The sequence below is a fragment of the Flavivirga eckloniae genome (genome assembly GCF_002886045.1).
In the GTDB taxonomy this organism is placed as follows: domain Bacteria; phylum Bacteroidota; class Bacteroidia; order Flavobacteriales; family Flavobacteriaceae; genus Flavivirga; species Flavivirga eckloniae.
Genome location: NZ_CP025791.1, coordinates 4,758,575 through 5,665,358, shown reverse-complemented (window position 1 = coordinate 5,665,358; position 906,784 = coordinate 4,758,575). Strand labels below are relative to the sequence as shown.

At 33.5% G+C, this 906,784-nt stretch carries 743 protein-coding genes, 4 tRNA genes, 2 other RNA genes, 1 pseudogene and 3 riboswitches (1 of these 753 only partly in view); of the genes and pseudogenes, 352 read left to right on the top strand and 398 right to left on the bottom strand.

Features of this window, described 5'->3' with window-relative positions; genetic code table 11:
• Positions 1–40 precede the first annotated feature (40 nt).
• Together C1H87_RS23515 and C1H87_RS23235 are read right to left on the bottom strand one after the other, a co-directional pair.
• On the bottom strand, positions 41–217 hold the full coding sequence (locus tag C1H87_RS23515) for a hypothetical protein (RefSeq protein WP_199769320.1): 177 nt from the start codon (positions 215–217) through the stop codon (positions 41–43).
• A gap of 97 nt (positions 218–314) precedes the next feature.
• Complete coding sequence (locus tag C1H87_RS23235) at positions 315–956, bottom strand: peroxiredoxin (protein ID WP_102758117.1); 642 nt, start codon at positions 954–956, stop codon at positions 315–317.
• A 211-nt stretch (positions 957–1,167) separates the two neighbouring features.
• Here C1H87_RS23235 and fumC point away from each other — a divergent pair, with 211 nt between their 5' ends.
• On the top strand, positions 1,168–2,565 hold the full coding sequence (gene fumC / locus C1H87_RS23230; protein ID WP_102758116.1) for a class II fumarate hydratase: 1,398 nt from the start codon (positions 1,168–1,170) through the stop codon (positions 2,563–2,565).
• Between the two features lie 150 nt (positions 2,566–2,715).
• Here fumC and C1H87_RS23225 read toward each other — a convergent pair whose 3' ends face one another.
• The 3 genes from C1H87_RS23225 to C1H87_RS23215 form a co-directional block, all read right to left on the bottom strand.
• A complete protein-coding gene (locus tag C1H87_RS23225; protein WP_102758115.1) occupies positions 2,716–3,291 on the bottom strand; it encodes a Crp/Fnr family transcriptional regulator in 576 nt (191 codons plus the stop codon).
• 52 nt (positions 3,292–3,343) lie between these two features.
• On the bottom strand, positions 3,344–3,556 hold the full coding sequence (locus C1H87_RS23220; protein WP_102758114.1) for a hypothetical protein: 213 nt from the start codon (positions 3,554–3,556) through the stop codon (positions 3,344–3,346).
• Positions 3,557–3,704: 148 nt separating this feature from the next.
• Positions 3,705–4,589, bottom strand: a complete 885-nt coding sequence (locus C1H87_RS23215; RefSeq protein ID WP_102758113.1) for a chromosome partitioning protein ParA — start codon at positions 4,587–4,589, stop codon at positions 3,705–3,707.
• Between the two features lie 123 nt (positions 4,590–4,712).
• On the opposite strand from C1H87_RS23215, the gene C1H87_RS23210 reads away from it, so the two are divergent.
• The 7 genes from C1H87_RS23210 (at position 4,713) to C1H87_RS23180 (ending at position 13,963) form a co-directional block, all read left to right on the top strand.
• A complete protein-coding gene (locus tag C1H87_RS23210; protein ID WP_102758112.1) occupies positions 4,713–5,726 on the top strand; it encodes a formimidoylglutamase in 1,014 nt (337 codons plus the stop codon).
• An 88-nt stretch (positions 5,727–5,814) separates the two neighbouring features.
• The gene (locus C1H87_RS23205; RefSeq protein WP_102758111.1) at positions 5,815–6,531 is read left to right on the top strand and encodes a hypothetical protein; all 717 of its coding nucleotides are present in this window, start codon (positions 5,815–5,817) and stop codon (positions 6,529–6,531) included.
• 30 nt (positions 6,532–6,561) lie between these two features.
• Entirely contained in the window at positions 6,562–9,321 is a 2,760-nt protein-coding gene (locus tag C1H87_RS23200; protein ID WP_102758110.1) for a TonB-dependent receptor, read from the top strand.
• Between the two features lie 15 nt (positions 9,322–9,336).
• Positions 9,337–10,548, top strand: a complete 1,212-nt coding sequence (locus tag C1H87_RS23195; RefSeq protein ID WP_102758109.1) for a DUF4249 domain-containing protein — start codon at positions 9,337–9,339, stop codon at positions 10,546–10,548.
• A gap of 12 nt (positions 10,549–10,560) precedes the next feature.
• Complete coding sequence (locus C1H87_RS23190) at positions 10,561–12,321, top strand: hypothetical protein (RefSeq protein ID WP_102758108.1); 1,761 nt, start codon at positions 10,561–10,563, stop codon at positions 12,319–12,321.
• 102 nt (positions 12,322–12,423) lie between these two features.
• The gene (locus tag C1H87_RS23700) at positions 12,424–13,374 is read left to right on the top strand and encodes a bifunctional helix-turn-helix transcriptional regulator/GNAT family N-acetyltransferase (protein WP_158655344.1); all 951 of its coding nucleotides are present in this window, start codon (positions 12,424–12,426) and stop codon (positions 13,372–13,374) included.
• Positions 13,375–13,537: 163 nt separating this feature from the next.
• Positions 13,538–13,963 (top strand): lipocalin-like domain-containing protein, encoded by a 426-nt coding sequence (locus C1H87_RS23180; RefSeq protein WP_102758107.1) that lies wholly within the window; start codon positions 13,538–13,540, stop codon positions 13,961–13,963.
• Positions 13,964–14,327: 364 nt separating this feature from the next.
• Here the strand turns inward: C1H87_RS23180 and C1H87_RS23170 are convergent, their stop codons facing one another.
• The 8 genes from C1H87_RS23170 to C1H87_RS23790 form a co-directional block, all read right to left on the bottom strand.
• The gene (locus C1H87_RS23170) at positions 14,328–16,064 is read right to left on the bottom strand and encodes a hypothetical protein (RefSeq protein ID WP_102758105.1); all 1,737 of its coding nucleotides are present in this window, start codon (positions 16,062–16,064) and stop codon (positions 14,328–14,330) included.
• Between the two features lie 167 nt (positions 16,065–16,231).
• Positions 16,232–16,762 carry a hypothetical protein gene (locus tag C1H87_RS23165; protein WP_102758104.1) on the bottom strand — a complete coding sequence of 177 codons (531 nt, stop codon included), beginning with the start codon at positions 16,760–16,762 and terminating at the stop codon, positions 16,232–16,234.
• Positions 16,763–17,030: 268 nt separating this feature from the next.
• Positions 17,031–18,269, bottom strand: coding sequence for a DUF6638 family protein (locus tag C1H87_RS23160; protein ID WP_102758103.1), 1,239 nt, complete (start codon positions 18,267–18,269; stop codon positions 17,031–17,033).
• A gap of 76 nt (positions 18,270–18,345) precedes the next feature.
• Positions 18,346–18,948 carry an NUDIX domain-containing protein gene (locus C1H87_RS23155; RefSeq protein WP_102758102.1) on the bottom strand — a complete coding sequence of 201 codons (603 nt, stop codon included), beginning with the start codon at positions 18,946–18,948 and terminating at the stop codon, positions 18,346–18,348.
• Positions 18,938–20,902: an AAA family ATPase gene (locus C1H87_RS23150; protein WP_102758101.1), complete on the bottom strand. Its 1,965-nt coding sequence runs from the start codon at positions 20,900–20,902 to the stop codon at positions 18,938–18,940. Before C1H87_RS23150 ends, C1H87_RS23155 begins: the two co-directional genes overlap by 11 nt.
• Positions 20,903–21,411: 509 nt before the next feature.
• On the bottom strand, positions 21,412–22,461 hold the full coding sequence (locus tag C1H87_RS23145) for a hypothetical protein (protein WP_102758100.1): 1,050 nt from the start codon (positions 22,459–22,461) through the stop codon (positions 21,412–21,414).
• Between the two features lie 318 nt (positions 22,462–22,779).
• Positions 22,780–24,129 carry a microtubule-binding protein gene (locus C1H87_RS23140; protein WP_102758099.1) on the bottom strand — a complete coding sequence of 450 codons (1,350 nt, stop codon included), beginning with the start codon at positions 24,127–24,129 and terminating at the stop codon, positions 22,780–22,782.
• A 174-nt stretch (positions 24,130–24,303) separates the two neighbouring features.
• Positions 24,304–24,441, bottom strand: coding sequence for an AraC family transcriptional regulator (locus tag C1H87_RS23790; RefSeq protein WP_102758098.1), 138 nt, complete (start codon positions 24,439–24,441; stop codon positions 24,304–24,306).
• A 294-nt stretch (positions 24,442–24,735) separates the two neighbouring features.
• On the opposite strand from C1H87_RS23790, the gene C1H87_RS23130 reads away from it, so the two are divergent.
• The gene (locus tag C1H87_RS23130; RefSeq protein WP_233783266.1) at positions 24,736–24,930 is read left to right on the top strand and encodes a hypothetical protein; all 195 of its coding nucleotides are present in this window, start codon (positions 24,736–24,738) and stop codon (positions 24,928–24,930) included.
• Between the two features lie 64 nt (positions 24,931–24,994).
• Here C1H87_RS23130 and C1H87_RS23125 read toward each other — a convergent pair whose 3' ends face one another.
• Positions 24,995–26,212 carry a serine hydrolase domain-containing protein gene (locus tag C1H87_RS23125; RefSeq protein ID WP_199769319.1) on the bottom strand — a complete coding sequence of 406 codons (1,218 nt, stop codon included), beginning with the start codon at positions 26,210–26,212 and terminating at the stop codon, positions 24,995–24,997.
• 234 nt (positions 26,213–26,446) lie between these two features.
• On the opposite strand from C1H87_RS23125, the gene C1H87_RS23120 reads away from it, so the two are divergent.
• Both C1H87_RS23120 and C1H87_RS23115 read left to right on the top strand, forming a co-directional pair.
• The gene (locus C1H87_RS23120) at positions 26,447–27,421 is read left to right on the top strand and encodes a sensor histidine kinase (RefSeq protein WP_158655343.1); all 975 of its coding nucleotides are present in this window, start codon (positions 26,447–26,449) and stop codon (positions 27,419–27,421) included.
• Positions 27,422–27,440: 19 nt separating this feature from the next.
• Entirely contained in the window at positions 27,441–28,130 is a 690-nt protein-coding gene (locus tag C1H87_RS23115) for a LytR/AlgR family response regulator transcription factor (protein WP_102758094.1), read from the top strand.
• A gap of 152 nt (positions 28,131–28,282) precedes the next feature.
• Here C1H87_RS23115 and ettA read toward each other — a convergent pair whose 3' ends face one another.
• The 6 genes from ettA to C1H87_RS23085 form a co-directional block, all read right to left on the bottom strand.
• Positions 28,283–29,974, bottom strand: a complete 1,692-nt coding sequence (ettA, locus tag C1H87_RS23110) for an energy-dependent translational throttle protein EttA (RefSeq protein WP_102758093.1) — start codon at positions 29,972–29,974, stop codon at positions 28,283–28,285.
• Between the two features lie 72 nt (positions 29,975–30,046).
• Positions 30,047–30,229, bottom strand: a complete 183-nt coding sequence (locus C1H87_RS23105) for a CAL67264 family membrane protein (protein ID WP_102758092.1) — start codon at positions 30,227–30,229, stop codon at positions 30,047–30,049.
• 183 nt (positions 30,230–30,412) lie between these two features.
• Positions 30,413–31,132, bottom strand: coding sequence for a pirin family protein (locus C1H87_RS23100; RefSeq protein ID WP_102758091.1), 720 nt, complete (start codon positions 31,130–31,132; stop codon positions 30,413–30,415).
• Positions 31,133–31,335: 203 nt separating this feature from the next.
• Positions 31,336–32,208 (bottom strand): pirin family protein, encoded by an 873-nt coding sequence (locus C1H87_RS23095; RefSeq protein ID WP_102758090.1) that lies wholly within the window; start codon positions 32,206–32,208, stop codon positions 31,336–31,338.
• A 50-nt stretch (positions 32,209–32,258) separates the two neighbouring features.
• The gene (locus C1H87_RS23090; protein ID WP_102758089.1) at positions 32,259–32,696 is read right to left on the bottom strand and encodes a MarR family winged helix-turn-helix transcriptional regulator; all 438 of its coding nucleotides are present in this window, start codon (positions 32,694–32,696) and stop codon (positions 32,259–32,261) included.
• Positions 32,697–32,813: 117 nt separating this feature from the next.
• Positions 32,814–33,344: an NADPH-dependent FMN reductase gene (locus C1H87_RS23085; protein ID WP_102758088.1), complete on the bottom strand. Its 531-nt coding sequence runs from the start codon at positions 33,342–33,344 to the stop codon at positions 32,814–32,816.
• A 174-nt stretch (positions 33,345–33,518) separates the two neighbouring features.
• Here C1H87_RS23085 and C1H87_RS23080 point away from each other — a divergent pair, with 174 nt between their 5' ends.
• From C1H87_RS23080 to C1H87_RS23070, 3 genes are all read left to right on the top strand, one after another.
• Positions 33,519–35,147 (top strand): acyl-CoA carboxylase subunit beta, encoded by a 1,629-nt coding sequence (locus C1H87_RS23080; RefSeq protein WP_102758087.1) that lies wholly within the window; start codon positions 33,519–33,521, stop codon positions 35,145–35,147.
• Between the two features lie 44 nt (positions 35,148–35,191).
• Complete coding sequence (locus C1H87_RS23075) at positions 35,192–37,186, top strand: DUF3352 domain-containing protein (protein ID WP_102758086.1); 1,995 nt, start codon at positions 35,192–35,194, stop codon at positions 37,184–37,186.
• Between the two features lie 80 nt (positions 37,187–37,266).
• The gene (locus C1H87_RS23070) at positions 37,267–37,689 is read left to right on the top strand and encodes a DoxX family protein (protein WP_102758085.1); all 423 of its coding nucleotides are present in this window, start codon (positions 37,267–37,269) and stop codon (positions 37,687–37,689) included.
• A gap of 130 nt (positions 37,690–37,819) precedes the next feature.
• Here the strand turns inward: C1H87_RS23070 and C1H87_RS23065 are convergent, their stop codons facing one another.
• The 8 genes from C1H87_RS23065 to C1H87_RS23030 form a co-directional block, all read right to left on the bottom strand.
• On the bottom strand, positions 37,820–39,274 hold the full coding sequence (locus tag C1H87_RS23065) for a carboxypeptidase-like regulatory domain-containing protein (RefSeq protein ID WP_102758084.1): 1,455 nt from the start codon (positions 39,272–39,274) through the stop codon (positions 37,820–37,822).
• A 313-nt stretch (positions 39,275–39,587) separates the two neighbouring features.
• Positions 39,588–41,351 carry a signal peptide peptidase SppA gene (gene sppA / locus C1H87_RS23060; protein ID WP_102758083.1) on the bottom strand — a complete coding sequence of 588 codons (1,764 nt, stop codon included), beginning with the start codon at positions 41,349–41,351 and terminating at the stop codon, positions 39,588–39,590.
• Positions 41,352–41,401: 50 nt separating this feature from the next.
• Entirely contained in the window at positions 41,402–42,487 is a 1,086-nt protein-coding gene (locus C1H87_RS23055) for an AMP-binding protein (RefSeq protein WP_102758082.1), read from the bottom strand.
• Positions 42,471–43,454, bottom strand: a complete 984-nt coding sequence (locus C1H87_RS23050) for a CPBP family intramembrane glutamic endopeptidase (protein WP_102758081.1) — start codon at positions 43,452–43,454, stop codon at positions 42,471–42,473. Before C1H87_RS23050 ends, C1H87_RS23055 begins: the two co-directional genes overlap by 17 nt.
• A 3-nt stretch (positions 43,455–43,457) precedes the next feature.
• A complete protein-coding gene (locus C1H87_RS23045) occupies positions 43,458–44,495 on the bottom strand; it encodes an o-succinylbenzoate synthase (RefSeq protein WP_102758080.1) in 1,038 nt (345 codons plus the stop codon).
• On the bottom strand, positions 44,496–45,173 hold the full coding sequence (locus C1H87_RS23040) for a metal-dependent hydrolase (protein WP_102758079.1): 678 nt from the start codon (positions 45,171–45,173) through the stop codon (positions 44,496–44,498). It lies immediately after the preceding gene.
• Between the two features lie 164 nt (positions 45,174–45,337).
• Complete coding sequence (menA, locus tag C1H87_RS23035) at positions 45,338–46,240, bottom strand: 1,4-dihydroxy-2-naphthoate octaprenyltransferase (protein WP_102758078.1); 903 nt, start codon at positions 46,238–46,240, stop codon at positions 45,338–45,340.
• Entirely contained in the window at positions 46,241–47,080 is an 840-nt protein-coding gene (locus tag C1H87_RS23030; protein ID WP_102758077.1) for a 1,4-dihydroxy-2-naphthoyl-CoA synthase, read from the bottom strand.
• Between the two features lie 54 nt (positions 47,081–47,134).
• Here C1H87_RS23030 and C1H87_RS23025 point away from each other — a divergent pair, with 54 nt between their 5' ends.
• On the top strand, positions 47,135–48,247 hold the full coding sequence (locus tag C1H87_RS23025; protein ID WP_102758076.1) for a C1 family peptidase: 1,113 nt from the start codon (positions 47,135–47,137) through the stop codon (positions 48,245–48,247).
• Positions 48,248–48,550: 303 nt separating this feature from the next.
• On the opposite strand, the gene ung is transcribed toward C1H87_RS23025, so the two are convergent.
• The gene (gene ung / locus C1H87_RS23020; RefSeq protein ID WP_102758075.1) at positions 48,551–49,216 is read right to left on the bottom strand and encodes a uracil-DNA glycosylase; all 666 of its coding nucleotides are present in this window, start codon (positions 49,214–49,216) and stop codon (positions 48,551–48,553) included.
• 3 nt (positions 49,217–49,219) lie between these two features.
• Positions 49,220–50,227, bottom strand: a complete 1,008-nt coding sequence (gene holA / locus C1H87_RS23015) for a DNA polymerase III subunit delta (protein WP_102758074.1) — start codon at positions 50,225–50,227, stop codon at positions 49,220–49,222.
• Positions 50,228–50,356: 129 nt separating this feature from the next.
• Between holA and C1H87_RS23010 the strand changes: the two genes are divergently transcribed.
• The 3 genes from C1H87_RS23010 to C1H87_RS23000 all read left to right on the top strand — a co-directional run bounded on the left by C1H87_RS23010 (position 50,357) and on the right by C1H87_RS23000 (position 52,813).
• Positions 50,357–50,803, top strand: coding sequence for a type I restriction enzyme HsdR N-terminal domain-containing protein (locus C1H87_RS23010; RefSeq protein WP_102758073.1), 447 nt, complete (start codon positions 50,357–50,359; stop codon positions 50,801–50,803).
• A gap of 82 nt (positions 50,804–50,885) precedes the next feature.
• Positions 50,886–51,875: a glycosyltransferase family 2 protein gene (locus tag C1H87_RS23005; RefSeq protein ID WP_102758072.1), complete on the top strand. Its 990-nt coding sequence runs from the start codon at positions 50,886–50,888 to the stop codon at positions 51,873–51,875.
• A gap of 98 nt (positions 51,876–51,973) precedes the next feature.
• The gene (locus tag C1H87_RS23000; RefSeq protein ID WP_102758071.1) at positions 51,974–52,813 is read left to right on the top strand and encodes an OmpA/MotB family protein; all 840 of its coding nucleotides are present in this window, start codon (positions 51,974–51,976) and stop codon (positions 52,811–52,813) included.
• A gap of 75 nt (positions 52,814–52,888) precedes the next feature.
• On the opposite strand, the gene C1H87_RS22995 is transcribed toward C1H87_RS23000, so the two are convergent.
• A complete protein-coding gene (locus tag C1H87_RS22995; RefSeq protein ID WP_102758070.1) occupies positions 52,889–53,509 on the bottom strand; it encodes an L-threonylcarbamoyladenylate synthase in 621 nt (206 codons plus the stop codon).
• Between the two features lie 215 nt (positions 53,510–53,724).
• Between C1H87_RS22995 and C1H87_RS22990 the strand changes: the two genes are divergently transcribed.
• The 3 genes from C1H87_RS22990 to C1H87_RS22980 all read left to right on the top strand — a co-directional run bounded on the left by C1H87_RS22990 (position 53,725) and on the right by C1H87_RS22980 (position 56,644).
• Complete coding sequence (locus C1H87_RS22990) at positions 53,725–54,690, top strand: aspartyl protease family protein (protein WP_102758069.1); 966 nt, start codon at positions 53,725–53,727, stop codon at positions 54,688–54,690.
• A complete protein-coding gene (locus C1H87_RS22985) occupies positions 54,687–55,655 on the top strand; it encodes a glycogen-binding domain-containing protein (protein ID WP_102758068.1) in 969 nt (322 codons plus the stop codon). The genes C1H87_RS22990 and C1H87_RS22985 overlap by 4 nt, the downstream gene beginning before the upstream one ends.
• Before the next feature lie 83 nt (positions 55,656–55,738).
• Positions 55,739–56,644 carry an alpha/beta fold hydrolase gene (locus tag C1H87_RS22980; RefSeq protein WP_158655342.1) on the top strand — a complete coding sequence of 302 codons (906 nt, stop codon included), beginning with the start codon at positions 55,739–55,741 and terminating at the stop codon, positions 56,642–56,644.
• A gap of 87 nt (positions 56,645–56,731) precedes the next feature.
• Here C1H87_RS22980 and C1H87_RS22975 read toward each other — a convergent pair whose 3' ends face one another.
• Complete coding sequence (locus tag C1H87_RS22975; RefSeq protein WP_102758066.1) at positions 56,732–59,089, bottom strand: ATP-dependent helicase; 2,358 nt, start codon at positions 59,087–59,089, stop codon at positions 56,732–56,734.
• Positions 59,090–59,387: 298 nt separating this feature from the next.
• On the opposite strand from C1H87_RS22975, the gene C1H87_RS22970 reads away from it, so the two are divergent.
• The 3 genes from C1H87_RS22970 to C1H87_RS22960 are packed head-to-tail and all read left to right on the top strand — an operon-like array spanning position 59,388 to position 62,764.
• Positions 59,388–60,659, top strand: a complete 1,272-nt coding sequence (locus C1H87_RS22970; RefSeq protein WP_102758065.1) for an amidohydrolase — start codon at positions 59,388–59,390, stop codon at positions 60,657–60,659.
• Between the two features lies 1 nt (position 60,660).
• A complete protein-coding gene (locus C1H87_RS22965; protein ID WP_102758064.1) occupies positions 60,661–62,235 on the top strand; it encodes an FMN-binding glutamate synthase family protein in 1,575 nt (524 codons plus the stop codon).
• A 7-nt stretch (positions 62,236–62,242) separates the two neighbouring features.
• The gene (locus C1H87_RS22960; protein ID WP_102758063.1) at positions 62,243–62,764 is read left to right on the top strand and encodes a DUF7935 family protein; all 522 of its coding nucleotides are present in this window, start codon (positions 62,243–62,245) and stop codon (positions 62,762–62,764) included.
• 47 nt (positions 62,765–62,811) lie between these two features.
• Here C1H87_RS22960 and C1H87_RS22955 read toward each other — a convergent pair whose 3' ends face one another.
• The gene (locus C1H87_RS22955; protein WP_102758062.1) at positions 62,812–63,366 is read right to left on the bottom strand and encodes a hypothetical protein; all 555 of its coding nucleotides are present in this window, start codon (positions 63,364–63,366) and stop codon (positions 62,812–62,814) included.
• A 151-nt stretch (positions 63,367–63,517) separates the two neighbouring features.
• Between C1H87_RS22955 and C1H87_RS22950 the strand changes: the two genes are divergently transcribed.
• Both C1H87_RS22950 and C1H87_RS22945 read left to right on the top strand, forming a co-directional pair.
• Positions 63,518–63,958: a hypothetical protein gene (locus tag C1H87_RS22950; RefSeq protein ID WP_102758061.1), complete on the top strand. Its 441-nt coding sequence runs from the start codon at positions 63,518–63,520 to the stop codon at positions 63,956–63,958.
• Between the two features lies 1 nt (position 63,959).
• Complete coding sequence (locus C1H87_RS22945; RefSeq protein ID WP_102758060.1) at positions 63,960–64,676, top strand: hypothetical protein; 717 nt, start codon at positions 63,960–63,962, stop codon at positions 64,674–64,676.
• Positions 64,677–64,790: 114 nt separating this feature from the next.
• Here C1H87_RS22945 and C1H87_RS22940 read toward each other — a convergent pair whose 3' ends face one another.
• Entirely contained in the window at positions 64,791–65,702 is a 912-nt protein-coding gene (locus C1H87_RS22940; RefSeq protein WP_102758059.1) for a patatin-like phospholipase family protein, read from the bottom strand.
• Positions 65,703–65,898: 196 nt separating this feature from the next.
• Here C1H87_RS22940 and C1H87_RS23620 point away from each other — a divergent pair, with 196 nt between their 5' ends.
• Complete coding sequence (locus C1H87_RS23620) at positions 65,899–71,742, top strand: PKD domain-containing protein (protein ID WP_102758058.1); 5,844 nt, start codon at positions 65,899–65,901, stop codon at positions 71,740–71,742.
• A 1-nt stretch (position 71,743) separates the two neighbouring features.
• Positions 71,744–72,745: a PorP/SprF family type IX secretion system membrane protein gene (locus C1H87_RS22930; RefSeq protein WP_102758057.1), complete on the top strand. Its 1,002-nt coding sequence runs from the start codon at positions 71,744–71,746 to the stop codon at positions 72,743–72,745.
• A gap of 3 nt (positions 72,746–72,748) precedes the next feature.
• Here the strand turns inward: C1H87_RS22930 and C1H87_RS22925 are convergent, their stop codons facing one another.
• The gene (locus C1H87_RS22925) at positions 72,749–74,710 is read right to left on the bottom strand and encodes a M1 family metallopeptidase (protein WP_102758056.1); all 1,962 of its coding nucleotides are present in this window, start codon (positions 74,708–74,710) and stop codon (positions 72,749–72,751) included.
• Positions 74,711–75,083: 373 nt separating this feature from the next.
• On the opposite strand from C1H87_RS22925, the gene C1H87_RS22920 reads away from it, so the two are divergent.
• The 3 genes from C1H87_RS22920 (at position 75,084) to miaE (ending at position 82,361) form a co-directional block, all read left to right on the top strand.
• On the top strand, positions 75,084–79,031 hold the full coding sequence (locus C1H87_RS22920) for a T9SS type A sorting domain-containing protein (RefSeq protein WP_102758055.1): 3,948 nt from the start codon (positions 75,084–75,086) through the stop codon (positions 79,029–79,031).
• 154 nt (positions 79,032–79,185) lie between these two features.
• Positions 79,186–81,732 carry a DUF559 domain-containing protein gene (locus C1H87_RS22915; protein WP_102758054.1) on the top strand — a complete coding sequence of 849 codons (2,547 nt, stop codon included), beginning with the start codon at positions 79,186–79,188 and terminating at the stop codon, positions 81,730–81,732.
• A gap of 47 nt (positions 81,733–81,779) precedes the next feature.
• Positions 81,780–82,361, top strand: coding sequence for a tRNA-(ms[2]io[6]A)-hydroxylase (gene miaE, locus C1H87_RS22910; RefSeq protein WP_102758053.1), 582 nt, complete (start codon positions 81,780–81,782; stop codon positions 82,359–82,361).
• Positions 82,362–82,552: 191 nt separating this feature from the next.
• On the opposite strand, the gene C1H87_RS22905 is transcribed toward miaE, so the two are convergent.
• Positions 82,553–83,656 (bottom strand): DUF2911 domain-containing protein, encoded by a 1,104-nt coding sequence (locus C1H87_RS22905; protein WP_102758377.1) that lies wholly within the window; start codon positions 83,654–83,656, stop codon positions 82,553–82,555.
• Between the two features lie 203 nt (positions 83,657–83,859).
• Here C1H87_RS22905 and C1H87_RS22900 point away from each other — a divergent pair, with 203 nt between their 5' ends.
• Positions 83,860–86,028, top strand: a complete 2,169-nt coding sequence (locus C1H87_RS22900; RefSeq protein ID WP_102758052.1) for an endonuclease MutS2 — start codon at positions 83,860–83,862, stop codon at positions 86,026–86,028.
• An 82-nt stretch (positions 86,029–86,110) separates the two neighbouring features.
• On the opposite strand, the gene C1H87_RS22895 is transcribed toward C1H87_RS22900, so the two are convergent.
• Positions 86,111–87,646, bottom strand: coding sequence for a thiol-activated cytolysin family protein (locus C1H87_RS22895; protein ID WP_102758051.1), 1,536 nt, complete (start codon positions 87,644–87,646; stop codon positions 86,111–86,113).
• Positions 87,647–87,965: 319 nt separating this feature from the next.
• On the opposite strand from C1H87_RS22895, the gene C1H87_RS22890 reads away from it, so the two are divergent.
• The 3 genes from C1H87_RS22890 (at position 87,966) to C1H87_RS22880 (ending at position 92,453) form a co-directional block, all read left to right on the top strand.
• Positions 87,966–89,843, top strand: a complete 1,878-nt coding sequence (locus C1H87_RS22890) for a tetratricopeptide repeat protein (RefSeq protein WP_102758050.1) — start codon at positions 87,966–87,968, stop codon at positions 89,841–89,843.
• A gap of 17 nt (positions 89,844–89,860) precedes the next feature.
• Positions 89,861–90,280, top strand: coding sequence for a thiol-disulfide oxidoreductase DCC family protein (locus C1H87_RS22885; RefSeq protein ID WP_102758049.1), 420 nt, complete (start codon positions 89,861–89,863; stop codon positions 90,278–90,280).
• Positions 90,281–90,398: 118 nt separating this feature from the next.
• Positions 90,399–92,453 carry a DUF4139 domain-containing protein gene (locus tag C1H87_RS22880; RefSeq protein ID WP_102758376.1) on the top strand — a complete coding sequence of 685 codons (2,055 nt, stop codon included), beginning with the start codon at positions 90,399–90,401 and terminating at the stop codon, positions 92,451–92,453.
• Between the two features lie 174 nt (positions 92,454–92,627).
• Here the strand turns inward: C1H87_RS22880 and C1H87_RS22875 are convergent, their stop codons facing one another.
• The 7 genes from C1H87_RS22875 to aroC form a co-directional block, all read right to left on the bottom strand.
• Positions 92,628–93,788, bottom strand: coding sequence for a flavohemoglobin expression-modulating QEGLA motif protein (locus tag C1H87_RS22875; RefSeq protein WP_102758048.1), 1,161 nt, complete (start codon positions 93,786–93,788; stop codon positions 92,628–92,630).
• A gap of 8 nt (positions 93,789–93,796) precedes the next feature.
• Positions 93,797–94,627 carry an N-formylglutamate amidohydrolase gene (locus C1H87_RS22870; RefSeq protein ID WP_102758047.1) on the bottom strand — a complete coding sequence of 277 codons (831 nt, stop codon included), beginning with the start codon at positions 94,625–94,627 and terminating at the stop codon, positions 93,797–93,799.
• Positions 94,628–94,630: 3 nt separating this feature from the next.
• Positions 94,631–95,452, bottom strand: coding sequence for a sulfurtransferase (locus C1H87_RS22865; protein WP_102758046.1), 822 nt, complete (start codon positions 95,450–95,452; stop codon positions 94,631–94,633).
• Positions 95,453–95,682: 230 nt separating this feature from the next.
• Positions 95,683–96,720 (bottom strand): glutathione synthase, encoded by a 1,038-nt coding sequence (gene gshB, locus C1H87_RS22860; protein WP_102758045.1) that lies wholly within the window; start codon positions 96,718–96,720, stop codon positions 95,683–95,685.
• Positions 96,721–96,765: 45 nt separating this feature from the next.
• Positions 96,766–98,088, bottom strand: a complete 1,323-nt coding sequence (locus C1H87_RS22855; protein ID WP_102758044.1) for a dicarboxylate/amino acid:cation symporter — start codon at positions 98,086–98,088, stop codon at positions 96,766–96,768.
• A gap of 78 nt (positions 98,089–98,166) precedes the next feature.
• Positions 98,167–99,105, bottom strand: coding sequence for a family 43 glycosylhydrolase (locus C1H87_RS22850; RefSeq protein ID WP_102758043.1), 939 nt, complete (start codon positions 99,103–99,105; stop codon positions 98,167–98,169).
• Between the two features lie 263 nt (positions 99,106–99,368).
• Positions 99,369–100,430, bottom strand: a complete 1,062-nt coding sequence (aroC, locus tag C1H87_RS22845; protein WP_102758042.1) for a chorismate synthase — start codon at positions 100,428–100,430, stop codon at positions 99,369–99,371.
• A gap of 271 nt (positions 100,431–100,701) precedes the next feature.
• Here aroC and C1H87_RS22840 point away from each other — a divergent pair, with 271 nt between their 5' ends.
• The 7 genes from C1H87_RS22840 to C1H87_RS22810 all read left to right on the top strand — a co-directional run bounded on the left by C1H87_RS22840 (position 100,702) and on the right by C1H87_RS22810 (position 106,639).
• Positions 100,702–101,547 (top strand): UDP-2,3-diacylglucosamine diphosphatase, encoded by an 846-nt coding sequence (locus tag C1H87_RS22840; RefSeq protein ID WP_102758041.1) that lies wholly within the window; start codon positions 100,702–100,704, stop codon positions 101,545–101,547.
• Positions 101,548–101,693: 146 nt separating this feature from the next.
• A complete protein-coding gene (locus C1H87_RS22835; RefSeq protein ID WP_102758040.1) occupies positions 101,694–102,917 on the top strand; it encodes a porin family protein in 1,224 nt (407 codons plus the stop codon).
• A 204-nt stretch (positions 102,918–103,121) separates the two neighbouring features.
• The gene (locus C1H87_RS22830; RefSeq protein WP_102758039.1) at positions 103,122–103,811 is read left to right on the top strand and encodes a helix-turn-helix transcriptional regulator; all 690 of its coding nucleotides are present in this window, start codon (positions 103,122–103,124) and stop codon (positions 103,809–103,811) included.
• A 64-nt stretch (positions 103,812–103,875) separates the two neighbouring features.
• Positions 103,876–104,253, top strand: coding sequence for a nuclear transport factor 2 family protein (locus C1H87_RS22825; RefSeq protein WP_102758038.1), 378 nt, complete (start codon positions 103,876–103,878; stop codon positions 104,251–104,253).
• Complete coding sequence (locus C1H87_RS22820) at positions 104,235–105,053, top strand: antibiotic biosynthesis monooxygenase family protein (RefSeq protein WP_102758037.1); 819 nt, start codon at positions 104,235–104,237, stop codon at positions 105,051–105,053. Before C1H87_RS22825 ends, C1H87_RS22820 begins: the two co-directional genes overlap by 19 nt.
• 248 nt (positions 105,054–105,301) lie before the next feature.
• Complete coding sequence (locus tag C1H87_RS22815; protein WP_102758036.1) at positions 105,302–105,520, top strand: hypothetical protein; 219 nt, start codon at positions 105,302–105,304, stop codon at positions 105,518–105,520.
• A 6-nt stretch (positions 105,521–105,526) separates the two neighbouring features.
• A complete protein-coding gene (locus C1H87_RS22810; protein ID WP_102758035.1) occupies positions 105,527–106,639 on the top strand; it encodes a DNA alkylation repair protein in 1,113 nt (370 codons plus the stop codon).
• Between the two features lie 87 nt (positions 106,640–106,726).
• On the opposite strand, the gene C1H87_RS22805 is transcribed toward C1H87_RS22810, so the two are convergent.
• Positions 106,727–109,657, bottom strand: coding sequence for an FAD-binding and (Fe-S)-binding domain-containing protein (locus C1H87_RS22805; protein WP_102758034.1), 2,931 nt, complete (start codon positions 109,655–109,657; stop codon positions 106,727–106,729).
• 149 nt (positions 109,658–109,806) lie between these two features.
• Between C1H87_RS22805 and C1H87_RS22800 the strand changes: the two genes are divergently transcribed.
• Entirely contained in the window at positions 109,807–110,298 is a 492-nt protein-coding gene (locus tag C1H87_RS22800; RefSeq protein ID WP_102758033.1) for an outer membrane beta-barrel protein, read from the top strand.
• Between the two features lie 219 nt (positions 110,299–110,517).
• Here the strand turns inward: C1H87_RS22800 and C1H87_RS22795 are convergent, their stop codons facing one another.
• From C1H87_RS22795 to C1H87_RS22740, 12 genes are all read right to left on the bottom strand, one after another.
• A complete protein-coding gene (locus C1H87_RS22795) occupies positions 110,518–112,755 on the bottom strand; it encodes a peptidase domain-containing ABC transporter (protein WP_102758032.1) in 2,238 nt (745 codons plus the stop codon).
• A gap of 14 nt (positions 112,756–112,769) precedes the next feature.
• Entirely contained in the window at positions 112,770–115,025 is a 2,256-nt protein-coding gene (locus C1H87_RS22790) for a radical SAM/SPASM domain-containing protein (RefSeq protein WP_102758031.1), read from the bottom strand.
• A gap of 72 nt (positions 115,026–115,097) precedes the next feature.
• Positions 115,098–115,241: a hypothetical protein gene (locus C1H87_RS22785; RefSeq protein ID WP_158655341.1), complete on the bottom strand. Its 144-nt coding sequence runs from the start codon at positions 115,239–115,241 to the stop codon at positions 115,098–115,100.
• Positions 115,242–115,373: 132 nt separating this feature from the next.
• On the bottom strand, positions 115,374–117,689 hold the full coding sequence (locus C1H87_RS22780) for a TonB-dependent receptor (protein WP_158655340.1): 2,316 nt from the start codon (positions 117,687–117,689) through the stop codon (positions 115,374–115,376).
• Between the two features lie 510 nt (positions 117,690–118,199).
• On the bottom strand, positions 118,200–119,336 hold the full coding sequence (gene bshA, locus C1H87_RS22775; RefSeq protein ID WP_102758028.1) for an N-acetyl-alpha-D-glucosaminyl L-malate synthase BshA: 1,137 nt from the start codon (positions 119,334–119,336) through the stop codon (positions 118,200–118,202).
• 130 nt (positions 119,337–119,466) lie between these two features.
• A complete protein-coding gene (locus C1H87_RS22770) occupies positions 119,467–122,385 on the bottom strand; it encodes a glycoside hydrolase family 3 N-terminal domain-containing protein (protein ID WP_102758027.1) in 2,919 nt (972 codons plus the stop codon).
• Positions 122,386–122,631: 246 nt separating this feature from the next.
• Positions 122,632–123,861: a phosphoserine phosphatase SerB gene (gene serB, locus C1H87_RS22765; protein WP_102758026.1), complete on the bottom strand. Its 1,230-nt coding sequence runs from the start codon at positions 123,859–123,861 to the stop codon at positions 122,632–122,634.
• Between the two features lie 411 nt (positions 123,862–124,272).
• Complete coding sequence (locus tag C1H87_RS22760) at positions 124,273–124,758, bottom strand: ABC transporter ATPase (protein ID WP_102758375.1); 486 nt, start codon at positions 124,756–124,758, stop codon at positions 124,273–124,275.
• A gap of 413 nt (positions 124,759–125,171) precedes the next feature.
• Entirely contained in the window at positions 125,172–125,963 is a 792-nt protein-coding gene (locus C1H87_RS22755) for a (Fe-S)-binding protein (RefSeq protein WP_102758025.1), read from the bottom strand.
• A 46-nt stretch (positions 125,964–126,009) separates the two neighbouring features.
• Positions 126,010–127,326 carry a 4Fe-4S dicluster domain-containing protein gene (locus tag C1H87_RS22750; RefSeq protein WP_102758024.1) on the bottom strand — a complete coding sequence of 439 codons (1,317 nt, stop codon included), beginning with the start codon at positions 127,324–127,326 and terminating at the stop codon, positions 126,010–126,012.
• 5 nt (positions 127,327–127,331) lie between these two features.
• Complete coding sequence (locus C1H87_RS22745) at positions 127,332–128,264, bottom strand: MlaD family protein (protein ID WP_102758023.1); 933 nt, start codon at positions 128,262–128,264, stop codon at positions 127,332–127,334.
• A 49-nt stretch (positions 128,265–128,313) separates the two neighbouring features.
• Positions 128,314–129,417 (bottom strand): N-acetylmuramoyl-L-alanine amidase family protein, encoded by a 1,104-nt coding sequence (locus C1H87_RS22740; RefSeq protein WP_102758022.1) that lies wholly within the window; start codon positions 129,415–129,417, stop codon positions 128,314–128,316.
• A 165-nt stretch (positions 129,418–129,582) separates the two neighbouring features.
• On the opposite strand from C1H87_RS22740, the gene C1H87_RS22735 reads away from it, so the two are divergent.
• Positions 129,583–132,384 carry a putative LPS assembly protein LptD gene (locus tag C1H87_RS22735; RefSeq protein WP_102758021.1) on the top strand — a complete coding sequence of 934 codons (2,802 nt, stop codon included), beginning with the start codon at positions 129,583–129,585 and terminating at the stop codon, positions 132,382–132,384.
• 26 nt (positions 132,385–132,410) lie between these two features.
• Positions 132,411–132,791 carry a RidA family protein gene (locus C1H87_RS22730; RefSeq protein ID WP_102758020.1) on the top strand — a complete coding sequence of 127 codons (381 nt, stop codon included), beginning with the start codon at positions 132,411–132,413 and terminating at the stop codon, positions 132,789–132,791.
• Between the two features lie 37 nt (positions 132,792–132,828).
• Here the strand turns inward: C1H87_RS22730 and C1H87_RS22725 are convergent, their stop codons facing one another.
• The 5 genes from C1H87_RS22725 to C1H87_RS22705 all read right to left on the bottom strand — a co-directional run bounded on the left by C1H87_RS22725 (position 132,829) and on the right by C1H87_RS22705 (position 141,961).
• On the bottom strand, positions 132,829–134,205 hold the full coding sequence (locus C1H87_RS22725) for a response regulator (RefSeq protein WP_158655339.1): 1,377 nt from the start codon (positions 134,203–134,205) through the stop codon (positions 132,829–132,831).
• Positions 134,206–134,461: 256 nt separating this feature from the next.
• The gene (locus tag C1H87_RS22720; RefSeq protein ID WP_102758018.1) at positions 134,462–135,322 is read right to left on the bottom strand and encodes an N-acetylglucosamine kinase; all 861 of its coding nucleotides are present in this window, start codon (positions 135,320–135,322) and stop codon (positions 134,462–134,464) included.
• 76 nt (positions 135,323–135,398) lie between these two features.
• Positions 135,399–136,400 (bottom strand): type I glyceraldehyde-3-phosphate dehydrogenase, encoded by a 1,002-nt coding sequence (gene gap / locus C1H87_RS22715; RefSeq protein WP_102758017.1) that lies wholly within the window; start codon positions 136,398–136,400, stop codon positions 135,399–135,401.
• A 19-nt stretch (positions 136,401–136,419) separates the two neighbouring features.
• Positions 136,420–137,406, bottom strand: coding sequence for a 6-phosphofructokinase (gene pfkA, locus C1H87_RS22710; RefSeq protein ID WP_102758016.1), 987 nt, complete (start codon positions 137,404–137,406; stop codon positions 136,420–136,422).
• Between the two features lie 157 nt (positions 137,407–137,563).
• Positions 137,564–141,961, bottom strand: a complete 4,398-nt coding sequence (locus C1H87_RS22705; RefSeq protein WP_233783261.1) for a translocation/assembly module TamB domain-containing protein — start codon at positions 141,959–141,961, stop codon at positions 137,564–137,566.
• A 166-nt stretch (positions 141,962–142,127) separates the two neighbouring features.
• On the opposite strand from C1H87_RS22705, the gene tsaD reads away from it, so the two are divergent.
• The 3 genes from tsaD (at position 142,128) to C1H87_RS22690 (ending at position 144,567) form a co-directional block, all read left to right on the top strand.
• Positions 142,128–143,150: a tRNA (adenosine(37)-N6)-threonylcarbamoyltransferase complex transferase subunit TsaD gene (gene tsaD / locus C1H87_RS22700; protein ID WP_102758015.1), complete on the top strand. Its 1,023-nt coding sequence runs from the start codon at positions 142,128–142,130 to the stop codon at positions 143,148–143,150.
• Between the two features lie 224 nt (positions 143,151–143,374).
• Positions 143,375–143,839: a hypothetical protein gene (locus C1H87_RS22695; protein WP_158655338.1), complete on the top strand. Its 465-nt coding sequence runs from the start codon at positions 143,375–143,377 to the stop codon at positions 143,837–143,839.
• A 20-nt stretch (positions 143,840–143,859) separates the two neighbouring features.
• Positions 143,860–144,567 carry a 16S rRNA (uracil(1498)-N(3))-methyltransferase gene (locus C1H87_RS22690; RefSeq protein ID WP_102758013.1) on the top strand — a complete coding sequence of 236 codons (708 nt, stop codon included), beginning with the start codon at positions 143,860–143,862 and terminating at the stop codon, positions 144,565–144,567.
• On the opposite strand, the gene C1H87_RS22685 is transcribed toward C1H87_RS22690, so the two are convergent.
• Positions 144,562–145,290: a DUF1223 domain-containing protein gene (locus tag C1H87_RS22685; protein WP_158655337.1), complete on the bottom strand. Its 729-nt coding sequence runs from the start codon at positions 145,288–145,290 to the stop codon at positions 144,562–144,564. The two genes, C1H87_RS22690 and C1H87_RS22685, sit on opposite strands and share 6 nt — an antisense overlap.
• A gap of 103 nt (positions 145,291–145,393) precedes the next feature.
• Between C1H87_RS22685 and C1H87_RS22680 the strand changes: the two genes are divergently transcribed.
• The 7 genes from C1H87_RS22680 (at position 145,394) to C1H87_RS22650 (ending at position 151,026) form a co-directional block, all read left to right on the top strand.
• Complete coding sequence (locus C1H87_RS22680) at positions 145,394–145,987, top strand: DUF4159 domain-containing protein (RefSeq protein WP_233783259.1); 594 nt, start codon at positions 145,394–145,396, stop codon at positions 145,985–145,987.
• Between the two features lie 101 nt (positions 145,988–146,088).
• Positions 146,089–146,601, top strand: coding sequence for a TrmH family RNA methyltransferase (locus C1H87_RS22675; RefSeq protein ID WP_102758012.1), 513 nt, complete (start codon positions 146,089–146,091; stop codon positions 146,599–146,601).
• A 78-nt stretch (positions 146,602–146,679) separates the two neighbouring features.
• Positions 146,680–147,768 carry an AI-2E family transporter gene (locus tag C1H87_RS22670; protein WP_102758011.1) on the top strand — a complete coding sequence of 363 codons (1,089 nt, stop codon included), beginning with the start codon at positions 146,680–146,682 and terminating at the stop codon, positions 147,766–147,768.
• A 9-nt stretch (positions 147,769–147,777) separates the two neighbouring features.
• Positions 147,778–148,959 (top strand): THUMP-like domain-containing protein, encoded by a 1,182-nt coding sequence (locus C1H87_RS22665; protein WP_102758010.1) that lies wholly within the window; start codon positions 147,778–147,780, stop codon positions 148,957–148,959.
• A 194-nt stretch (positions 148,960–149,153) separates the two neighbouring features.
• The gene (locus C1H87_RS22660; protein WP_102758009.1) at positions 149,154–149,696 is read left to right on the top strand and encodes a DUF4269 domain-containing protein; all 543 of its coding nucleotides are present in this window, start codon (positions 149,154–149,156) and stop codon (positions 149,694–149,696) included.
• Complete coding sequence (locus tag C1H87_RS22655; protein WP_102758008.1) at positions 149,683–150,495, top strand: AraC family transcriptional regulator; 813 nt, start codon at positions 149,683–149,685, stop codon at positions 150,493–150,495. Before C1H87_RS22660 ends, C1H87_RS22655 begins: the two co-directional genes overlap by 14 nt.
• A 150-nt stretch (positions 150,496–150,645) precedes the next feature.
• Positions 150,646–151,026 (top strand): VOC family protein, encoded by a 381-nt coding sequence (locus C1H87_RS22650; protein WP_102758371.1) that lies wholly within the window; start codon positions 150,646–150,648, stop codon positions 151,024–151,026.
• A gap of 3 nt (positions 151,027–151,029) precedes the next feature.
• On the opposite strand, the gene C1H87_RS22645 is transcribed toward C1H87_RS22650, so the two are convergent.
• Together C1H87_RS22645 and C1H87_RS22640 are read right to left on the bottom strand one after the other, a co-directional pair.
• Complete coding sequence (locus C1H87_RS22645; RefSeq protein WP_158655336.1) at positions 151,030–153,477, bottom strand: hypothetical protein; 2,448 nt, start codon at positions 153,475–153,477, stop codon at positions 151,030–151,032.
• A gap of 249 nt (positions 153,478–153,726) precedes the next feature.
• Positions 153,727–154,938 (bottom strand): TlpA disulfide reductase family protein, encoded by a 1,212-nt coding sequence (locus tag C1H87_RS22640; RefSeq protein ID WP_102758006.1) that lies wholly within the window; start codon positions 154,936–154,938, stop codon positions 153,727–153,729.
• Positions 154,939–155,089: 151 nt separating this feature from the next.
• Between C1H87_RS22640 and pheT the strand changes: the two genes are divergently transcribed.
• Entirely contained in the window at positions 155,090–157,516 is a 2,427-nt protein-coding gene (pheT, locus tag C1H87_RS22635) for a phenylalanine--tRNA ligase subunit beta (protein WP_102758005.1), read from the top strand.
• A 41-nt stretch (positions 157,517–157,557) separates the two neighbouring features.
• Positions 157,558–158,376: a phosphatase PAP2 family protein gene (locus tag C1H87_RS22630; RefSeq protein WP_158655335.1), complete on the top strand. Its 819-nt coding sequence runs from the start codon at positions 157,558–157,560 to the stop codon at positions 158,374–158,376.
• 154 nt (positions 158,377–158,530) lie between these two features.
• Here C1H87_RS22630 and C1H87_RS22625 read toward each other — a convergent pair whose 3' ends face one another.
• Positions 158,531–159,295: a hypothetical protein gene (locus tag C1H87_RS22625; protein WP_158655334.1), complete on the bottom strand. Its 765-nt coding sequence runs from the start codon at positions 159,293–159,295 to the stop codon at positions 158,531–158,533.
• Between the two features lie 292 nt (positions 159,296–159,587).
• Between C1H87_RS22625 and C1H87_RS22620 the strand changes: the two genes are divergently transcribed.
• On the top strand, positions 159,588–159,842 hold the full coding sequence (locus C1H87_RS22620; protein WP_233783257.1) for a DUF2007 domain-containing protein: 255 nt from the start codon (positions 159,588–159,590) through the stop codon (positions 159,840–159,842).
• Between the two features lie 148 nt (positions 159,843–159,990).
• Here C1H87_RS22620 and C1H87_RS22615 read toward each other — a convergent pair whose 3' ends face one another.
• The gene (locus C1H87_RS22615; protein ID WP_102758001.1) at positions 159,991–161,616 is read right to left on the bottom strand and encodes an ABC-F family ATP-binding cassette domain-containing protein; all 1,626 of its coding nucleotides are present in this window, start codon (positions 161,614–161,616) and stop codon (positions 159,991–159,993) included.
• 289 nt (positions 161,617–161,905) lie between these two features.
• On the opposite strand from C1H87_RS22615, the gene C1H87_RS22610 reads away from it, so the two are divergent.
• Entirely contained in the window at positions 161,906–163,324 is a 1,419-nt protein-coding gene (locus C1H87_RS22610) for a TlpA family protein disulfide reductase (RefSeq protein WP_102758000.1), read from the top strand.
• A 13-nt stretch (positions 163,325–163,337) separates the two neighbouring features.
• On the opposite strand, the gene C1H87_RS22605 is transcribed toward C1H87_RS22610, so the two are convergent.
• The 3 genes from C1H87_RS22605 to ffs form a co-directional block, all read right to left on the bottom strand.
• On the bottom strand, positions 163,338–163,754 hold the full coding sequence (locus C1H87_RS22605) for a hypothetical protein (RefSeq protein ID WP_102757999.1): 417 nt from the start codon (positions 163,752–163,754) through the stop codon (positions 163,338–163,340).
• Between the two features lie 46 nt (positions 163,755–163,800).
• Positions 163,801–164,604, bottom strand: a complete 804-nt coding sequence (locus C1H87_RS22600) for an SDR family oxidoreductase (protein WP_102757998.1) — start codon at positions 164,602–164,604, stop codon at positions 163,801–163,803.
• 126 nt (positions 164,605–164,730) lie between these two features.
• Positions 164,731–164,829: signal recognition particle sRNA small type (gene ffs / locus C1H87_RS22595), an RNA gene on the bottom strand.
• A gap of 88 nt (positions 164,830–164,917) precedes the next feature.
• On the opposite strand from ffs, the gene C1H87_RS22590 reads away from it, so the two are divergent.
• Both C1H87_RS22590 and C1H87_RS22585 read left to right on the top strand, forming a co-directional pair.
• A complete protein-coding gene (locus C1H87_RS22590; RefSeq protein WP_102757997.1) occupies positions 164,918–165,952 on the top strand; it encodes a glutaminyl-peptide cyclotransferase in 1,035 nt (344 codons plus the stop codon).
• A 459-nt stretch (positions 165,953–166,411) separates the two neighbouring features.
• Positions 166,412–169,666, top strand: coding sequence for a PAS domain-containing hybrid sensor histidine kinase/response regulator (locus C1H87_RS22585; RefSeq protein WP_102757996.1), 3,255 nt, complete (start codon positions 166,412–166,414; stop codon positions 169,664–169,666).
• A 37-nt stretch (positions 169,667–169,703) separates the two neighbouring features.
• Here the strand turns inward: C1H87_RS22585 and hutI are convergent, their stop codons facing one another.
• Genes hutI through hutH form a run of 3 tightly spaced genes read right to left on the bottom strand, consistent with a single transcriptional unit; the run spans position 169,704 to position 174,443 of the window.
• Positions 169,704–170,945, bottom strand: a complete 1,242-nt coding sequence (gene hutI / locus C1H87_RS22580; protein WP_102757995.1) for an imidazolonepropionase — start codon at positions 170,943–170,945, stop codon at positions 169,704–169,706.
• Positions 170,945–172,942, bottom strand: coding sequence for a urocanate hydratase (locus C1H87_RS22575; protein WP_102757994.1), 1,998 nt, complete (start codon positions 172,940–172,942; stop codon positions 170,945–170,947). The genes hutI and C1H87_RS22575 overlap by 1 nt, the downstream gene beginning before the upstream one ends.
• 7 nt (positions 172,943–172,949) lie before the next feature.
• A complete protein-coding gene (hutH, locus tag C1H87_RS22570) occupies positions 172,950–174,443 on the bottom strand; it encodes a histidine ammonia-lyase (protein ID WP_102757993.1) in 1,494 nt (497 codons plus the stop codon).
• Between the two features lie 81 nt (positions 174,444–174,524).
• Here hutH and C1H87_RS22565 point away from each other — a divergent pair, with 81 nt between their 5' ends.
• On the top strand, positions 174,525–175,421 hold the full coding sequence (locus tag C1H87_RS22565) for a LysR family transcriptional regulator (RefSeq protein ID WP_102757992.1): 897 nt from the start codon (positions 174,525–174,527) through the stop codon (positions 175,419–175,421).
• Between the two features lie 150 nt (positions 175,422–175,571).
• Here the strand turns inward: C1H87_RS22565 and C1H87_RS22560 are convergent, their stop codons facing one another.
• The 23 genes from C1H87_RS22560 to C1H87_RS22450 form a co-directional block, all read right to left on the bottom strand.
• On the bottom strand, positions 175,572–177,083 hold the full coding sequence (locus C1H87_RS22560) for an aminotransferase class V-fold PLP-dependent enzyme (protein WP_102757991.1): 1,512 nt from the start codon (positions 177,081–177,083) through the stop codon (positions 175,572–175,574).
• A gap of 42 nt (positions 177,084–177,125) precedes the next feature.
• The gene (locus tag C1H87_RS22555; RefSeq protein WP_102757990.1) at positions 177,126–179,222 is read right to left on the bottom strand and encodes a protein-disulfide reductase DsbD family protein; all 2,097 of its coding nucleotides are present in this window, start codon (positions 179,220–179,222) and stop codon (positions 177,126–177,128) included.
• A gap of 165 nt (positions 179,223–179,387) precedes the next feature.
• Positions 179,388–182,210, bottom strand: a complete 2,823-nt coding sequence (locus tag C1H87_RS22550; protein ID WP_102758370.1) for a M16 family metallopeptidase — start codon at positions 182,208–182,210, stop codon at positions 179,388–179,390.
• Between the two features lie 432 nt (positions 182,211–182,642).
• Positions 182,643–183,644 (bottom strand): PorP/SprF family type IX secretion system membrane protein, encoded by a 1,002-nt coding sequence (locus C1H87_RS22545; RefSeq protein ID WP_102757989.1) that lies wholly within the window; start codon positions 183,642–183,644, stop codon positions 182,643–182,645.
• Between the two features lie 15 nt (positions 183,645–183,659).
• Positions 183,660–197,537: a T9SS type B sorting domain-containing protein gene (locus tag C1H87_RS22540; protein ID WP_102757988.1), complete on the bottom strand. Its 13,878-nt coding sequence runs from the start codon at positions 197,535–197,537 to the stop codon at positions 183,660–183,662.
• A gap of 83 nt (positions 197,538–197,620) precedes the next feature.
• Positions 197,621–200,620: a PorP/SprF family type IX secretion system membrane protein gene (locus tag C1H87_RS22535; protein ID WP_102757987.1), complete on the bottom strand. Its 3,000-nt coding sequence runs from the start codon at positions 200,618–200,620 to the stop codon at positions 197,621–197,623.
• 1 nt (position 200,621) lies between these two features.
• A complete protein-coding gene (locus C1H87_RS22530) occupies positions 200,622–202,091 on the bottom strand; it encodes a T9SS type B sorting domain-containing protein (protein WP_102758369.1) in 1,470 nt (489 codons plus the stop codon).
• Positions 202,092–202,244: 153 nt separating this feature from the next.
• Entirely contained in the window at positions 202,245–203,558 is a 1,314-nt protein-coding gene (locus tag C1H87_RS22525; protein WP_102757986.1) for a hypothetical protein, read from the bottom strand.
• A gap of 519 nt (positions 203,559–204,077) precedes the next feature.
• Entirely contained in the window at positions 204,078–204,524 is a 447-nt protein-coding gene (locus C1H87_RS22520; protein WP_102757985.1) for a hypothetical protein, read from the bottom strand.
• Between the two features lie 427 nt (positions 204,525–204,951).
• Positions 204,952–205,623: a hypothetical protein gene (locus C1H87_RS22515; protein ID WP_102757984.1), complete on the bottom strand. Its 672-nt coding sequence runs from the start codon at positions 205,621–205,623 to the stop codon at positions 204,952–204,954.
• A 79-nt stretch (positions 205,624–205,702) separates the two neighbouring features.
• Positions 205,703–206,146, bottom strand: a complete 444-nt coding sequence (locus C1H87_RS22510; protein ID WP_102757983.1) for a hypothetical protein — start codon at positions 206,144–206,146, stop codon at positions 205,703–205,705.
• Positions 206,147–206,212: 66 nt separating this feature from the next.
• A complete protein-coding gene (locus C1H87_RS22505; protein WP_102757982.1) occupies positions 206,213–206,659 on the bottom strand; it encodes an Hsp20/alpha crystallin family protein in 447 nt (148 codons plus the stop codon).
• Positions 206,660–206,763: 104 nt separating this feature from the next.
• A complete protein-coding gene (locus tag C1H87_RS22500; RefSeq protein ID WP_158655333.1) occupies positions 206,764–207,180 on the bottom strand; it encodes a hypothetical protein in 417 nt (138 codons plus the stop codon).
• 12 nt (positions 207,181–207,192) lie between these two features.
• Entirely contained in the window at positions 207,193–208,566 is a 1,374-nt protein-coding gene (locus C1H87_RS22495; protein WP_102757980.1) for an MBL fold metallo-hydrolase RNA specificity domain-containing protein, read from the bottom strand.
• Between the two features lie 11 nt (positions 208,567–208,577).
• Positions 208,578–209,420: an ATP cone domain-containing protein gene (locus C1H87_RS22490; RefSeq protein ID WP_102757979.1), complete on the bottom strand. Its 843-nt coding sequence runs from the start codon at positions 209,418–209,420 to the stop codon at positions 208,578–208,580.
• 26 nt (positions 209,421–209,446) lie between these two features.
• A complete protein-coding gene (locus C1H87_RS22485; protein ID WP_102757978.1) occupies positions 209,447–209,848 on the bottom strand; it encodes a hypothetical protein in 402 nt (133 codons plus the stop codon).
• Positions 209,849–209,920: 72 nt separating this feature from the next.
• On the bottom strand, positions 209,921–210,760 hold the full coding sequence (locus C1H87_RS22480) for a universal stress protein (protein ID WP_102757977.1): 840 nt from the start codon (positions 210,758–210,760) through the stop codon (positions 209,921–209,923).
• A 13-nt stretch (positions 210,761–210,773) separates the two neighbouring features.
• Entirely contained in the window at positions 210,774–211,610 is an 837-nt protein-coding gene (locus tag C1H87_RS22475) for a universal stress protein (protein WP_102757976.1), read from the bottom strand.
• A gap of 24 nt (positions 211,611–211,634) precedes the next feature.
• On the bottom strand, positions 211,635–212,486 hold the full coding sequence (locus tag C1H87_RS22470; RefSeq protein ID WP_102757975.1) for a universal stress protein: 852 nt from the start codon (positions 212,484–212,486) through the stop codon (positions 211,635–211,637).
• Positions 212,487–212,912: 426 nt separating this feature from the next.
• Entirely contained in the window at positions 212,913–213,296 is a 384-nt protein-coding gene (locus C1H87_RS22465; RefSeq protein WP_102757974.1) for a hypothetical protein, read from the bottom strand.
• 13 nt (positions 213,297–213,309) lie between these two features.
• Positions 213,310–214,152 carry a universal stress protein gene (locus C1H87_RS22460; protein WP_102757973.1) on the bottom strand — a complete coding sequence of 281 codons (843 nt, stop codon included), beginning with the start codon at positions 214,150–214,152 and terminating at the stop codon, positions 213,310–213,312.
• 80 nt (positions 214,153–214,232) lie between these two features.
• Positions 214,233–215,282: a response regulator gene (locus C1H87_RS22455; protein ID WP_102757972.1), complete on the bottom strand. Its 1,050-nt coding sequence runs from the start codon at positions 215,280–215,282 to the stop codon at positions 214,233–214,235.
• The gene (locus C1H87_RS22450) at positions 215,279–216,517 is read right to left on the bottom strand and encodes a PAS domain-containing sensor histidine kinase (protein WP_102757971.1); all 1,239 of its coding nucleotides are present in this window, start codon (positions 216,515–216,517) and stop codon (positions 215,279–215,281) included. Before C1H87_RS22450 ends, C1H87_RS22455 begins: the two co-directional genes overlap by 4 nt.
• A 126-nt stretch (positions 216,518–216,643) precedes the next feature.
• Here C1H87_RS22450 and C1H87_RS22445 point away from each other — a divergent pair, with 126 nt between their 5' ends.
• The 5 genes from C1H87_RS22445 to C1H87_RS22425 all read left to right on the top strand — a co-directional run bounded on the left by C1H87_RS22445 (position 216,644) and on the right by C1H87_RS22425 (position 220,101).
• Positions 216,644–217,069, top strand: coding sequence for a hypothetical protein (locus C1H87_RS22445; protein ID WP_102757970.1), 426 nt, complete (start codon positions 216,644–216,646; stop codon positions 217,067–217,069).
• Positions 217,053–217,352, top strand: coding sequence for a thioredoxin (gene trxA / locus C1H87_RS22440; RefSeq protein ID WP_102757969.1), 300 nt, complete (start codon positions 217,053–217,055; stop codon positions 217,350–217,352). Before C1H87_RS22445 ends, trxA begins: the two co-directional genes overlap by 17 nt.
• Positions 217,353–218,151: 799 nt before the next feature.
• A complete protein-coding gene (locus C1H87_RS22435; RefSeq protein WP_102757968.1) occupies positions 218,152–218,607 on the top strand; it encodes a pyridoxamine 5'-phosphate oxidase family protein in 456 nt (151 codons plus the stop codon).
• A 7-nt stretch (positions 218,608–218,614) separates the two neighbouring features.
• Entirely contained in the window at positions 218,615–219,373 is a 759-nt protein-coding gene (locus C1H87_RS22430) for a GNAT family N-acetyltransferase (protein WP_102757967.1), read from the top strand.
• On the top strand, positions 219,370–220,101 hold the full coding sequence (locus tag C1H87_RS22425; protein WP_102757966.1) for a DNA alkylation repair protein: 732 nt from the start codon (positions 219,370–219,372) through the stop codon (positions 220,099–220,101). Before C1H87_RS22430 ends, C1H87_RS22425 begins: the two co-directional genes overlap by 4 nt.
• 132 nt (positions 220,102–220,233) lie before the next feature.
• Here C1H87_RS22425 and C1H87_RS22420 read toward each other — a convergent pair whose 3' ends face one another.
• Positions 220,234–221,238 (bottom strand): sugar kinase, encoded by a 1,005-nt coding sequence (locus tag C1H87_RS22420; RefSeq protein WP_102757965.1) that lies wholly within the window; start codon positions 221,236–221,238, stop codon positions 220,234–220,236.
• Positions 221,239–221,999: 761 nt separating this feature from the next.
• On the opposite strand from C1H87_RS22420, the gene C1H87_RS22415 reads away from it, so the two are divergent.
• From C1H87_RS22415 to C1H87_RS22405, 3 genes are all read left to right on the top strand, one after another.
• Positions 222,000–222,509, top strand: coding sequence for a hypothetical protein (locus tag C1H87_RS22415; RefSeq protein WP_102757964.1), 510 nt, complete (start codon positions 222,000–222,002; stop codon positions 222,507–222,509).
• Positions 222,510–222,830: 321 nt separating this feature from the next.
• Positions 222,831–223,952 carry a carboxylesterase family protein gene (locus C1H87_RS22410; RefSeq protein WP_102757963.1) on the top strand — a complete coding sequence of 374 codons (1,122 nt, stop codon included), beginning with the start codon at positions 222,831–222,833 and terminating at the stop codon, positions 223,950–223,952.
• A gap of 581 nt (positions 223,953–224,533) precedes the next feature.
• Positions 224,534–225,457 (top strand): helix-turn-helix domain-containing protein, encoded by a 924-nt coding sequence (locus tag C1H87_RS22405; protein WP_102757962.1) that lies wholly within the window; start codon positions 224,534–224,536, stop codon positions 225,455–225,457.
• Between the two features lie 481 nt (positions 225,458–225,938).
• On the opposite strand, the gene cobN is transcribed toward C1H87_RS22405, so the two are convergent.
• The 20 genes from cobN to C1H87_RS22305 form a co-directional block, all read right to left on the bottom strand.
• Positions 225,939–229,685: a cobaltochelatase subunit CobN gene (gene cobN, locus C1H87_RS22400; RefSeq protein ID WP_102757961.1), complete on the bottom strand. Its 3,747-nt coding sequence runs from the start codon at positions 229,683–229,685 to the stop codon at positions 225,939–225,941.
• Positions 229,685–230,710 (bottom strand): cobalamin biosynthesis protein CobW, encoded by a 1,026-nt coding sequence (gene cobW, locus C1H87_RS22395; protein ID WP_102757960.1) that lies wholly within the window; start codon positions 230,708–230,710, stop codon positions 229,685–229,687. The genes cobN and cobW overlap by 1 nt, the downstream gene beginning before the upstream one ends.
• Before the next feature lie 11 nt (positions 230,711–230,721).
• Positions 230,722–231,309 (bottom strand): cob(I)yrinic acid a,c-diamide adenosyltransferase, encoded by a 588-nt coding sequence (locus C1H87_RS22390; protein WP_102757959.1) that lies wholly within the window; start codon positions 231,307–231,309, stop codon positions 230,722–230,724.
• Entirely contained in the window at positions 231,306–232,622 is a 1,317-nt protein-coding gene (locus C1H87_RS22385) for a cobyrinate a,c-diamide synthase (RefSeq protein ID WP_102757958.1), read from the bottom strand. Before C1H87_RS22385 ends, C1H87_RS22390 begins: the two co-directional genes overlap by 4 nt.
• A 294-nt stretch (positions 232,623–232,916) precedes the next feature.
• Entirely contained in the window at positions 232,917–234,560 is a 1,644-nt protein-coding gene (locus C1H87_RS22380; protein WP_102757957.1) for an AAA family ATPase, read from the bottom strand.
• Complete coding sequence (locus C1H87_RS22375; protein ID WP_102757956.1) at positions 234,557–235,273, bottom strand: hypothetical protein; 717 nt, start codon at positions 235,271–235,273, stop codon at positions 234,557–234,559. Before C1H87_RS22375 ends, C1H87_RS22380 begins: the two co-directional genes overlap by 4 nt.
• Complete coding sequence (cbiD, locus tag C1H87_RS22370) at positions 235,270–236,352, bottom strand: cobalt-precorrin-5B (C(1))-methyltransferase CbiD (RefSeq protein WP_102757955.1); 1,083 nt, start codon at positions 236,350–236,352, stop codon at positions 235,270–235,272. Before cbiD ends, C1H87_RS22375 begins: the two co-directional genes overlap by 4 nt.
• Positions 236,349–237,104, bottom strand: coding sequence for a precorrin-6A/cobalt-precorrin-6A reductase (locus C1H87_RS22365; protein ID WP_102757954.1), 756 nt, complete (start codon positions 237,102–237,104; stop codon positions 236,349–236,351). The genes cbiD and C1H87_RS22365 overlap by 4 nt, the downstream gene beginning before the upstream one ends.
• 18 nt (positions 237,105–237,122) lie before the next feature.
• Positions 237,123–238,964, bottom strand: coding sequence for a precorrin-4 C(11)-methyltransferase (cobM, locus tag C1H87_RS22360; protein WP_102757953.1), 1,842 nt, complete (start codon positions 238,962–238,964; stop codon positions 237,123–237,125).
• The gene (gene cbiE, locus C1H87_RS22355) at positions 238,961–240,166 is read right to left on the bottom strand and encodes a precorrin-6y C5,15-methyltransferase (decarboxylating) subunit CbiE (RefSeq protein ID WP_102757952.1); all 1,206 of its coding nucleotides are present in this window, start codon (positions 240,164–240,166) and stop codon (positions 238,961–238,963) included. Before cbiE ends, cobM begins: the two co-directional genes overlap by 4 nt.
• Positions 240,167–240,808, bottom strand: coding sequence for a 5,6-dimethylbenzimidazole synthase (gene bluB / locus C1H87_RS22350; RefSeq protein ID WP_102757951.1), 642 nt, complete (start codon positions 240,806–240,808; stop codon positions 240,167–240,169). It lies immediately after the preceding gene.
• A gap of 3 nt (positions 240,809–240,811) precedes the next feature.
• Positions 240,812–242,194: a precorrin-3B C(17)-methyltransferase gene (gene cobJ / locus C1H87_RS22345; RefSeq protein WP_102757950.1), complete on the bottom strand. Its 1,383-nt coding sequence runs from the start codon at positions 242,192–242,194 to the stop codon at positions 240,812–240,814.
• Between the two features lie 86 nt (positions 242,195–242,280).
• Positions 242,281–242,997, bottom strand: a complete 717-nt coding sequence (gene cobI, locus C1H87_RS22340; protein WP_102757949.1) for a precorrin-2 C(20)-methyltransferase — start codon at positions 242,995–242,997, stop codon at positions 242,281–242,283.
• On the bottom strand, positions 242,994–243,926 hold the full coding sequence (locus C1H87_RS22335) for a sirohydrochlorin chelatase (protein WP_102757948.1): 933 nt from the start codon (positions 243,924–243,926) through the stop codon (positions 242,994–242,996). The genes cobI and C1H87_RS22335 overlap by 4 nt, the downstream gene beginning before the upstream one ends.
• Before the next feature lie 4 nt (positions 243,927–243,930).
• On the bottom strand, positions 243,931–245,475 hold the full coding sequence (cobA, locus tag C1H87_RS23400) for a uroporphyrinogen-III C-methyltransferase (RefSeq protein ID WP_199769318.1): 1,545 nt from the start codon (positions 245,473–245,475) through the stop codon (positions 243,931–243,933).
• Positions 245,475–246,272 carry a (2Fe-2S) ferredoxin domain-containing protein gene (locus tag C1H87_RS22325; protein WP_102757947.1) on the bottom strand — a complete coding sequence of 266 codons (798 nt, stop codon included), beginning with the start codon at positions 246,270–246,272 and terminating at the stop codon, positions 245,475–245,477. The genes cobA and C1H87_RS22325 overlap by 1 nt, the downstream gene beginning before the upstream one ends.
• 87 nt (positions 246,273–246,359) lie before the next feature.
• Positions 246,360–246,555: riboswitch (cobalamin riboswitch) on the bottom strand.
• A gap of 15 nt (positions 246,556–246,570) precedes the next feature.
• Complete coding sequence (locus tag C1H87_RS22320; protein WP_102757946.1) at positions 246,571–247,098, bottom strand: AAA family ATPase; 528 nt, start codon at positions 247,096–247,098, stop codon at positions 246,571–246,573.
• Positions 247,099–248,031: an adenosylcobinamide-phosphate synthase CbiB gene (gene cbiB, locus C1H87_RS22315; RefSeq protein ID WP_102757945.1), complete on the bottom strand. Its 933-nt coding sequence runs from the start codon at positions 248,029–248,031 to the stop codon at positions 247,099–247,101.
• Positions 248,022–249,029 (bottom strand): pyridoxal phosphate-dependent aminotransferase, encoded by a 1,008-nt coding sequence (locus tag C1H87_RS22310; RefSeq protein WP_102757944.1) that lies wholly within the window; start codon positions 249,027–249,029, stop codon positions 248,022–248,024. Before C1H87_RS22310 ends, cbiB begins: the two co-directional genes overlap by 10 nt.
• Positions 249,023–250,486: a cobyric acid synthase gene (locus C1H87_RS22305; RefSeq protein WP_102757943.1), complete on the bottom strand. Its 1,464-nt coding sequence runs from the start codon at positions 250,484–250,486 to the stop codon at positions 249,023–249,025. The genes C1H87_RS22310 and C1H87_RS22305 overlap by 7 nt, the downstream gene beginning before the upstream one ends.
• Before the next feature lie 360 nt (positions 250,487–250,846).
• Here C1H87_RS22305 and C1H87_RS22300 point away from each other — a divergent pair, with 360 nt between their 5' ends.
• From C1H87_RS22300 to C1H87_RS22265, 9 genes are all read left to right on the top strand, one after another.
• Positions 250,847–251,650, top strand: coding sequence for a hypothetical protein (locus tag C1H87_RS22300; protein WP_158655331.1), 804 nt, complete (start codon positions 250,847–250,849; stop codon positions 251,648–251,650).
• Positions 251,651–251,743: 93 nt separating this feature from the next.
• Entirely contained in the window at positions 251,744–252,328 is a 585-nt protein-coding gene (locus C1H87_RS22295) for an REP-associated tyrosine transposase (protein ID WP_102757941.1), read from the top strand.
• A 115-nt stretch (positions 252,329–252,443) separates the two neighbouring features.
• On the top strand, positions 252,444–253,028 hold the full coding sequence (locus C1H87_RS22290) for a DinB family protein (RefSeq protein ID WP_102757940.1): 585 nt from the start codon (positions 252,444–252,446) through the stop codon (positions 253,026–253,028).
• Positions 253,029–253,044: 16 nt separating this feature from the next.
• Positions 253,045–253,419 carry a nuclear transport factor 2 family protein gene (locus C1H87_RS22285; RefSeq protein WP_102757939.1) on the top strand — a complete coding sequence of 125 codons (375 nt, stop codon included), beginning with the start codon at positions 253,045–253,047 and terminating at the stop codon, positions 253,417–253,419.
• A 232-nt stretch (positions 253,420–253,651) separates the two neighbouring features.
• The gene (locus C1H87_RS22280) at positions 253,652–254,833 is read left to right on the top strand and encodes an integrase core domain-containing protein (protein ID WP_102755907.1); all 1,182 of its coding nucleotides are present in this window, start codon (positions 253,652–253,654) and stop codon (positions 254,831–254,833) included.
• Positions 254,834–254,911: 78 nt separating this feature from the next.
• Complete coding sequence (locus C1H87_RS22275; protein WP_102758368.1) at positions 254,912–255,370, top strand: GNAT family N-acetyltransferase; 459 nt, start codon at positions 254,912–254,914, stop codon at positions 255,368–255,370.
• Between the two features lie 105 nt (positions 255,371–255,475).
• Complete coding sequence (locus tag C1H87_RS22270) at positions 255,476–255,760, top strand: hypothetical protein (RefSeq protein WP_102757938.1); 285 nt, start codon at positions 255,476–255,478, stop codon at positions 255,758–255,760.
• Between the two features lie 201 nt (positions 255,761–255,961).
• Positions 255,962–256,297, top strand: coding sequence for a hypothetical protein (locus C1H87_RS23395; protein ID WP_158655330.1), 336 nt, complete (start codon positions 255,962–255,964; stop codon positions 256,295–256,297).
• Between the two features lie 230 nt (positions 256,298–256,527).
• Positions 256,528–258,951 (top strand): ATP-binding response regulator, encoded by a 2,424-nt coding sequence (locus C1H87_RS22265; protein WP_102757937.1) that lies wholly within the window; start codon positions 256,528–256,530, stop codon positions 258,949–258,951.
• On the opposite strand, the gene C1H87_RS22260 is transcribed toward C1H87_RS22265, so the two are convergent.
• Positions 258,944–260,284, bottom strand: coding sequence for a sigma-54-dependent transcriptional regulator (locus tag C1H87_RS22260; protein WP_102757936.1), 1,341 nt, complete (start codon positions 260,282–260,284; stop codon positions 258,944–258,946). The two genes, C1H87_RS22265 and C1H87_RS22260, sit on opposite strands and share 8 nt — an antisense overlap.
• Positions 260,285–260,631: 347 nt before the next feature.
• Positions 260,632–260,943, bottom strand: coding sequence for a hypothetical protein (locus C1H87_RS22255; RefSeq protein WP_102757935.1), 312 nt, complete (start codon positions 260,941–260,943; stop codon positions 260,632–260,634).
• Between the two features lie 532 nt (positions 260,944–261,475).
• On the opposite strand from C1H87_RS22255, the gene C1H87_RS22250 reads away from it, so the two are divergent.
• The 6 genes from C1H87_RS22250 (at position 261,476) to C1H87_RS22225 (ending at position 267,476) form a co-directional block, all read left to right on the top strand.
• Positions 261,476–262,057 carry a hypothetical protein gene (locus C1H87_RS22250; RefSeq protein ID WP_102757934.1) on the top strand — a complete coding sequence of 194 codons (582 nt, stop codon included), beginning with the start codon at positions 261,476–261,478 and terminating at the stop codon, positions 262,055–262,057.
• Between the two features lie 163 nt (positions 262,058–262,220).
• A complete protein-coding gene (locus C1H87_RS22245) occupies positions 262,221–263,261 on the top strand; it encodes a hypothetical protein (RefSeq protein WP_158655329.1) in 1,041 nt (346 codons plus the stop codon).
• A 126-nt stretch (positions 263,262–263,387) separates the two neighbouring features.
• Positions 263,388–264,053 (top strand): leucine-rich repeat domain-containing protein, encoded by a 666-nt coding sequence (locus tag C1H87_RS22240; RefSeq protein WP_102757932.1) that lies wholly within the window; start codon positions 263,388–263,390, stop codon positions 264,051–264,053.
• 314 nt (positions 264,054–264,367) lie between these two features.
• Positions 264,368–265,567, top strand: coding sequence for a serine hydrolase domain-containing protein (locus tag C1H87_RS22235; protein WP_102757931.1), 1,200 nt, complete (start codon positions 264,368–264,370; stop codon positions 265,565–265,567).
• 154 nt (positions 265,568–265,721) lie between these two features.
• Positions 265,722–266,789, top strand: coding sequence for a T9SS type A sorting domain-containing protein (locus C1H87_RS22230; protein ID WP_102757930.1), 1,068 nt, complete (start codon positions 265,722–265,724; stop codon positions 266,787–266,789).
• 273 nt (positions 266,790–267,062) lie between these two features.
• Positions 267,063–267,476 carry a hypothetical protein gene (locus C1H87_RS22225; RefSeq protein ID WP_158655328.1) on the top strand — a complete coding sequence of 138 codons (414 nt, stop codon included), beginning with the start codon at positions 267,063–267,065 and terminating at the stop codon, positions 267,474–267,476.
• Positions 267,477–267,595: 119 nt separating this feature from the next.
• Here C1H87_RS22225 and C1H87_RS22220 read toward each other — a convergent pair whose 3' ends face one another.
• Positions 267,596–267,976, bottom strand: coding sequence for a Fur family transcriptional regulator (locus C1H87_RS22220; protein WP_102757928.1), 381 nt, complete (start codon positions 267,974–267,976; stop codon positions 267,596–267,598).
• A gap of 84 nt (positions 267,977–268,060) precedes the next feature.
• On the opposite strand from C1H87_RS22220, the gene C1H87_RS22215 reads away from it, so the two are divergent.
• The 4 genes from C1H87_RS22215 to C1H87_RS22200 are packed head-to-tail and all read left to right on the top strand — an operon-like array spanning position 268,061 to position 271,842.
• Complete coding sequence (locus C1H87_RS22215; RefSeq protein WP_102757927.1) at positions 268,061–268,762, top strand: ABC transporter ATP-binding protein; 702 nt, start codon at positions 268,061–268,063, stop codon at positions 268,760–268,762.
• Positions 268,763–268,772: 10 nt separating this feature from the next.
• A complete protein-coding gene (locus tag C1H87_RS22210) occupies positions 268,773–270,182 on the top strand; it encodes an ABC transporter permease (protein ID WP_102757926.1) in 1,410 nt (469 codons plus the stop codon).
• Positions 270,179–271,492, top strand: a complete 1,314-nt coding sequence (locus tag C1H87_RS22205; RefSeq protein ID WP_102757925.1) for a hypothetical protein — start codon at positions 270,179–270,181, stop codon at positions 271,490–271,492. The genes C1H87_RS22210 and C1H87_RS22205 overlap by 4 nt, the downstream gene beginning before the upstream one ends.
• Positions 271,489–271,842 (top strand): MerC domain-containing protein, encoded by a 354-nt coding sequence (locus tag C1H87_RS22200; protein WP_102757924.1) that lies wholly within the window; start codon positions 271,489–271,491, stop codon positions 271,840–271,842. The genes C1H87_RS22205 and C1H87_RS22200 overlap by 4 nt, the downstream gene beginning before the upstream one ends.
• A 252-nt stretch (positions 271,843–272,094) precedes the next feature.
• Here the strand turns inward: C1H87_RS22200 and C1H87_RS22195 are convergent, their stop codons facing one another.
• From C1H87_RS22195 to C1H87_RS22180, 4 genes are all read right to left on the bottom strand, one after another.
• Positions 272,095–272,724 (bottom strand): NAD(P)H-dependent oxidoreductase, encoded by a 630-nt coding sequence (locus tag C1H87_RS22195; RefSeq protein ID WP_102757923.1) that lies wholly within the window; start codon positions 272,722–272,724, stop codon positions 272,095–272,097.
• A 22-nt stretch (positions 272,725–272,746) separates the two neighbouring features.
• Positions 272,747–273,484: a GNAT family N-acetyltransferase gene (locus C1H87_RS22190; RefSeq protein WP_102757922.1), complete on the bottom strand. Its 738-nt coding sequence runs from the start codon at positions 273,482–273,484 to the stop codon at positions 272,747–272,749.
• Between the two features lie 3 nt (positions 273,485–273,487).
• The gene (locus C1H87_RS22185) at positions 273,488–273,937 is read right to left on the bottom strand and encodes a DMT family transporter (RefSeq protein ID WP_102757921.1); all 450 of its coding nucleotides are present in this window, start codon (positions 273,935–273,937) and stop codon (positions 273,488–273,490) included.
• A gap of 79 nt (positions 273,938–274,016) precedes the next feature.
• Complete coding sequence (locus tag C1H87_RS22180; protein ID WP_102757920.1) at positions 274,017–274,610, bottom strand: Crp/Fnr family transcriptional regulator; 594 nt, start codon at positions 274,608–274,610, stop codon at positions 274,017–274,019.
• A 286-nt stretch (positions 274,611–274,896) separates the two neighbouring features.
• Here C1H87_RS22180 and C1H87_RS22175 point away from each other — a divergent pair, with 286 nt between their 5' ends.
• On the top strand, positions 274,897–275,313 hold the full coding sequence (locus C1H87_RS22175) for a hypothetical protein (protein ID WP_102757919.1): 417 nt from the start codon (positions 274,897–274,899) through the stop codon (positions 275,311–275,313).
• 493 nt (positions 275,314–275,806) lie between these two features.
• On the opposite strand, the gene C1H87_RS22170 is transcribed toward C1H87_RS22175, so the two are convergent.
• From C1H87_RS22170 to C1H87_RS22135, 8 genes are all read right to left on the bottom strand, one after another.
• Entirely contained in the window at positions 275,807–276,220 is a 414-nt protein-coding gene (locus tag C1H87_RS22170; RefSeq protein WP_102757918.1) for a hypothetical protein, read from the bottom strand.
• A 4-nt stretch (positions 276,221–276,224) separates the two neighbouring features.
• Positions 276,225–277,145: a hypothetical protein gene (locus C1H87_RS22165; RefSeq protein ID WP_102757917.1), complete on the bottom strand. Its 921-nt coding sequence runs from the start codon at positions 277,143–277,145 to the stop codon at positions 276,225–276,227.
• Between the two features lie 5 nt (positions 277,146–277,150).
• Positions 277,151–285,676 carry a LamG-like jellyroll fold domain-containing protein gene (locus tag C1H87_RS22160; RefSeq protein ID WP_102757916.1) on the bottom strand — a complete coding sequence of 2,842 codons (8,526 nt, stop codon included), beginning with the start codon at positions 285,674–285,676 and terminating at the stop codon, positions 277,151–277,153.
• A gap of 11 nt (positions 285,677–285,687) precedes the next feature.
• Positions 285,688–286,602: a tail fiber protein gene (locus C1H87_RS22155; RefSeq protein WP_158655327.1), complete on the bottom strand. Its 915-nt coding sequence runs from the start codon at positions 286,600–286,602 to the stop codon at positions 285,688–285,690.
• A 157-nt stretch (positions 286,603–286,759) separates the two neighbouring features.
• The gene (locus tag C1H87_RS22150; RefSeq protein WP_102757914.1) at positions 286,760–287,398 is read right to left on the bottom strand and encodes a response regulator; all 639 of its coding nucleotides are present in this window, start codon (positions 287,396–287,398) and stop codon (positions 286,760–286,762) included.
• 2 nt (positions 287,399–287,400) lie between these two features.
• Positions 287,401–289,422: an ATP-binding protein gene (locus C1H87_RS22145; RefSeq protein ID WP_102757913.1), complete on the bottom strand. Its 2,022-nt coding sequence runs from the start codon at positions 289,420–289,422 to the stop codon at positions 287,401–287,403.
• 431 nt (positions 289,423–289,853) lie between these two features.
• The gene (locus C1H87_RS22140; protein ID WP_102757912.1) at positions 289,854–290,813 is read right to left on the bottom strand and encodes a Fic family protein; all 960 of its coding nucleotides are present in this window, start codon (positions 290,811–290,813) and stop codon (positions 289,854–289,856) included.
• A 433-nt stretch (positions 290,814–291,246) separates the two neighbouring features.
• Positions 291,247–292,563, bottom strand: a complete 1,317-nt coding sequence (locus C1H87_RS22135) for an SGNH/GDSL hydrolase family protein (RefSeq protein WP_102757911.1) — start codon at positions 292,561–292,563, stop codon at positions 291,247–291,249.
• Between the two features lie 187 nt (positions 292,564–292,750).
• Between C1H87_RS22135 and C1H87_RS22130 the strand changes: the two genes are divergently transcribed.
• Entirely contained in the window at positions 292,751–294,307 is a 1,557-nt protein-coding gene (locus C1H87_RS22130; RefSeq protein ID WP_102757910.1) for a helix-turn-helix transcriptional regulator, read from the top strand.
• 508 nt (positions 294,308–294,815) lie between these two features.
• Here C1H87_RS22130 and C1H87_RS22120 read toward each other — a convergent pair.
• From C1H87_RS22120 to C1H87_RS22065, 12 genes are all read right to left on the bottom strand, one after another.
• Entirely contained in the window at positions 294,816–295,886 is a 1,071-nt protein-coding gene (locus C1H87_RS22120) for a hypothetical protein (RefSeq protein WP_158655326.1), read from the bottom strand.
• A 312-nt stretch (positions 295,887–296,198) separates the two neighbouring features.
• Positions 296,199–299,462 (bottom strand): SusC/RagA family TonB-linked outer membrane protein, encoded by a 3,264-nt coding sequence (locus C1H87_RS22115; RefSeq protein ID WP_158655325.1) that lies wholly within the window; start codon positions 299,460–299,462, stop codon positions 296,199–296,201.
• Positions 299,463–299,746: 284 nt separating this feature from the next.
• Positions 299,747–300,934 carry a FecR family protein gene (locus tag C1H87_RS22110; RefSeq protein ID WP_102757907.1) on the bottom strand — a complete coding sequence of 396 codons (1,188 nt, stop codon included), beginning with the start codon at positions 300,932–300,934 and terminating at the stop codon, positions 299,747–299,749.
• 80 nt (positions 300,935–301,014) lie between these two features.
• On the bottom strand, positions 301,015–301,545 hold the full coding sequence (locus tag C1H87_RS22105) for an RNA polymerase sigma-70 factor (protein ID WP_102757906.1): 531 nt from the start codon (positions 301,543–301,545) through the stop codon (positions 301,015–301,017).
• A 1,070-nt stretch (positions 301,546–302,615) separates the two neighbouring features.
• Positions 302,616–304,181, bottom strand: coding sequence for an alpha-L-fucosidase (locus C1H87_RS22100; protein ID WP_102757905.1), 1,566 nt, complete (start codon positions 304,179–304,181; stop codon positions 302,616–302,618).
• A gap of 171 nt (positions 304,182–304,352) precedes the next feature.
• Positions 304,353–305,828 carry an alpha-L-fucosidase gene (locus C1H87_RS22095; RefSeq protein WP_102757904.1) on the bottom strand — a complete coding sequence of 492 codons (1,476 nt, stop codon included), beginning with the start codon at positions 305,826–305,828 and terminating at the stop codon, positions 304,353–304,355.
• 75 nt (positions 305,829–305,903) lie between these two features.
• Positions 305,904–308,474, bottom strand: coding sequence for a glycoside hydrolase family 31 protein (locus C1H87_RS22090; RefSeq protein WP_102757903.1), 2,571 nt, complete (start codon positions 308,472–308,474; stop codon positions 305,904–305,906).
• Between the two features lie 9 nt (positions 308,475–308,483).
• Positions 308,484–310,796, bottom strand: coding sequence for a glycoside hydrolase family protein (locus C1H87_RS22085; RefSeq protein ID WP_102757902.1), 2,313 nt, complete (start codon positions 310,794–310,796; stop codon positions 308,484–308,486).
• Between the two features lie 52 nt (positions 310,797–310,848).
• Entirely contained in the window at positions 310,849–314,184 is a 3,336-nt protein-coding gene (locus C1H87_RS22080) for an FG-GAP-like repeat-containing protein (RefSeq protein WP_102757901.1), read from the bottom strand.
• A gap of 214 nt (positions 314,185–314,398) precedes the next feature.
• Positions 314,399–315,898 (bottom strand): RagB/SusD family nutrient uptake outer membrane protein, encoded by a 1,500-nt coding sequence (locus C1H87_RS22075; protein WP_102757900.1) that lies wholly within the window; start codon positions 315,896–315,898, stop codon positions 314,399–314,401.
• Positions 315,899–315,906: 8 nt separating this feature from the next.
• Positions 315,907–319,191 (bottom strand): TonB-dependent receptor, encoded by a 3,285-nt coding sequence (locus C1H87_RS22070; protein WP_102757899.1) that lies wholly within the window; start codon positions 319,189–319,191, stop codon positions 315,907–315,909.
• Positions 319,192–319,368: 177 nt separating this feature from the next.
• Positions 319,369–320,529, bottom strand: coding sequence for a FecR family protein (locus C1H87_RS22065; protein ID WP_102757898.1), 1,161 nt, complete (start codon positions 320,527–320,529; stop codon positions 319,369–319,371).
• 118 nt (positions 320,530–320,647) lie between these two features.
• Here C1H87_RS22065 and C1H87_RS22060 point away from each other — a divergent pair, with 118 nt between their 5' ends.
• Positions 320,648–321,256, top strand: a complete 609-nt coding sequence (locus tag C1H87_RS22060) for an RNA polymerase sigma factor (RefSeq protein ID WP_102757897.1) — start codon at positions 320,648–320,650, stop codon at positions 321,254–321,256.
• A gap of 22 nt (positions 321,257–321,278) precedes the next feature.
• On the opposite strand, the gene C1H87_RS23390 is transcribed toward C1H87_RS22060, so the two are convergent.
• Together C1H87_RS23390 and C1H87_RS22055 are read right to left on the bottom strand one after the other, a co-directional pair.
• Complete coding sequence (locus tag C1H87_RS23390; protein ID WP_158655324.1) at positions 321,279–321,455, bottom strand: cellulase family glycosylhydrolase; 177 nt, start codon at positions 321,453–321,455, stop codon at positions 321,279–321,281.
• A 63-nt stretch (positions 321,456–321,518) separates the two neighbouring features.
• Entirely contained in the window at positions 321,519–322,103 is a 585-nt protein-coding gene (locus tag C1H87_RS22055; RefSeq protein WP_102757896.1) for an RNA polymerase sigma factor, read from the bottom strand.
• 135 nt (positions 322,104–322,238) lie between these two features.
• Here C1H87_RS22055 and C1H87_RS22050 point away from each other — a divergent pair, with 135 nt between their 5' ends.
• From C1H87_RS22050 to C1H87_RS22025, 6 genes are all read left to right on the top strand, one after another.
• Positions 322,239–323,381: a FecR family protein gene (locus C1H87_RS22050; RefSeq protein ID WP_158655323.1), complete on the top strand. Its 1,143-nt coding sequence runs from the start codon at positions 322,239–322,241 to the stop codon at positions 323,379–323,381.
• 163 nt (positions 323,382–323,544) lie between these two features.
• Positions 323,545–327,156 carry a SusC/RagA family TonB-linked outer membrane protein gene (locus tag C1H87_RS22045; protein ID WP_102757894.1) on the top strand — a complete coding sequence of 1,204 codons (3,612 nt, stop codon included), beginning with the start codon at positions 323,545–323,547 and terminating at the stop codon, positions 327,154–327,156.
• Between the two features lie 12 nt (positions 327,157–327,168).
• On the top strand, positions 327,169–328,515 hold the full coding sequence (locus C1H87_RS22040) for a RagB/SusD family nutrient uptake outer membrane protein (RefSeq protein WP_102757893.1): 1,347 nt from the start codon (positions 327,169–327,171) through the stop codon (positions 328,513–328,515).
• A 109-nt stretch (positions 328,516–328,624) separates the two neighbouring features.
• Complete coding sequence (locus C1H87_RS23610; RefSeq protein WP_233783254.1) at positions 328,625–330,154, top strand: TlpA family protein disulfide reductase; 1,530 nt, start codon at positions 328,625–328,627, stop codon at positions 330,152–330,154.
• A gap of 992 nt (positions 330,155–331,146) precedes the next feature.
• On the top strand, positions 331,147–333,705 hold the full coding sequence (locus C1H87_RS22030) for a leucine-rich repeat domain-containing protein (RefSeq protein WP_158655322.1): 2,559 nt from the start codon (positions 331,147–331,149) through the stop codon (positions 333,703–333,705).
• 352 nt (positions 333,706–334,057) lie between these two features.
• Positions 334,058–337,189 (top strand): T9SS type B sorting domain-containing protein, encoded by a 3,132-nt coding sequence (locus C1H87_RS22025; RefSeq protein ID WP_102757891.1) that lies wholly within the window; start codon positions 334,058–334,060, stop codon positions 337,187–337,189.
• Between the two features lie 242 nt (positions 337,190–337,431).
• Here the strand turns inward: C1H87_RS22025 and C1H87_RS22020 are convergent, their stop codons facing one another.
• The 9 genes from C1H87_RS22020 to C1H87_RS21980 all read right to left on the bottom strand — a co-directional run bounded on the left by C1H87_RS22020 (position 337,432) and on the right by C1H87_RS21980 (position 349,297).
• Positions 337,432–338,508 carry a hypothetical protein gene (locus tag C1H87_RS22020; protein ID WP_102757890.1) on the bottom strand — a complete coding sequence of 359 codons (1,077 nt, stop codon included), beginning with the start codon at positions 338,506–338,508 and terminating at the stop codon, positions 337,432–337,434.
• A 192-nt stretch (positions 338,509–338,700) separates the two neighbouring features.
• Positions 338,701–339,312, bottom strand: coding sequence for a ParB N-terminal domain-containing protein (locus C1H87_RS22015; RefSeq protein ID WP_102757889.1), 612 nt, complete (start codon positions 339,310–339,312; stop codon positions 338,701–338,703).
• Positions 339,312–340,487: a DUF3440 domain-containing protein gene (locus C1H87_RS22010; protein WP_102757888.1), complete on the bottom strand. Its 1,176-nt coding sequence runs from the start codon at positions 340,485–340,487 to the stop codon at positions 339,312–339,314. Before C1H87_RS22010 ends, C1H87_RS22015 begins: the two co-directional genes overlap by 1 nt.
• A 150-nt stretch (positions 340,488–340,637) precedes the next feature.
• Entirely contained in the window at positions 340,638–341,180 is a 543-nt protein-coding gene (locus C1H87_RS22005; protein ID WP_102757887.1) for a hypothetical protein, read from the bottom strand.
• Positions 341,181–341,942: 762 nt separating this feature from the next.
• Positions 341,943–342,755 carry a LytR/AlgR family response regulator transcription factor gene (locus C1H87_RS22000; RefSeq protein WP_102757886.1) on the bottom strand — a complete coding sequence of 271 codons (813 nt, stop codon included), beginning with the start codon at positions 342,753–342,755 and terminating at the stop codon, positions 341,943–341,945.
• Positions 342,756–344,496: 1,741 nt separating this feature from the next.
• Entirely contained in the window at positions 344,497–345,336 is an 840-nt protein-coding gene (locus C1H87_RS21995; RefSeq protein WP_102757885.1) for a T9SS type A sorting domain-containing protein, read from the bottom strand.
• 36 nt (positions 345,337–345,372) lie between these two features.
• Positions 345,373–346,344 carry a lipocalin family protein gene (locus C1H87_RS21990; protein ID WP_102757884.1) on the bottom strand — a complete coding sequence of 324 codons (972 nt, stop codon included), beginning with the start codon at positions 346,342–346,344 and terminating at the stop codon, positions 345,373–345,375.
• A 292-nt stretch (positions 346,345–346,636) separates the two neighbouring features.
• Entirely contained in the window at positions 346,637–347,539 is a 903-nt protein-coding gene (locus C1H87_RS21985) for a PorP/SprF family type IX secretion system membrane protein (protein WP_102757883.1), read from the bottom strand.
• A 762-nt stretch (positions 347,540–348,301) separates the two neighbouring features.
• On the bottom strand, positions 348,302–349,297 hold the full coding sequence (locus tag C1H87_RS21980) for a WD40 repeat domain-containing protein (RefSeq protein ID WP_158655321.1): 996 nt from the start codon (positions 349,295–349,297) through the stop codon (positions 348,302–348,304).
• Positions 349,298–349,717: 420 nt separating this feature from the next.
• Here C1H87_RS21980 and C1H87_RS21975 point away from each other — a divergent pair, with 420 nt between their 5' ends.
• Positions 349,718–350,437 (top strand): putative quinol monooxygenase, encoded by a 720-nt coding sequence (locus C1H87_RS21975; RefSeq protein ID WP_102757881.1) that lies wholly within the window; start codon positions 349,718–349,720, stop codon positions 350,435–350,437.
• Between the two features lie 38 nt (positions 350,438–350,475).
• On the opposite strand, the gene C1H87_RS21970 is transcribed toward C1H87_RS21975, so the two are convergent.
• The 10 genes from C1H87_RS21970 to C1H87_RS21920 all read right to left on the bottom strand — a co-directional run bounded on the left by C1H87_RS21970 (position 350,476) and on the right by C1H87_RS21920 (position 366,614).
• On the bottom strand, positions 350,476–351,369 hold the full coding sequence (locus C1H87_RS21970) for a helix-turn-helix domain-containing protein (RefSeq protein ID WP_102757880.1): 894 nt from the start codon (positions 351,367–351,369) through the stop codon (positions 350,476–350,478).
• Positions 351,370–351,378: 9 nt separating this feature from the next.
• Positions 351,379–352,956 carry an HAD-IA family hydrolase gene (locus C1H87_RS21965; protein WP_102757879.1) on the bottom strand — a complete coding sequence of 526 codons (1,578 nt, stop codon included), beginning with the start codon at positions 352,954–352,956 and terminating at the stop codon, positions 351,379–351,381.
• Between the two features lie 102 nt (positions 352,957–353,058).
• A complete protein-coding gene (locus C1H87_RS21960; RefSeq protein ID WP_102757878.1) occupies positions 353,059–353,928 on the bottom strand; it encodes a polyprenyl synthetase family protein in 870 nt (289 codons plus the stop codon).
• A 309-nt stretch (positions 353,929–354,237) separates the two neighbouring features.
• Positions 354,238–354,657, bottom strand: a complete 420-nt coding sequence (locus C1H87_RS21950; RefSeq protein WP_102757876.1) for a hypothetical protein — start codon at positions 354,655–354,657, stop codon at positions 354,238–354,240.
• Positions 354,654–354,914: a hypothetical protein gene (locus C1H87_RS21945; RefSeq protein WP_158655320.1), complete on the bottom strand. Its 261-nt coding sequence runs from the start codon at positions 354,912–354,914 to the stop codon at positions 354,654–354,656. Before C1H87_RS21945 ends, C1H87_RS21950 begins: the two co-directional genes overlap by 4 nt.
• A 1,055-nt stretch (positions 354,915–355,969) precedes the next feature.
• Positions 355,970–358,369 (bottom strand): tetratricopeptide repeat protein, encoded by a 2,400-nt coding sequence (locus C1H87_RS21940; RefSeq protein ID WP_102757874.1) that lies wholly within the window; start codon positions 358,367–358,369, stop codon positions 355,970–355,972.
• 30 nt (positions 358,370–358,399) lie between these two features.
• Positions 358,400–361,813 carry a tetratricopeptide repeat protein gene (locus C1H87_RS21935; RefSeq protein ID WP_102757873.1) on the bottom strand — a complete coding sequence of 1,138 codons (3,414 nt, stop codon included), beginning with the start codon at positions 361,811–361,813 and terminating at the stop codon, positions 358,400–358,402.
• Positions 361,814–361,815: 2 nt separating this feature from the next.
• Positions 361,816–364,305 (bottom strand): tetratricopeptide repeat protein, encoded by a 2,490-nt coding sequence (locus C1H87_RS21930; protein ID WP_102757872.1) that lies wholly within the window; start codon positions 364,303–364,305, stop codon positions 361,816–361,818.
• On the bottom strand, positions 364,302–365,105 hold the full coding sequence (locus tag C1H87_RS21925; protein WP_102757871.1) for a hypothetical protein: 804 nt from the start codon (positions 365,103–365,105) through the stop codon (positions 364,302–364,304). Before C1H87_RS21925 ends, C1H87_RS21930 begins: the two co-directional genes overlap by 4 nt.
• A gap of 54 nt (positions 365,106–365,159) precedes the next feature.
• The gene (locus C1H87_RS21920) at positions 365,160–366,614 is read right to left on the bottom strand and encodes a hypothetical protein (protein ID WP_102757870.1); all 1,455 of its coding nucleotides are present in this window, start codon (positions 366,612–366,614) and stop codon (positions 365,160–365,162) included.
• Between the two features lie 482 nt (positions 366,615–367,096).
• Between C1H87_RS21920 and C1H87_RS21915 the strand changes: the two genes are divergently transcribed.
• Entirely contained in the window at positions 367,097–367,684 is a 588-nt protein-coding gene (locus C1H87_RS21915) for a hypothetical protein (RefSeq protein WP_102757869.1), read from the top strand.
• A 49-nt stretch (positions 367,685–367,733) separates the two neighbouring features.
• On the opposite strand, the gene C1H87_RS21910 is transcribed toward C1H87_RS21915, so the two are convergent.
• The 9 genes from C1H87_RS21910 to mnmE form a co-directional block, all read right to left on the bottom strand.
• Complete coding sequence (locus tag C1H87_RS21910) at positions 367,734–367,931, bottom strand: hypothetical protein (RefSeq protein ID WP_102757868.1); 198 nt, start codon at positions 367,929–367,931, stop codon at positions 367,734–367,736.
• A complete protein-coding gene (locus C1H87_RS21905; protein WP_102757867.1) occupies positions 367,906–368,106 on the bottom strand; it encodes a hypothetical protein in 201 nt (66 codons plus the stop codon). Before C1H87_RS21905 ends, C1H87_RS21910 begins: the two co-directional genes overlap by 26 nt.
• Positions 368,107–368,117: 11 nt before the next feature.
• The gene (locus tag C1H87_RS21900; RefSeq protein WP_102757866.1) at positions 368,118–368,468 is read right to left on the bottom strand and encodes a hypothetical protein; all 351 of its coding nucleotides are present in this window, start codon (positions 368,466–368,468) and stop codon (positions 368,118–368,120) included.
• 213 nt (positions 368,469–368,681) lie between these two features.
• Positions 368,682–370,739 carry a toprim domain-containing protein gene (locus C1H87_RS21895; RefSeq protein WP_102757865.1) on the bottom strand — a complete coding sequence of 686 codons (2,058 nt, stop codon included), beginning with the start codon at positions 370,737–370,739 and terminating at the stop codon, positions 368,682–368,684.
• Positions 370,740–370,760: 21 nt separating this feature from the next.
• Positions 370,761–370,979, bottom strand: coding sequence for a hypothetical protein (locus C1H87_RS21890; protein ID WP_102757864.1), 219 nt, complete (start codon positions 370,977–370,979; stop codon positions 370,761–370,763).
• A complete protein-coding gene (locus C1H87_RS21885; RefSeq protein WP_102757863.1) occupies positions 370,976–371,317 on the bottom strand; it encodes a MerR family transcriptional regulator in 342 nt (113 codons plus the stop codon). The genes C1H87_RS21890 and C1H87_RS21885 overlap by 4 nt, the downstream gene beginning before the upstream one ends.
• Positions 371,318–371,520: 203 nt before the next feature.
• Positions 371,521–372,543: a hypothetical protein gene (locus C1H87_RS21880; RefSeq protein ID WP_102757862.1), complete on the bottom strand. Its 1,023-nt coding sequence runs from the start codon at positions 372,541–372,543 to the stop codon at positions 371,521–371,523.
• A 3-nt stretch (positions 372,544–372,546) separates the two neighbouring features.
• Positions 372,547–373,662 (bottom strand): site-specific integrase, encoded by a 1,116-nt coding sequence (locus C1H87_RS21875; RefSeq protein WP_102758366.1) that lies wholly within the window; start codon positions 373,660–373,662, stop codon positions 372,547–372,549.
• Positions 373,663–373,841: 179 nt separating this feature from the next.
• A complete protein-coding gene (mnmE, locus tag C1H87_RS21870; protein ID WP_102757861.1) occupies positions 373,842–375,239 on the bottom strand; it encodes a tRNA uridine-5-carboxymethylaminomethyl(34) synthesis GTPase MnmE in 1,398 nt (465 codons plus the stop codon).
• A 308-nt stretch (positions 375,240–375,547) separates the two neighbouring features.
• On the opposite strand from mnmE, the gene C1H87_RS21865 reads away from it, so the two are divergent.
• Positions 375,548–375,976, top strand: coding sequence for a hypothetical protein (locus C1H87_RS21865; protein WP_102757860.1), 429 nt, complete (start codon positions 375,548–375,550; stop codon positions 375,974–375,976).
• A 417-nt stretch (positions 375,977–376,393) separates the two neighbouring features.
• On the top strand, positions 376,394–376,822 hold the full coding sequence (locus tag C1H87_RS21860) for a hypothetical protein (RefSeq protein ID WP_102757859.1): 429 nt from the start codon (positions 376,394–376,396) through the stop codon (positions 376,820–376,822).
• Here C1H87_RS21860 and C1H87_RS21855 read toward each other — a convergent pair.
• From C1H87_RS21855 to menD, 3 genes are all read right to left on the bottom strand, one after another.
• Positions 376,814–377,644, bottom strand: coding sequence for a CvfB family protein (locus tag C1H87_RS21855; RefSeq protein WP_102757858.1), 831 nt, complete (start codon positions 377,642–377,644; stop codon positions 376,814–376,816). The two genes, C1H87_RS21860 and C1H87_RS21855, sit on opposite strands and share 9 nt — an antisense overlap.
• Positions 377,645–377,908: 264 nt before the next feature.
• Positions 377,909–378,247: a DUF2853 family protein gene (locus C1H87_RS21850; protein ID WP_102757857.1), complete on the bottom strand. Its 339-nt coding sequence runs from the start codon at positions 378,245–378,247 to the stop codon at positions 377,909–377,911.
• Positions 378,248–378,347: 100 nt separating this feature from the next.
• Positions 378,348–380,102, bottom strand: coding sequence for a 2-succinyl-5-enolpyruvyl-6-hydroxy-3-cyclohexene-1-carboxylate synthase (gene menD / locus C1H87_RS21845; protein ID WP_102757856.1), 1,755 nt, complete (start codon positions 380,100–380,102; stop codon positions 378,348–378,350).
• Between the two features lie 216 nt (positions 380,103–380,318).
• Between menD and C1H87_RS21840 the strand changes: the two genes are divergently transcribed.
• On the top strand, positions 380,319–380,513 hold the full coding sequence (locus C1H87_RS21840) for a hypothetical protein (RefSeq protein ID WP_158655319.1): 195 nt from the start codon (positions 380,319–380,321) through the stop codon (positions 380,511–380,513).
• Here the strand turns inward: C1H87_RS21840 and C1H87_RS21835 are convergent.
• Both C1H87_RS21835 and C1H87_RS21830 read right to left on the bottom strand, forming a co-directional pair.
• Positions 380,490–381,617 (bottom strand): chorismate-binding protein, encoded by a 1,128-nt coding sequence (locus C1H87_RS21835; protein ID WP_102757854.1) that lies wholly within the window; start codon positions 381,615–381,617, stop codon positions 380,490–380,492. The genes C1H87_RS21840 and C1H87_RS21835 overlap by 24 nt on opposite strands.
• A complete protein-coding gene (locus C1H87_RS21830; RefSeq protein WP_102757853.1) occupies positions 381,617–382,045 on the bottom strand; it encodes a PaaI family thioesterase in 429 nt (142 codons plus the stop codon). Before C1H87_RS21830 ends, C1H87_RS21835 begins: the two co-directional genes overlap by 1 nt.
• Positions 382,046–382,097: 52 nt before the next feature.
• On the opposite strand from C1H87_RS21830, the gene C1H87_RS21825 reads away from it, so the two are divergent.
• The gene (locus tag C1H87_RS21825) at positions 382,098–382,733 is read left to right on the top strand and encodes an alpha/beta hydrolase (RefSeq protein ID WP_102757852.1); all 636 of its coding nucleotides are present in this window, start codon (positions 382,098–382,100) and stop codon (positions 382,731–382,733) included.
• A gap of 89 nt (positions 382,734–382,822) precedes the next feature.
• On the opposite strand, the gene C1H87_RS21820 is transcribed toward C1H87_RS21825, so the two are convergent.
• Positions 382,823–384,583: a serine hydrolase gene (locus C1H87_RS21820; protein ID WP_102757851.1), complete on the bottom strand. Its 1,761-nt coding sequence runs from the start codon at positions 384,581–384,583 to the stop codon at positions 382,823–382,825.
• Between the two features lie 468 nt (positions 384,584–385,051).
• Between C1H87_RS21820 and C1H87_RS21815 the strand changes: the two genes are divergently transcribed.
• The 13 genes from C1H87_RS21815 to C1H87_RS21755 all read left to right on the top strand — a co-directional run bounded on the left by C1H87_RS21815 (position 385,052) and on the right by C1H87_RS21755 (position 399,526).
• The gene (locus C1H87_RS21815) at positions 385,052–385,936 is read left to right on the top strand and encodes an AraC family transcriptional regulator (RefSeq protein WP_102757850.1); all 885 of its coding nucleotides are present in this window, start codon (positions 385,052–385,054) and stop codon (positions 385,934–385,936) included.
• A gap of 273 nt (positions 385,937–386,209) precedes the next feature.
• Positions 386,210–387,448: an outer membrane beta-barrel protein gene (locus C1H87_RS21810; RefSeq protein ID WP_102757849.1), complete on the top strand. Its 1,239-nt coding sequence runs from the start codon at positions 386,210–386,212 to the stop codon at positions 387,446–387,448.
• A 113-nt stretch (positions 387,449–387,561) separates the two neighbouring features.
• Positions 387,562–387,759: riboswitch (cobalamin riboswitch) on the top strand.
• Positions 387,760–387,889: 130 nt separating this feature from the next.
• Positions 387,890–388,342 (top strand): anaerobic ribonucleoside-triphosphate reductase activating protein, encoded by a 453-nt coding sequence (gene nrdG / locus C1H87_RS21805; protein WP_102757848.1) that lies wholly within the window; start codon positions 387,890–387,892, stop codon positions 388,340–388,342.
• 3 nt (positions 388,343–388,345) lie between these two features.
• Positions 388,346–390,214 carry an anaerobic ribonucleoside-triphosphate reductase gene (gene nrdD, locus C1H87_RS21800; RefSeq protein ID WP_102757847.1) on the top strand — a complete coding sequence of 623 codons (1,869 nt, stop codon included), beginning with the start codon at positions 388,346–388,348 and terminating at the stop codon, positions 390,212–390,214.
• 115 nt (positions 390,215–390,329) lie between these two features.
• Positions 390,330–391,364 carry an RNA ligase family protein gene (locus tag C1H87_RS21795; protein WP_102757846.1) on the top strand — a complete coding sequence of 345 codons (1,035 nt, stop codon included), beginning with the start codon at positions 390,330–390,332 and terminating at the stop codon, positions 391,362–391,364.
• 129 nt (positions 391,365–391,493) lie between these two features.
• On the top strand, positions 391,494–392,084 hold the full coding sequence (locus C1H87_RS21790) for a TetR/AcrR family transcriptional regulator (protein WP_102757845.1): 591 nt from the start codon (positions 391,494–391,496) through the stop codon (positions 392,082–392,084).
• Between the two features lie 51 nt (positions 392,085–392,135).
• Positions 392,136–393,383, top strand: coding sequence for a beta-ketoacyl-ACP synthase II (gene fabF, locus C1H87_RS21785; protein WP_102757844.1), 1,248 nt, complete (start codon positions 392,136–392,138; stop codon positions 393,381–393,383).
• A 141-nt stretch (positions 393,384–393,524) separates the two neighbouring features.
• Positions 393,525–394,385, top strand: coding sequence for a DUF5694 domain-containing protein (locus tag C1H87_RS21780; RefSeq protein ID WP_102757843.1), 861 nt, complete (start codon positions 393,525–393,527; stop codon positions 394,383–394,385).
• Positions 394,386–394,519: 134 nt separating this feature from the next.
• Positions 394,520–395,077 (top strand): hypothetical protein, encoded by a 558-nt coding sequence (locus C1H87_RS21775; protein WP_102757842.1) that lies wholly within the window; start codon positions 394,520–394,522, stop codon positions 395,075–395,077.
• A gap of 145 nt (positions 395,078–395,222) precedes the next feature.
• Positions 395,223–395,660, top strand: a complete 438-nt coding sequence (locus C1H87_RS21770) for a hypothetical protein (RefSeq protein WP_102757841.1) — start codon at positions 395,223–395,225, stop codon at positions 395,658–395,660.
• A gap of 38 nt (positions 395,661–395,698) precedes the next feature.
• Complete coding sequence (locus C1H87_RS21765; protein ID WP_102757840.1) at positions 395,699–396,187, top strand: hypothetical protein; 489 nt, start codon at positions 395,699–395,701, stop codon at positions 396,185–396,187.
• A gap of 16 nt (positions 396,188–396,203) precedes the next feature.
• On the top strand, positions 396,204–396,800 hold the full coding sequence (locus tag C1H87_RS21760; RefSeq protein WP_158655318.1) for a GrpB family protein: 597 nt from the start codon (positions 396,204–396,206) through the stop codon (positions 396,798–396,800).
• A gap of 329 nt (positions 396,801–397,129) precedes the next feature.
• The gene (locus C1H87_RS21755) at positions 397,130–399,526 is read left to right on the top strand and encodes a glycoside hydrolase family 95 protein (RefSeq protein ID WP_102757838.1); all 2,397 of its coding nucleotides are present in this window, start codon (positions 397,130–397,132) and stop codon (positions 399,524–399,526) included.
• A 197-nt stretch (positions 399,527–399,723) separates the two neighbouring features.
• Here the strand turns inward: C1H87_RS21755 and C1H87_RS21750 are convergent, their stop codons facing one another.
• From C1H87_RS21750 to C1H87_RS21705, 10 genes are all read right to left on the bottom strand, one after another.
• A complete protein-coding gene (locus C1H87_RS21750; RefSeq protein ID WP_233783250.1) occupies positions 399,724–401,970 on the bottom strand; it encodes a glycoside hydrolase family 3 N-terminal domain-containing protein in 2,247 nt (748 codons plus the stop codon).
• A 41-nt stretch (positions 401,971–402,011) separates the two neighbouring features.
• Complete coding sequence (locus C1H87_RS21745) at positions 402,012–404,156, bottom strand: beta-glucosidase (protein ID WP_102757837.1); 2,145 nt, start codon at positions 404,154–404,156, stop codon at positions 402,012–402,014.
• Positions 404,157–404,902: 746 nt separating this feature from the next.
• On the bottom strand, positions 404,903–406,138 hold the full coding sequence (locus tag C1H87_RS21740) for a multiheme c-type cytochrome (protein ID WP_102757836.1): 1,236 nt from the start codon (positions 406,136–406,138) through the stop codon (positions 404,903–404,905).
• 8 nt (positions 406,139–406,146) lie between these two features.
• The gene (locus tag C1H87_RS21735; RefSeq protein WP_102757835.1) at positions 406,147–409,431 is read right to left on the bottom strand and encodes a VCBS repeat-containing protein; all 3,285 of its coding nucleotides are present in this window, start codon (positions 409,429–409,431) and stop codon (positions 406,147–406,149) included.
• 82 nt (positions 409,432–409,513) lie between these two features.
• Entirely contained in the window at positions 409,514–411,073 is a 1,560-nt protein-coding gene (locus tag C1H87_RS21730; RefSeq protein ID WP_102757834.1) for a RagB/SusD family nutrient uptake outer membrane protein, read from the bottom strand.
• A 10-nt stretch (positions 411,074–411,083) separates the two neighbouring features.
• Entirely contained in the window at positions 411,084–414,380 is a 3,297-nt protein-coding gene (locus tag C1H87_RS21725) for a SusC/RagA family TonB-linked outer membrane protein (RefSeq protein ID WP_102757833.1), read from the bottom strand.
• Positions 414,381–414,570: 190 nt separating this feature from the next.
• Entirely contained in the window at positions 414,571–414,786 is a 216-nt protein-coding gene (locus tag C1H87_RS21720) for a hypothetical protein (protein WP_102757832.1), read from the bottom strand.
• 124 nt (positions 414,787–414,910) lie between these two features.
• Positions 414,911–415,426, bottom strand: a complete 516-nt coding sequence (locus C1H87_RS21715) for a sigma-70 family RNA polymerase sigma factor (RefSeq protein ID WP_102757831.1) — start codon at positions 415,424–415,426, stop codon at positions 414,911–414,913.
• Between the two features lie 8 nt (positions 415,427–415,434).
• Complete coding sequence (locus C1H87_RS21710) at positions 415,435–416,565, bottom strand: glycoside hydrolase family 5 protein (protein WP_102757830.1); 1,131 nt, start codon at positions 416,563–416,565, stop codon at positions 415,435–415,437.
• A 780-nt stretch (positions 416,566–417,345) separates the two neighbouring features.
• Positions 417,346–421,491 carry a hybrid sensor histidine kinase/response regulator transcription factor gene (locus tag C1H87_RS21705; protein WP_102757829.1) on the bottom strand — a complete coding sequence of 1,382 codons (4,146 nt, stop codon included), beginning with the start codon at positions 421,489–421,491 and terminating at the stop codon, positions 417,346–417,348.
• A 539-nt stretch (positions 421,492–422,030) separates the two neighbouring features.
• Between C1H87_RS21705 and C1H87_RS21700 the strand changes: the two genes are divergently transcribed.
• Positions 422,031–422,894 carry a hypothetical protein gene (locus C1H87_RS21700; RefSeq protein WP_102757828.1) on the top strand — a complete coding sequence of 288 codons (864 nt, stop codon included), beginning with the start codon at positions 422,031–422,033 and terminating at the stop codon, positions 422,892–422,894.
• Between the two features lie 76 nt (positions 422,895–422,970).
• Here the strand turns inward: C1H87_RS21700 and C1H87_RS21695 are convergent, their stop codons facing one another.
• A complete protein-coding gene (locus tag C1H87_RS21695; protein ID WP_102757827.1) occupies positions 422,971–423,600 on the bottom strand; it encodes a TetR/AcrR family transcriptional regulator in 630 nt (209 codons plus the stop codon).
• 56 nt (positions 423,601–423,656) lie between these two features.
• Here C1H87_RS21695 and C1H87_RS21690 point away from each other — a divergent pair, with 56 nt between their 5' ends.
• The 3 genes from C1H87_RS21690 (at position 423,657) to C1H87_RS21680 (ending at position 425,357) form a co-directional block, all read left to right on the top strand.
• The gene (locus C1H87_RS21690) at positions 423,657–424,514 is read left to right on the top strand and encodes an alpha/beta fold hydrolase (protein ID WP_102757826.1); all 858 of its coding nucleotides are present in this window, start codon (positions 423,657–423,659) and stop codon (positions 424,512–424,514) included.
• Between the two features lie 210 nt (positions 424,515–424,724).
• The gene (locus C1H87_RS21685) at positions 424,725–425,171 is read left to right on the top strand and encodes a DUF6389 family protein (RefSeq protein WP_102757825.1); all 447 of its coding nucleotides are present in this window, start codon (positions 424,725–424,727) and stop codon (positions 425,169–425,171) included.
• Between the two features lie 3 nt (positions 425,172–425,174).
• The gene (locus tag C1H87_RS21680; RefSeq protein WP_102757824.1) at positions 425,175–425,357 is read left to right on the top strand and encodes a hypothetical protein; all 183 of its coding nucleotides are present in this window, start codon (positions 425,175–425,177) and stop codon (positions 425,355–425,357) included.
• A gap of 107 nt (positions 425,358–425,464) precedes the next feature.
• On the opposite strand, the gene C1H87_RS21675 is transcribed toward C1H87_RS21680, so the two are convergent.
• From C1H87_RS21675 to C1H87_RS21660, 3 genes are all read right to left on the bottom strand, one after another.
• A complete protein-coding gene (locus C1H87_RS21675) occupies positions 425,465–427,486 on the bottom strand; it encodes a PepSY-associated TM helix domain-containing protein (protein ID WP_102757823.1) in 2,022 nt (673 codons plus the stop codon).
• Positions 427,487–427,797: 311 nt separating this feature from the next.
• Positions 427,798–428,127, bottom strand: coding sequence for a DUF3325 family protein (locus C1H87_RS21665; RefSeq protein WP_102757821.1), 330 nt, complete (start codon positions 428,125–428,127; stop codon positions 427,798–427,800).
• 69 nt (positions 428,128–428,196) lie between these two features.
• Positions 428,197–430,620 (bottom strand): TonB-dependent receptor, encoded by a 2,424-nt coding sequence (locus C1H87_RS21660; RefSeq protein WP_102757820.1) that lies wholly within the window; start codon positions 430,618–430,620, stop codon positions 428,197–428,199.
• 683 nt (positions 430,621–431,303) lie between these two features.
• Between C1H87_RS21660 and C1H87_RS21655 the strand changes: the two genes are divergently transcribed.
• The gene (locus tag C1H87_RS21655; RefSeq protein WP_158655317.1) at positions 431,304–435,707 is read left to right on the top strand and encodes a T9SS type A sorting domain-containing protein; all 4,404 of its coding nucleotides are present in this window, start codon (positions 431,304–431,306) and stop codon (positions 435,705–435,707) included.
• A gap of 296 nt (positions 435,708–436,003) precedes the next feature.
• On the opposite strand, the gene C1H87_RS21650 is transcribed toward C1H87_RS21655, so the two are convergent.
• From C1H87_RS21650 to C1H87_RS21610, 8 genes are all read right to left on the bottom strand, one after another.
• On the bottom strand, positions 436,004–437,311 hold the full coding sequence (locus C1H87_RS21650; RefSeq protein WP_102757818.1) for a carboxypeptidase-like regulatory domain-containing protein: 1,308 nt from the start codon (positions 437,309–437,311) through the stop codon (positions 436,004–436,006).
• Entirely contained in the window at positions 437,292–437,678 is a 387-nt protein-coding gene (locus C1H87_RS21645) for a DUF1573 domain-containing protein (protein WP_102757817.1), read from the bottom strand. The genes C1H87_RS21650 and C1H87_RS21645 overlap by 20 nt, the downstream gene beginning before the upstream one ends.
• Positions 437,678–438,835 carry a hypothetical protein gene (locus C1H87_RS21640; protein WP_102757816.1) on the bottom strand — a complete coding sequence of 386 codons (1,158 nt, stop codon included), beginning with the start codon at positions 438,833–438,835 and terminating at the stop codon, positions 437,678–437,680. The genes C1H87_RS21645 and C1H87_RS21640 overlap by 1 nt, the downstream gene beginning before the upstream one ends.
• A 68-nt stretch (positions 438,836–438,903) precedes the next feature.
• Entirely contained in the window at positions 438,904–439,191 is a 288-nt protein-coding gene (locus C1H87_RS21635; protein ID WP_102757815.1) for a hypothetical protein, read from the bottom strand.
• A gap of 915 nt (positions 439,192–440,106) precedes the next feature.
• Positions 440,107–440,181: transfer RNA gene (locus tag C1H87_RS21625), tRNA-Pro, on the bottom strand.
• Positions 440,172–440,414, bottom strand: a complete 243-nt coding sequence (locus C1H87_RS21620; RefSeq protein ID WP_102757813.1) for a GIY-YIG nuclease family protein — start codon at positions 440,412–440,414, stop codon at positions 440,172–440,174. The genes C1H87_RS21625 and C1H87_RS21620 overlap by 10 nt, the downstream gene beginning before the upstream one ends.
• A gap of 150 nt (positions 440,415–440,564) precedes the next feature.
• Positions 440,565–440,648, bottom strand: a tRNA-Ser gene (locus C1H87_RS21615).
• 93 nt (positions 440,649–440,741) lie between these two features.
• Entirely contained in the window at positions 440,742–442,790 is a 2,049-nt protein-coding gene (locus tag C1H87_RS21610) for an HD family phosphohydrolase (protein WP_102757812.1), read from the bottom strand.
• Positions 442,791–442,916: 126 nt separating this feature from the next.
• Here C1H87_RS21610 and C1H87_RS21605 point away from each other — a divergent pair, with 126 nt between their 5' ends.
• Positions 442,917–444,092, top strand: coding sequence for an acetyl-CoA C-acyltransferase (locus C1H87_RS21605; protein ID WP_102757811.1), 1,176 nt, complete (start codon positions 442,917–442,919; stop codon positions 444,090–444,092).
• A 133-nt stretch (positions 444,093–444,225) separates the two neighbouring features.
• Positions 444,226–444,975 (top strand): C40 family peptidase, encoded by a 750-nt coding sequence (locus tag C1H87_RS21600; RefSeq protein WP_102757810.1) that lies wholly within the window; start codon positions 444,226–444,228, stop codon positions 444,973–444,975.
• A gap of 56 nt (positions 444,976–445,031) precedes the next feature.
• Here the strand turns inward: C1H87_RS21600 and C1H87_RS21595 are convergent, their stop codons facing one another.
• A complete protein-coding gene (locus C1H87_RS21595; protein WP_102757809.1) occupies positions 445,032–446,291 on the bottom strand; it encodes a tetratricopeptide repeat protein in 1,260 nt (419 codons plus the stop codon).
• A gap of 19 nt (positions 446,292–446,310) precedes the next feature.
• Positions 446,311–448,878 (bottom strand): DNA gyrase subunit A, encoded by a 2,568-nt coding sequence (gyrA, locus tag C1H87_RS21590; RefSeq protein ID WP_102757808.1) that lies wholly within the window; start codon positions 448,876–448,878, stop codon positions 446,311–446,313.
• 261 nt (positions 448,879–449,139) lie between these two features.
• Here gyrA and C1H87_RS21585 point away from each other — a divergent pair, with 261 nt between their 5' ends.
• The 5 genes from C1H87_RS21585 (at position 449,140) to C1H87_RS21565 (ending at position 454,986) form a co-directional block, all read left to right on the top strand.
• Complete coding sequence (locus tag C1H87_RS21585) at positions 449,140–451,689, top strand: ATP-dependent Clp protease ATP-binding subunit (RefSeq protein ID WP_102757807.1); 2,550 nt, start codon at positions 449,140–449,142, stop codon at positions 451,687–451,689.
• Positions 451,690–451,934: 245 nt separating this feature from the next.
• Positions 451,935–452,492, top strand: a complete 558-nt coding sequence (locus C1H87_RS21580) for an RNA polymerase sigma factor (RefSeq protein WP_102757806.1) — start codon at positions 451,935–451,937, stop codon at positions 452,490–452,492.
• A complete protein-coding gene (locus C1H87_RS21575; protein ID WP_102757805.1) occupies positions 452,485–453,060 on the top strand; it encodes a hypothetical protein in 576 nt (191 codons plus the stop codon). Before C1H87_RS21580 ends, C1H87_RS21575 begins: the two co-directional genes overlap by 8 nt.
• A gap of 79 nt (positions 453,061–453,139) precedes the next feature.
• Positions 453,140–454,228 (top strand): hypothetical protein, encoded by a 1,089-nt coding sequence (locus tag C1H87_RS21570; RefSeq protein ID WP_102757804.1) that lies wholly within the window; start codon positions 453,140–453,142, stop codon positions 454,226–454,228.
• A 26-nt stretch (positions 454,229–454,254) separates the two neighbouring features.
• Positions 454,255–454,986 carry a head GIN domain-containing protein gene (locus C1H87_RS21565; RefSeq protein ID WP_102757803.1) on the top strand — a complete coding sequence of 244 codons (732 nt, stop codon included), beginning with the start codon at positions 454,255–454,257 and terminating at the stop codon, positions 454,984–454,986.
• Positions 454,987–455,292: 306 nt separating this feature from the next.
• Here the strand turns inward: C1H87_RS21565 and C1H87_RS21560 are convergent, their stop codons facing one another.
• On the bottom strand, positions 455,293–456,594 hold the full coding sequence (locus C1H87_RS21560; protein ID WP_102757802.1) for an MFS transporter: 1,302 nt from the start codon (positions 456,592–456,594) through the stop codon (positions 455,293–455,295).
• Between the two features lie 377 nt (positions 456,595–456,971).
• The gene (locus tag C1H87_RS21555; protein ID WP_102757801.1) at positions 456,972–457,787 is read right to left on the bottom strand and encodes a M48 family metallopeptidase; all 816 of its coding nucleotides are present in this window, start codon (positions 457,785–457,787) and stop codon (positions 456,972–456,974) included.
• A gap of 177 nt (positions 457,788–457,964) precedes the next feature.
• Between C1H87_RS21555 and msrB the strand changes: the two genes are divergently transcribed.
• Both msrB and C1H87_RS21545 read left to right on the top strand, forming a co-directional pair.
• Positions 457,965–458,441, top strand: a complete 477-nt coding sequence (gene msrB, locus C1H87_RS21550; protein ID WP_102757800.1) for a peptide-methionine (R)-S-oxide reductase MsrB — start codon at positions 457,965–457,967, stop codon at positions 458,439–458,441.
• Positions 458,442–458,563: 122 nt separating this feature from the next.
• A complete protein-coding gene (locus tag C1H87_RS21545) occupies positions 458,564–459,127 on the top strand; it encodes a DUF1572 family protein (protein WP_102757799.1) in 564 nt (187 codons plus the stop codon).
• Between the two features lie 80 nt (positions 459,128–459,207).
• On the opposite strand, the gene C1H87_RS21540 is transcribed toward C1H87_RS21545, so the two are convergent.
• Positions 459,208–460,491, bottom strand: coding sequence for an NAD(P)/FAD-dependent oxidoreductase (locus C1H87_RS21540; protein ID WP_102757798.1), 1,284 nt, complete (start codon positions 460,489–460,491; stop codon positions 459,208–459,210).
• A 183-nt stretch (positions 460,492–460,674) separates the two neighbouring features.
• Between C1H87_RS21540 and lpdA the strand changes: the two genes are divergently transcribed.
• On the top strand, positions 460,675–462,051 hold the full coding sequence (gene lpdA / locus C1H87_RS21535; protein ID WP_102757797.1) for a dihydrolipoyl dehydrogenase: 1,377 nt from the start codon (positions 460,675–460,677) through the stop codon (positions 462,049–462,051).
• A gap of 103 nt (positions 462,052–462,154) precedes the next feature.
• On the opposite strand, the gene aroQ is transcribed toward lpdA, so the two are convergent.
• From aroQ to C1H87_RS21520, 3 genes are all read right to left on the bottom strand, one after another.
• Complete coding sequence (gene aroQ, locus C1H87_RS21530) at positions 462,155–462,574, bottom strand: type II 3-dehydroquinate dehydratase (protein WP_102757796.1); 420 nt, start codon at positions 462,572–462,574, stop codon at positions 462,155–462,157.
• A gap of 81 nt (positions 462,575–462,655) precedes the next feature.
• Positions 462,656–463,183, bottom strand: a complete 528-nt coding sequence (locus tag C1H87_RS21525; RefSeq protein ID WP_102757795.1) for a porin family protein — start codon at positions 463,181–463,183, stop codon at positions 462,656–462,658.
• 164 nt (positions 463,184–463,347) lie between these two features.
• Entirely contained in the window at positions 463,348–463,881 is a 534-nt protein-coding gene (locus C1H87_RS21520; protein WP_158655316.1) for an outer membrane beta-barrel protein, read from the bottom strand.
• Positions 463,882–464,183: 302 nt separating this feature from the next.
• Between C1H87_RS21520 and xerD the strand changes: the two genes are divergently transcribed.
• Positions 464,184–465,095 carry a site-specific tyrosine recombinase XerD gene (gene xerD, locus C1H87_RS21515; protein ID WP_102757793.1) on the top strand — a complete coding sequence of 304 codons (912 nt, stop codon included), beginning with the start codon at positions 464,184–464,186 and terminating at the stop codon, positions 465,093–465,095.
• 70 nt (positions 465,096–465,165) lie between these two features.
• On the opposite strand, the gene rny is transcribed toward xerD, so the two are convergent.
• The 4 genes from rny to C1H87_RS21495 all read right to left on the bottom strand — a co-directional run bounded on the left by rny (position 465,166) and on the right by C1H87_RS21495 (position 467,582).
• Positions 465,166–466,740 (bottom strand): ribonuclease Y, encoded by a 1,575-nt coding sequence (rny, locus tag C1H87_RS21510; RefSeq protein WP_102757792.1) that lies wholly within the window; start codon positions 466,738–466,740, stop codon positions 465,166–465,168.
• A gap of 56 nt (positions 466,741–466,796) precedes the next feature.
• A non-coding RNA gene (gene ssrS, locus C1H87_RS21505) (6S RNA) lies at positions 466,797–466,925 on the bottom strand.
• Between the two features lie 63 nt (positions 466,926–466,988).
• The gene (locus C1H87_RS21500; RefSeq protein ID WP_102757791.1) at positions 466,989–467,276 is read right to left on the bottom strand and encodes a cell division protein ZapA; all 288 of its coding nucleotides are present in this window, start codon (positions 467,274–467,276) and stop codon (positions 466,989–466,991) included.
• Positions 467,277–467,291: 15 nt separating this feature from the next.
• Positions 467,292–467,582 carry a hypothetical protein gene (locus C1H87_RS21495; protein WP_102757790.1) on the bottom strand — a complete coding sequence of 97 codons (291 nt, stop codon included), beginning with the start codon at positions 467,580–467,582 and terminating at the stop codon, positions 467,292–467,294.
• A gap of 200 nt (positions 467,583–467,782) precedes the next feature.
• Between C1H87_RS21495 and C1H87_RS21490 the strand changes: the two genes are divergently transcribed.
• From C1H87_RS21490 to C1H87_RS21480, 3 genes are all read left to right on the top strand, one after another.
• Positions 467,783–469,468 carry a M23 family metallopeptidase gene (locus C1H87_RS21490; protein ID WP_102757789.1) on the top strand — a complete coding sequence of 562 codons (1,686 nt, stop codon included), beginning with the start codon at positions 467,783–467,785 and terminating at the stop codon, positions 469,466–469,468.
• 12 nt (positions 469,469–469,480) lie between these two features.
• On the top strand, positions 469,481–471,943 hold the full coding sequence (locus C1H87_RS21485) for a TonB-dependent receptor (protein WP_233783246.1): 2,463 nt from the start codon (positions 469,481–469,483) through the stop codon (positions 471,941–471,943).
• Between the two features lie 172 nt (positions 471,944–472,115).
• Positions 472,116–472,643: a PH domain-containing protein gene (locus C1H87_RS21480; RefSeq protein WP_102757788.1), complete on the top strand. Its 528-nt coding sequence runs from the start codon at positions 472,116–472,118 to the stop codon at positions 472,641–472,643.
• Here the strand turns inward: C1H87_RS21480 and C1H87_RS21475 are convergent, their stop codons facing one another.
• On the bottom strand, positions 472,644–473,789 hold the full coding sequence (locus C1H87_RS21475; protein WP_102757787.1) for a cysteine desulfurase family protein: 1,146 nt from the start codon (positions 473,787–473,789) through the stop codon (positions 472,644–472,646).
• Positions 473,790–473,932: 143 nt separating this feature from the next.
• Here C1H87_RS21475 and C1H87_RS21470 point away from each other — a divergent pair, with 143 nt between their 5' ends.
• Entirely contained in the window at positions 473,933–474,895 is a 963-nt protein-coding gene (locus tag C1H87_RS21470; protein WP_102757786.1) for a hypothetical protein, read from the top strand.
• 12 nt (positions 474,896–474,907) lie between these two features.
• Here the strand turns inward: C1H87_RS21470 and C1H87_RS21465 are convergent, their stop codons facing one another.
• Both C1H87_RS21465 and C1H87_RS21460 read right to left on the bottom strand, forming a co-directional pair.
• Complete coding sequence (locus tag C1H87_RS21465) at positions 474,908–475,471, bottom strand: DNA mismatch repair protein MutS (RefSeq protein WP_102757785.1); 564 nt, start codon at positions 475,469–475,471, stop codon at positions 474,908–474,910.
• A 2-nt stretch (positions 475,472–475,473) separates the two neighbouring features.
• The gene (locus C1H87_RS21460; RefSeq protein ID WP_102757784.1) at positions 475,474–475,665 is read right to left on the bottom strand and encodes a hypothetical protein; all 192 of its coding nucleotides are present in this window, start codon (positions 475,663–475,665) and stop codon (positions 475,474–475,476) included.
• A 172-nt stretch (positions 475,666–475,837) separates the two neighbouring features.
• Here C1H87_RS21460 and C1H87_RS21455 point away from each other — a divergent pair, with 172 nt between their 5' ends.
• From C1H87_RS21455 to C1H87_RS21445, 3 genes are all read left to right on the top strand, one after another.
• On the top strand, positions 475,838–477,598 hold the full coding sequence (locus tag C1H87_RS21455; protein WP_102757783.1) for a T9SS type A sorting domain-containing protein: 1,761 nt from the start codon (positions 475,838–475,840) through the stop codon (positions 477,596–477,598).
• 280 nt (positions 477,599–477,878) lie between these two features.
• Positions 477,879–478,160 (top strand): DUF2752 domain-containing protein, encoded by a 282-nt coding sequence (locus tag C1H87_RS21450; RefSeq protein ID WP_233783244.1) that lies wholly within the window; start codon positions 477,879–477,881, stop codon positions 478,158–478,160.
• A gap of 13 nt (positions 478,161–478,173) precedes the next feature.
• Positions 478,174–478,506, top strand: coding sequence for a CCC motif membrane protein (locus tag C1H87_RS21445; RefSeq protein ID WP_102757782.1), 333 nt, complete (start codon positions 478,174–478,176; stop codon positions 478,504–478,506).
• A 91-nt stretch (positions 478,507–478,597) separates the two neighbouring features.
• Here C1H87_RS21445 and rocD read toward each other — a convergent pair whose 3' ends face one another.
• The 3 genes from rocD to C1H87_RS21430 all read right to left on the bottom strand — a co-directional run bounded on the left by rocD (position 478,598) and on the right by C1H87_RS21430 (position 480,914).
• Positions 478,598–479,842 carry an ornithine--oxo-acid transaminase gene (rocD, locus tag C1H87_RS21440; RefSeq protein ID WP_102757781.1) on the bottom strand — a complete coding sequence of 415 codons (1,245 nt, stop codon included), beginning with the start codon at positions 479,840–479,842 and terminating at the stop codon, positions 478,598–478,600.
• Positions 479,843–479,983: 141 nt separating this feature from the next.
• The gene (locus C1H87_RS21435; RefSeq protein WP_102757780.1) at positions 479,984–480,370 is read right to left on the bottom strand and encodes a DUF6768 family protein; all 387 of its coding nucleotides are present in this window, start codon (positions 480,368–480,370) and stop codon (positions 479,984–479,986) included.
• Positions 480,360–480,914, bottom strand: a complete 555-nt coding sequence (locus C1H87_RS21430; RefSeq protein WP_102757779.1) for an RNA polymerase sigma factor — start codon at positions 480,912–480,914, stop codon at positions 480,360–480,362. The genes C1H87_RS21435 and C1H87_RS21430 overlap by 11 nt, the downstream gene beginning before the upstream one ends.
• 190 nt (positions 480,915–481,104) lie before the next feature.
• On the opposite strand from C1H87_RS21430, the gene rlmD reads away from it, so the two are divergent.
• The 3 genes from rlmD (at position 481,105) to C1H87_RS21415 (ending at position 483,923) form a co-directional block, all read left to right on the top strand.
• A complete protein-coding gene (rlmD, locus tag C1H87_RS21425) occupies positions 481,105–482,517 on the top strand; it encodes a 23S rRNA (uracil(1939)-C(5))-methyltransferase RlmD (RefSeq protein WP_102757778.1) in 1,413 nt (470 codons plus the stop codon).
• Between the two features lie 103 nt (positions 482,518–482,620).
• Complete coding sequence (locus C1H87_RS21420; RefSeq protein ID WP_102757777.1) at positions 482,621–483,223, top strand: DUF6452 family protein; 603 nt, start codon at positions 482,621–482,623, stop codon at positions 483,221–483,223.
• A 13-nt stretch (positions 483,224–483,236) separates the two neighbouring features.
• Positions 483,237–483,923, top strand: a complete 687-nt coding sequence (locus C1H87_RS21415; protein ID WP_233783242.1) for a DUF6048 family protein — start codon at positions 483,237–483,239, stop codon at positions 483,921–483,923.
• Positions 483,924–483,952: 29 nt separating this feature from the next.
• On the opposite strand, the gene C1H87_RS21410 is transcribed toward C1H87_RS21415, so the two are convergent.
• A complete protein-coding gene (locus tag C1H87_RS21410) occupies positions 483,953–484,999 on the bottom strand; it encodes a ThuA domain-containing protein (protein ID WP_102757775.1) in 1,047 nt (348 codons plus the stop codon).
• Between the two features lie 483 nt (positions 485,000–485,482).
• On the opposite strand from C1H87_RS21410, the gene C1H87_RS21405 reads away from it, so the two are divergent.
• Positions 485,483–486,898, top strand: coding sequence for an AraC family transcriptional regulator (locus C1H87_RS21405; RefSeq protein ID WP_102757774.1), 1,416 nt, complete (start codon positions 485,483–485,485; stop codon positions 486,896–486,898).
• Between the two features lie 20 nt (positions 486,899–486,918).
• Here the strand turns inward: C1H87_RS21405 and C1H87_RS21400 are convergent, their stop codons facing one another.
• The gene (locus C1H87_RS21400; RefSeq protein WP_102757773.1) at positions 486,919–488,076 is read right to left on the bottom strand and encodes a THUMP domain-containing class I SAM-dependent RNA methyltransferase; all 1,158 of its coding nucleotides are present in this window, start codon (positions 488,074–488,076) and stop codon (positions 486,919–486,921) included.
• 247 nt (positions 488,077–488,323) lie between these two features.
• Here C1H87_RS21400 and C1H87_RS21395 point away from each other — a divergent pair, with 247 nt between their 5' ends.
• Genes C1H87_RS21395 through C1H87_RS21385 form a run of 3 tightly spaced genes read left to right on the top strand, consistent with a single transcriptional unit; the run spans position 488,324 to position 490,258 of the window.
• A complete protein-coding gene (locus C1H87_RS21395) occupies positions 488,324–489,055 on the top strand; it encodes a class I SAM-dependent methyltransferase (RefSeq protein WP_102757772.1) in 732 nt (243 codons plus the stop codon).
• 45 nt (positions 489,056–489,100) lie between these two features.
• Positions 489,101–489,775: a ZIP family metal transporter gene (locus C1H87_RS21390; RefSeq protein ID WP_102757771.1), complete on the top strand. Its 675-nt coding sequence runs from the start codon at positions 489,101–489,103 to the stop codon at positions 489,773–489,775.
• Between the two features lie 54 nt (positions 489,776–489,829).
• Complete coding sequence (locus C1H87_RS21385) at positions 489,830–490,258, top strand: DUF4268 domain-containing protein (protein ID WP_102757770.1); 429 nt, start codon at positions 489,830–489,832, stop codon at positions 490,256–490,258.
• Positions 490,259–490,526: 268 nt separating this feature from the next.
• Here the strand turns inward: C1H87_RS21385 and C1H87_RS21380 are convergent, their stop codons facing one another.
• The gene (locus tag C1H87_RS21380) at positions 490,527–491,018 is read right to left on the bottom strand and encodes a GNAT family N-acetyltransferase (protein ID WP_102757769.1); all 492 of its coding nucleotides are present in this window, start codon (positions 491,016–491,018) and stop codon (positions 490,527–490,529) included.
• A 179-nt stretch (positions 491,019–491,197) separates the two neighbouring features.
• Here C1H87_RS21380 and C1H87_RS21375 point away from each other — a divergent pair, with 179 nt between their 5' ends.
• Genes C1H87_RS21375 through C1H87_RS21365 form a run of 3 tightly spaced genes read left to right on the top strand, consistent with a single transcriptional unit; the run spans position 491,198 to position 495,176 of the window.
• Positions 491,198–493,003, top strand: coding sequence for a DUF1800 domain-containing protein (locus C1H87_RS21375; RefSeq protein ID WP_102757768.1), 1,806 nt, complete (start codon positions 491,198–491,200; stop codon positions 493,001–493,003).
• Between the two features lie 5 nt (positions 493,004–493,008).
• Positions 493,009–494,424, top strand: coding sequence for a DUF1501 domain-containing protein (locus tag C1H87_RS21370; protein ID WP_102757767.1), 1,416 nt, complete (start codon positions 493,009–493,011; stop codon positions 494,422–494,424).
• Positions 494,421–495,176, top strand: coding sequence for a T9SS type A sorting domain-containing protein (locus tag C1H87_RS21365; protein WP_158655315.1), 756 nt, complete (start codon positions 494,421–494,423; stop codon positions 495,174–495,176). The genes C1H87_RS21370 and C1H87_RS21365 overlap by 4 nt, the downstream gene beginning before the upstream one ends.
• Positions 495,177–495,191: 15 nt before the next feature.
• On the opposite strand, the gene trhA is transcribed toward C1H87_RS21365, so the two are convergent.
• A complete protein-coding gene (gene trhA / locus C1H87_RS21360) occupies positions 495,192–495,818 on the bottom strand; it encodes a PAQR family membrane homeostasis protein TrhA (protein ID WP_102757765.1) in 627 nt (208 codons plus the stop codon).
• Between the two features lie 19 nt (positions 495,819–495,837).
• The gene (locus tag C1H87_RS21355; protein WP_233783240.1) at positions 495,838–496,485 is read right to left on the bottom strand and encodes a DUF4294 domain-containing protein; all 648 of its coding nucleotides are present in this window, start codon (positions 496,483–496,485) and stop codon (positions 495,838–495,840) included.
• Between the two features lie 134 nt (positions 496,486–496,619).
• On the opposite strand from C1H87_RS21355, the gene C1H87_RS21350 reads away from it, so the two are divergent.
• The 7 genes from C1H87_RS21350 to C1H87_RS21320 all read left to right on the top strand — a co-directional run bounded on the left by C1H87_RS21350 (position 496,620) and on the right by C1H87_RS21320 (position 504,229).
• On the top strand, positions 496,620–497,708 hold the full coding sequence (locus tag C1H87_RS21350; protein WP_102757763.1) for a M42 family metallopeptidase: 1,089 nt from the start codon (positions 496,620–496,622) through the stop codon (positions 497,706–497,708).
• 223 nt (positions 497,709–497,931) lie between these two features.
• The gene (locus tag C1H87_RS21345; protein ID WP_102757762.1) at positions 497,932–499,089 is read left to right on the top strand and encodes an aminotransferase class V-fold PLP-dependent enzyme; all 1,158 of its coding nucleotides are present in this window, start codon (positions 497,932–497,934) and stop codon (positions 499,087–499,089) included.
• Between the two features lie 11 nt (positions 499,090–499,100).
• Positions 499,101–499,655, top strand: a complete 555-nt coding sequence (locus C1H87_RS21340; RefSeq protein WP_102757761.1) for an NUDIX hydrolase — start codon at positions 499,101–499,103, stop codon at positions 499,653–499,655.
• 27 nt (positions 499,656–499,682) lie between these two features.
• Entirely contained in the window at positions 499,683–500,357 is a 675-nt protein-coding gene (locus C1H87_RS21335; RefSeq protein ID WP_102757760.1) for a PrsW family intramembrane metalloprotease, read from the top strand.
• A 173-nt stretch (positions 500,358–500,530) separates the two neighbouring features.
• The gene (locus C1H87_RS21330; RefSeq protein ID WP_102757759.1) at positions 500,531–501,019 is read left to right on the top strand and encodes an acetyl-CoA carboxylase biotin carboxyl carrier protein subunit; all 489 of its coding nucleotides are present in this window, start codon (positions 500,531–500,533) and stop codon (positions 501,017–501,019) included.
• 102 nt (positions 501,020–501,121) lie between these two features.
• Entirely contained in the window at positions 501,122–502,561 is a 1,440-nt protein-coding gene (gene accC, locus C1H87_RS21325) for an acetyl-CoA carboxylase biotin carboxylase subunit (protein ID WP_102757758.1), read from the top strand.
• Between the two features lie 126 nt (positions 502,562–502,687).
• Positions 502,688–504,229: an acyl-CoA carboxylase subunit beta gene (locus C1H87_RS21320; protein WP_102757757.1), complete on the top strand. Its 1,542-nt coding sequence runs from the start codon at positions 502,688–502,690 to the stop codon at positions 504,227–504,229.
• A 386-nt stretch (positions 504,230–504,615) separates the two neighbouring features.
• On the opposite strand, the gene C1H87_RS21315 is transcribed toward C1H87_RS21320, so the two are convergent.
• The 8 genes from C1H87_RS21315 to C1H87_RS21280 form a co-directional block, all read right to left on the bottom strand.
• A complete protein-coding gene (locus C1H87_RS21315) occupies positions 504,616–506,160 on the bottom strand; it encodes a helix-turn-helix transcriptional regulator (RefSeq protein WP_102757756.1) in 1,545 nt (514 codons plus the stop codon).
• Between the two features lie 571 nt (positions 506,161–506,731).
• Positions 506,732–507,265 carry a GNAT family N-acetyltransferase gene (locus tag C1H87_RS21310; protein ID WP_233783238.1) on the bottom strand — a complete coding sequence of 178 codons (534 nt, stop codon included), beginning with the start codon at positions 507,263–507,265 and terminating at the stop codon, positions 506,732–506,734.
• Between the two features lie 141 nt (positions 507,266–507,406).
• Positions 507,407–507,985 carry a YceI family protein gene (locus C1H87_RS21305; protein WP_102757755.1) on the bottom strand — a complete coding sequence of 193 codons (579 nt, stop codon included), beginning with the start codon at positions 507,983–507,985 and terminating at the stop codon, positions 507,407–507,409.
• A gap of 116 nt (positions 507,986–508,101) precedes the next feature.
• Positions 508,102–508,692, bottom strand: a complete 591-nt coding sequence (locus tag C1H87_RS21300; protein WP_102757754.1) for a Crp/Fnr family transcriptional regulator — start codon at positions 508,690–508,692, stop codon at positions 508,102–508,104.
• Position 508,693: 1 nt separating this feature from the next.
• Complete coding sequence (locus tag C1H87_RS21295) at positions 508,694–509,140, bottom strand: DinB family protein (protein ID WP_102757753.1); 447 nt, start codon at positions 509,138–509,140, stop codon at positions 508,694–508,696.
• Positions 509,141–509,166: 26 nt separating this feature from the next.
• Entirely contained in the window at positions 509,167–509,928 is a 762-nt protein-coding gene (locus C1H87_RS21290; RefSeq protein ID WP_102757752.1) for a cyclase family protein, read from the bottom strand.
• Between the two features lie 19 nt (positions 509,929–509,947).
• A complete protein-coding gene (locus tag C1H87_RS21285) occupies positions 509,948–510,361 on the bottom strand; it encodes a hypothetical protein (protein ID WP_102757751.1) in 414 nt (137 codons plus the stop codon).
• 65 nt (positions 510,362–510,426) lie between these two features.
• On the bottom strand, positions 510,427–510,870 hold the full coding sequence (locus tag C1H87_RS21280; protein ID WP_102758361.1) for an FKBP-type peptidyl-prolyl cis-trans isomerase: 444 nt from the start codon (positions 510,868–510,870) through the stop codon (positions 510,427–510,429).
• A gap of 120 nt (positions 510,871–510,990) precedes the next feature.
• Between C1H87_RS21280 and C1H87_RS21275 the strand changes: the two genes are divergently transcribed.
• Complete coding sequence (locus C1H87_RS21275; protein ID WP_199769317.1) at positions 510,991–512,205, top strand: multidrug effflux MFS transporter; 1,215 nt, start codon at positions 510,991–510,993, stop codon at positions 512,203–512,205.
• Here C1H87_RS21275 and C1H87_RS21270 read toward each other — a convergent pair.
• Positions 512,200–512,718 (bottom strand): DinB family protein, encoded by a 519-nt coding sequence (locus C1H87_RS21270; RefSeq protein WP_102757750.1) that lies wholly within the window; start codon positions 512,716–512,718, stop codon positions 512,200–512,202. The two genes, C1H87_RS21275 and C1H87_RS21270, sit on opposite strands and share 6 nt — an antisense overlap.
• Positions 512,719–513,090: 372 nt before the next feature.
• Between C1H87_RS21270 and C1H87_RS21265 the strand changes: the two genes are divergently transcribed.
• From C1H87_RS21265 to C1H87_RS21240, 5 genes are all read left to right on the top strand, one after another.
• Entirely contained in the window at positions 513,091–513,597 is a 507-nt protein-coding gene (locus C1H87_RS21265) for a hypothetical protein (protein WP_102757749.1), read from the top strand.
• Between the two features lie 140 nt (positions 513,598–513,737).
• Positions 513,738–514,190: a tetratricopeptide repeat protein gene (locus C1H87_RS21260; protein WP_102757748.1), complete on the top strand. Its 453-nt coding sequence runs from the start codon at positions 513,738–513,740 to the stop codon at positions 514,188–514,190.
• A 461-nt stretch (positions 514,191–514,651) separates the two neighbouring features.
• Positions 514,652–515,122, top strand: coding sequence for a sporulation protein (locus tag C1H87_RS21250; RefSeq protein WP_102757746.1), 471 nt, complete (start codon positions 514,652–514,654; stop codon positions 515,120–515,122).
• Between the two features lie 10 nt (positions 515,123–515,132).
• Positions 515,133–515,987, top strand: coding sequence for an ion transporter (locus C1H87_RS21245; RefSeq protein WP_102757745.1), 855 nt, complete (start codon positions 515,133–515,135; stop codon positions 515,985–515,987).
• A gap of 262 nt (positions 515,988–516,249) precedes the next feature.
• Complete coding sequence (locus tag C1H87_RS21240; protein WP_102757744.1) at positions 516,250–516,963, top strand: immunity protein Imm33 domain-containing protein; 714 nt, start codon at positions 516,250–516,252, stop codon at positions 516,961–516,963.
• Between the two features lie 56 nt (positions 516,964–517,019).
• On the opposite strand, the gene C1H87_RS21235 is transcribed toward C1H87_RS21240, so the two are convergent.
• Complete coding sequence (locus C1H87_RS21235) at positions 517,020–518,786, bottom strand: ABC transporter ATP-binding protein (RefSeq protein ID WP_102757743.1); 1,767 nt, start codon at positions 518,784–518,786, stop codon at positions 517,020–517,022.
• A 318-nt stretch (positions 518,787–519,104) separates the two neighbouring features.
• Here C1H87_RS21235 and C1H87_RS21230 point away from each other — a divergent pair, with 318 nt between their 5' ends.
• The 6 genes from C1H87_RS21230 to C1H87_RS21205 all read left to right on the top strand — a co-directional run bounded on the left by C1H87_RS21230 (position 519,105) and on the right by C1H87_RS21205 (position 526,533).
• Positions 519,105–520,817, top strand: coding sequence for a glycoside hydrolase family 43 protein (locus C1H87_RS21230; RefSeq protein WP_158655314.1), 1,713 nt, complete (start codon positions 519,105–519,107; stop codon positions 520,815–520,817).
• A 913-nt stretch (positions 520,818–521,730) separates the two neighbouring features.
• Positions 521,731–522,363 carry a LysE family translocator gene (locus C1H87_RS21225; protein WP_102757741.1) on the top strand — a complete coding sequence of 211 codons (633 nt, stop codon included), beginning with the start codon at positions 521,731–521,733 and terminating at the stop codon, positions 522,361–522,363.
• Positions 522,364–522,412: 49 nt separating this feature from the next.
• Positions 522,413–523,183 (top strand): hypothetical protein, encoded by a 771-nt coding sequence (locus tag C1H87_RS21220; protein ID WP_102757740.1) that lies wholly within the window; start codon positions 522,413–522,415, stop codon positions 523,181–523,183.
• Between the two features lie 117 nt (positions 523,184–523,300).
• On the top strand, positions 523,301–523,915 hold the full coding sequence (locus C1H87_RS21215) for a fumarylacetoacetate hydrolase family protein (protein ID WP_102757739.1): 615 nt from the start codon (positions 523,301–523,303) through the stop codon (positions 523,913–523,915).
• Between the two features lie 32 nt (positions 523,916–523,947).
• On the top strand, positions 523,948–525,864 hold the full coding sequence (locus C1H87_RS21210; RefSeq protein ID WP_102757738.1) for a DUF294 nucleotidyltransferase-like domain-containing protein: 1,917 nt from the start codon (positions 523,948–523,950) through the stop codon (positions 525,862–525,864).
• A 3-nt stretch (positions 525,865–525,867) separates the two neighbouring features.
• The gene (locus C1H87_RS21205; RefSeq protein ID WP_102757737.1) at positions 525,868–526,533 is read left to right on the top strand and encodes a 3'-5' exonuclease; all 666 of its coding nucleotides are present in this window, start codon (positions 525,868–525,870) and stop codon (positions 526,531–526,533) included.
• Positions 526,534–526,580: 47 nt separating this feature from the next.
• On the opposite strand, the gene C1H87_RS21200 is transcribed toward C1H87_RS21205, so the two are convergent.
• Both C1H87_RS21200 and acs read right to left on the bottom strand, forming a co-directional pair.
• On the bottom strand, positions 526,581–527,753 hold the full coding sequence (locus C1H87_RS21200) for an HYR domain-containing protein (RefSeq protein ID WP_102757736.1): 1,173 nt from the start codon (positions 527,751–527,753) through the stop codon (positions 526,581–526,583).
• A 103-nt stretch (positions 527,754–527,856) separates the two neighbouring features.
• Positions 527,857–529,764, bottom strand: a complete 1,908-nt coding sequence (gene acs / locus C1H87_RS21195) for an acetate--CoA ligase (protein ID WP_102757735.1) — start codon at positions 529,762–529,764, stop codon at positions 527,857–527,859.
• A gap of 199 nt (positions 529,765–529,963) precedes the next feature.
• On the opposite strand from acs, the gene C1H87_RS21190 reads away from it, so the two are divergent.
• Together C1H87_RS21190 and C1H87_RS21185 are read left to right on the top strand one after the other, a co-directional pair.
• Positions 529,964–531,886, top strand: coding sequence for a transglutaminase-like domain-containing protein (locus tag C1H87_RS21190; RefSeq protein ID WP_102757734.1), 1,923 nt, complete (start codon positions 529,964–529,966; stop codon positions 531,884–531,886).
• 7 nt (positions 531,887–531,893) lie between these two features.
• Positions 531,894–534,089 (top strand): DUF3857 domain-containing protein, encoded by a 2,196-nt coding sequence (locus C1H87_RS21185; protein WP_102757733.1) that lies wholly within the window; start codon positions 531,894–531,896, stop codon positions 534,087–534,089.
• A gap of 50 nt (positions 534,090–534,139) precedes the next feature.
• Here the strand turns inward: C1H87_RS21185 and C1H87_RS21180 are convergent, their stop codons facing one another.
• The 3 genes from C1H87_RS21180 to C1H87_RS21170 form a co-directional block, all read right to left on the bottom strand.
• A complete protein-coding gene (locus tag C1H87_RS21180) occupies positions 534,140–535,867 on the bottom strand; it encodes a sodium:solute symporter family protein (RefSeq protein ID WP_233783235.1) in 1,728 nt (575 codons plus the stop codon).
• Positions 535,857–536,114, bottom strand: a complete 258-nt coding sequence (locus tag C1H87_RS21175) for a DUF4212 domain-containing protein (protein WP_102757732.1) — start codon at positions 536,112–536,114, stop codon at positions 535,857–535,859. Before C1H87_RS21175 ends, C1H87_RS21180 begins: the two co-directional genes overlap by 11 nt.
• 147 nt (positions 536,115–536,261) lie before the next feature.
• The gene (locus tag C1H87_RS21170) at positions 536,262–537,635 is read right to left on the bottom strand and encodes an alanine/glycine:cation symporter family protein (protein WP_102757731.1); all 1,374 of its coding nucleotides are present in this window, start codon (positions 537,633–537,635) and stop codon (positions 536,262–536,264) included.
• A 264-nt stretch (positions 537,636–537,899) separates the two neighbouring features.
• Here C1H87_RS21170 and C1H87_RS21165 point away from each other — a divergent pair, with 264 nt between their 5' ends.
• The 9 genes from C1H87_RS21165 (at position 537,900) to C1H87_RS21125 (ending at position 546,469) form a co-directional block, all read left to right on the top strand.
• Entirely contained in the window at positions 537,900–538,685 is a 786-nt protein-coding gene (locus tag C1H87_RS21165) for a carbonic anhydrase (protein ID WP_102757730.1), read from the top strand.
• A gap of 277 nt (positions 538,686–538,962) precedes the next feature.
• Entirely contained in the window at positions 538,963–539,337 is a 375-nt protein-coding gene (locus C1H87_RS21160; RefSeq protein WP_102757729.1) for a TfoX/Sxy family protein, read from the top strand.
• 72 nt (positions 539,338–539,409) lie between these two features.
• Positions 539,410–540,531: a chromate efflux transporter gene (gene chrA, locus C1H87_RS21155; protein WP_102757728.1), complete on the top strand. Its 1,122-nt coding sequence runs from the start codon at positions 539,410–539,412 to the stop codon at positions 540,529–540,531.
• 183 nt (positions 540,532–540,714) lie between these two features.
• Entirely contained in the window at positions 540,715–541,785 is a 1,071-nt protein-coding gene (locus C1H87_RS21150; protein WP_102757727.1) for a hypothetical protein, read from the top strand.
• A 268-nt stretch (positions 541,786–542,053) separates the two neighbouring features.
• Positions 542,054–542,953, top strand: coding sequence for a MerR family transcriptional regulator (locus C1H87_RS21145; protein ID WP_102757726.1), 900 nt, complete (start codon positions 542,054–542,056; stop codon positions 542,951–542,953).
• Between the two features lie 44 nt (positions 542,954–542,997).
• The gene (locus C1H87_RS21140; protein ID WP_102757725.1) at positions 542,998–544,479 is read left to right on the top strand and encodes a phytoene desaturase family protein; all 1,482 of its coding nucleotides are present in this window, start codon (positions 542,998–543,000) and stop codon (positions 544,477–544,479) included.
• The gene (locus C1H87_RS21135; RefSeq protein WP_102757724.1) at positions 544,463–545,302 is read left to right on the top strand and encodes a phytoene/squalene synthase family protein; all 840 of its coding nucleotides are present in this window, start codon (positions 544,463–544,465) and stop codon (positions 545,300–545,302) included. Before C1H87_RS21140 ends, C1H87_RS21135 begins: the two co-directional genes overlap by 17 nt.
• A gap of 9 nt (positions 545,303–545,311) precedes the next feature.
• Positions 545,312–545,761 (top strand): sterol desaturase family protein, encoded by a 450-nt coding sequence (locus C1H87_RS21130; RefSeq protein WP_102757723.1) that lies wholly within the window; start codon positions 545,312–545,314, stop codon positions 545,759–545,761.
• A 3-nt stretch (positions 545,762–545,764) separates the two neighbouring features.
• A complete protein-coding gene (locus C1H87_RS21125; RefSeq protein ID WP_102757722.1) occupies positions 545,765–546,469 on the top strand; it encodes a lycopene cyclase domain-containing protein in 705 nt (234 codons plus the stop codon).
• Here C1H87_RS21125 and C1H87_RS21120 read toward each other — a convergent pair.
• The 7 genes from C1H87_RS21120 to C1H87_RS21090 form a co-directional block, all read right to left on the bottom strand.
• A complete protein-coding gene (locus C1H87_RS21120; RefSeq protein WP_102757721.1) occupies positions 546,450–547,010 on the bottom strand; it encodes a TlpA family protein disulfide reductase in 561 nt (186 codons plus the stop codon). The two genes, C1H87_RS21125 and C1H87_RS21120, sit on opposite strands and share 20 nt — an antisense overlap.
• Before the next feature lie 81 nt (positions 547,011–547,091).
• A complete protein-coding gene (locus C1H87_RS21115; protein WP_233783233.1) occupies positions 547,092–547,985 on the bottom strand; it encodes an anti-sigma factor in 894 nt (297 codons plus the stop codon).
• A 71-nt stretch (positions 547,986–548,056) separates the two neighbouring features.
• Entirely contained in the window at positions 548,057–548,728 is a 672-nt protein-coding gene (locus C1H87_RS21110; protein ID WP_102757719.1) for a Crp/Fnr family transcriptional regulator, read from the bottom strand.
• A gap of 96 nt (positions 548,729–548,824) precedes the next feature.
• Complete coding sequence (locus C1H87_RS21105; protein WP_102757718.1) at positions 548,825–549,256, bottom strand: DUF5606 family protein; 432 nt, start codon at positions 549,254–549,256, stop codon at positions 548,825–548,827.
• A gap of 53 nt (positions 549,257–549,309) precedes the next feature.
• Positions 549,310–549,900, bottom strand: coding sequence for a peptide deformylase (gene def, locus C1H87_RS21100; RefSeq protein WP_102757717.1), 591 nt, complete (start codon positions 549,898–549,900; stop codon positions 549,310–549,312).
• Positions 549,901–549,985: 85 nt separating this feature from the next.
• Positions 549,986–550,396, bottom strand: coding sequence for a Holliday junction resolvase RuvX (gene ruvX / locus C1H87_RS21095; protein ID WP_102757716.1), 411 nt, complete (start codon positions 550,394–550,396; stop codon positions 549,986–549,988).
• Positions 550,397–550,764: 368 nt separating this feature from the next.
• Complete coding sequence (locus C1H87_RS21090; RefSeq protein ID WP_102757715.1) at positions 550,765–551,073, bottom strand: hypothetical protein; 309 nt, start codon at positions 551,071–551,073, stop codon at positions 550,765–550,767.
• Between the two features lie 332 nt (positions 551,074–551,405).
• Between C1H87_RS21090 and C1H87_RS21085 the strand changes: the two genes are divergently transcribed.
• The gene (locus tag C1H87_RS21085) at positions 551,406–552,221 is read left to right on the top strand and encodes a 2,3,4,5-tetrahydropyridine-2,6-dicarboxylate N-succinyltransferase (protein WP_102758358.1); all 816 of its coding nucleotides are present in this window, start codon (positions 551,406–551,408) and stop codon (positions 552,219–552,221) included.
• A 101-nt stretch (positions 552,222–552,322) separates the two neighbouring features.
• Entirely contained in the window at positions 552,323–553,366 is a 1,044-nt protein-coding gene (locus C1H87_RS21080) for a glycosyltransferase family 9 protein (protein ID WP_102757714.1), read from the top strand.
• Between the two features lie 13 nt (positions 553,367–553,379).
• On the opposite strand, the gene C1H87_RS21075 is transcribed toward C1H87_RS21080, so the two are convergent.
• Positions 553,380–554,426 (bottom strand): beta-1,6-galactofuranosyltransferase, encoded by a 1,047-nt coding sequence (locus C1H87_RS21075; RefSeq protein ID WP_102757713.1) that lies wholly within the window; start codon positions 554,424–554,426, stop codon positions 553,380–553,382.
• Positions 554,427–554,493: 67 nt separating this feature from the next.
• Between C1H87_RS21075 and glf the strand changes: the two genes are divergently transcribed.
• The gene (gene glf, locus C1H87_RS21070; protein WP_199769316.1) at positions 554,494–555,591 is read left to right on the top strand and encodes a UDP-galactopyranose mutase; all 1,098 of its coding nucleotides are present in this window, start codon (positions 554,494–554,496) and stop codon (positions 555,589–555,591) included.
• Between the two features lie 32 nt (positions 555,592–555,623).
• Positions 555,624–556,379: a glycosyltransferase family 2 protein gene (locus C1H87_RS21065; protein WP_102757712.1), complete on the top strand. Its 756-nt coding sequence runs from the start codon at positions 555,624–555,626 to the stop codon at positions 556,377–556,379.
• Between the two features lie 103 nt (positions 556,380–556,482).
• On the opposite strand, the gene C1H87_RS21060 is transcribed toward C1H87_RS21065, so the two are convergent.
• From C1H87_RS21060 to C1H87_RS21025, 8 genes are all read right to left on the bottom strand, one after another.
• A complete protein-coding gene (locus C1H87_RS21060; RefSeq protein ID WP_233783231.1) occupies positions 556,483–557,325 on the bottom strand; it encodes a glycosyltransferase family 2 protein in 843 nt (280 codons plus the stop codon).
• A 236-nt stretch (positions 557,326–557,561) separates the two neighbouring features.
• Positions 557,562–558,494: an FkbM family methyltransferase gene (locus C1H87_RS21055; RefSeq protein WP_102757711.1), complete on the bottom strand. Its 933-nt coding sequence runs from the start codon at positions 558,492–558,494 to the stop codon at positions 557,562–557,564.
• A gap of 44 nt (positions 558,495–558,538) precedes the next feature.
• Positions 558,539–559,951, bottom strand: coding sequence for a hypothetical protein (locus tag C1H87_RS21050; RefSeq protein ID WP_158655313.1), 1,413 nt, complete (start codon positions 559,949–559,951; stop codon positions 558,539–558,541).
• Positions 559,941–560,690, bottom strand: coding sequence for a class I SAM-dependent methyltransferase (locus C1H87_RS21045; RefSeq protein WP_102757709.1), 750 nt, complete (start codon positions 560,688–560,690; stop codon positions 559,941–559,943). The genes C1H87_RS21050 and C1H87_RS21045 overlap by 11 nt, the downstream gene beginning before the upstream one ends.
• Complete coding sequence (locus C1H87_RS21040; RefSeq protein WP_102757708.1) at positions 560,690–561,628, bottom strand: glycosyltransferase family 2 protein; 939 nt, start codon at positions 561,626–561,628, stop codon at positions 560,690–560,692. The genes C1H87_RS21045 and C1H87_RS21040 overlap by 1 nt, the downstream gene beginning before the upstream one ends.
• A complete protein-coding gene (locus C1H87_RS21035) occupies positions 561,618–562,703 on the bottom strand; it encodes a DegT/DnrJ/EryC1/StrS family aminotransferase (protein WP_102757707.1) in 1,086 nt (361 codons plus the stop codon). Before C1H87_RS21035 ends, C1H87_RS21040 begins: the two co-directional genes overlap by 11 nt.
• A gap of 1 nt (position 562,704) precedes the next feature.
• On the bottom strand, positions 562,705–563,685 hold the full coding sequence (locus tag C1H87_RS21030) for a GDP-mannose 4,6-dehydratase (protein WP_102757706.1): 981 nt from the start codon (positions 563,683–563,685) through the stop codon (positions 562,705–562,707).
• A 189-nt stretch (positions 563,686–563,874) separates the two neighbouring features.
• Positions 563,875–564,642 carry a lipopolysaccharide kinase InaA family protein gene (locus tag C1H87_RS21025; protein WP_102757705.1) on the bottom strand — a complete coding sequence of 256 codons (768 nt, stop codon included), beginning with the start codon at positions 564,640–564,642 and terminating at the stop codon, positions 563,875–563,877.
• A 356-nt stretch (positions 564,643–564,998) separates the two neighbouring features.
• Between C1H87_RS21025 and C1H87_RS21020 the strand changes: the two genes are divergently transcribed.
• Entirely contained in the window at positions 564,999–566,072 is a 1,074-nt protein-coding gene (locus tag C1H87_RS21020) for a glycosyltransferase family 4 protein (protein ID WP_102757704.1), read from the top strand.
• Here the strand turns inward: C1H87_RS21020 and C1H87_RS21015 are convergent.
• Complete coding sequence (locus tag C1H87_RS21015) at positions 566,058–566,906, bottom strand: FkbM family methyltransferase (protein WP_102757703.1); 849 nt, start codon at positions 566,904–566,906, stop codon at positions 566,058–566,060. The two genes, C1H87_RS21020 and C1H87_RS21015, sit on opposite strands and share 15 nt — an antisense overlap.
• A 120-nt stretch (positions 566,907–567,026) precedes the next feature.
• Between C1H87_RS21015 and C1H87_RS21010 the strand changes: the two genes are divergently transcribed.
• The 6 genes from C1H87_RS21010 to C1H87_RS20985 all read left to right on the top strand — a co-directional run bounded on the left by C1H87_RS21010 (position 567,027) and on the right by C1H87_RS20985 (position 571,868).
• Complete coding sequence (locus tag C1H87_RS21010; RefSeq protein WP_102757702.1) at positions 567,027–567,686, top strand: class I SAM-dependent methyltransferase; 660 nt, start codon at positions 567,027–567,029, stop codon at positions 567,684–567,686.
• 12 nt (positions 567,687–567,698) lie between these two features.
• On the top strand, positions 567,699–568,259 hold the full coding sequence (locus tag C1H87_RS21005) for an L-threonylcarbamoyladenylate synthase (protein ID WP_102757701.1): 561 nt from the start codon (positions 567,699–567,701) through the stop codon (positions 568,257–568,259).
• 130 nt (positions 568,260–568,389) lie between these two features.
• Positions 568,390–569,826 (top strand): CCA tRNA nucleotidyltransferase, encoded by a 1,437-nt coding sequence (locus C1H87_RS21000; RefSeq protein ID WP_102757700.1) that lies wholly within the window; start codon positions 568,390–568,392, stop codon positions 569,824–569,826.
• Positions 569,810–570,262, top strand: a complete 453-nt coding sequence (locus C1H87_RS20995; protein ID WP_102757699.1) for a GNAT family N-acetyltransferase — start codon at positions 569,810–569,812, stop codon at positions 570,260–570,262. Before C1H87_RS21000 ends, C1H87_RS20995 begins: the two co-directional genes overlap by 17 nt.
• A 39-nt stretch (positions 570,263–570,301) precedes the next feature.
• The gene (locus tag C1H87_RS20990) at positions 570,302–571,318 is read left to right on the top strand and encodes a COX15/CtaA family protein (protein ID WP_102757698.1); all 1,017 of its coding nucleotides are present in this window, start codon (positions 570,302–570,304) and stop codon (positions 571,316–571,318) included.
• A 37-nt stretch (positions 571,319–571,355) separates the two neighbouring features.
• A complete protein-coding gene (locus C1H87_RS20985; RefSeq protein WP_102757697.1) occupies positions 571,356–571,868 on the top strand; it encodes an IS1096 element passenger TnpR family protein in 513 nt (170 codons plus the stop codon).
• 449 nt (positions 571,869–572,317) lie between these two features.
• Here the strand turns inward: C1H87_RS20985 and C1H87_RS20980 are convergent, their stop codons facing one another.
• On the bottom strand, positions 572,318–573,394 hold the full coding sequence (locus C1H87_RS20980; protein WP_102757696.1) for a hypothetical protein: 1,077 nt from the start codon (positions 573,392–573,394) through the stop codon (positions 572,318–572,320).
• Positions 573,395–573,518: 124 nt separating this feature from the next.
• Here C1H87_RS20980 and C1H87_RS20975 point away from each other — a divergent pair, with 124 nt between their 5' ends.
• The 6 genes from C1H87_RS20975 to uvrB all read left to right on the top strand — a co-directional run bounded on the left by C1H87_RS20975 (position 573,519) and on the right by uvrB (position 590,513).
• Positions 573,519–574,415 carry an ABC transporter ATP-binding protein gene (locus tag C1H87_RS20975; protein ID WP_102757695.1) on the top strand — a complete coding sequence of 299 codons (897 nt, stop codon included), beginning with the start codon at positions 573,519–573,521 and terminating at the stop codon, positions 574,413–574,415.
• Positions 574,416–574,434: 19 nt separating this feature from the next.
• Positions 574,435–575,259, top strand: a complete 825-nt coding sequence (locus C1H87_RS20970) for an ABC transporter permease (protein ID WP_102757694.1) — start codon at positions 574,435–574,437, stop codon at positions 575,257–575,259.
• 26 nt (positions 575,260–575,285) lie between these two features.
• A complete protein-coding gene (locus C1H87_RS20965) occupies positions 575,286–578,069 on the top strand; it encodes a T9SS type B sorting domain-containing protein (protein WP_102757693.1) in 2,784 nt (927 codons plus the stop codon).
• 142 nt (positions 578,070–578,211) lie between these two features.
• Positions 578,212–583,155, top strand: coding sequence for a T9SS type B sorting domain-containing protein (locus tag C1H87_RS20960; RefSeq protein WP_102757692.1), 4,944 nt, complete (start codon positions 578,212–578,214; stop codon positions 583,153–583,155).
• Between the two features lie 260 nt (positions 583,156–583,415).
• On the top strand, positions 583,416–588,482 hold the full coding sequence (locus C1H87_RS20955) for a T9SS type B sorting domain-containing protein (RefSeq protein ID WP_158655312.1): 5,067 nt from the start codon (positions 583,416–583,418) through the stop codon (positions 588,480–588,482).
• Between the two features lie 27 nt (positions 588,483–588,509).
• A complete protein-coding gene (gene uvrB, locus C1H87_RS20950) occupies positions 588,510–590,513 on the top strand; it encodes an excinuclease ABC subunit UvrB (protein ID WP_102757690.1) in 2,004 nt (667 codons plus the stop codon).
• A gap of 81 nt (positions 590,514–590,594) precedes the next feature.
• On the opposite strand, the gene C1H87_RS20945 is transcribed toward uvrB, so the two are convergent.
• Positions 590,595–591,002: a hypothetical protein gene (locus C1H87_RS20945; RefSeq protein WP_102757689.1), complete on the bottom strand. Its 408-nt coding sequence runs from the start codon at positions 591,000–591,002 to the stop codon at positions 590,595–590,597.
• 335 nt (positions 591,003–591,337) lie between these two features.
• Here C1H87_RS20945 and C1H87_RS20940 point away from each other — a divergent pair, with 335 nt between their 5' ends.
• The gene (locus tag C1H87_RS20940; protein WP_102757688.1) at positions 591,338–591,601 is read left to right on the top strand and encodes a DUF1456 family protein; all 264 of its coding nucleotides are present in this window, start codon (positions 591,338–591,340) and stop codon (positions 591,599–591,601) included.
• A gap of 128 nt (positions 591,602–591,729) precedes the next feature.
• On the opposite strand, the gene C1H87_RS20935 is transcribed toward C1H87_RS20940, so the two are convergent.
• The 3 genes from C1H87_RS20935 to sucC all read right to left on the bottom strand — a co-directional run bounded on the left by C1H87_RS20935 (position 591,730) and on the right by sucC (position 595,848).
• On the bottom strand, positions 591,730–591,996 hold the full coding sequence (locus tag C1H87_RS20935) for a DUF6520 family protein (RefSeq protein ID WP_102757687.1): 267 nt from the start codon (positions 591,994–591,996) through the stop codon (positions 591,730–591,732).
• Between the two features lie 826 nt (positions 591,997–592,822).
• Entirely contained in the window at positions 592,823–594,391 is a 1,569-nt protein-coding gene (locus C1H87_RS20930; RefSeq protein ID WP_102757686.1) for a MauE/DoxX family redox-associated membrane protein, read from the bottom strand.
• Between the two features lie 266 nt (positions 594,392–594,657).
• Positions 594,658–595,848 carry an ADP-forming succinate--CoA ligase subunit beta gene (gene sucC / locus C1H87_RS20925; RefSeq protein WP_102757685.1) on the bottom strand — a complete coding sequence of 397 codons (1,191 nt, stop codon included), beginning with the start codon at positions 595,846–595,848 and terminating at the stop codon, positions 594,658–594,660.
• 202 nt (positions 595,849–596,050) lie between these two features.
• On the opposite strand from sucC, the gene lysA reads away from it, so the two are divergent.
• The 5 genes from lysA (at position 596,051) to C1H87_RS20900 (ending at position 604,807) form a co-directional block, all read left to right on the top strand.
• Entirely contained in the window at positions 596,051–597,286 is a 1,236-nt protein-coding gene (gene lysA, locus C1H87_RS20920) for a diaminopimelate decarboxylase (RefSeq protein WP_102757684.1), read from the top strand.
• A gap of 230 nt (positions 597,287–597,516) precedes the next feature.
• Entirely contained in the window at positions 597,517–598,701 is a 1,185-nt protein-coding gene (locus C1H87_RS20915) for a DUF1624 domain-containing protein (protein ID WP_102757683.1), read from the top strand.
• A 1-nt stretch (position 598,702) separates the two neighbouring features.
• Positions 598,703–600,004, top strand: a complete 1,302-nt coding sequence (locus tag C1H87_RS20910; protein WP_102757682.1) for an APC family permease — start codon at positions 598,703–598,705, stop codon at positions 600,002–600,004.
• Positions 600,005–600,066: 62 nt separating this feature from the next.
• Positions 600,067–601,482, top strand: a complete 1,416-nt coding sequence (locus tag C1H87_RS20905; RefSeq protein ID WP_102757681.1) for an amidohydrolase family protein — start codon at positions 600,067–600,069, stop codon at positions 601,480–601,482.
• A gap of 49 nt (positions 601,483–601,531) precedes the next feature.
• The gene (locus tag C1H87_RS20900; RefSeq protein ID WP_102757680.1) at positions 601,532–604,807 is read left to right on the top strand and encodes a S41 family peptidase; all 3,276 of its coding nucleotides are present in this window, start codon (positions 601,532–601,534) and stop codon (positions 604,805–604,807) included.
• A gap of 416 nt (positions 604,808–605,223) precedes the next feature.
• On the opposite strand, the gene C1H87_RS20895 is transcribed toward C1H87_RS20900, so the two are convergent.
• The 4 genes from C1H87_RS20895 to C1H87_RS20880 form a co-directional block, all read right to left on the bottom strand.
• The gene (locus C1H87_RS20895; RefSeq protein ID WP_199769315.1) at positions 605,224–605,781 is read right to left on the bottom strand and encodes a hypothetical protein; all 558 of its coding nucleotides are present in this window, start codon (positions 605,779–605,781) and stop codon (positions 605,224–605,226) included.
• A 5-nt stretch (positions 605,782–605,786) separates the two neighbouring features.
• The gene (locus C1H87_RS20890) at positions 605,787–606,110 is read right to left on the bottom strand and encodes a hypothetical protein (RefSeq protein ID WP_102757679.1); all 324 of its coding nucleotides are present in this window, start codon (positions 606,108–606,110) and stop codon (positions 605,787–605,789) included.
• Between the two features lie 12 nt (positions 606,111–606,122).
• A complete protein-coding gene (locus tag C1H87_RS20885) occupies positions 606,123–607,541 on the bottom strand; it encodes a M20/M25/M40 family metallo-hydrolase (protein WP_102757678.1) in 1,419 nt (472 codons plus the stop codon).
• A 246-nt stretch (positions 607,542–607,787) separates the two neighbouring features.
• Positions 607,788–608,639: a PPK2 family polyphosphate kinase gene (locus C1H87_RS20880; protein ID WP_102757677.1), complete on the bottom strand. Its 852-nt coding sequence runs from the start codon at positions 608,637–608,639 to the stop codon at positions 607,788–607,790.
• Positions 608,640–608,768: 129 nt separating this feature from the next.
• On the opposite strand from C1H87_RS20880, the gene C1H87_RS20875 reads away from it, so the two are divergent.
• Both C1H87_RS20875 and C1H87_RS20870 read left to right on the top strand, forming a co-directional pair.
• Entirely contained in the window at positions 608,769–609,284 is a 516-nt protein-coding gene (locus tag C1H87_RS20875) for a flavodoxin family protein (protein ID WP_102757676.1), read from the top strand.
• A gap of 156 nt (positions 609,285–609,440) precedes the next feature.
• A complete protein-coding gene (locus tag C1H87_RS20870) occupies positions 609,441–610,214 on the top strand; it encodes a hypothetical protein (RefSeq protein ID WP_102757675.1) in 774 nt (257 codons plus the stop codon).
• Between the two features lie 98 nt (positions 610,215–610,312).
• Here the strand turns inward: C1H87_RS20870 and C1H87_RS20865 are convergent, their stop codons facing one another.
• From C1H87_RS20865 to C1H87_RS20820, 10 genes are all read right to left on the bottom strand, one after another.
• Positions 610,313–611,476, bottom strand: a complete 1,164-nt coding sequence (locus C1H87_RS20865; protein ID WP_102757674.1) for a sigma-54-dependent transcriptional regulator — start codon at positions 611,474–611,476, stop codon at positions 610,313–610,315.
• An 80-nt stretch (positions 611,477–611,556) separates the two neighbouring features.
• The gene (locus C1H87_RS20860; RefSeq protein ID WP_102757673.1) at positions 611,557–612,468 is read right to left on the bottom strand and encodes a mechanosensitive ion channel family protein; all 912 of its coding nucleotides are present in this window, start codon (positions 612,466–612,468) and stop codon (positions 611,557–611,559) included.
• Positions 612,468–613,781, bottom strand: a complete 1,314-nt coding sequence (locus C1H87_RS20855; protein WP_102757672.1) for an ABC transporter permease — start codon at positions 613,779–613,781, stop codon at positions 612,468–612,470. The genes C1H87_RS20860 and C1H87_RS20855 overlap by 1 nt, the downstream gene beginning before the upstream one ends.
• A gap of 5 nt (positions 613,782–613,786) precedes the next feature.
• Complete coding sequence (locus C1H87_RS20850; RefSeq protein ID WP_102757671.1) at positions 613,787–614,713, bottom strand: ABC transporter ATP-binding protein; 927 nt, start codon at positions 614,711–614,713, stop codon at positions 613,787–613,789.
• 304 nt (positions 614,714–615,017) lie between these two features.
• Entirely contained in the window at positions 615,018–616,136 is a 1,119-nt protein-coding gene (gene dnaJ / locus C1H87_RS20845; protein WP_102757670.1) for a molecular chaperone DnaJ, read from the bottom strand.
• Between the two features lie 9 nt (positions 616,137–616,145).
• Entirely contained in the window at positions 616,146–616,712 is a 567-nt protein-coding gene (locus C1H87_RS20840; protein ID WP_102757669.1) for a nucleotide exchange factor GrpE, read from the bottom strand.
• 466 nt (positions 616,713–617,178) lie between these two features.
• A complete protein-coding gene (locus C1H87_RS20835; RefSeq protein ID WP_102757668.1) occupies positions 617,179–618,255 on the bottom strand; it encodes a serine hydrolase domain-containing protein in 1,077 nt (358 codons plus the stop codon).
• Positions 618,256–618,332: 77 nt separating this feature from the next.
• The gene (locus C1H87_RS20830) at positions 618,333–619,238 is read right to left on the bottom strand and encodes a TIGR01777 family oxidoreductase (RefSeq protein ID WP_102757667.1); all 906 of its coding nucleotides are present in this window, start codon (positions 619,236–619,238) and stop codon (positions 618,333–618,335) included.
• 168 nt (positions 619,239–619,406) lie between these two features.
• Positions 619,407–620,120, bottom strand: coding sequence for a tRNA (5-methylaminomethyl-2-thiouridine)(34)-methyltransferase MnmD (gene mnmD / locus C1H87_RS20825; RefSeq protein ID WP_102757666.1), 714 nt, complete (start codon positions 620,118–620,120; stop codon positions 619,407–619,409).
• A 64-nt stretch (positions 620,121–620,184) separates the two neighbouring features.
• Positions 620,185–620,688 carry a DUF4920 domain-containing protein gene (locus C1H87_RS20820; RefSeq protein WP_102757665.1) on the bottom strand — a complete coding sequence of 168 codons (504 nt, stop codon included), beginning with the start codon at positions 620,686–620,688 and terminating at the stop codon, positions 620,185–620,187.
• Positions 620,689–620,782: 94 nt separating this feature from the next.
• On the opposite strand from C1H87_RS20820, the gene C1H87_RS20815 reads away from it, so the two are divergent.
• Positions 620,783–621,850 carry a branched-chain amino acid aminotransferase gene (locus C1H87_RS20815; protein ID WP_199769314.1) on the top strand — a complete coding sequence of 356 codons (1,068 nt, stop codon included), beginning with the start codon at positions 620,783–620,785 and terminating at the stop codon, positions 621,848–621,850.
• A 225-nt stretch (positions 621,851–622,075) separates the two neighbouring features.
• Positions 622,076–623,155 (top strand): hypothetical protein, encoded by a 1,080-nt coding sequence (locus C1H87_RS20810; RefSeq protein ID WP_102757664.1) that lies wholly within the window; start codon positions 622,076–622,078, stop codon positions 623,153–623,155.
• A gap of 90 nt (positions 623,156–623,245) precedes the next feature.
• Here the strand turns inward: C1H87_RS20810 and C1H87_RS20805 are convergent, their stop codons facing one another.
• Positions 623,246–623,632, bottom strand: coding sequence for a pyrophosphohydrolase domain-containing protein (locus C1H87_RS20805; RefSeq protein ID WP_102757663.1), 387 nt, complete (start codon positions 623,630–623,632; stop codon positions 623,246–623,248).
• Positions 623,633–624,032: 400 nt separating this feature from the next.
• Between C1H87_RS20805 and C1H87_RS20795 the strand changes: the two genes are divergently transcribed.
• The 7 genes from C1H87_RS20795 to C1H87_RS20765 all read left to right on the top strand — a co-directional run bounded on the left by C1H87_RS20795 (position 624,033) and on the right by C1H87_RS20765 (position 630,954).
• The gene (locus C1H87_RS20795) at positions 624,033–625,109 is read left to right on the top strand and encodes a hypothetical protein (RefSeq protein WP_102757662.1); all 1,077 of its coding nucleotides are present in this window, start codon (positions 624,033–624,035) and stop codon (positions 625,107–625,109) included.
• 303 nt (positions 625,110–625,412) lie between these two features.
• Positions 625,413–626,771, top strand: coding sequence for a hypothetical protein (locus C1H87_RS20790; protein WP_102757661.1), 1,359 nt, complete (start codon positions 625,413–625,415; stop codon positions 626,769–626,771).
• A 10-nt stretch (positions 626,772–626,781) separates the two neighbouring features.
• Complete coding sequence (locus C1H87_RS20785) at positions 626,782–627,222, top strand: hypothetical protein (protein ID WP_102757660.1); 441 nt, start codon at positions 626,782–626,784, stop codon at positions 627,220–627,222.
• Positions 627,219–628,991, top strand: a complete 1,773-nt coding sequence (locus tag C1H87_RS20780) for a tetratricopeptide repeat-containing sensor histidine kinase (protein ID WP_158655311.1) — start codon at positions 627,219–627,221, stop codon at positions 628,989–628,991. The genes C1H87_RS20785 and C1H87_RS20780 overlap by 4 nt, the downstream gene beginning before the upstream one ends.
• The gene (locus C1H87_RS20775; protein WP_102757658.1) at positions 628,988–629,611 is read left to right on the top strand and encodes a response regulator; all 624 of its coding nucleotides are present in this window, start codon (positions 628,988–628,990) and stop codon (positions 629,609–629,611) included. Before C1H87_RS20780 ends, C1H87_RS20775 begins: the two co-directional genes overlap by 4 nt.
• 92 nt (positions 629,612–629,703) lie before the next feature.
• Positions 629,704–630,069, top strand: a complete 366-nt coding sequence (locus C1H87_RS20770; protein ID WP_102757657.1) for a hypothetical protein — start codon at positions 629,704–629,706, stop codon at positions 630,067–630,069.
• Between the two features lie 135 nt (positions 630,070–630,204).
• Entirely contained in the window at positions 630,205–630,954 is a 750-nt protein-coding gene (locus C1H87_RS20765) for a hypothetical protein (RefSeq protein ID WP_102757656.1), read from the top strand.
• Positions 630,955–631,734: 780 nt separating this feature from the next.
• Here the strand turns inward: C1H87_RS20765 and C1H87_RS20760 are convergent.
• Positions 631,735–633,774: a dipeptidyl-peptidase 3 family protein gene (locus tag C1H87_RS20760; RefSeq protein ID WP_102757655.1), complete on the bottom strand. Its 2,040-nt coding sequence runs from the start codon at positions 633,772–633,774 to the stop codon at positions 631,735–631,737.
• A gap of 186 nt (positions 633,775–633,960) precedes the next feature.
• On the opposite strand from C1H87_RS20760, the gene C1H87_RS20755 reads away from it, so the two are divergent.
• The 3 genes from C1H87_RS20755 to C1H87_RS20745 all read left to right on the top strand — a co-directional run bounded on the left by C1H87_RS20755 (position 633,961) and on the right by C1H87_RS20745 (position 636,446).
• The gene (locus C1H87_RS20755; RefSeq protein ID WP_102757654.1) at positions 633,961–634,983 is read left to right on the top strand and encodes an SRPBCC family protein; all 1,023 of its coding nucleotides are present in this window, start codon (positions 633,961–633,963) and stop codon (positions 634,981–634,983) included.
• Positions 634,984–634,987: 4 nt separating this feature from the next.
• A complete protein-coding gene (gene crcB, locus C1H87_RS20750) occupies positions 634,988–635,353 on the top strand; it encodes a fluoride efflux transporter CrcB (RefSeq protein WP_102757653.1) in 366 nt (121 codons plus the stop codon).
• Positions 635,354–635,459: 106 nt separating this feature from the next.
• The gene (locus C1H87_RS20745; protein ID WP_102757652.1) at positions 635,460–636,446 is read left to right on the top strand and encodes a hypothetical protein; all 987 of its coding nucleotides are present in this window, start codon (positions 635,460–635,462) and stop codon (positions 636,444–636,446) included.
• 147 nt (positions 636,447–636,593) lie between these two features.
• Here the strand turns inward: C1H87_RS20745 and C1H87_RS20740 are convergent, their stop codons facing one another.
• On the bottom strand, positions 636,594–637,202 hold the full coding sequence (locus C1H87_RS20740; protein WP_102757651.1) for a DUF1684 domain-containing protein: 609 nt from the start codon (positions 637,200–637,202) through the stop codon (positions 636,594–636,596).
• Positions 637,203–637,307: 105 nt separating this feature from the next.
• Positions 637,308–638,717 (bottom strand): cytochrome P450, encoded by a 1,410-nt coding sequence (locus C1H87_RS20735; protein ID WP_102757650.1) that lies wholly within the window; start codon positions 638,715–638,717, stop codon positions 637,308–637,310.
• Positions 638,718–639,115: 398 nt separating this feature from the next.
• Between C1H87_RS20735 and C1H87_RS20730 the strand changes: the two genes are divergently transcribed.
• The 3 genes from C1H87_RS20730 to C1H87_RS20720 are packed head-to-tail and all read left to right on the top strand — an operon-like array spanning position 639,116 to position 641,569.
• Entirely contained in the window at positions 639,116–640,369 is a 1,254-nt protein-coding gene (locus tag C1H87_RS20730; RefSeq protein ID WP_102757649.1) for an MFS transporter, read from the top strand.
• Complete coding sequence (locus C1H87_RS20725) at positions 640,360–640,740, top strand: VOC family protein (protein WP_102757648.1); 381 nt, start codon at positions 640,360–640,362, stop codon at positions 640,738–640,740. The genes C1H87_RS20730 and C1H87_RS20725 overlap by 10 nt, the downstream gene beginning before the upstream one ends.
• A gap of 43 nt (positions 640,741–640,783) precedes the next feature.
• Positions 640,784–641,569 (top strand): DJ-1/PfpI family protein, encoded by a 786-nt coding sequence (locus C1H87_RS20720; protein ID WP_102757647.1) that lies wholly within the window; start codon positions 640,784–640,786, stop codon positions 641,567–641,569.
• Here C1H87_RS20720 and C1H87_RS20715 read toward each other — a convergent pair.
• Positions 641,566–642,936 (bottom strand): hypothetical protein, encoded by a 1,371-nt coding sequence (locus C1H87_RS20715; protein ID WP_102757646.1) that lies wholly within the window; start codon positions 642,934–642,936, stop codon positions 641,566–641,568. The genes C1H87_RS20720 and C1H87_RS20715 overlap by 4 nt on opposite strands.
• Positions 642,937–643,022: 86 nt before the next feature.
• On the bottom strand, positions 643,023–643,466 hold the full coding sequence (locus C1H87_RS20710) for an Lrp/AsnC family transcriptional regulator (protein ID WP_102757645.1): 444 nt from the start codon (positions 643,464–643,466) through the stop codon (positions 643,023–643,025).
• Between the two features lie 122 nt (positions 643,467–643,588).
• Here C1H87_RS20710 and C1H87_RS20705 point away from each other — a divergent pair, with 122 nt between their 5' ends.
• Positions 643,589–643,984: a hypothetical protein gene (locus C1H87_RS20705; protein WP_102757644.1), complete on the top strand. Its 396-nt coding sequence runs from the start codon at positions 643,589–643,591 to the stop codon at positions 643,982–643,984.
• On the opposite strand, the gene C1H87_RS20700 is transcribed toward C1H87_RS20705, so the two are convergent.
• Complete coding sequence (locus C1H87_RS20700) at positions 643,981–644,418, bottom strand: MBL fold metallo-hydrolase (RefSeq protein WP_102757643.1); 438 nt, start codon at positions 644,416–644,418, stop codon at positions 643,981–643,983. The two genes, C1H87_RS20705 and C1H87_RS20700, sit on opposite strands and share 4 nt — an antisense overlap.
• A gap of 314 nt (positions 644,419–644,732) precedes the next feature.
• Positions 644,733–648,176: a methylmalonyl-CoA mutase family protein gene (locus C1H87_RS20695; protein ID WP_102757642.1), complete on the bottom strand. Its 3,444-nt coding sequence runs from the start codon at positions 648,174–648,176 to the stop codon at positions 644,733–644,735.
• Positions 648,177–648,322: 146 nt separating this feature from the next.
• On the opposite strand from C1H87_RS20695, the gene purU reads away from it, so the two are divergent.
• Together purU and C1H87_RS20685 are read left to right on the top strand one after the other, a co-directional pair.
• The gene (purU, locus tag C1H87_RS20690; RefSeq protein ID WP_102757641.1) at positions 648,323–649,177 is read left to right on the top strand and encodes a formyltetrahydrofolate deformylase; all 855 of its coding nucleotides are present in this window, start codon (positions 648,323–648,325) and stop codon (positions 649,175–649,177) included.
• A gap of 197 nt (positions 649,178–649,374) precedes the next feature.
• Entirely contained in the window at positions 649,375–650,472 is a 1,098-nt protein-coding gene (locus C1H87_RS20685) for an OmpA family protein (protein ID WP_102757640.1), read from the top strand.
• Between the two features lie 43 nt (positions 650,473–650,515).
• On the opposite strand, the gene C1H87_RS20680 is transcribed toward C1H87_RS20685, so the two are convergent.
• Positions 650,516–651,643 carry a TlpA family protein disulfide reductase gene (locus C1H87_RS20680; protein WP_158655310.1) on the bottom strand — a complete coding sequence of 376 codons (1,128 nt, stop codon included), beginning with the start codon at positions 651,641–651,643 and terminating at the stop codon, positions 650,516–650,518.
• A gap of 399 nt (positions 651,644–652,042) precedes the next feature.
• On the opposite strand from C1H87_RS20680, the gene C1H87_RS20675 reads away from it, so the two are divergent.
• Entirely contained in the window at positions 652,043–652,759 is a 717-nt protein-coding gene (locus tag C1H87_RS20675; protein WP_102757638.1) for a DUF4197 domain-containing protein, read from the top strand.
• A 60-nt stretch (positions 652,760–652,819) separates the two neighbouring features.
• Here C1H87_RS20675 and C1H87_RS20670 read toward each other — a convergent pair whose 3' ends face one another.
• Complete coding sequence (locus C1H87_RS20670) at positions 652,820–653,323, bottom strand: hypothetical protein (RefSeq protein ID WP_102757637.1); 504 nt, start codon at positions 653,321–653,323, stop codon at positions 652,820–652,822.
• 180 nt (positions 653,324–653,503) lie between these two features.
• On the opposite strand from C1H87_RS20670, the gene C1H87_RS20665 reads away from it, so the two are divergent.
• Complete coding sequence (locus C1H87_RS20665; RefSeq protein WP_102757636.1) at positions 653,504–653,710, top strand: Lacal_2735 family protein; 207 nt, start codon at positions 653,504–653,506, stop codon at positions 653,708–653,710.
• Between the two features lie 67 nt (positions 653,711–653,777).
• Positions 653,778–653,924: a hypothetical protein gene (locus tag C1H87_RS23385; RefSeq protein ID WP_158655309.1), complete on the top strand. Its 147-nt coding sequence runs from the start codon at positions 653,778–653,780 to the stop codon at positions 653,922–653,924.
• Here the strand turns inward: C1H87_RS23385 and C1H87_RS20660 are convergent.
• The 18 genes from C1H87_RS20660 to prfA form a co-directional block, all read right to left on the bottom strand.
• Positions 653,899–654,702 carry a helical backbone metal receptor gene (locus C1H87_RS20660; RefSeq protein WP_102757635.1) on the bottom strand — a complete coding sequence of 268 codons (804 nt, stop codon included), beginning with the start codon at positions 654,700–654,702 and terminating at the stop codon, positions 653,899–653,901. The two genes, C1H87_RS23385 and C1H87_RS20660, sit on opposite strands and share 26 nt — an antisense overlap.
• 88 nt (positions 654,703–654,790) lie before the next feature.
• Positions 654,791–655,399: an alpha-ketoglutarate-dependent dioxygenase AlkB family protein gene (locus tag C1H87_RS20655; RefSeq protein ID WP_102757634.1), complete on the bottom strand. Its 609-nt coding sequence runs from the start codon at positions 655,397–655,399 to the stop codon at positions 654,791–654,793.
• A complete protein-coding gene (locus C1H87_RS20650; RefSeq protein ID WP_102757633.1) occupies positions 655,386–655,631 on the bottom strand; it encodes an Ada metal-binding domain-containing protein in 246 nt (81 codons plus the stop codon). The genes C1H87_RS20655 and C1H87_RS20650 overlap by 14 nt, the downstream gene beginning before the upstream one ends.
• 43 nt (positions 655,632–655,674) lie before the next feature.
• Positions 655,675–656,529 (bottom strand): bifunctional helix-turn-helix domain-containing protein/methylated-DNA--[protein]-cysteine S-methyltransferase, encoded by an 855-nt coding sequence (locus C1H87_RS20645; RefSeq protein WP_102757632.1) that lies wholly within the window; start codon positions 656,527–656,529, stop codon positions 655,675–655,677.
• A 101-nt stretch (positions 656,530–656,630) separates the two neighbouring features.
• Positions 656,631–657,350 carry a GNAT family N-acetyltransferase gene (locus tag C1H87_RS20640; RefSeq protein ID WP_102757631.1) on the bottom strand — a complete coding sequence of 240 codons (720 nt, stop codon included), beginning with the start codon at positions 657,348–657,350 and terminating at the stop codon, positions 656,631–656,633.
• 320 nt (positions 657,351–657,670) lie between these two features.
• Complete coding sequence (locus C1H87_RS20635) at positions 657,671–658,171, bottom strand: YdeI/OmpD-associated family protein (protein WP_102757630.1); 501 nt, start codon at positions 658,169–658,171, stop codon at positions 657,671–657,673.
• Positions 658,172–658,505: 334 nt separating this feature from the next.
• Complete coding sequence (locus C1H87_RS20630) at positions 658,506–659,495, bottom strand: 3-oxoacyl-ACP synthase III family protein (protein ID WP_102757629.1); 990 nt, start codon at positions 659,493–659,495, stop codon at positions 658,506–658,508.
• Entirely contained in the window at positions 659,476–660,759 is a 1,284-nt protein-coding gene (locus C1H87_RS20625; RefSeq protein ID WP_102757628.1) for a F390 synthetase-related protein, read from the bottom strand. The genes C1H87_RS20630 and C1H87_RS20625 overlap by 20 nt, the downstream gene beginning before the upstream one ends.
• Entirely contained in the window at positions 660,749–661,594 is an 846-nt protein-coding gene (locus C1H87_RS20620) for an MBL fold metallo-hydrolase (RefSeq protein ID WP_102757627.1), read from the bottom strand. Before C1H87_RS20620 ends, C1H87_RS20625 begins: the two co-directional genes overlap by 11 nt.
• Entirely contained in the window at positions 661,581–662,570 is a 990-nt protein-coding gene (locus C1H87_RS20615) for an NAD-dependent epimerase/dehydratase family protein (RefSeq protein WP_102757626.1), read from the bottom strand. Before C1H87_RS20615 ends, C1H87_RS20620 begins: the two co-directional genes overlap by 14 nt.
• 8 nt (positions 662,571–662,578) lie before the next feature.
• The gene (locus C1H87_RS20610) at positions 662,579–663,559 is read right to left on the bottom strand and encodes a Rieske 2Fe-2S domain-containing protein (protein ID WP_102757625.1); all 981 of its coding nucleotides are present in this window, start codon (positions 663,557–663,559) and stop codon (positions 662,579–662,581) included.
• 20 nt (positions 663,560–663,579) lie between these two features.
• Positions 663,580–664,692 carry a hypothetical protein gene (locus C1H87_RS20605; RefSeq protein WP_102757624.1) on the bottom strand — a complete coding sequence of 371 codons (1,113 nt, stop codon included), beginning with the start codon at positions 664,690–664,692 and terminating at the stop codon, positions 663,580–663,582.
• Entirely contained in the window at positions 664,682–665,770 is a 1,089-nt protein-coding gene (locus C1H87_RS20600; RefSeq protein ID WP_102757623.1) for an ATP-grasp domain-containing protein, read from the bottom strand. Before C1H87_RS20600 ends, C1H87_RS20605 begins: the two co-directional genes overlap by 11 nt.
• 186 nt (positions 665,771–665,956) lie before the next feature.
• Complete coding sequence (locus C1H87_RS20595; RefSeq protein WP_102757622.1) at positions 665,957–666,373, bottom strand: hypothetical protein; 417 nt, start codon at positions 666,371–666,373, stop codon at positions 665,957–665,959.
• Positions 666,374–666,586: 213 nt separating this feature from the next.
• Positions 666,587–667,222 (bottom strand): LIC13197/LIC10919/LIC10469 family protein, encoded by a 636-nt coding sequence (locus C1H87_RS23480; protein WP_199769313.1) that lies wholly within the window; start codon positions 667,220–667,222, stop codon positions 666,587–666,589.
• Between the two features lie 336 nt (positions 667,223–667,558).
• Complete coding sequence (locus tag C1H87_RS20585; protein ID WP_102757621.1) at positions 667,559–667,909, bottom strand: DoxX family protein; 351 nt, start codon at positions 667,907–667,909, stop codon at positions 667,559–667,561.
• A gap of 70 nt (positions 667,910–667,979) precedes the next feature.
• A complete protein-coding gene (gene pyrF, locus C1H87_RS20580; RefSeq protein ID WP_102757620.1) occupies positions 667,980–668,804 on the bottom strand; it encodes an orotidine-5'-phosphate decarboxylase in 825 nt (274 codons plus the stop codon).
• A 122-nt stretch (positions 668,805–668,926) separates the two neighbouring features.
• A complete protein-coding gene (gene prfA / locus C1H87_RS20575) occupies positions 668,927–670,003 on the bottom strand; it encodes a peptide chain release factor 1 (RefSeq protein WP_102757619.1) in 1,077 nt (358 codons plus the stop codon).
• Positions 670,004–670,414: 411 nt separating this feature from the next.
• Here prfA and C1H87_RS20565 point away from each other — a divergent pair, with 411 nt between their 5' ends.
• Positions 670,415–671,077, top strand: coding sequence for an ATP-binding cassette domain-containing protein (locus tag C1H87_RS20565; protein ID WP_102757617.1), 663 nt, complete (start codon positions 670,415–670,417; stop codon positions 671,075–671,077).
• A 317-nt stretch (positions 671,078–671,394) separates the two neighbouring features.
• On the opposite strand, the gene C1H87_RS20560 is transcribed toward C1H87_RS20565, so the two are convergent.
• The 5 genes from C1H87_RS20560 to C1H87_RS20540 all read right to left on the bottom strand — a co-directional run bounded on the left by C1H87_RS20560 (position 671,395) and on the right by C1H87_RS20540 (position 679,277).
• Entirely contained in the window at positions 671,395–673,950 is a 2,556-nt protein-coding gene (locus C1H87_RS20560; protein WP_102757616.1) for an adenosylcobalamin-dependent ribonucleoside-diphosphate reductase, read from the bottom strand.
• A gap of 184 nt (positions 673,951–674,134) precedes the next feature.
• Positions 674,135–675,094 (bottom strand): DUF3078 domain-containing protein, encoded by a 960-nt coding sequence (locus C1H87_RS20555; RefSeq protein WP_102757615.1) that lies wholly within the window; start codon positions 675,092–675,094, stop codon positions 674,135–674,137.
• A gap of 77 nt (positions 675,095–675,171) precedes the next feature.
• Positions 675,172–676,350: an AIR synthase related protein gene (locus tag C1H87_RS20550; RefSeq protein ID WP_102757614.1), complete on the bottom strand. Its 1,179-nt coding sequence runs from the start codon at positions 676,348–676,350 to the stop codon at positions 675,172–675,174.
• 263 nt (positions 676,351–676,613) lie between these two features.
• Complete coding sequence (locus C1H87_RS20545) at positions 676,614–677,066, bottom strand: hypothetical protein (RefSeq protein WP_102757613.1); 453 nt, start codon at positions 677,064–677,066, stop codon at positions 676,614–676,616.
• Between the two features lie 24 nt (positions 677,067–677,090).
• Positions 677,091–679,277: a glutamine synthetase III family protein gene (locus C1H87_RS20540; RefSeq protein ID WP_102757612.1), complete on the bottom strand. Its 2,187-nt coding sequence runs from the start codon at positions 679,275–679,277 to the stop codon at positions 677,091–677,093.
• Between the two features lie 275 nt (positions 679,278–679,552).
• Here C1H87_RS20540 and C1H87_RS20535 point away from each other — a divergent pair, with 275 nt between their 5' ends.
• Positions 679,553–680,569 (top strand): glutamine synthetase beta-grasp domain-containing protein, encoded by a 1,017-nt coding sequence (locus tag C1H87_RS20535; RefSeq protein WP_102757611.1) that lies wholly within the window; start codon positions 679,553–679,555, stop codon positions 680,567–680,569.
• A gap of 310 nt (positions 680,570–680,879) precedes the next feature.
• On the opposite strand, the gene C1H87_RS20530 is transcribed toward C1H87_RS20535, so the two are convergent.
• Positions 680,880–681,824 (bottom strand): calcium/sodium antiporter, encoded by a 945-nt coding sequence (locus tag C1H87_RS20530; RefSeq protein ID WP_102757610.1) that lies wholly within the window; start codon positions 681,822–681,824, stop codon positions 680,880–680,882.
• Positions 681,825–682,119: 295 nt separating this feature from the next.
• Between C1H87_RS20530 and C1H87_RS20525 the strand changes: the two genes are divergently transcribed.
• The 3 genes from C1H87_RS20525 (at position 682,120) to C1H87_RS20510 (ending at position 685,642) form a co-directional block, all read left to right on the top strand.
• Positions 682,120–682,479 (top strand): BlaI/MecI/CopY family transcriptional regulator, encoded by a 360-nt coding sequence (locus C1H87_RS20525; protein WP_102757609.1) that lies wholly within the window; start codon positions 682,120–682,122, stop codon positions 682,477–682,479.
• Between the two features lie 2 nt (positions 682,480–682,481).
• Entirely contained in the window at positions 682,482–685,001 is a 2,520-nt protein-coding gene (locus tag C1H87_RS20520; RefSeq protein WP_102757608.1) for a M56 family metallopeptidase, read from the top strand.
• A gap of 488 nt (positions 685,002–685,489) precedes the next feature.
• On the top strand, positions 685,490–685,642 hold the full coding sequence (locus C1H87_RS20510) for an SsrA-binding protein (RefSeq protein WP_102757606.1): 153 nt from the start codon (positions 685,490–685,492) through the stop codon (positions 685,640–685,642).
• A 142-nt stretch (positions 685,643–685,784) separates the two neighbouring features.
• On the opposite strand, the gene C1H87_RS20505 is transcribed toward C1H87_RS20510, so the two are convergent.
• From C1H87_RS20505 to C1H87_RS20420, 17 genes are all read right to left on the bottom strand, one after another.
• Positions 685,785–685,985, bottom strand: coding sequence for a hypothetical protein (locus tag C1H87_RS20505; protein ID WP_102757605.1), 201 nt, complete (start codon positions 685,983–685,985; stop codon positions 685,785–685,787).
• A 24-nt stretch (positions 685,986–686,009) separates the two neighbouring features.
• Positions 686,010–686,873 (bottom strand): DUF4249 family protein, encoded by an 864-nt coding sequence (locus C1H87_RS20500; protein WP_102757604.1) that lies wholly within the window; start codon positions 686,871–686,873, stop codon positions 686,010–686,012.
• A 10-nt stretch (positions 686,874–686,883) separates the two neighbouring features.
• Entirely contained in the window at positions 686,884–689,622 is a 2,739-nt protein-coding gene (locus C1H87_RS20495; protein WP_102757603.1) for a TonB-dependent receptor, read from the bottom strand.
• 92 nt (positions 689,623–689,714) lie between these two features.
• A complete protein-coding gene (locus C1H87_RS20490) occupies positions 689,715–690,689 on the bottom strand; it encodes a FecR family protein (protein ID WP_102757602.1) in 975 nt (324 codons plus the stop codon).
• A gap of 197 nt (positions 690,690–690,886) precedes the next feature.
• On the bottom strand, positions 690,887–691,459 hold the full coding sequence (locus C1H87_RS20485) for a hypothetical protein (RefSeq protein WP_158655308.1): 573 nt from the start codon (positions 691,457–691,459) through the stop codon (positions 690,887–690,889).
• A 184-nt stretch (positions 691,460–691,643) separates the two neighbouring features.
• Positions 691,644–692,147 carry an RNA polymerase sigma factor gene (locus C1H87_RS20480; protein ID WP_102757600.1) on the bottom strand — a complete coding sequence of 168 codons (504 nt, stop codon included), beginning with the start codon at positions 692,145–692,147 and terminating at the stop codon, positions 691,644–691,646.
• 140 nt (positions 692,148–692,287) lie between these two features.
• Complete coding sequence (locus tag C1H87_RS20475; protein ID WP_102757599.1) at positions 692,288–693,058, bottom strand: MerR family transcriptional regulator; 771 nt, start codon at positions 693,056–693,058, stop codon at positions 692,288–692,290.
• A 672-nt stretch (positions 693,059–693,730) separates the two neighbouring features.
• Positions 693,731–697,015 carry a discoidin domain-containing protein gene (locus tag C1H87_RS20470; RefSeq protein WP_102757598.1) on the bottom strand — a complete coding sequence of 1,095 codons (3,285 nt, stop codon included), beginning with the start codon at positions 697,013–697,015 and terminating at the stop codon, positions 693,731–693,733.
• Positions 697,016–697,172: 157 nt separating this feature from the next.
• Positions 697,173–699,203 (bottom strand): M12 family metallo-peptidase, encoded by a 2,031-nt coding sequence (locus C1H87_RS20465; protein WP_158655307.1) that lies wholly within the window; start codon positions 699,201–699,203, stop codon positions 697,173–697,175.
• Between the two features lie 825 nt (positions 699,204–700,028).
• The gene (locus C1H87_RS20455) at positions 700,029–700,964 is read right to left on the bottom strand and encodes a TIGR01212 family radical SAM protein (RefSeq protein ID WP_102757595.1); all 936 of its coding nucleotides are present in this window, start codon (positions 700,962–700,964) and stop codon (positions 700,029–700,031) included.
• Positions 700,965–701,159: 195 nt separating this feature from the next.
• Positions 701,160–702,029: an apurinic/apyrimidinic endonuclease family protein gene (locus C1H87_RS20450; protein ID WP_102757594.1), complete on the bottom strand. Its 870-nt coding sequence runs from the start codon at positions 702,027–702,029 to the stop codon at positions 701,160–701,162.
• Between the two features lie 47 nt (positions 702,030–702,076).
• Positions 702,077–703,189 (bottom strand): Gfo/Idh/MocA family protein, encoded by a 1,113-nt coding sequence (locus C1H87_RS20445; protein WP_102757593.1) that lies wholly within the window; start codon positions 703,187–703,189, stop codon positions 702,077–702,079.
• Between the two features lie 18 nt (positions 703,190–703,207).
• Positions 703,208–704,029, bottom strand: a complete 822-nt coding sequence (locus C1H87_RS20440; RefSeq protein WP_102757592.1) for a sugar phosphate isomerase/epimerase family protein — start codon at positions 704,027–704,029, stop codon at positions 703,208–703,210.
• Between the two features lie 25 nt (positions 704,030–704,054).
• Positions 704,055–704,888 carry a phytanoyl-CoA dioxygenase family protein gene (locus tag C1H87_RS20435; protein WP_102758351.1) on the bottom strand — a complete coding sequence of 278 codons (834 nt, stop codon included), beginning with the start codon at positions 704,886–704,888 and terminating at the stop codon, positions 704,055–704,057.
• A 282-nt stretch (positions 704,889–705,170) separates the two neighbouring features.
• Positions 705,171–706,523, bottom strand: coding sequence for a GH1 family beta-glucosidase (locus tag C1H87_RS20430; protein ID WP_102757591.1), 1,353 nt, complete (start codon positions 706,521–706,523; stop codon positions 705,171–705,173).
• A gap of 9 nt (positions 706,524–706,532) precedes the next feature.
• Positions 706,533–707,525, bottom strand: a complete 993-nt coding sequence (locus C1H87_RS20425; protein WP_102757590.1) for a glycosyltransferase family protein — start codon at positions 707,523–707,525, stop codon at positions 706,533–706,535.
• 36 nt (positions 707,526–707,561) lie between these two features.
• Complete coding sequence (locus C1H87_RS20420) at positions 707,562–708,422, bottom strand: UDP-2,3-diacylglucosamine diphosphatase (RefSeq protein ID WP_102757589.1); 861 nt, start codon at positions 708,420–708,422, stop codon at positions 707,562–707,564.
• Between the two features lie 1,202 nt (positions 708,423–709,624).
• Here C1H87_RS20420 and C1H87_RS20410 point away from each other — a divergent pair.
• The 7 genes from C1H87_RS20410 to C1H87_RS20380 all read left to right on the top strand — a co-directional run bounded on the left by C1H87_RS20410 (position 709,625) and on the right by C1H87_RS20380 (position 720,694).
• A complete protein-coding gene (locus C1H87_RS20410) occupies positions 709,625–712,003 on the top strand; it encodes a TonB-dependent receptor (protein WP_102757587.1) in 2,379 nt (792 codons plus the stop codon).
• Positions 712,004–712,020: 17 nt separating this feature from the next.
• Complete coding sequence (locus C1H87_RS20405; protein ID WP_102757586.1) at positions 712,021–712,854, top strand: hypothetical protein; 834 nt, start codon at positions 712,021–712,023, stop codon at positions 712,852–712,854.
• A 197-nt stretch (positions 712,855–713,051) separates the two neighbouring features.
• The gene (locus C1H87_RS20400; RefSeq protein ID WP_233783228.1) at positions 713,052–713,531 is read left to right on the top strand and encodes a DUF4625 domain-containing protein; all 480 of its coding nucleotides are present in this window, start codon (positions 713,052–713,054) and stop codon (positions 713,529–713,531) included.
• Between the two features lie 532 nt (positions 713,532–714,063).
• Positions 714,064–715,317 carry a hypothetical protein gene (locus C1H87_RS20395; protein ID WP_102757584.1) on the top strand — a complete coding sequence of 418 codons (1,254 nt, stop codon included), beginning with the start codon at positions 714,064–714,066 and terminating at the stop codon, positions 715,315–715,317.
• 154 nt (positions 715,318–715,471) lie between these two features.
• Entirely contained in the window at positions 715,472–715,738 is a 267-nt protein-coding gene (locus C1H87_RS20390; protein ID WP_158655306.1) for a hypothetical protein, read from the top strand.
• Between the two features lie 62 nt (positions 715,739–715,800).
• Entirely contained in the window at positions 715,801–717,732 is a 1,932-nt protein-coding gene (locus C1H87_RS20385) for a BspA family leucine-rich repeat surface protein (RefSeq protein WP_102757582.1), read from the top strand.
• Between the two features lie 157 nt (positions 717,733–717,889).
• Positions 717,890–720,694 (top strand): BspA family leucine-rich repeat surface protein, encoded by a 2,805-nt coding sequence (locus C1H87_RS20380; protein ID WP_158655305.1) that lies wholly within the window; start codon positions 717,890–717,892, stop codon positions 720,692–720,694.
• A gap of 219 nt (positions 720,695–720,913) precedes the next feature.
• Here C1H87_RS20380 and C1H87_RS20375 read toward each other — a convergent pair whose 3' ends face one another.
• Together C1H87_RS20375 and C1H87_RS20370 are read right to left on the bottom strand one after the other, a co-directional pair.
• Positions 720,914–721,648 carry a LytR/AlgR family response regulator transcription factor gene (locus C1H87_RS20375; protein ID WP_102757580.1) on the bottom strand — a complete coding sequence of 245 codons (735 nt, stop codon included), beginning with the start codon at positions 721,646–721,648 and terminating at the stop codon, positions 720,914–720,916.
• A gap of 10 nt (positions 721,649–721,658) precedes the next feature.
• On the bottom strand, positions 721,659–722,813 hold the full coding sequence (locus tag C1H87_RS20370; protein ID WP_102757579.1) for a sensor histidine kinase: 1,155 nt from the start codon (positions 722,811–722,813) through the stop codon (positions 721,659–721,661).
• Between the two features lie 252 nt (positions 722,814–723,065).
• Here C1H87_RS20370 and C1H87_RS20365 point away from each other — a divergent pair, with 252 nt between their 5' ends.
• Positions 723,066–725,501: a TonB-dependent receptor domain-containing protein gene (locus C1H87_RS20365; protein ID WP_102757578.1), complete on the top strand. Its 2,436-nt coding sequence runs from the start codon at positions 723,066–723,068 to the stop codon at positions 725,499–725,501.
• 507 nt (positions 725,502–726,008) lie between these two features.
• On the opposite strand, the gene C1H87_RS20360 is transcribed toward C1H87_RS20365, so the two are convergent.
• Together C1H87_RS20360 and C1H87_RS20355 are read right to left on the bottom strand one after the other, a co-directional pair.
• Positions 726,009–727,046, bottom strand: coding sequence for a M56 family metallopeptidase (locus C1H87_RS20360; RefSeq protein WP_102757577.1), 1,038 nt, complete (start codon positions 727,044–727,046; stop codon positions 726,009–726,011).
• A complete protein-coding gene (locus C1H87_RS20355; RefSeq protein ID WP_102757576.1) occupies positions 727,043–727,414 on the bottom strand; it encodes a BlaI/MecI/CopY family transcriptional regulator in 372 nt (123 codons plus the stop codon). Before C1H87_RS20355 ends, C1H87_RS20360 begins: the two co-directional genes overlap by 4 nt.
• Positions 727,415–727,728: 314 nt before the next feature.
• Between C1H87_RS20355 and C1H87_RS23785 the strand changes: the two genes are divergently transcribed.
• The 29 genes and pseudogenes from C1H87_RS23785 to C1H87_RS20205 all read left to right on the top strand — a co-directional run bounded on the left by C1H87_RS23785 (position 727,729) and on the right by C1H87_RS20205 (position 749,863).
• Positions 727,729–727,872 (top strand): carboxymuconolactone decarboxylase family protein, encoded by a 144-nt coding sequence (locus C1H87_RS23785; RefSeq protein ID WP_199769378.1) that lies wholly within the window; start codon positions 727,729–727,731, stop codon positions 727,870–727,872.
• A gap of 424 nt (positions 727,873–728,296) precedes the next feature.
• Positions 728,297–728,716 (top strand): annotated as a pseudogene (locus C1H87_RS20345) (tyrosine-type recombinase/integrase); the annotation flags it as partial.
• A gap of 767 nt (positions 728,717–729,483) precedes the next feature.
• The gene (locus C1H87_RS20335) at positions 729,484–730,137 is read left to right on the top strand and encodes a hypothetical protein (RefSeq protein ID WP_102757572.1); all 654 of its coding nucleotides are present in this window, start codon (positions 729,484–729,486) and stop codon (positions 730,135–730,137) included.
• Between the two features lie 291 nt (positions 730,138–730,428).
• Positions 730,429–731,007 carry a GDP-mannose pyrophosphatase NudK gene (nudK, locus tag C1H87_RS20330; protein WP_102757571.1) on the top strand — a complete coding sequence of 193 codons (579 nt, stop codon included), beginning with the start codon at positions 730,429–730,431 and terminating at the stop codon, positions 731,005–731,007.
• The gene (locus tag C1H87_RS20325; RefSeq protein WP_102757570.1) at positions 731,007–731,387 is read left to right on the top strand and encodes a DUF4406 domain-containing protein; all 381 of its coding nucleotides are present in this window, start codon (positions 731,007–731,009) and stop codon (positions 731,385–731,387) included. Before nudK ends, C1H87_RS20325 begins: the two co-directional genes overlap by 1 nt.
• Before the next feature lie 151 nt (positions 731,388–731,538).
• Positions 731,539–732,180, top strand: coding sequence for a DinB family protein (locus C1H87_RS20320; RefSeq protein WP_102757569.1), 642 nt, complete (start codon positions 731,539–731,541; stop codon positions 732,178–732,180).
• A 193-nt stretch (positions 732,181–732,373) separates the two neighbouring features.
• Positions 732,374–732,838 (top strand): barstar family protein, encoded by a 465-nt coding sequence (locus C1H87_RS20315; RefSeq protein ID WP_102757568.1) that lies wholly within the window; start codon positions 732,374–732,376, stop codon positions 732,836–732,838.
• Positions 732,835–733,206 (top strand): hypothetical protein, encoded by a 372-nt coding sequence (locus C1H87_RS20310; RefSeq protein WP_102757567.1) that lies wholly within the window; start codon positions 732,835–732,837, stop codon positions 733,204–733,206. Before C1H87_RS20315 ends, C1H87_RS20310 begins: the two co-directional genes overlap by 4 nt.
• Positions 733,207–733,356: 150 nt before the next feature.
• Positions 733,357–733,848: a hypothetical protein gene (locus tag C1H87_RS20305; RefSeq protein WP_102757566.1), complete on the top strand. Its 492-nt coding sequence runs from the start codon at positions 733,357–733,359 to the stop codon at positions 733,846–733,848.
• On the top strand, positions 733,835–734,242 hold the full coding sequence (locus tag C1H87_RS20300) for a contact-dependent growth inhibition system immunity protein (RefSeq protein ID WP_102757565.1): 408 nt from the start codon (positions 733,835–733,837) through the stop codon (positions 734,240–734,242). Before C1H87_RS20305 ends, C1H87_RS20300 begins: the two co-directional genes overlap by 14 nt.
• A gap of 125 nt (positions 734,243–734,367) precedes the next feature.
• Positions 734,368–734,931, top strand: a complete 564-nt coding sequence (locus C1H87_RS20295; protein ID WP_102757564.1) for a Crp/Fnr family transcriptional regulator — start codon at positions 734,368–734,370, stop codon at positions 734,929–734,931.
• A gap of 59 nt (positions 734,932–734,990) precedes the next feature.
• Positions 734,991–735,569, top strand: a complete 579-nt coding sequence (locus C1H87_RS20290) for an NAD(P)H-dependent oxidoreductase (protein ID WP_102757563.1) — start codon at positions 734,991–734,993, stop codon at positions 735,567–735,569.
• Between the two features lie 293 nt (positions 735,570–735,862).
• Complete coding sequence (locus C1H87_RS20285) at positions 735,863–737,044, top strand: integrase core domain-containing protein (RefSeq protein WP_102755907.1); 1,182 nt, start codon at positions 735,863–735,865, stop codon at positions 737,042–737,044.
• 63 nt (positions 737,045–737,107) lie between these two features.
• On the top strand, positions 737,108–738,064 hold the full coding sequence (locus C1H87_RS20280; RefSeq protein ID WP_158655304.1) for an SMP-30/gluconolactonase/LRE family protein: 957 nt from the start codon (positions 737,108–737,110) through the stop codon (positions 738,062–738,064).
• Positions 738,065–738,211: 147 nt separating this feature from the next.
• Positions 738,212–738,808, top strand: a complete 597-nt coding sequence (locus C1H87_RS20275; protein WP_102757561.1) for a pentapeptide repeat-containing protein — start codon at positions 738,212–738,214, stop codon at positions 738,806–738,808.
• Positions 738,809–738,903: 95 nt separating this feature from the next.
• Entirely contained in the window at positions 738,904–739,407 is a 504-nt protein-coding gene (locus C1H87_RS20270) for a GNAT family N-acetyltransferase (RefSeq protein WP_102757560.1), read from the top strand.
• A gap of 163 nt (positions 739,408–739,570) precedes the next feature.
• Positions 739,571–739,903, top strand: coding sequence for a Crp/Fnr family transcriptional regulator (locus C1H87_RS20265; RefSeq protein ID WP_102757559.1), 333 nt, complete (start codon positions 739,571–739,573; stop codon positions 739,901–739,903).
• A 70-nt stretch (positions 739,904–739,973) separates the two neighbouring features.
• A complete protein-coding gene (locus tag C1H87_RS20260; protein ID WP_102757558.1) occupies positions 739,974–740,387 on the top strand; it encodes a DUF6463 family protein in 414 nt (137 codons plus the stop codon).
• A 138-nt stretch (positions 740,388–740,525) separates the two neighbouring features.
• Positions 740,526–740,996: a DUF3291 domain-containing protein gene (locus C1H87_RS20255; protein ID WP_102757557.1), complete on the top strand. Its 471-nt coding sequence runs from the start codon at positions 740,526–740,528 to the stop codon at positions 740,994–740,996.
• Between the two features lie 251 nt (positions 740,997–741,247).
• The gene (locus C1H87_RS20250; RefSeq protein ID WP_102757556.1) at positions 741,248–741,757 is read left to right on the top strand and encodes a hypothetical protein; all 510 of its coding nucleotides are present in this window, start codon (positions 741,248–741,250) and stop codon (positions 741,755–741,757) included.
• A gap of 175 nt (positions 741,758–741,932) precedes the next feature.
• Entirely contained in the window at positions 741,933–742,391 is a 459-nt protein-coding gene (locus tag C1H87_RS20245; RefSeq protein ID WP_233783226.1) for a hypothetical protein, read from the top strand.
• 218 nt (positions 742,392–742,609) lie between these two features.
• Entirely contained in the window at positions 742,610–743,161 is a 552-nt protein-coding gene (locus C1H87_RS20240; RefSeq protein ID WP_102757555.1) for a hypothetical protein, read from the top strand.
• A 148-nt stretch (positions 743,162–743,309) separates the two neighbouring features.
• Positions 743,310–744,521: a hypothetical protein gene (locus tag C1H87_RS20235; protein WP_158655303.1), complete on the top strand. Its 1,212-nt coding sequence runs from the start codon at positions 743,310–743,312 to the stop codon at positions 744,519–744,521.
• Positions 744,522–744,821: 300 nt separating this feature from the next.
• Complete coding sequence (locus tag C1H87_RS20230) at positions 744,822–746,003, top strand: integrase core domain-containing protein (RefSeq protein ID WP_102754320.1); 1,182 nt, start codon at positions 744,822–744,824, stop codon at positions 746,001–746,003.
• A 63-nt stretch (positions 746,004–746,066) separates the two neighbouring features.
• On the top strand, positions 746,067–747,023 hold the full coding sequence (locus C1H87_RS20225; protein WP_102757553.1) for a hypothetical protein: 957 nt from the start codon (positions 746,067–746,069) through the stop codon (positions 747,021–747,023).
• Positions 747,024–747,172: 149 nt separating this feature from the next.
• Positions 747,173–747,976, top strand: coding sequence for a phospholipase D-like domain-containing protein (locus C1H87_RS20220; RefSeq protein ID WP_102757552.1), 804 nt, complete (start codon positions 747,173–747,175; stop codon positions 747,974–747,976).
• Positions 747,973–748,404 carry a hypothetical protein gene (locus C1H87_RS20215; RefSeq protein ID WP_102757551.1) on the top strand — a complete coding sequence of 144 codons (432 nt, stop codon included), beginning with the start codon at positions 747,973–747,975 and terminating at the stop codon, positions 748,402–748,404. The genes C1H87_RS20220 and C1H87_RS20215 overlap by 4 nt, the downstream gene beginning before the upstream one ends.
• A gap of 94 nt (positions 748,405–748,498) precedes the next feature.
• Positions 748,499–749,107, top strand: a complete 609-nt coding sequence (locus C1H87_RS20210) for a hypothetical protein (RefSeq protein ID WP_102757550.1) — start codon at positions 748,499–748,501, stop codon at positions 749,105–749,107.
• A 165-nt stretch (positions 749,108–749,272) separates the two neighbouring features.
• A complete protein-coding gene (locus tag C1H87_RS20205) occupies positions 749,273–749,863 on the top strand; it encodes an outer membrane protein (RefSeq protein WP_102757549.1) in 591 nt (196 codons plus the stop codon).
• An 880-nt stretch (positions 749,864–750,743) separates the two neighbouring features.
• Here the strand turns inward: C1H87_RS20205 and C1H87_RS20200 are convergent.
• Positions 750,744–750,817, bottom strand: a tRNA-Arg gene (locus C1H87_RS20200).
• A gap of 82 nt (positions 750,818–750,899) precedes the next feature.
• On the opposite strand from C1H87_RS20200, the gene C1H87_RS20195 reads away from it, so the two are divergent.
• The 6 genes from C1H87_RS20195 to C1H87_RS20170 all read left to right on the top strand — a co-directional run bounded on the left by C1H87_RS20195 (position 750,900) and on the right by C1H87_RS20170 (position 755,228).
• Positions 750,900–751,529, top strand: a complete 630-nt coding sequence (locus tag C1H87_RS20195) for a Crp/Fnr family transcriptional regulator (protein WP_102757548.1) — start codon at positions 750,900–750,902, stop codon at positions 751,527–751,529.
• Positions 751,530–751,683: 154 nt separating this feature from the next.
• Positions 751,684–752,241: a YeeE/YedE family protein gene (locus C1H87_RS20190; RefSeq protein ID WP_102757547.1), complete on the top strand. Its 558-nt coding sequence runs from the start codon at positions 751,684–751,686 to the stop codon at positions 752,239–752,241.
• Between the two features lie 3 nt (positions 752,242–752,244).
• Positions 752,245–752,658, top strand: coding sequence for a DUF6691 family protein (locus C1H87_RS20185; protein WP_102757546.1), 414 nt, complete (start codon positions 752,245–752,247; stop codon positions 752,656–752,658).
• Positions 752,658–753,452 carry a sulfite exporter TauE/SafE family protein gene (locus C1H87_RS20180; RefSeq protein ID WP_102757545.1) on the top strand — a complete coding sequence of 265 codons (795 nt, stop codon included), beginning with the start codon at positions 752,658–752,660 and terminating at the stop codon, positions 753,450–753,452. The genes C1H87_RS20185 and C1H87_RS20180 overlap by 1 nt, the downstream gene beginning before the upstream one ends.
• Positions 753,453–753,547: 95 nt before the next feature.
• The gene (locus C1H87_RS20175) at positions 753,548–754,957 is read left to right on the top strand and encodes an MBL fold metallo-hydrolase (RefSeq protein WP_102757544.1); all 1,410 of its coding nucleotides are present in this window, start codon (positions 753,548–753,550) and stop codon (positions 754,955–754,957) included.
• A gap of 1 nt (position 754,958) precedes the next feature.
• The gene (locus tag C1H87_RS20170) at positions 754,959–755,228 is read left to right on the top strand and encodes a heavy-metal-associated domain-containing protein (protein WP_102757543.1); all 270 of its coding nucleotides are present in this window, start codon (positions 754,959–754,961) and stop codon (positions 755,226–755,228) included.
• A gap of 3 nt (positions 755,229–755,231) precedes the next feature.
• Here the strand turns inward: C1H87_RS20170 and C1H87_RS20165 are convergent, their stop codons facing one another.
• The 8 genes from C1H87_RS20165 to C1H87_RS20130 all read right to left on the bottom strand — a co-directional run bounded on the left by C1H87_RS20165 (position 755,232) and on the right by C1H87_RS20130 (position 762,043).
• Positions 755,232–755,507 carry an ATP-dependent Clp protease adaptor ClpS gene (locus tag C1H87_RS20165; RefSeq protein ID WP_102757542.1) on the bottom strand — a complete coding sequence of 92 codons (276 nt, stop codon included), beginning with the start codon at positions 755,505–755,507 and terminating at the stop codon, positions 755,232–755,234.
• A gap of 102 nt (positions 755,508–755,609) precedes the next feature.
• Positions 755,610–756,494, bottom strand: coding sequence for a M57 family metalloprotease (locus C1H87_RS20160; RefSeq protein WP_102757541.1), 885 nt, complete (start codon positions 756,492–756,494; stop codon positions 755,610–755,612).
• A 221-nt stretch (positions 756,495–756,715) separates the two neighbouring features.
• Positions 756,716–757,555 (bottom strand): 50S ribosomal protein L11 methyltransferase, encoded by an 840-nt coding sequence (gene prmA / locus C1H87_RS20155; protein WP_102757540.1) that lies wholly within the window; start codon positions 757,553–757,555, stop codon positions 756,716–756,718.
• A gap of 135 nt (positions 757,556–757,690) precedes the next feature.
• Positions 757,691–758,440 (bottom strand): triose-phosphate isomerase, encoded by a 750-nt coding sequence (tpiA, locus tag C1H87_RS20150; protein ID WP_102757539.1) that lies wholly within the window; start codon positions 758,438–758,440, stop codon positions 757,691–757,693.
• Positions 758,441–758,524: 84 nt separating this feature from the next.
• Positions 758,525–759,016 carry a TlpA family protein disulfide reductase gene (locus C1H87_RS20145; protein WP_233783224.1) on the bottom strand — a complete coding sequence of 164 codons (492 nt, stop codon included), beginning with the start codon at positions 759,014–759,016 and terminating at the stop codon, positions 758,525–758,527.
• Positions 759,017–759,026: 10 nt separating this feature from the next.
• Positions 759,027–760,103: an ABC transporter permease gene (locus C1H87_RS20140; RefSeq protein ID WP_102757537.1), complete on the bottom strand. Its 1,077-nt coding sequence runs from the start codon at positions 760,101–760,103 to the stop codon at positions 759,027–759,029.
• Between the two features lie 6 nt (positions 760,104–760,109).
• Positions 760,110–761,420, bottom strand: coding sequence for a BT_3928 family protein (locus C1H87_RS20135; protein WP_102757536.1), 1,311 nt, complete (start codon positions 761,418–761,420; stop codon positions 760,110–760,112).
• A gap of 83 nt (positions 761,421–761,503) precedes the next feature.
• Positions 761,504–762,043, bottom strand: coding sequence for a DUF1599 domain-containing protein (locus tag C1H87_RS20130; protein WP_102757535.1), 540 nt, complete (start codon positions 762,041–762,043; stop codon positions 761,504–761,506).
• A gap of 105 nt (positions 762,044–762,148) precedes the next feature.
• Here C1H87_RS20130 and folP point away from each other — a divergent pair, with 105 nt between their 5' ends.
• The 4 genes from folP to C1H87_RS20110 are packed head-to-tail and all read left to right on the top strand — an operon-like array spanning position 762,149 to position 765,256.
• Positions 762,149–762,976, top strand: a complete 828-nt coding sequence (gene folP, locus C1H87_RS20125; RefSeq protein WP_102757534.1) for a dihydropteroate synthase — start codon at positions 762,149–762,151, stop codon at positions 762,974–762,976.
• Between the two features lie 5 nt (positions 762,977–762,981).
• Complete coding sequence (locus C1H87_RS20120) at positions 762,982–763,653, top strand: hypothetical protein (RefSeq protein WP_102757533.1); 672 nt, start codon at positions 762,982–762,984, stop codon at positions 763,651–763,653.
• Positions 763,654–763,688: 35 nt separating this feature from the next.
• Entirely contained in the window at positions 763,689–764,474 is a 786-nt protein-coding gene (locus C1H87_RS20115; protein WP_102757532.1) for a diadenylate cyclase, read from the top strand.
• Complete coding sequence (locus C1H87_RS20110; protein ID WP_102757531.1) at positions 764,474–765,256, top strand: DUF3667 domain-containing protein; 783 nt, start codon at positions 764,474–764,476, stop codon at positions 765,254–765,256. Before C1H87_RS20115 ends, C1H87_RS20110 begins: the two co-directional genes overlap by 1 nt.
• Before the next feature lie 28 nt (positions 765,257–765,284).
• Here the strand turns inward: C1H87_RS20110 and C1H87_RS20105 are convergent, their stop codons facing one another.
• The 3 genes from C1H87_RS20105 to truA all read right to left on the bottom strand — a co-directional run bounded on the left by C1H87_RS20105 (position 765,285) and on the right by truA (position 769,704).
• Positions 765,285–766,922 (bottom strand): glycoside hydrolase family 43 protein, encoded by a 1,638-nt coding sequence (locus C1H87_RS20105; RefSeq protein ID WP_102757530.1) that lies wholly within the window; start codon positions 766,920–766,922, stop codon positions 765,285–765,287.
• A 270-nt stretch (positions 766,923–767,192) separates the two neighbouring features.
• A complete protein-coding gene (locus C1H87_RS20100; RefSeq protein WP_102757529.1) occupies positions 767,193–768,962 on the bottom strand; it encodes an ABC transporter ATP-binding protein in 1,770 nt (589 codons plus the stop codon).
• Positions 768,955–769,704 (bottom strand): tRNA pseudouridine(38-40) synthase TruA, encoded by a 750-nt coding sequence (gene truA / locus C1H87_RS20095; protein WP_102757528.1) that lies wholly within the window; start codon positions 769,702–769,704, stop codon positions 768,955–768,957. The genes C1H87_RS20100 and truA overlap by 8 nt, the downstream gene beginning before the upstream one ends.
• Before the next feature lie 175 nt (positions 769,705–769,879).
• Here truA and C1H87_RS20090 point away from each other — a divergent pair, with 175 nt between their 5' ends.
• Complete coding sequence (locus tag C1H87_RS20090) at positions 769,880–770,374, top strand: metallophosphoesterase family protein (RefSeq protein WP_102757527.1); 495 nt, start codon at positions 769,880–769,882, stop codon at positions 770,372–770,374.
• A gap of 180 nt (positions 770,375–770,554) precedes the next feature.
• Here C1H87_RS20090 and C1H87_RS20085 read toward each other — a convergent pair whose 3' ends face one another.
• On the bottom strand, positions 770,555–770,965 hold the full coding sequence (locus tag C1H87_RS20085) for a DUF4293 domain-containing protein (RefSeq protein WP_102757526.1): 411 nt from the start codon (positions 770,963–770,965) through the stop codon (positions 770,555–770,557).
• A gap of 195 nt (positions 770,966–771,160) precedes the next feature.
• On the opposite strand from C1H87_RS20085, the gene rho reads away from it, so the two are divergent.
• Complete coding sequence (rho, locus tag C1H87_RS20080; protein WP_102757525.1) at positions 771,161–772,840, top strand: transcription termination factor Rho; 1,680 nt, start codon at positions 771,161–771,163, stop codon at positions 772,838–772,840.
• A gap of 107 nt (positions 772,841–772,947) precedes the next feature.
• Here the strand turns inward: rho and C1H87_RS20075 are convergent, their stop codons facing one another.
• The 4 genes from C1H87_RS20075 to proS all read right to left on the bottom strand — a co-directional run bounded on the left by C1H87_RS20075 (position 772,948) and on the right by proS (position 775,603).
• Positions 772,948–773,310 carry a hypothetical protein gene (locus C1H87_RS20075; protein WP_102757524.1) on the bottom strand — a complete coding sequence of 121 codons (363 nt, stop codon included), beginning with the start codon at positions 773,308–773,310 and terminating at the stop codon, positions 772,948–772,950.
• A 304-nt stretch (positions 773,311–773,614) separates the two neighbouring features.
• A complete protein-coding gene (gene rpsT / locus C1H87_RS20070) occupies positions 773,615–773,866 on the bottom strand; it encodes a 30S ribosomal protein S20 (protein WP_102757523.1) in 252 nt (83 codons plus the stop codon).
• 26 nt (positions 773,867–773,892) lie between these two features.
• Positions 773,893–773,964 (bottom strand) — tRNA-Glu (locus C1H87_RS20065).
• 160 nt (positions 773,965–774,124) lie between these two features.
• The gene (gene proS, locus C1H87_RS20060) at positions 774,125–775,603 is read right to left on the bottom strand and encodes a proline--tRNA ligase (RefSeq protein ID WP_102757522.1); all 1,479 of its coding nucleotides are present in this window, start codon (positions 775,601–775,603) and stop codon (positions 774,125–774,127) included.
• Between the two features lie 99 nt (positions 775,604–775,702).
• Between proS and C1H87_RS20055 the strand changes: the two genes are divergently transcribed.
• The 13 genes from C1H87_RS20055 (at position 775,703) to C1H87_RS19995 (ending at position 789,692) form a co-directional block, all read left to right on the top strand.
• On the top strand, positions 775,703–776,866 hold the full coding sequence (locus tag C1H87_RS20055; RefSeq protein WP_102757521.1) for a hypothetical protein: 1,164 nt from the start codon (positions 775,703–775,705) through the stop codon (positions 776,864–776,866).
• Between the two features lie 30 nt (positions 776,867–776,896).
• Positions 776,897–778,438 carry an OmpP1/FadL family transporter gene (locus C1H87_RS20050; protein WP_102757520.1) on the top strand — a complete coding sequence of 514 codons (1,542 nt, stop codon included), beginning with the start codon at positions 776,897–776,899 and terminating at the stop codon, positions 778,436–778,438.
• A gap of 385 nt (positions 778,439–778,823) precedes the next feature.
• The gene (gene folE, locus C1H87_RS20045) at positions 778,824–779,501 is read left to right on the top strand and encodes a GTP cyclohydrolase I FolE (RefSeq protein ID WP_102757519.1); all 678 of its coding nucleotides are present in this window, start codon (positions 778,824–778,826) and stop codon (positions 779,499–779,501) included.
• 38 nt (positions 779,502–779,539) lie between these two features.
• Positions 779,540–779,902 (top strand): four helix bundle protein, encoded by a 363-nt coding sequence (locus tag C1H87_RS20040; RefSeq protein ID WP_102757518.1) that lies wholly within the window; start codon positions 779,540–779,542, stop codon positions 779,900–779,902.
• 34 nt (positions 779,903–779,936) lie between these two features.
• Positions 779,937–781,418 (top strand): cysteine--tRNA ligase, encoded by a 1,482-nt coding sequence (gene cysS / locus C1H87_RS20035; protein WP_102757517.1) that lies wholly within the window; start codon positions 779,937–779,939, stop codon positions 781,416–781,418.
• Between the two features lie 195 nt (positions 781,419–781,613).
• Entirely contained in the window at positions 781,614–781,838 is a 225-nt protein-coding gene (yidD, locus tag C1H87_RS20030) for a membrane protein insertion efficiency factor YidD (RefSeq protein ID WP_102757516.1), read from the top strand.
• Positions 781,839–781,973: 135 nt separating this feature from the next.
• Entirely contained in the window at positions 781,974–783,365 is a 1,392-nt protein-coding gene (locus C1H87_RS23470; protein ID WP_199769312.1) for an ankyrin repeat domain-containing protein, read from the top strand.
• A 555-nt stretch (positions 783,366–783,920) separates the two neighbouring features.
• Complete coding sequence (locus C1H87_RS20020; RefSeq protein ID WP_158655302.1) at positions 783,921–784,619, top strand: LytTR family DNA-binding domain-containing protein; 699 nt, start codon at positions 783,921–783,923, stop codon at positions 784,617–784,619.
• A 73-nt stretch (positions 784,620–784,692) separates the two neighbouring features.
• Positions 784,693–785,856 carry an acyltransferase family protein gene (locus C1H87_RS20015; protein ID WP_158655301.1) on the top strand — a complete coding sequence of 388 codons (1,164 nt, stop codon included), beginning with the start codon at positions 784,693–784,695 and terminating at the stop codon, positions 785,854–785,856.
• A 237-nt stretch (positions 785,857–786,093) separates the two neighbouring features.
• Complete coding sequence (locus C1H87_RS20010) at positions 786,094–786,600, top strand: hypothetical protein (protein ID WP_158655300.1); 507 nt, start codon at positions 786,094–786,096, stop codon at positions 786,598–786,600.
• Between the two features lie 96 nt (positions 786,601–786,696).
• Positions 786,697–787,656: a PD40 domain-containing protein gene (locus C1H87_RS20005; protein ID WP_158655299.1), complete on the top strand. Its 960-nt coding sequence runs from the start codon at positions 786,697–786,699 to the stop codon at positions 787,654–787,656.
• A gap of 404 nt (positions 787,657–788,060) precedes the next feature.
• Positions 788,061–788,603 (top strand): hypothetical protein, encoded by a 543-nt coding sequence (locus tag C1H87_RS20000; RefSeq protein WP_102757511.1) that lies wholly within the window; start codon positions 788,061–788,063, stop codon positions 788,601–788,603.
• A gap of 426 nt (positions 788,604–789,029) precedes the next feature.
• Positions 789,030–789,692 carry a hypothetical protein gene (locus C1H87_RS19995; protein ID WP_102757510.1) on the top strand — a complete coding sequence of 221 codons (663 nt, stop codon included), beginning with the start codon at positions 789,030–789,032 and terminating at the stop codon, positions 789,690–789,692.
• 102 nt (positions 789,693–789,794) lie between these two features.
• Here the strand turns inward: C1H87_RS19995 and C1H87_RS19990 are convergent, their stop codons facing one another.
• Entirely contained in the window at positions 789,795–791,255 is a 1,461-nt protein-coding gene (locus tag C1H87_RS19990) for an aminoacyl-histidine dipeptidase (RefSeq protein ID WP_102758348.1), read from the bottom strand.
• Positions 791,256–791,472: 217 nt separating this feature from the next.
• Here C1H87_RS19990 and C1H87_RS19985 point away from each other — a divergent pair, with 217 nt between their 5' ends.
• The gene (locus tag C1H87_RS19985) at positions 791,473–792,570 is read left to right on the top strand and encodes a DUF3810 domain-containing protein (protein WP_233783221.1); all 1,098 of its coding nucleotides are present in this window, start codon (positions 791,473–791,475) and stop codon (positions 792,568–792,570) included.
• A gap of 2 nt (positions 792,571–792,572) precedes the next feature.
• Here the strand turns inward: C1H87_RS19985 and C1H87_RS19980 are convergent, their stop codons facing one another.
• Together C1H87_RS19980 and C1H87_RS19975 are read right to left on the bottom strand one after the other, a co-directional pair.
• Positions 792,573–793,367, bottom strand: a complete 795-nt coding sequence (locus tag C1H87_RS19980; protein WP_102757509.1) for a DUF6503 family protein — start codon at positions 793,365–793,367, stop codon at positions 792,573–792,575.
• Positions 793,368–793,877: 510 nt separating this feature from the next.
• On the bottom strand, positions 793,878–795,608 hold the full coding sequence (locus C1H87_RS19975; RefSeq protein ID WP_102757508.1) for a T9SS type A sorting domain-containing protein: 1,731 nt from the start codon (positions 795,606–795,608) through the stop codon (positions 793,878–793,880).
• Positions 795,609–795,647: 39 nt separating this feature from the next.
• Between C1H87_RS19975 and C1H87_RS19970 the strand changes: the two genes are divergently transcribed.
• The 4 genes from C1H87_RS19970 to C1H87_RS19955 all read left to right on the top strand — a co-directional run bounded on the left by C1H87_RS19970 (position 795,648) and on the right by C1H87_RS19955 (position 800,826).
• Complete coding sequence (locus C1H87_RS19970) at positions 795,648–796,448, top strand: TrmH family RNA methyltransferase (RefSeq protein WP_102757507.1); 801 nt, start codon at positions 795,648–795,650, stop codon at positions 796,446–796,448.
• Between the two features lie 183 nt (positions 796,449–796,631).
• Positions 796,632–797,864, top strand: coding sequence for a M48 family metallopeptidase (locus C1H87_RS19965; RefSeq protein ID WP_102757506.1), 1,233 nt, complete (start codon positions 796,632–796,634; stop codon positions 797,862–797,864).
• Between the two features lie 318 nt (positions 797,865–798,182).
• Positions 798,183–798,698 carry a hypothetical protein gene (locus C1H87_RS19960; protein WP_102757505.1) on the top strand — a complete coding sequence of 172 codons (516 nt, stop codon included), beginning with the start codon at positions 798,183–798,185 and terminating at the stop codon, positions 798,696–798,698.
• A gap of 325 nt (positions 798,699–799,023) precedes the next feature.
• Positions 799,024–800,826: a DEAD/DEAH box helicase gene (locus C1H87_RS19955; RefSeq protein WP_102757504.1), complete on the top strand. Its 1,803-nt coding sequence runs from the start codon at positions 799,024–799,026 to the stop codon at positions 800,824–800,826.
• A 122-nt stretch (positions 800,827–800,948) separates the two neighbouring features.
• On the opposite strand, the gene C1H87_RS19950 is transcribed toward C1H87_RS19955, so the two are convergent.
• On the bottom strand, positions 800,949–801,254 hold the full coding sequence (locus tag C1H87_RS19950; protein ID WP_158655298.1) for an SRPBCC family protein: 306 nt from the start codon (positions 801,252–801,254) through the stop codon (positions 800,949–800,951).
• 288 nt (positions 801,255–801,542) lie between these two features.
• Between C1H87_RS19950 and C1H87_RS19945 the strand changes: the two genes are divergently transcribed.
• A complete protein-coding gene (locus C1H87_RS19945) occupies positions 801,543–804,137 on the top strand; it encodes a glycoside hydrolase family 31 protein (protein WP_102757502.1) in 2,595 nt (864 codons plus the stop codon).
• A gap of 104 nt (positions 804,138–804,241) precedes the next feature.
• Here the strand turns inward: C1H87_RS19945 and C1H87_RS19940 are convergent, their stop codons facing one another.
• The 4 genes from C1H87_RS19940 to C1H87_RS19925 all read right to left on the bottom strand — a co-directional run bounded on the left by C1H87_RS19940 (position 804,242) and on the right by C1H87_RS19925 (position 808,534).
• Positions 804,242–804,679 (bottom strand): Hsp20/alpha crystallin family protein, encoded by a 438-nt coding sequence (locus C1H87_RS19940; RefSeq protein WP_102757501.1) that lies wholly within the window; start codon positions 804,677–804,679, stop codon positions 804,242–804,244.
• A 324-nt stretch (positions 804,680–805,003) separates the two neighbouring features.
• On the bottom strand, positions 805,004–806,890 hold the full coding sequence (locus C1H87_RS19935; protein ID WP_102757500.1) for an alpha-L-fucosidase: 1,887 nt from the start codon (positions 806,888–806,890) through the stop codon (positions 805,004–805,006).
• A gap of 385 nt (positions 806,891–807,275) precedes the next feature.
• Positions 807,276–808,052: a DUF5995 family protein gene (locus C1H87_RS19930; RefSeq protein WP_199769311.1), complete on the bottom strand. Its 777-nt coding sequence runs from the start codon at positions 808,050–808,052 to the stop codon at positions 807,276–807,278.
• Positions 808,049–808,534 (bottom strand): hypothetical protein, encoded by a 486-nt coding sequence (locus C1H87_RS19925; protein WP_102757499.1) that lies wholly within the window; start codon positions 808,532–808,534, stop codon positions 808,049–808,051. Before C1H87_RS19925 ends, C1H87_RS19930 begins: the two co-directional genes overlap by 4 nt.
• 345 nt (positions 808,535–808,879) lie before the next feature.
• Here C1H87_RS19925 and C1H87_RS19920 point away from each other — a divergent pair, with 345 nt between their 5' ends.
• Positions 808,880–809,656, top strand: coding sequence for a carboxypeptidase-like regulatory domain-containing protein (locus C1H87_RS19920; protein ID WP_102757498.1), 777 nt, complete (start codon positions 808,880–808,882; stop codon positions 809,654–809,656).
• A 676-nt stretch (positions 809,657–810,332) separates the two neighbouring features.
• Here the strand turns inward: C1H87_RS19920 and C1H87_RS19915 are convergent.
• From C1H87_RS19915 to C1H87_RS19905, 3 genes are read right to left on the bottom strand one after another with little or no spacing between them, the layout of a single operon-like run.
• A complete protein-coding gene (locus C1H87_RS19915; protein ID WP_102757497.1) occupies positions 810,333–810,710 on the bottom strand; it encodes a VOC family protein in 378 nt (125 codons plus the stop codon).
• An 11-nt stretch (positions 810,711–810,721) separates the two neighbouring features.
• Positions 810,722–811,252: an SRPBCC family protein gene (locus tag C1H87_RS19910; RefSeq protein WP_199769310.1), complete on the bottom strand. Its 531-nt coding sequence runs from the start codon at positions 811,250–811,252 to the stop codon at positions 810,722–810,724.
• Positions 811,253–811,293: 41 nt separating this feature from the next.
• Positions 811,294–811,950 carry a TrmH family RNA methyltransferase gene (locus tag C1H87_RS19905; RefSeq protein WP_102757496.1) on the bottom strand — a complete coding sequence of 219 codons (657 nt, stop codon included), beginning with the start codon at positions 811,948–811,950 and terminating at the stop codon, positions 811,294–811,296.
• 81 nt (positions 811,951–812,031) lie between these two features.
• Here C1H87_RS19905 and C1H87_RS19900 point away from each other — a divergent pair, with 81 nt between their 5' ends.
• Both C1H87_RS19900 and C1H87_RS19895 read left to right on the top strand, forming a co-directional pair.
• Entirely contained in the window at positions 812,032–812,712 is a 681-nt protein-coding gene (locus C1H87_RS19900) for an SIR2 family NAD-dependent protein deacylase (RefSeq protein WP_102757495.1), read from the top strand.
• Between the two features lie 129 nt (positions 812,713–812,841).
• Positions 812,842–813,438, top strand: coding sequence for a hypothetical protein (locus C1H87_RS19895; RefSeq protein WP_102757494.1), 597 nt, complete (start codon positions 812,842–812,844; stop codon positions 813,436–813,438).
• A 29-nt stretch (positions 813,439–813,467) separates the two neighbouring features.
• Here the strand turns inward: C1H87_RS19895 and C1H87_RS19890 are convergent, their stop codons facing one another.
• The 3 genes from C1H87_RS19890 to C1H87_RS19880 form a co-directional block, all read right to left on the bottom strand.
• Positions 813,468–813,884, bottom strand: coding sequence for a cupin domain-containing protein (locus C1H87_RS19890; RefSeq protein WP_102757493.1), 417 nt, complete (start codon positions 813,882–813,884; stop codon positions 813,468–813,470).
• Positions 813,885–813,887: 3 nt separating this feature from the next.
• Positions 813,888–815,129: a glycosyltransferase gene (locus C1H87_RS19885; protein WP_233783219.1), complete on the bottom strand. Its 1,242-nt coding sequence runs from the start codon at positions 815,127–815,129 to the stop codon at positions 813,888–813,890.
• A 163-nt stretch (positions 815,130–815,292) separates the two neighbouring features.
• Complete coding sequence (locus C1H87_RS19880; protein WP_102757492.1) at positions 815,293–815,766, bottom strand: heme-binding domain-containing protein; 474 nt, start codon at positions 815,764–815,766, stop codon at positions 815,293–815,295.
• Between the two features lie 42 nt (positions 815,767–815,808).
• Between C1H87_RS19880 and C1H87_RS19875 the strand changes: the two genes are divergently transcribed.
• The 3 genes from C1H87_RS19875 (at position 815,809) to C1H87_RS19865 (ending at position 818,015) form a co-directional block, all read left to right on the top strand.
• Positions 815,809–816,384: an adenylosuccinate lyase gene (locus C1H87_RS19875; protein ID WP_102757491.1), complete on the top strand. Its 576-nt coding sequence runs from the start codon at positions 815,809–815,811 to the stop codon at positions 816,382–816,384.
• A 73-nt stretch (positions 816,385–816,457) separates the two neighbouring features.
• Complete coding sequence (purB, locus tag C1H87_RS19870; RefSeq protein ID WP_102757490.1) at positions 816,458–817,801, top strand: adenylosuccinate lyase; 1,344 nt, start codon at positions 816,458–816,460, stop codon at positions 817,799–817,801.
• A 4-nt stretch (positions 817,802–817,805) separates the two neighbouring features.
• Complete coding sequence (locus tag C1H87_RS19865; protein ID WP_102757489.1) at positions 817,806–818,015, top strand: hypothetical protein; 210 nt, start codon at positions 817,806–817,808, stop codon at positions 818,013–818,015.
• Between the two features lie 246 nt (positions 818,016–818,261).
• On the opposite strand, the gene C1H87_RS19860 is transcribed toward C1H87_RS19865, so the two are convergent.
• From C1H87_RS19860 to C1H87_RS19845, 4 genes are all read right to left on the bottom strand, one after another.
• A complete protein-coding gene (locus tag C1H87_RS19860) occupies positions 818,262–818,807 on the bottom strand; it encodes a DUF4252 domain-containing protein (protein ID WP_102757488.1) in 546 nt (181 codons plus the stop codon).
• Between the two features lie 242 nt (positions 818,808–819,049).
• Positions 819,050–819,643: a DUF4252 domain-containing protein gene (locus C1H87_RS19855; protein WP_233783217.1), complete on the bottom strand. Its 594-nt coding sequence runs from the start codon at positions 819,641–819,643 to the stop codon at positions 819,050–819,052.
• A 14-nt stretch (positions 819,644–819,657) separates the two neighbouring features.
• The gene (locus C1H87_RS19850) at positions 819,658–820,146 is read right to left on the bottom strand and encodes a hypothetical protein (RefSeq protein WP_102757487.1); all 489 of its coding nucleotides are present in this window, start codon (positions 820,144–820,146) and stop codon (positions 819,658–819,660) included.
• Positions 820,133–820,642 carry an RNA polymerase sigma factor gene (locus C1H87_RS19845; RefSeq protein ID WP_102757486.1) on the bottom strand — a complete coding sequence of 170 codons (510 nt, stop codon included), beginning with the start codon at positions 820,640–820,642 and terminating at the stop codon, positions 820,133–820,135. Before C1H87_RS19845 ends, C1H87_RS19850 begins: the two co-directional genes overlap by 14 nt.
• A gap of 148 nt (positions 820,643–820,790) precedes the next feature.
• Between C1H87_RS19845 and C1H87_RS19840 the strand changes: the two genes are divergently transcribed.
• The gene (locus C1H87_RS19840) at positions 820,791–822,224 is read left to right on the top strand and encodes a S41 family peptidase (RefSeq protein WP_102757485.1); all 1,434 of its coding nucleotides are present in this window, start codon (positions 820,791–820,793) and stop codon (positions 822,222–822,224) included.
• Positions 822,225–822,423: 199 nt separating this feature from the next.
• Here C1H87_RS19840 and C1H87_RS19835 read toward each other — a convergent pair whose 3' ends face one another.
• Positions 822,424–824,286 carry a TonB-dependent receptor plug domain-containing protein gene (locus tag C1H87_RS19835; protein WP_102757484.1) on the bottom strand — a complete coding sequence of 621 codons (1,863 nt, stop codon included), beginning with the start codon at positions 824,284–824,286 and terminating at the stop codon, positions 822,424–822,426.
• Positions 824,287–824,353: 67 nt separating this feature from the next.
• Positions 824,354–824,610, bottom strand: a riboswitch (cobalamin riboswitch).
• Positions 824,611–824,699: 89 nt separating this feature from the next.
• On the opposite strand from C1H87_RS19835, the gene C1H87_RS19830 reads away from it, so the two are divergent.
• The 4 genes from C1H87_RS19830 to cobC all read left to right on the top strand — a co-directional run bounded on the left by C1H87_RS19830 (position 824,700) and on the right by cobC (position 827,643).
• Complete coding sequence (locus tag C1H87_RS19830) at positions 824,700–825,203, top strand: bifunctional adenosylcobinamide kinase/adenosylcobinamide-phosphate guanylyltransferase (RefSeq protein ID WP_102757483.1); 504 nt, start codon at positions 824,700–824,702, stop codon at positions 825,201–825,203.
• 12 nt (positions 825,204–825,215) lie between these two features.
• Entirely contained in the window at positions 825,216–826,244 is a 1,029-nt protein-coding gene (gene cobT, locus C1H87_RS19825; RefSeq protein WP_102757482.1) for a nicotinate-nucleotide--dimethylbenzimidazole phosphoribosyltransferase, read from the top strand.
• 83 nt (positions 826,245–826,327) lie between these two features.
• Positions 826,328–827,089: an adenosylcobinamide-GDP ribazoletransferase gene (locus C1H87_RS19820; protein ID WP_102757481.1), complete on the top strand. Its 762-nt coding sequence runs from the start codon at positions 826,328–826,330 to the stop codon at positions 827,087–827,089.
• On the top strand, positions 827,074–827,643 hold the full coding sequence (gene cobC / locus C1H87_RS19815; protein WP_102757480.1) for an alpha-ribazole phosphatase: 570 nt from the start codon (positions 827,074–827,076) through the stop codon (positions 827,641–827,643). The genes C1H87_RS19820 and cobC overlap by 16 nt, the downstream gene beginning before the upstream one ends.
• A gap of 98 nt (positions 827,644–827,741) precedes the next feature.
• Here the strand turns inward: cobC and C1H87_RS19810 are convergent, their stop codons facing one another.
• On the bottom strand, positions 827,742–828,398 hold the full coding sequence (locus C1H87_RS19810; protein WP_102757479.1) for a Dph6-related ATP pyrophosphatase: 657 nt from the start codon (positions 828,396–828,398) through the stop codon (positions 827,742–827,744).
• Positions 828,399–828,491: 93 nt separating this feature from the next.
• Here C1H87_RS19810 and C1H87_RS19805 point away from each other — a divergent pair, with 93 nt between their 5' ends.
• From C1H87_RS19805 to C1H87_RS19775, 7 genes are all read left to right on the top strand, one after another.
• Positions 828,492–829,634, top strand: a complete 1,143-nt coding sequence (locus tag C1H87_RS19805) for an ABC transporter substrate-binding protein (protein WP_102757478.1) — start codon at positions 828,492–828,494, stop codon at positions 829,632–829,634.
• Entirely contained in the window at positions 829,635–830,666 is a 1,032-nt protein-coding gene (locus tag C1H87_RS19800) for a FecCD family ABC transporter permease (RefSeq protein WP_102757477.1), read from the top strand. It begins immediately after the preceding gene.
• A gap of 80 nt (positions 830,667–830,746) precedes the next feature.
• Complete coding sequence (locus C1H87_RS19795) at positions 830,747–831,541, top strand: ABC transporter ATP-binding protein (RefSeq protein ID WP_102757476.1); 795 nt, start codon at positions 830,747–830,749, stop codon at positions 831,539–831,541.
• A 270-nt stretch (positions 831,542–831,811) separates the two neighbouring features.
• The gene (locus tag C1H87_RS19790; RefSeq protein WP_102757475.1) at positions 831,812–833,137 is read left to right on the top strand and encodes a DNA recombination protein RmuC; all 1,326 of its coding nucleotides are present in this window, start codon (positions 831,812–831,814) and stop codon (positions 833,135–833,137) included.
• 172 nt (positions 833,138–833,309) lie between these two features.
• The gene (locus tag C1H87_RS19785) at positions 833,310–833,939 is read left to right on the top strand and encodes an HMG-box domain-containing protein (protein ID WP_233783215.1); all 630 of its coding nucleotides are present in this window, start codon (positions 833,310–833,312) and stop codon (positions 833,937–833,939) included.
• 1 nt (position 833,940) lies between these two features.
• On the top strand, positions 833,941–834,642 hold the full coding sequence (locus C1H87_RS19780; RefSeq protein ID WP_102757474.1) for a DUF3307 domain-containing protein: 702 nt from the start codon (positions 833,941–833,943) through the stop codon (positions 834,640–834,642).
• Positions 834,643–834,647: 5 nt separating this feature from the next.
• Complete coding sequence (locus C1H87_RS19775; protein ID WP_102757473.1) at positions 834,648–835,187, top strand: acyl-CoA thioesterase; 540 nt, start codon at positions 834,648–834,650, stop codon at positions 835,185–835,187.
• Here the strand turns inward: C1H87_RS19775 and C1H87_RS19770 are convergent.
• The 3 genes from C1H87_RS19770 to C1H87_RS19760 are packed head-to-tail and all read right to left on the bottom strand — an operon-like array spanning position 835,184 to position 839,149.
• Positions 835,184–837,697 carry a TonB-dependent receptor gene (locus tag C1H87_RS19770; RefSeq protein WP_102757472.1) on the bottom strand — a complete coding sequence of 838 codons (2,514 nt, stop codon included), beginning with the start codon at positions 837,695–837,697 and terminating at the stop codon, positions 835,184–835,186. The two genes, C1H87_RS19775 and C1H87_RS19770, sit on opposite strands and share 4 nt — an antisense overlap.
• Positions 837,681–838,592, bottom strand: a complete 912-nt coding sequence (locus C1H87_RS19765; RefSeq protein WP_102757471.1) for a FecR family protein — start codon at positions 838,590–838,592, stop codon at positions 837,681–837,683. Before C1H87_RS19765 ends, C1H87_RS19770 begins: the two co-directional genes overlap by 17 nt.
• Positions 838,593–838,624: 32 nt before the next feature.
• A complete protein-coding gene (locus tag C1H87_RS19760) occupies positions 838,625–839,149 on the bottom strand; it encodes an RNA polymerase sigma factor (RefSeq protein WP_102757470.1) in 525 nt (174 codons plus the stop codon).
• 108 nt (positions 839,150–839,257) lie between these two features.
• Between C1H87_RS19760 and C1H87_RS19755 the strand changes: the two genes are divergently transcribed.
• From C1H87_RS19755 to C1H87_RS19730, 6 genes are all read left to right on the top strand, one after another.
• On the top strand, positions 839,258–840,331 hold the full coding sequence (locus C1H87_RS19755; RefSeq protein ID WP_102757469.1) for a hypothetical protein: 1,074 nt from the start codon (positions 839,258–839,260) through the stop codon (positions 840,329–840,331).
• Between the two features lie 143 nt (positions 840,332–840,474).
• Complete coding sequence (locus C1H87_RS19750) at positions 840,475–840,852, top strand: OB-fold protein (RefSeq protein WP_102757468.1); 378 nt, start codon at positions 840,475–840,477, stop codon at positions 840,850–840,852.
• 20 nt (positions 840,853–840,872) lie between these two features.
• The gene (locus tag C1H87_RS19745; protein WP_102757467.1) at positions 840,873–841,625 is read left to right on the top strand and encodes a T9SS type A sorting domain-containing protein; all 753 of its coding nucleotides are present in this window, start codon (positions 840,873–840,875) and stop codon (positions 841,623–841,625) included.
• Between the two features lie 34 nt (positions 841,626–841,659).
• Positions 841,660–842,508 (top strand): DUF5777 family beta-barrel protein, encoded by an 849-nt coding sequence (locus C1H87_RS19740; RefSeq protein WP_102757466.1) that lies wholly within the window; start codon positions 841,660–841,662, stop codon positions 842,506–842,508.
• A gap of 38 nt (positions 842,509–842,546) precedes the next feature.
• Positions 842,547–842,909, top strand: a complete 363-nt coding sequence (locus tag C1H87_RS19735; RefSeq protein ID WP_102757465.1) for a hypothetical protein — start codon at positions 842,547–842,549, stop codon at positions 842,907–842,909.
• A 167-nt stretch (positions 842,910–843,076) separates the two neighbouring features.
• Positions 843,077–843,625 (top strand): YceI family protein, encoded by a 549-nt coding sequence (locus C1H87_RS19730; RefSeq protein ID WP_102758342.1) that lies wholly within the window; start codon positions 843,077–843,079, stop codon positions 843,623–843,625.
• 218 nt (positions 843,626–843,843) lie between these two features.
• Here C1H87_RS19730 and C1H87_RS19725 read toward each other — a convergent pair whose 3' ends face one another.
• From C1H87_RS19725 to rpmH, 3 genes are all read right to left on the bottom strand, one after another.
• Positions 843,844–846,036: a T9SS type A sorting domain-containing protein gene (locus C1H87_RS19725; protein WP_102757464.1), complete on the bottom strand. Its 2,193-nt coding sequence runs from the start codon at positions 846,034–846,036 to the stop codon at positions 843,844–843,846.
• Between the two features lie 198 nt (positions 846,037–846,234).
• Positions 846,235–849,090, bottom strand: a complete 2,856-nt coding sequence (gene carB / locus C1H87_RS19720; RefSeq protein ID WP_102757463.1) for a carbamoyl-phosphate synthase large subunit — start codon at positions 849,088–849,090, stop codon at positions 846,235–846,237.
• Between the two features lie 117 nt (positions 849,091–849,207).
• Positions 849,208–849,369: a 50S ribosomal protein L34 gene (gene rpmH, locus C1H87_RS19715; RefSeq protein ID WP_092133229.1), complete on the bottom strand. Its 162-nt coding sequence runs from the start codon at positions 849,367–849,369 to the stop codon at positions 849,208–849,210.
• 289 nt (positions 849,370–849,658) lie between these two features.
• Here rpmH and C1H87_RS19710 point away from each other — a divergent pair, with 289 nt between their 5' ends.
• A complete protein-coding gene (locus tag C1H87_RS19710; protein ID WP_102757462.1) occupies positions 849,659–850,234 on the top strand; it encodes a tetratricopeptide repeat protein in 576 nt (191 codons plus the stop codon).
• A gap of 15 nt (positions 850,235–850,249) precedes the next feature.
• On the opposite strand, the gene C1H87_RS19705 is transcribed toward C1H87_RS19710, so the two are convergent.
• From C1H87_RS19705 to C1H87_RS19695, 3 genes are all read right to left on the bottom strand, one after another.
• Positions 850,250–850,756, bottom strand: a complete 507-nt coding sequence (locus tag C1H87_RS19705; RefSeq protein WP_158655297.1) for a hypothetical protein — start codon at positions 850,754–850,756, stop codon at positions 850,250–850,252.
• 63 nt (positions 850,757–850,819) lie between these two features.
• A complete protein-coding gene (locus tag C1H87_RS19700; protein WP_102757460.1) occupies positions 850,820–851,746 on the bottom strand; it encodes a lytic transglycosylase domain-containing protein in 927 nt (308 codons plus the stop codon).
• Positions 851,747–851,781: 35 nt separating this feature from the next.
• The gene (locus C1H87_RS19695; RefSeq protein ID WP_102757459.1) at positions 851,782–852,447 is read right to left on the bottom strand and encodes an alpha/beta hydrolase family protein; all 666 of its coding nucleotides are present in this window, start codon (positions 852,445–852,447) and stop codon (positions 851,782–851,784) included.
• Between the two features lie 197 nt (positions 852,448–852,644).
• Here C1H87_RS19695 and C1H87_RS19690 point away from each other — a divergent pair, with 197 nt between their 5' ends.
• On the top strand, positions 852,645–852,941 hold the full coding sequence (locus C1H87_RS19690; protein ID WP_102757458.1) for an N-acetyltransferase: 297 nt from the start codon (positions 852,645–852,647) through the stop codon (positions 852,939–852,941).
• 67 nt (positions 852,942–853,008) lie between these two features.
• Here C1H87_RS19690 and C1H87_RS19685 read toward each other — a convergent pair whose 3' ends face one another.
• Together C1H87_RS19685 and mtaB are read right to left on the bottom strand one after the other, a co-directional pair.
• The gene (locus C1H87_RS19685) at positions 853,009–853,509 is read right to left on the bottom strand and encodes a hypothetical protein (RefSeq protein WP_102757457.1); all 501 of its coding nucleotides are present in this window, start codon (positions 853,507–853,509) and stop codon (positions 853,009–853,011) included.
• A gap of 110 nt (positions 853,510–853,619) precedes the next feature.
• Positions 853,620–854,960, bottom strand: coding sequence for a tRNA (N(6)-L-threonylcarbamoyladenosine(37)-C(2))-methylthiotransferase MtaB (gene mtaB / locus C1H87_RS19680; RefSeq protein ID WP_102758341.1), 1,341 nt, complete (start codon positions 854,958–854,960; stop codon positions 853,620–853,622).
• Positions 854,961–855,108: 148 nt separating this feature from the next.
• On the opposite strand from mtaB, the gene C1H87_RS19675 reads away from it, so the two are divergent.
• Genes C1H87_RS19675 through C1H87_RS19665 form a run of 3 tightly spaced genes read left to right on the top strand, consistent with a single transcriptional unit; the run spans position 855,109 to position 859,699 of the window.
• Complete coding sequence (locus tag C1H87_RS19675; protein WP_102757456.1) at positions 855,109–856,272, top strand: ATP-binding cassette domain-containing protein; 1,164 nt, start codon at positions 855,109–855,111, stop codon at positions 856,270–856,272.
• A 12-nt stretch (positions 856,273–856,284) separates the two neighbouring features.
• A complete protein-coding gene (locus tag C1H87_RS19670) occupies positions 856,285–858,048 on the top strand; it encodes a hypothetical protein (protein WP_102757455.1) in 1,764 nt (587 codons plus the stop codon).
• A gap of 49 nt (positions 858,049–858,097) precedes the next feature.
• Positions 858,098–859,699 (top strand): ABC transporter substrate-binding protein, encoded by a 1,602-nt coding sequence (locus C1H87_RS19665; RefSeq protein ID WP_102757454.1) that lies wholly within the window; start codon positions 858,098–858,100, stop codon positions 859,697–859,699.
• On the opposite strand, the gene C1H87_RS19660 is transcribed toward C1H87_RS19665, so the two are convergent.
• From C1H87_RS19660 to C1H87_RS19630, 6 genes are all read right to left on the bottom strand, one after another.
• Complete coding sequence (locus C1H87_RS19660; protein ID WP_233783213.1) at positions 859,686–860,390, bottom strand: lysoplasmalogenase family protein; 705 nt, start codon at positions 860,388–860,390, stop codon at positions 859,686–859,688. The genes C1H87_RS19665 and C1H87_RS19660 overlap by 14 nt on opposite strands.
• Positions 860,391–860,593: 203 nt before the next feature.
• Complete coding sequence (locus C1H87_RS19655; protein ID WP_102757452.1) at positions 860,594–861,301, bottom strand: lysoplasmalogenase; 708 nt, start codon at positions 861,299–861,301, stop codon at positions 860,594–860,596.
• 42 nt (positions 861,302–861,343) lie between these two features.
• On the bottom strand, positions 861,344–862,258 hold the full coding sequence (locus C1H87_RS19650; RefSeq protein WP_102757451.1) for a TolB family protein: 915 nt from the start codon (positions 862,256–862,258) through the stop codon (positions 861,344–861,346).
• A 161-nt stretch (positions 862,259–862,419) separates the two neighbouring features.
• Positions 862,420–863,091, bottom strand: a complete 672-nt coding sequence (locus C1H87_RS19645; protein ID WP_102757450.1) for a lysoplasmalogenase family protein — start codon at positions 863,089–863,091, stop codon at positions 862,420–862,422.
• Positions 863,092–863,384: 293 nt separating this feature from the next.
• On the bottom strand, positions 863,385–864,560 hold the full coding sequence (locus C1H87_RS19635) for a GlmU family protein (protein ID WP_102757448.1): 1,176 nt from the start codon (positions 864,558–864,560) through the stop codon (positions 863,385–863,387).
• Between the two features lie 139 nt (positions 864,561–864,699).
• Complete coding sequence (locus C1H87_RS19630; RefSeq protein ID WP_102757447.1) at positions 864,700–864,951, bottom strand: type B 50S ribosomal protein L31; 252 nt, start codon at positions 864,949–864,951, stop codon at positions 864,700–864,702.
• 159 nt (positions 864,952–865,110) lie between these two features.
• Here C1H87_RS19630 and C1H87_RS19625 point away from each other — a divergent pair, with 159 nt between their 5' ends.
• From C1H87_RS19625 to C1H87_RS19595, 7 genes are all read left to right on the top strand, one after another.
• Positions 865,111–865,641, top strand: coding sequence for a DUF4199 domain-containing protein (locus C1H87_RS19625; protein ID WP_102758340.1), 531 nt, complete (start codon positions 865,111–865,113; stop codon positions 865,639–865,641).
• A 36-nt stretch (positions 865,642–865,677) separates the two neighbouring features.
• Positions 865,678–866,628: a glycosyltransferase family 2 protein gene (locus C1H87_RS19620; RefSeq protein WP_102757446.1), complete on the top strand. Its 951-nt coding sequence runs from the start codon at positions 865,678–865,680 to the stop codon at positions 866,626–866,628.
• Between the two features lie 125 nt (positions 866,629–866,753).
• On the top strand, positions 866,754–868,484 hold the full coding sequence (locus C1H87_RS19615; RefSeq protein ID WP_199769309.1) for a phospho-sugar mutase: 1,731 nt from the start codon (positions 866,754–866,756) through the stop codon (positions 868,482–868,484).
• A gap of 65 nt (positions 868,485–868,549) precedes the next feature.
• Positions 868,550–870,418, top strand: a complete 1,869-nt coding sequence (locus C1H87_RS19610; protein ID WP_102757445.1) for an ABC transporter ATP-binding protein — start codon at positions 868,550–868,552, stop codon at positions 870,416–870,418.
• 291 nt (positions 870,419–870,709) lie between these two features.
• Positions 870,710–871,252 carry an RNA polymerase sigma factor gene (locus C1H87_RS19605; RefSeq protein WP_102757444.1) on the top strand — a complete coding sequence of 181 codons (543 nt, stop codon included), beginning with the start codon at positions 870,710–870,712 and terminating at the stop codon, positions 871,250–871,252.
• 36 nt (positions 871,253–871,288) lie between these two features.
• The gene (locus tag C1H87_RS19600) at positions 871,289–871,786 is read left to right on the top strand and encodes a hypothetical protein (RefSeq protein ID WP_102757443.1); all 498 of its coding nucleotides are present in this window, start codon (positions 871,289–871,291) and stop codon (positions 871,784–871,786) included.
• Between the two features lie 11 nt (positions 871,787–871,797).
• On the top strand, positions 871,798–872,244 hold the full coding sequence (locus C1H87_RS19595) for a sensor of ECF-type sigma factor (RefSeq protein ID WP_102757442.1): 447 nt from the start codon (positions 871,798–871,800) through the stop codon (positions 872,242–872,244).
• Positions 872,245–872,748: 504 nt separating this feature from the next.
• Here C1H87_RS19595 and C1H87_RS19590 read toward each other — a convergent pair.
• From C1H87_RS19590 to C1H87_RS19555, 8 genes are all read right to left on the bottom strand, one after another.
• Positions 872,749–873,819 (bottom strand): WD40/YVTN/BNR-like repeat-containing protein, encoded by a 1,071-nt coding sequence (locus C1H87_RS19590; RefSeq protein WP_102758338.1) that lies wholly within the window; start codon positions 873,817–873,819, stop codon positions 872,749–872,751.
• Between the two features lie 415 nt (positions 873,820–874,234).
• Complete coding sequence (locus C1H87_RS19585; protein WP_102757441.1) at positions 874,235–876,136, bottom strand: hypothetical protein; 1,902 nt, start codon at positions 876,134–876,136, stop codon at positions 874,235–874,237.
• Positions 876,137–876,334: 198 nt separating this feature from the next.
• Positions 876,335–876,967, bottom strand: a complete 633-nt coding sequence (locus C1H87_RS19580; protein WP_102757440.1) for an SCO family protein — start codon at positions 876,965–876,967, stop codon at positions 876,335–876,337.
• A complete protein-coding gene (locus tag C1H87_RS19575; RefSeq protein WP_233783211.1) occupies positions 876,964–877,533 on the bottom strand; it encodes a toxin-antitoxin system YwqK family antitoxin in 570 nt (189 codons plus the stop codon). Before C1H87_RS19575 ends, C1H87_RS19580 begins: the two co-directional genes overlap by 4 nt.
• Entirely contained in the window at positions 877,534–878,307 is a 774-nt protein-coding gene (locus tag C1H87_RS19570; protein ID WP_102757439.1) for a YHYH protein, read from the bottom strand. It abuts the gene before it with no gap.
• A gap of 227 nt (positions 878,308–878,534) precedes the next feature.
• On the bottom strand, positions 878,535–879,053 hold the full coding sequence (locus tag C1H87_RS19565) for a Spy/CpxP family protein refolding chaperone (protein ID WP_102757438.1): 519 nt from the start codon (positions 879,051–879,053) through the stop codon (positions 878,535–878,537).
• Positions 879,054–879,063: 10 nt separating this feature from the next.
• Positions 879,064–879,378, bottom strand: coding sequence for a hypothetical protein (locus C1H87_RS19560; RefSeq protein WP_102757437.1), 315 nt, complete (start codon positions 879,376–879,378; stop codon positions 879,064–879,066).
• A gap of 40 nt (positions 879,379–879,418) precedes the next feature.
• Positions 879,419–879,997 carry an RNA polymerase sigma factor gene (locus tag C1H87_RS19555; RefSeq protein WP_102757436.1) on the bottom strand — a complete coding sequence of 193 codons (579 nt, stop codon included), beginning with the start codon at positions 879,995–879,997 and terminating at the stop codon, positions 879,419–879,421.
• A 199-nt stretch (positions 879,998–880,196) separates the two neighbouring features.
• On the opposite strand from C1H87_RS19555, the gene C1H87_RS19550 reads away from it, so the two are divergent.
• The 8 genes from C1H87_RS19550 (at position 880,197) to C1H87_RS23780 (ending at position 891,437) form a co-directional block, all read left to right on the top strand.
• Positions 880,197–881,411 (top strand): RsmB/NOP family class I SAM-dependent RNA methyltransferase, encoded by a 1,215-nt coding sequence (locus C1H87_RS19550; protein WP_102757435.1) that lies wholly within the window; start codon positions 880,197–880,199, stop codon positions 881,409–881,411.
• A 193-nt stretch (positions 881,412–881,604) separates the two neighbouring features.
• On the top strand, positions 881,605–882,150 hold the full coding sequence (locus C1H87_RS19545; protein WP_102757434.1) for a dihydrofolate reductase family protein: 546 nt from the start codon (positions 881,605–881,607) through the stop codon (positions 882,148–882,150).
• A gap of 18 nt (positions 882,151–882,168) precedes the next feature.
• The gene (locus C1H87_RS19540) at positions 882,169–883,029 is read left to right on the top strand and encodes a fructosamine kinase family protein (protein WP_102757433.1); all 861 of its coding nucleotides are present in this window, start codon (positions 882,169–882,171) and stop codon (positions 883,027–883,029) included.
• 291 nt (positions 883,030–883,320) lie between these two features.
• The gene (locus C1H87_RS19535) at positions 883,321–883,863 is read left to right on the top strand and encodes a DUF6934 family protein (RefSeq protein WP_233783209.1); all 543 of its coding nucleotides are present in this window, start codon (positions 883,321–883,323) and stop codon (positions 883,861–883,863) included.
• A gap of 29 nt (positions 883,864–883,892) precedes the next feature.
• Entirely contained in the window at positions 883,893–884,063 is a 171-nt protein-coding gene (locus tag C1H87_RS23380; protein ID WP_158655296.1) for a hypothetical protein, read from the top strand.
• 325 nt (positions 884,064–884,388) lie between these two features.
• Positions 884,389–887,046, top strand: coding sequence for an SUMF1/EgtB/PvdO family nonheme iron enzyme (locus C1H87_RS19530; RefSeq protein ID WP_102757432.1), 2,658 nt, complete (start codon positions 884,389–884,391; stop codon positions 887,044–887,046).
• Positions 887,047–887,174: 128 nt separating this feature from the next.
• Positions 887,175–890,957, top strand: a complete 3,783-nt coding sequence (gene purL, locus C1H87_RS19525; RefSeq protein WP_102757431.1) for a phosphoribosylformylglycinamidine synthase — start codon at positions 887,175–887,177, stop codon at positions 890,955–890,957.
• A gap of 285 nt (positions 890,958–891,242) precedes the next feature.
• Positions 891,243–891,437, top strand: a complete 195-nt coding sequence (locus tag C1H87_RS23780) for a barstar family protein (RefSeq protein ID WP_199769377.1) — start codon at positions 891,243–891,245, stop codon at positions 891,435–891,437.
• Between the two features lie 138 nt (positions 891,438–891,575).
• Here the strand turns inward: C1H87_RS23780 and C1H87_RS19515 are convergent, their stop codons facing one another.
• Positions 891,576–891,770 carry a cold-shock protein gene (locus tag C1H87_RS19515; protein WP_102757430.1) on the bottom strand — a complete coding sequence of 65 codons (195 nt, stop codon included), beginning with the start codon at positions 891,768–891,770 and terminating at the stop codon, positions 891,576–891,578.
• A gap of 629 nt (positions 891,771–892,399) precedes the next feature.
• Between C1H87_RS19515 and C1H87_RS19510 the strand changes: the two genes are divergently transcribed.
• From C1H87_RS19510 to C1H87_RS19485, 6 genes are all read left to right on the top strand, one after another.
• Positions 892,400–892,915, top strand: coding sequence for a hypothetical protein (locus C1H87_RS19510; protein WP_158655295.1), 516 nt, complete (start codon positions 892,400–892,402; stop codon positions 892,913–892,915).
• Positions 892,916–893,150: 235 nt separating this feature from the next.
• Positions 893,151–893,681: a hypothetical protein gene (locus tag C1H87_RS19505; RefSeq protein ID WP_158655294.1), complete on the top strand. Its 531-nt coding sequence runs from the start codon at positions 893,151–893,153 to the stop codon at positions 893,679–893,681.
• Between the two features lie 299 nt (positions 893,682–893,980).
• Positions 893,981–894,454, top strand: coding sequence for a hypothetical protein (locus tag C1H87_RS19500; RefSeq protein ID WP_102757427.1), 474 nt, complete (start codon positions 893,981–893,983; stop codon positions 894,452–894,454).
• Positions 894,455–894,647: 193 nt separating this feature from the next.
• Positions 894,648–894,986 (top strand): YciI family protein, encoded by a 339-nt coding sequence (locus C1H87_RS19495; protein ID WP_102757426.1) that lies wholly within the window; start codon positions 894,648–894,650, stop codon positions 894,984–894,986.
• Positions 894,987–894,988: 2 nt separating this feature from the next.
• Positions 894,989–896,254, top strand: coding sequence for an RNA polymerase sigma factor (locus tag C1H87_RS19490; RefSeq protein ID WP_158655292.1), 1,266 nt, complete (start codon positions 894,989–894,991; stop codon positions 896,252–896,254).
• A gap of 172 nt (positions 896,255–896,426) precedes the next feature.
• The gene (locus C1H87_RS19485; RefSeq protein WP_102757424.1) at positions 896,427–897,080 is read left to right on the top strand and encodes a hypothetical protein; all 654 of its coding nucleotides are present in this window, start codon (positions 896,427–896,429) and stop codon (positions 897,078–897,080) included.
• Positions 897,081–897,134: 54 nt separating this feature from the next.
• Here C1H87_RS19485 and C1H87_RS19480 read toward each other — a convergent pair whose 3' ends face one another.
• Positions 897,135–899,369, bottom strand: a complete 2,235-nt coding sequence (locus C1H87_RS19480; RefSeq protein WP_102757423.1) for a CRTAC1 family protein — start codon at positions 899,367–899,369, stop codon at positions 897,135–897,137.
• A 489-nt stretch (positions 899,370–899,858) separates the two neighbouring features.
• Positions 899,859–900,239: a hypothetical protein gene (locus tag C1H87_RS19470; protein WP_102757421.1), complete on the bottom strand. Its 381-nt coding sequence runs from the start codon at positions 900,237–900,239 to the stop codon at positions 899,859–899,861.
• A gap of 107 nt (positions 900,240–900,346) precedes the next feature.
• Between C1H87_RS19470 and C1H87_RS23595 the strand changes: the two genes are divergently transcribed.
• Positions 900,347–900,856, top strand: coding sequence for a hypothetical protein (locus C1H87_RS23595; protein ID WP_102757420.1), 510 nt, complete (start codon positions 900,347–900,349; stop codon positions 900,854–900,856).
• Between the two features lie 191 nt (positions 900,857–901,047).
• Here the strand turns inward: C1H87_RS23595 and ppdK are convergent, their stop codons facing one another.
• Complete coding sequence (gene ppdK / locus C1H87_RS19460; RefSeq protein ID WP_102757419.1) at positions 901,048–903,777, bottom strand: pyruvate, phosphate dikinase; 2,730 nt, start codon at positions 903,775–903,777, stop codon at positions 901,048–901,050.
• A gap of 141 nt (positions 903,778–903,918) precedes the next feature.
• Here ppdK and C1H87_RS23370 point away from each other — a divergent pair, with 141 nt between their 5' ends.
• Entirely contained in the window at positions 903,919–904,074 is a 156-nt protein-coding gene (locus C1H87_RS23370) for a hypothetical protein (RefSeq protein ID WP_158655291.1), read from the top strand.
• Positions 904,075–904,264: 190 nt separating this feature from the next.
• Positions 904,265–906,436, top strand: coding sequence for a hypothetical protein (locus C1H87_RS19455; protein ID WP_102757418.1), 2,172 nt, complete (start codon positions 904,265–904,267; stop codon positions 906,434–906,436).
• 154 nt (positions 906,437–906,590) lie between these two features.
• Here C1H87_RS19455 and C1H87_RS19450 read toward each other — a convergent pair whose 3' ends face one another.
• On the bottom strand, positions 906,591–906,784 hold the final stretch of the coding sequence (locus C1H87_RS19450; protein ID WP_102758335.1) for an L-lactate MFS transporter. 1,063 nt of this gene lie beyond the right edge of the window; 194 of the gene's 1,257 nt are visible here — the last part of the coding sequence; its start codon lies off the right edge, out of view — the gene reads right to left on this strand; it ends in the stop codon at positions 906,591–906,593.

Genomic DNA, 906,784 nt, shown 5'->3' with positions numbered 1-906,784 from the left:
CTAATTTAGCTTCCTTTTTAAATATAATTGTCAAATAATGTTATGCATTTTGACGTTTTGCTTTTTTCTCTGCGCGAATTTCTTTAATTCTTTCAATTAAAGCGCCTCCAATCCAATAAGGAATTACGAAAGTTAATAGAAATATCATTAACCAAAATCCTATTGTTAGTATGGTTAAAAAAGCTAAAAATCCTAAATATTGATCAAAATCAAACATAATTGTAAGTGTCTTTTTTATAAAATCTTTCGCAAAGATAATGTAAAGCTATTTGTTATACAATATCAAATTAAAAATTTATAAATAAGAAACCTTCCTAATTTAAATTAGGTTGTGGCGTCATTCTTAAATAAGGCTTAACTTCTTTAAACCCTTTTGGAAAAATGCCCGGAATGTCTTCTGATGCAATAGAAGGTACAACCACACAATCGTCCCCGTTGTTCCAATTTGCCGGAGTGGCCACCTTATGATATGCTGTTAACTGTAAAGAGTCGATAACACGTAACAACTCATCAAAATTTCTGCCGGTTGATGCAGGGTACGTTATAGTTAACTTAACTTTTTTGTCGGCTCCAATAACAAAAACCGAACGTACTGTTAAATTACTATCCGCATTAGGATGAATCATATCGTATAATTCAGATACTTTTCTATCTTCGTCTGCTATGATGGGAAAATTAACCGTAGTATGCTGCGTTTCGTTAATATCCTTAACCCATCCATTGTGAGAATCAATACCATCAACACTTAATGCCACAACTTTTACGTTGCGTTTGTCAAACTCAGCTTTGTATTTTGCCACCGTTCCTAACTCGGTAGTACAAACTGGTGTATAATCTGCCGGATGCGAAAATAAAACACCCCAGCTATCCCCTAGCCAATCATGAAAATTAATAGTGCCTTCGGTTGACTGAGCTGTAAAATTGGGGGCTTCATCTCCTAATCTAATTGCTGCCATAATTACTGTTTTTTTTAGTGTTTGTTAAATTAGTTTTATAGTAAAAATATTTACTTTTTTAGCATCTTACTAAGGTACGACTTTTTACAATAGTTTTTTCAATCAAGCATATTATAGAAGTGTTAAAAAAGTCTTTAAAAAACTAACATAAATCATATAAAAAAGCATCTTAAAACAATTAACTTTGCTACTTAAATTAAACATTAAAAAGATGAGTTACAGAATAGAGAAAGATACTATGGGTGAGGTTAAAGTTCCTGCTGATAAACTTTGGGGAGCTCAAACTGAACGTTCAAGAAATAACTTTAAAATTGGGGCTCCAGCTTCTATGCCTTTAGAAATCGTTTACGGATTTGCATATTTAAAAAAGGCTGCAGCACATACCAATTGTGAACTTGGAGTTTTAGCTGCCGAAAAACGTGATTTAATTGCTAATGTTTGCGATGAAATTTTAGAAGGTAAGCACGACGATCAATTTCCTTTAGTTATATGGCAAACCGGTTCGGGAACTCAAAGTAATATGAATGTTAACGAAGTAATTGCTAACAGAGCACATCAACTAGCTGGGAAAGTAATTGGAGAAGGAGAAAAAACGATTCAGCCAAACGATGATGTTAACAAATCGCAATCTTCTAACGATACCTTCCCTACCGGCATGCACATTGCCGCGTACAAAAAAGTAGTAGAAACTACTATTCCTGGCGTAAAACAATTACGTAATACATTAAATAAGAAATCGGAAGACTTTAGAGATGTTGTAAAAATTGGACGTACACATTTAATGGATGCTACACCTCTTACCCTAGGTCAAGAACTTTCGGGTTACGTAGCTCAATTAGATCATGGTATTAAAGCCTTAGAAAACACCTTGCCACACTTAAGCGAGTTAGCACTTGGAGGTACCGCTGTTGGAACTGGATTAAACACGCCTAAAGGATACAGCAAACGTGTTGCAGAATATATAGCAGAATTTACAGAATTACCATTTGTAACTGCACCTAATAAATTTGAAGCTTTAGCAGCACATGATGCATTAGTAGAAACTCATGGTGCTTTAAAGCAATTAGCCGTTTCCTTAAATAAAATTGCTAACGATATAAGAATGATGGCTTCTGGACCACGTTCTGGTATTGGCGAAATTATTATTCCAGCCAACGAGCCAGGAAGTTCTATTATGCCCGGAAAAGTTAACCCGACACAATGTGAAGCATTAACCATGGTTTGTGCACAAGTTATAGGAAATGATGTTGCCGTTTCTGTTGGTGGTCTACAAGGACATTACGAATTAAACGTATTTAAGCCTGTTATGGCTGCTAACGTTTTACAATCTGCTCAATTAATTGGAGATGCCTGTGTAAGTTTCGATGTAAATTGTGCCGTTGGTATAGAACCTAATAAAGAAGTTATTACTAAATTATTGAATGATTCTTTAATGCTAGTAACTGCTTTAAATACAAAAATTGGCTATTATAAAGCTGCCGAAATTGCTAATACAGCACATAAAAATGGTACAACCTTAAAAGAGGAAGCTATTAATTTAGGCTATGTTACTGCCGAAGATTATGATGCTTGGGTAAAACCTGAAGATATGGTTGGAAGCTTAAAATAAATTCCAATAACATCATTGCATAAAAAAACAGGTAATACGATTACCTGTTTTTTTTTCTTGGTTGGTTAGCTATCAATCCTTTTTATTTTACAATCAAAAGGAAATCAAGCCAAATATATAATTTAACAATAAAGAAATAGTTAACATATGTTAATTGTTGTCAATTTTTTTTCTTATTCTACTCAATTGCACTGGAGTAATGCTTAAATATGATGCAATATGGTATTGTGGAATTAGGTCATCAATCCCTGGTATTTTCTTTCTCAATTTTAAATAACGTTCTGTTGCATCCATAGAAATAAACTCTAATTGCCGTTCTTCATACCTAATAAAAACTTTCTCCAACACCTTATTATACAGCCTACTAACCTGAATATCTTCATTACAAAGTTGCATAACATCCTTAAATCCTATTTCATAAACTTTACAATCTGTAAGTGCTTCGTAGGTTAATCTAGAAGACTCTTTTTTAATTAAAGCTGTAAGCGAACCAACAAAGCTAAAAGGCATAAAAAAGTTTTTATTATACTCTTTTCCTGTTTCAGAACTTAGATAGGCTCGTATAATTCCAGAAATAAGCATATATATTTTGCTGGGAACTTCACCAGACTTATCTATTTGATAGCCTTTTTCGAATTTTCTAAAAGTAGATATACTAGCAAGCTTCTCAAAAGTTTCTTCTGAGACATCTAAAAATGAATTTATAAAAATCACATTCGGATTCATGTTTATAGTTTTTTAAGCTGTTGGGCATGTTTGGGGTATAAATAGCAATCTCCTATTTAAAATTAGGAATTAATACATTCGTTTGTTGAAATAAAAATGGTATTTCGGAATATTCTAAAGTAAAACCTTCTATACAACTTTTGCTAAATTTCTCTACAATTTGCAAATAAACTTGTTTAGGTGTAGCATTTAGCTCACCTATTAATAATCTAGCATAAAATGTATGGTGACTTACATCACTTGGGGCATAATCTAAAGATTTCATTTTAGTAGGTTAAAAAATCGGAACAAAGCTAATGGTTTTAACCATATTCTCTTACAAAAAAGCAGTAATAATTTACAAAGTAATTTAAGGGCATAAAAAAAGCCTCAGGTAAAAACCTGAGGCTTAAAGTTTAAGTGTTATAAATAATTTACTTTAATGTAAACTCTGAGCTCGAAACTAAATCTCTTTCGTTAAAAACATTTACAACGTAACGTCCTTTTTCAAAATTCTTCTTTCCTTTAGATGCTACAAACTCGCAAATATTAAGGCTAGCATTCTCATAGTTAAACTTACTAATAATGCTATAACTTAATGTTTTTCCATTAAACTCAACTTGTTCATTTAAACCTAAAGTATTGTTTTTAGGATCGATTACTTGTACATATAATTCTTGATCTCCTGCTTGAACTAAACCATTTTTAGCAACTGTAAAGCATACTCTAATTTTATCTGTACGACCTGCACGCTCTGTTGGTATTAATTTCCCAGAAGTTCTTTCAATAACTCCAAATCCTTTTAATCCTACTGTATTTAAAACCGCTGCATTTTCAACAACTTCTGCTAAAGCATTGTTTTGTACCAATAAAGAATCTGTAAACATAGTACGCTCTTCTAAACGTACACGAGTACTATCTAAAGATGTTGCTAAATATGAATTCTCTACTCTTAAAGAATCGTTTTGTGCTAACAAAACGTCCATCTCTTTTTGTAAAGACTGGTATTTCTTTTTATATCTCCATAAACTTCTTACGTTAGTCTCAGAAATCTTTAATGAGTCTATTAAACCTTGAATACGTGATCTTGCGTCTAGTAAGTTCTTATTGGCAACATCATTTTCGCTAATAGCAACGTCATATTGTTTAGCCATAGCATTTAGGTCATTCATAACCAATTGCTTTTCTTCGGTTAAATCTTTTTGCACCTGGTTACTACTTTTATACAAGTTTATTGTATAAAATCCAGTAGCTAAAAATAAAACCAATGCTACTCCTAATGCTATTTTAAGCCCCATACTATTCTTGCTGTTTTCCATAATTGCTTGTTTTTATGTGTTTATTATAGTCAAATGTTGTGATAATTAATAGTCTTTGTGTTTTTAATGTTATATTTAAATAATGACGTATTTTAGTCCTATAGAAAAACTATTCGCTAAAATATGGATAAACTGGTTTTATTTAAAAATTCTTCTCGAAATAAATTATTAAACAAACGCCTTGGTGAATCCAAATTTGGTCAAGATGTTAAATTATTATCGAACATTTCCAATATATACGAACAACTTAAAAATTTGGATGTTACTTATGTAATAATTGGTCTGCCAGAAGATGCTGGAGTATTTGCAAACCATGGGAAAACAGGCGCTTCAAAGGCTTGGGAGGCCACTCTTAAAATTTTATTAAACGTTCAAAGTAACCAATATACTAAGGCCAACAGAGTTTTAATTTTAGGGCATCTTGATTTTTCGGAAGAACTTTTTGAAATTTCGGAATTAGATTCTTCAAAGAAAAAAGATGTTTTAAAAGCCAGAAAAATTGTTTCTAATATCGATGGCCACGTATCTCATATTATTAACCAAATAGTTCTTGCAGGCAAAAAACCAATCATTATTGGTGGTGGTCACAATAACGCTTATGGAAATATTAAAGGAACATCGCTAGCCTTAAACAAACCTATAAATGTTATTAATTTTGATGCCCATTCCGATTTTAGACCCGAAGAAGGGAGACATAGCGGTAATGGTTTTAGCTATGCTTACGCCGAAGGCTTTTTAAAAAACTATTTTATTTTTGGGTTACACGAAAACTATACTTCCGATAAATTATTTAAAACATTAAATAAAGTAAAATCTATTAAATACAATACATTCGAGTCTTTAGAAATTAGACAGGAGTTAGAATTTGAAGAAGAATTAAATCGTGCACTTAGCCATATTTCTAAAACACCATTTGGTATTGAAATAGATTGCGATGCTATTGAAAACATTCCGAGTAGTGCCATGACCCCCAGTGGGTTTAGTGTTAACAAAACCAGACGCTTTTTAAACTTTTTTGCCAAGCAAGAAAATGTTTGTTATTTGCATATTTGCGAAGCAGCTCCAAAGAAAAAGACAGAAGTTAATATTGGAAAGCTTATTACGTATTTAGTTACAGATTTTATAAAAGCTAACTAACCATATCAATAATTATGTTAAAGCTTCTTTTAAAAGTTGTATTATAGCTTGTAATTGTACTATATTAGCTACTCCCAATATTTTGCATGTGAAAAAACTTATTTTACTAATCATCTTTATCTGTTTTTATTCGTTCAATTTTCATTCACAAAATGAACAAAACAGTAATAATTATTACAAATGGTTCGACTCTGTTATTAATGTAAGTAACACAAGCCTACTTAACGGTATTAATTTCAAAGAAGAGTATAGAACAATAGAAGACAATAATCAATATTTTTTAACGAAACAATTTTTACCTGGAAATGTTGTTTACGATGGACAATCGTATTACGATATACCTATGAAATACGATATTCATAACAATGAACTCATCATAAGATTAACTGACGAAAAAGGCCACTACTTAGTTATTCAACTAACTAAAAAGCATATAGAGAATTTTAAAATTGATAATCATAAATTTATAAATGCAGATCAATTAAAATTAGATATACCTGTTTTTAGTCGCGAAGGCTTTTATGAAGTTTTATTTCATAATAGTAATCTATCGTTATTCAAAAAACATATAAGGGATAAACGAGAACGCTTAGGTGATAAATTTTCTTATATCGAATTTGTTTATAAAAGTAAATTCTTAATCAAGCACAATAATAAGATTTCTAATATAAGATCTAAAAAAGATTTGATCCGATTACTCCCAGAACAAAAAAAAGCAATTAATGCATTTTATGATAAGAATAGAGTTTTGAGAAAATCTAATTATGATACATTTTTGATTAATCTATTGAAACATTTGAATTAACTCATTAAAACAGTAGTACATCTAGCTCCAATGAAACATGCTCTTATCATCTTACTATGCGTTCTTAGTTTTAACTTTAATTTTTCACAAGAAGAAAATGATCAAAAAATTTCATTACAATATGAAAACGTAAAAAAAATTGATGTAATTAAGCGTATTGAAAGTTTAACTGATTATCGTTTTCTCTTTCTTGAAGAATGGATAGATGATATACCTATTTCTGTACAATATTCTAATGTTTCTATAAGATTAGTATTAGATGACATCTTCAAATTGACAGATATTAATTATTACATAAAGTCTGACAATAATATTATTTTAACAAAAAATAGTTTAATCAATAGTAAACTCCCTAAAGACTATTTCAATAATACAAAGACAAATTCCTATTCTGAAAACCATCCATCACCAATATTATATACCAACCCTACTTTATCTGAAAATGATATTGATCAAACAATAAAAATTGGAAAAGAAAATAATAGGTTAAAACAATCAACGTATGTTTTATCTGGGTATGTAAAAAACATCACAACAAATAGACCGATTGCAAATTTAGTAATCGTTACTGCAGATAAAAAGATAAACACCCAAACAGACGAAAAAGGTTATTATTCGATAGAATTACCTTATGGGGTTAATATTATTGAAACAAAAGGTTTAGGACTTTCAGATTCTAAAAAAAGAATCATAATGTACAGTAATGGTAAGTTTAATTTCAACTTAAGTGACGACATTGAACTTTTAGACGAAGTGGTTATAGAAGCAAATAAAGATAAAAACGTTAAAGAGGCTTTAACTGGCGTTTTGCAGATAAAAGCCAAAGAAATAAAGACCATTCCTCTTGTTTTAGGGGAACGTGATATATTAAAAATAGCCACGACACTTCCTGGTATAAAAACAGCGGGAGAAGGTTCTTCTGGTTATAATGTTAGAGGTGGTAAAGAAGACCAGAATCTAATACTATTAGATAATGGTGTACTTTATAATCCAACCCACTTTTTTGGGATTTTCTCTGCGTTAAACCCTTTTACATCAGGTGATGTTAATATTTACAAGGGCAATATACCAAGTGAGTTTGGTGGTAGACTATCCTCCGTTTTTGATATCAAAACTAAAAATGGTAATACGGAAAAGTTTTCGGGAGAAGCCTCTATTGGTCCTGTAACTAGTAACATTACAATAGAAACACCTGTAATTAAAAACAAATCTTCTTTGATGGTTGGTGCTAGAGGAACTTACTCTCAATGGATTTTAAGATCATTAGATGACGAATCGCTAAAAAATAGTAAAGCTTCATTTTATGATTTTGTTGGGAAATATAGACATAAAATAAATGATAAAAATTCAATAGAAGCTACTGGTTACTACAGCAAAGATGCTTTTAGTATTACATCTGATTCTTTATTTGGTTACAGTAATAGACTCATGTCTCTTAAATGGGATCATACGTTTAACGATAAGAATATAGGTAATTTTATCGTCTCCAATAGTGAATATAGATTTAATATAGAACACAATAGTAACCTCGATAAAAACTTCGATCTTGGTTATCGAGTAAACGAAACCGAATTTAAAATAAGAATGAAGTACCTTATGAACAAAAAATATAAGTTCGATTATGGTATTTCCAGTAAACTATATTCAATAAACCCCGGAAGTATAGACCCTAAAGGATCTGAATCCATTGTTCAAGCTATAGAAATTCCTAAAGAAAGAGCTTTGGAATCTGCTTTGTATCTTTCTGGTAATTTTGAATTAAGCAATAAACTTTTGCTTAATTTAGGAGTACGCTATTCTATGTATGCTGCACTTGGAGAGGCTGAACAACGCATCTATCAGGATAATTCGCCTCGAAATGTTGGTTCTTTAATAGAAACTCAAGAATTTGATAAAAATGAAATTATAAAAACCTATGGAGGTCCCGAATTTAGAATGTCTGCAAGATATTTTTTAGATCCAAGTTTATCAATAAAAGGAGGTTTCAATACAACATATCAATATATTCATAATTTAACTAATAACACTACAGTATCTCCTACAGATACCTGGAGACTATCCGATATAAACATTAAACCCCAGCAAGCCAGCCAATTCTCTTTAGGTATTTATAAAAATTTAAATGAAAACCTTTATGAACTTAGTGTAGAAGGGTATTATAAAAAGTCTAAAAACATTCTTGACTACAAGGTTGGTGCAGATTTAATATTAAATCAAACCATTGAAACAGAAGTCCTACAAGGAGAAGGTAAAGCCTATGGTATCGAATTTTTAATAAGAAAGACTAAAGGAAAGCTAAATGGTTGGTTAGGATATACCTATTCCAGATCTTTTATTAAGTTAGCAAGTGAGTTTGCTGAAGAACAAGTTAATAATGGTAATTTCTTTGCTTCAAATTTTGATAAACCTCATGATATAAGCCTTGTTGCAAACTATAAATTAACAAGACGTTTTAGCTTTTCCTCTAATTTTACTTATCAAACAGGCCGACCTGTAACATTTCCAACTGGGAGTTATATTTTAAATGGTGTTGAACGTGTTTTATATAGTGATCGTAATAAATTTAGAATTCCTGACTATTATAGATTAGATCTTGGACTAAATATTGAGGGAAATCATAAAATAAAAAAACTGGCTCATAGCTTTTGGAATATTTCTGTTTATAATGTACTGGGAAGAAATAACCCTTATTCTGTATTCTTTGTAACAGAAAATGGCAATATCCAAGCTTATCAAAGTTCCATTTTTGCTATTCCAGTACCAACAATAACCTACAACTTAAAGTTTTAGTTAGTATACAATATTATGAAAAAAACAAAACGCCATATTATTTATCTAATTCTTGTAAATGTTATATTTAACAGTTGTGTAGAACCTATTAATATCGATAACAGTAGTACATCTGAAGATGTTATAGTTATAGAAGCTATAATAACAAATGAACTTAAACGTCATGAAATAAAAATATCAAAAACGTTTGAACTAAACCAAGACGGCCCCTCTCCAGAAAGCAATGCAGAAGTTAAGATTATTGATGCTTCACAAAACGTATATAATTTCAATGAGGATACACCTGGTAAATATATTTCTACATCAGAATTTGCAGCTACGCCTAATAATACCTATCAGTTATCCATAACTACTAGCAAAGGCGATTCGTATACCTCAAACCCATTAACTTTAACAAACGAAACTCAAATAGAGGATGTGAATTATACAGCAGAGACTAATGAGAACGGAACTTTGGGAGTTAGCATATTTGTAAACAGTTTTGATCCCCTAGGAAATTCTAAATATTATCGTTACGAATATGAAGAAACATATAAGATAATAGCTCCATACTGGTCTAACCTTGATGCTATTCTTACATCTGCTACAACATTTTATACTGCCCAAAAAACTAAAGAAGAAAGAGTATGCTACAATAGTTTATCTTCTACAGGTATTATACAAACAGAAACCACCAAGCTTTCCGAAGATCGTGTAACACAAAAACTAGTTAGGTTTATACCTGCAAATGATTTTATTATTACCCACAGATACAGCATTTTGGTAAAACAATATGTTCAATCATTAGAATCGTATACTTATTTTAAGACACTTAATGAGTTATCAGGTTCCGAAAGCTTACTTTCACAAAACCAGCCTGGCTTTATTAGTAGCAACATCGTTTCAGTTAATAATCCTAACCAAAAAGTACTAGGTTTTTTTGATGTATCATCGGTTTCCAGCAAAAGAATATTTTTTAATTTTCGAGATCTTTTTCCATTTCCCGAAAAACGTCCTGCCCATATAGTACCCTGCGAACTTTTAGCTCCTCGTGTTAACGCAACAAATGGCAATTCTTTAGTTGAAATTATTCGGGAAGGAAGGCTTAAATATTACACATTGAATGGCGAACCACCTTTCGAGCCTCCACTTATTCCCGATGGAGGTCCTTATGTTATGGTCATTCCAAAATGTGGAGACTGTACAACACTTGGAAGTAATGTAGTTCCTGACTTTTGGGTAGAATAATTCATATATAAAATGCAAAAATATTTTTCAATAATAATAATCCTCTTTTTTAGCAATATCGGCTTAATTAGTGGGCAAGCTTTACTCGATAAAGACCAGGCAATTATCTATAACAAGATGCCTCAAGAACAAATATTTATACATTACAATGCATCTCTTTTATTTTCTGGAGATCATTTGTTTTATAAAATTTATAATATTAATTCTCAAACAAAAAAACTAAGTACCTTAAGCAAAATTGCCTATGTTGAATTAATTGGGGTCGATAAAAAGTTTGTTTTTAAACATAAAATTAATTTAGAATCTGGGTTAGGACAAGGTGATTTCTTTATACCATCATCTGTTCCTTCTGGTAATTATAAATTAATAGCCTATACGCAATGGATGAAAAATGTTGGAAATCATTATTTTTTCCAAGGCAATGTTAGTATTATTAATCCCTTTTTGAAAAACCAACCCCCTACTGCAGAGGCAAAAATACTTGATTCTATTTCAAACAGAATACAATACTCTAATGAAATCAAAGCAAATAAAACTAACAGATTTATTGGTTTAAATATAAATACAAAGCATTTTTCTAAAAGGGAAAAGGTTATCTTAAAAATTAGCACTTTATTAGATCAAGCTTCGTTTGGAAATTATTCTATCTCCGTAAGAAAAATAGATTCTATATTACTTCCTAAGCGACCTAGTGCTAATGCATATGAGCATGTATTTTCTAATACTAAAAAATCGAAAATACCATCAAATAAAAAATCTATTTATCTGCCAGAACTTCGAGGAGAATTAATTAGTGGTACTGTTTTAACCAAAGACACTAAAGAGCATGTGCTTTTTAAAAAAGTAAGTTTATCCATTACTGGTAAAAATCCTGTCTTTAAATTATCAACTACCAATAACTCTGGAAAGTTTTATTTTAATTTAGATACCCCTTATGAGGTATTTAACGCCAATCTACATGTTATGGATAGTGACTCAGAAAAATATAAAATTGTATTAGATCGGTATCCTTCTCCAAATTATGATAAACTCATATTTAGTGATTTTAAAATTAGTTCCGAAATGGAAAAGCTAATATTAGAGCACAGTATAAATAATCAAATTGAAAACGCCTATTACAGTGTAAAAAAACATAATGTAAAGCAGCAAGATAGCATATTGCCATTTTATAAAGGACATGAGATCATTTATAATCTGGATGACTATAAGCGATTTAAAAGTGTTGAAGAAACTATTGTCGAGATAATTAATAACGTTTGGATTGAGGAAAAAAAAGGAGTAAAACAATTTAGATTGAGAAATAAATATCATGATAGCAAGGATTTACCAATTTTAATTATTGTAGATGGACTTTTAACTCTAAATCATGATGATTTAATCAATTATGACGCAAGAAAAATTAAAAGTATCAGTATTGTTAATAAAAAGTATCAGTATGGAAGTGGTATTTTTAGAGGAATTATTTCTGTAGAAACTATAAATGCAGATTTTAAGAATACTATTTCAACTAAGTATACAAAAAGTATTAACCTAATTAAACCTTTGAATAGTAAGGATTACTTTGTTCAGAAGTATAATGATACAGAGTCATTAAAACGTATTCCAGACTATAGGAGTCAATTGTTATGGGAACCTAATTTCAATATAAATCAAAAGGAAAGTATCGTTACCTTTTATACTTCAGATTATATTGGAAACTATGAGATTAACATAGAGGGTTTTACTAAAAACGGTATTCCAGTTTCTCTAAAAGAGATTATAAACGTACGATAAAACGAATGCAACTCTCCTAACCCATTTAAAAATGCCATTTTATTTTAGAATATATAATAATTATTATACATTTGTATAAGCACTTATATAAATAACAATATTATGGATGCATTAAGAGGTTATGGAGAATTAGGACTAGGTTCGAGACTTAAAAGAGTGAGTGAATACATGATGAAAGAAACTCAAGTGGTTTACGATCATTTTAATGTAGATTTCGACCCCTATCTATTCCCTATATTTAAAATAATAGTTAATAAAAACGGGGTAACAAATTCTGAAATACAAAACGCTTTACAGTTTACACAACCTGCAATAACTCAAGCCATTAATAAACTAAACGACAAAGGTTTAATTATCTACCAATCAGATAAATTAGATAAACGAAAAAAAATTATTTCCTTATCAGAAAAGGGAAATCAGATACTATTAAAGTTAAAACCCATCTGGAAAAGTATTGATAAAGTTATTAAGGAATATACTTTAGAGAGTTCTTCTTCTTTAATAGAACATTTAAATATTTTAGAAAACAAACTTAACACTAAAAGTTTTAGTAGTACTATTATAAATAATGTAAAAATGAATACAACAAAAGCACTAGAAATTATTTCTTTTGATAAACAATATGCTAAATATTTCTATGAACTAAATGTGGAATGGTTAAAAATATTCTTTTATGTAGAGCCTTACGATGAAGAAGTTTTAAGTAAACCAGAACAATATATCATAGATAAAGGAGGCCATATCTTTTTTGCAAAACTAAATGATCAAATAGTTGGAACGGTCGCTTTAATGCCTATTGGCAATAATGGTCTTTTTGAATTAACAAAAATGGCTGTTTCCCCCAAGCATCGGGGTCATAAAATTGGGCAACAACTCATGCAGCATTGTATTGATTATGCCAAAGGAATGGGATTACCTAAACTAGTTCTCTATTCTAATACTAAGCTAGAGAATGCCATTTATATCTACAGAAAATATGGATTTATTGAAAAACCTTTGGAGATTGACACACCTTATAAACGAAGTGATATTAAAATGGAATTGGTGTTTTGAGCCTTTCTTTAATATTCAAAATTTAGCTCGAGTTGATTTTAATATTAATTTCCAAAATTAAAAACATCGATTAAGAACATAAAAATGCGATTAAACACTTTTTGATTGTTACTGTTAGAATCTTATTTCTTTTATTTGTAGAAATTTAAACCCCAAATAAAAAATGAAAACCTTAAAACTTACATTACTAACAATTATTACAGCTTGTTTAACTTTTTCATGTAATAGTGATGATGATTCGCCAGCAAAAAGCAATGCAGAATTAATCATTGGGACATGGAAATGGACTGAAGGAACTCAGGATGGTGTTGCCGAAACACTAACAGAATGCGATTTATTAGATACACTTACTTTTACTGATACACAGATATCTTACGCATCTCATGAAGAAGGAACTGCTCCATGTGCAACGGCTAATACATTTAGTGATACATACACTATTGATGGTAATATTATAACTTCTGATATAGAAATAGCTCTTACTAAGACTTATGAAATAATTACGCTTAATTCAACAACATTGGTATTAAAGTTTGAAGAAACTGAGAATAACGAGACTAACATATATACAAATACGTTTGTAAAATAATATAGTAATCCATAAATAATGAGAAAGCCGTTTAAATAAAAATTTAAACGGTTTTTTATTTTCTCTTAATAATAAATTGAATTAATTCATAAAATAATAAAATGAACTAAAGAGAATCAAAAAAAGAATGAAGAACAATAAATAATCTTTTAATCTGTCTTTTTTAAGGTTACTCCTTATGCCTGCTTTTAACCTTTCAAGTTCTGACGTTCTTAAGTTTGGAGAATTAAATTCAAGCTTTTTTCCATGTCTTTTGTTGAGTAGTTTCTTTTTATCAAACTTACTACTGGCTTTATCTTTTCGATCTCTGCGCCTATTAGCTATCTCTTTAAAAAGTTGATGTCCCGCACCTCCAAACATACCTTTAATTAATAGCTTTTAATGAATCAATTTGTTTCTGCAATCTTTCAATTTCTGCAGTATTTTTATTATCCTGAATTCTTGTACTGAGCGTAGTCGAAGTTTGTTTTAGTATCTCATCATCAGAAATTACCTTGATAGAATCTTTTACAGTTTCAACTATATCAATCTCTTTTGTCTCTTCTACAAAATAATACCCAATACCTTCACTGGCTCTCCACGCTTCATTCAACTGGTCGTAAACTGTTTTATTCCATTGGCTTGGATGTTTTACATCAATCCAAACTACATCTCTATATTCGCTATCAATCAATGCTAAATCCGGGGTAGCAGAACCATCAAATTTATCGGAACCTTCTCTTACGGCAGATATTGTGCCTAAAAAGAACATACGCTTTCTACCCGCAATATCTTTTATATACGGTCTAAACTCAACTGGTTTATTTACCGACCAGTCAAACTCCTTACGAGATTCAATCACCTTTAAAGGCATGGCAGAAACCCCTGCATACCCTTGTTTTTTAGATGCATGGTCGTAATAATAAATCTTATCGGTACCATCTGCTGGTATAAAAACGCTAAAGGTTAAACTGGTACGCTCATCCCCTACCGGCTCTAAACCAAACCAGTGGTACAACCCACTATATGCATCAGAATTCGTATCGGAAAAATCAAAGTCTGTTACAAACGGTTGCTCATTTTGATCGTCTGGCAAATCAGGTATTTTCACAGCAGTTTCCATATTCCACGGCAACGGATCGCTAAACCCACCTAAAAACTTTAATGACTCGGCTTGTAAACGCGATATACTTTCTGCCAGTGTATTTTGTCGTGTGAGATATGGATGATTCTGCATCTCTTCCGGTCTTATATAAGTGCCTTTACCTATTAAAATACGTTCAATATAATCACCAAAATCGTGTTCGCCATTATCAATAACCATCACCCCTCCAAAGGTTGGATAGGGAAACAAAAAACCTTTCCATTTAATTAAACTAACCACTTCTACCCATTGCCCTGTATCATTTTTCATATAATAGGTATCACTGGGCTCCATGGTGAATAATTGAAAGAAATTGAAACGCTGTACTACGGCGTTATAGGTGTTTCTACTAAACTTTAAAGACTCGCCTATGGAAAAGGTTACTGGAATTCTATTCTCACTGGAAAACCTTGGAAACGGCGTGGTACTGGATACCGAAAACACTTCTTCTGTATTATCTGTTATACCTTGCCACACATATTTCTCTGTGGGTTGAATAGCCATAGTCCATTTGTTCTCATCTCCTACTCTTACCAAATGCGGCAAAGAAACATCCTTAGTTTCTCCAACACTTTCGTTTGCCATAGAAAACACATTTCTTAAGGGCTGTATTCTTTCGTTTTGTGTTAAGGGCAGTTCGTTAATCTGAACCCTGTTTAGATTATTAAACACATTATAGGTTTTCATATAATCATACATCCTAAAGTGCCAACCAACAACATATAAGATTGCAAAGAAACCAATTAATAATCCTAGAATACCTATACGAGCTCCAGTGCTTGCAGATCTCCTGAATTTACGTAATCCAAAAAACAAAGCAATGGTGCTTAGTAAAATGATGAAAATGAATTTTCTAACGAATAACAATGCTGGTTGATAATCGTCTCGTAAAATGAATAATAAGATGAGTAAGATTAAACCAATAATTATTACTCTAATCTTTTGACGTTTCCCCCTGTTCCAGTAATTTTTGATCATATTTTCTTATGGTTATTACAAATTACACTTTTAGTGTGATGTGGTAATCTGTTTGTTCTTTTAGTTTCAATATAAAGATGCTTCGACAAGCTCAGCATGACATTTTAGTTCACAATCTTCATTTTATTTGCAAATAACTGAGACTAAACACTGCGACTGTCAACTGCTCACTTAAGATACCCCTTATCCTTCAAACGCTCTCTGGCACTCTTTTTTTCCTCTTCAGGTGCTTCCTTTTTTCCCTCAACATCTTCTACTTCTTCAACGTCAGCATCTTTTGTTTTTAAATCATCAATGATCTCTTTTCCCTTTTCTATTGTATCATGTACGATATCTTCTAAAGAATCACTTTTTTCTTCTATAACTTCACCCGATTTAAATACAAAGTTAGCCAAATAAGTACCAGCCAATGTACCCACAATCATGGAAGCAAATATTGAAATAGTTGCAAGATCTATGGGAATTAAAAAACGAACGATAACAATACCTATTAAAAACAGAAACCCAATAAAAATCAATCGGACTAAAAATGTTTGTTGATACACAAAACCTTTTTTATCAGTAGGTTTCATTTGTAGTTCCTTCGAATTAAAAACCTTATTAAAGAATCGATACAGACCATTACCACGAGATTCCCTCCAATATAGAAAAGCTCCGAAAAAGATTGCTGCTATGAAAATTATTAATTCTAGTCCCATGTTGTTAGAGTTTTAAGGATTGAGTTAGATGCTTGAAGCTTGAAGCTCGAAGTTAGGAGTTGGAAGCCTGAAGTTCTTACTCATATATCCATTAATTATTTTAGTCGCTCTCCTCCTTTTTAAGGAGGAGTGGCTTTTGATTCCCAAAAAATCAAAAGACGAGGTGGTTTTCCCTTCCGTCTTTAATTCTTTAAGAGAATTAAAGCCACCTTCCCTTAAAAAGGGAAGGAACTTATTAATTATTATACTTTATATAATTAGTATACAATTACCCAATATTGTTACTAATCGTTGCTATAACCCAATCTTTAAGCGAATCATCCCATGACTCAAAGCTAGTGTAAAAATCTTCTTTATCGTACCAGTACCAATATAACACATCTTTAGGTGATACGTTTACCAACAGTTTCCATATTAAATCCTGATGCTTTGCTTCTAAAGAAGAATGTGGTTTGTGTAAGGCTTCAAACAATTTTGAATCTACAATATCTGCTATTTTGTATTGATTGCTTGTTTCCAATTTTTCTAAATAACGTTCAACACTCATTACCTTTTTACGCGATTCAATATCTAATTTATTAAGATACCTCTTATATAGAATAGGATTATCTAAAATATCTTTAACAGGGTGCTCTGGTTTTTCCAGATATTGAGTTATCTCGAATTTTTTAATACGCTCGTAACGATCTGTTTTTATTGTTTCTTCCAAATCGTAATCTATAATAATATGATCGCGCAATTTAGCCATTAATTCTGGTTGATGAATATGATATATCAACACCTCATAATTCGTATCTTTAATAGCTTCTTTATGTGAGTTTTCATCCTCAAAAACCAATATTGGACTTATAAAATCACGTAATACGTATACCCCACCAAAAGCTCTGGTATAAAAAGAACTCACCGAAAAATCTATAGCTGGCATTTCTAAATCCCTTGCTCGTAAGTCTCCGTAAGTTTTAGCTGAATTCAATAATTCCAAATGAATACTTTCATTTATAAAATTATGGTCTTTTTTGAACTTATTTATGAGCTCCAGTTGTTCTTTTTGTTGATGATATAGATTATTCATCAAGTGAAAATTAATGTGTATGGTATTATATTTTAACACATCTAAAGGTTCATAAAAAGCATCAATTTTTTGATCGAAATCCAGGCAAATGGCAGAATCTCTGGTGATGTCATTAATTTTTTCTTCGTAAGTCTTAAAAACGTATTGCATCATATCCCGATCGAAGGTATGGAAAGGCACATACACCGGTTTTCCTTTTTGAAGGGGAGAAATTATAATGCCATGCGCATTGGCATCACCATTGTTTAAATAATGTGTTTCGTTTTTTTCTTCTGCAATCTCCGGACTCCACCCAATACCATCTATATGAAATGTTTCTAACTTTGTTTCTGTAAATCCAAGTTTTAGCAGACATTTGTTATAACGTTCCACCAGCTTTCCACTAACCGGAATGAGTTCGCTTCTGTATAAATTGGCTTCTTTTAATTTTTGCATTCTTATTTTAAATGAAAGGCATTAGTGAAAAGGTAAAAGCTGTGTTATTTACCTCATATCTTCTTATGCCATTTACCTAATGACTTATCTCTTCTAATTCAATCAATCTATTAATTATAGCATACTGCAACAATACAATAGTCCTAGTATCCACAATTTCTCCTTTATATAGCATATCAACCACCTCTCTAAAAGGCAGTTCCAATACTTCAATGTCTTCATGTTCGCTATCTAATCCGCCACCATTATTTACTTTCATATCATCGGTGTATTCACCAATAAAGAAATGCATCTTTTCGGTCATTACGCCAGGTGATGAATAGGCTTCGTATACTTTTTTTACTTCTTTTATTCTATACCCTACTTCTTCTTCGGTTTCTCTTATAATACAAGCTTTGGGGTTATCTTTATCAAGCATACCGGCACAAATTTCAACTAAAAACCCATCTGTATTATCATTCATATATGTAGGCATCCTAAACTGTTTTGTTAGGATAACGGTTTGTTTCTCTTTATTATAAAGCAGTATTCCAGCTCCGTCTCCTCGATCATAAACCTCTCTGGCTTGCGTAACCCAACGTCCATCTTTCATTAAATAATCGAAAGTTAACTTTTTGAGGATATAATAATTATCTGAAAGCAGCTTGCTTGCTATATTCTTTATACGATTAGTTGTCATTTTCAAAACTGCTTCTAGCTTCTCTTTCTATGTTTAATTGATTTACTCTGGCATCTACTTTTCGCTTAAAATCGGTGTCTGCTATGGTTGCTACGTTATCTAAATAACGGACCACTTCCTGACGTCTGATCTCTGAAAAATCCAATCCTTTCATATTGGCACGCATTAATTCCTGAAGCATGTTATACTTGGTATCGTAATCCTGTTTAAAATAAATATCTGGGTTTTCGAACCAGTCTTCTTCTAAATCAAAATCTGTTAATCGTAATGATACGGCACTTTGAATGTTCCTAACATCTCGTGATGAAAAGAATGGAAAAGCTTCTTGCATGTCTTTGTAAAGGTTCGCATAGAATAAGTGCTGATTGCTTTTAAATTGTTTTTCTACTTTATCATAGATGTCATGTACACGCTCTTCGGTTGGTTTTTTAATCTCATTAAGAATTTCTCCCATGTTTTTAGCCAATCCCTGATCTTGCAAATAGCTATAGTTTTCAGGTCCTTCCATGTTTACAAAATCCGGCATGGTATCATCCAATTTACGCCACCATAAATGATCCTGATCTAAAAAATCGTGTTCTGTTCTGGCTCCGTCAATCTTGAATCGTCCCTGAACACGTGAAATCACAGCTTTATCAAGCATTTCGGGTAGGTTGGTAAATAACCCTATGGAACTGTTTCCGTAGTTTACTGCATAGGCACCTTCTGTATAACGTAAAAACACGCCTATAACTTCTTTTACACCTGCCGAAACGCCTTGTGCTGTTCGCTCCTGCAGGTTGTTTTCTGCATCATCAATAGGTGCAAAAATTAATTTTGAAGGGTCTTGCAATGGTTTCATCCACTCCACCATTTTTTCTGCTGAACCACCCTGAAAAGTACTTATTAGCGTATCTGGCATGGGGTGAAATAAAAACGGAATATCTAAAGTATCGCAATGCTCCTTAAGCCGTGTTGCTATAGCTGCTATGAGCATACTCTTTCCTGTTCCCGGTATACCATAGCCCATGAAAACCGGCATAAAACCACCTAATTCCTGAAACGGGTTCTTTTTAGCCGTAAAATCGTAACTCAGCATACGTTCGGTTAAACGACGTGCAAAGTGCTTGGCATCCCGATTCCCTACAATTTGTTCAAACTTAATTTTATTGAACTCAACACTTTTGGCTGCACCTTGAAATACATTGCTCCAACCAGATACAGCAAATTCGGAGTTTTCCAGTTTATAGGTTCTATCTTCTATAGTTTCGGTGTATTCTAAAGAACTTTTTCTTTGCTGAATTTCGTCAATTAGCGATTCAAAATAAACCACCGTAAAGTTTATAACATCTTTATCGGATTTTACAATCTCCGGATGCGCTAAATACTTATCGTAATAGAACAAACTGCATGAAATTCCTTTTAATGGCGATAACAGAGATACCTCTGGGATACCTGCAAATTTCTGTTTCATCACGCTTAAATCATCAGATGCATAAGACTTTAGGTCATTTAATATTTTGTATGCCATAGCAAATAGCATAAATGCTGTGGCTGTATGCATTTTGCTCTCAAACTCCCGTTTTCCGTCGGTGTTTAAGGCTGTTTTGTTTTCGTTTAAACTCGATAAGCCCGATGCATCGTAGTAACTATCTTTAATCCAAATACCTAATGTAATACCTTCCTGAACGGCATAAAGTGTTTGATTTAAGTAAATAGGAATGGCTATAGAATCTGGTAATAGCCGCTTTTTTAATGCCAGAATAGTTTTTGATACTGAAGTGATTTCTAACGCATTACTACCATTATTTGCCCGAGATAGATACAGTAAAATAGATTCGTCCTTTGCATCTTTATCTCTGTTTTTTGCACGCTGCCCTTGTTCCCATTGTATACTTTTTAAATAGGAAGAAGCTTCATCTCGCAGCATGTCGAGTTCGGTTAGTTTTATGGGGAATGTTGAGTTGTGTTCCATTTTTGTTTTAGTAGTCAGTGTTCAGCCTCAGTTTGCAGTGCTTACTGTTGCTGTTAATGCTCTGACTTTAATTATTTTAAAATATTATATATCGTTTACTATTAGTGTTCAGTGTTCAATATGTAGTAAACAGTATTCGGTAGACAGTACTTACTCATACTTTATATGTTTTGGGTATTATACTTTTATTTACAGATAAGTATACTTAATTTACATACTAGTAAGTTTTTATGTTTTCGAATTACTTTTTTCATCCCTATAGCTGTTCACTAAAAACTAATTACTATTACTTTAAACTTTTGATTACATATTCTTTTATTTACAAATAATTATATGTTATTTACTTAATAATAAACTTGAATGTTTTTAAATTACTTATTGTTTATCTACAACTGTTCACTGTCTTCAGAATATTGAACACAGCTTACTAATTATTTTCTTCATTATAAATTTCAATCATCACCCTCTAAACACTGCAAACTGAGACTGAACACTGCTCACTAAATACGTCATTTCAATCCAGCCAATTCAATAGGTTGTTTCGCCAAATCGTTCATAATCTCAGGGGTTTTATTATGTAATAATTGGATAATTCGGTGTGGAGCAAACACATATTTTCGTTTAAATGCGTCATTCCACTTTTGCAATATCTGCTTCGAAAAAAATCCGCCTTCTTTAAATTCGCTACCAGAGGCTACTTCATCTATTTCCAGAGAAAAAGCATAAGATTCCAAGGGAATTTCTTTTTTCCCAATACCCTCTAAAATAGCATGTGTTATACTGTTTTCATCTTTTGCAAACACATTGTGTAATGGCCCTAAATCAATTCTTCTTATTAGCTTTGGAAATACTTTTGGTAATTTTCTATCTATCGCATAAGCCATGGTATCCAGATTCATCTTTCTATCGGCTGTAGATTTTAGTGCCTCATAAATCTCATCTCTATATTCACCAACTTTAGAGCCGTCGTAATTAAAGTACATAAAGCAGATAAATGGTCGGTTATGAGCTACATCAAAAAATCCCCAACTAACAAGATAATCCCCTTCAAATTCTTTGTCTGCATCAATTATTTTTCCTTGTACAAAACGATTGAAGATATACTCCTTTTTAACTGACGAATAATAAACTATGGAAGCGGCTTGAAACAGTTTACTTCTTTTTATTGGCTGTTTCTTTCGCAAAAGCGTATCTAAAAACTCCTCTTTTAAATCGTTTATCGGTGTGAGTTTACCCAAATACTCATCTCGCAACTCCAAATCGTTAAACAAATACCTAAACTCCAAATAATTGGGGAACCCTGAATAGGTTAAATCAATCTTCATATGATCTTCTTCATCGTACATATATTTTACACGCATGGCTTCAATGGTGTATAGTAACAAATCACAATATTGCTTAAATAAAAGCACCTCCTGCTTATTGCATATACCTTGTCGTTGCACTGCTACTACAAGTTCCTTAAATGCAAAATCGATCATTTTATGATAGAAGACATATTGTTCTTTGGAATCTAGAACTGCTGAATCTAAAGGTGTTACAATGTGGTTGATGGTCATTTAATAAGTGTTCAATAATCAGTGTTCTGTCTCAGTTAGCAGTATCTTCTTTGCGTCTTAGCAGCTTTGCGAGAAAAACATGAATCATAGTTTGCTATTTTGGTATTCGGTGTTCAGTACTCAGTAAACAGTATCTTGTTTGTGGCTTCACGGCTTTGTGAAATAGTTTTCGTGTTGCAGTATTCAGTGAACAGTATATATAAAGCACTAGAATCTTTGCTACTGTGTGTGATACAGACTTTTTATCAAGTAAGAATAACACCACTACGGAACTAACAATTTCTTTTCATGAGATTCCTGCCTAAGCAGGAATGACAGTTAACCCAACAAATCTTCGTCACTGGCTTCTGGTCTTGGTTTTCCTTCTGGCTCACCGCCATCATCACCTTCAGAAGCTTTATTTGGATCGACTTTATAGTAATCTTCAAAAATCTCTTTCATATCGATACCATAACGCTCTGCAAAATTCTTTTGAATATCTGTGTCTTTAGCTCGAATTTCTTGTAAAGCTTCTGCATAACTGCTATAAACACCTTGCATCACTTTTTCGTGAACTGGGATATTATCCATCATTTCCTGACGCGCTTTGGCACTTGCGGTGTGCATCGATGCTAAAGTTTCTCCAATATGCTCATCGGTTTTTACTCCTAAGTGTTCTAAAATAGCGGCAAACTCCTGATCTGTTCTGGCTTTTAAAGCTACAACATAACCATCATAATATTTTAAACGCTCTTCGGTATCACTTTTTAATTTAGCACGGTGTGTTTGTAAATTGCTACGTAACGAGGTTAATACTTTAATGGTTAAATTATGCTTATGAACAAAGCTATCCTTACTGGCTGCCAATGTAGTATATGCATTTTTTAAACCTTCCAGTTCTTCTACTTTTTGCTCAAGACTTGTTACTTTACCAACGGCTTGGGCATAATCTGCAGATTGTTTATCGGCTATATCTTCAAGCTCTTGGCGCGCTTGTTTTAGCAATGCATAACGTTCTTCCAATTTGGCTTCTACTTCTTTCTTTTTTTCTAAAGCCTTTGTATGATTTTTGGTAGCTTCTACAATAGCGTCTTGCAGCTTATCTTCTACTTCCTTAATCTCTATCTCACGATTTTTTAATCTGCTAACAGCTGCCTGCGATTTATATGATAATTCACTTAAAAGCGTTTGCACATCTGCACTTTCTATACGTTCCTGAAACATAGCTTTTGCTTTGTTATCGGCAGAAGCACGTGTTTTTTCGGCTGCTTTAAGCTCTTCTTGAGCCTTTTTTATTTTGCTCTTTCGCCCCCATAGGTTATTCCACCAGGTGTCTGGTTTTGCTTCGGCATCTTCGAGCTCAATTTTGGCTCGATCAAGAGCTTTTTGGGCATCGTCGATTACCTTTTGTTCGGTAGCGTTAAGTGATGAAAATTTTTCGAAAATAATCCCTACTTCATCTTGATAGTCCGTTAGGTCTTTAATAGCATCTAAAAGTGTCGTTCTGTCTTTTTCTGCCATATGTACCACGTCGTCTAAAGTGGCATTTAGTATACGTTGCCTTACTTCGGGATCATCTTCCTGGGACAATTTAGATTTCATAGTGTCGATGGCTTTTCCCCAATTGACATCTACTTTCTCTGTTTTTTCGTTAGAATTAGTTTCTAATAAATCAAAATCGTCTGACATAGGTTAGATTGTTTTTAAGTTATAAATGTTAAGATAAGCAATTTAGTAAAAAACCCATAGGTAAAAGTATACCGAAGGTTACTTTTTTGAGATTTTCATTAAATTATATTACTTATATCAGATTAGTAGACATAGAAACAATTATGTTACAGTTTTACCCATCCTAAAAGCATATTATGGGCTTTGTTTTGACATACATTCCGAAGGAAGTTTTCCAAACCGCTTTTTAAAAGCTTGTGCAAAGTGTGGTAAATTACTCATTCCCAATTCATGAGCAATTTCACTAATACTGGAGCGTTCGTTGTATTCTATTAAGTTCCAAAAAACTTAGTATTTACGTTCATACTCAAATCTAATACAAAAACGTTGCTAAAAGCGGAGTTTTTTTGTTTAAAACACAATGTTTTGATTAACATCCTCTATCTAAGATAGTCGGCATTACAAAAACTTATGCTTACTAAAATGAAGGTTTATTCTGTCGTTTTATCACAATTTTTTACTAAATTGTGCTATAAATAAAATATCTTATATTTGAAGAAGTATTAATCCAAGTCGCATTACAAAACCATGGTAGTTAACTACTTACATTTAATAACCAGTCTTTTTATGAACCAATCTGACATAGTTACGTTATTAATTATTGTAGTTGTAATTTTCTCAGTTTTACTAATTCTTGGTGTGAGAAAGTCTTATAAACTTAAAAAGGAAAACGAGAGGCTAAACAAAATAGACACAAAAATGCCCGATGAAGATGAACCTTATAAAGACTTTACTGAGGGGCATATGTATGATAACAAATAAAAACGCCCACTTCTCAGCAGGCGTTGTAAATGTAGCTACGCAAATTCTATTCTTCAACCCTTCCTTAATTACTACTCATAGCTGAGCTGGAGTTTAGATCAAAAGCTGGTAAAATTCGCTCCGCAATTATTTGCAAATAATTGGTATCGTTATCATGCCCCGTAAATACAACCATCAAATCCAACTCCTCGATCAAAACGATAAACTGACCATAGCCCCCTTGTGCAGATACGGCAAAATAGCTCTTATCGCCATGTTTTAAGTTAGCACTCCACCAATAATAACCATAGCCTTGTTTAGAGACATCTTTACCTCCGTAGTGTATTTCTTCATCCCCCGTATAAAGAATCCTGCTGATAGCTTTATTGATATAGGCTTCAGGGATCAACTGTTTGCCATTCCATTTACCATTGTTTCTGGCTAAGGTGCCAATTTTAATCATATCTCGTGATGTTAGCCTGGCGCGACTTCCGGCATGTGGTAGACCATTAAAAGCAGTCGGCCAAATATAATTGGTAATACCCATTTTGTCGAGTAGTTCAGTTTTAATAAAGTCTTTGGCTGATCCGGGTACCACCGCATCAATCACTTGCATGATCAATACAGGATCGCCACTATATTGAAATGTTTGGGTGGCAGAAGTAATGGGTTCGCTATGGGTAAGCCAAGCTTGTACTTCTTTTTGTCCTTTTACCAAGTCTGGGTTTTTCTTAAATGTTTCTCGTTGCTCCTTACTAAGCCGAATACCAGAGCGCATAGTAAGTGCCTTATGCAGTGTGATTTTTTCCGCACCTACAACAAATTTTGTGGGATCGAGTTCTTTTAAAAAGCTAATCAGGGGCTTGTGGAGATCATCCATTGTTAGATATCCCAACTGAATAGCGCGGCCCAATGCCAGGCCAGTATGGGCTTTAGTGGCTGAGGCCTGTGGGTGAGGCAGATTGATACGACCGCGAGAATAATAAGATTCAAAAATCAGTTTGTCTTTGTGAGCAATAAGAAAGCTATCAAACTTTCCATGTAGACTATCACCGATTTCTTGTGCCAGTTTAAGGATCATCGCTTTATCTCCCCCATCTGCACCTAGTTTCCCCACAGGAATACCATCTTTTCTAGCCTTTGGTGAGGCATCGATAAAAGCTTTTTGCAGATCAGGAACATCCCTAAACGCACCTTTGATTTGATCGACTGTAGCTTTTGGTGCGGGATCAATTTGTTGGGCAAAACCAATATTGGAGAGTAATAAAAGCGTAAAAAGTAAGAGCCCTGTGTTTTTCATCATTTTTATCATTTATAGTTTTATTTTAGTTATACTTTCATAACAGTTTTAACTAACTGCTAATTAAAAGTATAGCATAATCCTTGTCTAATACCATAAACAGGACATACTCCACAATTAAATGACAACCTTATTTCGTCATTGATATATGTCTTTTGTAAAAAATTATGGAAATTCGTATCTGTAACTATTATTTTTACACTCCTTCTAATACAAGCATTTATGTTTAAAAAGTCTTTGAAAAATACCATACTACTTAATGTTGGAGCCTTTTTATTGGTTGCTATACTTGAAGTATTAAGTATGTGGGCAGCCAAGGATAATTTTGATACGGAATATTCCTTTTACATGCATGGGCTTAAATATACCATAATCATCATGGTGATTATTTGGATCAACCATTTTGTTTTTATCCCTTTTGTTTTAGACAAGAGATACTACTTTTTATATGGCATACTGCTAATTGGGATCATTTTTATTGGTTCTTATATAAGGGGATACGTCCACGGATGGAATACCGTTTCTAAAATGTTTTTCTTTCTTATTTATACGACCGGAACCGGTATGGCTGCTTTCTTTTTAAGAAGAAGTATGATCATCCAAAAAGAAAAAAGTGAAAAAGAAAAATTACAAAAAGAGATGGAGCTTAACTATTTAAAACAGCAAGTAAATCCCCATTTTTTGTTTAACTCATTAAATAGTATTTTTTCACTCTCCAGGCAGCAATCACCAGAAACTCCCGATCTGGTGATGCAACTCTCAGAACTAATGCGATATCAATTAGAAAGTTCTAAAAAAGATACTGTTCTGTTAAAAGAAGAGCTCGAGTTTATAGAAAATTATTTATTACTTGAAGAAAAACGGCTTAGTAAACGGTGTGATATTGAGTTTTTAATTGAAGGCGATTTGTTAAACTTAAGGATTGCCCCAATGTTACTAATCCCTTTTGTTGAAAATGCAGTTAAGCATGGCGCTCAAATTACGAATGAACAGAGTAATATTGATATTACCGTCTCCATAAATAATAGCACGCTTCATTTTTGTGTAATAAACTCTAAACCTTCTATGATTTCTGAGTCTGAAAGAAAAGGTATGGGGCTTGAAAATGTAAAAAGACGTTTAAATTTATTATATCCTAATGCTCATGTATTAGAAATTGACGATACGGAAAAAACATATTGTGTAAATTTATCTATTGACTTAACCATTTAAATACTAAAAAATACAATTCATGATTAAAATTGGCATCATAGACGATGAGGTACTGGCGCGTAAAGTGTTAGAAGATTATTGTTCTAAAATTGACAATTTTGAACTAGTATTAAGTACCGGGAACCCGCTTGAATTCATCAATTTTGCTCAACAAAATGACGTTGATCTCATTTTTCTTGATATAGAAATGCCAGAGCTTAATGGCATTGAAATTTTGAGTGCTATGATAAATCCTCCTAAAGTTATATTAACTACGGCTTATTCTGAGTACGCGTTGGAAAGTTATAATTATGGTGTGTTAGATTATTTATTGAAACCCATAAAAATTGAACGTTTTTTAAAAGCAATAAACAAAGTTTCAGCTTCAAACATCATACAAACTAAAGAACATACCGGTAACGAAGAGCTTCAAATAAAACATGATGGTATGCCTGTTAATATTTCATTTAAATCCATTCTGTATATTCAGAGTTTTGGAAATTATTTAAAAATCTTTACAGATTCAAGAATGTACCTTATCTCTGAAACGCTCATTAATATGACCTCTTTGTTATCTGAAAATTTCCAACGTACACATAAATCATACATTGCCAATTTAAACAGAGTTACAAAAGCAACCAGAACACATGTATTAATTGAGGATAAAAAAGTTCCCGTAAGTGCGATGTATAAGGTTATTGTTTTTAAGAAAATGGAAGCTTTAAGGTAGTAGTTTCTGTCCTCTTTGTTCTTCAAATAATGTTGATTAAATACTTTTACTCTAAGTCTTTAGAAAAGGGAGCAAAGAATATAGAGCATAGAGTCGATGACTTCATCATGTTCTATTCTCTATATTCTTTGCTCTTTATTCTTCGTGCTAAATTACCGCACCAATTTCTTATACTTAATTCGTTTTGGCATCAAATCACCACCAAGACGTTTCTTTTTGTTTTCTTCATAATCACTAAAGCTACCTTCAAAGAAATACACCTGAGAATCACCTTCGAAAGCCAAAATATGGGTACATATTCTATCTAAAAACCATCTGTCGTGCGATATTACTACAGCACAACCCGCAAAGTTTTCCAGACCTTCTTCTAAAGCTCGTAATGTATTCACATCAAGGTCGTTTGTTGGTTCATCCAAAAGCAACACATTGCCTTCTTCCTTCAATGTCATAGCCAAGTGCAAACGGTTTCTTTCCCCACCAGAAAGTAATTTTACTTTTTTGTTTTGTTCGTTTCCTGAGAAATTAAAACGACTTAGATAGGCTCGTGAATTCACTTGCTTTCCTCCCATCATAACCAGCTCCTGCTCATCGCTGAAGTTTTGCCAAATTGTTTTTTCTGGATCTATGTTAGAATGGCTTTGATCTACATAAGCTATTTGAGCTGTTTCACCAACTTTAAACTCGCCCTTATCCGGAGTTTCTTCTCCCATTATCATTCTAAAAATAGTGGTCTTACCAGCTCCATTTGGTCCAATAACACCAACAATTCCAGCTTGTGGTAAATTGAAGTTTAAATCGTCGTATAACAATTTATCGTCGTAACCTTTACTAACACCTGTAGCTTCAATAACGTTAGTTCCTAATCGTGGACCGTTAGGAATGTATATTTCCAGTTTTTCGTCAAGTTGTTTTTGATCTTGACTCATCAACTTATCGTAGTTCTTTAAACGTGCTTTTTGCTTGGTTTGACGCCCTTTGGCGCCTTGTCTTACCCATTCTAGCTCGCGTTCTAAGGTTTTTTGACGTTTAGAAGCGGTTTTACTTTCTTGTGCTAATCGTTTTGATTTTTGATCTAACCAAGATGAGTAGTTTCCTTTCCACGGAATACCTTCTCCTCTATCTAGTTCTAAAATCCAGCCTGCTACGTTATCTAAAAAGTATCTATCGTGTGTTACTGCGATTACTGTTCCTTTATATTGTGCTAAGTGATGCTCTAACCAGTGTACCGATTCGGCATCCAAATGGTTGGTAGGCTCATCTAATAATAATACGTCTGGTTCTTGTAAAAGTAAACGACATAAGGCTACACGACGTTTTTCTCCTCCAGAAAGCACACTAATTTTCTTATCACCATCGGGAGTACGCAAGGCATCCATGGCAATTTCCAGTTTGGTATCGAGTTCCCATGCATTGGCAGCGTCGATCTGGTCTTGAAGCTCTGCCTGACGGTTCATAAGCTTCTCCATTTTGTCCGGATCGGAATACACTTCTTCCAAACCAAACATATCGTTAATCTTGTTATACTCGTCAAGAATAGCTACGGTTTCGGCTGCGCCTTCTCGTACCACTTCCATTACGGTTTTGTTATCGTCAAGTTTTGGTTCTTGCTCTAAAAAACCAACGGAATAATCTTGTAAAAAGGTTACGTCTCCTTGATAATTTTTATCTACGCCCGCTATAATTTTTAACAATGTAGATTTACCAGAACCGTTAAGACCTAAAATTCCGATTTTAGCTCCATAGAAGAAGCTTAAATAAATATTTTTTAATACTGGTGTATTTGCTCCTTGGAATGTCTTGGTTAAACCAGACATAGAGAAAATCACTTTCTTATCGTCACTCATTTATTAGTTTATTAATTTATGATCGTTATACTTTTGGTACATTAAAAACCGCTAATTAGAAATAGGAGATTATTAAACTCTTCCTTTTAAGGCATTAAACACCCATGCATTAGCAAAGAAACCAACGCCTACAGCGGCAAAGCCCCATCCTGCTACATCATCATACCTAAAGGCTCCCAGACCAATCAGTCCGAATCCTACAAAAATCATAATCCATGTCGCCCATGCTAACACTGTGTTTTTATTCATTGCCATAATCTTTTCTATTTTGGTGGTTAATCAGAACGCAAATATCGCATATTTTTTGAAATTGCCTTGTATCAAGTCGTGAATTGGCAAAATCGGGTATATATAAATATATAAAACCGCCCTAAATAAATGATAATAAATCACTTTTCAGGGCAGCTTTATTAATTTATTTTGAATTAGTTACCTGACTTAAAATGTCATTGGAACTTCAACAATAATAACCTTAGAATTTTCATTCGAAGTTATTTTGGTTGCATCTGTACCCCATACCCCTACAGCGTCTCGGTTTTCCAGTGTGTTTCCTTCTACAGCAATACTTCCTTCAACCACGAATATATAGAGTCCATTGTTTTCATTTTTAACTGTTAACGATATAGAATTACCTGCTTCTAAATCGGTTCTGTAAATATATGCTTGCTGACTTATGGGTAACGCATCTCCTTCTAACTTATCTTTTGGAGCTACTACTGTTTGTAGTTTATTCTTTTGAGCTGACGTATCGAATTTTCTTTGCTCATAATTAGGCGTCACACCCATTTCTTCTGGTATGATCCAAAGTTGCAAAAAGTTAACGTCATCAGTTTTACTATCGTTAAACTCAGAATGTGTTAAACCTGTACCAGCACTCATTACCTGTATCTCTCCTACTTCAATGGCACGTTTATTTCCCATGCTGTCTTTGTGCGATAGTGCGCCTTTTAATGGAATAGAGATAATCTCCATGTTTTTATGCGGATGTGTTCCAAAACCCATTTCTGGTTCTACAACATCGTCGTTAAGCACACGCAGTGCTCCGAAGTTCATGCGTTCTGCATCTTGATAGCCTGCAAAACTAAATGTATGATGTGATTTTAACCAACCATGATTGGCATATCCCCTGGTGTCTGATTTATGGATTATTGTTTTCATAATATATTTATCATTCCCGTGAAGACGGGAATCTTTTTAATTGAATTTATTCTTTTAATATTTAGGTTAATACTCCTTTTGTCATGTCGAAATGAGGAACGATTGAGACATCGCATAATACTAGCTTATAATAATTTGATTATGCGGTTTCTCCTATGCTTCGGCTACGCTCAGCTCAAGTAGGCCGGAATGACATTTATTACTTAATTCGCAGGAAGAAACCCCATTTTACCCATCTGGTAATCGCGCATGGCTTCCATGATTTCTGTTTGGGTGTTCATAACATAAGGACCGTAAGTTGTTACTTCTTCATTAAAAGGCTCACCAGAAAGGAATAATAGCTTGCTTGCTTTATTTCCTTTTACAGAAAAACCGTCACCATCTTGATTAAACTGAATGATTTGCTTTTCATCATCTTTTAGGTTTTCAGAATCGTTAACAACAACATCGCCGTGTAATAAATACAACATAGACTGATGTGTTTCTGGCACTTTAACAAAATGTTCGCCATCCGCTTCAACATCAATCATAAAGGCGTTTACAGGAGTTTGTGTTCTAATCCTTCCGTAATTGTTTTCTAACTCACCTGCAATAACTTGAATGTTAACCTTTCCATCCTGAGATGTGATAACATTAAAACTCTCATTTTTTTCATGCTGATAATTAGCCGGAATCATTTTCTTTTCTGCCGGTAAATTCAACCACAATTGAATCCCTTCAAGCACACCGCCTTTTTGCACAAATGCCTTTGTTGGGGCTTCGGCGTGAATAATACCTCTTCCGGCAGTTGTCCATTGCACATCACCTGATTTAACCACACTTTCGTTTCCCAAGGAATCTCTGTGTAATTGTTCGCCCTGAATTAAAAAGGTAATGGGTTCGAATCCGCGATGTGGATGTGGCCCTAAATCGAAAGGATTATTCTCTTCCGAAATCTCATAAGGTCCGTAATGGTGTAATAGTATAAAAGGGTCTACCATATCTATATTTCGACCTGGTAATGGCTGCCTCAATTGTATGGGTCCCATATTTACGAAATCGCTTCTCCCTACTAATTTTATCGTGTTTAACTTCATAACAAATTATTTTTATTTTCCATGGAAACTATTTATCCAAAAAAATACGGTTATCGCATTTTATCTAGCAAATTGCTTAATTGTTCTGCTTCCTCTTCACTTAAGTTTTTTATTAAATCTTTATTAATTGTATTTGGTATAGCCTTTAATAGCTTTTTTCCTTCGTCTGTAATTACAATTTTAACAACACGTCTGTCATGCTCAGATGGCAACCTTTCTATATAATCCTTAGCACATAATTTATCCATTAATCTGGTTGCATTAGGAGAACGCTCTAACATTCTATCCTTGATCACCTGAACTTTTAAAGGTTCTTTAGCTCCATTTAGTATTCTTAATATATTGTATTGCTGTGGAGAAATTCCATATGATTTAAAGAAATCGTTTTGATAACTATTTATCCAACTTGCTGTATAAACAATGTTCAACAAAGCCTTAATCCTATTATTTGGAAACTTTGAATTAATATCTTTAGAGAAATCTCCCATTTTTTAGTATTCGGTGATCAGTGATCAGTTTACAGTTTTCCTTTGCGTCTTCGCGTCTTCGCGAGAATCTAATTATTATTAGCAATCGATTCTCAGTGTTCAGTTTTCTGTAATTTGCTACAGTGCCTTTTGAAATGCAATCACCTTACCTTTCAATTCTGAATTTAATGCTTCATCTGCAATCTTACCTTCTACAAAATTATCACCAAATGACGGCAATGAAAACACTTCTACAATATTAGCATCATGGCGTGGGAATCTATCTTGCGATATACTCAAAACAGAAGCTCCTCCTCTACCTCCTGGTGACGTTGCCATTAGTAACATAGGCTTACCAAAAAATGTTTTTCCTTCAATTCTAGACATCCAATCAAACAGATTTTTAAATACTGCTGAATAAGCTCCATTATGCTCCGCTAAAGATAATACTATCCCGTCTGATGATTTAATCGCTTCTAAAAATTTATGTGCGTTATCTGGAATACCATGTTCTATTTCGTAATCCATACCATACAGTGGTAATTCGAAATCGTTTAAATCTAAAAAATTAACGTTTGCATTTTCTACCAAGCCTGAAGCATAGGCCGCTAATTTTACATTTATTGAATTTTTGCTATTGCTTCCTGCAAATGATATAATGTTTTTCATAAGTCTTAAAATATTTATAGTACAAATATAGAACAAAAATATTTATTTTCCTAGGAATATATTTCCATGTAATACAAATTTATGATTTTGTTAACAAATTGTAGTAAAATTAATAAAATTCCCATTTTCACAGAAATGTCAACTTTTGTACATTAGCAACAAACTAAATTATACATGGATATCAACTTCAATAAAAACGAAGATCACAATAAACTCTTACTTTCTGAATTAAACAAGCGCCTGGTTAAGGTTAGTCTGGGCGGTGGAAAAAAACGTATTGAAAAGCTTCATGCCAAGGGAAAAATGACCGCTAGAGAGCGTATTGATTTTCTTTTGGATACTAATTCTAAATCAATTGAAATTGGTGCTTTTGCAGGCGAAGATATGTATGCAGAACACGGTGGCTGTCCTTCTGGTGGTGTGGTTATAAAGATTGGCTACATTAAAGGTAAGCAATGTATAGTTGTTGCTAATGATGCTACTGTTAAAGCGGGTGCTTGGTTTCCTGTAACCGGGAAAAAGAATTTACGCGCCCAGGAAATAGCTATTGAAAATAAACTACCTATTATATATTTAGTGGATTCTGCCGGAGTGTATTTACCGCTTCAGGATGAAATTTTTCCTGATAAGGAGCACTTTGGACGTATCTTTAGAAACAATGCCGTTATGAGCAGTATGGGAATTACTCAAATTGCTGCTGTTATGGGAAGCTGTGTGGCCGGTGGTGCCTACTTACCTATTATGAGCGATGAGGCTTTAATTGTTGATAAAACCGGAAGTATATTTCTTGCCGGTAGCTATTTGGTAAAGGCAGCTATTGGCGAAACTATCGATAATGAAACTTTAGGGGGTGCTACTACGCATTGCGAAATTTCGGGTGTAACCGATTATAAAGCTAAAAATGATAAAGACGCCTTAAATACCATAAAAAATATTATTGATAAGATTGGGGATTATGATCAGGCTGGTTTCAATCGCTCAGGTTCAAAAAAGCCATTAGAAAACCCTGAGGATATTTATGGTATTTTACCAAAATCGAGAGCCGATCAATACGATATGTATGAGATTATTAAGCGGTTGGTAGATGATTCTGAATTTGACGAATATAAAGCTGGTTACGGACAAACCATTATAACTTGTTACGCCAGAATAGATGGTTGGGCCGTTGGTATTGTTGCTAATCAGCGTAAATTGGTTAAAACCAAAAAGGGTGAAATGCAGTTTGGTGGTGTTATTTATAACGATAGTGCCGACAAGGCTACACGCTTTATAGCAAATTGTAACCAGAAAAAAATTCCATTAGTGTTTTTACAAGATGTTACAGGTTTTATGGTAGGTAGTAAAAGTGAACATGGCGGTATTATTAAAGATGGGGCTAAGATGGTGAATGCCGTTAGTAATTCTGTAGTGCCTAAGTTTACTATTGTTATCGGAAATAGTTATGGTGCTGGTAATTATGCCATGTGTGGCAAGGCTTACGATCCTAGATTGATTGTAGCTTGGCCAAGTGCAGAACTTGCCGTAATGAGCGGTAATTCGGCAGCCAAAGTATTACTACAAATCGAGAAAGCTTCTTTAGAAAAATCGGGTGAAAAAATTACTCCCGAAAAAGAAGCCGAACTATACAATAAAATTAAAGACCGATACGATAATCAAGTATCTCCATACTATGCTGCTGCCCGTATCTGGACTGATGCCATCATCGATCCTTTAGATACTCGTAATTGGATTAGTATGGGAATTGAAGCTGCTAATCATGCTCCTATAGAGAAAAAGTTTAACTTAGGCGTATTACAAGTATAACCAAACATTTTCGACATCTCGCCCTCCCCAAATTATAATAGATTATGAAAAAAAAGAACATCTTAACCATTCTAGGCCTACTTCTCGTTAGTTATGCACTTTATCTAGTTTATACATTTTATATTGATACTAACGACAATATAAAATCTATTTATTTGGTTCCTAAAGACGCCGTTTACATCATAGAAACCCAAAAGCCAATTGATAATTGGAATGCCATAAGCAAAAGTGATATTTGGAAACATTTAAATACCAATGCTTATTTTAACAACCTTTCGGAAAGTCTGAATAAACTAGATACTATTTTTAAACAGGAAGAGAGTACTTTTAAACGATTTGGAGATAGGGAAATACTAATATCTTCCCACATTTACACGCCAGGGAAATATGATTTTCTTTATATAATCGACTTACAAAAAATAGCCAAACTCGATATCTTAAAAGATCATTTAAACACCATTGTTAATAGTGATTTTAAGGTAAGTAAGCGTAAATACCATGAACATCAAATAACAGAAATTGAGGATATAAAAACCCGCAAAACGCTTTACATTAGCTTTATACAAAACCAGATGATAGTGTCTTATACGCATACACTGGTTGAAGCTTCTATCGATCAATATGCAGAGCCTGTAATTGGAAGAAACCTTAATTATATAGATGTAAGCAGTGCAGTTGGGTATAACGATATGTTCCGTTTATATTTTCAATATGAATATTTAGACGATTTTATTAAAGTATTTTCAAATAACTCAGGGTCGCTTGGGAAAACTCTAAGCAGTAGTTTAGAATTTAGTGGTTTTAGTTTTGATTTGGACGATAACACCATCGTAGCAAATGGTATTACAAACTCTAAAGATGATGCAAACGCTTATTTAAAAGCACTGCAAGGTTCTGGAAAAGGTGCACGAAGCATAAGTGAAATTGCACCAAAACAAACAGCGGTTTATTTGAGTTTTTCGTTTAGCAGCTTTAACGAGTTTCATAATAATTTTGAATCTATCCAAAAAGAAAACCCAGAACAATTTAAAAGCTATCTAGACGGTATAGAAAAGGTTGAAAACTTTTTAAAAATCGATTTAAAGGAAAACTTTTTTAGTTGGATAGATGATGAAGTGGCACTACTCCAACTCCATTCTACCGTATCTCAATCTAAAAAGGATGTTGCTATAGTTTTAAAAGCTAATGACACCGAAAAGGCTAAAGAAAATTTAGACTTTATTTTGGAACAAATACGAAAACGCAGCCCTGTAAAATTTAAAGAGGTTAATTACAAAGGCTACCCTATAAATTTTATGTCTATTAAAGGTTTTTTTAAGCTACTCGTAGGTAACTTATTTAAAGAGATCGACAAACCCTACTTTACCATAATTGAGGATTATGTGGTGTTTAGCAACCATCCCAATACCTTAAAAAGTATTGTTAATAGTTATACCAACAAAGAAACCTTAGACACGTTTGAAGCTTATACCGACTTTAACGATAAGTTCAATAGCAAGTGTAGTGTTTTTGCATACATTAATGCGCCTTATTTGTATAATAGCGCATATAATTTTGTAGACGCTAGTACCAAAAAACAATTAAAAACAAATAAAGACTATTTTATTTGTTTTCCACAAATTGGGGTTCAACTAACTCCAGATGAAGGCTTTTTTGAAAGTAAAATAGTTGTCGATTATGAAGATCCTGACATTGTAAAAACCAAATACACATTTGCAGATACGAGTGCACCGACAAAAACAACTACTCTTCCGCAAATAATGGAAATCACCGAGGAAAACTTAAATAAAGAGACTGTTTTTAATATTCCTGAAATTTTCCCATCAGATTTAACAGCAAAGGAATTTGTTAAGAAATATGCTAACGGAAAAGTTAGATTTTCGGTAGAACTTAAAGATGGACTAAAGCATGGAGACTATAACGAATATTATAAGAACGGGAAACTAAAAATCTCTGGTAAATATACCAGGGATGAGCAAAATGGTGTTTGGCGTGTTTATAATTTTGAAGAAGACGTTGTATATAAAAAGCGGTTTTAACGCCATAATTGGTTTTTAGATTTTTTCATTTCTCATGAAAATTCAGTATCTTATAGATTGATAACCAATATATTTCAATCATGGGAAGAATAAAAACGCTTAACAAGTGGGCAAATGCGCACACGTATTTACCCCTTGATTTACTACGTATTGCTCTTGGTGTCTTTTTATTTATTAAGGGCATTAGTTTTATGGCAGACAGTGCCATGTTGATGGAATTATTTAAGCCAATACAGAATCTGGCCGGTGGTATGATTGTTATTCATTATGTTGCTCCTGCTCATTTTATTGGAGGGGTTTTAATTGCTTGCGGACTGCTTACCAGATGGACCATTATTGCGCAACTCCCCATTTTAATTGGTGCTATTGTTATAAACTTTGCAGGAGAAATGGATAAAAATAATTTGTTTCTAGCTGTTATGACTTTCTTTGTTTGTCTCTTTTTCTTGATTTATGGTTCTGGCAAAAATTCCCTGGACTATTATTTTAAAATGCAGAAATAAAAACGAGGTTAAACTGTTATTAAGTAATCTCATAAAACCTAATGTTATTGGAGGTATGACCATGGTAATCTTTTAAATTAAAAACTAAGATTACCACGGTCGTAACTCGGGAACGATAGTGTGCTTAAAATCAACTCACCACCCCAGAATACTTTTCTATTAACCTCACTATTAAATCATTTAGTTTTTCCACTTTATAATCATCGGTACTTGGTTTTAAATGCGGATTGCCAATCCCACTATCATCTGTAATAAACACATAAGTCCCATTTGTTGAAACACTAAAGAAACGCATTAAGAATTCAACATTTTTATTTGCTCCACTCGCTACAATCGGGATTATCTTTATGCCTTTCTCCTGTGCCAGTTTTATCTGCTCTTTAATAATTGCCACGTTCTTTTCGGTAAAGTGTGGTGGAGCATCAAGCAATAAAAACATCAATTTAGTTTTTGCATAGATATTCCAATTCTTGCTCATTGAGACTTTTAAAGCTTCTTCTACGGCTTCTTCGTAATCTCCACCACCATCTGCGCTTTGTTTAGATAGAATATCCTTTACGGCATCGATATTCGAATTAAAATCGAAATCCTTAACAACATATGCATCGCCAAAATCCCTATAAAATGTTAACGCCACACGTTTATCGTCTATGCTTTCATCTAATCTTGAAATGATATTTTTTAATTCAGATTTTAAATAATCTATTTCGTCTCCCATCGATCCGGTAGCATCGATAGTAAACATAACATCAATATCGTTTGTCTGCGATTGCTCATCTAATACAAATGCAATACGCTGATATGTGTTTGTTATTTTTTTACCTAAAACTTTGTTTTTTTGCTGAATTTGAATTGTATAAAAATCATCTTCACTTTTATAGTTTAAATCTTTAAATAATGTTACTTCTCCAGTAAAATCTGTTCTTGCGGTCATTATCAATTGGTTTGATTCATTAAACAACGACACCTTTATGTTGTTTAATGGCTTTCCCTTTTTATCGTTTACACTTACTTGTATTTTGTTTTCTAAATAGAAATTCCAGTTCTGCTGTATGGTTTTATATTCTTCTTTCTTTAGATTTTCTTTCCATTCATTCCATTTTTCCAGATCATTAATTTCTCCAGCAGTTAATAAACCAGATTGCGGTTCTTCTTTACCAACCTTAACTCCTCTAACTTTTCCTGATATTTTTGAAGCTACTGATTCAGACTTAACAGAAACAACAGAACCTGTTATACTAGCCTTTTTAGTCACTGCATACCCCGTAACAACAATTTCATCTAATGTAGAAATATCGTCTTCAAGAGTAACGGAAATTTCGCTGAGGCTTCCTACTTTTTTTTCTTGTGATCTAAAACCAACATAGCTAAAAACAAGTGTATCTGTTGGCTTTGCCTTAATTTGATAAAGTCCTTCCCAATTAGTAGAGGCTCCCTTTAAGGTACCTTTAATTATCACAGTTGCTCCGGGTAGTGGGGAATTATCACTAGCGGCTGTTACTTTTCCTGATATTAAACGTAGATCTTGAGCCTGTATTTGAACAGAAATTGCAAATAAAAAAAAGATTTTAAGTAGTGTTTTCATGATAGTCGATTTTAAAGTTTAGCATAAAACTAACTGCAAACCACTTCTTATAAAACCTACAATGAGTGAAGTATTCTTTTGGATGAGTAAAGCATAAAAAAAGGTCTAAAAAGTTCTTGGATTGTCATTTTGAGTACTTCGACTATGCTCAGCATAAACTAAAGTCGAAAAATCTCAACACTTTAATAAACAGATATTTAATTTTTATGAGATTCCCTGCCTGCCGGCAGGCAGGTTCACTACCTGCCCGTCCGGCAGGCGGGTGTTCTGAATGACACTTTTTAGACCTCTTTTTAAATATTACGCTTTTATACTATTTAATCTCCAAACTATAAGGGAACAACAATTGAACCCCTTTCTTTCTGGACATCGCTTTTATTTCTTTGAAAACTCTATAGTTTTCTTCGCCAAGTTCCTCTTTTATAAGCGCTTCTTTAGCTTCTACCAAACCTAAATCCTTAAGCATTTCGTCAAGGTTCTTTTCGTAAACAGGAAACTCTTTTATTTTGTAATTTTCAATTTCGGCTGCTTCAGAGGCTCTTTGTAACGCTAAATCCAATCCGCCTAATTCATCTACCAAACCGTTATTTAAAGCATCCACTCCCGTCCATACACGCCCTTGGGCAATCACTTTTACACTATCCTGTTCCATACTACGACCTTCTGCAACACGACTCGTAAATAATTCATAAATATCTACAATGCCTTCTTTAATAAAAGCGCGTTGCTCCTCATTTAAAGGCTCAAAAAAGCTATAAGTAACTGCATTTTTGTTCGTTACAACCTGTTCTGCATTAATCCCCATATTTTCTGCTAATTGCTCTCCATTGGGTAGCATGCCAAATACACCAATACTTCCAGTAATGGTTGTTGGTTCTGCTATAATTTTATCGGCATTACATGCGATATAATAACCACCAGAAGCCGCAACATCCCCCATTGAAACAATAACGGGTTTTACTGCTTTGGTTAATTCTATTTCCCTCCAGATTAATTCACTTGCCAAGGCACTTCCTCCTGGAGAGTTGATACGTAAAACAACGGCTTTGACTCTATCATCTTCTCTCACCTCTTTTAAAGAGGCATTCATAACAATATTTCCAACGTTCTCCTTACTACCCTCTCCATAAACTATATCACCTTCAGCATAAACAACAGCTATTTTGTTTTTACTTTTATTAGCTTTCAATTTATTAGCTACATAAATACTATAATCTGCAATGGCTATAGTTTTTAAATCTTTATTAGGCAAGACGCTAACAGCTTTCTTTATATCGCTTACATATTCGTCATGATAAGCTATTTTGTCTATTAACTGAGAGTTTTTGGCTAAATCTGCATTTCTTGCCAACAAGCTATCTGCAATTGTGTTTAATCGCTCTGGTGCAATATTCCTGCTCTTAGAAATATCCTGCTTCATTTCATGCCAAAGACCATTTAAATAAACAGAAATTTGTTCTCTGTTTTCATCACTCATTTTATTTGCTAAAAATGGTTCTGCGGCACTTTTGTACTTTCCAAATCGTACCACTTCCATCTTAAAACCAGATTTTTCTTGAAAATCCTTAAAATACAAACGCTCCGAATAGAGTCCTTTAAACTCCATCATACCAGCTGGATTTATATAAACCGTATCGGCTACGGAACTTAAATAATAATCCTTTTGTGTATAAACATCGGCGTATGCTACGATAAATTTTCCGGATTCCTTAAATTTAAGCAGAGCATTCCTTAAAGCTCTTATTTGTGAAATTCCAGCACTAATGAAGTTGTTATCTATTGAAATGCCTTTAATCTTACTATCAGTTGCAGCATAATCAATAGCATCTATAATGTTGAATAAACCATTTTTTTCGTCTTCGTTCAAAATTGGATATTTTGCAAACTCTGTTTTATCGGCATAATCCTTTATAGGAAAGTCCAATGTTAATTCTAAAACAGAATTGGTTTTTACTTGTACGGTGTCTTCTGATGATGACCCGAATAAAAGTCCAATGATTATAAAACCTAAAAAACAGATAACAAAAAATACAATAATACCTGTTACAGTAGATAAAACACGTTTAATAAAATCCATAATTTTTTTCTAATTAGTCTTGAAAAAGTTGACAAAGTTACGACTTAAGGTTATAAATCTAATAACTCCAATGTTTTTTTGCGCTGAATTTTTCCTGAATCGGTTTCTACAAACTCCTTTACCGCAAAAACACTTTTTGGTTTTTCAAGTTTGTCCAAGTCAGCAAAAATAGATTCGTTAAGCTTATTGGAATCGCCTTCCAGAACTAGAACAAGCTGTTCTCCTAAAGTTTCGTGAGGGGTTGAAGCTACAAAATACCGTTCCTTTATTTTATCTTGAAGTTTAGCTTCAATCGTTTCAGGAAACAGTTTTAGACCTCCGGAATTTATAACATTGTCGTAACGCCCTAACCATTCAAACTCTGTTTCCGAATGGCATTTAACAATATCGTTCGTTACAATCTTATCTTTTAAAAGCTCTGGGGCTTCTATTACTAAGCAATCTCTTTTATCTTGAGAAATCCTAACATTTGGCAGGGTTTGAAAATAAGAGGCTTTTGCAAGCCCTTCTTCTTTTTCACTGTTAAAATTATTTGTTTTTTTAACTGCAATATGGGTAACCGTTTCGGTCATACCGTAAGTTTCATAAACATTAGAAGGTATATCTTGAACAGCATGCCTCAATGCACTCGAAACTGGTGCTCCTCCAACAATAATTGTTTTTATTCGACTAGACTTATCTAATGAATTTTGCAGTTGTGCTGGAATCATGGCACAAAAATCATAATAGGTTTTTGTGTTAAAATCCGGTTGTAAAGTTGGTGCTACCAAATCCACTTCTAATCCAAGAATGACAGCTCTAATAAGCATCATTTTACCAGCTATAAAATTTGATGGTAAACAATGTAATGCTTTATCGCCCGGCTTTAAATTGAAAAAATTTCCTGTGGCTATGGCAGAACTTACCATAGCTTGTTTATTAATTGAAATACGTTTTGGTTTTCCTGTAGAGCCAGAGGTATTCACTTTTATAACCTCATGATGATCTAACCAATCGAGTAAAAACTCACCAATAAGTGCTTCGTATGGCATACCCTCTTTAACAAAACTATATGCCACTTCCATAAGGTCTTCATATGTATAATGAATACCATTAAGCTTAAACCTGTTATGAACTTTATTATATTCTGGTGTCACTTCCTATATCTTCTATTATTTTATAATTTTCATTTGGTGGTTCTGTAACGGTTCCGAAAAGTTTATCCTTCCAATTTGTCCATTTGTACTTTTTAGATAGAATAAAAAGCAATATAGGAAACACTACAAATACGGGAACAAATATTTCCATAACTCCCATGGTTTGCGGATCTGACATATCCTTAAAGATAGAATGTGTTTGAAAAGCTGTCCAATCTGCTGTAACCAAAAGGGCCGTAAACAAATTATTTGCAGCATGAAACCCTAAAGCCAACTCCATACCTTCATCCATAAGCGTCATTATCCCCAATACCAATCCTGTACCGATGTAATAAACCATAATAACATACCCTAATTTTTCAACCTCTGGGTTTGCAATATGTAACACGCCAAAAACCAATGAAGTAATGACTAATGGCACCCATTTGTTTTTTGCAATAATTCCAATCCCTTGCATTAAATACCCTCTAAATAAATACTCTTCAAAACTCGTTTGTAAAGGTATTAGCGCAATGGCAATAACACAAAGTATTAAAAAGGGACCCAATTTAAAATTAAATACATAGTCTTCTGGTGTAAGAACATAGTCAATTAAAACAAAACTACTTGAAACAATACCCCATAGAAAGAAAATAAACCAAAACCGTTTCCAATCTATTTTTTTTCTGGTAGTTGTTAAATGTTTTAACGATTGCTTATGTAAATATTTAACTGCTAATAGTAGAAATAACAATCCACCGGCAAAAGGTAATAATATAAAAACTAAGTTTAAGTTAGGTTCAAATAGTCCCATAACATAGCTTGTATCATTCATTTGCGATTGGTCTATATCACCTTTAAATGTACCGATTATTATGGCTACTACATGCGGTAAGGAAAAAGCAAAAACACCTAAAATGGCAATTATTACTCCTATTATATACCGCCACCAATCATGCAATCCTTTATAAGCTTGAGTTATATACATCTTTTAAATATTTATGTTCCAATTCATACTGTTATTGTATTGCAATGTACCATTTTTAACTTGTAATGGTGAATCGAAATTATTGGTAAACAATGTTCCTGTTCCCAAGCCTTGTGGCAAATTACTTTGCTTGTTATAGGTGTATTGTGCAATAGCATTTAACCCAATATTACTTTCTAAGGCGCTGGTAATCCACCATCCTATCTGTAATTGCTCTGCTATATCGATCCATTCGTCACTGCCTTTAAACCCTCCAACCAAACTTGGTTTTAAAATGATATACTGCGGATTTATCATTTGTAGTAATTCCAGCTTCTTTGTTACAGTAAAAACACCAATTAATTCTTCATCTAAGGCAATAGGCAATGGTGTGGTGTTACATAAATCTGCCATAGCTTCAATCTGACCTTGTTTTATGGGCTGTTCAATAGAATGCAAATCGAAATCGGATAATACCTTTAATTTTTCCAGGGCTTCGGTAGGCGAAAATGCACCATTAGCATCTACGCGTAGCTCAATGTCTTTGGACGTATATTCTTTTCTAATAGATTTTAGAAGATCTATTTCCGATTGAAAATCGATGGCTCCAATTTTCATTTTAATGCATGTGAAACCTGCTTTTAGCTTTTCCTTTATCTGCTGTTTCATAAAAGCCTCTGTTCCCATCCAGATTAAACCGTTTATTGGAATTGAATCTTTACTCTGTGTGAATTTTGACGGAAATAATTCAAATCTATCCTGGCTTTTTAAAGATTTCAAAGCCATTTCCAAACCAAATTGAATACTTGGGAATTCGATTAATTCGGACAGTAAATCATCTAAGCTATTATTAATGTTTTTACAAAGCCATTGTAGTTTTTCTTCGTAGTCTGGTCTGTCATCGACGGAAAGTCCTCTAAACACGCCACACTCACCTATACCCTGCTTCTCCTTTGAATTTAAAACAAGCAACCAGGTTTCTTTAGTTTTTAAAATACCTCGAGAGGTACCACTAGCTTGTTTAAAATTTAAGATGTATTTCTTATAAGATGCTGTTATCATCTATAATTCAATAAAATCACCAATTTCTAGAAGCATTAAATCCTTTTCTTTTTCGAAAAACTTTCGTTTAGCTTGCTCATGGTTAATTTCTATGTATCCAAACGTATCATAATGGCAGCCTAACACCTTATCGCAATCCACAAAATCACTGGCCAAAATAGCATCGTTAACACCCATGGTAAAGTTATCACCTAAAGGTAAAATAGCTAAATCCAACTTGGTTTGAAGCGGAATAAGTTTCATATCGTAAGTTAATGCTGTATCTCCCGCGATATAAATATTTTTGTGCTCGCTTTCAATCACAAAACCTCCTGGTTGTCCACCATAACTACCATCTGGGAAAGACGATGTATGTACAGCATATACATATTTAACCGTGCCAAAATCAAAACGCCATGTTCCTCCATGATTCATTGGATGGCTTTCTATTCCTAATTTCCCATAGTGTGTAGCGATCTCATAATTTGAAACAACCACAGCTCCGGTTCGTCTAGCAATAGCTTCAACATCTAAAATATGATCTTGATGCGCATGCGTTACCAAAATGTAGTCGGCTTTTAATTCGCTTATATCTATATGTGATGCTTTAGGATTACCAGTAATGAACGGATCTACTAGTATATCTACATTATTTACATGTATACCCAAGCTTGCGTGACCATAAAATGTAATCTTCATTTGAATATGTATTTATTTAGAAAAATACAGCTTTTACTCGAGAATTAAAAATTGCTTTTTGCTCTTTTTAGTAATAAGAAATTTTCTTTTGTAAACATTGTAATTATAGTGCAATGAATATATTATATAATGGTTATAAATTCTATTACAATTATAGTTCTATTTTACAATAAATGTCCTACTCCCATTAGAATTGCTAATAGCACTGTAGTTAAAGCTAACTTTTTTAATTCCGGATCCAATAGTTTTGGATTTTCATTTTTACTTACCTTTTTTATATGGATGAATAAAGGTATATAAGTTACAACAAAAATTAAATTATAAGGCGAGGTATAATATAAAATCCCAAACAAAGCAGACAACACAATGGCTAGCCCAATGAGTGGATAATGGTATTTTTTAGCATTTTCGTTTCCCAACTTAACTGCCAGAGTTATTTTATTCGATTTTTTATCCGATATAATATCCCGCATATTATTAAGGTTGAGTACACCGACGCTTAACAAGCCAATGGTGCAAGCTGGAAGAAATACTACGTGGTCTATAGTTTTTGCATACAAAACATAGCACCCAATAACACTTACCAATCCAAAGAAAACAAATACGAACAAATCGCCCAAGCCTCTATAACCGTAAGCATTACTCCCAACAGTATATTTTATGGCACCTACAACAGATGCAATACCTAACACAAAAAACAACAATGTAAGCAAAAAGTGTTTTACTCCAAACGCCGTAAAAATGAGTAAAAAAGCTAACCCTATAGAGATTAAGACATTTATTTTAATGGCATTAAACATCTCTTCCGGTGATATTTTTCCAGACTGAATGGCACGCTCTGGACCAATTCTGTCGTTATTATCCGTTCCTTTAATACCATCGCCATAATCGTTGGCCAAGTTGGATAATATTTGAAAACTCAAGGTAGTAAGAATAGCCAGTAAACCTATTTTCCAGTCAAAACAACCATTATATTCAGCTAAACACGATGCCAAAATGATGCCCGATATAGATAAGGGAAGCGTTCGTAAACGCATTGAGGCAATCCAGTGAGAGACTTTATTCATTTAAGGTATCCATTTTTTATCAAAATTAGGCTTACGTTTTTCAAGAAAGGCATTTCTACCCTCAACGGCTTCATCGGTCATATACGCTAATCGAGTAGCTTCTCCTGCAAATACTTGCTGACCAACCATACCATCGTCTGTTAAATTCATGGCGAATTTAAGCATTTTTATAGATGTAGGAGATTTCGCCAATATTTCTTGTGCCCACTCATAAGCAGTATCTTCTAATTCTTCATGAGGCACTACGGCATTAACCATGCCCATCTCGAAAGCTTCTTGTGCCGAATAGTTTCTGCCCAAGAAAAATATCTCACGTGCTTTTTTCTGCCCTACCATTTTTGCTAAATAAGCAGACCCATAACCACCATCGAAACTGGTAACATCGGCATCCGTTTGTTTAAAAATAGCATGTTCTTTACTTGCAAGTGTTAAATCGCAAACAACATGTAAACTATGTCCACCACCAACAGCCCAACCCGGTACAACGGCAATAACAGCCTTGGGCATAAAACGAATTAATCGTTGAACTTCTAAAATATTTAAACGATGATATCCATCTTCGCCTACATAACCTTGATGACCTCTTGCTTTTTGATCGCCTCCGCTGCAAAAAGAATATACGCCATCCTTACTCGACGGCCCTTCAGCAGATAATAATACGACACCAATATTAACATCTTCATTGGCATCATAAAAGGCATCATATAATTCGCTAGTTGTTTTCGGTCTAAACGCATTACGAACATCTGGTCTATTAAAAGCGATACGCGCAACACCATTACGTTTTTTATAAGTAATGTCTTGATATTCTTTAACAATTACCCAATCGTCTTGATTCATTTTCATTATTTTAGTCAAAAATAAATTTTATTTCATTAAATCGCTTATTTCATTATGAAAAATAAATTTTCAGCTGTCATTTTTGTGTTATTTATATTTTTTTCACATTCACAATCTTATGATTTTAAGACCATTATAGACCTAGAGGCTACAGATGTAATTAGCCAAGATAAAACAGGTACTTGTTGGAGTTTTTCTACCTCGTCTTTTCTAGAAAGTGAAATAATTCGTATTAATGGACACAAAGTCGATTTATCTGAAATGTACAACGTCCGCCACACCTATATTAACAAATCCTGGAACTATATTATGAGACAAGGAAAAGCACAATTTAGCGAGGGTGGACTTGCTCATGATGTTATTAATAGTATATCGAAACACGGATTTGTACCAAATACGACTTATACAGGCTTGTTAAACGAAAGTACCAAACACGACCATTCTAAATTAGTAGATACGTTGAAAAAAACTTTAGATAACTATATAAAGGAACCTGGAAGTTTTAATTGGAAAAAAGATGTTAATGCTATTTTAGATACTTACCTCGGTAAAAATGTTTCTAGGTTTAGTTATAATGATGTTCAACATACCCCAATATCTTTTATGCAGCAAATGGGCATTAACCCAAAAGACTATGTTACCATTACTTCGTTCGCCCATAAACCCTTTTACACAAATTTTATATTAAACATTCCTGATAATTTTTCCAATGGTCTTTTTTTCAATGTAGAACTGAATGAATTAACACGTATTGTAAATGATGCTCTCGAAAAAGGTTTCACTATTGAGTTGGACTGTGATGTTAGCGAAAAAGCATTTTCTTCCAAATATGGTTTAGCAATTATCCCAAAGGAAGACATAAAAATAGAAGATGCTTTTGTAAATGTTTCGGAAGAAAAAACAATAACCCAAGAATTAAGACAACAAGAATTTGAAAACTTTAACACCACAGACGATCATTTAATGCATATCACCGGATTATTGAAAGACCAAACTGGAAATACCTACTATAAAGTGAAGAATTCGTGGGGAAAAGACTCGGAAAGAGTGGGCAATGGCGGCTATATTTATATGAGTGAAGCTTATTTTAAATTAAAAGCAATATCAATTACGTTAAATAAACATGCACTTTCAAAAAAAATTCTTAAAAAAATAAGAAAACCTTAATTATTACAAGTAAGAATTATCATAATATTAAAAATGTAAAATATACGTAGAACTACTTATTGTACGTAGCTCTATATTTACTAATTTTGCGTTAATATTTGATTAATAATTAATTAAGTTTGTTTTTGATCGACAAAAATTGTATTTTGCCGATGTTTTAATGCCCCGAAGATATGCTATTAACAATTTCCATCTCCCTCACCGTACTCGTAACAATCAATTTGTTATTGCTAAAATTTAGCTCTAACAAAATTGAAAGAACAGTTAAGCCTAATAAAAAACCTGTGGTGCTTACGCCTCACATTACCAACGAACAGGAGCCTGAGCAGCTTGCTCCAACAGGGAGTTAGTCTTACTAAAATGTTTATTTCCAAACCAGTAGCCCCTGTTTGCACTTAAGGGTGAAGGGTGTCCGGAAGTTAATATCTTATGCTTATTAGTGTTTATCAACTTTACTTTTTGCTTGGCATAGCCACCCCATAGTAAAAACACGATATTCTCTTTGCTATCGCTTATAATTTTTATAGTAGCATCGGTAAAAGTCTCCCAACCTTGCTTTTGATGACTTCCTGCTTGATGTGCTCTAACTGTTAATGTAGCATTTAGCAATAACACCCCTTGGTCTGCCCAACGCATAAGATCGCCACTTTCTGGATACGGAATACCTAAATCTGCTTCAATTTCTTTAAAAATATTGATTAATGAAGGCGGATGAGCAATGCCATTATTTACAGAAAAGCATAAACCGTTGGCCTGTCCGTGACCATGGTAAGGGTCTTGACCAATTATAACTACTTTTACATCGTCAAAATGACAATGGTTAAAAGCATTAAAGATTTGTTTTCCTGGCGGGAAACATGTTTGAGACTTATACTCAGATCTTACAAAACGTATCAGATCCTTAAAATAAGGTTTCTCAAATTCCTTTTCTAAATAAGGTTTCCAGCTTTCGTGAATATCTACTGCCATATTTTAATTAGATAATATTCTTACCAACAATTCTTTTAATAAATCACCTTGCGGAACTGCATGAGCTCCTACACCTTTACTCTTTACATCAAATTCTCTTAATGTAGCAACCACAGCACTTACTTTACGCATTGGGTAATGTCTTGCCGCAGTAATATATTCGTTTACAAAATACGGATTCACCTTTAAGGCAGAAGCAACGTTTCGAGGCGATTTATCCTTTAATCCATGAAAATGAAGTAACTGAGAAAAGAAGTTAAACAACAAAGATACGGTTACAACCATAGGGTTATCCTTAGGATTGTCTGCAAAGTAATTAACTATTCGGTATGCTTTTATCGTATTCTTTTCTCCAATAGCTTTTCGAAGCTCAAAATTGTTATAATCCTTACTAATACCAATATTTTCTTCAATATGTTCTGGTGAAATTTGAGTTTCTTTTGGTAAAATAATTTGAAGCTTTTCCAGCTCGTTATTTATTTTACTTAAATCTGTTCCTAAAAACTCAACAAGCATCTGGGCGGCCTTGGGAGCAATTGAGTATTTTTTAGGAGCCAAAACCCGACGAATCCAATCGGCTACCTGATTTTCATAAAGCTTTTTACTTTCGTAAACTATACCTGTTTTTTTCAGGGTTTTATATAAAGCTTTACGTTTATCAATCTTTTTATACTTATAGTTAACCACTAAAACTGTGGTAGGTTGTGGATTTTCGGCATAAGCTGCCAGTTTTTCAATAGTACGCGATAAGTCTTGAGCTTCCTTAACAATAACCACCTGATGCTCTGCCATCATAGGAAAGCGCTTCGCATTACTAACAATATCATCAATTGTAATATCCCTACCATATAAAACCATCTGGTTAAAACCACGCTCCTCTTCTGCTAAAACCGAGCTTTCAATAAAATCGGAAATCTTATCTATATAATAAGGCTCCTCTCCCATAAGAAAGTAAATTGGCTTTAAATTTTTATTCTTTATATCGGTAACTAATTGTTTGACTTCGTCCAAACTCTCTTAAATTTTCAAATTACAAGCTCAAAACCCAAAGTAGGAATTATAATTTATATAGGATTTGATGCTTGAATATTGTGATTTCTGGTTTTGTAACTTAACTTTGAAAAAAATCAGTATGCATTAATGCAAGAACTTAATTTTCCAAAGTTTTCGTTTCGATTCAAAAATAACGAAAATAAAATTTCTATTTTCGATAGCATTCGTAAAAAATTTGTGATTTTACAACCCGAAGAATGGGTACGTCAGCACTGCGTTCAATATTTAATACATAACAAGGGCTATCCGAAATCTTTAATTAATGTTGAAAAAGAACTGACCGTTAACACTTTAAAAAAACGATACGATATTGTGGTTTATAATTCTAACGGCAGTATTCATTTAATTGTAGAATGTAAAGCACCCAAAATTGTTATAAATCAAGATACATTCGATCAAATAGCACGCTATAATTTAGAGCTGAATGCGACTTATTTAATGGTTACAAACGGATTAAATCATTATTATTGTCAAATGGATTTTGAAAATGAACAGTATAATTTTTTAAGGGAAATCCCTGATTTTAGTAGGTAGTTAGCAGTAGACAGTAGGCAGTGATCAGTTGGCAGTAAAAAAACAAGCAAAGAAATAAATTTTTAAAACATATTATTACAATTTGAAACTAGCAATCGTTATACTAAATTGGAACGGCAAAAAACTTTTAGAGCAGTTTTTACCATCTGTTACCGAATACTCCCAAGAAGCTTCTATTTATGTAGCAGACAATGCCTCTACCGACGATTCTGTTTCTTATGTGAAAGAACATTATCCTTCTGTAGAAATAATTCAGAACAAAGAAAATGGAGGTTATGCCAAAGGCTATAACGATGCATTAAAGCATATAGATGCAGATGCTTTTTGTTTACTTAATAGCGATATTGAAGTTACTAAAAACTGGCTGCTTCCTGTTATTGAAATCTTTGAAAAAGAAACCAATACTGCCATAATTCAACCGAAGCTATTAGATTATAAAAAGAAGGATTATTTTGAATACGCAGGTGCTGCCGGAGGTTATATAGATAAATATGGTTACCCATATTGCAGGGGACGCATTTTTAACACCATAGAAAAAGACACCCAACAATATGATGATACTGCTGAAATATTTTGGGCATCTGGAGCATGTTTTTTTATTAGAAAAGATATATTCGAACAGCTTGATGGATTGGATGAACATTTTTTCGCTCATATGGAAGAAATAGACTTGTGCTGGAGAGCTAAAAATGCTGGGTATACTGTAAAATATGTCGGTCAATCTGAAGTTTACCACGTAGGTGGTGCTACCCTCAATAATACTAACCCTAAAAAAACGTATTTAAATTTTAGAAACAGCCTGTTTACATTAACAAAAAATGCAAAGGGGTTATTGCTGCCTTTAATACTTATTAGATTGGTTTTAGATGGTATCGCTGGGCTAAAGTTTTTAGTAGAATTAAAACCAAAGCATACCATCGCAATAATTAAAGCTCACTTTGGGTTTTATAAAAGCTTTATCCGACTGTTAAAACAGAGAAAATCGACAAAGAATAAAATAAAATATTATAAGAGAACATCCATAGTGTTTGATTATTTCGTAAATAAAAAGAACATTTACAATAGTTTATGAATAGTTAGCAAAAGTTTTGTTAACATAGCTAAAATTAAGTGTTTTTTACATATTTTTGTTTAATCAATTTTAAGGAATTCTAATCCACATATCACATTATGAAAAAACTTTTATTACTTTGTTTATCTACAACGCTTCTACTAAGTTCTTGCGTTTCTAAAAAACAATTTACAGACCTTGAGGCAAAACACAAAGAAACTCAAGATTTACTTAATTCAACAACAGTAAAATTAAATTCTTGTATCGCAGACAAATCTGCGGCTACAGCTAGAGCAGAAGCTTTAGAAGAGCGAATTGAGGATTTACGTAAGAGTAATGACAACTTACAAGTTTTATCTGCTAAAGGAGCAAGTAATATTGAAAAAACTTTAGAAAGTATTAAAGAAAAAGATTTAAAGATTACTCGTTTACAAGATGCATTAACTAAAAAGGACAGTGTAACTTTAGCATTAGTTACAAGCTTTAAAAGAGAAGTTGGTATTAACGATCCAGATATCGAAGTTAATGTAGAAAAAGGAGTTGTATTTATTTCTATCGCAGATAAATTATTATTCAAAAGTGGTAGCTACAATGTAACATCAAAAGCAAAAGAAGTTCTTGCTAAAGTTGCTAAAGTAGTAAACAGCAAGCCAGATTTCGAATGTATGGTTGAAGGACACACAGATAGCGTACCTTACAAAAAAGATCCATTATTAGACAACTGGGATTTAAGTGTTAAACGTTCTACATCTATCATTAGAGTACTTCAAACTTTAGATGTTAACCCTAGTAGATTAATTGCTGCTGGTCGTAGCTCTCACGTACCGTTAGTAGATAATGACACTGCTGAGAACAGATCTAAAAACAGACGTACACGTATTGTTGTTCTTCCAAAAATCGATCAGTTCTACGACATGATTGAAAAAGAAATGAAAAATCTTGAAGCTGGTGGAAACTAATCAGTTTTAAAAACATATTAAAAAAGCTCAACTTAAAGTTGAGCTTTTTTTATGACTTTTTGTTACTTATCTTAATTAAAAAATCTCCAGACTCCCCTTCCCTTCTCTTATAACTACAGGCTCATCTTCAGACAAATCAATAACAGTAGAAGCTTCATTATCACCATAACCACCATCGATTACTAAATCGACCAAATTGTCCCATTTTTCTAAAATAAGCTCAGGATCTGTGGTGTATTCAATAACTTCATCCTCATCATAAATAGAAGTAGATATAATAGGATTTCCAAGCTGTTCCACAATTTCTAAAGCAATGCTATTATCAGGTATACGAATACCAACCGTTTTTCTTTTTTTAAACGGATTAGGTAACGATTTAGACCCTGGAAGAATAAACGTATAAGGTCCCGGAAGCGCTCGTTTTAAAATCTTAAAAACCGATGTATCTATTTGCTTTACATAGTCGCTCAAATTACTTAAATCATGGCATATAAATGAGAAATTAGACTTTTCGAGCTTTACGCCTTTAATTTTAGCAATACGCTCTAAAGCCTTAATATTAGTAATGTCGCAACCCAAACCATAAACAGTATCGGTTGGATAAATAATAACCCCGCCTCGTTTTAAAACAGTCACAACTTTTTCAATCGCTTTCGGGTTAGGGTTCTCCTCATATATTTTTAAAAAATCGGCCATAACAACTATCTTTCATTTCCGCTTACAAAGTAAATACTATTTTTTGTACAAAAATAATTTATTAAGACCACCCTTACACAAATACATTTAAAGCAGTTTATTTCTATCGCTTTCAAAAACAACTTTACTAGATAAACTTAAAGTTTTCATAAATAATTATTTATACGCCAAAACCTGTAACAATTCATACTTATTTTAGTCTTCTTAATATAAGTATGCCAAAACACTGCTGTTTTATATTATTTCTGGTTTTTAGTGTTAGTCTGTTACATGCAGATCATAGCCACACCCCGCCTATTCTTTTCCCAAAGGCAGAAATTGTAAATAATTATACGACCCGAATCCCTTTTAAATTAGTTGACCATTTAATTGTTGTAGAAGCCGAACTTTTAAATAAAAAAGGCAACTTCATTATCGATACCGGTTCTCAAACCATGATACTTAATAAACACCATTTTCCAGACTTTTACGAATATCAAAGAAAACAGAAAGCAACATCTGGTGTTTTACAATCCATTGATGATATCTATGAAAGAAAGGTTAAAGAGTTTGCTTTAAAAAGTCTAAAACTTCACGATAAGAATTCTCATGTTATTGACCTTTCTCATATCGAAAAAAGTAAAAAAATTAAACTTTTGGGCGTTATAGGCTATAATATTTTAAAAGATTACGAAGTTTTTATAGACTTATACTTAAACCAAATAACACTTACAAAAGTAGATCGCTATGGAAATAAGTTAAGTAATAATGTGTATTTGGAAAAAATTGTAGATAGCCTAAGTTTTAACCTAAAGAACCATACCATTGTAATAAATGGAACCATTAACGACCAAAAAGTTAAATTTGGTTTAGACACTGCAGCAGAATTTAACCAAATAAACAAAAAGATTAACAAAAAAGCCCTTAAGTACTTTATTCCAAAGAAACGATTATCATTATCGGGTATAAGTAACAAGAAAATAGAAGTTCTGGCAGGCAAGTTACATCGGGTTAAACTAAGCGAAACCGTATATTTTGGCCCTATGCTTACCGTTCTAACCAATCTAAATAAAATGAACGAAGCGTTTGGTACGCAGTTAGATGGTGTTTTAGGCTATGCTTTTTTTGCCCAAAAAAGAACCATTATTAATTATCAAAAAGAAAAATTATATTTCATAAATTACCCGTTAAATACACAGTGAAGCAAATAAAACAACATATAAGCTTTTTAGTTTTTACTTTTATTAGCCTTTGTTCGTTCGCACAAAACGATACGTTTAAAGGTTATAAAATAGAAGGAGACACTGTAGTATTTGCTTTCGATGTTAGAGATTATTCAAAATTTACTCAAGAGTACACTGGTCAAATACATGATTTTGAAGATTTTGACATAGAAAATGTTGTCGTATCTGGAGAATTCAATTTATGGTCCAGAGATAATTGGAAAATGAATAAGATTGATGAGTACAACTACGAACTTAGAAAAAGCTTGGACGATTTTACCGATGAATTTTCATGGGAATTCAAATTTGTTATCAATAACTCTTATTGGGCAGAACCTTCGAAAAACGACCCCAATATTTCCAAAGCAATAAAAGAAGGACGAAAACTCCGTAACGTTTATAACCTAAAAATGTATACGGCTTACCCAGAATATAATGGCAATGCTAGTTTTAAACTAAAAGGATATACAAATGCCAAAAAAGTAATTTTGGCAGGTTCTTTTAACAAATGGAACGAATCGCTTTTTAAAATGAATAAAACCCATGATGGCTGGGAATTAACATTGCAAATAAAACCTGGGGTATACGAATATCGTTTTATTGTTGATGGTCATTGGATGGAAGACCCCAACAATTCCAACAAAGTAACAAACGAGTTTGATGAATATAATTCTGTTATAGATATAAAAAAATATACCGCATTTAAACTAAAAGGGTATACAACTGCTAAAAAAGTAATTCTGGCTGGCTCCTTTAATAATTGGGACGAGCACGATTTTGTTATGCGTAAAATGGACTATGGATGGAAATACGTCGTACCTCTATCCGGCGGAAAACATCATTATAAATTTATAGTTGATGGCGTTTGGGTTGTAGATCCCAACAATAGTGTTAAGGAATACGATGGAAATGGACATGTAAACTCTGTATGTATGGTAAAATAAATGTTTCGTTATCAAAACGATACAATTTTGAAGTACTCCTGATATTTCCCAAAAATAATGTAACAAAACAAGATAATAAGAACATGAAGCAAATAATTATTTACCTAACGTGTTTAATTAACTGCAGTTTACTAAGCTCACAAATTGAACAAAACATTATTTCTGAAGATAATATAATTCATTATACAACTTATGGTAAAGGAGAACCTATATTAATTATAAATGGAGGTCCAGGGATGAATAGCGAAGGTTTCAAACATCTAGCTAAAATTATAGGTAAAACAAATAAAGCAATCATTTACGATCAAAGAGGTACAGGGCAATCTAAAATGTCTGAGATAAATACCAGTACCATTACAATGGATTTAATGGTAGAAGATATTGAGGCAATTCGAAATCATTTAAAACTGGATAAATGGATTATACTGGGGCATTCATTCGGAGGTATGCTCGGCTCGCATTACGCCTCAAAACATCCAAAAAGAATCAAAGGGCTTATTTTATCTGCTTCTGGTGGCATTGATATGGGAATTTTTTCAAGAATCAATATTGAAGCAAGACTAACAAAAACAGAAAGAGATTCCTTAAACTATTGGAACGATAAAATTTCAAACGGAAACACAACCCTACATGCAAAATTACAAAGAGGCAAGTTTTTAGCCCCTGCCTATGTATATGATAAATCTTTTACACCTATAATTTCCAAAAGATTAACACAATTGAATTCTGCCGTTAGCCAATTGGTTTTTCAAAACATGAGAGCTATTAACTTTGATTGCTCAAAAGGATTAAAAGATGTTAAGGCACCCGTTCTGATTATTCAAGGTAAAGAAGATATCGTTGATAAAATAACGGCAGAAACGTCGGCAAATGCATTTCAAAACTCAAAGTTAGTTATACTTGAAAAATGTGGGCATTATGGATGGTTGGACCAACCAAAAGCATACTTTGAAAACATTAATACATACTTAGGAAAAGTAAAAAATTAAACAACAACGTGACCAAAAGATTCCCTGTCGGCAGGCAGATTCGTTTCACTCTGAATGAAACACGAACCCATACATCATTACAAAAAATTACCCCACAACCTCTAACTTAGCAAAGCGCAGCAATAACTTTTTAACACCACCATGCTGAAAATTGATTTCAGCCTTAACATCGGCTCCAGTACCTTCAATTTTCATAACCTCTCCCGCACCAAAACGCATGTGCTTAACAATATTTCCTACCGCAAGTTTACTATCAAATAAATTCGTGTTTTCTGTAGTTTTGCTAACCGGTTTTAAGTTTTTAGGCTGTGTAACCTGAAATTTTTCAGGTGCTTTTTTAGTCGATCCTTTTTTAAGCACCACTTGTTTAGCTGGCTTAAATCTAAGTTTATCTGGAGACACCTTACTTTTTTGTTCGGTAGGAACATCCCCAAAAATATCGGCATCTAACATAGGATTAAAACGGCGTTCCTCAGGAGGTGTTAAAACCTCTAAATATTGTTCATCAATTTCTTCAATAAAACGGCTAGGATCAGAATCCACAAGCTTACCCCAACGGTATCTCGATAGCGCATATGTTAAATATGCTTGCTTTTCAGCACGAGTTAAAGCCACATAAAACAATCGGCGCTCCTCCTCTAGTTCACTGCGCGTATTCATACTCATAGCACTAGGGAATAAATCTTCTTCCAAACCAACAATATATACATATGGAAACTCGAGCCCTTTAGCTAAGTGAATAGTCATAAGCGACACCCGATCCATGTCCTCACCTTTATCGTTATCTAAATCGGTCGCCAAGGCTACATCTTCCAAAAACTCCGCTAAAGATCCTGTTGAATCGACAATCTCTTTCTGCCCTTCCACAAAATCCTTCATACCATTTAAGAGTTCTTCAATGTTTTCCATACGGGTAACACCTTCTGGAGTACCATCTTTATTAAACTCTTTTATAAGTCCGCTCGTTCTTGTAACATGCTCAGCCAATTCAAACACATCGGCGGTTTGATTTAATACCTGATAGCTTTCTATTAAGGTTACAAAATTCTGGAGTTTGGTTTTAGTCCCGGAATTAATCTTAACATCGGTTTTATCAATGTTCTTCATCACCTCAAACATGGTGCGGTTGTAACCATTAGCAGAAACAATTAATTTATCTACCGTTGTTTGGCCAATACCACGAGGCGGGAAATTAATCACACGTTTTAAAGCCTCTTCATCGGCGGGATTAATAATAAGCCTGAGGTAAGACAACACATCCTTTATCTCCTTACGCTGATAAAACGACAATCCACCATAAATTCGATACGGTATATCACGCTTACGCAACGCATCCTCAATAGAACGCGACTGCGCATTCGTTCTATATAAAATTGCAAAATCGCCATTCTTTAGCTGGTTTTGCATCTTGGTTTCAAAAATAGTACTAGCAACATAACGACCTTCGTCTGCATCAGTTAACGAACGGTTTACCTTTATTTTGCCTCCTTCATCATTAGCCGTCCAAACCACTTTGTCTAGTTTCGTTTGGTTCTTATCGATAACCGAATTTGCTGCATTAACGATATTCTTTGTAGAACGATAATTCTGCTCCAACCTGAATACCTTCACGTCATCATAATCCTTCTGGAAATTCAAAATGTTATTAATATTAGCACCACGGAAAGCATAAATACTCTGCGCATCATCTCCCACCACACATATATTTTGAAACTTATCAGACAACGCTCTTACAATCAAATATTGCGAGTGGTTGGTATCCTGATACTCATCAACTAAAATATATTTAAAACGATTTTGATACTTTGCTAAAACCTCTGGGAATCGTGTTAACAACTCGTTGGTTTTTAACAATAAGTCGTCAAAATCCATAGCACCGGCCTTAAAGCAACGATCTACATATTCTTTATAGATCTCCCCCATTCTAGGGCGTCTCGCCATAGCATCCGCTTCCTTAAGTTCAGGGTTTTGAAAATACGCCCGCACCGTAATCAAACTGTTTTTGTACGATGAAATTCTGGAACGTACCTGCTTATATTTGTAAATATCTTTATCAAGATTCATTTCCTTAATAATAGACGCAATTAATCTATCAGAATCTTGAGTATCATAAATGGTAAAATTGCTCGGGTATCCCAATTTATCTGCCTCAATCCTTAAAATTTTAGCAAACACCGAGTGAAAAGTACCCATCCATAAATTTTTGGCTTCACTAGTTCCAACAATAGAAGCAATACGCTCTTTCATTTCGCGAGCCGCTTTATTGGTAAAAGTCAGGGATAAAATATTAAACGCGTCAATGCCCTTACTCATCATATAAGCAATACGATACGTAAGCACACGTGTTTTTCCAGATCCCGCTCCCGCAATAACTATCATAGGACCATCAATTTGAATTGTGGGCTCCAATTGCGCTTCATTTAGCTGACTTAAATACTTTTCCAAACCATTAAAATTTTACGACGTGAAAATAACCATTGTTAACCTTTTAATTAAAGGGAATTATTAATAATTATAAACAATCATAACTTATATCAATTCTGATGTAAAATTACACATAAGAAAATAGAATATTTTTGTGTTAGTCGAAAAATAAAACTCAAGTGTGGCCTTAGTTACGGTTTAGTTTTATGATAAAGCATGACGAAAAAAGAACTATTTTATTTGAGTCATTTTTAGTTAGAAATGGTATAGCATCTACTTTTTGAATATCTTTAGCTTCAAATATTCAAAATTAGCATTTATGAAATACTTTTTTTTGGCATGTATTCTCTTTGTAGTTGCTAGAACTCAAGGACAAAACGATTTAGAGCAACAATTTATAGACATTGAAAGTAAGGTTATTGAATGGAGACATCATTTCCATAAAAACCCGGAACTATCAAACAGAGAGTTTAAAACTGCTGAAAAAATTGCTAAACATTTAAAATCCCTAGGTATTAAAGTTCAAACAGGAGTTGCGCATACAGGTGTTGTTGGTATTTTAAAAGGAAAAAATCCAGGAAAAGTCATTGCTTTACGTGCCGATATTGATGCGCTGCCAGTTACCGAACGAAACGACCTCCCTTTTAAATCTGAAGTAAGAACCACGTTTTTAAATACAGAAACAGGTGTGATGCATGCTTGTGGTCACGATACACATACAGCCATATTAATGGGTGTAGCAGAAATACTCGCCAAAAACAAAGAAAAAATTAACGGAACGGTAAAATTTATTTTTCAACCTGCAGAAGAAGGCCCTCCTCCGGGAGAAGAAGGCGGAGCAAAACTCATGATTAAAGAAGGCGTATTAGAAAATCCAAAGGTAGATGCCATATTCGGATTGCATATACGATCAAACTACGAAGTGGGAACCATTTACTATAAAAAAGGAGGCATTATGGCTTCCGTAGAGCGTTTTTTAATTAATGTAAAAGGCAAGCAAACTCATGGTGGAAGGCCTTGGCAAGGCGTAGACCCTATTTTAATTTCTGCCAAAATTATTGATGGCTTACAAACTATAGTGAGTAGAGAATCTAAATTAGTAGACGAAGCAGCAGTAATTACAGTAGGAAAAATTACAGCTGGCACACGTTTTAACATCATACCAGAAAGTGCAGAATTAATAGGTACCGTAAGAACTTTAGATCCCAAAATGAAAGCGCATATTGAGCGCCGCATGACAGAAATGGTAACGACGCTAGCAAAAGCTTACGGAGGCGAAGCAACTATTAGTTTTCAAAACAATACAGCTATTACCTACAATGATTTTGATCTGGTAGACAAAATGCTTCCCACTCTGCAAAAAGTTGCTGGCGTTAAAAATGTCCGGTTAAGAAAAGCAACTACAGGAGGTGAAGACTTTTCATATTTTCAAGAAGTTATCCCCGGGTTCTATTTCTTTTTAGGAGGCATGACACCTGGAAATAAAGAGGCTTTCCCACACCATACACCAGACTTTAAAATTGATGACAAAGGCATGCTCTTAGGAGTAAAAGCCCTAACCAACATAACTTTCGATTACTTAAACAACTAACATGAACAACATATTAGATTTTTTATCAAGCATCCCTTGGTGGGGCTGGATTTTAATTGGTTTAGCTCTTGTAGCCATTCGCGATATTTTCGTTCAAAAAAGTCATACCATAAGTCATAACTTCCCAATAATTGGTCACTTACGGTATTGGTTCGAAAGTATAGGCCCAGAAATGCGGCAATACTTTGTGGCCAACAACAGAGAGGAATTGCCTTTTAACCGTATTGAACGCGGTTGGATTTATGCCTCTGCAAAAAAAGAAAACAATTACGAAGGTTTTGGTACCGACAGAGATATCTACGAGCATCAGCACGTATTTATTAACAATGCCATGATGCCTTTTCAAATTGATAAAAACCATCCGAATAGTATAGACAAAACCTTTTTGCCCTGCGCTAAGGTAATAGGTGCGTTTAATAAACGTAAAAAACCATACCGTCCAGCATCGGTTATCAATGTGTCTGCTATGAGTTTTGGTTCACTTTCGGCAAAAGCAGTAGAGTCATTAAACAAAGGGGTAAAAATAGCCGAAGCCTACCATAATACAGGTGAAGGTGGTTTATCTCCCTATCACAGCAACGGTGGTGATGTGGTGTTTCATTTTGGTACGGGCTACTTTGGTGTTCGTGCTGAAGATGGTGGATTCTCTATGGAGAAAATGAAAAAGTTGGTTAAAGACAACCCTTTTATACGAGCCATTGAAGTAAAACTATCCCAAGGGGCAAAACCCGGGAAAGGTGGTGTATTACCGGGTGCAAAAATCACTAAAGAAATAGCTGCTATCCGTGGTGTAGAAGTTGGGAAGGATGTGTTATCCCCACCTAATCATAAAGCATTTTCCAATGTTCCGGAAATGGTAAATTTTATTGAAGATATTGCAGAAGCTACAGGATTACCAGTTGGTATTAAAGCAGCCATTGGAAAATTGGAGCAATGGGAAGAGCTTGCAGATATCATGCTAGAAACCGGAAAAGGTCCAGATTTTATTACTGTTGATGGCGGCGAAGGTGGTACTGGTGCTGCGCCTCCTAGTTTTGCAGATCATGTATCACTCCCCTGGGTGTACGGGTTTAGCGATTTATATAAACTATTTCAAGGAAAAGGTCTATCTGAACGTATTGTTTTTATTGGTAGCGGAAAATTAGGATTTCCTGCCAAAGCAGCTATGGCATTTGCTATGGGTATAGATTGTATAAATGTAGCACGCGAAGCCATGATGAGTATTGGTTGCATACAGGCTCAAATTTGCCATACCAACCGATGCCCAGCTGGCATTGCAACTCAAAGCAAATGGCTACAAAACGGTATCGATATAACCTTAAAATCGGAACGACTGGCACAATACTTTAAAACCTTTAAAAAAGAACTTATAGAAATTACTCATGCAGCGGGGTACGAACACCCTTGCCAATTTAAAATGGACGATGTAGAAATTAATGTCGACGATCATAATATCTCAAAAGAATTAAGCAGAACATACATGTATGAAAAAACACCTGTACCATTTATTAGCATGCAAAATTTAAAAGATTGTTTATATTTGGGCGGAGATTTTAACAAAACCCAGATCGACTAACTATATTATGGATACACAAAGAATTTTAGATTTATTTTTATTCGCCATACCATCATTAATAACAGGCGTTATTGCTTATTACTTTTTTAGAGAACATACAAAAAATGAGGACGGCAGAAGACGATTTTTGTTAAAAAAAGACCTGCAAGTTACTGCCATGCCTTTACGCCTTCAAGCCTACGAAAGAATGACTTTGTTTTTAGAACGTATTACACCTTCTAAACTACTTGTTAGAACAGCTCCAACATCGGAAGATAAAGATGACTACGAAGCCTTGTTAATACACAGTATTGAACAAGAATTCGAACACAATTTATCGCAACAAATATATATTAGCGATAAATGTTGGAACATCATTACTACAGCAAAAAACGCTACCATTCAACTTATTAGAAAAGCCAATTTGCTTGAAAAAACAGATTCTGCCAATAAATTACGAGAAGTTGTTTTAACCGAAATGATGGATCGCCGTTCCCCTAGTGATGCGGCACTTTCTTTTATTAAGGAGGAGGTTTCGGATATGTGGTAATTAATTATACTTAAATAAAAATTAGGATTTCTTAATTTTGACAACTCCTACCTAGTCAATCCCTCGTTTATAGCTGCTAATAAGCATACTAAGAACAAACCAATTAATACTGGAATATAAAGTCTTAAAATATGTTTTTTAATAAGCTCATTTTTCTTTGATCCAATCATTATATATATAACATATATTGGTGTAAATATAAACATATTGATACCACCAGATAATATGTCATACATTAAATATATATGAATTAAAAGTGCACCTATAAATAGTATAAGCAAGTTTTTGTGTTTTATAAAATTTAGTAATTCCATTCTTATATAGGGCAAATATATTAACTGAAGCAAAATCAATTCATCAACTTTTTTTTCAGGTATAATAACACCTAGGTTTTCAGCTACAACTCTTATTGGTCTATTTATACATTTTCTATAAGATTCTAATCCTTCTAAAATAAACCCCTTCCAGTTAAAAAAAATATCTGATATTGATGCTATGGAACTTACAGTAGCTAAAAGCATCACACCAAGAACAATTTTTAACCAAAATGGGTATTTCTTGAAATCGGAGATATACTCGTCAAAATCACTTTTAAAGCTCATAAAAAATTAAACCGTTTGTTTTGAATATGTTATATCGCAGCAAATGTAATAAATAAAACATATAGAAAATCTGAATAATCTTGCATTTTGTCGATTTGATTTAGCCAGTTTCTTTATTGTTTATACTTTACCGATCAATAAATTGTTTTTTATGGAATTAGGTATAATTGAAAAAATTGAAGTAGTAAATCGCCCAAATGAAAATGCTATAACTATGTTTTTTGTTAATGATGATTTAAATGAACGGAAAATTGAGCGATCAAGCATGATGTTTTCTAAAAATGATGATATCACCAAATTAGAAAACGAAATCATTAAGAAGGGAGATCATATATTCTATAAACTTATAGAAGGCGCTCGTTATAAAGTAATAACACTGAATGCACTAAAAACTCAATACAGCGAGTTCCTAGAAGTAGCAGAAAATCTAACTGGAGAAGAATCATTACAAATAAATATTGATCCAGGAACAGCAACTTCGGATCAAATTGCTGAGTATCTGATTGAACTCAAAAAATTATATATGATGATGGGAGGTTCTGGGATAGTATATAATCCAAATAACGTTAAAGTTTTAATTAATAGTTATTAATATGCTGGGAGAAAAAGAACAATCAGAATATACAGGTAAATTCGATGCATCACCTGAAAACGGAGACAAACCTAACGAATCGTCGTTTTGGATCATTTTTAATTCAGTACTTAAAAATAAAATCCCCTCTCTATTTAATGGTTTTGTGAAATTTGGTAAAAACATCTATACTGCAAATAATGATGTAATAAAAGCAGAAGCGGAAATAAAAAAGGCAGAGGCAAAGAAAAAACTTGCAGAAGCGGCTAAAATTGCTAACGAAGCTAAAGGAATCAATATAGAGAACATTATGAAGGTAAATGATAGTTTGATAGATATTCATACAAATGAAAAATTACCAGATGATATTAAAAAATTACTTACCATTGCGTCTCTTTCAAATAATCCTGCTATTTTGAATCAAGTCCAAAAACTGAAAGATATGGGGTCTGTGCTAAAAGCCGTTAATTTTGCTTCTATTAATTTGGAAATTAAAGATGATGAAGCGATTGAAGCTTACGAAAAAATGGTTGAGGCGGTGGAAAAGGATTATATTGATCAAATAAACGCTACTAAAAATTCAATCAATATTTTGATAAAAGAGCTTAAGAAGTTACCCCCAATAAAAAATGAAAAAGAAGTAAAGGAAATAAATAGTACCATTGGAGAATATAAACAACATATAAAAAAAATAGAGATTAACCTTCAAAAATTTAGAGGTAAGAATTTTAGGAGTTAATCTACTTTGTTCAGTTTGTTTTTTGTTTGAGCGCTCTATGATAGTACTCTCGGACGCTTCTATCAATGTATCTAACAATTTCCTAAAAAAAAGAATGGCTTACAAAAATCAAAACTAATCAATACGAAGCTCATTAGATCGTGCCTCCTTACATTTTTCCCTAGCATAATCATACCCTTGTTGCCACCAAGAGGTCATTAGCTTCTTATTAAAAATTAGAGAGTTTTCAATTAGCTTAGAAGGTGTGTAATATAAGTTAAGTTTTACGTCGTTATTCTTGGCTGCTAATTTTCCAATAGTTATATCGCTACGCTCCACTTGATCTAGTAAATGGCTAAACAAATTAATCATTAAGGAAAATGGATTTTTACCCAATACTTTATTGTATTCCATATTTTCAGACTCCAAAACTACGGCATCAACTTCGGTAGCGCCACGTAAAATAGCTTCCCTTATAGGAATAACACACCCTAAACCGCCATCTGCATATTCGAAACCATTTCTTTTCACTAAGGACATAAATGGAATGTAGTTGCAAGAAATCCATATCCAATCACAAAACTCATCATAACTAAATTCCTTTATAGACTTATACTCTACTCTATTTTTAGATAAATTAGATACCGTAACAACAACATCATCTTTGGTTTCCTTAATGAGATTGTATTCAACTTCTGTAAAATGCTTTTTAATATGACGTCTTAGAGCCTTGCTTTCACCAAAAGTTCGTTTCATTCTAATGAATTGCCAAAGCGTATTTATAAAATCGATAGAAACGAATTCACGCTTTCCTTTTTTACGTTGTACAAAAGGACTCACGCTAAAAATATCGTTCTGACTCACATTTGTAAAAACTTCTTTAAGCTTACTAATCTTACCTGCAGCCAGATGTGGTACTAACAAACTTCCTGTAGACGTACCCAAAAACAGATCATAATCCCTTTCTTCCTCCTGTATTAAATACTGAGCCACGCCTCCGGCGTAAGCACCTTTACTTCCTCCTCCTGAAATTACTAATGCTTTCACAGTTTCTTTTTTTATATAAATATAACTAACAATAAAACATCTAAAAAATTAAAGACATAAGATATTCTCTTACAATTTGCATTTCATACCTATAAATATGCGTTTTAAAGAAAAAACCTACACAAACCATTTTTTAATGATGCTCCATTAAAAAGAATAATTACTTTAGTATCAGCTATTAACAAAACAACATTTCATGCGTAAGATTTATTTTCTTACAACACTATTTGTGTTTACAATTAGTGTTTCAATTTTCTCCTCTAACAAATCTGAAAAAAATAAAGAACAAATAAACATTAAAACCTCTTCCCGTTATTCAAACAATACTTCAGTATCACATCCACCACCAACCGTAGATTTTAATTTCACCAATAATTTATGTTCAGGAGAAACGGTTTCCTTTACTTCTATTGTTACCGGAGATGGTGGTTTTGATTATACTTGGAATTTTGGAGACGGAGTAACCTCAACAGAACAAAATCCAAATCATCCCTTTGAAGAAACAGGCTGTGGTACTAGAGATTTTAGCGTAACACTTACCGTTACAGATGTTAATGGTTTGTCTGCATCAAATACGAAAACTGTATCCATAAAGGAAAAACCAGACATCTCATTTTTTGATATCAACCCGGGTGTTGCAGGAGCATTTAACAATTGTGGCAACACAAGTGCAAGCTCTGAGTATTTGGTTGAAGTAGGTAATAACTCTTCTTCCAATTCATGTATTGATTCTTACGATATTGATTGGGGAGATGGTAACACTCAAAACAGCGTAACATTTCCTCTTTCACATAATTATTCAGGATTTGGAACCTACCCCATGAAAGTTACTGCCAATGGTAGTAATGGTTGTACCAATGAAGTGACATATCTTGTTAAAAATGCAACAAATCCTTCTGGTGGTATATCTGGACCCGGAAATACACAAAACTTATGCGCTCCTACAGCAAGTTTACAATTCGAAATTACTAATTGGGGAACCAATACTTCAGATACGACTTACGATATTGACTTTGACGACGGAACAACTATTTCCTATACACAAGCAGACTTGGTAGCATCTTCTTTTTACAATGCTTCAGATCCATCTGCTTCATTACCATTTCCTATAACACCCCATTCTTATACAACATCAAACTGTCCAAACGAATTTACGGTTAGACTTTGGATTAGAAACGCTTGTGCACCTAATCCTAATCCAGCAACACTTCCAAATATTTTAATATTAATAAGTCCAAATGCGAGTTTTACAGCTCCAAGTTCTGAATGTCAAAATACGCCTGTTCTATTTATAAATACGACAGATCCTGGTTTTGGATTTAATTGCTCGTCTGATATGACCTTTACATGGGATTTTGGTGATGGTACTACGCCTACTGTTGTGAATAGTTATCAAAATGTGAATCATGCATTTACAAATCCTGGCACTTATACAGTAACGCTTACTGCTGATAATAATATTTGCGAAAAAACAACTTACACTCAAAACATATGTATTGAACCCCCTCTTGCTCCAACTTTCTCTACAAATACAGATAATGGTTGTAGTACACTAAACGTAAACGTTACAAATACGACTGATGAAACTGATAGTTGCTCACCACCAACATATTTATGGCAAGTTTCGTATGCCCCTAATTATTGTGGTACTGCACCGGGAGTTTGGAATTTTACAAATGGTAGCAACCAAAACTCAAAAAACCCATCTTTTAGTTTTGATACACCCGGAACATATACTCTAAATTTAACAGCATCAAATTCTTGTGGAGATTTCATTGCTTCTCAGGATATTATAGTAAAACAACCACCAACCAATATCATTAACCCTATTACAGATTCTTGCGGATCGGCATCCATAACCCCTGTAGCTACAGTTAACAGCTGCTCACCAGCGTCGGAGACACCTATCTATAGTTGGTTGTTTCCTGGTGGAACGCCAACGTCAGCAAATACTCTAAACCCTGGTACCATTACGTATAGCAGTCCCGGAACATATCAAGTTTCATTTAGCGTTGAGACTAGCTGTGGTATAACAACAGATACCGAAGATTTTACTGTAAACCCGATTCCAACGATAACAAACACCAATCTAACCCAAACCATTTGTTCTGGAACCGATACAGCAGAAGTTATCCTAACATCAGATATTACAAATACATCGTATACCTGGACGGCAACTGCTCCTGCAGGTGTTACCGGGTTTATAGCGTCTGGAAATACCAGTACAATTCCTGTACAAACCTTGTTTAATACAAATACAACATCAGAAGATGTTACATATACCATTACACCATCTGTAGGTAATTGTGACGGTACACCTGTAAATCTGGTAGTAACGGTCGATCCTGCTCCTGCATTTACCAGTCAGCCACAGTCTGAAACCATTTGTTTAAACGGTCCTGTAGCAACCTTGTCTGTAACCGTTAATGGCCCGGGAACACCGAGTTATCAATGGTACAGAAATACCGCAAACAATACAGCCACTGGAACAGCAATTCCCGGTGCAACCAACGCGACATTAACACCACCAAATAATCCTGTTGGTGTAACCTATTACTATGCTATCGTATCTTTTACATCTGGCACGGGTTGTAACGAAATAATTTCGGATACCGCCAGAATTGAAGTTGTAAATGGGATTCAAATAGATACACATCCCGTTACTTCACAAAGTATTTGTAATGGCGGGGATATTGCTACCCCATTATTAGTCACCCATTCTGGAGGTACAGGGACAATTAGCTACCAATGGTATGCTAACACAACAAACTCCAATACAGGAGGTACAATTATAACAGGAGCAACAAACGCCAACTATACGCCTCCAACTTTTACGATTACTGGAAACTACTATTATTATGTAGTTATAACGCCAAATGGTAGTGGGTGTAGTGATATAACTAGTGATGTTGCAGAGGTTATTGTTGTTAACGATCCTACAATAACAACCCAGCCTTTAGCCTCACAATCGCTTTGCCAAGGCACCACGCCACAAAACTTGGAAGTAGTTGCAACTGGTGGATTAGGAAGTTCGTACACTTACCAATGGTATAGCAACACCACAAATACCAATTCTGGTGGTACATTAATTACTGGTGCAACAAGTTCTATATTTACACCACCCACAACAGCTGTCGGTACACTTTACTATTACTGTGTCATTACACAAACAGATCCTGGTTGTCGTGTTGTAAGTAATACTGCTGAAGTAGACATAAACGCTGCTCCGGCTTTTACCTCACACCCAATTTCTGAGGCCATTTGTTCAGGAGACACCTTCAATACCTTGTCTGTAGGATATACAAACGGTGTTGGTACACCAACCTATCAATGGTATTCCAATACGATAAATAACGCGACTACCGGAATTGCCATAACTGGCGAAACCAATGCAACATATGCTCCTCCTTCAAATTCAATTGGAACAATTTACTATTATGCCGTCATTACGTTTTCATCTGGCGGTTGTACTGAAATAACCTCACAGGTTTCAGAACAAACAGTAAATCAAACACCAGAAATAAGCGCAAAAACACAAACCATTTGTAGCGGCATCACGTTCGATATAACGCCAAATACTTCTGGAGGAGATATTGTACCCGCGAACACATTATACACTTGGACGAATCCTGTAATAAGTCCTACGGGAGCTATTACTGGTGCTTCTAACGAAACCAATCCGCAAAACAACATTAGTCAAACCTTAATAAATACGACAACAAATCCTGCTACAGTAACCTATACGGTAACTCCTGTTTCTGGGACTTGTTCCGGCGCAGATTTTACCGTAACCATAACAGTTAATCCATCTATTAGTGTAGTAGACAATGTAACCAATAGCAGGTGTTATCTAGAAAATTCAGGCGCTATAGACATAACCATAAGTGGGGGCGTTCCTTTTACCGTTGGAAGTCCTTATTTAATTTCATGGACAGGTCCAAATGGATATATTAATGCTAATGAAGATATCTCCAACTTAGAACCCGGTAACTACACCCTGACTATTGGTGATGAAGGTGGTTGTCCTTTCACAAAAAACTATACAATAACAGAACCGGATGCGTTGGTTTTTAGTACGACAACTTTTAATCCTGAAACAATATCTTGTTTTGGTGCCAATGATGGTTCTATTGGTATTGATATTTCTGGAGGCACTACCCCCTATCAATACAATTGGACCAGAAACGGAACCTTTTTCTCTAACACAGAAGATATATCTAGCCTTGCTCCAGGAGATTACGAAATAACAGTTACAGATGCCAATAACTGTACACCGATCACCCAAAGTTTTCAAATTATCGAGCCTCCTCTATTAGAGGTTGGCTTAGTTAATCAAGTTGATATTATTTGCTTTGGAGAGGCGACTGGCGAAATTAATATCAATACTATAGGTGGAAGACAAATAGAAGTTTCTACAGGTGTTTTTGACTATGCGTATGCATGGACTGGACCTAATGGATACACAAGCAACCTTCAAAACCTATCAGGGTTATTTGCTGGCACGTATAACTTAACAGTTACCGATAAATCTGGTTGTACAGACACCTTAGAAGTCATTTTAAGCCAAACCGACGAAATTATTATAGATTACACCCAAACAGAAATTGAATGTTATGGAGATAACAATGCATCCATAATCATTAATACTATTTCTGGAGGAAACCCGCCATACAACATACAATGGAGTAATTTAGGTTCTGGGATGACTCAGAACAACTTATCCGCAGGCAGCTACATCATTACAATTACAGATAGCACTAATTGTGTAAAGCAGGCTACTGTTGTTATTGATGAAGCACCAATATTTACAACAAATCCCACCGTAACTCAAGTATCTTGTTTTGGTGAAAATGATGCCAACATCGTTTTAAATCTCGTAGGAGGCATAGACCCAGTTACATTAACCTGGAGCGATGATCCTTCTGCTGGCTTAGAACGTAACAACATTGGCCCAGGCTCTTATACCGTAACCATTACAGATGGTACACCATGTGTTATTACCGAAACTTTTACTATTATACAGCCTGACCCACTTGATCTTTCAGCTCAAGTTACCGACGCTCTGGATTGTGATGATGCTAATAGCGGCACCATTAATTTAATAGTTACTGGAGGTACATTGCCTTTAAGTTACTCATGGTCCAACGGAGCAACAACAGAAGATTTATCCTCAACACCTCCGGGTAATTATACGGTGGTCGTTACCGATGCCAATGATTGTGAAATTTCAAGTAGCTGGACAATTAATCGATTTGAACCGTTGACTGTTAAAGTAGATACCATTACAAATTTTAATTGTGATACACGTACTGTAAACCAAACCTTCCATGCTAAGCCTAGCGGAGGTGTACCGCCATACCAATTAAGTTGGTCTGATGGAATAATTTCCGGAACCAATAATGAATTTATGGAACCTTTAGCCAATGGCTTAGTTATTTTGGATATTGTGGACAGTTTTGGTTGTACTACCAGTTACTCCGTAAATGTAAACACTCCGGTTTTGGGTGATGCTAATTTTGAATTGAACTCAATTGGCTATTCGTCATATGGCATATATTCAAAGAAAGATCCAATCCAATTCACAAACATAGCCACTGGCGATTACGATTCCATACTTTGGGATTTTGGTGATGGTAGTTTTTCTAACGAAGTAAACCCCGTACACACATATGCTGCAGAAGGAGACTATATAATAACCCAAACCGTTACCTACCCCTTTGGTTGTGTGTATTCTCATATTATTACTTTAACTATTGAAAAAGGCTATAGTTTGATGATGCCTAATGCCTTTACTCCAAACAGTGATAACTTGAACGACAATTTTATTCCGGCACATAAGGCTCTAACAAATATGAAACTGGAAATTTACGATACCTGGGGAAGTTTGGTTTTTGTTGAATCCAGCGATAATCTTGAAGGTTGGAATGGAAATATTAATGAATCTAAAGCCGAAAACGGAAACTACTACTATAAATTTTCTGGTAAAACTTTTTATGGAGAAACCATAACGTCTCAAGGTGCCATTGTTTTAATTAGATAAAATGAAGATAAAAATCTCAACCCTCATAATAATTACTCTTTTTTGCTCAAAAGTTTATTGTCAAGACCCTATTTTTTCTCAAACCGCTTTAGTACCAGAAACGATCAATCCGGGTTTTTCGGGTTTTGAAAATTCAATATATTCTGGCGTTATGTATAGGAAACAATGGCCCTATCTGGATTTAAGAGTTGATACTTTTTACTTCTTTGTGAATAGTAAGATAGATGAAGACGCAAACCACGCTGTTGGTGGCAACATTTTGTATCAGCGTGAGAACAACACCAATTATCATTACGGACAGGCCAATCTGAATTATACATACCATATAAACATAGTAGACGATTGGTATTTTAGACCAGCAATTGAAGTGGGTTACGGTATAAAATCACTTAATTTTAATAATTTGGTGTTATCCGATCAAATAAATATAAACTCAGGAACTATAAACAATCAATCCATCGACCCGTCTGTTCCACAAGAAAACCGCAATCAAGATTTTTTTGATTTTGCAGCTGGTTTTGTAATTGACAAAAAAAATAATAAAGACGATACCGACTTTTGGATAGGAGCCGTTGTTAAACACTTAAGTAGGCCTAGTATTTCGTTTTTCGATGATAGAAATGTTCCTCTGGACATCTTTTACTCCATACACGCCAATTATAAATTTAAGTCTTCTGGTAACTACGATATGTATGCCTCCTTAAACTATATGAGACAAAGTGCATATAGCAGATTGGATATAGGTACTACGCTTAAATACGATAGATTTTTTTTAGGGGTAATGGCAGTGACTAATCCATCTAAAAATGGTATTAACAATAATTTATTAACGTCTATAAATCCACTTGTAGGCATAGAATTTGAACGCTTCCGCTTTGGATTTTCAAGAGATTTCAACACATCTAATATTGGCAGGACAGATGGTATTTACGAGATTTCTATCACGTATTTGTCACGTTGTTTAGGGTGCTACGATCCTAGTAATCCTAAAAGAAGAAAATAATATCTATTTAGCTTTTAACATATGCTTCGCAAATTTTGAAAATTGCCAGTTGTGATGCCTCGTGGCTTGTTGTAAATTTTCCTGACACGCCTCACCACAGGAACTTATCCATTTTAAATAACTAAAAGCATTCATACGAATTTCAAAACCATATTTTGGACTGGTATAATCTAAAAGTTCATTAAAAAATACGTCGTCATTTTCAGGTTCAAAATCATCAGTAATCAAAGCGAGAGTCAACCAAAGTATTCTAATGTTCTTATCGTTAAACCCTTGAATATGTCTAGTTTTTTCAAAATAAACATGTCGGTCTTCCGGAAAGCTGTTCCATAATCCGAACAACGCCGCTTCGATGGTTAAATAAGACGCATCATTTAAAAGTGTCTCGTAATTCTCTTTTAGAGCTAAAGGCACCTTAGGCAAGGTTTTGGCAATCGCCTGACGTACTTTAACGGGGTTTTTAAAATCTTCTTTTTGCAATCGATCCGGTATTTGCGAAATAACTTTTGCTTTGGCTTCATCTGAAATTCCAGAAGAAATATAGTCCTTACATTTAGATGTGAAAGCCTCACAATCTACCATTAAGTATTCTTGTATAAACACCGATTTTTTAAGACTTTCTAAAGCAGCGTCGTAATTAAAACTCTTAGTTTTTAACCAAACCTCAACAAAATCATCTAAATCTTTGCCACTCGCCTGCTCTACTTCTTTTATAAAATCGTCGGTTTCTACATTTTTAAATTTATGCTTTTTCAAATAACTCTTAACTGCTTTTTTAAAAGCCTTATCTCCTACTTGCTCACGTAACACATGCAAAGCCCAAGCTCCTTTTTTATAAAAAGTTGTACTGCTAGATTTTGGATCTAATAGCATGGTGCTTTTACCTGTTTTATCTTGATCCAATAATTCCTGAGCATATTCATAAAGTCTCCAATAATAGTATTTATCTCCAAACACCTCTCGTTCTGCCAATAACGCATAATATGTAGCAAAACCTTCCTGTAACCAATGGTGGGTTCCAGACGTTTCTGTAACCAAATCGCCAAACCACTGATGTGCTAGCTCGTGTGCATTAACATTTACATAATTCTTATCAACAAAAGCAATGGAATCGACTACGAAAGCATCAGAAAAAATGGTAGTACTTGTATTTTCCATACCAGCATATAAAAAATCCTTTACCGGCACTTGTTTATAGTTCTGCCACGGATATGGCACTCCTATCTCTTCCTCTAAAAAATCGAACATTTGTTTAGTATATCGATAAGTGGGTTCAAACTTTAAAGAATCCTCTGGGTAATAATACATCTCTATAGGAATCCCACTTTTAGAGTAATCAACATTTTTATGATACTTTCCAATAGCTAAAGCTACGAGATAACTAGACATGGGCTTTTGCATATCGTAATGCCATTTTTTATTGCCAAAAGAATCTTCAGTGGTATTTATAAGATTACCATTAGCAATAACCTCATAACCCTTTTCAAAAGTGACGCTTAAATCAAACTCAATCTTATCGTTCATGTCATCTAAGCTCGGTAACCAGTTACTCGTATACTTCCCTTGTCCCTGTGTCCAGATCTGCTTATTTCCTTCTTCATTATTCCAATCAATAAAATACATGGCCTTTTTAGGATTGGCAAAATATCCGAAACTAAGTTGGTAGTTCTTATTCTTCTTAAAATCGTGCTTTATTAATAGTTTCTTACCAGCTTGGTCATAATCAACCGCTCCGTTATAACCATCATAAACTAATTTTACATCGGTAAACCTCATCTTTATGGCATCTAAATAAATGGTATCTACCGATTCCAATATTTTTAAATCGTAAGTTACATAACCAAAAACCTTACTTTGGGTTATATCAAAATTGATATCTGCTTTAGCTTTTATAAAATCGACATTATGTGTTTGTTGCGATGCAACAATAGAGGTAATAAGTAAAAAGGCATATTTTAATTTCATATTTCTAATATAGCAAACTTTAGTCCAAAATTTAATATTCAGTTTATTTTAAAAAGGTCATATTCTACATTAACGATAAGTTCTAAATTTAAAAGACGATACATTTTGCCTGTATTTTCTTTCATTTAAACGAAAATATTAATAGCTAAAGAAAAAAACCTGTAATTTAAAGTAGGAAAAGTTGATGTTATAAATATTAAAAGAACATTTTAGTTTATAACGCTTTATTCTGCTTTTTTATATTTAAAAGATATACTTTTTACAAGAATTTCCCTTTACGATTAATAGCCAACAACCCTATTTCTTTCCAAGAAACTAACCTGACTATGTTATTGGTTTATTGCTATAAATACTAACCAATATTTAGATTATTATGAAAATCTCTCCTCTCTGTTTTTTTAGAAAAACGCTTCTTTTATTTATTATTACATGTTTTACAACACCTATTACAAATGCCGCAGACAAGTTATCTACTTTAAACACTAATAAGGTCTTTAATACGTCTAATTATACCTTAGATGCAAATACTATTGCACCGCTTAGTGTAGCTGTTAAAGATTACTGCGACGTTGGGTGCTATGGAGGTAATAATGCGCATGCTACTGCAACAGCAAAAGGCGGTTTAGCACCATATAGCTTTCTTTGGAGCAATGGAGCTACAACCCAAAAAATAGTAAACTTAACCAATGGCACATATCAAGTCATCGTTACTGACGCAAATGGTAGTACCGCAAGCTGTACAGTTACCATTGAAGCTCCTGATGAGTTAAGTTGCCAGATTAACAAAATAAACGACGTAAGCACATATGGCGCTTCAGATGGGGCTGCCGAAATAACTCCCACAGGTGGCACTAAACCCTATTATTATGCTTGGGATAATGGAGAGACTACTGCCAAAGCTATACAATTAAATGCAGGCAATCATAGTGTAACTATAACTGATAAAAACGGATGCATCACCCAATGTAATATACAAATAGAGGAACCAGATCCTGAAGTGTGTAAAAGCGCAGGAGAAGATTGTGCTATAGAGTTGTGCAAAAATGATCCGCCATCTGAAAAAGAATTATTTGCAGCCTTACTTGGTCATCCAAGTGAAGGTGGTACGTGGAGTGGTCCAGTAAATGGAATCTACACCTACACTATAGCTGCTACAAATTACTGCCCCGAAGATACGGCAACCGTAACTGTATTACAGCCTACAAAACCATATGTTGAATGCTATCAAACGGCTATATTTAATGAAGATACTTGTAAATGGGAGGTCACAGGAGAGAAACCTCAAGAACCGCAAATAGAATGCTATCAAACAGCTATATTTAATAAAGATACTTGTAAATGGGACATTACTGGCGACAAACCCGACGAGCCAACCGTAGAATGTTATCAGATAGCTACTTTCAATACAGACACATGCCAATGGGATATTACTGGAGAACAACCGGAAGAACCTACAGTGGCGTGTTACCAAACAGCTATATTTAATACAGATTCTTGTAAATGGGAAGTTACCGGTGACAAACCCAAAGAGCCAACCGTTGAGTGTTATCAGACAATTATTTTTAATACAGACACTTGTAAATGGGACGTTACCGGTGACAAGCCCAAAAAACCAACTGTAGAATGCTACCAAACAGCTACATTCAATACAAACACATGCCAATGGGATGTTATAGATGAGCAACCAGAAAAACCTATAGTGGAATGTTATCAAACAGCTACATTCAACACGAACACATGCCAATGGGACGTTACGGGAGAACAACCAGAAGAACCAACAGTGGAGTGTTACCAAACGGCTACTTTTAATACCGATACTTGCCAATGGGACATTACAGGAGATCAACCTGAAAAACCTATATTGGAGTGCTATCAAACCGCTACTTTTAATCCAAACACATGTCAATGGGATATTACGGGAGATCACCCAGAAGAGCCAACCGTGGAGTGCTATCAAGCCACTACTTTTAATACCAATACATGCCAATGGGACGTTACAGGTAATCAACCGGATGAACCAACTGTGGAGTGCTACCAAACAGCAACCTTTAACGCGAATACATGCCAGTGGGACGTTACAGGTGATCAACCGGAAGAACCTATAGTGGAGTGCTATCAAACAGCTACATTCAACACAAACACATGTCAGTGGGACGTTACTGATGAGCAGCCAGAAGAACCTACAGTAGAGTGCTACCAAACGGCTACTTTTAATACTGATACTTGCCAGTGGGACATTACAGGAGATCAACCGGAAGAACCTATAGTAGAGTGTTATCAAACGACTACGTTCAACACAGACACATGCCAGTGGGATGTTACAGGTGAGCAGCCAGAAGAACCAACGGTAGAGTGCTATCAAACTGCAACCTTCAATACAAACACATGTCAGTGGGACGTTACTGGAGAACAACCGGAAGAACCTATAGTGGAGTGTTATCAAACAGCAACCTTTAACGCGAATACATGCCAGTGGGACGTTACGGGAGATCAACCAGAGGAACCAACTGTAGAGTGCTATCAAACCGCTACCTTTAATCCGAACACATGCCAATGGGACATTACGGGAGATCACCCAGAAGAGCCAACCGTGGAGTGCTATCAAGCCACTACTTTTAATACCGATACATGCCAATGGGACGTTACAGGTGATCAACCGGATGAACCAACTGTGGAGTGCTACCAAACAGCAACCTTTAACGCGAATACATGCCAGTGGGACGTTACGGGAGATCAACCAGAGGAACCAACTGTGGAGTGCTATCAAACCGCTACTTTTAATCCAAACACTTGCCAGTGGGACATTACAGGAGATCAACCGGAAGAACCTATAGTAGAGTGTTATCAAACGACTACGTTCAACACAGACACATGCCAGTGGGACGTTACGGGAGATCAACCAGAGGAACCAACTGTGGAGTGCTATCAAACCGCTACTTTTAATCCAAACACATGTCAATGGGATATTACGGGAGATCACCCAGAAGAGCCAACCGTGGAGTGCTATCAAGCCACTACTTTTAATACCAATACATGCCAATGGGACGTTACAGGTAATCAACCGGATGAACCAACTGTGGAGTGCTACCAAACAGCAACCTTTAACGCGAATACATGCCAGTGGGACGTTACGGGAGATCAACCAGAGGAACCAACTGTGGAGTGCTATCAAACCGCTACTTTTAATCCAAACACATGTCAATGGGATATTACGGGAGACCAACCGGAAGAACCAACTGTAGAGTGTTACCAAACGGCTACATTCAACACAGATACTTGCCAGTGGGACATTACAGGAGATCAACCGGAAGAACCAACTGTAGAGTGTTACCAAACGACTACGTTCAACACAGACACATGCCAGTGGGACGTTACAGGTGAACCTCTTGAAGCTGGTGACAATGGTAATTTAACGGTATGCGAAGGAGCTATACCAACCGAAGCTGAACTATTTGCCGCTCTAATAGGAGCCGATTCTGGAGGAACGTGGTCCGGACCTGTTAACGGTGTATATACATATTCAATTACTTCAGGAAATTGTCCTGAAGATATAGCAACCGTAACTGTAACTGAAGAAAATTGTGAGCCAACTGGGTGCGAAACCGCTTTTGCCAGATATTCAGAAAACAACACTTGTTTTATAAACGATGGGTTCCAAAGATGGGGCTGGACCAACTTCCTTACCACGGCCGGTAGTTATACCATGGCATTATATTCAGGTGCGGGTCAATGTAATCTAAACAATGGAGCGCAATCCGGTAACGTAGAGATTGAATGGACAAACAACACCGTAAGTGTTACCATTGATCTGTTCTCTGGTTTTATAATGACAGAAGCTCAATTATACATTGGAGATAACGATTATCCTGTAAGGCAACAAGGGCCAAATTCGACTGAAACTGTAGCTCCAGGTTCATATCCATACAATTCTGGCACACTCAGTAATTTAACTAGCTATACATTTGAAGATGTAGATGTGAGTCAGTTTACTAATGGAATATATATCATTGTACATGCCGTTACATGTGAAACAGATGATCCGCAAATTTTTAAACAACCGAAAAAGACAACTGTAAAAGCTTATCCAACTGTTTTTAAAGACAACGTAAATCTTGATATAGAAGTTAGCAAAACAACAAAAGGTTACATAAGTATTTATGGAACTAACGGAAGGACAGTAAAAGAAGTTAATAAGTTAATTTTAAATGAAGGTTTAAACAAAGTAACAATTCCAACATCAAACCTTTCAGGATCCATGTATTTCCTTAAAGTTACCACAAGCGATGGAGATCAAATAATTAAGAAAATTATCGCCGAATAAGTAATTGAGTAAGCTTTATTAAGCGGCAGTTAGATCGCAACTAACATGAATCATGTTAGTTGCGATCTTTTTTATTAAATCTCAAAATATCTTTAAATGATTAAATTTATATTGTTGTTTTATGCTTTAATCGAAATGACTTAAATTCGCTTTTATGTCTGTAAAACTTCAAACTCCTATAGATTATTTAAAAGGCGTTGGACCTAATAGAGCCGATTTATTGCGCAAGGAGTTGGGCATTCACACTTATCAGGATTTAATTAATTTATTTCCAAACAGGTATATAGATCGTACACAGTATTATAAGATCAACCAACTGCAACGTAATAGTGCAGACGTTCAAGTTATTGGTAAAATCATTGCCTTTAAAGAAGTTGCTCAAAAGCGAGGTAAACGGTTAGTAGGAACTTTTCAAGATGATACCGGTACCATGGAATTGGTTTGGTTTCGGGGACAAAAATGGATTCGCGACAGCTTAAAACTTAATAAACCTTATGTGATTTTCGGAAAAACCAATTGGTTTAATGGCAAGTTTAGTATGCCTCATCCGGACATGGAACCGTTAGAAGACCATAAAAAGAACCTGCGATCTGCTATGCAGCCCGTATATCCTTCTACCGAAAAATTATCAAATAAAGGCATTACAAATCGTGTGATTAATAAAATCATGCAGCAGCTTTTTTTAGAAACCGGGAAAAGGTTTACCGAAACTTTACCCGAAAGCTTACTTACCGAACTTAAATTAATTCCAAAAAATGAGGCGCTTTTTAACGTTCATTTTCCAATGAGTCAGGAGTTACTTTCCAGAGCTCAATTTCGATTAAAATTCGAAGAATTATTTTATATACAATTACAACTAATTCTTAAAAATCTCATTCATAAATCCAAAATTAAGGGAGTCCCTTTTGAAAAAGTCGGTAACTATTTTAATACCTTTTTTAATGAACATTTGCCTTTCAATTTAACTAACGCACAGAAACGGGTTTTAAAAGAAATTCGTTCCGATTTGGGAAGTAATGCCCAAATGAACAGGTTATTACAGGGTGATGTTGGTTCCGGCAAGACCATAGTAGCGCTCATGTCAATGTTAATAGCACTTGACAACGGTTTTCAAGCTTGTTTAATGGCGCCTACTGAAATTTTGTCAGTTCAGCACTACAACGGATCACTTGAAATGTGTAACAAATTGAATATCAGTATTGAAATACTCACAGGTTCAACTAAAACTTCAAAAAGAAAAGATATACACGAAAATCTGGAAAATGGCGATTTACAGATCCTTATTGGCACCCATGCTCTACTTGAAGATAAAGTAAAATTCAAAAATTTAGGGCTTGCTATTATAGATGAACAACATCGATTTGGAGTGGCACAACGAAGTAAATTGTGGAAGAAGGGACCGAAGGGCCCTCCTCAGTCCTCCCATGGGGAGGATGCCAAAACGGTTATCCAGAAGTATATGACTGCTCGTCCTTCGGCATATAATTTACTAAAGGAGTTACAAGCTGAAAAGAAAAGACACAGCACTGAAGCTGAGTCCATTTTATGGGAAAGTTTAAGGAATAAAAAACTTGATTATAAATTTAGAAGGCAACACATAATTGATGAGTTTATCGTTGACTTTGTTTGTCTTGAAAAGCATTTAATCATTGAAGTAGATGGTGGATATCATAACACCATAGAACAGAAAGAAGCTGACGCTTTACGTACCGAAATATTAAATAAAATTGGTTTTAAAGTCATTCGATTCAGCAATGAACAAGTAGTCGGAGATATTGATAGCGTTATAAATGCTATAGAAAAGCTGCTAAAAAGTCTCCCCTCCGGGGAGATTAGAGGGGCTTCCATCCCTCCACACATTTTAGTAATGACAGCTACGCCAATTCCAAGAACATTGGCCATGTCTGTATATGGCGATTTAGACATTTCAATTATTGATGAATTACCACCCGGACGACAATCCATAAAAACAGTGCATCGCTATGACAAAAACCGGTTAAACGTTTTCAAATTCATTAGGGATGAGATAGCAAAAGGCAGACAAATCTATATCGTATATCCATTAATTCAGGAAAACGAAAAAATGGATTATAAGGATTTAATGGATGGTTACGAAAGTATTGCCAGGGATTTCCCTATGCCGGATTACCAAATATCCATAGTTCACGGAAAAATGAAACCTGCTGATAAAGACTACGAAATGCAACGCTTTATAAAAGGGGAAACTCAAATTATGGTTGCTACTACCGTTATTGAAGTGGGCGTAAATGTCCCTAATGCTTCGGTTATGATTATTGAAAGCGCAGAACGCTTTGGTTTATCACAATTACATCAGCTTCGTGGTCGTGTAGGTAGAGGCGCAGAACAGAGTTATTGCATCTTAATGACGGGACATAAGCTCAGTAACGATAGCAAGACACGCCTTGAAACCATGGTAAGAACCAGTGACGGTTTCGAAATTGCAGAAGTCGATTTACGCTTACGAGGCCCCGGAGATATTATGGGAACTCAGCAAAGTGGTGTTTTAAATCTTAAAATAGCTGATATTATAAAGGACAATGATGTTTTACAATTAGCCCGACATCATGCCAAAAATATCCTTAAAAATGACCCCGCATTATCTTTCGCAAACAATAAAGTTATTTTAGATACCTATAGGGCGTTGAGTAAATACAAAAATATATGGAATTACATTTCGTAATTTTACGTTAGAAATAGTATTATATATACTTTTACAAAAAAATAATTATGCTTGGCTTAAAACTAGAAACCGATCCCCGTTGGGTAAATATTGTAGAATCTGATATTGAAGAAGTTCTAACCGATCATGCCTGGTGTGAGCAAAAGGCTGCTACTAATGCCATAAGTATAATTACGTTAAATCCTGAATACACCGATTTGGTTACGGATTTACTGGTTTTGGCACAAGAAGAGCTGGAACACTTCCAAATGGTGCATGATATTATTAAAAAGCGTGGTTATAAACTAGGCAGGGAACGTAAGGACAGTTACGTTAACGAACTTTATAAGTTTATGAATAAAGGCGGAAACAAATTGCAGAGTATGGTAGACCGACTTTTGTTTTCTGCTATGATCGAAGCTAGAAGCTGTGAACGTTTTAAACTGTTATCAAAAAAAGTAGAAGATCCGGAACTTGCTAAGTTTTATCATGACTTAATGATTAGTGAAGCAGGACATTATACCACTTTTATTGGATTTGCACGTAAATACGGAAAAGGTATTGATGTAGATAAACGTTGGAAAGAACTCGTAGAGTTTGAAAGCATTGTAATAAAAAACTACGGTAAGGACAGTACCATACATGGATAAAAAGAGGATATCTAAAAAGTAGTTTATTTTGTCATTCAGAGCATCGCGAAGAATCTTATTGCTTTGCAAATCACAATATTAATATCATGAGAGATTCCCTGCCTACCGGCAGGCTAGTTCATTTCATTCTGAATAGCACTTTTCAGACATCCTCTTAAGTTGCTGTTAGTAGTTTGATTGATGATGGTTTATTAATTTATATCCTCTCCTTTTTCCAATTTATCAATATTAGCTTGTACACGACCTTTTGAGGCATCGTTAGGTGCATTGTTTAAAGCTTTTTTTAAATGGGTTAAAGCTTTCGAGTAATTCCCTAAAGCAGAATACCCACGAGCTAAACCATAATGTACGGGCCATGTGTCTTTATTCTTTTGAGCATTCATTTTAAAAATCTCCAGAGCTTTGTCTTTTTCACCTTGACCTATAAGTGTTCTTCCGTATTGATGCGTTTGAAAAATAGTAGCCATATTTAAAGCTTCATCCATAGCAGCAGAAGCTTCTTCTTTCTTGCCTAACTTTGAAAGTATTTGAGATTTAATTTGAAGGTTATTATATGTTTTTTGACTAAAAAACTGCCCGGCTATCGCGCCTTCAATCCAACCTAAAGCTTCATTTAAGTCGCCTCCGTTGTTTAATGCATAATTTGCTGCTTGTTCCCAGTTTTGACGTTGAAATCCACCCTGCCCTTTAAATTCTTCTCTAAAACTAGCCAAAACAATATTTGGTACATCTACCTCAATCTTAAAAGGTATTTGTTTCTTTTCCCACTGTAAAGCCAGTACCGCAGATGTAGCATCAACACTTATAAAACTAAACGTTAGCAACTCTGTATGCGGAATAGAGCTTGTTGCTACATCTACTCTAAGAGCATCTTGAGATGGCTCGTAAAAATAGCTTCCCCAGGCTTTATGTTCTTTAGAAAAAATTAATGTAGCGGTATCGTTCTCATTAACAATAATATGAAAACCATACTTACCAGCTTTAAGAGGCTGTCCTTCAATTTTCACGTCATCAGTAAACTTTATAATAGTATTTTCATTAGCACCGGCACGCCAAGGCGATTCTTTGGCCGTTCCAAACCCTAGGTTATTCATACCGTAAGGCACGAGTTTTCCCCATACTTCCCTGTCGTTTACACTAGGTCTGGAATATTTAACATAAATCTTTGTAATACCAACTTGTTGCGACACGCTGGCCATTTGGCTTCCTCTTGGAGCATCTAATTGAGCAAATGTGTGAGAACTTACAACAAGTAATAAGCTCACAAATAATGTGGTAAGGTAGTTAGTTTTCATTCTTAGTTTTATTTTTTTGATTGTGTTTTTCAAGTTATATACAAATCTCATCCACAGGTGTTAGCATTTTGTTAAAGAATAGTAAGTAACTGTTAATTAACACTTTTTAAGATTTTTAAACCTATTATTTTACTCTTTCAAAAATAACCTCTTTATCAAATAGAATTTTTAACTTTGTCGCCTTATCCCCGATGAAGAAACGCATGATACACATTCACGATAAAACATTAAAAGACCTAGAGTTTCTAACTGTTCTTCAACAGGTAAGTGAACATTGTGTAACACCTTTGGGAACCGAAAGGGCATTACAGATATCTCCCTACAAAACAAAGGAGGAACTGCTCGAAGCTTTACAATTAACTAACGAGTACTTGTCTTCTTTTTATAACGATAACCGTATTCCAAATCATGGTTTCGATACTATTTCAAAAGAAATTAAGCTATTAGGTATTGAAAATACTTATTTGGAAGTACATGCTTTAAAAAAGATCGTTTCAATGTCGCTAACTGTTAATGATATTGTTACTTTTTTAAAAAAGTTTGAAGAGTATTATCCAGGGCTCAACGCACACGCATCGCATATTGAAGTCACCAAGGTAATTATTGAAAAAGTAGACGCCATAGTTGATCGTTTTGGAGATATAAAAGACAATGCTTCTACGCTTCTTTTTGAATTACGCCAATCGATTAATAAAATAAAGGGTAAAATTAATGCTAGTTTTTCATCAGCATTAAACACCTACCACAACCTTGAATATTTAGATGATATTCGCGAATCTGTAGTAGACAACAAACGCGTACTTGCTGTAAAAGCCATGTATCGTCGTAAAGTAAAAGGGGCTATTATGGGAGGCAGCAGAACAGGCAGTATTGTTTATATAGAACCGGAAACGACTTTACAACATTCGAGAGAGCTTAATAATCTAGAATATGAAGAGCAGGAAGAGGTTATTCGTATTCTAAAGGATCTTACCAATTTTATACGTCCGTTTTTACCATTATTAGAAGACTATCAAGCATTCTTGATCAATATCGATGTTATTTCAGCTAAAGCCAAGTATGCAAGATCTATGAATGCCATTCTTCCGGAAATTTCGGAAGACAAAAGCATGTTTTTAAGGGATGCTTATCACCCATTATTATATTTAAACAATTTAGAAACTAAAGAAACTACATTTCCGCAGACCATAAAGCTGAAACAAGACAGTAGAATTATAGTCATTTCTGGTCCTAACGCTGGCGGTAAGAGTATTACTCTAAAAACAGTGGGTTTACTACAAGTTATGTTACAAAGTGGTATGTTAATACCTGTTCATGAACGCAGTAAGGCTTGTTTATTCGATCGGATTTTGAGTGATATTGGCGACAATCAGTCTATTGAGAATCATTTAAGCACCTATAGTTATCGCCTAAAGCAAATGAATTATTTTTTAAAGAAGTGTAATAAGAATACCCTCTTTTTAATTGATGAATTTGGAACTGGTAGTGATCCTGAACTTGGAGGAGCTTTAGCCGAAACATTTCTGGAAGAGTTTTATCACAGAGAAGCTTTTGGGATTATTACGACGCATTATTCAAATTTAAAAATCCTAGCGAATGAGCTGCCACATATGCTCAATGCTAATATGCTATTTGATGAACGCACCCTATTACCTCTTTTTAAACTGGTTATAGGCCAAGCCGGAAGTTCGTTTACTTTCGAGGTAGCGCAGAAAAATGGTATTCCTTATAGTTTAATCAATCGTGCAAAAAAGAAGATTGAACGTAGCAAGGTACGCTTTGATGCTACTATAGCCAAGCTTCAAAAAGAGCGTTCTCGTTTAGAAAAAACCGGACAGTCGTTAAAACTAAACGAAAAGAAAAAAATAGAGGAAGCTGATAAGCTTGAAGAAATTAATGCCAAAATCCAGAAGAAACTAGAAAACTATCAAGAGCTCTATGATAGTAACCAACGCTTAATTTACCTTGGGCAAAAGGTAAACGACATCGCCGAGAAGTATTTTGAAAACAAACAAAAACGCGATTTGATGTCGGAGCTATTTAAAATGGTACAAATAGAAAATTCCAAGCGCAAAAAGGTAACTGCTAAACAGAAAAAAGCCATAAAAGAAAAAGAAGAGCAAGTAAAAAAGGAGGCTGAAAAGGTAGTAACCGTTATTCGCAAAAAGAAAAAAGAAGCCAAGAAAATAGCTAGTGAAGCGCCACCTAAACCAAAACCTACTTTAAAAATAGGCGATCGTGTACGTATGGAAGATGGTCGGGCTATAGGTAGCATTGATAAGATTGAAAAAAACAAGGCTGTTGTAAACTACGGTATATTTACTACTAATGTTAGTTTAGATCAATTAGAGCTCGTTGAAGCAAAAAAATAACAGCCAGCACCAAGTTGTTGAATCTACAACTTTAAGTGCCGGCTGCATCAAATTACTGAATGATACCTTTTATATTACTATTTTACTTTTTCCTTACAGAAAGTTCAGTACAAACCCCTAAAACTCTTTTAGAGCAATATGCTTCATAATACTTATCGCTACTAATGTAATTTAAAGAAAATTCCCCAAGTGATTTCCAAACGATATCCCAAACCTGAAATTGAACTTTTACACCATGTGCTCCAGAAGGAGGTTTTATACCTTCACTAGGATCATTTTTCTTCACTTTTTTCCAATTTGTGTAAGCTAAACTCTGACTCCCTTTTTTCTTATAAGAAAATCGGAACCTAACATCCTGAAGGATATTATTATCTAAGTAAGCATTTTTATGTTGATACTCTTTTGTAGAACAATCTACAATTTGATAATCTGTTGTGTACCCCATTTTGGCAAATGTATTATCCTTTAAATATCGTACCGTATATGCAATAGGCACTCCAGGATTATTTCTACTATAAACAGCATTTTCTCCGGTAATGATACTATTTAATGCCCCTGGTCCTTCGGCAGTAACAGCTTCAGAAGCTACTTCGGCATTCCCACCAATAGTCACTACCGTAATATTAGATTGTTTTAAAACGGCATCATATTCACTATTTACCGTTCCTGTTCCATTAACACCTCCAGCATATTCTAACACAGCATCTAAATCTATAGATGTATTTGTATTAGTAGTTTCCAGCCTAAACATAATTATTCTACCGTATGACACAGAATGTATATAAGCTGGTGGTGTATCAGACCCTATAGCCTTATCAATGTTTTCTAGAGTCTCATCATGCGCAAAAACACTTGCTGGCTTAGATGGTGTATCCATAGTAACCGTATAAAAAACTTGTTTATATACCATAGCAGCTACACGTTTGGTCGTAGTAGATTCATATTCTAGTTGAGACGCAACAGATCCCGTAGCCCATTCTAAGTTAAGCCCCACATCTAGACTTAGTTGTTTTGAAGAATAAGAGGTCGTTGCTTGATAAGAAGAATTGGAAGCATTAACATAACCTTCCTGATATGCATTTGCATTCCACCATTCTAACGCTCCGTCAATACTTGATTGTACATTGGAATTTGAAGGGTTGTCAATTACAATATTTCCAGATTCCCCAATTCCGGGAAGATCTAATCGTAACGTCATAGGGGCTCTTCCTAAAGTTAAAGGGTCTGGCATTCCATCAAGCATACCTTGATTTCCTATTACCAAGGCTCCGGGCCAAATAACGCCATTAGTAGGTCTTAAAATAGCAACATCATCAAAGTTAGATTTTAAATCATACTTTTTAGTATTACATGTTTGGTAATACCCCAAGTTTGGTGATGTAGATGTATTTTTGTCGTATGTTTTGGTACGTTGCGTAGACGCTCCTCCAGTATCATTTACATTTAATAATGAATTAGCGTCGTAACTTAAGTTTGAAATCAAATCTGATATTTCTGTTGCTTCCGGGTTTACTATTGGTCCGGGTTCAATGTCTTCTTTATTACATCCATAGAATGATAACAAAGTTGTTAGTAGTGTTAAACAAATTACCTGTTTAGATTTTAATAGTGTTTTCATTAGTTTGCGATTTTTGTGATTCAACAATTCAAAACTAGATACAGAAGTCACTCAAAACTAATTTTGCACATGGACAAAGTATGGACAGTCTTAAATAAATATTCTTTTTTGTCTCTGGACATCTCATCTACAGGAAGATATTCACTTAAACACAAACAACTGATTGTCAATTATTTAAATCATTTAAACAAAATATTTAAAAACTAAAAAACATGGACTAAGGATAGACAAGAGTTATTTTACCTATTGACAATCAACACTTTTCAAATGATATATTACCTATATTCGTAAAAGTTAAAAACCAAAATCACTAACCCTCATGAGATTTTTACTTTATACTTTTTTAATTGCATTTAGCCTGTCAAACACGCTTTCGGCACAAGATCAAAAATATACAGATAGCCTTAAAAATGCATTTAATAAACAACCAGATCCTATTGAAAAAATTAAAACTGCCCAAAAACTTTTTCATGCATTTAAGCACAAAAACAAAGAAGAAGCATTTAAATATGTAAACCTAGGGTTAGAGCTATCTAAAAAAAACAACGACAAAATAGGAGAAGGATTAAGTTATTTAAGCTTAGCCTATCATTATAGGTTTTTACCAAATATTGACTCTTCACGATTTTACTTTAAAAAATCTATTCCCACCTTAAAAAATAACAAAAAGAAACAGTGGATGGCATTAAATGAATATGCCATATTCGAAACTTTACAAGGCGATTTTGATACTGCTTTAAAACTAGCAGATGAAGGCTTAAAAGTAGCAATTGAATTAAAACACGGTTCACATATGGTAGATAACATTCAAAGAAAATCTACCATATATATGGATAACGGTAATTTTAAATTGGCCATGGAAGAAGCCATAAAAGCCTTTAAAGTTTTAGACACAATTGTTCCAGAAAACAGAACAGGAAAAGCAATAGCTCTGGGGGACATTGGAAGAATTGAAATGTTAAGAGGGAATTATGAAAAGGCTATAGAACCTTTAAAAGAATCATTAGAGATTTTTAAAGAATTAAAAAGAGAGGTTTGGGTTGCCACTATGTATATGGAAGTTGGTAATGTATATTGGTATTTAGAAGATTATGATGAAGCACTAAATAACTACAAAGAAAGTTTAGCTATAGGAGAAGCAATGAAGCGCGATGATTACATAGCTACAAACCTAGCTAATATGGCAGATATTTATTCAAGGAAAGGAGACCATATGAAAGCTTTGGAACTATTGGAAAAAGCCCAATCAATAACAGAGAAAGTTGGCTCTATTAATAATCTCATAATAAATTATAACCAAATAGGTGATATTGCTTATAGAATAAACGACTATAAAAGGGCTATAACAAATTACACTAAAGCATTGAAACTATCAGACTCCATAAAAGCTTTAGATGTAATGAGAGACAGCTACTCCGGACGATCAAAAGCTTACGAAAAAGCAGGAAACTATATAAATGCATTACAAGATCAAAGAGAGTATCAAATAGTACACGATAGTATTTTCAACAATATAACTGCGAAACAAATTGAAGAATTAAAAACAAAATATGAAACCGAAAAAAAGGAAGCAGAAATAGCAATGCAAGAGCAAGAGATAAAAACATTAAGTCAGGAAGTGAAAATTAGTAATTTGCGGAAAAGTCTTTATGCTGGAGGTATGATCTCTTTCATTATTATTTGCGGACTCCTATTTTTTAGTTTTAAAGAGCGTATTAAAAAGAATCGTCTGGAACGTGAAAAACAAGAAGAAATATATAGGCAAGAAATTGAGTTTAAGAAAAAAGAATTAGCTTCTCAAACACTTCATTTAGTTCAAAAAAGTACATTTATACAAGAGCTTAAAGAGAATCTTGAAAAAATTAAAAAATCTCCCGAACTATTTAAAGTCGAATTTAGAAGACTCGTTATGCTTCTAAAAAAAGAAAGTGCGGAGGACAAAGACTGGGAAGTGTTTAAAAGCTACTTCTCTGAAGTACATAACAACTTTGACATCAAGCTAAAAAACATTTTTGCAGATATTAGCGAAAAAGAAATGCGATTAGCTTCTTTTTTAAGAATGAACCTGTCTACCAAAGAAATAGCCTCTATGCTAAATGTATTACCAGACAGTATCTTAAAATCTAAATACCGATTAAAAAAGAAATTGAATTTGGATAAGGAAACCGACTTGAACCAATTCTTGAATAGTTTGTAAAGTGGTATCTTTGTACCATGTCTTTTACGATACCAAAACATAAAAAGCTTATCCTATTCGATGGTGTTTGCAACCTGTGTAACAGCAGCGTGCAATACGTCATTAAACATGACAAAAAAGACATTTTTATGTTTGCTGCTTTGCAGAACGATATTGGTCAAGAGTTAATTAAGCGCTTTAATATTGATACTGAAAAAACAGATTCTATATTATTGTACACGCCAGACAACAGTATCGTTTCAAAGTCCACCGCAGCTTTAAAAGTTGCGCAACATCTTGGATTCCCACAAAGTTTAATGTCTGTATTCTTCATTATTCCACCATTTATTCGAAATTGGGTTTACGATTACATTGCTAAAAACCGTTATAAATGGTATGGTAAAAAGGACGCTTGTATGATTCCTACTCCCGAATTAAAGCGTAAGTTTCTGGATTAAATTTTTTTATCTAAACCAGATAACACTTTCACTTCAAAAAACACCTCTCTCACTCATTCTTAGTTTCAAAATAGACATGGTATTGGTAGTTTTATTACAAACTAAAACATATCATACCATGAAACATCTATTATATTTCCTTTTCCTAACAACTACGATTGCGTTTTCTAACAATGAAAAACCAACATCTACATCTATAAACGAAGTTACTGTTTATGTAAATGGTGCTCAGATTATTAGAACAGCAAAGATTAATTTACCAGTAGGCACAACGTCATTTAAGTTTGATAAGCTTTCTCCTAATATTCAAGAAAGCAGTATTCAAATTTCCGGATTAAAATCTGCCTCTATTTTGTCTATTAACTATGGTATCAATTACTTATCAAAACAAAAAAAGTCGGAAACTATTGAAAATCTGCAAAATCGGGTTATTGAACTTGAAGACAGTATTCAAGCTGAAGATGATATAATTTCCGGCTACGAGGAAGAGCTTAAAATCATTAATGACAACAGGCATATTGGTAACGATAATGTGGCTGTAACATTAGAAAAACTGCAACAGTTTGCGAGTTATTACCGAAAGCGTATTACAGAAATAAAAAACCTGATTCATATATCCCAAAAAAAGAAACGGAAGATTAGCGAGCAAATTTCTGAAATACAGAAACAGTTAACCGAATTTAATGTTGTTGATAAAGTTCAAACCGGAGAAATTACCGTAAAACTTAATACGAGCATAGCAAGTCAGCTAAATTTAATTATAAAATACAATGTTGATAACGCTGGGTGGTTTCCTGTGTATGATATAAAAGCAGAACGAATTAACAAACCTTTACTGCTTGCTTACAAAGCTCATGTATACCAAAGTACTGGAAGTAATTGGGATCATGTAAAGCTCACTTTATCTACCAGCGATCCAAATACTAATAACGAAAAACCCAATATTAAACCTAAGTATTTAAACTTTATAAATAGACTTAGCAATTATAAAAGTAGTAACGCCACCAAAAACTACAACTATAAATACAACCCTTTTGTACAAACTATAAGTGGTATTGTAACAGATGAGACAGGCACACCAATACCAGGTGTAAATGTTATTATAAAAGGAACATCAAATGGCGTTGCTACAGATTTTGATGGTCAATATTCCATTAAAGCTGATGGTGGTAAAGCTCTTGATTTCTCTTATATTGGTTATAAAACGGAAACGTTCCCCATCCACTCCAGTATTATGAATATTAGTTTAGATCCTGATATGCAAGCTTTAAATGAAGTTGTGGTTGTTGGGTATGCCAAAAAAGAACGACACGTTACTGGTGCGGCATCTAGTATTAAAATAAGAGGGAAATCTAGTGTTTCAGATCGTTCGAACCCTTTAATTATTATAGATGGGGTTCCTAGTTCTGAAAGTGACCTATCTCAAATAGATCCAAGTTTAATTGCATCAAAAGAAATTTTAAAAGATGCAAATGCGACAGAAATATATGGGTCTAGAGCACGTAATGGAGTTATTTTAATCACTACAAAAGCTCAAACTTCTAACGGCAATATTATTGAAGAAGGCATTACAAACAGAAGGTTTGAGATTAAAAAACCATATACTATTCCTTCAGACGGCGACCTTACTGTTATCGAGATTGACGCATATAAAATACCAGCAACGTTTTCACACTTTGCAGCTCCTGTTGTTAATGAAAATGTTTTTTTAACTGCAAAAATGGGAGATTGGGAACAGTATAATTTACTTCCGGGTGAAGCGAATATTTATTTTGAAGGAAGTTATTCGGGTAAGACAAATATTAACCCACAGGCGACTACAGATAGTCTTACCGTTTCGTTAGGAGTAGATCCCAATATTGTTATAAAACGCAATGCAATTAACAACTTTAAGAAAACTAATTTTACTGGAAGTAATAAAGTTGTAAACAAAAACTATGAAATTGAATTAAAAAACAATAAGCAATCTACTATAAATTTAACTTTAATAGACAGAATTCCTGTAAGCCAAAACAAAGCGATTAAAGTGGATGATATCGATTATGGCATAGCAGAATTCGATTCGAAAAAAGGGCTTTTGGAATGGAAAGTAAACCTAAAACCTAATCAATCGAATAAGTTTAATTTTTCATATACCTTAAAATATCCAAAGTATAAACGGGTTAATTTATAATATAAACACTATGAATTTATTGACTATTATAATTTCGAGTGGATTCCTGCCTGACTGAAACTAGTTCAGCACATGCCGCAGGAATAACAAAAATTGCAATAATGAAACTTATAAATAGCTTAAAAGTCTCAGGTTTTATATCTAACGGTTAAACTGAATATAAAATCTGGGGCTTTATTTTAAACTCCTTAAAATAAAATCCACTTTTTTATTGGTATTTTTATTTTCAGCAAAGGCATCTGTAATATGTTTAGCAGAGACCGCCAAACCTTTTTTAATAAGAGATTCAATTTCATTGGCGTATTCCAGCGTTACTTTACCCGTTAGCAACACACTTAAATCCTTGCCCTCTTGATAGTAATCATAAATCTTTTTAAGTCCTGTTAAGTACAGATAGTCTTTGGTAAAACCACCACCTCTATGCGCTCGTAGTGTTAAATAAAAAGCTTCTTCCCTATCTAAATCGTATTGATTATGTAGTAACCTAAACGTTTTAGAAAACGAATAGCCTTTCGCTAAACTATCTACAGCAATAACCCGATACGCCAATTCTTTTAGGCGTTTAATCGTTAAATTATTACTCATATATTCGGAGAAAACAGCTAATCCTTCCTGTGTTTCCTCATTATTTGGGAATCCATGAGAAAATATTTTTAAAGGATGCATAAGTCCGTTCATGGTAGTAACCATATGTACACCAATTTCATGGTTGGTAAGTACTGCTATTTCGTTATCTGAATAAGTATGATTACTATTTAAAACAAGTGTTTTAATGTTATTTAATACCATGGCTATCGCCGAAATTTTATCGGATTGCTCTATGGTATAGGTGAAATCATATTGCTTTGAAAAGTCTTTAAAAAAGACTTCGGCTTGTTTGGCGCTATACTTTGGTTTGAAAATGAGATCGTCTTTAGCTTCATCTTCAAAATGTAAAATAAACTTGGCGTTTTCTACATCTTTTTCTGTTGGTGTTCCGAAACAACGTAAGCTATTATAATAAAACTTTTTCCCATCCCCTATGGTTTCTATACATTGAATAAGTCCAGAATACTCATAAACAATGTCTTCATAAAGATTTTTAATTTCTACATCCTTAATGAGCTCCAAAGGCTGTGCAAACAATGCCCTGTGCAGTTTAAACTTATCGAAATTAATGGTAGGGTAATTAAAAACGGGGTCTGTTAAATATTTAGATGAAAAAAATCTTGCTTTCTCTTCTTCTATATTAACAGGATTAACATAACTAAGCAACTCAATTTGCTTAACTAAAGAATCTATAGTTTCATCAATCTGTATAAGTGCTTGGTTAGCCACCTTTTTATCAATCTTCATATTGCTTTCTAACTTTTAAACTTACTATACACGCTTAAAGCATGTTCTGGTATTCTCGTTATGAGCTCCTTTTCTACTGTTTTAACAACCTCGGGGTATATAACTCCCTCAAGTTCACCGCAGTATATTTTGGCTATTTCTGTTGCCAAAACTAAGGTATTTTTAAAGTTTTTAGTAATATATTTTAAGAAATACCCATTCCCTTGAAAGGTATCGTTAATTTTTGAAGTGGATTTTATATCATTTGGTAAAACCATTTCAGACAAGCTTAGCCTCCATTCTTCAATAACCGCTCCAAAACGATCGCTATCTACATTACTTGTTCCTAAATTCCAGGTAGGCACTTCCCTATTCCAGCGTTTCCAATTGTAACTATGCATATCGTAAACAGTACAAAAACCAAACATCTTTTCTAATTTAGAAACCAATGTATGCACTACTTTGTAAAAATTAGTATGTTTTCTTAAGCTTTTGTCTTTCGTACATTGGGTAAGAGGCTCTTCCCATAATTGTTTTCCCCAAGCTGTTTCAAAAATGGCTTCTTCTGGTGGTCTATTTAAATCGTATTCAAATCTGGAATCGCAACCCGAAATAACAATGGGGTGCGATTTAATCATATTCTTAGTTTCCGGATCTTCTTCATACCAACGCTCATAAGCCGAATGTGTGCAGTTTTTCCAAAGTTCTTTCCTAAATTGGTGCCCGTCGTGAATAGCTGCACAAGCATAGGGTTGATATGAATCAATTTTTATGGTAAAAGAATAGTCTGAGGATACTGCCTCAAAAATCTCTTCGTTGCAAATTTTACTAATAATATCTTTTAGCGCAAGCTTTTCCATAGTTTACTCATTAACCAAACTACCCCATTCGGTCCATGAACCATCATAAACCGATATGTTTTTATAACCAGAAATAGTAGCACCTAAAGCTAATACACATGCCGTTATACCCGAACCACACGTAAAAATAATAGGTGCTTCTTTATTTGCTTTTTCTTTAAGAGCCTTCTCTATACTTTCTTTAGGTTTTAATAAACCATTGTTTAACAGATCTGTATATGGTAAGTTTACAGAATTGGGAATGTTCCCCATTCGTAATCCTTCTCTGGGTTCTGGCTCTAAACTATTAAATCTGCCTGCCGATCTGGCATCAATAATATGATGTGTTCTATTTTCAGACGCATGTTTCATATCATCGAAAAAGGACATGTACTCAGGTTTATGATTGGCTTCAAAATTACCCGGTACTCCATCATATAATTTCATAGGTTCTGTTTGGTAATCCGCTTTTTTCCAAGCCGGAAAACCACCACTTAAAACTGCTACATTATCGTAACCAAAGGCTTTAAATAACCACCACACGCGTGCGCTAGAATAAATTCCTTTGTCATCATAAACCACAATAGCACTGTTTTTATTTATTCCTAAAGCCCTGGCTGCTTTTTGAAAATGCTCCGATTCTGGGAATGTACTTGGAAATGGTGCATCAACAACGCTAAATTCCTTTTTAATGTCAAAAAATCGAGACTTAGGTATTTGATGTAACGATGTATCAAAGGTTTTGTTAATAGTACCATCTAATACAATAAGGTTGTCGACTTCTAAATTATTGTGAAGCCATTCTACAGAAACTATAGGTTTATTTAAGGGTATTTCTATATTCATTTGAAGCTGTTTTATTATTGCTAAGACGCTAAGTCGCAAAGAAAAATCTCCTGTACTTATAACTGTTTACTGAGACTGAACACTGCGCACTGAAAACTAAGTATCCTGATCGTTCTTGTTCTTCTCGCTAAGGCACTAAGCCGCAAATAAAAACCTGTCTACTGATTACTGTTTACTAAACACTGTCTACTGAGACTGAACACTGCGCACTGATTACCGTTCACTAAAAACTAAGCATCCTGAACAGTCTTTCTAAGTCTAGTTCGTCTATCGAAGGCCTGGAGTTTATCCAAAACTTTCATTTCTAAAAAGTCGATAACCTTTTCCTCTATTTTAGTTTTAAGCTTGTAAACCTTGTTAATATAGGTAATACCTCCTGGAGACATCACATTAACTTCTATTAACTTACCTCCAATAACATCTATCCCCACAAAGTAAAGTCCGTCATTTACCAATTTTGGACCTATTTGCTTACATAAGGCTTTTTCTGCTTTTGTTAAACTGTGTTTTTGCACGCTACCTCCTGCTGAGACATTAGAGCGGTGATCGTCTGTACCCGGAACACGTTTCATAGCACCAACCGGTTCGCCATTTAAAATTAAAATACGCACGTCTCCTTCATCTGCCCCCTCAATATAATCCTGAAGAATCACATAGTTTGATGTTCCGTTGCTATTATTGATATAAAAATCCAATAATGAATTGATACTACTCATCGCCGATTTTTCAATTAAAATAACTCCAGACCCTCCAAAACCATTCAAAGGTTTAAGAATCATTTTATCGGCTGTGGATTCTTTTATTTGACGTATTAAATATTTTTTGCTTTTTGATACATGGGTAGCCGGAATAATATTGCTATGAGCATCTCCAAAGGCTGCTGTATAGAGTTTATTATTGGCTTCACGCATACCTTCCAGGGAATTCATAATAAAAACATCGTCTTTAACCGAATCTAAAAAGTTAAGCATAATAGGATCTAAAGGTGGGTTTGCTCTAAAAAATATTACATCAAACCCCGCTAACGGAAGCATTTCCTCTCTTAATTCTGCCTTGTTATAAAACGATTTTGAGGAACTAGGTGTTTTTTCCATTCTACCTACCACCATACAAGACGCACTTGTTACACTATTTCTAATGGTTAAATTAGCTGGTGAACATATGGCCACACCATGTTTTCTTTTAACGCATTCTTTAATTAAAGTAAGGGATGTATCGGTTTCGGGATTAATCTCTTCCCAAGGATACATTATAAAACACACATTCATAGTCACTTTTTTAAAATAATTGCTACTTGTTTAAAGTTAAAAATATTATTTTACTTTTTCATAATTATCATCCCATTCTTTAGGTTTTGGATCATGTAGTTTACCTAAAGATTTGGCCACCATCATGGATACCGTAGCATCACCCGTTACATTTACAACAGTTCTGCACATATCTAAAGGCCTATCCACAGCAAAAATAAGTGCTAATCCAATCGGTAATAATTCTGCTGGAAAACCTATAGATTCCAGTACAATTACCAACATAACCATACCAGCACTTGGTACGGCTGCACTGCCTATTGAAGCTAATAATGCGGTAGCTATAATGGTTAATTGATTCATAAATGTTAAACCATCCGGCCAAATAACCTGCATGATAAATACGGCTGCAATGCCTTGATATAAACTGGTTCCGTCCATATTAACAGTGGCTCCAACCGGTAATACAAATCCGGATACTTCTTTATCTACCCCCAAGTGCTCTTCTACACGTTCCATTGTAACGGGTAAGGTAGCCGCACTACTACTGGTTGAAAAGGCTAAGAGTTGCGCCGGACTTATTTGTTTTAAAAACCATAATGGCGATTTCTTGGTATACACACTTACTAAAATGAGATAAAAACCAATCATTAAGATTAAGCCGCCTACAACACAAAGTGCATAGTTTAATAGTTTTAGGAGTATTTCGGTATCATCAAAAGCAATAATGACATTAGCCATTAAAGCAAATACGGCATATGGTGCAAAAAGCATAATTAAGTCTACCATTTTCATGACGACCTCGTTTAACGAATCGAAAAACTTTACTAATGGTCTTGCCTTTTCTTCGGAAATTAACAATAGACAAATACCAACAAATAACGCAAAGAAGATAACCTGAAGCATTTTAGCTTCTCCTAATGCTTTAAATATGTTACTTGGAAAAATATCAACAAGGGGCTGCAAAGGACCTGATTCTTTATGCTGTGATGCTTTTGCCAGTTTATCGGAAACGCCTTCAGCACTTGCATATTTTGTTTTAATTTTTTCAATGGTCGCCTCTGGCATGCCTTCTCCCGGCTTTACCATATTTACAATACTTAATCCAATGATTATAGCGACTAAAGTGGTCGATATATAAATACTTATAGTACGCAGCCCCATGGCTTTAATCTTGGATATATTTTTTAAATCTGAAATTCCTTTTATTAGGGATGCTAGAATTAATGGTACTGCAATTAGTTTAAGCAGGTTTATAAAAATGGTTCCAAAAGGCGAAATCCAATCACTAACAAAGTTTTTTCCTCCTACAGAATTCATAATGAAACCAAAAATGATTCCGAGAATCATTCCTATAATAATCTTCCAGTGCAGTGCTAGTTTTTTCATATAATAATATTTCTGTCTAACTAATTGTAAAATTTTAAAGCAATATAAGTATTTTTAGTGTGTTTGTTAATGCTATTGTTATTTTGTAGTTACTACTTTTTGTATAGTGCCATCTTCATTATAATACAACTTATCAAAACAAATAGATCTGCGAAACGGATGTGGGCTACCTTTATGCCCCCAACCAAACTTTGGTTCTACCTCAGGATGGTTATTAAAATACAAATCGGAATTATGGTAAAACATATACCACTCCCCTTTGTATTCTACAATAGAATGGTGATTAGTTCCGCTATTCATTTTCTCCAAAATAACGCCTTTATATTCAAAGGGACCTAGCGGATTATCGCTGGTACAATACTTAATTTCTCCACTAGTTCCAACATACGACAGATAATAAACGCCTTTATGCTTATGCATCCAAATGGCTTCAAAAAAGTTATCTGTACCTTCCAACAGGTGTACTTTGCCATCGTAAGATGTCATATCTTTATTAAGCTTTATGGCATTAACCACTAATTGTCCCATATAAAGATATGCCTGCCCGTCGTCGTCGATAAATACAGCCGGGTCGATAAAGTCGCGGTTACAAACCACACCTTCCGTATTAATGTCTATTAAAGGTTTGTTTAATGGGTCTTTAAACTGTCCATAAGGTGTATCGCTCACTGCTACGCCTATTTTGCTTTGTTCTACGGGATAGTAGAAATAATATTTGTCATTACTTTTAATACAATCTGGTGCCCAGGCTTTTGATGATGCCCAAGTAATATCGTTTAAAGAAAATGCAACGCCATGATCTGTCCAGTTTTGCATATCTGTAGTAGAAAATACGTGCCAATCCTTCATACTAAAATTGGTAGCATCGTCTTCGTCGTGAGATGGATATACATACAATGTGTCGTTAAAAACTCTGGCAGATGGATCTGCTGTGTACATATGTGTAATGAAAGGATTTTGGGCTGAACATAGGATTTGGCTCAACAAAAAGGTAGTAATTAGTAGGTACCTATTCATGTTTTTTTGGTTAAATTGACGAACATGTATTCACCCTGCTAATTTATACAATAATTTAGACCATACTGCTCTATTAACATAGATAACCTAAATAAAATCTTATAAAATTGCTTTAATCGATTATAAAATATTTTAACCTAGATTGAAACACCATTACGAGGTAATTTTATTTATCTCAACGATTTTTCCAAGGGGGTTCTGCCTTTACTCCGACTAGACATCATTATAAACTATTGGAATGACAAGAAAGTAGAAAACAACTCCTAACGATACATTTTATTAATCAAGTAAAAATCTGCTAAAACCAATGCTGCCATAGCTTCTACAATAGGTACTGCTCTTGGAACAACACAAGGATCGTGTCTTCCCTTACCTTGCATTTCTACGGTATTACCTTCTTTATCTATCGTTTCGTATTTCTGAATAAGAGTTGCTACAGGTTTAAAAGCCACATTAAAATAGATATCCATACCGTTACTAATACCACCTTGAATACCTCCGGAAAAGTTAGTTTTTGTACTACCATCGTTATTAAACGAATCATTATGGTCGCTTCCATACATAGTACTACCTTCAAAACCGCTACCGTATTCAAATCCTTTTACAGCATTAATAGAAAGCATGGCTTTTCCTAATTCGGCATGTAATTTATCGAATACTGGTTCTCCTAAACCTACCGGAACATTTTTAATAACGCAACTTACAATACCTCCAACGGTATCTCCTTTACTACGAACTCCTTTTATGTAAGCCTCCATATCATCTGCCATAGCTTGATCTGGGCATCTTACAATATTCGACTCAATTTTTGTTAAATCTAATTCGGTATAAGGCTTATCAAGCGTCATGGTACCAACACCAGAAACATAAGCTGTAATTTCAATATCCTTTAGTATTTGTTTGGCTATAGCTCCTGCAACTACTCGGCATGATGTTTCTCTTGCAGAACTTCGTCCACCACCACGGTAGTCTCTAATACCATATTTTTTATCGTACACATAATCGGCATGACTTGGTCTGTAACTATCTTTTATGTGTGTGTAATCGTGAGATTTTTGATTGGTATTCTCTATAACAAAACCAATCGGTGTTCCTGTTGTTTTACCTTCAAAAATACCAGAATGAAATTTAACGGTATCTGGTTCCTTTCGTTGTGTTACTATGGCCGATTGACCGGGTTTTCTTCTATCTAACTCATTTTGAATTGCCTCGAGATCTAACTCTATTCCTGGTGGACAACCGTCAATTACGCCTCCTAAAGCAGGGCCGTGAGATTCTCCATAAGTTGTTAAATTAAATAGTTTTCCAAAGGAATTACCCGCCATAAATAAATTTTTGCTGCTAAAATAAAGCTTTTTTCCAAATCATATACTTCAAATATCGGCTTATCATTGTATTTCATGTATTTATATATTATGTGTAAATTAATTAGATAAAAAGTGCTAATTAATTGCGAAAATCAAATAAAAAGCCTCCATATTTTATTATCATAACAATTGTTTAACGTAATACTCATATTTAAATAATTATAAGATAATATTTACATAATATAAAATCCTGTAATTTGTAAAAATAACCACCTTAATATCCTAGTTCTTGAAAATTAAACGTAAAATAGAAATTGCTGTCATCTCCGATGTTCATTTAGGCACCTACGGTTGTCATGCGAAACATCTACTTACCTATTTAAATAGTATAGAGCCCAAAAAACTAATCTTAAATGGCGATATTATTGATATATGGCAATTTAGCAAACGTTACTTTCCTAAATCACATTTAAAAGTTATTAAGAAGATCATGGATATGGCTTCAGAAGGCGTTGAGGTGTATTACATTACTGGAAACCATGACGAAATGTTACGCAAATTTAGCAATACTACTATTGGTAACATTTCTATCGTTGATAAACTTGTTCTGGAATTAAACGGAAAAAGAGCCTGGTTCTTTCATGGGGATGTATTTGACGTTTCTATACAAAATGCAAAATGGTTGGCTAAACTAGGGGGTTATGGTTACAATCTACTTACTCTTCTTAACCGTTTGGTTAATTGGTATTTGGAAAAACGCGGGAAGGAACGTTACTCCTTATCTAAAAAAGTAAAAAATGGTGTTAAAGGCGCCATTAAGTATGTTAATGATTATGAAAAAGTTATTTCCGACCTAGCCATCGAAAATGGTTATGACTACGTAATCTGCGGACATATTCACCAACCAAAAATGGAGTATAGAGAAAATAAATACGGTAAGACCATGTATTTAAACTCTGGTGACTGGGTAGAAAATTTCACAGCACTTGAGCATCAATTTAACCGTTGGAAAATATACAATTACAACAAAGATAAATTTGCTCCTTTTTATATCGATGAAGACATAGAAAACATGGAAATAAAAGACCTAATAGCAGCCATTACCATTGTTGAGCAGCGTGGCAAAAAAACCTAAACAACTCAATATCAGCATTATCATTATTTCTGTTTATTTTTTCCTCATTTTAGTCAAGTAAAATCTTCATTCATTGTAGCTGTTTGCATATATTTGACATACAACTAATTGAATTAGACAACCCCAATCCTACACTAAAAGATACAATGAAAAAACAACAACTACTTATCCTGTTTATTACATTTCTTAGCTTTAATATCTACTCACAAATCACCTTCGAGAAAGGCTATTTTGTTAATAATGATGGTCAAAAAACAGAATGCTTAATTAAAAACATCGGGGCAAGAACCAATCCAACATCATTAGATTATAAATTAACCAATGAAGGAGAGGAAAAAATGCTGACCATAAAATCTGTTAAAGAATTTGGTATTTATGATGAAGTAAAATACATTAGGTTTGAAGGTGAAATAGACCGATCAAGCAATATTATTAATAGCCTAACCCCTACTAAAGAACCCAAGTTTAAAAAAGAAATCCTTTTTTTAAAAGTTTTAATTGAAAGTAAAGCTAGTCTATACTCCTACGAAGAGCCAAATTTGTTAAGGTTTTTTTATAAAAATGAAAATTCAAAAATTGGTCAGTTAGTTTTTAAAAGGTATACACCAGAAAACGATGTCATTCAAAAGAATGAAAGGTACAAGCAACAACTGCTAAACGATTTGAAATGTGAAAACATTACAATGAATCAAATTAAAAATTTAGAGTACAAAAAAAATAGCCTGACCTCTTTATTTAGAAAGTATAATGACTGTAATAATTCGGAAAACATAACCTTTAAGAAAAAACAAAAAAGGGATATATTTAATTTAACTCTAAGACCAGGCTTAAAAAGTTCTTCTTTAAAAATAGAGAATAGTAATTATTCTGCAAGAAGTTCAAGAAATGCTGACTTTGATAACAAATTAGGTTTTAGATTTGGGATGGAAGCCGAACTTATAATGCCTTATCATAGAAACAAATGGTCATTCATTATAGAACCAACGTATCAATATTACAAATCTGAAAAAGAATTCTCTGATAGAAGTGTTACTAAGATAGCTGTTGACTATAAATCAATTGAACTTCCTATTGGGATTAGACATTATTTGTTTTTAAACAACAACTCTAAACTATTTGTTAATGGCTTGGTCGTTTTTGATTTTAGTAGTAGTTCCAACATCGTTTTTGATTTAGATGGTGCAGTAACTTCCGAAGGCTTAGAATTAAAATCAAGTCCCAACGTGGCTTTTGGTGTAGGTTACAAACACAATGATAAATACGGCTTAGAATTAAGATATAATATAAAAAGAAATGTTTTAAATGAATATGCAGCTTGGATTTCTAATTATAGCGCATTGTCCTTAATATTTGGATACACATTATTTTAAACCATTCAAATTCCTTTTTTATTACAACAAAATTCTGCTAGATTTGTATGAGTGTAGTTTATCTGACTGTCTATACTAAAAAAACATATTAGCATATTTAAGGGAAAAATTAATGGTATTATAGAACATTAGTTATTGCCAGTTAGGGCAAATTACCTTAATAAAGAAGTTGATACAGGATAAATAGAATATAACCTTAGTGCAATGAACAGACTTACTAGAATATCATCCATTCTAATTCAACTGCAATCTAAAAAAGTAGTAACAGCCAAAGAGATAGCCAATAGATTTGAAATTAGTCTAAGAACCGTATATAGAGACATTAAAACGCTTCAAGAAGCAGGTGTTCCCATTGGTTCGGAAAATGGTACTGGATATTTTATTGTTGATGGCTATTCATTACCTCCTATAATGATTACCGAAGAAGAAGCTAACGCTTTAATTGTATCGGAAAAACTAATCTCCAATCAGGGAGACACTTCGCTTATAAAAGACTTTAATTCGGTTCTCATAAAAATCAAGTCGGTTTTAAGGAGTTTTGAAAAAGAAAATATAGCCAAACTAGAAAATCGAATCGTACCTCCATATAAAGAAGAAACATTTGAAAGTAATTGGTTATCGACCATTCAAAAAGCCATTACCAACACTAATGTTCTGGAAATCGCCTATCATTCAATCTATAAAAATGAACAAACACTAAGAGAAGTTGAGCCTTTAGGTGTTTATTATACCGATAAAGCTTGGGTAATGATAGCTTTTTGTAGATTAAGAAAGGAAATAAGAGAATTTAGATTAGATAGGATTTTAAAAATAAAACTCACTCTACAAAGCTTTGATTATCAAGAAGATTTTACACTTTCAAAATATTTTAGCCAATTAACAGAACCTTGTTGACATAAGGCTGTCACCCACCCATTCTATTTTTGTTCCATTAATTAATAACTATAAAAATTAAAATATGGAACAAAATGAAATAATTGAAACTTCAAAAAACTATCCTCTGGCTTTTAAAAGCATGGATGTTAGTCTAATTGATGTTTTTTTTGCTAAAAACGCAACAAAAACTGGATTTATGTATAATTACGAATCCGGTAGTTGGATGGATATTTCTACCGTAGAAATTACAGAAATTAAAAATTGGGTTACAGATTACAATAAATCTGATATCATGCCCGACTCTGAAGCAAAAGTTGAAATTCTTGATCAACAAGATAGAATAGCCGTTGTAAAAGTTGAAATGGACTGGGCTCCAAATAGAAAAGGGTGCGACTACCTATTTCTTGTTAAGGAAGATACCTGGCTTATCGATAAAATTTTATGGCAAAGTATTTTGTAAACCTTTCATACGCTACGAGCCAAAACAATCTTAAAAAGCATATTAAAAACATGAGGCAATTATTAATCCTTACATGCTTAATCGTATTTAACTGTAACAATCAGAAAAAAGAAACCATGCAAAAGGATATAAAGAAAAAAGAAGCAACGACAGAACAATCATCTAAAGAAAAAATCGGGACTATAGTACTTGTAACTGCAAAAAACAAGCCCGAATACACCAGAGAAAAAGTTCTGGAACTTTCTAGAGCTATCGATCCCATAGTTGATGAATTTGATGGGTATTTAGGGCGCAAAATGGCTTATTCTTATGATGAGCCCGATTTTTTAACAGAACTGGTTTATTATACCGATGTTAATTCTTTTGAAGAAGCGGCAGATATAGAAATGAAAAGCGAAACCTGCCTTACGTTTTTTAATACGATGATACCAGACCCAAAAACCAATATAATACTCGTTACAACCCCTTTAATAATAACAGATTCCAAACCAGGTAACGTGGAAACCGTTGAACTGGTTCTATTTAAAACGAAACCAGAATTCGATAAAGAAACCGTTGTTAACGCTGCAAAAAGCATGAATGCCATATTGGAAAATTACGAAGGATATATTTCCAGAAAACTTTCGAGAACCGATGACGGTCAGTGGATGGATGTTGTTTACTGGACAGATCTGGAAAGCGCCAAAAAAGCATCTAAACATATTATGGAAAACAACTTAGGACAAATATACTTTGGTATGATAGACGAAAGCACAATGAAATTCTATCATTTAGACGTAGTTATAGATACCGAACGATAATGAATTTTACAGTTGTTTAAAAACATTATGAGTCGAAGTGGTTCATTTTTCGTATAACTTTACGACTTTACCAATGAAATAATAAATTCTTTAACTCTTTGTTCTCCAGACCTGTCAGGTTTTAAAACCTGACAGGTCTCAGCCAGTAAATATTTCAAATTAAACTGATTTCCTCAGTCGTTTGTCTTCTATTCTACTCAGATCTAAACACCTTAAAACAACCATCAATCAAAAAAATCAATACATAAATGAATATTTTAATATTTAAAACAAATATCAATACTCAAAAAAAACTAGCAACTGTGGAAAAATCCTTTATCAAAATTCCGGGAATAAACCGTTGGACGGTCGATATGGAAGATATAGATAAAGTTTTAAGAATAGAGGCTCACAGTGAAGTTATAGAGGCGAATATTATAGATTTGTTACAGGAGATTAATGTTTACTGCCAAAATTTAAAAAAATAACATAGCATGCCAGAATTATTAAAAAACTTATATAATACTGAATTCTTTAATCGCTTAACAACCTCGGTTCAAGAGATTGTTCCAGATTTCAACAAGACATCTTTTTTAAAGAATATATACGATTCCGAATGGGAAAACAGGGAATTAAAACAGCGTATGAGGCACATAACTCTTGTATTTAAAGATCATTTATCGGATGATTTTAGCTTGAATGTCGAAATTATTCTAAAACTTATTCCTGCATTAGAAAAAAATGGTTTTAAAGCAGAAAGCCATTTGGGATTCATATTTTTTCCAGATTTTATCGAAATCTATGGTTTAGAGCATTACCAAACATCTATAAAAGCATTCGAAATTATTACACAATTTGTAAGCTGCGAGTTTGCCGTTAGACCTTTTATTATTAAGTATCCGGATGACATGTTAAAGCAAATGGTACTTTGGTCCAACCACAAGAAAAGGTCTGTTAGACGGCTAGCAACGGAAGGCTGTAGACCAAGACTCCCATGGGCTATGGGGATTCCTTCTTTAAAGCAAAACCCTGCTCCTATTATTCCTATTCTTGAAACATTGAAAAACGATCCGTCGGAGTATGTAAGAAGAAGTGTGGCTAATAATTTAAACGACATTTCTAAAGACCATCCTAACACAGTTATTAGCCTTGTTAAAAAATGGCAAGGAAAAAGTAAAGAAACCGATTGGGTCATTAAACATGCCAGTAGAACCCTTTTAAAACAAGGTAACCCAGAAATTATGCCTTTATTTGGTTTTGGGTCGATTGATAAAATAAAGGTGACCGATTTTAAAATACTCACCCCAAAAGTTAAAATTGGAACATTTTTAGAGTTCTCGTTAAACCTTGTAAATACAAGCAGTAAACCTTCTAAAATTCGATTAGAATATGGGCTATACTATAAAAAAGCAAATGGCACGCTATCTAGAAAAGTGTTTTCAATAGGTGAAAAAAATTATCCCAAAAATTCCACCACAAATATTGTTAGAAAACAACCTTTTAAGATAATTACAACCCGTAAATTCTATTTAGGTGAGCATAAACTTTCCATTATTGTAAACGGAATAGAGCTAGAAGATGTATTGGACTTTGAACTGGTTAAATGAGGGAGACTTTCTTTGTTAATCTCCAGACCTGTTAGGTTTTAAAACCTGACAGGTCTTGTAACCGAATATATTTCAACTTTATTAAAACTAGTCCCTATCAATCAACGCCTCCCTTAAAATCGTAATAGGGTGCTTTGCGTCTCGTTGTGTGCCATCTTTTATTTGATGGCGGCAACTGGTACCATTTGCAGAAACAATCACATCATGTGATGCTTTTCTAACGGCAGGAAATAAAGTTTGCTCACCTACTTGCATACTAACCTCGTAATGTTCTTTTTCGTAACCAAAGCTTCCTGCCATACCACAACAACCACTCGGTATAATAGTTACCTTATAATTCTTTGGTAGGTTTAAAACGGCAAAACTCGATAATTGATTGGCCATTGCTTTTTGATGGCAGTGTCCGTGAAACTTAATAGTCTTTTCTTCAAGTGTAAATTGCTCAGGCGTTATATGTCCTAATGCTATTTCTTGCTGAATAAATTCTTCAATTAAAAACGTGGATTTAGCAATGCTTTCTGCAGCAACTTTATCATCGGCTAATTTTAAATATTCATCCTTAAAAGTTAAAATAGCAGAAGGTTCAATACCCAGTAAAGGCTTATCTTCTGTAACCTTGTCTTTAAAAACCTGAATGTTTTTATTGGCTAAATCCTTAGCTTGTTTTAACAAACCTTTCGATATAAAGGCGCGGCCAGATTCTACATTATCAATCACCTCTACAGAGTAATTTAACTTATTTAAAAGTTCTAAGGCATCTATACCTATTTGAGCATCCAAATGATTGGTAAATTCGTCATTAAACAAATACACTTTCTTAATGTAATTACCGCTACGCCTTTTTATTTGGAACATGTTATAATAGGCATTTACACTACGTTTAGATAGTAACGGTAACGTTCTTTCTTTAGCAATACCAAAAGACCGTTTCAAAATAGAGGCTGTTATATTATTAGAAAACATAAAATTAGTAAGACCTGGCAGCTTACTTCCTAAGCTATTCAACTTATTATTATAAGCAAATAGTTTTGTGCGCAAAGATACTCCATTTGCTTTTTGGTATTGGTATTGAAACTCTGCCTTTAAAGCTGCCACATTTACACTACTGGGACATTCACTAGCACAGGCTTTACAGCTTAAGCATAGATCGAAAACTGTTTTTAACTCCTCATGATCAAATCGATTTGCTTTATCCGAATTCGTTAAAAACTCGCGTAATGCGTTAGCTCTAGCTCGGGTAGTATCTTTTTCATTTCTGGTAGCTCGATAACTTGGACACATAGTCCCTCCAAATTCGGGAAGTTTTCTGCAATCTCCAGAACCATTACACTTTTCTGCTTCGCGCAGTATACCTAAGGATTTTGAAAAATCCATTAGTGTTTCTATTTCTGGTTCTTCTCTATTAGCAACATAGCGCAGCGATTCGTCCATAGGAAACGCATTAACAATCTTGCCCGGATTAAAAATAACATCAGGATCGAACGTCTGTTTGATTTGGGTTAGTATCTTGTAATTCTCTTCTCCAATCATCATGGTAATGAACTCAGAACGCACAATACCATCACCATGTTCACCACTCATAGAACCGTTGTACTGCTTCACTAAAAAAGCAACATCTGTTGTTATTTTTCTAAACAACGCGACATCTGTTTGCGTTTTCAAATCTAAAATAGGTCGTAAATGAATTTCACCTGCTCCAGCATGCGCATAGTATATGGCATCTTGATTGTAACCTGCCATGAGTTTTGCAAAATCTGTGATAAAATTGGATAAATCTGGTAAGGCTACTGCGGTATCTTCAATACAGGCAACTCCTTTTTTATCTCCGATGATATTTCCCAAAAGCCCCAAGCCAGCACTTCGTAAATTATTTGCTTTTTGAATGTCCTCACCCTCTAGCACCGGAAACGCATAGCTTAAACCTGTTGCTTTTATTTCTTCCAGTAACGCTTTAACTAAAAGATCGACATCGTTTTTATTGTCTGCTCTAACCTCACACATTAAAATAGCCTTAGGGTCGCCTTCAATAAAACGCCTATTTTCTTGTTGCGTTTTGTTATGCTTTGTACAATCTAAAATGGTTTTATCCATCATCTCACAGGTGTACAGATTATGCTTCATAACTGGCTCTACAGCTTTTAAGCAATGTTCTATCGTTTCAAAGTGTACCGCTACCATAGCTCCTACTGGTGGTGGTAACTTGTCTAATTTTAAAGTAATTTGCGTAGTAAAAGCCAGTGTTCCTTCGCTTCCAGCTAGAAGCTTACACATATTAAATTGTTCTGAGGAATCTGTAAATACATCAGATTTTATCAATTCATCTATAGCATACCCCGTATTTCTACGGTGAATCTCTGGTTTTGGAAAGGTCTGCTCAATTCTTTTTTGAACAGCTTCTGAAGCAAGCTCCTTATGTATTATTTGGTAAATGTGTCCTTCTAATGTATTTTCTTTTGTTTTATTAATAAACTCATTCGAAGTTATTTCACCAAAAATAGCATCGCTCCCATCGCTTAAAACGGTATGCAATTCCATTACTTTATCCCTAGTTACACCATATTGTATCGAGGTGGTTCCAGATGAGTTATTTCCAACCATGCCCCCTATCATGCATCTATTCGATGTAGATGTATTGGGACCAAAAAACAAACCGTAAGGTTTTAAATAGTTATTTAATGCATCTCTTACAACACCTGGCTGTACGGTAACGGTTTGTTCTTTTTCGTTTAATTCTAAAATCTTTGTAAAATATTTAGACACATCTACCACAATACCTTTTCCGACACATTGTCCTGCTAGCGACGTTCCGGCCGTTCTAGGAATTAAGGAGGTTTTGTGCGTTTTAGCAAAAGCTATTAATTGTTTTATGTCTTCTTTATTTTTAGGGTATGCCACTGCTAATGGCAATATTCTATACACAGAAGCATCTGTTGCATACACCGATTTTATTAAATCGTCGTAGTATAGCTCTCCAGAGAGTTTATCTTTTAAAACGTGTAGATGTGGAGTTAACCCCATAGTTTATAAATATGTTTAAAAATCTAAAAAAGAGGTTAAATATAAATACAATTTTGTCGTTATGTTTGCTAAAGCATTCTAAATGTTAACAGAATAATCTTTTTTTTGAATAACATCGTATATTTCATTAATCAAACAAACTTACACTTATGAAGAAATTATTTTTATTATCAGTCGCCATTTTAGGGTTCGCTTTTACATCAAACGCTCAAAGTATTTCAGAAAACGCAATTGGACTGCGATTGGGCGATAGCGATGGTTTTGGTGCTGAAGTATCTTATCAACGAGCTATAGGTGACATCAATAGATTGGAATTCGATTTGGGCTGGAGAGATGGATCTAATTTTAGCGGTTTTAAATTAGCTGGATTGTATCAATGGGTCTTTCCTTTAGATGGTTCTTTTCATTGGTATGTTGGTGCCGGTGGTGGTATAGGATCTTTTAAGAATGATCTTCCTAACGGTAGAACAGCAACAGATACCTTCTTTTTTGCCGCTGGAGATATAGGTATTGAATATAATTTTGAAATCCCATTATTAATATCTTTAGATTTTAGACCAGAAATTGGTTTTGGAGATGATGTTTACGACAACGATGATCTGGATTTTGATATAGCTCTTAGTGTTCGTTACCAGTTCTAAGTTAAAAACACACAACATATATGAAAAAGGCGCCCACTTGGACTTTGTTCTGTGATTGGCGCTTTTTTTGTGAAATTAATTTTAAAGGTTAAAATCCTGCAATTTTATTGCAGCTACTTCAGTTTCCATAACTATTTTAGCCACGAATACACAAATAATTGATTATTGTTTCCAAGCTTTATGGAGCATTTCTATGTTGTTTAATAAAGAGACTAGTGACTATGCTCCTAACTCTAACTGATTTTTAACCAAATTGAAATATTCTGCTTTATTTTTAATAAGCAATTGATGATTTCCCTGCTCTACTATTTGTCCATTTTTTAGAACAATGATTTGATCGGCATTTTTTACGGTACTCAACCTATGAGCGATTATTAATACTGTCTTTCCTTTAAAAAACCCTTGAAGATTGTCGTGAATAATTTTTTCATTTTCTGCATCTAATGCACTTGTTGCTTCATCAAAGAAAATGTATTGTGGATTTTTGTAAACCGCTCGAGCAATTAAAATACGTTGTTTCTGTCCACCAGAAATACCACTTCCAGCTGCGCCAATTTTTGTTTTTAATCTAAGTGGTAATGACAATATAAATTCTTCAATGTTTGCAACTTTTAAGGCCTGATGTAATTTAGCATAATTAATCTCGATATCGCTAGTAGCAATGTTTCTTTCAATAGTATCAGAAAAAATATAACCGTCTTGCATTACAACACCACAACTTTCGCGAATGCTTCTGGGAGATAAATTTAGGATATCATCATAATTATAATTAATGCTACCACTTGTAGGATCATAAAAACGCAACAATAATTTCATTAAAGTTGTTTTTCCACTTCCACTAGCTCCTACAATTGCCGTGATTTTTCCTTGGGGTATAAACAAATCAATGTCCTTTAATACAAACGGCGACTTAGGCCCTTCGTATTGAAAATTTAATTGCTGTAATTTAATCCCTTTTTCTATACCGTTTTGTTTTAACGAATCCTCAGAAATATCGATTTGCTTTAACTCTAACCCCTCTCCGAATTCATCTAGAGTACCTGTCTCTTCCTCTGCTAAGTTTTGTACTTCACTTAAACGTTCTAAACTAAGCCTTGCGTCTTGTAATGATCTGAAGAAATTAACTAATTGATTCACTGGCGAATTCATTTGACCAATGATATATGAGATACTTAATAACATCCCTAATGTCATACTGCCTTGTACAACGTAGTTTGCAGCCAGAAAGGTTACTAAAATGTTTTTTAATTGGTTTACAAACTCAAAACCAGACAATTGAACCTGATTTACCTTTAAAATCCGAATATTTAAAGTGAATAGTTTTTTCTGAATATTTTCCCATTCATTCCTTTTAAAATCTTCAAAATTATTGAGCTTCATTTCAATAACGCCATTAAGCATTTCATATATGGATTCCTGGTTATCGCTTCGCTGTTGAAAACGGTAATAATCTAAAATTTTACGTTTTTTTAGCCAATAGAACGACCATAAAATAGCAACAAGGGTTAATGTGAGATATACCAATAGTATTTTATAATCGTAGTATAATAAAACGCCAAAAAAGACTGAGAAAGTTACTATGGAGAAGAACGTTGTTAAACTCTGGGATGTTAAGAATTCCTCTATTCTATCGTTATCTTGAATGCGTTGATTAAAATCTCCCATTGTTTTTGTATCGAAAAACTTAATTGGAAGGCGTAACATTTTCTTTAAAAAGTTTGATATAATATCTATACTTAAATGTGTGCCAACATAGAGCATCAGCCAATTTCTAAAAATCTCAATGGTTATTGAGCCTAGGAAAACGCCAAGTTGTGCTAATAAAATCAAGAAAATGATATTAATATTTTTGGCGTTAACACCATCGTCTATAAGCGCTTGTGTTAAAAATGGAAATACTAAAGCCAATCCACTTCCCACTAGTAGAAGCATAAACAAAATCCCTAATTTCTTTTTATAAGGTACCAGATAATTAAAGAGGTATTTTACTGATAATTTTTCACTTTTTGGAGGTTCTGTCTCCAGAAACCTTTCTGTTGGATTTAAAAATAAAACAATGCCATTATCGCCTTGTGAGATCCAATTATTTTTAAATTGTTCCTCATTAAGTTTAACCATACCATGTGCAGGATCTGCAACATGGAATATTCTTTTTTTTGAAAAAAGCTTTGTGCTTATTTTGTGTAAAACAACAAAATGATTTTGATTCCAATGTAGAATACAAGGGAAAGTATTTATATTTTCTATAAGTTTTTCTACCGTTATTTTGGCAGAGAATGTTTCAAAGCCAATTTCTTTCCCAGCTTCACTTATACCTAACAAGGAAACTCCCTCTCTAGAGATAAAAGAATACTCTCTTAAATACTGTAGAGGGAATTTTTTCTTATAATAACTTGCTACCATACTTAAACAAGCTGGCCCGCAATCCATTTGATCTTGTTGGGGTGAAAATTTCATAGGCGTGCTTTAAATTAGGTGGCATGAACTCTCATGAATTCTCTTTTATTGTCCTGATGACCATTAATACCTAATGTAACAAAAAGACTGTAGAATAAAGACTTCATGAAAAATGAGTATTCCGAGTTTAAGGATACATCAATTAAACTATCCAATTCTTCTCGCACTTTATTAATATCTGGATTTTCAAATAATTGCGCTTTTATCTTAACAAAAATCAATAAAGGAAGTAGGTTTTCGTCTAAACTTTCAATATCAGGACATGCTATTAAACCTTTAAATGCCGTTTGAAACAATTCCCGCTCTTTTTCTCCATTATTACTTAAATTGGTAATAACGCTTAGGGTTTCAGAGAATATCTGGTATATCATGTTAATCATCTCTGGGCTATTTTCAATTTTATATGAATCGTACCAATACCCTACTTCGTAAGTTACCTTATTTCCTAAAATTAAATGATTTAGTATATCATTGTTTAACAAACAAGCTTCCTTGAATTTTTCTTGTTTAAAATAAATTCTAATAATGTTATGTATTTGTTGCACTTTGTGTCCGTACAAAAAAGGATATTTTTCTAAAAAGAAATCATCATTTAATATAGAGCCATTGGTTAAATACAATGCTTGTTCGTAATCTTCAATTTTGTAATAATAATATGCTTTTAGGGGTAAGGACGACATATCTATAACTTTTACTTCGTTGTCATTTAACTTCGAAGCCGCTAATTTTTTCTCTATGTCTGCATGCTTATCTTGATAGGTTGATAATTGCATTTTTCTAAGAGAAGTAATCAAATTAACATATATATCATTTATTTCATTAACGATCGCGAAGTTTTCGGTACTTACTTCTTCACTAAAGAATTGTTTAAAAGTTTCCTGATATATTTGGGGTTCATTAACCTTAAAGGCATTGAAATTTATACTTAATAATTTATTGATAGTAACATCATAATGTTCTGAAGGCATTGAATCAACTAATCTGCTACTGAACTTCTCTTTAATGATATTAAGCTTATGATCCTCATTAAATCCATAAATACAATAGTCTTCATTTTCGTTTTCGATTCTGTGTTGCGAACACCCGCCGTTACATATTGGTAAAATTTTACACTCTAAACATGGTTTGTTTTTAAATCTTGTATCATATACTCTTTTTTGGAATTTTTCATTCCATTCTATTATTCCTGTATCTTGTAACACACCTTCTCTCGATTTTGTTTCGAAATCTCTTGCTGTGCATTTAAAAACATCCCCATTGTAATTAATTGTTGCATGGTTTAACTTATCTGCATAACAAGACGATGTTATTGAAGCATTTCTTTCTCCAATGTAAGCACACCTTAGGTTATTTCTTCTAAATTCTTCTACAATACCAGAAATATCTGCTGTTAAATCTTTTTCTTCCTGCCAAACTTCATGAAAAGAAAATATTAAGTATTTTTTATCTTTTGGAGAAATATCTTTAAAATCACCTATTACTTTTAACAGATCGGAAATAGTCTCGTCCGACACATTAATTCTTGTAATTACTTTTAATTTATTTTGTAAACACAATTTTATATTTGCAATAATTTCGTCGTAAGATCCTCTTTGCTTGGAAACAAATCGCACCTGATTATGACGTTCTCTATGTCCATCTAAAGTAATTTGAAAGTTTTCAACGCCATACTTTTTACACTTTTCAATAACATCTTGATTTATCAATAACCCATTAGAAGTAAACCCTGATCTAAAATTAATATTATTGGCCAACATTTTAGGGTATACCTCTTTAAGTATAGGTAATACTGTTTTTTCGAAATATAATAGTGGTTCACCTCCAAACCATTCTAATGTAAAATTTTTAAGTTTCCCCTTTTTTCCCTCTAACACATTGTCTACAAACTTCACTACTTTTTCTAAAGTAGCACTATTCATTTTTGAATCCTTGATATGAGTTTCATAGCAATACCAACACTTAAAATTACAATTCATGGTTGGATTAATGATTAGCTCGTAAGTAGCATCATTATAATCTGTTTTGTCACTAATTCCTTTAATGACCTCTAATTCATTAATGTTTTCATTAATAACAAACCCTTTATCAATTAAAATATCATATAAATCTAAATGAACATTTTTTAATTCATCAATTAGATTCTCGTTAATACTAGCTTCAAATAACTCATGAAGTATGGGTTCCAAAACAATAAAATTATCTGATATGGAATTATAACCTATAATTTTATCCGCTTTAGGATAAAATACATTATATCGACTGGCTTTCATAGTAAATGGTTCTTATTCGTATTATAAAAAATACAATTAGAGGTTTGTAATAAACCTCTAATTGCAAAGGACTTATTTAATTTTAGGCTCACAAGTACCATTACTACAGCTACACTGAGATGAGTTACATCCGCAACCATCATGTTCAATCATAGCATTTAGTACTTTGATACCACCTTTCAACTTTCCTAAGTCAGTTTCCGTCAATGATTCCATTTTAGAAACCAAATTGTTGAAATTTGAACTTTTTTTCATAATACAAAAAATTAAAAAATTAATAATCGAGTCATTGTTTTGGGAGGATAACTCCTCTTCACTCCACGCTTGCAAGCAATATTTTAATTCTATTTAGTCTACTCTATTTTTTTCTTCGTCATTTCCAAAATCCTTGGACTTAACGTTTACTTTTTTATTTCCGAAACTATATCTTAATGAAAGTACAAAGTGCCGATTGTCGTAGTAATCATTATACACCTGTCTAATGTTTTTTGTATAAACTATGATATCTCTGTTACTGGTTTTAAGAATATCATAAGCATTAATATTACATTGTAGTTTTTCGCCTAAAAAGGAAAAATTAATTCCGAAATCGAGGCTTTTGGCTTCCCTTTTTTCAAAGAAAACTTTGTTTGGGGCACTGTACCAAAAACTTAAATCGAACTTTAAATTGTTCCAGAGTGAAAAGGTGTTATTGGTAGAAAAATAAACCCCAGTTCCATTATTTACATTAACAATGTTTCTATATAGTGGTCTTACTTTTACATCTGTATGAAAAACGGATGTTTGAAAATGACTATCCCACCATTTTATTTTTCTGTAGTCGTATGAAACCTGAGCTCTGTATGTATCACTTTTATAATAGTTATCTCGAGTATATATTTGATTAATATCTCCTTCGTTAAGTAGTGTAATCTGTCCGGAACCTTGATCTGTAGTTGAAAATGAAGATGATACCGTTAAGTTTTTATTAATGGTATACCGTAAATTAAAATTATCTGTAATAGCTGGTAACAGGAACGGATTGCCCTCTGAGTACGAATTTGGATTTCTAAACCATTTAAATGGGTTTAGCTCCCAATACTTAGGCCTGTTAAGCCTTTTGTTATAGCTAAAATTTAAACTTCTGTTTTCTTTTATATTATATTGAATAAAGGCTGTTGGGAACAACTTTAAATAAGAGTTTCTATTTACCGTTTCATTCGTTATAAGTTCTCCCCTAGTTTCAGTGTTTTCAAGCCTGGCACCTAATTTTGCTTGCCACTTTTCATTAATTTTTTTATAAAAATCGATATAGACACCTTGAATATCTTCTTCAAAATTGAATACATTACTATTCTCTGTATCTAATATGTTTTCTCCATTTTCTATATTGAAAAGCTTGGTATCGCTTGTTATATTTGTAAAGGATATTCTTGAACCTAAGCTTATGTTTACAAATTTGGTTGGATACTCAAAATCTATTTTAAAGCTGTAATTTTCTATATCTTGTTTTCCATAGTTTAAAGCTTCAAAATTGTTAATTAGTTCATCACTTCCATTAACCTGATTTGTGAAAAAATAACGTTCTCTATCTTTATTGAAATCAAAATAATCTACGTCAATAGAGAATTGTCTTCCTAACGTATCTAATTTTTGTATTAAGTGTAAATTATAAGATGCTATTTTGCTTTTTTGGTCTGAGTTTGCGCGTGTAATAAAGCGCTCCCGAATGGTGTTATTATTAGTAATATTTAATATTTCATTATCTCTGCTATTCTGGGGAATTGTATAGTGTTGAGCAATAATTCCTATAGACGTTTTACTTGAAAAATCATAATCTAAAGAGAATCTACTTGATAAAAAGTCTGTCTCATTTTTAAATTTTCTTCTGCTTTTGTTTTCAAAATCTTCATAGTAAATATCCGAAGTGCTTTCTACAGCGCTATTCCCCTTATTTAAACCTACATTGGCATATAATTGAAGCTTGTTTTTCTTCAAAGAAAAGGTGTTTCCTAAGTATAATGTAGGGTAGCTTTTTTGCGTGTAAGCTGTAAAAATGTTATTCTTCCATGAATTGCTTTTGTTTTTCTTGTATACAATATTGATGAAACCCGAATTGCCTTCTGCTTGATATTTAGCTGGAGGCGATGTAATCACCTCGATACTTGCAATATCTCCGGCAGGAATGCTTCTTAAATAATTTACTAAATCTTCTCTGGTTAGCTCTAAAAATTTACCATCTATTAAAACCCTAACCTGGTCTCTGCCAATTATTGAAATACCATTTTCTAAAACCCTAACGCCTGGAGTAACTTTAAGAGCATTTAGTATATCACCATTATTAGATGAGGAATTCTCCACATTAAATACTAATCTATCAATCTTTCTTTCAAATAGCCTTTTTTTAGCGACTACTTCTACTTCATCTAATTCATTCTTGCTCTCTATAAGCGTTATAGTTTCTAAGTTTTTATTAGTGTTTACAGAAATGTTTTTTATCCAATCTTCGTAACCTATAAAACTAATAACCAACTTATAATTCCCCTGTTTAACCGATAAAACAAAGCCTCCTGTAGCATCTGTAACACTACCTGCTATAATTTTACCATCAGGACTAGTTAATACTACATTTGCAAATTCAATAGCTGCATTAGAAGAATTTTTTACAACCCCAACTATCTTCATTTGAGCATATGATGAATAAGAAATAAATAGAAAAAAAAGAGTCGGTTTTAACAGGCTCATTAAAAATTAAGTTAGAGTTGTTCAATAAAACTATCACCTTTAACTATACTTTTTACTACACATAAGTGTAGTATTTTCTTAACGTTTTCTTATAAAATGTTAAAAAACAGCATTTTACACCCTAATATTAGTTTTATACTGAAGACCTATTAACCTACTATATGCCGTACCTAACGATATAGAAAGGCTTAGATTTACTCCTAAAACAAATACTGTGGGGCTTAATTTTTATGGAAAGATTCTGCTTAAGGACAGAAAACCTGATACAATATTTATAAGTCTTGTTAAATGAATCTAGAAAGTAAAATATGGGTAGCGATTAACATGAGTTCGATGTAAAATGTACTTGTTTTAAATCGAACCCACATTAATTATGCATTATCCCTTTTCTAAAGAGGGCTATTCTGGAAATATTAAAATTTATAAGAAAAGAGATTAAACAGAATACCTTTATAACACCAGGCACTTAGCCAAAGTATCTTCATAAATAGTTTCATACTGCGGTACTATAGCATGCAAATCGAACTTTAATGATTCTTTTCTGGCGTTGTCCTTAAATGTCTGTAAACGTTTTTTATCGCTTAAAATATGAAGTGCATTTTTGGTCATATCCTTCACATCACCAACATTGCTCAAAAATCCGGATATGCCGTGCGCATTTACTTCAGGAATACCTCCAGTATTGCTTGATATAACCGGTACACCAAACGACATAGCTTCCAGAGCAGCTAATCCGAAACTTTCTGTTTTAGAAGGTAGTAAAAACAAATCGCTAAAGCACAATATTTTATCTATCTCGTTACTTTTTCCGAAGAAAATAACTTTATCGAGAATGCCCAATTCCTGGCAGCGGTATTCTAACCTTTCACGTTCTGGACCTTCTCCTACCAGCATAAGTTTAGCTGGCATTTCTTTTTGAATATTATTAAATACATCTATAACATCCTGTGCACGCTTTACCGGACGTAAATTACTAATATGGGTAACGATTCTTTCGCTGTCATTGGCCATCATTTCACGCTGACAATCTGTGAAGTCATGATTGTATTTATCCAGATCGATAAAGTTTGGCACTACATGAATATCATTTTTAATATCGAACAATCTTAACGTATCGTCTTTTAGACTTTGCGATACCGCTGTTACTGCGTCAGATTTATTAATACTAAATGTTACTGCCGGTTTATAAAATGGATGACTTCCTACAAGGGTTATATCTGTACCGTGTAACGTTGTAACTATGGGGACATAAATACCTTCTTCCTGTAACATTTTCTTTGCCATATAAGCGGCATAAGCATGTGGAATAGCGTAATGCACATGTAGAATATCTATTTTGTGGAGCTTTACCATATCTACCAATTTACTAGATAAAGCCAGCTCGTATGGCTGATAGTGAAACAATGGATACTCTGGAACATTTACTTCATGATAGTGTACATTGTTACTTAACAACTCCAATCGCACGGGTTGATTATAGGTAATAAAATGGACTTCATGTCCGCGTTTAGAGAGTTCTAAACCAAGTTCTGTGGCTACAACACCACTACCTCCAAATGTTGGATAACAAACAATTCCTATTTTCATTAAAATTTTATTTTTTTATTCCATAAGTCATACTATATACCCACTTACCAGATAGGCTATTGAAGTGAAAATGGAAATCTAATTTTTATTAATCTTATAGTATACCAGCTAGGCTTAGATATCTTCTGGTTTACTCAATTATAGCTTCGTAAATTAAGCGCTGTATTTCGGTTCTAATATTCTCCCTTAACAACAGGTTTTTCCCTGCTTTTGGGTAGGTTCTATTAGCTAAAAACACATAAACTATTTCTTCTTCAGGGTCTGCCCAGGCATAGGTTCCCGTAAAACCTGAATGACCAAAGCTTGTCATAGATAAACAACCACAAGTAGGTCCTTCATCTCCCAATTGAGGCTTATCGAAGCCAACACCTCTTCTATTACCCCTCTTACAATAATAACAGGTATTAAACTTATCGATAGTTTCTGGTTTTAAATAGCGTTTACCTCCATAATATCCTTTTTGCAAATACATTTGCAAAATTTTCGCTACGTCGTTGGCATTACTAAAAACACCTGCATGTCCACCAACTCCATTCTGCATGGCTGCTCCCATATCATGTACATAACCATGTATTTTTTGATGTCTATAATAATCATCAACCTCTGTAGGAACTATTTTTTTATTGCTTACAGTATAATAAGGATTATACAACGTATTATTAGCGCCTAACGATTGATAAAAATGATCTTGCACCAATTCGTCAAGCGTTTTGTCGTAATGGCTTTCAATAAATTTCTTCAAAATATAATAAGGAAAGTCACTATACCTATATCTTAATCTATCCAACAGTTCAGATTCCTTAATAATACTGTTTATAGAGTCCTTATAATCAGATCGTAAAAACAAATTTTTGGTGACTTCTATATTATACTTTTTAGTTCGTTTTCCTCTATAATATTTTTTACTTGGCCGTTTTGTAACAGAATCTAAAGTATGGTAATAAAACGGTTCCCAAGGTCTTAATCTGGCATAATGAGACAGCATACTTTTTATAGTGATGTCTTCTTTATTAGAGTCTTTATATTCGGGCAATAGCTTTGAAAGTTTGGTGTTTAATGATACGATACCTTTTTCTTCCAGCTCCATAAGTAATGGCAGGGTTGCCAATATTTTTGTTAACGAGGCAACATCGTAAATATCATCGAATTTCACTTCATTCTTTCCTTGGTAGGTGTGTTTTCCGAAGTTTTTATTGTAAACAATATGACCTTTTCTTGCTACTAACAATTGAATTCCTGGCGTCATTTTTCCTTTTACTGCTACTCGTGCTACTGAATCTATTTTTTTAAGTCTTTCGGAACTCATCCCAACACGTTCTGGAAGTGCATATCCCAATCTTTTAATGTCATTGATATTGAAACCATCGCCCTCTTTAAAAAACGTCCCAACCGATACTGGCAAATGGCCTTTGGCAGGAATGGCACCAAAAATAAGTTGTGCCGATTTTTGCTGTGCAATATCACTGTTCTGATAGCTAACTACGATACTTTCTATGTTTTCAATACTCTTTATATCTGAAAGTGTATAAGGCTTTACAAAAACATCTAAAATAACATGATGCGACCGGGCAATTTTTTGTAACCAAGCTAGCTCTTTTTTTGTGAATTTATACTTTTCCCAGGGGCTACCATTCGAGCGGTGCAACCCTATTACTATTGTATTATATACTTGAAGCCTTTTAGATAAATCATCTAAATCTTTACCTTCAATACGATGTACTTTTGCATATTTTCTTAATTCATTAAAAAACGTAGACCCCATATCGTCACCCATTTTTACATAAGCAATGGTTTTAGTTTCTAATTGTTTTAATGGCAAAAGATTGTCTTGGTTTTTTACAACGGTAATCGCATTTTCCATGAGTTCTTCATACAAAACATCGTCTTCAAGCCGGTTTAAATCCTTTTCTAAATTATACAACCCAATAGGTTCGTAATTGTTTAATCCAACCTTGTACTTAGCTTGTAATATTTTTTTAACCGAATGTTCTAATCGAAACTCAGTAATCTCGCCTTTATTATAGGCTTCAATAATTTTGGAAACACCTATGCTTACATTTTCCGACATTAACATAACATCATTCCCTGCTTTAAAAGCAGCCAAGTCAATATCTCCTGTTTCGCTAAAATTTGCAGCACCTTTCATAGTAAGAGCATCTGTAAATATTAACCCTTCAAAACCTAATGATTTTTTTAAAATATTGGTTACTATGTTTTTAGACAATGACGACGGATAGCCCTCACGGGACTCTAAGCTTGGTACATTTAAATGCGCTACCATAACACTGGATAAGCCTTCATTTATAAGTTTTTTATAAGGATATAATTCTATAGAATCGATACGCTTTTCATTAAAACTTATGGTTGGTAATGTTTTATGTGAATCTTGATCGGTATCTCCATGACCTGGAAAATGCTTGGCATTGGCCAAAACACCAGCGTCCTGCATTCCTCTCATAAATGCGAGTGCTTTTTCGGTTACATTATCTCTATCCTCTCCAAATGATCGATTACCAATTATAGGGTTATTGGGATTGGTATTAATATCTACCACTGGGGCAAAATTAAAATGTACGCCCAAACGCTTACAATGCTCCCCTATTTTTCGACCTGTTTGTTCAACGAGATCGTTATCTCTTATAGCTCCCAGTGTCATATTCCATGGAAAGGCATAAGTATCATCTAAGCGCATACTCAGTCCCCATTCGGCATCCATTCCTATTAATAAAGGTATTTTAGATAAGGACTGTAATTCGTTGTTTAATTTTGCTTGTTTAACCGGATCTCCATTTGAATATATAATACCTCCAATATGATAATCTTTAATTAACTTAACTGTTTTACCAGTTGCAGCCGCATCTTGATTAGACATAACTTGCACCATGTACAACTGCCCCACTTTTTCGGCTAAAGTCATTGATGCATAAGTACTATCCACCCACTTCTTTTGCGCACTCGCATCATGTGTTATTAGTGGATTTCCGGCAATTTGACCAAATATTGAAAGATTTGTAAAGAAAGATATTACGATAAAATGTATACGGCTCATAAAAAAGATTAATTAAAAGCATTAGCAGTAATTACTTATACACTAATAATGATGCCAAATTAATACTTTTAAAGAGAAGATAAAAAGACTTTAGCAAGGATTTATAAAGAAATGACAAACTACCCTTGTGAAAAACGATAACCTTCATTTTTACAAGTAAAATGCATCTATAATTTCTTAAAATGATGCGATGTTATTAACTATACGCTTAAAGTATATTCTGTTTTAAAAACCAGTCTTTTTCAACTATTCCAGCAAGTCTATATGTCTGTCATGGTATCCCAATAAATACAATACACCATCTAAACCAATACTTGATATAGAGTTTTGTGCATTATCTTTTACTGTCGGTTTTGCATGAAAAGCAATTCCCAATCCAGCTAAATTTAGCATAGGTAAGTCGTTTGCGCCATCACCAACTGCTATTGTTTGACTAATGTCTATTCCTTCGTTTTTCGCTATTTCCTTAAGGTACTCCGCTTTTTTCTCGCCATCGACTATATCTCCAACATAGCCCCCTGTTAAAACACCATCTTTAATTTCTAATTGATTGGCATACACATAATCCATACCCAACTCTTCTTTTAAATAGTGACCGAAGTATGTAAATCCTCCTGATAAAATGGCTGTTTTAAATCCGTATTTTTTTAGGGTATCTATAAGTCTTTTTGCGCCTTTGGTAATTGGCAAGTTTACAGCGACTTCTTGAAGCACTTCTTCGCTTAAGCCTTTTAAAAGATTCATGCGCCTTTTAAAACTTTCCTTAAAGTCGATCTCTCCTTGCATTGCCGATTCTGTAATGGCTCTTACTTCTTCACCAACACCTGCTAATTCAGCTAATTCGTCAATAACTTCGGTTTGTATTAGTGTAGAGTCCATATCGAAACAAACCAAGCGTCTGTTTCTTCTGTAAATGTTATCTTCTTGAAAAGCTATATCTACATCCAATTCACTCGAAATCTGCATGAATTTTTCTGTAAACTCTGCTTTGTTTTCTATTTTTCCTCTTATAGATAGCTGGATACAGGCTCTTGGGTATTCTTCTTCTTTTACAAGAGATAAACGCCCCGTGAGTCTTTTTATAGAATCTATATTTAAATTCTTTTCTGAAATTATTTTGGTAACCTCAGATATTTGCTCGGCTGCAAGCTTTTCTCCCAAAATGGTTACAATATATCTGTCTTTACCTTGTAGTGTTACCCAATTTTCATAATGCTCGTGAGTAATTGGCGTAAACTTGGCTTGGATACCCAACTCGTAAGCCTTAAAAAGTAAATCTTTTAATACGGCTGCTGATTTTTTTCCGGATTGAATTTTAAACAATATACCCAACGACAATGTATCGTGAATGTTTGCTTGTCCAATATCCAATACTTTAGCGCCATATTCTGCTAAAACGCTTGTTAATCCAGATGTTAATCCAGGTCTATCTTGTCCCGAAATATTTAATAAGACAATATCGTTATCGTCAGCCATAATTCTATTTTTTACTCTTTATAAGCGTAAAAATCATTATTCTATTTGATATATAAAAGTTTTTAGGAGTTTAATAACTTGCTATTTATAATTATTTAATTATCGTTATTATTATGGGCGGATTGGTAAAAAAATCTAAATAGAATGTGCCACTAATGCACGAATATTTATGTACTAAAAGAGACTTAAAACAAATATGAGCGAGTTCGTAGCGAAAAAGAACATGAACATAATTGGGAACCTAAATGGATTAGCCACTAATTCACGAATGTTTATGTGTAAAAAGAGACTTTAAAGAGAATTATTAGTGAATTCGTGGCAAAAAAGAACACGAGCATAGTAGATTACCACCAGCACACAAATAATGCTTTAGCAAAGTATTGTTATTATATAGAATGTCTATTGCGCGGACTATTTAACAAACCTGTTATGCCAGCTTTCGCTAGCTGGGACTTCCCAGTTTTCCTTAAATTCTGCAATATTGGTTACCAAGTTATTGAATACAATGGTGTTTTTTGAAATGGCTTTATCTTTCGCCATCTTTTTAAAGTCTACAAGAGGCTTGTATGCTATGAATTCGCCTTGTTTATAGGATACGTTCATTTTGTCCAATAAATCAACGTTATAATCTTTTTCCAATTGTTGAATAAAACTTACCGAGGCATCGATCGAACAGCCAGAAGCCATATTCAAGTTTTGATTTAAAGCTATAACTATAAACCGCTTATATTTAACTAAATGCCCTGCTTGTAAATCGCTTCCATGAGCAGTCCAACTATCAATAAATGTATCTAGTTTTGATTGAATTTCTTCTATCTCTTGTTCTGTAAAAGAGCGGTTGGCTTGATATATCCAAACTCGCGATTCTTCTGGTAATATATTGAAGTCTACTAACATTTTAATAAATTGAATAAAAGTGGATTCCTGTATTTGCAGGAATAAAAAACTATAACCCCAGTTCTTTAGTATTAGTTTCGCAATATTCTTATTGACAACATTCCATTTACTAACACTATTTACATAGGTTATTTTGATGGTACAAAAATACGGATTTACATCCAATTTTTATGTTGAGATTCCACCTTATATAATAAGTAATCAACAATGTCTTTTTCTCCCCGAATGCATACTTTCTGTTTTTTAAACCCAGTTTTAAAATAATAAACCGAATTACAAAAAACGCTATCTAAACAACAATAAGTATGGTGGCAATTTTATCGAATTATGAACCTTGAATACCTTCCTAGAATGGAATTTATAAACGTATCATATAAAAATAAGACCTCTCTTAAAGGCTAAAGATTTTTTTGCTACAAATCCTGAGCATTAGCTATTAATTCGGCAATATCCATAACGGCTACATCGCCTTCTTTTTCTTTAGCTTTTACGCCATCGGTCATCATGGTATTACAAAACGGACAACCTGCAGCAATAATTTCCGGTTTAACATCTAAGGCTTGTTCTGTACGTTCTACATTAACATCTTTATCGCCCTTTTCTGGTTCTTTAAACATTTGCGCCCCTCCTGCTCCACAGCATAGTCCATTGCGTTTGCAGTTTTTCATCTCGACCAACTCGGCTTCCAACTTCTGAATTAAATCTCTGGGAGCTTCATAAACATTGTTTGCTCGTCCTAAATAGCATGGGTCGTGAAACGTAATACGTTTTCCTTTAAATTGTCCACCTTCTATAGTTAAGCGACCTTCATCCAACAATGTTTTTAAAAACTGTGTATGGTGCATCACCTCGTAAGTACCACCCAATTCCGGATATTCATTCTTTATGGTATTAAAACAATGTGGGCAAGCAGTTACTATCTTTTTAACCTCGTAAGCATTTAATACTTCTATATTAGTTACCGCCTGCATTTGAAATAAAAATTCATTTCCTGATCGTTTTGCAGGGTCACCAGTACAACTTTCTTCAGTTCCCAATACTGCGAATTCTACATTGGCTTTATTTAATAGCTTAACAAAAGCTTTTGTTATTTTTTTTGCTCTATCATCAAAACTACCGGCACAACCAACCCAAAATAATACTTCCGGTTGCTTACCTTGAGCCATAAATTCTGCCATAGTTGGCACTTTTAGCGATTCGCTCATGCTTTATTTTGATTTTTTATATTTATAAACTATTTATAGGGTAAAACTATTCGTCTTTCCAGTTTAATCTATCCATTTGATTATATGGCCATGGAGCTCCATTGTTTTCGATATTCGTCATCATGTTATTTAATTCTACTGGAGCTGCAGACTGTTCCATAACTAAATAACGACGCATGTCTAAAATGATTGAAAGGGGATCTATACTTACTGGACAGGCTTCTGTACATGCGTTACACGACGTACATGCCCAAAGTTCCTCTTTTGTAATATAATCATCTAACAGTTGTTTACCGTCTTCTTTAAACGCTCCCTTATTAGCATCTATATTTTTTCCAACTTCCTCTAAACGATCACGAGTATCCATCATGATTTTACGAGGTGATAATTTTTTACCGGTTTGATTGGCCGGACATTCGCTAGTACAACGCCCACACTCCGTACAGGTATATGCGTTTAATAATTGAAGCCAGTTTAAATCCTGTACATCGCTTGCTCCAAATTTAGCAGGCATCTCCTCGCCTTCAGTACCAGTGTCTTCTGCCGGTGCTGCAAATGGATCAACGTTAGGATCCATCATCATTTTAACTTCGTTTGTTACAGCTTCTAAATTATCTAACTGTCCTTTAGGCTTTACCTTTCCGTAATACGTATTCGGAAATGCCAATAGTATATGTAAATGCTTAGAATAATAGAGGTAATTTAGGAATATTAATATACCAACAATGTGTACCCACCATGCGCCTCGTTCTATGATATGTAACGTGCCTTCAGATAGTCCGCTAAACCATGTCGCTATAACTTGACTAATCACATTACCAGAGTTCATGGCTTGAAAATGAACATCTGTAGCATTCATAATTAAAAACAGAGTCATTAAAACCATTTCGAAATACAAAATGTAATTCGCATCGTTCTTGGGCCAGCTGGTCATTTCAGATTTCCAAAAACGTTTCATTTTTATAATGTTACGTCTTATCCAAAACAGAATAACCGATACAAAAACCAAAACAGCTAATATTTCAAAAGCACCAATTAAAATGCCATACAAACTCCCTATTGAAGCGAATATACGGTGCGTTCCCAATAAACCATCTATAATGATTTCTAAAACCTCTATGTTAATAATGATAAAACCAATATATACAATAGCATGTAACACACCAGCAACAGGACGGCGCACCATTTTGCTTTGCCCTAAGGCAATCATCGCCATGTTTTTCCAACGCTGTGATTTATTATCACTTACGTCGACATTGCGACCCAACTTAATATTTCGGGCAAGTTTTTTTACATTTTTTACAAAAAAACCAATACCGGCTATTAATATTACAGCAAAAAGAACATTAGGTATATATTGCATAAGGTTTATTTAGTTTCCTCTTCTTTATATGGAATTTCCTTTTTCGATAAAATTCTAAAGTAACGCTTTGGGTGCAATTTTATATCTTTTAATAAGGCTTCCATCTCTCTTGTGGCGCCTTCCAGATTATTATATAAAGTATCGTCTTTAAGAAGTTTTCCTATAGAGCCATCTCCTTTTTTAACATCTGCTAATACACTATTTAAATCATTAAGTGTTTTGTTTAACTTTTCTACAGTTGTACCAACATTAGCATTTTTTAACTGGGTAGTTATTGCTGCTAAATCATCGGCTGCCACATTAAACTTCTCGAAAATACCTTCTATATTCTTATCGTTTTTAGTAAGTACACTATTTACTCTGTCTGAAGTTGCTTTAAAGGATCTTAAAGTTTGGTTCAACTCTTTAATAGTATTTTTTAGTCCTGCCTCTGTTTTATCTGTAACGAATGTATTTAAGTTTGTAAACAGCGTGTCTGTTGCTCTTAGTGTAGAGTTTAATTCGTTGCTAATTCCCGAAAAGTTTTTTGAAAGCGAGGATACCAACCCTACTTCTACTTCCGATTTTAAAACGTCTCCCGGCTTTGCTATTTCACCATCTTCTGCCAATCTAATAGCTAGGGCATTCCCTCCCATTAAACTGGTTTCATACAATCTTACAACGCTGTTTTTTGAAAACGTAAGTTCTTCGTTTACAAAAAATGCTACTTTGGTTTTTCCTGTTTTAAAATCGTAAGTGATCTCTTGAACTTTCCCTACGGGGTTACCTTTAACGGTTACTACTGATGATTGAGTTAGGGCGTTATAATCAAACTCGGTATAATAAACATTAGTAGATTCGAACAGATTCTGACCTTTTAAATAATTGAATCCAAAAATAAAAAGGATGACTCCTAATATTACTAATATGCCTGTTTTAACTTCTTTTGATATTTTCAAACTAAAATGTTTTAGAAAACAAATTTAAAATAAATTTAAAAGAAACCGTTTAATTCGCAGTTGTTTTTAAAGCATCAATCAATGCTATCTTTTTTCCGTCTTTAAAAGCCACAACAAAACTCGAGGTATAGCCCTTTTCCCTAACTTCCTTTTCCAACGTTTTAGTTTCTTCGTAACTTCCAACGTTTCCATAAAAATATTTGTACAAATTATTCTCTTTTAAACGAGATATATTTTGTAATCCGTTAAAGTTGTAGGGTTCTGTTTCAAGTTCTTTCGAGCTGGCGGCTATTTGAAGTTTAAAAATAATCTGTTCTGTATTTGGCTCTAGAGGTTTTGGAACATCATCATTTGTAGCCGAAAAATCATTTACGTTTTTATCTAAACTCTTTTTATACTCTAAAATAGCATTAACTATAGATCTGGATATTTGTTGTTGCCCATTTTTCGAGTTTAAATAAGCGCCTTCTTTTTTATATGATAAAAACCCTGTTTCGACCAAAACACTCGGCATTACGGTTTGGTGTAAAACAATAAACCCAGCTTGCTTAACCCCTCTGTTTTTACGTTTTAATGAGTTTGTAAACTTATTTTGTATTAAACTCGCCAACATGATACTTTGGTCTAAATACTCCTCTTGACTTAACAAGATACTCATAACCGATTCTGGCGAATTAGGATCGAAACCGGCATAGTTTTTCTCGTAATCACTTTCAAGAAAGATTACTGAGTTTTCCTTTTTTGCTACTTCGAAATTTGTTTCGTTTCGGTGTGTTCCCAATACAAATGTTTCTGTTCCATGAGCTTGCGAATGATGGGAATTACAATGTACCGATACAAATAAATCGGCATTTGCCTTATTGGCTATTTGTCCCCTAACAAACAGGTCTACAAACACATCCTTTTTTCGTGTATAAACAACCTTTATATCGGGATTCTTTTCTAATTGCTTACCTACTTCTAAAACTATTTTTAGAGCGATATCCTTTTCTTTGTAACCATTACCCAGATTACCCGGATCGTGTCCGCCATGCCCTGCATCTAATACAACAACAAATTTATCTGTTCTTAACCCTTCATCTTTTTTTATAAATGAAGAAAGTGTTAATACTATTATAAAGGATACGAAAAGTGATACTCTATGCGTTTTCATGTGGTAAATAAATTAATTTTTAATCGAAATACTTCTCTTCTGGTATATTTATTGCTAGTACCTAAAGATGTTTTATTAAGAATTTTATCGACTAAAAAACCCGGTTAATTTTAATTTTAAATTTTTGATTAATATTAAATCAATCACAGAAAAATATATGTAATTTTGGCATTTCAAAAACCGAGCCATACTTTTACAAAAATACATTTAAAAGCGTTGCATACAAACAACTTTAAAATACTTTTTGCATTAAGTTTTACAGTGTTTATTAACACGTTAAGCTTTGCTCAAGATATCCCCAAAAAAGGCAAAACCATTAACAGAAGCGTTAATGACACAGTGGTTACCACTGTAGTAGACAGCCTCCCTATTCCAGAGATAAATGAAAAAACCCAAGATTCTACGTTAACAGATTCTGTTCCTCCCAAAAAAGAACTTTTAGAACATATTGTTACGTATCATGCAGAAGATTACACAAAATTCAATCAGAAAAAACAAAAGCTATACTTATATAATCAAGCTAAAATAGATTACGGGGATATGAATATTACCGCTGGTAGTATTACTATTGATTATACAAAAAATACGGTTTACGCGAAAGGTATAACAGACTCTATTGAAGGGTATACTCAAAAACCCGTTTTTAAGCAAGGTACTAATGTGGTAGAGCCAGATTCGATTATTTTTAATACCGAAACAAAAAAAGCACTTATTTTTAACTCAAAAACAGAACAAGGCGAAGGTACTGTAGTTGCGCAAATCACTAAAAAAGAAAATGATTCTGTTTACTTTTTAAAGAATGCTAAATATACTACTGCCGAAAACCTTGATGATCCTGAGTATTATATTAAACTAAGAAAAGCAAAAATTGTTCCTGGCAAAAAAATAGTTACTGGTCTGGCAAATTTGTTTATATACGATGTACCTACGCCTATTGGGGTACCCTTTGCTTTTTTTCCGCAAAGTGACAAGCAAACTTCCGGGCTAATCATACCTTCTTTTGGTGAACAAAACGACCGTGGGTTCTTTTTACAAAATGGAGGGTACTATTTTGCTATTAGTGACTATATTGATTTAGCCGCCATCGGTGATTATTATACCAATGGTAGTTATGGTGTACGTTTGGAGAGTACCTACTCCAGACGTTATAAATTTAGAGGAAATTTTGGTTTTAGGTACGAAAATATTATTAACAGCGAACGTGGTTTTCCAGATTACTCCAGAAGAACCATATATAACTTACGCTGGTCTCATAGCCAAGACGCAAAGGCAAATCCAAATTCGCGTTTTTCTGCTTCCGTTAACTTAGGGAGTAGTAATTACTATCAAAGTTCGGTTAATCAAGTTAATTCGGGTGCTTTTTTAAATAATACCTTGTCCTCGTCTATATCATATTCAAAAACGTTTCAAGGAGAGCCTCAAGTAAACTTTAGCCTTACAGGAACCCATTCGCAAAATACCAGAACAGAAACTATAAGTATGACGCTTCCTACACTTCAAGCGAGTGTTGGTAGAATCTTTCCATTTGCTCCTAAAACGGGTTCTAAAAAAGGAATTATTCAAAACATAAACTTCCAGTATAATGTAAGAGGTGAAAATAAATACATAACTACAGACTCTCTTTTCTTTAAAAAAGAAATGTTTGAAGAGGGAAAAACAGGTTTTAACCATGGTATACCATTGAGTACAAACTTTAAGCTTTTTAAGCATTTTAGTCTCAGTGCTTCTACAAGCTATAAGGAAGTGTGGACATTAAAAACCATTAGAAAGTCTTACGATGTTAAAAATCGTACTGTATCCACAAGAACCGTTAATGGGTTCGATTCTTATAGAACTTATAATTTTGGCACAAACCTCGGTACTACGGTTTATGGTATGTTTAATTTTGAAAAAGAAGGCAAAGACGTCAAAATAAAAGCCATAAGGCATGTTATGAGACCTTCTATAAGCTACAACATAAATCCTGCATTCGATGATTATTATACAACTGCTGAAACTGTGAATGCGGATGGTTTAACACAAGCAGAAGTGGATGAAATTGTGGGTAATGCTCGTTTAAGTGATATAGAATATACACGTTTTGCAGAGGTTCCTATTGGAGGTCCTCCAAATAAAAACTTTTCAAGCTCTATGGGGATTAGTTTATCCAATAATTTTGAAGCAAAAGTACGTGATAAAGACAGTACTGCTACAGAGCCAAAGAAAGTTATTTTATTGAACAATTTGAATTTTCAAACGGCATACAACTTTGCTGGCGATTCGTTACAATGGAGCCCTGTTAGGATATCTGGAGGCACACAGCTATTCGATAATAAAATGAGCATTAATTTTGGTGCAACCTTAGATCCTTATGCATTAGACAACAACAATGTTAAAGTGAAAGAATTTAATATTAGCAACGGAGGTAGTCTTTTTAGATTAACAAGTGCTAACATAAATGCTAGTTGGTCCTTATCTAGTAAAGGCAGGAAAGAAAAGGATAAAAACATTGACGAAAATGTGCGTAGTGGTGGGCGTGCAGATGATTTATTTGGTGTTTCCCAAGATTTTGCCAATCAGCAAATTAATGGTAATGAAAATAAAGATAAAGACAAGGATGAAGAATCAAGTGAATTTTACAATTATAAAATACCTTGGAATTTACGCTTGGCTTATGCCGTAAACTATTCTAATAAGAGGCGGGAGAACGAAATTTCGTCACATTCTCTTATGTTCTCTGGAGATATTGAACTATCGCCTAAATGGTCTATAGGAGCCTCTTCTGGTTTCGACATAAAAAATGCCGGTTTTACATATACCCAATTACGTTTTGAACGTGACTTATTAAGCTGGCGTATGAATTTTAGTTGGATCCCTTTTAGTGAAAGAACGTCCTGGAATTTCTTTATTGGTATTAGATCGAGTATCTTAAAAGATTTAAAATACGAAAAACGAAGACAACCAGATATTAACCTACGTTCGAGGTAGTACGAAGCAATCAATCAAAATATACAATGAAAAAAATAATTACAACCTCTAACGCTCCTGCTCCAATCGGCCCTTACAATCAAGCCGTATTAAGCGGAAACACCTTATACACTTCTGGTCAAATAGCTTTTAACCCAGAAACTGGGGATCTTGTTTTAGATGATATAAAAACAGAAACCGCACAGGTTATGCAAAACCTTAAAGCGGTTTTAGAAGCTGCAGAAATGACCTTCGAACAGGTTATAAAAACATCTATTTTTATTAGCAACATGGATGATTTTGCTCAAATAAACGAAGTTTACGGCAGCTATTTTAACGACGACACAGCCCCAGCCAGAGAAACGGTACAAGTTGCCAGACTACCTAAGGATGTTAATGTTGAAATTAGTATGATAGCTATTAAGTAATCATACTTTTTGTATTATTATATTAGCCGAATCAGGCTTATACGGAAGATGTGCCCTTCTTGGAGTATTTAATCAATAACTCTTTTAGTCTTTCTGTTTCTATGGGTTTGGCTAAAAACTCGTCAATTCCAGCTTTTTTGGCGTTCGCAATATCTTCATCGAAAGCACTCGCAGAAACGGCTATTATTGGCGTATTATTATTAGCATACTTATCGGTTTCCTGAATGGCCTTGGTAGCCATATAACCATCCATATCGGGCATATAAATATCCATAAATACCATATCGAAATCCAAAATTTTGTATAATTCTACGGCTTCGATACCATTCTTAACAAAAGTACAATCGGCTCCCTGACGTTCAAGTAAAAACTTAATAACCTTTTGGTTCATCCTATTATCCTCGGCTACCAAAACACTAAACTTATCCAGAAGTATCGGCTTTGGTTCTCTTTCTTCGGCTTTAATGTTTAATGTCTTTTTAAGCTGTAAGCTAAAATAGAATGTTGATCCTTCGTTTTCTTTACTTTCTAACTTTAACTCACCTCCCATTAGTTTTACGAGTTGGTATGAAACGGAAAGCCCTATGCCCCCGCCCCTATAATCTCTCATAATGAATGAACTATATGCGCTTGAAGCATTATCGAAAACCCGTCTAACTTGCTCTTGTCGCATACCAATTCCAGTATCCTTGATGTAAAACGTGACTATTTGATCCTCGTCTATACCAACAGTTTGATCTACTATAATGGATATTTTTCCAGAGTTTGTAAACTTTATGGCATTATTAATTAAGTTTATTAATACTTGCTGAATCCTGGCCGAATCGCCTAAAACAGAAAACTTATCTTTTCCTTCGTTTAAGAACTTAAAATCGAAATCTAAACCTTTTTCCCAAGCTTGGTATTCAAAAACCTTAAAAAGGTGCGACAAATCGGATTTTAAATCCATGGCCAGTAAATTTAAATTAAGGCTACCTGTCTCTACATCGGCATTGTCGGTAACCATATTTACCAATTGTAAAAGGTGTTTTGAAGAATACTCGGCAATTTCTACCTGAGCCTTTTGGTCATTGTCTAGTGTTGTCTGTTTTAGCATTTTAAGCATCCCTAAAACGGTGCTAAGCGGTGTACGCACCTCGTAGCTCATATTGGCTAAATAAATCGATTTATGTTCTACTATTTTATTTGATTCTTCTAGACTTTCTTTTAGCTCATTTATGCGCACGTTTAAGTTTGCTTGTTTGGTGTCGTTTTTTAATTGATTTTTAAAAAAATACTGTAATACAAAAACTTGTATAGTGGCCAGAATAAATAAAAACAAGGCTATAATTTCCAGCTTTATTTTCTTTTCAAGAAAGAAGTAACTCCCCAATAGAATTGTTCCAATGGAAATAAAAATAAAGATGGATAACATCCTTCTTTTTTTTATAGGTTTAGTTAGCTGAGAGAAAAAACGCATTTATTTATATCTTTTAACAAACTTATTTAAAATTTTACAATTCCTTTATTTTTATTTTCCTAAATCCAAAGTAATGCTTCATACCTATAGATTAATTACGGTATTTTAAAGTTTTTAGACTATATGGTATATATAAAAACAAAACCTTTGAGGCTAATAGCCTCAAAGGTTTTGTTTAAGTTATTTTTAACTTGTCTTTTTGGGTAACTTCCTATAAGTTTTTAGTATGGTAAGATACGAGGCCTTCAATAGGTCGTCTTTCAAAATTACCAACTTTAAAGCCCATTTCTTCTGCTACCTCTTTTATTTCATCTTGCGAGAAGTATGCAATAGAGCCTGCAAAGTGTACCGGAGCTGTTTTTAACTCTTCTTTATATTGCATGATCATATTGGTTGCGAATAATCGAATCCCCTTCTTTATAAGATTTATCGTGTATTCTGAATCTTTATGCAAAAACATAAACTCTGCAAAATTCGCTAAGTAGGCATTGGGGTTAGGTTGTTTATATAGATTATACTTTATGTAATCGGATTCCATGTTAAACTTACTTCCAAATGCTATTTTAACATCTTCTGGCATATGGTTATAATAATAGTCTCTTATTAACTGACGCCCGTAGTAATTACCAGAGGCATCATCCATAATGGAATACCCTAAAGAAACGACACGTTGCTCTACTTCTTTACCGTTATAATAACTGCAATTAGATCCAGTTCCTAAAATACATACAACTGCTGCTTCATCATCACTATTAATTGTAGAATAAACCGCAGCCATAGTATCTTCATTTACTTCTACTTCTGCATTAACAAAGAAGTTTTCTAAAACGCCTTTTAAAAGCGCAACAGGTTTTTCTGTACCACAACCTGCGCCATAAAAGAAAATGTGGGTTACTTTTTTCTTGTGTTCCTTTAATAAACTATTAGCTTTAATTATTTTTTTAATCTTCTTTTCTGGTAAGATAGCCGGGTTAAGACCTTTGGTACGTATCTTTTCCAGTAATTGATTTCCGTTATTATCTACAGCAATCCAATCTGATTTTGTAGAACCACTATCAACAATTAAAATCATAAGTTTTTAAATAAAAAAAGTCCACAGAATTACTTCTTTTTATTAAAAAAGTAACTCTGCGGACTAAGTTAATAATTTATATAGAACCGATATGCTGAGCTAAGTCAACTAATTTAGTTGAATAACCAAACTCATTATCATACCAAGAAACCAATTTAATAAAGTTATCGTTTAATGCCATACTTGCATTTGCATCGAAAACACTAGTTCTAGGTTCAGATACAAAATCTTGAGATACAACACCTTCTTCAGTATATCCAAAGATACCTTTTAATTCGTTTTCTGAAGCATCTTTTAAAGCAGCTTTTACTTCATCGAAAGATGCGTTTTTCTCTAAACGACATGTTAAGTCTACTACAGATACATCAACAGTAGGAACTCTAAAAGCCATACCAGTTAATTTACCGTTTAATTCTGGAATTACTTTTCCTACTGCTTTTGCAGCTCCTGTAGATGCTGGTACAATATTGTTTAAAGATGCTCTTCCTAATCTGTAATCTTTTCTAGAAGGACCGTCTACTGTAAACTGAGTTGCAGTAGCCGCGTGAACTGTAGTCATTAAACCTTCTGCGATTCCAAATTTATCGTTAATTACTTTAGCTAAAGGTGCTAAACAGTTCGTTGTACAAGATGCGTTAGATACAATAGTATCTTCTGCAGTAATCTCTTTGTGATTAACTCCCATTACAAACATTGGTGCATCTGCAGATGGTGCAGAAATAGCAACTTTCTTAGCTCCAGCAGTAATGTGTTTTTGAGCACCTTCTAAATTAGTAAAGATACCTGTACAATCTAAAACAACATCTGCTCCTACAGCATCCCATTTTAAATCTTCTGGGTTACGCTCTGCAGTAATTCTTATTTCTTTACCGTTAACTACTAAGTTCCCGTTTTTTGTTTCAATAGTTCCGTCAAACTGTCCGTGAACAGAGTCATATTTTAATAAATATGCTAAATGATCTACATCCAATAAATCGTTTATTCCTACTACTTCAATCTCTGGTCTAGAAGCTGCTACTCTAAAAGCAATTCTTCCTATTCTTCCAAATCCGTTGATTCCTAATTTTAATTTTGACATAATCTTATTTATAAATGTGTTAAGTGCTCATTATATCTGAAACACGCAATAATTCTAAGTTAATTTTTGATTTTCCTTTTATGGCTTTATCTAATGGTGTTAACTCCATTTTATTGTTTAGTAAGCCTACCATATAATTGGTTTCTCCTTCTAATAAAGATTCTACGGCTTTTACTCCCATTCTACTAGCTAAAACACGATCGAAACACGATGGTGCTCCACCACGTTGCATATGACCTAAAACTGATACTCGAACATCGTAACCTTCCAAGTTCTCATCTACATAATCTTTTAATTCGAATATGTTCTTTCCTATTTTATCGCCTTCAGCTACTACTACGATACTCGAACTTTTACCAGAATTCCTACTTCTATTTAACGACTCCACCAATCGGTCTAGTCCTAAATCTTCTTCTGGGATTAAAATCTCTTCTGCTCCACCAGCTATACCAACGTTTAAAGCTATATGACCAACATCTCGTCCCATCACTTCAATAAAGAATAATCTGTTATGGGAACTCGCGGTATCACGAATTTTATCTATAGCATCAACTACGGTGTTTAAGGCTGTATCGAAGCCCAGGGTATGTGAAGTTCCGTAAATATCATTATCAATAGTACCAGGTATTCCCATTACTGGAAAATTGAATTCCTGATTAAAAATAAGCGCACCAGTAAAAGAACCATCACCTCCAATAACTACCAATGCTTCAATATTAGCATCAATAACTTGCTGAAAAGCTTTTTTCCTGCCTTCAACAGTTCTAAACTCCTTAGATCGAGCAGATTTTAATATGGTACCTCCCTTATTTATAATCCCTCTTACGCTTCGTGCATCCATAGGTTTAAAATCACCTTCTATCAAACCTTGATAGCCTTGGTGAACACCTATGCATTCTATTTCATGATAAGCACAAGTTCTAACTACCGAACGAATAGCAGCATTCATTCCTGGGGAGTCTCCTCCAGAAGTTAAAACGGCTAGTTTTTTTATTGCTTTTGGCATCAATCTTTATAATTTACAGGTAAAATTAATAAACAAAAAGCACATATCTATAGGCATTTAGGTTATTTTGATTATAGTTGTCAAACTATAACGTTTTAGTTAATAAATATTTTTTTATTATTGAAAAAACAGCTATAATTTAGGTGGAAAATGGCTGTTATTTTTGTGTTGAGGGCTTCACTGTAATAAAATCTGGCAGCGAACTATTGTCTTGTTTTTCAGTTTTTTCCAATGGATTTTTTTCTTCTTTTTTAGATTTTTTAAAGAAGTTTCTAAGCAGTTCTTTAAAGGTATCAAAATCGACACTATACGAAAGTCCGATACCTTGAGTATACCCTATTGCTTCACCAAAATTTCTGATGCTATTTTCCCTATTAAACACTTTTGCAGTTAAGGTTCCATCTTCGTTTAACAAGAAATCGATTTCTACATCTCCGGCAATTACAGTTTCGGTAGCACCAGCACCTCCTACGGGCACCCCTACTTTACCATTTATAAGTACACGATCGCTAATTTGTGTTTGTATGGTAGCTACTACCCTATCGTCGGTTTGATAATCTGGTCGGTTTTGACCGGCTTCATAGTTTACTCCAAAATTAAGTTTACTGTCACCATTGGTAAAAATACCGCTTATTATACCATTAAGTCGCTCTGCTATTGTTCCAGAGAAGTTTAATTCGTTTAATCCTCTAGAGAATGATCCTGTGGATATTAAATATAAGGCTTGGTTCTGCCTGTCGTCTGCAGATTCTAATCGATATTGCAACTCCGACTTTATAGTAGAATTTACATTAGGAAACTCAAAACTAAAGTCGGGATCGGGTTGTTCCAGGTCTCCTTTTAAGCTAATGTTTAGCTCAACGGGAATACTTCTGTTTATAGGATTATCCAATAATGGTGATGGGTTTGCCTGTGTTTTGTAAATGGCAAGCATATCTATTTTTGCTTTTAGCGGGTCTCCTTCCCACGCAATAGTACCACCGGGTTGTACTATAAATTCTTTTTGAATTAAACCACCGTAAGCAAAGTTGTAAACACCTTCGAATACCGAGAAATCCCCCCACATATTAAACTTTCCATTGGTATTGATTTCGACCAATAAGCCACCTCGTCCACTTCCTTTTAATGAGTGACCTGTATTCTTGTCTATAATAATCTCGACCTCTGCATCTTCAGTAAGGTCTAAATCGAAATCCAGTTCTAAACCTTCAATTTCATTAAAAACAACCTCCTCTCCTTTTCTTCTGGCTTCTTTTTCGTCTTTTGTTATAAAATGAATAAAGGTATTATCTCCAAAAGATTCTGCATCGTTGAGCGGTATTTTAAATACGGTGCCACGTTCGGTTTCTCCTATAACATTAATAACCAATTGTTCTGTTGGGCCATTAATACTTGCCTCACCTCCTATAAAGCCAGTACCGTAGTATAAAACATCTTCGGCTTCTTTAGTGTCAAGAACCAATAAACGAGGGGTTTTTACATCTAAACCTAAATGCCATTTAGATAGATTAACATGGCTCAACGATCCGTTAAGTAGTCCTCTAGAGTTATACTTTGTATCTGTTAAACGTACATTATTAAATACAAAACTTTGATTTTTCAGGGTTACCGAGGCGTCTTCATTAAAGTCGTAATCTACATTTAAATATGGTATACCAAAACCGGAACGTCTTAATGTTAAATCGCCATTTATACTGGGTTTATTGACGTTCCCCATAACTTTAGCTTTACCATATACCAGCCCTCTAATATTACTTAACACACCATCTAACAATGGGTTTAAGGGGTGTAAATTGAATTCGTTAAATGTTAAATCGACATCTATCGTAGAGCTATATCTGCCAACATTAATATTTCCTTCGGCACTAAAAGAATTAGATTTATCATTCTTAATTTTTGCGTCTACTACATAGTTTGTGAGGTTTTTGTTCCCGGTAATGTTTACGTCAAAATCTCCCAAAGGAAACTTATTAACTTTAAAATCGTTTATAATTACCGTAGAATTGGGTAAATAGCTTCCTTTTTGCTGTAATACATCTAGTTTACCATTTACATTTCCATCTAACGACAAACTATCTATATCGGGCGTTATTTTGGCTAAATCTACATTTTTGAAGTTTAATTTTAAATCCTTTTCTGTAGAATCCCTTATAAAACCGGAGAGTCTAATTTCTTCATCTTTATGATTGATTTTTAACCTATTGATATCAAAACTCTCAAGATCCTTAGTAAAGGAAATTTTATTAAATCGATCCTTGTTTTCATTGATAAACCATTTATTGTTTTTAACGGTGATATCAGATTTTTTGAAACCGATAACCGATCTGTTTTCTTCATCTATGGTATGATAAAAACTTAAGTTATAGCTATCGCCATTACGTTTGCCTCCCTTAAACTCAGACCGCATAAACAGCGTATCGTTTACTGTTACGTTAATTAAATTGAACTTGGAAACATTGTAATATTTCGTATTTAAACTATCTACTTCTACATAAGTATTAAATAGTGGGTTACTATTGTCTACTTGTACTTCAATTTTATTGGCGAAGTTATCTAGAAGCCTAATTTTTGGCGATTTAAATGTGAGCTTAAAATTTCTTTCGTCACTTTCTACCCGACCTCGTATAAACGTATTTTTACCTAGTTCTATTTCTGGGTAAACAACTTCTATAATCTTATTATATATCTTAAAATTAAAATCTATACTCTGATTGGTCGCCACCTCATGCGGCTTATAATTGGTGTAAATATGCCCTAACGAGTTTTCGAATAACTTTCTTAAATCCTTAAATACAAAGCGTCCTTTTAGATCGCCCTCAATTATATCTGGAGAATTAAATTCAATAAATCGGGTCCCCCCTTCAAATCGAGACGATATGTCGAACCTATTAAAGTAATAATTATCATTTTGATTTTTATACGAAGTATTCCTAAAAGCAATTCTACCGTAAGCATCATCATAATTGCTAGCATTCATATTCATTTTTACTCTACTTCGAAAAATGGAAAGGCTATCTTTTTTTACAAAATTGAGTGTCTTTAAATTGGCATAATCGACATTTGCTTCGAAATCGTACTTCTTAACGGTTTCGGAAAAATCTACAAGCCCGGCAAAACTCATTCTTAAGTTTTTGTCACTTACAAGAAGGTTTCCGTCAAAAATTTTGTTTCTAACATTTCCTGCAACCTTTACTCCTTTGTAGTTGTAGTTGTTATATTCCAGCGCAAAAACATCTCCTTTTACTTGTGTATTAATGTTTTCTTCCATAAAACCTGTACCATTCACATCAAAATCCAAAGATGCATTTCCTACGGCAGGATCATTCAAGAATGTACCAAAGTCAAATTGTTCGAAAATAACATTTCCCTTGTAAGAAGCGTTATCGATATCATTAATCTTCGATATTTCTAAATTAGAATCAACAAAGCCCAACTCCGTTACTATTTCGAGGTCTGCAATAACTTTTGAAGATGTTATTTGTGAATTTCCAACTAGAATAAACATACCCAATCGGTCGAACGACGTTGGAATAGATGTTCCCAGAACATTTGGCAACAACGATTTTAAATCTCTATAGGTTGATGATAGGTTTCGAAAATACCCATCCATGAGAAAGCTATCCTTATCCTTACTAAATAAATTTTTAAAATTGATATCGCCATTAACTCTAGTATTTCGACTAGTATTTAATTTTAGATTTTTTGCTGTTAAATCATTTAAATTACCTGTGAACTCAACATTAAAATTCGCAAATTGATTTGCTCCAAACTCATCATAAAACATGTTAAGCTCATCTAGCTGTACACTAGAATCTCTAAAGCGCGCTGTAACCGCAACTTTATCTGTAAAATATTGCAGATCTTTTCTTTCGTAATCAAATCTTAAATCGCCTTTTAAAGTAGATTTTGGCGTTTTTATTTCCAAGTTTGCAAACCTCATATTTGTTAAGGTATACACGAAATCGGTCATCAAATTTTTAAGAACCAGCCCTCTATCATCCCTAAGGTTTAGAGTATTAATTCTGGCACTTACATCACTTCCTTTAATTAGAAAATTAGTGGCATTAATATTCAGGTTGTTAAAGTTAAGCACCCGTGCCGTTTCTTTATTTTCATCGTACAGCTTAAAAACACTGTTATAAACAGACACATCGCTTGAAGACAGTAAAAAACTTCCGTCGCCCTTCTTTGGGTTATCTCCCTCTAACTTAGCTACAAAAATATCCAGATTGGTATCCTTTGTCCCTTTGTATGTTTTAATATTGAAAACTAAATCCATAATATCTATATCGCCAAATTCCAATTTACCTTCGGCTAAGTTTTTAAAGCTTAGTATAGACGTATTTAATTCTACAATACTTATAAGCGTATCTTTTTTATAATCTTCAATATAAATGTTTTTTAGCTCAACATCGCCATTAAACTGTAAACCAACCTTATCGATATTTATATTTGTACCAAAATCGTCATTAATTTTTTTGGTAGCATAATTACCTAAACTGGTTTGAATTGCGGGAATAGAAAGTATAAGCACCAAAATGATGAAAAGCAGCAAAATAATACCTGCTATTTTTGATACTATTTTAAAAAACTTTTTGATGCCCTTTTTAAATTATAATTTGATTTAAGAATACCCTACTTTTGTACTTACGAATAGAAGCTATATGTTAGATTTCTATTCTGCTTTCAAAATTAACAATTATTATGCCTAATATTTACTAATGTCTTCACAAAATATTTACATTCTGGGAATTGAGTCATCATGTGATGATACTGCAGCATCTGTAATACACAACGGCAAAATGCTAAGTAATGTTATTGCTAGTCAAAAAATACACGAAGAATATGGTGGTGTGGTACCTGAATTGGCATCTAGAGCACACCAGCAAAATATTGTTCCTGTTGTACATCAAGCACTTAAAAAAGCCGGAGTTACCAAAGATCAATTACATGCTATTGCGTTTACACGAGGCCCTGGTTTAATGGGGTCTTTATTGGTTGGTACATCGTTTGCCAAATCTTTAGCTTATGGGTTAAATATTCCCTTAATTGATGTTAACCATATGCAAGCGCATATTTTGGCACATTTTATTGACGAAGAAGGTTTTAACAAACCATCGTTTCCGTTTTTGGCAATGACCATTTCTGGCGGACATACGCAAATTGTTGAAGTTAAAAATTATTTCGACATGACGGTTATTGGTGAAACCATCGATGATGCTGTTGGAGAAGCTTATGACAAAAGTGGAAAGATACTTGGCTTAGGCTATCCTGCCGGACCAGAAATAGATAAACGCGCTCAAAAAGGAAATCCTAAAGCATTTACTTTTACCAAACCCAAGGTAGATGGCTTAAACTTTAGTTTTTCTGGCTTAAAAACAGCCATTCTTTATTTTGTGCAACGCGAAGTAAAAGCGAATCCTGATTTTATTAAGGAAAACCTTAACGATATTTGCGCCTCTATACAGTATACTATTATTGGTATTCTAGTTGATAAATTAAAACGAGCTTCTAAACAAACAGGCATTAAACAAATTGCTATTGGCGGAGGCGTTTCTGCTAATTCCGGAATACGTCAGGCACTAAAGGATGGTGAACAAAAATTTGGTTGGACAACCTATGTTCCTAAATTTGAATTTACTACAGATAATGCAGCTATGATAGCTATTGTTGGTTACTTAAAATATTTAGAAGGAGATTTTGCCGAACAAAATGTCTCGGCTTCTGCTAGGCTTAAGATTTAGTGTTCAGTATTCAGTGGCAGTTTGCAGTTTTTCTTTGCGGCTTTGTGGCTTTGCGAGATTTTTTTAGTTGGCAGTCGCAGTATTCAGTGTTCAGTGGCAGTTTGGAGTGCTCCTTTGCGTCTTTGCGGCTTTGCGAGAATGTTAACGTGTTTTTAGTTGCAGTGTTCAGTTGCAGTCATTAATGTCCATATTCGAAAATTATGATTCGTTATAATATTTTAAAAATGATGCTAACTAAAATTCACACCTATTTTTGGATAGCTGCTGCAATCATTTATATTTCTGGTTTCATATATTATGGAACAGAGAGTGTTATTGATATTAACATACATGACACATACTACGTTATGAGTTGTTTTAATTTAATGACGTTACTTACCTTAACACTCATTTTTATAGGTTTTGGATATTGGATCTTTTTTAAATTCACTATTCAATTATATAAGTTGTTAATATTTATCCATATTCTTATAAGTATTGGGAGCATTCTCTCATTTATTCTAGTTCAAATATATTTTGATAACATAAACCCTAATCCAAATTTTCCATTGTTTAATGATTCTTCCAATGGCAGCATAGCGCTTCTAACTATTGTACTTCTCTTCTTAGTGGGACAATTAATATTCATTATTAATTTAATTATTTCACTTATACGAAAATCTATTAATCAAATAAATCGTAAATCATAAATCATTTTTATCTTCGCCTCATGCAATTGTTTTACAATCCAGATATAGCAGAAAGTACCGCACAGTTTTCATTCCCTAAAGAAGAGAGCAAGCATATTGTAAAAGTCTTGAGAAAGCAGGTTGGAGACAAATTACATCTTACAAATGGCAAAGGTTGGCTGTTTACGGCAGAAATTACCATACCTAATATCAATAAGTGTATGGCTACTATTGTTTCTAAATCACTTCAACCAAAAAAGGATTACCATTTACATTTGGCAGTAGCTCCAACAAAAATGAACGACCGTTATGAGTGGTTTTTAGAAAAAGCTACCGAAATTGGTATTGATAGCATCACCCCTATTATTTGCGACCGTAGTGAACGTAAAGTCGTAAAGCCTGAACGTTTCGAGCGGATTCTACAATCGGCTATGAAACAATCCTTAAATTGTTATTTGCCAAAATTGAATGATGCAATTCCATTTAAAGATTTTATAAAGCAGGATTTTAATGGTGATTTGTTTATTGCGCACTGTGAAGAAACCGACAAGAAGTCTTTAAAACAGCTACTTAACCCCAAACAAGGCATTACTATTTTAATTGGTCCTGAAGGGGATTTTTCTGTTAAAGAAATAGAACAAGCACTTCAAAAAAACTTCTCACCTGTAACTTTAGGGGAAACCCGATTACGTACAGAAACAGCGGCTATAGTAGCTTGTCATTCGGTGGCTTTTATTAACCAGTTATAATCTTAATTGGCTACCTCCTGTTATATCTAAATTTTCAGTTTGTATTAATGCAACAATTGATAAATCATCACTTTGTGTGACTATATCTGGAATAATAATACTTGCTTCTCCATTTACAGAATCTAAATTTAGAGATACTTCGTTAACAACTATATTTGCATTTTTAAGTACCCTGTTTCTGTTTTCACCGCGTTTAATTGAAGTGATTCGTTCATTAATTACTAAAACTATTCGCAATGCTTTTTTACTAACAGTACCCTCTATTTTATAATCTAAAGAAATAGTATTATTATCTTTTTTAAGATTACTAAGTACCACTGTATTTGTGGATGTTTTTTTTAAATAGTCATTAAGTTTTGTATTCATAATACCTCTATTAGAGCCAACAAAATGTTCCTTTCCATTTACAACAACCTGTGGTGTATAAATAGAACTGCTATTAAACTTATGTCCATATTTACGTTGTTTATCGCTAAACATTTTTTTACTAAAAGGATCCTTCCAGCCGATATAATTCCAATAATCCACATGATAGGATAAAGCAACAACCTCACTATCTGAATATTTAGTTTTGACTTCATTTAGCAAATCATCTGCCGGTGGACAACTAGAACACCCTTGAGAAGTAAATAATTCTAAAACAACAAGAGGTTTAAATGTTTCCTTTTTTTCTGGTTGAAATAAAAATGATGATATAATTATAGTTAAAAGTATCTTTTGCATAGCAATTCTTTTTATTTTTGGAACTATGATACTTAGTTGTGTAAAAATCAAAAATCTTACAAAAACAATCGTCATTGGTATCTCATTAATGACAGGTAACTGCATGGCTCAAGATTTGGCCATTTTAAAATACAAAGGTGGAGGTGATTGGTACGGCAATCCAACGGCAGTTCCAAACCTGATTGCTTTTTGTAATCAAAATATACATACCAAAATAAGCTCTAAACCAGAAACGGTAGAAGTTGGTAGCCCCGATATATTTCAATTTCCGTTTTTACACATGACGGGACACGGTAATGTGTTTTTTAGCGAGGCAGATGCCGAAAACCTTAGAAACTATCTAATATCCGGTGGTTTTTTACACATAGACGACAACTACGGTATGCAACCTTATATTACCGAAGAACTTAAAAAAGTATTCCCAGATAAAGATTTGGTTGAACTTTCTACAAGTCATAAAATATTCAACGATCCATACAAATTTTCGAATGGTCTGCCTAAAATTCATGAACACGATGGCAAACGACCTCAGGCTTTTGGTATTTTCCAGGAAGAACGATTGGTATTGTTGTTTACCTACGAAAGTGATTTAGGTGATGGTTGGGAGGATGCCGAGGTACATAACGATCCTATAGATGTTAGAACCAAGGCACTTAAAATGGGAGCTAATATTGTTAAGTATGCTTTTGAAAATTGAGTTGTTTTTTTTGATAAGACACCTAAACTGTATACCGCCACTGAACACTGAATACTGCCACTGAGTACTGAACACCGAACACCGAACACCGAACACAAAAAATGCAACTAACCCATTACAACACAAACTTCACGAAACGCAGTTTCCCTATTACTTTGGTTTGTGATCATGTTACGAATGCACCCAATATTGGCAGTCTGTTTAGAATTTCTGATGCGTTTGGTATTGAAAAGCTGATGCTTTGTGGCGATCATATTCCGCTTGGTAGAAAAATGACAAAGACCTCGCGAGCTACCGAAAAGGTGGTTGATTTTGAAATTCATGAATCGGCTATAGAAGTTGTTAAGAACTTGAAAAATAGTGGTCATCAAATCATTTCTTTAGAAATAACAGATAAGAGTGAACCTGTTCATGATTTTAAGTTTTCGGTAGAAAAACCTATAGTTTTGGTTATCGGTGACGAAAATTTCGGGGTTTCAGAATCTATTCTAAGTTGTTCCGATGCCGTTATTCACATTGACATGTTTGGCCAGAATAGTAGTATGAATGTGGTTCAAGCAACCAATATTGTACTTTATGAAATCACAAAGCAGCTTTGCATTAACCTCTCCTAAAAATGGCATTTTAGCTCAAAAGAATTGTTATACATCTCCCCTTTTTACATTGATAAATAAATAATTTATATTTACTAAATGAATTCTAATACAATCTCAAATGGTATTTTAAAGGCCATAGCAATTATTCTTGGTATTGCTCTATTACTATACTTTTTATATCAAATACAATCGGTAATAGGTTATATTGCCATTGCTGCGGTTATTTCGTTAATAGGCAGACCCGTTGTGTTTTTTTTAGAACACCGTTTAAAATTTAAAAATACGTTTGCGGTTGTTGCCACCATGGTTATTCTTTTAGGATTGTTTATTGGTCTGGTAAGCTCTTTTATTCCACTTCTTATAAAACAAGGTCAAAACTTATCGTTATTAAATATTGATGAATTACAAGGTAACATTCAAAATTTATATGCAGAAATTATTAATTATTTCGATTTGCATCATATAGATATAGAACAGTCATTTAAAGAATCACGATTGTTATCTAAAATAGATTACTCGTTAATTCCTAACTTTTTAAACTCGGTAGTTAGTGGATTAGGAAGCTTTAGTATCGGTCTGTTTTCGGTGCTATTCATTTCTTTTTTCTTTTTAAAAGACAGTCGGTTGTTCGAAAACGGAATCTTAACATTTATACCAGATAACAAAGAATCACGTTGGAAAAATTCATCAGAGAAAATTAAGGATTTACTCTCCAGGTATTTTGTGGGGCTTATTTTTCAAATACTTATCATATTTATTATTTACACCATAGGTTTACTAATTATTGGCGTAGAAAATGCTATCGTTATAGCCTTTTTATGTGCCCTACTAAATCTTATCCCTTATGTTGGGCCGTTAGTTGGTGCGCTTTTAATGATCACATTAACAATGACCAGCAACCTCGGTGAAAGTTTTAGCGACGTTATCTTACCAAAAACATTCTGGGTATTTATTGTGTTTATTGTTGGTCAGTTGGTTGACAATTTCGGAAGTCAGCCAATTATATTTTCGAAAAGTGTAAAGTCGCATCCTTTAGAAATCTTTTTAGTCATTCTAATCACTGGTATTTTATTTGGTGTTATCGGTTTAATAATTGCTGTTCCTGCCTACACAGCCATAAAAGTGATTTTAAAAGAGTTTTTATCTGAAAACAAGATTGTAAAAAAGCTTACGAAAAACCTATAATCGTTCGGTTTGAATCCTTCTATTTTAAATACTGAAATTCAAGAATTTATAGATAGTCATTTAAATTCCGATATTTCATCATTACTACTAAAAGGCATATCGTTTCCAAATGTTGAAGCCAAGGCTATTATAGAGCAAATTGAGGCTAAAAGACGCTGTGAAAAGAAACTCCCCACATGGTTTCAGTGTAACAACATATATTATCCGAATAAGCTAAACATAGAGCAAACTTCTTCAGAAACCACAGCTCATTATAAAACCAGCTTAATTAACGGTAATTCTATAATAGATTTAACAGGCGGTTTTGGAATTGATTGTTATTATTTTTCAAAGATATTTAAAACGGTAACGCATTGCGAAATCAATGAAAGCTTGTCGAGTATTGTAAACCACAATTACAAACAGCTTGAAGTTGATAATGTAACTACTAAAAACGTTGACGGCTTAGACCATATAAAAACCTCTAAAAAACACTTTGACTGGATTTATATCGATCCTTCCAGAAGGGACGATAGTAAGGGAAAGGTCTTCTTTTTAAACGATTGTCTACCTAACGTTCCAAAACATATTGATTTGCTATTCAATCATTCTAAAAACATTATGATTAAAACGTCGCCTCTACTCGATTTATCGGTTGGCATTAGCGAGTTAAAACATGTAAAGACTATTCATATCGTTGCTGTAAACAATGACGTAAAAGAATTGCTTTGGATTTTAGAAAGTGAGTTTGAAGGCGATATCAATATTGAAACCGTGAATATTAAAAAAGCGGCTAAAGCGTCTTTTAATTTTACAATAGAAGAAGAAAAAGCATCAGAATCGAAATACCACAAACCACTTACCTATTTGTACGAACCAAACAGTACTATTTTAAAAGCTGGAGCATTCCATACTATAAGTAATCGGTTAAACGTTTATAAACTTCATAAACATTCACATTTATATACTAGCGATTCGCTTATTGATTTTCCTGGTAGATCTTTTAAGGTTGATAGCATTGTACCATATAACAAAAAGGCATTAAAAAAAATAGGTGTCTCCAAAGCAAATATTACAACCCGTAATTTCCCTGAAACGGTTCAACAAATTCGGAAAAAATTCAAAATTAAAGAAGGAGGTGATGTGTTCTTATTTTTTACTACCGATATATGTGATGATAAAGTCGTACTAATTGCCACTAAACTCCATTAAAATTAATAAGAACTTTACAGGAAAGCCAACTCACTCACTATCTAAGAAACATATCATGATAGTGTTTAAAAATTGATACTAAGCCTTTCAAACAAGCTTCTTTTAAAATTTATGTATGTTGTTTATGTATATTTGATATGTTTAATAAAAATTAAATCTTCCAGATATAGAAACATAATAACCAACAACTGTTAATGATAACAGATTTTACAAATATCGAATATTTAAAGTCGGGTAATGAACGTCAAAAAAAAGCTTATCAAGAACTTAAAAAGTTAAAGATTTTTGAAAAGCTAAAAACATACGATCCGATTTTAACCGGAACGATTCCGATTGAAATTGACTTACCAGAAAGTGATTTGGATATTATTTGTGAATGTAAAGATCATCTGGAATTCTCGAAACATCTAACCGAATTGTTTGCTAATAAAAAAGATTTTAAACTTAAATCGAATTGTTATTACAACATGGAATCGACAATAGCCAAATTTAAATCTAGGGATTTTAAAATTGAAATTTTCGGACAAAATGTCCCTACCAGAAAGCAGCATGCATATCGGCATATGCTTATTGAGTACGACATATTGAATCAAAAAGGAAGCCACTTTAAAACCAATATAAAAAAACTTAAATCTGAGGGACTTAACACGGAAGCTGCATTCGCAAAATTATTGAGTATTAGTGGCAATCCTTACGAAGCATTATTAAACATTAAAATAACAGGTGAAAGCATTTGAATCGATAAAAGAGTTTTACAAACCCATTCAACCTACGGTAAAGACAGAACATAAAGGAATCGTATATCAAGAAATTCATCCTGAAAAAAACCTCGAAAATTTTGTTTACTGTTTCTGGCAATTAAAAACACGGTCAATTTTAGATACTCCTTTTGTTTACCAAGTGGTTTCAGATGGATGTATTGACATTTTTTTTGACAAAAATCTTCCTTCTGAAAATTTCGTGATGGGATTTTGCAGAAAATATACAGAGTTTTCTATTGGTAAAACATTCAATTATATCGGAATTCGATTTCTGCCTTCTGCATTTCCGCTTTTATTTGGTGTTAATGCTAAAGACTTAAGCAATAAATCCCAAGAGCTAAAACTGGTTTTACCTGAGTTTGCCAGCTGGATAAATACAAGTATCAACACAAAACAGTCATTCGAAAAAATTATAGATCTTTTAAATTCTAAATTGTTCGAAAAAATTAAAAATCGAACATTCGATTTTGATGCTCGCTTCTTTAAAGCTCTAAATCTGATTCTTAAAAAAAAGGGCGTATTAGAAACCGAAAGTGATCTAACAACTGGGTTAAGTCCAAGACAACTTCGTAGAATATTTAATTTTTATATAGGTACAACACCTAAAGCATTCAGTAAAGTCATCCGTTTTCAGCACATACTAAATGCTAAACCTTCCAGCCAAAGCCTTAAAGAAAATAAACTATTCTACGATGCTGGCTTTTACGACCAAGCACATTTCATTAAAGATTTTAAAAACTTTTATGGTGTAACACCAACCATAGCCTTTCAATAGATTTTGTCCGATTTTTACAATCCACACGTAACCAATCGCTCTAAATTTGTGTAAATAAAACACTTAGACATGCGAAAAACAATAATTATGGCTTTTTTGGTTATTACTAACATCTCCAATAGTCAGGAACATCAGCAAAACATTAAATCTATGAAACTCAACGCAGGAATCATTACAGACAAATTAGCAGAAACCAAAGCATTTTACACTCAATATTTAAACTTTGGAGTAACTTTTGAAAACGAGTTTTACCTTTTAATGCATACCCCAAATAAATCTGCAGAAATCAGTTTTTTACAACCAAATCACCCCAGTCAAAAGCCTGTTTTTCAATCGCCTTTTATGGGCAAGGGCGTATATTTAACCATAGAAGTAAAAAACGTAGACGACGTTTACAACCAATTAAAAAGCAAAGGTATTGCCATAGAAATAGAGCTTCGTGATGAACCCTGGGGAGACAGGCACTTTGCAATTGTAGATCCTAACGGAATTGGTATCGATATTGTTACATATACTGCCCCAGAAGAATAGTAACTATTCAATACATTTCAGCTTATCAATAAAAAACTCTTTATAATCTATATCCGTAATATTAAGAGTTCCCTCGGTCCCCTTTAATAGTATCGACTTAATTGGGGACTTTTTTAAATGTAAGATATGAGATTTAGTAAGGTTTCCCTTAAACAAGAACTTTCCACATTCCATGTTCCAAGTATGATAAAACGTAATGGTTTTATTATTTTCAAGCGTTACTCTTACAGACGATCGATTACGGGTAAAATAACTAACGCATCCCAAATCTACTGGAGAGTTTATAAATATACTTGCCTGTTGTCCATACTTATAGAGTTCCACTTCTAAATTATCACTTATTGAATAAGGATCCGTTCGTATATGCTGTTTTTTATAAAACTCATCATACATATTTATAGTATAATGGCATGTATTTCGAAATTTATCTCTTTTTAAACTGGTATTTTCGTTTACTTCTGTAGTTACCGATTCTTGCTGAACTTTTGGAACCTCCTTGGCTTTAATGATAGAATCCTTAATTCTTAATTGTTCTTTTAACACAGCTTCTCGCTTTCTTGCTTGCTCCAATAATTGCTGTTGATGTTGAGAATCCTGAACACGTTGCTTTTCTTTTAATTCCGCTTCCCGCTTTCTGGCTTCTTCCAATAACTTTTGCTGGTGTTCGGCTGCTTCTTTGGCTTTAAGGATTGAATCCTGAACCCTTAACCGTTCCATTAACTCTGCTTCTCGTTTTCTAGCTTGTACTAATAACTCTTGCTTCCGTCTGGCTTCTTCCTTTGCTTTAGTAATCGAATCTTGAATACGTTGCTTTTCCTTTAGTTCTGCTGCGCGCTTAGCCTGTTCCAACAACTCCTGCTTGCGTTCGGCTTCCTCTTTGGCTTTAACTATAGAATCCTGTATGCGTTGTTTTTCTTTTAACTCAGCAGCTTCTCGTCTAGCTTTTTCTAATAATTCCTGTTGGCGCTTAGCAATAGCTTCTGCTTTAACTATCGAATCCCGGATACGCTGCTTTTCCTTTAGTTCTGCTGCTCGCTTAGCCTGTTCTAATAACTCCTGCTTGCGTTTGGCTTCCTCTTTGGCTTTGACAATAGAATCCTGTATACGCTGTTTTTCTTTTAATTCAGCAGCTTCTCGTCTAGCCTTTTCCAATAGTTCCTGTTGCTGCTTAGCGATAGCTTCTGCTTTAACTATCGAATCCCGAATACGCTGTTTTTCTTTTAATTCGGCAGCTTCTCGTCTAGCCTTTTCCAATAGTTCCTGTTGCTGCTTAGCGATAGCTTCTGCTTTAACTATCGAATCCCGGATACGTTGCTTTTCCTTTAGTTCTGCTGCTCGCTTAGCCTGTTCCAACAACTCTCGTTGGCGTTTGGCTTCCTCTTTGGCTTTGACAATAGAATCCTGTATACGCTGTTTTTCTTTTAATTCAGCAGCTTCTCGTCTAGCCTTTTCCAATAATTCTTGTTGGCGCTTAGCAATAACCTCTGCTTTAACTATCGAATCCCGAATACGTTGTTTTTCTTTTAATTCAGCAGCTTCTCGTCTGGCCTTTTCCAATAATTCTTGTTGGCGCTTAGCGATAGCTTCTGCTTTAACTATCGAATCCCGGATACGCTGCTTTTCCTTTAGTTCTGCCGATCGCTTAGCCTGTTCTAACAATTCCTGCTTACGCTTGGCTTCTTCTCTTACTTTGGCAATCGAATCCTGTATACGCTGTTTTTCTTTTAATTCGGCAGCTTCTCGTCTAGCCTTTTCAAGCAGCTCTTGTTGGCGCTTGGCTATGGCTTTTGCTTTTGCTACCGAATCCCGAATACGCTGCTTTTCCTTTAGTTCTGCTGCTCGCTTAGCCTGTTCTAATAACTCCTGCTTGCGTTTGGCTTCTTCTCTTACTTTAGCAATCGAATCTTGTACGCGCTGTTTTTCTTTTAATTCTGCTTCTCGTCTTGCTTTTTCCAACAGCTCTTGTCGGCGCTTAGCTGCTTCCTTAACTTTAAGTATCGAATCTTGAATACGCTGCTTTTCCTTTAACTCGGCTTCCCGCTTTCTAGTTTCTTTAGCTTTAACAATAGAGTCTTGTTTTCTTTTTTCGTCTTCTTTCTTCTTAATTATAGCGGCTATCTTGTTCTTTCTATTTTCTTCTTCCTTAATCGCTTCTTCAAATTCCTTTTTTTCATTAGCGTAATACAAATCCATCATGTCTTCATTAACTTCTAAAAAATCGGAATTCACAAAACCAACCCATTCCTTGTACACAATTTTATAGATATCCTTGCCTAAATAAGCTGTAACTGTACATGATTCATTCTCTTTAAATTCGGCTAAAGGTTGCGACGTATCAAATGGTTTTTTATACATACTGCCGTCCTCATAAAAAGTAGTGGGTATAGCTACTTCTTGAGAAAAAACACTATGAGTTACCATAATGCAAATAACCAGAGAGAAAAGTTTCATATGGATTAATTAAAGAAGGTGTAAATATAATATATTAAACCAATAACAAAGCAATGTAAATTAAATCGAAAAAAAGATAATGCGCTCTAAGTGAATAGACTATTTACGTGCTTCAAAAATAGCACCACAAATTCAAAAAAAGCTCAATATTTATAGATACAATAGCAACATTTAGTTTTTTGCTTACGACCTTGTAAACAAAAAAACTTTAGGAGTAATACTTTTTAAAATGGAGGGGATAATTGAAAATTACTCTGCTAATAACTCATTAACAAAACTTGAAAACTCTGTTTTAAAAGCAACATATTTTTCACCAGTAGCAGGACCATTAAAACCTGTATGAATTTTTCTTACCTCACCCGTTTTATCAATAAATATAGTTGTTGGATACGACAGTACATGATTAAGCATAGGCAACTTTTCTTGAGCTTTTACCTTACTTGAAGAGCCGTACTGTGCTAACAAAACGGGGTATGTTATCCCGGTTTTATCTTTTAAACGTTTAATATTATTAAAAGCTGCTTCCTCGGTTTTTACATACTCAAAAGCCAAAGCTATTATTTCTATATCCTTATCCGGATTGTTTTTATAAAACTCGGAATAAAACTTACTCTCATCTAAACAATTAGGACACCAGGTTCCCATAATTTGTACTAAAACGACTTTATCTTTAAAGCGCTCATCGTTTAAAGAAACCATAGTTCCGGTTTCGTCGGGGAATGAAAACGCTACTTTATCGTAGCCTTCTTTTAAAAAGGTAAGGGTATTAGCATCAGGTAACTCATAAGTTTCATTACGTTTGGCCGTAAATGGCTCCTTAAAATGGTTTCCAGAATAAAACGTACCAACCATAGTACTATCGGTTACTGTAGCTGTGAATAAAAATGCATGAGCACCATCAAACGTTGATAGTTTAAGTTGATTACCATCTAAAACACCTTCCAAATAACGATAATCCCCTGTGGTTGTTCTAAAGGTTCCGGTAACGATATGCCCCTTCTGACTAAAAATTCCTTTAGCAATGTATCTATCCTCTTCAACTTTCGGACTAAAAACTGCCTCCCAATTTCCTGAAATTTCGTTTGTAGGTTTTTCCGAAGTATCGAATCGAACCGTATTCTTTTCAGCAGAAAAAGCCATGATTCTATTTAACCCAGCTTTCACAAAACTTCCTGTAAGAGCACCATCTTCAATTTTAGCAACTAAATAACCTTCAAAAACAGGCATTTTAATATATACCGAATCATTTTTATAAGTAACATCCTCAACTTCAATAATCTCTTCGGCATTTAGAATGTTTAATTTATTTTCAGAAATTACTTCGAAATTAAACGGTAAATTTTCAGTTTCATTTACTTTTAATAAAGCACGATACGTCCCCGTTTGTAATGTGTTTGTTTTTGCTTCTTGCTTGCAAGCCAAAACGAAAAGAGCTAAAAAGACTATGGTAATGTATCTCATAAAATCTATTTGAATGGTATTATTCGAAATAACGACACAATACTAACAAATAAAAAATAATATTTACTTCATTAATACCACAAATTAAAAGCAATGTTTGAATGCTAGCTTCAATATTTTATCTTTGCACTCTTAAAATAGCAAATGTTTTATGAAAATTTCTTACAATTGGTTAAAACAGTTTTTAAAAACTGAATGGACTCCAGAACAAACTAGTGAATTACTTACAGATCTAGGTCTTGAAATTGAAGGTGTAGAAAACTACCAATCTGTTAAAGGTGGCTTGGAAGGTGTCGTTGTTGGAAAGGTTTTAACTTGTGTTAAACACCCTAATGCCGATAAACTAAAATTAACCACTGTAGATGTAGGAGGTGAATCTCCTTTACAAATTGTTTGTGGTGCACCCAATGTAGGTGTTGGACAAAAAGTTCCTGTTGCCACTATTGGAACAACGCTTTATACGCCAGAAGGAGAATCCTGGACCATAAAAAAAGGAAAAATACGTGGTGAAGAAAGTCATGGAATGATTTGCGCCGAAGATGAATTAGGCTTAGGAAAATCCCATGATGGCATTATGGTTTTAGATGCCAATGTAAAAGTAGGAACACTTGCTGCAGATATTTTTGATATAGAAAACGATCAGGTTTTCGAAATTGGGCTTACACCTAATAGAGCAGATGCCATGAGCCATTTAGGAACGGCTCGCGACCTTAAAGCTGGTTTAATTCAGAAGGATCTTAATTTGGAACTTATCACGCCATCGGTTAGTGCCTTTCGTGTAGATAACCGTACCCTGAAAATTGATATCAATGTAGAAAATAAAGATTTAGCTCCTCGGTATTGTGGTGTGACTATATCTGGCATAAAGGTTAAAGAATCGCCTGCCTGGTTACAGCACCGTTTAAAAGCCATTGGATTAAGTCCTATAAACAATATTGTAGATGCAACAAATTATGTGTTGCACGATTTAGGGCAACCTTTGCATGCGTTTGATGCTGTAAAGATTTCTGGCAATAAGGTAAAAGTAAAAACCTTACCTACCGGAACAAAATTTACTACTTTAGATGGTGTAGAGCGTGAGTTGCACAAAGATGACCTTATGATTTGTGATGCCGAAAAACCCATGTGTATTGCCGGAGTTTTTGGTGGTATTGATTCTGGGGTTACAGAAGCTACTACGAGTATCTTTTTAGAGAGTGCCTATTTTAACCCTGTTAGTATTCGTAAATCTGCGAAAAGACACGGACTAAATACTGATGCTTCTTTTAGATTTGAGCGAGGTATCGACCCTAATATTACGGAGTATGCATTAAAACGTGCTGCTTTATTGATTCAGGAAATTGCTGGTGGAGAAATTACTAGCGATTTAATCGACCTTTATCCTAATAAGATTAAAGATTTTGAGGTACGCTTAAGCTTTGAGAATGCTAAAAAGCTAATCGGTGAAGAAATTCCTAAAGAGATTATAAAACGCATTCTAGCCTCTTTAGACATTAAAGTAAATAACGTTACCGAAACGGGCTTAGGTTTAACCGTTCCGGCTTATAGAAATGATGTACAACGCGAAGCAGATATTATTGAGGAGATACTGCGTGTGTACGGATACAATAACATTAAAACCACTAAAAAACTAAACGCGTCTATTTCGGGTACATCAAAATTCGAAGATTATAAAATACAGAATATTGTAGGCAATCAATTAGTCTCACAAGGGTTTTACGAAACACTTTCTAATTCGCTAACAACTCCTAATTATACCGCTTTAAGCGAACAACTAAAGGAAGAACACAATATTACCATTCTTAATTCTTTAAGTAATGATTTATCGGTTTTAAGACAATCGTTATTGTTTTCCGGATTGGAAGCCATTTCGTTTAACATTAATAGAAAACGTGGCGATTTAAAGCTCTTTGAATTTGGTAAAACTTATCATGGTTTCGGAGATAAAAAAGAAGAGTTTAAGCACTTATCGCTTTTTGTAACAGGAAACGATACGGCAGAGAGTTGGCATAGCCCAAGTAAAAAAGGCGATTTCTTTCTTATAAAAGGCTATATTATTACTGTATTAGAGCGTTTGGGGATTTCGAGATTTAATGAAACCCCAGTTAAAAACGACTTTTTTAGTGAAGGTCTAGAATTTAGTTTGGGTAAAACCAAATTGGTTGACTTTGGATTAATAAAAAAGCAAATATTAAAACATTTCGATATTTCACAGGATGTACTATTTGCAAATTTTAATTGGGATGCCATTCTAGATTTAGTTAAGCATAATACTATTAAGTTTAATTCTATTCCTAAATACCCGGAAGTACGTCGTGATTTTGCTTTGTTATTGGATGATAAGGTTACGTTTGAATCTATATACAAAATCGCGAAACAAAGCGAGAAGAAGTTGCTAAAACATGTCAATCTATTTGATGTGTATCAAGGTAAAAACTTGCCAAAAGGTAAAAAGAGTTATGCCGTTAGTTTTACATTGCAAGACGAAAACAAAACGCTTAACGATAAGCAGATTGATAAAATAATGAGCAAGCTACAAGCTAACTTTGAAAAACAACTTGGGGCGGAGCTGAGATAAATATGATGTTGCGAACAAGGATCACTCTAACAATTATTCTCTTGGTTTCTTTTAAATTGAGTGCCCAGGAGATAGCCTTAGAAAAGAAAAAGAAGGACACCACATCGATTGGTCGATTAGCTGTATATGATGCCAAACAAGCTTTTTTGGGAGTTACACATGCTTTTAGCAGACCATTCCATTGGAAAAAGAAAGACTTTGCGACTTTGGGTGCTATTACCTTGGGATCACTTGCGCTTTCTACCATTGATGATGAAGGCAGTGCTTTCTTTGTTCGTCAGGAACCAGACGTACCAAACCTATTTCAAGAAGTAGGTACTCGGTTTGGTAGTCCACAGGTCTATTTTATTGCAAACGCTGGACTTTACGGCTTTGGGTTATTCACTAAAAATGAGAAAATTAGGAAAACAAGTGTTTTAATAATTTCATCGTCATTTACCGCTGGACTCATACAAAGTTTGAGTAAAACGGCTTTTGGTAGAGCTCGACCAGGGAACATCTATAAAAGCACCGAATTCAGATTTTGGTCGAATGAACCAGAATTCCATTCATTTCCATCAGGACATACTGTTCTATCAGTTACCATGAGTCATGCTATAGCAAAACAGTTTAACAATACGTGGTCTAAAGTTGGTATTTATACCCTAGGTTCCATTGCTCCTATCTCAAGATTATTTTCTGGAGCTCATTGGCTTACAGATGTTGCTTTAGGAGCCGTTTTAAGCATTGTTGTTGTAGATTCTGTAGATAAGTTTCTCTTTAGTACCAAAGCTTATGATTACCAGGTAAAGGAAAAGAACCGCATTTCTTGGAAACTTCATTTTTCTGGGAATAAAATTGGCGTTATAGGCACATTTTAACTATTCTAATTGCTGCTATTACATCAAAACAAACTCTTTGGTTGTGTACTATAAAAAAGAGCTTGCCAAATACTTTATACATCATGTTTAAAGTTTATTTGAACAAGCTCAACCTTAAAAGCAATCTATGTATTTACAAATGGTTTCCTTTATTTTATAAAAAGGAAATTATTAGTTTATTTGAAGCAGCATTCCTTCTTTCGTCATTAGTCATACCTGAACTTCCGGCCCATCCTGTAGTTCTATGACCAAGCTTAATAGCATTGGTAGATCCTAAAAAGCTAGCCACATAAACTTTTACTTTTATCGTATAAGTCCCAGGTGGTAACGCAATCGTATGAGAAAATGTAGAATTATTCATCAAAAGACGAAAACTATTACCTCCAGGACTGTGAATCATAGGTAAATAATTAGATGAATCTGGATCATTAACTCCGTTAATATCAAGTATAGTAAACATTTGAGCAAACCCATCGCTAGTACTAGAATTATTCTGACCGACAAACAAAGTCCAGTCCATCCTCACGGTTTCTTCCTCTAAAATTGTGAATGTTCTTGTTAGGTCTGGAACATCAACCCAAGAAGTCGATTCATTAAGAGTTAAAGCACTATCAGAAACAATTACAGAGGGTATGGTCGTATTATCTACTTCATTTAAGCACTCCCAGTTTGGAACACCAGGAGACCCTATATTCACAGAAGTACATTTATTAGTAGTATCGTAAACCATTAGTCCAGTTGCTGGATTAATAATATTGTTCTTTTGAACATTGGTCATACGAGGAGGTAACAGCCCTTTATCAGAACTATCAACATCTAATATGGCAGAGTTATTAGGTGTTACGGTTCCAATTCCAACTTGGGCATAAGTCATAGAAATTAAACAAATCAATAAGTAAGTTAAGGTAATTTTTTTCATTTTTTATAATAATTAGGGGTATAAGTATGAACAATTATACATAAAAAAGAAACAAATCACAACTAACTGATTACAAATACGTTGAAGTGTTGCCATTCGTCTAAGGCTAGTTGTATTACAACTTATTAAAGAAAATAAACATACAAATAAAAAGAATGCATTTACACAACAAACATGTAAACACCTATAAGTCAACAAATAAACCGTGAGATGTTATTTGTTATTTGTTTTTTGTACTATTGAAAATTTAACATGATTAACCAACGGTTTCTATTAAATTTTGTACCTTTAAGTGATACAGTACACTATGGAAGATTCTAATTATATAAAAATATTTACCGGAGATTTTATAATCGTTCAACGCATTATTGATGAGCTGAAAGCTATTAATATTCATGCCATTGTTAAAGATACTACCGAGTCTGCTCGTTTGGCTGGTTTTGGTGGTGGTATTTTACCCGGCTTTCAGGAAGTTTTCGTAAATAAAGATGAACTAGATCAAGCCGTTCTTGTTGTACAAAGCATAACTTCTCAACTAGATACATAGAAACAAAAAAGGTATTCTAACCTTTCCTATTAAAATACCGATAATGTTTAATAAGTAAGAACAAAGACAACCAGCATTTATTCATAATTTGCTGGTTAAAACTCTAAACTCTCAGAATAAATGATAAAGTTTTGTACGCTGTTAACCTTTAAACCGCTACAGTGTACATTTTATTACGAAGTTCTTTAATTTTAGAATCTTGCATGTACTCATCAAACGTAGTGTATCTATCAATAATACCGTTTGGTGTTAACTCTACAACTCTATTTGCTACAGTTTGCGCGAATTCATGATCGTGCGTGGTAAACAAAATAGTGCCTTTAAAGTTTTTTAATGAATTATTAAAGGCCGTGATACTCTCTAAGTCCAAATGGTTTGTAGGCTCATCTAATTGAAGTACATTAGCTCTGGTCATCATCATTCTAGATAACATGCAACGTACTTTCTCTCCCCCAGATAGTACAGACGATTTCTTAAAAGCTTCTTCCCCACTAAAAATCATTTTACCTAAGAAACCACGAATATTAACTTCTTCTCTTTCTTCTTCAGTTTTTGCCCATTGGCGCAACCAATCAATTAAGTTTAAATCGTTGTTAAAAAACTCGCTATTATCCAGTGGTAAATAAGACTGCGTTGTTGTTACGCCCCAAGCAAATTTACCTGTATCTGCCTTTACTTTGTCGTTTAATATTTGATAAAATGCTGTTGTAGCTCTAGAGTCTCTAGAAAAAACCACAACCTTGTCGCCTTTAGCCAGATTTAAATCTATATCTTTAAATAAGGTCTCACCTTCGGCAGATGCTGCCAAACCTTCAATATTAAGAATTTGGTCTCCTGCTTCTCTATCGCGTTCAAAAATAATGGCCGGATATCTACGAGAAGTAGGTCTTATATCGTCAATATTAAGCTTATCTATCATCTTTTTTCTACTGGTAGCCTGCTTACTTTTAGCAACATTGGCAGAAAAACGTCTGATAAACTCCTCCAACTCCTTTTTCTTTTCTTCTGCCTTCTTATTTTGCTGTGCACGTTGACGAGCAGCTAATTGAGAGGATTCATACCAAAAGGTATAGTTTCCTGAATAATGGTTAATTTTTCCAAAATCAATATCAGAAATATGCGTACATACGGCATCTAAAAAGTGACGGTCGTGCGATACTACTATAACGCAATTATCGTAATTAGCTAAGAAATTTTCAAGCCAAGAAATAGTTTCATAATCCAAATCGTTTGTTGGCTCATCCATAATTAAAACATCTGGATTACCAAACAGTGCTTGTGCCAATAGTACACGTACCTTTTGTTTTCCATCCATATCTCCCATTAAGGTATAATGAAATTCTTCCTTAATACCTAAATTAGACAACAAAGCCGCGGCATCACTATCAGCATTCCATCCGTTCATTTCTTCAAACTGTACCTGAAGCTCTCCTATTTTCTCTGCATTTTCATCTGAATAATCTGCATATAATGCATCCATTTCAGATTTAATCTTAAATAATGGTTTGTTACCCATTAAAACCGTTTCTAAAACAGTGTGCTCATCATATAGGTTATGATTTTGCTCTAAAACCGACATACGCTTTCCAGACTCTAAAGAAACATGACCAGATGTGGCTTCTTGCTTACCCGAAAGGATCCTTAAAAATGTTGACTTTCCAGAACCATTGGCTCCAATAATTCCGTAGCAATTACCATTGTTAAAGGTCGTGTTTACTTCGTCAAAAAGAATGCGTTTCCCGAATTGAACTGAAAGGTTTGATACTGATAACATAAGGGTTATTTTATTATTTATTCAGATATAGTTACTCTTATAACTACAGATTTTCATTAATATAAACTAATAAGGTATGCTTTAACACACACCTTAATTATAAGTTTTTGCAAAAGTAGAGAATTCTAATGGTACAATGAAACTTAGATACGCTCTTTTTTATGCAAAAGATTTTCCTACGCCCAGTTACATCAATATTTAACAACGCATTAACAGCTCTTTATAAATACAACCTATATTTTTGTATAGTAATATATATTAATTGTTTTAATATGATTAGGGGGATTTTATGAAATTATATTTTTCAATATTATTAGCTCTACTAACACTTTTAAATTGTAAAGAACATAAAAGTGATAAGGAGACTAATTATGCATATTTTGGTGGGGAAATTATTAACCCTACAGCCAATTATGTGGTGTTATTTAAATCTGAAACAACTATTGATACTATAATACTAGACGGTAGAAATAGATTTTTGTATAAGGTTAACGATTTAGAAACTGGGTTATACTCATTTAGGCATGGCAATGAATATCAAATGATATTGTTAGAACCTCAGGATAGTATTCTTTTTAGGTTAAACACTTTGGACTTTGATGAGTCGCTTGTTTTTACTGGTAAAGGCGCTAAAAAAAATAATTATTTAATAAATGAGTATTTAGAAAACGAGCTTGAAGAAAAATATATTTTTAAGCTTTGCCAATTAACACCCACCATTTACCAAAACCGTATAGATTCCATAAAAGCCATAAAGATTAAAAAGTTTGATGCTTTTAAAAACAAATACAACCCTTCTCCGCTATTTAAAAAAATTGCGCAAACCAATATAGACTATGGTTATTATTCTAGTAAAGAAGTGTATCCGTTTGTGCATTATGGTAAGAATAAAAAAGCGATTTTAAAATCGCTTCCAGAGGACTTTTACGATTATAGAAAAAACATAAGTTATAATGATAATCTAACCAGCAGTTACTATAAGTACAATACGTTTTTAAAATATAGCCTTAGTAATATGTCTTTAACACGACATACTATAAATTGCGGCGAATCGCATTTTAACCGATATTCCTTATGTTATAATTTAGATAGATTAAAACTTATAGATAGTGTTATTACAAACACTTCTATTAAAGACGATCTGCTTTATGGGTTTGCCATAAATTTTATATCGAACAATAAAAAAGTAGAGAACAATAAAGCTATTTTAAAATCTTTTTTAAGCAAAAGCAAAAATGAAAAAGACAAAGAACTGTTAACAAGTTTTGTTAACGCTTTGTATAACTTAAAAAATGGCTCTACTATACCTAACGTTGAGCTTATAAATTATAATAGTGAAGCATCTGATATGAATTCGATTATAAAAGCTCCTACTGTAATTTGTTTTTGGTCTCATACGTTTTATAAACACTTTAAAAAATGCCATAACGAGATTAAAAAGCTAAAAAGAAAATTCCCCGAAGTTACTTTTGTTGTTATCAACATTGATGATTACGGCGTAGAAAAATCTAAAAAGTCGTTAAAAGTGAACCGCTTTGCTTTTGATAATGAATACATGTTTAAAAACCCTGAGGAAGCTAACAAAACTCTAGCTATTCACCCAATAACAAAAGCTATAATAGTAGACAAAAACAAGAAAATAGCTCATAACAATGCGAACATTTTTTCTGTAAAATTCGAGAAACAACTTTTAGAATTACTAAACTAAGTCAATTCCTTTTTTAATCGATATATAGTGTATACGTTCTAGAGGTTTCGTCTGTACATAATGGTCCATTAACTCTATCATCTTCATATGGATCATAATGAGGTACAACCTCTAAGAAAACCCTAATGGCAAATCGTCCAGATTCTTTTGGAACACCTTTAAAAAGAACCTCCCTATGCCTGTTGTAGAAAACTTCTATCCCTTCTGGTAATCTTCCAGAAACGTCAAAATAGTAATCGTAAGCATTATCGTTTACTTCATTCTTTATTTCTGCCGAAATAAAGTCTGAATAATATTCATCTACAAGTCCAACACTTAAGTCTTTGTCATGCAGTTCTGGTCTTACGTTAACAATACAATCTAAAACGTCGTCACAACCACTAAGAGAGAAAAAGGAAACTAAGAGAATAATAAGTATGTATCGTTTCATTTTTTTTATTTTGAAACAATAATATCAAAGAACATGCCGAAAAGTTTTAAAGCTTATAATGGTTCATTAAAAGTTTTTCATAAACCTTGTCTGGTAAAATTCGTTTTAAAACTATAGAAAACTTTTGCATGAACTCCCCTACTTTATAATGCACTTTGGGGTTATTGGTATTAATAATTTTATACACAGCCTGTGCCATTATATTTGGATTACTTCCATTGTCTACATGTTCATCCATTAAACTCAAAGTATTACCATAAGATTTTTTATAAGGAGAATCTTCAAGAAGTGGCGCGTGATAACGTCCTGCAGCAATATTGGTTGCAAAATCACCAGGTGCCACATTAGTCATGTTAATATTAAACCCTTTAAGTTCCATTCTAAAAGCTTCTGTTAACAGCTCCAAAGCACCTTTGCTTGCACTATAAATACCACGATATGGCAAGCCCATATAGCCTGCAATAGAGGTTATGTTTATAATTAATCCCGATTGCTGTTTGCGCATTTGAGGCAAAACCGCTTTAATAACATTAATAGGTCCAAAAAAATTGGTGTCAAAATTATTCTTGATTTCTTCCTCTGGTATTTCCTCTATAGGTCCGGTAATACCAGCACCTGCATTATTTATAACAACATCCAGTTTATCTTCTTTTTCTATAATGGTGTTAACTGTATTAACTATCGTATTGTTATCCTTAACATCTAATGCCAAAATAGGAAACCTGCTATCTTTATATTTGTCTGGGTTTCTACTGGTTCCGTAAACTGTAAAATTTTTTTCGATTAAGAATTCTCCAATAGATTTTCCGATTCCTGAGGAACCGCCTGTAATTAAAACGACTTTAGACATATTTTTAAAATAATTGAGAGGCTAAAAATACAATTATAATTAAAAGATTCCCATCTTGAAGGGAATACATTAAACTAAAAAATCTTGATTAGCATAAGCGTTCAAGATTTAAATTTATTGCATAAAAAAAGGCAAGCTACCTACATCACACCGCTACGACCATATACCTTTGCTTCGTTCCCGACCTGGAGGATTCTACAGGAGCTGGTTGTGTAGGACTTGCCGGGTGCAAAGATACAATCTTTTAAAAGTTTCGCAATGATTTTTTAAACTGATTTTAAATAAATATCTTGCTTCAAATTAAAAATTAGCAATGAAAACATTCAAACACTTATTAATCATATTTTTAGCTGGATTAATTATTTCTTGTGGACCTGGTAACGGAAAGAAAAAAAGTGGATTTTCTATTATAACTAATGCAAATAAAGGAGATATTTCTAGCGATAAAGTATTATCAATCTCCCTAAAAAACAAACGCAATCATGTTATTGATTCTGTTTCTTATACTTTAGATGGTAAAAAGATTAGTGACAATTTTCAATTAAATAATTCTAAATTAGGTAAACAAACCATAGAAGCTACCGTATATTTTAACAGCGAAAAAGAAACGGTTACTACAGCCATTACTATATTGAATAATGAGCCTCCAAAAGTGTATAGCTATAAGGTTATAAATGAATATCCGCACGACATAACATCGTACACCCAAGGGATTGAGTTTTTTAATGATACGCTTTATGAAAGTACTGGGCAGTATAAAGAATCCAAGCTTAGAAAAATTGATTACAGAACAGGTAACATCATTAAAAACATTAATCTGTCTGATGAATATTTTGGTGAAGGACTTACCATCTTAAACGATAAAATATTTCAGTTGACATGGCGAGAGGATACTGGTTTTGTTTATGATGTGAATTCGTTTGATAAAATAAGCAGTTTTAAATACGGAAACAGTAAAGAAGGCTGGGGTTTATGTAATAACGAAAGCACTATTTATAAGAGCGATGGTACCGAAAAAATATGGCTTTTAAACCCAGAAACTTTAGCTGAAGAATCATTTATTCAAGTGTTTACCAATAAAGGAAAGATTATTGGTATAAATGAAATGGAATGGATAGACGGTAAAATTTATGCCAATCGCTATCAAAAAGATGGTGTTGCCATTATTAATCCTAAAAATGGTGCTGTTACTGGTGTTATCAATTTTTCTCCGCTTAAAAAGCTAGTAAAGCAACATGAAAAATTAGATGTGCTCAATGGTATCGCTTATAACACTAAAACCAATACTATTTTTGTAACTGGTAAGCATTGGGATAAGTTATTTGAGATTGAAGTTGTTGAGAAGTAGACTTCATTACAATTAACATGAATTAAAACAGATAGCAACATATATATTACTTCTAAACAGTATTTTGTCATGTTGACAGAGCATGAGATTACTTAATTACTCTTTTACTTAAAAAAATCCAATTGTTTAAAAATAAGAAAAATCTTATTTTTTTTGAATACTACAGCTACAAAATAAAAACTATTACTTATATTTATACTTTAACGTTTCTTGGTTGATTAGTTTAAAAACTTATACATAAAATGTATTAGCAATACTCATTATTATGTAATCTAAAGATCCAAGCGAGTATATATGTTCTATTATATTAGATAGAAAAGTAAACTTAAAACTCTCTCCATTTTAACTACATATAAGCACTAAGCATAAAATGGGATTAAACATCTCAAAATAAAGTTAAGTCCAAATCTAAAATGTAGTAAACTACTTTTTAAAGCTAATAACTTTAATTCATAAAAAATGAAAAGACTTTTTGTGTATTGTAGCTCTAATTTTGAGGATCTGCTACAATTGTTACAAGAATTTAATAGTGTAACCTATTGTTATTTCAGTGAAATAGAATTATTAAAAACAGCAATCAAGCAAAAAAAACCTGATGCTTTGTTATTAAAAGGGGTCGAGTTTAGTGATGCAATCTTAAATTGTATTTTCACTAATAAGGCAAATCATCAAATACCAATTATTATTTCTGGAAAGTTCAATATACCAAAAACACCAACTTTGCAAGTTTATAGTCTACCAGACAAGTTTAATAAAACAGAGCTTCTTAAATTGTTTACAAAACTAAATTTGGTTAATAAAAATTTGGTTTTGTTTCAAAGCATTTTAGAAAAATTAGATCATAAGGAGCAATACATAGGCAATACTGAAGCTTTACAGTTTATTTACAAAAACAAGATTCCTATTAGAAATAATAATGGAGAGATCGTTATGCAAATGGAGGTAGTAGAGCATACTAAAAATGAAATTAAAAGAGATACGTTGGAAGAAAGCTTACATTTTTTTAATCTTCTAATGGATAACATACCTGATGCCATTTATTTTAAAGATAGAGCTTCAAAATTTATAAAAGTCAATCATGTTCAGGCTGTTGCTTTAGGCGTTGATACCACAGAACAAGCAGTTGGGAAATGCGATGCAGATTTCTTTGGTTTAAATCAATGTAAAGAAGCTTTCAATGACGAACAAGCACTTATGGATAGTGGTATTCCATTAATAAATAAGCTAGAGGTTATTGATACATCCAAAGGTAAAAAATATGTAAAGGCAACGAAAGTTCCTTTAATGGATACCAATGGAAATTGTATAGGTTTATTTGGTATCTCAAGAGATATCACAAAAGAATATAATGAAGTAGAAGAATTGCGTAAAGAAAAAGGGTTTTTAGATCTGTTAATGAACAATATGCCCAGTCGCATTTACTTTAAAGATAAAAATTCTCGATTTATTAGATCTAATATGGCACTAGCTAAATTATTTGGTCTTTGTTCACCTGAAGAAATGTATGGAAAAACCGATTTCGATTTTTTTGGACCTGTTCATGCTAAAGAAGCTTTTGAAGATGAGCAAAATATTATAAGAGAAGGAACTCCTATTTTAAACAAGCTAGAGAGTTTTTTTAAACATGGTCAACGGTTTTGGGAAATGACAACTAAAATCCCCTTTTTTAATAATCAAAATGAGGTCATGGGGATAGTTGGTATTACAAATGATTTCACAGAACAGAAAAAATTAGGAGAAAAACTTGAAAAGGAACAGGAACTTTTACAGGTGCTTATGGATAATGTTCCTGACCTTATCTATTTTAAAGACGCAGATTTAAAATATATCCGTGTAAATAAAGCTTTTTCAAAATTCTTTAAAGTAGGTATGGACGAAGTAATAGGAATGACCGATTCTGACCTTCTTGACAAAGTAACTGCAAAAGAAATTCAAGAAGAGGATCTAGAAATTGTTGTAAATGGCTCAGAAATAATAAACAAGGTAGAAAAACTTAAATTTCAAAATAAGAAAACTATCTGGTTCTCATCGACCAAAGTTCCAATAAAATTCGATAACTCCCAAGCTACAGGACTAGTTGGAATTTCGAGAGACGTAACGCTACAGGAACAAACCAAACAACGTCTTTTAGAAGCCAAAAAGAAAGCAGAAGCGGCTAACAAAGCTAAAAGTTTGTTTCTTGCCAACATGTCTCATGAAATTAGAACACCCATGAATGGTATAATTGGTATGGCCGATATACTGGGTAAATCGAAACTCAAACCGATTCAAGCGGAATACCTCGATATCATCATGAAATCGGGACAAACCTTGCTAGCACTTATTAATGACATTTTAGATTTCTCAAAAATAGAAACAGGTAAAATGGAGCTAGAAATCATCCCTGTTAATATTAGAAACGTTATAGAGGAAGTTGCAGATATTCACGTAGTTCATGCCACAGAAAAATCAATTGACCTATTAGCATATGTAGATCCTAAAACACCTAAACTAGTTGGAGGAGATTACATCCGTTTAAAACAAATTATTACCAACCTTGTGAATAATGCCATAAAATTTACCTCGAAAGGCGAAGTGGTTATTCATGTTGATTATATTGGAAAAAACAAGGGGAAACATGAAATTCAATTCAAAATTAAAGATTCCGGTATAGGTGTAACAAAAAAAGATCAAACAAAAATATTTAAATCGTTTTCCCAAGTAGATCCTTCAACAACCAGAAAATATGGTGGCACAGGTCTTGGGTTGGCTATTTCACAGTTATTGGTTACACAAATGGGAGGTGAATTGAGTCTTGAAAGTTCCATCAAAGAAGGCTCAACATTCTTTTTTACAGCTAAGTTTCATGTTTCAAAAGCTACTAAAAAGAATAATATGTTTTTAGGAAAGGAACAACTTCGTAAAAAGCATATTGTTATTGTAGATGATAATGAAACCAATAGATTAATATTTAGAAACTATCTTGAAACCTGGCAAGTTAAAGTCTCTGAATTTAGCAGTAGCCATGAGGCACTTTCTTTTTTAAAAAAGCAATCCTTTGTAGCTAGTAACCCAATAGATCTGGTTTTACTTGATTATCAAATGCCTTACATGAATGGAAAAGAACTGGCAAAACGAATTAAATCAGATAAACGAACTAGTAATTTAAAATTGATCTTATTATCCTCAATAACCGACGCTATATCATTAAAGGAAATGAAAAAGATTGGTTTTGAAACCGGACTGAACAAACCCATAAAAATGAATCAACTGTTGAATGTTCTTCTAAAAGTTTTGGGCATGCAACAAAAACAAAAAAAAATTGAAACTCCCGAAGATGAAAACCATCTTGAAATGTATAAAAACAAGCGGTTTCTTATTGTGGAAGACAACTTAATAAACATTAAAGTAGCTCAAATCGTTCTTAGCAAATTATCATCACACGTTGAAGTGGCAAAAAACGGTCTGGAAGCCGTTAATTTATTTAAAAAAAATAAATTCGATGTCATATTAATGGATATCAGGATGCCAGTAATGGATGGTATAGAAGCAACTATAAAAATAAGAGCATCGGAAAAAAGGGCAAATATAGAAGATCCTGTTAGGATTATTGCTCTAACAGCCAATACTTTTCAGGAGGATATTGAACAATGTATGGATAACGGAATGGATGCCTTTCTTGAAAAACCATTTATACGAAAGGACTTAACTAATATTTTGCAACGCTTGTTGTAAATCAAAAAAAAATAGTATTAATCAGCTGAACCCTATTTTAAACAAAAAATTCTTTACCTTTTAAATACACTTTATCAATCTGATTCATTCCAAACGAATAAGGAATAAACCCGAAAGAGTTGATTGGTTTGGTAAGTATTAAATTAGCCTGTTTCCCTTTGGTTATTGAGCCTACTTTATCTTCTAACCCCATGGCGTAAGCACCATTTAAAGTTGCTGCGTTAATCGCTTCTTCTGGAGCCATCTTCATTTTTATACAGGCAGTAGACACCACAAAATTCATATTACCCGATGGTGTAGACCCCGGGTTATAATCTGTCGCTAATGCTAATGGTAATCCAGCATCTATCATCTTACGAGCTGGTGTATACGGAATACTTAAAAAATAAGAACAGCTCGGTAGCGCTACAGGCATCGTTTGTGTTCCTTTTAAGGCTTCAATATCTTCGTCTCTCATGGCTTCTAAATGATCTACAGACAACGCGTTATACTTTACGCCTGATTGTACACCTCCAATTGCCGTAAATTGATTAACATGAATTTTTGGTATCAGTCCATACGTTTTACCTGCTTCTAGAATTAATTCTGTGTCGGCAACAGAAAAGTAACCTGTCTCGCAAAATATATCGATGTATTCTGCTAAGTTTTCTTTAGTTATCTTAGGAAGTGCCTCATCTATCAGTAATTTCAAATAAGCTTCTTTATTGCCTTTGTATTCTACAGGGACGGCATGTGCTCCTAAAAAAGTAGCTTTAACAGCAACAGGATAGTTTTCTTTTAAACGTTTAATAACCCGTAACATTTTTAATTCCGCATCTACCGTTAAACCATATCCGGATTTAATCTCTACAGCTCCTGTTCCCAATTGAATAACGTCTTCTAAACGGTCTTTACTTTGTTGATAGAGTTCTTCTTCCGATGTTTCTTGTAATGTTTTAGCCGAATTTAAAATACCACCACCATTGGCAGCTATTTCTTCATAAGACAATCCTTTTATTCGGCCTACAAATTCCCCTTCGCGATTACCTGCATAAACAATGTGTGTATGGGAATCGCACCATGATGGTAAAATCATCCTTCCGGTAGCGTCTACAACCTCAGAGAAATTGGAATCGGGACAAGTATCCATGGTTCCAAAATCAGAAATCAATCCATTCTCAACAATTAAAAAAGCATTTTTTATGGTTGGTAATTCGCTCATAGCTTTTCCAGAAACAAATGAGATGGGTTCTGTACGTACTTGTATGAGTTCTTTTATGTTTTTAAATAAGGTAGCCATTAAAACAGATTGTTAAGAAGGTTATCGTCTACTAAATTTGGAAGTGTTACTTTTAAATTAGGTGTTCTTTCCATCTCACGCTTTATGGCAAAGATAGCTTCATTATTTCTTGCCCAGCTTCTACGGGCAATACCGTTGTTTACATCGTAGAATAGCATACTTTTTAAACGGGTTTCGGCTTCTTTGGTTCCATCTAGCAACATCCCAAAACCGCCATTCATCACTTCGCCCCAACCTACGCCACCGCCATTATGAATTGATACCCATGTAGCACCTCTAAAACTATCGCCAATAACATTATGAATTGCCATGTCTGCCGTAAATTTGCTGCCATCGTAAATATTGGATGTTTCCCTAAAAGGCGAATCTGTTCCACTTACATCGTGGTGATCCCTTCCTAAAACTACAGGACCAATTTTACCCGCAGCTATAGCATTATTAAATGCTTCTGCAATTTTAGAGCGTCCTTCGGCATCGGCATACAAGATACGAGCTTGTGAGCCTACAACCATTTTATTTTTCTTGGCATTTTTAATCCAGGTGATATTGTCCTGCATTTGCAACCGAATTTCTTTGGGTGCGCTTTCCATGATGTCTTGTAAAACAGAAGCTGCTATAGCATCAGTTTCATCTAAATCCTCTGGATTTCCAGAAGTACATACCCAACGGAAAGGTCCAAAACCATAGTCAAAACACATAGGCCCTAAGATATCCTGTACATAGGATGGATATTTAAAATCTATACCATTTTCTGCCATTACATCTGCTCCCGCTCTAGATGATTCTAATAAAAAGGCATTACCATAATCGAAAAAATAGGTCCCTTTTATAACATGGTTATTTATTGCCGCTGCATGTCTGCATAACGACGTTTGTACTTTCTCTTTAAATACTTCTGGTTCTTCACGAATGAGTCGGTTAGATTCTTCGTATGATACATCAACCGGATAATAACCACCTGTCCAAGGGATATGCAACGATGTTTGATCTGAACCTACATGAATAAAAATATGCTCTTTATCAAATCGCTCCCATACATCAACCACATTTCCTATAAATGCTATAGAAACTACTTCCTTACTGGCTTGGGCTTGCTTAACTCTAAGGATTAAGTCCGCCATATTATCAACCAGAACATCTACCCAACCTTGTTCATAGCGCTTTGTTGCTGCCTTAGGGTTCACTTCTGCGCAAATGGTAATACAACCTGCTATATTTCCTGCTTTGGGTTGTGCCCCACTCATCCCTCCTAGTCCGGCAGTCAAAAATATCTTTCCTTTAGGTGACTCGTCTTTTGGTAAAATTTTACGAAAAGCATTCATAACAGTAATCGTGGTGCCGTGAACAATTCCTTGTGGTCCTATATACATAAAAGAACCTGCCGTCATTTGTCCATATTGTGTAACGCCCAGAGCATTAAACTTTTCCCAATCATCCGGTTGCGAATAATTGGGTATCATCATACCATTAGTTACTATCACTCTTGGAGCATTTTTCGAAGAAGGGAATAATCCCATAGGGTGCCCCGAATATATGTGTAATGTTTGTTCGTCTGTCATGGTCGCCAGATATTGCATGACCAAAAGGTACTGCGCCCAGTTTTGAAACACAGCGCCATTGCCCCCGTAGGTTATTAATTCCTCTGGGTGTTGCGCCACCGACGGATCCAGATTATTTTGAATCATGAGCATAATGGCTGCAGCTTGCAACGATTTAGCTGGGTATTCGGAAATTGATCTTGCATGCATTTTATAGTCCGGCTTGAATCTATACATATAAATTCGCCCGTATTCTTTTAACTCCTCTGCAAATTCAATAGCCAATGCTTCATGCCACGCTTTAGGGAAATAACGCAATGCATTTCTAATAGCTAATTGTTTTTCTTCAATGGTTAAAATGTCCTTTCGCTTAGGTGCCCTATTCGCACCAGTCGGGTAATTTCTTTTAACTGGTAAAACTTTAGGGATGCCTTGTAATATAGTATCTTGAAACGTCATTGTTATTTTACCTTAAAATAAATATTTGATTTTTAACTAATAGAATCATGGCATCTATATCGTCTTTTAATAGTCTATCCTCCTCTAATTTAGCTACTTTTTCTCTAATAATTTTGAAGTTTTCTTCTATAATATCAGAGAATGTATTTGGTCTCCTAAACTCTAAAGCCTGAGCAGCATACATAAGTTCAATGGCTAATATCTTATCGATATTTCCTAATATCTGATTGAACTTACGCCCGGAAATACTTCCCATAGACACATGATCTTCTTGCCCTAAGGATGTTGGAATACTATCTGCAGACGGCGGAAAGCATAATGACTTATTTTCTGTAACTAAGGCTGCGGTTGTATACTGCGGAATCATGAAGCCAGAATTTAATCCACCTCCAGTGGTTAATAGTCGTGGTAATCCGAATTTGCCTTCTAATAAAAGGTAACAACGTCTATCTGAAATATTACCTAATTCTGAAGCGGCTATAGATGCATAATCCAGCGCCATGGCTAAAGGTTGTCCATGAAAGTTCCCGCCCGAAATAGCTTCTGTTTCACTTAATACAATCGGATTATCTGTAACGGCATTCATTTCTATTTCTGCCAATTCGTTTAAATGGTAATAAGCATTTCTGGATGCTCCATGTACCTGTGGAATACAACGCATTGAATATGGGTCTTGAACACGTTTACAATCTTCATGAGAGGTTACGTTCTGTGACCTGTAGAGTAGCATAAACATTCTTTCTGCAACTTCAATACAGCCCTTAAATGGTCGTATTTTATGTAATTCATCTCTAAAAGGTGCAGAACTACCCTGATAGCCCTCTATACTCATAGCTCCGGCAACATCGGCCAAATCTAGTAAGTATTTCATTTTATCTAAGCCCACTATAGTATGGGCTAAAATAAATTGTGTTCCATTAATTAATCCCAGACCTTCTTTAGCTTGTAGTACCAAAGGTTTTAATTTATGGGCCTTTAATCCGATTTTTGCCGATTCAATTTTATTATCGGTCCAAAACTCTCCTTCTCCTATTAATGGTAAGAATAAATGCGATAACGGCGCTAAGTCTCCCGAAGCACCTACCGAACCTTGTTCTGGTACCACTGGTATTAAATCGTTATTAATGAAATATATAATTCGTTCTATTAATTCTAATCGAACTCCAGAAAACCCTTGACATAAGGCATGTACTTTACAAATCATCATGATTTTAGACAGTTCTTTGTCTATGGGATTTCCAACTCCTACTGCATGGGTAATCAACAGGTTTTCCTGTAGCTTATTAGTTTCCTCCTTTGTGATCTGAACGTCACACAAGGGACCAAACCCTGTATTAATTCCATAAACCGCTTTTTGTCCAGCAGCCATGGTTTCTACCTTCTTTCTACATGCAATTACTTTTTGTTTTGCCTCATCTGTAATAACTGCTTTTATTTCGCCTTTCGAAATAGCCAATACCTTAGTAACTGTTAAGTTATCAATACCGTACTTAAATGTCATTATTATAAAAATTAGGTGAATAGCAAAGTTATTTTTAATTTTGATAACCAACAATATCATTTATATCACTGAATAATAACCATGAGTTATCAAATAGAATTTAGACATATTAAATATTTTTTGGCAGTTGCCGAAGATTTACACTTTAGAAAAGCTGCTGAACGGTTGTATATTTCTCAGCCCGGATTAAGCAGACAGATTAAACAAATGGAAGATGATCTAGGGGTTTCTTTGTTTGAAAGACATAATAGGAAAGTTATATTAACTAAGGCTGGTGAGTATTTAAAAACAGAGTTATCTCTAAACGTAAAACGTTTAGAGCATACGTTTTATCATGCTAAACTATTGAATGATGGGAAAAAGGGTGATTTAAAATTTGGCTATGTTGGGTCTGCCATGCAAGAAATAATTCCAAGTTTACTGGTCGCGTTTAAAAAAGAGCATCCCGATGTTATTTTTAATTTAAAGGAAATGGATAATCATAAGCAAATTGAAGGGTTACTTTCTTACGATTTAGATTTAGGTTTTGTGCGTTTAGATAGAGTGCCAAAAGAGTTGGAGATAAAACCTATTTTAAAAGAACATTTTTGTTTGGTTTTACCTCATGATCACAAATTAAATAAAGAAAACTTTAAAGGCTTGTATCAATTAAGGGAAGAGCCTTTTATTTTATTCGATCCTAAGTATAGTGCGACTTATTTTGAGAAAGTCATGCAGATTTTTGATGATAGCGGCTTCCCCCCTATAGTATCTCACAATACGATTCATGCTAGCTCTATTTATAAGCTTGTGGAAAGCAATTTTGGGGTTTCTATCGTTCCTAAGTCTTTAATTGATAGGAACAACAAACAGATAAAGTTTATTGAGTTAACTAAAATAAAGCAGAAAACGACACTTTCGATGGTTTGGAATAGGCATAATAGGAATCCTATATTGCATAGTGTTTTTGATTTTATCTTGAAACCGGCAGGCAAGTAAATCTGATGAAGTGAATTAAATTCGCTTGGATATATAGATATACACGAATTACACTAATTTACACGAAATTATCATTCCTGCAACCTGTGCTGAACTTCTTGAACTAAATTCAGGATAAATGTTTCAGTAAAGGTCGCAGGAATTATAAACTTATAGTTTAAACCACTCTTGCGTTATTTCTTTTTCAACATTGTGATTTCCTTTATGGATAAACTCATTTTTTACAGCGTTGTATTCGTAATCTTTTGCCCAAGTTTCACAATTCTCGGCCACTTCTTTTATAGCATCACAGATAAAATGAATATCGTCATTTGTCATAGTTGGATGAATGGACATTCTTATCCAACCCGGACGCTCAATTAAACAACCTTCTAATATTTTTTGTTCGATTGATTTTGAGGTTGGTTTATCAACATTTAACAAATAGTGACCATAAGTTCCAGCACAGGAACAACCGCCCCTGGTTTGCACCCCAAAACGATCATTTAATAGCTTTACAACTAAATTATAGTGTACATCTTCAATATAAAAAGAAAATACGCCTAATCGATCTGTATGCTCCGGTGCCAATATGGTTAAATTCTTTATGTTTTTTAGCTTTTTAAAAACTATAGCGTTTAATTCATGCTCTCTATCCAGAATATTTTTCACACCCATTTTTTCTTTAAGCTGAATGGATAGCGCAATTTTTATAGCTTGTAAAAATCCTGGTGTTCCACCGTCTTCTCTGGTTTCAATATCATCAATATAATCATGATCGCCCCATGGATTGGTATACGATACGGTACCTCCTCCGGGATTATCTGGAACCAGGTTTTTATACAGTTTTTTATTAAAGATTAATACTCCTGAAGATCCTGGACCTCCCAAAAACTTGTGAGGAGAAAATGTAATGGCATCTAAGTAAGATTCTTTATCTTCCGGATGCATATTTATATCAATGTAAGGAGCAGAACATGCAAAATCCACAAAACATAAGCCGTTATTCTGGTGCATGATCTTAGCAACCTCATGATAGTTAGTTCTGATCCCAGTTACATTAGAACACCCCGTTATGGCTGCTATTTTTATAGGACAGCTTTTATATGTTTCCAAAAGTTTTTTCAAATTCTCTACACAAGGTAGCCCTTCTTTATTTGAAGGAATCACTTCAACCTTAGCTATGGTTTCTAACCATGAGGTCTGATTGGAATGATGCTCCATATGGGATACAAAAATGATTGGTCTTAAATCCTCAGGAACCTGTGTATGGTCTTTTAGGTTTTCATTTAATTTTAAGCCTAAAATACGCTGAAACTTATTAATGGCTCCAGTCATACCAGTTCCTACGGTTATAAGCACATCTTCGCTTGATGCATTTACATGCTTTTTAATAATGTTTCTGGCATCATGATAAGCCAAAGTCATCGCAGAGCCTGTTATGGATGTTTCGGTATGTGTATTTGCCACAAAAGGCCCTATCTCATTAAGTAACTTCTCTTCTATCGGTCTGTACAACCTTCCGCTTGCAGTCCAATCGGCATATATAATTTTCTTTGTGCCATAAGGCGATTCAAAGGATTCGTCTATACCAACTATGTTTTCCCTATAGGGTTCAAAGTAATCTTCAAGATGTGATTTTTTGGCAGTTGGGGCTAGTATATTTCTTAATGTCTTAATCATAATTGTGCTTTATATTATCCTATTCATTAATAGAATTAACCTCTATTTAAACTTAGAAACACCTGTTTTTAGCCATGTAAAATACTCTTCAACATCTGGTGTATAAGCAACAGGATCGATTAAATTAGTTTCATTATGATCCATAAGTACATAAAACGGCTGGGAATTTGTTTTGTATTTTATGGTCTGTAATTCGCTCCATTTTTGCCCTATGTACTTTAACTTCTTTCCTGGTCGTAGTTTTGAATCTACAACTTCGTTTGCTTCTAGTCTACGTTTATCATCTACATATAATGAAATAAGAACAACATCTTTTTTAAGAATGTCTAACACCTTAGGTTTTACCCAAACGTTTTGTTCCATTTTTCTACAATTAACACAGGCATGCCCAGTAAAATCGATCATGACAGGTTTACCAACCTTTTTTGCGTATGCTAACCCTTTATCGTAGTCGTTAAAAGCCAAAATATTATGTGGTGGCATTAAATGGGCGCCTTCGGGTATATCTGTATGATTTTCTGCTGAAGCAGATCCTGATCCTGTTTTAGCAAAACCAACTCCATATGGTGATTCACTGTAGTGTTGTGGTGGTGGGAATGCACTAATTAAATTTAGCGGTGCTCCCCAAAGCCCTGGAATCATGTAAATAGTAAATGATAACACTAATAAGCCAAGACTTAATCGACCTACTGAAATATGGGTAATTGGCGAATCGTGTGGCAATTGTATTTTTCCAAAAAGGTAAAATGCTAATGCTCCAAATATAGCTATCCATATGGCTAAAAATACTTCACGCTCTAACCAATGTAATTGCAATACTAGATCGGCATTCGACAAAAATTTAAATGCTAAGGCTAACTCTAAAAAACCTAATACTACTTTTACTGTATTTAACCATCCTCCAGATTTTGGTAATGAATTTAACCATCCTGGAAATGCAGCAAATAATGCGAAAGGTAATGCTATAGCTAATGAGAATCCTAACATCCCGATTATAGGTCCAACCTGACTACCGCCTGTAGCTGCTTCTACAAGTAATGTTCCAACTATAGGTCCTGTACAGGAAAAAGAAACAATAGCTAAAGCTAGAGCCATAAAGAAAATACCTATTAATCCTCCTCGGTCTGCTTGTCTATCTACTTTATTTGCCCAAGAGTTAGGCAACATAATTTCGAAAGCACCTAAAAATGATGCTGCAAATATTAATAGCAACAAGAAGAAAGCTATGTTAAACCAAACGTTGGTTGATAATGCATTGAGAGCATCTGCTCCAAAAACCAGACTAACCAAGCTTCCTAGTAATACATAAATAACTATAATTGAAATACCATAAATAATCGCATTTCTAATACCTGAAGCTTTAGTTTTACTTTGCTTGGTAAAGAAACTCACCGTCATTGGAATCATCGGAAACACACATGGCGTTAATAGTGCTGCGAATCCGGATAAAAAGGCAATAAAAAAGATACCCCAAAGCCCTTTTTTAGGCTTGGACTTTGAAGAAGAATCGGCAGAACTTACAGTAACTTTAGAAGCGTCCTTAGTGTTATCTGAAGCTTCAACAACCGAAGCATCTTCAGCTTTATTTTTATGGTCTTGTTTGTCTGCGGGTGATTCATCTGAACTCTGTGCAACAACAGGAGATTCTTTTACTTTTTCGTTATTTTTAGTATCTGATGTATTTGAGGCGGATACTGGTAAATTAAATACCAAATCAACTTCCTTTGGAGGTAAGCATTTGGTATCGTCGCAAACCATAAACTCAACAGTTCCGTTAACCAATTTTTTATCTCCTAAAACCTCTATAGTTTGCTCAAATACAGCGCTTTTTTCGAAAAACTTAATTTTCATCTCAAAAACAGGATCATCAACGATATGGCCTTCCTCTTCTGACGTGTTTCCTATTATTTTAAAAGCTCCTTTTTCATCGTTATAAGTAAACGTAGTAGGAACAGGGCCGCCTTCTGGTACTTCTTGCGAGTATAGATGCCAACCGGCTTCTATACTAGCCTTCGAAACTAATTTATATTCGGTATTAGATATCTTCTCAACCGAGGTTGTCCACTTAACTGGCTCAAAAATTTGAGAATTCCCTATGGCTAAAGAACATAACGCTAATAGAAGAATAAGTTTTTTCATAATATTTTATGTATTTTAAAAAGGGCTATTTTTTAAAAAAATAACCCTTTGTTATCTTTCTTTATTATGCTAGACTAACTCGTGTGTCAACACTAAAACAAAAGTATTAAGAAAGATACTGTACTCAATAGTTTTTATATTTTATTTAATAGAACAACGCTACTCTTATGCTTTAGGTTTGAATACTATTTCGTAAGATTGAGCGTCCTTTAAAAGGGCTTTAGCAAAGCTTTGAATATCTTTTGTCGTAATATTATTAATGATGTCCTCAAAATTCTTTGGATCGTTCATATTATAATCTTCGCGATAAAAACGTGTTAGCAGACGCATCTCATAACTATTATAGTCTTTTTGCTGCTTTCTCTCCTTTAAATAATTTGTTAAGGTTTTATCTAAATCTACTTGATTGATATTCCCTTCGGCTATTTTGTTTATTTCGTTATGTACAATAGATACTAGCGTTTCTACTTTATCTGGGTTACAGTCAAAACTTACTGCTATTGAAGCTTTTTGTGATGGTCTTTTAGATAAACTAGCACTGGCACTGGCCCCATAAGTTCCACCCTCTTCTTCTCTTAAGGTTTCAGTGTATCTTAAATCTAAGATATCTCCTAATATACTAGCTACAAAGGCATTTTTTAAACTATACTTATAATCGTTCTTATATTGAATTCTTACCGAACTTTTAGGATCTTCCATTTTAAGGAAAATATCTTTATCTATTTTTCCGCTAAGCCAAGGTGTAGAATTATCTTTCCAGTTTTCTTTGTCTTTATTGGTAGGTATACTAGCTATGTATTTTTCCAATAAAGGTTTTAAAGCGTCTTTTTTAATGTCTCCTACAATAAAAAATTCGAAGTCGGCAGCATTACCAAATCTATCGTTATAAATAGTCTTTATTTTATCAAAAGAAATATCCTTTATAAAATCGTCATTGAATATGCGGTGCTTCGGGTGGTTAGTCCCATACAACGTCACCGTCATGCTATCATTCATTTTCTCATTAATATTTTCACTTCTTCTTATTTTATAATCTTCTACATTTTGCATGAGAACGTTAAATCCGTCTATATCAAATCGAGGCTTTACAAAACGAAGGTACACCATCTGCAACATGGTTTCTGTATCTTTGGTTACAGACGACCCGGTGATGCTTTCTGATAAATCTGAAAGGTCAATGTCGGTATTTGCCGTTTTACCTGCCAATACTTTTGGGAGATCGGTAGAAGAATAATCGCCTAATCCCGAATTTTGTATTGTATAACCTAATAAATCCGCCGAAGGCAAATCGGTATCGTTTAACAACGAAGTCCCTCCATAACTGCTAGCTAGTAACTCTACCTCGTTTGCATTTTTATTAGCATATTTATAGTGTACGTTTATACCATTGCTTAATGTAAAGGTTGTTGACTCTAATACTTCATTTGCTTTTTCTGAAATAATAGCTCCGTCTTTGATTGTTATTCCAGAGATTAATGTTTTACCCCCGAACTCATCCGTATAAGCTTCAATAGAAGCGTCATTTTCTACAGCATTAATAATATTCAGCGCATCTTCTTTAGTAAGGTTATTGTTCCCGTTTACTCCTGTAACAATTAACGCTCTGTTTTTGTCTGTATATAACTTTTTAAGAGCCGTATGAATTTCTTCTGGTTTTAATGCATCGAAAATTGCTTTTACAATTTCATATTCCTTTTCAATATCTGTAATGGCAACATTGTCTAAATAGTCATTCTTCATTGATTGAGCTAATTGACTATGAGACATATCATCTTTTTTGCTAATTTGGGTTTCGTAATAGCTTGTAAAATCTATAATAGTCCTGTCTATCTCTGCTTTAGTAAAACCGAATTTTACTGCCCTGTTTAATTCTGTTAAAACAGATTTAAATGCATCATGTTGTTTGTTTGCTTTTGGATAAATCTCAATGTTAAATGCTTTTGTTGTTCTGGAATGATCTGAATAGCCTATACGTGCTGCCAAAAATGGAGCTTCTGGTTTTTTAGAAACTTCGTTAATCCTTGCCGACAACATACCGGTTATCATACTGTTTAACAACGAGGTTTTTAGGTGACCAACTGTTTCTTCTTTTAAAGGTTTTGGGTGCCTTATTGCTAAACTTATATTTGATGTAGCCACTTCTTCATCCATAGCTATGGAATATAGCATCGCATCGTTTTCTGGAATATCAACAACAAAACGCTTTTTAGGACTCTTTACTGCTGGTATTTTTGAGAATAAAGCTTTAATCTTTTCTTCTACTTGATCTACATCTATATCTCCAATAATGGCTATGGCCTGTAAATCGGTTCTATACCAATCGTGATAAAAATCGCGCAGAGCCTTGTACTCAAAATTCTCAACGATATCCATTAATCCAATTGGCATACGTTTAGCATATTTAGAGTCGTTAAACATAGCTCCTATATTCTTCTGGAAAATTCGCATACCTCCACTTTGTCTGGTACGCCATTCTTCTTTTATAACGCCCCTTTCAGCATCAATTTCTTCGTCGGTAAGCAACAGATAGTTAGACCAATCGTTAAGTACTAACAAGCCCGTATCTATAAGCTCTGGTGTTGTTGGAATGTTATTTATATTATATACTGTTTCATCGAAAGAGGTATAGGCGTTAATATCTTTTCCAAAAATCAACCCGTGTTTTTGCATCGTGTTAAGGATGCCCTTTCCTTCGAAGTTTTTGGTACCGTTAAATGCCATATGCTCTAAAAAATGAGCTAAGCCCTGCTGATTGTCATTTTCTAAAACAGAACCTACATTTTGTATAATATAGTAACTGGCTACATTTTTAGTAACATCGGTACTTTTTAAATAATAGGTTAAACCATTGGGAAGCACTCCTTTTTTAACACTTTGATCAATAGGTAACAAAGCGTCTAGATTTGTACTTTGCGCATACGAATAAGCGGTTACACTTATTGCTAAAAGTGAAAATGCAATTGCTTTAACTTGTTGTTTAATATTCATTGGTTTCTTTTTAATTAGTATGCTGTTATGACGCATATCTTTCCATTCTCCCTTATTAATAAAATGTTAAAATTATTTTTCCCTTAATTAAGTGTTATACCGATGGGTTTTAGAAAACTATACTTAATACAAACCTGATATGAATATGGGTGGCATTTTTAATGATTATTTATGTCGCCTTGCACCCATACAAAATATATTGTTGAAAATATAAAAAGATAAGAAGACTTACAGGACATTCTAAAGGTTTTTAAGGTCTTTTGAATAAAATGAAATATAATTCTTGAAGAATCTTAAAAACGCTCTTAAATGTGAAGAAATAGCTCTTTATAAAGAAAAGGGACTATCTGAAAAGTAATTTCTTTTTCAGATAGTCCCTGTTATGTTTTATAAAATGTAATTAAATTTTCTAAGGACAGGATTAATATATAATTAATGAACAGGACTTTGTGTACATGGACAATTACTAATACCACGTAAAAAGTCTAATCCTATAGTAACCATATGTGTTCCTGAATTAAAAGGAGAAAATGAATTCGTAGTTATTTGATAAGAGTAACCCATATAGAAAATGGACTTTTTGAAACCTACCATGGGACCAATATTTAAAGGCTTTAAAAATTGATCATTTAGGAAACGGTACGATATTCCAGCCCAATAATAATCTTCTCTTCTATTAAACTTTCTAAATTTAAAATTTATATCGGTACTTGATCTATTATCATTAGAAAACAATTGATAATAAACAGAGGGCTCGAATTCTAATCCACTCTTTTTAGGACCTCTAAATGTATATCCTGAGTATATTTGAAAGTTTAAAAGTAAATCCGGCTCTAGGGTTCTAATAACTTCATCTATATCTTTAGGCAAAACATTACTTGCATTAATACTAAAATAAAAACCTCTAAGTCTGTACAATAAACCTATATCAAAGTTATTATTAATGGTAGCCCTATCATCAGTAATATCTGAGCCAATATACACACCTGTATTTTGCTCAAAGCGTTGAAATTCTTCAACATCGATTCTAAAACTGTTTATATTATACGAAATACCAAACGATAAATACATTTTGGCATAATAATCTAAGATGAGATGATGAGCAAAGGAAAATTTGGCACCAGCCTGTCTGGTGAAGCCATTCCTATCATTATATAAAGACACGCCTATTCCAGAACGATCCGCTATTCTAAAATCGGAATAGAAAGATTGATTTCTTGGAGCGTCCTTAATACCTACCCATTGAGATAATCCATTGGCTCTAACTTTTAAATTATCTCCAATACCGGCGTAAGTAGGAGAAACAACAAAATTATTCTCTGCCAAATATTGTGTGTATATAGGTACGTGTAACTCTTGGCTATAGCTATTAGCTATAACCAAGAAACACATATATATAAATAGACTTTTCTTTTTAATTCCCTTTATAATCATAATCTCATATTTTCATTATCTATACAGTGTGAAATGATTAACAAATTCACGATCATCTTTTGGATCATTCAGTTTTAAAACATACCAATAATCACCTGTTGGAAGCTCTGAACCATTATATTTACCATCCCATTTATCTCCTACACCTAAGGTTGCTACTACACGACCATATCTATCAAAAACATCTACAGTAAGTTCTTTATACTGATCTGTACATCCTGGTCCCCATTCATCCATATCTCCATCACCGTTAGGAGTAAAGTAGTTAGATATACATACATCAATATATTCGAAATATCTCGTAGCTGTAGCCACACAACCATTTCTATCTGTAACGGTTACGGTATAATCTCCAGAAGCATAAATAATAAATCTGTCTGTGCTTCCATAAGGTTCATCGTTAAGTGTGAATTCATACGGTTCTAATCCTCCTGTAGCAACTGCTACAATCTCGTTTAGTTCTCCATCTTCTAAAGTAAGTGTTAATGGATCGATTTGAGTAATATCGAAAGTCTCCGAAACTTGCTCACAACCATTCGTATGTCTAGCATTCACAACATAATCTATACCAGCTGGCACATCTACAAACACATTACTTGCTTGATATGTTGCACCGCCATCTATAGAGTAATCTACATCTGTAGCGTTTGTTATACTTTCATCTATGGTTACTGTTACCGTATTGGTAGACAAGTTACCTGTACAACCATACTCTACAGACACCTCTGGGCTTATTGTAACCGATTCTGGTAAAGTAATAACCCATCTCGTCGGACAATCTACTGCATCTCGAACATAAACAGTATGCTCTCCTCCTGCTAACCCAGTGAAATCAAATTGCGTTTGGGCTGCTGTACCTGTTATATAAGGTCCATCTTGATCATCAATAGATACACTATATGGTAAAACACCACCAGTTATTTCAACACTAAATTCACCGTTCATATCTCCCGAACAAAGTTCTGGCATCTTTGAACCAGGAACCTCTGTTAAAAATACTGGAACTGGAGCTTCGATGATAATATCTTCAATAAACTCCGTACAACCTTGCGCATCATTCACAACAGCGCTATATGTTCCTGGTGGCAGATTCTCAAATGTAGATGTATCAAAAAATTGATCTAATCTATATGAAGTACCACCTCCATAAATCGCATACGTATACGGTGCCGTTCCTCCATTCGCAATTAACTCTAAGGTACCATCACCACTACCAGGACAAGTTACTGGAGTTGTTGCATAATCTGCTACAAATGGTGTTGCTGGTTGCGTAATCGTCACATATTCTGAATGACCAACGCAATCACCACTATCTATTCTTACTCTGTAAGTTCCTGCAACAAGACCATTGAAAACACCCGTGTTATTTTGGTTTAGAGGTGCTATGTTATTTCCTGATCCATCTTGTAGGGTGAAAATATAGTTACCTAAACCACCTTGGGCTGTTGCTATTATAGAACCTGTATCATCTCCATGACAACTAATAGTTGGATCATCAGAATCTAAATCAATAGTTAAAGGTATTAATGGTTCAACGTTTACTTCATTAGAAACATTCGAAATACAACCATTAGCATCCATCACATAATAAGCATGTGCTCCTGCAGTTACAGGGAATGTTACTGATCCTGCAAATGAGCCTAACGTTGTTACAAAATTAGGCGTATCGCTATAACTATATGGTGCTGTTCCTCCTGTAGCGCTTAATGTTAATGTAGCACTTGAAGTACAAGTTTCTCCAGAAGCCAATGCTAAAATTGGTTCTATTTCCGAAGGCTCGTTTATAATTATATTAGTTGAAGTACCACTACAATTAAATCCATCGGTTACAGTAACCGTATAAGTACCCGCTCCTAAATCGGTAAACACAGGGGACGCTTGAGGTCCTGATGACGACACTATAGGTGCAATCATGTTAAGCGTATATAAATAATTACTTCCTTGTCCGCCTACCGCACTTGCAGTTATTGAAGCTGTATTATCATTAAAACAAGTTAATAAAGTCGTACTCGGTGTTGCTGTAACAACAACTGGATCTGGAATTCTTAATTGTACAATAACGAAATCCTCACAACCTCTACTATCTCTTACGGTAACTGTATAATCACCTTGAGCTAATCCTGTAAAATCGGACACACTGCTAAATGCTGAAACTATACCTGATCCTGCTTCCTCTAATTGGAATTCATATGGTCCAGGCCATCCACCTACTGCTGTGGCAGAAATAGTTCCGTCATTATTACCAGCTACACAAGTAATTTCCGTATGGGTTTCTTGGATAGCTAAAGCTGCTGTTGGAGCAGTAATTGTAAAGTTTCTAACTACTGTACAGAACGGCGAATTTGTTAAATTGGCTGTTATAGTATATGTTCCCGCACCAAAATTTGACAATGTAACTGGTCCTGCATTAGGTACTGAACCTGAAGTAACAGGAGCTCCTAAAGCATCAACGATGCTGTAATTGAACGGTCCAGATTCATCAGTTGGTAATGGCGACCTATCTATCAAGGTCACATTAACACTTCCATCTGTTCCTGATAAACATGTTACGTCAACAACAGAATCTATAGTAAGATCGAAAGTATTCGGATCTGTCACATAATGTGTTGTTTGAAGACTACAACCTGTATCTAAATTTGTTGCTGTTACGTAGTAGTTTCCTATTGGTAACCCTAAGAATACTCCAGTAGTATTAGTTTGACTGTATACACCTCCTATTGTGGCTCCTACAACATCTTCTACAGTATATTCTAAATTAGCTGGTACACCTCCACTACTTGTTACCGATACGGTAATATCCTCATCGTTAGTACAAGTCATTGGGTTATCTATAGTAATATCTACAGTGTCTATATTTATGAATGGTAAAATAGTTTCTGTTGTTGTACCAACACAACCATTATTATCATAAACATTTATTGTATAGGTACCTCCTAACAAGTCAGACTCTACAAATACATTGTTTGTACCTGACTGCATGGTTATACCTCCTCTTATAAATTCGTAAGTTGTATATGTACCAGAACCTCCTACTGCGCTATCTACAGTAATAGAAGCAAAGTTCGGTGTGTTTACACCAGCATTACAATTATATTGTACTGCTGATACAGTTGGTACTACAATATTTGGTTCACCTACTGTTTCTAATCTATCGGCGAAACATCCTCTACCAGAGGTTACACGTACAGTATAAGTTCCTGTTGCTAACCCTGGGAAAATATTTGAGTTTTGAGGCGCAACTACAATAGGCGCTGTTATCTCGTAGGTATAAACCGGATTGTCATTACTTACCGGTAAGTTTACAGTAATTACGCCATCACTACCGCCATTACAAGTTACATTGGTAGGAGTGGTTGTAAATGTTACTGGTGTTGCTGCCGACAATGTTACTGAAGCTGTATTTGTACACGTCGTAACGATATCGGTTATAGTAACGGTATAAGTTCCTGCTGGTACACCGGAAATTACATTAGTTGCTATACTTACTGATCCTGGCATCGGACTTATACTATATGTATAATTACCCGCTCCTGAACCACCTATTGGTGTTACTGTAATTTCTCCATCATCATTAGTACAGCTAGGTAATGCCGTTATAGCAGGCGTTAAATCTAAAGGTTCGTAAACCGTCACCGGAGTGCTTGTTGCTGTACAACCATTCGCATCCCTTACAGTTACTGTATATGTTCCTGCTGCGGATACTGTAAATGTTCCACCTGCCTGGAAACTAATACCATCAATAGAATATTCTAATGGTAATACACCTGAACTACCTGTTATTGCAAAAGTAAATGAATCTGATCCAACACATGTTGCCATGGCTGGTGCTGTTACTGTTGGTAACGGATCGTTTATTATAGTAACAGTTTCGAATACTGGGGTTTGCGTACAGTTATTAGCATCTAAAACATATACATCCCAACTTAAATCTGCTCCTAAGTTTGTATCGACTGTTATAACATTATTTGGTCCATATGCTGCTGGTCCCGGAGCTGCTGCTCCTGATACAACTGCTGCATAAGTATAAGGTCCAGTTCCACCCGTTGTCGTAACCGTTATCTGTGAGTTAAAATTAGTACAGAATACATTGGTTGCTGTAGCTGTGAACGATAAAGGGTTTGCTGGTTCTCTTACTGGTACCATAAATGAATCTATACACCCTGTATCTTCATCTGTAACATTTAAAGTATAATTTCCTGCTGTTAAACCAGGGAACGTTACTGTTGTTACTGATTGACCAACTACTGCCGGTGCTCCATTAAACACATAGGTATAATTTCCTGAGAAACCTCCAATTGTAAATGTTACAGCTCCATCTGAACCTCCATTACAGCTAACATCATTATCTGCAGCTCCTGTAACGGTAATATTTGTTACCGGATTTGCGGTAAACGATTCTGTATAATAACACCCATTGGCATCTCTTACTTCAAATACATAAGGGATGTTTGGTGACAATCCTGGAAATAGATTTGAGTTTTGATATGCAGTTGTTGAAGGTGATGTCATTCTATATTCTAAGACACCTACACCTCCTGTAGCTGTTAAGGTCACATCGCTTGTTGACACTAAACAAGTTACTGGTGTTGCGTTAAAATCTAAATCTGTTGGTGGATCTAGTGCCGTTATAACTACTGAACCTGAAACAGTACACCCTTGGGCATCCATTACCGTATAATTAACGGTTTGATTTACTCCAGTATCATTTACGCTTAACGTATTTGTTGCACTAAATGCAGATCCGTTAAAACTAAACTGGTATGGAGCAGTTCCTGTTCCTGGAGTGGCCGTTACTGTTACTAGAGCCGGTTGGTATGCATTTGAAGGGCTACAAGTTAACGGTGGTGCTACTGCAGACGTTGCTGCTAAAACTAATGGCTCAGATAGTGTAACTGTACCATTATCTTCACAGCCTTTACTATCTCTTACTACATATGGGTATACAATGTTTGCACTTAACCCTGTGTATAATACTTGCGTAGTAAACGGACTTCCGTTAAAACTATAGGTATAAGTTCCCGTACCACTCGTAGCACTTATTTGTACCGATCCGTTCGTTCCTCCATTACAAGTAGGATCGATTGGTGTTACGCTAGCTATTGGGTTCGTTATTAAGTTAACAGTCGCACTTGTGTTTACTGGACATCCTTGTGAATCCGTTATTCTAAAATCATATGTTCCTGCGGTTGCAGCTGTATATGTGAATGTAGCTCCTACTGGCGCCGGTAACACCGGATTATAAGTAACTCCTGCATCTGTTGAGACCAAATAAGTTGTATATATACCGGTTCCTCCAGATATAGTCACATCAATATCAGCTTCTACTGGTAAAGAACACGTTAACTCTTTGGATACATTTGCATTGGCCAACAATTGCGGCTCTACTACGTATGGTATTGAAGCCTCACAGCCATTAACATCTCTTATAGTTAATGTATATGTTCCCGGAGCATTAATTACAAAAGTATCGCTCGCTTGGAAACCACTACCAGTACTATAAGACAATGGTCCTGCTGCGGTTCCAGTTCCTTCTACTAAGGTAATATTAAAAGGAGTACCATCATAACATTGCTGAGCAACTGGGTTAATTGTTGGAGATGTTTGATGCGTCACATTAACAGTAATCATATCAGGACAACCATTTGCATCTCTAACATAGATATCCCAAACTAAATCTGCTCCCGAATTTGTATCAACCGTTATAACATTACTAGGGCCATAAGCCGCTAAAGCTGGAGCTCCTGCACCATTTATAACTGCCGCATAAGTATAAGGTCCCGTACCTCCTCTTGTTGTAAGAGTTATTTGCGCACCTGCATTACAGTTTGAAGGCACTTGGCTCGAAACTGCTGTGGCAACCGGTTGTGCCGGTTGAGTAATTTCAAAGGTATGTGTCGCAGCACAAAGTGTTCCTGTTGCTTCTCTAGCTTCTAAAACATAATTACCTGGTGGCAAAGCAGAAATGGTATGTGATACCGGTCCTCCTGCTGGTCCAACCAACGTTCCGTTTACAGGAGTTGGTAACGGTAATAACGTTAGTGCATTTAATAATTGATAATCAATATTTGTAACTGTTCCATCATAACTTTCAACAGTAAACGCAAATGTTCCATCATCAGCTCCATTACAAGTTACATTGGTTGTTGCTGTACCCGATATAGCTATAGTAGATGGTGGTGGTGGTGTTGTTCTTTCTAAAACAAAAATACAATTATTAGCATCTCTTACTTGTAAAAAGTACGTTACATTATGTAATAAACCTGTAAAAGTGAAATTAGCCGGTCCAACTACTTCAGGCTGCCCTACAATCGAATAATTATAAGGTGCTGTTCCCCCTACTGTATTAACCTGAATATCTACTCCAGTAGCACAGTTATTTGAATCTACAGCGGTAGTAAAATTCAAATCGGGTGTTGTATTAATTCTTATAGGACCACTGTTGAATTCACAACCTCTGGCATCTACAACTCTAACATAATAATCTCCAAAGTTTAAGCCTCCAAAAGTATGTGTTGGTGTTATAGGGGCAGAACCTTCTGTATGTGTTGCAATTTGTGTAAATGTATTGTCGAATAAGGTATAAGTATAATTCGCAGTACCTCCTGAATTTACAAAAACTTCAATCCTTCCTAGCGTTGGTACATTACCTGCACATGTTAATCCAAATTCCTGAATATCAACATCAATTATTGGCGGGTCAATCAATGTTACAGGTCCTGTTGTAGTACATTCTAATCTATCTCTTACTACATAATTATAAGTACCTGCACCTAAACCTCCAAATACATTGTTAGATACAAAAGTAGCACCTCCATCTATACTATAAGTGAAAGGAGGTACACCTGCTGTGGCTGTTAAAGTAATAGAACCATCTGTTGAACCATTACATGTAGGGTCAACTTGAGCATCTGTAGCGGCCACTGGAACAATAGCATCAACAGTGATTTCATTGGTTATAACCGTACAAGTACCACTAGTTATGTTTGTATCTGTTATTCTAAACTCATATGTTCCTGCTGCATTAGCTGTATAAGTAAATGACGCGCCTACTGGTGCCGGTAATACCGGTACGTAAGCAGCTCCGTTTATAGAAACTTCATATGCTGTATAATTTGCATTACCTCCAGATATAGCCACATTAATAGTAGCATCTGGTGACGCCGTACAATCTAAACCTTTTGTTAAAGTAGCATTTGCTTGTAATTGAGGATCAACAACATATGGTGTTGTGACCTCACAACCATTACCGTCTCTTATTGTTAAGGTATACGTTCCTGGTGTTGCAATTGTAAAATTCGGACTTGCCTGGAATCCACTACCAATACTATATGATGGTAAACCAACTGACACTGTTCCTGATAAACTAATATTAATAGGACTTCCTGTAAAACACTGCTGTGCTACCGGGTTTATTGTTGGTAATGGGTCGTTAGTAACTGTAACAGTCCTGAATACCGGAGTGGCCGTACAACCATTGGCATCTAACACATAGACATCCCAATTTAAGTCAGTTCCTCCATTAGTATCAACTGTTATAACGTTATTTGGTCCATACGCTGCTGGTACCGGAGCTGCTGCTCCAGATACAACTACCGCATAGGTATAAGGTCCGGTTCCACCTGATGCGGTAACCGTTATTTGCGAGTTAAAATTAGTACAGAATACATTTGTTCCTATTGCTGTAAACGATAACGGATTAGCTGGTTCTCCAACTGGCACCATAAATGAATCCGTACATCCCGTATCTTCATCTGTAACATCTAAAGTATAATTTCCTGCTGTTAAACCAGGGAACGTTACTGTTGCTGCAGATTGACCTACTACAGCCGGCGCTCCATTAAGTACATAGGTATAATTTCCTGAGAAACCTCCAATTGTAAATGTTACGGCTCCGTCTGATCCTCCATTACAGCTAACATTGCTATCTAAAGTTCCTGTTACTGCGATATTGATTACCGGGTCTATGGTAAGTGATTCGGAATAATAACACCCATTGGCATCTCTTACTTGAAATATATACGTGGTGCTTGGCGCCAATCCTGTAAATACATTTGAACCTTGATATGGTGTAGCAGCTGGCGATACTATTCTATATTCTAAAGCACCTGCACCCCCTGTTGCTGTTAAGGTTACATCACTTGTTAACGCTAAACAGGTTACTGGTGTGGCAACAAAGCTTAAATCTGTTGGCGGGTCTAGTGCCGTTACGACTACTGAACCTGAAACAGTACACCCTTGGGCATCCATTACTGTGTAATTAATCGTTTGATCTACTCCTGTATCATTTACGCTTAACGTATTTGTTGCACTAAATGCAGATCCGTTAAAACTGAATTGGTACGGGGCTGTTCCCGTTCCTGCTGTAGCAGTTACGGTTACTGTAGCCGGTTGATTCGTATTTGAAGGGCTACAACTTAACGGTGGGGCTACTGCTGCTGTTGCTGCTAAGACCGATGGTTCGTTTAAAGTTGCTGTACCACTAAAAATACATTGATTGGCATCTCTTACTTCGTAGTTATATGTTCCTGCAGCTAAGCCTGAATATAATACTTGTGTTGTAAAAGGACTTCCATTAAAACTATATGTATAAGAACCTGCACCGCCAGAGGCTGTTATTTGCACAGATCCATTTGATAATCCATTACAAGTTGGATCAACTTCTGTTACAGAAGCTGTTGGGTTTGATATGGCATTAATCGTAATAACATTAGATTCTGCCGTACATCCTAACGCATCGGTAACTCTAAATCTGAAATCTCCAGAATTCGCTGTTAAAGATACGAATGGTAGTACACCATATGTAATTGGTGTATACGCTCCCGAGTTAAAGGATCTCTCTAAAGTATAAGGTGGTGTTCCTCCACTAATGTTACCAGTTATTGCGGCATCTGGTGTAGCCGAACAATCCAGACCTTTTGTTAGTGCTGTACTTATTGTTAATTGTGGAGCTATGGTTTGCGTTAGTGCTGCAGGAATAGTACATCCGTTAGCATCTCTTACCATAACATTATAGCTGCCTGGAGTTAAATTGGTAAATGTATTATTAGCTCCAAACGGACCACTATTTAAACTATATTCATAAGGTGCTAGTCCTCCTGATGCTGTTACAACAATAGTTGATGCATTTGTAGTATCGTAACATAAATCTGATGTTGCATCTATTGTAGCTGTTGGATTTGTTGGGGCAGCTATATTTAATGTTGTACTTGAGTCTGCCGTACAATTATTAGAGTCTGTTACTCTTATAATATAATCTCCTGGAGAAACATTATTTAAAACGCCACTGGCAGGGAAGTTAAAAACAAGATTTAATGTAGCCGCATCTAATAATTCATACGAATATGCAGGTGTACCACCATTAGCTGTGGCTGTTACGGTAGATCCAACAAGACATGTTACCGGTGTTGCAGAAGCATTAACTCCTAATAATGCCGGTGCATTTATATCTTGTGAAAATGTGTCCATACAGATTGGTGGGGTACTATCATAACGTACCAAGACATCATAAGTACCAGCCGTTAAACCTGTAATTGTATGAGGTGATGTTAATTGGGTATTCCAAGTTGTTCCATTATCTGTAGAATATTCGAATCCGATTGCTGGATCGAAATTTTGTGCTGCAATAGTAATGGTTCCGTCGCTTGCTCCCAAACAAGTAACATCTGTAGCATTTGTTATTTGAGATGTAAATGCATTATTAGAATCTATTACAAAAGGAAAGTTTACTTCTGTAATACAACTTACTGGCATTTGAAACACTCTAATATCATCTATAGCAACATCGTTTCCATTGGTTTCCTGTATATTAGACCTTACTATAAACCTTAAGGTTGTATTGGCACCCGGATCTAAAGTTATTGGAGTTTTTGGGTAATTTTCCCATACTCCAGACTTTGGTATTCTTCCTGTACTAAATGAGGATATTTCCGTACCGGTTCCATCTATCAGTGCCACAGTTAAATCTGGGTCGGCTATACCAGAACCTGGACCAACTATATTAATGGCAAAAAATTCTACATTAATAGGCTGATTTGGAATAATATCACTTATAGTTTTTTCATATAAAATTGCAGATGTGGGTATTTGGTCTCCGATATTAACCGCCAAATATCTTCCATTCGGAGTTGGTGGTGTTGTAGGAGGTGTATGATCTACCGGATTAATCCACGTACCAAAAGGATGTAATATACTGGAAGTTACAGAATAATCACCATCGTTAATAGATGGACTACCCTTACATTGTGTTGCCGCTACTTGTCGTTCAAAGCAATAAAATGTCGTGTTAATTCCTGGAGATGTCGTGTCCGCTCCATAACCAAAATCCTCATTTAATAAATTACTAAAAGAAGGCACTGTCAATAAGTTATATTGCACAGTAATATTGTGAGGCCCATTAGGTACATTTAAAAATACTCGAGGGTCTGTTGTATTCGGGTTTGGAACACCATCCAATAAATAGGTGTACTGGTATGTTGGCCCTCCCGTATTGTTAACGACCACTGTACTTGTTGCGGTTCCATCACAATTATAATCAGGGTTACTAACCGTTATTGTTGGAGGTACTGGTTCTGGATCTAAAATAATTTCCGGCATGGCATAAATACAACCGCTAGCATCTCTAATATATAAGGTATAAGTTCCCGGCATTACATAAGCCTCGTTTGTACCCACCCAAGTTGCCTGATTATCAAAACTATACTCGTAAGGAGGTGTTCCTCCTTGAGGATTCGTAATACGTAATCTTCCTTCTCCAGAAGGACCACAACCTGCTAATTCCGATACACCACTTGACGCGGTTAAAGCCTCGTTTGGCGCATCTATTGTAATATCTTGAGCTGTGCTTAAACAATCAACTCCACCTAATGAATATCTAATCATAGCCTGATACGTTCCACCGCTAAGGTTAGAAAATGTTGGATTAGATACAAAAGTGGCTCCATTATCTATACTATATGCTATGGTATACCCATTAGCATTAGTTACATTAAATACTATTTGTCCGTTATCACTGTAACATAAAATATCTGTTTCAGTAACGGTATAAACAGGAGGGGCTATTGGATCTACTGTTATTGATGTTGTTGTAGAACAGTTATTGTTGTCTACCACAGTAATATTATATACGCCTCCCGGATCTAATACTTCTACTCTTGGATCGAGTTGAAAATTAGGATCACCATTAATATAATAGAAATAAGGAGTTGTACCACCTTGGGCAGATATAGTAATCTCACCACTTCCACAAGTTAAAGGCCTTGTTATTGCAACAGTAGCCTCCAACAAGTCTGGCTCAACAATATCGATACTTCCTGTATAGGCACAACCATCGTCTGTAGATACATTTATGGTATATGTTCCTGCATTTAAGTTAGAAAACGTATAATCTCCAGCAGCTATAGGGCCTACACTATTTATTATGGTTCCACTACTATTGGAAATTGAATAGTAATATTGTGGACGAACATCGTTAGCTGCTACTAAAACGCTTCCTTGTCCGCCATGACATAATGGCTGGGTAATAGCTGTAGTAACAGTAAAGTTTCTTTCTCTTATTTGAATATTTGGTACTGTAAAAATACAAGGGTTAGGCGTTACACCAATTTGTCTAATATAAACGGTGTATACACCTGGTGTATTAATAGCAAAAACATTACTAGGTTGGTAAGTTGCATTATCTAAACTATACTCGTAACCACTAGGCACATCCCCTATAACAATTTCGCCTGGGGTTGTACAAATAATGTCACTATGTGTTTCTGTTGGTAACAATTCATTCTCGTAAACATTGAAATAGAATAGATTACGACAACCACCAGTATAATTTAATATAAGCCTGTATTGTCCTGGAGAATCTACCAAATAGTCGGGACCCGTTCCTACTTGACCCCAGTTACAAACAGGATCTTCGTTAGGGCAATTAATATTGGTAACCGCTGTACAACTGGATTCATCTAATCGGTACCAGATTATGGAATCGGCATCGGTAATATTTGTATCGATAAACGTTGTATCGCTAGCACCACACATAAATATGTTGGGCATTAGTGTTCCGCCATTAGGACATTGAACTACTTGATCTGCAAATGGAATTACTGGGTTAGTAACACCAGCTCCAAAGGTTATCACGTTAAATACCTGATCGATAGATTGACATGGCGCTGTAGCTGTGTTATGTACATAATAAGTTCCCGGAGCTGTGGCTGGATACGTTTGTTGATTCCAAATAACTGGTCCTGTTGGACTAGTTCGCCACTCATAACTATCATAATCGTCACCTGCTACTAAATCGATACTACTACCACAGAGTATTACGTCTTCTTCGAACGTACAACTAATGTCTGCTAAGAAATTAGTGGCTCCTGGCGTTAATAAACAGGCTGTATTAGTGCTAAAACTTGGATCGTCTGATATAACGAACAATGGGTTCATTGTTCCTCTATATGTTGAAAATGCTTGGTTGCTTACAATATTATCACATGCATTATTTAATAAACTACATTCTCTTACTACAGTAACTCTAAATCGAATTTCCAATACCGGATCATTCTCTTCAATCACGGAATCGTCCACTCTAAAAACAATCTCCCTTGTTGCCGGAGTATAGCTTTGTACTGTAACTCCCGGAGGCAATAAGCCCATATCTGCAGGATAATCGAATACAATATTCCTAGGAAGTACATCTCTAATAGTTAAGTCTGTAGCATCGTCATTCCCTGAATTATGAAAACCTATAACATAATTTAGTTCTTCTCCAAGACCAACTAATTGTCCTCCAATATCATTACCTGATGGATCTTCAACTGTTTTAGTAAGTATTATATTTGGTGCTATTATATCAACAGAAAAAGCGAAAAAATACGGAAAATAAGTATCCTGATCTGTTTCTAAACGAACTACAGCACTTGTGTCATCATTATCAATAACATCATTATTGGCATTTAACACATCTATAATACCTGTATCGAACCCTAGAGTATTGGCACTACTGGGCTGTCTGGGAAATGTACTACTTACCGTACTATTAAAAAAGTTATTACGACCTCGAGAGGCATCAAATAATCTATTCCCATTAATCCTTAAACGGTCCCGAGTAAGCGTTCTATCCCCTTCTAAAGCAGCAAAAGCAAATTTTGCTCTAACCGGAGCAGGGGCTGGAACTGTTCTAAATCCTGAAATGGGAACATCTAGTGTACTATTATTAACTGCACTCATGGCGCTAAAACCATCAAAACTGGTGATAGACTTACCTGTTAACGATGGGTCTTCGTAAACTATATATAAAGACCATCCAGCCGAATGACCTGTACGATTACCAAAAAGCCTTGATCTTCCTTGAGCGGAAGATACATTGGCTACTGTATATGTACCTATATTACTCGGCAATGCTCTTACTATATTAGTTACATCTGCATAACAAGCATAAGGAAAACTCCTACCACCATCTACCGACGATCCGCCTGCTTCGAAAATAATATCGTCTGCAATAATATCATGATACACACCATTGGGTCCACTCATTCTTACGTTCGAAATAGACTCTGTACCTGGGTTAACAGCACTCCAATAAAGCCCGGCATATACAATTTGATAACAGTTTGCAGGACTATTAATTTGTAAATTTGCACTGGAAGAACTAAACGTTGATCCATCCGAATCGATGTCAATATACCTCATATCGACATTATCGTTAGACTCAGTGACATCATTGAAATCGTTATTGCTAGGCCCCAAAATGTTATTCCCTATCAAAATCATGTCTCCTTTTATATCTCTATCGAATCTAGGAGATTTCGTGGCACTTGAAAAGGGCACGTAATTTTGGGCAAATAACTGCATGCTGAACAGGATCAGCAATACAATAAGTTCGGTTTTAAAAATAGTAGGTTTTTTCATAATAGTTTATATTTGATGCTCCTTCATCTTCACGGGCATAATCAGATAAAGCATAGCTAGGGTGTTAGTTTTGTTACATATTTTTAATTTTCTATCTTAACCATAGACATTTTTCCATTATACGGTTTATTTCCTTTAGCTTCTAAAGCTCTTCTAGCTTGTTCTACACTACTAAACTTCTCATAATAAATAAAGTATTTACTAGTACTTTCATCGTAGAAGAAGTTAACATTCGACTGTCCGGCAGCTACCGTTTTCTCTACAAATTCATTTCTCTTATCAACATTGCTGTGTACGGCTATTACTAAATAATAACCACTTTCTGTATTCTTAATATCCTTCACAATTTGTATGTTGCTACTCTGTTCTTCTCCAAAATCAAAATCTTCTTCTTTAAGTGGCACGCTACTTACAGGAGTTGTTTCCTTAATTCTGTTTAATGCAGCCATATCTTTAGAATATCTAGCATCGGCATTGTCGTAAGCTGCACGTTTAATTCTTCGTTTTCTCTCTATTTCTGTAGCTATCTTAATTTTTTCCAATGACGCCATTAAATCTTTTCTAGATTTTAAAGCATTTAATTGCTCCGTTTTTAATCTTTCAATTGTTTTCAATTTAATTGGATCAATCGAATTGTTATATTGTTTTTCTAATGCTGCAATTTTTTCATCTCGTGTTTTAATTACACCATCAAGTTCAGATTTTAAGGATTCTAAAGCAGCATTTTCTGCACTTATACTCTTAAATGGTCTTGGTGCCTTAAAAATTCCTTTTTCACCTAAATCATTTTCTTCTTTTAAATCCTTAAGGTCTTTGTCTCTGCTTGCTACTGTTTCAGTTAATCTTGTTAATAAATCATTCATTGATTTGGTAACGTCGTCAACTGGTGTTACAACTTGTGCTTCTGCAGCAGCTTTAGCTCTTGCCTCTTCTTCTGCTTTAGCTTTAGCGGCAGCTTCTGCAGCGGCTTTGGCTCTTGCCTCTTCTTCTGCCTTGGCTTTAGCGGCAGCTTCTGCAGCGGCTTTGGCTCTTGCTTCTTCTTCTGCCTTGGCTTTAGCGGCAGCGGCAGCTTCTGCAGCGGCCTTGGCTCTTGCCTCTTCTTCTGCTTTAGCTTTAGCGGCAGCTTCTGCAGCGGCCTTGGCTCTTGCTTCTTCTTCTGCTTTGGCTTTAGCGGCAGCTTCTGCAGCGGCCTTGGCTCTTGCCTCTTCTTCTGCTTTAGCTTTAGCGGCAGCTTCTGCAGCAGCTTTGGCTCTTGCTTCTTCTTCTGCCTTGGCTTTAGCGGCGGCGGCAGCTTCTGCAGCGGCTTTGGCTCTTGCCTCTTCTTCTGCCTTGGCTTTAGCGGCAGCTTCTGCAGCAGCTTTGGCTCTTGCTTCTTCTTCTGCTTTGGCTTTAGCGGCAGCTTCTGCAGCAGCTTTGGCTCTTGCCTCTTCTTCTGCCTTGGCTTTAGCGGCGGCGGCTTCTGCAGCGGCTTTGGCTCTTGCCTCTTCTTCCGCTTTAGCTTTAGCGGCAGCTTCTGCAGCGGCCTTAGCTCTGGCATCTTCTTCTGCTTTAGCTTTAGCGGCAGCTTCTGCAGCGGCCTTAGCTCTGGCATCTTCTTCTGCTTTGGCTTTAGCGGCAGCTTTGGCTCTTGCTTCTTCTTCTGCCTTGGCTTTAGCGGCGGCGGCTTCTGCAGCGGCTTTGGCTCTTGCCTCTTCTTCCGCTTTAGCTTTAGCGGCAGCTTCTGCAGCGGCCTTAGCTCTTGCTTCTTCTTCCGCTTTAGTTTTAGCGGCAGCTTCTTCAGCGGCCTTAGCTCTGGCATCTTCTTCTGCTTTGGCTTTGGCGGCAGCTTCTGCAGCAGCCTTTGCTCTTGCTTCTTCTTCTGCCTTGGCTTTGGCGGCAGCTTCTGCAGCAGCCTTAGCTCTTGCTTCTTCTTCTGCCTTGGCTTTGGCAGCAGCTTCTTGGGCTCTTACCCTTTCCTCTGCTCTTCTTATTCTTTCTGCAGCGGCTTTTGCTTTTGCTTCTTTAGCAGCTTTAGCCCTTGCTTCAGCTTCTGCTTTTACTTGAGCAGGTGTTTTTCTTACTACAGGTTTATTAGAAACTGGTGTTTTTCGCCTAGTCGTAGGCCTTCTTTTTGTTCGTTTCTCTGGCATGATCAATGAGGTTTCTTCATCGTCACCACTATACCTGTATCTATATCTATTTTTAAATTTATAAGCTAAAGTAATATCATGGGAGTTACCAAAATCTGATAAATTTCCCATGGCCTTTTCATAATTGTACTCTATAGAAAATTGAGAACTTATATTTAAACCAACACCCCCAGATATTCCATATAAAGTATTATAGCCTAATTGCGCCCAAATACCTTTAGGAACAGTTAGCATGGCTATTCCAGAAATAACGGTTTTTTCTTTTTTAAATTCCGATCTAATTAATCCTGTAAATTTACTTTCATCAAAAAAATCGCGACTGTTTACATATCCAGTATACATGGCATGTGCTTGAATACCTTGCTCTGGGTTTTCCTGAACCAGTTCAGATCCGTTTATATTATATAGAAAAACATTATTAAGAGATATTCCAAAATCTACAAAACCAGTTCCGTAATTTATTCCCGGGTTTATCGTTACTAAAGAATTTGAAGGTATGTTATCTAATGTACTCTCCTGAGTATTAGTAACTACTTTACCTTCATTTAAACCACTTCTATAGAATCCCACGTTGGCTCCAAAAGTTAAATTGCTATATCTGTCTAAAACAACGTTATAGGCAAAATTTAAAATACCACCAAAGGTGGTTAATACGCCATAATTTTGTTGAAATACTCCAACTCCAACTCCAATATTTTCCCTAAATCGTCCGGAATACCCAAATAGTAATGTTTGCGGCGCATCATCAAACTGCGCCCATTGTCTTTTGTTATTAATGCTAATATATTTGTTCTGTTCTCTTACAAAACTAAAGGTTGGGTTTATGGCATATCTATTAAACTTTAAAGAATTTCTAACAGGTAGCACAAACGAAACAACCCCGCCTTCTTCTTGAGCGTGGAATATTTGCGTAAAACAAAAAAATAAAACTATATGTAGCAGATATTTCCTCATGTTATTTTACCACTGTTATTGAACCTTTACGTGTTTTATTGTCTTCTGTTATTATTATATAATAGTAAACTGGGTTTACTGCTTTAAAACTTAGATCGTCCTGCGGCCAATTATTCTGATAATCCTTGGTTTGCAAGACAATTTCTCCTTGTGAGCTTACTAAAATAACCTCTGTATTTGTACCACTTACATAGGTTTTTGGTATCACCCATGTATCGTTTGTTCCATCTCCATTCGGACTTATAAGGTTTGGTATTTTTTCTACATTAGGGAAAGTTTCTGTAACCTCAAAGAGAAATTCTTTGGAAGATTCGCATCCTACGGTTTGAGAAACTACAGCTTTATAACTTCCTATTTCTGTTATATCGAAACTAGAACCATTGGCTCCTGTAATTAGGTTGCCATTTAAATACCATTCGTATGTTGGACTGGAAGCGGTATCTGTAATATTTACCTCTAAGGCACCACTTGCGGGTATAAGATTAACTGCTGGGGAGACTTCTACATCGATACTACTCGTAAACAGATTGGCATCCAGGTCGATAGAAGCACTTGTTGAACAACCATTTAAAGTAATGTTTACAGAATACTTGCCTGATTGATCGGTTACGTATGTCTGCTCTGTTGCTCCTGATATTTCAACGCCATCTATATACCATTGGTAGGTATTGGCTGAAACCGTGGTAAGTGTTGTAGATCCTAAACTAGCGCAATACGGATTACCTAAACTAGATGTTATGCTACTTGAACCTACAGATACTGCTTCTGTAATGGTTACCCTATTTGAATCTGAAGTTATAACTCCCAAACTACAGGACCCATAATTTGTCTCTACAAAATAGGTTCCTGGTGTGGTTACTTCCAAACTTGGAGCTGTTGCAATAAAGTCCTTTGTATCTGGACCCGTTTCTTTATACCAATTAAATGTAAGCGAAGAGAATTGTAAAGGGGAATTGTTCCCAGGTTCACCTGGATTATCTATTGTTAATAAATAACTTCCACCTGCGCAAAAGACACCTGTTGGTTGTGATTTATTTATAGTAAAAGTCTCATTATGAATCTTATAATAAGCAGGAAACGCATCAGATGGCGAGCTAGTCGCATCTGGTCCAATGCTTCTAACTCTAATTTTATATCCCTCGCCCGATACCGTTATTGGCATAGCCACACTGACTTTACCTGGCGATGCTGTGATAGCGCCCACTGCAGAAGTATGAAGAATCTCAGGACTTGAAAAATCTCCTGTATTATCAGAAAGTTCCAACACAAATTGAGTAGAAGCTGTTAATTCTGCTTGTGTAAAATGAAATATTACTTCATATGAATTAAAAGCATCACTGGCGCAGGCTTTTTCCCATCTTGAAAAACCTTCACCCAACAATGGATGTTGTATGACCATTTGCCCACATAGTTTTCCTGTAACTAACAGGAAAACAACAACTATATAAGTAGTAATAGTAAAATTCCGCATACGATTATTATTCTTTTTAGTTAAAAAAACTTTTAAAAACAATTACCGCTCTAACTATAACATCATTAGAATTCAAAATCACTTTATAATAATTGTTGGTTGGTTTGATAATTAAAAAGGATTGACTTTGACTTTGTGATTTTTCTAAGCTTTTTAATTTTTACTGTTAGCTGCTATTATTTTATTGATACGCAATCTAAAGTCTGGGTTTTTCGGATTATTTAAATCGATAAATGTTTCCGAGTTTTGACTTTTTGCATATACATTAAAAAAGGACCTGTTACCATACCAGTTTTCTAAATCCTCATTGTTAGAGTTGTTTTCTTTAAATATATTTCCTTTACAGTTATTGAAATACATATCAACGAATTTAATTTTCTCCAAATTCTCTTGATTAATCGTTATTCTGTGATCTAGTATAACTGCAGGGTTAAATCCGGAAATAACACTTTTGTTCATATCTAAAGATGCGTGTTCTCCTACGAAAACTGCTTCTTTAATTAAGCCCATCTTGATATGTTCGCTTAAATCATTACTACTATTTAATAATGTTAAGTTTTTTGCTAGTAAGGATGTACCTTTTTTAGTAAAATCTACTTGTTCTTTCTTCTCGTAAGATACTACTTGCAAACATCTTGCTCCGTTACTACTTGACACATATGGTGTTCTAATAGCTAATGAGTTATTTAATGTAGCCTGTGTTCCTAAGTTAAAGTTAAAATCGTTTTTACTTGATCTGTATGAAACAGCCTTCAATAAATTAACTTCACCTCCCATAACTTTAAAGGAGTCTCCTGCACAATAGCTTATCATAATATTTTCCAATACTGTTTTGTTTCCTACTCCAGCTAACAACAAACCATTAAATCCATCTCCACCACCTCTTCTCATTTTCTTTCCTGCATACTCTATTCTTACATACTTTAACACACCAGAATTACCATTAGGGTTATCTCCACCATAATTTGTATATCTATAAGAGGATTGTTCTAAGTTTGGATATTGAGAGGCTACAGATCCATTCCCGAATTTATTTGTTGGAGCGTCTCCTAATATAATTAGTCCACCCCAATCACCGGCTTTTTTAACACTTCTGTTAGAAGTAAATATAATAGGGTCTGTTTCTAATCCTTCTGCAATTAGAGTTGCACCTTTACTTATAGTTAAAGATCCTTTAGATTCAAAATCACCAATGATTACTGTTCCTGGCTCGATGGTTAAAGTCACACTATCTGTAACAAAAACATTACCTAATAATAGGTAAGTATCTCTCTTGTTAAGTCTCATATCTTCAGTAATGGTACCTGTAAGTATTTCGTTAGGTTCTCCATAATCAGCGACTTTCGGTCTGAAGTCTGTCCAATTATCTAACCAATTTTCTGTACCAATTATTCCCTTCTCTTGCTGCGCTGATGCACTCCCGATCAGGAAAAGTGACATCAAAATTATGTAAGTAATTTTTTTCATAACAATATATATTAACACTTGTTTAGTTCAATGCTCAAATCTACAATTAATATCTACAAAAAGCGAATAAATTCGATGAAATGCATTATTTTGAAATAATTACTTACAAATTTGTTCGACGTACTACACGTTTTTGTAATTAAAATTTTGGATAACTAAAATTATAATAAAAACGACTCAGATTTTAAGAGATAAAATCTTGAAATTCTGAAAAAATAAAATCTTGGAAAAATGTAAGCTTCAAAACGCTTAATGTTTACTTATAATTAAATATTATAAACAGGAAATTTGTAATATGTGGCCTTAAAAATACAATTACAAGAACAATGTCCTTGAAAAAAATTTTTAAGACCTTAATCTTAATAAAATAAAAGTATTGAAAATGAGAGAACTAGTTAATACTACATATATATATTCTACTAATATATATAGTAATCTAATCTATAATAAATGTATAAACTTCAGTAATATGATATGAGATAGTTGTTTGTTTGGCCCCTAAAAATATCAATATTTTAATTAGCGAAACTCACTATACTCGTGTAATGCTTTCATTGTATCTTCATAAAATATAATGGCTGCTACTAAATTACTCTTATCTGAGTATGGTAACATGGTCCTTTGGAAATTAAGGGTTGTTTCCAGAAAAGCATCCGAAGCTTCAAACTCGTCATCTAAGGTTTCTCTATTATCTTTTGTATTAGGAATCCCTAAAGTAGACATGGTTACTCCTGGCTTGGTAGCAAACGCAATGTATGGTAAAGTTTTAACAAGAAGTTTGATTCGCTCGATATAAAGTTCTAACAATTGACCTTTTTGCATACGATCTAACTCTTCTTTATCATGGTATTTTTTAATACCTACTTTTTCACTGATGATACTTTTTGGTACATCTTTTTTCTGAGCAAAAGTTGCTCCTGTTATTAAAAACAAACTAAGACTTAAAAAAATAATTTTCATTTTCATATTACAAATTTTCTTGATTATGAATGACAAAACTATACAATTTATCTTAAAAAACAACATTTTGACCGATTTTTTTGCATTTTATCCTATATTTTATAAAAAAGTATAGTTTTGAGTGAGTTACAGTTTCCTATAATCTGATAAAATGAAAATTATTACTTACAGATATATTTGTAACTTTTCTTATTAATAAAAATGCTATTATATATATAGGTATAATAAATAGGATTAATGACGGTTCTTTTAGATTTGTACTTATTGGACAATTTACAAATATATATTTAAAATTGCCGTTATGATTTCAATAAATTAAGGTAATATTTATATGTAGTTTTTAAGCTACGACCTCCACACCCCATACTTCTACTGATTACTAGATCATTACCTTGTCTGTATAATAAATACAGTTTATCATTTTAGGCATAAATTAATTGATAGCTTCCTTATGTAACTCTTCCTCTTTTATAGTTTTTGGGGACATAAGTTGTTGCTCTTCTAAAACAACAACTACTAATCGAACGTAATCGTTTACTGTTTCTGAAATAGATTGCGGGTCTGTAATGTTTATGTATCCTTTCCAGATTAATTCTCTGTCTTTTGTTGGACATAAGCAATATAATGATGTTTCTGTATGATAAACCGTATATTCTTCATAATAATCCGGATTATAATATATGTCTTGATATTTTAGATAGTCTTCTTTAAACCTTAGATGTGTTTTATCGTAACTATCGTAATCATCTTTGTATACGATTTTATCTTCTACTCCTATTACCTTAGTAAATAATACAGCGTCGAAATTATTAGCAATTAAAATGTTTTCTATACGTTTTATATCTTCTTCTGTTTTTTCATCTATAGTGAAATCTGGTTCGAAAACATCTAAACTCATTGCGGCCTCTATACCTCTTGTCTGGTAGGCTTCTTTTAATTGCTTTTCAAATTGATGCCTTGCTTCTACATTTGGTGTCATGCCAACAATTAAAACTTTACTGGATTTGAAAGTATCTATATCTGGATTTTTCCAGTACTCTATAAGTTCTATTGAAGAACATCCTATTATTACTAAAAATAAAAACAACGCCGTTAATGGTTTCATAGGTTTATGGCTTAAATTATTGACTATTGATTATTGACTATTGATTATTGACTATTGATTATTGATTATTGATTATTGATTATTGAAGTAATCGCTTTTGTTTTTCATTCTTCATGATACGTTCTATAGTTTCAAATAAATACTTCTTTAAATCCTTATAATCTTTAAAATATTTATTCATTTCTATTATAAGGACTCTGTGTTTGTTTTTATATGCTTCTTCTTCTTTTAATTGATCTATACCATCTACCAATATTAAAAGTTCATTTTCGTGAGTTTTCACTGTTTCGATTAGTACCTTATTTTTCTTTTTTAAAGTGCTTAATATTTTTATTAATTTTTTGCTGTTTGCAAAATGTGGCGATTCTATTAATTGAAGGGTATACGATTTTATGAGATTCTCGAAAAACTGTTGCTCGTCCTTTATAAAACGTAATTCCGATAACCACCTGCGCGATGCTTCATGCATGACATCTGCATTAAGCCACTCTACGTATTTAATTACTTTTGGTTTTGCTTTCATTGCGATTAAGTTTTAACTCATCGTAAGAGCAGAAAAAACTTTAAAGTTTTTTTCTGCTCTTTAGGTTTAAGCAATTTCAATTATTTTTTTTGGTAATTGTTTTGCTTCTTCGTTTTTCAACAATTTCAATGTTAGAATACCATTTTCGTAAATGGCTCTTACTTCTTCGTTTTGATTTACTGAGATTGGTAATTTTAAAGATCTTTTAAATGAATTGTAACTAAACTCTTTACGAGTATAACCTTCATCCTTCTCTTCTTCTTCCTTTCTTTTTTCTCCACATACATGTAACATGTCGTCTTCGATTGTAACCTCAAAGTCCGTTTTGTTAAATCCGGGAGCAGCAAATTCAATTTCGAAGCTATTATCGTCCTCCTTCACATTCATCGCTGGCATTAGACTATCTTCTCCAAAGAAATCATCGTTAAAAAAATCATCATGGCCTAAAAAATTTTTTAGACCATTATTCCAAGGGAATAATCTGTTCCGATTGTTAAATCTAATAAGTGTCATGGATCTAATATTTAAAAGTTAAACTTGTATAGTCTCTAACTTAATGATATGAAACATTTTACCAAATGATATCCATCAGTTTGACAAAGATTTTTTGTGCTTAATTATCTTATTACAACTCTTTTAATATAGTCGTACAGTTGTATTTTGAATTTGTTTGTTTCTTCTAAAAAAACGGTAACGTCGTATTCTTTTTTCGAGTGTATTTCAATAAAAACATGATCGAAATTTATATCGTCGCTTTCAAGATATATTTCAATGTGGCTCTCATGGGATATTAAGCTATCTAAAATCTTATTGCTTTCGTTGGTAATATTTCCTATTTCTTCTTTATATAATAGCAGCGTTTCGAATAAGTCATTGATTTCTGGGTTAAATATATTAGCCTCTAACAAACTGCTTAAAAAGGCAAACTCTTGTTGTAAAAAGTTTATGCGTTTTTTCCATTTCTTAGTATCGTTAAGTAATTCTTCTGCATTCATATCCCGATAAAAACTTCTGAATTCGGTTGTAGTATTCATAATTCTTTTTATTTATATAATTAGTGTTTCAGTGTCATGTAATTTAGGGCTGCTTACCTGCCAACCGTATGTATCTTTAATTTTAATGCTTAAACTTTTTAAGGCTGATGATTCGCCGTGGATTAGAAATACGCTTTCTGGAATATTCTTTACACCCGACAACCAATTTATAAGGCCTGGTTGATCTGCATGTGCCGACAAGCTTTCTATATTTTTTATATTGGCTTTAACGGGATAGTATTTTCCGAAAAATTTAATATCCTTTGCGCCATCCAATAATTGACGTCCTCTTGTTCCTTCTGCTTGATAGCCTACTAATAAAACCGTTGTGGTTTCTTCGTCTATAAGTTGCTGTAAATATGTTAATACACGTCCTCCCGTAACCATACCACTGCCTGCTATAATTATTTTAGATCTTGCATCGTCAATAGTTTCCCAGGTTTCTTTATAGGATTGAATAATATTTACATGATTGCACATCGCATTGTAATCGGAAACAGATAGCTTGTGCCATTTGGGAAATCGTTTAAAAACCTCTAATACATTATTTCCCATTGGGCTATCTACAAAAACAGGGATATTGGGTATTTTGTTCTTTTTGTAGAGTTTCCAAAGTATATACATAAGTGTTTGCAAGCGTTCTACTGCAAAACTTGGTATAATTAAGTTTCCGTTTTTGTTAATGGTATCCTTTATTAATACTGAAAGCAATGCTTCTAGATTCTCATCTGGGTGGTGCTTATCGCCATAGGTGCTTTCCAGAAATAAATAATCGACCCATTTTGGTTTCTTAGGATCGTCTAACAACGCATCGTTACTCCTGCCTATATCACCGGAAAACACAAAACGTTTTCCGTTTATATCAAGCTCAATAAAGGTCGCTCCTATAATATGACCATTATATTGAAAACGATAGGATATTTGCCCGGAAAAGGTTCTCCATCTATCGAGAATTTCTACCCGAAACCGTGTTATCGTTTTTTCAACATCTTTAATGGTATAAAATGGCAATGCAGGATCGTGTTTGGTGTATTGCTCCTCATTTGCTTTTTTTGCTTCTTCTTCATGGATTTTTGCACTGTCCTTAAGTATAATCTCAGCAATAGCCAGCGTAGGTGCTGTACCTATTATCTCGCCTCGAAAACCTTGTTTTACTAGCCTTGGCAAATAGCCAACATGATCTAAATGACCGTGGGTTAGTAATACGATGTCAATGTCTTTAACATTCACCGGGAGTTTATCCCAGTTAAGCTTGCGCAATTCTTTAAGACCTTGAAACATACCACAATCTATAAGTATGTTTTTCCCAAAGGCTTCAATAAGAAATTTCGAACCGGTTACTGTACCAGCTGCGCCCATAAAATGAACTTTAGCACAATGGACCATGTTATTGTTTTTTAATGTTTACAAAGGTGTTTTATTTCGTTAAGTATTTTTTCCTTTCTGGTATTGGAAATGCCTAGATGGTCTAGATAAAAAACGTCTCCAATTAACTCGCGACAGAGCACTATATCCCTGCTTAATAAAAATTGTTTTTCTCTATTGGTAAGTAGCGTAGATACGGTTATTGGGTACAGCCCTAACCTATCTATTCTTTCTTTTAAACTGTTTCCTTTCGGATAATCCCAACTTAACAAGTATAGTCCAATACAATTGCCATACGCCAAAGCGTCTTTAGTAAATCTTGTGTTGGTTACAACCCAACATGATGATAATGTGGTTTCTTTTTTGGTGCTGGAATGCCAATTCGCTTTTACATCGTTATAACGCGAACCAATGTACAAGGGTACCTTTACGTTGCAGTTTAGCCCTTGCTCTCCATGAAACTTACATTCTATTATATGGGTTTTGTTATTCTTGGTGGCTATAACGTCTATTTCGTGGTTTACGCATTTGCCCTGCAAGGTTTTATCTATTTGAATTTCGTAGCCTGAGTATTTTAAAACAGCTCCAATAAAACGTTCGAACGGAAAACCCGTAGGCCCTAATTCGTATATCGCTTTTTTAAGTTTATATCTTGAAGCAAAATAACTCTTCTTTTTTTTAAGTAAGGCAAAAGCCCGGTTATATATTTCTTTGGTTGAAATGCCTGAGTATAATTCGCTTATTACAGTATCGATTATTTGTTGAACAACGGTATCTTCTGCCCCTGTATTCGTTAAAGAATTACGAAGTTTTTCTAATGAGAATTTTACTTTTTCTCCTGATGATTTAATGATATCGATACTGTTTTTTTGCATGCTATCAATAAAACCGGTTTTTAGTGTTATTTAAAAAAATCTCTTACCAATGCTTTTACTTGATTATCCGTCATACTATCTGCTCGCTCTACTTCTATCACCTTCTTGTCTATACCTGTATAATTTAGCTGTAGTTCTTTTTTAAATTTCTGAAACGTTTCTGCAGGTCCAAAAATGGCTATTTTTCCAGATTCCTTTATATGGGGTATAATGTTTTTAAAGTAAGTTCTTAGCTGAAACTTTTCCCGCTCCATATACTTACTATCGTGTACAACATCCTGAGGCCCGCCTTTAAATCTAGTACCTGAGCCTCCTGTAACATGATGGGTATCCACATCAGATTTTATAGTAACAAACGTCTCTTCTTCACCATTAATAGTAACGATATGTGCTTTTTCTTTATCTAACCAAACTCCGGATTTTTTCATTTATTAGGTGTTTTTAAAAATTACTACTAAAGTTAATTTTTACGCTTTCGAAATCATATGATAAAAGTCATTTTAATCTGGAATTACCAAAAAAGGTACTTTAGGACTAAAGCCTATTGTTTTAATAACTGGTTCGTTAACGATACTTTCTATAAAACTGTGCTTGTAATTAACCATAGCAAGAACATCTATTTTTAGTTCTTCTATAAAATCATTGATTTCTACTGCCTTTTTTGAGTAATCTGGCATCCAATGAAAACTATGTTCAAAATCTTCCAAATAGCTCTGCAAGGACGAAATGTTATACTCCTGTACTTCATTTAATTTAGTTTCTGCATTAATGTGCACGATACGAATCTCAGAATTATAGAGCGCCGCCAGATCTTTTAACGGTTGTAATTCAACTTGGCCATAAAATCGGTTAAAATCGGTTGGAAAAGCAATCTGTTCTGGTTTAACAAAATCGTAATCTTCTGGAATTATTAAAACGGGGCATTTCCTCATTTTTTTTATAATTCTCACGGTATTACTACCAAAGAAAACCTCTTTAGCTCCTGTTGCCCCTTTGGTTCCCATAACAACTAGATCTATAGCATACTTCTCTACTGCTTTTTGTATGCCCGTTTTTAAATCTTCCAGACTTAGTATGGTTTCAAACTCATGGTTGGCGTTGGCATTGGCATTTTCTGCTAAATTCTTTAATTCCAACAGTTCTTTTATAGCGTTATCCTTCATGACCTTCACAATTTTATTGGACATATCGGACATTGCTGATACTTTTAAATGTGCAGAATTTAAAATGTAAAATGTACAAGGCTCGTTTGCATAAAGTTTTAATGCGTAAACAATTGCACTCCATGAATTATCTGAAAAATCGGTGGGCAATAAAATATTCATATTTTTTGTTTCCATTGCTTTTTGTTGTTTAAGAAGGAATCACTAAAAATGGAATCTTTAAATGAAATCCTATATGATTAATTAATTTTTTAAAGAATAAATTTTCGAAAAAGGAGTGCTTATTATTAATCATAATGAGCATGTTAACTTTATTTTTCGTTTGAAACTTATTAATTGCATCTTCTACATTTTGATTGCTAACATCGTGAAAGAGACTTGTTGTTTCATTTAGCTCATGTTCTATAAGCTGCTTATTCTTTTCTTGTGTTTCAGATAAATCGTAACCGTACGATACGTGTAACACATTAATTCTAGATGTATGTTTTTTAGCAATTTCGAGAGGTAATCCCAAATGTTTGTTTTCGAACGCAACTTCGTAATCTGTTGGAAATAATACTTCGTGTGGTTTTTCGTAACTAAAATGATCTGGAATTGCCAAAACCGGACATTTCACCTGGTTTAATACATGTACCGTATTGGAACCAAAGAGTACTTCTACAGCCCCTGTAGCTCCTTTTGTTCCCATAACAATAAGGTCTATTGATTTTTCCTTAACCTGTTCTTTTATTTCTGGTATTAACGAGTTGAATTTAGATAGGCACTCAAAGCTATGGTTGGGATTATTAAACGTCTTCTTAATTTTCTCATAAAAAGCTTCCAGTTCTCGTTTTGAAACTTTCTTAATAGAATCTGCTAAACCAAACTGGGACGGATTCACTAAAACATATTCTACATGGTAAACAACAGGTGTGTACGTATTAAGCATATAAAACGTACAGGTGTCGTTTTTAAACAATTCCAAAGCGTACTTAATCGCATTCCAGGAATTATCTGAAAAATCTGTGGGTAATAATATCCTTTTCATAATTATAAGTTTAAAATTGTTTTACTAAGTGTCTCTCTTTATATTCTGTAATGCCAGAAATGGAATATTAATATTCAACCCTATTTTATCGAATCTGGATTGAAATAGTATATTTTCCAGATGGGAATGTCTCGTATTAACCATAACCAGCATGTCTATAGCTTTTTCGTTTATATATGCGTTAATGGTTCTTGTTATTTGTTTCTTTTTTACGGTATAAAAGTTGACGTTATTTTTACGAAGCGATTCTGCTACAAAAGCTTTGTTATCTTCTTGTCTTAATGATAACCCATCATTTATTGAAACGTAAAGCATGTCTATTTTAGCCCTAAAAGGAAATAGCATTTCGCATAATAACTTAAGCTCTCTTCTCTTAAACGGAATTAAATAGTTTGTTGGAAATAGCACATGCTTAGGTTGGGTATATTTATAGCCTTCTGGAATAGCCAAAACGGGACATGCTACGTATTTTAATACTTGCAACGTATGGCTTCCAAAGCTTAGTTTCCTATCGTTGGTCTTGCCACGTGTACCCATAACTATAATGTCTATATTTTCTTCGTCTACGATCTTATCGGCTTCGTCTACCAAAACATTATTTGAAGCGATAATACGATAGCTAAATCTGGGGTTAGGACACCTTTCCTTAACGTCTTTTAAGGTAGTTTCTAATTCTTTTTGAGATTGATCGCCAACAATCTTGGTCGTTTCACTTAATGCTTCTCTAGTCAATAAAGCTTCGTCTGTATAAATATCGTCTTGAAACGCATGCATGAAATAAAAGATACACACCTCATACTTAAAAAGTTCTAAAGCATAATTAATAGCATTTGTAGCATTAGCCGAAAAATCTGTTGGAATCAATATTTTTCTCATAACTCTATTATTTATAACGAACCTCTTAAAAATAACACCCCTACAAAAAAGATACAATGATATTAATCAGATAAGCTTATTGTATTGTTGGAAAAAATTTGAGAAAATGAAAATGGTCTGGAAAATCGACCTTCCTTGCAGAAGCAGGGAGCAGAAACTCCCTGCTTCACAAAAAAGTTTAGTGTTATTATTTAGTTGATTTTTAAAACCTTTTACTGCTAAAGAACAATTAAAAGTATATTCTTGAACAATAACACTAATCCCTTTGATTGTCTATATTACTGCGTTTATATAGACCAAATCTTAAATATCTATTATGAACTTTATATCATGAGGCAAATGTAATGCGCAAGCCCATACTTAAATATGACTTTTATCACATTCTTAAAAAACATGGTATTTAAAATGTATTCTTTTGATGGTTTACTATGGTAAAATATTGTAGCCCATACTAAGTAAATAAATGCCTGCAAAAAACAAAAGCATATAAATAAGTTGTACCAGTTTAATATTAATAAAGGCTAACCACATTACCGTTTTTTTAGGATACACAAACAACAACAATCCTTCTAATAACGACAACCAACCTATTAGGGTTATAATAAGTTTATAGTTAGGTTCCCAAATGTTATGAAACAAAATATTTAACAGCCCTACAATAATGGCTACAAAGGCTGTAATTATTAAAAATTTCTCATCTTTTAAATCGTTAAATATTTGTTTTATCCGCTTAGGATTAAAGCTTAATATGAGAAAAAAAATGATGAGATACCAACCCCAAAATTTTGCTAAAAAAAGTGAACTGTCCATAATATATTTATATTTATTCGTGAAGTACTAAAAAAGGTATGTCTGTATGATAACTTATTTTTTCTACTCTGGTATGAAACAATATTTGCTGAAAATAGTTTAGGTTTTTTGCCACCATGACAATCATGTTTATATCCCTGCTTTCTACGAAACACTGTATGGCATCTTCTACTTTCTTATTGTTTAAAAAATGAAAACTGTGTGAATAATCATTAAAAAAATCTTCTATAATCCCTTTGTATTCCTGCTGATCGTCATTTAAGTCATCACCATTTCTGTTTATATGCACGATACGTAAAAAAGCCCCAGTTTCTTCAACAATTTCCGAAATGGGTTGCAGCGTATTTATGTTGTACGATAGCGAAAAATCTGTTGGGAAAGCCACTTCTTTAATTGCAGCATACAACGTGTTTTCGGGTACCACTAATGTAGTGCATGGTACCTTTTTAATAACATCACCCGTATTACTCCCTACAATGTATTCCTTTAAACCTGATGCGCCTTTGGTACCCATTACGATCATATCGATTTTTTTATTTTCGATATGCTTTCGTATAGAATCTATAAAAAAATTGTAATCTGTTAGTGTATAAAACCTATGATTTTTACGAGGGCTAAATTGTTTTGCTATCTGCTTTAACAATTGCCTTAATTGTTTTTTTGCCGGTTTTAAATAATGAGTATCTGTAAGCTCTGGAGTTAACCCATAGGGCATCTCCCCGGTTTCTAAATTATTTGATCTGGTAACATGTAATAAATAAAAATCGCAGGTGGTGTTTTCAAAAAAATTAAGGGCATACCTTATCGCATTCCATGAATTCTCCGAAAAGTCTGTTGGTAATAGTATATTTTTCATTGAGACCTCCCTTTTAAAATATAAACAAAACTAAAGGGAAGCTTTATCTTATGAAATGATATTCATCAGGATATCAGGTATTAAAACACCTGTTGTAGCTTTTCTAAATCTAGTATTTTAATATGTCTGCCTTCAATATCGATCAAACCCTGCTTTTTAAAATTTGTCATGGTTCTAATTAATGTCTCCGTAGCAATGCCCGCAACACTTGCCAAATCACTTCGGGAAATTTTTATAGGATCTTCTGGCTTTCTGTTCATTTTTTTTGCAAACTCAACCAATGTTTTTGCGGTTTTTTTGTTCACAGAACTGTAAGCCATTTGTAGTAATTGATTTTTTACTCCAGCTAAATTATCGGTAAGTAACTGTATGAGTGCTATCGCAACCTCATGATTGTGATCTAGTAAATCCCTGAATTCGCTCTTCGATATTGCTGCCAACTGTGAATCTTTAATAGCTTTTGCCGTTTCCCGGTAAGGTATATTTTGAGCAAACGAGGTATACCCAAACAAATCATCTTCTTTATACAAAGCTGTTGTAAGTTCTTTACCTTGCTCATTTAATTTATAGGTTTTTATGAGCCCCTTTGTTATAAGGTAAATAAAATTGGAGTGATCACCTTCATTGTAAACAATATCTTCGCTATTGTAGTTGTACTGTTTTCCGTTATCGTCAAAAAAATTCTTTAGGTCGTTAAGTGTTTTAATTTGGTTTTCTTCAGTCGTTTGGAGAACTGGTTTATCTCTCCAATCCTTTAAGATTGAAGCTTTAGCCAAACGGCTTTCTATAGTACATATAAGATCTTCTTCACTAAAAGGTTTTGTAATATAATCGTCTGCCCCCATATTCATACCTTTTCTTATATCTGTATGTTCTGCTTTTGCAGACAAAAAGATAAACGGAATGTACTTTGTTTTCTCATTTTCAGACAGTATTTCGAACACACGATAACCATCCATTTCCGGCATCATAATATCGCAAACAATAACATCTGGTATATCGTTAACAGCTAAATCTACCCCTACTTCTCCATTTGGCGCCGTAATAACCTCGTAGTTGGAAAGCTCTAATAACTCCAGGGTATTTTCCTTTAAAACAGTATCATCTTCTATTAACAATACTTTTTTCATAGTTCTAAACGGTTGGGTAGTTTTACATAAAATGTTGTTCCTACATTTTCTTTACTTTTAAAAGAAATAGAGCCTCCTAAATTTTCCAGATGCTGCTTTACAATATTTAATCCGATACCAGTACCTTGTGTTAACAGCACATTCTCTGCCCTAAAATAACGGTTAAAAATATTTTTTTGGTCTGCTTCCGGAATACCAATTCCGTTGTCCTTTATTTTAAATGTCGTTACCTTATCGTCCTGTTTTATATCCATATCGATTATAGCATTTTCCGAAGAGTACTTTATGGCATTATACACTAAATTCGATAAGATCAATTCTACGATTTTTTCATCCTGAACCAACGAAAAATCATCAATGTTTTCTGGGTAGTTAATCGTTTGCCCATCCTTTAACAGCATATTGGCATAGTAAACTACCTCATTTACCACCTTGCTTATTTTAAACGTTCTGGGGCTGTATTTTACCCTGCCTTTCTCTAACCGCTCAATAGATAAAAAATCATTTAAGATATTATTGAGATAATGCACCTTATCGCCAATAATTTTAATATGCTTATCTCTTTTTTCCTGTTCTTCGGAAAGCCTATACTTGCTCAACAGCATGGTAGAGGTTAATATACCACTTAATGGCGTTTTAAATTCGTGCGACACTAACGACAAGAATTTTGTTTTCAACTCATTAAGTTCGCGTTCTTTTTTAAGAGCAATCTTGGCATCTTTCTCGGCTTGAATCCGTTTTTTATTCTCGTTATCAAGCTCAATATTCACAGTTTTAAGTTCTGCTACCACCGTTTTTAATTCCTTTGTTCGGGTTTCTACCTTCTTCTCTAGCGCAGCGTTTAAACTTTGTATTTTTTTTTCGTATTGCTTGCGAATAGAAATATCGGTAACTAAAGCTAATATATAAGCCTTGTCGTATACCTCGAACGTGTTTAACCCAATTTCAACAGGAAATACTTCTTTGTTCTTTTTTACGGCGTATAAATCCCTTCCTTTACCCATTTCGCGGGTATCTCGCTTCGTAATAAACTTTTGGGTTTGTTCCTTATGGTATGCGTGGTATTCCTTAGGAATAATAATGCTTAGCGGTTTATTTATAATCTCATCTGCCTCATAACCAAACATTTTTTTTGCCGCAGCATTTGAGGCCACAATTTTTTGATCTTCATCAACCACAATCACGCCTTCAATGATAGCTTCAAATAACAAATTAAAAACATCATGCTGAAACATAGCGACAGATTAAATTGTAAGGTATTATTTCAAATTTACGAAAAATGAATTTGGATTTATACTGATTTATATCATTAATAAATAACTATTAAGTCCTTAGCTTTGCTTATCTATTGTGCTCTTAATATGAATGCCGATAACTCCATAGCAATGCTTTTTTACCAAAACCTTGGCAAACTGTTTTATGCTGTTGCTTTTGCAGATAAAAATATTGAAGCTGCAGAATTTGATGCTTTAAAAGAGAACGTCCATCATGTACATGCTATTTTAAGCTTAAAACACCGTGTTCCAAAAGCAGATGCAGAACATTATATCGCTTCAACCTTTAACACCATGGAGAATGAAAACCGCACTGTTGAAAGTTGTTATAATGATTTTATGGCTTTTAAAAGAACCAATGAACCTCTATTCTCCAAATCGCTTAAAATAGCTATATTGAAAACTGCTGGGTTAATCGCTTCTGCGTTTTCCGGCAAAAATAAATCTGAATTGATTATGTTAGCTAAACTAGATATTGAGTTTAAAAAAGACACTAATGAAAAGCAGTTTTAATACCATTATAAATTCGAACACCATTGTTTTAGTAGATTTTTATGCAGATTGGTGTGGACCATGTAAAATGCTCGCTCCTATACTAAAACAAGTAAAAGAAGAACTGGGCGATGCGGTAAAAATCGTAAAAATTGATGTTGATAAAAATCAACCGTTAGCCGCAAAATATCAGGTATGTGGTGTGCCAACCATGATACTCTTTAAAGATAACAAACAGGTATGGCGACAATCTGGTGTACCGAATAAAGGTGATATTATAAACATAATAAAACAGCATTTTTAATGCCTTTAATATTATAAGGTATTTATTGATCTTCGCAACTTTTCAAAATAGAATTTCACTAATAAATAATCCCTCCTTTATTATAGTTGCGGCGTACCCACAACTATGGCAGCATGTTAAATAATAATTTTACAAAGATGGGCACTAATCTTACGAATTATCACAAATGGTCCTAAATACAAATTGTTTACAAATAAGTAACATATGTTTATTTATACGTAAACAACTCTCGAAGCAAGCGTACGAGGCATTCAATTGAAAATATTCTTTATAAATTCAGAAGCAAGCTTCGAGGTATTAGACCTAAGATCCCGCCAGATACTGAAACAAGTTCAGCATAGGAAGCGGGATTAGTTCTGCTTACTATTTTGAATGCTTTGCTTCGCAACTTTTCAAAATAGAGTTTCACTAATAAATTAAAGCGCAGAAATATAAAAGAATTAAATCGGGTCTGGATTGTAAAAACAGACTGAAAGTCTGATTTGTGATTATGAATGGTAGAGAAAGCTATCTATTATGATGGAGGTTTTATTCGTGTAAATCTATATAATTCATGGCTTGATTAAAAAGATGTGGGCGCAGGATTATACAAATGGGGGATGGTAAAAATATAAGCTAGAAAAAACAGAAACTGATTGATATCATTGATTTAACAACTTTAATGGCATAATTTGGTCTGACTTTCAGAAACTATATCTATGGCATTAAAACGTAAAATTGCTGTTTATATCTTAATTGTAATCGATCAAGTTATCGAACAGTTCTCTCATTCATTACATATTCTAAACCCAATATAACGATGATAAAACGATTGGAAAAATACGAATGCAGAGCTTTATTAAGTCATAACTACATAGGGTACTTATCATACATTTTTAACAACAGACCCTATACAATCCCAATTACTTATTATTACGATAAAATTAGGGATTACATTATAGGGTATTCTGGAAACGGGCAGAAAATAAAGGCTATGCGCAACAACAATTCGGTATCCTTACAAGTAGCAGAAATAAACTCTGTAAACCATTGGAAATCTGTTTTAGTTCATGGCATTTATAGAGAGTTTCAAGGCAATGCTGCTCAAATAAATCTTCACAGATTTTCTGAAGGGGTAAAAGAAATTGTTAAAAACATAGAAAACAAAAACCTTCATTATATAAGCGAGTTTTCCAGCAAGATATACAAGGAAGGGCTCCCTATTGTGTTTCAAATAGAAATTGAAGATTTAACAGGAAAAGAAAGAAATTTTTAGCAAAAAAATGAATACAAAAATCACCAATGTTACACCAGATAATGTTCTTAATGAAACACTCTTCTGCATTAAAGACATTAAAAAACCAGAATTCAAAGCCAAGCAAAAATGGTTTGAAAAACGATATGAAGAAGGATTGCAACTAAAAATCCTGAAAGACGAAACCGATAAAATGCTTGGGTATATAGAATACATTCCTGCTGTTGATGCCTGGCGGCCTGTTAATGCGCCTACTTTTATGTTTATCCACTGCATGTATATTTACTCCAAAAAAGATAGAAACCTCGGGCTAGGATCCAAGCTAATAAACGAGGCAGAAAAAGATGCCAAAGAAAAAAATATGGATGGCTTGTGCGTCATGACGAGTAAAGGTTCGTGGATGGCCGATAAACGCATTTTTAAACGACTTGATTTTGATGAAGTTGATAAACGCGGACGCTTCGAATTGTGTTCGAAAACATGGAACCCAGAAGCAGCACCCCCTAAACTATTCGATTGGACTGCCCAACAAAAAAAGTATAAAGGTTGGCACTTATTATATGCCGATCAATGTCCCTGGCATGAAAAATCTGTTGAGGCAATGCTAAACACAGCTATGGATTTTGAAATCGATCTTAATATAACCAAAATAGAAACTGCGCAAGAAGCCCAGCAAGCACCTTCTGGTTTTGGAGTCTTTAGTTTATTGCACGATGGCGAACTACTGGAAGATCACTATTTAAGTGCTACACGTTTTAGAAATATTTTAAAAGCACAAATATCATGATAAAATCTAAAGTAAATGAAATCAGGACATTTTATGAATCCAATTCCGACCCCGAAATCATTAAAAAGTATTCAAGATACTTCAAAGCGGGTTATGATGGTTATGGCATAGATAAAAATGTAGCTGAAAACCAGATTGAAAATTGGATTGAGGAATGGAAAGATGAAATGTCTATTGACAGTTATCTTGCATTAGGTGATGAACTGATTAAAAATGGAAGATTCGATGAAAAACAACTTGCAATTATGTTCTTAAAGACAAAAAGAAAGGATTTTTCAAAAGATACATTTAATCGAATTGGAAAATGGTTTGATTATGGAATAAATAATTGGGCAACTACCGATGTACTTTGTTGGTTTATTTTGTCAAGCTTACTACATGATAAAATTATAAGCTTTCATGATTTGAAATCATGGAACGATTTTGAATCTGAGTGGCAACGTAGAGCTGTTCCTGTAGCTTTATTCGAATTGAACAAAATTACAAAGGATTTAAAACCAGATGATGCCATTGAAGTCATTGAACCGCTTATGCTTGATGATTCTGAATATGTTCAAAAAGGAATTGGTACATTATTGCGCGAATTATGGAAGACGCATCCCGATCGAATTGAAGCGTTTCTTATAACTTGGAAAGACCAATGTGGTAGATTAATTATCCAATACTCAACTGAGAAAATGGATAAGGAATATCGAAAAAAATTCAGAAAAACCAAACCAAAGACTTAGATGGTATAATTATGATCTAATAAATAAAAAAGCAAGCTATTTTCTAATAGGCTATTTCCTGACACTTAGAATAGTTATCAATTTCTTTGTGCGTTTTTAGCATATAGAAGTATTTTCTTTTTTACAGAAAAATTACCTATTCAATCTCCCAGAGGTATTCCCTTCTAAAATAGCTGTTACCTCATCAACAGTAGCTAAATTAACATCACCTTCGTAAGTATGTTTTAAAGCACATGCGGCACTGGCAAACTCCATCGCTTTACAATCATCAAAACGTTGTAAGCCATAAATTAGTCCGGCTGCAAACGCATCACCTGTACCAATACGATCTACAATATGCGTGATATCTAAATCTTCGGTTTCTTTAAACTCCTCTCCGTTCCACATTCTGGCTCTTATTTTATGCCATGACGAGTTCAAGGAGGTTCTTATTTTATCAAAAACCTTTTCTATAGATGGAAAAGCTTTCATTAATTCTTTTGAAGCGGTAATAAAATCATCATTGGAATACGAATAATCAGTACCCAGTACTTCATTAATTTCATTAATACCTCCAATAAAAACTGTTGAAAGATGTAATAGCTCTATTAAAGCCTCTTTAGGATCCTTACCATATTTCCAAAGCCCTCGTCTGTAAGTTGGATCTGCCGAAACTGTCATTCCTTGTTGTCTGGCAAGCGTTAAACCTTCTTTTAAAATATCGAAAGCCCCCTGCGATATGGCGGGTGTAATACCCGTCCAGTGTAACCAATTACCATCTACCAACGCCTTGTCCCAATTAACCATAACTGGTTTAATTTCTGAAAATGACGAATGCGACCTGTTATAAGAAATGGTACTAGGACGCATTACTGCACCAACCTCTAAAAAATAAACGCCCAATGGACGTTTAGAGCGTACAATGGAAGAGGTGTCTACTCCAAACTTACTAATATAGGAAATAGCAGCTTCTCCAATAAAATCATCAGAAACTGCACTTATATGCTTAACCTTGCCTCCAAAATTTGCAATGGAAATACCAACGTTAAGTTCGGTACCTCCAAAAAAGAATTCTACAACATTAGACTGAATAAATTTTTTATTTCCCCAAGGTGAAATTCGCATTAAAACCTCTCCGAAAGTAATGACTTGTCCCATTATAATCCTATTTTTTCTGCAAGATACTAAGGACTGTGATAAAACCATCATAAAAACCAAAAAATTGGTTAACCAATTTATTAATTATATTACAGATGCACATAATTCATTGATTATCATTATTTAAAAAGCCACGCATTTTAAATAATGTTGACAGAAGTAGAAAGTAATATATCTTTCATTCATCATATTTCTAAATCCTTATCTAACAGATGCATAAAAAGCTTAAAATAACGTGAGTCGACTTAACAAGTTGTTGATTTCAATTAGCTACGTTGAAAACACCCCTAAAGTCCCCTCATGGGCAATGTCATTTAGTTAAGAGTTTTTAAGTTCTCAATGTCAGGTTGAGCGCAGTCGAAACCTCTTTATTTATTGATGCTAAAAAGTTCTCGACTGCGCTCGAACAGACATAAATTTCCTTAACTAAATGACATTGCCCTCAAGGGGACAATTTTACCAAGTGAGATTCCTCCCTCGAGGGAGAATTAAGGAGGGTTTTTTAAACACAAAACACCCTATAAGTTTAACAATCAACATTTTAAAATGAAGTTAAATAATTTAAGTCAAACCGAACTCGTCAAAATAGTAATTAATCGACGAATATTATTCTTAATAAAAAAATAAATTCGCATTATTATCAACACTTGGAGAGATGTCTCTAAAGAATCATGAAAAAACTTATAATACTAGTCCTTTTTGTACTTTTAGAAATTAGTTGTTACTCGTTTTAAAGTTTTGTGTTAAACTTTAATCTAAAAATGAAGAATATATTAGCTTATCATGTAACGGTTTTATCGAATATAGGACTTAACTTTCCTAAGTTCTGCCCTGTTTGTGGTAAAAAAAACAATCAATTTGATGTATTTACTATTGTTAAGTCGCGTGGTTCTTCAGAGTTTGAAGGAAAAACAATAATTACTCAAATACTGGAAGATTCTCTTGTTGGTGTTGTCGTTCCAGTTTGCAGCAATACGTGTAAAGAGAAACAGGAAAATCAAATGAATTATAGAAATATAATATATTGGGGCTCTGGCATTGTAGGTATTATAACCACCGTAACTTTAGATCAATTACTGGATCTTAATCTCAATAAGTTATCATTTATATGTATTTGTTCTCTTTTTATCTTACCTATTGTAGTGTACGAAGTCGTTATGTCTCATGCCTACTTAGAAGTTTATGACAAAGGTCTAAATATTGAATTTAGCTTTAAAAACAAAACTTACGCAAAAGAATTCGCTAAACTTAATAATACTTCGGTTACATAATTTTAAAAAATAGTATACCTATTTTGCTTGTTGAACATTGAAAGATCCAGACATTCAATTACTTAATCATACATTTTTTTGAATTCCACTTATCATCTTTTAATCTTCTTACAATAAGTGATTGGGAATGCAACTTATTTAGTTTTTCTTTAAATAGTGCTAGCAAATTCAAATTTGTTCCATAAAACAACTCATACCCTAGAAAGTTGTAAACCATAAATTCTTTCAAAATAGTAAGTTTTCGACGAATAAGTTCAATTTTTTAAAAATATCTTAGACTCAAAATTTATATAAAAACTTAACCATTTTAAAACAAATGTTATGACTAAAATTTTAAAAAGACGCATATTGAATATTCTAACGCTCTTAATATGTATCGGTTCTTTTTCACAAGCCCCTTATGGTAAAGCTGGTATGCAAACAGAGGTTCGGTTAGACACAGCTACAGACTACCCTCCCCATGGTTTTTATGAATACTTACCTCAAGACTTCAACCCTTTATCTAATAAAAAATACCCTGTTATGTTCTTTTTTCCAGGATTAGGAGAAAAGGGAAACGGAACGACAGATTTAAAAAAAATGCTCGATACCGGTGTTCCCAAAATAATCAATAATGGAAAACACTTTCCTTGTATTGTAATTTCACCGCAGGATAAATGGGGCTATCCCTCATTTATAAGAATGTATAACTATGTTGTACAAAAATACCCTATCGATTTGGATAGGGTTTATTTAACAGGTTTAAGTGCCGGAGGCGGGGTTACTTGGAAGGCTGCTGAAGCCCATACGGATAAAATTGCTGCAATACTTCCTATATGCGGTGCAAATATTATTGGGAATCCTTCAGATCACCTACAAAACATGCCTATTTGGGCTCATCATAACTTTAAGGATACAAAGGTACATCCAAGGTCGACCATTACTAATGTAAACCATATTGCCAATAACAATAAAAATGTTATGGAAGTATACCCTTATGGCCCTAATAAAACTGTTGCTAATACAAATTTTACTATGCAATATAATACGATTACGCAGGAATGGTCTGCTGGAAGCGGAATCAACTCTCCCGACCATAAAATGAGCTTTACGCTTTACAAATACGGGGATCATAATGCCTGGGATAAAACATATAGCAATCAAAACGTATGGGATTGGCTTTTTGCCCAAACAAAAAGACCAGACACTTCAAGTACATCTGATTTTAAACATGAAAAGTATACCAAATTTACACCTTTAATTAAAACGTCTTCAGAGGATGTAAATATAACAGCCAATAGAGATATTGATCAAGTTGTTATATACGATTTGTATGGTAATGAAATTTTAAAACAAAAAAATAGCATCATACATAAAAGCAGTATCCCTTTAAAAAAACCTTTAGTTTTTAAGGTAAAATCTTCAACTGGTGAATATGCTTATTTAAAACTAGTTATTAAATAATTCTGTATAAGAGTAAGTAACCAATTCCTTTCACAAGTTGACATATTTGTCTATAAAGCTCCTGTATACTAATTTTCAGGAGCTTTTATTATTTCTGCATAAAATGTACTTTTTAAAAATATGAAAAAATTAGGGGTCTTTATGTAGACAGAATCTTTTTGAAAAGCAATTATAGCTAAATCAATATAAAATAGCATGAATCTTTTGATTAAAAAACCGAATTTCTTCGTTAAAAATACTCGACGTAGCTAGGCTATGCCTGTGTTTTTTTCCTTGAACTTCAATTTTTTATCTCTAAATATTTTATGCCATTTTATATCAACTTAGCTATATCGTTTGAACAATTCTTAATCTAAAATAAGTCTCCTGTTTAAATAAAGGCAAGACATTTGTTTATCAGGCTATTATTAAATTATTTTAACAATTTACGCAGCCTTTACACTATTTTTAGTCTAATTGATGTAAACCTATAATAAAATGAAAACACGATAATCTAACTAACGTAGTCTAAATACGAATTTAGAATATTTAAACTTATGTATTAAGGCTTGACATAAATCTCTAACACCTCAAAATCAAACATGTCCTCTTTTTACAAAAACAACTTTTACGAGCATTTTTCTCGAAAAAATTATAATTCTCTACCAGACTTTCGAACCGACAAAAACTACCTAGTAAGGTATAATACAAAATTTGATTATAGCAAATCCTCTAAAAAAAGTTTAGCCATACTCTATCTAAACAGCGGTTTTGGGGATCTGGTTATCAATGGCGTAAAAAGAAAAATAAATAACGAAAAGTTCATCTTATCTAACCCGAGTGATGGTTACATAGAATATTTTGACAATAAAAATAACAAAAGTATTGATGTCATGGCCTTTGTAATATCGCATGATTTACAAAACGAATTTACTTTTTATGCCTCTGCTAAAAATGCAAATTCACTACTTGATAATCCATTTGGGAAATCTAATGATGGCTCTCTTTTGGTAGAAGGCATATTTAACACACATCACTACAAATCTGGTAAGTTGATACAATCTATATTTAAAACATCAAACTCTAGTGATTTTCAAACTATGTGTCCTAATGAAATTTCAATGCAAGTTATGCAATCAATATATCTGGATCAAGTAGATTGGTATAACGCTGCTATTAAAATCCCAAAACAGAAAATTTCGACCAAGGTTGAAACATTAAAAAGAATATTGACAGCTTATGAATACATTCATGATAACATTAATAAAAAAATTGAAATAGAAGAGCTTTCAAAAATCTCATCACTATCTGGTTATCATTTATTTAACGCTTTTAAAGCGATATATGGCGTGACACCTCATCAATATATCAATAATCAAAAAATGTCTAAGGCTAGTACCTATATTTTAGAGGGAAAACATAGTTTAACAGAAATAGCCATTTTACTTGGTTTCAACGATTTAACAGTTTTTGGTAAAATTTTTAAAAAAACGTATGGATACTCCCCATCGAGACTTTATAAGTAATTAGTGTAGTATGAAAAAGTATTACAATTAAAATTCAAAGAGGGGTCATAATAAAGTTATCGCCAGAAATTTAACCTAATCCATTCTTAAAACTCATTTTTATATGATACCTCTTAAAAAAGAGGCCGCCTTAAAAATGAGTACTAACCTTATTAAGTCTTTTCAATCTAAGAAGTAATTCTCTAGATAAACTCTAATTTGTAATCATTTTTAAAACGGCCCCAATCAAACCTTTTGAAAAAGATACTAATCTAACAAAACAAAAATGTACCTTACATTATTAAATTTCTTGTACCTTTTTCGATATTATGATAAAAATTATAAGTTGATTACTTATAACTCAAAAACATTGAACCAAAAATATGATATAAAAACTATAATGATTCGTCTTTAAATTACTATTTAAGAATGGTCTTTGAAAAATCTCAAATGAGTAATTATTCGAATTCCTTTTATAAATTTTACCGCTTTAATTTTGTTTTTATTCTATTATAGCCTCAGATTTTTTATAGATGCCTTTTAATTCTGCTACGGTTTCTTCTGAAGGTGCTTTCCACATACCTCTTTGAATCGCTTCCAGCATACGTTCAGACATATCCTTTAACGCCCAAGGGTTATGTGCTTCTATAAAGGCTTTATTTTCATCATCAAACAAGTACTTTTCGGTAATTTGCTCGTACATAAAATCATCAATTAAATTAGTAGTAGCATCATAAGCAAATAAATAGTCCATAGTCGCCGCCATTTCAAAAGCTCCTTTATAACCATGCTCTCGCATCCCTTGCATCCATTTCGGGTTGACGACTCTAGAACGAAACACTTTTAACAATTCTTCTTTTAATGATTTTACTTTAGGATTATCTGGTCGTGAATGGTCTCCAAAATACATGTCTGGTTGCGTGCCTTTTATTTTATTTACCGCAACTGCCATACCTCCTTGAAATTGGTAATAATCATCAGAATCTAAAATATCGTGTTCTCTATTGTCTTGATTTTGCATGACGACTTCAATGGAAGACAAACGTTTTTCAAAAGTTTCATGAGCAGATTTACCACTATTATTTTTTCCGTAATACGCATAACCACTCCAATTAATGTATGCTTGCGCTAAATCGTCAGATGTTGTCCAATTCTTTTCATCAATTAAACCTTGTAAGCCAGCGCCATAAGCTCCTGGTTTCGATCCAAATACACGATACAGGGCGCGTTCATTAGCTTGATTTTCATCTAAGCCTTTTGTAAGCCATTGTTCTTTTTCTTCTAATACACGCTTTTTTATAGGATTCTGCTCATCGGTTTCGTCAAGTTCTGCAACTTTTTCGATAGCGGTATTAAATAGTGAAATTAAATCAGGAAAAGCATCTCTAAAAAAACCAGAAATACGAAGCATAACATCTACTCTAGGTCTTTTAAGTTTTAAGGTTGAAATAATTTCAAAATCTTTAACCCGTCTATTGCTTCCTTGCCAAATGGGTTTTACCCCAATTAAAGCCAAGGCTTGGGCTATGTCGTCACCACTGGTACGCATTGTAGAGGTCCCCCAAACGGACAAACCAATAGACGTTGGGTATTCCCCATTTTCTTGCAAATAACGATCTATAATGTTCTGGGCACTTTTTTCACCCAATTGATACGCTGTTTCGGAAGGTACCGTGCGAACATCTACCGAATAAAAATTTCTTCCAGTTGGTAAAATATCTAATCGTCCTCGTGTAGGCGCGCCAGAACCACCGGCAGGGATGTATTGGCCGTTTAATCCATGAATTAAATGCGTTAATTCATGTCGTGTTTTGTTTAAAACAGGAATGGTATGTTGCTGTATGTATAGCAGTAATTGTTGGGTGTGTTTCCCTATGTTTTTTGATACTTCTCCTTTTAATAATTGTTGAATAAGTCCCTTAGATTTATTTTCTAAAAGTTCAACAGCTTGTCCAAACGTTCTGCATTCAATACCTAAGATTTCTTTATTAAATCCATCTGAATAACTAACATGTAACGGATCAAAATCAAGCTGAAAATCTTCTGCTAAACATTGTGTGATCCCTTTTAAATCATTTTGAGGTAAGCGGTGTAAAGCCACTATTAAATCGATCAATTTTTCATTTTCGGGAAGACAACCCAAAATATGTAACCCCCCTCGTATTTGCGCTTCTTTTAATTCACACAAATAACCATCAATCACTTCTAAGAGCGCATCAATATCTTTTCCATCTTGATTTAAATCGGTTTTAAGATGGGTTTCATTTACCAAGTTTTCAATTTTGGTTTTAATCAATGTTGCTCTTTTCTTATCGACTAAAGCAGATTCGTAAAACTCATCTATTAAAAGTTCTAACTTCAATAAATCACCATAGTTTTCAGCCCTTGTCATTGGGGGAATTAAATGATCGAGTATAATGGCCTGATTTCTTCTTTTGGCTTGTGTTCCTTCCCCAGGATCATTAATAATAAAAGGATAAAAATGTGGGATGGCTCCTAAAATTGCTGAAGGAAAACAGGTTTCTTTACTTAGTGCGACACTTTTTCCTGGGAGCCATTCTAAGTTTCCATGTTTACCAATATGTACCAAAGCATCTGCTTTAAAGTCATGTTGTAACCAAATGTAGTATGCTAAATAAGCAGGTGGTGGTGGTAAATCTGGTGAATGATAACTGGCTTGTAAATCCAAATTATAGCCTCTACTCGGTTGAATACTTACCAATACGTTTTCAGAAATAAACCCAGGAATTAAAAAATAACCTTTTTTATAATTGGGCGATTTGTTTGGAGCGCCCCATTGTGTTTCTATTTTAGCACGAAGTGTGTCAGAAAGTTGGTTGTAGTAACGATAAAAAATAGTTTCATCCAACTTAATGGCATGGCGTTCATTTAATGAATTTATCGTTTCTAAACTGTTCGTAACAGAGTTGGTTAACTTATCTATTAACTCATTTGTAGTTTTGGGATAATCTGAAGCTAGGGTGTAATTTTCATCTGCTAATTCCTTTAAAATTTGCAAAGTACTTTGAGGTGTGTCTAGCCCTACCCCATTTGCTAACCGACTATTTTTATTCGGATAGTTAGGCAATACTAAGGCGATTTTTTTATTAGCATTTTCTTTTTGCTGTAAATGGATCCACCTTTTTGCCATTTGGGCCACAAACAAACAGCCTTCTGTATGCGGTACATAAGAAACAACTTCTGAATCTGTTATAGTATCCTTTTCTATAGACTCTTTAAAAGAGATCACTTTTGAAATAATTTTACCATCAACCTCTGGTAAAGCAATATTCATAGCAATATCTGTGGGAGGCAAACCAAAATCACCATCCAGCCAACTTTCATGGTTGCAACTCCCCATTATCGCCTGAATAACGGGGACATTAAATACTTCAAACAGGCTTTGTGCGGTATCATGAAAACCTTGAACGCTAAACCCCGTAGTATTAATAATAATTTGGGGCTTTTCGATTTGATAGCCTTTTAACAAATCGAAAATTTGTTGCTGTATATCTTTTTCGCGATAGCCCGATGCCATTAGCACCGCTGATGACATACCTTCTTCTTCCAAGGCATTAATAATAGCATGAACAGGATCTAAATTATTAGATAAATAATAACTCCTATAACTAAAAATAATGGCTTGTGCTTTCTTTTCAATTCGTGTTGTTGTATTCCAAATACCTGTGTTGGGATGGTATAAAAATAAATCTGGAATTGTAGTAATCTTTGAAGGGCTTAAATTAAAATCACCGATTCTATTTATTAATAATTGTAATGCTGACTGACAGTTTTTAACGCCTCCAGATTGTACGTACTTCCATATAGTATCTACTTCTTTTAGCGACATAGTAGACGCACTCATTAACTCTAAATCTGGTTTATTATCTCCAGGTAAGAATATAAGTTGAATATTATTTGTTTCGCAACATTCCGTTATGGCTTCGCAGAGGTAATTATAATATGCTTTTCCTCCTAAAAGTTTAAGTATGACAATCTTCGCAGAAGAAATGACTTCATCCACATAAGTATCTATAGTCAGCTCTTGCTTAAAATAGGAAAGATTGGCAAAACGAAAAGAAGGGAGACCATCAACAGCATGATACAGTGATTTATAGGCATTGTTCATCATAAATAAATCGGAATCTGCTGAAGACAAAAAAATAATGTCTCCAGGAGATTGATCGATGTAAAAAACACCTTCATCATTGGGATTCCATCCACCTGGTATTGTAGAAATTAAATGCACTAAATTGAATTTTCTGCTTTTAATTCCTCGATCCCTTTACCAATAACAACCAGTTTTGTTTTACGGGTTTCATTTTCTTCCCATGGTCTTTCAAAATAATAATCGAAACGAGACCCTACGCCTTGTAAAACCATACGCATGGGTTTGTTTGGGATGTTAACAAATCCTTTTATGCGATAAATTTCATGGTTTTGTACCAAGCCTTTTAAATCTTCGACTAAAGCCTTAATATCTTCTGTTTCTGGATATTCTAGTAATGCATTTTGAATATCATCATTGTGATGGTGGTGATGTCCGTGTTTATGATGTTCTTCATGAATGGAATGACGGTTGTCTACATCATTTTCTGCTGAAGCTTCCACGCCCAACAATAAGGCATTGTCTAACTCGCCGTTTACAACAGGAATAATTTTAGTATTGGGTCTTGCTTTACTGGTTATAATCTGATTGATTTCTTCAAATTTCTCATCATCAACTAAATCTCTTTTGCTTACTAAAACCAAATCGGCACAGGTTAATTGATCTAAAAACAGTTCTTCTATTGGGGTTTCATGGTCTAACGAATCATCTGCTAAACGTTGTGCTTGCACACGCTCTCTATCACAAATTTCTCCAGTAGCGATGCCCACAGCATCTACAACTGTAATAACAGAATCTATAGTAATATGAGGTTTTAAATCGGGCCAGTTTACTGCTTTTACCAATGGTTTAGGCATTGACAAGCCTGATGTTTCTATTACAATATGATCTATTTGATCTTTACGCTCCAACAACTGCAACATAGAAGGTAAAAACTCTTCTTGTACGGTACAGCAAATACAACCGTTTGGTAATTGGATTAGGTCACAGTCATCATCCTCACATCCTGTAGACCCTATCAATTGACCATCTACATCTACTTCTCCAAATTCATTCACCAAAACGGCGATACGCTTGCCATTGGCATTTTTTAACATATTGTGAACCAAGGTCGTTTTTCCGACGCCTAAAAAACCTGTAACTATGGTAATTGGTATTTTATTCATTGTAATCGTTTTTATGAGTTTGTTTTTTTCTTTCTTTTATATAAAAATAAATTCCACTTTTCTTCGGCAACACCGTGTTTATTCATTTCTGCCCTAGCCATTGTAAAAAACAAATCTGAGAGCCTATTTATATAACTAGAAATGTAATCGTGAACACATTCTGGATCTTCTTGCATTAAAGTAACCAACTGCCTTTCTCCCCTTCTTATTTGCGTTCTGCAAACATGGCAAAGTGCAGATATTTCGTTTCCTCCTGGCAATAAAAAATAGTCTGAAGGCGAACTAATGCTATCCTCTAATTCGTCTAACCAATTTTCACAAAATTCAGCACCGTCTTCTGGTTTCGGATTTGGGTTTTCTTTCTTAGAATCTGATGGACGTGCCAAGTGTGACATCATGTTCATCATATCTTTTTGGATACGATGTAAATTGGCTTGCCATTCATGATCGTTTCCTAATTTGCTTCTTAGCAATCCTATGGTAGAATTAACTTCATCAAGTGTTCCTATACATTCAATTCGTGCGGAGTTTTTAAATTCTCTTTTGCCTCCAAAAACACCTGTTGTTCCTTTATCTCCTTTGCGGGTATAAATTTTCATAAGTTGTGGTTTATTTCGTTTATTAATTGTGAAAGTCGTTCTGTAGTGCCCAAATAATGATGTACGTAAGACCCCATTACATGTTGTTTTTTATAAATTTTCGTGGTTGTTTTACCGCCTCTAGCATTCATGATGTTTGACTCCATACTGGTTTCGTTATCGTTTATTATACTTGAATAATGAAACTCATGTCCTTTAAAAGAATGATTGTTTATTTCAGACGTACGATATCCTAAATGCAGTTTTGGATTGGCAATGGTAGATTCAAAATTGAAATAGTCCACCATGTTATAGGTTTCATTATTTTCGGATAGAATCGATTTCCCCAAATACATCATCCCGCCACATTCTGCATATATTTTACCATTATTTTGAGCATATTTTTTAATTGCCAAAAGCATCTCTTTATTGCTAGACAATTCTTTTAAATAAAGTTCTGGATAACCTCCTGGGAAATAAATAAAATCGCTATCGGGAATGTCTTTATCATGTATCGGACTAAAAAACTGGACATCGCCTAATTGCTCCATAGCGACAATGTTTTGAGGATAGATAAAATTAAAAGCTTCATCTTTAGCCACTGCAAATTTGATTTTACTTTTTGACTTCGTTTCTTTTGTTGAATCTGATATGGGTTCTATGTCTTTTGAAGCTTCTAAAATGGCTTCCCAGTTTACTGTTTCTTCTAGTTTATTTGCAATTTGGTCAATTACGATATCAAACTTTTTAATGTCTTTTATATTTAATCCTAAATGCCTTGAAGGTATAACAATGTCTTTTATGTTCTGAAGATACCCAAACGACTTGACACCAATATCCTCACAGGCTTCTTTTAAAAAAGTATAATGATTTGCAGACCCTACACGATTAAAAATAACGCCCATGATGTTAAGGTCTTTATCAAAGTTCACAAAACCTTGAATAAGCGGTGCAACTGAGTAAGCAACTGCTTTTGCATCAACGACCAATAACACAGGTGTGCGGAGTTTTTTTGCTAATTCTGCTGTACTCCCCTTATCTTTTTTTGCGCCATCAAACAAGCCCATGACGCCTTCTATACAATTCACTTGTGCGTTTCTACCATAAACATGTAAACTTGTATTGATGTCTTCTTGGGTCATCATATACAAATCGAGATTTACACCCGTTTTGTCACAAGCCAATTGGTGAAACTTAGGGTCTATATAATCGGGGCCAACTTTAAAAGGTTGGGGTGTTATGTTTTTTTGCTTAAACAAGCGCAGTAACCCTAAAGTGATCGTGGTTTTCCCAGCATTACTATTTGGTGCCGATATGATGAATTGTTTTGTCATTTTTTTAATAGGTTGGAATTTCTGAAACCATAAAATTTACTTTAGTTGTTGTTTAAGTAATGAAACTATGTCATTCCGAACGCTACGGAGAGTAAAATATATTTTACTTGAACGTATATAGCGTAGCTATCGAAGAGGAATCTCATAATCTCATCTTTATGAGATGTCTCGTCGCTCATGCTTCGCTCCCTGCCTGCCGGCAGGCAGGTGTCGACATGACAAAACACTATTCTCATATTAAAATTTATATTGAACTTATGTTTATAGCAAGTCAACAAATTATTCTGTTTCATTTTATAAGTCATTCCCTGTAATTAAAACTTCGTACTCTGCATTAATTCGTTTGGCAAGCTCTTGAGCAACCCCTGTTTTTACGATGCCTTTTTCTGCATCAACAATTTGAGTTTTATGTATGCCTTTGCAATACGTTCGAAAAGCGAGTGTTACATCTTCCAAGTGGCTATCTTCATTTAATTTTCCATCTGTAATAACATGAAGAACATGCTGATGTTCCATATCCGAGCACAACCCTTTTATTTGCTTAAAACCAGCAATTAAATTGGTCTTTCCTCCTGTTTTTATTTCTGCTAATGTTGCTTCAACAGTACTTAAAACAGTGCTGTTTCTTAAAATAATTTGAGCGTCTCCATTAAATAAGGAAACCATAGAAAATTGAGTACTTTGTGTTTTTGTTTGCTCTGTTATTTTATTTACAGCCCCTTTGGCGTAAGCTATAATTTGGTTTTTAAGCATAGACCCGCTAGAGTCTATTAAAAAAATATGATGCTGTTTTAAAACAGTGCTTTTACGTTTGGTTTTTAGCTCAAATTTATCGGTTGCTAAATATTGGCTTACTGTTTTTTTTGTGTCTAATGCTGTAAAATTACCATCTACACTTTGCGTTGAATACGTGCCATTTTGAATGGTATTGACATGTATTTCCTTTGGCTTCTGAAATTTATTTTCAGGTATTAAAATAGTGGCTTTTTCTTCTCTTGAAGTATTTGTATCCGAGTCTGATTCTTGAGGCTGGTCGTTTTGCTCTTGTGGTCGATTTTGTTGATCTGGTGTATTCAAACTTCTGTGATTTAGCACAAAATCTGCAATGCTGTCAACTTCCTTTGTGGTAACTTCTGCTATGTTTTTATAAGAAGCATAGGCTCTCGCCGTTTTTATCAATAAAATATCGGCTCGTAAACCTTCTACTTGATGCTGAATGGCTAATTCGCTACAGTATTCAATAACACCATCCGCTATTTTTATAGATAACAACTTGCTTTTAGCGGTTTTAATTTGTGTGGCTATACTTTCGTCTTTGCTTTTATAATTGACTATAAATTGTGAAGGATCATCATCAAAAGCCAACCGTTGTTTCATGATTTTTTGACGTATTTTAACATCTTTGGGAGTTGTAATAGTGACACTTAATCCAAAACGATCTTTTAGTTGTGGTCTTAAACTTCCCTCTTCGGGGTTCATAGACCCCACTAAACAAAACTGACTTTTAAAATAACGTGATATGCCCTCTCTTTCTAAATAATAATTACCAGAAGCGGTAGCATCCAACAAAATATCGGTAAGGTAATCTTGCAACAGATTCACTTCGTCTACATACAAAACACCTTGATGTGCTTGTGCCATTAACCCTAAGTTGACCACTTCTTTTTTAGCATTAATCAATTGTTCCAAATCAATGCTTCCAACAAGTCGATCTTCAGAGACACCAATAGGTAAATTAACAAAAGGGTATGCTGTTTCGTCTCCCATTAAATTTGTTAAGGATCTAATCAAAGTGGTTTTTCCTGTGCCTTTATCTCCAATGGCTAATACCCCGCCAATTGACGGGTCGACCAAATTTAAAATAAGCGCTAGCTTAAAATGGTCTTGCCCTACAATGGCAGAAAAAGGGAACTTTATTTGGTTTTTATCTTGTTTCATAATCCCGAAAAACTATTATATATCCAAAAAATTCCTATAAGAATGGATCCAAGCCCCGCAAGACCGTTCATCCATTTAAAAATTGATAAATTCCGTTCTAAAAACCGACTCATTACTGCTATTAAAACATAACTATAAACGCCCATTGCTATAATAATCCCCAAAGATTCTATAGCTAATACCAATAGGGCTTCGTTTATTGTATTGGTGCTTAATATTAGAGCAGACGTTAATGCGCCACCTGTCCCTGCCAAACCATGCATCATTCCAATCCAAAACGATTTATTCATTGGGTTTACTGCTATTTCTTCTCCTTTGGTTCCGTGAAGATGTATGGGGTTAGAGATGTCATGCTCGTGTGGTTCAATTTTTTTATGATCTTGTACCATCTCATTAATGGCATAATTTCTCTTAATTGCCGTAACCCCTAACCAAATCATAATAGGACCAACAGCAATTTCTGCCCAAAAAGAAATATCCTCAATAATCAAACTAGCCATACTTCTAAAAAATAGTGCTACACCTCCAAAAAGTAACAATGTCACCGAATGTCCGAATGCCCATTGAGAAGCTTTAAAAACGGTTTTAATGTTGACCCTTTTTTTATTGATGGCATTTTCTGTTGCCAATACAGAAACTGCCGTGACGTGATCGGGTTCAAAAGAATGTAAAATACCCGCCATTAGGGGCCTAATTAAAGAAGTTATTGTCATTTTTTATATTTTATAAGTGTTCCGTCTTTATGAATAAGGTAAATTTCTAATGCTACCTGTTTAATTTTTACTTGAGTATGTTGGTAGCAATGTTTTAATAATAGCTGGAAAAAAGGGGCCTTTTGCTCAAAATCAAACAACTCAATTAATCGTCCAGCCATATTTAAGGCTCTAATTTTTTCAGTTTCCTTAAATCCAATTTCTTCGGCTAACCGAACTACAAAATCTTTATTCCAGCTAGAAACGCAACTATGCGTATCGGTAACGCCTCCCGCTAGTTTTACTGCTTTCCCCAACATAATACCAATGCTTACTTTTTTTATAGGTGACTTGTTGATTTTTGTTAGGGTTTCTCCAATCCAATTACCATAATGGATAAATGCATGTTCTGGCAGATGGCTAAACTTTGTACGCAAATATTTTTCGCTTCTTGCTCCAGAATTAATAACCAATTCGTCAATTTTATTGGCAACGGCAACGTCTATGCCTTGCTCTATACTGGCAATATAAGATGAGGATGAGTATGGTTTTACAATGCCACTTGTTCCTAAAATAGAAATGCCATTCATGATACCTACACGCTCATTGAGTGTACGCTTTGCTATTTTTTTTCCATCTGTAACAAAAACGGTTATCGATACGCCACATTCTAAATCGTAATCGTGCAATAGTTTTTGAGTGGCACTACGCATCATTTTTCTTGGAACGGGATTTATGGCCGGTTCTCCAATAGCAAGTTCCAAACCTTTAAGCGTCAACGTTCCAACACCTTCGCCTGCAAAAAACTGAATATCTTTTTGTTGTGTTAATGTTACAATACAACCTATTTCTGCACCATTAGTTACATCGGGGTCGTCCCCTGCATCTTTAATTACCGAACATTTCGCAGTATCTTCTGTGAACTCACAAGTGTGTATTGGCAACTCAACTACTTTATCAATTGGCAGGTGTACCTTTACTTTTAAAGTCGCTTTTTGATGAATAATAGCCATTAACCCTGCTTTTGCTGTTGCTGTAGCACAGGTTCCTGTTGTAAACCCTTCTCTTAACGGTCCTTTTGGAATTTTCCTTAAACTCATAGCAGACTCTTTTTAGAAATGACTGATTCCAATGCATTAACATCATAAACCATCTTAAAATAGCTTGGTATTTTGGGTTGATTAATGATGATGATCTGTGTATTTGTTTTTAAGGTCGCTTCGATTTTTGTAGATAGAAAACCACTGTTTCCGGTCTCTTTTGTTAGTACAACATCTATTTTACACGTTTTAAGTAAAGCGATTTCTTCTTCTAAATTTGCAGAGGGCAAGCCTAGAATTAATTGTTCTTCAGGAAAATTACTTTCTTGAGCAATAGCAATGGATTCTGGTCTATTAAGGATTCTAAAATAGCTTGTATTATTTCGCCACCAAGGTTTTAATCTTTTGATGGATTGCACACCTGTTAAGGCCAACAGGGTTTGATTGCTCTTTAGTAATTTTAAAGCATCATCATATGTATTTACATAAGAAACTAATGGATGGTTTATTTTAGAAAGCAATTGCCGTCCAAACCGTATAACAGGAATCTGTAATTTTTCGGCAACCTTTGCAATGGTTTGATGGAGTATTTCTGCAAAGGGATGCGATGCATTGATAATAATCTCTATACGCTTTTCTATAAGATAAGCTTCTAATTGTTTTTCATTTAACGCACCATATCGATAACTAGCAATCTCTGTTTCTTCAAAAGCAATGTTCGTTTTGGTAGAATACACAAAAGGCATAGCGCTTCCTTGTAACACCTTTGCTACCTTTTTTCCTTCTGTTGTTCCGCCAAATACTAGTATCATTTTTACTTTAAAATGGTATTACTCTGTTATTACAAATTTCTTGTTGGTTCTAAAAATATGTTTCCATTCGGGGCTGTATAATTGTGATCTGTTTTTACGTGCTCCAATAGCATGTCCTACCACAATTAATACGGTTCTTGTTTTTTTACTGTCTTTTACAATTTGTGCCAGATTTTCTAATTTTCCTTCAAAAATTTCTTCATCTTTCCAAGTAATCCGATACATAACTGCCACAGGCGTTTCCGGATCAAAATGCTCCAATAGTTGCGCTTGTACTTTAGTTGCTATGCCTACGCTTAAAAAAATACACATGGTCGCATTGGTAGCGGCAAAGGCGGCAATACTTTCTTTTGGAGGCATGGGCGTTTTACCTTCTCCTCTAGTTAAAACAATAGATTGCACGACTTCTGGAATAGTAAATTCTGATTTCAAAACAGCGGCCGCCGCACTAAATGAAGAAATACCGGGTACGATAAAATAATCCATTTCCAATTCGTCAAAAATGGTCATTTGTTCTTGAATAGCGCCATACAAAGACGGGTCGCCACATTGTAAACGCACAATGGCATTCCCTTTTTTATAATGTTCTTGCATTAAAGCGACTTGCTCTTCGAGTGTCATCGTTGCCGAGTTACGAACTACAGCTCCAGCTTTACACCAATCGGTCATTTCTTCTGGGATTAAACTACCTGCATACAACACGCAGTCGGCTTGCTCCAAATAGTATTTCCCTTTTACGGTGATGAGTTCTTCGTCACCAGGCCCTGCTCCAATAATGGCGATGGATGTTTTACGTTCTGCATTGGTATTTAAAGCAACAGAAAAGGTGAATTTTTCATTATTCTCTAAATGTATTTTTTGCTTTTCGACCAATACGTTTTTATTTCCAGAAAGTAGTATGGCACAAGATTCTGACACGCCATCTACACCTATTTTAGATTGTACCACAGCACTTGGGTTAGGCACTGAAATAGTGTTTATTTTTTCTGAAGTAAATGTGCGAAATGGCATCTTGTTTTTTGCACTAAAATCTAAGTAAGCTTGTTGCTCTGCCTTAATATCAATTGAACCGAAATTTTTAATGGCAGAAAACCTTAAACCTCTTGTTTTTAGTTCTAATTCTAAGGTTTCTTGAAAAAGAATAGGGTCTAGTTTTTTGGAACATCCAGATCCAACCGAAAGTACTTTTGGAATAAAAAACAAGCTTGGAATTGTGGCATCGTAAATCTTGTAACTTACTGTAATGAATAATTCAAATTGAGAAAAATCAATAGCGCTTTCATCATAAAAAACAGTCACAAAACCTGGAACCGTTTTTTCCAAATGTTCTGTGCCTTTGTCTTTAATATCTAAGAGCAAGGCAGTTGGTTTATTGTTTACAAACAATGCCATGATGGTGTTCATGGATACGGAGTTTTCTATTTGCCAATCAAATTGATTTCCAATGGTATCTAAAGCCCAAATTTCCTGAACATCGCTTGAGGTCGATATAATAGCCTTTCCGCCTAAAATGGTGGCTATTTTTAAACAAAAATCATTGGCACCTCCTTTATGACCGCTTAGTACCGATTGTACATTTAAGCCAAGATCATCAAAAGAAATTACAGCAGGATCGGTGTTTTTATCTTTAAGGTGTGGTGCAATTAAACGCACACAAATACCTAAAGCGGTTACAAAACAAATACCGTCTAACTTCGAAAAATTTTCGGATAGATAGTCTGAAATAGATGTGATGGTCGATACATGATCGTTGTTTGACTGCAAGGTGGTAATAACCAATGATTTTGGAAATTCTTTCTGAATAACGAGTGCTTTTTCTACCCCTTTTTCAGTAACTGCTATAATGGCTATTTTTTTCATTTACTTCTTTTTTCTGCTGTGTGAATGCTAATTTTATTATGGGCGTTTACTTGAATAACAGTTGTGCTAATCGTATAATTTAATTTTGTAAACTCTTCTACAAATGTGTTGGTACTGCTTTCTTTTACGGCATTGGTAACGCAACGAGCAGATGGGTTTAACTGGTGGACTGTATGAATTAATTCTTTTAGTCTGCCTCCATGTCCGCCAATAAAAACGGCATCTGGAGTTGGGTAATCTTTTAAATTTAGATTGAAAAAATCGTCGATAACAATCTCAATCCCCGGCGTAGAAAAACGTTCTGTGTTTTGTTGAATTATGGTTTCGCATGCTGTTCGTTTTTCGAAAGCAATAATTTTGACATGCGGAAAATGTTGTTTGGCTTCAATAGCTACAGATCCTGTACAAGATCCCACATCCCAAAACACCCCTTTATTTTGTAGTTGCAAAGCACTAACGGTGCTTAATCTAATGGGCATTTTGGTAATCATATTTGCCCGATTAGGTAATGGTACAAAAGCATGGTCTGGAATACCAAATGGTTTGTCTTTTGGCGTTATTTGGTTTAATAAAACACAGTTTAGGCGATCGTGCTCTTTTTTGGTACAGGCTAATAGATCGAGTTTTTCTATGTGTTCATTATTTCCGTCCAAAGCTTCGCCAATCGTTATTGAATAATTATCAAAACCATATTGCAACATGCGTTTGGCTATTGTTGCTGGTGTTTTTTTCGCATCTGTTAACACGCCTATTAACTCATTTCTATTAATTAATGCGCTATCTAAAGCCGACCAATCTCTACCATGCACTGATACTGTTTTTAATGCATTGTAGTTGGTTTTTGTTTTATGACACAGTAATTGAATGCTATTGAAATAGGGACATGCTTTTAGTTTTGCATGCGGTAATAAACGCTGTAAGGTATTCCCAAAACCATAGAAGAAAGGATCACCAGAGACGAATATTACTATGGGTAAATGAATTGTTTTATATTTTTGAATGAGGGCTTCCATCTTCCCAGAGATTTCTATCCAAGAATGGTTTGCAGGCAAAAACGGTTTCACTAATTCGTAATGACGTTTTCCTCCTGAAAAAACAGTGGATTGTTGGATTAATGCTAAAATAGCATCATCCCATTTTGGAACAGCATGATTGCCAATTCCAACCAGATAAAAATCGATATGTGCTTTAGATGCATTCATTTATTGATACGATTCTTTTATAACTACATCATTAATATGCTTGCGCTTTTCCCATTGTAACTGCTCTAGCTCTGGGTTTTCATAAAATTTATCGACATGTCCTAAACATAAATAGCCTATTAGTTGCCTATCTTCTGGTGCATTTAAAATGCTTTTAATTTTTTGAGCGTTTAAAATACTTACCCAACCCAATCCTATATTTAAAGCGCGTGCCATGAGCCACATATTTTGAATGGCACAGACTACCGAATATTCGCCTGCTTCTTTCATTGAGGTTTGTCCTAAAACAGGATGTTTACTTGGTTTGTAAAAAACAGCGATATTGAGTGCCGATTCTATAATACCTTCTAATTTTAACTGTGTATATGCATCTGCTTTTTTTTCTTCAAAAAGCTGTTTGCCTTTTTCGTTCTCTTCAAAAAAACTATCCTTTATTTTATTTCTGATTTTTAAGTCTTTAATAATCACAAATTCCCAAGGTTGAGAAAAACCAACTGAAGGGGCATTAACGCCTGCAAATAAGATTTTATCTAAATCTTTTTGGGTTACTGGTTTATCAATAAAACGATTCCCTCTCACATCTCTTCGAGCCAATATTATTTGCTCAAGTGTTTCAATATTTTCAGAAGTGAATTTGTTCATTTTTTAAGATTTAAAATAATTTGAAGCTTCTTCTAAAGTAAATGCGGCATTGGTAATCGCCGCGGCAACATTGCTACCACCTCTGTTTCCTTCTATAAGTGCCCAATGGGTGTTTTTGGTTTGAGACAATTGTTCTTTGGCTTCTAAAACGTTAACAAATCCAACCGGTACCCCAATAATACCTGCTGGTTTAAACCTGTTATTTTCTCTTAGCTGTTCAATAATTTCAAACAATGCCGTCGGGGCGTTTCCAACAACATAAAGCGCATTCGGGTATTGCTCAATGGCTTTTCTAATACCGGCTTGCGATCGGGTTATGTTTTCTGTTTTTGCTAATAACTGAGCATCTTCATCGTTTAACAAACAATGTACTTTGGTGTTGTATTTTTTTATGAATGCTTTTGTTATCCCTGCTTTCACCATGGTAACATCTGTTACTATTTCTCCACCATTTTTAAGATGGTTGTGCCAGTTTTCGATAGCATTTGGTGTTGCGGCATAATGATTAAAATCTTCTAAAATTCCTGTGGTATGAATGATTCTGGTAATGGCCCATTTATCGGCAACAGAAAAGGAAAGGTCTTTAATATGTTCTGTAACAATCCTAAAGCTTTCTTGTTGGATTTCTTTACCTGTGTGTGGTTTTCTGTTAAGATAGCCTCTTGGGGTAACTAAATAATTTTTAAACTGATAGGTCTGGGAATTACCTATCATCACTAAACAAAACATATCGACATCGTCTGGATTCAATGCTCCCAAGGTTGTGATTTTAATGTCTTCTTCTGGGCGTGTTACATGCCTAACAATGGCCACTGGTGTAGAAGACGCACGTTCTTCCAAAAATATTTTTTGTAAGCGTCCTAATTGCCAATGTCTTTTTTTACTTTTTGGATTGTATAAACTAGTCACAAAATCGCCCATGGCCGCCGCTCTAATTCTTTTTTCAATCATGTTCCAGGGCGTCATTAAATCGGATAAAGAAATACAGCAAAAATCGTGACCCAACGGAGCGCCCAATTTACTTCCTGCTGCTAAAAATGCCGAAACACCTGGTAGCGTTTCTAATTCAAGATCGTCTAACTCATCGCCTCCTTTAGAAACCATTTCGTAAACAATGCTTGCCATGGCATAAATACTGGCATCTCCAGAACCTATTACCACGACATTCTTACCTGTTTTTGCTTTTTTAATGGCGACTTCGGCACGGCCTTCTTCTTGTCCTAACGGCATCGAAATTAATTCTGCATCCGTCTTTAAATACGGTTTTGCAAACTGAAAATAATAATCGTAACCAATAACCACTTCTGCTTGTTGTAATGCACTTTGCACAACAGGCAATATGTAAGCATTATCTCCTGGACCTAAGCCCGTAACGGTAATTTTCATGTGTCTCTAATTATTTTTTTTTTATTGGTTACATGTAGCTTCCTTATAATGATTTCTTTGGGTATCGAAATTTCGTTATGGAAGTTTCATTTAATAATAGATTTATTTTTTATGATAATAAGAGAAAAATAAGGCGTCTCCCTTTGTTTAATAGTGTCCCAATGGTTTGTAACAAACTGCTCTTGTGTTCCTAAACGTTCTGCGTAGGTTATCTGATGCTTGTCTTCGTTTGTTGCAGATTCGATAATATCCATAACAGATTTTATTTTCATCAAAACAACCGTATCAAAATGATTAATGGCTTCTTGCAATTCTTCTTTGCTCTGCATACGGGGAATAACAACTACTTTTTCGTTTTGCAAGCATAAAGGCATGGCACTCTCTGCAGCCAAATGCAAATACGACGTAATGCCCGGAATTAAATTAATAGTTAATTGGTGGACTTTAATTTTTTCTAATAGATAGGAAAATGAACTGTAGGTACTAATATCGCCTTCGCTAACAATAGCGATAGATAAGCCTTTGTTATAATCTGCTAAAATTTGTTGAAATGTGGTTTCATAAATGGTTTTAGCTTGTTCTCTTTCCAAGTCCATTTTTAAATAAAACCCTTCTAGTTTTTCCAGATCTAATTCATAATGGTTTAGAATAGCGCGAGAATAACTAGCTTTTCTATCATTTTTAAATAAGGATCCGGGGTAATATATTTTATCTACTTTATGCAGGGTTTTTAATCCTTTTAAAGTGATGAGATCAGGGTCGCCCGGACCTAATGACACGCCATATATTTTGCCTTTTGTCATATGCCTAATCCTTTTTTTATTTTTGAGAGGACACTGTTTTTTTGTCCAACTTTTTCATCTTCTTCAAACAACACCCCTTTTACATTTAAGTGGTGCCCTATTTGTTCTTTACCTTGTTCGGATTCTACCCCAACAATTTGCTTACGGTATTTACATAATTGGCAATTCATATTTGCGGTACCGTTAATGGTTTCATCCAAACGTTCGTCAAAAGCTTTTAGAATGAGTTCATCGACTCCAAAAGCTTTTGTGTAAATATATTGGAGCGGTGAGCTTTCATTAAAATCACGTACTTGTTTATAGATGCGTTCTAAAAGAATGCCTGTAAAAAAGAAAAAAGGAATCGCTATGGTGCGTTTAAATGCCATTTTACTTGTTAGCTCTAGTCCTTGAGTAACATTGGGGTAAGCTGTACCACTGTATGAAACCGTTGTAAAACCAAAGCCCATGCCTTCGCCCAACATGCAAGCCAGTTTATGTACATCTGAATTGGCATCAGGATCGGTTGTACCTCTCCCAACGACCATTAAACAGACCTCTCTTCTATCGATAGGTTCGTGTTTTTCTTCTTCTTCTAATATTCTTTTTTGGGCCAATTCCAATAAAAAGGAGTTGACACCAAGATGCTTCCCCATTTTAATGGTTAAATCGTCATAATATCCCTGTATGGTATTCATTTCATATGGAATATCATTTTTGGCATGAGATCCTGCAAAAAGAATGATGGGCAAAGCGTAAATCTCACGAATGCCTTTTTGGTACATCCGTTCTATGGATGCTTCGTAAACGGGGTGATTAAATTCTAAAAACCCATAATCTACTTCGTAGTCTGAGTAACGTGCTTGCAGAATGCCTACCAATTCTTTAAACGCTGCGGTTCCTGTTTTGGTTCTACTACCGTGTCCGCAAAGTAAAATTCCTTTTTTCATTGTTTTAATTAATTGGTTTTACGCCTATTAAAAACACTACTGGCATTTGTAATTCTTGCTTTTTTATAGCGTCTTCAATGCTTCCCAAGGTTGATGAAAGTAACACCTCGTTATCTCTTGAAACATTAGAAATTGCATTTACCGGAATATTGGGGTTTTTGCATACTTCCATTAGTTTAGGAACAATTTTATCCAAGCTTTTTAAGCCCATATAAAGCGCTAATGTGTTACCGGCATTTAACATTTCGGCAATGCCGTTTAATTGTGCCGTAGAATAATCGGCCGTATGCGCCGTACAAATTAAAATGGCATTGGATTGTCCTCTTTCTGTAATGGGAATATTAACGGTATTGGCTGCTGCTAATGCTGCTGAAATTCCCGGAATTACCGTAAAAGGTAGTTTGTGCTGTTTTAAATAACGAACTTCTTCGGCCGCCCTGCCATAAATATAAGGGTCGCCAGATTTTAATCGAACAACGCTTTTGCCTTGCAGACAATGCTTCTTCATTAACGTATTGATGTTGTTCTGCCTCTTTTCTTGACTTTCTGCATCGCCAAATTTCTTGCCTACATAAATCTTTTCTGCTTGGGTGTTGATCTCTAAAATTTCATCTGAAACTAAATTATCGTGCAGTATTACTTCTGCATTTTGGAGTGCATGAAACGCTTTTAGGGTCAATAAATTTTTATTGCCCGGCCCCGCTCCTGCAATCGTTATTTCTGGTAATTTACTTTTTGAAAAAATCCACTCGGGGTTAGAATATTCATACTTAAAATGAAGTGCTTTTTTTGATTTTGTATTATCAATTAGTTTATAGCTTTCATGTTCTGTGTCTTCAAAAACAGGTGCTGGTAGCTCCAGTTTTAAAGCGGCTTTTTCGTAAAATGCTTTCCGCTTAGGATGCTCGTCGGCACAACCATTGATAATGTCTCCAAAATAATGTTGGTCTATAATGGACTCGATCAACCCAATCGCATCTTTTTGATGAATTAGATTCACAGGAATATTTGGATTTTTTAGATGTTTTTTGTTTGCTAAAAACCGTCCTGGATGACGTTGAGGGCCTATCAATCCTGCTAAACGCAAAATGGTTAAGTTACTCCCAAAGTGCTCTCGTAATAATTGCTCTGCTTTTAATACGCCTATACCTGAAGCTTTTTCTGGTTGACAGCATTCTGTTTCATCTGTTAAACGATTTGTGTTTTGATATACAGACGTGGAACTAACAAAAATGACTTTTACATGTTTGGGCGTGCGTTGAATAATTTGTTCGATTTGAAGCGGATAAATGGTTTCTATATTTTCAATTCGCTTTGGAGGAAAATTAATGATTATGGTAGATGCTTCATATATAAAGGCATCCCAATCGCCAATAATGGTATCTGATGCAACATGTATTCTTGTTGCGGAAAACGTATATTTTGCAAAGGTTTTTAGTTTGTCTAATCCTGATACAGAACCACTGATTGCATGTCCTTTTTTTTGTAGCTCTAAAGCAAGCGGTAAACCTAACCACCCTAATCCTAGTATAGAAATTTGTTCTTTCATCACACGATTGGGCTTGTGTTTAGTAACTGAATTTTTGTACAATAATTCCAAACACTGCTTTCATTAGAATTGATGGAAATTTTCCCTAAAGTTTGTCCAAATTTATTCTTGAAACGTATCCCTGTTTGTTGGGTTTCTTTTTGATAAAAATATTCTGTAACAGAAATTTTTGATTGCTGTAATTCTTTATTTTCTTTTGGAACTGCGGCTATAGTTAATGGGATGCTGTCTGTTTTAGTTATCAACTCAAGTATGTGCTCTTTTGAGTAGTCTACAGCGCATATTTCTTTAAACGGAATTGGGTTTTGATTCGGGATATGAAGTGTTATGCCTTGTGGGTTTTCGAGCAGGTATAAGAATAGTGGGTATAGGTATTGGTCTGAGCTAAACCCTTTTGTCATGTAGCATTCACCTAATTCTTTATCATCTTTTAATTCAAAAGGTTTTGGTTTTATTGGGGCTCTTTCATTATTTGAAGCTTGCTTTTCCCAACCATTTTGATACAATAATTCGGTTTCAATGGGGCATTCATTATTTATATGTCCTTTTACAATATGATTTATTTTTTCTGGAGTCAGTTCTTTATACCAAAATTCTCCAGGATGCACTATACATGTGGGAGCGTCTTCACACCTTCCATTACATCTGGTTTTAATGGTATGTGTGTTGTTCCAAAGCTCATTGTTACGTAAATAAGCTCTTGCTGTTCTTACAACTTCTTCACTTCCTGCTTTTTTACAAGAACCTCCATCGCAAAAGAAAAAGGTATGTGTCGTATTGGCTATATTTTTCCCCATCTTACTTTTTATAAAGAAATAAAAATGAAGAGTAAGGAGCCCAGAAATGGGCTATCGAACACTTTAACTTTTATTCCCGAAAGTTTAAATTATGTTGTGCATTAGGCAGGTCTTCTGACTTACTCTACTTTTAACGTCTTCCCATTCTTTAGAACAGTGACTTCATGTTAAAAGCTTTTTTAGAGCTTACAGCTGCGGGAACAGTTTTGGATTTACACCAAATTCCCTTTTAATTCTATATTTTTAATAAAAAATATAAGAAACCAAAAGCGCTACGAATGTATCATTTTTTTTTGAACTAAAGGATTAAATTCAAAATGAATTCTACTCTTTTTAAAGGAGATGTTTTTGAGAGCATAATAATATCAAACCCTCTTTTTTTATAATATTCTAAAAGGGCTTTTTCTAACTTGAGGCAATAATCAAACTCTTGCAATCTCTGTCCGTCTTTACAATAAATCTCAAACCAAGTTGGTGCAAAAAACACTTTTTTATGATAGACTTCATGATAAGGACATGTTTTTAAATAGTTTGGAATTTCCTTTTCTGCAACGGTTAAGTAGGCTTCCAAATCTAGTAAAGAACGATCACAAACAAGTGCTTTATTATTTGACAACTCTTCGTTTGTTATTTTATAAACAAGATTGGTAAATCGATTGATATCTAGCCAAGGCATCCCATGTCTCCCATGTTTTTGTTCGTCAATAATTACTTTTCTAGACACTTCGTCCATGCAAGGTACACTGTCCTTTAAGAGATTTATCAAAGTCGTTTTTCCAGTACCTGGGGCTCCAGTAATAATGTATTTTTTTTGAAGGTTATCCATTTAAAGCACAAGAAAAACAACAATAATTAATATACAAAACAAAGTACTTACTGCGTAGTTAATTTGACTAACGGTTTTAATTTCTTCGTGTTTAATTTCACGATTGTTGCTTCCTATAAATGGTTTGTCAACCAATTTCCCATGATAATAATTGGGGCCTCCAAATTGACAATTTAAAACATAGGCCAATGCTGCTTCTGGGTAGCCTGCATTTGGGCTACTGTGTTTTTTCCCTTCTTTTAAAATAAAGTGAATGCCTCCTAATTTAAACCGAACAATTACTATTAAAAAGGCAGTAATTCTGGCTGGAAGGTAATTAACAACATCGTCTAGTTTTGCGGCAAATCTTCCGAACAGGATATAACGATCATTTTTGTATCCGATCATAGAATCTAATGTGTTGATCATTTTATAAGCCATTACACCCGGTATTCCAAATATTGCAAAATAAAACAGTGGTGCAATGACGCCATCACTTAAATTTTCTGACATCGTTTCAAAAGTGGCTATCCTTATTTGTTGTTCGTTTAAGTTGTTAGTTTCTCGTCCAACAATCCAAGATAAACGTTTGCGTCCAGCATCTAAACCTTCATCTTTTAGTGTTTTAAAAACAGCCTTTCCTTCTTGTATTAATGTTTTGTTTGCCAAGCAATAAAATAACATGACTATTGAAAATAAGATACTAAGGATAGTAAAACCTTTTGAGTTTAGCCATTGTATCATTAACAACGGCATTACAAAAGCGGCGCTTATTAATACAATAGATAAAAACATGCCTTTTAGTAATTTGCCCCTGCCCTTATTACCTATTTTTTCACCAAAAGCAATTGCTTTTCCGTAGAAAACAATGAGATGTGGCATCCATTTAGGGTCACCAAAAAGCAGATCTAAGCAAAAGGCAACAATTAATATGTAAATAGTATTTAAAGCCATTCCTTTAAGGCTTGAACAAGTTTAATATTAGCTTCTTTACTTTGTGTAGAGACCCGAATATACTCGCCTTTTAATCGAGAAAAATTGGTAGCATCTCTAATTAGTATTTGGTGTGTTTTTATCAGGAACTCCTTTAATTCCTTGGCTGATTTATTTTGCAATTGAACTAAAAAATAGGGTGTATTGCTTTCACAAACGTTTAATCCTTCTAATTGTGAGAGTTGTTTTTTAAAAACGGTAGCTTCGGTTAGTAATTCTGAAGCATTAAACTGAAGTGTTTTATAATTGTTAAAAATAAATTCACCTGCTTTTATAGCCAATGAATTCACGCTCCAAGGCATTTTTAAACTTAAAAGTTTCACGATGTTTGAAGCACTTGAAACGATATAGCCTAAACGCAACCCAGGAATTGTAAATGTTTTGGTTAAAGAGCGTACCACAATTACATTACTGTAATTCTCTGTGAGCGGCATGATAGAATCAATACTATTTGTAAACTCGATATACGCTTCATCAATAACAAATGTCGTATTTGGCTTTTCCTTAAATAAAAACTCCAATTCTTTTTTTGAAAAAACAGTTCCGTCGGGGTTATTAGGATTGCAAATAAACACGAGGTCAGTGTCTGTGTTTCCTAAATCTGTTCGTGAAATTAACTCGTAATTGAGTTTAAAAATTTTACATGCATCTTCATATTCTGAAAAAGTAGGAGACACAATAGCCGCTTTCTTATTAGAAAATAATTGAGCTATTAGGTAAAAGGCTTCGGTCGCTCCATTGGTAAATAAAAATTGATCGGAGTTTAGCTGAAACGTTTTTGCTGCCAAATCATTAAGCTCATTAGCAACTGGAGAAGGATAATTTTGAATGTGATGGATATTACTTAAAATGGCTTCTGTTAATCCTGAAGGACATCCTTTATAATACACATTAGAACTAAAGTTGTGTTTTATTTCCCCTTCTACCAAATGAAGGTCGTCACCGTGTCCGTTTAACATTTTTCTATGCTATTTTTTAAGATGGTTGCCATGTCTAAATTTTCATCAATCCAATGTGCCAATTTATCAAATTGTTCCGCTTTAAATGATTTGTAGTTTCTAGCTTTGGCATCAGGATATTTTACTTGAAGTAATTCTGTAACGACTTCTTGATTATCAAAAATTCCGTGAAGATAGGTACCCCAACTTTTATTTCCGTCAAAATAGCCTTCTTCTTTACCATTTACATCGTTTAAATGTTTGTTTTTTGGAACATTTGTTTCTCCCATGTGAATTTCATAACCTTCGCAAGTCTCCTTTAAATCTTTAAATTTAAACTGACGTTGTACGGTTTCTTTTGTTTTTGAAAGTGTTGTTTCTATATCAAAAATATTCAGGCCTTTTTCTAAAGTAGTATTGCTTTCAACAGAAAAAGGATCGGCAATTGATTTTCCTAGCATTTGATAGCCTCCGCAAATTCCAATAATAGGAATGTGTTTGTATTGTTCCTTAATTATTGTTGCCAATCCATCGGACTTTAAGGCTATTAAATCTTCAATCGTATTTTTTGTACCCGGTAGAATAATGATGTCTGCTTTTTTTAATTCTTCTGAATCTCTCGTAAAATAAAGATTGATTAAAGGTTCTTGTTCTAAGGATTGAAAATCGGTGTAGTTAGACATATAATGAAGTTTTACTACAGCAATATTTAATTTATTCTCTCTGGAAGTTACCGCTCTTGAGCCAAGCGCAACTGAATCTTCTTCTTCTATAATAATATCTTTAGCGTAAGGCATAATGCCTAAAATCGGCAAACCTGTAATGTCTTCTAATTTTTTTTTGCCTTCTATAAATAGTGTAGGATCCCCTCTAAATTTATTAATAATGATCCCTTTTACCAGTTTTCGTTCCCAATCTTCAAGCAACTCAATCGTACCATATACACTGCCAAACACACCGCCTTTATCAATATCTGCGACCAAATAAACGCAAGCATTTGCTGCTGCTGCCATTCGCATGTTTACTATATCTCTATGTTTTAGGTTGAGTTCGCTAATACTCCCCGCGCCTTCCATTACAACGGGATTGTACTTTGTTGCCAATTGATGAAACGCCTTTTTAGCTTCTTCGAAAAGATGCTTTTTGTCCTCTCCCAAAAAGTACTCTTGTGCCGTTTGGTTGCCTATAGGTTTACCATGTAATACAACTTGTGATTTGTTTACTGATGAAGGTTTTAATAATATAGGGTTCATCTCTACCGTTGGAGGAATTTCACACGCTTCTGCTTGTACTGCTTGCGCTCTTCCTATTTCAAGATTGTCTGGTGTCGAAAAACTATTTAAAGACATATTTTGCGCCTTAAAAGGGGCAGGTTGATATCCTTTCTGTTTAAGCCATCTACAAATCCCTGTTGTTATCCAACTTTTACCAACATCTGAACCAGTTCCAACTAGCATTATAGGGTGTAGATTCTGCATTTTAATTTTAATGTTTTGCTGACAAAAATATTGAATTAGATATGACTTTGTAGGGGATTTGTAATAAAAAGTTTAGGATGTGGTTTGTGGTTTTTAGGTGTTGGTGTTTGGTTGAGGGTTGTGTAATGGGGTGTTATTAGCTATTGGAGTGTTGACTATATTGTGATATGATGAGGGTATTAAATTTGTGATTGATTTTGTTTTAATATTGTTTAAAATATTTGTAGTATTTTTACTACTCGAATGTTTGTTTTTTATGTAATTATAAAACATAATCAGTATTGAAAATGAAAGTTTTATATGGATATTTTTGGGATTATAGTGACCTCAAGCCCATAACTGAAACTATAGATATATCTAATGAAAAAACGAATGGATAATTGGACAATACTATTTCTTGTACTAATCCTAATGGGCTCTATAGGAGGTGTTTTATTTTCTATAAAACAATTATATAATGCACAAGACAATAAGAATGAAATAATCGAAAATTTAAAGGTGCAAATTTCAGAATTAAAAAATGCTAATGATACGCTTAGTTTAAAATTAGAAAGCCGAGACAAAAAACTTTCAGAACAAAACAAAAAAATTGAGGATTTAAACAATAGGATTTATGAAAAATCTGATTTCATTCAAAATACTCTTTTTGGAAAAGGATTTTGTTATTTGGATATAGTTTCCGAAATTATATCTGATGTTTCAAAGAATGATGCAATTGTGCATTTTAGAATCAATAATGAGTTTAATTTCCCTTTGTATAATGTAAGTGTTGAAATTTTCGATTTCGACAAACTTGAGAGTAAAGTTAAATCTATTAATAGAGTAAAATCAATACAAACAACGGATTATGACGAATCTCGAATATTTTCAAAAATCTACCCAGAAATTAATCCATCATTCTCAGTAACCTTAGCCGGTTTTCAAATTGATTACCTCAATATAAATCGTTATTATATAAAAATCACTCATAGAAACGGTACTTACTGGCAAAGGGTGTTATTTCATTTAGAAAATAAAAGAATTTATACACTATATGATGTCATTGAAACTAAAACAAGTAAAACAGTTAAATCAGATTATCAAGTGCCTAAGGGTAAAGAAAAAATTCTTAAAGATAGTTTGAATGAAATTAGTACTAACGACATAAAAATGACTCAATGGTAAAAAATAACGTTGCACAACCGTCCCGCTCCACAAAGTCTCCCGACTTAGCGGAACATTAATCAACCAAGAGCATAAAATTTAAAAGAAGGTTACATTATACGAGATCAAGAAAAAATACATTTTATTACTGCAACAGTAGTAGATTGGATAGATGCCTTTACACGAAAGTCTTATAAAGATCTTGTTATTGATTGTTTAGCCTTCTGCATAAAAAATAAAGGCATGCTTTTGTATGGTTATGTTATTATGAGCAATCATATACATCTAATCATTCAATCTAAAGATGGTAAACTATCAGATTTAATAAGAGATTTTAAAAAATTCACGGCTAAGAGCATCTTAGACAAGATCGAAAACGAACCCGAAAGTAGAAGAGAATGGATGCTAGAAAGATTTAAAAAAGCCACAGAAACGCATAATAGAAATACCAACTATCAATTTTGGCAATATGGAAATCATGCAGAAGAAATATATTCACACAAATTTATGTGGTCTAAATTAGACTATATCCATTTAAATCCAGTGCGTGCAGGAATTGTAGAAAAAGCATCTTATTACAGGTATTCTAGCGCGAGTAATTATGTGAATAACGAAGGTTTAATTGAAGTTGATGCTGTAGATAATCCAGTAATAGATGTTTTAAAAAAGTCTTCAATCACAAAATATAATCAGTATTGAAAATGAAAACTTTATGTGAATATTTTTGGAATTATAATAGCCTCAAAGTCGGGAGACTTTGCGGAGCGAGGAGAGTCCCTAGATATTTTAAGAATATAAAAGATATATATAACATATGTTATATATATCCTATATTTGGGTGTATAAAGAACATATGTTCTTTATACTATTGTTAGGTGCAAGCAAAACAGACAAATCGAAAAGAATGATGACTACAAATCAAATATTAATAAAAGAGTTCCAGTTCATTAATAACTGGACACAAGGTTTGGTAGAAACCTTAAATGAAAACCAATGGAATGAAACTCTTCCTGAAATCCGTACAAACATTAGTTGGATTATAGGTCATATAGTTCATAATAACTACTGGCATTCAATAGGCTGGGTAAAGCCTGCTTCGAATAAATTCTTAAACGATTTTGATATTGACTATTTGGATAAATTTTTCAAAAAAGATTCAAACCCACTTTTATATATAGAAGAACGTCCATCAAAAAAAGAGATCTTGACCTTAATGAACCTTTTAAAAGAAGAAACTATAAAAAATATCAAAGAGTTAAGCCCTGAAGAATTGGAACAGAAAACATTATCACCAAGTCCAGTGGCAAAAACCAAATATGAATCGCTTAGTTTTGCTATTAAACATCAAATGTGGCATAATGGTCAAATTGCTATGATTAAAAGAATACTAAAGAATTAAATCGAGAATAATAGCGATGAAGAACTTAACTGAAAAGAAAGTATTTGAATTTTTTGAAACATTTGGAACTGATAAAGATTGGAAATCTTTATTGGCAGATGACATCAATTTTACTAGTCCAATGGATGAAGTAGATGATAAAGATAAGTTTATTGAATTAGATACTCAATTTAGACAATTGGTAAAGAAAGCTTCGGTCAAATGGATTATTACGAATGATGAGCAGGCTTCGGCATTAGTAAATTATGATATGGCATTGCCAACAGGAGATAGCTTAAATATCACATTTTCAGAAATAATAAATTTAGATAACCAGAAAATAAAATCAATTGAAGTATTTTTTGATACAGCCAAATTTTATGAATTTTTGTCGAAAATGGAAACAAAATAAAGCCAGCACCTAACAATGACTATAAGTAATTGCTTGTTCTCGTCTACTTTGGAAATTCTGCGGGAATTTCCAACTTGGTGTGTGCTTGCAAAGTTAAGTGCTAACCTACGCAACTACTCATAGTCCAACCGTTAGCGGCAAGCAGGTATGGTAAAGGCACATAGTTTACAGAGTTAAAGGGACATAGTTTACACTTTTTTAGGTTGTAATTTGAGATAAAAATCAAATTATCATGCCTTGGAAAGCAACTACAACTATGGAACAAAAAATTGAATTTATCTGTGAATGGAGAACTGGGAAATATACCATCACAGAATTATGCAAAAACTTTGAAATCTCAAGACCAACAGCCTACAAGCTGATTTCCAGATTCGAAAATCAAGGTTATGACGGTCTAAAAGAGCAGTCAAGAGCACCCAGGGAACATCCTAACGCTACGGGTGAGAATATTGTTAAAGCTATTATTAAATTAAAGGCTAAATATCCACGTTGGGGAGCTAAAAAAATCAGAATACTTTTGTTTAACGATTTCAATAAAGAAATAGTTCCTTCTGTGGTTACTGTCCACAACATACTCAAGAAAAATGGTCTGGTCTGTCCTCAAAAACGAATGAGAAGGGTCAAACCTGTGTTCCCTATTTTCGACCCCAAATCATGTAATGAAGTATGGAGTGCAGATTATAAAGGAAAGTTTTTAATGGGCAATAAGATCTATTGTCACCCGCTAACCATTGCAGATTCCAAAAGTCGTTTTTTGTTTACGGCTAAAGGGCATTATAAGGAAAACTTAAAGTCTGCTAAAACTGAGTTTACAAAGGTCTTTAGAAAGTATGGTATGCCTAAACAAATCCATACAGATAACGGTAGCCCCTTTGGTTCTGTAAGAGCCATCCAACGCTATACCCAACTCTCTTATTGGTTTATTGAACTTGGGATTACCCCTGTGTTTTCTGACCCTGCCCACCCTGAGCAAAACGGAAGGCACGAACGCATGCACCGTGACTTAAAGGCGGCATGTGCCAGACCTTCTGCTTATGATCTAAAAGCCCAACAACGCAGATTAAACCATTTTGTAAAGGAATATAATCACATAAGACCCCATGAGGCTTTAGGCATGAAAACACCCGCTTCTGTCCATAATTTTGAGACCAGACCTTTTCCCGAAAAAACACCTCTCTTTGATTATGATTTAGACCATAAAGTTCTTAAAGTAACTCAAAACGGAGCTATCAGATGGAGGTCCTATTATTGGGTATATTTAACAAGTGCTCTAAAAGGTAAATATGTAGGAATCCAAAATCTTGGTAACGGTATTTGGAAAGTGTTTTACAGAAACGTATTTTTAGGTTTCTTTAATGAAAATGAATTAAGAAATAAAAAAACTAACATAAGGTTAGAAACTAATTTAGTGTAAAGTCTAATCTTTAACTTGTGTAAACCATGTCTCTTAACGAACAGCAGGAAAGAAAAAATCAAAAATAGGAAAGGCAAAATGCAGTTATCAATTACAGAAGAGAATCCCACAACTAAAGATACTTTAATGCTAATGGAGGAACTCTCAGAAATTTTAAAATCGATTACAGGAGATAGTGGAAAATCTTCTTTTAGTATCGATGACTTAAATAATTGCAATTCGTTTTTCTTAATTGCAAGAAATAAATACAATAATCCTGTAGGATGTGGTTCAATTCGACAAATCGATAATAAAGTGGGTGAAATAAAAAGAATGTATTCAAAATTACCTGGAGTTGGTAAACAAATCTTGACTGAATTAGAAATAAGAGCAATCAAATTAGGTTATGAATTTCTAATTCTAGAAACCAGAAAAGTAAATAAGAGAGCTGTTGATTTTTATTTAAAAAATAGATATAAAGTAATTCCGAATTATGGGAAATATATTGGAAATAATGAAGCAATTTGCTTTCAAAAAATATTGAAAAAGGAAAATTAATTAAAGCCAGCCGCTAACAAAGCATATGACGGTCATGCCCAGCAAAACTGGTCACTCCCGCTCCGCAAAGTCCCTCGACTTAGTATAATTTAAAGTGAAAATAATATGACAATTATTGATTTTTTAATAGGAATGACATTAATGAACGCTATGCTTCACTTAGCTCTTGGTTTTTGGAAAGGACGAATGCTAACTTCCTTTGGTTATGGTAATACTCAAAACATTGCTTACGGAATTTTGAATATTGCAATTTCATTGGGATTGTTCATCTACAAATATGGAATAAACGAGATTCTTAACAATGGAATTTTTGGAGGTGCATTAACAGTATTTCTTATTTTCTTGATTTTTGGAAAATTTCTTTACAGGGTATTTAACAAAAAAGAATAATAAATAACGAAATGCCAATAAAATGTATAAAACATAGCTAATAAGTGCTAAAATGAAAAGATTGTGTGTATTTGAGATGACCGCCAAATTTTTAAATTTGGCTTTAAAATAAAAAAAACAAACATAAGGTTAGAAACTAATTTAGTTAAAGTCTAATCTTTAACTTGTGCAAAACATGTCCCTTAACGAACATTACCTAAAATGAGATTATTTATCAATACCATAGTTATATTATTAATCACTTTTAGCCATGCTCAATCATCTACGGATTTCGATAGATTATTAAATATTTTTGATTCAAAGGGCCATGAAATTCCTGTTGATTTATCAAAAAAATATTTTGATTTTACTCTAAATAATAGACAAGGTAAAATCTATGCTGATAGGATAATATGCAAAACAAATAATTATATTCTATTATCTACTAAAATAGAATGTATAGCTGGTGGTAATTGTATGTATTCTGACCTTACCCCGCTCTGCAAAGTCTCCCGACTTAGCGGAACACTAATCAACCCTGATAGCGCAGATTTTTAATACCTGATTCTTTACCTCAAGTATAGCCCATTATACAAAGCTATCATCTCACTACAAAAGCTTTCTTTTATTTTCTTACGGGCACGGAAAACATTTCCACGCTAGCGGGCCATACCGTATAAAACAAAAAACACTTTTAATAATACCATTAACAGTGTTTTTAAAGCAACAAAACTACAAACAAAACCGTTTTTAAATAGATCTAAATTTTAAGACTACTGCCCCACTTTATGAAATACTCATACAAAAACAGAATTACTTTTAAAGTTTTAATAGGCTATAGTATCCTTGGTATTTTAGCCACAATTTCTGGGTTTTTAGTACTTTCTGAAATCAAAACGTTCACTAAAAAACAAGATATTTCAGACCGAAATAAAATTATTAAAACGGGTAGTTTAATAGCGGATATTTATAAAAATGAAAATTTAGCAAGGGCTGCATTACAACTCAATTCTAGCACAAAATTCAATGAATATCTTGATGAAAATGAAAACTTGTTATTAAAAATAGATTCGCTAAACCTTATGGTTTATGATACCGCACAGGAATTTATTTTAGACAGTATTAAATTAATTATCGATAAAAAACTAAATAACATTACCGACTTAAAGAATTTAAAACACAATGATAATTCAGAAGAATCAATCAATACTGCAATCAATAAATTAAGTTCCATCGATTCACTTTTAGGAAAAGTTACCTTAGGTGATCTTGTTAAAAACCCCAATGCTTTAGATAATAAAACGCGTAGACAATTTGAAGAATATGTTAGAATACTAAACAAGTATAACCCTCAAGATGCCATTAATAATATTGAGCAAAAACAAATAGATTCTTTATTATCTATTTCCAAAAATATGCTAAAAGATGCTCAAATGGAGTTCAACAACCAACGTATATCTCTCCAAAAAAAAGAACGCGAACTCATAGAAAATGACTTAACTATTTCGAGAAAGCTACAAGAGCTTTTAAGTAATTTAGAAAAGGGCGTTATTCTTTACGCCAGCAATATGAATAAGCAACGAGAAAAGACGCTAAACCATAGTAAAAATATTATTTTATTTGCGGCAGGAATCAGTTTTATTATCATTATTCTTTTTTCAGTTATTATTTTAAATGATTTTTGGAAAGCGCAACGATACCGAAAAAAACTAGAGCAAGCTAATGAAATTACATCGGCGCTTTTAAAAAGTAGAGAACAGTTAATTTCTATGGTAAGCCATGATTTAAGAACACCATTGAGTACTATTACGGGCTTTAGTGAATTACTCCAAAAATCTACTCTTAACATAAAAAACAATAATTACATAGACCATATTAAAAGTGCCTCAAACTATATGTGGAAATTGGTAGATGACCTTCTGGAGTTTTCTAAACTTGAAAATGGCAATATATCTATGGAATCGGTTCCTTTCAACTTAGAAAAACTTTTAGGTGAAATTGTCCAAAATGCCAAAAACATTGTTCAAGATAAACCAATAAATTTTGTTGTTAAACATGATAAGGCTATCAATAAACCTATTATTAGTGATCCGTTTCGAATGAAACAAATTCTATATAATTTAGTTATAAATGCCTATAAATTTACTAACAAGGGGACTATTACAATTGAAAGCTCTTTAAAGCAATATACAGACACAAATATGTTAGAAATTTCTGTTAATGATACCGGTATTGGTATTAGCAAAGATCAAAAAGAAAATATTTTTAAAGCGTTTACTCAAGCCGAGAGTAACGAAGAAAACAAGCAAAAAGGATTTGGATTAGGATTGACTATTTCAAAAAAGCTAGCCGAATTATTAGGCGGTAAATTAACTTTAGAAAGCGAAGTAAATAAAGGAAGTACTTTCACTTTAAAAATACCAATAACGCTTTTAAATAAGCCACTTAACGAACCTATAGAAGCTAAAAATGAATCGATTTTTAATTTAAAGGCTATCATTGTTGAAGATGATGCTTCTATACAACAACTTTTAAAAAATCTTTTAAAACAGTATGATATTGAAACTTATGTTTTTAATAATGCCCAAACCGCTCTTAAAACAATTCATGATATAGATTACGATTTTGTTTTAACTGATATTCAGCTTCCAAAAATGAATGGCCTACATTTTATGGAAACACTAAAAAATCACAAATCATATAATAAGCAGCCTATTATTGCCATGACTGGGCGCGCAAACATATCTAGAGAAGATTATATGGATAGTGGCTTTTCAGAAGTATTAATAAAACCATTCAATTCTAAAAAAATTCAAAATGTTTTACAGGAATTTTTTAGTAATAAACCATTGTTAGCAAATGGCAATACTTTAACTAATGAAAACACAAAAAAAGAAGGGTTTAATATGGTGTCTATAAGATCTTTTTTAAACTATGATGCTACGGCTATAAAAAATACAATGCATACTTTTTTAGAGGATACCAAAATGAATTATTTACAATTAAAAGAAGCAAAAAAAAATAACGATACTAGTTTATTTAATAGCATTAGTCATAAAATGATTAGTATGTTTAAACTATTAGAAGTTAAGGAGATTATCCCTTTTCTAGAAGTATTTGAAACTACAGAAGAAATTGATAATCAATCTTTTATTGATTTTGAAAAAGGTCTCAACAATTTTATTTCTTCGTTGGAAACGTATCTTAATTAAGTTTGTATTCCTTCATTTTGTTATATAGTGTTTTTCTTGTGATGTTTAACAACTTTGCTGCTTGGGTTTTGTTATTATCAACTTCTTTTAAAGCATTTATAATAAGCTCTTTTTCATTTTCTTTAGTTGAAAATTTATTTAGCGAAACCTTATTGTCATTAGTTTGTGTTAATTCGGTAGGTAAAACATTTACATTAATAATTTCTGATTGAGTTAATAAAGTAGCTCTTTTAATAACGTTAGATAATTCCCTTAAATTACCAGGCCATTGATAATTCTGAAAAATGGTTAACACTTCTTTTGAAAACCCCAAAATTGATTTATTAAGCTGCTTATTAGCCTTATCTAAAAAGAAATCGGCATAAAGAATTAAATCGTCATGTCTATCTTTTAAATTGGGGACTTTTATAGAAAATTCATTTAAACGATGGTATAAGTCTTCTCGAAAATCACCTTTTTCTACCGCACGAATTAAATCGTCATTGGTAGCTGTAATCAAACGAATATCAACGTTAATTTCGTCGCTACTTCCAACAGGTTTCACTTTTCTTTCTTGTAAAGCTCGTAATAATTGAACTTGATTTTCATAAGTTAAATTGCCTACTTCATCTAAAAAAAGGGTCCCACCGTTAGCCGATTCAAAATGTCCTATCCTATCATTTTCAGCACCTGTAAAAGCCCCTTTTTTATGTCCAAAAAACTCACTGGATGCTATTTCCTTTGGTATGGCACCGCAATCTACAGCAATAAAAGGCTTATCTCTACGTAAACTTTCTAAGTGAATGGCTTTAGCAACCACCTCTTTTCCTGTTCCACTTTCTCCATTTATAAGGACTGACATATTGGTTGGTGCTACCAAATCAATATATTCGTTTAACATTCTTGAGGCGGTGCTTATACCTTTAACAATGTCTAAAGTCGATTTGCCTGCTTCTTTTTTATTTTCTTCTTGAGGAATTAATGAACTGGTGGCTTTTTCTTCTAAAGCATTACCGATAACTTCTAAAACTTCATCTGGATTAAAGGGTTTAGAAATATAATCAAAAGCACCTTGTTTCATAGCTTGCACAGCCGTAGAGACTTCTGCGTAACCAGTCATTAAAACCACAGGAATTGGGTTTTTACTATGTTTTATTTGTTTTAGTAAGGAAATTCCATCGCCATCAGGAAGACGTAAATCAGTAAAAAGTAAATCGTAGTTTTCTTTTTTTAACTGAATAGTGGCTTTCTGAATATTATAACAAACATCAACTGCATATTGATGCCGTTTAAGGAACTGCTTAAGCATTTCCGAAAACGCTACATCATCTTCAACTAATAGGATATATTTCATAAAATCTTCTCGTACTGATAATAATATTAATTAACGTGAATCTTGCCTAAGAGTTCGGAAGTCACTTCGAGTAAAATTCTGAAAGAATTTAGCACTTCGACTACGCTCAACAGAACTATCGAGAAGCTTTTTTCAGTCAAAAATTTACTTGTTTTCGATACGATCCCGAAGAAAATCGGGATCACTCAAACTGACATAAATTTTCTTATCCAAGATTCACGCTAATTAAGATAAACTGATTCTTATATTTATAGAAACGCAAAAAAGGACGTTTTAATTTAAAACGTCCTTTTTTATTTAGCAAAATTTAGGTTGAAGATTTTTTACTCCCCTTAGTCACTCAATTTTTACGATTTAATACTATCTTTTTCCAACCAATTCCCATCTTTATCTATGTAGAAGGTACTTTCGCTCTTATCGATAGTAAGCAAAAGTTTATATTGCTCACTACTATTTACATAAGCTTTACTAATAGTCGCTTTTGCAAAATCTTTCTTAACAGCTTTTGTAACAGCTTCTGGTAATTTGTCTAAAGAAATTTCTTTAAACGCCTCATTCTTTGCAATAGTAATTACTGCATTAGGCTCTATGTTGTTACACAATGCAAAAGTTGACATTCCACAAGTTAAAATTGCTACGGATAAAATTAATTTTTTCATGATTTGAGATTTTTAATATTATTAATTATTTTACGATTAAGTATACAGAAACAAATATGCCATAAATGATTACCCAATCAACTAAACAAACCAAAACACTCACTATCAATACATTAAAAAACAAGTGCTTTTATTTACTAAAACATGTTTTGTGTAAAATGTGTGTAATTAGGTATTGAGTTGAGTAAAATTTGCTCAATCCCAGTATGTACAATTAAAGAAGGTTTATTGGAATTGCTTCTTGATTCTTTTCTAAAGAAAATATACGATATTAATTAATACCGTATAAAACAAAAAACACTGTTAGTCATACAATTAGCAGTGTTTTAATATTTTACATTACCAGATTAGTCGGAGATACCAACAACAACATGTATTGCCAATTGCCTGGTTATCGCCTTCTCGGAAATTCCTTCGGAATTTCCTCTGGTTCGTTTTCTTTTGCTAACTTAGTTCTTGTCAACGCAACTAAACATACACGAACCCACGTTGGCAGTCATTAGAAAACGAACATATTTAACCTACTAAAAAAATGGGACTCAAACTTCAAGGAATAATCATAAATGAAAATTTTGAAACTAAACAAAATGAATTATTCGAGTTACTGGGAATAGAGACTTTCAAACTAATAAATAAAAGTACTTTGAATGATTATTGGAATGGTTTTCAATCTAAAGGAAAGATAGTTTTTTCATTTTTTAAAAACGCAACAATCATAAGGTGCGATAGCCATTTTATTTCAAGTGACCCCATTAAATCAAAGCTATCTAAGAATCATGAAATTATGACATTCTACCAATTCGATACTATAAATGCAATGTCATTTGATTTCTTCAGGAATAGTAAACCAATCAGAAGACTTTATACTGATCACGCTTCAAAATATTTCAAATTCGAAGAGGGGCAAGTATTACCAGAAGAAAATAATCCGAAAAGTGTTGATGATTCATTTTACAACTTAACAATTCATTTCTTGACAAAGCGAATTGACAGTAAATTTGTTCATGATCCTTCGAATTCTTTTGAATATGAAATAAAATATACTTACCCTGGTTTTATTGAAAAACTAATGGGTAAAACCAAATATCATAACTACTGGAAAAGAACTTTTTAAAAGAAAAACTAATGCCAGCAACATGTATAAGTAATAACGGTTTAAGTGACAAAACAAAAGTATAAGCATAAAACAAATTCAGTACAAAACCGAAAGGTTTGTGAGTAGAAATCTGCTACTACTTATACACAAACACGTGCTTAATTACAATAGAATACTGAAAATGAGAAAGATTATAATATTCGCAGCATTGATTTTTTTGTTCTCATGCAATATGAAGAACGATTACTTGATAAATGAAAAAAGAGCAGGATTAATTAAAATTGGAGATCATGAATTGTCTGTTGACAAGAAACTAAGCGGATTAGAGATTAAATCATATAAAAGTGGATTTTTACCTGATTTCATTAAGTTTAAAACAGTTTCTAAAAATGGTAAAGAATTAATGCACCTTAAATTTCAAGGAGGCGAGCTTGATGGAATTAAAGTTTATGATGATAAGTATGTTATTCCCAAGCAAGGAGTTAGAGTTGGAAATACAGCACAACAGGTGATTGATAAAGGAATACGGTTTACTCTAATTCATTTCGGTGATAGAGAAGGTTTAAGATGTGAATTGGCAGAAACAAAACTGATTTCTGGTAATATACAAAGCTTAAATAATCTTCAGATGTTCTTTGATAAAAAAGTATATCAAAATGGAACCATGCGTAATATTGGTGCAAATGCGACTTTGCAATCTATTTTAATAGGAGATAACTTTGACATTAGAGTTGATACTTTAACAGATACTGAAAAGAAAAAAATAAGAAATCAGCAACACGGAAAATTGATTGAAGGGAAATATATTAATAAGTACTATGGAATAAAAATGGATGTTCCATCTGGCTGGACTTATAATGAAAACTTCGGGAAAATTGAAGATTTTATCAATCTATGTTATTTGAAAAATGAGAAAACTACTTCAATTATTTCGTTATACCTTCAAGAAAATACAAATGCCAGGGATGGAAAACAGTATTTGGGTAGGTTTGGTCTTTTGAGTAAGATTGAGCAGATTAATGACTTTCAAAATGGTAAGCTTTATAGAAAGTTAGTAATTTCAAAAAACGACATCGAACATGAAGTGTTCTACTCAATTAAAATAAATAGAAATAGCATACTTATAAAAAGTAAATGGATAAGCCGTACCGACTTAAAAGAAATAGAAGATGTAATTCTAACATTGAGAGGTATAAAAGCTCATAACACTTTGTATAAGTAATTGCAAGAGATATGGTAAATATCAAGGTTAGTGGTTCACTCAAACTATGTACCGTTTTGACAAGGAAGTGCCACGTAATCTTTCACTACTCACACAATTTACCGTTAGAAACAAAAAAATAGATATATGCATACCTCTATTAAAGAAGCTCTCAAAGAAAAAGAAAATGTATTCGAACTAGACCTAAATAATCAAAACATCGAAATACTGGATGAGGATATAGGCGAACTTACAAACCTAACGACTCTGCATTTAGACTATAATAATCTGGCTTTCTTACCTGATTCAATGAGACAGCTAACTAACTTAAAAGTTTTGAATTTAAATAATAACAGGATTACTTTTCTTCCAGATTGGATTGGTGATTTAAATCAAATAGAATATTTAAATCTATCTGAGAATACAATTACAGGCTTTCCAAATTCATTTAAGCAACTTATTAAATTAAAACAGCTTGCAATGGGAAATACATTGCTAACTTCATTACCTGATTTTATTTGTGATTTTTCTGAGTTAAATTTTATCTCTTTAAGGAATAATAAAATAAATTCTCTACCAAAAGATTTTGGCAGGCTTGTTAATCTTGAAGAACTTGACTTAGTAAATAATTCTATTTTAGAATTACCTGAGTCCATAGGAAATCTAAATCAGCTTACAAGTCTATATTTAACAAATAATAGTTTAAAAAAATTACCTGATTCATTTAAGAATTTAACAGAGTTGAAGTTTTTACATATTCCTGAAAATTTGGAAGAACAAGCGAAAAATATTCTTCCAAATTGTGATATTTAATACAGCGTGTAATCTGAGATGTTTATGCAAAAGGCAAAACAAAACTATTTACAACAAAAAATAAACGCCATTAAAACGAGCGTTTATTTAAATCGTTGTGTGTCATTCCCCATATAAAGAAACTCTATTAATTTCTTGAGCTAATGTCAACAAAAAAGAATGAAAATTGAGCGTATTTTTGCAGAAATTGACCAAATACTAAATAACTGATTTTCAACATAATAAATTGACGTTAATAAGAATTTTAAATGGACTGAAAAAACAGAATGTAACATCTTCTGAAATTTATAATCTTTAGTTTAAATAGTTAGTATATGAAATATTTATTGAAACTTATATTTTTATATCTGGGATTAAATCTATCGGCTCAAACAGTTAGCATAAATGTTGACACATTAAAAAACAAAATATCAGAATTAGCGATACTAGAAATAGAGAGTTCCAAAGCGCCATCATTACAAATAGCAGTAAGTTTAAAAGATAGCTTAATATTGAATGAGGGGTATGGATTAGCTGATATTGAGAATAACGTCCCTGCAACAATACATACTAAATATAGAACAGCATCAGTCTCAAAATTATGGACGGCTTCTGTAGCTATGGTATTGGTAGACAAAGGTGCCTTGAATCTTGATTTGCCAATTCAGGAGTATTGCCCTAATTTTCCAAAAAAACCTTTTGATATTACAACCAGACAATTACTTACCCATACAAGTGGCATTCGTTCTTATATGGATCTAGAGGAAGAGTTAAAAGATGCGAAAACTGCTGATGATAGTTTAAAAATAAGAAATAGATATAATAAAGAATTATTAGGTGAATTTACTAGGTATACCGAAATAGGAAAAGTTCTTGACAATTTCAAGAATGACTCACTTATTTTCAAACCAGGGACGAATTGGCACTATTCTTCACAAGGTTATCGTGTGCTAGCTTGTGTACTTGAAGGAGCATCGGGTTTAACCTATCAACAACTTACGAAACAGTATATTTTTGAACCAACTTCCATGAATAGTACCTTTGAAGATGATTCATGGGAAATTATTCCGCATCGAGCCTCAGGTTATCGTATACAAAGGAACAAACCCATCCGTAGAGCAGACATGCGTGATGTAAGTGAAAATTTGCCTGCTGGAGGACATTTGACTACGGCTTCAGATTTGATCCTGTTTGCAAATGCCTTCTTAAATCAACATTTTTTTTCATCCGAAACAATTCAGTTAATGTCTTCTACCTATTTAAAAGGTGACGAGAACAGCAATGAAAAAATACCTGAATGGCGCTTTGCTATACCCAATAAAGAAAGCTATGGTTATGGAGTGATGATATTTCCTTCAGAAGACACAAAAAGGTTCGGACATACTGGTAGGCAAGCAGGAGGTTCTGCTATTTTGGTTTTAATACCCGAAAAACAACTATCAATTGCCATCTTAACCAATGTAAAAGGATGGAATGGTTATATGAGTTTTACAAAAAAAATTGAAGAGATTATAGCTAAAATGCTAACCCAATAAAACGAACACACAACAATGTACAAGCGGCATTAAGACGACCGCTTAGACTAAACGCTGTAAAACATATCAGTAAGAGAACTTATTTAAACAAAATACATACCATTAATATTCACTATATTTAGTAAACCAATTTGGAAAACCAATTAAACAGGCTATGAGAATATTTATATTATCTTTTTTATTCTTTGTATCTCTGTATAGCTTTGGCCAAGTTGAGTTAAATGCTGATGGACCTGGAAATACTTATTCTTTAATTACGTCTATATTGGCTCCAGGTTTCAACCCGATAGAAACCCCAGATTGTAGTCATACTTCATTCGGAGAACATATAGATGAAATATTTGATAGTACATTAAATACTCATGTTTTTCGTTTTCATATTCATACAACTGATGATAATGACCGATGTATTAATTTTGATAGGCAACGTAACGAAATAAAAACTTATGATAAATCGGCGGATAACTTACTAGGTATAGAAAATGAAACTATAATTTATAAATGGAAATTTAAACTTGAAAATGGATTTCAATCATCACCTAATTTTACTCATCTTCATCAATTAAAATCTGTTGGAGGATCATTAGCAAGTATGCCAATGTATACGTTAACAACTAGAAAAGGAAATCCAGACCGTCTTGAATTACGTTATGCAGAAACAGACACTCAAATTACATTAACTCAAACCGATTTAGCTCCTTTTGTTGGCACCTGGCTAGAAGTAACAGAAACTATTAAGTATGGCACGTCTGGGAATTATAATATCGAGATAAAAAAAGTAGAAGACAATACCACTCTTCTGGCCTACACTAACAATAATATTATTAACTGGAGGTCAGGTGCAGATTTTGTCAGACCAAAATGGGGAATTTATAGAAGTTTATTAAATGACCAAGACCTTAGAGATGAAATAGTATCTTTTGCCAATTTTAGTATTGAAGAAGTTAATATTCTATCAATAAATGATAATAGCCTGAATAGCGACATTTTGATAATTTATCCAAATCCCGCAAAAAATATAATATATTTAAATAATATCCCTCCAAATACAACTTCGCTACAAGTATTTACTTTAGACAGTAGAAAAATAATAGATAAAACAATAGGCAATAATTTAGAAGAGAAACTTGATATTTCATCATTATCGAATGGAACTTACATTCTAAATCTTCTCGGAAAACAAATCAATCTTTCAAAATTAATTATTATTTCTAATAAGTAGAAAACGTCATAGAGCAAAGAACTGAAATTTATCATTGAGAGCAGACACAAATATCAGGAGGAAGCTGTCGAAGTAGCCAAACAGCTTCTAAAAGAAAAACACTCTGAGTAATGAGTATAATATTTACACTACAGATCTTCCTCTCCTTAAGGTTTCAACAACTCTCCTCATAGTATAAACAACATGCTGCATATCTTTTCTATCAAAAGAATTATCGATAACTTAAGGAAATAAAAATAACTAAAGCCAACAATGCACAAAAAAAATAACAAAATGAGATTTATACTTTCGATATTCTTCCTTTTTGGAACTCTAAGTTATTCCTATTCACAGGGATTATTTTTTAACAACATAGATGAATCACAGTGGGTGTTGGCTGACTTTGATAGTTTAAAAACTTTCGAACAAAAAGGAATAGGGTTATATAAACTAAGAATTGAAAAAGCCTCTATTAAAAGCCCAGTTTTTATTTGGACCTTTAATGAGAAAATTCAAATAAAATATTATGATCCTACGACCAAGAGCGAGACTCTTATAAATCAATTCAAATATGAGGTGATTGAAGAAAAGATCAAGAAATTAAGGATATACTTAGACAGTTCCGAAAATCACTATTTCGACTATGACGTGGGTATAATCTCTACAGGAAGTTATGTTGGACTCTATAAAAGGAAAAAGAAAAAATAACGGCTACCAACAATGCTATAGTTCATTACCAGAGAGCCTATCTAACAATCGGAAAATTCTCCGAATTCCCCCAGATCCCAAAGCAACAAAGCCATACACAAATACATTGTAACCAATACTCACACGCAACAAACTTCACATTGTCCTATTAAGAGAATATCTGTAGAATCTACTTTATGATTTTTTATAGAAGGAATTTTAATTTCAAAAGGCAAACACTCAACTTTATCGCATGTTGTACATTGAAAATGTGGATGCATATCCGAATGATAGCTAGCAGAACATCCCTCACTTTTAGCATACCATTTTAAACCATCTTTTCCGTTAAAAGAATGAATAGTACCATCTTGTTCAAGTCTATCTAAAATACGATACACCGTAGTTTTATTCATCTTATCTTTTACAAGTTCTATTAGATGTACTACCGATTTAGCTTCGTTCTTTTCTTCAAAAATTTGGAGCACTGTAGCTACAGCTTTTGTTTTTCTGATAATTCCCATAATCACAAAATTAATGCAACATTGTTGCAATTACAAAATTATTTTCTACTTTTGCAACTCAATTGCATTAACAAAAATAGTCTCATGATACAATTACGAAACGTTAGCAAATCATTTAAAGGTAATCTTGCCATTCAAAACTTAAATTTAGAAGTTCAGAAAGGAGAAATTTTAGGGCTTTTGGGTGCTAATGGTGCAGGAAAATCTACCACTATAAATATGTTATTAGGTTTTCTTAACCCAGACTCAGGAGAGGTACATATTAATGATATAGACACTAACCATAATTCACAAGAGACTAGAAAACTCATTGGTTATATTCCTGAAAATGTTAATCTATATCCATATTTATCAGGTTTAGAAAATTTAGATTATTTCTGCAAGTTAGCAGGATTAAAATATTCTAAAAGTGAACTAGAAAACTACCTAACAATTTGCGGATTGGAAAATAAAGTACACGTAAAAAAAGTGAGTGGTTATTCTAAAGGAATGCGACAGAAAGTAGGCATCGCTATTGCCTATGCAAAAAAAGCAAAAGTCTATTTATTAGATGAGCCTGCCAGTGGTTTAGACCCTTTGGCCAGTAATGAACTTTCTGTTCTTTTAAAAAAATTAGCTTCTGAAGGCGCTACTATTTTGATGGCTTCCCACGATATTTTTCGCGTCCGCGAGGTTTGTAATCGTATCGGTATTTTAAAAAATGGAATTTTAGTAAAAGAATTGTATAGCAAAGATGTAAGTGCTAATGAGCTAGAAACATTATATCTGCAATTTATGCAAAACTAAAACGAATATTATGTTGCAAATCATCAAAAACGAATGGCGGTTTTTAATCCGTAGTCGTATATTTTTAGGCATAAGCATTGCTTTTATTTCAATCTTATTACTCTCTGTTTTTTTAGGAAATTATCAAACACGAAAGCAAGAGCAAACACACCAAAGTGCTAAAGACCATGTACGGCAACAATGGGTAAGCATTGACGAAATGAACCCTCATAGTGCTGCACATTATGGAACGTATGTATTTAAACCTGCTAACTTATTAAATAGTCTCGATGAAGGTGTTAATAGCATTACAGGAAATGTGCTTCGAGTAGAAGGACACGTTCAGAATGAAATAATGCATTCCGAAGCATCTCAAATGCAAGCTATTTCTAGATTTGGAAAACTAAAGCCCTCACTTTTATTACAATATATTGTTCCATTATTATTGATTTTTTTAGCATTTAACTCTGTTAGTAACGAAAAACAAAGTGGAAGACTCAAATTACTCATATTACAAGGCGCAAAACCATTACAAATTATTTTGTCTAAAACATTATCTGTCTGGCTTTATGGTATGATCCTACTAACCTTTGTACTTTCGGTCTATAGTATTTTGAATTTTCAAAGTTTAACTCTAGAAATTTTAACCAGAACAGGATTGTTCTTTTTGTCCTATACCTTATACTACTTTATTATTAGCGCAATTACGGTTTACTTTTCCGCACGTTGGCTAAATGCGACACTTGCGTTGACATCAATGTTAGGCATTTGGATAATTTGGACGATATTTTTACCGAATATTTTAATGAGTTCTGCCGAAAAATGGTATCCTCTTCCTAGTCGAAATCAATTTCAATCAGCTATGAAAGAAGACCGCGCAAAAGGACTTGACGGACACAACCCTAGAGATAAACGCGCCATAGCACTTAAAGAGAAAGTTTTAAAAGAATATGGTGTGGATAGCTTGTCTCAATTACCTATAAATTTTGACGGTATGCGAATGCAAGCCGATGAAGAATATGGAAATAGCGTTTGGGATAAACATTTTGGTAATAATCGTAAAATACTTCGCAAACAAAAACAAAGCTTTCAATTTGCCGGTATTGTTAACCCTTTTATTTCCTTACAAAATTCAAGTATGGGTTTTATGGCCAGTGATAATTTACATCATCAGGAATTTTTGTTACAAGTGGAAAACTACAGAAGGTTTTTTATTAAAACGCTAAACGACAAACAAACTTTTGGTGGTTCTAAAACAGGTAATTGGGGATGGAAAGAAGATAATGCATTTTTTAAATCTGTTCCAGATTTTGATTATAAACCAACTCGAATTTCTGAAATCTTTTCAAATTATTTGTTGGATTTAGCTTTGCTTATTGTTTGGTCAATTATTGTTACTGTTGGCATCTATTTCGGAACTAAAAAAATACAAATCGTATGAGAAGTTTATCCATATTTCTTTATGAGTGGAAACATTTTGTTAGCAGTCCTTTTAAAATTATAGCGCTACTACTCTTTTTAATAGCCAGCATTTATGGTTTGCATAATGGTGCAGATTTGTATATGCAACAAAGCAATGAGATTGAAAGACTCAATCAAAAAGCAAAAGAAGAAAAAGAAACCATACTATCTTATTTCAACAAAAACGAAAAAGGGCCTGAAAACAGGCCTTGGGTAGATGTTACAACACCTTTCTGGTCTATTTGGTATACACCTACTTATTATTTCAAAAAACCTTCGCCAACGATCGTTTACAATATAGGTCAGACTGAACAATATGGTTTTTATAAAAAAATTGGTTTGTATTCAAGCCCATATGATGCAGATATGGCAAAGGAAATCGCTAACCCAGAACGCATACAGTCTGGCACTTTAGATTTTTCATTTGTTGTGCTATTTCTTATGCCTCTATTACTTTTAGTATTACTTTATAATATAAAAACTTCAGAAGCAGAGCAAGGCTTTTTACCACTCATTTTTGTACAAACGGGTTCAAAAAATTGGTGGATACTATCAAGAACTTTATTTTACACGATACTACTTTTATTTTCATTGCTTGGATTAATGTTTTATGGTGCTACGCTTACCAAGGTTTTTGAGGCAGATAATACCTTTTGGATTATTTTTTTATATCTAACCATATATCTTGTGTTTTGGGTAGTTCTTTACTTTTTAATTCTGAAATATGGAAAAAACATCATTTCGAACACCTTACAAATGATAGGTATTTGGTTGCTTTTTGCTTTTATCATTCCTGCCGTCGTACACCAATGGATAAGTATTGAAAAACCAACTAATTTAATGATTGACCTAATCGATATCAAAAGAGATAAGACAGATGAAATCTACGAGCAGTCAAACACCGATACCGACAATCAAATTTTTAATTTATATCCAAGTTTAAAGCAAACTAAAACTGCACAAGATACAATAGCCATAAAGGAGGCAAGAAATGATTCAAGGATAGCATTAATTAATGTCGCTATGAAAATTGCAATTTCAAAGCTAGAAGAAGATAATAGAACTAAAAATGAACTTATTTCAAAAACCTATTGGTTCAACCCTTTAACTTACTTTCAAAATAAACTAAATCATTCATCAAAAACTCATTATGACGATTACCAAACTTATAGAAACGATATTCAAAATTCGGTTGATAAACGCATTGAAATAATGATTTTGGATATTTGGGATAATGTTAAAGTGGACAAAACAAAATATTTAGAATACAATAAAATACTTAACAAATGACACAAACAAAAAAGATATATTGGGCAGATAAATTAGGAGCATTTAATGCTTTACTGTGCATAGTTCATTGCCTTGCAGCGCCAACATTGCTTGCGTTGGGCATTGGTTTTTTAAGTAATCCAATAATTGCTTTCTTGTTTATCTTAGTAACTTTTATTTCTATTTATAAAGCTACTAGTGGAAAATTTATTAAAGGAATTAGTATTTTTTTATGGGTTGCTTTTATTGGTTTTGTAATATCAATTTCGCTAGAAGGACGTGCTGAAATTTTTGAATATGGGACGTTTCTATTTTCTTCGTCAATTATTCTTGGACATTTTTATAATATACGTAATTGTTTAAAATCTTAAAGAATAATTGTTTTGTTTTACAAATAACAAACAATATTTTGAATTGAATGATATTACATAAAAAGTACTGGTTACAAAAAAATGTATAATCAATACTTCAAGAAATACGGGATAATTTTTTTAAACTATTTGCTAAAACAGAAATTAACTGTGCTGTTTCTAACAGTTCACCCAAGAATACTATAAAAATGTTGCTTACGTATAGAACAAATAAATCAAACCTCTCTTCTACTATTAATCTACTGATGAAGATTAAATTTCTTCAAACAAACGCTCAAAAGGTTTTCTAACTTTAGGCCTGAACTGTGTTTCATCATCACCTGACCTATAACCAACTGTCGCTAATACAGATGCGCTTAAGCCTTTTTCTTCAAGTCCCAAAATTTGATTATATTTTTCAGGCTCAAAACCTTCCATAGGACAAGCATCAATCTTTAATTCTGCACTTGCCATCAATAAATTTGACAACGCTAAATATGTTTGCCTTTTTGCCCAAGATTCCCATTCACTGTCTGTTTGCCGAGATAAGCTATTCTTCATAAAATCACCATAACCTTTTAAAGTCGAGACAGGAATATTTTGTGTTTCTGCAGCTAACTGGATGTATTCATCAATATGCTCATCCCCTCTTTCGTTATAATGACAAAAAACAAACAATTGGGACGCATCTGTAATTTGAGATTGATCCCATGACGCTGCTTTTAATTTTTTTCGAAGCTTTTTATCTTCAATGATTAAAACCTTGTACAATTGTAACCCATAGGAAGAAACCGAAAGTTGAACAGCTTCTTTCAAGTACTCCAGCTTTTTAAGTGGAATCTTTTTTGTTGAGTCAAACTTTTTTGTAGCATAGCGCCATTTTAAATTTTCTATTAAATTCATAATTTTAAGTATTGGTTATTGTTTAAATGTGTTCTTTCAACACGTAATTCATCATTTTAAATTGTTCTTTAAAGCCTAGTTTTATATATAATGCCTTAGCCATATCAGAAGCTTGAATAGTAACATATTCAAATCTCATTTTCGAAGTCCAATCAAGTGCATACTGCATTATTTTAAGAGCATACCCTTTCCTTCTCATTTCTGGAATTACTCCCATAGAATGAATCCCAAGAATTGTATTGTCTCTATAATATAAAACACATGTTCCAACAGGTTCGTGGTTATCTGTTACAATGAAGTAGTCTATAAATTGACTACTCTTGAATATTACATCGCCATTAATTTTATAGCCAAAGGCTTTTTCAAATAAAACTTCCCATTCTTTAGCCTTTAAAATACTATTTACCTTTTCAAAATTTAAATTAACTGTTTCTCGATATTCTGGGTCAACTTTAAGACTCATTCCTGTTTGTTCTAATACTTTAACAAAACCCGAATTATTAAAAATCTCTTTATCAAAATCTTTATATATATTCCAAAATGGAACCGTTAATTTATTATTAAGCCTTTTGATTTTGTTTTTTGCTTCTTCAATACTATGCTTATCTGGAGCTTCATGAAACCACAATCTATTTGGCCAATTAGAATGCTCAATAAAACCATAATCAAATGTTTTTTCTGAACTATGAAAATTAGACTTTGTATTAGCTAACTTCCATAATGAAGTTAGGTTGTTGATATTAGCTTCTATTAAGTTCATTCTTTATTTGTTTTTGATTAAAAATATCCCCAAAATCATTGCAATCACTCCAATCAATCTCTTATAACTTAATGGAAATACTTTAAGGCCGAACCAACCAAAATGGTCTGCAATTAATGAGAAAACTATCTGTCCAATTAATCCAATTGAAATCATAGTTGAAATCCCCAGTTTAGGTATTGTATAATAGTACAAGCTAATACCAATAAAACTAAATACAGCTCCTGAAAAGTACAAATATGTAGGTATGCTTTTTAACTGAACTAAAGATGGAGTTTGCTTCATACTACCAATAACAGTAACCAAAGCAATCAAAGCACTAAAAATATAAGCTATTAGTGAAGCCTGTATTGGACTTTTTAATAAAGTACTTAATTGTGTATTGAAACCACCATGAATAGAAAGAAAAACACCTCCAATAAATGCTAAAAAAATTGTATAATACTGACTCATGAGTCCTAAGTGATTTATTATTTAAAACAAAATTAGGTCAGCAAAAACTTTTAAACATTTACATATGTCGATGGAAATTTTATAGATCTCTTCTTATTCTACTTAGTTGCGTAGGGGTTATCCCTAGATAAGAAGCAATCTGCCATTGTGGAACTCTGTCTGGGAGGTCAGGGTATTCATCTAAAAAAGTAAAATAGCGTTCTTTAGCATCTTGAGCAGCAAACGAGATTTGTCTTTTTTCATTTTCAACAATCCAATTCTGCTCAATGTGTTTAATATAATAACTCTTTAGGTCTTCGTTTTTGAATATTACTTCTTTGTATTTATGGTAATCCATTTCTATAATTTTACCAGCTTCTATACACTCAACTCCAAAATGTGACGGTAAAGATTTTAACATTGATACAGTAGAACCAGCATAAAAACCTTTTAAAAAGAAGTTCTTCACGTATACATTGGCTTTATCATCCATCCATTGAGAAATTAATATCCCTTCGCAAACAAATAAAATATTACGAGCAACTTGCCCTTTAAAAACAAGTGTTTCGCCCTTGTCCACATCTCGTATCTTCATTAAAGAAAGTAATTGTTCTAAAGATTCTTGAGAAACAGGGCTAAACGAATTTATATAATCGCTATATAATTCAATATACTTTTCTTCTATATAATTCATTTTTCAAATGTTTATTAAAACCCAAATTCAATGGTCTAATTTATATTTAAACAATCATACTATTTCTAATAGTATAAATAAATGTATTAAAACTGTCATTAATCGATGATTGGTATATAGTTTTTATAGCCTATAATACTGGTTATGACCACAATAACCAACATGTAAGATTATACATCAACAAATATTTAATATTAGGTAAACTTTAGATCAAATTAACACATATTTTTAAGATTCAATTAATAATTAACTAATTGCCAATCTTGGTAAAATTAAATTTTTTGTTATGTTAAAAAACAAACACTGTTTTTCTTTTTTAATGCTTTTACTTGTCTTTTCTGTAAATGCACAAATAGATGGAGATCCAGATATTGGAGACTTATCGGCTCCTAGTATATTTTATGATAAGTTTGAAGCTCCTTTACATGAAAATACCTGGAAAGTAGAACATAGAATATGGGGTCAGCCAACATATAACGGTAATTTGTACTTACACGGAGGCGTCATACAAGAAAATTGCTATACCGAAAATGGAAATGCAGTTATGAGATCTTTAGAAGATTACTATAATGGTCCTTTAACAAGTTTTAATGGAGAACATAATACTCGTATGGGAGCAGCTATGCTTACAGATAGAAGATTTGCTTCTGGCCGTTTTGAAACCAAAATGAAAATAATACATTTAAAAAGACAGAATATATAATTATCCCTTAAAATATTTAGTAAATTATAAGTAAAAAGGCCCCAAATAACTTAAAAAGCCTTAACCTTTAAATAAAAGGTTAAGGCTTTTTTGTTTCTAATATTTTAGAGTAATAATCTGTTTGAAACTATTAACAACTATTTTGATTTACAGTTATTGGAAATAAAACAACTAGCTATTTCCCGATACATAAAGTAACTAAACAATATTCACAAGACCTAGTCTATTTCCGGTACGAATTTGATACATTGAACATCAAAATAAATCAAAATGTTTCATAATAATAATTGATTCAAAACGAATAGTTCAATTACTATTAGCGCCACAATGTTTATTGTTAAAACATTACAAACAAACACTTCTTATATTTACTAAACACAAAACAGTCTTGAATATGGTCGTAATATTCACCATTAAATAAATGAAGCTTAATATCAAAAAAACTTGGGTTTCATTTATTAAAAGCATAGTATGAATCACTTCTAATTATCAATTAATTAACTAGTTCAAACTCCCCTTGTTCTATATAGTTTACTTCATTAGAAGTACCTGTTGAGGATAATTCTGCTACATTTCTTCCATAAACCAACACAATAGGGTTTCTTTTTGTTCCTGCTTCTGAAAATGACATGCTATACAATGCACCATTAATGGTATATTCTATTTTAGAGACTTTTGTTGTTCCACTACTATTTTTAGTTGTTGTTATTTGAATAGCATAGGCCTCATCTGGTGTAATACAATCATTTGCTGTAATACCAGTACCGTCTTCATGAACAAATTCAATAGACACGGGATCAAAACTTTCTACAGTGGCTGGTGGTGGTACCGGATCATCATCATTTTTTGAGCATCCTAAAACAAAACATAGGATTATTATGGTTATGTAATAATATTTTGTTCGCATTACTTTATTCTTTTAAATTAATACTTATCTGTTTTTCAAATCCATTAACTTGAATGGTATAATCTCCTGCACCTAAACTGGTAAAAATAACTTCGCCGTTATTTAAGGTTTGAGCAGCTTGTACCACCTGATTTTTAAGTAATACCACTTCGCTACCATTTTCGGAAGACAATACCTTAATAGCACCCCCACTATAACACACGGCATCTTTTTTATAAAAGGTTAAATTCCCTATTACGGCATTATAACTTACGGTTATTTCCCATTCGTTGCGTGTAGATTCATCTTCTGAAAGCACTTCAACTATGACAGAATTGGTAAAATCTAATACGTTGCTATCTGAGATTAATTTTTGACTTTCACTAAACAGTTGCGCACCTGTGCTTAATTCAAAAATGGAAGTTAAGGCTGATACGTTTATACCATTATCTACATAAAGTGTCATGGCATTATCTTGTATGTTCCTATTACTAATAGTGACATCTTTAAAATTAAAACTAATGAGTTCTGCTTTATCATTTAAAGCGGGGCTCGCAAAACTAAAGGCTTGTGCTAAATCGCCATAAAGAGCATTAATTTCAAAATTTACTGTTTTAACTATATCCACAACATTATCGTTGGTGGAGTCGTAAACTTTAAAATTCAACGCTTCTCCATTGGTGTTTGAAAACACATTAAAGTAAGCATAATAGCGATCTTTACCTGATACATAAATTAAGTTAGTAACACCTCTGCATTCACCACCTACAAATGCCGCCACTTTATCATTAGTACTGGTTAATGTTGCTCCATCTACATTTAAAAAGGCCACAAATGACATGGTATATTCAAAATCATTTTCGTTTACAGACCATGTTGGCTCTTGACCATAAACGGTTATTCCTATAAAAAAGAATACTATTATGTTTGTTATTATACGTTTCATAGCTTCTAGTTTTTAATGATTCTATAGGTTGTATTTACATTGTTGAGATTCACTTTTAAAAAGTATACGCCGTTACTAATTCTTGGAGTCAGCTTAATTGTATTTAGCCCTTTTTTTGTTTTGTGTGTTTCTGAATGAACAAGTTGTCCTACCACATTGAATAGTTTGAGCTCCATATTACTTACTTCGTTAGAATTAAGCTGTAACATCAATTCATTTTTAAACGGGTTTGGATACATTTTAAGACTTTCTAAAATATCAGATTCCAACACTACTGGGTCTGCCACCGTACCTAACACTACATTACTTTTAAAGGTTACTGTTTTTTGTGTTGGTCTTTGAATATTACCGTTACCTATGTGAAAGGTTAACGATTTTGGTTGTTCACCATATATGGTAATAAAACTTAGTGCTCTATCGCTTACTATTTGGTTAGTTGCCTCACCTTTTAGCACACCATCTTCATCATAAATAAAGAGTTCATGATATCCCTCAGGCAGTAAAACCACAGCGTTCATATTCTCTGAATATTTTGCAAATTCTGGTTCAGTACGTTTGTGCACAAATGCCGTGTTAGTATTTTTTGAAATCTTCGTGCTTGAAGATTTTCCAAAAATATTAGCATACTTAAAGGTTTGATCTTTACTAGATTTCACCATATATCCCTTACCAGTTTCCAGATAGCTTAAAGTTCCACTCCATCCGTTTAAGGGGTCGTAAATGGCAAATAGGTTTTGTGATTTTATAATGTCGCCATCTGTGGCATCAAAAGTGGATAAGGCTTCGTTTACTGATACGTTCTTACTTAAAGGATAGGGTAGCCAGTTCCAATTTTGTTGTATAGGGAAACTCCAACTACCGATATCCACTTGACCTCCTTTAACTCTTAATTGCTGGCCATGAGCAAACTTCATTTTGTACATAAAGTTGTTTGATAATCCCGAGTTCGCACTAATAGCTCCACTCCATGAACTATTTGCCGCATTGTTTACATCCTTAAAATAGGTTTCTAACTGAGTTGGTGAATGGCTCAACATACGGTCTGAAGTTTCTAAGTTCATACCTGATGTTAAGGCATTTAAATCTGAGAAATTCGCATCATTAACATTAAACGACACCCAGGTCCAGCCTTGATTTAAATTTATTTCCTGTTCAACAGTGCTCGTGTTTTCAAAAAGCGATGGACTACTTAGTGTGCCTAGCACATTATTTTCTGTAAAGGTTACTGATGCATTAGCATCAATAGTTGCCTGAACAATCTGCCCCATTGAGGCATCCCAAATACTAAAATTAATTGGGTCTCCAGATACCGCATTGCTATAAACCGTTAGGAATACAAAATATTCCTGATACGACTCATCATAAACCACATTCGCAACACCTCTAAGCTCTCCATTAGAAAACGCAGCCACTTTATCGTATAAATCATCTGAGAATACACCATCGACGCTAATACGTCCTACAATATTCATACTAAAATCAAAGTCATTAGGGTTTATCGCCCAGTCTGGCTCTTCTGCTAATACTCTAACTTCTAATTGTAGTTTTTCATCTAAACCAAAATCGGTTTGCAAATACAGATTTTCCAGATACTCTCCAGCAGAGAGGCCTTCATCAATAGTGGCAGTAATGACTACCTTACTATCTGGAGCTAAACTTCCTGATGTACTGCTTAAAGACAACCAATTAGGAACTCCTGCAATATTATAAGGCTGTACTAAACCACCTTTATTGATAATAGTAATTTCAAACGAAGGTGATTCATTTCCTGTTTTAACAATATCAACCACATTATTAAAGCCATCAACAAACCAGCTCATTTCATTTTTCTGAACAAACGCGGTCCAGGTAATTGGTGATTGTTGTTGGTTATTTGATGCGTCAAACATTCTGTGTACAGTAATATCAAGAATTTGACCTTCCAGTGCTGCCCAGTCGGAAATAGCAGGCTCAATAATCATATCATCTTCGTTAATGACATGATTCACCTGGAATTTGATAAGCTTACGCTCTGGTTTAATGGCTGGTACATCATCTGAATAATTCACAGCTCCTGCACTTAATACGGCATTTGTTGGTATGACACTTTGATTGCTAAAGGCATGATAATATCGTGGCCCATTAGCTGTTGCAGGATCAGGTGCATTCATACGAGCGTATAATAATAGTCCAATGCTTTCCACATCCATTTCGTTAAAACGGTCTCTAGATATTTGGTCTACATTACGCAAGGTATTCCATAACCTAAACTCATCAATTTTACCAGTAAATGCCCTGTCTACAGTTTCATTACCTCCTTGGTCTTTAAACCCTCTAGCTCCTAACCAGGCTTGGTTTCCTGAAAAACCTCCTATATCTGTAATAGGATTAGATGATACTTGTTGTGCATCTACATAGGTTCTTAAAGAGCCATTTCTGTTGAATAATAAGGTTATATGATGCCAATTATTATCGGCCACACTTGCTGCTGTTAACACATAGCTATTACCTTCACTTGCAAAAGATAAGGCTCCAGTACTATTCATATTTATAGCCCATTTGTTCGATAGTCCAACAGATTGTATTGGATCTTCTCCATTTCCACGTCCGTTAGAGAATATGGTGGCTTCTTGGGCCGTTCCTGTTTTTATCCAGAAGGATATCGTGGCATCCATCTCATTGGTTAATTGTACAAAACCAACATTATCTAACTCCTGATACTGTCCATTGGCGAACTCATAAGAGGTACCTTTGGGTTTAATGTCCCAATCTGCTGTAACTGCTGCATGTTTAAATCGTGCTAAATCATTTGCAATAGTCCCACGTCCTTCATTCATGGGCCAATAGCCAACTAAATTTGCTTCGTTTCCTAATAACTTCGTATAGATATTAGCATAGGCTTTACTTAAACTTAGGGATTTAGTCCATAGTCGTAAACTATGCATATTCCCTATAAATGTGTTGCCTCCAATAACTAATGGATTATTATTAGTAAATTGTGTGTTTGCAGTCCCTGTACTACCGCCAATATCTCTATCGTCTTCATAAATACTAAGGCTTCCTGAAGCATTGTCGTGTGTAATGGTATAATGGTGAAACAAGCCATCTGTTGCTATAGTACCATTGGCTATTATATCTCCAAGAGACACATACATATCTCCGTTTTCTAAACGAATGTTTAATCCGTTTTGCTGATTGATAATAGCAGCTGTTGATGCAATTGTGGCATTGTTCATCCAAAATTCTACTGACAGGTCTCCTGATACTAATCTCGGACTTTCTATTGTTGCCGTGTTATTAGCACCTTCAAAACGTAAGGACACACTATTATCTATTGGCAATTGATTGGTTTCTCCTTTTATCTCAATGGTACTCAAGGCACTGTTATAAAAGATGTTTTCATTAAAACTCACACGCAAATCTTCTCCCGGACCCAATATGCCGTCGGTTGGCAATGGGGTTCCAAACTGCTGTGGTGATTTTAAGTCTACACTACCTGAAATAACTTCTGAAATAAACTCTGTACCATTGGTACATGTGCTTCGCGCTCTTATTTCGTAATTACCATCTTGCAGTCCCGATTCTACAATATCGAAAGCGTAAACAACTTCTGCGTCTGTTATTGAAGAAGCCAAAGTGGCACCTGCTGGTATGGTTCCGTTATAAAACGTTTGCAATCGTGTCCAATTTGGAGCTGTTGCTAAACGGTATTCTAAATCTATCTTTTCAAAATTATCAAAGGCTTGATTGTATTCTGATAAGTTAATCGTTAGCGGACTTGTTGAACTGCTAGTATTATACACCCAATTATCTAATGGTGCTTTAACGGCTACTCGAGAACAGGATGGTACAAAATGCGCAGAAATCAATACATCATCAAAAACATTCACTGGATCGCATTGCGATTGTAAAATAACGCGAATATCTTCGTAATCATTAACATCGGATACTGATTTCCCTAATGTTAACGTATATTCAACCGTTTGACCATATGGCACAAAAACTACAGTTCCATTCTGGCTTACATTTATTAGTGCATTGTTAGGATTGGTGGTATTATCTACAATAAGTTCAAAATAATTAAAGCTAGCGGCATCGCTTGTAGCATCTGCATTATTTGAGAGTAGTAATTTAAATTCTGCGTTGTTACTTTCCGGGATATTAAAAATTTCAGCAACCTCAACAAGAATTTTAGGGTCTTCTGCCCTTTCTGTTGCGTTACTTAATGTTTCTCTATCTCCCTGAGCCAACTCTATAACTGGGTTGTTAGGGTTATAAGTTGCATGGTTATAATAATGTGATAATTCAGCACCTTCATAAGGACAAGATGTTCTACCTCCTACAGTTGTAAATATAGGACCGCTACCATCAAACAAATTGATAATATCTACACTTAATACATTAGCTGGGTCATTATCCTTAAGCGTGTAGTTAATAGTAGTGGTCTTTGTATCTTCTTCTGTTAAGGACGCACTAAATGCCTGACTTGCAAATCCTGTTGTTGTAGATTCTATTCCCAATTTATTGACACTAAAGCCTAACTGTAATTGTAAACTTTCTTCTATGTTAATATCAAACTCTAAAGTTGATGTATTAACAACGACAGATTCTATGCTTCTGGACACTTCACCAACACCGGAATCGAACGTGATATTATCCTGCGATTTTGATGAGATTAAAGCTTTTTGTGAATCCGCTAGTTTTAATTTCTCTTGCAATAAGCTTTCATAAGGCCCACCTACTTGTGCATTATTTATTTCGTCCTGGAGGTCTCCAGTATATGCATTAATAGCATTTAGAGCCGTTAATCCAATAAAAGTAGGATCATTTAGCGCTGTATATTTACTACGTTCATTATTTAATATGATTCTGCGCCATAAATCAATTTGATTTTCATACCAAGATTGAGGTTTTGCATTTTCAACCGTACCTCCTGTTGATAAAGTTTCTACAATAGCTTCGTATTCCGGAATTAAATCGGTAATAATGAATTTTTGAGAATACACAAAGAAGGTATTTGTTGGCTTTTCTCCAAGATAAAAGGCTTTTTGTTTATTTAAATACACTTTATCACCATTGCCATTGGTTAATTCAAAATTATCACCAGGATCACCTACCTGATCTAAAGTTGCTTGAAAATCATCAAAACTACCTTTAGAATAATTTTTAGAATTTCCTATATATAAATCACCTTCAGCTCCTACAAATTCCGGGTCATCACTGGTTGATATGGTTTGATTGAATGTATAGGTTTTGGTAATACTATTGCCATCTTTAGAAGAGGCTTCTACTGAAATATTTCCTGTTAAACTATTGGTAACTTCGGTATTTACAATAAGTCCCGCTCCCGGAGGCCCTGCAACAATGGATACATCACCTCCCAACATTAATTTCACACTTTGAGAAATGCCTCCTCCACTTGAAAAACTATTGTCTGTGGTAAAACTAATACTTTCTCCAGCTTCTATAGATGCGAAACTATTTGACCCTGGCGGATCTCTTAAAATAATATCTGGAATCTCTGGTGCTTCTGAAAGGATGGATTGTGTTCCATCTCTCGCTCCTCCTAAAATGATCCCTTCGCTAATATAATTTTCGGCATCGTAAGGTATCCCCTCTATAACATATTGAATGTTAATATTACGTGTAAAAGGTGTATTGGTATTAGGAACACCTCCAATAAATGAGTACTTGGTAATACTATTGTCATTAGGGTCGGTCTCTGTAAGCTCTGATTCCGGTATCGCCAAATTGTTAGTTATACTGAGTTGACCATCTACTATGGGTACAATATCTTCAATAATATCATTAAGATTATCTTTATTTTCATAACGTTCAAACGTACTTAAAACAATTTCATAATTTGAAAACTGTTTATAAATGAGCACATCATCTCCTGATCCGTTTGGATGTTTAAATCCTGTAGTGCTTATGGTTTGGTCAACACCATTCACATCTTTTAAAACAAGTTCACTTTCTGAGGTTTGGTCTGTAACTCGTAACACTGGTGTTGATCTGTAAATAAAACTTTTCTCAAAATGATACGGTACACCTTCAAGAATTTCATCATCGGGATATTTAAATTCGGGAGTTAATAATGGAGGTATACTTGCAAAATTAACAGTCTCCTTAGTCCCTGCTGCTATTATGCTTGTACCAATAGTGGCATTAGAAATTTGTAAACCACTACCACCAACAATTTCATAGTTAAGTGGCATTACCTGAATACGGTATTCTCCTGATTCTTCATTGGTTTGAAACTCAAACTTTGTAACATCCGATACACTTCCTGGTAATTCCAAAGTTATAGTAGCTGTTCCAATATTGTTTTTAGAACTTACCCTTAAAGTTGTATCTCCACCTGGAGCCAAATAAGGCACCTCAAACAATCCGTTTTCTCCAAACCCTATAGGTTTTTGAGCTTCTACAGAGCCACCAACCACGCGACCTACAGCGATTACACGTGTTTCATCAATAAACACCACTTGTTCCTGGGCATCTTCAAAGAACTCTTGGAAGGTGCCAGTTTCTGCCGGAAACCTACCTTCATAAGTAAATTCATGTCCGGTTTTAGCAACACGAATAAAGTGATTACCGATAGGCACACTAATATCAAAATTACCTTCGCTATCCGATTCTATAGGGACGTTATTTTCATCTAAAACAATGTTGCCATCTATATAAATGTTGGCTCCTGCTACCGGAATACGCGCATATAAATCCAAGCGATCATCATCTTTTTCATTATTTCCAGTAGTCCCTAAATCGTTTAACCAATACTCGCCTTTGTTATAAAAAGCTCCATTTATTTCGTATTGATTGTAATTCTCATCAATAATAGCTGCACCTCCAGCTATGGTATTACCGTTACCTATATTTTGTTCTGCTTCTGCAACTGATGGGAATACACCTCTGGTATCATATAATATTTTGCCTTTAAAAATAAAGGATGAGGTATCTGTAAAATCTATTTTATTGACCACTTCGGAGCCTTCACCTAAAAACACCAATTGCTGATTAGGCTCAAATTTATGTTGTCCAAAACTAGGTGTAATTTTAAATGATTCGCCTGTTCCTGTATAAGGAATCGCATTGATTTCATAATTACCGTTAACATCGGTAACTCCCAAAATACCTAATTGGCTGGACGATGGAATATTGCCTGCGCCAGACACAAAAGAGATATCGTTACTTATACCCTGGATGTTTAAACTACCGTGATTTTTGTTATAATTGAATCCGTTTCGTGAGGCATCATAAGCATAGCCTCCTGTATTCTCGTTAGCACTTAAATAGGCCACCAAATCCGGGTCGTTTCCACTGATGTATCGCTTATAATCGGTACGAATATCTGAAGCGGCTTCTATACTCTTCCAAACACGTATTTCATCAATTAACGCCGTTTTTCCTCCTCCTATAAATACATTTTCCCAAATACCGCTTCCTACATTAAACATTGTTGTTACTGTTAGAACCGTTATTTCTAAATACGGCGAGGTATCTTCATCATCTACTTCAGCTCTGGCAGCATGTGCTGCATCCCTATAAGCCGCAGTCATAGGGCGCCCATTTATAAACAATAAAGGCTCTTTATTATCTTCTAACTGGGCAGTAATATGTACAAAATTGCTGTTAAAATCTGATACTGGTATCATGATATCATTCCCTCGAGCATCTATATCTCCAGATGGGTAAACGTTTTGAATGATATAAAGGTTACCTCCAATACTAACTTCTAAAGTTTTAGAGGTTTCTTTTAAATTAACGGTAACATCAATATTATTTCCGTTTTTCTCGTTGAGTCTAAACAATCTTATAGCATTTCCACTATCATCTACATAAGGCACATCGGGTCGCACCCATGCTTGTAAAGTTGTAGTCTTATCTATAGGCTTATTTAAGTTAGCTATACTTAGTTGGTTAGATTCTGGTACAATTAAACCACTGCCATAACTTACAACGCTCCCATCAGACTCTGCTGTAATAGTTACATTTTGCACCGGGTTGCCGCCTTTATAACTTACATTTCCTGTTACTATGGCTGTTGGGTTTCTAAACCCTACACCTGTGATGAAGTTAGTATATAATTCTTCGGTTTGGCTTACACCTTTTGCCAATACTTTATATTCATACAGTACACCACCATCCACATATTTATCTTCGTATTGGGTTTCGTTAGGTGATACGCTGCCTACAAACTGAAATTGTGAGCTACTCCCTAGTTCTCTACGTGATATTTCTATGGTTGTAATTAAATTGAAGTTATTTCTTAGCTCCCATTGCAGCAGTACTTTATCGCCGAAATAACCTTTAGATACATCAAAAGATTCCTCTGCAAATGTTCCAAAAATGTATAATATGTCCCATGGAAAACGGGCATCGGTGTTATTGGCAACATTGCTGGTTCCTAAATAAGGTACACCAACTTGAATGGTATAACCATTGTTTTGTACGGCCTGCGATGTGGTAACCATTTTGGCACCATCATCTTGTTGCGCCCAGAGTCCTGTAACCAGTAGCCCTAAACACAGAGTTAGTATTTTTTTTCTCATCACCCTATAGTTTATAGTTTAATGATGTAGTTAACACCGTAACTTACAGGACGTGTTTCACCTAGTGTACCTGTAGCCCCGGTTAGTCCTGTGATTTGATGAGAATGAATGCCAGCTGCTAGGGCACCATCATTAACTGTTCCTGTTCCAGCAGCAGATTGGTTTTGAAAAGCATTTGTGGCTCCAGAACTACCCCCATTTCTAGGTTCAAAGAAACGAAAAGGTTGTCTTAAATCATGTGTATGCTGCCCCGCATTGGCCGCTTCTAAGCTTCCCGCTGTATGATCATGAGATTGAAAGCCATCCTTTTGTTTAACTCCTAAAGCGATGCCAGCATAATTGGTACCTTCATAAGCTTGAGAACCGGCACCTCGCAAATACATGGCCTGTAAATTTGGGGCAATGTTACTGCCCAACAAGTCAATAAGTTTTTGTGAGCCATTGATTCCTACTAAAGACCTCCCATCGCATAACACCCAACCTGTTGGAGCTGTTGTTCCTACAAAAGGCATAATAGCCCCAGTTGGCACCCCGTTATTGGCGGCTATAGCATAAGGCACGTGTTTTAACTTTTCTTCTGAAATGACCTGTTGCCCTTCACTTATTTTTAAATACACCTGTTGGTTTGCAAATATGGGATTATTAGTTGCCGCTGGACTTATAATATGTGAAAACACGCCAAAGGCATCTGTCGTCAAATTAACAGTTTCTGGATTACCAATAACTACTTTAGTATTACCGTTATTGGCATCTAAATAATACAACTCAAACGTTAAAGAAATAGTAGCATTTGTTTTAGCTGTATTATTGCCATCTCTTGCTATACCTTGTACAGCTATATCTGCTATTTCTGCAGAGGTTTGTGCATAATTAAAAGTTGCTGTAAAAAGCATTAATAGCGTTAAAAGTGTAAATTTTGTTTTCATGGTTATTATTGTTAATTCGTTATACTCTTTTTTGAGGAAAGGATATACATCCAATGCTAGTGCAAGGTATAACTAGGGGTATTCTATAACAATACGTATCACTTGCAAATACTACGTAACCCTACGTAGCGTTTGACATGAAAATTGCTTACCGAATTTATATGGAAAGTATAAGCTCTTTATGTTCCTGAGCCCAAGAACTAAGGGCATCCATTTCGTTTGAAAGGTCTAATTTACGAATGATATTGGAGCGGTGCTTTTCTACAGTCCTACTGGATATGCTTAATAACTCTCCAATTTCTTTAGAAGATTTCCCCTGTGCCACCAATCGGACAATAGTACGTTCTGATGGGCTTAAAAATTTAATTTTTTCAATTTCTGGTGAAATCTGATTCTCAAGTATTTTATTGAATTCTGAGCTAAAGTATGTGCCTCCTTTAAAAACTTCCTGAATGCATTTATGGAGTTCGATTGATGGTTCATCTTTTAAAATGTACCCTTGGATATTAAGTTTTTGCGCTTTTGAAATAAAGCCTTTTTGTTTATGTGATGTCAGGATGATAAATTTTGTTGTTTGTTGCTTATCCAAACATTTTTGAATAACTTCAAAACCTGATAACAAAGGCATTTCTATATCCAAAATGGCAATATCTGGTTGTAATGAAATAATGTCATCTAAAGCTTTTGCACCATTTTCTACTGAAGAAATGATATTATAATTAAACGATTTAAGTTCATCTACTAAACCTCTGAGTAACATCGGGTGGTCATCGGCGACTAAAACAGAAATTTCCATAATTATACTATTGGTATTTGAGCTAGAACCTGCGTTCCTTTTTCTTTTTTACTTTTTATTGACAGGGTGCCTTTTAACATACGTATGCGTTCTGCTATAGTTTTTAAACCTAGACTATGTTGCTTTACAGACGCCACATTATCAAAACCAACTCCGTTGTCTTTTATTAAAACTTCTACAGTATTATTATGTTTTATAATGTTTACGGTTAGTGTTTTAGCCTTAGCATGTTTTAAAGCATTTGTTACCGTTTCTTGAATAAATCTATACAAATTAAGTGTTTCTGTTTCATTAAACTCGTTATCAATATCATCAATCTCTACAGAAAAAAACATATCGGTTTCTTCATCTAAATCATTTAATAATTGTTGAATACTTTCTGTTAAACCTAATTGCTTTAATGCAGCTGGAAATAACCCTCTCGATATACTTCTTACCTCCTCTAAAGCATTATTTGTCATGGTAGATAATTCTTCTTGCTTCAAATTCTGAGCCTTCTTTTTAATTAATGTCAATTGCTGCCCAACACTATCATGTAAATCTTTAGATACCCTAGTTCGTTCTTCTTCTTGTGCAGTTAAAAGGTCTTGAGAAAATTGTTCTTGCAATTGTTCGCGTTTTCTTGCTGCATTTCTAGATCGCCATAACAAGACAATGCCAAATACTGCTAAAAGTCCTAAACCTCCAAATAATAGCCATTGATTTTTTACTTTATTCTTTTCATCTAATAAGGCAATATCACTTTCTTGAGCTTTTATTTTTAAATCACGCTTTTCAGTTTCATACAACGTTTGATAATAAGTTAATGACTTTACATTTTGAACTTTAGATATGGAGTCTTTTATTTTATAGTAATTAATTAAGTGTTTTTCTGAGTTTCTATTATCATTAGTCTTTTTGTAAATATCAGACAAAAACTTTTCAGCATTCATTATTTCTACATACCCTTTGTGCACCCTTTTTAATGCTAAATGCTGTTTTCCATAATCAATAGCTTCTTTAAACTGATTTTTCCCTAAAGCCATTTGTTTTAGAACTTCGATATACATCTCTTTTTGAATACCTTCGGAGTATGTATCTGGATCACTCTTAATTTTATCGAAATATTGTTCTGCTTTTTCTATACTATCATTTTCTGCCAAAGCTATCGTTAAATCACACAAAAAGAAAGGTTCGTAAAAACGTCTGAATTCAGAATTATTATGCCTTAGTGCTAATCGTAAGTTTGATATACGTTTTTTTTGATCGTCAATTAATCTATAATCTGCCGCTGCGTTATAATAAAGTAATGATACTGCAGTTTCTTGTTTAAACGTATTCGATAAAGCTATGGCTTCATTACGCTCTTTTTCTGCTTCTTTATAAAATGCATTTTGACTGTATAAAATTGAAATGTCATTTTTAGCATTTATTAAGTTTAATGTATCCTTCTCTATAGCAAAAATTCTAATAGCTTCCTGAATGTGTTTTGAGGCATCAACTGCTTCTCCCATTTCCATTAAAACACCTCCAGTTTTTAAAGCTATAGTCCCCAATAACGACTGATTACTTGCTTTCAATGCGCAATCTTTAGCTAGATCATAATATTTAAAAGCCATATCAAAATCAACCTGACCAGCATATGAATCTGCGCCATAGAGATAAAACCTTCCTTTAATAGCATTAGATGTTACCGCTTCTATAGTACTCAAAAAATCTTTAAATATTCGCAACCCTTCTTCAGAATCTCCCATTATATTACTATGGTAATGAATAAGTTTACTTGTATTTGTTATTGCAATGTTTAGGGAATCTAACTTTAAAGCATATGTAATGGTTTTTCTTGCTATAGAATCATATTTAAGCGCTTCATCAAATTCTACTAAAGTGGTTAAACTATCCAACCATTTAAGATGTTCAGCGTTTACAGATTGTTTAATTTTTAGTTCTAATTCAGTAATATTCTTTTCAAAATCATTTCTTTGAGCATTTATAGATAATCCTAAAAAAAGAATAATTAGAAAAAAAGATTGTTTTATAATCATATATAGTTTTTATGATTTGAATTTTAGATACAAAATATACAAAAATAGCAGAAACTAAACCGTAAGCAAGTTACATCGACTAAAGGTCTAAAAAATTGTTTAGTTATATTGGAGTTTTAATATATTTTCATCTTATAGAAATTAAATCCACAGTAAAGAAAACAAATCTCATCTTTAATACACTCTCGGATACTCACTAGCATACAGAAACACGCAGCTACATTTACAAAATAAAGACACCGCTCCACAAAGTCTCATCACTTAGCGGAACATTAATAAACAAAGCGTATAAAATTTGAAAGAGGATTACAAAATATAATCAGTATTAAAAATGAAAACTTTATGTGAATATTTTTGGAATTATAGTGACCTCAAAGTCGGGGACTTTGCAGAGCGGGAATAACATTCCCTAGCAATGACCTTATACTTCCTTAAAATTTAAATTGATATTTAGTTAATCTTTTATCTCCGGTTTTAGACAACGTTTGTTGTTCTACAGCCCATTTTAAATCCCTGCTTGCAGTAGCTTGGCTTATATCTTTAAAGTTTTGCAAATAGTCCTTGCGGCTAAATTGATTTTCTTTAATGATATCTTTATATAGTTCAATCCTATCTTGTGTTGTAAGCGTTCTATTCTGCATTTTCAATAGGTTTTCTAAGGCTTGAAGTATAATATTTAACATAAACTCAATAAATGGCGTAGAATGCCCCGATTTATCAGACATACTCAATACCTTATAATATTCCTCCTGATTTTCTTTAATAAGACTTTCTACTGGTAGAAATTCAAATACTGGATATTGTTGCATTAAAATTAGAGTTTGCCATAATCTACCCATACGACCATTACCATCTAAAAAGGGGTGTATAAATTCAAACTCATAATGAAATACACAACTTTTGATAAGCAAAACATCGTTATCTGTTTTAAGATAGTTAAACAAATCATTCATGAGACCTTTAACCATATCTCCACTTGGGGCAAGATGTTCTACTTTTGAGCCTTTAACAATACCAACATTTATAGTTCGTAGCTTTCCTGCACCATCAATCAAGCCATTCATTAAAATTTTGTGAGCTTTTTCTAAATCTTTTAATTTATTTGGATTAAACGTTCGTAACTGCTCATACACTTTTATAGCGTTTTGAACCTCTAAAATATCTTTTTGTGGTGCAATTACTCGCTTATTTTCTAAAAGTGCCGTAATCTGTTCTTTTGTTAGCGTATTACCCTCTATCTCTAAAGAGGATTGTATGGTTTTAATACGGTTCTTTTTTCGTAATTCGGTCGGTGGTTTGTATAAATGAGTTGCACTAATTTCACCGAGTCGTTCTGAAATGGCTACAACTAATTTTAAAGTGTTATCGGTAATCTGATAAGGTGGCTTCATTTATAATAGTATCATTTGATAGTATCACAAAGATAGAAGAATATTATTTAATTTTTAGGGAAGCCCATATGATAAATAAAATAATTACACAATTCACCTCCTCCCGAAAAACTAGACTTTTTAATCTAAATAATAAAACTTTCTACCCTCTAGAACGAATTTCACCGCTCCGCAAAGTCTCATGACTTAGCGGAACATTAATAAACAAAGCGTATAAAATTTGAAAGAAGATTACAAAATATAATCAGTATTAAAAATGAAAACTTTATGTGAATATTTTTGGAATTATAGTGACCTCAAAGTCGGGAGACTTTGCGAAGCGGGAGAAAGAGGCGTTTTATTAAAAATAACAAACAAATATAACCCTCCGAATCCCGATCTCATCGGGATCCACCTCCCTTTTTAAAAGTTGAATTCTTAAGCAAGATTCACGTTAATTAGGTAAATCAAAAATGATAAATTGTCCACAATAAAAAGATGTATCTTCAGGTAAATTGGTCACTTTCAATGTAGTTGTATGTGAGCCTTGAGAAGTTTCAGGAGCGTAAAAAAATTGCGCAAACTTTATAGTTCCCTCTCCATCATTCAGTGTTATTTTTTTTGGAGTACTTCCATCTGTGCTTATTTCCACTTCCATTCCAGTATTTAATGGTATGGTAGTAAAGCCTATTAAAACTCCTTCCCAATTTATTGTTAGTGTTTCCCCTACTTTATCTGTTTTTAAAGCACCTCTTAGCATACCATTAGTTCTGTCTCGATCACTTCTGTAAATAGCATCTGTATTAATGTTAACGGTACTCCAATTAGTATTAGTAGTAGCATTAGTAATTGGAATTAAAGATGCGTTTTGAAAATGATTGATTTTAACTGGGGTAGGCATAGCATGAGTTAAAGGCTTATCGTTATTTTCCATAGCTATAAATGACTTAATCACTGTGTTAGCATAAAGCTCATAACCATCTTTTTTAGGATGAACTCCATCTTTGGAAAAATATAGTTTGCCACTTTCAGGAGCAGGAGCTTTAAAAGTTAGTTTATCTTCTTTAAGTAATTTAACAACCTCTACTCCAAAGTCTATAGATGGAATTCCATATTTATTAGCAACCTCTTCCATGACCTTGCCAATCCAATATTGCTTCCCATTTTGTAAATCATTTAACATCCATTCTCCAATCGTGTATACAAAACAAATATCTGTTTCAGGGTTTTTAGCTCTGATTTCTCTAACTAGACCTTCTATTGACCTGGAAATATCAGCAACACCACCGTTAACTCTAAATTCAACGAAGACTAAATCTGGATTATAATCTAAAAGATCAACTTCTGCTCTACTAGCAGCAAAATCTACACCTGTTCCCGAAATAGCGGCTTCAACTTCAGTTAATGTGGCTGTTGGATATTGTTCTTTAATCCAGTTAAAAGTTAAAGGTCTCCATCCATTTTGATTGGTAATACTTCCTCCTAAATAAGCAACGGTAACATCCTTACCTGTTTTTACTTTAGAAAAAAAGTTAGGGAGACCGTTACGTTCTCTAAATTCTTCAGGAATTTCAGGATTTAGATTAAAAATTCTATTTGCTCTATCATCAGTACCTGTAGTTTCTTCTTCTTCCTCTTCTTCTGCAATAGGATTGCTTTTTATAGATTCGGGTTCTTTAGTATCAGAACAGTTAACTAAAAAAGGTAAAGAAATCATTACGAGTAATAAAAAAAAATAGTTTTTAATATTGGTTTTTATATTATGTTTCATAATTATCAAATTAATAAATCATATAATTGATTGTAAATTTGAGAAAATACAATAATGGATTCTAATTTTAAATATTAGTATTAACTAAGCAGTTTAATTTTTTTAATGTTATCATATAATGTTTTTTTACAAAAAATATTATATATTGTTGATTTACAATTAATTATATAATTTTAAATATTGCACAGTGAATATTAAATATAAGCATATTGAAATTTTGATATTATTCTTTTTATTTTTTAATTCTTTCCAATATTCAATTATAGGGCAACAAAAAATAGTAGCAAAAGATGTTATTAATAATTCCCATAAAGATTTAAAAGAAGAATTTCATTCTAAAATTTTAGATGTAAAACGCTATATGGGATTAGGTCAATATCAAAAGGCCTATGATTTGATTAAAAATATTAATCCTAAAATAAAACAACAAGAATTTATAAGTTATAGAGTAGAATTATTGTATCAGCAATTGGGTTTGTATTTAATTTTTGAGCAAATAGAAAAAGCAAACGCAGTTTTTTATTCGAATTATGAATCTATTGCTAAAGATATTAATGAGCATCAAGATAAAATTCAACTTAACAATAAATTAAACTCTATGCATAGTTGGTTAGAGTCCAGAGGGAATAATAACTTAATTAAAGCTGAAGAAATTTTAATAAAGAGCATTAATTATATAAAGCAAAACGGTCTTGAAAACAGTTTAAGCTTTTTATATACCCAGTTAGGACTTGCAGATTGCTATATATTAATGTATAAGTTTGAACAAGCAAAATCTATTCTGTTAGATATAAAAGGTAAAATTACAGACCCCAAAGATCATATTAATTGTTTACTAAACAGAAGTCTTGGAAATTTCTTTTTTAAAACTAAAAACTATGAAAATGCCATTCTATATTATGAAAAAAGTTTGCAACAAATCAATTCGCAAAAAATACATATAGATATTAAAGTAGAACTTTTAGAAAATTTAGCAGAATTGTACCATAAAAGAGATATGCTTAAAAAAGCGTATAGTTATCTTTTAGAATCAAAATCTATGAATGATAGCTTATTTGGAAGTAGAAGTATGCAGAATAAAGTATTATTTGAAATAAGAGATAAAAATGCAAAACAAATAGCAGAACAAAAGCTTATAATTCTTAAAAGTAAAAAAGATGTTTGGTTTTTAAAATCTGTGATGTACATAAGTAGCTTGGTTCTTTTAATTATTGGGATATTAATTTACTTTTTTAGGAAAATTAAAAAGCAAAAAATAGAGAAAGAGTTTATAGAAGATGAAAAAAGAGCTGAGCATATAAGGCAAAAAAAAGAATTAGAATTAAAAAACAAGGAATTACTTTCGTCTGCTCTTCAACTAATGGAAAAAGAAAACTTACAGGAAGATATTAAAGAGCAACTCAATAAAATTGAATTTAAAGAAGCCAATACACCTATAATTAGAAAAATCATTAGATCTTTAAAAATAGATAGATCTAAAAAGTGGGAAGAGTTTGATATGCATTTTACTGCCTTAAATCATAGCTTTTTTAAAATCTTAAAAGATGAGTTTCCATTATTAACAAAAACAGATTTAAAAATATGTGCCTTTGTTAAGTTAGGTTTTTCAAGTAAAGATATGTCTCAAATCATGGGAATAGGGGTAGAAGGAATAAATACTAGTAGAAGTAGAATTCGAAAGAAGATGAACCTTAAACGAGCAGTTGTCTTAGTAGATTTCCTTCAAAAAATTAAAGAACATTAAGTTGGTATAGAACTATTTAGAATTTACAGAGCATTTATAATTCACATGGATTTGATTCTATTCGAATTACATATATTCCATTTTATTACTCAGGCTTTGTATTAATTAACTCGATTTAAAAGCAGTCTAATTTTAACGATAAATACACTAAAAATGTTACTTGTCACCTTGAGCATTATCGAAATATAAAATGTATTTTATATTGAAGATACCTAGCGAAGCTTAACGAAAGCTCATTAAAACCTATAATTTTAAATAGGTTTCGACTTTAGCCTGTCTTGAGCGGAGTCGAAAGGCTCAACCCGACACTTAAATTAAATCACTGGAATTCAGCATAACAGTGTTATGGTTACGTCGAACTCAGGTTAAATTATAAAGATTTAAACATTATATCTGAAGTAGATAAAAAAATATTCGGTTTTCTTAAAGAAAATGATGAACTGAAATAAAAACGAATTAAAATTATAAAAAAATGCTTTAATTTTTTCTTCAGTAAATAATTAGAGACTCACCTCTTGACCGTATAAAGATTAAGATCTAAATCATAAAATTGCTCTTTAGAATTTAGAATATAAATGTTCGATTTTTTTCTGTTTTCGTTTATCTTTTCAACAGGAATCTCTGGGATAATATGCTCTGGATAATTTTTGTCTAACAACAATTCTGATGAAGCATAATATAAGGCGTAGAATACATTTTCTGATGAAGGTTCAATTCTCCATTCCATTGTTGTTAAATCCATTACGCCATAGCCTTTTTCTGTAACCAAAATTGCATAACCAATGGTTTTGGGTAATATGGTCATGCTATATGGATGTTTAAATTTTTCGGTGGATTCTTTTTGATTTACAGATCTAAAAACATAGCCTAAACTATTATTCTCTATTTCAATCAAAAACCATAAATCCTCTGGGGTAGCGAAAGTATATTTGTAAATAGGACGTTTGCGCATATTCTCAAATCCTTCAATTACATTTCCGTCTTGATTTATAATTGAATAAGTGGTTGTATAATTTTCATGCTTGTTCACTACAGCATAGTACTTTTCATTAAATTTGATGGCATATCTATCAATTCGAGCTTTATTATTGTTAAAGTCATAGTATTTACTATTATAAGAAATGATAGCTCCTTTTTCATTAACTTCAAAACCAGAAATGTCATTATTAATCATTTCTCTATTGTTTCCTGCTTCTTTAAAAGACTCATTATGTACTTGCTCCGAGATGCCATAATCTCCTTCTGAAACATAATAAACATCATAGTTCTTTTTTGAGCCATGTAAAATGGTATAACAACCATCTTCATTGCCTTTTGTTTCAAAAGCGTGATCTGCAACAAGTCTTGGATTAAAAAAAATAGGCTTCTTAAAAATGGGCTCTGTAATTTTTTTTCTTGATTCTTTATGTAGAAACCCCCATTTTTTATCTTTTTCTAAATAATAAGGTACAAGATTTTTAGATTTATAAGGTTTTATTTTGCTCAGCAGTTGTGCTTCTAGTTTTTCTTTACAACCAAGCTTTTGCGAGAATACATTTAAAGGAAAAATAATAATTAGAGCTAATAATATTTTGTACATCTTATTAAGAATTGGGGTTATTTTCGCTTTTATTATCATATTTAAAAAGAATCAAATAATTGGATACTTTTTTAAGATGATATTTTTTTTTGACTCAAAAATATAATTATTTCTCTGACCTAAAGAAGATATGTTCGTTTTTTCGATAAAAAAACAAAATGCAATTAATTGTATTCCAATGATATCAAATAAAATTACTGTCTGTTTACGAAAGTAATATATCTTATTTTATAGAGGATAACAATACAAAAGGCACAAATATGAGACAAAATAATTAAACACAATAATTTCATAAACATCTTATTTTTTATGTTAAAAATCTAGCTCCAATCCCAGTGTTAAATATCGCAATATAGGAAGCGTCATGGTACTGGATTGTTCCGGATCTGCTTTTAAGGATTTGGTAATTGTTAAAAGATTGTGTGCTTGTAGATAGATACTGGCATCTAAACTAGAAAAAGGCTGTTTAGGAATGGTATAACTTAATGAGACATTTCTTAATCGAACAAAGAATGTATCTGTATACTGCGCATTACTATTTCGATAATTGAAAGAAGCTGTGATCGCTTCTATTCCTTCAGCACCTTGACCTAAAGTATAACGTTGTATCGGAGCCTGATCTCCATTTTCTTGCCAACGATTCAGTATAGACGTATGCTGATTAGAAAAATCACCAGGGTGTCTAAAATTGTAAAAAACATTGGTTTCTCTTTGTTTCTTAAACTGGAGAAAAATCTCTAGGTTCAACGCCTTGTAATTAAAAACATTATTAAAACCTCCATGAAATTTTGGAGCCATATCCTCAATCCATTGACGATCTTGAGATGCAGCACTTCGATCTATAACCCCATCTTCATTATAATCTTCAAATTGATATACACCTGTTTCGGGGTTAACACCTGTTACATGGTATAGCTTTTCAATATTTAATGGCCATCCTACCACATATTGATTTGCAAAAGTAGAATCTTCCAAAGCGTCAAATTTCACCAGCTTATTCTTAGGTATTGAAATATTAAAAAACGTGGTCCATTTAAAATTGGGGGTTATAACATTTGCAGAACGAAAATCTATTTCAAAGCCTGTATTCTTTACTGTAGCATCAAAGTTAGCCTTCAAAGAATTAAAACCTGTTGTTTGAGGTAAAGGAATTCCCTGCAAATGGTTGGAAGAACGATTACTATACCATGCCGCCGTAAATAATATATGATCATCTAGAAAGCCCAATTCTAGACCAACTTCAAACTTTTTGGTTTCTTCCCATCCTAAATCTGGGTTGTACAACTTGTCCGGTAATAGTGTCGCCCCAATATAGTTTGCATTATAAAAAGTCCTATAGGTATTGTAAAAGGCATAATCCTTAATATTATCACTACCTGTTATTCCATAACTGGTGCGTAGTTTTCCATAACTTAAAATCCGGTGATTCCTTAAAAAGACTTCTTCTGAAAAGACCCAGGCCGCTCCAACTGCTCCAAAATTACCGAATTGTTTCGCCGGTCCAAATCTACTGGAACCATCTCGACGCCCTACAAGGTTCATAGTATATTTTCCTGCCCAATTAAAATTTAGTCTCCCAAATACAGAATGATAATTATACTTGGTTTTATTATTAAAGCCATCTGTGATTCTATCGGCTGCAAAAACATTCAGGATTTGACTGTTGTTCTGGAATCCTTCTGCAGATATGAAAACACGGTTTGTTAGACTTTGCTGAAATGTGGTTCCAAAAAGGGCAATGAAATTTGCCTTACCCAAATCCTTTTTCCACTTAATTTGTGGCTCCACATTCCAGAATTGGCGTGAAGCATTATTTGTAACAATAGACGACCCAGTAGTACTTGTTAATCCAAAAGCCGGATTAAACCTTGTATGTAGAGATACCTTATACTCCTCCTTGTGGTAGTCTGTATAACCCAAATTGGTTCTAAATTCTAAATCCGGGATAGGGCGATAAGAAATTACCAGATTTAATAAAAGACTTCTATTCTTTGTCCGATATTCCCCTTCTAACATTCCAAAAGGATTACCCACCAAAGTTGGAGTCCATCCTTCCCAATTCAAAACACCTTTATCGTTATAGGGTTCTGGAGCATTTGGTGCCAGATTATTAGCTTCTTTCGTAAGATCAGCAAGCGGAAGGCGATTGTCGTCAAAAATATAGTTTGTTAAAACATCTACCTGAAAACGTCCATTTGACGACTGATGATTAAGATTACTCTGCATAGATGCCTTTAAGTATTTCGAGTTTCCTGGAAATACGGTGGTCTCATTTTGATAGCTTCCACTAAATAAAAATTGCGTTTGTTTAGTGCCTCCGGAAAAAGATATGTACCCCATATTACGGTTTGCTGTACCTCCAATAAGTACTTTTTGCCAATCTGTGTAGCGATTTTGATCCCACTCAAATAAGTCCGGCATAATATCTTGTATGAAATGAGGTGCCGTCTCAAGTGCAAAGCCATCATTTGTAAGAGCTTCTGATCGCATTTCCAAATACTGCTGTGTATTTAATAAATCTATATAGCGTGACACGTTCGCTAACCCGGTTGTAATCTTTACTTTAGTCCGGGTTTTCCCTGCTTTTCCTCTTTTAGTTGTGATAAGTACCACACCGTTGGCTCCCCGGGAACCATAAAATGCTGTGGCTTCGGCACCCTTAAGTACTTCGACACTTTCTATATCCATAGGGTTAATCAAACCCAATGGGCTTTCTTTCTGTAAAATTGCATTTACTACAGAAAGTGATAACGATTCGGAACTGTACTGTATATCATTTATAATAAACAACGGCTCTGAAGTGGAATTTATAAAGTTTTTACCACGTATAGCTACGTCAAAACCACCTCCAGGTAACCCGGTTTTTTGAGTAATATTGACTCCGGAAAAGTAGCCAGTTATTGCCGCTAACAGATTATTAACCGGCTGCCTTCCAATAGTTTTGGCATCTATCTTATAAACACTCCCCGGTTTTTTTCGATGAGATCTTTTGTTATTGCGCTTCGTGATTTTCACAACATCCAGTTCTTTAATATCTTCTTTAAGAGCTACATTAACACTATTTCGACCTCTAATGGTAACCTCCTTTGTTTTATATCCCATTAATGAAAACACTAAAACAGGCTTCGAATGTGTAACCATGATTGAATACGATCCGTTCAAACCGGTAACGGCTTCTTCTTTGGTCGACCCCTTTATAAAAATATTGACACCTTGTATCACCTGGCCTGACCGATCTTTTACAACACCAAAAATTATTCTTTCCTCTGGTTTATTTTTAATCGCTTTCTTCCTAATTAAAATACGTTTTTTCTTCTCCTTTACTCTATAACTAAAACCTTCTGAAGGAATACTTTTCTTCAATAGATGTTCGAAATGAATAGTTCCTTTTTTGAGTATTACTTTAGGGCAATCGTCAAACCAACTTTCACTATAAAAAGATAAATAACCTGTTTGGTTTTTAATAATACCGAATACCTGACTTACAGTCACTTCCAAGGTTGAATCTATTTTAACCTCGGTATTTTGAGAGTATGTATGCCCCGGTATAAAAATGAACAAAGCGATACAAAACAATAGTTTTAATGTGCGTATAATATATTTTGAGAGAGTTTTCGTTAGATAAAATATTAGTTAATGTAATTTCTGTAGTTTAATTACTACCGTAGTTAAATTTTTAACTAAGTAATAAATACTAAAAGAAAGAGTGCAGCATCTTACTATTTTGGGTATCAACTACGTTCCACTTTCTATACTTTAATTTGGTAAGGGTTATTTATTTATTAGTTTACCATTGGTTAATCTTTATAGGCTATTAACTCATTCATTAAAACAGTGTTTTAGGTTTTTTACCCGATTATCTATCTAATAATTAGCATTTTATTTTTTATATAATAGCTATTAATGTCATTTGTGTATTTAATGACAGACAAAACGTCTTCTATTGAATTGCTTTTGTTGAACGATCCCGTATACGTTTTAACTTCTACATCTTTGTTTTCAAATATCACTTCCATGTCGTACCAACGAGAAAGGATTTTCATGATATCCTTTAAGGTTTTGTTTTGGAAACTAAACTCTCCTTCTTTCCATGAAATTTCATTATGCATATTATCGACTGTTTCTATATTAATGTCATTATTTTTAGTATTTAGATTTAGTTGCTGAGCTGGCTCAAGAACTTGTTCCTTATCCTGACTTTTAATAACCACTTTACCTTCAATTAAGGTGGTATAAATGTTTGTTTCTTCTTTGTAGGCTCTGATGTTAAACTCAGTTCCTAAAACCTCGATTTCCTGAAATTGGTTAGACACATTAAACTTAGTACCATGATGTAATGTACTCGAGGACACATCAAAATAGGCTTCACCGTAAAGAAGTTCAACCCGCCTAGTTTCAAAATCATTAAACATGATCGGATATCTAAGCTGGGATTCCGAATTTAGCCAAACTTTAGTGCCATCTGATAATATTATTCGAAATTGCCCTCCTCTAGGAACTGTTAGCATATTATAGGCAATTCCCTTTGCTTCTGTTTCTATTTTGTTTACCTGCTCTCTAGATACGTATATTAGTTCTTCACCATTGCTGGTCATGGTATTTGATTGGTAAGGCTGGTCTTTTTCTAATTGCACTTCAGAACCGTTTGCCAATGTTAAAACTGCTTTGTCCGTACCTGCCTTTATTGTTTTCTCAGCTGCAATTACCGTATCAATCCACAATTCGTAATCTTTATTTAAAAGAAAAGTAATACCAAGTAGAATGACCAAAGATGCTGCAACCGCACTGTACCAAAACGTTCTTCGTTTGATTGCTCTTTGCTTGTTATGATTAATTATTATGGCATCCCAGGCTTCTTGCGTATTTAATTTATTTTTAAATTGTAATCGTTCCTCTCTTTTATTTTTATTAATAACATTAAATATTATACGTTTTTTATCTTCTTTAGTGAGTGTATCAAATTCTTCTAAATCGATGGGGAGGGCACCCTTTAATAGTGAAGCAGCGATCTTCTTAGAAAGTGATTTAATTTTATCTAAATTGTCCATGATTCTAAAGAATTAATAATAGATGTATATAATAATAGCGTAAAGAAAAAGAAAGGGAGTGGTAAGAAATTAAAAAAGTTTTATTTAATTATTAAGCAACTTAAAATTTTTCGAAGTTTCTCATAAGCCTTTTTCTTGTGGTCCTTGACCGTGTTAATGGATATATTCATTTCTTCTGCTATTTCATGGTTTTTATAATTTTCAATGCTTAATTTTATAACCTCTGCGCATTTATCAGGTAGAGATTCGATCGCTCTTTCAACAACCTCTGATGTTTCAAGAGTAATAATTTCTGATATAAGGTAATTTTCCTTTTGTAAAACTTCTAAATCTTCCGAAGAATAGGTTTTAACATCTTTAGCATATTTACTCCGCTTAAAATCCAAACATTTATTCTTTACTGCTGTATAAAAATATCCTTCGATATTGTCTTTATTTTTAAGAGGCACCCTCTTCTCTAATACTTTCGTAAAGACATCCTGAACAATGTCTTTAGAAAGGTCTAAATCATTAATAAAACCATACGCTAAAAGACATAATTTTTTATATTCACTATTAAAAATCTTTTCTAACTCTTTTAATGTTAACTTGTGTGCTTTATTTTGATTCATATATTCGCTAAAAAAAGTTCTAAAGGGAAACTTCCATTTTAAGTGATAACAGTCATAGTCACCATATTTTTTTGGGTATTAAAATATATTCTCAGGAAACTCGATAATATAATTATCTGTTCTTCCTGAATTACAAAGAACTTTTTAAAACCAACTATTTTCTTAGCAAATCCATAGGCATATACTACGACTTCAGTTTATGTCAAGCCTTTCAACTTTGTTCAAGATAAACTGAAGCTAAAGTACCTGGTAGGGTTTAGCTGGCTTCATACCCAATAAATTTGAGCACATGTTTTAACCTTTCGGATCAAAACACGAAATTCTGTAATGTTGTCCTTCTTAAAAGACAAGACTTTAAAGTTATCAACCAGAGTTAGAGTGTATTGATAACATTATTTTTAAACCATATACAACCGTAAACAATTTTGTACAGTCATATATAACTATAACGTGAAGGAATAAAAGGGAGTGGTAAAAAAATAAAAAGTTTTTGTTTAATTTTTAATTAACCTGAATCTTTTCGTAGTCTTTAATAAGTAGTTTTTTTAATATAGACTTAAATCTTTCTTTACTTTTCTTGCAAGACAATATTCTCCAGTCGTATTGAACAAAAAAGAATCTATTAGGACTCGATTTTCATCATTACTCCATGGGTAAAATGTTTTCCCGGTTTTAAAACGATGGACGAGTTTAAATTTAACGTATTCGACGTAACCATAATATTATCATACTGAATGTCAGCGATTTAACTTAAGTGTCGGGTTGAGCGCAGTCGAAACCTATTTAAAATTATAGGTTTTAATGACCTTTCGACTGCGCTCAAGGTGACAAGTAACATTTTTAGTGTATTTATCGTTAAAATTAGACTGCTTTTAAATCGAACTCAGGTTAAATTTATTAACTAACCGATTTCCTTTCTCTTATGGAAAAACAATTTGTGTCATCCATTTTGGAAATTCATTAATTACTATCATCCAAACTATTGATAATTCTAAAAGACAGAAATAAATTTATAAAATTCGAGTCTCTTATTCTGTGGGAAATAATAAAATGTAATAAGATTAATAAGCCTATTTAAATTCTAACTTAAAAACAGTAGCTAACTCATTCATGTCCGAGCTCTCGGGGGTAGTAATTGTAATCGTTTCATCATGTCTTGACCATTTTAACTGTGTATTACTACCAAGAACGGAAATATTTTTAACTGATGCCTCCTTATTTGAATCGAAGACATGTTTTATCTGTATATCAGAATTAGCTTTAGGTAGTCCCAAGGCATAGATGTAAATAGTATTACCATCTTTAGAGGTAGTAAAACGAAAATCATTTTCATTATACTTTGTTGTTGCCGATTGTCCGCCAAAATGTCCTTCCTCAAAATTGGCAATCCCATAGCCATATATTGAATGTACACGTGTTTTATAAACGGCTTCTTCATGTAGGTCAATCCATTCTCCAATGGTCTTAAGAATGTCACGTTGTTCCTTATTAATGACTCCAGTTGCCGTTGGTGAAACATTTAACAAGACAATCCCTTTTTTACTCCATACATCAATCATGTTCCTAATAATCAAAGAAGGCTCTTTATATACTTGATCCTTTGTGTAACACCACGAACCATCGCTAATGGTAATATCCGTCATCCAGTAGTCTTCAGATATTTCAGTTTTGCCTCCTTGTTCCATATCCAACAAACTCACACTTTCTGGTAAATCCTTTTGTTTATGAATTGCCAGAGGTTCTTGATTTCTATTGGTAGCTGTATTAAAATGATGAGCAACCATTTGTTGCTTGTAATTTTCTGGTATTATATCTAACCATGAATCAAACCAAATAATATCAGGAGCATAGCCATCAACCACCTCTTTGATTTGGTCGAGCCAATATTGATTGAATTCTTCGGCTTCAAGGTTTCCATACAACTTCCTCAACTTCGGATCGGTGGTAGAAGTAATATAGTCTGGATGATAAGGGTAATGACTATTTTTACTAATATTTGGTCCTTTTCCCAGCCAATTGGTTGAATCTTTAGCATACCTTTGCCCCACTCTCGCGTGGTGAAATGTGGCAATAGTTTTCATATTCTTTTTACCGAGCGCTTTAAATAATTCTCCTGTAATATCTCTCTTTGGCCCCATCTCTTTTACATTCCATGGGTTAACCTTACTACCCCACATGGCAAAACCATCATGATGCTGTGCAACAGGGCCAGCAAACTTGGCTCCAGCATCGTCAAATAGAGTTGCCCATTCATTTGCATCAAACTCTTCTGCCTTGAACATGGGAATAAAGTCGTGATAATTAAATTCCTTAACAGAACCGTATGTTTTTTCATGATGGGGATAAACTTCCCAACCCCATTCATTTCCCCTATTAGGAAAATACATCCATCTTGGATACCATTCGCCATCAAATGCAGGTACGCTATAAACTCCCCAATGAAAATATATTCCGAGTTTGGAATCTTTAAACCACTCTGGTTCTCTTTCTATTTTTGAAAGCGATTCCCAATTTTCTTCAAATTTCAAAAGTGTAGTCTCTTCTTTTGATTCCAGTTCATCATTTTTGGATACGTTCTTACAGCCCATTAAAACGGCTATTATCCCTAACACTAAAGCTATTCTATTTATTTTCATCTTTTTTATTCATTTATGAAAGCAATCAACTTACATCTATTACCGGTACGCATGTTTCTATTTTTGCTAATCTCCGTTCTAATGAATCTTGAACTTTTTAGCTGTCTTTTTTGCTTTTCGATGTTCCAAACAAATCAACACCCTCATGCCATCAATGAAAGCCTGACATTCTTAATCCTTTACATTGGATAGTTTAAAAGTCCATGCATACTCGCATGGTACTTCTGAAGGGTTCAAAGCTGGTACCTCTATGACTACATTTTCACCTTGTTGCTTCCACTTTAGCGTTTTATAGGTACCAAGCATTTCTACAGTAGAACCAGTTCCTAATTTTACTCCTTTTATAATAAGTTGATTTTTAGGATATACTGGGCAAATACCATAAAGTGTATTTCCTTTTTTAGTAAAAAAGATTTCTTTGGCAGCAAACCCTTTATCTGGAGAAACTGTGAGTTTCATTATATCGTACGTGACGTTATACTCTCCTCTTTCAGCATCTTGAACTTTTCCTTTGCTCCATTGACATGTTTTCTGCCAAAGTTTGGTTCCATAAATAGCCTCTCCATTTACTTCTAACCAATCCCCCATCTCAAGCAGACGTTCTTGCATTATTACAGGAATCCTTCCATCTGCAGTTGGGCCTATATCCAAAAGAAAATTACCTCCTCGGCTTACAATATCAACAAGCATATATAACAATTCCTGTGTGGAATTATAATCTTCAAAGTTTTCAGTTCTGCTGTATCCAAATGAATACGCCATACCACGATTTTCTTCCCATGGTACATCAGCGTTAGGCATGCCAGAACCGTACTCGGTTGTATAGTATCCACCATGATGGTGCCGTGTTCCAATACCCCAGCGATCGTTAATCACCACATCTTCCTTGCTAGCTGATTCATTATAAAGCCATGACAACAACTCCCTTGATTTCCATGTGGTGTGTGGATGCTCCCACTCTCCGTCTGAAAAGATTAAAGATGGTTTATATTTTTCTACTACATCCTTAAACTGTGGAAACATATGCTTTTCCACAAACAAATCAACATCCGATGTGTAGAGTGGGTTAAACCACTCGTACAGGGAGTAATAAATGCCCATTTTTAAATCGGTTTTCCTTACCGATTCTGTCAACTCTCCTAACAGGTCTCTTCCAGGCCCAGAATTCGTCGAACTCCATGGCCGCCCCCACGATTTATCGGACTCTGCACTTGGCCATAAGGTATACCCATCATGATGCTTGGATGTGAGTACGACATATTTTGCGCCAGATTTTTTAAAAATGTCCGCCCACTGATCAGGATCATACATTTCAGCAGTAAACATAGGTACAAAGTCAGGGTAAGTAAAATTTTCTCCGTATATACGATTATGAAACTCTTTTGTCAACATATGTCCCTCTTTATCTCTTTCTGGACTAACCAAACTCATCCAGTACCATTCTGAATAGGCACCAACTTTGGAAAATGCAGGGACAGAATACGGTCCCCAATGGATGAAGATCCCAAACTTAGCATTAGTATACCAAGAAGGCACTGGACGACTATCTAATGATTCCCAATTGGGTTCATATCTGGTTTGAGAGAAACATTCACCAGATATTAGTATGATGACAATTGTCGAAAAAAGAATTTTATATTTTTTCATTAACCATAGATATTAGAGTTTGATTCAATAGCTATTATTCAACTAATTATGAATTTGTGATAAGACATTGGTTTATCATAATGCCTTACTTATATCTTCTCCATTGAATGTTACCGGTATTTGAGTGTCTGTACCCACTACAGAAATTGTAAACATCATTGGATTGTTATTAAAACCAACGAACCCGTCTTTACCCTGAGCTAATGTTAAAACTTTTCCCGATTCGGAATAAGATATATTAATCTCAGAATACGTGCCTTTCTCATAATCATAAGACCCGTTATCGTCTAAATACAAGGTATAACTTGCATCTACTCCAGGATAGATTTTTAAAGTAATCGGTTTATCCGTTTCTTGGGTCGCATACTGGACTTTAGGGCCTATTGGCAAAATAGTACCTTCTTTTATATAGACCGGAACACTGTTTAATGGAGCATTCGCTACAATTGTTTTTCCTCCACTAATTTTTTCATTTGTCTCAAAGTGATACCAATTTCCTTTTGGTAAATAAACATCTCTCTCCCTTGCTTTATACTTTGTAACGGGGCAAACCATCATGCTCTCTCCTAAAAAGAATTGATCTTTTATCTTCCAGGTATTTTCATCATCAGGATATGTATACACCAATGGGCTCATTAAAAGATTTCCTTTCTGGGTGACTTTCCATGCTTCCGAATAAATGTAAGGTAAAAACTGATATCGCATATCAATATATTTCCGGGCAGTATCTTCAAATTCCTGACCATATCGCCAAATTTCAGTTTCCGAAACATAGCCATGAATCCTGAAGATTGGATTAAAAGTACCAAACTGAAACCAACGCGTAAGCAGCTCTATAAATTCTTGATTGGTGTACTGATCCTTGTATATAGGGTTTAAGGACTGTGCATCCCTAAAAAAGCCACCAATATCTGTTGTCCAATAAGGAACACCTGCCATCATAAAATTTAGACCTGCTGGTATTTGCTCTGCAAATTGCTCCCATGTTGCAGCTACATCACCAGACCAAGAGGCTGCACCATATCTTTGTTGGCCAGCGTAAGCCGAACGCGTAAGGTTAAAGACCCTTTCATTAGGATATTCGTTTCGTCTGCCTTCATACATTGTTTTAGTTACCATGAGCGAATAAGGGTTTGTTACTTCCCCAAATTTGCCGACTGCCGTTTGATAGTCATCTTTAGGTTTTGCCTCTGGTTCTGTCCCATCTAACCATATGGATTGAACACCAATATGAAACATGGAGTCACTCAGCATTCTATAGTATCTTTCTTGTACATTCTTATCATATATATCAATAAATGACGTATTCCCCATAATTGATTTTTCTAGATTATATTTATTCAATAATGGCTGGTTTTTCACTTCTGGCCATACGGAAACCATTAAATTAAGGTTGAGGGCATCCAGTTCTTCAATCATCTTTTTCGGATTCGGATATTTTTGTCTGTCCCATTCCGGTCCTTTGGCACCCTCTGGCCAATAAAACCAATCTTGTACAATATTATCAATCGGAATGTTTCTTTTTCTGTACTCCCTAGCATTTGTTAAAAGTTCTTCCTGGTTATGGTATCTTTCTCGACATTGCCAAAAACCAAAAGCTGATTTTGGAAACATAGGGGCTTTTCCTGTCAAATTGCTGTATTGAGATAAAATATCAGTGGGGTTTTCAGCGTGGATGAAGTAGTAATCAATAGCATTTCCATATCGGCTACTGAATACTGTTTTATTGAAATCGGGTTCATTGTATAGTATTTTGCCTGGTACTTCCGATCCTATGTTATGAAATACAACTTCGTACTTTTTCCCTGCTTTGAGGTTCATTTTTCCCGAAAAGGTTGAGGGCATCCAAACGGTAGAATACTGAACTACGGTATCAGAATCAATGGTCATGAGAACCCTCTCTCCACGCCTATTTGCATTATCAGGCCATTCACTATCTATTATAAATGAATATTCGCCCGTTTTTTCTGGAGTGAATGTCGTTTTACTTACATTGTTGTCTTCATCTGCTGTTTCCACAAAGGAAATTTCGTTCTTTGGATAGTTAAAATCTGTGACACTGTAATTATGCCAGTATATACCATATTTCTTTGTCGAGACCAAAAAGGGAATCGCAATTTCTTGATTATACTGCATTAACCTTACTGGCTCATTTTTCCAGTTCATTATGCCATTCTGGTATTGCCCTAGTCCGTATAAACCTTCATTTCTTGCATGAAAAGCTTGTGAAACAGTATGCGTTCCAACGCCCTCCTTATTAATATAGGTTTCTTCAGGTTTTTCATGTAATAACGATTCTCCGTCACTTGATTGGTAGCTAATCACCCCATCTATGTTTATGGTCGCCTCTACTTTTGAGGTTTTAATTGTAATTCGGTCTTTCTGTTCAGATACTTTCCAACTAACAGATTGCGGTTCTAAAATGGTGACATAATCGGGCAAGTCGCTGCTTTTTGAATTGCTCCCATATTTCCTTATATGTAAAATATTATCGTTTATCACGGTAATTTCAGTAGAAATACTATCTCCCAGAATTACGACAGAATGATCTGTTTTTTCGTAACTTATATCGGAACCATTGCATGCAAAAAAGATTTGACTGAGCGCAATCGCAATGGCATAGTTGAATAATTTATAAATTTTCATGAATGTCTATTATTTTATTTTTAGGGTAACTACTTTTTCTTCGTTGGCGGACAATTGAATTTTCTTAAATTCAGCATAATTGTTCCACCCCATCGGTTTGTCCTTGGCAGAATCAATAAACACAGTACAGACTGTATCATACTCGGTAGGGTTTTTAATCCTTATGGTAATAGTTTCTTTGGTGCTGGTATTTTCAATACTTGCATTAAGGTGATCAAAAATGGCTAATGTGTTATTTTCTACATCAAAATAAATGCTAGGAACTTGAGTTACAGTTTGCATAATAGCAACTTCTACCCATGGCGATGAGTCATAGAAATTTCCGCCTACATTTTGTTCTCCTTCCCAGTTACTTATATTCACACGTTCGCAAACATAGCCGTGTAACATATTGGGCGCCAAAGGCCTATCAGTAGTCGAAACATATTGCAAGGCATTATGAGCAATATCCTTTAACAAGTCAATATACAGAGGATTGTTAGTTGCTCTATACAGTTTTAATAAACTATCGCCTGAATAATTACAAATAGCCGGAGCACCATGTCTATTTTGAATATTTGCCCAAACCGATCCTGTGGCTTTTGCGTCAATTTTACCAAGCACACTTTGTTCTGGGAATTCAAAATCATACGAGGTTACCCAAGTAGCAAAGTAAGCTGTTGCTTCTTCGGCCATCTTAAGGTATTTTTCTTTGCCAGTTATATCGTATAAAGCCATATAGCCCTCCAAAATAGCAAAGGCTGATTCTGAATCAGGACACTGAAGCGCTTCTCCTGGACCAGCCGTTGTGTACCCTTTCTGCAAATCGCGACGGTAATAGAAATCGCCAGCAGCTTCGGCAATTTCTAGATATTTATTCTCCCCAAAATATTCGCAAGCCAAAGCAAGCGCTCCGATAGCGGAAGCACCTGATGTGGAACCATAAACAACAAGTTCTCCTGTGTTTGGGTCGAAAAATTGACCAAACTGATTGTACTTCAACCATAAGTTCGAAAGGCCATCAGCCAATTTCCTAGCCTTAGACTCAAACTTTTCAACCATAGATCCATATTCTTTTGATTCTTTTAAAATCATTAAACTTTGAAGTAAAAAGTAAAGGGCATCACCATTTTTCCTAGCCATTCCAAGCAAAGGCTTTTTTGAAGGATTACGAAAATCATCGCTATAAACTATGTCATCTTTAAACATACCATACATAAGACCCGATTCACCTTGCATATTATTTAGGATGGTTTCGATATTTTGTACCGATCGTTTTTTACTCAGTTCGTTACCAGCAGTAAGTAGGGGTTGCTCTTCAATCATACCCCCTATCCAACCTAACTGAACACCACCATAAAACTTATCTCGCTCCTTTAAACCTGACTGCCTGTAGATTTTCATAGACTCATCCCAACGATTTGTGTCATGAAGCGTTTCTTGAATTTCAAAACTCTTACCAAATGGAATACTATGCACAAACTCATTAGGCTCTGTAAATGACTTTCTGAGCGGAAAGAAATGTGTAAGCAGGTCTATTGGATTCTGAGAAGGAAAATCGAACATTCGAAAATTTATGGAAAAGAAATCTGTTTTTTCTTTACTATAAACATCTGGCTTGTTCGTGGAATAAAATAGAAACGAAGCTCGTTTCCTGTCCTCACTTTCTTTAACAACAATATCAAAATTCTTGGTCGGTTTTATAAGTAACAAAAAACTTCTTTGTAATTCTGGACTAAAAAAGGCTATGGCTGGTATGCTAGCGTCATTTAATTTGATGCTTAACTTAGAAGTACCTTCCTCTAGGTTTAAATAAGGTATATGATCGGGAATAATAGGATCGATATCATGATATTTATCGGCCTCATCCACTATAACTCCAGGCCAAGACATGTTAATCGTTTTAAATCGATTACCATTGTAAACAGATGCTGGAACCAGAACATAATTATCTTTAGACCAGTTTTCAAAATTGAACTCAACACCCATTATTGCTTTCTGGTTCTCTTTAGAGGGATGGATAATCACCTCAACATCTGTAGCATTTTTGTGTCCTTCAACTTTTTCATATTTCACCGTATAGTTCCATTTCTCACCATCCAAAACCACCTCATTTTCACCTTGATCAATAGTAAATCGTTCGCTATACTGAAGCGTACTATCTTTACTTACAAACGCCTGTAATGTTCCATTAACAGAAGAAAGTGATTGTATTTCACTTTTTTCTTGAGCGGTTAAGATTGAAGAATAAGAAAAAAGCACTGCCATTAAAAGCATACTTATAGATCTTAATAACCTTAAGGGGTTGAAAACATATTGGTTATATTCTTTTATTATAATCATTTTTTTAAGCTATCTTTTTTATATTCACAATTACTAAGGTTGCAACAAATTGTTAATTATTTGCAGCAATTAGCTTGATGAAATCATTGTTTACAGCTACAATTAAGCCTCTTTGGCCATTGTCTATACTTCCTAATCTGATTGTTTTAATTTTCTTTACATCTCCTGGTATACTGAGTCCTGAAACATAATTTTTTATTGGAACAAAATTTTCTGTGCCATTTCCTTTCAAGAAAAGTCCATATCCAGCATCATTTCGCGGAGTTTCCACTTCTGAATTGTAGAGATTGCCGCCAATAACTATATCGTTAAAACCGTCATCATCAAAATCTTCATAAACAATACCGAAAACAGCTGAAACTTGAGCCTCTTTTGGTAGCTTTATCAGCTCAAACCCATTATTATTATTATTATTAATCAATATAGAGTTGGAAAAAGTCATAGCTTCCAAATGTGTCGCTTTACCCAACAACTCAGGGTCATAAACATCAACCAAAGTGGCCATTCCGAATGAGTTATAATTTTTAAACTTCTTTTTAAGAGCTGGAATTTGTTGCGATGAACATTCTTTTCCTCTTAGAGGATATAATTTATCATCTTCGTAATAGCTCAATACAATGTCTGAAGATCCGTTTGAATCAAAATCACCGGCATATAAATTAAAAGGTGCTTTTGGTGTGGCAGTGTATTTATAATTTTCTCCCAAATTTCCTAATAGATAATCCATCGTACCATCCATATTAACATCTGCCTCGGTTATACTAAACCACCATCCATTACTCTTGCTTAGTGTAGGATCCTGAGGTACTTTTTTGAGTTTCCCACCATCGTTCTCAAAGATTGTAATTGGCATCCATTCTCCAACCAAGATCAAGTCCTGTGCTCCATCTCCATTATAGTCTGACCAAATGGCATCGGTAACCATTCCCGGAAACGTTAAATCTTCTGTATGGCTTAAAGTCACATCTTTAAATTGTCCGTTTACATTCTCTAGTAAATAACTTCGTCCAGTTTTAGGATATTGACCTGGCAACAACCTGCCTCCTACAAATAAATCCAGATCACCATCTTCATCAAAATCATTTGCTTTTACGACTCCTCCGCTTGTATGCATGACAGGTAAAGAAGTGTTTGACTTAGTAAAATATCCTTTCCCATCATTCAAGTAAAGCCTGTCTTGGTAATATGAATCTCCAGCAGTTTTTTCATTTCCACCGCTCACTACGTACAAATCTAAATCACCATCCCCATCAGAATCGAAAAAAATGGCGTCCAAATCTTCCTGTGATCGATCTGCACTAATGGCTTTCTGAATGGTTTTTTTGAAAGTTGCATCTGAATTTTGAAAATACACAGCGCCTTCAAAATTCTTAGCACCTCCAATAAAAAAGTCGTCAAAACCATCGCCGTTAATATCTCCTACAGTCAAAGCAGGACCAAATGTTGACATCTTATGTGGAAGAAGTACTTCTCGTTTAAAATCATCGTATCCGTTTTCCATGTGCTCATGGCGAAGACCTGAAGCCTTGGCAACGTCTTTGAAAATTTTGGGTCTGTTTTTCTCGTCATTACCAGATGGTTTTACAGCATTTTTGTAGTCTATAACTACTTGTTGATTCCTTTCTACATTTACCAGTTTACTCTCTTTCCCATCTGTCCAAACGACCTTAATTAATTCAATTTTTTTGCTTTCTCCGATTCCGAAATGCAGTATAAAGTCAACACTAGATTGATATCCCCGACTAACTTGCTGCTCTAGGTATTGCTTACCTTCATCGGTTTGTATCATAACTTTCGCGCCTATTCCATTAACGTTCAAATGGTCACCTTGAAGCTTTATTTTTAAGAAACCATTTTCATTAATCTCTGTGGCTCTATTTCTATATACATGAACAATATCATCCACGTTGTTTATAATCAAATCCATATCTCCATCATTATCCAAATCTGCATAGGCAGATCCATTTGAAAATGAAGGTACATTAACCCCCCAATGGTCATTCTTTTTTTCAAAGGTCAATCCATTAATGTTTTTATACACTTGATTAACAGGTTTTTCTGGTGGTATGTTGTTCAATATTTCTGCTACAGTACTTTTAATATCAGGAACCGCTTTTACCTTTTCCTCATTAAGTCGTTTAGTCCTGTAGTTCTCATAATCTTTATTATTGGTATTCTTTCGAATGCCATTGGTAACGAACAAATCTTTATACCCATCGTTGTCTAAGTCTGTGAACAAAGGTGACCAGCTCCAGTCTGTACTTGCTAGGCCTGCCAATGGCGCTATATCAGAAAAAGTACGATCTCCATTATTTAATTGCAACGTATTTCGCATGTATTGGTAGTGACCACCTACCTCAACTAAGATGTTAAAGGCTCTTGGATTCATGGAAGTCATATTGGTTTTTCGACCAAAATTGGTTGATGACTTCATATCTACTACAAATAGGTCTTGCCAACCATCATTGTTAATATCGGCTACATCCACACCCATTGAAGAATAGGAAATATGATTTAATGCTTCCAAAGCATTCTCCTTAAAGACATCTTTCCCAGAATTATCATATAGATAATCTCTACCCAAAAAATCATTGCATACATAAACATCTGGATAACCATCATTGTACAAATCGCTCACTCCCACTCCAAGGCCAGCTCCAAGTGAAGATTGATGAATACCTAAGGATTTACTGATATCTATAAAATGTCCATTTTGATTTTCATAGAATTTATCACCAGCATCCTTATTATACTCATAATCAGACAATCGCTTAGAAAGCTTCTTAATAGGATCGATAGCATGGTTCAATGAATACATGTCCAGATCACCATCTAAATCATAATCAAAAAAAGTGGCATGAATGGAGTTGCTACTATCGTCAAGTCCGTATTTTCTGCCTTGTTCGGTAAAGGTCATATCTCCATTATTGACAAATAAAAGATTAGTCCTAAGATTTGGATGCATGCGACCAGAACGGCAGATATAAAGATCTAAAAGTTGGTCTTGGTTAATGTCCACCATGGTGACTCCTGTTTTCCAACCAGAAATAGTATCTAAACCTGAGCCTTTTGTAATGTCCTGAAATTTGAAATTTCCTTTGTTAAGAAAGAGTTTACCTGTTTTTTGATTGGCACTGAGGTAAATATCAACCAATCCGTCGTTATTAATATCACCTATCGATACGCCTCCTCCATTATAGAAATTGGTGTAAGTGAGTACATTATTGTCAAGACCAAATCCCTCTTTTATGTTGTTTGAAAAAACAAGCCCTGTTTCCTCACTGGGTACCAATTCTAATAGGGTGATATCCTTTTTTTTTGTAGTCTCACAGGCTGTTAATACAACTAAAACAAGTGAGAAAGCATATAATCCAAAACCTTTATTCATATTTTATCACACTTAATACATTTCAAGTAATTACCTGGTACATTATCTATTTCATTGTTTATTTCATACAGTAGATTGAGGTGGTAGAATTTTCCTAATACAAATCAAAATTTGTGTCTTGTTTTAATAAAGCCAACGTACGAGGTTAAATAAAGCAACTTGTAGAAACTACAAGTTACTTTATTGAACTAACCAACTCGAAAATTAAACTAAACTAATTACCATATCCAGGGTTCTGATCCAAATTAGGGTTAAGTGATACTTGCACTGTTGGAATTGGAAATATCCATTGATAGTCTTCCGATACAGTTGATTTCCCTGTCCATGTACCACTCAAGAATGTTCCGAATCGTATCTGATCGGTTCTCCTGATATCACTCCACTGTATCTCCCGTGCCCGTTCATCCAAAATATCATCCAATGTTACGGTAGCCAATGTAGACGTATTTCTTTTTGTTCTAAGATCATTGACAATATCTAAAGCTGTATCACCACTTGATCCTCCCCGTAAAATAGCTTCTGCTTTCATCAGTAAAACGTCTCCAAACCGTAGATAAATATAATTGGATGGACTATCTGGTGTATGTACCATTAAATTGTATCCTTCATTGGGATCGGCACCACTCAATTGTGATTCCTTTACGTAATTTACACCTTCAAGTTCTTCTCCATTTTTTCTGTACTGCTGTCCTACCAGAAATCCCTGAGGGATAAGTACATCATTATCGCTTGGGTCAAAGTCAGCCGCATCAAATGTATATCCAGTTGTACCAGGGCCTTTTCCCAACCTATCATCACCTGGTTCATATAGATCGTACAATTCAGCTGTAACGGAAAAACCATTCCAACCTCCCTGTGCACCGTGTAAATAAGGGAACCAAAAAGACATCCCAACATTGGTGGAAACGAATATATTTTCATTACCGCCACCTCTCCAATTCACATAATAATCATCATCCAATGTGTAACCTGCTGCAATGATGTTGTCCGCACTTGTGATCACCTCGTTCATATCGGCAGCAGAAAAATTATAACTCCCCGGAGCATCGGCTTCATAAACTGCTTTGTTTAGAAATAACCTTGCCTTTAAGGCATAAGCAGCTTCTTTAGTAGCTGTTGCGTGGTTTGATGGTCCAACACTTGGTAGATCTGCAATAGCATCATCCAGATCTTCGATTATCATATTAAGCGCCTCTTTTCTTTGAAAAATTTCAGGATTAACTGTAGCAGGATCATCAACCTGTCTAACAGGTACAAGTCCAAACAAATCAATTAATTGCCACATAGCATACGCTCTAATAAATTTGGCCTCAGCAGTTTGTAAAGGAGTTCCGCCTAAGGAAATCACTTCTGAAGCCCTAAAACTCATACGGTTCAGTTCTTGCCATGCTTTATTTATCTGTGAATTCGTAGGATTCCATGTATGCCCATGAAGTGCTCTCCAGATACCACCATCTGCCCAATCGCCAGTAGTTCTTGTTGGTGAGATCATAAGGTCTGATACGACTACCTCTAATGAATGGGCTCCATTCTGTGCTCCATTGTAATTTCCTTCCATATTCGAATATATTGTACTCAATAATTCGGCTGGATCCACTGCCACCTCTTCATCTGGTATAATCGAATCTACATTTTCAACTTCAAGATTCGTACAGGCTACAAAAAGGATTACTAATACCAATCCTAAAAATGGTTTTTTTAATATATTTTTCATCTTTTTTTTTAAAAATTTGCGTTTACACCTAAAAGAAAAGTTCTGGCTCTTGGATAAGATGAGTTATCTATTCCAAAAGAAGGAACTCCGTTAATAGCCCTATCTGTATTCACCTCTGGATCTTGTCCACTATAATCTGTAATAGTAAATAGATTTTGACCTGTAAGAGAGAATCTTAGAGATGATAAAAGTGAATTCTCACCTGTGTTTACTCTATAGCCAAGAGAGAAGTTCTGTAGTCTCACATAATCTCCTTTTTCCAAATACCTAGTAGATACGGCAACTGGATTATCAACTGATTCACCACTGGCCGCTACGTCACGAGTAATATTTCTTCCTTGACTAAGGTTTGGGATACTAAAGAAAGAATTCGCACTACTATTATAAATAGAATGTCCAAATTGTCCACTAAAAAATATATTTAAATCGAAATTTTTATATCTAAATGTATTTGTTAAACCAACTATAGTAGTTGGTAAGGCTGAATCTCCAGTAAATGCTTCTTCACCATATTCTGCGATACCATTACTATCAAATCCCAAAAATTCTTGCATATAAAAAGAGTTGAGCGGGTAGCCAGATTGGATTCTTTGTACAAATGTATCTGACAGTCCAGGTCCTCCACTAGTATTTCCGGTATTTATAAATCCGAAAGCAAAGTCTTTTAGTGTATTGTCATTAAAAGTTGCGTTTGCAGCAATGGTCCAATCAAAATTTGAATTTTGAACCACATCTGTTTCCAATTCCACTTCAAATCCCTTGTTTATTACCTTAGCATCAAGGTTTTGCCATACAAATTCTTGTGGTGCAGGTTCAGCGGCCCCCAATCGTAAAAGCAGATCAGTTGTTGACTTGTAATAATAATTAATAGATCCTCTCAGCCTGTTTTTCATGAACCCAAAATCCAATCCAATATTGAATTGGTCTGTTTCTTCCCATTTCAGTTGGTTGTTTTCAAATGCTACCGTCTGAAGATCACCTGGTACTACCGTGCCGTTAGGTGTATCAAAACGCGGATTTCCGAATCTCTGCCTTCTTGTGAACAAATCATGAGGTATTTCCTGATTTCCTGTGATACCCCAACCTGTCCTTAAACTTAAATCTGAAAAACCAGCTGGCATAAAAGATTCTTTAAAAATCTTCCATTTGAAAGCAACCGACGGAAAAATACCATAAACATTATCTTCTCCAAACTTTGTGGAGCCGTCTACCCTTACTGTACCAGTTAGCAAGTATTTATCATTAAAATTTAAATTAAACCTACTGAAGTACGATTGCAGTTCATCAATAGTTCTAAAGGAGTCATTAGCAGCTGATAAGCTTGCAGATGTAATATTATTTAACATAATATCCAAATCCGCTGTCCTAAAATCCTGTGCTCTCAAGGAATGACCTTCTCGTTCAAATTTTTGGTATGAATATCCGATCTGGGCACTAAGGTTAATGTTCTTAGTTAATTCCTTTTCAATATTAAAATAGTTCTCCCAAAGCGTGTTTTTTGCCTGAATATTAGATATAATGGCACTTCCATTTTGATCATTTGAAACAAAAAATTCATTTGAAGTAGCATTTTTTCTAGTCGAAAACGATCTATCTAGCCCATAAATTGTTTTAAATGACAACCAATCGGTAATCTTTATATCGACACTAATATTACCAATATACTTTAGAGTGTTTGAAAAATCTCTAGTTAACTCCAGAAAAGCAACTGGGCTGACATCAAAAGGGTTAGTAGATTGGAAAGTACTGCCGTCTGGATTACGAAGTGGCCATGTTGGATTAGCTACTATCGCAGCACTCATTGGATCTCCATGATCATTGTCAATATTAGACACCGCCATTTGCGTTGAAACTTTAACACGTCCATCCAAAATACTTTGAGATCCGTTAAATCTACCTGTAAGCCTTTTAAGCCCACTTTGTTTAATAATACCTTCTTGATCAGAATAGCTTAAGGAAAATCTATGATTTCCAGACTCAGTTCCTCCTCCATAAGAAAATTGATGTGTTTGTGTAATGGCAGTCCTAAGTACTTCGTCCTGCCAATCTGTATTACCACCAAAATTAAGATCTGCTGTTCCTCCTATTTGAGTATATAAATCCGTAAATTCTTGAGCATTGAGCACATCATATTTTTCGGTTATATTACTTATACCTATCGAATATGAATAATCGAGAGTTGCTTTTCCTGATCCTTTTTTTGTAGTAATGATCACTACACCATTAGACCCTCTAGAACCATATATTGCTGTTGCAGAAGCATCTTTTAATATATCAATACTACTAATATCATTCGGATTCAAAAAATTAAGAGGGTTTCTTGCCGCTCTCGATCCACCTCCAGTACCGCCATCTGTCCCTTCTGGGTTTATATTGTCACCAGAAAGAGGTACTCCATCTACCACGAACAAAGGGTTATTTCCACTTCTAATAGAGCCTGCACCACGTATTCGAATACTTATACCAGCGCCTGGTTCTCCGCTACTACTTGTAATTTGCACACCAGCAACCCTACCTTGTATAAGCTGTTCGGGAGAGGCTACGATACCAGGGTTAAAATCTTTTTCTTTTAATGAAGAAACGGCTCCTGTTAAGTCACCTTTTTTCTGAGTACCATACCCAACTACCACAACTTCATCTAGAAGGGCAGCATCCTCTTGTAATGTTACAGCTATAGTTGTTTGTCCGTTTAAAGCAATTTCTTTTGTTAGAAACCCTATATAAGAAACAACTAGAATAGCATCTTTATCACTCACAGTAATAGAAAACTTGCCATCAAAATCAGATTGGGTGCCATTTGACGTGCCTTTTTCAATAATATTGGCTCCGGGCGACGGATCACCATTTGGGTTAGTAACGATTCCTTTTATTTCTTGCTGAAAATCTTCCGTTTCGTCATCAGGCTTCATTTTTTTAGTAGAGTCGTCAACCTCATTTTTGAAGAGTAAAATTTTACGATCATCAATCTCATAAGATGTATTTACATCAAAAAAAAGTTGATTTAATATCTCGTGTACTCTAACTTTTTTAACGCGAATAGACACTACCCGGTTCAAATCAACCACTTTCGTATTGAAAAAGAATTTAAACTCGGTATTTGTTTCAATCTCATCTATTATCTCAGCAATGGTGACATTATTCATATCTAATGAAACCTTCTTTTTTTGTCCATAGGTATTATTGGCCTGTAGTACAAAAACTGAGCTAAATAATAATAAAATCGATAATTTCATTTTTAGGTCCAACTTAGGAATCCAAGATAAAATCATCCCGGATTTCGGTATTTTTTTCATATTTTTGAATGTTTAACAGTGATTACTTAATTTTCTGGTGACCACTTGACTTAATCGGGAAAAGCTCCAACTTTTTCCGATTTTTTGTTTCATATAGATGTTAATCAAGTGATAGTTACTTTTTTAGTAGTGTTAACTTATTTACATAGGCTGTTTTTGTTTTTAGTTAGTATTCAGTTAGTTTATTATAATTTTATTATCAAATACTTGGTACTGTATATCATGTATTCTTTTAAAATATTCGAACACCTGTACTATATTCTCTTTGTCCACTTCTATAGTTGCATTAAAAGTTTCACCTAAAAGTTTTTCGTTATTATTAATGATGATCACGTTATACTTTCTTTCCAGTCTTTTGATAATAATATCAAACGGCGCATTTCTAAATACCAAATTACCATTTAACCAAGACGTATAAATAGCCGTATTAACCTTTTTGGTGAAAATAGTTTTATCCGTTTTATTGAACGACCCCTTGAAACCAGGTTTAAGAATTACTTTTTTTTCGTCATTCGTACCTGCTCCGTATTCAAGATTTACAGATCCATTGGTCAGTACTACATCTGTATAACCATCTTCGGTGTAATTGGAAAGATTAAATTTTGTACCCAGTACTTGAATACTGAGTTCTTCGGCTTCAACCTTAAAAGGGTGTTGTTTATCATGAGCTACATCAAAAAAAGCTTCGCCCTCCAAAAAAACAAGCCTTTCCTCTCCTTTAATAAATTTTACTGGGTATTTAAGCTTACTACCTGAATTAAGATGCACCAAAGTTCCATCAGACAAAACAAGGTTGTACCTCTTCCCATAAGGAATATTAAGCGTGTTATAAACGATTTTTTCGATACCGTTTTCATCATAATTATATAACAATTTATCTCCTTTTTGAATACCAACAACTTGTCCGTTAGATTTTAGGATCTTGCCATCATTCTCTTTAGAAATCACTATAATTTCTCCACTCTCAGACTCAAGTGTAATACTTTTCTCTTTTACAATAATGGGTTGATCACCAGAAGAAATGAACTGTACGTTAGTTAAAAAATAACCTGTACTGATAAGTAATATTGCTATCGCGGCATATTTAAGTACCGTTCTAAATCTTTTTCTAAGAACAAAGGTCTTATCCATTCTTATTTCTCTTTGCAATCGTTTTTTGATCTTGTCTTGATTTGGATTATTCATATATACTACTGCATAATGTATTTTAACAAATTCTTTGAACATTTGTTCATTTAATGGGGCTTCTATCCAATTCTGAAGTAAATCCAATTCATTTGCATTAGCAGAATTGGTAAGGTATTTTATTATAATATTTTGAATAGTTTTTTTACTCATTTCGATTCGATGTTCTATAAGTAATACAACTCAAATTATCTATACCCTAACTTTTTAATTGTTTTTTTTATATATTCGCAAACATAAAGGCTAAAAATTACTGATATCATAAGTTTATATGCATTCAAAAGAAAACGCGAAATTAATTGATAGATTAAAAAAAGGCGAGGAAAACGCCTACATGCTTTTATTTGACAAATATCACAAAAGATTATATGCTTATTCAATGACACTGATCGATGATCATGCATCTGCCCAAGATATTGTCCAAAATGTATATTTGAAAACATGGCGTTCGCGTAAAAATCTTGATAACAAACTTTCCATAAAAAGTTTTTTATTCAAGTCCGTTTATAATGAGTTTTTAAATACTTATAAAAAAGATAGAGCCATAATGCTCTTACAAATGAAATATTATGATTCTTTGGACGAGATCGTGGAAAATACGAGTCATCAATCTATAGAAAAAATGGTTGAACTTATAACCAAAGAAATAGAAAAATTACCTCCAAAATGTAAACAGGTATTCAAACTAAGCAAAAAGGAAGGCCTTACTAATGTAGAAATATCTGAATTTTTGAATGTTTCCATAAAAACAGTGGAAGCTCAAATAACAAAAGCTTTTTCTGTACTTAGGGAAAAATTAAGCGATAAATACGATAACATTCTCTACATGTTTATGGTTTTTGAGCATCGTAATTTTTTAAATACTCCGAGCATTAAATAGTTCTATAAGATTCTCTTAAGCACTAACTAACATGATTTATGCGATCTGCTGTATTTGTGCCATTATGATCTAAAGATCCCCATTCACCCATAATTACAGGCTTATTATTTATTATAAATTTATTATAAATTTGATCGAATGTATCATCCATTTGAGCTTTATCTTCTGGTGTTCCCCAAGTTGTATCTGTTCCACTCAAAGAAAATTCAAAAAAATTAATTATTCTAAAAAGTTGCAACTTGTCTTTTACAAGTTTAATAGATTATTTTTTAGGTTTTGAAATGTTGTTTAAACTTCTAATAAAAAATAAAAACATATTATCATTCTCAAACCCTTTACGGATTTTTTTAAAAGCAATGGTCATTTGAGTTTCGACGGTTTTTCTAGATATCCCCAATTTTATTGCAACATCTTTGTATTCCAACCCATTAAATTTATTGAGTTTTAGTATTTCTTTACAACCACGAGGTAGAGATTCAATTATATCTTTCAGCTTATTTAAACGTTTCTCTAGTAATTCACTATCCTCAACAATAGAATCGCGTAATGCTATTTCACGCAAATCATCAAAAAAAGAATTCCTACTTTTCATCTTTCTACAATGGTCTATATATGTATTATAGGCAACCGAATACAAATAACTCTTGGGAGATCTATTAATATTAAGTTTATGGCGTTTGGTCCAAATAATGATAAATGTTTGTTGAATAATATCTTCAGACAATTCCCTATCACTAGAAAATGTTGTTATGTAAGCAACTAAAGCATTATAATACTTTTCAAACAACACACTAAATGCTTGTTTGTCATTGTTTTGAATAGATTCAATTAATAGTAAATCGTCCATTACGCTTATTGAGAGTAGTAGCAAATGTAGAAATAACTTAATAAACAAAAAAAATTATATAAAAAACCAAATTCTTTTAGGGATTTTTTATTAATGTCTCGTCACTTACATATAAAACCCAAAATAAAAAGAAAGTTGAAACATTTAATTTATAAATTTTTATCCAATACAATAACTCATGTAGAGTTAGAAGAACTTCGTAAATGGCTGAAAAACAAAGATAACAAGAAAACTTTTAATGCACATGTAAGGGACCTCTACGCAATAAATATGCTTTATAATAATGCTATAGATGTTGACAAGGCCCTAAAGAATGTGTTAATGAATATTAGTAAGCCTACTAAAGTAACTCCTCTATACAAAAGAAGCATCTTTAAATACGCAGCCGCCATTTTAATATTTGTTTCTGCTGGCTATTTCTTTTTAATTAAAGACAATCCACTAATTAAAGGGCCTACGATTGTAAATAATAATATTGAAATTGGAACAGACAAGGCAATACTTACCTTAGATGATGGTTCTATGGTAGCTTTAGAAAAAGGGAAAACCTATGTCGCTGATAATATAATTAGTAACGGAGAAGAAATCACCTATAATTCTACAACAACATCAAAACCAGAAGTAGCATATAACTATTTGACTGTACCTAGAGGTGGTCAATACCATATTAAATTATCTGATGGAACAGCAGTCTGGCTAAATTCTGAATCTAAATTAAAATACCCCGTAACTTTTAATGAAGGTAAAACCAGACAAGTAGAGTTAGTTTATGGAGAAGCCTATTTTGATGTCTCAGCAAGCACAAATCATAAAGGTTCTAAATTTAAAGTACAAACAGGAATTCAGGAAGTAGAAGTTTTAGGTACAGAATTTAATATTAAAGCTTATAATGATGAAGATGCTATTTATACAACCTTAGTAGAGGGAAAAGTGTCCGTCAAAAATACCTTTAACGTCAATGTGTTAAATCCAAATCAACAATCGATAATTAACATTGGTACAGGTTTAGTACAAATAAATGACATTGAAGTTAAGACTGTTATCGGCTGGGTACAAGGTCAATTTGTTTTTAAAAGAAAGTCTTTAAAAGATATTATGAAAATACTCTCTAGATGGTATGATGTGGATGTGGTATTTACAAATAAAGAGCTAGAAAACGTAATATTTACCGGCACATTATACAAAAAACAGAATATAGAAGAAATTTTACTTTTAATTAAGAACACTAATTTTATAAATACCTATAGAATAAATAATAAAACCATCGTATTAAACTAATAAAACAATTATGATATAAAAAATTTTACTGTTCCTTTAAATTTAAAATAGGTGCAGTATATAAAAAAGGAGGAAAGTAGTATAGACCTTGGACAGTACAAACTACATCCCCCTTCATATGATTAATCAATTAAATATTTAACTAATTAACACATGTAAATTTATGGAAATTAAATTAACCAATGTTCTTTTCTTCTCATTAACCACTGGGATTAGAAAAAAATTACTAATTATCATTATGAGAACCTTTATATTCTTGTTCTGTGCAACAGTCTTTGGCTTTTCTCCTAATAATGTTCTATCACAGAACGCAAAGATTAAAATTGATGCGGATAAAACGCTAAGTGTTGATGAGGTTTTTACCCTTATTACAGATCAAACTGACTATGCCTTTATTTATCAGGCAGATTTATTTAAAGACTCCCCAAAAATAGTTTTAAAAAAAGGTGTTATAAAAGCCAATGAATTGCTGAAACAAAGTCTTTCTAGCGGACGTTTTGATTTTAGCTTCACAAATGCAAATACTATTGTAATTAAAAAAACACCAATAACTTTACAACAGATTACAGTTTCTGGGAAAGTGATAAATGAAAACGGAGCGCCTCTTGCGGGGATAGGCGTTGTTGTTGTAGTTATCGATCCTAACAATCGTAATTCAGACTATTTAATCCGAGGCACCAGTACAGACTTTGATGGGGGGTTTAAAATTATTGCAGAGAGTGGTAATAATTTAGTCGTTTCAGGTATTGGTTATGAAACATATGAAGAAAAAGTCGTTTCAAATAAAACAACATACAATATAACTTTAATAGAAAAAGCAAATGAATTAGATGAAGTCGTTATAGTGCATGATGGGTTTCAGTCAAAATCAATTGAAAAAACTACAGGAGCATATAATCATATAAAAACTAAAGAGATTGAAAGACAAATAGGTTCTAGTTTAACTGATGCTTTAGAAGGATTAACTGCGGGACTAACAATTAACACTTTTGGTAATGGCCTTGAAGGTGATAATAATATTCCTAGATTTTTTGTTAGAGGCGTTGGTACCTTTGGTAATACACAGCCCCTTATTGTTTTAGACGGTTTCCCTATAGATGCAGAGAGGTTAGAATTAATTAGCAACCAAGATATAGAAAGCGTAACCTTATTAAAGGACGCTGCTGCCGCTTCTATTTGGGGAGCTGGTGGAGCAAATGGGGTTTTAGTTATAACGAGTAAAAAAGGAAAAAAAGGTAAAACTTCATTTTCCTTAAGAAATACGATCACCGTACAACAAAGACCAGACTTATCTTATTTAAACTTGGTAAGTTCTCAAGATGCAATTAACATAGAAAGAGACATTTTCAATCGAGATCCTGGTGGGTTACCAGTAAGATCGGATTTTGAAAATAATAATACTCCTTACTCTCCAGTTTATGACGCTTTATTTTCTTTTAATGAGGGTACTATTAACCAAACTCAATTAGATAGTAGATTGGCAGATTTAGCTTCTTATAACAATAGTAAGGAGATAGAAAATTCATTTTTAAATGCTCCTATTACCAATATTACTAATTTTAGTTTTAGTGGAGCTACCGATAAATTAAATTATTATGGGGCGTTTAACCATATCAAAGAAGAAATTGCTTTTGTTGGAGATAAGAACAAAACAATAAATATTAATTTAAAAACGGATTATCAAGTTAATGATAAAACGAACATAAAAATAGCAACCAATTATGTTATAGGTAAGTATAAAGAGTCTGCAGTACCTGAATTGCGTGGGCGTTTCAGGATTGTCCCTCAAGTTTTTAATATTTTGCCTTATCAAAGATTACGAGATGAAAATGGAAATCCTTTAGCAATAAGCGGTAATTATCCTAATTCGACAATTGATAAAATTATTGGTCTAGGAGGAAAGGATCTTACTTATAGACCCCTTGATGATTTAAATGATTACGATTTTAAGAATAAAGAAAATACAACCAGAATAAATGCAACTATAAGAAGGGATATCTTTAATGGATTGTCTGCTGAATTATCATATTTATATCAAAAAACTAACAACCTAGAGGAAAGATTATTTACAGATCGTTCTTATTTTACGAGAAATTTTCTGGTAGAAACTGCAGCTGTAGAAACCGACATTACTACAGGAGAAATACTTGATTATACACAAGCACTGCCAGATGGTAGTATTAAAAGAAATGTTGATAATCAATCTACAACAAATTCGTTCAGAGCCCAACTTAATTTCAACAAGTCGTTTACAAATGGTAAGCATAAAGTAGACGCAATATTAGGAACGGAGAGAAGAAAAATGGAACGTCAAAGAAATACATATAGCTTATTTGGGTTTAATGAAGGAAATTTATCTTCTATTCCTGCAGATCTAACTATAGTTCAAAATCCTAATGTCTTTTTAAATATATCTCCTAATTTAAATCAATACAATTCTGCTTTTAAACAAGATGAAAGATTATCCTCTTATTATTTTAATGGGAGTTATTTATTTAATAGCAAATACGGCTTTACCGCATCGGGAAGAATAGATCGCTCTAGTCAATTTTCATTATCAAAACAGTTTTTAGGATCAGCAGGGTTAAAATGGAATATTGATAGAGAGGCTTTTTTTAATGTAAAATGGATAAATAATTTAGACATAAGAGGTACATGGGGAATATTAGGTAATGCCCCTCTAATTGGAGAGAGTACTCTTGTTAATACAGGTCGTACAGGAAATCATTTTTTAACAAATGATGTGTTTATCTCTATTACTAATCCAGCAAATAAAAAATTAACTTTTGAAGTAACAGAAACAAAGAACTTAGGTCTTGATTTTGTTGTTTTTAATAATAGAATTAGTGGAAGCATAGATTATTATAACAAAGTATCCTCTGATATTATATCTACAAACATTACAGATCCAACATCCGGTTTTTTTAATGTTTCCGAAAACATAGCAGATATTACTAATAAAGGTTTAGAACTTAGGCTAAATACTGTTAACGTAAAATTGAAAGACTTTAAATGGAGTACAGACATTAATTTATCTTATAATAAAAATGATGTAGATCATTCTAATGTAAATGTTAATAATGTTTTTGGAAACAATGCAGTTAATCTGGAAGGGTACCCTGCTTATAGTATTTTTGGATTCCGTTTTGCCGGTCTAAACGATGCGGGCTTAGCTCAAGCTTTTCGCACTAACGAAAACGGAGAACAAGTAACTACCACTAATAGAGGAGATTTAGTATTCGAAGATTTAGAGCATGTTGGTACTGCCATACCAAAAACAACTATTGGGTTTGGGAACAATATTACTTACAAAGGGTTTGATCTTTACTTTAGATTTATTTACAATGGAGGACATATACTAAAACTTGAAGAAGTGGGCGGTTTTAATCTTAATAGCACTGGAGAATTATCAAATACCTTTAATAATAGTGAACTTAATTATTGGCAAAACCCTGGTGACGAAGAAAATACTAGTGTCCCAGCTTTAGGAACTGATATTTTTAATTATACTCTTAGAAGCAGAGCTTCAGATTTAGGCTTTGCTCCTGCAGATTACCTAAAACTAAGACAAGTTATTCTTAGCTATACTTTAGACAAAAAATGGTTGCAAAAAACACCAATTTCAAGCGTAAAATTACATTTTCAAGCAAGAAATTTATGGTACTGGGCAAAAAACAACCATAATATAGACCCTGAAGCTTATCTACCTCAAACTGGACAAAGAACACTTCCTGTAGAGCCTAGTTACAGCTTCGGAGCAACTATCAATTTTTAATTTATAATAATCATGAAAAAAATAAAAATATTTTCTTTAATTAGTATAATCGCTATATTTTTAGGCGGTTGTGAGCCTGAAAGTGAATTTCTAGAAGCAGACAATTTAGGTGTCATAAATTTTGGTAAAGTTTCAGATTACAATTTGTTATTTGAGAATAACAATATTCTAGGTGACATTAGAAATACTGACCCAACTGGGTATATGGCAGATAATCTTAAATTATCTCCATTTGAAGCTAGTCAACTTTCAGGAACTTCTCTAGCAATGTACAAATGGGATGAAAATCTTTATGAAATACAAGAGTCACCACACGCATGGACTCAGCATTATAAAGCAATATTTACATACAACGCTATTTTAAATGAAATAGATGATGCCGTAGATGCTAATGTGCTTTCTAATATTGAATTAATCAAAAAGTACAAGGCAGAAGCTCTTTTAGGCAGAGCCTTTGAACACCTTTGGCTCGTAAATTTATATGCGCAACCTTATAGCAGTGATAATTTATCCACTCCTGGAATTCCGTATATGTACACAGCAGATGTTTCTGCGCCAACACCTTCAAGAGAAACATTAGTAGAAACCTATAAAAAAATAGAAACAGATCTACTAAATGCTTTAGAAAATTTGCCGGAAACAAATGATGCGCGTAGAGGAAGTAAACTAGCTGCATATGGAGTGCTAACCAGAATGTATTTATATATGCAAAATTATGATAAAGTAATTGAGTATGCTCAACAGGTATTAGATATTAAAAGTGATGTTAATGACTATACTTTATTTCCAGCGCTAGATGCTTTCGGAAAACACACAAATCCAGACAATCTTTATGTTCGTTATATAAATGAAAATCCTCAGTATTTTTTCAAAAATCCAACAGAAGATTTAGCTGCCTTGTACTCAGCATTAGATGCAAGAGCTCTAGGGTTATACTATTTTAATTTAGGATCTTTAGTATTTTGGCTCGATTTTTTTCAAATAAACTCTGGTGTTACCTTACCAGAAATAATTTTGTGTAAAGCAGAAGCCCATGCTAGAAAAGGGGAACTCAGTCAGGCACTGGAAGCACTTAACAACTTAGAAAGAAAACGTATTATCGGCTTTACAGATTTAAATTCAAATAATCAAGAAGAAGTTTTAACATGGGTTTTAAACGAACGTAGAAGAGAAACAGCCAATAATGGGTTACGCTTTGCCGATATGCGACGATTACAATTAGAAGGGCGTATTGGTACTATAACACATACAGTAGATGAGGAAACTATATCTTTAGAAGAAGGTAGCAATAAGTATACCCTACAAATTCCTCAAATAGTTCTAGATAAAAATCCTGAAATGGAGCCAAACCCTAGATAAATAAAAATGCTAAATAAGGTGATTTAAAAAATGAATAAACCTAAACAAAAACAAAGAGAGAAAAATAAAACATTATTAAAGACAATATAAATTTAATTAAGTAAAAAAAATGAAGAGAATAAAAAAAATATTTTTAATATTAATCACTGGTGTTATGTTCACATCGTGTCAAGGTCAAGATAACACTATAAAGTTTTCTGGAACTATTAATAATACTGCTAATAAAAAAGTTGAATTTGGCAAAGTTGGTAGTATAAAGGAAATAGAACTAGATGATCAAGGCCGTTTCACCTTTGAAGATGGAACTCTAGAAAAAGGATATTATAAGTTAAGTGGAGAGATACCCATCTTTTTATATTTAGCGCCAGGTTTTGACTTAAAAATGATCCAAAATGGTAGAGATGTTACTTTTGAAGGGAAGGGTGCTGCAGAAAATAACTTTTTAAGAGCGTTATATATACGAAGAAGTCACTATATACAACTCTCTACTACATTCCTTGAGAAAGTAAATCTTGATCTGACTGATTTTAAGACGTTTGTTAACGAATATGTCAGTTGGGTTAACACAGAATTAAGTACTCAGGATTTTAATGCAGAATTTATAAAAACAGAAAAAGCTAAAGCTAATTTGTTAGCTAAGAATTCAATGCTTCATTACTCTTATATGCATGGTACTTTTATGGGGGTTGATAGTCCTTTAAAACAATACCTAAATTCTGTAGATCCAAAAGATGAAAACTCACCTGAGGTGATAAGAATCTCTGATAGTATACAAAAAGAAATGGATAAAATGAAACTTTCTGAGGAGGAGAGTACGGAAATGTCTAATAACGCGCTAGAAAGTTTTACTTTTAATAATCAACGTATGTTTGAATCTTTCTCACTGGGATATGCTGATCTTATGGATTTTAAAATCCAAGCAGCTGCTCTTCTAAAATTTTCGAAATATTATTATGCCTTAGATGTAGAAAAGCAAAATGACTTTTTAAACCTAATCCCGTTAGAAGAGTTTAAACGCAATGTTATTATAGATACGATTTCAAACACGGTAATCAAAGAAGCATTATTGTGGAGGTTCACAGCACAACTCATTAAATCAGCGCCCACTAAAGCGAAAGATCATTATGATATTTTTATTAAGAATAATACAAATCCTTTGTATTCAGAAAAAATAGAAAAGATCTATACAGCGGCAACTAAGCTTGATAAAGGAAAACTTTCTCCAAAATTTGTTAATTATGAAAATGCGGCTGGAGGTACTACAAGTTTAGATGATTTAAGCGGATCGTATGTGTATATCGATGTTTGGGCAACATGGTGTGGTCCTTGTAAAAAAGAAATTCCATCTTTAAAAGTTCTTGAAAAAGAATACCATGGTAAAAACATAAAGTTTGTTAGTCTTTCGGTAGATACTGAGAAAGCACACGATGCTTGGAAAAAAATGGTTAAAGATATGGAGTTGTCAGGTATTCAATTAATAGCAGATAAGGCTTTTAAATCTGATTTTGTAAGTGCTTATTTAATTAATTCTATTCCTAGGTTTTTATTAATAGACCCAGAAGGGAATATTGTAGATGAAAACGCTCCAAGACCTTCAAGTGAGGACATTAGACCTTTGTTTGATAAGTTGTTACAATAGTAATAGCCATATAAAAGGGAAGTCTAATCACTTCCCTTTTATCTTTTCCAACTTTTAACTAATCCTCTTTTCTAACATTTTATTATTACTTTCTTGATTAGTATGCATTTAGACATGTGATTCAAGAGATATAAACTCTCTAAATTCTTTGGGTTAATAGAAAATTAATTGCTCTAAAAATTGGCTAATTGACTTTGACAAGTTTGACAGACTATTTTGTAGGTTTTAATTTAGCTTATAGACTTCTAAATTAGATTATCATTCTCAAAGCTCTTACGTATTTTTTAAAAGCAACATTCATTGCGTCATTATCTTCTTCAATTCTATTACTTAAAGTACGTTTCCATATATCATCCAAAAGTAAATACTCTTTTAGACCAAACTAGTTAATTAAAAATAAAATATTTATTTCCGATACATAAAGTAACTCATTATAGCTTATAATACTTTCAATATTCAGTGTACAAATCTGATACAATTAGAATCCCAAATAATTAAACAAGAACAAAATATTAAATTAACAATAACAAACAAGCTACAATTTAAATTTAATAAGTATTTATAAAAACATCTCCAGGGTTTTTCAATACCTTGGTCCGTGCATTACAGGCATCCATGGTATCGGGTTTTGTCCCACAAAAAAACGACGGGAATCGTCATTTCAAATCTCCGCCATTGCTATTGATTTAACTCAAAAATCACTTTACTATTATAAAGCCAATGGTCAATCTGGCTCCACGCCATCACTTCATTGCGTATACTTTTTGTTGGAAACAAAGGTGGGGTTTTAGTACAGGATCGACCTATAGAAAGTGCCCATATCGGTCAATACCAGAACGAACTAACCATCTAAAGGGGTTTCCGGATTTCTATTGTCCCAAAAACACTGTGTTATGTCCCATTTTAAAAAGAGTTCAGCACTAATTATTGGATATTTTTTCTATTTGGTAATTCTTTGCCATCAATATTCAAAAGTTAAAAAAGACAACAAAATGAAAAAACAATTACAATTAAAATGGAGCTTTGCCATTCTTTTTATAGTGTTGACGGCGACCACTTACGGTCAAAACAACATAGGAGATACCTTTACCGTTGATGATCTCCGATATAAAATCACATCGTTGAGCCCTAATACAGTAAAGGTTATGGGTTATGATGGTACTCCACCAGCAGTATTAATTATCCCCTCGCAGGTCAATGGCTATACGGTAACCAGTATTGGGGTTAATGCTTTTAAAAAAGAAGCAGCAGACACTACTGGCAAGTTGGAGACAATAACCATACCACCTAGTGTAACTAGTATTGAAAGTTCTGCTTTTGCCCATAACAAATTAACTAGTATTAAGATACCGAACGTGACCAGCATTGGGAATCATGCTTTTATAGGTAACCAATTGACCAGTGTTACTCTTTCCGAAGGTATGGTAACTATCAGTGATTCTGCTTTTAAGCAGAATCAATTGACCAGTATTGAGATACCGAACAGTATGCAAACTATCGGAAATAGTGCTTTTGGCGTCAACAAATTGACTAGTGTAACCATCCCAGAAAATGTAAAGAAGATTGAAGACTGGGCTTTTGCAAATAACCCCTATGGTTCTGATTGGGTTACTACACATCCAAGTGCAAGAGATAAGTTGGGGCTTGTAACAGTGTTTATAGAGGCTGCCAATCTGCCGACTACGCCGCCGCAGACTATGTCTCCGCCTAAGGTAAAAAGCGATATATTTACAACAACACTTGGTCAATATGTGGATAGTTTAAGACAACCACTACCACCTGTGCCCCGCCATGGTATAATAGATTTGATAGTGCCCGAAGGGAAAGCGTTTGCTTATAGAAGTTGGTATCGCGGGAACTTTTTTAAAACCATTAGAGAAGCGGTCTTTACCAATGGTGGTTTCAAATACGAAATAACAAAAATAAACCCCAATGGTGTTGGAGAGGTTAAGATAATAGATTATTCGGCTACAGCTACTGATGTGACTATCCCTGCAACGGTCAGTAATCGTGCATCATATGAATATGATGCTAATAGTACAATATATAGTAATGGTACAACAGAATATGAATATAAGGTTACCAGCATCGGTCCGGGGACTTTTAGTGGTAAAGACTTATCTAGTGTTGACATACCCGAGGGTGTAACCAGTATTGGGGAAAGAGCCTTTTCCGACAACGATTTGTCCATTGTTCACATACCGAAAAATGTGAAAACCATAGGGAAGGAAGCTTTTCAGAATAACACAAACCTTGCCATAGTGGTGGTAGAGCGTAGCGGCGATCCCCCTTTTATTGAAGATGGAGATAGAGACCCTTTCAAAAATAAAAACCGCGGTGCCATCAATTTAATAGTGCCCAAAGGTACCGTAGCTACTTATACGGCTACGGGGTCAGGGTGGAAGGACTTTAACAGCACCAGAGAAACTAGGGAAAAGGGAGAGACCATTGACGATATTAATGAAGACTTCGATTACGAAGTCACATCGTTAAACCCCTATGAAGTTAGTATATCTAAGTATGAAGGGACAGCTACCGACCTAGGACGCCTTCCAGATACCAAACAGGTAGACGGTGTAATTCACTATAAGGTAACTGCTATTGGGGAAAATGTATTCATAAAACCAGAAGCAAGAGACCCTAACGTTGTTGTTAACAGATTAACGAACGTTGTTATACCAGAGGGTGTAACAAGTATTGGAGCCCAAGCTTTTATGTTTAACGATTTAACCGAGATTACCATACCAAACAGTGTAACAAGTATTGGAAGCGCTGCTTTTCAGGGCAACCAATTGGAGAGTGTTATGATATCAAATAGTCTTATAACAGAACATATAGGGGCAAATATTTTTAGCGAGAACAACTTTACACAAGTTACCATTTCAGAAGAAATGACAATTATTACAAATGGAATGTTTAGGGAGAACCACCTATTGACCAGTGTTGTGATACCGGATAAGGTGACCATTATCGGAAACGGTGCTTTTGCCCAGAACCTAGCATTGGAGGAAGTCACCATATCAAAAGAAATAAAAAGTATTGGGGCATGGGCTTTTTCGGATACCCCTCTTAAAACAGTGGAGATAAAGGCAGAGTCCCCCCCAGTTATTAGAGATATGGGATTTCCACTTTTACCTTCTGATTTTGATATTTACGGAACAGTCTTTACAGGAAGACCTAATAGTGGTTTTGCAGACCGTCGTGGTGAAATAGATTTGATAGTACCCGAAAGTGCCGAACAAGATTATAGAGATGATGATTTCTGGAGTGGGTTTAAAAGTATCAATGGTGATGTGACAATGTCTTTAAATAATACAAATGAGCTCAGGGATTTTACAGTCTATCCCAATCCGGCGCAAGATAAGATCCACATCCGGTTAAGCGAAGGGCAAGCGTTACAGCAAGTAAACATATACAACATGCTAGGTGCCCATTTGTATACAACACACACATCACCATTAGATGTAAGCCATTTATCCGGCGGGATGTATATACTGGAAGTAACCACCAAAACAGGTGCTAAAGCAGTTAAAAGAATTAGCATAAAATAACGTGAATATTGTTTAAAAGTTCAAGATGCACTTCGAGCTTGTGGACAAAAATTTTATCAAGCGGATTAAATGACGTCATAGGGTGTCATTCTGAGGGAGGTACGACCGTAAAAATCTGTTTAATTTTAGTTCAATTTAAGAGATTCTCACGTCGCTCTAAGGAGCTCCTCAGAATGACGTCAATGGTAGTGAAATTCTGGAAGAATTTTGTATCGAGAAGCTTTATCAGTCGAAAATTTACTTGCCTGCCGGCAGACAGGCAAGTAAATTTTCTTATCCAAGATTCACCTTAAAATAAACTTAAACAGGACGATAATTATAAAATTATAAACCTAAAAACCCAATAACTAACATGAAAACCCAAATACTATTACAATTAAAGCGATGTGCCATCCTCTTGGGCTTCATAAGCTTAAGCAACTATGGCCAGGTACAAATAGGACAAACTATCATAGGAGAATCTAATCATCTTGGCCTGGGAGAGACCACAAGTTTGTCAGCAGATGGGAATACCATGGCCATAGGGTGCTGGAGTACAAATCCTCCTTTTAATAAGGGTTCTGTACGTGTTTATGGAAAAAATGCGACCGGGCAATGGATACAAATAGGCGATATAATAGCACCGGAAACGAATGTTAGAGTTTTTAAGAGTGAACAATTCGGAAGGAGCATAAGTTTGTCGAATGAAGGTGACGTTCTGGCTATAGGAGCCAGAGGTAACGATGGAGCAGGTACAGATGCAGGCCATGTACGTATATTTAAAAAAACAGATGCCCCATCGGGTGGTTTCAAGTGGGAGCAAATAGGCAATGATATTGATGGTACGCAAGCAGGGAGCCAATCGGGATTTGATGTGAGTCTCTCCGGAGATGGTAATGTCGTGGCCATAGGAGCCCCGTTTTTTGACGTTAACGGCCATCCTGATGCTGGCCAGGTACGGGTGTATAGAAGAGAAACCAATGATAATTGGGTACAAATAGGCAGCGATATTGAAGGGCGGTCAGAAGGCGAACGGTTGGGGGTAAGTGTGAGCATATCCGATGACGGTAACACCCTGGCCATGGTAGCGCTTCATCTTGGACCACCATATACTGTCGAGAATAGGGTAAGATGGGATTCTAAGGGTTTAATAACAAGAGTATATAAAAATGATAACGGCACTTGGGTTCAGGCAAGTGATTTTACAGGTGATCAAGGAACGGTTACCCGTGATGATAGAGGGGGCTATGTACGGCTAACAAGAGACGGGAATACCCTGGCTATAACTTCAGTTGCAGATCAATCTGTACGTGTGTATAAAAGAAGTGCCAATAATAATGATAACTGGATCCTGAAAGGCAATGAACTAAGAGGGGCTTTTGGATATGGCATAGCATTATCTGATGATGCGAATACTTTAGTTGTAGGGACGCCCCATATCGGGTTTAATAATTTATTAAGTGTGGGCAGAGTAAGTATTTATAAATATAGTTCCCATAATACCTGGCAGTTAGTAACTGATTTTGATGGTGAACATAAAGGGCATCAGTTGGGCAGCAGTAACAGTCTTAGTTTGTCTGCAGACGGGTCGGTCGTGGCTATGGGCGCTTCTGACTATGGTTTTAATACTACTACTGGGCGCAATCTGTTAATTGGTCGGGCACGTATGTACAATATAGGCGAAATAGGTGTTTCCATACAAGGCGCACCGGCAGCAATAAATACTACAGACCCTTTTGAAGTGATCTTTACTTTCGATAGAAGCGTTACCGATTTTAACCAAGAGGATATTGCTGTTACCAATGCCACAGTCGGTAATTTTACGGCCGTCAACGCATCCACATATACAGTTGCCGTTACACCTATATCCATATGTGGCGACGATGACGATATTACCATTAATATACCTGTAAGTTCAGCATTCGATATAAATTCCAACATCCCCAATTTAGCAGCGCGGGAGGTCGTTGTAAACACCGGGGTTGTAGCGGCCGCCAAGGACATTACCGTAGAGCTGGCTCCCAATGGCCTGGCGACCATCTCACCAGAGGATCTGGACGACGGTTCCGGCCATAACTGCGACCATGGAGCTGCGGTCACACTAAGCTTGGACAGAGATACTTTTACCTGTAGCGATGTAGGAGCTCCGGTAACCGTAACCCTTGCTGCTACCTCTGGCAATCAAACGGATATCTCGACCGCCGTGGTGACTGTGGAAAACAATACCAATAGCCTTGTGGCCGCTGCCAAAGATATTACCGTTCGGTTGAACGCCGATGGAAAGGCTTCCGTCAGCCCCGGGGAAATAGACAATGGTTCCGGGAGTGGTTGTAACAACACCAACCCCATTTCATTAAGTCTGGACAAGAATGTTTTTACCTGTGACGACTTGGGTATGGCGACCGTTGTACTTACAGCCAAACAGGGTAGTGAAACTGCCACGGTGACCGCCACAGTGACCGTGGAAGCTCCTTTGGACAATTTGGTGGCCATTGCAAAAGATATAACCGTGCAATTGGATACCAATGGGCAGGCGACCATTTCTCCAGAGGATGCGGACAACGGTTCCAATTATGGCTGTGGCAAAATCCCTGAATTGAGCTTAGACAAGAGTACTTTTACCTGTGATGATGTGGGTGCCCCGGTACCGGTGACCCTTACAGCTGTACAGGGCAACAATTCGGATACGGCGACCGCTGTGGTAACCGTGGAAGAGGATTTAGACAACCTTACGGCCATTGCCAGAGACATCACCGTGCAATTGGATACCAATGGGCAGGCGACCATCTCGCCGGAGGATGTGGACAACGGTTCCAATTATGGCTGTAACAATGTCCCGAACCTAAGTTTGGATAGGGATACTTTTACCTGTGACGATTTGGGAATCCCGATAACAGTGACCCTTACCGCTATACAGGGCAACAATTCGGATACGGCGACCGCTGTGGTAACCGTGGAAGAGGATTTAGACAACCTTACGGCCATTGCCAGAGACATCACCGTGCAATTGGATACCAATGGGCAGGCGACTATCTCGCCGGAGGATGTGGACAACGGTTCCAATTATGGCTGTAACAATGTCCCGAACCTAAGTTTGGATAGGGATACTTTTACCTGTGACGATTTGGGAATCCCGGTAACAGTGACCCTTACCGCTGAACAAGGCATCAATACAGCCACGGAAACGGCTTTGGTGACCGTGGAAACTACCAACAATTGTGAGCCCCAACCTCTTGTGAATTTCAATAGAGGGGTTTCCCCAAACGGCGATGGCATTGCCGATACCCTGGTGATCGAAGGCCTGGAAAAGTATAGAAACAATGTGGTGAAAATATATAACCTAAACCAGCGGTTGCTGTTCAGCGCCCATTATGCCGGCCCCGGCGATGCCTGGGACGGCACCCATAAAGGCGGACGGGTGCCTGTTGGCTCCTATGTATGTGTTATAGATTACAACGAATCAGGGTTGGGCCACGAAACAAAAATGATATATATCAATTACTGATGAGCTTTCCTCCGGGAATCAAAGGGCATATAAAAGCAGAATAACCTTTGGATTTATATGCCCCAATGTTTTGATAGCACAAATTAAAAATAGGTTTAGAACAAATAATCAAACCCCTTATACAATGAGTTGAGTGGTTCAAATAGAAATAAATGAAAAAGCACAAATTATATTTTTTTATAGCAAAATCGGTATGAGTTAATGAATGCAAAAACATTAGCTTGATGCAAAATAAACCTACTCTAACTAGTTTTTCCAGCTACTTTATTTTGTTGGGTGCGAACGTAAGCGTAGTTGGCCAAGTACTTATTAAAAACATACATTATTAATATTAAAAATAACGCACTTATAAAAAAGAGTGGCATCTGGACTATTTTTTTAGAAAAAAAATCATTTTTCAATATTCCTCTTTCAGGAAATTCTGAAATTATATTAATAGTACTTTTTGTTTTTGCTTTCTCTATGTTTAGTTTTACTTCCTCTTCTTTTAATTTTTTTATCTGATTAAAAAGTTCTATTTCTGATATTCGCTCGATTTTGTTATCTGTTAAATTAATATTAGTTGTTCCTACCGGTTGTTGCGCTTCTAAACGTCTTATCTCTTTATAAAACGATTGTAATTTATTGATTTCCCTTTGCTGCTTCTTTATCATGGAGTCTATGACCATGATATTATCTTCATTAACTTTTTTCTGAAGTTTGAAGTATTCATTGTTCTCTATAGATGTAACTATTCCTTTTTGGCATTGTTTAGCCGTTTCGGGTACTGTAGCTTCTATTTGGACTTGGTGAAATTCTGCATTTACATCATTAAACTCCTGCAAGTAGTCTTGATAATCTACATTCTTTAATGTTACAGTATCCAGGTTTTTAATAAATTCGCCAAATTGTTTTAGTTTTTGTATTTCATCTGAAACTCCTGTTATTTCTATATTTTTTATACTTTTTGCTATTAACTGGGATATATGTAATACTTCAGATAACTCCTTGGTTTCTTGATTTTTTGCCAACTGATTATAAAAATCAATATTACTATATAGTTGTCGCGCACTCTTAAAATTAGGCTGAATAACCATAACGGATTTATAGAGTGGTGATGCTATATAATCTATATACCCTCCAACCCCAACACCCAAAAAAGTCGCTAAACTAAACTTTAAAAAATGACCTTTAAAGAACAACAAAGTAACTATGAAAAGATGAAATATCGTTTTTAAAATAAAAGCGATCCGATTAAAAAAAGTATTTATCGCATTGCCAATAAGTTTAAATAGCTGTCCTAAATCTATTTCTTCTGATGTGTTTTCTTTTGTATTCATACTATTTGGTAAAGGAACTCATTTAGACTTTTTCAATTTGCTAAAAAATTGCTGTTTTTAACTCTATTTTTGTCTTTTTTTCCTTCCGTAGCTCTGCTATGCAACTCAAAAAAGCCTTCAATACAGTTAAAAACTTCTAATTTTCGCTTAAATCCAAAAAGTCTAAACGAGTTCAAGTTATAAGATGGCAATTCAATGCCATGATTGAGAATAATCGTTGTCTTTAAATAATTCGCCAAGACCTTTGAATTGCTTAAGTCTTAGTACCTCGTCTGCATCCATTCCCAATGCTTCCATAATTTTTTTTGACGACCACCCATTGGCTGATAATGTTTTTACTACCTCGCTTATTTCTGCTATTTGATGCTTTCCCCTAGCCCTATTGTGCCGTATACTAGCCACTATTTGTTCTGTTTTGGGAAGATCTAATATTACTACTGGTACTTTATGGTTTAATCTACGCTGCAATACTTTACTTTTTTTAATGAGACTCCAACGGTGGTAGCCATCAATTAACATATAGTGCTGTTGTTCTTTAACTGATACTATTAAGGGTAAAGTGATACCATGATCTAGCATAGAACGAAGTAACAAACGCTTTTCTGGCATGGCTATTTTATTAGGATTATAGGTATTTGGCATAATGGTATTTATGGGTACCCACAATACTTGCGAAACAGGTTCTACATATTGATTACAGACGTCTAAGACCTTCTTTATTAATTCCGTTTTATTTTCTTCTGGGATATCTTGACTTTCCTTTAGAATAGTTATGATCTCTTGTTCGATATTCTTCTTGATCATTAGGCTATCTTTTTATCATACAGAGTTTTATATGTATTTTTAGTTTGGGTAAAACCTAAACTTCTACACCACCAATCGTTTTTAATGATACATTTACATATTCTTCTCCAAGACGGTAATTTTCCTGAGTTTTCTAATTTTAAGTTGCCCTGATCTGGTATAAGCTCTAAAGAAAATCCATTATTCTCCCACCACCTTAGAAAGATTTTGATTTTACCTGTATAATGATTTCTAGTGATTTCTGGCATGGATTCTAGTAAAATATAAGCGTACTTTTTCCATGTCAGGCCTTCGGGAAGTAGTACTTTAACTCTTCCAAGAACAGCTGTTTTACTATAATACGCACCAAAATTAACGCCATGAACACGTCTTACCACCTTACACCAGGTTTCTGGCTCGATTTGGTGATAATAGGCTAAACTTTGACGCTGATCATCTCCGTAGGGTTGGCAAATGCGCATTTTATGAATGGAGATTCCGCATAAATAAAAATAGTCATAGAGTTTATTATACTTTATTTTTTCCTTGCCTACATACCGCCAGATATCCTCGGTTCGCCAATCGTAAATAGGATATGAAAATATGAGGTTTTCTGACGCTTTACTCATCCAGTTTCTACTACGCCAACCGTTGGAGGTTACCGAAAAAAATCTGTTTAAGCTTTCGTCTGACCGAATTCCCAATAAGCATGTGGATAATTCGTCGTTTGAAAACCAATTGCCCCATTGGTATACAAAATCTTCGAATTCCATTCCATATTTAAAAAAGGGATAATGCTCAGGATTTGATATTACCTGAGGATGTTGTGGCATAGGACGAATCCATGCTTCAGATTGTTCTGGATCCCAACAGCGCCAATGTGGTTGAAAAACACTCACCGAATTTCTGAGGTTTAAAGGTAAACAAACCCAATGTAAGTTAATTTCTTCTGAATTTACTGCTACATCTTCAATATGCTTAATGGTGATATTATATTGCCCTTCCAAATCAACAAATAAGACATCAAGCGGTAAGCGGTTTTCAGATTTGGCTATTTCTAAGGCTAAATGTAGCATAACAGTACTGTCTTTACCTCCACTAAATGCTACATATACCTTTGGAAAGGTGTTAAATATATCTTGCATACGCTTTTTAGCTGCGATATAGACGTTTTCGTCTCGATAGTTTTTGGGCATTATTATATAATATTATTGCATGTTGTTTACGAGCCCATTTCGACTTTTCGATAGGAACTATAATGCTTTCTTACGAAGGGCCTAGTAGTGCCTTATGATTAGTCTTTTCTATTAAAAGGGTTCATACTTTTTATTTATTTTATTCTATACTTACCATGATATAGATACCACTATGGCCCCATTTTCTTGTAAAAGTGGGTTGTTAGTAAGCCATCCCTTTTTATAACCACTAGCATCTCCATAAAACTGGTCTTTTTGGTCTTCTCTGTAATCTGTCCATAATCTGATTCCTATATGGAATTTAGTTTTGGCATAAAATTTTGATAGTCTTATATCACCTCCTACAACGCCACCAACCATAGGAAAGGGGTTTGTTTCTCTCCAAATTATTCCTAAACGGAACCCGCTATAGTATCTAATTTCATTGTTATTAAACAGATTGAAGTTAATACCTAGTGTACCAATAAGGTCTGTATATGCCACCTCAAAACCGTTGTAAGTTGAAGCTCCTACTGAAGCATAGCCCCAATGCATGATTTTTTGAATTTCTCCACCAATTTGAAAACCACTATCGGTAATGGTTGGATCTATAAACAGGCTTACTTGTGTGTAATCTTCACTTATAAATTGTGCATTGGCTATTGCACTTTTTACTAACAACACACCTACTATTACTTTTTTAAAACGCTTCATTTACTTCTTTTACTTCAGTGTTTTTTTAGTAGTTTAACATGATGATTAAGCATAGCAATATCCCTATTGCGCATAGAATTATTCCTCTTATAACATAATTCACATTTTTTTTACTTTTCATATTTTATTTCTGTGATATTATTAACTATTTTTTCTTCTTTATGTTTGGCTCTATCACACCACAGTAAAACATTAACATTAATACAAGACCTACTACTATTTCCATTATTTTCATCTGTTCAAATTTTTATAACCATCTGATTATATATTAATTATAAAATTGAGAATGTATATAATCGCTACGCTCTCACATTAAACCTGCCGGTAGGCAGGAATTTTAAACATTACCTTTTGTGAAAAAATGTCTAAAATTTATTAATGTTCGCTTGATAGCCATTTTATACTTGATTTGAATACTTATGAATGCACTATTAATGAGATTATTAATAACACTGTACACATGAACAGTATGACTAGTAAGGCGCACAAAGCATATAATTTTTCTTCCTGGTATTTTCCCATTACAACATTTCTATGGTTTTATGATGTTGTCCTCCTTACCTTTATACTTCTTTCGCTAAACATAGTGCTACTAGGATAAGGATAAAGATGACTATTACTATTATAATTTTAACTGCTTTCATTTTATTAGGTTCATTCTTCTGTTATTTTTTTCTTATCTAGTTAGGGGTTAAAAACCCTGTAAATTCATTCTATCAATGATGAGATTCCCTGACTGCCGTCAGGCAGACTCTTCGTGCCTTATTTTGAATGACAAGAAGGATTCTCTTTTAAATAATTCCAATGAATAGAGCTTTTTAGGTTAAACAGCGGAATGGCTTCTAAAATGTCCTGTTTGTATTTATTTGCTATTACCGGATGAAACTTGCTTAAGCCCTCTATGTGTATCTTATTCCCTACCACTTTATAAATCTTATCTACATTTATGATTACCGATCTATTTACCCTTAAAAAATTATTTGGTAAAATTTCTTGTATTGACTGTAGTGTTTCTCTTATTAAGTGTTTACCACTACTTAAATAAATGGTTATATAATTGCGGTCGCTCTCCAGACATAACACTTCTTCTAAATAAAATTTGATGAGTGAATAGCCTTCCTTTAAAAAAAAAGCATCTTTACTTTTCCTTCTTACTTCATTTTTTTTTAATGTGTCTATTCCCGACATCTTATCAGGTGAATTCGTTAGAATACAATTATTACTATTACTTTCAATGAGCTTATCAAAATCTACAAATGGGCGAAAAAACATTCTATATAAATCGACTTCTATTTTGCCTTTTTGGGTCTCTATTTTTTGTGATATATTACTATAAAATGTAATCTTATATTTATATTGATGAAACAAATGATAACATACCATGTCGCCTCTAAACATGTCAAAAAAGTAATAATCAATTAGTATAAAATCGTATTCTTTATTCTGTTCTGATAGCCACAAATCTTCCCAGGAAAAAAAAACTTCACGTCTGCGTACTCCACTATTTCTTAAATCTCCTAATAGAGATAAACAGTCTGACTTTTTTTGGGTTAATATTGCTACTCTATCTTTCATTAAACTTTTTTAATACTTAATTCATAGCCTATTTTATAAATACTTTCCAGCCTCATTTTATAAATACTTTCCAGCCTCATTTTATATACTATTTGAAACAAAAAGACGTGCCACTAGTTAGGGTTATTTGAAGTAGTTAACTAACCCCCTACCCAACTCCCCTTATAAACACAACACGCCTTTTCAAGTAATTTTTTATTAATTAATTTATTTACAAATCTATTTTCATTGGCTATTCTGAAACATAGATAATTTTCTATTTACCATGGATAATTTGCTCTGTAACTGTTTAATGTTGTTTATTAATAATTAGATCTGTATATAATTGTATTTAGATGCGTATTTCTCATATAAAATAACTTGGTAACATGTTCTTTTTTAGTGAACTCATTAATTTCAAACACGATATGCTATAACTTTAAAGCGAAGATTCATTCTATTTGGCTAGTCTTATAAAAAATGTGCCAAACTATGTTAAAATGGGGACTAAGAAATGGTTTTATGGGACTCGTAAAACTATTTTTTGAATGGTTTTAATGTGTTTTGAGATGGTTTATTGTTAGCTGTTCATTTTCTTTAAAACGAACTAAACCTGTTTGATATATTAAAATATTCTTTTCAATATTTTTTTGCATTGCCCCAAAAAGAAACAAACCTGCCTACCAGCAGTTAGGAAACTCTAGCCTTAAATCTTTGGCAGTCAATAACGTTTTTAATGTCTAAAAGAAAAAAACTCACTGCGTTCAAACAGTTTTTCTTTTGTACGACACTTTCAAACTATTGACACTCTCCTGCCAGATGCTAGGGTATTCGGCTAGCGTTCCTATTTTAAATAACTTAATGTCAGTTCGATTTATTAATAATTGATAATCAAAATTTTAACACAAAATCCTCTCATTCCGAACGCTATCGAAAACAAAATATATTTTGTTTGAAGATATAAGCGAAGCTTACGACAAGGAATCAAATCATAATGTGATGTCTCGTCACTCATGCTTCGCTCCCTGTCTGCCGACAGCTACGGTGTACCCACAAATATGGCTGCTTAAATAATAATTCTAAAAAGATAGACACTAATTTCACGAATTATCACAAATGGTTCTAAATATAAATTATTTACAAATAAGTAATTCAAGTTTACTTATTAATAAATTAAAGTGCAGAAATATGATAGAATTAAATTGGGTTTGGATTGTAAAAACAGACTGAAAGTCTGATTAGTGATTATGAATAGTATAGAGAGCTATCCATCATATTGAGGTTTTATTCGTATAAATCTGTGTAATTCGTGGCTTGATTAAAAAGATGTGGGTACACCGTAGCTGTTGGCAGGCAGATGTCGACATGACAAGTAGCTGTATTTTAGACAATTAATTCAGACTTTCTGGATGTAATTCACTCACGTTAACTTAGAAAGTTGGCTTAAAGGAGATTTAGTTATATAAAGTAAATCGATTATATGAGTTGTGACCAAAGCATTGGCAAATTTTTAAAAATAATGAATAAAAAAATATTTAGAGTTTATTAATGCTTCGTGTTTTCATATTCAACAAAAAAGAAAACCCCGTTTTTATTCCTTATCGGTCATTTTCGGGGTTTGTGTTTTTTTAATTTACAAAGAATTACTAGTATTTACAAGGCTTTAAAGGTTTTCTGAATGCACCTTGATAGATATAAACTGTTGACAGGTACAGTTGTAAGTCATCAATACTGGTATAAAAATGTGTAATCAATTATTTTATTATAATTTAACTATTTTGACAGTTTGATTAATTTCAGTATTTGTAACTTTCAAGTAATAAACACCACTGTTATAATTATCTAAACTTATAATTTCTTCATCATTTGTGGATATTTGAGAAATTAATAACTGCCCATTAAGATCAAATAATTCTATTTGTTTTTTTACAGTATTATTAAACAACAACTTAACATTGTCAGCTGTGGGATTAGGATACACGTTGCTCACCAACTCTGCTACTCTAACCTCTTCTGCACTTAAAGTGTTTGCTGCAGGTGTTAATATAATATTACCAAAGTCGGTACATTGTGTTCCTTGAAAAGTAGTCGTTCTTATAGTAAAACTTTCAATGCCAATATTGTTCTGGGCAAAAGTAGTAGAACCTGGAATAGAACCTGCTGCTCCTACCGAAGGAATAGTAGTAGAAACCATCGTCTCACCTAAATTATTAGAGAAACTAAAACTAGTTGATAAACCGCAAAACTTTTCAAAACTAATATTAGATAAATTAAAAGAACATGGTTGGCCATCTTTGGTCAATATTACTGTCCAAATCTCTGGTTGTATCGACCCACTACCAGATCCTACTTGTGCGAAAAACAATGGTTTTCCTGAAGTAGTATTTTCACCAGAAACATCCCCCCATAAATCAGCATCTGCAAAGTTGTGGGTTGCTGTTAATTGATAGCTAACACCTTGGTTTAAAACGGTCTGACTTACACTCGTTCCATTGATACTTGTATTGCTTGAAAAATCAAAAGTGATTTGGTTTTGACCAAAAGAGAGCGCTGTAAATAAAGTAAGGGCTGTTAAACATAAATTTTGTAATTTTTTTTTCATAAGATTAAGTTATTTAAGGTTAAATTATTCGGGGTTTTATAGCTTTTTGTAAACAAATTCTCTGACTTGTTCATTAACACTACTATCTGTAAATGTGTATATAAGCTTAATGGTCTTGTTATCTTGCAATAATAATTTTATTCCGGAGATGTTTTTAAGTACTATGGTTTTTTCGTCTTTTACTATATATTCCAAGGTGCTCGTTTTGATAAATTGACATGTTGCACTGGTATCAAAAACAACCATATCATTTCCTTTGGTAACTGCAGCCTTAATACTTTCTGGTAAAGGATAACTTACGCTTACATTATAGTTTAGCAAATCTCTACGATTGAAGGTTTTCTTATGCTGAATAAATTCAAAAACACTCTGAGATTTAAATTCCATTGTGTTTTTTTGAAGACAATCTTGATCAGAGTCGATTTTCCACTTTCCTAATATGTTTTTAATTACTTCTGTTCCATCAAAAGTGTTGGCTTCTTCATTACCATTATCGTTATCTGTTTCCAGGTCGTCTGTTTCTTCTTCCGGATTTTCCTCTAATTCCGTATTGTCACTTCTAATAAAAATATCTATTTGATCTTGTTCCTCATTACCATTGGTGATTTTGGAGGTAATTTGTAAGGTATCATCAATCAACTTGATTTCAGAATCAAAATTAAAAAAAGTAACACTATTTAAACCAATAACCGTATAGGTTCCAGATTGTGTACTTGTTTTAGAACAAAGGTTTGTAGAACTACTTCCTGGTTTTAAAAAAGTTAATTTATAAGTACCATCTTGATTAAAAGTTGCTATTGATTTTTTTAAGCATTCAAATTCAGATGGTGAAACACTTTTATTGTCAATAGTGCTGCTTACCAATTTCCAATTTCCAACTAATTTTTCTTTAGTGGCTATTATTTCTTCACTGTCTTCCGGATTAGCATCATCATCAGAATTACACGAGAAAAGTGCCAGAGCAAAAAGCACAAATAATAATGGTTTACAAGTTTTAATACGTATCATTTTTTTATTAATTTATATATATGTATTGGGCTTATTTTTTATTGTACTGCTATTTGGGTGGTATATAGGTTGCTCACTATAATAGGGTCTCTCTAAACCTAATATGAAGATGCGTCTTGCCTAACTTAACCTCTCAATATAAGCAAGCACTTATGGAGCAACCTATAATACTCTCATTTTACCACCCAGGGGTTATACGATTTACCGCTTAGAATTTCGCATATAATTGAATTGTTATGCTTATACATACATATATATATAACTTATAAGTTAATGTATGCTTACCTCTATCTTATCTTTGTGTTTGTTTTCCTGAGATTAGTATTGGAAACTTTAATATGAATTCGTGATTTCCTCTTCTATAATTACTTATTGCGGTTATAGAGCTGTCATAGGCATAGCCTATCTCAATTCTATTTGTCATTTTAAAGAATACCAGGGAGCTAATAGATTCTTTTAACCTGTAGCTCAGACCAAATTCTACCCTGTTGTACAGGTCGAAGGTTCCGCTTATATCCATTGAGAAAGGCACTTCGCTAATTACCCGTGTTAAAAAAGAGGGCGTAAAGGTCACATCCCCGTTCAAAAGAAAATGATATCCCGCTCCCATAAAAAATTGCATTTTATCTGTAGCTTGTGTTACAATGCCCGATTCCTTTTCGTATCTCCTTGTTTTTAGAAGCGCTGGTACGGATATATTTATAAAATAGTTTTCTCCCTTTAAATAGGCACCTATTCCAATATTTGGATTGAACACACTTACATTTTCTGAAAAAAGCGGATCGTTATCAAGTCCAATATCTGCCAAGTCTATGTTAACGGCAGCCCCACCTGCCTTAAAGCCCAGAAATAGGTCCAATTTTTCTTTTAACTGTAGTCTATAAGATAAATCAACAAAAACATCGGTTTCCTTGAGTACGAACACCCTACTGTTGATAACTGAAAGGCCCAACCCCACCTTGTCGTTCATTGGGCTACTCAATGAAAAACTCCAGGTTTTGGGTGCGTCATCTAAACCCGTCCATTGTGATCTATAGTTTGAGGTGAATTCCATATTTTCACCAGTACCTGCATAGGCCGGGTTAATGATGTTCATATTATAATTGTATAGTGTAAATGTTACATCTTGCTGTGCATAGGACTGGATGCACCATATCGAGATTGCTATAAAAAAATATAACCTGTTCTTTTTCATCTAGTTGTTTTTAATTTAAACCGCTCTCAACTCATTGAATAGAGCGTTTGATTGTTTGTTTTCAAAATTATTTTTATCCGGGTGTTCAGAACATGGATAATTCGCTATTAAACATGGACATATTGGAGAATTTCTTTGCTTCGACTCCGCTCAGCAACCAATGCTCAAAGACCACATGGAAATATCCATTCGATTACAGAAGCAGAGAAATCAATAAGTACTCATTGCCAACAATATGAAAAGGAGAACTAGTCTCTATTTTAATTGAACATAGCTACTCTTACAAATGTTATCAACCCGAACAGAATGGTGCTTATCTGTACAAATACCACCACATATAATAGGTGTAATACTTTTATCTTTATTGGTTTTTGTGACGTTTTGAACAGCGCCATTGTTGTGTATTTTTTTTTCATACGCTTAAATCTTTAGAATTATTTTAATTTATGTTAATTATAAAATTGAGAATCCCGATAATCATTGGGGCTAGCGCTACGCTTTTACATTAAACCTGTCTGTCAACAGGAATTTTAAACACTATTTTGCTAGAAAAACATCTAAAATTATAATGTTCGTTTCATGCTTTATGTATTGGTTTTATTCATTATTGCACCACTATTTGGGTGGTATATAGGCTGCTCACAAGGGGTCCCAACTAACTCTATTATGATCTTACTAAAAACCTACTTTTATAGTAAGCAAGACTTATGGAGCAACCTAAATACTCTCCATTACCACCCAGTGTATAAAATTAAATTGGTGTTATATATCTGTGTTTATCTGTTTCCATATATTTGAACTGTTATATTTATACACACGTACATAGTTTATAATTGGTGTATGCTTGCCTCTATCCTTATCGTAAGCTCCCAGGAGTGTGATTGTATCCTTACCCAAGCTTATATTATTAAAGCCTAATACGTCATAGCCCGTTGTTTTACCGTCTATATCTGTACCTTTTTGAACCCAAGCCCCTCCTTTGGTTTGATACATGCGGACGTACGCATGTCTTTTTCCTTTTTTATTATCCTTATATGCTGCTGTAGCCACAGTAGCACCATTACTGGACAAACTGATATTCCATCCTAAAAAATTATCTTTTGGTTCACCTGTAATATCGTTTCCTATTTGCTCCCAGTTTCCTGATATGTTTTTATACACACTTACATAGCCTGTTAGCACGCCTCCTTGATGCGCTCCTACTGCCAGAATACTTCCATTATTAGATAAACTTACGCTTGTCCCGAAATAATCTTTTGCTGCTTTACCGTTTATATCTGCTCCTACCTGAGTCCATACTCCTGAATTATTTTTATAGACACGTACATGCCCTGAATTTTCACCATTACCGTTGTTAAGAACTGCACCTATAGCTACTATAGCTCCATCGCCAGATAAACTCACACTATAGCCTGACCAATCTCCTTCTGCCTCTCCATCGATATCTCCTCCTATTTGTTTCCAAACTCCTGAATTATTTTTATAGACACGTACATGCCCTGAGTTTGTACCGTTACGCCCATGGTTATGCTTAGCGCCTATAGCCACCGTAGTGCCATCTTTAGACAGACTTACGCTATAGCCTGAGTAATCTCCTACTGCCTCTCCTTTGATATCATGCCCTACTTGACTCCAAACTCCTGATTTGCTTTTATATATGCGTACGCGCCCCGATTTTGTATTGTTATTAGTGGCTTCATGGATTCCTATAGCCATGATATTTCCATTGCCTGACAAGCTCACGCTATAATTAGGCATATTAGCGACAGTTTTGTTAGTGTTTACAGTTATTTGAGCCTGAGCATAACAGGCAAAACTTAGTACCAAAAAGAGGTTTGCTCGTATGTTTTGTAATCGTATCAATTCTATCTTTATCTTAATTTTAAAGCGAAGATTCATCCTATTTAATTTTTCTGATAAAAAAAGTGCTAAAACATATCAAAACAGGGACTAAAAAGAAGTTTTATGGGATTTCACAAAACTGTTTTTGAATAGTTTTTATGTGTTTTAAGATAGTTTACTGCTAGTATCCATTTTCTTTAATGAGATTGTTGCGTCGCTGCATAGTGTTTATACTTGTTTTATTTATAAAAAATTGTCCATGTATAAGTTATAGATATCCATTCCTTACTTCTTCCTTTTACAACAAATTTGCACTGTAACAAAACATTAAAAAACATGAAAACAAGACCTCCTTTTAAACTGGTAATCTTAGTATTGCTTCTAGGGTTTTCAATTCAATTATTTTCTAAAACCAAAAACAGTATTATTATGACACACACACAAAATGAAACCATTGGACTATTAGTAACCATGAAAGCCAAAGCAGGTAAAGCCAAAGCTGTTAAAGATTTTCTACTTAGTGGATTACCGCTAGTACTTCAAGAACCTGAAACGGTATCCTGGTTTGCTTTTCAGATAGATGAAAACACTTTTGGAATATATGACACCTTTGAAATAGAAGCTGGTAGACAAGCTCATTTAAAAGGTGAGGTTGCTAAAGCTTTATTAGCTAATGCTGATAGTCTACTTGAAAGCTTTGATGTAAACGTTGGCATTAAACCCGTTAATGTGATTGCCAGTAACCATAAGCCTGGTGTACAAAATAAAGGTTTATTGGTTATTATGAACGCTAAAGCAGGAAACTCTGAAGCCGTAGAACATTTTCTAAAGGCATGGCAACAACTGATAGACGATGAGCCTAAAACATTATCATGGTATGCTTTTAAATTAGATGATACAACATACGCTATATTTGACACTTTTGCCGAAGATTCTGATAGGGATGCACATTTAAAGGGTAAAGTAGCAGCTGCCCTTATGGAAAACGCTCCTGTTATTCTGAAAGATTTTGAAGCTACGGCTATTCAAAAGATAGATATTCTGGCTTCTAAATAATTATAGCAACATTGAAAAAGAAAACGGAAAGGAGCGTCTTAATCGATGCTCCTTTTTTTAAGATCCACTTGTAGTTTTTCTAGTTTGGCAAAGCCTACCGTTTTTCTATAAGTATCGGGCGATACCCCAACTTTCTTTTTAAAGAATCGGCTAAAATAAAATTCATCATCATAGCCCAATGCTGCAGCTATCTGTTTTACTGGTTTAGACGTTAAATAAAGTTCTCTTTTTGCCTCTATAATAATTCTACTGGTTATTAAAGATGTTAGTGTTTGGTTTAAATATTTTTTTACTATGCCTGCCAGGGTTTTAGAACTTACACATAGTATATCTGCATATTCTTGCGGTGCATGTAGCTTAGTGTAATTCCCCTCAATAGCATCTACAAGGTTTTGCAAAACTTCTGATTGTCTATCGGTAAATTTTAACACAGTATCTTCATCAAATTTCTTTTTCTGTCTCACAGATTCAATTAGAAATACTTTTAAAAAAGCAACCAGCACTTCATGTTGTGCTATAGAATCTCTATCCATTTCTCTAGAAATTTGATCTATGAGGTTAGAGAATAATTTTTCTTCAAATAGCTTAAAAAAAGGTAAGCCATGAAAATTGCCAAAAAGCACACCTTCTGTTTCTATTTCATTTTGATGTCTATAGGTACAGAAAAAATCGGGATGAAAATTTAATAAAAATCCCGAACATGCTTCATCAGAGCTAATCATAAATGGTTGATATGGTGATAAGCAAATCATATGATTTGCTTTGAGCTTATATTCTGAAAAATCGACTTTTAAATTAAAATTAGCACCATGTAATAGAATGATAGAATAATAATTTTTACGCTGTAAATGATCAAATTGATTTAAGTTATTGAATTGTTCCAACCTAAATGCCAATTCATCGTTTTGCTTATTGATAATGATTTGTGCCATACTCTTATTTTAATTACGTTTACTCATTAAGTTTATTGCTTCTAAAGCAAATGCTGTGCTAAGTTCCCTACTTCCGAAATATGTGTTAGACCTTGGTGCTATAAAAAGCCCGTACATAGGCCAACCGCCATCTTCCAATTGATCATCCAATAATTTTAAAAAGTCGGTCCTATTAACAATTCCTAACTTTTTTAACGCTATAACTCTTAAAGCGCGTTCTAATGGAAATGACGAACAATTGATGCGCAATACTAGCATTTCTATAAGTGGTTTATGAAATTTCTGAAACGCATTAGGGAAATCGACCACTAGCCTGGACAGGAAAAACAAAAACACATCTGGTGCAGGATAATATCGTGTACCTTTGAGGTATTTTTGAGTAGTTAAAAAGTCGTATACGAAAATCTCTGTTTCTTTTAGTGCTTCTCGCTCTCCATATCCAATTTGATGCATTAAGTACAATACATTTATGGCTACAATGGCATCTATTCTAGGTCTGTTATCATCAAAATATACCTGAATGATACCATCTTCATTTCTGTTACCTATCATTTGTTCCACTACAGGAGCTACCTCTTCCCTAGTGAGCTTGTTATTATTTAATAGAAATGATAATACCATTGATGTGGTATCCAAATCGTCAGGGAAATTTTCTGGTCTGGCTTCATTTTTATAAAAACACCAACGTAGTTTATTTTTCCCATCATGATTAAGAATCTCATAGGACATGGATTCTATAATATCATTGGGAAGCGACGAATAGGAATGTAAAATGACTGCGGTTGAAAATATTTCTTTGGAAAAATCTTCACTCCCCATTAACTCTACCCCATTACCCACAAAACTTTTGCAGAAAGGAAAATTATGTAATCGACCATTTAAATAGGCTTCCCCTAATGCCTTCTTTTTGATTACATGATGGTTTATATCTGGAAGGCTTCTATTGTTTTCTTTTTCAATACGCGTATATGTAATGTTATCTTTTACATACTTTACAGTACTTATTCCAAAGCTTGCCGCCTGCTGTAGGTTTTCGGATTTGTCGTCTATAAGAACCGCCGTTTTTGGGTTTATGGAGGCACTTGAAATTATGTATTGAAAAATAGTTTCTTGTGGCTTTCTAAGTTGTAACAAAGCGGATACGTATAAACCATCAAAGCACTTCCAATAATCAAAGTTTGTATATAAATAAGAGAACGATTCCCGGTCTACATTTGAAAGACAATATATTTTTTTATTTCTTTTATGCAAGGTTTTAAGTACCTCCAACATGGGCTCGTTAACTTTTAAGCTGGCCACACTTAACTCTAGCAATTCTTTTAACTTACTATAAGGTGTTTGTAATTCGCAACTTAACATTGTAAGTGCCGATTCTCTATTAATTAAACCTTTTTCTAAATCTTGCCAAATTGAGTGGTTTAACATCTTCCTAACATCGTCTATTCCTTTTGTTTCTGATGTAAAGTGAATGGAGTCCCAATTTAAGAGGACATCGCCTAAATCGAAAATAATAGTGTCATAGTCATCTAAAGTGTTTAATAATTCAGTAAAACGAATTGCTACTTCCGGGGTTGATAGCTCTTTCATAGTGTTTGGGTTTTAATTAATGACATATATAATAGGAAACTCATCATAGTTCTTCTTTTCTTAAAAACAAAAAGTTAAGATGGGGTTATTTTTAGGATGGTATTATCTTTTCCTTTGAACGGTGAATTTTGCAAGTTCTAATAAAACAGCTACATTTTCTTTTTCAAATTTATCTAAACAAGACATGGCTTTTTCAGATAATTTATCAGCTTCTATTTGAGCATTTTCAACGGAACCAAAAAGCGAAGGATATGTTAGCTTGTTTTTATCTGCCTGCTTTCCTGCTGATTTTCCTAATGCTTGAGCTGTTTCAGTTTTACTTAAAATGTCATCTTTTGCTTGAAATGCCAGTCCTAAGTAATACCCGTATTCTAATAATTTACTTGTTTGCTGTTCTGACAATTTGCTAGAAATACATCCTCCTAAAATTGCCATTTGAATGAGTGCACTTGTTTTTCCTGAGTGTATAAACTGTAAATGCTGTAGCAACAACATGTCTTCTTCCCAGGATTCAGCATTTAAATCGGCACATTGGCCTTTATGTAGTTGATTGTTTAGCTTTCGAAAAAGTTCGATGTTTTCGCAATATTTATGAAATGGATACAATCCTTCTTCAAAGAGCCTTGAGGCGGCAAGGATTGCTGTATTAACATCATATTTTATATGGCATGTTGGTGCGTTTCTTCTAATATCATCATCATCCTGGATATCATCTATAATTAGGGTATATGTATGTATAAATTCTACTGCTTTTGCAAATTCCAACGCCTGGTCTTGATTCCCATTAAATCCCTCTGCAATTGTTAAAACAATGGCTGGTCTTATTCTTTTTCCGCCATCTCCCAAATTTAGCATATAGTACATGGCTTCATTTGTAGATTCTAGTATGTTATTGTCAGAAAATTTTATGTTTTTAAAAGTTGTATCTATTTTTGATTTAGTTCTTTCTAGGGCAGCTTTTAGTTTTTCCATTTTCAGTTAAGTAAGTTTTTTAAATATTTTGGGCATACAGCATTAAGAGCATGTTTACTTAACGTTATATTGTAAGGTGAAATTTTAATAATTGTGTTAAATTGTTTATAAGAAAAATTATTTCCAATGTATATGCTAATACATGGATAATTTTTCAAAGTAACTGTTTTGGGTTTTAATTTAGGAAGTAATCGAAAGTGATAATAATTAGTATCTTTTGTTTTACCCTTTAACAACAATTTCAGGAATTATATTAATCAATTCTTAGAATGATACTTTTTAATAATTAAGTGTTGTAGGGTTTTAAAATTACACAATTTGCAAGACCGTATCTTTTCCTCCTTTTTTGAATAGATAGCTATATTCAATCTTCATTTGAAAGACTAATAAGATTAAATAAACTTCAAGTTCTTTTTCTTCATCACTAATTTTTGTAGATAATAAAATCTTCGTGATTTTTTCAGAAAATTTCGATGCTTCTTTTTTGATATCTGCCATCATAAAATCTTCTCTATTAAGTAGCTCTAAATTAAAAGCTAGCCTGTAAGCATTGTACAAATTATTAACCGAGAGCTTATTTAAAATCAATTTTTCTATCTCTGCACATTCTTTTTTATTTTTAAGCTGTAGTTTCTCTACAATAGTATCCTTATTTATGCCTTGATATCTTAATCGCAAATAACTTAATTCTTTATCATTAAATAGTCTTACTGTATGAGCTTGTTTCATTTTAAAGTAATTTTTAATTGTTTTAGTGAAAGCCTTATTGCATTATCAAAATCAAATAAAACATCTTTAGACAGTTTATATCTAGCAGGCGGTTTGTATTTAAAATCATTAACTATTTTAGATGCATAATCTAACGCTATTTCTTTTATAGCTGGATTGATATAATCTCGCTCTTCTAAAATTCCAAGCTCAAATGCTTTTTGAATTATAACGAACCAATCTTCAGTTTTAAATTTCTTTTTTAATGTTCTTTTCATGTACTCCAAATTTTTTATTTTCATTTCGAGAAAATCTGATATAAATTTGTTATCGCAATTAAGAACAAATAATCTCAAAAAATACTTTTCTCTATTTGATAGTTTGATACTACTATCCTCTTTTATTAATTCAATTCTACTACACTCCATTTTTTTATTTTTTTACTATGAACTTATTATTCCTTATTTCCTAAGTGCCACTATGCGACTCAGAAAAAGACTTCAGCATTACTAAAAACTTCTAATTTGTACTTAAACCCAAAAACTTTAAATGAGTTCAATACTAAATTTGTGTGAAATCAATATCTAACAGTTTCTCAATCGTAATTTCTTCTTATCAAAAACTTGTTCTAATTCGTTATTTCAGTAGATGGATTGGCTAGCTTACTTATTCAAAAAAAAATTCTTACTATAAATTATCCTAAAAAAAGTGTTGAAACCACTTTAAAGTGGGACGAATAAGGCATTAAATGTGATCGTGAATAACTAACAAAACATTCTAAATTTAATTAAAATGTTACTTTATAGTTAAAAAGAAGTCAATTGAGAATCTGGATTTCAGAGACTCTTTTAGAGCCTAAAAAACCTGGAGAAATTAAGATAGTGATCTATAACTAAATTCTTCATTTAGAAATATTGCGGTTCTACATTTAATATGTAATTTAATATAGTTTGTGTTAATTATGAATACAGTTACTTCCCGATACAGAAAGTAAGTTTACTTAATTTTATGACTTTATTGATTAAAAAGCACAAATACGATACAAATTTCAAATATTATTTAGAATATTAACATGTTCTATTTGTCAATATTTAGTAGTTAAAGTTCATTGCCTTATACATTTCTAAATTGTTTGGTTTAATACTAATAAATGTCATTTTTTCTTAATTTTCGAATTAAAAACAAGAGGAAAGAACCATTAACTTTAGGGCTTCTACGAGTTATTTATATTCCTCCTGACACATCTCATTATCAATCTATTAGCACATATTCTCACTTGGTTGGACTCTACCTAGAATAGTTACACAAACTAAGGACAAACCCCATAAGTGTTTCATTTATCATTATTTTTTAATGACAACAGCAAATTTTTAAATTTTGGGTCATCTCTGAGATTATCTATACTGTCATCCGTTTCAAACCAATTGATATCTGTAAATCCAAATTCAATTGCTTTTTCTAGATTTTCAAAGGCCTTTTCAGGTTCATTCTTTAAAGCATGATACATTCCCCAATTTCGATAGACTCTCCCGTTATTCGGATTTAATTTTTGAAATTCGGAAAATGAAGTAAATGCCTCTTCGAATTGATAGTTTTTGACAAAAGCTGTTCCAAGATTGTTGTAAATTATTAACTGATTACCAAAGACATGAATTATCTCTTGATATGCTTTAATTGCTTGATTATAATTCTTTGTAATATATTGATTTAATCCTCTCTCATTTAACTTATTGAAATAGAGTTCAGATTCTCTCTTAAAATTTTTTGTATAATTGACTGAATCATTACTCTTGTGAAAATTGATATTTTCTTTATATCTTAATGTAGCACTATTAAATTCATTCTTTTTTACGTAGATTTCAATTAACGTTCTTCTTGCTAAAACTTGCATAAATGAATTTGACTTAGCTAAATTTTCAACTGCTTTTTTGGCATAATTTAGATGTAAACTATCAAATTCATTTAATTTCAGCATTATAGTAAAATAGTGTTTTCCCCAAAATGCAAAATCTTCATTTGAGAATACCTTTCTCTTTAATTCAGTAGAAGAATTAAAACATTCTCTCGCCCTGTTGGCTTTTTTTAAAAATATATTCAGCATTCCTTCATTTTTGTACCAATCCGCTCTTTCTAAATTAGACATACCGCTGAAATTAATTCTAGAATAATAATCCAATGATTTTTTGGCATACTCAATTAATCTAGTTGAGTCATTGCAATATTTAGATATCGGTGGGTAACAATCTTGAGCCAGAAAACGATACCTATTAGACATGTATTTGTAGCCCTTATTTTTTAAACTGAATGACAAACCCTTTCTTGAAATGAAATTAACCACTTGCGAAGTATTTTCATCTCTTTTGTTTGGCTCTAATTCCCATGCGACAGAATTAAGAAATATGAGGTTTTCTAGTCTTTCTTTTGATCTTACTTGTTTATTAGAATTAAATAAATTGTCAAACTTCATTAAATATGTTTTTATGGTTTTATCATCCTTATATAAGCTTGTTGTTAAAATAGAAATCCTCCATTTATAAGTTTTTAATAAATATGAAGCATTTAATTTAGGATAATTTGACAATGTATTTTCACATTGATCCAAAACTCTTAATATTTCATTTGTTTCTTCGACAGTACTCCAAAATCCTTTGGGATTAAGCAACGTAATGTAGGCAAATCGCATGTTAATGAAATTTTTCACTTGACTGACATCTGATTGGGTTAGCTTTAAGTAAATGTTAAATGCTTCCTTGCAAAAACCTATACCTTTCTTTTTTAGGTTATCAAAATAGTCACTTGAACCTCCTGTCAAAAAAGAAAACTCAAGAATATATGTCAATTCATCAATTGCTATCTTAACAAATTTTGATATGGCATCCACAATTTTTATTTCGGATATATTATACTTCTTATAAGCTAAAACGATCTCTTCATAACACCGTAAGGCATCTTTATAGTCATAAATACTTGTAGAAGCTCTAGCTCGTGTTTCAAGTTCTTGAATTGCTGAATTAAAAAGCGTCATGCTTTTATCAATATCACTCAATGCATCCTTAATATTTAATGCTTCTCTTGCTTCTACTATTGATTTTCCTTTATTCAACAACTCAATATATCTCAAAATCCGCTTAGGTGCACTATCTTTATTAATCGAAGCGATACGTATCGCTTCTTTATAAATAGTGATTGAGTCTGCTTTTCCCTGCAGACTTGCTAATTGCGAGGTTAATCTATTAATCTTCTCATAGTCTTTTTGTTTACTTCTTTCTAGCTTAAGAAATTCCTTTTCTTTTTGTGCCAAAGCCAAATCTGCTGATGTCTTTATTATTCTGTAATATTTCTGAGCCACCAAATCACGCTGCCCTTTCGGGGCAATGATAATTTTTAATTCATTCTCTACCGTAGACTCAATTGGGATTTCAACATGTTCAAGTTCTCTTTCATTAACCAATTCCCAAATTTTCCCAAATTTATCTATGGCAAAATTGTTAACTTTTAAACCGATTTTTGGATACACGGTTTCACCGCTAACTTTTGAGTTAAATTCAAGTGTAAATGAACCATCAGCTTTTGAATAGTCGCCGTTTGAATTTTCCTCAGTAACAAAAATACCTTCAACAGCAGTCCAACCACTATTTTGCTGAAAGACCTTTCCTTTTAATTGAGTTTGTGCTCTGAGGTTAAGACAAAATAGGATAAATATGTTAAGAATAAGAATATTAAATCGTCTCATTTAATATCAATTTTGTAATCAAATAGTCGATCATCTCTTTTCAAGAATTTCTCTCACTTTAGCAAAATCTTGATGTGCTAAGCCTTCATTTTCCAATGCCATGATATCGTCCAAAAAAACTTCCCTAAAATTTGTATTATCGTAAGGTTGGTCTTTATATTTTAAATATATATTTTTTGCTTGCTGAAATTTATCTTGAAAGACATAAGAAAGTGCAAGGTTAGTATAAACCCATTCTTCAGACGGTTCTTTTTCAAGAACATATTTTGCACACCGCTCACTGAACACAAAATCTTTCGCAAAAAGAGCATACCAAGAAAGATTAGCCCTGAAATGTAAAGAGTATACTTGAACTCCTTCGTTGTTAGGGTACTGCAAACCAAATTGATCCAATTTTGCTAGAAAAATTTTGAGTTCTTGATAGAGACCGATTTTATCTTTATCCAAATCTATCTTTTGCATAAGCTCGCTTGCTTCTAAATCAATAAAGTGGCCAGAATAAAACTCCTCACAACCCTTAAATAATACCAGCAATTCCTTTTTCTGGTTATCAAAATTAATTTTTGTGTTTTTCTGACTTAATGTAAATTGAATTCTTTCAAACCCTTTTTTAGCATCTTGTAAACTAAGTTCTTCTTTTAGATTTCTTAGTATGTCAATCCTAGTCAAGTATATCAGATTCTTCAAAAACAGGGATGACTCTTCCGTTGTAAGGCTATGCTGTTTTATTTTACTTTCAAATTTCAAAAATGTTTCAAGTAGATTCTTCTTGGCCAACTCAAACTTTTCCAAACGGATATAGGATTTTCCAACTTCTGTATTAATCTTAGCTCTATACAAATTTGCTTGTGAAAAATGGTCAAAAATAGGATTATAAAACAATTTTTGTGCTTCAGAAAACTCCAACAATGCATTATCATTCTTTTTGCTCTTGTAATATAACAGGCCAAGAGCGAAACGAGATTTAGCTAAATCATATTCATTTATATCATTTTCTTTAGCTAACTCCTCTCGTATATTTTTGGAAAGTATCAAATTACTTTTGGCTCTTACATAATCTCCAGTCTCAACATATACATTGCCTAAGTTGTTCAAAGAGGTGGCTAAATCTTTCTTAAAAAGAGCAATATCATTTTTAAAAACTAGTTTTTTTCTTATTTGGCAAGCTTGTAAGTAATGATCAATTGATTTGTCATACTTTTCTAATTCATCATAAACCTTTCCCAGATTATGATTAATCGATCCCATTTCAAAATCTATACCTTTCATATTTTGGCTCAAAACAACAGCTTCCAACAGTAACTCTTTGGCCTTAATTCTTTTGCCATTGTTCATTAGTGAGATAGAAAGATTATTTAGAGATCCAAGAATATCTATACCAAATCTTGAAAGATTTTCTTTTGCTAGCTCCCGACTAATTTTAAGCATAATTTGATTGTTATCTTCCGCTAATTCATGCTTCTTTTGGCAATCTAAAGAAATACCCAGATTTGTCCGGAGTAAAAGGGATAAGGGAGCTGAATATTTGAAATCACTATCTCTTTTGTGAAGTAATTGCATAGCCTCCAATAAAACCTTTTCCGCATTAGAGCATTGATGGTTTGAGTTATAAACTAAAGCAAGATCATTAATTGTAGATAGCAACATCTCTTGATTGCTATTTGTTGTACTAATGTCAAACTCTTTTAACAAACCAATTGATTCTTTGTAAGCGTCTATTGATTTTGAATAAGACTGCTCCAAACAATATAGTCTTCCTAAATTGCTATAAGAAAAAGCAATATTGTGTTTGTATTGAAGTTCTGATGGATATCTTAAAACTAACTCTTTATTAAGGTTTATAGAAATTTCAATATAGTTTTTTGCTTCTGAGACCCTGTTTAAATTCAGAAGGACAGAAACAAAGTTATTAAGAGCTATTGAGTAAGAAAACACAAAACTAAATGGCTCTTCAAGATTGAGTTCTTCATAAATGTCTTTTGCTTGTCCAAAATGTTTTAGAGCACTATTGAGATCATTAGAATCTTTAAATAAATTCCCTAGATTAGTATTTAAATCTGCAAAACTTTGTTTTAGTTTTCTTGAATCTTTTTTATCTCTCAACAATTTTAATATAGAAAGTGCTTTTCTCAAGTATTCAATAGTTTTGGTATCATTAAAAATATTTTGATTAATTACTGCTAAATTATTATATATTGATACAAGACGATTGGGGTCTTTATGATAATTTTCATCTTTAAAGTTTAAGTAAATATTTAATGCCTTTTCATAATATAATTCAGCTTCTTTAAATTGTTTGAGTTCAAGATTAAGGTTTCCTAAATTGGTCAAATTATCAAAAACGGGTAATTGAGATTTAGTTAGTTTGTGATTAATACGAAACTCATTAATTTTTAGAGATTCATCTAACGAAGTCTTTGAATTATCGTAATCATAAATATTCATATAAGCGACTCCCAAAACATTTAATAACTGACTCTTTTTTGGATTATTTTTATCATACCTAATATCATTTAAAATTAGTAGTGCTTTTTTTCCATACTGAATCACTTTCGAATATTGACCAATTTGTAGGTGCATGTCACATATATAGTAATACAAATCAAGAATTAAGTTCTGGTCTTTATTGTATTCTGTATATTGTAAAATTATCTCGTCATATATTTTTACTGCTTCTTGGAATCTAAAATCTAACTCTTTTTGTTCCGCAATCTTCCTCAATTCATCTATACTAGTTTCAAATCCTTGCCCATGTAGTCTAGCTTCTTTCTTCGCTTTTTCTTCATCTAAAATCTTTATCGCTTGCTCAATCTGCATCCCCATACCTAGAGCTTCTAAATAATCCTTTACCCGTTTCTCAGCACTGTCTAGATTTGTTCTTGCATAATCTAGGGCTTTACTATATAATCGTATTGAATCATTTAATTTCTTATATCGCTCTATTTGTCGATTTAAATCAATTATTACTTGATGATCAGAACTCAAGCGAACTTGTAACGTTTTAAGGCTATCATTCAACATTATGAACTTTTTGTCCCTAAAATTCTTCATAGGTTTATAATAATTAATAGCGGCCTCATGTATTCCTCCTTTAGGACATACAATTATTTTTAAAGAACCTCTTTTAGGATCTTTAGGTATAATAACCGATGATAACTCATTAACATTGACCAACTCCCAAACTTTTCCATTTTTATCTTTGGCAAAATTATCTCCGTTTAAACCAATTTTTGGATATACAATTTCCCCGAGCTTTTTTGAGTTGAATTCAAGCGAAAATGAACCATCTCTTTTAGAATAATCACCATTGGAATTTTCCTCAGTAACGAAAATACCTTCAATTGGAGTCCATCCACTACTTTGTTGAAAAACCCTACCTTCAATTTTAGATTGGGAAAAACCAAAAGGTGATACTATTAGGATTACAAAAATTAATTGCCTCATAATCAATCATTTAATAGTTTTACTATTTTTTTAAAATCTGGATGGGTAATTCCTGCTTTTTGAAGGGTGGTAATATCTTCTAAAAAGGTTTTAGAATAATTTGCTTTCCTATAGGGTTTATCTTTTAATCTTAAATAAATTTCTCTACCCGATTCATATTTATCCTGTAGTATTAAAGATAAAGCCAAATTCGTATTAATCCATTTTTGTGAAGGATCCATATTTAAACCTTCTTTTGCGCTATTTTCAGATAATTTGAAATCTTTAGTCAAAAGCGCATACCAAGATAAATTTCCATAGTTAGCACTTAGACTTTTCCTGGCATATATATGCTCAGGGTATTTTTTTAAAAATCCTTTAAGTTTTGCTATCACTTTTTGAAGCTGATGAACAATCGATTCATTCGAACGTTCTGTATCTAATTTTTTTTCCAGGTTTTGGATTTCTTTCGCAAGGTTTTTGTAAACAATTGTAGACACATCTAAATTAACAATATATTTTTCGTATGCAATGGCACTTTTCATAAACCCCTTTATATCAGCGTTATTAGGATTATATAATTCAAAATCTTTTTTTGCACTTGTTAACAGTTTAAGTATCTTTTTTTTATGGGTTTCAAAATTTTCTTCAGTCATGCTAGCTTCATAAACTGGGGGTAGTGATAATTTTGTTTCGATCATTTCTATTATATAAGCCTCAGGTTTTGTCGCACCAACTTTATCAATTATCGTTAATGACTTAATATAAGTTTCTTCGGCCTTTTTATAGTCTTTTGTAACATAGTATAAAGACCCTAGTTTATTCAATATTGCAATCACATCTAAACCAAACTTTCCTTCCACATTTGTGCCAAAGGCTTGGTGTATTTTTAATGCATCAAGAAACGCTTTTTCGGCTTTTGCATATTCTTGTTGTTCTCTAAACACAGTTCCTAAGTTTGCAAGGGTGGAAGCATACTCTGAACCATATTTCTTGAGGTTTTTAGAGAAGTATTCATAATAAATTTTTAAAGTTTTTAGAAATACAAACTCAGCTTGCTTGTATTTTTTTAGATAAATAGAACTCATTCCTAAATTATTAAGGAGTTTTACAAGGGTTTCATTAAATTCTAATGAAGTTTTGTTCGGATATTCCTTTTGATCCTCAATAGCCTCCAGCAAAATAGATTCCGATTTTTGAAATTCGCCAAGGCCTTGATATAATCCCCCCAAATTGATTTTAATAGCAAGAATATCTATAATATAAGCTTGATTACCCGCTTTGATAAATTGATCATAAATTTTATAAGCCTTAAGTAAAAAGGGCTCAGCTTCTTCATATCTACCCCACTTGATATATAAAGCGCCTAAGTTGGATAAATTATTAGCTAGAAATGGGTTAAACTTAAATGTATTCTTCTTCGCATAATTTTCATGAATTTCCAAAGAGCCTAATAGCTTTTTTTCTGCTTTTTTGTATTGATTCAAACTTTGAAATATATTTCCTTGAATGTTTAATGCTCGTCCTAAAATCGGATGTTCAGAAACATTATTCTCATACATAATACTTATAGCTTCTTCAAAATATCCTAGGGCTTTTTTATCCATGCCTACTTCCTTACATAAAAGCCCTACCTCTGTCAGGTTTTCTGCTATGTCAAATATATTTCTTCGATTTGTTTTTAGAACATGAGTTATCCTGTCATAGAGAGAGATGGCTTTATCAAACCTAAACCCTAAAGTAGCTATTCTAGCAGCTCTTCTAATTTCGTTTACACTCGCCCTTTCCAATTCGCCACCTCTTAATGCTTCTTTTTCCGCTTTTTCCGGATTTAACTCTTTTCGTGCTTCCTCTATTTTTACTCCTTGATCTAATAGCTTCTTGTAACGTTTTACGCGTTCTGAGGCTCCATCCAAATTTATACTGGCCAATTCAACAGCTTCTTTATATAATCTTAAAGAATCGCATAAGCCTTTGTAAACTTCTAACTGTTTGTCTTTTTGAATTACCAATGAATCTCGTTCTCCTAATGTATTTCTAATTTCTATTAGCTCTCCCTCCAGTTTAGCTAATTTAGTATCGGAACTGGTCTTTATTATTTTATAATATTTTTGAGCGGCCAAATCACGTTGACCTTTCGGAGCAAGAATTAGCTTTAGAAGGTTTTTTTCATCCGATTTTTCAGGTATAATTACATATTCAATTTCTTTATCATTAATTAACTCCCATTCTTTACCATATTTATCCTGAACTATATTGGCATTTTGATTACCAATTTTAGGGAAAACAGCCTGACCCTTTGTCTTATTATTGAATTTTAAAGAGAATGAACCATCTGCTTTGGAAAAGTCTCCATTCGAATCTACTTCATTTACCCATATGCCTTCAATTGGAGTCCAACTACTGCTTTGTTGGTAAACTTTACCATCGAGCTTTGATTGGGCATCAACTTTTCCCCTTATCGTTAAGAATATCACCAAAAAAATGAGAATATTAGGTGCTAATGTTTTCATTTATTCATTTTTAAAAGGTTATAGGCTTTTTTAACCCTTTCAGTATCTTCAGTATTAATATTTTCTAACTCCAAAAGTTTTAGGTACTTCTCTAAATCTTGAATTATGTTTTTTCTTAAAAGCTCTTTGTTTTCTATAGACAAGAAACGATTCTCTGTTAGATTAATCCTCTTTAGAGAGTCAAGAACCAATAGATACTTTTTTATACATTCTTTTGAAGAGTCTTTATTAATATTTGTAAGTTCTTCAGCTTGATCGTAAACCCGAAGTGAGTCATTCTGGAGTTTAAGATTAGAAATTTGTAATTCTAATTCAGAAACACTATCATAAACTCTTGAATTTTGGGAACTAAGTTCTTTTAACTCTCTTTTTAAAAGAACCATTCTTTTATCAAAATGGTTTTTAATGATTTGATAGTATTCATTAATTACTTTCTCTCGTTGTCCTTTTGGTACTAAAACTATTATCAAATCGGTTTTACACTTATCTTGCTGGCAGATTAGTATACTAGTCAATTCTTTTTCATTTACAACTTCATATTCTTTTCCATTTTTATCTAAAATAGATTCGCCATTACCCACCGAAATCCTTATTATTTCACCTGGTTGTTTATCCTTAAAGTATAAAGCAAAACTTCCGTCTTTTTTAGAATAGTCACCATTTGAATCTGTAGCGGCTATAAAAACACCTTCAATCGGTCTCCAATTACTGCTCAACAAATATACTTTTCCAGTTACCTTCGTTTGCGAATGTAAATTGTTAATAACAATTAGGATTAGTACTACGATTATTTTTTTCATTTCGCTTGATTTTCAAAAGTGGTTGAACACAATTAATAGTTTAGAATGTATACATCAGTCTTTAGCAATATTTATTGGAATTGGTTTTACATTCCCAGGGTGTATTGTCCAATTTGATATTGTACTATCATTTAGGACGACTTGTATATTATATTTTTCCCTCCTAAATTCAATAGGAACTTTTATTTTAAAAAGACCATTAGAATCAACAATTGTATCTATCCCTTCATCAACTAATTTAATTTGGGCGTACCTTATGGGCTCATGCCCTACATGCTTAAACACCCTTCCTGAGATTGTCGAAAGTTTTTCATTAGGTTCAATTTGAAGAGACAAACTACCACTGTTTAGCATCAAAGAGTCTTGGCTTAATTTCCAATAATCGTCTATCAATTCAACCCTTATCTTTCTATCTTTGTACTTGTAATCAATTTTTGGAAAAGTGGCTTCATTTTCAATTATATCTCTAGGATTTTTTTGATTTAGGTAGAATACAATTTTTGGTTTATCACCATAACTAAGCGGTGGATATTCATTATGCACCTTAATCTTTTTATTGGGCTCTAGGGTTATGTTGGTAGTAAAAGGTAGTGTTATAATGTAGTAAATCAAACCAAAAACAATTACAACGAAAGCGATCACAGTACTAAAAATATAAACCTTTTTTTTCTCAAAATAGTTACCTTGAAGTTCTTGTAGAATTTGTTCAAAGGCATTTTTTAAGTACTCTAAGTCGTTAGCTATCGTTATATATTGTTCTCTAATTGTATCCATAAAATAATCGAGTCTAGAAGAATTAAATTTATGGCGTACCTCCTGTACTGTCAAAACATTAAAACCAGAAGTTTTATTAATATTGGAATTTTCTAGTTCATCGAGTATTTTATCTAGTTTATTGTTTATGGTTTGTTTTACTTCTTGCTCATAGTCTATTAGTGCTTTTCTGTTTTCTTCTTTTTTAAGTAGTTCACCAAAGCACAATTTCAGCATCTTTGGGAATCTTTCCTTGAAAAATGCCCCATAAGGATTATTAGTTTTTACATCATGTAAACCACCAACATCAATATTTAAACATTCAAAAAACTCTTTTGCTCCATTTATATTTTCTACTTTAATATGAAGTGCTTGCGCTTGTTGCGAAAAAACCGCCCCATTAACTTGTCTAATAAGTGATTTATTTATTTTTTTTAGCCTATCTGTTCGATAATCCGTTTTACTTAATTTATTATTCTCAATATAAAGCATCTCTATGATTTTGATACTCCATTCAATAGATTTAATAATCAGTTTTTGTAAATCATGATTAAACTCTGAAGGGTGAATATCAGTAAGTAACCCTTTTATTTTCTGATAATCAGCCTTCTTAATATAGTCCGTAGTAAGGCTGTTAGAGACTTCTCTAATAATACCTGAAATAAAACTTTCTGGTAAAAAACCGGAAGCATAGGCTATTCCAGCCGATATGGTTAAACCTGCTATATCTTTAAGAGCCTTTTGGGGATTGGTCATTTAAATCAAATAAATTATAGTACAAATTTGGTTTCTTGGTTCCGATAAATTTTTTATTCGACCAATTCGTCATTTTAAAAATAATGAAAATACGTACAAAAACAATATTTTTTATATTAAAACATATAAAATCCATATTAGTACAATATTTTGTAATTCTGATTTCATATGCCGCTTAATGGAATTCCTAGAAGGAAAATTTCTATATTTACACCATAATCAAAACATATATTTATTTAGAAAAACATTTTAAAAAGACATAAAAAATAAGCGTTAGCTATTATTCTTGGTTCTGAAATCTGACAATTTCCTTTATACCACAAGATTAATAAGTTGAACGCTCACGTTATGGCGTGGGTGTACTGTACTTATCTTGGTATTTGGTTTTGTCAGAACCTCAGAACGGATAATGTTACAAACCCACGCTTCTTTATTTTACTAATCTTCATTTTGGGTTTGGATGATATTAAATATCATTTAGCATGAAAAATAAATTTTTCAAAACAACAATTTTCTTAGCAATATGTTTAATTGTTTTTAGTTGCTCATCAAATTCTGATGGTTGTGAGCCTATTACCTGTTTAAACGGGGGAATATTTACAAATTGTGAATGTGATTGTCCTGAAGGTTACACAGGGGCAGATTGTTCGGAACAAGTTACACCAACAAGTGTAACAATTACTAAAGCCATTGTGAAAATATTTCCTAATACTGATGATGGTAGTAACTGGGACTTAGCTATACCAAATGCAGAAAGCATATTACCAGATATGTATATAACTTTTGAAAATGCCGTTTCAACCAATCTTTATACAAGTGATATATTTTATGAAGATGCTTTTTCAAATGGTTCTACGCTATTTGAATTTGTACCAAATTTGGTATTAACCAATTTTAGTTTACATTATTTTGTGTCCATTTGGGATTATGATTCTGTAGATGAAGATGATTTTATGACAACCTATAAGTTTGAAGCCTATTTAGATGATAATGGTTTCCCAGATAACATAACTGTAGTTAGTCAAGAACACAACATATTAGTGGATTTAGAATTAACCTATGAGTGGTGATTTACATTAATGAGGCTAAACTACTATTAAAAATAGTGGTTTAGCTTAACTAATTTCCTCTACAAGCCTCTCTAAAATTCTTGCAAGCTCTTATAGTGCCTGCTGAAGCATTTAAAAAATATTTTGACAAATAGATAGTGCTGTATGCTGCTATAACAATTAGTGAAGTCTTTACAACTGGTGTTTTTAAAAAATCACTTCCATAGTCAATTAAAAAAAGTTTATTTGCTTCTTTTTTCTTTTTCATAAGAATATATTTTGAAAACAATAAATAGAACGGTCATAACCCCTACACCAATAATTGCTTTATTCATATTGCGATGATTACTCTTTAAGGCCTGATAATTGTTCTCTAACAATGTAAACTCCTTAGGTATATTTCTGGCAACCTCTAATTGATAACAATCAATAATTCCTTCCATGATAAATCTGGTTACAGTTTTATTATTCTAAAAGTTTTATCTCCTTCTAACATATACCCATAATCATATATACAAATCCAATTATCATTTTCACGCTTAATTGTGTGTGTACTACAGCCGAAATGAAAGCCAGTCCCTAATAAATAATCATAGCTTTTAATTGCTTCAGGTTTCCCTTCTAATATTGATATTAAAATTGACCTATTCTTATCCAATATCCGATTGATAATTGCTATTGATTTTCTCTTTTCCAAAGCCTTCAAATTGTTATACTTAATTTGATTTTTACGATTAGCAAATACTTGATTATTTCTTTGTTTATAAAAAGTTTCTCCTGTCAACGGGTCTTTAGCTGTCTCCATAACCTATGCGTTTTAATCAAAAATAGTAACCAATACGCTTAAAAACAACAGATTGATATTAGCTTAACTCAAGTTAACTTTCCTTAGTTTAAATTAAAATATTCACTATTTAAATTAATTTGTTTTGTATCTATAATAACATAAATAATATTGGAAGATAGAAAAGGCTATTATATGCCAGTTCCACCTTCCATTGTTAATTACATTTAATAATTATGATTTAATATCATAGACTACTTCTCTCCCCTGTTTCTTTTTAATTAAATAATATGGAATATTTTCTCTATTTTCAAATTCTACATTGTCATCTATTATTTTATTTAATCTCTCTCTTATTATTTTGCTACTGCATTCAAACTCTTTTGATAAAAGTTCTATCAAATCTTTACCATTAACAGGAAATTCAATGTTATCGTTTATAAACTTAATTAATTCAGCAGGTTCAGCTTTAAGAAGCCTAGATTCTTTAACCTTATCTACCATATTTGCATCAGCTAAAACTAGCCCTTTTTCTTCCTCAGAATAAATAAGGTGAATGGGGTCATATCGTTTTGTACTTCGTTTTTTCAGAAATTTAAGGGCAATAATATCTGATGGCTTATTTCCTTTACCCATCTCAAAACCAATCTGAATTGCTGTACTTGACTTATTAAACAACTCCGTTCCTAAATGACCTCTGGCTTTATCTGCACTTCCTGGGTTTTCATGAATCAAGCAAATAAATGTAACATCGTATTGGTTGATGAATATATTCATAAGGTCAATCAATTCCATACTATTGTCAGAACGATTAAAATCTTTAATACAATCTGTAACTACATCTAATACAATAACAGTATGCCCTGTATATTTTAACCGAACCAACTCTAAATATTCTCTGAGTGCTTCAAATCTCTGTGCTCTACTTATTTCTAATAAGGATATATAATCAAAATTTCTGGGTGTTTCTTCTTTAGAAAACCCTGCTTTATTTAAAATTTGTTGTAATGCATAAGGGTATTGCTCTGTGAGGTTTCTTTCGGTATCAACATAACAAACTGTCAAGTTTTTATTTAAACCTGCTGTAAACTGTAATAAGCGCCTTTTACAATCCTCTTTTTTTATTAATGAACTACAGATAGTTTCTGCCAACCTACTCTTATGGACACCTGCCTTCCCCTGAATAATATTTATTGTGTTTGGAAATATAATTTCTTTTCCTAGCTGAAATAAAATAGGTTTGGATTGAATAATCTTTTTAGACTTTATTTTGGAAAGCTCTTTTTGAGTCTCAAGTATTTTTGAAAGATGCTTACCGTTATTTATAAGCTTATTCTCTTCATAATTTTCTATAATTATTTCATCATATGCCAATTTAAACCCAAACTTGAAAAAATCAGAAATATCTTTACCTCCTTCTTCTTTTAGTTTTTCAGGAAGTACCATTCTCTTTAACCCAAATTTATCGCATATTTTTTTCGATTGAGTTATCCCTGTACTATCAATATCATACAAAACTATAACCTCTTCAAAATTTGATTTTAATTTATTTATTAGCTCTTCCGAAGGCATAGCTGTTTCGCTATTTAAACTTACCGCATATTCGCCATTTACGTGAAGTGATATAACATCTTTTTCTCCCCCTGTAATAAATATTCTTTCTCCTTTTTTAGGCAACTGCTCAAACCCAAAAACATAATTGTTAGGTTTATACCCTAGCCATAAAAACTTGTATTTACTTGAAAACGGTCGATAAATTTTATAGCAAGAAAAATTAATTCTATAAGCGAATATAGGGTCAAGTTCTGTAGATTTAATGATTTGTTTTTTTTCAATTCGGCTATACTCCTTTATTGGTAGAACATTAAAAAAAGTAAGAGCTTCAAGGTAAATGCCATATTCAGACCAATAATCTAAGTTTTTTCTATCCCAATCATAAGACTGGATTTCAAAAGATGGTTTTTCCTTTCCTATTTGAAGACCTAATGCAAAATCATTGTTAATGATTACCAAAGCTTCTTTAAAGCTACATTTTTTTAATTTCATAACAAGGTCAAACACATCTCCACTATCTCCAGTAGCAAAATCTTTATATTTCCATATTCCCAATGGGTCATCATAAATATTAAATGATGGCGTTTTCTGCTTTTTTTCAAGCAAAGGGTTTGATATATGGTTTCCTTTTTTTAGATCTCCATTTGTGTAAGGTTTTAAATAATAATTCATTAATTCGTAAGTCCCTCCTACTACTTTCGATAATATATTTTCTTTAGTTAATTTATTTTTAAACATAATTTTTATTTTTAAATACAATTATTGATTGATTTTTTGTTGCTCAATTACTTGAAGTACTTCGCTCTTTTTATAGAATTTTTTATTACCAAATAGATATGGCGTAAATCGAAGTTTTCCTTGTTTTTGCCACTTCCAAAGACTTACATGAGAAATTGGTGGGCTAAATAGTTTTCCGATTTCTTTTATGCTTAGATACTCTGCTTCAGGATTAATTAGCCCTTCTTTCAAATACTTCATCTTTTAGATTTTAAATATTTGTCCGTTTCTTCATCAATAAGGCTAGGTTTGCCATTACTAATCCAATCAATAATAGCTTGTCTGGAAAAGGTTAAAGGTTTTCTTCTGGATAGTACAGGAATTTCAAATCGGCAAACTTTTGAGTATAATGTTGCCTTTTTATAACCTGTTAAATCAGCAGCTTCATCAATAAATATGATGTCGCTTTTGTTTTCTTCTTTGCTATTAGTTTGCTGATTATTTAACAGTTTACCAACTTCTTCTGCAAAAGTTCTTTTGTTTAATTCGATATACTCTCCTATGGTTAGTGAGTATAGGGGTTTTAATGATTTGCTCATTTCTTAATTTTTTAAATTATTAATGAGCATTGCGCAATGCTTTATTTGAAATTTCTTAGTACAAAACAACCAAGTATTGCAAAGTCAATCAAAAATGATTTGCAGAGTGTAGGGTAAGTTTTTATTACTTACTGTAAAAAGTTAATTGGAATAAGGCTTTATAAGAATTATAAACTTGATAATTAAATTGCAGAGTGCAGAGTCTAAAGTTTTGAAAGTATAGATTCGAGGAGTATTTTTCTATCTAATTTGCCATCAGATGCATTTCTAAGTTGGTCTCTTTCAAAATCCTTAATTTCCGTATCAGGAAGCCCATATCCATCAACAAAACAATTAATTGCGACCATCCATTTATTATTTTTTAAATCATATATTTTATCCGATTCAATTAAATAAAACACGAGCCAACTAAGTTCTTTTTTTGTTCCTATCCAAATTATTCTATTTTTTTCAGTGATTTTTTGATTACAAAATATAGATATGAATATTTCTAAACTTGTCTTTTTTGAAATAAATTTTTCGTTTTTAAGTGCTGACAAAGCTTCTCTGAATATTTCTCTATTACCTGATTTCCTATAATAATTCAGATTGTATTTGCTCTTTTGTAATAAAAATGAATGAATTTCACCTTTCATTTTTGGTTTACTTTTATTACTTCGGAGCTTTTTATTCTTTGTTTTTTCTTCACTCCATTCATTAACTGTCTCTATTATCTTATTTTCAAAAATTAACCCTAAGTATTGCCTACAGCTTAATTTTAAAAAATCAACGATTTGCTGCATGTTATCATTAAAAGTGTATTTTAAATGGAAATTCAAAAAATCGCTAATTGCAATAATTTTATCATTATACTGCCTAAGCTTTAAAGCAAACCAAAAATCAAAATTTTCATTATGTAGGTCAATAACTATGCTTTCTGAATACTCAAAACATGAACCTTTTGTTGCTATAAAATAATCTATTCTATATAACTCTTTAAGACTTTCACAAGCCTTTCTATACATATCTGCATTTCTTTTATAATAGTCTCTAAACTTTTCATCTCCAAGTTGATATTCTTTAAAACTAAATGAAGGTGTACCTTTAGTTGTAATTATATGTTGAACTTTGTTAATAATGTTTTTGGCTAAAACAGTATTTCCATTCTCACCATATAAGAATAGTTCTCGTTCGTAATACCATATGTCAGCAATATCAATATCGTAATAACTATAATTCACTTCCATAAGTTAAACGTTAATATCAGGTATAACATTAGCAGCGTCTACCTTCTTCTGATTGATAATTTTTGCGTAAATCTGTGTAGTTTTTAATTCCTTATGTCCTAGCAACTTTGATACTGTGTAAATATCCGTTCCAAGTGTAAGCTGTAAAGTGGCATAAGTATGACGAGCACAATGAAAAGTAATCGTTTTACTAATACCTGCTTTCATTACCCATTGCTGAAGTTTTAAATTATGCCATGCGCTATATTTAAGCCCTTTAAACACTCTCTCGTCATTATTGCCTTCTTCACCTAAAATGCTACGTGCTTGTTCAGAAATTGGGTGTGTTTGATAACTCTTCGTTTTCTTTTGCTTAAAACGTATATAAAAGCCTTGCTCATCAGAATATTGAACTTCTTTCCAAGTTAATTTGTTGATGTCTGACCAACGTAACCCAGTAAGAGCACTAAATAGAAAAGCTTGTTTGAGTATAGGTATTTCGCACTCAACTTTAGTGACTGTCTTAAGTTCTTCCAAAGTAAGAAACTCTCTTTCTGTTTCCCCTTGCTTAAACCCTTGAACATCTATAGCAGGATTATAACTAATTATTTTATCTTTTACAGCTTGTTTTAAACACGCCCTAACCTTATTGAAGTATGAATAGCACGAGTTTTGAGATAAAGATTTATTGCTTTTTGTTCTTGCTGCATTCTTTAAATAATCTTTGAACTCCTCTAACCATTTAGAATCTATTTCTCTAAATAACACATTATTTCCTTTGTATTTTATTAGATGTTTTAATACACTATCCCAGCTTCCATAATTTCCAGAACTATTATATCTTTTATCTGTTTGTTCGGAAAAATAGGTTATAAAGTTTTCTGTCAAACCATCTTTAATCAAATGAGAAAAACCATGTTTGTCATGTTGAAGTTCTAATAACCTCTTTGACCTTATACTTTCTGCTAAGAGCATAGTTTTTTTATTATGATCTCTTTCCTTTGACGATTTCGGAGTAGAATAAACACTAAGCTTTAAAGCTTCTTTTTTACGTTTTTGAGCAGCTTCGGGAAAATAATAATCAAGAAATAAACCTTCTTTACCGTTTTTCAACTTCCTCTTTCTAACTGATACATTCATTCTTTTGTTTTTTGTGCCGTTTTGTGCCTTTTGATTAAATTCGGCACAAAAACGATACAATAATAAACAAAAAAGAACAAAACGGCACAAAAAATAATGAAATAATATTTTAAAACAAAACCACAAACAACTAATAATCAAACATATTACATGTAATACCTTGATATATCTTAATAGAATTACTTCCCGATACAAAAATTAGCAAAAATATTACCAAGTAAATCATCATTAGTAATCTCACCGGTTATCTCACCAAAATGATATAAGGCCTGACGAATATCGATGGCCAGAAGGTCTCCCGACAATCCAGTTTCTAATCCATGCTGAACTTTTTGAATTTCTTCAAAGGCTTTTAGTAGAGCATCATAATGTCTGGAATTGGTTACGATGGTTTCATCATTACGTAAAGCTCCCGTATTAACGAAGTTAGAAAGCGTGATTTTTAAATCCTCAATACCTTTTCGGTTTTTTGCAGAAATGAGTTTAATATCAGAAACCTTATCGGTAAGTTCTTCTAGTCCTGTATTAGAAATCGCATCTACTTTATTGGCTATAACCACTAGTGGTTTTTGAGGGTATTTATTTTTAATCTTTTCGATTTCTGTAGTAATGGCATCGATGGTTGACTTCTGTGAAAAAATAGCTTCAGCATCAAACAAGTATACAACAACCTGAGCCTGTGCAATCTTTTCAAAGGTTTTTTTAATACCAATATTTTCAACCACATCTTTGGTTTCTCTTATACCTGCCGTATCTATAAACCTAAACCCTATACCGCCAATATTGATTTCATCTTCAATAGCATCTCTGGTAGTTCCGGCTATATCACTCACTATAGCACGCTCTTCATTTAGTAAGGCATTAAGCAATGTAGATTTTCCAACATTAGGCTCCCCTACTATAGCTACAGGAATACCATTTTTAATAACGTTACCAACGGCAAACGAATCTATTAAACGTTTTAAAACAAACGTAATACGTTCTATTAAATCTTTAAACTGGGTTCTATCTGCAAACTCAACATCCTCTTCTGCAAAATCAAGTTCCAATTCTATTAAAGATGCAAAGTTTAAAAGTTCTTCGCGAAGCTTGGCAATTTCGGACGAAAAACCACCACGCATTTGTTGCATGGCTATTTGGTGTGATGCTTCATTATCACTGGATATTAAATCTGCAACGGCCTCTGCCTGGCTTAAATCCAATTTTCCATTTATAAAAGCCCGTAAGGTGAACTCCCCTGCTGTGGCCATTCTACACCCTTGGCGTAAAAACAATTGAATGATTTCCTGCTGAATATAGTTAGATCCATGACAAGAAATCTCAACTACATCTTCCCCAGTATACGAGTTTGGGTTTTTAAAAACCGATACCAATACTTCATCTATAGTTTTATTACCATCTACAATATGTCCCAAATGAATGGTATGAGTAGCCTGTTTGCTAAGCTGCTTACCCGAAACCGATTTAAATCGATTTTCTGCAAAATTTATAGCATCTTTTCCAGATAAACGTATAACAGCAATTGCTCCAGCACCTGCTGGTGTTGCTAAAGCTACAATGGTATCTTGATTAATCATTTGGCAAAAATACTAAATTTGGGGCGCTGGCACATATAGGTTAGACCACAAAAAACAACTATTAAAAAATAGCAATATTTAAAAGCATAAACATTTGTTAACATTTAACATAAAAACTTAACAATAATATAACCTTAATTAAAAAACATAGAATTATTCGTAAAAAATAAAACTGAAAGCTGTTTAGTCTTGAATTTATAATACAATCGTGTTATATTAGTATTCTGTTTTTTTGTTAAAAACAGAATATAGATTAACGGAAATTATAACTTCCTGCCTCTCAACTCTAACCAAAGAAGTTAATAATTATGAAAATTGCTGAATCTGATTTTTCAAATCATATTGTAAAATCTGTACAAAAAAAACTAGGAAACGTATTCTTTTTTAAGCACATAGCGGTTATAGAATTTAACGAAGGTGTGCACATAGATATAAATAATTCCTCCGAATTTTTCGACGAACTCATAAATTATTTTGGTAACTCCAGACCTTTTGGAGTCATAGCCAATAGAATAAACTCTTACTCTATAAATTTAATGGACGCAAAGTTATTCAAACAGAAAATTAGAAGTTTATGTTACTATGCCGTTGTGGCTTATAATAACGCAGGCAAAATGAATGCAGAAATAGAAGATAGCTTTTGCCATGCCGATAAAATCAGTTATGATTGTATTCATGAGGCTATGACTAAAGTTTACAGTAAAGTAAAAAATGACATATTGCTTTCGCTGCACTAAAAAAATGCGCTTTCTCAATTTTCGAATTAAAGTGATGTTAAGATCTTAACGAATCTTATAAAAACAATTGAACAATTGTTCTTACTAAACAAAAAAAGCCTTTCTTCGAGACGTTTAGTATTCCTACCTACAATTTTATAGCCATAACCCTATAAATTATCTTCAAAATTTCACACAATTATTTAAACCTTCGACAACAAGACTAATAAGCTTATAGAATATTAATAGACTTTTAAGCTAAAAAATGAATTTTAGATAATAATACAATACCTATATAAATATATTATGTAAGCATCGTAAATTTGCAGGCTCAAAAATTTTAAAGCAAACAGAGGTTTATTTATTAATAATCAAACCATTACATTTTAAACGAAGTCTATAATAAATTAAAAGTAGCATCTAATTAAGTATTAAGGTATGAAAATAATTGAGTCCGAAATTTCAAACCATGTTCTAAAAACCATAAAAAAAGAATTAGGAACTATCTTTTTTTTCAACCACGTAGCTGTTGTTGAGTTTAATGAAGGCGTACATGTAGACATTAACAATTCTATCGATTTTTTTGACGAGTTCAAATCATATTTTGGAGAATCAAGACCATTTGGAATCATTGCTAATAGAATACATTCCTACTCTGTAAAACTTATAGATGTAGACCTGTTTAGAAAACAAGCAAACAATTTATGCGCTTATGGTGTCGTGGGTCACAATGCTGCCAGTAAAATGAATGCAAGGATTGAAAACAATTTCTGTGCCGACGATAACATTGAATACGACTCTTTATATGAAGCTATTAATGCTGTTTACTACAAAGTAAAAAAAAGGCTGGTAACGACATTAAACTAAATAAATCCCATCTGGTTTTATTTCGATTTGACGCTCTTTATATAAGGTTCCGACTGCTTTTTTGAAGTTCTTTTTACTCATTTGAAGTGTCTCTTTTATAACTTCGGGACTCGATTTATCGGTTAAGTTTATATACCCGCTATTATCCTCAAGTTCTTGCATAATACGTTTGGCATTAGGCTCAATATTTCTATAACCTATTTTTCCCAAGGAAATATCTAACTTATTTCCCGGACGGATTTTCTTAACAATACCTTTTAGCTTATCGCCAACGCTAAGATCTGAAAATATCGCATTTTTATAAATAAGTCCAGAGTGGGTTTTGTTTACAATAACATTCATACCAATATCTGAAGGATGCGATACAATTAAATCGACTTCATCGAATTCCTTTACGGTTAACTCTTTGTTGTCTAAAAATCTATTCGTCTTGCTTGAAGCCACTAACCTGTCGGTTCTTTCATCTAAATAACAATACACCAAATACCAACCTCCCGGTTTCATTTTAAAGGCTTGCTCTTTAAACGGACAAAATAACTCCTTTACTAGTCCCCAATCTAAAAAAGCACCATAATCGGTTATCTGATTGCAACGTAACAATGCAAAATCATTACGCATAATATAAGGCATATCTGTTGTAGCAACAGGACGTTCCTCATTATCTAAATACACAAAAACCTCTAACTTGTCCCAAATTTTAAAAGCCTCTGGCACATACCTGTTTGGCAACAACACTTCGTTATCTTCATCATCAATTAAATATACGCCGTGGTCTGTTTCTCTAAGTATTTCTAGTGTATTTATCTGTCCTAAATGTATCATGCCGCAAAGGTAACAATATTAGACCGAGTATTTTGTTTGGAATTACATGATTTTTACATGAAATAAAGACCATAAAAAGAGACTGTCTGAAAAGCCATTGTGTTTTACTTTATCAGGTTGAGCTTGTTGAAACCGATATTGATTATCAGTGAGTTAAAAACATTTCAACAAGCTCAATATGACATTAAACATACTTTTCAGACAGCCTTTAAAAAAGCGTTACAACAATTGAAACGCTTATTATTTTATATTAAAGAATCTATACTAGTAAGCCGATTCTTTTTTGAAATGTTTCGTTAATAAATAATATACAACAACTCGATACTTATTACGATTAGATTGACCGTACTTATCCATGACTTCAATAATGCCTTTATCTAAATCGGCACTATCTTCCAGACCAAGCTTTTTAATTAAAAAATTGTTTTTAACGGTTGCCAGTTCAGATTCGTCCGAACCAGAAACTGTTGAAGAATCTGCATTGTAAATAGATGGACCACAACCAATAGCAACTTTGGTTAATAAATCCATATCTGCATCGACTCCAAACTTGTCTTTTAAATCTGCAGCATACTTTTCAATAAGCTCGTCTCTTTTATTCATAATAACTATTTAATGTGTTTGTAAAATATTTCGTCTTAATCTCTATTTCTAAATATAACTATTTTTTAGATATCTAAAATGAGAGAACGTTACAGGTTATTTACCTTAAAAACCTGAAATAGTTTAAAAGTATTTCATCGTTAAGGTTTTTAGGCGTGAAAATTTCTAACAACTTAGGCTGATTATCCTCTGAATAAAATGTACCCAACGCCGATTGTAATGTGATTTCATCTGAAACCGATTCGTATTTAAACCCATACATTTTACATAAATGCTCTGCCGTTAAATGATGGTTTGTTTCAAAATAAGTATCGAAATTTTCAGTGTTTTTATGTCCAGGAAGAATTCTAAAAATGCCTCCACCCTCATTATTTATAATAATTATCCTAAAGTTATTAGGTATATGGTTATTCCATAAGGCATTGCTATCGTACAGAAAACTTAAGTCGCCAGATATTAGCGTGGTTTGCTCAGCTCTTGCTACTGCACCCCCAATAGCTGTTGATGTGCATCCATCGATACCACTGGTACCACGATTGCAAAACACTTCCAACGTTTTATTTAAATTGAATAATTGTGCATAGCGTACCGTAGAACTATTTCCTAAGTGTAAAATAGTATCGTTAGGTATCGAACTTAATACAGCATCAAAAACTTTTAAATCGCTAAAGTCTATACTCTTTAGGTAATCGTCATGCTTTTTAAGCCTCGATTGTTTTACATGAGCCCAATAGGCATTATAGTCGCTCTCAATCCGTTTTGTTTTTGGTAAAAATTCAGAAAAGAAATAATTAGGTGTCGTTTCTATAAAACAATTTAAACTGAAAAACGTATCGTTTGCTTTCTTTAAATCAACATGCCAATGCTGTTTTGGTTTGTGAGTCCTTAAAAATGCTTTTATCTTTTTCGATACAACCAAACCTCCAAATGTTAGTAAAATATCTGGTTGAAGCATTTCAAAATCTTCATGCTTTAAAGGTGCAATTATTTTATCTATACTCGGGAAAAATGCATCATGGTGTAAATTCGATGTGGTTTCTGTAAACACAACAACACTGTTATCGGTCGCTAAAACATCTAACCAACGTTTCTCTATTTGATTGGGTTGATTAACACCAACAATAACCATCTTTTTTGAAGCCGTATTCCAATCTTTAACACAAGCATTTAAAATAGAATCATCAATTTGTAACGGCTTATCTTCCGCAGCGATAAAAACCGGTGCTACAGATAATTCATTTACCATGTCGTATAAAGGCTCATCGAACGGCAGATTAATATGTACAGGGCCTTTTTTAAGGATCGCTGTATTTATAGCCTTATTTATAGTTTCCTCATTATATTCCTGAACCGTTTTTTTTAACCCAAGTAATGTTTCAGCCTTATTTTCCAAACTTTTAAAAATAGGAAGCTCCTCTTCTATACCATTTTCAATATCCCTTAAGTCAAGTTTTAAATTGGCTGAATATAAAATATGGCTTTCGAATACATTTTTCTGATTAATGGTTTGTCCGTCGCCAACACCAATTAAATGTTTTGGTCTATCTGCCGATAATACGATTAAAGGAATATCACTATAAAACGCTTCGGCTACAGCCGGATAATAATTTAACAAGGCACTACCCGAAGTACAAACAACTGCGGTAGGTTCTTGCAACTGTTGTGCTATTCCTAAAGCAAAAAAAGCTGCGCAACGCTCGTCTACAATACTATAACACTTAAAATAATCGTCGTTAGAAAAACCTATAGTTAATGGAGCATTTCTGCTGCCTGGAGAAATAATAATATGTTTAACACCTTTAGCTTTACATAGTTGTATAGCTGTTTGCGCCATTGGGATTTTTGGATAAATCATGTAGTAGTAATCTAGGCGCTAAAATAATAAATAGGTAGAAATACTTAACTACAAAACGCTTTTAATTACACCTATAGCTACTTATGTAGGAATCTACAATACGCTTTTAATACACATCAAAACATATTCAGCAAGATTGGAAAAGACAATGGTTTATAGAGTGGATACATTTGTGGTATCAATACATAAAAAATGCCCTCAAAACAGACCAATAAGATGATGAACACAATATTAAAAACAGAATACGATAAAAATTTAAGCTACAAAAAAAGGAGGTATACAGGTATGCAAAACATGTATCGGTTTAAGCCGCATTATATTCCGGGATGGATTTCTTTAATTCAGGTATGGTTTCAGCTTTATTTTCCAGATTTTTGGAAAGCACTATTACAAAACATTTTTAATTACTAAAGATTTAGATACGGTTTCCTGCCATTCTTTTTCAGGAACAGAATGTTTCGTCACCCCACCCCCTACATAAATAATCGCTTCTGTATTTTGCAATTGCATGCACCTTAAATTCACATACAAACGTGTACTTTTCCTCTTAATGGTATAAGCTCTATTTTCAATATTGCGTTTTGCAGATCTTGATTGTAATTGGGTTTCCATATTAAGCTCTCCCAAAAAGCCCGTATAAAATGCTCTGTTATAATGTTCATTTTCCAAAATAAACTGTTTGGCTTCCAATTTTGGCAAACCGCATACTGCTGGTGTTGGATGAAGTACAGAAATAACTTCTTTTAAACTCGATTCGGGCTTTAACTGTGCTGTAATCATTGTTCTTAAATGCAGTAAGTTTCCGGCTTTTACGGTTTCTACGTCAGAAATTTTAAAACGTTCAACCGTAGGTTTTAAGTTGTCTACTATAAAATCGGTAACAAACTGTTGCTCTTCCTTTTCTTTGTCCTGCCAAACCACATTCAACGTCCCATTATAATCTTGTGTACCAGCTAGCGCCATAATTGAAAACCGATGGCCTTCAATTTTAATTAACGTCTCTGGCGTAGCACCTAACCACAGCCCTACTTTAGGATGATACCAACAGTATACAAACGCAGATTTGTAAGTACTTAAAAGCCTTTTAAAAATGGATATCGGGTTGGATTCTGAAACAGTTACAGTTTCTTGCCTAGACAGTACAACTTTTTTAAATTGATTGTTAGAAATAGCTTCAACACCTTTTTTAACCAATTCAATATGTTGTTGTTTCTCTTTTAAATCTTCGGTTGTAACTTCTTCCTTTTTATTTGTAGATTCCGTAGCATTTTTAAAATCAACAGAATCTATATGTAAGCTTTTAGAAGTATCTAAAGGGATTAAAACTGTTTTTTCGGCATCATCAAAAGGAGAAAACACAAAACCTTTCTCGGTAAAATCGCTTGCATAATGTAAATCGCTTGTTTGTTGTAATAAGGCATTTATCCGATCCTCTTTCGGTTTTCTATAAGCAACAAAGGGTAATTTATTGATGTATTGTGTTTCAATACGACTTAAAAAAGATTCCAACGTCATTAACTATTTCTTTTTGGTAAAGCAATAGTAGATAATTTACAAATTGAAATTAAATTATCGGCATCATCTGTAACCCGAATATCTATTAATTGCGTTGTTCTGCCCTTATGTAAAAAAGAGGCTTTAGCATAAACAAAACCTTCTTTTACACTTTTTAAATGATTCGCCGTAATTTCTATACCACGAACAAAGAATTTTTCGGTATCAATAAAAATATGTGTTGCAAAACTCCCCACGCTTTCTGCTAAAGCAGCGGTAGCACCGCCATGTAGCACACCATCAGGTTGATGCACTCTTGGGGTAACAGGCATTCTAGCTATTAAAAAGTTATCCCCAAAATCTATTACTTCAATATTCAAGGTCTCCATTAAAGTATTTTTACAAGCTGCATTTGCTTGTGCCAAAACTTCTTCCTTAGATAATTGCATAGAATAATTTATTTTTAATGTTTGAAACAAAAGTACAAAACCCGTTTAACAAATGAATTCTACCGAAAAAGAAATATCGTATCAAACCACAAATACCTATTCTACTTTAAATACGCTTACTAGTAAGACCAAACATGTTTGGCTGGTTTGCCATGGTATGGGCTATTTAAGCCGTTACTTTTTAAAATACTTCAAACAGCTCAATGAAGAAGAAAACTATATTATAGCACCACAGGCCAGCAGTAAATATTATTTGAAATCAAATTTTAAGCATATTGGTGCCAACTGGTTAACAAGAGAAAACACCGTGGCTGAAACCGAAAACATCATGAACTATCTGGATGCCGTTTTAGAAACAGAAAACATCCCTGAGAGTAAAAAGTTAATTGTTTTAGGATACTCTCAAGGTGTTAGTATAGCGGCACGTTATGTAGCAAAAAGAAAATTACAATGCAGTCAATTAATATTGCATTCTGGTAGGATTCCTAAAGAATTAGCTGCAGAGGATTTAAAATTTTTAAACGCCAAAGTATCTCTTATTTATGGAAAAGATGATGCCTGGTTAAATGAAGAACGTATGATTATGGAAACTGAAAGAGCCGTTGAATTATTTGGACATAATGTAAACATTGTACCTTTTGAAGGAGTTCATGAAGTTAATGTGGGGCTTATAAATGGTTTGGTATAAGCTTTCAATCCTGCGACTGTAGCTCTCCCTAAAAAAATAAAACACATTTCAAAAACAATGCTATGCTTATTCATTTTTCAACAAAACTATTATTCCATACGTTTACCAGTAATTTCTCGACCACCTTGTAATAAAGTGACGCTACCTACTTTGCCAGCATCATTTTTATTAAACGTTAATTGTGCCGCAACGACCTTATAATAAAACACATTTTCAGATTTAGGAAAAACATCAAATGCGAGTTGTCCTGTGGCCTGCGCTTTTAATTGATTACCTTCTCTTGTAACAGTAAGAATAAAATTAGGCATGAGCTCATACTTACCTAAGTAAGTTTCTAAAATGTCTTCTGATACAATTATTTCTTTCTCATATTCTGAAACATCAGCACCTAACTTCTTTAAATTATCTATGGCACTTTGGTTATTAGAATTTAACTCAACAGATCTCTTATAATTGGCTATGGCCAGATCATTCTTTCCTAGTTTCATTAAAGCTTCGGCATAACTATCATAAACATTTGATGATTTAGGAAAGGCCTCTATATTTAATTTAAATACTTTTGCGGCTTCTTCTACTTTATCAGAACCCATGAGTTGGTAACCAATACCATTCATTTCCCTTTCACTTAAATTGTAGGTTTCTGAATCTTTAATGGTTTTATAATGTGTAATCCCTGCATCAATCCCTTTGTCTTGAATAACATTTAATACGGCATTAGCAACCGATTTTTTAGGGAGATCGTACGCTTTACCATACATAATTCCACGAATAGCTCGTGTTATTTGGTTAAGCGGTGCTCCTCCTGTATTATTTAAAAGCACCACCAAGGATTTATCTGAAGTTGCTCTGGAGATATTAGTATTAAATCCGTTAATACCACCACCGTGACCAATGGTGTAAATACTATCGGTAGATTTCCCAATAGGGCTTTTACCAACACCCCAGCCATAAGCATAATGACTGTTACCAAAAGCAGGGATATGAGGCTTAAAATAAAGATCCATAAATTTTTGAGAAAGTAGCTTATTGGTATATAAAGCTTGATCCCATAAATATAGATCTTCTACGGTTGAATACAAGGAGCCTGCTGCATAAGGGATAGACATATCTAAGTAGTTTGAATTTATATAGCCATTCCCTTTTTTTTGATAACCTGTGGCTCGGTTCTTTAAAATAACACCATGATGATCATAACCCGTATCGTTCATGTTAAGAGGCGCAAAAATATGATCATGAAGTGCTTCTTCATAGGTCTTCCCAGACAATTTTTCAACAAGAACACCTAGAAGAAAATACCCTGAATTACTATAATTAAATCTTTCGCCTGGTGTAAACTCTAATATTTTATCCGAAAACTTTTTTACAAACTCATCTGGTGTGTACGGGTTGCGGCTTTCATCCTGAAAAAACCTTGGAAATGATGTGTAATTTGGTATTCCTGATGTGTGCGTTAGTAAATGATGTGTTGTTATTTTATCCCCTGTGGCTTTAGGATAATCTGGAAGGTATTGTGTAATTGGTGCTTGCAAATCTAATTTACCTTCGGCTGCTAATTGTAAAATCAACATGGCCGTAAATTGTTTAGTAATAGAACCTAAACGATGCTTGGTATTGGGCTGGTTAGGAATGTCCCACTCCATATTTGCCATTCCAAAACCTTTTTTATAAATAACTTTACCTTGATCTGATACCAAAACAGACCCATTGAATTTACCATATTCCACATAAGTATTTATAAGTTTATCTATTTGCTCTACTTTGGTTTGAGCAAAACTCATATGGCACACTAATACGATAGCAACTATTAAAAGACCTTTTCTAGATAAAAAATAATTTGAAATTGATTTCATAAACCTGAATTTTGATTGATTTGTTTAAGCATTACATATTTTAAAGTACGATGACCAATGGTGTTATAATAACTATTAAAAGTTTTAGGTGTTTCATATTCCAATAAATGATTTGTTCGATACATCTTAATATAAAAGCACTTTACATAAACAAACATAGAATTTCCTTTACTCTAGTAATAATGAAATGATAAACTTTTACAAACTTTTCACATAATTTACATATTCAAAAAGCTTAAGTTTCCATGCATGTATTAAGAAATTATAAGATTTAAACTTTCAATTGATCTGTTTAAATAGTAAACATTTTATAATATGACAACCAATGCCCCTAATAAGTTACATAATAAATGATTAATTTTTATTTTTCATGATCATGAAATAAAAACAATTCAGCAAGTTTGGAAAAGTCTATATCTTAATTAGTGAATACATTTGTCATACTATTATTTAACTCATACGACAAGAATGAAGCTCGAGCAAAACAACAAAGCGTTTTACAATCAAAAGCTAAATATCATTGTAGAATACATACACAATCATTTAGATAGTAAGATAGATATTAAAACGCTGGCCGAGATCTCACATTTTTCGCCGTTTCATTTTCATCGTATTAGTAGAGCGTTATTAGGAGAACCCATTGGAGCATATATTTCCAGAACACGTGTAGAAACTGCTGCAAAAATGATTCGATATACCTCTTTAGATATTGAAAGCATTGCTTATAGTGTTGGCTTTGAAACACCTTCATCCTTATCTAAAAAATTTAAAAATTATTTTGGTGTAACTCCCACTGCGTATCGCAAAAACAAATCATTCACAATTAAAAAAAAGACGATTATGGGAACAACATCCAATACAGAAAACAACAAAATTTTAAACATTAAAAAACCAAAAATCCTGGACATAGAAGATAAAAAATGTATCTATGTGCGTATGCAGGGCCCTTATAAAACATTAGACTATCCTGGGGCATGGAAAAAACTTTGGGGCGTGGTAAAAGAACAAAAACTATTTACAGCAGGCATAGAGCATTTAGGATTGCCATATGATGACCCAAAAGTAACCGATGACGATAAGATCAGGTACGACTCGTGTTTAGTAATACATAAAGACGCCAAAGCTGTAGACGACATTGGTGTTAAAACACTTAAAGGTGGTAAATTTGCCGTGTTTTTATACCAAGGAAGCTATGATTTCTTTGCCGACGTATATAACTATATTTTTAACGAATGGCTTCTAAATAATGAATATGAATTGCGCGATGAAACTGTTAGAGAAAAATACATTAGCAATCCGGAACGTGTAGAACCTCACAAGCTTAAAACAGAATTTTATATTCCAATAAAATAGATTTTTAGAAGACTTTCTTCATATTTCAAAATTAAAAGGTGTGTTATAGCTTTAACCACCTTTTAGCTAATAAATAATTTCATACTAATCGAATAATGCTATTTCGTGTTTCAATTACCATTATTAATAAAACCTCTATTAAGCAATGTATTGTTTTTTTATTAAAAACACTTTCAAAATTGTAAGTTTTTAAAATTAAATTTCCTTTAAAAAGACTACATTTGGTTCTTAAAATATTAAACGCCTACTCTCAAACCCTAAATCAATTATTCGATGTTATTATCAATAAAAGATCACTTATTATTACTTTTCGTTACAATTTTAGGCCTTAATTGTTATTCTCAAATTTCTTTTGAAAAAGGATATTACATAGACAATTCCGGACAAAAAGTTGAATGTCTAATCAAAAACATAGACTGGAAAAACAATCCGAAAGATTTCGAATACAAGCTATCGGAAACTAGTGATATAAAAAACACCAATATTAGCTACGTTCGGGAATTTGGAATTTATAATGACTCAAAATACATAAGAGAGCAAGTAAAAATAGATCGATCTAGAGAAAGTATTGATAATTTAAGTCGTAGTAGTGAACCCATATTTAGTGAAGAAAAACTCTTTTTAAAAGTATTGGTTGAGGGTAAAGCCAATTTATACCTATATGTAGATGAAAATTTAAGACGATATTTCTACAATAAAGAAGACTCTAATATTGAGCCATTAATTTATAAAAGGTACAACACTTTAGACTATTACTACATAAAGGAAAATGTCCAATTTAAACAACAATTATGGAATGATTTAAAGTGTTCTATAATTGAAATGAAACGAGTTGAAAACTTAAAGTATAAAAAGAACAGTTTAATATCTTTTTTTACCGATTACAATAGATGTAATAATTCAGACTTTACAAATTATAATGAAAATAAAAAAAGAGATTTATTCAATCTATCTATTAGACCTCGCTTGAACAACGCTTCTTTAAAAATAGAGAATACCAGATCAAACTTTACAGATACCGATTTAGGAAGTAAATTAAACTTCGGCTTTGGTATTGAAGCAGAATACATATTACCCTTTAATAAAAATAAATGGTCCATTTCAATCGAACCAACTTATCAAAGTTTTAAATCTGAAAAAACAACTAATGCAAATAACATATCTGGAGGGAGTTTAACAACAAAAGTCGCTTATAGTTCTATTGAAATCCCCTTGAGTTTAAGGCACTATTTTTTCCTTAATGATGATTCTAAGATTTTCGCAAATGTTTCCTATGTATTCGATGCAAACCTAAACTCATCAGTTGAATTTATAAACACCAATAATATTGTTTTTAGTACTCTAGATATTCAAACTCGAACTAATTTGGCCTTTGGAGTAGGTTATAAAATCTATGATACATACAGTTTAGAAGTGAGGTATCAAACGCGCAGAGAACTTTTAGGAGAATATGTTTTTTGGAATTCAAACTATCAAACATTATCAATCATTTTTGGTTATTCAATATTCTAAAAACCCAACGTACATTACTGGTAAACAACAGTTAAAATAGGTAGCTACATAACCTGTTCATAAGTTGTTTAATAACTAAAAAAGTAAACTCTAAATACAGAAAAAAGCCTTTTTATCTTTGAATAGAATTTGGTTCTAATACAATTTTCTATTGTTAGGATTAAAATGGGAATCAGGTGAAAAACCTGAACTGTTCCCGCAGCTGTAAACTCTATAAATGGTTCTACATTCTTAGTCACTGTTCTCCAACCGAACGGGAAGACGTAACAACCAGAGTAAGTCAGAAGACCTGCCATATTCAATATAAGTCACGCTTTCGGGAAAAAAGCGAATGGCACGGTGTATTCCTTTATCGAATAAACGTACCTTTTTTTATGACAAGTTAGTAATGTTCAAGTAATACAATTCTATGTATTGCAAATGGATATAATTTGGTAAAAACTGTATTACTCTAATTTAGAAATAGTATTTCAGGAAGTTCCAGGAGAAGTGAGCATTTGCTTTACTATCTCTGGTTGTGGTATACGCTGTAAAGGCTGCCACTCCCCTAACCTTTGGAAAAAAGGTAGCGGTCAATTACTATCTAAAAGTTTCTTTAAAACCATCTTAGACAAATATAAAGGCATGGCGAGTTGTGTCCTGTTTATGGGAGGAGAATGGCACAAAGAAGACCTAATTAGTTATTTAAAATGTGCTCAAAAAAACGGATACAAAACCTGTCTCTATTCTGGAGAAACCAAACTAGATGAAAGCATCTTATCTCAACTTACTTGGGTAAAAACAGGACCATGGATAGAGCTACTTGGAGGCTTGGATAGCCCAAAAACCAATCAAAAATTCATTGAAGTAAAAACCAACAACACATTAAATCATTTATTCTTAAAAAACTATTAAGCCATGATTAGATTAACAAGCGAACAGATTTCTAAAAAAATTAGCTTTATTGAAAATTACATTTCTGCAAGTAATGCAGCAGACGGATCTAAAATGGACGCAAATGCCAATGTATCCAACAAAAATATTGCTACCATGGAAGCCGAATTGAACAAGGATATTAATGTTCAAGTAAACAGACAACTGGTAAAAAACAAAATAGAAAATCTTTTTGGTAAAGATCTGGCCAATGAATATATCAGGCAAATAGAAGAGCATGAAATATATGTGCATGACGAAACCTCTTTAAAACCTTATTGCACCTCTATTAGTATGTATCCTTTTTTATTCGATGGATTAACCAAACTTGGCGGAGAAAGCAAGGCGCCACAACATCTGGAAAGTTACTGTGGCGAATTTGTTAATCTTGTTTTTGCTGTTAGTTCGCAGTTTGCGGGTGCTCTGGCCACTGTTGAGTTTTTATTGTATTTCGACTATTTCGCCAGAATTGATTTTGGAGATGATTATTTAAATACCAATACAAAAACAGTGGAAAACCACCTTCAACATGCCGTTTATGCCATTAATCAACCAGCAGCTGCTCGTGGGTATCAATCTGTTTTTTGGAATATTTCCCTGTACGATGAACAATATTTCAATAGTATGTTTGGCGATTTTGTATTTCCAGATATGACCAAGCCGCAATGGGAAAGCTTAAAGAACCTACAGCAGTTTTTTATGAAATGGTTTAACAAAGAAAGAGAAAAAGCAGTACTCACATTTCCTGTAGTTACAGCAGCTATGTTGGTAAAAGAAGGCAAACCCGTTGATACAGCATTTGCAGATATGTGCGCCACAGAATTAAGTGAAGGAAATTCTTTTTTTATTTATCAATCGGAAAGTGCCGATAGCTTAGCATCATGCTGTAGACTAAGAAACGAAATTAGCGATAATACATTTAGCTATTCGCTTGGTGCAGGAGGTGTATCTACAGGTTCTATAAATGTGATCACCTTAAACATGAATCGCCTAGTCCAAAAACAACTTGACTTAAAAACCGAAATACAAAAAATCCAGAAATACCAGGTGGCCTATCGTAAACTAATCGAAGAATATAAAGAAGCTGGTATGCTACCAGTTTATGATGCCGGATTTATTTCGTTAGACAAACAATTTTTAACCATAGGCATTAACGGTATGGTTGAAGCTGCCGAAAGTCAGGGCATTAAACCAGAAAACAGTGCCGTTTACAAAGCATTTGTAAGCAGGCATTTAAAAATAATTTATGATACCAATAAAGAGGCAAAAAAAGAATATGGTTATATGTTTAACACCGAGTTTGTACCTGCTGAAAATTTAGGTGTTAAAAATGCAAAATGGGATAAGGAAGATGGTCTGTTCGTACCAAGAGATTGTTATAATTCTTATTTCTATGCTGTTGAAGATGATTCTGTTAATCCATTAGACAAAATAATGCTTCATGGCAACGAGATGATACAATATTTAGATGGAGGTTCTGCCCTTCATTTAAATCTTGAAGAAGCACCAAATAAAGAAGGCTTTTTAAAATTAATTCATGCCACAGCACAAACCGGATGCAACTATTTCTGTTTTAATATTAAAATAACCATTTGTAACGAATGTGCCAACATAGATAAAAGAACACTACAAAAATGCAGTAAATGCGATTCTAAAAATGTGGATTATGGCACAAGAGTAATTGGGTATTTAAAACGCGTTTCAAATTTTAGCTCTGCACGCCAAAAGGAACATGATTTACGTTTTTATCAATATGATGGCTCCAAAGTTTTAAAAGATCATTTGCAAAACAAGCACACAGAGCAATTAAACAAGTATAAAAAGAATCGACAAGAGGAAGGGATTATAAGCTAATAGCTTTAATTATATATAAAATCCTTCGTAGACATAGGGTTTTGTATATATTTGAAGATATAAGAGAAATAGACGCAATTGATTATATAACTTAGTTAGCAGTAATTGAAATACTATGAGTGAATTTTCAGGTTATGAAAAAATGCCAAGCAGTTTAAAAAAGCTTGGGTTAAGTGAAAATGATTTCTCCAAAATGGAGAAGTTAAAATGGGTTGTGACTGAAAAAGTTCATGGTGCAAACTTTAGTTTTGTATATGAAAATCGAACATTGAAATTTGCTAAACGGAAGGAATATTTATCGTGGAACGATGATTTTTTCGGTTTCCAGCTCGTTGTAAGGGAAATTGAAGGTAATATAATACGTTTGTTTGAAGACTTAAGTTCAAACAATGCCGGAGATAAATATATTGTATATGGGGAATTGTTTGGTGGCGAATATCCGCATGAAGATGTTCAGGCTGATAATAATGTAAATGCTATACAAACTGGAGTTTATTATTCCCCATCTATTAAGTTTTGTGCTTTTGATATTGCAGTCGAAAAAGATAATTCAAAATATTATTTGGACTATGAGACCGCAATTTCCTATTTCGAAAAACACAATCTGTTCCATGCAAAACCATTACTCATAGGTAAGTTTAGAGATGCCATGAACTTTAACACTCGAATAAATTCCACAATCCCTAAACAATTAGGTATTCGTGAATTACAGGATAATTTAATTGAAGGGGTAGTAGTTAAACCATTTAACCAACAACTAAATGATCGCTCTATTTCTTCCCGACCAATTGTTAAATTGAAGAACAGAGAATTTGACGAGGAAAATAAATTCCATCAAGCTGAAAAATGGTCGTATATACCAAATGTCTCATCAAAAACCGAAGATCTAGCGTTCATACTTGATGAATTAAGAAACTACATAACCGTTAATAGATTAGAGAGCGCTATCTCTAAAGTTGGAGCTTTAGACATTGATAATCAGCAAAGACTAAAGGACATTGTAACAGAATGCGTGCAGGACATATTAATAGATTTTAATGAAAACAATGATAATCTTTTGAAAGAACTGTCTTTTGAAGATAATGATTGGATTATTGAACGTGTTAGCTCAGAAGTAAGGGAATTAATAAATACTGCTAACAATGTATAAGCGGCATTAAAACGACCGCTTATACTTGACCGTTAGCCAAAGTATAAAAAACAACCCAAAAAATTAACTAAAAAAATCAAACAGGAATAAAATTTTGCATACTTATATACCGTAGAGTATATTTGTAATATGATACGTTCGGAGAAAACAAGGCAATTAATAATTGAAAAGACAGCTTCCATATTCAACAAAAAAGGATATACCGGAACTTACTTGTCGGATTTGACCAATGCCACAGGTTTGACAAAGGGCAGTATATATGGCAATTTTAAGGATAAAAATGAGGTTGCTGTTGAGGCATTCAAATACAATTATAAGTTTCAATCAGAGCAAATACTCCAAAAAATCAATCAACAAAATAATACAATCGATAAATTATCGGTTTTCCTAAATCATTACAGAACTGCATTTAGACCCATTTTTAATAATGGTGGTTGTGCCATTCTCAATACAGCAGTAGATGCAGACGATGGCAACGATTTACTAAAGGAAGAAGTCATTAAAACCATTCATAATTGGCATCAAAGAATTGTTACCATTTTGAAAGAAGGAATAAAACAAAATGAACTGAAAGACATTGATGTCGAAACCTTTTCTTATCGAATGATAGCATTGGTTGAGGGTAGTATTATGTTGGCAAAAACCCTAGACAAATCTGAAATTTTATTGAACAATATAGATTTTTTAGAAGCTGAAATTAATCAAATAAAAAAGAGATAAAAAAAATTTAACAAATCATATACCTTACGGTATATATAATAATTTCACAAAATGAAACGAGTAGTAATAACAGGTTTGGGAGCTATTACCCCAATAGGAAAAAATACAAAAGAGTACTGGAGCAATCTTTTGAACGGAGTATCTGGAGCAAATAAAATAACACGCTTTGATGCTTCTAAATTTAAAACCCAATTTGCTTGCGAAATAAAGGATTATGACCCTTTGGACTATTTTGACCGAAAGGAATCAAGAAAGCTAGACCGATTTAGTCAGTACGGTTTAATTTCAACAGAAGAAGCTATTAATGATGCCGAACTTGATTTTTCAAAATTAGATGCAAATAGAATTGGGGTTATATTTTCAAGCGGTATTGGTGGTTTTGAAACTTTTGAAAAGGAAGTTATCGACTTTACAAAGAATAGTTTTCAACCTCGATTTAATCCTTTTTTTATTCCAAAGATAATTTCCAATGGTCTGTCTGGGCAAATTTCAATAAACTACGGACTTCGTGGTGTAAATTATTGTCCTGTTACGGCTTGTGCTTCTTCAACCCAAAGTCTTATACAAGCATTCAACTATATACGTTTGAACAAAGCAGATATCATTATAACAGGCGGTTCAGAAGCACCTATAACAGAATCGTCTATTGGAGGTTTTAACGCTATGAAGGCTATGTCGACAAACAATGAAAACTATAGTTCAGCTTCGAGACCTTTTGACAAAAATAGAGATGGTTTTGTGGTGGGTGAAGGAGCTGGAACTTTGATTTTGGAAAGTTTGGACTCTGCAATGAAAAGAGGTGCAAAAATTTATGCCGAAGTTATTGGTGGTGGGGAAAGTTCTGATGCTTATCACATAACAGGAACACATCCTGAAGGACTTGGTGCTTATTTGGCAATGGAAATCGGAATAAGGGAAGCAAATGTTTTACCAGAAAAAATTGACTATATCAATGCTCACGCTACATCAACCGGATTAGGAGATTTATCGGAAATAAAGGCGATTGAAAAACTCTTCAAGTCAAATCTTGATAAGATACAAGTCAGCGCATCAAAGTCAATGACAGGACATTTATTGGGTGGAACTGGGGCTATTGAAGCCATTTCAACTTCTCTATCGGTAAGCACAAACTTGATTCCACCAACAATAAACACTACCCAAGTTGATAAGGACATACCAAAAGAGCTGAATTTATCACTAAATGAAAAGACTTCAAAGAACATCAATTACGCTTTGAGCAATAGCTTTGGATTTGGAGGACATTGTGCCGCATTGATTTTAAAAAAATACGTTGGCTAACATTGTATATAAGCCATAGCGGAGTTTGTGCCTCGTCTATGGCTTTTTCGTATATTTAAGGGCAGTGCTAAAACGAAAAGTTAATACATTAAATCCGCTACGTCTCATATACGAGACCGCTAGCCATAATTAAAAAACCGAATGACAAATATTAAACTGATTTCACTTTTAATACTGAGTATTCTAATAAGTTGTAAAGAAGAATCTACAAACAAAAATCAAAGCGTAGATAATCATAAGAAAGAAGTACTTCTTGTTGGTACTTTTCATTATAACAATCCAGGTGCCGATGTTGCAAAAACAAAATCCTTCGATATTTTGAATGAAAAATCTCAACTTGAATTAGAACAGATTTCTTCGGAAATAAAAAATTACAATCCTACTAAAATATTTGTCGAATGGCCATATAATGAACAAAAAGAACTGGATTCCTTATATCAACTGTATAAAGAAGATAAATACTTTAATGACAGTCTTTCCGATTTTTATTTAAAAAACGAAATCTTTCAATTGGCATTTCGAATTGCAAAAAAGAACAATCAGGATAAAATTTATGCCATAGATTACCTTGAAACTGAATTCCCTTATCAAAAGGTTATGAATGACATAGAATCAAGTAATCAAATGGAACTCAAGGAAAAAATCCAAAAAATTATTGCCGACCATACAATAGAATTTGACAATATGATTGACTCTGATGTATCACTAAAAGAACTCACTTTTGCAGAAAATACAAAAGAATTCAGATTTAAGTCAAATAACCTTCATAATAATTTATTACCCATTGCAGGAGAAGTTGAGGATTTTAATGGTGCCTATTTGACCTCAGAATGGTATAAAAGAAATATATACATGTGGTCATTGATTCAAAAGTACACTTCTGATTCTGACGAAAGAATAATGATTTTAGCGGGTTCAAGTCATATAGCTATGATAGAGTTATTTATTAAGGAAAATAAAGATTGGAAAACTATTGAGTTGAAAGATGTTGTTGTAAAATAACTGTGGTTATAAATAATCGCCTGTTTTCGACTACTCTTGAAAATACTCGTAGATTTTCAGTTTGGTGCATACTTGCAAAACCAAGTGTTACCCCATGCAATTACTCATAGCCGAAACCGTTAACTAACATAAGAATGAAAGGACGCAAAAGAATTGAAAGTATAAATTCATTACAGATAGACTTAAGTGCTGTAATTGATCCTAAACTTGGACTCGGAGGCTTTAACTTTACTCAAAAAATTTCGGATTTCGAAATCGATTGGACTAACTCTTTTTTTGAGAAAGCCGAAAGCTGTTTAAACTATGAAATTGACAAAAAGTATTTTTTCTTAAATATCTCAACAACGAATAGGGAAGTTGAACTTAATATTGATTTATTTACTGGTAAAATTAGTTCTATGATTTGTAAAAAAGGCTATTCAGGGACTTTAGAAAACGGTATCGGTATTGGCTCTAATATTTCAAAAGCATTTGAAATTGACAAAAGTTTAGGATTTAATATGGACACAGATTGGATAAACAGAACTCCCTTTGACGGGTTGATAATCTATGTTCCTAAGAATCTTCAGATGCAATGTTTTAACAGTGCTTCTAAAGGAGAATCTCTACCAGACTTTAAAATTGAAACAATAGAATTGTTGGATATGGAATTTGCGGAAAAAATGTATGAAGACGAACTTTTCTTTGAATAAAAACAAAATATAAAACAGACGGATACCCAAACGGCTCGGTAGGAGATATTGAGAAGTTTATAAACTAGTCATAACACAATATCTTGTGAAAATTGTTAATTTTAGCTAAACCAAAGTTAGTTGCTCGTTTTTTAACGGATTCAGAATGAAAAAGAAAATAACTATTAAAACTATAAAGTATTTTTTGTGCTATGTCGCACTAATTACTTTTAACCATAGTATTTCCCAAAAAAGGTCGGACGACTTTATTATTTCATATCCTGTAGTCAAATCGGCTAAAGATCTTGATAACTTAACCCAAGGTGATACAATTATAGTTGAAGGCAAATTTAAACACTTCAGACCTTGGTTTGCTGGGAAAGGTGGTGGAACTCAATTTTTTAATTTCGAAATAAGACTCAATAATAAGGGGGAACTTCCGTTATATGCAACTTCCGCCTCGGATAAAAAATTTTTAAACGAAAAGGTAAGAGTTGTGGGAATATATGAATGTGAGGGAATGCAAAAATCTAAGGATCCCAATATTCAAGATATACGTGTTAGGAGAATACAAAAAATATTATCCATAAAGAAATTGAGATAAAACTCTTTCTAATAATTTGTAGCATATTAAGAAAATTTATGAGTAAAATTTTGACATCACCAATTTTAATCATCTTTTCATTTCTTACTTGGGGACATTTAGCTGAATTAAAAACTCTGAATGAAACTGAATATGAAAAAAACCTAAATACCGCATCTGAATTATACTTAAAGAAAAAGAAAATCCCCGAAGCTATTTTAATAAAATTAATTCCTGATAATTATACTGAATTCGGAATATATTATGGAACAACTGGACCTGACCATAAACTAGCAGAAACAGATTTTTTCTATGACACCACTCGACTGATTTTTGAAAAAGTGACTTCTGAAAAAAATAATGATTTCTACTTACCGAGTTTAAAGCTCATAAGTTTCGCCGACGGAGAATTTGCAGAGGAATTTATCGAATATTTGGAATTGATAATAGAAATGGATAAAGAGAAATTTTGTAAATCAATAAAAGGAAAAGATTATACAAATAGTAATCCGATTAAATATTATTTAGAATTAAACAATTGTGAATAAAAAACGTGCTACAACAATGAAGAAAACCTTAAATGATTTGACCAAAGATGACTGGAATACACTTTTTCCGATTGAATTGGTTGACCATAATCCAGAGTGGAAAAACATTTACGAAAACGAAAAAGAACGAATAATTGATAAAGTAGGAAGCGAGACCATTTTACGTATAGAACACTTTGGTAGTTCATCAATTCCTAGCATTAAATCAAAACCATATATCGATTTGATGATTGAAATTCCGAAACAAATGTTATTTAACGAGAACCTTATCGTAAAATTTACCGAATTGGGTTACTCACATTTTGTAGTTCCTACAAGAGAAAATATTGAAGCATACTCATCTTTCGGAAAAGGATATAATGTTGATGGAACAAAAGAACAGATTTTTCATATTCATATGTGTCCTAAAAATAACGTAATGTGGAAACAAATTGACTTTAGAGACTTCTTGAATTCTAACCTCGAAAAAGCAAAACAATACGAAAATCTAAAAATAGAATTAGCCACTAAATTTAAAAATGACAGAGGTTCTTATGTTCTTGGAAAGACCGATTTTGTGAATGAAACTTTAGACATAATCAGCAGAAAATCCAGTACACAAGACGATGTATAATACATAGCTAATAAGTGTAAAACCAAACTCTTTGTTATAGTTTAACGTGAGTTCGACGTAATCATAATATTATTATACTGAATGTCAGTGATTTAATTTAAGTGTCGGGTTGAGCCTTTCGACTCCGCTCAAGACAGGCTAAAGTCGAAACCTATTTAAAATTATAGGTTTTAATGTGACCTTTCGACTTTAGTTTATGCTGAGCATAGCCGAAGTACTCAAGGTGACAAGTAACATTTTTAGTGTATTTATCGTTAAAATTAGATTGCTTTTAAATCGAACTCACGTTAGTTTACAAAGTCCACCAAATTTTTAAAATAGAAAAAATAATGAAAAAACTAATTCGATTTGTTCTTATATTATTTGTATTAAAACTATTTTCTTGTGACAATCTTTCAAAAATTGAAAAGGAATTAAACCCATCTACAATGCTTTGGTACGATAAACCTGCAGGTAGTTGGACCGAAGCTATGCCAATCGGAAATGGACGTTTGGGCGCTATGGTCTACGGTGGAACAGTAAATGAAACCATTCAATTTAACGAAGAAACATTATGGACTGGACAACCACACGATTATGCAAATAAAGAGGCATATAAAGTATTAGACGAGTTGCGTCAACTACTTTCAGAAGGTAAGCAAAAACAAGCTCATAAATTGGGAAATGAACGCTTCATGTCACAACCTTTTGGTCAGTTTAGTTATCAACCTTTTGGAAATATTTTATTAAATTTTCCAAAGCATGAAAAAGCAATTAATTTTAAGCGAATACTGAATTTAGAAAACGCTATCACCACAGTTAGCTATGAAATTGATAACATCAAATTTAAACGTGAAGCTTTAGTTTCTAAACCAAATCAGGCAATTTTGATTCGTATTGAAGCATCAAAAAAGGGTAAACTAAATTTTACAATCGGTTTAAATTCCCCACACTCTAAATACGATGTAATAGTAAATGGGAACGAAATTATTTTAAAGGGTAAAGCTAATAATTATCCTAGAGCGTTAGATGTAATTAAAGCACCTTACCCCGAAAGCAAAATCACTTTTGAAGCCCGTTTAAAAATAGTAAATGACGGGGGTAAATTAGTAATCGAAAATGATACTATAAAGGTAGTCAATGCTAACACAGCAACTATACAACTTGTCGCTGCAACAAGTTTTGTCAATTTCAAAGATATTAGTGGTAATCCGGCCCAACTATGTGAAAATTACCTCAAAGGTTTAAACGGTAAATCATATAAAGAATTAAAAAACAATCATATAAAAGACTTCCAAAAGCTCTTTAATCGTGTAGAACTGGAATTAGGAACTTCAGAGATTTCAAACCGTCCTACGAACGAACGACTAATTTCTTTTGAACAAGATGAAGACCCTAGTTTAGTTTCTCTTTTGTTTCAATATGGAAGATACTTGTTGATTTCTTCGTCAAGAGCAGGCACGCAACCAGCCAATTTGCAAGGCATTTGGAATGACCAACTTAATCCGTCTTGGGATAGCAAATACACCCTAAATATTAATGCTGAAATGAATTACTGGCTAGCTGAAATTACGAATCTGTCAGAATTAACAAGTCCAATGATTCAAATGGTGGAAGACTTAGCGGTGAGCGGACAAAATGTAGCAAAAGAACACTATAACCTTGATGGTTGGGTAGCTCATCATAACACCGATTTGTGGAGAGGTGCTGCTCCTATTAATAATTCGAATCATGGTATTTGGGTTACTGGAGGTGCATGGTTATGCAAACATTTGTGGTGGCATTATCAATTTACCAATAACAAGGAATACTTAAAAAACAAAGCTTATCCAATATTAAAAGAAGCCTCAAGATTTTTTGTTGGATATTTAACACCCGATCCCAACAATCCAAAATGGTTAATTAGCGGTCCAAGTAACAGTCCCGAAAATGGAGGTCTGGTGATGGGGCCAACCATGGACCATCAGATTATAAGAAACCTTTTCAGTAATACCATTGAGGCTGCAGAAATACTTGGGGTTGATGCAGAATTTGTCGAAATGATTAAAGAAAAACGAGCTAAAATTGCCCCCAACTTAATTGGTCAACATGGTCAATTGCAAGAGTGGTTAGTTGATAAAGATAATCCGAATAACGAGCACCGTCATGTTTCGCATTTATGGGGGCTGCATCCAGGAAATGAAATTCATCCTTTAACAACTCCAAATTTAGCAGAGGCATGTAAAATAACACTTAAACATCGTGGCGATGGTGGAACCGGATGGTCTCGAGCATGGAAAATTAATTTTTGGGCAAGACTTTTAGATGGGGATCATTCATTTTTAATACTTAAAAATCTAATGGTTCCAGCCATAACTCAAAATCCAGATGGTAAAAAAATAGAAGGGGGAGGTCTATACGTGAATTTATTTGATGCACATCCACCCTTTCAAATAGATGGAAATTTTGGAGCCACTTCTGGTATTACCGAAATGCTATTACAATCGCATTTACGTGATGAAAAAGGCGACTATTTTCAAGATATTCTTCCTGCGCTTCCTTCAACGCTCTCCTCTGGAAAAATTTCAGGAATAAAAGGTAGAGGCGCTTTTGAGCTTTCAATCGAATGGAAAAATGGGGAATTGGTAACAGTGGAAGTTAAATCTATCGAAGGAAATAACTTAAATTTGAGATACGGAAAAAAAATGATTTCACGAGAAACAACAAAAGGAGAAATATTATCATTCGTTTCTTCGGATTTTAAATAAATAGTTTTTTGAAAGAAACGCAACAAAACAATAAATATTAGGTTATTTGAAGAATAGTGCTGAATTTAAATATGAGCCGATTTAGCTATTTATAACGGTTTGAAGGCAGATATTTCGAAATGCCAAATGTCCCATATTCAAACCTTTGTATAGAATAGCATTTGGAGTACCCTGCAAACATAAAAATTTATATCACCCTAATATTCTTTAAGATAGAAAGCACCTTTTAAACCAGAGGTGGCCTGGGCCCCCACCCATAAATTAAAATCACCTTCTTCAACAGTATGCATTATTTTATGATTCGAAAAACCTAACGCCCCTGTCGATAATTTAAATACCACCTCTTTTGTTTCTCCTTTATTTAAACTGATGTGCTGAAACCCTTTTAACTCTCTAACTGGTCGGGTTATACTACCAACTACATCCTGTACATAAAACTGTACGACTTCTTTACCGGGTCTTTCCCCGACATTTGTAATAGAAACTTTTACTTGTAAGGTTTCGTTAAAACCAATGGTGTCTTTTGATATTTCTAAATCGGTATATTTAAACGCTGTATACCCTAAACCAAAACCAAACGGAAAATGTGGTGTATACCCCACATCTAAATAGTGGGAATCATTACCTAAGGAACTTTGCCAAGCACCTACAGGAATATCATACATAGCAACATAATCTTTTTTATTAGCAGGTCTGCCCGTATTTTTATGGTTATAAAAATAAGGTAACTGTCCGGCAGTTTTCGGCCAGGATACTGGTAATCTGCCTTCTGGTTCCCTTAATCCAAAAAGAATCTCCTGCAATGCCACACCGCCCATAGTACCGGGATGCCAAGCCATTAAAACGGCATCTACATCATCAATAATGTTTGTAATGGTAATGGGACGCCCAGCCATAATAACTAAAACTATAGGTTTTCCTGTTTCACTCAATGCTTTTATCAAGTCTTCTTGTACCCCAGGCAGATCTATATTTGCCCTACTATGTGCCTCTCCAGACAGAATAGCCTCCTCGCCCGCTACAAACACGATCACATCAGAATTCTTTACTGCATTAACAGCACTTTTAAACTGTGCTTTCGATCGGTCTCTACTATGCGTTAATGCTTTTATATGAGTAAAGTTTACGTTAGCAGTTTCAAATGCTTTTAAAGGCGTTATAGTGTGTGCCTTTTCACCATCGAATGTCCAAGTTCCCATTTGATCTAACGGGGCATTGGCCAAAGGACCTATTAAAGCTACTTTTGTTTGGCTCGACATAGGCAATACCTGCTCATTTTTTAGCAGTACCGAGCTTTTAATCGCAGCTTCCTTGGCTTCTTCCAAATGTGCTTTTGCATAAAAAGCTGCCTCATTATTTTTATCCCTATAAGGGGTATTAAACAACCCTAATCTATATTTTATTCTTAAAATATTCTTTACAAATACATTGAGCTGCCCTTCTGTAACCTTGCCTTGTTCAATCAGCTTTTTTAGATGAAGCTCATAAGCGTTACTGGTCATTTCCATATCCATGCCTGCCTTGGCTGCCAGTTCCGCAGCATGTTTTTCATCTCTTGCATAGCCATGAGCAATCATTTCTACAACAGAGTCCCAGTCGCTTACTACAAACCCGTCAAACTTTAACTCATCTCTTAAAACTTGTTTTAATAAAAATTCATTTCCGGTTGCCGGAATACCATTTATTTCATTAAAAGATGTCATTACAGTTGCCGCTCCAGCGTTTAAAGCAGATTGAAAGGGAGGTAAATACACATTGCGTAACAATGCTTCGGGGATTACTGTGGTATTATAGTCTCTACCTCCCATAGCTGCACCATAACCTATATAATGCTTAGCACATGCGGCTATGCTTGTTGGATTATTTAAGGAATCTCCTTGAAAACCCTCAACATAAGCTTTTCCTAATACAGATGCTAAATATGGATCTTCTCCGGGAGATTCTGCTATTCTTCCCCAACGGCTATCTCTAGCAATATCTAACATGGGTGCGAAGGTCCAACGAATTCCAACAGAACTGGCTTCTATAGCTGCAACCCTGGATGACGATTTTGCTATTTCCGTATCCCATGAAGCTGCCAAGCCTATAGGAATGGGAAATATGGTTTTAAACCCATGAACAACATCCCTTCCAAAAATTAAAGGGATTTTATTAGGACTTTCCTCTACTGCTATTTTTTGAAGCTCGTCTACAAACTCAACCTTCATAACATTTAGCAATGCTCCCACTTTACCTTGTCTTACATCTTCCTTTAATTCTTCCGACAAAGTTTTAGCTCTACTCGACGTTCCTCTTAAATTGGTTTGCCCTATTTTATCATCTATAGACATCGTTGCCAATACACTGTCTATAAACTTTTCTTCACCGTTGTTTTTAACGGTTGTGGTTTTATTTTGAGAGCAACTCATTAAAACGAGTGCTATAATTGCTAAATACTGTTTCATTAAAAAGGCATTAATTTTTAAGATTTTGAAAGGCTGCTATTTTATTTGATTTCAAATTTTATCTTCTCTGTTACGTTATTGGATGCATTACCGATGTAAGCTATATAACTTCCTTTCTCTAAGTTCCAGTCTGAAATGCTCTCGTCATAAAAAGCCAAATCATTTACATTAATTGTTATTTCTACAGATTTAGTTTCTCCCTTTTCAACAATCACTTTTTTAAATCCTTTTAATTCTTTGACGGCTCTTTTTACTTTCGATTTAGGCTTTCCTATATAAACTTGAACGACTTCTGCTCCATCCAAACCTCCTGTGTTCAATACCTCACCAGAAACAATAATGTTTTCGTCCTTTGTATATGTTTTTTGTTTCAATTTGAAGTTTTTAAGTTCGAATGAGGTATAAGACAGTCCTTCGCCAAAAGCAAATAACGGTTTGATTTTTTTAGTATCGTGCCAACGGTATCCTACTAAAATATCTTCCTTATAGTATTGATTAATACTGTCTCCGGGATACGACAATTCACCAAAATAATGTGCGGCATTATCTTTTAGTTTTACTGGAAATGAAAAAGGTAATTTTCCAGATGGGTTTACATCACCACTAATAACATCTGCCAGAGCATTTCCTGCTATACTACCAAGGTACCAACCTTGTATAAGTCCATTAATTTTTCCTAACCAAGGCATTTCTACAGCATTACCAGTTAACAATATCACGCCTGTATTTTTATTAAGAGCTATAATATCGTCTAGTAATTCGTCTTGCCCAAAGGGTAGTTTGAATTGTTTTCTGTCGTCACCTTCGCAATCCTGATGATGGCTTTTATTCAATCCTCCAAAAAACAATACGACATCTGCTTTTTTAGCTAATTTAAGGGCTTCAACTTTAAGAGAATCGGCATTATAAGGCGATGGTAGTACTTCATCGTAAGCCGATGGTCCTGAGGCAAACCCCATAGTGTGTAAAATCTTAGCATTTTTATATCGTTTTTTTAAGCCTTCTAATGGCGATATTTCAAATTGCGGTTTCAATTCAGAAGAACCGCCACCTAATGTCATTGAACGTGTTGCATTTTCTCCAATTACAGCTATAGTTAATTCTTTTTTATCTTTTATGGGAAAGAAACTTTCTTTGTTTTTTAATAGCACAATCCCTTCTGTTGCAACTTTACGTGCTACATCATGGTGCTCTACATTATTCATTTTTCCCCAAGGCCGGTTTAGGTTCATGTTAGTTCTATGCATCAATCTAAGAATGCGTCTAACCTTATCATCAACAACGGCTTCATCAATCTCTCCCTTTTTTATTGATTCTAAAAACGGCAATGCGAGGTAATAACGATCGTAATGATTAAGTGCCGTTGTTCCTAATCCATCTGTTCCTGTTCCCATTTCCATATCCAAACCGAACATGGCAGACTCATAGGTGTTATGTGTAGCTCCCCAATCGCTTATTACAACCCCATCAAAATCCCAATCTGTTTTTAAAATTTTGTTAAGCAGTAATTCATTATGGCTACAATATTGCCCTCTAAATTTGTTATAGGATCCCATTATAGCCCAAACACCGCCTTCTATAACCGATGCTTTAAAAGCTGGTAAATAAATCTCATAAAGTGCTCTATCGCTTACCTCAACATTAATATGATCTCTCCATAACTCTTGGTTGTTAACGGCAAAATGTTTCACACAGGCTGCCACGCCATTTTCCTGAACGCCTTTTATATAGGGCACCACCAACTTAGAGGCTAAATATGGATCTTCTCCCATATATTCGAAGTTTCTTCCGTTTAATGGCGTTCTGTAAATATTAACGCCTGGCCCTAATAACACGTCCTTTTTTCTATAGCGTGCTTCTTCTCCAACACTAACGCCATAGGCTTTGGATAGGGCCGGATTGAATGTAGAAGCCAAACAGGTTAGAGCCGGAAAGGCCGTTATGGAATCATTTCCCCACTCTGCATAATCCCAGCTATCCCATTTTAATTCTGCACGTACACCATGGGGACCATCAGACATCCATATTTCGGGAATTCCAAGACGCGGAACTCCGGGTGTGCTAAATTTGGATTGTGCATGACACATCGCTACTTTTTCCTCCAGGGTTAATAAAGTGAGTATACTATCTATCTTTTTTTCCATTATTTGTGTTTTTTGTGCATCAACCGAATAACTCATTAACATTATAAAGACAAACAAAAACGTTTTTTTACAAACTTGCTTCGTTGTATTTTTTATTGGAATGAAACTTATTCTTAAAGTTTTTCTTTGAACATAAGAATTCTGGTGATTTGTGAGGACAAACAAAATAAATGGCTTAAACAATTTTAACATCTTTTATTATTTCTAATACCTATTAGGCTTTAATATTTAATTGGGGCAAACGTTAATACACCCTAAATCAACGTGAATCTTGGATAAGAAAATTTATGTCAGTTTGAGTGATCCCGGTTTTCTCCGAGATCACTCAAAGTGACATCTTGAACGCTTAAATAAGATTCTCATTAAATTAATACTATATCAACGTAAATTCCGAAATCTTCTCTACGAAAACTCGTTTAATACTAAGACCCAATGGAAAGAAAAACGGGTAGCGTTAAAGCGACAAATAGTAGTAAAAAAATATGTGGCAGCTATTCGAATAGCTGCCAAAACAAACATCTAAATTTAAAAGTAGTTTTAAATCACTATAAATCTTAATGTTACCTAAAGCAATAGTAAATTACTAAAGATATTATTTTATTGATGACTCTTAGTAAATGATCCTTGAGGCAAGCGCACGAGGCATACAATTGAAAATATTCTTTTTAAATTCCGATATTAGACCTAAGACCCCGCCAGATACTGAAACAAGTTCAGCACAGGAAGCGGGATTAGTTCTACTTATTTTTTGAATGCTTTGCTTCGCAACTTTTCAAAATAGAGTTTCACTAATAAATTCCGATAAAATGGGTACGTACTGGTACAGGATTTAATGTATCTGCAGAGGTTTCTATTTTCATTGTTTTTGAAAGTACTATAGGCATATGGCACTGAATACAATTATTATTAGAAGCTTCTTTACTTGCTTCTGATGCTGTACAAACACCATGAAACCCATCACCCTTACCGTGGCAGCTTTGGCATTTTTTGTTGAATGACACACGGTTGCCTCTTTGGTTTTCATGTGGGTTATGGCATGTGGTACAATTCATAGCATCACTTTTCTTAAAACATTTACTAGCAGAAAGTAATCCGTATTGATTTCCATGAACATCTAATTCTTCCAAATCTTTCTCTGTATAATCTGGAGTGGAAAATTTATTTAAAGTATCTCCTGTTACAAAAATGAAAGGATCCTTACTCCTTCGCATTCTTAATCCAGAATGGCATAAAGCACAGGCATCTAAATTTTGTTGTCTAGTTAAGTCACTATGTTTTACCACGTGCATGGCAACAGTATCTAATGGGTTTTCTCTATGAAAATTTACATGGTCTAGTGCCGGGCCATGACAACGTTCGCAATCTATACCGTAAACTATTTGAGATTTTCTGTAACTGTTACGTTTATTAAACTGTTTTGTGCTTTTAGCATAGGTCATATGACATTCTAAGCATCTTTCAAAAATAGGTCTATCGGAAGCTAGCCGATCAGACGGATATCCCGGACTATTAACCCAACTATCATTGGATGTAAAATATGTAACTTGTAATTGGTACAGGGAGCTATCTTTCCATTTTAAATAAGATTGTCCTTTAGTTCCGGAACCAATGGTAATATCGAAACGCGAGCTACTAATACGTTGATTATCGGATTTTAAAAAAGCCTCTTGATACAACAAACCGTTTCTATTTTCCATCTTAAATTCTATGGAATCATTTAAACTAAAACTGTTTTTGGGAGGTGTAAAACTTCCCTTTACTGTTTTTAAATTTGCTTTGGCTGTTGATTTGTAATGTGCGGTTTCAATATGCGTGTTATATATTTCTAAATGGCATTCTACACAGGTTGCAGACCCAGCAAAACCCTTTCCGTTATTGTGTACAGCTATAGGCTCAACAGGAACATAGGTACTAAATAGGGAAAAATCGGATGCGTTTTTGTACACTAAAAAACATAAAACAAGTAAAACTATAATAAGACCGAAATATTTTCGGATTTTAAAATTTGGGGATCGTTTTTTCATATAACATCTTAGTTTATCATAATAAATTGTGGGTAATCGTTGTTCTTAACAGCTATAATGTATTTATCGCCATTAACTCGTAATGTGGCTAAGTCCTTTACATCACCCCTTATTGATAAACCGCATGTTATACTAGGAACAGGAAAGAAATTCCCTTTGCCATCGCCTTTTAAATAGGTGCCTATACTAGAATCGTTTCTTGGAGTTTCTATTTCTGATGCATATAAGTTTCCGGCAATTAAAATATCCTTAAACCCGTCGTTGTCAATATCGTCTGAGATTATTTTATTTACCGATGAGAGTTGGGCTTCGTTAGGAAGTTGCATTAGCTTAAACTTACCTCCACCTAAATTCTCTATATAACTACTGGCAAACGTTTGTGCTTTATAATGAATTTCTGCGTTTTCCAATTCTTCTTTTCCGTATACCTCAGCGACTTCTGCTACTGCAAACTCATTATACTGCTCAAACTTTTTACTTAGTGATGGCATTTGTTGTGATGAGCACGACTTACCTCGCACAGGAAACAGCTTACCAAAATTATAATAACTTAAAACAATATCCTTTCTGTTATTACCGTCAAAATCGTCAGCATATACTTCAAAAGGCTCTTCTGCTGTTGCGTTATACTTATAGTTAAGTCCCAGATTACCTAATACATAATCCATATCGCCATCATTATCAAAATCATCTTGGGTAATGCTGAACCACCAACCGTTCGTATTATCCAAACCTGTACTTTTTGTAACATTTTTAAACGTATCTCCTGTATTGCTGTAAAACAAAACGGGTGTCCACTCGCCTACTATAATTAAATCCAGTGTTCCATTTGCATCAAAATCTGTCCAAATAGCATCGGTTACCATTCCCAATGTGTTAAAATCGGGTGCCAACTGCGCAGTTACATCTTTAAAAACACCATTATCGTTATTTAAAATATAGCTTTTCGTAGGCCATGGGTATTGACCAACAACCAATCGGCCTCCAATAAATAAATCTAAATCCCCATCTCCGTCGTAATCTCCAGCTTTTACTCTAGAGCCGCTAGTCTCCATTATTGGCAGACTCGTTTCTCCTTTAGTAAATTTCCCTTTGCCATTATTTAAATACAAACGGTCTTGAAAGTGCGATACCTCATCGCTTTTTTCATTACCTCCGCTTACTACGTATAAATCTTGATCACCATCGGCATCAGCATCGAAAAACAGAGCCCCCATATCTTCTCTTTCTTTATCGACCTCCCATATTTGTTGGTTTGTCCTAACAAACGTTCCTTTTGCATTTTGTATAAAGAGAGCTCCAGGTTGTTTTGATGCACCTCCTATATAAAAATCGTCTAAGCCATCCCCATTTACATCTGCAACTGTTATACCAGATCCTAGCATAGATGTTTTGTGAGGAAGAAGTGGTTCGGAAAAATAATCGTCATACACATTCTCTGTATGCTTAAAGTCTACTTTAAGCGAGTCTAAAACGGCTGTTTTAAAAACGGGATCATGTATTAAACCTGACTTGGTCGGTTTAACTGCTGTGGTAAAGTCTACTACTAGGTTTTGGTTTGCTGTTACATCTTTTATTTCTGAAACTGTGCCATTTGTCCACACTACACGTACTTTAGAAATGTTTTGTGCCTTCCCTATGCCAAAATGCAATTGTGGACTTACCGACGATTGAAAACCTCTGGATAGCGTTAACTCATTAAACTGATTCAATGAATCGGAAGAAATGTAAACCTTAGCCCCTAAACCATTTTTATTGGTTTTTGGGCCTTTTAGAGTGACTTGTAAATAGTTATTGTTATCTAGGTTATTGTTTTTGTAAACTGATGCTTTTTGGTCTATGTTGTTTATAACAAAATCCAAATCGCCATCATTATCCAAATCGGCATAAACGGCACCGTTAGAAAAGGTTTTTTCTTCCCAACCCCATTCGGACACCATATTTTTAAATGTATAGTCTTTAGTATTTTTATAAACATAGTTTGATACTTTCTCTGATGGAATTTTTTTTATTTCTTCTGCCGATAGTTTTACACCTCCAAAATGATTTCTGGATTTTAACTTATTAAAGTAATCTCTATTATTTATATCTCTTCTTGTACCATTAGATACGGTTACATCTTTCCAACCATCATTATCCAGATCTGCAAAAAGGATTGACCAACTCCAGTCGGTTGTAGCTATACCAGCCAATCTGGATACTTCACTAAAAACGGGACTGCCTGTGTCATCATTTCCTCTGTTAAGCTGAAGACAATTTTGCATATACTGGTAGTTTAAACCTGCGTTTATCATTTTAGTAAATCCTATTGGATTCATGCTTGCCATATTGGCTTTAGATCTTCTGTTGTCTTCGGGGGTCATATCCACTTGGGCTATGTCCATAAGGTTATCGTTGTTATAATCGGCAACATCTGCCCCCATACCATATTGCGCGGTATGGTTAAGCGATTTCCCTGCTATTTCCGTAAACGTGCTATTCTTATTGTTGATGTACAGATAATCTGCAGAATCAAAATCGTTGGAAACATAAATATCTTTCCATCCATCATTATTAAAATCGGCAATTGTAGCACTTAAAGACAAACCAAAATTTAAGATGCCGGCTTCAACGGTAACATCTGTAAAGGAACCATCGCCATTGTTTCGATATAAAATATCAGATTCTTCTATTTTAGGATGATTTGCTTTGTGCTTATAAAGCTCTACAGGACTTTTAAAAGGTGTTGGCGGGTAGTTTGCCAGATATAAATCTAGATCGCCATCATTATCGTAATCAAAAAATGTACTTTGTGTGGTATGTCCATTATTGTTAATACCATAGGCTTCAGATTTTTCTGTGAATGTAGTATCGCCATTATTTACATACAGGAGATTATTTCTGTTCGTTCCTTTTCCCGAAACGCTTACATAAATATCTAAATAACCATCATTATTTATATCTACCATAGTGGTTCCGGTTACCCATCTATCATCGCCAGCTACTTTTGCTGTATTGGTAATATTTTCAAACTTAAAATTGCCTTTGTTTAAATAAAGTACATTGGGTTTCATGTTGGCTGTAAAAAACAAATCTACAAGACCATCGTTATTGATGTCTCCCGCAGATACGCCACCTCCCATATACATGTAAGGGTAATTAAAATAATTTAAACTATCGGTTTCTACAATATCGTTTGAAAATGTAATACCGGTTTCACTTGATGGTAGAAGCCTAAACTGCTTGTTTGCTTGTTGTTCTTCACAAGCCATTAATAAGAGTAATAAAACAAGACCGATATAACTAATTTTCATCTCTTAAATTTAGGGAAAAGGCTTTGAATTATAATAATTCAAAGCCTAAAATTAAAATCATTATTAAACCACTTTCAAATAATTAATATCCGTCGTTTTGCTCCAAATTAGGGTTAATACTTAAATCTGCATTAGATATTGGTACTAACTCATGACCTGTCGGAATAGTAACGCCATATGTATCTTGCATATATTTAGTGGCCTCACCCGATCTTCTAATTACAGGCCATAAAGAAAACTCACCGCCTAACTCATGTCTATATTCTTGTAATATATTATCCATGGATACTACTTTGGCAGGTGCTGCTCCGCCCCATGCACGATTTCTTACTCTATCGAAAGCGGCCTGTGCTTTTGCAGTTTGTCCAGCTTTTAATGCTGATTCTGCCAAACTTAACAACACTTCTCCATAACGAATCCAAATGTGGCCTTGTGGTCCAAAAAGTACCGATCTACCCCATCCGTTAATGTTATGGTCTCTCCAGGATTTTACACCCCAATATCCGGTTCTTCCCACTGGGTCACCTCCTGTCCAAGGTTCAGCAACTGTTCCGCATGTATTAATGCTTATGCCATCATACATACTAATGTTAATATCCGGATCTGGATGTTCCTCTCCAGGACCAATAACCGTAGCTTGTCTTCTTAAATCTCCCGCCTCAAAAGAGTCGTATAACTCTTTCGTTGGAATTCCGGCAAAACCTCCACCACCAGTAATATCGGTAGGCATTGCAAATAATTGTAATATATTCACTTCATCATTTCTACTCCAAGCTAAATCACCATTGGCTGCCCATTGTAACTCAAAAAGAGATTCTACTCCATTCCTATTATCTACATCGTGAATATCAAGATAGTTAGGTTCCAATGATGTAACACCTCCGGTTTCTATTGCTTCAAAGGCTGCAACTGCCTCATCGTATTGTCCTAACCACATATGTGCATTTCCTAATACAGCGTATGCTGTTCCTTTTGTAACACGACCTTTATCAACATCATGAGACCATGGTAACCTGTTAACAGCATCAGTCATATCTGTTACTATTTGTTGGTATACGGTACTTTCCGGATCTTTCCCTTTAAATGGATCATCACCTTGAGAAAGCATTAAAGGCACGTCTCCATAAGTCGCTGCTAAATATTGATACGCAATAGCTCTAAGCACTAAAACTTCCCCTATCAATCGATCGCCTAATTCAGCCGAAACACTTCCAGCATCAATGGCAGGTTGTAAGTTCTCAAGGGCATTGTTGGCTCTTCCAATGGCTCTGTAATTATTTGGCCATATTTTTACCGGAACATCTGAATCCGGATCAAGATCAAAATCAAAATAATCAGATTGATCTCTCGGTGTATTATCCTGCCAATCCAACGAAATATTATTGGCCATTCTAAAAATACCTTTTACATTATATTCGTTTGGTAAACCTGGATCTCCCTGTGAATCGTTTTGAAATCCATCATAAACACCTGTTACGGCTGCCAAAGCTGTTTCATCTGCCCCAAAAACCACGGTTTCTGTTAAATCTTTTGTATTCGTGTCTTGTAAAAAGCTATCTGAGCATCCATATATTAGTGCTATTAAAAAGATACCAAAAACACCAAATCCAAATAGCTTAATATTTTTAATTTTTAAATTCATAACAATCTATTTAAAATTTTAAATTAAATCCTAACGTAAATGAACTTGAGAGTGGGTATGCGCCTGCATCAATACCCCTTGTTGTTACGTTGCTGTTTCCGTTTATGTCTGAGTTTTGACCAATTTCAGGATCGGATCCTGAATAATCTGTAATTGTAAATACATTTTGAATACTCGTATATATTCTAAAAGAATTTAATCCTAATTTCTCTATAATTTTTGAAGGCAATCTGTATCCAATATTTAAGTTTCGTAATCTTAAATAGGAACCATCTTCAACAAAATAACTAGAAGCTCTATTATTCTGTACATTACTATCATCTATTAAAGCTCTGGCATACACATTTGTTGAACCTTCTCCATTCCATCTATTATTAAAATATTCTGTACCTACATTAGAAAAAGATTCTTTGTTACCATAACCTGAAGCACTTTCTAATTCTCGTCTTACTAGGTTAAATATTTCACTTCCATAAGAACCATAAAAATTCAAACCTAAGTCGAAGTTTTTATATGAGAAATTCAAGTTTAAGCTTCCGTAGAAATCCGGTATCGGGCTTCCAATTGTCGTTCTATCTTCTCCTGTAATTTCACCATCTCCATTTAAATCTGCAAATCTACGATCGCCAGGAGATGTTTCATCTGCCTGAAAATTCCCATCGGGAGCAGTACTGTTAAGCGCATCTATTTCGGCTTGATTTTGGAAAATTCCGTCGGCAACAAAACCATAGAAAGCCCCTGCTTCACCTCCTAATTTCGATCTTGTTATATCATACCAGAAACCTTGTTCAAAAAAGGTATCCAGAAATGTGTTACTAAATGTAACTTCGTTAGAAGGTGTATCAAGTTCGGTAATTTCATTATTTATAGTAGTAATATTGGCATTGATGTCGAACGTAAAGTCTCCATCAATTTTTTTGTATCCTACCAACAGTTCAAATCCTTTATTTTCAATAGTTCCACCATTTACAGGTACTATTGGAAAGCCAGATTGCGCTGGACTACTAATAAATAATAAAAAGTCTTTGGACGTTCTGTTAAAATAATCGGCTGTAAAATAGAGTTTCCCGCCAAAAAGCTCACCTTCTAAACCAATATTGGTTTGTTGCTGTGCTTCCCATTTTAAACCTGGATTTGAAGCTCCAACTGGTGCCAAACCTAGAGAACCATTTCCTCCAAAACTATAACTGGAATCGTTTAATGGGGTTCCATTATTAAATGTAGTACCAAAACGGAAAGGTTGTATACCATTAAAGTTACCGGTTTCTCCCCAACTTGCTCTAAATTTTAACACGTTAAAAGCACTGTCTTCCATAAATGCTTCTTCATCTATGTTCCAACCTAATGCAAACGAAGGGAATACACCCCATAAATTATCTGCTCCAAAGGTGTCTCCTACACCATCTCTTCTTATAGTTCCTGTAACATAGTATTTACTGTCAAAACTATAATTTAGTCTTGCAAAAGTACTTGCTAATGTTTGTCTGGAAGAATTACCTGCTGCACTTTGAATAGCTTCGGCCTGCGCTATATCTCGAATTCTATTATCTAAGAAACCACGACCTACCACTTGGCTAAATTTATTAAATGTTCTCTGTACAGAAATACCACCTAACACATCTACGGTATGTTTTTCAGCAAACGTCTTGTTATATTGTAAAATGTATTCTGCTAACCACTGGTTGGATGTACTTTGCGTATATGTATAGGTAGCATCTTCCCTTAAATCTATATTACCGTTACTTCTATAATATTTAGGATTGAAGCCCCATCCTGCAAAATTATCAACTCTTGCTCCTACATTTAATTTTGTACTAAGCCCTCCATATATATCCCATTCTGCACCAATATTTGTTAATATCGTGTTGGTTACATTATCTTGATCATTTTCTAAAGCTCTCGCTACCCAGTTTCTTCCATCACGAAAAGCTTCTCCTACCACATCTGGAAATGCACCAAAATTGCCTTCTGCATCTACTGGGAGATTTGTTGGATTTGTTCCGCCTCTAAGATTTGCTTCTCCCGCTGGTGCTAAATGTGGAACTGTAGTATATAGATTTAATAACGATCCACGCCCAGTTCCTAATGGTTGAAAGTTTTGAGATGATACATATTTAGTATTCGTTTTTAATCTTAATTTTTCTGTAATATCAAAAGAAGCATTTAAAGCTAAATCATAACGTTTGTATTCTGAACCAATAAGTGTTCCTTCCTGATCAAAAATACCTGCTGTAAAAGCTACTCGAGACTTTTCTCCTCCTCCTGTTACGGTTAAAGTCGTACTTTTTGATAAAGCTTGACTAAAAACTTCATCTTGCCAGTCAATATTTCTAAGACTCGATGCATTACTCCATCCTGCATATGGTACAGCTGTACCTGAAACATCAACATTACTGCTACCACTAAGTTCTAAAGCCAAACCTGCGAATTGGTTAACGTCCAATACATCAACTTTTTTCGGTTGGGTGTTGAATCCTATAAAAGAATTTAACTCAACAGATATACGACCTCTGGTTCCTTGCTTTGTTTGGATTATTACAACCCCATTACTTGCACGTACTCCATATAACGCTGTAGCCGAAGCATCTTTTAGAACCGATATTGATTCGATAGTATTCGGGTTTATGAAATTAATGTTGTTTGTTGGAAAACCATCAACAACATAAAGAGGTGTCGTGCTTCCAAAAGAACCCACACCACGAATATTAACTGTAACCGACGCACCGGGTGCTCCGGAGTTTGCAGTAACCTGAACACCACTGGTCTTACCTTGCAACGCCTGATCGACTGTTGTTGCGGGAAATGTATTAAGTTCCTCTGTTCCTATTACAGATATTGCTCCTGTTAAATCCTTTTTACTGGTTGTACCATAGGCAACAACAACAATCTCATTTAAAGATTGTGTGTCTTCAACAAGGATAATGTTTACTGTAGATTGTCCGTTAATTGGCACTTCTTGGGTAATATAACCTATATAGCTTACAACCAATATATCATTATCTGATACATTAGATATATTATAATTACCATCAAAATTGGTTTGTGAGCCATTATTTGTTCCTTTAACCACAACATTCGCTCCTGGTAAAGGAATACCTTCCTCATCTTTTATAGTTCCTGAAACCGATCTCTGGGTATAGATATCCTCAACCGTATTGTGTTCTAATACAAAAATCGTATGGGTAGCATACGTCGGAATCTGAATTAAAAAAAATGAAACTATAGACAAAAGTAAAGTGACCTTCATTTTTAAGTTTATTTTAAGTGAATTGAGCCTTATAAGCCCAAAACTTTTATTGTTTTTCATATCTTTGAAATGTTATTAATAATTAGCTAATCCTTTAGTTGATTATTTTACGTATCGAGAAGTATTGCTGTACTTCTCGATTTTTTGTTTAGTTAGTTTTGTGTAGTTCTTATTTCATTTAGTCATATTTAGAAGTTTTAATTATTTAGTTTGTATTTAGTAGTTTTAGTTTTTGATATGTTATGTTATCTTACTCTAGTTCTTTCTTTACATGCTTCCATGCTAATTGAGTATTTATATTATAAGTTATTTTAGAAAAATCTATTCCCTTGCGCTTTAAAACTTCAAGACGGTAAAAAAGCAATTCATTTGTATAGGACGCTTCTTTCCAGTTTTTAAAATGCACCTTTTCTTTTGCGGTTAAACTAGTTTCTAGTTTTCCAACTATTAGTTTTGCTATGTCCATTACACGACGCTATAAAAGCTATTTATAATTATGACCCGAAAAAACTAAAAATGGGTAGCGCCTAAATGTAAAAACTAATAATACACATCTTAAAAGGTGCACATTAAACGACTCTGCTAACTAACTAAATATAGGCACTTTGCAATGTAAAACGTAATATTTTAAACGATTTCTTTAAATGGAACTTCACTGTATTTATTGATATTCCCAATACATCTGCTGCGCTCTTATATTTAGCACCTTCTAATACGCATAATTCAAAAACCCGCTTACTTTGTGTAGGTAAAACGTTTAGTGCATTTTCTATTTTTGTTCTGTTTTCTATATCAATTAAAAACTCTTCATGAGAAGGTGATAAAGCAGCTAAACTATAATCTTTAATCCGTTCTGTTTTTTTTGTTCGTTGTATCCGCTTTAAACAGGTATTTCGAACTGCCATACTAATATAATTTTTGAGATCTAAAATTCTGGTAGCTTTTTTTCTTTTTAAAATTTTCACAAAAACATCCTGAACCATATCCTCTGCTTCAGACATATCTTCCATATAGCTATAAGAAAGCAAGCACCATTCTTTATAATGCTTTAGAAACATTGTCTCTATTTGAGGGTTTAGACCGGCTTCTATAATATTATTCAACATACTTCTCTTTATTTACTGCTCAAAACAATTGATATAAGTTCTTTATTTTCTGTGCCATCCATATGAGTCAATCCAAAATTGTCGCTTTTATAATTCCAATTGGCATAGCCTATACCTGTTTCGTTAAAAAGCTCAATCATATCTTGATACCAGATAAGCCCTATTTCTTCTGGTGCGTTAGAAATAATTCCAAATTCACCGCAGTATAATTGTAATCCTAAATCTTTAGCTTTTTTAATAGGTTTTTGCCACATATCAAACAGCACCTCTTTATTAAACTCCTTATCTACCCATTTTTCGACCTCTGCATTTGCTTTAATAGCTTCTGGAAGTGATTCAAATTCTTGTCTGGTTAAAATTTTACCGGGGTAATGTACTGGGCCTTTATAATCTTTTAAATAGGTCCATCTTGCTGCATAATGACTTAAAAGAAAAGGCTCGTAAAAGTGAAAGCTTAAAAGGATGTTTTTATCATTCTCTGGTACTCGTAATGCGTCAAAGGTATCTACGGCTTGCCATCTGTTCGAACCTATTACTATGGTGCGTTCTTTTTCCAATTCGCGAATAACAGAAACGGCTTTGTTTAATAAATTATTCCAAGATTCATGATTGTCTGCAACGGCCTCATTCATTAACTCGTAAGCAACTAAACTATTTGGGAATTTTTTTAGCGATTTTGATAGGTCTTTCCACAAATCGAAAAACTTATCTTGTTCTGCAGGGTCTGTCCACAAAGGTTTTTCTTTTGCATTAAAATGATGTGATCTTAAAATATGCATGTCGACAATTACTCTAAGATTGTTTTCGGCACACCAATTAATGCAGCTTTCCATAAGTTGAAAGGCATCTTCATGACGGTTTCCATTTTCATCCCACATTTGTTCTTCGTCTATGGGTAATCTAATATGATCGAACCCCATACTGGCAACTTTTTCAACATCTGCTTTAGTGAAGAATTGCTCTCTTTCTATACCTCTTCTATCGCTTTGCGACAACCAATGGGCAATGTTAGTTCCTCTTTTAACTTTAAATTTTTCGAGTGCTACCTCTTTTTTAGAGCATCCTAAAAAAACACTTAATATGATAAGTAATCCTAATATAACGTTTTTAACAAATGCTATTTTTACTCTTAATTGCATGATTTAAGATTCTTATTTTTTTAAAATCAAATATTCGAAAACATCATTACCAACAAAAACATTAAAAACCCAATTAACAGGATTTCAAATATTAACCTTTTGTTTATTTTTTTCCGACTCATATATTATATGTAACTCTCAAACTTAACATTTCATTAAGAGTCTATTTGTCACATAAAATTCAGAATATGAAAGAATTGTAGCATCTGGGTTAAATTATATGCGTTTGCAACAAATGTTTCATGTCGTGCAACATTTGTGGCTTAACATTAACTGTTTTAAGGATGACAAGTAAGTTTATAAATGGAAATATCTATTAACTGTAGATTTTTATGAACTCAAAAATTCGTAGCATTGTAGTTAAGATCGTAAACTACTATTAACGTATTCTTGCTTAAGAATTCAAGGTGTTCCTCCCTTTTAAAAAGGGAGATGGATCCCGATGAGATCGGGATTCGGAGGGTTATATTTGTTTGTTATTTTTAATAAAACGCCTCTTTCTTCCTATTTTTATCAAAATCGAAATTCATTTCTCGGCTTTAATTTAAAGAGGAGAGCACTGTGACTGTAAAAAAATAGTTCTGAAACATGTCTGGGACACACACCGACATAAATTCTCTTATTCAAGATTCACGTACTATTAATGCTTTAGACTATACGTATTACTAATACTTTAACGCTTTTAATAATTGAAGTGAAATCAACTTCAACTTTTTGATGTGGCTAGGTTAATGTGCATTAAACTGTATTGATACAAATCTGGAAATATACTGGAGGGTATTACTTTATTTCGGTTGGTAACACCCCAAAATGAGCCTTAAAACATTTAGAAAAGTATGAAGGCGACGTAAAGCCAACACTATAACATGCCTCACTAATATTCGAGCTGCCTTTTTCAATGGTTTGCTTTGCCCGCTCTAGCCTTATTCTTCTTATAAACTCATTAATGGTTTGCCCGGTTAGTGCCTTAACTTTTCTGTAAAGCTGACTTCTACTCAAGTTTAAATGGGTTGCTAATTCTTCTACACTTAAATTTGAATTACTAATATTGTCATTAATATAGCTTAGTAGTTTTTGTATAAATTCTTTATCGATCGAACTCGTATTGTTATTCTCTTCCGAACCACTTATAGCACTAAAGTATTTGTCGAAAATTAATTGTCGGCTTTTTATTAATTGCGAAATACGAAGCTTTAAAAGTTTAAGATCGAATGGTTTTACCATGTAGGCGTCTGCACCGTTTTCTAATCCTTCAATCCTATTTTCGATAGTTGATTTTGCTGTAAGCATTAATAAAGGAATGTGACTGGTTGACGCATCTGTTTTTATAATTTTGCAAAATTCGAAACCACTCATTTCTGGCATAATAACATCTGTAACAATAACGTCTGGAAATGATTCCCGAGCCATTTTTATTCCTGATTTACCATTACTAGCCAATAAAACTTTATATTGATCGCTTAACTCGTACTTTAAATAGTCCCTTAATTCTACGTTGTCTTCAACAATGAGTATGGTTTCTGTTTTTTGAACCTGAACATTACTATTAGGTTTCTCAGTGATATCTAGCGTAGGAACGCTTAAAAAGTCTTCTTTTTTCTGGTGCAATGCCTTACTGTTTAAAACAATTTCATTTTCAGTAAAATGTGTATTACCAGCTGGAAATAATATTTTAAAGGTTGTGCCTTCGCCTATTTTACTTTTAACATCAATAATACCTTTATGTAGTTTTACAAAATTTTGAACCACCTCTAGCCCTATCCCTGTGCCTCCAAAATAAGTTTTGTTTAAACCTTCAACTTGATAAAAACGTTCGAATATTTTTGATACTTGATCTTCTTCTAATCCTGGTCCTGTATCTGAAATTATTATTTCCACCACTTTTATAGGTTTTTCCTCGTCTATTAATGGTAATATGTACAACTGGTCTGTCGATAAAAGTTCTATTGTTATTGAACCGCCATCTGGAGTTACTTTAATAGCGTTCGACAATAAATTGAATATGATTTTTTCGAGCATTTTCGTGTCTGCCCAAACTGTTATATCGGGCATATCTGCATCTACACTTAACAAAATACTCTTTTTAAAAGCTTCTTCTTGAAAATACCCGGCTATGTTTTCTGAAAACTGTATGAGGTTGATTTTTTCTGCTCTAACATTCATTTTTCTCAGTTCCAGCTTTCTTAAATCCATAAGTTCATTAATGAGTCTGTAGAGTCTATCTGTATTCTTATAAATTATGGCATGTTTATTATTAACCTCTTGTGGTAAATTAAGAGTTGTATTGTTAAGTATATCCTTAAGCGGATTAAGAATCAATGTTAATGGGGTTCTAAACTCATGCGAGATATTAGTGAAAAATTGGATTTTTTTCTTGTTTAACTCATCATTTTGAACCTGTTGTAAGCGTTCGTTTCTTATTTGCTGCTTTTCCTTTATCCTGCTTTGTGTTAACTTGTTTAATAGATAAACACCATAAAGGAATACTAGTAAATATGAAAAGATTGCCCAATTTGTTCGCCACCATGGAGGCAGCACGGTAATCTTTAATTCTAATGGGTTTACATTCCATACCCCATCGTTGTTAGCTGCTTTTAGCTTAAAAGTATAATCGCCTGCATCTAAATTGGTATAGGTCGCACTTCTTTTTTGACCAACATAATTCCAGGTTGTTTCGTAACCTTCTAAATAATAGGCATAATTGTTTTTTTCTGGTCTGGTATAATTAATTCCCGAATACTCAATGGTAAACACAGATTGTTTATGTGTTAAACTAATGCTATCGGTTTCTGAAATAACCTTATCGAGTGGAGACTCTTCAACTTTTGGAATAACTTTTTCATTGAATAATTTAAAGTCTGTAAGGTGCAACAATGGTGGGCTATTATTGATTTTTATTTCCTTCGGATTAAAATAATCTACTCCTTTAACGTTTCCAAAATATAGTTGCCCGTCGTCTCCTTTTAATACTGCTCCGAAATTAAAATCGTTAGATAATAAACCATCGTTAATCGTATAGTTGGTCGTACTAAAATTTTTTAGATCAATTTTAGCAAGTCCAGTATTCCCACTTACCCATAAATTGCTATCACCCTCTTCTATAATTGCTGAAATATTTTCTACGTTAAAACCTGTGTCTTTATTAAACCAAGTATATTCGTCTTTTGTTTTATCATATTTGCAAAGCCCAGTTCCACGTGTACCAATCCATATATGGCCTTTAGAATCCTCATAAATTGCAAGGATATGATTTGCATCTGAAGAATTCTTATAGGCCTCAGTCATTTTATTACCTAAAAAAATAATACTAAGCGATTCTTTTAATCGCGCTACTTTAAACAAGCCGTTTGTAGTTCCTATCCAAATAATATCTTCCGAATCAACCAAAACCTTTCTAACATCTATGGTAGAAAGTCCGCTACTAACAAAAGCATCTGAATCGTGTTTTTTAAAAGTCTTGGTTTTCGGGTTATAGGAATGAAGCCCTTGCGAAAATGTGCCAATCCAAATTGTTCCTTTGGAGTCTTCGGACAAACTAACAATGGTATTCGCTTTTAATGCTCCAGAAGTGTTTTCTACATTATAGTTAACGAACTTTTTTTCGTTTTTATTAAGAATAAAAATACCACTATCCCAACTACCAACCCAAATATTGCCTTTAGAATCTACTAGTAATGTTTTAATATAATCTGTTGTTAAACCGGAATAAATTGATTTTTCCTGACTATTGATATGTGAAATTTTGCCCGTTTTTTTATTATAAATATCAATGCCCCCACCATCTGTAGCTATCCATATATTTTTAAATTCATCTTCTACCATACCCAAAACCGACCCTATTCTTAACGAATTATCGTTAGTAGGTAAGCTTTTAATGTCTGAAAATTTATCGTAGAGCTTATCGCTAACGGCCACACCACTATTAAAATACCCCATCCAAATCCGTTTATTGCTATCTTCAAATAATGACCAGATGGAATTATGAAGAATACTATTTTCTTCGGTTTTACTTAAAACATAGTTTTTAATAACTTCTCCATCTGCTTTTATATGAAAAAGTCCATCGTTTTCTGTACCGACTATAAAAGTTTTATTTGCCAATTCTACTATAGTCATTATTTTTTTAGTAGAAAATTTAAATGTATCAACTGCTATAACATTATTATTAGCATCATCGCTTAAAGTACATTTAAAAAGCCCTTTATCTTTTGTACCTACCCACAGGTTGTTATTAGAATCTATTAGCTGTGTTTCTATATGGGTATTAATAGATTTTTTATCGTTTAAAAATAACCTGGTTTGTATAAGTTTGTTGTTAACGAAATCAATTTCTTTGAGTCCGAAATTAGTCCCTACAAAAGTTTTGCCTTGTTTAGAGTGTTGTATATTATTTATATATATCTGTAGCCTATTTTCGAATGTTGAGCTTAAAACTCTTTCAATATTAAATGTCTCCAGATCCAGTTTATACAACCCTTGACCGTGTGTTCCGATTAATAAGTTATTTAGGCTATCTTCTTCTAAAGATAAAATGAAAGCATTATTAAGCGGCATATCATCTACAGTGATTCTTTTAAATTGATCCAACTCCCTGTTGTAAAGATTTAAGCCATTTTCTGTGCCAATCCAAAGCCTATTTTTACTGTCTAGATACGTACATTCTATTCTACTACTACTTAATGATGTTGTATCTCGTAGCCCATATTTATAAACTGTATAATTTATACCATCAAACTTGTACAAACCGGTTCCTGTAGTTCCTATCCATATAAAACCGTAATGATCTTGAATAATATTTGAAACCCCGGTTTTGGGAATACCATCTTTTATATTAACAAAACGAAACTCTTGATTAGGTTCTTGGGACCAAATGAATAATGGACTTAGTAATACATAGTAGATAACAAAGTAAATTATATTTTTCATGTAGAAATCACTTTTACGGCCAGGCTAAATTTACAATTTTTAGATTTTATAACTTTGCTTGTTTTAACTACTTCTCTTTAGAATATAAAATTCTATCTTCTACCAGTTGCTAACCATCGCGTTTTAACCAAAAAAATATGGTATTCTATGATAACAAAATTGACAAATAGTTCAAAATACTCAAAATAGAACATTTTATACTTATTAAAAGAATATTATATCACCTTCTCTCTTTTCTTTATAAAGTAATTTAGCAATGAAAAATAAGAACTATGTAAAACATCGTCCAAATGCTCTTCTTTATTAATATATAATTTAATCCTACTTATTGTGAATACAAAACATTTATACAAATTTGCAAGTGTTAGCCTACTTTTCCTTTTGTTAACTTTAAAAGTAGGCGCACAAACCGAAATATATACCTAAGTTGCAGTAAATAATTTTAAGTTAATACGAAATCCCTTAGGTTTGTAGTTAATACTATAATAGATATATAGTTAATATTAACTATATATCTATGTTGGCACCAATTAGAGAAAATGAGTTACGATTTAAATTTTTATAAAAAAACAACTAGTTCAGTTTCAAAGTCTGATATTGAAAAATACTTGACTAATTTGCCAAATGTGACTAAAGAAAACGAGACACAATGGTTTTATCAAAATGAAGATACTGGAGCGTATTGCTCCTTCGAATATTACGAATCAGATGAGGAAGATGAAGAAGAAAACTTCAATGGTTTTGAAGATACTAACTTCACTTTCAATATCAATTTTATAAGACCTCAGTTCTTTGGAAAGGAGTGTTTTCCCTTAGTAGACAATTTAATAAGAGATTTGGACTTACACATTTTAAATCCTCAGGGAGATCCTGAACCAAAAAAATATGAAAATGGGATACTCGAAAAAGAATGGGGAGAATCCAATTTAAATTTTGCTAAGTCAAATTTTAAGGAATGGGAGCTTAGTTATCTTGAACTTAATAAATCAAATTATTCTTGGGCATTTAGCAAGAACAGAAAATCGTTACAAAACGCACTAGGCGATAATTATTTTGTCCCTGGTATTTTTTACATCAAAAAGAAGAATACCAATGTCGTCAATACATTAGCTGTTTGGCCAGAACACATCCCATATATTTTACCAGAAGTGGACTATGTTCTTGTTCAGAAAAAGATAAAGAAATTATTCAGGACTAAGAAGGAAGACGGACTGATAAAATATTCAGAATTAGTTTCTAAATTAGGTAGTTTTTTTGTTGACGAAAAGGACTATAAAATAATTCATCCTGAAAACGCTAATAAGATTTCGAAGCTGTTTAATGAGTTACCCTTAATTGGAGGTTTTGAAGATTTTGGAGAAGGAATTACAGTTGATAAATTCGTTAATACAAAAAGTAAATAAAAGGTGCTAACAATGTATAACAAATCATAGCCGCCTATCGGCAGGCTACGCTTGTTATACTAGACGTTACCACCAATTACACAAAACAATCAGGAATAAGTTTTTTATATTCAATTTTACCCAAATTTGTTAGGTAAGGATAAATCATAAACAATAAGTTATTAGATTGTAGTTCTATATAATTTTGATTAATCTCTTTTTGATATAAATGAGAATTGTATATCCAAGTATTACTGAAACCTATCATTCTTTCAATCAAAAATTGACTCTCATTAATAAATTCAAAACTTTGCAGATATTGCTTTTCTATTAAAGTGCTAAACAAAAATTGATACCCTTTAAATCGGTTTTCATAAATCTTTTCGAAATGAAGTTTTATTTTATTATTTAATTGGAGTAAATTATATAAATCTGTCCAAAAAAATTGATACTCAACCATTTTTTGCATACTCAATTTAATATCTTCTTTAACAGTTTTAAAAGTAATCTCTCTTTCATCCAATTGTTTGACTCGAGAATCAAACTCTGAAACCATTTCAAAATATAAAGCCTCTAAAATATCTTCTCTTCTTTTAAAATGATAATTCAAATTCCCTGAACTTATTCTTAATTCTTGTGCAATCATCCTAATAGTTACATTGCTAAATCCCTGTTTATTAAATAACTTTCTGGAAACTGATAAGATATTTGTTCTTCTATTTTTCATTAGTAAACTTGTCCTAATATTGATTTTTTAGTAAATTTGTCCTAAAAGTAACTAAAATGGATTCATTATATAAATCGGAGCAAGGAAAAAATGAAATTTTAAATCTTTATGATTTGAAATTAAAAGAATTGAATATCGAATATCAATACAAAATTGCTGATACCACATACGGAAAAACAAACATTATCATTAGTGGAGGTTCTAAAAACCCTCCAATTATTATTGTTCACGGGTCTAATGGTTGTGCACCAATTGCTCTTGAAACATATCCTAATTTGTATAAGAATTTTAGAGTTTATGCTATTGATGTTTTAGCGCAACCAAATAAAAGTGCTGAAACTAGATTGAATATGAAAGATGATTCATATGGAAGATGGATAAATGAAATAATTAACTCTCTAAAAATTGAAAATGTTATTATGGCTGGTTTTTCATTTGGCGGATTAGTCATATTAAAAACTCTTGAATATAATGAAAGTAAAATCAAAGAAGTTTATTTGTCTGCACCTGCTTACATTGTTAATGGAAATCCACTAAAAGCTTTATTCAAAATATTTATTCCAATGAAAAGGTTTATGAAAACAAAGAAAATCAAATATGTTGAAAAATTTTTATCCCAAGTTTTCACCGAACGTGACGAATTTGCAATCAAATATTTATCAAAAGTATTCTTACATTTTAATATGGATTTTACACCTGTGCCAATAATAAAAAAAGTAAAAGCCAATTCAATAAAAACGCCAATAACTTTAATTGGAGCAAAAAATGATATAATGTTCCCCGGAGTAAAAATGATTAAAAGAGCTTCTCAAATATTTCCTTCATTAAAAACTCATATACTGCTTCAAAACTCAAAACACGTGCAGTCTAAGAAAGATAATCTTGTAATTGAAAATATAATACTTAATAAATAACGTGCTACAACAATAAAAAACATAGGGCGTTTGTTCTTAATCGAAAGGTCTGTGTCTATTAACAAAGTCCACTAAATATAAAATTTGGCGTTTATAGTAGAAAAGATAAAAGCAAAATATTTATATTTAGCTAAGTAATAAACCGAAACGAAAGTTCTTATTAACTATCCTACGTTTCTTACACTAGTAGTTATGTGCAATTAAACCAACATGGAAGAAAACAAATACAAAATAGAATTAAGAAAGGTATTAGATGAAAATTCATCAAGTGCAATAAAAAATCTAAATGCAACATTACAATCTTTGCCTGAGAAGACTAAAAGCGTTGAACTAATGATTTTTCCTAATCAAGATGGTGAAGGCACTTTTGGAGTTCGAGTATCTCTATCTGGTCCTGATTTATATGTTTTGAATAAAGCAATTGAGGGTTCTGCTGATCTAATTAATATAATTCATACTCCAGAGGGTTTAAAACCCGCTGTACCGCTTATGAATCCCTTTGACTCAAGCTTTGAAGTGAATGATGTATTATCTGATGTGGTTGGGGATTGGTTAAAATTTATTTGGAGTCAGGTGGACAACAATAGTATTAATTTACCAGTTACAATTATAGCCGATGAAGACTATGGTATGACTTTACCGATTGAACTGAATTAGAATATGAAACTTGATTACCATATAATTAAAACCTTCTTAAATGGATTTCAAGATAGCGAAAAGCCGACCTTGAACACTTTAGAAGTCTTTACAACTCTTAATTATAATCATAATGATAAGTCAAATTTCAATTTGGTTTGGCATTATTTAAAATTGATGGGAGGCATAAATAAGAATACCTTATAGTACTCTTGAGCATTTTTAACCCCTAAAAAAGCCCCTATTTTGGATATCAAAAAGGAGCTTTACAAACTAACTCAAATTTAAAAATTGTTTTTTTAACAAAAACAAAATCATTCCGGTTCCTTAATCCATTTGTTAATGCTTAGGATTAAAAATGTATTTGCTACTACCATCATAGCCAGAATAAGTAATTCTGAAATGTTGGAAATCTCATAGAGTAAAGATGCTATAAAATGATACACATTAAAGAGGCCTGCTAACAACGCCCAGATAAAAGCGGTCCATTTGAATCCGTTTTTCGATAGTTCTAACGTCAATAAGCAAAATAGTAACGCCAATCCTTCAAGGATGATACGCCAGATATGATGATTTAAGGGAACAATACCATCCGAGCCTTCTATCATAACACTTTCATTATAGTAAACACCAAAAAGTCCATAGATGTGATGCACAATGTAACCGACTGCCAAAAACAGCCATAAAATTGAAATTTTTGTTCTCATAAATTTTAAGTTTCTATTCGTTGTTAAATTGTTTTTTCGATATTCTTTTATTGCCTCTTCTTTTAGTATATCGTGTTGCGTTTTAGGAATTGGACGTTTTAATTTTTTAAGGATAAATACAGAGACCAATCCTATAACTATCCAAAACAAATCAATACTCAAAATGGCATATTGTTCATCTTTATACATTTTCCAAAACCAGTTTTTTGAAGATATTCCATTAGCTATTGGAATTAAAAATGCAAAAATGCCACCCAATACAAGGCTGTATTTATTGATTTTGTAATTATCCCTCATAAACCTAAAAACAACAGAAAGTAATAACCAACCTAAAAAGAAAATACTATATAAAATGGTTTGTCTGGCGGAATCTAAACTTCTGGGAATCAATTTGGCAATAATAAAGGTAAATGCCGTTATCGGGTACATGCTTAGGCATATGGCAAGATAGATATGACCTACTTTCCGGTTATAGAGTTTTTGTGATGCCGGAACGCTTTTCTTATTTCTAGCCTCCAGCCAAATTAATACGCCCGAAATGATTACAAAACAGGTGATAAATGCTAAAACAAGATAAATAAACTTTAAAGGCAGTCCCCCATAATCACCAAAATGCAAACGCCTTATAGTAAGTTCTACATCTTCCAGATAATCATTTTTATAGGGATCTTTCTCTTCTATTAATTTTTGAGATAACACATCATAAACTAACCTACCATTACCCAAGAATTTTTTCTGGGTATCCAATACCCCATCCACTTGAAACTTCATATTGGTAGCCCCATAGTTTCTTATGTAGACTTGGGTAGGCATAAAAGTTTCCCATTTCGCAAGGGTTTTATCCATAAAAGGATTGATACTAGGAATGTTATCAGCTTCAGACCCGATTATGTATGTTTTGGTCATAGGACGTAATTCCTCAGATAGCTGCTTTGTATTGTTGTTATATAGGTAATTGGCAGGTAGTAATACCAACGCGGACAGGCACAGAAAGCAACCTGTAACTGCAAATACAAACTGAAAGGGAAGCCCTATAATTCCCAATGCTGTATGCGCATCTGTCCAAACCGTCTTTAATTTTTCTTTTGGACGGAAAACATAAAAATTACTAATTATCTTTTTCCAATGAACTATAACACCGGTTACTATGGCAAAAAGAAAAAACAGAGCTACAAAACCCGCTAAGTAGATTCCAAATTTGGGAATCTGACTAAAAAAATGTAATCGATACAGCAATTCTCCTAAACTGTAGAAGGCATAGTATTCGGAATATTTATATGTATTAGCATTGATATTAAAGTAATAATTCTTGCCGGGTTGGTTTACGATGGTAGTATCTTGTGATTTACTTAAAAGCACATAGATTTCTTGTTTAGCATCTGGCAATATCATTCGTATATCCCTTCCATATAAATGATATCCCTCTTCCTTAATTGAGGAAATTAATCTATCATAATCGATATCCGATGAATTTTCAGTTCTTATCAAATCTCCTTTTTCCCAAGCTGTAATCTCATCTTTTATCAATGCAAAAGCGCCTGCAAAGAAAATGATGTAAAGCGCAACACTTATAACGATACCACTTACCGTATGTGTATGGAAGAAAACATTGTAATTCCTTTTGCTCATCGTAAAGTAGGTATAGGATGATGTATGTTACCATAGTAGACGACAAGACTCAAAAGAAAAATAATCGCCATATAAATAAACATGACCTTCCATCCATTTTTTGATAAAAAAGGGAGCAACATGAAAACACACCAAATTATAAAAATGCCATAGGCTGAGGTTATAAGAACATTTTTATGTCCAGGAAGCCAAAGCGCAAGTGCCATATGAAAAAGGGCGGCAATTATATACCCTCCCAGTATACCAGATAAGAGCTTCGCAAAACGATGCCAGCCAGAATGCGTTAAATATTTTTGGTTTGCAGGCATGATCTATAGGGTTAATTCTAGAAGTAATAAACAGGTAAAAACTAAAAACATCCCTTTGTAACCAATCCATTCTAAGGGGCTTAGCAGAACGACCAAACTAGCAATTACCATTAGTAATATGAGCCCAAAAAACATCCCTGTGCCAAAACCTTCTAAAATTCCGAGAAGAACAAAACCACTGATTAGAACCACAGTTCCTACGATTTTGATAACAGTATTATTAGTCTTGGTTACCTTCTGTAAAAACCGAGGTACTTCCAGCCTATTTCTTTTTGATGCAAGTGAGAGCAAAAAGAAACCTAAACAGAAAAGTGCTATTGTTATTGTGAGCATAATATGATGTTTTCAAACAACAGCCTTGGTAAATAAATATTCCAAGGCCATTGTATTATTTGAGGCAAATTAAAATCTATAGGTAAAATTGGCATAAAGCGCTCTTGGAGTCTGCGGAGTAATGGTTGACCAACCCTTGTAATATTCTTTATTAAAGGCATTGTTCAATTTCAGGGAAATTCGATATTTATTAACTTGGTAGAAAATAGATGCATTTGCCACTGTGTAGCTTGGAAGAATAAATTCCCCTGTAGACGCGTAGTTTATAGCAAAGCGTTCACTGGCTCCATTAAAACCAAGACCGAAACCAAAACCATCTAGTTTTCCTTGTTGAAATTCGTAATTTGCCCAAAAGTTATATAGTGTTTCGGGACCAGCTTCTAACGGTCTTCTGTTCAAAATCTCAGTATTATCAGATTTTGTAGTTTCACTATCATTATTGCTATAGCCTGCCTTAATGTTCAATCCTTTAATTGGGTTGGCGTTCACTTCAATCTCTAAACCACTACTTTCTACCTCACCTCCTTGAATTTTATTAAATGGTGAAGTGGGGTCTGTAATAACGCGGTCTTTAACTTTAATATCATAATAACTTATAGTCGCATTGAGACGGTTACTAAACAAATTGGTTTTGATACCAAACTCCAATTGATTGGCTTGTTCGGGATCAAAGGTTTTTAAGGTTTGTGGACTACTATTAGGGTCTCCAACCAATACAGGAGCGACATTTGTAAACCCATTTTGGTAATTGGCAAAAACTGATAATTTTTCTCTTATAGGTTGGTATAAAACTCCAAATTTGGGAGAAAAGGTTGTCTGATCATAATCATCTTCTGGGTTTGCCAAATCTCCTTCATTGTCAAATATATCCAATCGTATTCCTGCCATTACTGAAAGTGAAGATGATATATTAAGCACATCAGAAATATAGGCACTATAGGTATGGTTTTTAGACTTTATATTGGCAACTGCTTGAGATTCCAATATAGCATCTACCCCTGCTGTTGATAGTGGATACGCATCCGTTTCTACATCTGGCGTAAAAGGGTTGTCTCCACTACTCCCACCTTCGGGTGTTATGTTTCCATAGAAGACAAAATCACTATCATTGCTCGTCAATGTTGAATTGAAATAGTCTACTCCTATAACGACCCTATTGCGTAATGTTCCAAATTTAAAATCACCTATAAAGTTCTGCTGAATGTCTGTAGTTTGTGTATTAGAATTCTGTTTGCTAATGAAACGGGAAAAAGTATCGTTGCCCAAAACTCCAAAATCAAACAAATAAGAGTAATATCCTTTTGTAGATGTAGAACTTTTTGACAGTATTGTTTGTGATTGCCAAGTATCAGAAAGCTTATAATCCATTTCTATACGATAATTTTGGGTGGGGTTTTCCAATGTTAGTTCATTGCTAGTAAAAGATAACTTATTGTTATAGTTCAATGCGTCCAAATTGGCAGATTGGGTAGGTGCACTTCTATTTAAAAACAAAAACATTGGATTGGTTTGTTCTGCTTGCGAAATTTCGCCGTAAAAAGAGAATGATAACTTATTGTTTACACGATAAGAAAGCGATGGTGCAACAAAAAAGGATTTTCTAAAACCAGCATCTTGAAAACTCTGCTCTGTAGCATAGGAAGTATTCAATCTAAAATAAATATTATTATCCTTATCCAAGGATGTATTAAAATCTCCACTTAATTGATTAAAGCCATAAGTTCCAGAAGTAAAAGACAATTCACCTCCCGAACCAATATATGGCTTTTTTGTAACGACATTTATAAGACCTCCATAAGAGGTAACTGCACTACCGAATAGTGTAGCTGAAGGCCCTTTTATGACTTCAATACGCTCAATATTGGCAGCGTTAATAGTTCCGTTGGTCAGACCTGGAATACCATTTACTAATTGAGGCTGTACAGAAAAGCCTCGTAAGGAATAATACCCAGCTCCATCTCCTCCCCGTCCTGTAGATGTCCATAGTTTCTCAACCCCTACGGCATTTTTAAGTGCATCTTCAAAATTCGTTACTACTTGCGATTCTAATAAATTAGAAGTAATAGTACTGTAGACTTGTGTATTTTCTAAATCTTTAAGCGGCAATTTTGAGACGTAAGCCGTTTTCTTTCTTGAAAACTTGTTTCTGCGTTCTCCCTCTACTACAACCGCTCTTAAAATTTCGTTCCCTTCATATAAAATAATAGGCATTACCTCTTTAGCCTCTCCATTGGCAATACTAAAAGAAATTTCTTTGGTTTTAAAACCTATATATGAAACCATAAGTTCATAGTCTCCATTAGAAATATTTGAAATCTCAAAGGTTCCATTTTCATCAGTTTGTGTGCCTTGGGTCGTGTTTTTAATTAAAATATTAACTCCCATTAAAGGAGTCTGAGAGTTATCGCTAATTGTCCCTTTTATTTTTCCTGTTTGAGCAAAAGAACAAGTAATGGATAATAAAATTAAGGTTAAAGTAAATTGGGTTTTCATTTATTTTTATTTAGACTTAGTATAAATAACAATTTGGAAGCAAATGTATATTTCATAATTCATTTAGCAAAACTTATTTAGAATTATTTTAAATAGTGATTTTTAATGTACTGAATTACAGAAGGAAATGCACTTGTTTTTTAGCTTAAGCTATTTGGTATTTCTTTATTTAAAACGTTCAAGCAAGTTTTCTATGTCCCCGCCTATTTAGGTTTCAACGACTCCTGCATAGATTTGTATTATTGATAGCTGGTATATTCTAAAAGCTTGGGTACAGTTTCTATAGGATTTCTATAATGCCCCTTATTATTAAAAACTAGCTAAAACAATTTGTTCATTGTATATGCTTTCTTCTGGAACTCGGGTAAGTGTGATAAAATACACACCAAGATAATAAGCAATCAAACGATCTGAAAATATCATTATATAAAGATTCATATTCTTCAAGAAATATTTAACAGCGCTCTTCTAAGTAGCTTCTTTTAATAATTTCAAGTGTCAATAAGTAGAACTTAAATTATTCCGTTTAACAAGTAGTATTAGTAAAATATCACACATGTTTTATTACATGCTAAAATTTCCTACAATTTAATTATAAAATGTCTTTTTATCCGATTTATTTGCATTTCATCTATTTTTGTATATATTTACATACGAAAATAGTAAGTAAAAACAACATATTCATGAAAACAATTAGACAAAAATTAAGTAAACCATTAATTATAATTCTGCTTTTTTTAGGAATGCAGTATAGTATACAAGCACAAATTACAGTTAGTGGTTCTGCATCGGAAACCTCTATTACTTCTAATACAGCAAGCACCGTAGCCCCTAGTTTAACGGTTTCGGCTTCTGAAAATATAACAGACTTTACAGTCTCTATTATTGATTCATATTCCACTAATGATCAACTAAGCTATACTGGTAGTTTACCATCTGGAATTACGGTAACACCGTGGAACGCAACAACTAGATCTATTGTTTTTAACGGAACAACAACTCCTGCAGAATGGCAAACATTCTTAAGAACTGTAACTATCACAACCGGTGATGTTTGTTCTCCAGAAACGCGTCAAATATCTTTTGCGGCTGGAGAGACCTACTACAATCCTTTAAATGGACATTTTTATAGGTTGACAGACACACAATCTAGTTGGACAAATTCACAGAACACGGCCTCTAGTACATCCTATTATGGTAGAGAAGGTTACCTGGTAACTTTAACCAGTGAAGCTGAAAATACATTTGTTTCTAGATTGGTTGGTCAAAATTCATGGATGGGTGCCTCTGATGATTTTACACAAATAAATAATGCTCTTGGAAATACAGTTTACGCAAATCAAAGTGCCGCAGAAGGAAATTTCTATTGGGTAACGGGGCCAGAAAAAGGCACACAACTAACAACAGGAAATGGTAATGGAACTGGAGTACCTGGGGTTTATCAAAATTGGAGAAATAATGAGCCAAATAACTCAGGTATTGAACATTTTGGACATGTTTATACTGGGTCGGGTGATTGGAATGATTTTGCCGATACACAAAGCATATTTGGTATTATAGAATTTGGAAGTATGCCTAATGATGTTACTGTTTCGGCCCCTCAATTTTCCAAAAATATAACGATACAAGCTGCTCCCAGTGGTTCCATTTCTGGTGGAGGCGTCACCGTCTGCACAGGTACCAATAGTACAAACTTAACCTTAACTGGCTTAACAGGGACTGTGGTTCGTTGGGAAAGTTCTATAGATAACTTTATTACTACAGGAACTCCTATTGCAAATACAACGACAAGTTTAAATGTTACAAATATTACTGAAACCACTTATTACCGCGCAGTTGTTAACTCTACTGCCCCTTCTGTATGTAATAGTCTGGTGACCTCCAGTACGCCAATTTTTATAAGTGAGCTCAATCCAGGTAATGTTCTTGCACAAAACACTACAATTTGCGCTGGGGCAGATGTGGAGTTATACGTGACCGGACAAGATGGAACCGTTCAAAAATGGCAACGGTCTACAGACAATACCAATTGGACAGATATCGCTAATACAACTACAACTTTAACCGAAACGATTGCCAGTGCAGGTACTGTTTATTATAGAGTTGTTCTTGAGATTTTAAGTTGTGGCACTTCTCAGGCATCAGCTTCTAAAGAAATTACCATAGTGAACGGTACATCACCCGTGGGTGGGCAGGTTAGTTCTGCTACACATGCATCCGCCACCAATAGTGGTACCTTAACCTTAACAGGTCAAACCGGTACAGTAGTGAAATGGCAACAATCAACAGATGATGGTATTATCTGGTCTGATATTTCAAATACAGCAACTACATATAACTATACCAACATCGCTACCGAAACCTTATTTAGGGCGCAATTGACCAATGGAAGTTGTGGAACTACATTTAGTGATGAAGGTACGGTAACACTTTCCTCTTTTACAGTAAGCACAACCGCTTTAACCATAGCTGAGAATGCCGGTACAGATACCTTCACGGTAGTTCTTGGAGGTGAACCTGCAAGTAATGTCGTATTAGACATCAGCAGCAGCGATACAGACGAGGCTACAGTATCATTAGCACAATTAACCTTTACGAATGCTGATTGGGACGCACCACAAACTGTAACTGTTACAGGAGTTAATGACGTCGTTACAACTAATGATGTTGCTACGATTACCATTGCCGTAAACGATGCTTCTAGTAATGATGCCTTTGACTCTTTAGCAGATAAAACCATCGCAGTAACACTTACTAATGATGATGCTGAATTCACTATCACCGACATCGTTAATACAACAGTAGCCGAGAACGCGGCTTATACTAGCGTCTCTCCAGCCATAACAGGAGATACCCCCTTTGGAGCTTTAACTTATACCTTAGGAGGAACAGATGCTGGTGATTTTACGATTGATTCGGGCACAGGAGTTGTAAGTATGATTGCTCGTGATTTTGAGAATCCTGTAGATGATAACACAGATAATGTGTATGTACTAACAATTACAGCAACTGATACAAATGGTAATTCAGACACAGAAGATTGGACTGTAGAAGTTACCGATGTTGTTGAAGCGGCCTCTTTTACTATTGATGCCATTGCCAATACGACCGTAGCTGAAAATGCAGCTTACACCAGTGTAACGCCTAATATTACGGGAACACCTATTGGAACTGTGTCTTACGCGTTAAGCGGAACGGATGCTGGTGATTTTACCATTGATTCGGGTACGGGTGTCGTAAGTATGATCGCTCAGAACTTTGAAAATCCTGCAGATGACAATACAAATAATGTTTATGAACTAATTATTACGGTAACGGATAGTGATGGTAATGCTGATTCTGAAGACTGGACGGTAGAAGTTACCGATGTTGTTGAAGTGGCTTCTTTTACTATTGATGCCATTGCCAATACAACCGTAGCTGAAAATGCAGCTTACACAAGTGTAACCCCTAATATTACGGGAACGCCTATAGGAACTGTGTCTTACGCTTTAAGTGGAACGGATGCTGGGGATTTTACGATTGATTCGGGTACGGGTGTCGTGAGCATGGTTGCTCAGAACTTTGAAAATCCTGCAGATGACAATACCAATAATGTTTACGAACTAATCATCACCGTAACCGATAGTGATGGTAATGCTGATTCGGAAGACTGGACGGTAGAAGTTACCGATGTTGTTGAAGCGGCTTCTTTTACTATTGATGCCATTGCCAATACAACCGTAGCTGAAAATGCAGCTTACACAAGTGTAACCCCTAATATTACGGGAACACCTATAGGAACGGTATCTTACGCTTTAAGTGGAACGGATGCTGGGGATTTTACGATTGATTCGGGTACAGGTGTCGTGAGCATGGTCGCTCAGAACTTTGAAAACCCTGCCGATGACAATACAAATAATGTTTACGAACTAATCATCACGGTAACCGATAGTGATGGTAATTCCGATTCTGAAGATTGGACGGTTGAAGTTACCGATGTTGTTGAAGCGGCTTCTTTTACTATTGATGCCATTGCCAATACGACCGTAGCTGAAAATGCAGCTTACACCAGTGTAACGCCTAATATTACGGGAACGCCTATAGGAACTGTGTCTTACGCTTTAAGCGGAACAGATGCCGGGGATTTTACCATTGATTCGGGTACAGGTGTCGTGAGTATGGTCGCTCAAAACTTTGAAAACCCTGCCGATGACAATACCAATAATGTTTACGAACTAATCATCACGGTAACGGATAGTGATGGTAATGCTGATTCTGAAGACTGGACGGTTGAAGTTACCGATGTTGTTGAAGTGGCTTCTTTTACTATTGATGCCATTGCCAATACAACCGTAGCTGAAAATGCAGCTTACACAAGTGTAACCCCTAATATTACGGGAACGCCTATAGGAACTGTGTCTTACGCTTTAAGTGGAACGGATGCTGGGGATTTTACGATTGATTCGGGTACGGGTGTCGTGAGCATGGTTGCTCAGAACTTTGAAAATCCTGCAGATGACAATACCAATAATGTTTACGAACTAATCATCACTATAACCGATAGTGATGGTAATGCTGATTCTGAAGATTGGACAGTAGAAGTTACTGATGATAATGGCGCTGAAGTATTAGCTCAAATTGGCTTAGAGGGAGATAATCCAGATAGTATCAATGCCATAGTAACAGTGTCAGAATTAAATACTATCACAGGATTAACAGACGCTGTACCAGCAAACGAAACAGCGTATCAGGATTATATAGATGCTAATCCTGATAGTTTTTCTTCACCAGCAATATTATCTGAAGTTCAAGCCATGGTAGACGCTGTTAATACTTTATTAGGAAATGAAGATTTTGATAGCTTCTCTTTTAATATGTATCCAAATCCAGCTAGTTCAATGGTCAATTTGACATTTAACAAAGGGGAAAACGGCTTTACTGATATTGAAATTTATAATACTATAGGTCAATCTGTTTTTATCGCAAGAAGAGAAATTAAAAACAATAAAATATCATTGGATATATCGTCACTACCTAGTGGAACCTACTTCTTAAATATTAAAAATCAAGAGCGGTTAACTTCTAAAAAACTAGTCATAAATTAACCTTACATTATTTTAAATGAATTTTAAGAGGCTACTTTTACAGGTAGCCTCTTTTTAATTCTATAATTAGTTTGATATTATACACCCCGTTCCCCCGCTCCGCAAAGTCTCCCGACTTAGCGGGTTAATTGAAGTCGAAATTGTAGATAATCTTGTAATAGATGTTTTAAAGAAGTCATCAATTACAAAATATAATCAGTATTGAAAATGAACGTTTTTTATGAATATTGTTGGAGTTATAATGACCTCAAAGTCGTTAGACTTTGTGGAGCAGGTTAATGATACTAGAAAGAAACTCATCTATTTAAGTTAAACTTATTCTCAACTTGTTTTATTTTTTTTAAAAATTGATTTTTATAACTTGAACTGTTATTTGAAGGGTAAAACCATTTACCTGAGTTATTCATGTATTGAATTTCTAAAGTTGTTTTTGGTGCTAAATCTCTGTTTATAATATCTATTTTTGAATCATTTTCAATCCTTAATCTTTGCCATTCATTTGGAGAATAAAAGATGTATGGGTTTCTAGAGATTGCATTAGCTCCCCAATATTCATCTGGCGTCATTTTAAACTCGTTAAACTTTTGAGAAATGATTTTTGTAGTATTGACATGGTAAGTTTTTTCAAAATTATAAGAAGATGTCATATTTGATAAAAATACTTTATCATTAAAATAGTGTAATGAAATCGATACGTTAGTTTTTATATATTTACCAAAGGGATTGGTTGGAAAATCAGTGGTATCATAATTAATTTTAAGAATTTTTAAATCCATTGCAAAACAATCTATATAACCATTATATTTTTCTCCTTTAAAACTCAGCCTATATACTTTTTGATGGTTTTTGTAGTAAATAGAATCTAGTCCAAAATCATATTTTTTCCATTTTTTTGATAAAACACCATATTTAATAAGTCTTAAATATTGGTTTAAATTAGCTGAACCGTTTAACCAATAATCATATTCTAAGTTATATTTTTTCTTAGCCCCTTCTTTCCAAAGAGAATCAATATTTGCTAGTTTAGTGTTTTTATAAAAAAATTTATATCTTGATAAATATGATGCGTTATGTAAATTTCCCATATTTATAGCATAACCTAAACTCTGTGCAAAAAGTACATATTTACCATTATATTTTATCTTCTCTTTATAGTAAGCTTTGGATATATAATTATAGTTTGGAAGGCTATTAGTAAAACTTTCATACATTTTTTTGAAAAAATATTTTGGGGATATTTCATCATCTAAATTTTTATTTCCAACTATTATCTCATCGAGCATTATAGTATCTTCCTCCAAATATATAATGAGATTTGGTAAGTTTAAGAAGCTATGGATATTAATCTTTTTTTCTTTATACCCAAGAAATGAAAAACTTAATACGTCTTCTGGTGCAGCTCTTAAACTTAGGTTAAAAAAACCATTTTTATCAGTTGTAGTTCCTATCCCTTTATTGCTACATATAATTGTAGCCCCTTCTAAGGGAGTTTGGCCTTGGTCAAGTATTCTTCCTCTAAGGGTATAATCAACATTTTGAGCCTGTAGCGAATATATTAAAACAGTAAATAATATATAAACGAGACTACTCTTTTTTAATAACATTTCCAAAAATTAAGAATCTATAAAATTGTTGTTCCGTATTTGAATCTATTATCGCATAAACTTTTGATTCACCGATTTTACCAGTTGTATCAAACTTCATAATTAATTTAGCCTCTTCATTAGGAGCTAGCTTATTTTTATTAAGCTTTGCTTCGGTACATATACAAGATGTACTTGACATATTTAATGCTATGTCCTTTTTCGAAACATTTTTTAGAATAAAAGTCTTTGATATTAAAGTGTCTTGTTTTACGTTACCAAAATTATACTTTCTATTTTTAATTTCTAGCTCTATTAAATCTATATTATCTTTTGTTTGACCCCATATTAATACGGGTAGTAAACATAAAAAAAGTATTATTTTCATTAATTATTTATTTTAAACTTAAACAAGATAAACTCTTCTTTTAAATCATCTGGAGGTAATTGAGCATAGTAATACGGTTCTATATATCCTATTACTTTAAAACCTTTTGGTACATCAACATCTCCTATTAGTGTATTGTCTTTATAAATTTGCAATCCGTCCATTTGAGATGGTTTGTCTTTTTGATATCCTCTAAATAATATTCCTGTTTCTGATATTTGTTCTAAATATTTGTAATAACCATATTTTGGCCTATCGGTTTTATAAACACCTACATAATTTTCTGTAGTTGTTACCTCAGGATATCTAGCACTAATATTTCCACCTTTATTACCAAACTTAGAAGTAATAAAATAGTCTTTCTTTATATTATAAATCAAGCTATCCGCCTCAAAACTAATAATTAATTTACCTTTGAATTCTGTAAATAGGACATTACTAAATTGAGGTATATATTCATAATTTTCATATACTGGAGAATAATTACCAATTATATCTACTATTTTGTTTTCCTTTAAATCCAACACAGCTATACTTTTCGTTTGGTCATAAAATGTTCTTGAAGTGTAGGCGTTAATCTTTGGGTGACTTGTAGTTATTGAAAGCAACAATGTCTCTGAATTTAAAAAGCTAAGATTTAACCCAGGATAATTAACTTCATATATACCAAGATAATGAGGTTTTGGGTTATTAACTAACTCTTTAATATTTGTGTTCTCTGTACTAAAATTAAGTCTTGATGAATTTATCTTTTTCCAGGTTTTATTGTTTATAATATAATAATCATAAGAACTACCTATGATAAAAATTTCATCCTCATGCACAGCGTAATCTACCCATTTTTTTGATGGAATTTCATTAGGTCCGTTTCCCCTACCTAAAACCTTGTTTTCAAAATTGTAATTTGTGTTGTAAATGTAAAAAAAACCATAAAAAAAATCTCCCCAAATTAATTTATCTTCCAGGCAGGACCATCTTCCTACCAAAGAAGTTTTACTTGCATCTATAGAAATGGTATCAAGGGATATGCTATTAAACAATATATTGGTATTTCCTGTATATAGAGCATCCCGGTAAGAATTACCATTTTCCTTAATACATGAAAATAGTAAAAAAGGAATTATTACATGAATGATTTTATATAGCTTTAGCTTCATGATTTTTCCTGTTTTTTTATAAAAAGTATAGAACTACAAGTCATTTATGTAGTTCTATACCGTATTAATTATGATGGACAATTAGGACTATGGTCACCACAAACTCCTTGACCACTTGTAAACTCTGCGCACTTTTTCCTAAAGGAAATGTAGTTACCGCCATAACAAATACCATCATTATGACATCTACATTTTAAAGGATCCGTATCAGGCCAATAAGGGCTTTCTGCATTGGCAACATTGATTAATGATAAATTAGTTAAATCTAAATCCTGGTTGTTTGTTATATTATTGCTATTAGCAAATAATACTATAGCAAATACCGCTATCCCTAGTATTGAAATTACTTTTTTCATGATTAATTCAGTTTTTAGTTATTTATATAGGCTAAAACCTTTTTCAATTATTATTTTGTAAAGTCTTAAGAGGCATACTACTTTTGGAACATGATGATTGCTTAAAACGTTAAGCAATTATAAGCGTAATAAAACTGTAAAAAGACAGTATAACATTAAACGCTTCCTCTGGGGGGTTGAATTTAAAATCTATATCATAGGTTATTTACAGTTACAGATTTGTTATAATTTCATACATATAATTTCAAAAAACACTCAAGAGATTTTGTTGAAATTACTACAAAACTAATAGGTCAAATGGACAAATTCTGTCCATTTGACCTATTTAACAAAAAAATACAATTGTTATACAATTAAAAATTATCTTATAAAAACCCTAAATATCAGATAATTGAAATTAACACCTACAGAGGTTTTACTCAAATGAAAAGCCACTACCATGTAAGAACTCTATGTATAAATGATTAGCACAAATCCAATGGAAAAGTGAGAGGATAATATGTTATGAGGCGTGACATATTCTTATTTAGTTTTCAATTAAATATGCTCGTTTTTTAGAATTGTACTTCTTGTAATTTAACATGGAAATAAGACCATTAAAACTAAGGTTTCATTGTATAAATAATAAACATTTTACTCCGCTTAAAAATGGGATTTGGATGAGGAAGGAAGGTAAAAAAGTAATAATACCTAACTGCGCAAGCTATTTAAACAAACATATAAAATTAAATCAAAAAGTATTAAGCATAAAAAACCATATGTTTTTGCAATCCCGGATGCTTAAACAAAACATTACAAGTTATGATGTACCTTTTTTTATCAAATCATTTCAAATTAAATGATTGCCTTAAAACGACAAAAACTTGATAGTCATACGATTATCAAGTTTTTGTTACTATTTGATTTGTTAAAAAGTCGGGGTGGCAGGATTCGAACCTGCGACCTCCGCGTCCCAAACGCGGCGCGATAACCGGGCTACGCTACACCCCGAATTGGTTATCTTCTAAAAACCGTTTAGCTCCTCTCTTCTTAATCTTCTTCTCTAGCTTCAATGCTTCTGATCGATCGGCTACTTCTAAATATTTTATCAGTTGCCATGGCGATCCTCCCTTTGTTGATGGAACTAAACCATTATTATGTTTTACTAATCTTTTTTTGATATCACTAGTTTGACCTATATAATATCTTGAACGTTTTTGACTATATAATATATAAACTACCATAAGTCATAGTTTTGGGTGGTCACGCCTGTAGCGTGACGACCTCCGCGTCCCAAACGCGGCGCGATAATAACTCCTTCGGCGTCATCTTTGACCGGTCATAGACCTGCCACGCCTTAGCGTGGTACACCCCGAAGGTTATCAAAAAAAAAGCGGAGAGACCGGGATTCGAACCCGGGCAACACTTACGCGTTGACAGATTAGCAATCTGCTCCATTACCACTCTGGCACCTCTCCAATATTATTATGAACCTTGCAATAAAATTGCGGTTGCAAATGTACTAGATACTTAGATATAACACAACTATTTTTGTCCCTTTTTTATAATTTTTATTCCGGGTATTCAATACGTAAATGATAAATGTTTGCAAGCTTGTGTTTTAACACCTTTTTTATCGATTCAATTTCCTTAAATGTAATGTCCGCATTTAGAAATTGTTCATCCTTTATTTGCTTATTTATGATATTCTCAACAAATGCATCAATCTTTGTAGATGTTGGTTCCTTTAGACTTTTCGACGCAGCTTCAATACTATCACACATCATTAAAATAGCCGTTTCCTTACTAAATGGTTTTGGCCCCGGATAACTAAAATCTAGCTTATCAACATCATCGTATTCCTTCTTTTCCTGCATATAAAAATAATACACAACACTAGAGCCGTGGTGAGTACGTATAAAATCGATAACTCTATCCGGTAAATTATTCTTTTTGGCTATCTCTATACCGTTTATAACATGATCTGTAATGATTCGTGCGCTTTCCTTAGGTGACAATTCATCGTGTGGATTAATCCCTGTTGATTGGTTTTCGGTGAAAAAAGTTGGATTCCTCATTTTACCAATATCATGATACAAAGCTCCTACCCTTACCAGCATAGCGTTAGCTCCTATTTCATTTGCAGAAGCTTCAGCTAGGTTGGCTACATTTAAAGAATGATGAAAGGTTCCTGGTGCCTTATCGGACAGCTCTTTTAATAATTTCGAATTAGTATCGGAAAGTTCCAAAAGCGATACATCAGAAACCAAACCAAAAATCTTTTCATATATGTATATTAAAGGCTGTACAAAAAGCGTCGCAAGTCCACTCAAGATAAACCAAATAAATATTTCCCATTTTATTGTTTTCACACTACCTTCATGAATAACCACAAATGCAAAATAGGCAATAATATAAATGAGTGTTATTTGCCCTACCGATATAAATAAATTAGCTCTTTTGTATAATTCTGAAACAGTCAATATAGTTACAATTCCTGCTATAATTTGAAGAAACATGTATTCGTAACTATTGGGTACAATAAACCCAATTAACAATACAGTAAGGACGTGCGAAAATAAGCCCAGTCTGGCATCAAAAAAGGCCTTGAGTACTAAGGGCAAAATACAAATGGGGACAATATAAATATACTTGGCATCATAATTTACAACAAAGGTTGTTATAAATATCATTAAAGAAACATTGAAGAAAATAAATGTAACCTTAGTATTATTTTCAAATACTTCAATTCTATACTTTCTTAAAAACAAAAGTAGCATTAATAACGCTAAGGCTACTAACAATGTATAAGCGAACAATACCCAGATATAATTGGATTTACTCCAAACCTGCGATTCGTATTCCGACTGTAACGACTTTAATATTTGGTATTTATCGCCTTCTACAACTTCTCCCTTAGAAATTATCAAGGTTTCCTTTGCAACACTTCCTCTGGTGTAAGCTATTTTTCCTATTTCTTCTTGTAGTGCCTTATCTGTAAACGATTTATCGAAAACCAGATTAGGCTCTACTAAATCGAAAAACAAGGAGGTAAAAACTGTTTTATACTGAATCACACCTTGTTTATTCAAAGCATTATCAATAACTTTCGATACTCCATCCTGCTTAATTAAATGAGAAAAGAAACCATCCTGTTTTTTAACCCTTCCGTCAAGCACAACTATAGCCCTATCTTCGGGAAAATTATAATCCTCACTTAAAACCCCAAATAGATACAATTCGTCAACGATTTTTTCGCCGATCTTGTATAACTTTTTAGACACCGACCTAGGAATAGAATCTGAAAATGTATTTTTAAAGTGATTACTATATGAAGATTTTATTTTAGCTTCGATGGTATTGTCTAAATTAAAATACAATACCGAGTTGTTAACTAGCACTTCTTTTTCAGACTCAATCTCGCCATCTGTTTTTTTTATGGCAAAATCGAAAGGTGCATATAAATTTTCTGATTGCCAGGGTTTTCCATTTTCAAAATTGTACTTGAATTTTCCACTTTTAGGAAACAAATACACAATAAAAAAAGTGGTCGATATAAATAATAACCCTTTATAAATTAAAGAATGATTTTTATATAGTTTATTTATAAAATCTTTCATCTAAAAACTTAATGGTCTCAAATGTAATAAAATTATAAGCTACCACCATTTTTATAATAAATGAATCATATACATTTCTACTAAAAAATCGTTATTTTCGCAAGAACAAATTAAACCATAAAATTAATGAATAAAGAAGTAGTTATTGTATCGGCTGCAAGAACTCCAATTGGGAGTTTTTTAGGTGCTCTATCCACTATTACCGCCCCCAAACTTGGATCTATTGCTATAAAAGGAGCCTTAGACAAAATAAATTTAAAACCAGAATTAGTTGAGGAAGTATTAATGGGTAACGTAGTGCAGGCTGGTACGGGTCAAGCTCCGGCTAGGCAAGCTGCTATTTATGCAGGAATACCTAATACGGTACCATGTACCACTGTAAATAAAGTATGCGCCTCTGGAATGAAAGCGGTGATGCAAGCTACTCAAACCATCGCACTTGGAGATGCAGATATTGTAGTGGCCGGAGGTATGGAAAATATGAGCCTAATCCCTCATTATTTACATGCCAGATCTAGCACTAAATTTGGACCAGCCACATTAATTGATGGCATGCAAAAAGATGGTCTGGTAGATGCTTACGATCAAAATGCCATGGGTGTTTGTGCAGATGCTTGTGCTACAGAATATAAATTTTCAAGAGAAGATCAAGATGCTTTTGCTGTACAATCCTATGAGCGCTCTGCCGCTGCTTGGAATGCCGGTAAATTTAATAATGAAGTCGTTCCTGTTGAAGTACCACAACGTCGCGGAGAACCTATTGTAGTAAGTAAAGACGAAGAATTTACTAATGTTAAGATGGAAAAAATTCCGCAATTACGTCCCGCATTCTCAAAAGATGGTACTGTAACAGCTGCCAATGCTTCAACAATAAATGATGGCGCAGGCGCTATGGTTTTAATGAGCAAAGAAAAAGCTAACGAACTTGGCTTGACTCCCTTGGCAACTATAAAAAGTTACGCAGACGCTGCTCACGAACCTGAGTGGTTTACAACAGCTCCTGCAAAGGCACTTCCTAAAGCTTTAAGTAAAGCTGGCATAGAAATATCGGATGTAGATTATTTCGAATTTAACGAAGCTTTCTCGGTTGTTGGTCTTGCGAATATGAAAATTCTCGGATTAAATGACAGCAACGTAAATGTAAATGGTGGCGCAGTATCATTAGGACACCCTCTTGGTTGTTCTGGTGTTAGAATTATGATTACTTTGCTAAATGTTTTAGAACAAAATGATGCTAAAATTGGAGCAGCAGCCATTTGTAATGGAGGTGGTGGTGCTTCTGCAGTTATTATAGAACGTTAGTAATATTAAATTACTTTTATTGTTATTATTTATTATGAAAAAACTTTTTAAAATTTTTATTCGGCAATCAGAGGTTTATCTCCAATATAATTGCACAAATAATTAATAGTAATAGTTAATAGATAATAACTTTATGCAGTACGGAATTTGTAATTTAAGTATTGTTCCTCTTAGAGGTGAACCAGCAGATACCAGCGAGCTTGTTTCACAAATCATATATGGTGAAATTTTTAAAGTCTTAGAACAACGCAAAAACTGGAGTAAAGTGCGTTTAGCATTTGATTCTTATGAGGGTTGGATAGACAATAAACAATATCTCGAAATTGCAGAAGATGCTTATAAAACCTTAAATAAGGAAACACCAAAACTTTCGGAAGATTTAGTTGAATTTATTGAAGACAAAAACAATCAATTACACCCTATTCTATTAGGATCGTCCTTAAACGGACTTTCAAATTTAAATCATAAACACGAAGGTAACTTTATTGAAGGAAAAAAGCCTAAAAGCAACATCATACAAACCGCTTTTTTATATTTAAACACGCCATATTTATGGGGAGGAAAAACACCCTTTGGGATCGATTGCTCCGGGTTTACCCAGATGGTTTATAAATTAAACGGATACAAATTATTACGTGATGCCTCCCTACAGGCAACCCAGGGAGAAGCTTTAAGTTTTATAGAAGAAAGTGAGCCTGGTGACCTAGCCTTTTTCGATAACAACGAAGGTATTATAACTCATGTAGGTATTATAATGAAAGACAACTATATAATACATGCCCATGGTAAGGTTAGAATAGACCGATTAGACCACTCTGGTATATATAATGTAGACAAACGAACACATACACACAAACTACGCGTTATTAAAAAAGTAGTTTAATAAAAAAGGAGCAAATTAAAATTTGCTCCTTTTTTAAAATGTATATTTTTTTAGATTTAGTTAACGCCTTCACTTTCTAAAGCTTCAACTTTCTCTTTCATACTTTTAAACTTATCAGTTTCTCCAAGAATACTGTAAATATTCATTAACGTTTTTGCTGCGCTAATACTCTTATCATTAATTTCAAGTGCCTTTGTTAGGTAAGGAACAGCTTCTTTATAAATTCCTTGACGCTCTGCTCTTAATACATCATAGCGCTTATTGTCTGCTCTAGATGTCCCTAAGCCATTCATCTCTTCAATGATAGATTGCTCTCTGTTTAAAATCAAAGCTGCTAAGTTTATGTAAGCATTTATGTATTTTGGATCTAATTTTACCGCTTTTTCATAATACGCTTTTGCTTCTTCTGGTTGATTGGATTCTGAAGCTATCACCCCTAAATTGTATTGTAATTCAGGATTATCAGGATCCATTTGCGTGGCTTTTTCCAATAATTTCTTAAACTCATCAGTGTTGCCCATTTTGTAATGAACATTGGCTTCAGATAAAATTAGATTAACGTCATTAGGACTCTCTGCTCTTGCTTCTTTCATTGCAGCAATTGCCTTTTCGTCATCACCTCTGTTAACATAAATAAGCGCAACGTTTTTTACAATTTCTGGTTTCTTAGATTCAGACACACGCTCTGTTGGGTTATTGTGCGTTTTAGCTTTAACAGAAATATCACGTAAACTTTTACTATTAAACACTTCTTCTTTTTGTGTTTTAATATCCGTAGCAACATACTGAGTAGTAATACCTGTATACCCTAACTTTTTAAGCTCCTCATAAAGCCCTAAAGCTCTATCGTACTCTTGAACATTAACCGCAGTTGCTGCTGCATAATAAAGAAATACGGTATCCGTTTCCGTAACTCGATACGATTTTTCGAAAAATACTGATGCCTTTGAGTAATCCTTACCCTCATAAGCCGTATTTCCTTTCTTCAATAAGCCATTTGCCATATCCTGCTTTAACAGATTAACTTCTGCAGAATATCCAATTTCAACTTTGTTTAAGCTCTCTAAAGCAGCATCCGAATCGGCTATAGGCACTTCTCCTTTTCCGTATAACGCTTTAGCAATTAAGTAATAATACTTTGATTTAGCCTTAGCGTCCATAGCATCCATAAGTGCTTCCGCTTGTTTTAATGCCGATTTAGCCTCAGCATATTTTTCGCCTCTTATAGCTTTATCGGCCGTTTTCAATTCCTTCTTTTGCGCAAATGTCAAAGTACTTATTGAAAAGGTTAAAGCTATTAATAACTGTGTTCTCATTTTATGAATTTATTATTTATTAATTTTCTGTGTTATCATTATCACCTTCAGTATTATCAAGAGTTGTGCCACCCTCAACATTTTCATTGGTATCGTTAACAGTTTCAACATCTTCAACGTCATCTTCTTCATGCATCACCTTTGCTACAGCTGCAATAGAATCTTTTCCTTTTAAATTGATTAACTTAACCCCTTGGGTAGCTCTACCCATAACTCTTAGGTTCTCAACAGCTAAACGTATAGCGATACCAGATTTATTAATAATCATTAAATCATCATTATCTGTTACACTTTTAATAGCTACCAGGTTTCCTGTTTTTTCTGTAATGGAAATGGTTTTAACCCCTTTTCCTCCTCTATTTGTAATTCTATATACTGGTTCTCCGTCTTCTGGATCGTCAATGTAAGTTCGCTTACCATAACCATTTTCAGAAACCACAAGTACAGACTCTTCTTTTGGATTTTCTATAGTTACCATGCCGATAACTTCATCTTTATCGTGAGCCAATCTTATACCTCTAACTCCAGAGGCACCACGACCCATTGGTCTTGTTTTGGCTTCTTCAAAACGAATAGCTTTTCCAGATTTTAATGCTAACATAACCTGACTAGTACCAGTAGTTAATTTAGCTTCTAAAAGTACATCGTCTTCTTTAATAGTAATAGCATTAATACCATTGGTTCTTGGTCTTGAATACTGTTCTAAAGATGTTTTCTTAACTTGACCGTTTTTAGTTGCCATTATGACATAATGACTATTAATATAGTCTTCATCCTTTAAGTCTTGAGTACAAATGAAGGCCATTACCTTATCATCTTGCTCAATATTTATCAAGTTTTGAATAGCTCTTCCTTTGGATGTTTTACTACCTTCTGGGATTTCATAAACACGCATCCAGAAACATTTTCCTTTTTGAGTGAAGAACAACATGTATTGATGGTTCGTACCTACAAATAAGTGTTCTAAGAAATCCTCATTTCGGGTCGTTGATGCTTTTTGACCAACCCCGCCTCTATTTTGTGTTTTATATTCTGTTAGCGATGTACGTTTAATATAACCTGCATGCGAAATGGTAATAACCACTTTCTCATCTGGAATCATATCTTCAATACTTAAATCACCTCCAGCATACTCGATGGTAGAACGACGCTCATCACCGTACTTTTCCCTAACAACTTCCAGTTCTTCCTTAATAATATCCATTCTGCGCTCTTTTTTAGCCAAGATATCCTTAAGGTCTTCGATTGTTTTCATTATTTCTTCGTACTCCGAACGTAATTTGTCTTGTTCCAGTCCTGTTAATTGGCGTAAACGCATTTCAACTATAGCCTTGGCCTGAATCTCGGAAAGCTCGAAACGTTTTATTAAGTTCTCTCTGGCTTCATCGGCATTGGAAGACCCTCTAATTATAGAGATAACTTCATCAATATTATCTGAAGCAATAATTAAACCTTCTAAAATATGAGCACGCTCTTCTGCTTTTCGTAACTCGTATGTTGTTCTTCTTACAACAACCTCATGCCTGTGCTCTACAAAATAGTGGATGAGATCTTTTAGGTTTAACAATTGCGGACGTCCATTAACCAACGCAATGTTATTCACACTAAATGAGGACTGTAAAGCAGTATACTTAAACAGTTTGTTTAATACAATATTCGGAATTGCATCACGCTTTAAAACGTATACTATACGCATACCATTTCTATCAGATTCATCACGAATCGTCGCAATACCTTCTAACTTTTTGTCGTTTACTAAATCGGCAGTCTTTTTAATCATGTCTGCCTTATTGACTTGGTAAGGGATCTCATCAACTATAATACACTCACGCCCATTTACTTCCTCAATATTTGCTTTAGCACGCATAACGATGCGTCCACGACCTGTATGAAAAGCCTCTTTTACACCATCATACCCATAAATGGTTCCCCCTGTTGGAAAATCAGGAGCTTTAATAAGTGTAATTAGCTCATCTATTTCTATATCGTTATTATCTATATAAGCAATGGTACCATTAACGACTTCGGTTAAATTGTGCGGTGGCATATTGGTTGCCATACCTACAGCAATACCAGAAGCACCATTAACTAATAAACCTGGAATACGTGTTGGCAACACAGTTGGCTCCTGTAACGTATCATCAAAGTTTAATTTATGATCTACTGTTTCTTTTTCAATATCTGCCAACATATCCTCAGATATTTTGCGCATACGTGCTTCTGTATAACGCATGGCCGCCGGACTATCGCCATCTATAGAACCAAAGTTACCTTGACCATCAACGAGCATATAACGTAAACTCCATTCTTGAGCCATACGCACCATAGCATCGTAAACAGACGTATCACCATGTGGATGGTACTTACCTAAAACTTCTCCAACTATTCTTGCGGACTTTTTATGTGCAGAATTTGCTCTAACTCCTAGTTCATGCATACCATATAGTACACGTCTGTGAACTGGTTTTAAACCATCTCTTACATCTGGCAAAGCACGTGACACAATGACCGACATTGAATAATCAATGTAAGCCGATTTCATCTCATCCTCAATATTAATAGGGATCAATTTTTCTCCTTCTGTCATAAATAATTTAATTAAGTTTTATATGTGTATTTCACAACATGCTAATATAAGTATTTCAATAGTCATGACAGGTGTTTCTATACTTTTTTTCATGTTTTTTATTAACAATTGTATATGCTTTTTTAGTTAATAAGTATCACTTAAAAAATTTTGATTTTATAAACTTTTTTTCGTCAATTAGCAGCTTAACAGATCATTTAAGGTATAGTTTTTGCCTTTAGTTAAATGTTTTAGTATTTTTAATGCAGAAAGGACACGATTATGGATGATAATTTTTCCCCCAGAGTAAAAGATGTAATTGCATATAGCAAAGAAGAAGCATTGCGTTTAGGTCATGATTTTATTGGCACTGAACACTTAATGCTTGGGCTTCTGCGAGATGGTAGCGGTAAAGCAATTAATATATTAAACGCCTTAGATATTGATTTAAATCATTTAAGGCGCAAAGTTGAAATATTAAGTCCTGCTAACCCTAACATAGCTGTAACTTCCAATCAAAAAAAGAACTTACACCTTACCAGGCAGGCAGAACGCGCTTTAAAAACCACATTTTTAGAAGCTAAGCTTTTTCAAAGTACTTCTATTAATACAGCGCATTTATTGCTCTGTATTTTAAGAAATGAAAACGACCCTACCACCAAGCTTTTAAATAAACTAAAGGTTGATTACGATAACGTTAAAGAACAATTTAAACTTATGATAACAAACGACAATAATTATATAGAACCAAAGTCCGAATCTTTTCAAGATGACGATATGAATCCAGAGGACGATGCTTCAAAAGACAATATTTTTAATGCACCAACCGGAAAAACGAACAAAAAATCCAAAACACCTGTTTTAGATAATTTTGGACGCGATTTAACAGCCCTGGCAGAAGAAGGTAAACTTGATCCTGTTGTTGGTCGTGAAAAGGAAATACAGCGTGTTTCCCAAATTTTAAGTAGACGTAAAAAGAACAACCCGCTTTTAATTGGTGAACCTGGTGTTGGTAAATCTGCCATTGCTGAAGGTTTAGCACTAAGAATTGTAAAGCGAAAAGTATCACGTATATTGTTTAATAAACGAGTTGTAACTTTAGATTTGGCCAGCTTAGTAGCAGGAACAAAATATAGAGGTCAATTTGAAGAGCGTATGAAAGCCGTAATGAACGAGCTTGAGAAGAACGACGATGTTATCCTTTTTATTGACGAGATACACACCATAGTTGGCGCCGGTGGAGCTACGGGAAGTTTAGATGCTTCCAATATGTTTAAACCTGCCCTAGCCCGTGGTGAAATTCAATGTATTGGTGCCACAACTTTAGATGAGTACAGACAATATATTGAAAAAGACGGTGCTTTAGAGCGTCGTTTCCAAAAAGTCATTGTAGAACCAACTTCTGTTGAAGAAACTATAGAAATACTTAATAATATAAAAGGAAAGTACGAAGAACATCACAATGTTGATTATACACCTGAAGCTATTGAAGCTTGTGTTAAATTAACTAATAGGTATATGACCGAGCGCTTTTTACCAGACAAAGCTATTGATGCTTTAGACGAAGCAGGCTCTCGTGTACATATCACTAATATTGATGTTCCTCAACAAATTCTGGAACTCGAAAAACAGCTAGAAGACATTAAAGAGTCTAAAAATGCTGTAGTCAGAAAGCAAAAGTATGAAGAGGCTGCCAAGCTTAGGGATGATGAAAAACGCATAGAAAAAGAATTGGTTATCGCCCAAGAAAAGTGGGAAGAAGACACCAAACAGCATAGAGAAACGGTTAGCGAAGACAATGTTGCCGATGTGGTTTCTATGATGACAGGAGTTCCGGTAAACAGAATTGCTCAAACAGAAATTAATAAACTTGCCGAGTTGCCAAACCTAATAAGAGGAAAAGTAATAGGACAAGACGAGGCTGTTGCCAAAGTCGTAAAAGCCATTCAGCGTAACCGTGCCGGACTTAAAGATCCAAACAAACCCATTGGTTCATTTATCTTTTTAGGGCAAACAGGTGTTGGTAAAACGCAATTAGCAAAAGTATTATCAAGAGAATTATTTGATAGTGAAGACTCGCTTGTTAGAATTGACATGAGTGAGTATATGGAAAAATTTGCTATTTCCAGATTAATTGGGGCGCCTCCAGGATATGTTGGTTACGAAGAAGGTGGACAATTAACCGAAAAAGTAAGGCGCAAACCTTATGCTGTTATATTGTTAGATGAGATTGAAAAAGCACATCCAGATGTCTTTAACATGTTACTTCAAGTACTTGATGATGGATATTTAACAGATAGTTTAGGAAGAAAAATAGACTTTAGAAATACGATTATTATCATGACGTCTAATATTGGTGCTAGAAAACTTAAAGATTTCGGTACCGGTATAGGTTTTGGAACGGCATCGCAAAAAGCTCAGGAAGATGCTAATGCAAGAAGTGTTATTGAAAACGCATTGAAAAAATCGTTTGCTCCAGAATTTTTAAATAGAATTGATGATGTTGTAGTATTTAATCCGTTAGAGAAAGAAGACATCAATAAAATTATTGATATTGAATTAGAAAAACTTTTAGCAAGAATTAAAGGTTTAGGCTATATCTTAAAACTTAGTAAAAGCGCCAAAGACTATATTGCCGAAAAAGGTTTCGACAAACAATATGGCGCAAGACCTTTAAAACGAGCTATTCAAAAGTATATTGAGGACGCTTTGGCAGAAGAGATTATTACATCTCATGTACAAGAAGGCGACAAAATAAGTATCGATTTAGACAAGAAGTCTAAAGAATTAAAAATCACGATCGAAAAAGCTGAAAAGCCTACGGAATCGTAAAAAATAAAAACTAGAGCTTGGCCAGAAACAAAAACAGCCTTGGAAAACCTGATAAAAGCAGCGTTTAACCTGAGGAAACAAGTAACAGAAGCAGCTCCGGCTTATTAAAATTCACCTATGAATTATTAAAAAACGGTACTTTAATCATATTAAAATCCTATATTCTACGAGAGTATAGGATTTTTTTTTGCAAATACTGTAACAAAATATAACGATGCATATCTATACTATAACAATTTGTTTTTTTGACGCCAACTAAATTAAATATCGAACAGCTTGTTGAGCTTTGTAAATCTGGAAACCAATCTGCACAATTGGAAATATATAACAGATATTATAAAGCCATGTACAACGCTTCTTTTAGAATAGTAAAAGACAGCTTTGAAGCAGAAGATATCATGCAAGATTCATTTTTAATGGCTTTTACAAAACTAAATGGCCTTAAAGAATCGAAAATATTTGGAGCGTGGCTAAAACGAATCGTTATAAATAATAGTATTTATCATTATAAAAAGAAGAATAAAAAGAATGAAGTTCCTATAGATGATATACTATACAAAATAGAAGACAGCAACGGTATTGATAGCAACGGTGAATTTGAAAACATAAAGGTGAAGCAAATTCTAAACACCATGAAATTGTTGAAAGATAATTACAGAATAGCATTAACCTTGAACCTTATAGAAGGTTACGATTATGAAGAAATAAGTGATATTTTAAATATTTCCAACGCCAATTGCAGAACAACAATTTCCAGAGCTAAGGAAAGTTTAAGAACTAAATTACAAGCGGTTTATGAATAATGACAATGACAACATAGAGCAACTGTTTAAAAAACATGAAAACGATTTTGATATTGAAAACCCAGGATTAAATCATACAGAACGTTTTTTAAACAAATTAAACAAACAAAGCGAGCTGCAACTAGTTAAAGTTGATAAACAAAGGCGTCGTTTATGGAAACCTTTAATTGGTGTAGCCGCTTCTGTAATACTAATAATAACATTGTTTATTGGTTCTCAACAAGATTCTGGTTACAGAGAACTAGCCAGTGTATCTCCTAAAATGGCAGAAACAGAAGATTTCTTTACGCTAACCATCACTGAAGAGTTAAGCAAAATTGAAAATGAAAAAGCGCCTGAAGTTCAAAAACTAATTAAAGATACCATGGTTCATATGAGGACTTTAGAAGAAAATTACAATTCTTTGAAAAAAGATTTAACCGAAAGCGGAGATGATAGCCGGGTTATTTACGCCATGATTTCCAACTTTCAAAATAGAATAGATTTATTGCAAAGCACTTTAACGCAAATAGAAAACATTAAACAACTAAATGATTTACCAAATAAGATATCTAATACAACTATTTAACATTATAAAACGATAAGTCTCTCCCGTACTAGGTACTGCCAAAGTACGACCCTTTTAGAAATAATTAAAAATCAATCTCATGAAACGAACATTACAATTTAAAATATTAATTCTATTCCTAACCATACCTCTTTTTGCCACTGCAACAGAAACAAACCCTAAAGGCAAGTACACAAAAAAGAAAGTAATTAATAAGGAATTCTCTGTTTCTGCAAAAGCTACACTTAACGTAGATAATAGCTACGGAAACATCGATATTGTTACCTGGGACGAAAACAGAATGGTTTTTGAAATAACCATTACAACTACAGGTAATGACGAAGAAAAAGTTAAGCAAAAACTAGATGACATAACAATTAAGTTTGACGCATCTACAGATTATGTTTCTGCAAAAACACAATTCGAAGACAGTAGAAACAGCTCTTGGTGGAACTGGAAAAAAAACGATAGAGTCAGCAGGAAAATCAACTACATTGTTAAAATCCCCGTTACCAGTGCTATCGATTTAAGTAATGACTATGGAAGCATTAATGTGGACAAACTAAAGGGACACGCTAAAATAAATTGTGATTATGGTAAAATTACTACTAAAGAGTTAATGGGCGATAACAATATTATAAATTTCGATTATACAAAAAACTGTTATTTTGATTATATAAAAAGCGGAAAAATAAACGCCGATTATAGTGGTTTCACAGTTTCAAAAACGAACAACCTAAATATTAATGCCGACTACTCAAACTCTAAAGTAGAAATAGCCGAAGATGTTAATTATAATTGCGATTACGGTAGTATGAAAATTGAAAAAGCCAATAATATTACTGGAAATGGCGACTACTTAACAACTATTATAGGAGACGTTTATAAAAACGTATCTCTTAGAGCAGATTACGGTTCTATAAAAATAAATCGATTAACCGAAAATGCCGGAAATGTTAACATTAAATCTGATTATGTAGGCATAAAAATAGGTTACGTACCAGCATATAATTTCAATTTTAATATCGATCTACAATATGGTTCACTTAAAGAGGAAGGGCTGGAATTCACAAAAAAAATCATAAAATCTATAGACAAGATTTTTATAGGTCACCATGGTAGTAAAGACTCCGGAAATACTATCAACATAGAATCCGAATACGGCAGTGTGTCACTTTATAAAAACTAAATTCATCAATAATAAATAGTAATCATATGAAAACATCAATCAAAAAACAAACAGTCTTAATTATAGCTTCCCTACTCTTAGCCTCTACATCGTATGCCCAATGGGGGAAGGTAAAAGGAAACGGTAATATGAAAACCATAACCCGAACAACCTCGGAATATGATGGCGTAAAATGTTCTGGCTTCATGGATTTTATTTTAGTAAAAGGCACAGAAGGAAACATTAAAATTGAAGGGGAAGAAAACTTATTAGAGCATATCATTACAGAGGTTAAAGACAATAAACTGATTATAAAAAAAAGAAAAGGAGCTAATATTAGTCCTAGTAAATTTAAAACCATAAAAATCACGATTCCATTCGAGGATATTAGCACAGTCTCCCTTGCTGGTTCAGGCGATTTATGGAATGAAGATATAATAACTGCAACCAACCTTGATATTGCTTTAGCTGGCTCTGGCGATGTGGTTCTCAATATAAAAGCATCCTCAACAAAAGCAGCTATAGCAGGCTCAGGAGATGTTACACTAAAAGGAGACACCAATAATTTAGAAGCCAAAGTGGCTGGGTCGGGTGATTTTCATGGCTTTGGCTTACAGACAAACAACACAGATGTTTCTGTTGCTGGATCTGGAGACGCTAAAGTTTTTACCAATAAGAACTTAAAAGCTAGAGTTGCAGGATCGGGAGATATCACTTATAAAGGAGACCCTATAGTTGATGCCAGAGTTTCTGGTTCTGGAGATATTTCTTCTAATTAACGTGAGTTCGACGTAACCATAATATTATTATACTGAATGCCAGTGATTTAATTTAAGTGTCGGGTTGAGCGCAGTCGAAACCTATTTAAAATTATAGGTTTTAATGACCTTTCGACTGCGCTCAAGGTGACAAGTAACATTTTTAGTGTATTTATCGTTAAAATTAAACTGCTTTTAAACTCAAGTTAATTAAAAATAAATTCATCAATCAATACAATCATCAATCAAAATAAGAGGCTGAATTCTAAGTTAAAATCCAAAGAATTCAGCCTCTTTAATTTATACGTAATTTGATGAATAATTAAATTATTTGTTTTCAGACAGCTTGGGAACTCTAAATAACAAAACTATTCCTGCTAAAAAGAATACAAATAAAAACAAAATGGCATTTCTCATACTTCCTGTAAATTGATCTATGGTTGCAAAAATCCCCATACCAATTACAATTCCTATTTTTTCGGCCACATCATAAAAGCTAAAAAAGGACGTAGTATCTTCTGTTTCCGGTAAAAATTTAGAATAGGTTGATCGCGCCAAAGATTGTATTCCCCCCATAACCAAACCAACAACAGAGGCTGCTATGTAAAACTGAAAAGGTGTTTCCATAAAAAAGGCATAAAAACATAATCCCATCCAGATAAAATTAATACCAATTAACGTTTTAATATTTCCATATTTAGATGATGCTCTCGAGGTTAATACAGCTCCTACTACAGCGACCAATTGAATGACTAAAATACTAACGATTAAACCTGTGGTCTTGTTATCGTCGCCTCCCCATGCAATTTCTTCTTCACCAAAATAAACAGCTACCAACATTATAGTTTGCACCGCCATACTAAAAACAAAAAAGGCATATAAATAACGTTTTAACCTTAAATCTTGTTTTAACTGTTTCCATACCTGTCTCAATTCTTTCAAACCATTAAAAACAACGGCTCTGGTTACTTTTTGGCCAGAAGAGGTTCCTTTAGGCAAATAATAAAATGAATATTGACTAAACAAAATCCACCAAAGGCCAACAGTTAAGAAAGAGTATCTCATCATTAGCATTTTGTCTGCTCCATTATCTTGACTCATTACCATTGCCAAATTAACAATTAATAAAATGACGCTTCCAATGTAGCCTAATGAAAACCCTTTAGCACTTATTCTATCCTGCTGTTCCGGAAACGCTATATCTGGTAAATATGAATTATAAAAAACCAAACTTCCCCAATAGCCTATTAATCCCATAAAGTAGAATAATAAACTTAAGTGAATCTGGTCTAAATTAAACCAATACAGTCCTATACATCCAAAACCACCGATATAACAGAAAAACTTTAAAAAACTCTTTTTATTTCCAACATAATCGGCAATTCCAGATAATATTGGAGACAAAAAAGCGACTACTAAAAAGGTGAAGGCGGTAACAAAAGTGATTAATGCGGTACTCTTAAATTCAAACCCAAAGGCTGAAACTGTTTTTATTTCAGAAAGAAATAATGCTGAGTAAAATATAGGGAATATCGAAGAGGCTATTGTTAATGTATAAACCGAATTTGCCCAATCGTAAAAAGCCCAAGCGTTTAGAAGTTTTTTACTCCCTTTTTTAAGTTGTTCCATATAAATATTTAACCATTAAATCGTGAGATCCCAATCTCTATTGGGATTTAAAACGAGGCTACCTGAAAAATTCTCGAATTGTCGTTCAGAGCGTCCAGTACTGAGCGTAATCGAAGCAAGCGAAAAATCTAAAAACACTAACAAACAAGTGCTAACCTTAAAGATATTCCCTGTCTTTCTCTACTTGCCCATCCGACAGACAAGTGTTCTAAATGACACTTTTCAAACAGTCTTATTTTAAATAAAAAAGCTGCCCTATTATGAGCAGCTCACTAAAGTAGTTAAATATTTTTATTTCTATGTTAAGAAATCTGTAATAACAAATAGTAAATAATCAATTGAAATGATTACTAACTCATTACAAATCGAAATTATTATTATTTAAATTTGGTAACTCCAAACTTTTTAGCTTCTGCCTTGGCTTCTGGAGCTAACCTTTTAAGATTCGCAATACGAGAATCATTAGAAGGGTGCGTGCTTAAAATTTCTGGTGGTGCTTTTCCGCCACTGTTAGCCTTCATACGCTTCCACAATTCCGAAGCTTCATCTGGATTGTAACCAGCAATAGCCATTAAATATACACCTATCACATCTGCTTCGGTTTCATGGCTCCTACTAAAAGGTAGCATGACTCCTACTTGTGTTCCAACACCATAATATTGATTAAATGCATTTCTGGATTTTTCATCTTTAATAGCAATATTTCCAGCAACAGCCAGACCTTGTTGTAAATAAGCAGCACTCATGCGCTGTTGCCCATGATTTGCCAATGCGTGTGCTACCTCATGTCCCATAATAGCCGCTACTCCCGTTTCTCCTTTTGCAATGGGTAAAATACCTGTGTAAAAAACGATTTTACCTCCCGGCATACACCAGGCATTTACCGTTTTATCATCAACCAGATTATACTCCCATTTATAGTCAGTTAAATACCCCTGATTGCCATTAGAATTTAACCAACGTTCTGCAGCAACAGCAATACGCTGCCCTACTCTTTTTATCATTTCAGCATCTTTAGTGCCTTTAATCACTTTATTCTCCGTTAAAAACTGATCATATTGAGCAAAAGCTGTTGGAAACAATTGAGAATTTGGCACCAGAGCTAAGGTATTTTTTCCTGTAAATGGATTGGTAGCACATGATAGTACAAACATGACTATACCGACTATTAAAAGCAATTTTTTAAATTTCATTATATAAGGGATTTACAATATTCTATAAAAGTACAAAATTTGTGTTGTAATAATTTAGACACTATATTTTTTTATTGGTCACAAAATTAGAATTAAAAAATTTTAAATCAATTATGTCATGTATTCTTAATAGATACGACATAATAAGAAACAAGTTTAAATAAGAACTCCAATAACATGAAAAAACTAGTTTTATTATGCTTAACTATAGCACTATTTAGTTGCAACAACAATAATGCCCAAAAAGCTGAACAGAAAGTTTATAAAGTTTCTAAAACTGAAGCCGAATGGAAAGCGCAGCTATCTAAAAAAGCATATTATGTTTTAAGGGAAGCCGGAACCGAACGCCCGTTTTCTAGCCCTCTAAATAAAAATTACAAAGAAGGCACTTATGTATGCGCCGGATGCGATACACCTTTATTTAAAAGCGAACATAAATTCGATTCCGGTTCAGGTTGGCCTAGTTTCGACAGAGAAATTAAAGACAACGTAGCCTATGGTTCCGATAATAAATTAGGATATTCAAGAGATGAAGAACATTGTGCTACTTGTGGTGGACATCTTGGACATGTTTTTAACGACGGTCCTAGGGAAACAACAGGAAAACGTCATTGTATTAACGGAGTAGCCTTAAAGTTTATTCCTAAAAAATAATTTCAAAATCTAAAAAGTAAATTCCAAATTCCTAAGCTCCATATTCAAAAGTTGTGATTGTAGAATTCCTAATCGTGAGCTTGGAATTTGGTATTTATGATTCAGCATTTTATTTTTGAGGAATGAAAACATCTTACCTACCGAGTATTATTAAACAGTTTGAATATTATAAAAGTTTAGGCGATAAAACTTTTGAAACACTTAACTTAGAAGAACTCCAAAAAGAATTCGAAGAAGATTCTAATTCTATTTCCATTATTACTAAACATATTGTCGGCAATATGCTAAGCAGGTGGACTAATTTCTTAACTGAAGATGGTGAGAAAGAATCACGTCATCGCGATTTGGAATTTCAAGATACATATGCTTCCAAAGATGACCTTGTTAATGATTGGAACAAAGGTTGGAATTGTTTATTCGAGGCTATTACCCCCCTAACAGAAACCGATTTAGAACGTATTATTTACATTAGAAATCAAGGACATACAGTTACCGAAGCCATTAACAGACAACTAGCACATTACTCCTATCACATCGGACAAATTGTTTTTCTTGGAAAATTAGTAAAAGGTAAAAACTGGCAATCGCTATCAATTCCAAAAGGCAACTCTTCTAAGTATAATGCCGAAAAATTCAGCAAAGAAAAAGGCAGACGACACTTTACAGATGATTTATGGGTTTTCTAAATTCCAATAAAACCAGATCACTATAACACCTATTTAGTTGCAAAAACAGCTTTGCGGCTTTTGCGTCTCAAACAATAAAACTAGATATTACTTTTCTTTTTGAAAGGCCTAATAATTAAACGAGCTTCCCGGTCGAATCTCACATAATTATATACCCAATTTATAAAAACAACCATCCTATTTCTAAAGCCTATTAGAAAAAACAGGTGAACAAACATCCAAACGTACCAGGCAAAAACGCCTTGAAATTTGTACCGTTTTAAATCGACTACCGCTTTATTTCTTCCTATGGTTGCCATAGCACCTTTATCCTTATAACGGAAAGGTTTCATGGGGTGTTCTTCAATTAATTTTAAAATATTATCGCCTAATTGATCACCTTGTTGAATGGCTGGTTGTGCCATCATAGGCAACCCTTTAGGGTATTCATCGCTTACCATACATGCCACATCTCCTATTGCAAAAATATGCTTAAACCCTTTTACCTGACTAAACTCATTTACCAAAAGCCTTTGGCCTCTTGTTACAAATTCTTCGCCATCAAGTCCCTTTACAACAGCTCCCTTTACTCCGGCTGCCCAAATTAAAGTAGCCGTTTCAAAAGTTAAATCGGTGTTGGTTGTTACGGTTTTTCCGTCGTAATTAGTTACCCTAACATTCTTCCAAACATGCACACCTAATCGTTCCAAAAAGTCTTCTGCCTTTTCCGATGCTTTAGCACTCATCCCCTTTAAAATGCAATCCCCAGATTGTATCACATGTATTTGAGCCATGCGCGTATCCAAATCCGGATAATCTTTTGGTAAAATCCCCTTTTTAATTTCCGCCAAAGCACCAGCCAACTCTACCCCTGTTGGTCCTCCTCCAACAATCACAAAATTCATGAGCGCATTACGTTCGTTTAAATCCGAAGTCAACAAAGCATCCTCAAAATTCTCCAGTATCAAACTTCTTAAATTAAGAGACTGCGGTATGGTTTTCATGGCCATACTATATTTTTCTATATCGCTGTTCCCAAAATAATTGGTTGTAGAACCCGAAGCCACTACCAAATAATCGAATTTAAGCTTACCTATATTAGTAACCACTTTGTTTTTTTCGGTATCGATTTCCTCAACATTTGCTAACCTAAAATGGAAATTAGGAAAGTCTTTCAATATCTTTCTAATAGGATAAGCAATAGAATCTGGCTCTAGTCCACCCGTTGACACTTGATATAATAATGGTTGAAATGTATGGTAGTTATTCTTATCTAATAAAACAACTTGAAGATCTTGTTTAGATAACTTTTTTGCTAAAGCAACCCCCGCAAAACCTCCACCTATAATAACAATTCTAGGAAAACTTGTTCTTGATATGTTCATTAACAGTTTCTTATTTTTTTAATAGATTTTATGTGATTCGCATAAAATTTACAGACTATTGTTGTACTTATTTCATATACAAATACCTGCGGTGCAAAGGTAGCATTAAAGATATAAATTTAAAGCCTTCTAAATTCTTTATTCAAATTCGATTTCGTAAATTCGTACCCTAAAATTTAACACATGAGTAAATACGATATTATTGTCCTTGGAAGTGGTCCTGGTGGTTATGTTGCCGCTATTAGAGCATCACAATTAGGTTTTAAAACTGCTATTATTGAAAAAGAGAACCTTGGCGGTATATGTTTAAACTGGGGTTGTATCCCAACTAAAGCATTATTAAAATCTGCCCAGGTATTTGAATATCTTAAACATGCAGAAGATTACGGGTTATCGGTTAAAGATTTCGATAAAGATTTTGATGCTGTAGTAAAACGTAGCCGTGGTGTTGCTGAAGGCATGAGTAAAGGCATTCAGTTTTTAATGAAGAAAAACAAAATTGACGTTATTGATGGTTTTGGAAAACTTAAACCTGGTAAAAAGGTGGATGTTGATGGAACTGAATATAGTGCAGACAATATAATTATTGCAACAGGAGCTCGATCTCGAGAACTACCAAGTTTACCGCAAGACGGGAAAAAGGTTATTGGGTATAGAGAAGCTATGGTTTTACCAAAACAGCCTAAGAAAATGATTGTTGTTGGTTCTGGTGCTATAGGTGTTGAGTTTGCCTATTTTTATAACTCAATGGGAACCGAAGTAACTATTGTTGAATACTTACCTAATATTGTTCCTGTAGAAGATGAAGAGGTTTCTAAACAATTAGCACGTTCTTTTAAGAAAAGCGGTATGAATATTATGACTTCTGCCGAAGTGACCTCTGTGGACACTTCTGGAAAAGGCGTAAAAGCAACTGTAAAAACAAAAAAGGGAGAAGAAGTTCTTGAAGCAGATATTATTTTATCTGCCGTTGGTATAAAAACTAATATTGAGAATATAGGTTTAGAAGATGTTGGTATTGTTGTAGATAGAGACAAGATTATTGTTAACGATTTTTACCAAACCAATATTCCGGGTTATTATGCTATTGGTGATGTTACTCCTGGACAAGCGTTAGCCCATGTTGCTTCTGCAGAAGGTATACTATGTGTGGAAAAATTAGCAGGTATGCATGTTGAGGCTTTAGATTATGGAAACATTCCTGGCTGTACATACTGTTCGCCAGAAGTAGCCAGTGTAGGTTTAACCGAAAAACAAGCTAAAGAAAAAGGCTTAGATATTAAAGTTGGTAAATTCCCGTTCTCTGTTTCTGGAAAAGCTAAAGCTGCTGGAACACCTGATGGTTTTGTAAAAGTAATTTTTGATGCTAAATATGGTGAATGGTTAGGCTGCCACATGATTGGTGCTGGTGTTACCGATATGATTGCCGAAGCTGTTTTAGGTAGAAAACTAGAAACTACCGGACATGAGGTATTAAAAGCTGTGCACCCACACCCAACAATGAGTGAGGCTGTAATGGAAGCTGTAGCAGATGCTTATGATGAAGTGATACACTTATAGTCTTTTGATAAAACATAATAGAATATAGAGCATAGACTCTAGACTAAAAAAGTTCCGAGAAATCGGAACTTTTATATTTATACTATATAATATATTCTAGACTCTAATCTAAAAAACTCTTTATCGCCAAATCATAACTCTTCAAACCAAACCCCAGAATAACTCCAGCAGCATTAGGAGAAATATAAGATTGATGACGAAATTCTTCTCTACCAAACGTATTTGAAATATGCACCTCTATTACAGGTGTTTCTATGGCTTTAACAGCATCTCCAATACCCACAGAAGTATGTGTATAAGCAGCTGCATTTAAAATAATACCATCGTAGCTAAAACCTACTTCATGCATTTTATCAATAAGCTCACCTTCAATATTAGATTGAAAATAATCAATCTCTACATTAGTATGTTTTTGCTTTAACGCTTCAAAAAACTCAGTAAACGTCAAGCTTCCATAAATAGTAGGTTCTCTTTTTCCCAATAAATTCAAATTAGGACCATTAATAATTATTAATTTTTTCATGGGATAAAAGTATTAAAAAATTGAGCATAAAAAAAGGAGCTTGCAACAAGCTCCTTACTTTTTCACTATATACTGTAGTGTTTAAATTTTATATGCCAGACCAATAAAAAACCCTTTGAGTTTTCTTGTTAACCCGCTGGATGTATTTTCAAGTAAGTTAGCTAAACCAAAATTATACCTGGCTTCAACAATTAACCCTTTTATATACCTATTAATAACTATATTATAAGCAGCACCTATTTCTATTCCATAATTAACAGACTCAAACCCTTCATCAACATCTAGTAAGTAACCTACACTAGGCCCTGCAAGAATACTAAGCTCTTCAGATGGTTTATATTTTGCCATAATAGGTATGCTTACTTGATTTAACCCTTCAACTGCGATATATAGAACTTCAGGTTGAAAACCAAAATCGTCAGAAATTCCAATATCTGCAAACCCACCTATATAAAACCCTGTTTCAGAATTTGTTATACTGTACGATTGATTTTTAATTTTTAATGTGGCAAAAGCTGCACCCGCTTTACCGCCATATCCCAATTCTTGAGCATTCATAGTCGATAATCCAAATACCGCAATAGCTGTATATAATAATATTCTTTTCATAGTAGATTTAAAGTTTATAATAAACACAAGTGTATTAAAGTAAAGCAATATAAAAAGTAGAAACTTTTAAATATTGTATCATTTCTAATTTTTTATACATCCTTATTAACACCAAAAAAGGAAAACAATTGCCTCCCATAATAAATTTATAAATGTAGTTGTATCTAAAATCTATATCCCACGCCTGTAAAAAAACCACTAATTTTAGATGAATTAATGCCTGGCACATTATCAGATAAATTGGCTAAACCTATGTTATATCTGGCTTCTACAAAGAAATTATAGGTTATATTAAAAGCTGCACCAGCTTCTATACCATAATTAAAAGACTTCGTTCCCTCACCTGCATCAAGCAAAATACCCAGAGCTGGCCCGGCTAGTACAGCAAACTTCTCAGAAACTGCAAATTTACCCATAAGCGGGATATGAATTTCATCAAAATCAAGACCTGTATTGCCACCGGTTGAAACAGATACATAAAGCACTTCTGGTTGAAAAGATAATGCATCAGAAAGTCCAATGTTTGCAAAACCACCTATGTAGAATCCTGTTCCCGTAAAACTAACATCAAATAGTGGTCTTTTAACTTTAGATGAAGCAAAGTCCGCACCCGCTTTAACACCAAAATTAACCTCTTGAGCATTAGCACTTGAAAGGACAAATACTGCAATAGTAGCACATAGTAGTAATTTTTTCAAAATAGATTTGTTTTTAATTTTTGATTGTAACAAATAAAACCTAATTTTTTTAAGATCAAAAAAGAATCAAACAAAACATCGTTTTTAAACGAACAAAAACGCACTTTGTCGATGTTTTAAGTTGAGGAATGAGGAAGAAATATCCATTTATAGTCAGAAAATTATTCTTAAAATCTAATTATCAATATTTTAACACAAAAACATACTGATTATCAAACCACTAAGAAATCAAAAAATATTGAATGCCATCATTTACCTTTTAGCTGTAAAAAATCCAAAGATTTGCGCTATTTTTACATAACATGAAATGGCAAAACGCACTTAAAGATTATCAACTATACTTAAAGATAGAGCGCGGCTTGTCTGAAAACTCTATTGAAAATTATTCCCGCGATGTTAAAAAGCTAATGGTTTACTTGGAGAGCCATAATATTGATGAAGCTCCAACTACAATTACTACAGAAATAATTCAAGGGTTTATATATAGTATTTCTAAAAGTGTAAATGCCCGTTCTCAATCGCGCATTATTTCTGGATTACGCAGTTTTTTTAGCTACTTGGTATTTGAAGATTATATGACCTCTAACCCTTTAGAGCTTATTGAATCTCCAAAAATTGGTAGAAAACTACCCGATACCTTAAGTGAAAACGAAATTAACGACATTATAAATGCTATCGACTTAAGTAAGCCAGAAGGAGAACGTAATCGAGCGATTCTTGAAACACTCTACGGGTGTGGGTTACGGGTTAGCGAGCTCATTAATTTAAAAATATCAGATTTATTTTTTAACGAGGGTTTTATTAGGGTAACGGGTAAAGGAGATAAGCAACGCTTTGTTCCAATTATAGATGTTACCCAAAAGTATATCAATATTTATAGAAATGAAATCCGTAATCATTTAAATATTCAGGCTGGCTTTGAAGACACACTCTTTTTAAACCGAAGAGGCAAACAACTTACCAGAGCCATGATTTTTACTATTATAAAGCAATTGGCTGAAAAAATCGGACTTAAAAAGAACATCTCCCCGCATACGTTTAGACATTCGTTTGCCACGCATTTGTTGGAGAATAAAGCAGATCTTAGGTCTATACAGTTAATGCTTGGTCATGAAAGTATAACTACTACCGAAATTTATGTGCACTTGGACAAAAGCCATTTAACCAATGTAGTTGAAGAGTTTCACCCTAGAAGACAATCGCTAAAAAAATAAAAAGTTTAGATATTAGTAAAAATAAAAAAATCCAGCGAAAGCTGGATTTTTTTACTTGTATATAATATATCTATTTAGCGATATTAACCGCTCTGGTTTCTCTAATTACAGTAACTTTAACCTGACCTGGATAAGTCATATCTGTTTGTACCTTTTGAGAAATGCTGAACGACAGATCTGCTGCTTTTTGATCATCTACCTTTTCACTTTCAACAATAACCCTTAGTTCTCTACCTGCTTGAATCGCATAGGCTTTCTTAACACCTGTAAATCCAAAAGCAATATCCTCTAAATCCTTTAAACGTTGTATATAACTGTCTAAAACTTGGCGACGTGCTCCTGGTCGTGCTCCCGAAATGGCATCACAAACCTGTATAATTGGTGCTAATAACGATTTCATTTCTATTTCATCGTGATGCGCTCCTATAGCATTACATACATCTCTCTTTTCTCCATATTTTTCAGCCCACTGCATCCCCAATATAGCGTGAGGTGTTTCCATATCTGCTTCTGCATCCGGCACCTTACCAATATCATGCAATAAACCAGCACGTTTTGCCAGTTTTGGGTTAAGACCTAATTCCGCAGCCATAACACCACAAAGCTTAGCTACTTCACGTGAGTGTTGTAATAGGTTTTGTCCGTAAGAAGAACGATACTTCATACGCCCTACCATCTTAATAAGCTCCGGGTTTAAATTATGTATTCCAAGATCGATTACTGTACGTTTTCCAACTTCAATAATCTCTTGCTCAATTTGTTTCTTGGTTTTCTTTACAATCTCTTCAATACGCGCTGGGTGAATTCTACCGTCGGTTACCAATTTATGCAATGATAAACGAGCAATTTCCCTTCTTACAGAATCAAAACAAGATAGTATAATAGCTTCTGGTGTATCGTCTACAATAATTTCAACTCCAGTAGCCGCTTCGATAGCTCGAATGTTTCTACCTTCTCTACCAATAATACGTCCTTTTACATCGTCCGATTCTATATTAAATACAGACACACAGTTATCCACAGCTTCTTCTGTGCCGATACGCTGTATCGTATTAATAATAACCTTTTTGGCTTCTTGTTCTGCGGTTAACTTGGCTTCTTCCAACGAGCTTTGAATATAAGCCATTGCATCATTTTTAGCTTCTCCTTTTAAAGATTCTACTAATTGTTCTTTGGCTTCTTCTGCAGAAAGACTGGAAATAACCTCTAATTGTTGTACCTGATTTTTATGAAGTTTATCGATCTCCTCTTGTCTCTTATCCAGTACATCGAGTCTATGATCATAGTCCTTAATCTTACCCTCTAAACTATCGTTAAGTTTTTTGTTCTTAGAAAGTTCGTTAGAGATTTGCGATTCTTTATCACGGGTACGTTTTTCGGCTTCTGCCATTTTCTTATCTCTCGATAAGATTACTTTTTCATGCTCAGATTTAAGCTCTATAAATTTTTCCTTAGCTTGAAGAATTTTATCTTTTTTTAGCCTTTCCCCCTCACTTTTAGCTTCTTTTAGTATTAAATTGGCATTTTTTTTCGCTTCTTTTATAAGTTTAGAAGCATTATTCTTTTCAATCCGCTTTGTTATAATAAAACCTATAATGAGTCCTAAAACAACCCCACCTACAGCATATATAATTGAGTTATCCATCGTTTTTAGTTAGTTAGTATATATAAAAAAGCCTACACCGGTATAAAGTTTTGTATAAACTCCTTAAAAACAAGTTTAGGGTTAACAAGCTGATCAAGGGTCTACCCAAGTACCGAAATAAATTCAGTACTAGTAGCATGCTTTTACAACTTAAACTCACCCTTTTTAAAGAATTAACGTTGAGTTTATCAAAAAAAATAACCAATGCAGGCAGTAACTTTTTAGTTTATTTTAAAGAACTTAAGAGATTAAACATAAGAACGTAACAAATCATTAAGCGCATTTAACTTCTCTTCCACATGTTCATTAACATTCTCTTTATTAATAGATTTCTGTTCTTCTTGAGAGGCAAACTGCAGGGCACACATGGCCAATACATCTTGTTTATCCCGAACAGAATAACTTTGCTCAAACTGTTTTATCATAATTTCAATGTTCTTAGCTGCTCTACGCAATCCTTCTTCTTGATTTGCTTCAATTGTTAAAGGATATACCCTGTTAGCTATAGATAGCTTTATTTTAAGCTTTTCAGACATTCAATTTATGTTACATTAATCGGATAGTTGTGCAATACAATGATCAATTTCTCTAATTAACGCGTTTATTTTAAGCTTAGTTTCTCTTTTATTATCGTCACCACCAAGTATCGTATTTGCAACTTTTAGAGCTTCATATTTTTCTTCCCAATTTGCCACAAGCAATTTTTGGTTTTGAATTTCTTTTTTTGAAACCTCTAATTCTTCGTTTAATTTGGAATTAGCAAGTTTTAAAAGCTCTAATTTGTGTAATACCTTACTAATTTTGTTTTCTAAAGAATCTACAATATCTTCAATATTACCCATTTACAAATTTGAATACTTATAACACAAAGTTAAGATACCTGTGTATAAATTACAATTGTTTTCCAATAAAATTTCAAAATCTATCAATATCTCTCATAATCAGACTAATATACAACTTTTGGTTCGATTATTGCTTTATCTAATTGTTTTATTCTTTGCATATCCATTACAAATTAATATTTTAGCCATTATACTTTTCTATGCGATTAACACTATTCTTTTTTTATATTTTTTCATTCTTTTTAAGTGCTCAAAATAATTATCCACAAGATTATTTTAGGAGTCCGTTAGAAGTTCCGTTAATATTATCGGGTACATTTGCCGAATTACGTTCAAACCACTTTCACTCTGGTTTGGATATAAAAACACAGCAACGCACCGGTTTAAAAGTTGTAGCTTCTGCTAACGGGTTCGTGAGTCGAATAAAAGTATCGCACTATGGCTATGGAAAAGCGTTATACATAACACATCCTAACGGATACACTACTGTTTATGCGCATTTACAAAAATTTGGACCAGATATTGAAGAATATATTAAAAAACATCAATACGAAAAGGAATCGTTTCAAATTGAACTGTTTCCTAGTGCCGAGCTTTTACCCGTTACAAAAGGCTGTATTGTAGGTTATAGTGGAAATACAGGAGGTTCTGGCGGTCCTCATTTACATTACGAAATTAGAGATAAAGAAGAACGCCCAATTAACCCTATGCTTTTTGGTATTGATATTAAGGATTCAACACTTCCAATAATAAAATCAATTTATGCGTACCCTTTAGATGAAAATTCATTTATAAGCAAAGCCAACACAAAACAGAAACTGCAATTAATTCCTCTTAAAAACGGCGATTATACCATTAAGAATATTGAAGCATACGGAAACATTGGGTTTGGTATTGAAACGATAGACAGACAGGATTTCTCAGCAAATTCCAATGGTGTTTATAACATTCAGACTTTTTTAAATGGCAGACAAAACTTCGAAATTGATTTTAGACGGTTTTCATTTAACGAAACAAAACACATCAACCAACTTATTGATTACGAACATTACACTACAAAAAAGAAACGTATTCAAAAATTATTCAAAAAAAACTCACCACTAAGTCTATATAAATCTGTAGTAAACAACGGCTATGTGTCTATGCAGGATAGCACTTATTCTGTTTATAAAATTAGAGTTACCGATTTTAAAAAAAATGAATCTTGGGTAACCATACATATAAAAGGTACTAAAGACTGTATTACCGAACCTGAAAAAAAGCAAACGACACCTTATTATATTAAAACGGATGAAGCGACCAATTTAGAAGAAGGAAATATTTCTGTTGAGTTTTTAAAAAATACATTTTATGATGACTTCTATATTGATTTTGAAGTAAAAAATGATACCCTTACGTTGCATGAAAATGTTATGCCCGCTAAGAAAAAATTCAATATTACATTCGACGTAAGTGCTTATAATGAAGAGGATAAAAGCAAGTTATATATTGCTCGTTTAATAGGTTCGCAAAAAAAGCCTGCACATATATCGACTAAAAGGAAAGGAAATCTGTTAACAGCCAGAACGAGAACCTTAGGGACTTTTGCCTTAGCAACAGATACTATTAACCCAACCATTACACCCATTAATTTTAAAGATGGGCAGTGGTTAAGCAAATACCGCTATTTAAAAGTTAAAATTGAAGATGAGCATTCGGGTATTTCCAAATATAGAGCCTCTGTAAACGGTAAATGGATCTTAATGGAGTACGATTATAAAAAAAATATGCTTACTCATGATTTTAATGACGGTATTATTACCGACACAAAAAATAATTTAAAGGTGATCATTACCGATAATGTAGGAAATAATTCTACTTTTGAAGCGTTATTTTACCGAAAATAAATTCAGACTCTTTTGAAAGCAAAAATACAACTATCTTTTTTTTTATTTCTCTTCATAATAACCGTTAGTTATTCGCAAACAGCAACCATTAAAGGAGTTATACTAAACGAAAATAATCGCCCTATTGAAAAGGTAAGCATTAAAACCGGAACCAATGGAACCGTAACAAACTCAAACGGTTTTTTTCTGTTAAAAATTAAGGCGAATGAAGATGTTACTGTAGAGTTTACACATCTCTCACATAAAAAAGTGGTTAGTACTTTTAATTTAAAGAATGGTGAAGAGTACGAATTCAATCCGGTAATGAGTACCTCTATTGAACAAATTGCAACCGTTGTGGTAACCAACAACAGACGCAAAGAAGTAGAGGGTGTTGTTACTTTAAAACCAGAAACCATTAGAAAAATACCCGGCGCCAATGCTGGGGTAGAAAATTTACTACTAACACTTCCTGGGGTAAGTAATAATAACGAATTGAGTACCCAATACTCGGTGCGAGGTGGTAATTACGATGAAAACCTGGTGTATGTTAACGATATAGAAGTATATCGTCCGTTTTTAATACGATCTGGACAACAGGAAGGTTTAAGCTTTGTAAACACAGATTTAGTGCAAAACGTCGATTTTTCGGCAGGTGGGTTTCAAGCCAAATACGGAGATAAACTATCTTCTGTACTAGACATTACATATAAGATACCTTATCAATTTGAAGTCAATGCCGATTTAAGTTTACTAGGTGGAAGTCTTTCGGTTGAAACGGTAAGTAAGGATTCGAGGTTTACCGGAATTGCCGGAATTCGTTATCGCGATAATAGTTTATTGGTAGATGCAAAAGAAACCGAAACCAATTTTACTCCAACTTTTGCAGACGCCCAAGCCTATTTTACTTATAAGGTTTCAAACAAGTTTCATTTAAGCTTTTTGGGAAATGCTTCATTGAATAAATATAATTACGAGCCACAAACCAGACAAACTAATTTTGGAACATTAAGTGAGCCAATAGCATTGCTGGTCTTTTATCAAGGGCAAGAAAAAGACCGCTACCAAACTTATTTTGGAGCTTTTAAAGGAACGTACTTCGCAAACGACGATTTAACACTTAAACTTATAGCATCTACATACCATACCACCGAAGAAGAATATTTCGATATTCTAGCACAATACAGATTGGGAGAAGTTAATACAGACCTAGGTAGCGGAAATTTGGGTAATGTTGAATTTAGTCAAGATATTGGTAGCCAGCTTAACCATGGACGTAACGATTTAGATGCCCTAATAACTAACATAGAGCATAAAGGTGATGTTAATATAGATGATAACAGAATTGAATGGTCTGTAAAATACACAAACGAAGATATACGCGATCGTTTAGTTGAATGGGAAGTTATCGATTCTTCTGGATTCTCTATTAGACCTCCTAGATCAATACCCGTAAACGAACAGCCATATGTACCATACAGTGGTCCTATTGAAGCATTTCAAAATGTAAGAACAAGAAATAATACGCAAATAAATAGACTGCAAGCCTATCTGCAATGGAGCAAACGCGCTACCATAGGCACAAGCGAAGTTTGGTATAATGCTGGAGTAAGAGCCCATAACTGGAGTGTTGAAGGCGATGGAATTACTTCATCTAATCAAACCGTATTCAGTCCTAGAGCACAATTTGCAATTAAACCAGATTGGGAAAAAGATATGCTTTTCAGGGTTGCTACCGGACTTTACTATCAACCTCCATTTTACAGAGAGCTTAGAGATGCTAGTGGTACAGTGCAACCTAAAGTAAAAGCACAGCAATCATTTCACTTAGTTTTGGGTAACGACTACAGTTTTAAAATGTGGGATCGCCCCTTTAAACTAACTACCGAAGCTTATTACAAAAATTTAACCGATGTAAATCCATATACTTTAGAAAACGTACGTATTCGATATAGGGCTAGTAATAATGCCAAAGCTTTTGCTTATGGATTAGACATGAGACTAAATGGCGAGTTTGTTCCCGGCACCGAATCGTGGTTTAGCTTTGGATATTTAAAAACTGAAGAAAATATAGATAACAGAGGCTATATAGCAAGACCAACAGATCAACGCTTAAAATTTGCTGCACTATTTCAAGATTATGTACCAAGTATGCCCAATATGAAAATGTACTTAAACTTGGTTTATAATACGGGCTTGCCCGGAGGTTCTCCAAGTTATGCAGACCCTTACCAATACCAAAACAGACTACCTGATTACAAACGTGCCGATTTGGGCTTACAACTTGTACTTGTTGATGCTAAAAAACAATTTAAAAGCGGTTGGAAAAAGCCGTTTAAAGAATTATCTTTAGGAGTAGAGATTTTCAATATTTTCGATGTTCAAAACTCTATTACTAACACGTGGGTAAGAGATGCATTTAGCAAACAGCAATATGCGATTCCTAATTACTTAACACCAAGGGTGTTTAATGTAAGAACGACCATGAAATTTTAATATTCAAATTTTAAAATGCTTAAAACCATTATAAATATATGCTTACTCACTAGCTGTATTAATTTGGTTTATACGCAACTTGCTTTATTTAAAATCGGAAAAACATCAGCTAAAAATTATTATAAAAGTTTAGCTCAAGCATTAATAACCACTCATTTTAAAATAATTTGATATGATGCAAACAGATATTATAAGAAAAGCAGAATTCAATCCAAATATTAAAACCTACATCTTTTTGGTAACTGCTTTCGTTCTACTCATTTCATTTATAGGCATTCCAATACTATTCTTTTGGTTCTTGGGATTTGGGCAATACTTCAGCAAACGTTATTATAAGACTATAGAATGCAAGCTTACCCACAGACATTTAGAATTTAAAAAAGGGGTTATGTTTAAAGTTGAAAAAACCATTCCATTAGAAAACATACAAGACCTTACTTTTATAGACAATCCGCTATTAAGAGTTTTAGATTTAAGAGTATTAAAAATTGAAACAGCAGGACAGAGCAACCCTAGAGGTAGTGATTTAAAGCTTATTGGTATTAAGGATTCTGTCGAGTTTAAAAAACACGTACTTAATCAAAGAGAAGTCATTCGATCTGGTTCAAAAGAAAATGAACAGAATATATCCTCCAACGAAAAAACCAATATGCTTTTGGAAGAAATAAGAGATCTTCTAAACGATATAAAGAATAAGTGATTAGTCTGTTATAAAATCCTTTAAAACATTAACTACATAATCCACGTCTTCCTTTGTATTATATATACTAAACGAAAAGCGAATAGAAGGTTTCTGTAAATCGGTATCGCTTAAAATTTCGGTTAAAACATGCGAATTTTGAGAACTCCCACTTTGGCAAGCACTTCCTTTAGAACATGCTATTCCCTTTAAATCTAGTTGAAACAATAACATGGCAGCCTTTTTGGGAGGAATAGGCAAACAAACATTAATCAGTGTATAAGTACTATTATCTAAATTGCCAGAATTACCATTAAAAGTAGCTTTAGGTATTTCTTTTACGATCTTATCGATAAAATATTGTTTTATCTCCTTAATGTAACTGGCTTCCTCTTTTAAGTTATCATAAGCCATTTTTAATGCTTCCTCTATACCTGTAATATTATGTACACTTTCGGTTCCTGCCCTAAGCCCTCGCTCCTGCTCGCCTCCAAAAATTAAAGGTTGCAAACCAGAATTTTTCCGAATAAAAGCAAATCCCACACCTTTAGGTCCATGAAACTTATGAGCACTTGCTGCCAAGAAATCAACTTCTATATCTTGTAAATCCATATCGTAATGCCCTATAGATTGTACGGCGTCACTATGAAACAGAGCATTATTAGCCTTACATAAACCAGAAACCCGATGCATGTCCAAAACATTACCTATCTCATTATTTATATGCATTAAGCTTACTAAAATTTTACCTTTAGTTTGCAATAAAGATTCTAAATGAGAATAATCTATATCACCATTAGCTGTAAGGTTAATATAACTAACCAATATGCCATATTCTTTCTTAAGTTGCTCAATGGTATGCAAAACAGCATGATGCTCAATTTTAGAAGTAATGATGTGCACCACTCCTAAATCCCTAACAACACTTCTTAATACTAAATTATCGGCTTCGGTTCCCCCAGATGTAAATACAATTTCTCCGGCAGATACATTTAAATACTTTGCAATAGTCTTCCTTGATTGTTCTATCAATGACTTTGCCCCCCTCCCAAAACTGTGCGACGATGAAGCGTTTCCATAATTGTGCCTCATAACTTCTGTAATAGAAACTATGACCTCGTCTCGTATTCGGGTTGTTGCAGCATTATCAAAATACACAGGCTTCATAAAAAGAGATTTTTATCAATTCAGTACAAAAGTTAGAGAAACAAAAACTTTTAGGGGGCAAAAATACTTGAAATAAAATTATTAGCAATAAGCTACGTTATAAATAACAATTACTTTATTTTTGTCTCAAAAACCCAATGTCAATGCGTAAATTATTTTTAGTTCTATTAACCTTAAGTCTGTTAAATATATACTCTTGCGATGACGGTGATGTAATTACTGTAACGTTAGAATTTGGTGAAACCTTCCAAGCTTGTCAAGGCACAAAAGGTGTTGTGTTTTATAAAACTAAAAGTGATCCGTCTGAATCTTTATCCCTGTTTGTTTCGGGTTTAAATCTTGATGACATCTTTGTGCTGGATGAAACTACTCAAAAATATGAAAAAACGGTTGTATTAAGTTCATCCAACCCTTCTAACTATAGAACATATAGCAATGATAAATTGCCGACAAGTGGCTTATTTTGTAGCGACGTTCCCTCTTCTGAAGTAAAAATAACTAATAATACAACAAGTGAAGATGGAACTGCTTTTATAGAAACTGTTTTAACAGAAGATGACGAAGATGGTATCCCTGCAAATTTAGAGGATTTAAATAAAGATGGTAATCTTGAAAACGATGATACAGATAAAGATGGCATACCCAATTACCTTGATGCTGATGATGATGGTGATAACGTTTTAACCAAAGATGAAAACCCCGATTTAGATGGAGATGGAAATATAACAGATGCTCAAGATACTGATGGTGATAAGATTCCTGATTATTTAGATTTTGATGATGATGGAGATGGTGTTGACACTCGAAATGAAGAAACCGAGACCCAGAACCAAGACCCAACAGACGATAATCCCAATAATAATACAAATGAAGATGGCAGCCCGCTCTATGATTATTTAAACCCAGCTGTAGCTAATAACGTACCACCTGAAGAAAAATATAGAACTCACACTATTTTTATAACAAAAACAGTAACAATTAAATTTACCAATTTTGATTTAGATCAAGTTTCTTTTGATGAATTTGATTTTGGAATATTGACCGGTAATTCTAAATTGCAAAGTTCAAGAGAAGGGGAAACTATTTTTAAGCCATACGACGACTAAAAGAACCTGTTCTTAATTAGGCACTATATTCTGGTAAATATAAACTTCGGTAGCTCCTAAACCATACTTTTGGTAATTAGCGTCGTAAAACTTTATATTGTTGTAGCGCCCAAACAAATATTCCAATTCTACTTTTAAAATACCTTCTCCAACACCATGAATGAATACAATTTTTGGAATACGTTTGGCAATGGCAAAGTCTAATTGACGCTTAGCAGTATCCAATTGCAAAGTCAAAATATCGTATTTAGACATTCCCTTTGAAGACTTAACCAACTTGTTAATATGCAAATCAATCTCCATGGTTGGTTCATACCTATCCTTAGGTTTCTTTTTGATTTGTGTTCGTTTGGAAGGCTGTTCTTTCTCAAAAACAACATCATTAATTGTTTTTTTAGAGAATACTGCTTGGGAAAAACTTTTACCGGTATTGTTAGCAACCAGCTCATCACTTTTAAAGTCCAATAAAAACCCATCTTCTGTTTCTATAGAAATAACATCCCCAGAAATTTGTTTTATAACACCAGACAAGTCGTCATCGATAACCATAACAAAATCTCCTAGTTTTAAAGACATAACTAATCGTTTTCAAAATTATCAACATCTTCACTTTCTTGCCTACTAGGAACACTTCTGGATACTCTATATACACCCAGCATTAGTATAATAATTCCACCTATTAAAATATATTCATTTTGCTCGGTTTCAGCTTTAGCATAAATGGCAACAACTGCCCCAATTATAATTAATATGTAATTCAAATACTTCATTACTAATAATGTCTTCTTTTAGGTGTGCAAATTACGTTAAAAATTAGATTTTTCAGTAGTGATTTTGCTAGTGTTTTTTCGCTTAAAGGCGCATTATACCGATAAAAAAATTGTTTTTGTGAAAAATTATATATATTTGTTATCCCTTTATTTACTATAACCTATATGAGCTATGTTTAACAAATATGCCTTTTTATTGCTTTTAATCGGCAATTTAGCCTTCTCACAATTATCAGTTAGGAATGATGCTTACGTTTTTATTAATGATGAAATCGTTTTTGTTGAAGACGACATTAACTTAAATGAAGCCAATAGTAGTATGTACTTGCGTAACGAAGCCCAAGTAATACAAGGTACAGGCGTTACCGGAAACTCTGGAGTAGGCTCACTTAGTGTTTATCAAGAAGGAAATGTTGATGAATATGAATATAATTATTGGTGCTCGCCAGTGGGTACTACTACCAATAATTCTGTAAACAATCCATTTGGAATTACACTCCTAAATGATGTTACTGGCCTTATAACATCTACCCCTGCCGGTACTGCACAAGATCCTAATCATAATGGATCGTCAAGCCCATTAAATATTGAGCCACGTTGGATATACAAAACAATTGCTTCTGATAGTTATTATGATTGGGTACAGGTATTGACAGCAAGTACAATAAATCCAGGTGAAGGTTTTACCATGAAAGGTACTGCAGGATCTGGTGATGCACAACAATACGATTTTAAAGGTAAACCTAATAATGGCACCATGTCGGTTGCTGTTGAAACCGGTAAAGAAAGCTTGGTTGGCAATCCATATCCTTCTGCTTTAGACGCTTTTGCTTACATTCATGACCTTGAAAATAGAACTGTAATTGATGGTACTTTACGATTTTGGGAGCAAAACCCTGCAATAAACTCACATCTCTTAAAGGCCTATGATGGTGGATATGCTTCTTATACCATTGATCCTACGGGTACCATAGAAACTCCTGTAGCTGCTGTATATAATACCTATAATGGTGATGGCTCTATTAATACTGGCAATACCGGAACAGGCAGCAAAATCCCAACACAATACATACCAATAGGACAAGGTTTTATGGTTGTAGGAAGTGCCAATGGCGTAGTAAAAGCAAAAAACAGTCATAGAGTATATATAACAGAAGCGCATGCCGATAGTCGATTCTTTAAAAGTTCGAATACAAAAAAGAAAACCTCTAAAGCTGCTAATAGTTTTGTTCAGGTACCGAATGACGCTAAACGATTTAGGTTAAATGTTGATTTTAATGATACATATACCAGACAATTGGTCGAAACATTTCATAATTCGGCTACAGATGGTTTTGATTACGGTTTGGAATGCAAAATGTTTATACAAGACATTTTACATTCGGATGCATATTGGCTGATTGATGAAAAACCATACGTAGCAGAAGCATTGCCTTTCGATGTTGCTTTAAGTATTCCTTTGTCTATTAAAGTAACCACAGAGTCTCAAATTAAAATTAGAATTGCAGATGTGCAAAATTTTGACAACAGTCAACCCATTTATGTACACGACACAGAAAACAACACTTATACCGATTTAAGAACCCAAGATTTTAATGTTACTATTGAAGCTAATAACTATCCGGATAGGTTTAAAATTGTATTTAAAGAAGAGACTTTAAACACTACCGAAATTAATTTGGATGATTTAACCATATTCCATAATAATAGTATTTCTGAGCTTAAAGTATTAAACCCAAATGCTGTAAACATAGAAACATTAAGTTTATTTGATGTTACTGGTAAAGAAGTAAAAAAGGAAAGTATAAACAACTCTAAAAAAGCTTATACTTACTCGACAAAACAACTTCGTAACGGTGTATATATTGCGAAAGTAATTTTAAGCAACAATCAAGTTTTAAACAAAAAAATCATCATTGAGAATAAAAAGTAAGGTTCCATTTCACCTTTACTTACCTAGATGACTTTAGTAGATTATTTATAACTAATATTATGAAAATAAACTACTAAGACTAACGGTTCATTTAGTTCTAGCCATTATTCGTTATTTGCCATTCTGTTATATGATAACTGTACTAAATGTTTTAGAAAAATCTTTTGCATTCTACCAAAACAACTTACATCATATTAGTTATTGTTATTTTATTTTAGGTGCTTAGAAACAAAAACTTATATCCTTTTACTATTTTAGCACCATAATATTTTATCACCTCATGCAAGCTTTAAACGATTACATGCTACCATGTTTAAACAAAAAACTTTTTGGAATAGAGTGCATGGGTTGTGGTTTTCAAAGATCTATCGCCTTAATATTTAAAGGACAATTTGCAGACGCCTTTTATATGTATCCAGCCGTTTATACGCTTTTACTACTTTTTATTTTTATAGTTATAAATATGTTTAAAAACTATAAACATGCTTACAAAATAATTGTTATTTTGGCTATAATTAATACAATTATCATTATTACAAATTTTATATTAAAAACCTTCTAATTACAAACAAACGATGGAACAACAAAAATTACCAAATTCAACACTAATTTTAGTTTTCGGAATCCTATCTATAGTAACTTGTTGTTGCTATGGTATTGTTGGTTTAATCCTAGGAGTTGTTGCTTTAGTTCTAGCAAAAAAGGCCACTCAATTATATGCCGAAAACCCTGAAGATTACACTGGATTTCAAAACGTTAAAACAGGTAAAGTACTTGCTATAATTGGTATTGTTTTAAGTCTCCTTTATGCTATTTTTGTTATTTGGCTATTCGCTACATTTGGCTGGGAAGCCATGCAAGATCAAGAATTAATGCAGGAAAGAATGAGAGAAATGTTCGATCAATAACAAATAATATCTTAAAAAATCATACAAAAGAGGCTGTTTGAAATATACAAAATTCAAACAGCCTCTTTAAGTTTTTACGCTTTGCTAAAAATTATTCCTCGAACGCCTTCAGCGTTTTTATAATAATACTAACACAATCCAATAATTGTGCTTCATTCATTATTAACGGAGGCGCAAAACGTATAATATTTCCATGCGTAGGTTTTGCAAGCAACCCATTATCTCTTAAAGCCAAACAAATATTCCAGGCAGTATCGCTATCTTCGTCATCATTAATAAGAATAGCATTTAGCAATCCTTTTCCTCTAACAAGTTTAGCGATGTTACTGGTTTCGATATATTTGTTTAATTCGCTTCTAAATATAGCTCCAAGTTTCTCTGCATTTTCAGCTAGTCTTTCATCTCTAATTACCTCTAGAGCAGCTATAGCTACAGCAGCAGCTACGGGGTTTCCTCCAAACGTACTTCCATGACTACCTGGCTTAATAACATTCATAATGGCATCATTAGCTAAAACAGCCGATACCGGATAAACACCACCACTTATCGCTTTACCCAGAATTAAAATATCTGGTGTAACATTTTCATAATTAACAGCTAATAGTTTCCCTGTTCTGGCAATGCCTGTCTGTACTTCATCTGCAATAAACAAAACATTATATTGCTCACAAAGTGCTTTGGCCTTGGTCAGATAACCTTCGCTAGGCACATAAACCCCAGCCTCTCCTTGTATAGGTTCTACTAAAAACCCTCCAATATTAGGGTTGTTTTGTAAAACAGATTCTAATGCTTCAAGATTATCGTATTCAATTTTAATGAATCCATTCGTATATGGTCCAAAATTTTCACGCGCAACCGGATCATTCGAAAATGAAATAATTGTTGTGGTACGCCCATGAAAATTATTCTCGCATACAATAATCTCAGCTTTGTTTTCATCAATGCCCTTTACCTCGTATGCCCACCTTCTACATAGCTTTACTGCCGTTTCTACAGCCTCAGCGCCTGTATTCATTGGCAGCAACTTGTCAAATCCAAAAAACTCGCAGGCAAATTTCTCGTACTTGCCAAGCATATCATTATAAAAAGCCCTTGAGGTTAGCGTTAATGTTTGGGCTTGTTGCACCATAGCATTAACAATTTTTGGGTGACAATGCCCTTGATTAACGGCAGAATATGCAGAAAGAAAATCGTAGTATTGTTTTCCGTCTACATCCCATACATAAACACCTTCTCCCCTGCTTAATACAACAGGTAATGGATGGTAGTTATGTGCACCGTACTTGTTTTCTAAATCAATTAATTGATGTGATGTTTGTTGTTCTAAAATTGCCATTTTAAAAAAAGTTTAAATATGAAAAATATGCAATTCCTACTGTACCTTTATCCTTTCGAAACAACGAAAATTCAGCGTGGGAGAGAAATCATCCCCGAATAAGGCTGTAAAGTTAACAAATATCGGCTGTATTCTAAAACCTTATTCAGACATTTTACCAGAAAGCGAAGACACCTGTAACTCCAAACGCTTTACCTCTCTAATTATAGCATTTTTGTCCATTTGCATCCAGGCAAAAAGCTTTAGCATGCTTATTGCCATTAAAAATATTACGCTTCCAAATCCCCATTTAAGCATTTCATTAGTATTATCGGTGCTAAAAAACTGAACAATACAATACCAAAATAGAAAAAAGAATATAATGGTTACTATATTGATTAAATACATAATCCATTTGTTTTTCCCTTGAAATAGTCCAACTACCATTTGAAATAAATTCTGCTCATTTAATTTATCATAAAACTTAGCTTCCTCTTCAGTTAAAGTTTCTTTAATCAACTTATCTATGTCTTCCATATTAGTCTTCATAATTTCTATATTTTAATGTTTCTTTTAATTTTTCCCTTGCATGAAACAACCTCGATTTTGCTGTTCCTACAGATATGTTTAAAATAGCGCTTATCTCTTTTAACGAATAATCCTCAACATAAAACAACTTAATAACAGCTTGCTGATTATCGGGTAGTTTCTTTACCGTGTGCAAAAGCTTTCGTTTTAATGACTCATTATCATCGTCCTGCACATCTAAAATATCCTGTTCATATTTATAACTCTCTAGCTCGCTTAGTTTTCTGTTTTTAGCCTTAATTAAATCTATAGATTTTGTGTATACAATGCGCATTCCCCAACTCCCAAAACTTTCGGGGTTATTTAAATTACATATTTTGTCCATAATAATGTTCCAACTATCCTGAGCAATATCTTTAGCAGCATCAGCATCCTTTAAAATATAAAAAGCCTTTTCACAGAATAATTTATGCCATCGCTTTACCAAAACCACCATAGCGCTTTTGTTACCAGATTGATACTCTAAAACAAGTTGCTTGTCTATTTTTCGTTGTTCACTATTCATTCCTATCGATCAACTTACACTATAGAGACTCTAAAAATTAAAAAAGGTTCATTTTTTTACACTTGCAGATCATGATTTGTTTTGAGTAAAACCAAAGCAAGCTTAAGCCCAAAAAAGCCTTTATAAAAATCTTCTTAAAGTTAATGGAAATAAAACCTTTTATATTTGTCGCTATTATTATTTTTGCAGCATGTCTAGAAGAAAAGCAAAGAAACAAGTTTTTGAGCAAATTGAAGTTATTGATGCCGGGGCTAAAGGAAAAACCATAGCCAAAGCACCAGACGGTAAAGTGGTTTTTTTATCGAATGCAGTACCTGGCGATATTATTGATATACAAACCTTTAAAAAACGTAAAGCCTATTACGAAGGAAAGGCCATAACGTTTCATAAATTATCCGATAAAAGAGTACAACCTGAGTGTGAGCATTTTGGAACTTGTGGTGGTTGCAAATGGCAAAATATGGCTTACGAGCATCAATTGTTTTACAAACAAAATGAAGTTACCAATAATTTAACCCGCATAGGACACATTGAACTTCCGGAAATAACACCTATTCTAGGATCCTCAAACCAATATTTCTATAGAAATAAAATGGAATTTTCTTTTAGCGATAGCCGTTGGTTAACCATAGAAGAAGTACAATCTGATGAGGATTTAGGCGATAGAAATGCGCTCGGATTTCATATTCCGGGTATGTGGGATAAAATTCTTGATCTTAAAAAGTGTCATTTACAAGCAGACCCTTCAAACGCTATTAGAAATGCCGTTAAGCAGTTTGCTATTGATAATGAACTGGAGTTTTTTAACACCCGTAATCAAACAGGATTATTAAGAACCATGATGATTCGTACATCCAGTACTGGCGATATTATGGTGTTGGTCCAGTTCTTTAAAGACGATAAAGCAAAACGCGAATTGTTATTAGACTATATCGCCGACACATTTCCACAAATAACGTCGTTACAATATGTTATTAACGGAAAAGCTAACGATACCATTTACGATCAGGACGTTATTTGCTACAAAGGTGAAGATCATATTTTTGAAGAAATGGAAGGCTTGAAGTTTAAGATTAATGCCAAATCATTTTATCAAACCAATTCGGAACAAGCTTACGAATTATACAAAATAACTAGGAACTTTGCAGGATTAACAGGTAATGAACTTGTTTATGATTTGTATACAGGAACAGGAACCATAGCCCAATTTGTTGCCAAAAAGGCGAGCAAAGTTATTGGTGTAGAATCTGTTCCAGATGCTATTACAGCAGCAAAAGAGAATGCACAATTAAATAATATAAATAACGTTGAGTTTTATGTTGGTGACATGAAACAAGTTTTTAATGATGTATTTTTAGCCACACATGGTCAACCAGATGTTATTATAACCGATCCGCCACGAGATGGTATGCATAAAGACGTTGTACAGCAAATATTGAATATAGCACCTAAAAAAGTAGTTTATGTAAGTTGTAACAGTGCCACACAGGCCAGAGATTTGTCACTAATGGATGTTGCATATAAAGTAACGAAAACACAAGCAGTAGATATGTTTCCGCAAACATTTCATGTTGAAAATGTGGTACTACTTGAAAAGCGATAAAGTATGTATATTAGCTTAAAAAAATTGAAAAACAACAACTATTAAGTTTCTTAAGGAACTCTAAACTCAATTGATAAATTAATTCTATATACAAAAAAGATTAATGAGAAAAAGAAACCTAAGCCTATTACTAATCGCCTTGTTAACGATAGGGTATTTTAGTTGCGAACGCGACGATATTTGTCCCGGAAGCACACCTACCACCCCAAGAATAATTATAAAATTTCTTGATGCAAATGATGAAGAAAGCACTAAAATTGTCTCTAATTTGGTTGTTATTGGGGTAGATGAATCGTTTAATTTACCTAACCCTATCAATGTTGGTAATGAGCATATTCTTCCCGAATATAATCTTCCGGTGAATGTCGACAACCCAACAAGAATAGATAGTGTTTTTCTGCCGTTAAGAACAGATTTAGACAAAACACAATATATCCTTATATCTCAAGCTGGAATAAACGATAACGGTACAGCAGAGGATGCATCAGACGACTATATTTCTGGGAACTACGATACCATTACCTTAGACTATAGTCGAGAAGAGGTATTTGTATCAAGAGCTTGTGGTTATAAAACTATTTTTAAAAATGTAATACTCAGCTTAGAAGATAGCGATCCAGACATGTGGATACAATCCAGAAAGACCTTAACCGATAACCAATCTGTAGAAGATGAAACAGCATCACACTTTGCATTGTCTCATTAGAGGACTTATATGCATGCTCCTTTTGAGCATATCTGCAAACGCTCAAAACGACAGCATTATTAGTACGCCTAAAGACTCCGTGAAAGTTAAATTAAAATACGGACTTCGTGTAGGTGGCGATATTAGTAAACTTGTTAGATCTTTTGCAGAGAAAGACGAATATACCGGGTTTGAGATTTCTGCCGATTATAGGATAAAAAAACGTTTATATATAGCTGGTGAAATTGGTACTGAAGAAAAAAATACCGTTAATGAGGTTTTAGATATTACAACTAAAGGATCTTATCTTAAGGCTGGTATTGACTATAACCTATACCAAAACTGGTTGGATATGGATAACATGATTTATTCTGGTTTCCGAATAGGCGCAAGTACATTTAGTCACGATCTAAATAGTTTCAACGTTTATAGTACCAATCAATATTGGGTCACTCAATTTTCGTCTAATGAAAAACAGGAATTTAAAGACCTAACAGCGTTTTGGGTAGAGTTTATTTTAGGTATAAAAGCAGAATTATTAAACAATTTATACCTGGGCTTGAATGTACAGCTTAAAATGATAGCTAGCGAAACCGTACCCGATAATTTTGGAAACGTTTATATACCAGGATTTAATAAGACTTTTGATAGCAATGGTGTAGGTGTAGGATATAGCTATACGTTATCGTACCGTATTCCACTTTATAAAAAAGACAAGTAACTATATTTTACTGCACATACACGTAAAGGCTATTTTTTAAATTTTCTGGAGCTCAAGGTTTCTGAAGTTGGAAAATCTTCCGGAATACTCTGGGTAACCTTACCTGTTGCTGCCCATTCTGCACCACGTTGAAGTGTTGTTATAAAACCTACACATTCCATGGAATAATCCATATGACCCAAAGCCGAATGGAATACACGCCCTTTGCCATACTCAACAGCCATTAATAATGGTTCATGCCTGCCACTACGGCCTTCGTTCTTGTTTTCCTTTGTAGCATCAGCTTCAACTCCCGAAAACGCTGTGGCCAATATGGTCATGTTTTTAGCAGGCCCCCTCATGCGCTCGTATAATTCATCTTTGGTATGCATCCAAGTATCAGGCAGTCCCTTCATAATAGGATGTTCTGGAGCACGGGTTTTTAACTGAAACTCATGCTGCGGACCATGACTTGCACAAGGACCATCGGAAGTATCATGTTTTAATTCATCTTTTATATCATAATACACATAAGGGCCGCTATGGGTACCTCTACCTCCCCACCCTCCTAGAGCAATAATTTTATTGAATTCTTCCCAATCGCCCCAAGGATTATTTGCCGCATGTACAAGAACAAATCCACCACCATTCATCATATAGTCCTCAAAATTCTTCTTAGTAATCTCATTCCAGTTTGCCGTTTTCCATCCAAAATTTGAAATAACAACATCATAAGCCTTAAAGTCTGGGCTAAAATTAGGATCATGCTTAGGTTCTTCAACCAGTGTTCTTTCCCCTTGCTCATCTATGGGATACATGCCTAACAAATCATTAATATCGTCTACACCTTCCATCTTATTATAATGTGGTCCAATCCACATGTAATCTGTGCGTTCAACATCCACTTCAAACAACCCGGTTTCTTCCAAGTAGTTTTTCATCATAATGGTTGTTTTTGGCCATACACCATGGTTGTTTTGTCCGTCGATAATTAATGCTTTTAATTTTGCTTTTGGTGGCGCTTCGCAAGCCTGTAATGTTGCAAGTAACATGAAAAATAAAGCGCAAAGCATGAAAGGTTTTTGAATTCTGGGCATGAGATAATGAATTAAATAAAAATTTTACTAAATATACAACACTTATGCATTTCAATTAGAACTCATCTTGACTTTTTGTTTTTAACCGAAAATGAGATGAAATTTGACCAGATAAGGCACTTTTTGAAAGCTATAGCAGGGTTACAGATAAAAAAAGTAACGCAATATGGATAAATTTCAGTCATTTTTTAGGAAATAGAAAAAGTCAAGATGAGTTCTTAGCATTACAATCAACAAGACCACAAAAAACTTCTTTTTGTTATAAAATTCACAAATAATAAAGTAAATGATCCTCGGGGCAAGCGCAAGAGGTATTATACATAAGATCCCGCTGGATACCGAAACGAGTTCAGCACAAAAAGCGGGATTAGTTCTACTTACTATTTTAAATGCTTTGCTTCGCAAATTTTCAAAATAGAGTTTCACTAATAAAAAACATGATTCAGTTTTGCTATATTCGTTGTATAGATTAACAGATTGAAGATGAACAATGACACAAACAAAACATATATAAATAGAACTAATATTGTTATTGACTACATTGAAAAGAACTTAGACAAAGAATTATCGCTCGATCTGCTATCTCAAAAAGCAAACTACTCGCCTTTTCACTTTCATAGACTTTTCAAATTAATAACCCGAGAAACCATTAACATCTATATTAATAGAAAAAGGGTTGAAAAAATTGCTTCAATTTTATTGGTAGGCACTCAGGAACCTATTAATCAGCTTGCATATAGATATGGCTTTAGCAGTGGCAGCTCTTTTACAAGAGCCTTTAAAAACTTTTATGGAGTAAGCCCTTCAAAATTTACTTCTAAAGATGTAATTCGCAAGATTGGTAAATCCAAAACAACTATTGAAAAATATATTTGCCAAATAGACAATAGTTTAAACTGGATTAAAATGAATGGACACATAGAAATAAAAGAACTTGCTGGCATGCGCCTTATAGGCATGACCCATATAGGTGAATTTAACAAAGTTGCCGACACTTTTAAAAAGCTAATGACTTGGATGGAATCTAAAGACCTTCTTAATACGCCCAACTTAAAAGCCGTTACGCTATATCACGATAATCCAAAAGTTACAGAAGATTCCAAAGTAAGATTAAGCACTTGTTTCACCATTCCCAATGGCGTTAAAGCCGAAGGTGCATTAAAACTAGTTAACATTCAAAAAGGTTATTATGCTGTAGGCCATTTTGAAATAACTACGGATGATTTTTCAAAAGCCTGGAATGGTATGCTTACTTGGGTTTTGGAAAACGAATATGAATTTGAAGACGGTCATTATTTTGAACTATATCATAATGATTCTAAAACACATCCAGAACATAAATTTATTGTAGATATATATATTCCCATAAAAAAACCTCGTTTAGAACATAATCGAACCATAAAAAAAGAGCAACAGCTCGCAAATGATGATTTAACACATTACAGAAAACAAATTAAGCAAGGAGATATACAGAAAGATTATAAAACGTTGTTAACCTATATAAAAAAACTAAGAACTTATTTTATAAAAACGTACCCTTTTGACTATAAAGCTGGGCAGATTTATCAAGGAAGCATGGATTATTCATACTTTACTTTTACGCCTGTTTCGCTGACAAACATGAAGTTAAAAATCGTTATCATTTTTAACCACACAAAAATGCAATTTGAAATATGCCTGGCTGGACGAAATAGACAAATTCAAAAAGAATATTGGAATATATTTAAAGATAGTGACTGGAATAAATACCACATCCCAGATAACTTGAAAGGACACTCCATTGTAGACCATATAATCATGGAAAACCTCAACTTCAATAATTTCAATGCACTATGCCAACAGATTGAAGCCGAAACTATGGTATTTATAAAGGATATTGTGAATGTACTTGAGGCTTAATTCAAAACCATACCAAGTAATTACTTCATATACTTCCCTTTCTTACTCCCCTCATACATTACATATTTAACCAAACGCGATTCCAGTTTAGCGTTAAATAATTGAATTTTACGAGAAGGACGTAAGCCCACGTGTTTTAGTGCATCAAGGTTAGAGGTAATAAACCATGCGTCTGTTCCTGGGTAATTTTGTTTTAAGGTATCCCCAATATTTTTATAGAATTGCTCCATATCAATATCCAAACGTTCACCATAAGGTGGATTAAATACCATATGTAACTTCTCCTCACCTGCTTTTTGGGTTTTAAAGAAATCTTCATGTTTAACCTCGATAAAATCGTCTAATTGCGCATTCTTTACATTATCTCTGGTTTTAGCAACCGCACTTGGAGCCTTATCGTACCCGATTATTTTATGATGAAAGTCTCGAGCCTTTTTAAGTAAGGATTCTTCTATTTTTTCAAATAGATCAACATCCCAATCCTGCCAGCGTTCAAAAGCAAACTCTTTACGCATTAAATTAGGTGGAATATTACAAGCTATCATAGCTGCTTCAATGAGCATCGTACCACTTCCGCACATAGGGTCCATAAAGTCGGTTTCACCATCCCAACCCGAAAGCATAATCAATCCAGCGGCCAATACTTCATTAATTGGTGCAATATTGGTTGCCGTTTTATAACCACGCTTATGCAAAGAATCTCCCGAAGAATCTAACGATATGGTACATTGGCGTCTATCTACATGCACATTGATTTTTAAATCAGGAAACTTTAAATCTACATTAGGCCGTTGTCCGGTAGTATCACGAAACTTATCTACTATAGCATCTTTTGTTTTTTGTGCTATGTATAAAGAGTGCGAAAACAAGTCGGAATGAATGGTAGCATCTACAGCTAAAGTACCAGTAGGCTTTAAATATTGATCCCACTGCATGGCATAAATCTTATTATATAGGTCTTTTTCGCTATTAACAGTAAATGTGTGGATGGGTTTTAAAATTTTAATAGCGGTACGTAACCCTAAATTGGCTTTGTACATAAACCCCTTATCTCCCGAAAAACTAACGTTTCGAACTCCTTTTTTTACATCTTGAGCCCCTAATTGTGTAAGTTCGTTTGCTAATAATTCTTCAAAACCAAACAAAGTTTTGGCTACCATTTTGAAATTTTCTTCCATTTTTTCCTACTACTTACTAATTACACTTTATTAGCTTGCAAAAATAGCGTAATTTTGTGTTAAATTAATGTTAATATGAATCAGGTTTGGGGCACAGTTAAAAGCTGTTTGAAAAGTTATATTAATTCACTTTTTAAACACTTTAACTTAATATTTATATTCTAAATTTTCCATTATAAATGCTAAATACGAATAAACATGTGCCTTCGTGTTGTTTAACTACACAACAAAACCGCCATTAAAAAATATGATAACAGATACAACAAATTGGTTTACATCTTGGTTCGACACGCCTTTCTACCATATCTTATATAAGGATAGAGACGATACCGAAGCACATGAGTTTATGGATACCCTCACCAATTATTTAAACATACCAGAACAAGGTACTATTTTAGATTTAGCCTGCGGTAAAGGTAGACATGCCGTTTATTTAAACACTTTGGGATACCATGTAACCGGTGTAGATTTAAGTGAAAACAGTATTAAGCACGCTAAACAATTTGAAAACGATACTTTGCATTTCGAAGTTCATGATATGTGCAAACCTTACAAAAAACAATTTGATGCCGTTTTTAATTTATTTACCAGTTTTGGATATTTTGATAAAGACGAAGATAATCTTAATACCATAAAAGCTATAAAAGCAAACCTTAACGAATATGGCTTCGGCGTCATTGATTTTATGAATAGCGAATATGTAATCGATAATTTAGTACCAGAAGAGCTCAAAACGGTAGACGGTATCGATTTTAATCTGAAACGCTATTTACAAGACGGTTATATTATAAAAGATATTTCATTTTATGTAAACGGTAAGCATTATAATTTCTTAGAACGCGTTAAAGCATTTACACTCAAAGATTTTAAAAGGTTATTTGAAAAAGCTAACGTACATTTGCTGGATGTTTTTGGTGATTATAAATTGCGTAAGTTTAATGCGAAAACATCAGAACGCTTAGTAATGATTTTTAAATAGCCTATCAATTAGTATTAAAACACTTTTGAAGCGTATTACATGTACATGAATAACTATCTTTTACCCTTTTATGCTGTTATTTTAGGTGTGCTTATAGCAAGCATTACCAAAACAAAAAAAACCTGGAATACCAAACTCCTTCTTTCTTTTAGTGGGGCATTTTTATTGGCTTTAACGCTGTTCGAATTATTACCTGAAGTCTATGAGCATTTAGACGCCAAACTTACCGGACTATATATTATGTGCGGTATTGTGCTGCAAATTGTTTTAGAACTATTCTCTAAAGGTGCCGAACATGGTCATGTACATGTTCACAAGAACAGTACAACTTTCCCGTGGTTATTATTTATAAGCTTATGTATTCATAGTTTTTTAGAAGGCTTTTCCATTCACGAACATAACGATATGGTTTATGGCGTGCTAATACACAAAATTCCCATAGCAACAATAATTAGTATGTTTCTATTTCAATCTAATTACAAAAAGATTGAGATCGCTATATTTCTAATTATTTTTGCTTGTATGACACCTTTAGGAACTCTCATTTCGCTTACTTCCGAAATGGCTGCCAGCTATATACATATTATTAATGCTATTGTAATAGGCATATTTTTTCACATTTCAACAACGATCCTATTTGAAAGTGGTGACGGACATAAATTCAATCTATCCAAATTTATTGCCATCATTCTCGGGATTGGTATCGCATATTTAATTTAAACCTACAAGATGTTGAACCTGGAATTCAAAACTTTAAACTTTTAACCACACACCTTGTTTAGCAAAGAAGAATCACGACAATTACGACAAGAGTTTTGGACAAGTTTTGGAAAATCATTTCCGCGGAAATGGATTTTATACAATACCAAACTAAAAGGCTTTAGCTTTAAGTTTCATTTTGACAACAAAAAAGCTTTGGTGGCTTTAGACCTTGAAGACGACCTTGAAAGTCGAATTAAATATTGGGAAAAACTTCTAGCCTTAAAATCGATTCTTTTAGACGACTTTTTACCAGAAGCTATTTTTGACGAAGAGTACTTTTTAGAGAATAAAAAAGAAGTGTCTAGAATTTATGTGCCTTTAGAACAAAAAGTATCCATTCACAATAAAAACTCATGGCGTGATGTCATGGGATTTTTCAACAAAAATATGAGTCTATTTGAAGCTTTTTTTGAAGAATACAAAGAGGTGATAGAAGGATAACAAAACCTAAATTTAGCCTGATGGTATGTTGATAAACAAAGGTTGTTTAATTATTTGTAAACACAGTTTACAAAAATAGGCTAAAACTTAAAATCTATCTGGATTTAAGTCAGGCAGAAAGTCTGATTCCTGATTATGACTAGTGATAGTGAAACCCTTTGTATATTCTTGAAATACTATTTGTGTAATTCACGGTTTGATTTTCTTTTAGAACTCAAATAGATTAAGTCTTTATACAACGTTAATGGCAAGTCGATAGAAACCATTATTAAACCGTTTTCACCATTTGATAATCGTCCATAACAAACCCATTACCAATATCTGTAACCAAAGGCCCTACATTAACAAAGCCCAGTTTTTCGTAAGCTTTAATCGAGCCCGTATTATTTATGTTTACCGTTAGTCTAATACTTTTCAATTGGTAACTCTTCGCTTTTTCAACAATAAACGCCATAGCCGCTTTGCCTATCTTCTTCCCCCTATAATTGCTTAAAACATAAATCTTGCTTAAAAATAAGGCGTTCACTTCCTTTTTTATAGAAAGATAACCAACAAATTCATCCTCGTAAATAATCAAAAAATAGCCCTGTCCGTTTACAACCTGTTCCTCTATTGCTGTTGCAGATTGATACTTATCAAGCATATAATCTATCTGTGGTTTTCCTACTATAGGGATATAATGTTCCCTCCAAATAATATCAGCCAATTTTTCAATTTGTAAGTAAAGTTCCCTTGTATTGGCAACAATGATTTTTGTCATAAAACCTAAAATTAGTAGCCCAAAATTAAACGATAAAAGGGGAATTAGCCGTATATCAACAAATTTAAAAAATACCGTTCATCGAAAAATACAGCTTTTCATCTATATATTTATCTATATTTGAAATCCAATCTTCAATAACTCTCGTAACTAAACAATATAAAAGCCAAAAATCTCATATGAAAAAACACTTACTTTTCATTTTTCTATGTTTACCAATTTACTTTTTCTCCCAAGCATATTCAGACTATTTGGGTGCGGGACATAGCAATGGTATTACCGTTACTTCCAGTAGCGAACAGAACCGTACAGATTGGAGAGAAACAGCCAGTGCACAAAACACAGTAAATGGTCATGGTTTAGATGCCAGATTATTTGAAACATCGCGTTTCTTGGCACAAGCAACCTTTGGAACCGATTTAAATTACATTAAACAAGTTGCAGAAAGACCATTTGAAGACTGGATCGATGATCAATTTGAAATCGCTTCTCCTTCAATGAGACAACTTACCGAAGATATTTTTAACCAAGCGCTCCTTATTTTTGTTGCAAATGGTGGAAACCAAGATAAATATAACGGCCCTGATTGGCCGCATTTTCAATATGCCTGGTGGCAATCCAATATTGGTAACGACGATTTGTTAAGACAAAGAATAGCCTTAGCTTTAAGTGAGATATTTGTAATCTCTTGGGATTCAAACCTTGATAGTTACGGGCTAGGTTTAGGCGATTACTACGATGTATTAAAAGATAATGCCTTTGGTAGTTTTAGAAATTTGTTACGAACAATAGCCTTACACCCTATGATGGGTGGTTACTTGAGTCATTACAACAACCCGAAAAGCGATCTAGAAAATAACATTCATCCAGACGAGAATTTTGCAAGAGAAATTCTGCAATTATTCACCATTGGTTTATACGAACTTAACCCAGATGGTAGTTACGAGTTAGATATAAATGGTGACAGAATTCCAACCTACGATAATGCCGATATAAAAGAATTCGCAAAAATATTTACAGGACTTGGTCCTGCTGATATTGAACCCAATCCCAATGATGTTGTTGCAGAATTTGGAGCAGGTATACACTATGCCAGAAAGGATTTACCCATGAAAATGTATGATGAATGGCATGAACCTGGTGAAAAAAGACTTTTAAATGGCAAAATCGTTCCCAATGGACAAACCGGTATGCAAGATATTGAAGATGCTATAGACAACTTATTCAATCATAAAAATACGGGGCCATTTATTGCTTTGCGGTTAATTCAGCAACTAGTAAAATCCAATCCTTCGCCCGAATACATATCCAGAATTACTAACGTTTTTAATAATACTAATGGGGTTCGTGGCGATATGAAAGCTGTTATAAAAGCCATACTTCTAGACGATGAAGCCAGAAGCTGTAGTTGGGCCGAAAATCCTACCAGCGGTAAATTAATAGAGCCCATGATTAGGTATTTTAATGCCACCAGACAACTGGATGTAGACAATAAAAATGGTGTAAACTGGAATATCGGCTCCCGCTTTTATAAAGATACCGGTCAAGCTCCCCTAGGTTCTCCTAGTGTGTTCAACTTCTTTTTACCAGACTATGTACCAAATTCAGAATTTGCAGATGCCAATTTAAAAGGACCAGAATTCCAAATCCATACATCCGCTACATGTTTGGCCTATTTAAATCGAGTAATTTATTGGACAAACAACCACTACTCTACTATGTTAGACACCAGGGATTTAGATCTTGAAGACACCCCATTAAATTTCGATAAACTAAAGTATTATGCCAAGGATGGTGAAGTACTCGTTAATATGTTAGATAAATTATTTACCCGTGGGCAACTTTCAGATGAAACAAAACGTGCCATCGTTACAGCCCTTGAGCCTATAAAAGGAAAAAGTGAGAAGGTAGACTTCATGCTAAACCGAGTAAGAATGGCACTTTACCTAATATTAGCAAGTCCAGATTACGTGATACTAAAATAACACCAATGACAAAGCATAAAAATAATATATCCAGACGAAAATTTTTAGAGCAATCATGTGCTACACTTGGTTACACAACTGTATTTTCATCATTAATAAACTTAAAAGCCATGGCTGCCACAGCTATGAACAGCTCACCTATTGTTGCAAACGGTGATTACAAGGCATTAGTTTGTTTAATGTTGGGAGGTGGTAACGATTCCTTTAACATGCTTATTCCAAGAGGAAATAATGAGTATGCTGAATACGCTACTACAAGATCGAATCTGGCTATTCCACAAAATCAAATATTACCTATTAATCCAAATACATCAGATGGTAGAACGTTTGGTCTGCACCCATCTATGCCAGATATGCAGCAACTATTCGAAAGCAATGATTTGGCATTTCTTGCAAATGTAGGTACACTTATAGAACCTTCAACAAAAAGCGAGATAAAGGATAAAGTAGTAAAAACACCTTTAGGTCTGTTTTCGCATTCAGATCAAACACAACAGTGGCATACAGGAAGGCCACATGAGAGAACCAATATAGGATGGGGAGGTAGAATGGCAGATTTAATTCAGTCCATGAATTCCAACCAAGACCTCTCTATGAATGTCTCGCTAAGAGGTAGTAACACATTCCAGCGAGGCAATCAAATAATCCCTTACGCTATTAAAAACAATGGTAGCATTGGACTTAATGGTTACGGCGGAGATGGGCTCCTTAGCCAGCTTAGAACAACGGCCTTAAATTCAATTTTAGAACGGGATTATCAGGATATATTTAAAAACACATATAAAAACACGATAAAAGTCTCCAACGATTCCGGCATACAGTTTCAAGAAGCTGTAGACGGTGTTCCAGAATTTAGCACCATCATGCCAGAAGAAAACAATTTAGCAGAACAATTGCGAATGGTTGCTAAAACCATTGCTAGTAGGGATGCTTTAGGCTTTACCAGACAAACCTTTTATGTTCAAATTGGTGGTTGGGACCATCATGACGAACTACTCATAAACCAAACAAATAAATTAGCAGAAGTAAATGCTGCCTTAAAATATTTTAATGGTGTTATGAATGAATTAAACACCAATGATTGTGTAACACTATTTAGTATATCAGATTTTGGAAGAACACTTTCATCTAATGGAAACGGTACCGATCATGCTTGGGGAGGTAATGCCTTTATGATGGGTGGCGCAGTTCGAGGTAAAGAAATATATGGCGACTACCCGGTTTTAGCATTAGGTAGCGATCTTGATTTAAGAAATAGAGGGGTTTTGATACCAACCACTGCAGCAGATCTTTATATGGCAGAGTTAGCCTTATGGTTTGGTGTTCCAGCATCGGAACTTACAACCATTCTTCCAAACTTATCAAATTTTTACGATACCAATTCCGGTACAGCTCCAATCGGTTTTATGAACATGTTATGATGAAAAAACACTACATATACATACTATTTATCTTAATATTTATTACACAAACAGTAAATGCGCAATGCTATCCAGATAGACATAGCACAACCTGGTTCGATAGTTGGGTATCTTGCGATATGTCGCAAAACCCTAACCCAACCTATGGTGTAACCCATTGGATCATGTACGATCTGGGATACGAATACGAATTAAAAGAATCTAAATTCTGGAATATAAACGAGCCTAAAAACCTTAATTATGGTATAAACAACTATAATTTAGATTATTCGTTAGATGGGGTTACATGGACTAATTTAGGAGCTTTTACTATGGAACAGGGCTCTGGTTTATCAACCTATGAAGGTGTTGATGGTCCCGACTTTGATGAGACCAAAGCACGATACGTACTTATTACACCTACCTCAAACTTTGGAGGTAATTGTTACGGTATGAGCGAAATGAAAATTAACATTACAGACCCTTTCGATCTTGTTCGCGAAGAAGATGGCTTTAACGCTATGGTTTACCCTAACCCTTTTAGAAAAGATATTAATCTTAGAATTGTATCGCTTTATGAGAATGCACCTGTAAACTATACGCTTTATGATGTATTGGGAAGACCTATAGTATCTAATAGCGTTGCTTTTGTTCAAGATACAGAGATTTATGAACTGCCTGTAAACGGTAATGCACTTTCATCTGGAATTTATATTTTAAATGTTGAACAAAACGGTAAAAAGCGTTCAATTAAAATTATTAAACAAAATTAATTTTTAAGCTTTTAGCTAAATCACATAAAAGAAGATCATAAAAAAGTGAAAAATGGCGCCTGCTAAAACAAATAGGTGCCAAATAACATGATTAAATGGTATCTTTTCAATAGCATAGAAAACAATACCGAGCGTATACGATAGTCCGCCTCCAAATAAAAGTAAAATACCATTGCTGCCAATATTAGCAGATAAATTTGTAAAATCGAATACAATAAGCCATCCCATTACCAGATAAAGGATTGTAGAAAACACCTCAAAACGTCCTGTAAAAAACAGTTTTAAAACAACTCCAAAGGCTGCAATTCCCCAAACAACCCAAAAAAGCGTCCATCCTAAACTCGCTTCAAGCGCAATTAATAAAACCGGTGTATACGTACCTGCTATAAGCAAGTATATACTAATATGGTCTGCAATTCTAAAATAATGTTTTTGCCTCTCTCCTTTTACGGCATGATATAGTGTAGACGCTGTAAACAATTCGATTATAGAAATACCATAAATAATAACACTAAACAGACTCCAGTCCGTTTTTTTATTATCGAAAACAATAAGAAGTATTAAAGCAGAAATACCTAATAAAGCCCCTAAGGCATGTGTGGTAGCATTTAGTTTTTCTTCAAAAGGAGTTTGGATACGCATTTATTAATACGCATTTAGTTTATGGGCTTTTTGTACCTAACCATTTATTAGTTAAATCAAAAAAGTCAAAATCGACAGCAGATTCTTGACGCTCTAAACGACCACTTTGAAAGCTGCGCAATAGAATATCTTCAATTAAATAATCCTCTTCAACATTTACCGGATCGAACGTTCGTTTTAATGAGATATCGAACATACTCGCTGTGGTATTATACCAAAACGCACGCCAACCGCTTCGCAATTCCTTTACCAGATCAAATGCCGTAGTACCAGTTTGTCTATGAATTAATTTAATTAGTATTTGCCCCTCGGTACGGGTAAGCTTTTTTAACTCATCGGAAAACTCACCTTCTATGTATTTTTGAATGTGCTTAGTATAACGCTTTTTTTCGCGAGTTCTTTTAAGTGTAACCAAATGTCTATTCATAGAATCCAATCGCTCAGCAGCCATTTTAGCATAAGGATATACCTTTAATGTCTTCCTTCTAAGAACAATATATCTAATACGTTCTTTTTTATTTCCAAATCTAAGTTTATGTAATAGTTTAACCTCTCTTAAATCGATAGATGTTCTTGGAACAGAATCACCTTTAATAATGAGGTATTTGATTGACGTTGAATCCTGTTCAGTATCATTCTCCTGTGCAAACAGCAAAACAGGAAACATTAAGAATATATATTTTAAACAGTTCATCAATAAAAAATACTGGAGCTTTAATATTCCAAATTTACTAATTTACACAATCTAAAACATTTTTTTTCTATTTATATTACTATTTTAGTGCAAAATTTTTCAAAATAATGACAAAAAACAGCATTCTGAACGAAAAGTCTATCGACTTTTTGGAAAAATATTTAAATAATGCCGCCCCTACAGGTTACGAATGGACAGGACAAAAACTGTGGATGGACTATTTAAAACCATATGTAGATGAGTTTATAACCGATACATATGGTACTGCAGTTGGGGTAATAAATCCCAAAGCAAAATATAAAGTTGTTATTGAAGGACATGCCGACGAAATTTCATGGTATGTAAATTATATTTCAGACAATGGACTAATTTATGTAATTAGAAATGGAGGTAGCGATCATCAAATTGCTCCTAGTAAGATCGTTAACGTTCATACAAAAAAAGGGATCGTAAAAGGTGTTTTTGGCTGGCCAGCTATTCACACCCGTAACAGAGCCAAAGAAGAAGCTCCAAAACCAGATAATATTTTTATAGATGTTGGAGCGAAGGATAAAGAAGAAGTTGAAAAAATGGGAGTTCACGTAGGATGTGTTATTACCTACCCCGATGAGTTCCATGTTTTGAATAAAGATAAATTTGTTTGTCGTGCCTTAGATAATCGCATGGGCGGTTTTATGATAGCTGAAGTCGCACGTTTATTAAAAGAAAACAAAAAAGAACTTCCTTTCGGGCTTTATATCACCAACGCGGTTCAGGAAGAAATTGGTTTACGTGGCGCAGAAATGATTACGCATACTATTAAACCAAATGTAGCGATAGTTACCGATGTAACTCACGATACTACAACGCCTATGATAGAAAAGAAAAAGGAAGGTCATCTGGAAATAGGAAAAGGACCTGTAGTAGCTTATGCCCCTGCAGTACAACAAAAATTACGCGACCTAATTACAGATACTGCTGAAGACAAAAAGATTCCTTTTCAACGTTCTGCATTATCTAGAGCAACAGGAACAGACACAGACGCTTTTGCTTACAGTAATGGTGGTGTAGCTTCTGCTTTAATTTCTTTGCCGCTTCGTTATATGCATACCACCGTAGAAATGGTGCATAGAGACGATGTAGAAAATGTAATTAAGTTAATTTATGAAACACTACTTAATATAAAAGATGGCGAAACATTTAGTTATTTCGATTAAACGTCGACTATCTTGATAAATACACTTAAGTTATCCTTTTTGGATAACTTTTTTGTTTTAAGACAGTTTGTAATCTTACTACGAACAAAATTCATTATACTTAATTTTTCAAACGCTACTTTCTTTTACTGGATAAGTAAATATTTTCTTTAAATGATTACTTCTTTCTCCCCTTGTTTCAATAAACTTTAGTAGTTTTAACTATTGAATAATTAAGCACTCTATGCCTTTACAAAATCAGAAACATTTATTTGATCTTCCTGAGGAAATCACCTATTTAAATACAGCAAGCCAATCACCTTCTTTCAAATCTATTTATCAAGCTGGTTTAGAAGGTTTAAAACAAAAAAGTCTTCCTCATACCATTAAAGTTTCAGACTATTTTGAACCCGTTACCGAGCTTAAAAAACTATTCGCTCAACTAGTCGAAGTGGAAGATTATAATCGTATCGCTACTATTCCTTCTGCTTCTTATGGCATAGCTACAGTTGCCAATAATATTAAACTACAACCAGGAGATGAAATTTTGGTTATAGACGAACAATTTCCAAGCAATGTATATTCATGGCAAAAATTAGCAGAAAAATATAATGCCACGTTAAAAACGGTAGGCACTCCAAAATCAAAGACCAATAGAACCAAACTATGGAATGAAGCCATTTTAAATGCTATAAATAGTAAAACTGCTGTAGTAGCAATGGGTAACATACACTGGTCAAACGGAAGCTTATTTGATTTAAAACCTATTAGAGAAAAAACCAAATTACAAAATGCGCTTTTAATTATAGATGGCTCTCAATCTGTTGGCGCATTGCCCTTTTCTGTTAAAGAGCTTCAACCCGATGCGCTTATTTGTGCTGGTTACAAATGGCTTTTCGGACCTTATGGTTGTGGTTATGCCTATTACGGAGCATATTTTGATAACGGCTCCCCTATAGAGGAAAGTTGGATGAATAGGTTGCATAGCGAAAATTTAGCAGGTGCAACGAATTATGAATCTCAATATAAACCTTTAGCGAATAGATATTCAGTAGGAGAACATGGAAATTTCATTTATGTGAAGATGCAAATTGCAGCTCTAAAACAAGTTTTAGAATGGACTCCAAAAGCCATACAAAACTATTGTAAATCGATTACCTTTGAAGCTGTTGAAAAGTTAGAAAAACTAGGATGTTATATTGAAGACCCAAACCATAGAACACATCATTTATTCGGAATTGAATTACCAAACAAAGTAGACATTCAAGCATTACAAAAGGATTTATCGAGCAAAAACATTTATATTTCATTTAGAGGAAATTTTATTAGAATTTCTTGCCACTTATTCAATACATCTCAGGATTTTGAACCGCTTATTGCATGTCTGTCTAAACACTTATAAACCATTTAAAAATGGATGAATACATAGATATCGTAACAAAAGAAGGAAAGCCCACTGGTAAATCCGAATTAAAATCTATTATCCACCAAAAAGGCTATTACCATAATACAGCACATATTTGGTTGTATACCAAAAATGGTGAAATCCTACTATCACAACGCTCCGCTAAAAAAGCAATTTGCCCTTTAATGTGGGACGTCTCGGTTGCAGGTCATGTCGATGCAGGAGAAACCATTAAACAAGCTGCTATAAGAGAAACCAAAGAAGAAATCGGACTATCGATTTCTGAAAACGATCTAAAAAATATAGGCGTTTTTGAATGTTTTCAAACCTACAGCAATGGCATTATAGATAACGAATTTCACAACACCTTTCTTTGCGAGTTAAAAGTACCCATATCTCAACTAACACCTCAGGAAGAGGAAGTTGAAACGCTTAAACTCGTTTCTTTTGCAAGTTTTAAAGACCTCATTAACACTATTGAAAATAACGGCAACCACTTTGTACCTTCCAATAAATCGTATTACGAATTCGTTTTGCAAAACATTATAAAAACTGTGAATTAACCCTAATTATAAATATTACTTTTACCAATGAACCTACTTCTTCTTGCCATTGCCCCGGTATGCATTATTATTGTATTTATCTATTTTAAAGACAAATACGAAAAAGAACCAAAACGCTTACTTTTTTTCAATTTCCTCTTAGGTGCTATAGTAAGTATCGTTATTACGACCATTTTATATTATGTGTTAGACATTGTATTACCGCTTCCCGATCATACAAGCGTTTTTCAACAATTTATTAAAGCCTTTTTTGTTGTGGCCCTAACCGAAGAATTTAGTAAATATATTATTGTTCGCTACTATGCCCAAAGGCATAAGGAATTCGATGAGCCGTTGGATGGTATCGTTTATGCCGTAATGGTATCTATGGGATTTGCCGCCACAGAAAACGTTTTTTATGTGCTGGAAGGCGGATACGAAACCGCTTTAATAAGAGCGTTTACAGCTGTTCCCGCCCATGCTACATTCGGAATCTTAATGGGTTTCTATATGGGTAAAGCAAAATTTTCCAAAAACAAAGTACTTTTAAATCTTGTTGGTTTGCTATCTGCTACCCTACTTCATGGTGCTTACGATTTTTTCCTGTTTATAGATTTTATACCAGGCATATGGATGGGTGCATTTGTATCACTCTTTATCGGCATTTTTCTTTCATTAAAAGCTATAAAAAGCCATCAAAAAAACTCCAATTTCAATGTTTGATAAGTTATTCTAAAATATGATTTATCTCATGATTTAGGTTGTCCTTTTTTGATATTTTTAACTTACTCTATTCCAGAACTTAGCTTAATAAAGCATAACTTTGGTGTGTATAAGAAAACTTGGTCTATAAAAATTCATGTCATATATTTACTACTAATTAATTCAAGACACTAATGAGTAAAACTTTCAAAGCCACCGTAAATAATACTTTTGATTTTGAAATAAAAAATGGTGATATTTCAAATCTAGACACGTTACAAATTTCAGGATCGAAATTTCATGTTCTTGAGCAAAACAAATCATACGAAGCTGAAATTACAAAAGCAGATTTCAACAAAAAATCGTATGAGGTAAAAATTAACAACAACTCCTATAATATTAATATCGCAAACGATTTAGATCTATTAATAAAAGAAATGGGGTTTGCCATTGGCTCGATAAAACATGTTGATTCTGTTAAAGCTCCTATGCCCGGATTAATTTTAGAAATTAATGTGGAAGCGAATCAGGAAGTAAAGGAAGATACGCCTCTTTTAATTCTTGAAGCCATGAAAATGGAAAACATCATTACCTCTCCCAGAGATGGCGTAATCAAATCTATTTCTGTAAATAATGGAGATGCGGTTGAGAAGAACCAACTGCTAATTGAATTCGACGCTTAAAGCGCCCCTACTTTCTTATATGTTTTCAAAATTTGAAAAACATATATTTTAAACAAACATTACATTAAACACATGTGTATTCATGGTATATTATAATTTATTATGAAAAAAATACTAGTAGCTAATAGAGGCGAAATAGCCATAAGAGTTATGAAAACTGCCCAGAAAATGGGTATTAATACGGTTGCTGTATATTCTACCGCCGATAGAAATGCGCCGCATGTTAAATTTGCAGACGAAGCTGTTTGCATTGGCGAACCACCATCTAATCAATCTTACCTTAAAGGCGACAAAATTATCGAAGTTGCCAAACAACTTAACGTAGATGGTATACATCCGGGATATGGATTTTTAAGTGAAAATGCAAGTTTTGCTGAATTATGTGAACAAAACGACATCATTTTTATTGGCCCACGATCTAAAGCCATTAAAATTATGGGAAGTAAATTGGCTGCAAAAGAAGCCGTAAAGCAATATGACATTCCTATGGTTCCTGGTATTGACGAAGCCATTACAGATGTTGACAAAGCTAAGGATATTGCTAAAAAAATCGGATTCCCAATACTCATCAAAGCATCTGCAGGTGGTGGCGGAAAAGGTATGCGAATTGTAGAAAAAGAAAGTGATTTGGAATCTCAAATGAACCGCGCCATTAGCGAAGCTACTTCCGCTTTTGGAGACGGTTCTGTATTTATCGAAAAGTATGTCACTTCTCCGCGTCATATCGAAATTCAGGTTATGGCCGATAGTCATGGTAATATTTTACACTTCTTTGAACGTGAGTGCAGCATTCAGCGGCGTCACCAAAAAGTAGTTGAAGAAGCACCTTCGTCAGTTTTAACTCCAGAATTAAGAGAAAAAATGGGCGATGCTGCTATTAAAGTCGCCAAATCCTGTGATTATTTAGGAGCGGGAACTGTTGAGTTTTTACTAGACGCAGATCATAACTTCTATTTTCTGGAAATGAATACCAGATTACAAGTGGAACACCCTGTGTCTGAATTAATTTCTGGTGTCGATTTAGTTGAACTCCAAATTCTTATAGCACGTGGCGAAGCTCTTTCCCTAAAACAAGAAGACTTAAAAATAAATGGACATGCGCTGGAATTACGGGTTTATGCCGAAGATCCTTTGAATGACTTTTTACCAAGTGTAGGACACTTAGATACTTATAAGCTTCCCACTGGTGAAGGGATTCGTGTAGACAATGGTTTTGAAGAAGATATGGATATTCCTATTTTTTACGACCCTATGCTTTCTAAACTCATCACTTATGGTAAAACAAGAGATGAAGCCATCCAACTTATGATAAAAGCCATAGACAATTACCATGTAGAAGGTGTTCAAACTACCCTTCCTTTTGGAAAATTTGTTTGCGAGCATGAAGCTTTCCGTTCTGGAAATTTTGACACGCATTTTGTTAAAAATTTCTATTCGCCAGAAGCCTTAAAGGAACAAACAGAAAAAGAAGCTAGAATTGCTGCCTTTCTTGCAGTAAAACAATATATAGAAGACCAAAAATTATTAAGAGTACCTAATTAACTATCGTTCCGTAGTTCCATACCAAAGCTTCTTTAACAGTGTCTTAATAAGTAGAGGTATATACGGAATCTATTTAACAACAAACAATTACGCACATTGGTGTAGAATAACAAAGCTCACTAAATTATGGATTCAAAAATAAAAAAACTAAACGAACGTGTAGCCTTAGCCCATTTAGGTGGTGGCCAAAAACGTATCGACAAACAACACGAAAAAAAGAAACTCACAGCAAGAGAACGTGTTAATTACCTAATGGACGAAGGTTCTTTTGAAGAGATCGGGGTTTTAGTAACTCACAGAACCACCGATTTTGGTATGGAAAATGAAATTTATTTTGGAGATGGTGTTATTACTGGTTACGGTACTGTAAATGGTAGATTGGTTTATGTTTATGCTCAGGATTTTACGGTTTTTGGAGGGGCTTTATCTGAAACGCATGCCGAAAAAATATGTAAGATCATGGATTTGGCTGTTAAAGTTGGTGCGCCAATAATTGGTCTAAACGATTCTGGAGGTGCTCGTATACAAGAAGGTGTTAAGTCGCTTGGTGGCTATGCAGATATATTTTACAGAAATGTGCAAAGCTCTGGTGTGATTCCACAAATTTCTGCTATTATGGGTCCTTGCGCCGGTGGAGCCGTGTACTCCCCTGCCATGACCGATTTCACCTTAATGGTAGAGAACACAAGCTATATGTTTGTAACCGGGCCTAACGTTGTTAAAACGGTGACCAATCAAGAGGTAACCAGCGAAGAATTGGGAGGTGCTTATACCCATGCCTCAAAATCTGGTGTAGCTCATAAAACATCCATAAACGATATTCAGTGTTTAGAAGATATTAAAACACTATTGAGCTATTTACCACAAAACAATACGGAAACACCTAAGACATTGGACTTTGAATTACAAGATGAAGTAAGGGATGTTTTATCTGATATTGTACCAGAAAACCCTAACAAACCTTATGATATGCACGAGGTGATTGAAGGTATTATTGATGAAGATTCTTTTTATGAAATTCATAAGGATTATGCTGAAAATATTATTGTTGGTTTTGCCAGACTTGGTGGTCGAAGCATTGGTATTATAGCAAATCAACCTATGTTTTTAGCTGGTGTGCTTGGTGTTAAAAGTTCGAAAAAGGCAGCTCGTTTCACACGATTCTGCGATTGTTTTAATATTCCGCTGTTAGTGTTAGTTGACGTTCCTGGCTTTTTACCTGGAACCGATCAAGAATGGAATGGTATTATTGTTCATGGTGCCAAATTACTATATGCCTTAAGCGAGGCTACTGTACCTCGGGTAACGGTTATTACCAGAAAAGCCTATGGCGGTGCTTACGACGTCATGAATTCCAAACATATTGGAGCCGATTTAAATTACGCTTGGCCAGGAGCAGAAATTGCTGTTATGGGTGCCAAAGGTGCTAGTGAAATTATTTTTAGAAGGGAAATTGCTGCTGCAGATAACCCTGCCGAAAAATTAGCAGAAAAAGAAGCCGAGTATGCAGATAAATTTGCCAACCCTTATAGAGCTGCAAGACGTGGTTTTATTGATGAAGTTATTTTACCAAAAAATACAAGGAGAAAACTAATTAAAGCATTTTCTATGCTAGAGGATAAACATGTAGATACTCCTAAAAGAAAACATGGAAACATTCCTTTATAAACAATCAATAACATTCATAAATAAAAAAGGAGCCAGAAGGCTCCTTTTTCTTACTATCCAACCAAATAAACTTTAAAGAATATATCTATAACAGACATAAACTAATTTAGACTAGTTTATCTGAAATTAATCCCACAACGTTTTGCTTTTATTTCTAAAATATAACTTAGTGTTTTTAATTGTAAACTATAATTTTAGCCAACCTAATAAAAGCAAATCTTTAAGTAGGTTTAAGTTAGGCGGATTAACATTGATTAATAGCGTTACAAATATTAAAAACTAGAATAAAAACAAAGAATAAACCACTACTCATTTATTACGCATTGCCCAAAAAGAGTTGTTTATCGGGTTTCTTGAACTTTTTAAAATCAGAAAGATGCTCAAAATCAAGACAATACAGTTTCTGAGCCTTTAAAGGTTTCTTTAAGGTAATCAAGCAATGTCATTTTTCCTCTACAGAAATCAAGCTTTTTAGTAATACGGTAACGCTTGCTTTCAATAGCTCTTATCGAAGTATTTAAGAAAACCGCTATTTCTTTATTTTTAAAACCGACATATAGATAATAGCAAATAATAATTTCGGAATTACTCAACTGCGGATGCATTTCATTTATTTTCTGAAAAAAGTTAACATTAAGATCATTAACCAGTTCTAAATGATTTTCACTTTTATCGATAATTGTAGACGAATTAAGGTGTAAGTTTTTATATAATTCTTTAATCTTTATGCGTTGTGTAGAGACCTCGCCTATTGTTGATATTAATTTTATTTCTTTCTTTAAGCTACGTATATAATCTTCCAATCCTTGAACTTTTACTGCTAATTTCTCATTATTAGATTTTAGATACGACAAATTGCTTGATTGGTCATCTAAACTTGCCACTTTAAGCTTTTGTTTTCTATAAAAACTGGCATATAAAAAGCTTATTAGAGTAAAGCCTAAAAGCAACACAATAACCAATACACCATTAAAGAACTTTTCGTTATCTAAGGCTTCTAATTTGGTTTCTGTTTTTATCAGGTCTTCATTTGCTTCAAAGCTGGCAGTCATAATGCTTTTATACATCTTGTTTTCAAAAAGCCTTAACGAATCTTTATAAGCCTTGATGGCTTTTTCATTACCAGAAAACTCATGGGACTCAATAGATAGTTTTAAGAAATCTTTCTCAACATCATCTGCCATAAACTTTCTATACTTAGACAATTTAGACAGATAATAAAACGTAGAATCCATTTGTTTGTTCTCAAAATGAGCTTCTGCAAAACACATATGTATTGTAGCTTCAAAAGAGTTATAATTATATGAATTATTTGTAGGGTTATCTTTTAAAGCCCTAAACACGCTAAAGTATCTATAAGTAGAATCTAAATTTTTTAATTCCAGATAGTTATGACATAACATATGCGTTGCAAACATATAATAATAAACATCATCGTCCTTAACGCTTTTATATGCGTCTAACTTATCTAGTATTAAGGCATTACATATTTCATATTCTCCATCAAGGTGTTTAGCATAAGCATAGGTGATATCTACTTCTAAATCACCATGCTTATAACCAGATAACTTATAATAATCTCTTGCATCTTCCAAATGTTTGTAAGCCTTCGGGTCTTTATCATTGATATAATAAAAACAAGAAAACAGTTCTATACTAGCTTCTCCCGCTACTTCATAATTCCCTTCCTCTAAAGCATACTTTAATGCTAAAGAACAGGCTTGGTGAGACTTAACAAAATCGTCCTTCTCGTCATAGATTAACGATTTTATAATATAATAATCGGCAATATTACCTGTAAGGTAGTCGGCTACAGGTTTGGGAATAGAATCTAAAAAAGTTATAGTCTTCTCTACATCATAATCAATATATACTTCGGCAGAGTCAACAAACCGCTCGTAGCCCTCAAAATCTTGGGCATAGCATAGCATTCTAGAAAATAATAGAATTGCACAAACACAAAGCATTTTGCGCTGAAAACGAAATCTGCACTTTATCAAAATTTAATCAATAATTAATCCCTATAGTTGTAAAAATATGTAATTATTTTTTACGACGAATGGAATCTTATTGTTTTTTCAACTCTTGGAAAGAAAGTTCTTTAACATACATTTTTTTGTAATAATTTTAATTTAAAAATGTGCAGTTTATCTATGTTTTAAAACTATAACTAGTTATGTTTCAGCATATATTTATAGTAAGGAACATGAAAATTATTACTTTTAGTACTAAAAAAAGTTGAAAATTCTGTAGGTTTCTAACTACCTTTTAGAAATTAAAAAAGAGGTCTCCAGTAACTGGAGGCACCTCTTAATTTTTAAATATCTATATTTTAGATAAACAATCAAAGAATTTTCTAAAAATTCCTAAACTATCTTTTCTAAACGGCTAAAGTAGTCGGGTAAAATTATATAATAAGGATTAAAATTTACCTCTAAGGGATTTTTTTATACCATTTAAGTTAAGAAACTGTGAATAAATCTTGATTTGGCATGAGGTTAGCTAAAAAATACGTCCGTAATAATCTAAGTCAACAAGCTCTCCTTTAGTTGTTTTATAATCCCTTTTAATAGTCCCTTCTAATGTAAAACCATTTTTCTTGGCTACAGCTATGCTTCCAATATTCCTGCTATTAGATCGGCATAATAGCTTCTTAAAATGGTAGGTTTCAGAAAGATATTCAATAACCAATCCTAAAGCCTTAGAAATTACCCCTTGTCCTTCGTACTTAGCATCAATAAAATAGCCTATTTCTGCTTTTGGGATATTCCAATCGATATTTTTAATATCAATCAATCCAATAAAGGCATCTGTTTGTAAATCTCTAATTATAAATGGAAAATAACTTTTATCTTTTTCCTTCTGCTTTATTTCGTGGCAATAAGTTATGGTATCATGAAGTGTTCTGGTTTTAGATACCGTTCCTGCAAAAAAATCTTCTAACCGCTTTCTATTCGTATCAATTAGATTGAAAAACTTTTCACTCTCGTTGATCTCTAAAGGAGCTATTTTAAAATTTGCGAATGTAATAGTCATTAGTCCAAAATTATAAAAACAATCAGAGCGTAACGAAGAATCTTTTAATTTATTTATTAGATTCTTCGTTACGCTCTGACTGGCAGTTTTTAAACTGCTTCTTTATTATTAACCAATTTTATAATAAAAAATTCTTTTTGATTAAAACTCTAAATCTGATACTAAATCAAATTCATCATAAATAGCTTTATCCTTTAAGTTTTCAAAAAAGCTAGTCGAACCGTACTTAACACCATATTTTGTTCTATCAATTTTTAAAGACGCTGTTGCTTTATTTCCGTAAACAGAGATTGTAAATTGAACAGCATTTGTTTTACCTTTTATAGTTAAATCACCAGTAACGGCATAAGCATTTTTACCAGAAGCTTTAACTTCAGTAAATACTAATTTTGCAGTAGGGTACTTAGAGGTACCAAAAAAATCATCAGATTTTAAATGCCCATCTAATTTTCCTTTATACTCGCCTTGTAAATCTGTGGTGTTTATAGTAGTCATATCTATAACAAACTCCCCACCAGTTAATTTATCTGCTTCAAAATTTAAAAAACCAGATTGTATTGAAATGGTTCCTTCATGAGATCCAGTTACTTTATAACCTTTCCAAACCACTTTACTTTTATCTGTTTTTATCTCTTTTTTATCACCTTCTATAGCTGTAAACGACAATGTAACAAATGCTACAATTACCAATGCTGCTAAATTTTTAATTGTGTTTTTCATGTTGCTGTTTTTATATGGTTTCCATGTTTAATTAATACATTACAAATGTCTGAAAGATTATTGTTCTTGAAAATAATATAGATTATAAAATAATGTTAAACTAGATTAACATTTTATTATTTCAAAGCAAGTTCCTTCTTTATCTTGCTTAAAAACTCTTTGGTAATTCCTAAATAAGAAGCAACCATATATTGGGGAATTCGCTGTTCTATTTTAGGGTATTGATTTCTAAAATAAATATACCTCTCTTTAGCAGAAAGACTAAAACGTCTAACGATACGCTTTTGTGAAGCAACTAACGCTCTTTGAATGATTTGTCTAAAAAACCGTTCTAATTTTGGAATAGCCGCATATAAATCTTCAATAATATCGTAAGAAAACAAAATGAGCTCGGTGTTTTCCAAGCACTGCACATTATAATCGGCTGGAGTTTGTGTTATAAAACTTCCCATATCTGAGGTCCACCAATCTTCAATAGAAAACATTACGATATGCTCCTGTCCGTCAGAATCCATATAAAATGTTTTGGTACAACCAGATAATACAAAACATTCATATTTGCATACATCGCCCTGTTGCACAATAAACTGTCCCTTTAAGTACTTCCTGTAAGTGACTTTAGATAAAAGGATGTCCTTTTCTGCTTCGGTTAAAGAAACATATTTATTAATATAGTCTAATAGTACTTGCCCTTTTTCCTTAATCATGTTATGAAGCTATTAAGCGTCTGTGGTAATTTATTTGACCTAAGTGATAAGACAGGTGTGTCGTTAAATGAACCAGAAAATATTCCGTGGTCATTGGCGCTTTAAAAACATCTATAGGATATCGCTTTTCTAAATCTTCTGCCGATAAGTTCCCTAAAACGCTTTCAACCATTTGAATAGTATCATCGATTTGCTGCAATAGTTCTGTTCGTAATACATTTTTAAGCGAAAACTCCTGTTCTCTCTGCCTAACATATCCTGTGGTGCCAAGCGTAGCACCAATAAAATGATTAAGATTCCCTACAATATGCAAGCAAAGATTACCAGCAGTATTGGAGATTTCCTCACTAAGAAGCCATAAATCTTCTTCGTTTTTATAAGACGTTATTTCAATCTTAAGCTTATTGAGATCCCGGTTAAAGATTTTAATCAAGGTTTTGGTAAGCATACTTTTATTTTAATTAATGTTTTAATCTAGTCTAATAATGCAACAACCCTTGCTGGTGCTGCAGAAGCTCCTACAATTTTTAAGGGAAATACTGCTACTTTAAATCCTGTATAAGGTAACGCATCTAAGTTTACCAATTGTTCCATGTGCCAATATTCTTTACGTTGTCCTACCAAATGTGCTTCCCAGAACAGTTCGGAGTTAGAGGTTTCTTTTGCTTTTTTTATAAGATAAGGCAAGGGCAAATCCCAACCCCAGGCATCAATCCCCATAACTTTAATCCCTTTGTTAATAAGCCATTCTGTTGCTTCGGCACTCATGCCTGTACCAACCTCATGAAAATTTTTAGAACCATTAAATTTATCTCTACCGGTTTTTATTAATACGATCATTCCTTCTTTAATGGTTAAATCGTTTTTCTCTAAAAAGGTTTCAATATCTTTTACAGTAATGGCATCAAAATCGGCTTTATGCGCCATGTCTATAACAACACCTTCGGCATAACATAAATCTAAAGGAATTTCATCAATGGTTTTAGACCGTTCGCCATTACAAGTGGGTGAATAATGCCAAGGCGCATCGATATGTGTTGTTGAATGTACCCCCATTTTTTGAATGGTATCGTCTGCCCAACCCGTAAACCCTTTAGGGAATAGTTTTAGCGGTAATCCGAGGAAACGTAATAGCAATTTAGCCTTTTTGTGAGGCTTATGCTTAATTTTTACTTTCATAAACCAAGGATCATTCTTGTTATATTGTATGGGTTTCGATAGGTCTACAACTTTCACTTATAATATAGTTTAGAAGTTAATCAAATGGTAACAGGGTTGGTTCTAAAAAGCTGGATTTTGCTGTTTTAGAATTAAATATCTCAATATCGTAATGGCTAGCTAATAACGCTTTAAAGTTGGTCTTTAATCTTGGATTTTCTAAAATAAAATCCTGAAAGGTTTTAGAATCGGATTTTAACCAAAAATGATACACAGCTTTAATAGCTGCAACTGTAACTGTTTCATTGTATTTATCTATAGCACCTAACGATGTAACAAAACCTTTTAGCTCATGCGTTATTTGCTTTATAGCCAAATCTAAGCCGTCATTATTTATATAAATCCAAGCCAGGCGCAAGTGTGCATCATGACTAAATAGTTTCGGATCTAATATGGCCTTTTTAAATTGATCTGTAAATTCGACATCACTTAAACTATAATGATCTTGCATAAAATAAAAGAGTTAATAAAGAGGCCGCTTTTCCATAAAAAAAGCACCTTCTTAATATTTTCTCTCTAATTTACAGAAATAAGATTGATATCAAAAACCAGAACAGCATAAGGAGGAATAGTACCAACAGACTCATTACGATATGCCAAATGGGATGGTATTAATAGCTTACCTCTACCCCCTTCTTTAAAATAAGCAATACCTTCTCTCCAACCTGGAATTACATTAACCAAATCTGTTTTATAAGAATCACTTTCGTCAAAAACAGTTCCATCGGTTAAATAACCTTTATAAGCAACGGTAACATTAGATGCCGCATTAGGCTGCGTTCCTGTTCCTGCTTCTTCGATTACATAATATAAACCGGTAGAGCTTTTCTTTGCATTCAAGTTATTTTTTGCAATATATTCTGTGATTTCCTGATCATTTAAAGTGACATAATCTTTTTCATCATCACTACTACAAGAAACAAAAAGAGATAGTACTAAAGCAAACGTAATATATTTCATGTTTTTTTTTATGTAAATATAAAAAACACTTCGACTTTTCAAATCATAAAAAAGATAAATTATAATTTTTGTAACATTTAAATTAAGTCTTAACAACTATATATATCCTACTTTTGCAACATGCAAAACCCAAATAATAAATTTCGACTAGAATTTGTCGCATTAATGGCTTCTTTAATGTCTATTGTTGCCCTATCAATAGACGCCCTATTGCCTGCTCTTCCAAAAATTGGAGAGGTTATAGGTACAGTTAATTTAAACGATAACCAATTGCTAATTACCATGATTTTTTTGGGGCTAGGAGTTGGTCAGCTTATTTTTGGTCCCTTGTCCGATAGTTTTGGTAGAAAACCAATCGTATATATAGGGTTTGTAGTATTTATAATAGCCAGTATTATTTGTGTAACGACCAAAAGTTTTGAAATGATGATAATAGGCCGAGTGCTTCAAGGCATAGGACTATCCTCTCCAAGAACGTTAAGTATTGCTATTGTAAGAGATTCGTATAGCGGCGATTATATGGCTAAAATATTATCTATAGTAGTTATGGTTTTTATTTTAGTTCCGGTAATCGCTCCATCATTAGGTCAGTTTTTGCTTAATTTTTATAATTGGGAATCTATTTTTTATGTGAATTTAATATACGGTCTTTTAATCGTACTCTGGTTTTGGAAACGACAACCGGAAACGTTACCAAAAGAGAAACGTATAAAATTTACCTCGCACTTATTTATAGACGGTGCCAAGGAATTTATTAAATATAATGATGCCGTTGCCTTTACACTTATTTCTGGATTTGTAAACGGGTCGTTTATGGTGTACTTAAGTACCTCGCAGCAAATTTTTCAGGAGCAATACGATCTGGCAGACATGTTCCCCTATATTTTTGCAAGTTTGGCGATATCTATAGGGTTGGCAACTTATTTAAACAGTGTCTTTGTTGTAAAATATGGTATGTGGCGTATTGCATACTTGGCTACTATAGCTTATGCTGTAATATCTGTTTCGTATATTGTTTTATTTTGGTCGGGAGAAAATCCAAGTATCACTATCCTTTTAACATTCTTCGGTTTACAGTTTTTTGCTGTAGGCTTTATTTTTGGAAATTTAAGAGCATTAGCCATGCAGCCCTTAGGGCACATTGCAGGTATTGGAGCTGCTATTAATGGCTGTGTTTCTACCGTTATGGCTGTTCCTATAGCCAACTATATAGGTAGTTTTGTTAGCGATTCTGTACTGCCCGTGTTTATTGGTTTTTCATTTTTTGGTATCCTGTCACTTTTAACATTTATGCTCTTAAAAAGAAAAAAGAAGTTAACCACGGCTAAACTATAGGTAACGCTCTTTTATAACATTAATGTGCCAAATAGAATGCCCTAAAATAGTAAAAGCCGCTGCCCTTGCAGACATATTTAACCCACTGGCGTTACCAATAAATTTTAAATCGGTATCATTTAGGCTCTTAAGCAATACCATAAAACTTTGACGAACAGCTTTAAACTCTTCTACGAGCAACTCCAAGCTTTTGTTATTAGCCTGAGAAGGTTCTATGTAATCGTCTTGCTCAAATCCGGAAATCGCTGTTTTGTCATGTCTTGCAAAACGAAAACAACGATTTTGAAAAATTCGCTCGGTATCAATTAGATGTTGAAACACTTCTTTAATACTCCATTTCCCTGCTGCATAGCTGTAGTTTAGTTTATCGGACGGAATGGATTCAAAAAATTGTAAAACCATATCCAGATCCCTTTTAAAACCATCAATTAATGTAACTTCTTTAGGAACCAAACTAATGTACCTACCATAATAGTCGTGGTATTCTGTTGTTTTTAAGTCTGATGTTTTCATTTTTTTTGTTAGTTCTTCTCGTTAGTATTAAACGATCTGTCTCCTTAAACAATCAATCCTATGCCTCGTATTCTGGCTAGTTTTGAAATAGTTTGTATGCATTATGTTAGTTTGCTAAACTAAGTTATTCTTTATTACAATTTGTATCAATAGCGTCTGATTTTGAAAAAAAAACAAATGGTCGTACATAAATAAAAGATATTATTATATTTGTATGCACATATAAACATATGTGTTGTGTTATTAAAAACCATACTAAGAACTCATACTGCTAAAGTATACAGCAATCGTGAGCCATAGTTACAGCACCCAAATGTAAATACCATTTAATAACAACAACGAAATTATTAAAAAAGGACTTAATCTAAAAAAATGAAAAAACTAATTTTCTGTTTCTCATTAGTCTTACTGTTTTTATCATGCGGAAAATCCAACAAGCAAACTGATAATACATCTATAGCAGAGGCCAACTTGTCCAGTTTCGACGAAAGTAAAGCATACCCCTTCATGAAACTAAAAGGAATTTACGGTCAAGATTGGCAAGGCGAAGAAAAAGGAAACCCTAAAATTGATGGCAAGACAACTACAATTACAGGAGACGTTTTCTCTAGTGGAAAAATGTCTAAGTACGTTAACAACGAAATTCAATTAACAGGTGCCAGGCTTGAGTTTAGAGGTAAGGACAGTGGATTTACCGATCCTGACTTTGGCTGCGATCTGGAATGTTTATTCCCTGCAACGGTTGCCGAAGAAGTTCTTGCTTTAAAAAAAGGAACTCAAGTGACTATAAAAGGAACTATTGAAAAGCAGGAAATACACATAGAACCTAACTTTAAGTACACTACTCTCATTTTAAAAGACTGTAAACTAACAAAATAACATCTTATTATTTTAGTCTCTCTCACTAACTAGCTATTATATACCTAAAAAAACAGCAGCAACAATCGTAAACATTTTGGTCATTTTGTATGCTGACAACAATTTTTAAATATACCAACCAATATTAAAAACTTTAAAACATGGGACTATTTGATTCCTTATTTGGAAAAAAGAAAATGACATTAGAGCAAGCTAATGAAAAAAACCAAAAGCATATCTCTGAAAACCCTAAGCCTAAAGACGATGAAGATTCACTTTTAAGACAAGCTTCCAGTGCTCTAACCAGTGGAAAGTTTAACGATTCTATCGAGCTATATAAAAAGCTTGCCGTTAGTTACCCAGAAAAGAAAGGACTGTATTTAAGCCAAATAGGCGTAGCCTATTACTTTTTAAAGGATTATGTTAAAGCTATTGGTTTTTACTCTGAAGCAAAAGATAATGGTGCAGACTCCCGTATGATGGACGACAATATATGGGAAGCTTGTGAAGCCATTTATAATAGCAACAACGATAAAGCTGCTATAGAAAAGTATCTTGAGTATTACCCTAACGGCAGTTATGTTAAAAAGGCAAAAAAGATACTGTTTAAATAATTACAACACTATAACAAACACAATAACACTCTTTATCTAAATACATTAACTAACCCAAATTTGAAACTAAAGACAAAATGACCTACGCCATTATTGGATTTATTGTGACTGGATTTATAATATTTCTTTTAAGAAATATTATAACAAAACCCACTCTAGGAAACTCCTTCATTTCAGCAATTACTAAAAGTGTTGAAAACATTCGAAAACTAAATTTTTATAAACCATTTGAAAACGAGGTTAAAAATGAAACCCACGAAACCTTTTACTACTTAACAAGTTTTTCTGGGTCTTCATTACAACTAAACATGGTTATATCGCATAAAAAGAGTAAAAAGACAAAAAACAAATCGATCGAATTAGTTCTATAACACCACTAACTCAGGTCCAATAAAAGACATATAAACCGGGGCACAAATAACAATCAACTTAAAATATTAATCAACAAATAAATTAGAATTATGGGAATTTTACAAACTATTAAAAACAAATTAGGAATTGGTGGAGTAAAAGTTAAACTACAAGTTCCAGGTCAACTTTCAAAAGGCGACAATTCGGTAGACGGTACAGTTACTTTAACTACTAAAAGTGAACAAGAAGTTATTAACATAACGGTAAAACTTATTGAAGAGTTTACTACGGGAAGGGGCGAAAACAAAACCACAAAAGAACTTGATTTAGGAGAAGTTACGATACCTGCGAATTTTACAATTAAGCCAGGCGAAACTAAAGATATTCAATTTAGCTTACCTTATCAACTGGCTAATTCTACAGCCGACGACCTAAAAGAAAAAGGTGGTGCATTAGGTGCTGTTGGTAGCTTATCTAAGTTTGCCAACAATGAAAAGTCTGAATACTTTATTGATGCTGAAGCAGATGTAAAAAGTGCTGTAATAGATCCTTCAGACAAAAAAGAAGTAAGGTTGGTTTAAAACAAAAGACATGGTTGAATTTTGTAAAAAAATAGCGGTATCCAAATGGTTTGGAAATTTTGTTACCGTAGCTATTTTAATTGCCGGTATACTGGTAGGAATGGCTACCTATCCAGATTTTTCCGAGAAACATGCCTCCACTCTAGAACTTTTAAACAAAATTGTTCTTTACATTTTTATTGCAGAGATTATTGTAAAAATGATTGCAGAAGGTAATAAACCGTGGTTATACTTTACAGATGCTTGGAATATTTTTGATTTTGTTATCGTTGCAGCAGCATTTTTACCTTTTGCAGGTAGTTCGGTAGCTGTATTACGACTACTCCGTTTGCTAAGGGTTTTAAAATTAATAAAAGCCCTGCCAAAATTGCAAATGCTAGTTGGTGCACTGTTAAAAAGTATTCCATCATTAGGTTATGTTTCCATTTTACTCTTATTGCTCTTTTACATTTATGCAGTAGCAGGGGTATTCTTTTTTGGAGCTAACGACCCTATACATTTTGAAAACTTACAAATGTCTATGCTATCCCTTTTTAGGGTAGTAACTCTAGAGGATTGGACAGATGTGATGTACATTAATATGTATGGTTGTGAAAACTATGGATACGATGGTAATGAAGCTTTATGTACAAACTCTACCGCTAACCCAATGGGTAGTGCTGTGTTTTTTGTAACATTTGTGTTAATAGGCACTATGATCATGCTTAATCTGTTTATTGGTGTTATCATGACCGGTATGGATGAAGCCAAAGCAGATGCACAAAAAGAAGATATGGACACCTCAGAAGAGGGTTCTAAAAAGGATTTAGCCCTTTTAGAACAAAAACTTAACGAAGTTCAAGAACTGTTTCAAAAAATTAAATAATACTTAAAGATTATCTAAAAAATCATTGCATTTGGTTTTATTAGGTTGAGCACTTTAACTGCGCTAAGCATAAAACGGAGTTGAAGGGCTCAATCTATTTTTCAGTTGGCAACCATTAAAACCAATTATAAACTAAATTAACATGACTCATGCTTTTAGTTTATAGCATATAGTCGCTCTGCTAAAGAATCAAAGCCTATTGAAGCTACCAGAAGTGCTAAGATTACGATAACCTCTATAAATAAAATATAATTTAAGACTTATGGCTTTTAATCTATTTTCAAAAAAACAAGAAAAAGGAAAAGTCTTTACAACCAAAAAATGTAAAGAATTTAATCATCCGGAAATTCAATTTACAATAAGCGATAAAAGCATCCCAGATGTTGATATCGATTTTTTTATTTCTACGTTAGAAATACAAGTAAGTAACGGTGTAAAATACAATAATGGTGAAAGTATACAAATAGGAAGTGTTGTTCTTGAATTTAAAGAAACAGGTAACGTTCTTGAACTAATAGAACCTGATTTTAAATCATTTCCTATAGAATACGTTAATACATTAGATTTCACACTTTTAAATATGCGATTACAAAAAGATATTGTAGAAAGCATAGATCCTCCTGCAGACTTACTTTTTCCTTCAATCATGCAATCTATAGTAGTATGCGAAAACTATAAAACCATTCCTAATGTCTTAATGATTAGATATGAACCTGAAAATAGGAGTTCTGGATGGTGGTTTTTTGACTATGACGATAAAGCGAGCTGGAATGACCCTGATAATTTTGCACCTATATCAATTTATGAGTTTGCCCTGCATAGACCAGATTTATTTAAATTTTTAGCATTCCCAGAGGATTTTCAGGTGTTGTATTTTTCTGGAAAAAACATAAGTATCCTAAACGACGAGGAAGTTGTAGATATTAAAGAAAATTCTTTTTTGAGCGCATTAAACGAATCGCTTGATAACAAATAATAAGTTATAAAAATGACGCACAAAACTTAAACTTTTCATACCCATATTATTCCTTTTTAAATCTTAGCTTGATACGTATATAAATCATAATACCTACCATTTAAAGCAATCAGCTCATCGTGTGTCCCTCGTTCTACAATACGTCCCGCTTCAATAACCAAAATTTGGTCTGCTTTTCTAATAGTACTTAATCGGTGTGCAATAACAATGGTGGTTCTATCTTTAATTAACTCAGTTAAACTTTTTTGTATTAAAGCTTCACTCTCGGTATCTAAACTTGAGGTAGCTTCATCTAAAATAATAATTTTCGGATCTGCTAAAATAGCTCTAGCAATGGCTAATCGTTGTCGCTGACCTCCAGACAGCTTCACCCCTCTTTCTCCAATTAAAGTATTTAAACCATCTTCAAAACGATCTGTAAACTCATTTACATAAGCCGCTTTAACAGCATTTTGCAATTCGCCTTCTGTGGCATCAGGTCTAGGAAACATAATATTCTCCTTAATAGTTCCTTCAAACAAAAACTCATCTTGCAATACTACTCCCAAATATTGACGGTAAGTATTTAATTTCACTTTCGATAAATCTTGATTGTCAATAGTTACCTTACCCGATTTCGGACTTAAAAATGTAGCAGACAACCCAGCTATAGTAGACTTACCCGACCCGGAACTACCTACTAAAGCCGTGGTAGAACCAGCTGGTGCTCTAAAATTAATATCGTATAATACCTCTTTGCCTTCTTCATAAGCAAACGACACATTATCAAAAACGATCTCGCCTTCTATACGTTCCAGTTGTACGGTTCTATTTTCGTTATCCTCTTCAGCAGTCATATTCATGAGCTCTTCCGTTCTATCTAAACCAGCTAAAGCTTCAGTTAACTGGCTTCCAATATTGCTCATTTGTATTATTGGCGCAATCATAAACCCTAAAATGAGTGTGAAGAATAAAAATTCTCCCGTAGTCATTTCACTTTGTATCATATAATAACCACCAATTGCCATGATACCCGTAGTTGCTACACCTATTAAGAAAGTAGAAGAACTCGTCATTAAGGCTGTAGCCGTTAAACTCTTTTTTACATTTTGAAACAGTCTTTCAATACCTTTTTCAAAAATTTTGTTTTCCTGTTCTTCGGCATTAAAAGCTTTAATAACACGAACCCCTGCTAACGTTTCGGTTAAACGTCCTTTAACCTCCTCATTAATCTTACCTCGTTTTCTAAAAACCGGACGAATATATTTAAAAGCCCTAAGTGCTACATAACCGAATATAGAAAGTGGTACAAACACAAATAGTGTCATCCATGGGTTTAGTTTTATTAAAATAATTAACGATATAATAGCCGTAAAAGTTCCACCAACCAGTTGCACCAACCCAGTACCTATAAGGTTTCTAACCCCTTCTACATCGCTCATAATACGCGATACCAAAGCACCAGACTTGGTATTGTCGAAAAAACTAATAGGTAACGAAAGTACTTTTTTCTGTACCTGCGCCCGTAGTTCACTAATTAAGTATTGCGCCTGTACACTCAATATACGTGTGAGTAAAAACGATGTAACCGATTGTAAAAAAATAGCACCTAAAACGATGGCTATTAAGTTGTATAGCATGTCCATATCCTTACTAGGCACTACCTCGTCTAGCAATACTTTACTCTGCCAGGGCAAAATTAAACCTGCCAAACTTTTAATTATTATTAAAATTAAACCAATAAAAACCAAATTACGGCGTGGCCATATAATGGTTTTAAAGGCTTGTGTTATGGTAACTTTACTTTTTGTTTTCGTTTTAGGAGTGGCTTTAAGGTGTTGCATCAAAATAATTTTAGTCTATTAAGATTGTCTGCTAAATTAACTAATCTTTATTACGATTCATATTAATGCTACTCAAACCTAAATTTCGAGAGCAAAAAGCCATCTTATCACTTCTTTTGTAAACAATTCACCTGCTCCCCTGCTCCATTTTCTTTATTTGGGTACTAATATTTTGAATAACCTTATGGGGGATTGCTCTAAATAAGTGATAATATTACCAGTGAGACGAACAGCTTTATTTAGTTTAAAACTTCTTAAAACAAACTGCTACCAATGACATATAATCGATTATTAAAGCCCCAGTTTATTGTATTAATAATGATCCTCTTATTTGTATCTGCCTGTAAAAAAGCGACAAAAGCAGAACATACAGAAACCTCGTATTCAACATACAAAAACCCAATAATCACTGCAGATTTTTCCGATCCTGATGTTATAAGAGTTGGTAAAGATTATTATATGACTGCTTCTAGTTTCAATATGGTCCCGGGGTTACCAATCCTGCATTCTAAAGATTTGGTGAATTGGAAATTAATTGGCCATGGTATTCAGCAAATACCAGATGCTTTTTTTAGCTATAAAAATAGAAGTCAAGATCAATTAGACTATAATGTGCCACGGCTTGGTAAAGGAGTATTTGCGCCTTCTATTCGTTATCACGATGGTTATTTCTGGATTTTTTGGGGCGACCCAGATGCAGGGATTTATCAAATAAAAACAAAAAATCCTGCTGGAAAATGGAGCAAACCTGTTTTAGTTAAAAGAGTTTCCGGCTGGATAGATCCTTCTCCTATTTGGGATGAAAACACAGGCAAAGCCTATCTTGCGCATGCACATGCGGCATCTCGCAGTGGTATTAATGGGCGCATAGATGTATGGGAAATGAATTGGGAAGGTACGGGTCTTATTGGGGATCCGGTTACAGTATTCGATGCTAAAGATTCTGAAAAGTTTCCTGCAGATAAATACCATAGTGTTATTGAGGGTACTAAATTCATAAAACGGGGCGAGTGGTTTTATATTTTGTGTCCTGCGGGTGGCGTGGAATTTGGTTGGCAAACCGCTTTGCGTTCAAAAACCCCTAAAGGACCATATGAAATACGTACCATATGCGAAACTGGAGATACGGGAATAAATGGTCCCCATCAAGGAGGTTTAGTAAAATCCCATACTGGAGAATGGTGGTTTATTCATTTTCAGTCTGTTGGTACTTTAGGGCGTATTGTTAGATTAGAACCTGCGCATTGGACAGAAAACGATTGGCCTGTAATAGGTGTCGATAAAAATAATAATGGTATCGGAACTCCTGTAAAAACCTATCAAAACCCACTTCCTGTTGTGCCATATAAATTACAAACCTCTGATGATTTTAACGGCGAAACACTTGGTCTACAATGGCAATGGCTTGCAAACCCAAAAGAGCATTGGTATAGCATAAAAAATGGAAAGCTAACTTTACCTGCTCTTTTTACTAATGATAAGAGCTTAGAACACATCCCACATGTATTAACCCAAATGTTTCCTGCCTTTAGTTTTTCTGCAACAGTAAAAATGAAAACCTCGGATTATGATGGAATACGAGCTGGGTTAGCGGCATTAGGCAGAAAATCTTTTGACATTGGCGTAGAAAAAAAACAAGATACAACAAAAGTATCGGTACGCTTTGGAACCCGAACTTTGAGCTCTGAAATGACTACTGGTACAGAGTTCTGGTTACGATTAAACACTAATGGAGAACTTCCTACACCATTAAAATATAGAACCAGACCTACAAAAGAGGAAATGGAGATTCTAAAAAAGACACTTCAAGATTACGAATTATTAGATGTAGATCATTATGCTAATGGTATAATTCTTGGACAGTTCTCGTTTAGCACCAATGGAAAGGATTTCACAAAGCTAGGCCCTGAATTTGAAGTGCGCTCTGGTGCTTGGATTGGAGCTCGGATAGGCTTATACTGTCTACAAAAAGATATAAGTAACGCTCCGGGGCTAACAAAATTTGATCAAATTAAGTTTGATATTAAGTAGTTTTAAAGCTTTAATAATATCACCCATAGGTTTGAATGAAATGAATCTACATGTCTACAGCTACGGTGTACCCACAAATATGGCTGCATATTAAATAACGTGAATCTTGCTTAAGAATTCAAGATGTTCCTCCCTTTTAAAAAGGGAGGTGGATCCCGATGTAATCGGGATTCGGAGGGTTATATTTGTTTGTTATTTTTAATAAAACGCCTCTTTCTTCCTATTTTTATCAAAATCGAAATTCATTTCTCGGCTTTAATTTAAAGAGGAGAGCACTGTGACAATAAAAAAATAATTCTGAAACAAGTCTGGGACACACAACGACATAAATTCTCTTATCCAAGATTACGTTAAATAATAATTTTACAAAAATAGACACTAATTTCACGAATTATCACAAATGGTTCTAAATATAAATTATTTACAAATAAGTAATTCGAGTTTACTTATTAATAAATTAGAGTACAAAAATATAATATAATTAAATCGGGTCTGGATAGTAAAAACAGACTGAAAGTCTGATTCGTGATTATGAATAGTATAGAGAGCTATACATCATATTGAGGTTTTATTCGTATAAATCTGTGTCATTCGTGGCTTGATTAAAAAGATGTGGGTACACCGTAAATGCCTACAGATAGGGAAGCTCTCATAAACCAAATGCTTATTTATCAGGTTTATGAGGTTTTCGATTTTTTTGATGCTATTAAGCGTAGTCGAAGTGATCAAAATAAAAGTATTTGAGACTTTTTATGCCTCTCTGTATAATATACATCTATAACTATTTTTTATAGTATTTCGATATTTTCATGTATAGAAATAGCTATATTTAACCTTAATTACGATAGTAAGTAAGCCTGTTATAATGAGATTATTAATATGGCCAAGATTTATAAACCCAAAATAAATACTTATGATCCCTTTAAATGAATTATTCCTATTTGCTTTAGCCGCATTTATAATGGTACTCTCTCCTGGTCCAAATATGATTTATCTAATTTCCAGGTCCTTATCCCAAGGAAAGAAAGCTGGAATCATATCACTGTTTGGTGTTATGTGTGGTTTTTTATTCCATATTCTTATGGTTTCCTTCGGCTTAACTGCCATATTTTTTGCTGTACCCTATGCATTTATAGTCGTTAAATTTCTTGGCGTGGGTTACTTATTATATTTGGCTTACAATACGGTAAAATCAAATAATAAAATTTTCGATGCCGATCAAAACCTAAAATCAAGTAAACCGCTTAAACTTTTCAACATAGGGCTTCTTACCAATGTTCTAAATCCAAAAATGGCGATTTTTTACCTGTCATTTTTTCCACAATTTATAAAACCTGAATACGGTTCAGTTTTCGGTCAAAGTTTACAACTTGGAATCGTTCAAATAATAATAAGCTTTATTATTAATTTTTTAATTGTACTATCTGCTTCGAAAATGGCTAGCTGGTTCTCTAAAAAGCCTATTTGGTTAAGGATACAGAAATGGTTTATGGCTTCTGTATTAACTGGATTGGCTGTAAAAATGGCTTTTGCAAAGGCAAAATAAATCGTGTTGAGTAATAACTTTGTTTAATAAAACTTTATAAAAAGAAATAATGGGACGCATACATTTATTTGAATTTGAAGACCAAAAATGGTTTCCTAAGTTTATAAGAAATTACGGTACCGATTTTTTACAATTCCTGTCTAACAAGACTAAAATGTACAAAGCTATTATTCCAATTATCAAAAAAGGACTTGAAAAAAGTAAAACAAATCAGATAATTGATCTTGGTTCTGGTGGCGGTGGTGGATTAATTTGGTTAAACTCAGAATTAAAAAAAGATGTTCCCAATCTGGAAATAACGCTTACCGATTTTTATCCAAATATTCCAGCATTTCAATTCACAAAAAAACTAGCCACTAATTTTAAGTATGTAGAAGCACCTGTTGATGCCAGAGATATTCCTGTAGAGTTAAAAGGATTGAGAACACTATTTTTGTCACTGCACCATTTTAAACCAAAAGATGCCAGACAGATTTTGCAAAACGCTATGAATTCCAACAATTCAATTGCAGTTATTGAAGCACAGGAAAGAAGTGTTCCCAGTCTTTTAGCGATGTGCTTTTCACCTTTAAGTGTGCTTTTAACAACACCTTTTATCAGACCTTTTAAAATAGGCCGAATTATTTTCACCTATTTAATCCCAATCGTTCCTCTCTTTGTTTTGTGGGATGGGGTTGTTTCATCACTCAGAACATACTCCGTAAAAGAAATGAATGAACTTGTTGAAAGTTTAAATGGTACAGAACGTTATGATTGGGAAATTAACAAAGTAAAATCTGGTCCAGCAGTGATACTTTACTTATTAGGAACAAAGAAATAACCCTAGCAGTAAAAGATATAAGCTCTCTCTTTTTTAAACAATAATATAACCGAATAATTAAGCCTAATTTATTACTTTTATTGCCTTTAATAAACCCTAAAAACAATAGCAAAAAGGATGAAAATTATAGGCATAGGCAAAAACTACGTAAGTGATAAATCTGAAATTGAAGGCATTAAAAATGGTTCTCAATTAATTTTTACAAAACCGGAAAGCTCTTTAGTAACAGATAATAAAGATGTGGTATTCCCATCGATTACAAACGAATTAGTTTATGAGGTTGAGTTAGTTGTAAAAATTGGAAAAACTGGTAAAAATATTTCTATTGCAGATGCACCTTCGTATATCTCAGAAATTGCCGTAGGAATAGACTATACTGCCAAAGATGTACTTACTGCGAGTAGAGCCGGTAAAGGACCATGGGCATTGGCTAAAGGTTTTGATGGTGCATCACCGATTTCAAACTTCAAACCTATTTCCAACTTTCCGGAGCTTAATAACATTAATTTTGATTTAGTGATTAATGGTGAGCAAAAACAAGTTGGCAATACCGATTTTATGATTTATAATTTTAGTGAGATTATTAGCTTCGTTTCTAGCTTCATGACTTTAGTTCCTGGAGATTTAATCTTTACAGGAACCCCAGCTGTAGGTGCTGGTCAAACTTTTAAAGGCGATCATTTACAAGCATCTATTGAAAGTGAGTTATTGCTAGACTTTAAAATGATTTAACAAAAATACGATCTCAATAACAAGGTTATTTTATGAAGAACTCTATTGCAGAACGTGTTAGTGATTTTTTAAAGGACTATCCCCCTTTTAATAAGCTTACCAATAAAACCTTGTTGAAAATTGCCATAGAAGTCACCATAACTTATTTAGAAAAGGGCGATACCATATTTAAGAAAGACGATGTGTGCCACGACAGTTTTTATGTTGTACGAGATGGTGCTATAAACCTGTATTACAGTAACGAGGACGTTAAGGAAATTACGAATATACATGATACAGGCGATCTATTTGGATTGCGCCCACTTATTAATAAAGAACCTTACAAACTTACGGCTACTGCCAACGAAGAGTCTATCGTGTATGGCATACCTATTGAGGTTTTTCAATCCTTAACAGATAAGAACAATAAGGTTCAGAAATATTTAATAACAGCATTTGCATCCAATGCTTTCGATCCTTATACCGAGGAAGAAGCCGGTAAAATTTTTGTCGATTATTTACCAAGTACCTCTCAGGACATAGTAAATTTTCAAACAGCTAATTATACCAAATCGCCCATTACCTGTACAACAACGTCCACCTTACAAGCAGCTGCTAAAAAAATGAGCGACCATAAAATTGGTTGTATCGTGGTGGTTGATAATGAAAAAAAGCCCGTAGGTATTATTACCAATAGTGATATTAAGAATAAAATAGCTACGGGGTTGTTCCCTATTGAAACTCCTGTAACCAATATTATGAGTTCGCCCGTAATGACAGGTAAAAAAGGTTTGACAATAGCGCATGGCCAATTACAAATGATCAAGCATAGTATTGGGCATTTGTGTATTACTAAAGATGGTACGGTTAACTCCAAACTTGTTGGTGTTTTAACGCATCACGATGTTTTGGTTAATTTAGGTAACAACCCTACAGTAATACTTAAGGAGATAAAGCGAACCAAACGAACCAAAAAACTACGTGAAGCAAGGTTAAAAGGCAATACCTTATTAAGAAGTTATCTTGAGCAAAACATACCTATTTCGCATATAATAAATGTAATTTCCGAAATTAACGATGCAGTTACTATTAGAGCGATAGAATTGGCTCTTAAAAAAATGCCTACAGCGCCGCCAGTAGCTTTTTCCTGGTTAGCATTGGGCAGTCAAGGGCGTAACGAGCAATTGCTTTTTACCGATCAGGATAATGCTTTGGTATTTGAAGATGTTCCAGAAAATAAGTATGAAGAAACACAAACTTATTTTTTAGAGCTTGCCAAACTCGTTACCGCCTCTTTAAATAAAATTGGATTTGAATATTGCGAGGCCGATATGATGGCGAGCAATCCAGAGTGGTGCAAGTCCTTAACAGAATGGAAAAATCAATTTAAGAGTTGGATATTAAAACCCGATGAAAAGGCCGTTTTATTGTCTTCTATATTTTTTGATTATAACCGTGTTTATGGAAACAAAGAACTGGTAGACGACCTTACAGATACTATTTATACTACTTTAGCAGAAACGGATATTTTTTATAAATTTTTAGCTCGCGATGCTACTAAAAGCCCTTCACCACTTGGTTTCTTTAAACAATTTCTGGTAGAGAAAAATGGTGAACAAAAGGAACTCTTTAATATTAAAAACAGGGCTTTAATGCCACTTATTGATGCTGCTAGAGTACTCATTTTAAGCAAACAGATAAGAGGGGTTAATAATACGTCTGAGCGTTTTGAAAAGTTAGCCGAACTAGAGCCTAATAACAAAGAGTTACACGAATCATGCTCTTATGCCTTTAAAGCGTTATCCAAGTTTAAAACCAAGCAAGGATTGTTGCGTAATAATTCCGGTAAGTTTATCGATTTGGAAACATTAACCAAAGAAGAAAAACTAAAACTAAGACGCTGCTTTAAACCTATTCAAGAAATTCAAGACATTTTGAAAATCAGATTTGATTTAAAAAACTTTATCTAAAACATGATTTTTAATTGGTTTCGTAAAAACAAAAAAGAGTATCCCGATTTTTGGATCGACTACCTCGATAGTTTTAAAGCTCCAAAAAAAGATAAAGTTGATACAACACGCTTTGTTGCTTTCGATACCGAAACGACTGGTTTTGATAAAAAAAATGACAGAATCCTATCCATAGGCGCCGTTAGTTTTGTTGGTAAATCCATTCAAGTTAAAGAAAGCCTGGAACTTTATTTAGAGCAAGAGGTTTTTAACCCGGAATCGGTTAAAATTCACGGAATAATGAAAAAAGGTTCTTTAGAAAAAGTAACCGAACTCGAAGCTATTAAACTCTTTTTAGCCTACATAAAAGACGCTGTTTTAATAGCGCACCATGCCTATTTTGATAAAACCATGGTAAATGAGATGCTACTAAGACATGGGCTTGGTAAACTAAAAAATGAATTTGTAGACACCGGTTATTTATTCAATAAATCTAAACATATTATTTATCGTGAGAGCTTAAAAGAGCATTATACCTTAGATGATCTGTGTAAAGAACTTAACGTTCCGAAAGTAGATAGACATACAGCCAATGGAGATGCTTTAATAACCGCCATTATATTTCTAAAAATTTTGTCTCGATTAGATAAACGAAAAAGCTTAGAATGGGATTATTTATTGAAAGCTTGATAGAAGCTTTCTGTATTAACCTCCATTCTATAAAACTTTTACCAATGCTATTTTAACTCCCAAGTCCTTACCCAATCGTAAGAGGTCGTTCTTTCTTCCTCAGTTCCTGTCATACCTCCATCGGCAGGCACAGGGTTCCAGTCATAAGTTTCAACAACCATTCTTAAATACATTGGTAAATCAAAATTAGCTTTAGGCGTAACTGTGTATACCTTCTTTCCATCCAGATAAAACTCTACTTCAGTGGCACTTTTCCACCAGGCAGCATAAACATGATAACCAGCCCATGCCTTTTCTCCTATTTCAGCATTACCACCAGCAGAACCTGTTGGTGTAGAAGCACAATCTGCTTGCCTACTGTGCGTGTTAGAGTGTATGGTTTCATCAAATTGCTGCGCCCAACCGGCAGTTGTTGTAATTTGTCCAACACATTCCTGAATATCCAATTCAGTTACTCTTCTGTCGCAGCCAGTTCCATCTCCCCTATGGTTAATTAACCAAAAAGTAGAAGACATAAACGTTTTATTGGCCTTCATTCTACATTCAAAATAATAACCAACTTGCGCAGCTTCCTTAGAGCCAATATACGAGCCGGCATGCGTAAATGTATTACCATTTACCACTTCTGGTGTATCCAATTTATATGCTGTTAGCTTAAGATTACCTCCAGTTTCTGTTACTGTGTTTTCCTTAAATATTCCAGGAGCTCTACCTATCCATCTTCTAGGGTCTGTATTTAGCCATTTGCTTTCATCAAAACTATCATCATCAAACTCATCTGATAAGTTTTCAACTTTATGCCATGTTTTGCCCGAAGGTTTTGGGTCAGTTCCAATAAAGTAAGGGGCATCTAACGAAGGTGTACTCCTTGTAACCGTAACAACAAAGCTACAGGATGCTGTATTACCAGCTGCATCTTTTACTTGAAATGTATTCGTAGTAGTACCAACAGGGAATATCTCGCCAGATGCCAAACCTTCTGTTTGTGTGGTTACAGCGCCTGGGAGGTTATCAGAGCCAACAGGTTCATTATATGTTACCTCCGTACCATTTGATACAGCATCAACAGTTATATTAACATCCGAAACACAAGCTATTGTTGGATCTATACTATCTTTCGTTTCAATATCACCATCATCACTACCACAACTGGTTATAAGTGCAGTAATTGATATAAACAAAAAGAATATTGAATTGATTAAAGGGGACTTTTTAAACATGTTGCTTTTTTTTCAAAACTATAAAACATAAGCCTCAAAATGAGCACCATATGTTTTGTAATAAGCAACTAATGTTTATTTTTTTATTTCATAAAAGTCCCAATTATAGTACGTTATCCATAATATCCTGAACCACTTCTGGGTTTAAAAGTGTACTGGTATCGCCTAAATTAGAGGTATCTCCTTGAGCAATTTTTCTTAAAATACGTCTCATAATTTTACCGGAACGCGTTTTTGGTAAACCTTGAGTAAACTGAATCTTGTCTAGCTTAGCAATAGGTCCAATGTGTTCGGTAATAATTTGATTTATCTCGTTACGTAAATTAGCATGATCCCTCGTTTCTCCAACATCCTTTAAAATAACATAACCATATAATGCATTCCCTTTTACATCATGTGGAAAACCAACAATAGCAGATTCTGCAACTGCCGGATGCTCGTTAATCGCATCTTCAATAGGCGCCGTTCCTAGGTTATGACCAGATACAATAATAACATCGTCAACTCGTCCGGTAATTCTATAATATCCTACTTCATCTCGTAGCGCACCATCTCCGGTAAAATACATATTCTCGTAAGCCGAGAAATAAGTGTCTTTATAACGTTGATGATTTCCCCAAATAGTACGAGCCATACTTGGCCATGGAAACTTTACGCATAAACGCCCATCTACTTGATTGCCCTTTAATTCTTTTCCATTTTCATCCATTAAGGCTGGTTGAATTCCTATAAACGGCAATGTGGCATAAGTTGGTTTTGTTGGTGTTACAAATGGAATAGGCGTAATCATAACACCTCCCGTTTCGGTTTGCCACCAAGTATCAACTATAGGGCTTTTCTTTTTACCTACATTGTCGTTGTACCAGTGCCATGCTTCCTCATTTATCGGCTCTCCTACAGATCCTAAAACTTTAAGTGTTGACAAATCGTATTTCTCAACTAGTTCCAAACCTTGCTTGGCTAACGCACGAATTGCTGTTGGTGCAGTATAAAACTGGTTTACTTTATGCTTTTCTACAATCTCCCAAAAACGTCCAAAATCAGGATAACTTGGCACCCCTTCGAACATCACGGTAGTAGCTCCATTTGCTAACGGACCATAAACGATATAACTATGCCCGGTAATCCATCCAATATCTGCAGTACACCAGTACACATCGTTTTCTTTATACTGAAATGCATTTTTAAATGTATAAGCCGTATAAACCATATATCCCGCTGTGGTATGCACCATACCCTTTGGCTGCCCTGTAGAGCCTGATGTATACAATATAAATAATGGGTCTTCCGCATCCATAAGCTCTGCCTCACAATCTGATGATGCATGATCTAAAAGTGGTTGCAACCATTTATCACGGCCAGATTTCATGTTAATATCCGAATTAATGCGCTTGGCTACTAAAACGGTCTCTACACAAGTGCAATCATTTAAGGCCTCATCTACAATTCCCTTTAAATCGATTGTCTTGGCGCCTCTATAAGATCCGTCACTGGTAATAACCATTTTACAATCGCTATCATTTATTCTGGTTGATAAAGCTGTTGAAGAAAAACCAGCAAACACCACCGAATGTATAGCGCCTATTCTGGCGCAAGCCAAAACAGAAATAGCCAATTCTGGAATCATGGGCAAATAAATACAAACCCGATCTCCTTTTTTAATGCCCTGCTCCTTTAACACATTGGCAAATTGATTAACGCGTTCGTATAATTGCTTATAAGTAATATGTTCTGCTGCTTCCTTAGGATCGTTAGGCTCAAATAAAATAGCCGTTTTATCCCCTCGGGTTGCTAAATGTCTATCAATACAGTTTTCAGTAATATTAAGCTGCGCACCTTCAAACCATTTTACTTCTGGCTTAGTGAAATCCCAACTTAAAACATTATCCCATTTACGTTGCCACATAAAATGCTCCTCAGCTACTTCTTCCCAAAAATTCTCTGGCTCTCTTACAGATTTTCTGTAAACTTGGTAATACTCTTCTAAATGTTTAATGTGATAATTGCTCATATTTACTGTTAACTGCTATGTAAAAAATTAATTAGGATGCCTAAAATAATAAATTTAATATTCAATCGAACTATTTTTTTAACCCGATAAAACCTTTTAACTATTACAACTTATTTTCTTGAAGAAAAATTCGATTAAAACTGAATGATTTCCTTACGTTAAATTGAAATCATATCTTAGCATTTTCTATTATATTGCTATGTTAAAAAACATCTATTGCCTCATTTTAATCACTGCTTTTTTTAACAATGTTTTTGCCCAAAAAAATGTTGATCCCACTCCAGAAGACAAGACGTTAGCCAAATCGTTAAAAGAAAAGTATCCAGACGATACCGTTGTCTTACAAGAAAGCACAGATTACGTTACCTTTAATTTTAATAAAAAAACAGGAAACGTTAATGTAAAACAGGAATCAACAGAATCTTTAATAAGTATCGATTCCAGATCAGATATTCAAAAATATATCTTTTATGATGGTGAATCCAGTATAAACAAATTTCAAATTAAATACAAAAATAACAAAAGCGCCTATTTCAGCATTAAGGATGAAGCTTACACCAGTAACGATTTGTTTCATAACGATACCAGGGTAAAATATGCAAATATTAGTTTTCCTTTATTAGGTTATAGATACAATACACATATTTCAAAAAAATACCATGATATTAAGTATTTTACTAAACTTCTCTTTAATGATGATTATCCTACTTTAAAAAAGGTTATAAAAATTGAAATTCCTAATTGGTTAAATCTGGAATTAAAAGAAATCAATTTTGAAGAACTCTCCATAAAAAAGCATATAACCAATAACCCAAAAAGTGATTCCAAAACGTACACCTTTACTTTAGAAAACATCCCTGCAGTTTATAAAGAAGCCAGTGCGCCTGGACCTAGTTATATATATCCTCATATTTTAATTCTAGCTAAATCCTATACATTAAACAATGAAACCAAAAATATATTTAATTCTACCCAAGATTTATATAATTGGTACAAATCACTTGTTAATGATCTAACAAACGACAACACCCCCATAAAAGATAAAGTAGCATCGCTTACAACACATGCTAAAAGTGATGAAGAAAAAATCAAGAACATATACTATTGGGTACAAGATAACATTCGTTACATCGCTTTCGAAGATGGTATAGCTGGTTTTAAACCCGATGAAGCAGCCAATGTCTACAACAAAAGATACGGCGACTGTAAAGGCATGGCAAACCTTACAAAACAAATGCTACTAGAAGCCGGTTTCGATGCTCGATTAACCTGGATCGGTACTAAAAGAATTGCTTATGATTATTCTACACCAAACCTTTCTGTAGATAATCATATGATTTGCTCCTTACTAAAAAATGGTAAAACTATTTTTTTAGATGCCACCGAAAAGTTTAATTCATTTGGAGAATATGCGCATAGAATTCAAGGCAAACAGGCTCTTATTGAAAATGGAGATGAATACTTGTTGGAAACTGTACCCGAAATAACTTCAAATTTTAATAAAGAGGTATTTAATTATAATCTGAAATTAAATGGCGATATCCTTGAAGGTACTGCTTCAAAAGAATTTAATGGTGAAAGCAGAGCTAGCTTGCTATATCATTTTGACACTTTAAAAAATGACAAAAAAGAGGCTTTCCTTGGGTATTATTTAAACAATGGAGATACTAATATAACAGTATCGAATATTGAGACAACAGATTTATTAAACAGGGAAATAAGCCTTAAAATGACCTACGATATAAGCATAAAAAATGCCGTATCATCATTCGACAATGATGTTTATGTAGATATAGATTTTGATAAGGAATTGGAAGGGCTTTTATTAGAAAAAAGAAACACAGATTTTACATTTAGCTTCAAACGGTTTTTGGAAACAACCACAACTTTAACAATACCCTCCGGTTATACAATTACACATATACCAGAAAACATAAGCATAGATAGTAAAAATTATAGTATGCGTGTAAACTTTACCAAAAACAACAATGCTATTATTTACAAAAAGGTATTTATAATGAAAAACGCAAAAATTGAAGTTTCAGATTTTAGCGAATGGAATCATTTTATTACTAAACTTAAAAACATCTACAACGAACAAATTGTATTAACCCAACAATAAACCAAACATGAAAATAAGAATTCTACTCACCTTATTACTTACTTATACCTTATCCAGTATTGGGCAAACAAAAAAAGATTTAGAAGTTAAAAGCTTTTTTTGGGGAGAAAACGACACCCATAAAAACGCCACCGAAATACCAGATAAATGGAAAAGCGAATCGGCAGTTATTCTTTATAAAAACCAAAATTATGATTTCCATAAGTTTGCTAAAAATGTTACATATACAACGTCTTTAAGAAAGCGTATAAAATTGCTAGATAAGTCTGCTGTAAAAGAGTTTTCTGAGTTTTCTTTTTCAGACCTGGTTAAACCGCCTACTAAAGTTATGATCTTTCCTGTTCCTGTTGCTTTTAATCTTAAGAAAAGAAAAGACAAATTTGTTGGAATAAAAGTCATTAAACCTAACGGTGAAGAAATAGAAGTAGATGTTGAAAAAGAATCTGTACAAGAAGATGGAAAAACAAAAATTGCAATTTCAAACTTAGAAGTTGGAGATATTATAGATTATTATATTTACAAGGAAGATCCTTTTAAATCCACCTATGCTTTTGGTTTCGATCCTGTTGAAACTACTTTAGCCGAAGACTATCCTATTGTAGATTTTAAGCTCTTTTTTGAAACTGAAAACGATTTCTTTATAAACTTTAATTCCTACAACGGAGCTCCAGAATTAAAAAATATCCCAACGGGAAAGAAAAATTTTAGACGGTATAGTTTGGAATCTTCTAACATTGATAAGTTTATGTCGAACAGATGGTTTTATCCATTAGTAGACCTACCATCTTATAAATTTCAGGTGTATTTTGCCCGATCAGGAAAATTCGAAAACAGAGCTCTTGCTTTCCTGCCCGAAAAAGAGAATATTATTAAAAAGAATGTTACAAAAGAAGAGGTTTTAGAATTATACGATAAACGTTTTAGGCCAGATGGTGATAACGGAGATCTTAAAGGTTTCTTAAAAGATAAGACCTTTAAAAATGATAGTGAAAAAGTAACGGCCGTCTTCTATTATATGCGTCACATTTATCTCACTCGGTATATTGAGGCCTATACTATAAAGGAAGCGGGGATATTGTATTATCCATTTGGATATTACGGTAATCATGCTAAGATTATAAAGGATCAAAAACGATTCATCCAATTTTTTACCGAGTTTTTAAAACAAGAAAAAATAGGTTTTGAAATTGTAGTTGCAAAAAAACGATATGATGGTAGTATTGATGATTTGTTGATAGAAAAAAACGTAAACGTACTTTTAAAAGTGAAAACCCAAACACCTGTCTATGTTGAATATTTTGGGCTACATACTTGTGTAAATGAATTTTCCCCATTGATTGAAAACACCGATGTTTACTTGTTAACCAAATCAAAAAATAAGATAGATGGTATTAAAAAAGGCAAATTATCTGTGAGTACACCATCTCTAAATGAAAGCAAAAGAAATACAACACTAACAATAAACGATGATTTTTCAAGTATCAATATTAGCCTTGTAAATAGTTTTAAAGGACACCAAAAAAAAGATGAACAGTATAATAAATTACTTTTTACCGATTATGTAAATGAAGATTATGAAAAGTATGAAACCCAACCGTTCATTGAACTTGTTAAACGAAAAAAAGACAAAGCAAAGTATAAGAAGGAAATAGATGCACTCATTATAAAACTAAAAGACAAACAGAAGGAACGGTTAAAGAAAAGTATTGAATCTGAATTTAAAGTTGAAGGTATTGAGGACTATTCTTTTGAAATTAATGAAACAGGTCGCTTTAGTTTTGATTCTTACTTTACTTATTCTGAATCTTTTAAAGTTAAAAATGCATTCATTAAAAAAGCTGGGCCAAATTACATTGTTGAAATAGGAAAATTAATAACAGCCCAAATCGATTTAACCGAAAAAGAACGCGCACGTAAAGAAAACGTACATATGAATTACCCAAGAAGTTACAATAATAAAATAGTTTTTAATATTCCCGAAAACTATACTGTAAGTGGTTTAGATAAACTTAAAAAATCGGTTGACAATATAACAGGGGCTTTTATTAGTGATGCAAAAATAGAAGGAAATACACTTATTGTAACTACTACCAAACAATATAAAAACAATTATGAGCCTAATTCCAATTGGCCTTTAATGGTTGATTTTCTTGATGCTGCCAATCAGTTTACCAACGAAAAAATATTATTAAAAAAGAAATAATAATGACAATGAGGTCTGAAAAATGATATTTTTCAGACCTCATTTTATCATCAATGCGTAGCTCCTCCTGCCCCACTAGGAATTCTAATATTTTCTACAATATCCTGCACGTCTTTTGGAGGCTCTGGAGTTAATTTCATAATAACTATAGATACTACAAAGTTTAAAATCATAGCAATAGTACCAAATCCTTCTGGAGAAATACCAAACCACCATTCGCTTTTATCTGGTAGTGTTTCATCTAACCAACCGAGTTTATATTTAATCATATACAGCAACATGGCAGTGATTCCAACCACCATACCGGCTATGGCACCTTCCTTGTTCATCCGTTTATAAAAGATCCCCAAAATAATTGCTGGAAAAAAAGATGCTGCTGCCAACCCAAAGGCTAAAGCCACAACCGCTGCTACAAACCCTGGCGGATTAATTCCAAAATAGCCTGCAATACAAACTGCTCCAACAGCAGACAAACGAGCCGCTACCAACTCTCCTTTTTCCGATATTGAAGGTTTTAAAATCTTTTTGATTAAATCGTGAGAAACCGATGCAGAGATAACCAATAACAAGCCTGCTGCTGTAGACAAAGCTGCTGCCAAGCCACCCGCAGCCACCAAAGCAACAACCCAATTGGGCAAATTGGCTATTTCCGGATTTGCCAATACCATAATATCCCTATCAACTACCAGCTCATTTTTAGAGGTATCGGCTACATATTGAATTATACCATCGTTATTCTTATCGGTAAAGGTTATCAATTCTGTAGTTTCCCATTTTTTAAACCATTCCGGAACCGAAGCATAAGGTTTATTCGATACGGTTTCAATCATATTCGTTCTGGCAAAAACTGCTACCGCTGGTGCGGTTGTATATAACACAACAATTAACAACAAAGCAATTCCAGCAGATTTCCGGGCATCTTTAACACGTTTCACTGTGAAAAAACGAACAATAACATGAGGTAAACCTGCGGTACCCACCATTAATGCCAATGTAATAGCAAAGACATCAATTAACGATTTAGAACCTTCTGTATATTCGGCAAAACCGAGTTCTGTACTTAAACCATCTAATTTATCCAGTAAATAAGTTCCAGAACCATCTGCTAATTGATCACCAAACCCCAATTGCGGGATTGGGTTTCCCGTCATTTGAATTGAAATAAAAATAGCGGGCACCATAAAAGCAAAAATAAGTATGCAATATTGTGCCACCTGTGTATAGGTTATCCCTTTCATACCACCTAAAACGGCATAAAATAATACGATTAACATGCCAATAATAACCCCTGTATTAATATCGACCTCTAAAAAACGAGAGAACACAATACCTACACCCCGCATTTGTCCGGCCACATAAGTAAAGGACACTAGTAAAGCACAAAACACAGCCACTAACCGTGCTGTTTTTGAATAATAACGATCTCCAATAAAATCGGGCACAGTAAACTTTCCGAACTTTCTTAAATATGGTGCTAACAATAATGCTAAAAGTACATAACCTCCTGTCCAACCCATTAAATAAACCGCACCATCATAACCCGCAAAAGATATAATACCGGCCATAGATATAAAGGACGCAGCACTCATCCAATCGGCAGCAGTAGCCATACCATTGGCTAAAGGTGAAACGCCCCCTCCGGCTACATAAAACTCTTTAGTAGAACTTGCTCTGGACCAAATAGCAATACCTATATATACTGCAAATGTAACTCCTACTAAAATATAAGTCCAATTCTGGACTCCTAACGATTCAACTAACATGATACTATTCGTCATAACCATACTTTTTATCAAGTTTATTCATAAGACGAACATATACAAATATGAGTATGACAAATACATACATTGAACCTTGTTGGGCAAACCAAAAACCTAATTTAAAACCACCTACTTTTATATCGTTAAGAGCATCCTTAAATATAATTCCTGCACCATAGGACACTAAAAACCATATAATTAAAAGTATGGACAGATACCTTATATTCTCTTTCCAATATGCCTTTGATTTGTTTTGATCTGCCATAGTTTAAATGTTGTTTTTTTATTAAGTATTATTAATTTTTAAAAGCGAAAATTAAAGAATTCCAATCAATGAAATCGGTACAAATGGTTTAAAAACAAGGGTGATATGTGATAATTGAACCTTATCGATATCATCTTTTAATAAAAGTTAATCTTCTTTAATTCGAGCTAAATAGGGTTTAATTTCTTTAATAACTTTTGGTGCCAAAATGAGCGTGGCTACCATAGTTGGAATTGCCATAAGCGCAAAAGTCCCGTCAATTAAATTAAGCATAACACTAAAAGGGGTTGTAGCTGCCAATATAATACTTACAATATAAATGTAATTATAGTAGTGTTTCTTCTCTGCTCCAACTATAAACGACATGCATTTTGTACCATAGTATGCATACGAAAATAACGAGGATACACTAAATATTAAAACACAAAGCATTAGTAAATATTTACCATACTCGGGCATAACATGCGAAAAGGCAGAAGCTGTTAAACTCACGCCATTATCTGAAGTTGTTTCCCATACACCTGTTACTAAAATAGCTAAAGCTGTAAGCGTACAAACTACCAAAGTATCTATTGCAGGCCCTAACATGGCTACTAAACCTTCGCGTACAGGTTCGTCTGTTTTTGCGGCACCGTGTGCCATAGGCGCTGTACCAATACCTGCTTCATTTGAAAATGCACCTCGACGGATTCCCAACAAAATAAGTCCTCCTAACACACCTCCCAAAAAAGGACTTTCCTTAAAGTTATTGGCAGAAAAAGCATCTGTAAAAATCATTAGAAAATATTTGGGTACCACATCGTAATTAGCTATTAGAATAAATAAAACCAATACAAAATATAACAGCACCATAGAAGGTACCATCTTAGAAGCTGCATTACTAATACGCTTTAATCCACCAAGAATAATAACTGAGGTTAAAGCTACCAAAACAAAAGCGATTACTAAATTAGACTTTAAGCCTACTTCAACACCATTCGGAATTAATACAATATCGTTTATTGCCTGTGTTAATTGATTCACGTTAACAACTGGTAAAGCACCAACCATTCCAAAAAGACTGAACATAACAGCCAAGGGTTTCCAATGTTTTCCCAAACCTTCTATAATAAAATACATAGGACCTCCTTGTAACTCACCACTGCTATCTTTTCCGCGATACATAATGGCTAGCGTGGATGTAAAAAACTTGGTAGACATCCCTACAATAGCACTAACCCACATCCAAAACATAGCGCCTGGACCGCCAACAGAAATGGCTACCGCCACACCTGCTATATTTCCCATACCTATTGTTGAAGAAAGCGCTGTTGTTAAAGCTTTAAAGTGACTAATCTGTCCCGGATCATTAGGATCGTCGTACTTGCCCCGCAATACTCCAATCGCATGACCAATAAGCCTAAATGGTAAAAACCTCGACAAAACCAAAAGGTATAAACCGCCCCCTATTAGCAATATAACCAAGGGCAAACCCCATACAAAATTTGAAAAGGCATTTACAATATATTCTAACTGGTTCATATAGGTTGGTTTGTTCAATTCATAAATGTAAATAAATTTACTCCAAGTTCAATTTATGAAATCATATTTAAAACCTAATGGAATGGCTTACAAAAAATATTTAATAGATAGGGAGAGATGTGAGTTTTAAATTCTTCTTCTAGTTCCGAAAACGAAATAGTTAATAACTTTCAAAATATAATTTCCAAAAGCTGACAAAAGTAAGGTTTTAGAAAAGCCTCCATATTTAGATTTGTATTATATAATTGATCAAATACCTATATCATGCACGCGAAAATCACTTTACTTTTAAGTATAGTATTAATAGCTACCCTTTCTTGCACAGATTCACAAAAGAACATACACGAAAAACATCAAGACCACAAACTTCATTGGAGTTATTCCGGAGAAACATCACCAGAGCACTGGATAGAAATTGAAAAAAACTCAGATTGCGGAGGTAAACGTCAATCACCAATCAATATTATTCATAAAAATGCAATAGCTGTAAAAATTCAGGAAGATTTAAAAATACAATACACACCAACCACGCTTATAAGCAAAGTTGAAAATAATGGCCATTCTATACAGTTTGATTTTGAAGCTGGCGATTCCATTACTTATAAGGACGAAACATACTATTTAAAGCAAATACATTTTCATGAACCATCCGAACACAAAATAAACGGGGTGATCTACCCTATTGAAATGCATTTGGTACATGTAAATAAAGCTGGAAAAATAACTGTTTTAGGGATTTTGGGTGAAGAAGGCGAAGAAAGTCAATTATTTGAATTTCTTGAAAGCTTTTTACCTATTGAGGAAGGTGCCGAAAAAGACATTCATCAAAAAATTGATTTATCTAGTTTAGTCTTAGAAGATAAACACTATTACTCTTATGGTGGTTCACTAACCACACCGCCTTGTACCGAAAATGTGAATTGGATAGTATTTAAAGAGCCTATCGTTTTATCGGTTCAAGAAGTATTGAAACTTAAAAACAACATGCCTATTAACAATTATCGTAATGAACAACCTTTAAATGATAGGGCTGTAACTTATCATTTTTAAAATATAATGAGACTTTCTGAAATTGCCGAATTGAGTGTTCCCCAATTAGTTTAAGCTTAACACTCCCCTGCCAGTGGACGGGCAGGTTGTCAATGTACTCTACACAAACATTGTCTCTCTATTTCAGATAGTCTCTCTTTTTTATGTAGTCGACAAAAGCTATCCAACAAAGAATTTATCTAAATTAATTGATAGATAATTCTTTGTTAGTTACATTTATAAAAGCATTAAATTTACTCCAAGTTCAATACAACGATGTAATTTTAAATGAATTCCTATGGCTTACGATGAATATTTAGCAGATAGAATACGACAACAACTTAAAGAAAAACGAACAGCTTTTACAGAACTTAAAATGATGGGCGGTTTATGCTTTAAAGTTGATAACAAAATGCTTTGCGGTATCCATTTGGACAAAAAATATGGTGATAATTTATTAATGGCGCGTATTGGGGAAGCTGTATATGAAGCTGAACTCGATAAACCGGAATGTTTACCTATGGACTTTACCGGCAGACCTATGAAAGGCTATATTTTTGTAACTCCCGACGGGTTTGATACTGATGATGATTTATCATATTGGCTGGATTTATGTATTGCTTTTAATCCGTTAGCTAAGGCTAGTAAACCGAAAAAAAAGAAAGCAAAATAGTTTTATTACTCATGTGTTCCTCAAAACTCTTACTACAAGTGAGTTTTTGCAATACCACAAACCTCGTTTAACATGTCTCAAAAAACAAAACTGATAGAAATCGCCAAACTATTCTTAAAGTTAGGTACCATAGCTTTTGGTGGGCCTGCATCCCACATTGCCATGATGGAAGATGAAGTTGTTAAGAAAAGACAATGGATGAGCCAAGAACACTTTCTCGATCTAGTTGGTGCTACAAACCTGATTCCGGGGCCTAATTCTACTGAAATGACCATGCATTGCGGTCATGAACGTGCAGGTTGGAAAGGCTTATTCGTAGCTGGTATTTGCTTTATTTTTCCAGCTGTTGTTATTACTTCTGTATTTGCTTACCTATATCAGGAATATGGTCAACTACCCAATGTAGAACCTTTTATTTATGGCATTAAACCAGCGGTAATAGCCATTATTTTAATGGCAGCTTATCGTTTAGCAAAAAAGGCAATTAAAAATGTAGAGCTTGCTATTTTAGGCATTATAACCATAACAGCTTGTTTACTCGGAATTAATGAAATAGCGGCGCTTTTTGGTTGTGGTTTATTGGGTTTAATCATCTATTTTATAAAAAAAGGACGTACCAATTTAAATAGTTTTATACCGCTTTTAATGTTTCAGACTATCGATCCGATAAAAATCGGTACACTAAAAATATTTCTTACTTTTTTAAAGGTAGGTGCCATTCTGTATGGTAGTGGTTATGTTTTATTTGCTTTTCTCGATACCGAACTGGTTGCAAATGGTTGGCTAACCAGACAAGCTTTAATTGATGCTGTAGCGATCGGACAGGTTACCCCTGGTCCTGTTTTATCTACAGCAACATTTATCGGTTGGCAAATGAACGGCCTTTGGGGAGCCATTGCTGCTACAGCAGGTATTTTTCTTCCTTCGTTTCTTTTTGTTCTAATTCTAAACCCTTTGATTCCTAAAATGCGGCAATCAAAAATCATCAGAGCATTTTTAGACGCTGTAAACGTTGCTGCCGTGGCATTAATACTTGCTGTTTGTATCGAAATGATAAAAGATTCGGTAACCGATTGGCGGACTATTTTAATTGCCGTAATGAGTTTAACTACAGTTTTTGTATTTAAAAAATTAAATAGTGCCTTTATTGTTTTGGGTGGGGCGTTAATTGGTTATTTATTAGCCCTAATTTAGGTTAAGAAACAACAAAAGTAATTTATTTCATCTTGAAGAATAACTAAAAACACGACAATAAAAACTAAGGTTTATCCTTACTATTTGCAAGGATAAACCTTAGCAAAATCTTAGATTCTTTCATTAATTTTACTCAAACAATTCACAACTGCTCTTTAGCAAAGTAATCTTAATAAGTTCATTATGAAAAAAAAAGAAATCTTCTCCGTTGTAATTATTATTCTTCTAATCAATAATTTATTTTCTCAAAATCAAAACTATTTTCCACTTCCAACTGAAGTTGACACAGATGTAAAAATTGAAGGCGGAAATATAAAGCTTAGAAGACCTATTACCCCACACCCATTTTATGGAACAATCGATTATAGGCATGGAATACATTTTTATGGGGATAACAATCAATTAACCGGTAGTATATCTTATCTTGAAGGTCCATCAATATTAAGGTTTGACAAAGCTTTACGTATAAGAGCAGGTTCTAGTGATGGAATATTTTTACAAAATAATAGCAATACATATATTGGGTTTAATGAATATGGTAATAGAGGTAATGAAATGTTAAATGTGAATGGAGGCATTTATGCATCCAGAGGAGACCTAACTCTAAGTTATGAAATACCTGGTGGTTTTATTGATAATAATGAGCTATATGAACAAAAAATCAAGTTTGTTAATTCAGCAAAAACAACAGTTGCTCAAATAGGTTATCAACGTAGTGCCAATAATTTTAACGAATCTCTATTTTTAGGATTTAATCCAAGTATCGGACAGGGAATAGTAATAAAAAAAGAAGGAAATTTGCATATAGGTTTTGATCAAAATAATTTTACAGCAGGTAATTTTATGCTTAATGTTAATGGTTCTTCTTATGTAAAAGACAACATAGCAATTGGGACAACCGACACTAAAGGCTATGCACTAGCCGTTGCAGGCAAAGCTATAGCTGAAGAAGTCAAAGTTGCTTTAGAAGGCAACTGGCCAGATTACGTATTTCAAGATGATTATAATTTAACACCCATAAGTGAAGTAGCAAACTACATTCGAAAAAATGGACACCTTAAAAACATACCATCTAAGGATGATGTTATTAAGAATGAAGGAATTAATTTGGGTGAAATAAATGTTAAACTTTTAGAAAAAATTGAAGAGTTAACTTTATACACGATAAATCAGGAAGAACAATTAAAATTACAACAACATCAAATTGATCAATTAAAAAAACTGGTAAATGATTTATTAAAAAAGGATAATTAATTTAAATCTATATAATCATAAATCTTTTTATAATATAGCTAACACAAAAGTGTTACGCAAAGACATAATTATACTCTTGAATAACTTGCTACACCTGCTGGTTATGTATTAACCTTTATATAAACTATTTACAAAAAACACCTTCATATAACATTAAACCTCTTTAGAATTTTCTAAAAACGTTCCTTTCAAATTTAGAAGAGTTTTACGCTTTTTTGCTTTTTGTCGATTATTTTGTTTATTTTTGTTTAACTAAATACAAATATTGATGAACAATATTCATGTTAACTTTAGCATAAAAGATTTAGAAAACCTAACTGGGATTAAAGCCCATACTATACGTATTTGGGAAAAACGTTATGATTTATTACGTCCAAACAGAACGGACACAAATATTAGAAATTACAGTTTAGCAAGTTTTCAAAAGCTTCTCAATATCTCGTATTTAAATAATAATGGGATAAAAATCTCTAAAATCGCTAGCCTTAAAGAAGAAGAAATTCCTATTAAGGTTAGAGAAATTGCATCTAGAGCAAAAATTGAAGACCATGCTATCAATGCCTTTAAAATGGCAATGATAAATTTCGATCAGAGATTATTTTATAGTACCTATAATAATTTACTCGAAACACAATCATTTAGTGATATTTTCTATACCGTATTTTTACCATTGCTAAACGAAATAGGCCTATTATGGCAAACAAATACCATTACTCCAGCACATGAGCATTTTTTATCTATTCATATAAAGCAAAAAATACTTTTAAACATTGAAAGACTCCAAATCTTGGAGCCTAAGCCAGATTCCAAAACCTATGTCTTGTTTTTACCCGACAACGAAATTCATGATATCGGTCTGTTGTTTATTAACTATCAACTAAGAAGTAAAGGGTATCATACTATCTTCCTTGGAGAAAGTGTGCCTATGGAAAGTCTTACTAGTTTGTTAGACTTCTTTGATGACATTACTTTTGTATCCTTTTTCACTGTTAGCCCTCCTGAAAAGGAAATTCCATATTATATTAATAGCTTCAATAAGTTATTATTAAACAAAAAAAACACCAACCTGTTGTTGTTAGGAAAAAAGCTGGTTGACTTAAATATTAAAAACCTTCCTGAAAGAGTTCATATTTTTAATTCTATCGAAAATTTAGTTAAAGATTTATAAAAAGTTTTATTTTGTTTAACTTTTTTGTATTTTAGTTAAACATTATGAATTTATCTATAAATATAATTGGTTCTGGGTTCTCATCTTTGGCGGCTTCGTGCTATTTAGCCAAAGCTGGATACCAGGTAACTGTTTTTGAGAAAAACAGTACCATAGGAGGTAGAGCAAGGCAATTAAAAAAAGAAGGTTTTACCTTCGACATTGGCCCCACATGGTACTGGATGCCAGATGTTTTTGAGCGTTTTTTTGCTGACTTTAATAAAACACCTCAAGATTATTACTCATTAGAAAAATTAAATCCGGCTTACAGCGTCTATTATGGGAAAAATGATTTTTTAACCATAGAAGATAGTCTGGAACGCATCGCTAAAGTTTTTGAAAAGGAAGAACCTGGAAGTTCTAAAAAACTTTTTAAGTTTATTGATCAGGCAAAAAGCAATTACGATATAGCCATAAAAGACTTAGTTTATAACCCAGGTGTATCGCCTTTTGAACTGGTAAGCATAAAAACTTTAAAAAGACTAAACCAATTTTTTAGTAATATAAGAAGAGAGGTTAGAAAGGAATTCAAGAGTGAAAAGCTCATCCAAATTCTGGAGTTTCCTGTTTTGTTTTTAGGAGCCAAACCAAGCGACACCCCTTCCTTTTATAGTTTTATGAATTATGCCGATTTTGGTTTAGGCACATTTCATCCAAAAAAAGGCATGTACCAAGTCATTTTGGCTATGGAAGAATTAGCAAAGGAATTAGGCGTTATCATTAAGACAGATGCACCCATAGAAAAAATTGTGGTTAAAAATGGTGAATGCAAAGAAATTGTGTCTAATGGCGAAACGTACGCCTCTAACATTGTTTTAAGTGGTGCCGACTACCACCATACCGAAACACTTTTAGAAGAATCGTACAGACAATATTCTGAGAGCTATTGGGACAAAAAAACTTTTGCACCTTCCTCGCTCCTATTTTATGTTGGTTTTAACAAAAAACTAAAACAAGTTAATCATCACACGTTGTTTTTCGACGTAAACTTTTATACGCATGCCAAAGCTATATACGATACCCCGGAATGGCCTGAGAATCCCTTGTTCTATGCTAGTTTTCCTAGTAAAACAGATGCAAGCTCAGCTCCAGAAGGAAAAGAAGCTGGGATATTTTTAATTCCATTAGCTCCAGGGTTAAACGATACACCAGAATTAAGAGAAACGTATTTCGATAAAATTATACATCGTTTTGAAAACTTAACATCGCAAAACGTAAAAGATCATATTATCTTTAAAGAAAGCTTTTGTGTTAACGACTTTATTAATGATTACAATTCGTATAAAGGAAACGCATACGGAATGGCAAACACATTAATGCAAACTGCTTTTTTAAGACCTAAACTAAAAAGCAAAAAAGTAAAAAACTTATTTTTTACCGGACAATTAACAGTACCTGGTCCGGGAGTTCCTCCATCTTTAATATCAGGAAAACTAGTAGCGGATTTAATAACTAAACACCATCCAAATCATGAAGTCATTATTTGATACTGTCTCTTACGATTGTAGTAAACTTGTTACCAAATCTTATAGCACCTCTTTTTCGCTAGCAACAAAAATGCTTTCTAAATCCATCAGAAAGGATATTTACAATATTTACGGATTTGTACGCTTTGCTGATGAAATTGTTGATTCTTTTCATGATTACAATAAAGAACACCTCTTCAATAAATTTTCTAATGATTTAGAACTGGCATTAGTTGATAAAATTAGTTTAAACCCCATATTAAACTCATTTCAACATACATTCCATAGCTATGGTTTACATAAAAACCACGTAGATGCTTTTATGAAAAGTATGCGTTTAGATCTTCATAAAACGAAATACCTAACCCAAGAAGAGTATAAAGAATACATTTATGGTTCTGCAGATGTAGTGGGGCTTATGTGTTTAAAGGTTTTTGTAAAAGGAGACGACGCTAAATACGAAGCACTAAAAGATACCGCCATGTCGCTAGGTTCTGCATTTCAAAAGGTAAATTTTCTAAGGGACCTAAAAGCAGATTTCGATGATTTAAATAGAACCTATTTCCCTAAAGTTGATTTAAAGAATTTAAACGAAGCTTCTAAACAAAGTATTATAGACGAGATTGAGGCCGATTTTGAAAAAGGTTTAAGCGGTATAAAAAAACTACCTATCGAAGCCAAATTTGGTGTTTTTATTGCCTACAGATATTATCGCCAGTTACTAAAAAAGCTAAAAAAGACACCTGCGCTTAAAATAAAGAACACGCGGATTAGAGTTTCCAATCCTAAAAAAATTGAGTTGTTAATGCGCAGTTATGTAAAATATCAATTAAATTTAATGTAAATTTAAGCTATGCATACTGTATTCTGGATATTGATTTTTTTAGGAACATTCTGCTTTATGGAATTTATGGCCTGGTTTACACATAAATATATAATGCATGGTTTTTTATGGTCTTTACACAAAGATCATCACAAAAAAGACCATGAGAGCTGGTTCGAACGAAACGATGCTTTCTTTATTTTTTATGCCATTGTTAGCATTGGTTTTTTCTTGCTTTGGAAATACACCAGTTTTTGGGCTGGCTTACCTATTGGCTTAGGCATATTTGCCTATGGAGCATCCTATTTTATGGTACATGATATTTTTATACACCAACGTTTTAAATTATTTAGAAACGCTAATAATTGGTATGCTAAAGGCGTAAGACGCGCGCACAAAATGCACCATAAACACTTAGGAAAAAAAGATGGTGAGTGTTTTGGTATGCTGGTTGTCCCCTTTAAATACTTTAAAAAGTAACTGATGGATTATTTATATCTGTTGCTAAATTTAGGATCTTTATCTATTCCCTTTTTATTTAGTTTTCACCCTAAACTAAACTTTTACAAACGCTGGAAACCTTTATTTATAAGTATATTTATAAGTATGCTCCTTTTTATTCCCTGGGACATTATTTTCACCATAAATGGTATTTGGGGATTTAACGAAGATTATTTTCTAGGTGTTAAACTATTTTCTTTACCTATTGAAGAGTGGCTGTTTTTTATATGTATTCCCTATGCTTGCACATTTACACATTATGCCTTATTGTATTACTTCCCTAATATGAAGTTATCGCAAGGAGTTACCAAAACCGTGAGCTATTTACTTATAATGCTATTAGTCATACTGTCAATTTATAATAGTACCAAGTGGTATACTTTTATAAATTTTATGCTGGCAGCTATGTTAATTATCAAAGTAATAAAAAAGAACAGCGCTTTATTAAGTAATTACTATCTAACATTTTTAGTTATGCTGATCCCTTTTTTTATAGTAAATGGTATTTTAACCGGTAGTTTTATTACAGAAGAGGTTGTTTGGTATAATAATTCTGAGAATTTGAATATCAGACTTTTTACAATTCCGATTGAAGATACGATCTACGCCTTTACGCTAATTCTTTTAAATTTATTTATTATGAAGCTGTTAGAATCTAAAAAAAGTGCTACAACAAGTCGTCGATAGTTTTTCTAACAGTATCACTATTCCAGTTTGCCGCACCAGTTTTATCAATTATGATATTACCTTGTTTATCTATTAAAAAGGTTCTGGGAATACTAGTTACATCGAAAGATTTTGGATATTTGGTTAAAGGATTATATACTTTAAACGTGTACGCTTTTTTATTTAAAAACTGATCGATTACCTCAAAATTCTCATTAGACACAAAAACAAATGCAACTTTATCTTTATAATCATCATACAACGATTGCATACTTGGCATTTCTGCTATACATGGCGGACACCAGGTTGCCCAAAAATTTACCAAAACAACTTTCCCTCTAGTATCATTAAAATTAAAAGCAGTCCCTTTTGCATCTTCAAGTTTCCAATTATAATTTTCCAGTTTTAACTGTTTTGTTTCGTTAACCACAGATGGACTAAAAAGCGCCAATCCCTTATGTAAAAATATTTGTATAGGCTGTCGCGTTTGCGGAATAATTAAAAGTGCAACAACAACTAAAAAAATAATATTCTTTAAACTAATTTTTTTTCTTCTAGACATGAGCATAAAATAATTTAAGGCATAGTTTCTAAGTCGAAACGATGCCTTAAATCTAATTAAAATCAAAATATTTTATACGCTTTATCGTGTAACTTTCCCAGATAAAGCTACTACTGGTCCAGTCCCCATAGATATAACTGTATGATCTGCTGCATTAGCTGGTACAACATGAGCTAAGGGCTTTAGTGTAAATGGAGCTGGGTTATCGTCTGGACTTGGTTCTATAGAAATAACTATAGTTGCTCCTTTTAAGTCTGTAGGGAATGTTACTCCATTAGGCGCATTCTCTAGAAAATCTTCTCCTGGAAAAAATCCATCTGCTCCATTTGGTGTTGGTAAAGCAACACTTCCACTAAAAGGTGCCGCATCATCAGTTGCTGCTACTTTAGTAAACGTACCTGTACTTATTGGTGTACCGTTAATTACTGCCCATCCTTCATACTTCCACCCTTCTTCTAATGTAGGTAAATCTAGTCCTGCAACTGGAGGTGGTGCATTTGTGTTATCTAAAAACCAAACACCGCTAGATTCATTTGTATCATCATTATCTGTAGGAGTCGCTAAAATATACTTACCTGTAGCGTTACTAAAATCGCCCACAATGCCTGTATTTACATTTGCTGTACTTCCAGAAAAACCTCCTGCTAATAATTTTGTTTTTGCCGGTGTCGCGGCTTCAACTCCAGTTTCTCCTGCTGGTTCAATCGATAGTACAAAATCTGTTGCATTAGCTAATTGAGTAGCATCTACTGTAAAAGATTGTGGGAAAGTAACCGATGTAAACGTTCCTGTAGAGATGGGTGCTCCGTTTACAATTATCCAACCTTCATAAACATAACCGTTTCCTAAGGCTTCTAAACCATCCAACTCTAAAGTTAAATTAGCTGTTGTTGGTGTGTTATCGTCGTCATTACTGCAGGAAGTAGCTAAAAATCCCATTGCTAATACTGCTATAAACATTTTTTTAATCATCATATTTTTTTTAAGTATTTTTTATACTTCAAAAATATGATGCTCAACTTTTATAAAATGTTAGCTATCTAACATTAAGCAGTTTTTTTATGAATTCTTATTTCTTTTCTGGAAAATTGAATTACTTTTTCCTCCTTTAATTCATTTAAAAGTATGTTTAAAGTCGGTCTGGAAGTGCCTATTAAAGAGGCTATATCTTTTTGTGTATAGGGGTGATGGATTACCTTGTCGCCGGTTTTTTCACAATCGTACCCGTAGTCTGAACATAACTCATCCAAAAATTCAACAAGACGCGTTTTGGTATCTTTAAATAAAAGTAACTGTAATCGCCTTTCGAGTTTTTTTAACTTAAAACCGATTAGCTTGTATATTTTAAAACTAAAGGTTTGATTATTTCGCATTAAATCATGCATCGTGTCTACGCCTATCGGACAAATGCTTGTAGCATTGTCAATCGATTGGGCAAATTCTTCTCGCTTAGATTCTCCTAGAATAGCTGTTTCTCCGAATAACTCGCCACGTGTTAAAATAGCTTTAACAACCTCGTCTCCTTCTTCACTGTAATAACCAATTTTTACCTTCCCTTTTTCTATAAGGTATACTTTATTGGCAGAGTCTTCCTCAAAATATATGTAGTCTTTCTTTTTGTAGGCATCGAAATCGTGATTCGCTTTATAAGCTTTAAACTTATGGGGACATAGCACCTTGAAAAGATTAACATCATCAAAAAACCAAATGGATTTCATTAGTAGTCTTTTTATTGTTTAACATACAGTCGGAAAGCTCTAAAAAAACTTACAATAAAGCACAAAAAAAACCTCCAAGCTTGGAGGTTTTAATTTTTATTCTTCTTCATCTGACGATGTATCGTTTTCTTCTTTTGATTCTAAAAAATTCAACATATCGTTTTGTTGTAATAAATTATACCATTGTATAACTTTTTTAATGTCGCTTGCATATACCCTATCTTCATCATAATCTGGCAACACATCAAAGAAATATTCTTCTAATTTATCTTTACTGTCTTTAGGCTTTACAGAAGATGGCTCACCATTTTCTTTTTTCTTGATGTTTTCTAAAACCTGTTTAAGTGGCACTTCTTCTGTTAACGTATAAATTGCTATTTCACTTAAAACACTAACGTTATTTTGCACACTTACAGATATACGTTTGTTATCTATTAACGATTCGGCAACAAAACCACCTCGTGTTTGTGTTATTAATTTATATAAACCTGGTTTTCCTCCTATTGATAGTACTTTATCTAAACTCATAATTATGCTTTGAAAGGGACAAATATCAAATGTTTATTAATGGCTTGCAAATATTATCGCTTCTTTTTTTGATCTGGAAAACGCATTCTGTAATCAACCTTAATCTTACCTTTAGATATATTGGTTAGTCTTCCTTTTATTAAACGCTTTTTTAAACTAGATAGTTTATCTGTAAACAAAACACCTTCAATATGATCGTATTCATGTTGGATAACTCTAGCAATCAATCCATCAAAAGTTTCTGTATACGGTTTAAAATTTTCATCTACATACTCAATCGTCACTTTGGGTTGTCTAAAAACATCTTCTCTTACATCTGGAATACTTAAACACCCTTCGTTAAATGCCCACTCATCACCTTCTTCCTTTGTTATTTTAGCATTAATAAAAACACGCCTAAAATCTTTTAATTCGTTTTGCTCTTCTGCTGTTAAATCTTCATCTTCTGCAAAAGGCTTGGTATCAACCAAAAATAGTCTTATTGGTAACCCTATTTGTGGTGCTGCCAACCCAACTCCATAGGCATTATACATGGTTTCAAACATATTTTCCAAAAGTGTATCTAGATTAGGATAATCTTTTGTTATATCGGTTCCTTTCTTTTTAAGAACTGGGTCGCCAAAGGCTACTATTGGTAAAATCATTACTCGTTTTGTATTTTTATAGTTGCAAAAATACTATAATTTATTAGTAGTATTTGCATCAAATATATTCTTAATGACGTTCTGTTTATTTAGAATATAAATAACTTTGTAAAATAAGCGTGGCACTTATCTCGTCTACAAGTGCTTTATTTTTTCGCTGATTCTTTTTTAATCCACTATCAATCATAGTTTGAAAAGCCATTTTAGAAGTAAATCGTTCGTCTATTCTTTTTATTGGAATATTAGGAAATTCCTTTTTTAAACGCTCTATAAATGGGAGGATATATGTTTCACTTTCCGAAGCCGTGTTATCCATTTGTTTTGGTTCTCCAACCAAAAACAGTTCAACCTGCTCTTTAGCAGTGTAGTTCTTTAAAAACTTTAAAAGCTCTGGTGTATTAACGGTAGTAAGCCCAGAGGCTATAATTTGTAGCTCGTCTGTTACTGCTATACCTGTTCTTTTTGTACCAAAATCTATTGCTAAAATGCGAGCCATATATCTATTTTGTGCAAAAATAGTTTATTAATCCCAGTATCTGAGTTTACTGTAATAAATTAAGTGGGGTTTTGAAAAAGTATTAAAAGCTAAAAGCTGTCTCATCGAGATTAGAGACAAAAATTTTATCAAGCGGAAATAATGACGTCATGTCTAAAGGAGCTAAGTCTAGAGGTTTTAAGAAGGTCTCGACTGCGCTCGACCGGACATAGGTTAATTGCTTGCATAAAAGAAATTTACAAATGACGTCAACGGTAGTATTTAGTTTGCAATAAATACAAATAAAAAAAGACCGCCTTTTCAGACAGTCCTCTTTCGCTACTTTAACCTTTAACTTTTAACTTTTGTGATAAAATTTAAAACCCTTATTAAGCTTTAACCGCTTTATTTATTTTTGGAAATAACAATTTAATATTTTGAACGTTTCTTACATGATTTAAATATTGTCTAATATCACTAGTACGTGCAATAGACTCTTTTAATTCATCTTCATCAATCAATAATGCTTTATTTTCAGTTTTAACTGGGTTATAATCAGTTACAATGGTAACGTTATCATTTACATTAGTTACCACAACTTTATTAGCTCCATTCTCTTCAATTTCAGTTCTGCCTTGTGCATCACCATAAGAAAAAGACAGTAATAAAATTAGTAATATGTAAAAATTTGTTTTCATCGTTTCTCATTGTTTGATGTTCCAAATATATATCCAGAAGAAGCCTCATACACAATAAATTAGTTATAAGTAAATGAATTTTCGATTAGTAGTGGAGCTACAAATTTTTATCGACGAACAGATAAAATGGGGACTAAATAAGACGAAATACACATGAAATGCATTTCATCGATTTATTGTTTTATTTTAAAGGAAAAATAAGCGACTTTATTATCAAATTTATGGCTAATCGATGAAAAAAATTAGAGTTCTTAAATAATTTATATAATAGCTTTATTCATTCTATTTTTTAAATGATACCTATTATATTTGCTCAAAAATTATATATTAAAATGTTAGAACTACAACAAATCATTGAGAGTGCCTGGGATAACAGAGAGCTTTTAAAGGAAGAGTCAACAACTTCTGCTATAAGAAAGGTTATAGACTTATTAGATAAAGGAGAATTGAGAGTTGCTGAGCCTACTGCAGATGGTTGGCAGGTTAACGAATGGGTTAAGAAAGGCGTTGTGTTATATTTCCCAATTCAGAAAATGGAAACCATTGAAGCTGGTCCTTTAGAGTTTCATGATAAAATTCCATTAAAAAGCGGCTATGCAGAAAAAGGCATCCGTGTGGTACCTCATGCTGTTGCTAGACATGGTGCTTATATTTCAAGTGGTACTATTTTAATGCCTAGTTATGTAAACATTGGTGCTTATGTAGACGAAGGAACTATGGTTGACACCTGGGCTACTGTTGGTAGTTGTGCACAAATTGGTAAAGGCGTTCACTTATCTGGTGGTGTTGGTATTGGTGGTGTTTTAGAACCTTTACAAGCGGCTCCGGTAATTATAGAGGATAATGCCTTTATTGGATCGAGATGTATCGTTGTTGAAGGGGTACGTGTTGAAAAAGAAGCTGTTTTAGGCGCTGGTGTTGTTTTAACTATGAGTACTAAGATTATTGATGTTACAGGCGATGAACCTGTTGAATACAAAGGAAGAGTACCTGCACGTTCTGTAGTAATACCTGGTAGTTATGCCAAAGAATTCCCTTCTGGAACCTATAATGTACCTTGTGCTTTAATTATTGGTAAACGTAAAGAGAGTACTAATAAAAAAACATCGCTTAATGATGCTTTAAGAGAGCATAATGTAGCGGTTTAAGTTAGTTTGCAGTATACAGTTCACAGTATTCAGTGTTCAGTGGCAGTAAGCAGTGCTTATTTTATTTGCAAAAAATATATGAAAAACGGGAGTTGTAAATTTTGAAAATCTTAATCATACAACAAAAAATGATTGGCGATGTGCTTACAAGCAGTATTCTGTTTGAAGCACTTCGCTTAAAATACCCAAAAGCACAATTAGACTATTTAGTTAATGATCATACGGTTGCGGTTATAGAAAATAACCCTAATATCGATAACCTCATCTTATTTACTAAAGAAGTCGAACAAAGTAAAGCCAAACTTTTTAAGTTCGCTAAATCGATAGGACATGAAAAGTATGATATAGTTGTTGATGTTTATTCAAAAATATCCAGTAATTTAATCAGTATTTTTTCAGGTGCAAAAACCAAAATTTCGTACCATAAATCTTATTCTACGCTTTTTTATCACCATAATATAAAAAGAGAAAAGAGCAACAGCGGTAAATCGGGATTAGCCATTGTTAACAGAATGCAACTGCTAGCTCCTTTAGGTATTGAACCAAAATTTATAAAGCCTAAAATTTATTTAACCGAAAAGGAAATTACTAATAGTAAACGCTTTTTGGAGGATCATAAGATCGATTTCAATAAGCCGTTATATATGATTAGTGTATTAGGAAGCGGTGTAAAGAAGACCTATCCTTTTAACTATATGGCTAAAGTTATTGATACTTTAGTTGAAGAAACCTCCGGACAAATATTATTTAACTACATCCCTAAACAGGAAGCAGAAGCCAAATCGATACTTGATTTATGTAAACAGGAAACCCAACAACATGTTTTCTTTAATGTATTTGGTAAAAGCTTAAGGGAGTTTTTGGCTCTTACACATCATTGTGATGCTGTAATTGGCAATGAGGGTGGCGCTATTAATATGGCTAAAGCTTTAGGTGTTAAAACCTTTGCTATTTTTTCACCGTGGATAGATAAAGCCACTTGGAGCCTTTTTGAAAACGACGATAATGTTGGTGTCCATTTAAAGGATTTTAAACCCGAACTGTATACCAAACCCGAAAAAGCCTTCAAAAATGAAGCGCTTTCGTTATACGAAAAATTCGAACCACAGCTTTTTGAAGATACACTAAAGAACTTCTTGAAATAATCATTGCTTAGAGTTACTGATTATTAAGTTCTTCCAATGCCTTTGTAACGGCGGCTTCAACAAACTTTCCATTCATTACTTTTTCCTGAACGGCTTGCACATTGCTTTTCATTAATTTATAATCTTCTTCAGATAAGTTTTCTAAAATAGCATTTAAATCTTTTAGGTTCGCAACACCTATTCCTAAATTATTCTCTACAATAAAGGATGCTATAGCGGCTTTATCCCAAACTATTACCGGAAGTCCACATAAAAGGTATAAAGATGTTTTATGAGGGTTATTATATTTTAAATATTCTCCCAAATCGCCACTACAAGACTCAGTGGAGATACCATCCCACACCAATCCAAAATCGGCTTCAATTTTATAGGCTATCTGATCCGACGGAAATGCGCCTTGGTAATGAATAATCGACTCATCTTCGTTTACTTTTCGTTTACTGGCGTCAAAACCAATGCCGTATAACTTTAAATTGTATTTGCTATGATCCAGTATATCAAAATCGAAGATATATGCATTTTTGCCATCACCAAAGCCTCCTGCATAGGCTATATTATAAACATCACTCTGATTAACGTCTTTATTTTGAAGTGGTCTTTCTTCAGAGACATAATCGAAAATCCCTAAAACTACTATAGGTATGGTTGTTCCTTGCTCTAAGAACCATGCTTTCATCGATTCATTATGAACTATAATAACATCAGAACATACGATTTTTGATAATTCTTTTTCGATATCCTTTACCCTACCTTTTAAAACCCTAACATCATGAACAATAGTAATGATCTTGCAACGTTTTAACTTGGCAAAAAACAATATATACTTTCTAAACTTGTTATTGGGATATTGGGTACATAAAACAGATTTAAAAGGCAACCTTAGTAAAGCCATGGTTATACCAAAAAAGTTTTTGATGGTACCTACTGCCGAACTTGGTATGGACGATTGCTTAAACCCTAGATTTTTAAACCCCAATTTACGCAACGTAAATTCACAATCTGTTTTTGCCTTTCCTGCTGCGTTAAATAACGATTTATAGTTTCTGGAAATGTAATACATTGTCTTGAAAAGTTTTTTTGTCGGTAATTTATATCCTAGTTTTGCTAAAAATTATAAAAGTATACAAATGTATGATTATTTAATTGTTGGTGCTGGGTTATTTGGATGTGTTTTTGCTCATGAAGCAACAAAAAAAGGAAAAAAATGTTTGGTTATAGACAAAAGAGATCATGTAGGCGGAAATGTATATTGCGAAAATGTAGACGGTATTAATGTACATAAATATGGGGCTCATATTTTTCATACTAACGATAAGTATATTTGGGACTATGTAAATCAATTTGCAGAGTTTAATAATTATGTAAACTCACCGGTTTCTATATCTAAAGGAAAGTTATATAACCTGCCTTTTAATATGAATACGTTTTACCAGTTGTGGGGCACCAAAACACCCGAAGAGGCCAAAACAATTATAGAAGGCCAGATTAAAGAACATGGTCGTAAAAATCCTGAAAATTTAGAAGAACAAGCACTATCCTTAATAGGAAAAGATGTTTACGAAACACTTATAAAAGAGTATACCGAAAAACAATGGGGCAAAAAAGCTACCGAGCTTCCTGCTTTTATAATTAAGCGATTGCCCGTTCGTTATACCTTCAATAATAATTATTTTAATGATGCCTATCAGGGCATTCCTAAAGGCGGTTACAACAAAATAATCGACGGTTTATTGGAAGGTATAGACGTTAAAACCAATGTTGATTTTTTTGAAGAAAAAGAAACATACACTACGTTAGCTAAAAAGATCGTGTATACAGGAAAAATAGATGAGTTCTATAACTATGAGTATGGTAACTTGGAATATCGTTCATTACGCTTTGAAAACTCAAGACTTGATACTGATAATTTTCAGGGTAATGCCGTTGTAAACTATAATGATGCCGACGTGCCTTATACACGAATAATTGAGCATAAACATTTCGAGTTTGGTAAACAAGAGCATACTGTGATTACTAAAGAGTACTCGGAACAATGGACTCCAGAGAAGGAAGCCTATTACCCGATTAACAACGATGAGAATCAAAAAAAATATCAGGCATACAAAACACTGGCTTCAAAAGAATCTAACATTATATTTGGTGGTAGACTTGCCGAATACAAATATTACGACATGCACCAAATAATAGCTTCTGCCCTACAGAAAGTCAAAAAAGAACTTAATTAACCTATTTTTACAACTACTTATAGTATATCAAAATGATAAAAGTTTCCGGAGTAATAATTACTTATAATGAAGAAGAACATTTAGAAAAGTGTTTAAAATCGTTAGTTGATGTTGTTGACGAAATTGTTGTTGTAGATTCTTTTTCTACAGACAGAACTCTTGAAATATGCGAAGCATTTAATGTAGTATTAATCCAAAATAAGTTTGAGGGTTATATTGAACAAAAAAACTATGCCCTCTCTCGTGCCAAATACGATTATATTTTATCGCTCGATGGTGATGAAGCTCTGTCTGATACACTTAAAGAATCCATTTTAAAAGCAAAAGAGAATTGGGAATTTGATGGGTATTATTGCAACCGATTAAATAATTATTGCGGACAATGGATAAAGCATTCCGATTGGTATCCGGATAAAAAACTACGGCTTTTTAAAAAAGGTAATGGTGAATGGAAAGGTATAAACCCTCATGATAGGTATACACTAAAAAAAGGCTTAAAAGCAGGAAAACTTAAAGGTGATTTACTGCATTGGATTTACAGAGATTACGATGAACACAATATCAAGGTTCAGAACTTTTCAAGTATTGCAGCCCAAGCGTATTTCGATTTAGGGAAAAAATCTTCGCTTTGGAAAATTATTTTTAACCCGTCTTGGGCATTTTTTAAAGCCTATTTTTTAAGACGTGGCTTTTTGGATGGCTTAAATGGTTTTATTATTTGTGTACAAACCTTTAATGTTACTTTTTTAAAGTACATCAAGCTTTATAGGCTTCATAAAAACAAGTGATTTCTTTAATGCTAATGTTACCGATTTAAAACCTGACAGGTCTGGTCTGGCTAACTAAACTATATAATAGTTACTTCTCCTTTTGAGTTTCACATTATTTTACTTATGAAACTGCTGCCTCTTTTTTTACGGGATTTACGTTTATATACTTATCTATACCATTTTCACACCAGGTTAACTTATTTTTTAGTGCGTTTTCCTGTATATTGTGATTAAGGTCTAGTTTTTCTTTAGAGCTTTCTTTATGCCAAATATGATAAATAATTGCTTTGTATTTTAATCGTTTCCCCAATATGCCTTTGTTTATCATTCTTATTATAAATTCGGAGTCTTCCCTGCCCCATCCTGTCATATCTTCGTTGTAACCATTAACATTTAAAAAATCTGTTTTCCAATACGACAGATTACACCCTCTTAGCTTTCCAGATAGCTTATTGTTCTTTTTATAAAGCATCTCTCCTAATAAGGGTAAATGTATATTTCTATTACGCTTCTTTACCCCTTTAGCCAAGTAAGGAAACTTTATGGTCTTATTCTTAAAAAACTCATTTAAATACGGCTCTTGAATATTTACTCTGGATCCAAATAAGTAAATGCCGCTTTCAACTGAATTTAAATGATCTCTAACAAAGCTTTTGTGTATGATACAATCGCCATCTAACTGAATGATATAATCTGCATCTGTTTTGGAAATGGCCAAATTTAATATAGCCGATCTCCTAAACCCCTCATCTTTATGCCATACATGTGTTATTGGAACTGGAAAATTATATTGAAACCTTTCAATTAGTTTCTTAGTCTCGTCTGTAGACCCATCGTCTGCAATCATAACTTCTGTTGGAAGTACTATTTGCTTTTCTACACTTTTTAAAACCAACTCTAAAGCCTCTGGCCAATTGTAGGTTGTTATAATTAAGGCAGATTTAATCTTATTTTTCAATTTCATTGTTTAAATAAATAGGCTATTTAACTAGAACAGTTAATCTGAAAAATACCCTACAAAATTTTTAAGTTTTTTTGAATTGAAAATGTTAAAGTGTTTTGCCGTTAACACCAATGAAAAGTAGTTATTGAAGGAATCGGTTAATTGCCCTTTCGAAAGAATGCAATGTGTTATTTTAACAAATACTCTATCAAAAAATAAGAGTTGTTATAGAGGAAAAGGAAAAACTCCCAATTCCGTTAACCTTCAAAAATATGGTAACCGCTTAGGCTAAGTTTTTCCTGTGGAATTAAGAATACATTATCAATGGTTGTACATACAGTTAAAGATTCTATACGCTCCCATTTAGTCCCTTTTTGCTTATAAATATTATAGTTTTCTGGAATAAGCGGGAAGAACTGTTCATCCAATTTAACCCCTCGTGCCTCATAATAAGGCTTATTAACTTCCATGAGTATAGTTGGACGGTGCTTGTTTATAACCTCTTGTCCACCATCCAAACAAAAGTCTTCGTGCCCTTCAATATCCATCTTTATCATATCTATGCTTTTGTTCTCGCTAAAATCTTTATGCCAGATATCGTCTAATCTTTCAAGTTTAATCGGTGACACTTTAAAGCCTTCATCCATAGCCTCACTTGTACGTATGGCTGCATTTCCAGTATTAGCCCCATGTTTAAAGTCCTCCCTTAAAGTTATCTCGGTTGTATCTGATTTATTTGATAATCCAAAAGGGTTTGCTTTACATACTTTGCTTAAGTTATTTATCTCCAGGTTTTTGACTAACCTTAAGTAGTTACCCTCAAATGGTTCAAAAGCAATAACATGTCCTGTAGCTTTTTTATTCCTAATAAGATGACTCATTGAAACGGAATAAAAACCAATATTGGCTCCTATATCCAAAAAACACTTATTGGGGTTAAACAAAGAATGAATTACGGTAATTAATTCGGGATCGTATTTACCAGTGTAAAAAGACACTCTTTCGGTTCTTGTACTTAGGTCTACCAATATTTTGGTATTGTCTTTCATTTTGGCCGTAACTATCGGCTCTGCACCTAACGCCAATGCCATTCTGTTAAAATGTTTGTATAACTGATTAAGTTTTTGGTGGTAAGCCAGTTTTCTTGTAATACTGGATAAAACATTCAAACATCTGTTGGTAAGCTTCATAATTTTTTAGTCAATTAAATTGAGAGATAACATGGTAAATACGGTTAGTTTTTTTCTAAAAGAAAAATTGTTTTACTATTTGATCCGTCCATAACTTTAAACTCATTTATTTTTGAATAGGCATTAAAGAGTTCTGGTTTAAAGAATTTTGGCTCGATTAAAATACAGCCTCCTTTAGAAATTTCGCTCGCAATGGTATTCAATGTTAACGATACAGGGTATTTATAACCTAAAACAGCATAACTTGGCGAATTATATTTGCACAAAAAATAATAGGCTGGCGATATACCGTGTAAATAAACATCCTTACTAATCACGTTAGATTTAAGAACTGGTATATTAACCAATTGTTCATGATGGTGTTCCCTTTTTTCTACAAACTTGTTTTTATATTTAAGCGAAGCTCCAACTAAAAATACAAGACATAAAGGAACTAGTATCATAGACTTCTTCTCTAAAATATTCCTGCCAAACGAAAGCATAGCAAGGATTACATAAGGTATTATGAGTTGAAAATAATGCGAATAATATGCAAAGTAAAGCGTGCAAAACGCACCAATTACTAGCAATAGAGAAAAACCATTAATTTGTGATGTGATCTTATTCTTTTTACTAAAGATAAAAAATAGAAGCAACGCAAAAAATGGAAAGTCTATAGTAAATTGCCCCACTTTTTTAAAAACTCCAGCCGTGGTATACGCTACCCATGTAATAACCTCATCCCCTTTTAAGGCATCTATACCAAACAGTCTGGCTAAAAAATTAACGACAGCAATATTTTCATATGTATAAAAATAACCTATTGCTAATAATATAGGCACCAAAAAACCAAAGCCCAAATAACTGGTTTTAATAAAAAACCGTTTGGTATTATTGGCTTCTTTATAGATCCAAAACACGACGGCCGGAAATATAAAAAGCCCATATTGTTTCGAGTAAAAGGCTAAAAAAATTAATACACCTACCAAAAACAAGCTGCTGCTTTTAAGTTTCCATGTTAACAATATCCAAATAGCGGTTAATTGAAACAACAAAACATAAGGTTCCAATAATATATGAAACCCTTCAAAAACAAAATTTGCTGCAATTAATAAGGTGGTAAAAAAAAGACACATTTTTTTGCTACTGCTGTAATGCTTTAATATTTGATAAAAGAGCACACCAATTAAAGGAAATACAGCAAAGTAATACGTAAACATAAATACCAACCCAATACCATCGCTAAAATAAAATGGTACAGAAAGCATATACATTACCAAAGGTGAATAACTGCAATTAAGTTCTTTAAAAAATGACAATCCATTTGCCAGATCGTAAGCTATTTTTAAATAATATCCAGAATCGTTAGAAACCGAAGGAAATGCATAAATAATAAACAAATAGCTTCCTGTTAAGGCTATAAAAAGGAACAGCAAACCATAATAGATCATTTTATTGTTAAACAAATTAAACATCATCGCTCATTTTTTTTGCAACAATAAACAATGAACTTCCCAGGGGCAGGCTTCCTATTTTCGAAATGTATTTATTTTCAAGTGCGCCAAGAAAAGTAAAAAAGCCGTTAATTGGTTTTGCAATCATATTTAAATCAGATTGTGTCGTTTTTGGCTTAACGATTTTCCTTTTCAGTTTTAAAGCCAAAATAACGAAATAGAGCAATGGTATTCTGTAAGTAGATTTTAATATCTTAAAGTTTAACTGCTTTAATGTTTTATTTGTAGGTTTCCTTGTAAATCTTTTTTTTGTCTGAACACAGATATCATGTTCTCGTTTTAAGTGGTTAAATGCTGGTAGGTTTAAAATTAAAATGCCATTGTCTTTTAATCCATTATACATACGCTTCAGAATAATTTTTTCATCTATTATCGATTCATGATACAATACATCTAAGGAAATAATAACATCGTAACTATTTTCTTTAAACTCCCAAGTATTAATATCGCCTTGATAAATATTTTTTAAACCTCTTTCTTTTGAAAAACTAACGGCTTCTGTAGAAAAATCTAAACCCGATACGTCTCCAAACGGTTGCAAAACCTCTATCATTCTTCCGGTTCCACAACCGGCATCGAAAATTTTTAAATCTCCTTTTGGAAAACTTTTAAGAATAAACTGCTTAACAATGTTATGTAAAATTTTGTACCACCAAAACTCATTTTCCTGTTGATACATTTTATAGTATTCCTGGTTTTCCATTATTGCTTGGTGTATATTTTTCTTATTGAATATTGCGGCTTTTTATTTTGAGACATAAACATTCTCCCCAAATACTCCCCTACCATCCCTAAGGCCATTAATTGGATTCCGGAAAAAATGGATACCAAAACAATTAAAGCCGTATAACCAACAGGTAAATCTGGGTTATATAATTTTTCGATGATGGCAAACAGACCATACCCGAAACCAAATAAGGAAAAAACAAAACCGATTACCATTGAAACCCGAAGTGGTAAAATGGAAAAATTAGTAAACATATTCATCCAAAGCGCCACTAACTTTTTAAGTGTATAATTTGAAGGGCCATTGGTTCTTTTATCATGCTTTACCTTAAGTTTCCCAATGTTATTGGTTGTTCTTAAAATTAACCCATCTATATACGGAAATGGTAAATTGTATTTAATGATTTCTTCTACCAAAAACTTATTCATAACCTTAAAACTAGATAGGTAAAGGTCTTTAGGTTTCTTAAGTAGGATTGTTGCCATTTTATCGTTGAATCTGCTACCTAAGTTTCTAAAAAATGAATGTTCTTTTTTATCATAATAACTATAAACAACATCGTTCTGGGTTATTATGGCATGCTCTATAAGTTTAATGACCTCGCTTACCGGATTTTGAAAATCGTCATCCATAATTACGACATAATTTCCTGTAATATGGTTTAACCCCGCCATAACAGCATTGTGCTCTCCTACATTTTTTGAGAGGCTCAAGAATTTAACAACGTCTGTATGTTTTTGATAAACAGAAACACAAACAGCCTCTGAATTATCTTTAGAACAATCATTCACCAACACAATTTCTAATCTGTAGGACGGGGATAATTTAGCTATAAGATGTGCTACTAAATTTGTGATAGACTTTTCTCCGTTGTAAACAGGTATTACAATAGATACTGCTTCTTTATGACTCATAATTATTTATTACGGTAACAATTTTTTGAAGGTCTTTTTCTGATAATTCGGGATATATAGGTAAGCTTAAAATATGACCTGTAAAACCCTCCGATTCTTTTAACATTTCATCTTTTTGATATAAAAAAGCGTTTTGCTTATGTATAGGAATTGGGTAATGTATTAATGCAGACACACCATTGTCTTTTAAATATTCTAAGAAGTGAACTCTATTTTCTACTTTAATTACGAATAGATGGTAAACAGATTTGCCGTACTTGTTTTCTCTTATAAACTCAACGCGTTTAAGATGTGATTTATAATAGAAAGCGATTTGTTCTCGCTTTTTGTTCCAATGATCTAAAAAAGGAAGCTTTGCTCTTAAAATAGCAGCTTGTAGTTCATCTAATCGACTGTTTATACCATTAAAATCGTGATGATACCGTTCTGTTTGCCCATAGTTTCTTAGCGCGAGTAACTTATTATAAATCGCTTCGCTATTAGTTGTTATAGCACCTCCATCGCCATATGCTCCCAAATTTTTTGTTGGGTAAAAGGAAAAAGTACCGCAGTCGCCTATGGTGCCACACTTTTTATTTTTATATGTAGCTCCTGTTGCCTGAGCACAATCTTCTATAACGTACAAATTATGCTGCCTTGCGATTTTTAAAATCTGATCCATATCGCAACTCTGTCCGTATAGATGTACCGGAACCATAGCCTTGGTATTCTCATTGATCTTTGAAGCTATTTTTGTAAAATCAATAAGGCCATCTTCCTTAAAAACATCCACAACTACAGGTTTTGCACCAGCTTGTACAATACCAGTAATTGTTGGAAATGCCGTAACATTAGTGGTTATTACTTCATCGCCCTGCCCTATATCGTTTGCCATTAAAGCCAAGGTTATCGCTTCGGTACCCGAAGCTACTCCTATACAGTATTTAGCATTAAGATATTGTGCAAATTCATTCTCGAATGCCTCAACCTCCTTGCCTAAAACATACCAACCACTGTCCATTACTCGGGCTATGGCATTATCTATATTAGGCTTAAGGTCTATGTAGTGGGATTTAAAATTATTGAAGGGAATCATATTAAATATAATCAGCCATGTTTTGTTTATAATAAGCTAAAGTTTCTCGAATGCCTTCTCTAAAAGACGTTTTGGGGTACCATCCTAAATCTTGACTAATCTTATCGAAATTGGCATAAAAATCACCTATATCAATGCTTTTCCTGTCTTCTGGAAATGGTATCATTTCATAAGTCCCCTTTCTATTTTCCTCAATGAGTATAGAAGCTGTTTCCTTAAGGTTTATAGGATTGGAATCTCCCAGGTTGTATATATGACCATTGGTTTTTTCTGAAAGTGCGCATAAAATAAAAGCATCTACAACATCGTCTACATAATTGTAATCCCTAACCTGTAATCCATCTCCAAAAATTAAAAAGGGCTTGTCTTCTATAACATTTCTAATCCAGATGCCTAAAAAGGTTTGCCGGGCATCTTTTATTCTTAACCGAGGGCCATACGTGTTGGTTAATCGTAAAACACTAGTCTTAATACCATAAACATTATTATAAAGTAAATGATAGTTTTCGCCAGACATTTTATTTATCCCGTTTACATCAACAGGGATTATGGGGTGGTTTTCATCTACAGGTAAATACTGGGGTTTACCGTATAACTGGCGTGTGCTTGCAAAAACAATCTTAATATCCGGATTATGCGCTCTGCAAGCTTCTAGAATTGACAATTGGGCTTTGGCATTTATTTCTAAATCCTGAAATGGATTTGTCATTGAATCCATATGGCTAGTCTGTCCTGCCAGATTGAACAAAAAATCCTGATTCTTAATTAAATATTTTATGGAGAACTTATCTCTAACATCAGAAAAATTGATTTTAATTTTGTCTTTTACAGTTTCTACATTTTGTAAAACGCCGCCATATTCGGGAATTAAACTATCAAGAACTGTAACATTGGCTCCTAATTCTACCAATTTTATGGCCAAATTAGAACCAATAAATCCTAATCCCCCGGTGATTAAGACATTCTTATTTTTTAATTTCATTCATTAAAACAGATAACCGTTAAGTAATAGAACAGTTATCGTAGAAAATACCCTCAAAAGTTTTTGAGTTTTTTTTGATTAATTTGAATGTTGCGTAAAAAGTTACTGTGAATCAAAAAATTAAAGGTTATAATTTTTTATTATTCAGAAGAAAAAAAGTAACTAAATATAGGGATGTTACTTTTAAGGCTAACCCTTTTTCCAAAACTTTAGTTTCTTTTTAAGGCGTCTTTTGCGGTGGTATCTATATTGAAATTCTTCAGTAAGATTCCACATTAAATTAAATATAGCATCATAATTTTCCCCAGAACATTTAGCATATTCATCACTCATAACTTCTACCATTGATTTATGAATGGTTAATTTGGAAAAATTCTTAACTCTGGTTTCAAAATCTAAATTTTTAAACTCCATTCGGTTCAAATCCACTAAGTAGAAACTATATCCCGTATCCGTTTTTTTTATCAAAGTGTTCCCTGGAGAATGGTCTAAAAAATGAATGCCCTTTTCGTGCAAATCAAAAGTGAATCGCGTAAAAGCCCTAAGTACATTATCGTAATCCGGATAATTAAAATCTGTTGTTAATTCCCTATAAGTTAAATCGCAATCTAATTGCTCACTTATGTAATAACTTTTTTTGAATAAAAAAGGCGTTTTGTATTCGTAATATGCAATAGGCTCTGGTGTACCAACATTTAAAGCCTTAAGCTTATTGGCATATTCGTAAGAGCGTTGCGCCTTACTCTTTCTAAAAAACTTATAAGCGATTTGGTTTACAATATTGGGAATTCTAAAAGACTTAACATTGAATACCTTATCCCCTGTTTTAAATAATTTTAATGAGTTTCTATCCTGATTGCCGAAATCCTCACCTTTAGTCTCAAAATTTGTAATAATATCATCTAAAAAAAGAGACGATTCTTTAAAACTATCATGTATTCTTTTAGTAACCTTCATTCAAAATATAGTTGTGGTGCAAAAGTAATGTTTATCCTTGTTGAAATTTTAAAATTAAAACAAAAAGACAAAAAAATCATGTAGCTTACCTATCAACATAACTCAGAAAAGAGACCATACCTCTTAATATACATAGCAGAAACAAACAAAGCAAAATACTCGTAAAAATCAAGAACATACCATATAACGAATATCGAAAAAGTATATCATTCTAAATGATAAATAATCCTTTTGAATTAATTACATTTACATCCCTCATAATCGTCATTTAAAAAGTAATAAAACAGGCTTAATTGTAAAAAACTAGCCTAGAAATTTCGCATGAATTATCTGCCTATCTGTCAAATTAACCAACTATGCAGAATATTTTTTTAGAATCCCATAACATTAAAAACCAGCACTTTGGTTTTGGTCAATTCAATTACCATTTAATAAAAGGGCTTTATAACGCTAATGTAACAGATTTTAAAATGACGCTTCATGCAAAAAACACACAACCCTTAAAATCTGAATACGGCTCCTATTTTAACTATAAAAAGTATTATTCTTTTAGAAGAAATGCGCCCTTTCTAATTAGAAAAAAATACGATTTATGGCATTGCCTTAATCAAAATATCAAGATAGAACCGTACCACGATATCCCATATCTTTTAACGGTACATGATGTTAATTTTGTTGAAGAAGTATCCAGCGATATGTCTCACAAACATAATGTTCGCTTTCAGGAAAAATTAGATAGAAGTCATGCCATTACCTATATATCGAATTACGCAAAAGCATCCACGCACGAACACTTTAATATTCCGGATGTTCCCGAATACGTTATTCATAACGGTAACCCCATTCTAGATATTGAAATCCCACAGAATTACAAACCCGAACAACTCACTACTGCGCCATTTTTATTCAGTATCGGGGAATTTTCCGAACGTAAAAACTTCCATGCTTTGGTAAAAATGTTGGAGTTTTTGCCCGAATACCATCTTATTCTTTCTGGTAAAAATAATACCGACTATGCTAACGGTACATTACAAAAAACAATAGCTCAATTAGGACTGCAAGACCGCGTATTAATTACGGGTAAGATTTCGGAATTAGACAAACAGTATTATCTACAAAACTGCGAAGCTTTTGTTTTCCCTTCTTTAAGAGAAGGCTTTGGTATTCCACCAATCGAAGCCATGCGCTTTGGAAAACCTGTATTTTTATCCAATAACACCTCGCTTCCCGAAATTGGCGGTGAGCATGCTTTTTACTGGGATAATTACGATCCGGATTATATGGCCAAAGTAATGCAAGACGGATTAAATACCTTTAATAACAATAAAGACACCTTATCGCAAAACTATATTAACCACGCCAAAAGTTTTAACTGGGACAACGCCGCAGAAAAATACATTAAGGCTTATAGAGATTTACTTGGTAAATAATATATTATCAGATTTTCCAGCTGCTTTTAAAGCGTTTACGTAAGACAAAAACTCCTCCTTATCATTGCTAATATCAAAAGTTTTAGAAGTATCATTCATAAACTTAGCCGTATTATAATGTGGTATTATTAAGCTAAAAAAGTCTTCGTTATTGGTTTTCGATACATTTTCCAAGTGATGAGGCACATATTCAATATATAAAAACTTGCTTGCTTTTAACGTATTGGTCATCCCCTGTAAAGCATAGTATTCAGCACCTTCAATATCCATAATAATCCCCTGAGCTTCATCTAAATTATTAGCCTTGGCATGCGCATCAATAGCCACCATATCTACCTCAATAGTATCCGGGTTATCGTATTTATACATGTACTTGTCAATCTTGGGCTTTATTTTACTACCTCCAGAGTTAATAGTACTGGTATAAAACTTTACTTTTTTAGAGGCATCTCCAGCCGCATTATTAAATAAAGAAACATTACTAATTCTATTAATCAATAAATTGGTTTCTAAAAAGTAAAACGTTCTGGGGTTGGCTTCGTAGCCTACAATCTTATTGCAATATTTAGAAAGCGGTATAAGTAAGGTTCCCCAATGCACACCAACAATATAAATAGTATCTGTAGGTTTTATAAACCCCTTAATAGTATTTACCTCTGCCATATCATACTCGCCCTTATTACCTAGCTTTTTACCTACCATGAGGTCATTTATAGGCGCAGCAATATGACCATTTTTAGTTTCGTATATAACGCCAATGGCATATTTTCCCAGAATTTTATTCCTTAATGAAGATTTTAACTTTAAAAACGAATACTTTAATTTTTTACTCATCTATATAATTGAAATAATTCTGGTAAAAATATAAAAATGAACTTTATTAAATACATTATAAAGCATTTAAAAAGTAAATCCTAAATTTGCGCCCTAACCTATTTTAAAATATAGTTACAAATGATATTTAAAATATTACTAATCGTACTGCTTTTAGCTGTTGCCGCACCTTTTTTAATAAAATTTATAAAGCACAAATCCCTATACCCATTCATGCCTTTTAAATATAATTTTAAAAGAAGAAGAGTAACATTTGCCAAAACGTTAAAACTACTTGACGAAAGAAAAGCCAAAATGATTATTGAAACAGGTACTTCCAGGCTAGGTTTGCAAAACACCAAGGGAGATGGAGCAGCAACCATAGTCTTTGGTAAATGGGCGCAGCAAAACAATGCTAAAATGCACTCCGTTGATATTAGCGAAGACTCTGTAAATGGGGCTCAAAACGAAGTTAACATTCAAGGGTTAAACGACACAGTAACTGTACACTTAAATGATTCTTTAGAATTTCTTAGAACGTTTGAAGAACCTGTAGATTTCTTATACTTAGATAGCTACGATTATTCTAAAACAGATACAGAAATTCAGGTAAAAAGCCAAGAACATCACTTAAAAGAATTTCAACTTATAGAAAACAAATTACACGATAATTCTATTGTACTCATAGACGATTGTGGATTACCGGGAGGCGGAAAAGGAAAAACAGTTGTAGAATACATGCAAAAAAAGGACTGGAAAGTTTTAATTGATGCATACCAAATTCTACTTGTTAAAAATTAAGCATCCCTCTATATGCAAACTGAAATAAACAACGCGCTAAACGTGCTTAAAAACGGTGGACTCATACTCTACCCTACAGATACGGTTTGGGGTATTGGTTGCGATGCAACAAACGAAGTTGCTGTTAAAAAAATTTACGAACTAAAACAACGGGAAGATAGTAAGGCCTTGATATGCCTGGTTGCAGATGATAGAATGCTAAAAAAGTATGTAAAAAGCATTCCAAATGCGGCTTTAAATATTATCGATATTTCTGAAAAGCCAACAACCATTATTTACGACGAAGCACAAAATTTAGCACCCAACTTAATTGCTGATGATGGTACCATAGCCATTAGAATTCCAGATGACGATTTTTGCTATCAACTCGCTAGAAAACTTAATACAGCCATAGTTTCTACATCGGCGAATATAAGTGGATTTCCAACTCCGAAATCATTTAAAGAAATATCCCAAGAGGTTATAAAAGGTGTAGACTATGTTGTAAATTTGCATCGCGAAAAAATCTGTGATAAACCGTCATCAATTATTAAATTGAGCAACAGTGGTATCGTAAAGGTTATAAGAGCATAAAACTCAAATTTCAAATACAAAATTCCAATCGAAAATAATTCATCACTTGGAACTTTGAACTTTGAACTTTGAACTTTGAACTTTGAACTTTGAACTTTGAACTTTGAACTTTGAACTTTGAACTTAATTGATGAATTACAAAAAGGCATTACAACATAATATATTCAAAATCATATCGCTATCTGCTAAACAACTAAACGTAGAGAGTTATGTTATTGGTGGATTTGTACGCGATTTTATATTAAAGCGCGGCGATGCAAAAGATATTGATGTAGTTGCCGTAGGCAGTGGTATTAAACTAGCCAAACAAGTTGCCAAAAACCTTCCAAATAATCCAAAGGTTCAGGTTTTTAAAACCTATGGTACTGCCATGCTTCGATACAACGATATTGAAATCGAGTTTGTGGGAGCGCGTAAGGAATCTTATAATGAAGACAGTAGAAATCCGAAAGTAGAAAATGGTACTTTAGAGGATGATCAAAACCGTCGTGATTTTACTATAAATGCATTAGCCTTAAATTTAAGTGAAGAGCATTTTGGCGATTTGCTCGATCCTTTTAATGGTATCGGAGATTTAGAAAAGCAAATCATTCGCACGCCATTAAACCCAGATATAACATACAGTGACGATCCATTACGAATGATGCGTGCCATACGTTTTGCTACACAATTAGATTTTACCATAGAAAGCGAATCACTAAATGCTATTACAAAAAATAGCCATCGCATTAAGATTATTACCAAAGAGCGCATAGTAACAGAATTAAATAAGATTCTTGAAAGTAAAAAGCCTTCTATCGGATTCCTGTTACTGGAAAAAACAGGACTATTAAAAGATATCATGCCAGAGCTTATGGCTTTAAAAGGCATTGATGAAATTGAAGGTCAACGTCATAAAGACAATTTTTATCACACTTTGGAGGTTGTAGATAATATTGCAGAAAACACAGACAATCTTTGGTTACGATGGGCGGCCTTGTTACACGATATTGGAAAAGCACCAACAAAAAAGTTTAGTAAAAAAGTAGGTTGGACATTCCATGGTCATGAATTTGAAGGTTCCAAAATGGTATATCGTCTATTTAAAAGACTAAAAATGCCACTTAATGACAAAATGAAATTTGTACAGAAAATGGTGTTTATGAGTTCACGCCCTATAGTTTTGGCTCAAGATATCGTAACAGATTCTGCCGTACGTCGTTTGGTTTTTGATGCCGGGGATTACGTAGAAGATTTAATGACGCTTTGCGAAGCAGATATAACCACCAAAAACCCGAAACGATTCGCTAAATATCATAACAACTTTAAAATTGTTAGAGAAAAAATCGTTGAAGTTGAAGAACGAGACCATGTTAGAAACTTTCAACCTCCTATTACCGGAGAAGAAATTATGGTAGTTTTCAACTTAAAACCATCACGCGAAATCGGTTTAATAAAAGATACAATAAAAGAGGCCATATTAGAAGGAGACATTCCGAACGAATATGATGCTGCCTATAAATTAATGCTAAAAGAAGGCAAACGCTTAGGGCTAAAAGCAATACATAAAAATGATGAAACTCGTTAGGACAGATTCTAATAATAACGACTTTATCCATCTGGTAAATTTGTTAAACGACTATTTAAAAATAGTCGATGGAGACGATCATGATTTTTACCATCAATACAACAATATAGATGTATTAAAACATATAGTAGTTGCTTATATAGATAATAAACCTGTAGGGTGCGGTGCTTTTAAGAAGTTTACTGAAAAGGAAACAGAAGTTAAACGCATGTTCACACTTCCAGAAACCAGAGGAAAAGGCGTAGCTACTAAGATTTTGAAAGAACTGGAAAATTGGTCTAGAGAGCTAAACTTTGAAGCATGTATACTAGAAACCGGAAAGCGACAAGTAGAGGCTGTTCAATTTTATAAAAAAAACGATTATACAGTTATACCAAATTACGGACAGTATAAGGATGTAACCAATAGTATTTGCTTTAAAAAAGTTATAAAATAATTGATGATTAAATAGAGCCTCAACCTAATAAAACATAAGATGAATACAAACGATAAAAAGGTTATATATTGGCTGCTTACAGGATGTCTGCTTATTTTTATCATGGTAGTTGTTGGTGGTATAACAAGACTCACACATTCCGGATTATCCATTTCCAACTATAAACTTATTTCTGGCACCATTCCGCCAATGAATGATGTTGAATGGGAAAAAGCCTTTGATCTATACAAGCAATATCCCGAATATCAAAAACTAAACAACCAGTTTACACTTCAAGATTTTAAAGACATATACTTTTGGGAATGGCTACATCGTGTTATCGGTCGATTTATAGGGCTCGTATTCCTTATTCCCTTTTTATACTTTGTAATAACCAAAAAGCTATCGAAAGCCACAGTAAAAAAAGCTGTCGTTTTACTAGCTCTTGGAGCATTTCAAGGCTTTTTAGGATGGTATATGGTTAAAAGTGGTTTGGTAGATCGCCCAGATGTTAGCCACTATAGGTTGGCTGCACATTTAACAACCGCTTTTATAACCTTTGCTTATACCTTCTGGGTTGCTCTGGATTTAATGTTTCCACATAAAAAGGAAGTACATATTGCTTTTAGAAATCTCATACGGTTTACCCTTGCTATAGTATTACTACAAATTATCTATGGGGCGTTTGTTGCCGGACTCGATGCCGGTTTTATACATAACCATTGGCCCATGATGAGTGAAGGGAAATTTATGCACCAAACCGTTTACATAGAGCAAACACCATTGTACAAAAACTTTATCGAAGGAAAAAGCGGCGTACAATTTGTTCACAGGATTTTGGCATATGTAGTAGTGATCTTGATTCTATTAATTTGGAAAAAGTCAAAAAAACTAAACCTAACCATGTATCAGTCAAAAGGAATAAACATAGTATTAATCGTATTGGCCGTTCAGATTTTATTAGGCATATTTACCATATTGTTACAAGTACCCGTTTGGTTAGGTGTAGCACATCAAGTAGGCGCATTTTTCCTATTAAGTGCCATGACTTTTTTAATGCACCGTTTTTCCAAATAATCCAAAAAAGCATACCTTTGCAGTAAATAATTTCATCATGATTTATAGATTTAGAGTTATTTTAGATAACGATACCGAAGATGATATTTTTCGCGATTTAGAAATTCGCGAATCAGACTCTCTTGAAGATTTGCATAATATCATTACACAATCTTTTGGGTTTGATGGTACAGAAATGGCATCTTTTTATTTAAGTGACGATGCATGGAATCAAGGTGAAGAAATTTCGTTGTTCGATTTAAGCGAAGACAACTCTGCCCGCTTAATGAATGAGACCGAGATTAGCAGTGTGGTACATGAAGCACAAACAAAGCTAATTTACATTTACGACTTTTTAAGCATGTGGACATTCTATGTGGAATTGGCTGAAATTGTAGAAGAAGCCGAAGGTACCGACTACCCAAATTTAATGTTTGTTCAAGGTCAAGTACCAGACGAAGCTCCAGATAAACTATTTGAAGTGGATATGACTAAAAGTTCTATCGAATTTGACGACGGCATTGATGTTGATGATTACAACAATTTAGATTTTGATGAAAACTGGAATTAAGTAAAAAGAGACACTAGTTTTCACAAATTCTTCAAAACACCAATTATTTACAAATAAGCAAACACAGTTTACTAATTTAACGAATCTTGGATAAGAGAATTTATGTCGTTGTGTGTCCCAGACTTGTTTCAGAACTATCTTTTTACTGTCACAGTGCTCTCCTCTTTAAATTAAAGCCGAGAAATGAATTTCGATTTTGATAAAAATTGGAAGAAAGAGGAGTTTTATTAAAAATAACAAACAAATGTAACCCTCCGAATCCCGATCTCATCGGGGTCCACTTCCCTTTTTAAAAGGGAGGAACACCTTGAATTCTTAAGCAAGATTCACGTTAATTTATAAACACTCATCTAAAGATATAATAAACTTAAATCTATCCAAATGTAATTCGTGATAACGATTTTTGCAGAAAGTTAGCCTCGTTATTAACACGTTATTCGTGTATTAAATCAGTCATCATCATACGACCTTAAATTCTCTAATTTTACATTCTGATAATTACGCGTTATAAACTCTAAAGAATACTTAAGTATTTCCCCCATATTTTTACTGCGCTTAAAATTCACATCGTGCGTATAATTAAAGATTGTGGTCTTTAACTGCGTTATATTTTCCTCGCTGGAAATAACATCGTTCTCCATACAATCTAACAACTTGTCTATCCTTTCAGAAAAACTCTTTAGACGTTTAACCAAAATAGACCGCTCCTCGGTTTTGTATTGATCGATAGATAGCTTCTGTATGTTGTTAGAAACCAATTCCACCATTTTAAAGTTTTCCTTAAAAAACTGAGGTCTGTAAATATTAAACTTCCCTTCATAGCACTGCTGATCGAAATCGATAGCCCGTATCTTATACACCACGTGGTCGAAATCGTGAGTAGGTACAATAACATAATTATACGATCGCATATCACCCAAAAGCCTGATCATACAACGCTCATTAAACTTTACAAACTCCTTTGCAATTTGCGCCTTTTCAGATCTAGTACAATTCGGCAACATGTTTTTTATAAACTCATCGCCAGGAATCCCCGATATGTGCTCTTCAATAAGTGTATTTTTATAAACTAAAAAGTTAAGGTTATACGGAGATAACATATGCTCCAGTTCCAAACCATAAATACGAGACGCATCGGTAGTTTTTACATAAAAATAAGTAAAGTTGTCGTTTAAAATATTTCTAATCTTTACCCTAAAAGGTTTAGAATTTCCAAAAGTACAGAAATCAATAGCATCAACATTTAAAAAAGGAAGCACATCCTCGTTACCATCAGAATGTAAAATCGTGTACACTTTTTTTAACGACGAATCAATTTCTTCCCTTTCAAACTCATTATAATAAACCCGTATCCACAATGTATCATTATCATCCCTATCATAAACCACAACCGATCCCTGAAAACGTAATAAGTCATCATAAAAAATAGGGATTTTTGTATTCCTGTCATACTTCGCTAAATACTCATGTAATTTAGGGGTTACGGGATACGATGGTTTTCTCTTGGATATCTTTAAATCTTGCATAATTCAATAATTATTCAAATTTAAAACTTTTATTTAACACAACTGTAACAAAACAAACAGACTGTCGTCGTACTTTAATAAATAACCAGTGCTATTTTTCTATATGGCATAAAAAAGTAAAAACTTGGAATCTATACTAACAATAAACAACCTCACTAAAAAATTCGGGTATTTAACAGCAGTTAAAGATTTATCATTTACCATAAACAAAGGCAATGTCTATGGTATTTTAGGTCCAAACGGAAGCGGAAAATCCACAACATTAGGTATCGTTTTAAATGTTGTAAACAAAACACAAGGTGATTTTCACTGGTTTGATGGAAACATATCAACCCACAATGCCCTTAAAAAAGTTGGCGCCATTATTGAGCGACCAAACTTTTATCCGTACATGACAGCCGCCCAAAACCTGAAATTGGTTTGTAAAATTAAAGGTGTAGATTATAACAAGATTGACGAAAAACTAGAAATCGTTGGGCTTTTAGATCGTAAAAACAGTAAGTTTAGAACCTATTCGTTGGGAATGAAGCAACGTTTGGCCATAGCATCTGCCCTTTTAAATGATCCTGAAATTCTCATTCTGGACGAACCCACCAACGGCTTAGACCCACAAGGCATACACCAAATTAGAGAAATTATAAAACAAATAGCAGCCAAAGGAACAACCATTCTTTTAGCATCACATTTATTGGACGAAGTTGAAAAAGTATGCTCTCATGTCGTTGTACTTCGTAAAGGTGTTAAGCTATACTCTGGTCGTGTAGACGAAATGATTTCCAGTCATGGATTCTTCGAATTAAAAGCCACCAAGCATAAAGAATTAATAAACTTACTGGAAAATAATACAGCATTTAAAAATATTAAAGTTGAAGACGATTTAATAACCGCTTTTTTAAACGAACCGATGAAATCTGAAGACTTTAACAAATACCTATTCGAAAACGATATTATTCTCACACATCTGGTACAACGTAAAGAAAGCTTAGAAGAACAATTTTTACAATTAACAGACAAGAACTAAATCAACCAAAATACATCTCATGTTACGACTTTTAAATTTAGAATTGCAAAAATTATTCCTTAACAGAACGAGTATAATACTCATATTTGTTTCGTTTATTTTACCATTTTTCGTTATTCTGTTATCATCATTAAAAATTAATGTATTTGGTTTTTTCACTTTAGAACTGGGTGAATTAGGTATTTTTAATTTTCCGATAATCTGGCATTTAACCACTTTTTTCGCCTCTCAATTTAAGTTCTTTTTTGCCATCGTAGTAGTAAGTATGATCGGTAACGAATACAGCAACAAAACCATAAAACAAAACCTTATAGACGGATTGAGCAAGAAAGAATTCATTCTTTCAAAGTTTTATACCATAATATTCTTTTCTTTGGTTTCAACCGTACTTATAAGCTTAATATCCCTTTGCATTGGTCTTTATTACTCAAGCTATACCGAAGCTTCGATTATTTTTAGGGAAACCGAATTCCTATTGGCCTATTTTATAAAACTCATTGGCTTTTTTAGTTTGTGTTTGTTCTTCGGTATGCTCATAAAGCGTTCGGCATTTGCCTTGGCATTCCTATTTATTCTTTACATATTAGAATGGATTATTTTTGGACTAATGGCTTGGAAACTGGATACCGACATGGCAGAAAGAATACAAAACTTCTTTCCCTTAAAATCCATGTACAAACTTATAGATCAACCTTTTCAGAGAATTGCCATGACAAAATTCCCAGATAAAGCCAACCTAGCTTACGATTATGGCGCTCATTGGTACGAGTTTGCTATTGTTATAGGTTGGACTGCTCTATTTATCTTTTTATCGTATAGATTATTAAAAAAGCGGGATTTATAATATATTTGGGAGTATAGCTTCCAAATATGAAAAAAACCACTCTTTTAATACTAAGCTTAATTATTAGCTGCAATGCTTTTTGTCAAAAGGAAGCTTCAAATTGGTACTTTGGAGAAAATGCAGGGATTCGCTTTAATGTAGATGGCTCTATTTCTGAATTAACAGATGGCAGATTGAACACCTTGGAAGGTTGTACAACCATTTCTGATGCCAATGGTAATTTACTGTTTTATACAGATGGTATCACGGTTTGGGACAAATCGCACACCCCAATGTCTAATGCCAATCAAGCAATAGGCAATGGTTTATTTGGTAATCCCTCAAGCACACAATCTGCTATAGTAATACCCAAACCAAAAGATCCTAACATCTATTATATCTTTACAGTAGATACATTCTTTGGTGACAATATCGATAATGGTTTTAACTACTCTATAGTAGACATGACTTTAAACGGAGGATTTGGAGATGTAACATCAAAAAACATCAACTTACTTGCTAAAAGTTCAGAAAAAATAAGTGCAGTTGTAAAAGATTGCAAAACACAATCGCTCTGGGTTATTACCTTAGCCCCGCCAACTGGTCTACTTACAGACCCCATTGTCTACAACACCTTTTATGCTTACGAGATAACAGAAAATGGAATAAACACAACACCCTATGTCTCTCCGTTTAATGGGCTTGACGTAACAGATGCCAGAGGCTATTTAAAGCTTTCGCCAGATGGTACAAAACTGGTCTGTGCTAATAGTGTCTCAGGTCTGTTTCTTTACGATTTTGATGTAACCACAGGGATGGTTAGCAATCAAAATGAAATTACCATTAATTTTTCACCAGTTAATAGGCCACAATCGCCCTATGGGGTTGAATTCTCTCAAAACGGTCAAATCTTATATGTTTCTGCCTTTTTTAATCCCGATCAAGAACAATTCAATAACCCCGACGTACAATACAGTTCCCTACTACAATACGATTTAACCGCTACAGATATAAGTGGCAGTGAAGTTGTTTTAGACGAGAGACAAATGTTTAGAGGAGGTTTGCAATTAGGGCTCGACGGAAGGATTTATCGGGCTATGAGTGTAACTTACAATATTGGCTCCCCTTATTTATCTGTAATAAACGATCCTAATAATCTGGGACCTTCCTGTAATTATGAACATAACGCAATACGTCTCAGCAGGAATTCCAACCAAGGACTACCGCCGTTTATATCCTCCTTTTTTGCCGAAAAAATAGATATTATAGGCAATAACGCAACATCTACAAGGTTACAATTATGCGAAGGGGATAATTATAGGTTAAAAGCCGACAATATTCCCGGAGCCATTTATTCATGGTCTTATAACGATATTCCGTTATCTGATTCTAATTATTATTTAGATATTCCAACATCAGATGGCCATACCTCTGGATTATATAGGGTTTTTGTCGATTTAAATACAGGAGATTGTAGCGAAACGCTCGAAGGTATTGCCACAGTTACATTTAACCCAAATCCTATAGCCCATGATGCAGAAATTATACAATGCGACGAAGATGGTATAATTGGAGGAAAAACAAGATTTGACTTAACCCAAGCTAATGACGACCTAACAGGTGGCAATCCAGATTTAGCTACCAGATTTTTCAGCGATAATGGTAGAAATGCAAAAATTGCAAATAGCGATAATTATGAATATGATGCCGATAATCCAGGTCCGATATATGTAGAAGTTTACAATACCAATTCAAACTGCTATAACATTTCCACATTAACCTTAAATTTAAGTACGGTAAGCATCCCGCCCTTCATCCATAATATTTGCGACGAATTAGGATCTGAAGATGGTATAAATACGTTCAATTTAAACGACATAACCGCCAATATTCAAACCACGAATAACTTTACCCATCCAATAACCTATTACGAAACCCGAAGCGACGCCCTTTTAGAAAAAAACAGTTTAAACACACCCTATAAAAATGAAAACAATGCCTACGATCATACCATTTATGCTCGGGCAGAAAACAATAATGCCTGTTTTAGTATCATTGAAGTCGTACTAAAGATTAATAAATTACCAAATCTAGATACCGACGATTTAACTTATTATTATTGCCTAAACAAGTACCCTAAAACAATTTCAATTAATGCTGGCATTCCTAATGGCTTAGAAGGCGATTATACCTACGTTTGGTCTACGGGAGAAAGCTCGTATAACATCCCAATAAACGAAGCAGGCAGCTATCATGTAACCATTACCAATACAAACGGGTTTGGCTGTTCTAAAGAAAGAACGATTATTGTTGAACCTTCCAATGTGGCTACGTTTAACCCAAACAAACCTTTTGAGGTACGTGATGCCTCCCAAAATAATACCATTACCGTTTTTGTTTCTGGAGAAGGTACTTACCAATACCGATTATTGAATGAAAACAATATAGTATACGTGCCATATCAAGACAGCAACGTATTCGAAAATATAGCCCCGGGTATTTATACCGTTACCGTTAAAGACGTTAAAAACAACTGTGGTATTACACCTCCAAAAAAAGTATCGGTTATTGGCTTTCCAAAATTCTTTACCCCAAATAATGACGGTAAGCATGATACATGGCAAATATATGGGGTTTCCAACATGTTTCAGCCAAACACCAAAATCCATATTTTTAACAGATATGGTAGACTAATAAAACAAATAAACCCTATTGGTGAAGGCTGGGATGGTACAGTTAACGGGAATAGACTTCCTGTAGACGATTATTGGTTTTCCGTTCAACTAGAAGATGGTAGAGTTTTTAAGAATCATTTTACTCTGAAATATTAAAAAAACACCTTAAAACTAATTAAAATGCATTTCATTGTTTTTTTTTGTGTTTCACTTAAAAAACATCTACTTTCCGCCCGTAATCCGCCCCGATTTACATAAATATTTTGCCTAGTAAAATCAAAAAAAAAGCCTACAAGCTATGAGGTTTATTTGCTATGTCTTGTTTATACTGGTTTGCGGTAACAATTTTATGTTTTCGCAGAAAATATCTGTGGATTCCAGTGTCAATCTACAACAACTTATAGAAGACAATCTCGTAGATGGCTGTGTAAATATTTCCAATATAACATCATCGGTTAATGGTAACTCCCATGGGTTAACGAGTTATGGCTATTTTGAACGTGCAGGCTCAAATTTCCCTTTCCAGAATGGTATTATGCTTTCAACCGGTAGTGCGGCATCAGGTGGAAATGGGACTATTACCCCACCTCTTAGCGAAACTTCAACAACCTGGGGAACAGACCCAGACATAGAAACCGCTTTAGGTATTACCAATACGCTTAACGCTACCTCTATCGAATTCGATATTGTATCCATATCAAATCAATTTCAGTTTAACTATTTGTTTGCTTCAGAAGATTACGATGGTATAAACCCATGCTTAATTTCCGATGGATTCGTTTTTTTAATTAGAGAAGCCTCCAGTACAGGACCTTATCAAAATATTGCCTTAGTTCCAGGTACTTCAGACCCTGTTAACACAAATAATATCCGCCCTAACCTATTACCGGCATGTGGTCCTCAAAACGAACAATACTTTGACGGTTACAATTTAGGCGATACAAACTATCTGGGGCGTACCAACGTATTAACAGCCTCTACAACAATTACCCCAAATATTCAATATCACATTAAAATTATTATTGCCGATCAAAATGACGGTACTTTAGACTCCGCAGTATTTATAGAAGGAGACAGTTTCAAAATTTTAGATCTGGGAGAAGATATCGAAACTTGTGCCAGCGCAACCCTTTTAGATGCAGATATAAATAACCCGTTAGCCTCTTACGCCTGGTATAGGAATAATATTTTAATAGGTGGAGCTACGAATCCAACATATAATGCCATACAAAATGGCACCTATAAAGTAGAAGTAAGTGTATCTATAAATGGTTCTATTTGTGTTGAAGAAGATGAAATAAGCGTAACACTTAATACAGAAGAGCCCATTACTCCAATTGCCGACTATGAATTGTGTGATGACATATCTGGAGATGAAAGTGAATTATTCGATCTTACGACCAGAGATGCAGACCTCGATATAAACGTTCCCTTTTCAAATTATACCCATTCCTATCACTATTCTGAAGCAGATGCTAGAGCAGATATATCTGAAATTACTACGCCCATTCTTAATACTTCCAACCCACAGGAAATTTTTGTGAGAATAGAAGATACAGATACGAACTGTTTTGCCTATACTTCCTTTAATTTAGTGGTAAACCCTATTCCAAATATAGTTACACCACAGCCATTGCAGGTTTGCGACAGTGATGATGTACCCAATGGTTTCACCATTATAGACCTAACTGAAAAGGATGATGAAATAACCAATGGTTCAAGCGATTTAATAGTATCCTATCATACCAGTCCAGCAGATGCTGCTAATGGTAATAACCCAATAGCATCACCATACCTTAATAGCGTTACACCTACATACGATGTTTATGTTCGTGTAATAAACGTGTTAACAGGCTGTGTTAATGCTTCGGAAGTGTTAACAGTTAATTTAGATATTAGTCCAGATGTAAAAAGAGACGCTCAATATTTAGATGCTTGCGATAGCGACATGAACGGAACCGCTGATTTCGATTTAACCGAAGTTCTTGGTGATGTCATAGGAACAGTTACCAATGTTACCACAACGTTTCACGAAAGTAGCGATGATGCCGAAAACGGTGCAAATCCTATCCCAAATCCTACAAACTACCAAAACTTAAACTTAGAAGAGCGGACTATTTATATAAGAGTAGAAGACAACACAACAGGCTGTGCCACTATTGTAGAATTAAACCTTCACAACAATTTACTTTTAACAGGTACAGACTTGGGCGATTTTGCACAATGCGATAATAATGAAGATAGCACCGATTCGTTTGAATTCAATCTAACCACTTTAGAAGGCAAAATAATTAATGATTTACCGTTTCCCCTAAACATTACATTTTTTGAAACAGAAGAAGAAAGAGATAAAGTTAACGGCACTCCAATATCAGGATCTACATTTAATGCCGAAAGCCCTAAGGTAATATATGTAAAACTAGAAAACCCTCTTACTGGCTGTACTGCTGTAGATGATATTACATTACTGGTTAACCCGATTATCTATTTCCCAAATCAAAGTGTTCCTTATTGCGATACTGACGATGACGGTACCATGAGTGTAGAACTTGCTACACTTAGTGATCTGGTAACCAGTAGTAACCCTAACTTTACAGCTAGTTATTTTCCAACCCAAGCCGACGCAGATAACAGAACAAATGAGCTTCCGGATTTTCATGACATAACAAACGAAGATATTATTTTTGCGCGTATCGATCATAACATAACATCATGTTACACTGTAAATGAATTTAAAATAATAATTAATACGGCACCTCCTGCTACAACACCATCACCAGAAATGATTTGCGATACCAGCGATGGCAATCCAGATGGTTTTTCCGTAGTAAACCTAAGAAACAAAATATCGGAAATAGTCGCAGACGAAACCCTTGTAAATGTTAACTTCTTTACGTCCCGTGCAGATGCCGAAGGTGGCGATGTTAGCAACGCTATCCCTAACAACCAACTCGATGCATATAATGCGAACACTCAAACTATTTATGTACGAATAGAAAATAAGGTGACTACCACTGGTTGTTTTAATATCGTTGAACTGGAAATTATAGTAAATACCGAACCCAGCATACCAACAATCGATCCCTTTATAGTGTGCCAAACAGGTAGCAATACAGCCAATTTTATACTGGAAGAAAAGGATCGTGAAATTTTAGATGGACAAACCAATAAAATCGTTTACTATTTTAGTGATGAAATGGATGCCTTAAATGGTATTATTGCCAACCAGATTCCTAAAGATCTGGACTATCCGGTATCTGGAGAGGAAACTATTTATGTAAGAGTTGAAAATATTGACGATCCCAATTGTTATGCAACAGATTCGTTTTTATTAAAAATATCGGCAGATCCCGTATATAACCTCCCCGATCCTATTTTTATTTGTGATGACGCTAGTAACGACGAAATTGAAATTTTTGATTTAACTGAAAAAATCACAGAAATTGAAGGTCCTTCCCCGCCTGAAGCTTTAATTATTACATTCCATAGAACAGAAGAAGATGCTGAAGATGGCATAAACGCTGTACCAACAAGCTATACCAACACAGACAAGCAAGAAACCCTGCATGTTCGTATTGAAAGTGTAGCAACCTCCTGTTATATCGTTGAAAAACTAATTATAGGTGTATTAACCCCTCCAAATATAGGGAACGCCATGTCTATAACCGAGTGTGATGAAAATAACGATTCAAACGTAACATATACCCTAAATAATATTAATTCTGAGATTTTTGAAATTTATGATCGTATAAAGATCAATCTTGAAACCCATTATTTTGAAGATTTTAATGATATTGATCCGGATGCACCGTTAGATAACTCGAAAGGCATACCAGACGGCACTGATTATACTACAAGTTTCGCTTCAAATGAAAATACTAAAACCATTTACATTAAAGTAACCAATACAGATACACAATGCTATAGTGTTATTCCTCTGGATTTACATATAAACAGACCACCGCCAATTAATAATCTTGGCACAGTTCCTACTTGTGATAATGATACCAATACTTACGATTTATCGCAAATTGACAATATACTAGTAAACGATACCAGTAACGTAACTATTACTTATCATAATTCACAGCTAGACATAGACAATAATGTACCGCCACTCGGAAATATCTATAATTACACATCAAGCAATCATACTATTTTTGTTAAAGTAGCCGATAATACTACTGGTTGTGCCATAATAACGTCGTTCGTTCTGCAAATTAATCCAAACCCAATTGCGAATACTACACCCAGTTTAGTTGCCTGCGATGATAAATCCAATGATGGTTTCCATCAATTTGATTTACCAACATTAACTGCCAGTAATATTTTAGGCACTCAAAACCCATCAGATTTTACCATTTCGTATTATAACGATCCCGATAATGCCGAAACAGGAACCAATGCTATAGATAACTTTACCTACCCGGCTTCACATGGTGAAACCATTTATGCCCGTATAGAAAACAATAATACTGGTTGCCACGCTGTCACACAATTCACAATACGTATAAACCCAATACCAGAAATCCCTATTGGAGATATCGTTCCATTGTGTACAGACAATTTACCTTTGGTGATTAGTGCAGAAACAGGAAATCCCGATGATACCTATTTATGGTCTACAGGTGCAACAACATCTGAAATATTATTAGAAAATGCTAGCGATGTAGGGAACTATTGGGTTACGGTTACCAGAGCATATACCATCTCTGGAGACTGCCCGAATACCCACAATTTTTCTGTTATAGAATCGGAATCGGCTACTATAGAATTTACATCATCTATTGATTTTAGAGACCCTAACAGTATTACGGTCGAAATTGACCTAAGCAGAATTGGGGATTATGTATTTGTCCTAGATGATGGCGAAGCACAAACATCCAATGTTTTTGAAAATGTATCATACGGCATGCATACCGTTACCGTAAGAGACTTAAACGGTTGTATGGATGTTTCCAAAAACGTTATGGTTTTCGATGTGCCTAAATTTTTCACACCAAACAACGATACCATACACGATACCTGGCATATTGTTGGTGTCGAACTACTACCCGGTACCATGGTACATATTTACAATAGGCATGGTAAACTTCTTAAAACATTACCACACACATCAATGGGCTGGGATGGCACATATAACGGAGAAAATATGCCAACAGATGATTATTGGTTTACTGCCGACGTCATTCAAGAAGGAAATACTTTTAATCTAAAAGGGCATTTTACATTAAAACGATAATTTCATAAAAATTAAGTAAGTATCCGTCTAAAGTAGGATTACTTACTCAACCTCTGTATGAAACTATAGCCTATTTTGTTCATTTTATCTAAAAAACTAAACCTTCTTAGATTAAAGAGGTCTAAATGAGTTAAAATAATATATTTTAGTAATCATCTCATATTTAAACTATTAACAATTACCCTATGCATTCTTATGTTTTTTACAAAAAAGTATTGTTAATACTCTTCATTACCATCACGACACAAAATTATGCTCAATTGAGCAAAGTACACTATATACCACCATTAACCAGTGCAGAATTCGGGAACGCAAATCCAGAAGTTCAATATATCTATTTATCTACCCCTAATACTACAGATATACCTTTCACTATAAAGCCTGTAGGGCAACCCCCGTCCAATTATATAACCGGTATTGTTTCTAATACGAACCCGCAACGTATCTTTTTAGACTCAGGAAATGGGCAACTATTTATCCCCTCATCGCAAACGAGTACCGTTGTAAACAATAGAGGCTATATTATTGAAGCCGAAAGTACTATTTATGTATCTGTAAGAATGAATGCTGGTGGAGGTGCGCAAGCAGGAGCTTTAGTAAGTAAAGGGCTTTCTGCTCTTGGAACCACTTTTAGAGTCGGTAGTTACACCAATGAAAACCCTCAGGATAATTACTTGAACTTTGTTTCTGTTATGGCTACCGAAGATAATACACAAGTCACTTTTAGTAACCTGCCTGCAGGCATCATTATAAAAAACTACTCAGGAACAACACCAATAAATACCACTTTAAACAAAGGAGAAAGCTATACTGTAGCAACAAATAGTAGCAGTTCTGTGATTAATCGCGACGGATTAATAGGCTGTTTAGTAAATTCCGATAAACCTATTGTAGTTAACTGCGGGTCTGCCAACGGAAGTTTCCATAACGGTGGATCGCGAGATTATGGCTTAGACCAAATAGTAGGCCTGGACAAAGTAGGTACCGAATATATTTTTGTAAAAGGAGATGGCGATAATAATTGGGAGAATATTTTAATTGTAGCCCATACAGATAACACCACGATAAGTATAAATGGCAACGCACCCATAGCGACAATAAATGCAGGCGATTATTATTTAATAGAAGGAAATAATTACACCAATGGCAATATGTATGTAGAAACCTCCTTACCCGTCTTTGCCTATCAAGGTGTAGGAGCTACCAGTAGCGAAGCCAATCAAGGCATGTTTTTTGTTCCTCCGCTAAGCTGCGAAGCACGAGGTAATTTAGACAACATAGCCAACATTGAAGACATTGGAAATACCACGTACGTAGGAGGTATAACTATTGTCACAAAACTCGGAGCTACCGTAACCATTAACAATACACCCATAACCAATTTCTCTACAATTGGCCCCAACCCGGTTAGCGGTAAAACAGATTATATAACCTATAAAGTTACTGGTCTTTCGGGAAATATATCTGTAGAAAGTAGCGACGAACTCTACTGTGCCTATTTCAATTTTAATGGCGCAGCCACATCGGGAAGTTTCTATTCCGGATTTCCATCTGCACCAGAAATTAATTTTAACGCACAATTTGCCACATTAGGAAATTGCATACCAAATATTACATTAGAAGCTGCCAACACTCAAAACTTCGATAGTTTCGAATGGTGGTTTGACGATGGAACAGGATTTGTAAACCTGTCTGTAACCACACCTACTTTAACACCAACCGTACCAGGAAAATACAAACTAATAGGTGTTATTACTTGTACTTTAGAAAGATTAGAATCTGCAGAAGTACCAGTAAGCATCTGTCCAGATGATATAGACAATGATGGTATAATTGACAATATTGATATTGATAACGACAACGACGGAATACTTAATTGTACAGAATCAAGAGGTCATGTTACAGTAAATATCGCTAATACAAATCAACCCCAACTTATTTTTTCAGATAACACGGTTAATACATCAATAGTTTCATCCTCATTCAATCAAAATAATAGTTCAGGTAATATAACTAATACAGTAGCAGGCACAAATGCCGGCAATCTCACAAGTATTGTTCAACCTGCTGCAGATGCAGAAAGTACATTTTCATTGGCTTTTACAGAATCGGTAAATGTGAAATTCATGGAAGATACAGCTATTACTCATATACAAACCAACGGCGAATACTTTATCGCAAAAATTTCTCCCGTTAATAAAAACATTACCCTAATTGATCCCAATAATCGCTTGCTGGTTGATTCTAACTTTGATGGTATTTTTGAAACCGGTGTCACCCAAATTTCAGGATCAGAAATTCACTTTAAAATTAATCCTTCTCCATTTGGAAATACACCATATCAATTTTTCGCCAATCAAGTAGACGGTTTTTCCTTTATTCACAAACTAAAAAACACAACCACAGCTTCTACTTTTAATAATGGCATCATATCCCTTACTTGTTATAAAAAAGACACCGATCTGGACGGTGTTAAAGATGAACTGGATTTAGACAGTGATAATGACGGTCTTCCGGATATTGTTGAAAATAGTGGTAGTTTAGTAACCTTATCAAACATTGATATTGATACAAATGGATTAGACGACATTTTTAATATCAACACATTACCTTTAGATACTGATAATGATGGTGTTTTCGATTTTTATGATTTAGATAGTGATAATGATGGTATTTATGATTTAATAGAATCCGGACAATTAGGCACATTGTCTGATACAAATTTAGATGGTATTGAAGATGGTCCTAATTACGGTACAAATGGTTGGGCAGATGCAGCTGAAACCGCTCCAGACAGTAATCTAATTGGTTATACGCCTAATGATTTAGATAATGACTCCATATTGACATATCGCGATTTAGATAGTGATGGAGATACCTGCAGTGATGTTATAGAAGCAGGCTTTTCTGATGCCAATGGAGATAATTTGTTAGGAAATAATCTTGTTACAACTAATGCTGTCGGGCTAGTTACAAATGCTACTGATGGCTATACCATTCCGATTAGCAACTATTTAAATTTTGCCCCCATATCTGTTACAACACAACCTGTAGACACAACGGTTTGCGAAGCTTCAAATACAACAATATCCATAACCATATCAAGTATTGATACCATTCAATGGGAAGTGAGTACCGACGGCGTTACCTGGAACACCATTACAGATAATGCTTTATATAGCGGTTCTCAAACCAATAATTTAAACATAACATCCACACCACTTTCTTTAAACACTTACAGATATCGGGCATTCTTAAATAGAGCTGGTAATAGCTGTGGTTTATATTCTAACGACATCGAATTAACCGTTAACCCATTACCCATCGTAAACTCTCCTGTAACACTAATACAATGTGATGATAACGATCCTACAACACTCGGTTATAGTCCTTTTAATCTAACAGAAGCTAATAATGAGATTTCTTCGAATGCGGCTAATGAAACATTTACCTATTTTTTAACACAGGCAGCAGCAATTTTAGGAGATACCACCAGCCCTGACTACATTAGTGATCCAACAACATTTATTAATAGATTTGTGAGTTCAGATACCATTTGGGCTCGTGTAGAATCATCTTTTGGATGCGCACAAATTTCAGAAATTCAACTAAATGTATCAACTACAGTAATTCCATCTACGTTTTTAGTTACATTCAATCAATGTGATGATTTTCTGGATATAAATGGTCTCGATAATGCAAATAATGATAATAGAGATGGCATTGCAACATTCGATTTTAGTAATATAACATTTGCTGTTCCATCTGGTCAAAACCCTTTACCTCCAAAGTATTATAGAAATGAAGCCGATGCATTAGCAGAAATTAATGAAATTACAAATATTTCAAATTACAGAAATATAGGATATCCGGGATCTCAGTTTATATATGTGAGAATTGATAGCGATATAGCTAACGATTGTTTAGCCTTAGGTGCCCACATCCTGTTAAATGTTGAAGCTTTACCTGTAGCTAACACATTAGCGCCTTTTATTGAATGTGATAATGATACCGACTCGAGTAACGGATTTCTTTTTAATACGGCTAATTTAGAAGCAGATGTTTTAAACGGCCAAAGCCCAACCGATGTTTCTGTATCTTACTTTGATGCCTTAGGAAATCAATTAACAGATTATAATAGCACTCCAATTTCAAGTCCATTTCCAAACACATTCCTATCAAGTTCTCAAACCATTACAGTTCGAGTTACTAATAACAATACTTCGGCTCCTGATGGGCCATGCTATGATGAAACAACCATAGAGTTTAAAATAGATGAACAACCAATCGCAAACCCAATACCGCCACTAACAGTATGCGATGGCGATGCGGGCGATATTGACGATGATGGCACATATCCATTCATCACAACAACATTTAGCAGTACGATTCTGGGAACTCAATCGGGCATGGAAATTTATTTCGATTACATTGACGAAAACGGAAACTTGGTTACAAACAGTACATCGTTACCAAACCCATTAATTTCAGAAAGTCAGACCATAACAGTAGAGGTGGTAAACCCTGCCAATACATCTTGTACAGCAACTACAAATATTGAACTCATAGTAAACCCTTTACCAGAATTCACCATTGCTCCAGAAGAAATAGTATGTACTTCCGATCCAAACTTTACTGTAATTTTAGATCCTATTGAAGCATATATTACAGAAACATTTACCTATGAGTGGGTGTATCAAGACGGTACAATACTTTCTAACGACCCCACCTTGACGACTTCCAATCCGGGTATTTACTCGGTTACCTTAACTAAAACAGATGGTACCGGCTGTTCCAGAACGTTGCATGTTGATGTTAAAGCTTCAGAAAAAGCAACCATAACCCAAGACGATGTCACTATTGCAGACCTATCTGATAACAATACGATTACTATAGATACAACAAACCTTGGCCTAGGTAATTACGAATACGCTTTAAGAGAAGAAGGTTCATCTTTTATAGTATATCAAGATGATCCTGTTTTCAATAATGTAAAACCAGGGTTTTATACCATTTATGTAAACGACGCCATTTGTGGGTTTGCTACACTACCAATTTCTGTTATAGGACATGCTAAATATTTCACACCTAACGGAGATAGCATTAATGATTACTGGAAAATTAAAGGTCTCAATAACTCATTTCAACCCAACAGCGTTATTATAATTTACGATAGATATGGCAAGCTATTAAAGCAACTTACTGTTCAATCTGATGGATGGGACGGAACTTTTAACGGCCAACCATTACCTACAGATGATTATTGGTTTAAAGTTTTCCTACAAGATGGCAGACAATTTTCAGGACATTTTACATTAAAGCGATAGCATCGTTATTTTGCTTAATTTTGTAAAATGCAGTTTAAAATTGAATCCGAATTTAGTCCTACAGGAGACCAGCCACAAGCCATAAAGCAACTAGTAGAAGGTGTTGACTCTAACGAAAAATACCAAACATTACTTGGTGTAACAGGTTCTGGTAAAACCTTTACAGTAGCCAATGTTATTCAAGAAGTACAACGTCCAACACTCGTTTTGGCACATAACAAAACATTGGCAGCTCAGTTATACTCCGAGTTTAAGCAGTTTTTCCCAAACAATGCTGTGGAGTATTTCGTGTCTTATTACGATTACTACCAACCAGAAGCCTACATTCCAGTTTCTGGCGTATACATAGAAAAAGATCTCTCTATTAATGATGAAATTGAAAAAATGCGTTTAAGCGCCACGTCTTCCTTACTTTCCGGTCGTCGTGATGTTTTGGTAATCGCATCGGTTTCATGCATTTATGGTATAGGAAACCCTATTGAATTTCAAAAGAATGTGGTTTCGATAAAGCGGGATCAAGTGATTTCAAGGACCAAACTATTGCATCAATTAGTACAAAGCTTGTACTCTAGAACGGAGGACGAGTTTAAACATGGAAACTTTAGAATAAAAGGTGATACAGTAGATATTTTTCCAAGTTATGCAGATGATGCCTTTAGAATCCATTTTTTTGGAGATGAAATTGAGGATATAGAATCTTTTAACGTCCAGACCAATGAGGTCATCGAGAAATACGATCAACTTAATATCTATCCAGCAAACATGTTTGTTACCTCACCAGACGTTCTACAAAATGCTATTAAGAGTATTCAGGACGACTTAGTCAAGCAACATGATTACTTTAAAGAAATAGGCAAACATTTAGAAGCAAAACGTCTTAAAGAACGTACGGAATTCGATTTAGAGATGATTCGGGAATTGGGGTATTGCTCTGGTATAGAAAACTATTCGCGTTATCTGGATGGCAGACAGCCCGGCACCCGTCCATTCTGTTTATTGGATTACTTCCCAGATGATTATTTAATGGTAGTAGACGAAAGTCATGTTACCATCTCCCAAGTACATGCTATGTATGGCGGTGATAGAAGCAGAAAGGAAAATCTGGTTGAATATGGTTTTAGACTTCCTGCTGCTATGGATAACCGTCCATTAAAATTTGAAGAATTTGAAGCCATTCAAAATCAGGTAATCTATGTAAGTGCCACACCTGCCGATTATGAACTTCAAAAAACAGACGGCGTTTATATCGAACAGGTCATACGTCCAACAGGATTATTAGATCCTATTATAGAAATACGACCTAGCTTAAATCAAATTGATGATTTAATAGAAGAAATACAGTTAAGAATTGAAAAAGACGAACGTACATTGGTTACCACGCTCACAAAGCGTATGGCTGAAGAGCTGACTAAATATTTAGACCGAATACAGGTACGTTGCCGTTATATCCATAGCGATGTAGATACCTTGGAACGTGTTGAAATTATGCAGGATTTACGAAAAGGCTTGTTTGATGTTTTAGTGGGTGTGAATCTTTTAAGAGAAGGGTTGGATTTACCGGAAGTATCCCTGGTGGCCATTTTAGATGCCGATAAAGAAGGCTTCTTGCGTTCTACACGTTCACTCACACAAACTGTAGGTAGAGCAGCAAGAAATTTAAATGGTAAGGCCATTATGTATGCAGACAAAGTTACCAATAGTATGCAAAAAACTATTGATGAAACAAATTACAGACGTGAAAAACAAATTGCATATAACACCAAAAATAATGTAACGCCAAAAGCGCTTAATAAAAGTTTAGATAATGCTTTATCTAAAAACTCGGTAAGCACATACAGTTATGAACTGGAAGCTTTAAAAGCGGCAGAACCAGAAAGTGAGTATTTAACAAAACCAGAATTAGAAAAGAAAATTCGGGAAAAGCGCAAATTAATGGAAGAAGCTGCTAAAGCTTTAGACTTTATTGTGGCAGCAAAACTTCGTGACGAAATTAAAAGCTACCAAGGTAAATTAGAAAAGCTAAAAGTTTAAACTTTTAGCTTTCCCACAACCACTTATAAAGAGGTTGCAAATAAAAAACACATTTTAATAAAAAACTTAGCAGATTATTTATTAATTATACTGTGTTTTAAAGATATCAATCAACACATCTGGTGGTACTATTTTATTTGGAAAACTTTCCATTAAATATAGTACTTTAGTAATGGACTCATGGCTTAGTCCCATACGTAAACCGAAATTATATAACTTTATAGCACCTGATGGTTTATTATCACTTTCCTGATCTATATTCATTAATAAGACCAATCTATGAAACTGTACAATACGCTCGCTATGCGATTTTAAATGCGTATAAGTAACAGGATGCTCTATTAAATAGTCAAAATCTTCTCGCGCTATATCAAGTTGCTTGGCAACGCCTAATAAAAAATTATACTCAATACTTTTTATCTCTTTATCATACTTTGCGAATGCTATCATTTCAGACAAAAGACTTAATTTTTCTACTCTATTAACCATGTCTTCGGGATTAATTAATTATAGTATAAAGGTAAGCACAACAGTCATTTAATAATCGAGCATATAATGTCACTTATCGAAAAACAGAGGGTATTTGGTCGTAACTTTTATTTATTTCATCAATAGGGGCCATTTATTCGTCTAATAAAATTGCATTTCATCATTTTAGCATTTCAAGTTTTATTTAAAAAACACAACGTAAAACACTGTTTTACAGATTATTACAACAAAACAATAAAGAATCAGTAAAAACCGATATTTAAAGTATCTTTGCAAAAGCCTAAAAACGCTAGAAAGCCACATACCTCCTAACTAATTGAAACATTTTATGTAATATGACAAACAATGATATTCTAAAAAAATTACGTGTTGCTTTAAAACTTCGTGATGATGATATTGTAAAAATTTTGAGTCTGGTAGACTTCAGAATATCCAAAAGTGAACTGGGAGCATTTTTTAGAAGAGAAGACCATCCTAAATATATGGAATGTGGGGATCAAATTTTACGCAATTTTTTAAATGGACTTGTAATTCACTTACGAGGGCCTATGCCTAAAAAAGGAGAAAAAAAGGAAACCCCAAAAAAACATAACAATTAGATTCAAATCCAACTATTTGAGAACTTTTAGTTCTTTGCAGACTATTTGTATTTAAAAATGGATAATAAGACATATAACAAAAAAGGCACCCAAAAAGGGTGCCTCTCCTTAAACAAACTTAAAAATTACTACTTTGTTCTATACAATAGAACGGTGCAGTTACTATCTGCGTAAAAATTCATAGAACCATTTGGGGAAATAGCACTACAAATCTCCTCTCCTTCCAGTTGACAATCTGGCGCATAAGGAATTTTATAACAGGTACCTTCCACATGTAACCATGATACTGGTTCTTGATCCATGCTTTTTTCAGCAGGACTAAAAGCAAACGACACTGTGATCGCTAAAATTAAAACCAAAACTGGTAATGTGGTTTTTAAAAAATTTGATTTCATAACATAAGTATTTAAAATTAATGACCTACTCTTTTACAGGTTTTCAGTCTTATCCCTGACTATAGTACGGTTTACTGGTGCACCAGTATTTTGTATTTTTAGATTTTGGTTAAGTCTTGGGTTTGGGTGTTATAGTAATTAATAAAATAATGCGTTTAAGATTTAGGTTAGCGTCCAATATATTATACCTGAATAAGAGACAGCAAAAACAAAAAAATGTTTTATACTGGTCTTAAATTCATTGAAAACTGACAGGGCATTAATTACAGTTTGAGAATCTATTTTTATGTACATACATATGAACATAATAAATAATAGTTGTTTACTATCGATACAAAGATGTGCCATAAAAATTATCTTAAATGGATAAATAATTACATCAAAAGGATTTAATAAATTCCGTAAGAAATAACATCAACATAAGTTAATATCGTAAGAATCAATTTTATGAAACATTAATTATCAAGCATTTAAAATTTAACAAACATCAAGTTCGACCTATTAAAAACTGATAATCAAGGTCTGTATGTTTGAATAAAGGAATTGGGTTTACCAAACTTTTCCATAAATAGAAAATTTATGTATTCACGACAAGCTCCTTAAAACTTATAGTACACAATGCTCTATATTTGATATAAAGTGTAATGAATAAACAAAAACCTTCTCATGAGATTCCTCCCCTTTAGGCTAAACAGAAACCACCTTGTCATTCAGAGGCCTGCCTGCCGGCAGGCAGGTACGACCGAAGAATCTAAATAATATAAAATTAAAAGATGTCCTAAGGTAAGAGTCTATAAACTATTATTAGTGAATTTGTGGCCTATTATTACTTTGCTTCCAAATGTTCTTGTTCGGAGCTTTGAGTCGCAGTAGTATCTGGAGTAATATATTTAAAACGATCCCCTAATTGATAAACAACAATATGATTACCTATTAACCCAAAAAACTTATCATTAAGTACTCTAATGGCTTTTAACTTCTTTCCCTCGATATCATCAACATAAAAACTAAATTGATAACTGTTTTTTTCCATATCATAAACATCAATAACAGAAGATTTTTTCCATACTACTTCAGACTCTTTACTTCCCAATCGTTCAGAATTAATAAAAAGGTACTTTCCGAAAGTAGTACTTAACTTGTTAACGCTAACAGCCGGTGCCGACAACTTTTGCTGATTTTTGGACGCAATGGTTCCAACTTCAATCTGCGCTTGGCTAATCGTGTCTATGGTCTTTCCGAGCAACTCCAGCTGCAAACTGTCGTTAGCAACAATATATTGATTACGGTATCGATAAGTATAAATCAATTGCTCTTGCTGTTTATTATATTGCAACATACCATCAACATCAAAAACACCATCAACCTGTTTTTTCAAAAGGTTATGAGACAGGGTCATTTTAGACGAATCTGAAAGCTTTATAGTACCCAAAGCAAACTCGTTCGTTTTACTGCTTATGGATCGTATAGCTAAAGTTACCGAATCTATCGGTTCAGCATTAGTAAAATAAAGGGGCTCTTCCATTACGGCATGTGCTTTCCAATCCTTAGTATTTCCTCTAAGCACATAAGGAATGGTTCCATCCATTAAAAAGAAATAAGGCGGTATTACCCGTACCTGTGGCGAACGCATAGGTAAGCTATCCTTATCCATTTTTAAATGAAGGTCCTGTACATTTTGAAGTGTAGTGTCCAAAACCTTAAGATATAATGGTGATCTTGGATATCCTAAATAGATCTGTCCGTCTGCAGCTCCAGCAAAATAATGACCGTTATACTCCAAATCCAACTCGTGTATTTTCTTAGGAGGATAATAAAGAAAACCCCGTTTAAAACTCGTATCCCGCTCTAGTTCTGTTTTTGTAAAAACGAACAAGAGTATTATAAAACCAGCACTACTTATAGTATATATTAAGAGTGACCTATAAAGTTTCTTTTTGGTATGCTTAGGTGTATTTATCCTTTTCTTCTGGTCGTATAGTATAATGATTCCAATAAAGGCCAAAATAACAAAAACGGCATTAAAGATTAAATGCTCTGTCCAGCCAAGTTTTTCAATTACACCACCACAAGAGCATGGTATATCATCGCTAAAATTTAAAATAACAGCAATATAGGTGGTAAACATAACCATAAGACAAAAGGATGCATACATCCCTAATAATCTAAATCGTGGAATAATAAGTAATAAAGCAATTAGGATTTCCAAAAATGGTATGCCCCAGGCAACAACGTCAGTAAAAAGCGTTAACATATGGGATTGCCCTATCTGGATTTTAAATTCATCAAAAACCAATAGTTTACTCGTTGCCGCATAGACAAACAAGAAGACATACAGATAACAAATAACCTCTAATAAAACACCTTTACGTTTATTATAAATCTTTGTAGCCATATAATCTATTGTTCATTAACTTGATACAAAGATGTATGATTAAAATTATCTATAATGGAAATGAATTTGCCTCAGAGGGATTTTTGTTAAACTAAAACATGTTAAACTCTGATAATAAGATATTTAATATTCAAACAAAATAGTTCCTTAAAAAAGCTCTTTGACGAACAACTAAAATGAAACCTTATAAAACAAAAAATCTCCAAGAGCAAAACTCTTGGAGATTTAAATTTATCTTGTAAAACCTGTTACTGTTATAAAAGGTACTAAGCTAAAACTTGCTGTACTTTATCCGCAGCTTCCTGGAACTCGGTAGCACTCAAAACATCTAAACCAGAATTATCAATTAAATCCTTAGCGATGTCTGCATTGGTTCCTTGTAAACGTACAATAATAGGTACATTTATAGTTCCCATATTTTTATAGGCATCAATAACACCTTGTGCTACACGGTCGCAACGTACTATACCTCCAAATATGTTTATTAAAATGGCTTTCACTGCAGGATCTTTTAATATAATCTTAAAAGCAGCTTCTACTCTAGCAGCATCAGCAGTACCACCAACATCTAAGAAGTTAGCTGGCTCTCCTCCTGCTTGTTTTATTAAATCCATAGTAGCCATAGCCAATCCAGCTCCATTTACCATACATCCAACATTACCATCTAAGTCTACATAATTTAAACCAAGTTCTCCGGCTTCAACTTCAATAGCACTTTCTTCACGAACATCACGTAAATCGATATAGTTCTTGTGTCTGTAAAGTGCATTATCATCTATCGTTACTTTGGCATCAACAGCCATGATCTTATTATCACTAGTCTTTAAAACTGGATTGATCTCAAATAAAGAAGAATCAGATTCTACATAAGCCTTATATAGTGCCGAAACAAATTTTGTCATCTCTTTAAATGCCAATCCCGATAATCCAAGATTAAACGCTACGCGTCTGGCTTGAAATGGTAATAAACCTACAGCAGGATCAATCTCTTCCGTAAATATTAAATGTGGTGTTTCTTCTGCCACAGTTTCTATATCCATACCACCTTCGGTAGAATACATAATCATATTACGTCCAGTTCCTCTATTTAATAATACAGACATGTAAAACTCATCCGTTTCACTTTCGCCAGGATAATAAACATCCTCGGCAACTAAAACCTGATGTACGCGTTTACCAGCAGCAGATGTTTGAGGTGTAACCAAATCCATTCCAATAATTTGTCCTGCAATTTCTTCAACCTCTTGCAAGTTTTTTGCCAGCTTTACACCACCGCCTTTACCACGCCCTCCGGCATGAACTTGTGCCTTAATAACGTGCCAACTTGTTCCGGTTTCGCTTGTTAATTGTTTAGCAGCTGCTACTGCTTCATTAGCATTTTGAGCTACTATACCTCGTTGTATGCGTACCCCAAAACTACTTAATATTTCTTTGCCTTGATATTCGTGTAAGTTCATAATTCGCTTTATCGTTTAAGAAAAGCAAAAGTAAATAATAGCAATTACTTACGCTAATATTTAATTATGAAAACTTTTTCACATTACATTACAACAAAATTAAAAGTTAAATAATTAACAATTTGTTTAATTTGTACAATTTTTTAATTATTTCTTATTTTATTTATGCGAATAAAATATCTTTGAAAAAAATTATAGAATTATGTTAGAAAATCAATTGCTTAAAATAGCACAAGATTTCGGGAGCCCCCTTTATGTATACGATGCAGAGAAAATTGAAAGTCAGTACAAAAGACTTACGAATGCTTTTAAAAATGTTAAAAAGCTTAAAATTAACTATGCGGTTAAGGCACTATCGAACATATCTATATTAAAGTTTTTAAATACATTAGGATCTGGGATAGATACCGTATCTATACAAGAAGTGCAACTCGGTTTAGCTGCTGGTTTTTTACCAGAGCAAATTATTTTCACACCTAATGGCGTAGCTTTAGAAGAGATTGAGGAAGCAGCTAAACTAGGCGTTAAAATTAATATTGATAACCTTTCAATATTAGAGCAGTTTGGAACAAAACATCCAAAAACACCGGTATGCATCCGTATTAATCCGCATGTAATGGCTGGTGGTAACAGCAATATTTCGGTTGGACACATCGATTCTAAATTTGGAATTTCAATCCATCAAATACCACATATATTACGTATTGTAGAAAATACTAAAATGACTATCAACGGTATTCACATGCATACAGGTAGTGATATTTTAGATATTGAGGTGTTTCTATATGCTAGTGAAATACTGTTTGAAACCGCAAAACAATTCAAGAATTTAGATTTTATTGATTTCGGTTCTGGATTCAAAGTACCTTACAAACAAGGTGATATTGAAACTAATATTGAAGAATTTGGTAAAAAGCTTACGGCTAGATTTAATGAATTCTGCAAAAACTACGGTAAAGATTTAACCCTGGCTTTCGAACCTGGTAAGTTTTTAGTGAGCGAATCGGGATACTTTTTAGCTAAAGTAAATGCAGTAAAGCAAACAACATCAACAGTTTTTGCTCAGGTAGATTCTGGTTTTAATCACCTTGTCAGACCGATGTTTTATGGGTCTCACCACGATATTGTAAATATATCTAACCCTAAAGGACGTGAACGTTTTTACACTGTTGTAGGGTATATTTGCGAAACAGACACCTTTGGAAACAACAGACGTATTAATGAAATTAATGACGGCGATATATTGTGCTTTAAAAATGCGGGAGCTTATTGCTTCTCCATGGCAAGTAACTATAATTCAAGGTATAGACCGGCTGAGGTGTTATGGTACAAGAAAAAAGCCCATTTAATTAGAAAAAGGGAAACCTTTGATGACATTATTAAAAACCAGGTTGAAGTAGATTTTGCTGACAAAAAGGAAACTGCCTTAGCAAAATAAATACTACATAAAATTAATTTTAAGAAAAAGCAGAAGCGACTTCTCTAGACCTATCAGGTTTTTAAAACCTGACAGGTCTTATCTTAATAAAAGAAATAAGCATTATACATTAAAAATAGTGTTAAAATAGCCAGCATTTTTGTTGGCTATTTTTTTATGTAATAAATTTACTAGCATGACATGCTTTAATTTCCCCTACTTTAACAGCATTTAATCCTAAAATGTAAAGATTGACTCAGGTAAAATCAACTCGAATTGAATCCATAGATATCTTAAGAGGTCTCGTTATGGTGATTATGGCGTTAGATCATGTTAGAGATTACTTCCATTATGGGGCTTTTTTTAGTGATCCTACAAATCTGGAAACAACAACACCTTTCTTATTCTTTACACGTTTTATAACACATTATTGCGCTCCAGTTTTTATTTTTTTAGCAGGCACTTCTGCATTTTTATATGGAAGTAAAAAAACAAAACATCAACTCTTCAAATTTCTAATTACCAGAGGTTTTTGGCTCATTTTTCTGGCATTTGTAGTTAACAATTTTGTTTGGAAGTTTGATATTACTTATAGTGTTATTATCCTGCAAGTTATTTGGGCCATTGGTTTGTGTATGATACTGCTATCATTTATCATCTTTTTCCCCATAAGAATACTATTAGTAATTGGGTTCATACTGGTTGCTGGTCATAACATGCTGGATGGCATTGTGATGCAGGGTACAAGCTTTAAATCTATTGTTTGGTATATATTGCATCAATCCCAATTTTTTATTCCAATAGGGGATAAAATGTATGCGTTTGCCTATCCTATTATTCCTTGGTTCGGGTTAATAACATTGGGGTACTGCCTGGGTACACTTTTTAAAAACGGATTCGATATTACCATTAGAAAAAAATGGCTCCTACGCTTGGGATTAGCGTCTACAGCACTATTCTTTATCATTAGAGGCATCAATGTATACGGTGATTTGGTTCCATGGAGCGTACAAAATACAACAACAAAAACAATACTATCATTTTTTAGTGTTACTAAATATCCTCCATCATTAGCCTACCTGTTAATAACCATAGGGCCTTCGTTATTATTCCTATATGGAATCGAAAAAATTAAAAATAAAATAACCGATTTCTTTTTAATTTTCGGACGAGTTCCACTGTTTTACTACTTCCTGCATATTATTGTTATTCATGCATCGGCTATTATTGGAATTTTAATTTTTGGAGGTAATTGGAAACATATGATTCTTGATACAGATGTTTTTATGAATGCAAAACTTATTAATTACGGCTATTCTTTATTTATAGTTTATCTCGTATGGGTTGGTGTTATGGCACTACTCTACTACCCTTGTAAAAAATACATGGTGTACAAAGCTAACAATAAAGACAAATGGTGGTTAAGCTACTTATAGTATGAATAAAAAAGATGAAGGTTTAAAAAGAAGTGTTGGTGTTTTAGGTTTATCCGCCAATATTGTGAACATAATTATAGGTGCAGGTATTTTTGCCTTGCCTGCTGTTATAGCCTCTAAAATGGGAGCTTCCAGTATTTTGGCTTATGTTTTTTGTGGTATTTTAATAGCTCTGGTTATGCTGTGCTTTGCCGAAGCAGGCAGTAAAGTAACAAATACCGGAGGACCTTACACCTATATCAAAACCGCCTTTGGTAATTATGCCGGTTTTGTAGGTGGCATTTTTGCTATAAGCGGTACGTTGTTTGCAGATGCAGCCGTATCAAATGCATTAGTAAACATTTTAGCATCGGCTTATCCTTTCTTTGAAAATGAATGGGTGCGATTATCTTTTCTGTTCATCATCTTCTTCGGTTTGGCCTTCATTAATATTATTGGATTAAAACAAGGGATAGGCTTAGTAAAATTTAATACCCTTGCTAAACTAATCCCTTTACTCGTGCTTATAATTGTTGGGTGGCAAGGTGTATCGTTTAGCAATCTACATATCGATTCCATGCCAAGTATAAAAAAACTGGGAGAAACCTCGTTAATTCTGTTTTTTGCCTTTCAAGGAGCAGAAACCGGACTTGTTGTTGGTGGCGAAGTTATAAACCCAAGACGCACCGTACCTAGAGCTATTTTTATTAGTATTCTAATCGTGGTGTGCGTTTATGTTTTAATTCAAACCGTATCTCAAGGAATTTTAGGTAGCGAGTTACCTAACTTTAAAGCTGCACCACTAGCCGAAGCTGCAAAAGCTGCTTTTGGTCCTGTTGGGTATACCTTGTTATTTTTTGGAGCTGTAGTTTCTATGTTCGGTTTTTTAAGCGGTGCTATACTTAATAATCCAAGAGTCGTGTATGCGCTATCTAGAGATAGGGTTATTCCATTAAAAGCCTTATCCAAAATTCATAAATCTTTTAAAACGCCGCATATAGCTATTATCGTTTATGCTATCATTGGTTTTATTCTCTCTGCAACAAGTAGTTTTGAAAAATTGGCCATCATTGCCAGTAGTGCTATGCTAATTATTTATTTAGGTGTAGCCTTATCTGTTATGAAATTGCGTAAATCGCAAAAACCCAAAGAAGGCGAATTTAAAATTCCGGGCGGCCCTATAGTTCCTATACTTTCAATTATAATTATTTTATACTTTCTATCTAATTTATCTATTACAGAAATCGTTGTGACGGGGTCTTTTATAGTAGTTTTGACTATTATTTATAGTATATTTAGAAGACTAAATAAGGACCTTAAATAGGTTTTTATACTAAATTAACTTAAATATTAAATTAATTTCAACACTAGACCAACTCAAATATTATGAAATCAATATTTTTAACATTATTATTACTGATTACCTTTCAGATCAGTGCACAAAATTTCACGTCTCAAGTCAAAAATTTCATCGTTGTAGACACAAATATCGTTGCTATTACTAATGTAAAAATAATTGATGGTACAGGAAACAGTATAAAAAATGATCAGACTATTATCATTGAAAATAATAAAATAAAAAGTATCGGAGATACTAAGAAAATAAAAGTACCGTCGAATGCTGTAACCATTGATGGTTCCGGAAAAACAGTTATTCCAGGTCTGGTCATGTTACACGAACATCTATTTTATACTAAATTCTTTGAAAACTGGTTTAGCGTGGGGCAAATGACGTTTACTTTCCCAAGACTTTATTTAGCCGGTGGTGTTACTACCATGCGTACAGCAGGGAGCATTCAACCTCAGGCCGATTTAAATGTAAAAAGATGGATTCTGGAAGGCAAAATGACTGGTCCAAAAATGGACGTAACAAGTCCTTTTATAGAAAGAGAAGGGCCTCCAATTGCCGAATTGGGTTTTATTAAAAGCTCTAAGGAAGTATCAGAAATTGTAAACTTTTGGGCAGATAGAGGTATAACATCATTTAAACTATACAATAACATTACTAAAGAAGACATGAAGGTTTGTATAGAAGAAGCTCATAAACGCGGACTAAAAGTAACAGGGCATTTGTGTTCTGTAACATACGAGGAAGCTTCAAACTTAGGCATAGATAACTTAGAGCATGGTTTTATGACTGCTTCAGATTTTGATGAAAACAAAGAATCTGACATATGCGACCCTTTCCAATCCAGAGAGTCTTTAACAAACGAGCCTGTGGATAGTCCTAAAATAAACGCTCTTATAGATTTATTAATTAAAAACGGTACAACCATAACAACAACTCCAAATGTTTTTGAACCATGGACAGACCGCGAATTAATCCCTGGAGGTGGCGAAGATGCTGTAGCACCTCAAGTTCTTAAAGATGTTAAGGGGATTTATGACAGATCGATTAATAGAGATTCATTGCATTTACACAGGTTTAACAAAAACCTAATTTGGTTAAAACGTTTTTACGAAAAGGGCGGTAAACTTGTTGCGGGAACAGATCCTACAGGTGCCGGACGAACAGTTGCAGGTTATGCAAACCAACGTACTATTGAAATTTTAGTTGAAGGAGGTTTTTCTATCACAGAGGCCATAAAAATCTGTACCCTTAATGGTGCAAAATTTCTTGAACAAGAGGATAGTATAGGTACTGTTGAAGCTGGTAAAATTGCAGATCTTATTCTAATAAATGCAGATTTAGAATCTGATATAAAAAATATTAGACATATGGAAACGGTCTTTAAAGATGGGGTTGGTTTCGATTCCAAAAAACTATTCGAATCAGTAAAAGGTAAAGTAGGTTTATATTAATATCCTAATAAAATATTTATTAATACAATTATTAAAACACTCAAACACAATGAAATCATCAATCAAAATCTCATCAATTCTACACCTAATATTATGCATAACCTTGTTTTCACCCATAAGTGGTTATGCTCAAGGCACCCGTTTATTATCTCAACCGGCTATAAGTGATACACACATTGCTTTTATTTATGCCGAAGATTTATGGGTAGCCAATAAAGATGGTTCAAACCCTAAACGACTTACTATTGATGAAGGTATTGAATCTACCCCTATATTTTCACCAGACGGTACTAAAATCGCATTTAATGCTCAGTATGATGGTAATACCGATGTTTTCATCGTACCCGTTTCCGGAGGAATTCCCAAACGACTTACATGGCATCCTTATGTTGACTTGGTTCGTGATTTCTCTGCCGATGGTTCCAAAGTATTATTTGCATCGCAACGACATAGTCATACCAACAGACACTTTAAGCTTTTTAACATATCTACTAATGGTGGTGCTGTAACGCAATTAGAAATTCCTAATGGATTTTGGGCTACATATTCCGATAACGAAAACCATATAGCCTATACCCCGCTTTACGACGCTTTTAACCAATGGAAACACTACCGTGGTGGAATGATTTCCCGCATATGGGTTTATGACACTAAATCTCATAAAGTAGACGAAATTTCTAAACCAACTGGAGGTTGTAATGATTCTAAACCACAATGGTCTGGAGATCATGTGTATTTTAGAAGTGATAGAGATGGCGAGTTTAATCTGTATAGTTATAATGTAAATACAAAATCAATCACGCAATTAACCCAATTTAAGGATTTCCCTGTTAATAATTTATCTGCCAGTAAAAATGATGTCATATTTGAACAAGCAGGTTACTTACATGCTTATAATATAGCATCTGGGCAAGTAACTAAACTCACTGTTAATATTTCTACCGATTTATTAGAATTAAGACCACGCTACGTATCTGGGAATTATTACATAAGAAGTGGTTCTATTTCACCATCCGGTGTGCGTGTTGTTTCAGATTTTAGAGGTGATATCATTACCATTCCAGCAAAAAAAGGCGACCCAAGAAATATTACCAACACACCGGGCGTACATGAAAAATTCCCGGCATGGTCTCCAAATGGAAAACATATCGCTTATTTTTCAGATGCTTCTGGCGAGTATGCGTTACATATTCAAAATGTTACCGACGGAAATACGAAAAAAATAGCACTAACAGGTCATGGCTTTTATGCTTTTATGCATTGGTCGCCAGACAACAATAAAATAGCGTTTGTCGATAATTCCAGAACCTTGTATATGCTTGATGTCGCCTCTGGTAGTATTAATAAAATTGCTACGGATGCCTTATACACGCCTGGAGTTTTTAGAGAACTTTTTGGTGACTGGTCTGCAGATTCCAATTGGATAGCTTACACCACGATTACAGAAACCAATTTTGAGCAAGTACACTTATATTCACTTCCAGAAAATAAGTCCTACACGCTTTCTGATGGTTTATCGAATGTAACTAACCCTGTTTTTGATCCTAGCGGAAAATATCTTTATATGATTGCTTCTACTGATGCTGGTCCTGTGGTGAACTGGTTCGATCAATCTAATCAAGACATGGAATTAAGCAATTCTATTTATTTGGTAACCCTTCAAAAAGAAACATTATCTCCTTTTGCTAAGGAAAATGATGTTGAAGAAATCAAAGAAGATACATCTGAAGACGATAAGGAGAAAGAAAAGGAGAAGGACAAAGGGAAAAAGAAAGATAAAAAAGAAAAGAAAGCACCTCTTAAAATCGACTGGGACGGTATTCAAAATAGAATTGTAGATCTTCCTATTTCCTCTGGTATTTATCGAGATTTAGGTATTGCAAAAGAAGGACAGTTATTCTACTTATCAAGAACACCAAATGCCAATAAGACAACCTTGCATAAATACGATTTAAAAGAAAGAGAAGACAAAAATATCATGCCAGCAGATTATTATGAAATCGCTGCCAAAGGAGACAAAATGTTGTATGTTGTTAATGGTAAATCAGGAATAACCGATACTGGTAAAAAACCTAAAGATGGATTAATCAACATCTCTAACGTACAAGTAAAGATCGATCCTGTTGCAGAATGGAAAAATATCTTTAATGAAGCCTGGAGAGTTAATCGCGATTATTTCTACGATCCGGGAATGCACGGTGTAGATTGGAATGCCATGAAAACTAAATATGAAGTTTTTTTACCTCATGTTGCATGTAGAAGCGATTTATATAGAATGATGGGCTGGATGTTTAGCGAATTAGCTGTCGGTCATCATCGTTTTCAAGGTAGAGGGGATCGCTTAAATAATCCAAAAAGGATTAATGGTGGTTTGTTAGGTGCCGATTACGAAACAAGCAACAACCGTTATCGTATTAAAAAAATATATGGTGGTTTAAATTGGAATCCAAACATGCGCTCACCGTTAACAGAGCCTGGAGTTAATGTAAATGTTGGTGATTATATTATCGAGGTGAATGGTAAAAATGTAAGCGCTGAGGATAATTTTTATAGCTTTTTTGAAAATACAGCTGGTAAAATTACCACACTTAAAGTGAGTTCAAATGCCAACGGTTCAAATGCCCGTACTGTAAAAGTAACTCCTGTAAGGGATGAACGCTCTTTAAGAAACAGAGAGTGGATTGAAACTAATATTAAAAAAGTAGACAAAGCGACTAACGGACAAGTAGCCTATGTTTATGTACCTAATACTGCTAGTGCTGGACATGAATACTTTAAACGTTATTTCTTCCCGCAGGCCAATAAAAAAGCGATTATTGTAGACGAACGTTACAATGGTGGCGGACAGTTGGCTGATTATTACATAGACATGTTGAAAAAACCTGAGCAAGCTTATTGGGCTTTCCGATATGGTAAAGATTTAAAATCGCCAAGCGCATCTATACAAGGGCCTAAAGTGATGATAACCGATGAAACTGCTGGTTCTGGCGGTGACTACCTGCCATGGATGTTTAGAAAATTTAAACTAGGAACCATTGTTGGTAAGCGTACTTGGGGTGGTTTAGTAGGTGTGTTAGGCTATCCAGAATTTATTGATGGTGGTAGTGTAACCGCACCTAATGTAGCCTTTTATACAAAGGATGGTTTTAGGGTTGAAAATGAAGGTGTAGCGCCAGACATTGAAATTGAACAATGGCCAGAACAAGTTATTAGCGGTAAAGATCCGCAACTGGAGAAAGCCATAGAAATTGCCTTAAAAGAGCTAAAGGCAAATCCTCCTAAAACGATGGATCGCCCAGCTTACCCAGTAAAAACTAAGAATTAATTGAACGAAAAGGTCTGAAAAGCTATAAATGTACTGTCATTGCGAAGGAGGCACGACTGCGGCAATCTGTTTATTGTAAACCAAAAACTTAAATAGAAGTAATGGATAAACAGATTCTCACGTCGCACTTTGGTGCTCCTCTGAATGACAAAAGTTAGCCTTTCAGACCTTTTTTATATTTTAAAGGTGAGTTCGACGTAACCATAATATTATTTTACTGAATGCCAGTGATTTAATTTAAGTGTCGGGTTGAGCCTTTCGACTCCGCTCAAGACAGGCTAAAGTCGAAACCTATTTAAAATTATAGGTTTTAATGACCTTTCGACTGCGCTCAAGGTGACAAGTAACATTTTTAGTGTATTTATCGTTAAAATTAGACTGCTTTTAAATCGAACTCACGTTATTTTACAAATAAATTACTCCCTTAACTTCCCTGTAAAAACACTTACCTTGGAATTAAAAGGGTTTCCTGAAGCACGACGCAGCATAACAACTTGACCACAATGCCATAAAGCATCTGCTATTGGGCCGTTAATAATATTCCAAAACGGGAATCTGTCATTATCAAACTGAGACACATCATCCATTATTCTTAAAATATCAGACACCTTTTTTAAATTTAATAACGTCTGTTTTCTTTTCTCTTTAAAAGAACGCTTTGTTTCAGCTTCCTTCTTCCCCTCTTTCGATACCGAATTAAGAATGAAATTCGAAAGCCCTAAAATATGATCTATGGTTTCTTCACTAGTACGCCCGGTTTCACTAGGTTTATAAGCAAGATCTTCGCTGCGTAACCCTTCCGTGGCCCAATAATAACGGAACCCTAAGCCATCTATCATCCTGGCAGCTACTGTTCCGGCAGTATAGCTTTCTGGAGAATCTGGTATCTCATAATATTGCAATGTACCTTCCTTAGGTTGCGCCATTGCAAAAGTTGATAATAATAGTGTAAAAATTAAAGTAAACTTATTCATTCTATTTATTTTGGTTCTAGTGACATTACATAATCGTAACTTTCATTTAGATAACGAGCTACATCATCCAAATCTTCAAGCATGTGCTCTGGGATTAATACATAACCTTTCATTACTGCACCGTAAGATTTGTATATAGACGAATTAAATTCCTGTATATACTTTTCTTGTACTTCTTTCGAAAACCGAATGCCTATTTCGCAATCTTTATTAAAAAGAGAAAACATATGGCCATTAGCAGAAGTATAAGGCATTGTTTTCCCCTTTCGTTCAAACCTAGGACATTTATCAATAAGTTGGTCGTAAATCTTTAGTTTTTCGTCCCACATATGCTGAGTAATTTATTCCTTTATTTTATTTTCACTTGCGATAGGATTAACACCATATTTATCAAACAGGTAAACTAACGCCGTCATCGTAGCAGCTCCTAGTTCCAGTTCGCGCTTGTTAACCGCATCAAATGTATCGTTGCTAGCATGATGATGATCGAAATAACGTTGCGAATCTGGTCTTAATCCGGCCAATACATTAGTTTTAGTTTTTAAAGGACCAACATCTGCACCGCTCCCTCCTTTTTCAAAATAATGAATTAAATAGGGTTTAAAAAGTGGTTTCCAACTTAACACCTGATCAAAACTGGCATCATTACAATCAAAAGAAAATCCACGAGGTGTAAAACCGCCTGCATCGCTTTCTAAAGCAAACACATGATTTTCCCCTTTCTGTTTTGCCTCTTCTGCATATTTTCTTCCGCCTCGCAATCCATTCTCTTCATTCATAAATAGCACAACTCTAATACTTCTTTTTGGTTTTATTCCACATTCCTTTAGCAATCGTAATACATCCATAGATTGTACAACACCTGCCCCATCATCATGAGAGCCATCACCTAAATCCCAGGAATCTAAATGACCGCCAACTATCATATATTCATCCGGGAACTCACTTCCTGTTATTTGACCAATGACATTATAAGACAAAACATCCTTTAATTGCTTACAGTTTTGCTTAAAATAAAATTTTATTGATTTATCCAGCTTTAACATGGTGCTTAACAAATCGGCATCATTCGTACTAATAGCTGCAGATGGTATGCGTTTAGAAACCGGCATATCGCCATAAGTCATGCTTCCTGTATGTGGAAAATCATCTAATCTCAAATTCATAGACCTCACTATAACACCTAGAGCACCATACTTAGCAGCTTCAACAGCGCCTTTATAACGCTGATTAACACACCCTCCATAAGCTTCAAAAGTATTAATTAAATCAGGTTGCATTGGTCTGTTATAGAATACTATTTTGCCTTCTATATTTTCTTTTCCAAGTGTTTTTAACTCTTCAAAATTTTGAACTTCTACCACATGTGCCTTTAAACCAAGTGCGGGAGTAGCTACCGAGCCTCCCAATGCACAAATGTTGACTGCTGTAGTACTTGTTTTTCCTTTTTTAGACTCAATGAATGCATATTCTTTAAAACCACGCACCCATTTTGGAACCATAACCGGCTGTAACCAAACTTTATCTAATCCTAACTTATCCAATTCTTCTTTTGTATAAGCGACCGCCTTTTCGGCATTTAAAGATCCTGACAAACGCCCTCCTATTTGATTCGATAAATAATTAAGCCATTCGTAACTCTTTCCGTTAGTTAAAGATTGTTTATAAATTTCTTTAAGGACCTTTTCGTCTGTTTGGGAACTAACATTAAAAAACAGTAAAAGTGCTAAGGCAAGAATTATGGGTTTTAAAATTCTCATAGGTTAATTTTTTAAAGCTAAAGATAGTATTTCTGCTAAACTAAAAGTTTTGCAGATATATAAAATTACGTTAAATGTTTAGTGGCTTAGGTTTAACCATATGGTACTGCTTCAGAAGCGAAAAGTATAATTAGTATATCATTATTATTAAAGAGATCCAATTTGAAAGATTCTCACGTCGTGCTATCGCCCTCCTCAGAATGACAAACTCTTTTTAATGTTCGATTCCTCACTTAGCAAGATTACCTACTCATTATTAAGCTCCTTAATATACTGCTCCAGATTAGCTTTTACATCGTCATCCAATTCTGGTTCTTGTATATCGGTATATTCCTTAAGCGTATCGTATATTGTTTTTGCCACTATATAACGTGCTGTTGGCTTATCGTCTGCCGGAATAATATACCATGGTGCATGCGATTTAGAAGTTCTGTTTATGGCGTCTTCGTAACATTCTTGATACTTATCCCACAGCTTGCGTTCTTTTAAGTCGCCAGGAGAAAACTTCCAGTTTTTTTCTTCTTTTTCTAAACGACGCAACAATCTATTTTTCTGTTCTTCTTTGGAAAGGTTTAAGAAAAATTTAAAAACAATGGTACCATTTTCGGCAATATGCTTCTCAAAATTATTGATCTGCTCAAAACGCTTATCCCAAAATGCAGGGTTAACATCTTCAACAGTATTTACTGTTGGAATATTTTCTCCTAAAATATAACCGGGGTGTACTCTGGTTACCAGTACATTTTCATAATGTGTTCTGTTAAAAACACCAAATTTTCCCCGAGCTGGAAGTGCAATATAATGTCTCCATAAATAATCATGTTTTAACTCCAATTCCGTTGGTACTTTAAAACTATGTACCTCTACCCCTCTGGCATTGAAATCTTTAAAAACTTCCCGAATTAAACTATCTTTTCCAGAAGTATCCATACCCTGTAAACAAACCAAAACAGCATATTTACCATGTGCATAAAGTGTGTCCTGTAATTTTCCTAGCTTTTTCCTTATCGCTTTAAGTTCTTTTTCGGCATCTTCTATTACAACCTTAGTTTCAGAATCTTTTAGTGTTATGCTTGTGGTTACCTTGTAATTGTCCATTCGTAAAGTTTTATTTGGATTAAATATATAAAAATGCCATCGATTATATAAAATTAACCATTAATTGTTTCTATTGAGATTTATCAAATAACCCCTCTTTATGTTGTTACTTTAATTTTATTTTTAATTATGGAAAGAAGTGTAATAATTCAAGGAAGCTCAAGGAGCCAAGGTGACACCAATAAAATAGTAAACTACTTAGCCACAAAAACCAATAGCGACGTTATTGATTTATATACCAAAAATATTGGTCATTACGATTATGATTATAAAAATGAAGGTGATGACTTTTTAGGCTTAATAACTCATATTATAGAAAATTATGACACCATAATTTTTGCTACTCCGGTTTATTGGTATAGTATGAGTGGTATTTTAAAAGTATTTTTCGATAGAATTTCAGATTTAATACGAATACACAAAACTACAGGTAGAAAACTACGTGGTAAGAAGATGGCCATGATAAGTTGCAGCAATCATGACGATTTAAAAAATGGCTTTTCTATGCCATTTAAAGCATCTGCAAATTACTTAGGGATGCACTACCTTGGGGATATTCATACTTATGTTGAAAGTAATACCGTAAACCGTGAAGTAAAAATCAGAATTGATGATTTTGTGAAAACTTTAAATCAGTATAAGTAATTATATATTTTTATTTTGAAATATTAATCCTACAAACAATATCGACGAACGGTAATTCGTCATATAAAATGCATATTATTTCGACGAAATACATGGTCTTTTGTAATCTTTTTAATAAATTGCCGTCCCTAATTATGTTATAAAACCAAATTTATCATGAAAAAATATTGCTTTATATTATTTTTAATCGCGTCGTTTGCCGTAAATGGACAAGGAGATTGTGATTATGCCAATTCCTACCTTGTGAGTGCTTACTCACATGTTAAAGACTCCTACGATTCTAATAATATAAATCACCTACAATATTATGCTAACAGGTCTTTAGAGTCTTTTAAAAACGCAAAAAAGGAATTTACAGATTGTAATTGTAAGGAAGCATTAGATCTTACAGATAAATGCATCGACCTATTATCAAAAGTTGACGATGCTGATACTTACGAAAAAGGTCGTTTTTACGTAAAACGTGCCAGAGACTATAGTAAAAATAGTGTTATAGAAATTGACAAGTGCTCTGCTGCTACACCTGTTAAAGAAGATAGTGCAGACCTAGCCGTGGCTCAAGGTGGAGGCGGAGACGATGACCTTACAGATTTACAAAACGAACAGCTAAAATTAAAACAGCAGCAGGAAGCTCTTAAACTTAAAGAGCAGCAAATTAAAATGAAGTTAGCTGAACAGAAACAAAAAGAAATATTAATTAAAAAGAAAAAATTAATCCTTTCTTACGAAAGTGCTATAACTGCAAATATTAACACTTACAACGAAACGTTAAACATTTGTGGATGCATTAACTATAAGCCTTTTAGAGACAGTAAATCACTGGAAGACATGACGGAAAAAAGTATTGAAGATGTAAAATCACATTACTTAACCCGTATTAAAACTATGGCGTCTGAGTATGCAGCGTTAATAAATGGTTGCCAAGAATAGATTTAAAAGACAAAAGCCTAACATAAAAAACGAGGTTGACTAAAAATAGTCAACCTCGTTTTATTTAAAAGTATATCTAATGTTAGATTTGCCTCTATTTACTTAGAAGCAAACAACTTAACATCTTCCTCGCTCACTTCGTTACCGCCCAGAATAATTAAGCGTTCTACAACATTACGTAACTCTCTAATATTTCCCGTCCAATCGTAATCTTGAAGTAATTTAATCGCTTCATCTGAAAACGATTTTTTTGCAGTTCCTTGTTCGCTCGCAATCTTATCTGTAAAATGATTTACCAATAAAGGAATGTCATCACGTCTGTCGTTTAAAGCCGGTACCTTAATTAATATAACCGCTAATCTGTGATATAAATCTTCACGGAATCTTCCTTCTGCAATTTCCTTTTTTAAATCTTTATTTGTAGCCGCTACTACACGAACATCTACTTTAATGTCTTTGTCACTACCTACACGTTGAATACGGCTTTCTTGTAAAGCTCTAAGCACTTTGGCCTGGGCAGGCAAACTCATATCTCCTATCTCATCTAAAAAAATGGTGCCTTTATTAGCCGCTTCAAATTTACCAGCTCTGTCTTTAACCGCACTTGTAAAAGCCCCTTTAACATGGCCAAACAATTCACTTTCAATAAGCTCACTAGGTATTGCAGCACAGTTAACCTCAATCATGGGACCTTTGGACCTTTCACTTTTTTGATGTAACCAGTGCGCCACCAATTCCTTTCCTGTACCGTTTGGTCCCGTAATAAGCACACGAGCATCTGTTAGAGCTACCTTTTCAATAATATCCTTTATATGGGAAATAGCGTCGCTTTCTCCAACCATCTCAAAATTCTTGCTTACTTTCTTTTTAAGCAATTTATTTTCAACAACCAGTTCCTTTTTATCTAAAGCATTGCGAACTGTATTTAAAAGTCTATTTAAATCTGGTGGTTTCGAAATATAATCGAAAGCTCCTAAACGCATAGTATTTACAGCCGTATCCAAATCACCATGACCAGAAATCATGACTATTGGTATTTCTGGTTTTATCTTTTTCATTGCTTCTAAAACTTCAACACCGTCCATTTTCGGCATTTTAATATCGCAAAGCACTAAATCGTAATCTTCATCTTTAATTTTATCAATCCCTACTAAACCATCATCTGCTTCTTCTACTTCATAGGTATCATTTTCTTCTGAAAGAATTTTAACTAGCACCCTTCTAATTGCTGCTTCGTCTTCTATTACTAATATTTTCGGCATTTTATTTTAGATTAATGAATACGGATAATAACATATAAACATCTGTATTCAAATTATAATTTTAAATGTTTTTCTTTTCTCTATAGTTCTTTATCCTGGGAAATAATATGCATATCTCTTTGAGGGAATGGAATGCTTATATTATGCTCTCTAAATATTTTATCTATAGCAAATCTTAAATCGCTTTTGGGCATTAGGGCTTGAAAACTATCATTAATAGTAACAATCAGTTTAAAATTGAGGGAACTATCTGCAAAATCTGTAAAAACAACCAAAGGTTCCGGGTATTTTAAAACATCTTTATTCTCTGAAGCTACTTGTAACAATAGGTTTCTTACAAGTTCAACATCACTACCATAAGCAACACCTACCTCTACACTTTCTCTGGTTTTAGTACCATTTTGCGTCCAGTTATATAAACTATTAGTTAGGTATAAGTGATTAGGGATTACCAATACTTTATTGTCGATAGTTACCGCTCGTGTTGTACGCAGTTTAATTTCTTCCACCCGACCAACTTTTCCTTCTAACTCAATGATATCACCAACATGAACGGATTGATCTATCAAAATAAAAATACCAGAAATAATATCTTGAAATAAGGTCTGTAATGCAAGACCAACACCAATTAATAAACCTGCAGAAGCAGCCAAAATGGCATTTATATTAATACCAGCCGTACTAAAAGCTATTAATAATACAATGAGATAGATAAACCAGCGTGAAAACGAAAAAACCGTATTAAACTTGGCTTTATCTTCTGTTGGTAATTTACGTGTTATTAATCGTTTAGCGAAAGAAAGAATAACATTGGTTAATATATAAACAACAGTAACAGCAAGTAAAAAACCTACCGTTATTTTAATAGTCCCGGCTTCGTTTTCGATAAGCTCAATTCCGATAAAATCAACAAAGTTTTCCCAAATAGTACTTTCGGTTATAGTCTCTTTTACTGTTTTTGCCTCTTCTTCTATTTCTAAATTTTGAATCATTAATACTTAATCCATTTAATTAATTCCTTGTAACTTGGTTTTTTCCCGTACATTAAAATACCGACGCGATAAATTTTTGCAGCAAACCAAACTGTAAACATAAATGTACCGATTAATATCAATAATGATACCAATTGTTGCCACAACGGTACACCAAAAGGTATTCGCATTAACATCACTACCGGTGATGTTAATGGTATAAACGAAAACACGGTTGATACGGTTCCGTGAGGGTCTTCAATTACTGTAAAAATACCAATATAAACTGCTAAAATTAAAGGCATCATTATCGGAAACAAAAATTGTTGGGTATCTGTTTCGTTATCTACTGCTGCTCCTATTGCCGCATATAGCGAACTGTACAATAAATAACCACTAATAAAGAATAGTATAAATGCAAAAAGAAGATTCATTAATGGTAAATTTTGTAAAGCTGCTTTAAAAGATTCAAAATAAAAACCGAAATCTGAACCACCTGAAGCCATTTGCATCAATTCTTGTTGCGGCGGTGTTGTATCAAATAATTCAATACCCAATACTAGAGAAACAACCGTCATTAAAAACCCTCCAAAAATCATCCAAATAATAAACTGCGTTACGCCTGCTAAAGAGGTTCCAATAATTTTGCCTAACATTAATTGTACGGGCTTTACCGACGAAATAATAACCTCGATAATCCTGCTTGTTTTTTCCTCAATAACGCTACGCATAATCATATTACCGTAAATGATTATGAACATAAACAACAGGTATCCCATAGCAATACCAAAACCGAGTTTTACAAAACTATCTAGTTTTGATGTTTTTTCACCCTCAAAACTTTCCTGGGCTATATCTATTTTTATTCTGGAAGCATTAATTAAATCGACATCTATACCCTGTTGTTCTAATTTAAGGTTTGTAAATGTCTTCTCTAATTTTCCTTCTAAACTGGAAATTAGTGTTAGTGACGGTGATTCTTCCGAATAGAATTTTATATGATCGGATACCGCTTCTATAGAATCCAACTTACTAATATGTAACAAACCATAAGAAGCTGATTCATTTGAGAATATTTTAGCTTCTTCTAAAGACATACCTTCCAGAATATTGTAAGTTGTATTGTCTGAGTTTTTAAAAACTTCATGTACCAATCCTGATTCATCTAAAACAGAAATAGTACGTACTTTATTATTATTTAGTTGTGATAAATAAGCCACCACAGCTACAAGCACTATCATGATAATAGGGCTTAAAATAGTCATGATTATAAACGATTTATTTTTAACCTTGGTTAAATATTCACGTTTTATTATGAGAGGTAAATGGTTCATGAAAATTAATTATTCTTTACTGTTTGAATAAAAATATCGTTTACACTAGGGATTAACTCAACAAAATGGGATACTTCTCCTCTTGAGGTTAAATAATTTAATAAATCGTTAGATGTTTCCGTATTAGAAAGCTTTATGTTTAATTTTAGTTCGTCTTCTAAAGTTTTAAAATTTGCTGACGACACCTCAAATTTATTTGCCAATTCCTGCTCTAAGCTTTCTTTGTTATTAGCTCGAATGCCAACTTCGAACGTATTTATTTTATACTGCCGTTTTACGTCAATTAGCTTACCATCCAGAATTTTATTCGATTTATGTATTAGTGCTATATCATCGCAAAGCTCCTCAACAGATTCCATTCTGTGCGTAGAAAAAATAACTGTAGCTCCTTCTTCTCGTAGACGTAAAATTTCATCTTTAATTAAATTGGCATTTATGGGATCGAACCCCGAGAATGGTTCGTCAAAAATTAAAAGTTTGGGCTTGTGCAGCACGGTAACCACAAACTGGATTTTTTGGGCCATTCCTTTGGATAACTCTTGAATTTTCTTGTTCCACCAGTCTCCTATCTCTAAACGCTCAAACCAATATTTTAAACGTTTTTTAGCTTCAGCCTTACTTAGACCTTTTAATTGAGCTAAGTATAACGCCTGTTCGCCTACTTTCATAGATTTGTATAGCCCGCGTTCTTCTGGCAAATAACCAATATCTTTTATATGATCGGCTTTAAGTAATTCTCCATCCAAATGTACCTTACCTTGATCTGGCATAGTTATTTGATTAATAACTCTTATGAGTGTTGTTTTACCGGCACCGTTAGGTCCCAACAAACCAAATATACTACCTTTAGGAACTGTAATTGACACATTATTAAGTGCTTTAAAGTTTCCAAAGTTTTTAGAAACTTCATTAACTTCCAGTAAGTTGATCATTACTTATTTTTAAATTTACTTGTTATCTGTAAATATATTAAATGTTATATAACATCATAGGATAATCCGGTAAAAGGCTCTAAATAATTAAGGGTGTATTTTTTTATAAAAACAAAACCCACCCTTAATAAATTAAGGATGGGAAAAAAATTGCTATGAAAAAGAAAAATTACCACTAATATTAATTAGTGATGATTCAAATATAGTTATTTTTTACATATTATTAACAAAACAGTAGGAGAACTTCATTTTTAACAAATAATTTCACCTTTAAACTTGCTCGCTATTATTGGTATTTTTGTTCTTAAGAGAACATGTCTTTTACCTTCTCAAAGAATGATTTATCTGAACTTTCCGGCTTAGGCATGAAATGTTCATCGTCTCTCATCGATTCAAAAAATTCCCTTTGTTGTTTATTTAAAGTTTTTGGTGTCCAAACATTTACATGTACCAACAAATCCCCTTTACCATAACCATTTATGCTAGGGATTCCTTTTCCGCGTAATCGCAAAATTTTACCAGATTGTACGCCAGCTTCAACTTTTATACGCACTTTACCGTTTACTGTTTCAATTTCTTTTGAGGTTCCTAAAACAGCGTCTGGATAACTTACATATAAATCGTAATGTAAATTATCGCCTTCACGTTGTAATTTGTCATGTACTTCCTCTTCAATAACAACAATAAGGTCTCCAGAAATTCCGTTACCCGGAGCTTCATTACCCTTACCGGACACCTTTAATTGCATACCATCTACAACACCTGCAGGTATTTTAATAGCAACTGTTTCTTCTCCAATTTTTAATCCTTGAGAATCTGCGTCACTTGGTTTTTTATCTATAATTTGTCCTGCACCGCCACACACGTTACATGGTGCAGATGTTTGCATTCTTCCTAAAATAGTGTTGGTTATTCGCGTTACTTGTCCACTACCATTACATGTTGAACATGTTTTATAGGTTGTTCCTGGGGCTTGAATTTTACGCTTAACTTTTACTTTTTTCTCTACTCCATTGGCTATTTCTTCTAAAGTAAGCTTTACTCGAATACGAAGATTACTTCCTTTTACACGACGTTGGCCTCCGCCACCTCCAAAACCGGAGAAACCGCCACCAAAGCCGCCGCCAAAAATATCTCCAAACTGACTAAAAATATCGTCCATATTCATGCCACCGCCGCCGAAGCCGCCACCTCCATTTTCAAAGGCTTGGTGACCAAACTGATCGTAACGCGCCTTTTTATCGGCATCACTCAATACCTCATAAGCCTCGGCTGCTTCTTTAAATTTGGCTTCAGCACTTTTATCATCTGGATTTTTATCAGGATGGTATTCAATTGCCTTTTTACGATAAGCCTTTTTTATTTCTGATGCAGTCGCTCCTTTGCTAACTCCTAATACTTCGTAATAATCTCTTTTAGCCATGTTTTTATTTTATTGACCTATAACAACTTTTGGAAAACGAATTACTTTCTCGCCAAGTTTGTAACCTTTTTCTATAATATCGATAATTTTTCCTTTTAAATCATCGCTAGGTGCCGGTATTTGTGTAACGGCCTCATGATCGTCTGCATTAAAAGCCTCTCCTTTTTCAACTTTGATAGCTGTTAATCCTTTTTGCTCTAATGTTTTTACCAATTTTTGATAAATTAGTAAAACACCTTTACGTAGCTCTTCTGCTTCTTTATCTTCTTCAATATGGGTTAATGCACGCTCAAAATCATCCAAAACCGGCAATAATGTTTTCATAACATCCTCACTGGCAGTAGAAAATAACTCTATACGTTCCTTAGCAGTACGTCGTTTATAATTTTCAAACTCGGCAAATAAACGTAAAAACTTGTCTTTTTCCTGCTTTAATTCAGCTTCAAGTTTTTCTTCAACAGACTGCTCTTCTGCCTCCTGTTCTTCTGCTACTTGCTCTTCAACTTCAACGGTTTCATTTTGTACACCGTCTATTTGATCGTTTTCTATATCTTTAGTTTTTTCTTTCTTACTCATTGCCACATTTAAATTTTACAAATACAAAAATTAGTTGGCAAAAGTACTGCCAATATTATAAAAATGTCATAATGTCATTAAATAATTTTAATTTTTTTTGAACTGCCGGTAGTAAAGAAGGTTTCTTCGAAAATTCTAATCTTAAAGCAACTGTTAAATCATTAAAGCAAACGTTACACTCTATTATTTAACATAAAAATTCCAACACTAAAAAACAGATATTTAGTTTAAACATTACCATGCTTCACCTCCAAACAGCACTTCACAACCAAACTACACACTTTCAACCCCTTATAAAGAAAATCGTTTATATAAATGTGTTTTTGAATTATTTGTCACTATACTTAGGCGTATTAATGCTATTAATAAAAAATGGTAGTTTTTTATTTTTGTAATGTATTAAACACTAGTAATTCTTATAAAGTAAGACACCAATGATACTATTTGGAGTTATTGTATTATTGATTTAAAAATCGATAGCAGGTAATAAATACTTTTCTAGCATATCATAATAATCCGATTCATTATTATAATTAGCTGCTGTAATTACAACTATCATATTCAAATCAGGGTATATAGCTACTGTTTGCCCTCCGTGACCTAGAGCTACATAATAATTTATTTGCTTGCTATTTACAGTTATTGGTGGCTCCAAATACCACATATACCCATAATCTACAAAGTCAAATAATTTACCATATGAAGTTAAACTCTCTTCAATCCAAGCTTCAGAAATAACCTGTTTACCTTTCCAATTTCCCCTATTTAAATATAATAAACCAAACCTAGCCATGTCTCTTGGGGTCATATCTGCCCCCATTCCCATAGCAGGTTTTCCTTTAGGGCTTTTTTCCCATTTAAAGCTTTTTATCCCAATAGGATCAAACAAAAACTTTGATGCAAAATCTTCAACCGAATAACCTGTACTATTTTGCAAAACAGGCTCTAATAATTGCGTACTTCCTGTGCAATAAGCATTAACCTTATCTGGTTCATGAATCATCTTTACATCAAGCATATAATTTATATAATCATCAGAACGTAAGAAGGCATCAAAATCTCCTGATGTATTATTATTAAAATCATCACAATCCAAACCGTGACGCATGGTTAACAAATCTTTAATTCTAATTTTTTTCTTTATACTATCCCATTTGTCTTCATAAACCGATCCTTTATAGAACTCTGATACGGAAGCAGATGTGCTTTTTATATAGTTCTTGTCAATAGCAATCCCAACTAATGCAGAAGTAATACTTTTAGTTACAGATGCTACATCATGTCTTTTGTCTTTATGATAACCATGATAATATTCTTCAAAAACTATTTTTTCATCTTTAACAATCAAAAAGCTATGTATGTCTTTATACTTGTTACCATTTATTTGTTCTTTCAATAAATTAATTTTATCTAAGCTAATTTTTACATTTTCAACATGATCGGTCTCCCAATCATTTTCAATTTTTACAGGAATGCTATATTTTTCTTGAGAGTTACAAGAAATTATTAAAAGGCAAAATAACCCACCGTAGATAAACTTCATATATATTATTATTTAGAAAACAACAAATAAGTCTAAATTAAGATTGTTTTGTTACAGCCTATTTTAAAAAAAAGCAGCTATTGTAAAATATTTAATAAAGCAGGCTTTAAATGATGATATTTAAAAATAAAACCTTTGTTTTCTATTCTTTTGGAACTGACGCGTTGGCTTTCAAACAATAATATATGCATCTCACCTAATACCAGCTTTAAAAAGAACTTAGGAATATTTGGTAAAAACAATGGTTTGCGCATCACACTAGCTATAGTTTTTGTTAGCTCCTTATTTGTGACTGGATTCGGAGCGACGCCATTGTAAATACCCGTTAAATTATTTTCCAAAACATATAAAAACAGGTTTGCCAAATCCTGAACATGTATCCAGGACTGCCATTGTTTTCCACTACCAAAAGCAGCGCCCAAACCTAGCTTAATAGGTCTAACCATTTCTTGCAACGCTCCACCATTCTCCGCTAAAACCAGCCCTATTCTTATTTTTGAAACCTGAATACCTAATTGAGTAAATGCGTTTACTTCTTGCTCCCAAACCTGCACCACTTCACTTAAAAAAGAGTCGCTAAAATCTTTAGAATCTTCTTCATAATAATTGGTTAAGGAATTTGAATAGACCCCGATAGCACTTGCCGAAATCACCTGTTTTATAGTATGGGTTTCACCTTTTAAGGCGTTAATAAGCAATCGGGTAGTTGCTTTTCTACTAGATAAAATATCCTTTTTATAAGATGGTGTCCAGCGCTTAGAAACTGTAGCCCCAGCCAGATGTATAATAGCATCTATATTTTTAAAACAATCCGTATCGATATCCTGAGTTTTAGGGTTCCAATAAAACCCTCGATAATTTTCGGTTTGGGATATTTTAGAGTTACTCGTAGTTAGGTAGTTAACAGCAATTCCTCTCTCATGGCAAACTTTTACGATCTCCTGTCCTATTAAGCCTGTCGCACCTGTTATTAAAACTCGCATTTTCTTTTTTTATAAAGTTACAAAAAGACCTACCCGTTTACTAACCATTTATATTAGGTTTAACAGTATCTAAATATTAAAAATTCAATGCTTTGGGGTTTCTGGCAATAAATCTATTGAATATCACACTTCCTTACAGGCGCGTAACATTTGGAAAATTCCTAATGCTTAGACCTTTTTAACAGCTCTAAGCATTTCACGCTTGCCGGGAGGTCCTGGTAAACGTTCGACCTTAAAACCAACCGATTCCATAGCACGACGCACACTTCCTTTTGCTGAATAGGTTACTAAAAGACCTCCAATTTTTAATGCTTTGTACATTTTTAAAAATATAGATTCCGTCCATAATTCGGGCTGTACTCTAGCTCCAAAAGCATCGAAGTATACAATATGGTACATATCTGTTTCCTTAATTTCAGAAAAGAACCGATTTTGCTTCTCTAATGAAAAGTTTTTAGCAATAGCATACTTTTCATTCCAGGAAACTTCGTGTAATTGTTTAAAATAAACCTCTTTTTCTCTGGCTTGTAATTCTGCTGGATAATTTAATTGGTTAATTTCATCCATTAAAACAGGATACCCTTCTACTCCAAAATAATCAATAGCAATATTTAATTTTTCTGCTTCTAATAACGTAATAAAGGCATTTAAACCTGTTCCAAATCCAATTTCTAGAACAGCTATCGTTTTGTGTGATCCAGAAACGTACTTCGACTCTGCTCCGTGCAAGAGTTCAGGATTACAGAAGTGATGCAAACCATGTTTAATAAACACATGATAAGCCTCTTGTATAGCTCCATGCTTGGAGTGATACTGCTCATTCCAATCTGGTAAATGAATGGTCGAGGAACCATCGGCCGTGATAACAACTTCTCTTTTCATGCGGGCACTTTATTCGTGTTTTTTAGACACATGTAACATCCATAATAAGTGTATTTAAAACACATTATTGTTTTAATAAAACACCATCAGCTTCAAAAGAAAATGTTCGTTTGGGCTCTGTAATAGTTGCTATGTCTTCTTCCGATTTTCCGGCATCTGCTGCGTAATGCTTTAACTCATCAATAGGCACTTCTTTTACATAGGCTCTTCCATTAACAATAACTTCTTTTCCCGCTATGTCTTTAGGCACAAAAAAACCGTAGTCCTTAAACTTTACCATAACTTCGTTGCCATCTTCCAAACTTAATCGCATCCAACATCCTTTTGTTTGGCAAACACTATTAACTTTGGCTAACATTTTAGAATTAATAGAGTCTCCAACACTCATTGTTTTATAATGAGCAGCCATTGAAGTCGCAGCTATAGCATCGTCTGCAATAATGGCTTTTCCAAAAGACGCATACTTTACTTCTTCTGTTTCAGGCATATCCTTGGAGGGTTCTTCATTTTTATTCTTGCAAGAATTTAACAGTATCACACAGATAATTGCTAAGATAATCGACTTCATTTTGTAAATATTTTAATTATAACTGATTTATATAAATATACCGTTTTTTTAAAAACGTTTTTACTTAAATTTGTATTATAAAATAACTAGAGGTATGAACACTATAATCAATAACATTGAGATTATAAAAGCCAAAACTACTAAAATTAACGATGTAGATTTTGACAATTTAAAATTTGGTCATGTATTTTCAGACCACATGCTGGAATGTAAATTTAAAGATGGTAAATGGGAAACTCCTAAGGTTGTTCCTTATCAAGCGCTTAGCTTAGATCCATCTGCCAAGATTTTTCATTACGGCCAATCTGTCTTTGAAGGTATGAAAGCTTACAAAGATGAGAACGAAAATGTCTGGTTATTTCGTCCTTTAGATAATTTTAAACGTTTAAATATTTCATCAAAGCGTTTAGCCATTCCGGAATTACCAGAAAACTATTTTATGGATGGTCTTAAAACCTTATTACAGGTTGACAATGAATGGATTCCTCAAAAAGGCGGAAGCTCATTATACATAAGACCTTTTGTATTTGCTTCTGGAAATGGTTTCCACGCATCGCCAGCCGATGAATATACCTTTATTATAGCTACGGCACCTTCTGGAGCTTATTTTTCCGGAAAAGTAAAGGTTTTAATTGAAGAAAAATATTCCCGTTCTGCAAACGGAGGTGTTGGTTATGCTAAAGCTGGAGGAAATTACGCCGGTCAGTTTTACCCAACACAATTAGCTATAGATAAAGGATACCAACAAGTTATCTGGACAGATGATAATACCCACGAGTATATCGAAGAGGCAGGTGCTATGAATATTTTTGTTCGTATAAACGATACACTTGTTACAGGGCCAACCAGCGATAGAATTCTAGATGGTATTACCCGTAAAAGTATTATTGAGTTAGCTGAAGCCGAAGGTATTCCTGTAGAAGTTAGAAAACTAACAGTACATGAAGTAGTTTCTGCTGCTAAAGATGGTTCATTAAAAGAAATGTTTGGTGCGGGTACCGCTGCCGTTATTTCGCCAATTGCCGGTTTTGGGTATAAGGGAACTGATTATGATTTACCGGAATTAGAAAACACATATGCAAGTTCATTAAAGAAACGCATTACAGATATACAAACCAATAAGGCAGAAGACCCTTTTGGTTGGAGATATAAAGTTGAATAGACTAGATATCAATCACTATAAAAAAGAGAAGCCATGCTTCTCTTTTTTTATTTATTATTTTACCTGATTTTCACATAAAAAAGTACTTCATCTAGCTTTTTAAAGGTCATAATTCAATTATTTGACTTTTTTTATGTAATCCGCTTATTATGTTTGGACATTTAAACATTTATTTCTAGTTATGCATATTCTAAATCTATTATTAATCTATTTACAATCTATCTTATGAAAATTTTTAAAACATTATTTGTATTAACTGTATTTTCGATTTTAGCATATTCATGCTCGTCGGATGATGATAACAATGGCGGGAGCGAACAATTAGCAAATGAACAAAATCAATTGGAAGAGATTCCTGTACCGCTTGACAATTTAAATTCTGACATTTCTATTGAAGGTGCAGCAAAAAAATCAGGAACTCCAGGGCAACCTAATAGTACTATGAATCTTGAAATAGATTCTAATAAAGCGGAGGCATTTCAAAGTACTGGTTTTAACTTAAAATTCTCTTCAACAGAAACAAATATTGCTGGTGCATACTTAGTATTTAAAGATACCGATAATAATAATGCTTCTGGTTATTTTGATATCCCTGTTTCCAGTTTTAACACAGGCAAATCTGATGACACTAAAACAGAGAAGTCTTTAAAAAAGAATCTTTTCTCTAAAAATAGCACCGCTCTCGTTGATGGCGAATATGAAATTGATGTAGATTTTGGAAGTGCTTTCCCTCCTGGTAAATTTTGTGCAGACTTATGCATCTATGATGCCCAAGAAAACATTAGCCAAATTGTTACTGTTTGTATAGAAGTAGAAGCATGGGGTGGTAATGCATCTATTGTAGGGGAATGGATGGAAGAAGTTATTATCGAGAAAAGAACGATATCTTGTGATAATAATGAATCCATTCAAGTTAATTATGACAAGCAGATTATTGATGAAGAAACCATTATAGTTTTTGAAAGTAATGGCGATTTTTATGCGACTTACAAAGATGAATATCAATCATTGGATTACTTAAAATCAAAAGAAAGCTGTGCTGCTGTTTATGAAGATGAAATTGAGAAAGCGGATGAAAAAGCAACAGGAAAATGGGCTTATAACGAAACCAATAAAACTTTAACAATAGTACAGTTTAAATTTGAAGACTTCATCACACCAGAAGAAAGCGAGAATTTCCCTAATGGAGATCTAGCATTTGATTCTGATAACGTTAAAGTAGAAATTACTAATGGAAAACTAGTACTTACAGAAACCTACGATGGTGGCAGTGAGTTCGATGTTGTTACTTACGTAAGAAGATAGCTTTTATAAGCTGTAATAAGTTGTTGTTTTACTTCAATTTATTTTTACAGCATGTAAATAAAAAAAAGAGAAGCTTGGCTTCTCTTTTTTTTATTTATCAAGTATAGATTCAATATTAGGTTTAAAATAATTAGGCCCTTTAAGTACCTTACCATCTTCTCGGTAAATGGGTTGTCCATCTTCACCCAATTTGCTCATGTTACTGCGTTGTATTTCATCAAATACCTCTTCAATTTTATATTGCATGCCGTGTTCTATAATAGTGCCACATAAAATGTAAAGCATGTCTCCAAGAGCATCTGCTACTTCAACTAAATCGTTATTATTTGCAGCATCAAGATATTCCTCGTTCTCTTCACGCATTAACTTATAACGCAACATGTTCTTTGCCAATCCTAAATCTGCCTTGGGAGTTTCCCTATGCCCTATTTTAAAAGCTGTATGAAACGCTTTTACTGCCTCTATTTTGTTTTTCATAAATGAAATATTTTTTCATTTCCTTGAACAAGGAAATCTTTAGTGTTTTCTTAAATTTGCATAAAAATAACTATATGTTTAGTAAAGGTCAAATCATTTTCGGGGTTTTATTTTTTATCGTCTTCGCTATTATAATAGGTTTTACCTACAGAAAAGATTTAAAACTACATAAACGCTTTTACTCAGGTAGCATATGGATATTATTAGCATTTATATCCTTCATTTTGTTCATTGTAGCTATAAAGTTTTTATTCAAATAAACACTTTATCGGTGTTTATAGCTTTTTGTCGATTATTTTGTTTTTTTTTGCGTAATCTATTTCAGATACTTTGTAAAACCAAACTAAAGTTATAGATATGCAAAACTTAAATTATTACTAATCAATTTTTTAAAAACTTTATGAGAACTTTAAAATCTTTATTTACTTTATTCGTTTTTTCAATATTAGTGTACTCCTGTTCGTCGGATGACAATAATGGCGGAGGTGAATTAGCTAATCAGCAAAACCAACTGGAAGATGTTCCTGTACCATTGTCAAATTTAAACTCTGATATTTCTATTGAAGGAGCTACAAAAAATCAAGGAACCCCTCCAGCACCTAATAGTACAATAAATCTTGAATTAAGTTCAGATCAAGCCGAGGCATATCAAAATGCTGGTTTCAATGTAAGATTCTCTACAACAGAAACAAACATTGCTGGTGCTTATTTATTATTTAAAGATTCAGATGACAATACAGCTTCTGAATATTTCGATATTCCGGTATCCAGTTTCGAAACTGGTAAATCTAATAATACTAAAAATACTCCTTCTTCAAAAGGAAGTTCTTTGTTTAAGAGCAACAGCCTTGTAGATGGTGAGTATGAAATTGATGTAGACTTTGGAAGCGATTTCCCTCCAGGAAAATTTTGTGGAGACTTATGTATTTATGATTCAGAGAACAACATTAGTCAAATTGTTACCATTTGTGTAGAAGTTGAAGCATGGGGTGGTAATGCAGATATTATTGGTGAGTGGATTTTAGAAAGCTCAACCGAGGATGATGACAAATACACCGTTGATTGTAATAATGATCAATCTATCGAAGCTGATTATTATAAAGTCATTAAAGAAGATCTTGCACTTAGTATTAGCAGTAATGGCGATTTTTCTGTAACTGAAAACACAGAAGAAAAAGTCTTAGATATTGAAGCTTCAAAAGTAGATTGTAGTGCTGTTTACTCAGACGAAATCGAAAAAGATGAAAGTAAAGAAACTGGTAAATGGGCATATAATGAAACCGATAAAACGTTAACATTGGTTTCGTTTAAATATGAAGATTTTATTAATTCTGAATATAACGAGGAATATCCTAACGGAGACTTAATACTAGAATCTGGTAAAGTACAAATCGTAGATGGAAAATTAGTGGTTACTGATACTTACACAGAAAATGGTACAACTTACACAGATACTTATACATTTGTAAGAAAGTAAACTTACCTTAAGTAATAGGTTACATTTAACTTATTACTAGCATATTATAAAAAAAAGAGAAGCAATTGCTTCTCTTTTTTTATTTCTGTATATCGTGCTTATAAAAAACTGGCTCTAACTACTTATGTATGATTTCTTTATAAGAAGAACCGATTCTGAATTTACAACATAATAATACGAAATTTCTTTAAACTAAAATATTTTGATATCTTAACTAACTGATATACCCAAGATTGGGTATTTTTTTGTATGAAATCTCGTTACACCTTTGCAGTATTAATTAATCAACTAATCAAAACTCTCATGGAAAAATTATCCTCTCCTACTACGCCCTCTCCTTTGGCAAAAGGAACATCTAAGTTTAAAAACATGAAATATATGAGTCAAAAGGAAGCTAATGAAGTATTAGAGTTTTATGAAAATAGGCTAATGTCAATAGACGATGTCACCTATGCTGCTGTTGTAGAAAATACTGTTAAGACCAGTTCTGGGGAAGAAAATTTTGGTTACAAGCTAGAAATAGGAACTAGCTCTAAGGAAATAGTCATAATAGATTCAAGTATAAAACCTTTTAACGCATATATAGGAAATTGGGGGGAAAATAAAATACCAGAATACCTTCCGGTGCCATCAGAATACAGACAATACCTTAATTACTCATATAAAATTAAAAGCAAAAAAAATTCTAATTATAATTTAAAAATAAAAAACAATAGATTTAGTTCTCAAGTTTATGTAAAAAAGATAGAATTTCGTGACTATGAATACAAAAAACAATCAAATTTAAATAACCGAGTAAATGATCCTTTGTTACATACTACGAATGGCACAAATGAAAGTGATATAAATACAGATAAAAAGTGGATTGATTACGCCTTAGGAGGCCAACCAATTAAAACAGAAAGTGGTAATCCTGGAACATTAGGCGGTGTTTTTCAGTTATTAGAATTCCCAAATAAACTCTTTGGGATTTCTAACTGGCATGTTATTGCAGGCAAAACAGCTCTTCTAGGTCAAGATACATATTCGTACGGTGATAATGTGGTAAGAGGTGAACTATTCTGGCACAATATGGATATTGAAAGAGAAGTAGGTTTTATCTCTTTTAATAATGAAACTGTAAAAGAGTATCGGCTTAAATATGGAGAAAACAATCTAATGTGGACTGTTGAAGCCCCAAAAATTGGAATGCCTGTATTTCAAAATGGCTACGGTCGAGGTAAAAATAAAAGTGTTGAAAATGAAGGCAAAATAATCTCAATAAATGCTACAATAAAAAATAGGGATCCTTTATTTCCTAATAAAATTAAAATATTTAGACATCAACTTCTCATCGAAAGAATTCACAATGGAGGAGATTCTGGCGCTCTGGTTTTCAAAAAAAAGAATGATGATATGCCACCAGTTGCTATTGGGTTACTTTTTGCGGAGGAGGCTCAATGGATAGCAGTTGATCCTGATTCTCAATCCACAACTCGATGTTTTTCAGTTGCAAACAATTTATCTCGAATCTTTAATTATTCTTTTCCTCTAAAGCAAGAAGTATATAAGCGAACTGAGACAGGTCCTACTTTTAATGGCGATATACATACTAGCTTAATCGATAGGTTCACACTATCAGAAAACTTAAACTTAGATTTTATCAATAACCATAATCAATAAAACAAAAAGCATGAATAATTTAAATTTACAAACTAGATCTTGGAGAGTTGAAGACCAAAATAGACATCTACTATTTAATGACGACGAAATTAATCTTTACTCCAATTTAACTTGGGACGCAAATGACAATGTAACCAAAATAGATTTTGACCTTCAAAATATAGGAGCAAACGAATACAAAATATGTAAAGTCATGGAATGTAAAGTAGACAATGCTGAATTTGGAGACTATATAGCCATACACCTTTCCAAAAAAGGAGGTCTAACAAATGGCCAATCAAACCCTTTTCTTGCTAGTAATTCGGATTTTGGGCATCTAAACCTTTCAAAAAATAAATTTGCCACTCTACTTTTTATAGTGAACCAAGAAAGCTGTGGCAATTCTTACTCCTGTGAGCTTAGAAGTCTAACACCAGAATCCAAAGACGGCGCAATAATCGTAAGTATTTGATTAACAAAGAACAACATATAAAATCTTTGATTTTACCAGTAATATTTTTCATTACTGGTTTTTGCGTTTCTCAAAATATTGATTTTAATAATATAGATCGATACCTTAATAATGCAGAACTAGATTCTGCAGAAATTGAACTCAAAAAAATCAAACCTCTAGAAAAAACAGTATTTGAAAAAGGTTTATACACCTATTACAATGGAATTTATTTGAAACGAAAAGATCAACATCATCTATCTTATAAAGAGCTATTAAAATCAATTACTTTTTTTGAACAAATAGATAGCCTAAAGTTTGTCGCAGATACTAACTACGAAATTTACGATTTATTGACGCATCAAAGTAATCTTGATATAGATTCACACCCCTATTTAGATGAATACTTTAATTATGCTAAGTCCACTAAAGAGCCATTAAGAATGGCACGGGCATATTCTAAAATTGCTGGAATTCATTCTAATAAAAATGATTTTAAAAACACCTTTCTTTATTATCGTAGAACCATTGATGAACTAAATAAAATAAAAGACACATTAAGAGTTGCCTTAATTGAAATGAACATTGGTACATCTTATTATTCAATAAAAAAAGATTCAGATTCTGCCTTATTATTTTATAAAAAATCAATGAAGGTTTTTCAAAAACTAAATTTAGATCAGTTTATATCTATAAACTATAATAATCAGGCTAAGGCATACGAATTGGCAGAAAATCATGAAAAAGCTATCGAACTTTACAAGAAAACCAGCAATTACGATCTGAACGATTTCGACTTAAAAACCAGAGCAATATATTACAATAACCAACTTAACGCATATAAAGAAATTGATGACTTCAAAAACGCGTTTTTATCTGCTGAAAGATTATTAGCTATTAACGATTCTATAAACGACACCAGACAAAACATTGAAATATCAAAAATCAAAGAACAGTACGACAATGAAAAGCTCCGTGCAGATAACCTGGAAATAGAATCTAAACGAAAACAAAATCGAAATTTATTAATTGGATCTTTGGCTTTTATACTTTTTGGAGGTATAACAGTATTCTTGCTATACAAAAACACACGAAAAAAACAAAAACTAGCCGAGCAAGAAAAAGCATTAGAAACTCAAAAACTTGCAACTGTTTTAAAAGAACAGGAACTTATGAGCATTGATGCTATGATCGAGGGGCAAGAAAAAGAACGTCAACGCATTGCAAACGACCTACACGATGATTTGGGCGGACTTATGGCTACTGTGAAGCTTCATTTTGATGCTCTCAAAGACAAGCAAACCCCTGAGTTATACGATAAAACCACCAACCTATTGGACGAAGCTTATCTAAAAATACGTTCTATAGCTCATGCTAAAAATTCTGGCATGATTGCCAAACAAGGTTTGTTAAAAGCCATTAAAAATATGGCAGATAAAATTTCTGTTTCCAACAAAATCTCTATCAATGTTTTAGATCACGGATTAGAAGACCGGCTAGAAAATAGTTTAGAGCTTACTATTTTCAGAATCATCCAAGAATTGATCGCTAATATTATTAAACATGCAGAGGCAACCGAGGCTATGATCCATTTAACCAACCATAAAGACACTTTAAATATCATGGTAGAAGACAATGGTAAAGGTCTTAATACCAATCAAATAACAACCAGAAATAAAGGTATGGGAATTAGTAGTATAGATAAACGTGTTGAACATTTAGAAGGCACCATGACTATAGAGTCTGAACTAGATAAGGGCACTACCATAATAATAGATATTCCAATATGATACGACTAGCTATAGCTGAAGATCATCAATCGTTAATTGATGGCGTACGGTTACTTCTGGAGTACGAAGAGAACATTTCTATTGTAGGTACTGCAAACAACGGCGAAGAGCTATTAGCTCTGGTTCGTTTAAAGCGCCCCGGTATTGTTGTTACAGATATTAGAATGCCAAAAATGGACGGTATTACGGCAACCAAATACATTAAAAAAGAATTCCCCGAAATAAAAGTATTGGCTTTTACCATGTTTGATCAGGTAGACGCCATCGAACAAATGATCGCTGCCGGTGCTTCAGGGTATATCTTAAAAAACTCATCCCTAAAAGAGGTTCATGAAGCCATTATTAAAGTACACCAAGGAGAAACTTACTTTGATGGCAATATCAATATCAACGCCTTAACTTCGAAAGCTTCATCGAAAAACAAAGGTGTATTGACTAAGCGTCAAATAGAAATCTTAGAGCTCATAGGGCAAGGCAAAACATCTCGCGAAATTGCTGAATTGCTTTTTATAGGAGTTCATACCGTAGATACCCATCGAAAAAACATGGTTCGTATTCTTGGTCTAAAAGGCAAGGGTGAATTACTACGCTATGCCATAGAAAAAAAGTATAAATTTTAGTTATATCTCTAAAAAATACCCCCAATCGGGTATTTCCTTACGCCCTTTTGTAATCTACTTTTGAATAATATCAATTTAAATTCAAAAAAAGTATGATACAGAAAAACATAGAAGTAAAAAGTTTTGCTGATTTTAGAAAAAAGGTAGCAAGCTCAGAAACGATAAAAAGGGAATTTACAAAAGATCCTATTAAGTTCATGAACGAGGTATCGGATAAATCGCCAATGGAAGATAAATTTGTCTTTCTAAAAATCGTTTACATTGTTGGCGCAGCATTACTATTATGTATTATAGTAAGTACGGTTATTTCAATATGGTCACCCATTATTGAATATACAAACCTGGAGGGCAAAATTATTCGAGAGAAAAGAGAAATCGATTCCTTTTTTATCATGATAGCCTCCGCATCTATAGGTGCTTTAGCTGGTCTTTTGGTTCCTACTCCAAACAACAAATAACCCAATCATCTAAAAGATCTTAAGGGTATTTGCATAACAAAAAAGGAAATCTAGTTATATTTTAAAATTTAACTACCAATAAAGCTTATTTAAAGAATTACAACACAAACTAAAAACTATTAAAACTTATTAATTATGAAAAAAATAACCGTAGTGTTCTTTACCTTATTACTTACTTCTACTGCATTAAGCCAACAAAAAGTATTTAAAAAGTATAATCCGAATGAAACCCAAAAAACAGTCAAAACAGACTCTGTACCTACCCCATTAGGCCCCTTGTCTGTTAACAATACCTCTAAAGCTTTAACTCAACTAGAGCAAGATGAAAAGGAATTTGGCTCACTTAGTGAAAATATTTCGTTCGGTTTAAGCTTAGGCTTTAACAACGCATTAGAAAATTTAAAGGTAGCCCAAATATCACCAATAGATAACACACTATTAATATCTAACGCCCAAAAAACAAGCTTTGTTTTATCCACAGCCGTCTCTGTACCAATATCCTATAACAAAAGAAGAGCATACAGAATTACCGATAAAGATGGCGCTGAAATAGGACAAGTTCACAGAATATCTGAATGGAGTATTATAGGTGTTGTAAATCTGGTAACATTAAAAGGTGCAGAGTCGGGAGACGTTTTTAACCAAAAAATAAGCGGTGGTCTTGGTATTTCGTATAGTTTCAGCAGAGATTTTTCATTAGGGCTTAGCTATGAATTAATTTCATATAGAAAACCAAAAGACTTCTTATTAAATCTTGAAGGTCAAGAAATTCAAGTTAATGGAGAAACTGTAAATGCCATTGAAATATCCGATAACAATTATTACTACGATAGATATGCTGGCACTTTGGCATTTAAAATTATATATAAACTAACCAAAACCTAAGACATACTTGGCTAACTATAACTAACATAGATAATACAAAAATTCCCTTTATCGGGAATTTTTTAGTTACAGTAAATACGCCTACGCACTCCAATGCATAGCTAAAACTAAGTGTAATTATAAGACAGAAAACCAAATATCAAAACATTATTTAGTTAGCGTCAGTTTGGCATATTAAACCTGATAATCAGATATTTGTATATTTGAATAAAGGGATTCTGTCATCCCGAACGCTACGGAGAGTAAAATACATTTTACTCGAACGTATATAGCGAAGCTATCGAGGAAGAATCTCATCATTATGAGATATCTCGAAAATTTATCCTGAGCTCAGTCGAAGGGCTCATACTTCGCTCCCTGCCTACCGGCAGGCAGGTGTTGACATCACAAAACATTGTTTACCTGTTTTTTTAATATATTAAACTAATGTGAACAAAAAATATTAAAATTCCTACTTTAACTGTAAGTTTTAAACTGTTTTTAGATGATTTATATGGTTTTAACCACCCAATAATGTATTTTAAGTGTAATTATAGTAGCTCCATGGTAGGAAAAATAATAACTCACTTGTTATATAAATAGTTGCAAGATTTTTACGCAACCTTTTTAAAACTTTTGCATCTAATGTTTAACAAACAAACTCAAAAAATGAAAATTTTAATTATAATTAGCATCCTTATTGTTGTTAATTTGATTCTTTTGACTTTTAGTGTAAATAAAAGAACAGACCCTTAATTAAGGGTCTGTTCTTTTATTTTATGTTTTTGAAAGAATAAAAACCTAGTTTACCTCGGGCAAATAATTATAGTTTTTACTATAATCTAACATTTGACTGGCAAAGGATTCTGGTTGTGTCACTTTTACCCCTATTATTTCACCTGTTTCATTCTTATCTGCTACTAATACAGGATTTACAAAACCATTGTATGGTGCCGATGAAAACTGCTTATTACGCTCTAAAACCTCTTCATGTATGGCTTTATCTACTTTAACACCATAACCTTCAACTAAAGCTTCCACGGCTGCAAAATCACCTTCAGATTTTATACGTTGCGTTTCTCTCAATAACTGCCCGAAAAGATCATGCAACTTTTCATAATCGTTAATATTGAAATACGTTTTGCCATCACGCTTAACTTTTTCAATGACATTATCTTTCTTACCCTTTTCAAATACCCAAGCACTTACCCATTGTCTGTTTCTCATATGGGCTTCCTCAACATCATCGCCTAAGTTTAATCGGATTAATTGCGTCATAAGACCATTTCTAATGTAACCATCGTAAGCTGTTTTACCAACAAGCTTCCAATCATCAACCAGACCAAGTTCCTGCAATTTGGCATTATACAAATAATACAACCCAACTAAATCCGCTCTACCCTCTTCTAAAGTTGATGCATAATTTTTTAGTGTTTCTTTCGTAACCCCTACGCCTGGGTTTAATTGCCCAGAGGCATGACCTATTACCTCATGTAAAGCTGTGTGTAACTTATCGGCTAATTGTCCGTATGTCTCTTCTAACCTTAGCTCTTCTTCATCATGCACAAATTCCTTTAAGCGACTTTTGCCACCAGCATTACTATAAGCATGTATAATGTTTCCTAAAGAAACAGATTTACTTCCCACATCTTTTCTTATCCAGCTCGAATTAGGTAAATTCACACCTATTGGTGTACTTGGAGAGGCATCGCCCGCTTCACCTGCTACTGTAACAACTTTATAACTAACCCCAACAACATTATCCTTTTTATGTGCATCCATTAACGGCGAGTTATCTTCAAACCACTGGGCGTTATCCGACAATACCTTCATTTTTTGAGACATATCAAAATCATTTATTTGAATAATTGACTCATAAGAACCTCTGTAGCCCAACGGATCGTTATATACTTCAATAAAACTATTTATATAATCAATATTGCCTTTAGTAGCAGAAGTCCAGGCAACATTGTAATCATCCCATATCTGTAAATCACCCGTTTTATAATACTCAATTAATAAACCTAAAGCATCACCCTGAGCTTTATTTTCTGCTACACCTTGAGCCAATTCTAACCATTTAACAATTTCGTCGATGGCCGTACCATATAAACCACCAGATTTATAAACACGCTCTTTTAATTCTCCATTCTCTTTTACTAACTGAGAGTTTAAACCTAATGATAATGGCTTTTCCGGATTCGGAGACTTTTTTGCAGCATAAAAACGCTGTACATCACTATTAGTAACATTTGGGCCATAAAAATTAACCGCAGAAAGTCCTACGTTGTCCACTCCTTTTGCCTGATTTACTTTTTTTGCATCGGCATCATTAAAAATAACGTCAAAAGCTTCACCTTCTAAAGTGGTATTGGTATCTGCTAATAATTGCTTTAAGTAATCTGAGGAAAACTCAGGTTTTAATTTATCATTCGAGTAATGATGGTGAATCCCATTACTAAACCAAACCCGCTTTAAATAAACTTCAAAATTAGTCCAGTCCTCAGAAGTTTTATCTCCACTATAGTTCGAATACACATTTTCAAGCGCCTTTCTTATTTTAAGATTATGCCTATAATTTTGATCCCACATAATATCTCTTCCAGCCAAACCAGCTTGAGATAGGTAATACACTAGTGTTTGTTCTTTAAGTGTTAAATTTTCCCATCCAGGAATTTGATAACGAAGAATTTGAATATCTGCAAACTGCTCTACTTTATAATCAAAAGTAGTACTTTCTTCTACCACCTCTTCTTTTTTGGTGTCTTTAGATTTATCATTACCACATGATAAACATAACGTGGCAATTAATACCAAATTTAATATTGATTTTAGTTTCATTTTATTAAAAAAATTTTAATTATTATGCAAAAAACTGATTGTTAAACGCTTATAAATTATTGATTAATTTAAAAATCAATAATTTAATTAAGAAAAATTCATTTTCGATGTAACAAATATAATAATTTATTAAACGAGGTTTAAAAATGATTATATTTGGTTTAAATAATTCCACAAAAAACCAAAATGAAAGCTATCAAATACATTTTATTCTTATTACTTATAGCAATTATAGGAACCGCTATTTATATTGCTGTACAACCTAATTCATTTGAAGTTAGTAGAACTAGAACGATAAAAGCACCATCTGCTGTTATATACGATAATGTTATTGATTTTAAAAACTGGGAAGCCTGGTCGTCTTGGGTCGAAGCAGATCCAGATATGCTAATTACAATTCCCGAACAAACCAAAGGTGTTGGTGGTTCGTACTCCTGGCAAGATAAACACGGTATTGGTACGATGAAAACCTTAAAAGTGGCTCCTAATGCGTCTATTGAACAAATCATGCAATTTGAAAATTTTCCTTCTTCGGACGTAAATTGGAAGTTTACTCCAAACGACGATGGCTCAACAGATGTTACCTGGACTATTTCTGGAAAAGATCTGCCTTTCGATTTTAAAGCTTTTGCAACTTTTACCGGAGGTATGGAAAAACAAATAGGACCTCATTACGAACGCAGCTTAGAAAAATTAGATAGTATTGTTTCTGCTAGCATGAAAGTATACAGTATAAAAATTGATGATAGTATAGCGGATCACAGTGGTGGCTATTATTTATACAACACGGCTTCTTGTAAAATAACAGAATTAAAAGCTAAAATGACCGAAATGCTCCCTAAAGTGGGTAACTATGCAATGGCTAACAATATTACTATGGCAGGAGCTCCTTTTACATATTATCACAAATGGGATGAAAAAAACAATGCTGTTATGTTCTCGTCTTGTGTACCTACTACAACTAAGGTGATAAGTACCGATAGTGAGATTTTAACTGGTCAAATAAAACCTTTTAAAGCAGTTAAAACAACACTTAATGGCAATTACGATAATTTAAAAGAAGCCTGGGAATCTGCTATGAAATATATACCAGAAAATGGTTTTGAATTTACAGCCGATGGTCCTATGTTAGAAACGTATTTAACAGACCCTATGAGCACACCCAATCCAGCCGACTGGGTTACGGAAATATATATTGCTGTAAAGTAAATTAATGAAGAATCTTTTACTCGTTTTTTTAGGTGGTGGCTTTGGTAGTGTACTGCGTTATATTATTGGTAAATATTTAAATAGTGCAGATACAAGCTTTCCCTACGGTACCTTTACGGCTAATATTTTAGGAAGTTTACTTATTGGTATCATATTAGGTTTAGCAGCAAAAAATGATTCGCTTTCACAGAACCAAACCTTATTATTAGCTACTGGATTTTGTGGTGGCTTTACCACCTTTTCAACCTTTGCATATGAAAACCATATGTTTTTAAAATCGGGGGACTTTACAAGTTTTGCCATTTACACTATAGCCAGTTTTGTTATTGGGTTTTTGGCTGTATTTTTTGGGATGTTTTTGGTGAGGTGAAAACTTGAATTTGTAAAAATTTTCTTCTAGTTTTGTTTTGCTTTAGATTTAAAACATTAAAATGATTTTATATCAGGTCGTTAGCAGTAATTACTAGAGCTATAATATGAAATACTTTACTCATCCAAAGGGTATTTTCGAAATTAGAATTCCATTAGATTGGTATTATAAAAATGAAGTAGCTGGATATGAAAACAAATCACCTTTTAGTTTTGAATTATTTGAAAACACTCAAGGCTGTTTCCAATTGAGTTGTTATCATAAGAACGAAAATAAGTTAAACTCGAATTTACCTAAAGGTCAATATAACCAAGACAAATTAAAATTTATTCAATCTGAACTTCCAGATTCAGAATTTAAAATGATATTATGGGCTACAGTAGTTGAAGATTATTTCTTTATGGCCAAATATATATGTCAACCAACAAAGAAAAATTTAAAAGTAATAAATAAGCAAATTGAAAAAGTTGAAAAATGTCTTTCTACTTTAATGTGCTTAAGTGAAGATAGAAGAGATTTTGTTATTAGTTGTGATAGATTCGAAAAATTTAACGCCTCTTTAGCAGCATCATTCGACTTGAAAAATAAAGCATTAGGTAATCGCTCTTTTATAGAACTGATCATAATAAACGCAAACCAAATTGATGCATATTTAAGATTATGTATTGCATTAAAATTTCAAATCATAGAAAAATCAAGCCTATTTAAATTGGAATATTTACTTCAAAGCGAAAATGATAGGCCAATAATGGAGAAGAAAATATATGACAAAGCCAAGTTAATGGATATTCTCTCTGACGAACAACATGATAAATTATATACACTTTACGGCTTAAGAAACAAAGTTGTGCATCGCTATATTATTACAGATATAAAAACAAGGGAGTTGATGGACATTGGATATCAATATGAAGTGCTTTGTGAAGAAATAAGATTAGTTTTAGCCAATATTGAAACTGAACAGTTTGAAAAGAAATTAGGCTATCATGGTTTAAAAGATCCGCACAGAGATAGAGACCAAGATCATGTAAATGAACTCTATTCAATGGTTAATGCTAAACATTTTTATGAAGAATTCTATCGAGAAATTTAAAAAACTACTGTTAATAATTGCTTGGTCTTTGTGTACTCGGAAAATCCTACGGGTTTTCTTCTGGTTCGGTTTCTTTTTACCAATTTAGTCCTAGCCAACGCAACTAACCATACACGAACACATTAAACTAACATAGATTTAATTTGGTCAATGCTCCCCAAAAACCTTAACCCCTGCCTCTATTCTAATCTTTAAATAATTCTTTCTAGGCACCAAAGGGCAGGAATACTTATCATTATAAGCACAATAAGGGTTATAGGCTGTATTAAAATCAATTACCATACTATCACCTTTCGGAATTCTGGCATCAATATAACGTCCACCACCATAACTTTCAAGACCGTTGGTTTCATCTAAAAAAGGGAGAAACAAATAATCTTCAAACCCCTCTTTTTTAATAAGCCCTTGATTCTGATAGATATTTAATTTAAAAGCCTCTCCTTTTAAATTAAAAGCCAGTTCTCCATATTTCACATAAACAGGCAATCTATCTGTGGTTGTTTTCATTTTAAAAGGCGTCTCATTTGGTGTCCTTTTAAATTGCGCTTTTACAACATATGCAGAATCGAACTTAAAGAAATCTAATCCTTCAAAATGTTTTCTATCCTTATCTTTTAAAGGCGATGTCGTTACATCTTTATATTCTGCATTTATCTTTTTTTGAAATTCCGTTTCACCTAAAAGGGGTCTTTTATCTTGTGCACAACTAAAAATAGTTGTCAATAACAGCACCGCTAAAACGTATTTATTTTTCATGGTTATAACTTGTAGGTTTTTTTATAATATAAGAAGCTGAAACAAGTTCAGCATGACAAGCCAAAATTACTTCATTAATCAATAACTACTACTATTAATTTTTATTTAATCTACTACAGGTGTAAAGGTCACTTTCAAATTTCCCGGATACATGGTAAACTCAAATTTTTCCCTAACATCTTCTGGAGCTACCTCTAATTCAAAATTAAAATGCTTACACAAGGTTGAAATTAAAACAACCATTTCTGTTTTTGCTAAATGCATCCCAGGGCAGTATCTTGCCCCTCCTCCAAAAGCTCTCATAACATTGGGCGCATGATTTTCATGCATCGGACACCCTCCAGACAACCACCTTTCGGGAACAAAATCATCTGGACTGGAAAAATAATCGTCTTGCGTTTGTGCTACCTTATTCTGCAAAATAATACTAGTGCCTTTAGGTATAACAACATGCTCCACAATAATATCGTCATTAGATTCCAAATACAATTGAGGGGTTGTCGGTTTTAAACGCATAGTTTCCTGAGCTACTGCATTTGCGTATTTTAAATCCTCAACGTTTTCATAATTATTTGGCGCATCCTCAGTATAAACACGCTTAGCCTCTTCTCGCACTTTTTCTACGGTTTCGGGATGCTGTGCCAAATAAAACATAGCCCAGGACAATGAGTTCGATGTCGTGTCCTCTCCTGCCAATAACATGGTAAACACATTTCCATAAATCTCTTTATCTGTAAAATTTACATCGCCATTTTCTACCAATAATGCCTCTAAAAAGTTTGAAGGGTGTTCTTTTAATTTCGGATTTTCTGCTATACGCTTTTTAGCACCATCAATAAACTCGTAAATTACTTTTTCAATAGCTTTTAAAGAATCATCCAGTGTTTTATCCTTTTTCCTTTTAAAATAGCGCCATATAGGAATTGGTGCTGTAACACGAGTATTAATCATAGGAAAAATAACTTCCAAATGTTTTTGAAAACTATCTGCTCTGTTATTTATAGTATCCAATTTATGTCCAAAAGCTATTTCCGTAGTAATATCGATAGTAAATGCCATAAACTCTTTTTGTACATCTACTATAGTTTTTTGTTGCGAATAGTTTTTAAACTTTTCAAGAATTCTGTTTGTTTTATCTAGAATTATAGGATAATATGCCTTAACGTTCTTTACACTCAATGCTTCTGCTATGGGCTTTCTATGGCGTTTCCACGTATCACCTTCTGCATTAAAAACCCCATCGACCCCCATTTCTTTTAAAATCTCGTCGATCTTCGAAAAACGTTTAAACCCTTCCGGTCTTAATCTCAACATTTTATTGTTGATATCTGGGTTTGCAGACACCACAAATTCCTTCCCAACAAAATGTATTTTAAACAGATCGCCACACTCTTCAACCCAACGTTCTAAAACTTGATGTTTGTTATACGTATTAAACTGAGGCAAGTGCCCTAATAAAAATGCCCCCTTTGGTGATTTTAACTCACGGACTTCAACTAACTGATTATCAGTCATAAATTTTATATTTTTTAAATCTATAAGGCTTTTGACTCACTTGATTTTTTAAAATTGAAAAAAAAAAAATCTTATTTCAAAAATACAACTTAAGAATATTTTATATAGCTTTGATGATTCAAAATAAATAAAATGCGCTGCATCGTCACAATTTATAGAAAGCAATGGACCTCTTTAAAGAGAAAGGGTTGGGCTTATCATATATTGTGGTGATATAAATATAAAATATTACAATATAAAAAAGTCCGACTTCACAGTCGGACTTTTTATTTTTAGTAAAACTTGAAATTTAATTGTTGCACGGCAAATAAATTTAATAGTTGAGCTAACCCTGACGGAGGTCAGAATTTAATAAACAAAACTATATGTAGAAACACAAACCTGAACAATTAGAACTAATGAAAACTTTATTCAACAATTACGTAAACACTTTTAAAGGCTTATCAACAGAAGTATGGTGGCTCTCTTTAATTACACTTATTAATAGAGCAGGTACCATGGTCATTCCATTTTTATCGTTATACCTGACCAAGAGCCTTAACTTTACTCCCAGCGATGTCGGATGGATAATGAGTGCTTTCGGTTTGGGTTCGGTTGTTGGTTCATGGTTAGGCGGTAAATTAACCGATAAGATTGGCTTTTACAAAGTCATGGTATTTAGCTTACTTGCAACAGGAGGCCTATTTATAGTCTTGCAATTCCTAAACACATTCATATTGTTCTGCCTTGGTATCTTTTTAGTTATGCTTGTTGCAGATATGTTTCGTCCAGCTATATTTGTAGCTTTAAGCGCTTATAGCAAACCTGAAAACAAAATACGATCTGTTACGTTAATCCGTCTGGCTATAAACCTTGGTTTTTCTGCTGGTCCGGCTATTGGGGGTATTATTATTACCTCGCTTAGCTATGGCGGTTTATTTTGGGTAGATGGTATTACCTGTATACTAGCAACTTTAGTTTTAGTAAATGTTTTAAACCCTAAAAAGGTAAAAACTTTGGACGATGTAAAAACAGAAAACCCAAAATCGGTATACGGAGATAAAGCATTTTTAATATTTTTTATGGCTATGGTACTTTTTGGAGTTGTCTTTTTACAATACTTTTCAACGATGCCATTATACTATAAAGATGCACATTTTTTAAGTGAATTTGAGATTGGTTTACTATTAGGACTCAATGGGTTCCTCATTTTCGTATTTGAAATGCCTTTAATAAAATGGCTAGAAAATACCAGATTTACTAAAACCGGATTAATGCTTTTTGGAGCCATTTTAACCGGGCTAAGTTTCGTTATACTAAACTTTACAAATTGGGCTGGTGTTTTGGTAATTGGAATGCTGTTAATGTCATTTGGAGAAATGATTGCTTTTCCTTTCTCGAACGCATTTGCCTTAGACAGAGCTAAAAAAGGAAATCAAGGCGAATACATGGCTTTATACAGTATTTCGTTTTCCATAGCACATATTTTTGGGCACAACACAGGGTTACAGTTAATAGATAAAGTAGGTTTTGATAATACCTGGTATATTATTACATTACTAGCTGCACTTTGTGTATTCTTATTATTTTTATTAAGCCAATATTTGAATGCCCTAAAACGACGAAAAGAAAAAATTAAAAACGAAGAAGAAAAAGAAATTTTATGGATTTAAACCAAATTACCATTCCTTCATTGGATGTAGAAAAAGCAACAGAATTCTATAAAACCTTGGGATTGCATCTTATTGTAGATGCAGCCCCAAGGTATGTACGATTTGAATGCCCAGATGGCAATAGTACCTTTTCAATTCATAAAGTAGATGCTATGCCTCAAGGTAACGGCATTACTATTTATTTTGAAGATGACAACCTTGATGATTTAGTTACCAACCTTCAAAAAAAAGGAATACGTTTTACCCAATTGCCAGAAGACCAAACATATTTATGGCGTGAAGCACGCTTACAGGATTTGGACGGAAATAATATTATTTTATTTCATGCTGGAGAAAACAGAAAGAACCCACCATGGCGTGTAAATTCATAACGCCATGGAAATAACTCAAATTGAAAAATAACAAAGCCAATACATGAAATATATATTTTATACGCTCTATATACTTGTTTTTATAAGTTGTAACTCTTCAAGTAAAAAGAAAGAAGAAACTACTAGTAACGAACTACCAAAACATGCTTCGACTTCGCTCCGCACAAATGCTGATTATAAGAAGTCATTTCCTAAACTTGAACCCAATAGATATAATGTTGCGTTCTTAATCATGGATGGCACTTACAATACAGAATTAACGGCGCCTTTTGATATTTTTCAGCACACTATTTTTAGAGATAGCATAAAAGCCATGAATGTGTTTACTGTTGCGAATACAGATAATGCTATTACAACCTTTGAAGGTATGCGGATTCTTCCAGATTTTAATTATTTAAAAGATGCGCTCCCAAAAATTGATATTCTTGTGGTACCAAGTGCGGAACATCATTTAGATTCTGATTTGGAAGATACAGCTATGATTAATTTCGTAAAACAGGTAGACCAAGACGCTCAGTTTGTTACATCACATTGCGATGGTGCTTTTGTTCTGGCTAAAGCAGGACTGCTTAATAATGCCATTTCCACTACATTTCCAGGGGATATTGATAAAATGAAAACCATGTTTCCTAAACTGGATATTAGAGAAGAAGTGTTGTTTGTTCACGACGGCAAATATATAACCTCGGCAGGTGGCGCCAAAAGCTTTGAAGCAGCTTTATATTTATGTGAGTTTCTTTATGGTAAAGAAATTGCCCAATCTTTAGCAGGAGGCTTGGTTATTGACTGGAATTTAAACAAAGTACCCCATATTGTTGTACCCCATTAAATTCTGTCCAGTAATTTTTTAAAAGCTTCTTTTTCTATGTATTTTGACAATTCCGGTGATTTTAATACATAGCCTTTATTATTAAACCCATTATCAATGGCCTTTTTTAAATTAACGATTACCTTTTCCTCATTATCTAACAAAGCATAATCTAAAGCCAATCTCAAAAAAACATAGGGTTTGTCTGGATATAGAACAGTGTTTAGCTTATGGCAATACAAAGCTTTTTTAATATTATTTTTCCGTAATTCTTTCTGACCAGTTTCGTAGGCTAAGGCAAATATAGAATAGTTAATGCGCTCACCCATTTTTTTTAAATCATCGTCTTCATTTAAAAGATATTTATCTCTAAAATTACTAAACTCTTTTTCCCACCATTTGTAGTTGTTCTTATTATTTTCAAACTCAAATTTAAATTTACTTCTAAAAGCTTTAGTAATCTTAAGTTCCAGGTTTTTAATAGTTTCTCGCTTTTTAGCATCTATTCTATATTTCTTACTTTTTTTTAAAGCCTTTATTTTTAAAATTAAACTGTCCAATTTAAAATACCTTGAATAATTTCTAACTATTCTTTCATATTCCCATACTGCATGTTCAATTTTATTGTTCTTTTCTAATAATTCGGCAGAAGTATAATTACTATCAAAACTTTCCTTAATAAAAGATTCATCTGCAGATTTAATCCCTTTTTTATACGCTTGAAGCTCTAACCAATCAAAAGCCTTTAGAATTTGATTAGAAGGAGGCCAACTATGGTTTCCGTTGTAAATAAAAAGTTCATTATCAATGTTAAACTTAGAGTACCACTCTTTTACAGTAAACATTTCCTTGTAATTCATATCTTCATCGCCAACCAGCCCTACATACGAAAAAGTCTCTATACCTGGCATACGCATTCTGTTAGATGGAAATCCAGCTCCACAACCAATTATACCTTGAATTTGCTTTGTAAGAACAGCTACCGATGTGGCTAATCTGGAGCCACCTGAAAAACCTGCGGTGTATATTCGGTCTCGGTTAATATTAAAAATAGCAAATACCGTTTCGAACAAATTATTAATTCTTTTATAATTATCTTTAAAAGGTCCATTTCTACAATTATTGGAACAAATTAATATGTAATTATGCTTTTCTGCCGCTTCAATAAAGGGCTGAATTCCTATCTTTCCTCTTGCTACAGGATCAAAAATAAAAACAATTGCAGACGGTTCTTGTTTATTAAAGTTGGCAGGAAGATATAAGGCAAAAGTCTCTTCTGTATTTTTAACCGTTATTGAGTCAACAACTTTTTCGGTTTCAAAATCATTATTTTGACCAATTACATAGCCAAAACTGGAGATGAAAATAAGAACAAAAAACCTACTCATAAAGTTTTACTTTATTCTAAAATAAAAAAACTGGGGATACAGACTACATCATCCTATACTTTTAACATTAATTTTTTATATTAATTTTAATCCCGTTTTACTACAGATCCATTTTTTACAACCTGAGATAGAACTATTTGTGTTTTACTCTCGCCATAAACTATAAGCTCATCAATAAACGATTCCAAGTGTTTTTGATTTCTAAGAACCACTTCCATAACAATATTTTCATTACCGGTAATACGGTAACAGTTTACAACTTCATCGTAAGTTTTCACCTTATCTAAAAACGGTTTTAACTTCCCCATAAAAGCGCGTAGCGTAATTATAGCTTTAAGTTGATAACCTACTTCAAATGGAGAGATTATGGCTTTATAACCTTCTATAACACCTAAGTCTTCCATCTTTTTTATACGTTCAGAAACAGCTGGAGAACTAACACCAACACGTCTCCCAATTTCGGCATTAGAGAGTCGCGCATTTTCTTGTAAACATCTTAAAATCTTCCAATTAAGACCATCAATATCCATTTAACGAAATTTAACTATAAAAAATTAAAATTTAAAGCAAATATACGATTTTACTTTAAAATCTAAAGTTGTATATAATTTCTTGTCATTAATTTTGATAAAAATGCTAAGAAAAAAGAAATATGTCTACGAATATCCCATTAAACCTATCGGAATTACCGATATATAAAAAAGCTGTTGAGATTATCAGGCTTTCTCAAAGCATTTCTACATACCTTAATCACGATCTATCTGTTTTAAAAAGTGATGGTACTGAAGATACTAATATCTATTTTTCGGGTGATATTGTACAACAATCCGTATCATTAGCTCCGGAAATTTTAAATGCAGAATTAGAGCGTGGGTCTGAAAAGAAATATAAACATATTGCTTCACTTAAACGTCTAACGAATTTGCTTTATAAGAATTCATATCGGTTAGAACGTTCAAACAGTAATGGCAAAGACTTTTTGCCTATTTTACGAAGTGAATTAAAAAAGTTTAAAAAATTGCAACGCTCGTGGATGCTAACCCTTTAATCGGTTAACTTCTTAAATTTTTGTCCGCAGGGTTCAATGCAGAAATACCAAAGTATTAAATTTCCATCTTCTAACTTAAAGAGGATTTTTGTTTCTGCTTCACTGTTACTAGATAAACAGCCTTTAAACACAATTTCTCCGTCCCTAAATTCATTTCCTATAACCTCAGAATAAGTACCAGAACTTGAGATTCCAACATCTGAGCTCATATAACACAATATTCCATTTACCGTTACCGTACCATCATTAAAAAACTCAATAACCCTATCGCTAGTTACTGGTGTAAACGTACCACTTCCATCCCCTGGATCTAACAACTCTTCTATCAATTTCCATTTACCTAATAACTTTGAGTTTTCTTCTTTTGGCTTCCCATCGTCAGATGAGCAACCTATTGACAATATTAGAAGAAAAAGTACTAGTACATTTCTCATTTCATAGATTTTAAGAATATATCCTTTAGATGCTAAATACCAAAAAAAGTTGCGTTGCTACTCGCCTTATTTTAAAAGATATAGGGAATGATATAATCGAAACCAATTTGAAGATGTCTAAAAAGTAAAAAAGTGGTGTCTAATTTATAGATTCTATTAATGAGATCCCTCGACTTCGGGATAAGCGATTCACTCACTTTTTGCTAAGGCTAAAAGTGGTGGTTAACTTTTAGATTTTGTTAATTAGATCCTTCGGCTTCGCTCAGGATAAGCGATTCACACACTTTTTGCTAAGGCAAAAAGTGGTTCTCTGCTTACATATTTCGGCGATACTGACCGCCTACTTCAAATAACGCATTTGTTATTTCTCCTAAAGAACATACTTTACATACTTCCATTAAAACCTCAAAAATATTCTCGTTGTGAACCGCTTTAGTTTGCAGTTCTTTCAATAAAGCTGTTGTGTCATTTGCCTTATGAAGATTTTCTAAGATTTTTATTTGAAATTGTTTCTCCTCTTCGGTAGCTCGAATAACCTCCTTTGGTAGTACCGTCGGTGACCCTTTAGAACTCAAAAAGGTATTTACTCCCACTATTGGAAAATCACCGTTGTGTTTTAAGGTTTCATAGTACAAACTTTCTTCTTGGATTTTACTACGTTGGTACATCGTTTCCATTGCTCCAAGAACACCGCCACGCTCTGTAATTCTATCGAATTCCAGTAACACAGCTTCTTCTACCAAATCGGTAAGCTCTTCAATAATAAACGACCCTTGAATAGGATTTTCATTCTTCGCTAATCCTAATTCTTTATTTATTATAAGCTGAATAGCCATGGCTCTACGCACCGACTCTTCTGTTGGTGTTGTAATAGCTTCGTCATAAGCATTAGTATGCAATGAGTTACAATTATCATAAATAGCATATAATGCTTGTAGTGTGGTACGAATGTCGTTAAAGTCTATTTCCTGAGCATGCAAACTACGCCCGGAAGTCTGAATATGATATTTAAGCATTTGCGCTCTGGCATTTGCTCCATATTTGTGTTTCATGGCCTTAGCCCAAATTTTTCGGGCTACACGACCTATCACTGCATATTCCGGATCGATGCCATTAGAGAAAAAGAACGATAAGTTTGGTCCGAACTTATTAATATCCATCCCCCTACTTAAATAATACTCTACATAAGTAAACCCATTGGAAAGTGTTAAGGCCAACTGTGTAATGGGGTTAGCTCCTGCTTCTGCAATATGGTACCCAGAAATAGACACGGAATAAAAATTACGAACATTATTTTCAATAAAATATTCCTGAACGTCGCCCATTAACCTCAAAGCAAATTCGGTAGAGAAAATACAAGTGTTTTGAGCCTGATCTTCCTTTAAAATATCTGCTTGCACTGTACCTCTAACCTGAGCAATCGTTTTTGTTTTAATATCGTTATAAACGTCTAATGGTAAAACCCGATCTCCAGTAACACCAAGCAACATAAGCCCTAAGCCATTATTACCCTCTGGTAATTCCCCATTATATTTTGGACGTTCCTTTCCTTTGTAAATTTTAGCAATCTTGGCTTCAACTTCTTTTTCTAATCCTTTTTCTTTAATATAAAGTTCGCACTGCTGGTCTATAGCTGCATTCATAAAAAAGCCTAACAACATAGGTGCCGGACCATTAATTGTCATACTCACAGAAGTCAATACATCTGCTAAATTAAACCCAGAATAAAGCTTTTTAGCATCGTCTAAACAACACACCGAAACACCCGCATTACCTATTTTTCCGTAAATATCTGGTCGAGGGTCCGGATCGTTACCATAAAGCGTCACACTATCGAAAGCAGTTGATAAACGTTTTGCCGGTAACCCCATACTCACATAATGAAAACGACGGTTAGTTCGTTCTGGACCGCCTTCTCCTGCAAACATTCGTGCAGGATCTTCTCCTGTCCTTTTAAATGGATATAAACCGGAAGCATAAGGAAATTCCCCTGGAACATTTTCCTGTAAACACCAACGTAAAATATCGCCCCATGCCTGATATTTAGGCAATGCTACTTTCGGAATTTGAGTATGCGATAAGGATTCTGTATGTGTTTTAATATTAATTTCCTTATCTCGAACCTTAAATGAATATATTGGATTTTTGTATTTATCTACTTTTTCGTCCCAACCTACAATAACTTCCCAATTATATGGATCTAAATCTAGTTTTACTCTATCAAACTCTTTCAATAATAGCTCTAAAAAGTTTTTGTCATTGTCGTTCTGGGCAAAGCGAAGAACCTCTTCTTGATCTAAACCAGATTTTTTAATTAAAGACCTTTCAGTCGAAGTGCCTGAAGTGACATTCGCAACCGAACAAATCGTTTTATATATACCATAAAGTTTCTGAGCCACTTCAACTTGAGTGTTAGCCTTTTGATCGTAAGCTCGATTTGTTTCAGCTATTTCAGAAAGGTAACGGGTTCTTGCTGGCGGAATTACAAAAATCTTTTCGCTCATAGCGCCCGAAATCGTAAATGTAGATTTTAAATCTGCATCAGCCTTTTCAACCAACAAATCTATTACCGCTTTATAAAGCGTATTCATTCCCGGGTCGTTAAATTGAGACGCTATCGTTCCGAAAACCGGTAACTCTTCTTGCGGTACTTCCCAAAGATTGTTATTACGCATGTACTGTTTTTTAACATCGCGTAAAGCATCTAAAGCGCCGCGTTTATCAAACTTATTAATAGCGACCAAGTCTGCAAAATCAAGCATATCGATTTTTTCCAACTGCGTGGCGGCTCCAAACTCTGGCGTCATAACATATAACGATACATCGGAATGCTCTATAATTTCCGTATCAGACTGCCCGATACCAGAGGTTTCCAAAATTATTAAATCGTATTCAGCTGCTTTTAAAACTTCAACCGCTTCGTTTACATATTTAGAGAGCGCCAAGTTAGATTGACGTGTTGCTAAACTACGCATATATACTCGAGGAGAGTTAATAGCATTCATACGAATTCTATCGCCTAATAACGCCCCGCCTGTTTTTCGTTTTGAAGGATCTACCGAGATAATTCCAACTGTTTTCTCTGGAAAATCGCTTAAAAACCGTCTTACCAATTCGTCAACCAAACTGGACTTTCCAGCACCTCCTGTACCCGTAATTCCTAAAACTGGTGCTTTAGATGTTTTATTTTTTTCATGTATTTTATTTAAAACATCTTTAGCTACTTCCGGAAAATTTTCTGCTGAAGAAATGATACGAGCAATTGATTTTGGTTGCTTTTTTGTTAAACTGTCGGCTTCTCCATTTAAAGCATCTCCTATGGCAAAATCCGACTGCTCTACCAAATCATTAATCATGCCTTGTAGCCCCATTTCGCGACCATCGTCGGGAGAATAAATACGAGTAATGCCATGATCCATCAAATCTTTAATCTCTGAGGGCAGGATAACGCCACCACCGCCACCAAAAATCTTGATATGACCAGCTCCTTTTTCTTTTAATAAATCGTACATATACTTGAAATACTCATTATGTCCGCCCTGGTAAGAGGTTAAACAAATGGCATTTACATCTTCCTGAATTGCAGTATTTACAACTTCTTCTACACTTCTATCATGTCCCAAATGAATCACTTCAACTCCTGTAGCCTGTATGATTCGGCGCATAATGTTTATAGAGGCATCATGACCATCAAATAATGATGCTGCTGTTACTATTCGAACTTTATGCTTTGGCTTATATGCTTCTTGTTGTTTCATTCGTAAAGAATCTTAATTTTAGGTGCTGCAATTTACGAAATATTCAAAAAAATAAACCATTTACACAATATTATCTAAAATAATAATCACTATTACCTCTTGTTTATTTTTTACACTAATTTTGAGACCAATTGATTTCTACATACATGAATAAAATTACCCTTTTAATCCATTGTAAAGACCGCCCCAATATCATTGCTTCGGTAACAAATTTTATTGCTAAAGAAGGTGGCAACATTGTTTATATAGATCAACATGTAGATAGAGAGCAAGATATCTTTTTTATGCGCTTAGAGAGTGAATTCACAGCACAATCTTTTTCAACAGACGCTTTTAAAGAATCTTTTAAAAACAATTTGGTTAATGGGTTTGATATGAAATGGCGCATTTATTCTTCTGAAGTTAAACCAAAAATGGCTTTGTTTATTTCTAAGTACGATCACTGTTTATATGATTTATTAGGCCGCTATAATTCTGGCGAACTTAATTTGGAAATTCCTTTTATTGTTAGTAATCATTTGGACTTAAAACCTATTGCAGATAATTTTAAAATTCCATTTCATCATATTCCTGTTACTAAGGATACCAAAGCTGAAGCTGAAGACAAGCAATTGAAACTATTGGAAGAACACCATATAGATTTTATTGTGTTAGCCAGATACATGCAAATAGTTTCGGAAAAACTCATTACAAAATACCCGAACAAAATAATAAACATCCACCATTCCTTTCTTCCAGCATTTGTTGGTGCTAAACCTTATCATTCTGCATATAAACGAGGGGTAAAAATTATTGGAGCAACGAGTCACTACGTTACCGAAGAATTGGATGCCGGACCAATAATTGAACAGGATGTCGCTCATGTATCCCATACCCATTCCATTAAGGATCTAATTGCCAAAGGTCGTGATTTAGAAAAAATTGTTTTGGCAAATGCCGTGAAACTACATGCCGACAGAAAAGTAATGGTATACAATAATAAGACTGTTATTTTTTCTTAAGCGTTTTTTAAATTCTACAGGAACCCCGAAGGACTTTTTGTATTTACACAAAGCTTTAAAATCATAGTGTTTTAGAGGGTTTTCATATATTTCATTATCTAAAACAAGCTTGTTTTCTTAAAGCGAAATGTGACGCTTGATTTTTTCTTGTGTCAAAATTCCGTGAGAGATATTACTCACTAACTTAATTTAATCCTATGAAAACAAATTTATTTTTATCATTATTTCTTTTATTAAGCTTAGGCTTTTCTCAAGCCCAAAATTTACCAGAAAATCCAGAACCTGGTAAATGTTACGTTAAGTGTATCACTAAAGATGAATTCAAAGACATTGAAGAAACTATAGAAGTTTATCCCTCCTACACTAAGCTTGAAATTGTACCCGCAACTTATAAAACTGTAGAAGAACGTGTTTTAGTAAAAGAAGCTACTAAAAAATTCGTTTATGTTCCTGCTACTTACGAAACTGTAGAAGTTTCTTATGTAAAAAAAGAAGGTAGAACTGATTTAAAAGTTATACCAGCTTCTTTTGGGTCAGACTCTCGAACATTCGAAATATACCCTAAAACCTCAGGTTGGGAGTACAAAGAAACAGCTTGCAACTCTCCAAGTAAAGATGATTGTGTTGTAGCTTGTTTTGTTGAATATCCTGCACGGTTTAAAGATGTAGGCTTTACCACATTGGCGAACGACGCTTCTACTAACAATATACCTATTTCTGAGGTAAATACCGTCTACAAAAAACGTGTTATAAAAACACCAGCCAGAATGAATGAAATTGATATTCCTGCTGAATACGCTACAATTAAAAGACAAGTTGTGGCAACTCCTGCTACAACAAGAAGTGTAACTGTGGCTGCCAGAAACAAAACAGTAACTAAAACTGTTTTAGCTAAAAAGGGAGGCATTACGACTTGGGAAGAAGTAGATTGCGGACTATTGGATGCTAATGTATTACCTATTTTTTACGAATTAGCCAGTGCACGTATTACTCCTGCTTCTAAAAGGGTTATAGATGAAACGTTATTGCCTTTACTTAAAAACAAACCTGTAAGCATAGAGCTTATGTCTCATACAGACTCTAGAGGTAATGACGATTATAACATGTCTTTATCTCAACAACGTGCAAATTCAGTTGTTAACTATTTAGTATCTAAAGGTATTTCCAGAAGCAGATTATCTGCCAAAGGATATGGAGAAACAAGATTAGTAAATCGCTGTTCTAATGGTGTAGATTGTGCTGAGTCTGAACACAAAAAGAATAGAAGAACAGAATTTAGAGTTTTGAGCAATTAAACTTGGGGGACGAATACTTTGCTTGAAAATTGAAAGCTCCTTTTTAAGGAGCTTTTTTTGTTATTACATATTGTGTATAATCGGTAATTTTCTTTTCTATTTTAATACCATAATTATCATTCATATTAGCTACCATTAAATCAAAATATTTATAGTGTATTTGCCAATCGTGTAATTTACTATCATCTACATAATCCTCTAACAGTACTGGAGTTTCTAATAGGTTTGACAATTGGTATTTTACCCGACTAAGAGACACATTGTCTGCTTGTATATCTGCCTCTCCTATTAAAAAATGCGGACTATCATTACCCCATTCTATTTGCCTAGTGTCCCAAAAAGTTGGTTTTACAATATTAAAAACCAATACTTCTCCTTTATCCTTTACAAGTTGCTTATTAATTGATAAAGCTTTCATAATCGTTTCCGTTTGGTTAAAAAACGCATTTGAGTCCAACTTAAACTGCATTTGGTAGGATTCATTTAAATCTTCAGAAAGATTAATTTGCTTTTTATAAACATGCAATGTATATGCTAAAATATCTTTTAAGTTTCCTTTTAATTCTAAAACTCCATTAAGCTTCTTTATTTGTAATGAATTGAAATTTAGATCTTCTTTTAGTCTAAAAAACTCAAAGTCTTTGTTAAGTACAAAAGCTTCTTTTGATGTTTCTTCTTTATATATACTTGTTTGAAACATCTCATTAACAGCAATTCGTTTGCTGTTTCTTTTTAAATACCTTTTAATATGGTACTGCTTAAATTCGGCAGGATGACCTTCCCACAACTTGGTTCCCTCGGCATTGTACAAAACACCATATGGCAAGCTCAAAACCTTATGTTTTCTATAGGTTTCTCCTTTAAAATCTATGGCAATTGCTAATCCTGTTTTATGTTTCCTTATAAATTGCTTAACTGCTTCTGGATTTTCCTTGGTTAGCGATATAATATAAAAGTTATTAGGATTTTGTTTTTGAAGAGTTTCTAGATATTTAGATGCATGAATACACGGCCCACACCATGTAGCCCAAAAATCAATAAAATAAAGTGCATTGTTATCTGTTTCTGAAAGTTTTGATGTTTGAATAAATTCTGAAACTTTAATTTGTCCAAAAATTACTAAAGAACTAAAAAAAACAAATAAAAATATAAGTAGCTTTCTTAATTTCATTTTTAGAATCATCTCGTGCTATGCATTCTTGTTACACAAAAATAATATTTTAACAGCATTATAGTTTCATATTAAAATTGAAAAAAATTATAATAAATTGTTATAAACTATGCCGTTAAGCTACATAAAATAACGGAATTAAATACCCTCTAAAGATTTTTTTAATTAAGTTGTGACTTTTATTTTTTCTCTGTGTCTAATAAATAAGGTTTAAGAGAAGATTCTATCACGTTTAGCATTTTAAGGATATATCGTGTGGGATATTTGGTTTGCACAATAAGACACCTTTCTTTAGGTGTCTTATTTTTTTAATAACCACATTATAACATGCTTAAATGAATTCTTTTCTATTAAACATCTAAAAACATATATTTGTTAAATATATAAATCCCGAAAAATATGATTCGCAAATTTTTAGTATTCGCCTTAGTATATAATCTTACTGCATGTGCAGAACTACAACAAGTTGTTAATCAGCTACCTCAAGATGGCGGCAGTATTATTGGTAATACAGAAATTGCTTCTGGACTAAGACAGGCTTTAGATTTTGGTATTAATAAACAGGTAACTAAGCTAACTCAAACCGATGGCTTTTTTAAAAATGAATTGGTTAAAATAGTATTGCCACAGGAATTACAAAAGGTTGATAAAACACTTCGAGATATTGGCTTAAGCAAGTTAGCAGACGAAGGATTAAAAGTGCTTAACAGAGCGGCAGAAGACGCTGTTAAAGAGGCTACTCCTATTTTTGTAGATGCTGTTAAAGGCATTACGTTTGCAGATGCTAAAAATATTTTATTAGGTAAAAATGATGCTGCAACCAGATATTTAAGTGCTAAAACACGAACTGCCTTGTATAGTAAATTTAACCCTGTTATAAAAAACTCGTTTAGTAAAGTTGGTGCCGATCAAATATGGGCTAATTTAATAACCAAATACAACAACATTCCTTTTACAAATAATGTGAATCCGGACTTAACAGACTACGTTACTGGAGAGGCTTTAGATGGCGTATTCACTATGATAGCTGCTGAAGAAACCGAAATACGAACTAAATTATCTTCTAGAACAACAGATTTATTGAAAAAGGTGTTTGCTTTACAAGACAAATATTAACGATTGGCGATTTTTGAGTTTAGAACTCGAAACCGAGAACTTTGAATTTAAACTTTAAAACTACTCCTTCTTATACAATCCATCAAAAGCGACTGTAATATCTTTGTCATCTGTAATGGTTTCCCAGTATTGGCGTACTGTGCCATCATCATTCAGTGTCCAGGTAACACGATGATAAAAGGGCTTACCTTCTTTATTATTGGCAACGTCGGTTAATAAAATCATTTGGTTTCTAACCCGATTCCCTTTTAGGTGTAAATTCCCTCCTTGGTTATCAATCCAAATTTGCTCCCATTGCTTAGTATCATAGTTATAAAAATTATTACTTGTGCCAGTAAGGTTGCCTTTCTCACTAGTCCAATTTTCTCTTAAAATACAATTATCCTGAATTTTATCAATAACATTTTTTCCTACTACTTTTCCATCAGTATTGTAAACCGTCCAAGTACCTATCCAAAAGTCAAATTCGTTATGCTTTTCCTTACAACATTTACAATTAGTTTCTTGAGCATAATTTGTAAGCGAAAACAACAAGATGAATAAAGTGTTTAAAAAGAACTTCATTTTTAACATTTTTGGTTAATTTTTAAAGCTATGGTTTTTTTAGTTACCAACAATGATAAATTAACATTTGTTCACATGAATTCATAAATAGATGCATTTCAACCAAATAGTTCGTGGTTTTCTTTTAATTTTTGAATAAAAAGTGTATATTTAAATACTTGCTATTTCGGGGGGGATACCATGAATAAATTAGACAACATAGAAACTCATAAAAAAAGACTTTGTAAACGTTACAAAGAACTCATCGAGCAAGCTTATAACTTTCGACAAACAGATTCTGCCTTAAGTGACATTTCTGAATATCGAGCGATTAAACTTCTTGACAAGCTAAATAGGCTCAAATATTTAGCCAGGGAAAACTCGCATGTTCACCTAAATAAAATTTAGTAATTCCTTAACTTTCTTATTACATCCAAAATACAGAAATCCTCGTACTTTATAATAAAAACAAGTCATGAGTACACATTTTTGTAGAGTTGGTAAAATAAAACCAAATTTAAATAAGCTAATTAGCTTGAAAGAATTAGAAACTAAGATCGCAAACTTTGTAGAAGATACTACTAAAGTTGATTATTCTAAAGACTTAGGCGCAAGTTTTTAAAGTATTTAAACGCTTTAATTAACCTAGAGCCATACCAGGAAAACATCTCACCATCTGCTAATAAAATAGTGGCGTTGGGATAAAACTCCTGAATGTCTTTTATATGCTTTTCTTTAAACGGGTAAGGCTCGCTAGATAAAAGCACTGTATCCACATCTTCATTTACAGTAGATTTACCAAGTTCTACTACAGGATAGCGACTCTCATTTTTAAATGTATTTTCAAACTTATTAAGTTCTAGCAAATAATTAATAAAAGTATTGTTTGCGGCTGCCATCCACGGATCCTTCCATATAAAGTAAACCGTTTTTAATACGGGTTTATTTTTAATAAATGTTTTGAAATCTTTTAATTCTCTTTGAATACTGTTGACAATAATCAGCGCTTCTTTCGCTTTATTAAATATATCGCCGTACTGGGAAATTAATTCCAAACTATCGTTAATTGTAAAAATATCTGAAACATGCACATTACAAATAGACTCACAAGACTCAACAATTGCTTTGGTGTTTTCTTCTTTATTGCAAAGAATAATATCAGGCTGTAATGCTTTTATTTTATCTAAATGAATTTGTTTTGTCCCACCAATAACAGCTACATCTTTTCTAATATGATGCGGATGCACACAAAACTTGGTTACCCCAACAAGAAAATCCTCCAAACCTAAATCGCACAACAATTCTGTTTGACTTGGCACTAGTGAAATAATACGTTGTGGGGTTTCTTTTAAATGTATGATTCGATCTAGTTGATCTTTTATAGTTCTAATAGATTTCATTCTATGTACATCGGTGGTTTGGTATCAATACTAAAATGGAATTTTGTTTTTTTCAATCCGCAAGATACCATATTAATTGGCAGCGTACTTACTCAACCATAGTCCTAAATGTAAGATTTACTCGTGGTGCCGTAATACGTTTTGTTGGAGGAAGCCTATGCAACCAGTGCGTTTGCGTAATATCTTTCATAACCAAAAGGCTTCCGTGTTTTAAAACCAGTTCAACTTTCTCATTAGTTTGTTTATGCTTAAACGAAAACTTTCTTTCTGCTCCAAAACTCAACGACCCTATGGCGCCATCTTTTTTTAAATCGGTTTCACCATCACTATGCCAAGCCATTCCTTCTTCTCCACTGTGATAAAGATTGAGCAAGCAGGAATTAAATGTCTCCCCCGTTTCCTTTTCTATTATAGCTTTTAACTCCAACAATGCTGCTGTCCAATTTAAAGCATGTTTTGTCGTGTTCGAGTACGTGTATTCATAAGGTTTATCGCCATACCAAGCTACTTTTCTTTTGGTTATAATTTTTTTTCCAAAAATAATGGCTTCATCATTTCGCCACGCAATCGTATTGAGCAGGGTATTGAAATAATGATCTGCTTCTTCCATTGAAAAAATTTTGCCATAATAGTTTACCTCCCCGTCTTTGGGTAGCCAATTTCTAGTTTTATCCACCAATTCATCAAACAATTCCATGTTTCCAATTTTTATATTGCAATCGCATACAATGTCCACAAGGACGATAGCCATGTTTTACAGCTTCTTTTTCCGAGCTAAAGAAAACACGATTCTCGGTTTTCATTCTTTTTCCTGATGAACAGGACAGGGTTCCGTAAATTTTTAAATTGCGATTCCCACCAAGCTGAATTTTACGACGTTTAATTCTACGTCTTAAATCTATATCTGAGATATCGTTATGTCGTACCATATTCTCGCAACTCAAAGCATCAAAATATACATAAATAAGCAGCTTATTCTATTTTAACGCTATCTATTTTTGCACCTTCCCAACCAATAATAGCTGTTTTTCTTGTTTCTCCCCACATATACCCGCCTATACCTCCTGTAGATTGAATAACACGGTGGCACGGAATAAGAAATGCTACAGGATTGTTCCCTATGGCTGTACCTACAGCTCTGGAAGCATTTTTATTTCCTATTTGTTCTGCAATACCACCATAAGTCGTGAGGCCTCCCATTGGAATTTTTAGCAATGTTTCCCATACTTTTAATTGAAAACTTGTGCCTTTTAAGTGCAATTTGATTTCTGCTAATTTACTCCAATCATTTTGAAAAATAAACAATGCATGCTGTTGCATCAAATCCAGTTTTTGTTGAAATGTTGCATTCGGAAATTTTGTTTTCAAGTCGCTCAATGCACTAGCTTCTTCTGCAATAAAAGCCATATGACAAATTCCTTTTTGAGTGCTAGCTACCATTAAACTCCCAAAAGGGCTCTCTGCAAAACTGTAATTTATAAAAAGATTTTTACCGCCGTTTTTATATTCGGCTGGTGTCATGCCTTCCACATTAATAAAAAGATCATGTAGTCTACCTGTTCCAGACAATCCTGTTTCAATTGCAGCATCAAATAAAGTGGCTTGTTGTTCTTTTAAAAGCTTTTTGGCATACTCCAAACTAATATACTGCAAAAACTTCTTGGGAGTAGTTCCTGCCCATTCATTAAATAAACGTTGAAAATGAAAAGAACTCAAATGTACCTTAGAGGCTACCTCATCAAGATTGGGTTGTTCCTTAAAGTTATTCCTTATATAGGCTATGGCTTCTGCAATACGGTCGTAATTCAATTTTTGTTGTTCGTTCATCATGTCTGAATTATATATTACAAATATCGAAACTATACCGTTGCCTTAAAACCCGAAACTTGCTAGATGTATTTATTGATAACAGAAAAGAAAAAGCACTTCTATATCGAGTACGATTTTAATGTCCCTTCAACTTTAAACCCTAGTTTGGAGTAAACCCGATGTCCCAATTCCGAAGCTCCCAGTACCGCCTGTTTACTTGAGTTTTCGTAAGCTTCAAACAGCAATTTACCTGTCATAACTTTCCCTAAACCATACCCTCTATATTCGGGAAGAGTCCCTATCATATGCAAACCAGAAATTCCGTTTCTATCTAATAACAGCATCCCGCTACTCGCATAAGTTTCTTTGTACTTCCCTATATATATTTTTAACTTGGGATTGTTTATTAAAGAGGCTATAGTTTCAGGACGGACTTCGTAACTAAAAGCCACCGAAGCTATTTTTGCAAATATTGCTGCTGCTTTTTCTGTATCAACCCTATCAATAGAAGTAAAACTATTTGCGGATTTTGTTTGTTCAGATAAGTTTGCATACATGCTCAAAATTGTAGATTTCATTTTAAATCCATGCTTTACAAGCTGCGATTCAGCCACCTCATCTTCATTCAGAAAAACTGAATCAGGAATTTCTCCAAATTCCATTTTTTGATACAAATCCCCGTAATCTATTTGTAATTCGTTTAGTCTAAAAACTTTAGTAGGCCAGGAATTGTTAGCCGACATAACATAGCTACACCCTTTCGAGGTCTTTAAGGATTGATTACTTGCACCTATAAGCTCGTATAATTCAAACATATTATTGGCTATTTCCTCTTTCATATGGGTTTATTTATTAATTCCAAAACGTTCTTCTTGATTTTCATGATACAAAAGTCAAAGCTTTTTAAAACAAATTTCTTAATCTAGATTAAGAAATTATTTTCTGGACAATTTGTTTCTGATTTTACTTAAATGTCCAAGAGTAATATTGAGGTAAGAGACCATCATATACTATGGTACACGAGGCTCTATACGTCCATACTTATTCTTGAATTACAGGTAATGTTCTTATGCCGGTTTGTTTATTTGATAATCTCTATAGTTCGCTTTATATCTGCTATAAGGTTTTGCATTTTCGTTAAGACATGAATTAGTCCTTACTATTCTCTATCTTCCTTATCATGAAATTTTAATTTCCTCTCCAGTCTATTCATCATTTTTAAAATTCTGTTCGCTTTGGTTTCATCTGTTTTAGCCCCATAAATCCAATCTAAATATGCTTTTTGCTCGCCTTCTGTAAAATTCAGGAACGTCTCATGTGTCTTTTTAGGTTCGTTTGCAAAACAGTCTAAAATTTCTTGCGGAATTTCAAGTAGCGAATCATCAGAATAAAGAATGACATTGACATAATCGCCATGGTTCTTTTTAATCTTTTTTCGAATTTCAGCTTTAACAGGTAAAAACAATTTGCCATTACCCATGGGCATTAATTTATATTGCTTCAATTCAAAGTCATCAATAAAACCTTTTACTTTTACCCAACCAAATGGGTTATTTTTATTTTGAAGTACTTCTGGTATCGCCGCGTAAGTCCAACCACCCTTTCCAGGGAATTTTTGCAGCAAATACTCTGAGTTTACCAAAGGCGTTTCTTTACTCATTCTTTATCTATTTTCTAATGTATTCGAAAATTAAAATTAGTAAAAAAGTAGTTATCTAATAGCCTATAAAAAGTATAAAGTAGGTTATTACAAACAATGTGCTTCCCTTTTTAAAATAATTAATTGCTAGAAGAAGTTAATGACCTTCGGAGCAAGCGCACGAGGCATTCAATTGAAAATATTATTTATAAATTCTGAAGCTAGCTTCGAGGTATTAAACCTAAGATCCCACTGGATACTGAAACGAGTTCAGCACAAGAAGCGGGATTAGTTCTACTTACTATTTTGAATGCTTTGCTTCGCAACTTTTTAAAATAGAGTTTCACTAATAAAACTAATATTGAAACAATAATGCTCCTATTGAAAAGCCTGCCGACGTACCTATAAGCAAACAGGTTTGTCCTCTTTTCAATTTTTTCTTGGTGATAGCATCGTGCAAGGTTAATGGAATTGATGCTGCAATACAGTTACCATTCTCAGCTAAAGTATCTATAACTTGGGATTCATTAAAAGCATACATATTTTTAAAAATCTCAAGCCCTGTTGATGAGGCTTGATGCGGTATAATTAAGTCTATATCTTCAATTTTAATTGGGAGGTCTTTAAAAAAATCTTTTACAAAAACCGGAATTTTTTTCTTTGCCAAGCGCAATAGCTTTTTTCCCTGCATTTTAAAAAAACGTCCTTTAGGATTAATAGTATCATCATTAAAATAATCAACAGCTCCTCCACCTTCAATTATGGCATGATACACCCCTTCTGTATATGTTTTCTGTTGACTTTTAACCACCACTGACTCTCCAGAAGGGTCGTGAGTTATTATAGCTGCAGCTGCACCATCACCAAACAACGTAGCTGTTTCCCAATTTGATGGGTCTAACCCTCTTGATGCGACTTCGGAAGACACAAGCAGTATGCATTTATAGTTTTCCCCATCTAACATACTCGCTGCCATTTCCAAACCGGTTACAAAACTTAAACAAGTACTATCGACATCAATAGCCGGAAAATCGAACGAAGCTCCTTTTAATTCATGCTTGATGATGCTCGCTTGATTGGGTAAAGGATAATCATATGAACTACCAGCAAAAATAAGCATATCAATAGCTTCCAAGGTCAAACCTGTATTTTGCAAAGCCTGTTCGGCTGCTCTGGCCCCCATAAAGCCATTAGTTTCATGCGTTACATGATGCCTGTTTTTTACTCCAGAATATTTCTCACTCCAGCCCAGTGGAATACCATGCATTTTTTCGATAGCTTCAGAGGATTTTGCTTCTGGCAAATAAATTCCTGTTCCTTCTATTTTAATTGATTTTCCAATCATTCCGTATTCTTCTTAATTTATTCCCTTTGACATGATTCCTTACAAGGGACTTCTTTATTATAATATCTTTTACTCCTAAGGTCTCTAAATAATCTTTCAGAGCTTTAGCCGCCAATTCATATACATTAGTATTACTTACATATAATTCCAATGTATTTTCATTCTTTTGTACCAGCGTATAATCATTAATTGACGGATCGGCCAATATAATTGCTCGCCTTAAAAAATCGGGATATACTTTTATGTCCTTTCCTTTTAGGGATGTAAACCTAAGCACATCATCCGACCTGCCTTCAATCTTCTCTATGGCTGTAAAATGACTTCCACATGCACAGTTCGTTTTTTCATGAATAATATCGTTTAACTCGTATCTTACTATAGGCTGTGTTGTTCTTAATAAATCTGTGATAATGGGATGAAAACGTGTTTTCTCCTTATCGAGATATTTTTTCTCAATGATTAAAAAATCGTCATTAAAATGTAATGTTCCGTGTCCGCAAGTCGTTGCCAACATCCCTTCTGTACATTGGTATACTTGATGAATGGTTTGCTTAAAAACTTGTTCCAGAAAAGTGGCATCTTCATGATACAGCACTTCTGCCACCGAAATTATTTTGGTCGGTTTTATTAATAGCTCTCCTGTTTCTACACAAGCAGCCAATTCCAATAAAACGCTAGGTTGGGCTACTAAAATTGTAGGCTGCAACTTGTTTAGTTTAGGGATATAGGTCTTAATACTTTCAAGAATATCGAAAAACTCAAATTTTAGGGATTTTGATGTTACAGAATCATAAAGATTACTATTCGCTCTTAAAAAGAAAGCGACACTACGTTTTTTTAAGGAAAAGCCAATAACACGATCTAATACACAAGCTACCCATTTTGCCCTTTCTGCCTCTGTTGCTAAAAACACACCCCTATTGCCACTTGTTCCTGTTGATAAGCCTACGGTTACACCATCTATTAAAGGTGAAAAATCTCGCGACTCTTCTGCTTTAACAGCTACTTTAAAAGCCTGCTCGAGTGATACTCCCTTAGTATTGATTTTATCGAAGTTTGCCATAAAAATGGCTTTATTAATTATCGGATACTTTTCTAAAGACATATGCTCTTTTGCTTTCTCCCAATAATAAGGCGACTTTAATAAGGTTTTATTTAATTTTTTCCACCGCTTATCCTGTAGCCGATTTAGCTTGTTTTTATAGCGCCTCTTGTTTATACGAAGTGACAATAGATTGAACAGTATTTGAATTTTAAAGTACATCCAAGTCTATTTTTTTATGCACCAAAGCGTCTGTAGTTTCAGAGCAATGAGTCGGCACAATAATGGTTTCGGGGTTTTCCTTGTGATATGCTCTTAAGCGTGTCAGGCTATTTTTAAAGTCTTTCCATGAATGGAAAAATATACGAACTATAGGATGTGGCAGTGTTCCTTTTTTATAGGTTTCTTTTAACCAACAAGCATCGGCTACCAAAAAATAAGTTTGTTTTTTTGTTGAAATCAGTAACCCCATTTGGCCTGCTGCATGACCGGGCAAAGGAACAGCTATTATATGGCCATCTCCAAATAAATCGTAAACCTCGCCCAATGCAGATATGTTTCTTTTCACACTAGTTTCAATCACCGAGATTCTTTCCATGTAATTCTCGGGAAGTAGTTCTTTTAGTATGCCTTTGGTAAAGCCCAAAGCTTTTGGAATGCTGTTTAATTGTTTTAACGCGTCCTTTGAAGCGTGAAGTGTGGCATTCGGAAAGTCCCGCAACCCTGCAATATGATCGGCATGAAAGTGCGAAATAAAAATATGCTTGATCGCTTCGGGCTGGATGCCATGAGCAATTAATTGTGCTTTCACCTCACTTTCTGGAGTTATGGTCACCTTCGTGATTTTTGCATATATTTTATTGGGAAAAGATGACGTTGCTTTATAAAACCGCTTGGTATACCCGGTATCGAAAAGCATTAAGCCTTGGGTTGGATGTTCGATTAACCCCCAAAGTGCTTTAAATTCGATAAGCTGTTTCCTCCCTCCTCGAATGGCTTCGTTTTCTTTTGCCAAACAATGTCCGGCATAACCTAAATAGAGTTTACTGCTTTCCATTTGATCGATACCAATTTACAAATTCGTTTATAGCCTCTTGCGTTGTCACTTTAGGATTATAACCCAATAATTGTTTTGCCTTAGAAATGTCCATAGTAAGCGATTTTGCCAATGTGCCAACGCCATACTTTGTTAAAGGCGGTTCTTTCTTATTAGTTAGACTAGCCTTTAATTCGAGCAATGTTGCTATGGTTTTAACCAGTTTATATGGGAGTTTTTTTTCTGGAGCCTTTTTGCCTAATTGGGTTAAAACATTTGTAATGGCATCCCATAGGACAACTGGTTCGTCATTTGTTATATTATAGGTTTCATTAAGGGCTTTATCTTTTGCCACTAGGGCTAACAGTATGGCGTTTGCTACATTTTCTACCGAGGTGAGATCGGCAATATTCTTTCCGTTTCCAATAATTTTTAAACGCCCTTCATCAAACGCCCGGATTAATCGAGGCATTATAACCGTATCTCCACGACCTATAATAGCTCTGGGTCTTAGTATAACATGTGTTAATCCAGAGTTAGCCAAAACTATTTCTGCCTTTCTTTTTGTTTCGGCATATGCATTAATTAGTGTTTTTGGCAATGTATCATCTTCTTTTACATTGAACTTATCCTTAAATTCAAAATAAATACTGGGGGTAGAAATGAACACAAAATTTTTAATCTTGTTTTCTTGGGCTACTTTTATTAGGTTTTGTTGGGTCTGTATATTGGCTTTTTCAAACCACTCCCTTTTACCCCAAGGTGAGGACAATGCTGCTGCATGTATAATATAATCTACGTCTTTTACTAGTTCTTTTACAAAGGATATATTCTCTAAATCTCCTAAAATATAGGTTACTTTTTCGTGCTTTACTTGGTGTGTGTTCTTTAGAGTTCTACCGGTTGCAACTATTGTACTTATACGCGGATCGTCTGCGAGAACTTCTAATGTTCGCCATCCTAAAAACCCTGTTGCTCCTGTAAGTAGTACTTTCATTTGTTTAATTATAAGTAAAGTTCGATATCTTTCTCTGTTACATTAAATGCTTCTCCGTTTAACATTCTGTCTATATACCGTCGCATGATATCCAAATATGTACTTTGAAGCGGGTCGAGTTCTACTTGTTTTTTGTTAGCGCTTAAAAGCTCTACAGCTTTTTTATCTTGTTGCAAAGCCATATAAAAAAATGGAGTCAACATGCCTATTTTTAACCAAGATGGCACCCATCTATTATTAGCGGTAATTTGCGAGAAAAAGTAATTCTCTCCTGGTTTAGTTGGTACTATTATAAATCGATTTGTCATTTCTAATCCTTTTTTGGAATAAAACTCCAAATCGATAATATTTCCTTTGGATAAAATACCGTAACTATGCGTTATAAACCTACCGAAAACCGATCCTATTATACCAGATTGGTGTGACTCTTCGGTATATTTTACTTGTACACCATTTTTAATTGCTCTTATTTCTGCAATGGTTTTATTTACTTTGGTAGACTTTCTAATAAGGCCATCGTGTAAAAAGGATGTGTGCATTGGATCTAAAAAATTCTCTAAAATATCGGCTGTATCTCCTTTAATGGTTGTTCGATACGAATAAATTTTACGATCGGGCAATGGTTTTGCTGCAAGCTGAAAAGGTGTACCGGGTTTAAGACATACCCATAACAATCCATTATGTTCATGCGAGCTATAAGTGGTAAGTACAGCACATTTTCCTTTATAGTGTGATTTTAATCCGGGGATTTCTGTAGTAAACCCTTTGTCATCAAAACGCCAACCGTGATATTTACAGCGTAATTCATTGTTAATTACTTTTCCGGCAGATAAGGGATAATTTCTATGCGGGCAGCTATCTTTTTGTACAACCCAGCCCGATTTCCCCTTATACACCACAATTGGACACCCCTGCAAAATCAACCTTTGAGGTGATTTTTTTAATTTACCGATAAGTGAGATCGGGTACCAATTATTCTGATTATCCATGTGTGCTTTACTAATGAGAGTTAGAGTTTGTATTTCTTAATAATAGGTACACCTATTTTATTGGATAAAACTTTTAGGGCTTGCCAACGCAGGCGTCTTTTACGTGGTAAGTGTTTCAAATATAATAAAGAATATTCAATAGATGGCTGCCCGCCACGCATACGCTTAAATCCTGATGCTCCAGAACTTAAATTAAGCAACAGTCCTGTTTCGAATTTTTCAAGAATTGCTAATTGTGCAGCATGAATGTAAAGTCCATCTTTTTGAGGCATATCGGTATCGTACCCAACTAATGGAGACGTTATGGTATTTTCTATGGTAAACACGCCCGAAAAGGCTTTTAAACTATCGTGTTCATCTATATAACCTTGAAATTTCACCAACTCTTTTTCGTGACATTCTTGAATATATTTAAGTGTAAACTGGGGATTGAATTTTGAATATTTTACCAAATATAGTTTTCGATACAATTCCAATGCCTGCGGAAGGTATTCTTTCATTTTATCATGGTCTATCAATCGAAGTCCTGATTTCCTAATTAATCTATTGTCGTGCTTGTTGTTACGATGTTTTAACCAGGCTTCTTTTGAAAGATCGAATATATACACCTGTCTACTTCCAATAGCATCATAGCTACTTGCTTTTAACACATCAATTAGTTTGCTGTGTTGGTATATATTGAGTGACCTGAAAATAATGGCATGTTCTGGATATTCCGATACTATAAATGCAGTAATCGCTTCAATTTCCCTTCCGTCCCATTCTGGAAACGGATTGGTTGAAAGCAAAAAATTATTAACATGAATGTTTTTATTGAGCGCTCCTTTTCTAAGCCATTTTGCTATAACATTTAACAGAATTAGCAATAGTTTTTTTACTATTCTGTTTTTTATTTTCCACTTTATTTCATCCTTGGAATAATTGGCATAAGCTGTGTACGGAGAACAAACAAACGAATTATCCCATTCTTCATCATTAATCGTTACCGGGAAAAATAAGTTGTCATTTACCCGCAAAACTCGATATGTCGTTTTTACATTTTCTATTAACAGCTCCGAATCGCTTTGAAACATCTTGCTGAAATCTCTAACCTTTTCGGTTAGCTCTTCTTGTTTAGCCCATCTAACTTTCATCTCCGTTCCATTCAATATCATAGGTTGTAGCTTGTAACCAGCTTACTCCTTTCGATAGTTTAATATATGCTATTTCGATTAAACTCAGCCACTGTAGCATGGCTGGAAGCGGATCGTAAAAACGAAATACGGCATCTTTGGCTTGCCTCACTTCTTTTTTTAAAAGTTTAAAAGGGTGTCCTAATAGCATAAGAGTTAAAAGCATATGGTTTCGTTTATCTAAACGAGGTTGTAGTCCGTTTTCCAAAAAACATGCCGCTAATTGATTATCTAACAAATGAGCTCCACTGATACCGCGAGGATTACATTCTATAAACCACGCCCCAACTTTGTCTATTATAACGTCAAAGCTTAATTGCCCGGTGTAATTTAAATGCTCTCCCAATTTTTGAACTTGTGCTTCTACTGTTTTGTTTTCAATGCATTTAAAAAATATTCCAGCACCTTTACCTGCCCTATAAATTGGTTCGTAACAAACTATACCTCTTATTTGTCCTTTATCCCAAATAGAATACACACAAACTTCCTTTCCATGTATCTTTTTTTGTGCAATCCATTTTTTTGGATCGGTAAGCCTATCTTTAGTAATTAAAACGCCATTAAAAATGTTCCCGGCAAATCTTGAATACTTTTGCTTGAACACATAATGATTGCTATCGTCCCAATCCTTGAATTTGTCTGCCGATATTGTTTTTGGTACAGATAGCAAATCTTTAAAAGCTTCTGTAAAAGTTTCTTTATTATGTAAAAGATTTAAACTTTGGATATCATCTGTCCAAACCTTACAAGCTAGTTTATGTTTGTATTTAGCTATATAAAAAGCTTCTTCACAACAAGGAATAAGATCGGTAATGTTATGTTCTGAAATTAATCGAGCAATAGCATCAATATACGCTTGTGTGTTAAATCGAGCTGAAGGCAATCGTTTATATTTTGCTATCGCATTTGTCCATCGTCCTATGGGCAAAACCAAAGAATCTGCTAAAATTACCCGAATACCATGTTTTTTGAAACTTCGGGCAAGTACAAGGGTCATTGGAGCTCGGGCACCTAATATAAGTATGCTTTTGTTTTTCAAATAAATTATCGTTTACAGACCTACTATTAGGTCAGGACATTCAAAGTAATATAGTGCAAAAATGCCTATTATATCCTGTGTCATTCTTATATTTTAAACTTATAAAAATTCAACGCCTTTTCAAAACGGAGAACAACTTTCGAGAAGTTATTGAATTGCCCTGATTTTATGCATTACGACAAGTGATTATTTCTCTCGAAGTAAAACTATTGAATTCTTGATATTGAATTCGGTGGGTCTGGAATTTAAACCAAAATTAGATGCAAATTTCATGGTATCGTCAGACATAAATTCTGCAATGCAAAGCATTTTATTTTCCTTAACAGGCTCATTTGTAGAGATAATTAAGTCTAGTTGAATTGGTTTTGTGTTTGGGATGACTTTGTATTTTAATTCAGCTTTTTTCTCTTTATAAACAAAATCTTTTCCTCCAAGAACTTCTCCTCCTATTCTTAATATGGCGTAACCTTCATGGTCAAAAGTGATGTATGCTACTTCCCCCCTGTCTTCTCCTTTCCATGTTCCTATAAAGGGTGCTTCACTTTTTGTGGTTACAAATGATAATGAAGATAAAGCTAGTAATAAAATAATAAAATGTCTCATGATGTTAATGTTTAAACGCTTTTAGTTAATTGTCTTTTTAAGTTAGCAAGTCAATTATCCCCACATAATTAACATATGTTAATTCATATACGCAAACTTCTTTAAAACAGATTTTATTGACTAAAAGTGACATCAAACTCATCACCTCCATCGTGTTCCGACTGCATCAATTCTACTTCTTCTTTTTTAGATAGGTTTTTAAAAGAATCTATACTAGTTTATCAACATAATAGCGACAGACCATCTTTCATGTCTAGTCATAGTAACCCAAAACGGTCCTCTACTTTTTAATTTTACTACGACACTACTTTCTCTTAACTGTTCGCAAGCTTCGTAACCAACTTTATAGTTCCAAATTTGAAAATAATCGGTTATAACGCTTTCGACATCTCCTAGCAAGTCTCCAAACCATTCTTCTTGTTCAAAAACAGGGCTAATCTTTTCAACCATGGCATTAATAGCATAATTAACAGGTATTTCTGCAAAATACTCATCGATTAAATCTCCATGTTCTAGATCTAACTCAATGCCTGGCAACTCTTTTGGACCAAGATCGGTTTTGGATAACTTTCCTTTAGTTTTACAACCATCTAACCCATAAGCCAGGGCACCTCCAATTTCACTACCTCCGTAATACCATTGAAAATCGAGAGCCTTTATTTCTTCGTTTTCCACACAATACTCCAATGCTTTTTTAATTGCATCTTGATATTCTTTTTTAATATCTTTTCTTGGTAAATCATCAAGTATTTGATCTACTTTTTTTAATAATGAATCAATCTTTTTTTCCTTTAACCAATCTCTAATGCCTTCTTCCCTTTTTATTAATCTCTTTATAAACTTGTCCATATTGTTTTCATAAAATTAAAGTCAAAAATAGGCCTAAAGCATTAACTACAATACCCCATTTTCAGTGAAAATTGTTTATTGAAGTATTGCGATTTTGAGTCATTTATGATATTTATTGATACACAACCACGTGTTTGTACCCAAGGGTTTCCTAAAAGAAGACAAGTAAAGTAATACGGCGTATTTCTGGCACAATTAGTTGTGTATGCAAACTGGTAATTAAATCACAAAAAAGCTACTATTTATGTGCAAATTTGAAATTTAGAAATCACCCTGTTACAACGAAGATTTAAAGAGGTTTAAACTATGGTAATGAGCTCAGTTATTCGAAATAGTTTAGCGAACCGCAAACATGGTATATCTCGAAATTATTAACAAAGCCATTAATACAACTAAAAGAAGTGAAATAAAAATACTGTCTTTATGTGCTATATGAGCAATTAATGCGGTAATTAAAAATAAACCGATACCGGCATAGCCCCATTCTTTTACATTATTAGGAACAGAAGGTACCAGTATAACAAAAATTGCCACCAACTTTAAAACAGCAAGTTCGATTCTGAAAAAATCGGGAAATCCTAATGCCCGAACTCCTTCGATAGTACTTTTACTAAAAAAGTATGTGTACGAACTTAGTGCTAAAAAGCAAGAAATTAATACGGTTGAAATCCAATAAATTATATGCATATTATAAAGACATTTTTACTACATGTTTCTTTTTTTAAGCAATACTAAAACATGCATAGAAAAAAGAAAACTAAACCAATAGACTATGCAACTCTACTTCCATTTCCTGTTGAAGCTCTTTTGCTTTCGCAGCGGCTGCTTGAGCAAAGTCATCTTCTTTTGATGCGTAAATAATACCACGGGAAGAGTTAATAAGTAAACCTACTTGGTTGTTCATACCATATTTACAAACATCTTGTAAATTGCCTCCTTGTGCGCCAACACCTGGAACTAATAAAAAGCTGTCAGGAATAATTTGTCTAATGTCTGCTAAAAATTCAGCTTTGGTAGCACCAACAACATACATTAAGTTCTCTGAATGCTCCCAGGTTTTAGAAGTTTCCAAAACTTGTTTGTACACTTCTTTACCATCAACTGTTTTTGTTTGAAAATCAAACGCCCCCTTATTGGAGGTTAATGCCAAGAGTATAGTATGTTTATTTTTGAACGCTAAAAAAGGTTCTACGGAATCCTTACCCATGTAAGGCGCTACGGTAACAGAATCGAAAGCTAAATCTTCAAAAAAGGCTTTGGCATACATCGTACTTGTATTACCGATATCACCTCGTTTTGCATCAGCAATAGTGAAAATATCCGGATGGTTTTCATTTAAATAATTGATGGTTTTCTCCAGAGCTTTCCAACCTTTTAAACCATAGGCTTCATAAAATGCTGTATTTGGTTTATAAGCCACACATAAATGATGTGTAGCATCTATAATTGCTTTATTGAAAGCAAAAATCGGGTCTTCTTCTTCTAAAAGATGTTGCGGTATTTTATTTAAATCAACATCTAATCCTATGCATAAAAAGGATTTCTTTTTTTTGATTTGCTGAACGAGTTGGTTTGTAGTCATGCCTCCTTAATCCTCCAAAGGAGGAAACTGTTGTGTATTACTGTTATATCTTTATTGTTCTAATGTAAAACTCTTGCTTTCAGCAGAGTGTCTTTCCCTTTGGGAAAGAGTCAGAAAGGGCTTTATATCACATCATCACTAGCCTTTAACTTCTCGGTATTTTCGGCTAACATTAATTCGTCTATTATCTTTTGAATATCCCCATTTACAATATTACTTAAATCGTAAAGTGTTAAGCCTATTCTATGATCGGTTACACGCCCTTGTGGATAGTTATAGGTCCTAATTTTTGCACTTCTATCTCCCGACGATACCATACTACCACGTTTTGCAGCATCTTCTTCCTGCTTTTTTGCTAGTTCTAGATCGTATAAACGGGAACGTAATACCTTAAAGGCTTTCTCTTTATTTTTATGCTGCGATTTCTGGTCTTGACATTGTGCCACCAAGCCGGTTGGAATGTGTGTTAAACGCACTGCCGAATAAGTGGTATTTACAGATTGCCCTCCTGGTCCTGACGAACAGAAAAAATCTATTCTTACATCTTTTGGGTCTATCTCTACATCAAACTCTTCTGCTTCTGGAAATACCATAACGGTAGCTGCACTGGTATGTACACGTCCTTGAGTTTCGGTTTGTGGCACACGCTGTACACGGTGTACACCTGCTTCAAATTTTAAGGTGCCATAAACATCTTCACCGCTAACTTCAAACTGAATTTCTTTAAAACCGCCATTGGTTCCTTCACTAAAATCTACGGTATCTACACGCCAACCTCTGCTTTCGCAGTACTTCGTGTACATTCTAAATAAATCTCCTGCAAAAATACTCGCCTCATCACCACCAGTTCCTGCACGTAGCTCTACTACAGCATTTTTAGCATCTTCTGGATCTTTTGGTATAAGTAGTACTCTTATTTCTTCTTCTAATTTAGGAATTCCTTCTTTAGATTCTTCATACTGCATTTTAGCCATTTCAACCATTTCGGCATCACTACCGTCTGCAATAATAGATTCGGCTTCTTTTAAATTATCTGTAAGTTCTATATACGAGTCTCGCTTATCCATAAGAATTCGCAAGTCCTTATATTCTCTATTAAGCTCTACATAACGCTTTTGATCTGAAATAATATCGGGTTGAATAATTAAATCGCTAACCTCGTCAAAACGCTGTTTTACTATTTGTAATTTCTCTAACATCTACCTTTTTAATTGGGAATCAAAAATACGATAATTTATGAATTTTCGGCAGGAATATATTTATCTATTAGTCATTAGGTTAGAATAATATTCAACTTTCAGCGTTTCTAATCATATATTCATGAATCAATTGTTTTCCATATTCGTTTTTTACAGACCTTTTGTTTTTTGGTCTTTTGGTTTTAATATTGTTTTTTCATTTTTAAAATACAATATCATTCCTATTCTTATCGCTAAACTTTTTTTAGTTGTTTTTATATGGACGTGGTTCTTTATGGATGTAGCTAATTCCAAGCAAAAATTAATATTTCATAAAAACCTGGGAATCTCCTCTTTTAAATTATTTGCATTATCGTTTATTATTGATTTATTTTTAAGCATTCCGTTTCTATTAATTCTTAAGGAATTTATATGATTCTGGAAATTGATAATATTGAACTTTATTTCGACAACAAAACCATTTTAAATGGGGTTTACCTAAAAGCTGAAACAGGAAAGATTACTGGTATTTTGGGAAGCAATGGCTGCGGAAAAAGCTGCTTACTAAATATTGCTTTTGGTAATTTAAGCGCTAAATATAAATTGATACGAATTAATAGCACCCCCATTTTAAAGCCTCTATATAAAACCAAATTGGCTAGCTATTTGCCTCAACACCACTTTATTCCGAACAGGATGAAAATCAAGACTGCTTTTAATCTTTTCGGGGTAGATTGGGATATGTTTATTAAAAAGTTTGAAACTTTTGCCCTTTACAAAAACTTTTATTTCAACAGGCTATCTGGTGGAGAACGTAGAATTATAGAAATCTACTTAATTCTAAAATGCCAAAGGGGCATCGTATTTTTAGATGAACCTTTTTCCCATGTCGCTCCTTTATATATTGAAAAAATAAAAGCTCTTATCGAGGAAGAAAAACAGAAAAAAGCCATCATCATTACAGATCATATGTACGAGCATATTATCTCGTCTTCGGACTCTATTTATCTTCTAAAAAATGGTTGCACAAAACTAATTGACAACTTAACAGATCTTGAAGATTACAAATACTTAAGTATGGGTACTTTAGGTTAATTAACGAATTCGACGTAACTGCAACATTATCACATTGAATATCAGAAATTTAATTCAGGTATCAAGAACACAGCCGTAACCTATTTAAATTTATAGATTTTAATGACCTTTCGACTTTAGTTTATGCTGAGCATAGCCGAAGTACTCAAGGCAACAAGTAACATTTTTTAGTGTATTTATCGTTAAAATTAGACTGTTTTTAAATCGAATTCGTTAATTATTGAATTAAAATGTCACATCGAGTGCAGTCGAGATGTCTTATTTAAAAAGTTCCCGATTACACTCGATGCGATAATTTTAGTTACGTATTTTTAATATTAACCACATTTCGAAGACCCGCAATCCTTACAAGTCAAGCAGCCTTCTTGGTATATTAATTTATCCGATTTACAGGAATCGCAGGTTTGCCCTTTAGCTTGAGTGCCATCTGCCACGTAACGCTTTAAGGCACGCCCCACACCGTTTTTCCACGTGTTAATCGATTCGCTATCTAACTGTAAACTATTAATTAAATCTACAATATTATCGATAGGCATACCGTGTCTTAGTGTACTGGAAATAAGTTTGGCATAGTTCCAATATTCAGGATTAAACTTATGAGAAAGTCCTTCTATAGTCGTTTTATAGCCTCTTTTATTTTCATACTGAAAATCGTAACGAGACGCTCCTTTATCTGTTCTACTTTTAATTATCAATCCGCTATTTACCCAACGAGGAATTAAAATACCGTCTTCATCATCTGTTAAACCTGTAAAAATCTCATAAGGCTTATCGTCTATAATACCAATAAAGGCAATCCATTTTTCTTTATTATTCTGAAAACGCACTACATCTGCTTGTAATACTTGCGGACGTTTTACCGGGAACGAGGTTAACGAGTCTTTACATTTTTCCTCTTTTTTATCGTCGTTGGAAATCAATACACCAGAACGGGAACCATCTCTATAAACCGTAACACCTTTACATCCTGCTTCCCAAGCTTTTAAGTATAAGTCTCCAACTAAATCTTCAGAAACGTCGTTAGGTAAATTAATCGTTACGCTTATGGAGTGATCTACCCACTTCTGAATAGCACCCTGCATGCTCACTTTGCTTAACCAATCTACATCATTCGAAGTTGCTTTATAATATGGTGATTGTTTTACCAAATCGTCTAGCTCTTCCTGTGAGAAATTTTTAGAACTATCTATACCATTTACTTCCATCCATTGTTTAAATCTGTGATGGAAAACTACGTATTCTTCCCATGAATCACCAACTTCATCAACAAAATCCACACGCACATCTTTATCATTAGGATTTACTTTTCTTCTACGCTTATAAACAGGTAAAAACACTGGTTCGATCCCAGATGTAGTTTGGGTCATTAAACTTGTTGTACCCGTTGGGGCTATAGTAAGCAAAGCGATGTTTCGTCTACCGTATTCCAACATTTCATAGTACAATTTGCTATCTGCTTCTTTTAAACGCTGTATAAACGGGTTGTTCTTTTCAAGCTCAGCATCAAAAATAGCAAAAGGCCCGCGTTCTTTTGCCAAATGCACAGACGCTCTATATGTTTCAATTGCAATGGTTTTATGTACTTCCAACGAAAAAGCATTCCCTTCTTCACTACCATACTGGATACCTAATGCAGCCAACATATCACCTTCTGCTGTAATTCCAATACCAGTCCTACGTCCTTCTTCTGCTTTTCGCTTTATGTTAATCCATAAAGTGCGTTCTGTAGCTTTAACTTCATCTATCTCAGGGTCTTCATCAATCTTCTGTAAAATAACATCTATTTTTTCCAGCTCTAAATCAATAATATCGTCCATGATACGTTGCGCCGCTACAATATGCTTTTTAAACAACGGGAAGTTGAACGAAGCTTCTTTAGTAAATGGCTTATCTACATAAGAAAATAAATTAATTGCCAACAATCTACAAGAATCGTAAGGACATAACGGAATCTCCCCGCATGGGTTTGTCGAAACTGTTTTATATCCTAAATCGGCATAACAATCTGGAACAGATTCATTTATAATGGTATCCCAAAACAAGATTCCGGGTTCTGCCGATTTCCAGGCATTATGTACAATTTTTTTCCATAAATCGTTAGCCTTTACTGTTTTCGATACTTTAGGGTTATCACTAAATATTGGATATTTCTGGGTATAATCTGTATCTCCTTTAACCGCTCGCATAAAATCATCGTCAATTCTAACCGATACATTAGCCCCGGTAACTTTACCCTGCTCTAATTTAGCATCGATAAAGTCTTCTGAGTCCGGATGGTTAATCGATACCGATAACATTAACGCACCGCGCCTACCATCTTGTGCGACTTCTCTGGTTGAGTTTGAGTAACGCTCCATAAAAGGAACAATACCCGTAGAGGTTAACGCTGAATTTTTAACCATGGAACCTTTTGGGCGAATATGTGACAAATCATGACCAACACCTCCCCTACGTTTCATGAGCTGTACTTGCTCTTGATCGATTTTCATGATGCCTCCGTAAGAATCTGAATTCCCGTCATTACCTATTACAAAACAGTTGGAAAGCGACGCTATTTGAAACGGATTTCCTATTCCTGCCATTGGGCTTCCTTGAGGAACGATATATTTAAAATCCTTAATTAAATTAAAAATATCGTCTGCCGATAACGGATTCGCATACTTTTTCTCTACTCTTGCCAGCTCGTTAGCAATTCGTAGATGCATGTCGTTGGGGGTTAATTCATAAATATTTCCTTGAGAGTCTTTTAGCGCATATTTATTGAGCCATACGCGAGCTGCTAAATCGTCATTTTTAAAATACTTTAATGTTGCATTAAAGGCTTGGTCTTGGGTGTAAGTTTTTGGTGAAGCTTTTGTCACATTGTGATTCATTAGTAAGTTGCGGTTTTGGATTATTAATTAGCTGTAAATATAGCTAAAAATGAGCAACCAAAAACATGACAAAAATCATAAAGTTCACAACTAAAAACAGTTAAATATCTGATTTTTAATTATTTATAATTTTATTAACAATAAAAAGTTAACAAATTTTTCAAGGATGAACGGTGCAGGTATTTTAAAAATCTACAGCAAATCCAACCCCAAAAATCTGCTTCCATTGCACCTTAGCCCCGGCTTCTTCAAGCTCTCCTTCGACCTCTGTTGGTCTGGTTGTTTTTACATCGTCGTCGTACTTTAAGTGAGATCCTAAAGTTGCACTTATAAAATTATTTACTTTGAAGTTAAAATCGATTTGCCAATCTAAGTCCACATTGCCAAAATTATTTACATAATCTGTATATAAACTTACTTTGTGTTTCATATTAACATTACTAGCTACTTCCATTTCGTAACTATTGGTCATTAGAATCCCGACCTCTTTTCTTACTCTTTCACCTGGCTCAATAATATTGCCGTCTACATCTAATACAGCTGGAGCAACCCCAAAAGAACCAGCATTAGCCAAGTCTTCGTCCAAAACAAAAGTCGCTTTTAAAGTTAGTGGCGAAAAATAAAACGACAATTCTTCAATGTCTTTCCCATATTCCATTCCTCCACCAAAGAACAAATAACCTGGTGCTAATAACCTAGAAATTGGCACTTCTTTATCTGGGTATTTATAACCGTTGGTAAGCTGTGTTCTAAAATTAAGCTTGGCAGAATAAAACCAGTTGGACGACTCATCAGGCTTATATCCTATATCTGAGTTGATTTCGAACAAATCATCGGTTTTTCTTAATTCTCTGGATTCTTGCTTATTTATCCCATAACGTACCGACACTCCATTTCTCCAAGAAAAATATTTATCTCTATAATTCGCAGAAGATGTAAACCCTAAAAGCCCCGATATAGAATTACTACCCCCAGAATTCCAGTTGGTGAATGAAACTTGACTTAAATCTACTTTAGCTTTATTTTTTTGAACCCATTCCGGTCCTATTCTTTTCTCAACTTTTTTTTTGAAAAAAAGCGAATCTGGTTGTGCGGTAATAAGTTGAAAACAAAAACATAGAAAGATGACTAGAACTCTTTTCATGGTGCTTAATTACAGTTAATTATACAAACAAAATTCCTTTATCAACAATCGTTCCATTTTTTTTGTAAAGATAGAATTTAGTAACTAAACTCCCCAAACTCAGATTTTATTGTAAGTTTTTTTGTTTTTGAAGGTTCTACCCTACCTATAATTTTAGCATTAACATTAAAAGATTTAGAAATGGCTATAATGTTTTCGGCAACTTCCGGACTTACATACAGTTCCATTCTGTGACCGCAATTAAACACCTGATACATTTCTTTCCAATCTGTTTTGGATTGCTCTTGAATAAGTTTAAACAATGGCGGAATTGGAAACATATTATCTTTTACGATATGAAACTCATCTACAAAATGTAAAATTTTGGTCTGAGCTCCTCCGCTACAGTGAACCATACCATGAATATCTTCGCTACTAAATTCTGATAATATTTTTTTAATAATCGGCGCATAAGTTCTTGTTGGAGATAACACCAATTTACCTGCATCTATAGGAGATTCTTTAACATCATCTGTCAATTTAACGCCTCCTGAATACACTAATTCTTCTGGTACCGATGCATCAAAACTTTCTGGATATTTTTCTGCCAGATATTTACTAAAAACATCGTGTCGAGCTGATGTTAAACCATTACTTCCCATACCGCCGTTATACGACTTTTCGTAAGTTGCTTGTCCAAAAGACTCTAAGCCAACTATAACATCTCCAGCTTTTATATTCGCATTGTCTATAACATCCTCTCGCTTCATTCTTGCCGTTACCGTAGAATCTACAATAATCGTTCTTACTAAATCTCCAACATCTGCAGTTTCACCTCCCGTTGAATGAATGGTTACCCCAAACGATTTTAAATCTTCGAGTAATTCTTCCGTACCATTAATGATTGCAGAAAGTACTTCGCCCGGAATTAAATTTTTATTTCTACCAATGGTTGAAGACAACATAATATTATCGGTTGCACCAACACATAATAAATCATCAATGTTCATTATTAAAGCATCTTGGGCAATACCTTTCCAAACCGAAAGATCTCCGGTTTCTTTCCAATACATATAAGCTAAAGATGATTTTGTTCCAGCTCCATCTGCATGCATAATCAAACAATAATCATTATCGTTTGTTAAATAATCTGGTACTATTTTACAAAATGCTTTTGGAAATAATCCTTTATCTATATTCTTTATAGCGTTGTGTACATCCTCCTTTGACGCGGAAACCCCGCGTTGTGCGTAGCGTTTAGAAACTTCTTGACCCATAATATTTTATTGTGGTGCAAAGTAAAGGAATATTTTAAAATTAATCACATTTAATATCTGTATGAGATGTGTTTCTTTTTAATTCCATGCTGAAAACTTGTTAAGATAAAAATCTCTTATTTTATATCCCTTTTTTTAACTGAAATGAGTTCTGAGCGGAACAGGATGAACATATTATGGATTTTACTAAAGAAGCGGCATAGAATAGCAAATCTTTAATGACATTATACACTATAAGCTACAGATGATGTTTTTAACCTTTTTCAGGTATCATATTCTCCATTCCAAGGTTCTCCAAATGCAATTGTGGAGCTTGGTTGCAATTCAATCATCTCACATTTTTCATTAGGTATCAGTCCAAATTCAATTCCGTCAATAATTGATTTAAAAGGCTTTACTTTAATATCCTTAAATTGAAGTCTACCAAGATCAACCAATAATTCATTTAATAATTTACTCGTTTTCCCTATCGATATTTCACTCGTTTTCCCTGCCAGTTTATGCTTTGTCTCAAGGTGATTTCCGTTTTTATCAAAAAGATAAACTAAAGCATATTCAAATCTATTATTTTCCCAATCTGCGCCAGGAACCCCATTAGAAAACACAAAAGTTTCGTAACCAAAAAATAGATTTCCATTTTCCGTTTCTCCTAAATAATGCGTGTGATAGTCTTCTTCTCTCATTATAGGAATTAGTTCAGGATGCCAATTATTCATTTGTAAAACTTTAATTGTTTGTAGTTATCGTGTAAATAATAATTCTCGATATTTTGTTAACGGCCAAATTTCATCATCTACCAACAATTCCAATTTATCACAATGGTAACGAATATCATCAAATATAGGTTTTACATTATTGCAATAGGCATTTGCTTTCTTTTCTATATCGTCAAGAGCATTCGCTTTTTTGCGTTCATTTATCATTTTTATAACATTCACATTAATACCCTCAATATGTCCAGAAATTTCTTCAATTAAATTGATTTGTTCTTTTGAAACGGAACTAAACTTTTTATCAAATATTTCTTTTAGACCTTTTACATTTTCAATTAAAATATTTTGATACTTCACTGCCGTTGGCACAATATGATTACGAGCAATATCTCCTAAAACGCGACTTTCAATTTGAATATGCATAATATAAGCTTCTACCTCGATCTCGTAACGTGCTTCGGTCTCAATCCTGCTCATTACTTCCATTTCTTCAAATAATGCAATAGTTTCTTTCGATACTTTTGCTTTTAAAGCCTCTGGTGTAGCCTTATTATTGCTTAAACCTCTTTTCTTTGCTTCTTCTTCCCATTCTTTTCCATACCCATTGCCTTCAAATAAAATATGTTTGGTAGATTTAATATACTCTCTTAGTACATTGAATATGGCTTCATCTTTCTTTAAATCTTTCTTATCGATTAACTTATCAACTTCAACTTTAAAATCTTTTAACTGCTTGGCTACTATCGTATTTAAAATAGTCATAGGGTTTCCACAATTTGCTGTGGAACCTACTGCCCTAAACTCAAATTTATTACCTGTGAATGCAAAAGGCGATGTTCTGTTTCTATCGGTATTATCCAATAAAACATCTGGTATTTTACCAACTACATTTAGCTTAAGTTCTGTTTTTTCCTGTGGGGACAACTTCCCTTTGGTAACCCCTTCCAACTCTTCTAAAACTTTAGTTAACTGCTCTCCTATAAATACAGACATTATGGCCGGTGGTGCCTCATTAGCCCCCAATCGATGATCGTTACTGGCAGAAGCCACCGTAGCTCTTAATAAGGCTTCGTTTTTATGAACTGCTTTAATGGTATTTATAAAAAATGTTAAGAATTGCAGGTTGCTCATAGGTGTTTTTCCGGGACTCAACAGATTGACGCCTGTATCTGTAGATAGAGACCAGTTATTGTGTTTACCGGAACCATTAATACCTTTAAATGGTTTTTCGTGAAATAATACTTTAAAATTATGACGTGATGCCACACGCCCCATAATATCCATTAAAAGCGAGTTATGATCTACAGCTAGATTCGCTTCTTCGTAAATTGGAGCAAGCTCAAACTGGTTAGGTGCTACTTCGTTATGTCTGGTTTTTACAGGAATCCCTAAAAGCATACATTCTTTTTCTAATTCTCGCATAAAGTTAAGCGCCCTGTTAGGAATGGATCCAAAGTAATGATCGTCCAACTGTTGTCCTTTTGCCGGAGAATGCCCTAACAGCGTTCTTCCGGTTAAGGATATATCCGGACGACTGGCCGCCAACATTTTATCTACCAAAAAGTATTCTTGTTCCCAACCTAATGAGGATGATACCTTCTTTACATTTTTATCAAAATATTTGCAAATGGCCGTAGCGGCATCATCTACGGCGTGCAATGCCCTTAACAAAGGGGTTTTATAATCCAATGCTTCACCTGTGTATGCCACGAAAATGGTTGGAATACACAAGGTCGTACCATATATAAAAGCCGGCGATGTAGGATCCCAGGCTGTATATCCTCTTGCTTCAAAAGTATTTCTAATGCCTCCACTAGGAAAACTGGATGCATCTGGTTCTTGTTGTACTAACTGACCTCCTCCAAATTTTTCAATCCCAATACCATCACCGATAGTTTCGAAAAAGGCATCATGCTTTTCTGCCGTAGCTCCAGTTAATGGCTGAAACCAGTGTGTATAATGCGTTACTCCTTTAGATAGTGCCCAATCTTTCATAGAGGATGCTACTTGATCTGCTATACTTCTATCGATTTTCTTTCCGTATTGTATTGCATTTGTAACCCCCTTAAAAGCATCCTTTGTTAAATACTGGCGCATGGTATTCTCATTAAATACATGTCTACCAAACAGTTCTGACCTACGCTCCTTTTCTTCTACGGTAACTGCTTTGTAATTAAGGGACTCTTTTATGGCATGAAATCTTAATGTTGACATTTTCAGATAATTAATTAAGGTTCGTAATATTTATACTTAAATACAAAAATAAGTAGCTGTAGCAATAAAAACATGAAAACATGAAAATTTATTGTTAACATTTTTTCAATTTTTATATAAAAAAATATTCTTTTTCTAAAATAAACCTTGAAATTATGGGGTATGAATAAAAATAACTATTGCTTTTATTAAAATACCCCCTATAAATTTAAAGTATTTGTATAATAATTTATATTTGTGGTTATTATTAAAATTTCATTCATAAAATATTCATTATGGCAAAAATTAAATTAGAGTACCTTTGGTTAGATGGTTACAAGCCAACTCAAAATTTGAGAAGTAAAACAAAGGTAGAAGAGCATGAGAACTTTAAAGGAACATTAGAAGAATTAGGTAACTGGTCTTTTGACGGTTCATCTACACAACAAGCAGAAGGAGGATCTTCAGACTGTTTACTAAAACCTGTTGCAATTTACCCAGACCCTGCTCGTATTAATGGATATTTAGTAATGACGGAAGTTTTAAATGCTGATGGAACTCCGCACGAATCTAATGCAAGAGCGACTATTGATGATAATGATAATGATTTCTGGTTTGGATTTGAGCAAGAATATTTTATCATGGATACGCATACGCAATTACCTTTAGGATTCCCAATTGGAGGATATCCTGGACCTCAAGGTATGTACTACTGCTCTGTTGGTGGAAAAAACACTCACGGTAGAGATTTCGTAGAAGAGCATGCGAATTTATGTATTGATGCTGGTTTAAACTTCGAAGGTATTAACCAAGAGGTTGCTAGTGGTCAGTGGGAATTCCAATTGTTTGCTAAGGGTGCTAAAAAAGCCGGTGATGAAATTTGGGTTGCTAGATATTTACTAGATAGATTAACTGAAAAATACGGATACTACATTGAGTACCACCCAAAACCTGTAAAAGGAGACTGGAATGGTTCTGGTATGCACGCAAACTTCTCTAACACGACTTTAAGAACTTGTGGTTCTCAAGAAGTTTACGAGAAAATATGTGAAGCGTTTAGACCTGTTACTAAAGAGCATATTGAAGTTTACGGTGAGTTTAACGACCAACGTTTAACTGGTTTACACGAAACTGCTTCTATTAACGATTTCTCTTATGGAATCTCTGATAGAGGGGCATCAATCCGTATTCCTATTATTACTGTAGAAAAAGGATGGAAAGGATGGTTAGAAGACAGAAGACCTGCTTCAAACGGAGATCCTTACAAAATTGCTGGTAGAATTGTTACAACAGTTAAATCTGCCAACATATAACAATATTTATTTTGTTCATAATAAAAGGGGCTTACAATTAAATTGTAAGCCCTTTTTATGTTTTTAGAAATAGGTTTAACCTATCACTCATATTCTTTCTAACTGTTTTTAAACTCACGTTAATAAATACTATAAAATCAAGGATACAAATTTTTCAAATTATCCCAACTACAAATTATTTACAATAAAGTAAATATGGTTTAACAAATGATAAATATGGTCTGTGCAGTTGTGATGAAGTAAATCTGTCCAGATGTAAGGACTTAACCTCACAACTTTAAACTTTAAACTTTAAACCTTGAACTTTGAACTAACCTCTAGTAAATATTAAAAACATAAAAATACCGTAAGCAAAAACCAAGAAAAAACCTTTTGCCCTACTTATTTGCAACTTCTTTGGTAAGAATATTATTGGTACTAAAACAAAACTAAAACCTAGCATCCAAAAAATATCATTAGACAGTATTTGAGGTTCTGTAACCGGAATGGGTTTTATTATAGAGGTTAACCCCAATACAGATGCTATATTAAAAATGTTGGAGCCTATTAAATTCCCTAAAGAAATAGCTTTTTCCTGTTTTGCTGCTGCAATAACCGATGCTGCTAATTCTGGAACACTTGTCCCGATAGCAATTAACGACAGCCCTATTACAGCTTCGCTAACGCCTACCGAACGTGCAATTTCTTTCGAGCCTTCTACCAGCCATTCACTTCCAAAATATAAAGCTAATGCTCCAATAGCCAGCCAAAGTATTATTTTAAAATTTGAGACTACAGCCAAAGCGTCGTCTACCTCTTCTATTTTTGTATCCTTCTTTCCTTTTTTAATTAAAGCATATAAAAAAACACTAAGGGCTATAAATAAAATACCGCCTTCCAGTGCTGAAAGTACATTATCGTTTTTAAGAAAATAATATAACACGATAGAAAAGATCATCATAACCGGCCAATTAAGCTTATAAAATGATTTGTCTACCGAAATGGTTCCTACCATGGCTGTAACCCCCAATACCAAACCGATATTGGCGATATTAGACCCCACTACATTATTAATTGCTATAGCCGGCGATCCCGATAATGCTGCTTGCAGACTTACCAAAAGTTCTGGAGCAGAGGTTGCAAAAGAAACCACCGTCATACCAATCACCATTTTGGATATACTGAATTTAAAAGATAATGCTACAGATGAGCGCACAAGAAACTCACCTCCTATTACCAATAACGTAAAACCAAGGATTACCCAAAGTATACTCATAGAAATATTTTTTGCGAATATATTACAAAGTTAGAAGTTAGAAGCTCGAAGACCCAAGTTTATTCATTCCCCTCTTATCAAACTCCTATTTTAACACCATCCGGTTCATAAAACAAGAACCAGATTTTTATTTTCCGACACAAAAAAACTATAAATATCGTTAAATAACTATTAAAATAGTTTTGTAACTATAAAAATAGTTATATATTTGTTCTCGTATTGAAAGCTAAACTTAAAAAGTAACGCTGTAATAAATTAAAATCCTTCTTTTGGGGAAATGAAAAAATATTAATCAATGGAAAAACTAACAAACAAAGAAGAGGAAATCATGCACATTCTATGGAAGCTAGAAAAAGCTTTTGTTAAAGATGTGCTTGCAGAAATAAAAAACGATAAACCGCACTATAATACGTTGTCTACTATAATAAGAAATCTGGAAGAAAAAGGTTATGTAGCATATAACGCCTATGGTAAAACCCACCAATACTACCCTATTGTTAGCAAAGAGGATTACAGGAAAAAGTTTATGAATTTGGCCATAAATAATTATTTCAACAACTCTTATAAAAATATGGTGTCGTTTTTTGCTAAGGAAGAAAAGATTAGTATTGAAGAACTCAAAGAAATCATCGAATTAATCGAAAAAAATAAATAGTTATGGAATACTTATTAAAAGTCAGTGCCGTAATCACTATTTTTTATATTATTTATAAAGTTTTTTTACAACGCGATACCTTTTTTGAATCTAATAGAGGGTTTCTCTTATTAGGTTTATTAGTTTCATTTTCCGTTCCATTTTTAATAATACCAATTTATACCGAATACACGCCTGTTTCTGCCCCTATTTCGATTACAAGTTATGATAATAGCTTAGATAGTATGGTTGTTGAGAGCAAAGCCATAGCAGAACCATTTAATATTTTAGACTATCTCCCATTGGTCTATGTTATAGGTGTTATATTCTTTTTTATACGTTTTGCGATACAACTTATCTCACTATCAAAATTGATTTTTAAAAATAAAAGTGAAAGACAAAGTCGTTTAAAGTTTATAAAAACGAGCAGTACAATTTCTCCATTTTCATTTTTTAACTGGGTCGTTTATAATCCAGATCAATTTAACGACACAGAACTGAATCAAATCATTACGCACGAAAAAGTACACGCACAGCAATACCATTCTATCGATATTTTGCTAGCACAAATCTCTTGCATAATACTTTGGTTCAACCCCTTTATTTGGCTCTATAACAAAAGCATAAAACAAAATCTGGAATTTATAGCAGACCATATCACGCAATGTAAACTTAGTTGTAAAAAAAGCTATCAAACTACATTATTAAAAACCAGTATGCCATCTCATCAAATGGCTTTAAGCAATAATTTTTATAATTCATTAATCAAAAAACGAATCATTATGTTACACAAATCAAAATCGAAAAAAATTAATTTAATCAAGTATGCCTTTGTAATTCCTTTGCTTACGATATTTTTAATGAGTTTTAATACTAGTGAAGTTTATGTTGAAAACCCGAATTTGACCTCAGACACTAACACATCATTAGCACAAGGGGTTACGAGCAAAAATGATATTGAACGGTTTTTTATACACAATAATTTTACAGATGATAAGTTAGAAGCTTTTAAAACAGAGCTGAAAAGTAAAGGTTTCGATTTTAGCTTTAAAGAATTATCGCGAGATCACGGTAATATAATCACTTCCATATTTTTAAAAGTTAGTAAGCATGGTGTTCATGGTGAATATAGGGTATCTAGCCATAATCCCTTAGAAACTGTAGTTATTGAGTATCATAAAACCGAAAAAAAGTTTATTATTAATACATTAAACTTTATTGAAGCTCAAAAAAGAAATTCAAACAACCGGGATTTAATAGAAATTATAATTGATAACAATACAACTATTTCTGAACTGGTGAATAAAAAAAAGCTTCTAAAAGAAAAGCATGGTATTATTTTTAATTTTAAAGTATCGGAGGAAAAATCTGCACAAAACAATGATATACCTATATTTTCCTATCAAATAGGTAAAAAAGGAGCTATGCATGGTCTAGAAACGACTCCTGATAATTCTTTAGCCATTCAGTACGACCCAAAAACCAATTCCATATTCCGTCATGGGATTAATAAAAATGGTGATCCTACATATGGTAACGTTCTCTATCTTGATAAACAAATGATTCATTTGATTACTCGAGATTACAATGCCAAAAGCTTAAAAAACATTTCAGAAAGATTAAAAGAAAAAGATATTACGGCTACGTTTACTAATGTAAAACGCAATGACAAAGGTGATATTATTTCTGTTCAAATTGATGCTAAATCAAAATACGGCCATGTTGAATACAATCCAGATTCCGGTAAACCAATAACCCCAATAGCAGTTTCATACTTCGGTAAAGGAAAAGGTCTTAAAATTGGCCCTGCACCACTTTCTAAAGATTTTAATAGAAAACTTTCAAAAGCATCATCAAAAAAGAATAAGATCGTTCTTTCATCTAATGACACATTTATAGCCAATAGTAAACCAGGATCTGGTATCATAGACGAATTAATAAAGACATTTAAAGGTAAAGCGATATATATTCTAGATGGAAATGAAATTACCGAAAAAGAATTAAGATCAATAGATGAGAATGCAATAAATAGCATTAACCTTTTAAAAGATAAGTCTGCAACAAAAAAATATGGTGATAAAGGTAAAAATGGCGTAATAGAAATTACTACCAAAAAACAAAAAAACAAAAAAATTATATTTAGTGGAATAAGCAACAACGCTCATCCTCTTTATATTATAGATGGAAAAGAGATTAAAAAAGAGGAGGTTGAAGACATTATAGATCATGATGATATTGAAACCATAAGGGTCATAAAAAATAAATCTGATATTAAAAAATACGGCGATAAAGGCAAAAATGGTGTCGTAGAAATTACTACTAAGAAAGAAAAAAACAAAAAAATTATATTTAGTGAGATAAATGGCAACGCTCATCCTCTTTATATTTTAGATGGAAAAGAGGTTAAAAAAGAAGACTTAGAAAATACTATAGATCACGATGATATTGAAGCCATAAAGATCATAAAAAATAAATCTGATCTTAAAAAATACGGTGATAAAGGCAAAAACGGAGTTGTAGAAATTACTACCAAGAAAGAATAAACCAGCTATAAAAAACCAAACTATTTTAAGGCACTCTGTACAGAGTGCCTTTTTTATGTTTTATTATTTGAGAAAGACAAAACAGTAAAAAAACACCTTTTTTAAAACAAATCTTGCCTTGTCAATTAAAAATTGGCTCAAAACAGCCCTACATTTATTATAAATTACAACAAAAAACCTTATTTTATATTACAAAACAAAACTTCATTGAAGAAGGTCACATTAATTCAGTAAGCGTTTTCATTTTTTTACTTACAAATCCATATTCAATTTCATTGATTTTAGTCAAAATGTTTGGTGAACATATTGGTAAATATATATCTTCAAAAAACATTGATATAAATAACTTATTTGTTAACCTTAAAACCTTAAAATCATGATCACTCTTGCCAAACTAATAATCGAAGCAATACTAATTATTGTCTCCATTATTTAAATTTCACAAAAAGTAAAACTTAGTCTAGAATAAGTTTTACTATTTTTATAAAATGCAAAAGCAAGTATTTAAATTTTTAGCGAAGGTTAATAAAATGATTTTACCCAGTTATTCTAAACGACGATTAGATCTAGCCAAAGCAAATAAACTTCAAATGGCTATTATTGGTTGGAGGTGGTTTGTTACTAAAAACGCCTTAGATTAATTTAAAACCGGTCTATTTTACGGTAAGCTTGTTTTAAATAGGTAAAAATATTTTATACTCAACATTGTTCAACAAATACCTGCTCCAATTCATGAAACAGGTATCATGGTTGTTAATCTCCAAAAAACTGATAAAACTGACTCTATTCCCTGATATTTTCATTTGTTAATCTTAGATTCTCTCTAAGACTAATTACTGGAATCCATTGGAAATTTACTGGATACCATTCATCATCATTAGAACCAGAAGAATTAGTAACTTCTTTTCTAATAAAAACCATATTATTTTTAGAAAACACACGCTTTGTTCCTGGCTTTTTTCCTTTGTTGTTTAAGTTATTCATAATTTCTATATTTTAATTTGGGGACTAATAAGTTTTTACAAATTTGGTTGTATTCTGAACTCCAAAAAAACCAAGTGCTCTGGTATTGGTAGTCATGTTCATAATATTCCCAATCAGGTTTGGTGGCGGCGGTAAAAACAAAAGACCTATATCATTTGTTCCTTCTTCTACTCCAATCCCTATTTGAGCTTCATATTGGTCTAATTGATTGAGGTAATACTGGTAGGTATTAAAATTGAGATTTGAAATACTAACATGTACATCTAAATTTCGTGGGGTACCATAAAGATGATAGCTATCATCAAAAGTAGCTTTGTCACTTCCATTAAAAAGCACATCATTGGTAAGCCCAAGAGTTTTTGAGAATTTTTCTGGGTCTGGATCTTGATGATCAATAACCTTTAAACTTATTAAATAAAAATTAGCATCATCAACAGGATCTGCAAAAGTTACTCTATTATAATCATATGTTAGCTCAACATCGCTAATAATTATTTTTTCTTTTAGAACTTCTTCATCAGATTTAAAAAAAGTGCCATCAGCTAATTGTATTTCTATCCAATATGTGTTTCCTACTATAGAAGTTATCATTTCAGAACTTTTGTATATTCCTTCTGCACTATTAAAAGAGCTAGTAACCAACTCTCTATCCCCAGATACATTTTTTGTGTATAATGAAATTTGAGCATTATTTATTGGGTCATTACCTAGATTATTAACCGGAACGGTTCGCTGTATTTTAATGGTAACATACTCTTTTTCATCGGTAATGGCTCCAGAGATAAATACTTGAGGTTCAAAATTAATATCATTTGGAATTTCGGTTGTACAACTAGCTAACATTAAAGACACTAATATGTATATTGATATTTGATTTATTGGTTTCATTTCTTGATGTTTAAAATTTAAAGTTATAGGTTACAAAAGGCACTGGAGCTGCAAATACCGAGAATTCAAACGTTTGTAAACGATAGTTCCTTATTTCGTAATCATTTGTAAATGAAGCATGTTGAGAAAAGACGTTTTTACGACCATATACATTGTAAACCCCAAAGCTCCAACTACTTTGCCATTTAGTATCTGGATTACCTTTTGGTTTATATGTAAAAGAAATATCCATTCTGTGCGTATCCCGAACTCGAAAAGCATTCCTATCTGAATAGGTTAAATAAGGCTCATCATCAAGATTCAACCTTCCAGTAACTACTGTTATGGGTCTACCTGTTTGATAGGTAAAAAACGTACCTAAATCCCATTTTTTCCCAAGTTTATACTTCGCAGTAAAATTGAGCAAATGCGGCCTGTCGTGGTTAGATGGATAATACCTTCCATTATTTATATTTTCTGTATTAAACTCACTAATTGTTCTTCGTTTAGTCACAGAATAGGTATAATTTAAATTACCTGTTAGCTTACCTCGGTTTTTATAAAAACCAAATTCCAAACCATAAGCATAACCTTTTGCAGGGAGTAATTGCGTTTCTATATTTTTATTTAAAAATAAATCGGCTCCATTTTTATATTCCACAAAGTTTTTAAACGTTTTATAATACGCTTCTATAGACATATTATACCTTTTGTTAGGCGTATCATAATTATAGCCACCGGATATCTGATTTACTTCTAACGGTTTTATATAAGTTCCTGATGGTTTCCATATATCAAAAGGCAAGACTGCAGCTGTGTTAGATATAAGGTGGATATATTGGAAGTTCCTATTGTATCCTATTTTAAATGATTTTCGATTATTTAAATTATACTTCAACGAAAAACGAGGCTCAAAACCGGAATAACTTTTAATAATGTCTCCTCCTTTATATTCCTTTGTATCTTCAATAGTATCGACAGCTAATGGGAAATCCGGGTTATAAAATGCAACTTCATTCGGTCCCATATTTCCAAACCAAGAATAACGCAAACCTAAATTAAATGACCATTTAGTCCAGTTTTTTTCTATCTCATAATAAGGTGCAATTTCCAAACCTCTTTCCGGATTAAAACCTGCTGGATTAAAACCTTCTTCTACGCTGGATAATTCTGCTGGATTAAATTTGTAAAATGTACTATTAATACCAAACCTCATTTTCGTGTTTGGATTAGTATAAAAAGTAAAATCTGGTTTTAAAATCCAATTTTCTACTCCCGAACTCCATTTAAAAGATCGAGGTGTCTTAACTTCAACAATACCATCACTATTCTTAGTAATTAAACCATACGTATAGCTACTATATATAGCAGATAGATTCATGAATAATTTACTTGAGAAAAGATGATTCCAGCGTATGGTTGCAGTAGTGTTTTTCCATCTAAAATCTGTAGTTGACTTTGGTTCCTGAGAGTTTCCTGTAAAATCAACTTCATCAATCTTCATAACATCTGCTCCAAAATATCCAGAAATGTATAACTTATTGTTCGTATTAATATTCCAAGATACTTTAGTGTTTAAATCATAAAAAAATGCTTTTGATCCTTTAAAACCATCTCCTAAAAGAGGAAAAAACAAATCGAAATATGATCTACGCCCAGACACCAAAAAATTCAATTTTTCATCTACTAACGGTCCTTCCACTGTTAACCTTGAAAACAAAGTCCCCAACCCACCTTCTCCTTTAAATTCTTTAGTATTACCTTCTTTTAATCGAATATCCATTACCGAAGACCCTCGACCTCCATATCTCGCAGGAATGCTTCCTTTATAAAGTGTCATATCTTTAATACCATCGGCGTTTACAACCGAAAAGAGTCCCCACATATGGGATGATATATATAATGGAGCTTCGTCAAGCAAAACAAGATTTTGGTCAATATTTCCTCCCCTTACATTAAAGCCAGCTGTCCCCTCTCCTACCGAAGATACTCCTGACAGTGTTAAAACGGCCCTGTTTATATCCGGTTCTCCGAAAAAAGCGGGTAATTGTTTAATGCCCTCTACCTTTAAATTGCTTACTCCAGACAGCACATTATGTACCTGGCTTTTACTTTTATTATCTGACGTTACAACCACTTCATCCAACTCATTGGATGCAGGTTGGAGCTCGAAAATCCGTTTTAAATTACCATTCAATTCAATAACTTCTTCTATGGAGGTATAACCTAAATAGGAAACCTGTATGGTATAATCACCCTGTGGTAAGGTTAAGGAGTAAAACCCATATTCGTTGGTGGTAGCACCTATATTATTTCCTTTTATAATAATATTTGCACCAAGCAAAGTTTCTCCTGTAGCAGCATCCTTTACGGTGCCACTTATGGTATGGTTTTCTTTTTTACTTTTTTTACTTGTAAGAATTACGAGTTCATCTTTAAGCTTATAGACTATTTGTGTTTTACGTAACAACAAATCGATAGTAGAAGTAATATCTTTTTCCAGAACATCTATGCTAAACTTTTGTAGTACATCAATATCATCATTATTAAATACAAAACTATAATTGGTTTGCGATTCTATATCATTAAGGATAGATTGTAAAGAAACATGGTTTCGTTTTAGGGTGATTTTATTTTGGGAAAAGCTATTTAGGGCTATAAGTTGTAAACAGCATACCAAATATATAGTACATGTTAATTTCATTAAAAAAATACTTCGTTTTGAAATGCGCTCCATTTTTAATGAAACAGCAAGTTGTTTTATTTTCATAAATTTGAATATTGTTAATTAATACTAATCTTAGGCGATTGGTTTCTATTGACATGTTTAGATGGGAAAGCGGCAATTTTCCCATCTTTTTTTTATTTTATTATCCACTCATTTGTTTGTTTGTTTAGGTTGTAATTAAAGTTTTTTGAGGTTTTTAAAATTTCCAAAATATCTTCTATTGGCATTGATTTTTTAAATATTGCTGTAAACTTCGATGCTTCAATTTTTTTATTTTTAAATACCAGTTTTACATTTAATTGGTTACTCAACTCGTTTGCGATGTCTTTAAACGACATATTATTAAACCGCATCTTACCTGTTCTCCAGGCTAAAACATTTTGCTTGTTTTTTATGACGGATTTTATAGGTTTTCCATTTGCTTTAACAATTTTAATATGATCATTGGGGAGCATGATTATGCGGTCTTTAAAGTAATCTTTAGAAGTTACTTCTACTTTTCCAGTTAACAATGTGGTTTCCATATAGCTGTTTTTTGGATAAGCTTTAACATTAAAACTGGTTCCTAAAGCTCTCACAATAACATGGTCTGGTGTTTCAACTGTAAAGGGACGCGTTTTGTCTTTTGCTACCTCAAAAAAGGCTTCCCCGTCTAATTGAATTGTTCTGGGTGATTCTTTTTCATAAGAAATTTTGCTCGCTGCATTTAACCAAACTACCGAACCATCAGCCAACGTTATTTGCTTTTCTTCTCCGTAGGTAGTTGCTACAGTAACCATATTAGTGGTTAAACTTTGATAAACGATTCCCCCTATAGCTACAAAAAGTACGATTACAGAAGCATATTTTAAATACCTCCTTATACCAACATGCTTTTTATCCTTCGATTCTACAGAGGCGAAAAATTCAGTTTTGGCTGCCTCAACATCAACCATAGTATCGTATGGACTTTCTGCTGTAATTTCATAAAGCTTAACTATTGAATTATATAAGTCTTCATCAAAATCTGTTGAATGTTTCCAGTCTTCTATTTTTAATCTTGTAGCCTCGTCTGCGCTTTTGGAGACATAAGCCCAAATATCTTCTTCCTTTATTATACTATCTTTCATAATCGGGTAGTTTACTATAGGACGTTTACCAGGTAGTTGTACCCTATTTTTATTTTAAAACCTTATGAAAGAGGAAAATTTAAGCACAAAAAAAAGACCTTTACTTATATTTTAAGTAAAGGCCTTTAAAGAAATAATAGGCTATTAATCTGAACTTGTTAACTCAAACTCTAAAAACTTAATCTAGTTCAAATCTATCATCCATTAGTTACTGTTACATTGCAATCTTCTGTGCAATAAACATCTGTTAAACTACACGAGTCTTTTATTGTAAAGTATATTTCTTTTAAGGTATTCTTGTCAATGTCTTTTATTGTTTTTTCTAAATCTATTATTAAAATATCAAGCTCTTTTTCTTTTAAATCATTGCAATTTTCAGCTATTGCGTGAACATATAAATATGCTTGACTTGGGTGAGACTCCATAATAGCTCCATCCCAAATAATCTCATATTTTACATTACAGTTTTTTGGTCTATAAATCTCAATGGTAAGTATATTGTTTACTCGTTTAACTTTATGAATTTCTGTTTTAACCTGACAGAAATCTGCTTGACCTCTTTTATCATTTGCCTCAATAAACTTCTCATTATCAGCATATAATGTGTAAATGTTTTCGGTTATCTTGTAAATACCCTTAACCCCCATTTTTCCTTGTGGATCATCTTCCTCTTTATCACAACTAATTAAGGAAGCAAAGAAGGTTAGGGTAAATACAAATAAAGTAATCATGGAGATTTTAGTCAAATAGTGGTCATTTTTAATTTTCATATGGTATTCTTTTTTTAATTTTTAGCTAATACGTAGTTTTTGTTATAAACGCTACATTAAAATCTAAGTTTTAGTATTTTTCGAAATGATTTAAGAAGACGTTTACTTAATTACGTTAAACCTACAGTGCTTAACTACTCCTTTATTAATATTTGTATATAGAACATTTTTAAGCAATTATACCCTACAAATAATCTTGAAGTTGTTTTCTAAAAGCCTGCAACGCTTTTGATATATGAGACTCTACAGTTTTTACAGATATGTTTTTTAAAGAAGCAATTTCTTGATAAGTGAGTCCTTTAAACCGGGATAGTTTAAAAATTTCTGAAGTTTTTGGTTGCAAGGACGCGTAGATAGTATCTATCGTTTTTTGTAGTTCCCATTTATCATCAATATCTGTAATAAACTCCGTGTTTAGTTTATACAAATTAATGTGTTTTTCTTTGGTTTGGCTTTTTCTGTAATTATCTATAATTTTATTTTTCAAGACCTTAATAAGGTATGATTCTATAGAGCGTTTATCATTACTGATGCTTTCAATATGCTCCCAAAGTTTAATAAATGTTTCCTGTACAAGTTCTTCCGCAACATCCTTTTGCCCAACTACTTTAAAGGAATAGTTAAAAAGTCTTTTGTAGTGCCTGTCAAATAGTACTGAAAATATTTTCTTTTTTTCCCCTTTTGACATTATTTGTTTGTGAAAGAGTTCATTTTTTACAGATTTTACAACTGGTAAATGTAAAAAATATTGTCTCTTTAAAGGTTAAACAAACTCTAAACCACAATAAAAATATTACAACTATTTTAATCTTTCCGTTTAATATATCACTAAACCAACTGTGTATCTGCAAAATACGTCATTGCTTTTAAAAGAAATTTTGCGAATTCGGGTTGTGGTTTTTCATCCATCATAGTAAATCGTTCATCTTTTTCATAAAGTACGCCTAGCCCTTTATATGCATTTGCTTGGGATGTAGATGAACCTTCTGTACCCCAAAATTTTCTAGTAAACGAGTAATGTCTTGCTATTTCCAATTGAACAGTTTCACTTTCTGGTTGGTTTTTAGAAAGATTAAATAAGTTTTTAAAAACCTGCTTATAATCTTCCTTTAATTGTTCAAACTGTTCTTTTGACAGTTTTTTCAAGTACGTTTCACTTATTTCTATAGTATCTTTACCAAACTTATCTATTGCTTCATTACGCATTTTCTTTGCTTCGTTCTTTGAAAAACCTTGGTACAATTCGTTATCTGTAATCATTTTTTTCTTTTTTAAATTTAACATCGTTTTCTCGATAGTATCCAACATAGTAGTAATTCTCTTTTGCTTAACCAGTAGGGATTTTTTGTGACTATCGAGTGCCTCGATTAAGTCAAAATCAGGATCGCTAAAAACATCAACGATATACTTTAGGGAAAAGTCAAGCTCCTTGTAAAAAAGAATCTGTTGTAGTTTTAGCAATTCATATTCTCCGTACAATCTGTACTTGGCCTCGGTACGGATCGCTGGTTTTAGCAGACCTATTTTATCGTAGTAATGCAATGTGCGTATACTCACTCCTGCTAACTTCGATAATTCCTTTACTGAATACTTTTTCATTTAATAAATAATTAAATATGCCACAAAGAAAAGCTATAACGTAAGGTAAGAGTCAAGCCTTTTTTTAATTATTTTTTTAAAATAACGTGAGTCGATTTAACTTCATTGTAAAGTACTGATTGTTAAACTTATAAAATATTTTGTATTTAAACACCCCTTCCTTAATCCTCCCTAGAGGGTAATGTCATTTAGTTAAGAGTTTTTAAGTTCTCAATGTCAGGTTGGGCCTTTCGTCTACGCTCAAGACAGGCTAAAGTCGAAACCTCTTTATTCATTGATGCTAAAAAGTTCTCGACTGCGCTCGAACAGACATAAATTTCCTTAACTAAACGTCATTGCCCTTGAGGGGACTTTAGGGATGTTTTTTATGCAACTAACTGAAAATCAAAAACTAAAAAATCACGTTAAAATAATTACTTAATGTGAATTTATTGTGATAAAAAACAAAAACCCGATTAACCTATATTGGGTTAATCGGGTTTTTTAGCTGCTTTTAACTACAAAAAATTCAAGACTACCTTAATGAAATTTAAGTTCTTCCCAAAACCATCTAGAATCGGTTTTTCATTAAGGTATATATCTTGAATATATTATGGGCTGAACGCTTGCTTGTTCTTATGCAATGCCCTACATTCAAACAATTTTGCAAACCCTCAACCCTTTTACTTTTATTTATTTTTTATACACTTTTATTGTTTTTGTTTTTCCTTCTTCTTCAAAAGAAAGCATATAGAATCCACTAGATAAATTACCAGTGCTTATAGTAAGTATGTTATTACTTTTTGTAGAAGTTTTTATCTTTTCTACTTTACCATCTATTCCAATCAATCTTACCGAACGGATAGCTTTTTTAGAAGTAACTCCTGCAATGTTTATTTCGTTGGTAAACGGAACAGGAAAGACTCTCATACCACTAAAATCATTTAGATCTACCTCTGGGGTTATTTCTTCAATGGCAGCAGGTTCTTCTAGCGATGGCGCATTTTCTTCCGGAATGTATCGTACTACTAATTCTGCTACAGAAGCCCATTTTTTCCCGTCTACTTCAGACAAGGCACGGAATTTAACATAGCGACAACGGAATTTATCAAACTCAACAGTTTGTTTAAGGGTTGATTTTTGGAATGTTCCTGCCGATAATTGCTTCCAGTTATTACCATCCCATCCCATAAACTCATAATCTTTTATCATACCTGTTGTGCCTTCCTGTCTTCCTGTATATGAAAACCCTACTAGGTCCTTCATCTTACCAAAATCTATATTGATATAGTGGGGATGACTCGGGCTACCATCATACCATTGTGTATGCCAATAGGTATTTAAATCGCCGTCCGCTGCGTTTTCTTTGCCTTGTTTTTCATTTTTCAATTCTTCACTATTTGTTCGGTATACCTTACATCCTATACAATCTTCGGAAACATCTGGAGGCGTAACAATATCTCCTATTTTTACTTCTACGATATTGGAAAAATCTGAATATTCTGAATCATCATATGCTCTCACACGGTATGAATGGGTTCCGTTTGCCAGGTTTTCATCTGTGTAAGTAGTCTCAGAATCCACATAACCAATACGCTCGTATGCACCTCCAGAACTTCTTTGAATAGCAAATCCTTTTTCATTATCAGAATTGTCTTTCCAGGTAAGTGTTACATTTTTACCATCTACTGTTGCTACTAAATCACTCGGTGGTGTAATTGTAGTACCCGTACCATCTTCTTCATATAAATCAGATTCCCAAATACCTCTACCGTAAGTGGCTACACGTAACTTTCTAGTAGCATAATGAATTTCAAGATCGGTAGTTTGTACTCCTGGAAGGTTCTTAGAAAAAGATACCCATTTATCTAGATTGTTATTGGTATAATATACCCCAGATTGCATCCCCAGGTATAATCCGTTAGCCTCGGTATCATCATAAACTAAACATTGCGCCGATATATTAGGTAATTCGCCTCTTATGTTCGTCCATGTATTACCCGCATTGGTAGATTCGTATACTCTCGAACCTGAAGTTGCAATAGCTACACGTTCTGGATCATTAGGGTCTACGGTAATAAAATTAACACGTCCTCTAAAATTGCTAACTTCTGTCCACTGTGGACTATCAGCCTGACCATTTTTAGTACGCCATACACGATCATCTTCAGCTATATAGATATAATTGTTATTTGAAGCAGCTACTGCCATTTCATCTAATCTACCTCCAACATTAATTCTGGAAGTAATATTACTCCAACTACTTCCTCCATTTCTGCTACGATATAGGTTACTATACCCTACATAGATCGTTCTATTATTAACTGGGTCTCCCATAAAAGGAGTTACCCATTCTCCACTAAAGTTACCTGGCTTGTTAATACTACCTATACTATTTCCGCCATCGTTGCTTTTGTAAAGTTTTCCGTTTTGTGTTGTGCCATAAACCACATTTTTGTTTTTATGATCTATAAAACACTCCATACCATCGGCACCCAACCATTCTTTAAACTGACGACTTGTACCATTCATAATGTTGGTACCATTATCTTGTGCGCCTCCTACAATCATATTAGCATCTGTGGCTGCACCTCCTATACGATAGTACTGTCTTACCGCCAGACCATTTTGAGTAAGGTCGGTAACATTGTTCCCTCTGTTAGTACTTCTAAAAATACCGCCATCAGATCCTACATAAATGCTTCCGTTAATGTACTGTAACACTTCTATATCTGCATGAACATAAGAACGATCGTTAGGGGTGTTCCATCCTGCCAATGTGGTAAAGCTTACACCGCCATCTAAGGAACGGGAATAATTCATACCTCCTACATGCACTTCATCAGCATTGGTATCTGATACTGCAATAGCCATATCTCTAGAGGCTTGAGTAAAATATACCTCGTTAGTAGATACAGTACTATAGTCCGCTCTTACAGTAAAGCTTTGCCCTCCGTTGAGCGAGCGGTACAAATAACCAAAACTACTCTCGTATTTTTGCACCAGATAAACGGCATCTGGATTTGCTGGTGTAACAGCCATTTTCATACGTTCGGTTCTAGCTATACCTCTAGTAATTCTATTAAAAGAACTACCTCCGTTGGTTGAACGGTAAAAACTATCACCACAAGCATAAACTGTATTTGTACTACCAGGCTTAAATGCTACATCTTCTGCTCCATCATTTAATACTCGACTAAAACTACCACCTCCGTTTTGGGATCTGTAAAGCGCTCTTGTGGTTCCTACAAATATCGTTTCACTGTTAGGGCTTATTAAAATGCTTCTTGGCGTACCATTAACACTGCGTATTACAGACCAGGAATCACCACCATTTGTCGATTTCATAATTTGACCTGCCGAATTCCCTAAGAATACTGTATTTGTGTTATTAGGGTCTATAGCAATAGCCCAAATAGACATATTAGTCATAGAATCTCCTAAAGGTTGCCAGTTTTTACCAGCATCGGTTGATTTCCAAATACCACCACCTGGCGATCCTGCATATATTATATCCTGTTGAGTAGGCTCTACGGCAATGGATACAATTCTTCCCAAACCAGGATTCCAGCTTCTGGTACGTGTCCAACTAAATGGTCCCAGTTCTTTCCAGCCACTACTGCTTTTTTCAATATTTTTTGCTGTAGGACTCGAATTGGCTTTATTTAACTTTTTAAAGCTTTCACATTCTTTTACTACCTGAGCATCGCTTATTACACGCCCTTTTACATCGGCATTTCGCTTTGCCCAATATAGGTTACGCCTGTAGAGTTTATAGCCGCTTCCTTTACCTTTTTCTCTGTTTTTGTAGTACCTATTTCCTTGGCGTTCAATTTTTTTTACTTTAACGTTCTCTTCTTGCATGAGTTCGTAAAGCTCTTGACCGTGTGATTGGTAATAACAAACACTTACCAATAGTACGGTTATTAAAGTTAACCTTGTTTTCTTTGCAAGGTTTAATTTTAGGTTAATCATCATTTATCTCTTTAAATTGGTTATAGTTAAGTAAACTTCTGTGATGGTTTATTTTCACGAAAGCTATATAAAAGAGGCTGAATTAGTTATGGTTGGTGTTAGGGCAATTCAACCTCTGTTTATATTTCATAAAATAACAGGGTTATTCTACGAAAACTACTTACTCGATTATTATCTTTTTAACCATTGGTTCATTACTACCTTTTATTTTTATGAAGTAAATTCCAGAAGATAATTTACCAACATTAATAGATTGTTTAATACTGCCTCCTTTTTCTGATGCTCCTTTAACTTCTACAGACTGAAGTGTTCTTCCTTTAACATCTTTTAATAAGATTGCAGATGGTTCACCTGTTAAATTATATGCTTCTATGTACAACACATCTTTTGCTGGTATAGGATATGCTCGGAAATTAGAAACTTCTTCAACATTTTCGCCTGGTAATAATGCCAGTGACGAACTTGTACAAGTAGCTAATTTTTTCCAGTCTCCGTTTACTCGTTCAAAAAGGCTTCCTTTGTATATTACTATGTCACCAGTATCGTAAGAAACATTATTCACCCATGCATCATATCCGTCACAAGGGTTGTTACTGGTTGTACCACAATCACCAAGGTTAATCCAATCACTATTATCGGAGTTTCTTTGGAATAAGCGTCCGTTGTAGATTACCTTGTCTCCTGCCGAATAACTTGTGTTTTCTCTCCATGGATCTACTCCTGCACAAATGTCTGTAGAATCACCATCTTTACAAGCACCCAAGTCGTTCCAATCGGTATTATTGGTATTTCTTTCAAATAAACGTCCTCTGTACACTACTTTGTCCCCTGCCGAATAACTTGCATTTTCGTTCCATGGGTCTACATCTGCACAACTTACTTCATCTCCGCCGCCGTTGCCGCCACCGCTACAAGTACCAACACAACTAGCTCGGTTAATGTTATTCCTTATTAAACTAGCAGGCTGAGAGCCAAATCCTTTGTTTAAGTTCGTTCCTGCACTTGTTAAGTGACAGTAACTCATAATTGTACCTCCACCAGACGGTATACTAGGGCGTCTACACCCTCCTTCTGTGGAATAGCAGCCATCTATAGCTGTATTGTTTCCGTTCCATGAACATGAATGTGTATGTGGTGAGCCAAAGTTATGTCCCAACTCATGTGCAATAGTTGAAATGTTCCAAGAATATCTAGGGACATTCTGATAGCTACGGTGTATTCCTGATAAACCATACTTATGAGAACTACAAAGCGCATCTACCCAAGCAACTCCACCCGAATAGTTATAGGTTACGAAATGCCCAAGATCGCCATTAAAACCATTACGGTTTCTATAAGCACGGTAACTATCCAGATTATTAAATGGAGTTGTTGATGTCCAGGTTCTTATGCCAGAAAGCTTTATTTTCATACCATCATTGGCATACAAAATGGCAACTTGATTAAACATAGCTTCTACAAAATTTGAAGCTGCTTGCGCGCCACCTTTATCTCTTACAACATCGTTGGCAACATCAAAAAAGATCTCCGGGCATTTTTGTTTATTAGCACTCGGTTCTCCTTTTGATGTTTTTTGGGTTGGTCTATCTATATAATTTGCGTCTGTTGTTTTACAAACAAATTCATTAAGATGGCTTATATCGTCATCTCTATAAAGAATGTGCTTGCTACTATTATCCAGTTTTCCGAGAACTAAATTGCTATCATCTCCTTCTACACATATAAGTCCTGATACTTCATTATTAACAAAACTTATCGCTGCTATTGAGTTTGGTTGTCCTTTAATAATTCCACGGTAATGAGCCATCTTCTTCTTTGAAGAAATAGATTTTCCCGAAGGCATCTCTAAAGCCTCGAAATCATCTGAAACGACATCAACTTTTACTAATTCCAGTTGTAAGGGTGCTTTTTTTCCTGGAATTAGAAAAGACATCGCTTCTGGTGTTGAAGACGAAGACTTGGTTAGCGACTTCATTGAAGGTGCGTCTAATGATAATATGGTGTAGTCGTTTAATTCTTCTGGAATAACGACATCCGATTTGCCTGTTACGGCTTTTAAAAGGTTTACTTTTTTAAATACTTTTCCGGTAGATTTGGCTTGTGCTACCTGTTGTTTTGGTTTATAATTTTGTGCATTCACACAAAACATTGCCGCCATAAAAATGACGCAACATATAAAAACTCGTTTCATATTAATATATTTTAGGGTATTTCAGGTCAGCTAACCTCTTAATTCACTGCTATTTAAATGGCACACGCTAAAGACAAGACTATGTTATACTATTACATAGCTTAAATAGATTGTTTAAATACAAGTAAAACAGCAAATAATTAAGAAACTAGCTAATTATGAATCATAGTTTTGGGATTTTTCATTAGCTTAAAATGTATGCAACTTCTTGAAAAGCTTATAAAAACTGTTAGTTGTTTATAGAATTTACAAACTGGTCAGATATGCCATATTATTTTAACTGATAATGACTTTTGATGTAATGTTACTTATAGAAATAATTTTTAGTTATTAATTCTGGTGCTAAATAAATCGTAAATAGTACTGCCGGCTAGCACACAGATAAATGTGCGCATATTTAAAATTCCGTACTATAAACAAAATAAACCAGGGGGGATTTATTTTCCTCTTTTATATTAATATTTGGTTGGTAATAGAGGTTTTTATTTCCATTTGTTTTAAAGAAAGGGGTCCTTCTCTTAGTAAAGATAAAAATGCTATTAAAAAATTCTTCATGATAGTGGGGGTTAAAAATTATGGGGTAAAAGTAATGATAACAAAAAAAGTATAGAAGTGCTTATTTTGTGTTTTCGATGAACAACATGCTAATGTGATTTTTTTGTTGCGGGAAACCAGTAAAAGTTAATTTTTTATGGATTTATTAAATACAATTTTAATTTTTGCTTCATTTTTTATCGCTTATCCACATCCTTTAAAGCATTATAAACACTCAACTTATCACCACTTATTAAACTGAAAAACAACAAAATAAAAACACTTTATGTATTAATACAGACAATACTTTCCTTGCCAAAGGTTCTTTTCTTTTAAACTTTTGTCAATTTTAGCCACTATTTCAAAATTTTTAAGCCCTCCCCATTTTGGAGCTATTAGTAAGTCTGCTGGCGATTCGCTTATAAAGCGCTCAATAATAATATCTGATCGTAATAATGACAGAAACTCACCTATGATATCTACATAATCCTCTACATTAAATAAATTAAAAAGTTCTGGATAGTTTTTATATTGAAAAGCCATCATGGTATGTTTAACTATTTGTAAATGGTGGAGCTTTAATGAATTTATTGGGAGTTTTGATAGTGTTTTTGCATGGTTTAATATATTCTCTTTCGATTCTCCCGGTAAACCAATAATTAAATGCCCTCCTAGATGCAAGCCTTTATTTTTGGCAATGTTGTATGCATTCTGGGTGTCTTCGAATGTATGGCAACGGTTTACTACTTCTAATGTGCTATTTAATGTACTTTCTATTCCAAACTCTAGTGATATGAAATAGCTTTTGCATAATTCAGACAGAAAATCAATTAACTGGGTACTTATACAATCTGGTCGGGTACCTATTACCAGCCCCAATACTTTGGGATGGCTTAATGCTTCTAAATACAACTTTTTAAGCGATTCAATATCTGAGTAGGTATTGGTATACGCTTGAAAATACGCCAGGTATTTTTGGTTTTTTCGTTTTCTGGAAAAAAAGGCAGTCCCTTCATTTAACTGTTCGGTAATACTCTTTTTAGGTTTGCAATAGTCTGGGTTAAAAGAGTTGTTATTGCAATAGGTACACCCACCTGTTCCCTTACTACCATCTCTATTGGGGCATGTAAAGCCAATATCGATGGATATTTTTTGTACTGGTTCTACAAAATGTGATTTTAAAAAAGAGCCAAAATCATTATACTGCTTACTTCCATTAAACTTCATGCAACAAATCAGAATTAAGTATTAATTTGATTTTGCAAAAATACCTTAGACAATAAGCAGATTATATGATTTTTGTAAGGTAATATTAATTAACGTAAATCTTGTTTAATCCATGTATAGTTCTTAAAGAACTAATGATAGCCCATTTCGAATATTAATAATGTGATCGTATTTTCCTTGTCAAAAATTTATCTACTAAAACTGCATGGAATAGGCACGTTCCCAACATTGTTGTATTATTTCTTTATAAAGTAAGGCTTGTTGCCATCTATCTCCTTCTTCTCTATAGCTTCCGTTCGATTCAAACATGCGGGCATAAAAAATTTCTGACTGAAGTAATTCAACAGCAAAACAGATATAGTCTCCGGGAACAGCAGTTTTTAAAAACCCCTGAAAAGATTGAGTCCACATGTCCTTAAAATGGTCTACAAAACTTTCATTATCATTAGGATTCACAGAGACCTGGATACTGCCTGGATTTCCAATTCGGCCATGAAGAAACCGTACGCGTTCTAAAACTGGTGCAATAAATTCGAGCTTATTTTCAAAACCACCGTATACCATTTCTTGACCGGTATACCAATGAGAAAAATCACCATTAAATCGTATTTCAGGAAATCGTTTAACCATCTCCACCGTTCTATACATATCTTGAGTAACTGTGGCTCGGTGGGTTTCAATGTAAATGGGGAAATCGAACTTTTGAGCGCTTTTTAAAATATATGCTACCAAAATATCGATTTGGCTATCCGACTCCATTCCCCAACCCAGATGTATGGTTGCACAATTATACCCCATATCTTTCCAATACGGCAACAATTCATCTAAATCACCTACCTCGTTTACTCGGGCATGTGCTGTTAATTCTAGCCCCAGTTCCTTACAAAGTCCTGGATTTCCATCTTGAACCCCCTTAAAACCGGCATCGAATATGGCTTCGTGCTTTTTACGATCGTCCCCTTTAGGCCCAGCTGAAAAACCAGGTAGTCCGTCACAATTACCGTAATTAATATCTATTCGTAATGATGGCTCGTTTGCCGAACCATCGTTTGTGTTTTTTATCATTTTTTCAATCGTTGCACAAGTTCCTACTTACTTATTTAAATGTTAGTCTATGCCATGGTAACTTCACCAGGAATCATTATTTTATTCTCGTCTGCGCTTTTTAATGCCGCAAAGCACAATTCCAGGCTCTTAAGATTATTTTCCGCACTATGTGAAGGTTCTCTATCTTCTTCGATAGCACAGAGTAATTCTGCCATAGTACCTTGGAACCCATTTTCAAACCAACATCCTTCTAACGGAATTTTTACGTGGCCTTCCTCTGTAAACAATTCCATTACAGGTTGATCGTTTAGACCAGGACCTCTACTTCTTAGCGTTCCTTTTGTCCCTACAATTACGGTAACATCCTCTTCTCCCAAAGTAGTATGCGCATTAAACGCCATTCGTACTTGTGACTCTCCATAGTTTATAATACTTGAAGCAAGTGCCGGGGGTTGGTATTTTTGTTCTTTATAACGTACAGCAGAGGCGTAAACACTATCTGCCTTTTCTCCTCCCATAAAGGCATTTGCAATATCGAACCAATGAATGGCAAAATCGAAAAGTACCATATGGTGAATGTTTTCAAAAGACGGATTTCCTTGTATCCAAGTCTGATCCCATTGTAGTGAAAAATCTATCGAAATTGGTCTACCGATAATTCCCGAGCGTATCGCATTTAACATATAACCGAAATGAGGCGCCCATCTTCCGTTTTGATTAACCGCCAATTTCACGCCATTTTCCTTTGCTATTTTGACCAGCTCCTTACCCACTTGTAGATCTAAAACGAAAGGTTTTTGACTAAGTACATGCTTTTTGCTCCTTAATGCTTCCTTTATTATAGGCACTCTATCTTCGGGGTGTGGTGTAATATCTACTACTTCTATTTCTTTTCGCTCCAGAATCTTTTTGTAGTCATCATATATTTCTGCCTCAGGGTAAAATTCATCTCTTCTTGCCTTGGCCTTAGAAAGTGTTATATCGGCTATAGCTACTACATCAAAACCAAGGATACGATAATTTTTTAAATGATATTCACTGATTCCTCCACAGCCTATAATGCCTATTTTGGGATGGTATGTTTTAGGCTTTCGAGGTAAATAGTCAACTTTTGGGGCATTGATTTCTTTACTCGCTTTTTCGGCGCTTAAACCATAGCCTTCATTTTCATTACTCATGTATATCCTGTTTAATTTTTAACTTCTTAAACCTACTAGTTGCATTAGTTTATTCGTTGCGTCATAAGCCTCTTCTACCCATTCTACTATTTTTGAAGGATCGGGAGAATATTCCAGTTCTAAGGAAATAGAACCATCGAAGTCCAGCTCCTTTATAGCTTGTAGGTACGGTGCAAATTTCACTACGCCTCGACCTGGAGGAAGGTCGCCGTGAATCATACCATTACAATCACTAATATGTACATGAGTAGCTTTACCTTTTAAAAGTGCTAGTTCTGAAGGGCTTGAATCGGCAAGTACCAAATGACTTATATCTATATTGGCCTTAACATTTGGAAGCCCACAGTCGTCAATAAATTGCGCCATTTTTGGTACAGTATTCAGCAAACTCAATCTAAAGGGTTCTAATTCGAGTGCTATTTCAATACCAAATTCATTCGCATATGCTCCAATGTCCTTTACATGCTCTACAGCCCATGCCCATTGTTGTTCTGGAGGGATTACTTCCTTTTGCCATACATATTCACCTAAAACGAGCAATACATTTTTGGCATTGAATTTTTTGGCAAGATCTACAGTTTTTTTAATTCTTTCTACATGAAAATGGCGAACGGGGTCATTAAAATCGACTATTCCCAGTGCAACTACTACTACCGAAGTAATAGGCAGTCCATGTTTACTACAGGTATCGATAATGAGGTTAGTTTCTTGATCGTCAATGGTCATTGGCTCAGGAAAGATATCGACGGTGTCAAAACCGATTCTTGCGATATGTTCTAATCCTGTTTTTGTATCCATGCCGGCTTGACCGAAAGCACTATTAATAATTCCTAGTTTCATACATTAAGTTTTAATTGATTCTTTTTTAAACACCAGACTCAAGACTTGTAGCACTTTTATCGTCTGAACGAAGGTCTGAAAAATCGACCTTCTGGTTATCGTTATTACCGATATCTACCTTTAATATCATTTCATCATTTACTTTATTTAACTTGACATAAGAGGGATGATGCGATTCTTTGTACGGATTGTTACTTGCCTTGTTATAACAGCATATCATGGACCATCTGGAGTTTTCAGATTTGTTTTGATCTGAAGCATGTAGGAGGTTTGAATGAAAGAACAATGCGTCTCCGGGTTCCATCTCGCAGTAAACTTTTTCTCTAACTTTAAGTACCTCGTTAACCCTTTCCATGTCTGCTCCTGCCTGATCGCCACTCAACACATGGTTTACACGTCCCATTTTATGAGAACCACGTATTACCTGAAGACAACCATTTTCTTTCGTTGCTTTATCTACGGCAATCATAACGCTACAGAGATCGGGGAAAAGAAGCCCATTTTGGTACCAATAACCATAATCTTGATGCCATGCCCAGGCCCCACCAACCTTTGCATCCTTCAAAACCATTTTTGAGTGGTAATGGTATACTTCACCTTCCAAAAACTCCTCGACCTTATTCACGAGTTTATTACATCTCGCAAACATTCCATAAATACTATCGCCAGGGTGATTCCATAATGATAAACGCACAGCATTTCCCTTACCATCGTCCATTGTAGATGACGCTTTGTCCAGTTGATTATCATTGTGCGCTTTGTTGCTTAGTCTTTGAATTTCTTCTTTTGAGAAAAAATTTCGTATCACTACAAACCCATGTTCGTCGAAATATTCTTTTTCTTTACTAATAACCTTCATATTGTAGAAATGATTAAAATTTAAGAATATCATTGATATATTGATATTCTTCTGTGTTCCAAATTTAGAATTTACGAAACGGAAACACTTCTTCTAATCTGCTTATTAGTGGTTACAAATTGTTCAAATAAAGGAAATTCTTAATGTAAGAAAGGTCACCTAGGCTTTATGTTTACTTATAAGGCTAGTTTTGGAAGTTATTCTGAGTTTTACAAAACGTTTAACAGGTATTTGGAATTCGGAGCATACTTTAATAAAATAAAAGACTAGAAGAAACACTTTTTAAGTATTTCCCAAAAATTCTTTAAACCACTTACCTGAATACTTAACAATACGTTCCTGTGTTGTAAAATCGGTATATACTAAGCCAAATCTTGGGCGATAGCCTTCTGCCCACTCAAAATTATCTGTAAATGTCCAAATAAAATAACCGCCAACATTATAGCCATCCTCTTTGGCTTTATGTACCTGTTTAATATACGATTGTAAATATTGCAGCCTTTCCAAATCGTTAACTTTTCCGTCCATTACCAAATCGGTAAAGGCTGCTCCATTTTCTGTAATAAGAATCTTTTTAACACCTTCGTACTTACTAAATTGTGCAATCATATTATAAATACTTGGTGGATAAACCTCCCAATCCATAAGTGTATTTTTAACGTCACGCTGAGACGCTTTTACAATTTTAGCTTGTATATATGGTACAAAATAACTGTGTTTTACAACCTCTCGGGTATAATTCTGTACGCCGATAAAATCAAAATCGAAAATAGCTTTTGTTTCATCTCCGGGTTTCTGATAGTTCTCTAAACGTTTAAGTACAGGAACAGCATCTACAGGATACCCTAGGCCCAATGCAGGCTCAATAAAAAGGCGGTTGAGTAGTGCGTCTGCCTTTTTTGCTGCTTCTATATCTTTAGGCGTGTTTTTATATGGTGTAATTTGCGAACAAGAAAACGTAGTACCAATGGAAGCATTAGGTACTATATTTCGTAATACTCTCCCGCCTACTGCCTGACATAATACGGCATGATGCACCGCTGGTAAAAAGTTTTTTAACCCCGTACTGCCTGGGGCATGTACGCCTAGAAAGTAGCCAGCTCCTGTAAATACCATAGGCTCATTTAATACCATCCAGTGCTTAACCCGATCTCCGAATTCCTTAGCGCAAACAGTTGCGTATTCTTCAAACCAATTAATAATATCCCTGTTAACCCATCCTCCTTTTTGTTGTAAAGCCAGAGGTAAATCCCAATGATACAATGTTACCCATGGCGTAACACCACATTCTAAACAAAAATCTATAACCCGATTGTAAAATGCGATACCTTCCCGACTTACTGTACCACATCCGTTAGGTAGTATTCTAGACCATGCCAATGAAAGCCTAAAATGCTTTATATTCATAGTCTTCATGAGTAAGATGTCGGTTTCGAAATTATTGTAAAAATCGCAGGTCTTTTGAGCGTGTTGGCCTTGAAAAACAGTGCCTTTTTTGGTCGTGAATTCATCCCATATTGAAGGGCCTTTATCATGAACATTATATGCGCCTTCTATTTGATAGGCAGCTGTGGAAACACCCCACACGAAATCATTTTCAAAATCCTGGGAGTTTAAATTAAAATCTTTATTCATTCTTACATTCTAAACAAGAGATTCTTCAATCAATTGATCAATTATACGTTCTGTTATATCTGGATAATCCACTTCAACAAAGTCATCGGTTTCAATCCAATTCATTAATTTTTCGAAATGCTTTTTTTTAAGCGATTTTATAATCGGAACACCCAATTCCTTTAGAGAAGCTGCATTACATTGTTGCTCGTATTGCCCTTTCATAGGAATAGCCATAAGTTTCTTTTTCATGTAAAGTACTTCTGCTGGTGTTTCAAAACCTGCTCCGCAAAGCACCCCTTTACTATTTGCCATACTTTGCACAAAGGCTTCATTGGTTATAGGTTGTATTTTTATGTTTTTATCTACAATCACTTTTTTATTGTGTTTAGAAAAAATATCCCATTTAACGTTTTTAGCCATAGAAAGCATTTTTAATATTTTATCATCGCTATAAGATGGTAAATACACTGTATAGTGGTCTAATTTTTTGCATGATGCATTTCTAATATCCTGCCTTATAACCGGTGTGAAAATATTATCCTGATAAGCTTTAAAATGAAATCCATATTGCCTGGTGGTTGGGGCATAACTTTTAAGAATAAACTTCCCTAAAGGATCTTGCTTTTTTGGCTTTGGAGCATTTGGGGATAATACCGCAGCCTGATGGCTTAAACTCACACAGGGTTTGTTTTTAAGTTTGCACGCCCAAGCCGAAACAGGCTCAAAATCATTAATTATAACATCATACTTTTCAATGGGAAGGCTACTTATTTCCTTTTGAAGGCGTCTTGTATTGGCCTTTACGTAGGTTCTCCACATATCAACCCCACCTTTTTTACCAAAAATAAAACTAAGCCCTTTAAACTGATAGCTTATGGGGTAAGGGATATCAACATCGGCTTGTGTACCACTTAATAGAATATCTATTTCTATATTCTTTTTTTGAAGTATCGGAATAATATCCCTAGCTCTACTTAAGTGGCCGTTGCCTGTACCTTGAATGGCGTAAAGTACTTTCATTTTTGAGGTCTTATTAATTTGACTTGAAACAGGTTTTTATTTTTTAATCGATTGAAATTCCTTGATTAAATTCTGAAAAAGCTCCTTATTTTCCAGGACTTGCGATTCCTCCTCTTCCTGCTCTGCATCTTTTTTAGATTCTTTTTGAATGGTTTCATCGGCTTCGTAACTATAAAGACGCCATGTTTTATCGTTATATTCTAGGGCTGTTAAGTTTTCAATCCAATCTCCCGAGTTTAAATACATAACCGAACCATGGGAATTTTCGATAGTTCTTATTTCTGGTTGGTGTATATGACCGCAGATTACATAGTCGTAATTATTTTCTATAGCAATATCGGCAGCCGTTTGCTCAAAATTATTAATAAACTTTACGGCAGATTTTACACTATTTTTAATTTTTTTAGACATGGATATGGGGCCTTTTCCCATTTTTAATGCAAAGAAATTTATGGCACTGTTTAATAGTATTAAAGAGTCGTAACCCACAGCGCCCAACTTAGCAATCCATTTGGAGTGCTGCATGGTTACGTCAAATACGTCTCCGTGAAATATCCAGGCTTTTTTACCATCAATATCCAACATGACTTTATTAACTATACTAAAGGCACTCAATTCGAAGCCAACAAATTTCCTAAGCATTTCATCATGATTTCCTGTAACGTAGTACACTTCTACGCCTTTGGAAATCCAGGTCATAAATTGCTTAACCACTTTCATATGGGATTTTGGCCAATAGCGCTTGCTAAATTGCCAGATATCTATAATATCGCCATTTAATATAACCGTATTAGGATTGATCGACTTTAGATATTTTAATAACTCTTTTGCTCGACATCCGTAGGTTCCCAAATGAATATCGGAAAGTACCACGACATCAATAGGTCTTTTTTTCATATGTATGTGACGCTATTTTTATTTTTAAACGTTTTAAATTTGAGGGAGGCGTAGTTACTGCTAAAGCGAATAATTAAAAAATTTACTATCGAGGCAGATAGATAAATCAATGCTATTTTCATATATCAAAATTGATAATGCAAATATTACAAATGCAAAAACGTTTTGGTGTAATGGCAGTTTTAAACTTAGATTAAATGATTGTTAACGGGTGACATTATGTTCGATTAGAAACTGTATTTTAGAGAAATTTAGGTTCGGAAGAAAAAATTGCTAGTAATATCTTAACAAACACATCTATATAGATTTATAGTAAGTGATACTAATTAATTTAAATTATTTAACTTCATTTTAAAGTACTAATTGTTAAACTTATAAAGTGTTTTGTATTTAAACACACCCTCCTTGATCCTCCTTCGAGGGCAATGTCATTTAGTTAATAAACTACAAATCAATACATTAAAGAAAAAGAGGTTATTTTTACTAATTTTTTTTGCCCCTATTTCACTTAAGTTATTTTTTCGTCTCATCCATTAATGCAAATAAGTTGCAATAAATTTAATGCGATTTAGTTGCGTTAATAAGTTTTTTTATAACTTTGCAAAAAATAAATGGTATTCTAGATTTATTAAGTCAAGCCATAAAACTACTAGAATAATAAATATATTTAGTGAAGAACAGTCATCTTAAAAATAGCCTTGCTTATTTCTTCCTTGTCTTTTTTATATCATTAAAAATGGCAGGGTTGCATGGGCTTTCCCATTCAGATGACAAAGAGCACGCAGACCCCTGTGTTATCTGCGACCATATTATAACAAATAATTTAATTCCCACAATTACATCAGACTCACCATATACTCCAATTGAGAGCGTAGAGCTTGTAGTAAGCAGGGACTTAATTACATCTTACTCTTTTCTTGGAGAAACTATTCTTTCAAAAGCCCAGCTATTTTCCAGACCTCCTCCTTCTTTAATATAAGTCCTCCTATACATTTTATATCCTTTATATAAGATTTTTCACTTAAGAATTGGTGTTTTTAATAACACCTAACGCTTATTTAATTGTCTTGAATTTAGTCAGACTTAATCTTTAGGCTAAATGCTACAATACAATTTGCGATGCTCTTTTTATAAATGTATGGGGTTTACTATAGTTCCATTTTTCTGGAACGCATATTCAATTTAAACAGTAATTACAAACGATGGTATACAAAATACTGGGTATCTGGCTATATTTTAGCCTTTGCTCAATAGCCCATGCTCAAGATTCCTTTAAAATAAAAGGGATCGTGATAAATGCCAATAGCTTAAAACCAATTGAAGGTGCCAACATCGTTGGCGAAAATCTAAATACTATTTCTAATGCTAATGGAGAATTTCATGTTGAAAATCTTTCCAAAGGTGCTTATACCCTTAAAGTTACTCATTTAGGCTATATCCCTGAAATGTTTACCATTCAAGCAGATTCAAAAAAAACAGAGGTTATAATAGCTATGAAAATAGCTGCCACGATTCTTAAAGAGGTAGAAATTCGCGGTAAAACAAAAAAAAGAGAAATAAGCGAGCTTCCAACGGTTTCGTATACCATCTCTGAAGAATTCTTGAAGAAAAACAGGGAAAACAGCTTGATGCAAACCTTAGAAAAAGTTCCAGGGGTAAGTACTATAAATATTGGTTCTGGGCAATCTAAACCTGTTATAAGAGGACTGGGATTTAATAGGGTCGTTGTGGTTCAGAACGGTATCAAACATGAAGCACAACAATGGGGTAACGACCATGGGTTGGAGATTGATCAATATGGTATAGAAAATATCCAGGTTATAAAAGGTCCGGCATCCTTACTTTACGGTTCTGATGCCATTGCTGGTGTTGTGGACATACAACCATCTAAAGTTCCTCTTCAAAATTCTTTTACCGGTGAAGTAAATCTTTTGGGAGAAAGCAACAACAATTTATTAGGGGTATCCTCGGGCATTCAAGCAAGAACAGAAAAGTGGTTTTACCGCAGTCGATTAACATTTCGGGATTATGGAGATTACAAGGTACCTGCAGATAAAATACGATATGAAAATTACATTTTTAAATTGCATGATAACAACTTAAGGAATACAGCGGGAAGGGAAGTAAACGGAAGTATTGGAATAGGATATATTTCAGAAAATGTAAAGTCGGAAACTACATTTAGTAATGTTTTTGCAAAGAACGGTTTTTTTGCAAATGCTCATGGATTGGAGGTTAGAACCTCAAGTATAGACTATGATGGTTCTAACAGAGATATTGATCTCCCATATCATAAAGTCAATCATTTAAAAATAACCAATAATACGTCCATAGCAGGTAATAAACATACGTTTCATTTTGATTTAGGATACCAAAATAATCATAGAGAGGAACATTCTGAACCAGTACCGCATGGTTATATGCCAAAACCATCTGACACTAAGGAACGTGAATTTAATAAAAACACTTATGCGCTTAATTCCAGGGGTGTTTTTAAATCGAACCATAAACAAAAAATTGTGGCAGGTTTAAATCTGGAACTACAAGAGAATACCATAGATGGATGGGGGTTTTTAATTCCAGAATATAATCGACTAACCATTGGTTTATTTGCATATGACCACTTTGAAATTCGTCCCGATTTACACATGCAAGCGGGATTACGCTACGACCACGGATTCATAGAAACCAAATCTTATTATGATTGGTACACATCTCCTATAAAAAACAATGATGGTACAACATCTTATATAAACCAACAAAGGGCACAAAATAAAAACCTAGACTTTGGAAATGTAAGCGCTTCCTTAGGGCTAAGTCATGTAAGACAAAATACAACCTATAAAATAAACGTTGGGAAAAGCTTCAGGATGCCTTTGGCTAATGAGCTCACCTCCGATGGAGTCAATTATCATATGTATCGTTTCGAAAAAGGGAATCTTGATTTAGATGCAGAGGAATCCTATCAATTAGATATCGAAATAAACCATACAGCCAAAAAGTTTAATGTATCGATAAGCCCCTTTGTCAATTTTTTTGAGAACTATATCTATTTGAACCCAACCCCAAATTACCATGAAACTTTACAGATTTATGAGTATACGCAAAGCAAGGTTTTTAGATTTGGTGGAGAAATTACAGTCAGCACAAAACTGTTTGAAAACCTAAAGCTAGATGTTTTGGGCGAGTATGTATATTCAAAACAAACAAATGGTCCTAAAAAAGGGTTTACGCTCCCCTTTTCACCTCCCTTAACGGCACTTTTTTCGGCTAATTACCAATTTAAAAATCTACTCTTTTTAAAAAAACCTCAATTAATAGCAGATTATAGATTGATAGCTTCCCAAAATCAAATTGTGCCTCCAGAAGAAATAACCAAAGGCGCTCAAGTCCTAAATATGTCCCTGCTAACAGAAATGGCCATTTTTAAAAGCAACCCACCTATTGAATTGCGTTTGAAACTCAACAATGTATTCAATTCCAAATACTTTAACCATACTAGTTTCTATAGACTGATAGATGTACCGGAAGCTGGTAGAAACATATCCTTATCATTAACAATACCATTTAATAAATCTTAATAATTAATACAAACATTATGAAATCAATTTTAAAATTTTCAGCAATTATTACTTTTCTAATCATCTCTTTAAGCTCATGTAGTAGCGATGACGACAATCTCAATTTGGAAGGCGATATTAACCCCGAAAGGTTTGAAAACATGGAAATAGGAAGTTCCAGTTTTCAAGTGCCTCAATTTAGCCCAGACCTGCATGTAGACTTTGACTATACCGGAAAAACCAAGGTTAAAAAAATATATTTTGATATCAATCCAATAAATGCAAGCGAGCCAAATGCTGGAGAAATGGAATGGAACGTGTCTAAACACTTGGTTCCAGAAAAGTATTACAAAGACCAATTGAATCCAAATATACATTATCATATGGCTTTCGATCCTGCAAACGAAAACAAGGATTTTATAAACAAAATACGTCCTGCTGAAGGCACTTATAACCTAAAAATAACTGTTATAGAAGAAGACAACTCTGAAAGCTTAATAACAAAGGAATTTGAAGTAGTTAAAAAGTTCTTAGAGATTGAAATTGGTCATGATTACCATACCGATTTTGGAAGTGATAAACTGCACACCGATTTTATGTATGATGCAGGAAACAATACGGTTAGCGAAGTAAAGTATGTGCTATGGTTTAAAGAATGGAGAGATGGGGAAAACAAACCTATTGGTAAATGGGACAGTGTGGAAACCATAGTTCCAAACAGTCTTTATCAAAATCAAAAAAAACCAGAAGTTCATTATGACCTACCAATAAACCCAGACTACCCTAAAGGAACATACTGGTTAAATATTTATGTTAAGGAATCTGGAGAAGATGAAGCAGTAAAACTATCTGTACCATTCGATATTGAGTAGCGAAATACTAATAAAATAAATCATAATGGCATCTAGAAAGTGTCATTCAAAGCACTGTCAAAAAATCTCAATGTTATGTTAAACAAATGTTTGATTTTAAAGAGATTCCCTGCCTGCCGGCAGGCAGATTCACTACCTGCCCGTCCGGCAGGCGGGTGTTGTGAATGATACTTTCTAGACCTTTAAACTTTAAAAAAATGAAACTAAAAACAACATATTATCTGCTTCTACTTGTAATGCTTCCAACCGTATCTTGCTCAAGCGGTGACAGTATTGATAAAGACGAACAAAAACCAACCATAACAATTAACTATGCAGAAGGGTTTCCTCAAGCCTGTGCAGAACTAACAAAAGGGCAAACCTATATTTTTCGTGCAAAAGTAGCAGATAATAAAGCCCTCGCATCTTATAGCCTAGATATTCACAATAATTTTGACCATCATACTCATGACGACCAAGGTATAGATTGCAATTTAGAGTCTACAAAACAAGCCATTAACCCTTTAATTTTTATGGAAAATTTTTCTATAGAAAATAACCCAACTTCATACGAAATCAAAATAACTTTGGCTATCCCCGACGATGTAGACCCTGGAGATTATCATTGTCAATACTCGGTAACAGATCAGACAGGTTGGCATTCAAGAACATCTGTGGATATAAAAATTGTGGAATAAATAAAACGAGATAACACGATTTTTTAATCTTTTAAAAGGTAAATCTTTTGCTAGCTTATGAATAGTTTATAAAAAAAAGGTTCAAGAAATTGAAACTTTTTTTTTAATATCTATGCCACCACCCAGTGATGGCTCAAACGTTGCTATAAATAATTTTAATCTGTAGTTCTTTCAGAAAGCAAAGAAGTAACTTCCGCTCTAGTTGGTCTTTACAAATCCTGTACAGCCAGCTTAGCATTACAAATGCTATATAAATATTGGTCACGCGTTTTCGTTTCTCTCAAACACGTTTTCTCTCATTTTTACCCCCCACTTGCTTCTACTTGTCAAAAACTTTTTTTTTGGTGTTAAAGTCTAAAAAACACGTTTTTTGACAAACAACATTAAGCCCCCTCATTCTTTCTTTGTAAAAAAAATATGATACCCAAACTAAAAAGTGCAGTTGCTTTTTCTAATACACTGCTATTAATAAAATATAGAATCATAAACAGGGTAAGTAACCTATCATAAAACAATAATAAAGTTATAAGACATGAAACAAAAAACAATAATTTTTATTAGCCTATTTATTACAAATATGGTTTTATCTCAAAATATAGAGAAAGGGACTTATTATAGAACGAATAAATCTAGTACAGCAGAAGTTGTTTTTAACGACTCAAGAATTTTAAAAATGAAATTTTATGAATCTGGAGGAAAAATAAACGAAAGAGAGTTGAAAGCTGTGGCTGGAACTAAAAACATGTATATATATTCTGGAGATTCTTTTTATTATTTTGTAATAAAAAAGGACAATTATTTAGAACGGTTTTCATTTTCAGGAATTCCTATGCGAGGTAATTGTTCGCCTGCCAATGCTTATGAAATCCTATCAAAAGATCAAAGTTTAATAGCTAGTAAAGCATCAGAAGCAAAAACTAAGGATACTGCATTAGAGAAAAAAAGAGAAGATATATTTTTCTATAATTTAATTACCGAAAACAATCATACGCCTTCAACTATAAATTTTAAGTTTAATCAAAAATACAAGATTAGAAAATATAACACCGGGAATCACGGTAATAGCATAACTGCTGGTGCGAATTTTTTAGGAGGCTCAAAAAAATCTATCGGAATTTTGTCAAAAAGCCCAGATAATAAAACGATTGTTATTAAAGGAGCGCCCGTTAACGAATTAGGATTTGAGGAGGTAAAAAACGGTAATGAAATGACAATGGTAAGAAGTTATGTAGACCCCAATGTTTATGTCGCAGATTTTAATAATTCTCCTATTAGTTATTTTGTTTTAAACGAAGAAGGTAATCACTTTTGGTATTATCCTAACAGTAATAGTGCTGAATATTGGATTTTTGGTGATAAGAAAATATCTAATGATGAATCGGTTGCTTTTTACGATTTTATTGCAGACGATTTCCATCCAAAGCTTCAAAAGAAGATAGATTTGTACGAACAGGCAATGATTAGTAAATCAAAAATTCCTGAAGCTGGAATGAATGATGCCGCTCTTAAAAACCAAGCACTACAAACATTACAAAAAACAGCTAAGCTTAAAAAGTGGAATGAAAAAATTACTGATGTCGTAATAACGTCGTATACATGGACAATAAATAGATCCCTTGTTGGTGTTATTACCGGAAGAACTATAGAAGTTGCTGCAGTTGCAAAGTGGCCTGACGGGAGTTGCACATTTCAATTATTTAATCTTAAACAAGGATATGATGGTTCTAATTATACAAGTTTCTCAGAATATTTTGCGAAATCCCAATTCGATATAGATTGTCCATAAATATTTTCCCTAATCTCTCCTCCAAAGTAATTAGCAAATACTATCTATTTTTTAGATGGTTTCTTTTATAAAAAAACACGCAAGAAAATAGTGTATTAAACAAACAGCAATAAAAATCATTATAACCCCACTAATCTTAAAAAAAATGAAAAAAATGACACAAAAATTATGCGTGCTATGTTTTACACTTATAGCAAGTTGCTATACCCTAAGCGCACAATTTATTACTACTTGGAAAACAACAACAGCTAACGAGAGAATTACCATACCTACAGCTCCAGATGAAACATATAATTATACCATAAACTGGGGGATGGTCATACCTCCACCAACCAAAAAGGTAATGCCAAGCATAGTTATGCTAAAGCGGGGACATATACAGTATCTATTACAGGTGATTTCCCTAGAATTTATTTTTTAAATAGTCGTGACAATCTAAAAATACAAAGTATAGAACAATGGGGAAACCAAATATGGGCCTCTATGAGAGAGGCTTTTTCTCAATGTTCTAATTTAAAAGGACATGCGACAGACACCCCAAATTTATCTAAGGTGACTAATATGGAGGGTATGTTCCGCAATGCTGAAAATTTTAATCAAGATCTTGGTGCTTGGAACGTGTCTAATGTGACTAATATGAGTTACATGTTTGATGGTGCTAGTAGTTTTAATCAAGATCTTAGTGCTTGGGATGTCTCAAAGGTGACTGATATGTCTTGGATGTTTAGTCGTGCTAAAAGTTTTAATCAACCTCTAAATTGGGAGGAAAAGGTAGCTAAGGTGACTAATATGAGTTACATGTTTTCTCAAGCTACAAATTTTGATCAAAATATTAGTGCTTGGAATGTTTCTAAAGTAACTGATATGACACTTATGTTTGCTGATGCTGAAAGTTTTAATCAAGATATTAGTACTTGGAACGTGTCTAACGTGACTTTTATGGGAGGGATGTTTAGTCGTGCTACAAGTTTTAATCAAAATATTAGCGCTTGGAACGTTTCTAACGTAACTAATACTGATGGTATGTTTCTTGAAGCTACAAGTTTTAATCAAGATATTAGTACTTGGAACGTGTCTAATGTAATTTCTATGCAAAGTATGTTTCTTCGTGCTGAAAGTTTTAATCAAGATATTAGTGCTTGGAACGTATCTAACGTTATTTATATGGATTTTATCTTTCAGGGTGTTACACTTTCTACAAAGAACTATGATGCTTTACTAAAAGAATGGAGCTCACTTGCATTACAAAACGGCGTAAAATTTCATGGAGGTAACAGCTCCTTTTGTAAGGCAAGTGATGACAGAGCAAAAATTATAGCAGATTTTAATTGGACAATTATAGATAATGGCGAAAATTGTCATCTTAACGACGATTTTAATAGCGCTATTCTTGTTGATGAATTTCCATATACAAACACTCAAAATGCTCAATTTGCTACTGGTGACTTTTTAGCATGCGGCAACTCTCCTAATCTGTTAACTGATGGTTTATGGTATGCTTTTAAAGGTACAAATAGCGATATAAAGGTAACCGTTAGCGCTAATTGGGCAATGCAAACTGGCATTTATACACTAGATGCCAATAATAAGTTACAGTGCGAAACCACTATGGATAATAAAACAAATCCTAAAGCTATTTTAAACATTGCCCAATCTGATCCTAACAAAACCTATTACTTAAATATTGGTAATGATAGTCATAGTTCTGTACCTGATGTTTTTAATGTGTTGATAGAATCTAAAGATCACCCCTTTAATGATGATTTTAATACTGCTATACTTGTCGATGATTTTCCATATACAAACGCTCAAAATGCTCAATTTGCTACTGGTGACTTTTTTGCATGTGGCGATTCTCCTAACCTATTAACTGATGGCTTATGGTATGCTTTTAAAGGTACAAGTAATAACATAAAAGTAACCGTTAGCGCTAATTGGGCAATGCAAGCAGGCATTTTTACACTAGATGCTAATAATGAGTTACAGTGTGAAACTACTATGGATAATAAAACAAACCCTAAAGCTATTTTAAACATTGCCCAATCTGATCCTAATAAAACCTATTACTTAAACATTGGTAATGACAGTCACAGTTCCGTACCCGATGTTTTTAATGTGCTTATAGAATCTAGTATAGGGCCTGGTATAGGGCCTAGTATACAATCTAGAAATCTTTTTAGTTCCCCTAATATTAACAGCAATGAAATATCTGTTTACCCCAACCCTACTAATAACAAACTTTTTGTGACTTCTAAACAACCCATAGACCATATAACTATTTACTCTATTCATGGAGCTTTAATTGGTGAGGTTAATAACGATGTTATAGATGTGTCGTTGCTTGCTAATGGAATGTATTTATTAAAAATAAAGACGAATACGGGTACCACTACAAAACGGTTTATTAAGAAATAATAAATTGTTTTGGTCTGATACTCCAGACCTTTTTATTTTTAAAAGAACACTCTAAATAGTATCTAAATAAACATTCGGTTACACTTGTTAACCGAGTGTTTATTTGATATTGAGAAACCGGAATAAAAATCATATAACCCCATTAATCTTAAAAAAAATGAAAAAAATAACACAAAAATTATGCATGCTATGTTTTACACTTATAGCAAGTTGCTATACCCTAAACGCACAATTTATTACTACCTGGAAAACAACAACAGCTAACGAAAGTATTGACATATATGCACATAAAAGCGAAATATACAATTATAGCGTAGACTGGGGCGATGGCAATACCACAAATAACCATACAAGTAGTACCACACATAGTTATGCTTTACCAGGTATATATACGGTATCTATTACTGGCGATTTTCCCAGAATTAATTTTAGTAATAAACTCCAATTACAAAGCGTAGAGCAATGGGGCGATCAAATATGGACAACTATGGAGTTTTCCTTTTTTGGATGTAAAAATTTAAAAGTAAATGCCACGGATAATCCAAATCTATCTAAAGTAACTAATATGAGCCACATGTTTAGTAAGGCTTCAAGTTTTAATCAAGATATTAGTGATTGGGATGTCTCAAACGTGACCAATATGGATTTAATGTTTTTTCAAGCTACAAGTTTTAATCAAAATATTGGTGAGTGGAACGTTTCTAACGTAACTGATATGCGTAGCATGTTTGTTAACGCTACAAGTTTTAATCAAGATATTAGTGCTTGGAACGTGTCTAAAGTAACTAATATGAAAAGCATGTTTGGTGGCGCTGCAAGTTTTAATCAAAATATCAGTGATTGGGATGTGTCTAACGTGACTGATATGGATAGCATGTTTTATGGCGCTACAAGTTTTGATCAAGATATTAGTGGTTGGAACGTGTCTAAAGTAACTGATATGAAAGCCATGTTTTATGGTGCTACAAGTTTTGATCAAAATCTTAGTAATTGGAATGTATCTAAGGTTACAACTATGAGTTACATGTTTTATGATAATACACTTTCTACAAAAAACTATGATGCTTTACTGCAAGGATGGAGCAAGCTTACGTTACAAAACGGCATAAAATTTCATGGAGGCAACAGCTCATTTTGTAGTGCAAGGGATGCTAGAGCAAAAATTATAAAAGATTTTGGTTGGATTATTACAGACAGTGGTGAAGATTGTTCTCAAGTACCATTTATTACTACATGGAAAACCACAAGTGCTAACGAAAGTATTACCATACCTACAGCTCTAGGTGAAACATATAATTATACCGTAAACTGGGGGGATGGTGAAACCACCACAAACCATAAAGGTAATACCACACATAGTTATACTACAGCGGGAACGTATACGGTATCTATTACTGGTGATTTTCCCAGGATTTATTTTAATAATACAGGCGATAGACTAAAAATACAAAGTATAGAACAGTGGGGTAACCAAATATGGACTTCTATGCATAGTGCTTTTTACGGATGTAACAATTTAAAAGGACATGCGATAGACACTCCAAACCTATCTAGGGTGAATAATATGGGAAATATGTTCCGTAATGCTACAAGTTTTAATCAAGATATTAGTGATTGGGATGTGTCTAACGTGACTAATATGAGTAGCTTGTTTAAAAACGCTACAAATTTTAATCAAGATATTAATAGTTGGAATGTGTCTAATGTGACTAGTATGAATAGTATGTTCAATGAAGCTAGTTCCTTTAATCAGCCTATAGGCAGTTGGGATACCTCTAAGGTTACTAGTATGAGCTATATGTTTTATTATAACACTGTTTTTAATCAAGATATTAGTGATTGGGATGTGTCTAACGTGACTAATATGTCTAATATATTTGATAGAGCTTCTAGTTTTAATCAACCCATAGGTAATTGGAATGTCTCTAATGTGACTAATATGGAAGGTGTGTTCCGGTATGCTACAAATTTTAGTCAAGATATTAGTAGTTGGAATGTGTCTAAAACCACTAATATGATAAATTTATTTGCTGGAGCTCTTTACTTTAATCACCCCATAAGCGAATGGAATGTATCTAAGGTTACTACTATGGATGGCATGTTTTATACTGCTAAAAGTTTTAATCAAGATATTAGTAGTTGGGATGTGTCTAATGTAACAGATATGGCAGAAATGTTCTCTGGAGCTCTAGCCTTTGATCACCCCATAAGCAAATGGAATGTATCTAAGGTTACAAATATGAGTTACATGTTTTATGGTGCTAGAAGTTTTAATCAAGATATTAGTGCTTGGAATGTGTCTAACGTGACTAATATGTCTAATATATTTGATAGAGCTTCTAGTTTTAATCACCCCATAGGTAATTGGAATGTCTCTAAGGTGACTAATATGTCTTGGATGTTTAGTGGTGCTACAAGTTTTAATCAAAATATCAGTGCTTGGAACGTGTCTAACGTGACTGATATGGATTCTATCTTTCAGGGTGCTACACTTTCTACAAAGAACTATGATGCTTTACTAAAAGGATGGAGCTCACTTGCATTACAAAACGGCGTAAAATTTCATGGAGGTAACAGCTCCTTTTGTAAGGCAAGTGATGACAGAGCAAAAATTATAGCAGATTTTAATTGGACAATTATAGATAATGGCGAAAATTGTCGTCTTAACGCCAGTTTTAACAGAGCTAATCATGTAGATGATAAAAAATCTAGCAATCTTTTAAGCATCCAAGGTATTAATAGCAATGAAATATCTGTTTACCCCAATCCTACTACTAGTAACAAACTTTTTGTGACTTCTAAACAACCCATAGACCATATAACTATTTACTCTATTCATGGAGCTTTAATTGGTGAGGTTAATAACGATGTTATAGATGTGTCGTTGCTTGCTAATGGAATGTATTTATTAAAAATAAAGACGAATACGGGTACCACTACAAAACGGTTTATTAAGAAATAATAAATTGTTTTGGTCTGATACTCCAGACCTTTTTATTTTTAAAAGAACACTCTAAATAGTATTTAAATAAACATTCGGTTACACTTGTTAACCGAGTGTTTATTTGATATAGATTGCCACAACTATTTTCCAAATCTCTCCTCTAAAGTAATTAACAAGTACTATCTGTACTTTTAGATACTTTATTAATTTCTAAAACAAGCTTTGGAAAATCCAAAGTTACTTTTTCCAAAGCTTGTTTTTTAAGACTTTATCCATGACTGCGTTTTTGTAATTGCGACTTAACGGAATCTGAACGTCGCCCATACCAATTTTCCCATTGTTGATGGTATCTATCTTTGTAACCGAAACGAGAAACGATTTATGTACTTTAAGAAAAAGGTGATTATCTAATCTTTTTTCCACACTTTTTAGGGGCATAAGTGTTAAGTGTTTTTTACCATCCGTCGTATGAAACGTTACATAGTTCTGCATTGACTCTATAAAAAGGATATTTTCTAGTTCTATCTTTTTATAGACATTATCACACTTGATAAAAATATGTTCTTTAGTATCATTAAGCAAAGTCGAATCTTCTTGTGTTTTTTGGTTTCTTAGCAGATACTGCTCTTTTACTTTATTTACAGCTTTAAAAAAACGGTTGAATGTAACGGGTTTCAATAAATAGTCTAGTACATCCAGTTCAAAACCTTCTAAAGCATAGTTTGGGAAAGCGGTGGTGAGAATGACCATAGGCATATTGGTAGATGATTTTAGAAATTCTATTCCGTTCATCCGCGGCATTTGAATATCTAAAAAAAGTAAATCTACTTCTTGTTCTTCTTGAATTTTTGAAAGTTCTAAAGGATTATTAACCGACCCGACTAATTCCAAAAAACCTACTTCTCGTACATAGTTTGCAATGCATTCTCGTGCTAAAGGTTCATCATCTATCGTTACACATTTTAATACCATATGTTTATTTTCAAGATTGTAAGGATATTATAGGTTTTTCTATAGCTTCTGGTATAAGTTTATCAATAGGGTACCGAAGTTTCAGTAGTACACTGTAAGCCATATCTGTTTTCTCTATTTTTAACTCATATTGATTCGGATAAACCAAGTCCAATCGTCGTTTTACATTTTTTAAACCAATTCCACTATTTTCTATTATGTCATTAGATTTCGGATAATTTATGGATGGAATACTATTGACTACTTCAAAAGCAATCTCTGTTTCGGAAAAACTCAAATTGATTTTTAACCAATTTTCTTGTTCCTTTTCTTGAGAAACATGCTTAAAAGCATTTTCTACAAAAGGCATTAAAATAAAAGGAGCGATGGATTTATTCGAATATCCAGTGATATCTATTTCTATATGTACCTTCACGGTATCTTCCAAACGCAATTTTCCTAGCTCGATAAAATTCCGAAGGTAATCTAGCTCCCGCTCTACCGGTATTTTGGGTTCGTTACATTCATACAATTGATAGCGCATCAAATCCGAAAACTTGGCAAGCGATTCAGAGGCCATATCTGGATTCTTATGAATCAATACAAAAATAGAATTAATGGTATTGAATAAAAAATGTGGATTAAATTGTGATTTCAAGAACTTCAACTCGGTTTCCAATTTTTCTTTTTCCAAAATTTGCTGCTGTTTTTGTGAAGCTACCCAATTTTTGGTCAGTTTTATGCTCATTCCCAAAGTTGTACTTGCCATGCAAGATGGTAAAGCATTATACTTGAAAATAGCAAAAGGTGTTGGCGACGAAATATAGAATAGTTCATATACATTGGCATTCACTACTGATGCTGCAACAAAATAATTAAATGTTATTAATGTTGCCATTAATAAAATTGTACAAAGGCTGAAAAGAAAGAAAATAAAATATTTTCTTTTCTGAAGAAATTTTGGAATTAGAACGTACAAACAGAAATATACGCCCAAAGCTTGATACGTAACATATCCTAAAAATTTTACGATTCCGTGAGGTTCTGTAATCGATTGGAATACTTCCGTTATACTCCCCGAGAACAATGTCCACCATGCAAAATGATACCCTGCCCAAAAAAGGATATGATGTATTTTATAGCGTTCTAAAAAGGTTAAAACGGGCAAAAGTGTGTTTGCGGACATGATTTCTAAAGAAATTTAACGGCATAGAATAAGTATAACAAGATAAGATGGATATCTTTCTTTTCCAAATGCTCCTTTTGATAACTTGACATTGAGTAGGTTTTAATTGACCAAATACATTTTTGACCAATATTTATTAAAATCTATGCGAAAATTCCATATTTCTTCGTGTAGTAAAGAAAAATGCCCCCTTAGTCATTCACTTTTTCATTACTGTTTTTATTGGTGGTACTTGTGCCGAAATTCGTAGCAATGAAATTATATGTCCTTTTTCTTGTATGTTGTGTAGGATGCATACAAACGCTTATTGGCCAAGTATCAGGCTTGGTAATTGATACTGATGGCAATCCCGTTCCTTATGCCAACGCGATGCTTTATAGTGTTCCAGATTCCACTCTGCAAACTGGAAGTATATCTAATGAAGCAGGTGTTTTTGAAATCGATTATTCTAAAGCAGGCACATACATACTCCGTATCGACCTACTATCTTTTAAAACTTGGGATTCTGAACCTTTTTCGATAACCACAACGGATCTGCAAAAACATTTCCCCTCAATTACATTAACAGAGGAGGTAACTAGCTTGCAAGGGGTTGAAATCATAGCCAAACGTAAACTAATACAGCGTACTCAGGAAGGCAGTGTTATCAATGTGCAAGAGAGTATTTTAACAAAGGGAAGCACTGTTTTGCAATTGTTGGAGCGTTCTCCTGGAGTAATTTTGGATCAACGCAATAATAGTTTTTCAATGAATGGAAAAAGCGGAACCCTAATTATGATAAATGGGAAGGTACAACGAATTCCAACTGCAGACTTAATCGCTATTCTTAATGGGATGAGTGCTGATAATATTAAAAAAATAGAATTGCTAACCAATCCCTCCGCTAGATACGATGTAGATGGGAATGCGGGAATCATCAATATAGTAACGACCAAAAATGAGAGTTTGGGTATCCGGGGTTCTATTAATTTAAGTGCTGGCTTTGGAGAAGGGCCTAAACAGACCACTGGGTTCTCTTTAAACTATGGAAGCGCACGTTCCAACTTATTTAGCTCTTATACGTTCTCTTATGATGACACTTATAGCGGATTCAGAGGAATGGGTACTACAGAGATACCTTCCTTAGGAGGAAATACAACCATTGATTTTACAAGTAGGACACAACATATAAATAGAAACCATAACATCAATCTAGGTTATGACTATAAACTTTCGGACGCATCCTTATTTGGAGCAAGTTTATTGTACAATAACTCTAAACCGATGGTACATACTCAAAACAGGGGGTTATATGACTTTACAAACACTCCCTTTTTGGAAGCTCAAATTAGATTGAATGGTGATGGAAACCTGAAAAATATGAATGCCTCCACTTATTTTGAAAAGAAAAACGAACAAAATGAATTGAGTGTAACTGTAGATTATATCAATTACAATAATCAGACACCAAATCGCGTAAGCAGTTCCTATTTCGATGAAAGTGGAAATGCTTTTCAGCCAGATAACGAAATCTACAATAGGGGAAACCGTGGATTTAATGAAACCGATATCAATCTAGGTGTTCTCAAATTAGATTATCGGTATAAAGTGAATGAAACCCTATCGATAGAAGCTGGAATGAAAGGATCACTATCCAAAACTATCAATAATGCCCGTATCGAAATTCTTCAAGGCGAAGAATTTGTGTCCGATAATCGCTTTATAAGTGCAATTGAGAATCAAGAAAAAATAGGCGCTGTTTATTCTCTAGCCGATTATAAATTTAATAAAAAGTTAAAAGGACAATTAGGTTTCCGATATGAATATTGGGATCAAGCATTTGACGATGCCAGTTTGAACCGTAGCTTTGGGAAACTTTTCCCCTCACTGTTCATTACCCATTCTTTTTCTGATGTTACAGCACTAAACTTTGCTTATAACAAACGTATAACACGACCTAATTACTCCGATTTAGCATCGTTTCTAATTTATAACAGTCCCACTTCCGTATTCAGCGGAAACCCACAATTACTTCCAGCATTAAGCGATAATATCAGCATTAGCTACAGCAATAAATCATTCAGCATTTCTTTACTAGCTTCTAATGAGAAAAACCCCATTGCCCGTTTTCAGGTTACTCGAAATTCACAAAGTAACGTTGCCGTAATAGCACCTGTAAATTTAGAGTATCAGCGCAATATAGATATTCAGGCCAATATCCCCATTCGCTTTACTCATTGGTGGAGTATGAACTTTAACGGGACTTTTGGGGTTCGAGAGTTCAAATTATTGCATACTGATGAAAAAATTACCCATGACTATTTTCACTACAATTTCAATGGAAGTCAGACCATAAAATTGCCGGAGAATTTCTCTTTAGAATTGTCGGGTTGGTATACCTCCCGCCACTTTAACGGAAGTACTAAAGCAAATGGTTTTGGTGTATTAAATATGGGGATCAAAAAAGAGTTTAAAAATAGAAGTAGTTTGCAATTTTCTATAACCGACATTTTTGAGACTTTTGATATCCACTCTACCGTAGGTTCGCTTACTAGAGAAGCATTTGGAGACAAATTTAAGGTAAAATATAGTCCCGAATCTGGATTTTCTAGTATTTTCCGAATTAGTTATTCCTATCCTTTTGGTAATACTAAAGTGAAAAAAGTCAGCACCAGAACGGGAGCAGATGTCGAGAAATCAAGAATGTAGATATGATAAATACTAAAATTTTAGTGATCTTATTTAATTTTCGATAACTTATCAGATTGTCATATTTATTGCTTTTGAAAATATGGTGATTCTAGAACCCTATTTTATGATGATAGCTATTACCATTTTTGGTATGAGTAAGTATCGATAGTATAAAAAAATTAAGCCCATCTTAAAAGGATAAAAAAAGTCGAACGAACATAAAAAAAAACTTAACTCCTTTATTTTAAAGGCTGTTAAGGTTTTTCATTTATTCTATAAACCTAGTTTCATCAATCTCTAATATTGTATTATCTTCTTGATAATTCCTTGCACTTGAATATTTCCAAGTGAGTACTCAAAAAAACGGAATACCCACAAGAAAAATTAGCTATTAAAATAGTGCAATAGAATTTTAGCCTTTGAGTATTTGCATAAAGGTTACTTGTTACTATTTAAAAATTTAATGATATGGTTTTCTTTGACACTAAAGTGCCTTAGAATATTTGAGAATTACCTATATAGGGCTTATTCTATAGGTGCTATAAAAGGTGGTAATTGATATACAGACCTTTTTTGATCATTGTTCATTCGGTTATAGATATCTAGCAATTTGTCATATTCTTCTTTGCCTGATATTCCTTTAATAACACCGTCTTTTAAATCGTCTTCATTTATTCTGCCAGTTTGCAATATTTCTTCCATAGCTGCAGTATAACGCCAATAATGTAGCATTTCTTTACCACTTACTCCTCCATTATCACTACAAGACCAGAAGGCAAGCAGAAATAAAGGTATTACTAATAATTGTTTAAAGCGTTGATTTTTACTCTTTTGTTTTTTCATCATAAATAATCGTTTTTTTGTTAATGTAAAATTGAAACCGCTTGTTACTCTAATAGGCCTATCCATTTGTAAATAGCGAAGTAATATATTTTGATACTCTTCTGTATCTTCTTTTTGTGTGATAACATTTCTATCAGCTAAAAATTCATGATTTAGCTGCATTGCAGTTTTGTATGATTTTAATAATGGATTAATCCAAAAGATGGTTTTGAGGAGCTCAACAAAAAAAATATCAATAGTATGACGTTGATTTACATGCGCCAATTCGTGATTTATTAATTCTGGTTCCAGACTAGTGTATTCACTTTTATTTATATAAATGTAATTTAGGAATGTATATGGGCTTATTGGTTCATTTGTAAATACCAATTTTGCACGACCTAATGATTTAACTTCATGTCTTTTAACTTTTCTGGATAGCTTATAAATATCAATCATAAATCGGACTAACAGAGAGAAAGTGATTAGTACGTATGTACTTACAATAATCAGTTCCCATCTAATTAAATTATGATTTAAATTTTGCTGAGTTTTAACTAATACCGTTTGAATTTGTTCAGCACCTCCAATTGAAATCAATGGAAATACTAATGATACAAACAAACCACCTAATAGATAGAATCGGTTGAACGTGTGAATTTTTTCCTTTTCAAGAATAAATTTATAAAAGCAGTAAAAAATACAAACTGCAAGACTAAATCGTAGAATATAAAGTATCATTTTTCAAGATTATCTATTTTTTCATCTATTATATTTCTTAATTCGGTTAATTCTTCTTTGGTAAGTTTCATATTGTTTGCAAAGAAAGAAGCGAACCTACTAGATGAACCCTGAAAAAAGGTTCCTATCATATTTTTTAGATTGAATGAGGAATATTCAGTTTTATTAATGAGTCCATAGTACTGACGAGAATTCCCGTGTATTCTATATGAAATCACTCCTTTATTTATTAAGCGTTTTAAAAGCGTAGAAACAGTCGTTGAAGCTGGTTTCGGCTCTGGATAAGCGTTTAATAAATCCTTCATATAAGCATCTCCCAAACGCCAAATTATATTGATTAACTCTTCTTCTTTGCGTGATAATTTCATTTAAACTCTATTTTTGTAGATTCATATCTACAAATGTAGACAATAAATTTTATTATGCAAATAAAAATTACTTATTTGAAGATATGTGATTTTCCAGTTTCTTTTTAGAATACATCAGATACATAACTATTGACATGAATACCAATAAGATTCCTATTATTAAAAACTGGCTGTGTCGAAACGAATTACAGTTTTCAGATTCACACCATAGGTACTTGGTATATATGTAAAAACTCAAATGCCTATCCCTACTGATACAAGTAAGATTAAATCAGGTTATACTGTATTAAGGTACCGTTTCAGAAGAATTAAAAATACTTATCAGTCTTATTTCGAGTCAAGCTAATGGCTGTCATTATTACCAAGCACATATGGCAAACCTTTCTAGGATTTATAAAGCCTCCAAGGAGAAGATTGAATCTGTTTTGGGAGTTTCAAACATCTCCTTTATTTTCTGAAGCAGAAAGGGCTGCATTGAATGTGGCTTATAAGGGTGCCTTAATACCAAATATAACAGTTGAAGAAGATTTTGATGAATTAAAAAAACATTTTAACGAAAGTGAAATAGTAGAAATTGTTGCATCACTCGCCCTCTTTGGCTATTTAAATCGCTGAAATGATACCATGGCAACAGACCTTGAAGATTATCCTAAAGAAGTTGCTCAAGAATTAATTGGCTCTAAAGGTTGGGTGCCAAGAAAGCATGGTTGAAAATTGTTAACCCCCTTTGAAGTACTACAAAACCTATAAATAAATAAAAAAGCTTCACTATTTCTAGTGAAGCTTTTTGTGACCCCAAGAGGCAAAAGTTCAAACTTTATTGAAGATATTAAACTAATTTTGAAATCTGACTAATTCATTTATTTCTTGAGCGTATAGGAAAAATTACTTAATCTAAAGCTTACGAATATCGACAGCAAAAGAATGCTCATTAGAGTTAAGAATGCTAAAGGTAACAAGGACAGGTACACATTACTTTCCGAATCTGTATTAAAAGACCTTAGAACATACTATAAACAATATAGACCTAAAGCGTATCTATTTGAAGGACAATTCAAAGAACAATACAGTGCTAATAGTGTAGGTAAAATAGTTTCAAATGCGGCTATCAAAGCTGGCATAAAAGTTCGTGTATCATCCCATATGTTGAGACATAGTTTTGCAACTCATTTACTGGAATCAGGAATAAATATTAGGTACATTCAACTGTTGCTAGGTCATAATTCTACAAAAACAACAGAAATTTATACTCATGTGGCAAAAAACAGTTTTGATTTTATCAAAAACCCTTTAGACTTGTAAGTATTATTGTATATTTGAGTATATATGTATATTAAAAATAAACACACTAGTGTGTTTATTCAATTGTTGTATGCCATTTGCCCCGTCCTGAATAACGACTACATAATTTAATACCTCATTCTTCTCATTTCAGAAAAAAATTAATAGAAAAATTTCAATTGAATTCATTATTCACGTTTTACAGAACACGTGGTTTCGTATTTTTTAGTGAAAGGCTATAATTTCAGCCAATTCATACTATGTTATCAAACATTTTTTTCTAGTATAACTTAAATTAGCCCTTGCTGAATGGTATACTTTACCAATCCCACCATGTTTTTCGTTCCAATTTTATGCATTAGATTTTTACGATGCGTTTGGGCAGTATTTAATGATATTAAAGGGTTCTAAATGAAATTCCTCAATATGACATAGTTTAGTATCTAAATATTAGCCCGGAAACTGTTAGTAGAATTAGAAAAAAGCTTAATTCTCTTTCTTGACCTACATCAATGATTTTTTGGTATGCAAGTACGACATTTGCATAAAAATAGTATATCAGTTAAATATATTGATGAAACTCCGGAATCAGGAATGGATTTTCACTTAAATTTTCATCAAAAAGGACAAGTCGTAATGTTGAACTTACTTAAGTATGAGTCTAAAGCTGACTATTCTAATTTGGGAATTTTAATTAGAACATAAAAAATGAAAGCAAAGAACCAATATGGTAATCTGCCAGATTGGGAATGATTTCAACTTTTAACTATATCTATCAATAAAATATTATGAGAAAGAAAATAATTTTATGCGTAATTGCGATTTCATTTATTGATATTGCATTGGCTCAAGAATCAAATCCAAAGGCAAATAATCAATTTAGAATTGGTTTACAATTCGGAATAGGGTTAGGTTTTGATAATATTGATTTATTCATTGACGAAGACAATAAATCGTCATCAATTAGTGCTGGCGGAGGATTAAAGGTTGGATTCACTACAAGATATATCTTTAATAAAAAATATGAAATAGGTTCTAGTTTCATATTTAATTCTAGCACACTAAGACCAGAGCTTTCAAATGTATCTACATCTTTTAATAGAATTTCTATTCAACCTACATTCAAGTATTTAATAGGGCTTAACCCATCAAAGGACCAAACTTTAAACATTGGTATAGGTTATGGTTTTTATACAGGTGGAAAATTGAAAATTGATGCCGGTGATTTGGGGCTTGACGGAACATTAAAATACGATGGAACTTCGGGAGTTGTGCTCTTAACAGAATATGAATTTATAGGTGTAAAAAAGTTTGGCGCTCTTATTGGTATAAAGTACTATAGCTCAAAATATGATAATAAACAGCCTATAGGTGACTCTATTTTTGATAAATTAAACGGAGACGGTATCGATTTATACTTTGGGTTTACCTATACATTGTAAAATTTCAAAAGCAGAAAACCCGCTCCGCAAAGTCTCCCGACTTAGCGGAGAAATTTGCGATAAGCTATTTTATCGGATTAGCAGGTAAAAACAAATATGATAACCCTGATTTGGAAAAAGCATTAATAGACTTTCCTAATTCTTCAAGAATTCATTGGGTAAAACTCAACTGCGCAAAAATTGAAGGGAAAGTACATTGCAAACAATACGAATAAATCAAATTTCAAGAGAATAATAGTTGACAGAAATAAGATATCTAATTAATTCAAAGTATTAAAACAAACCTCATAAATGATAGACAAAATTAAGATTACAAATACAGAAATTTTATCTAACAATTGGTACACTTTAAGGAAAATAACTTACCAATATTTGAAAAAAGATGGTTCAATTCAATCACAGAGTAGAGAAGCTTATGACAGAGGAAACGGAGCAACAATACTACTTTACAATACAGAATCTAAAACAGTAATACTTACAAGACAATTTCGGCTTCCGACTTATGTAAATGGAAACGAAAGTGGAATGCTAATTGAGTCTTGTGCAGGACTTTTAGACAAAAAAAATGCGGAAGATTGTATTAAAAGAGAAACAGAAGAAGAAACTGGTTATAAAATTAAAGACGTTCAGAAAATTTTTGAGGCATATATGTCACCTGGTTCTGTAACCGAAATAGTATATTTTTTCATTGCTGAATATTCAAAAGAAATGAAAGTATCGGATGGTGGTGGTCTCGAAAAAGAAGAAGAAAATATTGAAGTTTTAGAGCTTTCAATTGATAAAGCAATGTCAATGATAGAATCCGGAGAAATAAAAGATGGAAAAACAATAATTTTACTTCAACATATTAAACTTAAAAAAATTCTTTAATGAAAAATAATAAATCACTCTTAATACTTGTTGCTGGACCTTATAGATCTGGAACAAATGATGACCCTGAATTAATTGAGAGAAATGTACAAGCAATGAGCAATATGGCTTTGGAATTATACAAAATGGGACATATGCCAGTTTTAGGAGAATGGTTTGCTTTGCCAATGATAGAAATCGCTGGTTCAAAGAAAATAGGAGATGAAATATTTAATGAAATTTTCCATCCAATTGCTGTTAAACTAATCAGCCATTGTGATGCAGTTTTGAGAATTGGAGGAGCTTCAACAGGTGCGGACGAAATGATAAACGTTGGAAAGAAAAAGAACAAAATAATTTTCTTGGACAAATCAGAAATACCAAAAATTGAGAAACAATAACTGCCACCAACAATATATAAAAAACATAGGGCATTTGTGCTAAGCCGAAAAGCCTGTGAATCATAATAAAGTCCGCTAAATATAAAATTTGGCGTTTATAATAGAAAAGATAAAAGCAAAATATTTATATTTAGCTAAGTAATAAATCGAAATGAAAGTGCTTATCACCTACCCTACATTTCTTATACGAGACGTTGCCATTCATTGTGACCAAACCAACGTAAATAATAAATTGAATCAAATAAAAAACATAAAATATCTATTAATTCTGACTTCGGTAATGCTTTTGTCCTCATTTACACAGCCGATTGTTGCACAAGAAAATGACTTCATCAAAGAATATTTGGAACGATTAGAAAAATCGAAAGAATATTTAATTCTTGTAGCGAAAACAATGCCAGAAGATAAGTATGAATTTAAAGCAACGCCTGAATCAATGAGTTTTGCGGAAAATTTAATGCATATTGGTTGGGCAATGGATTGGCACAGTCAATCATTAATGGGCGGACGTGAAGCGAGAGATTGGAATACCGACACGGAGCTCAAAGTTGACAACAAATCGAAAAAAGAAATGATTGCTAAAATCAATGAGACTTTTGACAAAACAATAGAGTTCATCGGAAATTTTGACCCAAATAGACTTAAAGAAAGATTGGACTATTTTGGAGCGGACAGAACAAAAAGACAGATTTTGTTGTTGCTTACCGACCACATAACTCACCACAGAGGACAAATGCTTGTTTATTTGCGACTGAATGGACTAAAACCACCAAGATATGTTTTGTATCAATAAATCAATATTCGAAATGAATTAATGGCTGAAAAAAACAACGAAATGGCAACAATGTATAACCGCAATTACGGCGGATTCGACTACGTCCGAATCCACTCGGAATTGCTAAGGTCTGTATCAAACCGAAAATAATGGCTAATTTAACCCGTAACTGACGGTTATACGAGACCGTTGTAAGTAATTTAAACAAACTGTGATAATACGAAAGGAAATAAAGGATGATAATGAACTCTATTTATATTTCAATGGGAAATTGATTTATAAAAGATGGTTGAATCTTGGCTATTCCAAAGTATTTGACAAATTCGCTTATGGAAAAGATACTTTTATCAGCATAACTGAGGACGAAAATGGAAAAGTTATGCGTCAAAGAAAAATATTTATAAACGGAGAGTTTTGTGATTCTAAACAAGATTTTTGGAATAAATATGTCGCGGAAATCGATTATGAATCGGGAAAACATTTCGGAAAGAATCTTGACGCTTTTAATGATGCAATAACAGCTGAAGGACCAGGTTTTCCAGGAGATTGCGTTATAGAAATAATCGGAACTGAAAAACTAGTAAAAATATTCGGTAAAGATGATTTTGATTTTATTATTGATTTATTGAGAAAAGCTGAATTTGTTGATTTGATAGTGGAAAAATTAGAGGTATGAAATACAAAAATATTCCTTCAGCGATTCACAATTTTGGACATAGTTTTTTAAGCTATGAAAATTATGTTGATTCTGATTTCGTAATTGATGAATTGAATAAAATAAATGGAAAGAATCATGACATAAAAATTGATTGGAAAACTAAAGAGTTCCAACCAAAGACAATGATTTCTGACCGAATTACTAAATCAATTGGCTATTGGCATAATAACATAAATGAGCATTTCAAATCACAAAACGTGGAATTTGACTCTCTAAAATCATTTGAACTAATTTGGGAAAATGGAAAAAGACCAAAAGTTATTGCGACAGACGATAGAGGAAAATTTTACGAAAAGGAAATAACAAATACACTACAAACTGAGTAAAAAACTACTTACAATAACATGTATAATTCATTGCTGCTGAATTTCCTCTCGGAAATTCAATCTTATTAATTACCTTTAGGTCTAGCGGAAAAATACTTACGTCTTTTCCCGCAACAAACCATACACGAACACGTTGTGCACAAGCTAAAAATGAGCTACTCAAGAGAACAAATAGAAGAAAAAATTAGACTTACAATTGACGAATTGTATGAAAAGGATTCTGAAATTATTTTCGAAACTTACAATTTACACGAAAGGTCTATTACTCACAGATTTGCTCTGTATTTAGAAAAGCATTTTGCAAACCAAGATTACGTTGTAGATGTTGAATATAACAGAATGCTAAATAATTATGGAGAAGACATAATCGGCAATGAAATTGGAAAAAGACTGGATTTTGAGAAATATGGAAAAAAAGCTAGTGCAGTATATCCTGATGTAATAGTTCATAAAAGAAATACAACAGACAATCTGTTAGAAATAGAAATGAAGATGCAGTGGAAAAACTCAAAAAAGGAATTTGACTTAATAAAAATCAACGAATACATAAGTCAACTTGACTACCAATTTGGAGTTTATTTAGAACTAGCAGAAAATAGAAACGAATGTCAAGTAAATTTTGGGCCATTTGAAATCAATTGAACAATTAGAAAACGATTATTGGAATGAACCTTCCGAGTTTCCGACAAGTTTAGTCGAAAAATGCCATCGTTATCGGAAAATAAATATTGGAGAATTGACCAACGAACAATTAAGACTTTTGATTTCTCAACATATCGGAACTAAACACATAATTGGAATTGCACTCGAGAAACTCGAACGGAATATATTGACTGAAGGCGACTTTTACGAAGGCGATTTACTTGTAGCGATTTCGGGTTTACCGACTGAATTTTGGAATAAAAAAGAAACTGAATTTCAGACATTTAAAAACTTGGTGGAACGGAATTCTGAACTAATAAAAACTGAACTCGGAGAAAAGAAATTTGACCGAATAAATGAAAAAATAAAAGCCAGTGCACAACAATGGCTATAAGTAATTGCTTGTTCTGGCATACTTCTGAAAATCCTCACGGATTTTCAGTTTGGTGTGTACTTGCAAAGTTAACCGCTAAACCACGCAACTACTCATAGCCGAGACCGTTGGCAGTAATTAAAAAAATGAGAGACTATTTAAAAGCATTTAATATATTAACTGATGAAGAAATTGATACATTTGAGAAAAAAGTAGTTCTTAAAAAAATAAATAAAGGTGATTTTTTTATCAAAGAAGGTCAAGTATCTAAGGAAGTTGGTTTTGTGATTTCTGGATTATTTAGGTCATTTTATCATTCATCATCATCGGAAGAAGTAACGTACTGCTTTATTTTTTCTAATTCTTTCGTTAGTGCCTATTCTTCTTTTTTATCACAAGAAAAAACTGCTGAAAACATCCAAGCTTTGACTAATATTGAGCTATTAACCATCTCAAAAGATGAGATTCTGAAATTAGAAAAATCAAGTGCTAATTGGTTAAGGCTTTTTAAGTTTATCGCTGAACAAGAATATATCAAAATGGAAAAAAGAATTTTTTTGTTACAAAGAGAAACCGCTGAACAACGTTATCGCGATTTATTGAATAACCAACCAAAACTTTTACAGCTAATCCCTCTTAACTTCCTTTCTTCGTATTTAGGTATTACCCAAAGACACTTGAGCCGAATAAGAAAGTTGATTTCGAATTAGACATATGTCCTTTTATAAAAATTTGATTGTTTAGTTCTTTGTGACAAACATAGAACAAAATGAAAAATGTATTAATAGTAAACGGACATCCTGATAAAGAAAGTTTTAATTATGCTTTATCTGATACTTATAAGAAAGGAGCAAATAAGACCAATGTAATATTAACTCAAATTAATATTTCAGAATTAGATTTTAATCCTAATCTAAGATTTGGATATAGAAAAAGAACCGAATTAGAACCTGATTTAATTGATGCAATAGAAAAAATAAAAAAGGCTGACCATATTGTATGGTTTTTTCCGATGTGGTGGTATGGATATCCAGCATTGATGAAAGGTTTTATTGATAGAGTGTTTCTTCCTGGAATAACATTTCAACCTATTCCTAGAAAAGCAATACCTGAAAAACTCTTAAAAGGAAAAACAGCAAGAATAATTATAACCGCTGATACACCTAAGTGGTATGATTACTTATTTATGAAAAGCCCAACTATCAATCAGTTCAAAAAAGGGACATTAGAGTTTTGCGGAATTAGACCTGTTAAAGTTACATACATCTCACCTATTAAGGACTCAACTATTGAGTTTAGAAAAAATTGGATAAAAAAAATAGCATTACTGGGTGAAAATCTAAAATAACTACTGACAACAAGGTATAAAGAACATAGGGCAGTTTAGGCTTACCCAAAGGCCTGTACTCTTTTATAAAGTCACCAAATATAAAATTTGGCATTTTAAACAAAAAAGATAAAAGCAAAATATTATATTTGGCTTAGTACCAACCCGAAACGTATCGCTTATCAACTGCCCTACGTTTCTTATACTGAACGTTAGCCATTATTTAGGTATGGTAAAGGCACATAGTTTACAAAGTTAAAGGGACATAGTTTACACTTTTTTAGGTTGTAATTTGAGATAAAAATCAAATTATCATGCCTTGGAAAGCAACTACAACTATGGAACAAAAAATTGAATTTATCTGTGAATGGAGAACTGGGAAATATACCATCACAGAATTATGCAAAAACTTTGAAATCTCAAGACCAACAGCCTACAAGCTGATTTCCAGATTCGAAAATCAAGGTTATGACGGTCTAAAAGAGCAGTCAAGAGCACCCAGGGAACATCCTAACGCTACGGGTGAGAATATTGTTAAAGCTATTATTAAATTAAAGGCTAAATATCCACGTTGGGGAGCTAAAAAAATCAGAATACTTTTGTTTAACGATTTCAATAAAGAAATAGTTCCTTCTGTGGTTACTGTCCACAACATACTCAAGAAAAATGGTCTGGTCTGTCCTCAAAAACGAATGAGAAGGGTCAAACCTGTGTTCCCTATTTTCGACCCCAAATCATGTAATGAAGTATGGAGTGCAGATTATAAAGGAAAGTTTTTAATGGGCAATAAGATCTATTGTCACCCGCTAACCATTGCAGATTCCAAAAGTCGTTTTTTGTTTACGGCTAAAGGGCATTATAAGGAAAACTTAAAGTCTGCTAAAACTGAGTTTACAAAGGTCTTTAGAAAGTATGGTATGCCTAAACAAATCCATACAGATAACGGTAGCCCCTTTGGTTCTGTAAGAGCCATCCAACGCTATACCCAACTCTCTTATTGGTTTATTGAACTTGGGATTACCCCTGTGTTTTCTGACCCTGCCCACCCTGAGCAAAACGGAAGGCACGAACGCATGCACCGTGACTTAAAGGCGGCATGTGCCAGACCTTCTGCTTATGATCTAAAAGCCCAACAACGCAGATTAAACCATTTTGTAAAGGAATATAATCACATAAGACCCCATGAGGCTTTAGGCATGAAAACACCCGCTTCTGTCCATAATTTTGAGACCAGACCTTTTCCCGAAAAAACACCTCTCTTTGATTATGATTTAGACCATAAAGTTCTTAAAGTAACTCAAAACGGAGCTATCAGATGGAGGTCCTATTATTGGGTATATTTAACAAGTGCTCTAAAAGGTAAATATGTAGGAATCCAAAATCTTGGTAACGGTATTTGGAAAGTGTTTTACAGAAACGTATTTTTAGGTTTCTTTAATGAAAATGAATTAAGAAATAAAAAAACTAACATAAGGTTAGAAACTAATTTAGTGTAAAGTCTAATCTTTAACTTGTGTAAACCATGTCTCTTAACGAACATTAACATACATATTTCTAAAATGAAAAAAATCCTAAATACTAAGTCAATTTTTATATCCTTGACTTTATTGGGACTCATTTCTTGTATAAGTGAAAAATTGGAATTGACTAAACTGAATTTTGAAAAAGATTTAATACCAGAAGGTATCGCCATCGACGGCAATTCAAAAAAAATGTATCTAAACAGTCTAAAAAGCAATAAAATTGTAAGCAGTTCGCTCGACGGTAATAATCATAAAACTTTTCTAGAGACTAACAAATATAACTATTTAGCTGGTTTTGGAATGACAATAAAAGGAGACACTTTATATGCTCTTGGCAATAGTCTTACAGCAGATAAAAATGAATCAATACTTTTACTTCTGCAGCTTTCCTCAGGGAGTCTTATCGACTCCTACTCAATTGAGGACTCGAGTTTTCACTATTTAAATGATTTAGCCGTTAGTTCAAATAATGAAATTTTCATAACCGATTCAGAAAGCAATAAAATCTATAAAATTCAAAGGCCAAGTAAAACCATGGAAGTCTATTTGGATTCTGAAAAGATTCCCAACTCAAACGGAATTACTATCTCCAATAATGATGAATATTTGTATTTAGCATCAGGCAACGGAATTTGTGTTGTCAACAGAAAATCGAAAAAAATAATAAATGAACCCAAAGAAAATTATTCAGGTATAGATGGTTTAAAATTTTACAAAAATAATCTATATGGAATCGTGAATGGCTGGAGAGATAAATCAAAAAATGGATTGTTTAGATTTGACCTTAACAAAGCTCGAACCGAAATTCTGAGAAGTGAAAAAATTGTTGAGTTCACGAATAGTTTTAAAACTCCAACCACTTTTGACATCTTCGACGGAAACATTTACTTCGTAATTAACACCCAAATGGGTAATTTTGATGGGAACACAAATAAGATTCTGGACTTAAAAAAGTTGGAATCTTATAAAATGATGAAAATCAAGGCGGAATAAAACAATGGCTAACAACGCCTATAATTCATTGTGGCGGAATTTTTATCCGAAAATCCCTATCTTTCAACCAACGCTTAGTTCTCCCGGAATGGTCCTTGCGGACAATTCCACAACGATACCATAGCCTAACTGTTAGCGAATATTCAAATGGAACAAGACATTCTGACATACAGCAAGCTTCAAGAAAAATTAGATCTAAATGAAGATCTACAAAGATCGGATTTTGATAAAATAATTTCAATGTTAACAATTGAAAAAGATGACACTTGGATTTACAATGGTGAAATTTATTCTGAAGAAGTCGAGCTCAAGAATTTGAAATTTAGAAATTTAAAATTGAATTTTCTGAACCTTTCTGGGTTTGATTTTAGTGGATCTGAATTTCAAAATGTTGAATTTAGTGATTGTATACTTGTTAGATCTATATTTGACAAAGTGAAAATGGTAGATTGCAAATTCGAGCGATGTAATTTTACCTTTACATATTTGACCAATTCCAATTTTGTTAACACTTTGTTCAAGAATTTAGATTGTTATTGCAGTTATTTTAAATGGTTAGATCTAAAAAATTGTGAATGGCACTATTTGAATTTTCGTTCTCATATGCTAGGTAATACTGATTTTTCAGATTGCTCTTGGAGAGATGTTAGATTTTTAGGTAATGGAGAATTCACAGGTTTAACTTTTCCTAAAGGTTATGAAAATTCGGATGACCATGAAAGTGATTTTGTATATAAAAAATGAATAACATTCGCTAACAAAAGCTAAAAAATCATAGCTTCCCAAAAGGGAAAGCAACGCTTTTTAGCCGACACGTTGGCAAACATTTGAGAAAAACGATGATTGAGGTTAAAAAAGCTGATAATTCGACCGAATTTAAAATCATAGAAAAATTGGCGATTGAAATTTTACACGAAGTTTATGACCCAATAATTCCATCTGAACATACAGATTATTTCTTAACAGAATTTCAATCCGAAAGTGCAATCGGAAAGCAAATTAAGAATGAAGATTTCAGCTATTTTCTCTTAAATTTTGATACAAAAAATGTTGGATATTTAGGAATTCAAAAACTGAATAAAATATTGATTTTGAGCAAACTCTATATTTTGGAATCATTTCGTGGACTGAAAATCGGAAAGACAGCGTTGGAATATGTTAACGGATTTGCAACGGATAACGGAATTGAGAAAATTGAACTAATTGTAAACCAACAAAATCAGAATACAATTGACATTTATATAAAAAACGGATTTAAAATAGTGGAATCGATTATAAACTCATTCCCGAATGGACATTCTGTTGAGGATTATAAAATGGAAAAAATATTGATTTCGAAATAAAAACGATTTGCCAACACCGTGTATAATTAATTGTTGGGTTCTCGCCTACTCGGAAAATCCTACGGATTTCCCTCTGGTTCGTTTTCTTTTATTAATTTAGACCTAGCCAACACAACTAACCATACACGAACACGTTGTATGTCATTGAAAAAAGAATCACGAATTGAATGAAATAATTGATAAAATAGCTTTTAATTATAGTAACCTTGAAAAAGAAACAATTTCAAGTTGGGAAACTAACAGTAAAATAATTGAATACAAAAAAGGTGAACAGATTGTAAAAGAAGAGCAACAAAGACATAAATTATTTTATGTAATAAAAGGGTCTTTAAAAGCGTATTACATCAATGATGACAAGAAAATTATAGATTGGTTTGCTTTTAAAAATGAATTTATCACTTCAAGTACTAGCTTTCTAACAGACGAGCCAAGTCTTCATTATATTGAAACTATGGAAGATTGCGTTATTCTTGTAACCGAAAAGAATAAAGAATAAAGAATAATTTGATGTAGGTCAAAAATAATTTATTTGAAAACAATTAATTTTGTATCAAATAAAGAAAAAGATGAACATAACTAACGGAAAAATATTGTTATATACAGGAATTGTTCATTTTTTATTAGGCATTTCCCCATTTGCATTTGGCAAACAGTTTCTAGAATTTGCAAATAAACTATTTTTCAAAATTAGTGAAGGACTTTTTGAATTCCCTTTACTAAATGGGCAAATGAATTATGAAAATTTTGCCGCATTTTGGTTTGTTTATTTTGGACTATTATTAATCCCAATTGGTTTTTTAATTGACTACATTGAAAAAACTACTCAAAATATATCAAGTAAATTTATTTGGTCATATTTAATTGTGGTCTTGATTGGAGTATATATGATACCATTTTCTGGAATGACATTTATTATGTTACCTCACGCAATTTATATGACAATTCAAAAACGAACACACAACAATGTATATGAAAAATAGGCAAAATAGTAATAAAAACAGGGCTTCTGGCTCGTGCTAAAGTTCTTTTTTAATCCAAAGTGGTGCTTCGAAATCACCTACTTTTCATATACTAAACGTTAGCAAATATTAAATTCACAATAGTCTATACAAAGAATAATGAAAAATAAACATCTTGCTCAATATAATATCATCAGATTAAAAGACGAATTAGACTCTCCAATTATAAAAGAATTTAAAGATTTTCTTGCGCCAGTTAACTTATTAGCTGAAGAAAGTGATGGATTTATTTGGAGACTTAAAGATGAAAGTGGTACAAGTGCAACAGATTTAGAGACACCTTATGAAGATAAATTGATTTTTGTGAATATGTCTGTTTGGAAAAATTATGAATCCTTAAGTGAATATACTTATAAAACTGTTCATAGTTATTTTCTTAAAAGCAGAAAAAAATGGTCAAATGAAATAGAAGGACATAAAGCGGTAATGTGGTATATAAATAAAGATCATATTCCAACTATATTTGAGGCCAAAGAAAAGTTGGATTTACTTAATAAAAATGGATCAAGTCCAATCGCTTTCAATATGTCAGAAATATATGATGAATTTGGTGAGCGATATAAAAAATAACATTTGCTAACAATGCCTATAATTAATGCGGTCTTAGGTACGAGCCGAAATGTTAGCTGATTTGCATTGTCGCAAAAGCTTTTTTCTTATTTTTAAACTTAAACTAAAAAACGCTAAAAGCTTTTACTTGCGCTAGGCTTGAAATTCTCTGAATTTCCTCGCCGCACTAATCATAGCCGGAACGTAGTAACCAATTTGAAAATCGGAACGATTTTTGAAGATAATTCTTCATATAATATAAACTTAATAAAATGAAGAAAACATTACTACTAATTACATTTTTATCCGCAATTTTAAACGGATTTTCTCAAGTTAAAGATAGCAAGTGTTTGATTTTGCGTGAAGGAACATTCTCTTATGGGAAAAAAGGAAGCATGATTGTCATTAATGGTAATACTCTAACTGAATATAAAGGAAATTATATTATAAAAAAGAATCTAGTTTGGGTAAATGAGTGTGAATATAATACTATTGTAACAAAAATTATACGTCCGAAACGTAACAAAAGAAAAGTAAATGGATATCATAGAGGAACAATTATCTGGGATAGAGCAAGAAATGCCGGTTATGATTATATTCCAAAACCAAAAAAAATGGGATATCAGAAGCACACAAATAATTATAGAAATATTGAAAGTGTTGGAGATGTTTTGAATGTTAAAATTAACGACGTATTAGAAAATAAAATATTTTACACCGCATCAAGAAATGGTAAGAGTTGGAAAGGAAAAATGATAAAGAAAAAGGAAAGAAAAAAATGAATAAAACTGGTTACAACAACGTATAAAATTAATTGCTATTTCTAGCTTACTTACGAAAATCCTCGCGGATTTTCAATTCAGTTTGTATTTGCTAAATTCATTGCTAAACCACGCAACTAATCTTATACAAAACCGTTATGCGTCATATAAGAAAACCGAACTAAAATTAAATTGAATGGGAATCTTTGATAAATTATTTGGAGGTCAAAAAGAAAAATCATCAGACTCTTCTTCTAATCAAAAACTTCGAATGGAATATAATATTATGAAAAATATCTCATTGGAAAAGTGTCAGAAATATGAAAACACTAACCTATACGAAGTAGTTGAAAACGGAATTTATAAAGACTTGACGGATGAAGATGACGCAAAATATAGAATGACTATTTCTTACGAATTAGAATCTGATGAGAACAATAATCAATATCCCTTAGAAGATGTTTTGGATAAATACTATTTGCACGTTTCTGACTTTTTAGAATCGGAAAATAATAGTGAATCTAATGAATTCAAACTTGAATTAGGTGGAGATTTAGATGATATAAAAAAGTCTAAAGAAATAATTGGAAAAAGGATTTTTAATCGTGACTTTTTAGACGAAGGTCAAGTTAGAGTTAAATTAATGGTTGAATAAAAAACGAACGCACAACACGGTGTATAAAACATAGCTAATAAGTGCTAAATCGAAAGGTCTGTGCTTATTTACAAAGACCGCCAAATTTTTAAATTTGGCTTTTAAAAAGAGAAAAGTTAAAAACAAAATATAAAAATTCGGCTCTGTGTTAACCCTAAAAGGTAGTGTCTTTTTACACGCTACGTTCCATACACAAGTCCGTTGTGCGTAAGTTGAGAATGGCGAAATCTGAAACAAAATTATTAATCGGAATTGGAATTCTGATTTTATTAATTGATATTTTCCTAATGAAATATTGGGTTAGTACAATTAAACCTGACCCATTTATGTCAATCGGACTGAAATCCTACAGACCTCGTATAATCGGGTTAAACGTTCTGATTGGAATTATTGTTTTCTTTTTCAAAAAAAGGCTTTCGATTTTATTCTTTGTAAACTCAATAGTTTGCTATTGGATTTTTTCATTTTTCTGGAATAACTGGATGGAAAATCATCCTTACTCACAGACGAACTATCATTTTAAAATTGAGAACAGAAATTTGAGATTAGATATTTCCGAAAATCCAAATACTTATGGAATTTATGAATTAAACCCAAATCCAACTGATTCTCTGAAAATAATAGAAATGGGTATGAATGAAAAAAAGGGAGATAGTATTTTATTAATCGGCTGGGAAAACGGAGAAACTTATGAAATGTTCTTTTACAATAACAAACTTATCGGATTTCCAGAAAACCCTAATGAAATTGAATTAAATAAAGTGGAATAAAAACCTATGCACAACAAAGTGTAAAATAATTGCTTGGTTCTTGCCTATTCGGAAAATCCGCAGGATTTTCCCCTGGTTTGTTCTATTTTTGTAAAGTTAGTTACTTAATCACGCAACTATCTTTACACAAACCGTTACCTGTAAGCGAATGAAGAAACTTTACATAATCATAATTCCGCTTTTATTGTTGTTTCAGACTATGTTTTCTCAAACGAAAGAAATAAAAGGAGACACCACATATTGGTATAAAAGAAATATTGAATTTCAAAAAACTTTGGACTTAAAAGATTTTGAAAAATCAGAAGGCGAATTCAATTTTAGATTTTGGAATCACGGACAAGTAATTGAAATTTCAAAAGACAGCTCTAAAATAAATGGTTCAATTGTCAATTATATTTATCATACTAAAAAGGCTAATAGAAGTCAAGCCGAAACCTTAACAAATAAAATACTTTTATCATCAAAACAATCAGAAGACATCTATAATATTGTCCAAAACTCTAAAATTTTAGAATTACCATCAGATAAGGATATCGAAAACTGGAATCAAGGAATGGACGGAATAACTTATATCATAGAACATTCCGATAAGAAAAACTACTGGCTAAAAAACTATTGGACACCATCTACACAAGACTCAATTCCAGAAGCAATAATTGTTTTAGATTTAGTTAAAAAGCTATCTGACACATTAAAACTACGAGAGGTTTATACTTCTTTTAAAAATACATTACCTAAGAAAGGTTGTTACAATTCTGGAGGAATGGTAAATATGTGTTATGTGTCAAATTCTTTGGAATTAGGCTATAGTGGAGCTACAAAATTACCTTTAGGATTTTACTCGTCTTATTCTGCAACTTATATTGGAAAAACAAAAATAAACGGAAGTACTTCTTTACAGTATAACTTTGACAATGATGGATTTCATCATCTGAATTTACAAATAGCCAAATGGAATATATTTCACAAAAATTCAAATTTTTCAGATTTTATAGCATATTATTATCAGAATAGAATTCTTAATATTAATGACACAAAAAATAAATTTGAAAATCATCAAATCAAATACGGTTTAAATCTCAAAAAAAACTTAGGTATAGGAATTGGATTAGACTATTTAAGCAGAAATTATGATAAATTTGGAAGTCATTTTTACGCTTCTAAATGGTTTTCAAAAACTAATATAAGTACGACTGTTTCGGCTTCAATATTTGACACTCGAATTAATTACAAAGCCGAAATTTTCAAATCAATTAATTTTAATAATCGATTTCCTGTGAATAGAATTTCTTTCGGAATAGCATATGAGGATTTTATGAGATATAAAGATTTGTACTTTAGTTTTCGAGTACTACTCTAAAAAAAGCCAGCAGGTAACAATGTATATAAAAAATAGAGCAAAAAGTACTAAAACAAAGGCTTGTTGTGCTTATTTGCAAAGTCCGCCATATTTTTAATTTGTATTTTAGAAAAAATAAAAATAAAATGAAAAATATGGCTAAGTGTAAAACCGAAAGTAAACACCTTATCAACTGCCCTACTTTTCATACACTAAACGTTAGCCATTATTTAGGTATGGTAAAGGCACATAGTTTACAAAGTTAAAGGGACATAGTTTACACTTTTTTAGGTTGTAATTTGAGATAAAAATCAAATTATCATGCCTTGGAAAGCAACTACAACTATGGAACAAAAAATTGAATTTATCTGTGAATGGAGAACTGGGAAATATACCATCACAGAATTATGCAAAAACTTTGGAATCTCAAGACCAACAGCCTACAAGCTGATTTCCAGATTCGAAAATCAAGGTTATGACGGTCTAAAAGAGCAGTCAAGAGCACCCAGAGAACATCCTAACGCTACGGGTGAGAATATTGTTAAAGCTATTATTAAATTAAAGGCTAAATATCCACGTTGGGGAGCTAAAAAAATCAGAATACTTTTGTTTAACGATTTCAATAAAGAAATAGTTCCTTCTGTGGTTACTGTCCACAACATACTCAAGAAAAATGGTCTGGTCTGTCCTCAAAAACGAATGAGAAGGGTCAAACCTGTGTTCCCTATTTTCGACCCCAAATCATGTAATGAAGTATGGAGTGCAGATTATAAAGGAAAGTTTTTAATGGGCAATAAGATCTATTGTCACCCGCTAACCATTGCAGATTCCAAAAGTCGTTTTTTGTTTACGGCTAAAGGGCATTATAAGGAAAACTTAAAGTCTGCTAAAACTGAGTTTACAAAGGTCTTTAGAAAGTATGGTATGCCTAAACAAATCCATACAGATAACGGTAGCCCCTTTGGTTCTGTAAGAGCCATCCAACGCTATACCCAACTCTCTTATTGGTTTATTGAACTTGGGATTACCCCTGTGTTTTCTGACCCTGCCCACCCTGAGCAAAACGGAAGGCACGAACGCATGCACCGTGACTTAAAGGCGGCATGTGCCAGACCTTCTGCTTATGATCTAAAAGCCCAACAACGCAGATTAAACCATTTTGTAAAGGAATATAATCACATAAGACCCCATGAGGCTTTAGGCATGAAAACACCCGCTTCTGTCCATAATTTTGAGACCAGACCTTTTCCCGAAAAAACACCTCTCTTTGATTATGATTTAGACCATAAAGTTCTTAAAGTAACTCAAAACGGAGCTATCAGATGGAGGTCCTATTATTGGGTATATTTAACAAGTGCTCTAAAAGGTAAATATGTAGGAATCCAAAATCTTGGTAACGGTATTTGGAAAGTGTTTTACAGAAACGTATTTTTAGGTTTCTTTAATGAAAATGAATTAAGAAATAAAAAAACTAACATAAGGTTAGAAACTAATTTAGTGTAAAGTCTAATCTTTAACTTGTGTAAACCATGTCTCTTAACGAACATTTACATACATATTTCTAAAATGAAAAAAATCCTAAATACTAAGTCAATTTTTATATCCTTGACTTTATTGGGACTCATTTCTTGTATAAGTGAAAAATTGGAATTGACTAAACTGAATTTTGAAAAAGATTTAATACCAGAAGGTATCGCCATCGACGGCAATTCAAAAAAAATATATCTAAACAGTCTAAAAAGCAATAAAATTGTAAGCAGTTCGCTCGACGGTAATAATCATAAAACTTTTCTAGAGACTAACAAATATAACTATTTAGCTGGTTTTGGAATGACAATAAAAGGAGACACTTTATATGCTCTTGGCAATAGTCTTACAGCAGATAAAAATGAATCAATACTTTTACTTCTGCAGCTTTCCTCAGGGAGTCTTATCGACTCCTACTCAATTGAGGACTCGAGTTTTCACTATTTAAATGATTTAGCCGTTAGTTTAAATAATGAAATTTTCATAACCGATTCAGAAAGCAATAAAATCTATAAAATTCAAAGGCCAAGTAAAACCATGGAAGTCTATTTGGATTCTGAAAAGATTCCCAACTCAAACGGAATTACTATCTCCAATAATGATGAATATTTGTATTTAGCATCAGGCAACGGAATTTGTGTTGTCAACAGAAAATCGAAAAAAATAATAAATGAACCTAAAGAAAATTATTCAGGTATAGATGGTTTAAAATTTTACAAAAATAATCTATATGGAATCGTGAATGGCTGGAGAGATAAATCAAAAAATGGATTGTTTAGATTTGACCTTAACAAAGCTCGAACCGAAATTCTGAGAAGTGAAAAAATTGTTGAGTTCACGAATAGTTTTAAAACTCCAACCACTTTTGACATCTTCGACGGAAACATTTACTTCGTAATTAACACCCAAATGGGCAATTTTGATGGGAACACAAATAAGATTCTGGACTTAAAAAAGTTGGAATCTTATAAAATGATGAAAATCAAGGCGGAATAAAACAATGGCTAACAACGCCTATAATTCATTGTGGCGGAATTTTTATCCGAAAATCCCTATCTTTCAACCAACGCATGGTTCTCCCGGAATGGTCCTAGCGGACAATTCCACAACGACACCATAGCCCAACCGTTACCCACAATTAAAAAATGAAACTAGCAGACCTGACAATTGAAAGTATCAAAGAGTTTATCTCTGGAGATAATGGATTAACGCCAAGTCTTAGCGGTCCAAATATTTTGAAACTTTTCAATCAAGTAGGCTTTAAAGATGTCTACAAGTATCAGGATGGTGGAATGCCTAAATCGTTAAGCAGAAATGCTTACGTTTTAGAAAAGCTATATGAAATAAATGGAACGAAAGAAATGATCAGGTTAATAGAAATAGTTTTTGACCCTAGATATTTTGCGAAGGACAATTCTAAAGACATTAGTACTGCAGTTGAAAAAATTAATCCACTAATCATTCAAGACGGATATCGATTAGAGGAATTGGATGGAAAGTTCAAAATCATTGGAGCTGACCTTCCAGAAGAAATAGAAGTAGAAATACATTTTGAAGAAATACAAGCACAAATAATTGAGCAAATTAGAAACGCTAAGTTTTCTATCTGGGTAGCTGTTGCGTGGTTTACAGATAAGATTTTGGCAAAGGAGCTTTACTTGAAACAAAAGGAAGGGTTAAACGTCCGAATTGTCGTCTTAGACGATGATATTAATAAGAAATATGGCTTCAATTATGAAAAACATTTTGATGCCAAACGAGTACCTAAAAAAGGGATTTATGAAAATATAATGCATCATAAATTTTGCGTAATTGATCTAAAAACAGTGATTCACGGATCATATAATTGGACAAACAAGGCAAGATGGAATAAGGAGACCATCTCAATTGACCAAAGTCGAGAGTTAGCAGACAAATTTGTTTCAGAATTTATTAAGTTAACAAAATGAGAACCAAGAAGGCAAAAAAATATGATCAGCAAATTGACCGAGAAATTGAAAAATCAGTAGCTAATTTTACGGAACACCTAATGTCAAACTCTAAATGGGTTCGCCTGATTGACAAATTTGTAGAGGAATCAAGTGAAGTTCAAAAAATCGAATTCAAAAAAGTTCAGAATGAGCAAATTGGAGAGATTTATTTAGAAGAAGATACTACGTACGGGTTTGATTATTGGCAAAATGGATTTGAGGGACATAATTCTCTTGGAGGTTGGTTAACTTTTAAAGAAATTGAGTATCTGATTTTCCCAAAAGTGATTAAGACTGAACCTTTAAAGAGTCAAAGCTTGGTAAAGATTAAAGAATTAATAGAAAGTGTAGGTAAATTTGCTCTTGACATTAACGAAGAAAGAATAAAATTAATTTGTTATCGATAATAAAAAAGTGGGTAACAATGTATAACAAATCATAGCCACCTATCGGCAGGCTACGATTGTTATACGAAACGTTGTAAGTAATACCGAAAAACCAATGAGAGAAACTTTTTTACTGATTTTATTCCTTTCTATTTTGTCGTGTAAATCAGATAATAAAGAAAATTCTTTAACGGAAACCAAAGACAGAATTGGAATAAAGAAATTCCAAATTATGGATGAAAATATCAAGGACAGTATAGTCGAATATATTAAAATTGATGGAAAAGAATACACTAATCAAATTTGGATAGTAGACAAGAATAATGATACGGTTGGAGGAAATTATTACGAAACCTATATTATGGATACAACAAAACTAGGAGAAGTAACTAAATTACAATTTACTTTAACCAAACCTACAATAAAATGGGAATCTGATATGTTTGTTGTACTTCCTTTAGAAGAGGATAAATTGGCAAAAGATTTTTCTAATCTATCTGAAATAAAACTTGATACGTTTCATAGCCTTAAAAATGACGGAATATCTAATGACAAATTATTGGATTTAGGTTTACCTTTAAATCACATTGCAGAATTTGGAATTGAATATTCTACATCTGGGAAAAAGAGAATTCGGGGTTTAATTGTTGAAAGAGGTAAATTAAATGGAAAAGGTTATGAGAGAAGATTATTTTTTGACAAATCTGTTTATGTTAAAGAATGAAAACATAAAGTACTACTTACAACATTGTATAAAAATAATGCTTAAGTTTAATCCTAAATCATAACGTTAGTGCGTATTTGGTCACTCTGATTTTCCTGCGGAAAATCCTCGGACACAAAACCGCACTATTCTTATACGTAACCGTTGTAGGTAATTTAAAGAACTATGAAACAAAAATTAGTATTGACATTTTTATTGGTTTTTTCAATAAAATCATTTTCACAAGATTCAAAATTTAGTGTTGTGGCTAATTATCCGATTGCAATAGGCGACAATTTTTTAGGACAGAATTACAATGGATTAGTTGACCTTGGAGCCAAATATATATTTTCGGAAAATGAAATAGTGAATATAGGAGCTTCTATAAACTTTGGTTTTTTTCAAAATTCAAAATCTGGCGCTACCGACTTAAATCAACTTTTTGACGTAAAAATTTTCCCGATACAACCTCGAATCTTTGCTGAACTCAATATTCCGAATTTAGAAAAATTTCACCCTCAAATTGGATTAGGATATTCAATAGTAATCTTTAATGCAAATTGGGCGGAAAATAGAAATGCAGATTTGCCTGCTGACATTGACGATAATGAGAATGGTTTTAATATTAATATTGGACTATCCTATGATTTGACTAACAAATTATTCCTGCAAGCACAATATGACTTTATAAAAATTGGAGTTGAGGATGGAGTTCCCGACACAAGTTACAATACGAATATTAATATTTTGAAATTTGGAATTGGATTGAAAATATAAAAAACCACCTACAACAATGTATAAAAATAATTGTGGTATAGTGCTTAATCAAAGGGCGTTAACTGATTTTCCTGCGGAAAACCCTCGCACGCAAACCCGCAACTATTCTTATACGTAACCGTTGTATGCATGTCATGGAAGGTTTGGAATGGATACAAAAACGAAGATTTTCCGGAAAAATATTGCCATAAAACCGGAAAAGAATCCAAGGGAAAGACTTCCATGAAAAATCCAATTTTAGAATAATCAAAATAATGAAAAAATTATATTAAAAAAATTTTAATACTCACGAAGCTATAGGGTATATACAACAATAGCCAGTCGATTGCCAAAGGAAAAAGTGATTTTATTTAAAGGGAGTGACTTTAGTTTTTTAACTTTTGAATCCGATTTTTTGAAAATTTCAAATCATCGACGAGCCACCAAGTTACCTCTGAAGTAATCTTTAGTATTATATAGTGTAACTTATATATCCATATAGCTTTTATCTATTTCCTACTATGCTATATGATTGCTTTAATTCAATTTTCTTGACTTAATTAAATTAAAATCATCATTGTCTTAGAAGATTATTCTATTTTTTCCTTCTAAATTAGGTATAAACCTCCACTCCCTCTCTTGATATGTTACTATTTCAGCTCCTTTATACTTTGTTTTCCAGTATTTAAAAAATTGCAGGGCAGGAACTATTATACTTTCAATTCGCTATCTATTGGTCTCAAAACTTCCTACGTTTATTTGACGATTAAAATCAAAGTTCTCCTTACTAGGGCTAAAAAGATTATCCTCAGAAAATCTCTTAAACTCATCAAATTATGGACTAAACATTAGTTTAAAAAAAACAAAACCCTATCATTCAATCAGATAGGGTTTTTTCTTGTGACCTCGACAGGATTCAAACCTGTAACCTCTTGAGCCGTAATCAAGTGCGCTATTCAGTTGCGCCACGAGGCCTTTTTTGTGGGTGCAAATATAGTATTTTTATTAAAACATCACCAAATTTTTATTCCAAATTTGTAATTCATTATTTTTGACTATGGAAAAGGAGTTACTATATCAAAAGTTCGGACATATTTTCGATGATGCCTTAATAAATGAAATCGAAAAAGTTGGTTCTATAAAAACATTTTCGAAAGATGATATTATTATAGATATCAACCAACCACTACAATATATACCTCTTTTATTGAGTGGGAACATAAAAATACTTCGAGAAGATAATGAAGGTAACGAATTACTTATCTATTTCTTAGAAGCTGGAGAAACCTGTACCATGTCGCTTACCTGTTGTATGGGTACTTTTAAAAGTAAAATTAGAGCTGTAGCTGAAAAAGATTCCAGCCTTATTATGGTACCTGTTCAAAAAATGCAAAAATGGTTTCATAATAATGAAAGTTGGCGCAATTTTATATTGGAAAGCTATCAAACACGGTTTGATGAAATGTTGGAAGCCATAGATAATCTTGCTTTCATGAAAATGGATGAACGCCTCTACAAATATTTAATTAATAAGGTTAAACTTCACACGTCTAATACCATTATTGTAAAGCATCAAGATATTGCTGAAGATTTACATACCTCGCGTGTTGTTATTTCTCGACTTTTAAAGCAATTTGAAAACGAAAAGAAAATAAAACTCAGCAGAAATAAGATTGAAGTTTTATAATATAAAATCAATTATTATCGGCTTGCCTTAGTTAGCAGGTTTTGGATATTAATAATCTCACCAAACTCAAAATATCATTAACACATTACTTACGTAACATTTATTACATAATAACCTTACCCTTAATCTTACATTTGCAATTAATAAAACAAGTATGGAATACATTTTAAACCCCTGGCCGTGGTATATTACTGGACCACTCATTGCCTTAGTTATGGCATTACTACTCTATTTTGGTAAAACATTTGGTATGTCTTCTAATTTAAGGACTATGTGCTCCATTATGGGAGCAGGAAAAGCTGCCACTTTTTTTAACTTTAATTGGAAAGAACAAAAATGGAACCTAATGGTTGTTCTAGGCGCCATAATTGGTGGTTTTATAGCAACAGAATATTTATCAAACGATAGTGCAACTGATTTAAATCCAACAACCATTGTAGAACTTCAAAATATGGGGTTTGAAGATTCAGGCACTACGCTAGTCCCTAATGAAATGTATAGTATAGAAGCTTTAACCTCTACAAAAGGGTTACTTCTTTTAATTTTAGGAGGTTTACTAGTTGGCTTTGGTACACGTTATGCTGGTGGTTGCACATCCGGACATGCTATAACAGGGCTTAGTAGTTTGCAAAAGCCATCCTTAATTGCTGTTATTGGCTTTTTTATTGGCGGACTAATTATGACTAATTTTATTTTACCTCTAATTTTTTAAGATATGAAATATTTAAAATTTTTATTAGTAGGGATTTTCTTTGGCATTGTTCTGGTAAAATCTGAAGCCGTTTCGTGGTACAGAATATATGAGATGTTTCGTTTTCAATCGTTTCATATGTATGGCATTATAGGAACAGCCATCGCTACTGGAGTCTTATTTCTTCAAATTTCAAAAAAAGGTATTATAAAAAGTATTAAAGGCGCCGATATTTTTGTTCCTAAAAAAGAAAAAGGAATTACAAGATACATTATTGGAGGTACTATTTTTGGGCTGGGCTGGGCGCTTATTGGTGCTTGTCCTGGACCTATGTACATATTACTAGGTACTGGTGTATATAGTATGATTATAGTTATTGTAGCGGCCCTTTTAGGTACATTTATTTACGGTGTTTTAAAAGATAAACTTCCTCATTAATGGATACCACATTACTCTTAGGATATATTGGCGCATTAATTGTCGGGCTCGTTTTAGGTCTAATTGGCGGCGGTGGCTCTATACTCACTGTGCCTTTATTAGTATATCTTCTGGGTTATAATCCCGTTGTTGCAACGGCATACTCGCTTTTTGTAGTAGGCACGTCCTCTATGGTAGGCACGTATCAAAAACATAAAAAAGGATTAGTAGATTTTAAAACAGGGTTGGCATTTTCGTTCCCATCATTTATTGCTGTTTATTTATCCAGACGCTATCTAGTACCAGGCATTCCTGATACCCTTTTTAGTTTTGGTGAATATACGCTTACCAAAGAAATGGGGATTATGATATTTTTTGCCATAATTATGGTACTCGCCTCCTTTTCCATGATAAAAAAGGAAAAAAAGAACGGTACAACATTACCTTCTCAACCATATTATAAAACATTTATTCAAGGTTTAATTATTGGAACAGTAACCGGTATTATTGGTGCTGGCGGCGGATTTTTATATGTGCCCGCGCTGGTAGTTTGGGCAAATATTCCAATGAAAAAAGCCGTAGGAACTTCATTAATTATTGTAACCATTAATTCTCTAATTGGCTTTATTGGAGATGTTCAAACATTAGAAATTGAATGGCCATTTCTCCTTTTCTTTACACTTATTTCCATAATAGGAATTATTATAGGTGTATTTCTATCAAAATTTATAAGTGGAAAGAAACTTAAAAAAAGCTTTGGCATTTTTGTTTTAATAATGGCTGTTTATATTATTTATAAAGAAAGTGCTATGTGACTTTAGTCACAAAACGAATCGTTTAGGTTTCGTAATTTTGGAATGTCTTAATTTAAAAGAGATTCTGTCTAATTAGAAATACAAAAAATAGATTGATGAAAATAGAACAAATTTATACAGGGTGCTTAGCTCAAGGAGCTTATTATATTGAATCTAATGGAGAAGTAGCCATTATTGATCCTTTACGTGAAACGCAACAATATGTTGATAAGGCCGAGAAAGAAAATGCCAAAATCAAGTATATTTTTGAAACCCATTTTCATGCCGATTTTGTTTCTGGTCATGTTGATTTAGCTAAAAAAACAGGAGCAACTATTGTTTTTGGTCCTGGAGCAGAAACCGCTTACGACGCCCATATAGCAACAGATAATGAAACCTTTAAAATAGGAAATATTACCATTAAAGTATTACACACACCAGGACATACTTTGGAATCATCTACATTTCTTTTAATTGACGAAAACGGAAACAATCATGCCATTTTTAGTGGAGACACTTTGTTTTTAGGAGATGTAGGACGCCCGGATTTGGCAATTAAATCCGATTTAACGAAAGAAGATTTGGCTGGTATGTTATATGATTCTTTACGAAACAAAATTATGCCATTAGCCGATAATATTATTGTATATCCAGCACATGGTGCGGGCTCTGCTTGTGGTAAAAATTTAAGCAAAGAAACGGTTGGTCTTTTGGGAGATCAGAAAAAAACAAATTATGCTTTAAGAGCAGATATGACCAAAGAAGAGTTTATAGAAGACGTTTTAGATGGTATTCCACCTCCGCCTCAATATTTTGCAAAAAATGCCATGATGAACAAATCTGGCTATGATAATTTTGAAGCGGTTCTACAAAAAGGCGATACCGAATTAACACCTGAAGACTTTGAAGCGATTGCAAACCAAGAGGATGCTTTGGTACTAGATGTTAGAAACGAAAAGGAATTTGTAAAAGAACATATTCCGAACTCTGTTTTTATTGGAATTAATGGTGGATTTGCGCCGTGGGTAGGTGCTTTAATTACTGATTTAAAACAACCTATTCTATTAATAACACCAGAAGGAAAAGAAAAAGAAACTGTTACCAGATTATCTCGTGTTGGCTACGATAATACTCTTGGCTATTTAAAAGGAGGTATTCAAGCATGGAAAGATGCCGGTAAGGATATTGAAACCATAGAATCTATTTCAGTAGATGAGTTTAGTAACCGCTTTAAAAGTGGCGATATAACCACCCTTGACGTTAGAAAAGACGGTGAATATAAATCAGAGCACTTGGAAGGCGATTCTGTGCAGCATTTTGCCTTAGATTATATTAATGACAACATGAATGCTATAGATAAAACCAAAACGTATCATCTGCATTGTGCTGGCGGATATCGTTCAGTTATCGCAGCATCTATTTTAAAAGCAAGAGGGTTTGATGTTATAGATATTGCCGGAGGCTTTGCAGCTATTAAAAAAACAGATTTACCAACAACTGCGTTTGTTTGTCCATCAACGTTATAAAATGAAAACAACTTTAGAAATACAAAACCTTAAATGTGGTGGCTGTGCCAATACAATTATCAGTAAATTATCGGAACTAGAAAACATAAGTGATGTCTCAATTAGCAATGAAGACCATACCGTTTCTTTTTCTTATGAAAACGACAACGTGTTTACTGAGGCTAAACAATTATTGCATAAAATTGGTTACCCGACTGTTGGAGAAAAAAATGCATTAACAACAAAAGCAAAATCTTTTGTTAGTTGCGCAATCGGTAGAATGAATGGTTAATGCTTAAACGATTTCGGCGCTTAACCCTGCATCAAGAAGCATAGAACAGCGAGGTTTTAAATCTTCGTAAGGTCCTGTTTTAACAGTACACTTTCCTTTGTAATGAACTATTAACGAGCATTGTTCTGCCTGCTCTGAAGTATGTTCACAAGCATAAATAAGTGTTTCTATAACATGATCGAACGTATTAACATCGTCATTAAATAGTACTATTTCACGTTGAGTGACTATTTCTTCCTCAAGTAATAATTCTTCTGATGCTTTTTCTTTAGTGCTCATTTTTTAATTTTTAACTAAAATAATTTATTTTTTTAAAACAAAAACAAAAGGACACCAAAAAAGGTGTCCTTTTTAAATATAAAGCTATTTTTATCGAGAATACTAGTACATATACTGTAGTCCAATAATGTCATCGGCATCAAATTCTCCATCTACAGAAGAATTGAAACAAGCCAACATAATTGAATTCGGATTATAACCTGCTGATGTTCCAGGAATTGCATTTGCGCCTACTCCAGCCAGTCCTTCATTTATATTTTGGCCACAACTTTGTCTTGTTTGCCAATCTGTATGTCTAAACCCAACCGAATGTCCTATTTCATGCGTAATTACATGTTCTATAACATCAACATTAAAACTGTTTAAACCGAATATTTGAACAAACTTATAGGGGTTTCCACTAGCAGATGGAAAACCGGCAGATCCTCCAGAGCCAAATTGAAATGGGTTATTGTAAACAACCATGTCCTTAGGTCCGTAGTTTGTACCAAAAGTTAACGTAAAAGAAATTGAAACGCCACTTAATGAGTTATAATTATTTACAGCCATCTGTAATGCATTTTGTTCTTTTGGACTCAAGCCATATCCGCCACCACCGGTGAAACCAATGATGCTTATATTTTTCCCTTGAGACACCAAATTATTGGTATGGTAGTTACGTTCTGTTTCACTACTACCTTTACTTCGTACTCTATTAAAATCTAACTGCATAATTTGTTCCTCCGTAAACATAAGATCTTCTTCTACCTGAATCATAGGTGTGGTTGTACCATCTGGTAATAAAAAATCGACAACCTTTACACCGTCTGTATTCAGATAAAAATCAGATAGTTTTTGTAACATCTCATCTGTTACTTTTAATTTATCTGTGGTAGCTTCTTCTTCTATTTGAGAATTATTATCGGTAGTGACATCCTCTTTTTGACATGATTGAAATAAAAAAGGGGACAATAAAATAGCGACTAAAAATATTTTAAATTTTTCCATGATTTTTAAGTTTTTAATTAATAAATAAAAGCTTCCGGAAACTGGTGCATAAGTTTTTCAGTCTCAGCATTCGATAAGGGTACTGAAAAAAATGTGCTTTAAAATAAATTTATTTCTATATAAATATAATCATTTAAAACAGAATAATTATGTGGTTTCCCCGCATAATAACAGGTTATTACTATGAAAATCAATGTTTTACTAAAAACACTTCAAAAAAACTATTCTTTTTTAAACTCTAAAGCTACCCAATTATTTCGCTCTAATTGAGATTGAAGTTCAAGATTGTTTGTATTGCATATTTTTTTTATAACAGGAATATCGTCGTTATAAAAACCGCTTAAAAACAAAGTCCCTTTTTTGTTTAAACAAGATGCGTAAGTCTCCATATCTTGTATTAAAATATTTCGGTTAATATTGGCAATAATTATATCGTATGTTTTGTTTTTTAAAACCGAAGCATCGCCTTCTATAACCGTTATGTGTTTACAATTATTACGATTTACGTTCTCTATACTGTTTAAATAACACCAGTTGTCATAATCTACGGCATCAATAGATCTTGCCCCTTTCATCTCTGTTAAAATAGCTAGCACTCCTGTACCACAGCCCATATCTAAAACAGATTTATCTGTAAAATCGTTGTTTAGTATGTGTTGAATCATCATATGCGTAGTTTCATGATGTCCGGTACCAAAGCTCATTTTTGGTTCGATAATAATATCGAACTTTGTATTAGGTTGTTCATGAAATGGTGCACGAACCGTACATATATTATCAACTACGATAGGATTAAAATTCTTTTCCCATTCCTGGTTCCAATTGGTCTGTTCGATCTCGCTAAAAGTAAAATTGATTTCAAATTCTTCTGAATCTAAAATTTGAATATCATCCAGTATTGTTGGGTTCCAATCTTCTTTTTGAATGTATGCAGTTACACCTTCCTGAGTTTCTACAAAACTCTCAAACCCCGAATATCCCAGTTCTGCAACGAGTATTTCTACTCCAGGTTCAATGGGATTTACTTTAAACTCGTAACCTAAATAAATAATGTTTGCCATAGTCGACTTTTTCGACTGCAAAGATAGAAGTAAATACCAAAACTTGTTCTTTTACACAAAAAAGTAAGGGTATTCCATGATCAATTAAAAATCACGGAATACCCTTACTAAAAAATGTATCTATTAAAAGGCTGTTTAAAAAGCGTTTACAATAGCAAAAAAGTCGTCTGCATTAAGCGAAGCTCCTCCTATTAAACCGCCATCTACGTCTGGTTTAGAGAAAATCTCTTGTGCATTGCCTGGCTTAACACTTCCTCCATAAAGTATAGAAACAGCGTCAGCTACTTCACTACCATATTTATCTGTTAACGTTTTTCTTATAAATGCATGCATATCTTGTGCTTGCTCAGGACTAGCTGTTTCTCCTGTACCAATTGCCCAAACTGGCTCGTAAGCCAATACAATATTTTTAAAAGCTGAAGCTTTTAAGTGAAATAAAGCATTTTTTATCTGACCTTCTACTATAACTTCTTGGTTGCCCGATTTTCTATCTTCTAACACCTCTCCAAAACAAAAAATAACGCGTAAGTTATTTGCTAGAACAGCATCTACTTTTTTAGCTAACATCTCGTCTGTTTCGTTAAAATATTCACGACGTTCGCTATGTCCTAAAATTACCGTTTCTACACCTACACTCTTAAGCATACTTGCGCTAATCTCACCTGTGTAAGCTCCATTTTCTGCAAAGTGTACGTTTTGCGCTATCACTTCAATACCTTCTCCTTTTAACGCTTCAGAAGCTTGGTACAAATTAGTAAATGTTGGTGCAACCATAACCTCGGCATTCGATGTTTTAGTTTTACCCTTTAACGCTTCAATTAATGATCCTGTTTGCGATAAATCATTATTCATCTTCCAGTTTCCTGCTACAATATTTTTTCTCATAAGCTTAGTTTAAATTTTCCTTTACAGGAGAAAAACGTAAATTAAATTTTGTTCAATATTTTGAAAATTACGCCGCTAAAATACTTAATTTTTAATAGCTTCTATAAGATTTTCGTCATCAGATTCAATAACATCAAATACAACGATTTCGCTGGCTTTATTTATGACCATATATCTGGGAATCCAACTAATATCTACAAAATCTGCAAAAGGACAATCCTCTCCATTTTGCATATAATAATGATCGCCTGCAACATCATACTTTTCAATCCCTTTCTTCCAAGATGCTTCCCCTCTATCCATTGATAAAAACACATACGACACGTCTTTATATTCCGTTTGTAATGCTTTTAACTTAGGCATTCCTTCAATACAATCTTTACACCAGGATGCCCATATATCAATAACTATGGTTTTTCCTTTATGCTTTTCTAAAATACTTTGAAAAGTTACTTCATTGCCTTGCAATGATATAAAGGTGTCGTTCAATGCTTCGGTTGAAAATTGTACAGGATCATTACTATTACAGCTAAAAAAGCCGATCAATAATAGTACTAAGAGGTAATTCGTCTTCATTATAAATGCGTTATTGCAGCTTCACTTTTGGATCTAACCATACATAAATTAAGTCTACCAAAATATTTATGATTATAAAAAGCAGGGCTATAATTAGTACCGATCCCATAATTACAGGCAGATCTAATGTGTTTAGTGCGTTTACAATTTCTTTTCCCAAACCATTCCAGCCAAAAATATACTCTACAAAAACAGCTCCTGCCAACATAGATGCAAACCAACCAGATATTGCTGTAACTACAGGGTTTAATGCATTCTTAACAGCATGCTTTCTTATAATTTGAAATTCACTTAGTCCCTTAGCACGGGCGGTGCGAATATAATCCTGATTAAACACTTCTAACAAGGAATTCCGCATAAGCTGAATAACTACTGCTAATGGACGAATACCCAGTACTGTAGCTGGCAGTATTAAGTTTTTCCATTTTATGTGCATAGCTTCCCCAAAATCGTCCAATTCGTATAAACTGCCTGTCATTTCTAAATTTGTGTACTCATGCAGTATATACCCAAAAAACCAGGCAAATAAAATGGCACTAAAAAATGAGGGGATGCTCATACCTAAAGTACTGAATATCTGAATGAATTTATCTAACCATCGATCTTTAAAAAGTGCAGAAACTATTCCCAATAAAACACCTAAAATCATGGCTATTATAATGGCTGTTACTGCTAATACAAAGGTGTTTGGTAACGTTTCCCCCAACACCTCACTTACTTTTTTACCTTGTTTTGTAAATGATTCCCGCAAATATGGAAACTTTAAAACCACTGTTGTGTTTCCTATAGAAAACAGTCTTGTGGCTTGATACTTTCCTTTGCTCAGAAAGGTATAATCGTCTTGATTTTTTGAATGAAATGAAATGGGCAACAAATCGTTTAAATAATACAAATACTGAGTACTTACAGGTTTATCGAAACCATATTTTTGTTTTACAATTGCCAATTGTTCACTGTCTTCATTCTGTCCCAACATCATTTGCGCCGGGTCACCGGGAAGAACATTAAATAAAAAGAAAATAACAGTCACCACTCCAAATAATGTGAGTAAGGCGTATGAGGTTTTATTTAGTAAGTAGCTTATCAAATATGTTTATTCTACTTTTAGTTTAACGTCGATAATACTGGTATAAAGAATACTGTCTCTGGCATATAGTTCGCTCAACCGTAAAGAATCCTTCACCACATTGACACTTTCTATGTTTTCTTCATTCAAAGCATCAACATCATCTTCAGTGGCAGCTTGATCGTTTATAAAATAGGCCACAGTTTCTTCTTCAACTTCTGGCTCTGGCCTTCTTTCTACCTTTGGCAACTCTAATTTGTGAATATCGTTCCAATGTACTTTCTGTTTTACGGTACCGTTATCCAGTTCTAAAACTCCCGGATTGGAACGTACAACCGTTTTAAGGGCTTTTTCATCACACAGATAAAACTCAAAATCAATATTGTAAGCTTCTTTTATACGTTGCTTGGCTTCCTCGCCAGAAGCAGTTAAACCAATTAACCTATAGCCTTGCTTAATAGCATCGTCTTGTAAAGCTTTTAATTTTAAAGCACCTCCTCTTTCAATTTTTTCCAAACTATAAGATACAATTACAATAAGGTTTTCTTCTGCTAAAAAGTGTTGTGTTAAATCTTCTTCGGCGCTTTCTATTGAAAAGTCATAGATTGGAGGTTGATAACCTTCTTTAATCACTTTAGTCTCCACACTTACAAAATCACCTTCTACAGTTGGGTATGAGCCATTTGTAGTAATTATTTTCTCTTCGCCACCAATATTAAACTTCCATGCGTAATCTATAATTGGTTTTGCGGCATCTTCTGGAATGCTCATGTTTTCCTGAATGTTTGCTCCAATTTTATAGCCTCTAAAATCTTTAACCGGTAAATGCTCCAACACGTGATAACCCAACCAAAGACTAAATATAAAGCCTAATAAAGCAATAACTGTTGTGACCAACTTATTAAATATTGGTTTTATATGCTTTATTCCAAAAAATAGAATCAGTATAAAGAATAACAAAATCAGATCCTTATAAAAACTTTCCCAGGGGGTTAGTTTTAAAGCATCTCCAAAACAACCACAGTCTTTTACTTTTTCAAAATAAGCCGAATAAAATGTTAAAAATGTAAAAAACACGATCATTAACAGCAAACTCCAAATGGTAAACTTAGGCTTATAGCCTATAAGCAAAAACACACCTAAAACAACTTCAAAAACAACGACTAAAACCGAAATCATTAATGCATACGGCTCTAAAAAAGTGATATTTAAAACATCGGCGCTAAAATACTCTTGTAATTTATACGAAAACCCTAAAGGGTCGTTAAGTTTTATTAATCCAGATATGATAAATAAAACACCAACGAATACTCTTGATATGCTAACAAAAATTTTCATAATTTTCTTTTAATTCCTGCGCAGGCAGAAATACACATATAAGTTTTAATTAATAAGATTCCTGCCTGCGCAGGAATTAAAAGTTATTGTTCATTTAAATGAATTAACGCAAAAATGGCATAATTAATCATATCCTGATAATTAGCATCTATACCTTCACTCACCAATGTTTTGCCTGCATTATCTTCAATTTGCTTTACTCGTAATAGTTTTTGCAAAATCAAATCGGTTAAACTACTTACTCGCATATCACGCCATGCCTCACCATAATCATGGTTTTTATCCTGCATAAGCTTCTTGGTCGTGTCTACTTGTTTTTCATATAATTCGGTAGCAGCTTCTGTAGTTAAATCCGGCTGCTCCACAACCCCTTTTTCCAACTGAATCAAAGCCATGATGCAGTAGTTTATAATACCTATAAATTCACTTACTTCGCCTTCGTCTACCTTTCTAACATCATTTTCCTGAAGTCCTCTAATACGCTGTGCTTTAATAAAAATCTGGTCGGTTAGTGAGGGTAAACGCAATATGCGCCAAGCACTTCCATAATCCGACATTTTTTTAATAAATAAACTTTTACACGTATCGATTACCGCGTCATATTGTTTTGAAGTATCTTGCATGAATTAAAATGTATTTTGCGTAAATTTCGCATAAAAAAGTTTAACCGTCAAAGTTTCAGGTTTAAAGTTTTAAAGTTAGTATAAACACCATAGAAAAAGGTATAAATGACAATTAATTGTAAAGGAAAACTTATCGATTTAACATCACCCAAAGTAATGGGAATCCTTAACATAACACCAGATTCTTTTTATGATGGTGGACAACACAAAAGCAACCTTGATATTTTAAAGCATGTGGAATTAATGCTCCAAGAGGGCGCTACTTTTATTGATGTTGGTGCTTACAGCTCGCGCCCTAATGCCGATCATGTAAGCGAGACCGATGAGCTAAAAAGAATCTTACCTATTGTTGATTTAATTTTAAAAGAATTTCCGGACACTTTACTTTCTATCGATACGTTTAGAAGTCATGTTGCCAAGCAATGCATTGATGCTGGTGCGACCTTAATTAACGATATTTCGGCGGGAAAATTAGACCATAATATGCTTCAAACTATTGCAGACTTGCGGGTGCCTTATATTATGATGCACATGAAAGGAACACCGCAAACCATGCAGCAACAAACCGATTACGACGATATGCTTAAAGAAATACTCTATTACTTTTCTGAACGTATTGCTGCTGCAAGGCAATTGGGTATTGTTGATGTTATTGTTGACCCGGGATTCGGTTTTGCCAAAACCTTGGAACAGAATTATGAATTGCTAAATAAACTTGAACACTTTAAAATGATAGAAAAACCTGTATTAGTTGGCATTTCCAGAAAATCCATGATTTATAAAGCACTGGAAACTTCTGCTAAAGCATCTCTTAATGGCACAAGTGTTTTAAACACTGTAGCGCTGCAGAAGAACGCTTCTATTTTAAGGGTTCATGATGTAAAAGAGGCTATGGAATGTATTAAACTGGTTGAATCTGTAGTTAGAAGTTAGAAGTTATGAAACATATTATTTTCTTGTTTATTATTAGTTTGTTTTTTTCCTGTGGAAAAGAAAAAGTGGTGCAGCTTCCTGAAATAAGTCATTCTGAAATAACCGAAATAAATGATGTATCTGCTGCCTATTTGTTCTATGATGAAACGCAAAAAAATAGTGTGGAACTAAACAGAAAAAACCTAATTAGCACAACAAACTGGTTAGTTAATGTTGACAAGCGTTTGACTCTTGAACAGGCTATTCCGCATATAAAATATCTTCAGGACAAAAAACGGAATTCAAGTCATAAAAATAAAAATGCTAAAAATTACTTCACCTGTAACGATGTTAGTAGAAAGAATTTAGGATTTATTGAATTTACAGATGTTGTATACCATGATAGCGATAGTGCTAGCATTGATGAAAGTAATGAAGCCAACATTGTTAATTTGGTCGTTTTTGATATAGATGATATAAGTGTTATTACTATTGATGATGGCGTATTTAATACCGATAAATCTTCTTTATTAAACACTATCAAAGATTCATTGGTTTCAAAATCAAAAGATTATGAAATATTTCTAGCACTTGAAAAGGATTTAACTTTTCAAGATTATATTTCAATTAAATCTATTTTATCTGAAATAAAAAGTAAGCATATTAAAATATCAAATCACGAAGGTATTTCTTATTAATCATATTTTCTTAATTTTACCAAAACCCATATCACTTGGAAATATTTAAAGATCTTTTAAAATTTACTGTAGTTGATGTTATAGATGTCATCTTGGTGGCACTCCTACTCTACTATGTTTACAAACTTGTAAAGGGTACGGTAGCCATCAATATATTTCTTGGAATTATCATTATATACTTGGTTTGGAGGTTAACCGACTTCTTAAACATGGAACTTCTTACCGGGATTTTTGGTGGTTTTATGAAGGTTGGGATTATCGCTTTGATTGTTGTATTCCAGCCAGAAATTCGTAAGTTTTTATTAATGGTAGGCTCGACCAACTTTAGTAGGCGACGTAAGTTTATAAAGCAGCTTAAATTTTTAAAAACTGAAACAACCGATGAAACCGATATCAATGCCATCGTTTCGGCTTGTCACAAAATGTCTATGTCTAAAACCGGTGCCTTAATCGTTTTTGAACGTAATAATAGTCTGGATTTTTTATCCTCGTCGGGAGATGAAATGAATATCAAGGTAACCCAACCCATAATTGAAAGTATTTTTTTTAAAAATAGCCCGTTACACGATGGTGCGATTATAGTTAGCAATAACATTGTAAAAGCAACGCGTGTTATTTTACCTGTAAATAACGAAAAAACTATTCCGCAGCGTTTTGGGCTTCGTCATAGAGCTGCTATTGGAGTTACCGAAAAAACAGATGCACTAGCTCTTGTTGTAAGTGAAGAAACTGGGCATATTTCCTATTTTAAAGATGGAGAGTTTGTTGTTTTTAAAGATACAAACCAACTTAATTCCTTGATTAAAGAAGATTTATCGTAATGCTTTGTAAGAACTGCAATAACGATTTACCTGTTGACATTAATTTTTGTGGAGCTTGTGGAGCCAGAGTAATAAAGAACAGGCTTACTTTAAAAAATCTGCTCAAGCATTTTGCCAAAACATATTTTGACTACGACAACAGGTTTTTGCAAACGTTTATAAAGCTTTTTACAGAACCAGAAACCGTTATAGAAAGCTATATTGGTGGTACTCGAAAAAAGTATGTTAATGTTATTAACTATTTTGCCATTGCGCTTACACTATCTGGTTTTCAAATGTTTGTTTTGAATAAGTTTTTTCCTGAATTATTGGATATGGGTTTTCTTGTTCGTGAAGGTGCTGAAGAATTTCAAAAAAAGAATATGAGTTTTACTCAGGAATACCAATCGATCTTATATATGCTTATAGTTCCAGGTTATGCCCTGATTTCAAAAATTATTTTTTTCAATTATAAGAAATACAATTACACCGAGCATTTGGTAACAAACATGTATTTGTCCGCTCACATTTCAATGGTAAGCTCTATACTAATTATAACTGCTGCTTTTTTTGGAATTAATTTTGGTGTAATGGGACTTGCATTTATAGGGATACAAATTTTATACTATGCTTATGGTTTTAAGCGCCTCTTCAAATTAAGTTTTAAAAGTATTGTACTAAAAACCATTTTATTTTTATTAATTCTTGTTGTTTTATTTTTAATATTTAGTGTTTTAGCTGGTATTGTAATGTACCTTAATGGTACTTTAGATGCCATTAATGCCGCTCATAAAGCGGCGTAATGTGTCATAATTATTATTTAATGTAACGTCAATTAATTTCCTTCATAGAAAACCAATCAAAGTTTGAGGTTCGTTTACTTTCTTCACCAGAAGAAGTCGCATACACCCCAATATAAACCCCGTTAAATCGTTGTGCAATTTCATCGGAAAGTATGGCATAATCTTGAATGTCTCCAATTTGTTTTAAATCAGATAAAGAAGTTCCATAACTAAATTGTGCCTTTACACCTTCTACTTTTACATGAAATATTACGGAATCACCTTTGTAAGGAACCCTTGCCATTTCTTTTGGGGTAATATCTCCTACATTATCTTTTTGATAGACTTTTATTAAAACCAGCTGATCCTTTTGTTTTAACAATTGAAAACTATTTCCGTTTCGACGATAAATAGCCAATCCTGCACTTTCGTTAGCTTTTTTAGTCTTAAAATGAACTTTAGTAGCAGCCTCATAATTATGGTACAACGTTCGTCTACCTATAAATGAAGGATTTTTTAGTTCTTCTAAAGTTTGAGGTCGTAGTTTTAAACCTAGATATCCTTTTTTAATGGTGTACCAATTTGTTTTGGGAGTTCTTAAAAAATTCCAGTCGAGTGGTAATTCTTCATTATTAAAATCTTCTTGTGTTGGTTTTTTAGCTACAGGAGTCCATGGCAAATCCGGACGCTTTTGTTCAAATTGCAACAAGCCTTTACCTGGATTAAAAATTGGTGTTATCCCCGATTCTTGTTCGGTCATTTTAACCTTTGCCAAAAACGTTTCACGAGCCAATGTTATATATCCATCTACTTTTCGTTTGGCTAGCATAACGCTCCACCAATCTCCATTTTGGGTTTGTACCAAATCGGCATGACCTGTTTGTCCTATAGCATATGTATCGCTCAAATGGCGGTGTGTCATAACAGGATTAGCATGATTAGGAATATAAGGACCCCAAAGATTTTTACTATTAAAAACGGTTACCGAGTGGTATTCTCCAGTCCCACCTTCTCCAATTAATAACAAGTATTCACCATTAATTTTAAATAAATGTGGTCCTTCCGCCCAACGCGCATTGGAAGCGTGCCCAAAAGTAAGCTGCTTTTTCTCCCCTATAAGTTCACCCTTATCCGGGTTAATCTCCTGCATCCAAATACCATTCTTTCCTGGCCAATCTCCACTGGTTCCGTCAATCACACCTGCTCCGGTGTAATAGCATCTACCGTCATCATCCCAAAAAAGAGAAGGATCAATTCCGGGAGCATCTTTAATCCATATCGGGTCAGACCATGATTCGGCAGGATGTTCGGCTGTAATAATAAAATTCCCCTTACCTCCTACCATGGTACAGATAATGTAAAACTTTCCTTCACGATAGCGAATGGTTGGTGCAAAAATTCCATTAGAATTTCTTAAACCATCTTTATAATCTATTTGAGTTGGTCGAGATAAACCATGTCCAATAAGTTTCCAATTAACCAAATCTTTACTTTCATGAATCGGCAATCCGGGAAACCATTCGAAGCTGGAATTAACCATGTAATAGGTATCACCTACACGACATATAGAGGGGTCTGGGTAAAAACCGGATAAAATAGGATTCTTAAAATTATCGGGTGCATTTTGTCCGTAAATAGAAAAACTAATAACAAATGCCAGGAGTAACTTAATTGTTCTTAAATACATGATATAATTTGGTCTTTAAAAATTTTTAGTGATGCCTTACTACAAAATAAGCACAATAGAGCTAATTAAACACACTGCTTGCGGTATTTTTTTCTATAATCAATAGGTTTTTATCACCATTTAGTCTGAAAAAAGTTTTAGAGAAATATGACAGGTTCTCAAAATCACATTGATAGTCGATTGTGTAAGCTTCAAAGCATATAATGTGCTAAAAATGTATTATGTATTTTTATTAATACTGGACTGGTAATTATCACTAATTAAGCTAAACTATATAACTTCTTCCTCCTGTAAAAATTGAACTTCATACAAGTTTTTATAATACCCGTTTTCTTTTTTAAGTAACTCTTTATGTGTTCCTTGTTCTACAATATTACCAGCATCCATGACAATAATTTTATCGGCCTTTTTAACGGTTGCCAATCGGTGAGCAATAACTATTGATGTTCTACCTTTAGTTATTTTATCTGTAGCATTTTGAATGAGTTGTTCTGAATATGAATCGACAGAGGATGTGGCTTCATCTAAAACCAATATACTTGGATTGGTTACATAGGCTCTTAAAAATGATATAAGCTGGCGCTGACCTGAGGATAACATGACTCCTCTTTCTTTTACATTGTAATGATAACCATTTGGCAAGCTCATTATAAAGTCGTGAATACCAATTTCTTTTGCTGCCTGGTGTACTTGAGCTTCGGTAATCTCTGGATGGTTTAAGGTTATATTGTTTAAAATAGTGTCTGCAAATAAAAACACATCTTGTAATACTACTGCTATTTGGGTACGCAGAGATGCCAAGGTTACTTCCCTAATATCGATGTCGTCTACACAAATAACACCATCCTTGATTTCATAAAAACGATTTAATAAGTTAATGATAGTCGATTTTCCGGCTCCTGTTGCTCCAACAATAGCCACGGTTTCCCCTGCATTGACATCAAAAGAAACTCCTTTTAATACTTCTTCATCTTCTACGTAGCTAAAAAATACATTATCGAATTTTAAATGGCCTTTAAAATGCTCTGCAACATGAGTTCCCGTATCGTCAATTTGTGAAGTTGTATCAATAACTTTAAATACTCTATTAGCAGCCACCATTCCCATTTGTAGTGTATTAAACTTATCTGCTATTTGACGCAATGGTCTAAACAACATAGGAACGTACATAATGAATGCTACTAAAACTCCTTCTGTAACCTTACCCTCCAGCACTACATTTAATCCACCATACCAAGCAACCAAACCTATGGTTACCGACGATGATAAATCTGCCAATGGAAAGAAAATGGAGTTATACCAAACGGTTTTAAGCCAGCCTTTTTTATGTCTAGCATTAATTTTTTTGAAGTTCTCATATTCTACAGTTTCTCGGGTAAATAATTGTAGAATCTTCATACCGGTTAATCGTTCTTGTACAAAGGAATTCAAATTGGAAACCTCGGTTCTAACTTCTTCAAAAGCCTTTTTCATATACTTTTGAAAAACACGGGTTGCGTATAACAGAACAGGCAACATAATAAATACGATTAAGCTTAATCTCCAATTGGTATACACCATAACTCCAAAAACTACAGCCATGGTTAATAAATCCCTAAAGATCATGAATAAACCCTGCCCGAAAATATCGGCGATACGCTCCATATCCGTTACAGCTCTTGTAATGAGCACGCCTACAGAAGAGTTATCGTAATATTTCATTTTAAAACGCAGTAAGTGATCGAACAACTTTATACGTACATCTACTACCAAAGTTTGCCCCAACCATGCAGCGTAATAAATAAATGCTAGCTGAAATATGGTTTGCAAAATTAAAATTGCAAACATGATCGTAATGTAAAAGAGAAACTCTTTTGGGTTATCTCCCGCAATACTATCATCTATTGCCAGTCGCGTTACATGAGGTGTTGCCGCACTAAAAACTGCCAATAAAATTACCAAAAGCACCAACACCGAAAAAACAAATTTATAGGGTTTTATATATTGAAAAAGGCGCTTAAATAAGGCAATATCAAATATTTTATCTTGTTTTTTACTCATGTATTTTTATATCGTTAGGATATTCTACTTGTTTTAAATATAATCCATGTGCAGGCACCGAAAATCCAGCTTCACTCCTATTTTTAGACTTTATTATAGTGTGCAAATCTTCTACATCTATTTTACCTAAGCCTATATTAATCATAGTACCTACAATTGCACGAACCATATTACGTAAAAACCGATCTGCTTTTATGACAAAATGAAGCTCATTATTTTCAAGTGTCCATACAGCCTTCATTATATCACAATAATACGTTTTTACATCGGTATTACTTTTTGAAAAGCATTGAAAATCTTTATACTTCAATAGAATTTCTGAAGCCTCATTCATCTTGTCAACATCCAAATTTTGCTTCACAAAAAAAGTATTGTTAAACGAAAACACATCTTTTTTTAACGCTATTCTATATAAATAAGTCCTGCTTATGGCATCGAATCTGGCATGGGCTTCGTCCTTTACTTTAAAAATATCGCGAATAGCAATATCTTTTGGTAGAAAAGAATTCAATTTAAAAACCAAATCCGTTTCATTAAAAGCAACTTGGGTATTAAAATGGGCAAACATTTGAGAAGCATGAACACCTGTATCTGTACGCCCTGCTCCCATAATAGCAATCGCATCTTTTAAAAGCATAGACAGTGCTTTTTCTATAACTTCTTGTACCGATATATCTTTTGGCTGGTTTTGCCATCCATGATACGCGCCACCGTTATAGGAAAGTTCTATAAAATACCTCAATCTGATTTAATACTTTTGTTATATGAATACCATACATTATTTAAATCAACAGTTATAAAAACGCTGTTTTCTTATATTAATTTTACACAACATATGGTATGCAAAGATAGATAGTTTTGTTATTCCTGCGAATACACGAATCTTAATTATATATTAAAAGATTTTTAAACCAATTATGATTAAAATATTATTACTCTCTGATACACATAGTTACATAGACAACGACATTTTAAAATATGTTAAACAAGTAGATGAAGTTTGGCATGCAGGCGATATTGGCGACTTAATGGTAACTGATGCCATAAAAAGGTTAAAACCCTTACGTGCTGTTTATGGAAATATCGATGACAGTAAAGCAAGAGCGGAATTCCCGGAAAATAATCGGTTTATGTGCGAAGACGTTGATGTTTGGATAACACACATTGGTGGATACCCTAATGCTTACAATATGAGAGTTCGTGACGAAATACGACAAAATCCACCCAAACTTTTTATTTGTGGGCATTCGCATATATTAAAAGTAATGGCAGATAAAAAACTGGGGGTATTGCACATGAATCCTGGAGCTGTTGGTAAACACGGTTTCCATAAAATACGTACCATGCTTCGTTTTACTATAGATGGTAGTAAGATTGACAATTTAGAGGTTATTGAATTTAATAAACGTTAAGCCCTTCCTAAATCCTTCCCAAAGGGAAGGACTACCCCACTGCTTCGATATATCATGTTTCACTTATATTTTATAGGGTTGAATGTTTCCCTCCTTTGTAGGGATTAGGGGAGGCTTATAAAAAAACCCAAAGCTTTCACTTTGGGTTTTTAACGCACTAATACTACTAAGATGTTAGGTTTATCGCAATCGATCTACAGATTTTACAAGATCTTCATCCTTTTTGATGGCTTTATTGGCTAATGCCAAAAACACGATAGAAACAATAGGAAGAAACATCCCAATACCTTTCTCAGAAACCGCCGTTTCTCCAGATAAATTTAGAGATAGATATACAAAAAATCCTAGTAAAATAAAGTTTAATATGATGTTAAGTCGTCCCAATACAAACTGAGACTTCCTGTTTTTGTACATAAAAATAGCTATTATCGATAATATTGCTGAACCTAAGAACAATCCTAAGTATAGCATATTATCTTTAGCAAATACACTAACACCTTCATTTGTTTTCCATAAATGAAAAACAAAAACCAATCCAGCAGAGGCTCCTGCTGCCATTAATAGATATATTGTTTGAATACGTTGTAGCATATCATTTTATAAACTTGAAAGCAAAAATAACAGTTTCTTTTAAAAAAATACCTCTAAAAATTAAAATAAAGTTGTATAATTGCACTAATAATTCTCAACGACCGCTATTACAAGTCGTTAATTCTTCAGAAATAAGAGATCGTTTTTCAGAATTACTCAAAATTTGTATTATACATATATTCAATTAAACAATAAATGTTTGAAATTTCGCAATTAAAAGAAAAGAAGCTCTCTGACTTACAAGAGATCGCCAAAAAATTGAACGTTCCCAAATACCGTTCATTAAAAAAATTAGATTTAGTTTATCAGATACTAGATCAACAAGCTGCCGATCCAAAGGCAGTAAAAGCTGCTGTTTCGCCCACCGAAGAAACTACGGAAAAGAAAACAGAAAATAAACCAGCGAGAAAACCAAGACAGCGTGTTCAAAAACCTACTAAAAACACGCCAGCAAAAAACACACCTAAACAGAACGAAGCAAAAGCTTCGACAGAACAAAAAGCTGAAATCCCGGAAAAGGCTAATACTCCTAAACCTGATACTCCTACTAAACAAAATAAGGAAGAGCAAAAACAGGACAATAACCAGAAACAGGATAATAACCAAAAACCAAAAAACCAAAACGATAACCAGCAAAAATCTCATCAAAGACGAGATAATCAACAAAAAAACCAACATCGTAACCAAAACCAAAAAAATGGTAATGTTGAGACTGGAAACAAAGATGGAAGAAACCGTTACAGAGAACCTGATTTCGAATTTGATGCCATTATAGAAAGTGAAGGCGTTTTAGATATCATGCAAGATGGTTATGGTTTTTTACGTTCTTCTGATTATAACTATCTGTCATCACCAGATGATATTTATGTTTCTCAATCACAAATTAGATTGTTTGGTTTAAAAACAGGAGATACCGTTCTTGGTCATGTAAGACCTCCTAAAGAAGGTGAAAAATATTTTCCATTAATTAAAGTCAGTAAAATTAATGGACAAAATCCTAATGTGGTTAGAGACAGAGTCTCTTTTGAACATTTAACACCATTGTTTCCGCAACAGAAATTTGACATTGCCGAAAAGCAAAGCACAATTTCTACCAGAATAATGGATTTGTTCTCTCCTATAGGAAAAGGGCAACGTGGTATGATCGTATCGCAGCCAAAAACAGGAAAAACCATGTTATTAAAGGATGTTGCAAATGCTATTGCAGCAAACCATCCTGAAGTATATCAAATGATTTTACTAATTGATGAGCGTCCTGAGGAGGTAACAGATATGCAGCGTAATGTACGTGGTGAAGTTATTGCCTCTACCTTCGATAAAGAAGCTCATGAGCATGTAAAAATCGCGAACATCGTGTTAGAAAAAGCTAAGAGATTAGTTGAATGTGGTCATGATGTCGTTATTCTTTTAGATTCTATTACACGTTTAGCAAGAGCTTACAATACAGTTCAACCAGCATCGGGTAAAATACTAAGTGGTGGTGTAGATGCTAATGCGCTACACAAACCAAAACGATTCTTTGGTGCTGCGAGAAATATCGAAAATGGAGGATCTTTAACTATTATTGCTACGGCATTAACAGAAACTGGTTCTAAAATGGACGAAGTGATCTTCGAAGAATTTAAAGGAACTGGTAATATGGAGTTACAATTAGATAGAAAAATATCTAACCGTAGAATTTTCCCTGCTATCGATCTTACATCATCCAGTACACGTCGTGATGATATTTTATTGGATGAAAATACCATTCAACGTATGTGGGTAATGCGTAAGTACCTTGCAGATATGAACCCAGTTGAAGCTATGGAATTTATTAACGAGCGTTTTAAACAAACAAGAAATAACGAAGAGTTTTTAATCTCTATGAATGGCTAGCATTCATACTTAACTAAACTAGACTTAAACTTAAAAAAAAGCCTTAACAGAAATATGTTAAGGCTTTTTTGATATCGTTTCTCGAAAACTATCTTCTTATTTCTATATTAATACGTCATTAAAAGGTTTCTATATTCTTTTAAGTCCGATATGTTTATTTTGTTATTCAAGTTTTTCATAAGAGATAGTAAATACTTAAGACTATCTACAGGAGAGTCTTCTTCTCTTTCTTCAATAAGCTCCTCTTCGCCTGTAGGCTCATCGTCCAAAATAGGAATCATGAATGAATTGTACTTTTCTATATGCTCGTAAGTAAACCTAAGAACCTTTACGACTAATGGTATTTGCTCCTCTAAAGCATACGTTCTTAATTCTTTAATATCGTCGATTAAAGTATCCGTATTGATACCTGTTTCGTCAAGATTATCTAGAATTTTATCGATTAATTTAATTGCTTTTTTATTTTCCAAAGGATTTGATTTTTGACTTGTTAGATTTGCAAATTTATATTTTTACAAATCAAATACTAATACTTTTGCAAGATTTTGTGTAATTATACCAATCAGTTTTGAACATTTTCTTTTACAAGAAAAAAACAATATGAAAAACCACAAAATGATCCCTCATTTTTATGATGTTTTCAAGAAATTCAGTTTATATCTAACTCTATAAAACTCTAAATTATTTAAAGCAATTACAACTTAAAAAAGTTGTACCATAAAAAAAGCCTCTCATTTCTGAGAAGCTTTTAAATATTTTAAACTTTAATTTTAATTAAAGTGCAGCAACATGTTTAGCTAAACCAGATTTAAGGTTTGCAGCTTTGTTAGCGTGAATAACATTTTTCTTAGCTAGTTTATCTAACATAGATACTACTGAAGGAAATAAAGTCTCAGCTTCTTTCTTGTCAGTTAACTCACGTAACTTTTTAATAGCGTTACGAGTCGTTTTGTGCTGGTACTTATTTAATAAACGCTTAGATTCGTTACTTCTAATTCTTTTTAACGCTGACTTATGATTTGCCATTTGTTCTTTTTATTATTAAAATATTGTAGCCCGTAGGGGAATCGAACCCCTCTTACCAGGATGAAAACCTGGCGTCCTAGCCGATAGACGAACGGGCCATTTGTTTTTTGAGAGCGCAAATATAAACATTATATTTAAACTTGCAACACTTTTAAAAATTCTTTCAAATAACCTGCAATGTTCCCATTGCGGATGCAAAAATACAACTATTTTTAAATGTCACAATAGCTAAACAATTTTTTTTGAAAAAAATTTCAATTAATATGCTTTTGCAAATAACACCCTACCCTTAGAAGGTTTTCCAGAGTACACACATACCCCTTCTACTTCATTCATATCTAAAGGAATACAACGAATGGTAGCTTTTGTTAGTTCTTTTATTTTTTCTTCAGTCTCATTTGTTCCATCCCAATGCGCAGAAATAAATCCTGTTTTTGTTTCTAAAACATCCTTAAATTCATCGAAAGTATCTACTTCAGTAATATGTAAATTTCTAAAATCTAAAGCTTTTTTAAATAATGTTTCTTGAATTTCTTTTAATAAACCTTCAATGGTGTCTGTTAAATCATTTAGATTAACCGTTTGCTTAGTCAAGGTATCTCTACGAGCTATCTCTGCAGTACCATTCTCCAAATCCTTAGGTCCGATAGCTATACGTAATGGTACACCTTGTAATTCATGCTGTGCAAATTTAGCCCCCGGTCTGTGGGTTGTCCTATTATCAAATTTTACCGATATATTTTTCCCTCTTAAATCGCTTGAAATACTATTAGCAACTTCTGTAATTGCATTTAAATCTTCTTCACTCTTATATATTGGCACTATAACAACTTGATTTGGTGCTAAGTTTGGAGGTAAAACCAATCCGTTATCATCACTGTGGGTCATAATTAAAGCCCCCATTAAACGTGTAGAAACACCCCAGGATGTAGCCCAAACATAATCTTGCTTGCCTTCTTTATTAGCATATTTAACATCGAAAGCTTTTGCAAAGTTCTGACCAAGAAAATGAGATGTTCCTGCCTGCAATGCTTTTCCATCCTGCATTAAAGCTTCAATACAGTAAGTTTCCTCTGCCCCGGCAAAACGCTCACTCTCTGTTTTTACACCTTGTATTACAGGTATAGCCATAAAGTTTTCAACAAACGTTGCATAAACATTGTTCATCAGCTTAGCTTCTGTTAAAGCCTCTTCCTTCGTTTCGTGTGCCGTATGGCCTTCTTGCCATAAAAACTCTGCTGTACGTAAAAATAAACGTGTTCGCATTTCCCAACGTACCACATTGGCCCATTGGTTTATTAAAAGAGGTAAATCCCTATACGATTGAATCCATCCTCTATATGTATTCCATATGATAGCTTCACTTGTAGGTCGAACTATTAATTCTTCTTCTAGTTTTGCTTCAGGATCAACTCGTAATTTTCCTTTCTTATCCGGATCGTTCTGTAATCTATAATGGGTTACAATTGCACACTCTTTAGCAAATCCTTCTGCATTTTTTTCTTCTGCTTCAAATAAACTTTTAGGTACAAATAATGGAAAATAAGCGTTCTGGTGCCCTGTTTCCTTAAACATCCTGTCTAACTCTGCCTGCATTTTTTCCCAAATAGCATAACCATAGGGTTTTATCACCATGCAACCTCTAACTGCCGAGTTCTCAGCAAGATCTGCTTTTACAACTAATTCGTTATACCATTTCGAATAATCTTCCGCTCTACTAGTAAGTTTTTTACTCATATCATTTTTTTGGCACAAATATTGTGACTTTGTTAAATAAAAAAATAGTTCAACAAAACTAACTATTTTTGTTATGTTCAACAATAAAATTCTAGAGATATGCAATATATAAACTACTTAAAAGGGAAAGTATCATTTGTTGCCATTTTAGGTTTGCTATTTGGTTTAGCCTCTTGTGGCTCTTACCAATACGTAGGTGCAGATGATGACGGTATTTATGGCAGTACAAAGAGACAAGTAGGTGTTGAAACCGCTCCGCCTCAAAGTCAAACGGTTGTTGAAGTTCCAAACAATTCTAATAGTAAATTCTATCAAAATCACTTTAAAAATAAGTCTTTAGAAGCCGAAAATCTTTTTTCTGATGATGCTATTTTTACCGATATAGATTCATACGAAGGAAATAATTATGTTGAAAATGACACCATACCCAACAATTACCAAGGCCATGCCGGTTGGGGACAGGATAGCAATACAGTTACCATAAACTATGTAGACAACGGTTGGAACAATTGGGGATGGAATAATGGCTGGAATGTAGGATTTGGCTGGGGATGGAACAACTGGGGATGGAACAACAGATGGAACAACTGGGGCTTTTACGATCCTTTCTGGTGCCCTCCTTTTTATGGTGGTGGATTTTATAACAATTGGGGGTATCCTTATTACAATACAGGCTATCGATATGGTAATCGCTACTATGCCAATAACAGATATAGCAGAAGAGGTTTTTCATATAATACCGGTAGAAGGGGTAGTTATTATGCATCTAATAGAACAACAAGAGGTATAAGTAGAAATAACTTAAGTACATCCAGACGTAGTACTGCTACACGTAATTCAGGTAGAGGTACTGCTACTTCAAGATATAACACTGCAAGAAGAAGCAGTACGGGCGCATCAGCCAGAGTTAACAATTCCAGAAATTATAGCTCCAGAAATTACAATTCTAGCGAAACCCGCAGATATCCAACTACACAAAGAAGAACAGTAACTTCCAGAACACCTTCAGCTAATTCTGTTAGAAGGTCATCTACTCCAACTGCAAGACGAAGTTCGAGTACTGTTTACAGACAACAACCTTCAAGTACAAACAGAAGTTCTAGTAGCAATACTTACAGAAGATCATCTTCTTCGTCTAGAAGCTCAGGTTATACACCAAGCAGAAGCTCTAGATCGAGTTCTGCATCTAGATCATCCGGTGGCAGAAGCTATAGTGGAAGTAGCAGAAGCTCTCGTTCATCAAGTGGAGGAAGACGTCGTTAAAATTATAAAAGAAAAAAAATACTAGTCTATATGAAAAAGTTACATTTACTGTTCATAGGTGTGCTATCTATGTCTACAATTTATGCTCAAGATATTACAGATGCCTTAAGATTCTCCCAGGATAATATACAGGGAACAGCTCGTTTTAGGGCATTAAGCGGAGCTTTTGGAGCACTGGGTGGAGATTTGAGCGGATTAAGTTTAAATCCTGCTGGCTCTGCTGTTTTTAGCAGAAGTCATGCCTCTTTCACTTTATCGAATTCAGAATCTAATAGCGATACGCAATACTATAATGGGTTAAATAGCACCAACGATTCTAATTTCAATATAGACCAAGGTGGGTTTGCTTTTGTATTTGCCAGCAATACCAATTCTCCATGGAGAAAGTTTTCAATTGGTATTTCTTACGAAAAAACCAGCGACCATGACATAAATTGGATAGCCAGAGGCACAAACACAGATAATGACCCTAATTTTAACAATTCGATAGCTAGTTACTTTTACGATCATGCAAATGGTAAACGATTAGATCAAATATCTGCTTTACCAGAAGAGTCTCTAAGTGATGCTTATCAAGACATAGGTTTTTTTAACGGTTTTTCCCATCAACAAGCATTTTTAGGTTATGAGTCATTCATTCTTGAACCAGAAAACGATGATAATGCAAATACAGTATACACTTCTAATATAAGCCCTGGAAATTTTGATCATGATTATACCTATGCTTCAACAGGATATAATGGTAAAATCACATTTAATTTAGCAACCCAATATAAAGACAATTTATATTTAGGAGTAAACTTAAATTCTCATTTTATCAACTACGAACGCTCTACTTTGCTATTTGAAGATAATAACAACGCAGGATCTATTGTCAACAGCGTGGAATTTAGAAATAATTTATCTACTACCGGTAATGGGTTTTCTTTCCAATTAGGAGGCATTTTAAAACTAACTAGTGCAGTTAGACTTGGACTTACATACAACTCCCCTATCTGGTACACTATTGAAGAAGAAACCACACAATTCCTAGCTACTGTAAGAGACGAGGGAGGATCTAATGAAGTACAGGTTATCAATCCAGACGTTGTAAATGTTCTTCCGCAATACAAACTACAAACCCCGGCTAAAATCACAGGAAGTTTTGCTTATGTTTTTGGAAAGCGTGGTCTTATTAGTTTCGATTATTCTCGTAAAGATTACAGCAAAACAAAGTTTAGACCTACAACAGACACCTATTTTGCCGAACAGAATAACATTATAAGCAATAGACTAACAGATGCTGCTACTTATAGAATTGGTGGTGAATATAAACATGAACAATTTAGTTTTAGAGGCGGATACCGTCTTGAAGAAAGCCCGTATAAAGATGGCTTTACTATTGGCGATTTAAATGGCTACTCTTTTGGAGTTGGTTATAACTTTGGAAATACCAAATTGGATATTACATACGATCATTCAGAAAGGTCGTTTAGAAATGAACTATACCGTTTAGAATTTGATAATGCTCCTGAAGCCAGTATAGACAATTCAAACTCAAATATAACTTTGTCCTTAAGCTTTAATATTTAGAATCACATATAGCTCAAGAAATTTCGTAAAGAGGTTGTCTCAAAAGTAAGTTCAACGTCATATCGAGTTTGTCGAAATATTTTTAAATTACCAGATAATCAATATCGGTTTCGACAAATTCCATCTGACAATATTGAATTACAATAACTTTTAAGACAACCTTTTTTTTTGATTTTTAATGTAATTAATTGCCCAAAACAAAGACCAACTATTTGATTTTTTGCTGAAAACTCCTCATGTTTAGGTAAAAATTGAACATAAAACTTAAAGGCAACCTTGATTTATATTATCATAGAATTCCCAATAATTAATTGTTTGTTAAGACAAAACATAACAAAAGTGTTTTACTTATCTTTGCAGATCAAAAACATCACTTTTTAGCTAAATGAAAATTGAAAATAACATCGAACAATTCGATTCTTTAGGAGATGACCATATAGGAACTTCTTCAAATACACCATTACGAAATGATGCCTTTAAACTTTCTAACGAAGAAAAAATAGACATTATTAAGGATGATGTGCGTCATATTATGGAAACGTTAGGTCTTGACTTAACCGATGATAGTTTGAATGGTACACCAAACCGTGTTGCCAAAATGTTTGTTAATGAAATTTTTGGTGGACTGGATCCGAAAAGAAAACCAAGCGCTTCCACATTTGAAAATAAATATAAGTATGGTGAAATGCTTGTTGAGAAAAACATTACTGTTTATTCAACCTGTGAGCACCATTTATTGCCTATAGTTGGAAAAGCGCATATCGCCTATATCTCTAACGGAACTGTTGTCGGGCTATCTAAAATGAATCGTATAGTCGATTATTTTGCTAAACGTCCGCAAGTTCAAGAACGATTAACCATACAAGTAGTAAAAGAACTTCAGGAGGTTTTAGGAACTCAAGATGTTGCTTGTGTGGTAGATGCAAAACATTTGTGTGTTAATTCCAGAGGCATAAGAGATATTGAAAGTAGTACGGTAACTTCAGAATTTGGGGGTAAATTTAAAGAAGAAGCAACTCGTAGAGAATTTTTAGACTATATAAAATTAGATACAAAATTCTAGTTCTTTGCTTGTTGTTAAACTGCCAATTAACCCTATTCATGCATATTTACTCATTTGAAAAACTAGAAGTTTGGAAAGAGGCCATTCAGCTAGCTGTTAACACTTATAAAATAACAGATTTATACCCAAATGAAGAAAAATTTGGATTAGTCTCCCAAATGAGAAGAAGCTCTGTTTCGGTTTCCTCAAATATTGCTGAGGGAACGGTGAGGCTTGCAAATAAAAATAAGGCACACTTCATGACAATAGCATATAGTTCTACCTTAGAACTATTAAATCAATCAATAATTTCAAAAGAATTTAATTTTATTTCTGAAGAAAGCTATAAAAATATTAGATTAGAGGTGGAATCAATAACCAATAAGATTAATGCTCTAAAAAATCATTTTTTGAAAGCTTAACGCCAAGCAACTTAACAAAATACAATATTAGCTTATGCACCTTTTTCAGCATCAACAAATTAAAATATACAATTCACTTACTGGAGAAAAAGAAACATTCAAACCAATTAACGAAGGTTATGTAGGTATGTATGTGTGTGGTCCAACCGTTTACAGTAATGTACACTTAGGTAACGTAAGAACTTTTATGTCTTTCGATATGATATTTAGATATCTAAAACATTTAGGTTATAAAGTACGCTACGTTAGAAATATTACAGACGCTGGTCATTTAGAAAATGATGCCGATGCCGGTGAAGATAAAATCACTAAAAAAGCGCGTTTAGAGCAAATTGAACCTATGGAAGTTGTGCAGCGCTATACCGTTGATTTTCACAACATTCTAAATACCTTCAATTTTTTACCGCCTAGTATAGAGCCTACAGCCACAGGTCATATTATAGAGCAAATCGAGCTTATAAAAAGTATTATTGATAATGGTTTCGCTTACGAAGTAAATGGTTCTGTTTACTTTGATGTGCATAAATTCAATGAAACAAACGACTACGGAAAATTAAGCAAGCGTAAACTTGACGATTTAATTCATAATACCCGAGAGCTAGACGGACAAAGCGATAAAAAGAATCCTCAGGATTTTGCACTTTGGAAAAAAGCTGAACCACAACATATTATGCGTTGGCCATCTCCCTGGAGCGATGGTTTCCCGGGTTGGCACTTAGAGTGTACAGCTATGAGTACTAAGTACTTAGGCGAACAATTTGATATTCACGGTGGCGGTATGGATTTAAAATTCCCGCACCACGAATGTGAAATTGCTCAAAATGAAGCTGCTAAAGGAAAATCGCCTGTAAACTATTGGATGCATGCCAATATGTTAGAGCTTAACGGACAGCGTATGTCTAAAACAACTGGAAACACAGTGAATCCAGACGAATTATTATCTGGGAATAATAAATTCTTTAGTAAAGCTTACGGCCCTAGTGTGATTAGGTTTTTTAATGCACAATCGTCTTATCGAAGTGTTTTAGATTTAACTGATGATGGTTTATTAGCTAGCGAAAAAGGCTTTTACAGATTAATGGATGCTGTTAATTTGTTAGATGGCTTAAAAGCTTCTGAAACGTCTACAATAGATGTAAACACCTGGAAACAGAAGTGCTATGATGCTATGAATGATGATTTTAATTCACCTATTTTAATTTCGCATTTATTTGAAGCTTCTAAATACATCAATCAAATTAAGGAAGGCTCAGAAACATTGTCTGCCGAAGATTTAAATCTTTTTAAGACTACCATCAATATTTTTGTTTTTGATGTATTAGGTCTTGAAAATGCTTCTAAAAGTGATTCAGGAACGGATAAACTATCCGGAGCCGTTGATATATTAATTAAACTAAGACAAGAAGCCAGAGCGAATAAAGACTTTGCTTTATCTGATAAAATCCGAGACGAATTAGCCGAAGTTGGTATTCAGCTTAAGGATGGTAAAGATGGTACTACGTTTTCGGTTAATTAAAAGTTCCTGCGACATGTGCTGAACTTGTTTCAGTAAGGCAGGAATCTCATTGTTTGAAGTTCGATTAAAAAAGATTACTCAAAGTCTATATTAAACTTGGTAAAAGAAATATCGAAGTTTGATTGATGAAAGGAATCGAAGTGATACATTGGAACTATAATTAATAAGATTCCCTCCTTCGAGGGAATAAGAATAATGCTAAAAAAACTACTAACAGCACCGTTTTTGTTTTTGATAAAAGTATATCAAATACTTATATCACCATTAACGCCTGCAACCTGTAGATATCAACCAACATGCTCCCACTATTCTAAAGAAGCTTTACAAAGACACGGTTTATTTAAAGGTGGCTGGTTAGCTATAAAACGTATTTTTAGTTGCCATCCCTGGGGAGGTTCAGGACATGACCCCGTGCCTTAAGTATTATTTTATCTTGTTGATTTTGTAAAAGATTTCACCTAACTTCGTTTAACAATCTATAAAGTTCGCTTGTGCTGAAATCGTTTCAGCATTAAAACGGTATTTTATCTTTACATTATCAGCAATTAAAGCAAAATGAAAAAAACATTATTTATTCTCGTTTTTTCCTTGACCGGTCTAAGTGTATCTGCACAAAACATACATAGAACAGTTTGCCAAGGTAATTTGGTGAGATTGGATAGTATGTTAATAAATAACGCAATAGATGTAAAGGATAATCGCGGTAGGTCTTTATTACATTGGGCCGTTGCCTGTAAGCAAAAAGAAGTCTTTGATTTCCTGGTTCAAAAAGAAATAAACATCAATGGGGAAGATTTCCAGAAAAAAATCCCAATGCATATCGCAGTTCATTTTGGTAACGAAGAATATTTTGACTTGTTACTTGAATTACAACCCAATAATGACTGGATAGACAAATACGGAGGGTCGCTTATGGAAAAGGCAGTGACAAGGAAAGACAGTACATTTATTAAAAAATTAGTTAGTAGTGGTATTGATATCAATTGCACAAATGAAAGGGGAAGTACAGCCTTGGAAATTTCACAAAGATTGAATGCAAAAGAAATCTCTAAGTTTTTACTTTTATTGGGAGCAGATCAGAATAAGGTTCGCTCTATTGAAATGAAAGGAAAATATATGGGGCAACCCGATCCTGGGTTAACACCAAAACTATTCGCACCGAACTTTATTTCTACCGAAGAACAGGAATTTGGTTCATATTTTAATTCAAATGGCACAGAATTTTATTTTGGTGTGGATACGGACGGGAAAAGTGAAATCCGATATTCAAAACTTATAGGAGATAAATGGTCTAAGCCAAAAACAATACTCTCTCATGATCGCTATGGTTTCAATGACCCATTTTTATCTAACGATGAAAACAGATTATACTTCATCTCGAAAAGAGCCTTGGATGGTTTGGGAGAACCTAAAGATGTTGACATTTGGTATGTCCAAAAGGATAAGAACGGATGGTCTGAACCCATTAATACTGGGACAAATATTAACACGAATGGAGATGAATATTATATTTCGTTTACACATGATGGAACCATGTATTTTTCATCAGATGGGCATGCTACTGAAAAAGGTAAAGAAACCAACCACGATATCTACTACTCAAAATTTATTGATGGTGAATTTCAAAAGCCTGTGGCTCTTGACAATTCAATAAATACAGAAGCTTATGAAGCGGATGTTTTTATATCTCCAGATGAATCTTATATCATTTTTTGTTCTACAAGAGAAGATGATAGTTATGGACGTGGAGATTTATACATAAGTTTTAAGGACTCGAATGGTTCATGGACAAAAGCAGTCAATATGGGGAAGGAAATAAATACACAATATTATGAATATTGTCCTGTTGTGACTAAAGATGGAAAATATTTGTTTTATACAAGGAATCAGGATATTTATTGGGTGAGTACAGAAATAATTAATGAAATAAAAGAAAGAAACAGATAACTGCGCACATAATTAACAGTGGTTTAAATCATAGAGAAAAAGCATAAATATAAACCAAAGGTCAGTGCAAAACCAAAAGGTTTTTGAGCAAAACACTGCTTCTACTCATACACGATACCGTTAAACGAAACATTCCGTTTCAACCAATTTTACTTAACAGGAATCTCCAATACAAACTTCCAATATTTTTGAGTATATACATATGTTTTATACTCACCCTAAGGTTCTTGATATAATCCTGTATTCTAAATATAATTCTCCTACTTGATTTTATAAAAGATTTCACCTAACTTCGTTCAACAGTTGATAAAGCCCGCTTGTGCTGGACTCGTTTCAGTATTGAAACGGAACTTTATCTTTGCATTGTCTTTAATGCCTAAAAAAACGAGTTACACTTCAAATTTGAAAAATAAAATCACACATTTTCTATTACAACCTTATCCTTTTTATTATAAAGGAAAAAGCCTTAAGATAATAGTTGCTCTGTTTTTTTTTATGACTTTCTTTTTCAATTTTGCATTTAAGCCTTTCAATGTTGAATATTCAGAACATAAAATGAATTATTTCTGGATATCAATAATTCATGCATTAACTCCTCCCATTGTTATTTATAGTATAGCATTCATTTTAGGAAAATTAAAAAAAGAAGACAATTGGAATATTTTAAAAGAAATACTTTTTATTTTCTTTATTTTCTTTATTATAGGTTTAGTTCAATTTTTGATTAGAGATATTATTTACGACAACCTTAATAATTGGTCTTGGCAATATTTGTTTGAAGAAATAACAAATACATTTTTAGTGGGCACATTATTTGTTGTTATTCTAATTCCTATAAATTTTAATTTATTAAATAGTAAACATATCAATAATGCAACGATATTAAATAACTTTATTAATGAGAAAATAACTTTAGTTAAACTAAAAACAGATATTGTAAACATAGAAGGTTTTGAATTTGATATTAATCAATTTATATATGCTAAATCAGAAGGTAATTACATAGAAATATATTTTGATAAAGAAAAACCAAAGAAAAAACTAATAAGAACTACATTAAAAAGTTTAGATGCTCTTTTAAAAACATATCCAAACATTATTAAAACCCATCGTTCTTATTTAATTAATTGTAATTACGTAAATAAAATCAATGGAAACGCACAAGGTTACCAACTTCAAATTAATGAATCTGTTGTGCCCGTTTCAAGAAATATGATTAAGATTTTTAACAAGACAATGAAAAATATTTCATAGTCTTGTTTATAGTCACAAAACCTTGTCTTTCATCACAAAAAACAAATTATGTATTGTTGTAAATCTATTTTTGTTGAAAAAACAAGAAATGAAAACAGCACGATATTATTACATTGATTTTTTAAGAGTTATAGCCATTATAATGATGTTTATTTATCACGTTTTTATGGTTTTTGTGGCTGAATGGGGTTGGCATATCAAAAATAAAGAAACAAGTAATGTGCTTTTAGAAATTAACTATTGGATGGCATCTTTTAGAATGCCTTTGCTATTCTTTGTTTCGGGATACATCTCTTATATTCTTATGCTACGATTAAATTGGAAAGCATTCACTATTCAACGATTTATACGTTTAATAATCCCTACAATTATTTGGACTTTTATCCTTGTAGCTCCCCAAATATATTTTGAACGAAAATTAGAAGGGATTGACCAAAGCTACTTTGAATTTTATCAATCTTTTTTAGAGTTTAAATGGTGGCCAAATGGAAATTTTCACTGGTTACATTTATGGTTTATCCCCTATTTATTTTGTTATAATATCCTATCAATTCCATTATTCTTATTATTAAAGAAAAACAATCGAATAACTAAAGCTTTAAGTTCTTTTTTCAAAGAACCCGTTTCCATATTTGTGTTCATTTTAATAGCAATTCTTCCTTGCACATTTCTATCTTTTTATTATAAAACTACATATGATTTAATAAATGATTGGGGAAGGCATTCATTTTTTATATTTTTCATTATTGCAGGATTACTACTTTTTAGATTTCAACAAATAATGACAATTATTGAAACAAAAAGACATTTATTCTTAAGTTTTGCTTTTTTGTCAATCTTAATAATTAATATCTTAAGATGGAATAGTTGGGAACCATTTGACGTTTGGGATAACTGGATTGAAAAACCCCAAACCTATCTTTTTATTGGTATTATAAATTTTAATTCTTGGATGTGGGTATTCACCTTTTTAGGTTATGGTAAAAAATATTTAAATAAAAGTAGTAAACTCTTAAATTATATGAATACTGCTGTGTACCCCTTTTATATTTTACATCAAACAGTAATTGTAATTGTAGGTTTTTATGTAGTAAGAACTAAAGACAATATTTCTTTAAAGCTTTTGTTTTTATTAATTATATGTTTCGCCATTACTTTTCTCGTTTATCATTTATTTATTCGTCCAAATAATACAATAAGGTTTCTTTTTGGAATGAAGAGAAAAAATATAAAATAGGCCTTAGAAAAGTACTAAAAGACATGTTTATATGGTTTATGCTCACCCGAAGGTTCTTGGTATAATCCTGTATTCTAAATATAATTCCCCTACTTGATTTTGCAAAAAATTTCGCCTACCTTCGTTTAACAACCGATAAAGCTCACTTGTGCTGAACTCGTTTCAGTATTGAAACGGAACTTTATCTTTGCATTCTCAGCAATTGAACATGATGTCAAAGTGAATAAATAATCGATTATGAAAGTGAAAATAATTTTATACATTTTGTTGAGTCAAACAATTATGGCCTATAGCCAAAGTAGCAGTTGCAATTCGGATGCTCATAAAGTGGTCTATCCATTCTTGGGGGAATGGGAGGAATACACCATTAAAGATAGTGTTGAAGTTTATATTGGACGGCTCATAACTAAGCTTGATATCGAAGGATGTGTACTTACACAAACTTTTGTGATGTCAGACACAACATTTTCTTATCGGTCTCATGGATATGTTAATCCTGCCTCCAATATTTGGGAAGAAACATATGTATTTAATTCAGGCGGATATTCTAAATATTTATGGATAGCTGAAGGAAAATCGCTTTACACTCTTAGAATTGGGGGGTCTCGTAAAACTGATTATCTTCAACGATTAAAGTACATTGATATAAAAAAAGATGAATATACAGTTGTACAACAGGAATCGTACAATGGAGGGATTTCTTGGAAATCCAAAGATTCGACAAAAATTAAAAGAATAGAATAATGAAAACTGCTGAGAACAATGTTCACTTGTGCTGAACTCGTTTCTGTATTGAAACGGAACTTTATCTTTTGCATTAGGTGTAACCGAAAATCACCTATGAAGAGCATAAAAATCGTAATTGCATTATCCCTTTTAATGTCAATTTCAAGTTGTAAAAACCAAATAGAAGATGAAGTGAATGGCATATATATGGATATGAAGCCTACAAAAACTCCAATTCTATTGTCCCCTGAGCTTATTTCTAGCTCCCTTGATGAATACAATGGAACATTTTCACCTGACGGGAAAGAATTTTTCTTTACAACTAATACTCCCGAGAAAGGAATTATATGTCATACAAAGCTGGATGATAATGGTAAATGGACAAAAGCTAGAATAACAAAATTTTCAGGGGAATTTTCAGAATACGACCCTTTGTTTTCTCCAAAAGGAGACAAATTATATTTCACCTCGGAACGCCCTTTAAATAAAACAGACTCATCGGGAAAAACCAATATTTGGTATGTTGAGAAACAAAACTCTACTTGGAGCGAGCCAAAATATCTTGATTTAGGAATGCAAGGTGCATATTACAGCTCAATAACAAAAAAAGGAGATATTTACTTTAACATTTGGGACACAGGTGATATGTATAGAGCCGTTAACACCGAGGGCAACTATAAAGCGGAAAAACTTTCGAATACATTAAACAGTAAAAATGGAGAGGGAGATCCTTTTGTTTCACCTAAGGAGGATTATATTATATTCCGAGGTTATAACAATAGTCTTGGACAGGGAGATTTGTACATAAGTTATAAAATTGGAGAAGATTGGACAAAACCTGAGAATTTAGGCGAACCTATAAATTCAGAAGCTCACGAAATGTGCCCATATGTGACTTTAGACGGGAAGTTTTTTATTTTTTCTAGTAACCGTATTAACAGTGAATATCCATCTCAAGCAAACGAGAACTTAGAGAAAATTAGAAAAAAGCATCAAACTTCAGACAACGGTGAATTAAACATTTATTACATTTCCGCAGATTTTATCGATGAGAAAAGAAAGAAATATGAATAAGGCTGCACCTAAAATTGTGTATAAGTAACAGCGGTTTAGGTTATAAAACGAAAGTATAAATATAAACCAAAGGTCAGTGCAAAACCGAAAGGTTTTTGAGTAGAACACCGCTACTCATACACGATACCGTTAAATGAAACATTCCGTTTCAACCAATTTTACTTAAAAGAAATCTCCTTCAAAATCTCCTATACAAGCTTCCAATATTCTTGAGCGTATTCATACGATTTATGCTCACCCGAAAGTTATTGGTATAATCTGTATTCTAAATATAATTCTCCTACTTAGTTTTGTGAAAAATTTCGTCTACCTTCGTTTAACAACTCATAAAGCTCACTTGTGCTGAACTCGTTTCAGTATTGAAAAGGAACTTTATCTTTGCATTACCCAACATTTGAAAAAAATTGAACGTTAGAACAAAATACATACTTCTGATTTTAGGAATTTCAGCATTTGGATTGTCTATTTATAACAAGTACAATGCTTATAATGAGACAAGCTTTAATCCTGGCGAATTGGAATACGCTAAAGTATTTTTTGGAATTGGAATTTTATGCGTTGGACTATACTATTTCAATAAAAATTGGCGGAATTTAATGACCAAAATAATGATTGGAGCATTTGGAATTTGTTTAGTTCTAAATCTATACTTAATTGCTCAAATCTACGAAAGTGAACAAATCCAAAACCGACTTTCTGAATATCACGAATTGGATTGCGAAAAAATAACAAACCGATTTAAAGCTGATTTAAAAAATAAGGAGATTAAGTATTTTTCTGGTGGACTTGTTGGTTCAGGAAATTTATCGAAAAATGTTAAGAAATACGGAATAGAAAACTTCGAACTTGGTTGTCAGGTTTATGACAATCTAGAATGCTATAATAATCTTGTAAGAAATTATCTGAAAGACGAAAAGAATATTAATATTAACGAACTGTATGAATAATAAAAAAAACGTTGGGTAACACCGTATACAATTTATTGTTAGTCTAGATTACTTACAAAAGAAAATACTTACAGGTTTTCTATTCGGTTTGTATTTCTAAATTAGGTGCTTAAACACGCAACTAATCTTATACAAACACGTTAAACGAAACATTCCGTTTCAACTAATTTTACTTAACAGGAACCTCCTTCAAAAATCGCCAATACAAACTTCCAATATTTTTGAGTATATTCATATGGTTTATGCTCACTCGAAAGTTCTGGGTATAATCCTGTATTCTAAATATAATTCTCCTATTTGATTTTGTAAAAAATTTCGTATATATTAGTTTAACAAAAGATAAAGTTCATTGAAACGGAACCTTATCTTTGCATTGCCAGTAATTTAAACGACAAAAATTATAACACAATTAAAGCAATAAATAACATGAAAAAGAATCAATTTATTTTTACAGCTTTTTATCAGGGTAAAGACTTTGAAGGAGAACGTGAAGGTAACTGTGCTTCAATTGCCATTATTAAAGCAGCAATGTACACTTATGGTGAAGAAGCTATTAGTTATACCTCTAATGACGGTATTTATGAAGTAACCTTAAAAAATAGCGCCCAAATTTCGTTCACTAATAATGAACTGGCACTTGTAAAAAAAGATGCGAGTTTTATTCTTGGAGACTATGAAGAAGATGGTGCTTCAATAGAACTTTATAATAAGTATAGAGAGTTTGCACATATATGTTATGCTTCAATGTGTAAAATGATTGCGAAAGAAGGAGATTATAATTCTAGATTAGGAAGAACGATTTATCCAGAAGATTTTGAACTAGCTTTGGAGACCCTAAACGATGGCACCCATACACCTAGTGTCTATGAACTTTTAGGGTTAGAAAATCATGTTACACCTTCTTTTGGCGGGAAATTCAGAAAAAGAGCTAAAGAAGATATTGGTATGATTCTTTGGACTAAAAGCCATGCTATGTTTGCAGCAAAAGGATATTTAGATTTATATGGAAATAAAATAAAAGTAAGAGGAAGGCTTATGAGAGCAATTCCATATAAATTCCTTTTAGGAGGTTTTAAATTGAAAGTATAAATATAAACCAAAGGTCAGTGCAAAACCGAAAGGTTTTTGAGTAGAACACCGCTACTACTCATACACGAGACCGTTAAACAAAATATTCCGTTTCAACCAACCTTATTTAACAGGAATCTCCTTCAATATCTCCAATACAAATTTCCAATATTTTTGAGCTGATGAAATTTGAGCGCGCTCGTCTGGTGAGTGTGCTCCTTTAATATTAGGACCAAAACTTATCATATCCATTTCTGGATAATTAGTGCCAAGAATACCACATTCCAAACCAGCATGACAAGCCGCCACATGAGGTTTTTCGCCATTTAAATCTTCGTAAAGTTTTGTCATCACCTTTAAAATGGCCGAGTCCATATTTGGTGTCCATCCCGGGTAATCTCCCGAAAGTTCCACTTCACAACCCGTTAACTCGAAAGTAGCTCGAAGTGTATTCGCTAAGTCCATTTTAGAACTCTCTACCGACGAACGTGTTAAACACATTATTTTAATAGCACCGTCTTTTATTATAACACGTGCTATATTATTGGAGGTTTCCACCAAATCTGGAATATCCGCACTCATACGATACACACCATTAATTGCTGCATATATTGCTCTTGTCACCCCTTCTTGCACACCCAGGTCCATAATAAGCTTTGGTGTATCTACTTTAGAAATACTAATTTCTAAATCTGGCTCCATGGTTTTAAGTTCCTTTTTAATGGTGTTGGAAACCAGAGCCATTTCTAATAAAAAAGCATCTTCATGTACAGCATCAATAGCAACAACGGTCTTACTTTCCCTTGGAATCGCATTACGTAAACCACCACCGTTTATTTCAGAGATTCTTAGTCCGTAGTTTTCAAAACCATCAAACAGCACACGGTTCATTATTTTATTGGCATTGCCTAAACCTTCGTGAATTTGCATTCCCGAATGTCCACCCTGTAAACCTTTAACTTCAATACTATACCCAATTTTAAATTCTGGAGTTTCTTCTTCGTTGTAACTTCTAGTTGCTGTAATGTCCACACCACCGGCACAGCCTACACCTATTTCATCGTCTTCTTCGGTATCTAAATTTAAAAGAATACCTCCTGTGAGCAAACCACCTTTTAAGCCCATAGCTCCAGTCATCCCAGTTTCTTCATCAATAGTAAATAAAGCTTCAATAGCTGGGTGCTCAATATCAGTACTTTCCAATATAGCCATAATAGTAGCAACACCTAAGCCATTATCTGCTCCAAGGGTTGTACCTTTTGCACGTACCCAATCACCATCTATAAACATATCGATGCCTTGAGTATCGAAATCGAACTCGGTATCGCTGTTTTTCTGGTGCACCATATCTAAATGCGACTGCATAACTACGGTCGTTCTATTTTCCATACCCGGTGTTGCTGGCTTCTTTATAATAACATTTCCAACTTCATCCTCAATGGTTTCCAGACCCAGATTTTTACCAAATTCTTTCATGAATGCGATAATACGGGCCTCTTTTTTAGAACCGCGAGGTATAACATTAATATCTGCAAATTTATTCCAAAGTTGTTGGGGTTGAAGTTGTCTTATCTCTGTACTCATAGTATTATTTATAAAGTTGTGCAAAGGTAGCAAAATTGCTCTGACATTGGCAGCTACTCCTGATTGAAACGGCATCCTTTTTAAAATAAAAGCAAAACCGTTAGTATTTTTTTAGCAGATTGCCACATCTTGCCCTAAAGTTGCTTTGGTAGTTATAGATATTTTAAAAAGATATAGTGTAAAGCAGGAACAGACCTTTATAAAAAAACAACTACCAATGGGTACTAATTTTTACTATTTTTGGTATATGTTGAAAAAGAAAAAGACCTTACTGGCGTTATCGCTAATTCCACAATATTTATTGATTACATGGCTATCTTACTACCCTGAGTTCACAGAACGTTTTTACAGCAATGGAATGTATCCTTTTATTTCGAAAATGTTTAGATATATGCTGGGTTGGATGCCTTTTTCGTTTGGCGATTTAATCTATACGCTTTCTGCTATTTATATTATTCGATGGTTTTATAAAAATAGAAAAAGACTAAGAAAGGACACCAAACAATGGTTTATTGATGTGCTGTCTGCTATCGCAGTAATGTACTTTGCTTTTCATTTGTTTTGGGGTTTTAATTACTACCGTCTGCCATTACATAAAAGTTTGGGTATTGCGAATGATTATACTACAGAACAATTGGTTGCTGTTACTGAAAAGTTACTTGAAAAATCGAATGCACTTCATTTAAAAATTACTAAAAATGATACGATTAAAGCTGATTTACCTTTTAGAAAAAGTGAAGTACTAAGTATGGCTCCTGCGGGTTATGAAAATTTAAAACAGATTTTTCCGCATTTGGAATACAACCCGAAGAGCATAAAAAAATCCTTATACAGTTATCCCTTGACTTATATGGGTTTTAGTGGTTATTTAAATCCGTTTACCAACGAAGCTCAGGTTGACGGATTAATTCCTATTTATAAGTTTCCAACCACAGCATCTCATGAAATAGCGCACCAATTGGGCTATGCTGCCGAAAATGAAGCTAACTTTATTGGATGCATGGCTGCTATAAATCATGATGATATCTATTTTAGATATACAGGGTATACTTTTGGGCTGCGTTTTTGCTTAAATGAAATCTTTAGACGAGATCCATGTTTATACGAAGACATGGTAGTAGATGTTAACAAGGGTATTTTGAAAAACTACGTAGAGGTTCGTAAGTTTTGGGAAGCTCATGAAAACCCCGCCGAGCCTTTATTTAAATTGTTTTATAGTAACTTTTTAAAAGCCAACAATCAAAATAAAGGCTTGGAGAGTTATAGCTATGTCGTAGCTTTATTGGTTAATTATTTTGAAACCAAAAGCTTATAAGGTTACTCTATAAGCGTTGCATTTTCTGGAACTTTAAAAAGATCGTCGCTTGGTTTTTCGGTTGAAAGCTTAATGTTTGTAAACTTTACGCCCTCGTCGTGAGGTGTAGTTGGCAAGTTGTTTTCGTATTTATACCAAGTTAACGTTTCCGGTAATAACAGCCCCTCAACAGTTTGCCAATTACTATACTTTATAAATTTAAATGTTTTACTCTTTTCTTTTGAAAAGAATGTAACGGTATAACTCAACCAGGTCATTTTATAAGTTTCGGGATCGTAGTACAACACATATTCATCGTCTGGAGACTCCCCTACACCACTTTCATACGCAATTTTAATACCTGGGTATGTTTTACCTTCAAACTCTAATGGCTTGGCTTCGTTATAAATAATCCCATCATCTGCCAAAATAAAAGGCATCGCATAAAAGTAGAACATTAAATTATAGTAAAACCTGGCATTATAACCTTTATAAGTTGTAGTGTCTTTAGAATGTAACCAAACATCTTTTCCGTTAAAACCAAGAGTGTGCTTTGGCATTTCAATAAGGGATCTTCTATCCTTTAAGTCGGTTGTGGTAATTTCGTCTCCACTCGATTTAGGCATTGTAAACACCAGAGATTGCATCTTATTCCACGCATCTATACCGCCATGGGCATTAAATACTTTTGATATATTTTCCGGATAAACACTAGTTGTTACATCTAATTGTTCTTCGGAATAGTTAACGGTTTCCTTAGTATTCTTTTTACAGGAAACTAACAAAACTAAGCTTGCTACTAGAAATAAATTTTTCATTTTATATTATTTTGAATTAAGTCGGGCGCGAAGATAGTACATTACAATAAAAGAAGGTCTTATTTTTATGTGTCATTCAGAAGCCCTGCCTGCTGCAGCTACGGTGTACCCACATCTTTTTAATCAAGCCACGAATGACACAAATTTACACGAATAAAACCTCAATATGATGGATGGATCTCCATACTATTCATAATCACGAATCAGACTTTCAGTCTGTTTAACAAATCCAAACCCGATTTAATTCTATTGTATTTCTGTATATTTATTTACAAATAAGCAAACTCTAATTACTTATTTGTAAACAATCTATATTTAGAACCATTTGTGATAATTCGTGAAATTAGTGTCTATCTGTGTAAAACTATTATTTAATATGCAGCCATATTTGTGAATACTCCGTAGCCGCCGCAGGCAGGTTCTAGTTTATCTTGGAACGTAGCCGAAAGGCTCAGCATAAGCCACTCTGAATGAAAATAGCCCAGTTTTTAAGGGTGTTTTTATGTTTACCTATTTTATAACTAATTTTTGGGTAACTTCATTTTTCCCATCACCAATCTTTAAAAAATACATACCACTTTCTAAAGAAGCAACATTTATGTGTATGGCATTATTTTGTAAAGTATCGTTGGTGTTTAATATCAGCTTTCCTTGAATGTTGTAAACATTTACATGTACTTCATTAGTAGCAATTTTATTAAACTTTAGTTCAACCATTTCTGTTGCAGGATTAGGTGAGATTGAAAAATCAGCCTTATTAAACCTTTTACTGCTAAGAGTTGTAGTAAACTCTGTGTTGAATGTATTGGTTACAACAGCTGGATTAAAATCAAAGTAAATTTCTGCTGTATTTGGAATAATATCACCAATACTGTAGCCTGCCAAAGGTTTTATTTTGTAATATACGTAACCATGACTATTGGGCTCGTCCATATCTTCACTTGGCAAATGAATATTATCAAATTTCCAGTTTAGTTGATTATCTGTTCTTGTAAAAACATGATAATGGCTTGCGGTTAGCATTTGAATGGTAGACTTATCTAATTTAGCATTTAATATATTATTAATAGATACATTTATAGCATCTGCAGTTCCAACATTTTGAAATCTGACCCTATAATACAAATAATCATCATTACTAAAATCACTGTAAAGAATATCTGGACCATGAGACTCTGTAATATCGTTTGGATCGTATGAACCTACTACTGTTTGAGTCGATCTAGAATAATTGTTATTCAAATTATAGTCTGTTCCTAAATATACAGCCTCGCTAACCAAAACTGTTCCTAATGGTACAGAGATTGGTGTTTTTATATTTATAGAGACATACGTGGAGTTATTGGGGCTTAAATTATCTATATCCAGAAAAAAACCATTAGAAATATTAGTTATAGTTTTTCCTGCCCCTACTTCTGTAACACTTATTAATTCTAAAAAAGAGTCATAGTTAAATTGAATTCTACCCGATATGCTGGAATCGTCTCTTAGATTATTTACATACAAGCGATATTCATTTATAAATCCAGGTCTTGGTGGTAATAAAGGCAATAAAAAGACTTCCAAATCCTGACAAATACCTTGAACTTTCAAATCTAACTCAACAATACTATAGCAAGTTTCATCAAACCTATTTAAAACTCTAACATAAACCTTTTGAGGGTTAGTACTATTATTATAAGAAGTTACATTAGTAATCCTATTAACTTCATTTTCGGCATCAACTAATGTTTCGTAATAATTTAAATTATAAATACCTGAATCAAGTCCTGCTAAAATCTCTTCTCTGCTTTTTGATAGATTAAAAGTATTAAAACCATTACCATTATCGTCACATAAAATCAATGTGTTTTTCAAGTTTGGTGAAGGAATTTGTGAAGCATGAATAAACTCACCTCCTTCAAGGTAAACATAAGCACCTGGGTTTATAGCATATGTTCTGAAATAAATTTTTTGTGGATTAGATATATTCACATAATTTGAAGGATCAGCTATCGGGTTAACGCCATTATTTCTATCTTCTTCTGTTAGATAAAAAGTTAAAGGATTATAATTAGAAGCCTCTTCTCCAGAGACATTAAATGGAAATAAAAAATGACTCGCTAAATCAAATACTTCGACACCATCACCTTCCGGATCACATTTATAATAATCAAGAATGCCCGGTGGCGGCCCTTGAATCTGAGAGTAAACAGAAAAAGATGAAAAAATGAAAAGAAAGAATAGTAATCGTTGTACCATTTTTATAGTAAATTTGTCTAAACAAAATTAGCTAAATAATTGTCCACAACATTAATAACCAGTACGCAAAATCCTTTTATTCGACAACTCGCACAATTAAAAGACAAATCACGCGAGCGTAAAAAAAGCGACACATTTTTAATTGAAGGAAAACGTGAAATCTCATTAGCCTTAAAAGGCGAATATGAATTAGAAACGCTTTTAATATATCCCGAATTATTTTCTTTGAAACAACTAAACGACTTAACGAATAAACGCATTAACGTTATTGAAATTTCCAAAGAGGTATACCAAAAATTAGCTTATCGTGATACTACTGAAGGTGTTCTGGCTGTAGCCAAAAGTAAAAACCATAGCATCTCCAATTTAAAATTTAATACTGAAACCCCTTTAGTTTTAGTTGCTGAGGCACCCGAAAAACCTGGAAATATCGGTGCTATTTTAAGAACTGCCGATGCGGCTCATGTGGATGCTGTTATAATCGCTAATCCAAAAACGGATTTATACAACCCCAATATTATAAGGTCTAGTGTAGGTTGTCTGTTTACAAATCAAATTACTACAGGCACGACTTCTGATATTATTGCCTTTTTAAAAGAAAAAAACATTAATATTTACTGCGCCGCCTTACAAGCGTCTGTTAATTACCATACCCAAGACTTTACAAAATCTGCTGCTATTGTTGTTGGCACAGAAGCTACCGGATTGAGTCATGACTGGCTCAAAAACTCAACACAAAACATTATTATTCCCATGCAAGGTGAAATAGACTCCATGAACGTGTCTGTTGCAGCAGGAATCCTTATTTTTGAAGCCAAAAGACAACGAAATTTTCTTTGAAAATTTTGCAATAATCAAAATACAAATAACAAAATCCAATTGAGTAATTTTGGGGTTTTGAAATTTAAATAATAATGTCATCAAGAATGTAAAGCAATAGCGCGTAGTAATTTGTAAAATTGAAGTTACAATAAACAGATTCTCACGTCGCTTTGCTCCTCAGAATGACAGCAAAAATATAATATGACATCAACAACATTATTCTACATCATCATTGCCATATTGATTATCAACTTTATAATCGATAAAATTTTGGACGCTTTAAATGCAAAACACTTTAAAGATAAACTTCCTGAAGATTTACAAGATGTGTATGATGAAACCGAATATGAAAAATCACAGAATTACAAAGCAACAAATTATAAATTTGGTATTGTAACGTCTGTATTTTCTATGCTTTTAACTTTAGGATTTTTACTTTTTGATGGGTTTGAATTTGTAGATAATATTGCCAGAAGCTACAGCGACAATGCCATTATTATTGCGCTTATTTTCTTCGGAATTATAATGATCGGCAGTGATGTTGTTTCTATTCCTTTTTCCTATTACAGTACTTTTGTTATTGAAGAAAAATTCGGATTTAATAAAACGACCCGTAAAACATTCATACTCGACAAAATAAAGGGCTGGCTCATGATGGCTATTGTTGGTGGTGGTATTTTAGCGCTTATTATTTGGTTTTATCAGGTTACAGGAACGCATTTTTGGCTATACGCCTGGGGACTTGTTGCCTTATTTACTTTGTTTATGAATATGTTTTACTCTAAACTTATTGTACCGCTATTCAATAAACAAACACCTTTAGAAGCTGGTAGTTTACGAGACAAAATATCTGAATACGCACAAACAGTTGGTTTTAAACTAGACAAAATTTTTGTAATCGATGGCTCAAAACGCAGTACAAAAGCCAATGCTTATTTTTCCGGGTTTGGTAGCGAAAAGCGTGTAACATTATACGATACTTTAATTAATGACCTAGACGATGAAGAAATTGTTGCTGTACTGGCGCACGAAGTAGGCCATTATAAAAAGAAACATATTATTTTCAATTTGTTTGCTTCAATTTTATTAACCGGTTTAACACTTTTTATCTTATCGCTTTTTATATCCAATCCTTTATTATCAAATGCTTTGGGGGTTGAGATCCCTAGTTTCCATATTGGGCTAATTGCCTTTGGTTTGCTGTACTCCCCTATTTCTGAAATTACAGGTTTAATCATGAACGTATTTTCCAGAAAGTTTGAATATCAGGCAGACGACTATGCTAAAAATACCTACAAAGGTGAACCTTTAATTACATCGCTTAAAAAATTATCTAAAAACAGTTTGAGTAATTTAACACCGCATCCCGCTTATGTTTTTATGCACTATTCGCACCCTACGTTGTTGGAGCGAATTAAAAATTTAAGAGCCTAAACAAGCTCCCCTTTAAAAGCAACGATTTACAATAAATGATCCTCGGGGCAAGCGCACAAGGCATTCAATTGAAAATATTATTTATAAATTCCGAAGCTAGCTTCGATATCTTAGGCCTAAGATCCCGCCAGATACTGAAACAAGTTCAGCACAGGAAGCGGGATTAGTTCTACTTGCTATTTTGAATGCTTTGCTTGGCAACTTTTCAAAATAGAGTTTCACTAATAAAAATTCAAAAAAAATATTTTTTTGCCCAAAATGGGTAACATTCTCATGACCTTATTGATATAAGCGTGTAAATCATTAATTAATCCAGTCATGAGAACACAAATTAAACAAACTTTAATAGTATTATCGGTAATCCTTTTTGCTAATTGCTCCAAAAACGATGATGCTCCAATAGATCCAGGCATAACATTATTCGAAACCACAGACACATGGAATTGCGATTTGTCTGAAACCTGCGAAGATATTTATCAATTCGAATTTAAAGAAGGGAGCAGAATATCTATAAGTGTTGAAAATATTACGGGTAAATCTGTTGTTTCATTAGATCTGTCTGCCGATTTTGGTGAGTTTGGTGGTCCAAACTTACTCACTCAAGGTAAACTTACTTATTACGGGTGTACCACCCAAAATGAAAACGTATCTATTGCTAACATTAATATTTCTGAAACCGGTATTTACAATCTTGCTGTTGCCAGAGATTGGGGTTTAAGTGCTGGTTTTGATGGCGACTATAAATTAACGATTATATCAGACACGTCTTTCACCAAAGGTGAAACACCAACAAATGATACAGAAGCTACAAACTATGAAAGAGAATGTATTTAGTTTTTAATTCTTCTGATGAAAATCCCGAATCTTCGGGATTTTTTTATGTCGGTTACTCAGTCACTCTATTCTACTCGGAGCAATTTAATACTCTAAAATGATCGTTAAGAACTGTCCACAGGGTAATAATACCGTTTAATAGTACAGCACACCTTCAATTTAAAAGATTCCCTCCTTAGAGGGAATGACAAGTCAAATAAAATTGTATCTTTGCCGCTTTATATTCCTCAGGGAGAGGATGTGTTGCTAGAAGTTTTAGGTTTAAGTATGTCGATTCGCTTCTTTATGTAACACTACATAACATAATCGCATACATTTTACAAGAATGAGCACATTCCAAGATTTAGGTCTTAATGACGACCTATTACAAGCTATTACGGACTTAGGTTTCGTAAAACCCAGTGAAGTACAAGACAAAGCTATTCCAATTTTATTAAATTCAGAAGGCGATTTAGTAGCCTTAGCGCAAACCGGAACCGGTAAAACGGCAGCTTTCGGTTTCCCTATGCTACAAAAAATTGATATCAATAGCCAAACAACCCAAGGTTTAATTTTATCGCCTACTCGCGAGCTTTGCTTGCAAATAGCCAACGAAATGAGCCAATATGGCAAGTACTGTAAAGGTCTTAACGTCGTAGCCATTTATGGCGGATCCAGCATTACAGATCAAGCCAGATCTGTTAAAAGAGGAGCACAAATTATTGTAGCCACGCCTGGTCGTATGAAAGATATGATTAGCAGACGTATGGTTGATATTTCTAAAATTCAATATGCTGTTTTAGATGAAGCCGACGAAATGCTAAACATGGGCTTTAAAGAAGATATAACAGATATACTTTCGCATACACCAGAAGATAAAAGTACGTGGTTGTTTTCTGCAACCATGCCAAGAGAAGTTGCGGCTATTGCCAAAAACTTTATGCACAACCCACAGGAAATAACTGTTGGAAACAAAAACGAAAGTACTACAAATGTATCCCACGAATACTTTTTAGTAAATGCCAGAGATCGTTACCAGGCTTTAAAACGCTTGTCTGATGCCAATCCGGATATTTTCTCGGTAGTCTTTTGCAGGACCAAACGCGATACTCAAAAAGTAGCCGAACAACTTATTGAAGATGGATATAGTGCTGGTGCCTTACATGGTGATTTAAGTCAGAATCAACGTGATTTGGTCATGAAATCGTTTAGAAACAAACAAATACAAATGTTAGTAGCTACCGATGTTGCTGCACGTGGTATTGATGTTGATGATATAACTCACGTAATAAACTACCAATTACCAGACGAAATCGAAACTTACACACACCGTTCGGGACGTACGGGGCGTGCTGGAAAAACAGGGGTTTCTATGGTGATTGTTTCTAAAAGCGAAGTACGTAAAATAAAAAGTATTGAGCGTATTATTAAACGTAAGTTCGAGAAAAAAGATATTCCGGACGGATCGGAAATTTGTCAGGTACAATTAATGTCGCTTGCCAATAAAATACATAATACAGAGATCAATCATGAAATTGATAGACATTTATCAAGCATCAACGAATTGTTTGAGGATACCGATAAAGATGAATTGATCAAGAAGTTTTTCTCTGTTGAATTTACGCGTTTCTACAATTATTATCAAAAATCCAGAAACTTAAATGTTTCTGAAAGCTCTAGCGATAGTAAGGATAGCGGACGTGATTTTGGTGGTAAATCTACACGTTACTTTATAAATGTTGGTGGCAAAGATGGTTATGATTGGATGAAACTAAAAGACTTCCTAAAAGAACAGTTGCAACTTGGTAGAGACGACGTTTTTAAAGTTGAAGTAAAAGATAGTTTCTCTTTCTTTAATACCGAAAATGAATTAAAAGATAAAGTACTGGAATTCTTTACCGACTTTAAACATAATGGACGTTTTGTTAACGTTGAAGTTTCTGAAAATCGAGGAGGAGGCAGAAGGCGTAACGACAGAAACCGAGGCAGTAAAAGACGTGATGACAGAAAAGGAGGCGGAAAACGTGATGGAAGAAGATCTGATTCTGGAAATAGAGGTGACAGACGTCGTTCCGACAGCTCTTCGAAACCAAGACGTTCAGACTCTGGCAATTCTAATTCATTTAGCCCTAGACGTTCTAGACGTTAGTAGTAATGCTACAGCATATACATTTTATGTTTAAAATGTATATGCTGCAATGCTAAAACAACAGAAAGATAGCTTTAATAGGATTTATACTTCTTCTTAATGATAGCTTGTTCTGTATTTTTTTATCCGGTTTCCATATAATGCTTGTAAGAGATTAATGCCGTTCTTGCTTGAGATCTCATTTCACCCTTCATGATCCAGGTTAAAAAACGTGGTTTTAGTCTGTATTCTGTAATTTGGTAAATTGTTGTTTTGCCTTGGGCATTAACTTTTACTCCAAATGTATTGTTCATCTTTTTTAAAGGAAAATCTTCCCAATCGTAAACATCATAGATATAATATTCACCATCTTTAATATTAATAATTTTCTCTTTTACCAAGACCTTTCTTTTTCCATCTACTAAATGACATATTCTGTCACTGCCCAATGTTGCTTCGTTTTGAGAACCATTTATGGCTTATCATTTCAAATATAAATATAAGAAGCTATTCTTAGCGTATAAATAATATCTTCTTTGCAATATAATTCTGCTGTCAACTCTATTAATTATTCTCATTCGACCCCAAGTAAACTTTTATCCCTATTGGTTTTACAATTTTGCACTAAACAGAACTGTTCGCCTAATTTTGATTTAATTATAGCACCATTTAGAACAATTTAAGGAGGCATAATACCAATTAAGGTGTTAATATTACTCACAAAAACTATTCTAAATATGAAAAAAAGAGTTTCATTAAAAAATAATTCAATTATAAAAAGAATACATATTCTAATACTCGTCCTGTTTTTTTGTCAACTCGGGGCAGCTCAAAAAAAAGCAACTAACGAAATTGTATTAAACAGAAATGGCATTTTTTATAACATTGAAGTTATTAATGATGAGCTTATTCATGTTGTAAAAAGTAAACACAAAGATTACAAACCATTATTAGATAATCTCTCGATTATCAAGAATGCCGAGAACATCCAATTCGATGTAAGCGAAGACAATGGTACTACCATCGTTAAAACCAAAAAAGTTGTTTTATATATAGACAAATCGGGAGTAATTCGATTTGTTGATACTAACGGTAAAGCCTTGCTATCTGAACTAAAAGGAGGGCATAAATTAACAGAAGCCCCTTCATCAAATGCTATTTATCAGGGGTTCTCTTCTGGAGATGAGGCTTTTTACGGATTAGGTCAGTTTCAAAGTGGGATATTAAATTGGAAAAATACTCCAATTCAACTACGACAATACAATCAAGAGATAGCCATTCCTTTTCTAGTATCAACAAATCACTACGGTATTTTATGGAACAATAACAGTATTACAGACTTTAATCATCCCGAGCAGGAAATATCATTTTCTAAAACTATAGATGAAGAAAACAACATTCGTGAAGCTGAGTTTACAGCAAATACAACAGGGGAATATGCTTTCTATGTAGAAAGCCCAAACCCTGAAAAAAACCGTAGAGATGGTCCTGTTTTATTAACTATAAACGACAAACCTATTATTAATTATACTACCATTTGGGTTCCAGATTGCCATGTAGGGAAAATCAATTTGGAAAAAGGAAAAACCTATAAGGTGGTCTTACAAAATTCTAATTCACAAACAAAAGGACGATTATTTGTTAACGGGCCAGACTTTAACAAAACGACTTTTGCAAGTAAAAAAGGAAAAGCTATTGATTACTATTTTGTATATGGAGAAACCCCTACAGATATTCTCGATGGTTACAGAGAGTTAACAGGAAAAGCACCAATGTTTCCAAAATGGGCTTTTGGTTTTTGGCAATGTCGCGAAAGATATCACAATCAAGAGGAATTGCTTGAAAACGCAAGAGAGTATCGTAAGAGAAATATTCCGTTAGACAATATTGTACAGGATTGGCACTATTGGCGAGAAGGCACCAAAGGACCATCATGGAATCCTGAAACCTACCCAAACCCTAAAGCCATGTGTGATGAGCTTGAAAGTTTAAACTTAAATTTAATGGTATCTGTATGGCCAGAAGCCAAAGACAAAGAACTACTTACCAGATATGGTTTAGAAGAACATAAACTCGTTCATAAACGAAGCACACGCGACATATATTATCTCGATTTTTACAATCCAAAAGTAGCAGAGGGCTTTGCTAACGTGCTAAGAGACTCCATGTACAATATAGGCGTTGACGCTATTTGGCTAGACGGTACAGAACCCCAAGATCCTCCGCATGATTGGACACAAACTCATGCTGGAAGCTGGGATGAAGTAACCAATTCATACTCGTTAGTGGTAAATAAAGCCGCATATGAAGGAAAAATGAAACACTTTCCCAATCAAAGAGTATTCAACTTAACACGTTCTGCCTTTACGGGTCAGCAACGATACAGCGCTGCGTCATGGTCTGGAGATGTAGCTGCTACATGGGAGCAATTTGCAGAACAAATACCTGCTGGTCTTAATTTTTGTATGGCGGGGATCCCGTATTGGACAACAGATATAGGTGGTTTTTTCCGAGATGGCAAGTCCTTAAATGGAAGCACTTTTAAAGACCAATATAAAAGTGAGGAATATAAAGAACTATTAACCCGATGGTTTCAGTATGGCACGTTTTGTCCTTTATTCCGTATTCATGGTTATGTATCAGACACCGAGATATGGCGCTATGGCAAAGCATTTGAAACAACTGCAAGGGATTTTATAAACCTTAGATATCAACTTATGCCCTATATTTATTCCACCGCCTGGAACGTTACAAAAAACAATGGTTCTATGATGACGCCCTTGGCTTATTCATTCCCAAATGATAAAAATGCATGGGATATTGGTAATCAATTTTTATTTGGTGATAATATCATGGTTTGCCCTGTTACCGAATACAAAGCTAGAAACAGAACAGTTTATTTACCAGAAGGAACATGGTTTGATTTCTGGACAAATAAAGTTATTTCCGGAGGAAAGGAAATCAGTGCTGATGCACCATTAAATAAGCTTCCATTATATGTAAAAGCAGGTACCATTTTGCCTTTAGGCCCTAAGGTTCAATATTCGACCCAGAAGCTTGACAAGCCTATTGAAATCGTGATATATGAAGGTGCTAATGCAGAATTCGTATTATATCAAGACGATAACCTTTCTAATGACTATCTTAAAGGAGCGTATGCTGAATTTATTTTCTCATACAATGACAACACTTCAAAATTAACAATAAGAAAAAAAGAAGGCAACTACATTGACCTAAAGAAAACACCGCAAAGCTTTATCGTAAAAAAGGCAGGAGAATCGAAAGGACAAAAAGTAACCTTTAAAGGTAAAACCAAAGTTGTAAAATTATAAAGTAGGGTATAATAATTAAGACTTTGATATATAAAGCAAGAGTTAGCTAACGATTAAAAACCATTAGCTAACTCTTTATTAAACATCTATCTAAATTATTTGTACTATTTAATCTCTATTAACTTTACTGGTTTAGGTTTTGCTTCTTCTTTTTTAGGAATACTAACAGATAAGATACCATTCTCATACTTAGCCGAGATTTTTTCATCATCAACTAACTCTGGTAGCGTAAATGAACGCTTGAACGACTGATAACTAAACTCCTGTCTAGAAACACGCTCGTTATCTTTAGGAGTATTCGTTGTTTTCTTCTCAGAAGAAATGGTTAGCAAATCATTGTTAACTTCAATATTGAAATCCGATTTTTCGAATCCAGGAGCAGCCACTTCAACAAAAAATGAATCTACATCTTCTTTAATGTTTACCGATGGTAGTGTTGTATTTGTATTAGAAAAATTGCTTCTGTTAAAGCTGTCAAAATCAGAATTAAACAATCTGTCCAACAAGCCCGGAAATTGGTTTTGATATCTTACAAGTGTCATATTTTTAATATTTAAATTAATTTTTATTTACACTAATTCAATAAGCAAAACAAATACCAATACAAAAAACAAGACATTATGTCACCTAAACCATGTTTAACAGTGACATTTTATCATGTTTTATTATTATTACCGCCAATTAAAAGGGTAATACCTGTTTTTAATACTCAAATACATCCATAAAGAATAGAAAGGTATAATAGTTAGGCTTGGCAGATTGAGCTTAACAAACAAAACCGATAACAATTATAAATTATTATCGGTTTCGATAAGCTTAAAATATGCTTTGAATATGCTTTTTTAAAGACTTTATTTGGTTTACATTTAATCTAGCGGAGCCAGCTCCAATTGCCAAAAAGCCTGAATTCCAGGGAAGTCATTTAAATCTTCTAATCTTAACTCCACCTTTTGAATACCAGTTTTACTAAAATTAATCACGCCATAATCTTTCAAAAAACCTTCTCCATAATTTTGACTTGGTATGGTGCTAAATTTCAAAGTATCTTCACCGTTATCTAAAACCATACGAGCTGCCCTAAAGCGTGTAGCCAATTCTCCTCTAACAATATATTTACCAGGTACTTTTACATTTACTAGCCAAAAAGCCTTATCCCGTGCGTTATCCCATTTATATAAGCGGTTACGCTCATAACTTCCATCTTTTTTCTTGTTACCTTTTCGAACTATAATTCGCCCCGTAGTTGTAGCATTATTAGCGTTTAAGTGTAAAACTTCAAGCTTAGAAAAAGGCTCGGCCTCTAAATCAAAACCTTCAAGTTTTAATACATAAGCATGTTTAAACGGCATATCTTTCTCTTTAATAGAAGAAAATGGGTTTATAGTTAAATCTTCTCCATCTACTGTATAATCAACATTTCCATGTCCTAAAAGCGTAACCTTTGATTTCTCAGAATGTTTTTTAACCTGAATTTTATCAAAAGTAAAACCTTCACCTGGCCAATTTAAACAGATAGCGTATAAATTCCCATCCTTTTGTGTAAAGTGAACATTCATTTTACTTTTCTGCCTAGCTGTTGCATGAAACATATAGTAGCCATATCTACCAAACAAATCAGGTCCTTCCCCGCGTACTCTCCATGGCCTAGTTCCATATATAGCTTCTCCATTAACTTTTAACCAGTCTCCTATTTCATAGAGCATTTCCTTTTGACCTCCAGGAATAGAACCATCTGCAGCTGGACATATATTCAATAACAAAACACCATTTTTACTAACAACTGTAATGAGCTCATGTAACACAGAACGGGCTGAACGGATATGAATGCCATCACGCCATGACCAAATATGCCCTCCTGTTGATTGATCGGTTTGCCATAAATAAGGGGTTAAATCTCTAGCGCTTCCTCCTTCGTAGTCTAATACACCTACACCATCTGGAAGTTGGTCTAATTTTCGAGTAATGATTAATTCCTTATCCCACTCTTTTTCTTTTGAATAATAATAGGAAGCAAATTTTCGACGATATTCTAAGGGTACAACTCTCAATCCCCAATCAAACCATATTTGGTCTGGCTTGTATTTATCTATCACTTCCTCCAATTTTGCTAACCAACGATCATAGCCTTCTTCTTCATTCTCAAACTTGCCATATAAATCTCCGTATTCGGGGTTAGCTGTATGAGTCCCTTCTACGGTTGCATAATAACTTTCTAAATTGAACCCGTGGTGAAAAGAAGTAATCACCTTCATACCTTCCTTTCGAATAGCTTTTGTTAGTTCTCCCACAACATCTCGTTTGGGCCCCATATCTTTGGCATTCCAACGGTTAACTTTACTGTCCCACATTGAAAAACCATCATGATGTTCGGCAACCGGCCCCGCAAATTTTGCGCCTGCTCGCTTATATAACTTAGCCCATTCTTTTGCATTAAAGTTTTCTAACTTAAACATGGGAATAAAATCATGATAACCAAATTCTGATAATTTTCCGTATTTTTCTTCATGATATTTCTGAACCTTGTGTCCTTTTGTATACATATATCTTGGATACCATTCACTCTCGTATGCCGGAACACAATACACACCTAAATGTGCATAAATACCAAACTTAGCATCGCGAAACCAATCAGGAATTTTATGTTGAGTTAACTCGTCCCAATCTTTACCGTATGGGTCATTCTTTTTTTGAGAATTTCCATTAAAAATTAAAAGCAAAAAAATAGCTGTAATAAATAGTCTTCTAAACTTCATGTAAAATGTTTATTTTATTAACCTTTGGCATTTGAACTTAAATCCAAATAATACTATTATTAATAGTTTTTATTGATTTTTAAAATCATCACCAATCAAAGTATAAATATGCAATAAACTCAATAAAATAAAGGGTGTAAAAGAAGTCACAAAAGTGTATATACTGATCAAATTGTATATACCCTCAAAATTCTGAATAATAATTATGATTTATCATTGCAAGCTAACTTCACAACATGACGTTTCTTGCAAGCAAAACTGTGCCTAGTAGATTTATACTTTGCCATTAACTATGTTATACTTTGTGTCTGGAATTGAATTCCTCCTTTAGTTTCTCCGTAAGCTTATGACGACCGAAGATAGAGATCGTATATAAACTGCTTTGTTAAAGATTATCTAATTTATCTTCAACCAGCTTTTCCAATGCTCTGGTTTTGTCTGAAGGCTTACCTCGTTCACCTATTCTTATAATGATAAATAACAGCTTTACTAAAATACCGGGATATATTATTTTTTCAGATAGTTTTGATACTTCATTGTCCTTTAGCTCAATCAGCTTCTCCTTTTCCACTTCTTTACTCTTAACCAATTCGTTTGCGAATTCCCAAGCTTTGTTCCTTGCGAATTTCATACTAAAATCTATTAAAAAGTCATCTACTCTTTTTGAGAACTTTAAGATTTTAAGTAAAGTAGGCCAGATTTCTGCTAAATCTTTTTGAACCTCGTCTACCAATGTAGCCAACAATTCATTTATCCTATTAAAATCCGGTTCAAGGGATGCTATAGTTTTATCGTCTGTTACTTGAGAAGCTGCTATACCTAAGTCTAAATTTATATGGGCATTCATTCCCAATAATAAATGCTGCAACACGATTAACATACTATTTGTTGAAGATTTAAAGGCTATTTCCCATGACTTGGTTATCTCTTTTTCTACTTTATAGTTTGAATAGGCATCTAAATATCTGTTGGCAAAAATAACATCCAATTGTTCCATTCTTTTATCATCATCAAAATAACCTTTACCAAGCTTTTCTTTTATATTTATGGTTACGTTTTGGTATAAGGCTGCGAAATACCCAAAAGTGCTTTCTTCACTTATGGACTGTTGGATTATTTGTTCTAGGTTTTCTATAACTTCGTCTATGGTTGTTGCTGTCATTGGTTTTGGGGTTTCTTTTTTTTAGGCTTTCTTTTTTTAACTAACCATGACCAATGAAGAATTCGATTTTCACCTACACTAAGGATAGACAAGACCACGAAAGCAAGCAATAAATAACCAGCAATTCTCATGTTATTTAAATTATGCGGTTCTATTGTTTTTAGAACGTTAAAAAGCGGACTTTTTTCTCCTTTGTAAAATACTAAAGGATTTTCTTCAACATAAATTCTAATTTCTTCATGAAGAGCACTATGAATTTTCATTGATTCTAAAAATGACATTACCATCGCAAAATGTAATCCGGTGTAGAAAAGAAGAATTAAAAGTCTAGCACTTTTTTCTATCCTTTGAGCAGTTCCCAAATACCCAATTATTCCAATGATAACAGTAAATAGAATTGTTAAATAGGTCAATTCTTCAATCCCTTCTTGTTTATGGTAAGAGATTAGAGTTTCAATTGATATTTGTGAAATTGATTCCATACATTCATTGATGTATTGCAAAGATGTATATAGATACAATATGATAATTTTCATCAATTCAAATATAAATAAAATTCTTACACCGTAAGATTACTACTATTGAAATAGAAACGCCGATAACAATATACACTAGATTCCTATCTGTTTTTTTGAAGAATTAACTAATACAATACTAAAATCAATAAAGCTTAAGCTTTTATTACATTTTCATTCCTAATAATAAATCCTAAGAATTTACATTTGTTTTAAACTTTTTTGTTAATTTTTAGTCAAATTGCGACTAAACTGTAGCTTTTGCGATTTTGTTTAGTATTTTAGCTATTGAATTAATGACGATATATACAGATGAAAAATTACCTACTTTTTATTACTTTTATTTTGACTTCCGCTATTTGCATGAGCCAAGAAGCCAATAAAGTTATAGGTGTGGTCATTAATTCATCCAATGATATGCCTTTGGAAAACGTTAATATCGTTAACCTTAATAAGGTCATCGGTACTACAACAAACAAAAAAGGGGAATTTGAAATCTCTGCTAAGACAAACGATACTCTGCATTTTTCCTATTTGGGTTTTAAGTCCATAAAAGTTAGGGTTACCAACGACTGGTTAAAATTTGGAAGCTCTAAGATTGAATTAACCGAATTAGCCTTAGCCCTGGAAGAAGTGGTTGTAAACCAATTAAAACTTACGGGATATTTAGAAGTAGATATAGCACAACTACCTGCTCCAAATAATAATTACCGTTACAGTATTTCCGGATTACCTAGCACAGGATACGAAGCTGGATCTAAAGGAGCTATAACCAAGGTATTGGGTTCTATTTTTAATCCTGCCGACTTTTTACATCGTATGTTTGGTAAAAAACCAAACGAACTACGAAAGTTAAAAAAGATGAAAGAGGACGACGAAATTAGAAATCTATTGGCTTCACGGTTCGACAGGGAAATGCTAACCGTTTTATTACAGGTTGATCGTGTTGATTTAGATGAAATTGTAAGCCAATGTAATTACTCCAAAGGGTTTATACAAACTGCTAACGATCTACAGATTCTCGATGCTATTAGCGAATGCTACGAGGAATACAAATTACTAAGCCGAGGTAGAAGTAAACGAATTTAAGCTTAGGTGTCATTCAGAGCAAAGCGAAGAATCTCACCACCCCCCCCAACTCGAGCGAGAAAAACACCATTCAAAGCGACTTATACCTAGCCACGAATACACAAATAAAACGTCTTAAGATTATTTGCTGTTATTCTCTGTATGAGTACAAATTAAACTTTCAACATATCAAAGCTCTCCATAGAATCACAAACAAAGTTTACTAATACATAAAACATGTTTTACAAATAAATAAACATAGTTTAACGTGAGTTCGACGTAACCATAATATTATTATACTGAATGCCAGTGATTTAATTCAAGTGTCGGGTTGAGCCTTTCAACTCCGCTCAAGACAGGCTAAAGTCGAAACCTATTTAAAATTATAGGTTTTAATGACCTTTCGACTTTAGTTTATGCTGAGCATAGCCGAAGTACTCAAAGTGACAAGTAACATTTTTAGTGTATTTATCGTTAAAATTAGACTGCTTTTAAATCGAACTCACGTTAGTTTACAAAGATTAAGATTCGTTTGAATTAAGATAGACTAAAAGCCTGATTTGTATTTATGTGCAATAAAAATTCGATAGAAATATGTTAAGAGATTCCCTGCCAGCAGGCTGGTTCGTTTGCTTCGGCTTTAGTTTATTAAGCGAAGTCGAAAGGCTCAGCTCAAGTCGCTCTGAATGACAAATTTTTATGATCTGGAATGCAATGCTATTCTATTACCTTCACTATCAACAAAAACCCCCATATAGCCGACCTCTGGTGAAATCTGCGTTTTAGCCTGTACCACTTTCCCTCCGGCATCTTCTACGTTATTTAATTCGCTTTCAATATCTTCAGAATTAAAATATATCAATACGCCTTTTGTATCACTAGGCTCGTAAGCCTTGTTTAAAATTAGAGACCCCATAGCCCCCGGTTTATCTTCAGCAAAAGGAAACCATGCCATTAAAGTGCCTCCAAAATCCTGTACTTGTACTTCTATTTTAAATACTGTATTGTAAAATGCTGCGGCTCTATCCATATTCGTTACAGGAATTTCGAACCAGCCTACCATGTTATTTTTCATAAATCTATAAATTAATGTTCCAATATCTTTTTTAAACTGGCCAACCCTTCCTCAAAATCCTTTCCAACATGCTTATCTACATCATAAAGCATCATAAAAATATTGACCGGTACTTTATTAACTCCAGAGAACCCCCAAGTCACTTTTGTAGCGTTTACACCTACATCCTCAACTTTTATAACTGCATCCGATTCTGATTTCCACGGTTTAAAAAACCGTAATCTGGATTCTACGCACTCATTCTCAACAATATTGGTAATTTCCTGTTCGCCCAAACCTACATCTTTATTGCCATCCCATTTAGTTATAAATCCAACTTCACCATCTGTACCAATAAATTCCTGCTTCATATCTGGGTCTTTCTTTTTCCATGGAGACCATTCATCCTGATTCTTTATATGCTTTAAGTATTGAAACACTTTGGGAAGTGATTTGTTAATGACTATGCTTCTATTTACTTGATACTTTTTAGGTGCGATAAGCGCCAAAAGAATAAATATTGCAACAATAGCAATAATTACATAAAGAATTATATATATCATTATTAGTTGGTTTGTTAGTTATTAATCTAAAATTACAAAAATTATTTTTTACTATAAAAGCGCTCAACAATCTCATCGTAACTTTTTATTGTTTTTTTAACCCAGTCCAAACGCTTTTCTAACATCTCATTTTCCGTTAGTTTCCAATCGATATTAGTTTGTCTTAATTTGGTAGTAACATGCTGTAAAATAATTGCTGCAGATACCGATATGTTTAAACTTTCTGTAAATCCAACCATGGGTATTTTTAAATAACAATCGGCAGCATCTAATACCTCTTGAGAGAGCCCTTCGGTTTCTCTTCCGAAGAAGAAGCATGATTTTTTAGTAATATCAAAGTCATGTAATTCACAATCATCTACATGAGGCGTAGTGGCTACTATTTGATATCCTTTTTGCTTTAAACCTGTAATACAATCCTTTACCGTATGGTATCGATTTAGATCCACCCATTTTTGAGCGCCCATAGCTATTTCCCTATCAATACGTTTGGAATTGCGTTCTTCTACAATATTAACTTCTTGTATGCCAAACACATCACAACTGCGTATTACAGCGCTTGTGTTGTGTAATTGATACACATCTTCTGTGGCTACAGTATAATATTTAGTACGTTGGGACAAAACAGCATCAAAACGTGCTTGTCTATTTTCCGTTAGATAAGTTTCTAAATATTCTAAAAGTTTTATGTCTATCATGTTTTGGTAAAATATCGAATTTAAGAAAAAACTGTGGATTCCTGTCTTCACAGAAATGCAAATAATGACTATTTTTATAAAATGAAAAAACACATTGTTGTACTTACGGGAGCTGGTATGAGTGCCGAGAGCGGTATTAAAACCTTTAGAGATGCAGATGGTTTATGGGAAGGTCATGATGTTATGGAAGTGGCTACTCCCGAAGGTTTTAGGGCAAATCCGGAATTGGTATTGGATTTTTATAATCAACGACGCAGACAACTTTTTGAAGTGGCCCCCAATGCTGCTCATTATGATTTAGCTAAGCTTGAAAACAATTTTAAAGTGACCATCGTTACGCAAAATGTAGATGATCTGCACGAACGTGCCGGAAGCAGCAACGTGGTGCATTTACATGGTGAATTGTTAAAAGTAAGAAGCACTGTTGATGAAAGCGACATTCAAGACTGGAAAACCGATTTGGTTTTAGGCGATACATGCAAAAAAGGACACCAATTACGCCCACATATTGTTTGGTTTGGTGAAGATGTACCTATGATTGAAAAAGCGATTTCTATTTGCGAAACTGCCGATATTTTACTCATTATCGGCACGTCTATGCAGGTATATCCTGCTGCCGGTTTAATGCACTATGTACCCCAAAATACACCCTCTTATTTTATCGATCCGAAACCCGCTATAAATAGCAAAGACAACTTAACCGTTATTGCCGAAACTGCTACATCTGGAGTTTTTAAAGTCTCAAATATTTTACTTAAATAACACATTTACAATACCATACAATTTTTTAAACTTTAGTATTTGAAAATATTTTACTACATTTGAATCATATTATTCCTTCATTTGAAGGTTAATTGTTTTGCCCCACTCTAACAGTAAATCTTTTTTGCTATGAAAATATTATACTGTTTAGCACTTGTGCTTTTGCCTACGATCTCCTTTTCTCAGGTGGGTATTAATACAACAAATCCATTAGATACATTACATGTAAATGGAACGGTTAGGATAGTTGATACGAATTCTTCTACCTCTACCAAATTAATGGGAGCGGATGCTAATGGAACTATAAACGAAGTTATCGTTGGTACGAACCTCGGGTTAACAGCAGGTACACTTAACGCTTATGGATCTGCAACTTACGGCATTATTTCATTAGCCGTTACCGATGGACCAGTTAATGAAGAATTTAACGACTATGATCTAGGAGTTAGTGGAGTAAATCAAGATAAGACCGTATTTAGGTTAACCGGAAGAACCAATAGCTATCGGTTTACAGGTATAGCAGGTGGTACAGACGGAAGACATATAGTACTACTTAACATTCCTTCTGTAAACTTTAGATTAGAAAATGAACATACATCTTCACTTGCCCAAAATAGAATTATAACATTAAGTGGTGGTTTCGAAGCTACTTCAGGTCAAGGATCGGCAGAACTGGTTTACGATGGTACGCTACAACGATGGTTTTTAATAAATCTTAGAAATTAACCAAACTATACTGGTTTTGCTTATCACTACTAGTCTTTTTCAACAACAGTAATGGGCAAATCTTCAGTTCCTGAATAAAACACCACTATAACTGCCGGTTTATTGGTTTTATTAATGCCGTAATGTATTTTATTTACAAGTTCTACAATAACATCGCCTTCTTTAAGCTCTAAAATGTTATCATCTATATCAACAACTGTTAATTCTCCTTTTAATAAAATACCCGAATTAATAACTGGGTGGTAATGCTTATGCAATTTCGTTTTTGGCGGAATCGTTATTTTTAAAACCGTAATTTTTGGGTTCCCCGTTGGATAATTAGGTAATGTATCGCCATTCCAGCTTTTAGTGGTTTCTGCTAACTTTTCTACTTGTATCTCTGTTATTTTTCCAGTTTTACAAGATAAGACCATTATAAAACTTAAAAAAACGATTATTTTATTCATATGCTAATCAATTGCTTTATTCTTTTCTTCAATCCACTTGCTCATAAACTTAGTGCTTTGCATACTGTGATATTGCAACATTTGCCCTGTAAAATTATTGAACCTGTTATTATGAAGTGCTTCCATGGCTTCTTCTATACGATGCTGTAGTGCTTCCTGAAAAGCCTTTTTATTAAAACGTTTCTTTATAATTTGAAATCCGTTTTGTTGCTTTTCCCTCCAAAGGTGATCATTTACGTATAACTCAACCGCCTTATTAGCAAAATGCTTCGGCTCGTCTTCTATAAATCCGTTTGCCTTTAAATTACCATACATGCCTTCCGCTCCCATACTAGTCGTTATACTTGGCGTACCGTTAAGCATGGCATCTACCAACTTCCCTTTTAAACCAGCTCCAAACCTTATAGGCGCTAAACACACCTTGGCTTGTTGCATAACTTCGTTTACATCTTCTGTAAATCCTTTTATTAAAAAACCTTCTTTTTTATTGTGCAACTGATTTACTTTTTGAGAAGCATAAGCACCATAAATATGTAATTCCGCTTTAGGCAATTGCTTTTTTATTAATGGCCAAATGGTTTCTTTTAAATACAATACCGCATTATAATTGGGTGCATGTAAAAAATTACCAATGGTTATAAAATGTTGCCGGGTTTCAAAGCTTGGAAATTTTTCAATTGTTTCTTCTAAAACGCCATCTAACATAAAAGGTAAATAGTGCAATAAACTTTCGTCTACCCCAAAGTCATTTTTAAGAATATCCATTTCGGCTTCAGAAATCATCAAACTTAAATCACTTCTATAAATACTTGCTATTTCCCGTTTTGCAGTATCGTTGAACAAATAAGATCTGTCAAACGCTTTTTTATCTTTAAAGGCTTGCTGTCTACCTTTTCTCAAACAGTGCAAATCTTCAGTATCAATAACCCTTAAGGCATTCGGACATTGTTCTGCAACCCGCCAACCAAATTGTTCTTCCATCATAAAACGGTCAAATAAGACTATATCGGGTTTCAACTCCTTAATAAAAGTATCGAAACTGGAATTATTTAATTCAATTGAAATTTGACCAATTCCTATAGTGCTTAAATCAAAAGCATTATCGCTTTTAGCACAGGGACTGGCAAATGTTATTTGGTAGTTTTGAGCTTGAAAGAACACTATCAGCTGCATCATTCTGCTTCCTGCCGCAGAACTTTTAGGCTCTGGCCATACAAAACCAATTATTAAAAGTTTTCTTGACACTAATTCACAACTGTTTTTTTGTTAAAAATCTACAATATCATAATTCATTTAAAAAACTTCACACCAACAACCCCATACTAATCACGACAAACTAACCACTGAACACTGTCAACCATCAACTATCAACCATCAACCATCAACCATCAACCATCAACCATCAAAACTACTCCGGCTTAGGCTCTAAACTATACTTGAAACGCACCTGTTTAGCCCAATCGGTTACAGCATTTATTTGTTCATCTGTAAGTTTGGCTTCGGTATGTGTCCAGGTATACGAATTAAGCGGCATACTTTTTTCTTCAACCATTTCTATAAGTTCTTCAAATTTATGGTCTTTTCGCTTTACAGAATTCCCTTCCCAGTTAGATACGTTAAAATGCTTTTTTCCATGTTTTATATGGTCTGCCAGCCAATAATTAACTGGTGTAATAGCATTATACCAAGGGTACCTCGTAACATCACTATGGCAATCGAAACAGCTTTCTTTCAAAATAATTTTAACGTCCTCGGACGGATTCGTTTCATTAAGAAAACCCTCTATTGACGCTATGTTGCCTGCATTTTTATCAGGACCGAAAAATTGAGCAACAACAAATACGATCAATAACAACAAGAATATCTTTTTTATTGTTTTCATTATGGGTATTTTTAGGTTTCTAAAAATAGATAAAATTATCTTATGACTTTAGAAGAATTCCACAAAGAATTAAGCTACTTAAATGCCTCCCGAGAAAACCGAATGAAATACGCCAATATGGTTTTAAACGATATGAGCTTATTTCCAAAACTTATAGATATTCTTTTTATGGTAGACGATAAAGTATCTTGTCGTGCGGCATGGGTTTTCGAATTTGTTTGTGCTAATTATATTTATGCCGTTGTTCCTTATCTTGAAATTTTCACAAAAAACATTAAAAATGTTCATTTCGATTCGGCAGTACGCCCTATATCCAAAGTCTGTGAATTTATTACCAAAGCATACTATTCCAAAACCCCAAATACGATAAAACAAACCTTAAATCCAGAGCATAGAGAACGTATTATCGAAGCTTGTTTCGATTGGATGATTAGCGACCAAAAAGTTGCTCCCAAAGTTTATGCCATGGAATCTTTATTTCTTTACGGAACCGATTATGATTGGATTCACACAGAATTAGCGCAGATTTTAGATCGCGATTTCCCAATGCAAAGTGCCGGTTTTAAAGTGCGGGCAAAACGCACATTGTCAAAAATTAAGAAATGTAAAACTTCTTAAAAAATCGCAAACCAAATACTTAAAACGTAAATCAAAAACGTATCTTTGCAACTTCTTAAAAAAACACACAACAATGTCATTATCACCATTAAATGCCATCTCTCCTATTGATGGACGCTATAGAAGTAAAGTTAACGAATTAGCCCCTTATTTTTCTGAAGAAGCACTTATAAAATATCGTGTTTTAGTAGAAATTGAATACTTTATTGCGCTTTGCGAAATTCCATTGCCCCAGCTTAAAGATATTGATACTGCTATTTTTGATGATTTAAGAAACATCTACAAAGATTTCTCTGAAGCGGACGCTTTAGCTATTAAGAAAATAGAAAGTGTTACCAACCACGATGTTAAGGCGGTTGAATATTTTATAAAAGAAAAATTTGATGCTTTAAACTTGTCGCAATACAAAGAGTTTATCCACTTCGGATTAACTTCTCAAGATATTAACAATACAGCTATTCCTTTAAGTATTAAGGAAGCTACAAACGATGTTTATATTCCTGAATATTTAAATGTTTTAAACAAGTTAAAAACATTAACCAAAGATTGGGCTGCTATTTCCATGCTTGCCAGAACGCACGGTCAACCGGCTTCTCCTACACGCTTAGGTAAAGAAATTCAAGTTTTTGTAACACGTTTGGAAGAACAGTTCAATTTATTAAACGATATACCTAGCGCTGCTAAATTTGGTGGTGCTACTGGTAATTTTAATGCACATCATGTGGCTTATCCAAACATAGACTGGAAAGCATTTGGTTCTAAATTTGTACAGGAAAAACTAGGGTTACACCATTCATTTCCAACAACTCAAATAGAACATTACGACCACATGGCTGCCTTATTCGATACGTTAAAGCGCATCAACACGATTATAATTGATTTGGACAGAGACGTTTGGACTTACGTTTCCATGGATTATTTTAAACAAAAAATTAAAGCTGGCGAAGTTGGTAGTTCTGCCATGCCACATAAAGTGAATCCTATCGATTTTGAAAATAGTGAAGGTAATTTAGGTATTGCGAATGCTATTTTCGAACACTTATCTGCAAAACTTCCTGTGTCCAGATTACAGCGCGATTTAACCGATAGTACTGTTTTACGTAATGTAGGCGTGCCTTTCGGCCATACCCTTATTGGTTTTAAATCTACTTTAAAAGGTCTGGATAAATTACTTCTAAACGAATCTAAATTTGCAGAAGATTTAGAAAATAACTGGGCAGTTGTTGCAGAAGCCATTCAAACTATTCTTCGTCGTGAAGCATATCCTAACCCATATGAAGCTTTAAAAGGTTTAACCAGAACTAACGCTACTATAAATCAAGACTCTATTTCAAATTTTATTGACACTTTAGATGTATCGGATACAATAAAAGAAGAATTAAAACGTATTACTCCTAGCAATTATACAGGAATTTGAAAATATGTTAAACGATAAACAGTCTTTATTACTTTGTGGTCTTATGGCTGGCGGTGTATTTGCTGCCGGTATTTTAGATATCTTAAAGAATTTTATTGTTTTAACAATTCTCACACTTATATTTTCTGCTATTGTTGCAAACCTACTTTATGTAAACCTAAACCCGAAGGAAAAGACAGAAAAAGATATAGAAAACCAAAATGATTTAACATAAAAAGAGGCTGTTTGAAAATTCAAATTTAGTGTCATTGCGAAGGAGGTACGACTGTGGCAATCTATCACCTAAGTAAGAGATTCTTCGCTACGCTCTGAATGACAATTTTCAAACAGCCTCTTTAGTTTCCTACATTTGTAGTAGGGATGAAAATCTTTAAAAGAACAAAGTACTTAAAAGTATTTGTGTGTTATACACTGTGTTTTAACAACCTTATTCCTTTTTTTATATTAACATTACTATAAATTATTTAAAGAAATTCATAATATCTTGTACTTGACTTTCGTCTACATTGGCACCTTGTAATGCCGTAAATAGTGTCGCCATTTTATCTGGGCTCATATCATCCCCCAAAACACGAACGATACCGAAACCTAATTCTTTAGCACTTCCAAAAACAACGACTTCGTCGGCTTCATCATCTGTACCTATATACTTAACAATAATTTTTCTTCCTTTATCGCTAAATTCCATAAGATCGGTGTACTTGCTATCATTTAAAATAGTTTTAACCGTAGCTAATTCTTCTTTATATATTATGTCTGTATCTGTTTCGGATGTTTTATAGGCTAAAAAGTTTAGTCGTTTTACCGAATTATAGGCATCGTTTTGCTCTTCCGTAAAATTAGATTTGTCCAGCTTTATCATAGATATAGGTATATCCTGCGATATAAAATTACTTGACTCCTGATTATCTACAAAATAACGCTGCAAGCTTGCACTATCTCCACAACTCACTAAAATGGTGGTAATAAATAAAAGGCAAAGCACACTTTGGATTGTTCGTTTCATTTGATTTTTTGATTTGTTCGTTTTTTGATGTAAGACCTGTCCGTTAGGGCAAGTGTAATTAATATAAGGCTGTGTAAAAATGAAATAAACCTGCCTGTTTAATACAGGCAGGGAATCATCTTTTGATTTATGTATTAGATTCTTCGCTTGCTTCGACTACGCTCAGCACAGGTTGCTCTGAATGACAAAATACATTAATTTTCACACAGCCTCATATTTGTTTCTTGATTGATGATTATCTTTTACTTCTTTTTTTCTAAATGCTTTCCTCCTGGAATATTCATTTTATCGGTAAGCTTAGAAATTTCATTTAAATCTATATCACCTGTTAGTGATACCACTACTGTTTCTATTTTTCTATTCTCACCATTAATATCAATACCTTGTCCTTTCATGGCTTTATCGATACCATTTACAAAGATTAAAAGTTCTTTTACATGATCTGCATCTTTACCTTCTTTTACATAAAACTTCACTTCGGTACCATCATCTTTTACTTCCATTAATTCTTCTAGAGAACTAGAGCGTGATTTCACCCATTTCTGAATATCTAACGATATTTCTTTTTTATCTGTTACTATAGTTTTAAAGCTGGTAATACTTTTTACCATATCCATAAACGCTCTTGCTTCTGGGTCGCTCGTATCAATGCCAGCTTTAGCAATCATTTGAAACATTTTAGGTTTAATAGACACATAAGTAACATCTGAGTTATCGTTATATTTATCAAAAATATTTTGTGCTATTCCTGTTAATGGTACTAACATTAGTGCCAGAATAAATACAATTACTTTCTTATTCATCTTTCCTTTATTAAAATTTATTATTGTTTTCATTTTCTTATTTTTTTTTAATTCTTAAAAATTATACTTGTTGTGTTTTCGATTTCATTAAGGTAACCTATTGTAGAAGTTCCTGCATCCATTTCATCAAGGTAGCTAATAGCCTGTGTACCTTTGTTAAAATGACTTGAAATCATGGCCAACGATTTTGATACTTCGTTAAACGCTTCTTCGGGTTCACAAAATGTTCCCATTACATCTTCTTGACACGTGTCAATAGGACCAGTTTGATTTAAATAAAACCCTAACATAAGAACAGCTACCGCAGCAACAGAAACCCATTTGTAATTAAATTTACGTCTAGTTTTTAATGGTATGTCTTTAGTAAATTGTTCTTGTTGGTTTACCAAAAAATATGCAAACATGGGTTTATACATTTCTAAATGTGGCGCTACAGTCTCTTGTGAAAAATAGTGTTTTAACTGCTGCTCTTCCTTTAGTGTTGTTTCACCGTTCTCATACTTTTCCAGTAAGTCTTCTATATTATTTAATACCATAATTATGTGTATTAGTTAATTTTTCTCTTATTGTTTTTCTTGCTCTCGATAAGTTTACACGGACTGCCGTATTATTCATATCCAGCATTTTTGCAATCTCATCATAATCGTATTCTTCTATATCTCGTAGTTGAATAATCATGCGTTGTTGTTCGGGCAGTTCTTCTATAATTTTCGAAACCCAATCTACGCTATCATTTAATTCAACCTGTTTTTGCAACGATGTATTACCATCTTCATAATTACTATGCACAATTTTTAAATTCTGTGCTTGTTTCGATTTTAACTTATCAAAACAAAAATTCTTGGTCATTGTCATAGAAAAAGCCTCCACATTTTTATACTCCTGCATCTTCTTTTTATTGTTCCACAACTTTAACAAAACCTCCTGTGTTGCATCCTCAGCTTCCTCTGTAGATACAAGTAATCGCTTTGCTAAACGAAAAACTTTATCTTTAAAAGGCATTACAATATTTAAAAACTCTACTTGAGTCATTATTGGTTTAGTTTAGTTAAAAACAGCTTATTACTGCTATTTGATATTACGACGAACCACTTCCAGATTTGTTACAATATTTTTTTTATTATACAATAATGTAAGTAAATTTAGGGTTTTAAAGACTAAACGCTTATAAAAAACAGCTATGAAAAATTTAAAAGCCCTAACCCTATTACTCATACTAACTCTTTTAATAACGGGTTGTTATGATGATGGTGACGATATCACTACGGTTACGACGAGCGAAATAAACGATTTTGTTTGGAAAGGAATGAATGCTCTTTACCTCTATAAGCAAAATGTACCTAATCTTGCTAATAATAGGTTTTCATCTGATGAAGATTACACCAATTACCTAGAGGATTTTACCAAACCTCAAGACTTATTTGAAAGTTTAATATATGAAAGAAAAACAGTAGACAGGTTTAGCTGGATCGTTGATGATTATTTTGAATTAGAACGTCAATTCCAAGGCATCACAGGTACTAACGGTATGGAGTTCGGTTTTTTTGCGACACCAAACAGTAGTACAGAAGGGTTTTGTGCTATTCGTCTGGTTTTACCCAATAGCCCTGCCGATAATAATAACCTAAAACGTGGTGACATTTTTTATGGTATTGACGGTAACAGACTTACCAATGATAATATAAACGCTTTGCTAAATCAAGAAACGTATACTATAAATCTAGGGTTTTATAATGACAAAGGCACACCTGAAACTACCGACGATTCTATAGATCCGCTTAACAAAGATATTACCCTTACTAAAGTTCAATACACCGAAAACCCTATTCATAAAACAGATGTAATAACTGTAGGCGGCGAAAAAGTTGGCTATTTAATGTACAATGGCTTTACTTCTGGTTCTGAAAATGCATTGAATACTGTTTTTGCCGATTTTAAATCCAATAATATACAACACCTAATTGTAGATTTAAGATATAATCCGGGTGGTTCTGTTAGCACAGAAACTTATTTAGCTAGTATGATTACGGGGCAATTTACCGGAGAAGTTTTTCAAAAACTTGTTTATAATGAAGATTTACAGGCAGAAAACAATACCTATAAATTCACTAATAAAATAGATGAAGGTTCAGCCATTAACAGTTTAGGTCTTACAAAATTATATATACTTACTACTGGTAGATCTGCTTCGGCCAGCGAAGGACTGATAAACGGTTTAAATCCATATATCGATGTTATACAGTTAGGAACGAATACTACCGGGAAAACCCAAGCATCTATAACCATTTATGATTCCCCAAACTTCGGAAAAAAAGGCGCAAACCCAGGACATACCTATGCTATGCAGCCTCTAGTTGCTAACGGTGTTAATAAAGATGATGTAACTGTACCATCTTCTGGTATAACTCCTAAAATAGAACTAGAAGAAAGCCCCTTAAATTATGGTATTTTAGGCAACATCGACGAACCTTTATTAGCAGCAGCTTTAGCAGATATTGAAGGTTCTACTGTTAAAATAGCAAACATAAAGGCTAAATCTGGCTTATCTTTTAAGTTATTAAAAGACAGTAACGACCTTAATCCTTTTGAAGGGGGCATGCGCATTAACCAATAAAATAATAAATCTAGTCAATTAAAATTTTACCAGAATTGGTTCTGTATATTCTTGTAATAAAATATTTAATACGATAACAATAAACGCTCTCAAAATATACAGAGAGCGTTTTTTAATTACTATCATTGTTTACTTATAAATAATGCCACCGTTTTAGTGGCATTTAAATAAAGTGTTTAAGTTACAGGTATTAACCTTTCTATAAGGTTAACTGAAAGCCTATTCTAACATTTCTTCCTTTAGTTACATAGCCTGGAACGTCTTGATAATCTTCATTCAAAACGTTGTCGATACCTCCAAAGAATTTTATTTTGTCTTTTAAAGCCTTATGGCTTAAGTATAGATTAACTAAACTAAAACTTTCCAAAGGAGGCACAAAACTGTTTTCAAATCTATCATGCACGTACTGGTACGACAAAGAAGCAAACGTCGTTTTGCAAAGATTGTAACCTATCTGTAAATTTCCTTTATGTTTAGGTATTCTACGAGCTAAACTTTCTTTATACTCTGTAAATGCATAGTTAGCCGAAATAGATAGTTTCTCTAATGGCGTGGCATTAACTTCAACCTCTACACCTCTAGCATTCAATTTATCGGTTGCATTTACATATCCGCCATCAATCCATAATACCGTGTTTTTTTCTTCCCTATTAAAGAAAAGCCCAGTAATTCTAAAATCGTTGTTCAATTTAAACTCTACTCCAGTTTCAATAGTTCTATTTTCTTCTGGTTCTAAATCTGGGTTTGGACCAAAAGAACCAAACAATTGAGATAAAGAAGGTGTGATAAATGATGTACTATAAGATCCAAAAACTTTTGTATAACCCTCGTCATTTGATTTTATGGTGAACGATGGGTTTAAATTATATGTAAAATGGGAACCATATTCGCTGTGATTATTTAACCTTCCACCAGCGTTAACATTTAATCCAAAATCTGATACAAAAACAAAATTTAAATAAGGGTCAATATTTGTAAATGATTCTTCTTCAACAAAATCAGCTTTACTATCTATAACATTTAGTCCAACAATGGTATAAAACATTTTATCAAACACATACTTATTATAGGCATCTATAACATAGTTTTTTGATTTGAATATTGACGGAAAAGCAGAAATAAATTCCCTATCATATTCACTAAAAGCCGCATTTAAATTAACACTACCATTTCTATACTTATACTTTGAAGACAATCCAGCTCTAAATTGCTTGTTTTTGAATTCATCATCAGTATCTACTAAATTAAAATCCGCATCAAATCCATCAAAACCAGATTTTAAATCTGAAAAATTCCCATAAACATTTAAAGATAACGCTTTGTTAAACCTATAGCCCAAGTTAACATCAACCCCATACTTTGAATATGCATCTTTTTCATTAGTATCACTAATTGCAGCAGAAAGCCCATCGGTATATTGATTGCTAAACGCTGCTCGGTAAGTAAACTTATTTAGAGTACCATTAAAAGCAACACTATTATTAAAATCTGCAATGTCATAATTTTGATCCGACTCAGACTGATTCGTTCCTAAACTTGAAGCAACAACAGCACTTATCTTTTTAGTTCCAGCTTTTTTAGTTGTTATATTAATAACCGCCGATGCAGCTCCACTACCATATAAAGTACTGGCCGCCCCTTTAATTATTTCGATAGATTCAATTTGACTTAAATTTAAAAGCCTAAAATCATAAGCCCCGCTAAGCTGCGACGGATCACTTACTTGTACACCATCAATTAAAACTAAAACCTGACGGTTACGTCCACCACGAATATAAACGTCTAAATTTTGTCCGGCGTTACTCCTACTCCCGTTAATTTCAATACCCGATTTCGTGTTGATTAATTCCGAAACCGTTCTTCCTTGGTTTCTTTCAATTTCTTGCTTAGAAATCTTAATAACTGTTTTTCCTGAATTTTCACGTTTCAATTTAAATCTTGAATCTGTGATTACAACTTCATCAAGTTGTTCTAAATTAGTTGAATCCTGCTCCTGTTGAGCAAAACCAATTAAAGATACACCAAAACACAGTGCCCCAAAAACATTTAATTTTTTGTTCATTACAATGAATAATTAATCGAGAGATCGCATGTATATCATACGCAAACTTTTGTCCCGAAAGTTTAACTTATTTGTTTTGAAAATGGCAGGTCTCCTGACTTGTTTTACGTTATTTTACCTTCCCAGCAAAAAGCCAGTGGTTTTGAAGTTAATAACATCCTCTATCGAGGTACCGAAACAGGTTCGGTTTAAACTTACAGTTGCGGGAACAGTTCAAGAATGAAGAAAATGATTTTAGATATTTAAAATCATAAATCTTTTCACTTGATTCCCTTTTAATCCGTTCAATTAAAATTGAATAGAACCAAAATTCGCTGCAAATATACTAATCCATTTTAGATTTAAAAGTACTCTTGTACTTTATTCATTTAAATATGTAATCTTTGCAAAACCATTAAAATAATTTTCTTCTTATGATTCTTTATATAACAGGAGGCGAACGTTCAGGAAAAAGTAGCTACGCACAAAACTTAGCATTATCGCTTTCAAATTCACCTAAGTATATAGCAACATCTCGTATTTGGGGAGACGACCATAAAAAACGAATTGAGAGACATATTGCAGATAGAGACGAAAGATGGACATCTGTTGAAGAAGAAAAAGCAATTTCTAAAGTAATAAACACAAAAGAGGTCGTTGTTATAGATTGTGTGACTTTATGGCTCACAAATTTTTATATGGACACAAAAAATAATGTTGAAGAAAGCTTAGAATTAGCAAAAGCCGAATTTAATAAATTGCTAGGTTTGGATGCTACCATTATTATTATTTCCAACGAAATAGGTATGGGCGTACATGCCCAGACCGAAATAGGCAGAAAATTCACAGAACTTCAGGGTTGGATGAATCAACACATTGCCAAAAATGCAGATAAAGCGACTTTTATGGTATCTGGAATACCCGTAAAACTAAAATAAAAAACCTACTATATGAATCCTGAATTAGAAACAAAACTTCAGCATAAAATAGATACAAAAACAAAGCCCATTGGCGCTTTAGGTGAACTAGAACGTATCGCTTTTCAAATTGGCTGTATTCAACAAACCGAAAGTCCGAAAATAGAAAAACCGTCGGTTGTGGTATTTGCAGGCGACCATGGCATTGCAACCAAAGGTGAAGTAAACCCTTTTCCACAAGAAGTAACCGCTCAAATGGTTTATAACTTTGTTAATGGAGGCGCAGCAATAAATGTTTTTAGCAATACCAACAACCTAAACTTAAAAATAGTTGATGCCGGAGTAAACCATAAATTTCCCGAAGAGCTCGATATTATTAATGCCAAAATTGACTTTGGTACAAAAAACTATCAAGAAGAACCGGCTATGACGTTAGCCCAATGCGAAAGAGCTTTTAAAGAAGGTGGAGCCATCATATCTCAACTTAAAAATGAAGGCACGAATACTGTTGGTTTTGGAGAAATGGGAATCAGCAATACCTCGTCGGCAGCTTTGCTTATGGCATATTTTACAAAAACACCAATAGCCGAATGTGTAGGTTCTGGCACAGGGCTAGACGGTGAAGGTATTAGTAAGAAACAGGATATATTAACCGAAGTTTTTCAAAAATACGATCCGCAAAATGCTCTGGAAGCTCTGTCAGTTTTTGGTGGTTTCGAAATAGCTATGATCTGTGGTGCTATTTTAAAAGCGGCAGAATTAAAAATGATCATCATTATAGACGGCTTTATTGTAACCGCTGCCTTATTAGCGGCACAGGCCATAAATAAAACAGTTTTAGATTATTGCATATTCGCTCATAATTCGAACGAAAAAGGACATTCAAAAATGTTGGCCTTTTTAAAAGCAAAACCTCTGCTGTCTTTAGGACTGCGATTAGGCGAAGGTACTGGTGCCGCATTAGCCATACCATTAGTGCAGGCTTCAGTAGATTTTTTAAACAACATGGCAAGTTTCGATACTGCTGGCGTAAGTGAAGAAACTAAAGAAAGTTTAGTTTAACGAATTGATGGTCTGCTAAGCAAAACAATTAACCACAAAACTAAATTCGTGAAATTAGCGCCAAAAGTTTTTAAAACCAACAGATGAAAAAAGAACTCCATATTTTCTTAACAGCCATCATGTTTTTCACAAGAATACCCTGTCCTAAATGGGTAGACCATAGTCCAGAATATCTTTCAAAAAGTGCAAAATACTTTTCGTTAGTCGGTATTATTGTTGGTAGTATAGGTGCTCTGGTTTTTTATGGTGTTTCTTTCTTGTTTTCCACCGAAATAGCACTCTTGCTAAGTATGGTTGCCACAATATATGTTACGGGAGCATTTCATGAAGATGGTTTCGCAGATGTTTGCGATGGATTAGGCGGCGGATGGACTAAAGAAAAAATCCTTCTCATTATGAAGGATTCCCGCTTGGGCACCTATGGTGCTGCGGGGTTAGTTTTAATTCTTGCTATCAAATTTTCGGCATTAAGAGAAGTGTCTCCACATGTTATTCCTATTACAATTATTGCCGGGCATAGTTTGAGCAGATTTATTGCTACCACATTAATTTATTCACATCCTTATGTTAGGGATACTGAGGATAGCAAAGCTAAACCAGCCGCCAAAAACATTACTGTAACCATGCTTTTTATTAGCGGTATTTTTGGAATATCACCATTGTTCTTTTTTAATAAGCCCCTAATTTTTATTGCTGTAATTCCATGCTATATGGCAAAAATGTATCTAGGCGCAAAATTTAAGAAATGGTTGGGAGGACAAACTGGTGACTGCGCCGGAGCCGTTCAGCAATTATGCGAAGTTGTATTTTATTTAAGTATTATCGCATTATGGAAGTATATCTAATAAGACATACAACACCTGACATAAAAAAAGGAATATGTTACGGTCAATCCGATTTAAACTTAGCAGACACTTTCTCTAAAGAGTTTAAAGCAATAGAAGAACAAATTCCTAACAATAAAAGTTACAGCATAAAAAGTAGTCCATTAAAACGGTGTGCTTTACTGGCCGAACACCTGGGAAATCCTGTTCTTTTTGACGATCGCTTAAAAGAGTTCGATTTTGGAAACTGGGAAATGAAATCTTGGGACAATATCCCAAAAGATGAATTAAATCTATGGATGAAAGATTTCGTCAACTTTAAAGTTCCAAATGGAGAATCTTATACCGATTTAGCTTCCAGAGTACTAAATTTCTTTGAAGACATCATAAATTCAAATAGCGAACAAGATCTTATAATCGTTACACACGCGGGACCAATGAGAGCTTTTCTGGCATCCATTTTAAATATACCGTTAGAAAAATCGTTTGATATTAAAATTCAATATGGAGATGTTTTTCATCTTAAAAAAGATGGGAATTCTTGGAAGCTTCTTTCTGAAATAGCGTTAGAGTAAATTCTATTTAAGCAAATAGTAAATTTTGTCATTCCTGCGGCATGTGCTGAACTAGTTTCAGTAAGGCAGGAATGACAAAAGCAAACCTTTAAATATAATTAGTCATCTACAAGCCCTAATTCAGCAAAATTGTAATTACTAGACACCGATTTTTTAATCACTTCTACATGAATTCTATTTTTAAAAAAAGGCGCATTAACAACCAAAGTGTGGTATTCGCCGTTTTCTCCACAGGCATCAACTCCCATAGATTCAAAAGTTTCAATAATGGATGCATCAATTGTTCTTCCTAAAAACTCTGCCCCTAAGTCCTGATTACAAGACACAATAATAGCTTCTAAACCAGTATCAATCATATCCAAAACCAATTGCTTTCTATCTCCTTGCCACAAAGGCAAAACGGCTTTCAGATTTGCAGATTTAGACACTTTTTCTTCCCAAGCCCTGTGAGATTCAATGTCTATATCTCCAAAAACGGCATGAGATAGCTCATAGCTTTCAACTAAAAGATTTAAGTTCTTGATATAGTTTTCTTCGTAATCTTTCCAGGTGCTACTAAAAAAATGAATTGGCAAGCTTAAAGCATTAGCCTGTGCTTCCAAAATAGGTTTTGTAATGCCATGAGAACGCGATCGGTCTCCAAACTCGTTCATAACATTCAATAAAACCGTAGGTTTGTACCCTAACTGTAAGGCTTTATAAAAAGCAAAACAACTATCTTTTCCTCCACTCCAGGAACACAAAAAATGCTTCATAATTTATTTTAAAGCATCAAAAATAGGTTTAATTGCCTTAAACCTATAGTTTTTCAAAAAAAAATAATGACCTTTGACCCTTAATTATTTTTCATGCGCTTTTTAACTTTTTTAATAATATGCTCCACACTTCTTTCATCCTGTAAAGAAGAAAAAAAGGAAGCAACAATTTCTATAAACAAACCCGAAGCGATTAAAGAAACCATAAGCTACGCAAAAGGTTTTTCTATAAGTAACCATAAAGGGTATAAAAAATTAGTAGTTAATTCCGCGTGGCCTAATAGCAATAAAACCTTCACCTATTTACTGGTAAACAAAGGTGAAAAACGACCAGAACATGATGCCAATGCCAAAATAATAGAAATCCCTATTAAAACACTTGTTGCCGTTTCTACAACCAATATTCCCACTTTAGAATATTTGGGAGTAGATAATAGTTTAATTGGTTTTCCTAACACAAAATACATTTGTGCTGAAAAAACAAGGGCTCGGGTAGACAACGGAGATATTAAAGAATTGGGTAACGATTTAGAGCTCAACATCGAACTACTATTAGAGTTAAAACCAGATTTAGTACTTGGTTTTTCGGTTAATGGTATAAATAAAAAGTTAGATCAAATAGAAAAATTAGGTATTCCTGTTGCTCTTGATGGTGCCTGGACAGAGCAACACCCTTTAGGGAGAGCCGAATGGATAAAATTTATAGCTGCCTTTTATAATAAAGAAGAAAAAGCAGATTCGATTTTTAAAGCTATAGAAACCAACTATCTAAAAGCAAAGGAAGTTGCAAAAACTACAGCCAAAAAGCCCATAGTAATGTCTGGTTCTTCTTTTAAGGATGTATGGAATGTTCCTGGAGGTAAAAGTTTTATTGCAAAATATTTCGAAGATGCCAATGCCGATTATCTTTGGAAGGATAACAACAACAACGGAAGTTTACAATTAAACTTCGAAAATGTATTGGAAAAAGCCCAAAACGCAGAATTTTGGGTAGGCTCGGGAAATTTTGACTCTAAGAAAGAAATGCTAAACGAGCATAAAGGTTATGCGTTTTTTAATGCCTATAAAAATAACCATGTGTATACCTATACAAAAAGAAAAGGTGCAAAAGGTGGTTTATTGTATTATGAATTAGGTACTTTACGACCTGATTTAATTTTAAAAGATCTTATAAAAATTGTACACCCCGAATTACTAAATGACTATGAAACCTTCTTTTTTAAACGTTTAGAATAGTTGCCACACACCAAAACATACAAACTACCTTATATAGCATTAACCTTAGTGCTGTTTCTATGCTTTTTTGCTAATATTAGCCTAGGTTCCGTATCTATTCCTTTTCAAGATATTTTTAATGGTTTAATAGGAAGTTCAACCGCCAATGAATCCTGGCAGCATATTATCCACGAGTACAGGTTGCCAAAAGCTTTTACTGCCATAATCGTTGGTTCTGGTTTGGGAGTCTCTGGTTTACTCATGCAAACCTTATTTAGAAATCCGTTGGCAGGCCCTTTTGTTTTAGGAATTACTTCCGGATCCAGCTTAGGCGTTGCTTTAGTTATTATGGGTGCTTCTTTTTTTGGTGGAGCGTTTGCTGGAATACTTGTTTCTAAATGGAGTATAGTAATTGCAGCCAGCTTAGGTAGTTTTACTGTGCTTCTATTCGTGCTAGTAATATCTAACAAGGTAAGAGACACCATGGCCATATTAATTATAGGCTTAATGTTTGGTAGTATTACTACCGCAACCGTTAGTGTGCTTTCCTATTTTAGTTCTGCGGAAGAACTACAACAGTACATATTTTGGGGGTTTGGTAGTATAGGAAACCTGACATGGGACGAATTATTCGTTTTCTTTATCATTTATTCAATAGGTATACTAATGAGTTTAACCTCTATAAAAGCTTTAAACACATTGTTGTTGGGTGAAAATTATGCAAAAAGCTTAGGCTTGAACATAAAAACAAGTCGTTTATTAATAATTATTGCTACCAGTCTATTGGCAGGAACTATTACTGCGTTTGCTGGCCCTATTGTATTTATCGGTTTAGCAATCCCACATATGACGCGACAAATTTTTAATACATCTAATCATAAAGTATTATTGCCCGCAGTATTTTTGTTTGGCGCCATAGTTATGCTTATTTGCGATAGTATTGCGCAGTTACCATCAAGCGACCTTACTTTGCCTATAAATGCCATAACATCGTTAATTGGTGCACCAGTTATTATTTGGTTATTAGTTAGAAAACGAAAAATGATATTTTAAAGTGACCAAAAGATGGCAAACATTAAACAAAAAAAGCATACTGTAACTAGTTGTAATTTGAAGTTTTCTTTTTAGAATTTATGAGCGAAAACAAATCACATACCATTTTAAAAACCAATGATTTATCTATTGGCTATACGACCAAAAAAGAAAAAAAGGTTATAGCCTCTAACATAAATATTGAATTACATAAAGGTGAACTTGTTGGGCTTATAGGCGCTAATGGTATTGGTAAATCCACCTTACTAAGAACACTTACTAATGTTCAGCATAAATTGGGAGGAAGTGTTACTATTAATAACATCCCTTTAGAAAACTATTCGAATATTAACTTGGCCAAAGCATTAAGTTTGGTGCTTACAGAATCTTTGGGATCAAAAAATCTGACTGTGTTCGAACTGGTAGCTTTGGGACGTCAGCCCTATACGAATTGGGTCGGGAATTTAACTGTCGAGGATTTTAAGATTATAAACCAATGTTTGCATCAAACAAACATCGATGATTTAAAACATAAAAAATGCTATGAGCTAAGCGATGGTCAGTTGCAAAAATCCATGATAACCCGTGCATTAGCTCAAGATACCGATTTAATTATTCTAGATGAACCCACCACCCATCTGGATATGTATCACAAAGCCTATATTTTAAAACTGCTTCAAAAACTGGCTAAAGAAACAAACAAAACGATCTTGTTTTCTTCTCACGAAATAGACTTAGCCATTCAATTATGTGATACTTTAATTGTTATGACCAAAGATTCGGTTATTACAGATCAACCTTCTAAACTCATAGAAAAAGGCACTTTTAACGATTTATTTCCCAAAGACTTAATTGTTTTTGATGATAAAACCGGTAGTTTCCGAGTGAAGAAATAGAGCTTCAAAAACAAGTTGTAAATTCCAAAATCTTTAGGCTTCCATTCGTTGTCTTCCATTCAAAAAAATTATCTTTGGTTATATTTTTAAGCGTTTGTCATTTCCACAGAGCGAAGCATAAGCGACGAGAAATTTCTGAAAGATGAGATTCCATGTCTGCCGACAAGCAGACTCCTTATACTTCGTTCGGAATGATAAAGTCTTTTTCCAAAACATGTAACTATTTAATTTACATTACAAATAAATTCAAACTCAGGTTATTTTAAATATATGAACGACAATCTCATTCTTATAATTTCCATACTCATTTCTGCTGCCATAGGCGGTTATTTAGGCATTTTGTTTACTAAACTTAAAGGTAAAAGTGAAAAAAGCACGCTGGAAGAACGCCAAAACCAAATGAGCGCAACTATTGATGAGTTAAAGCAAAACCTATCTAAAATTGAAAATGAGCGTGAAGAAATAAGACGAGAGAAAGAGTTCTTGAATTCTGAATTAACCAGAAAAAATACTGAATACGAAAACCTTCAGCAATTAAACTTAAAGCGAGATAAAGAGCTGGAAGAGCGTCAAGAACAGTTGCGCAAGGATTTCGAGTTATTGGCCACTAAAATATTAGATGAAAAGTCTGAAAAATTCACACTTCAGAATAAAGAAAACATTAAAAACATTTTAAATCCGTTACAAGAAAAAATACAGGGTTTTGAGAAAAAAGTAGAAGCATCACAAAAAGAAAGCATTAGTATGCATTCTGCTTTAAAAGAACAATTATTGGGCTTAAAGGACTTAAACCAGCAAATGACCAAGGAAGCGACCAACCTAACCAGAGCTTTAAAAGGCGACAGTAAAATGCAAGGAAATTGGGGCGAATTGGTTTTAGAACGCGTTCTTGAAAAATCTGGATTAGAAAAAGACCGAGAATATTTTGTGCAACAAAGTTTCACCTTAGAAGATGGTTCCAGAGTATTGCCAGATGTTGTGTTGCATCTTCCTGATAACAAAAAAATGGTTATCGATTCTAAAGTATCATTAACAGATTATGAACGTTTGGTTAATGCCGAAGAAGAAGATAGACTACCCTTTTTAAAAGCACATGTTAATTCCATTAAAAAACATGTCGACCAACTTTCAGAAAAAAACTATCAGGACCTTTACGATATAGAATCGCCGGATTTTGTACTCATGTTTATTCCTATAGAACCTGCTTTTGCTATTGTTGTAAACGAAGACAGTGCCATATACAATAAAGCTTTCGAAAAAAATATTGTTATTGTAACACCTTCTACGTTACTGGCCACACTTCGTACGGTCGATACCATGTGGAATAATGAAAAACAACAACGTAATGCTATAGAAATAGCCAGACAAGCAGGTGCGTTATACGATAAGTTTGAAGGTTTAGTAAAAGATTTAACCGGGGTCGGCAAAAAAATTGATGCTGCAAAAAGTGACTATTCGGCTGCCATGAACAAGCTTGTAGACGGTAAAGGCAACTTGGTTACCAGTGTAGAAAAACTTAAAAAAATGGGTGCTAAAGCTAAAAAAGCTTTACCTGAAGCTATTATTAAGCGTGCTGAAGAAGATAGTAACAATTAACGATATTTTTTTATCACGCAAAAGCGTGATATATTGAAATATCATGTTTTTATGCGATATTTATATTTATCACACAATTATGTGATATGTTAAATTATCACGTTTTTATGCGATATTTTTGTTTATCACGTAAAAACGTGATATATTTGCTTATCACTTAAAAACGTGATATATGATACCGAATATAATTACAAGCGTCATAACGGGCGATATCATTAAGTCTAGAACTCAGGTAAGCCCAGAAACATGGATAAATGTATTAAAGGAAGCCTTGTCCTTTTTAAGCACAGATAAGGCCTATTGGGAAATTTATCGTGGCGATAGCTTTCAAATAGAAATTAAAGATATTAGTTCCTGCTTTATAGCTGCACTATATATAAAAGCCTGTATAAAATCCATTCATGGTTTAGATGTTCGCTTAGCTATTGGCGTTGGGAATAAAACTTACGAAGGAGAGCAAGTAACAGAATCTAACGGAGAAGCCTTTATATTCTCTGGAGAAACCCTAGAAACTCTTAAAAAGGAAAAACAAAACCTACGTATTAAAACAAATCATTCTGATATAGATCATGAGCTTAATTTATATTTTAAGCTAGCATTAATAGCTATGGATAATTGGACTATTAATTCTGCTGAAATAGTTAAACTAAGTATTGAAAACCCCGATGCGCTACAAAGTGAATTAGGTAAACTTACAGGTATTAATCAAAATGCCGTGAGTACCAGACAAAAACGTGCACACTTAGACGAAGTCATGGAGTTGGATCTTATGTACAGAAAAAAAATAAACACCTTAACTTAACATGATACTACTTAAACTTTTATTGGCCCACTTAATTGGTGATTTTTTTCTACAACCCCAAAAATGGGTTGAAGAAAAAGAAGAAAAAAAATTAAAATCACCAAAACTATATTTGCATGTACTCATCCATGCTATACTATTAATAATCTTATTATGGGATGTATCATTATGGCCATATATATTAACCATAAGTGTTTCGCATCTTATAATTGATGGTTTTAAACTTATTCTACAAAATAAAAAAACAAAACGGTTATTGTTTTTTATAGATCAGCTGCTTCATATTTTAGTTATCATTGGCTGCTATTTTTTATATTCAGAAAACACACTTCAGTTAGGAACTCTTGTAACCGAAGACAATCTATTGTTGCTAACCTGTTTAGCATTTTTAACAATTCCGGTCTCTATAATTATGAAAACCATTTTTTTAAAGTGGAATATTTTAGAACTTACTAAAAATAACGAGTCGCTTAAGGATGCAGGTAAAATTATTGGTATTTTAGAACGTATTTTAGTGTTTATATTTATAATGGCAGACCACTGGGAAGCAGTCGGTTTTTTAATTACTGCCAAGTCGGTTTTTAGATTTGGAGACTTAAAAGAATCGAAATCCAGACAACTTACAGAATACATTTTAATAGGCACTTTAATTAGTTTTGGAATAGCAATAATCACAGGTATTACATATACTGCACTAAGTTAAAGCACATGTTTAAAAGGATAGAAGAATCTCAAATTACCATTTCGGAGTTAATGTTACCATCTCATTCAAATTTTAGCGGTAAAATTCATGGTGGTTACATTTTAAACTTAATGGATCAAATTGCGTTTGCCTGCGCTTCAAAACATTCCAGAAATTATTGTGTTACCGCATCTGTAAACAAAGTAGATTTTTTAAATCCTATCGATGTAGGTGAATTGGTAACACTAAAAGCATCCGTTAATTATACGGGTAAAACCTCTATGGTTATTGGTGTTCGTGTTGAAGCAGAAAACATTCAAACAGGCAACGTAAAACACTGCAACTCTTCTTATTTTACAATGGTTGCCAAAGATGAAAACGGGAAAAATGCACCCGTTCCAGGTATTATTTTAGATTCCGAACGAAGCATTCGTCGTTTTTCAAGAAGTATCGCCAGACAAGAGCAAGCAAAAAAGAGAACGAATAGTTTTAAAGCTTCAGAATTTAAAATGGATGCTTATATAGAAAATCTCCTAAAAAGCCACAATGCAAAAGTGGCGCTTTAAAAATAAGCTCTAAAAACAGCATTAGGTGTAAAACCTAAAGATTTTTGAACGGTCTCCATGATGGATTCGTCTTTTACACGATAAAAATTATTTATCTCATTTTCCTTATTTAAAATATTCCAAACCGAGATTCCTAAATTAGCTCTAGTCTTACGTCCTAGTTTAAAGTTATAAACCGCAGAAGCATCCAAACGCAAATAATCATTTAAATTTGAAGCATTAGTATCTTCATAATTGATCTTTCCATCAATAATTTCATTACCAAAAACAGGATGTGTTGTAGGCTTGCCAGAATGCCAATTTAAACCGCCAGAAAGTTGCAAATTATTTAATGCATAGGTTACTCCCATGGTTGCCGTATGTGAGATATTATAGTTACTAGGAAAATAATCTGCTTCCAAATCCTTAAAGCGATAACGATTATTCATATACGAATAGCTCAACCAGGCATTGAATTTTTTAATGTGCTTTCTAAATAGAATATCCAAACCAGTAACATCGTAGCTCCCCTTTTCCTTATCAAACTCATATTGATTTTGAAACCCTTGGCTCTGAGTAGTAATACCATTTACAATTTTATAAAACCCATCAATACCAATTAACCAATCATTATGGTTAAAATTTAACCCCATAGAGATTTGTTTACTTGTAATAACAGGAATGTCCTTATCGTTCGATAACTGCCACCTGCGTTTTTCAATTCCTAAGAAATCACTTTGAAAATTAATAACCTGGGAAGTGTTTTGATGTTTAAACTCTCCCAAAATCTCTAGTGTAAAATGGTTAAAAAACCGATGATTAAAACTTAATCGGGGCTCCCAAATAGATTTACCAAACTTTCCAATGTAATTATATCTTAAACCAAGATTTAAATTGGTTTGATTATTTAAGGTTTTATAGCCCAATTGAGAAAATACACCATGGGTTCTTACTACTTCTGAAACTAAAAATCTATACAACGGATTATCAACATCGTCCAAATTGGTTACTTCTGTTTCAACAAAATGATAACCATTTAATAACTGTAACCTGTCATTCAACTTATAACTTACCTTTAGTTTTGTACTGGTTTCCGATACGATATTCTCTTGCAAAAACCGTTGCGAATCTAGTATGTTAACATTTATGGCTTTAAGTTTATAATCGGTTTCATAAATTTCAAGATCTGTTTTAAATCGATCATTCCATACCCTTTTATAGTGTATTGCACCGGCTATACTATTTTGACTTAGTTTACTATCACGGGATTCTTCTTGTTGATTAACGACAGCATTTTCATTAAACAGGAGTTGATTATGAACATTGATAAAATTTACCCGCACCTCATCTTTATCACTAATATTATAAATCCATCTTAGTGACGTATCGTAAAAATCAAAAGTCTTATCAGCATTGGTAATGGTTGTTGTATTAGATGCCACTTCTGTATTTTGTGAAATTCTGTCGAAAAAAGCTGTGTATGTTGGTGTTTCAACAAAATCGCTAATCGACTTTCTTGCTGCTATTTGTATAGAAGACGATGCACTAATGGGAATATCTGCAAACCCATTAACATCCGTTAAATTTGCTCCAATGGAGCCTTTAAACACCTGGTTCACTTCAGGTTCTGTTTGCATGGCAATAGTCCCGGAAACACCATCGGTATAACTAACATCACTTCCGTTTTTTCTTAAAGAAACTGTTTGGGTAATATGCGGGTTATACATGGAAATTAGACCGAAAAAATGTCCAGACTGATACATTTTTATACCATCCCAAAGCATCAAATTTTGATCGTGCGTTCCTCCTCTTATATTAATATTCGAAACCGTTTCGTTTACACTTTGAATTCCAGGAAATGCTTGAACCGATTGTAGAACATCATTATCTATTAAACCTGGTAGAATCTTTAAATTGGAAAAATCTATCTGAAAGGATCCGTTATCTATTTTATTAATACCACTGGCTATATAATTAGATATAATAACCTGGGATAGCGGTTTAAAATCTGGTTGTAAATACACATCTATGCACCCTGTAGCTCCAAATTGATTATACGGCTTGCTAACAGTTTTGTATCCTAAAAAACGTATTGTAACTAAATCTGCCTCGTCTTTAATCTTTATTTGAAAAAAACCATTTTCATTGCTTGTTGTAAAACTGTTTGGTGTCTGTACCGTAGCGAAAGGCAGGGTCTGCAAATTGTCCTTACCTTTAAGATAACCGCATAGTACACGTTCTGTATTAGGTTTTACAAGAATAAAGTTATCGCCCATTAAAGTGAATGATAAGCCTGTATTGTTTTCGAGATACGATACAATGCCCTGCAACGACAGCTTTTTATTTGGTGGTTTTAAAGAAATGCCCTTAATAACATCCTCGGCATAATTAAATTGAATGTTATAAGCTTCCTGAATATTCGTAATTATTTGAGACAGGGTTTGTGAACCAGTATCCTGTGTGTGGATACTATGTGTGATAAAAAATAAGAGGCTAAAAAAAACAGCTATTTTTTTAATTCTCTTTCCCATGAATTATTACCAAATTAGAAGCTTGTAACTCAAAAGTCATCCCCATGGGCTGTGTAATGGAAATTAGCGCATCCTCCAGCTTATTATGCGCAAATCCGCCTGTGAATAAACGATTAGCATCTATACCCTTATGGGAAATTTTCACATTATATTGTCTTTCCATTTCTGCTAAAACTTCTTTAAACGGAATAGCTTCAAAGTGACTTATGTTACGTGTCCATTTTGGAGCCAATGCTCCTGTTCTACCTTCAGAGAACTTTCCGTCTATAACCTGAAAAATATCTCCGGCATGTAATTGCCTTGTAATGGTATCTGAGGTTACTTTAACAATACCCTCAAAACACTTAACCTCAAAATAATGCGCACGTTGTTTAACATTAAATTGCGTACCGACCACTGTTACCGTACCGCTCTCTGTTTTAACATCGAAAATCTTTCCTTTTGCTACTTTAAAAAATGCTTCGCCTTCAAGTTCAACCTCGCGTTTTTCATCCCAATCTTTAGCATTAAACACAACCTTGGTTAATGCGTTTAATTCTACTTTCGATTGGTCTGGAAGCTCAATCGTAGTTTTTTCGCTCGCCAAAGTTTCAACTTGTGTAAGGCTGTTGAAAAAAAATGCAAAATAGATGCCTAAACCTATAACAAAAACACTGGCTATCTTTAGCAAAGGGTTTAACCAATATAGTTTTTTAACAGGCGTTTTTGTAGCATTATAATGTTGTTTAAATGTCTCAAAATCATTTACCACAGAAGCATGAGACGCCTTAAAATGTTGTGCAGCATCAATTATATACTGATTAAATTGGGCATCATCCAACTTACTGAATGCCTCTTTTTCGGCATCAGTTAAATCTCCTCTTAACCATTTTTCTATTAAATAATCTTTATCCATTATATATATAACAACTTCACTGGTATTTCTCCTTATTTTATTTTAAATCCTTGCAATTCTTTTTTTAAAATATTGAAAGCACTATAAATTCTATACTCAACAACTTTTTGCGTTACACCTAGCATTTCGGCGATTTCGCTATGCTTCTTCCCTTCTGTTTTATTTAACAAAAAAGCGACGCGTTGTTCTTCATTTAAACTGGTTAACACCTGATTATAACGTTCTAAAAACTGTTCTTTTTCTAAAATAAATTCGGGCGTTTCGTATGTATAATGCTTAGGCTGTGTTTGTTGATGTTTTAAAACTACTTTTTGGTGTTTAATATCGTTTAACATCATATTATTGGCCACAGTGTATAAAAAAGATTTTGCTTTATTAAATGTTATCTTTTTACAATTATTCCATAATTTAACAAAAGCGTCTTGAACTTTGTCGTTCGGATTTAATTGTTCTCCGTACCTATAATACAAATAACTATGTAAATCTTTTGAATATGTATTATAAATACGTTCAAAAATTGCTTCTTCGCAAATCGAATGGTTAAGGTCTTTTTTCAAAATATTTTTTTGAGCCTCTAAAGGTATATAAAAAAATAATTTAAAAAGTTTCGGGAGTTTTTAAACTTAAGTTGTTATAGTAGTAATCAAAGACAAGTAAAAGAATTGATGAGCAAAATATTTAAGATCCTTTTCATTTTCCCAATAGCTGTAACCATGCTATTGATTTCGTGTAGAACGGAAGAAACAGAATTAATAGAAGCACCCGAAGATGAAATTTTGGTTGCAAACTCAAAAATTGCAAACCTGATGTTAAAAACATCTAGCAACGACGGTTCTTTTGATAATATTATAGATAAATCCAACTGTTTTAATATTAATTTTCCGCTTGCCGTTACTGCAAACAATCAACAAATCAATGTAAGTTCTAAAAGTGATTATAAAATTATTGAATACATTTTTGATGAAGACGACGACGACACAGATGCCCTAGATATTACGTTCCCTATAAAAATAAGTCTTAAAGACCACTCTGTTGTTACCGTAAATAATTATACCGAATTATCGAGCTATTCAAACAATTGTAATGGCGAAAACGAACAGGATGACGATATAGAATGTCTGGATTTTAAATACCCTATAACAGCATCTATTTTTAATACCAATAATGAACTCATTGACGTAAAGACCTTAAATTCCGATAGCAGCTTATACGAACTCGTAGATAACTTAAATGTAAGTGATTTTGTAACCATTAATTTCCCAATTACAGTTACGCTTCTTGATGGCACTGAATTAAACGTCAATAATTTAACAGAATTAGAAACTATTATTGAGAGATATAACAATGACTGTGACGAGGATGACGACTACGATTATAATGATGATGACTGTGATGATTGCGACCGCGAACAACTAACTGATGTGCTAACAAATTGTGCCGATTGGACGGTTGATAAGCTTGAACGCGACAATAACGACCTTGATAACATATACGACGGTTATACATTTAATTTCTTTACAGATGGCACTTTATCTGTGTACTGGCCTAGCAGAACCGTTTATGGTACCTGGGTAGCTAATGGTACAGGAAATAATATTACGGTTACCATAAATGTTCCCGATCTTCCATATTGTAATAACGATTGGATATTACATGAAATATCGAAATACACAGAAACCAAAGTTGATTTAAGAGTTGGTGGTATCGACAGATTACGGTACGACAACGGTTGCAATTAAATAATATAAATACTAAGAAAAGCTAGTAGAAATACTTCTATGAAAAAGAAAGGTTTCACATACAATTGTAGTTTTTTAAACTCTTTTGACTACTAGTCAAACTGCTTCAACCTTAGTGTTGAAGCAGTATTTAAACTGATAATATGAAAAAGTGGATAACTTTAATAATACTCATTGCTTTTGGCATTATTACTTACCAATATATATACCAAGACCATAGAGACATAGAAACCGAAAAACCTGATTTTGTAGTTACGGCTCATGCTATTGGTGAAGAATTTGCAAACGCATCGTTAGAATCGGAAAAAAAATATCTCAATAAAACGATAATCATCTCTGGGGTTATTTCTGAAGTGAATCAAAATAGCTTGACTTTGAACGACCTTGTTTTTTGTCAATTTAATAATGCTATAGATCGATCTTTAAAAATTACGTCAAAAATAGAAATCAAAGGACGTGTAATTGGCTACGACGACTTGTTAGAACAAATCAAATTAGACCAATGTGTAATAATTAAATAAATAATAATTAAAAAACTATTATGAAAAAAACCTTTACTTTTAAAACCCTTCTAATATTAGGTATTCTCTTTTGTTTACCATCGTTGACAAATGCTCAAATACGATTTGTTAGCATAGATCCTACAACCGACACAGTAACGATTAAAAACTTTGGAGCTAGTACGGTAGATATTTCCGATTACAAACTTTGCATTTTTCCTGCTTATCCCAAACTAAACACTTTAACAGTTAATAGCGGATCGCTAAATTTAGCAGCCAATGCAGAAGTTACTGTTGTTAGTTCTGCAAATCTTGTAGATGCCGGAGGAGAAATAGGTTTATATATTGATACATTCAGTTTTTCTGAACCAGCCAACATCCGGGATTATGTGCAATGGATAAGTTCAGGAGGAACCAGAGAGGTTGTTGCTGTTGGAGCTGGTATTTGGACTACAGGAACAACAATACCAAATACAACGTCTCCCCCATATCAATATAACGGAAACGGAACATCTGAAAATGGAGCCTCCTTTTGGGGAACTACATTAAGTGTTAACGACTTAACGGCAAACAATTTTTCAATGTCTCCAAATCCAGCATCGTCTTTTATCTCTTTAAAATTTCCTCAAGTTATTGATAGCGGATCGCTAGATATATATAATGTTTTGGGCGAACATATTTTTAACGAGAAGCTTTCTCTCAACAGTTCTTTAAAAATTGATGTTTCCAACTTTAATCAGGGTCTGTATTTTGTAAAAATAAATAATCAAACAAAACGCTTTATCAAACTTTAAAAAGAAAAATTACCCTGACACTTAAAATATAATCATGAAAAATATATTATTAACCTTTTTTTGCCTCCCCTTTCTTATGTTTTCCCAGGAGGACTTATTAAATGAAATAGACACTGGTGAAACTGGATCTCAACAGGCTACGGCTGCTTTTAAAGGCTTAAAAATCGTGAATTTTGAGTCTACTAAACTGGTTGCTGAAAAAGAGTTAACATTAGTAGTCTCACACCGCTTTGGCAGCTTAAAAGATGGTATTGATACCTTTTTTGGACTAGATGAAGCGGTTACACGGTTAAACTTTGTATATGGCATTTCTGATGCTATAAATATTGGGGTTTCCAGAAGTTCTTTTTTAAAAATTTATGAAGCCTCTTTAAAATACAGGCTACTTAGTCAAGAAGAAAATGGATTTCCATTTACCGTTGTAGGATTTAATAGTATTTTGGTTAACACTGCTCTTGATAAAGAAGATTTACCTCTGCTTGAATTTGTAGATCGATTGGGATATACTGCTCAATTATTAATATCCAGAAAAATTAACACCAATTTTTCGGTTGAATTAGCCCCAACCTTTTTTCATGACAATTATGTTTCGGTAAACGAGCAGGACAATAGTCAATTTGCATTAGGTTTTGGAGGGCGCTATAAACTTGGTAAACGATGGTCTGTAAATGCCGATTACGGATGGCACTTAAATAGAGCTGACAATTCACCATTTAAAAACCCGTTATCAATAGGCATTGATGTAGAAACAGGAGGCCATGTATTTCAAATGCATTTCTCCAATGCTCAAGCTATGAACGCCAATGGTTTTTTAAGCCAAGCAGGTGGCGATTGGGGCGATGGAGATATCTTTTTTGGGTTTAATCTAAGTAGGAGATTTTAATACAAATAATAAAAAACAATAAATAAAAATAAGAAGCTATGTATTTAAAAAGAATCATTTACACCTTAACATTTTCATTATTACTATTTAGTTGTTCAAGTAATAATAATGATGCACTGAATCCTGACCCGGATCCAGATCCGGATCCAAATACTAAAATTACCTATGAAGGAAATGTAAAAAACATTATAAATAGTAATTGTGTACAATGTCATGCCAGCACACCTGTGAACGGAGCGCCTTTTTCTTTAACAACCTTTACAGAAGTTAAGAATAGAGTTGATGGTATACTAAGCAGAATTAATAATGCATCTAGCCCTATGCCTCCTTCTGGGCTAATGCCGTCGAATAACAGAACCCTTATTCAACAATGGAAAGATGATGGGCTTTTAGAGAATTAATTTTTTATGATTTAAAAAAGAAATTATGTCATTCTGAACGCTTTCGAAAACAAAATAGATCAAACTAAGACCTGCCAGGTTTTAAAAACCTGACAGGTCTGAAGAAGTTTATGTTACTTAATTTTTTACATCAAAATGACATTAAAACAATAACAACCCATATTATAATGAAAAACTTAATTTATTTTTTCGTATTTATAAGTTTAAATTGCTTTGCTCAGGGTAAATTTTTAACAAAAACAGGAACAGTAGGTTTCGAAGCTTCTGTACCGTCTTTTGAAGAAGTAAAAGCTTCAAACAATACAGTAACTGCAATTGTGAATTCTGAAAATGGAGAATTTGCAGCGTTAGTATTAGTTAAAGGTTTTCGATTTAAAAATGCACTTATGGAAGAGCATTTTAACGAAAATTATGCAGAATCTGATACTTACCCTAAAATAACCTTTAAAGGCAACATTGCTAATTTTTCTTTGAACGAATTATCGGAAACACCTAAAACATTTAAAGTTAGTGGCTCATTAACGTTTCATGGAAAAACAAATGCATTGGAAAACATTCCTTTAAAAGTTTCTAAAAACAATGAAGGAGATATTATCATGTCTGGAATGTTTACTACAAAACCAGCGGACTATGATATTAAAATCCCAAAAATTGTAAAGAATAAAATTGCTGAAACTGTGGATGCTACGTTTAGTTTTAAATTGAAAAAGAAATAAAAAAAAGAAGTCTAAAAAGTGTTAATTGTGAAAGGCGTGTTCACTTGAGTGTGGCTGAAGACAAACAACTATAGAAATTTGGTTTACTTTGGGGTAAATTTAAACTGATTCTATAGAGAGATATTCATCTCTTGCTTCGGTTCCGCTCAGAACAGGTCGTTCTTAATAAGAACACTTTTTAGACTTCCTTTTTATAAAAGTTGAAACTACTTAAGCTTTTACTCTTTTATAAATTTACCGGTGAACTCTCTTCCTGTAATCGTCTTTATTTTAAGAAAATAAAAACCGTTTGAAAGGTTTAAAACTTCAATACCTTTTTGAGTCACTTTTGAATTAGACATGACTTTCTTACCACTAATATCGTAAACCTGATATCCTTTTATTTCATCAACATTATCTAAAGAAATATTTAAATAATCCTGTACAGGATTAGGAGCAATTCTAAGTCTAGAATCCGATTTAGTAAAATCGTTTGTACTTAAAACATCATCCATTACATAAATACCATAATCATCGGCACGTTGTCCTCTACCATTTCCACACAAAATGGGTGATTTATCATATTCTGAAACCACACGCATTCTTAATATGGTATTACGAACGGCAGTAGCTGGTGGAACAACGCTTACTAATGCTTGTCCTTTAGAGCTCTCAGCAATATCGTCCGCCAAAACTCTTTCATTAACACCATTTGTATTAGATGTATCGAAACTTCCGCTATTATCCCAATCAATCCAAGCTTCTAAAAATTGTCTTCCTCCTGGTCTAGCTCTATAATCAATCTTCAAATCATAAGACTTATTTGCTTCAAGCTTTGTGCCCTTAGAACAAACAAAGTCATGTAATGCGTTATTAGGAATAAAAGTAGATGTTCTGTTTTTCAACGTATTAAAAGAAATACGCGTAACTCCATTTCTAAAATTATTACCATTATTAGTACTGGAAATAACACATGTTCCCATACCTGTAACGGTATTGGGGCTCACAATTACATAATCTGTTTTGGTTGCTCTTGTTGTTCCATGGGTATTAGTTACAGAAAGTGTTACATCATATACCCCTGGATTATTAAAAGTAATTGACGGATTTTGGTCTGTAGACGTATATGGCGTATCAGTACCATTATCAAAAGTCCAAAGAAATGTTATATCATCATATTTTTCATTTGTATAAGAATTTGGTGTACCTGTAGAAGTTTCTGTAAATGTTAGTGCACTTCCAATACATACAGCAGTAGTTTCAGCAGTAAAATCAACTGTTGCTATTTCTGGAGGAGTCAATGCCTCGCTAGTAAGGAAAGAAGCTCTATCGTTATTTAACGCCGCTAAAGCTACTTGTCTTTGCCCGCCGGTAAACTCGGAAGCACATCCTGTATAGTCCATATAATTATGCATATGGTCTTGATGCGTTCCAGAATTTCTTCTAAACCCTGTATCTGGATTTATTATTTGATTAAACGAAAGATCGCAATCATTGGCATCAGTATTGCCACAATCCCGATAAATAGATGGTCTTATAGATGATGTTCTAATATGTTTTGGAGTATCTATAATATTATCATCTCCACAGGTTCCGGTATCAGGGTCGTCGTTATCAAAAGTATGAGGTAAATTAAATGCATGCCCCATCTCATGAGCCCAAATATAAGATGCATCATTTAAGTAAGTACAAATTAGAACAACTGTACCATCATAAAGTCTTCCATGAGCTGCAGAATAATTAGCATAACCCGCGGTAAAAGACTCGCCCGATGAGCAATTTTTGTTATCAATTTTATTAATTAGCCAAACATTATAATACTTTCTAGTATTCCAAATACTATATTCTTTAAGAGAATTTACCTCACCTCCTGGTAAATAATTAGCTATACCACCAGTTTCTCTTCTGTTAACACCATTGCTTACATAGGCTGGTACACCACTCATATCTACCCGATCAATGCCATTAGTAACATTTCCGTTTTCATCTTGTACGGCTAATGCAAATTCAATCTTCATATCTACACCTTCCCCAAATCCAATAGTCCCAGCGACCTTTCTCCAATAATTGTTTAAGTTTTTTATACCTCTTCTTACATCTTCATCCGAAATATTGGTTCCTGTACCTACCGCTTCTCCTACATGCATAATATGAACTACTACTGGTATTTGTACAACACCATTAACGGATGTTTTTTGTTGGCCATAAGTCTTTCTTAAAGATTTAAATGTTTGTACATGTTTAGCTTTATAGTTAATATCATCTTTCATTCTTTCCTTATGAAAGAAATCTGTTCCACAAAAATCGGGTGGTGTTGAATTACTTTTTTCTCCAGAATTTTTAGACCAACTTATAGGTTCTGTGGTTTGTCCGCTAGCGTTATTAAAATGAAAAAGAATAAAAACTACTAATAAGTAATGGTAGATTTTCATAGGTTAGAGGCTTTTTAGTACAATACGAATATACAATAGTTTTTTGTAGTTGATAATTGACATATATCAATAAAAATACAAAAAAGTGCTCTATCTATATATAGAAGTATTACAATACCAGAGCCTTAAAAAACATTTAATATGAATACCTTCCCATGAAAAGCATAAAAAATGCCGCTTAAAGCGGCATTTTTTTTATTATTTACTTAAATACATTTTTCGTCTTGAATACAGATCGTAAAACGCATCGTCCTTTAAACTATCTATAAATAAGATACTTTCACCAGTACTCTTCATTTCCGGTCCTAATCGCTTATCTACATTTGGAAACTTATTAAAAGAGAATACGGGTTGTTTAATGGCATAACCTTCTAACTGAGGGTTAAACTTAAAATCTGTTACTTTTTTCTCTCCTAACATCACTTTTGTAGCGTAGTTTACATAAGGTTCCTTATATGCTTTAGCTATAAAAGGTACGGTTCTGGAAGCTCTTGGATTTGCTTCAATGATATACACGATATCATCCTTAATCGCAAACTGAATATTAATCAACCCTACTGTATTTAATGCTCTCGCAATAGTATGCGTATGATCTATAATTTGCTGCATTACTAAATCCCCTAAATTAAATGCGGGTAGAGTGGCATTAGAGTCTCCTGAGTGTACTCCACATGGCTCTATGTGCTCCATGATTCCAATGATGTAAACATTCCCATCAGCATCACAAATGGCATCTGCCTCTGCTTCAATAGCACCATCTAGATAATGATCTAATAACAGTTTGTTATTTGGAATTTTTCTCAGTAAATCAACAACATGCTCAACTAATTCTTCTTTATTGATAACAATTTTCATCCCCTGCCCTCCTAAAACATAGCTAGGTCTTACTAAAATTGGGAAATCTAATTGCTCAGCTAATTCTAAAGCTTCATCAGCGTTTTCTGCAACTCCAAAGTCTGGATAAGGAATATTGTTGTCTTTTAATAAGCTAGAAAAGCTTCCTCTATCTTCTGCTAAGTCTAAAGATTCAAAACTAGTTCCAATAATTTTAATTCCGTATTTGGTTAACTTTTCTGCTAATTTTAATGCGGTTTGCCCTCCTAATTGAACAATAACTCCTTCTGGTTTTTCATGACGAATAATGTCATAAATATGTTCCCAGAAAACAGGTTCAAAATATAGCTTATCGGCAGTATCGAAGTCTGTAGAAACCGTTTCCGGGTTACAGTTAATCATAATCGTTTCATAACCACATTCTGCGGCAGCTAAAACACCATGAACACAACAGTAATCAAACTCAATACCTTGCCCTATTCTATTAGGTCCAGAACCCAGTACAACAATTTTCTTTTTATCGCTTACAACACTTTCGTTATGTGTGTACACTTCACCCGAAGGCGTCTCCACCACATTTTCGAATGTTGAATAGTAATATGGTGTTTTCGCAGTAAACTCGGCAGCACAAGTATCTACCAACTTAAATACACGCTGAATATTGAATTCATCTCTCTTATTGTATACTTGACTTTCCAAGCATCCTAACATATGAGCTATCTGGCGGTCTCCATATCCTTTTTGCTTCGCTTCTAATAATAAATCTTTATCAAGCGTATCAATAGTATATGTAGATATTTCTTTTTCTAATTGGAATAATTCCTCGTACTGCTTTAAGTACCACATGTCAATTTTTGTGATATCGTAAATCTGACTTAAAGGAATTCCCATGGCAATCGCATCATAAATCACAAAAACACGATCCCAAGAAGCATTGGTAAGTTTATCAATAATCTGGCTGTAATCTTTATAACCTTTTCCGTCTGCTCCTAATCCGTTTCTTTTAATCTCTAAAGATTGTGTGGCCTTATGTAAAGCTTCCTGAAAAGAACGTCCGATTCCCATCACTTCCCCAACAGCCTTCATTTGTAAACCTAAAGTTCTATCCGATCCTTCAAATTTATCAAAGTTCCAACGTGGTATTTTTACAATAACGTAATCTAACGTTGGTTCGAATAACGCTGAAGTCGATTTGGTTATCTGATTATCTAATTCATCTAAAGTATAACCAATAGCTAGTTTTGTTGCTATTTTAGCAATAGGATAACCTGTTGCTTTACTTGCTAATGCCGAAGAACGTGATACCCTTGGGTTTATTTCTATGGCAATGATATCTTCTTTTTCGTCTGGACTTACAGCAAACTGTACATTACATCCCCCTTCAAAATCGCCAATACTGCGCATCATCTTGATGGCCATATCTCGCATTTTCTGATAGGTCTTGTCACTTAAAGTCATTGCTGGTGCAACCGTAATGGAATCTCCTGTGTGAATTCCCATTGGGTCCATATTCTCGATAGAACATATAATTACAACATTATCGTTTCTATCGCGAAGTAATTCCAATTCATATTCCTTCCAGCCCATCATGGCTTTATCGATCATAACCTCATGAATAGGAGAGATTTCTAATCCGCGACGTAGTAATTTATCAAAGTCTTCTTCTTCATGAACAATTGCAGCACCTGCGCCACCGAGAGTAAATGAAGAACGAATACATAATGGAAAACCAAATTCTTGCGCAATTTCCTTTCCTTTTAAGAAAGATGTCGCCGTAGCTTGAGGTGCCATACCAACACCTATCTTCCCCATTAATTCTCTAAATTGTTCTCTATCTTCTGTTATATTAATAGCATTAATGTCTACTCCTATTAATTCAACTCCAAAATCTTTCCAAATACCTTTTTCGTCTGCCTCAATACATAAATTTAAAGCAGTTTGCCCACCCATAGTAGGCAATACAGCATCAATTTGTGGATGCTCTTTTAAAATTTTAATAATGGATTTTGTATTAAGAGGTAACAAATAAACATGATCCGCCATAGATGGGTCTGTCATGATAGTTGCTGGATTAGAATTGATAAGAATCGTTTCAATTCCGTCCTCTCTAAGTGACCTCAAAGATTGAGAACCTGAATAATCAAATTCGCAGGCTTGTCCAATAACGATAGGACCTGAGCCAATAATTAATATCGATTTTAGGTTTGAATTTTTTGGCATTTTTTACTGGTTATTAATGTCTAAATTTTATGTGCTTGCAAAAATAGTCTTCAATTAGATATAAAAAAAGGCGTTACGCTTAAGTAACACCTTTAAAATATCAACAATTGTTAATCATTATTTCTTATGTCTTGTTTCAGATGACACAGATATCTTTTTTCTTCCTTTAGCTCTTCTACGAGCTAATACCTTTCTACCGTTAGCAGAAGCCATTCTTTCTCTGAAACCGTGCTTGTTTCTTCTCTTTCTTTTAGAAGGCTGAAATGTTCTTTTACTCATTATCTTGTGTCTTTAAATCTGAATTGTATTTTTAATCGTTTGGACCTTCTCCAAAACCGAGGGCAAATATACAAAGCCTTTATTACTTTGCAAACCATTTTTGAAAAAAAAATTCTTAATTGTATTTTTAATTAGACAATTATCGTAAACCTCTATTTATTCGGGACATCCCTATACTTTTTTGTTAAATGCGCATGGGTTACTTTTAATAAAAATTTAGTTTCTTTGCAGTCTAAAAACAACTCAGGCTTTATTATTTAACGCCTATTCACATTACAAATTTATTAAAATGTACAATAAAATTATAAAACTAATTATAGCTGCTGGTATTATTGCCTATGCTGTATATCAATTTATAGAAGGATATATTGGCAATGGTATTATGTTTATACTGCTATCGTTAATTTTTGTTTTCCTTTATTTTAAAAACGAATTTATACTATTAGCTTTTTTAAGATTACGTAAACAAGATTTTGATGGGGCTAAAAAATGGCTTAACAAAATTAAAAATCCAGAATCTGCTCTGGTAAAAAAGCAGCAGGGTTATTATAACTACTTACATGGTATTATGGTATCTCAAAGTAATATGAACGACGCTGAAAAATACTTTAAAAAGGCTATTTCTTTGGGGTTATCGATGAATCATGATTTGGCCATGGCTAAATTAAATCTGGCTGGTATTGCTTTTTCTAAACGCAGAAAGCAGGAAGCTCAGAAATTATTAACCGAAGCTCAAAAGCTTGATAAGCAAGGTATGCTTACAGATCAAATAAAAATGATGAAACAAAATATGAAACGCTCACAAATGCCTAATCAGCACTACGGCAGTGGCGGTTCGATAAGAGCACAAAAAAGGAGAGGTTAAACCTCTCCTTTTTTATTACTGCATATTATTGTTAGCTTTGATTACTTTTTCTGTTCTGTTTAATTTCGGGTGCTTATCAATAAACTTCACTAAAACCGTATCTTTAATATTAACCTTATCAAAATCTTCTATTTTCATATGAAATGTAGATTTATATTTCATACCATTATGGTAAAATATAGACTCTAACCAACGAGTAGATTTTGAGCCATATTCTTTTTTTTGCACAATTCCTTTTGCAAAAATGCCATTTTTATCAATATCATTCTGATTACGTACCATATTATGATAAAACAGTAGAATTATCATTATTATAAAAAGAAATGCAGTAGTGTAGGTTATTCTTTTGCTTCTAGGAAAATACTCTTTTAAAACACCATAACAAGATACGGCAATCCCTAAATGACACAAAACTAATAAAACAAAGAATTGCATAGAATACAATTCTTTATACCAATACAGATACAAAGTTAGCTCTAATCCAATTAGGATAATCCCAAAAATTATAAGTGTGTTTCTCAATTAATTTATGGAGACTTTGCAAATTACATTCAACTCTTAACGTAAAGAGTATACAATATAATTTTACTGTACATCATAATACCCCTTTTTAGGAATATCAATTTTATATAGTTTTTTCGATTTATTATTTAAATGCGATTCGCGTAACCAAGGATTATGAAGTTTTAATATCTTGTAATTAATACCATGCTCCTGTGCAAATTGTGAAAAATCGGTTACTGGTGTATCTACATCAACTTTATAAGTTGGAATGTTGTTATATAAATCTTTTTCTCTAAAATTGAAACCATACTTACCAGGGTTCGATAAAATTTCTTTTAGTGCTACAATTCTAAAAATATAACGTCCAGTTTCTTCAATAAGTAACAAATCGTAATAATCACTTACATTTTGTTCTTTAAGCTTTCTGGAAATACCTGCAACTCCAGCATTGTAAGCCGCTGCAGCTAAAGTCCATGACCCTAGTTTCTCTTTAGAGCGTAATAAATATTTACAAGCTACTTCGGTGGCTTTTTCTAAATGATAACGCTCGTCTACATTGTCATTTATTTCCAAGCCATTTTCTCTACCAGTAGTTTTCATAATTTGCCAAACACCTCTGGCTCCTGCCGGAGATACAGCATTTGTTAAACCACTTTCTATTACTGCTAAATATTTAAAATCATCTGGAATACCGTGCTTTTTTAAAATAGGTTCTATTATTGGAAAATACTTTTTTGCACGTTTAAACATTAACAATCCATTAGATTGCCAATAGGTGTTAACCAATAATTCCCTGTCCATTCGCTCTAAAATATCAGGATTTTTAAGCGGCATAGGTTCACCGGAAAAACTTAAATCGTCCGGAACCTGTAATGCATAAACATTATAGTCGTTAATTAATTTTTTTTCAAAATTTTCATCTGTAGGGGCGTCTTGGAGCGCATAAATAAATAGAGCCGACAAACTTAATAATCCCACAAACGCTAATAGTTTCTGTACTGTCTTCATGTTTAATAAGTTTTGCTTAAAGGTAAAATTTTTATTTAATTTTCTAAAATTATACGTGGTAAATTCTCATTAAACCACTTATACTTATTAATTATCATAATGTGAGTACCATTTTTTATGGTAATACAATTTGTTATATTTTTTATAGGAAACACTAGATCTTTATCGCCATGAATATGTACAACACCCGGTAAGATGTCGTTTTGATTCCAGCATACTATTTGCTTAATGGCCCAGCTTAAATAACGACTATCGTTAACAGATAGATATTTTTTATATAAATCCAATCGTTTTTTCACACTACCTCCCAAAGCATATTTTGCAAGTAATTCAATATTCCCAGCTAATTGCGTTGGCACAAATGCATAAGCTTTGGTTTTTTTCGCCAAAATCATATGTGTGGGCAACTCGTGCATCGATTTAACACTGGATATTATAATGAGCTTTTTAACCTGTATATGTTTACTCATTTCTTGAACCAAAACCCCACCAAACGACACGCCTATTAGCACAACATTATCATGTTTTATGTTATTAACCATACGCAATGCATAATCGCTAAGAGATTCATCTTCTAAAGGTAACATCCACTCTAACCAATGTATTTCAAATTGGTTTTTAGGTAACTCTATATATTCAAAAATTGTAGGGTTTGCTGCCATTCCAGGCATTAAATAAACATGTATCGTTGCTTCGTTCATTTAATCTGTAGATGAAATTTGATAAATTAATTGCTCTAAAATTAAAAATAACTTATTCTAATGGTTTATTCCATAAGGCATTAACCTAGCTTTAAATTTAGAATGACAATTTTTTTTTGTACTTTTGCAAAACAAAGTTATATAAATAGTGCTCACTATTTAAGATTATTCCTTAGAAATAAAAAACAAAAATTACCATGGTTGAAGCTGCAGAACTAATTGATAACGATTTTTTACGTCAATTTGAAATAAAAATTGATGATCATCTAGCTAAAATTGAATACTCCTTACAAGAAAGGAAAATCTTTTTAACAAAACTCGTTATTCCAGAAGGTATTAAAGACCAAGACTTTAGCAAAGAGTTTTTAGTAGCTGTTTTCGAACAAATTGAAGAACGTAATTTAAGTGTTGTACCAACAAGCCCTGAAATTGCAAAATTTGTGAGAAGTAATAGAAAATACAAGCGTATGCTTCCTGTTGGTGTAAGAATTTAATTTTCGAAAAACTTATGATAAAATAATCCGGAGTTATATCGCTTCGGATTTTTTGTTTTATAATTATTTATTGTTTAGTGTAAACCATAGTTAAATCCTTAGTGGCTATAACTTCTGTAAAAGTTTCATTATATATTTTAATAGCTTCCTTTTTTACACGAAACAATTCTTTATCCCCCACAGTAAACTCAACATCATTAAAAACAACCTTATCGGTAGCTTGGGAATACGTTGTTGCAAAACCAATGACACCTTGCTCATCACATGTTACCATATAAGTATACTCATCTGTAGTGCCATCTAACAAAGCAATATCAATTTCTGGATTATAGGTTTCACTTGAAGATATTACACCATTAGTTTCAAAAATTAGAGTTTCATTGTTTTCGCATACAACTTCATCTAAAATGTTGGTACTAACAGTACCATCTTTATTAATATCGAAACCATCTGTAATATTCCATGCTGTTAACTTCCATGTACCAACTACGGACACATCATTGTCCTCTTTAGAACAACTTGCAAACAATAACGGTATAAAGCATAAAATGAAAAGTAATCTATTCATATTCGGGGCATGACTAACCGTCTCAAAAATATGGTAGGACACTTTATTAGCACAAAAAATAAGTTAAAGTGAGTAAAACTTGGGGTAATATGCAAGATATTTACTGTTCTCTAGTTTGAAAGTACGTCAGCAAACTCAAATCTTACCAGACCGTCTTCGTCTATTTTTGTAAGTTCAACATTATGCAAGGTATTAACCAACTCAGGATTCCATGGGGTTTTTACCTTAACATAATTTTCGGTAAATCCATGTATATAGCCTTCCTTGTTTTCACTTTCAAATAAAACAGTTCGCGTACTCCCTATTTGACTTTCGTAAAAAGCCCGGCGCTTTTTAACAGACAGGCCTCTTAACATTTTGCTACGCTTACTCCTTACGTTATTAGGTACTACCCCGTTCATATCTGCCGCCTCGGTATTATCACGCTCTGAATAGGTGAACACATGTAAATACGAAATATCTAATTCATTCAAGAAGTTATACGTTTCCAGAAACTGCTCATCGGTTTCGCCAGGAAATCCAACAATAACATCCACCCCAATACAAGCATGGGGCATGACTTCTTTTATTTTCGAAACACGATCTACATACAACTCACGCATGTAGCGACGCTTCATATTTTTAAGGATTTCATTACTCCCAGATTGCAATGGTATATGAAAATGAGGAACAAAAGCCCTTGACCTCGACACTAAATCGATCGTTTCATTTTTTAAAAGATTCGGCTCTATAGACGAAATTCTTAAACGTTCAATACCTTCAACCTTATCCAGTTCGGTTACCAGATCTAAAAAGGTATGTTCATGCTTTTTATTACCAAATTCACCTTTGCCGTAGTCACCAATATTAACACCAGTAAGAACAATTTCCTTTATGTTTTGTTTAGAAATTTCTTTGGCATTTTTTAAAACGTTTTCCATGGTATCACTTCTCGAAATACCACGGGCTAAAGGTATGGTACAATAGGTGCACTTGTAATCGCACCCATCCTGAACTTTTAAAAACGCCCGGGTTCTATCTCCTATAGAATAGCTCCCCACATAAAAATCGGCTTCCTCAATCTCGCACGAGTGCACCTCTCCTGTTTCACGACTACGCTCAGGATTATTAAGTAAATCATTAATAAAAGCTGTAATATTAAATTTTTCGGTAGCTCCTAAAACCAAATCTACACCATTAACATCTGCCAGTTCATGAGGTTTTAGTTGCGCATAACACCCTACTGCAGCTACAAAGGCATCGGCATTAGCCTTTTGAGCCTGTTTTACAATGGTTTTAAAGCGCTTGTCTGCATTATCGGTTACCGAACAGGTATTTATTACATAAATATCTGCTTTCTCTGAAAAGTCTACACGATCAAAGCCTTCTTCTTTAAAACTTCTGGCAATGGTTGATGTTTCCGAAAAATTCAGTTTACAACCTAACGTATAAAATGCGACTTTTTTATTCATTTCTTTATCCTTCATTTCCTTTGCTAGAGAAATGTATTTATATTTACTTGTTTTCTAACTTAAAAGCCTGCAAATTTACGTAATTGCTATAAGTAATACAATCTAAGTACGAAGACTTGAACTAAAAGTTAATAATCTACTACACCAAATGACAAAAGCCCAAGCCCGAATTAAAGAAGTCTTTTCTTTTTTTGAAAACAAAGACATCTACCTGGGGTATCGAAAACTTATGGATTGTGCCATCGATACTCAAAACCTAGACATTTACAATGAGGTAATATCACTCACCGATTGGAAAGAAACATATCCTGAAAAAGAGGATGAATTAATAGAAAAAAGTCTTCAAATTCTAGACAAAATCTCAAAAATTCCAATTGAAGAATATAATACCCAAACACCTGTTGTTTCAGGTACTAACCTCGTTAAAAGTTATGGACATGATCGTTTTACATTAGGGCCAATTTCTATTAATATACATAAAGGTGATGTTTATGGGCTTGTAGGCGAGAATGGAAATGGAAAAACAACGTTGCTTAGGGTTTTAGCAAAAGAACTTAAATACAATAAAGGGTCTTTAGATTTTAATTTTGACAAGATATATCATAGTGACTACGATTTACGATCAAATCTAGTTTATATTCCGCAACGCACCCAAAAATGGTATGGTAGCCTAAAGGACAATTTAAAATTTGTTTTATCGAATTACGGTATAAGTCCTCAAGAAAATGAAACCAGGGTTTTAATGATGATTGCTCGTTTTGGTCTGTGGAATTACAAACACTTAAAATGGAACGAGCTATCTTCTGGATATAAAATGCGCTTCGAATTGGCTCGAACTTTATTAAGACAACCCGAATTACTATTATTGGACGAACCGTTAGCCAACTTAGATGTATTGGCGCAACAGGTTATTTTAGAGGATTTAAAATCTATCTGCAACTCCATAAACAACCCTATAGCTTTAATATTAAGTTCTCAACAACTATATGAAGTCGAAAAAGTATCCGATAAAGTAATATACCTTAAAAACGGAGCTTACAAAGAGAATGAGAGCGAAGACAACGATACGATAACAGATGTCAAAAATTATTTAATTGTAGAAATTGATTGCAAATGCGAAAGAGATAAACTTAAACAAATCTTTACCGATTTACATCTTGAAAAACTAATTTTTAATGGTGGTATTTATGTTGCTTATTTCCCCATTAATACAACTTTCCCGTTGGTTCTTGAAACTTTAGGAAAGCACAAAATAGATGTTACCTATACACGTAACATAACAAAATCTACAAGACGTTTCTTTGTTTCCTAAAGCCCACAATCGATGAAAAATTTTATACATAAAACCAATCAATATTTACTTGAAAACCATCCCACAGTTTGGAATACAAAATTAGTTTGGGTTTTATCCGCTTCACTAATTCTACATATATTGTTCTTTATTTTTGGATTCTTAGCTATTACGAATCCTGAAATTTTACAAGAATATGGTGCTAAATCTATCTTTTTCGAAAATGGTACCATTTTTATAAGTATTATTTTATCTATTCTAATACTAGTTGTATGGCTTATTTTTCTATTTAAGAATAATGCCTTCAAAAATTTCTATCCAACATCTAAAACAAAATTGTTTAAACAATTTTTAATTTATTTAATTATAACTTTCTTTTCCACTACATTTTATATTTCATATAATTTTGGAATCAAAACTTATATCGCAACCAAATATGATGATGAGCGAGTAAAAAAAGAAATTGCAATCACCAATGCTGCTGCCCTATTTTTTTCAGAAACCATTGCTGATTATACAATAGATAAACGTAGACATCCGCATCCATTCAACACTTTATATTGTGAGACGCTTCAAGACACGCATGTTGATGACAGCTTATTTTTAAGTTTCTTAGATTTTAAATATCGATTTTATATACTAAAAACAAAGAAAGGCACATTAGATCAAGGGTACAACGATTCAATATATAAAGGGTTTGTATATCACAAAACAAAAGATTCTGTTAGAACCTACTTTTATAAAGATACCCTTTTTGATGTCTCAAGTTTGGTTAAAACATCCAGTCCAAGCTATTTTAATTATTCAAAAATATTCTATCAATATGAAGATGATGAATTGGGATATGAAAACGTTCAATATAATTATACCGATATTGATTATTATGAATACGATAATTATAATTATCAACGAAATTTTAATGATAATCGGGAATCATGGAACAAACAAGGTTACGATCTTTTAAAACGAAATAACCCTGATGAGATTAAGCAAATACTAACCGATTTTTTAATGATTAGTAATGCCTATGAAATTAAACACAATCTAACTGCCAATGCATGGTTTGAAATGATTTATCATCCAAATGATCATTTCGAATTAAAACACTTAATTAGAATTGAGCCCAAAGAAACACTACAATTTGCATCTTCCGAACCAAAAACAGCTATTGAAGCGTTTTACAAAAATCATATTACAGATTATTATTTAGACCATGATGCGCTTCATTATGTTTTTGATAACATTATAGATATCAAAGCAAGTAATCCGCTTATAGAAAGCATACATTTTTTTATATGGTTTTCGTTCTTTTTCTCCGTATTGATCTTTATATTTAGAATTACTGGATTAAAAGCGCTACTATTCACCATTATTAGTAGTGGTATACTAACAGTTTTTGTAGCCTTATTAACTGTTTTCTTCTCATACACAACCGGATTCAACGATAATAGTCCCGGATATTTTGCAGCGTATTTAACTTTAATACTAAGTACCATTATTTTATCTATTCCTATATTCTTTATAAAAAAATTTAAAAAACTTGTTGTGGCAATCTGTCTAAACATCTCCTTAGCTGGGTTTATACTTTATGTTTTTCTAATAATTGCAACCATTTCCTTGCATCAATCAGATGCATGTATTTGGCGCTATACCTCTATCCCTTATAAAAAAGAATGTTTTAATTTATTGGAAAGTTTAGGTATAAATTGGAGTTATGTATTATTTATTATGAATTTATTCTTTATCTATTTTTATTCTGGTGTAATAAAAAACTGGAAAGCTTTACCTGAAGGATAAATAATAATTTTTAAATTATCGGCTTTTAAATGAAACTATTAAAACTAATATGAAATATCTATCGCCGTATGTATTATTGCTAGGCTTTTTATTGTTAAACTCTTGCTTTAATAATACCTTATCTAGTAAAGATCATTTAGTTTTTAGGTACAACGAACATGCAAACATCAATACTTTAGATCCCGCCTTTTCCAGAACATTACAAGACACATGGGTTTGTAACCAACTGTTTAATGGTTTGGTGCAATTGGATGAAGATTTAAATATTTTACCAAGTATTGCTAAAAGTTGGGTTATTTCTGAAGACGGGCTTACCTACTCTTTTTCGCTACGTGATGATGTTTATTTCCATAAACATGAACTATTTGGAAAAGATTCTACCAGAATCGTAGTTGCCAATGATTTTAAATATAGTTTCAACCGATTAAGGGATGAAAAAATAGCGGCTCCGGGAAACTGGGTTTTAAAAAAGGTAGATGATTTTGAAGCGATAAACGACACACTCTTCAAAATAAAATTAAAACAGCCATTTCCTGCATTTATAGGGTTGCTATCCATGAAATACTGCTCGGTTATTCCTAAGGAAATAGCAGAACATTATGGTAGCGATTTCAGGTCTCATCCAATTGGTACTGGTCCGTTTAAGTTTAAACGTTGGGAAGAAAACATTAAACTTGTTTTTAGAAAAAACCATAGTTATTTTGAAAAAGACAGTACCGGTGCACCTTTACCTTATTTAGAAGCTGTATCTATTACCTTTTTACCAGATAAGCAAAGTGAATTTTTACAGTTTGCTCAAGGAAATACAGACTTCTTAAATAGCTTGGATGCATCTTATAAAGACGAGCTTTTAACGGCAGACGGCCGACTTCGTAATACATATAAGGAAACCGTAAATATGATTCAGGGGCCTTATCTAAACTCAGAGTACTTAGGTTTTTATTTAGATTCTAAAACACCCGAAATACAGTCCGAACTTATTAGAAAAGCTATAAATTATGGTTTCGACAGAAAAAAAATGATGGTTTATTTGCGCAACGACATTGGTAATCCTGCAAACGGTGGGTTTATTCCAATAGGTCTTGCCGGACATAATAAATCTATTGGTTTTTCATATCAACCAGAAAAGGCAAAACAATTGGTAGAACAATTCAAAAAAGAAAGCGGTATAAAAAACCCAGAAATTACATTAACTACCACCAGTAACTATTTAAGTTTTTGCGAATTTATTCAGCGAGAGCTCGAAAAAACCGGACTAATAATTAATGTAGACGTTATGCCGGAAGCTACATTAAGAACTGCCCGATCTAACGGAAAAGTAGATATGTTTAGAAGTTCCTGGATTGCAGATTATTTAGATGCCGAAAATTATTTATCTATTTTTTACAGTAAAAATTTCGCACCTAACGGCTCAAATTACTTTCACTTTAAAAATGCACAGTTTGATAGTTTGTACGACAAAGCTTTTACCGTTACCAATATTGAGGAAAGAAAACATTTATACACTACCATGGACTCTATAGCCATGCAAAATGCCATCATGGTACCTTTGTATTACGACGAAGTTGTACGCTTTACAAGAAAAAATATTTCTGGACTTGGAATAAACCCTATTAACTTATTAGATTTAAGACGGGTTAAAAAGAAATAAAATCGTCCTTCTTTTTAAATTCTTCTTTTACAATTCCAAAAAATATAAGGTAAACGGAAATACCATAAAGTAGCATAATTAAAATATCCTGCATTGGCAAGTCCATTTTAAACGTTTTAATTGCCATCATACCTTCGGAAAATTTATAAAAAATAATACCTATAAAAACAGATACATAACTAAACTTATCTACAACCTCCCTTCTTAAATAGGCAAATTGTATAAGTACCAACGATATAAAGAAGCTAATTAGAGCCGGCACAAAGAAATTCCCCAAACTATTAAAAAGCAAGCTTATTATAAAAACGGTATAGGCAAATAGTATTATAGAAAAAGGAATTAGCCTAACAACACTAAAATCTGACACATGGGATAGTCGTAAACTTAAAAAGACCTTAGCTATAGCGAAGAGCACTAAGCTAATGCTTAAAAACATAATATTAGTATGGTTTATAATAAATATGTCTCCTAATAAAAAACAACACAACGCCAGATACACCCATAGTTTTTTTCTTTTACGTTTTTCCTTATTATTATAATAGTAATACAAAAACAAAAGAATCACCAAAGGTGGTTTAGAAACATATCGGTAGGGAAAAGGATCGAGATTTAGTTTAACTAAAATATCTATAGTTAAAATAATAAAAAAAAGAACACTTACTTTCCTCTCATTTCTTAAAATATCTAACACAATTTTTCTTTTAAGGGCTATTTTTTTTCAATTCACATACTTACAGAATGATAAATCTTACGTAAAATAAGAAAAAAATTACATTTCAATTGATTAAAAAACGATTAAAGGCTATAAAGCAGGGTCGAATTATTAAAAAACATAAAAATACTGGGTCGTTATTTTTCATAAAGTAATTGCAAATATATTCACAAAAAAGGTATTCATCTACTGGAATACATCCTTTTTCCAAAATTAGTTTCTTTAACAAGACCTACAACGATAAAATATTGAGAAATCCCATAAAACAACATGGTTGTAACTAAACTATAAGCTATATCTTGATCATAAAAAGCTTCCAGCCCTGTAATGCTATCTGATAAAGCAGAAAACACAATACCTATTAAAACGCAACTATAACTCAACGGATTAACTTCATTTTTTCTTAAATAAGCAAATATAATAGTTGTAATTGCTACGAAAAAGTATAGCAAAATGATAAAAAAGTAATCATCTAAATTTTTATGGATTAAAACAAAGACCCAAACCATGTACAAAAAAAAGGGCGCTAAAAAAGGGAACAATTTAGATATGCTAAAATCTCTTTTATTGGAAAAACGAAAAATATAAAATGTTTTGCCTATTATATATGAAAAAAGACTAAAAATAAAGTAAGGTTCTTGAGTATACTTGATAATAAAGATATCACCTATCCAAAAAAACAATAAAGCACAAATAGTAAAAATCCTTTTTTGTTTAATATGTTCCTTATTATTAATTAAGTAATATATCAACAACAAAACAATAACAGAACTTTTAGAAATAAGCCTGTAGGCTAGTATTTCTGAATTTAGTTTTATTAAAATATCTGTAATTAGTGCTAAAAAAAAGAGCGTCGAAAACAAATAAATGTTTCTAAAAAAATCCCGCATGGTGTTAGAGTTGAGAGAATCAAAACACCGAATATAGTATTTTTAATCCATAGTAAAAAAATAGATATCGTCGTCCCCTTTGCCTTTCGGTCGTTTTGAAGAAAAATAACCTGACTTGTTTTCCGCATCAATAATTAAACAGAAATCGTCTTTATTGCTATTAATGGGCTTAGCTAATTTTTGAGCTTTTTCGAAAGCTCCATTACTGTTTAGTACACTTTTATAAATATCAAAACCACCAAACCCGCCGGCCCTGTTTGATGCAAAATATAAAGTATTATCAGCACTTATATAAGGAAACATCTCTCGACTATAAGAATTAACTTTACTTCCTAAATTTTTGGGCTTACTAAACGTATTATTACCCAAAATAGCCACCTTAAAAATATCCGATCCACCTCGCGTAGTTTCTTTTCCGCCTCTTTCATTAGCTGTAAAATAAAGCGTTTTACCATCATTACTAATTGCTGGATGTGCATAAGAATATTTAGGTTTACAAAATGGCAGTACTTTAAAATTAGTCCACCCCACGCCTTCCTTATACTCTCCCACTTTAATATGAAAGTTTTCCATATTAAAATCGCCTTTAGGGCTATTTTTATAAGTATATCTTGTCGTTACGTACAACTGTTTACCATCTAAAGACATGGTCGCACTAGTTACATATGGTATATCCTGTTTAGAATCTATCTGTATCTTACTTATGTTTTTAATAGCGCCATCGTTAGATAAATTCCCTTGAAAAACAGCCACTATAGGATTTCCTTGAAATCGCTTTAGTCGTCCTTTTTTATCCAGTAAATAAGTAGTGAAAATAACTTTTTGGTCAGCTACACGCATGAGTCCAAAATGCGGATACTCATTATTAATACCTAAATTAGTAACTGTATATTTTTCTGTTTGGGAAAAGCTAAGCAAACTCAATAAAGAAAAGCAAATACAGATAAACCCCTTCATACCTTAGTTTTATATTTGAAATAAAGTTACTAAAAAGTTTTATTCCTTTCTATATTTCTTAGTTTCATCAAATACTTCTCGAAAACAGCTAGATTTTGATTTTGCTCTGCAAGTCCTTACTACACTTAGCAATAACAATATAAATCACCTTAATCGTTTCTTTAACTAGAACCTAATTTCCTCCTTAACAAAAACCCGGGATAAAATTTCTTTTTTTCAAATGAAAAATTAGTTTCTTTAACTATGCCAAGTATAATAAAATACTGAGACAAGCCATAAAATAACATGATAGTAATTGAATGGTAAGCAAAATTACTATCGTAAAAAAGCCTCAATGCCGTAATATTATCTGATAAAATAGAAAAAATAATACCAATTAAAACCCACTTATAGCTGATTAAACTAACTTCACCTTTTCGTAAATAAGCAAATGCTATAGTAGTCATTGCAGCAAACAAATACAGTAAAATAAGAAAAAAGTAGCTGTCTAAATTTTTATATATTAAAATTAAAAAGCCGGCCAAGTATATAAAGCAAAAAGCTAAAAAAGGAAATAGCTTAAGTAAACTAAAATCTCTTTTATTAGAAAAACGAAAAGCATAAAACACTTTTCCAAAAATGAAACAAAGCGTACCTATAACAAAACACGCTGCTTGAGTGTGTATAATTAAAAAGACATCACCTACTAAAAAAAACAACAAAGCACAAACTGTAAAAATTCGCTTTATCTTAAACTGCTCTTTATTATTAACCAGATAATATCCCAATAGCAGAATAGTAACTAAACTCTTAGATATAAACCTAAAAGCTAGCATATCTGGATTTAGTTTCATTAAAATATCTGTGAATAATACTAAGAAAAAAAGGGTCGAGAATAAATAAATGTTTTTAAATAAAGTCACCGTTAAATAGGTATAGGTTAGAGAGATTTAAAAATCGTCTGATTTGGTTTTTTATTTAACTAAATAAATATCATCAACTCCTTACCTCATTGGAGTTTTGATAAAAATATCCAGTCTTGTCCTTTCTATCAATAATCAGACCAACATTGTCTTGTGAAACACTTATTTGTTTTAATAATTTTTCAGCTTTTCTAAAGTACTGCCTGTACCCTATTATTAAAAAGTTACTCTCTTCTATACTTCTTAGTTTCTTCAAACACATGCTCGAAAATAGCTTGATCTTGTTCTGTAAATTTTTCATTACGTCTGGCCATAACAACATCGGCTACCTCAAATGCTTTTTTAGTTAAATAAGTTGTAAAACCACTATTTCCTCCCCAACTAAAACTTGGTATAAAATTTCTTGGAAATCCGCTGCCAAAAATATTGGCACTTACCCCTACAACTGTTCCCGTATTAAACATAGTATTAATGCCACATTTACTGTGATCTCCCATCATTAAACCACAAAATTGTAATCCGGTTTTTGCAAAACCTTCGGTTTCATAGTCCCACAAACGTACCTGAGCATAATTGTTTTTTAAATTAGAAGTGTTGGAATCGGCACCCAAATTACACCATTCGCCTAAAACAGAATTACCTAAATAACCGTCGTGGCCTTTATTAGAATTAGCGAATATAACAGAGTTTGTAATTTCGCCACCAGCCTTACTAGCAGGACCAATAGTGGTTGGACCATAAATCTTGGCAGCCATTTTAACAACAGCATTATCACACAAAGCAAAAGGGCCACGTATCATAGCACCTTCCATTATCTCAGTATTCTTTCCAATATAAATAGGGCCTTTACTAGCATTAAGTGTTACAAATTCCAGTTTAGCCCCTTCCTCTACAAAAATGTTTTCTGGAGCTATAATGTTGTTACTCGAAGGTATGGATTGCGATGTTCTATCTTTTGTAATTAAATTAAAATCCTCCTGAATAGCTTCACCGTTTTTAGAAAATATGTCCCAGGTATTTTGAACCTTTATAATATTGTCGTTAAACTCAAATATTTCAAAACGATCAAAGTCGATATCATCCTGCGTTTCCTTGGCAAAAAATGCAATAACATCCTCGTTTTTAAAAATCGCCTGATTTTCTTTCAATCCTTTTACCATTTCAACCAATTCCATATTTGGTAGATACGATGCATTAATCATCACATTTTCTTCCATCTCTACCATGGGGTATTTATCAGACAGATAATCTTCTGTTACAGTAGTAGTGGTCGATTTTAAAAAGGTTTCCCACTTGTCGCGAATGGTTAAAATTCCTATTCTAATATCGGCTACTGGTCTGGTGAATGTAAATGGTAACAAATTGTTACGGGAAGATCCATCAAAAAGAATATAATTCATAAAAATTAACGTTATCGGTTAGCAGCTATACTATAGGTTTTTACAATCTTATTTTACAAATCCAAAAGTAACTTAATTAGGTAAAATAAAAAAGCCTTTCGGTTTACGAAAGGCTTAATATTAATATATAACGGTTAAATTATTTCTTAAATTTAGCGTATTTAGTTTTGAACTTATCAATACGACCAGCCGTATCTACTAACTTAGATTTACCAGTATAATAAGGATGTGATGTTCTTGATATCTCCATTTTAACAAGTGGATACTCAACACCATCAACCTCAATAGTTTCATTAGTATCTGCAGTAGACTTAGTTAAAAACACATCGTCGTTAGACATATCTTTAAATGCTACTAATCTATAATTTTCTGGATGTATACCTTTTCTCATCGCTAAATGCTTTTTATTCTTTACAATTTTGGAGCTGCAAATTTAAGTATTTTTTATAAATGCGCAATACTTTTTATTATTTTTTATTTCAACCTCTAATGTAACATTTTATTATTTTTGAACACTAACAGAGCAACTAAATTAATCAAACATAATATTATGGAAAAATCTTTAAAGTCTATTGCTTCAAATTACGGACTATATCTAGGCGCTTTACTAGCCCTTTTAACTGTTATTGCCTATGCTGTAAGTCTGGATTTGCTAACAAATATGTGGTATGGGATTTTTATTTTAATAGCTATAATAGTCTTCGGAATTATTTCGGTTGCTAAAGTAAAACAGTCCCAAAACGGGTATGCATCGTTTAAAGAAGCTTTTACTTCATACTTCTTTACAGTTTTAATAGGCTTAGTAATAAGCACTTTTGTTTCTTATCTATTATTCAATTTTATTGATACAGAAGCTGCTGAAGTATTGAAACAAAAAACAATTGAAAAAACGGTTCAAATGCTTGAGGGTTTTAATACACCTAGCGACGCTATTGCCAAGTCTGTTGAACAAATTGAATCTCAAAATCAATATTCATTAGGAAACATTGCTAAGGGCTTAGCTGGATATTTAGTACTTTTTAGTATCATAGGGTTAATAGTTGCAGCTGCAATGAAAAAAAGTAATCCAGACACAGAATAAATTCATTATTTTTGAATATAATTTGAACATATTTAAATGAATATATCTGTAGTAATACCACTACTAAACGAACAAGAATCTTTAACAGAATTACATGATTGGATTGCAAAAGTTATGCAATCCAATCATTTTTCGTATGAAATTGTTTTTATTGACGATGGCAGTACTGACGGTTCTTGGAAAACCATTTCTCAATTAGCCTCACAAAACGAACATGTAAAAGGGATTCGTTTTTTTAGAAACTTTGGGAAATCGCAAGCGCTTCATGCGGGTTTCGAAAAAGCAAAAGGTGATGTAGTTATTACTATGGATGCAGACTTACAAGATAACCCAGACGAAATTCCAGAGCTTTACAACATGATTATAAATGATCGTTTCGATTTGGTTTCCGGATGGAAAAAGAAACGTTACGATTCGATTATTGCCAAAAACTTACCATCAAAACTATTCAACTGGGCTGCCAGAAAAACATCGGGCGTAAAACTACACGATTTTAATTGTGGGCTTAAAGCATACCGATTAGAAGTTGTTAAAAATATTGATGTAAATGGTGAAATGCACCGCTACATTCCAGTACTGTCTAAAAATGCCGGATTTGTAAAAATCGGTGAAAAGGTTGTACAACATCAAGCCAGAAAATATGGTGAGACTAAATTCGGAATGAATCGTTTTATTAATGGTTTTTTAGATTTAATTACCATTTGGTTCTTGTCTAGGTTTGGTAAACGCCCTATGCATTTGTTTGGAGCCCTAGGATTTATAATGTTTACCATCGGATTAGGGTTTTCGTTCTATTTGGGTATAGATAAATTGTTTTTAAACCCAGCAGGTAGGCTAATCACACAACGTCCTCAATTTTACATTGCACTTTCTACTATGATTATTGGTACTCAATTTTTCGTTGCCGGATTTTTGGGTGAAATTATTTTACGTACCAAACAAGGCAAAAAACGCTATGCCGTTAAAAATGAGCTTAATTTCGATTAGAACAATTACTTTTCCTCTAACAGTATAAGTTCTAAATCGATTGCGTTATTAAATATAAGTTCCTTAGAAAAAAAGAAATAGATTATCTGACTAATTGATTATTTTTGCATTTATTTAATTGAGATATGATTTATATAGAACCAAAGATTTTAGATAGAATAAATACGTGGTTAACACCAACTTTTGATGAAGAAACGCAAACTTTTATTAAAGATAGTATTGCCAACAATCCAAAAGACATTCAAGAAAGTTTTTATAAAGACTTAGAGTTCGGTACCGGTGGTATGCGAGGAGTTATGGGTGTTGGTACTAACCGCATAAATAAATATACACTTGGGAAAAGTACCCAGGGCTTAAGCGATTATTTACACCAATCGTTTCCAAATGAAAACATTAAAGTAGCAATCGCATACGATTGCAGACACAATAGTAAAACGTTAGCCAAAGTTGTAGCAGACGTATTTTCGGCAAATAATATAGAAGTTTATTTATTTGAAGATTTGCGCGCAACACCAGAGCTGTCGTTTGCCGTTAAACATTTAAACTGTCACTGTGGTATTGTTTTAACCGCATCGCACAACCCTCCAGAGTATAATGGATACAAAGTGTACTGGCAAGACGGAGGTCAATTAGTACCACCACACGACGATGCTTTAATTCAAGTTATAAATAATCTGGATTATGCTAATATAAAATTTGAAGCCAACGATAATCTTATAAACTATATAGGTAAAGATATTGATGATGTGTTTATTGATGCATCTGTAAAAAACGGTAGTGTTGGCGCTTCGCAAGAAGCAAAAGACGATTTAACAATTGTATTTACATCATTGCACGGTACATCTATAACAGCCGTTCCTGAAACTTTAAAACGTGCCGGATATAAAAATGTACATATCGTAAAAGAACAGGAAGTGCCAGATGGTGGTTTTCCAACGGTAGCATCACCAAATCCAGAAGAACCAGCCGCATTAAAAATGGCATTGGAGTTAGCCGATAAAGTAAACGCCGATATTGTTATTGGTACCGATCCCGATTGTGATAGATTAGGTGTAGCTGTACGTAATTCTGAAAATAAGTTGCAATTACTTAACGGAAATCAAACCATGGTGATGATGACCGATTTCCTATTAAAGCAATGGAAAGCAGAAGGGAAAATAAAAGGAAAAGAATTTATTGCATCGACCATAGTGTCTACTCCAATGTTAAACAAACTTGCCGAAGCTTATAGCGTAGACAGCAAAATTGTTTTAACTGGATTTAAATGGATCGCTAAATTGATAAAAGATTTTTCTGAGCTAGATTTTATTGGTGGTGGCGAAGAAAGTTTCGGATTCATGGTTGGTGATTTTGTTCGCGACAAAGATGCCGTTACCTCAACGCTTTTAGCATGCGAAATAGCAGCACAATGTAAAGCCATTGGCAGCTCTTTTTACAGCGAACTCATAAAATTATATGTAGACCATGGTTTCTATAAAGAGCGTTTAGTTTCTTTAACCAAGAAAGGTATTGAAGGCGCAGAAGAAATTAAACAAATGATGGTTGACGCCCGCGAAAATCCATTAACCGTAGTTAACGGATCGAAAGTAGTAAAGGTTGATGATTATCAATTATCTATTACTAAAAATATGGTTTCTGGAGAAGAAAGCCCTATTGACATTCCAAAATCGAACGTTTTAATTTATACCACAGAAGACGGTAGCCAAATAGCATTACGTCCTAGTGGTACTGAACCAAAAATAAAGTTCTACGTGAGTGTAAATGATACTCTGGAATCTGTTGATACCTTTAAAGATGCTGAAGCCAAAATAGAATCTAAAATAGATGCTATTTTAAAAGATATGAAGCTTAATTAATGAAGTACTTCATATTTTCAGTTCATTCTGGAAAAGCCTCAAAAAATAACTAACATCATCACTAGATGAATCATTTTGTAAATATTTTACGGTATGCAAAACCGTATAAAAAATTTGCCGTTGGGCATATAATCTGCAACATTTTTTTCGCTTTATTTGGCACTCTCTCATTCGTTGCTTTAAAGCCCATGTTAGATGTTATTTTTAAAAAAGATAAGGTCGATCCATGTAATGAAGAATCTGCTACTTTATTTGTAGAACCGGTAAAGCCAGTATTTTCCAGTATTGCGGAAATTGGAGAGTATGCTAAAAACGTTTTAGCATATTATATGCATCAATTTACTGGAGGAGATGATTCAAAAGCTTTAATTTTTGTTGTTGGGCTAATCATCGTAGTTTTTTTACTGAAAAATATTTCTGGTTACTTTGCAAACTATTTTTTAGTATTCTTACGTAATGGCGTTATTAGAGATCTTAGAAATAATGTTTACAGAAAAACTGTAGATTTACCGCTTTCTTATTTTTCAGAAAAAAGAAAAGGAGATATTTTGGCTAGAGTAACTAGCGATGTTCTGGATTTACAGTATTCATTCCTTTCGGTGTTGGAACTCTTAGTTAGAGAACCTCTAACCATTATTTTCACCATAGGGGTAATGCTTTATATAAGTCCGCAGCTTACCATATTCGTATTTATTTTTATTCCAATTATGGGATTCATTATTTCCAAAATTGGAAAAAGCTTAAAACGAAAGTCAGATCGCGTACAAAAAGAACAAGGCACCTTTCTTTCTACATTAGAAGAAACATTAACAGGTTTGCGTATTATAAAAGGGTTTAATGCCGAAGAGAAATTCAACGATAAATTTCAAGAATCAACATCACGTTTTTATCATTTTTCAAATAAGCTATTAAACCGTCAAAATCTGGCATCTCCAACTAGTGAGTTTTTAGGGATATGCATAATAGCTGTTATTTTATGGTATGGAGGAAACCTGGTACTAAGCGGAGGAGCCTCATCCAATTTAGATAGTAGTATGTTTCTCGTATATATGGGATTATCCTATAATGTGCTAACACCCGCAAAAGCCATTTCAAAAGGGCTATATAACATTAAAAAAGGTGGAGCAGCAGCAGAGAGAATACAAGAAATTATAGATACTGAAAACCCTCTAAAGGATAGAGATAATGCTATTGATAAAAAAGGATTTGATACAGACATCGTATTTGATAACATTTCGTTTAAATACGACGAAGATTATGTGTTAAAAGATTTTTCATTAACCATTCCTAAAGGAAAAACAGTAGCATTGGTAGGCCAATCCGGTAGTGGAAAATCGACTATTGCAAATTTAGTTACCCGTTTTTACGATGTAAATAAAGGTAAAGTTTTAATTGATGGTTTAGATATTCGCGATTTAACCACAGCTTCCTTACGTGCTCAATTAGGTATAGTAACGCAAGACGCTATTCTTTTTAACGACAGTATAAAGAATAATTTAAAATTGGGTAATGAAGAAGCCACAGACGAACAAATTATTGATGCGCTAAAAGTTGCTAATGCCTGGGAATTTGTTAAAAGTTTACCAGAAGGTATCAATACCAATATTGGCGATTCCGGAAATAAGCTTTCTGGTGGTCAAAAACAACGTTTAAGCATTGCTCGTGCTGTTCTTAAAAGTCCACCAATTATGGTTTTAGACGAAGCCACCTCTGCCCTAGATACAGAAAGTGAACGCTTGGTACAGGAAGCTCTGGAAAACATGATGAAAAATAGAACGTCTATCGTTATAGCGCATAGACTATCTACCATTCAAAATGCAGACGAGATTGTTGTTCTTAATAAAGGAGAAATAGTAGAACAAGGCAAACATAAAGAGCTAATTAGCAAGAAAGGCGTTTACTACAAGTTAGTAGAGATGCAAAGTTTCGGGTAATTACTTAACGCTTAAAAAGTAAAAAAGGATAGAGGTTTAAATTTCTATCCTTTTTTGTTCATTGATAGACTTGGGGACGACTAACAACATAAAGTAGGTTTTCTGATACAAACATAATATAAAAAACCAATTCAACCAAGAAAAAATGTATTTAATCGTTGTTTTAATACACTTAATCGATTAAAAATATTGTAAGAAATTGATTATCAATCAATTAATACATTTTTAAAATTTTAAGAATAGATTTTAAACTTTATGTATCTTTATTAGTCTAAGGACTAAACCATTTTTGTGACAGACGAAACGCAACTATTAGAACAATTAAGGTCAGACAATCAAAAAGATAAGGCTTTTAGAGTACTCATTACACTTTATAAAGAGCGTTTGTATTGGCATATTCGTAATATTGTAAAATCACATGACGATGCCGACGATGTACTCCAAAACACGTTTATTAAAGTTTACAAGAACATTCATAATTTTAAAGGAGACAGTAAATTGTTTTCATGGTTGTACAGAATTGCTACCAACGAATCCATTACATTAATTAATAAAAATGCCAAACGGTTACAAATTACAAGCGAAGAAGTTCAGCAATTGGCCATAAACAATTTAAAATCCGATGTTTATTTTGAAGGTGATACAATTCAATTAAAATTACAAAAAGCTATTGCTACTTTACCAGAAAAACAGCAACTTGTTTTTAATATGAAATATTTTGAAGACATAAAGTATAAAGATATGGCAGATATTCTTGAAACCAGCGAAGGTGCTTTAAAAGCATCATACCATATAGCCGTTAAAAAAATAGAAGCGTATTTAACTAAAGATTAAACCTTTATTAAAACCACAAGTCTTATTAATAAGATAATGAAACAGAAGAAATTACATAACATTAAAGAAACCGGATTTAAAGTCCCGGATGATTATTTTAGCGGTTTGGAGGATGCCATTTTAAGTGATATAAAACTTAAAGAGGTATCTGATGATTCCGGTTTTAAAACACCCGAAGGTTATTTTGATGCTTTAGAAGACACTATTGCAAACAAGGTTTCAGACAAGGCACCTACAAAAGTAATTCCTTTATATAGAAAAAGAACCATCATATATCTATCCGGTATAGCAGCAGCTGTATTACTTTTGTTTAATCTTTCAATTTTTGAAAACAAACCAACTTTTGATTCTTTAGATGTAGAAACAGTTGAAAACTATATTATGAATGAAAATATTGGTTCTTATGAAATTGCCGTATTACTCTCTGAAGATGACCTTTTAGAAGAACATTTTATAGAGTATAACGTTGAAGAAGAAACCGTAGAAACCTACATATTAGATAACCTCGACATAGAAGATATCATCATCGAATAAAACACAAGCCCATGAAAAAGATTGCACTATATATATTATTATTTTTATTATCATTTAATGTTTTTGCGCAGCATAATAGAGAACGCTTAAAAGCGCTTAAAGTGTCCTTTATTACAGAGAAACTAGATTTAACCGAAAAAGAAGCTCAAAAATTTTGGCCGGTTTATAATGACTATGAAAAAGTTACATCAAAAATAAGGCATCAGGATATTAGAAATATTCGTCGGGAAATTAGAAGTAGTATTGCTACACTAACTGACAAAAGAGCCAAAGAGTTAATTACCGAGTTAAATGAGGCTGAAAGTATATTGCATAAACAACGTATGGAGTTATCTGCTAAACTATTGGAAATCATTCCGCCAAAAAAGATCATTTTATTAAAAATAGCCGAAGACGATTTTAAAAGAAAAATGCTAGAACGCTTTAGAGGAGGCAAAGGTCATAAAAGAAAAAATTAGCACTTAAAAGATATTCGGCAGTTATACTGACACGAATTATACTAATTTTCACGAATTATGCTATCTATTGGCTATTTACAAATAAATAAACACTGTTTAACGATTAGTAAATATTATCTACAAAGACATGCTTAGCATTCAATTTTTTTTGGATTTATGATAACGTGAACTCGATTTAAAAGCAGTCTAATTTTAACGATAAATACACTAAAAATGTTACTTGTCACCTTGAGCGCAGTCGAAAGGTCATTAAAACCTATAATTTTAAATAGGTTTCGACTTTAGCCTGTCTTGAGCGGAGTCGAAAGGCTCAACCCGACACTTAAATTAAATCACTGGCATTCAGTATAATAATATTATGGTTACGTCGAACTACGTTATAATAGACTAAAAGTCTGATTCATAGAATTATGTTTAGTATATAATAAACCTATCGTATTGAGATGCTATGGGTGTAAATCCGTGTAATTAGTGTCTTTAAAAATACCCACAAACATCATATTTCTATTCCCGAAAAGTTAACTTAGCCACCCTTCCTGCTCCAGCAGCAAAAGCAACCGAATCATTTAAAAACCGAATGGTGTAAAACCCTTCATCGCTTAAATGCTTCCAGGAATTCCCAGAATCATTACTATAATCAATACCTTTAAACCCTATGGCAACTAGCTCCTTCCCGCCTCTATTTGGTATATATTGCACACAACTTCTATAACCGGGGTTTTCGTTTTTTGCCACTACTTTCCATGTTTTACCACCATCTGTAGTTTTTATTTTATTAGCCGTATTACCATCTGGTTTTGTATAATCACCCCCAATGGCAAAACCATTAAGCTCGTCGTAAAAATCGATAGAATACATTCCAGTTGTTTCCAAACCTTGTACTATGGGTGTTTTATAAACTTTCCATGTTTTTCCTTTGTCTGGCGAATATAAAACCCTACTCGACTTACCTCCTGTAGCAACCCAAGTATGATCACCCACAATCGCAATATTCGTATCGCTCGCTGCAAAAGCGGCCTCTCCTTTTTTAGCTTTTGGCAACTCATCACAAGATAATTTAGTCCAGGTTTTGCCTCCATCCCGAGTAATTATAATACTCATACAATCATCCGTAGGATCGCCAATAGCAATTCCTTCATCCTCATTCCAAAAATCCATAGCATCGTAAAAAACCTTAGGATGGGTTTCTTTATACACTAAAGAATCTTTTCCCATATCTAACTTAAACAATAAAGCAGGCGACCCTATACTTAACCCATACCCATGCTTACGGTTTCCGGCTAAAGCTCTAAAATTAGGCGTAATCGAATCGCTTTTAACCTTAACAGGGTACGTTACATTGTTTTCAGGATATTCACTTTCATTTATTAATCCAGTTCCCATATTTCCTTTAGAATCTAAAAAAACAAAAAAGTTAGTACCTTCTATAATTTCTAAAGCTCTTACATTTAATAGCGAGTCTTTAATAATTGTTTTGATTTCAACATTATTAATATTTCGAGATTCAAATAAACGACTTTCTTTAAACCCAAAAAGAACAATTACTACTATTAATAATACAAATGCTTTTTTCATAAAACCTAAATTTTCATAAAAATATAAAAGCTTCATGACGTACCATGAAGCTTTTCTATAAATATAGTACAACTAATGATTAGAAACTATTTTGTATACTTAGTAATTGCAAAATATGCTATCTAAATATTACTATAAATTATTAATTAACGTGAATCTTGCTTAAGAATTCAAGGTGTTCCTCCCTTTTAAAAAGGGGGGTGGATCCCGATGAGATCGGGATTCGGAGGGTTATATTTGTTTGCTATTTTTAATAAAACTCCTCTTTCTTTCTATTTTTATCAAAATCGAAATTCATTCTCTTCTTTAATTTAAAGAGGAGAGCACTGTGACAGTAAAAAAATAGTTCTGAAACATGTCTGGGACACACCGACATAAATTCTCTTATTCAAGATTCACGTTAATTAGATAGTATTTAATAAATAGGTATAGGATATAAAAGAGATTGAAATACAAATCTAGTATCAAACTTTATTAATGTCTCATTTCCAGAACCAGCTTCCCACTCAAAAGTGATCCGTTCATGATTTGTATCTTGATGTTTTACAACTTCAATGAGATTCTTATTAGCATCATAAATATATTCATTATAAATCGGTCCGCTCATTTTAGTTTTTATTAATAACCCATCATTGTTATAAGTATAATTAATAGTACCAAATTGTTCTTGAAACGTTGGATTATCTCCTTCATCTTGATACATATCTACTTTTGATATACGATCATTTTCATAACTATATACATATTTCTGATGTGAATAATTATTGTTTGCTAGTTTTAAAGTTTTAGTAAAGTTAATTACTTTTTCTTTTTCGTATTTAATATCTAAACCTTCTAAAAGTGTTTCTTTAGATTTCTTTTTAAACCCTAGCCATTGCCCATTATCATTGTATATCATTTCCATTGTATAATCATGCGCTCCTAAAGTGTTTTCAAACCCTTCTTCTTTTATAATTTTCCCTTGTTTTATGTAACGATATTTTACTGGCTGTAAACCTTTATCTTTTTTAGGTCCAAAATCATAATAACTCATATAAACAATTCTAGACACATCATTATCATATTCAAACTTTACATCTTTAGAACCTTTAGCAAAGTTTTTAGATAGATATGTTTGGTTTAAAACAGCTGTTAAAATACCACTCTTTGTATAATCATAATGCTTTCTTCTTGAATAGGCGTTGCGATCTCTCTTTTCATAAAAATAAACACCTTTTAACCTGTATTTTTGGTTTGATACAAGGAAATCGGTAGCATATGATTTTTTGTTAGGGTCGGTAGTCTCTAATTTTTCAATAACTAGTGCCCCTTTTTTACGTAACTCATCTTGTTCAATACCTGCTTTTTGAGTATATAATAATTTTTCAATTACAGGTTTCCATACAAATTGCCCTTTAGCTTTCTTGGCTTTATCAAAATACAAGCTAGCCTTATCAAAATCTTGTAGCCAAACATTAGCCATAACTAAATTAAGATAAAGTGCACCAACATTTTTCGTTGAGATTCGTGCTTTTTTGTTATTGGGATCATATTGCTTCACGGCATCCTCCCAAATTAATACAGACTTTTTTAATAAATCTTTAGCAGATTGAGGAGTTCCATCAGCACTTATTTGAACTACAGCTTGATTATAATTTGATGCAGCTTCATCAATTTTAGCGTAATCAAACTTTTTAGATTTAATACTCCAAATCGGGTAGTGCTCCTTTTTTAAACTATATCCGTGCTTTGTATTTAAATACATACTAATAAAGCTTAAAAATTGCTTTTTAACAGCCTCATTAAGAAGATTTAATTCCTTCTTCTTTGCTAGATTCAGCGCTTTTTTTGCCTCATCTTCTGTATTATAACTCTGCTTTGATCTGTTTTGTATGGTAAGTTCATCAATATTTTTCAATTCATCTAGATAATATGTACTGCCATCTCTAGAATCATATATGTAAGTTGAAGCTTGTAATATTCCTTCTATGATATAAACATAAGTTTGGGTAGCACTTGCTCCTAAACCTCCCGTTTTATTAGTTGTAACATAAGACTTACTTTCAAAACCAGATATGTCTATATGAACTGTAAAATCAGGGTCTACTAATTTTTTTTCAAACCCATCTATACTAATTTTCGACTCAGGGTTAAATACTCCAGAAAAGTCTATTGCGGATTGATTTTTGAATGCTAGTTTATAAGACTTTATGTCTTTCTCTAATGGATGTGTAGGTAATTGAGTATAAGCAATTTCTATTTTGTTACTCTTAGTGTTTTGAGCTGTTATCGAAATAAAGCATATGAAAAACACAAAAAATAGTATATTAATTTTCATAGTGTTAGAGTTATTTGGGTCTTTTTTTAAATAAAATTCCGATAAATATATGGATTTTTTATAAACTCCTATTTTAAAGACATTTAAGAGTACGAAATTCGCCTAGAATTAAACTTTTAATCATTTATTTTATACAACTACCCTTAAAACTCTTATTTTAAAATTTCTAAATATTTTTGGTTTTAAATATAATAATTGTTAAAAAATTTCCTTTTTTAAAATCTCAATATGTCGTTTTAAACGGTTTACGTCAATTTCTAAAGTACCATTGTAAACACCTCGTATATAACCGCGCTTATCTACTAAAACAAAATTCTCGGTATGAATAAAATCACTTTCATCTTGTGTTTTCACAAAATCCTCATCGGCAAAATAACCAGACCTGGCAATATGATAAAGCGCATCTTTGTCGCCCGTTACCAAATGCCATTTTGTACCATTAACATGATTTTTGTCGGCATAGTTCCTTAAAACAGGAATCGAATCTTTCCAGGGCATCACCGTATGCGATAGTAACATAATATCCTCATCGTTTATGTACATTTTCTGAAGGTCTCCCATATTTTTAGTCAGTTTTGGACAAATACCCGGACAACTGGTAAAAAAGAAATCGGCAATATAAATCTTGTCTTTATAGGTATTATTGGTAACTGTTTCCCCTTTTTGATTGGTAAACGAAAACTCCGGAATCTTATGTATGGCCTTGCCCCATTCTGGAGTGAAATCGCTACTATTAAAATAAGGTAATTGCGATATGACCTCATTATCTGCTTGCTTATTTTTACAAGCTATTATAATAAAAGCTAATACTATTAAAATGGCGTTTTTCATTTTATTTCGTCGCTGTTAGTTGTAACTGTATAACACTTTTTTAAACCAATTAAACCAAACCGTTCGCCATTAACGACCTCATAATTTGCTTTAATCGTACCATCTGCTTTCCAAAGACGTTGACGCCCAACCTCCTTGCCATTTACATAATTAAAAGACTTAAACAGTCGCCTGGTTTTATACCATTCTTTAACTATACCATGATAATAGCCCTTTTCATTAAAATGATATTCAAATTTAAGAATGGTATTATTCCACCAAGCTTTATGAACCCCAGATTTAAGTCCTTTTGTATAATAACGTTCTATTGATTTTGAACCATTTTCAAACCAATGTTTTTCGTAACCTTCTTTTTTACCATCTACATATTCAATATCAGATTTTAAATTTCTGCCAACATAATAGGTTTGCACATTCCCTGTAAATGGTAAACCTTTATATAGCAAAATACCATTATTAAGTTTTAAATTAGAGTTGGATGCCTCAATAATTATCTTCGATTTTATACTACTACAAGCAAACAACATGCAACTAAAAATGATAATATATTTTATATTACCTATCATTTAATTCGTAATATTTCCAGGTGTACCATAATAGCCATTACCATTAATATATGGGTCTTGGCTTGTTATATGATAATGATAAATACCTTCAGGAAAATCTGCTGTTGCCGTTGTATGTCCATGATAAGCATCCAAATCGTTATTTGTTATTATTTCTCCATTTTCAACAGGACCATAAACTGGAAACCCGTCAGACAATAGTCCTAAAAAGGCGTCCTCACCAAATTGTTGTGTTAAATAAGTGGGTTCTATATGGTAGTGATATTGCCCTGTTCGTTGTGGATGCCCTAACCATTGATCGAATGAATCAATTTCATTCGTTAACGGCTGGTCGGGACCTGCATATTGATTATAAAATACTACGCCATTTCTAGAAATGCCAATAGCTCCTAAACCTGTTGCTTGCTTATTGGACGCCTCGGCTGGGTTTAGCGAAATTGTAAATACTATGTTTTGCTCAGCAATCGTATTTGGATTTATATTCCAATTAGAATTTGTTCCGTTGTAAGCTTCATACAATGGGTTGTTTGTTGGCCAATAGGGACTGGTGTGATTTGGTAAATTTTGTGTTGTAAAAGTAACCGTGTTTCCATTTATAGCATAAGACAATCCTGTACCTTCAAATTTTGAAAGAATAGAGGTTATATCATAATTTGTATCAGCAGGAGCCTCTTCATCTTCTACCATTGTTACAGAATCGTCCCCGTTGGAACATGCTATAAAAATAATAGCGATCAATAATGGGATAAATAATAGGTTTTTTGAATGTTTCATAAATTAACTTTTTTAATAAGATATATAAATAACCAAAAGGTTTAATACCAATAAAGAAATTACTAAAAACGAAATACTAACTACTAAGGCGGCTCTTCTAATTTTCATTGATTTATTTAAGATTTACTCTTTTAGATGCAGTTCTTTTTAAAATCTTGTGCAGGAAGTTTATTTTTTTCAAAAAAAAAAGACTTTCAGTATCTGAAAGCCTTATAAATTATTTAAAATCAATGCCTGGGAGGCAGATGTGGTGGAGGCCCATGTTCGCCTTCTCTATTTCTTAAATGTGGTTTAATATTTTTACGCCCTTGTTTATGAAGTGCATCTTTAATAATCTTTTTAAATTTTTCTTTTTGCTCATCATTACACAATTCCTGTATACTTCTAAAATGATAAAAAGTTTCTATATCTCTTTCCTTTACGCTTTCGCCTATTAAAGTCGTAATAGAATCTATGTCGCTTTCATTAAACGAAACACTCGAAACTTCATTAAACAAAGCGTCTTTTAATTGCTTAATATCATCACCAATACGTCTCATTTGATGGTGATGCCCTCTACTATGCTCTTCAAACTGTAGCATTTGCTCATCATTAAAGTTTAATTCTTTAACAATAAAACCAGCAGGTCCTTTGGGTCTGTTTCTGTTTTCTGTTTCATCAGATTTTCCTAAATAATTAAATAGGAAGAAACCGTTAACCAGTATTAAAAACACTAATAATACATATAAAAGTAAATTCTTTTTCATAGTGCTTTATTTAATCAAATAATGATATTTCCTCCGAATCGGAAGACAATCCAAACACTTCTGCAAATTCACTAATATCACTCTCGTATTTATTAGAATTTAACTGTGTAAATGCTAATGCATTTAAAACGATAACACAAACCAAAGTTACCAATTGTAATTTTGGAGAAAACCAAGACCAAATTAATGACTCTTCCTCTTTCTCAACAAACAACCTTTGCATGGTTTTATCCTTAAAAAAAGGAGATACTTTCACAGCTCCAATGGCATCCATGGCCTCCAAAGTATCCTCTATTTTATGCTTTATGTTTTTATTTGTTTCCATTTTATATATTGTTAGATGCAAAAACTTTTAAAAACTTGCGTTAGTTTGCATTTTTATAAAAATTCTCTAATAATCCTTGTAAGTTTTTCTTCGCTCTAAACATTAAAGATTCTACCGAAGACACACTTTTTTTAATAATTTCTCCTATTTCTTTATTACTCATACCGTCTATCTTACTAAGCGTAAACACGGTTCTTTGCTCTTCAGACAATTGGTTTATAGCTAAAAATAACGTTTCGCTTTTTTCTTTGTTTTCCATAATAATTCCGGGATGGTTCATTTCTGTAAAATATTTGCTTTTATCTAAAGGAATTTCGTTACCCATTATAGACTGTAAAAAAGCAAAGCGCTTTTTAGCACTCTTCTTTCTTATAAATTCTAAACACTTATTTGTTGCTATGCGATAAATCCAAGTAGACAGTTTGGAATTTCCCTTAAATTTATAAATCGAATTAAATACCTCAACAAAAACTTCCTGAGCGATATCCTCTGCATCCTCTTTGTTCGGCACAAACGATATACAAGTAGCAAATACCTTATCCTGAAAATCATCAAGCAACTTACCATACGCATTAGCGTTATGGTTTCTCAGTCCATTAATAAATTCGTTTTCAGTCAAAAAACCCCAGTATTAAACTTGTACAACGTTCCAAAAGTTTTCCAAATTTATATAAAACAGAGAAACTCCGCCAATTAACTTATCAACCGTTAAACAAATACACATTTAAAACGTAACTTTGCAGCCTTATAAATCTAAATTGGTTCAGTTTTGGGTTAGCTACAATGCTCACAAAACACTGAACGCCAAGAATTAAAAAATGCGATTACATAGAAATCTTTGCTTTGCTGTTATAGACGGGCTTACCCTAATTTTTAATGAAGGTAATTATGCCGACAAAGTGATTCAACAATTACTAAAACGAGATAAACGCTGGGGTGCTAGAGATAGGGCTTTTGTTGCCGAAACAACTTACGATATTGTACGTTGGAAACGTTTGTATGCAGAAATTGCCGAAGTAAAACAACCTTTTGATAGGGATAACCTATGGCGCATGTTTGCCGTTTGGGCAACATTAAAAGGTATAAAGTTACCCGATTGGAAATATTTTGAAAACACGCCTTCCCGTAAAATAAAAGGACGTTTTGATGAGCTTTCAAAAATTAGAAAATTTAGAGAATCCATTCCCGATTGGATAGATAATGTAGGTTTAGAAGAATTAGGTGAGGCGAAATGGACTAAAGAAATAGCCATGCAGAACGAACAAGCAGAGGTTATTTTAAGAACCAATACGCTTAAAACCACTAAAGAAAAATTGCAAAACATCTTGCATGAACAAGGTATCGAAACCGAATTCATTAAAGGTTATAATGCTGCACTTAAGCTAACCGAACGTGCCAACGTATTTGTTACCGATGCTTTTAAAAATGGCCTTTTTGAAGTTCAGGATGCCTCATCGCAGCTCGTAGCAGATTTTCTAGATGTAAAACCTGGAATGAAAGTAATCGATACTTGTGCGGGTGCTGGCGGTAAAACGTTACATATAGCTTCTTTGATGGAAAATAAAGGTCAGATCGTGGCCATGGATATTTACGAAAGTAAACTCAAAAAATTAAAGGTTAGGGCTAGACGTAATGGTGTACACAACGTCGATTTAAAAGTAATCGACTCTACAAAACCCATAAAAAAACTGCACAATAAAGCAGACCGCGTTTTAATTGATGCGCCTTGTTCCGGCTTGGGCGTTTTACGTAGAAACCCAGATGCCAAATGGAAGTTAGAACCTGAGTTTTTAGATCGTATTAGAGTAACGCAACAAGAAGTATTACAACAATATTCCAAAATGGTGAAACCTGAGGGCAAACTGGTTTACGCTACCTGCTCTGTGTTACCATCAGAAAATCAAAATCAAGTAGAAGCTTTTTTAAAATCTGAAGCTGGAGTAAACTTTTCATTAGTAAAAGATAAAAAGGTATTAGCACATACCTCAGGATTCGATGGCTTCTATATGGCTCTTTTAGAAAGAAAAAGCTAATTACTTTTTAAGCGTCATCCTTAATTTATTTCAGAATCGCATAATTTCATGTTAACCGAAATTATGACTTAGATTCATTAAAGCCTTTCTTTAGGAAAGAAAAGGTTAATAACTTTTATATTTATAATACCATCACCATTACAGAATCTTCTATTTTTATATTCCTGTTTTTTAATTAAAATTAATACTGAATATGGCATATAAAAACATTGTCTTTCTTGGTAAAAGTATTGACAATTACATCGCTGGAAAAAACGGCGAATTGGATTGGTTGGACATGATCCCCAATCCGGAACAAAATGGTATGGGCTATTACGAATTAATGGATGAAATCGATGCTATTGTAATGGGAAAAACAACGTTTGAATCTGTTATTAGCTTTGATATTGATTGGCCCTATAAAAAACATGTATTTGTTTTAAGCTACACGTTAAAAGATATCCCCGAAAACCTCAAAGACAAAGTAACACTATTAAGTGGTACAGAAACTGATGTTCTGGATGCCATCCACAAAAAAGGCTTTAACAACCTGTACATTGATGGTGGCAAAACCGTACAAAACTTTTTAAAGCAGGATTTAATTGATGAACTGAGATTAACAACAATCCCAATCATATTAGGAGATGGAGTTCCTTTGTTTGATGTCCTTCCAAAATCAATGGTATTCAATCATGTTAAAACCGAAGTGTTTTTAAACCAGATTGTTCAAAGTCATTATCAACGAAAAAATAAAGTATAAGTCTTTACATTTTGAATAATGCACAATGATTTAAAATCACATTTATCAAACATTATTAAAGAATCAATTACAAAGGTTTCTGTCATTCATGGTGGCGATATCTCAGAAGCCTTTAAAATTGAAACTCCTGACAATTGTTATTTTTTAAAGCTTAATAAAGCATTAAACGCTTTAAAAATGTTTCAAGCAGAAACTTACGGGTTGCAGTTAATTGGAAAAACCAATACCATAAAAACACCAGAAGTTTTAGCCTGTGATTCCTTTCAAAACTCGGCTTTTCTACTCATGGAATTCATTGAAAGCAAAGCAGCTTCAACAGAAGATTTAGAAAATTTAGGAAAACAACTCGCTCATTTACACCATTGCACTTCTACGTACTTTGGTTTAGATCAAAACAATTTTATTGGTAGTTTACCCCAAAGCAACAAAACAAATATATCTTGGGTAAAGTTTTACACTACAGAACGTTTACTGGTACAACTAGAATTAGCCAAACAAAAAGGGTTACTTTCAAATAATGAATTCCCAACCGCACAAAAAATAGAAGAAGCCTTAGAACCTCTATTCGCAGATGTAAAACCAGCCTTGTTACATGGCGATTTATGGAGTGGTAATTATCTTATTTCAAGCGACGGGACGCCTTATCTCATAGACCCTGCTGTTTATTACGGACACAACGAAGTCGATATTGCCATGACTAAACTATTTGGAGGTTTTGGCAATTCATTTTACGATGCTTATCATGCTAATCTAAAAAAAGACGAGCATACTTCCTATAGAATAGACATTTATCAATTGTATTATCTTTTGGTGCACTTAAACCTATTTGGCAGCTCCTACTATGGTTCTGTGGTTTCTATTCTAAAAAAGTACTTTTAAAATTCTGTTATTTCCGCAACCTGTGCTGAATTTGTTTCAGTAAGGCAAACATTAATTTAAACAATAAAACTATTAGTCATTATGAAAGAGGAACGAATGTGACAACCTGTTAAATAAAACCATATTTATTTTGTATAATTCAACAGATTCCCTCGTCACGCTTTAGGCGCTCCTCAGAATGACAATTCAATTTACAAGATTCCTACCAAAGTTTATCTTGAGTGTAGACGAAAGGCAGGAATGGCAATACGTAAAAAAAGTATTACCTTTGAATATTAAAGCCTCCAAATATTGAACAATATACCTGCTTATAAAACAGAACTCCTAGATTCTAAAACGAGAAAAATTCAGTACTTATTTGAAAGTAAAGGGCACAAATCGATAATTAAAGCCATCGAATATACTCCCGTTTCTAAAAAAAATGGTAAAGTAGTCTATAATTTAGGCTTTGGAGACTACGATGAGGACAATGGCAATATTTTTGATTATTCAAATAGTAATAATGGCGATATGAGAAAAGTGTTTAGCACTGTTCTAAATACAATTCCCAGATTCTTTAAAGAAAACAAAGATGCCGCTATTTGGGTACAAGGTAGCGATAGTAAAGACGATTTTAAAAAACTTTGTGAAACTAATTGTAAAAAGAACTGCAATGACGTCTGTAAAAATTTTAACAGAAGAATTAAAACCTACAGATACTATTTAGACAGAAATTTAGTTAAATTAAGTAAAGAGTATACATTTTTTGGATTAACTAGCGAAAACACAAGTTCTTTAACAGAATACGCCCCTGAAAATGAATATATTGGCATTTTGGTTTTTAAGAAAAAATAAGCTAAATTTGTATAACGAGTTAATAAATTATGGAACGACAAAAACCTATATTAAAAGCATCAAAAGTGCTCTCTATGTCTAAAACGACAAAAGAGAGGATAAGTAGTATTGCCAAAGATATTAAAGGAAAAGAATTGTTCCCCGAAAAGATAGAATTAGCAAAAAAGACATTAAGTCAAATTAAATCACTTCCTATTTAAAAATAGTTGCTCATAATACGTAATACTTCCTTACGTTGCAACAACATCATTTTTGCAAAAGTTAAATAAAAACACCTAATAAGGCTATATACGTTAAGTTTTTAAGGGTTATAACTAGTAATCTAAACAATGACATATCATCTTAACTTTTCTTGAAAAGCATATAATTCAAATATGTTATGAATTAAAACCATCCATTTTAATTCAAAAAATACACATTCTTTTTTTAAAAAATTGTACTAAATTTAACGCAACCAAATGTGTATTTTTATATCTACTAATACAGTATCACTTTAGCAAGTAAACTCTAACTACAAACCCTAAAATGAAAAACAACCTACTTATAACCATTACTTTTTTATTTGGAATATTAACAGTTAAAGCAACAGATGTTAAATTAATAATCCCGAAAAATCAAGAAACCCATATACCTTATGACCAATTTAGGCTAGAATGGAGTACCTTGGATAATACTAACGGAGCAATTACTTACGATTTATATTTAGGAACCACGCCTACTCCAGTTCTATATAAAAGCGATTTAGACCCATCAATTAATGGTCCTATAAATGACCATGTATTTATTGCAGAAAGTGTTGTTAATATTAACGGGCAACCCCATCCCACAGCTATTCTTTTTGCTAATACAGCATTAATTAAAAACACAACATATTATTGGAAAATAATTGCCAAAAACGAACATGGTGATTTTTTTCCCAGTCAAACTTTTTCATTTACCACTATAAGAGAAAACACTTTACCAACTGTCCCTACCTTATTATCACCTGTCAATGGGGCTCAAGATTTAATAACTAAGCCAACAATTTCGTGGTCAGAAAGTATAGATGCAGATGGCGATGATGTATCTTATGCTATTAGCCTAAAAGAAGGAAATGGTAATTTTAAACCTATTACAATAGTTACTGATACATCATATACTTTTTCAATGCCATTAAATGATGATGCCACATATTATTGGAAAATATATGCCATAGATGGGTATACAGGAGAAAGGGTTAGCTCCAATACAGCTTCGTTTAGAATAGAAAATTACCAAAACGATACTCCAGAATTAGGTAATCTGTTAACTCCTGCTAACGGAATTAAGAATCTAGGATTCAAAATTGATTTTAAATGGAATGCAGCTATAGATAAAGATAACGATGCCGTTACCTATGATGTATATGCAGATACCAACAACAATCCACAAACGCTTATCGCATCCAATATTTCTAATACAAATGTTACACATATCTTTAATAATTACGGGGCAATTTATTGGAAAGTAGTTGCTAAAGACAGTTATGGCAATACGGACACTTCTGCTATTTACCAATTCTCTTGTTGGGAAAACGCTCCTAATATTTCTATTGACATGATTGAAGTAGAATCGGGTAGTTTCATGATGGGGCAATCTGATCACACTCAAATAGCTTTAGGTCAAAATATTGATGGATCTATTCTTTATAGTGATGTTACTGATGAAAACCCTGCTCACTTAATTTCGCTTCGAGACTATCAAATTAGCAAATACGAGATTACTAATACGCAATACGTCAGTTTTTTAAATTCGATAATAGATGATGTAGTTGTTGAATTTTCAGAAAATAATACCCACCGTAGACTTAGTTTTAAATATAAGCGAGCATCGCTTAAAGGAATACCACTTTGTCAGGTATTCGATCAGACTAGGGATTTGAACGAGAGAAAAAACATCCCATACGAACCCAATTTCGATGCCCCAATCATTTGGAACGGAACGTCTTTTGAACTTGATCCAAATTATGCCAATCATCCAGTACGCTGGATGTACTATACAGGAGTAAAGTATTTTGCTGAATGGGGTGGCAATTATCGTTTACCATCAGAAGCTGAATGGGAATTTGCTGCTTTAGGTGGCAACCATAGCAATGGTTATACTTATAGCGGAAGCAATAATTTAGACGATGTAGCTGTAAGAGGAGCTATTTCTACAGCACCTGTTGGCTCGCTTTCTGCTAATGAACTTGAAATCTATGATATGTCGGGCAATGTTGCAGAAATATGTGAAGATATATACAATGTGAATTACTACAAAAATAGTCCCAGCAATAATCCAATCTGTACTATCCCAAGTTATTTTGGGCGTGTTACGCGCGGTGAATATTATAAACTTGTATACGAAGCTCATTTTAGAATAAAAAAGAGATTCCGATTGGCATACGAACAATACATGGAAACTTCGGGTATTCGTCTAGCGAAGTCGAAAGATTATAAGGTAAGTGGTCGTGTATTAGACAGTCACGGAGATCCACTGGCTGGAGTTATCATTTCAGGATTACCAACTCAAGTAATTACAAATGCCAATGGAGAATACAATACAACCATAACTGGTGGCTGGTCTGGTAACATTACTGCTTATAAAATGGGTTACACTAGTACTAATCAAGCTATTAATTTGGTAAACCTATACGAAAATTCAGAAAATAACGATATTACTTTAGCCTTAAAACCAACGGAATATAACCTAAGTATCTATGTCACAGATGGCATCAAAGCATTGAGTAATTCAACAGTTACCATTGAGGGCATAGACTATATTACAGATGCCAACGGCAAGATCAATATTAATAATATCTCCACTGGACATTATAATTACACAGCTTCAACACAAGGCTTTGAAGGTGCTTCGGGAACTATTGTCGTAAACAACAATGATGTTTCTAAAACCATTACGTTGTTTAAAACTACTTTAGGCATAGATATAGTAGATTCCGATGCATCCGATGGAGTTAAAATATATCCAAATCCATTCAATAAAGCACTCTATGTTGAATATAATGGTACAGCTACCGTATCTGTTTATAATGTACTAGGCAAGTTGATCAAAACAGAAAAAATAGTACATAAATTAAATTTAACTATAAATCAAAAAGGAATGTTTTATTTGATAATTAGAGATAAGGACAATCGAGTAATTACTAAAAAGGCTATTTCAAAATAAAATAAGGTAATTTCCTATGTTTAAAACCTCGTGAATAACTCTCGTTTTCCCTTTCACATTTTTACAAGAAATTCAACTAAAAAGAAGTAAATTTGCACTTTCTTTAAATACACACAAATCAAGACATAATGATTCATTTCTTTGGAAACGTAACCGGTAAAGTATTTGCCGTTCAAACAACAAAAGAATTATCAACCGAAACCACTTCAAAATTAGTGTGGTTATTTGGCAACCAGCCAAAAATAGAACAAGCATCTCTTGATGCTTTTTTTGTTGGTCCGCGAGCCGCTATGATAACACCATGGAGTACAAATGCTGTAGAAATCACTCAAAATATGGGAATTTCCAACATCATTAGAATCGAGGAATTTGAAACAGTTACAGAAGATTTTAAAGATTATGATCCTATGATTTCGGAGAAATTTAATGGATTAGATCAAAATGCTTTCACCATAGATATTCAACCGGAACCAATTCTTGATATTGAAGATATTGCTGCTTACAACAAACAGGAAGGGTTATCTCTAAGTGATGAAGAAGTGGCATATTTAGAAGACGTTTCAAAAAAAATTGGACGTCCTCTTACAGACTCTGAGGTATTTGGTTTCTCTCAAGTAAATTCAGAACACTGTCGCCATAAAATTTTCAATGGAACTTTTATAATTGATGGTGAGGAAAAGTCAACATCACTTTTCAAGTTAATTAAAGAAACATCAAAACAACATCCAAACGATATAGTTTCTGCCTACAAAGACAATGTCGCTTTTATAAAAGGACCAAAAGTAGAACAATTCGCACCTAAACGTGCCGATGTTCCAGATTATTATACTACCGAAGATTTCGATTCTGTGATTTCGCTTAAAGCGGAAACTCATAACTTCCCTACCACAGTAGAGCCTTTCAATGGTGCTGCTACGGGTTCTGGAGGTGAGATTCGTGATAGATTAGCTGGTGGAAAAGGATCTATTCCTTTAGCGGGAACTGCGGTTTATATGACCTCGTATTCGCGGTTAGAAGAAAACAGACCATGGGAAAAAGCTGTTGAAGAACGCGATTGGTTATACCAAACGCCTATGGATATTTTAATAAAAGCTTCTAACGGAGCATCTGATTTTGGAAACAAATTTGGACAACCACTTATTTGTGGTTCCGTTTTAACCTTTGAGCATGATGAATCTAATGATTTGGCTTCGGCTACGCTCAGCCAACATGATTCTGAAAATACGGACACTGAGCGTAATCGAAGTGACCAAGATAATACCCCTAGAAAACTCGGTTTCGACAAAGTAATCATGCAAGCTGGGGGTATCGGGTATGGAAAAACAGAACAAGCTTTAAAAGACACACCTAAAACTGGTGATAAAATAGTTATTCTTGGTGGTGAAAACTACCGAATTGGTATGGGTGGTGCTGCTGTTTCCAGTGCCGATACTGGTGAATTTGCTTCGGGTATCGAATTAAATGCTGTACAACGTTCTAATCCAGAAATGCAAAAGCGAGCAGCCAATGCCGTTCGTGGTATGGTGGAAAGTGAAGAAAACTTTATTGTTTCCATTCACGATCATGGTGCCGGTGGTCATTTAAATTGCCTATCTGAACTTGTTGAGGATACTGGAGGTAAAATAGATTTGGATGCCTTACCTGTTGGAGACCCTACCCTTTCGGATAAAGAAATTATTGGTAACGAATCTCAGGAACGTATGGGATTAGTTATTGGAGAACAACATATAGAAACGCTTCATAAAATTGCAGATAGAGAACGTTCTCCAATGTATACCGTTGGTGATGTAACTGGTGATGATAGATTTACATTTCAATCTAAAACCAAAGGCAACAAGCCTATGGATTTAGCCATGGAAGATATGTTTGGAAGTTCTCCAAAAACAATCATGACTGATAAAACTGTTAACAGAAAATACAGTGATGTAAGTTATAATTCCGATAATTTTTATGAGTATTTAGATCAGGTTTTACAATTAGAGGCTGTTGCCTGTAAAGACTGGTTAACAAATAAAGTAGACCGTTGTGTTGGTGGAAAAGTTGCCAAGCAACAATGTGCAGGACCATTGCAGTTGCCTTTAAACAATGTTGGTGTCATGGCTTTAGATTATAAAGGAAAAGAAGGTATTGCAACATCTATTGGGCACTCCCCTGTTTCTGGCTTAATTAATCCGGTTGCAGGAAGTAGAAATTCCATTACCGAATCCTTAACCAATATTATTTGGGCGCCTTTAAAAGACGGATTACAATCCGTTTCATTATCAGCTAACTGGATGTGGCCATGTAAAAATGAAGGTGAAGATGCTCGTTTATATGAAGCAGTACAAGCCATTTCAGAATTTGCTATCGATTTGGGTATCAATGTGCCAACAGGAAAAGATTCTTTATCGATGAAACAAAAATACCCTAATGAAGATGTTATTTCTCCGGGTACTGTTATTATTTCTGCAGCCGCAAATTGTAACGATATCTCTAAAATCGTAGAGCCTGTTTTCAATAAAAATGGTGGAGACATTTACTATATTAACTTATCACAAGACAATTTTAAATTAGGAGGAAGTTCGTTTGCTCAAATTGTAAATAAAATTGGTAATGAAACCCCTAACGTAAAAGATGCCGGATATGTTAAAAATGTATTCAATACCATTCAAGATTTAATTAGAGACGAGAAAATCGTTGCGGGACATGATGTGGCTTCTGGTGGATTGATTACGACGCTTTTAGAGTTATGTTTTGCTGATGTAAATCTTGGTGCCGAATTAGATCTTTCTAGTTTAAACGAAAAGGATTCATTCAAAATATTATTTGCTGAAAATTCGGGTATAGTCATTCAGGCTAAAGACAATTCAATCGAATCTGTTTTAAACGCCGCCAATATTGAATTCCATAACATCGGAAAAGTTACAGAAAGTGATACTTTAAGTGTTATTAACGGTGCAGATGTATTCACAATGACCGTTTCAAGATTAAGAGACGTTTGGTATAAAACCTCTTTCTTACTAGATCAAAAGCAAACCGCTAATAATTTAGCTGAAGATAGATATAACAACTACAAAAATCAGCCTTTACAATACACGTTTCCTAAGCACTTTACAGGAAAGTTGGCTGATATGTCAGATCGAACGCAGTCGAGACCTATTGACACTTCGCTTGCGGAAACAAAACGTCCAAAAGCAGCCATCCTTCGTGAAAAAGGTAGTAACTCAGAACGTGAAATGGCAAATGCCATGTACTTAGCAGGGTTTGATGTAAAAGATGTACATATGACCGATTTAATCTCTGGTCGTGAAACCTTAGAAGACATTCAGTTTTTAGGTGCAGTTGGAGGTTTTAGTAACTCCGATGTATTAGGATCTGCAAAAGGTTGGGCTGGTGCTATTAAATATAACGAAAAGGCAAACAAAGCCATTCAAAATTTCTTCGATAGAGACGATACATTAACCGTTGGTATTTGTAATGGATGTCAATTATTCATGGAACTTGAGGAAATAAACCCCGATCATGAAATCCATGGTAAAATGCTCCATAACGATTCGCACAAACACGAGAGTTCTTTTACCTCTGTAAAAATTCAAGAAAATAATTCTGTGATGCTTTCTACTCTTGCAGGTAGTACACTAGGTGTCTGGATTTCTCATGGTGAAGGTAAATTTGATCTCCCCTATACAGAAGATCAATACCATATCGTTGCGAAATATGGTTATGCTGAATATCCGCATAATCCAAATGGTTCTAAATTCAATACAGCCATGATGTGCGATAAAACAGGTCGTCATTTAGTAACCATGCCACATATCGAACGTTCTACGTTCCAATGGAACTGGGCAAATTATCCAGATGGACGTAAAGATGAAGTATCGCCTTGGTTAGAAGCTTTCGTAAATGCGCGACTTTGGATTGAAAATAAATAGTTTTACTTCAAAAACATTTCATAATTGGGGCTGAATTTTAAGTTAAAAAACAACTAATTCAGTCCCTTTTTTATATTTATAATCTACTCCTTAAATAATTTTAAGCTTATTAAAAATACTTTAAATTTGTAGGTAAACGTATAATGGGTATATATTTAGCGGTACGCATACACAATTGTTGTGCTTAATTAATCAGAATGCGAATAATCGAGATAAACGGAAATAAATTTTCAAATATGAAAGGTTTTTATCGAGAAATAGAATCGAAAATGACTTTAGTTAGAACTGAATTGGAAAATTGGACGAAATCTTGATGCATTTAATGATATTCTTTACGGAGGATTCGGAGTTCACGATGTTGATGAAAAATATATTTTAAAATGGCATCAAAGTGAAAAAAGTAAATCTGAACTTAAATATTTCGACACAATAATTGAAATAATTAAAGAACACGAAAGTATAGAATTACAATTGACCTAAATGAAGAAAAATTAATTCGAATTTATCAATCTGATTTATTAAAAAATGATTTTAAATCATAAAAAAAGACCGTTATAAAAAACGGTCTTTAATATTTATATAACGTATCTCTTTATATGACACACATTATTTAGGTGCTTAATGTATAACCCTAACGTTAATAGCATTTAATCCTTTTTTTCCTTGTTCAGTATCATACTGTACTTTGTCATCTTCTCTAATATCATCTGTTAAACCAGAATTATGTACGAAAATATCTTCTCCTGTTTCTGATGATTTAATAAATCCGAATCCTTTTGAATTGTTGAAAAATTTTACTGTGCCTTCTTGCATCTTTACTTAATTTTAAATTAATAATTATTTTTTCACAATAAAAAATATCCTAATTAAGAAAAGCATACTAAAAATAATAATGAAATTGTAAAAACAATCTATTAACTTAAAACACTATTGAAAAAGTAATTGTAAAAATAAAATTGGAAAGAAGAGTAAAACTCTTAAAAACTAATTGTACTATATACTACCTTAAAACTCTATAGGTATTTTTTATTGTGGTGCGAACATACGACATTTATCTAGTGCCACCTAATAATTTGATATAAAAGTTATTATATATCAATCAATTGGACTAATCAGATTCCTGAATATTCAACGATAGAATTTCAGAAAAATTAAAGACTAACGAAAGGATAGCCAGTAGGTAACACCATATAAAATTAATTGCTAACCCTATCCTATTTACGAGAATTCTCGCAGATTTTCTATTCAGTTTTTGTTTGCTAAATTAAGTGCTTAAACAACGTAACTAAGCTTATACAAGTTCGTTAGCAACAAAGGTCATCATCAAAATTTAGTACAATACCAGTAACAAAAGTTTAAGGCTTTCGTCTTATTATAAATTACATTCGTTAAATACAATAAAACCTATGAGAATAAAATCAATAATGAATAATCGAATTCTTATGACTATAGGAGCATTTATTTTAACCTCTGTATTTATTCTTTGGGAATACCTTAATGGTGGAGTGGTTACTCATCATCTGCTTGCAAGAGAAGATTTAACAGGCATTTCCAACTGGTGGGGATTATTAACTATTCCTCTATTATCCTGGTTAATTACATCTTTAATATACAGACGTCGAGATAAAAAAATAAAGTCGAAATCAAATATAGAAGATTCTGAAATCAAAATTCTAAAAGGTTTTTTATCAGCTTTAGTATTTGGAATTATAGCATCATTACTATGGGAATTTAATCTTGAGAATATCCTGCAATATTTTATTCTTTTACCTATTATTATTTCTTTTTTTAAACCTGTCCATTTACCAGAATACTTATTAGGATTTGTAATCGGTATGTTATTTACATTTGGAGGCATACTGCCAATTATAATCGGAACAGTATTATTGGTTTTATCCTTTTTGGTAAATAAACTAATACGAACTCTGAAAAATTTATTTATCTCGAAAGCTGATTGAATGAAATATAGATAAAAGACTGGAGAGGTAAATAAAAATCCCCCCTGTTACTAACAAGGCAACTACCCTTATACACAAACGTTGTGTGACATTAAACAGAACGAAAAAATCCAATGGAAGATACCTAGAAGACCTAAGATAAGACATAGAAGAATCAACCGGAAATGTATACGAGTCTATTTTGGAACAATATAGTGATACAATTAAATTAGAATTAAGAGATTCTACGCAAAAAATGTTCTTACAAGTAGAATATGGAATTCAATTTCCTGAAAAATTAATTCGTTATAATTTTTATTGTGCGGACAAAAAAATATTCACGCGGCTGGAAGCAGATGCAGATCCAATGGTTGGAACTTTTGAATGGGCCAGTAATCCGAAAAACACATTCGAATTAAGCACAAAACAAATCGAATATTTACAAATAGCAGATAGAATTAGATCAATAGGGAATGATCGTGATGCCAGACAAAGTATCATTATTACTTCCACTTTCATCAAATTAAACCAATCAAATCACATGAATTCGCGTTCTCTAGATCATAAGGATAGTTATGTCTTACGAGATTTGTATATCATCATACCCCTAAAGGAGCGCAATAAAAAGGAGGATCCCAAAGTTGTAGGGAGCAATTATATAGGGGATATGGAAATTATTTTAAATGATCGCTCCGCTGAATCTCAAAGAACTACCGGAGATAAAATCAGAATTGCAATAGAAAATGAAATCATAAAATATAAACAAGATCTCGATAACAAAAAATAAACGTTATCTTAAATAAATAGCAATATAAAATTGTAACATCATATTGATAAAGTATGTCTAATTAAAACAACAAGAAAATTATGCTCAAAAACGCACTTTATCTATTTCTATTTACGACTTCAATAGCTTATAGTTAAACCACCAATTATTAGGCTAATTTTCTAATCAGTATAGATGAAAAAATAAAGACATGGTAATCGGAATATAATATCCCTTCAATCGCTATAGGAATTATCGAAAACGGAATCATTATACTAACAAAAGATAAAAAACATTAAGGATTTTTAAAATTGAAAATAATGAAAGACAAAATACAGAATCTGAGGAATAAAGTGTCGAAATATTTTGAGAACTTCGATGAACTTAATAATAGAAGAACTAAGTGGAATACGGAAACGAAAGAATTTATTCATTCCAAGTTAACCGAAATAAATGATTGTTTTCCCAAATTAGTATGGTTTGTTGGTAAAAATGAACACATTAAGAATTTGGAATCTGTTTATTGGGAAATGGGAAATGAAATGGCAGGATTTGCAATTAAAAACAAGTTTATTATCAGGAAACCTGGCTATTTAAATTACGCACAATTAGCTAACGGAAAGATTATAGTGATGATTGCTTATCCTACAATTGAAGAAAATATTAGAAATGAAATAGAACCTAAAATTATTGGGGATTATTTGCCTGATGAAATAAATGAAAAATTAATTATTAAACATGCTGAGGCCTTTATTGATGAGATAAATGATTGGACAATGAACCTAGACAAATAACTATTGTCAACATTTTGTATAAGTAATAGTAGGTGAAAGTGTTAAATTTTAAGGTTTATAGACTAATTAAATTCAGACAGATTTAATCGGACAAATAATCGAATAAAAAACGTTGACAATATTTAAACTGTCCCCTAAAAAAAAGGTGAGTTGTCTATACTATGAATTCAATAATTAATTAAAAATTTAGATAATGAAAAAATTTATGATTTTTATTAAAGATGATATGCAAAATGTTATCAACAAAACACCAGAGCAACAACAAGAATCTCTCAAAGAGTATATGGCTTGGATTGAGGATTATGCTAAAACAGGAAATTATATTGGGTCTGATCCTATTGAACCTAACGGAAAGTATATTACTACCCATGGCATCAAATCAGACGGTCCATTTATAGAATCTAAAGAAGCAATAAGCGGTTATGTTCTTATTCAAGCTAAAACGATAGAAGATGCTGTTAGTTTTGGAGGGAAATGCCCTGTCATTAAATCTGGAGGAGCAATTGAGGTTCGTCCGATAATGGGGATGTAATCTTGAATACATCTTCTCAAATACAAAATGAAGTTAATCAACTTTACAGAAACCATTTTGGAAAGTTGGTTGCTTCATTAACTTACCTTTTTAATTTGTCGAATCTTCAGGTTTCAGAAGATATTGTACAAGATACATTTATTGCAGCCCTTGAAAATTGGACTAAAAATGGCATTCCTAAAGAACCTGTAAATTGGCTATACAAGGTTTGTAAAAACAAAGCCCTAAATGTCATCAAATCAAAAAGATTCACACATCTCTCCCCTTTAACAGATGTGTCTTTATTTGAATCTAAAAACATGGACATTGGTTATAAGATGGATAAGTATTTTCAATACGAACAGCCTGAAGATATGCAATTACAGCTATTGTTTTCCATATGTCATCCCAAAATTCCACAAACCTCGCAAATCATTTTGGCTCTAAAAACTATTTGTGGTTTTAGTAGAAGTGAAATTGCAAAAGGATTGGGAATGAATGAAGAATCGGTCAAAAAAAATCTGTACAGAACAAAGAAAAAAATTGCTGATGAAAAATTGGTTTTTAAAATTCCTTATTCAACAAAATCAATAGAAAAAATTCATACTGTAGAATTCATTCTCTATTTAATGTTCAATGAAGGTTATAAAGCTTCTGCAGGAAATTCAATCGTAAAATATGAATTCTGTTTAGAGGCAATGAAACTTACAAAATCATTGCTTAAAGAAATTGATTTAAAACTAGATACAACTAAAGCACTATTTGCACTTATGCTTTTTAATGCTTCACGTATTGAGGAGCGAAACCGATTGAAGAACGAATTAAATAATTTGGAAACCCAAAACAGAAATAATTGGGATAAAGAGTTAATTCATTTAGGAATAGAATATTTAAATAACTCTAAACCTAGAAAAAATTTAACCTCAAGATTTCATCTTGAAGCCAGTATTGCATCAATACACTGCAAATCCAAATCTTTTAATGAAACCAATTGGTTAGGTATTTTAAGATTTTACGACAGCCTAGTACAAATCAATCCTTCTGCCTACACTCATCTGAACAGATGCATCGCAATGTTTTATGCTCATAGAGCAGAACAAGCATTAAAGGAAATTGAAAGGTTAAATCTTAATAAAGAATTAAATTCTTATTATCTATTTAACTGCACAATGGGGAAAATTTATAAATCAATAGAAAAGTACGAAATTGCGGCATCTTTTTATAAAAAAGCGCTAAATCAAACAAAGAATAACTTAGAAAGAGCATATATTCGAAAACAGATGAACTAAAACGTGTTACAACAGAGTATCCTATGAAAAGTACTAGCCTACTTATGAAAATCTTCGCAGATTTTTCTCTGGTTCATTCTATTTTTACTAAGTTAGTTCCCTAATCACATAACCACCCTTGCAACAACCGTTATGCCTAATTTTGATCTAACTAACAACAAAATTTTACCCCATGAAAACTAGATACGCTATAATACTTTTAGGAATTTTAGTCTCAATCGCTTCTTGCAAACAAAAAACCGACCCAAATAAACAAATTGACGAAGGACATGTTAAGAACGATGTTTATTCAAGTAAAGAAATAGGATGGACTATTACCATTCCTGATAATTGGAAAGTCATAACTAAAGAGCAAAACGAAACATTTCAAAAAAAGGGTCTAGATGCTATGGAGGATATGTTAGACGAAGAAGTGGATGCTTCTGAGGTAAGAAATTTAATTGGCTTTCAAAAAGACCAATTCAATATATTTCAATCAACTTCAGAACCTTTCGAAGTTGAATATGAAGGTGAATGGGAAGAAACCAATGCGGCATTAAAAGAACTGATTTATTACACATACATGGATCAAAACATTAAAGTTGATTCCACTGCGACAAAAATTGTAAAAGTTAATGGGCTTGATTTTCGCTCTTATGAATTCAAAATATATGGTCCTAATGGTGATGTTATTTTAAACCAAATCATGTACAGCCGATTAATAAACGGCTTTGACTTTGGTGTGAATATCAATTATAATAACGAATCGTATAAAAAAGAAATGCTTGATGCTTGGCTGAATTCCAAATTTAAAAAGCAAAAGCTTAAAGGTAAAAAGGCAAACTAAACCTTGAGTCAGAATAATAGTTAAGTGTAGGACATATTACTATTCAAATTCATTTTATAAATCTATAGCATATAGATCAATTTCTTCTACCTGTGGATGACCCTCTATTATTTTATAAAATGTATTCGGTTTTATTTCCTTAAATACTTGTCGTGTTCCACTTCCAGCCCAAATAACTTCTAACTGAACAATTTCAGAAGCCTTTCCTAAACCAATTTCCGCCCTTAAAGTTGAGCTTCCAAAACTCCCTCCAGAGCCTATAGTGTGGTAAATAGTACGCTCCTTCCCTTCCTCTATAGTGGTTACTATCAATTTACTACCAATAGCTGCACGATTAGCTTTAGTTCCTTCCAAAATAATAGTTACCCAGTTATTTTCGTTTTGATAAGGATTCTTATACAGCGAATTAAAAAAATTATCGCCTTCAAAGGCGCCTCCCAAAACAACATAAATGTCCTGGTCACCATCGTTATCAATATCGGAAAACGATACAGCATGCCCTTTTTGAATATGTCCGAACCCTCCAGATGTAGTAACATCCTGAAAGTTTTTCCCAAGTGCATTACGAAACACCCTATTAGGAATAATAGATTCAAAACTCACTTCGCCAGTACTAAGGTATATATCCAAGTAACCATCGTTATCCAAATCGCCATAATTAGCTCCCATGGCATATCCAATCCTATCCAATCCAACCTCTTTTGACACATCATGAAAAACGCCATCCCTATTTTCGTAAAGCCGCATGGTTTCTGCCTGATGGGGTTCGCCTAAATATTCACCAACAATATCTGATGTTATCGATCCATAACTACCTCCTCGCTTATAGCCAGCCACAAAAATATCCATCCAACCATCATTATTATAGTCAAAAGCCCAGGTAGGAAAACTGGAGATTTTTTCTCCCAAACCAAGACTATCTCCTGCATTCTTAAAACTAATTTCTCCTTTTTCATCTGTACCCTTGTTCATAAATAACAGATTTTTACTGGTACGCTTAAAATTGGACACGTATATATCCGTCCAACCATCGTTATTAAAATCGGCAGCCGTAACACCTTTTACATAATAAGGGTTTTGGGCATCGCTTACAGTAAGCCCAGCACTTAGAGCCTTATTAGAAAAAGTACCATCGGTATTATTAATATACAATTCACAAGGATGTACATAATTATCTTCAGATTCGTTTCCTATAAATAAATCTACCCACCCATCATTGTTAAAATCTGCCCAAGTCGCTGTCTGCGTAGGATAAAATGAAAGCAAGCCAGTTTCTATAGAGACATCTGTAAAGGTGTTATCTCCATTATTTCTCAGTAAAGAATTCGGATGTTTCCCTAAAGCCGGCATCCAGGCGCCTCTAAGAACAAATACATCCAAATAACCATCATTGTTATAATCTGCCTGTACCATATTCAATCCACCTTTAGATTCCAGTAACCCTGCCGTTTCGGTTTTTTCTGTAAAGCTACCATCACCATTGTTTATAAAATACCTCAAATGTTGTGTAGGAAGCCAACTGGAAACCAATACATCCAATAGATTGTCGTTGTTAAAATCATCTATTATACTACCACCAGACAACTCATTGACATTCAAACCCAATTTCGGCGCTACATCCTTGAATTTTTTTAATGGATATTCCGATTGAAAAGCACTATCTGGGATGGCCCATTCTTCCGGAACACCTTCCGGATATTCGCCAAGAGTCATATATGCAATATTCAATAACCACCGACTATTATAATCATGCGAATTGCTCTTCAAAAAATGCTCATAGAGCTTTATAGCCTTACTTGAGCCTTCCCGTGCATGATGATAACCGGCTGGGCTTATAGGAACTATGCAGGAAGCAGAAACAGCATGATGATGCAAGCAATTTTCCTGTTCACCCAATCGTAAATAAGAAATAGCTAGCAAAGGACCTATTTTTCTTTCTTCATAAGGTTCCAGATTATAATTTATAACCCCTTTCATTTTTCTTTGCCACATAGGTTCTAATATTTCAATCGCTTCTTTCGTCTTCCCTTCATACAAAAGAGATTCTGCCTTATTTATATTATAACTATCCTTTTTATTGGCTGGAGCTATGGCACAAATACTATCAAAGTATGCTGTTTTTGTAGAAGCTGCATAAATATTTTCCGGAACAAAAAATTGTTCTTTGGCTGCCTTGTTAAGCAACTCTGGCATGGTAGGTTCTTTTTTATTGCAAGCTGTGATTACAAAGAAAAAAATTAAAAATTTTGATGAATGTTTTAACGTATTTAAAACCTTTTTATGATTCATGCCTTAGTGTTCTTTGGAGCTAATTTTTTCTAACTTTAAAGATATGAAAATCAATACAGAGAATAAAGTGTAGCAATTCTATAAATTCCCTAGTCTTTGTTTATAACTAAAAAGCCCTAAATACTTATGAACCCTCCGAATCCCGATTCTCGGGATCCACCTCCCTTTATAAAGGGAGGAGCAAGTTTGGTTTGTGTTTTAACTATCTTAACATATTTCTTTCCTTTAACCTATTTGTTTAACTATAACTTCTCTCCTCTTAAAACTAAGAGGAGAATGAATTCCGATTTTAATAAAAATCGGGAGAAAGAGGAGTTTTGTTTTAGAACCCTCCGAATCCCAATTACATCGAGCCCCACCTGTCTTTTTAAAGGAGGAGCAAGTTCGGTTTTATTTCTAACAACCGTTCAATATATTGTTTCTCTTTACCTCCATGGGTTAAATAGTACCGCTCTCCTCTTAAACCTAAGAGGAGAATGAATTTCGGTTTTAGTAAAAACCGGAAGAAAGAGGAGTTTTTATTTTTAACTTTCTTAATTTTCTGTAACCCTCCGATCCCGATGTTATCGGGACCACCTCCCTTTTTAAAGGGAAGAGCAAGTTTGGTTTTATTTCTAACAATCTTTCAATATGCTGCTTCCCTTTAACCCTATCGTTTAAATAGTACCACTCTCCTCTTAAACCTAAGAGGAGAATGAATTCCGATTTTAATAAAAATCGGGAGAAAGAGGTGTTTTTATTTTTAACTTTCTTAATTTTCTGTAACCCTCCGATCCCGATGTTATCGGGACCACCTCCCTTTTTAAAAGGGAGGAGCAAGTTTAATTTATAGCTATAACAATAATTTAAAAACCCCTTTCCTTTAGCCACATTTTAATTACCCCTACTTAACTAATTGAAAATAGCAGTTCACTCATTCTGTGTTTCAAAATCTAATCTGAACTTATAGTTTTGAGTAATCCTTTAAAATTTTAATCATGAAATTAGCCTCATTGTTATTCGCCTCAATTATTATAATAACTTCTTGTAACTCCTGTAAACAAGACAAATCCATTGAATTTAATGACATTACATTTGAATTACCTATGTCGGAAGATGAAGCCATAAATAAGTTTAACTTAAACAAAGAAACAACCAGAAATGGTGATGTAGACAACAGAAATGTATTAGGACATATAAATACAAATGATAGTATTGTCGGCATTACATTCTATGAAAAACAAGATTCGTATAACAAACTAAAAGATTCGCATGCGGCATATTATTGTAGTTTAAAAAAATTATATAACGCTACTTTCGAACCGATTAAGTTCTCGTTTTTCACATCTCTTACAGGTAAGTATTATGTAATGGAACTTGACAACAATGGAATAATTGTTCTTGGAGATGTTATATACAACAGATCTAGCAACAACTATGTTACCGTTAGCTTTTTTAAAGGTGTTTCTGCTGACGAAATAACGGATTATTTACAAAATATATACTAAGAATCTGCTCATAACCCCAAAGTAAATACTAACAAAGAGGCCGCTTGAAAAGTCATCATATTTTTTGAAAAACCTCAACATACTAATACTATGGTATGTTTAATTTTTAAAAGATTCCTGCTAAGCAGGTTCACTTCGTTCTCAATGACACTTTTCAGACAGCCCCTTCAACTCAAATAAAAAAATAAATATTACGACGTTGCTTTTATAACGGCCTGAGCAGACACCACTCTAGCAATAGGCACTCTATAAGGTGAGCAACTAACATAATCCATACCTGTACGGTAACAGAATTCTACCGAACTTGGTTCACCACCATGTTCTCCGCAAATACCAACTTTTAAATTGGGTTTGACATCACGGCCTTTTTCCGTTCCCATTTTTACTAATTGACCAACGCCTTCCTGATCTAAGACTTCAAAAGGATCTACTTTCAATATGCCTTTTTCTATATAAATGGGCAAGAATTTACTAGAATCATCACGAGAATATCCAAAAGTCATTTGCGTTAAATCATTGGTTCCAAAAGAGAAGAAATCTGCACGTGCAGCAATAAGTTCGGCCATTAGGGCTGCTCTTGGTATTTCAATCATGGTTCCAACTAAATATTCAACCGTATCATTCCGTTCCTCAAAAATAGTATCTGCAGTACTTCTAATAATATTTTCCTGCATTTCAAACTCTTTAACGGTTCCTATTAACGGTACCATAATTTCTGGTTTACAAATAATACCACGTTCTTTTAAATTAAGAGCCGCTTCAATAATAGCACGTGTTTGCATTTCTGTTATTTCAGGATATGTATTCCCTAATCTACAGCCTCTATGGCCCAGCATTGGGTTAAATTCCTCCAGTTCGGATACCTTATTTTTTACAGCTTGTAATGTAATGTGCATATCTTCTGCCAACTCTTTTTGCGTTGCCAATTGATGTGGCACAAATTCATGTAATGGCGGATCAAGTAAACGAATGGTAACAGACAAACCTTCCATAGCTTCAAAAATACCCTCAAAATCAGAGCGTTGCATTGGAAGCAATTCTTCCAGAGCCTGTTTTCTCTCTTTAACGGTATCTGCCAAAATCATTTCCCGCATGGCTTTAATCCTGTCAACTTCAAAGAACATATGCTCTGTTCTTGTTAAACCAATACCTTGAGCTCCAAAATTACGTGCAATACGAGCATCTTTAGGGTTATCGGCATTAGTCCTTACCTTCATAGTAGCATATTTGTTAGAAAGCTCCATAACTTCCGCAAATTCACCATTTAATTCTGGTTCTGCTGTAGCTACCTTACCTTCTATAATATTACCCGTTGAACCATTTAAAGAAATCCAATCCCCTTCATGATACTCATGGCCATCAACGATAAGCGTTCTTTTCTTATAATTAATTTTTAATGCGCCTGCGCCCGAAACACAACATTTACCCATACCACGAGCCACCACAGCCGCATGCGACGTCATACCTCCGCGAGCTGTTAAAATACCCTTGGCAATGTTCATCCCCTCTAAATCTTCCGGAGATGTTTCAATACGAACTAAAATACTGCTCTTATACTTACTGGCCTCATCGGCAAAGAATACAATCTTACCTGTAGCTGCTCCTGGCGATGCCGGTAATCCTTGAGCTATAACATTAGCTCGTTTAAGTGCTGAAGCATCGAAAACCGGATGTAAAAGCTCATCTAATTTGTTTGGCTCGATGAGTAATAGTGCTTCCTTTTCATCAATCATACCTTCTTTAACTAAGTCCATAGCTATTTTCACCATGGCAGCACCAGTACGTTTACCATTTCTGGTTTGTAAAATCCAAAGCTTACCATCTTGAATAGTAAACTCCATATCCTGCATATCTCTATAATGTTTTTCTAATATGTCCTGATACGTATTTAATTCATCAAAAATAACTGGCATTAATTCTTCTAACGACGGATAGTTTTCTGCTCTATCTTCTTCCTCTATTCTTGCCAATTCAGCCCACCTCTTGGAACCTAATTTGGTAATCTGTTGAGGCGTTCTTACCCCAGCCACAACATCTTCTCCTTGTGCATTAATTAAATACTCACCATTAAACACATTTTCCCCTGTACCAGCATCTCTCGTAAAACAGACCCCAGTACCAGAATTACTTCCCATGTTTCCATAAACCATGGCCTGAACGTTTACGGCTGTTCCCCAATCTGCCGGATAACCATTCATGTTTCTGTAGTAAACAGCTCTGTCTCCATTCCAACTATTAAAAACAGCTATAATGGCTCCCCAAAGTTGCTCCCAAGGATCTGTTGGAAAAATATGTCCTGTTCGTTTTTTTATGGCATTTTTAAAGTCGTAAACAAGATCCTTTAAGTCTTGAATTGTAAATTCTGTATCTAACTTGATTCCTCTTTTTTCCTTAAGGTGCTCCATGATTTCCTCAAAGGGATCAATATCTTCTTTTGATGCAGGTTTCATTCCTAAAACAACACCGCCATACATTTGAATAAAACGCCTATAAGAATCCCAGGCAAACGTCTCGTTATTGGTTTTTTCTGCTAGCCCGACTACGACCTCATCATTCATCCCCAGGTTTAAAACCGTATCCATCATTCCCGGCATAGAAACTCTAGCTCCAGAACGTACAGATACCAGTAGCGGATTTTCCTTATCTCCAAAAGAAGTTCCCATTTGAGATTCAATATTTGCAATTGATTCCTCAACCTCAGATTTAATCATTTCTATCACCTCATCTTTACCCAGCAAATTGTACTCTGTACAAACTTCTGTAGTAATTGTAAACCCAGGCGGAACTGGAATGCCTATTGAACTCATCTCTGCCAAATTCGCACCTTTACCACCCAATAGATTCCTCATCTTACTATTTCCATCTGCCTTTTTGTCCCCAAATTTATAAACCCGAGTTTTCACATTTTCAAGTATTTCCATAATATTAATTTTAAATTCTATTTTATAAAAAAGTACCCTTAAAAATAGGATGTATAAAGATGGTTTTCAATGACATAAATCATATAATATTTGGTATAAATTGGGTTATTATATAGTAAAGTGCATGCCCTATTTAAACTTGTGAATAACCTAATCTCTAACCCAAATAAAACTCCTTTAAATCAAGGTAGTAGACTAAAAAAAGAAGACTTTAATTCTATGTTGGTGAAAATAAAAAATGGCACTTGGGATGTTGGTAAAACTAAAACCAATAAAAATGCCTTAACAGGCTTATAAACTATAACCCAAACAAAATTTAACATTCGGTTTTTCCACATAAATCCTGCCTTATAATTGGACATCCCATTAAATTTACCGAACTTCATTAGTTTGACCTTATATTTGTATAAGCCTGAACTCGTAAATAACCTCATAGTATATTGCTGTTATTAAAAAAACCTAAATCTTAAAATAAACCTTAAAACTCTTGAAGACCTCAACCTCAAAAAACAATGAGGGTTCTAACTCTCATAGTTCGACACCTTTTTTCAATAAAGGACATTTTTTTTCTCAGAATCAAAATACGAAAACACCATTTTTTGCGCCTTCATCTAAGTCTGCTGAAGATATAGCAGACGAACATGGTACATCCGCTTCTTCAGAGCCATTGGATTATATTGAAAGTGGCTTTGATTTGACCAGACATAAGATGGAAACTCTAAAAAGAGAAGACATCATAAAAAGTTCATTGAAAACAAAGTCTGGTAGACTTTTGCGAGTTAGTTACGATGAAGAAACTTACAACAGAATGAAAAAAGATTTGGAGGAAGGGTTAGCTATTTATTATGAAGCATGGAGAATAGGGGATCAACTACCCAAAAGCTTTTTCTCGGAGCCACAAAAAGTTCATATAGAATATATAAATATCCCTTTAGAAGAAGAGCAAACAGCATCAAATTCAAGCGTTAATTACAAATTAACGTTTTACCCAGACAGTAGTATTTCGATTGACCTTGTTCAATCTCCCTATACTATGGAAAGTACAACACTGGACAAAAAAAGTAAGCGACGGGCCAAACATTTTAAGCGATTAGGAAGCTGGGAAGCATTTGGATTAGATCGAATTGAGCCTCTCTCCCCTTTGGAATATACTTTTCCTAATCAAAACCCCGACGAATACTTTAAGCAACATCCGGAGATAGAGTTGTTGTTATATAGTAAACTTAGAGAACTCTGGAAAGCAAACAAAAAAAGCACTGAAGACAGCAGCCATACATTTTTTATAGCTGCAAAAGAAAGCCCTAACCGAAAAGCTATTTTCGAAATGACCGTAAACCTAAGAGAAACAGGGCGTCATCGAGAAATAGACAGCACGGTGGAATATGCCATGGAAGATTTAACTAGAGAGGATTCTATTAACGACCCTATAGCTGGTTTTGATAAAGAAGAATTCTTGGAAACACACACTGAAAAAGAAATTAAGGATTTACAGCAAAATGACCATCCTAAAATTTCTGGAAGAAAATTAGGTAAGATTACAGGGATCGATTTAATTCCTGAAGCAGAAAAAGCCTTGGTACGACATACCATCATGAAATATTACAGGAGTTTTAATATTACGGCTACAGACCCTGAAACCATGAAAAAGGTAGAAAAAAACATGGACAATGCCGAGGTTGATGTTATCATTCCTATTCCCGATACTAAAACAGATGTTTACTATACGCTAAGATTCCGAACTTTTAGCCCCCAAAAAGGAGCTGAAGAAACCAATGTGGAAGTTGTTAGAATTGGTAAACCTGGCAAAGACTTTTTTGATCCTAATCTACCGGACATCCGTCGTGCCCCAGAATTCCCTAGAACTAAAGATATTAATGCCCTTAAAACCTGGATTGGAAAACGATATACTGAAGATGCTTTTCAGATAGATACGGAAATTGAAAATTTTGATGAGTTGGTTACTCAACTAAACGCTCAACTTCAAAATAATGTAACCGATCCAGAATGGTTTAAAAAGGCTTATGGCTTGAATATTATCAACGATTCTGATACTGCCCGCAAACTGCTTAAAAAGCTATTAAAGGACACTTTAAAAGGAATAGACGAAAAAGAAAAGGAAAAACACCTTGGTGGAACAAAACCTTTTACGCCCGGTGAGCTTATACTACTTGAACTTTCTCTTGAAACGATAAATACGGATTTTCTTAAAAAGATTCGATCTACCTCTTTAATTAGACAAGAAGTCGTATTTTCTGAGAATAAGGAATGGGGAGGTCTGGCTCATTCTCATCCTCAGAAAGCTATTCGCATGGCAGATGAATCATTCGAAAAAAGTGATTCTATTTTTTATGGAAGTAATCAGGGTGTACATAATTCCTTAGTTAAGCCATTAGTTCATGAGTTTGGACATGTAGTTGCCTATTCAAATGAACTTAAATGGCAAAAGGCTTTTGATAAATATGCAGAGAAACACAAACTAAAACCTATTACAGATTATGCTAATTGGGGAGACCATAAGAAAGAATTCAGATCCGAACTTTATGCAGAATCCCATACACTCTTCCTACTCGATCCGGAATGGCTCCTTAAAAACCATCCTAAAGTATTCTTTTGGTTTGACGAGCTTAACAAAAATGGGGAACCTCCAAAAATAGAATGAAATAACGGCCTATAAATAGTTAGCCATTTTTAAATGGACGCTTATAAATACAGGACAATTTAAAAGTTATTTCACACTAAAAACCCCGGAATAATAAATTACACCAGGGTTTTTTGACTTCAAAAAAAAATTATAAAAATGAAAGTTTACACTTTCAGGCAAACTCTAAACTTTTGTCTATTTTTTTATAGGCTTTTACTACAGACCGCTTCATTAACAGCGATATGATAAGCGCTATAACAAATAGCCCTGCAAACACTTCTAAAGTGTTATCTAACGATCCTGTTGCATTTTTAACAACATCGTAAATTGTTGGTCCTACGACTCCTGCTAATCCCCATGCTGCCA

Excerpts from the sequence above, each read along its gene's own strand:
- C1H87_RS23515 (WP_199769320.1), bottom strand. The coding sequence starts at position 217 with ATGTTTGATTTTGATCAATATTTAGGATTTTTAGCTTTTTTAACCATA.
- C1H87_RS23235 (WP_102758117.1), bottom strand. The coding sequence starts at position 956 with ATGGCAGCAATTAGATTAGGAGATGAAGCCCCCAATTTTACAGCTCAG.
- fumC (WP_102758116.1), top strand. The coding sequence starts at position 1,168 with ATGAGTTACAGAATAGAGAAAGATACTATGGGTGAGGTTAAAGTTCCT.
- C1H87_RS23225 (WP_102758115.1), bottom strand. The coding sequence starts at position 3,291 with ATGAATCCGAATGTGATTTTTATAAATTCATTTTTAGATGTCTCAGAA.
- C1H87_RS23220 (WP_102758114.1), bottom strand. The coding sequence starts at position 3,556 with ATGAAATCTTTAGATTATGCCCCAAGTGATGTAAGTCACCATACATTT.
- C1H87_RS23215 (WP_102758113.1), bottom strand. The coding sequence starts at position 4,589 with ATGGAAAACAGCAAGAATAGTATGGGGCTTAAAATAGCATTAGGAGTA.
- C1H87_RS23210 (WP_102758112.1), top strand. The coding sequence starts at position 4,713 with ATGGATAAACTGGTTTTATTTAAAAATTCTTCTCGAAATAAATTATTA.
- C1H87_RS23200 (WP_102758110.1), top strand. The coding sequence starts at position 6,562 with ATGAAACATGCTCTTATCATCTTACTATGCGTTCTTAGTTTTAACTTT.
- C1H87_RS23195 (WP_102758109.1), top strand. The coding sequence starts at position 9,337 with ATGAAAAAAACAAAACGCCATATTATTTATCTAATTCTTGTAAATGTT.
- C1H87_RS23190 (WP_102758108.1), top strand. The coding sequence starts at position 10,561 with ATGCAAAAATATTTTTCAATAATAATAATCCTCTTTTTTAGCAATATC.
- C1H87_RS23700 (WP_158655344.1), top strand. The coding sequence starts at position 12,424 with ATGGATGCATTAAGAGGTTATGGAGAATTAGGACTAGGTTCGAGACTT.
- C1H87_RS23180 (WP_102758107.1), top strand. The coding sequence starts at position 13,538 with ATGAAAACCTTAAAACTTACATTACTAACAATTATTACAGCTTGTTTA.
- C1H87_RS23170 (WP_102758105.1), bottom strand. The coding sequence starts at position 16,064 with ATGATCAAAAATTACTGGAACAGGGGGAAACGTCAAAAGATTAGAGTA.
- C1H87_RS23165 (WP_102758104.1), bottom strand. The coding sequence starts at position 16,762 with ATGGGACTAGAATTAATAATTTTCATAGCAGCAATCTTTTTCGGAGCT.
- C1H87_RS23160 (WP_102758103.1), bottom strand. The coding sequence starts at position 18,269 with ATGCAAAAATTAAAAGAAGCCAATTTATACAGAAGCGAACTCATTCCG.
- C1H87_RS23155 (WP_102758102.1), bottom strand. The coding sequence starts at position 18,948 with ATGACAACTAATCGTATAAAGAATATAGCAAGCAAGCTGCTTTCAGAT.
- C1H87_RS23150 (WP_102758101.1), bottom strand. The coding sequence starts at position 20,902 with ATGGAACACAACTCAACATTCCCCATAAAACTAACCGAACTCGACATG.
- C1H87_RS23145 (WP_102758100.1), bottom strand. The coding sequence starts at position 22,461 with ATGACCATCAACCACATTGTAACACCTTTAGATTCAGCAGTTCTAGAT.
- C1H87_RS23140 (WP_102758099.1), bottom strand. The coding sequence starts at position 24,129 with ATGTCAGACGATTTTGATTTATTAGAAACTAATTCTAACGAAAAAACA.
- C1H87_RS23130 (WP_233783266.1), top strand. The coding sequence starts at position 24,736 with ATGAACCAATCTGACATAGTTACGTTATTAATTATTGTAGTTGTAATT.
- C1H87_RS23125 (WP_199769319.1), bottom strand. The coding sequence starts at position 26,212 with ATGATGAAAAACACAGGGCTCTTACTTTTTACGCTTTTATTACTCTCC.
- C1H87_RS23115 (WP_102758094.1), top strand. The coding sequence starts at position 27,441 with ATGATTAAAATTGGCATCATAGACGATGAGGTACTGGCGCGTAAAGTG.
- ettA (WP_102758093.1), bottom strand. The coding sequence starts at position 29,974 with ATGAGTGACGATAAGAAAGTGATTTTCTCTATGTCTGGTTTAACCAAG.
- C1H87_RS23105 (WP_102758092.1), bottom strand. The coding sequence starts at position 30,229 with ATGGCAATGAATAAAAACACAGTGTTAGCATGGGCGACATGGATTATG.
- C1H87_RS23100 (WP_102758091.1), bottom strand. The coding sequence starts at position 31,132 with ATGAAAACAATAATCCATAAATCAGACACCAGGGGATATGCCAATCAT.
- C1H87_RS23095 (WP_102758090.1), bottom strand. The coding sequence starts at position 32,208 with ATGAAGTTAAACACGATAAAATTAGTAGGGAGAAGCGATTTCGTAAAT.
- C1H87_RS23090 (WP_102758089.1), bottom strand. The coding sequence starts at position 32,696 with ATGGGAGATTTCTCTAAAGATATTAATTCAAAGTTTCCAAATAATAGG.
- C1H87_RS23085 (WP_102758088.1), bottom strand. The coding sequence starts at position 33,344 with ATGAAAAACATTATATCATTTGCAGGAAGCAATAGCAAAAATTCAATA.
- C1H87_RS23080 (WP_102758087.1), top strand. The coding sequence starts at position 33,519 with ATGGATATCAACTTCAATAAAAACGAAGATCACAATAAACTCTTACTT.
- C1H87_RS23075 (WP_102758086.1), top strand. The coding sequence starts at position 35,192 with ATGAAAAAAAAGAACATCTTAACCATTCTAGGCCTACTTCTCGTTAGT.
- C1H87_RS23070 (WP_102758085.1), top strand. The coding sequence starts at position 37,267 with ATGGGAAGAATAAAAACGCTTAACAAGTGGGCAAATGCGCACACGTAT.
- C1H87_RS23065 (WP_102758084.1), bottom strand. The coding sequence starts at position 39,274 with ATGAAAACACTACTTAAAATCTTTTTTTTATTTGCAATTTCTGTTCAA.
- sppA (WP_102758083.1), bottom strand. The coding sequence starts at position 41,351 with ATGGATTTTATTAAACGTGTTTTATCTACTGTAACAGGTATTATTGTA.
- C1H87_RS23050 (WP_102758081.1), bottom strand. The coding sequence starts at position 43,454 with ATGTATATAACTCAAGCTTATAAAGGATTGCATGATTGGTGGCGGTAT.
- C1H87_RS23045 (WP_102758080.1), bottom strand. The coding sequence starts at position 44,495 with ATGATAACAGCATCTTATAAGAAATACATCTTAAATTTTAAACAAGCT.
- C1H87_RS23040 (WP_102758079.1), bottom strand. The coding sequence starts at position 45,173 with ATGAAGATTACATTTTATGGTCACGCAAGCTTGGGTATACATGTAAAT.
- menA (WP_102758078.1), bottom strand. The coding sequence starts at position 46,240 with ATGAATAAAGTCTCTCACTGGATTGCCTCAATGCGTTTACGAACGCTT.
- C1H87_RS23030 (WP_102758077.1), bottom strand. The coding sequence starts at position 47,080 with ATGAATCAAGACGATTGGGTAATTGTTAAAGAATATCAAGACATTACT.
- C1H87_RS23025 (WP_102758076.1), top strand. The coding sequence starts at position 47,135 with ATGAAAAATAAATTTTCAGCTGTCATTTTTGTGTTATTTATATTTTTT.
- ung (WP_102758075.1), bottom strand. The coding sequence starts at position 49,216 with ATGGCAGTAGATATTCACGAAAGCTGGAAACCTTATTTAGAAAAGGAA.
- C1H87_RS23010 (WP_102758073.1), top strand. The coding sequence starts at position 50,357 with ATGCAAGAACTTAATTTTCCAAAGTTTTCGTTTCGATTCAAAAATAAC.
- C1H87_RS23000 (WP_102758071.1), top strand. The coding sequence starts at position 51,974 with ATGAAAAAACTTTTATTACTTTGTTTATCTACAACGCTTCTACTAAGT.
- C1H87_RS22995 (WP_102758070.1), bottom strand. The coding sequence starts at position 53,509 with ATGGCCGATTTTTTAAAAATATATGAGGAGAACCCTAACCCGAAAGCG.
- C1H87_RS22990 (WP_102758069.1), top strand. The coding sequence starts at position 53,725 with ATGCCAAAACACTGCTGTTTTATATTATTTCTGGTTTTTAGTGTTAGT.
- C1H87_RS22980 (WP_158655342.1), top strand. The coding sequence starts at position 55,739 with ATGAAGCAAATAATTATTTACCTAACGTGTTTAATTAACTGCAGTTTA.
- C1H87_RS22970 (WP_102758065.1), top strand. The coding sequence starts at position 59,388 with ATGAAATACTTTTTTTTGGCATGTATTCTCTTTGTAGTTGCTAGAACT.
- C1H87_RS22965 (WP_102758064.1), top strand. The coding sequence starts at position 60,661 with ATGAACAACATATTAGATTTTTTATCAAGCATCCCTTGGTGGGGCTGG.
- C1H87_RS22960 (WP_102758063.1), top strand. The coding sequence starts at position 62,243 with ATGGATACACAAAGAATTTTAGATTTATTTTTATTCGCCATACCATCA.
- C1H87_RS22955 (WP_102758062.1), bottom strand. The coding sequence starts at position 63,366 with ATGAGCTTTAAAAGTGATTTTGACGAGTATATCTCCGATTTCAAGAAA.
- C1H87_RS22950 (WP_102758061.1), top strand. The coding sequence starts at position 63,518 with ATGGAATTAGGTATAATTGAAAAAATTGAAGTAGTAAATCGCCCAAAT.
- C1H87_RS22945 (WP_102758060.1), top strand. The coding sequence starts at position 63,960 with ATGCTGGGAGAAAAAGAACAATCAGAATATACAGGTAAATTCGATGCA.
- C1H87_RS23620 (WP_102758058.1), top strand. The coding sequence starts at position 65,899 with ATGCGTAAGATTTATTTTCTTACAACACTATTTGTGTTTACAATTAGT.
- C1H87_RS22930 (WP_102758057.1), top strand. The coding sequence starts at position 71,744 with ATGAAGATAAAAATCTCAACCCTCATAATAATTACTCTTTTTTGCTCA.
- C1H87_RS22925 (WP_102758056.1), bottom strand. The coding sequence starts at position 74,710 with ATGAAATTAAAATATGCCTTTTTACTTATTACCTCTATTGTTGCATCG.
- C1H87_RS22920 (WP_102758055.1), top strand. The coding sequence starts at position 75,084 with ATGAAAATCTCTCCTCTCTGTTTTTTTAGAAAAACGCTTCTTTTATTT.
- C1H87_RS22915 (WP_102758054.1), top strand. The coding sequence starts at position 79,186 with ATGTCTGTAAAACTTCAAACTCCTATAGATTATTTAAAAGGCGTTGGA.
- miaE (WP_102758053.1), top strand. The coding sequence starts at position 81,780 with ATGCTTGGCTTAAAACTAGAAACCGATCCCCGTTGGGTAAATATTGTA.
- C1H87_RS22905 (WP_102758377.1), bottom strand. The coding sequence starts at position 83,656 with ATGAAAACTAACTACCTTACCACATTATTTGTGAGCTTATTACTTGTT.
- C1H87_RS22900 (WP_102758052.1), top strand. The coding sequence starts at position 83,860 with ATGATACACATTCACGATAAAACATTAAAAGACCTAGAGTTTCTAACT.
- C1H87_RS22895 (WP_102758051.1), bottom strand. The coding sequence starts at position 87,646 with ATGAAAACACTATTAAAATCTAAACAGGTAATTTGTTTAACACTACTA.
- C1H87_RS22890 (WP_102758050.1), top strand. The coding sequence starts at position 87,966 with ATGAGATTTTTACTTTATACTTTTTTAATTGCATTTAGCCTGTCAAAC.
- C1H87_RS22885 (WP_102758049.1), top strand. The coding sequence starts at position 89,861 with ATGTCTTTTACGATACCAAAACATAAAAAGCTTATCCTATTCGATGGT.
- C1H87_RS22880 (WP_102758376.1), top strand. The coding sequence starts at position 90,399 with ATGAAACATCTATTATATTTCCTTTTCCTAACAACTACGATTGCGTTT.
- C1H87_RS22875 (WP_102758048.1), bottom strand. The coding sequence starts at position 93,788 with ATGAAGATTGATAAAAAGGTGGCTAACCAAGCACTTATACAGATTGAT.
- C1H87_RS22870 (WP_102758047.1), bottom strand. The coding sequence starts at position 94,627 with ATGGAAAAGCTTGCGCTAAAAGATATTATTAGTAAAATTTGCAACGAA.
- C1H87_RS22865 (WP_102758046.1), bottom strand. The coding sequence starts at position 95,452 with ATGAATATAGAAATACCCTTAAATAAACCTATAGTTTCTGTAGAATGG.
- gshB (WP_102758045.1), bottom strand. The coding sequence starts at position 96,720 with ATGAATGTGTGTTTTATAATGTATCCTTGGGAAGAGATTAATCCCGAA.
- C1H87_RS22855 (WP_102758044.1), bottom strand. The coding sequence starts at position 98,088 with ATGAAAAAACTAGCACTGCACTGGAAGATTATTATAGGAATGATTCTC.
- C1H87_RS22850 (WP_102758043.1), bottom strand. The coding sequence starts at position 99,105 with ATGAATAGGTACCTACTAATTACTACCTTTTTGTTGAGCCAAATCCTA.
- aroC (WP_102758042.1), bottom strand. The coding sequence starts at position 100,430 with ATGGCGGGTAATTCCTTTGGAAAACTATTTAATTTAACAACTTATGGA.
- C1H87_RS22835 (WP_102758040.1), top strand. The coding sequence starts at position 101,694 with ATGAAAAAACAACAACTACTTATCCTGTTTATTACATTTCTTAGCTTT.
- C1H87_RS22830 (WP_102758039.1), top strand. The coding sequence starts at position 103,122 with ATGAACAGACTTACTAGAATATCATCCATTCTAATTCAACTGCAATCT.
- C1H87_RS22825 (WP_102758038.1), top strand. The coding sequence starts at position 103,876 with ATGGAACAAAATGAAATAATTGAAACTTCAAAAAACTATCCTCTGGCT.
- C1H87_RS22820 (WP_102758037.1), top strand. The coding sequence starts at position 104,235 with ATGGCAAAGTATTTTGTAAACCTTTCATACGCTACGAGCCAAAACAAT.
- C1H87_RS22815 (WP_102758036.1), top strand. The coding sequence starts at position 105,302 with ATGAATATTTTAATATTTAAAACAAATATCAATACTCAAAAAAAACTA.
- C1H87_RS22810 (WP_102758035.1), top strand. The coding sequence starts at position 105,527 with ATGCCAGAATTATTAAAAAACTTATATAATACTGAATTCTTTAATCGC.
- C1H87_RS22805 (WP_102758034.1), bottom strand. The coding sequence starts at position 109,657 with ATGGGGTTAACTCCACATCTACACGTTTTAAAAGATAAACTCTCTGGA.
- C1H87_RS22800 (WP_102758033.1), top strand. The coding sequence starts at position 109,807 with ATGAAGAAATTATTTTTATTATCAGTCGCCATTTTAGGGTTCGCTTTT.
- C1H87_RS22795 (WP_102758032.1), bottom strand. The coding sequence starts at position 112,755 with ATGAAATTTTCACCCCAACAAGATCAAATGGATTGCGGGCCAGCTTGT.
- C1H87_RS22790 (WP_102758031.1), bottom strand. The coding sequence starts at position 115,025 with ATGAAAGCCAGTCGATATAATGTATTTTATCCTAAAGCGGATAAAATT.
- C1H87_RS22785 (WP_158655341.1), bottom strand. The coding sequence starts at position 115,241 with ATGGAATCATTGACGGAAACTGACTTAGGAAAGTTGAAAGGTGGTATC.
- C1H87_RS22780 (WP_158655340.1), bottom strand. The coding sequence starts at position 117,689 with ATGAAGATAGTTGGGGTTGTAAAAAATTCTTCTAATGCAGCTATTGAA.
- bshA (WP_102758028.1), bottom strand. The coding sequence starts at position 119,336 with ATGAAAATAGGAATTGTTTGTTATCCAACATTTGGAGGTAGTGGTGTT.
- C1H87_RS22770 (WP_102758027.1), bottom strand. The coding sequence starts at position 122,385 with ATGAGCCGTATACATTTTATCGTAATATCTTTCTTTACAAATCTTTCA.
- serB (WP_102758026.1), bottom strand. The coding sequence starts at position 123,861 with ATGGCTGACGATAACGATATTGTCTTATTAAATATTTCGGGACAAGAT.
- C1H87_RS22760 (WP_102758375.1), bottom strand. The coding sequence starts at position 124,758 with ATGTTAGTAGACTTCAATATATTACCAGAAGAATCGCGAGTTTGGATA.
- C1H87_RS22755 (WP_102758025.1), bottom strand. The coding sequence starts at position 125,963 with ATGAGCGAATCGCTAAAAGTGCCAACTATGGCAGAATTTATGGCTCAA.
- C1H87_RS22750 (WP_102758024.1), bottom strand. The coding sequence starts at position 127,326 with ATGCAATATATACCTAATGTTCTTTTTGCTGTAATATTAATAGCCGGT.
- C1H87_RS22740 (WP_102758022.1), bottom strand. The coding sequence starts at position 129,417 with ATGAAAACGCATAGAGTATCACTTTTCGTATCCTTTATAATAGTATTA.
- C1H87_RS22730 (WP_102758020.1), top strand. The coding sequence starts at position 132,411 with ATGAAAAAAATAATTACAACCTCTAACGCTCCTGCTCCAATCGGCCCT.
- C1H87_RS22725 (WP_158655339.1), bottom strand. The coding sequence starts at position 134,205 with ATGTTATCCATCTTTATTTTTATTTCCATTGGAACAATTCTATTGGGG.
- C1H87_RS22720 (WP_102758018.1), bottom strand. The coding sequence starts at position 135,322 with ATGATTTTAATTGTTGATAGTGGTTCTACAAAATCAGATTGGATTGCT.
- gap (WP_102758017.1), bottom strand. The coding sequence starts at position 136,400 with ATGTCAAAATTAAAATTAGGAATCAACGGATTTGGAAGAATAGGAAGA.
- pfkA (WP_102758016.1), bottom strand. The coding sequence starts at position 137,406 with ATGCCAAAAGCAATAAAAAAACTAGCCGTTTTAACTTCTGGAGGAGAC.
- tsaD (WP_102758015.1), top strand. The coding sequence starts at position 142,128 with ATGTCTTCACAAAATATTTACATTCTGGGAATTGAGTCATCATGTGAT.
- C1H87_RS22695 (WP_158655338.1), top strand. The coding sequence starts at position 143,375 with ATGATGCTAACTAAAATTCACACCTATTTTTGGATAGCTGCTGCAATC.
- C1H87_RS22690 (WP_102758013.1), top strand. The coding sequence starts at position 143,860 with ATGCAATTGTTTTACAATCCAGATATAGCAGAAAGTACCGCACAGTTT.
- C1H87_RS22685 (WP_158655337.1), bottom strand. The coding sequence starts at position 145,290 with ATGCAAAAGATACTTTTAACTATAATTATATCATCATTTTTATTTCAA.
- C1H87_RS22680 (WP_233783259.1), top strand. The coding sequence starts at position 145,394 with ATGGCTCAAGATTTGGCCATTTTAAAATACAAAGGTGGAGGTGATTGG.
- C1H87_RS22675 (WP_102758012.1), top strand. The coding sequence starts at position 146,089 with ATGCAACTAACCCATTACAACACAAACTTCACGAAACGCAGTTTCCCT.
- C1H87_RS22670 (WP_102758011.1), top strand. The coding sequence starts at position 146,680 with ATGAATTCTAATACAATCTCAAATGGTATTTTAAAGGCCATAGCAATT.
- C1H87_RS22660 (WP_102758009.1), top strand. The coding sequence starts at position 149,154 with ATGATAACAGATTTTACAAATATCGAATATTTAAAGTCGGGTAATGAA.
- C1H87_RS22650 (WP_102758371.1), top strand. The coding sequence starts at position 150,646 with ATGAAACTCAACGCAGGAATCATTACAGACAAATTAGCAGAAACCAAA.
- C1H87_RS22645 (WP_158655336.1), bottom strand. The coding sequence starts at position 153,477 with ATGAAACTTTTCTCTCTGGTTATTTGCATTATGGTAACTCATAGTGTT.
- C1H87_RS22640 (WP_102758006.1), bottom strand. The coding sequence starts at position 154,938 with ATGAGATACATTACCATAGTCTTTTTAGCTCTTTTCGTTTTGGCTTGC.
- pheT (WP_102758005.1), top strand. The coding sequence starts at position 155,090 with ATGAAAATTTCTTACAATTGGTTAAAACAGTTTTTAAAAACTGAATGG.
- C1H87_RS22625 (WP_158655334.1), bottom strand. The coding sequence starts at position 159,295 with ATGAAAAAAATTACCTTAACTTACTTATTGATTTGTTTAATTTCTATG.
- C1H87_RS22615 (WP_102758001.1), bottom strand. The coding sequence starts at position 161,616 with ATGTTATCAGTATCAAACCTTTCAGTTCAATTCGGGAAACGCATTCTT.
- C1H87_RS22610 (WP_102758000.1), top strand. The coding sequence starts at position 161,906 with ATGAAATTATATTTTTCAATATTATTAGCTCTACTAACACTTTTAAAT.
- C1H87_RS22605 (WP_102757999.1), bottom strand. The coding sequence starts at position 163,754 with ATGAAACGATACATACTTATTATTCTCTTAGTTTCCTTTTTCTCTCTT.
- C1H87_RS22600 (WP_102757998.1), bottom strand. The coding sequence starts at position 164,604 with ATGTCTAAAGTCGTTTTAATTACAGGCGGTTCCTCAGGAATCGGAAAA.
- C1H87_RS22590 (WP_102757997.1), top strand. The coding sequence starts at position 164,918 with ATGAAAACATTCAAACACTTATTAATCATATTTTTAGCTGGATTAATT.
- C1H87_RS22585 (WP_102757996.1), top strand. The coding sequence starts at position 166,412 with ATGAAAAGACTTTTTGTGTATTGTAGCTCTAATTTTGAGGATCTGCTA.
- hutI (WP_102757995.1), bottom strand. The coding sequence starts at position 170,945 with ATGGCTACCTTATTTAAAAACATAAAAGAACTCATACAAGTACGTACA.
- C1H87_RS22575 (WP_102757994.1), bottom strand. The coding sequence starts at position 172,942 with ATGACGTTTCAAGATACTATATTACAAGGCATCCCTAAAGTTTTACCA.
- hutH (WP_102757993.1), bottom strand. The coding sequence starts at position 174,443 with ATGACATTTAAGTACGGTATTGATAACTTAACAGTTACTAAGGTATTG.
- C1H87_RS22565 (WP_102757992.1), top strand. The coding sequence starts at position 174,525 with ATGAGTTATCAAATAGAATTTAGACATATTAAATATTTTTTGGCAGTT.
- C1H87_RS22560 (WP_102757991.1), bottom strand. The coding sequence starts at position 177,083 with ATGATTAAGACATTAAGAAATATACTAGCCCCAACTGCCAAAAAATCA.
- C1H87_RS22555 (WP_102757990.1), bottom strand. The coding sequence starts at position 179,222 with ATGAAAAAACTTATTCTTCTATTAGCGTTATGTTCTTTAGCCATAGGG.
- C1H87_RS22550 (WP_102758370.1), bottom strand. The coding sequence starts at position 182,210 with ATGAATATTAAACAACAAGTTAAAGCAATTGCATTTTCACTTTTAGCA.
- C1H87_RS22545 (WP_102757989.1), bottom strand. The coding sequence starts at position 183,644 with ATGATTATAAAGGGAATTAAAAAGAAAAGTCTATTTATATATATGTGT.
- C1H87_RS22540 (WP_102757988.1), bottom strand. The coding sequence starts at position 197,537 with ATGAAAAAACCTACTATTTTTAAAACCGAACTTATTGTATTGCTGATC.
- C1H87_RS22535 (WP_102757987.1), bottom strand. The coding sequence starts at position 200,620 with ATGAGGAAATATCTGCTACATATAGTTTTATTTTTTTGTTTTACGCAA.
- C1H87_RS22530 (WP_102758369.1), bottom strand. The coding sequence starts at position 202,091 with ATGCGGAATTTTACTATTACTACTTATATAGTTGTTGTTTTCCTGTTA.
- C1H87_RS22525 (WP_102757986.1), bottom strand. The coding sequence starts at position 203,558 with ATGAAAAAAATTACTTACATAATTTTGATGTCACTTTTCCTGATCGGG.
- C1H87_RS22520 (WP_102757985.1), bottom strand. The coding sequence starts at position 204,524 with ATGAAAATGAAAATTATTTTTTTAAGTCTTAGTTTGTTTTTAATAACA.
- C1H87_RS22515 (WP_102757984.1), bottom strand. The coding sequence starts at position 205,623 with ATGAAACCATTAACGGCGTTGTTTTTATTTTTAGTAATAATAGGATGT.
- C1H87_RS22510 (WP_102757983.1), bottom strand. The coding sequence starts at position 206,146 with ATGAAAGCAAAACCAAAAGTAATTAAATACGTAGAGTGGCTTAATGCA.
- C1H87_RS22505 (WP_102757982.1), bottom strand. The coding sequence starts at position 206,659 with ATGACACTTATTAGATTTAACAATCGGAACAGATTATTCCCTTGGAAT.
- C1H87_RS22500 (WP_158655333.1), bottom strand. The coding sequence starts at position 207,180 with ATGAATACTACAACCGAATTCAGAAGTTTTTATCGGGATATGAATGCA.
- C1H87_RS22495 (WP_102757980.1), bottom strand. The coding sequence starts at position 208,566 with ATGGTCCATTGTGCTAAAGTTCATTTTATGGGCGCAGCTGGTACAGTA.
- C1H87_RS22490 (WP_102757979.1), bottom strand. The coding sequence starts at position 209,420 with ATGCAAAAAAACAGTATCGATATCATTAAATCATCAGGAGAAAAAGTA.
- C1H87_RS22485 (WP_102757978.1), bottom strand. The coding sequence starts at position 209,848 with ATGAAAAAATCCGGAGTTTGGTTAGATAAAGAAAAAGCACATATCGTT.
- C1H87_RS22480 (WP_102757977.1), bottom strand. The coding sequence starts at position 210,760 with ATGGAAACAAAAAATATGAATATTTTATTGCCCACCGATTTTTCAGAT.
- C1H87_RS22475 (WP_102757976.1), bottom strand. The coding sequence starts at position 211,610 with ATGAAAAGGATATTATTACCCACAGATTTTTCAGATAATTCCTGGAAT.
- C1H87_RS22470 (WP_102757975.1), bottom strand. The coding sequence starts at position 212,486 with ATGAGAAAAATATTGATTCCAACAGATTTTTCGGCTAATGCTACAAAT.
- C1H87_RS22465 (WP_102757974.1), bottom strand. The coding sequence starts at position 213,296 with ATGGACAGTTCACTTTTTTTAGCAAAATTTTGGGGTTGGTATCTCATC.
- C1H87_RS22460 (WP_102757973.1), bottom strand. The coding sequence starts at position 214,152 with ATGAAAAATATACTATTACCAACAGACTTTTCGGAGAATTCATGGAAT.
- C1H87_RS22455 (WP_102757972.1), bottom strand. The coding sequence starts at position 215,282 with ATGAAAAAAGTATTGTTAATAGAAGATGATACTGTTTTAAAGGAAAAT.
- C1H87_RS22450 (WP_102757971.1), bottom strand. The coding sequence starts at position 216,517 with ATGTTTCAGCATGATGTTTTTAATTTGTTATTTGAAGCTATCATTGAA.
- C1H87_RS22445 (WP_102757970.1), top strand. The coding sequence starts at position 216,644 with ATGAATGCCGATAACTCCATAGCAATGCTTTTTTACCAAAACCTTGGC.
- trxA (WP_102757969.1), top strand. The coding sequence starts at position 217,053 with ATGAAAAGCAGTTTTAATACCATTATAAATTCGAACACCATTGTTTTA.
- C1H87_RS22435 (WP_102757968.1), top strand. The coding sequence starts at position 218,152 with ATGATAAAACGATTGGAAAAATACGAATGCAGAGCTTTATTAAGTCAT.
- C1H87_RS22430 (WP_102757967.1), top strand. The coding sequence starts at position 218,615 with ATGAATACAAAAATCACCAATGTTACACCAGATAATGTTCTTAATGAA.
- C1H87_RS22425 (WP_102757966.1), top strand. The coding sequence starts at position 219,370 with ATGATAAAATCTAAAGTAAATGAAATCAGGACATTTTATGAATCCAAT.
- C1H87_RS22420 (WP_102757965.1), bottom strand. The coding sequence starts at position 221,238 with ATGGGACAAGTCATTACTTTCGGAGAGGTTTTAATGCGAATTTCACCT.
- C1H87_RS22415 (WP_102757964.1), top strand. The coding sequence starts at position 222,000 with ATGAAGAATATATTAGCTTATCATGTAACGGTTTTATCGAATATAGGA.
- C1H87_RS22410 (WP_102757963.1), top strand. The coding sequence starts at position 222,831 with ATGACTAAAATTTTAAAAAGACGCATATTGAATATTCTAACGCTCTTA.
- C1H87_RS22405 (WP_102757962.1), top strand. The coding sequence starts at position 224,534 with ATGTCCTCTTTTTACAAAAACAACTTTTACGAGCATTTTTCTCGAAAA.
- cobW (WP_102757960.1), bottom strand. The coding sequence starts at position 230,710 with ATGAATAAAATACCAATTACCATAGTTACAGGTTTTTTAGGCGTCGGA.
- C1H87_RS22390 (WP_102757959.1), bottom strand. The coding sequence starts at position 231,309 with ATGAAAATTTATACCCGCAAAGGAGATAAAGGAACAACAGGTGTTTTT.
- C1H87_RS22385 (WP_102757958.1), bottom strand. The coding sequence starts at position 232,622 with ATGACAAAACAATTCATCATATCGGCACCAAATAGTAATGCTGGGAAA.
- C1H87_RS22380 (WP_102757957.1), bottom strand. The coding sequence starts at position 234,560 with ATGAAACAAGATAAAAACCAAATAAAGTTCCCTTTTTCTGCCATTGTA.
- C1H87_RS22375 (WP_102757956.1), bottom strand. The coding sequence starts at position 235,273 with ATGACAATAACTTCTTTAATTAGGCCCCTAATGGCGGGTATTTTACAT.
- cbiD (WP_102757955.1), bottom strand. The coding sequence starts at position 236,352 with ATGAGTTTAAGGAAAATTCCAAAAGGACCGTTAAGAGAAGGGTTTACA.
- C1H87_RS22365 (WP_102757954.1), bottom strand. The coding sequence starts at position 237,104 with ATGATACTAGTATTTGGCGGAACAACAGAAGGAAAAAAGGTAGCAAAG.
- cobM (WP_102757953.1), bottom strand. The coding sequence starts at position 238,964 with ATGAAAAAAATAGCCATTATAGCAGTTACTGAAAAAGGGGTAGAAAAA.
- cbiE (WP_102757952.1), bottom strand. The coding sequence starts at position 240,166 with ATGAATGCATCTAAAGCACATATCGATTTTTATCTGGTTGGAATTGGC.
- bluB (WP_102757951.1), bottom strand. The coding sequence starts at position 240,808 with ATGAACAAATTCACTTCTGAAAATATTGAAACACTTGAGCAAATAATA.
- cobJ (WP_102757950.1), bottom strand. The coding sequence starts at position 242,194 with ATGAAAATTACCGTTACGGGCTTAGGTCCAGGAGATAATGCTTACATA.
- cobI (WP_102757949.1), bottom strand. The coding sequence starts at position 242,997 with ATGACAAAAGGCAAAATATATGGCGTGTCATTAGGTCCGGGCGACCCT.
- C1H87_RS22335 (WP_102757948.1), bottom strand. The coding sequence starts at position 243,926 with ATGAAAAAAGGAATTTTACTTTGCGGACACGGTAGTAGAACCAAAACA.
- cobA (WP_199769318.1), bottom strand. The coding sequence starts at position 245,475 with ATGAAAGAACAAATTTCTATACTAGGATTAGGGTGGTTAGGTTTACCG.
- C1H87_RS22325 (WP_102757947.1), bottom strand. The coding sequence starts at position 246,272 with ATGGGGAAAAATATAGCCAATACGACACATACCTTTTTCTTTTGCGAT.
- C1H87_RS22320 (WP_102757946.1), bottom strand. The coding sequence starts at position 247,098 with ATGGATAACCTTCAAAAAAAATACATTATTACTGGAGCCCCAGGTACT.
- cbiB (WP_102757945.1), bottom strand. The coding sequence starts at position 248,031 with ATGGCTTTAAATACTATTTACATATTAATTGTTGCCTTTTGCTTAGAT.
- C1H87_RS22310 (WP_102757944.1), bottom strand. The coding sequence starts at position 249,029 with ATGTTAAACGGACACGGTGACGACCTTCATTTGGTAGAAGGGGAAATA.
- C1H87_RS22305 (WP_102757943.1), bottom strand. The coding sequence starts at position 250,486 with ATGCAGAATCTACACCCTATAATGCTAGTTGGAACTGGTTCAGATGTT.
- C1H87_RS22300 (WP_158655331.1), top strand. The coding sequence starts at position 250,847 with ATGAAAAAACGAATGGATAATTGGACAATACTATTTCTTGTACTAATC.
- C1H87_RS22290 (WP_102757940.1), top strand. The coding sequence starts at position 252,444 with ATGTTATATATATCCTATATTTGGGTGTATAAAGAACATATGTTCTTT.
- C1H87_RS22285 (WP_102757939.1), top strand. The coding sequence starts at position 253,045 with ATGAAGAACTTAACTGAAAAGAAAGTATTTGAATTTTTTGAAACATTT.
- C1H87_RS22280 (WP_102755907.1), top strand. The coding sequence starts at position 253,652 with ATGCCTTGGAAAGCAACTACAACTATGGAACAAAAAATTGAATTTATC.
- C1H87_RS22275 (WP_102758368.1), top strand. The coding sequence starts at position 254,912 with ATGCAGTTATCAATTACAGAAGAGAATCCCACAACTAAAGATACTTTA.
- C1H87_RS22270 (WP_102757938.1), top strand. The coding sequence starts at position 255,476 with ATGACAATTATTGATTTTTTAATAGGAATGACATTAATGAACGCTATG.
- C1H87_RS23395 (WP_158655330.1), top strand. The coding sequence starts at position 255,962 with ATGAGATTATTTATCAATACCATAGTTATATTATTAATCACTTTTAGC.
- C1H87_RS22265 (WP_102757937.1), top strand. The coding sequence starts at position 256,528 with ATGAAATACTCATACAAAAACAGAATTACTTTTAAAGTTTTAATAGGC.
- C1H87_RS22260 (WP_102757936.1), bottom strand. The coding sequence starts at position 260,284 with ATGAAATATATCCTATTAGTTGAAGATGATGTAGCGTTTTCGGAAATG.
- C1H87_RS22255 (WP_102757935.1), bottom strand. The coding sequence starts at position 260,943 with ATGAAAAAATTAATTTTATCCGTAGCAATTTTAACTTGTGGAATGTCA.
- C1H87_RS22250 (WP_102757934.1), top strand. The coding sequence starts at position 261,476 with ATGGGACTCAAACTTCAAGGAATAATCATAAATGAAAATTTTGAAACT.
- C1H87_RS22245 (WP_158655329.1), top strand. The coding sequence starts at position 262,221 with ATGAGAAAGATTATAATATTCGCAGCATTGATTTTTTTGTTCTCATGC.
- C1H87_RS22240 (WP_102757932.1), top strand. The coding sequence starts at position 263,388 with ATGCATACCTCTATTAAAGAAGCTCTCAAAGAAAAAGAAAATGTATTC.
- C1H87_RS22235 (WP_102757931.1), top strand. The coding sequence starts at position 264,368 with ATGAAATATTTATTGAAACTTATATTTTTATATCTGGGATTAAATCTA.
- C1H87_RS22230 (WP_102757930.1), top strand. The coding sequence starts at position 265,722 with ATGAGAATATTTATATTATCTTTTTTATTCTTTGTATCTCTGTATAGC.
- C1H87_RS22225 (WP_158655328.1), top strand. The coding sequence starts at position 267,063 with ATGAGATTTATACTTTCGATATTCTTCCTTTTTGGAACTCTAAGTTAT.
- C1H87_RS22220 (WP_102757928.1), bottom strand. The coding sequence starts at position 267,976 with ATGGGAATTATCAGAAAAACAAAAGCTGTAGCTACAGTGCTCCAAATT.
- C1H87_RS22215 (WP_102757927.1), top strand. The coding sequence starts at position 268,061 with ATGATACAATTACGAAACGTTAGCAAATCATTTAAAGGTAATCTTGCC.
- C1H87_RS22210 (WP_102757926.1), top strand. The coding sequence starts at position 268,773 with ATGTTGCAAATCATCAAAAACGAATGGCGGTTTTTAATCCGTAGTCGT.
- C1H87_RS22205 (WP_102757925.1), top strand. The coding sequence starts at position 270,179 with ATGAGAAGTTTATCCATATTTCTTTATGAGTGGAAACATTTTGTTAGC.
- C1H87_RS22200 (WP_102757924.1), top strand. The coding sequence starts at position 271,489 with ATGACACAAACAAAAAAGATATATTGGGCAGATAAATTAGGAGCATTT.
- C1H87_RS22195 (WP_102757923.1), bottom strand. The coding sequence starts at position 272,724 with ATGAATTTAATAGAAAATTTAAAATGGCGCTATGCTACAAAAAAGTTT.
- C1H87_RS22190 (WP_102757922.1), bottom strand. The coding sequence starts at position 273,484 with ATGAACTTAATAGAAGCTAATATCAACAACCTAACTTCATTATGGAAG.
- C1H87_RS22185 (WP_102757921.1), bottom strand. The coding sequence starts at position 273,937 with ATGAGTCAGTATTATACAATTTTTTTAGCATTTATTGGAGGTGTTTTT.
- C1H87_RS22180 (WP_102757920.1), bottom strand. The coding sequence starts at position 274,610 with ATGAATTATATAGAAGAAAAGTATATTGAATTATATAGCGATTATATA.
- C1H87_RS22175 (WP_102757919.1), top strand. The coding sequence starts at position 274,897 with ATGTTAAAAAACAAACACTGTTTTTCTTTTTTAATGCTTTTACTTGTC.
- C1H87_RS22170 (WP_102757918.1), bottom strand. The coding sequence starts at position 276,220 with ATGCGAACAAAATATTATTACATAACCATAATAATCCTATGTTTTGTT.
- C1H87_RS22165 (WP_102757917.1), bottom strand. The coding sequence starts at position 277,145 with ATGAAACGTATAATAACAAACATAATAGTATTCTTTTTTATAGGAATA.
- C1H87_RS22160 (WP_102757916.1), bottom strand. The coding sequence starts at position 285,676 with ATGAGAAAAAAAATACTAACTCTGTGTTTAGGGCTACTGGTTACAGGA.
- C1H87_RS22155 (WP_158655327.1), bottom strand. The coding sequence starts at position 286,602 with ATGAAAACAAAATTTACACTTTTAACGCTATTAATGCTTTTTACAGCA.
- C1H87_RS22150 (WP_102757914.1), bottom strand. The coding sequence starts at position 287,398 with ATGGAAATTTCTGTTTTAGTCGCCGATGACCACCCGATGTTACTCAGA.
- C1H87_RS22145 (WP_102757913.1), bottom strand. The coding sequence starts at position 289,422 with ATGATTATAAAACAATCTTTTTTTCTAATTATTCTTTTTTTAGGATTA.
- C1H87_RS22140 (WP_102757912.1), bottom strand. The coding sequence starts at position 290,813 with ATGAAGCCACCTTATCAGATTACCGATAACACTTTAAAATTAGTTGTA.
- C1H87_RS22135 (WP_102757911.1), bottom strand. The coding sequence starts at position 292,563 with ATGAAACATAATATAAAAACCAATATTAAAAACTATTTTTTTTTATTA.
- C1H87_RS22120 (WP_158655326.1), bottom strand. The coding sequence starts at position 295,886 with ATGTACAAAATATTATTAGCTCTAATTATTATTTTTCCTTTAAATGTA.
- C1H87_RS22110 (WP_102757907.1), bottom strand. The coding sequence starts at position 300,934 with ATGGACAATTTAGATAAAATTAAATCACTTTCTAAGAAGATCGCTGCT.
- C1H87_RS22105 (WP_102757906.1), bottom strand. The coding sequence starts at position 301,545 with ATGAATCAAAATAAAGCACACAAGTTAACATTAAAAGAGTTAGAAAAG.
- C1H87_RS22100 (WP_102757905.1), bottom strand. The coding sequence starts at position 304,181 with ATGAAAATAAATAGAATAGCTTTAGTGTTAGGGATAATAGCCGTTTTA.
- C1H87_RS22095 (WP_102757904.1), bottom strand. The coding sequence starts at position 305,828 with ATGAAAAAATATAAAATTCTTTTTTCGACAATTGTCATCATACTAATA.
- C1H87_RS22090 (WP_102757903.1), bottom strand. The coding sequence starts at position 308,474 with ATGAAAATTTATAAATTATTCAACTATGCCATTGCGATTGCGCTCAGT.
- C1H87_RS22085 (WP_102757902.1), bottom strand. The coding sequence starts at position 310,796 with ATGATTATAATAAAAGAATATAACCAATATGTTTTCAACCCCTTAAGG.
- C1H87_RS22080 (WP_102757901.1), bottom strand. The coding sequence starts at position 314,184 with ATGAATAAAGGTTTTGGATTATATGCTTTCTCACTTGTTTTAGTTGTA.
- C1H87_RS22075 (WP_102757900.1), bottom strand. The coding sequence starts at position 315,898 with ATGAAAAATATATTAAAAAAACCATTTTTAGGATTGGTATTAGTAATC.
- C1H87_RS22070 (WP_102757899.1), bottom strand. The coding sequence starts at position 319,191 with ATGAAAAAAATACCGAAATCCGGGATGATTTTATCTTGGATTCCTAAG.
- C1H87_RS22065 (WP_102757898.1), bottom strand. The coding sequence starts at position 320,529 with ATGAGTAAAAAAACTATTCAAAATATTATAATAAAATACCTTACCAAT.
- C1H87_RS22060 (WP_102757897.1), top strand. The coding sequence starts at position 320,648 with ATGCATTCAAAAGAAAACGCGAAATTAATTGATAGATTAAAAAAAGGC.
- C1H87_RS22055 (WP_102757896.1), bottom strand. The coding sequence starts at position 322,103 with ATGGACGATTTACTATTAATTGAATCTATTCAAAACAATGACAAACAA.
- C1H87_RS22045 (WP_102757894.1), top strand. The coding sequence starts at position 323,545 with ATGGAAATTAAATTAACCAATGTTCTTTTCTTCTCATTAACCACTGGG.
- C1H87_RS22040 (WP_102757893.1), top strand. The coding sequence starts at position 327,169 with ATGAAAAAAATAAAAATATTTTCTTTAATTAGTATAATCGCTATATTT.
- C1H87_RS23610 (WP_233783254.1), top strand. The coding sequence starts at position 328,625 with ATGAAGAGAATAAAAAAAATATTTTTAATATTAATCACTGGTGTTATG.
- C1H87_RS22030 (WP_158655322.1), top strand. The coding sequence starts at position 331,147 with ATGAAAAAACAATTACAATTAAAATGGAGCTTTGCCATTCTTTTTATA.
- C1H87_RS22025 (WP_102757891.1), top strand. The coding sequence starts at position 334,058 with ATGAAAACCCAAATACTATTACAATTAAAGCGATGTGCCATCCTCTTG.
- C1H87_RS22020 (WP_102757890.1), bottom strand. The coding sequence starts at position 338,508 with ATGAATACAAAAGAAAACACATCAGAAGAAATAGATTTAGGACAGCTA.
- C1H87_RS22015 (WP_102757889.1), bottom strand. The coding sequence starts at position 339,312 with ATGATCAAGAAGAATATCGAACAAGAGATCATAACTATTCTAAAGGAA.
- C1H87_RS22010 (WP_102757888.1), bottom strand. The coding sequence starts at position 340,487 with ATGCCCAAAAACTATCGAGACGAAAACGTCTATATCGCAGCTAAAAAG.
- C1H87_RS22005 (WP_102757887.1), bottom strand. The coding sequence starts at position 341,180 with ATGAAGCGTTTTAAAAAAGTAATAGTAGGTGTGTTGTTAGTAAAAAGT.
- C1H87_RS22000 (WP_102757886.1), bottom strand. The coding sequence starts at position 342,755 with ATGAAAGATAGAGTAGCAATATTAACCCAAAAAAAGTCAGACTGTTTA.
- C1H87_RS21995 (WP_102757885.1), bottom strand. The coding sequence starts at position 345,336 with ATGAAAAAAAAATTACAAAATTTATGTTTAACAGCCCTTACTTTATTT.
- C1H87_RS21990 (WP_102757884.1), bottom strand. The coding sequence starts at position 346,344 with ATGATACGTATTAAAACTTGTAAACCATTATTATTTGTGCTTTTTGCT.
- C1H87_RS21985 (WP_102757883.1), bottom strand. The coding sequence starts at position 347,539 with ATGAAAAAGAACAGGTTATATTTTTTTATAGCAATCTCGATATGGTGC.
- C1H87_RS21980 (WP_158655321.1), bottom strand. The coding sequence starts at position 349,297 with ATGCCTAATTATAGCGTGAGCTTGTCAGGCAATGGAAATATCATGGCT.
- C1H87_RS21975 (WP_102757881.1), top strand. The coding sequence starts at position 349,718 with ATGAAAACAAGACCTCCTTTTAAACTGGTAATCTTAGTATTGCTTCTA.
- C1H87_RS21970 (WP_102757880.1), bottom strand. The coding sequence starts at position 351,369 with ATGGCACAAATCATTATCAATAAGCAAAACGATGAATTGGCATTTAGG.
- C1H87_RS21965 (WP_102757879.1), bottom strand. The coding sequence starts at position 352,956 with ATGAAAGAGCTATCAACCCCGGAAGTAGCAATTCGTTTTACTGAATTA.
- C1H87_RS21960 (WP_102757878.1), bottom strand. The coding sequence starts at position 353,928 with ATGGAAAAACTAAAAGCTGCCCTAGAAAGAACTAAATCAAAAATAGAT.
- C1H87_RS21950 (WP_102757876.1), bottom strand. The coding sequence starts at position 354,657 with ATGAAACAAGCTCATACAGTAAGACTATTTAATGATAAAGAATTAAGT.
- C1H87_RS21945 (WP_158655320.1), bottom strand. The coding sequence starts at position 354,914 with ATGAAAAGAACATTAAAAAAGAAATTTAAAACTGAAGATTGGTTCGTT.
- C1H87_RS21940 (WP_102757874.1), bottom strand. The coding sequence starts at position 358,369 with ATGAGACGATTTAATATTCTTATTCTTAACATATTTATCCTATTTTGT.
- C1H87_RS21935 (WP_102757873.1), bottom strand. The coding sequence starts at position 361,813 with ATGAGGCAATTAATTTTTGTAATCCTAATAGTATCACCTTTTGGTTTT.
- C1H87_RS21930 (WP_102757872.1), bottom strand. The coding sequence starts at position 364,305 with ATGAAAACATTAGCACCTAATATTCTCATTTTTTTGGTGATATTCTTA.
- C1H87_RS21925 (WP_102757871.1), bottom strand. The coding sequence starts at position 365,105 with ATGAAAAAAATAATCGTAGTACTAATCCTAATTGTTATTAACAATTTA.
- C1H87_RS21920 (WP_102757870.1), bottom strand. The coding sequence starts at position 366,614 with ATGACCAATCCCCAAAAGGCTCTTAAAGATATAGCAGGTTTAACCATA.
- C1H87_RS21915 (WP_102757869.1), top strand. The coding sequence starts at position 367,097 with ATGAAAAATAAATTTTTCAAAACAACAATTTTCTTAGCAATATGTTTA.
- C1H87_RS21910 (WP_102757868.1), bottom strand. The coding sequence starts at position 367,931 with ATGAAAAAGAAAAAAGAAGCAAATAAACTTTTTTTAATTGACTATGGA.
- C1H87_RS21905 (WP_102757867.1), bottom strand. The coding sequence starts at position 368,106 with ATGGAAGGAATTATTGATTGTTATCAATTAGAGGTTGCCAGAAATATA.
- C1H87_RS21900 (WP_102757866.1), bottom strand. The coding sequence starts at position 368,468 with ATGGAGACAGCTAAAGACCCGTTGACAGGAGAAACTTTTTATAAACAA.
- C1H87_RS21895 (WP_102757865.1), bottom strand. The coding sequence starts at position 370,739 with ATGTTTAAAAATAAATTAACTAAAGAAAATATATTATCGAAAGTAGTA.
- C1H87_RS21890 (WP_102757864.1), bottom strand. The coding sequence starts at position 370,979 with ATGAAGTATTTGAAAGAAGGGCTAATTAATCCTGAAGCAGAGTATCTA.
- C1H87_RS21885 (WP_102757863.1), bottom strand. The coding sequence starts at position 371,317 with ATGAGCAAATCATTAAAACCCCTATACTCACTAACCATAGGAGAGTAT.
- C1H87_RS21880 (WP_102757862.1), bottom strand. The coding sequence starts at position 372,543 with ATGGAAGTGAATTATAGTTATTACGATATTGATATTGCTGACATATGG.
- C1H87_RS21875 (WP_102758366.1), bottom strand. The coding sequence starts at position 373,662 with ATGAATGTATCAGTTAGAAAGAGGAAGTTGAAAAACGGTAAAGAAGGT.
- mnmE (WP_102757861.1), bottom strand. The coding sequence starts at position 375,239 with ATGATTAATCAAGATACCATTGTAGCTTTAGCAACACCAGCAGGTGCT.
- C1H87_RS21865 (WP_102757860.1), top strand. The coding sequence starts at position 375,548 with ATGAAAATTGCTGAATCTGATTTTTCAAATCATATTGTAAAATCTGTA.
- C1H87_RS21860 (WP_102757859.1), top strand. The coding sequence starts at position 376,394 with ATGAAAATAATTGAGTCCGAAATTTCAAACCATGTTCTAAAAACCATA.
- C1H87_RS21855 (WP_102757858.1), bottom strand. The coding sequence starts at position 377,644 with ATGATACATTTAGGACAGATAAATACACTAGAAATACTTAGAGAAACA.
- C1H87_RS21850 (WP_102757857.1), bottom strand. The coding sequence starts at position 378,247 with ATGAATAAAAGAGACGAGCTTATTGAAAAGTATGCTGCAGATTTAAAA.
- menD (WP_102757856.1), bottom strand. The coding sequence starts at position 380,102 with ATGATTTATCCAAAAATCCCAATGGCGCAAACAGCTATACAACTATGT.
- C1H87_RS21840 (WP_158655319.1), top strand. The coding sequence starts at position 380,319 with ATGATGAACACAATATTAAAAACAGAATACGATAAAAATTTAAGCTAC.
- C1H87_RS21835 (WP_102757854.1), bottom strand. The coding sequence starts at position 381,617 with ATGACGTTGGAATCTTTTTTAAGTCGTATTGAAACACAATACATCAAT.
- C1H87_RS21830 (WP_102757853.1), bottom strand. The coding sequence starts at position 382,045 with ATGCAATTATCTAAGGAAGAAGTTTTGGCACAAGCAAATGCAGCTTGT.
- C1H87_RS21825 (WP_102757852.1), top strand. The coding sequence starts at position 382,098 with ATGAATTCTACCGAAAAAGAAATATCGTATCAAACCACAAATACCTAT.
- C1H87_RS21820 (WP_102757851.1), bottom strand. The coding sequence starts at position 384,583 with ATGAAATCAATTTCAAATTATTTTTTATCTAGAAAAGGTCTTTTAATA.
- C1H87_RS21815 (WP_102757850.1), top strand. The coding sequence starts at position 385,052 with ATGAAGCTCGAGCAAAACAACAAAGCGTTTTACAATCAAAAGCTAAAT.
- C1H87_RS21810 (WP_102757849.1), top strand. The coding sequence starts at position 386,210 with ATGTTATTATCAATAAAAGATCACTTATTATTACTTTTCGTTACAATT.
- nrdD (WP_102757847.1), top strand. The coding sequence starts at position 388,346 with ATGATTAGATTAACAAGCGAACAGATTTCTAAAAAAATTAGCTTTATT.
- C1H87_RS21795 (WP_102757846.1), top strand. The coding sequence starts at position 390,330 with ATGAGTGAATTTTCAGGTTATGAAAAAATGCCAAGCAGTTTAAAAAAG.
- C1H87_RS21790 (WP_102757845.1), top strand. The coding sequence starts at position 391,494 with ATGATACGTTCGGAGAAAACAAGGCAATTAATAATTGAAAAGACAGCT.
- fabF (WP_102757844.1), top strand. The coding sequence starts at position 392,136 with ATGAAACGAGTAGTAATAACAGGTTTGGGAGCTATTACCCCAATAGGA.
- C1H87_RS21780 (WP_102757843.1), top strand. The coding sequence starts at position 393,525 with ATGACAAATATTAAACTGATTTCACTTTTAATACTGAGTATTCTAATA.
- C1H87_RS21775 (WP_102757842.1), top strand. The coding sequence starts at position 394,520 with ATGAAAGGACGCAAAAGAATTGAAAGTATAAATTCATTACAGATAGAC.
- C1H87_RS21770 (WP_102757841.1), top strand. The coding sequence starts at position 395,223 with ATGAAAAAGAAAATAACTATTAAAACTATAAAGTATTTTTTGTGCTAT.
- C1H87_RS21765 (WP_102757840.1), top strand. The coding sequence starts at position 395,699 with ATGAGTAAAATTTTGACATCACCAATTTTAATCATCTTTTCATTTCTT.
- C1H87_RS21760 (WP_158655318.1), top strand. The coding sequence starts at position 396,204 with ATGAAGAAAACCTTAAATGATTTGACCAAAGATGACTGGAATACACTT.
- C1H87_RS21755 (WP_102757838.1), top strand. The coding sequence starts at position 397,130 with ATGAAAAAACTAATTCGATTTGTTCTTATATTATTTGTATTAAAACTA.
- C1H87_RS21750 (WP_233783250.1), bottom strand. The coding sequence starts at position 401,970 with ATGAAACAGTATTTAGCAATTATAGCACTCGTTTTAATGAGTTGCTCT.
- C1H87_RS21745 (WP_102757837.1), bottom strand. The coding sequence starts at position 404,156 with ATGTTAATGAGTTATTCGGTTGATGCACAAAAAACACAAATAATGGAA.
- C1H87_RS21740 (WP_102757836.1), bottom strand. The coding sequence starts at position 406,138 with ATGAAAAAACGATCCCCAAATTTTAAAATCCGAAAATATTTCGGTCTT.
- C1H87_RS21735 (WP_102757835.1), bottom strand. The coding sequence starts at position 409,431 with ATGAAAATTAGTTATATCGGTCTTGTTTTATTACTCTTATTAATGGCT.
- C1H87_RS21730 (WP_102757834.1), bottom strand. The coding sequence starts at position 411,073 with ATGAATTTAAAAATTAAAAATATTAAGCTATTTGGATTTGGTGTTTTT.
- C1H87_RS21725 (WP_102757833.1), bottom strand. The coding sequence starts at position 414,380 with ATGAAAAACAATAAAAGTTTTGGGCTTATAAGGCTCAATTCACTTAAA.
- C1H87_RS21720 (WP_102757832.1), bottom strand. The coding sequence starts at position 414,786 with ATGGACATAGCAAAACTAATAGTTGGAAAACTAGAAACTAGTTTAACC.
- C1H87_RS21715 (WP_102757831.1), bottom strand. The coding sequence starts at position 415,426 with ATGTTGAATAATATTATAGAAGCCGGTCTAAACCCTCAAATAGAGACA.
- C1H87_RS21710 (WP_102757830.1), bottom strand. The coding sequence starts at position 416,565 with ATGCAATTAAGAGTAAAAATAGCATTTGTTAAAAACGTTATATTAGGA.
- C1H87_RS21705 (WP_102757829.1), bottom strand. The coding sequence starts at position 421,491 with ATGAAAAATATAATTTACTTTGTTATCTACTATGTATTACTAAGTCCA.
- C1H87_RS21700 (WP_102757828.1), top strand. The coding sequence starts at position 422,031 with ATGAGTTACGATTTAAATTTTTATAAAAAAACAACTAGTTCAGTTTCA.
- C1H87_RS21695 (WP_102757827.1), bottom strand. The coding sequence starts at position 423,600 with ATGAAAAATAGAAGAACAAATATCTTATCAGTTTCCAGAAAGTTATTT.
- C1H87_RS21690 (WP_102757826.1), top strand. The coding sequence starts at position 423,657 with ATGGATTCATTATATAAATCGGAGCAAGGAAAAAATGAAATTTTAAAT.
- C1H87_RS21685 (WP_102757825.1), top strand. The coding sequence starts at position 424,725 with ATGGAAGAAAACAAATACAAAATAGAATTAAGAAAGGTATTAGATGAA.
- C1H87_RS21680 (WP_102757824.1), top strand. The coding sequence starts at position 425,175 with ATGAAACTTGATTACCATATAATTAAAACCTTCTTAAATGGATTTCAA.
- C1H87_RS21675 (WP_102757823.1), bottom strand. The coding sequence starts at position 427,486 with ATGAGCAAAAGGAATTACAATGTTTTCTTCCATACACATACGGTAAGT.
- C1H87_RS21665 (WP_102757821.1), bottom strand. The coding sequence starts at position 428,127 with ATGCTCACAATAACAATAGCACTTTTCTGTTTAGGTTTCTTTTTGCTC.
- C1H87_RS21660 (WP_102757820.1), bottom strand. The coding sequence starts at position 430,620 with ATGAAAACCCAATTTACTTTAACCTTAATTTTATTATCCATTACTTGT.
- C1H87_RS21655 (WP_158655317.1), top strand. The coding sequence starts at position 431,304 with ATGAAAACAATTAGACAAAAATTAAGTAAACCATTAATTATAATTCTG.
- C1H87_RS21650 (WP_102757818.1), bottom strand. The coding sequence starts at position 437,311 with ATGTTATTAAAAAAGAGTAGTCTCGTTTATATATTATTTACTGTTTTA.
- C1H87_RS21645 (WP_102757817.1), bottom strand. The coding sequence starts at position 437,678 with ATGAAAATAATACTTTTTTTATGTTTACTACCCGTATTAATATGGGGT.
- C1H87_RS21640 (WP_102757816.1), bottom strand. The coding sequence starts at position 438,835 with ATGAAGCTAAAGCTATATAAAATCATTCATGTAATAATTCCTTTTTTA.
- C1H87_RS21635 (WP_102757815.1), bottom strand. The coding sequence starts at position 439,191 with ATGAAAAAAGTAATTTCAATACTAGGGATAGCGGTATTTGCTATAGTA.
- C1H87_RS21620 (WP_102757813.1), bottom strand. The coding sequence starts at position 440,414 with ATGGTAGTTTATATATTATATAGTCAAAAACGTTCAAGATATTATATA.
- C1H87_RS21610 (WP_102757812.1), bottom strand. The coding sequence starts at position 442,790 with ATGAAAGATTTTATAAATAAACTATATAAAAATCATTCTTTAATTTAT.
- C1H87_RS21605 (WP_102757811.1), top strand. The coding sequence starts at position 442,917 with ATGAATAAAGAAGTAGTTATTGTATCGGCTGCAAGAACTCCAATTGGG.
- C1H87_RS21600 (WP_102757810.1), top strand. The coding sequence starts at position 444,226 with ATGCAGTACGGAATTTGTAATTTAAGTATTGTTCCTCTTAGAGGTGAA.
- C1H87_RS21595 (WP_102757809.1), bottom strand. The coding sequence starts at position 446,291 with ATGAGAACACAGTTATTAATAGCTTTAACCTTTTCAATAAGTACTTTG.
- gyrA (WP_102757808.1), bottom strand. The coding sequence starts at position 448,878 with ATGACAGAAGGAGAAAAATTGATCCCTATTAATATTGAGGATGAGATG.
- C1H87_RS21585 (WP_102757807.1), top strand. The coding sequence starts at position 449,140 with ATGGATGATAATTTTTCCCCCAGAGTAAAAGATGTAATTGCATATAGC.
- C1H87_RS21575 (WP_102757805.1), top strand. The coding sequence starts at position 452,485 with ATGAATAATGACAATGACAACATAGAGCAACTGTTTAAAAAACATGAA.
- C1H87_RS21570 (WP_102757804.1), top strand. The coding sequence starts at position 453,140 with ATGAAACGAACATTACAATTTAAAATATTAATTCTATTCCTAACCATA.
- C1H87_RS21565 (WP_102757803.1), top strand. The coding sequence starts at position 454,255 with ATGAAAACATCAATCAAAAAACAAACAGTCTTAATTATAGCTTCCCTA.
- C1H87_RS21560 (WP_102757802.1), bottom strand. The coding sequence starts at position 456,594 with ATGGAACAACTTAAAAAAGGGAGTAAAAAACTTCTAAACGCTTGGGCT.
- C1H87_RS21555 (WP_102757801.1), bottom strand. The coding sequence starts at position 457,787 with ATGAAATTTAAAAAATTGCTTTTAATAGTCGGTATAGTCATGTTTGTA.
- msrB (WP_102757800.1), top strand. The coding sequence starts at position 457,965 with ATGAAAAAACTAGTTTTATTATGCTTAACTATAGCACTATTTAGTTGC.
- C1H87_RS21545 (WP_102757799.1), top strand. The coding sequence starts at position 458,564 with ATGAAAACATCTTACCTACCGAGTATTATTAAACAGTTTGAATATTAT.
- C1H87_RS21540 (WP_102757798.1), bottom strand. The coding sequence starts at position 460,491 with ATGAACATATCAAGAACAAGTTTTCCTAGAATTGTTATTATAGGTGGA.
- lpdA (WP_102757797.1), top strand. The coding sequence starts at position 460,675 with ATGAGTAAATACGATATTATTGTCCTTGGAAGTGGTCCTGGTGGTTAT.
- aroQ (WP_102757796.1), bottom strand. The coding sequence starts at position 462,574 with ATGAAAAAATTAATAATTATTAATGGTCCTAATTTGAATTTATTGGGA.
- C1H87_RS21525 (WP_102757795.1), bottom strand. The coding sequence starts at position 463,183 with ATGAAAAGAATATTATTATATACAGCTATTGCGGTATTTGGATTATCG.
- xerD (WP_102757793.1), top strand. The coding sequence starts at position 464,184 with ATGAAATGGCAAAACGCACTTAAAGATTATCAACTATACTTAAAGATA.
- rny (WP_102757792.1), bottom strand. The coding sequence starts at position 466,740 with ATGGATAACTCAATTATATATGCTGTAGGTGGGGTTGTTTTAGGACTC.
- C1H87_RS21500 (WP_102757791.1), bottom strand. The coding sequence starts at position 467,276 with ATGTCTGAAAAGCTTAAAATAAAGCTATCTATAGCTAACAGGGTATAT.
- C1H87_RS21495 (WP_102757790.1), bottom strand. The coding sequence starts at position 467,582 with ATGGGTAATATTGAAGATATTGTAGATTCTTTAGAAAACAAAATTAGT.
- C1H87_RS21490 (WP_102757789.1), top strand. The coding sequence starts at position 467,783 with ATGCGATTAACACTATTCTTTTTTTATATTTTTTCATTCTTTTTAAGT.
- C1H87_RS21480 (WP_102757788.1), top strand. The coding sequence starts at position 472,116 with ATGATGCAAACAGATATTATAAGAAAAGCAGAATTCAATCCAAATATT.
- C1H87_RS21475 (WP_102757787.1), bottom strand. The coding sequence starts at position 473,789 with ATGAAGCCTGTGTATTTTGATAATGCTGCAACAACCCGAATACGAGAC.
- C1H87_RS21470 (WP_102757786.1), top strand. The coding sequence starts at position 473,933 with ATGCGTAAATTATTTTTAGTTCTATTAACCTTAAGTCTGTTAAATATA.
- C1H87_RS21465 (WP_102757785.1), bottom strand. The coding sequence starts at position 475,471 with ATGTCTTTAAAACTAGGAGATTTTGTTATGGTTATCGATGACGACTTG.
- C1H87_RS21460 (WP_102757784.1), bottom strand. The coding sequence starts at position 475,665 with ATGAAGTATTTGAATTACATATTAATTATAATTGGGGCAGTTGTTGCC.
- C1H87_RS21455 (WP_102757783.1), top strand. The coding sequence starts at position 475,838 with ATGTTTAACAAATATGCCTTTTTATTGCTTTTAATCGGCAATTTAGCC.
- C1H87_RS21450 (WP_233783244.1), top strand. The coding sequence starts at position 477,879 with ATGCAAGCTTTAAACGATTACATGCTACCATGTTTAAACAAAAAACTT.
- C1H87_RS21445 (WP_102757782.1), top strand. The coding sequence starts at position 478,174 with ATGGAACAACAAAAATTACCAAATTCAACACTAATTTTAGTTTTCGGA.
- rocD (WP_102757781.1), bottom strand. The coding sequence starts at position 479,842 with ATGGCAATTTTAGAACAACAAACATCACATCAATTAATTGATTTAGAA.
- C1H87_RS21435 (WP_102757780.1), bottom strand. The coding sequence starts at position 480,370 with ATGAAGACTAATATGGAAGACATAGATAAGTTGATTAAAGAAACTTTA.
- C1H87_RS21430 (WP_102757779.1), bottom strand. The coding sequence starts at position 480,914 with ATGAATAGTGAACAACGAAAAATAGACAAGCAACTTGTTTTAGAGTAT.
- rlmD (WP_102757778.1), top strand. The coding sequence starts at position 481,105 with ATGTCTAGAAGAAAAGCAAAGAAACAAGTTTTTGAGCAAATTGAAGTT.
- C1H87_RS21420 (WP_102757777.1), top strand. The coding sequence starts at position 482,621 with ATGAGAAAAAGAAACCTAAGCCTATTACTAATCGCCTTGTTAACGATA.
- C1H87_RS21415 (WP_233783242.1), top strand. The coding sequence starts at position 483,237 with ATGCTCCTTTTGAGCATATCTGCAAACGCTCAAAACGACAGCATTATT.
- C1H87_RS21410 (WP_102757775.1), bottom strand. The coding sequence starts at position 484,999 with ATGCCCAGAATTCAAAAACCTTTCATGCTTTGCGCTTTATTTTTCATG.
- C1H87_RS21405 (WP_102757774.1), top strand. The coding sequence starts at position 485,483 with ATGAACAATGACACAAACAAAACATATATAAATAGAACTAATATTGTT.
- C1H87_RS21400 (WP_102757773.1), bottom strand. The coding sequence starts at position 488,076 with ATGGAAGAAAATTTCAAAATGGTAGCCAAAACTTTGTTTGGTTTTGAA.
- C1H87_RS21395 (WP_102757772.1), top strand. The coding sequence starts at position 488,324 with ATGATAACAGATACAACAAATTGGTTTACATCTTGGTTCGACACGCCT.
- C1H87_RS21390 (WP_102757771.1), top strand. The coding sequence starts at position 489,101 with ATGAATAACTATCTTTTACCCTTTTATGCTGTTATTTTAGGTGTGCTT.
- C1H87_RS21380 (WP_102757769.1), bottom strand. The coding sequence starts at position 491,018 with ATGACAAAAATCATTGTTGCCAATACAAGGGAACTTTACTTACAAATT.
- C1H87_RS21375 (WP_102757768.1), top strand. The coding sequence starts at position 491,198 with ATGAAAAAACACTTACTTTTCATTTTTCTATGTTTACCAATTTACTTT.
- C1H87_RS21370 (WP_102757767.1), top strand. The coding sequence starts at position 493,009 with ATGACAAAGCATAAAAATAATATATCCAGACGAAAATTTTTAGAGCAA.
- C1H87_RS21365 (WP_158655315.1), top strand. The coding sequence starts at position 494,421 with ATGATGAAAAAACACTACATATACATACTATTTATCTTAATATTTATT.
- trhA (WP_102757765.1), bottom strand. The coding sequence starts at position 495,818 with ATGCGTATCCAAACTCCTTTTGAAGAAAAACTAAATGCTACCACACAT.
- C1H87_RS21355 (WP_233783240.1), bottom strand. The coding sequence starts at position 496,485 with ATGTTTCCTGTTTTGCTGTTTGCACAGGAGAATGATACTGAACAGGAT.
- C1H87_RS21350 (WP_102757763.1), top strand. The coding sequence starts at position 496,620 with ATGACAAAAAACAGCATTCTGAACGAAAAGTCTATCGACTTTTTGGAA.
- C1H87_RS21345 (WP_102757762.1), top strand. The coding sequence starts at position 497,932 with ATGCCTTTACAAAATCAGAAACATTTATTTGATCTTCCTGAGGAAATC.
- C1H87_RS21340 (WP_102757761.1), top strand. The coding sequence starts at position 499,101 with ATGGATGAATACATAGATATCGTAACAAAAGAAGGAAAGCCCACTGGT.
- C1H87_RS21335 (WP_102757760.1), top strand. The coding sequence starts at position 499,683 with ATGAACCTACTTCTTCTTGCCATTGCCCCGGTATGCATTATTATTGTA.
- C1H87_RS21330 (WP_102757759.1), top strand. The coding sequence starts at position 500,531 with ATGAGTAAAACTTTCAAAGCCACCGTAAATAATACTTTTGATTTTGAA.
- accC (WP_102757758.1), top strand. The coding sequence starts at position 501,122 with ATGAAAAAAATACTAGTAGCTAATAGAGGCGAAATAGCCATAAGAGTT.
- C1H87_RS21320 (WP_102757757.1), top strand. The coding sequence starts at position 502,688 with ATGGATTCAAAAATAAAAAAACTAAACGAACGTGTAGCCTTAGCCCAT.
- C1H87_RS21315 (WP_102757756.1), bottom strand. The coding sequence starts at position 506,160 with ATGCTATGCTATGCCCAAGATTTTGAGGGCTACGAGCGGTTTGTTGAC.
- C1H87_RS21310 (WP_233783238.1), bottom strand. The coding sequence starts at position 507,265 with ATGACTATTACATTCGCAAATTTTAAAATAGCTCCTTTAGAGATCAAC.
- C1H87_RS21305 (WP_102757755.1), bottom strand. The coding sequence starts at position 507,985 with ATGAAAAACACAATTAAAAATTTAGCAGCATTGGTAATTGTAGCATTT.
- C1H87_RS21300 (WP_102757754.1), bottom strand. The coding sequence starts at position 508,692 with ATGATTAAGGAAAAAGGGCAAGTACTATTAGACTATATTAATAAATAT.
- C1H87_RS21295 (WP_102757753.1), bottom strand. The coding sequence starts at position 509,140 with ATGCTTACCAAAACCTTGATTAAAATCTTTAACCGGGATCTCAATAAG.
- C1H87_RS21285 (WP_102757751.1), bottom strand. The coding sequence starts at position 510,361 with ATGCAAGATCATTATAGTTTAAGTGATGTCGAATTTACAGATCAATTT.
- C1H87_RS21280 (WP_102758361.1), bottom strand. The coding sequence starts at position 510,870 with ATGAAATATATTACGTTTGCTTTAGTACTATCTCTTTTTGTTTCTTGT.
- C1H87_RS21275 (WP_199769317.1), top strand. The coding sequence starts at position 510,991 with ATGCAAAACCCAAATAATAAATTTCGACTAGAATTTGTCGCATTAATG.
- C1H87_RS21270 (WP_102757750.1), bottom strand. The coding sequence starts at position 512,718 with ATGAAAACATCAGACTTAAAAACAACAGAATACCACGACTATTATGGT.
- C1H87_RS21265 (WP_102757749.1), top strand. The coding sequence starts at position 513,091 with ATGAAAAAACTAATTTTCTGTTTCTCATTAGTCTTACTGTTTTTATCA.
- C1H87_RS21260 (WP_102757748.1), top strand. The coding sequence starts at position 513,738 with ATGGGACTATTTGATTCCTTATTTGGAAAAAAGAAAATGACATTAGAG.
- C1H87_RS21250 (WP_102757746.1), top strand. The coding sequence starts at position 514,652 with ATGGGAATTTTACAAACTATTAAAAACAAATTAGGAATTGGTGGAGTA.
- C1H87_RS21245 (WP_102757745.1), top strand. The coding sequence starts at position 515,133 with ATGGTTGAATTTTGTAAAAAAATAGCGGTATCCAAATGGTTTGGAAAT.
- C1H87_RS21240 (WP_102757744.1), top strand. The coding sequence starts at position 516,250 with ATGGCTTTTAATCTATTTTCAAAAAAACAAGAAAAAGGAAAAGTCTTT.
- C1H87_RS21235 (WP_102757743.1), bottom strand. The coding sequence starts at position 518,786 with ATGCAACACCTTAAAGCCACTCCTAAAACGAAAACAAAAAGTAAAGTT.
- C1H87_RS21230 (WP_158655314.1), top strand. The coding sequence starts at position 519,105 with ATGATCCTCTTATTTGTATCTGCCTGTAAAAAAGCGACAAAAGCAGAA.
- C1H87_RS21225 (WP_102757741.1), top strand. The coding sequence starts at position 521,731 with ATGATCCCTTTAAATGAATTATTCCTATTTGCTTTAGCCGCATTTATA.
- C1H87_RS21220 (WP_102757740.1), top strand. The coding sequence starts at position 522,413 with ATGGGACGCATACATTTATTTGAATTTGAAGACCAAAAATGGTTTCCT.
- C1H87_RS21215 (WP_102757739.1), top strand. The coding sequence starts at position 523,301 with ATGAAAATTATAGGCATAGGCAAAAACTACGTAAGTGATAAATCTGAA.
- C1H87_RS21210 (WP_102757738.1), top strand. The coding sequence starts at position 523,948 with ATGAAGAACTCTATTGCAGAACGTGTTAGTGATTTTTTAAAGGACTAT.
- C1H87_RS21205 (WP_102757737.1), top strand. The coding sequence starts at position 525,868 with ATGATTTTTAATTGGTTTCGTAAAAACAAAAAAGAGTATCCCGATTTT.
- C1H87_RS21200 (WP_102757736.1), bottom strand. The coding sequence starts at position 527,753 with ATGTTTAAAAAGTCCCCTTTAATCAATTCAATATTCTTTTTGTTTATA.
- acs (WP_102757735.1), bottom strand. The coding sequence starts at position 529,764 with ATGAGCAATTATCACATTAAACATTTAGAAGAGTATTACCAAGTTTAC.
- C1H87_RS21190 (WP_102757734.1), top strand. The coding sequence starts at position 529,964 with ATGTTAAAAAACATCTATTGCCTCATTTTAATCACTGCTTTTTTTAAC.
- C1H87_RS21185 (WP_102757733.1), top strand. The coding sequence starts at position 531,894 with ATGAAAATAAGAATTCTACTCACCTTATTACTTACTTATACCTTATCC.
- C1H87_RS21180 (WP_233783235.1), bottom strand. The coding sequence starts at position 535,867 with ATGACGAATAGTATCATGTTAGTTGAATCGTTAGGAGTCCAGAATTGG.
- C1H87_RS21175 (WP_102757732.1), bottom strand. The coding sequence starts at position 536,114 with ATGGCAGATCAAAACAAATCAAAGGCATATTGGAAAGAGAATATAAGG.
- C1H87_RS21170 (WP_102757731.1), bottom strand. The coding sequence starts at position 537,635 with ATGAACCAGTTAGAATATATTGTAAATGCCTTTTCAAATTTTGTATGG.
- C1H87_RS21165 (WP_102757730.1), top strand. The coding sequence starts at position 537,900 with ATGCACGCGAAAATCACTTTACTTTTAAGTATAGTATTAATAGCTACC.
- C1H87_RS21160 (WP_102757729.1), top strand. The coding sequence starts at position 538,963 with ATGGCTTACGATGAATATTTAGCAGATAGAATACGACAACAACTTAAA.
- chrA (WP_102757728.1), top strand. The coding sequence starts at position 539,410 with ATGTCTCAAAAAACAAAACTGATAGAAATCGCCAAACTATTCTTAAAG.
- C1H87_RS21150 (WP_102757727.1), top strand. The coding sequence starts at position 540,715 with ATGAAAAAAAAAGAAATCTTCTCCGTTGTAATTATTATTCTTCTAATC.
- C1H87_RS21145 (WP_102757726.1), top strand. The coding sequence starts at position 542,054 with ATGAACAATATTCATGTTAACTTTAGCATAAAAGATTTAGAAAACCTA.
- C1H87_RS21140 (WP_102757725.1), top strand. The coding sequence starts at position 542,998 with ATGAATTTATCTATAAATATAATTGGTTCTGGGTTCTCATCTTTGGCG.
- C1H87_RS21135 (WP_102757724.1), top strand. The coding sequence starts at position 544,463 with ATGAAGTCATTATTTGATACTGTCTCTTACGATTGTAGTAAACTTGTT.
- C1H87_RS21130 (WP_102757723.1), top strand. The coding sequence starts at position 545,312 with ATGCATACTGTATTCTGGATATTGATTTTTTTAGGAACATTCTGCTTT.
- C1H87_RS21125 (WP_102757722.1), top strand. The coding sequence starts at position 545,765 with ATGGATTATTTATATCTGTTGCTAAATTTAGGATCTTTATCTATTCCC.
- C1H87_RS21120 (WP_102757721.1), bottom strand. The coding sequence starts at position 547,010 with ATGTCTAGAAGAAAAAAAATTAGTTTAAAGAATATTATTTTTTTAGTT.
- C1H87_RS21115 (WP_233783233.1), bottom strand. The coding sequence starts at position 547,985 with ATGATGATTAAAAAAATGTTTATAGCAGTATTAGCAATGGGATTTTTA.
- C1H87_RS21110 (WP_102757719.1), bottom strand. The coding sequence starts at position 548,728 with ATGAAATCCATTTGGTTTTTTGATGATGTTAATCTTTTCAAGGTGCTA.
- C1H87_RS21105 (WP_102757718.1), bottom strand. The coding sequence starts at position 549,256 with ATGAGTTTAGATAAAGTACTATCAATAGGAGGAAAACCAGGTTTATAT.
- def (WP_102757717.1), bottom strand. The coding sequence starts at position 549,900 with ATGATTTTACCAATAGTAGCCTTTGGCGACCCAGTTCTTAAAAAGAAA.
- ruvX (WP_102757716.1), bottom strand. The coding sequence starts at position 550,396 with ATGGCTCGCATTTTAGCAATAGATTTTGGTACAAAAAGAACAGGTATA.
- C1H87_RS21090 (WP_102757715.1), bottom strand. The coding sequence starts at position 551,073 with ATGAAAACAAATTTTTACATATTACTAATTTTATTACTGTCTTTTTCT.
- C1H87_RS21085 (WP_102758358.1), top strand. The coding sequence starts at position 551,406 with ATGTTAGAACTACAACAAATCATTGAGAGTGCCTGGGATAACAGAGAG.
- C1H87_RS21075 (WP_102757713.1), bottom strand. The coding sequence starts at position 554,426 with ATGTATTACATTTCCAGAAACTATAAATCGTTATTTAACGCAGCAGGA.
- glf (WP_199769316.1), top strand. The coding sequence starts at position 554,494 with ATGTATGATTATTTAATTGTTGGTGCTGGGTTATTTGGATGTGTTTTT.
- C1H87_RS21065 (WP_102757712.1), top strand. The coding sequence starts at position 555,624 with ATGATAAAAGTTTCCGGAGTAATAATTACTTATAATGAAGAAGAACAT.
- C1H87_RS21060 (WP_233783231.1), bottom strand. The coding sequence starts at position 557,325 with ATGAAATTGAAAAATAAGATTAAATCTGCCTTAATTATAACAACCTAC.
- C1H87_RS21055 (WP_102757711.1), bottom strand. The coding sequence starts at position 558,494 with ATGAAGCTTACCAACAGATGTTTGAATGTTTTATCCAGTATTACAAGA.
- C1H87_RS21050 (WP_158655313.1), bottom strand. The coding sequence starts at position 559,951 with ATGATGTTTAATTTGTTTAACAATAAAATGATCTATTATGGTTTGCTG.
- C1H87_RS21045 (WP_102757709.1), bottom strand. The coding sequence starts at position 560,690 with ATGGAAAACCAGGAATACTATAAAATGTATCAACAGGAAAATGAGTTT.
- C1H87_RS21040 (WP_102757708.1), bottom strand. The coding sequence starts at position 561,628 with ATGAGTCATAAAGAAGCAGTATCTATTGTAATACCTGTTTACAACGGA.
- C1H87_RS21035 (WP_102757707.1), bottom strand. The coding sequence starts at position 562,703 with ATGATTCCCTTCAATAATTTTAAATCCCACTACATAGACCTTAAGCCT.
- C1H87_RS21030 (WP_102757706.1), bottom strand. The coding sequence starts at position 563,685 with ATGAAATTAAAAAATAAGAATGTCTTAATCACCGGGGGATTAGGATTT.
- C1H87_RS21025 (WP_102757705.1), bottom strand. The coding sequence starts at position 564,642 with ATGAAGGTTACTAAAAGAATACATGATAGTTTTAAAGAATCGTCTCTT.
- C1H87_RS21020 (WP_102757704.1), top strand. The coding sequence starts at position 564,999 with ATGCAGAATATTTTTTTAGAATCCCATAACATTAAAAACCAGCACTTT.
- C1H87_RS21015 (WP_102757703.1), bottom strand. The coding sequence starts at position 566,906 with ATGAGTAAAAAATTAAAGTATTCGTTTTTAAAGTTAAAATCTTCATTA.
- C1H87_RS21010 (WP_102757702.1), top strand. The coding sequence starts at position 567,027 with ATGATATTTAAAATATTACTAATCGTACTGCTTTTAGCTGTTGCCGCA.
- C1H87_RS21005 (WP_102757701.1), top strand. The coding sequence starts at position 567,699 with ATGCAAACTGAAATAAACAACGCGCTAAACGTGCTTAAAAACGGTGGA.
- C1H87_RS21000 (WP_102757700.1), top strand. The coding sequence starts at position 568,390 with ATGAATTACAAAAAGGCATTACAACATAATATATTCAAAATCATATCG.
- C1H87_RS20995 (WP_102757699.1), top strand. The coding sequence starts at position 569,810 with ATGATGAAACTCGTTAGGACAGATTCTAATAATAACGACTTTATCCAT.
- C1H87_RS20990 (WP_102757698.1), top strand. The coding sequence starts at position 570,302 with ATGAATACAAACGATAAAAAGGTTATATATTGGCTGCTTACAGGATGT.
- C1H87_RS20985 (WP_102757697.1), top strand. The coding sequence starts at position 571,356 with ATGATTTATAGATTTAGAGTTATTTTAGATAACGATACCGAAGATGAT.
- C1H87_RS20980 (WP_102757696.1), bottom strand. The coding sequence starts at position 573,394 with ATGCAAGATTTAAAGATATCCAAGAGAAAACCATCGTATCCCGTAACC.
- C1H87_RS20970 (WP_102757694.1), top strand. The coding sequence starts at position 574,435 with ATGTTACGACTTTTAAATTTAGAATTGCAAAAATTATTCCTTAACAGA.
- C1H87_RS20965 (WP_102757693.1), top strand. The coding sequence starts at position 575,286 with ATGAAAAAAACCACTCTTTTAATACTAAGCTTAATTATTAGCTGCAAT.
- C1H87_RS20960 (WP_102757692.1), top strand. The coding sequence starts at position 578,212 with ATGAGGTTTATTTGCTATGTCTTGTTTATACTGGTTTGCGGTAACAAT.
- uvrB (WP_102757690.1), top strand. The coding sequence starts at position 588,510 with ATGCAGTTTAAAATTGAATCCGAATTTAGTCCTACAGGAGACCAGCCA.
- C1H87_RS20945 (WP_102757689.1), bottom strand. The coding sequence starts at position 591,002 with ATGGTTAATAGAGTAGAAAAATTAAGTCTTTTGTCTGAAATGATAGCA.
- C1H87_RS20940 (WP_102757688.1), top strand. The coding sequence starts at position 591,338 with ATGACAAACAATGATATTCTAAAAAAATTACGTGTTGCTTTAAAACTT.
- C1H87_RS20935 (WP_102757687.1), bottom strand. The coding sequence starts at position 591,996 with ATGAAATCAAATTTTTTAAAAACCACATTACCAGTTTTGGTTTTAATT.
- C1H87_RS20930 (WP_102757686.1), bottom strand. The coding sequence starts at position 594,391 with ATGGCTACAAAGATTTATAATAAACGTAAAGGTGTTTTATTAGAGGTT.
- sucC (WP_102757685.1), bottom strand. The coding sequence starts at position 595,848 with ATGAACTTACACGAATATCAAGGCAAAGAAATATTAAGTAGTTTTGGG.
- lysA (WP_102757684.1), top strand. The coding sequence starts at position 596,051 with ATGTTAGAAAATCAATTGCTTAAAATAGCACAAGATTTCGGGAGCCCC.
- C1H87_RS20910 (WP_102757682.1), top strand. The coding sequence starts at position 598,703 with ATGAATAAAAAAGATGAAGGTTTAAAAAGAAGTGTTGGTGTTTTAGGT.
- C1H87_RS20905 (WP_102757681.1), top strand. The coding sequence starts at position 600,067 with ATGAAATCAATATTTTTAACATTATTATTACTGATTACCTTTCAGATC.
- C1H87_RS20900 (WP_102757680.1), top strand. The coding sequence starts at position 601,532 with ATGAAATCATCAATCAAAATCTCATCAATTCTACACCTAATATTATGC.
- C1H87_RS20895 (WP_199769315.1), bottom strand. The coding sequence starts at position 605,781 with ATGAATAAGTTTACTTTAATTTTTACACTATTATTATCAACTTTTGCA.
- C1H87_RS20890 (WP_102757679.1), bottom strand. The coding sequence starts at position 606,110 with ATGTGGGACGAAAAACTAAAGATTTACGACCAACTTATTGATAAATGT.
- C1H87_RS20885 (WP_102757678.1), bottom strand. The coding sequence starts at position 607,541 with ATGAGAATTTTAAAACCCATAATTCTTGCCTTAGCACTTTTACTGTTT.
- C1H87_RS20880 (WP_102757677.1), bottom strand. The coding sequence starts at position 608,639 with ATGGACAATTACAAGGTAACCACAAGCATAACACTAAAAGATTCTGAA.
- C1H87_RS20875 (WP_102757676.1), top strand. The coding sequence starts at position 608,769 with ATGGAAAGAAGTGTAATAATTCAAGGAAGCTCAAGGAGCCAAGGTGAC.
- C1H87_RS20870 (WP_102757675.1), top strand. The coding sequence starts at position 609,441 with ATGAAAAAATATTGCTTTATATTATTTTTAATCGCGTCGTTTGCCGTA.
- C1H87_RS20865 (WP_102757674.1), bottom strand. The coding sequence starts at position 611,476 with ATGCCGAAAATATTAGTAATAGAAGACGAAGCAGCAATTAGAAGGGTG.
- C1H87_RS20860 (WP_102757673.1), bottom strand. The coding sequence starts at position 612,468 with ATGATTCAAAATTTAGAAATAGAAGAAGAGGCAAAAACAGTAAAAGAG.
- C1H87_RS20855 (WP_102757672.1), bottom strand. The coding sequence starts at position 613,781 with ATGAACCATTTACCTCTCATAATAAAACGTGAATATTTAACCAAGGTT.
- C1H87_RS20850 (WP_102757671.1), bottom strand. The coding sequence starts at position 614,713 with ATGATCAACTTACTGGAAGTTAATGAAGTTTCTAAAAACTTTGGAAAC.
- dnaJ (WP_102757670.1), bottom strand. The coding sequence starts at position 616,136 with ATGGCTAAAAGAGATTATTACGAAGTATTAGGAGTTAGCAAAGGAGCG.
- C1H87_RS20840 (WP_102757669.1), bottom strand. The coding sequence starts at position 616,712 with ATGAGTAAGAAAGAAAAAACTAAAGATATAGAAAACGATCAAATAGAC.
- C1H87_RS20835 (WP_102757668.1), bottom strand. The coding sequence starts at position 618,255 with ATGAAGTTTATCTACGGTGGGTTATTTTGCCTTTTAATAATTTCTTGT.
- C1H87_RS20830 (WP_102757667.1), bottom strand. The coding sequence starts at position 619,238 with ATGCGAGTTTTAATAACAGGTGCGACAGGCTTAATAGGACAGGAGATC.
- mnmD (WP_102757666.1), bottom strand. The coding sequence starts at position 620,120 with ATGAAAAGAGAAGTTGTTATCACGGCCGATGGTTCCTCGACCATTCAT.
- C1H87_RS20820 (WP_102757665.1), bottom strand. The coding sequence starts at position 620,688 with ATGAAGTCGATTATCTTAGCAATTATCTGTGTGATACTGTTAAATTCT.
- C1H87_RS20815 (WP_199769314.1), top strand. The coding sequence starts at position 620,783 with ATGAACACTATAATCAATAACATTGAGATTATAAAAGCCAAAACTACT.
- C1H87_RS20810 (WP_102757664.1), top strand. The coding sequence starts at position 622,076 with ATGAAAATTTTTAAAACATTATTTGTATTAACTGTATTTTCGATTTTA.
- C1H87_RS20805 (WP_102757663.1), bottom strand. The coding sequence starts at position 623,632 with ATGAAAAACAAAATAGAGGCAGTAAAAGCGTTTCATACAGCTTTTAAA.
- C1H87_RS20795 (WP_102757662.1), top strand. The coding sequence starts at position 624,033 with ATGAGAACTTTAAAATCTTTATTTACTTTATTCGTTTTTTCAATATTA.
- C1H87_RS20790 (WP_102757661.1), top strand. The coding sequence starts at position 625,413 with ATGGAAAAATTATCCTCTCCTACTACGCCCTCTCCTTTGGCAAAAGGA.
- C1H87_RS20785 (WP_102757660.1), top strand. The coding sequence starts at position 626,782 with ATGAATAATTTAAATTTACAAACTAGATCTTGGAGAGTTGAAGACCAA.
- C1H87_RS20775 (WP_102757658.1), top strand. The coding sequence starts at position 628,988 with ATGATACGACTAGCTATAGCTGAAGATCATCAATCGTTAATTGATGGC.
- C1H87_RS20770 (WP_102757657.1), top strand. The coding sequence starts at position 629,704 with ATGATACAGAAAAACATAGAAGTAAAAAGTTTTGCTGATTTTAGAAAA.
- C1H87_RS20765 (WP_102757656.1), top strand. The coding sequence starts at position 630,205 with ATGAAAAAAATAACCGTAGTGTTCTTTACCTTATTACTTACTTCTACT.
- C1H87_RS20760 (WP_102757655.1), bottom strand. The coding sequence starts at position 633,774 with ATGAAACTAAAATCAATATTAAATTTGGTATTAATTGCCACGTTATGT.
- C1H87_RS20755 (WP_102757654.1), top strand. The coding sequence starts at position 633,961 with ATGAAAGCTATCAAATACATTTTATTCTTATTACTTATAGCAATTATA.
- crcB (WP_102757653.1), top strand. The coding sequence starts at position 634,988 with ATGAAGAATCTTTTACTCGTTTTTTTAGGTGGTGGCTTTGGTAGTGTA.
- C1H87_RS20745 (WP_102757652.1), top strand. The coding sequence starts at position 635,460 with ATGAAATACTTTACTCATCCAAAGGGTATTTTCGAAATTAGAATTCCA.
- C1H87_RS20740 (WP_102757651.1), bottom strand. The coding sequence starts at position 637,202 with ATGAAAAATAAATACGTTTTAGCGGTGCTGTTATTGACAACTATTTTT.
- C1H87_RS20735 (WP_102757650.1), bottom strand. The coding sequence starts at position 638,717 with ATGACTGATAATCAGTTAGTTGAAGTCCGTGAGTTAAAATCACCAAAG.
- C1H87_RS20730 (WP_102757649.1), top strand. The coding sequence starts at position 639,116 with ATGAAAACTTTATTCAACAATTACGTAAACACTTTTAAAGGCTTATCA.
- C1H87_RS20725 (WP_102757648.1), top strand. The coding sequence starts at position 640,360 with ATGGATTTAAACCAAATTACCATTCCTTCATTGGATGTAGAAAAAGCA.
- C1H87_RS20720 (WP_102757647.1), top strand. The coding sequence starts at position 640,784 with ATGAAATATATATTTTATACGCTCTATATACTTGTTTTTATAAGTTGT.
- C1H87_RS20715 (WP_102757646.1), bottom strand. The coding sequence starts at position 642,936 with ATGAGTAGGTTTTTTGTTCTTATTTTCATCTCCAGTTTTGGCTATGTA.
- C1H87_RS20710 (WP_102757645.1), bottom strand. The coding sequence starts at position 643,466 with ATGGATATTGATGGTCTTAATTGGAAGATTTTAAGATGTTTACAAGAA.
- C1H87_RS20705 (WP_102757644.1), top strand. The coding sequence starts at position 643,589 with ATGTCTACGAATATCCCATTAAACCTATCGGAATTACCGATATATAAA.
- C1H87_RS20700 (WP_102757643.1), bottom strand. The coding sequence starts at position 644,418 with ATGAGAAATGTACTAGTACTTTTTCTTCTAATATTGTCAATAGGTTGC.
- C1H87_RS20695 (WP_102757642.1), bottom strand. The coding sequence starts at position 648,176 with ATGAAACAACAAGAAGCATATAAGCCAAAGCATAAAGTTCGAATAGTA.
- purU (WP_102757641.1), top strand. The coding sequence starts at position 648,323 with ATGAATAAAATTACCCTTTTAATCCATTGTAAAGACCGCCCCAATATC.
- C1H87_RS20685 (WP_102757640.1), top strand. The coding sequence starts at position 649,375 with ATGAAAACAAATTTATTTTTATCATTATTTCTTTTATTAAGCTTAGGC.
- C1H87_RS20680 (WP_158655310.1), bottom strand. The coding sequence starts at position 651,643 with ATGAAATTAAGAAAGCTACTTATATTTTTATTTGTTTTTTTTAGTTCT.
- C1H87_RS20675 (WP_102757638.1), top strand. The coding sequence starts at position 652,043 with ATGATTCGCAAATTTTTAGTATTCGCCTTAGTATATAATCTTACTGCA.
- C1H87_RS20670 (WP_102757637.1), bottom strand. The coding sequence starts at position 653,323 with ATGAAGTTCTTTTTAAACACTTTATTCATCTTGTTGTTTTCGCTTACA.
- C1H87_RS20665 (WP_102757636.1), top strand. The coding sequence starts at position 653,504 with ATGAATAAATTAGACAACATAGAAACTCATAAAAAAAGACTTTGTAAA.
- C1H87_RS23385 (WP_158655309.1), top strand. The coding sequence starts at position 653,778 with ATGAGTACACATTTTTGTAGAGTTGGTAAAATAAAACCAAATTTAAAT.
- C1H87_RS20660 (WP_102757635.1), bottom strand. The coding sequence starts at position 654,702 with ATGAAATCTATTAGAACTATAAAAGATCAACTAGATCGAATCATACAT.
- C1H87_RS20655 (WP_102757634.1), bottom strand. The coding sequence starts at position 655,399 with ATGGAATTGTTTGATGAATTGGTGGATAAAACTAGAAATTGGCTACCC.
- C1H87_RS20650 (WP_102757633.1), bottom strand. The coding sequence starts at position 655,631 with ATGGTACGACATAACGATATCTCAGATATAGATTTAAGACGTAGAATT.
- C1H87_RS20645 (WP_102757632.1), bottom strand. The coding sequence starts at position 656,529 with ATGAACGAACAACAAAAATTGAATTACGACCGTATTGCAGAAGCCATA.
- C1H87_RS20640 (WP_102757631.1), bottom strand. The coding sequence starts at position 657,350 with ATGAAAGAGGAAATAGCCAATAATATGTTTGAATTATACGAGCTTATA.
- C1H87_RS20635 (WP_102757630.1), bottom strand. The coding sequence starts at position 658,171 with ATGAGTAAAGAAACGCCTTTGGTAAACTCAGAGTATTTGCTGCAAAAA.
- C1H87_RS20630 (WP_102757629.1), bottom strand. The coding sequence starts at position 659,495 with ATGATTGGAAAATCAATTAAAATAGAAGGAACAGGAATTTATTTGCCA.
- C1H87_RS20625 (WP_102757628.1), bottom strand. The coding sequence starts at position 660,759 with ATGTACTTTAAAATTCAAATACTGTTCAATCTATTGTCACTTCGTATA.
- C1H87_RS20620 (WP_102757627.1), bottom strand. The coding sequence starts at position 661,594 with ATGGAAAGCAGTAAACTCTATTTAGGTTATGCCGGACATTGTTTGGCA.
- C1H87_RS20615 (WP_102757626.1), bottom strand. The coding sequence starts at position 662,570 with ATGAAAGTACTACTTACAGGAGCAACAGGGTTTTTAGGATGGCGAACA.
- C1H87_RS20610 (WP_102757625.1), bottom strand. The coding sequence starts at position 663,559 with ATGGATAATCAGAATAATTGGTACCCGATCTCACTTATCGGTAAATTA.
- C1H87_RS20605 (WP_102757624.1), bottom strand. The coding sequence starts at position 664,692 with ATGAAAGTTAGATGGGCTAAACAAGAAGAGCTAACCGAAAAGGTTAGA.
- C1H87_RS20595 (WP_102757622.1), bottom strand. The coding sequence starts at position 666,373 with ATGAGACATTTTATTATTTTATTACTAGCTTTATCTTCATTATCATTT.
- C1H87_RS23480 (WP_199769313.1), bottom strand. The coding sequence starts at position 667,222 with ATGGACAAGTTTATAAAGAGATTAATAAAAAGGGAAGAAGGCATTAGA.
- C1H87_RS20585 (WP_102757621.1), bottom strand. The coding sequence starts at position 667,909 with ATGCATATAATTTATTGGATTTCAACCGTATTAATTTCTTGCTTTTTA.
- pyrF (WP_102757620.1), bottom strand. The coding sequence starts at position 668,804 with ATGACTACAAACCAACTCGTTCAGCAAATCAAAAAAAAGAAATCCTTT.
- prfA (WP_102757619.1), bottom strand. The coding sequence starts at position 670,003 with ATGTTAGAGAAATTACAAATAGTAAAACAGCGTTTTGACGAGGTTAGC.
- C1H87_RS20565 (WP_102757617.1), top strand. The coding sequence starts at position 670,415 with ATGATTCTGGAAATTGATAATATTGAACTTTATTTCGACAACAAAACC.
- C1H87_RS20560 (WP_102757616.1), bottom strand. The coding sequence starts at position 673,950 with ATGAATCACAATGTGACAAAAGCTTCACCAAAAACTTACACCCAAGAC.
- C1H87_RS20555 (WP_102757615.1), bottom strand. The coding sequence starts at position 675,094 with ATGAAAAGAGTTCTAGTCATCTTTCTATGTTTTTGTTTTCAACTTATT.
- C1H87_RS20550 (WP_102757614.1), bottom strand. The coding sequence starts at position 676,350 with ATGGGTCAAGAAGTTTCTAAACGCTACGCACAACGCGGGGTTTCCGCG.
- C1H87_RS20545 (WP_102757613.1), bottom strand. The coding sequence starts at position 677,066 with ATGAATAATTGGCATCCTGAACTAATTCCTATAATGAGAGAAGAAGAC.
- C1H87_RS20540 (WP_102757612.1), bottom strand. The coding sequence starts at position 679,277 with ATGTCAACATTAAGATTTCATGCCATAAAAGAGTCCCTTAATTACAAA.
- C1H87_RS20535 (WP_102757611.1), top strand. The coding sequence starts at position 679,553 with ATGGCAAAAATTAAATTAGAGTACCTTTGGTTAGATGGTTACAAGCCA.
- C1H87_RS20530 (WP_102757610.1), bottom strand. The coding sequence starts at position 681,824 with ATGAGTATACTTTGGGTAATCCTTGGTTTTACGTTATTGGTAATAGGA.
- C1H87_RS20525 (WP_102757609.1), top strand. The coding sequence starts at position 682,120 with ATGGAAAAACTAACAAACAAAGAAGAGGAAATCATGCACATTCTATGG.
- C1H87_RS20520 (WP_102757608.1), top strand. The coding sequence starts at position 682,482 with ATGGAATACTTATTAAAAGTCAGTGCCGTAATCACTATTTTTTATATT.
- C1H87_RS20510 (WP_102757606.1), top strand. The coding sequence starts at position 685,490 with ATGCAAAAGCAAGTATTTAAATTTTTAGCGAAGGTTAATAAAATGATT.
- C1H87_RS20505 (WP_102757605.1), bottom strand. The coding sequence starts at position 685,985 with ATGAATAACTTAAACAACAAAGGAAAAAAGCCAGGAACAAAGCGTGTG.
- C1H87_RS20500 (WP_102757604.1), bottom strand. The coding sequence starts at position 686,873 with ATGAAACCAATAAATCAAATATCAATATACATATTAGTGTCTTTAATG.
- C1H87_RS20495 (WP_102757603.1), bottom strand. The coding sequence starts at position 689,622 with ATGAAAATAAAACAACTTGCTGTTTCATTAAAAATGGAGCGCATTTCA.
- C1H87_RS20490 (WP_102757602.1), bottom strand. The coding sequence starts at position 690,689 with ATGAAAGATAGTATAATAAAGGAAGAAGATATTTGGGCTTATGTCTCC.
- C1H87_RS20485 (WP_158655308.1), bottom strand. The coding sequence starts at position 691,459 with ATGAAAATTAAAAATGACCACTATTTGACTAAAATCTCCATGATTACT.
- C1H87_RS20480 (WP_102757600.1), bottom strand. The coding sequence starts at position 692,147 with ATGTCAAAAGGGGAAAAAAAGAAAATATTTTCAGTACTATTTGACAGG.
- C1H87_RS20475 (WP_102757599.1), bottom strand. The coding sequence starts at position 693,058 with ATGAAAAAGTATTCAGTAAAGGAATTATCGAAGTTAGCAGGAGTGAGT.
- C1H87_RS20470 (WP_102757598.1), bottom strand. The coding sequence starts at position 697,015 with ATGATGATTAACCTAAAATTAAACCTTGCAAAGAAAACAAGGTTAACT.
- C1H87_RS20465 (WP_158655307.1), bottom strand. The coding sequence starts at position 699,203 with ATGAAACGAGTTTTTATATGTTGCGTCATTTTTATGGCGGCAATGTTT.
- C1H87_RS20455 (WP_102757595.1), bottom strand. The coding sequence starts at position 700,964 with ATGAAGTTTAATGGAAGTAAGCAGTATAATGATTTTGGCTCTTTTTTA.
- C1H87_RS20450 (WP_102757594.1), bottom strand. The coding sequence starts at position 702,029 with ATGATAAAAAACACAAACGATGGTTCGGCAAACGAGCCATCATTACGA.
- C1H87_RS20445 (WP_102757593.1), bottom strand. The coding sequence starts at position 703,189 with ATGAGTAATGAAAATGAAGGCTATGGTTTAAGCGCCGAAAAAGCGAGT.
- C1H87_RS20440 (WP_102757592.1), bottom strand. The coding sequence starts at position 704,029 with ATGAAACTAGGAATTATTAATAGTGCTTTCGGTCAAGCCGGCATGGAT.
- C1H87_RS20435 (WP_102758351.1), bottom strand. The coding sequence starts at position 704,888 with ATGAAGGTTATTAGTAAAGAAAAAGAATATTTCGACGAACATGGGTTT.
- C1H87_RS20430 (WP_102757591.1), bottom strand. The coding sequence starts at position 706,523 with ATGAATAAAGATTTTAATTTAAACTCCCAGGATTTTGAAAATGATTTC.
- C1H87_RS20425 (WP_102757590.1), bottom strand. The coding sequence starts at position 707,525 with ATGAAAGTACTTTACGCCATTCAAGGTACAGGCAACGGCCACTTAAGT.
- C1H87_RS20420 (WP_102757589.1), bottom strand. The coding sequence starts at position 708,422 with ATGAAAAAAAGACCTATTGATGTCGTGGTACTTTCCGATATTCATTTG.
- C1H87_RS20410 (WP_102757587.1), top strand. The coding sequence starts at position 709,625 with ATGGTATACAAAATACTGGGTATCTGGCTATATTTTAGCCTTTGCTCA.
- C1H87_RS20405 (WP_102757586.1), top strand. The coding sequence starts at position 712,021 with ATGAAATCAATTTTAAAATTTTCAGCAATTATTACTTTTCTAATCATC.
- C1H87_RS20400 (WP_233783228.1), top strand. The coding sequence starts at position 713,052 with ATGAAACTAAAAACAACATATTATCTGCTTCTACTTGTAATGCTTCCA.
- C1H87_RS20395 (WP_102757584.1), top strand. The coding sequence starts at position 714,064 with ATGAAACAAAAAACAATAATTTTTATTAGCCTATTTATTACAAATATG.
- C1H87_RS20390 (WP_158655306.1), top strand. The coding sequence starts at position 715,472 with ATGACACAAAAATTATGCGTGCTATGTTTTACACTTATAGCAAGTTGC.
- C1H87_RS20385 (WP_102757582.1), top strand. The coding sequence starts at position 715,801 with ATGAGAGAGGCTTTTTCTCAATGTTCTAATTTAAAAGGACATGCGACA.
- C1H87_RS20380 (WP_158655305.1), top strand. The coding sequence starts at position 717,890 with ATGAAAAAAATAACACAAAAATTATGCATGCTATGTTTTACACTTATA.
- C1H87_RS20375 (WP_102757580.1), bottom strand. The coding sequence starts at position 721,648 with ATGGTATTAAAATGTGTAACGATAGATGATGAACCTTTAGCACGAGAA.
- C1H87_RS20370 (WP_102757579.1), bottom strand. The coding sequence starts at position 722,813 with ATGTCCGCAAACACACTTTTGCCCGTTTTAACCTTTTTAGAACGCTAT.
- C1H87_RS20365 (WP_102757578.1), top strand. The coding sequence starts at position 723,066 with ATGAAATTATATGTCCTTTTTCTTGTATGTTGTGTAGGATGCATACAA.
- C1H87_RS20360 (WP_102757577.1), bottom strand. The coding sequence starts at position 727,046 with ATGATACTTTATATTCTACGATTTAGTCTTGCAGTTTGTATTTTTTAC.
- C1H87_RS20355 (WP_102757576.1), bottom strand. The coding sequence starts at position 727,414 with ATGAAATTATCACGCAAAGAAGAAGAGTTAATCAATATAATTTGGCGT.
- C1H87_RS20335 (WP_102757572.1), top strand. The coding sequence starts at position 729,484 with ATGAGAAAGAAAATAATTTTATGCGTAATTGCGATTTCATTTATTGAT.
- nudK (WP_102757571.1), top strand. The coding sequence starts at position 730,429 with ATGATAGACAAAATTAAGATTACAAATACAGAAATTTTATCTAACAAT.
- C1H87_RS20325 (WP_102757570.1), top strand. The coding sequence starts at position 731,007 with ATGAAAAATAATAAATCACTCTTAATACTTGTTGCTGGACCTTATAGA.
- C1H87_RS20320 (WP_102757569.1), top strand. The coding sequence starts at position 731,539 with ATGAAAGTGCTTATCACCTACCCTACATTTCTTATACGAGACGTTGCC.
- C1H87_RS20310 (WP_102757567.1), top strand. The coding sequence starts at position 732,835 with ATGAAATACAAAAATATTCCTTCAGCGATTCACAATTTTGGACATAGT.
- C1H87_RS20305 (WP_102757566.1), top strand. The coding sequence starts at position 733,357 with ATGAGCTACTCAAGAGAACAAATAGAAGAAAAAATTAGACTTACAATT.
- C1H87_RS20295 (WP_102757564.1), top strand. The coding sequence starts at position 734,368 with ATGAGAGACTATTTAAAAGCATTTAATATATTAACTGATGAAGAAATT.
- C1H87_RS20290 (WP_102757563.1), top strand. The coding sequence starts at position 734,991 with ATGAAAAATGTATTAATAGTAAACGGACATCCTGATAAAGAAAGTTTT.
- C1H87_RS20285 (WP_102755907.1), top strand. The coding sequence starts at position 735,863 with ATGCCTTGGAAAGCAACTACAACTATGGAACAAAAAATTGAATTTATC.
- C1H87_RS20280 (WP_158655304.1), top strand. The coding sequence starts at position 737,108 with ATGAAAAAAATCCTAAATACTAAGTCAATTTTTATATCCTTGACTTTA.
- C1H87_RS20275 (WP_102757561.1), top strand. The coding sequence starts at position 738,212 with ATGGAACAAGACATTCTGACATACAGCAAGCTTCAAGAAAAATTAGAT.
- C1H87_RS20270 (WP_102757560.1), top strand. The coding sequence starts at position 738,904 with ATGATTGAGGTTAAAAAAGCTGATAATTCGACCGAATTTAAAATCATA.
- C1H87_RS20260 (WP_102757558.1), top strand. The coding sequence starts at position 739,974 with ATGAACATAACTAACGGAAAAATATTGTTATATACAGGAATTGTTCAT.
- C1H87_RS20255 (WP_102757557.1), top strand. The coding sequence starts at position 740,526 with ATGAAAAATAAACATCTTGCTCAATATAATATCATCAGATTAAAAGAC.
- C1H87_RS20250 (WP_102757556.1), top strand. The coding sequence starts at position 741,248 with ATGAAGAAAACATTACTACTAATTACATTTTTATCCGCAATTTTAAAC.
- C1H87_RS20245 (WP_233783226.1), top strand. The coding sequence starts at position 741,933 with ATGGGAATCTTTGATAAATTATTTGGAGGTCAAAAAGAAAAATCATCA.
- C1H87_RS20240 (WP_102757555.1), top strand. The coding sequence starts at position 742,610 with ATGGCGAAATCTGAAACAAAATTATTAATCGGAATTGGAATTCTGATT.
- C1H87_RS20235 (WP_158655303.1), top strand. The coding sequence starts at position 743,310 with ATGAAGAAACTTTACATAATCATAATTCCGCTTTTATTGTTGTTTCAG.
- C1H87_RS20230 (WP_102754320.1), top strand. The coding sequence starts at position 744,822 with ATGCCTTGGAAAGCAACTACAACTATGGAACAAAAAATTGAATTTATC.
- C1H87_RS20225 (WP_102757553.1), top strand. The coding sequence starts at position 746,067 with ATGAAAAAAATCCTAAATACTAAGTCAATTTTTATATCCTTGACTTTA.
- C1H87_RS20220 (WP_102757552.1), top strand. The coding sequence starts at position 747,173 with ATGAAACTAGCAGACCTGACAATTGAAAGTATCAAAGAGTTTATCTCT.
- C1H87_RS20215 (WP_102757551.1), top strand. The coding sequence starts at position 747,973 with ATGAGAACCAAGAAGGCAAAAAAATATGATCAGCAAATTGACCGAGAA.
- C1H87_RS20210 (WP_102757550.1), top strand. The coding sequence starts at position 748,499 with ATGAGAGAAACTTTTTTACTGATTTTATTCCTTTCTATTTTGTCGTGT.
- C1H87_RS20205 (WP_102757549.1), top strand. The coding sequence starts at position 749,273 with ATGAAACAAAAATTAGTATTGACATTTTTATTGGTTTTTTCAATAAAA.
- C1H87_RS20195 (WP_102757548.1), top strand. The coding sequence starts at position 750,900 with ATGGAAAAGGAGTTACTATATCAAAAGTTCGGACATATTTTCGATGAT.
- C1H87_RS20190 (WP_102757547.1), top strand. The coding sequence starts at position 751,684 with ATGGAATACATTTTAAACCCCTGGCCGTGGTATATTACTGGACCACTC.
- C1H87_RS20185 (WP_102757546.1), top strand. The coding sequence starts at position 752,245 with ATGAAATATTTAAAATTTTTATTAGTAGGGATTTTCTTTGGCATTGTT.
- C1H87_RS20180 (WP_102757545.1), top strand. The coding sequence starts at position 752,658 with ATGGATACCACATTACTCTTAGGATATATTGGCGCATTAATTGTCGGG.
- C1H87_RS20175 (WP_102757544.1), top strand. The coding sequence starts at position 753,548 with ATGAAAATAGAACAAATTTATACAGGGTGCTTAGCTCAAGGAGCTTAT.
- C1H87_RS20170 (WP_102757543.1), top strand. The coding sequence starts at position 754,959 with ATGAAAACAACTTTAGAAATACAAAACCTTAAATGTGGTGGCTGTGCC.
- C1H87_RS20165 (WP_102757542.1), bottom strand. The coding sequence starts at position 755,507 with ATGAGCACTAAAGAAAAAGCATCAGAAGAATTATTACTTGAGGAAGAA.
- C1H87_RS20160 (WP_102757541.1), bottom strand. The coding sequence starts at position 756,494 with ATGGAAAAATTTAAAATATTTTTAGTCGCTATTTTATTGTCCCCTTTT.
- prmA (WP_102757540.1), bottom strand. The coding sequence starts at position 757,555 with ATGGCAAACATTATTTATTTAGGTTACGAGTTTAAAGTAAATCCCATT.
- tpiA (WP_102757539.1), bottom strand. The coding sequence starts at position 758,440 with ATGAGAAAAAATATTGTAGCAGGAAACTGGAAGATGAATAATGATTTA.
- C1H87_RS20145 (WP_233783224.1), bottom strand. The coding sequence starts at position 759,016 with ATGAAGACGAATTACCTCTTAGTACTATTATTGATCGGCTTTTTTAGC.
- C1H87_RS20135 (WP_102757536.1), bottom strand. The coding sequence starts at position 761,420 with ATGAAAATTTTTGTTAGCATATCAAGAGTATTCGTTGGTGTTTTATTT.
- C1H87_RS20130 (WP_102757535.1), bottom strand. The coding sequence starts at position 762,043 with ATGCAAGATACTTCAAAACAATATGACGCGGTAATCGATACGTGTAAA.
- folP (WP_102757534.1), top strand. The coding sequence starts at position 762,149 with ATGACAATTAATTGTAAAGGAAAACTTATCGATTTAACATCACCCAAA.
- C1H87_RS20120 (WP_102757533.1), top strand. The coding sequence starts at position 762,982 with ATGAAACATATTATTTTCTTGTTTATTATTAGTTTGTTTTTTTCCTGT.
- C1H87_RS20110 (WP_102757531.1), top strand. The coding sequence starts at position 764,474 with ATGCTTTGTAAGAACTGCAATAACGATTTACCTGTTGACATTAATTTT.
- C1H87_RS20105 (WP_102757530.1), bottom strand. The coding sequence starts at position 766,922 with ATGTATTTAAGAACAATTAAGTTACTCCTGGCATTTGTTATTAGTTTT.
- C1H87_RS20100 (WP_102757529.1), bottom strand. The coding sequence starts at position 768,962 with ATGAGTAAAAAACAAGATAAAATATTTGATATTGCCTTATTTAAGCGC.
- C1H87_RS20090 (WP_102757527.1), top strand. The coding sequence starts at position 769,880 with ATGATTAAAATATTATTACTCTCTGATACACATAGTTACATAGACAAC.
- C1H87_RS20085 (WP_102757526.1), bottom strand. The coding sequence starts at position 770,965 with ATGCTACAACGTATTCAAACAATATATCTATTAATGGCAGCAGGAGCC.
- rho (WP_102757525.1), top strand. The coding sequence starts at position 771,161 with ATGTTTGAAATTTCGCAATTAAAAGAAAAGAAGCTCTCTGACTTACAA.
- rpsT (WP_102757523.1), bottom strand. The coding sequence starts at position 773,866 with ATGGCAAATCATAAGTCAGCGTTAAAAAGAATTAGAAGTAACGAATCT.
- proS (WP_102757522.1), bottom strand. The coding sequence starts at position 775,603 with ATGAGTAAAAAACTTACTAGTAGAGCGGAAGATTATTCGAAATGGTAT.
- C1H87_RS20055 (WP_102757521.1), top strand. The coding sequence starts at position 775,703 with ATGCAATATATAAACTACTTAAAAGGGAAAGTATCATTTGTTGCCATT.
- C1H87_RS20050 (WP_102757520.1), top strand. The coding sequence starts at position 776,897 with ATGAAAAAGTTACATTTACTGTTCATAGGTGTGCTATCTATGTCTACA.
- folE (WP_102757519.1), top strand. The coding sequence starts at position 778,824 with ATGAAAATTGAAAATAACATCGAACAATTCGATTCTTTAGGAGATGAC.
- C1H87_RS20040 (WP_102757518.1), top strand. The coding sequence starts at position 779,540 with ATGCATATTTACTCATTTGAAAAACTAGAAGTTTGGAAAGAGGCCATT.
- cysS (WP_102757517.1), top strand. The coding sequence starts at position 779,937 with ATGCACCTTTTTCAGCATCAACAAATTAAAATATACAATTCACTTACT.
- yidD (WP_102757516.1), top strand. The coding sequence starts at position 781,614 with ATGCTAAAAAAACTACTAACAGCACCGTTTTTGTTTTTGATAAAAGTA.
- C1H87_RS23470 (WP_199769312.1), top strand. The coding sequence starts at position 781,974 with ATGAAAAAAACATTATTTATTCTCGTTTTTTCCTTGACCGGTCTAAGT.
- C1H87_RS20020 (WP_158655302.1), top strand. The coding sequence starts at position 783,921 with ATGAATTATTTCTGGATATCAATAATTCATGCATTAACTCCTCCCATT.
- C1H87_RS20010 (WP_158655300.1), top strand. The coding sequence starts at position 786,094 with ATGAAAGTGAAAATAATTTTATACATTTTGTTGAGTCAAACAATTATG.
- C1H87_RS20005 (WP_158655299.1), top strand. The coding sequence starts at position 786,697 with ATGAAGAGCATAAAAATCGTAATTGCATTATCCCTTTTAATGTCAATT.
- C1H87_RS19995 (WP_102757510.1), top strand. The coding sequence starts at position 789,030 with ATGAAAAAGAATCAATTTATTTTTACAGCTTTTTATCAGGGTAAAGAC.
- C1H87_RS19990 (WP_102758348.1), bottom strand. The coding sequence starts at position 791,255 with ATGAGTACAGAGATAAGACAACTTCAACCCCAACAACTTTGGAATAAA.
- C1H87_RS19985 (WP_233783221.1), top strand. The coding sequence starts at position 791,473 with ATGGGTACTAATTTTTACTATTTTTGGTATATGTTGAAAAAGAAAAAG.
- C1H87_RS19980 (WP_102757509.1), bottom strand. The coding sequence starts at position 793,367 with ATGAAAAATTTATTTCTAGTAGCAAGCTTAGTTTTGTTAGTTTCCTGT.
- C1H87_RS19975 (WP_102757508.1), bottom strand. The coding sequence starts at position 795,608 with ATGGTACAACGATTACTATTCTTTCTTTTCATTTTTTCATCTTTTTCT.
- C1H87_RS19965 (WP_102757506.1), top strand. The coding sequence starts at position 796,632 with ATGACATCAACAACATTATTCTACATCATCATTGCCATATTGATTATC.
- C1H87_RS19960 (WP_102757505.1), top strand. The coding sequence starts at position 798,183 with ATGAGAACACAAATTAAACAAACTTTAATAGTATTATCGGTAATCCTT.
- C1H87_RS19955 (WP_102757504.1), top strand. The coding sequence starts at position 799,024 with ATGAGCACATTCCAAGATTTAGGTCTTAATGACGACCTATTACAAGCT.
- C1H87_RS19945 (WP_102757502.1), top strand. The coding sequence starts at position 801,543 with ATGAAAAAAAGAGTTTCATTAAAAAATAATTCAATTATAAAAAGAATA.
- C1H87_RS19940 (WP_102757501.1), bottom strand. The coding sequence starts at position 804,679 with ATGACACTTGTAAGATATCAAAACCAATTTCCGGGCTTGTTGGACAGA.
- C1H87_RS19935 (WP_102757500.1), bottom strand. The coding sequence starts at position 806,890 with ATGAAGTTTAGAAGACTATTTATTACAGCTATTTTTTTGCTTTTAATT.
- C1H87_RS19930 (WP_199769311.1), bottom strand. The coding sequence starts at position 808,052 with ATGACAGCAACAACCATAGACGAAGTTATAGAAAACCTAGAACAAATA.
- C1H87_RS19925 (WP_102757499.1), bottom strand. The coding sequence starts at position 808,534 with ATGGAATCAATTTCACAAATATCAATTGAAACTCTAATCTCTTACCAT.
- C1H87_RS19920 (WP_102757498.1), top strand. The coding sequence starts at position 808,880 with ATGAAAAATTACCTACTTTTTATTACTTTTATTTTGACTTCCGCTATT.
- C1H87_RS19915 (WP_102757497.1), bottom strand. The coding sequence starts at position 810,710 with ATGAAAAATAACATGGTAGGCTGGTTCGAAATTCCTGTAACGAATATG.
- C1H87_RS19910 (WP_199769310.1), bottom strand. The coding sequence starts at position 811,252 with ATGATATATATAATTCTTTATGTAATTATTGCTATTGTTGCAATATTT.
- C1H87_RS19905 (WP_102757496.1), bottom strand. The coding sequence starts at position 811,950 with ATGATAGACATAAAACTTTTAGAATATTTAGAAACTTATCTAACGGAA.
- C1H87_RS19900 (WP_102757495.1), top strand. The coding sequence starts at position 812,032 with ATGAAAAAACACATTGTTGTACTTACGGGAGCTGGTATGAGTGCCGAG.
- C1H87_RS19895 (WP_102757494.1), top strand. The coding sequence starts at position 812,842 with ATGAAAATATTATACTGTTTAGCACTTGTGCTTTTGCCTACGATCTCC.
- C1H87_RS19890 (WP_102757493.1), bottom strand. The coding sequence starts at position 813,884 with ATGAATAAAATAATCGTTTTTTTAAGTTTTATAATGGTCTTATCTTGT.
- C1H87_RS19880 (WP_102757492.1), bottom strand. The coding sequence starts at position 815,766 with ATGAAAACAATAAAAAAGATATTCTTGTTGTTATTGATCGTATTTGTT.
- C1H87_RS19875 (WP_102757491.1), top strand. The coding sequence starts at position 815,809 with ATGACTTTAGAAGAATTCCACAAAGAATTAAGCTACTTAAATGCCTCC.
- purB (WP_102757490.1), top strand. The coding sequence starts at position 816,458 with ATGTCATTATCACCATTAAATGCCATCTCTCCTATTGATGGACGCTAT.
- C1H87_RS19865 (WP_102757489.1), top strand. The coding sequence starts at position 817,806 with ATGTTAAACGATAAACAGTCTTTATTACTTTGTGGTCTTATGGCTGGC.
- C1H87_RS19860 (WP_102757488.1), bottom strand. The coding sequence starts at position 818,807 with ATGAAACGAACAATCCAAAGTGTGCTTTGCCTTTTATTTATTACCACC.
- C1H87_RS19855 (WP_233783217.1), bottom strand. The coding sequence starts at position 819,643 with ATGAAAACAATAATAAATTTTAATAAAGGAAAGATGAATAAGAAAGTA.
- C1H87_RS19850 (WP_102757487.1), bottom strand. The coding sequence starts at position 820,146 with ATGGTATTAAATAATATAGAAGACTTACTGGAAAAGTATGAGAACGGT.
- C1H87_RS19845 (WP_102757486.1), bottom strand. The coding sequence starts at position 820,642 with ATGACTCAAGTAGAGTTTTTAAATATTGTAATGCCTTTTAAAGATAAA.
- C1H87_RS19840 (WP_102757485.1), top strand. The coding sequence starts at position 820,791 with ATGAAAAATTTAAAAGCCCTAACCCTATTACTCATACTAACTCTTTTA.
- C1H87_RS19835 (WP_102757484.1), bottom strand. The coding sequence starts at position 824,286 with ATGAACAAAAAATTAAATGTTTTTGGGGCACTGTGTTTTGGTGTATCT.
- C1H87_RS19830 (WP_102757483.1), top strand. The coding sequence starts at position 824,700 with ATGATTCTTTATATAACAGGAGGCGAACGTTCAGGAAAAAGTAGCTAC.
- cobT (WP_102757482.1), top strand. The coding sequence starts at position 825,216 with ATGAATCCTGAATTAGAAACAAAACTTCAGCATAAAATAGATACAAAA.
- C1H87_RS19820 (WP_102757481.1), top strand. The coding sequence starts at position 826,328 with ATGAAAAAAGAACTCCATATTTTCTTAACAGCCATCATGTTTTTCACA.
- cobC (WP_102757480.1), top strand. The coding sequence starts at position 827,074 with ATGGAAGTATATCTAATAAGACATACAACACCTGACATAAAAAAAGGA.
- C1H87_RS19810 (WP_102757479.1), bottom strand. The coding sequence starts at position 828,398 with ATGAAGCATTTTTTGTGTTCCTGGAGTGGAGGAAAAGATAGTTGTTTT.
- C1H87_RS19805 (WP_102757478.1), top strand. The coding sequence starts at position 828,492 with ATGCGCTTTTTAACTTTTTTAATAATATGCTCCACACTTCTTTCATCC.
- C1H87_RS19795 (WP_102757476.1), top strand. The coding sequence starts at position 830,747 with ATGAGCGAAAACAAATCACATACCATTTTAAAAACCAATGATTTATCT.
- C1H87_RS19790 (WP_102757475.1), top strand. The coding sequence starts at position 831,812 with ATGAACGACAATCTCATTCTTATAATTTCCATACTCATTTCTGCTGCC.
- C1H87_RS19785 (WP_233783215.1), top strand. The coding sequence starts at position 833,310 with ATGATACCGAATATAATTACAAGCGTCATAACGGGCGATATCATTAAG.
- C1H87_RS19780 (WP_102757474.1), top strand. The coding sequence starts at position 833,941 with ATGATACTACTTAAACTTTTATTGGCCCACTTAATTGGTGATTTTTTT.
- C1H87_RS19775 (WP_102757473.1), top strand. The coding sequence starts at position 834,648 with ATGTTTAAAAGGATAGAAGAATCTCAAATTACCATTTCGGAGTTAATG.
- C1H87_RS19770 (WP_102757472.1), bottom strand. The coding sequence starts at position 837,697 with ATGGGAAAGAGAATTAAAAAAATAGCTGTTTTTTTTAGCCTCTTATTT.
- C1H87_RS19765 (WP_102757471.1), bottom strand. The coding sequence starts at position 838,592 with ATGGATAAAGATTATTTAATAGAAAAATGGTTAAGAGGAGATTTAACT.
- C1H87_RS19755 (WP_102757469.1), top strand. The coding sequence starts at position 839,258 with ATGAGCAAAATATTTAAGATCCTTTTCATTTTCCCAATAGCTGTAACC.
- C1H87_RS19750 (WP_102757468.1), top strand. The coding sequence starts at position 840,475 with ATGAAAAAGTGGATAACTTTAATAATACTCATTGCTTTTGGCATTATT.
- C1H87_RS19745 (WP_102757467.1), top strand. The coding sequence starts at position 840,873 with ATGAAAAAAACCTTTACTTTTAAAACCCTTCTAATATTAGGTATTCTC.
- C1H87_RS19740 (WP_102757466.1), top strand. The coding sequence starts at position 841,660 with ATGAAAAATATATTATTAACCTTTTTTTGCCTCCCCTTTCTTATGTTT.
- C1H87_RS19735 (WP_102757465.1), top strand. The coding sequence starts at position 842,547 with ATGTATTTAAAAAGAATCATTTACACCTTAACATTTTCATTATTACTA.
- C1H87_RS19730 (WP_102758342.1), top strand. The coding sequence starts at position 843,077 with ATGAAAAACTTAATTTATTTTTTCGTATTTATAAGTTTAAATTGCTTT.
- C1H87_RS19725 (WP_102757464.1), bottom strand. The coding sequence starts at position 846,036 with ATGAAAATCTACCATTACTTATTAGTAGTTTTTATTCTTTTTCATTTT.
- carB (WP_102757463.1), bottom strand. The coding sequence starts at position 849,090 with ATGCCAAAAAATTCAAACCTAAAATCGATATTAATTATTGGCTCAGGT.
- rpmH (WP_092133229.1), bottom strand. The coding sequence starts at position 849,369 with ATGAGTAAAAGAACATTTCAGCCTTCTAAAAGAAAGAGAAGAAACAAG.
- C1H87_RS19710 (WP_102757462.1), top strand. The coding sequence starts at position 849,659 with ATGTACAATAAAATTATAAAACTAATTATAGCTGCTGGTATTATTGCC.
- C1H87_RS19700 (WP_102757460.1), bottom strand. The coding sequence starts at position 851,746 with ATGAAGACAGTACAGAAACTATTAGCGTTTGTGGGATTATTAAGTTTG.
- C1H87_RS19695 (WP_102757459.1), bottom strand. The coding sequence starts at position 852,447 with ATGAACGAAGCAACGATACATGTTTATTTAATGCCTGGAATGGCAGCA.
- C1H87_RS19690 (WP_102757458.1), top strand. The coding sequence starts at position 852,645 with ATGGTTGAAGCTGCAGAACTAATTGATAACGATTTTTTACGTCAATTT.
- C1H87_RS19685 (WP_102757457.1), bottom strand. The coding sequence starts at position 853,509 with ATGAATAGATTACTTTTCATTTTATGCTTTATACCGTTATTGTTTGCA.
- mtaB (WP_102758341.1), bottom strand. The coding sequence starts at position 854,960 with ATGAATAAAAAAGTCGCATTTTATACGTTAGGTTGTAAACTGAATTTT.
- C1H87_RS19675 (WP_102757456.1), top strand. The coding sequence starts at position 855,109 with ATGACAAAAGCCCAAGCCCGAATTAAAGAAGTCTTTTCTTTTTTTGAA.
- C1H87_RS19670 (WP_102757455.1), top strand. The coding sequence starts at position 856,285 with ATGAAAAATTTTATACATAAAACCAATCAATATTTACTTGAAAACCAT.
- C1H87_RS19665 (WP_102757454.1), top strand. The coding sequence starts at position 858,098 with ATGAAATATCTATCGCCGTATGTATTATTGCTAGGCTTTTTATTGTTA.
- C1H87_RS19655 (WP_102757452.1), bottom strand. The coding sequence starts at position 861,301 with ATGCGGGATTTTTTTAGAAACATTTATTTGTTTTCGACGCTCTTTTTT.
- C1H87_RS19650 (WP_102757451.1), bottom strand. The coding sequence starts at position 862,258 with ATGAAGGGGTTTATCTGTATTTGCTTTTCTTTATTGAGTTTGCTTAGC.
- C1H87_RS19645 (WP_102757450.1), bottom strand. The coding sequence starts at position 863,091 with ATGAAACTAAATCCAGATATGCTAGCTTTTAGGTTTATATCTAAGAGT.
- C1H87_RS19635 (WP_102757448.1), bottom strand. The coding sequence starts at position 864,560 with ATGAATTATATTCTTTTTGATGGATCTTCCCGTAACAATTTGTTACCA.
- C1H87_RS19630 (WP_102757447.1), bottom strand. The coding sequence starts at position 864,951 with ATGAGAAAAGGTATACATCCAGAAAATTATAGATTAGTAGCATTTAAA.
- C1H87_RS19625 (WP_102758340.1), top strand. The coding sequence starts at position 865,111 with ATGGAAAAATCTTTAAAGTCTATTGCTTCAAATTACGGACTATATCTA.
- C1H87_RS19620 (WP_102757446.1), top strand. The coding sequence starts at position 865,678 with ATGAATATATCTGTAGTAATACCACTACTAAACGAACAAGAATCTTTA.
- C1H87_RS19615 (WP_199769309.1), top strand. The coding sequence starts at position 866,754 with ATGATTTATATAGAACCAAAGATTTTAGATAGAATAAATACGTGGTTA.
- C1H87_RS19610 (WP_102757445.1), top strand. The coding sequence starts at position 868,550 with ATGAATCATTTTGTAAATATTTTACGGTATGCAAAACCGTATAAAAAA.
- C1H87_RS19600 (WP_102757443.1), top strand. The coding sequence starts at position 871,289 with ATGAAACAGAAGAAATTACATAACATTAAAGAAACCGGATTTAAAGTC.
- C1H87_RS19595 (WP_102757442.1), top strand. The coding sequence starts at position 871,798 with ATGAAAAAGATTGCACTATATATATTATTATTTTTATTATCATTTAAT.
- C1H87_RS19590 (WP_102758338.1), bottom strand. The coding sequence starts at position 873,819 with ATGAAAAAAGCATTTGTATTATTAATAGTAGTAATTGTTCTTTTTGGG.
- C1H87_RS19585 (WP_102757441.1), bottom strand. The coding sequence starts at position 876,136 with ATGAAAATTAATATACTATTTTTTGTGTTTTTCATATGCTTTATTTCG.
- C1H87_RS19580 (WP_102757440.1), bottom strand. The coding sequence starts at position 876,967 with ATGAAAAACGCCATTTTAATAGTATTAGCTTTTATTATAATAGCTTGT.
- C1H87_RS19575 (WP_233783211.1), bottom strand. The coding sequence starts at position 877,533 with ATGATAGGTAATATAAAATATATTATCATTTTTAGTTGCATGTTGTTT.
- C1H87_RS19570 (WP_102757439.1), bottom strand. The coding sequence starts at position 878,307 with ATGAAACATTCAAAAAACCTATTATTTATCCCATTATTGATCGCTATT.
- C1H87_RS19565 (WP_102757438.1), bottom strand. The coding sequence starts at position 879,053 with ATGAAAAAGAATTTACTTTTATATGTATTATTAGTGTTTTTAATACTG.
- C1H87_RS19560 (WP_102757437.1), bottom strand. The coding sequence starts at position 879,378 with ATGGAAACAAATAAAAACATAAAGCATAAAATAGAGGATACTTTGGAG.
- C1H87_RS19550 (WP_102757435.1), top strand. The coding sequence starts at position 880,197 with ATGCGATTACATAGAAATCTTTGCTTTGCTGTTATAGACGGGCTTACC.
- C1H87_RS19545 (WP_102757434.1), top strand. The coding sequence starts at position 881,605 with ATGGCATATAAAAACATTGTCTTTCTTGGTAAAAGTATTGACAATTAC.
- C1H87_RS19540 (WP_102757433.1), top strand. The coding sequence starts at position 882,169 with ATGCACAATGATTTAAAATCACATTTATCAAACATTATTAAAGAATCA.
- C1H87_RS23380 (WP_158655296.1), top strand. The coding sequence starts at position 883,893 with ATGGAACGACAAAAACCTATATTAAAAGCATCAAAAGTGCTCTCTATG.
- C1H87_RS19530 (WP_102757432.1), top strand. The coding sequence starts at position 884,389 with ATGAAAAACAACCTACTTATAACCATTACTTTTTTATTTGGAATATTA.
- purL (WP_102757431.1), top strand. The coding sequence starts at position 887,175 with ATGATTCATTTCTTTGGAAACGTAACCGGTAAAGTATTTGCCGTTCAA.
- C1H87_RS19515 (WP_102757430.1), bottom strand. The coding sequence starts at position 891,770 with ATGCAAGAAGGCACAGTAAAATTTTTCAACAATTCAAAAGGATTCGGA.
- C1H87_RS19510 (WP_158655295.1), top strand. The coding sequence starts at position 892,400 with ATGACTATAGGAGCATTTATTTTAACCTCTGTATTTATTCTTTGGGAA.
- C1H87_RS19505 (WP_158655294.1), top strand. The coding sequence starts at position 893,151 with ATGTTCTTACAAGTAGAATATGGAATTCAATTTCCTGAAAAATTAATT.
- C1H87_RS19500 (WP_102757427.1), top strand. The coding sequence starts at position 893,981 with ATGAAAGACAAAATACAGAATCTGAGGAATAAAGTGTCGAAATATTTT.
- C1H87_RS19495 (WP_102757426.1), top strand. The coding sequence starts at position 894,648 with ATGAAAAAATTTATGATTTTTATTAAAGATGATATGCAAAATGTTATC.
- C1H87_RS19485 (WP_102757424.1), top strand. The coding sequence starts at position 896,427 with ATGAAAACTAGATACGCTATAATACTTTTAGGAATTTTAGTCTCAATC.
- C1H87_RS19480 (WP_102757423.1), bottom strand. The coding sequence starts at position 899,369 with ATGAATCATAAAAAGGTTTTAAATACGTTAAAACATTCATCAAAATTT.
- C1H87_RS23595 (WP_102757420.1), top strand. The coding sequence starts at position 900,347 with ATGAAATTAGCCTCATTGTTATTCGCCTCAATTATTATAATAACTTCT.
- ppdK (WP_102757419.1), bottom strand. The coding sequence starts at position 903,777 with ATGGAAATACTTGAAAATGTGAAAACTCGGGTTTATAAATTTGGGGAC.